Origin of the sequence: Bacillus paralicheniformis (assembly GCF_002993925.1) — a bacterium.
Taxonomy (GTDB): Bacteria; Bacillota; Bacilli; order Bacillales; family Bacillaceae; genus Bacillus; species Bacillus paralicheniformis.
The window spans coordinates 1,240,687-2,163,432 of record NZ_CP023665.1; the positions used below are offsets into that span (position 1 = coordinate 1,240,687).

General features: G+C 45.9%; 928 protein-coding genes, 1 tRNA gene, 1 other RNA gene, 17 pseudogenes, 10 riboswitches and 3 other annotated features (2 of these 960 cut by a window edge). Of the genes and pseudogenes, 684 read left to right on the forward strand and 263 right to left on the reverse strand.

Annotation, left to right across the window (positions count from 1 at the left end; genetic code table 11):
• On the reverse strand, positions 1-546 hold the 5' portion of the coding sequence (locus tag CP943_RS06320) for an AMP-binding protein (protein WP_105980864.1). 1,074 nt of this gene lie to the left of the window's left edge; 546 of the gene's 1,620 nt are visible here — the first part of the coding sequence; its start codon is at positions 544-546; its stop codon lies off the left edge, out of view.
• A 74-nt stretch (positions 547-620) separates the two neighbouring features.
• Complete coding sequence (locus CP943_RS06325) at positions 621-1,823, reverse strand: MDR family MFS transporter (RefSeq protein WP_026579934.1); 1,203 nt, start codon at positions 1,821-1,823, stop codon at positions 621-623.
• A gap of 115 nt (positions 1,824-1,938) precedes the next feature.
• Here CP943_RS06325 and CP943_RS06330 point away from each other — a divergent pair, with 115 nt between their 5' ends.
• Positions 1,939-3,702 carry an ABC transporter substrate-binding protein gene (locus CP943_RS06330; protein ID WP_061576183.1) on the forward strand — a complete coding sequence of 588 codons (1,764 nt, stop codon included), beginning with the start codon at positions 1,939-1,941 and terminating at the stop codon, positions 3,700-3,702.
• Between the two features lie 20 nt (positions 3,703-3,722).
• On the opposite strand, the gene CP943_RS06335 is transcribed toward CP943_RS06330, so the two are convergent.
• The 4 genes from CP943_RS06335 to CP943_RS06350 form a co-directional block, all read right to left on the reverse strand.
• A complete protein-coding gene (locus CP943_RS06335; protein WP_026579932.1) occupies positions 3,723-4,958 on the reverse strand; it encodes a cell wall-binding repeat-containing protein in 1,236 nt (411 codons plus the stop codon).
• Positions 4,959-5,041: 83 nt separating this feature from the next.
• On the reverse strand, positions 5,042-6,409 hold the full coding sequence (locus CP943_RS06340) for a sensor histidine kinase (protein ID WP_026579931.1): 1,368 nt from the start codon (positions 6,407-6,409) through the stop codon (positions 5,042-5,044).
• Positions 6,406-7,047 carry a response regulator transcription factor gene (locus CP943_RS06345; protein WP_043054576.1) on the reverse strand — a complete coding sequence of 214 codons (642 nt, stop codon included), beginning with the start codon at positions 7,045-7,047 and terminating at the stop codon, positions 6,406-6,408. The genes CP943_RS06340 and CP943_RS06345 overlap by 4 nt, the downstream gene beginning before the upstream one ends.
• A 113-nt stretch (positions 7,048-7,160) precedes the next feature.
• Positions 7,161-7,601, reverse strand: coding sequence for a ferritin-like domain-containing protein (locus CP943_RS06350; RefSeq protein WP_026579930.1), 441 nt, complete (start codon positions 7,599-7,601; stop codon positions 7,161-7,163).
• 238 nt (positions 7,602-7,839) lie between these two features.
• Here CP943_RS06350 and modA point away from each other — a divergent pair, with 238 nt between their 5' ends.
• The 6 genes from modA (at position 7,840) to sbcC (ending at position 21,188) form a co-directional block, all read left to right on the forward strand.
• The gene (modA, locus tag CP943_RS06355) at positions 7,840-8,598 is read left to right on the forward strand and encodes a molybdate ABC transporter substrate-binding protein (RefSeq protein WP_043054577.1); all 759 of its coding nucleotides are present in this window, start codon (positions 7,840-7,842) and stop codon (positions 8,596-8,598) included.
• Positions 8,599-8,606: 8 nt separating this feature from the next.
• Positions 8,607-9,263 (forward strand): molybdate ABC transporter permease subunit, encoded by a 657-nt coding sequence (gene modB, locus CP943_RS06360; protein WP_003180426.1) that lies wholly within the window; start codon positions 8,607-8,609, stop codon positions 9,261-9,263.
• 109 nt (positions 9,264-9,372) lie between these two features.
• A complete protein-coding gene (addB, locus tag CP943_RS06365) occupies positions 9,373-12,873 on the forward strand; it encodes a helicase-exonuclease AddAB subunit AddB (RefSeq protein WP_105980865.1) in 3,501 nt (1,166 codons plus the stop codon).
• Entirely contained in the window at positions 12,860-16,552 is a 3,693-nt protein-coding gene (gene addA, locus CP943_RS06370) for a helicase-exonuclease AddAB subunit AddA (protein ID WP_026579928.1), read from the forward strand. Before addB ends, addA begins: the two co-directional genes overlap by 14 nt.
• Before the next feature lie 65 nt (positions 16,553-16,617).
• The gene (gene sbcD, locus CP943_RS06375) at positions 16,618-17,799 is read left to right on the forward strand and encodes an exonuclease subunit SbcD (protein WP_105980866.1); all 1,182 of its coding nucleotides are present in this window, start codon (positions 16,618-16,620) and stop codon (positions 17,797-17,799) included.
• Positions 17,796-21,188 (forward strand): exonuclease subunit SbcC, encoded by a 3,393-nt coding sequence (sbcC, locus tag CP943_RS06380; protein ID WP_003180433.1) that lies wholly within the window; start codon positions 17,796-17,798, stop codon positions 21,186-21,188. The genes sbcD and sbcC overlap by 4 nt, the downstream gene beginning before the upstream one ends.
• A 44-nt stretch (positions 21,189-21,232) precedes the next feature.
• Here the strand turns inward: sbcC and CP943_RS06385 are convergent, their stop codons facing one another.
• Genes CP943_RS06385 through CP943_RS06410 form a run of 6 tightly spaced genes read right to left on the reverse strand, consistent with a single transcriptional unit; the run spans position 21,233 to position 23,178 of the window.
• Entirely contained in the window at positions 21,233-21,451 is a 219-nt protein-coding gene (locus CP943_RS06385) for a spore germination protein (protein WP_016885923.1), read from the reverse strand.
• Between the two features lie 55 nt (positions 21,452-21,506).
• Positions 21,507-21,890, reverse strand: coding sequence for a spore germination protein GerPE (locus CP943_RS06390; protein WP_003180437.1), 384 nt, complete (start codon positions 21,888-21,890; stop codon positions 21,507-21,509).
• A complete protein-coding gene (locus tag CP943_RS06395) occupies positions 21,887-22,069 on the reverse strand; it encodes a hypothetical protein (RefSeq protein WP_003180439.1) in 183 nt (60 codons plus the stop codon). The genes CP943_RS06390 and CP943_RS06395 overlap by 4 nt, the downstream gene beginning before the upstream one ends.
• The gene (gerPC, locus tag CP943_RS06400) at positions 22,066-22,680 is read right to left on the reverse strand and encodes a spore germination protein GerPC (protein ID WP_026579927.1); all 615 of its coding nucleotides are present in this window, start codon (positions 22,678-22,680) and stop codon (positions 22,066-22,068) included. Before gerPC ends, CP943_RS06395 begins: the two co-directional genes overlap by 4 nt.
• An 18-nt stretch (positions 22,681-22,698) precedes the next feature.
• Positions 22,699-22,944, reverse strand: coding sequence for a spore germination protein GerPB (locus CP943_RS06405; protein ID WP_020450873.1), 246 nt, complete (start codon positions 22,942-22,944; stop codon positions 22,699-22,701).
• A 12-nt stretch (positions 22,945-22,956) separates the two neighbouring features.
• On the reverse strand, positions 22,957-23,178 hold the full coding sequence (locus CP943_RS06410; protein ID WP_020450874.1) for a spore germination protein: 222 nt from the start codon (positions 23,176-23,178) through the stop codon (positions 22,957-22,959).
• A 185-nt stretch (positions 23,179-23,363) separates the two neighbouring features.
• Between CP943_RS06410 and CP943_RS06415 the strand changes: the two genes are divergently transcribed.
• Positions 23,364-23,657: a DUF3784 domain-containing protein gene (locus CP943_RS06415; protein ID WP_020450875.1), complete on the forward strand. Its 294-nt coding sequence runs from the start codon at positions 23,364-23,366 to the stop codon at positions 23,655-23,657.
• Between the two features lie 82 nt (positions 23,658-23,739).
• On the opposite strand, the gene CP943_RS06420 is transcribed toward CP943_RS06415, so the two are convergent.
• Entirely contained in the window at positions 23,740-23,922 is a 183-nt protein-coding gene (locus tag CP943_RS06420; protein WP_020450876.1) for an aspartyl-phosphate phosphatase Spo0E family protein, read from the reverse strand.
• Positions 23,923-24,084: 162 nt separating this feature from the next.
• Positions 24,085-25,170, reverse strand: coding sequence for a CotH kinase family protein (locus CP943_RS06425; RefSeq protein ID WP_025811689.1), 1,086 nt, complete (start codon positions 25,168-25,170; stop codon positions 24,085-24,087).
• A 165-nt stretch (positions 25,171-25,335) separates the two neighbouring features.
• On the opposite strand from CP943_RS06425, the gene cotG reads away from it, so the two are divergent.
• The 5 genes from cotG to CP943_RS06450 all read left to right on the forward strand — a co-directional run bounded on the left by cotG (position 25,336) and on the right by CP943_RS06450 (position 29,214).
• Entirely contained in the window at positions 25,336-25,839 is a 504-nt protein-coding gene (gene cotG / locus CP943_RS06430; protein ID WP_023856614.1) for a CotG/ExsB N-terminal domain-containing protein, read from the forward strand.
• 152 nt (positions 25,840-25,991) lie between these two features.
• On the forward strand, positions 25,992-26,897 hold the full coding sequence (locus CP943_RS06435) for a fumarylacetoacetate hydrolase family protein (RefSeq protein ID WP_020450879.1): 906 nt from the start codon (positions 25,992-25,994) through the stop codon (positions 26,895-26,897).
• A gap of 139 nt (positions 26,898-27,036) precedes the next feature.
• Positions 27,037-27,246: a hypothetical protein gene (locus tag CP943_RS06440; protein WP_023856615.1), complete on the forward strand. Its 210-nt coding sequence runs from the start codon at positions 27,037-27,039 to the stop codon at positions 27,244-27,246.
• Between the two features lie 424 nt (positions 27,247-27,670).
• Complete coding sequence (gene rsgA, locus CP943_RS06445; protein ID WP_026579925.1) at positions 27,671-28,723, forward strand: ribosome small subunit-dependent GTPase A; 1,053 nt, start codon at positions 27,671-27,673, stop codon at positions 28,721-28,723.
• A 134-nt stretch (positions 28,724-28,857) separates the two neighbouring features.
• Positions 28,858-29,214, forward strand: coding sequence for a YisL family protein (locus CP943_RS06450; RefSeq protein ID WP_011197750.1), 357 nt, complete (start codon positions 28,858-28,860; stop codon positions 29,212-29,214).
• A gap of 38 nt (positions 29,215-29,252) precedes the next feature.
• Here CP943_RS06450 and CP943_RS06455 read toward each other — a convergent pair whose 3' ends face one another.
• Complete coding sequence (locus tag CP943_RS06455) at positions 29,253-29,819, reverse strand: DUF2777 domain-containing protein (protein ID WP_020450883.1); 567 nt, start codon at positions 29,817-29,819, stop codon at positions 29,253-29,255.
• A 164-nt stretch (positions 29,820-29,983) separates the two neighbouring features.
• On the opposite strand from CP943_RS06455, the gene asnB reads away from it, so the two are divergent.
• The gene (gene asnB / locus CP943_RS06460; RefSeq protein WP_023856617.1) at positions 29,984-31,825 is read left to right on the forward strand and encodes an asparagine synthase (glutamine-hydrolyzing); all 1,842 of its coding nucleotides are present in this window, start codon (positions 29,984-29,986) and stop codon (positions 31,823-31,825) included.
• A 110-nt stretch (positions 31,826-31,935) separates the two neighbouring features.
• Here asnB and CP943_RS06465 read toward each other — a convergent pair whose 3' ends face one another.
• The 3 genes from CP943_RS06465 to CP943_RS06475 all read right to left on the reverse strand — a co-directional run bounded on the left by CP943_RS06465 (position 31,936) and on the right by CP943_RS06475 (position 35,256).
• A complete protein-coding gene (locus tag CP943_RS06465) occupies positions 31,936-33,315 on the reverse strand; it encodes an ammonium transporter (RefSeq protein ID WP_105980867.1) in 1,380 nt (459 codons plus the stop codon).
• Positions 33,316-33,371: 56 nt separating this feature from the next.
• Complete coding sequence (locus CP943_RS06470; RefSeq protein ID WP_105980868.1) at positions 33,372-33,713, reverse strand: P-II family nitrogen regulator; 342 nt, start codon at positions 33,711-33,713, stop codon at positions 33,372-33,374.
• Between the two features lie 202 nt (positions 33,714-33,915).
• On the reverse strand, positions 33,916-35,256 hold the full coding sequence (locus tag CP943_RS06475) for an MATE family efflux transporter (RefSeq protein ID WP_023856619.1): 1,341 nt from the start codon (positions 35,254-35,256) through the stop codon (positions 33,916-33,918).
• Positions 35,257-35,377: 121 nt separating this feature from the next.
• On the opposite strand from CP943_RS06475, the gene CP943_RS06480 reads away from it, so the two are divergent.
• The 4 genes from CP943_RS06480 to CP943_RS06495 all read left to right on the forward strand — a co-directional run bounded on the left by CP943_RS06480 (position 35,378) and on the right by CP943_RS06495 (position 39,123).
• Positions 35,378-36,241, forward strand: a complete 864-nt coding sequence (locus CP943_RS06480) for a helix-turn-helix transcriptional regulator (RefSeq protein ID WP_023856620.1) — start codon at positions 35,378-35,380, stop codon at positions 36,239-36,241.
• A 28-nt stretch (positions 36,242-36,269) separates the two neighbouring features.
• A complete protein-coding gene (locus tag CP943_RS06485; protein ID WP_020450889.1) occupies positions 36,270-36,827 on the forward strand; it encodes a GNAT family N-acetyltransferase in 558 nt (185 codons plus the stop codon).
• A gap of 56 nt (positions 36,828-36,883) precedes the next feature.
• On the forward strand, positions 36,884-37,927 hold the full coding sequence (locus CP943_RS06490) for a LacI family DNA-binding transcriptional regulator (RefSeq protein WP_020450890.1): 1,044 nt from the start codon (positions 36,884-36,886) through the stop codon (positions 37,925-37,927).
• Positions 37,928-38,094: 167 nt separating this feature from the next.
• On the forward strand, positions 38,095-39,123 hold the full coding sequence (locus CP943_RS06495; RefSeq protein WP_023856622.1) for a scyllo-inositol 2-dehydrogenase: 1,029 nt from the start codon (positions 38,095-38,097) through the stop codon (positions 39,121-39,123).
• 150 nt (positions 39,124-39,273) lie between these two features.
• On the opposite strand, the gene CP943_RS06500 is transcribed toward CP943_RS06495, so the two are convergent.
• From CP943_RS06500 to CP943_RS06515, 4 genes are all read right to left on the reverse strand, one after another.
• A complete protein-coding gene (locus tag CP943_RS06500; protein WP_105980869.1) occupies positions 39,274-40,362 on the reverse strand; it encodes a Ger(x)C family spore germination protein in 1,089 nt (362 codons plus the stop codon).
• Positions 40,359-41,477 (reverse strand): GerAB/ArcD/ProY family transporter, encoded by a 1,119-nt coding sequence (locus tag CP943_RS06505; protein ID WP_103749052.1) that lies wholly within the window; start codon positions 41,475-41,477, stop codon positions 40,359-40,361. The genes CP943_RS06500 and CP943_RS06505 overlap by 4 nt, the downstream gene beginning before the upstream one ends.
• 6 nt (positions 41,478-41,483) lie before the next feature.
• Positions 41,484-42,953: a spore germination protein gene (locus CP943_RS06510; protein ID WP_039072661.1), complete on the reverse strand. Its 1,470-nt coding sequence runs from the start codon at positions 42,951-42,953 to the stop codon at positions 41,484-41,486.
• Positions 42,954-43,056: 103 nt separating this feature from the next.
• Positions 43,057-43,662 (reverse strand): LysE/ArgO family amino acid transporter, encoded by a 606-nt coding sequence (locus tag CP943_RS06515; protein ID WP_039072710.1) that lies wholly within the window; start codon positions 43,660-43,662, stop codon positions 43,057-43,059.
• Between the two features lie 98 nt (positions 43,663-43,760).
• Here CP943_RS06515 and CP943_RS06520 point away from each other — a divergent pair, with 98 nt between their 5' ends.
• From CP943_RS06520 to CP943_RS06550, 7 genes are all read left to right on the forward strand, one after another.
• Positions 43,761-45,233 (forward strand): aminotransferase-like domain-containing protein, encoded by a 1,473-nt coding sequence (locus tag CP943_RS06520; protein ID WP_050820931.1) that lies wholly within the window; start codon positions 43,761-43,763, stop codon positions 45,231-45,233.
• A 285-nt stretch (positions 45,234-45,518) separates the two neighbouring features.
• Entirely contained in the window at positions 45,519-46,865 is a 1,347-nt protein-coding gene (locus tag CP943_RS06525; protein WP_105980870.1) for an aspartate aminotransferase family protein, read from the forward strand.
• A complete protein-coding gene (locus tag CP943_RS06530; protein ID WP_026579917.1) occupies positions 46,849-48,360 on the forward strand; it encodes a pyridoxal phosphate-dependent decarboxylase family protein in 1,512 nt (503 codons plus the stop codon). Before CP943_RS06525 ends, CP943_RS06530 begins: the two co-directional genes overlap by 17 nt.
• Positions 48,357-50,120, forward strand: coding sequence for an IucA/IucC family protein (locus CP943_RS06535; protein WP_026579916.1), 1,764 nt, complete (start codon positions 48,357-48,359; stop codon positions 50,118-50,120). The genes CP943_RS06530 and CP943_RS06535 overlap by 4 nt, the downstream gene beginning before the upstream one ends.
• Positions 50,117-50,671, forward strand: coding sequence for a GNAT family N-acetyltransferase (locus CP943_RS06540; RefSeq protein WP_020450900.1), 555 nt, complete (start codon positions 50,117-50,119; stop codon positions 50,669-50,671). Before CP943_RS06535 ends, CP943_RS06540 begins: the two co-directional genes overlap by 4 nt.
• Positions 50,646-51,989, forward strand: coding sequence for a lysine N(6)-hydroxylase/L-ornithine N(5)-oxygenase family protein (locus tag CP943_RS06545; RefSeq protein WP_020450901.1), 1,344 nt, complete (start codon positions 50,646-50,648; stop codon positions 51,987-51,989). Before CP943_RS06540 ends, CP943_RS06545 begins: the two co-directional genes overlap by 26 nt.
• Before the next feature lie 16 nt (positions 51,990-52,005).
• Positions 52,006-53,820, forward strand: a complete 1,815-nt coding sequence (locus CP943_RS06550; RefSeq protein WP_020450902.1) for an IucA/IucC family protein — start codon at positions 52,006-52,008, stop codon at positions 53,818-53,820.
• A gap of 41 nt (positions 53,821-53,861) precedes the next feature.
• Here CP943_RS06550 and CP943_RS06555 read toward each other — a convergent pair whose 3' ends face one another.
• Both CP943_RS06555 and CP943_RS06560 read right to left on the reverse strand, forming a co-directional pair.
• The gene (locus CP943_RS06555; RefSeq protein ID WP_020450903.1) at positions 53,862-54,302 is read right to left on the reverse strand and encodes a GNAT family N-acetyltransferase; all 441 of its coding nucleotides are present in this window, start codon (positions 54,300-54,302) and stop codon (positions 53,862-53,864) included.
• A gap of 173 nt (positions 54,303-54,475) precedes the next feature.
• Positions 54,476-55,309, reverse strand: a complete 834-nt coding sequence (locus tag CP943_RS06560; protein WP_020450904.1) for a dehydrogenase/reductase SDR family member 1 — start codon at positions 55,307-55,309, stop codon at positions 54,476-54,478.
• A gap of 111 nt (positions 55,310-55,420) precedes the next feature.
• On the opposite strand from CP943_RS06560, the gene CP943_RS06565 reads away from it, so the two are divergent.
• Positions 55,421-56,383: a helix-turn-helix transcriptional regulator gene (locus tag CP943_RS06565; protein ID WP_020450905.1), complete on the forward strand. Its 963-nt coding sequence runs from the start codon at positions 55,421-55,423 to the stop codon at positions 56,381-56,383.
• A 73-nt stretch (positions 56,384-56,456) separates the two neighbouring features.
• On the opposite strand, the gene metH is transcribed toward CP943_RS06565, so the two are convergent.
• The 3 genes from metH to CP943_RS06580 all read right to left on the reverse strand — a co-directional run bounded on the left by metH (position 56,457) and on the right by CP943_RS06580 (position 62,455).
• Complete coding sequence (gene metH, locus CP943_RS06570) at positions 56,457-59,873, reverse strand: methionine synthase (protein WP_105980871.1); 3,417 nt, start codon at positions 59,871-59,873, stop codon at positions 56,457-56,459.
• A complete protein-coding gene (locus CP943_RS06575; protein ID WP_026579911.1) occupies positions 59,866-61,695 on the reverse strand; it encodes a bifunctional homocysteine S-methyltransferase/methylenetetrahydrofolate reductase in 1,830 nt (609 codons plus the stop codon). The genes metH and CP943_RS06575 overlap by 8 nt, the downstream gene beginning before the upstream one ends.
• Before the next feature lie 79 nt (positions 61,696-61,774).
• Positions 61,775-61,886: riboswitch (SAM riboswitch) on the reverse strand.
• A gap of 77 nt (positions 61,887-61,963) precedes the next feature.
• Positions 61,964-62,455, reverse strand: a complete 492-nt coding sequence (locus tag CP943_RS06580) for a YajQ family cyclic di-GMP-binding protein (RefSeq protein ID WP_003180528.1) — start codon at positions 62,453-62,455, stop codon at positions 61,964-61,966.
• A 140-nt stretch (positions 62,456-62,595) separates the two neighbouring features.
• On the opposite strand from CP943_RS06580, the pseudogene CP943_RS06585 reads away from it, so the two are divergent.
• A pseudogene (locus tag CP943_RS06585) lies at positions 62,596-63,464 on the forward strand (CvfB family protein).
• A gap of 37 nt (positions 63,465-63,501) precedes the next feature.
• Here CP943_RS06585 and CP943_RS06590 read toward each other — a convergent pair.
• Entirely contained in the window at positions 63,502-63,624 is a 123-nt protein-coding gene (locus CP943_RS06590) for a DUF3941 domain-containing protein (RefSeq protein ID WP_023856637.1), read from the reverse strand.
• 155 nt (positions 63,625-63,779) lie between these two features.
• On the opposite strand from CP943_RS06590, the gene CP943_RS06595 reads away from it, so the two are divergent.
• On the forward strand, positions 63,780-63,986 hold the full coding sequence (locus CP943_RS06595; RefSeq protein ID WP_026579910.1) for a spore germination protein: 207 nt from the start codon (positions 63,780-63,782) through the stop codon (positions 63,984-63,986).
• Positions 63,987-64,229: 243 nt separating this feature from the next.
• Here CP943_RS06595 and CP943_RS06600 read toward each other — a convergent pair whose 3' ends face one another.
• Entirely contained in the window at positions 64,230-65,090 is an 861-nt protein-coding gene (locus CP943_RS06600; RefSeq protein ID WP_020450911.1) for a DegV family protein, read from the reverse strand.
• 163 nt (positions 65,091-65,253) lie between these two features.
• Between CP943_RS06600 and CP943_RS06605 the strand changes: the two genes are divergently transcribed.
• Together CP943_RS06605 and CP943_RS06610 are read left to right on the forward strand one after the other, a co-directional pair.
• Positions 65,254-66,096: a YitT family protein gene (locus tag CP943_RS06605; protein WP_020450912.1), complete on the forward strand. Its 843-nt coding sequence runs from the start codon at positions 65,254-65,256 to the stop codon at positions 66,094-66,096.
• 15 nt (positions 66,097-66,111) lie between these two features.
• The gene (locus CP943_RS06610) at positions 66,112-66,564 is read left to right on the forward strand and encodes a BsuPI-related putative proteinase inhibitor (RefSeq protein ID WP_020450913.1); all 453 of its coding nucleotides are present in this window, start codon (positions 66,112-66,114) and stop codon (positions 66,562-66,564) included.
• Positions 66,565-66,653: 89 nt separating this feature from the next.
• Here the strand turns inward: CP943_RS06610 and guaC are convergent, their stop codons facing one another.
• From guaC to CP943_RS06625, 4 genes are all read right to left on the reverse strand, one after another.
• The gene (guaC, locus tag CP943_RS06615; protein WP_020450914.1) at positions 66,654-67,634 is read right to left on the reverse strand and encodes a GMP reductase; all 981 of its coding nucleotides are present in this window, start codon (positions 67,632-67,634) and stop codon (positions 66,654-66,656) included.
• Between the two features lie 177 nt (positions 67,635-67,811).
• Positions 67,812-68,000, reverse strand: coding sequence for a DUF3813 domain-containing protein (locus tag CP943_RS06620; RefSeq protein ID WP_020450915.1), 189 nt, complete (start codon positions 67,998-68,000; stop codon positions 67,812-67,814).
• 1 nt (position 68,001) lies between these two features.
• The gene (locus CP943_RS22410; protein WP_003180548.1) at positions 68,002-68,142 is read right to left on the reverse strand and encodes a hypothetical protein; all 141 of its coding nucleotides are present in this window, start codon (positions 68,140-68,142) and stop codon (positions 68,002-68,004) included.
• 98 nt (positions 68,143-68,240) lie between these two features.
• Positions 68,241-69,053 (reverse strand): Cof-type HAD-IIB family hydrolase, encoded by an 813-nt coding sequence (locus CP943_RS06625; RefSeq protein ID WP_020450916.1) that lies wholly within the window; start codon positions 69,051-69,053, stop codon positions 68,241-68,243.
• Positions 69,054-69,175: 122 nt separating this feature from the next.
• On the opposite strand from CP943_RS06625, the gene CP943_RS06630 reads away from it, so the two are divergent.
• From CP943_RS06630 to argF, 9 genes are all read left to right on the forward strand, one after another.
• On the forward strand, positions 69,176-69,943 hold the full coding sequence (locus tag CP943_RS06630; RefSeq protein ID WP_026579908.1) for a prolyl oligopeptidase family serine peptidase: 768 nt from the start codon (positions 69,176-69,178) through the stop codon (positions 69,941-69,943).
• Positions 69,944-70,005: 62 nt separating this feature from the next.
• Positions 70,006-70,314, forward strand: a complete 309-nt coding sequence (locus CP943_RS06635) for a metal-sulfur cluster assembly factor (RefSeq protein WP_003180552.1) — start codon at positions 70,006-70,008, stop codon at positions 70,312-70,314.
• Between the two features lie 357 nt (positions 70,315-70,671).
• On the forward strand, positions 70,672-71,709 hold the full coding sequence (gene argC / locus CP943_RS06645) for an N-acetyl-gamma-glutamyl-phosphate reductase (protein WP_023856640.1): 1,038 nt from the start codon (positions 70,672-70,674) through the stop codon (positions 71,707-71,709).
• 19 nt (positions 71,710-71,728) lie between these two features.
• Positions 71,729-72,949, forward strand: coding sequence for a bifunctional ornithine acetyltransferase/N-acetylglutamate synthase (gene argJ / locus CP943_RS06650; RefSeq protein ID WP_023856641.1), 1,221 nt, complete (start codon positions 71,729-71,731; stop codon positions 72,947-72,949).
• A 13-nt stretch (positions 72,950-72,962) separates the two neighbouring features.
• The gene (argB, locus tag CP943_RS06655; RefSeq protein WP_020450920.1) at positions 72,963-73,739 is read left to right on the forward strand and encodes an acetylglutamate kinase; all 777 of its coding nucleotides are present in this window, start codon (positions 72,963-72,965) and stop codon (positions 73,737-73,739) included.
• Positions 73,736-74,893 carry an acetylornithine transaminase gene (locus CP943_RS06660; protein WP_020450921.1) on the forward strand — a complete coding sequence of 386 codons (1,158 nt, stop codon included), beginning with the start codon at positions 73,736-73,738 and terminating at the stop codon, positions 74,891-74,893. Before argB ends, CP943_RS06660 begins: the two co-directional genes overlap by 4 nt.
• A gap of 68 nt (positions 74,894-74,961) precedes the next feature.
• On the forward strand, positions 74,962-76,026 hold the full coding sequence (locus CP943_RS06665) for a carbamoyl phosphate synthase small subunit (protein ID WP_020450922.1): 1,065 nt from the start codon (positions 74,962-74,964) through the stop codon (positions 76,024-76,026).
• Positions 76,019-79,108: a carbamoyl-phosphate synthase (glutamine-hydrolyzing) large subunit gene (locus CP943_RS06670; protein ID WP_105980872.1), complete on the forward strand. Its 3,090-nt coding sequence runs from the start codon at positions 76,019-76,021 to the stop codon at positions 79,106-79,108. The genes CP943_RS06665 and CP943_RS06670 overlap by 8 nt, the downstream gene beginning before the upstream one ends.
• On the forward strand, positions 79,096-80,046 hold the full coding sequence (argF, locus tag CP943_RS06675; RefSeq protein WP_020450924.1) for an ornithine carbamoyltransferase: 951 nt from the start codon (positions 79,096-79,098) through the stop codon (positions 80,044-80,046). Before CP943_RS06670 ends, argF begins: the two co-directional genes overlap by 13 nt.
• 37 nt (positions 80,047-80,083) lie before the next feature.
• Here argF and CP943_RS06680 read toward each other — a convergent pair whose 3' ends face one another.
• The gene (locus CP943_RS06680; protein ID WP_020450925.1) at positions 80,084-80,896 is read right to left on the reverse strand and encodes an undecaprenyl-diphosphate phosphatase; all 813 of its coding nucleotides are present in this window, start codon (positions 80,894-80,896) and stop codon (positions 80,084-80,086) included.
• A 181-nt stretch (positions 80,897-81,077) separates the two neighbouring features.
• On the opposite strand from CP943_RS06680, the gene CP943_RS06685 reads away from it, so the two are divergent.
• Complete coding sequence (locus tag CP943_RS06685) at positions 81,078-81,257, forward strand: YjzC family protein (RefSeq protein ID WP_003180573.1); 180 nt, start codon at positions 81,078-81,080, stop codon at positions 81,255-81,257.
• 63 nt (positions 81,258-81,320) lie between these two features.
• Here the strand turns inward: CP943_RS06685 and CP943_RS06690 are convergent, their stop codons facing one another.
• The gene (locus CP943_RS06690) at positions 81,321-81,515 is read right to left on the reverse strand and encodes a YjzD family protein (protein ID WP_009328851.1); all 195 of its coding nucleotides are present in this window, start codon (positions 81,513-81,515) and stop codon (positions 81,321-81,323) included.
• A 231-nt stretch (positions 81,516-81,746) separates the two neighbouring features.
• Here CP943_RS06690 and CP943_RS06695 point away from each other — a divergent pair, with 231 nt between their 5' ends.
• The 4 genes from CP943_RS06695 (at position 81,747) to CP943_RS06710 (ending at position 84,378) form a co-directional block, all read left to right on the forward strand.
• Complete coding sequence (locus tag CP943_RS06695; RefSeq protein ID WP_020450926.1) at positions 81,747-82,481, forward strand: hypothetical protein; 735 nt, start codon at positions 81,747-81,749, stop codon at positions 82,479-82,481.
• An 86-nt stretch (positions 82,482-82,567) separates the two neighbouring features.
• Positions 82,568-83,143 (forward strand): hypothetical protein, encoded by a 576-nt coding sequence (locus tag CP943_RS06700; RefSeq protein WP_105980873.1) that lies wholly within the window; start codon positions 82,568-82,570, stop codon positions 83,141-83,143.
• An 85-nt stretch (positions 83,144-83,228) separates the two neighbouring features.
• Complete coding sequence (locus CP943_RS06705; protein WP_020450927.1) at positions 83,229-84,182, forward strand: BMP family ABC transporter substrate-binding protein; 954 nt, start codon at positions 83,229-83,231, stop codon at positions 84,180-84,182.
• 10 nt (positions 84,183-84,192) lie between these two features.
• Entirely contained in the window at positions 84,193-84,378 is a 186-nt protein-coding gene (locus tag CP943_RS06710; RefSeq protein WP_011197761.1) for a ComZ family protein, read from the forward strand.
• A gap of 52 nt (positions 84,379-84,430) precedes the next feature.
• Here CP943_RS06710 and CP943_RS06715 read toward each other — a convergent pair whose 3' ends face one another.
• Positions 84,431-84,673 (reverse strand): hypothetical protein, encoded by a 243-nt coding sequence (locus CP943_RS06715; protein WP_020450928.1) that lies wholly within the window; start codon positions 84,671-84,673, stop codon positions 84,431-84,433.
• 168 nt (positions 84,674-84,841) lie between these two features.
• On the opposite strand from CP943_RS06715, the gene CP943_RS06720 reads away from it, so the two are divergent.
• From CP943_RS06720 to CP943_RS06775, 12 genes are all read left to right on the forward strand, one after another.
• Positions 84,842-85,780 (forward strand): beta-ketoacyl-ACP synthase III, encoded by a 939-nt coding sequence (locus tag CP943_RS06720; RefSeq protein ID WP_003180588.1) that lies wholly within the window; start codon positions 84,842-84,844, stop codon positions 85,778-85,780.
• Between the two features lie 21 nt (positions 85,781-85,801).
• Positions 85,802-87,040, forward strand: coding sequence for a beta-ketoacyl-ACP synthase II (fabF, locus tag CP943_RS06725; protein WP_003180590.1), 1,239 nt, complete (start codon positions 85,802-85,804; stop codon positions 87,038-87,040).
• A gap of 85 nt (positions 87,041-87,125) precedes the next feature.
• Positions 87,126-87,914 carry a DUF2268 domain-containing putative Zn-dependent protease gene (locus CP943_RS06730; RefSeq protein ID WP_023856645.1) on the forward strand — a complete coding sequence of 263 codons (789 nt, stop codon included), beginning with the start codon at positions 87,126-87,128 and terminating at the stop codon, positions 87,912-87,914.
• A gap of 191 nt (positions 87,915-88,105) precedes the next feature.
• Positions 88,106-89,080, forward strand: coding sequence for an ABC transporter ATP-binding protein (locus CP943_RS06735; protein WP_003180594.1), 975 nt, complete (start codon positions 88,106-88,108; stop codon positions 89,078-89,080).
• Between the two features lie 42 nt (positions 89,081-89,122).
• Positions 89,123-90,106, forward strand: a complete 984-nt coding sequence (locus CP943_RS06740; RefSeq protein ID WP_026579903.1) for an ABC transporter ATP-binding protein — start codon at positions 89,123-89,125, stop codon at positions 90,104-90,106.
• Between the two features lie 112 nt (positions 90,107-90,218).
• Positions 90,219-91,850: a peptide-binding protein gene (locus CP943_RS06745; RefSeq protein ID WP_023856647.1), complete on the forward strand. Its 1,632-nt coding sequence runs from the start codon at positions 90,219-90,221 to the stop codon at positions 91,848-91,850.
• A gap of 75 nt (positions 91,851-91,925) precedes the next feature.
• Complete coding sequence (locus tag CP943_RS06750) at positions 91,926-92,876, forward strand: ABC transporter permease (RefSeq protein WP_023856648.1); 951 nt, start codon at positions 91,926-91,928, stop codon at positions 92,874-92,876.
• 18 nt (positions 92,877-92,894) lie between these two features.
• Positions 92,895-93,809, forward strand: coding sequence for an oligopeptide ABC transporter permease (gene opp4C, locus CP943_RS06755; RefSeq protein WP_023856649.1), 915 nt, complete (start codon positions 92,895-92,897; stop codon positions 93,807-93,809).
• A 519-nt stretch (positions 93,810-94,328) separates the two neighbouring features.
• Positions 94,329-95,681: a radical SAM/SPASM domain-containing protein gene (locus CP943_RS06760; RefSeq protein ID WP_009328838.1), complete on the forward strand. Its 1,353-nt coding sequence runs from the start codon at positions 94,329-94,331 to the stop codon at positions 95,679-95,681.
• Complete coding sequence (locus tag CP943_RS06765) at positions 95,674-96,231, forward strand: flavoprotein (RefSeq protein ID WP_009328837.1); 558 nt, start codon at positions 95,674-95,676, stop codon at positions 96,229-96,231. The genes CP943_RS06760 and CP943_RS06765 overlap by 8 nt, the downstream gene beginning before the upstream one ends.
• 32 nt (positions 96,232-96,263) lie before the next feature.
• Positions 96,264-97,529, forward strand: a complete 1,266-nt coding sequence (locus CP943_RS06770) for an MFS transporter (protein ID WP_105980874.1) — start codon at positions 96,264-96,266, stop codon at positions 97,527-97,529.
• A gap of 214 nt (positions 97,530-97,743) precedes the next feature.
• Positions 97,744-98,496, forward strand: a complete 753-nt coding sequence (locus CP943_RS06775) for a YjbA family protein (RefSeq protein WP_003180605.1) — start codon at positions 97,744-97,746, stop codon at positions 98,494-98,496.
• Between the two features lie 245 nt (positions 98,497-98,741).
• Here the strand turns inward: CP943_RS06775 and trpS are convergent, their stop codons facing one another.
• A complete protein-coding gene (gene trpS / locus CP943_RS06780; RefSeq protein WP_065643382.1) occupies positions 98,742-99,734 on the reverse strand; it encodes a tryptophan--tRNA ligase in 993 nt (330 codons plus the stop codon).
• Between the two features lie 52 nt (positions 99,735-99,786).
• Positions 99,787-100,008 (reverse strand) — a binding site (T-box leader).
• 461 nt (positions 100,009-100,469) lie between these two features.
• On the opposite strand from trpS, the gene CP943_RS06790 reads away from it, so the two are divergent.
• The 7 genes from CP943_RS06790 to spxA all read left to right on the forward strand — a co-directional run bounded on the left by CP943_RS06790 (position 100,470) and on the right by spxA (position 107,433).
• Complete coding sequence (locus CP943_RS06790) at positions 100,470-102,095, forward strand: peptide ABC transporter substrate-binding protein (RefSeq protein ID WP_020450931.1); 1,626 nt, start codon at positions 100,470-100,472, stop codon at positions 102,093-102,095.
• A 94-nt stretch (positions 102,096-102,189) separates the two neighbouring features.
• Positions 102,190-103,125, forward strand: a complete 936-nt coding sequence (locus CP943_RS06795) for an ABC transporter permease (protein ID WP_020450932.1) — start codon at positions 102,190-102,192, stop codon at positions 103,123-103,125.
• A 4-nt stretch (positions 103,126-103,129) separates the two neighbouring features.
• Positions 103,130-104,047 carry an ABC transporter permease gene (locus CP943_RS06800; RefSeq protein WP_023856653.1) on the forward strand — a complete coding sequence of 306 codons (918 nt, stop codon included), beginning with the start codon at positions 103,130-103,132 and terminating at the stop codon, positions 104,045-104,047.
• Between the two features lie 13 nt (positions 104,048-104,060).
• Positions 104,061-105,128: an ABC transporter ATP-binding protein gene (locus CP943_RS06805; protein WP_025808305.1), complete on the forward strand. Its 1,068-nt coding sequence runs from the start codon at positions 104,061-104,063 to the stop codon at positions 105,126-105,128.
• A 1-nt stretch (position 105,129) separates the two neighbouring features.
• On the forward strand, positions 105,130-106,053 hold the full coding sequence (locus CP943_RS06810) for an ABC transporter ATP-binding protein (protein ID WP_105980875.1): 924 nt from the start codon (positions 105,130-105,132) through the stop codon (positions 106,051-106,053).
• Positions 106,054-106,281: 228 nt separating this feature from the next.
• Positions 106,282-106,860: a GNAT family N-acetyltransferase gene (locus tag CP943_RS06815; protein ID WP_003180619.1), complete on the forward strand. Its 579-nt coding sequence runs from the start codon at positions 106,282-106,284 to the stop codon at positions 106,858-106,860.
• A 177-nt stretch (positions 106,861-107,037) separates the two neighbouring features.
• A complete protein-coding gene (spxA, locus tag CP943_RS06820) occupies positions 107,038-107,433 on the forward strand; it encodes a transcriptional regulator SpxA (RefSeq protein ID WP_003180621.1) in 396 nt (131 codons plus the stop codon).
• 30 nt (positions 107,434-107,463) lie between these two features.
• Here spxA and CP943_RS06825 read toward each other — a convergent pair whose 3' ends face one another.
• Entirely contained in the window at positions 107,464-108,126 is a 663-nt protein-coding gene (locus CP943_RS06825; RefSeq protein ID WP_020450936.1) for a TerC family protein, read from the reverse strand.
• Positions 108,127-108,304: 178 nt separating this feature from the next.
• On the opposite strand from CP943_RS06825, the pseudogene CP943_RS22275 reads away from it, so the two are divergent.
• From CP943_RS22275 to CP943_RS06850, 6 genes and pseudogenes are all read left to right on the forward strand, one after another.
• Positions 108,305-108,430: pseudogene (locus CP943_RS22275) on the forward strand (hypothetical protein).
• Positions 108,412-109,050 carry an adaptor protein MecA gene (mecA, locus tag CP943_RS06830; protein WP_003180627.1) on the forward strand — a complete coding sequence of 213 codons (639 nt, stop codon included), beginning with the start codon at positions 108,412-108,414 and terminating at the stop codon, positions 109,048-109,050. The pseudogene CP943_RS22275 and the gene mecA overlap by 19 nt, the downstream one beginning before the upstream one ends.
• Before the next feature lie 237 nt (positions 109,051-109,287).
• Entirely contained in the window at positions 109,288-110,592 is a 1,305-nt protein-coding gene (locus CP943_RS06835) for a family 8 glycosyl hydrolase (RefSeq protein ID WP_105980876.1), read from the forward strand.
• 222 nt (positions 110,593-110,814) lie between these two features.
• Positions 110,815-111,831 (forward strand): tripartite tricarboxylate transporter substrate binding protein, encoded by a 1,017-nt coding sequence (locus CP943_RS06840; RefSeq protein WP_023856657.1) that lies wholly within the window; start codon positions 110,815-110,817, stop codon positions 111,829-111,831.
• A 100-nt stretch (positions 111,832-111,931) separates the two neighbouring features.
• A complete protein-coding gene (locus CP943_RS06845; RefSeq protein ID WP_003180634.1) occupies positions 111,932-112,387 on the forward strand; it encodes a tripartite tricarboxylate transporter TctB family protein in 456 nt (151 codons plus the stop codon).
• A 22-nt stretch (positions 112,388-112,409) separates the two neighbouring features.
• Positions 112,410-113,915 (forward strand): tripartite tricarboxylate transporter permease, encoded by a 1,506-nt coding sequence (locus CP943_RS06850; protein WP_003180636.1) that lies wholly within the window; start codon positions 112,410-112,412, stop codon positions 113,913-113,915.
• Positions 113,916-113,934: 19 nt separating this feature from the next.
• On the opposite strand, the gene CP943_RS06855 is transcribed toward CP943_RS06850, so the two are convergent.
• Both CP943_RS06855 and CP943_RS06860 read right to left on the reverse strand, forming a co-directional pair.
• Complete coding sequence (locus CP943_RS06855) at positions 113,935-114,654, reverse strand: response regulator (protein WP_020450941.1); 720 nt, start codon at positions 114,652-114,654, stop codon at positions 113,935-113,937.
• Between the two features lie 3 nt (positions 114,655-114,657).
• On the reverse strand, positions 114,658-116,220 hold the full coding sequence (locus CP943_RS06860) for an ATP-binding protein (protein WP_199792122.1): 1,563 nt from the start codon (positions 116,218-116,220) through the stop codon (positions 114,658-114,660).
• 170 nt (positions 116,221-116,390) lie between these two features.
• Here CP943_RS06860 and CP943_RS06865 point away from each other — a divergent pair, with 170 nt between their 5' ends.
• Both CP943_RS06865 and pepF read left to right on the forward strand, forming a co-directional pair.
• Positions 116,391-117,539, forward strand: a complete 1,149-nt coding sequence (locus tag CP943_RS06865; RefSeq protein ID WP_020450943.1) for a competence protein CoiA family protein — start codon at positions 116,391-116,393, stop codon at positions 117,537-117,539.
• A 212-nt stretch (positions 117,540-117,751) separates the two neighbouring features.
• Entirely contained in the window at positions 117,752-119,581 is a 1,830-nt protein-coding gene (gene pepF, locus CP943_RS06870) for an oligoendopeptidase F (protein ID WP_023856662.1), read from the forward strand.
• Between the two features lie 57 nt (positions 119,582-119,638).
• Here the strand turns inward: pepF and CP943_RS22630 are convergent, their stop codons facing one another.
• From CP943_RS22630 to CP943_RS06895, 5 genes are all read right to left on the reverse strand, one after another.
• A complete protein-coding gene (locus CP943_RS22630; RefSeq protein ID WP_023856663.1) occupies positions 119,639-119,806 on the reverse strand; it encodes a hypothetical protein in 168 nt (55 codons plus the stop codon).
• A 411-nt stretch (positions 119,807-120,217) separates the two neighbouring features.
• Positions 120,218-121,120, reverse strand: coding sequence for a protease adaptor protein SpxH (spxH, locus tag CP943_RS06880; RefSeq protein ID WP_003180650.1), 903 nt, complete (start codon positions 121,118-121,120; stop codon positions 120,218-120,220).
• Complete coding sequence (locus tag CP943_RS06885; protein ID WP_003180652.1) at positions 121,117-121,515, reverse strand: globin domain-containing protein; 399 nt, start codon at positions 121,513-121,515, stop codon at positions 121,117-121,119. The genes spxH and CP943_RS06885 overlap by 4 nt, the downstream gene beginning before the upstream one ends.
• 283 nt (positions 121,516-121,798) lie before the next feature.
• A complete protein-coding gene (locus CP943_RS06890; protein ID WP_026579897.1) occupies positions 121,799-122,452 on the reverse strand; it encodes a lytic transglycosylase domain-containing protein in 654 nt (217 codons plus the stop codon).
• Positions 122,453-122,464: 12 nt separating this feature from the next.
• A complete protein-coding gene (locus tag CP943_RS06895; RefSeq protein WP_025811633.1) occupies positions 122,465-123,037 on the reverse strand; it encodes a CYTH domain-containing protein in 573 nt (190 codons plus the stop codon).
• 130 nt (positions 123,038-123,167) lie between these two features.
• Here CP943_RS06895 and CP943_RS06900 point away from each other — a divergent pair, with 130 nt between their 5' ends.
• The 4 genes from CP943_RS06900 to CP943_RS06915 are packed head-to-tail and all read left to right on the forward strand — an operon-like array spanning position 123,168 to position 125,921.
• Entirely contained in the window at positions 123,168-123,533 is a 366-nt protein-coding gene (locus tag CP943_RS06900; RefSeq protein ID WP_003180659.1) for a UPF0738 family protein, read from the forward strand.
• 31 nt (positions 123,534-123,564) lie between these two features.
• On the forward strand, positions 123,565-124,200 hold the full coding sequence (locus CP943_RS06905) for a GTP diphosphokinase (protein ID WP_003180661.1): 636 nt from the start codon (positions 123,565-123,567) through the stop codon (positions 124,198-124,200).
• An 18-nt stretch (positions 124,201-124,218) separates the two neighbouring features.
• Positions 124,219-125,019, forward strand: a complete 801-nt coding sequence (locus CP943_RS06910; RefSeq protein WP_023856668.1) for an NAD kinase — start codon at positions 124,219-124,221, stop codon at positions 125,017-125,019.
• Between the two features lie 26 nt (positions 125,020-125,045).
• Complete coding sequence (locus tag CP943_RS06915; RefSeq protein ID WP_031305089.1) at positions 125,046-125,921, forward strand: RluA family pseudouridine synthase; 876 nt, start codon at positions 125,046-125,048, stop codon at positions 125,919-125,921.
• A gap of 16 nt (positions 125,922-125,937) precedes the next feature.
• Here CP943_RS06915 and prpE read toward each other — a convergent pair whose 3' ends face one another.
• Positions 125,938-126,678, reverse strand: a complete 741-nt coding sequence (prpE, locus tag CP943_RS06920; RefSeq protein ID WP_020450951.1) for a bis(5'-nucleosyl)-tetraphosphatase PrpE — start codon at positions 126,676-126,678, stop codon at positions 125,938-125,940.
• A gap of 264 nt (positions 126,679-126,942) precedes the next feature.
• On the opposite strand from prpE, the gene CP943_RS06925 reads away from it, so the two are divergent.
• From CP943_RS06925 to CP943_RS06970, 10 genes are all read left to right on the forward strand, one after another.
• A complete protein-coding gene (locus CP943_RS06925) occupies positions 126,943-128,787 on the forward strand; it encodes a monovalent cation:proton antiporter family protein (protein WP_020450952.1) in 1,845 nt (614 codons plus the stop codon).
• Between the two features lie 59 nt (positions 128,788-128,846).
• Positions 128,847-128,955, forward strand: a riboswitch (TPP riboswitch).
• An 83-nt stretch (positions 128,956-129,038) separates the two neighbouring features.
• Positions 129,039-129,740: a thiaminase II gene (gene tenA / locus CP943_RS06930; protein ID WP_020450953.1), complete on the forward strand. Its 702-nt coding sequence runs from the start codon at positions 129,039-129,041 to the stop codon at positions 129,738-129,740.
• On the forward strand, positions 129,715-130,326 hold the full coding sequence (gene tenI, locus CP943_RS06935; RefSeq protein WP_020450954.1) for a thiazole tautomerase TenI: 612 nt from the start codon (positions 129,715-129,717) through the stop codon (positions 130,324-130,326). Before tenA ends, tenI begins: the two co-directional genes overlap by 26 nt.
• Positions 130,310-131,419, forward strand: a complete 1,110-nt coding sequence (gene thiO, locus CP943_RS06940) for a glycine oxidase ThiO (RefSeq protein WP_105980878.1) — start codon at positions 130,310-130,312, stop codon at positions 131,417-131,419. The genes tenI and thiO overlap by 17 nt, the downstream gene beginning before the upstream one ends.
• Positions 131,416-131,619, forward strand: coding sequence for a sulfur carrier protein ThiS (gene thiS / locus CP943_RS06945; RefSeq protein WP_020450956.1), 204 nt, complete (start codon positions 131,416-131,418; stop codon positions 131,617-131,619). Before thiO ends, thiS begins: the two co-directional genes overlap by 4 nt.
• 6 nt (positions 131,620-131,625) lie before the next feature.
• Positions 131,626-132,393: a thiazole synthase gene (locus CP943_RS06950; protein WP_020450957.1), complete on the forward strand. Its 768-nt coding sequence runs from the start codon at positions 131,626-131,628 to the stop codon at positions 132,391-132,393.
• Complete coding sequence (locus CP943_RS06955) at positions 132,390-133,400, forward strand: thiazole biosynthesis adenylyltransferase ThiF (RefSeq protein WP_105980879.1); 1,011 nt, start codon at positions 132,390-132,392, stop codon at positions 133,398-133,400. The genes CP943_RS06950 and CP943_RS06955 overlap by 4 nt, the downstream gene beginning before the upstream one ends.
• 23 nt (positions 133,401-133,423) lie before the next feature.
• Positions 133,424-134,242, forward strand: a complete 819-nt coding sequence (thiD, locus tag CP943_RS06960) for a bifunctional hydroxymethylpyrimidine kinase/phosphomethylpyrimidine kinase (RefSeq protein WP_020450959.1) — start codon at positions 133,424-133,426, stop codon at positions 134,240-134,242.
• A 155-nt stretch (positions 134,243-134,397) separates the two neighbouring features.
• Positions 134,398-135,174 carry an enoyl-ACP reductase FabI gene (gene fabI / locus CP943_RS06965; protein WP_003180687.1) on the forward strand — a complete coding sequence of 259 codons (777 nt, stop codon included), beginning with the start codon at positions 134,398-134,400 and terminating at the stop codon, positions 135,172-135,174.
• A 102-nt stretch (positions 135,175-135,276) separates the two neighbouring features.
• Positions 135,277-135,756, forward strand: coding sequence for a CotO family spore coat protein (locus tag CP943_RS06970; RefSeq protein ID WP_023856675.1), 480 nt, complete (start codon positions 135,277-135,279; stop codon positions 135,754-135,756).
• Positions 135,757-135,792: 36 nt separating this feature from the next.
• Here the strand turns inward: CP943_RS06970 and CP943_RS06975 are convergent, their stop codons facing one another.
• From CP943_RS06975 to CP943_RS06995, 5 genes are all read right to left on the reverse strand, one after another.
• Positions 135,793-136,242, reverse strand: a complete 450-nt coding sequence (locus CP943_RS06975; RefSeq protein ID WP_023856676.1) for a CotY/CotZ family spore coat protein — start codon at positions 136,240-136,242, stop codon at positions 135,793-135,795.
• 150 nt (positions 136,243-136,392) lie between these two features.
• A complete protein-coding gene (locus tag CP943_RS06980) occupies positions 136,393-136,875 on the reverse strand; it encodes a CotY/CotZ family spore coat protein (protein ID WP_003180694.1) in 483 nt (160 codons plus the stop codon).
• A 132-nt stretch (positions 136,876-137,007) separates the two neighbouring features.
• The gene (locus tag CP943_RS06985; RefSeq protein WP_003180696.1) at positions 137,008-137,514 is read right to left on the reverse strand and encodes a spore coat protein; all 507 of its coding nucleotides are present in this window, start codon (positions 137,512-137,514) and stop codon (positions 137,008-137,010) included.
• Between the two features lie 67 nt (positions 137,515-137,581).
• Complete coding sequence (locus tag CP943_RS06990) at positions 137,582-137,935, reverse strand: hypothetical protein (RefSeq protein ID WP_003180698.1); 354 nt, start codon at positions 137,933-137,935, stop codon at positions 137,582-137,584.
• A gap of 48 nt (positions 137,936-137,983) precedes the next feature.
• Complete coding sequence (locus tag CP943_RS06995) at positions 137,984-138,370, reverse strand: spore coat protein (protein WP_020450962.1); 387 nt, start codon at positions 138,368-138,370, stop codon at positions 137,984-137,986.
• A gap of 147 nt (positions 138,371-138,517) precedes the next feature.
• Between CP943_RS06995 and CP943_RS07000 the strand changes: the two genes are divergently transcribed.
• The 5 genes from CP943_RS07000 (at position 138,518) to CP943_RS07015 (ending at position 139,965) form a co-directional block, all read left to right on the forward strand.
• Positions 138,518-138,874: a DUF1360 domain-containing protein gene (locus CP943_RS07000; protein ID WP_105980880.1), complete on the forward strand. Its 357-nt coding sequence runs from the start codon at positions 138,518-138,520 to the stop codon at positions 138,872-138,874.
• A gap of 77 nt (positions 138,875-138,951) precedes the next feature.
• Positions 138,952-139,077, forward strand: coding sequence for a hypothetical protein (locus CP943_RS22800; protein WP_254926386.1), 126 nt, complete (start codon positions 138,952-138,954; stop codon positions 139,075-139,077).
• Between the two features lie 83 nt (positions 139,078-139,160).
• The gene (locus tag CP943_RS07005; RefSeq protein ID WP_065643375.1) at positions 139,161-139,370 is read left to right on the forward strand and encodes a hypothetical protein; all 210 of its coding nucleotides are present in this window, start codon (positions 139,161-139,163) and stop codon (positions 139,368-139,370) included.
• 79 nt (positions 139,371-139,449) lie between these two features.
• Positions 139,450-139,581 (forward strand): YjcZ family sporulation protein, encoded by a 132-nt coding sequence (locus CP943_RS07010; RefSeq protein WP_020450965.1) that lies wholly within the window; start codon positions 139,450-139,452, stop codon positions 139,579-139,581.
• A gap of 126 nt (positions 139,582-139,707) precedes the next feature.
• Positions 139,708-139,965 carry a sporulation-specific transcription regulator SpoVIF gene (locus tag CP943_RS07015; RefSeq protein ID WP_020450966.1) on the forward strand — a complete coding sequence of 86 codons (258 nt, stop codon included), beginning with the start codon at positions 139,708-139,710 and terminating at the stop codon, positions 139,963-139,965.
• Between the two features lie 38 nt (positions 139,966-140,003).
• Here the strand turns inward: CP943_RS07015 and CP943_RS07020 are convergent, their stop codons facing one another.
• Positions 140,004-142,283 (reverse strand): ATP-dependent helicase, encoded by a 2,280-nt coding sequence (locus CP943_RS07020; RefSeq protein ID WP_105980881.1) that lies wholly within the window; start codon positions 142,281-142,283, stop codon positions 140,004-140,006.
• A 121-nt stretch (positions 142,284-142,404) separates the two neighbouring features.
• Here CP943_RS07020 and CP943_RS07025 point away from each other — a divergent pair, with 121 nt between their 5' ends.
• The gene (locus CP943_RS07025; RefSeq protein WP_003180714.1) at positions 142,405-142,662 is read left to right on the forward strand and encodes a hypothetical protein; all 258 of its coding nucleotides are present in this window, start codon (positions 142,405-142,407) and stop codon (positions 142,660-142,662) included.
• A 39-nt stretch (positions 142,663-142,701) separates the two neighbouring features.
• Here the strand turns inward: CP943_RS07025 and CP943_RS07030 are convergent, their stop codons facing one another.
• The 10 genes from CP943_RS07030 to CP943_RS07075 all read right to left on the reverse strand — a co-directional run bounded on the left by CP943_RS07030 (position 142,702) and on the right by CP943_RS07075 (position 149,665).
• The gene (locus CP943_RS07030) at positions 142,702-143,289 is read right to left on the reverse strand and encodes an undecaprenyl phosphate transporter UptA (RefSeq protein WP_026579891.1); all 588 of its coding nucleotides are present in this window, start codon (positions 143,287-143,289) and stop codon (positions 142,702-142,704) included.
• A gap of 95 nt (positions 143,290-143,384) precedes the next feature.
• Positions 143,385-144,371, reverse strand: a complete 987-nt coding sequence (galE, locus tag CP943_RS07035) for a UDP-glucose 4-epimerase GalE (protein ID WP_026579890.1) — start codon at positions 144,369-144,371, stop codon at positions 143,385-143,387.
• The gene (gene galU, locus CP943_RS07040; protein WP_165389269.1) at positions 144,368-145,264 is read right to left on the reverse strand and encodes a UTP--glucose-1-phosphate uridylyltransferase GalU; all 897 of its coding nucleotides are present in this window, start codon (positions 145,262-145,264) and stop codon (positions 144,368-144,370) included. The genes galE and galU overlap by 4 nt, the downstream gene beginning before the upstream one ends.
• Before the next feature lie 16 nt (positions 145,265-145,280).
• Positions 145,281-145,676 carry a GtrA family protein gene (locus CP943_RS07045; RefSeq protein ID WP_026579888.1) on the reverse strand — a complete coding sequence of 132 codons (396 nt, stop codon included), beginning with the start codon at positions 145,674-145,676 and terminating at the stop codon, positions 145,281-145,283.
• A gap of 167 nt (positions 145,677-145,843) precedes the next feature.
• Positions 145,844-146,263, reverse strand: coding sequence for a GNAT family N-acetyltransferase (locus CP943_RS07050; protein WP_003180726.1), 420 nt, complete (start codon positions 146,261-146,263; stop codon positions 145,844-145,846).
• A 9-nt stretch (positions 146,264-146,272) separates the two neighbouring features.
• On the reverse strand, positions 146,273-146,782 hold the full coding sequence (locus CP943_RS07055; RefSeq protein WP_003180728.1) for a YjcG family protein: 510 nt from the start codon (positions 146,780-146,782) through the stop codon (positions 146,273-146,275).
• Positions 146,783-146,846: 64 nt separating this feature from the next.
• Positions 146,847-147,569, reverse strand: coding sequence for an esterase family protein (locus tag CP943_RS07060; protein ID WP_003180731.1), 723 nt, complete (start codon positions 147,567-147,569; stop codon positions 146,847-146,849).
• A gap of 111 nt (positions 147,570-147,680) precedes the next feature.
• Positions 147,681-148,136, reverse strand: a complete 456-nt coding sequence (locus CP943_RS07065; RefSeq protein WP_003180732.1) for a helix-hairpin-helix domain-containing protein — start codon at positions 148,134-148,136, stop codon at positions 147,681-147,683.
• Positions 148,137-148,147: 11 nt separating this feature from the next.
• Complete coding sequence (locus CP943_RS07070) at positions 148,148-148,636, reverse strand: DinB family protein (protein ID WP_020450972.1); 489 nt, start codon at positions 148,634-148,636, stop codon at positions 148,148-148,150.
• Positions 148,637-148,717: 81 nt separating this feature from the next.
• Entirely contained in the window at positions 148,718-149,665 is a 948-nt protein-coding gene (locus CP943_RS07075) for a helix-turn-helix transcriptional regulator (protein ID WP_020450973.1), read from the reverse strand.
• A gap of 127 nt (positions 149,666-149,792) precedes the next feature.
• A riboswitch (SAM riboswitch) is annotated at positions 149,793-149,909 on the forward strand.
• A 65-nt stretch (positions 149,910-149,974) separates the two neighbouring features.
• Between CP943_RS07075 and CP943_RS07080 the strand changes: the two genes are divergently transcribed.
• Together CP943_RS07080 and metC are read left to right on the forward strand one after the other, a co-directional pair.
• Positions 149,975-151,099 (forward strand): methionine biosynthesis PLP-dependent protein, encoded by a 1,125-nt coding sequence (locus CP943_RS07080; protein ID WP_003180736.1) that lies wholly within the window; start codon positions 149,975-149,977, stop codon positions 151,097-151,099.
• Positions 151,089-152,264: a cystathionine beta-lyase gene (gene metC / locus CP943_RS07085; protein ID WP_020450974.1), complete on the forward strand. Its 1,176-nt coding sequence runs from the start codon at positions 151,089-151,091 to the stop codon at positions 152,262-152,264. Before CP943_RS07080 ends, metC begins: the two co-directional genes overlap by 11 nt.
• 44 nt (positions 152,265-152,308) lie before the next feature.
• Here metC and CP943_RS07090 read toward each other — a convergent pair whose 3' ends face one another.
• On the reverse strand, positions 152,309-153,499 hold the full coding sequence (locus CP943_RS07090) for a DUF819 family protein (protein WP_026579887.1): 1,191 nt from the start codon (positions 153,497-153,499) through the stop codon (positions 152,309-152,311).
• Between the two features lie 171 nt (positions 153,500-153,670).
• Here CP943_RS07090 and CP943_RS07095 point away from each other — a divergent pair, with 171 nt between their 5' ends.
• The 4 genes from CP943_RS07095 to CP943_RS07110 all read left to right on the forward strand — a co-directional run bounded on the left by CP943_RS07095 (position 153,671) and on the right by CP943_RS07110 (position 156,562).
• Entirely contained in the window at positions 153,671-154,240 is a 570-nt protein-coding gene (locus tag CP943_RS07095; RefSeq protein WP_020450976.1) for a MarR family winged helix-turn-helix transcriptional regulator, read from the forward strand.
• A complete protein-coding gene (locus CP943_RS07100; RefSeq protein ID WP_224066935.1) occupies positions 154,227-154,514 on the forward strand; it encodes a hypothetical protein in 288 nt (95 codons plus the stop codon). The genes CP943_RS07095 and CP943_RS07100 overlap by 14 nt, the downstream gene beginning before the upstream one ends.
• Positions 154,515-154,691: 177 nt before the next feature.
• Positions 154,692-156,065: a serine hydrolase gene (locus tag CP943_RS07105; RefSeq protein WP_020450977.1), complete on the forward strand. Its 1,374-nt coding sequence runs from the start codon at positions 154,692-154,694 to the stop codon at positions 156,063-156,065.
• Positions 156,066-156,127: 62 nt separating this feature from the next.
• The gene (locus CP943_RS07110) at positions 156,128-156,562 is read left to right on the forward strand and encodes an SMI1/KNR4 family protein (RefSeq protein ID WP_026579886.1); all 435 of its coding nucleotides are present in this window, start codon (positions 156,128-156,130) and stop codon (positions 156,560-156,562) included.
• A gap of 87 nt (positions 156,563-156,649) precedes the next feature.
• Here the strand turns inward: CP943_RS07110 and CP943_RS07115 are convergent, their stop codons facing one another.
• The 4 genes from CP943_RS07115 to CP943_RS07130 all read right to left on the reverse strand — a co-directional run bounded on the left by CP943_RS07115 (position 156,650) and on the right by CP943_RS07130 (position 160,417).
• Entirely contained in the window at positions 156,650-157,600 is a 951-nt protein-coding gene (locus tag CP943_RS07115) for an arabinan endo-1,5-alpha-L-arabinosidase AbnA (RefSeq protein WP_020450979.1), read from the reverse strand.
• Between the two features lie 619 nt (positions 157,601-158,219).
• Complete coding sequence (locus CP943_RS22635; RefSeq protein WP_023856690.1) at positions 158,220-158,297, reverse strand: putative holin-like toxin; 78 nt, start codon at positions 158,295-158,297, stop codon at positions 158,220-158,222.
• A 333-nt stretch (positions 158,298-158,630) separates the two neighbouring features.
• On the reverse strand, positions 158,631-158,963 hold the full coding sequence (locus tag CP943_RS07125; protein ID WP_026579884.1) for a hypothetical protein: 333 nt from the start codon (positions 158,961-158,963) through the stop codon (positions 158,631-158,633).
• Positions 158,964-158,974: 11 nt separating this feature from the next.
• Entirely contained in the window at positions 158,975-160,417 is a 1,443-nt protein-coding gene (locus CP943_RS07130; RefSeq protein ID WP_035399955.1) for a lipase family protein, read from the reverse strand.
• Positions 160,418-160,470: 53 nt separating this feature from the next.
• Between CP943_RS07130 and CP943_RS07135 the strand changes: the two genes are divergently transcribed.
• On the forward strand, positions 160,471-160,809 hold the full coding sequence (locus tag CP943_RS07135; protein WP_020450982.1) for a DUF1433 domain-containing protein: 339 nt from the start codon (positions 160,471-160,473) through the stop codon (positions 160,807-160,809).
• Positions 160,810-160,886: 77 nt separating this feature from the next.
• On the opposite strand, the gene CP943_RS07140 is transcribed toward CP943_RS07135, so the two are convergent.
• Complete coding sequence (locus CP943_RS07140) at positions 160,887-161,087, reverse strand: helix-turn-helix domain-containing protein (protein WP_020450983.1); 201 nt, start codon at positions 161,085-161,087, stop codon at positions 160,887-160,889.
• A 319-nt stretch (positions 161,088-161,406) separates the two neighbouring features.
• Between CP943_RS07140 and CP943_RS07150 the strand changes: the two genes are divergently transcribed.
• The 4 genes and pseudogenes from CP943_RS07150 to CP943_RS22645 all read left to right on the forward strand — a co-directional run.
• Positions 161,407-161,676 (forward strand): hemolysin XhlA family protein, encoded by a 270-nt coding sequence (locus CP943_RS07150; protein ID WP_020450984.1) that lies wholly within the window; start codon positions 161,407-161,409, stop codon positions 161,674-161,676.
• Between the two features lie 15 nt (positions 161,677-161,691).
• On the forward strand, positions 161,692-161,955 hold the full coding sequence (locus tag CP943_RS07155; protein WP_020450985.1) for a phage holin: 264 nt from the start codon (positions 161,692-161,694) through the stop codon (positions 161,953-161,955).
• A gap of 135 nt (positions 161,956-162,090) precedes the next feature.
• A pseudogene (locus CP943_RS22640) lies at positions 162,091-162,720 on the forward strand (peptidoglycan recognition protein family protein); the annotation flags it as partial.
• Between the two features lie 111 nt (positions 162,721-162,831).
• Positions 162,832-163,086: pseudogene (locus CP943_RS22645) on the forward strand (peptidoglycan-binding domain-containing protein); the annotation flags it as partial.
• A 34-nt stretch (positions 163,087-163,120) separates the two neighbouring features.
• Here the strand turns inward: CP943_RS22645 and CP943_RS07165 are convergent.
• From CP943_RS07165 to CP943_RS07180, 4 genes are all read right to left on the reverse strand, one after another.
• Positions 163,121-163,309, reverse strand: coding sequence for a hypothetical protein (locus tag CP943_RS07165; RefSeq protein ID WP_026579880.1), 189 nt, complete (start codon positions 163,307-163,309; stop codon positions 163,121-163,123).
• Between the two features lie 18 nt (positions 163,310-163,327).
• Positions 163,328-164,143: a GAF domain-containing protein gene (locus tag CP943_RS07170; protein WP_026579879.1), complete on the reverse strand. Its 816-nt coding sequence runs from the start codon at positions 164,141-164,143 to the stop codon at positions 163,328-163,330.
• A 108-nt stretch (positions 164,144-164,251) separates the two neighbouring features.
• A complete protein-coding gene (locus CP943_RS07175) occupies positions 164,252-164,434 on the reverse strand; it encodes a YolD-like family protein (RefSeq protein ID WP_020450988.1) in 183 nt (60 codons plus the stop codon).
• Positions 164,435-164,628: 194 nt separating this feature from the next.
• Positions 164,629-164,701, reverse strand: a tRNA-Val gene (locus CP943_RS07180).
• 172 nt (positions 164,702-164,873) lie between these two features.
• Between CP943_RS07180 and CP943_RS07185 the strand changes: the two genes are divergently transcribed.
• Positions 164,874-165,053 carry a hypothetical protein gene (locus CP943_RS07185; RefSeq protein WP_105980883.1) on the forward strand — a complete coding sequence of 60 codons (180 nt, stop codon included), beginning with the start codon at positions 164,874-164,876 and terminating at the stop codon, positions 165,051-165,053.
• Positions 165,054-165,090: 37 nt separating this feature from the next.
• Positions 165,091-165,669, forward strand: coding sequence for a maltose acetyltransferase domain-containing protein (locus CP943_RS07190; protein ID WP_105980884.1), 579 nt, complete (start codon positions 165,091-165,093; stop codon positions 165,667-165,669).
• An 82-nt stretch (positions 165,670-165,751) separates the two neighbouring features.
• On the opposite strand, the gene CP943_RS07195 is transcribed toward CP943_RS07190, so the two are convergent.
• Positions 165,752-166,111, reverse strand: a complete 360-nt coding sequence (locus tag CP943_RS07195; protein WP_023856697.1) for a hypothetical protein — start codon at positions 166,109-166,111, stop codon at positions 165,752-165,754.
• A 136-nt stretch (positions 166,112-166,247) separates the two neighbouring features.
• Positions 166,248-167,138 carry a LysR family transcriptional regulator gene (locus CP943_RS07200; protein WP_020450991.1) on the reverse strand — a complete coding sequence of 297 codons (891 nt, stop codon included), beginning with the start codon at positions 167,136-167,138 and terminating at the stop codon, positions 166,248-166,250.
• Between the two features lie 317 nt (positions 167,139-167,455).
• Here CP943_RS07200 and CP943_RS07205 point away from each other — a divergent pair, with 317 nt between their 5' ends.
• Positions 167,456-169,285, forward strand: coding sequence for an assimilatory sulfite reductase (NADPH) flavoprotein subunit (locus CP943_RS07205; RefSeq protein ID WP_020450992.1), 1,830 nt, complete (start codon positions 167,456-167,458; stop codon positions 169,283-169,285).
• Positions 169,286-169,312: 27 nt separating this feature from the next.
• Positions 169,313-171,031, forward strand: a complete 1,719-nt coding sequence (gene cysI, locus CP943_RS07210) for an assimilatory sulfite reductase (NADPH) hemoprotein subunit (RefSeq protein WP_020450993.1) — start codon at positions 169,313-169,315, stop codon at positions 171,029-171,031.
• Between the two features lie 56 nt (positions 171,032-171,087).
• Here the strand turns inward: cysI and CP943_RS07215 are convergent, their stop codons facing one another.
• On the reverse strand, positions 171,088-171,975 hold the full coding sequence (locus tag CP943_RS07215) for a LysR family transcriptional regulator (protein WP_105980885.1): 888 nt from the start codon (positions 171,973-171,975) through the stop codon (positions 171,088-171,090).
• A gap of 91 nt (positions 171,976-172,066) precedes the next feature.
• Here CP943_RS07215 and CP943_RS07220 point away from each other — a divergent pair, with 91 nt between their 5' ends.
• On the forward strand, positions 172,067-172,939 hold the full coding sequence (locus CP943_RS07220; RefSeq protein ID WP_023856700.1) for a DMT family transporter: 873 nt from the start codon (positions 172,067-172,069) through the stop codon (positions 172,937-172,939).
• 48 nt (positions 172,940-172,987) lie between these two features.
• Positions 172,988-173,365: a VOC family protein gene (locus tag CP943_RS07225; protein ID WP_023856701.1), complete on the forward strand. Its 378-nt coding sequence runs from the start codon at positions 172,988-172,990 to the stop codon at positions 173,363-173,365.
• 44 nt (positions 173,366-173,409) lie between these two features.
• Here CP943_RS07225 and CP943_RS07230 read toward each other — a convergent pair whose 3' ends face one another.
• On the reverse strand, positions 173,410-173,958 hold the full coding sequence (locus CP943_RS07230) for an IseA DL-endopeptidase inhibitor family protein (RefSeq protein WP_023856702.1): 549 nt from the start codon (positions 173,956-173,958) through the stop codon (positions 173,410-173,412).
• Between the two features lie 450 nt (positions 173,959-174,408).
• Between CP943_RS07230 and CP943_RS07235 the strand changes: the two genes are divergently transcribed.
• Positions 174,409-175,149, forward strand: a complete 741-nt coding sequence (locus CP943_RS07235) for a 3D domain-containing protein (RefSeq protein ID WP_026579876.1) — start codon at positions 174,409-174,411, stop codon at positions 175,147-175,149.
• Positions 175,150-175,206: 57 nt separating this feature from the next.
• Here CP943_RS07235 and CP943_RS07240 read toward each other — a convergent pair whose 3' ends face one another.
• From CP943_RS07240 to CP943_RS07255, 4 genes are all read right to left on the reverse strand, one after another.
• The gene (locus CP943_RS07240) at positions 175,207-176,631 is read right to left on the reverse strand and encodes a DHA2 family efflux MFS transporter permease subunit (RefSeq protein WP_023856705.1); all 1,425 of its coding nucleotides are present in this window, start codon (positions 176,629-176,631) and stop codon (positions 175,207-175,209) included.
• Positions 176,632-176,647: 16 nt separating this feature from the next.
• The gene (locus CP943_RS07245) at positions 176,648-177,226 is read right to left on the reverse strand and encodes a TetR/AcrR family transcriptional regulator (RefSeq protein WP_023856706.1); all 579 of its coding nucleotides are present in this window, start codon (positions 177,224-177,226) and stop codon (positions 176,648-176,650) included.
• 110 nt (positions 177,227-177,336) lie between these two features.
• A complete protein-coding gene (locus tag CP943_RS07250) occupies positions 177,337-177,573 on the reverse strand; it encodes a hypothetical protein (RefSeq protein WP_048350210.1) in 237 nt (78 codons plus the stop codon).
• A 28-nt stretch (positions 177,574-177,601) separates the two neighbouring features.
• Entirely contained in the window at positions 177,602-178,015 is a 414-nt protein-coding gene (locus tag CP943_RS07255; protein WP_020451002.1) for a regulatory YrvL family protein, read from the reverse strand.
• A gap of 468 nt (positions 178,016-178,483) precedes the next feature.
• Here CP943_RS07255 and CP943_RS07260 point away from each other — a divergent pair, with 468 nt between their 5' ends.
• Positions 178,484-179,131, forward strand: a complete 648-nt coding sequence (locus CP943_RS07260) for a poly-gamma-glutamate hydrolase family protein (protein WP_020451003.1) — start codon at positions 178,484-178,486, stop codon at positions 179,129-179,131.
• Between the two features lie 12 nt (positions 179,132-179,143).
• Here CP943_RS07260 and CP943_RS07265 read toward each other — a convergent pair whose 3' ends face one another.
• Together CP943_RS07265 and xre are read right to left on the reverse strand one after the other, a co-directional pair.
• The gene (locus CP943_RS07265) at positions 179,144-179,800 is read right to left on the reverse strand and encodes an ImmA/IrrE family metallo-endopeptidase (RefSeq protein ID WP_105980886.1); all 657 of its coding nucleotides are present in this window, start codon (positions 179,798-179,800) and stop codon (positions 179,144-179,146) included.
• 188 nt (positions 179,801-179,988) lie between these two features.
• Positions 179,989-180,342: an HTH-type transcriptional regulator Xre gene (xre, locus tag CP943_RS07270; protein WP_020451005.1), complete on the reverse strand. Its 354-nt coding sequence runs from the start codon at positions 180,340-180,342 to the stop codon at positions 179,989-179,991.
• A gap of 226 nt (positions 180,343-180,568) precedes the next feature.
• Here xre and CP943_RS07275 point away from each other — a divergent pair, with 226 nt between their 5' ends.
• The 41 genes from CP943_RS07275 (at position 180,569) to CP943_RS07470 (ending at position 212,788) form a co-directional block, all read left to right on the forward strand.
• On the forward strand, positions 180,569-180,775 hold the full coding sequence (locus CP943_RS07275) for a helix-turn-helix domain-containing protein (RefSeq protein WP_229129164.1): 207 nt from the start codon (positions 180,569-180,571) through the stop codon (positions 180,773-180,775).
• Positions 180,765-181,061, forward strand: coding sequence for a hypothetical protein (locus CP943_RS07280; protein WP_020451007.1), 297 nt, complete (start codon positions 180,765-180,767; stop codon positions 181,059-181,061). Before CP943_RS07275 ends, CP943_RS07280 begins: the two co-directional genes overlap by 11 nt.
• On the forward strand, positions 181,062-181,886 hold the full coding sequence (locus CP943_RS07285; RefSeq protein ID WP_105980887.1) for a helix-turn-helix domain-containing protein: 825 nt from the start codon (positions 181,062-181,064) through the stop codon (positions 181,884-181,886).
• Positions 181,786-182,586 (forward strand): ATP-binding protein, encoded by an 801-nt coding sequence (locus tag CP943_RS07290; protein WP_105980888.1) that lies wholly within the window; start codon positions 181,786-181,788, stop codon positions 182,584-182,586. The genes CP943_RS07285 and CP943_RS07290 overlap by 101 nt, the downstream gene beginning before the upstream one ends.
• Complete coding sequence (locus CP943_RS22415; RefSeq protein WP_165395376.1) at positions 182,586-182,756, forward strand: hypothetical protein; 171 nt, start codon at positions 182,586-182,588, stop codon at positions 182,754-182,756. The genes CP943_RS07290 and CP943_RS22415 overlap by 1 nt, the downstream gene beginning before the upstream one ends.
• A 99-nt stretch (positions 182,757-182,855) precedes the next feature.
• Positions 182,856-183,197, forward strand: a complete 342-nt coding sequence (locus tag CP943_RS07295; RefSeq protein ID WP_105980889.1) for a hypothetical protein — start codon at positions 182,856-182,858, stop codon at positions 183,195-183,197.
• Positions 183,194-183,397 (forward strand): XtrA/YqaO family protein, encoded by a 204-nt coding sequence (locus CP943_RS07300; protein WP_020451011.1) that lies wholly within the window; start codon positions 183,194-183,196, stop codon positions 183,395-183,397. Before CP943_RS07295 ends, CP943_RS07300 begins: the two co-directional genes overlap by 4 nt.
• Before the next feature lie 117 nt (positions 183,398-183,514).
• Positions 183,515-184,018 carry a sigma-70 family RNA polymerase sigma factor gene (locus tag CP943_RS07305; protein WP_020451012.1) on the forward strand — a complete coding sequence of 168 codons (504 nt, stop codon included), beginning with the start codon at positions 183,515-183,517 and terminating at the stop codon, positions 184,016-184,018.
• Between the two features lie 144 nt (positions 184,019-184,162).
• Positions 184,163-184,963, forward strand: a complete 801-nt coding sequence (locus CP943_RS07310; RefSeq protein ID WP_105980890.1) for a terminase small subunit — start codon at positions 184,163-184,165, stop codon at positions 184,961-184,963.
• On the forward strand, positions 184,960-186,258 hold the full coding sequence (locus CP943_RS07315) for a PBSX family phage terminase large subunit (protein ID WP_020451014.1): 1,299 nt from the start codon (positions 184,960-184,962) through the stop codon (positions 186,256-186,258). The genes CP943_RS07310 and CP943_RS07315 overlap by 4 nt, the downstream gene beginning before the upstream one ends.
• A 3-nt stretch (positions 186,259-186,261) precedes the next feature.
• Entirely contained in the window at positions 186,262-187,776 is a 1,515-nt protein-coding gene (locus CP943_RS07320; RefSeq protein WP_020451015.1) for a phage portal protein, read from the forward strand.
• 7 nt (positions 187,777-187,783) lie between these two features.
• A complete protein-coding gene (locus tag CP943_RS07325; protein ID WP_020451016.1) occupies positions 187,784-188,632 on the forward strand; it encodes an XkdF-like putative serine protease domain-containing protein in 849 nt (282 codons plus the stop codon).
• Between the two features lie 17 nt (positions 188,633-188,649).
• The gene (locus CP943_RS07330; protein WP_020451017.1) at positions 188,650-189,585 is read left to right on the forward strand and encodes a phage major capsid family protein; all 936 of its coding nucleotides are present in this window, start codon (positions 188,650-188,652) and stop codon (positions 189,583-189,585) included.
• A 115-nt stretch (positions 189,586-189,700) separates the two neighbouring features.
• Positions 189,701-190,075, forward strand: coding sequence for a protein YqbG (yqbG, locus tag CP943_RS07335; RefSeq protein WP_023856716.1), 375 nt, complete (start codon positions 189,701-189,703; stop codon positions 190,073-190,075).
• Complete coding sequence (locus CP943_RS07340; RefSeq protein ID WP_026579862.1) at positions 190,072-190,428, forward strand: YqbH/XkdH family protein; 357 nt, start codon at positions 190,072-190,074, stop codon at positions 190,426-190,428. The genes yqbG and CP943_RS07340 overlap by 4 nt, the downstream gene beginning before the upstream one ends.
• Positions 190,425-190,913 carry an HK97 gp10 family phage protein gene (locus CP943_RS07345; protein WP_035338942.1) on the forward strand — a complete coding sequence of 163 codons (489 nt, stop codon included), beginning with the start codon at positions 190,425-190,427 and terminating at the stop codon, positions 190,911-190,913. The genes CP943_RS07340 and CP943_RS07345 overlap by 4 nt, the downstream gene beginning before the upstream one ends.
• Positions 190,914-190,925: 12 nt before the next feature.
• The gene (locus CP943_RS07350) at positions 190,926-191,366 is read left to right on the forward strand and encodes a hypothetical protein (RefSeq protein ID WP_035338940.1); all 441 of its coding nucleotides are present in this window, start codon (positions 190,926-190,928) and stop codon (positions 191,364-191,366) included.
• Complete coding sequence (locus tag CP943_RS07355; protein ID WP_020451022.1) at positions 191,367-191,591, forward strand: YqzN/YkzM domain-containing protein; 225 nt, start codon at positions 191,367-191,369, stop codon at positions 191,589-191,591.
• Complete coding sequence (locus CP943_RS07360) at positions 191,591-192,937, forward strand: phage tail sheath family protein (protein WP_105980891.1); 1,347 nt, start codon at positions 191,591-191,593, stop codon at positions 192,935-192,937. The genes CP943_RS07355 and CP943_RS07360 overlap by 1 nt, the downstream gene beginning before the upstream one ends.
• A gap of 1 nt (position 192,938) precedes the next feature.
• The gene (locus CP943_RS07365) at positions 192,939-193,382 is read left to right on the forward strand and encodes a phage tail tube protein (protein ID WP_003180830.1); all 444 of its coding nucleotides are present in this window, start codon (positions 192,939-192,941) and stop codon (positions 193,380-193,382) included.
• Positions 193,383-193,546: 164 nt separating this feature from the next.
• A complete protein-coding gene (locus CP943_RS07370) occupies positions 193,547-193,996 on the forward strand; it encodes a phage tail assembly chaperone (RefSeq protein ID WP_023856720.1) in 450 nt (149 codons plus the stop codon).
• A 41-nt stretch (positions 193,997-194,037) separates the two neighbouring features.
• Entirely contained in the window at positions 194,038-194,175 is a 138-nt protein-coding gene (locus tag CP943_RS07375) for a hypothetical protein (protein ID WP_095290311.1), read from the forward strand.
• Between the two features lie 3 nt (positions 194,176-194,178).
• A complete protein-coding gene (locus tag CP943_RS07380) occupies positions 194,179-197,958 on the forward strand; it encodes a transglycosylase SLT domain-containing protein (protein ID WP_105980892.1) in 3,780 nt (1,259 codons plus the stop codon).
• Positions 197,951-198,607, forward strand: coding sequence for a LysM peptidoglycan-binding domain-containing protein (locus tag CP943_RS07385; RefSeq protein ID WP_020451028.1), 657 nt, complete (start codon positions 197,951-197,953; stop codon positions 198,605-198,607). Before CP943_RS07380 ends, CP943_RS07385 begins: the two co-directional genes overlap by 8 nt.
• 56 nt (positions 198,608-198,663) lie before the next feature.
• Positions 198,664-199,644, forward strand: coding sequence for an XkdQ/YqbQ family protein (locus CP943_RS07390; RefSeq protein WP_103749039.1), 981 nt, complete (start codon positions 198,664-198,666; stop codon positions 199,642-199,644).
• Positions 199,641-199,949, forward strand: coding sequence for a DUF2577 domain-containing protein (locus CP943_RS07395; protein WP_026579856.1), 309 nt, complete (start codon positions 199,641-199,643; stop codon positions 199,947-199,949). Before CP943_RS07390 ends, CP943_RS07395 begins: the two co-directional genes overlap by 4 nt.
• Before the next feature lie 18 nt (positions 199,950-199,967).
• Positions 199,968-200,393: a DUF2634 domain-containing protein gene (locus CP943_RS07400; protein WP_043925288.1), complete on the forward strand. Its 426-nt coding sequence runs from the start codon at positions 199,968-199,970 to the stop codon at positions 200,391-200,393.
• The gene (locus CP943_RS07405) at positions 200,386-201,429 is read left to right on the forward strand and encodes a baseplate J/gp47 family protein (protein ID WP_105980893.1); all 1,044 of its coding nucleotides are present in this window, start codon (positions 200,386-200,388) and stop codon (positions 201,427-201,429) included. Before CP943_RS07400 ends, CP943_RS07405 begins: the two co-directional genes overlap by 8 nt.
• Positions 201,416-202,336, forward strand: coding sequence for a YmfQ family protein (locus tag CP943_RS22975; protein WP_026579853.1), 921 nt, complete (start codon positions 201,416-201,418; stop codon positions 202,334-202,336). Before CP943_RS07405 ends, CP943_RS22975 begins: the two co-directional genes overlap by 14 nt.
• A 13-nt stretch (positions 202,337-202,349) precedes the next feature.
• On the forward strand, positions 202,350-202,736 hold the full coding sequence (locus tag CP943_RS07415; RefSeq protein WP_020451034.1) for a phage tail-collar fiber domain-containing protein: 387 nt from the start codon (positions 202,350-202,352) through the stop codon (positions 202,734-202,736).
• Between the two features lie 15 nt (positions 202,737-202,751).
• The gene (locus CP943_RS07420) at positions 202,752-203,960 is read left to right on the forward strand and encodes a pyocin knob domain-containing protein (protein WP_026579852.1); all 1,209 of its coding nucleotides are present in this window, start codon (positions 202,752-202,754) and stop codon (positions 203,958-203,960) included.
• A gap of 43 nt (positions 203,961-204,003) precedes the next feature.
• Positions 204,004-204,963 carry a hypothetical protein gene (locus CP943_RS07425; protein WP_026579851.1) on the forward strand — a complete coding sequence of 320 codons (960 nt, stop codon included), beginning with the start codon at positions 204,004-204,006 and terminating at the stop codon, positions 204,961-204,963.
• 43 nt (positions 204,964-205,006) lie between these two features.
• Positions 205,007-205,276, forward strand: a complete 270-nt coding sequence (locus tag CP943_RS07430; protein ID WP_026579850.1) for a hemolysin XhlA family protein — start codon at positions 205,007-205,009, stop codon at positions 205,274-205,276.
• 14 nt (positions 205,277-205,290) lie between these two features.
• Positions 205,291-205,554 carry a phage holin gene (locus CP943_RS07435; protein WP_026579849.1) on the forward strand — a complete coding sequence of 88 codons (264 nt, stop codon included), beginning with the start codon at positions 205,291-205,293 and terminating at the stop codon, positions 205,552-205,554.
• Between the two features lie 52 nt (positions 205,555-205,606).
• Positions 205,607-206,671 carry a peptidoglycan recognition protein family protein gene (locus CP943_RS07440; RefSeq protein ID WP_026579848.1) on the forward strand — a complete coding sequence of 355 codons (1,065 nt, stop codon included), beginning with the start codon at positions 205,607-205,609 and terminating at the stop codon, positions 206,669-206,671.
• Positions 206,672-206,768: 97 nt separating this feature from the next.
• Positions 206,769-207,455: a GntR family transcriptional regulator gene (locus tag CP943_RS07445; RefSeq protein ID WP_023856728.1), complete on the forward strand. Its 687-nt coding sequence runs from the start codon at positions 206,769-206,771 to the stop codon at positions 207,453-207,455.
• Positions 207,456-207,467: 12 nt separating this feature from the next.
• Positions 207,468-208,484, forward strand: a complete 1,017-nt coding sequence (locus CP943_RS07450) for a zinc-binding alcohol dehydrogenase family protein (protein ID WP_105980894.1) — start codon at positions 207,468-207,470, stop codon at positions 208,482-208,484.
• A gap of 20 nt (positions 208,485-208,504) precedes the next feature.
• The gene (gene uxuA / locus CP943_RS07455; RefSeq protein ID WP_105980895.1) at positions 208,505-209,602 is read left to right on the forward strand and encodes a mannonate dehydratase; all 1,098 of its coding nucleotides are present in this window, start codon (positions 208,505-208,507) and stop codon (positions 209,600-209,602) included.
• On the forward strand, positions 209,578-210,426 hold the full coding sequence (locus CP943_RS07460) for an SDR family oxidoreductase (RefSeq protein WP_105981356.1): 849 nt from the start codon (positions 209,578-209,580) through the stop codon (positions 210,424-210,426). Before uxuA (CP943_RS07455) ends, CP943_RS07460 begins: the two co-directional genes overlap by 25 nt.
• 25 nt (positions 210,427-210,451) lie before the next feature.
• Positions 210,452-211,465 carry a zinc-binding alcohol dehydrogenase family protein gene (locus CP943_RS07465; RefSeq protein ID WP_105980896.1) on the forward strand — a complete coding sequence of 338 codons (1,014 nt, stop codon included), beginning with the start codon at positions 210,452-210,454 and terminating at the stop codon, positions 211,463-211,465.
• 51 nt (positions 211,466-211,516) lie between these two features.
• Positions 211,517-212,788: an MFS transporter gene (locus CP943_RS07470; protein ID WP_023856732.1), complete on the forward strand. Its 1,272-nt coding sequence runs from the start codon at positions 211,517-211,519 to the stop codon at positions 212,786-212,788.
• 66 nt (positions 212,789-212,854) lie between these two features.
• On the opposite strand, the gene CP943_RS22650 is transcribed toward CP943_RS07470, so the two are convergent.
• From CP943_RS22650 to CP943_RS07490, 5 genes are all read right to left on the reverse strand, one after another.
• Positions 212,855-212,986, reverse strand: coding sequence for a hypothetical protein (locus tag CP943_RS22650; RefSeq protein WP_023856733.1), 132 nt, complete (start codon positions 212,984-212,986; stop codon positions 212,855-212,857).
• A gap of 93 nt (positions 212,987-213,079) precedes the next feature.
• Positions 213,080-213,253, reverse strand: a complete 174-nt coding sequence (locus CP943_RS07475) for a type II toxin-antitoxin system SpoIISB family antitoxin (protein ID WP_023856734.1) — start codon at positions 213,251-213,253, stop codon at positions 213,080-213,082.
• Positions 213,253-213,999, reverse strand: a complete 747-nt coding sequence (locus CP943_RS07480; protein WP_023856735.1) for a type II toxin-antitoxin system SpoIISA family toxin — start codon at positions 213,997-213,999, stop codon at positions 213,253-213,255. The genes CP943_RS07475 and CP943_RS07480 overlap by 1 nt, the downstream gene beginning before the upstream one ends.
• 109 nt (positions 214,000-214,108) lie before the next feature.
• Complete coding sequence (locus tag CP943_RS07485; protein WP_075212749.1) at positions 214,109-215,107, reverse strand: inorganic phosphate transporter; 999 nt, start codon at positions 215,105-215,107, stop codon at positions 214,109-214,111.
• Positions 215,108-215,119: 12 nt separating this feature from the next.
• The gene (locus tag CP943_RS07490; protein ID WP_023856737.1) at positions 215,120-215,737 is read right to left on the reverse strand and encodes a DUF47 domain-containing protein; all 618 of its coding nucleotides are present in this window, start codon (positions 215,735-215,737) and stop codon (positions 215,120-215,122) included.
• Positions 215,738-216,069: 332 nt separating this feature from the next.
• Between CP943_RS07490 and ggt the strand changes: the two genes are divergently transcribed.
• From ggt to CP943_RS07605, 22 genes and pseudogenes are all read left to right on the forward strand, one after another.
• Positions 216,070-217,827 carry a gamma-glutamyltransferase gene (ggt, locus tag CP943_RS07495; RefSeq protein ID WP_026579843.1) on the forward strand — a complete coding sequence of 586 codons (1,758 nt, stop codon included), beginning with the start codon at positions 216,070-216,072 and terminating at the stop codon, positions 217,825-217,827.
• A 134-nt stretch (positions 217,828-217,961) separates the two neighbouring features.
• On the forward strand, positions 217,962-218,606 hold the full coding sequence (locus CP943_RS07500; protein ID WP_026579842.1) for a YesL family protein: 645 nt from the start codon (positions 217,962-217,964) through the stop codon (positions 218,604-218,606).
• Between the two features lie 13 nt (positions 218,607-218,619).
• A complete protein-coding gene (locus tag CP943_RS07505; protein ID WP_003180890.1) occupies positions 218,620-220,356 on the forward strand; it encodes a sensor histidine kinase in 1,737 nt (578 codons plus the stop codon).
• A 2-nt stretch (positions 220,357-220,358) separates the two neighbouring features.
• The gene (locus CP943_RS07510; RefSeq protein ID WP_003180892.1) at positions 220,359-221,525 is read left to right on the forward strand and encodes a response regulator transcription factor; all 1,167 of its coding nucleotides are present in this window, start codon (positions 220,359-220,361) and stop codon (positions 221,523-221,525) included.
• 145 nt (positions 221,526-221,670) lie between these two features.
• Complete coding sequence (locus CP943_RS07515) at positions 221,671-222,966, forward strand: ABC transporter substrate-binding protein (protein WP_026579841.1); 1,296 nt, start codon at positions 221,671-221,673, stop codon at positions 222,964-222,966.
• Positions 222,967-223,000: 34 nt separating this feature from the next.
• Positions 223,001-223,918: a carbohydrate ABC transporter permease gene (locus tag CP943_RS07520; RefSeq protein ID WP_105980897.1), complete on the forward strand. Its 918-nt coding sequence runs from the start codon at positions 223,001-223,003 to the stop codon at positions 223,916-223,918.
• A gap of 87 nt (positions 223,919-224,005) precedes the next feature.
• Positions 224,006-224,815, forward strand: coding sequence for a carbohydrate ABC transporter permease (locus CP943_RS07525; protein WP_407640592.1), 810 nt, complete (start codon positions 224,006-224,008; stop codon positions 224,813-224,815).
• Between the two features lie 18 nt (positions 224,816-224,833).
• Positions 224,834-225,868, forward strand: a complete 1,035-nt coding sequence (locus tag CP943_RS07530) for a glycoside hydrolase family 88/105 protein (protein ID WP_105980899.1) — start codon at positions 224,834-224,836, stop codon at positions 225,866-225,868.
• Between the two features lie 45 nt (positions 225,869-225,913).
• Positions 225,914-228,199: a helix-turn-helix domain-containing protein gene (locus CP943_RS23085; protein ID WP_105980900.1), complete on the forward strand. Its 2,286-nt coding sequence runs from the start codon at positions 225,914-225,916 to the stop codon at positions 228,197-228,199.
• A 13-nt stretch (positions 228,200-228,212) separates the two neighbouring features.
• Positions 228,213-228,929, forward strand: a complete 717-nt coding sequence (locus CP943_RS07540) for a rhamnogalacturonan acetylesterase (RefSeq protein WP_023856747.1) — start codon at positions 228,213-228,215, stop codon at positions 228,927-228,929.
• Positions 228,916-229,608, forward strand: a complete 693-nt coding sequence (locus CP943_RS07545; protein WP_023856748.1) for a YesU family protein — start codon at positions 228,916-228,918, stop codon at positions 229,606-229,608. The genes CP943_RS07540 and CP943_RS07545 overlap by 14 nt, the downstream gene beginning before the upstream one ends.
• A gap of 14 nt (positions 229,609-229,622) precedes the next feature.
• The gene (locus CP943_RS07550; RefSeq protein WP_095290130.1) at positions 229,623-230,234 is read left to right on the forward strand and encodes a YesL family protein; all 612 of its coding nucleotides are present in this window, start codon (positions 229,623-229,625) and stop codon (positions 230,232-230,234) included.
• Between the two features lie 182 nt (positions 230,235-230,416).
• Positions 230,417-232,285 (forward strand): rhamnogalacturonan lyase, encoded by a 1,869-nt coding sequence (locus tag CP943_RS07555; protein ID WP_105981357.1) that lies wholly within the window; start codon positions 230,417-230,419, stop codon positions 232,283-232,285.
• Between the two features lie 20 nt (positions 232,286-232,305).
• Entirely contained in the window at positions 232,306-233,937 is a 1,632-nt protein-coding gene (locus tag CP943_RS07565) for a rhamnogalacturonan acetylesterase (RefSeq protein ID WP_234026565.1), read from the forward strand.
• A 67-nt stretch (positions 233,938-234,004) separates the two neighbouring features.
• The gene (locus CP943_RS07570) at positions 234,005-235,891 is read left to right on the forward strand and encodes a rhamnogalacturonan lyase (protein WP_105980901.1); all 1,887 of its coding nucleotides are present in this window, start codon (positions 234,005-234,007) and stop codon (positions 235,889-235,891) included.
• 122 nt (positions 235,892-236,013) lie between these two features.
• A pseudogene (gene mgrA / locus CP943_RS07575) lies at positions 236,014-237,007 on the forward strand (L-glyceraldehyde 3-phosphate reductase).
• A 15-nt stretch (positions 237,008-237,022) separates the two neighbouring features.
• Positions 237,023-237,667 (forward strand): rhamnogalacturonan acetylesterase, encoded by a 645-nt coding sequence (locus tag CP943_RS07580; RefSeq protein WP_105980902.1) that lies wholly within the window; start codon positions 237,023-237,025, stop codon positions 237,665-237,667.
• Positions 237,664-239,661: a beta-galactosidase gene (locus CP943_RS07585; protein ID WP_105980903.1), complete on the forward strand. Its 1,998-nt coding sequence runs from the start codon at positions 237,664-237,666 to the stop codon at positions 239,659-239,661. Before CP943_RS07580 ends, CP943_RS07585 begins: the two co-directional genes overlap by 4 nt.
• Before the next feature lie 178 nt (positions 239,662-239,839).
• Positions 239,840-242,431 (forward strand): exo-rhamnogalacturonan lyase family protein, encoded by a 2,592-nt coding sequence (locus CP943_RS07590; RefSeq protein WP_199792123.1) that lies wholly within the window; start codon positions 239,840-239,842, stop codon positions 242,429-242,431.
• Between the two features lie 86 nt (positions 242,432-242,517).
• Positions 242,518-244,041, forward strand: a complete 1,524-nt coding sequence (locus CP943_RS07595; protein ID WP_020451070.1) for an extracellular solute-binding protein — start codon at positions 242,518-242,520, stop codon at positions 244,039-244,041.
• Between the two features lie 41 nt (positions 244,042-244,082).
• Positions 244,083-245,036 (forward strand): ABC transporter permease, encoded by a 954-nt coding sequence (locus CP943_RS07600; RefSeq protein ID WP_020451071.1) that lies wholly within the window; start codon positions 244,083-244,085, stop codon positions 245,034-245,036.
• 18 nt (positions 245,037-245,054) lie between these two features.
• Complete coding sequence (locus tag CP943_RS07605; RefSeq protein ID WP_020451072.1) at positions 245,055-245,939, forward strand: carbohydrate ABC transporter permease; 885 nt, start codon at positions 245,055-245,057, stop codon at positions 245,937-245,939.
• A gap of 36 nt (positions 245,940-245,975) precedes the next feature.
• Here CP943_RS07605 and CP943_RS07610 read toward each other — a convergent pair whose 3' ends face one another.
• Positions 245,976-247,304, reverse strand: coding sequence for an APC family permease (locus CP943_RS07610; protein WP_105981358.1), 1,329 nt, complete (start codon positions 247,302-247,304; stop codon positions 245,976-245,978).
• 319 nt (positions 247,305-247,623) lie between these two features.
• Here CP943_RS07610 and CP943_RS07615 point away from each other — a divergent pair, with 319 nt between their 5' ends.
• Complete coding sequence (locus tag CP943_RS07615; protein WP_035338894.1) at positions 247,624-248,577, forward strand: ring-cleaving dioxygenase; 954 nt, start codon at positions 247,624-247,626, stop codon at positions 248,575-248,577.
• Positions 248,578-248,659: 82 nt separating this feature from the next.
• Here the strand turns inward: CP943_RS07615 and CP943_RS07620 are convergent, their stop codons facing one another.
• Complete coding sequence (locus CP943_RS07620; protein ID WP_035339418.1) at positions 248,660-249,964, reverse strand: S1C family serine protease; 1,305 nt, start codon at positions 249,962-249,964, stop codon at positions 248,660-248,662.
• A 158-nt stretch (positions 249,965-250,122) separates the two neighbouring features.
• Between CP943_RS07620 and proG the strand changes: the two genes are divergently transcribed.
• The 11 genes from proG to CP943_RS07675 all read left to right on the forward strand — a co-directional run bounded on the left by proG (position 250,123) and on the right by CP943_RS07675 (position 262,366).
• Positions 250,123-250,935 carry a pyrroline-5-carboxylate reductase ProG gene (gene proG / locus CP943_RS07625; RefSeq protein ID WP_035338892.1) on the forward strand — a complete coding sequence of 271 codons (813 nt, stop codon included), beginning with the start codon at positions 250,123-250,125 and terminating at the stop codon, positions 250,933-250,935.
• Between the two features lie 218 nt (positions 250,936-251,153).
• The gene (locus CP943_RS07630) at positions 251,154-251,978 is read left to right on the forward strand and encodes a M55 family metallopeptidase (protein ID WP_023856762.1); all 825 of its coding nucleotides are present in this window, start codon (positions 251,154-251,156) and stop codon (positions 251,976-251,978) included.
• Between the two features lie 15 nt (positions 251,979-251,993).
• Positions 251,994-252,920, forward strand: coding sequence for an ABC transporter permease (locus tag CP943_RS07635; protein WP_095290153.1), 927 nt, complete (start codon positions 251,994-251,996; stop codon positions 252,918-252,920).
• A gap of 4 nt (positions 252,921-252,924) precedes the next feature.
• Entirely contained in the window at positions 252,925-253,884 is a 960-nt protein-coding gene (locus tag CP943_RS07640; protein WP_003180946.1) for an ABC transporter permease, read from the forward strand.
• Between the two features lie 7 nt (positions 253,885-253,891).
• On the forward strand, positions 253,892-254,890 hold the full coding sequence (locus CP943_RS07645; RefSeq protein WP_023856765.1) for an ABC transporter ATP-binding protein: 999 nt from the start codon (positions 253,892-253,894) through the stop codon (positions 254,888-254,890).
• Positions 254,891-254,921: 31 nt separating this feature from the next.
• The gene (locus tag CP943_RS07650; RefSeq protein WP_105980905.1) at positions 254,922-256,547 is read left to right on the forward strand and encodes a peptide ABC transporter substrate-binding protein; all 1,626 of its coding nucleotides are present in this window, start codon (positions 254,922-254,924) and stop codon (positions 256,545-256,547) included.
• A 73-nt stretch (positions 256,548-256,620) separates the two neighbouring features.
• Complete coding sequence (locus CP943_RS07655; RefSeq protein ID WP_223254842.1) at positions 256,621-257,553, forward strand: S66 peptidase family protein; 933 nt, start codon at positions 256,621-256,623, stop codon at positions 257,551-257,553.
• Between the two features lie 18 nt (positions 257,554-257,571).
• The gene (locus CP943_RS07660) at positions 257,572-258,651 is read left to right on the forward strand and encodes a mandelate racemase/muconate lactonizing enzyme family protein (RefSeq protein WP_026579832.1); all 1,080 of its coding nucleotides are present in this window, start codon (positions 257,572-257,574) and stop codon (positions 258,649-258,651) included.
• 14 nt (positions 258,652-258,665) lie between these two features.
• Positions 258,666-259,553 (forward strand): C40 family peptidase, encoded by an 888-nt coding sequence (locus CP943_RS07665; RefSeq protein WP_003180957.1) that lies wholly within the window; start codon positions 258,666-258,668, stop codon positions 259,551-259,553.
• A 19-nt stretch (positions 259,554-259,572) separates the two neighbouring features.
• Positions 259,573-260,586: an ABC transporter ATP-binding protein gene (locus tag CP943_RS07670; RefSeq protein WP_003180959.1), complete on the forward strand. Its 1,014-nt coding sequence runs from the start codon at positions 259,573-259,575 to the stop codon at positions 260,584-260,586.
• A 64-nt stretch (positions 260,587-260,650) separates the two neighbouring features.
• Complete coding sequence (locus tag CP943_RS07675; RefSeq protein WP_025812033.1) at positions 260,651-262,366, forward strand: patatin-like phospholipase family protein; 1,716 nt, start codon at positions 260,651-260,653, stop codon at positions 262,364-262,366.
• Between the two features lie 26 nt (positions 262,367-262,392).
• Here the strand turns inward: CP943_RS07675 and CP943_RS07680 are convergent, their stop codons facing one another.
• Complete coding sequence (locus tag CP943_RS07680) at positions 262,393-263,259, reverse strand: dimethylarginine dimethylaminohydrolase family protein (protein WP_020451088.1); 867 nt, start codon at positions 263,257-263,259, stop codon at positions 262,393-262,395.
• A 190-nt stretch (positions 263,260-263,449) separates the two neighbouring features.
• On the opposite strand from CP943_RS07680, the gene CP943_RS07685 reads away from it, so the two are divergent.
• The 13 genes from CP943_RS07685 (at position 263,450) to CP943_RS07750 (ending at position 273,753) form a co-directional block, all read left to right on the forward strand.
• Positions 263,450-263,968 carry an acyl-CoA thioesterase gene (locus tag CP943_RS07685; protein WP_023856769.1) on the forward strand — a complete coding sequence of 173 codons (519 nt, stop codon included), beginning with the start codon at positions 263,450-263,452 and terminating at the stop codon, positions 263,966-263,968.
• A 118-nt stretch (positions 263,969-264,086) separates the two neighbouring features.
• Positions 264,087-264,821, forward strand: coding sequence for a DUF421 domain-containing protein (locus CP943_RS07690; RefSeq protein ID WP_026579830.1), 735 nt, complete (start codon positions 264,087-264,089; stop codon positions 264,819-264,821).
• Positions 264,822-265,030: 209 nt separating this feature from the next.
• Positions 265,031-266,338, forward strand: a complete 1,308-nt coding sequence (locus tag CP943_RS07695) for a pectate lyase family protein (RefSeq protein WP_105980906.1) — start codon at positions 265,031-265,033, stop codon at positions 266,336-266,338.
• Positions 266,339-266,453: 115 nt separating this feature from the next.
• Complete coding sequence (locus tag CP943_RS07700) at positions 266,454-266,786, forward strand: PadR family transcriptional regulator (RefSeq protein ID WP_020451091.1); 333 nt, start codon at positions 266,454-266,456, stop codon at positions 266,784-266,786.
• Between the two features lie 4 nt (positions 266,787-266,790).
• Positions 266,791-267,540, forward strand: coding sequence for a DUF1129 domain-containing protein (locus tag CP943_RS07705; protein ID WP_020451092.1), 750 nt, complete (start codon positions 266,791-266,793; stop codon positions 267,538-267,540).
• A 92-nt stretch (positions 267,541-267,632) separates the two neighbouring features.
• Positions 267,633-268,133 (forward strand): small multi-drug export protein, encoded by a 501-nt coding sequence (locus tag CP943_RS07710; RefSeq protein ID WP_020451093.1) that lies wholly within the window; start codon positions 267,633-267,635, stop codon positions 268,131-268,133.
• Positions 268,134-268,137: 4 nt separating this feature from the next.
• Positions 268,138-268,659 carry a DinB family protein gene (locus CP943_RS07715; RefSeq protein WP_020451094.1) on the forward strand — a complete coding sequence of 174 codons (522 nt, stop codon included), beginning with the start codon at positions 268,138-268,140 and terminating at the stop codon, positions 268,657-268,659.
• 46 nt (positions 268,660-268,705) lie between these two features.
• Positions 268,706-268,808, forward strand: a riboswitch (guanidine-I (ykkC/yxkD leader).
• A gap of 59 nt (positions 268,809-268,867) precedes the next feature.
• Positions 268,868-269,197: a DMT family transporter gene (locus CP943_RS07720; protein WP_020451095.1), complete on the forward strand. Its 330-nt coding sequence runs from the start codon at positions 268,868-268,870 to the stop codon at positions 269,195-269,197.
• Entirely contained in the window at positions 269,197-269,511 is a 315-nt protein-coding gene (locus CP943_RS07725; RefSeq protein ID WP_020451096.1) for a DMT family transporter, read from the forward strand. The genes CP943_RS07720 and CP943_RS07725 overlap by 1 nt, the downstream gene beginning before the upstream one ends.
• A gap of 113 nt (positions 269,512-269,624) precedes the next feature.
• Positions 269,625-270,527, forward strand: coding sequence for a formyltetrahydrofolate deformylase (gene purU, locus CP943_RS07730; protein WP_020451097.1), 903 nt, complete (start codon positions 269,625-269,627; stop codon positions 270,525-270,527).
• 55 nt (positions 270,528-270,582) lie between these two features.
• Positions 270,583-270,801: a binding site (T-box leader), on the forward strand.
• Positions 270,802-270,860: 59 nt separating this feature from the next.
• Positions 270,861-271,958, forward strand: a complete 1,098-nt coding sequence (gene proB / locus CP943_RS07740; protein ID WP_025812022.1) for a glutamate 5-kinase — start codon at positions 270,861-270,863, stop codon at positions 271,956-271,958.
• Between the two features lie 12 nt (positions 271,959-271,970).
• A complete protein-coding gene (locus CP943_RS07745; RefSeq protein ID WP_025812019.1) occupies positions 271,971-273,218 on the forward strand; it encodes a glutamate-5-semialdehyde dehydrogenase in 1,248 nt (415 codons plus the stop codon).
• 109 nt (positions 273,219-273,327) lie between these two features.
• On the forward strand, positions 273,328-273,753 hold the full coding sequence (locus tag CP943_RS07750; protein WP_035338887.1) for an organic hydroperoxide resistance protein: 426 nt from the start codon (positions 273,328-273,330) through the stop codon (positions 273,751-273,753).
• 41 nt (positions 273,754-273,794) lie between these two features.
• Here CP943_RS07750 and CP943_RS07755 read toward each other — a convergent pair whose 3' ends face one another.
• Positions 273,795-274,247, reverse strand: coding sequence for a MarR family winged helix-turn-helix transcriptional regulator (locus tag CP943_RS07755; RefSeq protein ID WP_020451102.1), 453 nt, complete (start codon positions 274,245-274,247; stop codon positions 273,795-273,797).
• Positions 274,248-274,407: 160 nt separating this feature from the next.
• Here CP943_RS07755 and CP943_RS07760 point away from each other — a divergent pair, with 160 nt between their 5' ends.
• Together CP943_RS07760 and CP943_RS07765 are read left to right on the forward strand one after the other, a co-directional pair.
• Positions 274,408-274,821, forward strand: coding sequence for an organic hydroperoxide resistance protein OhrB (locus CP943_RS07760; RefSeq protein WP_020451103.1), 414 nt, complete (start codon positions 274,408-274,410; stop codon positions 274,819-274,821).
• Positions 274,822-274,892: 71 nt separating this feature from the next.
• On the forward strand, positions 274,893-275,555 hold the full coding sequence (locus tag CP943_RS07765; RefSeq protein WP_026579823.1) for a hypothetical protein: 663 nt from the start codon (positions 274,893-274,895) through the stop codon (positions 275,553-275,555).
• A gap of 33 nt (positions 275,556-275,588) precedes the next feature.
• On the opposite strand, the gene CP943_RS07770 is transcribed toward CP943_RS07765, so the two are convergent.
• A complete protein-coding gene (locus CP943_RS07770; protein WP_023856775.1) occupies positions 275,589-276,059 on the reverse strand; it encodes a guanine deaminase in 471 nt (156 codons plus the stop codon).
• Between the two features lie 146 nt (positions 276,060-276,205).
• On the opposite strand from CP943_RS07770, the gene CP943_RS07775 reads away from it, so the two are divergent.
• Positions 276,206-276,838: a histidine phosphatase family protein gene (locus CP943_RS07775; protein WP_026579822.1), complete on the forward strand. Its 633-nt coding sequence runs from the start codon at positions 276,206-276,208 to the stop codon at positions 276,836-276,838.
• 160 nt (positions 276,839-276,998) lie between these two features.
• Here CP943_RS07775 and CP943_RS07780 read toward each other — a convergent pair whose 3' ends face one another.
• The 4 genes from CP943_RS07780 to CP943_RS07795 form a co-directional block, all read right to left on the reverse strand.
• Positions 276,999-277,712 carry a hypothetical protein gene (locus CP943_RS07780; protein ID WP_026579821.1) on the reverse strand — a complete coding sequence of 238 codons (714 nt, stop codon included), beginning with the start codon at positions 277,710-277,712 and terminating at the stop codon, positions 276,999-277,001.
• Positions 277,709-278,023, reverse strand: a complete 315-nt coding sequence (locus CP943_RS07785; protein ID WP_020451108.1) for a hypothetical protein — start codon at positions 278,021-278,023, stop codon at positions 277,709-277,711. The genes CP943_RS07780 and CP943_RS07785 overlap by 4 nt, the downstream gene beginning before the upstream one ends.
• 207 nt (positions 278,024-278,230) lie before the next feature.
• The gene (metE, locus tag CP943_RS07790) at positions 278,231-280,519 is read right to left on the reverse strand and encodes a 5-methyltetrahydropteroyltriglutamate--homocysteine S-methyltransferase (RefSeq protein ID WP_026579820.1); all 2,289 of its coding nucleotides are present in this window, start codon (positions 280,517-280,519) and stop codon (positions 278,231-278,233) included.
• 149 nt (positions 280,520-280,668) lie between these two features.
• Positions 280,669-280,857, reverse strand: a riboswitch (cobalamin riboswitch).
• A 130-nt stretch (positions 280,858-280,987) separates the two neighbouring features.
• A complete protein-coding gene (locus tag CP943_RS07795; RefSeq protein WP_023856779.1) occupies positions 280,988-281,941 on the reverse strand; it encodes a S8 family peptidase in 954 nt (317 codons plus the stop codon).
• Between the two features lie 292 nt (positions 281,942-282,233).
• On the opposite strand from CP943_RS07795, the gene CP943_RS07800 reads away from it, so the two are divergent.
• The 3 genes from CP943_RS07800 (at position 282,234) to CP943_RS07810 (ending at position 284,796) form a co-directional block, all read left to right on the forward strand.
• A complete protein-coding gene (locus tag CP943_RS07800; RefSeq protein WP_020451111.1) occupies positions 282,234-282,389 on the forward strand; it encodes a transcriptional regulator SplA domain-containing protein in 156 nt (51 codons plus the stop codon).
• A gap of 139 nt (positions 282,390-282,528) precedes the next feature.
• Positions 282,529-282,693: riboswitch (M-box (ykoK) riboswitch) on the forward strand.
• Positions 282,694-282,941: 248 nt separating this feature from the next.
• Entirely contained in the window at positions 282,942-284,297 is a 1,356-nt protein-coding gene (gene mgtE, locus CP943_RS07805; RefSeq protein ID WP_020451112.1) for a magnesium transporter, read from the forward strand.
• A gap of 91 nt (positions 284,298-284,388) precedes the next feature.
• Positions 284,389-284,796, forward strand: coding sequence for a hypothetical protein (locus CP943_RS07810; RefSeq protein ID WP_020451113.1), 408 nt, complete (start codon positions 284,389-284,391; stop codon positions 284,794-284,796).
• Between the two features lie 30 nt (positions 284,797-284,826).
• On the opposite strand, the gene CP943_RS07815 is transcribed toward CP943_RS07810, so the two are convergent.
• A complete protein-coding gene (locus tag CP943_RS07815; protein WP_020451114.1) occupies positions 284,827-285,159 on the reverse strand; it encodes a MerR family transcriptional regulator in 333 nt (110 codons plus the stop codon).
• A 191-nt stretch (positions 285,160-285,350) separates the two neighbouring features.
• Between CP943_RS07815 and CP943_RS07820 the strand changes: the two genes are divergently transcribed.
• The 3 genes from CP943_RS07820 (at position 285,351) to CP943_RS07830 (ending at position 286,425) form a co-directional block, all read left to right on the forward strand.
• Complete coding sequence (locus tag CP943_RS07820; protein WP_020451115.1) at positions 285,351-285,506, forward strand: hypothetical protein; 156 nt, start codon at positions 285,351-285,353, stop codon at positions 285,504-285,506.
• Positions 285,507-285,610: 104 nt separating this feature from the next.
• A complete protein-coding gene (locus tag CP943_RS07825; RefSeq protein WP_020451116.1) occupies positions 285,611-285,790 on the forward strand; it encodes a hypothetical protein in 180 nt (59 codons plus the stop codon).
• A gap of 173 nt (positions 285,791-285,963) precedes the next feature.
• Positions 285,964-286,425, forward strand: a complete 462-nt coding sequence (locus CP943_RS07830; protein WP_020451117.1) for a MarR family winged helix-turn-helix transcriptional regulator — start codon at positions 285,964-285,966, stop codon at positions 286,423-286,425.
• Positions 286,426-286,430: 5 nt separating this feature from the next.
• Here CP943_RS07830 and CP943_RS07835 read toward each other — a convergent pair whose 3' ends face one another.
• The 3 genes from CP943_RS07835 to CP943_RS07845 form a co-directional block, all read right to left on the reverse strand.
• A complete protein-coding gene (locus CP943_RS07835) occupies positions 286,431-288,281 on the reverse strand; it encodes a DNA ligase D (protein ID WP_023856780.1) in 1,851 nt (616 codons plus the stop codon).
• 3 nt (positions 288,282-288,284) lie between these two features.
• Positions 288,285-289,157: a non-homologous end joining protein Ku gene (ku, locus tag CP943_RS07840; protein ID WP_079289243.1), complete on the reverse strand. Its 873-nt coding sequence runs from the start codon at positions 289,155-289,157 to the stop codon at positions 288,285-288,287.
• A 147-nt stretch (positions 289,158-289,304) separates the two neighbouring features.
• A complete protein-coding gene (locus tag CP943_RS07845; protein WP_023856782.1) occupies positions 289,305-290,957 on the reverse strand; it encodes a diguanylate cyclase domain-containing protein in 1,653 nt (550 codons plus the stop codon).
• Between the two features lie 289 nt (positions 290,958-291,246).
• Between CP943_RS07845 and CP943_RS07850 the strand changes: the two genes are divergently transcribed.
• The 4 genes from CP943_RS07850 (at position 291,247) to CP943_RS07865 (ending at position 295,067) form a co-directional block, all read left to right on the forward strand.
• Entirely contained in the window at positions 291,247-291,888 is a 642-nt protein-coding gene (locus CP943_RS07850; RefSeq protein WP_026579816.1) for a DedA family protein, read from the forward strand.
• Between the two features lie 272 nt (positions 291,889-292,160).
• On the forward strand, positions 292,161-292,928 hold the full coding sequence (locus CP943_RS07855; RefSeq protein ID WP_020451122.1) for a TerC family protein: 768 nt from the start codon (positions 292,161-292,163) through the stop codon (positions 292,926-292,928).
• Positions 292,929-293,223: 295 nt separating this feature from the next.
• Positions 293,224-293,982, forward strand: a complete 759-nt coding sequence (gene sigI, locus CP943_RS07860; protein WP_023856784.1) for an RNA polymerase sigma factor SigI — start codon at positions 293,224-293,226, stop codon at positions 293,980-293,982.
• Positions 293,979-295,067: an anti-sigma factor domain-containing protein gene (locus CP943_RS07865; protein WP_026579815.1), complete on the forward strand. Its 1,089-nt coding sequence runs from the start codon at positions 293,979-293,981 to the stop codon at positions 295,065-295,067. The genes sigI and CP943_RS07865 overlap by 4 nt, the downstream gene beginning before the upstream one ends.
• Before the next feature lie 12 nt (positions 295,068-295,079).
• Here CP943_RS07865 and CP943_RS07870 read toward each other — a convergent pair whose 3' ends face one another.
• Positions 295,080-295,277, reverse strand: coding sequence for an alpha/beta-type small acid-soluble spore protein (locus CP943_RS07870; protein ID WP_020451125.1), 198 nt, complete (start codon positions 295,275-295,277; stop codon positions 295,080-295,082).
• Between the two features lie 130 nt (positions 295,278-295,407).
• Entirely contained in the window at positions 295,408-296,127 is a 720-nt protein-coding gene (locus CP943_RS07875; RefSeq protein WP_020451126.1) for a DUF1836 domain-containing protein, read from the reverse strand.
• 141 nt (positions 296,128-296,268) lie between these two features.
• Here CP943_RS07875 and htpX point away from each other — a divergent pair, with 141 nt between their 5' ends.
• The 5 genes from htpX to CP943_RS07900 all read left to right on the forward strand — a co-directional run bounded on the left by htpX (position 296,269) and on the right by CP943_RS07900 (position 301,213).
• The gene (gene htpX, locus CP943_RS07880) at positions 296,269-297,162 is read left to right on the forward strand and encodes a protease HtpX (RefSeq protein ID WP_020451127.1); all 894 of its coding nucleotides are present in this window, start codon (positions 296,269-296,271) and stop codon (positions 297,160-297,162) included.
• Between the two features lie 148 nt (positions 297,163-297,310).
• Positions 297,311-298,660, forward strand: coding sequence for a TrkH family potassium uptake protein (locus tag CP943_RS07885; protein WP_026579814.1), 1,350 nt, complete (start codon positions 297,311-297,313; stop codon positions 298,658-298,660).
• A 111-nt stretch (positions 298,661-298,771) separates the two neighbouring features.
• Positions 298,772-300,772, forward strand: coding sequence for a penicillin-binding transpeptidase domain-containing protein (locus CP943_RS07890; RefSeq protein ID WP_020451129.1), 2,001 nt, complete (start codon positions 298,772-298,774; stop codon positions 300,770-300,772).
• A gap of 46 nt (positions 300,773-300,818) precedes the next feature.
• The gene (locus CP943_RS07895) at positions 300,819-301,034 is read left to right on the forward strand and encodes a hypothetical protein (protein ID WP_035399921.1); all 216 of its coding nucleotides are present in this window, start codon (positions 300,819-300,821) and stop codon (positions 301,032-301,034) included.
• A complete protein-coding gene (locus tag CP943_RS07900; RefSeq protein WP_020451131.1) occupies positions 301,031-301,213 on the forward strand; it encodes a hypothetical protein in 183 nt (60 codons plus the stop codon). Before CP943_RS07895 ends, CP943_RS07900 begins: the two co-directional genes overlap by 4 nt.
• Before the next feature lie 262 nt (positions 301,214-301,475).
• On the opposite strand, the gene CP943_RS07905 is transcribed toward CP943_RS07900, so the two are convergent.
• Positions 301,476-302,501: an acyltransferase family protein gene (locus tag CP943_RS07905; protein ID WP_026579813.1), complete on the reverse strand. Its 1,026-nt coding sequence runs from the start codon at positions 302,499-302,501 to the stop codon at positions 301,476-301,478.
• Positions 302,502-302,810: 309 nt separating this feature from the next.
• On the opposite strand from CP943_RS07905, the gene CP943_RS07910 reads away from it, so the two are divergent.
• From CP943_RS07910 to CP943_RS22655, 3 genes are all read left to right on the forward strand, one after another.
• Positions 302,811-305,021, forward strand: a complete 2,211-nt coding sequence (locus CP943_RS07910; RefSeq protein ID WP_020451133.1) for a PAS domain-containing sensor histidine kinase — start codon at positions 302,811-302,813, stop codon at positions 305,019-305,021.
• A gap of 7 nt (positions 305,022-305,028) precedes the next feature.
• Positions 305,029-305,526 (forward strand): methylated-DNA--[protein]-cysteine S-methyltransferase, encoded by a 498-nt coding sequence (locus CP943_RS07915; protein WP_020451134.1) that lies wholly within the window; start codon positions 305,029-305,031, stop codon positions 305,524-305,526.
• Positions 305,527-305,617: 91 nt separating this feature from the next.
• Positions 305,618-305,731, forward strand: a complete 114-nt coding sequence (locus CP943_RS22655; RefSeq protein ID WP_023857319.1) for a hypothetical protein — start codon at positions 305,618-305,620, stop codon at positions 305,729-305,731.
• Between the two features lie 6 nt (positions 305,732-305,737).
• Here CP943_RS22655 and mtnA read toward each other — a convergent pair whose 3' ends face one another.
• From mtnA to CP943_RS07930, 3 genes are all read right to left on the reverse strand, one after another.
• Entirely contained in the window at positions 305,738-306,799 is a 1,062-nt protein-coding gene (mtnA, locus tag CP943_RS07920; RefSeq protein WP_020451135.1) for an S-methyl-5-thioribose-1-phosphate isomerase, read from the reverse strand.
• Between the two features lie 5 nt (positions 306,800-306,804).
• Entirely contained in the window at positions 306,805-308,001 is a 1,197-nt protein-coding gene (gene mtnK / locus CP943_RS07925) for an S-methyl-5-thioribose kinase (RefSeq protein WP_105980907.1), read from the reverse strand.
• Between the two features lie 82 nt (positions 308,002-308,083).
• Positions 308,084-308,227, reverse strand: a riboswitch (SAM riboswitch).
• A gap of 83 nt (positions 308,228-308,310) precedes the next feature.
• Positions 308,311-309,090 (reverse strand): carbon-nitrogen family hydrolase, encoded by a 780-nt coding sequence (locus CP943_RS07930; protein WP_020451137.1) that lies wholly within the window; start codon positions 309,088-309,090, stop codon positions 308,311-308,313.
• 95 nt (positions 309,091-309,185) lie between these two features.
• Here CP943_RS07930 and CP943_RS07935 point away from each other — a divergent pair, with 95 nt between their 5' ends.
• The 5 genes from CP943_RS07935 to CP943_RS07955 all read left to right on the forward strand — a co-directional run bounded on the left by CP943_RS07935 (position 309,186) and on the right by CP943_RS07955 (position 313,660).
• Positions 309,186-310,376 (forward strand): pyridoxal phosphate-dependent aminotransferase, encoded by a 1,191-nt coding sequence (locus CP943_RS07935; RefSeq protein WP_020451138.1) that lies wholly within the window; start codon positions 309,186-309,188, stop codon positions 310,374-310,376.
• Positions 310,377-310,425: 49 nt separating this feature from the next.
• Positions 310,426-310,525, forward strand: a riboswitch (SAM riboswitch).
• Between the two features lie 83 nt (positions 310,526-310,608).
• On the forward strand, positions 310,609-311,826 hold the full coding sequence (gene mtnW / locus CP943_RS07940; RefSeq protein ID WP_123032323.1) for a 2,3-diketo-5-methylthiopentyl-1-phosphate enolase: 1,218 nt from the start codon (positions 310,609-310,611) through the stop codon (positions 311,824-311,826).
• Positions 311,823-312,521: a 2-hydroxy-3-keto-5-methylthiopentenyl-1-phosphate phosphatase gene (gene mtnX, locus CP943_RS07945; RefSeq protein WP_105980908.1), complete on the forward strand. Its 699-nt coding sequence runs from the start codon at positions 311,823-311,825 to the stop codon at positions 312,519-312,521. Before mtnW ends, mtnX begins: the two co-directional genes overlap by 4 nt.
• On the forward strand, positions 312,482-313,108 hold the full coding sequence (locus tag CP943_RS07950; RefSeq protein WP_105980909.1) for a methylthioribulose 1-phosphate dehydratase: 627 nt from the start codon (positions 312,482-312,484) through the stop codon (positions 313,106-313,108). The genes mtnX and CP943_RS07950 overlap by 40 nt, the downstream gene beginning before the upstream one ends.
• A 15-nt stretch (positions 313,109-313,123) precedes the next feature.
• Positions 313,124-313,660 carry a 1,2-dihydroxy-3-keto-5-methylthiopentene dioxygenase gene (locus CP943_RS07955; RefSeq protein WP_020451142.1) on the forward strand — a complete coding sequence of 179 codons (537 nt, stop codon included), beginning with the start codon at positions 313,124-313,126 and terminating at the stop codon, positions 313,658-313,660.
• Positions 313,661-313,687: 27 nt separating this feature from the next.
• On the opposite strand, the gene fosB is transcribed toward CP943_RS07955, so the two are convergent.
• Together fosB and CP943_RS07965 are read right to left on the reverse strand one after the other, a co-directional pair.
• A complete protein-coding gene (fosB, locus tag CP943_RS07960; RefSeq protein WP_026579806.1) occupies positions 313,688-314,152 on the reverse strand; it encodes a metallothiol transferase FosB in 465 nt (154 codons plus the stop codon).
• Positions 314,139-314,459 (reverse strand): YkvA family protein, encoded by a 321-nt coding sequence (locus CP943_RS07965; RefSeq protein ID WP_020451144.1) that lies wholly within the window; start codon positions 314,457-314,459, stop codon positions 314,139-314,141. Before CP943_RS07965 ends, fosB begins: the two co-directional genes overlap by 14 nt.
• A gap of 215 nt (positions 314,460-314,674) precedes the next feature.
• On the opposite strand from CP943_RS07965, the gene CP943_RS07970 reads away from it, so the two are divergent.
• Positions 314,675-314,917 carry an aspartyl-phosphate phosphatase Spo0E family protein gene (locus tag CP943_RS07970; RefSeq protein WP_020451145.1) on the forward strand — a complete coding sequence of 81 codons (243 nt, stop codon included), beginning with the start codon at positions 314,675-314,677 and terminating at the stop codon, positions 314,915-314,917.
• Between the two features lie 58 nt (positions 314,918-314,975).
• Here the strand turns inward: CP943_RS07970 and CP943_RS07975 are convergent, their stop codons facing one another.
• On the reverse strand, positions 314,976-316,487 hold the full coding sequence (locus CP943_RS07975; protein WP_105980910.1) for a sporulation kinase KinD: 1,512 nt from the start codon (positions 316,485-316,487) through the stop codon (positions 314,976-314,978).
• A 237-nt stretch (positions 316,488-316,724) separates the two neighbouring features.
• On the opposite strand from CP943_RS07975, the gene CP943_RS07980 reads away from it, so the two are divergent.
• On the forward strand, positions 316,725-317,180 hold the full coding sequence (locus CP943_RS07980; RefSeq protein ID WP_020451147.1) for a MarR family transcriptional regulator MhqR: 456 nt from the start codon (positions 316,725-316,727) through the stop codon (positions 317,178-317,180).
• A gap of 23 nt (positions 317,181-317,203) precedes the next feature.
• On the opposite strand, the gene motB is transcribed toward CP943_RS07980, so the two are convergent.
• The 3 genes from motB to CP943_RS07995 form a co-directional block, all read right to left on the reverse strand.
• On the reverse strand, positions 317,204-317,983 hold the full coding sequence (motB, locus tag CP943_RS07985) for a flagellar motor protein MotB (protein ID WP_020451148.1): 780 nt from the start codon (positions 317,981-317,983) through the stop codon (positions 317,204-317,206).
• Positions 317,976-318,779 carry a flagellar motor stator protein MotA gene (motA, locus tag CP943_RS07990; protein WP_020451149.1) on the reverse strand — a complete coding sequence of 268 codons (804 nt, stop codon included), beginning with the start codon at positions 318,777-318,779 and terminating at the stop codon, positions 317,976-317,978. The genes motB and motA overlap by 8 nt, the downstream gene beginning before the upstream one ends.
• 198 nt (positions 318,780-318,977) lie before the next feature.
• Positions 318,978-321,074: an ATP-dependent Clp protease ATP-binding subunit gene (locus CP943_RS07995; RefSeq protein ID WP_105980911.1), complete on the reverse strand. Its 2,097-nt coding sequence runs from the start codon at positions 321,072-321,074 to the stop codon at positions 318,978-318,980.
• A 220-nt stretch (positions 321,075-321,294) separates the two neighbouring features.
• Here CP943_RS07995 and CP943_RS08000 point away from each other — a divergent pair, with 220 nt between their 5' ends.
• From CP943_RS08000 to queF, 5 genes are all read left to right on the forward strand, one after another.
• Positions 321,295-322,332, forward strand: a complete 1,038-nt coding sequence (locus CP943_RS08000; protein WP_105980912.1) for a YkvI family membrane protein — start codon at positions 321,295-321,297, stop codon at positions 322,330-322,332.
• An 81-nt stretch (positions 322,333-322,413) separates the two neighbouring features.
• A riboswitch (PreQ1 riboswitch) is annotated at positions 322,414-322,458 on the forward strand.
• A 138-nt stretch (positions 322,459-322,596) separates the two neighbouring features.
• Complete coding sequence (gene queC / locus CP943_RS08005) at positions 322,597-323,256, forward strand: 7-cyano-7-deazaguanine synthase QueC (protein WP_020451152.1); 660 nt, start codon at positions 322,597-322,599, stop codon at positions 323,254-323,256.
• 2 nt (positions 323,257-323,258) lie between these two features.
• Positions 323,259-323,699, forward strand: a complete 441-nt coding sequence (gene queD, locus CP943_RS08010) for a 6-carboxytetrahydropterin synthase QueD (RefSeq protein WP_023857309.1) — start codon at positions 323,259-323,261, stop codon at positions 323,697-323,699.
• A complete protein-coding gene (gene queE / locus CP943_RS08015) occupies positions 323,692-324,423 on the forward strand; it encodes a 7-carboxy-7-deazaguanine synthase QueE (protein WP_023857308.1) in 732 nt (243 codons plus the stop codon). Before queD ends, queE begins: the two co-directional genes overlap by 8 nt.
• Positions 324,424-324,444: 21 nt before the next feature.
• Positions 324,445-324,942 (forward strand): preQ(1) synthase, encoded by a 498-nt coding sequence (gene queF, locus CP943_RS08020; RefSeq protein WP_009328607.1) that lies wholly within the window; start codon positions 324,445-324,447, stop codon positions 324,940-324,942.
• A 655-nt stretch (positions 324,943-325,597) separates the two neighbouring features.
• On the opposite strand, the gene CP943_RS22805 is transcribed toward queF, so the two are convergent.
• Together CP943_RS22805 and CP943_RS08030 are read right to left on the reverse strand one after the other, a co-directional pair.
• Entirely contained in the window at positions 325,598-325,723 is a 126-nt protein-coding gene (locus tag CP943_RS22805) for a hypothetical protein (protein ID WP_023857307.1), read from the reverse strand.
• Positions 325,713-326,843 (reverse strand): response regulator aspartate phosphatase, encoded by a 1,131-nt coding sequence (locus tag CP943_RS08030; RefSeq protein ID WP_020451157.1) that lies wholly within the window; start codon positions 326,841-326,843, stop codon positions 325,713-325,715. Before CP943_RS08030 ends, CP943_RS22805 begins: the two co-directional genes overlap by 11 nt.
• Positions 326,844-326,906: 63 nt before the next feature.
• Here CP943_RS08030 and CP943_RS22280 point away from each other — a divergent pair, with 63 nt between their 5' ends.
• On the forward strand, positions 326,907-327,053 hold the full coding sequence (locus tag CP943_RS22280; protein WP_020451158.1) for a hypothetical protein: 147 nt from the start codon (positions 326,907-326,909) through the stop codon (positions 327,051-327,053).
• 295 nt (positions 327,054-327,348) lie between these two features.
• Here CP943_RS22280 and CP943_RS08035 read toward each other — a convergent pair whose 3' ends face one another.
• The 5 genes from CP943_RS08035 to CP943_RS08055 form a co-directional block, all read right to left on the reverse strand.
• The gene (locus tag CP943_RS08035) at positions 327,349-328,140 is read right to left on the reverse strand and encodes a DUF817 domain-containing protein (protein ID WP_023857306.1); all 792 of its coding nucleotides are present in this window, start codon (positions 328,138-328,140) and stop codon (positions 327,349-327,351) included.
• A gap of 110 nt (positions 328,141-328,250) precedes the next feature.
• Entirely contained in the window at positions 328,251-328,472 is a 222-nt protein-coding gene (locus CP943_RS08040; RefSeq protein WP_020451161.1) for a helix-turn-helix domain-containing protein, read from the reverse strand.
• 10 nt (positions 328,473-328,482) lie between these two features.
• A complete protein-coding gene (locus CP943_RS08045) occupies positions 328,483-328,965 on the reverse strand; it encodes a DUF2975 domain-containing protein (protein WP_020451162.1) in 483 nt (160 codons plus the stop codon).
• Positions 328,966-329,520: 555 nt separating this feature from the next.
• On the reverse strand, positions 329,521-329,853 hold the full coding sequence (locus CP943_RS08050; protein ID WP_020451163.1) for a hypothetical protein: 333 nt from the start codon (positions 329,851-329,853) through the stop codon (positions 329,521-329,523).
• An 11-nt stretch (positions 329,854-329,864) separates the two neighbouring features.
• A complete protein-coding gene (locus tag CP943_RS08055) occupies positions 329,865-331,292 on the reverse strand; it encodes a phage hydrolase (protein ID WP_020451164.1) in 1,428 nt (475 codons plus the stop codon).
• A 50-nt stretch (positions 331,293-331,342) separates the two neighbouring features.
• Between CP943_RS08055 and CP943_RS08060 the strand changes: the two genes are divergently transcribed.
• The 3 genes from CP943_RS08060 to CP943_RS08070 all read left to right on the forward strand — a co-directional run bounded on the left by CP943_RS08060 (position 331,343) and on the right by CP943_RS08070 (position 333,796).
• Entirely contained in the window at positions 331,343-331,687 is a 345-nt protein-coding gene (locus tag CP943_RS08060; protein WP_023857304.1) for a DUF1433 domain-containing protein, read from the forward strand.
• Positions 331,688-332,213: 526 nt separating this feature from the next.
• Entirely contained in the window at positions 332,214-332,528 is a 315-nt protein-coding gene (locus CP943_RS08065; protein WP_075213209.1) for a MafI2 family immunity protein, read from the forward strand.
• Between the two features lie 413 nt (positions 332,529-332,941).
• Positions 332,942-333,796 carry a DUF1672 family protein gene (locus tag CP943_RS08070; RefSeq protein WP_020451167.1) on the forward strand — a complete coding sequence of 285 codons (855 nt, stop codon included), beginning with the start codon at positions 332,942-332,944 and terminating at the stop codon, positions 333,794-333,796.
• 321 nt (positions 333,797-334,117) lie between these two features.
• Here CP943_RS08070 and CP943_RS08075 read toward each other — a convergent pair whose 3' ends face one another.
• Positions 334,118-334,306 (reverse strand): YkvS family protein, encoded by a 189-nt coding sequence (locus CP943_RS08075; RefSeq protein ID WP_003181225.1) that lies wholly within the window; start codon positions 334,304-334,306, stop codon positions 334,118-334,120.
• A 142-nt stretch (positions 334,307-334,448) separates the two neighbouring features.
• On the opposite strand from CP943_RS08075, the gene CP943_RS08080 reads away from it, so the two are divergent.
• The 6 genes from CP943_RS08080 (at position 334,449) to CP943_RS08105 (ending at position 341,043) form a co-directional block, all read left to right on the forward strand.
• Positions 334,449-334,667 (forward strand): hypothetical protein, encoded by a 219-nt coding sequence (locus CP943_RS08080; RefSeq protein WP_371268714.1) that lies wholly within the window; start codon positions 334,449-334,451, stop codon positions 334,665-334,667.
• A 229-nt stretch (positions 334,668-334,896) separates the two neighbouring features.
• The gene (locus CP943_RS08085; protein ID WP_020451169.1) at positions 334,897-335,505 is read left to right on the forward strand and encodes a cell wall hydrolase; all 609 of its coding nucleotides are present in this window, start codon (positions 334,897-334,899) and stop codon (positions 335,503-335,505) included.
• A 179-nt stretch (positions 335,506-335,684) separates the two neighbouring features.
• Positions 335,685-337,025, forward strand: a complete 1,341-nt coding sequence (locus CP943_RS08090) for a polysaccharide biosynthesis protein (protein ID WP_023857303.1) — start codon at positions 335,685-335,687, stop codon at positions 337,023-337,025.
• Positions 337,026-337,088: 63 nt separating this feature from the next.
• Positions 337,089-337,580, forward strand: a complete 492-nt coding sequence (gene stoA, locus CP943_RS08095) for an endospore biogenesis thiol-disulfide oxidoreductase StoA (protein WP_023857302.1) — start codon at positions 337,089-337,091, stop codon at positions 337,578-337,580.
• 256 nt (positions 337,581-337,836) lie between these two features.
• The gene (locus CP943_RS08100) at positions 337,837-339,744 is read left to right on the forward strand and encodes a heavy metal translocating P-type ATPase (RefSeq protein WP_105980913.1); all 1,908 of its coding nucleotides are present in this window, start codon (positions 337,837-337,839) and stop codon (positions 339,742-339,744) included.
• Between the two features lie 204 nt (positions 339,745-339,948).
• Positions 339,949-341,043 (forward strand): M24 family metallopeptidase, encoded by a 1,095-nt coding sequence (locus CP943_RS08105; protein ID WP_023857301.1) that lies wholly within the window; start codon positions 339,949-339,951, stop codon positions 341,041-341,043.
• A gap of 70 nt (positions 341,044-341,113) precedes the next feature.
• On the opposite strand, the gene CP943_RS22810 is transcribed toward CP943_RS08105, so the two are convergent.
• On the reverse strand, positions 341,114-341,248 hold the full coding sequence (locus tag CP943_RS22810) for a hypothetical protein (RefSeq protein ID WP_003181237.1): 135 nt from the start codon (positions 341,246-341,248) through the stop codon (positions 341,114-341,116).
• A 473-nt stretch (positions 341,249-341,721) separates the two neighbouring features.
• On the opposite strand from CP943_RS22810, the gene CP943_RS08110 reads away from it, so the two are divergent.
• The 8 genes from CP943_RS08110 (at position 341,722) to splB (ending at position 350,474) form a co-directional block, all read left to right on the forward strand.
• Positions 341,722-342,447, forward strand: a complete 726-nt coding sequence (locus CP943_RS08110; protein ID WP_023857300.1) for an NPP1 family protein — start codon at positions 341,722-341,724, stop codon at positions 342,445-342,447.
• A gap of 211 nt (positions 342,448-342,658) precedes the next feature.
• The gene (locus CP943_RS08115) at positions 342,659-343,630 is read left to right on the forward strand and encodes a LacI family DNA-binding transcriptional regulator (protein ID WP_020451175.1); all 972 of its coding nucleotides are present in this window, start codon (positions 342,659-342,661) and stop codon (positions 343,628-343,630) included.
• A gap of 137 nt (positions 343,631-343,767) precedes the next feature.
• Positions 343,768-344,613 carry a glucose PTS transporter transcription antiterminator GlcT gene (glcT, locus tag CP943_RS08120; RefSeq protein ID WP_003181243.1) on the forward strand — a complete coding sequence of 282 codons (846 nt, stop codon included), beginning with the start codon at positions 343,768-343,770 and terminating at the stop codon, positions 344,611-344,613.
• Between the two features lie 223 nt (positions 344,614-344,836).
• Positions 344,837-346,933: a glucose-specific PTS transporter subunit IIBC gene (gene ptsG / locus CP943_RS08125; RefSeq protein WP_020451176.1), complete on the forward strand. Its 2,097-nt coding sequence runs from the start codon at positions 344,837-344,839 to the stop codon at positions 346,931-346,933.
• A 100-nt stretch (positions 346,934-347,033) separates the two neighbouring features.
• Positions 347,034-347,300 carry a phosphocarrier protein HPr gene (locus tag CP943_RS08130; protein WP_003181247.1) on the forward strand — a complete coding sequence of 89 codons (267 nt, stop codon included), beginning with the start codon at positions 347,034-347,036 and terminating at the stop codon, positions 347,298-347,300.
• Positions 347,300-349,018, forward strand: a complete 1,719-nt coding sequence (gene ptsP / locus CP943_RS08135; protein ID WP_020451177.1) for a phosphoenolpyruvate--protein phosphotransferase — start codon at positions 347,300-347,302, stop codon at positions 349,016-349,018. Before CP943_RS08130 ends, ptsP begins: the two co-directional genes overlap by 1 nt.
• 120 nt (positions 349,019-349,138) lie before the next feature.
• On the forward strand, positions 349,139-349,372 hold the full coding sequence (locus CP943_RS08140; RefSeq protein WP_023857298.1) for a transcriptional regulator SplA domain-containing protein: 234 nt from the start codon (positions 349,139-349,141) through the stop codon (positions 349,370-349,372).
• Between the two features lie 73 nt (positions 349,373-349,445).
• Positions 349,446-350,474 carry a spore photoproduct lyase gene (splB, locus tag CP943_RS08145; protein WP_023857297.1) on the forward strand — a complete coding sequence of 343 codons (1,029 nt, stop codon included), beginning with the start codon at positions 349,446-349,448 and terminating at the stop codon, positions 350,472-350,474.
• A 7-nt stretch (positions 350,475-350,481) separates the two neighbouring features.
• On the opposite strand, the gene CP943_RS08150 is transcribed toward splB, so the two are convergent.
• On the reverse strand, positions 350,482-351,174 hold the full coding sequence (locus CP943_RS08150; protein ID WP_023857296.1) for a GNAT family N-acetyltransferase: 693 nt from the start codon (positions 351,172-351,174) through the stop codon (positions 350,482-350,484).
• Between the two features lie 220 nt (positions 351,175-351,394).
• On the opposite strand from CP943_RS08150, the pseudogene CP943_RS22985 reads away from it, so the two are divergent.
• The 4 genes and pseudogenes from CP943_RS22985 to CP943_RS08165 all read left to right on the forward strand — a co-directional run.
• A pseudogene (locus CP943_RS22985) lies at positions 351,395-352,273 on the forward strand (cache domain-containing protein); the annotation flags it as partial.
• A gap of 63 nt (positions 352,274-352,336) precedes the next feature.
• The gene (locus CP943_RS22990; protein ID WP_373367297.1) at positions 352,337-353,263 is read left to right on the forward strand and encodes a methyl-accepting chemotaxis protein; all 927 of its coding nucleotides are present in this window, start codon (positions 352,337-352,339) and stop codon (positions 353,261-353,263) included.
• A gap of 101 nt (positions 353,264-353,364) precedes the next feature.
• Complete coding sequence (locus CP943_RS08160) at positions 353,365-354,150, forward strand: SDR family oxidoreductase (RefSeq protein WP_180806803.1); 786 nt, start codon at positions 353,365-353,367, stop codon at positions 354,148-354,150.
• 13 nt (positions 354,151-354,163) lie between these two features.
• Complete coding sequence (locus CP943_RS08165) at positions 354,164-355,036, forward strand: NAD(P)-dependent oxidoreductase (protein WP_023857293.1); 873 nt, start codon at positions 354,164-354,166, stop codon at positions 355,034-355,036.
• 44 nt (positions 355,037-355,080) lie between these two features.
• On the opposite strand, the gene CP943_RS08170 is transcribed toward CP943_RS08165, so the two are convergent.
• A complete protein-coding gene (locus CP943_RS08170) occupies positions 355,081-355,842 on the reverse strand; it encodes a CAP domain-containing protein (RefSeq protein WP_020451183.1) in 762 nt (253 codons plus the stop codon).
• 348 nt (positions 355,843-356,190) lie between these two features.
• Here CP943_RS08170 and CP943_RS08175 point away from each other — a divergent pair, with 348 nt between their 5' ends.
• Positions 356,191-358,305, forward strand: coding sequence for a peptidoglycan D,D-transpeptidase FtsI family protein (locus CP943_RS08175; protein ID WP_026579796.1), 2,115 nt, complete (start codon positions 356,191-356,193; stop codon positions 358,303-358,305).
• Positions 358,306-358,465: 160 nt separating this feature from the next.
• Positions 358,466-360,274 (forward strand): PAS domain-containing protein, encoded by a 1,809-nt coding sequence (locus CP943_RS08180; protein ID WP_026579795.1) that lies wholly within the window; start codon positions 358,466-358,468, stop codon positions 360,272-360,274.
• A gap of 14 nt (positions 360,275-360,288) precedes the next feature.
• On the opposite strand, the pseudogene CP943_RS08185 reads toward CP943_RS08180, so the two are convergent.
• Positions 360,289-361,469 (reverse strand): annotated as a pseudogene (locus tag CP943_RS08185) (aminotransferase A); the annotation flags it as partial.
• Between the two features lie 191 nt (positions 361,470-361,660).
• Positions 361,661-361,819: a hypothetical protein gene (locus CP943_RS22420; protein WP_165583461.1), complete on the reverse strand. Its 159-nt coding sequence runs from the start codon at positions 361,817-361,819 to the stop codon at positions 361,661-361,663.
• A 171-nt stretch (positions 361,820-361,990) separates the two neighbouring features.
• On the opposite strand from CP943_RS22420, the gene CP943_RS08190 reads away from it, so the two are divergent.
• The 3 genes from CP943_RS08190 (at position 361,991) to CP943_RS08200 (ending at position 364,922) form a co-directional block, all read left to right on the forward strand.
• Positions 361,991-362,515: an RDD family protein gene (locus CP943_RS08190; RefSeq protein WP_020451188.1), complete on the forward strand. Its 525-nt coding sequence runs from the start codon at positions 361,991-361,993 to the stop codon at positions 362,513-362,515.
• 96 nt (positions 362,516-362,611) lie between these two features.
• A complete protein-coding gene (locus CP943_RS08195; protein WP_020451189.1) occupies positions 362,612-363,931 on the forward strand; it encodes an MFS transporter in 1,320 nt (439 codons plus the stop codon).
• Between the two features lie 73 nt (positions 363,932-364,004).
• Positions 364,005-364,922, forward strand: a complete 918-nt coding sequence (locus CP943_RS08200; RefSeq protein WP_105980914.1) for a chemotaxis protein — start codon at positions 364,005-364,007, stop codon at positions 364,920-364,922.
• A gap of 28 nt (positions 364,923-364,950) precedes the next feature.
• Here CP943_RS08200 and CP943_RS08205 read toward each other — a convergent pair whose 3' ends face one another.
• The 4 genes from CP943_RS08205 to CP943_RS08220 form a co-directional block, all read right to left on the reverse strand.
• Positions 364,951-365,412 carry a YkyB family protein gene (locus CP943_RS08205; RefSeq protein ID WP_020451191.1) on the reverse strand — a complete coding sequence of 154 codons (462 nt, stop codon included), beginning with the start codon at positions 365,410-365,412 and terminating at the stop codon, positions 364,951-364,953.
• A 141-nt stretch (positions 365,413-365,553) separates the two neighbouring features.
• On the reverse strand, positions 365,554-366,855 hold the full coding sequence (locus tag CP943_RS08210) for an MFS transporter (protein WP_020451192.1): 1,302 nt from the start codon (positions 366,853-366,855) through the stop codon (positions 365,554-365,556).
• 88 nt (positions 366,856-366,943) lie between these two features.
• Positions 366,944-367,441 (reverse strand): L,D-transpeptidase family protein, encoded by a 498-nt coding sequence (locus tag CP943_RS08215; protein ID WP_020451193.1) that lies wholly within the window; start codon positions 367,439-367,441, stop codon positions 366,944-366,946.
• A 177-nt stretch (positions 367,442-367,618) separates the two neighbouring features.
• Positions 367,619-368,476, reverse strand: coding sequence for a metallophosphoesterase (locus tag CP943_RS08220; protein ID WP_023857290.1), 858 nt, complete (start codon positions 368,474-368,476; stop codon positions 367,619-367,621).
• 146 nt (positions 368,477-368,622) lie between these two features.
• Here CP943_RS08220 and fadH point away from each other — a divergent pair, with 146 nt between their 5' ends.
• From fadH to rok, 18 genes are all read left to right on the forward strand, one after another.
• Positions 368,623-369,387, forward strand: a complete 765-nt coding sequence (gene fadH / locus CP943_RS08225) for a 2,4-dienoyl-CoA reductase (protein WP_026579792.1) — start codon at positions 368,623-368,625, stop codon at positions 369,385-369,387.
• 68 nt (positions 369,388-369,455) lie between these two features.
• A complete protein-coding gene (locus CP943_RS08230) occupies positions 369,456-370,676 on the forward strand; it encodes an EAL domain-containing protein (protein ID WP_026579791.1) in 1,221 nt (406 codons plus the stop codon).
• 109 nt (positions 370,677-370,785) lie between these two features.
• Positions 370,786-371,412, forward strand: a complete 627-nt coding sequence (locus CP943_RS08235) for a DUF3993 domain-containing protein (RefSeq protein ID WP_026579790.1) — start codon at positions 370,786-370,788, stop codon at positions 371,410-371,412.
• A 458-nt stretch (positions 371,413-371,870) separates the two neighbouring features.
• On the forward strand, positions 371,871-372,113 hold the full coding sequence (locus tag CP943_RS08245; RefSeq protein ID WP_003181299.1) for a YkuJ family protein: 243 nt from the start codon (positions 371,871-371,873) through the stop codon (positions 372,111-372,113).
• An 11-nt stretch (positions 372,114-372,124) separates the two neighbouring features.
• The gene (locus CP943_RS22425; protein WP_020451198.1) at positions 372,125-372,274 is read left to right on the forward strand and encodes a hypothetical protein; all 150 of its coding nucleotides are present in this window, start codon (positions 372,125-372,127) and stop codon (positions 372,272-372,274) included.
• 57 nt (positions 372,275-372,331) lie between these two features.
• Positions 372,332-372,850 (forward strand): ribonuclease H-like YkuK family protein, encoded by a 519-nt coding sequence (locus CP943_RS08250; protein ID WP_020451199.1) that lies wholly within the window; start codon positions 372,332-372,334, stop codon positions 372,848-372,850.
• 138 nt (positions 372,851-372,988) lie between these two features.
• Positions 372,989-373,168 carry an antirepressor AbbA gene (abbA, locus tag CP943_RS08255; protein ID WP_003181305.1) on the forward strand — a complete coding sequence of 60 codons (180 nt, stop codon included), beginning with the start codon at positions 372,989-372,991 and terminating at the stop codon, positions 373,166-373,168.
• Positions 373,169-373,348: 180 nt separating this feature from the next.
• Entirely contained in the window at positions 373,349-373,792 is a 444-nt protein-coding gene (gene cbpB, locus CP943_RS08260; protein ID WP_020451200.1) for a cyclic-di-AMP-binding protein CbpB, read from the forward strand.
• 142 nt (positions 373,793-373,934) lie between these two features.
• Complete coding sequence (locus tag CP943_RS08265) at positions 373,935-374,810, forward strand: transcriptional regulator CcpC (protein ID WP_023857289.1); 876 nt, start codon at positions 373,935-373,937, stop codon at positions 374,808-374,810.
• A gap of 130 nt (positions 374,811-374,940) precedes the next feature.
• Positions 374,941-375,420, forward strand: coding sequence for a flavodoxin (locus tag CP943_RS08270; RefSeq protein ID WP_020451202.1), 480 nt, complete (start codon positions 374,941-374,943; stop codon positions 375,418-375,420).
• The gene (locus tag CP943_RS08275; protein ID WP_026579788.1) at positions 375,410-376,303 is read left to right on the forward strand and encodes a WD40/YVTN/BNR-like repeat-containing protein; all 894 of its coding nucleotides are present in this window, start codon (positions 375,410-375,412) and stop codon (positions 376,301-376,303) included. Before CP943_RS08270 ends, CP943_RS08275 begins: the two co-directional genes overlap by 11 nt.
• Before the next feature lie 29 nt (positions 376,304-376,332).
• Positions 376,333-376,785, forward strand: a complete 453-nt coding sequence (locus CP943_RS08280; protein ID WP_026579787.1) for a flavodoxin — start codon at positions 376,333-376,335, stop codon at positions 376,783-376,785.
• Between the two features lie 106 nt (positions 376,786-376,891).
• Complete coding sequence (dapD, locus tag CP943_RS08285) at positions 376,892-377,602, forward strand: 2,3,4,5-tetrahydropyridine-2,6-dicarboxylate N-acetyltransferase (protein WP_026579786.1); 711 nt, start codon at positions 376,892-376,894, stop codon at positions 377,600-377,602.
• A 69-nt stretch (positions 377,603-377,671) separates the two neighbouring features.
• On the forward strand, positions 377,672-378,796 hold the full coding sequence (locus CP943_RS08290) for an N-acetyldiaminopimelate deacetylase (protein WP_020451206.1): 1,125 nt from the start codon (positions 377,672-377,674) through the stop codon (positions 378,794-378,796).
• Positions 378,797-378,858: 62 nt separating this feature from the next.
• Positions 378,859-379,104 carry a YkuS family protein gene (locus CP943_RS08295; RefSeq protein WP_003181323.1) on the forward strand — a complete coding sequence of 82 codons (246 nt, stop codon included), beginning with the start codon at positions 378,859-378,861 and terminating at the stop codon, positions 379,102-379,104.
• Positions 379,105-379,399: 295 nt separating this feature from the next.
• Positions 379,400-379,942 (forward strand): biofilm-specific peroxidase AhpA, encoded by a 543-nt coding sequence (gene ahpA / locus CP943_RS08300; RefSeq protein WP_020451207.1) that lies wholly within the window; start codon positions 379,400-379,402, stop codon positions 379,940-379,942.
• An 89-nt stretch (positions 379,943-380,031) separates the two neighbouring features.
• Positions 380,032-380,490: a redoxin domain-containing protein gene (locus tag CP943_RS08305; protein ID WP_020451208.1), complete on the forward strand. Its 459-nt coding sequence runs from the start codon at positions 380,032-380,034 to the stop codon at positions 380,488-380,490.
• Between the two features lie 546 nt (positions 380,491-381,036).
• A complete protein-coding gene (gene rok / locus CP943_RS08310; protein ID WP_020451209.1) occupies positions 381,037-381,624 on the forward strand; it encodes a transcriptional regulator Rok in 588 nt (195 codons plus the stop codon).
• Between the two features lie 144 nt (positions 381,625-381,768).
• Here the strand turns inward: rok and CP943_RS08315 are convergent, their stop codons facing one another.
• Positions 381,769-382,725, reverse strand: coding sequence for a coiled-coil domain-containing protein (locus tag CP943_RS08315; protein WP_023857286.1), 957 nt, complete (start codon positions 382,723-382,725; stop codon positions 381,769-381,771).
• Between the two features lie 152 nt (positions 382,726-382,877).
• Between CP943_RS08315 and mobA the strand changes: the two genes are divergently transcribed.
• From mobA to moaD, 6 genes are all read left to right on the forward strand, one after another.
• Positions 382,878-383,465 carry a molybdenum cofactor guanylyltransferase gene (gene mobA / locus CP943_RS08320; protein ID WP_023857285.1) on the forward strand — a complete coding sequence of 196 codons (588 nt, stop codon included), beginning with the start codon at positions 382,878-382,880 and terminating at the stop codon, positions 383,463-383,465.
• 105 nt (positions 383,466-383,570) lie between these two features.
• Entirely contained in the window at positions 383,571-384,584 is a 1,014-nt protein-coding gene (locus CP943_RS08325; RefSeq protein WP_023857284.1) for a molybdopterin-synthase adenylyltransferase MoeB, read from the forward strand.
• Positions 384,585-384,602: 18 nt separating this feature from the next.
• Positions 384,603-385,895, forward strand: coding sequence for a molybdopterin molybdotransferase MoeA (locus CP943_RS08330; RefSeq protein WP_020451213.1), 1,293 nt, complete (start codon positions 384,603-384,605; stop codon positions 385,893-385,895).
• Positions 385,862-386,389, forward strand: coding sequence for a molybdopterin-guanine dinucleotide biosynthesis protein B (gene mobB, locus CP943_RS08335; protein WP_020451214.1), 528 nt, complete (start codon positions 385,862-385,864; stop codon positions 386,387-386,389). Before CP943_RS08330 ends, mobB begins: the two co-directional genes overlap by 34 nt.
• Entirely contained in the window at positions 386,368-386,862 is a 495-nt protein-coding gene (locus CP943_RS08340; protein ID WP_020451215.1) for a molybdenum cofactor biosynthesis protein MoaE, read from the forward strand. The genes mobB and CP943_RS08340 overlap by 22 nt, the downstream gene beginning before the upstream one ends.
• Positions 386,859-387,092 (forward strand): molybdopterin converting factor subunit 1, encoded by a 234-nt coding sequence (gene moaD / locus CP943_RS08345; protein ID WP_023857283.1) that lies wholly within the window; start codon positions 386,859-386,861, stop codon positions 387,090-387,092. The genes CP943_RS08340 and moaD overlap by 4 nt, the downstream gene beginning before the upstream one ends.
• A 30-nt stretch (positions 387,093-387,122) precedes the next feature.
• Here the strand turns inward: moaD and CP943_RS08350 are convergent, their stop codons facing one another.
• A complete protein-coding gene (locus tag CP943_RS08350) occupies positions 387,123-387,500 on the reverse strand; it encodes a Rok-like winged helix domain-containing protein (RefSeq protein WP_020451217.1) in 378 nt (125 codons plus the stop codon).
• A 266-nt stretch (positions 387,501-387,766) separates the two neighbouring features.
• Between CP943_RS08350 and CP943_RS08355 the strand changes: the two genes are divergently transcribed.
• From CP943_RS08355 to lepB, 11 genes are all read left to right on the forward strand, one after another.
• Positions 387,767-389,524 carry an ABC transporter ATP-binding protein gene (locus CP943_RS08355; protein WP_023857282.1) on the forward strand — a complete coding sequence of 586 codons (1,758 nt, stop codon included), beginning with the start codon at positions 387,767-387,769 and terminating at the stop codon, positions 389,522-389,524.
• A 12-nt stretch (positions 389,525-389,536) separates the two neighbouring features.
• Positions 389,537-391,357 carry an ABC transporter ATP-binding protein gene (locus CP943_RS08360; RefSeq protein ID WP_026579782.1) on the forward strand — a complete coding sequence of 607 codons (1,821 nt, stop codon included), beginning with the start codon at positions 389,537-389,539 and terminating at the stop codon, positions 391,355-391,357.
• A 125-nt stretch (positions 391,358-391,482) separates the two neighbouring features.
• Positions 391,483-392,178, forward strand: a complete 696-nt coding sequence (locus CP943_RS08365; protein ID WP_105980915.1) for a YknW family membrane protein — start codon at positions 391,483-391,485, stop codon at positions 392,176-392,178.
• Entirely contained in the window at positions 392,179-393,315 is a 1,137-nt protein-coding gene (locus tag CP943_RS08370; RefSeq protein WP_020451221.1) for an efflux RND transporter periplasmic adaptor subunit, read from the forward strand. It abuts the gene before it with no gap.
• Entirely contained in the window at positions 393,312-394,004 is a 693-nt protein-coding gene (locus tag CP943_RS08375) for an ABC transporter ATP-binding protein (RefSeq protein ID WP_020451222.1), read from the forward strand. Before CP943_RS08370 ends, CP943_RS08375 begins: the two co-directional genes overlap by 4 nt.
• Positions 394,001-395,194 (forward strand): ABC transporter permease, encoded by a 1,194-nt coding sequence (locus CP943_RS08380; protein WP_020451223.1) that lies wholly within the window; start codon positions 394,001-394,003, stop codon positions 395,192-395,194. The genes CP943_RS08375 and CP943_RS08380 overlap by 4 nt, the downstream gene beginning before the upstream one ends.
• Positions 395,195-395,446: 252 nt before the next feature.
• The gene (locus CP943_RS08385) at positions 395,447-396,094 is read left to right on the forward strand and encodes a YknW family membrane protein (RefSeq protein WP_105980916.1); all 648 of its coding nucleotides are present in this window, start codon (positions 395,447-395,449) and stop codon (positions 396,092-396,094) included.
• Between the two features lie 265 nt (positions 396,095-396,359).
• Positions 396,360-397,115: a DeoR/GlpR family DNA-binding transcription regulator gene (locus tag CP943_RS08390; protein WP_020451225.1), complete on the forward strand. Its 756-nt coding sequence runs from the start codon at positions 396,360-396,362 to the stop codon at positions 397,113-397,115.
• The gene (gene pfkB / locus CP943_RS08395) at positions 397,112-398,023 is read left to right on the forward strand and encodes a 1-phosphofructokinase (RefSeq protein WP_020451226.1); all 912 of its coding nucleotides are present in this window, start codon (positions 397,112-397,114) and stop codon (positions 398,021-398,023) included. The genes CP943_RS08390 and pfkB overlap by 4 nt, the downstream gene beginning before the upstream one ends.
• 13 nt (positions 398,024-398,036) lie before the next feature.
• The gene (locus CP943_RS08400) at positions 398,037-399,935 is read left to right on the forward strand and encodes a PTS fructose transporter subunit IIABC (protein ID WP_020451227.1); all 1,899 of its coding nucleotides are present in this window, start codon (positions 398,037-398,039) and stop codon (positions 399,933-399,935) included.
• Between the two features lie 163 nt (positions 399,936-400,098).
• On the forward strand, positions 400,099-400,659 hold the full coding sequence (gene lepB / locus CP943_RS08405) for a signal peptidase I (RefSeq protein WP_020451228.1): 561 nt from the start codon (positions 400,099-400,101) through the stop codon (positions 400,657-400,659).
• Positions 400,660-400,704: 45 nt separating this feature from the next.
• Here lepB and CP943_RS08410 read toward each other — a convergent pair whose 3' ends face one another.
• Together CP943_RS08410 and CP943_RS08415 are read right to left on the reverse strand one after the other, a co-directional pair.
• Positions 400,705-400,974: a hypothetical protein gene (locus CP943_RS08410; protein WP_020451229.1), complete on the reverse strand. Its 270-nt coding sequence runs from the start codon at positions 400,972-400,974 to the stop codon at positions 400,705-400,707.
• A 12-nt stretch (positions 400,975-400,986) separates the two neighbouring features.
• Positions 400,987-401,229 (reverse strand): hypothetical protein, encoded by a 243-nt coding sequence (locus CP943_RS08415; RefSeq protein WP_020451230.1) that lies wholly within the window; start codon positions 401,227-401,229, stop codon positions 400,987-400,989.
• 172 nt (positions 401,230-401,401) lie between these two features.
• Between CP943_RS08415 and CP943_RS08420 the strand changes: the two genes are divergently transcribed.
• Together CP943_RS08420 and CP943_RS08425 are read left to right on the forward strand one after the other, a co-directional pair.
• Positions 401,402-403,021, forward strand: a complete 1,620-nt coding sequence (locus CP943_RS08420) for an ABC-F family ATP-binding cassette domain-containing protein (RefSeq protein WP_020451231.1) — start codon at positions 401,402-401,404, stop codon at positions 403,019-403,021.
• A gap of 56 nt (positions 403,022-403,077) precedes the next feature.
• Positions 403,078-403,452, forward strand: coding sequence for a YybH family protein (locus CP943_RS08425; protein ID WP_020451232.1), 375 nt, complete (start codon positions 403,078-403,080; stop codon positions 403,450-403,452).
• Positions 403,453-403,576: 124 nt separating this feature from the next.
• On the opposite strand, the gene CP943_RS08430 is transcribed toward CP943_RS08425, so the two are convergent.
• The 3 genes from CP943_RS08430 to mreBH form a co-directional block, all read right to left on the reverse strand.
• Positions 403,577-404,809, reverse strand: a complete 1,233-nt coding sequence (locus CP943_RS08430; protein WP_105980917.1) for an aminopeptidase — start codon at positions 404,807-404,809, stop codon at positions 403,577-403,579.
• Between the two features lie 89 nt (positions 404,810-404,898).
• Positions 404,899-405,030, reverse strand: coding sequence for a protein YkpC (locus CP943_RS08435; protein ID WP_003181378.1), 132 nt, complete (start codon positions 405,028-405,030; stop codon positions 404,899-404,901).
• 73 nt (positions 405,031-405,103) lie between these two features.
• Positions 405,104-406,111 carry a rod-share determining protein MreBH gene (mreBH, locus tag CP943_RS08440; protein WP_020451234.1) on the reverse strand — a complete coding sequence of 336 codons (1,008 nt, stop codon included), beginning with the start codon at positions 406,109-406,111 and terminating at the stop codon, positions 405,104-405,106.
• Positions 406,112-406,415: 304 nt separating this feature from the next.
• On the opposite strand from mreBH, the gene CP943_RS08445 reads away from it, so the two are divergent.
• The 4 genes from CP943_RS08445 to ade all read left to right on the forward strand — a co-directional run bounded on the left by CP943_RS08445 (position 406,416) and on the right by ade (position 410,783).
• The gene (locus tag CP943_RS08445; protein WP_020451235.1) at positions 406,416-406,703 is read left to right on the forward strand and encodes a transcriptional regulator AbhA; all 288 of its coding nucleotides are present in this window, start codon (positions 406,416-406,418) and stop codon (positions 406,701-406,703) included.
• Positions 406,704-406,870: 167 nt separating this feature from the next.
• Entirely contained in the window at positions 406,871-408,208 is a 1,338-nt protein-coding gene (locus CP943_RS08450; RefSeq protein ID WP_020451236.1) for an ATP-binding protein, read from the forward strand.
• Positions 408,209-408,271: 63 nt separating this feature from the next.
• Positions 408,272-408,934 carry a potassium channel family protein gene (locus CP943_RS08455; RefSeq protein WP_020451237.1) on the forward strand — a complete coding sequence of 221 codons (663 nt, stop codon included), beginning with the start codon at positions 408,272-408,274 and terminating at the stop codon, positions 408,932-408,934.
• Between the two features lie 127 nt (positions 408,935-409,061).
• Positions 409,062-410,783 carry an adenine deaminase gene (ade, locus tag CP943_RS08460; RefSeq protein WP_105981359.1) on the forward strand — a complete coding sequence of 574 codons (1,722 nt, stop codon included), beginning with the start codon at positions 409,062-409,064 and terminating at the stop codon, positions 410,781-410,783.
• Between the two features lie 46 nt (positions 410,784-410,829).
• On the opposite strand, the gene rnjA is transcribed toward ade, so the two are convergent.
• Positions 410,830-412,497: a ribonuclease J1 gene (gene rnjA / locus CP943_RS08465; protein WP_020451239.1), complete on the reverse strand. Its 1,668-nt coding sequence runs from the start codon at positions 412,495-412,497 to the stop codon at positions 410,830-410,832.
• Between the two features lie 4 nt (positions 412,498-412,501).
• Positions 412,502-412,711: a DNA-dependent RNA polymerase subunit epsilon gene (locus CP943_RS08470; protein WP_020451240.1), complete on the reverse strand. Its 210-nt coding sequence runs from the start codon at positions 412,709-412,711 to the stop codon at positions 412,502-412,504.
• A gap of 398 nt (positions 412,712-413,109) precedes the next feature.
• Between CP943_RS08470 and CP943_RS08480 the strand changes: the two genes are divergently transcribed.
• A complete protein-coding gene (locus tag CP943_RS08480; protein WP_026579777.1) occupies positions 413,110-413,886 on the forward strand; it encodes a Cof-type HAD-IIB family hydrolase in 777 nt (258 codons plus the stop codon).
• A gap of 37 nt (positions 413,887-413,923) precedes the next feature.
• On the opposite strand, the gene def (CP943_RS08485) is transcribed toward CP943_RS08480, so the two are convergent.
• A complete protein-coding gene (gene def, locus CP943_RS08485; RefSeq protein WP_023857276.1) occupies positions 413,924-414,478 on the reverse strand; it encodes a peptide deformylase in 555 nt (184 codons plus the stop codon).
• A 120-nt stretch (positions 414,479-414,598) separates the two neighbouring features.
• Positions 414,599-414,730 carry a YjcZ family sporulation protein gene (locus CP943_RS08490; protein ID WP_003181399.1) on the reverse strand — a complete coding sequence of 44 codons (132 nt, stop codon included), beginning with the start codon at positions 414,728-414,730 and terminating at the stop codon, positions 414,599-414,601.
• 257 nt (positions 414,731-414,987) lie between these two features.
• Between CP943_RS08490 and CP943_RS08495 the strand changes: the two genes are divergently transcribed.
• The 5 genes from CP943_RS08495 (at position 414,988) to lpdA (ending at position 421,019) form a co-directional block, all read left to right on the forward strand.
• Entirely contained in the window at positions 414,988-415,656 is a 669-nt protein-coding gene (locus CP943_RS08495) for a YkyA family protein (protein WP_023857275.1), read from the forward strand.
• A 397-nt stretch (positions 415,657-416,053) separates the two neighbouring features.
• Positions 416,054-417,169 carry a pyruvate dehydrogenase (acetyl-transferring) E1 component subunit alpha gene (gene pdhA / locus CP943_RS08500; protein WP_020451244.1) on the forward strand — a complete coding sequence of 372 codons (1,116 nt, stop codon included), beginning with the start codon at positions 416,054-416,056 and terminating at the stop codon, positions 417,167-417,169.
• Between the two features lie 3 nt (positions 417,170-417,172).
• Positions 417,173-418,150, forward strand: coding sequence for a pyruvate dehydrogenase complex E1 component subunit beta (pdhB, locus tag CP943_RS08505; RefSeq protein ID WP_020451245.1), 978 nt, complete (start codon positions 417,173-417,175; stop codon positions 418,148-418,150).
• 159 nt (positions 418,151-418,309) lie between these two features.
• Positions 418,310-419,602, forward strand: a complete 1,293-nt coding sequence (locus CP943_RS08510) for a dihydrolipoamide acetyltransferase family protein (protein WP_026579774.1) — start codon at positions 418,310-418,312, stop codon at positions 419,600-419,602.
• Between the two features lie 4 nt (positions 419,603-419,606).
• Entirely contained in the window at positions 419,607-421,019 is a 1,413-nt protein-coding gene (gene lpdA, locus CP943_RS08515) for a dihydrolipoyl dehydrogenase (protein ID WP_020451247.1), read from the forward strand.
• Between the two features lie 88 nt (positions 421,020-421,107).
• Here the strand turns inward: lpdA and CP943_RS22660 are convergent, their stop codons facing one another.
• Positions 421,108-421,326, reverse strand: coding sequence for a hypothetical protein (locus tag CP943_RS22660; RefSeq protein ID WP_223254789.1), 219 nt, complete (start codon positions 421,324-421,326; stop codon positions 421,108-421,110).
• 538 nt (positions 421,327-421,864) lie between these two features.
• Here CP943_RS22660 and CP943_RS08525 point away from each other — a divergent pair.
• Positions 421,865-421,984: a GapA-binding peptide SR1P gene (locus CP943_RS08525; RefSeq protein WP_020451249.1), complete on the forward strand. Its 120-nt coding sequence runs from the start codon at positions 421,865-421,867 to the stop codon at positions 421,982-421,984.
• Between the two features lie 45 nt (positions 421,985-422,029).
• On the opposite strand, the gene CP943_RS08530 is transcribed toward CP943_RS08525, so the two are convergent.
• Entirely contained in the window at positions 422,030-423,502 is a 1,473-nt protein-coding gene (locus CP943_RS08530; RefSeq protein WP_095290397.1) for an aminotransferase class I/II-fold pyridoxal phosphate-dependent enzyme, read from the reverse strand.
• Between the two features lie 248 nt (positions 423,503-423,750).
• On the opposite strand from CP943_RS08530, the gene CP943_RS08540 reads away from it, so the two are divergent.
• Positions 423,751-424,026: a UPF0223 family protein gene (locus tag CP943_RS08540; RefSeq protein ID WP_020451251.1), complete on the forward strand. Its 276-nt coding sequence runs from the start codon at positions 423,751-423,753 to the stop codon at positions 424,024-424,026.
• A 52-nt stretch (positions 424,027-424,078) separates the two neighbouring features.
• Here CP943_RS08540 and CP943_RS08545 read toward each other — a convergent pair whose 3' ends face one another.
• Positions 424,079-424,714 (reverse strand): YktB family protein, encoded by a 636-nt coding sequence (locus CP943_RS08545; protein ID WP_105980918.1) that lies wholly within the window; start codon positions 424,712-424,714, stop codon positions 424,079-424,081.
• 243 nt (positions 424,715-424,957) lie between these two features.
• On the opposite strand from CP943_RS08545, the gene CP943_RS08550 reads away from it, so the two are divergent.
• From CP943_RS08550 to CP943_RS08580, 7 genes are all read left to right on the forward strand, one after another.
• Positions 424,958-425,146, forward strand: coding sequence for a hypothetical protein (locus tag CP943_RS08550; protein ID WP_020451253.1), 189 nt, complete (start codon positions 424,958-424,960; stop codon positions 425,144-425,146).
• Positions 425,147-425,287: 141 nt separating this feature from the next.
• Complete coding sequence (locus CP943_RS08555) at positions 425,288-426,082, forward strand: inositol monophosphatase family protein (RefSeq protein WP_020451254.1); 795 nt, start codon at positions 425,288-425,290, stop codon at positions 426,080-426,082.
• Positions 426,075-426,530 carry a GNAT family N-acetyltransferase gene (locus tag CP943_RS08560; RefSeq protein ID WP_020451255.1) on the forward strand — a complete coding sequence of 152 codons (456 nt, stop codon included), beginning with the start codon at positions 426,075-426,077 and terminating at the stop codon, positions 426,528-426,530. The genes CP943_RS08555 and CP943_RS08560 overlap by 8 nt, the downstream gene beginning before the upstream one ends.
• Positions 426,531-426,652: 122 nt before the next feature.
• Positions 426,653-428,575 carry a hypothetical protein gene (locus CP943_RS08565; protein ID WP_105980919.1) on the forward strand — a complete coding sequence of 641 codons (1,923 nt, stop codon included), beginning with the start codon at positions 426,653-426,655 and terminating at the stop codon, positions 428,573-428,575.
• Complete coding sequence (locus CP943_RS08570) at positions 428,565-428,837, forward strand: hypothetical protein (RefSeq protein ID WP_020451257.1); 273 nt, start codon at positions 428,565-428,567, stop codon at positions 428,835-428,837. Before CP943_RS08565 ends, CP943_RS08570 begins: the two co-directional genes overlap by 11 nt.
• The gene (locus CP943_RS08575; RefSeq protein ID WP_020451258.1) at positions 428,838-429,353 is read left to right on the forward strand and encodes a sigma-70 family RNA polymerase sigma factor; all 516 of its coding nucleotides are present in this window, start codon (positions 428,838-428,840) and stop codon (positions 429,351-429,353) included. It begins immediately after the preceding gene.
• 4 nt (positions 429,354-429,357) lie between these two features.
• Entirely contained in the window at positions 429,358-429,654 is a 297-nt protein-coding gene (locus tag CP943_RS08580; RefSeq protein WP_020451259.1) for an anti-sigma factor family protein, read from the forward strand.
• A 77-nt stretch (positions 429,655-429,731) separates the two neighbouring features.
• Here CP943_RS08580 and CP943_RS08585 read toward each other — a convergent pair whose 3' ends face one another.
• Positions 429,732-429,920, reverse strand: a complete 189-nt coding sequence (locus CP943_RS08585; protein WP_020451261.1) for a YlaF family protein — start codon at positions 429,918-429,920, stop codon at positions 429,732-429,734.
• Between the two features lie 160 nt (positions 429,921-430,080).
• Here CP943_RS08585 and typA point away from each other — a divergent pair, with 160 nt between their 5' ends.
• Both typA and CP943_RS08595 read left to right on the forward strand, forming a co-directional pair.
• Positions 430,081-431,919 carry a translational GTPase TypA gene (gene typA, locus CP943_RS08590; protein WP_020451262.1) on the forward strand — a complete coding sequence of 613 codons (1,839 nt, stop codon included), beginning with the start codon at positions 430,081-430,083 and terminating at the stop codon, positions 431,917-431,919.
• A 57-nt stretch (positions 431,920-431,976) separates the two neighbouring features.
• Positions 431,977-432,297 carry a YlaH-like family protein gene (locus tag CP943_RS08595; protein ID WP_003181448.1) on the forward strand — a complete coding sequence of 107 codons (321 nt, stop codon included), beginning with the start codon at positions 431,977-431,979 and terminating at the stop codon, positions 432,295-432,297.
• A 21-nt stretch (positions 432,298-432,318) separates the two neighbouring features.
• Here CP943_RS08595 and CP943_RS08600 read toward each other — a convergent pair whose 3' ends face one another.
• From CP943_RS08600 to CP943_RS08615, 4 genes are all read right to left on the reverse strand, one after another.
• On the reverse strand, positions 432,319-432,825 hold the full coding sequence (locus tag CP943_RS08600; protein WP_023857268.1) for a MarR family transcriptional regulator: 507 nt from the start codon (positions 432,823-432,825) through the stop codon (positions 432,319-432,321).
• 72 nt (positions 432,826-432,897) lie between these two features.
• Positions 432,898-434,394, reverse strand: a complete 1,497-nt coding sequence (locus CP943_RS08605; protein ID WP_105980920.1) for a monooxygenase — start codon at positions 434,392-434,394, stop codon at positions 432,898-432,900.
• A gap of 138 nt (positions 434,395-434,532) precedes the next feature.
• Complete coding sequence (locus CP943_RS08610; RefSeq protein ID WP_003181456.1) at positions 434,533-434,739, reverse strand: YlaI family protein; 207 nt, start codon at positions 434,737-434,739, stop codon at positions 434,533-434,535.
• A 119-nt stretch (positions 434,740-434,858) separates the two neighbouring features.
• On the reverse strand, positions 434,859-435,473 hold the full coding sequence (locus CP943_RS08615) for a YhcN/YlaJ family sporulation lipoprotein (RefSeq protein ID WP_020451265.1): 615 nt from the start codon (positions 435,471-435,473) through the stop codon (positions 434,859-434,861).
• Between the two features lie 155 nt (positions 435,474-435,628).
• Here CP943_RS08615 and CP943_RS08620 point away from each other — a divergent pair, with 155 nt between their 5' ends.
• Complete coding sequence (locus CP943_RS08620; protein WP_020451266.1) at positions 435,629-436,957, forward strand: PhoH family protein; 1,329 nt, start codon at positions 435,629-435,631, stop codon at positions 436,955-436,957.
• A gap of 141 nt (positions 436,958-437,098) precedes the next feature.
• On the opposite strand, the gene CP943_RS08625 is transcribed toward CP943_RS08620, so the two are convergent.
• Positions 437,099-437,581, reverse strand: coding sequence for a hypothetical protein (locus tag CP943_RS08625; protein ID WP_023857266.1), 483 nt, complete (start codon positions 437,579-437,581; stop codon positions 437,099-437,101).
• A 102-nt stretch (positions 437,582-437,683) separates the two neighbouring features.
• On the opposite strand from CP943_RS08625, the gene glsA reads away from it, so the two are divergent.
• The 4 genes from glsA (at position 437,684) to pyc (ending at position 444,109) form a co-directional block, all read left to right on the forward strand.
• On the forward strand, positions 437,684-438,628 hold the full coding sequence (glsA, locus tag CP943_RS08630) for a glutaminase A (protein ID WP_371268713.1): 945 nt from the start codon (positions 437,684-437,686) through the stop codon (positions 438,626-438,628).
• Positions 438,629-438,760: 132 nt separating this feature from the next.
• Entirely contained in the window at positions 438,761-439,042 is a 282-nt protein-coding gene (locus CP943_RS08635) for an Fpa/YlaN family protein (RefSeq protein ID WP_003181465.1), read from the forward strand.
• A gap of 333 nt (positions 439,043-439,375) precedes the next feature.
• On the forward strand, positions 439,376-440,587 hold the full coding sequence (locus tag CP943_RS08640; protein WP_020451269.1) for an FtsW/RodA/SpoVE family cell cycle protein: 1,212 nt from the start codon (positions 439,376-439,378) through the stop codon (positions 440,585-440,587).
• Positions 440,588-440,665: 78 nt separating this feature from the next.
• Positions 440,666-444,109, forward strand: a complete 3,444-nt coding sequence (gene pyc, locus CP943_RS08645) for a pyruvate carboxylase (RefSeq protein ID WP_105980921.1) — start codon at positions 440,666-440,668, stop codon at positions 444,107-444,109.
• An 81-nt stretch (positions 444,110-444,190) separates the two neighbouring features.
• On the opposite strand, the gene CP943_RS08650 is transcribed toward pyc, so the two are convergent.
• Entirely contained in the window at positions 444,191-445,099 is a 909-nt protein-coding gene (locus CP943_RS08650; RefSeq protein WP_020451271.1) for a COX15/CtaA family protein, read from the reverse strand.
• A 402-nt stretch (positions 445,100-445,501) separates the two neighbouring features.
• Between CP943_RS08650 and cyoE the strand changes: the two genes are divergently transcribed.
• The 6 genes from cyoE (at position 445,502) to ctaG (ending at position 451,564) form a co-directional block, all read left to right on the forward strand.
• A complete protein-coding gene (gene cyoE / locus CP943_RS08655; RefSeq protein ID WP_020451272.1) occupies positions 445,502-446,428 on the forward strand; it encodes a heme o synthase in 927 nt (308 codons plus the stop codon).
• 278 nt (positions 446,429-446,706) lie between these two features.
• Positions 446,707-447,774 carry a cytochrome c oxidase subunit II gene (coxB, locus tag CP943_RS08660; RefSeq protein WP_020451273.1) on the forward strand — a complete coding sequence of 356 codons (1,068 nt, stop codon included), beginning with the start codon at positions 446,707-446,709 and terminating at the stop codon, positions 447,772-447,774.
• Positions 447,775-447,806: 32 nt separating this feature from the next.
• The gene (gene ctaD / locus CP943_RS08665) at positions 447,807-449,675 is read left to right on the forward strand and encodes a cytochrome c oxidase subunit I (protein ID WP_020451274.1); all 1,869 of its coding nucleotides are present in this window, start codon (positions 447,807-447,809) and stop codon (positions 449,673-449,675) included.
• Positions 449,675-450,298 (forward strand): cytochrome c oxidase subunit III, encoded by a 624-nt coding sequence (gene ctaE, locus CP943_RS08670; protein ID WP_020451275.1) that lies wholly within the window; start codon positions 449,675-449,677, stop codon positions 450,296-450,298. Before ctaD ends, ctaE begins: the two co-directional genes overlap by 1 nt.
• Before the next feature lie 2 nt (positions 450,299-450,300).
• The gene (gene ctaF / locus CP943_RS08675; protein WP_020451276.1) at positions 450,301-450,630 is read left to right on the forward strand and encodes a cytochrome c oxidase subunit IVB; all 330 of its coding nucleotides are present in this window, start codon (positions 450,301-450,303) and stop codon (positions 450,628-450,630) included.
• 34 nt (positions 450,631-450,664) lie between these two features.
• Positions 450,665-451,564 (forward strand): cytochrome c oxidase assembly factor CtaG, encoded by a 900-nt coding sequence (ctaG, locus tag CP943_RS08680; protein WP_025811368.1) that lies wholly within the window; start codon positions 450,665-450,667, stop codon positions 451,562-451,564.
• 56 nt (positions 451,565-451,620) lie between these two features.
• Here the strand turns inward: ctaG and CP943_RS08685 are convergent, their stop codons facing one another.
• Positions 451,621-451,980: a YugN family protein gene (locus CP943_RS08685; RefSeq protein ID WP_020451278.1), complete on the reverse strand. Its 360-nt coding sequence runs from the start codon at positions 451,978-451,980 to the stop codon at positions 451,621-451,623.
• A 168-nt stretch (positions 451,981-452,148) separates the two neighbouring features.
• Between CP943_RS08685 and CP943_RS08690 the strand changes: the two genes are divergently transcribed.
• The 10 genes from CP943_RS08690 (at position 452,149) to coaD (ending at position 457,028) form a co-directional block, all read left to right on the forward strand.
• Entirely contained in the window at positions 452,149-452,595 is a 447-nt protein-coding gene (locus tag CP943_RS08690) for a CBS domain-containing protein (RefSeq protein WP_023857262.1), read from the forward strand.
• Positions 452,596-452,736: 141 nt separating this feature from the next.
• Entirely contained in the window at positions 452,737-453,780 is a 1,044-nt protein-coding gene (locus tag CP943_RS08695; protein ID WP_020451280.1) for a CAP domain-containing protein, read from the forward strand.
• 178 nt (positions 453,781-453,958) lie between these two features.
• Positions 453,959-454,357 (forward strand): YlbD family protein, encoded by a 399-nt coding sequence (ylbD, locus tag CP943_RS08700; protein WP_020451281.1) that lies wholly within the window; start codon positions 453,959-453,961, stop codon positions 454,355-454,357.
• A gap of 14 nt (positions 454,358-454,371) precedes the next feature.
• Positions 454,372-454,611 (forward strand): YlbE-like family protein, encoded by a 240-nt coding sequence (locus tag CP943_RS08705; protein WP_020451282.1) that lies wholly within the window; start codon positions 454,372-454,374, stop codon positions 454,609-454,611.
• A gap of 78 nt (positions 454,612-454,689) precedes the next feature.
• A complete protein-coding gene (locus CP943_RS22815) occupies positions 454,690-454,818 on the forward strand; it encodes a hypothetical protein (protein WP_256163750.1) in 129 nt (42 codons plus the stop codon).
• Positions 454,819-454,890: 72 nt separating this feature from the next.
• The gene (locus CP943_RS08710; protein WP_020451283.1) at positions 454,891-455,340 is read left to right on the forward strand and encodes a regulatory iron-sulfur-containing complex subunit RicF; all 450 of its coding nucleotides are present in this window, start codon (positions 454,891-454,893) and stop codon (positions 455,338-455,340) included.
• A gap of 70 nt (positions 455,341-455,410) precedes the next feature.
• Positions 455,411-455,683 (forward strand): YlbG family protein, encoded by a 273-nt coding sequence (locus CP943_RS08715; protein WP_009328559.1) that lies wholly within the window; start codon positions 455,411-455,413, stop codon positions 455,681-455,683.
• A 108-nt stretch (positions 455,684-455,791) separates the two neighbouring features.
• A complete protein-coding gene (locus CP943_RS22820; protein ID WP_256163752.1) occupies positions 455,792-455,926 on the forward strand; it encodes a hypothetical protein in 135 nt (44 codons plus the stop codon).
• A gap of 48 nt (positions 455,927-455,974) precedes the next feature.
• On the forward strand, positions 455,975-456,541 hold the full coding sequence (gene rsmD / locus CP943_RS08720) for a 16S rRNA (guanine(966)-N(2))-methyltransferase RsmD (protein WP_020451284.1): 567 nt from the start codon (positions 455,975-455,977) through the stop codon (positions 456,539-456,541).
• Positions 456,534-457,028 (forward strand): pantetheine-phosphate adenylyltransferase, encoded by a 495-nt coding sequence (gene coaD, locus CP943_RS08725; RefSeq protein ID WP_020451285.1) that lies wholly within the window; start codon positions 456,534-456,536, stop codon positions 457,026-457,028. Before rsmD ends, coaD begins: the two co-directional genes overlap by 8 nt.
• Before the next feature lie 8 nt (positions 457,029-457,036).
• Here coaD and ylbJ read toward each other — a convergent pair whose 3' ends face one another.
• On the reverse strand, positions 457,037-458,257 hold the full coding sequence (ylbJ, locus tag CP943_RS08730) for a sporulation integral membrane protein YlbJ (protein WP_105980922.1): 1,221 nt from the start codon (positions 458,255-458,257) through the stop codon (positions 457,037-457,039).
• A gap of 322 nt (positions 458,258-458,579) precedes the next feature.
• Between ylbJ and CP943_RS08735 the strand changes: the two genes are divergently transcribed.
• On the forward strand, positions 458,580-459,602 hold the full coding sequence (locus CP943_RS08735; protein ID WP_020451287.1) for a SepM family pheromone-processing serine protease: 1,023 nt from the start codon (positions 458,580-458,582) through the stop codon (positions 459,600-459,602).
• Positions 459,603-459,621: 19 nt separating this feature from the next.
• On the opposite strand, the gene CP943_RS08740 is transcribed toward CP943_RS08735, so the two are convergent.
• Entirely contained in the window at positions 459,622-460,872 is a 1,251-nt protein-coding gene (locus tag CP943_RS08740) for a nucleotidyltransferase (RefSeq protein ID WP_105980923.1), read from the reverse strand.
• A 218-nt stretch (positions 460,873-461,090) separates the two neighbouring features.
• On the opposite strand from CP943_RS08740, the gene CP943_RS08745 reads away from it, so the two are divergent.
• The 3 genes from CP943_RS08745 (at position 461,091) to gerR (ending at position 462,556) form a co-directional block, all read left to right on the forward strand.
• Positions 461,091-461,606 (forward strand): YceD family protein, encoded by a 516-nt coding sequence (locus tag CP943_RS08745; protein WP_023857255.1) that lies wholly within the window; start codon positions 461,091-461,093, stop codon positions 461,604-461,606.
• Between the two features lie 23 nt (positions 461,607-461,629).
• Positions 461,630-461,803 carry a 50S ribosomal protein L32 gene (gene rpmF / locus CP943_RS08750; RefSeq protein ID WP_003181522.1) on the forward strand — a complete coding sequence of 58 codons (174 nt, stop codon included), beginning with the start codon at positions 461,630-461,632 and terminating at the stop codon, positions 461,801-461,803.
• A 147-nt stretch (positions 461,804-461,950) separates the two neighbouring features.
• Complete coding sequence (gerR, locus tag CP943_RS08755) at positions 461,951-462,556, forward strand: sporulation-specific transcriptional regulator GerR (RefSeq protein WP_023857254.1); 606 nt, start codon at positions 461,951-461,953, stop codon at positions 462,554-462,556.
• A gap of 36 nt (positions 462,557-462,592) precedes the next feature.
• On the opposite strand, the gene CP943_RS08760 is transcribed toward gerR, so the two are convergent.
• A complete protein-coding gene (locus CP943_RS08760; protein ID WP_095290421.1) occupies positions 462,593-463,072 on the reverse strand; it encodes an N-acetyltransferase in 480 nt (159 codons plus the stop codon).
• Positions 463,073-463,255: 183 nt separating this feature from the next.
• On the opposite strand from CP943_RS08760, the gene CP943_RS08765 reads away from it, so the two are divergent.
• From CP943_RS08765 to CP943_RS09035, 55 genes are all read left to right on the forward strand, one after another.
• A complete protein-coding gene (locus tag CP943_RS08765; RefSeq protein WP_105980924.1) occupies positions 463,256-464,143 on the forward strand; it encodes a 2-dehydropantoate 2-reductase in 888 nt (295 codons plus the stop codon).
• Positions 464,144-464,221: 78 nt separating this feature from the next.
• Entirely contained in the window at positions 464,222-465,838 is a 1,617-nt protein-coding gene (bshC, locus tag CP943_RS08770) for a bacillithiol biosynthesis cysteine-adding enzyme BshC (protein ID WP_020451293.1), read from the forward strand.
• A 125-nt stretch (positions 465,839-465,963) separates the two neighbouring features.
• Entirely contained in the window at positions 465,964-466,395 is a 432-nt protein-coding gene (gene mraZ / locus CP943_RS08775) for a division/cell wall cluster transcriptional repressor MraZ (RefSeq protein ID WP_009328555.1), read from the forward strand.
• A gap of 66 nt (positions 466,396-466,461) precedes the next feature.
• Positions 466,462-467,400: a 16S rRNA (cytosine(1402)-N(4))-methyltransferase RsmH gene (gene rsmH / locus CP943_RS08780; protein WP_020451294.1), complete on the forward strand. Its 939-nt coding sequence runs from the start codon at positions 466,462-466,464 to the stop codon at positions 467,398-467,400.
• Between the two features lie 31 nt (positions 467,401-467,431).
• Positions 467,432-467,785 carry a cell division protein FtsL gene (ftsL, locus tag CP943_RS08785; protein WP_043927563.1) on the forward strand — a complete coding sequence of 118 codons (354 nt, stop codon included), beginning with the start codon at positions 467,432-467,434 and terminating at the stop codon, positions 467,783-467,785.
• A 6-nt stretch (positions 467,786-467,791) separates the two neighbouring features.
• Positions 467,792-469,927, forward strand: coding sequence for a penicillin-binding protein (locus CP943_RS08790; RefSeq protein ID WP_020451296.1), 2,136 nt, complete (start codon positions 467,792-467,794; stop codon positions 469,925-469,927).
• Between the two features lie 145 nt (positions 469,928-470,072).
• A complete protein-coding gene (locus tag CP943_RS08795) occupies positions 470,073-472,007 on the forward strand; it encodes a stage V sporulation protein D (RefSeq protein ID WP_020451297.1) in 1,935 nt (644 codons plus the stop codon).
• A gap of 207 nt (positions 472,008-472,214) precedes the next feature.
• Positions 472,215-473,681 carry a UDP-N-acetylmuramoyl-L-alanyl-D-glutamate--2,6-diaminopimelate ligase gene (locus CP943_RS08800; RefSeq protein ID WP_101560822.1) on the forward strand — a complete coding sequence of 489 codons (1,467 nt, stop codon included), beginning with the start codon at positions 472,215-472,217 and terminating at the stop codon, positions 473,679-473,681.
• A 127-nt stretch (positions 473,682-473,808) separates the two neighbouring features.
• The gene (mraY, locus tag CP943_RS08805; RefSeq protein WP_020451299.1) at positions 473,809-474,783 is read left to right on the forward strand and encodes a phospho-N-acetylmuramoyl-pentapeptide-transferase; all 975 of its coding nucleotides are present in this window, start codon (positions 473,809-473,811) and stop codon (positions 474,781-474,783) included.
• Positions 474,784-476,139: a UDP-N-acetylmuramoyl-L-alanine--D-glutamate ligase gene (murD, locus tag CP943_RS08810; protein WP_020451300.1), complete on the forward strand. Its 1,356-nt coding sequence runs from the start codon at positions 474,784-474,786 to the stop codon at positions 476,137-476,139. It abuts the gene before it with no gap.
• 52 nt (positions 476,140-476,191) lie between these two features.
• Entirely contained in the window at positions 476,192-477,292 is a 1,101-nt protein-coding gene (gene spoVE / locus CP943_RS08815; protein WP_020451301.1) for a stage V sporulation protein E, read from the forward strand.
• Positions 477,293-477,363: 71 nt separating this feature from the next.
• Positions 477,364-478,464, forward strand: a complete 1,101-nt coding sequence (gene murG, locus CP943_RS08820) for an undecaprenyldiphospho-muramoylpentapeptide beta-N-acetylglucosaminyltransferase (RefSeq protein ID WP_105980925.1) — start codon at positions 477,364-477,366, stop codon at positions 478,462-478,464.
• Between the two features lie 28 nt (positions 478,465-478,492).
• Positions 478,493-479,404, forward strand: a complete 912-nt coding sequence (gene murB, locus CP943_RS08825; RefSeq protein ID WP_023857251.1) for a UDP-N-acetylmuramate dehydrogenase — start codon at positions 478,493-478,495, stop codon at positions 479,402-479,404.
• Between the two features lie 205 nt (positions 479,405-479,609).
• Positions 479,610-480,398 carry a cell division protein FtsQ/DivIB gene (locus tag CP943_RS08830; protein ID WP_020451304.1) on the forward strand — a complete coding sequence of 263 codons (789 nt, stop codon included), beginning with the start codon at positions 479,610-479,612 and terminating at the stop codon, positions 480,396-480,398.
• Between the two features lie 29 nt (positions 480,399-480,427).
• Entirely contained in the window at positions 480,428-481,087 is a 660-nt protein-coding gene (locus CP943_RS08835) for a DUF881 domain-containing protein (RefSeq protein ID WP_371268716.1), read from the forward strand.
• A gap of 25 nt (positions 481,088-481,112) precedes the next feature.
• Positions 481,113-481,838: a DUF881 domain-containing protein gene (locus CP943_RS08840; protein WP_026579758.1), complete on the forward strand. Its 726-nt coding sequence runs from the start codon at positions 481,113-481,115 to the stop codon at positions 481,836-481,838.
• Positions 481,838-482,191, forward strand: a complete 354-nt coding sequence (locus tag CP943_RS08845; RefSeq protein ID WP_003181559.1) for a small basic family protein — start codon at positions 481,838-481,840, stop codon at positions 482,189-482,191. Before CP943_RS08840 ends, CP943_RS08845 begins: the two co-directional genes overlap by 1 nt.
• Positions 482,192-482,374: 183 nt before the next feature.
• Entirely contained in the window at positions 482,375-483,673 is a 1,299-nt protein-coding gene (gene ftsA / locus CP943_RS08850; RefSeq protein WP_020451307.1) for a cell division protein FtsA, read from the forward strand.
• Positions 483,674-483,707: 34 nt separating this feature from the next.
• A complete protein-coding gene (gene ftsZ, locus CP943_RS08855; protein ID WP_105980926.1) occupies positions 483,708-484,841 on the forward strand; it encodes a cell division protein FtsZ in 1,134 nt (377 codons plus the stop codon).
• Between the two features lie 370 nt (positions 484,842-485,211).
• Complete coding sequence (locus CP943_RS08860) at positions 485,212-486,720, forward strand: S8 family serine peptidase (RefSeq protein ID WP_020451310.1); 1,509 nt, start codon at positions 485,212-485,214, stop codon at positions 486,718-486,720.
• Between the two features lie 191 nt (positions 486,721-486,911).
• Positions 486,912-491,210 (forward strand): S8 family peptidase, encoded by a 4,299-nt coding sequence (locus CP943_RS08865; RefSeq protein ID WP_105980927.1) that lies wholly within the window; start codon positions 486,912-486,914, stop codon positions 491,208-491,210.
• 185 nt (positions 491,211-491,395) lie between these two features.
• Positions 491,396-492,325 carry a sigma-E processing peptidase SpoIIGA gene (gene spoIIGA / locus CP943_RS08870; RefSeq protein WP_023857248.1) on the forward strand — a complete coding sequence of 310 codons (930 nt, stop codon included), beginning with the start codon at positions 491,396-491,398 and terminating at the stop codon, positions 492,323-492,325.
• A gap of 59 nt (positions 492,326-492,384) precedes the next feature.
• Positions 492,385-493,104: an RNA polymerase sporulation sigma factor SigE gene (gene sigE / locus CP943_RS08875; protein ID WP_003181573.1), complete on the forward strand. Its 720-nt coding sequence runs from the start codon at positions 492,385-492,387 to the stop codon at positions 493,102-493,104.
• A gap of 139 nt (positions 493,105-493,243) precedes the next feature.
• Complete coding sequence (gene sigG / locus CP943_RS08880; RefSeq protein WP_003181576.1) at positions 493,244-494,023, forward strand: RNA polymerase sporulation sigma factor SigG; 780 nt, start codon at positions 493,244-493,246, stop codon at positions 494,021-494,023.
• A 133-nt stretch (positions 494,024-494,156) separates the two neighbouring features.
• Positions 494,157-494,954, forward strand: coding sequence for an ABC transporter ATP-binding protein (locus CP943_RS08885; RefSeq protein ID WP_020451313.1), 798 nt, complete (start codon positions 494,157-494,159; stop codon positions 494,952-494,954).
• 264 nt (positions 494,955-495,218) lie between these two features.
• Positions 495,219-496,106: a putative RNA methyltransferase gene (locus tag CP943_RS08890; RefSeq protein WP_103749018.1), complete on the forward strand. Its 888-nt coding sequence runs from the start codon at positions 495,219-495,221 to the stop codon at positions 496,104-496,106.
• A gap of 84 nt (positions 496,107-496,190) precedes the next feature.
• Positions 496,191-496,424 carry a YlmC/YmxH family sporulation protein gene (locus tag CP943_RS08895; RefSeq protein WP_011197962.1) on the forward strand — a complete coding sequence of 78 codons (234 nt, stop codon included), beginning with the start codon at positions 496,191-496,193 and terminating at the stop codon, positions 496,422-496,424.
• 223 nt (positions 496,425-496,647) lie between these two features.
• Positions 496,648-497,487: a peptidoglycan editing factor PgeF gene (gene pgeF, locus CP943_RS08900; RefSeq protein WP_223254791.1), complete on the forward strand. Its 840-nt coding sequence runs from the start codon at positions 496,648-496,650 to the stop codon at positions 497,485-497,487.
• 7 nt (positions 497,488-497,494) lie between these two features.
• Entirely contained in the window at positions 497,495-498,190 is a 696-nt protein-coding gene (locus CP943_RS08905) for a YggS family pyridoxal phosphate-dependent enzyme (protein ID WP_020451316.1), read from the forward strand.
• Positions 498,187-498,639 (forward strand): cell division protein SepF, encoded by a 453-nt coding sequence (gene sepF / locus CP943_RS08910; protein ID WP_003181594.1) that lies wholly within the window; start codon positions 498,187-498,189, stop codon positions 498,637-498,639. The genes CP943_RS08905 and sepF overlap by 4 nt, the downstream gene beginning before the upstream one ends.
• Positions 498,640-498,649: 10 nt before the next feature.
• Entirely contained in the window at positions 498,650-498,916 is a 267-nt protein-coding gene (locus tag CP943_RS08915) for a YggT family protein (RefSeq protein WP_025811370.1), read from the forward strand.
• Positions 498,917-499,050: 134 nt separating this feature from the next.
• Positions 499,051-499,827 (forward strand): YlmH family RNA-binding protein, encoded by a 777-nt coding sequence (locus CP943_RS08920; protein WP_026579753.1) that lies wholly within the window; start codon positions 499,051-499,053, stop codon positions 499,825-499,827.
• 96 nt (positions 499,828-499,923) lie between these two features.
• The gene (locus tag CP943_RS08925; protein ID WP_020451319.1) at positions 499,924-500,418 is read left to right on the forward strand and encodes a DivIVA domain-containing protein; all 495 of its coding nucleotides are present in this window, start codon (positions 499,924-499,926) and stop codon (positions 500,416-500,418) included.
• 62 nt (positions 500,419-500,480) lie between these two features.
• Positions 500,481-500,710, forward strand: a binding site (T-box leader).
• Between the two features lie 51 nt (positions 500,711-500,761).
• Entirely contained in the window at positions 500,762-503,530 is a 2,769-nt protein-coding gene (ileS, locus tag CP943_RS08930; RefSeq protein WP_026579752.1) for an isoleucine--tRNA ligase, read from the forward strand.
• Positions 503,531-503,753: 223 nt separating this feature from the next.
• Positions 503,754-504,119: a TraR/DksA family transcriptional regulator gene (locus tag CP943_RS08935; RefSeq protein ID WP_026579751.1), complete on the forward strand. Its 366-nt coding sequence runs from the start codon at positions 503,754-503,756 to the stop codon at positions 504,117-504,119.
• 122 nt (positions 504,120-504,241) lie between these two features.
• A complete protein-coding gene (lspA, locus tag CP943_RS08940) occupies positions 504,242-504,703 on the forward strand; it encodes a signal peptidase II (protein ID WP_023857243.1) in 462 nt (153 codons plus the stop codon).
• A 1-nt stretch (position 504,704) separates the two neighbouring features.
• Positions 504,705-505,619 (forward strand): RluA family pseudouridine synthase, encoded by a 915-nt coding sequence (locus CP943_RS08945; protein ID WP_023857242.1) that lies wholly within the window; start codon positions 504,705-504,707, stop codon positions 505,617-505,619.
• Between the two features lie 176 nt (positions 505,620-505,795).
• On the forward strand, positions 505,796-506,344 hold the full coding sequence (gene pyrR / locus CP943_RS08950) for a bifunctional pyr operon transcriptional regulator/uracil phosphoribosyltransferase PyrR (RefSeq protein ID WP_020451324.1): 549 nt from the start codon (positions 505,796-505,798) through the stop codon (positions 506,342-506,344).
• Between the two features lie 193 nt (positions 506,345-506,537).
• Positions 506,538-507,842 (forward strand): uracil permease PyrP, encoded by a 1,305-nt coding sequence (gene pyrP / locus CP943_RS08955; protein ID WP_026579750.1) that lies wholly within the window; start codon positions 506,538-506,540, stop codon positions 507,840-507,842.
• 144 nt (positions 507,843-507,986) lie between these two features.
• Positions 507,987-508,907, forward strand: coding sequence for an aspartate carbamoyltransferase catalytic subunit (locus CP943_RS08960; protein WP_023857239.1), 921 nt, complete (start codon positions 507,987-507,989; stop codon positions 508,905-508,907).
• Positions 508,891-510,177 (forward strand): dihydroorotase, encoded by a 1,287-nt coding sequence (locus tag CP943_RS08965; protein WP_026579749.1) that lies wholly within the window; start codon positions 508,891-508,893, stop codon positions 510,175-510,177. The genes CP943_RS08960 and CP943_RS08965 overlap by 17 nt, the downstream gene beginning before the upstream one ends.
• Positions 510,174-511,268 carry a carbamoyl phosphate synthase small subunit gene (locus tag CP943_RS08970; protein ID WP_026579748.1) on the forward strand — a complete coding sequence of 365 codons (1,095 nt, stop codon included), beginning with the start codon at positions 510,174-510,176 and terminating at the stop codon, positions 511,266-511,268. The genes CP943_RS08965 and CP943_RS08970 overlap by 4 nt, the downstream gene beginning before the upstream one ends.
• Positions 511,253-514,465 (forward strand): carbamoyl-phosphate synthase (glutamine-hydrolyzing) large subunit, encoded by a 3,213-nt coding sequence (gene carB / locus CP943_RS08975; protein WP_026579747.1) that lies wholly within the window; start codon positions 511,253-511,255, stop codon positions 514,463-514,465. The genes CP943_RS08970 and carB overlap by 16 nt, the downstream gene beginning before the upstream one ends.
• Positions 514,462-515,232 (forward strand): dihydroorotate dehydrogenase electron transfer subunit, encoded by a 771-nt coding sequence (locus tag CP943_RS08980; RefSeq protein WP_023857236.1) that lies wholly within the window; start codon positions 514,462-514,464, stop codon positions 515,230-515,232. The genes carB and CP943_RS08980 overlap by 4 nt, the downstream gene beginning before the upstream one ends.
• Positions 515,232-516,167 carry a dihydroorotate dehydrogenase gene (locus tag CP943_RS08985; protein WP_023857235.1) on the forward strand — a complete coding sequence of 312 codons (936 nt, stop codon included), beginning with the start codon at positions 515,232-515,234 and terminating at the stop codon, positions 516,165-516,167. Before CP943_RS08980 ends, CP943_RS08985 begins: the two co-directional genes overlap by 1 nt.
• Positions 516,136-516,855, forward strand: coding sequence for an orotidine-5'-phosphate decarboxylase (pyrF, locus tag CP943_RS08990; RefSeq protein WP_026579746.1), 720 nt, complete (start codon positions 516,136-516,138; stop codon positions 516,853-516,855). Before CP943_RS08985 ends, pyrF begins: the two co-directional genes overlap by 32 nt.
• On the forward strand, positions 516,852-517,481 hold the full coding sequence (pyrE, locus tag CP943_RS08995) for an orotate phosphoribosyltransferase (protein ID WP_020451333.1): 630 nt from the start codon (positions 516,852-516,854) through the stop codon (positions 517,479-517,481). Before pyrF ends, pyrE begins: the two co-directional genes overlap by 4 nt.
• 163 nt (positions 517,482-517,644) lie before the next feature.
• A riboswitch (SAM riboswitch) is annotated at positions 517,645-517,751 on the forward strand.
• Positions 517,752-517,853: 102 nt separating this feature from the next.
• Positions 517,854-517,970 carry a YezD family protein gene (locus tag CP943_RS09000; protein WP_369878884.1) on the forward strand — a complete coding sequence of 39 codons (117 nt, stop codon included), beginning with the start codon at positions 517,854-517,856 and terminating at the stop codon, positions 517,968-517,970.
• Between the two features lie 85 nt (positions 517,971-518,055).
• The gene (locus CP943_RS09005; RefSeq protein ID WP_023857233.1) at positions 518,056-518,757 is read left to right on the forward strand and encodes a phosphoadenylyl-sulfate reductase; all 702 of its coding nucleotides are present in this window, start codon (positions 518,056-518,058) and stop codon (positions 518,755-518,757) included.
• A gap of 11 nt (positions 518,758-518,768) precedes the next feature.
• Positions 518,769-519,833: a sulfate permease gene (locus CP943_RS09010; protein WP_020451335.1), complete on the forward strand. Its 1,065-nt coding sequence runs from the start codon at positions 518,769-518,771 to the stop codon at positions 519,831-519,833.
• A gap of 25 nt (positions 519,834-519,858) precedes the next feature.
• Positions 519,859-520,995, forward strand: coding sequence for a sulfate adenylyltransferase (sat, locus tag CP943_RS09015; RefSeq protein WP_105980928.1), 1,137 nt, complete (start codon positions 519,859-519,861; stop codon positions 520,993-520,995).
• A gap of 13 nt (positions 520,996-521,008) precedes the next feature.
• Positions 521,009-521,602: an adenylyl-sulfate kinase gene (gene cysC, locus CP943_RS09020; protein ID WP_020451337.1), complete on the forward strand. Its 594-nt coding sequence runs from the start codon at positions 521,009-521,011 to the stop codon at positions 521,600-521,602.
• A gap of 151 nt (positions 521,603-521,753) precedes the next feature.
• Positions 521,754-522,527 carry a uroporphyrinogen-III C-methyltransferase gene (gene cobA / locus CP943_RS09025; protein WP_020451338.1) on the forward strand — a complete coding sequence of 258 codons (774 nt, stop codon included), beginning with the start codon at positions 521,754-521,756 and terminating at the stop codon, positions 522,525-522,527.
• A gap of 1 nt (position 522,528) precedes the next feature.
• Positions 522,529-523,314: a sirohydrochlorin chelatase gene (locus CP943_RS09030; protein WP_026579745.1), complete on the forward strand. Its 786-nt coding sequence runs from the start codon at positions 522,529-522,531 to the stop codon at positions 523,312-523,314.
• Positions 523,295-523,789, forward strand: a complete 495-nt coding sequence (locus tag CP943_RS09035; RefSeq protein ID WP_025811372.1) for a precorrin-2 dehydrogenase/sirohydrochlorin ferrochelatase family protein — start codon at positions 523,295-523,297, stop codon at positions 523,787-523,789. Before CP943_RS09030 ends, CP943_RS09035 begins: the two co-directional genes overlap by 20 nt.
• An 18-nt stretch (positions 523,790-523,807) precedes the next feature.
• Here CP943_RS09035 and CP943_RS09040 read toward each other — a convergent pair whose 3' ends face one another.
• Positions 523,808-525,520 carry an Rqc2 family fibronectin-binding protein gene (locus CP943_RS09040; protein WP_105980929.1) on the reverse strand — a complete coding sequence of 571 codons (1,713 nt, stop codon included), beginning with the start codon at positions 525,518-525,520 and terminating at the stop codon, positions 523,808-523,810.
• 146 nt (positions 525,521-525,666) lie between these two features.
• Here CP943_RS09040 and CP943_RS09045 point away from each other — a divergent pair, with 146 nt between their 5' ends.
• The 17 genes from CP943_RS09045 to spoVM all read left to right on the forward strand — a co-directional run bounded on the left by CP943_RS09045 (position 525,667) and on the right by spoVM (position 543,278).
• Positions 525,667-528,339, forward strand: coding sequence for a calcium-translocating P-type ATPase, SERCA-type (locus CP943_RS09045; protein ID WP_105980930.1), 2,673 nt, complete (start codon positions 525,667-525,669; stop codon positions 528,337-528,339).
• A 109-nt stretch (positions 528,340-528,448) separates the two neighbouring features.
• The gene (locus CP943_RS09050; RefSeq protein WP_023857229.1) at positions 528,449-529,324 is read left to right on the forward strand and encodes a YicC/YloC family endoribonuclease; all 876 of its coding nucleotides are present in this window, start codon (positions 528,449-528,451) and stop codon (positions 529,322-529,324) included.
• A gap of 75 nt (positions 529,325-529,399) precedes the next feature.
• Positions 529,400-529,669, forward strand: coding sequence for an extracellular matrix/biofilm regulator RemA (gene remA / locus CP943_RS09055; RefSeq protein WP_003181657.1), 270 nt, complete (start codon positions 529,400-529,402; stop codon positions 529,667-529,669).
• A 7-nt stretch (positions 529,670-529,676) separates the two neighbouring features.
• Positions 529,677-530,291, forward strand: coding sequence for a guanylate kinase (gmk, locus tag CP943_RS09060; protein ID WP_023857228.1), 615 nt, complete (start codon positions 529,677-529,679; stop codon positions 530,289-530,291).
• A 2-nt stretch (positions 530,292-530,293) separates the two neighbouring features.
• Positions 530,294-530,494, forward strand: coding sequence for a DNA-directed RNA polymerase subunit omega (rpoZ, locus tag CP943_RS09065; protein ID WP_020451344.1), 201 nt, complete (start codon positions 530,294-530,296; stop codon positions 530,492-530,494).
• Positions 530,495-530,576: 82 nt separating this feature from the next.
• Positions 530,577-531,794, forward strand: a complete 1,218-nt coding sequence (gene coaBC, locus CP943_RS09070; RefSeq protein ID WP_023857227.1) for a bifunctional phosphopantothenoylcysteine decarboxylase/phosphopantothenate--cysteine ligase CoaBC — start codon at positions 530,577-530,579, stop codon at positions 531,792-531,794.
• The gene (gene priA / locus CP943_RS09075) at positions 531,791-534,208 is read left to right on the forward strand and encodes a primosomal protein N' (RefSeq protein ID WP_020451346.1); all 2,418 of its coding nucleotides are present in this window, start codon (positions 531,791-531,793) and stop codon (positions 534,206-534,208) included. Before coaBC ends, priA begins: the two co-directional genes overlap by 4 nt.
• A gap of 29 nt (positions 534,209-534,237) precedes the next feature.
• Complete coding sequence (gene def, locus CP943_RS09080; RefSeq protein ID WP_020451347.1) at positions 534,238-534,720, forward strand: peptide deformylase; 483 nt, start codon at positions 534,238-534,240, stop codon at positions 534,718-534,720.
• A 4-nt stretch (positions 534,721-534,724) separates the two neighbouring features.
• Entirely contained in the window at positions 534,725-535,675 is a 951-nt protein-coding gene (fmt, locus tag CP943_RS09085) for a methionyl-tRNA formyltransferase (protein WP_020451348.1), read from the forward strand.
• The gene (rsmB, locus tag CP943_RS09090) at positions 535,665-537,011 is read left to right on the forward strand and encodes a 16S rRNA (cytosine(967)-C(5))-methyltransferase RsmB (protein ID WP_020451349.1); all 1,347 of its coding nucleotides are present in this window, start codon (positions 535,665-535,667) and stop codon (positions 537,009-537,011) included. The genes fmt and rsmB overlap by 11 nt, the downstream gene beginning before the upstream one ends.
• The gene (gene rlmN, locus CP943_RS09095) at positions 537,011-538,096 is read left to right on the forward strand and encodes a dual-specificity RNA methyltransferase RlmN (RefSeq protein WP_023857226.1); all 1,086 of its coding nucleotides are present in this window, start codon (positions 537,011-537,013) and stop codon (positions 538,094-538,096) included. Before rsmB ends, rlmN begins: the two co-directional genes overlap by 1 nt.
• Before the next feature lie 7 nt (positions 538,097-538,103).
• Positions 538,104-538,868, forward strand: a complete 765-nt coding sequence (locus tag CP943_RS09100; protein ID WP_096748456.1) for a Stp1/IreP family PP2C-type Ser/Thr phosphatase — start codon at positions 538,104-538,106, stop codon at positions 538,866-538,868.
• A complete protein-coding gene (gene pknB, locus CP943_RS09105) occupies positions 538,862-540,835 on the forward strand; it encodes a Stk1 family PASTA domain-containing Ser/Thr kinase (RefSeq protein WP_096748088.1) in 1,974 nt (657 codons plus the stop codon). Before CP943_RS09100 ends, pknB begins: the two co-directional genes overlap by 7 nt.
• Positions 540,836-540,847: 12 nt before the next feature.
• Positions 540,848-541,732 carry a ribosome small subunit-dependent GTPase A gene (gene rsgA, locus CP943_RS09110; RefSeq protein WP_096748089.1) on the forward strand — a complete coding sequence of 295 codons (885 nt, stop codon included), beginning with the start codon at positions 540,848-540,850 and terminating at the stop codon, positions 541,730-541,732.
• 3 nt (positions 541,733-541,735) lie between these two features.
• Positions 541,736-542,392, forward strand: a complete 657-nt coding sequence (rpe, locus tag CP943_RS09115) for a ribulose-phosphate 3-epimerase (protein WP_039072720.1) — start codon at positions 541,736-541,738, stop codon at positions 542,390-542,392.
• Positions 542,393-542,467: 75 nt separating this feature from the next.
• Positions 542,468-543,112 (forward strand): thiamine diphosphokinase, encoded by a 645-nt coding sequence (locus CP943_RS09120; RefSeq protein ID WP_096748457.1) that lies wholly within the window; start codon positions 542,468-542,470, stop codon positions 543,110-543,112.
• A gap of 85 nt (positions 543,113-543,197) precedes the next feature.
• A complete protein-coding gene (gene spoVM / locus CP943_RS09125) occupies positions 543,198-543,278 on the forward strand; it encodes a stage V sporulation protein SpoVM (RefSeq protein WP_003221545.1) in 81 nt (26 codons plus the stop codon).
• A gap of 122 nt (positions 543,279-543,400) precedes the next feature.
• On the opposite strand, the gene rpmB is transcribed toward spoVM, so the two are convergent.
• Complete coding sequence (gene rpmB / locus CP943_RS09130) at positions 543,401-543,589, reverse strand: 50S ribosomal protein L28 (protein WP_003181685.1); 189 nt, start codon at positions 543,587-543,589, stop codon at positions 543,401-543,403.
• Between the two features lie 286 nt (positions 543,590-543,875).
• Between rpmB and CP943_RS09135 the strand changes: the two genes are divergently transcribed.
• The 125 genes from CP943_RS09135 to mutL all read left to right on the forward strand — a co-directional run bounded on the left by CP943_RS09135 (position 543,876) and on the right by mutL (position 674,868).
• Positions 543,876-544,238, forward strand: coding sequence for an Asp23/Gls24 family envelope stress response protein (locus tag CP943_RS09135; protein ID WP_003181687.1), 363 nt, complete (start codon positions 543,876-543,878; stop codon positions 544,236-544,238).
• Between the two features lie 17 nt (positions 544,239-544,255).
• Positions 544,256-545,929 (forward strand): DAK2 domain-containing protein, encoded by a 1,674-nt coding sequence (locus CP943_RS09140; protein WP_080131363.1) that lies wholly within the window; start codon positions 544,256-544,258, stop codon positions 545,927-545,929.
• Positions 545,930-546,108: 179 nt separating this feature from the next.
• The gene (gene sdaAB / locus CP943_RS09145) at positions 546,109-546,771 is read left to right on the forward strand and encodes an L-serine ammonia-lyase, iron-sulfur-dependent subunit beta (protein ID WP_020451357.1); all 663 of its coding nucleotides are present in this window, start codon (positions 546,109-546,111) and stop codon (positions 546,769-546,771) included.
• Between the two features lie 17 nt (positions 546,772-546,788).
• A complete protein-coding gene (sdaAA, locus tag CP943_RS09150; RefSeq protein WP_065644114.1) occupies positions 546,789-547,691 on the forward strand; it encodes an L-serine ammonia-lyase, iron-sulfur-dependent, subunit alpha in 903 nt (300 codons plus the stop codon).
• On the forward strand, positions 547,669-549,717 hold the full coding sequence (gene recG, locus CP943_RS09155; RefSeq protein WP_020451359.1) for an ATP-dependent DNA helicase RecG: 2,049 nt from the start codon (positions 547,669-547,671) through the stop codon (positions 549,715-549,717). The genes sdaAA and recG overlap by 23 nt, the downstream gene beginning before the upstream one ends.
• 117 nt (positions 549,718-549,834) lie before the next feature.
• On the forward strand, positions 549,835-550,401 hold the full coding sequence (fapR, locus tag CP943_RS09160; RefSeq protein WP_020451360.1) for a transcription factor FapR: 567 nt from the start codon (positions 549,835-549,837) through the stop codon (positions 550,399-550,401).
• A 17-nt stretch (positions 550,402-550,418) separates the two neighbouring features.
• Positions 550,419-551,411, forward strand: a complete 993-nt coding sequence (gene plsX, locus CP943_RS09165; protein WP_020451361.1) for a phosphate acyltransferase PlsX — start codon at positions 550,419-550,421, stop codon at positions 551,409-551,411.
• Between the two features lie 17 nt (positions 551,412-551,428).
• Positions 551,429-552,388: an ACP S-malonyltransferase gene (fabD, locus tag CP943_RS09170; protein ID WP_023857218.1), complete on the forward strand. Its 960-nt coding sequence runs from the start codon at positions 551,429-551,431 to the stop codon at positions 552,386-552,388.
• A complete protein-coding gene (gene fabG / locus CP943_RS09175) occupies positions 552,375-553,118 on the forward strand; it encodes a 3-oxoacyl-[acyl-carrier-protein] reductase (RefSeq protein ID WP_023857217.1) in 744 nt (247 codons plus the stop codon). The genes fabD and fabG overlap by 14 nt, the downstream gene beginning before the upstream one ends.
• A 76-nt stretch (positions 553,119-553,194) precedes the next feature.
• On the forward strand, positions 553,195-553,428 hold the full coding sequence (gene acpP / locus CP943_RS09180; protein ID WP_003181706.1) for an acyl carrier protein: 234 nt from the start codon (positions 553,195-553,197) through the stop codon (positions 553,426-553,428).
• 144 nt (positions 553,429-553,572) lie between these two features.
• Positions 553,573-554,322: a ribonuclease III gene (gene rnc, locus CP943_RS09185; RefSeq protein WP_023857216.1), complete on the forward strand. Its 750-nt coding sequence runs from the start codon at positions 553,573-553,575 to the stop codon at positions 554,320-554,322.
• Between the two features lie 99 nt (positions 554,323-554,421).
• Complete coding sequence (smc, locus tag CP943_RS09190) at positions 554,422-557,982, forward strand: chromosome segregation protein SMC (RefSeq protein WP_075213241.1); 3,561 nt, start codon at positions 554,422-554,424, stop codon at positions 557,980-557,982.
• Between the two features lie 16 nt (positions 557,983-557,998).
• The gene (ftsY, locus tag CP943_RS09195; RefSeq protein WP_020451366.1) at positions 557,999-558,985 is read left to right on the forward strand and encodes a signal recognition particle-docking protein FtsY; all 987 of its coding nucleotides are present in this window, start codon (positions 557,999-558,001) and stop codon (positions 558,983-558,985) included.
• Positions 558,986-559,118: 133 nt separating this feature from the next.
• Entirely contained in the window at positions 559,119-559,442 is a 324-nt protein-coding gene (locus CP943_RS09200) for a putative DNA-binding protein (protein ID WP_020451367.1), read from the forward strand.
• A gap of 15 nt (positions 559,443-559,457) precedes the next feature.
• Complete coding sequence (ffh, locus tag CP943_RS09205) at positions 559,458-560,798, forward strand: signal recognition particle protein (protein ID WP_105980931.1); 1,341 nt, start codon at positions 559,458-559,460, stop codon at positions 560,796-560,798.
• A 107-nt stretch (positions 560,799-560,905) separates the two neighbouring features.
• Positions 560,906-561,178 (forward strand): 30S ribosomal protein S16, encoded by a 273-nt coding sequence (gene rpsP / locus CP943_RS09210; RefSeq protein ID WP_006638197.1) that lies wholly within the window; start codon positions 560,906-560,908, stop codon positions 561,176-561,178.
• Positions 561,178-561,423, forward strand: a complete 246-nt coding sequence (locus CP943_RS09215) for a KH domain-containing protein (protein ID WP_023857213.1) — start codon at positions 561,178-561,180, stop codon at positions 561,421-561,423. Before rpsP ends, CP943_RS09215 begins: the two co-directional genes overlap by 1 nt.
• A 137-nt stretch (positions 561,424-561,560) precedes the next feature.
• A complete protein-coding gene (locus CP943_RS09220) occupies positions 561,561-561,947 on the forward strand; it encodes a YlqD family protein (RefSeq protein ID WP_020451370.1) in 387 nt (128 codons plus the stop codon).
• A gap of 4 nt (positions 561,948-561,951) precedes the next feature.
• Positions 561,952-562,476, forward strand: a complete 525-nt coding sequence (gene rimM, locus CP943_RS09225; protein WP_035338777.1) for a ribosome maturation factor RimM — start codon at positions 561,952-561,954, stop codon at positions 562,474-562,476.
• On the forward strand, positions 562,473-563,204 hold the full coding sequence (gene trmD, locus CP943_RS09230; protein ID WP_020451372.1) for a tRNA (guanosine(37)-N1)-methyltransferase TrmD: 732 nt from the start codon (positions 562,473-562,475) through the stop codon (positions 563,202-563,204). Before rimM ends, trmD begins: the two co-directional genes overlap by 4 nt.
• 138 nt (positions 563,205-563,342) lie before the next feature.
• Positions 563,343-563,690, forward strand: a complete 348-nt coding sequence (rplS, locus tag CP943_RS09235; RefSeq protein ID WP_020451373.1) for a 50S ribosomal protein L19 — start codon at positions 563,343-563,345, stop codon at positions 563,688-563,690.
• Between the two features lie 114 nt (positions 563,691-563,804).
• Positions 563,805-564,656, forward strand: coding sequence for a ribosome biogenesis GTPase YlqF (gene ylqF, locus CP943_RS09240; RefSeq protein WP_020451374.1), 852 nt, complete (start codon positions 563,805-563,807; stop codon positions 564,654-564,656).
• Between the two features lie 77 nt (positions 564,657-564,733).
• Complete coding sequence (locus tag CP943_RS09245; RefSeq protein WP_020451375.1) at positions 564,734-565,501, forward strand: ribonuclease HII; 768 nt, start codon at positions 564,734-564,736, stop codon at positions 565,499-565,501.
• A 24-nt stretch (positions 565,502-565,525) separates the two neighbouring features.
• On the forward strand, positions 565,526-567,223 hold the full coding sequence (locus CP943_RS09250; RefSeq protein WP_105981360.1) for a hypothetical protein: 1,698 nt from the start codon (positions 565,526-565,528) through the stop codon (positions 567,221-567,223).
• Positions 567,220-567,504 carry a FlhB-like flagellar biosynthesis protein gene (locus CP943_RS09255; RefSeq protein WP_020451377.1) on the forward strand — a complete coding sequence of 95 codons (285 nt, stop codon included), beginning with the start codon at positions 567,220-567,222 and terminating at the stop codon, positions 567,502-567,504. Before CP943_RS09250 ends, CP943_RS09255 begins: the two co-directional genes overlap by 4 nt.
• Before the next feature lie 175 nt (positions 567,505-567,679).
• The gene (sucC, locus tag CP943_RS09260) at positions 567,680-568,840 is read left to right on the forward strand and encodes an ADP-forming succinate--CoA ligase subunit beta (protein WP_026579739.1); all 1,161 of its coding nucleotides are present in this window, start codon (positions 567,680-567,682) and stop codon (positions 568,838-568,840) included.
• A gap of 18 nt (positions 568,841-568,858) precedes the next feature.
• Positions 568,859-569,761 carry a succinate--CoA ligase subunit alpha gene (sucD, locus tag CP943_RS09265; RefSeq protein WP_020451379.1) on the forward strand — a complete coding sequence of 301 codons (903 nt, stop codon included), beginning with the start codon at positions 568,859-568,861 and terminating at the stop codon, positions 569,759-569,761.
• A gap of 112 nt (positions 569,762-569,873) precedes the next feature.
• On the forward strand, positions 569,874-570,776 hold the full coding sequence (dprA, locus tag CP943_RS09270; RefSeq protein ID WP_105980932.1) for a DNA-processing protein DprA: 903 nt from the start codon (positions 569,874-569,876) through the stop codon (positions 570,774-570,776).
• A gap of 204 nt (positions 570,777-570,980) precedes the next feature.
• Positions 570,981-573,056 (forward strand): type I DNA topoisomerase, encoded by a 2,076-nt coding sequence (gene topA, locus CP943_RS09275; RefSeq protein ID WP_020451381.1) that lies wholly within the window; start codon positions 570,981-570,983, stop codon positions 573,054-573,056.
• Between the two features lie 75 nt (positions 573,057-573,131).
• Entirely contained in the window at positions 573,132-574,436 is a 1,305-nt protein-coding gene (trmFO, locus tag CP943_RS09280; protein WP_020451382.1) for an FADH(2)-oxidizing methylenetetrahydrofolate--tRNA-(uracil(54)-C(5))-methyltransferase TrmFO, read from the forward strand.
• A gap of 66 nt (positions 574,437-574,502) precedes the next feature.
• Positions 574,503-575,417, forward strand: a complete 915-nt coding sequence (gene xerC, locus CP943_RS09285; protein WP_020451383.1) for a tyrosine recombinase XerC — start codon at positions 574,503-574,505, stop codon at positions 575,415-575,417.
• A 13-nt stretch (positions 575,418-575,430) separates the two neighbouring features.
• Positions 575,431-575,976 carry an ATP-dependent protease subunit HslV gene (gene hslV, locus CP943_RS09290; RefSeq protein ID WP_020451384.1) on the forward strand — a complete coding sequence of 182 codons (546 nt, stop codon included), beginning with the start codon at positions 575,431-575,433 and terminating at the stop codon, positions 575,974-575,976.
• 16 nt (positions 575,977-575,992) lie between these two features.
• The gene (gene hslU, locus CP943_RS09295) at positions 575,993-577,396 is read left to right on the forward strand and encodes an ATP-dependent protease ATPase subunit HslU (RefSeq protein ID WP_025811384.1); all 1,404 of its coding nucleotides are present in this window, start codon (positions 575,993-575,995) and stop codon (positions 577,394-577,396) included.
• Between the two features lie 38 nt (positions 577,397-577,434).
• Positions 577,435-578,214 (forward strand): GTP-sensing pleiotropic transcriptional regulator CodY, encoded by a 780-nt coding sequence (gene codY / locus CP943_RS09300; RefSeq protein ID WP_003181756.1) that lies wholly within the window; start codon positions 577,435-577,437, stop codon positions 578,212-578,214.
• A 351-nt stretch (positions 578,215-578,565) separates the two neighbouring features.
• Positions 578,566-578,955: a flagellar basal body rod protein FlgB gene (flgB, locus tag CP943_RS09305; protein ID WP_020451387.1), complete on the forward strand. Its 390-nt coding sequence runs from the start codon at positions 578,566-578,568 to the stop codon at positions 578,953-578,955.
• The gene (flgC, locus tag CP943_RS09310) at positions 578,955-579,407 is read left to right on the forward strand and encodes a flagellar basal body rod protein FlgC (protein ID WP_020451388.1); all 453 of its coding nucleotides are present in this window, start codon (positions 578,955-578,957) and stop codon (positions 579,405-579,407) included. The genes flgB and flgC overlap by 1 nt, the downstream gene beginning before the upstream one ends.
• A gap of 13 nt (positions 579,408-579,420) precedes the next feature.
• Positions 579,421-579,738, forward strand: a complete 318-nt coding sequence (gene fliE / locus CP943_RS09315; RefSeq protein WP_020451389.1) for a flagellar hook-basal body complex protein FliE — start codon at positions 579,421-579,423, stop codon at positions 579,736-579,738.
• A 50-nt stretch (positions 579,739-579,788) separates the two neighbouring features.
• Positions 579,789-581,390 (forward strand): flagellar basal-body MS-ring/collar protein FliF, encoded by a 1,602-nt coding sequence (fliF, locus tag CP943_RS09320; RefSeq protein WP_020451390.1) that lies wholly within the window; start codon positions 579,789-579,791, stop codon positions 581,388-581,390.
• A gap of 13 nt (positions 581,391-581,403) precedes the next feature.
• Complete coding sequence (gene fliG, locus CP943_RS09325) at positions 581,404-582,420, forward strand: flagellar motor switch protein FliG (protein WP_020451391.1); 1,017 nt, start codon at positions 581,404-581,406, stop codon at positions 582,418-582,420.
• Positions 582,404-583,171 carry a flagellar assembly protein FliH gene (fliH, locus tag CP943_RS09330; protein ID WP_020451392.1) on the forward strand — a complete coding sequence of 256 codons (768 nt, stop codon included), beginning with the start codon at positions 582,404-582,406 and terminating at the stop codon, positions 583,169-583,171. Before fliG ends, fliH begins: the two co-directional genes overlap by 17 nt.
• Positions 583,171-584,484, forward strand: a complete 1,314-nt coding sequence (gene fliI, locus CP943_RS09335; protein WP_407640589.1) for a flagellar protein export ATPase FliI — start codon at positions 583,171-583,173, stop codon at positions 584,482-584,484. The genes fliH and fliI overlap by 1 nt, the downstream gene beginning before the upstream one ends.
• Positions 584,485-584,486: 2 nt before the next feature.
• A complete protein-coding gene (gene fliJ / locus CP943_RS09340) occupies positions 584,487-584,930 on the forward strand; it encodes a flagellar export protein FliJ (protein ID WP_020451394.1) in 444 nt (147 codons plus the stop codon).
• A gap of 13 nt (positions 584,931-584,943) precedes the next feature.
• A complete protein-coding gene (locus CP943_RS09345; RefSeq protein WP_080131372.1) occupies positions 584,944-585,558 on the forward strand; it encodes a MotE family protein in 615 nt (204 codons plus the stop codon).
• Position 585,559: 1 nt separating this feature from the next.
• Entirely contained in the window at positions 585,560-586,942 is a 1,383-nt protein-coding gene (locus tag CP943_RS09350) for a flagellar hook-length control protein FliK (RefSeq protein ID WP_105980934.1), read from the forward strand.
• Positions 586,942-587,409, forward strand: coding sequence for a flagellar hook assembly protein FlgD (gene flgD, locus CP943_RS09355; RefSeq protein WP_020451397.1), 468 nt, complete (start codon positions 586,942-586,944; stop codon positions 587,407-587,409). Before CP943_RS09350 ends, flgD begins: the two co-directional genes overlap by 1 nt.
• A 27-nt stretch (positions 587,410-587,436) precedes the next feature.
• Complete coding sequence (flgG, locus tag CP943_RS09360; RefSeq protein ID WP_035338767.1) at positions 587,437-588,228, forward strand: flagellar basal body rod protein FlgG; 792 nt, start codon at positions 587,437-587,439, stop codon at positions 588,226-588,228.
• Between the two features lie 42 nt (positions 588,229-588,270).
• A complete protein-coding gene (locus tag CP943_RS09365) occupies positions 588,271-588,486 on the forward strand; it encodes a swarming motility protein SwrD (RefSeq protein ID WP_003181786.1) in 216 nt (71 codons plus the stop codon).
• Complete coding sequence (gene fliL, locus CP943_RS09370; protein WP_020451399.1) at positions 588,483-588,914, forward strand: flagellar basal body-associated protein FliL; 432 nt, start codon at positions 588,483-588,485, stop codon at positions 588,912-588,914. The genes CP943_RS09365 and fliL overlap by 4 nt, the downstream gene beginning before the upstream one ends.
• Positions 588,915-588,949: 35 nt before the next feature.
• Positions 588,950-589,948 carry a flagellar motor switch protein FliM gene (fliM, locus tag CP943_RS09375; protein ID WP_020451400.1) on the forward strand — a complete coding sequence of 333 codons (999 nt, stop codon included), beginning with the start codon at positions 588,950-588,952 and terminating at the stop codon, positions 589,946-589,948.
• Complete coding sequence (gene fliY, locus CP943_RS09380) at positions 589,938-591,074, forward strand: flagellar motor switch phosphatase FliY (protein WP_020451401.1); 1,137 nt, start codon at positions 589,938-589,940, stop codon at positions 591,072-591,074. Before fliM ends, fliY begins: the two co-directional genes overlap by 11 nt.
• A 26-nt stretch (positions 591,075-591,100) precedes the next feature.
• Positions 591,101-591,463: a chemotaxis protein CheY gene (locus CP943_RS09385; protein WP_003181796.1), complete on the forward strand. Its 363-nt coding sequence runs from the start codon at positions 591,101-591,103 to the stop codon at positions 591,461-591,463.
• A gap of 12 nt (positions 591,464-591,475) precedes the next feature.
• Positions 591,476-592,150 (forward strand): flagella biosynthesis regulatory protein FliZ, encoded by a 675-nt coding sequence (gene fliZ / locus CP943_RS09390; protein WP_079289134.1) that lies wholly within the window; start codon positions 591,476-591,478, stop codon positions 592,148-592,150.
• The gene (fliP, locus tag CP943_RS09395) at positions 592,143-592,808 is read left to right on the forward strand and encodes a flagellar type III secretion system pore protein FliP (protein ID WP_020451403.1); all 666 of its coding nucleotides are present in this window, start codon (positions 592,143-592,145) and stop codon (positions 592,806-592,808) included. Before fliZ ends, fliP begins: the two co-directional genes overlap by 8 nt.
• A gap of 15 nt (positions 592,809-592,823) precedes the next feature.
• Positions 592,824-593,093 (forward strand): flagellar biosynthesis protein FliQ, encoded by a 270-nt coding sequence (fliQ, locus tag CP943_RS09400; protein ID WP_020451404.1) that lies wholly within the window; start codon positions 592,824-592,826, stop codon positions 593,091-593,093.
• 7 nt (positions 593,094-593,100) lie between these two features.
• Positions 593,101-593,877: a flagellar biosynthetic protein FliR gene (gene fliR, locus CP943_RS09405; protein ID WP_020451405.1), complete on the forward strand. Its 777-nt coding sequence runs from the start codon at positions 593,101-593,103 to the stop codon at positions 593,875-593,877.
• Positions 593,877-594,956 carry a flagellar biosynthesis protein FlhB gene (gene flhB, locus CP943_RS09410; RefSeq protein ID WP_023857204.1) on the forward strand — a complete coding sequence of 360 codons (1,080 nt, stop codon included), beginning with the start codon at positions 593,877-593,879 and terminating at the stop codon, positions 594,954-594,956. The genes fliR and flhB overlap by 1 nt, the downstream gene beginning before the upstream one ends.
• Positions 594,957-594,989: 33 nt before the next feature.
• On the forward strand, positions 594,990-597,026 hold the full coding sequence (gene flhA, locus CP943_RS09415) for a flagellar biosynthesis protein FlhA (RefSeq protein ID WP_020451407.1): 2,037 nt from the start codon (positions 594,990-594,992) through the stop codon (positions 597,024-597,026).
• Positions 597,023-598,135 (forward strand): flagellar biosynthesis GTPase FlhF, encoded by a 1,113-nt coding sequence (gene flhF, locus CP943_RS09420; RefSeq protein WP_105980935.1) that lies wholly within the window; start codon positions 597,023-597,025, stop codon positions 598,133-598,135. The genes flhA and flhF overlap by 4 nt, the downstream gene beginning before the upstream one ends.
• A 2-nt stretch (positions 598,136-598,137) precedes the next feature.
• Entirely contained in the window at positions 598,138-599,025 is an 888-nt protein-coding gene (locus CP943_RS09425; RefSeq protein ID WP_026579734.1) for a MinD/ParA family protein, read from the forward strand.
• Positions 599,022-600,095, forward strand: a complete 1,074-nt coding sequence (locus tag CP943_RS09430; RefSeq protein WP_020451410.1) for a protein-glutamate methylesterase/protein-glutamine glutaminase — start codon at positions 599,022-599,024, stop codon at positions 600,093-600,095. Before CP943_RS09425 ends, CP943_RS09430 begins: the two co-directional genes overlap by 4 nt.
• 5 nt (positions 600,096-600,100) lie before the next feature.
• Complete coding sequence (locus CP943_RS09435; protein WP_095290479.1) at positions 600,101-602,122, forward strand: chemotaxis protein CheA; 2,022 nt, start codon at positions 600,101-600,103, stop codon at positions 602,120-602,122.
• A 23-nt stretch (positions 602,123-602,145) separates the two neighbouring features.
• Complete coding sequence (locus tag CP943_RS09440; protein WP_003181816.1) at positions 602,146-602,622, forward strand: chemotaxis protein CheW; 477 nt, start codon at positions 602,146-602,148, stop codon at positions 602,620-602,622.
• Between the two features lie 10 nt (positions 602,623-602,632).
• The gene (locus CP943_RS09445) at positions 602,633-603,262 is read left to right on the forward strand and encodes a chemotaxis protein CheC (protein WP_003181818.1); all 630 of its coding nucleotides are present in this window, start codon (positions 602,633-602,635) and stop codon (positions 603,260-603,262) included.
• Positions 603,259-603,765, forward strand: a complete 507-nt coding sequence (locus CP943_RS09450; RefSeq protein WP_003181820.1) for a chemotaxis protein CheD — start codon at positions 603,259-603,261, stop codon at positions 603,763-603,765. Before CP943_RS09445 ends, CP943_RS09450 begins: the two co-directional genes overlap by 4 nt.
• Positions 603,766-603,787: 22 nt before the next feature.
• On the forward strand, positions 603,788-604,552 hold the full coding sequence (locus CP943_RS09455) for a FliA/WhiG family RNA polymerase sigma factor (protein WP_003181822.1): 765 nt from the start codon (positions 603,788-603,790) through the stop codon (positions 604,550-604,552).
• A 95-nt stretch (positions 604,553-604,647) separates the two neighbouring features.
• The gene (locus tag CP943_RS09460) at positions 604,648-605,157 is read left to right on the forward strand and encodes a DUF6115 domain-containing protein (RefSeq protein WP_023857198.1); all 510 of its coding nucleotides are present in this window, start codon (positions 604,648-604,650) and stop codon (positions 605,155-605,157) included.
• Positions 605,158-605,310: 153 nt separating this feature from the next.
• Complete coding sequence (gene rpsB / locus CP943_RS09465) at positions 605,311-606,051, forward strand: 30S ribosomal protein S2 (protein WP_025811393.1); 741 nt, start codon at positions 605,311-605,313, stop codon at positions 606,049-606,051.
• A 100-nt stretch (positions 606,052-606,151) separates the two neighbouring features.
• Positions 606,152-607,033: a translation elongation factor Ts gene (tsf, locus tag CP943_RS09470; protein WP_020451415.1), complete on the forward strand. Its 882-nt coding sequence runs from the start codon at positions 606,152-606,154 to the stop codon at positions 607,031-607,033.
• A gap of 149 nt (positions 607,034-607,182) precedes the next feature.
• The gene (pyrH, locus tag CP943_RS09475) at positions 607,183-607,905 is read left to right on the forward strand and encodes a UMP kinase (RefSeq protein ID WP_020451416.1); all 723 of its coding nucleotides are present in this window, start codon (positions 607,183-607,185) and stop codon (positions 607,903-607,905) included.
• A 16-nt stretch (positions 607,906-607,921) separates the two neighbouring features.
• Positions 607,922-608,464 carry a ribosome recycling factor gene (gene frr / locus CP943_RS09480; protein WP_154495759.1) on the forward strand — a complete coding sequence of 181 codons (543 nt, stop codon included), beginning with the start codon at positions 607,922-607,924 and terminating at the stop codon, positions 608,462-608,464.
• A gap of 129 nt (positions 608,465-608,593) precedes the next feature.
• On the forward strand, positions 608,594-609,376 hold the full coding sequence (locus CP943_RS09485) for an undecaprenyl pyrophosphate synthase (RefSeq protein WP_020451418.1): 783 nt from the start codon (positions 608,594-608,596) through the stop codon (positions 609,374-609,376).
• 12 nt (positions 609,377-609,388) lie between these two features.
• Complete coding sequence (locus CP943_RS09490; RefSeq protein WP_020451419.1) at positions 609,389-610,192, forward strand: phosphatidate cytidylyltransferase; 804 nt, start codon at positions 609,389-609,391, stop codon at positions 610,190-610,192.
• 46 nt (positions 610,193-610,238) lie between these two features.
• The gene (gene dxr / locus CP943_RS09495; protein WP_026579731.1) at positions 610,239-611,390 is read left to right on the forward strand and encodes a 1-deoxy-D-xylulose-5-phosphate reductoisomerase; all 1,152 of its coding nucleotides are present in this window, start codon (positions 610,239-610,241) and stop codon (positions 611,388-611,390) included.
• Between the two features lie 6 nt (positions 611,391-611,396).
• On the forward strand, positions 611,397-612,662 hold the full coding sequence (gene rseP / locus CP943_RS09500) for an RIP metalloprotease RseP (protein WP_105978898.1): 1,266 nt from the start codon (positions 611,397-611,399) through the stop codon (positions 612,660-612,662).
• A 108-nt stretch (positions 612,663-612,770) separates the two neighbouring features.
• A complete protein-coding gene (locus CP943_RS09505; RefSeq protein ID WP_035338761.1) occupies positions 612,771-614,489 on the forward strand; it encodes a proline--tRNA ligase in 1,719 nt (572 codons plus the stop codon).
• 87 nt (positions 614,490-614,576) lie between these two features.
• Complete coding sequence (locus CP943_RS09510; protein ID WP_020451423.1) at positions 614,577-618,893, forward strand: PolC-type DNA polymerase III; 4,317 nt, start codon at positions 614,577-614,579, stop codon at positions 618,891-618,893.
• Between the two features lie 391 nt (positions 618,894-619,284).
• Positions 619,285-621,246 carry a glycoside hydrolase family 9 protein gene (locus CP943_RS09515; protein ID WP_105980936.1) on the forward strand — a complete coding sequence of 654 codons (1,962 nt, stop codon included), beginning with the start codon at positions 619,285-619,287 and terminating at the stop codon, positions 621,244-621,246.
• A gap of 75 nt (positions 621,247-621,321) precedes the next feature.
• Positions 621,322-623,436 carry a glycoside hydrolase family 48 protein gene (locus CP943_RS09520; protein ID WP_020451425.1) on the forward strand — a complete coding sequence of 705 codons (2,115 nt, stop codon included), beginning with the start codon at positions 621,322-621,324 and terminating at the stop codon, positions 623,434-623,436.
• A 134-nt stretch (positions 623,437-623,570) separates the two neighbouring features.
• Entirely contained in the window at positions 623,571-625,253 is a 1,683-nt protein-coding gene (locus CP943_RS09525; RefSeq protein ID WP_105980937.1) for a cellulase family glycosylhydrolase, read from the forward strand.
• Between the two features lie 63 nt (positions 625,254-625,316).
• Positions 625,317-626,504: a glycoside hydrolase 5 family protein gene (locus CP943_RS09530; protein WP_105980938.1), complete on the forward strand. Its 1,188-nt coding sequence runs from the start codon at positions 625,317-625,319 to the stop codon at positions 626,502-626,504.
• Positions 626,505-626,696: 192 nt separating this feature from the next.
• Positions 626,697-627,170, forward strand: coding sequence for a ribosome maturation factor RimP (gene rimP / locus CP943_RS09535; RefSeq protein ID WP_023857195.1), 474 nt, complete (start codon positions 626,697-626,699; stop codon positions 627,168-627,170).
• Positions 627,171-627,201: 31 nt separating this feature from the next.
• Positions 627,202-628,320: a transcription termination factor NusA gene (gene nusA, locus CP943_RS09540; protein ID WP_020451429.1), complete on the forward strand. Its 1,119-nt coding sequence runs from the start codon at positions 627,202-627,204 to the stop codon at positions 628,318-628,320.
• Between the two features lie 13 nt (positions 628,321-628,333).
• The gene (rnpM, locus tag CP943_RS09545; protein ID WP_020451430.1) at positions 628,334-628,606 is read left to right on the forward strand and encodes an RNase P modulator RnpM; all 273 of its coding nucleotides are present in this window, start codon (positions 628,334-628,336) and stop codon (positions 628,604-628,606) included.
• A 4-nt stretch (positions 628,607-628,610) separates the two neighbouring features.
• On the forward strand, positions 628,611-628,913 hold the full coding sequence (locus CP943_RS09550; RefSeq protein ID WP_020451431.1) for a YlxQ family RNA-binding protein: 303 nt from the start codon (positions 628,611-628,613) through the stop codon (positions 628,911-628,913).
• A 19-nt stretch (positions 628,914-628,932) separates the two neighbouring features.
• Positions 628,933-631,089 (forward strand): translation initiation factor IF-2, encoded by a 2,157-nt coding sequence (infB, locus tag CP943_RS09555; protein ID WP_020451432.1) that lies wholly within the window; start codon positions 628,933-628,935, stop codon positions 631,087-631,089.
• The gene (locus CP943_RS09560; RefSeq protein ID WP_020451433.1) at positions 631,086-631,364 is read left to right on the forward strand and encodes a DUF503 domain-containing protein; all 279 of its coding nucleotides are present in this window, start codon (positions 631,086-631,088) and stop codon (positions 631,362-631,364) included. Before infB ends, CP943_RS09560 begins: the two co-directional genes overlap by 4 nt.
• 18 nt (positions 631,365-631,382) lie before the next feature.
• A complete protein-coding gene (gene rbfA / locus CP943_RS09565; protein WP_003181873.1) occupies positions 631,383-631,736 on the forward strand; it encodes a 30S ribosome-binding factor RbfA in 354 nt (117 codons plus the stop codon).
• Between the two features lie 71 nt (positions 631,737-631,807).
• The gene (gene truB, locus CP943_RS09570; protein WP_025811410.1) at positions 631,808-632,737 is read left to right on the forward strand and encodes a tRNA pseudouridine(55) synthase TruB; all 930 of its coding nucleotides are present in this window, start codon (positions 631,808-631,810) and stop codon (positions 632,735-632,737) included.
• 15 nt (positions 632,738-632,752) lie between these two features.
• Entirely contained in the window at positions 632,753-633,712 is a 960-nt protein-coding gene (gene ribF, locus CP943_RS09575; RefSeq protein WP_105980939.1) for a bifunctional riboflavin kinase/FAD synthetase, read from the forward strand.
• Between the two features lie 184 nt (positions 633,713-633,896).
• Positions 633,897-634,166 carry a 30S ribosomal protein S15 gene (gene rpsO / locus CP943_RS09580; protein WP_003181879.1) on the forward strand — a complete coding sequence of 90 codons (270 nt, stop codon included), beginning with the start codon at positions 633,897-633,899 and terminating at the stop codon, positions 634,164-634,166.
• A gap of 201 nt (positions 634,167-634,367) precedes the next feature.
• A complete protein-coding gene (pnp, locus tag CP943_RS09585) occupies positions 634,368-636,485 on the forward strand; it encodes a polyribonucleotide nucleotidyltransferase (protein WP_020451436.1) in 2,118 nt (705 codons plus the stop codon).
• A 146-nt stretch (positions 636,486-636,631) separates the two neighbouring features.
• Positions 636,632-637,594 (forward strand): polysaccharide deacetylase family protein, encoded by a 963-nt coding sequence (locus CP943_RS09590; RefSeq protein ID WP_075213248.1) that lies wholly within the window; start codon positions 636,632-636,634, stop codon positions 637,592-637,594.
• Positions 637,595-637,630: 36 nt separating this feature from the next.
• Positions 637,631-638,860 (forward strand): M16 family metallopeptidase, encoded by a 1,230-nt coding sequence (locus tag CP943_RS09595; RefSeq protein ID WP_025811414.1) that lies wholly within the window; start codon positions 637,631-637,633, stop codon positions 638,858-638,860.
• A gap of 84 nt (positions 638,861-638,944) precedes the next feature.
• Positions 638,945-639,205 (forward strand): YlmC/YmxH family sporulation protein, encoded by a 261-nt coding sequence (locus CP943_RS09600; RefSeq protein ID WP_003181887.1) that lies wholly within the window; start codon positions 638,945-638,947, stop codon positions 639,203-639,205.
• A gap of 143 nt (positions 639,206-639,348) precedes the next feature.
• Positions 639,349-640,248, forward strand: coding sequence for a dipicolinic acid synthetase subunit A (gene dpaA / locus CP943_RS09605; RefSeq protein WP_075213249.1), 900 nt, complete (start codon positions 639,349-639,351; stop codon positions 640,246-640,248).
• On the forward strand, positions 640,245-640,838 hold the full coding sequence (gene dpaB, locus CP943_RS09610; protein WP_025811418.1) for a dipicolinate synthase subunit B: 594 nt from the start codon (positions 640,245-640,247) through the stop codon (positions 640,836-640,838). Before dpaA ends, dpaB begins: the two co-directional genes overlap by 4 nt.
• Before the next feature lie 126 nt (positions 640,839-640,964).
• Positions 640,965-642,005: an aspartate-semialdehyde dehydrogenase gene (gene asd, locus CP943_RS09615; RefSeq protein ID WP_025811420.1), complete on the forward strand. Its 1,041-nt coding sequence runs from the start codon at positions 640,965-640,967 to the stop codon at positions 642,003-642,005.
• A 90-nt stretch (positions 642,006-642,095) separates the two neighbouring features.
• Positions 642,096-643,310, forward strand: a complete 1,215-nt coding sequence (gene dapG, locus CP943_RS09620) for an aspartate kinase (RefSeq protein WP_020451442.1) — start codon at positions 642,096-642,098, stop codon at positions 643,308-643,310.
• Between the two features lie 30 nt (positions 643,311-643,340).
• Positions 643,341-644,210, forward strand: coding sequence for a 4-hydroxy-tetrahydrodipicolinate synthase (dapA, locus tag CP943_RS09625; RefSeq protein ID WP_105980940.1), 870 nt, complete (start codon positions 643,341-643,343; stop codon positions 644,208-644,210).
• Between the two features lie 147 nt (positions 644,211-644,357).
• Positions 644,358-646,022 (forward strand): ribonuclease J2, encoded by a 1,665-nt coding sequence (rnjB, locus tag CP943_RS09630; RefSeq protein WP_020451444.1) that lies wholly within the window; start codon positions 644,358-644,360, stop codon positions 646,020-646,022.
• 102 nt (positions 646,023-646,124) lie between these two features.
• Positions 646,125-646,871: a ClpP family protease gene (locus CP943_RS09635; protein WP_020451445.1), complete on the forward strand. Its 747-nt coding sequence runs from the start codon at positions 646,125-646,127 to the stop codon at positions 646,869-646,871.
• Positions 646,868-647,083, forward strand: coding sequence for a YlzJ-like family protein (locus CP943_RS09640; RefSeq protein WP_003181904.1), 216 nt, complete (start codon positions 646,868-646,870; stop codon positions 647,081-647,083). The genes CP943_RS09635 and CP943_RS09640 overlap by 4 nt, the downstream gene beginning before the upstream one ends.
• A 118-nt stretch (positions 647,084-647,201) precedes the next feature.
• Positions 647,202-649,550 carry a DNA translocase FtsK gene (locus CP943_RS09645; protein ID WP_023857194.1) on the forward strand — a complete coding sequence of 783 codons (2,349 nt, stop codon included), beginning with the start codon at positions 647,202-647,204 and terminating at the stop codon, positions 649,548-649,550.
• A 132-nt stretch (positions 649,551-649,682) separates the two neighbouring features.
• Positions 649,683-650,408: a GntR family transcriptional regulator gene (locus tag CP943_RS09650; protein ID WP_105980941.1), complete on the forward strand. Its 726-nt coding sequence runs from the start codon at positions 649,683-649,685 to the stop codon at positions 650,406-650,408.
• A gap of 135 nt (positions 650,409-650,543) precedes the next feature.
• On the forward strand, positions 650,544-651,749 hold the full coding sequence (locus CP943_RS09655) for a bacillibactin exporter BcbE (RefSeq protein WP_146910670.1): 1,206 nt from the start codon (positions 650,544-650,546) through the stop codon (positions 651,747-651,749).
• A gap of 139 nt (positions 651,750-651,888) precedes the next feature.
• Positions 651,889-653,169, forward strand: a complete 1,281-nt coding sequence (gene yfmF, locus CP943_RS09660) for an EF-P 5-aminopentanol modification-associated protein YfmF (RefSeq protein ID WP_020451449.1) — start codon at positions 651,889-651,891, stop codon at positions 653,167-653,169.
• Positions 653,166-654,452 (forward strand): EF-P 5-aminopentanol modification-associated protein YfmH, encoded by a 1,287-nt coding sequence (gene yfmH / locus CP943_RS09665; protein ID WP_020451450.1) that lies wholly within the window; start codon positions 653,166-653,168, stop codon positions 654,450-654,452. Before yfmF ends, yfmH begins: the two co-directional genes overlap by 4 nt.
• 87 nt (positions 654,453-654,539) lie before the next feature.
• Positions 654,540-655,271 (forward strand): elongation factor P 5-aminopentanone reductase, encoded by a 732-nt coding sequence (gene ymfI, locus CP943_RS09670; RefSeq protein WP_020451451.1) that lies wholly within the window; start codon positions 654,540-654,542, stop codon positions 655,269-655,271.
• 70 nt (positions 655,272-655,341) lie between these two features.
• Positions 655,342-655,599 (forward strand): DUF3243 domain-containing protein, encoded by a 258-nt coding sequence (locus tag CP943_RS09675; RefSeq protein WP_020451452.1) that lies wholly within the window; start codon positions 655,342-655,344, stop codon positions 655,597-655,599.
• A 247-nt stretch (positions 655,600-655,846) separates the two neighbouring features.
• The gene (locus tag CP943_RS09680; protein ID WP_003181917.1) at positions 655,847-656,638 is read left to right on the forward strand and encodes a YmfK family protein; all 792 of its coding nucleotides are present in this window, start codon (positions 655,847-655,849) and stop codon (positions 656,636-656,638) included.
• A gap of 17 nt (positions 656,639-656,655) precedes the next feature.
• A complete protein-coding gene (locus tag CP943_RS09685) occupies positions 656,656-657,558 on the forward strand; it encodes a helix-turn-helix domain-containing protein (protein WP_199792124.1) in 903 nt (300 codons plus the stop codon).
• A gap of 66 nt (positions 657,559-657,624) precedes the next feature.
• Positions 657,625-658,206 carry a CDP-diacylglycerol--glycerol-3-phosphate 3-phosphatidyltransferase gene (gene pgsA / locus CP943_RS09690; RefSeq protein WP_003181921.1) on the forward strand — a complete coding sequence of 194 codons (582 nt, stop codon included), beginning with the start codon at positions 657,625-657,627 and terminating at the stop codon, positions 658,204-658,206.
• Between the two features lie 19 nt (positions 658,207-658,225).
• Positions 658,226-659,476, forward strand: a complete 1,251-nt coding sequence (locus CP943_RS09695) for a competence/damage-inducible protein A (protein ID WP_020451455.1) — start codon at positions 658,226-658,228, stop codon at positions 659,474-659,476.
• Positions 659,477-659,644: 168 nt separating this feature from the next.
• A complete protein-coding gene (recA, locus tag CP943_RS09700) occupies positions 659,645-660,691 on the forward strand; it encodes a recombinase RecA (RefSeq protein WP_020451456.1) in 1,047 nt (348 codons plus the stop codon).
• Positions 660,692-661,032: 341 nt separating this feature from the next.
• Positions 661,033-662,592, forward strand: coding sequence for a ribonuclease Y (gene rny / locus CP943_RS09705; RefSeq protein ID WP_020451457.1), 1,560 nt, complete (start codon positions 661,033-661,035; stop codon positions 662,590-662,592).
• Positions 662,593-662,678: 86 nt separating this feature from the next.
• The gene (locus CP943_RS09710) at positions 662,679-663,476 is read left to right on the forward strand and encodes a TIGR00282 family metallophosphoesterase (protein WP_105980943.1); all 798 of its coding nucleotides are present in this window, start codon (positions 662,679-662,681) and stop codon (positions 663,474-663,476) included.
• A gap of 201 nt (positions 663,477-663,677) precedes the next feature.
• Positions 663,678-663,938 (forward strand): stage V sporulation protein SpoVS, encoded by a 261-nt coding sequence (gene spoVS, locus CP943_RS09715; RefSeq protein ID WP_003181955.1) that lies wholly within the window; start codon positions 663,678-663,680, stop codon positions 663,936-663,938.
• A 105-nt stretch (positions 663,939-664,043) separates the two neighbouring features.
• Positions 664,044-664,964 carry a dipeptidase gene (locus CP943_RS09720; RefSeq protein WP_020451459.1) on the forward strand — a complete coding sequence of 307 codons (921 nt, stop codon included), beginning with the start codon at positions 664,044-664,046 and terminating at the stop codon, positions 664,962-664,964.
• Between the two features lie 124 nt (positions 664,965-665,088).
• Complete coding sequence (tdh, locus tag CP943_RS09725; RefSeq protein WP_105981361.1) at positions 665,089-666,132, forward strand: L-threonine 3-dehydrogenase; 1,044 nt, start codon at positions 665,089-665,091, stop codon at positions 666,130-666,132.
• 14 nt (positions 666,133-666,146) lie between these two features.
• On the forward strand, positions 666,147-667,322 hold the full coding sequence (locus CP943_RS09730; protein ID WP_020451461.1) for a glycine C-acetyltransferase: 1,176 nt from the start codon (positions 666,147-666,149) through the stop codon (positions 667,320-667,322).
• Positions 667,323-667,465: 143 nt separating this feature from the next.
• Entirely contained in the window at positions 667,466-668,995 is a 1,530-nt protein-coding gene (gene miaB, locus CP943_RS09735; protein WP_105980944.1) for a tRNA (N6-isopentenyl adenosine(37)-C2)-methylthiotransferase MiaB, read from the forward strand.
• 1 nt (position 668,996) lies between these two features.
• Positions 668,997-669,428, forward strand: coding sequence for a regulatory iron-sulfur-containing complex subunit RicA (locus CP943_RS09740; protein ID WP_020451463.1), 432 nt, complete (start codon positions 668,997-668,999; stop codon positions 669,426-669,428).
• 243 nt (positions 669,429-669,671) lie between these two features.
• Complete coding sequence (cotE, locus tag CP943_RS09745) at positions 669,672-670,220, forward strand: outer spore coat protein CotE (protein WP_020451464.1); 549 nt, start codon at positions 669,672-669,674, stop codon at positions 670,218-670,220.
• Positions 670,221-670,330: 110 nt separating this feature from the next.
• Positions 670,331-672,940: a DNA mismatch repair protein MutS gene (mutS, locus tag CP943_RS09750; protein ID WP_105980945.1), complete on the forward strand. Its 2,610-nt coding sequence runs from the start codon at positions 670,331-670,333 to the stop codon at positions 672,938-672,940.
• Between the two features lie 17 nt (positions 672,941-672,957).
• On the forward strand, positions 672,958-674,868 hold the full coding sequence (gene mutL, locus CP943_RS09755; RefSeq protein ID WP_025811447.1) for a DNA mismatch repair endonuclease MutL: 1,911 nt from the start codon (positions 672,958-672,960) through the stop codon (positions 674,866-674,868).
• A 252-nt stretch (positions 674,869-675,120) separates the two neighbouring features.
• Here the strand turns inward: mutL and CP943_RS09760 are convergent, their stop codons facing one another.
• The 3 genes and pseudogenes from CP943_RS09760 to CP943_RS09770 form a co-directional block, all read right to left on the reverse strand.
• Positions 675,121-675,456: a hypothetical protein gene (locus tag CP943_RS09760; protein ID WP_105980946.1), complete on the reverse strand. Its 336-nt coding sequence runs from the start codon at positions 675,454-675,456 to the stop codon at positions 675,121-675,123.
• A 70-nt stretch (positions 675,457-675,526) separates the two neighbouring features.
• Positions 675,527-675,636 (reverse strand): annotated as a pseudogene (locus tag CP943_RS22665) (hypothetical protein); the annotation flags it as partial.
• A gap of 763 nt (positions 675,637-676,399) precedes the next feature.
• A complete protein-coding gene (locus CP943_RS09770; RefSeq protein ID WP_105980947.1) occupies positions 676,400-676,678 on the reverse strand; it encodes a hypothetical protein in 279 nt (92 codons plus the stop codon).
• Between the two features lie 140 nt (positions 676,679-676,818).
• On the opposite strand from CP943_RS09770, the gene CP943_RS09775 reads away from it, so the two are divergent.
• The 4 genes from CP943_RS09775 to CP943_RS09790 all read left to right on the forward strand — a co-directional run bounded on the left by CP943_RS09775 (position 676,819) and on the right by CP943_RS09790 (position 679,295).
• Positions 676,819-677,019: a hypothetical protein gene (locus CP943_RS09775; RefSeq protein ID WP_234026567.1), complete on the forward strand. Its 201-nt coding sequence runs from the start codon at positions 676,819-676,821 to the stop codon at positions 677,017-677,019.
• Between the two features lie 42 nt (positions 677,020-677,061).
• Positions 677,062-677,247 (forward strand): hypothetical protein, encoded by a 186-nt coding sequence (locus CP943_RS09780; RefSeq protein ID WP_105980949.1) that lies wholly within the window; start codon positions 677,062-677,064, stop codon positions 677,245-677,247.
• Positions 677,248-677,709: 462 nt separating this feature from the next.
• Complete coding sequence (locus tag CP943_RS22285; RefSeq protein WP_158700703.1) at positions 677,710-678,051, forward strand: hypothetical protein; 342 nt, start codon at positions 677,710-677,712, stop codon at positions 678,049-678,051.
• A 569-nt stretch (positions 678,052-678,620) separates the two neighbouring features.
• Complete coding sequence (locus CP943_RS09790) at positions 678,621-679,295, forward strand: hypothetical protein (protein ID WP_105980950.1); 675 nt, start codon at positions 678,621-678,623, stop codon at positions 679,293-679,295.
• Positions 679,296-679,654: 359 nt separating this feature from the next.
• Here the strand turns inward: CP943_RS09790 and CP943_RS09800 are convergent, their stop codons facing one another.
• Entirely contained in the window at positions 679,655-679,798 is a 144-nt protein-coding gene (locus tag CP943_RS09800; protein WP_229078756.1) for a DUF3967 domain-containing protein, read from the reverse strand.
• 344 nt (positions 679,799-680,142) lie between these two features.
• Here CP943_RS09800 and CP943_RS09810 point away from each other — a divergent pair.
• Positions 680,143-680,651, forward strand: a pseudogene (locus CP943_RS09810) (AAA family ATPase).
• Between the two features lie 72 nt (positions 680,652-680,723).
• Positions 680,724-681,005 carry a putative quinol monooxygenase gene (locus tag CP943_RS09815; protein ID WP_026579713.1) on the forward strand — a complete coding sequence of 94 codons (282 nt, stop codon included), beginning with the start codon at positions 680,724-680,726 and terminating at the stop codon, positions 681,003-681,005.
• A gap of 175 nt (positions 681,006-681,180) precedes the next feature.
• Here CP943_RS09815 and CP943_RS22825 read toward each other — a convergent pair whose 3' ends face one another.
• Both CP943_RS22825 and CP943_RS09820 read right to left on the reverse strand, forming a co-directional pair.
• Positions 681,181-681,312 carry a hypothetical protein gene (locus tag CP943_RS22825; protein ID WP_260187862.1) on the reverse strand — a complete coding sequence of 44 codons (132 nt, stop codon included), beginning with the start codon at positions 681,310-681,312 and terminating at the stop codon, positions 681,181-681,183.
• On the reverse strand, positions 681,309-682,409 hold the full coding sequence (locus CP943_RS09820) for a Rap family tetratricopeptide repeat protein (protein ID WP_105980952.1): 1,101 nt from the start codon (positions 682,407-682,409) through the stop codon (positions 681,309-681,311). The genes CP943_RS22825 and CP943_RS09820 overlap by 4 nt, the downstream gene beginning before the upstream one ends.
• 365 nt (positions 682,410-682,774) lie before the next feature.
• On the opposite strand from CP943_RS09820, the gene CP943_RS09825 reads away from it, so the two are divergent.
• Entirely contained in the window at positions 682,775-683,011 is a 237-nt protein-coding gene (locus tag CP943_RS09825; protein WP_105980953.1) for a hypothetical protein, read from the forward strand.
• Positions 683,001-683,792, forward strand: coding sequence for an alpha/beta hydrolase family protein (locus tag CP943_RS09830; RefSeq protein WP_234026568.1), 792 nt, complete (start codon positions 683,001-683,003; stop codon positions 683,790-683,792). The genes CP943_RS09825 and CP943_RS09830 overlap by 11 nt, the downstream gene beginning before the upstream one ends.
• A 244-nt stretch (positions 683,793-684,036) precedes the next feature.
• On the opposite strand, the gene CP943_RS09835 is transcribed toward CP943_RS09830, so the two are convergent.
• Positions 684,037-684,426 (reverse strand): hypothetical protein, encoded by a 390-nt coding sequence (locus CP943_RS09835; protein WP_020451469.1) that lies wholly within the window; start codon positions 684,424-684,426, stop codon positions 684,037-684,039.
• Positions 684,427-684,618: 192 nt separating this feature from the next.
• On the opposite strand from CP943_RS09835, the pseudogene CP943_RS22670 reads away from it, so the two are divergent.
• The 4 genes and pseudogenes from CP943_RS22670 to CP943_RS09860 form a co-directional block, all read left to right on the forward strand.
• Positions 684,619-684,732: pseudogene (locus tag CP943_RS22670) on the forward strand (ArpU family transcriptional regulator); the annotation flags it as partial.
• Positions 684,733-684,936: 204 nt separating this feature from the next.
• Complete coding sequence (locus CP943_RS09845; RefSeq protein ID WP_105980954.1) at positions 684,937-686,064, forward strand: Rap family tetratricopeptide repeat protein; 1,128 nt, start codon at positions 684,937-684,939, stop codon at positions 686,062-686,064.
• Positions 686,065-686,392: 328 nt separating this feature from the next.
• On the forward strand, positions 686,393-687,991 hold the full coding sequence (locus tag CP943_RS09855) for a T7SS effector LXG polymorphic toxin (protein ID WP_234026569.1): 1,599 nt from the start codon (positions 686,393-686,395) through the stop codon (positions 687,989-687,991).
• 11 nt (positions 687,992-688,002) lie between these two features.
• Entirely contained in the window at positions 688,003-688,389 is a 387-nt protein-coding gene (locus CP943_RS09860) for a hypothetical protein (protein WP_025811456.1), read from the forward strand.
• 452 nt (positions 688,390-688,841) lie between these two features.
• Here the strand turns inward: CP943_RS09860 and CP943_RS09865 are convergent, their stop codons facing one another.
• Complete coding sequence (locus CP943_RS09865; RefSeq protein WP_035338712.1) at positions 688,842-689,834, reverse strand: CobW family GTP-binding protein; 993 nt, start codon at positions 689,832-689,834, stop codon at positions 688,842-688,844.
• Positions 689,835-689,844: 10 nt separating this feature from the next.
• Complete coding sequence (locus CP943_RS09870) at positions 689,845-690,237, reverse strand: (2Fe-2S) ferredoxin domain-containing protein (RefSeq protein ID WP_035338711.1); 393 nt, start codon at positions 690,235-690,237, stop codon at positions 689,845-689,847.
• Positions 690,238-690,745: 508 nt separating this feature from the next.
• On the opposite strand from CP943_RS09870, the pseudogene CP943_RS09875 reads away from it, so the two are divergent.
• A pseudogene (locus tag CP943_RS09875) lies at positions 690,746-691,232 on the forward strand (YjdF family protein).
• A gap of 182 nt (positions 691,233-691,414) precedes the next feature.
• Here CP943_RS09875 and CP943_RS09880 read toward each other — a convergent pair.
• Complete coding sequence (locus CP943_RS09880; protein ID WP_020451477.1) at positions 691,415-691,525, reverse strand: YjcZ family sporulation protein; 111 nt, start codon at positions 691,523-691,525, stop codon at positions 691,415-691,417.
• 235 nt (positions 691,526-691,760) lie between these two features.
• On the opposite strand from CP943_RS09880, the gene CP943_RS09885 reads away from it, so the two are divergent.
• From CP943_RS09885 to CP943_RS09915, 6 genes are all read left to right on the forward strand, one after another.
• On the forward strand, positions 691,761-693,179 hold the full coding sequence (locus tag CP943_RS09885; RefSeq protein ID WP_035338710.1) for a flavin monoamine oxidase family protein: 1,419 nt from the start codon (positions 691,761-691,763) through the stop codon (positions 693,177-693,179).
• A 409-nt stretch (positions 693,180-693,588) separates the two neighbouring features.
• A complete protein-coding gene (locus CP943_RS09890) occupies positions 693,589-694,266 on the forward strand; it encodes a YoaK family protein (RefSeq protein ID WP_035338708.1) in 678 nt (225 codons plus the stop codon).
• A gap of 127 nt (positions 694,267-694,393) precedes the next feature.
• A complete protein-coding gene (locus CP943_RS09895) occupies positions 694,394-695,863 on the forward strand; it encodes a potassium/proton antiporter (RefSeq protein ID WP_035338707.1) in 1,470 nt (489 codons plus the stop codon).
• Between the two features lie 293 nt (positions 695,864-696,156).
• Positions 696,157-697,527: an MFS transporter gene (locus CP943_RS09900; RefSeq protein WP_230588675.1), complete on the forward strand. Its 1,371-nt coding sequence runs from the start codon at positions 696,157-696,159 to the stop codon at positions 697,525-697,527.
• A gap of 401 nt (positions 697,528-697,928) precedes the next feature.
• Positions 697,929-698,441, forward strand: a complete 513-nt coding sequence (locus CP943_RS09910) for a ClbS/DfsB family four-helix bundle protein (RefSeq protein WP_026579708.1) — start codon at positions 697,929-697,931, stop codon at positions 698,439-698,441.
• Positions 698,442-698,720: 279 nt separating this feature from the next.
• Positions 698,721-699,032, forward strand: coding sequence for a YbjQ family protein (locus tag CP943_RS09915; RefSeq protein ID WP_003182008.1), 312 nt, complete (start codon positions 698,721-698,723; stop codon positions 699,030-699,032).
• Positions 699,033-699,081: 49 nt separating this feature from the next.
• Here the strand turns inward: CP943_RS09915 and CP943_RS09920 are convergent, their stop codons facing one another.
• Both CP943_RS09920 and CP943_RS09925 read right to left on the reverse strand, forming a co-directional pair.
• Positions 699,082-699,732 (reverse strand): TVP38/TMEM64 family protein, encoded by a 651-nt coding sequence (locus tag CP943_RS09920; protein WP_026579707.1) that lies wholly within the window; start codon positions 699,730-699,732, stop codon positions 699,082-699,084.
• A 33-nt stretch (positions 699,733-699,765) separates the two neighbouring features.
• Positions 699,766-700,782 carry a serine hydrolase domain-containing protein gene (locus tag CP943_RS09925; protein WP_105980955.1) on the reverse strand — a complete coding sequence of 339 codons (1,017 nt, stop codon included), beginning with the start codon at positions 700,780-700,782 and terminating at the stop codon, positions 699,766-699,768.
• Between the two features lie 454 nt (positions 700,783-701,236).
• On the opposite strand from CP943_RS09925, the gene yjiC reads away from it, so the two are divergent.
• Both yjiC and CP943_RS09935 read left to right on the forward strand, forming a co-directional pair.
• Positions 701,237-702,427 carry a UDP-glycosyltransferase YjiC gene (yjiC, locus tag CP943_RS09930; RefSeq protein ID WP_020451485.1) on the forward strand — a complete coding sequence of 397 codons (1,191 nt, stop codon included), beginning with the start codon at positions 701,237-701,239 and terminating at the stop codon, positions 702,425-702,427.
• A gap of 126 nt (positions 702,428-702,553) precedes the next feature.
• A complete protein-coding gene (locus CP943_RS09935; RefSeq protein ID WP_026579705.1) occupies positions 702,554-704,131 on the forward strand; it encodes an APC family permease in 1,578 nt (525 codons plus the stop codon).
• Positions 704,132-704,175: 44 nt separating this feature from the next.
• Here the strand turns inward: CP943_RS09935 and CP943_RS09940 are convergent, their stop codons facing one another.
• The 3 genes from CP943_RS09940 to CP943_RS09950 all read right to left on the reverse strand — a co-directional run bounded on the left by CP943_RS09940 (position 704,176) and on the right by CP943_RS09950 (position 706,043).
• Positions 704,176-704,475, reverse strand: a complete 300-nt coding sequence (locus tag CP943_RS09940) for a spore coat protein (RefSeq protein WP_025811469.1) — start codon at positions 704,473-704,475, stop codon at positions 704,176-704,178.
• Positions 704,472-704,672 (reverse strand): spore coat protein, encoded by a 201-nt coding sequence (locus CP943_RS09945; protein WP_023857660.1) that lies wholly within the window; start codon positions 704,670-704,672, stop codon positions 704,472-704,474. The genes CP943_RS09940 and CP943_RS09945 overlap by 4 nt, the downstream gene beginning before the upstream one ends.
• A gap of 111 nt (positions 704,673-704,783) precedes the next feature.
• On the reverse strand, positions 704,784-706,043 hold the full coding sequence (locus tag CP943_RS09950; RefSeq protein ID WP_186438591.1) for a glycosyl hydrolase family 18 protein: 1,260 nt from the start codon (positions 706,041-706,043) through the stop codon (positions 704,784-704,786).
• A gap of 181 nt (positions 706,044-706,224) precedes the next feature.
• Between CP943_RS09950 and CP943_RS09955 the strand changes: the two genes are divergently transcribed.
• From CP943_RS09955 to CP943_RS09965, 3 genes are all read left to right on the forward strand, one after another.
• The gene (locus CP943_RS09955) at positions 706,225-706,809 is read left to right on the forward strand and encodes a TetR/AcrR family transcriptional regulator (protein ID WP_020451490.1); all 585 of its coding nucleotides are present in this window, start codon (positions 706,225-706,227) and stop codon (positions 706,807-706,809) included.
• Between the two features lie 88 nt (positions 706,810-706,897).
• Positions 706,898-707,314, forward strand: a complete 417-nt coding sequence (locus CP943_RS09960) for a nuclear transport factor 2 family protein (RefSeq protein ID WP_020451491.1) — start codon at positions 706,898-706,900, stop codon at positions 707,312-707,314.
• A 17-nt stretch (positions 707,315-707,331) separates the two neighbouring features.
• A complete protein-coding gene (locus CP943_RS09965; protein WP_186440055.1) occupies positions 707,332-708,183 on the forward strand; it encodes an NmrA family NAD(P)-binding protein in 852 nt (283 codons plus the stop codon).
• A 54-nt stretch (positions 708,184-708,237) separates the two neighbouring features.
• Here the strand turns inward: CP943_RS09965 and CP943_RS09970 are convergent, their stop codons facing one another.
• Positions 708,238-708,543 carry a hypothetical protein gene (locus CP943_RS09970; RefSeq protein ID WP_020451493.1) on the reverse strand — a complete coding sequence of 102 codons (306 nt, stop codon included), beginning with the start codon at positions 708,541-708,543 and terminating at the stop codon, positions 708,238-708,240.
• Positions 708,544-708,708: 165 nt separating this feature from the next.
• On the opposite strand from CP943_RS09970, the gene CP943_RS09975 reads away from it, so the two are divergent.
• Positions 708,709-709,164: an OsmC family protein gene (locus tag CP943_RS09975; RefSeq protein ID WP_023857657.1), complete on the forward strand. Its 456-nt coding sequence runs from the start codon at positions 708,709-708,711 to the stop codon at positions 709,162-709,164.
• Here the strand turns inward: CP943_RS09975 and erbB are convergent.
• The 3 genes from erbB to CP943_RS09990 all read right to left on the reverse strand — a co-directional run bounded on the left by erbB (position 709,161) and on the right by CP943_RS09990 (position 710,467).
• Positions 709,161-709,520 (reverse strand): SMR family multidrug efflux transporter EbrB, encoded by a 360-nt coding sequence (gene erbB / locus CP943_RS09980; RefSeq protein WP_026579703.1) that lies wholly within the window; start codon positions 709,518-709,520, stop codon positions 709,161-709,163. The genes CP943_RS09975 and erbB overlap by 4 nt on opposite strands.
• A gap of 13 nt (positions 709,521-709,533) precedes the next feature.
• A complete protein-coding gene (gene erbA / locus CP943_RS09985; RefSeq protein WP_023857655.1) occupies positions 709,534-709,851 on the reverse strand; it encodes an SMR family multidrug efflux transporter EbrA in 318 nt (105 codons plus the stop codon).
• A 394-nt stretch (positions 709,852-710,245) separates the two neighbouring features.
• Entirely contained in the window at positions 710,246-710,467 is a 222-nt protein-coding gene (locus tag CP943_RS09990) for a hypothetical protein (protein ID WP_020451497.1), read from the reverse strand.
• A gap of 124 nt (positions 710,468-710,591) precedes the next feature.
• Here CP943_RS09990 and CP943_RS09995 point away from each other — a divergent pair, with 124 nt between their 5' ends.
• The 8 genes from CP943_RS09995 to CP943_RS10035 all read left to right on the forward strand — a co-directional run bounded on the left by CP943_RS09995 (position 710,592) and on the right by CP943_RS10035 (position 717,274).
• Positions 710,592-710,990: a YmaF family protein gene (locus CP943_RS09995; RefSeq protein WP_026579702.1), complete on the forward strand. Its 399-nt coding sequence runs from the start codon at positions 710,592-710,594 to the stop codon at positions 710,988-710,990.
• 101 nt (positions 710,991-711,091) lie between these two features.
• Positions 711,092-712,036, forward strand: a complete 945-nt coding sequence (miaA, locus tag CP943_RS10000) for a tRNA (adenosine(37)-N6)-dimethylallyltransferase MiaA (protein WP_026579701.1) — start codon at positions 711,092-711,094, stop codon at positions 712,034-712,036.
• Positions 712,037-712,077: 41 nt separating this feature from the next.
• Positions 712,078-712,299, forward strand: a complete 222-nt coding sequence (gene hfq / locus CP943_RS10005; protein WP_020451500.1) for an RNA chaperone Hfq — start codon at positions 712,078-712,080, stop codon at positions 712,297-712,299.
• 324 nt (positions 712,300-712,623) lie between these two features.
• Entirely contained in the window at positions 712,624-712,836 is a 213-nt protein-coding gene (locus CP943_RS10015; protein ID WP_020451502.1) for a hypothetical protein, read from the forward strand.
• Positions 712,837-713,086: 250 nt separating this feature from the next.
• On the forward strand, positions 713,087-713,482 hold the full coding sequence (gene nrdI, locus CP943_RS10020) for a class Ib ribonucleoside-diphosphate reductase assembly flavoprotein NrdI (protein WP_020451503.1): 396 nt from the start codon (positions 713,087-713,089) through the stop codon (positions 713,480-713,482).
• Positions 713,439-715,541, forward strand: a complete 2,103-nt coding sequence (gene nrdE, locus CP943_RS10025) for a class 1b ribonucleoside-diphosphate reductase subunit alpha (RefSeq protein ID WP_020451504.1) — start codon at positions 713,439-713,441, stop codon at positions 715,539-715,541. The genes nrdI and nrdE overlap by 44 nt, the downstream gene beginning before the upstream one ends.
• 20 nt (positions 715,542-715,561) lie before the next feature.
• Positions 715,562-716,539: a class 1b ribonucleoside-diphosphate reductase subunit beta gene (nrdF, locus tag CP943_RS10030; RefSeq protein ID WP_020451505.1), complete on the forward strand. Its 978-nt coding sequence runs from the start codon at positions 715,562-715,564 to the stop codon at positions 716,537-716,539.
• A gap of 117 nt (positions 716,540-716,656) precedes the next feature.
• Positions 716,657-717,274 (forward strand): hypothetical protein, encoded by a 618-nt coding sequence (locus tag CP943_RS10035; protein ID WP_105980957.1) that lies wholly within the window; start codon positions 716,657-716,659, stop codon positions 717,272-717,274.
• Positions 717,275-717,292: 18 nt separating this feature from the next.
• On the opposite strand, the gene CP943_RS10040 is transcribed toward CP943_RS10035, so the two are convergent.
• Positions 717,293-718,093 carry an MBL fold metallo-hydrolase gene (locus CP943_RS10040; protein WP_020451507.1) on the reverse strand — a complete coding sequence of 267 codons (801 nt, stop codon included), beginning with the start codon at positions 718,091-718,093 and terminating at the stop codon, positions 717,293-717,295.
• A gap of 202 nt (positions 718,094-718,295) precedes the next feature.
• Here CP943_RS10040 and sufU point away from each other — a divergent pair, with 202 nt between their 5' ends.
• The 4 genes from sufU (at position 718,296) to CP943_RS10060 (ending at position 720,978) form a co-directional block, all read left to right on the forward strand.
• The gene (sufU, locus tag CP943_RS10045) at positions 718,296-718,727 is read left to right on the forward strand and encodes a Fe-S cluster assembly sulfur transfer protein SufU (RefSeq protein WP_020451508.1); all 432 of its coding nucleotides are present in this window, start codon (positions 718,296-718,298) and stop codon (positions 718,725-718,727) included.
• Between the two features lie 94 nt (positions 718,728-718,821).
• Entirely contained in the window at positions 718,822-719,286 is a 465-nt protein-coding gene (locus tag CP943_RS10050; RefSeq protein WP_105980958.1) for a Fur family transcriptional regulator, read from the forward strand.
• 44 nt (positions 719,287-719,330) lie between these two features.
• Positions 719,331-719,996: a GntR family transcriptional regulator gene (locus CP943_RS10055; protein ID WP_186440056.1), complete on the forward strand. Its 666-nt coding sequence runs from the start codon at positions 719,331-719,333 to the stop codon at positions 719,994-719,996.
• 7 nt (positions 719,997-720,003) lie between these two features.
• Positions 720,004-720,978: a DMT family transporter gene (locus tag CP943_RS10060; protein ID WP_020451510.1), complete on the forward strand. Its 975-nt coding sequence runs from the start codon at positions 720,004-720,006 to the stop codon at positions 720,976-720,978.
• A 54-nt stretch (positions 720,979-721,032) separates the two neighbouring features.
• On the opposite strand, the gene CP943_RS10065 is transcribed toward CP943_RS10060, so the two are convergent.
• A complete protein-coding gene (locus CP943_RS10065) occupies positions 721,033-721,794 on the reverse strand; it encodes an N-acetylmuramoyl-L-alanine amidase (RefSeq protein WP_025811494.1) in 762 nt (253 codons plus the stop codon).
• A gap of 159 nt (positions 721,795-721,953) precedes the next feature.
• On the opposite strand from CP943_RS10065, the gene ssrS reads away from it, so the two are divergent.
• A non-coding RNA gene (gene ssrS / locus CP943_RS10070) (6S RNA) lies at positions 721,954-722,137 on the forward strand.
• 147 nt (positions 722,138-722,284) lie between these two features.
• Here ssrS and CP943_RS10075 read toward each other — a convergent pair.
• Together CP943_RS10075 and CP943_RS10080 are read right to left on the reverse strand one after the other, a co-directional pair.
• Positions 722,285-722,770 (reverse strand): DMT family transporter, encoded by a 486-nt coding sequence (locus CP943_RS10075; protein ID WP_020451514.1) that lies wholly within the window; start codon positions 722,768-722,770, stop codon positions 722,285-722,287.
• A 21-nt stretch (positions 722,771-722,791) separates the two neighbouring features.
• A complete protein-coding gene (locus CP943_RS10080; protein WP_023857645.1) occupies positions 722,792-723,241 on the reverse strand; it encodes a DMT family transporter in 450 nt (149 codons plus the stop codon).
• Between the two features lie 442 nt (positions 723,242-723,683).
• Between CP943_RS10080 and CP943_RS22995 the strand changes: the two are divergent.
• The 17 genes and pseudogenes from CP943_RS22995 to CP943_RS10170 all read left to right on the forward strand — a co-directional run.
• Positions 723,684-723,806 (forward strand): annotated as a pseudogene (locus CP943_RS22995) (hypothetical protein); the annotation flags it as partial.
• Between the two features lie 297 nt (positions 723,807-724,103).
• Complete coding sequence (locus CP943_RS10095) at positions 724,104-724,727, forward strand: TetR/AcrR family transcriptional regulator (protein ID WP_105980960.1); 624 nt, start codon at positions 724,104-724,106, stop codon at positions 724,725-724,727.
• A 2-nt stretch (positions 724,728-724,729) separates the two neighbouring features.
• Positions 724,730-725,116 carry an OsmC family protein gene (locus CP943_RS10100; protein WP_020451518.1) on the forward strand — a complete coding sequence of 129 codons (387 nt, stop codon included), beginning with the start codon at positions 724,730-724,732 and terminating at the stop codon, positions 725,114-725,116.
• Between the two features lie 32 nt (positions 725,117-725,148).
• Positions 725,149-726,498, forward strand: a complete 1,350-nt coding sequence (locus CP943_RS10105; RefSeq protein WP_075213262.1) for a cytosine permease — start codon at positions 725,149-725,151, stop codon at positions 726,496-726,498.
• A 24-nt stretch (positions 726,499-726,522) separates the two neighbouring features.
• A complete protein-coding gene (locus CP943_RS10110; protein ID WP_105980961.1) occupies positions 726,523-728,628 on the forward strand; it encodes a hydantoinase/oxoprolinase family protein in 2,106 nt (701 codons plus the stop codon).
• A complete protein-coding gene (locus CP943_RS10115) occupies positions 728,625-730,103 on the forward strand; it encodes a hydantoinase B/oxoprolinase family protein (RefSeq protein ID WP_095290557.1) in 1,479 nt (492 codons plus the stop codon). Before CP943_RS10110 ends, CP943_RS10115 begins: the two co-directional genes overlap by 4 nt.
• Positions 730,100-731,839, forward strand: a complete 1,740-nt coding sequence (locus CP943_RS10120) for a hydantoinase B/oxoprolinase family protein (protein ID WP_105980962.1) — start codon at positions 730,100-730,102, stop codon at positions 731,837-731,839. Before CP943_RS10115 ends, CP943_RS10120 begins: the two co-directional genes overlap by 4 nt.
• A 171-nt stretch (positions 731,840-732,010) precedes the next feature.
• Positions 732,011-732,445, forward strand: a complete 435-nt coding sequence (locus tag CP943_RS10125) for a DUF2243 domain-containing protein (protein ID WP_020451523.1) — start codon at positions 732,011-732,013, stop codon at positions 732,443-732,445.
• Between the two features lie 771 nt (positions 732,446-733,216).
• Complete coding sequence (locus CP943_RS10130; RefSeq protein ID WP_230459168.1) at positions 733,217-733,777, forward strand: SMI1/KNR4 family protein; 561 nt, start codon at positions 733,217-733,219, stop codon at positions 733,775-733,777.
• A 158-nt stretch (positions 733,778-733,935) separates the two neighbouring features.
• Positions 733,936-735,846: a T7SS effector LXG polymorphic toxin gene (locus tag CP943_RS10135; RefSeq protein WP_105981362.1), complete on the forward strand. Its 1,911-nt coding sequence runs from the start codon at positions 733,936-733,938 to the stop codon at positions 735,844-735,846.
• A complete protein-coding gene (locus CP943_RS10140; protein ID WP_105980963.1) occupies positions 735,843-736,292 on the forward strand; it encodes an SMI1/KNR4 family protein in 450 nt (149 codons plus the stop codon). The genes CP943_RS10135 and CP943_RS10140 overlap by 4 nt, the downstream gene beginning before the upstream one ends.
• 267 nt (positions 736,293-736,559) lie before the next feature.
• On the forward strand, positions 736,560-737,015 hold the full coding sequence (locus CP943_RS10145; RefSeq protein WP_105980964.1) for a DUF4274 domain-containing protein: 456 nt from the start codon (positions 736,560-736,562) through the stop codon (positions 737,013-737,015).
• Positions 737,016-737,207: 192 nt separating this feature from the next.
• Entirely contained in the window at positions 737,208-737,594 is a 387-nt protein-coding gene (locus tag CP943_RS10150; RefSeq protein WP_026579688.1) for an immunity 22 family protein, read from the forward strand.
• On the forward strand, positions 737,594-738,013 hold the full coding sequence (locus tag CP943_RS10155) for an SMI1/KNR4 family protein (protein ID WP_025811516.1): 420 nt from the start codon (positions 737,594-737,596) through the stop codon (positions 738,011-738,013). The genes CP943_RS10150 and CP943_RS10155 overlap by 1 nt, the downstream gene beginning before the upstream one ends.
• A gap of 205 nt (positions 738,014-738,218) precedes the next feature.
• The gene (locus tag CP943_RS10160; protein ID WP_035338621.1) at positions 738,219-739,472 is read left to right on the forward strand and encodes an MFS transporter; all 1,254 of its coding nucleotides are present in this window, start codon (positions 738,219-738,221) and stop codon (positions 739,470-739,472) included.
• A 104-nt stretch (positions 739,473-739,576) separates the two neighbouring features.
• Positions 739,577-740,665: a Rap family tetratricopeptide repeat protein gene (locus CP943_RS10165; protein WP_080131565.1), complete on the forward strand. Its 1,089-nt coding sequence runs from the start codon at positions 739,577-739,579 to the stop codon at positions 740,663-740,665.
• Positions 740,666-741,183: 518 nt separating this feature from the next.
• Positions 741,184-741,435 (forward strand): hypothetical protein, encoded by a 252-nt coding sequence (locus tag CP943_RS10170; RefSeq protein ID WP_020451531.1) that lies wholly within the window; start codon positions 741,184-741,186, stop codon positions 741,433-741,435.
• Between the two features lie 570 nt (positions 741,436-742,005).
• Here CP943_RS10170 and CP943_RS10175 read toward each other — a convergent pair.
• Positions 742,006-742,950, reverse strand: coding sequence for an urea transporter (locus CP943_RS10175; RefSeq protein ID WP_035399870.1), 945 nt, complete (start codon positions 742,948-742,950; stop codon positions 742,006-742,008).
• A 240-nt stretch (positions 742,951-743,190) separates the two neighbouring features.
• Between CP943_RS10175 and CP943_RS10180 the strand changes: the two genes are divergently transcribed.
• From CP943_RS10180 to CP943_RS10300, 24 genes and pseudogenes are all read left to right on the forward strand, one after another.
• Positions 743,191-743,493: an urease subunit gamma gene (locus CP943_RS10180; protein WP_020451534.1), complete on the forward strand. Its 303-nt coding sequence runs from the start codon at positions 743,191-743,193 to the stop codon at positions 743,491-743,493.
• A gap of 21 nt (positions 743,494-743,514) precedes the next feature.
• Entirely contained in the window at positions 743,515-743,841 is a 327-nt protein-coding gene (gene ureB / locus CP943_RS10185; protein ID WP_020451535.1) for an urease subunit beta, read from the forward strand.
• Positions 743,838-745,550: an urease subunit alpha gene (gene ureC, locus CP943_RS10190; RefSeq protein ID WP_105980966.1), complete on the forward strand. Its 1,713-nt coding sequence runs from the start codon at positions 743,838-743,840 to the stop codon at positions 745,548-745,550. The genes ureB and ureC overlap by 4 nt, the downstream gene beginning before the upstream one ends.
• 10 nt (positions 745,551-745,560) lie before the next feature.
• Complete coding sequence (ureE, locus tag CP943_RS10195) at positions 745,561-746,016, forward strand: urease accessory protein UreE (RefSeq protein WP_025811524.1); 456 nt, start codon at positions 745,561-745,563, stop codon at positions 746,014-746,016.
• Positions 746,009-746,692: an urease accessory protein UreF gene (locus CP943_RS10200; protein WP_105980967.1), complete on the forward strand. Its 684-nt coding sequence runs from the start codon at positions 746,009-746,011 to the stop codon at positions 746,690-746,692. Before ureE ends, CP943_RS10200 begins: the two co-directional genes overlap by 8 nt.
• A 20-nt stretch (positions 746,693-746,712) precedes the next feature.
• Positions 746,713-747,324, forward strand: coding sequence for an urease accessory protein UreG (gene ureG / locus CP943_RS10205; RefSeq protein ID WP_020451539.1), 612 nt, complete (start codon positions 746,713-746,715; stop codon positions 747,322-747,324).
• 1 nt (position 747,325) lies between these two features.
• Positions 747,326-748,150 (forward strand): urease accessory protein UreD, encoded by an 825-nt coding sequence (locus tag CP943_RS10210; RefSeq protein WP_105980968.1) that lies wholly within the window; start codon positions 747,326-747,328, stop codon positions 748,148-748,150.
• 65 nt (positions 748,151-748,215) lie between these two features.
• Positions 748,216-748,908: a HoxN/HupN/NixA family nickel/cobalt transporter gene (locus CP943_RS10215; protein WP_105980969.1), complete on the forward strand. Its 693-nt coding sequence runs from the start codon at positions 748,216-748,218 to the stop codon at positions 748,906-748,908.
• Positions 748,909-748,943: 35 nt separating this feature from the next.
• A complete protein-coding gene (locus CP943_RS10220) occupies positions 748,944-749,549 on the forward strand; it encodes a PadR family transcriptional regulator (RefSeq protein ID WP_081691824.1) in 606 nt (201 codons plus the stop codon).
• 448 nt (positions 749,550-749,997) lie between these two features.
• Entirely contained in the window at positions 749,998-750,330 is a 333-nt protein-coding gene (locus CP943_RS10225) for a hypothetical protein (RefSeq protein WP_023857630.1), read from the forward strand.
• A gap of 86 nt (positions 750,331-750,416) precedes the next feature.
• Positions 750,417-751,115 carry a hypothetical protein gene (locus CP943_RS10230; RefSeq protein ID WP_023857629.1) on the forward strand — a complete coding sequence of 233 codons (699 nt, stop codon included), beginning with the start codon at positions 750,417-750,419 and terminating at the stop codon, positions 751,113-751,115.
• A gap of 474 nt (positions 751,116-751,589) precedes the next feature.
• Complete coding sequence (locus CP943_RS22430; protein ID WP_023857627.1) at positions 751,590-751,745, forward strand: hypothetical protein; 156 nt, start codon at positions 751,590-751,592, stop codon at positions 751,743-751,745.
• Positions 751,746-751,780: 35 nt separating this feature from the next.
• On the forward strand, positions 751,781-752,158 hold the full coding sequence (locus CP943_RS10235; RefSeq protein ID WP_103750441.1) for a hypothetical protein: 378 nt from the start codon (positions 751,781-751,783) through the stop codon (positions 752,156-752,158).
• A gap of 555 nt (positions 752,159-752,713) precedes the next feature.
• Positions 752,714-753,679 carry a stage V sporulation protein K gene (gene spoVK, locus CP943_RS10240; RefSeq protein WP_003182136.1) on the forward strand — a complete coding sequence of 322 codons (966 nt, stop codon included), beginning with the start codon at positions 752,714-752,716 and terminating at the stop codon, positions 753,677-753,679.
• A gap of 122 nt (positions 753,680-753,801) precedes the next feature.
• Positions 753,802-755,046: a GTPase HflX gene (gene hflX, locus CP943_RS10245; RefSeq protein WP_407640593.1), complete on the forward strand. Its 1,245-nt coding sequence runs from the start codon at positions 753,802-753,804 to the stop codon at positions 755,044-755,046.
• Positions 755,047-755,064: 18 nt separating this feature from the next.
• A complete protein-coding gene (locus tag CP943_RS10250; RefSeq protein WP_105980971.1) occupies positions 755,065-756,330 on the forward strand; it encodes a methionine gamma-lyase family protein in 1,266 nt (421 codons plus the stop codon).
• 102 nt (positions 756,331-756,432) lie between these two features.
• On the forward strand, positions 756,433-756,840 hold the full coding sequence (locus tag CP943_RS10255) for a MerR family transcriptional regulator (protein ID WP_003182143.1): 408 nt from the start codon (positions 756,433-756,435) through the stop codon (positions 756,838-756,840).
• 56 nt (positions 756,841-756,896) lie between these two features.
• Positions 756,897-758,231 carry a type I glutamate--ammonia ligase gene (gene glnA, locus CP943_RS10260; protein ID WP_025811550.1) on the forward strand — a complete coding sequence of 445 codons (1,335 nt, stop codon included), beginning with the start codon at positions 756,897-756,899 and terminating at the stop codon, positions 758,229-758,231.
• Positions 758,232-758,786: 555 nt separating this feature from the next.
• Positions 758,787-759,041: pseudogene (locus CP943_RS10265) on the forward strand (peptidoglycan-binding domain-containing protein); the annotation flags it as partial.
• Positions 759,042-759,198: 157 nt separating this feature from the next.
• A complete protein-coding gene (locus CP943_RS10270; protein WP_105980972.1) occupies positions 759,199-759,786 on the forward strand; it encodes a hypothetical protein in 588 nt (195 codons plus the stop codon).
• A gap of 394 nt (positions 759,787-760,180) precedes the next feature.
• Positions 760,181-760,477, forward strand: a pseudogene (locus CP943_RS10280) (type I glutamate--ammonia ligase); the annotation flags it as partial.
• Positions 760,478-760,833: 356 nt separating this feature from the next.
• Positions 760,834-761,037, forward strand: a complete 204-nt coding sequence (locus CP943_RS10290; RefSeq protein ID WP_023857616.1) for a hypothetical protein — start codon at positions 760,834-760,836, stop codon at positions 761,035-761,037.
• A 1,075-nt stretch (positions 761,038-762,112) separates the two neighbouring features.
• Positions 762,113-762,580 carry a DUF6323 family protein gene (locus tag CP943_RS10295; protein ID WP_020451555.1) on the forward strand — a complete coding sequence of 156 codons (468 nt, stop codon included), beginning with the start codon at positions 762,113-762,115 and terminating at the stop codon, positions 762,578-762,580.
• A 1-nt stretch (position 762,581) separates the two neighbouring features.
• Positions 762,582-764,018, forward strand: coding sequence for a DUF6179 domain-containing protein (locus tag CP943_RS10300; RefSeq protein ID WP_023857615.1), 1,437 nt, complete (start codon positions 762,582-762,584; stop codon positions 764,016-764,018).
• Between the two features lie 112 nt (positions 764,019-764,130).
• Here CP943_RS10300 and CP943_RS10305 read toward each other — a convergent pair whose 3' ends face one another.
• Complete coding sequence (locus CP943_RS10305) at positions 764,131-764,448, reverse strand: hypothetical protein (RefSeq protein WP_039072731.1); 318 nt, start codon at positions 764,446-764,448, stop codon at positions 764,131-764,133.
• A gap of 665 nt (positions 764,449-765,113) precedes the next feature.
• On the opposite strand from CP943_RS10305, the gene CP943_RS10310 reads away from it, so the two are divergent.
• The 9 genes from CP943_RS10310 (at position 765,114) to CP943_RS22435 (ending at position 770,777) form a co-directional block, all read left to right on the forward strand.
• Positions 765,114-765,542, forward strand: coding sequence for an HIT domain-containing protein (locus CP943_RS10310; RefSeq protein ID WP_026579666.1), 429 nt, complete (start codon positions 765,114-765,116; stop codon positions 765,540-765,542).
• A gap of 630 nt (positions 765,543-766,172) precedes the next feature.
• The gene (locus tag CP943_RS10320) at positions 766,173-766,475 is read left to right on the forward strand and encodes a hypothetical protein (RefSeq protein WP_039072733.1); all 303 of its coding nucleotides are present in this window, start codon (positions 766,173-766,175) and stop codon (positions 766,473-766,475) included.
• A gap of 240 nt (positions 766,476-766,715) precedes the next feature.
• Positions 766,716-767,696: an alpha/beta hydrolase family protein gene (locus CP943_RS10325; protein ID WP_095290603.1), complete on the forward strand. Its 981-nt coding sequence runs from the start codon at positions 766,716-766,718 to the stop codon at positions 767,694-767,696.
• 59 nt (positions 767,697-767,755) lie between these two features.
• Entirely contained in the window at positions 767,756-767,977 is a 222-nt protein-coding gene (locus CP943_RS10330; RefSeq protein ID WP_026579662.1) for a hypothetical protein, read from the forward strand.
• Between the two features lie 110 nt (positions 767,978-768,087).
• The gene (locus CP943_RS10335) at positions 768,088-768,684 is read left to right on the forward strand and encodes an SAM-dependent methyltransferase (RefSeq protein WP_023857610.1); all 597 of its coding nucleotides are present in this window, start codon (positions 768,088-768,090) and stop codon (positions 768,682-768,684) included.
• Positions 768,685-768,789: 105 nt separating this feature from the next.
• Complete coding sequence (locus CP943_RS10340) at positions 768,790-769,272, forward strand: DUF4944 domain-containing protein (protein ID WP_026579661.1); 483 nt, start codon at positions 768,790-768,792, stop codon at positions 769,270-769,272.
• A 33-nt stretch (positions 769,273-769,305) separates the two neighbouring features.
• Positions 769,306-769,878, forward strand: a complete 573-nt coding sequence (locus tag CP943_RS10345) for a GNAT family N-acetyltransferase (protein ID WP_023857608.1) — start codon at positions 769,306-769,308, stop codon at positions 769,876-769,878.
• Between the two features lie 130 nt (positions 769,879-770,008).
• Positions 770,009-770,485, forward strand: a complete 477-nt coding sequence (locus CP943_RS10350) for a Rok-like winged helix domain-containing protein (RefSeq protein WP_026579660.1) — start codon at positions 770,009-770,011, stop codon at positions 770,483-770,485.
• A 118-nt stretch (positions 770,486-770,603) separates the two neighbouring features.
• Positions 770,604-770,777, forward strand: a complete 174-nt coding sequence (locus CP943_RS22435; protein ID WP_020451569.1) for a hypothetical protein — start codon at positions 770,604-770,606, stop codon at positions 770,775-770,777.
• A gap of 352 nt (positions 770,778-771,129) precedes the next feature.
• Here the strand turns inward: CP943_RS22435 and CP943_RS10355 are convergent, their stop codons facing one another.
• Positions 771,130-771,750 carry a hypothetical protein gene (locus tag CP943_RS10355; protein ID WP_026579659.1) on the reverse strand — a complete coding sequence of 207 codons (621 nt, stop codon included), beginning with the start codon at positions 771,748-771,750 and terminating at the stop codon, positions 771,130-771,132.
• A gap of 560 nt (positions 771,751-772,310) precedes the next feature.
• Between CP943_RS10355 and CP943_RS10360 the strand changes: the two genes are divergently transcribed.
• The 4 genes from CP943_RS10360 to speG all read left to right on the forward strand — a co-directional run bounded on the left by CP943_RS10360 (position 772,311) and on the right by speG (position 774,199).
• Positions 772,311-772,895, forward strand: coding sequence for a TetR/AcrR family transcriptional regulator (locus CP943_RS10360; RefSeq protein ID WP_020451571.1), 585 nt, complete (start codon positions 772,311-772,313; stop codon positions 772,893-772,895).
• 80 nt (positions 772,896-772,975) lie between these two features.
• A complete protein-coding gene (locus tag CP943_RS10365) occupies positions 772,976-773,308 on the forward strand; it encodes a DMT family transporter (protein ID WP_105980973.1) in 333 nt (110 codons plus the stop codon).
• 2 nt (positions 773,309-773,310) lie between these two features.
• Positions 773,311-773,628 (forward strand): DMT family transporter, encoded by a 318-nt coding sequence (locus tag CP943_RS10370; protein ID WP_020451573.1) that lies wholly within the window; start codon positions 773,311-773,313, stop codon positions 773,626-773,628.
• A 28-nt stretch (positions 773,629-773,656) separates the two neighbouring features.
• Positions 773,657-774,199 (forward strand): spermidine N1-acetyltransferase, encoded by a 543-nt coding sequence (gene speG / locus CP943_RS10375; RefSeq protein WP_020451574.1) that lies wholly within the window; start codon positions 773,657-773,659, stop codon positions 774,197-774,199.
• A 36-nt stretch (positions 774,200-774,235) separates the two neighbouring features.
• Here the strand turns inward: speG and CP943_RS10380 are convergent, their stop codons facing one another.
• Positions 774,236-774,562, reverse strand: a complete 327-nt coding sequence (locus tag CP943_RS10380; protein ID WP_206761302.1) for a YxeA family protein — start codon at positions 774,560-774,562, stop codon at positions 774,236-774,238.
• 209 nt (positions 774,563-774,771) lie between these two features.
• On the opposite strand from CP943_RS10380, the gene CP943_RS10385 reads away from it, so the two are divergent.
• The 17 genes and pseudogenes from CP943_RS10385 to CP943_RS10460 all read left to right on the forward strand — a co-directional run bounded on the left by CP943_RS10385 (position 774,772) and on the right by CP943_RS10460 (position 786,627).
• Positions 774,772-775,212 (forward strand): hypothetical protein, encoded by a 441-nt coding sequence (locus CP943_RS10385; RefSeq protein WP_026579657.1) that lies wholly within the window; start codon positions 774,772-774,774, stop codon positions 775,210-775,212.
• Positions 775,213-775,273: 61 nt separating this feature from the next.
• On the forward strand, positions 775,274-775,813 hold the full coding sequence (resA, locus tag CP943_RS10390) for a thiol-disulfide oxidoreductase ResA (RefSeq protein WP_105980974.1): 540 nt from the start codon (positions 775,274-775,276) through the stop codon (positions 775,811-775,813).
• Between the two features lie 76 nt (positions 775,814-775,889).
• The gene (locus tag CP943_RS10395; RefSeq protein ID WP_023857602.1) at positions 775,890-776,753 is read left to right on the forward strand and encodes a manganese catalase; all 864 of its coding nucleotides are present in this window, start codon (positions 775,890-775,892) and stop codon (positions 776,751-776,753) included.
• 82 nt (positions 776,754-776,835) lie between these two features.
• Positions 776,836-777,636 carry a DUF2935 domain-containing protein gene (locus CP943_RS10400; RefSeq protein WP_020451579.1) on the forward strand — a complete coding sequence of 267 codons (801 nt, stop codon included), beginning with the start codon at positions 776,836-776,838 and terminating at the stop codon, positions 777,634-777,636.
• 131 nt (positions 777,637-777,767) lie between these two features.
• On the forward strand, positions 777,768-778,262 hold the full coding sequence (locus CP943_RS10405; protein WP_105980975.1) for a GNAT family N-acetyltransferase: 495 nt from the start codon (positions 777,768-777,770) through the stop codon (positions 778,260-778,262).
• A 16-nt stretch (positions 778,263-778,278) separates the two neighbouring features.
• Positions 778,279-778,581, forward strand: a complete 303-nt coding sequence (locus CP943_RS10410; protein WP_020451581.1) for a hypothetical protein — start codon at positions 778,279-778,281, stop codon at positions 778,579-778,581.
• Positions 778,582-778,904: 323 nt separating this feature from the next.
• Positions 778,905-779,510 (forward strand): TetR/AcrR family transcriptional regulator, encoded by a 606-nt coding sequence (locus CP943_RS10415; RefSeq protein ID WP_020451582.1) that lies wholly within the window; start codon positions 778,905-778,907, stop codon positions 779,508-779,510.
• A gap of 228 nt (positions 779,511-779,738) precedes the next feature.
• On the forward strand, positions 779,739-780,194 hold the full coding sequence (locus CP943_RS10420; RefSeq protein WP_020451583.1) for a MarR family winged helix-turn-helix transcriptional regulator: 456 nt from the start codon (positions 779,739-779,741) through the stop codon (positions 780,192-780,194).
• Positions 780,195-780,323: 129 nt separating this feature from the next.
• Positions 780,324-780,462, forward strand: a pseudogene (locus CP943_RS10425) (nitroreductase family protein); the annotation flags it as partial.
• 32 nt (positions 780,463-780,494) lie between these two features.
• A complete protein-coding gene (locus CP943_RS10430) occupies positions 780,495-781,433 on the forward strand; it encodes a ring-cleaving dioxygenase (protein ID WP_079289393.1) in 939 nt (312 codons plus the stop codon).
• A gap of 21 nt (positions 781,434-781,454) precedes the next feature.
• Entirely contained in the window at positions 781,455-782,063 is a 609-nt protein-coding gene (locus CP943_RS10435; RefSeq protein WP_020451585.1) for a flavin reductase family protein, read from the forward strand.
• 201 nt (positions 782,064-782,264) lie between these two features.
• Complete coding sequence (gene wrbA, locus CP943_RS10440; RefSeq protein WP_020451586.1) at positions 782,265-782,879, forward strand: NAD(P)H:quinone oxidoreductase; 615 nt, start codon at positions 782,265-782,267, stop codon at positions 782,877-782,879.
• Between the two features lie 310 nt (positions 782,880-783,189).
• Positions 783,190-783,330: a hypothetical protein gene (locus CP943_RS22440; protein WP_023857597.1), complete on the forward strand. Its 141-nt coding sequence runs from the start codon at positions 783,190-783,192 to the stop codon at positions 783,328-783,330.
• Positions 783,323-784,156 (forward strand): prohibitin family protein, encoded by an 834-nt coding sequence (locus tag CP943_RS10445; protein WP_020451587.1) that lies wholly within the window; start codon positions 783,323-783,325, stop codon positions 784,154-784,156. Before CP943_RS22440 ends, CP943_RS10445 begins: the two co-directional genes overlap by 8 nt.
• An 88-nt stretch (positions 784,157-784,244) precedes the next feature.
• On the forward strand, positions 784,245-785,006 hold the full coding sequence (locus tag CP943_RS10450) for a hypothetical protein (protein ID WP_026579652.1): 762 nt from the start codon (positions 784,245-784,247) through the stop codon (positions 785,004-785,006).
• Positions 785,007-785,065: 59 nt separating this feature from the next.
• Positions 785,066-785,905 carry a thymidylate synthase gene (locus CP943_RS10455; RefSeq protein WP_026579651.1) on the forward strand — a complete coding sequence of 280 codons (840 nt, stop codon included), beginning with the start codon at positions 785,066-785,068 and terminating at the stop codon, positions 785,903-785,905.
• A 293-nt stretch (positions 785,906-786,198) separates the two neighbouring features.
• Positions 786,199-786,627, forward strand: coding sequence for a NucA/NucB deoxyribonuclease domain-containing protein (locus tag CP943_RS10460; RefSeq protein ID WP_020451590.1), 429 nt, complete (start codon positions 786,199-786,201; stop codon positions 786,625-786,627).
• 198 nt (positions 786,628-786,825) lie between these two features.
• On the opposite strand, the gene lexA is transcribed toward CP943_RS10460, so the two are convergent.
• A complete protein-coding gene (lexA, locus tag CP943_RS10470) occupies positions 786,826-787,449 on the reverse strand; it encodes a transcriptional repressor LexA (protein WP_020451591.1) in 624 nt (207 codons plus the stop codon).
• A gap of 151 nt (positions 787,450-787,600) precedes the next feature.
• On the opposite strand from lexA, the gene yneA reads away from it, so the two are divergent.
• From yneA to CP943_RS10500, 6 genes are all read left to right on the forward strand, one after another.
• Entirely contained in the window at positions 787,601-787,912 is a 312-nt protein-coding gene (gene yneA, locus CP943_RS10475; protein WP_020451592.1) for a cell division suppressor protein YneA, read from the forward strand.
• 18 nt (positions 787,913-787,930) lie between these two features.
• Positions 787,931-788,578 (forward strand): YneB family resolvase-like protein, encoded by a 648-nt coding sequence (locus CP943_RS10480; protein WP_020451593.1) that lies wholly within the window; start codon positions 787,931-787,933, stop codon positions 788,576-788,578.
• A gap of 65 nt (positions 788,579-788,643) precedes the next feature.
• Positions 788,644-788,877, forward strand: a complete 234-nt coding sequence (locus CP943_RS10485; RefSeq protein WP_020451594.1) for a DUF896 domain-containing protein — start codon at positions 788,644-788,646, stop codon at positions 788,875-788,877.
• A 163-nt stretch (positions 788,878-789,040) separates the two neighbouring features.
• Positions 789,041-791,044 carry a transketolase gene (tkt, locus tag CP943_RS10490; RefSeq protein ID WP_105980976.1) on the forward strand — a complete coding sequence of 668 codons (2,004 nt, stop codon included), beginning with the start codon at positions 789,041-789,043 and terminating at the stop codon, positions 791,042-791,044.
• Positions 791,045-791,198: 154 nt separating this feature from the next.
• Entirely contained in the window at positions 791,199-791,636 is a 438-nt protein-coding gene (sirA, locus tag CP943_RS10495; RefSeq protein ID WP_020451596.1) for a sporulation inhibitor of replication protein SirA, read from the forward strand.
• A gap of 84 nt (positions 791,637-791,720) precedes the next feature.
• Positions 791,721-791,939, forward strand: coding sequence for a YneF family protein (locus CP943_RS10500; RefSeq protein WP_003182236.1), 219 nt, complete (start codon positions 791,721-791,723; stop codon positions 791,937-791,939).
• 80 nt (positions 791,940-792,019) lie between these two features.
• Here CP943_RS10500 and CP943_RS10505 read toward each other — a convergent pair whose 3' ends face one another.
• Positions 792,020-792,181, reverse strand: coding sequence for an aspartyl-phosphate phosphatase Spo0E family protein (locus CP943_RS10505; protein ID WP_020451597.1), 162 nt, complete (start codon positions 792,179-792,181; stop codon positions 792,020-792,022).
• Positions 792,182-792,423: 242 nt separating this feature from the next.
• On the opposite strand from CP943_RS10505, the gene CP943_RS10510 reads away from it, so the two are divergent.
• The 3 genes from CP943_RS10510 (at position 792,424) to CP943_RS10520 (ending at position 794,154) form a co-directional block, all read left to right on the forward strand.
• Positions 792,424-793,131, forward strand: coding sequence for a cytochrome c biogenesis protein CcdA (locus CP943_RS10510; RefSeq protein ID WP_035338653.1), 708 nt, complete (start codon positions 792,424-792,426; stop codon positions 793,129-793,131).
• Positions 793,132-793,214: 83 nt separating this feature from the next.
• On the forward strand, positions 793,215-793,586 hold the full coding sequence (locus CP943_RS10515; protein WP_020451599.1) for a response regulator: 372 nt from the start codon (positions 793,215-793,217) through the stop codon (positions 793,584-793,586).
• Between the two features lie 73 nt (positions 793,587-793,659).
• On the forward strand, positions 793,660-794,154 hold the full coding sequence (locus CP943_RS10520) for a CcdC family protein (protein WP_020451600.1): 495 nt from the start codon (positions 793,660-793,662) through the stop codon (positions 794,152-794,154).
• A gap of 35 nt (positions 794,155-794,189) precedes the next feature.
• Here CP943_RS10520 and CP943_RS10525 read toward each other — a convergent pair whose 3' ends face one another.
• The 4 genes from CP943_RS10525 to sspO form a co-directional block, all read right to left on the reverse strand.
• Entirely contained in the window at positions 794,190-794,618 is a 429-nt protein-coding gene (locus tag CP943_RS10525; RefSeq protein WP_020451601.1) for a DUF2621 family protein, read from the reverse strand.
• Between the two features lie 204 nt (positions 794,619-794,822).
• Positions 794,823-795,230 carry an Hsp20/alpha crystallin family protein gene (locus tag CP943_RS10530; protein WP_020451602.1) on the reverse strand — a complete coding sequence of 136 codons (408 nt, stop codon included), beginning with the start codon at positions 795,228-795,230 and terminating at the stop codon, positions 794,823-794,825.
• Positions 795,231-795,366: 136 nt separating this feature from the next.
• Positions 795,367-795,513 (reverse strand): small acid-soluble spore protein P, encoded by a 147-nt coding sequence (locus CP943_RS10535; protein WP_003182250.1) that lies wholly within the window; start codon positions 795,511-795,513, stop codon positions 795,367-795,369.
• A gap of 41 nt (positions 795,514-795,554) precedes the next feature.
• Entirely contained in the window at positions 795,555-795,701 is a 147-nt protein-coding gene (sspO, locus tag CP943_RS10540; RefSeq protein ID WP_020451603.1) for a small acid-soluble spore protein SspO, read from the reverse strand.
• 234 nt (positions 795,702-795,935) lie between these two features.
• Between sspO and acnA the strand changes: the two genes are divergently transcribed.
• The 7 genes from acnA (at position 795,936) to CP943_RS10575 (ending at position 800,732) form a co-directional block, all read left to right on the forward strand.
• Positions 795,936-798,662, forward strand: coding sequence for an aconitate hydratase AcnA (gene acnA, locus CP943_RS10545; RefSeq protein WP_023857591.1), 2,727 nt, complete (start codon positions 795,936-795,938; stop codon positions 798,660-798,662).
• A gap of 69 nt (positions 798,663-798,731) precedes the next feature.
• Positions 798,732-799,238 (forward strand): redoxin domain-containing protein, encoded by a 507-nt coding sequence (locus CP943_RS10550; RefSeq protein WP_025809953.1) that lies wholly within the window; start codon positions 798,732-798,734, stop codon positions 799,236-799,238.
• Positions 799,239-799,309: 71 nt separating this feature from the next.
• On the forward strand, positions 799,310-799,435 hold the full coding sequence (locus CP943_RS10555) for an FbpB family small basic protein (protein WP_023857590.1): 126 nt from the start codon (positions 799,310-799,312) through the stop codon (positions 799,433-799,435).
• Positions 799,436-799,503: 68 nt separating this feature from the next.
• Positions 799,504-799,647, forward strand: coding sequence for an acid-soluble spore protein N (locus CP943_RS10560; protein WP_003182261.1), 144 nt, complete (start codon positions 799,504-799,506; stop codon positions 799,645-799,647).
• A gap of 25 nt (positions 799,648-799,672) precedes the next feature.
• A complete protein-coding gene (gene tlp / locus CP943_RS10565) occupies positions 799,673-799,909 on the forward strand; it encodes a small acid-soluble spore protein Tlp (RefSeq protein ID WP_095290622.1) in 237 nt (78 codons plus the stop codon).
• A gap of 104 nt (positions 799,910-800,013) precedes the next feature.
• Positions 800,014-800,430 (forward strand): YbgC/FadM family acyl-CoA thioesterase, encoded by a 417-nt coding sequence (locus tag CP943_RS10570; RefSeq protein ID WP_020451607.1) that lies wholly within the window; start codon positions 800,014-800,016, stop codon positions 800,428-800,430.
• Positions 800,430-800,732, forward strand: a complete 303-nt coding sequence (locus CP943_RS10575; RefSeq protein ID WP_020451608.1) for a hypothetical protein — start codon at positions 800,430-800,432, stop codon at positions 800,730-800,732. Before CP943_RS10570 ends, CP943_RS10575 begins: the two co-directional genes overlap by 1 nt.
• A 223-nt stretch (positions 800,733-800,955) precedes the next feature.
• On the opposite strand, the gene CP943_RS10580 is transcribed toward CP943_RS10575, so the two are convergent.
• The 4 genes from CP943_RS10580 to plsY form a co-directional block, all read right to left on the reverse strand.
• Entirely contained in the window at positions 800,956-801,318 is a 363-nt protein-coding gene (locus tag CP943_RS10580; protein WP_105980977.1) for a YxeA family protein, read from the reverse strand.
• Between the two features lie 430 nt (positions 801,319-801,748).
• Complete coding sequence (locus CP943_RS10585) at positions 801,749-802,780, reverse strand: YdcF family protein (protein ID WP_105980978.1); 1,032 nt, start codon at positions 802,778-802,780, stop codon at positions 801,749-801,751.
• Between the two features lie 293 nt (positions 802,781-803,073).
• The gene (locus CP943_RS10590) at positions 803,074-803,361 is read right to left on the reverse strand and encodes a HesB/YadR/YfhF family protein (protein WP_020451611.1); all 288 of its coding nucleotides are present in this window, start codon (positions 803,359-803,361) and stop codon (positions 803,074-803,076) included.
• A 102-nt stretch (positions 803,362-803,463) separates the two neighbouring features.
• Complete coding sequence (gene plsY, locus CP943_RS10595; protein WP_023857586.1) at positions 803,464-804,057, reverse strand: glycerol-3-phosphate 1-O-acyltransferase PlsY; 594 nt, start codon at positions 804,055-804,057, stop codon at positions 803,464-803,466.
• A gap of 178 nt (positions 804,058-804,235) precedes the next feature.
• Here plsY and CP943_RS10600 point away from each other — a divergent pair, with 178 nt between their 5' ends.
• The 3 genes from CP943_RS10600 (at position 804,236) to parC (ending at position 809,368) form a co-directional block, all read left to right on the forward strand.
• Positions 804,236-804,649 carry a CoA-binding protein gene (locus CP943_RS10600; protein ID WP_020451613.1) on the forward strand — a complete coding sequence of 138 codons (414 nt, stop codon included), beginning with the start codon at positions 804,236-804,238 and terminating at the stop codon, positions 804,647-804,649.
• 323 nt (positions 804,650-804,972) lie between these two features.
• Positions 804,973-806,940, forward strand: a complete 1,968-nt coding sequence (gene parE / locus CP943_RS10605; protein ID WP_105980979.1) for a DNA topoisomerase IV subunit B — start codon at positions 804,973-804,975, stop codon at positions 806,938-806,940.
• Between the two features lie 4 nt (positions 806,941-806,944).
• On the forward strand, positions 806,945-809,368 hold the full coding sequence (gene parC / locus CP943_RS10610) for a DNA topoisomerase IV subunit A (protein WP_105980980.1): 2,424 nt from the start codon (positions 806,945-806,947) through the stop codon (positions 809,366-809,368).
• Between the two features lie 301 nt (positions 809,369-809,669).
• Here parC and CP943_RS10615 read toward each other — a convergent pair whose 3' ends face one another.
• Positions 809,670-810,761, reverse strand: coding sequence for a GntR family transcriptional regulator (locus CP943_RS10615; protein WP_105980981.1), 1,092 nt, complete (start codon positions 810,759-810,761; stop codon positions 809,670-809,672).
• Between the two features lie 351 nt (positions 810,762-811,112).
• Here CP943_RS10615 and CP943_RS10620 point away from each other — a divergent pair, with 351 nt between their 5' ends.
• The 4 genes from CP943_RS10620 to CP943_RS10635 all read left to right on the forward strand — a co-directional run bounded on the left by CP943_RS10620 (position 811,113) and on the right by CP943_RS10635 (position 816,589).
• The gene (locus tag CP943_RS10620) at positions 811,113-812,720 is read left to right on the forward strand and encodes a xylulokinase (protein WP_105980982.1); all 1,608 of its coding nucleotides are present in this window, start codon (positions 811,113-811,115) and stop codon (positions 812,718-812,720) included.
• Between the two features lie 17 nt (positions 812,721-812,737).
• Complete coding sequence (locus CP943_RS10625; protein ID WP_039072737.1) at positions 812,738-813,433, forward strand: L-ribulose-5-phosphate 4-epimerase; 696 nt, start codon at positions 812,738-812,740, stop codon at positions 813,431-813,433.
• Between the two features lie 43 nt (positions 813,434-813,476).
• Positions 813,477-814,901: an L-arabinose isomerase gene (gene araA, locus CP943_RS10630; protein WP_039072738.1), complete on the forward strand. Its 1,425-nt coding sequence runs from the start codon at positions 813,477-813,479 to the stop codon at positions 814,899-814,901.
• Between the two features lie 281 nt (positions 814,902-815,182).
• On the forward strand, positions 815,183-816,589 hold the full coding sequence (locus tag CP943_RS10635; RefSeq protein WP_020451620.1) for a sugar porter family MFS transporter: 1,407 nt from the start codon (positions 815,183-815,185) through the stop codon (positions 816,587-816,589).
• Between the two features lie 224 nt (positions 816,590-816,813).
• Here CP943_RS10635 and CP943_RS10640 read toward each other — a convergent pair whose 3' ends face one another.
• The 3 genes from CP943_RS10640 to CP943_RS10645 all read right to left on the reverse strand — a co-directional run bounded on the left by CP943_RS10640 (position 816,814) and on the right by CP943_RS10645 (position 818,406).
• Positions 816,814-817,596 (reverse strand): (S)-acetoin forming diacetyl reductase, encoded by a 783-nt coding sequence (locus CP943_RS10640; protein ID WP_020451621.1) that lies wholly within the window; start codon positions 817,594-817,596, stop codon positions 816,814-816,816.
• 310 nt (positions 817,597-817,906) lie between these two features.
• Complete coding sequence (locus tag CP943_RS22830) at positions 817,907-818,032, reverse strand: hypothetical protein (protein ID WP_020451622.1); 126 nt, start codon at positions 818,030-818,032, stop codon at positions 817,907-817,909.
• Between the two features lie 29 nt (positions 818,033-818,061).
• Entirely contained in the window at positions 818,062-818,406 is a 345-nt protein-coding gene (locus tag CP943_RS10645; RefSeq protein ID WP_020451623.1) for a hypothetical protein, read from the reverse strand.
• A gap of 327 nt (positions 818,407-818,733) precedes the next feature.
• Between CP943_RS10645 and CP943_RS10650 the strand changes: the two genes are divergently transcribed.
• A complete protein-coding gene (locus CP943_RS10650; RefSeq protein WP_023857575.1) occupies positions 818,734-820,146 on the forward strand; it encodes an alanine/glycine:cation symporter family protein in 1,413 nt (470 codons plus the stop codon).
• A 45-nt stretch (positions 820,147-820,191) separates the two neighbouring features.
• Here the strand turns inward: CP943_RS10650 and CP943_RS10655 are convergent, their stop codons facing one another.
• The 9 genes from CP943_RS10655 to CP943_RS10695 all read right to left on the reverse strand — a co-directional run bounded on the left by CP943_RS10655 (position 820,192) and on the right by CP943_RS10695 (position 830,465).
• On the reverse strand, positions 820,192-820,536 hold the full coding sequence (locus CP943_RS10655) for a hypothetical protein (RefSeq protein WP_020451626.1): 345 nt from the start codon (positions 820,534-820,536) through the stop codon (positions 820,192-820,194).
• A gap of 112 nt (positions 820,537-820,648) precedes the next feature.
• Positions 820,649-821,335 carry a respiratory nitrate reductase subunit gamma gene (narI, locus tag CP943_RS10660; RefSeq protein ID WP_105980983.1) on the reverse strand — a complete coding sequence of 229 codons (687 nt, stop codon included), beginning with the start codon at positions 821,333-821,335 and terminating at the stop codon, positions 820,649-820,651.
• The gene (gene narJ, locus CP943_RS10665) at positions 821,332-821,874 is read right to left on the reverse strand and encodes a nitrate reductase molybdenum cofactor assembly chaperone (protein WP_020451628.1); all 543 of its coding nucleotides are present in this window, start codon (positions 821,872-821,874) and stop codon (positions 821,332-821,334) included. The genes narI and narJ overlap by 4 nt, the downstream gene beginning before the upstream one ends.
• A gap of 17 nt (positions 821,875-821,891) precedes the next feature.
• A complete protein-coding gene (narH, locus tag CP943_RS10670; protein ID WP_020451629.1) occupies positions 821,892-823,361 on the reverse strand; it encodes a nitrate reductase subunit beta in 1,470 nt (489 codons plus the stop codon).
• On the reverse strand, positions 823,351-827,037 hold the full coding sequence (locus tag CP943_RS10675; RefSeq protein ID WP_020451630.1) for a nitrate reductase subunit alpha: 3,687 nt from the start codon (positions 827,035-827,037) through the stop codon (positions 823,351-823,353). Before CP943_RS10675 ends, narH begins: the two co-directional genes overlap by 11 nt.
• A 172-nt stretch (positions 827,038-827,209) precedes the next feature.
• Positions 827,210-828,451 (reverse strand): DUF438 domain-containing protein, encoded by a 1,242-nt coding sequence (locus CP943_RS10680; protein ID WP_023857570.1) that lies wholly within the window; start codon positions 828,449-828,451, stop codon positions 827,210-827,212.
• The gene (locus CP943_RS10685) at positions 828,448-828,678 is read right to left on the reverse strand and encodes a DUF1858 domain-containing protein (RefSeq protein ID WP_312019182.1); all 231 of its coding nucleotides are present in this window, start codon (positions 828,676-828,678) and stop codon (positions 828,448-828,450) included. Before CP943_RS10685 ends, CP943_RS10680 begins: the two co-directional genes overlap by 4 nt.
• A gap of 103 nt (positions 828,679-828,781) precedes the next feature.
• Positions 828,782-829,885, reverse strand: a complete 1,104-nt coding sequence (locus CP943_RS10690; protein ID WP_023857568.1) for a TIGR04053 family radical SAM/SPASM domain-containing protein — start codon at positions 829,883-829,885, stop codon at positions 828,782-828,784.
• Positions 829,886-829,997: 112 nt separating this feature from the next.
• The gene (locus CP943_RS10695) at positions 829,998-830,465 is read right to left on the reverse strand and encodes a cyclic nucleotide-binding domain-containing protein (RefSeq protein ID WP_020451634.1); all 468 of its coding nucleotides are present in this window, start codon (positions 830,463-830,465) and stop codon (positions 829,998-830,000) included.
• Positions 830,466-830,614: 149 nt separating this feature from the next.
• Between CP943_RS10695 and CP943_RS10700 the strand changes: the two genes are divergently transcribed.
• Positions 830,615-831,337, forward strand: a complete 723-nt coding sequence (locus CP943_RS10700; protein ID WP_105980984.1) for a YwiC-like family protein — start codon at positions 830,615-830,617, stop codon at positions 831,335-831,337.
• Positions 831,338-831,382: 45 nt separating this feature from the next.
• Here the strand turns inward: CP943_RS10700 and CP943_RS10705 are convergent, their stop codons facing one another.
• Positions 831,383-832,096 carry a fumarate/nitrate reduction transcriptional regulator Fnr gene (locus tag CP943_RS10705; protein WP_020451636.1) on the reverse strand — a complete coding sequence of 238 codons (714 nt, stop codon included), beginning with the start codon at positions 832,094-832,096 and terminating at the stop codon, positions 831,383-831,385.
• Positions 832,097-832,243: 147 nt separating this feature from the next.
• Complete coding sequence (locus CP943_RS10710) at positions 832,244-833,428, reverse strand: nitrate/nitrite transporter (RefSeq protein WP_020451637.1); 1,185 nt, start codon at positions 833,426-833,428, stop codon at positions 832,244-832,246.
• A 220-nt stretch (positions 833,429-833,648) separates the two neighbouring features.
• Between CP943_RS10710 and CP943_RS10715 the strand changes: the two genes are divergently transcribed.
• The 3 genes from CP943_RS10715 to CP943_RS10725 all read left to right on the forward strand — a co-directional run bounded on the left by CP943_RS10715 (position 833,649) and on the right by CP943_RS10725 (position 837,110).
• Positions 833,649-833,888: a DUF2164 domain-containing protein gene (locus CP943_RS10715; protein WP_020451638.1), complete on the forward strand. Its 240-nt coding sequence runs from the start codon at positions 833,649-833,651 to the stop codon at positions 833,886-833,888.
• Between the two features lie 43 nt (positions 833,889-833,931).
• The gene (locus CP943_RS10720; RefSeq protein ID WP_023857565.1) at positions 833,932-834,600 is read left to right on the forward strand and encodes a Crp/Fnr family transcriptional regulator; all 669 of its coding nucleotides are present in this window, start codon (positions 833,932-833,934) and stop codon (positions 834,598-834,600) included.
• 155 nt (positions 834,601-834,755) lie between these two features.
• Positions 834,756-837,110: a nitric-oxide reductase large subunit gene (locus CP943_RS10725; protein WP_020451640.1), complete on the forward strand. Its 2,355-nt coding sequence runs from the start codon at positions 834,756-834,758 to the stop codon at positions 837,108-837,110.
• A 44-nt stretch (positions 837,111-837,154) separates the two neighbouring features.
• Here the strand turns inward: CP943_RS10725 and ric are convergent, their stop codons facing one another.
• A complete protein-coding gene (gene ric, locus CP943_RS10730; RefSeq protein ID WP_105980985.1) occupies positions 837,155-837,868 on the reverse strand; it encodes an iron-sulfur cluster repair di-iron protein in 714 nt (237 codons plus the stop codon).
• 165 nt (positions 837,869-838,033) lie between these two features.
• Here ric and CP943_RS10735 point away from each other — a divergent pair, with 165 nt between their 5' ends.
• The 4 genes from CP943_RS10735 (at position 838,034) to CP943_RS10750 (ending at position 841,267) form a co-directional block, all read left to right on the forward strand.
• Positions 838,034-838,405, forward strand: coding sequence for a DUF1360 domain-containing protein (locus CP943_RS10735; RefSeq protein ID WP_105980986.1), 372 nt, complete (start codon positions 838,034-838,036; stop codon positions 838,403-838,405).
• Positions 838,406-838,830: 425 nt separating this feature from the next.
• On the forward strand, positions 838,831-840,378 hold the full coding sequence (locus tag CP943_RS10740) for a cellulase family glycosylhydrolase (RefSeq protein WP_041817446.1): 1,548 nt from the start codon (positions 838,831-838,833) through the stop codon (positions 840,376-840,378).
• Between the two features lie 98 nt (positions 840,379-840,476).
• Positions 840,477-840,734 carry a YnfE family protein gene (locus tag CP943_RS10745; protein ID WP_023857562.1) on the forward strand — a complete coding sequence of 86 codons (258 nt, stop codon included), beginning with the start codon at positions 840,477-840,479 and terminating at the stop codon, positions 840,732-840,734.
• 26 nt (positions 840,735-840,760) lie between these two features.
• Positions 840,761-841,267, forward strand: coding sequence for a GNAT family N-acetyltransferase (locus CP943_RS10750; protein WP_101560930.1), 507 nt, complete (start codon positions 840,761-840,763; stop codon positions 841,265-841,267).
• 601 nt (positions 841,268-841,868) lie between these two features.
• Here CP943_RS10750 and CP943_RS10760 read toward each other — a convergent pair.
• From CP943_RS10760 to CP943_RS10805, 9 genes and pseudogenes are all read right to left on the reverse strand, one after another.
• Positions 841,869-843,005, reverse strand: a complete 1,137-nt coding sequence (locus CP943_RS10760; RefSeq protein ID WP_105980987.1) for an alpha/beta hydrolase — start codon at positions 843,003-843,005, stop codon at positions 841,869-841,871.
• A 358-nt stretch (positions 843,006-843,363) separates the two neighbouring features.
• Positions 843,364-843,921, reverse strand: a complete 558-nt coding sequence (locus tag CP943_RS10770) for a TetR/AcrR family transcriptional regulator (protein WP_026579640.1) — start codon at positions 843,919-843,921, stop codon at positions 843,364-843,366.
• Positions 843,922-843,942: 21 nt separating this feature from the next.
• On the reverse strand, positions 843,943-845,121 hold the full coding sequence (locus tag CP943_RS10775; protein WP_035338663.1) for an MFS transporter: 1,179 nt from the start codon (positions 845,119-845,121) through the stop codon (positions 843,943-843,945).
• 268 nt (positions 845,122-845,389) lie between these two features.
• A complete protein-coding gene (locus tag CP943_RS10780; protein ID WP_105980988.1) occupies positions 845,390-846,796 on the reverse strand; it encodes a right-handed parallel beta-helix repeat-containing protein in 1,407 nt (468 codons plus the stop codon).
• Positions 846,797-846,933: 137 nt separating this feature from the next.
• Positions 846,934-848,250, reverse strand: coding sequence for a branched-chain amino acid transport system II carrier protein (gene brnQ / locus CP943_RS10785; RefSeq protein WP_095290657.1), 1,317 nt, complete (start codon positions 848,248-848,250; stop codon positions 846,934-846,936).
• A gap of 530 nt (positions 848,251-848,780) precedes the next feature.
• A pseudogene (locus CP943_RS10790) lies at positions 848,781-848,882 on the reverse strand (NADP-dependent alcohol dehydrogenase); the annotation flags it as partial.
• Positions 848,883-849,381: 499 nt separating this feature from the next.
• Positions 849,382-850,482, reverse strand: coding sequence for an MBL fold metallo-hydrolase (locus tag CP943_RS10795; protein ID WP_105981363.1), 1,101 nt, complete (start codon positions 850,480-850,482; stop codon positions 849,382-849,384).
• Between the two features lie 210 nt (positions 850,483-850,692).
• The gene (locus CP943_RS10800) at positions 850,693-851,955 is read right to left on the reverse strand and encodes an ATP-grasp domain-containing protein (RefSeq protein ID WP_105980989.1); all 1,263 of its coding nucleotides are present in this window, start codon (positions 851,953-851,955) and stop codon (positions 850,693-850,695) included.
• Between the two features lie 14 nt (positions 851,956-851,969).
• Positions 851,970-853,214 (reverse strand): MFS transporter, encoded by a 1,245-nt coding sequence (locus CP943_RS10805; protein ID WP_023857547.1) that lies wholly within the window; start codon positions 853,212-853,214, stop codon positions 851,970-851,972.
• Between the two features lie 361 nt (positions 853,215-853,575).
• On the opposite strand from CP943_RS10805, the pseudogene CP943_RS23000 reads away from it, so the two are divergent.
• Positions 853,576-853,791, forward strand: a pseudogene (locus CP943_RS23000) (Tn3 family transposase); the annotation flags it as partial.
• Positions 853,792-853,892: 101 nt separating this feature from the next.
• On the opposite strand, the gene CP943_RS10810 reads toward CP943_RS23000, so the two are convergent.
• From CP943_RS10810 to CP943_RS10840, 7 genes are all read right to left on the reverse strand, one after another.
• Positions 853,893-854,954: an enoyl-CoA hydratase/isomerase family protein gene (locus tag CP943_RS10810; protein ID WP_105980990.1), complete on the reverse strand. Its 1,062-nt coding sequence runs from the start codon at positions 854,952-854,954 to the stop codon at positions 853,893-853,895.
• Positions 854,955-854,969: 15 nt separating this feature from the next.
• Positions 854,970-855,755 (reverse strand): enoyl-CoA hydratase-related protein, encoded by a 786-nt coding sequence (locus tag CP943_RS10815; RefSeq protein WP_079289547.1) that lies wholly within the window; start codon positions 855,753-855,755, stop codon positions 854,970-854,972.
• A gap of 80 nt (positions 855,756-855,835) precedes the next feature.
• Complete coding sequence (locus tag CP943_RS10820) at positions 855,836-857,290, reverse strand: CoA-acylating methylmalonate-semialdehyde dehydrogenase (protein WP_105980991.1); 1,455 nt, start codon at positions 857,288-857,290, stop codon at positions 855,836-855,838.
• 18 nt (positions 857,291-857,308) lie between these two features.
• Positions 857,309-858,196, reverse strand: a complete 888-nt coding sequence (locus CP943_RS10825) for an NAD(P)-dependent oxidoreductase (protein WP_075213290.1) — start codon at positions 858,194-858,196, stop codon at positions 857,309-857,311.
• Positions 858,197-858,211: 15 nt separating this feature from the next.
• Positions 858,212-859,927: an acyl-CoA dehydrogenase family protein gene (locus CP943_RS10830; protein ID WP_026579632.1), complete on the reverse strand. Its 1,716-nt coding sequence runs from the start codon at positions 859,925-859,927 to the stop codon at positions 858,212-858,214.
• Positions 859,928-860,387: 460 nt separating this feature from the next.
• Positions 860,388-861,344 (reverse strand): mannose-6-phosphate isomerase, class I, encoded by a 957-nt coding sequence (gene manA / locus CP943_RS10835; protein WP_105980992.1) that lies wholly within the window; start codon positions 861,342-861,344, stop codon positions 860,388-860,390.
• Positions 861,345-861,362: 18 nt separating this feature from the next.
• Positions 861,363-863,306, reverse strand: a complete 1,944-nt coding sequence (locus CP943_RS10840; protein WP_105980993.1) for a PTS fructose transporter subunit IIABC — start codon at positions 863,304-863,306, stop codon at positions 861,363-861,365.
• A 539-nt stretch (positions 863,307-863,845) separates the two neighbouring features.
• Between CP943_RS10840 and CP943_RS10850 the strand changes: the two genes are divergently transcribed.
• A complete protein-coding gene (locus CP943_RS10850; protein WP_023857538.1) occupies positions 863,846-864,160 on the forward strand; it encodes a YfzA family protein in 315 nt (104 codons plus the stop codon).
• A 189-nt stretch (positions 864,161-864,349) separates the two neighbouring features.
• On the opposite strand, the gene CP943_RS10855 is transcribed toward CP943_RS10850, so the two are convergent.
• From CP943_RS10855 to CP943_RS10910, 11 genes are all read right to left on the reverse strand, one after another.
• On the reverse strand, positions 864,350-864,526 hold the full coding sequence (locus tag CP943_RS10855; protein WP_026579630.1) for a hypothetical protein: 177 nt from the start codon (positions 864,524-864,526) through the stop codon (positions 864,350-864,352).
• Between the two features lie 770 nt (positions 864,527-865,296).
• Entirely contained in the window at positions 865,297-867,240 is a 1,944-nt protein-coding gene (locus CP943_RS10865; RefSeq protein ID WP_065643165.1) for a mannose transport/utilization transcriptional regulator ManR, read from the reverse strand.
• Positions 867,241-867,512: 272 nt separating this feature from the next.
• Entirely contained in the window at positions 867,513-868,169 is a 657-nt protein-coding gene (locus tag CP943_RS10870) for an ABC-2 transporter permease (protein WP_105980994.1), read from the reverse strand.
• The gene (locus CP943_RS10875) at positions 868,153-869,031 is read right to left on the reverse strand and encodes an ABC transporter ATP-binding protein (RefSeq protein ID WP_035338678.1); all 879 of its coding nucleotides are present in this window, start codon (positions 869,029-869,031) and stop codon (positions 868,153-868,155) included. Before CP943_RS10875 ends, CP943_RS10870 begins: the two co-directional genes overlap by 17 nt.
• Before the next feature lie 2 nt (positions 869,032-869,033).
• Positions 869,034-869,408: a GntR family transcriptional regulator gene (locus CP943_RS10880; RefSeq protein WP_035338680.1), complete on the reverse strand. Its 375-nt coding sequence runs from the start codon at positions 869,406-869,408 to the stop codon at positions 869,034-869,036.
• A gap of 297 nt (positions 869,409-869,705) precedes the next feature.
• Positions 869,706-870,578 carry an SDR family oxidoreductase gene (locus CP943_RS10885; protein WP_392387566.1) on the reverse strand — a complete coding sequence of 291 codons (873 nt, stop codon included), beginning with the start codon at positions 870,576-870,578 and terminating at the stop codon, positions 869,706-869,708.
• 16 nt (positions 870,579-870,594) lie between these two features.
• Complete coding sequence (uxuA, locus tag CP943_RS10890) at positions 870,595-871,665, reverse strand: mannonate dehydratase (protein WP_035338683.1); 1,071 nt, start codon at positions 871,663-871,665, stop codon at positions 870,595-870,597.
• A gap of 244 nt (positions 871,666-871,909) precedes the next feature.
• Positions 871,910-874,318 (reverse strand): glycoside hydrolase family 31 protein, encoded by a 2,409-nt coding sequence (locus CP943_RS10895; protein WP_105980995.1) that lies wholly within the window; start codon positions 874,316-874,318, stop codon positions 871,910-871,912.
• Positions 874,319-874,337: 19 nt separating this feature from the next.
• A complete protein-coding gene (locus CP943_RS10900) occupies positions 874,338-875,633 on the reverse strand; it encodes a TRAP transporter large permease (protein ID WP_023857530.1) in 1,296 nt (431 codons plus the stop codon).
• Between the two features lie 38 nt (positions 875,634-875,671).
• Entirely contained in the window at positions 875,672-876,187 is a 516-nt protein-coding gene (locus CP943_RS10905; RefSeq protein WP_035338686.1) for a TRAP transporter small permease, read from the reverse strand.
• A 54-nt stretch (positions 876,188-876,241) separates the two neighbouring features.
• On the reverse strand, positions 876,242-877,246 hold the full coding sequence (locus CP943_RS10910; protein WP_025810020.1) for a TRAP transporter substrate-binding protein: 1,005 nt from the start codon (positions 877,244-877,246) through the stop codon (positions 876,242-876,244).
• Positions 877,247-877,711: 465 nt separating this feature from the next.
• On the opposite strand from CP943_RS10910, the gene CP943_RS10915 reads away from it, so the two are divergent.
• Entirely contained in the window at positions 877,712-878,722 is a 1,011-nt protein-coding gene (locus tag CP943_RS10915) for a LacI family DNA-binding transcriptional regulator (protein ID WP_023857527.1), read from the forward strand.
• A 255-nt stretch (positions 878,723-878,977) separates the two neighbouring features.
• Here CP943_RS10915 and arsC read toward each other — a convergent pair whose 3' ends face one another.
• From arsC to CP943_RS10935, 4 genes are all read right to left on the reverse strand, one after another.
• Positions 878,978-879,397 carry an arsenate reductase (thioredoxin) gene (arsC, locus tag CP943_RS10920; RefSeq protein ID WP_023857526.1) on the reverse strand — a complete coding sequence of 140 codons (420 nt, stop codon included), beginning with the start codon at positions 879,395-879,397 and terminating at the stop codon, positions 878,978-878,980.
• Between the two features lie 22 nt (positions 879,398-879,419).
• Positions 879,420-880,715, reverse strand: a complete 1,296-nt coding sequence (locus CP943_RS10925) for an arsenic transporter (RefSeq protein ID WP_105980996.1) — start codon at positions 880,713-880,715, stop codon at positions 879,420-879,422.
• Positions 880,716-880,837: 122 nt separating this feature from the next.
• Complete coding sequence (locus tag CP943_RS10930) at positions 880,838-881,185, reverse strand: ArsR/SmtB family transcription factor (RefSeq protein WP_105980997.1); 348 nt, start codon at positions 881,183-881,185, stop codon at positions 880,838-880,840.
• A gap of 207 nt (positions 881,186-881,392) precedes the next feature.
• Entirely contained in the window at positions 881,393-881,986 is a 594-nt protein-coding gene (locus CP943_RS10935) for a YdeI/OmpD-associated family protein (RefSeq protein ID WP_020451677.1), read from the reverse strand.
• 123 nt (positions 881,987-882,109) lie between these two features.
• Between CP943_RS10935 and CP943_RS10940 the strand changes: the two genes are divergently transcribed.
• Entirely contained in the window at positions 882,110-882,835 is a 726-nt protein-coding gene (locus tag CP943_RS10940; protein WP_023857522.1) for an endonuclease/exonuclease/phosphatase family protein, read from the forward strand.
• 22 nt (positions 882,836-882,857) lie between these two features.
• On the opposite strand, the gene CP943_RS10945 is transcribed toward CP943_RS10940, so the two are convergent.
• From CP943_RS10945 to CP943_RS11015, 14 genes are all read right to left on the reverse strand, one after another.
• The gene (locus CP943_RS10945) at positions 882,858-883,715 is read right to left on the reverse strand and encodes a RhaT/GlcU family sugar-proton symporter (protein WP_020451679.1); all 858 of its coding nucleotides are present in this window, start codon (positions 883,713-883,715) and stop codon (positions 882,858-882,860) included.
• A gap of 140 nt (positions 883,716-883,855) precedes the next feature.
• Positions 883,856-885,049 (reverse strand): glycoside hydrolase family 10-like protein, encoded by a 1,194-nt coding sequence (locus tag CP943_RS10950; protein ID WP_373367296.1) that lies wholly within the window; start codon positions 885,047-885,049, stop codon positions 883,856-883,858.
• 91 nt (positions 885,050-885,140) lie between these two features.
• Positions 885,141-886,343, reverse strand: a complete 1,203-nt coding sequence (locus CP943_RS10955) for a DHH family phosphoesterase (RefSeq protein WP_075213316.1) — start codon at positions 886,341-886,343, stop codon at positions 885,141-885,143.
• A gap of 155 nt (positions 886,344-886,498) precedes the next feature.
• Positions 886,499-887,257, reverse strand: coding sequence for a pyruvate formate-lyase-activating protein (gene pflA / locus CP943_RS10960; RefSeq protein ID WP_026579623.1), 759 nt, complete (start codon positions 887,255-887,257; stop codon positions 886,499-886,501).
• Positions 887,258-887,317: 60 nt separating this feature from the next.
• The gene (pflB, locus tag CP943_RS10965; RefSeq protein WP_096748126.1) at positions 887,318-889,543 is read right to left on the reverse strand and encodes a formate C-acetyltransferase; all 2,226 of its coding nucleotides are present in this window, start codon (positions 889,541-889,543) and stop codon (positions 887,318-887,320) included.
• Between the two features lie 275 nt (positions 889,544-889,818).
• Positions 889,819-891,318, reverse strand: a complete 1,500-nt coding sequence (locus CP943_RS10970) for a glycosyltransferase family 4 protein (RefSeq protein WP_158700704.1) — start codon at positions 891,316-891,318, stop codon at positions 889,819-889,821.
• Between the two features lie 136 nt (positions 891,319-891,454).
• Positions 891,455-892,927, reverse strand: coding sequence for a D-alanyl-D-alanine carboxypeptidase/D-alanyl-D-alanine endopeptidase (gene dacB, locus CP943_RS10975; RefSeq protein ID WP_079289102.1), 1,473 nt, complete (start codon positions 892,925-892,927; stop codon positions 891,455-891,457).
• Positions 892,928-892,990: 63 nt separating this feature from the next.
• Positions 892,991-893,707, reverse strand: a complete 717-nt coding sequence (locus CP943_RS10980; protein WP_079289103.1) for an ABC transporter permease — start codon at positions 893,705-893,707, stop codon at positions 892,991-892,993.
• Positions 893,704-894,414, reverse strand: coding sequence for a fluoroquinolone export ABC transporter permease subunit (locus CP943_RS10985; RefSeq protein WP_079289104.1), 711 nt, complete (start codon positions 894,412-894,414; stop codon positions 893,704-893,706). Before CP943_RS10985 ends, CP943_RS10980 begins: the two co-directional genes overlap by 4 nt.
• Positions 894,411-895,265, reverse strand: coding sequence for an ABC transporter ATP-binding protein (locus CP943_RS10990; protein ID WP_079289105.1), 855 nt, complete (start codon positions 895,263-895,265; stop codon positions 894,411-894,413). The genes CP943_RS10985 and CP943_RS10990 overlap by 4 nt, the downstream gene beginning before the upstream one ends.
• Entirely contained in the window at positions 895,258-895,863 is a 606-nt protein-coding gene (locus CP943_RS10995) for a TetR/AcrR family transcriptional regulator (protein ID WP_023857514.1), read from the reverse strand. The genes CP943_RS10990 and CP943_RS10995 overlap by 8 nt, the downstream gene beginning before the upstream one ends.
• A 186-nt stretch (positions 895,864-896,049) precedes the next feature.
• On the reverse strand, positions 896,050-897,228 hold the full coding sequence (locus CP943_RS11000; protein WP_020451688.1) for an NAD(P)/FAD-dependent oxidoreductase: 1,179 nt from the start codon (positions 897,226-897,228) through the stop codon (positions 896,050-896,052).
• A gap of 36 nt (positions 897,229-897,264) precedes the next feature.
• Entirely contained in the window at positions 897,265-897,699 is a 435-nt protein-coding gene (locus CP943_RS11005; RefSeq protein ID WP_020451689.1) for a helical membrane plugin domain-containing protein, read from the reverse strand.
• 398 nt (positions 897,700-898,097) lie between these two features.
• Positions 898,098-898,328 carry an excisionase family DNA-binding protein gene (locus tag CP943_RS11015; protein WP_023857512.1) on the reverse strand — a complete coding sequence of 77 codons (231 nt, stop codon included), beginning with the start codon at positions 898,326-898,328 and terminating at the stop codon, positions 898,098-898,100.
• A gap of 93 nt (positions 898,329-898,421) precedes the next feature.
• Here CP943_RS11015 and CP943_RS11020 point away from each other — a divergent pair, with 93 nt between their 5' ends.
• Entirely contained in the window at positions 898,422-898,646 is a 225-nt protein-coding gene (locus CP943_RS11020) for a hypothetical protein (protein ID WP_020451692.1), read from the forward strand.
• A 70-nt stretch (positions 898,647-898,716) separates the two neighbouring features.
• On the opposite strand, the gene CP943_RS11025 is transcribed toward CP943_RS11020, so the two are convergent.
• From CP943_RS11025 to CP943_RS11065, 9 genes are all read right to left on the reverse strand, one after another.
• Positions 898,717-900,669 carry an AMP-binding protein gene (locus tag CP943_RS11025; protein WP_023857511.1) on the reverse strand — a complete coding sequence of 651 codons (1,953 nt, stop codon included), beginning with the start codon at positions 900,667-900,669 and terminating at the stop codon, positions 898,717-898,719.
• A 30-nt stretch (positions 900,670-900,699) separates the two neighbouring features.
• A complete protein-coding gene (locus CP943_RS11030; RefSeq protein WP_023857510.1) occupies positions 900,700-902,229 on the reverse strand; it encodes an acyl-CoA carboxylase subunit beta in 1,530 nt (509 codons plus the stop codon).
• 20 nt (positions 902,230-902,249) lie between these two features.
• A complete protein-coding gene (locus CP943_RS11035; RefSeq protein WP_023857509.1) occupies positions 902,250-903,032 on the reverse strand; it encodes an enoyl-CoA hydratase in 783 nt (260 codons plus the stop codon).
• A 21-nt stretch (positions 903,033-903,053) separates the two neighbouring features.
• On the reverse strand, positions 903,054-903,965 hold the full coding sequence (locus tag CP943_RS11040) for a hydroxymethylglutaryl-CoA lyase (protein ID WP_020451696.1): 912 nt from the start codon (positions 903,963-903,965) through the stop codon (positions 903,054-903,056).
• Between the two features lie 17 nt (positions 903,966-903,982).
• Positions 903,983-904,195 (reverse strand): acetyl-CoA carboxylase biotin carboxyl carrier protein subunit, encoded by a 213-nt coding sequence (locus tag CP943_RS11045; RefSeq protein ID WP_003182452.1) that lies wholly within the window; start codon positions 904,193-904,195, stop codon positions 903,983-903,985.
• 17 nt (positions 904,196-904,212) lie between these two features.
• The gene (locus CP943_RS11050; protein WP_105981000.1) at positions 904,213-905,553 is read right to left on the reverse strand and encodes an acetyl-CoA carboxylase biotin carboxylase subunit; all 1,341 of its coding nucleotides are present in this window, start codon (positions 905,551-905,553) and stop codon (positions 904,213-904,215) included.
• Positions 905,554-905,791: 238 nt separating this feature from the next.
• Complete coding sequence (locus CP943_RS11055) at positions 905,792-909,595, reverse strand: non-ribosomal peptide synthetase (protein ID WP_105981001.1); 3,804 nt, start codon at positions 909,593-909,595, stop codon at positions 905,792-905,794.
• 17 nt (positions 909,596-909,612) lie between these two features.
• Entirely contained in the window at positions 909,613-920,403 is a 10,791-nt protein-coding gene (locus CP943_RS11060; protein ID WP_105981002.1) for a non-ribosomal peptide synthetase, read from the reverse strand.
• A 22-nt stretch (positions 920,404-920,425) separates the two neighbouring features.
• A protein-coding gene (locus CP943_RS11065; protein ID WP_105981003.1) for a non-ribosomal peptide synthetase crosses the window boundary here: on the reverse strand, positions 920,426-922,746 show its 3' portion. It continues 5,320 nt past the right edge of the window; only the last 2,321 of its 7,641 coding nucleotides appear in the window; its start codon lies beyond the right edge, outside the window; its stop codon occupies positions 920,426-920,428.

Here is a 922,746-nt window from a genome sequence, read left to right on the forward strand (position 1 = left end):
ATCATCGTGTGTGAGTGATTGCTCTCTTTCGAAAAGGTCGGCATCAGAGACCGTTTCGCCCAGTTTGGCGATGTCGGCAAAAGCCGTCATATGTTCAGGGACTTTATTCTTGCCAAGGTAGACGAGATTTTTCAGCTTCGGCAGCTTTTCCGGATTTTTCATGATCTCGTCGACCATATCGATATAGGATGTCCCTTTGTAGCCGTCCATTAGAAAGAGGGTGGTGGAATCGGAATGTTCCAATAAGTACTCAAGTTCTCTCGCCTGATAGCTTGTATTGACGGTGACGAGCACAGCGCCGATTCTTGCCGTCGCAAACTGGAGCAGAATCCATTCCGGTATATTGGATGCCCAGATGGCGACATGCTCTCCTTTTTGAATGCCGAGCGCGAGCAGCCCTTTTGCAATTTTAGAGGTTTCTTCAACAAGCTCCTGATACGAATATCTTAAATCGAGCTCAGAATATACAACCGCTTCATGATTCGGAAACCGGCCGGCGGTTGATTTTAAAAGCCCGCCGATCGTTTGTTTTTTTAATGTAATCATAATGCCTCCTTGCCTCCCGAATAAAAACTGTTTCTATTATAGCACTTTGTTCTAGTACCAGGTACTATAAAGAATTAGTTTTTTCTTAGCCGGGAAGATAATGTTAATACTGTTCGGTATTGTGCAATTCCGCCGGCAGCCACGATTCCTGCAATAGCAAGAAATAGCGCTGCCCCGCCGAACTTGATGAACATCATCCCGCCTAAAAAAGGACCGATTGTCCGGGAAATATCCCAATGCAGGCCGAAAAATGCAAAATATCTGCCCCGCATATGATCGGGAGCAAGGCGCGAGACAAAGGTTTGCATGTGATTCAGCAGCATGCTTTCTGCCGCCGTAAATAAAACGGCAGTCGAGAGCAGCCAAAAGATCGATGATGAAAAAGCGAAACCAATTGCTGCCACAGCGTAGCATACATATGATATGGAAACGACCGTTTGGATGTTCAGTCCTTCCGTCCATTTGACAAGCGGAATTTGCATCGTAATGCTAAGAAGGGCGCGGCACACTGTATAAACAGTCAAGATGAATAGGAAATCTTCAAAAAGAGTTTCGAGATAAAGGCGGTAGTTTGACTCCAGTTGAGCATAGAACAGGCTGACGGGGACCGACAAGAACATCAAGGACAGAACCGGACGGTGCTGAAAAAATACCTTTTTTGCGGAAAGAAGTTTTTCCCTCTCCAAAATCTCCTTTTGCCTTTTTGACCGCCATACCTCGGGCATTTTAAAATAAACAACAAGCCAATAGAGAAAAAACGCACATGCCTGAAAGCCGAACATCAGGCTTGGCTGATAGGAATAGACTGCAAGTCCGGCGGCCGGACCGACCGCTGCGCCCAACCCTTCAATGGCATGAAGGACAGCGAACGCTTCAGAGCGACGCCCGCTTTCGGTGCTGTCCGTTATTTGGGCCCGCTGCGCAGGGATGTACAAAGCTCCCCCGATGCCGTTCAGCACATAAAAAAGAGCGAACAGCCAAATGTGATCTGCCATCATAAAACCGGCGGCAGAAACAGTCTGAAAGGCGAGCGCCGTCAGGATCACCTTCCGTCTTCCGATCCGATCCGTCAGTCCTCCTGCGACAAGCGTCACCGCGACCTCGGTCAGCGGTCTTGCTCCGATGACGAGCATCACCGGCAATATGCCAGTTCCAAGCACATCATACAGATAAAAAAGGAGGAAAGGGGCCAGCATGGCTCCCGTTATTCCGGTCAGGAACTCTCCGAAGAAGCAAATCAGCACGGGAGAACCGTACCTTTGTTTTAAACGGTTCATTTCATATCCTCCTTCAACATAGCAGTGCAATTAGTGTAAAATGGAAAATCATCAGTAAAAAGGACAGAAAACCAGGGGAGAAATTTCCCCTTTTATAAAGAGGGGGATAACGGAGATGAAATCGATCGAACATTACATGGAACTTACCGCGGGAATTAAATGCGAAAGCGAAGGGGAGGCAGAAGAGATTTCAGTCAGTGAAATCGCGGATATTCTGTATTGCACACCGAGGAACGCAAAACTGATTTTAGCGAAACTTGAAGGTTTGCAGTGGATTGCTTGGAAAAGGGGAAGGGGGAGAGGAAACAAATCAGAAATCCGCTTTTTAAAAGAACCTTGTGAACTGCTGCTTGAAACGGCGAAAAATGATACGAAAGAAGGTAAAATCGACCGGGCGAGACACCTTCTCGAAGCATATCAGCATTCGTGTCCGGACGCATTGCCGTCATATAAAGAGTGGCTTGAGCGCGTTTTCGGCTTTCAGACCGAATCGGAGGGCAGCAAGCAAAAAGATGTGCTGAGGCTCATGACCGCGATGGAGCCAGAGCATTTTAAGCGTCTTGATCCGTGCCGTATTTATCTGCGTTCAGAGAGCCATGTCGTTAAGCAGGTATGTGATACATTGATCCGTTTTAATGAAAAGGAAGGAGGTTTTATGCCGCATCTTGCCCACCACTGGGAATGTGACGCCGACCAAAAAACGTGGACGTTCTATTTGAGGAAAGGGATCTATTTCCATGATGGCACAACATTGACAGCTGAGGATGTTAAATACTCGTTTGAGCGTTTTATGCTGGATGATGAAAATAAATGCAAATGGCTCGTAGAGGATATCGGAAATGTTGCGGTCAGGGATAAATATAGTTTTGATATTTGTTTAAAGGCAAAAAACTCGCTGTTTTTGCATCATCTTTGCGATGAAAGGCTGTCTATTTTAAACCGCCATCAGAATGACGGACTGTTGATCGGGACGGGTCCTTTCAGACTTGTCCGCCGGGATGACCGGATTCTCGGGCTTGAAGCGCATGAGCGATATTTTCAAGGACGGGCTTTTTTAGACCGGATCGAACTATGGTATATGGATGGCAATTTTTCTCTTGTCGACTACGGTTTTTATATGGAAAAAGAAGAACAAAGTCAGGTTTTCGATGAATGGCACGAGGAAAGGAATGTTCAGTACATCTCGGTGAATGCAAACAAATCGGGGCCTCTCAAGCATAAGGCGTTCAGGAAGGCTTTGCGGCAAATCATTTCCCCTTCACATATGGTCAGTGAATTAGCCGGACAACGGACGGCTCCGGCGGGAGGCTTTCTAAACCGGGATCTTCCGCCTGAATCCGGGGACGACGACATCGGCAAGCTGCTTATGGAAGGCCATTACAAAGGCGATCCGCTTCGGCTTTATACGTTTTCCGAACCGGATCACCGGGAGGATGCGTCATGGATCCAAAAGAGGTGCAGGCGGTACGGCATCGCACTAGAGGTTTGTTATATGAAAGCGGATGAGCTCATGAAGGAAGAAGTGATCGCAAAAGCCGATTTGATTCACGACAGTGCGACATTCGGACGTTCGGAAGAAATGAGCTGGCTGCACCTCCTTTTAACGGAAAACAGCTTTTTACACGTCCATATGCCGGGGGAATGGCAGAGGAAGTCCGCCTTGATGAGGGATCAGCTTCGTTTCATTGATGAGCATTCCAAGCGGATCAGCCTTCTGTGTGAGGCGGACCGCGCCTTGGCAGAAGAGGTGTACACGATTCCGCTATATCAAAACAATATTCGCGTTAAAGCGGGGGAAGCCATTCAAGGCATTGTGCTTAACGAAGAAGGATGGATTGATTTTTACGGCATCTGGTACAAAAAAGAGGCTCTTCTGTAAGAGCCCCTCCATTGTGTTTCTTAATGACCGGAATGTCCTCCATCCGCTGACTTAATTTCCAATATGTCATCAAGAACGCCTTGCGTTCGAAATGAAATCTCATTTTCTGATCCGAGAATGAATGCATGGTTATAAGGGCCGTCCTGCGGTCTGTCCCGAAAAGAAGGCTCGATCTCGGATAAATAGCTGTACATCGTACTGTCTGCCTGTCCATTTTTGAGTAAAAGCAGAGGAGCGTGTTTTCCCAAATGGGAAAATGGCGCTCCGGCAAGCGCCAGCTCGGGCGCGGCCGTTGATGCGAAGGACAGTCCGTGTCCCGGATCTGTGATTCCCCACCCAAAACCGGTGTTTTTATCGCTGAATTTCGCAAACGCAATCGAATTTGCGACAGGCGTATCTCCGGAAATTCTTTTGACTGTTCCATATTCCTTTAATGCATCCTCCGTTTTTTCTGAAACGGCTTTTTTAGGGCCGAGAATATAGATGTTTGCTTTGCCGTCCCTTTTCTTTAATGCTGCGGCCGTCTCTTCGGGAATGCCTTTTTTGTTCACGTACAGGATCGGCTCAGGCATGTGGGCGATCCAGTTTACAGCCGGGAGCGAATAAAGTTCCGCATCTTCCTCGGATGATCCGATGATAACGCTTTTCGGATACTCATCGGCTGCATCCGCGTATTCTTTGTCAATCTCTTTTGCCAGATCAGCCTCGTTCTTCCCTTTCAGCTCTTTTATTTTAAAAGAGTTCAAAGCTTGAAGTGAATCGAATTCTCCGACAGCCATGATTTGCGTTCCGTCTGAAGTGCCCGTCGGGTTCAAGCGCTTGATTTCATTCTGAATCTGCCCGGAGATTTTCCCTTTTTCCGCGATTAAAACAGGTCCGTTATTCGGGTGATGGATCAGATCAGCTGATGCAAGAGCTGCCTGCCATGATCCGCCCGAAACTAAAATCACTGCGCCCGGCCTGTTTTGTTTATGAGTGGCCGGCCATATCGTTTGAGAGGTTTTGATGCTCATTTCTTCCGGTGTATTCGCGTCAAGTCTTGTCGTGTTCTTTGTGTTTTTCACCAGAAGCCCTTCTTCCGCCCGCTTATTGAAATCATTCGGAAGAGAAACGGCGTCTTTTTCTTTCATCTCCGAATGATTCTTTGTATGATGCTCCTTATGTCCGTCCGTGTTTCCCGAGCCGGAATTTTGGCATGCTGCGAGCGGAAGCGCGAAAACAAGCATGACAAAAAGTAAACCGGATTTCAATTTCATGGTGTTTTCCTCCTTTTTGGTCCAGATTACTGAGTAGTATACCCGGGAAATGTGCAAAACTGGTGCAGACATCTCGACATTTGTTACATATTAGAAGGCAGCGTGATGATAAATTCGCTTCCTTTCGGGGTTCTGTTTTTTACTGCAATCTGACCGCCGTGAAGCTCGACGATTTCTTTCGCGATGGCCAGGCCCAGCCCGGTACCGCCGGTTTGTCTCGATCTCGACTTATCGACCCGGTAAAAGCGCTCAAAAATATAATCCAGTTCTTCTTCCGGAATGCCGTAGCCTTCGTCCGCTATCGTAATCTTGACCTGATCCTCTGCTTTTGTTGCGGTGACGGACGCTATTGAAACAGGATCGGAGTATTGGCGGGCGTTGTTCAGCAAATTTGAGATCACTTGTGAAAAACGGACTTCATCGACTGAGACATAAAGATCCGCCGGGATGTCGAACGAAAGGCTGATTCGTTTTTCCGAAAAAGCGACCGCCGCTTTCTGAACTTCTTTTTTTATGAATGTGTGCAGGTGAACCTGTTTCTTACTGATTTGAAATCCAGGCTGTTTCAGTTTTGTCAGCAAAAATAGATCGTCAACAAGGGTGTTTAAATTGTCCGCTTCCTCTTTTATGATCGACAAGTACTGATTTCTGGCTTGTGGATCGAGTTTATCTCTCATCGCGACATCTGTGTAGCCTTTTATATATGTGATCGGAGTCCGCAGCTCATGAGCGACGCTTGACAGAAAATCGTTTCGTTCTTTTTGAAGCCTGCTGAGATTTGAAGAAAGGCTTTCGATTGATGCGGCGAGCTCGCCGAGTTCATCGTTCCGTTTGATATCAAGCGGAATCGAAGCTTGACCGTTTTTGATACTTTCGGTTGCTTCCTTCAGTTTAATAATCGGCTTCGCTAATACACGGCTGAACCAAAGAATAGCTGCGGCAGTTAAGACGCCGGTTAAGCCAAAGCTGAGGAAAAACCGCTTCGTAATGTTTGCCACCAAGGCTTTTATCGAGGAGGTCTCCAAATACATGAAGACGTAGCCGGCCGTTTCCCGTCCGTTCATGATCGGACTGATCGTACAAATATACTTTGATGTATTCCAATGGGACGATAAAGCGGTCCCTTTCCTCGGGATGTGTTTTTCTTCGAAATGAAGGTGTTCCGTCATGTCTCCCCGGGCAGACTGCGCCAATACGCGTCTATTTTGGTCCGTTATGATTACGTTTGTCCGGGCTTCGGTTTCCATCAGGGTGACGTGGTCTATCGTCCTTTTGTCAAAATGTTTTTCGAGGACGTCTCTGTGGCTGTTGCCCCTTAGTTGGAGCGCGCGGATTTCTTCGTTTATTCTTGTGTTGATAATCGTTGTATACAGCGCCGCAAAAAGGATGGTTTCGATGAAAAGGATTAAAATGAAAAATGAACCTGCGAGCTTAAATGAAATCTTTTTCATGCTCCGGTTCCTTTGCTTGTCCATTTGTAGCCGACGCCGTAGACGGTCCGGAGATGATCTTCAACCGGAAAGCCAGCTTTTTTCAATCGGTTTCGCAAATTTCTCATGTGTGAATCGATGGTGCGGGGCTCGATATCAGAGTTGAACCCCCAGATGTTCTCAATCAATTGGTCTCTCGAAAGCGCTTGATCCGTGTGGTTTAAGAGCGTCCCGAGCAGATCGAATTCACTTGGCGTAATGCCGATTTCCCGTTGATTGACATGCAGGGTATGATGCTGTTTATTCCAGATTAAACCGCGGAACCGGATTTCATGAAACCGACGGGTCCTGCGCAGGACAGCTTCTATTCTGGCAAGCAGCACTTTTTCGCTGAACGGTTTTGTTAAATAATCGTCTGCGCCGCAATTCAATCCGCGCACAATGTCATCCTGCCCGTTTTTGGCGGTGAGCATGATAATCGGAACGCTTGTCAATCTGCGGATCTCTTGGCACACCATCCATCCGTCCATCTCAGGCATCATAATATCGAGAATAACAAGATCAAAATTGTTCATTTTTATTAAATCCAGGGCTTCTTTTCCGGTGGCGGCTTTTGTGCACGAATAATGTTCTAAATAAAGCTCCAGCAGATCGAGCATCCGGATTTCATCATCGACAAGCAGCACGTTCAATGTTTTAGCACCTCTTTAGTCAAAATAAAAGTCCGCTATTTTAAAAATATACCCTATAAGGGTATATTGATCAAGGCGGATCATCTCTTTGTTAAGAAGTATAAAAACCAGACTGCATGGTTTTGTTCGTCAGCTGCCGCCCGCTTGAACGCCTCCCGTATCGTCCGGTCTTTCACATAGTCTGCGATGTCCAAATAAAAATCAACCGTTTCCTGTTCGTCTTTAAATGCGAACTCCAGCGCGTTTCGATACTGTTCTGGACAAGGCTCAGTTATGGAAATGTCAGGCTTTCGGCCGGTAAGAGACGTATAAAATGTTAGGAACGCATTAAAGTGGCGAATTTCATCTTGTCTGATTTCTAAAATCCGCTTTTTTGTTTCGGAATCCGGTGCCTTTTGGGCGATTTTTTGATAGCAGACGACCGCGCTGTGCTCTCCGTTTACCGCTTTTTCAAGATCCTTGATCAGCTTGTCGTTTTGCCTAGCGGGATAGGCGGGAAGATACGGCTGAACATACCACATCTTTTTCACCTCAACACTTTATATTTGACGTCCTGTCATTATATGTATGTGCTTGCATGCATGTGCCTATGGAAGGTTGAGCCTCGAACATGTGTCAAAATGATGTGCGGTGAGCACAATCTATTTTAAAAAAATGAAGTTTGACGTAAAATGGTTGTTAGTGCCGAATTAATGACATACATATCAAAATGGAGTGAGACTATTGAAAAAGGTAATATTGACGGCCGTGGCTTTATTGATGTCGGTTGTTTTGTTCGCCGGCTGCCAGGCGGAAAAAGGGGGATCAGCCAAGGGGAAGTCTGAAAAAGTTCAAATTACGGTTTCCGCGGCTGCGAGTCTCAAAGATGTATTAGCGGAACTTTCCTCCGTATATGAGAAAGATCATCCGAATGTCTCCATAAAGTTTAATTTTGGTTCATCGGGTGCATTGCAGCAGCAGATCGAACAGGGCGCTCCGGCTGACTTGTTTTTTTCTGCCGCCGAGGACAAATTTAATAGAGTAGTTAATCAGGGGTTAATTGACAAAAAAGACTCTGTCAAGCTGGTCGAAAACAGTCTGGTGCTGATCGTTCCGAAAGGGAAAAATCAGCATGTCAACAGCTTCAAAGATTTGGCGGAGGGCAAAATCGAAAAACTTGCGGTCGGCAAACCCGAATCAGTGCCAGCCGGAAAATACGCAAAAGAAACGTTGACGAACCTTGACGTATGGTCTAAAGTGCAATCTAAAATCGTCTACTGCAAAGATGTAAGGCAGGTCCTTTCTTATATCGAAACAGGCAACGCGGATGCCGGAATCGTTTACCGGACGGACGCCCTTTCATCAGATCAGGTCGAGACTGTCGAGACGGCGAAAAGCGATCTGCATACACCGATTGTCTACCCGCTCGGAATTGTAAAAAATACAAAGCACAGGGAACAGTCTGAGGAATTTTATCAATTCCTGCAAAGCGACCAAGCCGTTAAGGCAATGGAAAAGTACGGATTTAAGAAGGGCTGACCGCCGTTATGCTTGAGGAATTCTTTTCCCCGATTGAAATTTCAATTCAAGTATCAGTCGCAGCGGGCATCATCGCAGTTTTGCTTGGAACTGCTGCGGCGAGGCTCCTGGCGAACAGAAACTTTAAAGGCAAGTCCGTTATCGAGACGGTAATGATGCTGCCGCTCGTTCTGCCGCCGACCGTTGTCGGATTCTTTTTAATCGTGATCTTCGGAAGGCAGAGCGTGATCGGACGCTTGATAGAAAACGTATTTCAAGCACCGGTTATTTTTACCTGGTGGGCAGCCGTGATCGCCGCTGCGGTTGTCGCGTTCCCGTTAATGTATCAGTCAGCAAAATCAGGATTTTCGGCTGTCGACCGCGATATCGAGGATGCCGCGAGGGTTGATGGAGCAAGCGAGTGGAGGGTGTTCCTCTTTGTCACCGTTCCCCTCGCATCAAATGGAATCATGACGGGGATTGTGCTCAGCTTTGCGAGGGCGCTTGGCGAGTTTGGCGCAACGCTGATGTTTGCGGGTATCATCCCGGGGGTGACGCAGACGGTGCCTACGGCGATATACTTGGCGATCGATTCGGGAAATATGACGCTGGCATGGATGTGGGTCGCCTCTATCGCGATCATCTCGTTTTTGATGCTGTTTTTTGTGCAGTTCAAGCAAAAATAGCCGTATGGGGTGCAAGTGCTCATACGGTTTTTTCCCAGTTTTGGAGAATGGTTATTTTGCAGATGTTTCGATAGAATAAAGAGTAAGAAACAGAAAGGAGACGAGCTTAGTGGGAGCAGTATTTTTATCAGGCAGATCCGGGAGTGGGAAAACGACCTTTATCCTGAATGAAATCAGAGAAAAACTTCGCGATGAACCGCTCGGAAAACCGATCATTTTTCTAGTCCCGGATCAAATGACGTTTTTAATGGAATACGAGCTTAGCAAAACACCCGATTTGGGCGGAACTATCCGCGCCCAAGTGTACAGTTTTTCAAGGCTTGCCTGGCGAGTGCTCCAGCATACCGGAGGCATGAATCGGCCGTTTTTGACGGGGACGGGCATTCAGATGCTGCTGCGGAGACTGATTGAAGAGCATAAGGGCGAGTTTAAAGTCTATCAAAACGCAAGCGATAAAAGCGGATTTACGGAGCAGGTGGAACGGATGCTGACCGAATTTAAACGGCATTGTCTGCGGCCTGAAAGCATCCGGGACATGATAGAGGGGACGGGCAAATCGGAATACGAAGATGAACGGATCCTTTCCGATAAATTGCACGACTTATATATTTTATACAGCAAGCTTGAGGAAAATCTGGAGAATCAATATGTTCAATCTGAGGATTATTTGACGCTTTTGGCCGAGCAGATTCCGTATGCGGATGAGATTAGAAACGCTGCCGTTTACGTGGACGGATTTCACCAATTTACGCCACAGGAGATGAACGTGCTGGAACAGCTGATGGTACATGCGGAGGAGATCACTTTTTCGCTGACGGCGGATCAGCCGTTTACGGCCAACAGCCCGAATGAGCTCCATCTGTTCAGAATGACCGGGAAGGCGTACTATGACCTTTACCAGAAGGCGAAGGAACTTGGCCTTGATCCGTCAGAAGTGCGGCTGGAAGAAACGAAACGGCACCAGCAACATTCGGAGCTCCGGCACCTTGAACGCTATTTTGACGAGCGTCCTGCAAAACCGTATCGCGGACGGACGGAATCGCTCCGCATCATGCAGGCGTCGAACAGAAGAACCGAGATTGAAGGAATTGCGCGCGAGATTCATTCTTTAATTCGCCAGGGCCGCTTCAGGCTTAGGGATATTGCCGTTATTGCCCGGAATGTTGAAGATTATAAAGATACGATAAAAGAAGTTTTTAAAGACTGTGAACTTCCTTTTTTCATAGACGGCAAGGAATCGATGCAAAATCATCCGCTCATTGAGCTGATCCGTTCGACGCTTGATATCATTAAAGGAAACTGGCGGTATGAAGCGGTGTTCCGCTGTGTCAAAACGGAACTTTTATTCCCGGAAGGACAGCCGAAGGAACGGCTGCGCGAACAGATTGACCAGCTTGAAAACTACTGTATTGCGTATGGCATTAAAGGAGACAGATGGACAAGCAAAGATCCGTTTGTTTACAGAAGGTACGCTTCACTGGATGAGGATTTTGCCAAGACAGACAAAGAGATTGAAACGGAAAATATGCTCAATGAACTAAAGGGCTGGATCGTTCCGCCGATCCACAGGCTGCAGAAGCGCTTGAAAAAAGCTGAAACTGTCAGGGAAATGGCCGAAGCCGTTTACCTTTATCTTGAAGAAGCCGATGTTCCGATGAAGCTTGAACAGGAAAGGCGGCTGGCCGAAGAAAGCGGTAGGATTGCAGAGTCGCGCCAGCATGAGCAAGTATGGGATGCCGTTATTCAACTGTTGGACGAGTTTGTTGAAATGATGGGCACAGAGCGGATATCGTTTGCTTTATTTCAGCAAATGATTGAAACGGGCTTGGAGTCTTTGAAATTCGCGCTGATTCCGCCCGCTCTTGATCAAGTGTTTATCGGCAATATGGACCTTTCAAGGATGTACGGCACGAAATGCACATTTCTCATCGGTGTAAACGACGGCATACTTCCGGCGAGGCCTGCGGACGACGGCGTGCTTTCAGACGATGACCGGGAGTGGCTGAAACGAAACGGCGCACAGCTGGCGGCGACGGGTCGAGAGCAGCTCTTGGATGAGAATTTTCTGATCTACATGACGCTTTCCAGCCCGTCTGAAAAGCTCTATGTCTCCTATCCGATCGCAGATTCGGAAGGGAAGACGCTGCTTCCTTCAACAGTGGTGAAACGGCTGAATGAGCTGTTCCCGGACGGCGAAGAGAAGATGCTGATTCATGAACCCGAGCAGCTGGACGACGAAGCCCAGCTTGAATTTCTCGTGAATAAAGGCGCCGCCTTGAGCCATTTGGCAGGGCAGCTCGGCATTTGGACGAGGCAGTATGCGATCAGCGATGTATGGTGGAGTACATACAACTTTTTAATGAATGAGCCTGACCGCATCTTTTCTCAAAATATCCTGTCCAGCCTGTTTTTCAGAAACAAGGTCGAAAACTTGAACCGGCATGTGAGCCGCGATTTATATGGGGAGCACATTCAGGGAAGCGTGTCGCGGATGGAGACGTTCAAAGCCTGTCCGTTTTCCCATTTTGCTTCGCACGGTTTAAAGCTGAAGGAACGTCAATTTTTCAAGCTTGAAGCTCCGGATATCGGTCAGCTGTTCCACTCGGCGCTGAAGCTGATTTCAGATCGGCTTCACGAGCTTAAACTGGATTGGCGCGACTTAACGAAAGCCCAATGCGAGACTTTGTCATGCGATGCAGTTGAACGGCTCGCGCCAAAGCTGCAAAAAGAGATTTTGCTCAGTTCGAACCGTCATCATTACGTGAAGCAGAAGCTGCAAAAAATCATTGCCAGGGTATCGGGCATTTTAAGCGAGCATGCAAAAGCAAGCGGGTTTGCCCCCGTCGGCATCGAGCTCGGATTCGGGGGGAAAGGTCCGCTTCCTCCAATGCGTTTTACCTTGAAGAACGGCTGCACAATGGAGCTTGTCGGCCGGATCGACAGAGTGGATAAAGCGGAGAGCTCAAAAGGGCTGCTGCTTAGGATTGTTGACTATAAATCAAGCGATAAAGGCCTCGATTTGGCCGAGGTGTATTACGGCCTCGCCCTGCAAATGCTGACATATCTCGATTTGTCGATCACACATTCAACCGATTGGCTCGGCATGGAGGCATCCCCTGCAGGCGTGCTTTATTTTCATGTGCACGATCCGATGATCCAGGCTTCGGTGCCGCTCGGCCTTGATGAAATAGAAAAAGAGATTTTCAAAAAGTTCAAGATGAAAGGGCTGCTCTTGGGAGACCAGGAAGCGGTCAAGCTGATGGATACCACGCTGGAACAAGGCAGGTCGAACATGATCAGCGCAGGCTTAAAAAAAGACGGCTCGCTCCGTTCGGATTCTGACGTTATTGCAGAAGAGGATTTTCATGTATTAAGGCGCCATATCCGCCGGACATTTCAGAAGGCCGGTGAGGAGATCACAGACGGTAAAGTGTCGATCGAGCCTTACAAGCTAAAAGACCGGACACCGTGCACATATTGTTCGTACCGGTCATTCTGCCAGTTTGACGAATCGCTTGAGGAAAACGAATACCGGATATTAAAACCCGAAAAAGACAACGTGATTTTGGAGCGGCTGAAAAAGGAGGATGAGACAGATGGAGATTTCTAAACCGAAGGGCAGCAATTGGACTGATGACCAATGGAAGGCGATTGTCTCATCCGGCCGGGACATTTTAGTTGCGGCAGCGGCCGGCTCCGGAAAAACGGCCGTGCTGGTTGAGCGGATCATTCGGAAAATAACGGATCAGGAACATCCCGTAGATGTCGACAGGCTGCTTGTCGTCACCTTTACGAATGCATCTGCGGCTGAAATGAAGCACAGGATCGGCGAAGCGCTCGAAAAAGAGCTTGCCGAAAATCCGGGATCGCTTCATTTGCGCAGACAGCTTGCTTTATTAAACAAAGCGAGCATATCAACATTGCACTCATTCTGTCTTCAAGTCATCCGCAAATACTATTATTTGATCGATGTTGATCCGGCTTTCCGGATCGCCGATCAGACGGAAGGCGAGCTGCTTGGCGATGAGGTGCTGGACGAGCTGTTTGAAGAAGAATACAAAAAGCAAGATCCGGCCTTTTTTGAACTTGTGGACAGATATACGACAGACCGTCATGACCTCGATTTGCAGCATCTCGTCAAGCTGGTCTACGAGTTTTCCCGTTCGCATCCCGATCCGGAAGGCTGGCTTCACACATTTGTTGATCTGTATGACGCGGCTTCAGATACGAAAGTTGAGGCTCTGCCGTTTTATTCTTACATTAAAGAAGACATCGCACTCGTTCTGGAGGGGATGCGGCAAAAGCTGACGCGTGCGCTTGATTTGACAAAGCAGCCAGGGGGGCCTGCGCCGCGCGCCGAAAATTTCCTCGATGATTTAGCGCAGATTGACAGGCTGATTCAGCAGCAGAATGATTTTTCGGCTCTGTACGAGCTTGTACCGGCCGTTTCGTTTCAAAGATTGAAGCCGTGCAAAGGAGATGCGTACGATCCTCGATTGGTTGATGAGGCCGCAGATCTCCGCAACAGCGCGAAAAAGCAACTTGAAAAGCTGAAAAGCGATTATTTTACGCGAACTCCCGAGCAGCACCTTGAGAGCTTGAGGGAAATGAAGCCGGTCATTCAGACGCTCGTCCAGCTCGTGTTGGAGTATGGCAAGCGGTTTGCGGACGCGAAAAAGGAAAAAGCGATCGTCGATTTCTCAGACCTTGAACACGACTGCCTTGCGATTTTATCCGGGAAAAACCAAGCCGGCGAAGCCGTGCCGAGCGAAGCGGCGAAGTTTTACCGCCATCAGTTCCATGAAGTGCTTGTTGATGAATATCAGGATACGAACTTGGTCCAGGAAGCGATTTTAAAGCTCGTCGCCAAAGAGGAGCATGAGGGGAACCTGTTTATGGTGGGCGATGTCAAGCAGTCGATTTACCGGTTCCGCCTGGCAGAACCGCTTTTGTTCCTTTCGAAATATAAACGCTTTACAGACGATGGCTCGGGTTCCGGTCAAAAAATCGATTTAAATAAAAACTTCAGAAGCCGTTCAGATATTTTGGACAGCACGAACTTTTTATTCAAGCAGCTCATGGGAGAAAAGGTCGGGGAAGTCGAATATGACGAACAGGCCGAATTGAAGCTTGGTGCGTCTTATCCGTCGAACGAAGCGACAAAAACGGAGCTTCTGCTCATCGAAAACCAGAGCGGCGCGCAGGATGAAGAGGCTGAAGAGCTTGAGGCGGTCCAGCTTGAAGCAAGAGCGATGGCCGGACAAATCCGCAGGCTGATAACAGAAAAATTTCAAGTATATGATGCCAAAGCGAAAGCGTCGCGGAACATCCAGTACCGTGATATCGTGGTGCTTTTGCGGTCGATGCCTTGGGCGCCGCAAATTATGGACGAGTTTAAACAGCAGGGGATTCCGGTATACGCGAACCTCTCAACGGGTTATTTTGAAGCGACAGAAGTATCGGTCACACTGTCTTTATTAAAAATCATCGATAATGCTTATCAGGACATCCCGCTTGCGTCCGTTCTCAGATCGCCTGTTGTAGGTCTTGACGAAAATGAGCTTTCCTTGATCAGAATCAAGGATAAAAAAGCGCCGTTTTACGAAGCGATGAAAGCATACCTTGCTGCAGCAGATGGCGATGAGAGGCTCAGCGAAAAGCTTCGCCGCTTTGACGCCCTGCTCAAAAAGTGGAGAGCGTATGCGAAAAACCACTCTGTGGCAGAGCTGATCTGGGAAATCTACCGGGATACGAAGTATTTGGATTATGTCGGCGGAATGCCGGGCGGAAAACAGCGGCAGGCCAATTTGCGCGCGCTTTACGACAGGGCAAGATCCTATGAAGCGACATCGTTCCGCGGTTTGTTCCGCTTTTTAAGGTTTATTGAGCGGATGCAGGAGCGGGGTGATGATCTCGGAACGGCAAGAGCTCTGAGCGAACAGGAAGACGTTGTTCGGCTGATGACGATCCACTCAAGCAAAGGGCTTGAATTTCCTGTCGTATTTACCGCCGGTCTCGGACGGAATTTTAATATGATGGACTTGAACAAGTCTTATCTGCTGGATAAAGAACTCGGTTTCGGAACGAAGTTTATTCATCCGAAGTGGCGGATCAGCTATCCGACGCTGCCGCTGATCGCGATGAAGAAAAAGCTCCGCCGCGAGCTTTTATCAGAGGAGCTGCGCGTCTTGTATGTCGCTCTTACCCGGGCCAAGGAAAAGCTGTACCTGGTCGGGACGGCTAAGGATAAAGAAAAGCTGCTTGCCGACTGGCGGTCACAAGCGGCGGGGTCTGAGTGGCTGCTTCCGGATTATGAACGGTTTCAGGCGAAATCTTACCTGGATTTCATCGGACCTGCTTTGATGAGACACAGAGATATGGATGAATCCGGCGCGCCGCTGGTGATTGATGAGATCCGTGAACATCCGGCGCGCTTTCAGGTCAGCTGGCTGTCGGCCGCGGATCTTCAAGCAGAAGATATTGATCAGGCCGGTGAAGAAAGACACGGCCGGCTCTCCCAAATTCAAATGGGGCTTCCGATCGATGGTTCGTTTGAGTATGAGCAACAAGTCAGAGAAAGGCTGACATGGTCATATCCATACAAAGACGCCGCCAAAGTCCGAACAAAACAGTCTGTCTCAGAAATGAAAAGGCAGAAGGAGTATGAGGATGAGTACGGCGACCGCTCGCTGATTCGCCCAACCAAGGATGCTCTCCTGTTTAAACGGCCGTCCTTTATGATGGTTAAAGGCCTGACCGCTTCCGAACGGGGAACGGCGATGCACACCGTCATGCAGCATATTCCGCTGACCCGTGCGCTTGAAATGAATGAGCTCAGCCGCCTCCTAGACAGGCTTGTTGAGAAAGAGCTATTAACAGAAGACCAGCGGGCAGCGATTGAGGAAGACGATATTCTCGCATTCTTTGATACGGAAATCGGACAAAAGCTTCTCGGCGCCCGCCGCGTCGAACGGGAAGTTCCCTTTAACATGACGCTGTCTGCCAAAGAGGTTTATCCTGGTCTTGAGTCAGCCGACGAACCTGTATTGATACAGGGAATTATCGATTGTTTATTCGAGACGGAGGACGGTTTTTACCTTCTTGATTACAAAACCGACCGGATACACGGAAAGTACCGAAACGGATTCGAAGGGGCTGAACCGATTTTAAGGAAGCGTTACGAAACACAAATTCAGCTTTATGCACGAGCCGTTGAAACGATGATTAAAATGCCGCTCAAAGGGCGTGCACTGTACTTTTTTGACGGAGGACATGTGCTCTTATTTTAATATGAAACCGGTGTCCCCCTGACGATTTCGGGGGGAGCTTTAATGAAAAGAGAGGTGAGGCACACATGCGAATTTTACATACAGCGGACTGGCATTTGGGAAAAACGCTTGAAGGGAGAAGCCGCCTGAAAGAACAGGCGGACTTTCTTGAAGAGCTCACAAGGATCGTAAAAGATGAAAAGATCGACGCCGTTATCATGGCCGGAGACGCATTTGACACAGTGAATCCGCCTGCACTGGCTGAACAGCTTTTTTATGAAAGCCTCTCCGCCTTGTCTGACAAAGGAAACCGTCCGGTCGTCGTGATTGCCGGCAACCATGATAATCCGGACCGCCTTTCCGCGGCCTCTCCGTTAACGACAGACCATGGCATCCACTTGATCGGGTACCCGAAGACTGAGCCAGTTGATATAGAAGTCGCTTCTAGTGGGGAGATCCTGTCAGTCGCAGCGCTCGCCTATCCTTCCGAGTCCAGACTGAATGAAGTGCTGTCGGAAACATTTGACGAAAAACTGCTGCGCGACCATTATGATGAGAAAATCAAGCAGACCTTTCAGCGTATGTGCGGCAAGGCGAGAAAGGATGCGGTGCAGATTGCGGCAAGCCATATTTATGTGGCGGGCGGCAGCCAGACGGATTCTGAGCGGCCGATCGAAGTCGGAGGCGCATATACGGTGGCTGCGGAAAGCCTGCCGGAAAACGCCGCCTATGTGGCGCTCGGGCATCTTCATCGCCCGCAGACGATCAAACGGGCCCGCACGCTTGCCAGATATTCAGGTTCACCGCTTGCCTACAGCTTTTCTGAAGCGGGATACGCAAAATCGGTCACCATTGTCGAAGCCGCACCCGGTCAAACGGCATCATGGGAAGAGGTCCATTTGACGAGTGGAAAACCGCTCGTTAAATGGAAGGCGGAAAAAGGGATGTCCCAAGTATACAGCTGGCTGGAGGAAGAGCGGGACAAAAACGCGTGGATCGACCTTGAAATCCATCTGACAGACCAGCTGTCGATTGAAGAAATTCACCGTTTGAGAAAAGCGCATCAAGGCATCATCCATATTCGTCCGGTTTTTGAGGAAGCCGCCTCGGATGAAGAGAAGATCCGGTCCAGAAACGTTCCGATTGAAGAACGGTTTATAGCGTTTTATGAAAGACAAACCGGTGGAGCGGTTCCCGATGAGGAAACCGTCAAACTGTTTCTGGAGCTCGCCGCAGGATCGGAACAGGAAGAGGGTGATGAAACATGAAGCCGATTTCTCTGTCTATTAAGGGGCTGCACAGTTTCAGGCAGGAGCAGGTGATCGATTTTGAGCGCCTGTGCGATGCCGGTGTATTCGGTATCTTCGGGCCGACCGGAAGCGGCAAGTCGTCGATTCTTGACGCGATGACTCTCGCTTTGTACGGGAAGGTGGAGCGGGCCGCCAATAATACGCACGGTATTTTGAATCATGCCGAAGATGAGCTTGCCGTATCGTTTACGTTTAAGCTGCAGACAGGCCATGAGACGGCTTATAAAGTGGAACGGGTCTTTAAGCGGACAGATGCCGTCAAGGTCAAAACATCGATCTGCCGCTTCATTGAAATGAAAGAGGAACAAATCGTTCTGGCCGATAAAGCGAATGAAGTAAACCGGAAAATCGAAGAGCTGCTGGGCTTGACGATCGACGATTTTACAAGGGCAGTCGTCCTGCCGCAAGGTAAATTCGCCGAATTTCTTTCCTTAAAAGGAGCGGAGCGGCGGCAGATGCTTCAGCGCCTGTTCAACCTCGAACAATACGGGGACAGGCTCGTCAAAAAACTGAAGAAACAGGCGCAAACAGCGCAGGCCAGAAAAAATGAGATGCTTGCCGAGCAGGCTGGATTGGGCGATGCGGGGGAAGAGGCGCTGAAACAGGCGGAACAGCATCTCGAAGAAGCTGAAAGCCTTTTGCAAAGCAAGAAGCGCGAACGAGACGCAGAAGCGCAGCGCTTTGCGGAGTATCAGGAGATTTGGAACCTGCAGCAGGAAAAAGAAAGCTATCTGAAAAAAGAGGCGGAGCTTTTAAAGAAACAGGAACAGATTCGGGAAAAAGAAAGCCGCCTGCACCTCGCCGAAACGGCAAATACGCTCAAGCCTTATGCAGACGCCTTGCTGGCAGCGCGGGAAGATGCCGAACGCGCACACCGGGAAGAAAAACAAGCGCGGGAACAATTAGAACAATATGAAGAGCTTCATAAAAAAACAGAACGCGAGTACGAGGATTTCAGGCGTCTTAAAAATGAAAAGGAACCGGAGCTTCTCAAGCAAGAAGAACAGCTCACCGCTTTGAAGGAAATTGAAAACAAGCGGCTAGCCGCACAGGCCGAGGCCGAGAAGAAGCAGCGCGAACAGCGTTTGAAAGAAGAGGAAATCAAGCATGCGGCAGACGAGCTGGCCAAGGTGAAAAGTCTGCTTGAACGCGGGACAGCCAAGCAGAATCAGCTGAAAGCGGAGCTGAAATCTGTCCAGGTATCTAGCGAAGAGCGTAAAAACTGCCGAAATGCCAATCAGCTTGCTTTTCACATTCAACAGCTTAACAACGATGCCGCTTTAGAAAAGGAACGGCTTGGTCAGCAGGAGACGCTGATTAAAGAGCTCCAGCAAGAACAGCAAGCGGTGGATCAAAAGGTAAAAGCTGAAACCGAACGCATCGAGGCATTGTTTGCCGCTGTCGAACGAGCGTACGCGCTCGTTTGCGAAACAGACAGATCGCTCTCTGAGACCATCCGTGTGGCATCTCAAAAAAAAGAAGAGATTGCGGCAAAACGGGAACAGGCAAACCGTGATCAGCTGGCAATCGAACTGGCAAAGCAGCTCAAAGACGGAGAGCCTTGTCCGGTCTGCGGATCTGTACATCATGAAATGCCCGCCCGCGTCGGCATAGAAAGCCTGTCCTTTAAAGAGGCGGATTCCGAACTGGAGAAAACGGAAGCCATCATCGCTGAAGCCGGTGCGCTGGCTCAGGAGTTTCTCTCGGCCAAAGTGGCACTCGAACAGCAATCCGACCACCTGGTGAGCGAATGCCCGTTTTTAGTCAAGAGCAAACATGAACTGCCTGAAACCGCTGCATCGATAGAAGAAGGCACCATTCCCGAACGGTACAACCGCATCAGCTTTGAATGGAAAGGAATCAGACAGGATCTCGCAGAGACAAAAAGCAGGATGTCCAAGCTCCTTCACACATATAAAGAGCTCTGCAAGAAACGCGACCAAATCAGCGAGCGACTCAGCCATGAAGAAAAGGAGCGTAACAGGCTTCAAAACCGCGTCGGCGAATTAAATGACCAGTTAAATGAACGCCGAAAAAGCTTCGGCGAACAATTCGACGGCCTCTCTTATGAACAGGCTGAAAAATGGCAAAAAACGATTGAAGAAAAAGATCTGGCCGCAGAGGAATTCGAAAAGCGTATCGAAACGAGCGTCGGCTTTCTCACAAAACATGAACAGCAAAAAGAGAAGCTCACCGAGCGCTTGTTTGCGCTTGATAAAGAAAAGCTCGACCTCCGCTATGCTGTCGAAAGCCTTAATAAAGAAATAAACGATTATCAAAAAGAGCTGATGGGCTATCCCGATACAGCTGCAATCGACAAAAAGCTTCAAGACGTGAAAACGCAATTGGCCAAGCTGCATGAGCAGGAACAGACGCTTTACGGACGGCTCAAAGAGACCGAATCCGAAGTCAGCCGTTTAAGAGGACAGACAAAAGGGTGTGAGCTCGCTTTGCGTGAAGCGGAAGCAAGGCTTGCGAAAGCGGCGGACATCTGGCAGGAAAAATCCGGAGGTACACCGTTTGAAAAGGCCTCTGAAGTGAAAGCGAGCATTTTAGACCGCGATGATCTTGCCCGGCTGAAAGAAGACATTCAAATGCATTGGGATCAGACAAAACAGTGCGAGTCCAATATCAAGCGGATTACGGAAAAGCTTGATGGGAGATCGGTTTCTGAGGAGAGTTGGGAAAAAGCCGCCGTCACGAAGGACAAAGCTGAGGAGGCATTCAGCAAAGCCTTGGAAGAAAGGGGCGCGGCCGGCAAAGCTCTCGCCGTCATCCGCGAGAACCATAAAAGGTTTAAGGAACTTGAAGCATCATTGGCTGAATGGCAGACATACATCGACCGTCTTGATAAACTCCAAGCCGTCTTTAAAGGAAACAGCTTTGTTGAATACTTGGCAGAAGAGCAGCTTGAAAGCGTCACAAGAGACGCATCTGCAAGACTCGGCGAACTGACAAGACAGAGGTATGCGATTGAAGTCGACTCAGAAGGCGGTTTTGTGATGAGGGACGATGCCAACGGCGGAGTCAAGCGCCCTGTTACGAGTCTGTCAGGTGGGGAGACGTTTCTGACTTCACTGGCGCTTGCGCTTGCACTTTCGGCACAGATCCAGCTTCGCGGAGAGTATCCGCTCCAATTCTTCTTTTTGGACGAAGGGTTTGGCACGCTTGATCAGGATTTGCTGGATACGGTCGTGACCGCATTGGAGAAGCTTCAGTCTGACAATCTGTCGGTCGGTGTGATCAGCCACGTTCAGGAACTTCGGGCCAGGCTGCCGAAGAAGCTGATTGTCCATCCGGCTGAACCGAGCGGCAAAGGCACAGCTGTATCGCTTGAAATGATTTAACCTGGTAACCAAAAAGCAGCCTTCTTCTAGTGGAAGAGGCTGCTTTATGCATTTCCGACAACATTCTGGTCGCTTACATCCGGGTCTATATAATTTGTCGCGTTTATACCATTGTTGACGATAAGGAAATCTCCAGTATTACCAGCACCAGAACCGAGTGCAGACTTTGAAGAGCTTTTTGGAGATAGATAAAAAGAATCGCCGAAATTCACTACTCCTCCTGAGATTTCATTGATTTTAATGGGTCCGACAATGGCTGGCATGATTGATCGACATCCTTTATAGAAGTCTCTGAACCAGTATATGTCGGCCGGGCGGTTATTGTGAGTTCCTTGCAGGAGGAAGCTTTCTGATATGTTTGACTCTCGCCTCGGAAATCATGCGGCGCGTCGAACCAACCTGAAAAACTGAAGAAGAAGATACCCCGGCAATTTTTACAGCTCTGACTCGAATGACGGGAACCTCATGGAAAAAAGCTGATGAGACGCCGGTTTCCGGTAATAAATGTGGTATCGGCTGCTGAAAGAGAGGGAAATCTTCCTGATTAAATGAGCCTTCATTTCCGAAAAAAAGTGAAAGGTAGCGCTGAACAGCGAGAATTTTCACTTTAGGAATAATCTCTTCGACATCCCCGATTTGCAGCGTGCTGGTGATCCCTACTGAATGAACTTTCATAAACTTTACTTTTGACGTTCTGATCATCTTGATTCCGGCGCCAGCGGGACAAACGGCCCGACAATGAGAGATTCAGGCGGTGTATCAAAAATTGATGACAGGGAAATGCATTCTGTATCTCCGATTAAAAAAACAGATGAGCTTGAAACTGCGGTAATATTAATATTGCCTACATCGAAACAGCGGTTCACAACGGTAAAATTCATTCGTTTTCATTTCCTTTCATTTCGTCAGGAATCGATTTGAGAAAGTGTTCGATTGCCCGCGCGATATCACGCTTCACATAATCGGCCAGCCGTTCTGCATGCTCGCGGGACTGGATGTTTTCGTCAGGCTGCACATGTTTGACGTAATAGCGGATGCGGCTGTCGATTTGCTTTCTGATGTCTTCGATGATATGGTGGCGGTTTGTATCGTCCAGTTTACTGTCATACCGGTCTTCCAGCTGTTCCAGCAAACGAGGGGTTTCTTCGTTTAAGTAGGCATCGACGAGCTGTCTCGTTTGCTGCATCAGCTGGCCGTCGAGTTCCTGCTGCAGCATTCCGATACCCGGCGGCTGCTGGCTGATTTCAAAGTTCTCCACCTGGTCAGGATCTGTCGGATTAAGCCCGATGTTGAGCGTTCCTTCAAGACGCTCGATCTTCAGCTGGTCAAATTTGTATTCAATCCGGTCAATCCTTGTGCCGGGATTTTCTTTCAGGTTGTTCAATTCTGCCTGTAATACGGCCATTCGCCTTTCGAGATTTTCAATCAGAGCAGCCTGCTGCTGCACATAGCTGTACCAGTTTTGAGAATATGAGGGATTGTTTTGCTTCATAAGTGATCACACCCCCGTTTAGCCTGTTGTAACAGATGGAGCTATGAGAGGAACGAAAGTCGATGACGGCCCCTCCTCAAAAGCATCTTGGAAAGCTCCGCCGCCGGCGACAGGCGGGGCTGCTTCCGTGTAGCTCCCTGTATTATAAAGGTTGGAAAGTGTTTTAATGGAGCCCGCGCTCCCGATCTGCAAGACGGAAGAGTTGCTGATGCCTTCGACTCTTAAATAGTTGATTTGAATCGATTGGTTGATATAAAAATTCATGCCCCCACCTCCTTACAGGTTGCCTGCGATCGGCTGATCAATCATATCGTTGTCATATGTGTTGGTGATGCTGTTCTGGTTATATACGCTTAGTCCGTCTCCGGTATTGAAACTGCCGGCGCCTGCGAAAGTTTTAACTTCTGCATAAGGAGAAATCGTGATGCAGTCTCCGACATGAACAACGCCGCTCGTACCGACGGCATTTACTTTAAAAGCTCCGACAATAGCTGGCATGATGGCACACCCTTTAAATAATCAAACGTTTTTTATGGGCTATACACCATATCCTATGTTGCTTAGGCGCTTTTGTGATAAAAAAAGAGGTTTTTTCGTGAGTGCTGATCACATGCGGGTGAAACTCATCAGAGGGGAAAACGTATGAATAAAAAAACGGTGCGATAAGGGAAGGGGTAGGAGACATGTATTTTCAATGGAATTTGGTGTCAATCGCTGCAGCCCTGCTGTTCTTTTCAGCAGCCTATGCAGTCGGAATAAAAAAACAAACTTGGATATTGCGGGGATTTCGCCGGGAAAGAGTAAGGGATCAGGATAAGCTGGCCAAAATCGCAGGGTATTTCTTTTTGAACAGCGGATTTTTGTTATTCTTGAACGGGTTTGTTTATATTCCGTATCAAGAGTCCTTTACACCTTCGATCATTCTTGCCTACGGTGTGTGCACGATGATTTATGTTCAAAAAACAATGGCCGAATAGCCAAAGCTGCGACCTGAAATCATTGGATGAGGAAACGGAGGAGAGGGAAGGCCGGGCATCAGGCGCAGCTTGCAGTCGGAGGTCATGATGTATGGCGGCCTTTTCTTTCTTCCGCATGTATCACGCAGTTCTCATCCTTTTGCATTCGTTGGTTCAGCAAGTTGTCCAATTCCTGACTGCATTGAATGGCCTCTTTGGAGTTGATGCCGAATTTTTCGGCAGCTTCAAATAAGGCCAGTCTTTTTGCTTCAATTTTATTGTTCATCATGGCAGTCTCCAACTTTCGATTTGTATTTTGAGTCGGTGATTTCAGGTATTCAGCAATGATGTTCCTTGATATTGCTAGTATACCTTATTTTGTGTTAAAGGGATTTTTTTCGCCAATATGACAAAAAATGTGACATTTTTTTTGAAGGAGAGCGCCCGTTTATAATCGGGAAAGCTCGAAAAGCAGAAACCGCTTCCTCTGTTCGATAAAATGGAAAATTTGTTTTTGCTCATCTTCGAGTCGGCTGTATGTGACGGTTGTATAAGGATCATATTCAAGAAAAGGCGCGATTGTCTCATGCCAGTCTACCGCAAACCGCGAAAGCCGGCTGATTGTAAATTGGCGGTGCAAGACGTTTTTCATTAAATTGAAGTATTGGGACTGAAAAGCCGGGATGTCGAGCAGTCTCGCAGACAGTGTATTATAGCCTTTCGCCGGAATCCTGTTATGTTCCATTTCTTCCCCGTGAATATTCCGTCCCCATGTCGCGTCATAATCCCATGGAATAATTTGAAACGTTTTTGTGCGATCGTTTAAATAAAGCGCATAGTTATGGACGAAGCCGTCGAAGTTTTGGGTGCAGACGGCGCCGATGAGCCATAGCAAATATTGTTTGACATCGAGATAGCGTTTGATTTCCTTTTCAAATATGTCGTCTTTGGCGGTATTAATAAAGTAGATAAATTCCTGGAGGTAATCATCGTGGCGGCTTGACCCCGTTTTTCTTTCATATCCCTGCATGAGATTTTGCTTAGCCTTTTTATCGAAGGAGCTCAGCAGAGAAAAATTAGCATCGTCATCAACGGCATAATAAATGGCCCCCCTTTCTAAATTTCTCCTCTTTAAGAAATGATCGTCAACAGATTCGATTTTTAAATAGATGCCTTCTTTTTTTTCGTTGAGATAAAGGAAAGCGTGCGATGCTGCTGGCGCAAGAACGCCGATTTGTTCAAAAAAATGAAAGGATAGCCTGTTTCTGATGAAAGACGGGTCGTGATATTCGGCGTTCAAATGAAACGCAGCTTCTTCAGCCTTTTCTTTTCTGTCCGGATATTGAATGAAATAGGACTTCTTTGTCAGTTTGCGGGTATGGGCCCCTCTGTATGACACTGCGACAGGCGTCTTTGCTGAACCGGTCAAGAGCATGCCCGGAACGGCTTCATCACTCCAGACGTCTTTTTTCAACTCAAGCAGATGCTTCGGATGAATGTGCAGCCTGAAGGCCGGCAAGGCAGTGGCACTCATCATCATTTCCTCCTTTTTCAGCTGACATATCATATGTGAAAACAGCCAGTCCCGGAAGCGGACCGCCTAAGTTTGAACAAAAACAGTCATTTGCCTCAGTACACTTGTCTTTACGGTGCGTATGATAAATCAGGACATAAAAAAGGAAGAACAGGAGGTTACAAGATGAGTGGTGTCCATGATCATGACATTAAAGAGGCGGTAGATCAGCTGAAGAGCGAAGGCAGAGACCATTATTTAGACCGGGAACCCGAAGAATCCGCCGGCTCGGGAAAAGAGCGGCGTCCGCATAACATTTGGGATCTTTGGTGGGGGATCAAGCCGGACAGAAGCAAAAAACATCATAAAAGCAAGAAGCATGACGACCATGAAAAACCGGATAAAAGCAAGCACGACAAAAGCAAGAAACCTGATGACTGCAAGAAACCCGACAAAAGCAAGAAACCTGATGACTGCAAAAAGCCTGACAAAAGCAAGAAACCTGACGGCTGTAAAAAACCGGATAAAAGCAAAAAGCCTCACGATTGCAAAAAACGGGATAAATGCAGAAGTAAACGCCCCGATCATCATCGCTGCAAGAAGACTCACCATCATAAACGAGGCGGCTATGAAACCATTACAAAATGGTCTGACGGAAATCTGACCGAAGTCATCTACCGGAAAAAATAAGAGAAGCGGCTTACTGCATGGTGAGCCGCCATTTTCTTTTCCGGGAAGGAACGCCCGGGACTTTCGAAGCTGTTTGCTGAAAGCGAAAAGGAATTTTCGTTTTTTTAGAGAATATGTAGAATAGTTTTAAATCATACTGCGGGGGAATATTTATGAAGTTTGCGACAGCAAAGCTACACAGCCGTACATTTGTAGGGCTTGTCATGGATGAGAAGATAATGGATTTGCAAAAGGCGGAAAAAAAGCTGTTTGAGCTTGAAACGATACCTGAAACGCTTATCGAATGCGTAAGCGAGGGAGAGAAGTTTGTCCGCCATGTCGAACAGCTAGTGGAATGGTCAAAAAAGAAAAACAGCGAAGAGAGCGGTTCGTATATTTATCCGCTGTCAGACGTTGATTTGCTTGCGCCGATTCCCGAACCGCGGAAAAACGTGATCTGCATCGGAAAAAATTATCGGGATCATGCGATTGAAATGGGAAGTGAAGCAGATATTCCCGAACATATCATGGTGTTTACAAAAGCGCCGACTTCGGTTATCGGCCACATGGAAGGGATTGATGCCCACGAAGGCGTGACAGAGGCGCTCGATTATGAAGGCGAGCTCGCGGTTGTCATCGGCAAAACGGGAAAGAACATCCCGAAAGCTGAAGCCCTCGACTATGTGTTCGGCTATACGATCATCAATGATGTGACGGCGCGCGATCTGCAAAAGAGGCACAAGCAGTTTTTTATCGGCAAAAGCCTTGATACGACTTGCCCGATGGGGCCGTTTCTTGTACATAAATCAATGATTGAAGACGCAGGCGACTTGAGGGTTGAGACGAGAGTGAACGGCGAACTCCGCCAGTCGGGCAGCACAGAGGACATGATTTTTCCGATTGCGGACATGATCGAAACGCTGTCTAAAGGAATGACGCTTGAAGCGGGGGATATTATCGCAACCGGTACGCCGTCAGGAGTCGGCAAAGGCTTTAATCCGCCAAAGTTCCTCCGAAAAGGCGATCAAGTCGACATTACGATCGAACCGATCGGAACGCTTTCCAATCCAGTGAAATAAAAAACTTTTATAAAAATATGCGAGATTGCCAGGGGGCTATTTTTCGAATCAACGGCAAGTACACAGCCTGTTTTCGACATGTGTTATGGCTGCTCGCAGATTGTTTATCAATAATGATTGATGTTTGGGAGGAAAGAAATTGTTCTTTAGAAAAATGACGGAAAAGGAAAAGAAAAGTACTGAAAAAGCGACAAAAGTAGGATTTGTTTTTTATATGATTGCTTTATCGGTAAGTTCCGCATATTCATTTTTTATAGAATCAGGATTTAATATTTCATTTTTGATTTTAATGGTTGGTTTAATTGTATTTTTTACCAGTGATTTCATATTCAATAAAATCACTGGCTAAAATGAAATGGAAGACAGACAAGCCGCTCAGCCGATCTGTAAAATGATTTGAGACACTGGGTGAAATGTTATCCCTGCCTGATAAAGGAGGATCTCGAAGGAAGGTTCAGGCAGAGTTTTGGCTGAAACGCTTTCCAATCCAGTGAAATAAAGGATTGTCAAAAGATTGGCTTTAGCATATAATGAAGCTGTCAAACTTTTTAGAAATGAGGGATGTGTGATGAGAATGGATATTGTCTTTTTTGCCCAACAAACGATCATTGCACAGCCCATGTAATATTTCGACTGGTATTCTTCAAATGGATCTGGTGATATTTCCATGGGCTGTCGAAGCGGCTCATGGAGTGTTTATATGTTGAGTGAGCCGTGTATTTGCGGCTCTTTTTTTGTTTGAAAAATCATCAGATCTTTAGGAGGAATCCACATTGAATTTATCTGCATTAGGCATCAAATATATCATGGAAGCTTTAAAGGACGAGGAAGGTCTGATTTTAGGAAGGATCGCCCTTGAGCATAAAAGGTTGTACCGGGTATGGACGGAAGAGGGAGAGTGGCTGGCCGAAATCTCAGGCAGGCTGAGGTTTGAAGCGGAGAGCCGCGGAGACTACCCCGCTGTCGGCGATTGGGTGTATATGCGCCCACGCGGTGGCGAAAAGAAAGGGATGATCACGGAGGTCGTTCCCCGGTTCAGCAAATTTTCGCGCAAAGCGGCGGGGGAGCCGGCAGAGGAACAGATCACCGCAGCAAACGTCAACACGATCTTTCTCGTCAATGCGCTCGGTCTGGATTTTAATGTGAGAAGAATCGAACGCTATTTGCTGCTGGCTTGGGAAAGCGGAGCCAATCCCGTCATTGTCTTGAGCAAAGCCGACATCGCTGACCGGATTGAAGAAAAGGTGCGCCAGGCGGAATCCGTGGCATTCGGGGTGCCGATTCATGTCATCAGCGCTCATGAAGGCAATGGGATGGATGAGTTGAAAGCGTATGTGAAACAAGGAGAAACCGTCGCCCTTTTAGGGTCGTCAGGCGTTGGCAAATCAACGATCATCAACTTTTTTCTGAATGAAGACAGGCAGGCGGTCCAATCCGTCCGTGAAGATGACGACAAAGGGCGGCATACGACGACACACAGGGAAATGTTCTTGCTGCCTGAAGGCGGACTTTTAATCGATACGCCGGGGATGCGGGCATTGGAGCTTTGGGAATCGGAAGAAGGATTCAGACAGAGCTTCAGCGATATTGACCAGCTTGCAAAAAACTGCCGATTTTCAGACTGCATGCATCAAACAGAACCCGGCTGCTCCGTGCAGGAGGCGCTGGCTGACGGCAGACTCGATGCCGGCCGGTTCCAAAGCTACCTGAAATTAAAAAAAGAGCTCGAATACCTCGAAAGAAAAACGGATAAACGGGCGGCGCAGCAGGAAAAAAAGCGGTGGAAACAGATAACGAAAAGCATGAAAAAGAACAAACGCAAATAAATGAAAAAGGCGCTGATGAATGATCTCAGCGTCTTTTTTGCTGCGGAAATGACAGCGTTCACATTGTTTTGTTTAATGGACCGGTTCATGATAAGATAAGAACGATACCTGATTTGATAGGGGGAAAAATGAATATGACGCATATGCATATCACGTCTTGGGTGATCGCGCTCATTTTAGTGTTCGTTGCTTACGGACTTTACTCATCTGGAAACAGCAAAGGCGCAAAAATTACACATATGATTCTCCGCTTATTCTATATTATCGTTATCATTACCGGGGCGCAGCTCTTTTTAAAGTTCACGGCATGGAACGGAGAATACATAGCGAAGGCCTTGCTCGGCCTCATCACCATCGGATTCATGGAAATGCTTTTAATTCGCAGGAAAAACGGAAAAGCGGCCACCGGGATCTGGATCGGCTTTATTGTCGTTCTGCTCTTGACGGTTGTGCTTGGGCTCCGTCTTCCACTCGGCTTTAAAGTGTTTTAATTAAAAGACATCGGTTCTTTATGAGAACTGGTGTCTTTTTATGTCGGCGGCTTGAAGGTTGAAATCATCACGATTCGTTCCCCGTCTGAAGCGGTCCATTCGAATCTGTCCTTCCATTCCTCTTTTCGTTCGTAATGATGCTGCAGGGCGCATTGTTTCATATCATGAGAAAACTGATAAAACGAAACGCCCTTCACATCCTTTTTCCCGGGCCAAAAGCTCAAGCCGTTATAGGCGAAGACGCAGTCAAAGACGGAAAAGCCGAGGCTGTTCAGCTGATCCAAAAAAGAATAGAACTGTCCGTCTTCCAGATCGTTCAAAAATTCGAGAAATGCCTGTTTTACCGTTTTCAGATAACGGATCGATTCTCCGCCTGTCAGCTTCACGGTCTCCGGCTTTTCCGTGACGGCAAATTGATCAAACAGTTCGGCTTTTTGCCATTCTCCGTCTATGCTGATGAAAACTCCGGGACTGTTCAGGCTTTCAACCAAAAATAAATCTCCTTCTTCGTTTTCAATCAGGCAAATCCCGTCTTCCATTAAAATTTTGCCGTAAATCCATTTGCGCTTTTCGGCGTAAATTCGTTTTTGGCGTTCGGTGTCCATGGGCGGTCTCCTTTCTTATTTCGTTTTTTCCAAAACGGGCTTGTCTCATACAAGACTCTGTTGGACAATTCAACTATTATTTTAAGGTGCATAAAATAGGTAAAGTGACAAAGGAAGTGAAGCCTAAAGCAGAGGAAGAACATTAGAATTGGAGCTGATCGACAATGTGTGGAATAACGGGGTGGGTCGATTTTAAGAAGCCGCTTGTTCAGGAGCAGTCTGTCATGGAGAAAATGACTGATACGCTTTCGAACAGAGGACCTGATGATACGAATATTTGGGGAAAGCGCCATGTTTTATTCGGACATAAACGCTTGGCAGTTGTGGATCTGGAAGGCGGCAGACAGCCGATGACCCGCACACACCAAGGGTACGATTATACGATTTGCTATAACGGCGAACTCTATAATACGGAGGATTTGCGGAAAGAGCTTAGGCAGCGGGGGCATCAATTCAAGAGCCACTCAGATACAGAGGTTTTGCTTCATTCATACATGGAATGGAAAGAGGAATGCATCGACAGGCTGAACGGAATTTTTGCATTTACGGTATGGGATGAAAAGCGCGATCTTCTTTTTGCGGCACGCGACAGGCTCGGCGTTAAACCGTTCTTTTACACCGAACAGGGCTCATCATTTCTGTTCGGATCTGAAATCAAAGCGATTCTCGCTCACCCGGAAGTGAAAGCAAAGGTCGACCGTTCAGGGCTGGCCGAAATTTTCGGCCTCGGGCCGTCGCGATCGCCGGGGAGCGGTGTTTTTAAAGGAATAAAAGAGATCCGCCCGGGGCATGCGATGATTTTCTCAAAAGACGGTTTAACGGTTTGGCGCTACTGGAATGTGAAAAGCGAGAAGCATACCGACAGCTTTGACGAAACGGTGGAAAATGTGCGGTCGCTGTTTCAGGACGCCGTCACAAGGCAGCTTGTGTCTGATGTGCCGGTTTGCACGTTTTTATCAGGAGGGGTTGATTCGAGCGCCATTACCGCAACGGCCGCCAAGCATTTTGAGGAAGAAGGGAAGGGGCCGCTTCATACGTTTTCGATCGATTATGAAGACAATGAACAATATTTTACGTCAAGTTCATTTCAGCCAAACGCCGACGGCCCGTGGATTAAAAAAATGTCCGATGCATTCGCAACGGTTCACCACAACTGCGTGATTTCCCAAGAGGAGCTGGCCGCTTATTTGGAAGAAGCCGTACTGGTCCGTGATTTGCCGGGGATGGCTGATGTCGATTCTTCTTTGCTGTGGTTTTGCCGCGAGATTAAAAAGGACTTTGTCGTGAGTCTTTCCGGGGAATGCGCGGACGAAATTTTCGGCGGCTACCCTTGGTTCCATTCGGCAGAAGATGTGAAAGGTTTCCCATGGATGAGATCAATGGAAGAACGGATCGCACTTCTGCAGGACGGCTGGCAGAAAAAATTGAACCTCGGCGAATATGTGAAGGCGAAATACGAGGAAACGGTTAAAGAAACACCGCTGCTTGAAGGAGAAACGGGTGCGGAGAAACGAAGGAGAGAGCTGTTTTACTTAAATATGCTCTGGTTTATGACAACGCTCTTGGATCGAAAAGACAGAATGAGCATGGGGGCGAGCCTCGAAGTCAGGGTTCCGTTTGCGGACCACAGGCTTGTCGAGTATGTCTGGAATATTCCGTGGGATGTCAAAATGCATGGCAGCCGTGAAAAAGGCATCTTTCGCAAGGCTCTTGAAGGCATTTTGCCTGATGAAGTTCTGTATCGCAAAAAAAGTCCATATCCGAAAACGCACCACCCCGCTTATACGAAAGCCGTCATTCGTTGGCTGGAGTCATTGCTGGAGCAAAAAGACTCGGCGCTTTATGTTTTCTTAGACAAGAAAAAACTGAAGCGGCTGATTGAGACGGAGGGCGCATCATTTCAAGTTCCCTGGTACGGACAATTGATGAAGGGACCGCAGTTGATCGCACACCTTGCCCAAATCCATACTTGGTTTGAGAATTATCGAATTGATATTGAGGAATAACATAAAACACCCGGCATAAGCCGGGTGTTCTGCGTTTTGGCAAAAGAAACGGCGGCGTTATTTGAACACCGCCGCTGATTTCAATGATCGGCAGACTGGATGGAAGAGAGTCAAACCTGTTCTGTTTTGGAAGACGGTCCCGGCTTTAAATTGTTGAGCCGTGAGACAAGATCGGTTCCGAAAGCGGAGCTGACGTCAACATCGCCCTGTTCGATGTAGCTTTCTTTATACTCGTACGCCGAAGAACCGTGTTCGGCATAATCGAGTCCGGATATTTCCTCTTCTTTTGATACCCGGATCGGAGTGAAAGCTTTCATTACTGCAGTGACAGCCGATGTAGCAGCGAGGGTCCAGGCTGCGATCGCCAAAATGCCGACGGCTTGAATGCCGAGCTGTGCGGCTCCTCCTCCGTAAAAGAGACCGCTCGATGTATTGAAAAGCCCGACTGCAAGCGTCCCCCAAACACCGCAAACACCGTGAACGGCAATGGCGCCGACGGGATCGTCAAGCTTCAGCACCTGATCGATAAACTGAACGCCGACAACTAAAATGACACCTGCGATGCATCCGATTAATATCGCGCCTGTAAATGAAACGCCGTCCGCGCCCGCGGTAATTCCGACAAGGCCGCCAAGCGCGCCGTTCAGCGTCAGGGAAGGGTCGATCCTGCCGTAGCGGAAATAAGTGAACAGCGCCGAGCTGACGACTCCGCCCGACGCGGCTAAAAGGGTTGTGGTGATGACATGCGGGACGGCGGCGGGATCAGCCGCAAGCGTGCTTCCGCCGTTGAACCCAAACCAGCCGAACCACAGGATAAAGACGCCGAGTGCGCCCAGCGGAATGCTGTGTCCTGGAATGGCATTGACCTTTCCGTTTGCATATTTTCCAATCCGCGGCCCGAGAAAGATGACAGCCGCAACCGCGCCCGCAGCACCTGTCGTGTGAACGATCGCAGATCCGGCAAAATCAACAAATCCGAGGTCATACAGCCAGCCTTCCCCCCAAGTCCAATGGCCGACAACCGGGTAGATGAGACCGGTCATAAACAGCGTCAAAATCATATAGCTGCCAAGCTTCATCCGTTCAGCGACAGCGCCGGAAATAATGGTCGCGCACGTAGCGGCAAACACGGCCTGAAAGACGAAAAATCCGACATCTTCATCACCTGCTAAAGCAAAACCGCTTGTGCCGATGAACCCGCCGGCGCTGTCCCCGAACATCAACGCGTATCCGGCGAAGAAATAAAGGATGGAGCCGATAGAGACCGTCAGAAAGTTTTTCATTAAAATGTTTAACGTGTTTTTAACTCTCGTAAAGCCAGATTCAACCATCGCGAAACCGGCGTGCATAAAAAAGACGAGCAGAGTGCCGATGGCCACCCATGTCATGTTGACCGAATCATTGACCGATTGCGCCGTCGGTTCTGCGGCCAGAGTTGATGCTGCGAGGAAAAAACTGAGGAACAGGACGAAAGATACCTTGGTTTTCATAAGAATCATCCTTTCTTAAAGTATCGGCAAAAAGAGGCGGGATGGAGCCGGTCGTTTTACACAATCGCTTCTTTTCCGGATTCCCCTGTCCGGATTCGAACCGCATTTTCAATCGGGAGCACAAAGATTTTTCCGTCGCCAACCGTATTTGTCGAACATGTGCTTTCGATGATTTGGATAATTTCATCAATGCTCTCCGATTCAATCACCATTTCGACTTTCACTTTAGGCAGCAGCTTGATTTCGTAGGAGGTGCCGCGAAACAAAGCCTGTTTCCCGCGTTGTTGCCCGCAGCCGGCAACCTCTGAGACCGTTAATCCGTTTATGCCAACCTCTTCAAGCTTTTTGCGGAGGCGGGGAAACTGTTCAGGGCGTATAATCGTTTCGATTTTTTTCACAATGTAAATCCTCCTTTTGGTGTAAGGTTTTATTACGTGTATTGTTATGTTTATTATCATACGTAATATTAAATTGAAAATCAATACGAATTTTCAAAAAAATTAATCTATTAGACCTATTATCAGAGAGGTTTGTATTCACAGAATGAAATCCTTGTGATGTTTTATGACATGAAAAAACCTGCTTTCAGTTGAAAGCAGGTTATGCCGCAAAGCCTTTTTGTAGCCACATTTTAGATCTCCATCTTCTGTACATCAAAATTCCCCTGACCCACTCGTCGGCGATGAAGGAAAACCATATTCCCGCCAGGCCGAATCCGAGCTGAATGCCGAAAATATAAGCGATCGGAAGGCCGATTCCCCACATTGAGACAATTGCCATATAAACCGGATATTTCGCGTCTCCAGCAGCTCTGAGAGAATTAATGATGACCACGTTAAACGAGCGGCCAGGCTCCAGGATAATCGTCAAAAGGATCAGTATACTGGCCGTTGCGATAATATCGGGATTGCTGCTGAAAATGCCGATCAGCTGTTTGGAAAACACAGCGAAGAGAACGGAAGTAAATGTTGTAATGGCCAGAGCCCACCAGAGGCTCTTCAGACAGCGGCTGTACGCTTCATCAAATTGTTTCGCGCCGATATGGCGTCCGATTAAGATTTGCGTTCCCTGGCTGATCGCTGTGCCGAAAAGCATGATGAACATCATCAAATTTTGGGTATAGACCTTTGTCGTCAGCGCCTGCGCGCCCATCAGCGTGATAAAATAGGTGACAATCATCTGTGACGCGTTATACGAAAGCTGCTCCCCTGCTGAAGGTATCCCGATTTTCAGCAGTTTTTTCAGATGGCTTTTCTTTAAGACAAACAGCCGTTTGGACAACATCGGCATGCCGACGCGCTTTTTGACGAGCAGAGCGATCGCGAACAGGCCGATGATGCGCGCGATCGAAGTGGACATTGCTACGCCGGCCACGCCTAAAACCGGAAAGCCGAACGGCCCGAATATGACAAGATAGTTGCCGGCGATGTTCAGGATATTCATGCCGATGGTTACAACCATTGTGTCCTTTGTATGCCCGTAGCTTTTCAAAATGGCGCTGAACGTCATAATGAGCGCTTGAATAAAGGACAGTCCGCCGACGATCTGGAGAAAGATGCCGGCCTCGGCCAGCAGGTTGGCGGACAGGCCCATCATCAATAAAAGCGGTTTGGCAAATATATAAATCACCGCGCTGATGAATAGACTGATGATAAAATTGGCGCTGATAGAAACATAGCCGACTTCCATCGCTTCGGCTTTTTGCCGCGCTCCTAAAAATTGAGAAATAATAACGGTTGTTCCTGTGGCGATAAAACCGAACATCACAATGATCAAGTTCAGCATTTGGTTGCTGACGCCGACGGCTGCCACGCTGTCATCGGAATATTGGCTGAGCATCAGGGTATCTGCGTTGCCCATTAACATATATAATGAAACCTCGATAAATATAGGCCAGGTCAATGCGAATAAAGAGAGGTTTTGAGGTGCTGTTTTTTTCATGGCGTTTGACCCCTTTCTTTTAAAAAATCCGTTTTATAGTGTAACGCCATTTTCTTATAATAAGAAGAGACGAAACCGATACTTCTTGGAGAAATACGACTTGATGAAAAGGGGAGAGAACATGGAACATATCATCTTTACAATTCCGCCGCTCCCTGTGTTGATTACCGGCGGAGAAGGACTGTTCAAAAAAGGGGAAAAGCATGTGAGGCGTGAATATTCCGTGTTTGATCTCTTATATGTAATACAGGGGGAACTATTTTTGACTGAGGACGGCGACCCCCATCAGATCCGGGAAGGGGAATATATCATCCTTGTACCGGGGCTTGAGCATTATGGACACCAAGGCTGTCAAGACGATACCCGCTATTTTTGGCTGCACTTTCAGGAGCCGTCTTATGGCTTTGCACAGCAGGGAGGTGAGAACTGGACCGAGCTCAAGCTGAAGAAGGGGACGTTTGAAACGCCGACATTATATCATTTAAAGATTCCGAGAAAGGGAAAGATCGACCAAAAAGCGTTTATTGAACAGCAGTTTAGACGTTTGATTGACGATTCCGCCCAAAATTCCGACCTGCCTCTTCGGAAGCAGCTCTTGTTCGAAGAGCTGCTGATTCACCTGCAGAAGGAGGCGTTCCACATTCCTTCGGCGAGTGAGCGTGTGGCATCCGAAGCGCAGCATTACATCGACCGCCACTATAAGGAGAAGCTCAGCATGGAGCAGCTCTCGGCTGCCCTTCACTATCACCAGGACTACATTACCCGCTGCATGCAAAAGGCGTTCGGCATCACACCGGGCCAATACGCCAATAAGGCGAAGGTTTTTGAAGCGAAGCGGCTCCTTTCTTCGACAAACGACAAAATGTCATCGATTGCCGAACAAGTCGGAATCGATGATCCGACTTATTTCTCAAAGCTGTTTAAACAAATAGAAGGGATTTCGCCTGTTGAATACAGAAAGATGATGAAGAGAAATATTGAGTGATATTTTCAAAGCATAGGAGGAGAAAAGTTTGGCATCCATCAATGGTGAAAAAGTAAAGCTGCGCACGATCACAATGGATGACCTGCCCGGATTATGGAGAATGATTTACGGAACCCGAAACCCTGAATGGAAAAAATGGGATGCCCCTTATTTTCCGCTTCAGCCCGAACCGTTTCAATATTTTCTCGACTCTTTTGTGCCGGCTTTAAAAGAAAAACCGCCGCGCTATTTGGCGATTGAGATCGAAGGAGAGCTGAAAGGAACCGTTTCTTACTATTGGGAGTGCCGGCCGACACGCTGGCTGGAATGCGGGATCGGCATCTATGATCCGCGGTTCTGGAACGGAGGTTACGGCACGGAAGCCGTAGAATTATGGGTCGGCTTCCTATTTGAAAACGTCGATGTGCCGAGAATCGGAATGACGACGTGGTCCGGCAACAGGCGGATGATGAGGTGCGCCGAAAAAGCGGGGTTTAAGATGGAAGGCCGGATTCGCAAAGTCAGATATTATGACGGAGTCTATTATGATTCAATCAGATACGGAATATTGCGGGAGGAGTGGGAGCTGATTTGCGGCGGTAGCTGACACGCTCTATAATGTAATATTAGATATCTTTCATCAGCGGACTAGAGGGGACCAAAATGAAAAAAACCATTTATGATGTAGCGGAAGCGGCAGGCGTTTCGATTTCCACGGTTTCCCGGGTGATCAACAATACCGGGAGAATCAGCAGGTCGACAAGGCAAAGAGTGCATGCCGTCATGAAAGAACTCGATTATCAGCCGAATGTTCACGCTTCTGCGCTTACCGGAAAGCGCACGAACATTATCGGCCTGTTGACGCCCGATATTGCAAACCCTTTTTTCGGAGAGCTTGCCAAAAGCGTTGAAGAGCGGGCGGGCGAGCTTGGATTCAGCATGATGATATGCAGTACCGACCGCGATCCGAAAAAGGAGACAACGTATTTCTCGGTGCTCAAGCAAAAAAGCGTCGACGGCATCATTTTTGCGACCGGCATCGAAAATCAGGAGAGCATGGATGCGCTCGAGGATATTGCAAAAGAGGGCATACCGCTCGTGATGATTTCTCAGGACCGCGCCCTTGTTCCGCTGGATGTCGTGGTCATCGACGATTTTATGGGCGGATACTTAGCGACGCGGCATTTAATTTCGCTCGGCCATAAGACAATCGCCTGCATCGCCGGTGACGGATCGACAACCGGAGAAAAAGACAGGCTGAAAGGCTTCCAAAAAGCGATGGATGAAGCCGGCATCAAAGTGAATGAATCGCTCATCGCCGGTACCGGTTTTTCCCTGGAATGCGGCAAAAAAGCAGCCGCTCAGATTTTCGAAAGCAACATTCCGACCGCCGTTTTCGCCATGAATGATGTGCTTGCGTGCGGAGTCATTCAGACTGCAAGGGAATGGGGGCTCCAAGTTCCAACGGATTTATCTGTCATCGGCTTTGATAATACGTTTTTAGCCGAAATGACCGATCCGCCGCTTACGACAGTGTCGCAGCCGATTGAAGAAATGGGCCGCCGTGCGGCCGAGCTGCTGGCCGAAGAAATCAGTGGCGAGAAAAGTTCGAAAAACAAAATCATTCTCATGCCTGAACTTGTCGTCAGACAGTCGACGGCACCTCCATTTAAAAAAGATGCACATGCTGAAAAGAGCGGGTTTTGATAGAAAAAAACGCTCTTTTTTTAAAAATAAGAGCAAGCGCTTGCTTTCATTAAATCCTAAAAAGGATTGCGGATAAAATAAATACAGGGTAAAATCAGAATTGAAATGAGCAAGCGCTTTCTCTTATTAATAAAGCGCTTTCAATATGTGAGAAGGGAGAGAAGAAAATGACAGAACGAGTGAGATGCGCCGTATTAGGGCTCGGAAGGCTCGGCTATTACCATGCGAAAAACCTCAAAACCGAGGTGCCCGGGGTCCTGCTTGCCGCTGTGGCCGATCCGGCAGAGGGGAGGGCGAGGGAGATTGCCGCTGAACTGGGTGTTGAAAAGTGGTTTGAAGATCCGTTTGAATGTCTCCACGATCCAGAGATTGATGCCGTCGTCATCGTTACACCGACATCAACCCATGCCGAAGTGATCAAACAGGCGGCCGAATGCGGCAAACAGATTTTCGTCGAGAAGCCGCTGACATTAAATCTTGAAGAATCGATTGAAGTCATTTCTAAAGTCAAAGAAACGGGCGTGATTTGCCAGGTGGGGTTTATGAGGCGGTTTGATCCTGCTTATGCGGATGCCAAAAGGAGGATCGATGCCGGAGAAATCGGCAAACCGATCTATTATAAAGGGTTCACGCGCGATTTTGGCTCTCCTCCGGCCGAATTCATTAAAAAAAGCGGCGGTATTTTCGTCGATTGTTCGATTCACGATTATGATATCGCGCGTTATTTAATGGGGGCTGAAATTACTTCGGTTTCCGGCCACGGAAGGGTTTTGAAGCACGCGTTCATGCCGGGATGCCATGATGTCGATCAAGCGCTCACCTATATGGAGTTTGATTCGGGGGCGGCGGGTGATGCGGAAGCAAGCCGCAATTCGTCTTACGGCCACGATATACGTGCCGAAATTATCGGGACGGACGGCAGCATCTTCATCGGGACGCTGCGGAACCCGGCGGTTACCGTGCGGACCGGGCAGGGGAGCAGCTATAATATCATTCCGGATTTCCAGGCGAGGTTCCATGAAGCGTACTGCTTAGAGATGCAGCACTTTGCCAAGTGTGTTCGCAACAAAACGAAACCGATTGTGACTGAAGTGGATGCGGCAGTCAATCTGGAAATCGCGCTTGCGGCCACAGAATCCTGGTCAACAGGCAAGACCGTCAAGATTCAGTATCAGACGAAACAGCTTACGGTATGAAACGGGGCTCATAAACGGGCTGTGATAAAGACAAAGTATGCCGGAGATCATCCTGCGGTCAATAGGATCAACAGAAAGAAGGGCGGAAGAAAGCATTTCTCCGCCCGATGCCGCCCTTTCTCTCAGCGTTTTCAATCAACTGCAAGCCCCTTATTGCACATTCAGATTCGGTCTCAGATTCACCTGATAGTCCACCTCGACATCCATCTTCTCCCAACGATGCAGCCACGCTTTGTCGCTCATCGGCTTCGTAAACGGAAACAGCGCTTCACCGCCGACTTCAAGCGGATCAACCCGAATGTTTTGCATGTCCTTTATCATGTCCGCTGTTTTCTTTTCCAATTCGGATTCCACATCATGGACAAGTGCGCTGAACTCGCTTTGATCCTGCAGGTTTTTGTCGCCTGTGTATTCTTCAATGCCCGCGTTTATGCTGACTTTCATTGATAAAGCTGTATTGTTTTGATTCAAGTCAAATGTGACGGTTGAGCGGGCTTGGCCGATTATGATTGACAAGTTGGGAATCGTGAGGAACTTCAAATACCTGTTATTGTTGAGCAGCTGAAAAATTTGATCGTCTATGCCGGTCAGTGTCTTCACGAATTTGTCGTTTCGGAAAAGTCCTGTTCCTTCATATGTGAACTGGTTACCATCGGTTCTGAAAACAGGCACGTAAGGATCTGAATAGTGGGTGTACAGCTGGTTTTTGAATTGATGCAGGTTAACGATGCTCATTTCACCCTGGTTGGCTCTTTCAAAATGCCTTAACGTCTGATAAAGATAAAAGTCAAAATTCTCGCTTTGCTTCAATTCGTTCAGTATATATTTGTCAAAATCGCCGTTGACGACGATGAGATAAAGGCGAGGGCCGATTTTCGGGTCTGACAGAAGCGTGTTGATAATCGGAAGTATGCCTTTGTCGGCGAGATTTTCTTCGATCATCACCATTCTCAGCTGCCCGTTTTTCAGCTCGTTGTAATAATTTAAATTAAATCGCTTGCCGACTTGTTTGATCATATTGACTTCGGTGCTGAATAGCCGCTTCTTTTCAAGGCCCACCGGAGGGACGGTGGTGCTCATTGAGATCTTTCCTTTTTTTCCTTCTTTGATATACCAAAAGGTAACCGGTGAGATTTCTTCAATCTCATTGTTTTCAACAAATGGAGAGCAGCCCTCAATCGTCATGAAAATCACAAGTGCGATACAGCCGTTTAATATGAGGCGTTTCCCGCTGATCATTGCATGCGCCCCTTTCGTTTTCCGGCGATGACAAGAATAGCCGGAGTCAATGCGTAAGTGACGGCTCCGATGGATACTTCGATCAAAAACCACATATCTTGCTGTTTTCCGGATTGCCAAAACCAGGTGCTTAACACGAGCGAACATCCCATGAGCAATAGGAAGCTGAACAGAAATCCTCTTCGCGTCACAGGCTTGGCCATTCTTTTAAACAAAATGCGGAGGCCTCCGTAAAAGCAGAGTAAAAAAATCGCGATTACAAACGCAAAATGAAACATATGGGCAGACAGTAGAAACGTATCGATCCGCTCCAAAATCGGCGACTGCAAATAGCGGAGCATGTTTATCACCGGAAAAATGGTTTCCAGCAAATAAGAGGAGCCGTAGAAAAATAATGCACCGATAAACAAAAACAAATATTCGAAGAGTGAAATCGCATTACCGACCGATAAACATTTCAGCACATTAGCTTCCTTGCTGAACCATGGAGCCAGACAAATCAAATACTCGGGACTGGAAAAAGAAGACCACATGACGAGCAGCGCCTTCCAAGAATGTTCAGTCCAGTCAAAAGGAATCAACGGATATAAATCGGTCAAGGAAGCGATCGGGGGGATATAAAACCTGATAAAAATGAACACGATCCAAAATGATGACATAAAGGCAATGATAACAAATCGCATCGTATTTTCCATGCCGCGGGAGGCCGCATATCCGCTGATCACCAGAATCAAGATCACAAGCCAGTTGATATTGATGGCGGGAAAGATGAAGTGTCTCACCGTTTCGGCGTAGCTTGTGATCATGATCGCGATCTTTAACGCGAGCTGAATTAAGCCGATCAGGATAAAAAAGCGCAGCTTGCGTTCGCCGAAGAGAGCGGCAAAGCCTTCATAGCCTTTTGCGGCCGCTGGAGAAGACAGCCATTTGGACAACAGGTACAAGTTGAACTGTGACAGCATTCCGACAGCGAGCATAACGAACATCATGTAAGGGTGAACCAGATACATCGGCAGAACCAAGATGAAAAAAAGAACTTGCATACGGTTGGCGATGAGGGCGATGTAAATTCCGCCGAGAGGCCGTGTCTTGTGAAATAATTGAAAAGAACTCAAGCCGCTTCATCTCCTTTTAACGTACCGCCATTTTTGCAAGGTATGCAGATATTCGGGGCGCTTTTTCAGCCAGATCAAAGGACTTCGTATAAAAAGATCGAGCCAATCGCGCCAATATAACGGAGTAATCGGCGCAAAATAAGGCTGCTTGAGAGAAGTAAGCCCGTTCAAATGAACAAACAGTCCGATCATTCCGAAGATCAATCCGAAAAAACCGAGGCAGGCGGAGAACACGAGCATCGTAAAATGAATCAAAGTGTGCCCTTTAGCTACGATGTAGTTAGGCACCAAAAATGACGCGACCGTTGAGATGCCGACCAAAACGATTAGCACTTTGCTGACAAAGCCCGCCTGCACCGCCGCTTCTCCAATCACAATCCCCGAGATAACCCCCAATGTTGAACTTGATTTTGTCGGCATCCGCACGCTGGCTTCCTTAATAATTTCAATGACGAGCAGCATAAGAACCGCTTCCCAAAACGGGGTGAACGGCACTTTGCTCCTTGATTCGATCAGCACATAAAGGATCTGGAGCGGAAACATATGATAATGATGAGTCGACAAAGCCACATAAAAAGGGATGAGCAAAATAGACAGAAAAAAACTGGCGTAGCGCAGCATTCTAAAAAAGCTGGCAACCGGCCAGCGCGTCGTATAATCTTCAGCGGAGTGAAAAAGGTGAAAAAACGTGATCGGTGCATGTAATACAAACGGCGTCTGATCGACCAAAATGGCGACTTTGCCAATGCTTAAATTGTATGCGGAAATGTCGGGACGCTCAGTCTGCTGGAACTGCGGAAAAATCGAATGATGATGATCTTCAATCAATTCAGTGAGCTGTGCGGAATCGAAGATCATGTCAAAATCGGTTTCCGCGATTTTTTTTCTGGCTTCCTCAATCAATTCCGGATTGGTTAATCCGGCAATATAAACGATAACAACAGATGTTTTGCTGAGCGAACAGACCGTCAGCCTTTCCGCTTTTAAATTGGTTAAAGGCAGCCTGCGCCGCAGCAAAGAAAGATTGACGTCGAGCTGCTCGGTAAAACTGTCTTTCGGACCGTACATCACCGTTTCGGTTTGAGACGGTTCGATCTGCCGGCCGACCCGATTTTCAATGGGAATGGCAAACCACTGCTGCCTGTCCGGATCATGGATGATGATCGAACCGGACATCAGCCACTCCTTTGCGGTTTCTAAAGATACGATCGGTTCAACGTGCAAAACAAAGGTTTTTAAACAGCGATATATTGACTCTTCTTCGGCGCTCATGATCAGAGGCCTGATGATCGACTGTTGCAGCATGACCCGATCAATGATGGTATGTAAATAGTAAAATACTGCTTTTTGTCCGCCTTTTGTTTTATGCTCTTCGATCACCGCATCAGCCATACCGGCGGTGGCGTCAAGAAGGGCATCTTTCGTAATGGGAGCGCTCCGCAATCCAGCTCCCTTTCTTTTATATTTTCGAAACATGGACATCCCTCATCAGCGATTGATCATTGCCGGGTTACCGGATGTCCTTATTGTGCTCGCTGCTTCTCAGGTTTATGCGGACAGAAGCCGCGTTCCCGCAGGATCAGGTAAACAGCGAGGCGCCGAGGTAGGCGGCAAGCCCCCACATGACAGCCGCAGATCCTTTATTGAACAAGGTCATGACGACCCCCTGTGAATCGAGCTGTTTGAGAAGTCTTCCCGCTGCGGCAAGTCCAAGGAACCATAGCCACGAAACGATCATACATGCACAGGTGAACAGCCAAAGATCCGCACCTTCATACGCTAAAGAGTTGGTGCCGATCACGCCGACGATATCGAGCAAGGCGTGCGGATTTAAGAGCGATACGGCCGCAGCAAAAGCGATTTGCTTTTTGGGCGGCATAGCTTCGGACGCGTTTCCTACCGCCGGTTTGCTCCTCCATGTGATCCATCCCATATAAATGAGAAACAAAAATCCTCCGGTCAAAAGGACAAATTTAACTTCAGGAAGGCCGGCGACAGCCGCGGAAATACCTGTGACTGCCAGTATAATCAGGAGGGAATCGCACAACGATGCGGAGATCACAAGCGGCAAGACACGCCAAATGCTCGATGATGCGGCCCCTTGCTGAAAAATCAGGACATTTTGCGCGCCGAGCGGCAAGATCAGTCCAAAAGCGAGAATCATTCCGTGAATAACTGCGTTCATGACTGTAAAAACCCCTTTCATTCAAAACATCCGTTTTATTGTAGAGTAAGAAGCGGGGAATGTCTCCGGCCATTTGGCTGGTCTAATTGCCCAGCCAAATGCTATCTTTTAAAAAAGGAGCTGAACATGAAGTGCACAGACAGCTGAACAGACATTCAGACATTCCGTTATACCAGCAAATCGAACAGATCATAAAAGAGAAGATTTTACAGGGCGAATGGCCGGCCGGGACGAAAATCCCTTCACAACGCAAGCTGGCATCTATCTTTCAAGTGAATAGAAGCACGGTTACCGCGGCTCTGGACGAGCTGACAGCCCAAGGATTTCTTGAAGGCAACCGGGGCGGAGGCACAAAGGTGGCCAATCAAACATGGTCACAATTGACGGCGGGGCCGCCGCTTGACTGGACGAGTTATGTACGTTCGGGAATTCACCGTCCCAATTCAATGACGGTTCAGGAAATCAACAGGCAGGAGTTTACAGAAGGGATCATCAGGCTCGGCACAGGTGAATTAGCGCCTGAACTGCTGCCCTATCAACAGATGGAAGAGATTCTTCGCCGCGCACCGTCTGATAGGCTGATGCTCGGGTATGAAGAAGCGAAAGGAAGCCGCTATACAAGAGAGGTGCTGGCGGAGCATCTGGTCCGGAAGGGTGTGCGTGTATCGGCCGACTCGATTCTGATTGTCTCCGGAGCGCTCCAAGCGCTGCAGCTCATATCGATCGGCCTTTTGAAGCGGAGAGCCGTCGTGTTGGCGGAAAAGCCGTCATACCTATACTCGCTGCACGTTTTTCAATCGATGGACATGCGGCTTTGCGGGCTTCCAATGGATGGCGGGGGATTAGACCCGTCCGTCATTCCGGCGGTAAAAAAACGGCATGGCGCCGATTTACTGTACACGATTCCGTCATTTCACAATCCGACGGGCAAACTGATGTCGGAAAACCGGAAGCGCGAGCTGATTCAAATGAGCAAAAGGCTGTCGCTCCCGGTTATTGAAGATGACGCATACGGCGACTTGCGGCTTGACGGTCCGCCGTCATCGCCGCTGAAGGCCATGGACAGAGAAGGCAGCATTCTTTATGTCAGTACACTATCGAAAACAGTCAGCCCCGGCCTTCGCATCGGCTGGATCACAGGTCCGGAGCCCGTCATCGAGAGGCTGGCCGATATTAAAATGCAGACTGACTACGGCTCAAGTTCATTGTCGCAATGGGTGGCTGCAAAGTGGCTTTCAAGCGGACTTTATGATGAAAATCTCAGCTGGATCAAAGGTGAACTGAGACGAAGGCGGGATGAGGCGATCCGGTGTCTTGAGACCTATTGCAGAGGAATCGCCCGCTGGGAAAAGCCTTCAGGCGGGTTTTACATTTGGGTCACATTTCTAAAGCCGCTCTCGCTCAGCGCTTTGTTCGAACAAGCATTACAGAAAAACATCCTCATCAATCCCGGCACTCTCTACGATAAAGAAGCTAAATACAGCATCAGATTGTCCTATTCGTACGCCTCTTTGCCAGAGCTTCGCTACGGCATTCAAACGATCGCAGAACTCGCCGGGAAGCTCATGTGAGTCCCGGCTGTACCGGCTGCTGAAAAATCGACGTTCAGCAGCCGCCCCTTTTTATTTCAGGCCTCGGGTTATTTAAAAACAGTCCAAAAAATCCCATTAACATATCATTCAAGGAACTATTGATTCATATTAGCAGCTGGATTTGCAGTAGAGGAAATCTTCATGTTTCCTCATTGTGAGAAACGCCCTATTTTTCTGAATCTTATTGACATGCCGGTGTCACAAAATATACACTTTTTTTGTCATTGAAAATGATAATCTTTATCAATTGGAGGAATGCTTTCTATGCCTGTACAAACGAGTTCTAAAAATCAAGTGTTTTTGGAGCAGCAAAATAGAAGAGAGTCTAATGCGCGTTCATATCCGAGAAGATTTCCGCTCGCCATGCAAACCGCGGAAGGTGTCTTGGTGACTGATGCGGATGGAAAGCAATATTATGACTGCCTGGCAGGAGCGGGGACGCTTGCGCTTGGTCATAATCATCCAGTTGTGATTGAAGCGATTCAAAAAATGCTTGATGAAAAACGCCCGCTGCACACGCTTGATATCACTTCGGAAATCAAAGAAGAGTTTGTCAGCGAAGTATTTGCAAGCCTTCCTGAGGCGTTTGCCAAACGGGCGAAGATCCAGTTTTGCGGTCCGACCGGCGGCGATGCGATCGAAGCCGCTCTCAAGCTTGTCAAAACGGCAACGGGGAGAAGAACCATCTTGTCGTTTCACGGTGCCTATCATGGTGCAACTCATGGAACGATGGCGCTGAGCGGTAATTTATCTCCAAAGGAAAATGTCCAGGGACTTATGCCTGATGTGCATTTCCTGCCATATCCGTATGAATACCGCTGCCCGTTTGGAAGAGGAGGAGAGGCGAGCCACAAGCTGTCGAGCGCATATATCGAAAATATGCTGGATGATCCGGAAAGCGGAATTTTACAGCCGGCCGGGATGATCTTTGAAGCCGTACAAGGAGAAGGAGGCTCAGTTCCGGCTCGGGCTGAATGGATAAAAGAAATGAGAAGGATCACAAAAGAACGCGGAATCCCTCTAATCATTGATGAAGTGCAGACCGGCATCGGCAGAACCGGAAAAATGTTTGCGTTCGAGCACGCCGGCATTATACCGGATGTCATCGTCCTTTCAAAAGCGATCGGCGGAAGTCTTCCTCTGTCTGCCGTCATCTATGATCAAGACCTTGATCAGTGGGGACCGGGGGCGCATATCGGTACATTCAGAGGGAACCAGATGGCGATGGCGGCCGGAAGTGCAACGTTAAAATATATAAAAGAGCACGATGTACTGTCACATGTAGAAAAAGTCGGCACGAAGCTCATGCAGGAATTGCAAGACATTCAGGAACACGTTCCTGAAATCGGTGATGTCCGGGGACGAGGGCTGATGATCGGCGCCGAAATTGTCGCACCGCATAAAAAACAAAACACAAACGGCAGCTATCCGGCTGATGCGGAGCTTGCAAGCGTGATTCAAAGAAAATGCTTTGAAAAAGGACTGATCGTTGAAACGGGAGGACGCCATGGAAGCGTGATCCGCTTCTTGCCGCCGCTCATCGTAACAGAGGCGCAAATCGACGATATCATCACGATCTTCAGAGAGGCCGTCTATGAAGCAGTCAAGTAAACAGAAAAACTTTGATTCCCTGTTTATGCACAACGGCGAACAGGGGATCAAAGCATACCGTGACGCGGCCGAGGCCGCTGTAGAGACGCTGTGGGCCGATTGGAAAAATAAAATGAAGCCCTACAGCGGGAAGATGCCGAATGAATTAAAGCACGAAATTAAAAACTTGTTTTCGTTTAAGGAAGCGGGAGAACCGCTTGCGGATGTTCTCGCTGATCTAAAAGAAGCCTATTTGCCGCACCGGATTCATGTTGAAGATCCAAAATGCGCCGCACACTTGCACTGTCCGCCGCTCATCCCGGCACTCGCTGCAGAGATGCTGATCAGTGTGCTGAATCAGTCGATGGATTCGTTTGATCAAAGCGGAGCGGCTTCATTGATCGAGGAAGAAATGGTGCAGTGGCTTTGCCGAAAGTTCGAGTACGGAAAGAATGCTGACGGAACATTTACGAGCGGAGGCACACAGTCTAATTACATGGGACTTCTGTTGGCCCGCGATGCTTTCTGTGAAAAGCAGTGGAACTGGAACGTACAGAAGGACGGACTGCCGCCGGAAGCGGACAGGCTGCGGATCCTCTGTTCAAAGGATGCTCATTTTACCGTGAAAAAGTCGGCTTCCCAGCTCGGACTTGGAGAGCGCGCCGTCGTACTCGTCGATACAGATGATGAAAAGCGGATGAGCCTTTACGATTTAAAGCGAAAAACAACGCTGCTTGAGGAATCGGGCTTACATCCATTTGCGATTGTTGCCACATGCGGTACGACGGACTTCGGAAGCATCGATCCGCTTTCCGAGCTTGCGGATGCCGCGCATGCCGGCGGGCTTTGGCTTCACGTTGATGCCGCGTATGGAGGGGCGTTGATTTTGAGCAGAACCCGCCGCTATAAATTGGCCGGTATCGACAGGGCCGACTCCATCAGCGTCGACTTCCACAAGCAGTTTTATCAGCCGGTCAGCTGCGGCGCTTTTCTTGTCAAAGACAGAAGGCATTTCCGCTTGATTGGTTATCATGCCGATTATTTAAATCCTGAAGAGGATGAAGCGGAGGGAATCGTTCATCTCGTCAATAAATCGATTCAGACGACGAGGCGCTTTGACGCTTTAAAGCTGTTTGTCTCGCTGCGTGTGCTTGGAGAAGATACATTCGCCGAGATGATTGACTGGACATTCGCATTGGCCGAAGCGACAGCGGAAAAAATCTCAGCAAGCGATCGGTTCGAACTGCTGAATCCGCACCCTGAACTGAACGCTGTCGTCTTCCGCTGCCTCGCCTCAGAAGACGACGCAGAGAACGACCGTTTGAATAAATGTATCCACAGAGAATTGTTCAGAACGGGACAGGCGGTGATCGCCAAGACGGCAGCAGCCGGGAAAACGTATTTAAAATTCACGCTGCTGAATCCGCGGACGACGCTTTCGGATCTTGACGACATTCTCGGCAGGATTCAAGAGCTGGCAAGTCTTTATACGAATAGCAGGAGGGTAACAAGATGAGTTCATTTAAAGAAATAGCAGAAAACGCTACGATTCAAAGTTTTTTAAATTGCTATTTGCGTGAAACCGGCATCAAAACCCGTGAGATCGCGGACGGCTCTCAAAAAACGCTGATTGTTCCGCTAAAACGCCAGCAAATCGAGCTGATCGTTCCGATCAAGTACTGGTCGAAGACGGGAAGGCACCTTTTCTCATTTCCGCTTTACTATCAAACAACCCAAAACAAGCCGCTTCCGCTCGACTATGTCACGCTCGTCTCCCTCGCTTCAAAAGAATTGCTTCTTCAGCAAAACCGCGGGGGTGCCGAGGATGAATTCTTGCTCAGAGTCATTTTGAGCTGCCGCAATATCAGCCGTTATGTGGAAGAACGGGCCGGTGATCAAAATGAGCTTAGCCGCGCTGATTTTACGTTTATCGAAGCGGAGCAGTCGCTCTTGCTCGGTCATCTGATGCACCCGACGCCAAAAAGCAGGCAGGGCATGAAACCTGAAGAGGAAAACATTTTCTCACCTGAATTGAAAGGGGAGTTTCAGCTTCATTACTTTAAGGCGCATGCCTCGCTCGTTCTGCACGATTCAAGTACTGGAACAAAAGCGCCGCTAGTCATACAAGAGGAATTGAGAAACGACCCGATGATTGATAATGCGTGGCTAGACGAGCAAACGGCCGATCCGGATTTTGCGCTTCTTCCCGCACACCCGCTCCAGGCGAGAGCTTTGCTGGAGGAGCCGTATGTGCAAAAATTGATCGATCAAGGTCTCCTTACATATCTCGGTGCAAAGGGCAGGACGTTCACGGCGACATCCTCCGTCCGCACGGTTTACAGCAAGCACTCGCGCTATATGTACAAATTCTCGATCCCGATCAAAATCACGAATTCGCTTCGTGTGAACAAGCAGAAAGAATTGGACAGAGGTGTTGAAATGGCCCGGCTGCTTCAGACAGAACTCGGTCAAAGGTTAAAACAGGAGTTTCCGGGCTTTCGCGTTATCACAGATCCTGCCTACATCTCGATTCGGGGGGAGAACGGGGAGTCCGGCTTTGAAGTCGTGATTAGGGAGAATCCGTTTTATGAAGACGACCGTTCTGCATGTCTGGTCGCCGGGCTTTGCCAAGATCACGCCTTCGGGAAAGAGTCGCGGCTGTCCTCTGTTATCCGCGGGCTGGCGTTAAAAGAAGGGCGGACAACGGAAGAAGTGAGCATTGATTGGTTTGACAAATATTTATCCATTTCGCTAGAGCCTGTTTTATGGCTGTTTGAAACATACGGGCTGGCGATTGAAGCGCACCAGCAAAACGCCGTTATCCGCTTAAAAAACGGCTATCCGGAGACGTTTTACTACAGGGATAATCAAGGCTATTACTACAGCGAATCAAAAGCCGGGATTCTTTCCAAGCTGATCGAAGACTTGAGCGAAAGGAGCGAGACGATCTGCACGGACGGCGTGGCTGTTGAGAGACTGCGCTATTATTTCTTCTTCAACCATCTGTTTGGGCTGGTGAACGGGTTTGGCTGCGAAGGGCTGATCCGGGAAGAAACGCTCCTGTCCATGATCAGAGAGCGGCTTGAAAAAGCGGAACACATTTACGGCATCACTGAGTTGACGGACAGCCTGCTTCGGTTTTCGGAGCTTCCGTGCAAGGCCAATCTGCTGACGAGATTTTACGACATGGATGAGCTGACGGGCTCGCTTGAAACCCAGTCTCGTTATACGTCTGTCGGCAATCCGCTGTTAAAGGAGGAGGCGGCCGTCCAATGAACGACCGGATCACATTTCAAAAAGCGGACTATGCAAGAGACGTATCGCTCGTCTATCGCTGGATGCAGGAGGAGCACGTCATCCCGTTTTGGCATTTAAACATGCCGTTTGCAAAATTTGAAGACCATTTTCACAAGGCCATCACAGACCCCCACCAAACGCTGTACATCGGCTCTATCGACGGTGTGCCCATGAGCTACTGGGAGTCGTACTGGGTCAAGGGGGACGTCATTGAACACCACTATGATAATGAACCTTTTGACCAGGGCATCCACCTGTTGATCGGAGAAAAAGAGTACTTGGGAAAAGGGCTGGCCCTTCCGCTTTTAAAAGCGATGGTCTGTATGCAATTTGCCGAGCCTAACACAAAAAAGGTCATCGCAGAGCCGGATATCCGCAACAAAAAAATGATTCATGTTTTTGAAAAATGCGGGTTTCGCCCGATTAAACCTGTGAATCTCCCTGATAAAACCGGATTATTGATGTTTTGCGAACGAGAACGTTTTTTTGAAAAGGGGAAAAAAGATGAACTCTACAAAGAGAGCCACTGATGTATATGATGTCATCGGCGTCGGCATCGGGCCGTTTAACCTTGGCCTTGCCGCATTAGCCGATTCCGTGCCTGAGATTAATGCGCTGTTTTTTGAACGAAATGAAAGCTTTAACTGGCATCCCGGCATGCTGATTGAAGGGACGACACTGCAGGTGCCGTTTTTGGCCGACTTAGTGAGCATGGCCGATGTGACAAGCGAATACAGCTTTTTAAACTATCTCCAGCAGCATAACCGTCTGTATTCTTTTTATTTTCTGGAAGACTTTCATATTCCGAGAAAGGAATACAACCACTACTGCCGCTGGGTGGCAGAACAGCTTGACTCGTGCCGCTTCGGGATGAATGTTGAAAGCATATCGCTCATTGAATCGAATCCGGAGGCGCTTTTTAAAGTGCGGGTCGTGAATCGGGAAAACGGCGGGGAAGCCGTTTATTACACGAGGCATGTTGCGCTTGGCATTGGGACGGGCCCGCACGTTCCCGAAACGCTCTCAGACGCTTTGGGAGGCTCGGTGTTCCATTCAGCTGAGTATTTAATGAGAAAGCCCGACGGATTTAAAGGGAAAAGGGTGGCCGTCGTCGGCTCCGGTCAAAGCGCAGCCGAGGTGTTTTATGACCTCGTCGGTGAAGATGAAGCGGAGCATGTCAGCTGGCTCACCCGCTCAAAAGGCTTCTTCCCGATGGAATATTCGAACCTCGGGCTCGAATATTTTTCGCCTGATTATATCGATTTTTTCTATCAGCTTCCACAGTGGAAAAAAGATGAATTGCTAACGCAGCAGGATCTCCTTTATAAAGGAATCAGCGCGAAGACGATCAGCGATATTTATCATCTTCTGTATGAGCGGACCTGCGGAGGGCGGGAAGCGGCTTTTGATCTTCAGTCCATGACAGAAGTCAAGCAGATCGAACAGCATGGAGAAACGCTGATTCTGCACTGCGCAAACCGGGTGAATGAAGAACGGTTTGAGCGGCAGGCAGATGTGGTCGTCCTGGCGACGGGCTATAAAGAGAGGCTGCCGGAGTGTCTGGCACCTGTTGACAGCCTGATTGAAAAGGACGCGGGCGGCCGCTATGTCATTACGCGCGACTATAGACTGGTGACAGCTGCAACATCAAAAAACCATATTTTCGTTCAAAACGGAGAGCTGCACACGCACGGCGTCGGAGCGCCTGACCTGGGACTCGGCGCTTACCGGAACTCGGTGATCATCAATCAGCTAGCCGGGAGAGAAGTATACAACGTCAGCCACAAAACGGTTTTCCAGACATTCGGAACAGGAATCACCGAAAAAACCGCGGTGCCAAACGGCTAATAAAGGAGGCATTTTCATGTTGTTTCAAGATGAATTAAAGAGGGTCCTCAATCCGGACAGGTGGACAGAAGTCAATCGGCGATTACTGGCGAAGATGCTTTCTGAGTATATGTATGAGGATATCATCAAGCCCGATTTCATTGAAACTGAAGACGGCATCAACCGGTATGAGCTGAGAACGGCGGAGGATAAGGTGTACCGGTTTGCCGCCAAACCCCGCATGTTTGACAGTTTTGACGCGATGCCGGAGACGATTGAAGTCTTCAAGAGCGGACAATGGACAAAACAAGTGAGCGCGATTGAATTTCTCCTCGATATCCAGCCGCATATCCCGATGAGTCCGGAAACAGCGGGGCATTTGATCAAAGAGTTCAACCATACGATGCTGGCGGATGCTCATCTTTTGGCAAAGGATGCGCTTACGGCTGACGAGCTGACCGAAGCCGATTATGCCGTCATTGAAGGCGAGATGACAGGCCATCCGTGGATCGTCTACAACAAAGGAAGAATCGGTTTTGGCTATGATGACTACCTCCGGTTTGCACCGGAAAATCAGAGAGCCGAACGGCTGCTGTGGATCGCTGTACACAAAGAGACCGCGTCATTCCACTCAGTTGAAGGACTCGATTATGAAACGCTGATTCATAAAGAGCTTGATGAGCTGACTTTAAGGCAGTTCGCTAAAGTGATAGAAAAGCAGGACGCAGCCAGTGAAGACTATTATTATCTGCCCGTCCACAAATGGCAGTGGACAAATACGATCATTCAGCAGTTTCCGGAAGAAATTGCTTCAAAAGCGATCATTCCTTTAGGGGAAGGCGGAGACGAGTACCTGCCGCAGCAGTCGATCAGGACCTTTACAAACATCACAAACAAACACAAGCATCATATTAAACTGCCGATGAGCATTTTAAATACGCTTGTATACAGAGGACTGCCGTCGGAGCGGACGGTGATCGCGCCGAGAATTACTGAGCATATTAAAGGGATCGCCGAAAACGACGCATTTCTAAAAGATGAATGCAGGGTGATCCTGCCGGGCGAAAATGCCAGTCTGAACGTTGATCACCAATACTATCATGCTCTTGAAAAAGCCCCGTATCAATATTTGGAAATGCTCGGCGCTATTTTCAGAGAAAGCATTTATACGTATTTGGAAGATGGAGAGCAGCCTGTTACGCTCGCTTCTTTAACATACATTGATCAAGGCGGCGTGCCGTTTATCAGGCGCCTGATCGAAAAGTCGGAGCTGTCAGCGGAGGAGTGGATCGGAAAGCTGTTTAACACCGTGATGCCGCCGCTTCTGCATTTCATGTACCGCTACGGAACCGTATTTTCGCCGCACGGACAAAATACGATTCTCGTCTTAAAAGATTATCAGCCGCACAGGCTGGCGATTAAAGATTTTGTAGATGACGTCAATATCAGCGACCAGCCGCTGCCTGAACTGAGCGGTTTGACAGAAGATTTAAAAGTCGTTCTCAGAAGCGAGCCGCCGGAAGGGCTTGTGCAGTTTATCTTTACAGGGCTTTTCATTTGCCATTTGCGCTATGTGGCCAACATTTTGGAAAATGACGGTCTGCTTCCTGAAAAGCGCCTGTGGAAAGCTTTGGCTGATGCGATTTTGGAATATCAGCAGAGATTTCCTGAACTGCATGAGCGCTTCGAATTGTTCGACTTATTCAAGCCGGAATTGACGAAGCTCTGCCTCAACAGAAACCGGATGGTCGACTACGGCTATAAGGACGGAGATGACCGCCCGCACGCCTCCGAATTCGGAAAAGTGACAAACGCGCTTGCGCAATTTAAAAAAGAGGCCGCAAAGCTTTAATGCTCATGCGGCAGAGAATGCCCCGCTTCCGGCGGGGTTTTTTATGTCAATTTCTTATACATCAAAATATGAGGTCCGATCGGCGGTATATCGTAGACCCCGCCTTGTTCGCTGAAGCCGAGCTTTTTATAGTACCCGCTCACAGATGTCCTGGCGTTGCACCATAAAAGGTCTGCGCCTTTTTTCCGAAGAAGCTCTTCGGCATGGCGGATAAGCGTACTGCCCGCTTTTTGCTCGCGGTACCCTTCAAGTGTCGCCATCCCTCTCAGCTGATACTGTTTTTGGCCTTCAAGCTCTGAATGTTCGGCTTGATGAAAGGAGGCGATGCTGATCAGCCTGTCCCGATAATATCCGCCGAGGTGAAACGTGCCCCCGAGCAAATCGGTTTCATACTTGCATGCTTCCAGCGGCTGATTCGGCCGGAGAATGCGGTGCCTGATCTCATACGTATCTTCCGCGTTTATAGGTTTGACTTCAATCATATGATTCCTCCTTCAGTTGCAGTTCAGATTGGGCGAACGAAATTCCGCGTGCTGTTGAAATCATGACTGTCATTCCATTATATAACGTTGGCGGAAACGATCAAAGCAGGATAAACGCCTTCACCTGATCTGCCTTTAAAGAATCATTTCCCCCGAGAGGCGATCCCTAATCCCTATATCGTAAATGGCGGAATATACCGTCCGTCCACATCTGTAAACTGATATTCTTTGGCTAAATCACCAACTCTTAACGCACGTCCGCTTTTCTCCATCACATCCGGATCTTTGGCCAATGCTGTGATTCCGCGTCCGACATAATAAGGCGTTTCGGTTTTCCTTAAATCTTCTGACTCCTGCCAATCCGCCTCATCTGATTTATGGTACTTCAGCACAAGTTCGGTTCTCATAAATCCCGGCGAAACGGCAAGAACGGCAATGTTGTCCCGTTTTAATTCCAATGAAAGACCGTACGCCATCCGGACGATGGCGTTCTTGGCCAAATCGTAATAAAACTGTCCGGTGTATTTGTTCTCATCCCAAAAGGTCGTATGAATGATAAGAGCTTGTTTATTTTCGCGAAGGAGCGGCACGGCGAAGTGGTTCGTCGCCAGCTGGGCGCGCACCCCTGCGGTGAACATCGTATCCCAATTTTTTAATGACAATTCCCAAAAAGGCTTTGCCTCGACACCCAGATCGTGCGCACCCCATACATTGTTGATCAAGATATCCAGTTTTCCTTGTTCTTCGCGAATTTTAGCGATGACAGCCTCTGTTTCTGAATCGTTCGTATGATCACATCTTACAGCAATACCCTTTCCGCCGGAAGCTTCAATTTGTGACACGGTGTCATCAATTGTACCGGGCCATTGATTCGTGGAAGCCCCCCTGATGCTGCGGCCTGTCATATACACGGTTGCACCGGCTTTTCCAAGTTCGACAGCGATGGCGCGGCCGGCGCCTCTGCTTCCGCCTGTTACGAGAGCGATTTTTCCTTTCAGCGGTTTCATTCATCCCATTCCTTTCATTATAAAAGATATGCTCATTATAAAAGCTGAATCTTGACAACCATTGTCATATTTTATTAAATAAGTTCATCCATTGATAAAAAAGGTGGTCATATGAGAGGAGATCGACTGATATCTATTCTTTTAATGCTTCAGGCGCAGGGACAAATGACGGCGAAAGAATTAGCGGAAAGGCTGGAAGTCTCGGAGCGGACGATTTACAGAGATATGGAAGCGTTAAGCGGAGCTGGAATTCCCGTTGTGGCCGAGCGCGGGATTAACGGAGGCTGGTCATTGCTTGATGATTACCAAACCACTTTAACCGGTTTAAAAGAATCTGAAATACGCGCATTATTTGTCCCGCTTTCTGAACAATTGCTGGACGATCTCGGATTAACCCGCATATCCGAAGAAGCCCGAAATAAACTGATAGCCTCGCTGCCTTCGGTATATCGTCAAAACGCAAAAGACGTGTGGAACCGAATATATGTTGATACCCGTGCATGGCGCCATAAGAAAGAAAAAGCAGCATCCTTTGAAGTGCTGAAAGATGCCATATGGAAAGATCAAAAATTAAAAATCGTTTATCAGCGGGCAGATGGACAAACAGCTGATCGAATTGTAGCACCGCTTGGACTGGTAGCTAAAGGGTCAAACTGGTATCTGATTGCATCTAAAGAAAATGGGGAGATTCGAAATTACAGGGCTTCACGGATTCATTCTGCCACTCCTGTCCGCGAAACATTTGAAAGGCCCGAAAACTTTGATATTGCTCACGTATGGCAGTCTTCAACAAAGGAATTTATCGAAAGGCTGCCGACGTATGAAGTGCGGGTGAAGGCGGCGCAGGACATCTTGCCGAGGCTGTCGTTTACCAATTATTTTGTGCGGATCATCGAAACAAATGAGGTCGATCAGGAGGGGTGGATCCCCGTTACATTATCTTTTGATACGGAAGAAGAAGCGAAAAGGTATATACTCGGGTTCGCAGAGCACATAAGGATTATTGAACCTAAAGAACTGCACGGGAAGATACTCAACATGGCTGAATCCATTGTTGCTCATTATAAATCCTGAAGTATTCGCGGCATATGTTACGTCCATACAAAATGAACCCTGCAGGCCGCAAACGGCAAGCAGGGTCTTCGGGTTAATGAACATTGAAATATCTGGCTTCCGGATGGGAGACAACGATCGCTGATACGGAAGCTTCGGGCTCCATCATAAAGCCATCTGTTAAATGAACGCCGATTCCTTCAGGCTGGATGAGTCTGAAGAGTTTTTCCTGATCTTCGAGATTCGGACAGGCCGGATATCCGAAGGAGTAGCGCTGTCCCTGGTATTTCGCCTGAAAACGCTGTTCCATCGTGAAGTCTGGTGCATCAGGGAAGCCCCAGCGGTCGCGGATAACTTGGTGCGTCCGTTCGGCGAGTCCTTCGGCCAGCTCAAGAGCAAGCGCTTGTACCGCATGACTTTTCAAGTAGTCGCCTTCCTCCTTAAAGCGGTTTGCGGCTGCTCTTACATGTCTGCCCGCTGTCACGGCAAAGAACGAGACATAATCGAGCTCTCCTTTCGGTCGGACATAATCGGAAATACAGCGGTACGGAAGCTTTTCCTGCCTAGGAAAAACAAACGTTTCAAGGATGCTGTCTTTGTTCCCGGGGTCTAAAATATGGAGCGAATCCCCGTCGCTGTACGCGGGGAAAAATTGATAGACGACGGCGGGGTCGAACCAGCCGTGCTCTTTCCCGTCTCTCAGCAACTCGTCAATCAGCTCTTTCAGCTCCAGTGCTTTCGGATGCTGTTCAGCCAGGAGCTTTTTGACTTTTCCTTTCAAGCCGAGGTGATGGCCGAGCAGCATTTGTTCATTGACATACGGCACGATATAGGAAAGGTCGATGTTTTTCAAATAGTGCCGCTTCAAGTCTTCCGGCTGAAAGACCGGCGCCTGCGGAACGTGCGCCCGTTTTTCAAGCATTTCAATCACGGCTTTCGTCTGCTTTTTCTCCGTGACGGCGGCGGGTGCAGCGGCTTCTTTTTTCTCGAGAAACTGCGACGGGTCCGTCCGCAGCTGATTGGCGAGCGATAAGCCGTCCATGGCGTCCTTCGCGTATAAAACCGGCCCTTTATATTCAGGCGAAATTTTCATGTTCGTGAACTTTCTTGAAAGCGCGGCTCCGCCGACCATAATCGGGATGGAAATATCCGCTTTGTCGAGGTCCTGCGCTGTAACGACCATTTGCTGCGCCGATTTGACGAGCAGGCCGGACAGACCGATGATATCGGGATTCTCTTTGCGGACCGCTTCAATTAATTCCTGCGGTGTCACTTTAATCCCAAGATCGACAACCTTGTAGCCGTTGTTGCTTAAAATGATGTCGACTAAGTTTTTGCCGATATCATGGACATCGCCTTTAACGGTTGCCAAAACGATCTTTCCTTTGCCGCTGTCGTCTTTCTTTTCCATATACTGTTCGAGAAAGGAAACGGCAGCTTTCATGACTTCTGCCGACTGCAGCACTTCAGCGACAATCAGCTCATTGTTGTTAAACAGCCGTCCGACCTCCGCCATGCCGTCCATAAGCGGACCGTTGATCACGTCGAGCGGGGCGGCAAATTTTTTCAACGCTTGTTCGAGATCGGGAATCAAGCCTTCTTTTGTACCCTCGATGACGTACTCAGCCAAGCGCTCTTCCAGGGAAAGAGATGTTTTCGGCTGTTTGTCCGTTTTTTTCTTTCCGCGGTAGAAGTCAGTGAAGGATGCGAGCGTTTTGTCATCAGTGTGAAACAGAAGTTTTTCAGCCATTTCGACTTCTTCTTTAGGAATGGAAGCGAACCGCTCAAGCTTTTCCGTATTGACGATCGCGTAATCAAGCCCGGCCTGTGTTGCGTGGTACAAGAATACAGCATTTAAGATTTCCCGGCCGACGGGCGGAAGACCGAATGAGACGTTGCTGACGCCGAGAATCGTTAAACATTCAGGGAGCCGCTCTTTGATGAGGCGGATGCCTTCGATCGTTTCTTTAGCTGAGCCGATGTATTGTTCATCACCTGTTCCGACAGGGAAGACGAGCGGATCGAAGATGATATCGCTGGCCGGTATTCCGTACTTTTCGGTGAGCAGCTGATACGACCTGACGGCGACGGCCAGCTTCTTTTCCGCGGTGACCGCCATTCCCTCTTCATCGATCGTACCGACGACGAGTGCCCCTCCGAACTGTTTGACGAGCGGGAGGATGTCAGCGAACCGTTCTTCGCCGTCTTCAAGGTTGATCGAATTGATGATCGCTTTTCCCTGTGAGTATTTCAGCGCCTTTTCAATCACCGTTTTGTCCGTCGAGTCGATGACAAACGGGGCTTTTACTTTTTTCATCGCTTCTGTTAAGAAGCCTTCCATATCTTCCGCTTCATCGCGGTCCGGGTCTGCAAGGCAGATGTCGATGACATGGGCGCCGTTTTTCACTTGGGCTCTCGCGATTTCGGATGCTTCCTCAAATTTCTGTTCGGCGATCAGCCGCTTGAATTTTCTCGATCCGATGACATTTGTCCGCTCCCCGACAAAAAGGGGACGCATCGTTTCTTCATAAATTAGTCCGTCGATCCCTGAGACGGTGTGCGGCTTTTTTTCCGAAGGGACCGTCCGCGGCGGCAGCGAGGCTACTTCATCGGCCAGCGCTTCAATATGGGCGGGCGTCGTTCCGCAGCAGCCGCCGACAATGTTCAGCCAGCCTTCTTCTGCAAACGCCTTGATTTTTTTCGCGAGCGATTGCGGTGATTCATGGTATTGTCCCTCCTCATCGGGGAGGCCGGCATTCGGATAGCAGCTGACGGCCGTCCTCGCAAGGGAAGAAAGGGTTCTGATGTGATCTGTCATAAATTCCGGGCCCGTCGCGCAATTTAAACCGACGCTGACCGGCTTCATATGCTCGAGTGAGATATAGAACGATTCGATATCCTGGCCGGCCAGTGTCGTGCCCATCGGTTCGATCGTGCCTGATACCATGAGGGGAAGGGTTTTGCTGGTTTTTTCGAAGGCTTGTCTGATGCCGATAAAGCCCGCTTTAACGTTCAGCATATCCTGGCTCGTTTCGAGCAGCAAGAGGTCGGCTCCCCCTGTGATCAGCGCTCTTGCCTGTTCCTCGTAATTATCGATCAGCTCGTCAAAGGTCGTGCCGCCGGTGACGGAAAGGGTTTTTGTCGTCGGACCCATCGCGCCGGCGACAAACCTTGGCCATTCAGGTGTGGAAAACTTTTCGGCGGCCGCTTTGGCGAGTTTGACTGAAGCGAGGTTGACTTCATAGGCGCGCTGCCCGAGGTCGTACTCGTCCAGAACGAGCCGTGTGGCTCCGAATGTATTGGTTTCGATGATATCGGCTTTAGCGGCCAGATAGGCTTCGTGGATGCCCTGAATGATATGAGGTGCCGTGATGCTTAGAAATTCATTGCACCCTTCATAGGTCTCGCCGCCGAAGTCAGCGGCGGACAAACCGGCATTCTGGATCATCGTTCCCATCGCACCGTCAAGGACGAGGATTTTTTTCTTCAGCTGGTCATTGATGTTAGACATTTGTTTTCTCCTTTTCTTTCTGGTGGATATATGCCGTCAGTTCGGCGGTTAAATCAGACCGCAAAAACGGTGTGATCAGATAAATGCCGTTGAACAGGTCGCACGCCGCATCAAGCAGGGAGCGGGCGATCGCGAGCCCTTCCTCGGCCTGTTTTTGTTTGTCATTTCCCGCCAGCGCCATCTTTTCGCGGATTGAATCGGACAGTTTGATGCCGGGGATTTCGTTGTGGATGAATTCCGCGTTGCGGCTGCTGGTCAGCGGCATGACGCCGATATAGATCGGTGTTTCAAGATGCTTTGTTTCTTCGTGGATTTTGATGAGCTGCTCCTCTGAATAGACAGGCTGGGAAATGAAATAGTCTGCGCCGCAGGCGATTTTTTTCTCAAGCCGTTTCACCGCTTTGTCAATGTGTCTGACATTCGGATTGAAGGCGGCCGCCACTGAGAAATTTGTTTTCTTGCCGAGCGGTTTACCTGAATATGACAAGCCTTCGTTAAATTGCTTGATCAGGCTGATCAAATCGAACGATGTCAGATCATAGACGGAAGTCGCTCCCGGAAAGTCGCCGATTTTCGACGGATCGCCGGTAATCGCCAGTACGTCTGACAGCCCCAGTGTATCGAGCCCCATTAGATGGGACTGCAGGCCGATCAGGTTGCGGTCTCTGCATGTAATATGGATCAGCGACCTCATATCGAGGCGCTGTTTTAAGAGCGCGCCGCAGGCGACATTGCTGATCCTCGGTGTGGCAAGCGAGTTGTCCGCCAATGTCAGTGCATCGATTCCGGCTGATTGAAGCTCTTTAGCGGCGTGCAAAAATTTCTCAAAGTTTAATTGTTTTGGAGGATCGAGTTCGACGATAATGGACCGTTTTTGCTTGGCCAGATCGTCGAGAACGGGCTCTGTCCTTTCGTTTTGAACAGCAAGCGCCGCTTTCTTTCTGATTTTCACGCGCTTTTCGGTGACTGGAGGAAGCCCTTTGACCGCCTCAGCCATCGCCCTGATGTGGTTCGGCGTGGTTCCGCAGCAGCCGCCGATGATCCGTGCGCCTTGATTGCGGAATTCCTCCGCGCTTTCCCTGAAATATTCATCATCTGTCTCATAAACAAGCCTGCCTTCGACAAGGGACGGGAGGCTGCTGTTCGGATAGACGGAAAGATAGGCGTCTTCTAAAAGCGGGACTTCTTCAAGCGCTCTGATCATATGATAAGGGCCGAGGCGGCAGTTGATGCCAACGACGTCTGCGCCGAGGGATGCCAGCTGCTTCAGGCAGTCCGCAAGCGGGGTTCCGTCCTGAAGAACGCCCTCTTCGTGCATTGAGACATTCAAAATGATCGGCAGCTCTGTTTCCTTTCTGGCAATCTTTAAAACTTCGCGCGCTTCTTCTAAATCATAATAGGTTTCGAGCAGAAGTCCGTCCGGCTGCTCATTTAACAGAAGATAGAGCTGTTCGCGGAAGCTTCTTTTAATGTCCTCGAGAGAATACGAGTTTTTGTTGAACGTCCGGATTCCGCCGAGCGTACCGAGAACATAAGCAGAACCGGCGGCGGAGCGGGCGAGACGGACCGCTTTTTCGTTGATTTGTTTTGTTTCGTCTTCGAGCCCGTATCTGGACAGCTTGATGAAGTTTGCGCCGTACGTGTTCGTTTGAATGATATCGGCGCCGGCCTGTACATACGCTTCGTGGACGCGTCTCACTTCTTCGGGCTTGGAGATGTTCAGTTCCTCAAAACACCTGTCGATCCCGTAGGAATACAGAAGTGTGCCCATTGCGCCGTCCGCGATTAACGTTTTGCTTTTTATATCCTCCAAAAAACCCATCGTTTTCCCCCTTAAGCATTTTTGATAAACAAAAAAGTCTTCTGTGAAGCAGAAGACTTTTCATCGACATTTGTCCGTCTTCTTATCTTCCAAGCAGACTGCTTGCTGGATTTAGCACCTTGGTCATGAATATTCATTCACCGGTTGCTGAGGCTTCATCGGGCCAGTCCCTCTGCCTCTCTTGATAAGAACAGCTATTTAGTTTCTATTGATTACTTTTACTCAATTTACCGAAAATCGGGAGAATAATCAACAGTAAATTAAGAATTTATCGAAAATTTATAAATTGGACATCAATCGGCAGGTCGGCTTCCCTCACCATCGCGATGATTTGCTGAAGGTCGTCTTTATTTTTTCCGGTTACGCGGACTTGATCATCCTGCACTTGCGATTTAACTTTCAGACCCGATTTTTTTATCAGGTTATTGATTTTTTTCGCGTTTTCTTTGTCGATGCCCTGAACTAGTTTTCCGCGCTGTCTGACCGTGCCGCCTGAAGCGTTCTCAAGCTTTGAGTATTCGATGTTTTTCGTCGGGACGTTCCGCTTGATCAGTTTGCCGACAAGCACGTCTTTCAGCTGGTTCATTTTAAATTCGTCGTCCGATACGAGAACGAGCTCGTCTCCTTCGAGTGTGATGCTGCTTTTTGACCCTTTGAAATCATAGCGTGTGCCGATTTCCTTGAGAGCGGTCTGAATTGCGTTTTGAACTTCAGGCAGTTCAACCTTTGAGACGATATCAAATGAGCTTTCTTTCGCCATGTGAAAACCTCCATCCATTTTACTTATGAGTCAATTATAGTAGAATAAGGTGAAACTTCCAATATCGAGCGGTTTGCCTGGCCGCGATCCGGCAATAATTTTAACATTGGAGGAATAATAAGAAAAAGAAAAACAGGCGGATAAGAAAGGAAGAAACAGTATGAAACCAGGACAGCAGCTAACATTGAAAATAGATCATAAAGCCGATTACGGTTACTTTTTGACGGACGGCGAAACGGCGGTCCTTCTGCATCAGAGCGAGATCACGGAGGATATTGAAGACAGAGAAGAGGTCGATGTCTTTTTATATGTCGATCATGAAGATCGCTTGGCGGCTACGATGAGAAAGCCGATGATCAGCGCTGAACAGTACGGCTGGGTGGAAGTCGTTGATGCCGTCAGCGGCATGGGGGTTTTCGTCGATGTCGGGCTCTCGAAGGACGCCCTCGTTGCGACAGAGCATCTCCCGCCGTATGAATCAGTATGGCCGCAAAAAGGGGACAGGCTGTACTGTATGCTGAAAATCACGGGGCACGGAAGGATGTTTGCCAAACCGGCGCCGGAGGATAAGATCAGCGAGCTGTTTAGTGAAGCTTCACCCGGTCTGATGAATAAAGAGCTCACCGGAACGATCTACCGCTTGATCGCATCAGGCTCTTTTATGATTTCCGAAACCGGCATCAGAGGCTTTATCCATTCTTCTGAGCGAAAGGAAGAGCCGAGGCTTGGGGAAAAGCTGACCGCAAGGGTGATCAAAGTAAAAGAAGACGGTTCTGTTAATCTGTCGCTTCTGCCAAGAAAGCAGGATGCCTTATCGGTTGATGCAGAACAAATTTTGACTTATATGAGAACGAGAAACGGCGCGATGCCGTTCTGGGATAAAAGCGACCCTGAGGATATCAAAGAGCGCTTCAACATGAGCAAAGCAGCATTTAAAAGGGCGCTCGGCCATCTGATGAAACAGGATAAAATCTATCAGGAAGAGGGCTGGACATACGAGAAAAAATAAATATGAGGCGGCGTCCGATGAGGACGCCGCCGGTTTTTTACAAGTGATCAGGCTTCTTTGATTCCTGGTGTTTACCGGCTTGTCTGTTCTTTTCAGCGAGCCGGTTTTTCTGCTGGTTGACGGCGTTGTTGTCAACTGGCTTTTTATCATCATCTTTCATGAGGAAGCACCTCCTGTCAAAATGTCGCTTTTAGCTTGCACACTGCCGGCGAAACTATGTACTCTCCCAACCGCGATGTTTTTTGCCGGGAAGTTTATGCCTCCTTGTACCGCCAGCATACACATATCATAAGACCCAAAAAAAGGAGACTTGGTATGAAACATTGCTGCTCAGTTTACATTCAAAGTGTTTCGGCAGGAGGAGTCGTCAATTTTGGCGGTGCTTTCAAAATTTGTCCGATCACAATGGAAAAAGTGGTCGAGGGGTCTGGAGGTCCTGATGTCGCGACAGCGGCTGCCGGTTTTCTTGATGGAGCGCTTACACCGGTCGCCGCTGAAGGAACAGTCACCGAAGACAGCTGACGAAGAAGGCCTGCTTTTATCAAGCAGGCCTCAGCGTGTCGACAAACCCTCGCATTCTTTGTCAGGCCTGCGCGTCGGTGCTCACGAATTGCAACATTCGCTCCGCTCCGATGCTCGGCCTTCCTAAACTGCAAGGGTTTTCAATCACGCTGATAGGATGACAAAATCCCAAAACTAAGAGCCGTTTTGGGATTTTGTCAACAATCTAAGGCCTGCTTTTATAAAGCAGGCCTCTGTTTTACCTTATCTTTTGTCTTTCCCCGGAAAAAAGACCGCCAATGTTCCGGGGCCGGAATGGGCGCCGACCGCTGAACCGACCATGTTGACGACGATTTCCCCCGGCTGAAATTCGGCTTCGATCATCCGTTTGACCTCTTCGGCCGTCTCTTCGTCATCTCCGTGGCTGATGCCGACCGTCTGTCCGCTCAAATCGACGCTTCTTTCTTTCATCAATTCGATCATCCGTTTGAGCAGCTTCTTTTTGCCCCGGATTTTTTCCAAGGGGACAAGCTTGCCGTCTTCAACATGCAGGAGCGGTTTAATATTCAGCAAACCGCCGACAAAAGCCGATGCTTTGCTGATTCTTCCGCCTCTTGCCAAATAAGTCAGGTCATCTACGGTAAAAATATGTTCAAGATGTTCGCAAAAGTCCTTTACAGACGATTCAATTTCTTGTATTGTATTGCCGTTAGTTGCGAGTTTAAGGGCGTGCTTAACCGCGAGCCCATAGCCTAACGAAGCGCATTTTGAGTCGATGATCCGCAGATCGAAATCAGGGAACTCTTCCTTGACTTCGTTTGCTGCCATCACAGCCGTCTGGTATGTTCCGGAAAGCTCTGAAGAAAAGGCGATATAGAGAGCGGGTTTGTTTTCGCCGGCCAGCTCCCTGAATGCATTCTTGAACCGCATCATGGACGGCTGGGACGTTTTCGGCGCTTTGCCTTCGCGCATCGCTTCATAAACGTCCAGAGGCTGAATCGTCAGAAGGTCATCGTACTCTTTTTCATCAAGCAGCACCTTTAACGGAATAAATGAGATGTGATGTTCATCATAAAAAGATTTCGGCAAATCTGCCGCACTGTCTGCTAAAAGGTGAACGTTCATTTGAACCCCTTCTTTCTAAAAAATGGTGGAAAAGGACGCCAAACTGTCCTTCGGTATATTTCGTTTTTTAGGTCAACTATATCATATATTTTTACATTGACGTTTTCAAAATATTGTTTTAAGGGTAAACCAAATATATACGAAAGTAGCGGAGGAACTAAATATGGTCATAGCTGAAGCAAAAAAATTGTTCATTGTCATCATCGGCGCCTTGTTAAATGCCATCGGATTGAATCTGTTTCTGATTCCCGCCGATGTTTACGCCAGCGGCTTTACGGGGGTGGCGCAGCTTTTATCGAGTGCGCTTGACCAGTACAGCCCGATTTACTTTTCAACGGGGACGCTATTGTTTATTTTAAACATTCCCGTCGGGATTCTGGGCTGGCTGAAGGTCGGGCGCTCATTTACGGTTTACAGCATTTTGAGCGTAGCCTTGACGACGGTCTTTTTAGGAATGCTCCCTGAGGCGAGCCTGTCAAACGATATTTTGCTGAACGCCGTGTTCGGCGGGGTGATCGCCGCGGTCGGAATCGGCCTGACCCTTAAATACGGGGCTTCAACGGGCGGTTTGGATATTATCGCGATGATCCTGGCGAAGTGGAAAGACAAACCGGTCGGCACCTATTTCTTTATTTTAAACGGTGCGATCATTTTAACAGCAGGATTATTGAACGGGTGGGAGAAAGCATTATATACGCTCGTTACACTATATGTGACAACCAGGGTGATCGATGCCATCCACACCCGTCACGCCAAGCTCACCGTTATGATTGTCACAAAGAAAGCGGAGGAGATCAAAGAAGCGATTTACGGAAAGATGGTCCGCGGCATTACAACCGTTCCGGCGAAAGGCGCCTTTACGAATGAACAGAAAGAAATGATGATCATTGTGATTACAAGATACGAATTATACGACTTGGAAAAAATCATTAATGAAGTGGATCCAAATGCTTTCACAAACGTCGTGCAGACAACGCAGGTTTTAGGGTTTTTCCGCAAAGATTAATGAAAGGGTGAATGAATGCGGCTGATTTCCATGATTGTAATGTTGCTGTTTGTCGGTGGATGCGGGCAAAACGGGGATCAAGTCCCCGATAAGGAGGTATCAGGGGAAGTGAATAACGGGAGTGTAACATTAACGGTTGAACCCGTTCAGAAGCAGGGAGAAATCGAATTTCGGATGTCGGTTGTCAACCATACGGATGATGTGGCAGAGTTTGAATTCAGCAGCGGACAGAAATTTGAACTGATCGTCAGCGACAAAGAAGGGAATGAAAGGTACCGCTATTCGAAAGGAAAAATGTTTACGCAGGCGTTCCAGACGATGACGCTCAAACCGAAAGAGTCTTACGATTTTACTGATGTATGGAAAGAGGTGCCTGAACCCGGCACATATGAAGTAAACGTGACATTTTTGGGAAGATCGGAACAGTTTGCAACTTTGAGGGCCGGCAAATCGTTTGAAGTGAAATAGCCGTCAAAAAAGGCATCCCGGGAAGGATGCCTTTTTGTATGCTGTCAGGCAGAAGGGAAGGCGGCTGCCTGAACACCGCCCTGTGACCGTTAATATTGATCCCCATTGAAAATAGAATTTTTAACGATAACGTAGTCTACGTTGCGGATCGCATCGAGCTTGTTTCCTCCCGCGTAAGAAATGGATGACTGCAGATCCTGTTCCATTTCTGTCAGCGTATCCATGATCGCGCCTTTATGCTCCACGTACATTTTTTTGCCTTCGACATTTTTCTTTTCACCTTTTTGGTACTCAGAAGCCGAACCGAAATATTCTTTGTAAAGCTTGCCGTCTTTTTCGATCGTTGCCCCCGGCGATTCTTCATGTCCGGCAAACAGCGAACCGATCATGACCATTGTCGCCCCGAATCTGACCGATTTGGCGATGTCCCCGTGAGTGCGGATGCCGCCGTCTGCAATGATCGGCTTGCTCGCCGCTTTTGCACACCAGCGCAGCGCAGCCAGCTGCCAGCCGCCCGTTCCAAAACCGGTTTTAATTTTTGTAATGCAGACTTTTCCGGGACCGATGCCGACTTTTGTAGCGTCGGCGCCGGCGTTTTCAAGTTCTCTCACAGCTTCGGGCGTTCCGACATTTCCTGCGATCACGAAGCTGTCCGGAAGATGTTTTTTAATGTGCTGAATCATATTGATGACGGCGTTCGAGTGACCGTGAGCGATATCGATCGTGATGTAATCAGGCGTGAGATTCTCTTTCACCAGCTCTTCGATAAACGCGTATTCGTCATCTTTGACTCCGACGCTGATTGAAGAAAACAAACCGCGCGCCTTCATGTCTTTTACAAAATCGATCCGTGTTTCCGGCTCAAAGCGGTGCATCACATAAAAGTAACCGTTTTCCGCTAATGAAACAGCCAGCTTTTCATCTATAATGGTCTGCATATTGGCGGGCACCACAGGCAGTTTAAATGTTCTTCCGCCGAACTGCACGGACGGATCACATTCAGAGCGGCTCTTGACGATGCACTTTGCAGGAATTAGTTGAATATCTTCATAATCAAACACGTTTTCCAATATAAAAACCCCCAAAAACGAATATTTATTTGTTTGTTATATAAAATGTTCGCCTTTTATAATGTACTTCCTTTTGCTTCCGATGTCAAATTTTTATGTTTTGAAATTTGAAACATAAAAAAGGAGCCGTGCCGATGGCACAGACTCCTCTCCGGCTGTCAAAAAGCCGGCGTGTTGTTATGATCGTTGATCTAGCTGCTCCTGAAGATCGTGAAGCTGGCGCCGTTCGGCATCTGTTGAATTGGCGTATGCCGAGGAAAGGGCGTTTTTGGCTCTTGCAACGGCTTTCGCCTTTTCGCCTGAATCCGTCGAAGCTTCAGCTTCATGAACGGCTGCTTTGGCCATTTGAAACAGTTCGTTTCTCATGTTACAGCCCTCCGCATTCCGTCGGGCCGCTCTTTTGTTCAGCCTCTTCTAATGTGGAGCGGTAAGGGAACCTGGCGGCATGCTGTTTAAGCGAATCCTTGCCTTGCTGAATAAACCGTTTTGATTTGCTGCGTTTACCCATCTTGAAATTCCCCCTTAACACGAGTGACGGTCCGGTGCGGCCGTCTTCTCATAGTATTGCCGTTTTGAAAAGCCGTTTATGAATGGCAAATTATAATATTATAAAGCGAAGTAGTCCTTCAAAAAGACTGCGATTCCGTCTTCTTCGTTTGATTTTGTAACCTTGTTTGCAACGCTTTTTACCCCTTCGATGCCGTTGCCCATCGCCACGCCGCAGCCCGCGAACTCAAGCATTTCAAGGTCGTTGTCTTCATCGCCGAAGGCAATGACCCGCTCAGGCGGTATCCCGTAATAGTCCGTGATTTTCTCTAAGCCGACCGCTTTATTGATGCCGCTTTTAATCAGTTCGATCACATGCCACGGAGCCGCCCATCTTCGATGATCGACCATCTCCGCGTGAACGTCTGACAGGTAGGAGCGGATCGCCGGAACATCCTCCTCTTTTGCGTGGATCAGTACGCTTGTCACATCTTGGCCGAGGTTTGTCCTTAAATCTCCGACCGTAATATTCGGGCTGCCCATCGTAAAGACATCAATCAGTTTTTCGTCATGATAATGAAAATAAACATCATCGACAATTTCAGCAAGGATATTATGTACGTTGTATGTCTCGCTGACTTCAATAATCTGTTTGACCACCTCGAGATCAAGAGATGTATGGAAGCGTCCCCAGCTTTGATCTTTAGGATGATGGACAAACGCCCCGTTGAAATTGACGATCGGCGTATCGAGCTGGAGCTGATCATAATACACGGAGCTTGCTCGGAACGGTCTTCCCGTAGAAATGCACACGTAATGTCCATCTTCCCGCAGCTTGCGGATGACGTCGCTGGAGCTTTCCGAGATGGTCTTGTCGTCTTTTAATAATGTACCGTCTAAGTCCAATGCAATTAAATATGGTTTTGTCTCCATAAATGCTCCTTTGTTGTGAATTTGAAAGTTCTGACTTACCTATAGTGTATCTTTTTACCTTCTTTATTGTCTACATGTTAAACTTATGATGATGGACATCCTAAAAGGAGGAAGAAACAGTCGTGATCATAATCGAGAAGCAACATATTTCAAACATTCCTCTTTTGCATATTGTAAAAGAGGAGAAAAAAGAGAAAGCTCTTCCTCTTGTTTTCTTCATACATGGTTTTACAAGCGCAAAAGAGCATAACCTTCACTTCGCATATCTGCTTGCCGAAAAAGGAATGCGCGTGGTCCTGCCTGAGGCTCTTTATCACGGGGAGAGGGAAGAACAGCTCACTCAGGAAGAGCTCGCCCCGAGGTTTTGGGAGATCGTCACGAATGAAATCAAAGAGCTCGAAGTGCTGAAAAACCACTTTGAACAGGAAAACCTGATTGAAAAGGGCCGTATCGGCGCCGCCGGAACTTCGATGGGCGGTATTGTCACGCTCGGCGCTTTGACACAATACGAATGGATTACAACTGCCGTCAGTTTAATGGGCAGTCCCGCCTATGTAGAATTTTTTGATCAACAGCTCGCTTTTATGCGTGAAAAGAAAATTGAACTTCCTTTCACAGAAGGACAAATCGAACAGCAGCGCGATAAACTGAAGCGTTTTGACTTGAGTCTGCAGCCGGACAAATTGAAGATGAGGCCGCTTTTATTTTGGCACGGCAAACAGGATGGCACCGTTCCGTTTGCTTTGGCGCGCCGCTTCTATGAATCGACGATTCCGCTGTATAAAACTCGGCCTGATTTGCTGCATTTTATTGAAGATGAGCGGGCCGGGCATAAAGTATCAAGGGAAGGCCTTTTGAAAACAGTCGAATGGTTTGATGCGCACCTTTAAGTGCTATCGGTTTAGAAAATGAAAGAAGTGCGTTATACTGATGAAAAAAGGAGTGAGGAAGAGTGGATGAAGCATTAAAAGAGAACATCATGGGCGCCCTTGAACAGGTCGTTGACCCTGAACTGGGCGTCGATATCGTCAATCTCGGCCTTGTATATGACGTGGATATGGATGAAAACGGCAAAACTGACGTGACTATGACTTTGACTTCAATGGGCTGTCCGCTGGCGCCGATCATTGTGGATGAAGTCAAAAAAGCGCTCGCAGATATTCCCGAAGTCAAGGAAGTTGACGTTCATATCGTCTGGAATCCGCCTTGGACACGGGACAAAATGTCGCGATATGCGAAAATCGCACTTGGCATCCAATAAACGTTTCCAGAGCCTGCTCAACCGTTGACAGGCTCTTTCTGTTTTGAAAAGGGAGCCGCCGTAATAGATAACACGGGCGTATCCAGGCAGATCGCTACTCCCGTTATAAAAAGAACGCTTGTACAAGCGTTCTTTTTTTATTGCAAAAACGCCAGCCGGCACATTCTCCGGTTTGAAAAGCGGAGAATCCGGGAAGATGGGAACGGAGCACGACCAAGCCGCTGAAAAAGGACCGCCGGCGGGAGGAAAGAACCAATATGAAAGATGAACAAAAAATATTAAATATACAATTGAATTAATTTTTATTCATGTTATAATGTTAAATAATTTCACAAAGACCAAGAAGGTGAACTTGTTTTGAAAATAGGTATTATAGGTGCTACTGGCTATGGAGGGGCAGAGATTATGAGGATTATGAAGTTGCACCCTTATGCAGATGAATGCATATTGTATTCATCGAGTGATGAGGGAGCCCGCTATGATGCCGCATACCCGCACCTTATGAAACTGACAGATCAACACCTGCAACCGATCGAAGTAAAGAAAATTGCGAACGAAATCGATTTTTTATTTATGGCTGCGCCTCCGGGGGTATCCAGCCGGCTGACGCCACAGTTTGATGCATATGACATACCGATCATTGACCTGTCCGGCGATCTCAGGCTGCAGAACCCGAGCGTCTATGAAAAGTGGTATAAAAGGGAAGCCGCGCCTGAACACGTGCTTCAAAAAGCGGTATACGGACTGTCTGAGCTGAATCGGGAAGACATTAAAACGGCGCAGTACATAGCCAATCCAGGTTGTTTCCCGACAGCGGTTCTTCTCGGCTTGGCGCCGCTCGTCAAAAGCGGCAGCATCAACGAATCTTTTGTCATCATCGATGCGAAAACAGGGGTATCGGGAGCAGGCAGAAAGGCGTCGATGGGCACTCACTTTTCAGAGATCAATGACAATTTCAAAATATATAAGGTAAACGAACACCAGCATACGCCTGAAATCGAGCAGATTGTTAAACAATGGGACTCCGCATTTAAACCGATCACATTCAGCACGCATTTAGTTCCGATGACAAGGGGCATTATGGCGACCATCTACACAGAACTGAAAGACAGCATGGATGCTGAACAGCTCCAACTTATTTTTTCAAAATTTTATAAAGATTCATACTTTGTCAGAGTGAGGGAACCCGGTTCGTTCCCTGCAACTAAAGAGGTGTACGGCAGCAATTTTTGCGATATCGGCGTTACCGTTGATGAACGGACGAACAGAGTGACAATTGTGTCAGTGATCGATAACTTGATGAAGGGAGCCGCGGGTCAGGCTGTTCAAAACTTCAACATTATGAACGGCTGGAGCGAAACCGCCGGGCTTGAATTTACGCCAATTTATCCATAAGACGGGAGAGAACAAACATATGATTCAGGTGAGTCAAGACAGTATAAAAAAAACAGACGGAAATGTCGCTTCGCCTAAAGGCTATTTGGCAAAAGGGGTTCACTGCGGCCTCCGCTATTCAAAAAAGGATCTTGGAATTATCATCAGCTCAAGACCGGCGGTGAGCGCCGCCGTTTATACGCAAAGCCACTTTCAGGCTGCGCCGATCAAGGTGACGCAGGAAAGTCTCAAAAAAAGCGCGCATCTGCAAGCCGTCATCGTCAACAGCGCAAATGCCAACGCATGTACGGGAGAGCAGGGCTTAAAAGATGCATATGAGATGCGCCGCCAAAGCGCTGATATGCTTGGGATCGAGCCGGAACTGGTGGCCGTGTCCTCAACCGGCGTCATCGGCGAATACCTCAATATGGAGAGCATTACAAAAGGCATCAGCCTTCTCGCCGAGACTGAGCCTGCCGAAGGCGATTTCGAAGAAGCGATCTTAACGACAGACACGGTGATCAAACAAACGTGCTATGAACTGATGATCGGCGGTCAAAGAGTGACGATTGGCGGAGCAGCCAAAGGGTCGGGGATGATCCACCCGAATATGGCGACGATGCTCGGCTTTGTCACAACAGATGCATGCATCGAAGAAAGCGCGCTGCAAAGGGCATTAAGGGAAATTACGGACGTTTCATTCAACCAGATCACAGTCGACGGCGACACATCGACTAACGATATGGTGCTCGTCATGGCGAACGGATGCGCCGGAAATGAGCGCCTCCATGAAGAACACGAAGATTGGCCGGTTTTCAAAAAAGGCCTGCAGCTTGCCTGCACAGACCTCGCCAAACAAATCGCGAGAGACGGGGAAGGGGCGACAAAGCTGATCGAGGTTGAAGTGAACGGTGCGAAAAGCAATCTTGAAGCGCAAATCATCGCCAAAAAAATCGTCGGCTCAAACCTTGTAAAAACCGCGGTTTACGGAACGGATGCGAACTGGGGCAGAATCATTGTCGCGATCGGAGACAGCATGGCTGCTGTGACACCGGAGAAGGTAGAAATCTACCTGGGCGGCCAATGCCTTTTTAAAAATAACGAACCGCAGCCGTTTTCAGAAGAGCTGGCCAAAACATATTTAGAAAACAGCGAAGTGAAAATCGAGGTTCGCTTGCAGGAAGGTGACGGAAAGGGTACGGCTTGGGGCTGCGATTTAACTTATGAATACGTCAAAATCAATGCGAGCTATCGGACGTAAAAAGGGGATCACAATGGATAAAACAATCGTTTTTAAATGCGGCGGAAGCGTCATCCGCGAACTATCGGACGAATTTTTTCAAAATCTGAAAGAGCTGACCGAAAGCGGCTGGAAAATCGCACTCGTCCACGGGGGCGGGCCTGATATTACAAAGATGCTGAAGAAACTCAATATTCGAAGCGAATTCGTCAACGGACAGCGCAAGACGACAAAAGCGGTTCTTGAAGTCGCTGAAATGGTCTTATCCGGTTCGATCAACAAATTTTTCGTTGCCGAGCTGACAAAGCACGGCCTTCCGGCTGTCGGAGTATCAGGAAAAGACGGGGGACTGCTCCTTGCCGACTATTTAAATGAAAAAGAATACGGTCAGGTCGGGCGCATTAAAAAAGTAAACGGCCGAATGGCCGAAGCACTCATGGAAAAAGGCTTTATTCCGGTTATCGCCCCTCTCTCGATGACGGATGGCTGTGAGACTTTGAATGTGAACGCCGATTTGGCGGCGTCGGCTGTTGCGGCAGCCTTGCACGCTGACAAATTAATGTTTGTGACAGACGTCAAAGGGATTATGAAAAACGAAGAAATGCTGAAAGAGCTGACGCCGGCAGACATCGAAAGCCTGATTGCTGAAGGCGTGATCTCGGGAGGCATGATACCAAAAGTGCATTCTGCAAAAGAAGCCCTCACAGATGAAGTGGATGAAGTGATGATCGTGAGCGGAAAAGGATCTTTCCTCACGAAAGACGATTTCATCGGCACGAAAATCATTAAACAAAAGGAGGCCGTATCGTGAGTCATTTATTTCAGACGTACAGCCGCTGGAATATCAATATTAAAAAAGCGAAAGGCACGATCGTTCAGGATGAGAAGGGGAACGCTTATCTTGATTTCGTTCAGGGAATCGCGGTCTGCAATCTCGGGCATTGCCCCGATTCAGTGACAGCTGCTGTCAAAAAACAGCTTGATGATGTCTGGCATGTTTCCAATCTGTTTCAAAATGAGCTTCAAGAAAAGGTTGCACAGCTTCTTGCCAAAAACAGTGCAGGCGATCTTGTCTTCTTTTGCAACAGCGGGGCGGAAGCGAATGAAGGGGCGGTGAAGCTCGCACGAAAACATACGCAAAAAACAAAAATCATAACGTTTCAGCAATCGTTCCACGGACGCACGTATGCGGGAATGGCCGCAACCGGACAGGAAAAGATCAAGCTCGGATTCGGACCGATGCTTGAAGGATTCCACTACTTACCTTACAACGAGCCGAAAGCATTTGCCGAATTGCAGGATGAAAAAGATATCGCGGCAGTGATGCTCGAGCCGATTCAAGGCGAAGGCGGCGTCATCCCTGCGAGCAGGGAATTTCTGCAGAGCGTTCAAGATTTTTGCCGCGATAAGCAGGCTCTCCTTATCGTCGACGAAGTTCAAACCGGAATTGGACGCACCGGTAAAGCTTTCGGATATGAATACGAAGGGCTGTCACCTGATATCATCACCGTCGCGAAAGGACTGGGCAGCGGTTTTCCGGTCGGAGCCGTGATCGGGAAAAAAGAGCTTTCAGAAGCGTTCTCTCCGGGTTCCCACGGCTCGACATTCGGAGGGAACATGCTGGCGATGGCTGCGGCAAACGCCACGTTGGAGACCATTTTTGAAAGCAGCTTTCTTGAAGAAGTGAGCGCCAAAGGAGCATTTTTGCATCAACAGCTGAAAGAAAAGCTTCAATTTCCGCTTGTAAAAGATATCCGCGGGAAAGGGCTGATCGCCGGAATCGAGTGCAAGGAACCTGTACAGCCGCTGATCGAAGCGCTTCAAAAGGAAGGTTTGCTTGTTCTTCCCGCGGGTCCGAACGTCATCAGACTTCTGCCGCCATTGACGGTTGCGAAAAGTGAAATCAAAGCGGCCGTGGAAAAACTGAAAGCTGTCATGGCAGATCATTCAGCTGTAAAACAGTAATTTTTTTTCGATATGTAAGTATAAAAATTCATGAATATCATTATTTATTCATCAAAGGTGGGCATAAGATGGAAGGATATTTAGTTCTTGAAGATGGTACATCCTTCAGCGGTGAACTGGACGGTCTTGACGGCTGCACCGGTGAAGTCGTCTTTTTTACGGGCATGACCGGCTATCAGGAGGTTTTGACAGACCCTTCTTATAAAGGCCAGATTATTGTCTTTACGTACCCGCTGATTGGCAACTACGGAATAAACGAAAGCGATGATGAAAGCAAACGGCCTCAGGTGAAAGGGGTTGTCGTCTATGAAGCGTGCGACAGGTTTTCCCATCATCAGGCGACAGAAAGCCTTCGGGAATACTTGGCGAAGTGGGATGTTCCGCTTTTATCGCACGTGGACACAAGAGCGGTTGTTCAGCATATCAGGGCAAAGGGGACGCTGAATGCCAGACTGACGAAACAAAAGGACGGCATTCCGGCTCCGCGCCAGCTGGAGAACTATGCGGCACAGGTTGCCGGACAAAACGAAAACGGCGCCTTTAGGGAAGGCAATACGCATATTGCGGTGATCGATTTCGGCTATAAAAAGTCGATCGCTTCATCGCTTGCAAACCGGGGCTGCAAAGTAACGGTCGTTCCCTATCAAGAGATGGACGGCATTTCAAAGCTGAATCCGGACGGGATCGTCCTTTCAAACGGGCCGGGCGATCCGAAAGCGATCCTTCCATATATGGATGCACTCCGGGATATCATCTCTTCCTATCCGACTCTCGGCATCTGTCTCGGGCACCAGCTGATCGCGCTCGCATTCGGAAGCGACACGTATAAGCTTCCGTTCGGCCACAGGGGAGCCAATCATCCGGTCATGGACAAAGAGACCGGACGCGTGTTCATGACAAGCCAAAACCACAGCTATGTCGTCGATCGGGACACCATCAGCGAAAATGAATTTTCCGTCAGATTTTATCATGTCAACGACGGTTCAGTAGAAGGGCTGATGCATAAAACACTGCCTGTCATATCCGTTCAGTTTCATCCGGAAGCCCATCCGGGACCGGCTGAAAGCGAGTGGATATTCGGCGAATATTTGCAGAAATTGAACGAAGCAAGGAGAGAGATCGCCCATGCCTAAAGATCAAACCATCAAAAGCATTCTCGTTATCGGGTCGGGGCCGATTATCATCGGGCAAGCCGCTGAATTCGACTACTCCGGAACCCAGGGCTGCATGGCGCTGAAAAGCGAAGGCTACCGGGTGATTCTCGTCAACAGCAACCCGGCGACCATCATGACCGATGAATCTTTTGCAGATGAAATCTATTTTGAGCCCTTGACAGTGGAAAGCCTCACACAAATCATCAAGCGCGAAAAACCGGACGGACTGCTCGCCAATCTGGGCGGACAGACAGCGCTGAATTTGGCTGTCGAGCTCGAAAAGGCCGGCATTCTTAAAACATACGGGGTAAAGCTGCTTGGAACATCTGTTGATACGATCGAAAAGGGCGAAGACAGGGAAAAGTTCCGCGCCTTGATGAAGGAGCTGAACGAACCTGTGCCGGATTCAGAAATTGTTGACAATCATGATGATGCGCTTCGTTTTGCGCTCTCAATCGGTTTTCCGATTATCGTGCGGCCGGCCTATACATTGGGCGGAAAAGGAGGCGGCATCGCGGCGACGAAAGAGGAGTTCCTGCCTTTAATCGAAAGCGCCCTCCTCGCAAGCCCGATTCACCAATGTCTTGTCGAAAAAAGCATTGCCGGTTTTAAAGAAATCGAATACGAAGTCATGCGTGACAGAAACAATACATGCATTACCGTCTGCAATATGGAAAACATCGATCCGGTCGGCGTCCATACGGGGGATTCGATCGTTGTCGCCCCGTCGCAGACATTAACGGATGCGGATTATCAAATGCTTCGTTCTGCCAGCTTAAAGATCATTTCCGCGCTCGATGTCGTCGGCGGCTGCAACATTCAATTCGCCCTGGACCCGGAAAGCAAAAATTATTATGTCATCGAGGTGAATCCGAGAGTAAGCCGTTCATCGGCGCTCGCCTCAAAAGCGACCGGCTATCCGATCGCAAAAATGGCGGCTAAACTGGCTGTCGGCTACACGCTTGCCGAGCTGAAAAATCCGCTCACAGATTCGACATACGCCAGCTTCGAGCCTGCTCTTGACTATGTCGTCGTCAAATTTCCGCGCTGGCCGTTCGACAAATTCAAACAAGCCGACCGTAAGCTCGGCACGAAAATGAAAGCGACGGGAGAAGTCATGGCGATTGACCGCAATCTTGAAGCGGCCCTGCAAAAAGCGGTCGCATCCCTTGAGCTGAAAACGTCAGGAACCCATTTGCCCGAACTTGGCGGCGCATCTTCAGAAGTGTTGTGGAAGCTGCTTGAGACTCCTGATGACCGACGTTTCTTTGCGGTCATGGAGCTGCTGAGCAGGGGGGCTTCCATCAGCGAGATACACGAGAAAACGAAAATCGATAACTATTTCCTTCATGTGTTTTCTAATATCATTCAGCTGGAAAACATGTTGATGGAACAGGGAGACGCGCTGTCCGTCAGCCTTTTGAAAAAGGTAAAAGAAAAGGGATTTACCGACTTTACGATCGCTTCCCTCACCGGAAAGACGGAAGAAGAAGTGCGCGCGCTCCGCAAGAAAATGGGCATAGCCGCATCCTTTAAAATCGTCGATACATGCGCAGCTGAATTTGATGCGAAGACAAACTATTTTTACTCGACGTATTTTGGGAAAAGCGACGGAGACATCTCTCAAAAAACGAAAAAGCGCGCCCTGATCATCGGTTCCGGCCCGATACGGATCGGCCAGGGAGTCGAGTTTGACTACAGCGCCGTGCACGGCGTCATGACGCTGAAAAACCTCGGGTTTGAAACGATCATGCTGAACAACAACCCGGAAACCGTCAGCACGGATTATGAAATGGCAGACCGCCTGTACTTTGAACCGATTACACCCGAGCATATTCTCAATGTCGCTGAAGCGGAAGATATCGATTTTGCGATTGTTCAATTCGGCGGCCAATCCGCCATCAATGTGGCTGAAGCGATTGAAAAAGCGGGCATCACCCTGCTTGGGACATCATCGGAAACCCTTGACATACTTGAAGACCGTGATCAATTTTATCAGCTTCTTGACGAGCTCGGCATTTCTCATGCTAAAGGAGAAACGGCTTCATCAAAAGCGGAAGCGGTGCAGAAAGCAAACGAAATCGGCTATCCTGTGCTGATCAGGCCGTCATATGTGATCGGCGGCATGGGCATGATGATCGTTCACTCCGAAGCAGAGCTCAGAGAGCTGCTGGGCGGAGCGTCGCAAATGCCTTACCCGATTCTGATCGATCAATACGTATCGGGAAAAGAGTTTGAAATCGACCTTGTCAGCGATGGCGACGATCTCTACATCCCGACTTATATCGAGCATATTGAAAAAGCGGGCGTGCATTCAGGTGACAGCTACGCGATTTTGCCGGGGCCTTCGGTCACTCCGGAGATGAAAAGCGCCGCGCGGGATGCTGCCGCAAAAATCGTCCGCAAGCTCGGATTTAAAGGTATTATGAACATTCAATTTATAGCGGACGCGGATGAACTGCTCATCCTTGAAGTCAATCCGAGGGCGAGCCGGACGGTTCCGGTTGTCAGCAAGGTGATGGGGGTTCCGATGATCCCGCTTGCGGCGCAGCTGTTGGCCGGTTCGTCACTCAAAGAGTTGAAGCCCGCCGCCAAAAACTCACGCGGCGTTGCCGTGAAGTTTCCGGTCTTTTCATCGCACGCTATTCAGGATGTCGATTTGAAGCTTGGACCGGAAATGAAATCGACCGGAGAAGGCATGTATGTCGGCTTCAATCCGGAAAGCGCCCTGAAGAAAATCTTTGCGGGAATCTGGCAAACGAAAGGCTGCATTTACATGGAAGGGGCCGGCAAGCTTCGTTCTCTCGCAGAACAGGCGGGTTTCACCGTACAGTCGGACGATTTTCCAGGCTGGATCAAACGGAAAGACAAAGCGCTGCACATCCATTTAGCCGAATCAAAAGAGGCGAGCAAGCAGCGAATGGAAGCCGTCACCCACGGTGTGGCGGTGATGACAGAGGAAGAGACGGTGCGGGCATTTTTGACGAGCGGGCATGGAACGACTAAAGCCGTGTCGCTTAAAGATTTATATAAAAAGGAAGTGGAGACATGTCTACTGTAAACATCGGGGCGACCCGGGAAATCAATCTGACGGGTAAGGATTTTTTAAGCCTGAAAGACTTTTCAAAAGAAGAGATCGTTTATTTGCTGAAAGAGGCAGCAGCGATGAAGCAAAATAAAATTCAAGACATCTTTAAAGGAAAAACATTGGCGATGATCTTTGAAAAGTCGTCGACGAGAACGCGCGTATCGTTTGAAGCCGGAATGGCGCAGCTCGGCGGAAACGCCCTGTTTTTAAGCAGTAAAGACATGCAGCTGGGCAGAGGGGAAACGATCGCAGATACCGCGAAAGTGCTTTCGGGTTATGTCGACGCGATTATGATCCGCACATTCGAACACGAAAAAGTCGAAGAGCTTGCCAAGCACGCCGAGATTCCCGTGATCAACGGATTGACCGATCTTTTTCATCCGTGTCAGGCGCTTAGTGACCTCTTGACGATTCAAGAGACGAAAGGAACATTAAAAGGGCTGAAAGCCGTTTATGTTGGAGACGGAAACAATGTCGCGCATTCACTGTTAATCGGCTGTGCGAAAGTGGGATGCGACATTACGGTCGCTTCGCCTGAAGGGTATGAGCCGAATCAGGAAGTGGTAAGACTGGCCGAGGGATTCGCCGAAGAGTCCGGAGCGGCCGTCACAATCACAAATGACCCCGTGTCAGCCGTTCAACAAGCGGATGTCATCTATTCTGATGTGTTTACAAGCATGGGCCAAGAGAAAGAAGCCGAAGAACGGATGAATATCTTTGCTCCTTATCAGGTCAACAGAGCGCTTGTCTCCCATGCCAAACCGGATTACGTCTTTCTGCACTGCCTTCCTGCCCACAGGGAAGAAGAGGTCACCGCAGAGATCATCGACGGCCCGAATTCAGCGGTATTCCAGCAGGCTGAAAACCGCCTGCACGTCCAAAAAGCTTTATTAAAAGCACTGTTATCTTAAATAAAAAACAGCTGATCACAATTGATCAGCTGTTTTTTTAGGCGAATATCAAAACGGCGATGCCGATGACAAAGCAGTAAATCGAGAAATAAACCAAGTTTCCTTTCGCCATAATATTCATGAACCAGCGCAATGAAAAGTATGTAGCGATAATCGATGCGATGAACGCAAACAAATAAGGAAGGAAAAGCTCCCCTAAACGCGGATCATGAAAAATATCGGTAATGCTTAAAATGGTCCCGCCAAGACTGACCGGTATGTACAGTAAAAATGAAAACCTGAGCGCGGTTTCAGATTTGAGGCCGAGCGCCATCGCAGGGACGATCGTCGCTCCCGAACGGCTGATGCCGGGAACAAGTGCAACCATTTGCGACAAGCCGATGATCACGGCGTCTCTCAGTCTGATTTCGCCGTCGTTTTTGCGGCCGCGCAAATTGCGAATGAGAAACAATGCCAGACCCGTGATCAGCAAAGTAACCGCGGTGATCCGGACGCCGTCTTTAAAGAAAGCCGAAATCTCATCATCAAATAAAACACCGATGACACCGGCAGGAATCGTGGCGATGATCAGATAGATGATAAACCTGAAGTCCGCTTTTCCTTTTTCATTTTTTGATGTGACATAAGACAGTCCGTTTACCGCCAGCCTGAAAATATCGTTTTTATAGACGAGCAATACGGCAATTAAAGAACCGGCATTCATTAAAAGCTCAAAACTGAAGCCTTCAATGTTCAAGCCTAAAAAGTGCTGTGCCAGCACCAAGTGGCCGCTTGAAGAAACAGGAATCGGCTCTGTGAGTCCCTGAAGCAACCCTAAAAGGATATACTTGATCAACATTAAAAAATCCATGATACTCCTCCGTTTCCCACAAGTTGTGACGCCCTTTTAAAAGACGGAATGAACGGGCGGTTCGTTTTAATTTTCGGAACACTTTTCTCATTAAACTATACAAAGCAAACAGATGTAAAGATAAAATCGACATGTTTTTTGGGAGAGTGGGGCAATCTAATAATAAAAGGGAGTGAAGCAAATGGGACAGCAGCGTCAATTCCGGCCGGGCCAAAAAGCGCCCAATAATGGAGTGTATGTGGAGATCGGCGAAACGGGAAGCATGGTTCAGAACCCTCAACAAATCAAATTGAGCGCCGGCGAGTTCTTCCCTGAAACCTCCAACCATAACCGGCTCTGGACATATAAAAGAAAGCCTTAAAAAAACAGCCGTCGGACGGCTGTCTATCTAAAGCAAAAAACCCCGCTTTCAAAAGCCGGGGTTTTAATGTTGACTTGCATCCTGTTTAACAGGCATAATTTCTCCAAGAACAATAACGGCTGCGGTGATGATAAAGCCCATAATGACACTGGTTTGAAGGTCATACCCAGCACCGTTCATGGCGCCGACAATATAGCAGGCCATCTGCGTCAAAAGAAATGTCCAGAAAAAAGCGACCACAAATCGCACGTTTCCCACCTCGTCCTTCTCATTCAATTCTAAAACTTATCATACCATATACATAGCCAGCTGGAAAAGACATTTTAGTGAACAAGACAGGGCTTTCAACTCTGTTTTCAGAAATATCAGAAAGGGTATTTCATTAAAGTTTACTTTTCATCATGAAGACTGGGACTTTTCCTTATTCGTTTGCTGCACGTACGACATAAAATAATGAGCAGATTACGGCAGGAAGGAGGCAGGCAAGTGATGAAAATAACCGAACGTTTTTTTCAAATGGATTCAGAATGGAACGTGGTTCATCTTCCGTACAAGCCGAACGGTTTTCTGGTGTTCATTTTCGGCGACCGGAACCATTTTGTCGGGGAAGATTCGAGCTTCTGGCTTCAGCATTACGGAAGAAATCAGCTTCTAACGAGCCTGAGAAACAAAGGCTATACCCTGGTAAACAGCAATTTGTTCGGCAGGCACTGGGGCTCCGAAAAAGCGGTTGCATACGCGAAACAGCTGATTCATTACGTGTTCAAACAAGAGATTTTAAATGAAAAAATTCATTTATTGGCGGAAGGCACAGGGGCCCTCATTGCAGATGAGCTCCTTCGCTCGATCCCGAACCAAATACGTTCTGCAGCGATGGTTAATCCTTGCCTCGATCTTCAGGCTCATCATAAACGAGAAAAAGAAAACAAGTTTTTCTACAAACAGTTTATTAAAGAAATTGCCGAAAGCTACGGAATTACGGAGCGGAAGGCAGCCGATTATCCGTTCAAAAGCATATCCCCTTACCACAATCTCGTACCCGTTCATATTTGGCAAAGACTGAACGGCTCACCGTATCCGTATATGATCCATGCCAAAACGTTTGAGGAGCGCCAGCTTAAAGGCCGTCACAGCGTGGGGCTTACCTTGCACCTGTCCGAACATCCTCAGCGCATTCATTCAGCAATCGCGAACTTTTTCAAAACGCATGAAAAAGTCTTATAGAGAATAGAATAATAGCAGCCCGAAAATGATGAAAAGGGCTGTTTTTTGCTTGGTTAAAAAAGCTGAAACGAAAGGTGGTCCATCGAATGAAGCCGGCACTTGTATATGGAGCAGATGAGTTCTTCGGCCTTTCATTTTGTGAACATCTACTTGAAGAGGGTGTTGACATAGATGTAAAGCTGGAACAGACAAGCGACGAAAAAAAGCTGATGTACCTCGAAGAGCGGCTGATGTGGCTGGGAAGAAACGAGCATTTCCGTCTCATCGAAAAAGAGCTTGAAGCCCCGTACGAACAAGTCTTCATCCAATACACAGGCTCAGTGCCGGAAGAAGCGCTGGCTGCAGGCGTTGAAAACAAGCCTGTTATTCTGTTTGTCTACCAGGAACAATTCGAAGAGGATTTACGCGCCGGCATGGAGGAAAAGGGTGTTGAACTGATCGTGCTTCCGGATCTGTTCGGTCCGTGGGACGTCAGGGCAGAGGATAAACAAAACAGGGAGGGAGCGCTTTTTGTGAACGACGCGGCCGCACAAGCCGCTGCCTGTGCTGTTGAAAAAGATTTTTCAGATTTGCAGTTTGTACAGAAGACGCCATACGATAAAGCCGATGAGATCATTGAAGAATGGATCAGACAAATGTCTACATTTTTCGACAAAAAATAAGAAAGATCTTCCTAATTTACACTTGAAAGGATACAATAAAGATAGATTTGAATTGCTGTTTTTTCGAAAGGGAGTTGAACATGGCATGGTGTACAGGCTTGTCGCGATTTTTTTCATTCTCCTGGCGCTAAGCGGCTGCGGACAATCGCCGCTGAAAGGGAAAATTGAAAAAGTCGGTTTGCTTGTCCCTGATACGATAAATGACCAAGTATGGGGAACCAAAGGATATAAAGGATTATTAAGAATACAATCCGTCTACAATGTCGACGTCTATTATAAAGAGGGAATCGATAATGACGCTGCCATTAAAATGGCTGTAGAAGATTTTCACAAAAAAGGCGTCAACCTCATCTACGGGCACGGAAGCGAATATGAAAAAGCCTTTAATGAGATATGCAAAGATTATCCTGATATTCATTTTGTTTTAATGAACTCGAAAGCCGATCACCCAAATGTGACAAGCATATCGCTTGAAGGAGAAGCGATGGGGTTCTTCGGCGGAATGACGGCGGCCCATCAGTCAAAAACAAAGAAAATCGGCGTGCTCGCAACGTATAAATGGCAGCCTGAAGTAGAAGGATTTTCCGAAGGGGCTAAATACCTCGATCCGGACATTGAGGTGATGACAGAATATGTCGGCCAGTGGGACGACAGCGAAAATGCCGTCAAACTGTATGAAAAAATGAAGAAGGCAGGCGCGGATGTTGTGTATCCGGCCGGAGACGGGTATAATGTCCCTGTCATTGAACAAATCAAAAAGGACGGGCTGTACGCTATCGGCTATGTAAGCGACCAGTCGGAATTGGGTGAGAATGTCGTTTTGACAAGCACTATACAGCATGTAGATGACGCTTATGAACTCACCGCCGACGAGTTTAATAAAGGAACGCTTAAAGGCGGCAAGCGCTCATTTGACATTCAAGACGGCGTCATCGAAATGGGAGAATTCAGCCCTGTTGTCGATCAGTCATTTCAAGAAAAGATGAATCGGCTGATTGACGAATACAAAAAAACAAACAAACTGCCAAACGAACATTGAGGTGATCAAGATGCACGAAAAATCAATGGAATTTTTGCAAATTGCCATGAAATACGTTCCTGAAGCGAAAGCAGAGATGGAGAAAGCGGGAATCGAACTTTCCCCGGAAATGCTTGAGCCATTCATGAACTTGTTTACGAAAGTGATGGCCGAGGCTTACGAGCTCGGTAAAGCGGAAGCCGGTTCAGACGCCTGACTTAAACGCCCGCAAACGCTTAAAAAGCCACTTTTCAGAAGAAGTGGCTTTTTTATATGGAAATCTTATTTTTCAAAGCGCTGACCATTGAGCCGATTTCTTTAAACACAGGCTTCAGCTCATCGAGCGAATCCATAATTTCTCCAACCTGATTCAAAACGTGCATATAATCGGCTTCCTGGGATACTTCAGCGTCTTCGACGGTTTCCGCTTCCGCATCCGTCTCCGTCTCTTCATGCCTGCCGGGTGCGTTTGCGCCAAACATCATTTTTGTGAAAAAATCGTCGTTCGCCACTCTTCATCCCTCCTTTTTCATATATATCACTACTATATGAATGTTTTGGTCTGCTAGATTAGACGAATATATTGCCAACTAAAAAAAAATAGGGTAGGATTAGTACCAGATACTAATAATAACTCATAACATTAGTTGGAAAAAATCATGAATAAAGGAGTCTTTCCTATGAAAGCTGGAATTATTGGAATCGGCCGGTACATCCCTGAAAAGGTGCTGACCAATTTCGACTTGGAAAAAATGGTTGAAACTTCTGACGAGTGGATTCGTACAAGAACAGGCATAGAAGAAAGAAGAATCGCAGCTGAAGATGAGAAAACATCCGACATGGCTGTGGCCGCCGCTAGAAGAGCGATGGAAGACGCAAACATCGAGGCGGAAGATCTTGATATGATTCTCGTCGCCACCGTTACTCCTGACCAGGCATTCCCGACAGTGTCCTGCATGATTCAAGAAAAGCTCGGTGCATTCAATGCCTGTGCAATGGATATCAGCGCAGCGTGCGCCGGTTTTATGTACGGTTTAGTCACTGGAAAACAGTTTATCGAAGCCGGGACGTATAAGCATGTGCTTGTCATCGGAGTTGAAAAGCTTTCAGGCATTACGGACTGGGATGACCGCAATACCGCTGTTCTGTTCGGAGACGGAGCGGGCGCCGCAGTTGTCGGGCCTGTCAGCGACGATAAAGGGATTTTGTCTTTTGAGCTCGGTGCAGACGGCAGAGGCGGAAAGCACTTGTACTTGGATGAAAAAGATCATACAATCATGAATGGCAGAGAAGTGTTCAAGTTTGCCGTCCGCCAAATGGGTGAATCCAGTGTGAATGTCATTGAAAAAGCCGGATTATCCAAAGAGGATGTCGACTTTTTGGTGCCGCATCAAGCCAACATCCGGATCATGGAAGCGGCGCGCGAACGTTTGGAGCTTCCAGTCGAAAAAATGTCTAAAACGGTTCATAAATACGGAAACACATCAGCTGCTTCTATTCCGATTTCTCTTGTGGAAGAGCTTGAAGCTGGTAAAATAAAAGACGGTGACGTCATTGTGATGGTCGGCTTCGGCGGAGGTTTGACATGGGGAGCCATCGCCATGCGCTGGGGCCGATAAAAGAAAGGTGAGGTGCAACTTATGAATAGTAAAAGAGTAGTCATTACCGGATTAGGAGCTTTATCACCTCTTGGTAATGACGTCAAAACGAGCTGGAACAACGCGGTTAACGGGGTTTCCGGAATCGGCCCGATTACAAGGGTGAACGCGGACGAGTATCCAGCTAAAGTAGCCGCGGAACTGAAAGATTTTAAGATAGAAGATTACATGGATAAAAAAGACGCGAGAAAAATGGACCGCTTCACACAATATGCCGTTGTGTCGGCGAAAATGGCCGTGGAAGACGCGGGGCTCGACATTAACGAGAGCAACGCAGACCGGGTCGGCGTCTGGGTCGGTTCTGGGATCGGCGGCCTTGAAACGCTTGAACAGCAGTTCGAAACATTTTTAACAAAAGGACCGCGGCGCGTCAGCCCGTTCTTTGTACCGATGATGATTCCTGACATGGCGACCGGCCAGATTTCGATTTCTCTCGGTGCAAAAGGGGTCAACTCTTGTACGGTGACGGCTTGCGCGACGGGTACGAACTCAATCGGCGACGCCTTTAAAGTCATTCAGCGCGGCGATGCAGATGTCATGATCTCCGGCGGAACGGAAGCCCCGCTTACAAGAATGTCGTTTGCCGGCTTTTCCGCCAATAAAGCGCTCTCCACTAATCCGGATCCGAAAACGGCAAGCCGCCCGTTTGACAAAAACCGCGACGGCTTCGTCATGGGAGAAGGAGCGGGAATCGTCGTTCTTGAGGAGCTTGAGCACGCGTTAAACCGCGGAGCGACAATCTACGCGGAAGTGGTCGGCTACGGATCAACGGGAGACGCCTATCATATCACGGCTCCTGCGCCAAATGGGGAAGGCGGCGTCAGAGCCATGAAAGAAGCGATCAAAGATGCGGGTCTGTCTCCTGATAGCATTGATTATATCAATGCGCACGGAACAAGCACGCCGTACAATGATAAATTTGAAACGATCGCCATTAAAGAAGTGTTCGGAGAGCATGCCTACAAGCTTGCCGTCAGCTCGACAAAATCGATGACAGGGCACTTGCTCGGGGCTGCCGGAGGCATCGAAGCGATTTTCTCCGTCCTTGCCATTAAGGAAGGCATCATTCCTCCGACAATCAATATCGAAACGCCTGATGAAGATTGCGATCTGGACTATGTACCGGATCAAGCCCGTCGCCAGGACGTAAATGTTGTGCTCAGCAACTCGCTCGGTTTCGGCGGACACAACGCAACGCTGATTTTCAAAAAATATGAATAACCGCAATATAAACGGCTGCCATTTTAGATGGTGGCCGTTTTTTTTAGCGTGCATACCATACAGATGAAAAAGGAGTGTGATCTAAATGAGTATAGCAAGCACGTATGAATGGCTTGAACAGGCTTCATCCGTGCGGGAATTGTCAAGCTTTCTCCTGCCGTATTTTAAAGGCGCTTCAAAAGCGGATGCGGCGGCGATTGTCAGCCACCTGCAGACCCACGGCATGTTCCGTTCGTGGACGGACGGCGAGCGTACGATGAAGCAGCTTAAGAAAAACAGCGTATTTCAGCATGTCAGACGGGAAGAACAGCTGCTCTGCAAAAGATGGAATGGGCCGGATGTTCCGATTTTCATCCTGCCGGTCGATGAAAGAAACCGCAAAATCCGCGTCGAATTCGGCTCGAAATCAGGCCTTGCGTTCAGCGACAAATTATTTTTGTTTTTATCGGCCGATCTTCCCCGGTCATCGATTTCTGCGATCATGACGCACGAATATAATCACGTTTGCCGGTTAGAAAATATGCCGAAAGAAGAAAAAAAGATGACGCTGCTTGATACAATCATTCTCGAAGGCATCGCAGAATATGCCGTTTTCGAACGGTTGGGAGAAGCCGAAACAGCTGCATGGACGTCATATTACTCCGAAAAACAGCTTTGTCATTTCCAGGACCGGTTCGTAAAGCCTCATTTCGAGCTGCGCCGACATGATAACCGACTATTCTCCAATATTTTATTTGGAAAAGGTCCTTACCCCGACATGGTCGGATATGCTGTCGGTTACAGTATTGTAAAAAAATATTTATCGGCTCGAAATTTGAAGGTTGCCGACGTTTTATCCTTCCCGTCAGAAGACTTTATAAAGCTATCGCTTTAAAATACTAAAATTATGGGATTAAATTAATATTATTACAAAAAATCAAAAAACTCCTTGCTTTTGTAATGATTATGTAATAATATACAACTATAAAATTTTAAGATAATTCAGTCATATTAAGAAAATTCTAAAAAAGTAATATATTAGTTTTTCGTAATATTTAACTTCTGGTCTATGGAAGGGGAATCTGGATGAGCGCATTGCTGGAAGTCAATGATTTAAAAACTTATTTTTTCAGAAAAAAACAGCCGATACCCGCAGTGGACGGCGTCGATTTTTCAATCAAAAAAGGAGAAACCGTGGCGCTGGTTGGTGAATCGGGATCCGGTAAAAGCATCACGTCTCTGTCTATCATGGGACTCGTCGAGGGCTCGGGCGGAAAGATCATGAACGGTTCCATCAAGCTCGAAGGACGGGATCTCGTTACATACAAAGAACAAGATTTATGCAAGATCCGCGGAAATGAAATCTCGATGATTTTTCAGGAGCCGATGACCTCGCTCAATCCGGTTTTGACGATCGGCGAACAAATCACAGAGGTGCTGATCTATCATAAAAAGCTATCGAAAAAAGAAGCTGCCAAAAAAGCGGTAGAATTATTAAAGCTTGTCGGATTTTCGAGGGCAGGCGAGCTGATGAAAGAATATCCGCACCGCCTGTCGGGCGGCATGAGGCAGAGGGTGATGATCGCCATTGCCTTAAGCTGCAATCCGAAGCTGCTCATCGCGGATGAACCGACTACAGCGCTTGACGTCACCATTCAAGCGCAAGTGCTGGAACTGATGAAAGACCTATGCGACAAATTCGATACCTCCATACTTCTCATTACCCACGATCTCGGCGTTGTGTCCGAAATTGCGGACCGCGTGATCGTCATGTATTGCGGACAAGTTGTTGAAAATGCCACAGTAGACGAACTATTCGATGAACCCCTGCATCCCTACACAAAAGGACTGTTAAACTCCATCCCTGTTATTGAAGGCTCCATTGAAAAATTAACAGCCATTAAAGGAAATGTGCCGACGCCTGACAACCTTCCGGCCGGCTGCCGGTTTGCTCCGAGGTGTCCGAGTGCGGGCGACAAATGCTGGGGCGCGCAGCCGGACTTGAAGACGCGTCCGGACGGCCGGTCTGTCAGATGTTTTTTATATGAGGAGGGAGAATAAGGGATGACTTCATCAGCTGAACCATTACAGCCCGGAGAGGAAATGAACCCGCAAGAATCCCTTCTGGAGCTGAAAGATGTCAAAAAGTACTTTCCGATCCGCTCAGGGATATTTCAGAAAAAAATCGGCGACGTCAAAGCGGTGGACGGCATCAGCTTTTCGCTTAAACGCGGCGAAACACTCGGCATTGTCGGTGAATCGGGCTGCGGAAAGTCGACCGCCGGACGGACGATGATCCGCCTTTATAAACCGACGGCAGGACAGATCTTTTACAAAGGTCGCGACATTTCAAGTTTGTCGGAAGAAGCGTTGAGAAAGAGCGTCCGCAAAAACATCCAGATGGTTTTCCAAGATCCGTTTGCCTCACTGAACCCGAGAAAAACGCTGCGTTCCATCATCAAAGAACCCTTCAACACGCATCATATGTACAATTTCAAAGAGCGCAACGAAAAAGCCGAAGAGCTTTTGGCTAAGGTCGGGCTGCACCCGTCGTTTGCGAACCGCTATCCCCACGAATTTTCCGGAGGGCAGCGCCAGCGGATCGGAATCGCGCGGGCGCTGGCTTTAAATCCGGAGCTTATTATCGCCGATGAACCGGTATCCGCATTGGACGTGTCAATCCAGGCTCAAGTGATCAACCTGATGGAAGAGCTTCAGGAAGAATTCAATCTGACATATTTGTTCATTTCCCATGACTTGAGCGTCGTCCGCCATATCAGCGACAGGGTCGGCGTCATGTATCTCGGCAAAATGATGGAGCTGACAGACAAGCATGAGCTGTACAACAACCCGCTTCATCCATACACGCAGGCGCTTATGTCCGCCGTTCCCGTCACCAGGAAGAAAGGCGGAACAAAGCGGGAGCGAATCGTTTTAAAAGGCGAGCTGCCGAGCCCCGCCAACCCTCCGAAAGGCTGTGTCTTTCATACGAGGTGTCCGGCCGCAAAAGCGATTTGCGCGGAAGCCGAACCCGCTTTCAAGGAAGCGAAAACAAACCATTTCGTGGCATGCCACCTTTACGAATAAAGGGGAAGGCCGTCACATATTAAATCCTTGAGAGGGGGAATGTCTTCTTTAAAAAACGGGGGTCAATCGGGTGGAAAGAAGGACAACAGTTTAATAAGGGGGAATTCATAAAATGAATAAACGCAAAACAGGATTTTCAATTTTAAGCTTGCTGCTGATCTTATCGATTTTTCTAACGGCCTGCAACAGCGGCGAAGTCGGAGGGGACGAAAAAGAAGGCAAATCTGACGGGAAGCCGCAAAAGGGCGGTGACTTGGTCATCGGTTCTACAGGGGAGCCTACGATGTTCAACGCTTTATATTCAACCGATGTGTCAAGCTCTGATATTGAAGGGTTTATTTTTGACGGACTTGTCGGCTCTGACACCGATTTGAATCCGACGATGAAGCTTGCTGAAAAAATAGATCAGTCGGAAGACGGCATAACGTATAACGTGACTTTGAAAAAAGGCGTAAAATGGCATGACGGCGAGGAGTTTACGGCCGATGACGTCGTGTTTACGTATAACATCCCATTAAGCAAAGACTATGCCGGTGAGCGCGGCTCCAATTTTGGAATGATTGATAAAGTGACGAAAAAAGGAGACTACGAGGTTGAATTCAAGCTCAAGCATCCGGACCCTTCATTTTTGCCTGTCTCTTTAAGCTACGGAATCCTCCCTGAGCATATTTTAGGGGACGTGCCGATTAAAGACCTTGGCGAACACGAATTTAACAGGAAAAAACCGATCGGAACGGGACCGTTTAAATTCGTAGAGTGGAAACAGGGGCAATACGTTAAAGTGGAAGCATTTGAGGATTACTACGGTGAAGGGCCATACCTTGACACGCTGACATACAAAGTGATTCCGGATGCCAATGCAGCGATCGCCCAGCTTCAGGCGGGAGACATTAATTATTTCGTCGTCCCGGGCACGGATGTGAAGACGGTCGAAAAATTCGATCATGTCAAGCTTGAGTCTGATCTAGGCCTGAACTATTCATACCTCGGCTGGAACGAAAAAAATGAGCTGTTTAAAGATAAAAAAGTCCGCCAGGCCTTAACCCATGCGATTGACCGCGAATCGATCGTTCAAAATGTGCTGGACGGCGATGGGGAAGTCGCGAATATTCCGGAAAGCCCTTTATCATGGAACTATCCGAAAGACATTGATATCCCGGTCTTTGAATACGATCCGGCAAAAGCGAAGAAAATGCTCAAAGAAGCGGGTTGGGAAGATACAGACGGTGACGGCATTTTAGACAAAGACGGTAAAAAGTTCTCCTTTACCATTAAAACGAACCAGGGAAATAAAGTACGCGAAGATGCCGCGGTTGTCATCCAGCAGCAGCTGAAAGAAGTCGGAATCGAAGCGAAGCCGCAAATCGTCGAGTTCAGCGCTTTAATTGAACAAACGAGCGCGCCAAACTGGAATTATGACGCACTCCTGCTCGGTTGGAGCTTGGCGACCTTCCCTGATCAATATGATATCTTCCACTCCAGCCAGTCGAAAGCGGGCTTAAATAACATATGGTACAAAAACGAAGAAGTCGATAAGCTTCTCGTCGACGCGAAAAAACTGAAGGATCGGAAAGAATATTCGAAAGCTTACGAGAAAATTTACAAAATGATTGCCGAAGATCAGCCGTATACATTCCTGTTCTATTATAACTACCACCGGGCGATCCCTAAAAACCTGAAAGGCTTCGAATTTCATCCGAAAAACGATTTCTATGAAGTGAACAAATGGTGGCTGAAAAAATAATCTAATATTCTCTAAAGGGAGAGGGGATGTTCCTCTCCCTGGTTTTTAAAATCCATGATAAAAGGGGAATAGAAGATGGTTACATACATTATTCGGAGAACGCTGATGTCTATTCCGATCCTGTTTGGGATTACCATTCTTTCTTTCGCGATCATGAAAGCGGCTCCCGGTGATCCGGTGTCACTGATGGTCGATCCGTCCATTAAACAGGCTGACCGCGAGAAGTTCATCGAAAAATACGGACTGAATGAGCCCGAACATATTCAATATTTGAAATGGCTCGGCAATATGATGCAAGGGGACTTTGGCACTTCGATCGTCAGGAAAGGAACGCCTGTTATCGATTTGATTCTTGCCAGGCTTCCGAATACGCTTTTATTAATGCTTGTATCAACGATTCTGGCGCTTCTGATTTCGATCCCGCTCGGCGTGCTCTCGGCGAGGCGGCCCTATTCAAAGCTTGATTACGGTATTACGTTTACGTCTTTTATCGGACTTGCTGTTCCAAACTTTTGGTTCGGTTTAATTTTAATTATGGTGTTATCCGTGAATTTAGGCTGGTTTCCGACCGGGGGCGTTATGACGCTGAATTCGGGTTTTAGCTTGTGGGATCGGATTCATCATTTAATTTTGCCTGCTTTCGTACTCGCCACCGCAGATATGGCCGGGCTTACGAGATATACAAGGTCAAGCATGCTGGATGTGCTGCGCCAGGATTTTATCCGGACGGCAAGAGCGAAAGGTTTTAAAGAAAATCGGGTCGTGTACAAGCATGGACTGCGGAACGGGCTGCTCCCGGTTGTGACGATTTTCGGACTGATGATTCCTTCCTTTATCGGCGGTGCGGTGGTGACCGAACAGATCTTCAGCTGGCCTGGACTCGGGAAGCTGTTTATTGATTCCGCGTTTCAAAGAGACTATCCCGTGATTATGGCGATGACCGTCATATCCGCTGTACTGGTTGTCATCGGCAATCTAATAGCGGACATTCTGTATGCGATCATCGATCCGCGGATTGAGTATTAAGAAAGAGGGGAGTAAATCATGACACAGCCAAATCCACAAGTGCCTTCAGCGGAGATCGGGCTTCAAGAAAACGTTTCGCAAAAACCGGAAACGATGACAAAAATCTTTTTCGAGAAGTTTTTCAAAAACAAGCTCGCTGTCATCGGCGGAATTCTCTTGCTTATCATTGTACTGTCGGCCTTGTTTGCACCGCTGATTGCTCCATACCCGCCGGAACAGCAAAATCTGATGAACAAATTAAAAGCGCCGAGCGCGGAGCATTTGATGGGAACGGATAAATTCGGCCGGGATATTTTCAGCCGCCTGTTGTACGGCGCACAAATCTCGCTGCTCGTCGGTTTCGCGTCTGTCCTCGGTTCGATCACCATCGGAACCGTTGTCGGAGCGATCGCCGGCTATTTCGGCGGAATCATTGATGCCATTTTAATGAGAATTGTTGATATTATCTTATCCATACCCGACATCTTTCTGTTAATCACGCTGGTCACCATCTTCCAGCCGGGCATAGATAAACTGATTTTAATATTCGCCTTGACGAGATGGACGACGACGGCGCGCCTTGTCCGGAGCGAGTTTTTGTCCTTGAGGTCGAGGGAGTTCGTCTTGGCGGCGAAAACGATCGGCACAAGAAATTACAAAATCATCTTTTCTCATATTCTTCCGAATGCGATGGGGCCGATTATCGTTGCCGCGACGCTTTCAGTCGGTACCGTGATCCTTGCGGAATCGGCATTAAGCTATCTTGGATTCGGGGTTCAGCCGCCGATGGCAAGCTGGGGAAACATGCTTCAGGATGCACAGAACTTTACGATCATGATCCAGGCGTGGTGGTATCCGCTGTTCCCGGGCCTGATGATCCTGCTCACTGTGTTGTGCTTTAACTTCTTAGGCGACGGACTCCGCGATGCGCTTGATCCGAAGAATATTAAATGAATATAGAAAATTAGGAAGAGAAAACTAGATATTAACTTGAAAAAATTTGAAAAAAAGTTGACTATTGGAATTTTAGGGTGGTATATTTAAAGTGTAATACAAAAAAAATTTATCTATGTTCTTTAAGGAGGTGAATAAAAATGAAAAATAAAAAAGAAAATCTAGGTAACCGAAATAGTGGACATAGAATTAATGTTCTCTGTTAGTAGATGTATTTAGCCTTTAATGAATGAGGTACCAAAGATGAATAATCATCATAAGTCATAAGTCTTTGGTATCTCACTCTGAACAATTTTCTTAAATTACTTCTGAATAATTTCACCCCAGACCTCTAGGTATATTGATCAAGTTCAATGTACACAACATCCTCAATTTAATTTTTTTCTAAAAAGAATTTAATTGCACACTTAAACAAAAAACTTTGCTCACTTCCTTTAACACCCTTTTAGACAAATACATCAGAGATAGAATATAAAGTTGACTCTAGCAATTTTTTAAAAGCTATAAGGGGGAATACTTTTGTTTAATAGAAACAAAAACCAAATTCATGTGTTGGAAAAGATTAAGTTAAAGCCATCAAGATTTAATATTATACTCAAAAAAAACAATGAAGAAATTAAGCTTTATAATTCTTATACTGGGGAAATTATCAAATTTTCAAATGGAACAAAAGAAAAAGTACTAAATATATTGCATAGAAGAGAAATAAAATTTGAAAAAGGTGATAAGTGGATTGATCTTTTATATAACAAAGGATTTATTGTAAGATATGACACAGATGAGTATAAAAAAGCAACTGCTCAAAAATTTAAGTTATTATCAGAAAATCGAACATTGCATTTAATCCTGTTGCCAAATGAAGACTGTAATTTTCGATGCATTTACTGCTACGAGGATTTTTTAAAAAAGGAAATGAAAACTCATGTAAAAAAGGGGATTTTGAATTTTCTTGAAAAAGAATTGGTGAGCTACAAAAATTTAAATATATCTTGGTTTGGAGGAGAGCCCTTAGAATCTTTTAATGTAATCCAAGAACTGTCTGAAGAAATTAAAGTGTTGTGTAATAAAAATAAGGTAGATTATTTTGCAGATATAACAACAAATGGATATAATTTAGATGAGGAAAAATTTAAGAAGTTAATAGAACTTAATGTTAGTAATTTTCAAATTACTTTGGATGGTAATAGTCAAACTCATGATAGACAAAGAATAAAAAAAGACGGGGGTCCAACATTTAATAAAATTATTGAAAATTTGGTCAATTTAAAAAACACAAGTTATGAATATTCTATACTTCTAAGATCAAATATCAGTAAAGATGTTTCTGAAGTGATGTATGATTATATAGATTTAATGAGAGATTTGTTTAAAGATGATCCTAGATTTTTAATGCATTTTATCCCTGTTCTCAATTTAAAAGGAGAACAATCTAGTAATATTCATTTATGTAATACCAAAGATTTATTTCCCTATTATGAATATGCACAAGAACAAGGATTTAATTTTAATTTTTATAAAGGATTTATGGAGCCTGGGGGTTCAGAATGTTATGCATCAAATCCAAATTCTTATGTTATTGGATCAGATGGGATGGTATACAAATGTACAGTTGCATTTAATAACCCGTTAAATCACGTTGGCGATATTAAAGAGAATGGAGAAATGGAATTATATGAAGAAAGGCTCTCACTTTGGCTTTCCGGAGGAGCTAATGAAGATCCGAATTGCACTAAATGCTATTTTAGACCTGCCTGTCAAGGAAATGCTTGCCCTTTAGAACGGATTGAAGCGGAAAAAACTCCATGTCCGCCAATAAAACAAAACCTTAAGAGATATCTAAACCTTGTAGAGGAGGACTCCATTTATGGGTAAAAAAAAGATGTTGTTAGGGGTTACAGGTACAATTGGTGCAATCAACCTTCCTCAATTTATCTATACTTTACGCGACGAATATGACATAGATGTTATTTTGACAGAAAATGCTCAACGATTCCTATCTCCGCGAGCTATAAGGCCTTTTGTTCAAGGAGTTTATGAGAATGTTTTTTCTGATTGTTCTTCTAAAATCTTACACGTAGAACTAGTAAACGAAATAGATCGTTTCCTTATACTTCCTACTTCTGCGGCTACGCTTTCAAAAATAGCTAACGGAGCTGCCAATGACCTTTTAAGTTTAAGTGTACTTAATTATTCAGAGGCTATATATATTGCTCCAAACATGAACAATGAAATGTGGAATAATCCTGCTGTACAAAAAAATGTAAAAATTATAAAAGAGTTCGGGCATATTTTTGTTAATACTACCAGCTTGGGAATAAAAGCATCAAGTGGGGAAATTGTTCAAACTGAAGCGGGGCTTCCAGATCCTGATGAACTTTTGAAATTGCTAAGTGAAAAAGGAACCGTTTTATCAAAAAGCTAAACAGTCCTGTTAAATGAATAGAGGTATTAACGATGTTAAGCGTATTGAAAAATAAAAACTTTTTATTTTTGATATTAGGGCGTTTGGTAACCAATATTGGGGACAGTATGTATACAGTTGCGGCAATGTGGCTTGTGTTTGATTTATCAAAAAGTACATTTTATTCCGGATTAGCTGGTTTTTTGACGATGTTCCCAACTGTTTTGCAATTTTTAACAGGTCCGATTGTTGATAAAGTCAGATTAAATAAAGTTTTGGTTTGGAGTCAACTCATCCAAGCTATTTTGGTGTTGATTATTCCGCTTTTTTATTTCATTGGATATTTGAACATTTGGATCATCATGATGATTATGCCTCTTATCGTATTCATTGAGCAATTTACTTATCCTGCGCAATCTGCCGCACTGCCTAAAATAATCAAAAGTCAAGATCTAGTTAAAGCAAACTCACTTATGTCATTTTCATATCAAGGTACAGATATTATATTTACTGGTATTGCAGGTATTGTGATTGCTTCGGCAGGAGCTATAAGCATATACTTAGTTGACTCTTTCACTTTTTTGTTAGCGGCGCTGTTTTTTAAGTGCGTAAAATTAGAACAAAAAAATGAGATAGAACATAAGCCCCGATTCCACTTCAAAAAAGTCATACACAATTATACAACGGATATAAAAGAGGGATTTACACTCATTCGTCATTCCCTCATTCTAAAAATCCTCTTGGGCTCGATGATTTCTAACTTCATGCTTAGTGCGACGATTGTGATTTTGCCAAGCTTCTCTTCGATTAGAGGAGGAGAAGAATACTATGGATATTATTTGGCTTCCATGTCATGCGGTTTACTGTTAGGTTCAATATTCGCAACAGTGTTTGGCCGATTCGCGATAGGATCACTTACGATATACGGATTTTTCATTTCAGGGGTTTTATGGAGTATTTCGGCGATCGCCACCTCTTCATACATATCGATTATTTTATTTGGTTTGTCTCAAATATCCATCGGCGTGACAAACGTCATTTTCATGTCCATTTTGCAAAGCATACTGCCGGAAGAGTTTATAGGGAGAGTTTTTTCTTTTATCGCAAGTTTGACAAGCATAGCAGCTCCTTTTGGATCTTTGCTGGGAGGGTTTACCGCGTCATTGATCGGCAGCGATAAGGTTTTCTTTATAGGAGGAATTGCCATGCTGTTTGTATCTGTTTATTGGGTGTTTCAGTCTTCTTTAAGATCAATTCCTTCATCAGAAAAAATAAACGCTAAAGAATACAGCTTTTTTACAAACGTGTTGAATAAATAATGTGTGAATTGCTTCATTCAGTCATCATGATTTTGCCCATTGTCTGGACTCCGCGATACGCTTGATCCGAAGAATATGAAATAAAAAGCTGAGGGATTGCCGCCCTTGGCTTTTTTTTAACGGCAATTGCCATAATCTCATCCGCTTGGAATAAATTCCTGCCCCCTTGCCTATACTGTGGACAACAGTTTTTATTAAAAGTGAGGGGTTAGAAATGTTGTTTCTTCATGATGTGTGGGTGAATTGGTTTGAGGGAGAAGAAAATGGCTACAACGTCTGCCACTTTCATGAATGGCGGAAGGAAGACAGTGTTGAATTGCTTGACCAGGTGCCTTTGTTAAGGGTGTCGTCCGTTTTGTTTCACTACATAGAAAATGATTTGTCAGAGCTTCCGGCCGAATTATTGAACGAGGTTCATCAAAAAGCGTATATTCGTAAAAATCATGAGCGGACACAGCTTGATCATTGTTTCGTCGTAACGGACGGCATTGGTATTCTCGCGGTCGATACGGCCGGTTACACAATACCGGTAAGAAAAAGCCGCCTCATTCCGAGACAGGAGCAGCTCGTTTATGAAATGGTGAAGGACGTTGAAGCGGAAACTTACGAGTTTGCACCAGAGAAGCTGCAATCTTCCAAAGAATACCACATTTTATCTTTATCACCGGAGCATGTCAGAGGATTAACGAGAAAAGAACGCCAGCTCAAACAGCTGCTGTTCATGGCGCTCGATCAGCTCAAAGGGCTCCAAAATCGTGCCGAGATCGCTTATTGGTACACCGAATGGAATCCGTATATGTATGAACAGATCAAGCGCATGACATTTGAAGAAATCTGGGACATGCTTTTCAATGAGACGATCGACGGATGGTCAGACAAACACAGGGACTTTTGTGAAAATTTGATTAAAGGACAGCCGTTTTTTGAAAAGCTTTGGGAAATTGAGAATGAGTCTAAAGTCAACTAAATTAAGAATCAAGACTGCCGGAAGTACGGCGGTCTTTTTATTTGTAAAAGCGAAAATTCTATATTGAAAAATAAAAAATATGAGCTGTCTTTCTGACAAAGCGGTCAATGAAGGACTGGAGACATGTGTTTTGAATCATTTATTATAGAAATATCGTGATCCGGAGGCAAGTGAATGCGGAGCTGCGGCTGTTCTCTATGAAAAACACCTTCCGATTATCGTACAAATCGGAAGGTGTTTTTGGATCAGCGTCTTTTTCGGCCGAGTCCCATCGCGTTTTCCATTTTTTTCAGCATCTTGTTTGCTGTTTGATTTGCGCGTTTGGCGCCTTCGTCCAAAATCCGGTCCAGCTCTTCAGATTCGATCAATTCGTGGTAACGGTCTTGAATCGGTTTCAGCGCGCCGATGACGACTTCGGCAAGGTCTGATTTAAATTCGCCGTAGCCTTTGCCTTCGTATTTTGCTTCAAGCTCTTCGATTGAGGCTTGTCCGAGAATCGAATAGATCGTCAGAAGGTTGGATACACCGGGTTTGTTTTCTTTATCATATTTGACGATTCCGTCGGAATCCGTGACAGCGCTTTTGATTTTTTTCTCAAGCTGTTTTGGTTCGTCGAGCAGGGTGATGAACGCTTTTTGGTTCGGATCTGATTTGCTCATCTTTTTGAGCGGGTCGGCAAGTGACATAATGCGGGCGCCGACCTTCGGTATTTTAACCTCCGGAACCGTAAAAATGTCATTATATTTCTTATTGAAACGCTCCGCCAAGTTCCGGGTTAATTCAAGATGCTGCTTCTGATCTTCTCCGACAGGGACGACGTCTGTTCCATAAAGCAGAATGTCCGCCGCCATTAATGGAGGATATGTCAAAAGCCCGGAGACGACAGCTTCTTTTCCGGCTGATTTATCTTTGTACTGCGTCATGCGCTCAAGCTCGCCGATGTAGGCGACACACTGAAGCATCCATCCCGCCTGGGCGTGTGCAGGCACTTCCGATTGGATAAACAGCGTCGCTTTTTTCGGATCGAGGCCGATCGCCAAATACAGCGCGGCAAGGTTCCGGATGTTCTTTCTCAGCGCGAGCCGGTCCTGCGGTACTGTGATCGCGTGCTGATCGACGATGCAGAAGTAACAGTTGTAGTCATCCTGCAAGTCGACAAACTGCTTCATCGCTCCGATATAGTTGCCGAGGGTGACAGAGCCGCTCGGCTGGATACCGGAAAAAATCGTTTTTTTCATGTGAATCCCTCTTTCCATTTCAAAATAAAAAGGCCCATTCTTCCCTTAAAAGAAAAGGGACGAATGAACCGTGGTGCCACCCTGATTATTTCATTATGGTCAAAATGAAATCGCTCTAGACGTTTGTAACGGAGTCTTCTCCGGCTGAGCCTACTTATCCGTGTTCGGTCAGCTGCTCCGAAGCCCATTCCACATTCGCCATTATCCGCTCCCAGCACCGCGGACTCTCTTTAAATGGGAAGAAATGTGTACTCTTCTTCTTCATCGCATGTTATTCATAATTTTATTATATATAAATTTTAAATGAAAGTCGACAGCCTTGGGGAAAAGAAAACGAATACCGGGCTGAATAAAGTTGGCGCGGCGGCATCTGGTTCGATATAAAGAATGGTTAATGTTATATGTGTAAAACGTTTTAACCTGTAAAACATAAACTTTCCTTTTAATGTGGTTACGCTTTAAAACAGAGAAGTGTATTTGTACATTTGGCAGAAAACCTGACAATCATAAATAGTTTGAATAAAAAAATAATTGAAAATTAATATTGCAATAAATTATTCTATTAATTATAATGAATTTGTTCACCTCGGTGTTACAGGTTTCTTACATAACAAATATTCAGAAAAGACGAAACAGAGGAAAAAGTATGGCAAGTGGGCCTGTTACTTTTTTATGATAAATCTGAATGTTCAGGAGTAAGGAACTAAAAAAACAAGAAATTGGGGGGGTTTCTCTTTGAAGAAGCGTTTGTCATTTATCAGTTTAATGCTCATTTTCACACTCGTCCTCAGCGCCTGCGGCTTCGGCTCAAGCTCCGGTGACGGCGGTAAAAAAGACAGCAAAGGGAAAGACACATTAAATGTCAACATTAAAACAGAACCGTTTTCACTACATCCGGGACTCGCAAACGATTCGGTGTCTGCAAACGTGCTTCGTCAGACTTTTGAAGGATTGACGACAATCGGTAAAGATGGAAAGCCGGTTGAAGCGGCAGCCGAAAAAATCGAAGTCAGCGACGACCAAAAAACATACACATTCACGCTCCGCGACGCGAAATGGTCAAATGGAGATCCTGTAACAGCAGAGGATTTTGAATACGCATGGAAATGGGCGCTCGACCCTAAAAACGAATCGCAATATGCGTATCAGCTTTACTACTTAAAAGGCGGAGAAGCAGCGAACACCGGCAAAGGGAAAATTGAAGATGTCGGCGTTAAAGCTGTTAATGATAAGACTTTAAAAGTCGAGCTTGAAAAACCGACACCGTATTTTACTGAACTGACAGCATTCTACACATATATGCCAGTCAATAAAAAGGTAGCAGAGAAGAATGCGAAATGGTACACAAACGCAGATGAGAACTACGTATCTAACGGACCTTTCAAAATGGCGAAATGGAAGCACAGCGGAAACATCGTACTGGAGAAAAACGACCAGTACTGGGATAAAGACGCTGTTAAGCTGAAGAAAATCAATATGGCGATGGTCAACGATCCGAACACTGGTCTGAACATGTACAAAAAAGGCGAGCTAGACTTTGTAGGACAGCCGCTTGACCAGATTTCAACGGATGCGATTCCAAGCCTGAAAAAAGAAGGCCTGAACATTGATCCGTTCGCATCGGTTTACCTGTACAAATTCAACACTGAAGCGGCTCCGCTGAACAATGTCAACATCCGTAAGGCGCTGACATACGCGATCAACCGCGAAGCGATCGTCAAAAACATCACGCAAGCGGAACAGCTGCCTGCGATGGGATTAGTGCCGCCGGCAGTCCACGGCTTTGAGTCAAATAAAGGCTATTTCAAAGACCATGATGTTGATAAGGCGAAAGAATACTTGGAAAAAGGCTTGAAAGAGCTCGGTTTGAAAAAAGCGTCAGACCTTCCGAAAATCACGCTTTCCTTCAACACGGATGAAGCACACCAAAAAATCGCTCAAGCCGTTCAGGAAATGTGGAACAAGGAACTGGGCTTAGATGTCGAATTAGGCAATGAAGAATGGAACGTATACATCGATAAGCTCCATGCAGGAAACTATCAAATCGGCCGTTTAGGCTGGACCGCCGACTTTAACGACGGAATGAACTTCCTTGAAACATACCGCGACAAAGAAGGCGGAAACAATGATACGAACTGGGAAAACGCAAAGTATAAAGAGCTGCTGAATAAAGCATCGAGAGAAACTGATTCAGCGAAACGCATCGAGCTGATGAAAGAAGCAGAAAGCATCATCATGGATGAGCTGCCGGTTGCACCGATCTACTTCTACACAATGCCGTATCTTCATGATGAAAGCTTAAAAGACTTTGTTCTAACTGGTACTGGTGAGATCTATTTCAAAACCGCGCATTTTGAATAAAATTGCATGAAAGTATATGGGGTTTAGACTTCCCCCCATATACTTTTATTTATGAAAAGAAGTTAATAGACTGAATATTCGGAGGTGTGTAAAATTGATTAAATTTTTAGGCCGTCGTCTTGTTTATATGTTAATTTCTCTCTGGGTTATCGTCACAGCTACCTTCTTCCTGATGAGAGCGATACCGGGCGGACCCTTTTCAGGCGAGAGGAAACTTCCCCCTGCAATTGAAGCCAGTCTCAATTCCTACTATGGTTTAGACCAGCCTCTTTTTAAACAATATCTCGATTATTTAGTATCGGTAGCAAAGTGGGATTTCGGGCCGTCATTTAAATATAAGGGACAAACTGTGAACGACTTGATCAGCTCAGGTTTTCCGATTTCTTTTACACTTGGATTGGAAGCGATTTGCCTTGCGCTCGCTTTCGGCGTATTGTTCGGCGTGATCGCCGCGCTGAAGCGAAACAAGTGGCAGGACTACACAGCGATGATCATTGCGGTTGTCGGGATCTCTGTTCCGAACTTCATCATGGCTGCACTTCTTCAATACGTGCTGGCAATGAAGCTGGGCATGTTCCCTGTCGCACAATGGGAGTCATGGGGACATACTGTGCTTCCTGCCATCGCAGTCGCCTCGATGCCGATGGCGTTTATCGCCCGTTTGACGCGTTCGAGCATGCTTGAAGTGCTGAGCAGCGACTATATCCGTACGGCACGTGCAAAAGGTTTGAGCACACCGGCCGTTACGTTTAAGCATGCGATACGAAATGCCATCATGCCGGTTGTTACATATATGGGGCCAATGGCGGCGTCCATTTTGACAGGAACGTTTGTCGTCGAAAAAGTATTCGGTATACCGGGACTCGGCATGCACTTTGTCACCAGCATTACGAACCGAGACTACACGGTGATCATGGGTGTTACCGTCTTCTTCGGGGCAATCTTGCTGCTTTGCGTCTTGATTGTCGATCTTTTATACGGCTTAATTGATCCGCGCATTAAACTGTTTGGCGCTAAGAAAGGGGAGTAATAGGATGCAGCAAATACCAAAAGACATGTTTGAACCTGCAGCTGTTGACCATAGCGAAGCCGAAAAGATCTCAAAGAAAAACCTTTCATTTTGGACAGACGTATTCTTGAGATTTAAAGAAAACAAGCTGGCGCTGTTTGGACTGGTGGTTCTGATCCTGATCGCTCTGATGGCTATTTTCGCGCCGGTATTCTCAAGCTTTCAATATGAAGAAACGGATTTAACGAATGCGAACCAGCCGCCGAGCGGCGAGCACTGGTTTGGAACAGATGACCTTGGAAGGGACGTATTCGTCCGTACATGGGTCGGCGCACGCATCTCGCTGACAATCGGACTGGCTGCCGCGCTGATCGACGTTTTGATCGGTGTGATATGGGGTGCGATATCAGGCATCAGAGGCGGACGTACTGACGAAATTATGATGAGAATTGCAGATGTTTTATGGGCGATTCCTTCCTTATTAATGACGATCCTGCTGCTCGTAGTGATGGGAAAAGGCTTGGTCACGATGATCGTCGCGATGGTTATTACGGGATGGATCAACATGGCGAGAATCGTCCGTGGACAAGTACTCCAGCTCAAAAATCAGGAATTTGTGCTCGCCTCAAGAACTTTGGGAGCGAAAAACTCGCGCATCATCAGAAAGCACTTGCTGCCCAACATCATGAGCCCGATCTTGGTCACCATGACATTAACCGTGCCTACGGCTATTTTCTATGAAGCGTTTTTAAGCTACCTCGGCCTCGGGGTTCCACAGCCGCTTGCAAGCTGGGGAACGATGGCTACAGACGGTGTGCAGGGATTGGAATATTACCCATGGCGCCTGTTCTTCCCGGCTACTTTTATCTGTCTGACCATGTTTGCATTCAACGTTATCGGCGACGGACTGCGCGACGCTTTAGATCCGAAGCTGCGTAAATAAAGGAGTGAGAAAGATGAAACACTTACTTGAAGTGAAAGATTTAGCCATTTCTTTTAAAACATACGCCGGAGAAGTACAGGCGATCCGCGGCGTCAACTTTCATGTTGACAAAGGAGAGACGCTTGCGATCGTCGGAGAATCCGGATCAGGCAAAAGCGTCACTTCGCAGGCGATTATGAAACTGATTCCGATGCCGCCGGGCTATTTTAAAAACGGACAAATTTTATTTGACGGACAAGATCTGGTTCCGAAAACGGAAAAACAAATGCAGTCAATCAGGGGAAAAGAGATCGGCATGATCTTTCAGGATCCGATGACTTCTTTGAACCCGACGATGAAAGTCGGCCGTCAAATCACAGAAGTGCTGTTTAAGCATGAAAAGATCTCAAAAGAAGAGGCCAATAAGCGGGCGGTAGAGCTTCTCAGCCTGGTCGGAATTCCGATGCCTGAACGCCGCGTCAACCAGTATCCGCACGAATTCAGCGGCGGGATGCGGCAGCGCGTCGTCATCGCGATGGCGCTTGCAGCCAATCCAAAGCTTTTAATCGCGGACGAACCGACGACAGCTCTTGATGTGACGATTCAGGCGCAGATTTTAGAGCTGATGAAAGAATTGCAGAAAAAGATCGAGACATCCATCATTTTTATTACGCACGATCTCGGCGTTGTCGCGAATGTCGCAGACAGAGTCGCCGTCATGTACGCGGGACAAATTGTGGAGATCGGTACGGTCGACGAGATTTTCTACAACCCGAAGCATCCGTATACATGGGGGCTGTTGGCATCAATGCCGAGCCTTGACAACGACGGTGATGAAGAATTAATGGCGATACCGGGGTCTCCGCCTGATTTGACCAATCCGCCGAAGGGCGATGCTTTTGCATTAAGAAGCCCTTACGCAATGAAAATCGATTTTGAACAAGAACCGCCGATGTTTAAAATATCTGATACACACTATGTGAAGTCATGGCTTTTGCACCCGGACGCTCCAAAAGTCGAGCCGCCGGCGGCTGTCAAAAGCAAGATGAAGGAGTTTAGAAATCAGTATGAAAAACCGGTTGAAGTGAAAGAAGGTGAATGATGTGGCAGAAAAACTGCTCGAAATCAAGAATTTAAAACAGCACTTTTCAACGCCGAAAGGGATTGTGAAAGCTGTTGACGGAATCTCTTTTGACATTTACAAAGGAGAAACGCTCGGTCTTGTCGGTGAATCCGGCTGCGGAAAGTCGACGACCGGCCGTTCGATCATTCGTTTGTATCAAGCGACTTCCGGAGAAGTCTTGTTTAAGGGAAAGAATGTCCACGACAAAAAGTCTGCCAAGGACCTTCTCGAATTCAACCGGAAGATGCAGATGATTTTTCAGGACCCGTATGCTTCCTTGAACCCGCGGATGACGGTTGCCGACATCATCGCAGAAGGAATTGACATCCACGGTTTGGCCAAAACGAAAAAAGAGCGGCTTGAGCGCGTTCATGAACTCCTCAAACTCGTCGGCTTAAATAAAGAGCACGCGAACCGCTATCCGCACGAATTCTCCGGCGGACAGCGCCAGCGGATCGGAATCGCAAGGGCGCTTGCGGTCGAGCCGGAATTCATCATTGCCGATGAACCGATCTCCGCTCTGGACGTGTCCATTCAGGCGCAAGTCGTCAATTTAATGAAGGATTTGCAAAAGGAAAGAGGGCTTACATACCTTTTCATCGCTCACGATCTGTCGATGGTCAAATATATCAGCGACAGGATCGGCGTCATGTATTTTGGGAAGCTTGTTGAATTGGCGCCGGCAGATGAACTGTATGAAAATCCGCTTCATCCGTATACGAAATCATTGCTTTCCGCCATTCCGCTCCCTGATCCGGATTATGAGCGCACGCGCGTGCGGAAGACGTATGATCCAAGCGTCCACCAGCTGAAAGGCGACGAACAGATGGAGCTTCGCGAAGTAAAGCCCGGCCATTTCGTCATGTGTACAGAGGAAGAATTTAAAGCCTATCAAACCAAATAAACGAAGCAGGAAGACAGCCGTCACAAGGCTGTCTTTTTTTATGCCGAACAACCGCCGGCAATTTTTTGAGAAAAAATTTGAAACCTTCGCGGGAGACAACCGTCTTAGTATATGTAGGTAACATGCTCAGCTTCACTGAAGCTCCTTTCTAAAAAGATTTTGTTTAAACTAAAAAGAAAGCGGGTATATCTAAAGTGTGAAATTAGAACATCCATAAGGAGCAAATCAATGAACTGGTATGAGAAGCTTAGCGAGTATTTCCCAATTGAAGAAATGAAATCAAAAGAGCACATGGAAGCATTGTTAAAGGAACAAAACGATATTTACCATAAAGAAGAAGGCCGTCATCATGTGTTGATGTACGCCGAATTCGACTCTTTTATTTTCATCGACTATTTATTCGTTTCTAAAGACGCGCGAGGACAGGGACTTGGTTCCAAGCTGATTGAGAAGCTGAAAAAGAAAAACAAACCGATCCTCCTCGAAGTCGAGCCCGTGGATGAAGATGATGCCGATACGGCGAAACGTCTTAAATTTTATCAAAAGGAAAACTTTAAACACGCTGAGTCGATTGGTTACCGTCGCCGGTCACTCGCAACCGGCAAAGTGAACAAAATGGAGATTTTGTATTGGTCTCCAAAATCAAACACAGAGAAAGAAGTGTTTGACGCGATGAAAGAAACGTACGAAAAAATCCATACATACAAAGATGAGAAGTGGTATGGAGAATCTTATGAAGATGTGGATGACGTCCTTACGATTGTTGACGATCATAAACAAAAGAACATTTTCGATGAATTGAGCTAAATGAGAATAACAGATGGCATAAAAAAGCAAAAGTCGCTGGATTGTCAAAAAATTTCTGTTACAGACTGTTCACACTTACTTTTTTATAGTATAATACTCAATAAAGATTACTTTTTTAGATTTATTTCAATTTAAGAATACGCTAATTTCATTCTACTTTTTAAGGAGTGAAGCAATATGGTTACATTATATACATCCCCAAGCTGCACGTCTTGCAGAAAGGCGCGCGCATGGTTAGAAGAACATGATATTCCGTATACGGAAAGAAATATTTTTTCAGAGCCTTTATCAATTGATGAAATAAAAGAGATTTTACGAATGACGGAGGACGGAACAGACGAAATTATTTCAACCCGTTCCAAAGTGTTCCAAAAATTGAACGTCAACCTTGAAACAATGCCGCTTCAAGAGCTGTACCAGCTCATCAATGAACATCCGGGCCTTTTGCGCCGTCCGATCATCATTGACGAAAAGCGCCTGCAGGTTGGATACAACGAAGACGAAATCCGCCGCTTCCTGCCGCGCAAAGTGCGCACATTCCAGCTTCGTGAAGCGCAGCGTCTCGCAAACTAAAAGAAGGCTGAATTTTTCAGCCTTCTTTTTTTAATGCTTTTCACTCGTCTGTTCATAATAAATACTGGCTAGAATCACAAAAATCACCGTCAGGACGGGCAGCAGCATTTCGAGGGTGCTATGCTGCGCCATAAAGGAAGACAACTCCTGCTCCCTGACGATCATTTCGCCGCCGGTATAAGCGAGCAGTCCGCTTCCCGCGTATATGAAGAGCGGAAACTTTGCAAGGGCCGCTTGAATCAGCCTGCTGCCCCAAATGATGACCGGGACGGAGACCATCAAGCCGACAACGACTAGCATCAGGCGTCCGTGCGAAGCTCCAGCGACCGCAATCACATTATCGAGCGACATGAACAAATCGGCAATCACGATGATACGGATCGCCTTAAATAAAGATGTCCCGCCTTTGACATGCTGGGCATCTTTTTTCTCAATCAAAAGCTGATATCCTAAGTACAACAGGAAGATTCCTCCGATAAATTGCAGATAAGGAACCGCGAGCAGGTACACTGCTGCCATTGTTAGCGCGATTCTCATCATGATGGCGATCAATGTGCCGATGATGATCGCTTTTTGTCTTTGCCGTGGAGGCAAATGACGGCTTGCCATTGCAATCACAACAGCGTTGTCGCCGCCAAGTATGAGATCGATTCCGATGATCACAAGGAACGACATCAGTACATCGTGTTCCATCAACTGGCACCTCGCTTTGCCTTTGCATCGGGACTTGCCTAAAAGGCACCCGCATCTACAGCTGCTGCTTGTACAACTAATATATGAAGCAGGCCGGAAAATATGTTAGCTTGGCTTTGGAGGCGTTTTTATTTCTTTTCCGCCTTTTTTATCATAAAATAGAAAATAAAGATTGATTATGGATAAGGTTAAGAAGTGGACGTAATGGGTAAAGTGTAGTAAAGTACAATTAATTGGGAGCTTAGTTATCCCTTCAACATCTTACAAAGAAGGGAAGGTTGGCAAATGGAAATCGAAAGAATAAACGAACATACGGTTAAGTTTTATATTTCCTACGGTGATATCGAAGACCGCGGGTTTGACAGAGAAGAAATTTGGTACAATCGAGAACGCAGTGAAGAGCTTTTTTGGGAAATGATGGACGAAGTGCACGAAGAAGAAGAGTTTGCCGTTGAAGGCCCCCTTTGGATTCAAGTGCAGGCCCTTGATAAGGGATTGGAAATCATTGTGACAAGAGCTCAGCTGTCCAAAGACGGACAAAAGCTGGAACTGCCGATTCCTGAAGATAAAAAACAGCATGTAGCAGAAGAAAGCCTTGATGCTTTGCTTGACGACTTTCAAAAAGAAGAGCAGGCAGAAGAGCAGAAACTGCAGTTTGTTTTAAAGTTTGACGATTTTGAGGATTTAATCTCACTGTCAAAAATGTCTATCAGCGGCTGCCAAACGACATTGTACTCTCACGAGAACCGCTATTATTTATTCGTGGATTTCAGTGAACTGCCTGATGAAGAGGTGGAAAACCAGCTGAGCATTCTGCTGGAGTATGCCTCAGAATCAAAGACGACGATTCATATGCTGAAAGAGTATGGAACACTGATTGCAGCGGATCATGCTCTTCATACAATAAAAAAGCACTTCGCATAAAAAAGCCGGTTTCTTTTGAAGCCGGCTTTAACTTTCTGGAACAAATATAACAAAGAGCTTCAATTCTCCACAACTTCCCTCCTCCCGTTCTACATCTTTCAAACGGCTCACCACTTTCAAAAGAAAACGATCATTTCGGCCCAAACCGAATAGGGTCAATCTGATCTATACACTTCCAGTTTCATTGATTAAGATGGATTGGTGTTATGACAAATTTTGAAAGGTGAGATTGATTTGATGCGAAAAAGTTTAAAATGGATCATGGCTGTCTTTATTGGTTTAACATGTTTTTGTGCCGCTTATTCTCAAACAGCCATGGCAGCCGTACATTCCAAGACTCCGGATATTCTCGGAACAACGGGTAAAAACAATTTGAATCAGGCCTATAAAAAATACTTTGATACAAAAGGCGATGGTAAAGGCGGATCGCTGTTTCATTATATGAAGGACGGTTCAGCTTACATCGCTTCGCCGACGGACGATAACCTGGGAAATGGCTACTACAGCGTCAAAACAGAGGGTATGAGTTACGGGATGATGATTACGCTGCAAATGAATGATGAGTATAAGTTCCAAAAGCTGTGGGATTTCGTCCGTAAATATATGCGCCATTCCGACAGAAACGACAGTTTGTACGGCTACCATAGCTGGCATATGAAAACGAACGGCTCAGACGTGCAAACCATTGATCAGAATGTTGCATCTGACGGCGAGGTCTGGTTTGCGGCAGCGCTCATGATGGCATCTGGCCGCTGGGGAGATAAAAAATACCCGTATGATTACAAAGAGCGGGCTCAAGACATGCTTGACGCTTTGGCCGGTGATGGAGAATACGCCAACACCGGTAAGGAATCGCGAGTGTTTATTAAAAACAGCAAGGATCAGCGCTATGCGATGGTTCGATTCGGCCCTTATGTCAATTGGACGGACCCATCCTACCACGTTCCTGCTTTTTTCGAGTTGTTCGCTAAAAGCGCCAGAAGCAGCCAGCAGTATTTTTGGAAAGATGCAGCAAATAAATCTCGAACATACTTGTCAGAAACAACGTTTAAAAGCGTGTTAAATAACGGATCAACCGTCACCAATGCGGCCACAGGGCTGTTTCCCGACGAAGCCGGCTTTGACGGCGTAAGCGATGCGGCTCATTCCTCAACGGAAACAGACCGAAATTTCAGCTATGATGCTTGGCGGACGGTGTCTCATATCGCTATGGATCATACACTTTGGTCCTCGGCAGATAACGCATATCGCGCCAGCGAGCAAAAAGCGGTTAACAAGTTCTTGACGTTTATGAAACGGGAAAACTACGGGAGAACGGCCCATGAATATACGCTGAATGGGACGGCCGTCAAAAAAGGAAGCCCGGTTGGCCTGATCGCCGCCAATGCGGGCGGCGCGACTGCAGCAAGCGATGCATCATTAAGGACGGGATTTGCCAATGCGTTTAACAGCACATATATTCCAGAAGATTATTACGGATCATGTCTTTACATGCTGAACAGCCTTGTGGCAAACGGCAAATTTGCGATGTACCTTCCTTAAAAAATGTAATATCAAATTGAAAGACTGACCCTTCTCTGCGGAGAGGGGTTTTTAATTGGTCAGAAGTTGATCCCATAATTATCCTTTAACAAAAATTACATCTCTATTTGAGGAAGACTTTTTGTGAACTTTATGAACAAAAAGAATATTATGCAGTTAAACTGTGCACGAAAAGTCGGGGAAGCTATAATGAAAGCGATTACAATGAAGGGGGAGCACAACATGACAAAGAGGGGTAGATGTTACGGCTTTACAATTTTGCTTGTGTTTGCGCTGATTTTGGGAGGATGCGGCGGAAACACGGCTTCAAATAAAGCCGCGAACGAAAAAGACTTTAAACCTTCGAAAGCAATTGAGGTCGTTGCGCCTGCCGGAGCCGGCGGGGGATGGGATACAACGGCCAGAACGATCTCGAAAATTATGGGTGAAGAAAAATTGATTGAAAAGATGGCTGTCGTCAATAAACCGGGCGGCGGGGGAGCGTCGGGATGGTCGTATGTCCACCGCAAAAAAGGTGATAACCATACGTTGTTTGTTACATCTCCGCCGATTTTGTTCGTGCCTTTAAACGGACAATCCCAGTACGGTCACAATGATTTTACGCCGATCGCAAGCGTGATTGCCGACTACGGAGCGTTTGTTGTTCATAAAGATTCGCCTTATCAGTCGATGACAGATCTTGTGGATGCGCTGAAAAAAGATCCGAAAAAAGCCTCTATTGTAGGGACGTCTTCTCCGGGAAGCATGGACCACATGCAATTTGTCAGCGCTGTTCAAAAGGCTGGCGTTGATGCGAAAGAGCTGAAATACATTACGGCGCAAGACGGCGCCGGGATGAGCATGCTGCTCGGTAAAAAAGCCGACGTCTACTCGACGGGTGTCGGTGAAGCGGCCGAACAGGCGCGAGCCGGAAAAGTCAGAGTGCTGGCCATCACCGCTCCCGAACGCATGAAAGGAGATACGGTCAAAGATTTTCCGACCTTAAAAGAGCAGGGAATCGATGATGAATTTACGGTCTGGAGAGGATTTATGGGACCTCCGGGGATGAGCGAGTCCGCCGTAAAATATTATGAAGAAAAAATCAAAGAGATGATGGAAAAAGACAGCTGGAAATCGATTCGGGACAGCTATGGATGGACGGATAAGTTTATGGGCCATCAAGAATTCAAAGACTATCTTGACGCTCAATATAAAGAAATGGAAGCGCTCCTTGATGATATCGGATTGGGTGGCAAATAAAATGGTCTCCGCGCGGTTGCCGGCACGGGAAAGCCTTAAAAGCTTTGCCTGGCACAGCCGGCGACCGGCAAGCTGAAATCGAGAAAGGCTGGTGTAAACCATGAGAATCACAAACCGGGCCGTTTCTGTCATCATTTTGGCTGTGGCAGCCATTTACCTGGCGCTCAGCTTTAATTTAGACAGCTATCCGTACGCGGTGATCGATGCGGACGTGCTGCCGAAAAGTTTAGGCATATTGCTTCTCATTTTGGGTGTATTTCTGTTTTTTGAAAAAGATCAAAAAGATACAACGGTGAAAAAGCTGTTTCAGCTGAAGAAAAAAGACGTCAAGGTCATGATGCTCTGTGTTGCTTCTCTGTTGATCTACATTTCGATTTTGGAATTCATCGGATTTTTGCTTTCTACGGTAATGCTGCTGATCGTTTTGCCCGCGGTGTTGGGATATCGAAATTGGACAACGGCTGCGCTCGTTTCACTGATTTTCAGCGGCACAATTTATTTTTCATTCAACTATGTGCTCAACATCATGCTTCCGCAGGGGGTTATGCCTTTTTAATCGAACATAAGGAGGAAAGTGCATGTTAGATAGTATATTATACGGATTTCAGGTGGCGCTGACTCCGCAGAATATCATGTTCGCTTTTATCGGGGTGCTGATCGGGACGGTTATCGGGATGCTGCCTGGGCTTGGGCCGATCACTGCGATTGCCATTATGATCCCGTTAAGTTACGGAATGGACCCGGCCTCCGCGTTAATTTTGATGGCGGGTGTCTATTACGGAGCGGTCTTTGGCGGTTCGACGTCATCGATTCTGTTAAATGCCCCCGGAGTAGCGGGCACTGTCGCAACATCGTTTGACGGCTATCCGATGGCAAAGCAGGGGAAAGCGGGAAAAGCCCTTGCCATCGCTGCAATTTGCTCCTTTGCAGGCGGAACGATCACCGTAGTTGCGCTGATGCTCGTCGCACCGACAATGGCAAACATTGCGGTGACATTTGGACCGACAGAATATTTTGCATTGATGATGCTCGGCTTGGTGGCAATTTCAAGCCTTTCCGAAGGATCGACAGTCAAGGCGCTGATTTCTGCGACATTGGGCTTTATGACCGCTACCATCGGGATTGATCCGCAGACGGGGACCGAACGGTTTACATTCGGTGCGGCAAGCCTTCTGGAAGGCATCGATTTTCTGATCGTGGCTCTCGGTTTGTTTGCACTTGCTGAAGTTGCGTTCTTGATCAAGACGCGGAACAAGCCGATGACGGAAGGAGCGTCTCAGGTCGGCAGCCTGAAGGTGACGAAAAGCGAAATGAAAGAGATTTCGGGACCGATCGCAAGGCATTCGGTCATCGGATTTTTGCTCGGCATCCTGCCCGGTGCAGGGGCGACAATTGCATCATTTATTTCTTATATTACAGAGAAGAGAATCTCAAAACATCCTGAAACGTTTGGCAAGGGAAATATCAAAGGGGTCGCAGCACCTGAGACTTCGAACAATGCGGCAACGAGCGGCGCATTCGTACCCCTTCTGACACTCGGGATTCCCGGATCAGGAACAACGGCCGTCCTGCTCGGCGCCCTTTTGGTCGTCGGCGTTCAGCCGGGACCGCTCATGCTGACGGATCATCCCGACGTGTTCTGGGGCGTGATCGCAAGCATGTATATCGGCAATTTATTTCTGCTGATTTTAAATTTGCCGTTAATTCCTTTCTTGTCAAAAATTCTTCTGATTCCGAAGCAGCTTTTAATTTCGCTCATATTTGTTTTCTGCCTGATCGGCGTCTATGCTGTGACATTTAATGTCGTACATCTTTATATTCTGGTGTTCTTCGGAATCCTCGGGTATTTTATGAGAGTGCTGTCTTTTCCGGCGGCTCCGTTTATTTTAGCTTTTATTCTCGGAAGTTTGATGGAAGAATCGTTTAGACAAGCGATGACGCTGTCATCAGGAAGCCTGTCCGTGTTTTTTGAAAGTCCCGTCACAATCGGTTTATTGATTACGGCTCTTTTGTCGCTCATCGTACCGCCGATTTCCCGGGCAATGAAGAACAAAAATAAAAAGTCGATCGATTTGGAAGGCTGAGCTTTTGATGTCCGGAACGCTACGTTTCCGGACTTTCATTTTTCACAGGCTTGTAGCGGCGTTCGGGACGTCCGACGGTTCCATAGAAAAGTTCTGTTTTTACATGCTTTTCCGCAGCTAAAAATTCTAAATAGCGCCTTGCGGTCGTCCGGCTGACACCGATGGTGCGCCCGAGATTTTCGGCGGTGATGCCATCGCTGTTTTCACTTTTGTTTAAAACGCCGGCTACTTTTTTCAGCGTCAGGCCGTCGATTCCTTTCGGATAATCGGCTTCAGCGGTTTGTTTTTCTTTCATGATGCTTCGCCTTTTTGCCATCAAGCTGTCAACGTCTGTCTGATCGATTGAAGACATTTCATTTACCTTGAGCCGGTAGGACCGATAGTTTAACAGCGTTTCTTTCAGCCTGGAAAACATAATCGGCTTGATCAAATAATCGACGGCTCCCGCGCGAATCGCCTGTTCGACATACTCAACTTCTTTCGCAGCCGTAATCATCATGACGTCTGTATGTCTGAGCTTTTGTCTGATCAGCCAGAGAAGCTCCATGCCTGAGCCGTCCGGCAGAAAAATGTCGAGCAGGACAAGATCGGGCTTCACGTCCGGAAGCAAATCCTTTGCATCTTGAAAATTTTCTGCGATTCCAATAACAGAAAATCCTTCAATTTTGCTGATCAGTTTTTGATGTATGTCAGCGTTCCTGATGTCATCCTCTACGATAAACACTTGTAATGCTTTCATAGGTCAGTCCCCCAGCGTTTCTCTATTTGGTATCACGACAGTAAACAATGCTCCGCCAAGGTCGCTTTTATCCGCTTTGATTTGTCCGTTTAACGCATTGACGGCTTCTTTGACTAAAAAGAGGCCGAGACCGCGGTGATTAGCCGCTTTTGTCGAATAAAACTTTTGAAAGATCCGCTCCTGTTCCTCCTCGGGAATACCGTCTCCCGAGTCTTCGACTTCAATTAAGATGTGATCTCCCCCGTCTGACAAGAAGACAAGGATGCTGCGGTCTTTTTTGTGGGAAACGGCGTCAAAAGCATTCTCAATCAAATTTCCTAAAATCGTAATGAATTTGCCTTTGTCCATTTCGTCCGGCAAAGCGTCCAATTTTGAGCTTTCATCGATTTCCAGGTTGATGTGCAGCTCTTTTGCACGGTTGACCTTTCCCAGCAGCAACCCGGAAAGAAGCGGATCAGGAATCGAATGGATGAGAAATCGCAGCATTTCCTGATGGCTTTTGTTCTCTTTTTGGATCAATTCGAGCGCTTCAGAATAGCTTTCCAGCTTGATCAGTCCCGCGATTGTGTTCAGCTTGTTTGAATATTCGTGGGTCTGGGCTCTCAGACCTTCCGCGTATTGCGAAGTTTGCGCCAGCTTTTTGGAGAGTTCGTCAATGTCCGTCTTTCTCCTGAAGCTTGCAACGGCCCCGCGGATTTTTTCGTTTTCGAAAATCGGCACTCTGTTGACGATTAATTCTTCATTTCCGATCGTTAATTCCTGATCTTTTTGCGCAGTTTTCGTTTTCATCACTTCGGGGAGCAGCGTATCTGGAAGAAGCTCGGAAATCGGTTTGCCGAGCCACTGATCTTCGCTTTCGACGCGAAGGAGCTCACACGCTTTTCTATTCAAGAGCGTGATTTCTTCATGTTTGTTGATGGCGATCAAGGCCTCGTGCACAGATTCTGTAATCGCCTGTTTTTCAGTATATAATTGATTAATTTCATAAGGTTCAAGACCGAAAATGGACTTTTTGACATTGCGGGAAATATAGACGGCTCCCAAAACCCCCATCAGCACGACAAATCCTAATAAAAATATTAATTTTGTCTGATATTGCGAGACGGTATCCTGAATATTTTCTTTTAAAAAACCGACTGAGATGATTCCGACGATTTTGCCGTTTTCATTAAGGATCGGGGCTTTGCCCCTGATGGCCGGGCCAAGCGTGCCGACGGCTTCCGAAATATATGCTTCCCCTTTTTTAAGAGCGCGCTGATTGTCTCCGCCGACCATCGGTTTGCCGATTTTTCCCGGGTGCGGATGCGCATAGCGAATCGCATCCGCCGAGCCGATCACAATGTATTGCGCACCGGACTGCTTTCTCGCGTTTTCTGCAATTGGCTGAAGGATTCGGGACGGATCGTCCGTTTCAAAGGCTTCCTGGACGGAAGGCATCTGGGCGAGCGTTTTCGCCATATCGAGCGCTCTGGCTTGAATTTGTGTTTTTAACGAATTTTCTAAAATGATTAAATAGAGGCCGCTCATAACAGAAAGCAAGATGAATAGCAGGGTGAGAATCAGCAATGTAAGCTTGGTGGTCAGCTTCCGTTTGATGTCAAAAACTCCTTTTCTAAAAATTTCGAGTTCTATAATACTACTTTATATAAAATCGGCCTGATTTTGAAGCGTTTTCAAAAAAAGGAAAGCTTCCGCGCATGTTGAATACTTGATCAAACAGGAAGGAGAGAGACAATATGTTCAGTGCAATGATCGATCAAGAAGAGATCATCTGTCTTGCCGACGGATACAAAACCGAAGATCTCAAGCGGTTGAGAAAAAGACATTTATTTTACTGTCCGGTTTGCCGGTGTGAACTCGACCTGAAAGTCGGTGCTGTCAAGCTCCCGCACTTCGCTCATAAGCAGGGTGCAGCATGTCCGGTGCAACATGAACCGGAGAGCTCCTATCACCTGAAAGGAAAACGGCTGTTGTACGAATGGCTCGGCAGACAAGGCTTCCACCCGGTGCTTGAACCGTATTTGCAAGAGATCAGACAAAGGCCCGATTTGCTTCTGGAATACGGAACCCGCCAGGTTGCAGTTGAATTTCAATGTGCGAATCTCGATGCAGCAGCGTACCGAAAAAGAACGGACGGCTTTCTCAAACTGGGAATCGAGCCGTTGTGGATTCTGGGCGGTAACCGGGTAAGACGCTTGACGAGGAGTTTTTTTCAGCTTTCAGGGTTTCACTGGCAGTTCGCTCAGAAAAGGGATAAGCCTCCTAAGCTCCTGTTTTTTTGCCCCGAACAAAAGGCTTTCATCATCCTCGAACACTTGATTCCCTTTCAAACAAACAAAACATCCGCATCCTTGCGTTTTCTCCCACTTGCTGAAGCAGGCTGGCATGATTTAACCGCATGGGAAAACTGTTCGCCTCTCCAGCTTAAAGGTTGGAAAGAAAACATCCGCAGCTTTCGAATGTCGACCGTGCGTTTTTTATCAAAAGAAGCGAAGCAGATGGCCGCGCTCTTTTATGAAAAGTTCCGGCTCCCGCTCCCTTTTTTCCCCTCAGAAGTCTTTCTCCCGGTGCCGTCAGGCTATATTTTTGCCCACCCGGTTTATGTGTGGCAAGGGCACCTTTTCTTATTTATAACGAAGCATGATACGTTTCGCCTGCAGTCTGCGGTTCATTATATGGACTGGCTCGTCAAGGGCAAAAGGCTGAAGCTGAGATGGAGCGGGCAGCAAACGGCTGCTGATGCCGTTTGTGAATACATTTGTTTTTTGCATAAAAAAGGATTTTTAGAGAGGAAAGAGGAATTTTATTATTCCGCGGGTCCTGTTGCTCCGGAGCCGCGGCTGGAGGCGCTGTTAAAAAGGGATGAACATTATTTTTCCGAATGATTATCAAGCCTTTCGTTCAACCTAAAGAAAGGAAGGTGGTGTCCGGGCTGTTTCAGATCAAAAGATATGTATTTTATTTTTTAACGGCGGGATTTTGCGTCTTTTTTTTCGCATATGATTTGACAAAAGACGGTGAAAAAACAGAAGATAAACACAATACAAGTTTATTGGACAACAATGGACTTGGAGTAAAGAAAGCGAGGGGATTGACAGTGGCTGAAGAAAAAAAATCGAAGAAACTGCCTTCAAGAGAAGAGGTGAAGCAAGAAGACACGTGGAGACTTGAGGATATCTTCCCGTCAGATGATGCTTGGAGCGAGGAATTTCAAGCCGTTAAAGAACTGCTGCCCAAGCTTTCCGAATTCAAGGGCAGGCTCGGCCATTCCGCCGATGATCTATATGAAGCGCTGACTTATCAGGATAAGGTGATGGAGCGTCTCGGGAAGCTGTATACTTACGCTCACATGCGCTATGATCAGGATACTGGAAATTCTTTTTACCAAGGTCTCAATGATAAAGCGGCCAACCTCTATACCCAGGCTGCGAGCGCGACGGCCTACATGGTGCCGGAAATACTATCGATTCAGGAAGAAAAGCTTCAGCAGTTCCTGCTGGAAAAAGAGGAGTTAAAGCTTTACTCGCATGCTCTCGAAGAAATCAATAAAGAGCGTCCTCACGTACTGAGCGAGGAGGAGGAAGGAATTTTGGCCGAAGCGTCTGATGTTCTTTCATCTTCTTCCAACACGTTCGGCATGCTGAATAACGCTGATATGGAATTTCCGGAGATCACCGATGAAAATGGAGAAAAGGTACAGCTCACACACGGCAATTATGTCACCTTTTTGGAAAGCGAGAACCGCGATGTCCGCCGCGCGGCATTCAAGGCGGTTTACGAAACATACGGCCGCTTTAAAAACACGCTCGCTTCCACGCTCAGCGGAGCTGTGAAAAAAGACAACTTTTATGCGAAGGTTAAACATTATAAATCGGCGCGGGAAGCTGCTTTGTCGCGAAACAGCATTCCTGAAGAAGTCTATGACAATCTTGTCAGCACGATCAACAAGCATCTCCCGCTTCTTCACCGCTATGTTGAGCTTAGAAAAAAAGTGCTTGAGCTTGATGAAGTACACATGTATGATCTGTATACTCCGCTGGTAAAGGACTCTGGAATGAAAGTTACCTACGAGCAGGCCAAGGACTATATGCTAAAAGGTTTGACGCCTTTAGGGGAAGAATATTCATCCATCCTGAAAGAAGGATTGAACAACCGCTGGGTCGATGTGTATGAAAACAAAGGAAAACGCAGCGGCGCTTATTCTTCAGGAACTTACGGAACAAATCCGTATATTTTGATGAACTGGCAGGACAACGTCAATAATTTGTTTACGCTCGTCCATGAATTCGGCCATTCCGTGCACAGCTACTATACGAGAAAATATCAGCCTTACCCGTACGGAAACTACAGCATTTTCGTAGCCGAAGTAGCTTCTACGACGAATGAAGCACTTTTGGGAGAATACTTGCTGAATACAATCGACGATGAAAAACAGCGGCTCTACATTTTGAATCATATGCTTGAAGGCTTCAAAGGAACGGTTTTCAGACAGACGATGTTTGCCGAATTTGAACATGAGATCCATAGCAAAGCCCAGGAAGGGGAACCGCTGACACCTGAGCTGTTAACGAGCATCTACTATGATTTGAATAAGAAATATTTCGGTGACAATATTGAGATTGATAAGGAAATCGGTCTTGAGTGGTCAAGAATACCGCATTTCTATTACAATTATTATGTGTATCAGTATGCGACAGGCTTCAGTGCAGCTCAGGCACTCAGTCAGCAGATTTTAAAAGAAGGCAAATCGGCTGTTGACCGCTATATTGAGTTCTTGAAAGCGGGTAGCTCGGATTATCCGATTGAAGTGCTGAAAAAAGCCGGTGTTGATATGACATCTTCGGAGCCGATCGAAGCTGCGTGCAAAAAGTTTGAAGAGCAGCTGAACGAAATGGAAGAACTTTTGCAAAAAGTCAATCATTCATAATAGGCGAGTATATAGAAGAGGCTGCCGGTTATACCGGCAGCCTTGTTTTCGATGAGGTCAAAAACCTTTAAATGTTTTGCGGTGGTTGAGGCGGCTGAGCGTAAAAAGGATTGATATAAATAAGAGAGGGGACGTAATATAAAGGGGAAACATATTCATCAAACCTAAAATATTCAAGACGAAAAAAAATAATATTGATGCAAGTCCTAAAATGATCTGAAGCATAAAAACCCTCCTAAGGACTGATAAAATTTCACAGGGGGAGACGAGGCGCAAAAAGGCAGCAAAACCGGGCGCCAGTTCGCATAAATCGCGGTATGGCAACGTGCGGCGGGCTCGTTTTCTTTGTTACTTTGATCATATGATGGACATCTATTTTTTATGTTTTTGTGACAAAAATGTGAAAACTAATGAAATCAGTTGTCAAAACTCGACATGATTTGATATTATAAAGATGTGAAATTGATCACAAACAAACATTTACCCCTTTGTTTGACCGTGAAAAATTTCTCCCATCCCCTTTGTTGTCGTTAAGACATAATTAGAAACCGCGCTTATCCCGGCGCGGTTTCTTACTGCTTCAAAAAGGAACGTGCGTTCGTTTTAGCGCGAAAAAAAACACGGGAGAAACCCGTGCTATTTTTCGCATTGATAAAGCGGTCCGGCATCATGATGTCCGTTTATATAGCGCCAGAACATGCCGTGTTTCGCTTCCACTCTTTCGACTTTGCGGGCGAACGCGAGCTTTTTCATTTCCCGTTCCACCTCTTCCAGCGTCCAGTCGTAAACGACGGCAATTTCTTTGTCGGCTACAAATTGAAAGTATTCGATAAAAAGTTCGAGCGGAGGTGTTTGTGAAGGCTTCGGCTCATCGCCGAGCATCTCAAACAATACTTCTTCGTAAATCTCGTATGAATAATTTCCGGTTACTTTTAAGCCTTCTCCTTCGCGGAGACTGTTAAAAAACGTAAGAGTCGGGACAGATGCCACTTCCATTTCGGCAGCGATTTTCAAATCGCATTGCAGGGCTTTCACGGCGCTCTGCGAATGAAGATCCCTTTTAAATTCCTCCAGATCGAGCTGTGTATGCTCTGCGATCGCCAGCAGCACCTGTTCTTCGGTGATATCCTGCCGATTGAGAAACAGGCTTTCCTGCATGCATCTCAAAAACTGCAGCCCTGCTTTTCTGCCTTGCAGTTCCGCCGCTTTTAAAGCGAGTGAAGCGAGGTATGGTGCGGAGAGCGCTTTGTCATGCAGGAGCGTCCCGTCACAAGACATGCCTGATCTGCATGCGATCTTTTCCCATGCCTCTGCGAGGCGGTGCTTTTTACGTTTCTGAACGTTCAGCGCTGTGATGCTGCATGCGGCGATGATCCTTAGTGTGAAAAAACGGCCGTAGCGGATTTTCAACTTTTTGATCGCCGGCTCCAAAGCCCAGCATTCGGGAGACAAAGGGTCGACAAACATATAAATTTCCATCGGTTTTTGCGGATGTCCATGGCAATGGGAGAAAAATTGGTCACGCTGATTTAGTGTCAATGTGAACCATCCTCCATTTTAGGCTGATTTACCATATGTCTGGCTGTCAATGTCAGCCTTTCAAAAAGAAATTCCCTTATTTCGCCCTTTAAACCGACATGATCCATTGCCTCTTTCATACACGAAAGCCATGCGTCCGCCCGTTCCGGTGTGATTGGAAACGGCAGGTGCCGCGCCCTCAGCATCGGGTGTCCGTGTTCTTCTGTATAAAGCGGCGGACCGCCTAAATATTGCGTTAAAAATTGCTTCTGTTTTCTTGCCGTTTCCGTTAAGTCGTCCGGAAAAATCGGGTAGAGCAGCGGGTGCCGCTTTACACGCTCATAAAAAGTATCAACAAGTTGCGATAGAAGCTCTTCTCCAATCGCTTCATAAGGTGCGTTAAACGATTGTCCCATGTTGACTACTCCTTTTAATATGGCTAATAGGAAAATATACCGATTCCTATCGCAAAAAAATATTTATCTTGTGCATCATTTATTATTTCACGATTGTATATACTTATTTTAGCAACCTCGTTCCATTTCTACAAACAAACCGACTTCTGCCTGCGGGCGAAAATCGCTGATTTTGTTTCAAATATCATATCATATTCGCTTCTTAAATGTGTATTTTTAATACCGGGAGGATCAAAGAGGAAGTAAATGCGGACAAAAAAAGCCGGAAAGCATCCTTTCCGGCTTAAGCATAGTAATTTGAGGTGATTCTTTTTACATAATTTTGCGTTTCTTTAAAAGGGGGAATGCCTCCGTATTTTTGGACATTTCCCGGTCCGGCATTGTAGGCCGCTAATGCGAGGTTCACATTCCCGCTGTATTTATCGAGCATCTGCTTTAAGTATTTTGTTCCGCCTTCTATATTTTGTACGGGGTCAAAAGCGTTATTCACGCCGAGCGCTTTCGCCGTTGACGGCATGAGCTGCATCAGGCCCATGGCGCCGGCCGGGCTGACCGCTTTTTCCTGGTAGCGCGATTCCTGCTTGACGACGGCATGAATCAGCTTCTCATCGACTCCGTATTTTTCTGCGGCGTTTTTGATGATCTGGTCAATGCTCTGATTTTGGCCGCCGAAAGAGACGGGTTTCGCTGCGGCAGATGGGACGGCCGCAATTGCCGCAGGCTTTTCGGCTGTCAGCGGCGCCTGGAGCTGAGACCCTGTCGACACGGCCGGAACAACCGCGGGCTGTGAAGGCTCCAAACCACCGACATTGCTTAAATATTGGTTTAAAATCGAGCTGAAATCAAAACCAGCATCTTCGGAACCGCTGTCTGAAGCCGGATAAAACGACCGTATCGCCTGTAGTTCCAAAAGGGCGGCCAAATGGTTGACGTTCATTGTTTTCCCACCTTATTGATCTTTAAGTTTTTGTTCATAAAATCGGATGATTTTATTTTTGGTTTCACGCTCAGGGATGCCGAACGATTTCAGCAGTTCAGAGAAATCCCGTTTTCCGCGTTCATAGTCTGTCACTTCGAATTCAACTTCAAAGTCTTCTACCATTAAGTATCGGCTGTGATCCAAAACAATTAAGCCTTGCGGCAATTTTTTTTCTGCACGGCTTGTTGCAAGCGTTCCGAAAAGGATGAGCTCGTCCGGTTGAATGCCGAGGCGCTTCAGGCGATCGTATACCGGTCCATGCGGAATTGTGAACGTTTCAAATTCGGGCTTCCCGGTCAGCTCCTGGTGGGTTTCCATCAGACCTACAGGTGCCGGCTCTTTTAATGTCAGTACATATCGCTGCTGTTTTTCGCGAATTCTTAAAGCCGCTCCTTTTTCTTTTAAAGAAAAGGAGGACGTATCGTAATAATGGTTTTTTTGTATAACAAATTGCTCGGAAGTAAATTGATAATATGATTTGATTTTCTCAAATTCTTTTTTTGTCAGCATATTTTTAAATTCGATTTCAAGTTCCTGGCTCATTCTTTAATTTTTTCATCCTCTCAGCTGGTAAAATTGCATTTTCCTTATTATCTCTTGAGAAGGAACGTTTATCAATATTGAAGCTGATATGATAAAATGAATCTGTACTTTTATTGTAAAGGAGAGCATTATGCAGAACAGAATTGAGATTACAGAAGCCAATCTGCGAAACGACCGGCTGGTGTTGACCAGCGAAATCAATGACGGAGCGGAGCGGAAACCGGCCGGACGCATGCTGACAGACTCCGATCATTTTGCATTTGTATACATACTTGAACAGGACGATTCCTTTGAATACGTCATTTTAAACGAAGGCATCTGGTCCGATCTTAAAGCGGCCCTCGACGCCAATCTTCCTGTGTTTTTACATATCGGAAACACGGAGCTGGAGCTTAACGGGTTCCATGATGAGCTCGGATATTTAATAGAGAATATTAAAGATAATGCAAATTATGGCGAAGAAATGGAAGAGAGAGTGAAACGGATATTCCTCTAGAAAAAAAGGCGATGAAATTGGGGGAAGGTTTATGGACGAAAAACAATGGGAGCAATTTTTAGCGCCGTACCGGCAGGCTGTTGAAGAGCTGAAAGTGAAGCTGAAAGGGATCCGGACCCTTTACGAATACGAGGAGGAACATTCGCCGATCGAATTCGTGACAGGGCGGGTGAAGCCTGTTCCGAGTATTCTTGAGAAGGCCAAGCGGAAAAACATTCCTCTGCACAACATTGAAAGCATGCAAGATATTGCCGGGCTCAGAATCATGTGCCAATTTTTTGAGGATATTCGCATTGTCGTCGATATGCTTCTGGCGAGAAAGGACTTCACGGTCGTGGATAAGCGCGACTATATCGCGGAACATAAAGAGAGCGGCTACCGCTCCTACCACCTCGTCGTGCTGTACCCTTTGCAGACAATCAACGGGGAAAAACAGATTTTGGTTGAAATTCAAATCCGGACGCTGGCGATGAATTTTTGGGCGACAATCGAACATTCTTTAAATTATAAATACAGCGGCAACATTCCGGAAAAAGTAAAATTAAGGCTTCAAAGAGCTTCTGAAGCAGCATCAAGGCTCGATATGGAAATGTCCGAGATCAGGGGCGAGATTCAGGAGGCTCACGTGGCATTTTCACGCAAGAAAAAGGATGAGGATGACGGTTAGGGGAAAGGAGATGGAATGATGAAGTTTGCGGTATCGTCCAAAGGAAATGATGTTTCCGATTCATTAAAAAGCAAAATTCAAACATATCTGCTCGACTTCGGTCTTGAATGCGATGAAGAAGAGCCGGATATCGTCATTTCCGTCGGTGGTGACGGAACGCTTTTATACGCATTTCACAAATACAGCGGCCGCCTCGACAAAACGGCCTTTGTCGGGGTTCATACAGGACATCTCGGCTTTTATGCCGACTGGGTGCCGACCGAGATTGAAAAACTCGTAATCGCGATTGCGAAAACGCCGTATCAAATTGTTGAATATCCGGTTTTGGAAGTTATCGTCCGCTACAATGACGGCAGCGATGAAGCGAGATATTTGGCGCTGAACGAATGTACGATCAAGAGCATCGAAGGGACGCTTGTGACAGATGTCGAAATTAAAGGGGAACTTTTCGAAACGTTCCGCGGCGACGGCCTTTGCTTATCGACCCCATCGGGAAGCACGGCATATAACAAGGCGCTCGGCGGTGCGATTATTCATCCGTCCATCAGAGCGGTCCAGCTGGCTGAAATGGCGTCGATCAACAACCGGGTGTTTCGGACGGTCGGATCGCCGCTCATTCTGCCTGAGCACCACACTTGTTTAATTAAACCGATTAATGATGTGACGTTTCAAGTCGCGATTGACCATTTGACATTGCTGCATAAAGACGTCAAGTCAATTCAATGCCGCGTCGCAAACGAAAATATCAGGTTTGCCCGCTTTCGGCCGTTTCCGTTTTGGAAAAGGGTCCAGGATTCCTTTATCGGAAAAGGAGAATAGGAAGGTTTGCTGTGAGCGATTTTTTGATGAAACAGATCATAACAGAAGAGGACAGCGGGGTTCTTTTGAAAGAATACGTCCAGCGGCTGGGCATTTCAAAAAGGATGCTGACGGACATCAAATTCGGCGGCGGGGATCTTTTGGTAAACGGCGGGCATGTAACGGTCAGATACGTTCTTCAAAAAGGGGACGAGCTCGTCATACAGTTCCCTCCGGAAAAAATGAGCGAATCTTTGCGCCCGGAAGAAATTCCGCTTGATATTTTGTTCGAAGATGACCATGTCCTCGTATTAAATAAACAGCCATGCCTGTCGTCGATTCCCTCGCGCGAGCATCCATCAGGCAGCTTGGCGAACGGTCTGATTCATTATTACCAGCGGACGGGCGTGCGCGCGACCGTTCACCTGGTGAGCAGGCTTGACCGCGACACATCGGGTGTCATGCTTGTAGCCAAGCACCGCTTCGCCCACTCGCTTTTATCGGGACTGCAAAAAAAGGGAGCCGTCAAACGGCAATATCGGGCGGTCGTCCACGGTTTGATCGCAGAAGAGCAGGGAACGATCGATGCGCCAATCGGCAGAAAATCATCGAGCATCATCGAGCGTGCGGTGATCCCCGACGGGCAAAAAGCGGTGACGCATTTTTGGGTGAACAGGCGCTTCAGCGGTATGACGGATGTCTCCATCCGTCTGGAAACCGGGAGAACCCATCAGATCCGAGTTCACATGAGTCATATCGGATATCCTTTGTGCGGTGATACGCTGTACGGAGGAACCCGTGGCTTCATCAATCGGCAGGCGCTCCACAGTGAGACGCTGACGTTTTTTCATCCCTTCACAATGGAAGAGCTGACGTTTCAAGCGCCGGTTGCGCATGATATGAGTCAGTTGATAGAGAGCTGAATTAAGCTCTCTTTTTTTATGGCTCCATACGGAATCTTGACTCATCATAAGGCAATGAAGAGGGGACAGATTCGGTTGTCAGTTCGGGGTATCTGAAAGCGGTCAGCCTGTTGCCGAATACACAACCGGTATCGATATTGATCGTATGATGTATCATTCGCGGACGTTTGACAGGAGTGTGGCCGTACACCACCCACGGATCGCCTTTGTAATGAGCGGCCCAGTCCCGCCTGACCGGCCGTCCGTCAGGCAGCGTTTCTCCTGTAATATCTCCGTATAGCACAAACTGTTTTACTTTTCCGACAGGCTTTTTGCCGATGTCTTCCGCTTTGATGCCGGCATGTGCGACGACAAGTTCGCCGTTATGCAGGATCTCATAAAGCGGGGCGTTTTCATAAAGGCGCATGAAAAGGTCTCTGATATCCTTCTGTTTATGTTTCGGAAGGTTTCTGTATTCCGCCGCCGTCGTCTCCAGCCCGTGCTGCAGCTTCACCGGATTGCCTTTGAAAAAACGGTACAGCTTATTGCAGTGATTGCCGGGCACATATCGCACAGCTCCTTCTTCAACGGCCCGTCCTACAAATTCAACGACCTCCAGCGATTTTGGCCCTCTGTCTGTTAAATCCCCGAGAAAGACAAGTGTTCTGTTTTCCGGATGAACGGGAAACCCCGATGACAGCGAGTAACCGAGCTTTTCAATCAGCGCAATCATTTCGTCATAGCACCCGTGAATATCGCCGATTACATCATATTTCATGCGTTTTCTGCCTCCTGTCTGCGTATGTATATACATTGCCCAGTCCATATATAAATCAAGCTTCAGCGACTTTCGCCGGAGAAAATCAGGCATATTACTTTTTTTTCTGAGCGAGCATTGTTAAAATCGATTTTTACACCTGTGAGAAAAGAGTTCAGACGGTTCTTTTCCCACATGAAAATGTCTAAAAAGATGTCCCTTTTATTTTTAAAAAAGGGAACGCTAATCATACCCGGAAACCGGTTTTAGAGGAGGTACCAGTTTATGGAGCACACATCTGTCTCATCTTTAGTTGTCGTACTGATTATCGCATTTTTAACGCCCATCCTGCTGCACCGTTTCAGGTTAAGCATACCGGTGGTTGTCGCTGAAATTATCATGGGTCTTATTATCGGAAAAAGCGGGTTCGATCTGGTCGCCCAGCACGATACATGGCTCGAAACTTTATCGATGCTCGGATTTATCTTTTTAATGTTTTTAAGCGGGCTTGAAATCGATTTTTCCGCATTTGAAAAAGGAAAGAAAAAGCAGCTGCTTCCAAGCGGAAAGGAAGCGCCGAATACATTTAAAACGGCTTCGGTCATCTTTATTGCCGTCTTTATTTTATCGCTCGGCCTTTCTTACAGCTTTGTCATGGCAGGATTTATTGACAACGCCTTTTTAATGACGCTGATCATTTCGACAATTTCGCTCGGGGTTGTCGTTCCGACGCTGAAAGAAGAGCGTCTCATGAAGACAAATATCGGCCAGATTATTTTGCTTGTCGCCGTCATTGCCGATCTTGTCACGATGATTCTGCTTGCAGTGTTCGCCTCAATCTACGGGGACGAAAACAGCAATATGTGGCTGCTGATGATCTTATTTGCCGCCGGCGTCGTTTTATACCTGTTCGGAAGGATATTTAAAAAGCGGCCTTTTGTCGAAGTGCTGTCAAAAGGAACGATCCAGATCGGCACAAGGGCGATATTTACGCTGATCATCGTACTTGTGGCGCTGTCCGAGTCGCTCGGTGCAGAAAACATACTTGGCGCGTTTTTGGCCGGGGTGCTTGTTTCGCTGCTTTCGCCGAACAAGGAGCTCGTTCAGCAGCTCGATTCATTCGGATACGGATTCCTCATCCCGATCTTCTTTGTGATGACAGGCGTCAAATTGGACATTTGGTCACTGTTTGGCAATCCGAAAATTTTAGTGATGATCCCGCTTCTGTTTGTGGCTCTGTTAATCAGCAAAGTCGTTCCGGTGCTGTTTTTGAAAAAGTGGTATGACATGAAAACCGTGCTGGCTTCCGGTTTTCTCCTGACTTCCACGCTTTCTTTGGTGATCGCGGCGACAACGATCGGCGAGCGCATCGGCGTCATTGACGCGCAGATGTCCGGCGCGCTGATTCTGGTCGCTGTCATTACATGCATCATCACACCGACCGGCTTTAAAAAATTAATGCCGAAAACGGAAAGCGAAAAAGAGAAAAAGACGATCACCTTTATCGGCGCAAATCAAATGACGCTGCCAGTCACGCTCGAACTTTCTCCGGAAGATTATCACGTCAGAATCCTGCATGTCCGGCAGGAAAAAAAGGAAGAAAATCTGGCGGACCCGGTGTTTGATGTTGAAGTTTTGCCTGATTATGAATACGAGACGCTTCAATCATTCGGCGTTTTCCAAACGGATATACTCGTCGTGGCCACTGGCAGCGAAGAGCGCAATACAGGGATCGCGCTTTTTGCGAAGGAGCAGAAAGTCGCGAGAATTATCGCCAGCGCAGATTCTCCAGACGCCGAATCCAGACTGAAAGATAACGGAATTGATACATTCTCTATTCTGCTTTCTACAAAAACGCTGCTGCGCGCGCTTATCGAGGCGCCTGGCGTTATGAAACTCCTGACGAACCAGGATGCGTCGCTGTATCAGATCAATATGAGCAATGAGCGATTTGACGGTGTTCTGTTAAGGGAGTTTCCGTTTACGGGAGATGTTATCTTCGTCCGAATTTTCCGCGGGGTGGACAGCATCGTGCCCCACGGGGATACAAGGCTGCAGTTGGGTGACAGGCTGATCGCCACCGGTTCGCGCGAATATATTGCGGAATTGAGAAAAACGCTTGGAGACTGATGCTTGACCATTTTGCAATTCGTGATAAGATAAAAGTATAAACTGAATGAACAAGAAATGTTTTCCACTAGGGGAGTCCTTGATAAGGGCTGAGATAAAAGTGTGACTTTTAGACCCTCATAACCTGAACAGGTTCAAACCTGCGTAGGGAAGTGGCACGGTATTTGAGTATGTATTTATGCAAATTCCAAACCACTTTCCTTGCGGGAAAGTGGTTTTTTTATGTTCAGAATCGAAGGAGGAGCCTCGAAATGAAGTTTTCAGAAGAATGCCGAAACAGCGCTGCAAAATGGTGGGAAGGCAGTTTTGTCCATCCGTTTATTCAAGGGATTGGAGACGGCACACTTCCGGTTGATCGATTTAAATACTATGTCATGCAGGATTCCTACTATTTGACCCACTTTGCCAAAGTCCAATCCTTTGGTGCGGCATATGCTCGCGATTTATATACGACAAGCCGGATGGCTGAACACGCGAAAGGCACATATGAAGCCGAGATGTCGCTCCATAGGAAATTCACCGATCTATTGGGAATCACAAAGGAAGAACTGGAGTCGTTTCAGCCGTCGCCGACAGCGTATGCGTACACATCGCATATGTACCGTTCTGTCGTGAGCGGCAGTTTTGCGGAAATACTGGCCGCTTTGCTTCCTTGCTATTGGCTCTATTATGACGTCGGCGAAACGTTAAAAACGTGCAGGCCTGACAGCGCGATTTATCAGGAATGGATCGCGACATACGGAGGCGACTGGTTTAAAGAACTTGTGACAGAACAGATCAACCGCTTCGATGAGCTGGCTGAAAACGCCGATGAGAAAACGCGCGCGAAGATGAAGGAGAACTTCGTCATCTCCAGCTTCTACGAATACAGCTTCTGGGATATGGCCTACCAAAAAGAAAGCTGGTCAAAAAGCGGGGTGGATCAGCTTGCATCTGCACGCGATCACCGATGACAAGCACTCTGTGGAAGAGCTTGCTGCAAAAATCATCTCGATTCAAAATGCCGTTGACTTTATCCATATCAGGGAAAGATCAAAAAAAGTAAGTGAAATATCAAGTTTAATCGACCGCCTTGCCAAAGAAGGGGTTGATAAGCGGAAACTGATCATCAACGACAGGGTTGATATCGCTTTGTTTCATCACATTCACCGGGTTCAGCTGCCTTCACACGGCTTTTCCGTCAAAAGTGTGAGGAGCCGTTTTCCGCATTTGAAAATCGGAAAGTCCGTCCATTCGCCAGAAGAAGCGGTTCAGGCTGAAACTGAAGGTGCAGATTACGTGCTGTTCGGCCACATTTTTGAAACGGACTGTAAAAAGGGCCGGAAAGGAAGAGGAGCTCTCAGTCTGGCTGAAGTGAAGGCGGCTGTCCGCATTCCGGTCATTGCGATCGGGGGTATTACCGAACAACGACTGGCGGAAGTCAAAATGGCAGACGGCATCGCCGTGATGTCGGGGATCTTTTCTCATGACAGACCGGATGAGGCGGCCGCGCGGCTTGCCTGTCTCGCGAAGGGAGATTCATATGAGAAAGCGCTATGATACGATCGTGATCGGCGGAGGCATCATCGGGACATCCATCGCTTACCATCTTGCGAAAGCGGGGAAAAAAACGGCCGTGTTTGAAAGCGGAGAAGTCGGCAAAAAAGCGACGAGCGCGGCGGCGGGCATGCTCGGCGCCCATGCGGAATGCGATAAACCCGGTACCTTTTTCGAATTTGCCAGAGCCAGCCAAAAAGCCTATCAGCGGCTGACGGGCGAATTGAAAGACTTAAGCGGCATCGATATCAGAAAGCATGACGGAGGGATATTAAAGCTGGCATTTTCAGAAAGCGACCGCGAACACCTGATGCAAATGGCTGCACTGGATTCAGTGGAATGGCTTGAAGCCGCTGAAGTATATGAGCTGGAACCGCATGCCGGAAAAGGGATTCTCGGCGCTAATTTCATTCGGGACGACATCCATGTCGAACCGGCCGCAGTGTGCAGGGCATTTGCCAGGGGGGCCCGGATTCTCGGTGCCGAGGTCTTCGAGTTTACCCCCGTTTTATCGATCGAATCTGAAGCGGGGGCCGTCCGCGTCACTGCTGCTTCATGCACCGCGGAGGCGGAGCACGTTGTCATTGCAAGCGGTGTGTGGAGCGGTGCTTTCTTTAAACTGATCGGCATAGACAAAAGCTTTTATCCTGTCAAAGGGGAGTGCCTGTCTGTGTGGAATGACGGCATCCCTTTGACGAGGACGCTTTACCATGATCATTGCTACATCGTTCCGCGCCATAGCGGAAAGCTTGTCGTCGGCGCGACAATGAAGCCCGGGGATTGGAATGAACAGCCGGAACTTGGCGGAATCGAGGAGTTGATCCGAAAGGCCAAGTCGATGCTCCCTGACATTGAATCCATGAACATCGACCAATGCTGGGCCGGATTGCGCCCGGAAACAGGGGATGGCAATCCATATATCGGCAGACACCCTGAAAATGACCGGATATTGTTTGCTGCCGGACATTTCAGAAACGGCATCCTCCTGGCACCTGCAACCGGTGAGATGATAGCTGACATGATCCTCGGCAATCCGGTCAAAACAGAGTGGGCCGAGGCGTTTAAAGCGGAGCGAAAGGAGGCTGTGCACAGGTGAACATTCAGCTCAACGGCCGGAAAATAGAGTGGAGAGATGACGGCGGCACGATTTACGATTTACTCGCATCCTACAGTTTGGAGAATCGTGTTGTCGTTGTTGAAAGAAACAGGCAGATTATCGGAAAAGACCAATATCAAACAGTCAAACTGGAAGAACACGATGTCATCGAAATCGTTCATTTTGTCGGAGGGGGATAAACCGTTATGTTAAAAATCGCAGATCGTCAATTCTCATCAAGATTATTGCTCGGTACAGGGAAGTATCCGTCATTTGAAATTCAAAAAGAGGCTGTCAGTGCATCTGAATCGGAGATCCTGACCTTTGCCGTCAGACGGATGAATATTTTTGAAGAATCTCAGCCTAATTTTTTGGAGCAGCTTGATTTAAGCCGTTATACGCTTTTGCCGAATACGGCGGGAGCAAAAACGGCTGAGGAAGCCGTCCGGATCGCCAAGCTTGCTAAAGCGAGTGGTCTTTGCGACATGATCAAAGTCGAAGTGATCGGCTGTGACCGTTCGCTTCTGCCTGACCCGGTAGAAACGCTGAAGGCGTCAGAAGCCTTGCTTGAAGAAGGCTTCATTGTGCTGCCGTATACATCGGACGATGTCGTCCTTGCGAGAAAGCTTGAAGAGCTCGGCGTACACGCCATTATGCCCGGGGCCTCTCCAATCGGTTCGGGACAGGGAATCGTCAATCCGCTTAACCTGTCGTTCATCATTGAACAGGCTAAGGTTCCCGTAATCGTGGATGCCGGAATCGGTTCTCCGAAAGATGCGGCATACGCAATGGAACTCGGCGCTGACGGAGTGCTTTTGAACACGGCAGTGAGCGGGGCGAAAGATCCGGTCCAAATGGCGAAGGCTATGAAGCTCGCCGTTGAAGCGGGCAGACTCGGATACCTTGCCGGACGAATTCCGGAAAAGAACTACGGCATCGCCAGCAGTCCTGAAGAAGGGAAGTTGACGATTTGACCGGCAGGTATTCAAGACAGGAGCTTTTTCACCCGATCGGACCGGACGGCCAGGAAAAATTAAGTCGCGCCCGCGTCCTGGTGATCGGTGCGGGGGCATTGGGCGCGGCCAGCGCAGAAATGCTGGTGAGGGCCGGAGTCGGTTCGCTGACGATTGCCGACAGGGATTATGTGGAATGGAGCAATCTCCAGCGCCAGCAGCTCTATACGGAACAGGATGTGGTTGATCATATGCCAAAGGCAGCCGCTGCCGAAAAAAGGCTGCGCCTGATCAACAGCTCTGTTCAAGTGACCGGCATTGTAGCAGATGTTACCGCGGAAAAAGCGCTCGAGCTTGCGGAGAAAGCATCCCTGATCGTCGATGCGACCGATAATTTTGAAACGCGGCTGATCATGAACGATGCGGCGGTCAAGTTAGGCATCCCTTTTCTGTACGGCGCGTGTGTCGCAAGCTATGGCATCACATATACCGTCATTCCGGGGAAAACGCCGTGCCTTCACTGTCTTTTGGGGCATTTGCCCGCGAATACCATGACGTGCGACACAGCAGGGGTGATCGGTCCGGTTGTTCAGCAGGTTGCCGCTTACCAGGTAACAGATGCCCTGAAGCTGCTGACAGGGCATGAACCGTCAGGAATGCTTCGCTCATTTGATATTTGGACAAATGAGCGCTCTGAAGTCCGGGCTGACGCGCTTAAACATGGCTCGTGTCCGACGTGCGGAAAAGGCGCGTTTCCGTTTCTTTCAGCTGAAAACGAAACAAAAGCAGCCGTTCTTTGCGGCAGACAAACGGTTCAGATCAGGCCGGCCGCGGAACAGCCGCCGGAGCTGGAGCCGCTTGCCGCCAGATTAAAAAAAGCCGGTTTGGATGTGACGGGAAATCCTTATTTATTATCTTGCCGTACGGAGGATTTTAAGTTCGTGATTTTTCGGGACGGACGCGCTTTGATTCACGGAACGAACGATATCAATCGCGCGAAAACGATATATCACAGGTGGATTGGCTAAAGGCCGAAGGGAGTGCAAACATCATGAGCATATACAAAGCATTAACAATCGCCGGGTCGGATTCAGGAGGCGGCGCCGGCATTCAAGCCGACATTAAAACATTTCAGGAGCTTGGCGTCTTTGGCATGACGGCTTTGACAGCGGTCACTGCGCAAAATACAACAGGGGTTCACGGCGTCTACCCGCTATCTCCGGAAGCACTCGGCACGCAGATTGATGCAGTGGCGGAAGATTTAAAACCTGACGCCGTGAAAACAGGGATGCTGTGGAGCGCGGAGATGATTGAGGTCATTGCTGAAAAAATTGCAACATACGAGCTTAAACGTGTGATTGTCGATCCTGTCATGATCGCCAAAGGCGGCGCTTCACTATTGAATGAGGAAGCAGTTGAAACATTGAAACGGCACTTGCTTCCGCTTGCTTATGCGGTAACGCCGAACATACCCGAAGCCGAAGTGCTGACAGGGAGAAGCATTCAAACAATGGAAGACCGCAAAAAAGCGGCTCGTGAATTGCATGAAATGGGCGTCCGCAACATTATCATCAAGGGAGGGCATCAGCCCGAGGATGGCAAAGTAACCGATCTCCTCTTCGATGGAGAGGTGTTCACGGAAAAAACGAACACCTATATTAAGACGAAAAATACCCATGGAACAGGCTGCACATTTGCCGCCGCTCTTACCGCGCAAACAGCGAAAGGAAACGGCATTCAAGGAGCTTTCAGCATCGCTGAGGCTTTCGTCCACGAAGCGGTTGCACACAGCCTTGATTTCGGAGCCGGCCACGGACCGACCAACCATTTTGCATATCAAAAGATATCCAATGCAGGGTTGGAACTGTAGTCCCGCAATAAAAATGAATTAATATCGCGGCAGACATCAAAAACGGTCTCTGCCGCTTTTTATATTCTGAAATTGTCAGCCTGCTATTAATTGTGATACTATATATTATGATCAGGTACTAATAAAATGTTAATCATTAGGAGGATTTCATACATATGAATTTATCACTGGAAGGCCGGAATATCGTCGTCATGGGTGTAGCAAATAAACGAAGCATCGCTTGGGGAATCGCCCGCTCGCTTCACAATGCAGGCGCAAGACTGATTTTTACGTATGCGGGTGAGCGGCTTGAAAAATCGGTCAAGGAGCTGGCCGATTCTTTGGAGCGGAACGATTCAATCGTACTTCCTTGTGATGTCACAAATGACCAGGAAATTGAAGCGTGCTTCGCCGACATCAAAAAAGAAGTCGGGGTCATCCACGGCATTGCACACTGCATCGCTTTCGCAAACAAAGAAGACTTGGCTGGAGAATACTTAAATACCACCCGTGACGGTTTTCTGCTCGCACACAATATCAGCTCTTACTCACTGACAGCGGTCGCTAAAGCGGCGCGCGGCATTATGACTGAAGGCGGAAGCATCGTCACGCTGACATACCTTGGCGGCGAGCGCGTTGTATCCAACTACAATGTCATGGGTGTTGCGAAAGCATCACTTGATGCCAGCGTCAAATACTTGGCGAGCGATCTCGGAAAAGACGGAATCCGCGTCAACAGCATTTCCGCAGGGCCGATCCGGACATTGTCCGCAAAAGGAATCAGCGACTTCAACTCGATTTTAAAAGAAATCGAAGAACGCGCACCGCTTCGCCGCACGACGACTCCGGAAGAAGTCGGCGACACGGCTGCTTTCCTGTTCAGCGACCTTTCCCGCGGTATGACCGGCGAAAACCTGCATGTTGATTCAGGCTATCATATCATCGCGCGATAACATAACGCTAAAAAGCAATCCGTTAAAGGATTGCTTTTTCTTTTCTTCTGATTTCTCCTTTTTTGCATATAGATATACCATGAACAGATCGGAGGGATCAAGATGTCTAGCAGAAAAAACGATGCGGAGCAAAAGCCGCTCATGTATATTGTGCAGCCGGACTATGATAAGGCAGAAGCGAACATGCAGGATATTCTGATTAAAAGAAAGAAGAAAGCAAAACCCGACGCTTCCGAACAAAAAGCCCGGCGAAAGGAACAGCAGGATGAAGCCGTCCGGCCAGACGAAAAGGACGGCGCCGAAGCGGTGCTTAGCGATGAGGCGAATCGGTCCGAAAAAGGAGTCAAACCGATTAAAAAGCCGCTCAGCAAGATGACCATCGCCGAGAAAATCGACTTTTTGGCAAGCCTTCCCGGCAATATGCCGAAAACTCTTTGCCTCATTGAAGCAGACGGGAAGACATACAGAGGAACGATCGCCGGAAAGAAAGGCGGTTCCGTATTTGTCAAAACGTCGAGCAAAGGGGCTCCGGCGGAACTGCCGATCGAGAGTATTACTTCCTTGCACCCGCTTGGCTTTTAAATTACACGATAAAAAAAGTCCCGATTCAGGGACTTTTTAATTTGAACGATTGATCAGTTGCGGATTTAAGCATTCGATCGCACAGAAGCATTCCAGATCCACTTCAATGCAGAAATTTGTTTTTTCCAAGCGGAACACATCGCAAATTTTGTCTTTATCTTCTGTGAAATCGAGAACGCGGCGATTTTCATCAAAGGCAATCAACAGTCTCAATGTAGCGCAGCAGTCGTCAATCTTTTCAACTCTGAAAAACACGGTGCTGAAGCAAGGGCCTGCCTGAAGCTCTCCGACATTTCCAAAGGCTACGAACGGCTTAGACTTTGAAGTGTATAAAATAAACGGAATGGTGTCGCCTAAGTGTCTCGAAGGGGAAAGCAGGTTGCTGAAACAGCTTGTCGGGCAGCCTTCTTCCTCAATGGCGTTTTGCAGATCGTGAATGTTTTCAACGGCTTCGCACACGCAGTTTTCGGCTGAACATTTCGTCATGTTATGATCCCTCCTAGTTCAGGATTTAAAAATTCATTTTTCGGCCTGGCTTTTCTATTGGTAAAAGGAGCTGCCGAAAGCCGGCAGCTTTCGTGAAAAGACTGGCATCAAGCCGATTATAACGGCCGGCTTGATGCAGTCCGACACCTTTTAACCGTGGTGCTGATTGTGTTTTTTGTCTGCTGCGCGATCAACTAGTTCAGGTGACAGACATTGAATCGCGCAGAAACAAGTCAAGTCAACCTCGATGCAAAAGTCCGTTTTCTCAAGCCCGAAAAAGTCAGGGTCACAAGGATGGCAGACGCTTAATGTGTCGCCGTTTATGTCCACAGGCCTCAGGATTGAAAGCGTTGCACAGCAATCTTTTAGACTTTCTGCCCGGAAGAAAATCGATTCGAAGCACTGCATATCATCTGAAAATCCGCCGACATTTCCAAATGTTGAAAATAAACCGCCTTTTTTGTCGTACAAAAGGAACGGAATGGTGTCTTTACCGGAAACCGTCGGACTCAGCAGATTGCCGAAGCAGCTCGTCGGACATGTTTCTTCAACTGCATCCTGTTCTTTTATAATTTGTTCTACTGCATCGCATACACAATTTTCATGCCGGCCATGATGTTTTCCGCAGCTCATGGATTTCAGCTCCTTTTTATAGGGATATTTGACTTTAGTCTTTAACAACATATGTACCCGTGCCCTTGTTGGTGTGGGTAATCGTCTATAAAAATGAAGAAAAGCAGAGCTTGATGGCTCTGCTTTTTTGTATTAAAGGAGTCCGACGATAAGTGTTGCGATAACAACGGTAAGCGTTTGGACAGCTGTAGAGACCAAGACGGCGACATCGGTATCTTCTGTTGTAACTGTGACATCGCGTGAATTGTCGATAATTAATTTTTGACGGTTTGTTTGCTTGTTTGCTGTTACCTGCAGCAAGTCTTGTGATACAAGCTCGGCAAGATCAGCATCGTCAATGATTGCCAGAACGATTGTAACAATTGCCGTCTGCACCGCAGTCATAACAGATGCGACAACTTGAGTATCCTCTGTAGAGACTCGGATATCGCAAGAATCCTTGATGATGATTGTCTCATCTGATAGCTGTTTGTTCAGGTTGAGCTGGTCGAGCTCCTGATTGATAAATGCATCGTGTTTACCGCACTTGCAGTTGTAATCGTCACAAACGTGTTTCTTAGGGTGTCTCGGATAATACTCAGTTCCCGGATGCTCGCATTCTGGATCTAGTGCAACCCAAGAATATGGTCTAGTTTCCATTTGTTTTCCTCCTTCCATTTACTATTATTAAATGTTTGAAGGCTCGAACTTGTATATGGCAGATACCCTACTCCAAATCCCCATTTTTTTCTTCGGTTTGGGCGGTGTTCTCCTGCTGCCTTCTTTGTCTCAGCTTTTCTCTTAATTTATTTTTACCTGAACGTTCTCTTCTTCGTCTCGGGCGTTCTTCGGATTGTGATGATGATTCATTGTTCGCTTCTTTCTTCTTTTCCTGCTGCCGCTGGATGAGAGCCTCGGACTGCGCCTTTAAATCTTCGAGTATTTTTAAGATGTTTTCTTTTTCTTCCTCAGACAGCGTTCGCACATTGTCTTTTGAAACGCCGTGTTTTCTAAGGATATTTTGCACAAGCGTATTTGTCAGCGGATTTACTTCCGCTTTAAGCTTTTCGCGATCTGCCAATTGTTTTTCACCTCAATTTCTCAAAAAATATTAGAAAGAAAGGAAGGCTTAAAGTATGTCAAGCTCTGTGATAAGCGCGATCAGCACTTCGGTTAAAACTTGGACGGAAAGCAGGATCTCCAGCGAGGAAAGCGTAATGGTGACATTGCGGCTGCCGATGACTTTGATGATGACTCTTCTCCTGCTTTGCAGCCTGTGTACGGCTAAAACATGTTCTGTTACGATGTCTGCTGTATCCTCGTCTTCGATCGCAAGCTGAGCCGATAAAATCGTCAAAGAGATCACAGTGGCTTGTAAAGAGAGAGCTGCTGTTATGTTTGCCGTGTTTACAGTGACATGTTCGGAATCAATCACTTCAATGAGCTGGTCATATTCCCGGTATAATTCGTCAAATGTTTTTGCGTACAGCGCTTCGGCTTTTTCATGAAACGACATAACTTTCACTCCTTTCTTATCCACACTTTATTAAATGCAGACCGGTAACTTAGCGGAATGAGGAAAACATACATTTCAGCACCCAAATTTGCTGTTTTAGGGAAGGCGGTTCCGGCATATATTTGGAAGCAGGAAAGGGGGAGCCCTGTGATACAAAGCTGGCTTTTATATATTCTATTTTCTATCGCGGTATTTCGGCTGACACGGCTGGTCGTGTTTGATACGATCATGGCGCCGTTTAGAAGCCTGTTTCACGAAGAGGTTGAAGAAAAAAACGAAAAAACGGGAGAGACCGAGACGTATCTTGTCATGAAAGGAAAAGGCGTGAGAGCGTGGATCGGCGAGCTGTTGAGCTGTTATTGGTGCACGAGTGTGTGGTGTACCGCGTTTTTGCTTGTTCTTTACGCCTTTGTTCCGACCATTGCCGAATGGCTGATTCTTCTGCTTGCCATAGCAGGCCTTGCTGGGGTACTGGAAACGATCGTGTCCAAATGGCTCGATTGAATGGGGATTTATCATTGGCAACTTATGAAAAGAAGACTCATATAATGGCGTATAAGCATGAGAAAGGAAGGAATGCAATGAGACAAGTGAAAAGAAGGCAGCAAGGCCGATTAACGAACGCTTCCAGCAATCATCAGTCCACTTTCTCAAAAAAAGTGAAGAAAAAAGGCTGCGGATGCGGCAAAAAGAAGAGAACCTATTAATATCAAAAAAAGCCGGATACAGTCCGGTTTTTTTGTTGCCAATTTTTCTTCTGATGCATACACCATCATAAGGGGGAAAAGCGATGAATGTATTTGAACAGCTGGTTGAATCAATATGCCGCAAGCACGATCAAACGCAAGCCGGCCATGACCGGGTGATCTTTGAGCAGCAGAAGGAACTGGAGACATTTGACCGTTCTGCCGAACAGTTCGGCAGGCAGGTCGAAGCGTTTGCAGAGAATGCTGAAAAATGGCTGGAAGAGGACGTGAGTCTGCCGGGCATCTATAAATAATCCACGGAAGCCCTATGCATCAATCCAAGCGAATCCTATCAACTGTCATATCGTGTAGGGAGAAAAGGAGGTGCTTTAGATGGGCTTTTGTGGCGGAGGCTACGGCGGCGGCTACAGCGGAGGCTATGGCGGCGGCTATGGTTCAACGTTTGTATTGATCGTTGTCTTGTTTATTCTTCTCATTATTGTCGGCGCTTCTTTTAAATATTAGTTTTTGAGTTGAAGCGAAGAGGGCGGCGGCATGTGTGCCGGGCCCTCTTCTTTTTGAACGGGAAAAGCACAAGGCTTTTCAAAGATGCATAAGATAGCGTATCACTCCCAAAAAGGAGGCATAGGTATGGACAATCAATTTTTCAAAAACATCGAAAAGAAAACGGGCGTCAGCATGAATGAGGTCATGCAGCTTGCGAATTCGCTGCAAAATGCCAACTTCAAGGATGAAAATACGGTCCGCAGTGTGATTAAGCGTGTCGCTAAATTGGCGAACAAACGGGTTCCGAAGGAAATGGAAGATAAGATTGTTGAATCCATTGTAAGCGGCAAGGAAAAAATGGATTTCAACACGATCGCGAAAATGATGAACAGCAAAAAATAAACACCGCGCCTTCCGATAAAAGGAGGGCACGGTGTCTTTTATTGCAGCTGGACCTGGGGATTCGGGCGTAAAACAGGCTGCAAAAACCTTGAGCGGTATGCCGTTCTGCCCCTTCTGACGGAAGGGACGCTGATATACAGACGATCCTCGGCCCGGGTCATGGCGACATACAGCAGCCTCCGCTCTTCTTCAAGAGCGGTTTCGTCGCCTTTTCTCGCTGTCTCAAGGGCAAAGTCATGCGGAATCGAGCCGTCCTGCACCCCCAGGATATAGACCGTTTTGAATTCAAGCCCTTTCGCACGGTGGATTGTTAAAAGCTGAACACCGTATCCGTCAGCTTTTTGCTTTTCCGCTGCTCTCATATGATCGACATGCTCAAGAAATTCGGGGATCGTTTTGAATTTTTTTGCCGCTGTTTTGAGATCCCGCAGATCGTCAGACCCTTTTTCGAGCTTGTTTCCTTCGTTACCGCGCTTTTTTAAGTAATCGGAAAAGCCCATTTTTTCCTCTGCGAAAGAGATCGCTTCAACTGGTTTCATCGTTTTTAAGCCTGTGAAAAAAGGAACGATTTTCTTTATTTTATCAAGCTGAAACGGTTTGATGTCGGTTAGTTTTTCAAGCGCGTGAACCATCGTGCAATCTTCGGTAATCGAGAGCGCTTTAAGCGTATTTAATGCGGACTGCTTGAGAAAGAGGGCGGGTAAAATCTGTTTGACGGCTTCCGCGTCATCCTGATTATGGCTTAAGTAGAGATAAGCCAGGATCTGCCGGACGATTCTCCTGCTGTAAAACGACCGGACGCCTTGTTCAGCCGTGTACGGAATAGCTGACTGGTGCAGACGTTCAAAGATTGCGCGCCCGCTGCTGTTTGTCCGGTATAGGATGGCGAAGTCATCAGGCTTAGCGCCCATTTCAATTTTTTCTTGGATATCAGAGACGATCATAATCGCTTCTTCCTCTTCATCATAAGGATAAAATATAAGCGGTTTTTGGCGGTCATCTCTCGCGGCACTTAATGTTTTCGGAAAACGCTTTTTATTTTTCCTCACGACCATATCGGCGCTTGCCACAATCGGATGGCTCGATCTGTAATTCGTCGTGAGGCGGACCGTTTTCGCCTTCGGATAATCTTTTTCAAAATCGAGTATAAAAGAAGGGCTGCTGCCTCTGAACGCGTAGATTGACTGGTCATCATCCCCGACACAGGTCAGGTTGTTTTCCGGGCTCGCCAACAGCTTGATGATGGCATACTGAACAGGGTTAATGTCCTGAAATTCGTCGATCAAAATCGCGTGAAAGCGCGTCTGATATCGTTTTAAAATGTCTGGCTGTTCTTGAAACAGCTGCCAGCATGCAGATGCCATATCGTCGAAATCGAATTGGCGCCGCGCAGCTTTTTGTTCTTCATATTGACGGTACAGCCGGTGAACCCGCTTTTCCCATTCGTCTTCCAGCGGAATCTGTTCGCCCGGAAGATAAGCGTTCTTCCAGTAGCCGATCTGCTGGATCGCCTGATCAACCGGAAAATCTTTTTCATCAAGCCCTTCTTCGGCAAGGGCCATTTTGATGTATTGTTCTTTTTGCCATTCCCATTTCAGCAGGTGCTCGCCATTCCATCTTGCCGGATCATGGTGATAAAGAATTTTGTAGAAAAAGCTGTGGAAGGTGCCTGTCACGAGGCGGTTCACAGTCTGCATCGGCAATCCGTATTGCGAGGCCATCCGCTCTTTCATTTCTTTCACGGCTTTTGTCGTGAATGTGACGAGCAAAATGGCGGAAGGCGGGATATCGAGCCGGGATATCATATAAGCCGCTCGCGCGGTTAATACCCGTGTTTTTCCGCTTCCCGCGCCGGCCAGAACGAGAAGGGGTTCTTCGGGGGCCGTCACGGCGGCAAGCTGTTTCTCATTCAGCGGCACATTCGGAAAGACCGGTTCCGGGGCCGTTTCTTCCGCTGGGGAGAAAGGAAAATGGATGGAAGCTTCGCGAGGCGGCGTCCAGAAGTCCGCATCCGTCTTCTTTTCCTCTCCGATCGCTTTGCCTTTCGGGAGACGGAACACGCCGCTTTCTGTATAGTCGTTCTGTCTGGTTTGCTCTGTCTTCTCGTTTAAGCAAGCTGCTTCACATTGAGAAAAATCCCCGTTTTCCCGGTGGAAAAAATGTGGTTCTTCATGAATCGACAATTTCAGTCTGAGCGGCAAGCCGCAATGTTTACACGTGATTCTGTCTTTTCTTGCTTCATCAAAGAGGAATTGCAGGTGTTCTCTCGAATATGTATGTATATGAATGTCTCGGTTATTGAATCGGGCGCATTTCAAAAAGAGGTCCTCCAATTAATGGGTAATCGTCTAGTGTTATGAGACAACGTCTATCATATCAAATGAAAACCGTTTAAAACAGTAGATTTTTGGGAATTAAAGCTGATGAGGAGGAGATCGAATGGGATATTTGCCGCCTGTCCATCATGATCAATATACACAGTACGCCAATCGTAGCATCAGCCAAAAATCGAACTATGCGCATATACAAAAAACCGCCAATATCCCAAGCGAGCGCGCCTACCGCGAAGTCGAAAAAAGAGAGGAAAACCAGACTGCGGCTTTTAGGCGGGTCTTGGAAAAGAAGCGAAAAAAAACGCTGAACCGCCGTGTTGCGGAAAAGGCGGAAAGCGGACGCTACGTTAACGAGTCCGTTTGAAAGATGAAACAAACCCCGGCTTTTATACCGGGGTTTTCGTTATTTTTTGCGCAGTTTTTTGAGTCCGAAATACAGAATAATCATAGCGGCCGCTCCGATCATAATCGGAGTCGTGTACGTTCTCGCCACATTTTCAACATGGTCCCACCGGCTGCCGAGCTGTATGCCGAGGTAGACGAATAATATCGACCACGGTATGATGGCCAGCACGGTCAGACCTGTGAATTTTAAAATCGGCATTTTCGCAATTCCTGCCGGAATGGAGATGGCGTGCCTGACCACGGGAATGAAGCGGGCGGAAAAGACAACGCCTCCGCCGTATTTCTCAAACCATTTTTCGGCCGTTTGAATGTGATGCTTTTGGATCAATAAGTACTTTCCGTATTTGTATAAAAACGGCCTTCCGCCGTAATAGCCGATCCAGTATAAAAACAATTGAGCAATCGTTCCCCCGATGACGCCGGCGATCACGGCCCCTGTCACCGTAATAGAGCCGCTTGACACCAAGTATCCGCCGTAGGCCAGTACGATTTCACTCGGGATGATTTCGATCATTAAACCGATTGCAATGCCGAAATAGCCAAGATCGGTCAGCCACATTAAAATATCATTCACTATGCTTCCCATTTTCGTTTTTTCTCCCTGCTTTTGATTTCATCAGCCGAACGTTGGAGCAGCCGCCGGGATGTTTCCCTGCCGTCCGCGCGGGAAACAAGCGAATCTCAAAAACCGTCCGGATGCGCCCTGTGCCATTGCCACGCGCTTTGAATGATGGTTTGTAAATCGCTGTATTGCGGCTTCCATCCGGTATCTTCCATCAGTGTCCGGCTGTCCGCCACAAGCACTGGCGGATCCCCCGCTCTGCGCTCGTCCGTTTTTGCTGCAATGCTTCGCTCTGTCATGTTTTCCGCGGTTTCAATGATTTCTTTTACGGAATGTCCGGCTCCTGTCCCTACATTATAAACATTTTGCTTCAGTCTGTCTTCATATAACCTGTCAAGAGCCGCCAGGTGGGCGGAAGCCAGATCGAGGACGTGAATATAATCCCTGATGCATGTTCCGTCCGGTGTCGGGTAATCATCTCCGAAAATGGACAGCTGCTTTCGCTGTCCCAAAGCCGTCTGCAGGACGAGGGGAATGAGATGGCTTTCAGGATCGTGATCCTCGCCGATAGCTCCGTTTAAAGCGGCGCCGGCCGCGTTGAAGTAGCGGAGGGCTGCCCATTTGACACCGTGCGTTTTCCCGACCCAGTGCAAGTATTTTTCGATCATCAGCTTCGATTCCCCGTAAGGATTGACAGGGGAGAGGGGGGCTGTCTCTTTGATCGGGACGTTCTCCGGGACGCCATATACGGCGGCGGTCGACGAAAAGACGATGTTTTTGACGCCTTCCTTGATGACCGTTTCGAAGAATGCACAAGACTTGAGCGTGTTTTCCCTAAAGTAGAGCTCAGGCTTTTCGATCGATTCGGACACAAGGCTTTTGGCGGCGAAATGGATGACAGCATCGACATCATGATGTTTGATGATGGCTTTGACAAGTGCCGCATCACCGATGTCGCCTTCGTAAAAGCTGATCCCGCTGACGGCTTCCCTGTGTCCGGTAGATAAATTGTCAAGCACGACGACGGAGCGGTTTTGCTTTGTTAATTCGAGTACGGTGTGGCTGCCGATATATCCGGCTCCTCCTGTAACGAGTACGCATGTCATTGCCATGCTCCTTTCTGCGCCTCTTTTTTTAGGACGCTTTCCAGGTAGGCGAGCAGTTTTGGCCGCATCTCGTCCCGCATAAGAGCGATTTCCGTACTCGCTTTAAAACTGCCCAGCTTGTCGCCGATATCAAAGCGGCTTCCTTCCAATTTGCGCGCATACATGCTTTGTTCCCGGCAGATTTCCCTTAGTGCGTCAGTCAGCTGAATTTCATTTCCCGCACCGCGCTTCGTTTGTTCGAGCACAGGGAAAATCGAAGGCCTCAGCACATAGCGGCCCATAACCGCGATATTTGAAGGGGCTTCTTTGACAGACGGCTTTTCCACAAGATCGTCAATTTGATATACTTTGTTCTTTTGCGCGGACGTCTGAATAATGCCGTATTTGCTCACGTCCGGCGGATCGACTGGCTGAACGCCGATGACTTCTGTCTGATATTCTTCAAATACTTCGAGCAGCTGCCGAAGCGCCGGCGTTTCTGACACCATGATGTCGTCGCCGAGAAGGACGGCAAACGGCTCATCACCGATGAAATGCTTGGCCGATAACACCGCATGTCCGAGACCGAGGGGCTCCTTTTGCCGGATATAATGAATATTCGCCATATCGGCGATGTCGCGTATCTCTTTTAACACATCATTTTTTCCTTTGGCGAACAGGTTTTGCTCCAGTTCAACAGAGCGGTCAAAATGGTCTTCAATCGAACGCTTATTTCTTCCTGTAATGATAAGGATGTCTTCTATTCCTGATTGAACAGCTTCTTCCACGATATATTGTATAGCCGGTTTATCGACAATCGGCAGCATTTCTTTCGGCTGCGCTTTTGTTGCCGGCAAAAACCTTGTACCCAAACCGGCTGCTGGGATGACTGCTTTTTTTACTTTCATGGTTATTCACTCCTGGTCTTTTTTATGAATCTGTTCCGGGTTTTTGAAACACCCAAAGCCTGTTTCCGATAAAGTTGATCGCCATTCCTGCGACTGTTGCGGACATTTTGCTGACAAAAAGGGAAAGGCCGGCTTTGTGAAAAATATACAGAAGGACAAATGTAGCGCCCGCTGCTGCAAGATTGATTATGATAAACCGGACGATTTCCGCGCCATGCGCTTTTTCCTTTACTTGAAACGTCCATGTCCGATTCCAGATATAGCTGTTTGCTACGCCTGCCGAATAGGAAAACAGCTGTGCGGCCAGATAGGGGACGCGGAGGGACGTAAGGATGAAAAACACGGCGAAATCAACGAGTGTGTTTCCGGCTCCGACTATCCCGAAACGGGCGAGTGTGGTGATGTTTTTTTTGTTCATAACGGCATTCGGCTGTTTACCTCCCGTCTATTTTGTGTAGGGCTTCGTAAAAGCTTAGAAACAACTTTAATAGACAATGTTGAATAAACGATAAACAAAAGATGAACAAACTATGAAATGTTTTCTGGAGGAAAAGAAAAAACCGTTCCGCTTAAAAAGCGGAACGGTTACTTTTTGACCATTTTGACATGGGGGATATTCGCATCTAAAAATTCTTCAGACACGACTTTATAGCCGTGTTTTTCGTAAAAGGGAACAGCCTGTGTCTGCGCGTTCAGCATGAATTGAACCGCGCCTTGCTTGGCGGCTTCCTCTTCAAGCGCCTGAATGATCAGGTTGCCGATGCCGAGGGAGCGGTGGCTTTTCAGTACACAGATTCGTTCAAGTTTGCCATAGCCGTCGACAAGCCGTAGCCGGCCAGCGCCGATCGGCTCTTTTCCGTCATAGATGACGAGATGTGAAGATTCCTGATCGAGATGATCCATTTCTTCTTCCGGTGATACGTGCTGCTCCTTGATAAAGACTTCCTTTCTAACAAAGAAGGCGTCTTCAAGCTGTTGTTGATTCTTCACAATGACGGCTTCCACTGGCTTTCTTCACGCTCCTAAAATAAAAGTTTCATAGACGGTCCAAGATCCGTTGTCCAATTGGTAAAGCAGGTGAAAGCGGTCGATGACTTCTTCGTGGGACGCGTCTCTCATTTTCAGCGTGCCGAGGACGTCGGAATGCTCATCATCTGACAGCTTTTGTGCGACTGTGACATGGGGAACAAACGCATATTCGGGTTTGTCTTCCAAAACGCCGCTGTACATTTTTTCATGAAGCTGCGTCAATTCTTCTGTCGGTTCGGCTTTCATGTAGATGACATTATTGACAGGGGCAAAGGAACTGAATTTTGTAATCTTCAGCGTGACCGGTTTCAGCTCTTTTGAAAGTTCCCTCAGGTGTCCTACGACGCTCGCGATCTCGTCTTCGGACACTTCAAAAGGTGTTCTTAATGTAAGGTGGGGCGGAATTAAAGCGTAATTCGGGTCATAGCGTTTTCGGTAGGAATTTGCAATGTCCTGAAGTTTTTTTGATGGAAATAGCACAATACCGTATTTCATTTTGTTCCCTCCTTAAACAATTGATATGGTTTAGTATATCAAAGATGGGCCGATATACAGAGAGCTACAGCATTTTTTTTAAAGCGGGGGTGATGAGCGGCTGCCAGTATGTCCACTTGTGATCCCCGTCGAAAGCTTTGAAATCGTAGTTTGTCTGCTTTTCTTCAAGCAATTCTTTTAATTGCTCATTTGGACCGGTGAAATCCAAAATTTGATCATCAGTCGTTTTGACGGCGGTTTCTTTCTCTCCGATTTGGTGGCAAATTGAAATAAGCTGCAGGGAATCGGACTGTTTCACTTTATCGAGAACATGGCGGTCGACATAAGGTGACTGCATAATGACGTTTCCGAACATATTCGGATAGTCAAGCGCCGTCATGAGGGAAACCGTTCCTCCGAGCGAGTCTCCGATCAGCGTCCTGCCTGATCCGACTTGGTATGTCGGGTACTCACTGTCGGCGAAAGGGACGAGTTCATTTGCCAAAAAACGTTTATACGCTTCGAATTTTGACCCTTCCGGATGGTATGTAAGCCTTCTTTCCTGTACGTTTTTGTACGGAATGCCGATGATGATGCTTCTTTCGATTTCGCCGTTCGCCAGCAGTTCTTCCACCTGTCTGCTGATGCGCCCGAGGCGGAAATAGTCATGTCCATCCTGTGCGATGATCACATGATATTTGTAAAGCGGCGAGAAGGATGACGGCAAATAGACGAGAAGCTCCATTTCCTCGCCGAGCTCTTCCGAAAAAAGCTTCTTCTCCTGAATGACTCCTGTTTTCATAGCCAAGATGAATTCCTCCAGAAATAATGTTTGTGAACGTTTCCATTCATTTTAACACGAAATTCTCTTGTGAAAGAAGCGAAAAGGGCTGCCGAACTGTTCGGCAGCCGTGATTTTTTATGTCCGTTTTTTTTCGTACCAGGGCGTTGACGGTCTATCCGGAGGGTATCCGCAGCGTTCGCGGTACATTTTTCTTTCCTCTGTGAAATCCCACCAGCTTTTAGCGCTTTCGGGATCGTTGGCGTAATGGACGATGCATCGCAGCGCATCTTCTGCACAAGGATCTTCCCAGTAGCCTTTCAGTTTTTCGAGGCGGATGATCAAATCCGCACCTGATTCATGCTTGATGTCGCCAAGGGAATAGTAGCCCAGGTCAACGGCGCACTGCGCCATTTTCGGCCCGATGGAAGGAGCGGTTTGAAACTGGGCGAGCGCCTTGATGTATGCGGCGCGCTCCAAAGACGAACCGAGCGTATGTGCAAGGACGGACAGATCCATATATGCCGTGTTTTTTATTTTTACCTTGGCTGTCCTTAAGTTTGACCGTTCTTTTTTTGTCAGAGGCAGCTTCATATGAACACCTTTTAAAGATACAGATCGAACATGTTGACGTCATAGCCGAGCTGTTTTAAATAATTAAACAGCTGGGCCCTGTGATGGAAGACGTGGGTGAGCGTTTCCGTCAGCCAGCGGCTTTGGGTCATCCCTTCATCAAGGTAAAACGGCTTTGTTTTTTTCGTCAAAAATTCCTCGTCGGAGAGGGAAGTCATATACGTTTGAAAAGCGGCGAATCCTTTCTGCATCGCTTCAGCCATTTGGTCAGCCGACTGCAATGCACTATACTTCTTTTCAATTCGGGAGATGGCGGCCTCTTCCTTTTCCTGCATGATAGCCATGTCGGCTTCTGGGATGGCCGTCAGATGGCTTGCCAGTTCTTTCAGGCTTCGCATGCGGTCGGCGGGCCGGTAAGACCAGTCAGATTCCTTCACTTTTTTCAGAAGATGACACGTGGAGCGGATGCCCGTCTCCATCTCGTGGAACAAATCGCTCCGCAGGGCTTGAACTTGATTCATTTGCTTCATCCTTTCCATTTGGCATTATTCTAAAAGTATCACCTAATCCTGACAGGCTTTGTCACGATTCTAAAAAAAAAGTCAGTCGTACCTTGCTAAAATGTCAGAAGCCTTTCGTTTCAGCTGAAGCTTGATTTCCGCGGGTTCTTTGACAGTTGCCTCAGTGCCGAGGTTCCACAAAAGTTCCCCGAAATACTCAAGTTCTGGTCTGGGGAGGTTTGCATCGATCGCCCCCGTCCCGTCATCCCGCATGGTGAGGATCTTGAATAAGTCCACATCAGCCGCAGCCCGCCTGGCTCCTCTGCGTGTCAGTTCCGCTTGCAGCCGCACCGGTTCAGAGCACTCGCTCTCCGAATGTTTGATCCAGCTGAGAACCGATCGATAGGGAAGCTGGCGGGCCAGCGGGCTGGCCGCTTTTTCCGCCCGAAGGATGCGGTCGGCGCGGAACAGTCTGAACGCCTGCCTTTTAAAGCAATAGGCCGGACAGTACCAGAAGCCGTTCCAGCTGAACAAGCCGATGGGCTGGATGGATCTCTCCGCGCAATCGTCTGTTCCGTCATAAACGACCGTCAAAACGGATTGATTGATGGCTGCATCAAGAAGCGTTTCTAAATGTTCGGCGGCTTTTGGACGATGCGGATTCCAGAACACGATTCTGTCTTTCATCGCATCAATCCGCTCCTGTGTTTCCACGGGAAGGTGGCGGTAGAACTTTTTTAAAACCATCCGCGTTTCCGCATCAAAGGGAAGCGATCCGAAAAACTGCAGAGATTGATACGCGAAAAACATAGCCGCCGCCTCTGATTGTGTAAAAAAGAGCGGCGGAAGCACAGGTTCATTCAGCAAATAATAGCCTCCGTTCGCGCCTGTTTCAGAATAGATCGGGACGCCGAGCGCGCTCAGCTCGTCCAGATCGCGGAGAATCGTGCGGTAGGAAACCCCGAATTCTGCTGCGAGCTCCCCGGCCGTAAATTTTCGTTTTGTATGAACGGTCATCATCAATTCGATTAATCGCTCTGTTTTTGGCATCTGATTCCTCCGGTTCCGTCGTTTGGTTTCATCATACCATGTTCAATATGAGGAAAGATTTAAAAATGACCCTTGAAAAATGTCTTGACTTAGGTTAAAGTAAAGAACAATCAGAAAATTGAAGAGATTCTTATCACGAGAGGTGGAGGGACTGGCCCTTTGAAACCTCAGCAACCGGTCTGCACTGACGATGTCAGTGTACCAAGGTGCTAAATCCAGCAAGCAGATGCTTGGAAGATAAGAAGAAGCGCATAATCCCCCTTCTTCTTATGAAGAAGGGGTTTTTTATTTTTAAAAGGATGGTGTCATATGACTGAACATGTACAAACAACGCTGGCGCAAATCGGCAACCGCAGTGATGAAATAACGGGAACTGTCAATCCTCCCGTTTATTTCTCTTCTGCGTACAGGCACAAAGGGATCGGGGAATCCACAGGGTTTGATTACATTCGCACAAAAAATCCGACAAGACAGCTTGTTGAAGATGCAATCGCGAAACTCGAAGGGGGAACGCGCGGCTTTGCGTTCAGTTCCGGTATGGCTGCCATTCAGACGATCATGGCTCTGTTTCAAAGCGGGGATGAGCTCATCGTTTCGTCCGATTTATATGGGGGAACGTACCGCCTTTTTGAAAACGAATGGAAGAAATACGGACTTCGCTTTTTCTACGACGATTTTTCAGACGAAGACTGTATCAAGTCGAAAATCACGAACAATACAAAGGCACTGTTTGTAGAAACGCCGACAAATCCGCTCATGCAGGAAGCTGATATTCAAAAAATCGCGCAAATCGCCAAAGAGCACGACTTGCTGCTCATTGTTGACAATACGTTCTATACACCGGTTCTGCAAAAGCCGATTGAGCTCGGCGCTGATCTTGTCATTCACAGCGCGACGAAGTATTTGGGCGGTCATAACGATCTTTTGGCGGGGCTTGTCGTTGCAAAAGGCGAAGAGCTGTCTGAGGAAATGTTCCAGCACCAAAACGCCATCGGCGCGGTTTTATCGCCGTTCGATTCATGGCTCTTAATGAGAGGGATGAAGACGCTCGCTCTCAGGATGAGACAGCATCAGGAAAACGCGCGGGAACTTGCGGCCTTTTTGGAAGAGCAGGAGGAAATTGCCGATGTTCTTTATCCGGGAAAAGGCGGCATGCTGTCATTCCGCGTTCAAAAAGAAGAATGGGTTAATCCGTTGCTGAAAAATCTCAAGACGATCTGTTTCGCCGAAAGCCTCGGCGGAGTCGAAAGCTTCATCACCTATCCGGCGACACAGACCCATATGGATATCCCGGAAGACATCCGAATTGCAAACGGCGTCTGCAACAGACTTCTGCGCTTTTCAGTCGGAATCGAACACGTCTCCGATTTAAAGCAGGATCTAAAAGCTGCGCTGGAAAAAGTAAAAGGGGAGGCGGTTCCGCATGAGTCATGAAAACTGGACGCTTGAAACACGGCTTGTTCATAACCAAAATAAAACGGACGGAGCAACCGGAGCCGTCAGCGTGCCGATCCAGCACGCCTCAACCTTTCATCAAGGCTCTTTTGACAAATTCGGCGAATATGACTACAGCCGGTCAGGAACACCGACAAGAACGGCGCTTGAAGACACGATAGCCGAGCTTGAGGGAGGGACGAGGGGATTTGCTTTTTCATCCGGAATGGCCGCGATTTCCACCGCCTTTCTGCTTTTGTCAAAGGGCGATCACGTGCTTGTCACAAAAGATGTGTACGGCGGCACTTACCGGATGATTACGGAAGTGCTGAGCCGCTTCGGGATTGAACATACTTTCGTCGATATGACGGATTTAAATGAAATTGCTTTAAACATAAGGGAAAATACAAAAGTCATCTACCTTGAAACACCGTCAAATCCGACGCTCGGCATTACGGATATCAGAGGCGTCGTCAAGCTTGCCAAGGCGCACGGCTGTCTGACGTTTCTTGACAACACGTTTATGACCCCGGCGCTGCAGCGGCCGCTCGAGCTCGGCGTCGATGTTGTGCTACACAGCGCGACGAAGTTTTTAAGCGGACACAGCGACGTATTATCAGGACTTGCCGTTGTGAAAGACAAAAAGCTCGGGGAAGAACTTTATAAGCTGCAAAATTCGTTCGGCGCTGTTCTCGGCGTCCAAGACTGCTGGCTTGTGCTGAGAGGGCTGAAAACACTGCAGGTTCGGCTTGAAAAAGCATCTCGAACAGCTCAGCAGCTCGCTGAATTTTTTGAAAAGCATCCGGCCGTCAAACAAGTGTATTATCCGGGGCTGTCTTCGCATCCGGGTGCGTCAGTTCACAGGCACCAGTCATATGGCGCCGGCGCCGTCCTTTCGTTCGAGCTGGAGAATGCAGAAGCCGTGAAAAAGATTGTGGAACGCGTCTCTCTTCCGGTCTTTGCCGTCAGTCTCGGCGCTGTGGAGTCGATCCTTTCCTATCCGGCAAAAATGTCACACGCCGCTATGCCGAAAGAAGAGCGGGAAAAACGGGGGATTACCGACGGCCTTCTGCGGCTGAGCGTCGGTGTGGAACATGCCGATGATTTGCAGGCCGATTTTGCCCGTGCATTGGAAGCCGTATCCGGAGCGTTCGCCCGATCATAAAAGAAGCCGCAGACTCTTCAGGGAATCTGCGGCTTTTTTTGCGTTTAAACCAGGGTAGAAAACCATGTGCCCAAGAGGGTGCCGACATAATTGCCGATCAGATATCCGAACGTCCCGACCAGCATAACCGGAGCGACGAGGCTCTGCCAGCCTTTGGCGATCGCCATCGCCGCCGCTGTTGTCGGACCGCCGACAGATGCGTTGCAGGCCAAGAGAATTTCCTCGAGCCGAAAACGCAACAGCTTTCCTGCGGCAAGCGTTACGAGCAGGTTGGACATGGCAACCACAAACACAAATGCCAAAAGGAGCGGTGCGTTCATGAGAATGATCCGCAAGTCTGCCGGAATGCCGATCACCACAAAGAATAAGTAAATCAAATAAGTCCCGATTTCCTGTGTGCCGCGCAGCCGTTCAAAATAGCGGGGAAAGGCGATTGTCAGCAAAATTGTCAGCGTCGTCAGCTGCAGGAACTGGTCACCCAAGATAAAGGCAAGAAACTGAAACCCGCCGTCAGAAGAAAAACGCTCTTTGAAAAAGGCCGCTGTTTTTACAGACACAGCAACGATCGCGAAGGCGGTTCCGATGTTTAAAGCAATGTCCTGCAAGGACATCTCTTTTCTTTTCCAATAGGCTTCCGCCTGATTTTTGCTGCCGGCCGTCTCTTCAGGAACGCCAAAGCGCTTTTGAAACCATTTAAGCGCCGGTATCCCCATTAAAATGAAAAAAAGAAGAGCCATCATAAAATTATCCGCAACCACCGTCGATGATACATATTCACCGGGAGTTGAGAACTTCGCGGCCATCGCCGCAAAATTCACGCCTCCGCCGATATAAGAGGCACTGATCATCCCGCCGATTTTCTCAAGGTGCGGAATCTGCTGCTTAAACAGAAAAAAAGCAATCACGCTTCCGGCAGCAGTGCCCAGGGCGCTGATGCAAAAGATCATCAAAAGCCTGCCGCTTTCTTTCAGGATCTTCCGCACATTGATTTGAAAAAGCAGCAAAGGTATCGCAAGCGGAACAACATAGGACCACACCGCATCATAGACGGGCGACTCGGCCGGAAGAATCCCCGCATTCGTAAACAGCATTGATCCGCCCAGCGCCAGTACAGCCCCCGATACTGCCGCAGCCCAGCGATACCGCTGCTCCAAATAAATACTCACCGCCGCCCACACCGCAATAAACCCCCAAAGCATCCATGCATCATCCGCTGAAATGAGTGAAGAATTCATTATATTCCCCCTATTCTCATCCTATATTTTTAATTATCAGATAATTAAATAGTGTAAAACGGAATGTCCAATTGATCAATCACGAAAAAATAGTCACCATGTTGACAAAATTAACGAGTAAGAGTATTGTATATTCGTCAGCATGTTGACTATATTCAAAGGAGAGAACAAATGGATACCAACAGCTTAATCAACGAATTACATTTGATGCAGCAAAGCTATGCGACATTGTTTTCAGTTGTCAATAAGGTGCAAACCCGAGGTGATGAATACATGGAAATATTAACTTCGAGGCAACACATGGCACTCATCGCCATCGCGCATTTGCCGACTGAAACTGCCACGCTTACGAATATCTCCAAAAAGCTTGGCACAACCAAACAGACCGCCAACAAGCTGATGACAGGTCTGATCAAAAAAGGTTATGTTAAATCAGTGCCAAATCAAAAAGACAAACGCTCTATTAATATTGAAATGACCGCTGAAGGAAAGAAAGCGCTGGTGGATTGTTCCGAAAGGTCCGTCTATTTCTTGGCTGACTTGTTTCAGCAGTTTGCTGCCGAAGAGGTTGCGACATTTTGGTGGCTGCTGCAAAAGCTTTACCGTTTTGACGGTGAAGAACAAGACGGCTTTGAGGAGAATGCAAACATTCAGCTTGGCGTAGGAAATTCATTAGATACAGAAAAGATTCTCGGAGAATTTGAGAAACGCCGCTACGGAGGAGAAAATGATGAAAAATAATCTTTATGTAAAAGCAACAACTTTTAAAATCAAAGGAAAGGAGAAGCTCTATCATGCAAAAGATAAATTCCTGCAGACAAAGGAAACCATTCGCCGCGGCACAAAATTAGACAGGACAGGACCCTTTTTCTCAAGCTGCATTGCTCTGATCATCATTGGATATTCCTGGGGGACAAAGGCGGAATGGCTCGTCTGGTTAGGGGCGGCAAGTCTTTTGAGCAACGTTTTATTGCTGTTTGCAACATTTTTTCGCCGAAATCAAAAATCGATTTGACATTCGTTTGTGCTGGGGCTAATGAGTCGCACCGTAGATCAATGAGTGACTTGCGAAAAGGATGTTGAAACTTATTAGAATTGTAGACTAGCGATTTCAAAGACAAGAAGCAGTCTTGTCTTTTTTTAGTTGAAACCTCTTATTTCCATATGCGTATAAAGAAAGGGAGGTGGAAAAGTGAAACAGAAAAAAAGAGAACAACTTGTTAACCTGTTTAGTGTGTTAAATGAAAAAAAGCAGATCAACGCGGCGGTATTAGTCGCTGAAGACGGAGACATTCTTTTTCAAGGCGCCTTCGGTTATGCAAACTTGGCAGATAAGCGTTTATTGCAGGAGGATTCCTTATTTGAATTAGCATCGCTATCCAAGCCGTTCACTGCTTTGGGCATCCGTCAATTAGCACAGCAAGGGGTATTGAATATTGAGGATCCCGTAGAACGGTGGATAACCGGATTTCCTTATCAAGGCATAACGATTCACGATTTGTTGACACATACGGCGGGTCTGCCCGATTATATGGAGTGGTTTTTACAACATTGGGATCATAACAAGATTGCTGTTAATCAAGATATCGTTGATATGCTGATGAATCATCAGCCGCAACGCTATTTTGCCCCGGGTGAAGGTTGGCTGTACAGCAATACGGGATATGTGCTGCTTGCGGTTATCATTGAAAAGGCATCCGGTCTGAGTTTTGCCGAATATATGAAAAAAAATATCTTTGAACCGGTGGAAATGCGGAACTCAAGGGTGTATAACAGAAGGCTTCAACCTGAAACCATTGAGAACTATGCGTATGGATATGTGTATGACGTGCATACAGAACAGTACGTTCTGCCTGATGATGTTGAAGAAACAAAATATGTCTCCTATCTTGACGGGATTCAGGGGGACGGAACCGTAAACTCAACCATTCATGACTTATATTTGTTTGACCAGGCCTTATATACAGATTGTTTGATCAATCAAGTCTCAAAAGAGCTTGCTTTTACTCCCGCGTCTCTGAAAAACGGAGAGTCTGTAGATTACGGGTGTGGATGGGTGCTTCGGGACAGTCCTGAAACAGGGCGAATTGTCGGTCACAGCGGCGGCTGGCCAGGCTATTCAACCGTAATGATCCGATATATCGATCAACGAAAAACCTTCATTTATTTGAGCAATGTGGAACAGGATGATGAATATGAACAGGCCATCTTTGAAGCCGTTGAAAATATCCTGTTTGACAAGGCCTACAAAATCCCTGATCGCCCTGCCGATAAAAAGAAAAAAGAGATCGATCCGGCCATTTACAAAAGATATGTCGGAAGTTATTCACTTCAGGATGGCACCGCCGCTGATGTGACAGTTGATAAGAACCGGCTTTATATGCAAATCACCGGACAGATCCGTTTTGAATTATTTCCAGCTTCGGAAACGCGCTTTTTCCTCAGGTCATTGTCTGTTGAAGTGGAATTTATTTTGGAGGATGGTGTCGCAACCCGCTTGATTATTTATCAAAATGGCGCAGAGGAAGAAGCGGTGCGGATAGTGGAATCAAGCAGCAAGGTATGAACGTTGTTTGTCAGGAAGAAAATTAATCGTTTCTGATGCCATCTATAAGGAGGTTCATGAGGCTGAACAAATTTAATTTTATAAAAAATAGTCATCATGAGTTTTATGAGCTAAAAGAAAACGATCTAATAAAAGCGGAAGATAGACTTGGTTTTCGATTTCCTAAAGAACTCAGAGAATTTTATTTAGAAATTGGGTACGGGTTTATAAGAGGGAATAAAAGTGCAATAAACAGATTTTTAGATCCCGCTACTATCACAGATATCACTTTAAGGGAAGATATTTACGAATTTGACCCTGATTTAGATGATATATATGAAGATGAAGACAGGCTTGTTTTTTATGAGGTAAATGAAGGTGTATATTTAACGCTTGATTTAAATGATACCGATAAGTCATCGGTATTCTTTTTTGATAAAAAAATAGCTGACTCTATAGAGGGATTTATCAAAAAAGTTGATCAAAATGATCGATACTTTGAAGATATGGAAGATTAAACATTTTTTTGGATGGAGCTCTTGCAAAGCTGGACTGCTAAAACAACAGAAAAAACCGAGCAGATATTTTTCTGCTCGGTTTAAAAGCTAATACCTCGGCCAGCCTTTGGAATCCCAGTATAAATCATTAATCAGCAGCTTAGGCGCTCCATTGTCAAGCGCATCATAACCATGTCTGACGATGATGTTGCCGTTCACGATATCTGCGCCGCCCGGGCCCTTCCATTGGTCGTTTCCGGAGTCGAGGATTGTGCCTCCGCCTTCCGTCATTTTCTTGCCGCTTTTGTCATAGTAAGGTCCCGTGATTTTTGTTGAGCGGCCGTAAGCGATTTTATACGTGCTGTTCACACCTTGACAGCATTTATCGAACGAAACGAATAAATAATAGTAGCCGTTTTTATATGTGATAGACGGCGCTTCAACCGCTCCGCCATGGCTCGGCCTTGATGCGATCGAATAAACCTTCCCTGTAGGTTTCATCGTTTTTTTATCAAGCTTTGTCAGCTTGATGCCGCTCCAAAACGAGCCGAAGGACAGCCACGGATTTCCTTCTTTATCAATGACTAACTCAGGGTCGATCGCATTATAATTGTTCGAGGTCGTCGTCCGGGTGACAAGCCCGTCGTCGCGCCAATTTCCGGAAGAGATCCGGTCTGTTGAAGCCAGTCCGATCGCCGAAGTATTGGAGCCGAACGCGGATACCGCATAATAAAGCCAATAGCGACCATTGTAATAGCTGATATCAGGCGCCCATTGGTTTTTTTCATGGTTTGGCACGAACTTTTTCCACCATGATAATGGAGTTGTAAAAATACTTGGCGCTGGGCTCCACGTTTTTCCGTCTGTCGATTTGATGACGCGGATTCCATTGCCGATACCAGTACCGAATGTATACCATGTATTTCCTTCTTTAATCATGGAAGGATCATGAATAACGTTGTCTCCTTTTGTATCCCAAAAAGCCGCTGATGTTGGCTCAGCTCCCGAAAAAATAAGCAGAAAAAATAAAATGAAACCAGAAATAATCGTCTTAGCCACAGTTGTTCTCCTTTCAAATCTCCATATCCTTTAACAATCGGTCCTCCCTTTGAGAAATATTTCCCAACAACACGCACTTTATTTTAGCAGGGGTTCGGTCTCTCTCAATCAGACAAAGGACTTGTTTTGTAGTCCTGAAATAAAGTGGAAAACCCAGAAAATATCCATATTTAAAAAACAATCAAACAAAAGTCATTTTTTCGTCTGAATGTTAAAGAGTTGGAGGTGATTAATTCGACTTACTTTGGATTATTTTGGATATTGTGAATTATGAAAAAATAATGTGGTTGTTCAAAAGCATTGGAAGAAGAAGCACGGTTTACCCTCGAATATTTTCATTTATCCCGAGAGGTGAATGACACTATTAGTTGATTTAGTGGGTTGAAATTGGTAATATGAATTTGAAGATAGACTGTCAAAATCATAAAAAGACCACAGGTGCGTCATCAACGTATCGCTCAAACGTTCAGGTGTATTTTTTTAAAAGAAATGCATAAAATAAAAAAGACCCGACTGCGCCAACAGTCGAGTCGATTGTACAAAGCGGCCCAACAAGGGCTTGGCTCAGTCATTTTAAATATAGACTTCCCTTTGAACATTACCAGGGCTCAAGGGAAGTCTATTTTTCTTTCTTCGACAACACGGCAATTAACATGCCGAAAGCAATCATTAACGAGATTGTTTCGTATGCTGTCATAAGCCTCACCCCCTTTCATAGGGGATGAGCCAACTTCCCTTGAGTGAGCCCGAACTTTGTACAAACAATATTTTACCATAACTCTTTCGATCAGCGACTGTTTTTTGTTGAATGAAGACATATAGAGTATGAGAGGTAAGAATGGAAAAAATCAAACGCAAAAACGGCAGAAAATCCGTTGAAAATCAACGTTTTCCTGCCGTTCGATTCGGTATGATTCCGACTGGGCTCGAACCAGCGACCTCTACCCTGTAAAGGTAGGCGATAGCAATCCTATAAGTCAACGGTCAGTCAGTGGTATGTTAACGAAAAAAGACGCCTATTTTGGCGCCTCTATCTCGTCTTAAATCCGTTCACAAAGCTCTCTCCGTCCTTTTCTGTCGCAATAAGCTGCTGGGCGCTTTGGCTGATTCGCTGAGCGAGCGCCTGCCGCGCTTTTCCTTCGAAGCTGTAGAGAAGCGATGAATAGACGCTGTTCATTTCTTTTTGTATATCGTCTATCTTAAACTTCGGTCTTAGTGTCGTTTTAATGCCTTCAAGCTTCGTTGCGGCTGATACCCTCATGCCCGTTTTCAGCATTTGAAGCTGATTGCGCCGTATGAGGAGCGTATCTTCTTGATCACCGTTTAAGTTGTTGAGTGAGGCGAGTTTATTGAAATTTTCCATTATGTCATCTCCTAAAGCTTAAGCCAGTTTGCCAGCATTTTATCTTTCGATTTAAAATCTTTTGCGATCTGCGCAAGGTACCCGCTGATGTCTTCTAAATCTGAAATCGTATTTTGTAATGAGGCGATGTACGCTTTTTCGGCATGAACATCGTAAAAGAGCGGATTGCCTTTTTTGTCAAACGACTGCGCCAGGTTATTCAGCGTATTGTTTACATCGTCAAGCGTCAGCTTGTCGTATAAACCGTGACCGACTTGACGGTAGGTATCATGTTTCAGGTCGTTGATCTCGGCGTCGTGTTCCTGATAAGCGTTTTCGGCTTCCCGTTTCATCGTCCGGAGATCGTTGATCATCGCATTTACTTTTTGCGCGAGCTGCTTAGCGACTTCGGGTGTTACTTTAATTGCGCCACTTCCGGATGCAACTTCCGGTGGAAGCATTGCTTTTAAATTTTTATCGTATACGAGCTCATCGCCCTCTATATTTTGAACATTGCCGTTTTCGTCGAAGGTAAAGTTGCCTTTGTTGAGTCCGTGTGTATCCGGCATTCCCATTGCTGTCGTAGCAATGTAGTCTACAGCGACATTAAACACTGTGCCAAATATACCGCCGTTATACTTCGGATCTAGTCGTATTTGTCGTTCCACACGCGAAGTAGAGGGGTCTTTGGTATATATTGTTCTGCCTGCGTGTCGTTCGTACTCATCCCACCAGCCGGAACCAGTCATATCATCCGGATTGACAATCGCTTTTACAGACGAGTCATATTTGCCGCTTCGGATCTCCTTTTGCTTTTCTTCAGCATGCAATTTAACGACGGAAGGATTGTTGAATGCGACTGCGCATATATCATTGTTCACAGCGCTGTATTCAGCCTCTGCGCCGCCAAGAGAGTGTCCGGTTGTTGAAATAACCGTCGAGGTGCCTTTATACTTTTGTTTAACTTCCCGTACCAGATCGTCAGCTTGCCCGATTTGGGACGTTTTCGTAATTAATTTGTATTTACCGGTGCTAAGCATCGCGTCTTGTGAGGGGGTTGCGTTGTATTTTCCTATTGTTTTTGATGTATCCTTCGCATCTTTTTCGATTATGTATTGCGATTTCTTTTTCGGATCAAGACCCATAACAACGTTACCGCCGTCAGCGTCAACAACATCTTGAAAGAATTGGCTTTTAGGATCAGTTCCTGCGAAGGCTACGACGACATTTTTAGGGTTATCTGATTTTACCCACTTACCACCTTCAGTTTTTTTGCCCTGGGAAAAAACTACGGCATCTAGTCCTGTATCATGGTCTCTCTTAATCTTTTCGACAAACCAATAGGTTTTTTGATCTGTTTGTATTGGTTTCCCTGTCTTTAACTTACTATCTAATCTATCGCGATTGTAAGATTCTTGACTTAGCGTATAATAAGTTTTATCTGTTATTTTTGGAACTTTTATCTTGTCGCTCATATACATCGCCTCTTTATTTTTGTAAAATAGGATAAGAAAGGGTTGATTTTCAAATGAAAAAGTACATAATTATCCTTATTTTAATAATTATAGCAGTTGGGGGATTTTTTATGAAGCATCAGCACGATCAAAAAGAAAAAGAGATTGCTTTATTTGAAGAAGCTCAGAATCATATGGAAAAGTTTTTAAAAACCAATTATAAAGATGTTGATAATATCCACTTTTCCGATGATTATTATATTAATCCAATGGGAGGTATAACAGTAGAGGGACATACGAACGGAGATAAAGAGTTTGAAGGTTTGTATGATCCGGGAAATAAAGAAATATTGTCATATACCGTGGATGCTGAACCTAAAGAAGAATGTAAAGATGAGTTGTGTACTCGATGATAGAATAATAGCCCGCTCACCAGAGACGGGCTTTTTTCTTTATATGCGCTTTTTCATGCCCTACCGCACTATATGGTTTACTGTTCGTCTTTAATCTCCTTAACATACTCTATAGGCACGTTTAATCCTCTACTAATAATAAATAATGTTGTGATGTCATATCTGTTATTCGTTTTAAATCTGCTTATTGTTGCCTCTGTAGTACCAACCAACTCAGCTAATTCCTTTTGACTTTGAATTCCCTTTTCTTTCATAACCTCAATCGATCGGCAGGTCATCAGCTTGGACTCGCGATTTATCTTTATGAAAAGACGAATCTGAGTGTTCGCATGACTTACATCATCCCGGGAACAAGCAACTATACCCTGAAGGGTTATGAAGATGTCATTGTATTAGAAAATAATGACCGAGACGCTCAGAAGGTTGATTTATTAGCTGCCTCTCCGCGACTTATGTTGACCAATAACGGAGAAACAGACGTGAAAATTAAAAACCTTGTGGTTACTCATTTCTTGTAAGATCACGCCGTAAAAAACGGTGTTTTTATTTTGCCTCGGAGGAGGTGAAAACGATGTGAGAACGGGAGGATTAAGGGAGATGTCGCAAACAAACGAATACGAAGTTTTTCAGAAAGAGATTAAAGAGATCAAGGCGGATCAAAAAACGCTTGAGAAACGTGTCAGCACCCTGGAAAGAACTTCTGAACGCCATGATCAGCAGATTATCTCTATCAATGAAAAGCTGAACAAGATCGAGGAAAACACAACTTGGATCAAGCGCAGTATCACCGGCGCGATCATTACAGCGGTCAGCACCGGCATCATTGGCGGCGCAATCGCTGTTTTTTATAATCTACTGCAGAAATAAGGAGGTAAACACAATATGAAAAACTTAGACAAAGGCACGGTCATCAGGACGGTGCTTCTTTTTGTTGCATTGGTAAACCAGACATTGATCATGTTTGGAAAATCAGCTTTGCCGATCAGCGAGGATCAGGTCAATACGTTGGCCGACGCTTTGTATTTGGCCGGCTCCACGATTTTTACAATCGTCACGACGTTGGTCGCTTGGTTCAAAAACAACTATGTCACAAGCAAAGGAAAGTTGCAGAAAGAGACTTTGAAACAAAAGGGATTAACGAAATGAGGTTGCCGGCTGGCAGCCTTTTTTATTTAAAACAAAATTGGAGGAGTTCAAATGGTTAAAGTCGTGAAAAACTTTGTGAAAGTCAATCAATATACTCGTCCAGGGCTGAAGTTGGCAGGAGTGAAAGGGATTGTCATGCACTATACGGCGACGCCGGGCGCTTCTGCATTGAATGAGAGGGATTACTTCAATGGCACATGTATAGCCATTAAACGCAAAGCTTCAGCTCATTATTTTGTGGACCGTAAAGAAGCGCAGCACATCATTCCTGAAAATGAAGTCGCGTACCATGCACATGATAAAAACCGCTGTTATGTGAGTTTTCTTAAACCGAACGCCAACACAAAGTCAATCAGCGTTGAAATGTGTGTCGAAAAAGACGGCATGATTCACAGTGAAACGGTTCAGAATGCCGCTGAATTGGTTGCCGACCTGTGCAAGCGTTACGGTCTTTCTACTAACAAAATCGTCCGCCATTACGATGTAACAAACAAAATTTGTCCGGCACCGTGGGTGAGCGATTCCAGCCAGCTGACGACATTCAGGAAAAAAGTCGATTCCCTGCTTGGAAATAAAACGGTGTCAAAGACAACATCATCAACGAGCCAGTCAAGCAAATCCACAGGGACCATTCTGAAAAAAGGGGCGTCCGGTTCCCAGGTCAAGGCGCTGCAGAAACGTTTGATTGCCGCTGGCTTCTCACTGCCGAAATACGGGGCTGATGGGTCTTACGAAAATGAAACGGTGCAAGCTGTCAAAGCGTTACAAAAGAAAGCGGGTATCGCGGTGGATGGAATTTACGGTCCAGCAACGGAAAAGGCCCTTGCAGCCATTGGAGCGAAAAAGAAAAAGCCTTCCTCTAACGGCAAAAAAACATCCTACCCGCTGCCGTCTGGCATCTATAAGGTGAAAAGCCCACTGATGAAAGGGACAGGCGTCCGACAGATTCAAGAGGCTCTAGCTGCCCTCTATTTCTATCCAGACAAAGGAGCGAAGAATAACGGCATAGATGGTTATTACGGACCGAAAACGGCGAACGCAGTCAAACGTTTCCAGTTAATGCACGGGTTGTCTGCAGATGGCATTTATGGATCTGACACTAAAGCAAAGCTTAAAACTTTATTAAAATAGAAATAAAAAACCCCTTCTAAAGTGGAAGGGGTTTTTAAACATGTTCGAATATTCTATATCGAGCTTTTTTAATTAATTCTTTTCGTTTGTTCTTTTGTTGATCTATCAAGTCTGCTTCTCTTTCAAGTTTTGCTAACATCAGTTCCAAATCTTCTTTTGAAATTTTATTGTCATTAAAAAGCTTGGTTATTGCTGTTTTTTGGAGTGTATATTTGCTGTTCAATTTAATCAACTCCTTAGATTAAGATTCAACATTAGCAGCAACTTCATCAACAAAATCATCGAAATCTCTGTCAAGGTTTTGGTCACCAATATCTTCATCTTGTACAAGTTCGTAATATTCACCTAAAATGCCACTTATAATAGAGCAATAAAGTTGTCCTATTTGTAACGTATTATCACTCATTTCTCTTTTTGCGTCAATGGTAACAACTCCCCATTCACTTATTGGAATACATATCAGTGAGCTATATGTATTAGAAGAATCTGATTCTTTCCAGTCAGCATCTTTGGTCACATCAACAATATTTATTGATTCTGATTTTCTAAAACATCGTCCAGCTATAGAGTGATTTATATCTAAAACTCTATTACCCGGATAATCAAGAGGAAAGCCCGAACTTCCACAAAGTAACCTAAGACCTGTGTCATCATTTATCCAAAACCCGCATCTGTGCATTTCGCCAATGTCAGTTTTAATGACAGCGGTAAGTCCCTCCAAAATTTTATTGATGGCATGTAGTACATCATCGCCAGTCGAACCTGATCGGTTTTTTTGTATTAACACTAACAAATCGACAAAGGTTTTAGCATTGGAGATAGCGACAGTTAGTTGTTCTGTAAGTAGCTTATTGTGCAGATTTTCATTTTTAAGTGTTTCTCTTTCTTCTAAAAGCTTGATAACCTTATTTTCTTTATTTGCATTATCAGCAAATCGTTTTACAGCAATATATACAAAAACACCGATAATTATGAGTATAACAATTAGAATAATACTAGAAATGATAAAAAACCAAGGTGGACTCTTGTCCAAAAAAGCTGAAACAATATCTCCCATAGTTTGCATACCCTTCTTTTTCTTCATTATAACATTATTTGGACAAATTTTCGGGGAGAAATTTACTTGGTCTTATTTTAAACTTTGCGTAAATCACATTAAACAGATTCATAAAATTTGTATCCCTTTTAAATACTTCACATGCAGCAGCCTCTGTTTTACTTCATCTATATAATTAACATGTCCTGTTACTTCTTCAATAAAACCGTCTCTGTATACACTAATGATCAGAACCGAGTTGAATTCCATCGCCTCGCATATAACACGTTCCGTGTCTTTTATTTGGGCCATATCAAGAACCGGCTTTTTTCACTCTATTGTGGTAAGTTTCTAATTCTCGAAGCAAACTGACATGCTCCAGCAGCATCAATGTCATTGATTAAAGAAGTTTTTTGCCAACAATTCGCCAACAATTCAATTCATCAGGGCGTATTTAAAGTAATGCATAAAAAAACAAACCCTTGATATACAAGGGTTTGTTGGTATGATTCCGACTGGGCTCGAACCAGCGACCTCTACCCTGTCAAGGTAGCGCTCTCCCAGCTGAGCTACGGAATCATGGTATGTAACACTGGGTATTTGTTTTGCTGACAAGTTCTATTATATGCAGATTAGATGGATTCGTCAATAGTTTTTCGATTTTTTTTTGAGAACTGGGAAAGAGTCTTGCAGTACGCCGCGCGTTATGAAAATATTGTCTTATATAGAAGTCAAAAGGGAGCAGAATTGGATGGATCTGATACCTAAAAGTGTTGATAGTATTTTAATCGTATTTTTAGCAATCTTTTTTATGTGGAAATTCGTTTATGAAATTAAACATGAGAAGCGGAAGGCTGTTATCTTGCTTTTGCTGCTCATCAATGTCTATTTTATTGTAAAAGTGTTCAATCTCGTGTTGCAATTGATGTAGCCAATATCAAAATGCAGTTAAGGAGACTAAAAAACCAATGAAAACAGAAAAGCAAAAAATGCTGGACGGAGAGCTTTATCTTGCTTCTGATCCGGTGCTGTGCCATGACAGACTCAAGGCGCGCAACATTACGAATGAATTCAACCATTCGAACGAAATCGACGACAATAAAAGGACCAAGCTGATCAAAGAGCTGTTTGGTTCAACAGGGGAAACGCTCCACATCGAACCGGTGTTTCGCTGTGATTACGGCTTTAACATACATGTCGGGGAAAATTTCTTCGCCAATTTTGACTGTGTTTTCCTCGATGTATGCGAAATCCGGATAGGCGATCATTGTATGCTCGGACCGGGCGTTCATATTTATACGGCGACCCATCCGCTCGATCCGTCCGAAAGGATAAGCGGTGCGGAGTACGGGATACCTGTCATCATCGGACGGAACGTCTGGATTGGCGGCAGAGCGGTCATCAATCCCGGCGTCAAGGTCGGCGACAATGCAGTGATAGCTTCCGGAGCCGTCGTGACAAAAGATGTCCCGGACAATGCCATCGTCGGCGGCAATCCGGCGAAAATAATTAAATACGTTGACGGCAAAAACACCAATTCTATGTGATTGGTGTTTTTATATAGACGCGGTGAATGTTGGAGTTGATCAAACATCCGCGGGAAGGAGATTTCTCCCGCGGATTTAAGTGTTATCGGGTGACCGTAATATTGTTGATGACCAGCTGTCCCAATGAATTGAGATACGAAAATGTCGCTTTGCCTGGGCTGACGGCTTTTACGTACACGCGGTCCGAGGTGACGCTGACGGTAATGGCGCTGCCGCTGTAGGACACGTTTGAAATGCCGACGTATTGATCTTCCTGTCCGACTTTCATCGGCCTGTTGATGACGATCGCCTGAGGGGCGAAGATTCCTTGTGCAGATGCGTGAGAAGAGAGACTTTCAGTTTTAGAGAGTTCCTGGGCTTGTACATGCATGGGACTTCCCGAAACAGCAAGCATACCTGCCAGTAATGATGAAGCAACTAAACTTTTACTTAACCACTTCATAACCATCATCTCTTTTCCTATGTGATAGTTCCAGGATATGGCATCTCCAGCCGGCAGTCAATCGTTTCCAGTGATGATTCACACATTGGACAAACGAAAACAAACATTTCGTGAAGCGGGCAGGAAGAACGGATCATCATTCCGAAGCTGTTCTTTGGTTCAAAGCGTTAATAAAGGTTTTTACATTTTTTTTGTCTTGCATGACGGGTGAATATATATATGAAAGCGTCCTGGTAAAGGTTTGATTTTTCAGCCGGATCACGGAAAGGTTTCCATGCTGCACGTCTCTTTCAATGACGCTTTCAGACAGGAGTGACAGGCCGATGCCTGTCATGAGCGTTTCTTTGATCCCCTGGTTGCTGCTGATCGTCAGAAACGACTTGACTTTCAAACCGTTTGAACGGATGACATGGTTTAAGTATTCGCGTGTACCTGAGCCGACTTCGCGTGTTACCCATGTTTGATTTTGCAGATCGGCCATTGTCACGTCCTGTTTGGCGGCAAGCGGGTGATTACTTGAAGCGGTGATAAACAATTCGTCCTGCATAAAGGCGTGGACAGAAAGCTCTTTTTCATTTGTCTGGCCTTCGATCAAGCCGATGTCCACTTTGTACAGGCGGACGGACTGCACGATTTCTTCCGTGTTTCCAATGACCGCCTTGAGTTCGAGCTCAGGATATTCTTTTTGAAGGTCGAACAAGAGCGATGGCAAAATGTATTCGCCGATTGTGAAGCTTGCACCGATTTTCAGCTCGCCTTTGATCGAGTTGTGGTGATCGAGAATGTCCTGCCGCGTTTGTTCATATATGGTGATCATTTGTTTGGCGCGGTCGTATAAAATTTCACCGGTCGGCGTGATTTTCAAATATTTCGGAGAGCGTTCAAATAATTTCGTCTGGAACTCTTTTTCAAGATTTTTAATGTGCATGCTCACGCTCGGCTGTGACATGAGAAGAAGCTCGGCCGTTTTTGTGAAATTTTTGACTTCTGCAAGGGTAACGAATGTCTTCAGCGCATCATAATGCACACGAATCTCTCCTTTATTAAAAATTTTAATAGCTGTGATAATTAATATATATTTTACTAATGTTGAGTATTCCAGTAAACTTTAAATTAGAATCTTTTTTAGGAATGTTTGGTTTGAAGCAGGCTGACGCCGAGCGGTAAAGGGGACGTGGTGAGTGAGCGCTTACAATATTTCTTTGCAGCAAAGCCGTGATCGACAGATGTTTTGCGTCAATAAAACCGATTTGATTTATAGGAATAGTGGATATATGATGAATGTAATCCTTTTCCGTTTCAAACAAGTCATAATTTTTTTATTCCTTAGTGAGGTGGATATCGTTGCAACTTCAGGTAATGAACAGTCCTTTTAACCAGGAGCAGGCAGAGCTCCTCAACCGCCTTCTGCCAACTTTGACGGCATCACAAAAAGCCTGGCTGAGCGGTTATCTGGCGGCTGTGCAAACCGCCGATGCCGCGGCGGCGCTTGAAACATTGCCGGCGGAAGCTCCGGCTGCAAGTCCGGCCCAGCCTGTTTCCAAAGAAGTGACCATTTTATTCGGGTCGCAGACAGGAAATGCACAGGGACTTGCTGAAAACGCGGCTAAGACGCTTACAGAACGGGGCTTTCAAGTTACCGTCTCTGCAATGAGCGATTTTAAGCCGAACCAATTGAAAAAATTAAAAAACCTTCTCATCGTCGTCAGCACGCACGGAGAAGGGGATCCGCCGGACAACGCGCTGTCATTCCATGAATTTCTCCATGGCAGACGGGCTCCGAAGCTCGATGATTTCCGTTATTCTGTGCTGGCTCTTGGCGACACGTCGTATGAATTTTTCTGCCAGACCGGAAAAGAGTTTGATCAGCGGCTTGGTGAGCTGGGGGGCACAAGGCTCCATCCGCGCGTCGATTGCGATCTCGATTATGATGAACCGGCTGCAGCATGGCTTGAGGGTGTCATCTCAAGCTTAAACGAAGGACAGGAACAGGGCGCAAGCTCAGCACCTGCTCAAACGGCAGCACCGCAAGCAGCAGGAGGAGAAACGGTATATTCGAGAAAAAATCCGTTCAGAGCGGAAGTGCTGGAAAATTTGAATTTAAACGGCCGCGGATCAAATAAAGAAACGCGCCACCTTGAATTATCGCTCGAAGGCTCAGGCCTGACTTATGAACCTGGCGATGCGCTCGGCATTTTTCCGGAAAATGACCCGGAACTCGTGAACATGCTGCTGGCCGAGCTGAAATGGGATCCGAATGCTACCGTCACGGTTGATCAAGGGGAAAACCTTTCCCTGAAAGAAGCGTTGACTTCTTACTATGAAATTACGGTGCTGACAAAAAAATTTATTCAGCAGGCGGCAGAACTCATTGCAAATGAAAAGCTGCGCGAGCTTGTCGCTCAGGAAAACGCGGATCAATTAAAAGCATATATCGCAGGCCGCGACCTGATTGATTTCGTTCAGGATTTCGGTCCGATCGCAGTAGCTCCGCAGGATTTTGTTTCGATTCTTCGAAAAATTCCGCCGCGTCTTTATTCGATCGCATCAAGCTTCGCTGCAAATCCGGATGAGGTGCATTTGACGATCGGCGCTGTCCGCTACAATACGCACGGCAGAGACCGAAAAGGGGTCTGCTCGGTTTTATGTGCTGAACGCCTTCAGCCTGGCGACACGCTGCCTGTTTTTATTCAGCCGAATAAAAACTTTAAGCTGCCGGAAAATCCGGAGGCTCCGATTATCATGGTCGGTCCGGGCACAGGTGTTGCGCCGTTTAGGTCATTTATGCAGGAGCGCGAAGAAACCGGAGCACCGGGGAAATCGTGGATGTTCTTCGGCGACCAGCACTTCGTCACCGATTTCTTATATCAGACAGAATGGCAAAAGTGGCTGAGTGACGGCGTGCTGACAAAAATGGATGTCGCGTTCTCGCGGGATACGGAAGAAAAAGTATATGTACAGCACCGCATGCTTGAGCACAGCAAAGAACTGTTTGAGTGGCTTGAAGAAGGAGCGACTTTCTACGTTTGCGGCGACAAGAACAACATGGCCAAAGATGTTCAGAACGCATTGCTTGAAATTATCGAAAAAGAAGGCGGCAAAAGCCGCGAGGAAGCTGAAGCCTATCTGGCAGAAATGAAAAAGCAAAAACGTTATCAGCGCGATGTATACTGATTTTGATTGAAAGGGGACTTTTTCAACATGGGGAACGAAATATTAAAAGCGCCTGAAGGCCCGCCGAGTGATGTAGAACGCATTAAGAAAGAAAGCAACTATTTGCGCGGCACCCTGAAGGAATCGATGCTTGAGCCGCTTTCAGCCGGAATTTCCGATGACGACAACCGTCTGATGAAGCATCATGGCAGCTATTTGCAGGATGACCGCGATCTCCGCAATGAGCGTCAAAAGCAAAAGCTTGAGCCGGCGTATCAGTTCATGCTGCGCGTCCGGATGCCGGGCGGTGTCGCAACGCCTGAGCAGTGGCTTGTCATGGATGAGCTTGCCCGGAAATACGGAAATGGCACATTGAAGCTGACAACCCGGGAAACCTTCCAAATGCACGGCATTTTAAAATGGAACATGAAAAAAACGATTCAATCGATCCATTCAGCCATGCTGGATACGATTGCAGCATGCGGGGATGTTAACCGGAACGTCATGTGCGCTTCCAATCCGTATCAATCAGAAATCCACAGAGAAGTGTATGAATGGTCGAAAAAGCTGAGTGATGACCTCCTGCCGCGCACACGTGCGTATCATGAAATCTGGCTTGATGAAGAAAAAGTGGCCGGCACGCCTGATGCGGAAGAAGTCGAACCGATGTACGGACCGCTGTATCTGCCGCGGAAATTCAAAATCGGCATCGCCGTTCCGCCGTCAAATGATATCGACGTATTTTCCCAGGATCTTGGGTTTATCGCGATTGTGGAGGATGACAAACTCATCGGCTTCAACGTCGCGATCGGCGGCGGCATGGGCATGACCCATGGAGACAAAGCAACGTATCCGCAGCTTGCCAAAGTCATTGGCTTCTGCAAGCCTGATCAGTTATATGATGTCGCCGAAAAAACGATTACGATTCAGCGGGACTACGGAAACCGCTCGGTTCGCAAAAATGCCCGCTTCAAGTACACAATTGACCGCCTCGGCTTGGAAACGGTCAAAAACGAGCTGGAAAACCGCCTCGGCTGGAGCCTCGCTGAAGCAAAGCCGTATCATTTCGAGCATAACGGCGACCGCTACGGCTGGGTAAAGGGTGTAAACGGAAGATGGCACTTTACAATGTTTGTTGAGGGCGGCCGCGTCACTGATTATGATGATTACAAGCTGATGACCGGCTTAAGGGAGATCGCCAAAGTTCATACCGGCGATATCCGCCTCACAGCCAATCAAAACTTGATCATTGCCAATGTCACAAGCCAAAAGAAGAAAAAGATCAGCGAACTGATCGAACAGTTTGGTTTGACTGACGGCAGGCATTATACAGCGCTCCGCCGCAGCTCGATCGCATGCGTCGCACTGCCGACGTGCGGATTGGCGATGGCCGAAGCGGAACGATATTTGCCAAAGCTGATTGACAAAATTGATGAAATCATTGAAGAAAACGGCTTGAAGAATGAAGAGATTACCATCCGCATGACGGGATGCCCGAACGGCTGCGCCCGCCATGCGCTCGGCGAAATCGGCTTCATCGGAAAAGCCCCTGGCAAGTACAACATGTACCTCGGCGCCGCTTTTGACGGCAGCCGTCTAAGTAAAATGTACCGGGAAAACATCGGTGAAGAAGAAATTTTAAAAGAACTTCGCGACATTCTTCCGCGCTATGCGAAAGAACGCAATGAAGGAGAACATTTCGGAGATTTCGTCATCCGCGCCGGAATTGTTAAAGAAACGACGGACGGAACGAATTTCCATGATTGATGAGCATTTTTTAAAAAACGCCTCAGCCCTTTGATCGGTGCTGAGGCGTTTTCTGTTTACGAAAATGATCGAACCGTTTCCGACTCGATGATCATTTTCATAAACTCGGCAGCCGCCGGTGTTGCTTCTTCAAATGAGGGTGTAATCATGCCGACCTCGCGGATAATTTGAGGAGAGATGTCTTTTTTGATCAACCGATGGGATACGGAGGAAAGCGAAAAGTTAGAAATCAAGCCGATCCCCAAGTTGTTATTGACCATATTGACCAATGTTTCCGCGTTTTGCACAGTCAGATTTTCTTTTAATTCGAGGCGGTGTTTTTGAAAGATTTGAGATACCGCGACTTCGTGCCCGCCCTTGCAAAAGATCAATTCATTTTGATGTTTTTTCAGATCAATGAAAGGTGCGTCTTTTAAGTGATGATATTGCTCAGGGATGACGGCCGCCATCCGGTCTTGAAACAATACTTGACTTTCGAAACCGTCAAAGGGAGAGGCGACGATGCCTAAATCAACCAGGCGTGTTTCGACCCATTGCTTGATTTGGTCGGAGGTTCCTTCGACCAGCTCGATTTGTACGAGCGGATACTTTGACTTGAAGGAGGCGATAGCCTGCGGCAAAATATTCGCTGAGACGGCGGGGAACGAGCCAACTTTGACTTTCCCCCTGAGCAGATGATTTTCTTGATCGGCCACCTGGTATATTTTGTTTTCAATCACAATCATCTGTCTGGCCAGTACGGCGATTTCCATTCCCGCGTCAGTAAGCTTTAACTTGTTCTGTTTATCCCGAATCAACAATTTGACCCCGAGCGACGTTTCCATGGTTTTTATGGCTTTGCTCACGGCCGGCTGTGAAATATACAGCTCGTTGGCGGCTTCTGTCATATTTAGTGTCTCCGCGACTTTCACAAAGATGTGAAGGCTGTTCATGTTCATAACCAAATGGTTATACCTCCGATAATAAAAATGTATTTCAGTTATCATCCAATATAGCATATGCTGTACATGAAACAAAGAAGAAAGGTGACGGTTTATGTTTAAAGTACTGTTGGGGATCATCTCTGTAACACTTATTTGGGGGTATACCTGGGTGACGATGAAAATCGCAATCACTGACATTCCCCCTGTTTTATTTTCGGCACTGCGGCTGTTCATTGGAGCCGTTCCTTTGTTTGTAATTCTCTTGATCAAAGGAAGGAAGCGTTCAATAGGAAAGGAGAATATCAAGCATTATCTGGTGATGAGTTTATTGATGGGTTTAGGTTATATGGGGGTGTTAACTTACGGCATGCAGTTTGTCGATTCGGGAAAAACGTCTGTATTGGTGTATACCATGCCGATTTTTGTCACTGTCATCAGTCATTTTAAATTAAACGAGAAAATCAATGTGTATAAAATGCTCGGTTTATTTTCCGGGTTGATCGGTCTTTTGTTTATATTAGGAGGAGGGATTCTGCATGTTGATCAAAATGTCATATTTGGAGAGCTTTGTGTTTTAATCGCAGCGCTCAGCTGGGGCATCGCCAATGTATACAGCAAACTGAAATTTAAAGATACAGATATGATTCATATGAATGCATGGCAGCTTCTCACAGGGGCGGTGATGTTATTGATCTTCTCTTTTATACTGGAACCGTCCCGGCCGATTCACTGGTCAAATGAAGCGATCTTATCTCTTTTATTTAACGGTTTATTCTCTACGGCTTTGACGTTCGTCATTTGGTTTTGGATCCTGAATCAAATCGAAGCGTCAAAAGCATCGATGGCTTTAATGTTTGTTCCCGTATTAGGCCTTTTATTCGGCTGGCTGCAGCTGCATGAACCGGTCACAATCAGCATCCTGATCGGCGCCTTCATGATCTGCATCGGGATTTTTATGAATACTTATCAATTTAAAAAGGTGTAAAAAAAGGCAGAGGGTCTATATGGTATGATGAAATGGGAGGGAGATTTTATGAAAATCGAACACATCGCTATATGGACGAACAATTTAGAGGAAATGAAAGACTTTTATACCCGGTTTTTTCACGGAAAGGCGAATGAAAAATACGTCAATCCGAAAAAGCATTTCGAATCCTATTTCATTCAGTTTGAATCGGGAACACGGCTTGAGCTGATGAGACGTCCCGACCTTGCAAAAGGAGAGGAAAACGCTTCCGGCTATGCACATATGGCGTTTTCCTTAGGGTCGCGGCAAGAGGTTGACGAGATGACGAGCCGCTTTGAAAAGGAAGGATACCAGGTTGCCGGAAAGCCGCGCGTCACGGGTGACGGGTATTATGAAAGCGTCATCCTGGATCCTGACGGCAACATCGTTGAGCTGACCGTTTGACGGAAAAAAGCTAATGTCCGTTTTTAGACATTAGCTTTTTTCGTTTAGATGGCAGCATCGAGCTGATTGATTTTCCATTTGTTGTCTTCTTTCACAAACGTGATCTTTCTTTTCGCAGTCACTGATCCATCCAATGCCGGTACGGAAAATTCATAGGTGCGGGTATTGTTTTTTTGAGAAATCAGTTTGATTGTTGCTTTGTCCCATCCTAAGAGGTTGTCCCCATCGCCGACAGGAACGGCCATTTTTCCTTTATAAGACATAATGTTGTATTTTTCAAATCCTTTTTTAATGGCGTCTTTTGTGAAAACCGGTGCCAAGTAATCTGTTAACTTTGCTTTTGTGCTGAATTCACTGCACATATACGTATATGGAAGACCGCGGTATTCAAATGTTTTGGTTTGGCAAGTTGAGTTTTTCGCTTTTGGATTGTGGCCGCTCATCGTATTCCAAAAGTGCTCCCGTGCCTGCAAAGTCATTTGCATGACTTGTTTATTTGTTAAATTCCCTGATGTTTGGTTTTTCGCTGCGAGAGATGCTCCGGCAGGTAAGATGAGTAAAACAGCTAATAAACAAACGATTAACTTTTTCATGTTCCTCTCTCCTTAAATATATCTCTTATGTTACAAATGTTACAATAATTACAGATGGATTACAAGAGATTTGCGAGAAAAATTTTCCTCCGCTGTTTTCTAATATATGACGACATAAAAGCGACTGGGGTTATATGTTTAGGAAAATAAATTACGTCTATTGATTCGTTTTCCCGAATTTCTCTTCTCATAAACACAAAAGCCCCATGTTGAAAAAACATCTTATACTGAAAAAGAATTCCAGCTTGAACCAGCGTCAAGAGCAGGAAAGAGGACGTCTGAAACATAAAGGAATCATGTTGTTGAAAATCAGAATTTTACATAAAATCAAACTTTATCAGTAAAAAATCTGTAACGAAATTCGCATCAATCTGTCATAGCGGTGACATTTTGCTGTGTTACGATTTTCCCTGTTAGTTTCAAAAGGGCTAACAAGGGAGGATTTAACTTATGAAGAAGACAATCATGTCCTTGGCTGCAGCCGCAGCTATGTCGGCGACTGCATTCGGAGCGACTGCCTCAGCAAAAGAAATCGAAGTTCAAAAAGGAGACACGCTCTGGGGGATTTCTCAAAACTACGGAATGAACCTCAAGGACTTAAAAAAATGGAATCAGCTTTCATCAGATCTGATTTTACCGGGTCAAAAGCTGAACATTTCTTCTCAAGAAGAAAAATCTGAAGAAAAGCAGTACACCGTTCAGCCAGGGGACACGCTCTCAAAAATCGCAAAAGAGTTCGGTGTAACTGTAAGCGATCTTCAAAAACGGAACAATCTGAAGTCGGACCTGATTATTGCAGGGCAAACGATTGCGATAAATGGAGAAGCAGGAGAGGCTGCTGCTGCAGCGCCTGTGAAACAAGAGTCCGCGCAAAAACAAAACGATCAGCCTGTCAACGTGCAAAAGGAAATCACAGTGACAGCAACTGCGTATACGGCAAATGACGGGGGCATTTCAGGCATCACAAAAACGGGAGTCGACCTGAATGCGAACCGTGATGCAAAAGTCATCGCGGTTGATCCAAGCGTGATTCCGCTCGGTACGAAAGTATATGTGGAAGGCTACGGCGAAGCGACGGCTGAAGACACCGGAGGCGCCATTAAAGGCCATAAAATAGACGTATTTATTCCAGATAAAAAAGACGCTTTCAATTGGGGCGTCAAAACCGTAAAGGTCAAAATTTTAAACTAATATCAAAAAATGCAGGAGGCGCTTCATGCCTCCTGCATTTTTTTGATGGATCGATGTTTATGCTGGATGATGTTCCCCGCGACTGCTTTTCACAAAAACCGAAATCACAAGAGCAGCTGCTGCAAAGACGATGGCTACGAAATAAACCATATGAACGCCTTCTGTCATACCTTGCATGTGCAGCTCCTGACGGCTGGCTCCTGAAGAATGCGCGATAAAGCGATTCGAAACGGTCGTCAGAATTGTCGTGTACAATGCCGGACCGATGGCCCCTGACACTTGATTGACCGTATTCATAATCGCCGAGCCATGCGGGTACAGCGGTTTGGGCACCTGGTTTAAACCGAGCGTCATGATCGGAGCCATCGTTAACCCGACGCCGAGTGTGAAGCCGGCGTACAGCATCATTCCCGCCGCCATCGGCGTATCGCTTGAAATATTCGTAAACAGCGAAAGGACGGCAATCACAATGATCAACCCGGTGATCAACAGCGGTTTAAAGCCAAGCTTATCAAACAGGCGTCCTGCAACAAGAGATGTCATCGCCAGGACAAGGCCGCCCGGCAGCATAAGAATGCCTGTATAAAGCGGTGACAGCTCAAGCGCCATCTGGAAGTAAAGCGGCAAAATCAGCATCATCGAAAACTGTAGCATCATCACGATCCACATCAGGATAACCGAGACGGAAAATATTTTTGACTGAAACGGCCTCATATCAAGCATCGGCACTTTCAATTTGAGCTGGCGCATGACGAACAATATTAATCCGATGACACCGGCTGCCAGTCCGATGATCACTTTCGGACTGCTCCAGCCCGCAGCTTCCCCGGCGTTGCTGAAGCCGAAAACGATTCCGCCAAACCCGACAGTCGATAAAAGAATAGATAATATGTCAATTTTCGGATACGTCAGTTCGGTTACATTTTTCAGGCGGAACGCCGCATAAAAAATCATGAAAACCGATACTGGCAGCATCATGAAGAAAACAACGCGCCATGAATAATGCTCGACAATATAGCCTGAGATGACCGGACCGATCGCCGGGGCAAATAAAATAACGAGCGTTAGGATTCCGGTCATCGTTCCGCGTTTTTGCGGCGGAATCAAAGTCAATATCACATTCATCACAAGCGGCAGTATCAAACCTGTACCTGAGCCTTGGATGATCCGTCCGGCGAGAACGAGCGGGAAGACCGGAGCGATTCCGGCCAGAAAGGTTCCCGCCGTAAATAATGTCATCGCAGACAGAAACAACTGCCTTGTCGTAAAGCGCTGCATTAAAAACGCAGTAATCGGCACGGCGATGCCGATCATGAGCATATATCCGGTTGACAGCCACTGGGCCGTGTTCGCTGAAATGACGAAATCGTCGATGATCTTCGGCAAAGCCACATTCATGACCGTCTCATTAATCAGAGCGAGAAAATTTCCGACGATTAAAATGGCGATAATCATGAAGGAGCCTTTTTTAGCATGTTCCATTTGCATTTCCCACCCTTTATGATCGTTTTAGTAAAAAAGGAATTTGTTCGGCGGCTGCACTGAGGGGCCGACCGTTTTTTTTCGTCACTGAGAGCACATACGCACCCTCAATCATCGCCTGTATCGCGACGCTCAGCGTCTCGGCCGTTTCCGGCGCGTAGCCTGACTGGAGCAGTTTATCCTGATAGACAAGCTGCCAGTCTTGATAAACCTGTTCACAAGTTTGGCGGAGCCTTTCGCTGAACGACCACGTTTCTGAGGCGACGGATACGATCGGAATATCATCGTTTTCTTCCATGATGTATTCCTCGATTCCGTCAGCCATCATCTGGATATAAGATTGAAACGCCTTGACAGGATCAGCTTCTCGGCTGATCGCTGACAATATATACGCTTTGATTCTTTTCCCGGTTAATTGAATCGCCTCTTGCGCCAGTTCTTCTTTGCCGCCGGGAAAATAATAATAAAGCGATCCCCGCGGCGCTCCGCTTTCGGCTGTGATTTGGCTCAGACCTGTGGCATGGTAGCCTTGTTTGCGGAACAATCGTGAAGCTGCCCGCAATATTTTGTCGCGGCTGCTCATTTTTTCTGCCATCCTATCATTCCCTTATGATTTTATACTGATCGGTCTATATAATTTTAACGAAAAAAAAGACCTTTTTTGAAGGCCTATTTTAGAAAAAGGACGATTTGTCCATATTCGGTTCACCGGGAATCCGCTGAAGGCTTCAGAAAGCCGGCAAGCAGCGGCGCCACAGCGATCACTGCCAAGATCGACAAAAGGCTGTCAGATATGAGGTGAACAAAAGTGGAATTGATGGTATAGAGTGCGAGCACCGTTAAATAAACGGCCAAAAAAACGTAGCCGAAGATTTTCTTGCGGAACGGTTTTTTGAGTTGAATAAAAAGAAACATTCCGGCCATTAAAATGATAAACGTCACAGTTCTATTCTCCCTTCGCGAATGTTTCTCAATCCTCGTATGTCCGGTTTCTTTCTTTGTTGTCTTCAAATGCCAGCTGAATGACGAATAAAAACAGACAGGCGATGATTTCCACATCCAGCGGGATGGTGATGCTGTCCATCAATTCATCAGCGAGATGGATGGCAAGCCACGTAAAAAAACATTCGATCATAAAGGTCACGGCTTTATGACCGATCATAAAGCTCAAAATCTTTTCCGGGATTTCAAACAGCGCGCCGAGGCCAAAGGATAAAAGGATATACCAGAAGAGCGACCAGGGCGATTCGTATGTCACGCCGAAAATCGCGAAAAAGCCGGCAACGCCGAAATAATAAGACCCGAATAAGAGCGTAAACACAGTGAGGATCAACAGAAAGATCATAGTCACTGCGAACATGGTACCGAGAGTTTTTTTAATCATTAAACATTCATTCCTAATCATGCAGTGTATATTCATGATATCAGAAAAATATCCGGTTGTGAGTTATTAATGAGATTTTGGGGTTAAAGTTTGTGTGGAAGGGGGGGAGTGGAGAGAGCGTTCTGAAAAATTCCTAAGGTGTTTTTCGAGACCTAATTAATCGCCATATATCATATTTGGAGCGTTTTCATAAGGGCTGCAAAGAGGATAGGATCCCAAATGAAAAAGGCTGTCAGCCGGCAACCTTACTTTGTTAATCATATTTCGTATTTGCTTGTTCTAAAACCGACGTGTTTACTAGAAGAATTATTTTCGTGCCTTAGGTGATTTTCGATTTTGGTTCAATTGCTTTAATCTTTTAAATCTCATAAAGAGATTTTTATTTTCCTAGAGGGAACATATTTACAACCGCTGCGACTCCCGGTACACTACATAAAAACAGGACAGGCAGGTGCAAAAAATCAAGAGATGAAGCAGGCTTTAACTGACCAATACGGCAGCTTTACAGAGATGGCAGAAAATGAAATAGAAGGAACCGATTATTCGGTGGCTGCGCGGGATGCAGGGAGCGCACTGCTTGTGATGGCTCCCCACGGGGGCGGGATCGAACCGGGCATCAGTGAAATTGTCAGGGCTTTTGCAGCGGGTTCTTCGGTTTATTTATTGGAAGGATTGAAAAGGCGCGGCAATAAGAGTCTTCATGTGACAAGCGCCCATTTTGACTGCCCGCTTGCCGTGCGAATGGCTGCAGGACATCGATACATACTGGCGTTCCACGGATATGACGAGCCTTTCCGCCGGCATACGCTCATCGGGGGGACAGATCGAAGGCGCGCCTTGTTGTTTGCGGAGACATTGGAGAAGCACGGATTTTCTGCGGAGCTGGCGGCTGAAAGGGGATATCTTTCAGGTACAAACCCTGCAAGCATCAACAATCGCTGCCAAACAGGGTTAAGCGTGCAGTTTGAAATCAGCACTGCCCAGCGGAAGGCGATGTTTGAGCAATTCACATTAAAGGGCAGGCGAACGTCTCAAAATGAGGTGTTTTCCCGCTATGTCAAAGCTTTGAAGGCAGGAGCCCGCATCGCATATGGGCCGAGTGCAGCCGGGAGCTGAGCCGGCTGTTTTTTATTTTCTCAGCATATACGCCGGCCGGCTTTCTGCCGCGACCATTTTGCCGACGCCGTTTGCCGTTGTGTACGGGCGGCGGGTTTCCCGACGGTAGCGTGCAAGTTCGTCTTCTTCTTTAAGGCGAGCAGCATTCGCTGATTCGCTCTCTTGGGAAAGGCTCGCCATCCATGCCTCATGAAACTGGATCCCGGCTTGCCGTTTTTCAAAGAGCTCGATCCGTTTGACAGCGAACGATTCCGTGATTTTAAAGAGGTCGGCGATCATTTTAGCGGCTTGGCATCGCAGCTGGGGAAAATCCATTTTTAAAAGCATAAAAGTAGGGACGCAAAAATGGTACATAAATTGATTGGCCTGGAATTCCTGCAGCTCCCTGAACATCTGATTCATATAAAGCTGGTTTCCCGCGTGCTTTAATACGTGGCATAACTCATGGGCAAAATCCTCCCACTGCTTTTCCTTTGAAAGGCTGCTGTTGAGAATGATGCTGTACATGCCGTCATGCTTAATCATCATGCTGTTGACATTTTCATAGTGAATCCAAATGTTAAAATGAGCGGCTATGCGATTCATATCAATGTGGTGGGGTTCAAAAAAACCAAACTTTTGATACATATTTTTGACGTATTCTTCTAGGTGAGATAAGTAAAACTTCAATACGAGACACCCTTTCGAACAAATGTTCTGTTTTTAGCGGGAAAGAAAAGCCCGTCAAAGGGGCTGTCATGTTTTCATGCAGATCTATCATATACGATGAGCAGCCTCTTTAGCAAATCTTTCCCTTTTTTATCGTCTTAACTATTAAATCGGCGCTCATCAGGTAATGTTTAATAAAAATTCCTTTTTTATCCGTTTTGTTTATCTCCGGGCTTTCGTTTTTTCTCTTTTTCTTTTAAGTATTGAATGAACTCGATGGCCTGCTGTCTGCTTTCGGGGGAAAATTCCTGCATGTCTCGGTATGCAATTTGCAGATCCGGATCTGCGATTTCGTCTTCAATCGTTTTTTTCTTTTCCGTTCCTGTCAACAGATAGTCAATCGTCACTTTATAGTAATCGGCGAGTTTTTTTAATGTTTCATAGTCCGGCTCGCTTCTTCCGTTTTCGTAATGGGAGTAGCGGGCCCGCGATACACCGATCTGCTTTGCAACTTCTTCCTGTGTCCGTTTTCCTCTCAGGCTCTTCAGTCTGCCGCCTAACATAGAATGACCTCTCTTCCTCAATTCGGCATGTTTATCTCTATTATAGATACAAAATGTATCGAAATAAATATATGATAAAAAAAGTATCAAAAAAGTATTGATGATAAGAAGTGTATCATATATAATCAAATCATCAGATACGTATTGTATCAAAAACAGGGAGTGAGAACATGTGCGAAAACGGTTGATCGAAGAGCGTTGTAAGAGGGTATGGACCCAAAAGCAAGTGTCGGAAAGGCTTGGACTCTCCGAGGTTTATGTTCGCAAAATCGAAAGGGGAACACGCAATCCCGGCAGAGAAACGATGCTGAAATTCGAAACGCTTTACTCAGTTCCTGATCGATTGCTGTTTCCCGATCTTTTTCAGGTCTGTTTGGATACATATTGTATCAAAGGAACTCTGTATGAAAGAAGGCGATGTCATGAATCTTGAACATCCGATGGTCACACACATTCGAACGCACGGCTATCCAAAGGAAGCCGACAGAGAGCAAATGCGAAGACATGGCGGACCCGCCGGATATCCACAAGGAGGCAGAATGGGTAAAATTGTGATTTCCTACAGCTCAGACCGTTTTGATCAATGGCGGCTCGGCGAAGCCGGGGGATTCATCGCTTTTACGAAAGACGGAAAGCCTGTATTCCAATTCGATCGTAAAGGCCAATACGAACGGTATCTCAGACTGAACCGCAGAAGGCACAAGGAAGGGGGAAGATGAATGTCCCGTCCGCTCGATCAAAGCTATCCCTTTTCCGTTTACTCAGGGCTTTTAACACCTGTGCACTACGAGAAAATAGGCAATGCCATTTGGCTGTTTTTATGGTGCATCAGTTCAACAACTAAGGAAATCGAACGCGATGGGATGACATGGGGCATCGTGCTCGGCAACAAACCGCTGAAAGCCGCAGAATTGGCTCTTCAATTCGGCGTCAACGAAAAAACGGTTAGAAGATGGCTCGCTCTTCTCGAACGAAACGGCTACATTGCAGTCACAAGAGCGCCTTACGGAATGATTTTGTCAGTCAGACATTCAAAGAAATTTGCCTATGCCAGCCATGTCCGGTCAGGCAGTTCTGTTCGGACAGAAGAGACTGGCCGTGCGGACATCCTTGTCCAATCCAATAAAGATATCACACAAATCAACACAAAACATAATATGACTTCCATAAAAACAATAGCAGACCGATTTGCCGCCCTTAGGTCTTTGCAGGAAGGAAAGCCTGTCCATCCCTCGTCAAAAGACTACAAGGCCATCGCCCGGATTGTCGCCCGCGGAGTGTCTATTCCGCAAACAATCAAATGGCTTGAACAATGCTTTGAAGAGTATGAGGCGCGGCGCCGAAGCCGCAATGAAACGATCAAGGTCTTCAGCTACTGTGAAAAATATATAATCGGCCGGCTGGCTGAAGCGGAAGAGAAAACAACTGTCAGGAGGGAGAACAATGTCCAAAAGAACAATCGAAGAGATCATGGACGAACTGAGAAACAGGAGCCGTCTATCACAGGGGGACAAACCGGAAGAATCCGCCGCAAAACGGTATGACTGTCCGAAATGCAAAGATGAACTCGGATTTATCGAACGGCGCGGAACGATGGAAGTATGGGTATCATGCGCCTGCCGCGAATGGCGGAAAGCGCAAAAGCTGTTGAAATCGAGCGAAATCACCGAACAATTTAAAAACTTAAATTTTGCTCAGTTCAAGACGAAAGGAAAACACCAATCTGTAAAAGAGGCGTATGAATGCGCCGTTGAATATGTACAAGCTTACCGGGACATCCGGGAAAGCCGCAAAAACAGCATCGCGCTCTTGGGACGACCCGGTTCAGGGAAGACGCATTTGCTGACGGCCGCCGCCAATGAGCTGATGAGGAAGCATTTCGTACCCGTCCTTTATTTTCCTTTTGTCGAAGGATTCAACGATTTAAAACAGGATTTCTCATTGCTTGAGGATAAGCTGAACCGGATGAAGCGAGTCGAGGTGCTGTTTCTCGATGATCTGTTTAAGCCGGTGGGAGGCAGGCCGCGGGCGACGGAATGGCAGATCGAACAGACATATGCTGTCGTCAATTACAGGTATTTGAACCATAAGCCGATCATGCTGTCCAGCGAGCTAAGCGTTGAAGAAATTGTCAGCATAGACGAAGCGCTCGGAACGAGGCTGGTTGAAATGTGCCAGGACTTTCTCGTCGTCCTGAACGGGAGCTCTTTCGGCATCAATCATAGACTGGAGGGGATGGTTTGATGTGCCCGCTATGTAATGGGAGAAAATCAGTTCATCAGGACGCAAGGATCGGAACGATTTTCCGCGCTTGTCCAAACTGCCGTGCTGAAAGCGGTGATTTGACGGATGTAATCAAACATCTGGAAGCGCTGATTGCAAAAATGAAAACAAGGGTGAAACAAGGTGCTTAAATGTTTAAAAGCTATGATACTCATCATCTGGACAGCGGCAAAAAGAGACGCACAAATGAAACGATGGCACGAAGAAGACGGAAAGTGAGGAAGACAAACGTGAAGAACGAAAGTGCGACGTACAGCCCGTCACCATGGCGCGTTGTCAGAACAAATAGCGACCTGTACATTTATTCAGCTTACAGTAAAGCCGAAAAGAAACGGTTTCCTTATTCCAGCGGGCGGGTGATTGCCAAAGTCGCCGACTACAGCGCATATTCCAAGGAAAAAAATGCCAGCTTAATCGCCGCGGCTCCCGAACTTTTGACCGCAGCGAAGCTCACGCTTGCCTATTTGAAGCGAAAACGGCCCGCTCGCTCTAATTCAGTTGAGAATCAATTGATAAATATTTTAGAAAAAGTCGTCACAAACGCGGAATTTGAAGAGGAGGAAAATAGATGAACCATCCGGCAAAGATACAAGATATCCACGATACGACGGTTGCAAGCCGCCTTAAAAAAGGAAAGGTGACAGTGATCGTTCTTGATGGAATGAACGGCACAGCTTGGCAGGCCGAGGCGCCTGAACACGGTAAAACCGTCATTGAAACGAGAAAGGGAGACCTCGCAAGGGTCGAATTTGAAATCGGCTATAAGCTATAATTCTACAACTTGCATATTTGTCCAAGACGGAAAGCCTGCGGACGCTGATCAGATGCACATCTTACTGTGCGGCTGATTGGTGTCCTTTTTTATTTCAAAAAAACGGAGGTACACAAAATGGAAGATTTGCTTTTCGAATATAAAAGAGCGCTGAAAAACACGAAAAAACTGTATCGGGCCTATCAGGATGAACAAGGGCTGACTGCTGAACAATTGAAAGATAAAAAACTGATCAGAAACATGATGACCGATTTGGAATATGTGATCGACTGGCTTGAAAACGGAAGGGAGCCGGGAATCAGAAGGGCGATTGACAGGCGAGACGCTTATAAACGGATGCTACTGAAAGATCCGCTGATCATCGACACGTTCTCAGAACAGATTGCATTTGAACCGGCTCAAGAAGTGTCAGCGTACGATAAAGCCCGGATTGAAACCGCGCTGTCTGCCCTTACGGCACGCGAAAAAGAAATCTTCATTTTACATAAGGTCGAACAGTTTTCCTATGAGCGGATTGCCGCCATGCTCGGCATCAAAAAGTCTACTGTTCAAACCAATGTGAAACGGGCACAGCTGAAAATCGCGAAACAAATCGAAAAGCCTCTCGATTGTATGGCATAACGATATATCTGTCTTTTGTCATACGTTTGCCACCTATAAGTGAAAAGAGAAAAAATATAATAAAACATACAGTTCTTAAATGGAAGATTCATATAGCGATGAAATATTACTGTTTCCGGGAATGAGAGGCGGTGAAGATGAACAATGCCAAGGAAAAGGGATCCAAAAAGGGATGAAGCTTTTCGTCTCTATCAACAATACGGGGGAAACATTATGAATCTCGCAATCGCAAGAGAACTCGGTGTTTCAAATCAAAAAGTCAGCGTTTGGAAAACCCGTGACCGCTGGAAAGAGGCTGTAAACGGGGAGGATACGAGCAGAGGAAAAGCAGATATCCGCAATGAAGGGCTGAATGAACGGCAGCGTCTGTTTTGCATCTATTATGTGAAAAGCTTCAATGCTACCCAAGCAGCGATAAAAGCCGGCTACTCCCCTGCCAGCGCTCATGTGACAGGCTGCCGGCTTCTGAAAAATGAAAAGGTGGCCGATGAGATCAGGCGGATCAAAAAAGAGATGGTAGGGGAGATATTCGTTGAGGCGATGGATGTTCTCCAAGTCTATGTGAAAATCGCATTTGCCGATATGACCGATTATGTGACTTTCGGCAAAAAAGAGGTACAGGCTGTCGGAAAGTCCGGACCGCTGTTTGATGAAGAAAACAATCCGGTTATGAAAGAGATCAGCTTTGTCGATGTGAAACATTCCGACCTCGTCGATGGTACAGTCATCACAGAAGCGAAACTCGGGAAAGAAGGAATTGCAATCAAGCTGGCCGATAAAATGAAGGCGCTCGAGAAGCTCTCACAGTATTTCGATCTTTTCCCTGATTCATTTAAGCGGAAAATTGAAAATGAGAAGCTGAAGCTCGCCAAACAAAAAGCCGACAAAGATGCGGAATCAGGACCCGTTGAAGTGGTCATCACCAGAAAAGGTGATTTGGCTTGATTATAAAAGAAGTCAATCCGCATTTTGAAGATTATTTGTTTAACTGGGATCAGACGTTTCAATTTCTTGTCGGCGGATACGGTTCGTCAAAAAGCTATCATACTGCTTTAAAAGTTGTATTAAAGCTGCTGCAGGAAAAGCGCACCGCTCTCGTTGTAAGGGAAGTGTTTGAAACACACAGGGATTCGACTTTTTCTTTATTCGCAACCATTATCGATGAGCTGGGTGTTCAAACGGCGGCAGAGGCCGTTTCTTCTCCGATGCACATCAGGTTTGCAAACGGCAGCCGGATTATTTTTAAAGGGATGGACAACCCGGCGAAATTGAAATCCGTCAACAACATCTCGCTGATTTGGATCGAAGAATGTTCGGAAGTGAAGTATGAAGGCTTCAAGGAACTAATCGGCCGGCTGAGGCATCCTGATCACAGGCTGTATATGATATTGACGACAAACCCCGTCAGCCAGTCAAACTGGACGTACAGACACTTTTTCAAGGATGAGCGGAACAAGCGGTTTATTTTGGATGATGAGGTTTTGTATGAAAAGCGGGTCGCTGTCGTCGGTGATACGTATTACCACCATTCTACAGCGGATGACAACCTGTTTTTGCCGAAAAGCTACCTCAAACAGCTTGATGATATGAAAGCATATGATCCCGATCTGTACCGGATTGCCAGAAAAGGACGGTTCGGGGTAAACGGCACCAGGGTTCTGCCGCAATTTGAAGTGATGGAGCATGAGGAGGTCATGAGACAGATCTCCGCCATTTCCAACCCGCTGAAGAGAACCGGAATGGATTTCGGATTTGAGGCATCATACAATGCCGTCGTCCGGGCGGCCGTCGATCCCGACAAAAAATATCTCTATATTTATTGGGAGTACTACAAAAATAAAATGACAGACGACAAGACGGCCGAGGAGCTTAACGAATTCGCGGTTACGAAGGAGCTGATCAAAGCCGATCCCGCTGAGCCGAAAAGCATTCAGTTTTTCAGGCAGAACGGCTTCAACATGACAGCAGCCCGCAAGTTCCAAGGCTCGCGCCTGCAATATACGAAAAAAATCAAGCGGTTTAAAAAAATATTCTGTTCTGACCGATGTGCCAATACGATCTACGAATTGCAGCCGCTGACCTATGCGACGGATAAAAACGGCAATCTGAAGGAGGATCAGTTTACAATTGATCCGCACACACTTTCCGCGCTATGGTACGCGCTTGATGATTATGAAGTCACCGATTTGAAGGCTGAGCCGGAAGTGAGAAAACGGCCGAACAGGAAAAGGGGGAGATAGTGTATGTCCACTCAGCAAACGGTAAGAGCAAAAGTCATGAAATCCCGTTTTCACGAGCCTGTAACAAAACAAATATATGAAGATCAATTTTCGGAGATCTACGGAGATGAGATTATCGCACCGCCGTACAATTTGAAAGAACTGAAAGCCATTGCCGAATATTCTTCAATTCTCCAGCAATGCATTGACGCCTATAAAACGAATATTGCAGGGTTCGGGCTTGATGTCGAGTACGCTTTTGATTTTAATGGTGCGGATGTGACGCCCGATAAGAAAAAGGCTGCTGAGACCGATTGGACAAGGCTTGAAGATTTTTGCCGCCATCTTCATTTCGATGAATCGGCTGAAACGATTTTAAGCCATATGATAGAGGACCGCGAAAAAACGGGGAACGGGTTTTTGGAGGTGCTCAGAAACGGCACGGGGCAGCCGGCCGGAATTGAATATCTCGATGTCAAAAATATGCGCGTATGCGGATTGACAGAACCGATCGAAGTGGAATTTGCCTACATGGAAAACGGATCGCTAAAAAACATCAAAAGGGAAAAAAGGTTCCGCAAATACGTTCAGATGATTGAAGGCAGGAAGGTGTACTTTAAAGAGTACGGCGATCCGCGCGTCATGGATATGACCACCGGAGCGTTTGACAGACAGACTCCGCCTGAACGAAGTGCGAATGAAGCGATCCATTTTAAAATCGGCAGCGGCGTCTACGGCGTTCCGCGCTGGATCGGAAATATCGTCAACCTGTACGGAGCGCGGAAAGCGGAAGAGCTGAATTATATGTATTTCAGACAAGGCCGGCACGTCCCCGCCGTTATTACGGTTGAAAACGGCATGCTCTCAGAGGCTTCGTACAGAGAGCTGCAGGAATATATGAACGACTTGGAAGGCGTTGAAAATGCCCACAAATTTTTGCTGATCGAAGCGGAGGGGATCGCACAGGAAAAAGACATTCACGGCAGCCAGGACATTACGCCGGTGAAAGTGGACATCAAATCACTCGCCGAAATTTTGCAGGAAGATGCGCTGTTTCTTGAATATGACGAGAAAACGCGGAATAAAATCCGCTCTTCCTTCAGGCTTCCGCCGCTCTACACCGGTGATGCCCATGAATATAACAGGGCGACAGCCGATACAGCCCGCAAAATCACCGAAGAACAGGTTTTTGAACCGGAGCGGAAAATATTGATCGGCAAGCTGAATACGCTGTTTCTCCGTGATTTAAACATTTTCCATGCGAGGCTCCAATTGAAAGGACCGGACTTTCGCGATCCGCTTGAGATTGCAAAAGTGCTCGGTCCTTTTATTCAGGCGGGGGCGGTATCTGCAAATGATCTGCGCGACCTGGCCGGCAGAGTGCTCGGTAAGACGCTTGATGAATGGCCGGAGGAAGAATTCAGCAGGCCGCTCGGTTACCAGCAAAGCGCAAAGCGTGCTGAAGCAGAAGCCGGAGCGCTGCTGCCCGAACTGCAGGAAGTCGTCGAGACATTGAAACAGATCACTGAAAGGAGGTGAACACTTCGTGCCGAGAGAGCTTAAAAATGCCAAGATCAATTTCGTCAGTTATGTCGACAAAGCGGCGAACAAAAAGAAATTCTTTATGACGAAATCGAGTGAATCGCCGACATTTGAAAAGGAAGTCAAGCTGATTGCGAAAGCCGAGGATGAAAAGAAGCTCGTCTACGGCGTGGTCTACGAGCCGGACATTCAGGATGCCCACGGCGATTTTATGTCGGCTGACGAAATCCAAAAAGCCGCCCACGGTTTTCTGAAAAATGCCCGGAAGATCGACAAAGATCACAATTTCCAGGGAGGCGTCGGAGAAGTCGTGGAGTCCTATGTTGCGCCGGCTGATTTTGAAGTGAACGGCGAAACGATTGTGAAAGGCTCTTGGGTGCTGGTGACAAAAGCCGGCGATGAGATCTGGGAACAGATTAAAAAAGGAAGCATCACCGGCTACAGCATGGCGGGCACTGCCGAAACGGTCGAACACCCGCCCCGCGCCGGCTCTAAAACCGATGAGACCGGCAGTTTCTTTCAGCTGTTTAAGCAGTTTTTTGCCGGCGACAAACAAAAAACGGGAGAGGAAGAAAAAAAGATGAAACGATCAGAAGTTCAAGGAACGATTGAAGCCGTCTTGGCTCCGCTTCTCAAACGTCTTGACGATTTGGAAGGGGATAAAGCGGCGGACGAAAAAGAGCAGCAGACAGACCAGGATGCACATGTGAAGGAAATCGTCGAGGACATGCTCGCCCCTCTGATTGCGCGCATCGAAGCACTCGAAAAGATGAGAGGTGCCTCAAAGCAGGCAGCGGCTGAAAAAGAAGGAGAAGAAGAAGTTAAAAAATCGATTTGGAGCGGATTGCTTTAATTTGGAGGAGGAAGAACATGAGAAATCAAGAGATTATTCGTAAAGCCGAGATGTCGCTTGCGACGTTGAAAAGCGGAGGATTAATGAATCCGGCGCAGGCTTCTGCATTTATTCGCATGGTGCAAAACACGCCGACAATTTTCAGCGAATCACGTGTGATTCAAATGGAAAACGACTCGCAAAAATTTGAAAAAATCGGTTTTGGCCAGCGGATTTTAAGAGCGGCTGATGAAGGTAAAGCATTGGCGAAGGACCAATTAACCGCACCGGTGACCAGCACGGTTGAACTGAATGCGAAAGAAGTCATTGCCGAAGTCAACATTACTTATGACACGCTCGAAAATAACATTGAAAAAGACGGCCTTCAACAGACGCTGATGCAAATGCTGGCGGAACGGGCCGCTGTGGATATTGAAGAACTGATCGTCAACGGTGATGTTGCGTCTTCAGATCCATACCTTGCTCAACTTGACGGGATCCGGAAGCAGTCCGTCTCTCACATCGTCGATGCAGGCGGGGAGCAAATCAGCCGACAGCTTTTCAAACAGGGGCTGAAAGCTGTTCCGGCAAAATATATGCGCGTTCCGCAGGAATTCAGATTCTACACATCGCTCGGTCAGGAGATCGAATGGAAAGACCGCGTCGCAGACCGTCAAACCACTCTCGGGGATGCGGCCGTACAGGGCGGGCTATCAACCGCTTTTGGCGTGCCTGTTAAAGGGGTCTCAAATATTCAGCCGTATGCGTACGGAGAAGGAGATGCAGCCGCCGAAGCATCAGACATTATTTTGACGCATCCGAAAAATATTATTCTCGGTTTCTCGCGCAATATCAGAATTGAAGTCGATAAAGACATTCGCGCACGCAAATTTATCATTGTCCTGACGGCAAAACTGGACAGCAAATTCGAAGAAGAAGACGCGGTTGCAAAAATCGTCAATGTAAAAGAGTAAATGCCTGAGTCCGAACGTTTTCACTGAAAGCATCGCCAATCGGCGGGAAACGAGTCCGAGTACAAGCGAAAGCGCCCCGGACAACAGCTAAAAGCTCTGGAAGGATGTGATGAACATGCTGATCACGCCCGACGATATCATTCAATATTCCGTTATTGAAGCCGTGAAAAACCGGCCGCAGGAATTGCTACGGCAGGATATCCTTGAAGCCGAAGCGGAAGCCGAGCAGATCACGGGGCATCGTTTTACAGATGAAAAATATGATCCGCTGCCGGAAAAGGCAAGGCTCGCTTTGCTGCAGCTGGCACAGTACTTTGCATTGAAAAACGGTGATGAATCGCTTTTGAAAGGCTACAAATCTGAGAAATTGGGTGACTACTCCTATACGCTCTCAAGAAGCGGTGGCCTGGCGAAGCCCGACGTCTATAAACTGCTCGAAGAATTTATTCTTGATTATGAATCTGTCCGATTCAAGGTGCGGCCGCTATGAGCTACAAAAGTCTATTAAGCGACCGTTGCGATATCTATCATTTAAAGGAAGATCATGCAGAGGAAGCAAGGTACGGCATTCCCGCGCCAAACCTGCAGCCGATTCGCACATACGGGGAAACCCCCGATCTTCAAAACGTTCCCTGCTATTTTACGGAAAAAAATCAGTCGATCGTCCAGCAAGATCCCGAACAGGTCATTTATCATTCATATTTGGCCCATTTTCCGGCGGATGCAGATGTGCGCCTTCACGATCTTGCGGTCTGGAACGGTGTCAGCTACACGCTACAGCAGCCGCGCAACATCAAAGGCCATCACCTGGAAGTCTTAGCGGTCAGGGATGAAAAACTATGAAAATCAAAGGATTGAAACAGCTATCGCGGACGCTGGAAAAAGCGGGGCAGAGCGGCTTTCGAACTGAAGCTGCCAAGTGGCTTGAACAGACGGGAACCGATTTTTTAGATCTGGTCCGCGACGAAATTGTACGCGCCGGATCGATTGATACCGGCAGCCTTTTGCGCTCTTTCAAGCGACGGGCTGAAGGGAACATATGGGAAATCGAAAAAGGCGGACTCACGCTTGAAGTCGGGACGGAGTTAGAGTACGCCTCATTCGTAAATGACGGCCATTGGACAGGCGGAAAAGAGGAAGTCAGGTGGATTCCGGGACAATGGCACAGCGGCCGATTTCAATACGATCCCGGTTCTTCGTCCGGCATGGCTTTAAAACGGCAATGGGTAAAGGGAACAGGCTATTGGGAGCATGCGCTTTACATATTTGAGCGTTTATTTGAAAAACGCCTGAATGAAAGGCTGCAAACATGGCTGAATTCCCTTTAAGGAGGTGAAGCTTTGAACGACGAAACGGGATCTGTTATGAATTTTTTTTATCAAGTCTTTCCTGTCGTCTGTTATGAAAAGGAAATACCCGACCATTTTCAAATACCGTCGCTATATTTTCCGTCCCCTTCTGTTTTTGATGAAAATGATACGGTTTCAACATTTAAAAAAGTCTTCACCCTGAATGTGAAACTGTTTCACCATGATTCACAGCAGGCCCACGATCATGCCGAGCGCATTGCAGACGCCGTAAGGGAAGCGCGGCACATCATCCCGCTCATTGACCGGTTGGGTAAAGACACAGGAGACAACTTGAGGATCAGCCGGATCGAGACGAGGATAGGGGATTCCGGCACCGCGTCCATTATTATTCAATGGAACAGCCGCTACTGGTACAAACGGGAAAACGAACTTTCTCTGGAAACAATCGATTTTACAAACGGGGTGAAATAATTGACAGTCAGCAAAAAAACAAAGACCGAAGCAAAAAAGGCGCCTCTTGAGGAACGAGAAGCGCTGTTCTACATCGAGGATCTGAGGGAGCACGCGAAAGAGCTTTTCGGCATTAAACCGGAAGTTCTCGACGGTGCTCTTTTTCATGTGAAAGAAGAGCAGATTTCAAAGCTTGAGGCAAGTCAGCTTATTCAAACATTTTTAGCCAAGGAGGTCATGAATTAATGAACGGCGGAACATTTACACCAGGCAAAGAAAAAGATCGTGCCGGCATTTATTTTAATTTTAAAACGACAGCAGAGGAGCGGGTTTCCGTCGGGGACCGCGGCACAGTTGCCCTTCCTGTCGTCATGAGCTGGGGGGAGCCGAAATCATTCGTATCGATTTCCAGCATTGAAGATTTAAATAAAAAAGTGGGATTGAACATCGATGATCCGTCTCTTCTGCTTTTCCGCGAAGCGAAGAAAAACGCACAGACCGTTTTGCTGTACCGTCTGAACACGGGAGCGCCGGCGAAAGCCCAAATCGGCGAAACGCTGAGTGTAACGGCAAAATACGGAGGCGAGAAAGGGAACGACATTTCAATCCGCATTTCCGAAAATGTGCTCGATTCTAAAAAGTTTGATGTCACAACCTTTGTCGGAACAGATGAAGCTGACCGACAAACCGTCAAAACGGCAGAAGAGCTTACCGCAAATGCGTACGTCGCGTTTCAAGGGGAAGGCGCGCTTGAACTGACAGCGGGCACAAAACTGGAAGGCGGAGAGAACGGAACAGCAAGCGTTGCCGATTACACCGCGTTTTTAGATGCGGCCGAAACGGAATACTTCAATACGATCGCACTTCCGGTTGCAGACAATGAACAGCTGAAAGCCACTTTTGCCGCTTTCATCAAACGCCTCCGCGATAAGCAGGGCCAGAAAGTCCAAGGCGTAGTCGCCGATTATGCCGGAGACGATGAAGGCATCATCAATGTAACGGGAGGCGTCGTGCTGGAAGACGGCACAGAAATCACGCCTGAAAAAGCGACGGCATGGGTTGCCGGAGCAAGCGCAGGCGCGACTTTTAACCAGTCGCTGACATTTGTCGAATACGAAGGAGCTGTTGATGTTCTGAACCGTCTGGATGAAGATCAGGTCATCGAACGTCTGAAAAAAGGCGAGTTTTTATTTACGTTTGATGCACGCGATCAATCGGTCAGTGTCGAAAAAGACATCAACTCTTTAACGAGTTTCACTGCCGACAAAAACAAAAAATTCTCGAAAAATAAAATCATCCGCGTCCTTGACGGAGTTAACAATGATTTGACCCGCGAATTAAAGGCTTTAATCAAAGCGCGAAAAGCAAGCGGCAGCGACATTCCTGTATCTGACGACGGTTTGCAGTACGTCAAAACGCTGATCATTCAGTATATGACGGCGCTTCAGGAAGCCGGCGGCATTACCGGTTTTGATTCTGAAAGCGATATTGCCATCACACTGAATGAAGACCGCGACGGGTTTTTAATCGATTTGGCCGTTCAGCCGGTTGATGCAGCAGAAAAATTCTACTTTAATGTGGAGGTAAAATAATATGGCATTAAAAGCGCAAAACACGATTTCCGGAAAAGAAGGCCGTCTTTTTCTCGACGGACAAGAGATGGCTCATATCAAAACATTTGAGGCAAACGTCGAAAAGAATAAAGCCGAAGTCAATATTATGGGCCGCCGCATGACGGGCCACAAGACAACAGGTGCAAACGGCACGGGGACGGCGACATTTTATAAAGTCACGTCTCAATTTGTCACATTAATGATGAACTATGTAAAAAAAGGCGATGATCCGTATTTCACGCTCCAGGCCGTCCTTGACGACCAGTCATCAGGCCGCGGAACGGAACGTGTCACACTGTATGACGTGAATTTTGACTCAGCCAAAATCGCCGGCCTTGACGTCGATTCAGAAGCGCTGGAAGAAGAAGTGCCGTTCACATTTGAAGATTTTGACGTTCCTGAAAAACTGAAAGATACGTTTTAAAAAAGAGCCCCGTATCCCGCTTTTTAAACTTAGATCGCAAAGGCTGGTCTTAAAGAAGGAAGCCGATTCAGTAGTCAGGACATTTAACACCAAGCACTCTCGCCAAGCCGAGGGTGCTTTTTCATTGCCAATTTAAAAATTGAATGTTAAAGGAGCAAGCAGACATGAGCGAAAAACAAGAAGAAAAAGTATATGATTTATCCTTTTTTATGCCGGGACAAACCGTTGAAGCCGAGGAAATCAAAGTGCCGATCTCAAAGCGGTTCGTCGATAAAAAGGGCAATGTCATTCCGTTTGTGTTTAAGCCGATTACAACCGAGCGCATTGACGAGCTTGAAAAAGAAAATACGACTTATAAAAACATCAAAGGCAGGGGCCGCGTCAAGGATCTCGACACCCAGCGCTTTTACGCCCGAATCGCCATTGAATCGACGATCTATCCTGATTTCCGTTCAAAGGAATTAAGAGAAGCCTATCAAACGGCCGACCCGGTCGAAGTAGCCAAACGCGTTCTGTCAGTCGGAGGGGAATATGCGAACTGGCTCAACAAAGCGATTGAAATCAACGGCTTTGAAGACGACCTTGAAGATCTGGAAGAAGAAGCAAAAAACTAATCAAGGATGGGAATAAAGAAGCGGTGTATCTCTATTTTGCGATGCACGAACTTCACTATTCTCCATCCCAGCTCCGGGAGCTGTACGAAGCCCCAAAACCGTTTAAAGCATTTTTATACGGACTCATCAGCTACAAACTTCAAATCTTGGAAAAAGAAGCGAGGAAAGGAGGTACATAATCCATGGCAAAACTGACGGCACGTTTTGACCTTGAAGACCGGGTATCTAAGAAGCTGCGAAGGATTCAGAAGGGGTTTACGGTTTTAGAAAAGAGAGCCGAACGATTGAACAGGCAAATCAAAATTAACATCAAAACGGAAGATCAGGCTTTTTTTCGGCTTAAAAAACTGAACAATTACCTGATGAGAAAGTTCATTCACTCCGTAAATATTGGGGTGATTATAGATGACCAGGCATCCGCTCAACTAATAGAAATACAAAGAAGATTAAAAAGAATCCCGCCAGAAACAACCGTTAAGTTAAATTTAGCGGACAATGTCTCACAAAAGTTAACTAAAATTAAAAGGATGCTCTCTAAGCGTGAATATTCCTTTTCAATCTCTGCTGAAGACCGTGTAACATTAACAGTTAAAAAAATAATCGGCTACCTCAAAAACAATTTGAAAAAAGGTTACTCAGTTCAGTTATATGTGCTTGATAAAATAACGAAAACAGCAAGCAGAATTGCCTCACTCTTAAAAAAACTAGAGAAAACGTACATTGTCACAATTGATTTAAACGACAAGGCGACGAATAAAATCAAAAACAAAAAAGTTTCAGGCGAAACATCAGAAGTCAAACACAATAAAAAGAGATCTTTCTTCGAACAAGGAAAAGACTTGTTAGGTGAATGGTGGAAAAAATCAGGATGGCCTTGGATAAAGGATACTGGGAAGGAAATTGGCAAGGCATTTGTAGATCGATTTAAAGATAGACTGATGGAGAAATTGAACAATGATATTTTTGATAAAATCATTGATAAAATCTTAGGCCCTCAGTCAACAAAAGGTTCTCAGTCAAAATCAAGTGGTTCAGGTCATGAACAATGCTGCTGTTTATATCCGCAGAAAGAGTTGCTAAGTTCAACCGGAAATAGTCAAACGGTCTCTGTTTCAGGTTCAAGTGAAGAGCATAAAGGTTGGAATTTAAAAAGCCTATCAAGGGGAATTATACCTGCTGCCAAGATTCTCTTCTATTTAAAAAGTTTAAGGCCCGCCAAAGAACCCGGTAAACTTGCAAAATTATTAGAGCCCTTAAAACCAACGCTTGAAAAATTAAAGCCGCTAGGTAAAAAATTAAGTCCGCTAGGCAAACTTTTGCCGCTTACAGATCTAATCGGCATCAACAAAGATAACGCAGGCGAAAAAATTGGTTCTGTAGGCGGCCGTATGTTAGGCACTTATGGTGGAGAAGCTGCCGGAGCGACACTTGGAGGATTGGTTGCAGGACCTCCGGGTGCAGTGATTGGGGGAGTAGTGGGCGGCTTTGCAGGCGGGATGGGCGGAGAAAAGGCAGGCGGTTCCCTCGGTAAAATGTTTGACACTTCCCAATTGAAGGAAGATCTCATGAACACGCTGTTTAATGGAGACTGGTGGAGCGAACAGTGGGATTCCCTTAGTCAAACCGCTTCAAATACATTTTTAAATGGCGACTGGTGGGGAGAAAAATGGGGATCTCTTAAAGAAACAGCCACAAATACGTTTTTAAATGGAAACTGGTGGGCTGAACAAGCCGGCTATCTTTATGGCACTTTGGAAGCTACATTTTTAGGTCCATTGAGTAATGTTTGGGGAACCATTGCAGGAACAATCAGCGAGACGATTTTTAACGGGGACTGGTGGAGTGAAAAATGGAACAATGCAGTAACATGGGCGCAGAATACGTGGGACGGAGCTGTCTCTGTATGGGACTCCATTACAGGAACCATTAAAGACACCGTTTTCAATGGAGACTGGTGGGGTGAACAATGGGGCAACGCTGTAACATGGGCGCAGAATACATGGGACGGAGCTGTCTCTGTATGGGACTCCATTACAGGAACCATTAAAGACACCGTTTTTAATGGAGACTGGTGGGGTGAACAATGGGACAACGCAGTGTCATGGGCGCAGAATGCGTGGGACGGAGCCGTCTCTGTATGGAACTCCATTACAGGAACCATTAAAGACACCGTTTTCAATGGGGACTGGTGGTCTGACCAATGGAATAGCGCTTTAGAAAGGGGTAAAAGTATTTTCGAAGGCGCGAAAAGCTGGGTCGGAGAGAAAGTTGAATATTTTCAAAAAGGTCGGGAAAGAGCCCATAAGGATCATGGCTTTGACGGCTATGCAACAGGCGGCTACATCACAAAACCGACCATCTCCTGGATCGGTGAAGCCGGAAACGAATTTGTCATCCCGACGGAAAACAACCGGGGACGCGGGAAGATGCTGCTTGCCCAGGCCGCGACTAAGCTCGGCATGCGCGTTGTTGACGACATGGGGGCCGCGGCGGGAGACGGGGGAGCTTCTTCTCCGGTTTCAAGCACCGCTTCATATTCGGCTTCTGTGTCGCCTGCTGTCGGCGTCGGGAATATAACGGCAGAGGCGCAGGCTTTCGGTCGGGAATTCACCGGCGGCTTTGACAAAGGGATCGGCTCAAACGCTCCTTCCCTTGATCAATGGAAGCAAAAAAACATCAGCAAGCCGTTTAGCAGCCTGCCGGCAGAATCGTCTAATTACGGAAAACAGGCGGTCGCCGGGTTCGCTTCCGGGCAAAATACTACCGCGACCGGAACGGGCGGTTTTCTTCAAGCAAAAGTAAATGCGCCTTATCAAACAACGGTGAAGACGTCATCTTCCTGGGGCGCAAATACAGTCAAAAACTTCGCTTCCGGGCAAAATGCAACACCGACCGGGACATCGCAGTATGTTGATAAAAATATCAACAAGCCGTTCCTTGATTCGAAACAGTCGGCTGCAGGCTGGGGATCAGGAATGGTCGGACACTTTATCAGCGGCATGAATGGAAAAGGCAGCGAAGTTTCTCAAGCTGCAAACAACTTGGCGAAAAAAGTGGAAAAAGCGTTTCGCGAAGAGCTGGATATTCATTCTCCGTCCCGGGTTATGATGAATCTCGGGCGTTTTGCGTCGGTCGGGATTGTCAAAGGTTTAAGTTCTGTCGATGTCAAAAGTTTTGCGGAAAAACAAGCGGGCTCACTGGCTGCTGCGTTTTCCGGAATCGGCGCCGTCGGCGGAAATGTAAAGTCGTGGCTGATGCAGGCGATCATGGCTACCGGTTCACCGGCGTCGTGGCTGCAGCCGCTTTCTGTCATTGCTCAAAAGGAATCCGGCGGAAATCCGCGCGCCTCTAACGGCTGGGACATTAACGCCAAGCGGGGAGACCCGAGCAGAGGTTTGATGCAGACGATCGGCCAAACGTTTAATGCGTACAAAGGAAAAGGAATGAATGATATTTTCAATCCTGTTCACAACGCGGTAGCGGCCATCAATTACATCAAATCGCGATACGGGTCGCCATTTAACACGCCGGGGATTAAAAGCATGGCAAGAGGCGGAGCTTATAAAGGCTATGCCAACGGCGGCCTGATCACCAGCGAGCAGATCGCCCGCGTGGGTGAAGGCGGCAAGCGCGAATGGATCATTCCCGAAGAACGCGGCATCCGCGGCAGATATTTGCTTCAACGGGCTGCAGGCGCGCTCGGAATGGAAGTGCATAACCCCGCTGAAGGATCCGGTTCCATTTCAAGCGGTCAGGCGGCTGCAGCCACCGCAGGCGGGGCCCGATTCCGGCAGCCGGCTGGAAACGGCGCCAAAGAAGTCAACATCTATATTACCGGCGACAATCATTATCACAGTGAGCGCGACCAGGAAACATTGATTGCGAAAATCAAGCGCGCTCTTGTCGATGAGCTTGAACGGGATATCCATATTGGGACGAAAGGAAGCGTAGCTTATGACTAAATCCGTGTACGAATTTTGGCTGACGCAAGGAAAGGAAAAGCTGCGCCTCCCTGTGCTTCCCGAGCAGCTTGACGTCAGCAATAATCTTGCGAACGAGTCTGTAAAGGTGTCAAAGTTCGGCGAGGTTACATTTATCAATGAACCGGGAGCAAAGACGATTTCATTTTCGTCTCATTTTCCGAAAAAGTATTCTCCGCTTGCGGAATATAAAGGGTTTCTTTCGCCGGAGAACGCGATTCTCAAAATCGAGAAGTGGATGAAAGCAAAAAAACCGGTTCAATTCCTCGTCACGGGCACGAAGATCAATTTCACATGCAGCATCGAAAACTTTTCGCATCGTGAGGGTGAAAAGGATATCGGTGACCGGGATTTTGATCTCACATTAAAAGAGTATCAAACAGCATCACCTCGGAAGATCAAGCAAAAAAAGAAAACGAAGAAAAAACGGCCGTCCAAACCGGCTCCAAAAATGTACACCGTCAAAAAAGGCGATACGCTCTGGCACATCGCAGGCCGTTTTTACGGAAACAGTCAGGAATGGCGGAAAATTTGGAACGCGAACAAACAGGCGATGATCAAACGAAGCAAGCGAAACATCAAACAGCCGGGGCACTGGATTTTTCCGGGGCAAAAGCTGAAAATACCATAAAAAGATGCGCCGGGTGAACCGGCGTTTTTCTGTTAAATCAAAAGCAGGGGATAGCGATGATCGAATTATTTGTCATAAAAGAAAGCGAATGGTATGAACTTGTCACCGAAAGCGTCACATTGGAAGGAGAAAGGTACCAGGCCCCTCGTTCGATCGAAGCGTCGATTGTGATCAAGCAGGGAAGCCATAAATATTACAGCGTGCAGGAAGGCGATACCGTTTTATTTAAATGGAAAGGAAAAGAACTGTTTCGCGGAATTGTGTTCAGCAGGGTGCCGAAAGAATATACGCTTACGTTTAAAGCGTACGACATGCTTCAGTACTTGGTGAAAAACCAGGATGTCTATGTATTCTCGAACAAAACAGCCGCTGACATTGTCAAACGAATTGCGAACGATTTTCAAATTCCCAAAGGCCCGATCACAAGCACCGGACATACGATTAAATCACTCGTCTTTAAAGACAATACGAGCCTGTATGACATCATCTTAAAAGCGCTGAGGGAAACAAAAAAGCAAACCGGAAAAAACTATCAGCTGTATGCCGAAAAAGGAAAGCTGTGTTTAAGAGCGTGGCCCGAGCCAGAGGATATCTGGGTTTTGGAAACGGGTGTGAACATTACGGACTACGCTTACAGTACGTCAATCGATGAAACGGCAACCCGGGTGAAGCTGAGAAAGCAGAAAGATAACAAAACCTATACCGCATCAGCCAGTGATGAAGCCGGTATGAAAAGATACGGCATTCTCCAGTATACAGAAACGGTTTCGGATGATATTAACGAGGCGCAGCTGCGCAACCGGGCGAAGAAGATACAGGCTGAAAAGAAAGGCGTCAAAAAAGAGCTAAAAAGCATACAGGCGCTCGGTATACCGGAAGTCCAAAGCGGACTGCCGGTTTATATATCGATTCCGGAAGCGGGCATTAAAGAAACCTATTGGGTTGATAAAGATAAACACGATTTTGCAGGGACAAAGCATGTGATGACGATTGATGTCGTCGCGAAAAATACAATACCTGAAGGAGCGACTTCATGAAATTAAGCGATGTGATAAAAGAGCTTGCTCTAGGAGCCGTAAACGCTGAATCGCCTGTTGATGTCATGCCGGCTGAAGTCGTGTCCGCTTCTCCGCTCAAGCTGAAGCTCCGCAATCATGATAAATTGGTGATCCCCTCCGACTTACTGGTGGTCGCCAGGCATTTGACAGAACATACGGAACAGATCCGGATTGACGGAGAAGACAAAACGATTCGCTTTTACAGCCAATTGCATGCCGGCGACCACGTGATGATTGCCGCCATGCCTGGAGGGCAGTCGTTTTTCGTGATAGACAGAGTGTAGGAGTAGGAGGTGGCTCGGATGGCTCTTTCACCGGAAGTATCTTTTGAAGATATCGAGGATGACAGCGAAGTGATTGAGACTTCAAAAACGTACAAAATTGATTTTGAAACGGGCAGGATGACGGGTGATATGATTTCAGGACTCGAAGCGGTCGAACAAATGGTTTACATGGCGCTGAGAACTGAGCGCTACGCATACGCCGTTTACAGCCATAACATCGGAAATGAGCTGCAGGAAGTTCTTTCAGATCATGAAACGACCGACGCTTATAAAGAAATGGAGATACCGAGACTGATTGAGGAAGCCCTCATATATGACGACCGAATTTCTGCGGTAACCGATTTCGAGATTGAGCGTCAAGGCGATGCCTTCCATGTGTCTTTTTCGGTTGAAACCGATGAAGGGACATTGGAAATCGAGGAGGTGATAGGGGAAGATGTTTGAAAACCAGACATTTGAAGAGATTATGGAACGCATGCTTGAGCGGGTTTCGGATGAGATTGACAAGCGTGAAAACAGCGTTATTTGGAATGCGCTTGCCCCGGCAGCTGCCGAGCTGGCGCTTTCTTATATTTGGCTTGATCAAGTGCTGAATTTGGTTTATGCGGATACGGCTGAGGGCGAATATTTGGACAGAAGGGCGGATGAGGCCGGTCTTGAGCGCTATCAAGCGTCCAAAGCTATTTGGTCAGCAGCCTTTACGGATGGCGTATCGGTTCCCCCAGGAACCCGCTTCTTTCTGGAAGACTTATATTTTACCATGCTCGAAGACGGCAAGCTTGAATGTGAAACGGCCGGGACAAAAGGAAACGCCAATCTCTCGGGGCGGCCTTTACTTCCGCTCGATACCATTCCAGGGCTTGAAAAGGCGGTTATGGGAAGTCTTGAAATTCCCGGCCGTGATGAGGAGACGGATGAATCGCTGTATGAAAGGTATTTGATCCGCGTCCGCCGCGAAGCGGTCAGCGCGAATCAGATGCATTACAAACAATGGGCCGAAGAAGTGGACGGCGTGGGCAAAGCGAAGGTCTTTCCGCTGTGGAATGGCGAGGGAACCGTAAAGGTTGTCATTACAAACGCGAAAATGGAACCTGCCTCTGATGCATTAATCGAAAGAATCAAGCAATATATCGATCCCGATCCGGGAAAAGGGGAAGGTATGGCGCCGATCGGAGCTTATACTGCGGTTGAAAGTGCGGTCTGGAAAGACGTCAGCATATCTGCAAAAATCATTCCTGAATCAGGCCGGACGATCGATGAAGCCAAACAGGAAATTGCAGAAAAAATCACAGAGCTGTTTAAAGAAATGGCCTTTAAAGAAAGCGTCATCCGTCTCTCGCAGATCAACAACATGATCTATGAATCGTCCTCTGTCAGTGACTATTCGGAAGTCTTCATCAACGGGGAAGCGAAAAATCTGCAGTTGACAGAAACGGAAATTCCAAAGCTGGGGCAGGTGACCATCATTGAGCAAGATTGATGAAATGGCTTTTCATCTGCCGCCATACTTGACGGAAATCCGGGAGATCCAAGACATTTTAGCGGCCGAGGCGCCCGAATTTGAGAAGCAAAATCAAGAGATTTTCGATATAACAGACCAGCTTTTCGTCACGACGGCCACATGGGGGCTGGACAGGTGGGAAAAGATTTTGAATGTCAGACGCGAGGCTTCAGACGGCGTTGATATTCGAAGGGCACGACTGTTAACCAAGATGTCCAATATTCCGCCGATTACTGCGCGCTCGATCGAGCGCGCGGTTAATGCTTTTTTAAAACAGCCGTCCGCCTCCGTCAGACTGACGGCCGGACGGTATCATTTTTTGCTGAGCGTAAACGGTGAGGATCTGCAGTTTATACCTTCGATCATTCAAACCGTCAATCATATGAAGCCCGCCCATTTGGCTTATACATTCCGGGGCGGGTTTCATTATGAATATCGGCCGCCGAAAAGCATTCATAACAGACTTGTTTTAAGAAGCAAAAACGGATTTTTCGGTACGATACCGGTTTATTTGGACGGACAGTATCTGCTTGATGATTCATTCTACTTGAACGGTTTTCGAGAAATCGACGGTCTGCCCCGCAGGTTTAAACAGCAGCTCACACTGCGCCACAAGAAGCGGCAATACATCCGGTCCGCCTTGAGCTTGACGATAAAGGCGACCGCTGAAAACCGGCGGAAACAGCAAACAAAAGCAGGCATGAAAACCTGCATTAGCAATCAAAACAAACACATCCAGTCCTTCAAAATCAGCTGCAAATGCGAGCATGAATTTAAGCAAGCAGGCTCGCTAGAAATGAGGGAGAAGTGGTGGACGTTAAACGGCGCATTTTTGCTCGACGGAACGAAGCAGCTGGCAGCAGCGGCGCAAAAAATCGCATTGTAAAGGAGAAATCAAAATGGCACAACAATTAACAGTGACAACGCTTTATGCGAGACAGCAAATGGCAAAAGCACGGGCTGAGGGGGGCAAGCTCACCAAAATCACAAAAATGGCTTTCGGAAACGGAGGTACAAACGATAAAGGTGAACCCGTTGCTTTACAGGGCAACGAACAGGCGCTGAAAAACGAACTCTTGCAAAAGGAAATCGACGGCTTTGTCTTCATGGAGCCGGCGAAAGTCCGCTATACATGCACTTTGGGAGAAAGCGAACTGGCAGGAGAGACGATCAACGAGCTTGCCCTTGTCGATGAAGCCGGAAAATTCACAGCGGTCAGAACGATGACAGACAAGCAAAAAGACGGCGACATCGAGTTCGTCTTCGAAATCGACGACATTTATTAAAGGAGCTGAAACAAGGTGGACATCCAAAAACCGAGACGCTTTGAAACGACAGACCGCGCCCATGCCGATTTGTTTAACGAAGCGATAGATCAGCTGAATGTGAACGATGAACGGATTGCAAAGCGGGCTGAGGAAGCTGAAGAAAAGGCTAAAACGTATACTGATGCGCATGCCAGCGACCATTCGATTCACATCACTGACAAAGAACGGGAAAAATGGAGCGCAGGGCAGTTATATAAATTAACCGAAAATAACGGAAAAGTCTTTTACAGAGGCAGTTCAGAAACAACAGATTTTAACACTTTGACAGAGACAGGCATGTATCTCATCTATAATGAAGGAATCAACTCACCACCTTCATCAAATCGGATATTTTTGCTTGTCATGAGCTTCGGCAATACTTTAGTTCAGGCTGCCTATGAATCGTACGAAGGGAAACAGTCGTATTTTAGATTTAGAAAATCCGATTCAACAACGTGGACGCCATGGCAGACCCATGAAACGACTAATGGTGCGCAAGCCAAGGTTGATGCTCATGAACGAAATACAAATCTCCATGTGAATGAAGATGAGCGGGAAAAATGGAACAATGCACAACTATATAAAATGACAAATGATAACGGAAAACGCTTAAAATTGGATGCCGGAACAGATGTGCTTGCGTTGCCCACGGGATTTTATTACGGCGTCAACAGTTCGCTCATTAATGTGCCAAACCCCAGTAATACAGGCTGGTTTAATTATGATGTTTTCGAAGGGGAATCGGGAAGGAAAACAATTGTTGTGACTGCAAGCTATCACTCGATCATGTGGTTTGGGATGGTTCATACAGATGGTCTGTTCCGAGGATGGAAGAGAGTAGTGACAGATGATGACTCAAACGTTGCTTGGCAGACCCCAACGTTGACAAATGGATGGAAACAGTATGGGTCACACAAAGTCCGGTTTTGTAAAAATGTTCTTGGTGAAGTCGAAATCATCGGATCAATAACGGGCGGGACGATTGGTTTTGATGTTCCTGCGTTTACGCTGCCTGAGGGGTTCCGTCCAATTCAAATGATGCACTTTATTGGTGTTGCATCAAGTGTAGGTACGGGGTCAACACCCCAATATCACCGCACACTGATCGATACTGACGGAAGGGTATGCATTCAATCCAGTTCAAATACCGTAAATCCAAACGAGTTTATTACTTTCGGATTTAAGTTCAGGGCTGCACAGTAAAATCAATAGATTACTTTTTCAAAGAGGGGGGGGGCAATATAAATTGGATATCCAAAAACCGAAGCCTTTTCGGACGACGGACAAAGCCCACGCTGATTTGTTTAATCAGGTTATCGATCAGCTGAATACAAATGATGAGTCGATTGCACAGTTTGCCGCCGAAGCTGAACAACGTTCAACTGCCTATACAGACAGGCACACTTCGAAAAAGGATAACCCGCATGGTGTAACAAAAACCCAGGTCGGTCTGGGGGAAGTGATCAATAAAAGGCAGGCTACAAAAGATGAATTTGACTTGCATCATAACGATCAAACACGGCATGTTACTGAGGATGAAAGAGATAAATGGAACGGAAGCCAGATTTTTAATATTACCGGGGTCGATGGACAAGCAAAGGTATATATAAGCGCTGAAGATGACTTTCAAACGGTTCTCCCACATTATACCGGGCTGGTACATTTTACGGCAGCTTCAGGAGCATCAAACGGACCAGGCGCGGCCGTTCGAGGAATTTGGACTTGCAACGCTTTAGGTAACTATGGTCATGTGATCGCGTTTGACAATGCAAACAGAACCTATCGGAAAACAATATCCGGTGGCAACTGGACTGAGTGGACAGAATTAGTCTCCGTTGAGAGTCTTGAGGCAAAGCTGACGAACTTAACTTGGCACTTTCCAACGCTTTTAAATGAATGGGTTAACTATGCGGATAGCACGAAAGCCCGTTATACAAAAGATGCAACCGGCACGGTATTTGTAGAAGGTGCAATTGCAAAAGGAAAGATTGGTTTTAATATTCCTGCATTCGTGTTGCCGAAAGGTTATCGGCCGTCACGCGCCTTTCAATTTGTAGGTGTAGCATCTCAACTGGGCATGTCCAATACTCCGCAGTATCATCGCTTACAGGTGAGTGTTGATGGTAATGTTGTGATCGAAAACTGCTCGAATACAGTAAATCCAAATGAATATATCAGTTTTGGATTTAGTTTTAAAGCCACATAGATTTTTAAAAAATCATTTAAACAATATGAGAGAGGGAATTAAAATGCTGGAAGCACCAGAACTGGATATCTTCCAAAAAGAAGTTCAGGAAATGAAAGCTGATCAAAAATCACTCGAACAGCGCGTCAGCACACTCGAACGAACATCAGACCGCCACGATCAGCAAATCATCTCGATTAACGAAAAGCTGAACAAAATCGAAGAGAATACAACTTGGATCAAGCGCAGCATCACAGGCGCGATCATTACAGCGGTCAGCACCGGCATCATCGGCGGAGCGATCGCTGTTTTTTATAATTTATTGCAGAAATAAGGGAGGACAAGATGATGAAACATATTGACAAAGGCACGGTCGTCAGGACGGTGCTTCTTTTTATTGCGCTGGTCAATCAGACGTTGATCATGTTTGGAAAGCCGGTTTTACCGGTCGCCGAAGATCAAATTCATACATTGGCGGATGCCCTGTATTCGGCAGGGTCTGCGGCTTTTACGATCGTTGCATCACTGGTTGCCTGGTATAAGAACAACTATGTGACGAGCAAAGGGAAAATGCAACAAGAGGTTTTACAGAAAAAAGGTTTAACGAAATGAAGCCGTCTTTGAGGCGGCTTTCTGAATTGAATGTGAAAAGGGATGATGAAGTTTGGTCAAAGTCATCAAGAACTTTGTAAAAGTCAATCAATACACCCGTCCCGGGCTGAAGCTTGCGGCAGTCAATGGAATTGTCATGCATTGGACGGCGACGCCCGGGGCTTCCGCTTTAAATGAGCGCAATTATTTCAATGGCACTTGCATTATTGACAAGCGTTATGCCTCGGCTCACTATTTTGTCGACCGCCATGAGGCACAGCATGTTATTCCCGATCAGGAAGTCGCTTATCATGCGCATGATCAAAACCGCTGCTATGTCAGCTTCCTGAAGCCGAATGCCAATACCATGGCGCTCGGGGTCGAAATGTGCGTGGAAAAAGACGGTACCATCCATGAGGAGACGATTCGCAATGCGGCGGAGCTTGTAGCGGATTTGTGCAAGACATACGGTTTGTCCACAGATCGGATTGTCCGCCATTACGATGTCACCAACAAAAGCTGTCCAACCCCGTGGGTGAAAGATGCCGGCCAATTGTCAGCTTTCCGTAAAAGAGTAGACGCCATTTTGGGAACGAAAACCGTATCCGTGTCGGCTGCCTCCACCAGCAAAACAAGCTCATCGTCGGGCATTATACTCAAAAAAGGAATGTCAGGCGCTCATGTGAAAAAGCTGCAAACGCGCTTGATCGCGGCCGGTTTTTCGCTGCCCAAATACGGGGCGGACGGAAGCTACGGAAACGAGACGGTGCAAGCGGTTGCTTCTTTACAAAAGAAAGCGGGAATTAAAGCCGATGGCATTTACGGCCCGGCAACTGAAAAAGCCCTCACAGCCGCTGAAGCGTCAGCGGGCGGTAAGAGCAAGACATGGACTCTTCCCGCCGGAATTTATAAGGTGAAAAGCCCGCTGATGAAAGGAACGGCCGTCACACAAATTCAGACAGCCCTTGCGGCTCTTTATTATTACCCTGATAAAGGGGCCAAAAACCACGGGATCGACGGATACTACGGAGTGAAGACGGCAAACGCGGTGAAACGTTTTCAGCTGATGTACGGTTTGGGGGCGGACGGAATATACGGACCGAAGACAAAAGCGAAAATCCTTGCTCTCTTGAAATAAAGGAACTTTTAAAGTTCCTTTATATTTTTAAAATTTTCAAAAATATATATTCACAACCATACTTGTATGGTAGTATGGCAGAGAGGAGGTGAGAGTCATGACAATGAAACAGTTAAACCCGCGGTCTGTCAGAGACCAAATCTATCAGATGCTGAAGGAAGAAATCATGAAGTTTCGGCTTGTGCCGGGTGAGCTGATATCGGAAAAAGAGATTTCAGAACGGTATGAAGTCAGCCGCACTCCGGTCAGAGAGGCTTTTTTGCAGCTGTCGAGAGAAGGGCTTCTCGAAGTCTATCCGCAGAAAGGAACCCGCGTATCGCTAATTGATCTTGATCTGGTGGAGGAAGCGAGGTTTATGCGGGAAAACCTGGAAAAGGCTGTAGCTGAACTGGCGTGTGAAGACTTTCCGGAGGAAGCTATGTTTAAGTTGGAGCAGAATGTGAAGATGCAGGAATTATCGATTGCACAGAAAAACTATGAAAGTTTGTTTGAATTGGATGAAGCTTTTCATCAGGCGATTTTTGAAGGCTGCGGAAAAGCGAATGTTTGGGCTGCGATTCAGCAGATGAACGTTCCCTTCCAAAGAATCCGTTTATTAAGGCTTGCCGCCGATTTTAACTGGAATACCATTCATCAGCAGCACGGGGCATTAACAGAAGCGATTCGAACAAAACAGAAGGCGAAAGCTAAGAAAATTGCCGAGGAGCATTTGCAGCTGGTCATCGTCGATAAACAGATGCTCATTAATGAGTTTCCCGGTTATTTCAAAAGTAAGCGCTTTTAAAGGAGTGGTGATGTGAAAGCTGCGGTGATGACGAAGCCATTTTCAATTGAATTTCGCGACGTTCCGCGTCCCGAACCGGCCAGCGGCGAAGTCCTTGTCAAGGTAAAGGCCGCCGGCATTTGCGGCAGTGATGTGCATTTTTACGACGGTTCAAATCCATATGCACAGTACCCTCAGATTTTTGGTCATGAGCTCGCAGGCATCATTGAAAAAACGGGGGCCGGGGTGAGGGAGCGATCCGCGGGCGAAAGGGTCGTAATTGAACCGGCTATTCCGTGCGGAGGCTGTTACCCTTGTCGGAAAGGGAGGACAAACGCCTGTGTGAACATCGATATGATCGGATCGGTTCGCAGAGGAGGCTTCGCTGATTTTATCATTGTCCCGGAAACGCATGTCCATCCGATTCCTGAGCAAATGGATTTTGCAGCCGCAGCGTTGTGCGAGCCGTTTTCCATCGGAGCGCAGGCGGTTCGGCGGGCAGCTATTCAAACAGGCGAAACGATTGTCATATTGGGAATGGGTCCGATCGGGTTAACGATTTTGGCACAGCTTAAAAAGCGCTTTGACTCCCGTGTAATCGCTGTCGATCCCGTACGGGAAAGGCTTGAGCTTGCCGAAGCATTCGGTGCGGATGCCGTTATACAGCCTGGTGAAGAGGATGCCGAGCAAATGATTCTGAAGCTGACAGACGGAGAAGGAGCGGGGATTGTGTTCGAAGCGGCCGGGATTCCCGCGACGATTGAGCAATCCGTTCGTTTGGCAGCTGCCGCCGGGCGCATTGTCATTGTCGGCTTAACGGGGGAAAATGTGACGATTCCGGGTCTTCTTCTCACAAAGAAAGATATTGAAATTTACGGAACAAAACACAGTGTCAATCAATTTCCCGACGTCATTCAATTTTTGAATGAAAACCCCGAAATAGCCCGATCTTTTGTCACTGAGATCATGCCTTTTACAGAAATAGAAGAGGCGTTGAAAAAAGCGAAAAACTGTCCCCATCAGGTTACAAAGATCATTTTATCTTATTGAATCGGTGAGGAGGAAGTGTGATGAAAATGGTTTTCAGATGGTATGGAGAAGGAAACGACTCCGTCACCCTTGAGCAGATCAGGCAGATTCCCGGTGTAGAGGGGATCGTTTGGGCGCTTCATCATCAGCCGCCAGGTGAAGAGTGGCCATTGGAAGAAATGTTAGAAGTGAAGCGGCAGTGTGAACAGCACGGTTTTCACATTGAAGTTGTTGAAAGCGTTAACATTCATGAGGATATTAAGCTCGGGCTGCCGACGAGAGATCTGTATATTGAAAAATACAAGCGAACGATTGAAAATTTGGCCAAAGCCGGCGTAAAAGTGATCTGCTACAATTTTATGCCTGTATTTGACTGGCTGCGGACCGATTTATACAAAAAGGCTCCAGACGGTTCCACCGCTCTGTTTTATGAGCACGCAAAGGTGCACACAATCGATCCTTTTGCGCTTGTCGATCAAATCGCCAAGCATCCCGAATTCACGATGCCGGGCTGGGAACCGGAGCGGCTGGAGCATCTGACAAGGCTGTTTGAAGCCTATCAAAATGTGACGGAGGAGGATCTGTGGAGCCATCTTCACTATTTTCTTGAACACATCATTCCAACCGCCGCACGCTGCGGAATCACAATGGCGATCCATCCCGATGATCCGCCGTGGCCGGTTTTCGGACTCCCGCGCATCATGACCTCAGGAGAAAACATCGGTCGGCTTCTCCAGCTTGTCGATCATCCGGCTAATGGTGTGACACTGTGCAGCGGTTCATTGGGCGCAAATCCCGAAAATGATCTTACCGCCATGATCCGTGCGTATGCCGACCGGATTCCCTTTGCCCATATCCGCAACGTCAAAGTCTACAAAAACGGCGATTTTATCGAGACATCGCACAGAACAAAAGATGGCACCGTTGACATTTGCGGGATTGTAAAAGCCTACCATGAAACAGGTTTTTCAGGCTATGTACGTCCGGATCACGGCCGCCACATCTGGGATGAAAAGTGCAGGCCCGGCTACGGACTGTATGACAGGGCGCTCGGTATCATGTATTTATGGGGCATATGGGATTCGCTTAATAGAGAAGAACAGGGGGCTTCACAATGCTTGAAATCCATGAAAATTTAGCGGGAAAAACTGCGGTCATCACAGGTGGCAGCGGGGTGCTTTGCGGCGCGATGGCGAGAGAGCTCGGCCGGCAGGGTATGAATGTTGCCATTCTTAATCGAACCGTTGAAAAAGGAGAACTCGTGGCCGAAGCTATTCGAAAAACCGGCGGCGCAGCGATTGCCGTTGAGTGTGATGTCATCAATCAACGAAGCGTTGAACGGGCGAAGCGCGTTGTGGCCGACCGATTCGGCGGCTGTGATCTATTGGTGAACGGGGCCGGCGGCAATCACCCCAATGGCACGACATCAGATGAAACATTCAACTCCGAGCACCTCTTTCAGGACAACATCAAGACATTATTTGATCTGAACTGCGATGATGTCGGTTCTGTTTTCAATTTAAACTTCCTCGGTTCTTTCATTCCAACACAGCAATTTGCAAAAATGATGCTGAACCAAAAAGGGGCATCCGTGATCAATATTTCTTCAATGAGCGCTCAAACTCCGATGACGAAAGTGCCTGCTTACAGCGCTGCGAAAGCGGGCATCGACAATTTCACGAAATGGCTGGCCGTCTATCTGGCCGAAACGGGGATTAGGGTCAACTCCATTGCCCCGGGATTTTTCCTAACCAATCAAAATGAACGGCTTCTTCTTGATCAAAACGGCGAATTTACCGACAGAGCAAAGAAGATCATCTCTCACACCCCGATGAAGCGTTTCGGCAGCCCGGAAGATTTGCTGGGGACGCTGCTTTGGCTGGCGGATGAGAATATGTCCGGATTTGTTACCGGTATAACAGTGCCGGTGGATGGCGGGTTTACGGCTTATGCCGGTGTCTAAACGATGCGATAAAGGAGGCCGATACATGAAGCAGATTGTGTGTGAAAAGCCTTATCATTTTAAAATGACGGATGTGAAAATACCGGAACTTAAGGATGGGGAAGCATTGGTCCGCATCAAACGGATCGGAATTTGCGGGACCGATTTTCACGCTTATTGCGGAAAACAGCCGTTTTTCTCTTATCCAAGGGTGCTCGGACACGAGCTGTCCGGTGAAATTGTCAGCATCGATGATACCGGCGGAACGCTTAAGCCTGGCGATCAAGTGTCAATTATTCCTTATTTGGAATGCGGGACATGCATCGCCTGCCGGAACGGCCGGCCCAACTGCTGCGTGAATCTGAACGTCCTCGGTGTCCATACAGATGGGGGAATGCGGGAATACATAAATATCCCGGCAGACCACCTGTTAAAAACAGAAGGATTGACGCTCAGCGAAGCTGCTGTCATTGAATGTTTGAGCATCGGCGCCCACGCTGCAGAGAGGGCAAATATCAAAAAAGGGGAAACGGTGCTTGTCGTTGGTGCGGGGCCCATCGGGCTCAGCGTGATGAGATTCGCAAAATTGAAGGGGGCGAAAGTCATCGCGATGGATGTCAGGAATGAGCGCCTCACATTTAGCCGTGAATGGGCTGAAGCCGATGAAGTTGTATTAGCGGGAGAACATGCGGCGGATGAGATCAAACGGTTGACGAACCGCGACTATCCGGCGGCTGTCTTTGACGCGACAGGGCACCTTGGATCGATGAACAGCGCTTATCAATACGCCGCACACGGGGGCCGGCTGATCTATGTCGGGCTGGTTCACGGCCATCTGGTCATGCCCGATCCTGAAATCCACAAGCGGGAGCTGACCATTTTATCCAGCCGCAACGCATTAAGAAGCGATTTTGAGACGGTGATAAAAGCCATCAGGGATGGCGGAGCGGATGCGAACCGGTTTGTTACCGGACAGATTGCGTTTCGCGATGTTGTTGACGGATTTCAATCAGCACTTGCTCCGGAAACCAATCCTGTGAAAGTGTTGATCCATCTGTAATACCACATAAAATGAAAGCGTTTTCTAAATTCCGGAAAGAGGGGGTTGCCCATGTTTTCAAACGGCCGCGGGTTTGTCATCGTGATGCTTTTTCTGGCGGGAGTGATTAATTATTTGGATCGTTCAGCATTGTCTGTCGCCGCTCCTTTTATTCAGGAAGATTTGAACATACGTCCGGCGCAGATGGGCATGCTGTTCAGCAGTTTTTTCATCGGATATGCCATCTTTAATTTTATCGGCGGCTGGGCATCAGATAAGTATGGAGCGAAACATACGCTGTCGGCTGCAATGGTCGTATGGTCGGTTTTCAGCGGGGCCATTGCACTGACATATAATTTCGTCTCACTGTTTATCATCCGCGTCATTTTCGGCATGGGGGAAGGTCCGCTGTCAGCTGCAACGAGCAAGTCGGTCAACAATTGGTTTCCGCAAAAAGAAAGAGCAAGGGCGCTTGGCATGACGATGTGCGGAACGCCGCTCGGCGGAGCCATTTCAGGACCGATCGTCGGATTGATCGCGATCCATTGGGGGTGGAAGGCTTCCTTTGTGTTGATCATGATCATCGGGCTTATCTGGACTTGGTTCTGGATGAAATTCATGAAAGATAAGCCGGACGACTCCCGCAGTTTGTCCCCTGAAAAAGAAGCGCGTCCGAAAAAGGATACCGGCATCCCGCTGTCTTTTTATTTGAGGCAGCCGACCGTGCTGTTTACGGCGTTCGCATTCTTTTCTTACAACTATATTTTATTCTTTTTCTTAACGTGGTTTCCGAGCTATTTAACGTCAGCCCGGGGGCTGAGCATACACGATATGAGCGTTGCAACGATGATACCGTGGGTTGTCGGATTTCTCGGTCTCGCGCTTGGGGGATTTATATCGGATTATCTGTTCAAGCTGACGGGCAAACAGATGTTTTCGAGAAAAGCCGTGCTTGTGTGCTGCCTTTTGGCTGCGGCGGTATGCATTGGATTTGCCGGGCTTGTCACGACTGCGTTTGGAGCTGTTGCCCTTGTCGCACTATCGGTTTTCTTTTTGTATTTGACCGGCATCACATACTGGGCGATTATACAGGATATCGTTCATCCGGACAGGGTCGGGGGTGTTAGCGGATTCATGCACTTTCTTGCCAATACGTCCGGTATTATCGGTCCGACCGTTACAGGGTACATCGTCGAGTATACCGGGGCTTTCACAAGCGCTTTTTTGCTTGCGGGAGGGCTGGCGGTGGCAGGTTCTATTTGCGTCGCTTTGTTTGTGAAACCGATACGTTCTGAGAAGCTGCCTCAATCTGTTGCAGAAGGCGGACAGGGGCATCCTTTATGATGCACATACTGCTGAAGGCATAAAAAACCCCCTTCTCAGCAGGGAAGGAGGTTGAAAGTTCAGGCTTTACGGTTTGTTTTTTCTTTTGTTCAGCGTTTTAATGATTTTCTCGCTTCTTCTTCTGAGAAGAGAGGTATAGTCTGACAGGCCAAATTTTGCGAAATCGACGTGTTTGACTTGTTTTTTCAGTTTTTTCACAGCATCACCTAATTCAGCGCTTTTAGTTGATTGGTTTATTGTATGTATGAAACGGGAAAACGGAATAAGGACGGGAGAATTTTCCCGTCCTCGTTAAGCTTTTTTTCTTTTATACTCGCCGATCAGCCGTTCGTTTTGCCGGAAAATCCGTTCGGTATGGGGGCTGACTTCGTATTTCGCGATATTGGTTTTGGATTGCTTTTTAAACATTTTAAAGGCGAGGCGCTTTTTTGCGCTTTCATGGTCTTGCTGAAAAGCAGGCTCCATCAGTCGTCACCGTCCTCTTCGTTTGGTAGCAGAAGATCATAGATGCTTGTTAAAGAAGTAAACAGGAGGTAGTCAAATTCTGTGACAAGGTCTTCTGAGGTTAACTTCATGACATAGTCAAAATCGTGGATGGAAAAAGGAATGAGGACCATTTTTCCGTTTTCTTCATAATAAACGTCTTTGCGCTCAAGCTTTTCTTGAACATCGAAGCGGTTTTCCATATGCTCAAGCAAATGATCCTTGCTTTCTTCTGAATTATATTCGCAAAGTGCAGCGGATATATTCATTTTTTCGGCAAATCGTTTGATGAGCTTTTCGATCCCTTCTGCATATGCTTCTATATTTCCATAATAGATGTGGATCGGTTCGTTTTTCAATAGGTATTGAAACGTTTTCAGCCTGTTTTGATATGTGTGGAGGAGGTCGTTGTTTTCTTCGAGAAGCATTCTTGTGTCTGTCGCGAGTTCGGAGCTGCCGAGCTTTTTAAAGTAAGCGTTTAAGAAAATAAAAGCGTCTGTCAGCGTGAAAAAAACGGCAACGATCAGGTAATGAAGCGGGTTTGTGAAAATCGACTGCGGATCGTGCGTCCAATAAATCACGGCGCCGATAACATAAAGCAGGTACCAAGTTTTTCGGATCGCGACCGTTTTTTCGGTGAGCTTTTTTTCAAAACGCCACACGGCAGCCACATACAGAGCCAGCGCCAATACAATGAGCCAAACAAGGAATTGATAAAATAGCAGCATAACTGGTTTCCCTCTTCCCGAGAAATAGTGCAGTTCCTATTCTATTGTTATGCCGGCTTTCTTTTAAACATGAAAACTCCCGTCCTGGATTCGGACGGGAGTGTGCTGATTAAAAGAATAAATCTAGTATGAAATAGGCAAATGCACCGATGGTTGCCGAAATGGGAAGGGTAATGACCCATGTGATCAACATCCGCTTTGCGGTGCCCCAGTTTACGCCTTTCACCCGGTGGGAAGCGCCTACGCCTAAAATGGATGAAGAAATGACGTGTGTCGTGCTGACAGGCAAATGGACGATCGTCGCACCAAAGATGATGAGGGCTCCCGTCAAATCTGCAGAGACACCGTTGACGGGACGGATCTTCATGATTTTTCCGCCGACGGTTTTGATGATTTTCCAGCCGCCGACAGATGTTCCGAGTCCCATGGCTGTGGCGCATGCAAGCTGCACCCAGAACGGGATGTCAGTTGTACTGTGCAAGTTACCCGCAATTAAAGCCATCGTAATGATACCCATCGCTTTCTGTGCATCGTTCGTGCCGTGTGTATAGGATTGTATGGCAGCTGTCGCGATTTGAACGCGCCGGAACCGCTTATTCGTTTTGGCCAGATTGCTGTTCTTAAAAATGACTTTGACGATGCTGTAGATCAAATATCCTAAAACAAACGCCAAAATGGGCGATAATATAAGTGCTTCGATAATTTTAATAAATCCGTGGTATTTAATCGCGGCGAATCCTTCCGATGCGATGACAGCTCCGGCAATCGCTCCGATGATCGCGTGGGATGAGCTGCTGGGAATGCCGAAATACCAAGTCACCAGGTTCCATGTAATGCCTGCGATAAGAGCTGCAAGGATCACGACCGATCCGTTTTCCAGTTTGAAAGGGTCGGCGATGTCGCTCGTAATGGTTTTCGCTACGCCTGTGAACGTCATGGCGCCGGCGAAGTTCATAACTGCCGCCATTATAATGGCGTGCCTTGGTTTTAACGCTTTTGTCGATACCGAGGTGGCGATCGCATTTGCCGTATCATGAAAACCGTTGATAAAGTCAAATGCCAAAGCAAAGATGACAATCAATATGGTTAATACAAATAAAAGATCCATTATAATCCCTCGTTACGCATTTTTCATTATGATGGTTTCTAAATTGTTTGCTACACTTTGGCATGAATCTGCGATTTCTTCTAGCGTCTCATAGATTTCCCTGTACTGGATCACTTTAATCGGATCGGTCTCTTTCCCGAAAAGATTCTTCAGCGATTTGCGGTGCAGGTTATCGCAGTTATGTTCGTATTCTTTAATTTTAATGGCGTGCGGCTGAATTTCTGTCAGGCGATTTTCCGCCAGCAATTCAATTGTCAACAGAATTTCTTTTGCGCATTCTCTGATATAGCCGCTGAATTTATCAATATGCTCATCTGAAGATGTGATCGAGAAGATTTCCATCATGGCTGAAAAGTGTTCGATACCGTCGAGTACATCATCGAGGCTGTTTGTAAGCTGAAGGATGTCTTCGCGTTCGATCGGCGTGATAAATGCTTTGTTCAGCTCCTTAATCATCGTATGTACATAATTATCTCCTTTTGTCTCATACTCTTTTAAGGTATCCGCGAATTCTTTAAGGGTTGTCTGATTCGTCACTTTATAGTTAACAAAATACTCAGCTGTTTCGTCTAAATTTTTTGCAATTTCCGTCAAAAGCACGGAAAACTTGTCTTTTTTTCTTTTCAACATTTGTAACCCTCCATTGTTTAAATGAGACAATGCACACATCAAAATATTATATAACTTTTTGTCGAAAAAAAACAGGTGCAGTCGAAAAAAACCATTTAATTTTTAGATATTCACATCTTTTAGGTGGGCGCAAGCACCAGCTGCCATCCGGGATTTTATGATGATAATAGGCGTTTTCTCCTTTCAGCTCATTGTGTCAAAAGAACGAATGACAGGATTTTTTTGAGGAATTTGGGAGTTTGGGTTCAAAAAAATAGAAAATTGGGAGTTTTCCTTATTTTCAGTTCACTTTCCTGTTATAGTAGTAATAAACTGGAAAGGAAGGTGATCTGATGAGACGGTTAGCTTTCTTAGTTGTTGCGATTTGCTTGGCGGTTGGTTGCTTTTTCAGTCCGGTGTCAAAAGCAGAAGGGGTTATGAGCGGCGGAGATGGTGATAAAGTCGCCGTCGGGAAAGACGGTATGGTGGCTACGGCCCATCCGCTTGCATCAAAAATCGGAGCCGAAGTGTTGAAAAAGGGCGGGAATGCCATTGATGCAGCAATTGCGATTCAGTATGCTCTGAATGTAACGGAGCCGATGATGTCGGGAATCGGCGGCGGTGGATTCATGATGGTCTACGATGGCGAGACGAAGGAAACGTCGATCGTCAACAGCAGGGAGCGTGCTCCACAGGGTGCCGAACCTGACATGTTTTTGGATGAAGACGGAAAGGTGATTCCTTTTTCAGAAAGGTCGAGACACGGAAATGCGGTCGGTGTGCCGGGAACGCTGAAAGGGCTCGAAGCAGCGCATAAAAAGTGGGGAACGAAGAAAATGGAAGACTTGATATCGCCTTCCGTTAAGCTTGCAGAAGAAGGGTTCCCGATCGATTCGGTTTTGGCCGATGCGATAAAGGACCATCAGGACAAGCTCAGCAAAACGGCCGCAAAGGATATTTTCCTTCCCGACGGTGAACCTTTGAAAGAAGGTGATATCCTCGTACAAAAGGATTTGGCCAAGACGTTTAAATTAATACGGAAAGAAGGGTCAAAAGCCTTTTATGATGGAGAAATCGGCCGGGCGATTGCAGATGTCGTGCAAGATTTCGGGGGTTCGATGACACCTGATGACCTGTCCCGCTATGAGGTCACAACAGATAAGCCGATCTGGGGCGAGTACCACGGCTATGATATCGCAAGCATGCCTCCTCCAAGCTCAGGCGGAGTGTTCATGCTGCAGATGCTGAAATTGATTGATGATTTTCATTTATCGCAATACGATCCAAAATCATTTGAAAAATATCATCTGCTCGCGGAAACGATGCACCTCGCCTATGCGGACAGGGCGGCATATGCGGGCGATCCGGAATTTGTCGATGTTCCGCTCTCAGGGCTGCTCGATCCCGATTATATTAAGGAGCGGCAGCAGCTGATCAGCCTTGATTCGATGAACCGCGATGTGAAAGCAGGCGATCCGTGGAAATACGAGGCGGGAGAGCCGAATTATGAGATCGTGCCTCAGCCTGAAGATAAGACGATCGGGGAGACGACGCATTTTACCGTCACGGACCAGTGGGGCAATGTTGTCTCTTATACGACTACGATTGAACAGCTTTTTGGAACGGGGATTTTAGTGCCCGGGTACGGACTGTTTTTAAACAATGAACTGACCGATTTTGATGCGGTTCCAGGCGGAGCGAACGAAGTTCAGCCGAATAAAAGGCCGCTTTCAAGCATGACGCCGACGATCGTTTTTAAAGACGAAAAACCGGTGCTGACTGTCGGTTCCCCGGGAGGAACGACGATCATTGCTTCCGTTTTCCAGACGATCTTGAATTATTTTGAGTACGGCATGAGCCTTCAGGATGCGATTGAAGAGCCGAGAATCTATACGAACAGCCTGACTTCTTACCGCTATGAATCGGGAATGCCGGAGGATGTCAGACTGAAGCTCAATGACTTCGGCCACAGATTCGGTGCGAATCCGGTTGATATCGGCAATGTCCAAAGTATTTTCATTGACCGGGAGAACAGAACGTTTATGGGGGTTGCCGATTCAAGCAGAAACGGGACGGCGGTCGGCGTCAACATTAAGACATCGGCTAAATAGCGGAAGCAAGGGCTTGGTCTAAGGCTTTTAGATCAAGCCTTCTTCCGTCTGTCAGCGGGGAAAAGAGGATTTTTTTCGAAAGAAGAGAAATATATTTTTTGAAAGCGTTTACTAAGTTGCGAAGGAGGGAGACCATGATTCACACGTTGGCAAATGGATTTTACCGCTTTTGCGAGTGGGTGATGCGGCTCGCCTATTTGAATCTGCTGTGGATCGGCTTCACGCTGGCGGGAGCGGTCATCTTCGGTTTAGCGCCGGCGACTGCCGCGATGTTCGCTGTGACAAGACAGTGGGCGCTGGGAAAGACGGATATCCCGGTGTTTCAGACGTTTTATCAGGCGTTTAAAAAGAAATGGGCCAAAGCAAGCGTTCTCGGTTTGATATTGGGTCTGGTCGGTTTATTGCTGATTGTTGATTTTCAAATTGCGGCCGTCTATTTTCACGATCAGCCGGTTGTCTTAAGTCTGTTCATCAGTTTGTTTATCATTTACGCCATCATCCTCTTTTACGCTTTTCCAATTGATGTCCACTACGATTTAAAACGGATTGCAGTGCTGAAATACAGCTTTATCATCGGCTTTTCCCGTCCGCTCACCTCGTTTTTCATGCTGATCAGCGCGTTTGGCATGATTCTGCTCGCTTTATTTCATGTCACATTTCTTCTATTCTTCAGCGGCAGCGCTTTAAGCTTCATTTTGACGAAGCTCTCGTTTCAGGCGTTCCGCGCAATAGACGGGCGCCGGACAGATAAGCAGGCTGCCGTCACACGCTTGAAATGAAGGTGTTCGTTCGGTGAACCGGTATCAGCATTTAAAAATTAAAGATCAATTGTTTATCTTGATTTCATTGATCATGGCCGTTTCGCTCATCTTGATCTTGAGCGGCGTTCAATACGCGTTCCGTGTCTATGACCAGCAGATTTACAGGAAGTCGTCACAGGTGCTGATGTTATCATCAAAAAGCATTGAAGATGAATTGAAAAAGATTGAGGATGTGTCATATCAACTGACCACTGACGCCGCCATCCAAGCAAACCTTCTGAAAGCCGGCCGCGGCCAAAACAAATACGTGACCTACCGAATGAAAAGCAAAATCTGGGATAAGCTTGCCGAATATACCGGCTCTAAGCGGTACATTAAATCGATTCATTTGTTTGATGCTTCCGGAACCGAGTATTCCGCAGGTGCGAATTTAACCGAAGCATTGCGGGAGCAAAAGAATGCGCTGATCGAAAAAGCGTCGCGCCAAAAAGGCGGCAACACGTGGGAGCCTATGCCGGGTGAAACCGGCGAGCTGTTATCCGTCCGGGAAATTCGCTCCTATGAGCGTTTAAACCTTGACCATCTGGGAACAGTGGTGATTGTCGCCGATTTAAAACGGGTCATCGGCGATCTTCCGAAAGACTGGGGGGAAGGCGCAGGCAAGATTGCGATGTCGGACGGGCAGGAGCTGTTTTTTTCTGAAATGCCTTTCAGCCAAACCGATGGACTACGTTTATCTTCTCACGCAGAAAACGGATATGACATTGTGGAGGAAAACGGCCAGCGCTTTTTCGTTTCATATGTCAAATCAGCGTATAAGAATTGGACGTATTGGAGCCTGATCCCTTTTGACGCGATGTTTTCGAAAATCTCTGCGATGAAGACGATCCTGATTTCCCTTTTTATTCTCTTCTTTCTGATTGCGGTTCTCTTTGGAAGGAAAATGGCCAGGGGCATTACGAGTCCGATTGAGAAGCTGGTGGCAGCCATGAAAAATGTCCAAACCGGCGACTTTAAACTGGCGCCGCTCACTCGTGCTCCTTCAGACCGGCAGGACGAAGTCAGCGTCTTAAACCGCAACTTTTTTACAATGGTTGAACGGATCAATGAACTGATTGCCGAGAACTACAAGAAGCAGCTGATGCTGAAAGAGACGGAATTCAGAGCGCTCCAAGCGCAAATCAACCCCCACTTTTTATACAACACGCTCGAGTCGATCAACTGGCTGGCAAAAACGAACCGTCAGCCGCAAATTTCAAAGATGACGGAATCCCTCGGGTTTTTGCTCAGGAATGCCATCAATATGAAAAACGACGTGGTGACGATCGAGGAAGAAGCTGAAATTGTGCTCCACTATTTTACTATTCAGCGTTTTCGCTTTGAGGAGCGGCTCGTTTTTGAACTCGACATTGAGCCGGCGGTGAAAAAATGCCGCGTGCCAAAGCTTGTCCTCCAGCCTTTGGCTGAAAATGCGATTACATACTGTCTCGAGCCCTTCATTGAACCTTGCCATATTCACATTAAAGCATATAAAAAAGGCGGGTTTGTATATTTAACGGTTACCGACAACGGACCGGGCATGGATGAAGACTTTTTGGAAAAAGCGAGAAAAGAGCTTGTCCGGACAAGAGGCAGAGGAATCGGACTGCAAAATATCGATGAGCGCATTCAGCTGATGTTTGGCAAAGGGTACGGCTTGACGATTTCAAGCGAAAAGAACAAGGGAACCGAAATGTTAATTAAAATACCATTTCAAAGCGGGGTGTGATGATGTATAAAGTGCTGTTGGCGGACGATGAACGGATTATTCTCGACGGCATCTCCAGCATGATCGAGTGGAGTTCGTTCGAAACGTCTTTGATCGGAGCCGCACAAAACGGGATTGACGCTTACCGCCTGATTATGGAAGAGCGGCCGGACATTGTGATCAGCGATATTAAAATGCCCGGGATGGGAGGACTCGAACTGATCGAGAAAGTGTCCCGCGACTACCCGTCAATCCGGTTTATTTTGCTGACGGGCTTCGGCCAGTTTGAATATGCAAAAAAAGCGATGTCATACGGAGTCAGACATTATTTGCTCAAACCCTGCAATGAAAACCACATTACAGATTCGCTTCAAAGCGTGATCGGCGAGCTGAAAAAAGAGGAATCGGCGCAAAAAGTAAAAAATGATCTGGAGATGATGAAGCCGCATCTTATGAAGCAAATGTTAAAAGAGCTGGTCACGGGCAGCCGCATCGAGGATGAAACGTGCCTGCGCTTTTTTTCAGAGCAAAAGGTCATCAGACTGATCCTGTTTTCCGTCCGGGACGGGGATGACAAAGACTATGCCCAAGGTGTTGAGTCCATTGCGGATGAGGTGCTGAACGGTTCTGTCATCACTTCGGCCTGCGTTCAACAAGTGCTTGTTTGTGCAGTTGACGGAAAAGTCGCTCCTGCCGTACTTGAGGAAAAAATGAAAAGCGTCCAAGAACTTTCACGCCATCTGCTTCAATTTGAACCTGAAGCATCACTCAGCGAAAGCGGCAGTATCAGCGAAGCCTCCGCTATGTACGAAAAGGCATACGCACAGATCGTCCAACATGAAGGAGAGACATCGGTTTTAATCGGGAGGATGCTCGATCTCATCGAAAAGGAGGCCTCAAATCCGAAGCTTTCGCTGAAATGGGCAGCCCGCAACATGCTGTACATGAATCCGGATTATCTCGGCAAGCTGTTTAAACAGGAAACCGGTGAAAGGTTTTCAAGCTATGTTGCAAAGGTGCGCATCGAAAAAGCGATCGCGAAGATGAAGAAGTCTAAAAACACGGCCATCGGCGCACTGGCAGAGGAGCTGGGGTTTGGCCACAATCCGAAATACTTCAGCCTTGTTTTTAAAAAATACACAGGACTCACCCCGTCAGAATTTCGAAAAAAAGAAGAAAACACGTTTTAATGCCGCCGGTATATTCGGCGGTTTTTTGCGTATTGACGGAATCTCTGTTTTTTTAACATTCTTCTCTGTTTTTTGAGTTTCTGGGACAAAAAGTTGAATTTAAAATGAAATGTAAGCACTTACAAAATAAGGAGGGGAAATGTTGATGAGAAGATTTGTGTTTTTCTCATTTTGCGTTTTGCTGACGCTCGGCCTGTTCGGATGCAGTTCAAACACTGAAGAGGCGGCCGGTGCGGACGGCAAAAAGAAGGTTACCTTGAGGGTCGCGTGGTGGGGCGGACAGCCTCGGCATGATTATACATCAAAGATTATCGAGCTGTATGAAAAGGAACACCCGCATGTCAAAATCGAAGCGGAGTTTGCGAATTGGGACGATTATTGGAAAAAGCTTGCCCCGATGTCTGCGGCGGGTCAGCTGCCAGATGTGATTCAGATGGATATGGCGTATTTATCCCAATACGGAAAAAAAGGCCAGCTTGAAGACCTGACTCCGTACGTCAAGGACGGGACCATCAATACCGAATCGATTGATGAAAAGACGATCAAAGGCGGCAAAATCGGTGATCAGTTATACGGCTTCCCGCTCGGTGTGAATGTGCTGTCGGTGATTACAAATGATGACATGCTAAAAGAAGCGGGCGTTGAAATTGACGACGGCAGCTGGACGTGGACCGATTTTGAAAACCTGGCGCTAGAGGTCGAGGAGAAGACGGGGCAATACGGTTCAAACGGCATGCATCCGCCTGATGTCTTTTTCCCTTATTACTTGAGGACGAAGGGCGAGCGCTTTTATAAAGAGGACGGCACAGGCCTTGCTTATTCAGACGACAAGCTGTTTGTCGATTACTTCAAGCGTCAGGTGAAGCTCGTTGATGAAAAAGCATCGCCGACACCTGATGAAAGCGCGCAAGTGAAGGGAATGGAGGACGATTTTATCGTTAAAGGCCGAACGGCTGCAACATGGAATTATTCAAATCAGTTTTCGGCATTCGCACAGCTGACCGATGCACCTCTGTCATTAAAACTGCCTCCTGAACAGGCTAAAGAAAAGGCGCTGTTTTTAAGGCCGAGCATGCTGTTTTCAATCCCGAAAAGCTCCGAGCAAAAAAAAGAAGCGGCTGCATTCATCGACTTCTTTATTAACAATGAAAAAGCCAATGCCCTGATCAAAGGAGAAAGAGGCGTGCCGGTTTCCTCCAAAATTGCGGAAACGGTGAAGAAAGAACTGAGTGAAGAGGAGAAAAAGATTTTCGAATATGTCGAACGGGCTTCGGAGTCCGCGGGGGAAGCGGAACCGCCTGAACCGATCGGCAGCGCCGAAGTTATCAAACTGCTAAAAGACACATCAGACCAGATTTTGTTTAAAAAGATCACGCCTGAAGAAGGAGCCGCGAAGTTCAGAAAAGAAGCGGACGCGATACTGAAAAGAAATCAACAATGATAAGCGGGGCAAGTGGAGGAAGGCCGCTCATCAAATGCAGGAGGAAGTGAACGTGAAGCGAAAAAATAGAATTGACAATTTGGCGGGTTACGCCTTTATTTCCCCGTTTATTATCGGATTTTTATGCTTTACCGTCATTCCGATGGGAGCCTCGCTGTTTCTGTCTTTTACAAGCTACGATCTGTTCACCCCGCCCAAATGGGTCGGCCTTGACAACTATAAGGCGATGCTGACAGATGATGAAAAGTACTGGGGCTCGCTGAAAGTGACGTTTTATTACGTGCTCGCGGGTGTTCCGCTGCGCCTCGCGTTTGCGCTTTTCATTGCGGTGATTTTGAACAGAGCCGAAAAAGGTGTCGGCATTTACCGGACGCTCTTTTATCTCCCGTCCATTATCGGCGGCAGCGTGGCGGTCGCGATTATGTGGCGAAATGTATTCGGCAATGAAGGTGTTATCAATGCGCTTTTGTTCTTCCTCGGATTTGACAAGAAGATTCTTTGGTATCAGGATCCGACAAGCGCATTGTGGACCTTGATTCTTTTGTCGGTGTGGCAGTTCGGCTCTTCCATGCTGATCTTTCTTGCCGGATTGAAAAATATTCCGCCGATGTATCAGGAAGCGGCAAGCGTCGACGGTGCAAACAGATTTCAGCGTTTTTTTCTCATTACGCTCCCGCTTCTCAGTCCGATCATCTTTTTTAACCTGGTGATGCAGACCATTTCAGCCTTCATGACCTTTACGCCGGCCTACATTATTTCAAAAGGGGAAGGCGGTCCGCTTGACGGGACGCTTCTATATTCTCTCTATTTGTTCCAGCGGGCCTTCAACTTTTTCCAAATGGGCTACGCATCGGCGATGGCATGGGTGATGCTCATCCTGATCGGCCTTGTCACATTCATATTGTTCAAAACTTCATCCTTATGGGTGCATTACGAATCGAAGGAGGGGTAGCTGGTGGAGCCGGTAAAAGACATTTCGGGGCGGGCGGCGCCTGCCCCGCTTCCCGCAGGAACGGGAAAGAAAAGAGCCGGGCAGCTCGTGTTCCATATCGCGACTGCCGGTCTTGCGATCATCCTTTTGTATCCCGTTATCTGGCTGATCGCAAGCTCGTTTAAAGAAAGTGCGAGCATATTCGCCACATCCCATTCGCTCATCCCGGATCCTTTGATCCTGTCCAATTACACGGAGGGCTGGAAAGGGATCGCCGGACAGCCGTTCATCACATTTATTAAAAATTCGCTTATCATCGTCGGCCTCTCGACGATCGGTGCGGTTTTGTCCTCAGCGTTCATCGCTTACGGATTCGCACGGATTCCATTTAAAGGGAAGGCATTTTGGTTTAGCTGCATGATGGTGACGATGATGCTGCCGCACGAGGTGCTGATGATTCCGCAATACATCATTTTTGCAAAACTGGATTGGCTGAATTCATTCAAGCCGATCGTTGTTCCACAATTTTTCGGGCACGCGTTTTTTATCTTTTTGATGATTCAGTTCATCAGGACGATCCCGGTAGAACTCGATGAAGCGGCAAAAATTGACGGCTGCAGCCGTCTCGGCATCTTTTTCAGAATCATTTTGCCATTGATCGCACCGGCGCTCGCGACGTCCGCCATCTTCTCGTTTTACTGGAAGTGGGAGGAGCTGATCAATCCGCTTCTTTACTTGAACAAGCCGGAGCTTTACCCGGTTTCTCTGGCACTAAAGCTGTTTTTAGATACGGAAACGGCGTCTAACTGGGGGGCGATGTTTGCGATGTCAGTCGTCTCACTCGTCCCGGTGATTCTCGTATTTTTCGTTTTTCAAAAATCGATCGTCCAAGGAATCAGCATGAGCGGATTAAAATAACAAAGGGGAGAAAAATGCATGACAAAGCTTGTTTTTGATGAAGAAAAACTGAATGAAGTGATCGACAGAATCGTCAAGCGGACATTTGAGATGGATTTCGAATGGGATTGGCCGGGCGGTGTCGCGTTTTACGGCGTCGCTGAGGCGTATGAAGCAACCGAAAATGACGAATACCTCGAACTTTTGAAAAACTGGACGGATGAAAAGCTTGAAGACGGCTTGCCTAAGCTGTCGATCAACGGGGTATCCATCGGCCATACCCTTCTGTCGCTCTACCAGGCGACAGGAGATGACCGTTATCTTGACACCGCCCGGCAAATGGCGGACTATGTGCTCCGCGAAGCGCCCCGGTTCGCAGATGGGATTTTGCAGCACACCGTCAACTCAGAGAAACATGTATTCCCTGAACAGGCATGGGTCGATACGATGATGATGGCGGGCTTGTTCCTTCTCCGAATCGGCAAACTTGTCGGCAGCGAGGCATATTTTGAAGACGGGCTGCGCCAGTATCACGGCCATGAGGAATTTTTGCAGGACATGGAGACCAATCTCTATTATCACGGATGGGACCATGTGGCCAAAAACAATCTGTCAGGCATATTTTGGGGAAGGGGAAACGGATGGGCCGCTTTGACAATGGCAAAAGCGCTCCCTTTGATCGATGTTACGCATCCTTCATATATGATCATTGATGGTTCACTTCGAGACTTGTTGAGCGCGCTTGTCAGGCTTCAGCATCCTTCTGGTTTATGGCACACCGTACTGACGGATCCTGATTCATATCTTGAAGTGTCGGGATCTGCGGGGATTGCTTCCGGCCTGCTGTCCAGAGGCTCGCTATACCACAAATCCGTTCAGAAGGCGCTCACAGCCATAACAGATGCGGTCGCGCCTGACGGAAGGGTGGAACGCGTTTCAGCGGGCACAGCAGTGATGCGGGATGCACAGGGATACAAAGACGTTCCGTATAAACGGATTCAAGGCTGGGGACAGGGGCTTGCCCTGACGTTTTTGGCAGACGTCGTCCGCTCCAAGTCGCGCGCGTTCCAATAGAAATTGAAAAAGAAACATTCTTTTCATTGCAGTGGGGGGAGAGGGATGAAAAAGCTGCATCAAAGATATGTTTCACGGCGAAAAGGAAGTTTTTTTAAAAAAAGCTTTGTGCTGATTCTGCTGATTGCGTGTATTCCTGGCTTATTGACGGGTGCAGGAATCTATTTGTTTTCTGCTGCAAAAATTGAAAAAGAGCTCCAACAAATGCACGAGAACCAGGTGAAACGCCAAATCAGCCAAATCGATGACAAGCTGGAAGGGCTTGAGATCATGCTCTCCCAGCTTGCATATGATCCGCGCCTGATGAACGGTCTGGCCGATGCCGATCTGCAAACGGATTTTCAAACGACGTACAGGCTCTCAAAATCGCTGTTTGTGCTTCAGGATCAAAATCCGCTCATTCACAAGGTTGAACTGTTTATTCAAGGGAAAGAGCCGATTCTTTTAAATCCGGAATACAGCGGAATGACCGACCGGAACATCTTAAAGGCCTATCATTCGTTGCTTGAAGGCGGTCAAAACGTTTATTGGAAAGACATGAGCGCCGCTCCTTACGGAATGGCGCTTGTCCACAAAATTCCGGGAGGCATCTCAGAGCCGTTCGGCGCGCTGATTTTAATGCTTGACGAAAAAGAAATGGGGCATTTGCTAGAAAGCCTTTCACCGTATTCAAAGGGAACAGCGCTTCTTTTTCATCATAATCAAAAGCCTGTTTTTTCCGGGAGCAAACGCGGCAAAGCCAATTTTGAAAGCGTTTTAAAAGGGATGCTTGAGAAACAAAAGAATCAACAGGGCTCCTTTGCGATGGATTGGGGCGGAGGGGCGTATTCCGTTTCATACGGACGAATGGTCAGATTAAACCAGGAATGGACCTATGTCTCGGCTTCACCGATGTCGGCGATTACGGCTCCGGTGTTGTTTTTATCGAAGCTCGTCGCGTCGGTCAGCATCGCCGGGATCGTTCTTGCTTTCATTCTGTCATGGTATGCGTCACACAAAATTTATTCACCGATCGCAAGGCTGATCAAGCTCTGCTCAGGAGAGGGTAAGGCCGCTCATTTTCCGGATGAATTTCATTGGCTCGAGAAGCGCTGGGAAGACCTGACTGAGGAAAGCGGCAGACTGAAAAAGGAAATGCCCCAGGCTGCAAACGTTTTTTTTCAGCGCCTTCTCGGCGGATACTTTGCAGATGAATCAGAGAGGAATTTGAGAGATCGTCTGAAAAGGTGGGGCTGGGAAGCGAAAGACAATGTGTTTACCATCATCGATAGCCAGCTGACGGGACTCTACGAAGGGAACGGAGCTTTTACAAAAAAGGATGAAAGTCTGGCGGGCTTTTTGCTGGGCAATATTACGCGTGAACTGGCTGGTAGGACATTCAAACATATTTATATGACCGATGTCCGTTCGTTATCGCTCTCTGTGCTGCTGATGAGCGGCCGGAAAACAGCCTTCAAGGAAGAAACCGCCCAATTTGTCCGTGAGCTGACGGATGTGATCTGCGGCATATCAAGACTCCACGTCACAGTGACGGTATCAAAAACCGCTCACATGTTAAAAGACATTCCCGGCATGTATGAAGAGGTGAAAGAAGGCAGGCATTACAGACAGTTCGAAAACGCCAGCCAGGTGATCGATTTAAGCCGGAGGGAAGACATGCCTCCCGCTGAATCATACTATCCGTTCACCCTTGAAAAAGAGGTCATCAGGGCGTTGCGGCTTGAAGAAAGGGATGAAGTCGAAAGGCGGATCAGGCTGTTCATCCGGGAGCTGTCCGAAAAAGGAAAGACGGAAATCCGCATCCAGCCGGGCATGATGCAGCTGTTGGCAAAGATCCAGGAAGAGGTCTTTCATTCCGGCCTTCATCCTTATGAATTGTTCAGCCGAAAAAATCTGCTGCAGGAGCTTTCAGAGCTGAGGGAGCCGGAAAGGGCCGTCGGCTGGATGATGGAGCGTGTCGTAAGCCCGTATCTTAAAGAAATGGAAGGCAGGAAAAACCGACAGCAAAAACGGCTTGTCGAACAGGTGCTTGAGATGATTCATCAGCATTATATGAACGATATCTCGCTTGAAAGCTGCGCTGATCAAGCCGGGACGAATTCGTATACGCTGAGCAAAGCTTTCAAACAAGTAACCGGCATCAATTTTATCGACTATGTTACCCGTCTCAGAATCGAAAAAGCGAAAGAGCTTCTTCTTGAAACGAATAAAAAAATCCATGACGTTTCTGAAGAAGTCGGCTACAGACACAGCTATTTCAACCGGATTTTCAAGAAGCAGGTCGGCATTCCGCCGAGCCGCTACAGGCAGATTCATCAGGAATCTTCGTGAAAGGGAGAGTGTTATGAAACGAACAGACGAAAAGCCAAAAGTGTCAGTATATTTGGCCGGGGATTCGACCGTCGCAGACTGTCCTCCGCATGAAGCGCCGATGGCCGGCTGGGGACAGATGCTTCCGCTGTTTTTCTCAGATGAGGCTGCGGTCGTGAATATGGCAAAAGGCGGGGCCAGTTCGAACAGCTTCATTGATGAAGGCCGGCTCGATGACATTACGGAGCGGCTTGGGCCTGGTGATTATGTGTTGATCCAGTTCGGCCACAACGATCAAAAACCGTACGGAACAGACCCGTATACAACCTATCAGGAGCATCTTGTCCGCTATGTTGAAGCGGTTCGCGAAAAACAGGCGACTCCGGTTTTGATCACTTCCGCAGAGCGCAGACGCTTTGATCAAAATGGAAAGCCTGCCGACACACTCGGAGATTTTCCGAAAGCGATGAAGGCGCTCGCTGACCGCTTCGAAGTTCCGCTCATCGATTTATGGTCCAAAACCAAAGCGCTCTATGAATCTCTCGGAACGGAAGGCTCAAAACGGCTGTTCGTCCACTTTCAGCCGCATGAACATCCTCATTATCCAAATGGAATTGAAGACAATACTCATTTTTCCGAGGCGGGGGCCCGTCAAGTCGCCTGGCTGGTAACAGAAGGAATCAGAGAGCTCGGCCTGCCTCTAGCGGCTTATCTTCATTGTGAAAGGAGCGACTTCCGTGCCGAAGTGTAATGCAAGAGAAGGAAGCCTGATTTATCAAAACCCTTTATCGTCTCCTGAAGATCTCCGCGGCTGGGTGATGGAAGGAAAAGGAATCGTTCGTTTTCCGAACGGCCGCCTGCATATGGAGAATGAACTCGATGCTGAGCAATATGGAGACGATGCCCATTTTGTTTACTGGTGTCCAGAGACATTCCCTGATGGAATAGTTGTGAAGTGGGATTTCTATCCTGTGCGGGAGCCCGGCTTATGCATGATATTTTTTGCAGCCACCGGGATCAATGGGGAAGATTTATTTGACGGGCGGCTGGCGGAGAGAACAGGGAAATATCCGCAATATCATTCAGGGGACATCAACACATTGCACCTGTCGTATTTCAGACATAAGCATGCTGATGAAAGAGCATTCCGAACATGCAACCTCAGGAAAAGCCGCGGTTTTCACCTCGTCTGTGAGGGAGCCGACCCGCTTCCGCCCGCTAATGACGCTTTGCCTCCCTACCGAATGAAGCTCATAAAAGACGGGGTATCCGTTCATTTTTCAATCAACGGGCTGCCCATTTTGGAATGGGAGGATGACGGCAGGCGTTTCGGCCCGGTTTACGGAGGAGGAAAAATCGGTTTCAGGCAAATGGCTCCGCTGAAAGCAGCCTACGCCAACTTTGAAGTGCGCAGGCTGCTTTGCGACTGAAAGGAGGATCGGACATGCGGGAAAAAGGCATGATGGCGATGATGTACGGCGCTTGTGAAGCGATCATGAAAATCGCCTGGCTGAACGCGCTCTGGGTTCTATTCACGCTGGGAGGAGGCGTTGTTTTCGGCTGGGCTCCGAGCACGGCCGCGATGTTCACGGTCGTGCGCAAGTGGCTGCTCGGCCGGACGGACGCACCGGTATTCAAAACGTTTTATCAAACGTATAAAAAAGAGTTTTTCAAAACAAACGGACTTGGCCTCATCCTCCTCGCCGCCGGCACAATTTTATTAGTAAACTATCAATTTTTCCGCGTCCGTGAGGATTTATTTTCAATCATCATCAGCTATGCCACACTGATGGCCGGACTCATGTATGTCGTAGTTTTCGTGTATATTTTTCCGCTTTACGTTCACGTTCAGCTGCCGTTTGCCCGCTATTTTTCACAGGCTGCACTGATCGGTCTCGTTCGTCCTTTGACGACGGCCGGAATGGCTGCTGCTGGAGGCTTTGTCGTTTATGTGCTGTTGACGGTTCCGGGACTGATCCCATTTTATGGTGTCAGTTTGTTTGCTCTTGTATTAATGTTCATTGCACATCGCTGTTTTTTGCGTCTGGAAGGCTAGCTGAACCGTGCAAAAATGAGAAAAGTGAGCAAAAAAGTATCAATTGAAAAAGGAGAACCGCTTTAAATCGGACTTGAACACATCTTTTCCCTTCGGCAAAAAAGTGCAATTGAATAAAAATGGAAGCCGTAATAGAATCCCTTTTAAGTAAGCGCTTACAAAAAAGGCGGAGGGAGAAGATGATGAAAAAAGGAAAGAAAAGGTGGAAGAAACTGTTGGCCGCGTCATCTCTTTTATTCATTACGCTTGTGACCGGCTTCTCGGAACAAGCGGAAGCAGACGGGCGGACGGCTGCGCAGGCAAGGCAAATGGAGTCGCTGAACCGGGGGCTTGTCGCTGTTAAAACGGGGAACGGTGTCTTTGTGAGCTGGCGGCTGCTCGGAACCGAGCCCGCTTCTGTTTCATTTAATGTGTATCGAAACGGAAAGAAGCTGAACGGTTCCCCGATTACATCGAGTACAAATTATCAGGATGCAGGCGGGGATTCGAATGCCGTTTACCAGGTGCGCGCCGTTTTGAACGGCGTGGAGCAGGCTCCTTCTGAAACCGCCGGAGTTTGGAATAAACCATACAAATCTGTTCCGCTGCAAAAACCGGCCGGGGGAAAAACGCCTGATGGGGTGTCATTCACATACAGCGCCAATGATGCGAGCATCGACGATCTTGATGGAGACGGCGAATATGAAATCATTCTCAAGTGGGACCCTTCCAATTCAAAGGATAATTCACAGGACGGATACACGGGAGACGTGCTGATTGACGCATACAAGCTTGACGGGACCATGATGTGGAGAATCAACCTTGGCAAAAACATTCGCGCCGGCGCCCATTATACACAGTTTCTCGTCTATGACTTTGACGGCGACGGAAAAGCAGAAATCGCCATGAAGACAGCCGACGGGACGAAAGACGGCAAGGGAAAGGTGATCGGAAATGCAAACGCCGATTATCGCAATGCCCAAGGCCGAATTTTGTCAGGGCCTGAGTATTTGACGGTTTTTAAAGGCGATACAGGCGCTGAGCTTACAACGGTCAACTACGAACCTGCCCGGGGAAATGTAGCCGATTGGGGAGACAGCTACGGCAACAGGGTTGACCGCTTTCTGGCCGGTGTCGCATACCTTGACGGGGAGCGGCCGAGTTTTGTCATGGCACGCGGTTATTACACGAGAACAGTGCTTGTCGCTTACAACTTTAGAGGCGGAAAGCTGACCAAACTGTGGACGTTCGATTCGGACGCTCCCGGAAATGGCGCCTATGCCGGTCAAGGTAACCACAGTTTGAGCGTCGCTGATGTTGACGGAGATGGAAAGGACGAAATCATATACGGAGCGATGGCTGTCGATCATGACGGTAAAGGCCTTTATTCAACCGGATGGGGACATGGGGATGCCATGCATACAGGAAACCTGGACCCCTCAAGACCGGGACTCGAAGTCTTTCAAGTGCATGAAAACAGCAATTCTCCTTATGGATTGTCTTTCCGGGACGCGAAAACGGGAAAGATCATCTGGGGAGTGCACGCAGGCAAGGATGTCGGACGCGGGATGGCTGCTGATATCGATCCGCGCTACGAAGGAGCGGAAGTATGGGCGAACGGCGGTCTTTATACGGCAAAAGGCGTAAAAATCGGGAGCACATTGCCTTCATCAACGAACTTCGGCATCTGGTGGGACGGCGATCTCCAAAGAGAGCTTCTGGACAGCAACAGAATTGATAAATGGGATTATCGAAATTCGCGAACCGTTAACTTGCTGACAGCATCTGGAGCTTCGGCAAATAACGGAACAAAAGCGACGCCGTCCCTGCAGGCTGACATTCTCGGAGACTGGCGCGAAGAAGTGATCTGGCGAGCAGGTGACAGCAGCGAACTGCGCATCTACACGACGACAGATATGACGGAACACCGCTTGTATACGCTGATGCATGATGCCGTCTATCGCCTCGGAATCGCCTGGCAGAATGTCGGCTACAACCAGCCGCCGCACACCGGCTTTTATTTAGGCGAAGGCATGCAGACACCTGAGAAGCCGAACATTTATACACGCTGATGGAAAAGGGGAGCTTCATAATGAAGCGATATGTTCGTTGCGTATGGGCCATCCTTCTCCTTTTCTTCTTCAGCACGGGGATTGAGGGACCTGCGCAGCCGAAAGGCGCTGCCGCACATCACAGTCAGGATCTTTTTCTGTTCGATTTTGGAAAAGGTCCCGCTGAGAAGGATTATGTGAAAGTGAACGAGGCCTCCGCGTATCAAAATGGTAAAGGCTACGGGTTTTCACGGGCAGGGAACGCTGTGTGCAAAAAGACGCAAAAAAAAGAAGCGCTCAAGAAAGACTATTGTGTCGTGAACCGGACGGCTTTTCTGGCGGTTCTTTCTCCTGGTGAATACCGCGTAACCGTATTTGCCTCATCCCGCGGTGAATTGAAGCTTTATGCCGAAGGAGAGGAAATGGGAACGATCCCGGCCGGAGCAAAGGGAAGTTCAGCCGAAAAAGCGTTCACCGTTACGGTGGAAGACGGGCGTCTCGATTTGGAGTGGAAAGGACCTCAGCCAAAAGTGTATGCCGTCGAAATTTCGAAGGTGTATCGGTTTGATTTCGGTGACGGGCCTCTTGCTTCGGGCTTTATTCCGATAGACGCGCAATCGGCTTATACTCCTTTAAAAGGCTACGGATTTGACGACACAACAAAGGTGACTTGTACGGACCGCGGTATCGCCGATCCGCTTCGTTCAGACTTTTGCATACCGGATGGAACGGCGTTTACGGTCGATTTGCCTGACGGTCAATATCATGTCCGGCTGATAACCGGAGATGCCCGGGCAAAAACGAACATGGACGTACGGGCAAATGGCATGATTCAGCTCTATTCATTTGGAGCGGAAGCGGGCGGATACAACGAAAAAACGTTTCCGATTCATATTTCCGGTGGCCGCCTTTCCATTCAAGCCATAGCAGCGAGAACAGCGCCGCGCCTCAATGCGCTGGTCTTGACGAAGACGGCTTATCATGTAACGGATGACAAGACGACGGTTTTTCTGGCGGGAGATTCCACGGTTTCCGATTATGAACCAGGTTATGCGCCGATGGCAGGCTGGGGGCAATTTTTAGGCGGCTATTTCTCGGATGAAATCGTCATCGACAACCAGGCGAAACGCGCGAGAAGCGCGAAAAGTTTTGTGGATGAACGGTCGCTGGATACGATTTTAAACCGGATGAAACGGGGCGATTATTTGTTGATTCAGTTCGGCATCAATGACGCCGGGCAAGATCCGGCCCGTCATACAGATCCGTATACGACATTTCAGGAATACTTGAGAACCTACATTAACAAAGCCCGCGAAAAAGGAGGACGGCCTGTGCTCGTCACTTCTCAAAGTAAACGAACCTATGATGAAAAGGGTGTTTTTTACAACAGCATCGGAGAATATCCGAACGCAATGAGACAGCTCGGACGGGAAATGAACGTTCCGGTGCTCGATTTAAATAAAAAGAGCATTGATTATTACAACGAGATCGGCGTTGAAGCGACTAAAAACGTATTTATGTTTTTAGAGCCGGGAGAAAGCCCGAATTATCCAGACGGAATCCAGGACAGGGTGCATGTTCACGAGTTCGGCGCCAACCAATTGGCGAGGCTCGTGACAGAAGAAATCGCCGATATGAACATGTATCCGCTGAAACATTCGCTCAAGAAATAAGGTGTCGGGAGAGCCGGTCTCCGGTTCTCCCGTTCGCCATTCCAAACCGTAAAGGGGAGAGAGGACGATGGGAGAAAAAGACGTACATGCAGCAGCTGAACGCGTTCGGCCGGTGAAATCGACGGCAAAATCGAGGCAAATGGAACGCTTGAACCGCGGACTTGTGGCCGTAAAAACAAAAAAAGGGGTTTTTCTCAGCTGGCGGCTCTTAGGAACAGATCCGGAAGAAACGGCTTTCAACCTATATCGCAACGGTCACAGAATCAACTCAACACCCGTTTCATCATCGACCAACTTTCTTGATAAACACGGAAACGGAGAATCTGTTTATTATGTGACAAAGGTTCTCGGAGATCAGGAAGTCGAGCAGTCGCACAAAACAGCTGTCTGGCAGAAGCCGTACTTGGATGTTCCGTTAAACAAGCCTGACGGCGGGACAACTCCTGACGGCGTACAGTATACGTACAGCGCCAATGACGCGAGCATCGGAGATCTCGACGGCGACGGAGAATACGAAATTGTGCTCAAATGGGACCCGTCCAATTCGAAAGATAATGCACACAACGGCTATACCGGAGAAGTCATCATCGATGCATATAAGCTTGATGGGACATTCATGTGGAGGATTCATCTCGGGAAAAACATCCGCGCGGGCGCCCATTATACGCAATTGATGGTCTATGATCTTGACGGCGACGGGAAAGCGGAAATCGCCATGAAGACAGCTGACGGAACGGTTGACGGAACTGGTCGGGTGATTGGCGATCCTGCTGCCGATTACAGAAATGAAAATGGACGAATTTTGGACGGGCCTGAATATTTGTCGATTTTTCACGGGGAAACGGGAAGGGAATTGGCAACCATGGATTACGATCCGCCGCGGGGCAGGCTTGAGGATTGGGGAGACGGATACGGCAACCGCATGGATCGATTTTTGGCAGGCATCGCCTATTTGGACGGTGAAAGGCCGAGTCTTGTTATGGCGCGCGGCTATTACACAAGAACGGTGCTTGCCGCTTACAACTTCCGGGACGGCAAGCTGACCAAGCTATGGACATTTGACAGCGACAAGCCCGGAAACGAAGGCTATGCAGGGCAGGGAAACCATAGTCTGAGCGTCGCGGATGTCGACGATGACGGGAAAGATGAGATCGTCTACGGTGCGATGGCCGTGGATCATGATGGAACAGGGCTTTATACGACAGGGCTTGGGCACGGTGACGCCATGCATGTGAGCGATCTTGACCCGGATCGACCCGGGCTGGAAGTCTTTCAAGTGCATGAAGACCCGCGCCTTCCGTACGGTCTCTCATTTCGCGATGCGGGTACAGGGGAGATCCTCTGGGGAGTGCCGGCGGATACAGATGTTGGGCGGGGAATGGCCGCGCATATCGATCCCCGTTATAAAGGCTCGCTTGTCTGGGCGATCGATCCCCCGGGTAATGAAGGGAAATCATACGGCCTCTTTACGAGTAAGGGAGAAAAGCTCAGCGACGCCGCTCCGGCTTCGGCCAATTTTGGGATTTGGTGGGACGGCGATCTTCTCCGCGAGCTGCTTGACCATGATTGGAAAGAACCCGCCGGCATCCCGAAAATTGATAAATGGGACTATCACAGCGGCAGGCTGGTCAATCTGCTCACTGCTGACGGAACGCTGTCTAACAATTGGACGAAAGGGACGCCCGTGCTTCAGGCCAATCTATTCGGCGATTGGCGCGAAGATGTCGTATTCCGCACCGCGCGAAGCGATGCTCTGCGAATATACACAACGACCGAGCTGACTGAACATCGTTTCTATACGTTCATGCACGATCCCGTCTACCGCTTGGGGGTAGCCTGGCAAAATGTCGCTTACAATCAGCCGCCTCACCCCGGATTTTATTTGGGAACCGGAATGGACAAGCCGCCCCGGCCGAATATTTATACCGCTCCCTGTAAGAAACATGAAGAGTGACAGAGATCGCTGGTTCATTGAGGTTTATTCAATATACAAAAAAGTATGATTGTAATCTCACAGCCTGTTCCCATAAAATGAATGGTAAGCGATTTCATTTCAAAATGAAAAGATGGATTCATATGGAGTATCAGGCGAGTGATACACGCTATGAAAATATGAAATACAACCGCTGCGGGCATTCAGGTTTAAAACTGCCTGCTTTGTCTTTAGGGCTTTGGCATCATTTCGGAGAAGCCAATTCGTTTCAAAATGCCAAAGCACTGTTAAGAAAAGCATTCGATCTGGGAATCACCCACTTTGACTTGGCGAATAATTACGGTCCGCCCCCCGGTTCTGCCGAAGAAACATTCGGAAAAGCGCTGAAAACCGATTTTGCCCGCTACCGTGATTGAAATGGTCATCAGCACGAAAGCCGGCTATACGATGTGGCCCGGACCATACGGCGATTGGGGGTCAAAAAAGTACCTCGTCGCAAGCCTTGATCAAAGTTTAATACGAATGGGCATAGATTATGTCGACATATATTATTCGCACCGCCCTGATCCCCATACACCGCTGGAAGAGACGATGGGAGCGCTCGCCCATATCATCAGGCAAGGAAAAGCTTTATATGTCGGTCTGTCGAACTACAGCGCCGAACAGACCGAAAAAGCGGCCGATATTTTGCAAGAATACGGGGTTCCGCTCCTCATCCATCAGCCCAAATATTCAATGTTCCACAGAGAACCGGAAAACGGCCTGCTGCAAGTGCTGCAGAAAAAAGGAGCCGGGGCGATCGCGTTTACACCTCTTGCTCAAGGGCTTTTATCAACGAAATATTTGAATGGGATTCCCGCCGGGTCAAGAGCCGCAGATGTGAACAGTCCGTTTTTGCAGGCCGAGAGCATCACAGAAGACGTGCTCGGCAAAGTCCGCAAGCTGAATCAAGTGGCGGCCGAACGCGGCCAATCCCTGCCGCAAATGGCGATAGCCTGGCTTTTAAAAGATCCGCGCGTCACCTCGGTGCTGATCGGCGCAAGCAAAACCAAACAGATCGAAGAAAATGCCGCTGCTCTTAAGTCCGCTCGATTCTCAGCTGAAGAGCTCGACACAATTGATAAAATTCTTTCATAAAAAGGAGTGGTCGTGATGACAATCAGCATCTATCTGGCCGGCGATTCGACCGTCCAAAATTATAAGGCGGATTCGCCTCAAGGAGGCTGGGGCGAATTTCTCCAGTCTTATGTATCCGGAAATGTACAGGTGATCAACCGGGCCATCGGGGGCCGAAGTTCAAAAACGTTCGTTGAAGAAGGAAGGCTTGCATCGATTTTAGATGTGATCAAACAGAACGATTGGCTGTTCGTTCAGATGGGGCACAATGACGCGTCGAAAGACAAACCAGAACGCTATACTGAGCCGTATACAACGTATAAACAATACTTGAAAATGTACGTCGACGGCGCGCGTCAAAAAGGAGCTTCGCCGCTTCTCATCACGCCTGTCGCAAGGCTCCATTACAAGGACGGCGTCTTTTTGAACGATTTCTCGGACTACTGCATCGCGATGAAGCAGGTGGCAAGTGAAGAAAACGTCCGCTTGATCGATTTAATGGACAAAAGCCTGCAGCATTTTGCGGAAAAAGGGTACAGCGAGGTATTTAAATATTTTATGATCTCGGAAAATGTCAACGACTACACACATTTTACGAAAAAAGGGGCCCGGGAAATGGCGAAGCTTGTCTCTATCGGCATTCGAGAGCTCGGTCTGCCGTTTGTTAAAGAGACGGTATGAAGATGAACGGAAAACTGTATCACGGCGCTTGCTTTTATCCCGAATTATGGGATGAGGACGTGATGGATGAGGATATCAGGATGATGAAGCGAGCCGGGATCAATGTCGTCAGAATCGGGGAGTTTGCCTGGTCAAGGATGGAGCCGGAAGAAGGAAGGATCGATGTCGGATTTTTTGCCGGCGTCATCCGAAAGCTCCACGACAACAAAATTGAAACGGTCATGTGCACACCGACTGCGACACCGCCGATCTGGCTGACCCACGGGCATCCGGAAAGAATGCATGTGAATGAAAAAGGAGAGACGATGGGACACGGTTCGAGGCAGCATGCCTGCACAAACCATCCGTATTTTAGAGAGCGGGCCCGCCTGATCATCAAACATATCGCCAAAGAGCTCGGAGAACTGCCGGGATTGATCGGGTGGCAGCTTGACAATGAATTCAAATGCCATGTCGCAGAATGCATGTGTGAAACGTGCAACACATTATGGCACAAATGGCTGGAAGACCGCTATCAGACGATTGACCGTCTGAATGAGGCTTGGGGTACAGGCGTATGGAGCGAAACGTATCAGCGCTTCGAGCAAGTTCCGCAGCCCGGACCGACCCCGTTTTTGCACAATTCTTCTTTAAGGACGATGTATCAGCTGTTTTCGATGGACAAGATTTCTGAATTTGCGCGTGAGCAGGCTGAAGTGATCAGAACATATTCCAACGCCCCGATCACCCATAACAGCAGCGTCATGTTCGGCGTTGATCATGAAGATCTTTTCAAGAGCCTTGATTTCGCCTCGTTTGATACGTACGCCAGCCAGGAAAACAGTGCCGCCTTTTTGTTTAATTGTGATTTATGGAGAAACATTAAAAAAGGACGGCCGTTCTGGATAATGGAAACGAGCCCTTCCTACAGCGCTTCGCTTGAAAGCTATGCCGTGCCTCATCAAAACGGCTATTTGAAGGCTGAAGCGGTCTCTTCTTATGCTCTTGGCGGAGCCGCGTTCTGCTATTGGCTGTGGCGTCAGCAGAGAGCCGGATCTGAACAGCCGCATGGATCAGTGATCAGCGCATGGGGGGAGCCTGATGTGGGATATGATCATGTGCTCGAAGTCGAGCAGGCGAGACGGGAGGTTGAGCACATCATGCTGGCGACGGACCCTTTGCAGGCTGAAACAGCCGTCGTCTATTCGGATCGTGCAAAGGTGTTTTTGAAAACGGAGCCACATCGGGGTCTTCACTACAGAACACTGATCACCGAGTTTTATAACCGATTGTTAAAGATGGGCATTCACAGAGATGTCATTCTTGAAGGGAGCTCGCTTGACGGCTATAAACTGCTGTTTACGCCGTTTATTCACTATCTTCCGCCTGCGTTTATCAAAAAAGCCGAAGCCTTTGCACAAAGTGGCGGCATTTGGATTGCGGGTCCGCTGACGGGCGGAAGAACAGAAAATCATACGGTTCACACTGATTGCGGATTAGGGGAATTGGAAAAAAGTTCTGGAGTCAAAACGCTTTATACATTTCCGATGGATGAGCGGAACTCGAGTGGAGCGGCGTTTGGCGTAAAGGCGCCGCTGAGTCTGTGGAGCGCTGTTTTTAAAGCCGGCGGCACCGAGGCTGTCGGGATAATTGAAAAAGGCCCGGCGTCAGGAAAAGCGTTCATCACAGAGCATAAATGCGGAAAAGGAAAAATCGTCATGCTCGGGTCGATGCCGGCAGGCGAAGCGGGTGACATCATGATGAAAAAGCTGATCAGTCATTACGCAGAAGAAGCGGGTGTTACACAGAAAACCGATGCCACTCCCGGAACAGTCGTCGCGCCCCGGAAAGGAGCAGACGGTCTTGTCTGGGTCGTGATCAATATGGACGGCAAAGGAGGCGCAGTGACACTTGACGGAAACGGAACCGATTTATTGTCCGACAGGCCCGTATCCGGATGCGTGACACTCGGCCCGCACGAATACCGCGTGGTTTTGTTTTCAGAGAATAAATGAATCGCCGCAGGCGCTTGCCCGCGGCTTTTTTGTTTCGTTTTGCTAAAAAAGGGATGATGCCTGCAAAAAAAGGAGCAGACACCTCTCCAATATAAGCAAAAAAGGAATATTGACGGTCAAAAGGCTAAACAGGAAAATATTCACTGACCAATCGGTTAAACAGAAAGGAGGAACACTTATGAAAGCACAGACTGAACTAAAATGGCTGAATAGGGCGCCTGCCGCGTTCGGCGGGGTGACCTGGGGAGTTCCTTGGGCAAAAGGAGTGCTGCAAAAAGGAGAGACGGTCGCCATTGCTTCGAAAAACGCCCCGTGTTTGCAAACATGGCCGCTCGCATATTGGCCTGACGGCTCGCTTAAATGGACGGGGCATGCCACAGTCTTCCCTAAAGAAAGCGGCAGCCGATTTACATTGAAAAAAGGGGGGGCAGGCGTCCCTAAAACCGTCATGAATGTCAGTGAGCAGAAAGATGAAATCACGGTGAATACGGGCGCGATAGTCTGCAGGCTTGGAAAATCGGGGACGGAACTCATCCGTTCGATTTCCATTTCCGGGGAAATGATGGCGAAAGAAGGGCGGCTCATCGCTTTAAAAGAAAAAAGAAGCGGCTCAGATTCACAATGCATGTATCATATTGAACGGTTTGAGAGCATGATCAAACGTACGGCAATCGAACAAAACGGTCCGGTTAAGACAGTCGTCAAGATTGAAGGCGTCCACCGCGGCGGAGGCATCGATGTTTGGCTCCCTTTTACCGTCAGGCTGTCTTTCTATGCCGGTGATCCGTCCATCCGGATCGTGCACACGATCTTCATCGACTGTGAAGCAGAAACAGCATGGATCAAAGGACTCGGTTTCGAGATGAGCGCGGTTTTGAGCGGAGCGCCGAGAAACAGGCATATCCGCTATGCGGCCGACGGAGGGATTTACGGAGAGGCTTCTCAGCTGCTTGTGACGAGAAGATTCAATGAAACAAACGGACTCTATGAACGACAGATTGCGGGACAGCCTGTACCGGAAAAGTCGGCAGTCGTGCGCGATGCCGAGAGAAACGCCGTCTGGAACGATTTCAAGCTCATCCAGGATTCCCCTGTTCACTGGCGCTTAAAAAAGCGAACCGGCAAAGGCTGCGCCTGGGTGGACGCGATTCATGGGGAGAGAGCGAAAGGGCTGATGTATGCAGGCGGGGAAAACGGCGGCATCGCACTCGGGCTCAGGAACTTCTTTGAAAAATATCCGTCATCGCTTGAAGCGAAAGGTCTTGCCGGCGGGGAAACGAAATTGGCGGTATGGTTTTGGCCTCCTGAAGCTGAAGCGATGGATTTCCGTCATTATTCAAAAGACACTCATGTTGAAAGCGCATATGAAGGGTTTGCCGAAATGAGGTCAACGGCCGTCGGCATTGCCAATACGAGCGAAGTCAGCCTCGCCTGTTTTGCAAATCCGCCGATCGATGAAGAGCTGAATAGAGCGGCGGACGAATGGCAAAATCCCCCGCTGCTTATTTGTGAGCCTGACTATTATTATCACACCCGCGCGCTGGGCGTTTGGAGCCTGAAAGATAAACGGCACCCGCTCTCGGCTGTGCTTGAAGATCAGCTTGACGAGGCTCTCAAGTTTTACATGAACGAAGTCGATCAGCGGAGCTGGTACGGCTATTGGCATTACGGTGATATGATGCATACGTACGATGCCGTCCGGCATGTATGGCGGTACGACCTTGGCGGCTATGCATGGCAAAATACGGAACTCGTTCCGAACCTCTGGCTTTGGCAGTCTTTTTTCAGATCCGGTACGGAAGACATCTTCAGAATGGCGGAAGCGATGACCCGTCACACTAGCGAAGTCGACTGCTATCATTTCGGGGAGTATAAAGGCCTCGGTTCAAGGCACAATGTCCTCCATTGGGGCTGCGGGTGCAAGGAAGCGAGAATTAGCATGGCCGGCCTTCATAAGCCTTATTACTTTTTGACGGCGGACGAGAGAACGGGAGACGTGTTATCTGAAGTAAAAGATGCCGATCGAGCGCTTGAGACGCTTGATCCGATGAGAGCTTATTATCCGGAAAAAGAGTTTCCCGCCCACGCAAGAGTAGGCCCCGACTGGGCGGCGTTCTGTTCCAACTGGCTGACGGAATGGGAGCGGACAGGCGATGAAGCGTACCTTGATAAAATCAAACGGGGGATCGGCCGGCTTAAAGCGCTGCCGTTTCGTCTGTTGTCCGGACCGACTTTCGGATACGATCCTGAAGCTTCAGATCTGCTTCATATGGGGGACGGGAATCATGGCGGCTATCATATGGTCATCGCCTTCGGTGCCCCGCAAACATGGCTGGAGCTTGCAGAACTGCTTGAGGATGTGGAATGGAAGGAGATGCTAGGGGAATTCGGCGAATTTTATTTGCTGACTGATGAAGAAAAGCGCAAAAGGAGCGGCGGGAAGCTTCACGATGATTTATTTCACTGGCCGATGTTCTCCGCTGCCATGGCCGCTTACGCTGCCTGGCTCCACCAAGACCGGAAGCTCGCCGAACAAGTGTGGCGCCTGTTGCTCGATGAAAAACAAAGCCATACACCGTTGCCGATCACTCCAAAACAAATCCATGCCTGGAAAACGATCACGGAAATTCCCTGGGTTACAACAAACTGCGTCTCACAATGGTGCCTAAACTTGATAGCCGTGCTCGAGCTGCTTAAAGATATGCCGCCCGATCTGGACATGCAAGAAAAGATCATCAAGGCAATGAAAGAACATCCCGCTCGCACATGAAGGCAAAAAATGAAGGTTGCCGGAAAAATGTAAGCGCTTTAAATTTAAGTGGAACAATTGAGACGATCAAAAGGGGGAATTGTACAATGGCAAGACTGAAGCTGAAGGGAAACAAATGGCTCGCTGCACCCGCTGTTTTTTTGCTCTTGATGGGGTGCAGCGCAAATGAGACGGCCAATCAAGACGGGAAAGGAAAAGAAAAGGATGCCATTCATATTATGGCTCCGCTCCTGTCGCCGGAAAGTCCGGGAGAAAACAGCCCGTCTTTAAAAGCGCTCGAAACATACACGAAAAAACAAATCAAAGTGACATGGGTTCCGAACTCTTCCTATAATGATAAATTCAACATCGTCATGGCCTCGGGAGATTTGCCGCAAGCCATCGTCGTCACGGACAAGTCCCCGGGGTTTATCAAGTCTGTCAAATCAGGTGCGTTTTGGGAGCTTTCACCTTATTTAAAAGACTACCCGAACCTCGGAAAGGCCGATAAAAAAGTGATGAAGAACAGTTCCATCAACGGCGAGATTTACGGTATTTACAGGGCGAGGGACCTGATCCGCGCTTCGATCATCATCAGAACGGACTGGCTCGAAAATGTCGGTCTGGAGATGCCGAAAACAATCGACGAATTTTACGACGTGCTGAAAGCGTTTAAAGAAAAAGACCCCGACGGAAACGGGAAGGATGATACGTACGGCATGGTGGTGCCGAAATGGATGGGGCTTGGAAACGGGAGCCCGTGGGATATTATGCAGACGTGGTTCGGCGCACCAAACCGCTACGGAATAGACGAAAAAGGTGAACTCATTCCGGACTTCACGACAGAAGAGTATATGGAAGCGCTGCGGTTTTTCAAAAAGCTGTATGATGAGGGACTGATCAATAAAGACTTCGCCGTCATGGATTCAGCGAAGTGGAACGATCCAATCGTCAAAGGAAAAGCGGGTGTCATCGTCGATACCGGTTCGCGGGCCTCACAAATTCAAAGCGCAATGGAAGAAGCAGATCCCGCTAACAAGGATGTGATCGACGTCACCGGAACGGTCAAAGGCCCGAAAGGAACGTATACATTCCCGACATCGGGATACGCCGGAATGATTGCCATTCCGAAAGCGAGCGTCAAAACGGAAAAAGAATTGAAAGAAGTGCTCAGCTTCCTGGATAAAATGAACGATGAAGAGGCACAAATTATTGCCAACAACGGTATAAAAGGGCGCAACTATAAGCTTGAGAACGGAACGTACACGTCCCTTGAAAAAAATAATAAAAAACTGCTTTATGAGCACGAAGGTCTTGCGCAGTTCAGCATGGGCATTCCCGAACAAAGATACCATGTGGAAAAACAAGAATCAAAGCTGTTCAAACACCGTGAACAGATTCTCAAAGAAGGGGAAAAAATCGCCGTATTCAATCCGGCTGAATCGCTCGTTTCAGATGTTTACACCCAAAAAGGGGCACAGCTTGACAACATCATTCTCGATGCCAAAACACAGTTTATCATCGGCGACATCGATGAAAAAGGCTTTCAAGATGCCGTGCAGCTTTGGTATAAAAGCGGTGGTGAAGATTTGATGAAAGAACTGAACAAACGCTACAAGGAGACGAAATAGCTCAGATCTTCAACCAGCATACGAAAGGGGGGATGCAGCACGTGGAAATCACCGCTAAAACAGGGAAAACCGCTGTTGAGACAGAAAAGAAACCGACTGGGCTGCAAGCTGTAAAACGGGATAAATGGCTTTATCTTCTGCTTGTTCCCGGTGTTTTATATTTTCTCATATTTAAATATTGGCCGATGTGGGGCGTGTTCATTGCTTTTAAAGATTATTCGCCTTATCTCGGATTTTGGCAGAGCGAATGGGTCGGGTTCGAGTATTTTAAAGATTTCTTTATGAACCCTGACTTCTTCCGCCTGCTCCGCAACACGCTCATGCTCGCCGCTCTCGATTTGATTTTTGCATTTCCGGCTCCGCTGATTGTCGCACTCATGCTGAATGAACTGCGGCATGCCATCTATAAACGGTGCATTCAGACGTTTATATATGTTCCGCATTTCGTCTCATGGACGATCGTCGTCAGTATGACATTTGTCTTTTTTACAGTTGATACGGGCGTGATGAATAAAATGCTGCAAAGCATAACGGGCAAAGAGATTGCATTTCTCTCGGATCCCGAATGGTTCAGGCCGATGATTGTGCTGCAAAGCATATGGAAGGAGACGGGCTGGGGAACGATCCTGTTTCTGGCGGCGCTCGCTTCGGTTGACCAGGAGCAGTATGAAGCGGCAGTGATGGACGGGGCAGGCAGATTAAGGAGAATGTGGCACATTACCCTTCCGGCCATCAGAAGCACGATCGTCGTGCTTCTCATCTTAAGAATCGGCAGTTTTTTAAACATCGGCTTTGAACAGATTTTTTTAATGACCAACTCTTTAAACCGGAGCGTGGCTGAAATTTTTGACACGTATGTCTATGTTGTCGGAATTACGCAAGGCGCATACAGCTATAGTACGGCAGTCGGGCTTTTTAAATCGGTTGTCGGAATCATTCTGATATTCGGCGCCAATTATATCGCGAAAAAGTTTGACCAGGACGGTCTGTTTTAATGAATGGAGGTGAAAAGGATGTCCGGTGCGGAAACGATCCATAACACAAAAGCGGGGCGGGTATTCGATTGGTTTAATGTGCTCTTTCTCGGCTGCTGCGGGCTGATAACCGTCTTGCCTTTTCTGTATATTATCGCGGGATCTTTTGCAACGGAGGCCGAGCTGGCGGAAAAGAGCTTCTTTATCTTTCCTGAGACATTCTCGCTTGACGCGTACCGCTATATTTTTTCAACGCCGACATTTATCAGGAGCATGGGGGTGTCTGTGTTCATTACGGTTGTGGGAACGATTGTCCAGCTCTTTTTTACATTTACGATGGCCTATCCTCTTGCGAAACGGCACATTAAGGGAAGAAACCTGCTTTTGAATCTCGTTATTTTTGCGATGCTTTTCAGCGGAGGAATGATTCCGACGTATATTGTCGTCAAATCACTGGGACTGCTCGATTCGTACTGGGCGCTAATATTGCCGATGGCGATTAATCCGTTCAATCTTATTATTATTAAAAACTTTTTTCAGCAACTTCCGAAAGAACTTGAGGAGTCGGCAAAGATTGACGGCTGTTCAGAAATCGGCGTGTTCTTAAGGATCGCGCTGCCGCTGTCAAAGCCGATTATTGCAACTTTTGCGCTGTTTTATGCGGTCGGGATTTGGAACGACTTTTTCCATGCTTTGCTGTACATCAATGACAGCGCGAAATGGCCGCTCCAAATGGTGCTGCGCCAAGTGACGATTCTTTCGGATCTGACGGGGACGACGAATGATATGATGGAAACGGTGCCGCCTGAACAATCGATTAAACTGGCCGTCATCGTCATTGCGACGCTGCCGATTTTAGCCGTGTATCCATTTTTGCAGAAGCATTTTGCCAAAGGCATTCTGATCGGGTCTGTGAAGGGATAAAAAAACCGCCTGGCTCATGAGCCGGCGGCTTGCGGCTCAGGCAGCTGAGCCGTTTTTATTTCTTTTTTTCATCCAAAAATAAACCGGGAGACCGACGAGGCCGATCAAAATTGACCACAGGCAGCTGTAAAAGTCAGTGATAAGCGTGCTGACAAGAACAAACAATGACCCGAGAATAGCCGCAACAGGCAGGTAAGGGTAGAGCGGCACGCTGTAAGCTCTCCCTTGGCCGTTCTTCCGTCTCCGCAAAATAAACACCGCGAAAAACGCCATGACATAGAAGATGTAAATCATAAAAATCGAAACCTCTGACAGCTTTTCCGGATTGCTGATGATCATTAAGATGACAGCGAACATCATCTGGACGATGACCGCGATCCAAGGCGTATGGAATGTCGGATGAACATGCGAGATCCAGCGGGAGAACGGAAGCTGTTTTTTCTCAGCCATCGCAAAGATCACGCGCGGAAAAGACAGAACTTTTCCGTTTAAGCAGCCGAAGATGCTGACGATAATTCCGATGGAGATCAGCTTGCCGCCGATCGGTCCGAACAGCATTGTAGCGGCTGTGCTTGTCGCATTTTCACCAAGCTTGACAATCTGATCGGCAGGAAGAATGTGAAGCAGCGCCAAGTTAATGAACAGGTAGCAGGCTGTGACGATCAGTATCCCGCCTGTCATCGCTTTCGGGAGCACTTTTTCCGGGTTCTTCATTTCTCCGCCGAGTGCCGCAAGAAGGATCCAGCCGTCATACGCGAAGAGCGTCGCCAATACCGCCGCTCCGAAGTTTTGGCTGGCGATGCTCTCCGTAACTGTACTGAAAATATGTTCATTGCCCTGCCATAGACCGAACACAATGATACATACAATGGGAATCAGCTTTCCGATCGTTGTGACCGTCTGTACCGCTCCGCCGTATTTTGTTCCGACGATGTTGACGATGCATAAAAAGGCGACGGTGATAATGCCGATGAGTGCAGTCCATGATTTATCCCAGGAAAACAAGTTGGCCACTAGCGAGCCGAAATATAATCCGAGTGCGCCGATGATGGCCGGTCCGTAGATGATAATCTGCACCCAGCCGCATAAGAACCCCCAGAACTCGCCGTAAATTTCTTCAAGATATGTGTAAAGCCCGCCCGTTTTCGGAATTTGAGCGCCCAGTTCGGCGATTGTCAGCCCGCCTGCTAGCGTCAAGATTCCGCCAAGGATCCAGGCAAAAAGAGCAATTTGTGCGTTTCCGGAATAGGAAAGCACGCTGCCGGGCTTCATAAACACGCCGGAACCGATGATCGTTCCAATCACAAGAGATAGCGCAAATAACAAGCCTATCTCTTTTTTTAGTCCGTTTGCTTCTGCATTCATTGCGATGCCTCCCATTGATGTAATCTCTTTTATAGAAAACTATTTTTATATTGTAATACCTTTTTTAAAAAAGAAAAATTAAATAAATTTTCAGATTTTCTCATTTTTTGTGTATGTTAAACATTTTAAGGTCGTAAAACCCGAAGGGGACAGGAATAACCGAACCTTTTTAAGTCATTTCGGAGTTATTGTTAGTTTTTTTAGGGGCAGACAGGAAAGAAGGTCTGTAAGCCGGTTTGGTTGACTTTTCAAATCAAATCGCCTATTTTTGAGAAAGAAGAAATCTCGAATTCGAGATATTTAATGAGGAGATGATAGAATGAACGTAAATGGCATCCACCACGTATCTGCTTTAACTGCCAACGCTCAACATAATCTGGATTTCTATGTCAAAGGGCTTGGCATGAAACTGATAAAAAAATCAGTCAATCAGGATGAGCCGACGATGTATCATTTGTTTTACGGTGATGAAGTCGCGTCGCCTGGTTCAGATTTGACATTTTTCGAGATTCCGATGCTTGCCCGGAGGCGGGAAGGGACGAACTGCATTTCGTCCGTATCACTTCGGGTTCCCGGTGAACAAGCACTCGAATTTTGGAAGAAGCGGCTTCATGAGCTCGGCGCAGAGACTTACGGCATCGAGACGCGTGCGGGGCGGAGTGTTCTCCGCTTTTTAGACCATGAAGGACAGAACATGATGCTTGTGGCTGATGAAAAGGGAAAAGATCATGGAGTGCCTGTGAAAAACGGCGTCATTCCTGAGGAGGTCGCGATCAGGGGGCTCGGCCCGGTCGAATTGACTGTCAAGGACGCCGGTCCGACAGCTGCGGTGCTGACCGATATTCTCGGCTTTCATAAAATCGGTGAGGAACAGGCTGATGAAACCGGCCGTACGCTTCACATTTTTGAATCGGGTGAAGGAGGAGCAGGCGCGGAGGTGCATGTGAAAGAGTCAGATGACGGCAGAAGAGAGCGTCCCGGGAGAGGAAGCGTCCATCATGTCGCATTCCGCGTCAAAGATGAAGAAGAACTTAAGCGGTGGCATGAGATAATCAGTGAGAACGGCTTTTCGAATTCAGGGATTGTGGAGCGCTATTATTTTAAGGCGCTGTATTTCAGAGAACCGAACGGCATACTTTTTGAACTGTCGACTGACGGGCCTGGCTTTGCCGTTGATGAATCGATCGATGAGCTCGGCCAAAGCCTTGCCCTTCCGCCGTATCTCGAGCATCGGCGGAAAGAGATTGAAGCGCGGCTGAAACCGATTCAATAGAAAACGAGGTCCTGAAAAGGACCTCGTTTTTTTATATGAAAGGCATCCGGCGCAGCCGACAGCCTAAAAGGGGGGCATGCTGTTAAGATGATGCGGATTCTTTTTGGTCAAGCGTCATTTGTTTTGTCATTGTTTTGCCATTTCGAATGAGGGTAACCTTTACCGTATCCCCGATTTTTGCATCGTTGTAAAGAAGGTTGCGCAGCGCGCTTCCCGTATCGGTTTCTTTTCCGTTAAAGCTGACGATGACATCGTTCTCTTTAAGGCCCGCTTTATCAGCAGGGGAGCCTGAAGCGACCTGGCGGATGTAGACGCCTTTGTTTAACTGGCTGCCGCTTAATCCGAGGGTGCCTGTTTGATAGTTTTCCGGCACCTGCTCAAGATCCATCATGCCGATTCCGATAAACGGACGCTCAATTTTTCCTTTAGACATCAGCTCTTCTGCAATCGGTTTGACATCATTGCTTGGAATCGCAAATCCGATGCCTTCCACTCCGCTTTCACTGATTTTCATACTGTTGATGCCGATCACTTCGCCCTTTGTATTCAAAAGGGCGCCTCCGCTGTTGCCGGGATTGATGGCCGCGTCTGTTTGAATGACGTTCATCTCGGTTTGGCCTGCGGACGTATCAACGGAAACGGTCCGATCAACACCGCTGATGATGCCTTGCGTCACCGTGCGGGACAGATCTTTGCCGAGCGGATTTCCGATTGCAATGACCGATTCACCCGCTTTCAAGCTTGAAGAATCGCCGAAAGATGCGACTTTTTCGACGTGTTCAGCGGAAATTTCAACAACGGCAAGGTCTGTCAAGGAATCGCTGCCCAGCAATTTTCCTTCCACTTCTTTGCCGTTTGACAGGGAAACCGTCAGTTTAGATGCGCCTTCGACAACGTGGTTATTTGTAATAATGTATGCTTTGCCGTCTGCTTTTTTATAAATGACACCTGAGCCTGTGCCTGTTTCTTGTTCGCTTGAACTGCTGTTGTTGCTGTTGCTTTCAAACCCAAACATACCGCTTTCCGTTTGTTTTTGATAGTTTGAAATACCGACGATGGCGGGAGATACATTTTCCACCATTGTTGAAATGTCAGACGAATTGGTGCTGGACAATTTTTCGGTATTCGCTTTATTGGAAGAAGCCGATGAGTTCGACGTCTCATTAGTTTGTGTCTGGACAGATGTATTGGCCGTTTCGTCTTTGCTATGCTGGTATGTCGTGACACCGAGAACGAGGCTTCCCCCGATGATGCCGCTGAGGATCGGCGTCATCCATGAGAGTCTCCGCTTTTGCTGTTCTGCTTTTTTTATCGCCTGGTCGGGCTTTTGATCGGAGACGATGAGTTCGTTTTTCGTTTCAAGCTGATCTTCTCTATTATATTCCATCATTTTCACGCTCCTATTGTTATCATATCCTTTGATGCCTCAATCATAATCAAAGACTGTGGGATAAACATGAAAACATTGTGGGAAATTGTCAAAGAAAAAGGATAGAATAAATAGGGTGCTATTTATAATATGACATGTCAGAGGTGTTCTAAACGTTGAAAAAGATTGGATTTATCGGATACGGAAGTATGGCACAGATGATTGCGGTGAAACTGCTTGATCAGGAGAAAATCAGCGATGACATGGTGGTCGTCAGCTCAAGGAATGACGGGAAAACAGGGGAGCTGAGAAAACTTTACCCGAATGTCGCCTGTCAATCAGCCGAAGAGCTCGCCAAACAGTGCGGCCTGATCTTCATCTGTGTACCGCCGATGGCGGTAAAGGAAACGCTTGAGAACATACAGCCGTTTCTTCAGGAGGATGTCCACATTGTTTCGATTGCCGCGGGGGTCGAGCTTGGCCGGCTTCACGACTGGACAAGCGGACAGGTGACGAGATACATTCCGACCCTCACATCTGAAGCCGGGATCGGTGTTTCGCTTGTTGTCCACGGCGAGCGGGTTGCTGAGGCGGACAAAAGCCGGCTGGAAGAATATCTTTCCGTTTTCAGCACAGTCAAACAGATACATGAGAGAGATATTGACGCTGCGAGTAATTTAACAAGCTCTTCACCAGGGTTCATCGCTTCGATCTTTGAAGAATTTGCTCAAGCTGCCGTCAGAAACAGCAGTCTTACGAAAGAAGACGCGTTTCAATTTCTGATTCATTCATTGCTGGGAACGGGCAAGCTGTTAATGGAAAAAGACATGACGTTTGCACAAACGCTTGATCGGGTGGCGACAAAAGGCGGCATAACCGGAGAAGGGGCGAAGGTCATTCAAAATGCCATGCCGGAAGTCTTTGACGAGCTGTTTGCCAGAACGATGAAGAAGTATGAAGACATTAAAGACGCTGTCCGCCGGCAGTGAGCTGCGGCATTTATCGACATATCCGGACATCCCAAAGCTGCCTGATCAGGCAGCTTTTTTATTTGCATTCGACAATATTCATCAAAATTCCAATTTTATATTAAATTTCTAAAATTACCAATGGTTATTGCATTTCTATTAAAATTCTAATATAATTTGTTAGAATATTCCCAAAATAATAAAAAATTTGAGACGTTTTTCATAAGGGGTGGTTTTTTGTGAAGCTGTATATGTCTGTTGATATGGAGGGGATTTCCGGACTTCCGGATGATACGTTCGTCGATTCAAGCAAGCTGAACTATGAGAGAGGCCGGAAGATCATGACGGACGAGGCCAATCATGTGATTGACGAAGCGTTCAAAAGCGGATGCAGAGAGGTGCTTGTCAATGACAGCCACTCTAAAATGAACAATCTGTTAATTGAGCGGCTCCATCCTGAAGCGCTGCTCATTTCGGGAGATGTCAAACCGTTTTCGATGGTCCAGGGACTTGACGATACATGCGATGGTGCCGTGTTCGTCGGCTACCATGCGAGAGCATCGATGAGAGGCGTGATGTCTCACAGCATGATTTTCGGCGTCAGACATTTTTACATAAACGATCAGGCGGTGGGCGAGCTGGGGTTCAACGCTTATGTTGCCGGTTATTACGGCGTCCCGGTTATCATGGTTGCCGGTGACAGCGAGGCGGCAGCTGAGGCGGAGGAACTGATTCCGAACGTAACGACAGCGGCCGTCAAGGAAACGATATCCCGTTCGGCGGTCAAATGCCTGACGCCGGAGAAAGCGGGGCAGCTATTAAGAGAGCGGACGGCATATGCGATTCAAAACCGCGATCAAGTCAAGCCGCTCACGCCTCCGGACAGGCCGGTGCTGCGGATTGAGTTTGCCAATTACGGGCAAGCCGAGTGGGCGAGTCTAATGCCGGGTGCTGAAATCGAACCGCAAACGACGACTGTCCGCTATCAAGCGAAAGACATTCTTGAAGCCTATCAAGCGATGCTTGTCATGACCGAGCTTGCGATGAGAACAACATTCTCCTAGGAAGGTGGGATGAAAATGGCGGGTTACATCATGAAGCGGCTTCTGTCGATGCTGGCGACCATTTTGGTGATCACGACATTGACCTTTGTGATGATGAAAGTGATTCCGGGCTCTCCCTTCAATGAAGAAAGAAACACGAATGAAGCGGTTCAGCGCAACCTTGAGGCTTACTATCAGCTTGATGAGCCTCTCTTTGTTCAATATTTGTATTATGTCAAGTCGATCGTTACCTTTGATTTCGGGCCATCGATCAAGCAGCCTTCACAAAGCGTGAACGATTTGCTGTCAAGAGGGTTCCCTGTTTCATTTGAGCTGGGGATGACGGCGCTGATTATGGCGGTCATTTCCGGGATCGTACTCGGAATCTTTGCCGCGCTGCGGCAAAACGGCGTCATCGACTATATAGCAATGACCATTGCCGTTCTCGGCATTTCGGTTCCCAACTTTATTATGGCGACCTTGCTGATACAGCAATTCGCCGTCAATTGGAATATATTCCCTCCATCGACATGGACGAGCCCGCTTCATATGGTGCTTCCGACTGCGGCTTTGGCAATGGGGCCGCTGGCGATTATCGCCAGGCTGACCCGTTCCAGCATGATTGAAGTGCTGACACAGGATTATATCCGAACGGCCCGGGCTAAAGGGCTTTCCCCTTTTAAAATTGTCATGAAGCACGCCCTGAAAAACGCCCTTATGCCAGTCGTAACGATTCTCGGGACGCTTACTGCTGCGATTTTAACGGGAAGTTTCGTCATCGAAAAAATCTTTGCGATTCCGGGCATGGGAAAATATTTTGTTGAAAGCATCAACTCCCGCGATTACCCCGTGATTATGGGTACCACCGTTTTTTACAGCATTATCCTCATCATCATGTTGTTTCTTGTCGACATGGCCTACGGAATCCTGGATCCGCGTATTAAACTGCATAAGAAAGGGTGAGCATATGAGCCTTCCAGTCCGCACAGAAAACGAAGCGTCTTCAGGCAGTGATATCCCTGTTGAATGGTTTGCCCCGCTGAAACAAAAGCAGGATGAGCGTGAATCCGTTGCAAGGCCGAGTCTGTCATACTGGCAGAACGCCTGGCGGATTTTAAGGAAAAACAAGCTGGCGATGGCGGGATTGGGCGTGTTAATCTTCCTGTTCATCATGGCTGTTCTCGGACCGGTTCTTTCTCCGCACAGCGTCACCCAGCAGACGCTTTCCGAGCAAAACCTGCCTCCGTCGATGGAGCATTGGTTCGGAACCGATGAGCTCGGCCGCGATGTGTTTACAAGAACGTGGTATGGAGCGAGGATTTCACTGTTTGTCGGCGTGATGGCGGCTTTGATCGATTTTGCAATCGGCGTCATCTATGGCGGTATCTCCGGCTATAAGGGCGGCAAAACAGACCATGTCATGATGCGGGTCATCGAAGTGCTGCATGGACTGCCTTATTTATTGGTCGTCATTCTTCTCATGGTCATGATGGGGCCTGGACTCGGGACGATCATCGTTGCGCTGACTGTCACCGGCTGGGTCGGCATGGCGCGGATCGTCAGGGGTCAGGTTTTGAAGGTGAAGCATGATGAGCATGTTCTCGCATCCAAAACCTTCGGAGCGAAAACGGTAAGGATCATCAGGCGGAATCTCCTTCCGAACATGATGGGAGCGATCATCGTCCAGATGACCTTGACGGTGCCGTCGGCCATTTTTGCCGAAGCGTTTCTCAGTTTCCTCGGTTTGGGCATTCAAGCCCCGTTTGCGAGCTGGGGTGTCATGGCGAACGACGGCCTTCCGGTGATCTTATCGGGACACTGGTGGCGGCTGTTTTTTCCTGCTTTCTTTATTTCATTAACAATGTTCGCTTTTAATGTCGTTGGAGACGGACTGCAGGATGCGTTAGATCCGAAGCTGAGGAGGTAATGTGTTTTTGCGGAAAAAAGTATTGGAAGTCGAGAATCTGCATGTTTCATTTACGACATACGGCGGCACGGTCAAAGCCGTCCGCGGCGTGAGCTTTGAGTTATATGAGGGGGAGACGTTTGCGATTGTCGGTGAGTCGGGATGCGGAAAAAGCGTGACATCGCAAAGCATCATGCAGCTTTTGCCGAAGTTTTCGGCAACGATCACAGACGGTGCGGTCCGCTTTAAGGGAAAAGACTTGCGCCATCTGTCCGAAAAAGAGATGAGAAAGATCAGAGGGGCCGAAATCTCAATGATCTTCCAGGATCCGATGACAGCCCTGAATCCGACCTTGACCGTCGGAGACCAGTTGACAGAAGCGCTTTTGGAACATCGGCCCGTGTCTAAAACAGACGCTCGAAAAGCGGTCATTTCGATGCTTGAGCTCGTCGGGATTCCGAATCCGAAAGAGCGTTTGAGGCAATATCCGCATCAATTCAGCGGCGGGATGAGGCAGCGGATCGTGATCGCCATGGCGCTCATCTGTGAACCGGAGATTCTGATTGCGGATGAACCGACGACCGCGCTCGATGTTACCATTCAGGCGCAAATTCTTGAGCTGTTTAAAGACATTCAGCGGAAAACCGGTGTATCCATCATTTTAATCACCCATGATTTAGGTGTAGTCGCACAGACGGCGGACAGAATCGCCGTGATGTACGCCGGGAAAATAGCGGAAACGGGAGCGAGGAGGGATATTTTTTACCGTCCGCAGCATCCGTATACAAAAGGCTTGCTGCATTCCGTTCCGAGGCTTGACCTTGAAGGTGGAGACCTCGTTCCGATTGACGGGACGCCGCCAGATTTGTTTTCTCCGCCTGAAGGGTGTCCGTTTACGGCGCGCTGTTCCTATGCAATGGAAGTATGCGGCAAGGTTTATCCTGCCGTTGCAGAAGTCTCGGCGGGGCATCGTGTGTGCTGCTGGCTTCAGGATGAAAGGGCGAAACGGGCTCTGCTGACAACATAATCATGAAATCGATTTTCAATGGGGGGATTTGATGAAAAGGCTAGCGAGCGTATTGGCTGCCGCAGTTGCGGTCATTCTGCTGTTCGGATGTACGGCAAATGAACAGGCTGGGCAGGAAACGAAGAAGAAAGCGAAAGAAACGGCTGGAGAACAAGTCCTGAGGCTGAACAATGAAAATGAACCGACATCTTTCGATCCGCCGATCGGCTTTAATAATGTCTCATGGCAGGCGCTGAACAATCTGATGGAAGGTTTGACTAGGCTTGGCGCAGACCATGAACCGGAAGCGGCGTCCGCCGAAAAGTGGAACATTTCCGACGATGGGAAGACATATACTTTTACAATCCGTGATGATGCCAAATGGTCGAACGGAGACCCTTTAACCGCTGGGGATTTTGAATATGCGTGGAAGCGTCTGCTCGATCCGAAAACGGGCTCTTCCGCCGCGTTTTTAGGCTACTTTATCGAAGGCGGCGAGGCCTTTAACAGCGGAAAAGGTGCGAAGGATGATGTCAAAGTCAAAGCGGAGGATGAAAAAACGCTTAAGGTGACACTCGAAAGTCCGCAGCAGTCGTTTTTAAGCATTGTAGCCAATCCGGCTTTTTTCCCGGTTCCTCAGAAAATCGCCGAAAAAAATCCGAAATGGCATGAAGAAGCTGCTACATTTGTCGGCAACGGTCCGTTTAAACTGACAGAATGGAAGCATGATGAAAGCTTTACGATGGTAAAGAGCGATACGTATTGGGACCGGGATACTGTGAAGCTTGATAAAGTGACATGGGCGATGGTCGATGACAGAAATACCGACTACCAAATGTTCGAGTCGAATGAGCTCGATACGGCTTATGTCCCGGCTGAAATGAGCGAGAAGCTGATAGGTTCTGACGAGGTGAAGGTGTTCGATCAGGCAGGTCTTTACTATTACAGATTCAATGTCAATAAAGAACCGTTCCAGAATGAAAAGATCAGAAAAGCGTTTGCGATGGCCGTCGATCAGCAGGAAATCGTCGATTATGTCACAAAAAATGGTGAAAAACCGGCCCACGGGTTTGTGTCTTCGGGAATCAAAGGGCCGAACGGCAAGGATTTTCGCGAGGAAGGCGGCGATTTGCTCAAATATGACGCCGATGAAGCGAAACAGCTGCTCGAAAAAGGCATGAAGGAAGAAAACTACGAAAAGCTGCCCGCTGTTACGCTGACATACAGCACAAAACCGGAGCATAAAAAAATGGCGGAAGCGATTCAGCAGAAGCTGAAAAGTACGCTCGGCGTCGATGTGAAGCTCGCCAATATGGAATGGAATACATTCCTTGAAGAACAGAAGGCGCTCAAATTTCAATTTTCCCAAAGCTCTTTTCTGGCTGATTATGCGGATCCGATCAACTTCCTGGAAAGCTTTCAAACCGGTAACGCAATGAACAGAACCGGCTGGAGCAATTCAGAGTATGACGAACTGATCAAGGCGGCGAAAAATGAAGCTGATGAAGAAAAACGCACAGAGCTGCTGCATCAGGCTGAAGAACTGCTGTTTGAAGGGATGCCGATCATACCGATCCACTTCTATAATCAAGTCCATTTGGAAAAGGAGAATGTGAAAGGCATCGTCCGTCATCCGGTCGGCTACATTGAACTGAAATGGGCCGAAAAAACGTCATGATCAAACTTGTCCGTCTGCCACTTTCTTTGTGCACGCCACCGCACAGAGGCGGGCGGACTTTTCATAAAGGGGGATGTCTCAGTTGAATATTGCGCCTCAAAGATTAATGCAGGGAGATACAGTCGGTGTGATTGCGCCGGCCAGTCCGCCCGTCCCCGAAAAGCTTGACCGCGCCGTCCGGTTTTTAAAAGAACTCGGGCTTGAAGTCAAAGTGGGACGTTCAGCCATTGAAAGACACGGCTATTTGGCGGGGAACGATGAAGAGCGCTTGGAGGATCTGCACGACATGTTTGAAGACCGTTCGGTCAAAGCTGTCATCTGTGCCTGCGGAGGTTACGGCACGGCGAGGATTGCCGAGAACATTGACTACCGACTCATCAAAAGCCGCCCGAAAATTTTTTGGGGCTATTCAGACATCACTTTTTTACATACAGCGATCAGGCAAAACACCGGACTTATTACATTTCACGGTCCGATGCTCAGTTCGGATATCGGCAATAAAGACGTGCATCCGCTCACCCGGCGCTCTTTCCGGCAGCTGTTTCAAAAAATGACGCTCACCTATACAGAGGAGCTGTCGCCTTTGGAAACGCTCGGAAACGGTGCGGCGAAAGGGGAGCTTGTCGGCGGAAACCTCGCTCTTCTGGTGACGACGCTCGGTACGCCTTATGAAATTGATACGAAAGGAAAGCTTTTGTTTATCGAGGATGTCGATGAAGAGCCTTACCGAATTGACCGGATGCTGAATCAATTGAAAATGGCCGGGAAATTATCGGACGCCGTCGGCATCCTGCTGTGCGATTTTCATAACTGCTCCCCGAAAAAACGCGGTGAGTCACTTACATTAAAAGAAGTTTTCCAAGATTATATCGCCGCTGCAGGAAAACCGGCGCTGTCAGGCTTTAACATCGGCCATTGTTCACCGAATATCGCCGTTCCGGTGGGGGCGCAAGCCGTCCTTGACGCCGACAAAAAACAGCTTACGATCGATCCGGGAATTTCTTGATGGAAAAAGGAGGCTGCTATGAAGATTGCCGAAATGACGACAAACCGTATCGCCGTGCCGCTGAAAAAACCGTTTAAAACAGCGCTTCGAACTGTCCGCACAGCGGAAGCCATCATTGTCAAATTAACGGCTGAAAACGGGATGACAGGCTGGGGCGAAGCGCCTCCGACTGCCGTTATTACCGGTGAGACGCTTGACAGTATTGAGGGGGCAGTCAACACGATATTCGCACCGGCGCTCTCCGGGCGCAACTTGCGAATGGCGGAGGCGATATTTCATGACATCGACAAGCTGATTGTTGGAAATACAAGCGCAAAGGCCGCTGTAGAAACAGCCGTCTACGATTGCTTGGCGCAGCTTTGCGGTCTTCCCCTGTATCAATTGCTGGGCGGATACAGGCGGGAGATCGAGACGGATTTTACTGTCAGCGTCAATGACCCGGAAGAAATGGGGAAAGACGCGGCCCGTTATGTAAAAGATGGGTTTCGTACGCTCAAAATTAAAGTAGGAAAAAACGATATGGCAACAGACCTCGAACGGATCAGGGAAATCCGCAAACAAGCGGGGGCCGCTGTCCGGATCCGCGTGGACGCCAATCAAGGCTGGACGGCGAAACAGGCTGTCAAAGCCATTCGGAAAATGGAGGATGAGGGGCTTTCGATCGAGCTTGTCGAACAGCCGGTTCACCGATGCGATCTCGAAGGCTTGAAACAGGTGACAGATGCCGTCGATACGCCGATTATGGCGGACGAAAGCGTGTTTACCCCAAGGGATGCTTTTCACGTACTGAAAACGAGAAGCGCCGATCTCATCAATATTAAACTGATGAAAGCGGGCGGCATCCGCCAGGCGTTGAAAATCAACGCCATGGCAGAAGCGTGCGGAGTGGAATGCATGGCCGGAAGCATGATCGAAACAAGGGTCGGCATCACAGCAGCCGTCCACTTCGCAGCAAGCCAGAAAAATGTGACAAAATTCGATTTTGATGCGCCGCTCATGCTGAAGAAGGATATTGTTGAAGGCGGCATCCGCTATCATGGAGGAACGATCACGATACCGGATGCTCCCGGACTCGGTATCACGAAAGTCAACCATTGAGAGGGGGAAGATGAATGAGCCTTTATACGACAACCGTCTCGGTCGCCAACGTCTGGACCAGTCCGGAAGCACCGCGCCGCATTGACCGGTTGATGCTGGCAAATCCCGTACATGTAAGAAGCTGGCTTGACGCAATGTCCTTCGATGAGCGTCTTGAGCTGTGTACGGCAAACCTTGTTCAAACACAGGTGCTTTTCGGAGAAGATGTGCAGCTTATAAAAGAGCGGGAAGGCTGGGCTTTCGTCATCATTCCCGGGCAGCCGTCTGCAAAAGACGAACGCGGCTACCCGGGCTGGATACCAAAGGAATGCCTGGCCGAAAAAAGCCCGGCGAAGTCTGAGACAAACGCCGTCATTCAAAAACCGACGGCTTTTCTATATGATGACAAGAAAATGAAAGTTCTTGAACTGAGCTTTCTCACTAAGCTGCCCGTTTTGTCTTCAGACGGTATTTGGTTTGAGGTTGATACACCGCTCGGACGCAGATGGCTGAAAAAAGAAGATGCGGATATCGAAACACCTGTAAAAGGCAGTGGAGACGACATCGTTCAAACCGGTGAGGCGTTTTTGAACCTGCCCTATCTTTGGGGAGGAATGAGCGGTTTTGGCTACGATTGCTCAGGATTTGTCTTCAATATGCTGAAGGCGAACGGCTGCTCAGCGCCGCGCGATGCCGGCGATCAGGCGAACAGCGGAAAAGAGGTGTCCTTCAGCAGCCCGAAGCGGGGCGATCTACTGTTTTTCGCATATGAAGAAGGCAAAGGGCGGGTTCACCATGTCGGCATTTACTGCGGAAACGGAGAGATGCTGCACTCTCCAAAAACGGGAAAATCGATTGAGGTCATACCTCTTAAAGGCACAATTTATGAAAAAGAGCTGTGTGCCATCAGGCGCTATTTTTAATTAAAACGGGGGGATTGGCATGCAAACCGGCGCTTTATTGAAAGTCAGCCGTCTCAAAATGCACTTTGACGCCGGAAGGGGCAAAACGGTCAAAGCGGTCGACGGCATTTCATTTGATATTAAAGAAGGAGAGACGTTCGGACTCGTCGGAGAATCGGGCTGCGGCAAGTCGACTTCCGGAAGGGTGCTAATGCGCCTTTATCAGCCGACAGAGGGCGAGGTTACATATCGGGGAAAAAACATCCACAATTTGAGCGATGATGAATCATTCCAGTACAACCGCAAAATTCAAATGATTTTTCAAGACCCCTATGCTTCACTAAATCCGAGGCTAACGGTCAGGGAGATTATGACAGAGCCTATGGAAATCCACGGCCTGTACGGAGGGAAAAAGGCGCGTCTTGAAAAAGCGGACGAGCTTCTGGAAGCAGTCGGCCTGCACAAAAGCTTTGCCAATCGCTATCCCCATGAGTTCAGCGGCGGACAGAGGCAAAGAATCGGCATCGCCAGGGCGCTTGCGCTTGAGCCTGAATTTATCGTCGCTGATGAGCCGATATCCGCACTTGATGTCTCCGTCCAGGCGCAAGTCGTCAACCTTTTGAAAAAGCTGCAAAAGGAAAAAGGGCTCACGTTTTTATTTATCGCCCACGATCTTTCCATGGTGAAGCACATCAGCGATCGGATCGGCGTCATGTATCTCGGGCACATGGTCGAGATCACCGACAGCAGCCGGCTTTATCAAGAACCGCTGCATCCTTACACCCAGGCGCTTTTATCGGCTATCCCGATTCCCGATCCGGATGTGGAAGATAAGCGGAAACGAATCATACTGAAAGGCGAGCTGCCAAGTCCGATCGATCCGCCGAGCGGCTGCGTTTTCAGAACGAGATGTCCCGCCGCGACGGACATTTGCACCGCCAAAAAACCGCTCTTAAAAGAAGCCGATGACGGTCATTTTGTCGCCTGCCATCTGTATGACGGCGACGCGAGAAATGAGGAGGACGGCATGAAGGTGACGCTGCAGGCGAGGTGAAGCAAATCCCAGCATAATTCGTGCTCTCTATAAGAATAATAACAATCAAAAAGGAGACATGAAGATGCTGGAAGATAAGACGTATAAACTGGGTTTGGCTCTCTCCGGCGGCGGATTTCGCGCCGGATTTTTTCATATTGGAGTTTTGTCAAGGATGGCTGATATAGGCCTGCTTCGTCACGTTGACTTGATTTCAGCAGTTTCAGGAGGGTCAATCATCGGTACACTGTACTACCTGCGTTTAAAAAAGCTGTATGAAAGTAAAAAAGGAGCTGAAGTAAAAGATGAAGATTATCAAAATATGATGGTCGAGATACAAAACGATTTTCTCAGAGCAGTCCAGTGCAACATCAGACTTCGCACCTTTACTAACCCTTTGAAAAACTTGAAAATGTGTTTGCCAAACTACTCGCGCAGCGACTATGCAGGCGAACTTTTTGAAAAATTCATGTTCAAACCAGTGGGTGCGTTTTGCGAATGCAAGCGATGTATCTACATGCACGATTTAACAATAAACACGACTATAAAAAATGCGAAAATTCCCAAGCTATTGATGAATGCCACTGTTTTAAATAACGGCCATAATTGGGTATTTACCAATTCGGGAATGGGGGAAATCGATAGGGATAAAAGTCTTTTGTTTGTTGATGGAAATTTCAAATTGGAACGTGTCAAATCCTATCAAGACTTATGTAAAAGTAACTGTCATTCACGGTGTGAAGAACAAAATAAACGGAAACGCGGACCGTGCAAGCATAGTTGTTTCAGGCTGGGCCATGCTGTTGCTGCTTCAGCAAGCGTCCCTGGAGTCTTTGTCCCCCTTGCCATCAGTGATCTTTATGAGGAAGGCATTCGGGTGCAGCTTGCTGATGGGGGTGTTCATGATAACCAAGGGATTAGTACTCTGTTGAGTGAGAGACCTAAGTGCACTCATTTTATTATTAGTGATGCGTCTAAGCAAATGGAAAGCGAAAAAGAACCGTCCACGCATATCCCTGGAGTTGTGGGGCGAAGCGCCAGCATTCTCGCCGATCTGGTGAGGGAAAAACAGATTTCAGGCCATATGAAAAAATACCATCGCACGACAGCATTGTTGCACTTGAAAAAGCGGCTGTCAATTGACTCGATCCCGATCAAAAATCAAGAAAGACAAGGCTGCTCGTTTAAAGGGCCTTACCACACATACGGTGTCAACGAAGAAGTTCAAAACCTGCTTTCAAAAGTCCGGACAGATCTTGACTCTTTTTCTGAAGTCGAAGCCTACTCATTAATGCTTGACGGGTACAAAATGAGCGAGTACGAGTTTAAGCGATCCCAAATAAAGGATCTTGCCGCGAAGTCTCCTATAAAACCAAAGAATTACCGCTTTTTCGAAATAGATAGCTGGCTTACGGCAGAAGAGATTCATCCATATTATAAAAGGCTTTTAACAGCTTCAAGCAAAACGTTGTTTAAACCTTTTAGAATAAACAGAGGTCTGGGGAATATCGGCATTTTAGTTGCGGTATTTATAGGAATTATGCTTATGCCTAACATCGAGATTCCTTCTAATATATCCTTGCCAACAGTGCTTTTCATTTTGCCAATTTTGTATGTACTTCTTTTAAAAGCAATATATACCGGTCGACTCAGAAACCCTGCAATCAAAATTTTGTTTAAAATTGTTCCTGCGGTATTGATCGCTTTAACGGGATTTATCTTTGTGAATATGTACCTTCTAGTGTTTGATAAGCTCTTCTTATACTTTGGCAGTATGCAAAAGTTAAAAAGAAAAGCGTAAAAAAGAGCCTTCATTCTGAGGCTCTTTTACGTACAGCTACGCTCAATCGGCAATGTACAGCATCTGAAAGACCCGCCGGATTTTATGATCTCGGATAAGTCGATTTCGATGACCGTATAGCCCCTTTTTCTGAGCTCCTGATTCACGTGGCGGTTAACAGGCAGGCTGATCACGGTTTTATTGCCGATGGACAGAACGTTTGTACCGAGTTGGAACTGTTCATCATCCGTAATTTCAATCATCTCATAGCGTTTTTTCAAGACGTCGTATTCTCTTTCTCCTAAGGCTTTTGGATAGACAAGCGCTTCTGTCGGCGAAAGAATGTTGAAGACGCAATCCAGATGAAGGAACGTTTCTTCAAACGGAACCGGTATGACTTCATAAGAGGGAAGCCTGCGCTTCAGTTCTTGGACGGCCGAGAACGTCGTTCTGTGGCTGATACCGGCATATATGGTATTTTGGTCGACGAGGATGTCGCCGCCTTCGATTTGATAGCCTTCATTAAATGTGGCCCAGGAGATCTGTTCTTTTGCCAGCCATTCCTGCAGGACGTTTTCTTCGCCCTGGCGGATGTCGGCTGATAGCTGCGCGGAAAACACAGTGTCTCCGATCGTAAACCCGATATCGCGCGTGAAAACCTGTTCCGGAAATTGGCTTAAAGCAGGCAGAATCACGACTTCAATACCCCGGCTCTCCAATTCTTTTATCAATGTATGATGCTGGCGGACGGCCAGCGTTTTATCGATATTATCTTTTTGAAAATACTTTTGTGTTTCATTGATCACTTCTGCAATCTCCATATATTCCGGTCTGCATAACACCACTTTTTTTAAGACGTCGTATTCGCTTGTACAGCCCGCCCCGCGGTTTTTTTTCGATAATGCTGAGTCCATTTTGATTCCCCCGTCCTCTCTTTAGTCATTTCATTATTCCCTTCCCGCAGCGAGAAATAAACCTTTTAGCCAGAAAATCTGACAGTCAGCCGGATAAAAAAGTTTAGACAAATGAATTCTAATAGTGTTTAATATAGAAAAAATCCACTTTACAAACGCATCTTAGTAGACATCAAAGGAGTAATGGATGATGAATGGACCTGAAAAGAGATACTGCAAAGAATCAAAAGTTGTCAAAACAAGCAGGGTATTTCCGCTTGATACGAACAATCACAACACCTTGTTCGGCGGCAAGCTGATGAGCTATATCGACGATATCGCTTCGATTTCGGCAGCGAGACACTCGAGGTGTGAAACCGTGACAGCTTCCATGGATTCCGTCGATTTTCTCGAACCGATCCGCCAGGAGGATTCAGTCTGCCTTGAATCTTATGTGACATGGGTCGGCAGAACGTCAATGGAGGTATTCGTCAAAGTCATTAAAGAGCATTTGCTGACAGGCGAACGAAAGCTTGCGGCGACATCCTTTTTAACCTTCGTGGCGCTTGATCAGGACGGCAATCCTCAGGCCGTTCCCCAAGTTGTACCGCAGTCTGAAGAAGAAATCATGCTGCACCAGACCGCCCGGCAGCGCGCCGAAGAACGGAAAAACCATCGCAAACACAGCAAAGCACTGGCTCAGGCGCTGGCTGTTGACAAACCTTGGTAAACATACGAACAAAACCCCGGCTCAGCATCAGTTTGCCGGGGTTTTGCTGTGCAATGAATACACAACCCAATATTTGTTCAAAATAAATGACAAAAAACGGAAAGAAGTTTTGGGTGAAATGCTTGAATTTGTATGGACTTTTTTAGCCAAACCTGCTTTAGTGTTCTCTATAGCTTATATTCTTTTTCGAATCGCAGGGAAGAAAGCAGTTTCGCAAATGACGAACTTCGATCTTTTGCTGACATTTGCGATCGGAACGATCATCAGCGAACCGATTCTTACTTCTAAAATCTCAATGTCCATTTATTATGCCCTTTCCTTTCTGATCTTCTATTTGTTGATTGAAAAGCTGTCATTACACAATAAATGGCGCTGGTTTCTTGTCGTCAGCCCGACTGTGCTGATTCGAAACGGCAATATTGATGAAGGGGGATTAAAAAGAGAGCGGCTGACCGTCAATGAACTGCTCGGCAAATTGCGCGAAAAAGGCTATGCCGATCCGAAAGATATCGACATCGCCCTGATTGAAGAATCGGGCCAGATCAGCGTGATTCCCAAATCGGAAGCGAGGCCTGTACAGCCGCGGGACCTCAGCTTGGAGACGAAGCGGAATTTCGTGCCGATTCCGCTTATTTTAGACGGCGAAATCATCGAACACAATTTAAAATACTTGAAAAAAACGAAAGAATGGCTGTTTCAAAAATTAGAGGATCAAGGGATTAAGCAAGCGATGCTGCCAACCATTACGCTCGGCACCCTGAACGAAAAAAATGAGATTATGATTGATAGGGAAGATCCCGGCAGCCCGTTAACTGATGATCCATATCTTTATAAACCGGGGCAAGACCATTAATTTTCGCCGAATAGGCGATTTTTTTATTTTGTGTTATTTCAGAAAAATATTAAGAGTCTGTTCTTTGCTACATCTGTAAAATGAAACGGGTCATATGTCATGAAAGTTGAAAATGGTGTCACAAAAAATAGGAGGAAAATATGTTGTTTTCTGTATTTTTATAGCATATATTAGTTTTTGTGAAAAAATTTTGATGGTAGGTGCAATTGATGAAAAGGTTTTTTAGTGTAATAATTTTGGGCGCCCTGCTGCTGCTCGGCACTTCTGTGCCAATCGAAGCGGCAGACTACGGACGCGACGTCCTCGGCTCAAAAGACGGCTGGGGCGCTTATGGAAAAGGAACGACCGGAGGCGCTGACGCTTCTTCTGATCAGGTATATACGGTCAAAAACCGCAAGCAGCTTGTTGAGGCATTAGGGGGAGACAATAAAAAGAACAGCGAAAATGATACGCCGAAGATCATCTATGTGAAGGGAACAATCAATCTTAGTGTTGATGATGACAACAATCCTTTAGGCTATGAAGATTATAAAGACCCTGAATATTCGATCGAAGCGTATCTCAAAGCTTATGATCCGAAGAAATGGGGGAAAAAGGAGCCGTCAGGAAAGCTTGAAGAGGCAAGGCTCCGCTCCAAAGACAATCAGAGGGAGCGTGTCTTGATCAGAGTCGGTTCAAACACGACGATAATCGGGCTCGGAGATGATGCGAAAATCGTCGGCGGAGGCCTTTATGTCAAAAACGCGGAAAACATCATTATCCGCAATATCGAATTCGAAAACGCGTACGATTTCTTCCCTGGCTGGGATCCGACGGATGGGAGCAGCGGAAACTGGAATTCAGAATATGACAACCTGCTGATTGAAATGTCCAAAAATATTTGGATCGACCACTGCTCATTCAATGACGGAGATCAGCCTGATGAGCTGAACGAAACGTATTTCGGGCGTGAATTACAGCATCACGACGGACTGCTGGATATCAAAAAGCAGTCGGATTTTATTACGGTATCCTACAGCATATTTTCAGGACATTCTAAAAACACGATTATCGGATCAAGCGACAGCTACAAAGCAGACAACGGTCATTTAAGGGTGACATTCCACCACAATCTCTACGAAAATATAAAAGAGCGGGCACCGCGCGTCCGCTACGGAAAAGTGCACATTTACAACAACTATTTTAAAAGCACGAAAGACAGCTACAATTATTCATGGGGTGTAGGCTATTCTTCAAAAATTTATGCTGAGGACAACTACTTCGACCTGCCGGAAGGAACGAAGCCTCAAAAATTGATGAAGGTCTTTAAAGGTGACGCTTTATATGAAAAAGATACGGTCGTAAACAACCAAAAAAGCGTCGCAAAAATCGATGTTGTCAGCACATACAACAAAGCAAACCATACGTCTGTCAAAAAATCGGCCGGCTGGAAGCCGACGCTGTTTGAAAAAATCGACGACGCAGAAGATGTGCCGACAATCGTTGAAGCGCAGGCAGGCGCAGGAAAACTGAAGTAATATACGCAAAGCGGACATGGTGTCCGCTTTTTTTGTTCGGGTATCTTGCAATACAAAATACCATATGTTATGATTCGTCTATCTTGTATTGCAAGATACATAAAAGAGGTGGCTTATGAGTTCAACGCAAATGCTGAAAGGGATTTTAGAAGGATGTCTGCTTGCTGTCATATCCGAAGGGGAGATATACGGCTATGAAATGACAAAGGTGCTTGCAGGATACGGTTTTTCGGATATCAGCGAAGGAAGCATCTATCCGATTCTCCTGCGCATGCAAAAGGAAAAATGGGTGGAGACCGAACTAAAACGGTCGGCGAGCGGCCCGAAGAGAAAATATTACAGACTGACACCCCTTGGCGAAGCGGAGCTTCGATCGTTCATCGGGCGTTGGAAGGCATTATCCGGGAACGTCAATGCGCTGCTCGAAAAAAAACTGAAGGAGAAGTGAAATCGTGCTATCAAAAGACATGCAAAACGTATTGGACGACATGAGATTGTATTTAATGTCTGTAGGAAAAAGCGACAAAGAAATCGAAGGGATCATGAATGAGCTGACAGTTCATGCCTTGGAAGGGGAAAAGGAAGGAAAAACCGTCCGGCAAATTTTTGGGGATTCTCCCAAGTCATATGTTCAAGCACTGTCAAAAGAGCTTTCATCAAGGCCTGGGGAGATCGCCAAGTTGTTCTTTGCCATTTTGATCGGCGCGATATCCTATTTTATATTCAGTGACGCCGTGAACGACAGCCTCAATTATTCGGTCTATGTACTGGCAGGCTATCCGCTTTATATTTTGCTGGCAGCGGCTATGTTACCGCTGTTGGGCCGCGTTTCAGCGTTTAAAGGGAAGAAAACGGCCTTCATGTATACGGTGATGTACACCGCTTTGACGTTTTTTCCGATTTTGGCGATTATTTTTATTGATCGGCAATTCGGGACACCTATTCTTTCGTTTGACGGGGGAAGCCGCTGGCTGATTATGGCTCTGTCGTTTCTCGTGATCGTACTTTTGTCTTTCAGGTTGAAAGCTGCAGCCTTGTCCATATTGCCGCTGCTTTTAGCCGGAACGCATTTTTTGTTTCAGTATATGAAGTGGGATTCAGCCGGAGCCATGCTGGCAGAAACTTATATTCCCTATATCGGGCTGTTGCTCGTCATGTTCATTGAGACAAAGCGTGCCAAAAATACGGCTCAATATGAATGAAATACGGAAGAGCATGATATTTTTTAAGGTAAAGACTCTTGCCTTTTGGCGATCACAATGTTTATGATCAGAGCATGAAAGGTGGCCGATATATGGATATGATGTGGGGCTATGTACTCGTCTTTATTTTGGCTGCGATTCCGTGGTTTGAAGTGATCGGTGTCGTGCCGCTAGCGATCGTTGCCGGGCTTAAACCGGTTCCGTCCGCTATTATCGCACTATTCGGAAATCTGTTAACTGTACTGCTGCTTATTTTTTTAATTGACAAAGTGAAGGCGTGGCTTGAAAGAAAACGCGGGGAGCGGGGAACGGAGACCGATAAGCTCTCAAAAAGGAAAAGCAGAGCGAAAAAAATATGGCTGACCTACGGCATCCCGGGCCTTTCTTTCGTCGGACCTTTCTTTATCGGCTCCCACTTAACCGCGTTTATGTGCATGGGCTTCGGGGCCAAGCACAGGCAAACGGCGCTCTGGATGACGGGGAGTCTCACGGTATGGACAGCGGTGTCGGCTGTCGCTGCCTACTACGGTTTCAGTTTCCTCGCTCCTGAAAATGAAGGGCTGCTGAAAAATATCTTTAAACAAGAGGAGTGAAGTTATGCCGTTTTTAAAGGATTTATCTCCAGTTGAAGAGATGGCGCCGACAGTCGGGGTGCTTTTTTCGGCGGTCAATGAAAACATCGAACGGCTGAAATCAATCGTCTCCGGCATCAGCCGGGAGGAGCTGGAATATAAAGGGGAGCATGGCGACAAAAACAGCATCGCCCAGCTGATCTATCATTTAATCAATGTCGATATTCGCTGGGTATACAGGCTGAAGGGAAGCGAATTTCCCAGAGAGCTGGAAGAGAAATACGGGCCGATGACAGATGAAAACGGACGTTTGCCTGAGGTAAAAGGCTTACCCTTATCCGTGTTAATCGAGTGGTATGACGAGGTGCTGGAGATGTTGAAACGCACCGTTAAAGGCTTCTCGGAAACAGACTTGTTGAAGAAGGTTCCGTATGAGGGAGGGTTTTCGACCATCCGCTGGGGAATCTGGCATATGTCTGATCATAACCGCTATCACCAAGCGCATATCCAGGCCTGCTTAGGGGAGTACCGCAAGCAAAACAGTTGATTTTTTCGAATGATTTGGTATGATGCTAATTAGCAAACTTCATAGCGTTAAAGTTTTCTAGGGTTCCGCACATTCGGATGTGGTCTGGTCCGAGAGAAAACACATATGATTTGTTCATATGCACACGGAGGGATAAAAGCCCGGGAGTATCGTTTTCATCGATAACCCGGGTTTTTTCTTTTGCTGAAAATGAATTGGAGGGATTTTGATGAGATGGGGCAGTGTCATACTTGCAGCCTTGTTTGAAATTGGCTGGGTCATGGGGCTGAAACACGCTGATTCGGCTCTTGAATGGATCGGCACGGCGGCGGCCGTCGCGATGAGCTTTTATATACTGGTGAAGGCGGGAGAGAAGCTGCCGGTCGGAACCGTGTATGCCGTATTTACCGGTCTCGGCACAGCGGGAACGGTCGTCTGCGAAATCGTCTTGTTTCATGAGCCGGCAAATATCGCCAAGCTTGCTCTGATCGGTGTTTTGCTATGCGGCGTGATCGGCTTGAAGCTTGTAACAAATGAAGAGAAAGGGGAGGCGTCATAATGGAATGGATCTGCCTCATCGCCGCCGGTATACTGGAAATGCTCGGCGTGACGATGATGAACCAGTTTCATAAAGACAAGCGGCTGAGATGGATCTTATTGTTGATCATCGGTTTTGCCGCTTCGTTTTTCTTGCTATCCCTTGCGATGGAGACGCTGCCGATGGGAACGGCGTATGCAGTTTGGACAGGGATCGGCACGGTTGGAGGTGCGCTTGTCGGCATCCTGTTTTACGGAGAGCCGAAAGACGGAAAACGCATCTTTTTCATCGCGCTCATTTTGGGATCAGCCGTCGGACTGAAACTGATAAGCTAGAGTCCGGCCCGTGCACTTCATGGCAAATGGGCGTCCGTAAATTGATTTTTCAATAAACTCCAGTATAATGAAAAGATAGTTTACGAATTACAAGCAAAGAGGGTTTTACGAAAATGAATGCATATATGAAACAGCAGTTATCGCAATATCAGGAAATCAATAACGATAAGGCCCGCCTTCTGGTCAGCTGTCCGGATCAGCCTGGAATCGTCGCCGCCGTTTCTTCCTTTTTATTTGAAAATGGCGCGAATATTATTGAATCGAGCCAGTATACGACAGACCCTGAAGGAGGCCGGTTCTTTCTGCGGATTGAGTTTGAAGCCGAAGGCATCCGCAAAAAGATCGAACAGATGAAAGCGACATTCGCCACTGTGGCGGAGTCCTTCCAAATGACGTGGAGCATGAATTTGGCGAGCGAGCTGAAACGCGTCGCTATCTTCGTTTCAAAAGAGCTTCACTGCCTGCATGAACTGCTGTGGGAGTGGCAGAGCGGCAATTTGATGGCGGAAATTGCAGCGGTTATCAGCAATCATGAAGATGCAAGAGAAACCGTTGAATCGCTGAATATTCCGTTCCTTTACATGAAAGCGAACAAAGACATCCGTGAAGAAGTGGAAAAACAGCAGCTGAAATGGCTTGAAGAGTATCGTGCGGATGTCATCGTTCTCGCCCGCTACATGCAGATTTTAACGCCTGATTTTGTCTCGGCTCATCCGAACAAAATCATTAATATTCACCACTCATTCCTGCCGGCTTTTATCGGAGCGAATCCGTATAAACGGGCATATGAAAGAGGCGTTAAACTGATCGGAGCAACATCGCATTATGTGACAAACGAATTGGATGAAGGACCGATCATCGAACAGGATATCGAACGGGTCGACCACAGAGACAATGTGGAAGCATTGAAAAACATCGGCCGCACGATTGAGAGAAGCGTTTTGGCAAGAGCGGTCAAATGGCACTTGGAAGACCGGATTATCGTGCATGGAAACAAGACGATCGTCTTTAATTAAATTGTTTGATCTCCCTCTTGACAGAGGCGTTTTTCCTAGGCATAATAATAAAAAATCACGAGCGTTGAAGAGGGCCAGTAAGCAGTTCTTTCTGTGAAAGAGAGTGAAATGGCATGCTGAAACATTTCACCACATGAAACCTGCTGAACCTGCCTCGGAGTCTCAGGGGGAAAACCTGGGCGCATACCCTGGCGTTAAAGGGGAAAGAGGAGTGCGCTTTTTTCTCGCGCATTCAATGAAGGTGGTACCGCGGAAAGCTCTTTTCGTCCTTTTATTTGGACGAAAAGGGCTTTTTTTGTTGGCTTCTGCCAGATCATCTCGGAGGGAAAAAACGTGAAAAAACAACGGATTGTCATTAAAATCGGAAGCAGTTCATTAACCAATTCGAAAGGCAGCATCGATGAGGCGAAGATCAATGACCATGTTCGGGCGATAGCTGCTCTGAAAAAAGAAGGCCACGACGTCATCTTTATTTCGTCCGGCGCTGTCGCTGCGGGATTTTTACAGCTCGGCTATCCCGCGAGGCCTGTCACGCTAAAGGGGAAACAGGCTGCAGCGGCCGTCGGCCAGAGCTTGTTAATGCAGACATACATCAAGCATTTTGCAGACCGCGATATCAAGCCTGCGCAAATTTTATTGACAAGAAACGATTTTGCCAAACGGGAACGGTATCGAAATGCATATGCGACCATTATGGAACTGATTGAACGGGGGCTTGTCCCGATTATTAATGAAAATGATTCGGTATCTGTTGAAGAATTGACGTTTGGGGACAATGACATGCTATCCGCCCTGGTGAGCGGACTGATTCATGCCGACAAACTCATCATTTTAACGGATATTAACGGCCTCTATGATTCGAATCCGAATGAACATCCTGATGCCCGCCGTTTTGATTACATTCCCGAAATTACGGACGAACTTTTGGGCTGCGCCGCATCCGCCGGTTCAAAAGTCGGGACGGGCGGAATGAAGTCGAAGCTTTTGGCGGCAAAAACCGCTCTTTCACTCGGCGTCAATGTTTTCATAGGCGCCGGAGAGGGAGATGATAAGCTGATTCAGATTTTAAAAGGAAACGGGGACGGCACCTATATCGGCCAATCCGACCTGTCTTCCGTCAACAATCATAGACAGTGGATCGCTTTTCACTCTCCTGTCTCAGGGAAGATTACCGTTGATGAGGGGGCTGAGCTGGCGATTATCGAAAATGGCGGCAGCTTGCTGCCGGCCGGCGTAACAGCAATATCCGGGGATTTTCCGAAAGGGGCGGTTGTCGAAGTTTACGGACCGAACGGCTTGGCCGGAAAAGGCCAAACGCTGTACTCCGCAGCAGAACTTGAAGAGGTGAAAGGGAAACGAAGCGATGAGTTCCATCATGAAGAAGGGATAGAAGTCATCCATCGAAATGATTGGGTAAGTATTAAAGAATAAGGGGATGAAAGAATGAGCGAAGTGATTGAAAAAGCAAAAAAGGCTAAAGTCGCAAAAGAAGAACTGGTTCATCAGCCGACTGCAAAGAAAAATGAGGCGCTTTCCTTCATCGCCGAGGCGCTCCGCTTTAAGCAAGATGAGATATTGGCAGAAAACGAGAAAGATATCGTTCGCGGCAAAGAAAAAGGCTTTTCACCTGCGCTGCTTGACCGACTTGCCTTAACGCCGGAGAGACTGAATGATATGGCAGACGCCGTCATGCTGCTCATCAAGCTTGAAGATCCTGTGGGGGAAACGCTTGAAACGATCCGCAAAGACAACGGGCTTTTCATTGAAAATGTCAGGGTTCCGCTCGGAGTCGTCGGCATGATCTACGAGGCCCGGCCGAATGTAACGGTCGACGCCGCGACCCTCTGTTTGAAAACGGGAAATGCCGTCATCCTGCGGGGCAGTTCATCAGCCATCAACAGCAATCAAGCGCTCGTCCGCGTAATCAGAGAAGCGCTCGAACAATCTGCGCTTCCGCAGGATGCCGTTCAGCTCATTGAAGATACAAGCAGGGAAGCGGCAAAACAGCTGTTCACTTTAAACGACGGCTTGGATGTTCTGATTCCGCGAGGAGGAAAAAACCTCATTGATATGGTGGTGCGGGAATCCACAGTACCTGTCCTTGAAACAGGCGCGGGAAACTGTCACATATTCATTGATGAATCGGCTCGGTCCGACATGGCCGAGCAGGTTGTAATCAATGCCAAAACGCAGCGTCCTTCTGTCTGCAATGCGATTGAAACGGTGCTTATCCATAAAGACTGGGCGAAAGAGCATACGACAGCGCTGCTTCAAAAGCTTGAAGAAGCAGGCGTTGAAATCAGGGGAGACGAAGCTGTATGCGCGCTGCTGCCATCTGCGGTTCCTGCTCGCGAGACCGACTGGGAAACCGAGTTTCTTGCGCCGGTTGTCAGCATCAAAATTGTCGCCGGAATCGATGAAGCCATCCGGCACATCAGGCAGTACGGCACGCGTCATTCGGAAGCGATTCTGACTGAAAATCAGGAAAACGCCCGGTTTTTCTTAACGTCTGTTGACGCTGCAGCGGTTTACCACAATGCTTCCACGCGTTTTACGGACGGCTTTGAATTCGGCTATGGCGCCGAAATCGGCATCAGCACGCAAAAGCTTCATGCAAGGGGGCCGATGGGCCTTAAAGCGCTGACTTCTTCTAAATATATCATTAAAGGAAACGGGCAAATCCGGATATGAAAGTGAAACATCCTGTCTTGACATGCAGACAGGATGTTTTTTTGTTGCGTTTTCGCATTCAATTTTATAAAATTGAATTGTGCACAATATAAATTAAAGGAGACGATAAATCATGAAACCGCTATTTACCTCGCAAGCTACTGCCAAAGGCGGCAGAGACGGACAAGTCACCTCATCTGACCGCGTCCTTGAACTGGAGCTGGCCATGCCGGGAACGCCAAAAGCCAAGAAGAACGAAAATGCCACCAATCCGGAGCAGCTGTTTGCTGCCGGATATGCGGCATGCTTTGACAGTGCATTGCAATTGACCGCCCAAAAAGCGCGTCTTCGAATGGAGACAGAGGTGACGGCAAACGTCAGCCTTCTGAAAGATGAAGCAGATGGAGGCTATAAGCTCAGTGTCACGCTGCAAGTAAAAGGAACCGGCGTTGAACAGTCGGAGCTCGAAAAACTCGTTCATCAAGCTCATACCGTTTGTCCGTATTCAAAAGCGATTTCCGGAAATGTTGATGTCAGCCTTGAAGTCATTTCTTAAAAAAAAGGCGCCTTCATATCGAAGGCGCCTTTTTGCTGTCTTTACAGCGCATCTGTTTTTTTCGTCAATGAAGCCAGAAGGGATTCAAGCGTTTGTTTCAAGTTCTTCAGTTCGCCAGCCGACAGATCGGTCTGGGCGATCATGTGTTGCGGAATGCTGCTCGCTTTTTCCTGAAGTGCCTGGCCGCCTGCTGTCAGTCTGACGACCACAGACCGTTCATCTTCAGGTGACCGCTCCCTTGTTAAAAGCCCGTGCTGCTCCATCCTCTTCAGCATCGGCGTCAGTGTGCCGGAATCGAGATAAAGGAGCTTGCCCATTGTTTTGACGTTTAATTCCCCGTGCTCCCATAATAAAAGGAGTGCGAGGTACTGCGGATACGTAATATTGAGTTTATCAAGCAGCGGCTTGTAAAGCTTCGTCATTTCACGCGAACTGGCATAAAGGAGAAAACAAAGCTGTCTGTCAAGCCTCATATGTTCAAATTCGTTTGTCATCGTTTCACCAACTCTTTTTTATGTTCCTTTTTATTGTATAAGATTTTTCGTTTTTTTCCCATTGTTCTGCAGAAAACCCGAAAAAACAAAAACGGATGTTTAAAAAACTCATTTTGTGAAATATAAAGAGTAGAGGAAAAAAACGTAAGGAGGAATCAGGATGACTGCATTATTTACAGCAAAAGTCACGGCAAAAGGCGGAAGATCAGGACATGTCACATCAGATGACGGGGTTTTGGATCACAACATTGTCATGCCAAATGAAAAAAAAGAAGGCGAATCAGGGACAAATCCTGAACAGCTCTTTGCGGCGGGATACGCGGCGTGCTTCGGCGGCGCATTGGAGCATGTCGCAAAACAAAAAGGCATTAACATCGATTCTGAGGTTGAGGGCCATGTGAGCTTGCTGAAGGATGAGAGTGACGGCGGTTTTAAAATCGGCGTCAAGCTGATCGTCACCTCAGGCGGGGTAGACAAAGAAAAAGCGAAAGAGCTGGTCGAAGCCGCTCATGACTTTTGCCCTTATTCAAAAGCGACGAGAGGAAATATCGACGTCAGCCTTGAAGTAAAATAAACAAACGGGAAAGATGAAAACGAGAAAGCAAACAAAGCTTGTTTGCTTTCTTTTTTAGAAAGGAGCAGCAAATGGCATATCTTAAAAAAGCGCTTGTATTCGCCGTGCTCTCTGCCGCCTTCGTCCTTGTAGGATGCGGAACCGGAGCGAAGGAGAACAACGGAAATCAACCCTCGGCTGATACGGCCAAACAGAAAGCGCCTGATTTGAAAACATATTCTCTTGACAAAAATATTCGGTCTGAAGAAGATTTTGATTTGATAGGCAAGTATGTTCATGCCGAAGACGACCAAATCACGCTCGAAATAAAGGATAAGGAACTGATTGTACCGAAAAGCAGCCGTTTTCACAGCGAAGAAGACCATGATGACTTAATCGGGAAGCTTGTGAAGGTAGAGGTGGACGGAAAAACGCAAGAAGCCGAAGAAGCCGAGCTCATGCCGCAGTCAAAAGCCGACCAAAACGGCGTATATGAACAGGAGAATGACGGCAGCCGAAAAATCATTGCCGCGTTTGTCAGCGAATCGGAACAAAACATTACACTCAAAACAAAAGCAGGGGAAAAAACTTATCAGAAAACAGCCGATTTTGAGAGGGATGTCGCCGAAGCACCTGAAAAACTGAAAGGGAAAATCGTCAGGCTTGAAATTGAAAAGGATGGAAAGGCGGAAAGCCTTGATTTGGAATCTGAAGATCAAAAGCTTGAATGGTATGAGCCGTCAGCTTCAAAATGAAAAAGCTTCCTTCACCAGGAAGCTTTTTTTATTTTAATATTCCACTTTTTGATCGGTCGTTTCCCACGTGAGAAAGGGTTCAAGCTTTGCTTGAAGGTCCATTTTATAAAAAGGAATTGTCCGTTCGCTTTGCGTTTTTGTGATTTCTTCATAAATAAAAGAATCGTCAAAACCGGCCGATGCGGCATCTGAATGCTGAGCGGCGAAGTAAACTTCCTTCGGTCTCGCCCAGTAGATGGCTCCCAGGCACATTGGGCACGGTTCACAGCTTGTATAAAGAATGCAGTCGTTCAGCTGATAATCGCCAAGTGCTTCACAGGCGAGCCGAATAGCCGTTACCTCAGCATGCGCGGTGGGATCATTGCTTGTTGTGACATTGTTTTTTCCCTCGGCAATAATTTGGCCGTCTTTGACAATCACAGCGCCAAAAGGTCCGCCCGTGCCGCTTTTCACGCTCTCCACCGCAAGGTCGATTGCGCGCTGCAAAAATGCTTCATGATTCATTTCTGTATCCTCCTTGGTTGTCTTGCCTTCTTATTATAGCTGATGAATCTTGTAAAATAAACGCGCATCAGAATATTCAGTATGTTTGATTTCGAACGGACCATCGCATACAATGAATGCTAGAATGATGAACGGAGGATGATGTTTTGCTTACATTGTATATTGCAAGACACGGTCAGACGGAATGGAATATTGAAAAAAGAATGCAAGGCTGGGAAGACTCCAATTTAACGGCTTTGGGGCTGGCAAATGCAAACGCCCTCGGCGAACGGCTGAAAGATGTTCAATTCCAAGCCGCATATTCCAGTCCAAGCGGCCGGGCTGTTGATTCTGCGCGGGCTATGCTGCAGAACCGCAGTGTTCCCTTTATAACAGACGACAGATTAAAAGAAATCTCGATCGGCCGCTGGGAAGGAAAAACGTATGATGAGATCGAACAAAGCGATCCTGACTTGCTGGAAGCGTATTTTAATGCGCCTGAAACATACATGCCTGATGAAGGGGAGAGCTTTTACGATTTTGAAAGACGGGTCAGCCGGGTGTATGAATTCATTCTCCGCCGCCATCGGGAAGGCAATGTCCTCATTGTCAGCCATTCCGTGTTTATTTTGGTGCTTTTGAATCTGTTAAAAAAGAGGCCGGTCAGTGAACTATGGAACTCGAGCTATGTTCATGACACAGCTCTTGCAGTTGTAACAGTTTCTGATGATGGAAAGGTCACAATCGAAAGAGAAGGAGACGGGGAACATAGAGTAGAAGCAAAGAATGCCACCTGGTAGGCATGCCAAAAAGCCTGATTTCAACAATCAGGCTTTTAGCGTGTCGACAAACCCTTGCAGGCCTGCAAAGGCGGTGCTCACAGGATCGGCGGCAAACCATCCAGGCGTCCTGCCTGAACGCCGCTGTCATCATATCCTGTGAAAGTCCGCTCCGAGCCTCTTAGCCGGAATACATTTTGGCACTGAAGCTGTGGAGCGTGGCAGCGGAAATCGTTTTGTTTTTTGAAAGACAAACGGTTTTGACATCTGCCGCATCTGCTTCCGCTTTTTTTCCGAAAAGGAAGACCGTAAGAGAAAGCGGGCCTTTTGCGATTTGCTGATACGCCAGAAGGCAAAGGTTGTCGGCGATTGTGCGGCTGATCATGCGGCGTGCTGACCACAGCTGCTGCTGTCCTTCTTCATCTAACTGAATATATGCTGCGGCTCGTTTTTTCGTAAAGAGTCCTGACAGGCCGTTTTGTTTGATCTGCTTCATGAGAGCGAGCGGTTCAGACAGCGGCGGCGCGGTCAGTCTGTAACTGTCAGGGGAACATTTGGCCGCGGCCAAAAAAGACATGATCGGCAGGTAGCCTGCCAGACGCCCGCCGCTCTGGAAGAGCTTCTCTGCAAGCATTTGATCGGTCTTTTTCATGCGGATTTCTGTAAAGTGCAGAAGATGCTGCAAATCATCGAGCGTGTGTAAAAATCCATTGAGTTCATGTTCCATTTCGGATTGCGCCTGATCGATCCCGTAGGTCCTTGCTGTTTTCACGCTGGAGAAAAGAACATGAAAATGGCGGTTCAAAAGGTTTATTAAATCGCTGATTCGCTGGTGGGAATAGCGAAATTGGCGGGCGAGCGCGTGCAGATCATTGATGTTCAGCCGGATCGTCATGTCAGCTCCTCGGCTTTCAGCTGAAGCCGCTCAATTTCTTCGGACGCCTGCTCCTTAATGGCCCTCAGCCTGTCATACACGCGCGATTCCGCCCGGTCAAGATCGTCCAAAAGTGCGTCATACATTTCGCGCGCCTGTCCGCGCCATCCGTTGATATACATTTGGTGTGCTTTTAAAATAGAAGAACTTTCCTGCCTCAGCTCGTCAATGGCGGCAGTCACTTCTTTTACGTATAGCTGAAGAGAGTGAATGTCTTCCTGATATATTTTTCGTTTGATTTTTCGTTCTAACGCTATTCCATCGTCAATCACTACATATTTTCCTTCCCTTCCATCATCTACTACAAATATGTTAAAAGAAAAGGATACGGAAGGAAATCGTACGAATGAATCAAAAGTCTTAATGATTTTTGGGCGGACATACCTTATATAACGGTTCTTTCGGCCTAAAAAGGGCTGAGGACATGAAAAGAGCCGCCCGTGTGAACAGGCGGCGTTTGTGTTGGATTTTTTGTGGAATTAAACAGTCTGAGCGAGTTTGCCCCTTGCTTGTTTGGCTGCTTCAACCATATGTTTAAGTGCTGCGATCGTTTCTTCAGGCTGTCTCGTTTTTAAACCGCAGTCAGGGTTTACCCAGAAGCGGTCAGCCGGGCAGACTTTCAGCGCATCTTCTATAATCGTGAGCATTTCATCGCTGGAAGGGACGCGGGGACTGTGAATATCATAGACGCCAAGCCCGAGTCCTTTCAGGTAAGGATGCTGTTCCAGATAATCAAGGAATCCGCCGTGGCTTCTGCTGTGCTCGATCGTAATGACGTCTGCGTCAAGATCTTCGATCGTGTCTACAATATCTTCAAAGTTGCTGTAGCACATATGCGTATGGATTTGCGTCGTATCTTCTACTGATGAAGTGGACAGTCTGAACGCTTCGGCAGCCCATTTAAGGTACTCGTCCCAATCCCGTTCTTTAAGCGGCAGGCCTTCTCTCAAGGCGGGTTCATCGACCTGGATGATTTGAATGCCTGCTTTTTCGAGCGCTTCAACCTCTTTGCGGAGAGCTTGGGCGATTTGGAAGGCAATCTCTTTTCTCGGCAGATCATAGCGGGCAAAGGACCAGTTTAAAATCGTAACAGGACCTGTCAGCATGCCCTTGACTTTCTTCGAGGTCAAGGATTGGGCGTAAACTGTTTCTTTTACCGTCATCGGCTCTTTAAACTCGACATCTCCATAGATGACCGGCGGACGGACGCAGCGGGAACCGTATGACTGAACCCAGGCGTATTTGGTAAAGGCGAATCCTCCGAGCTTTTCACCGAAATATTCAACCATGTCTGTCCGTTCGAATTCTCCGTGAACGAGAACGTCAAGTCCGAGGTCTTCCTGAATGTCAATCCATTTCTTTGTTTCTTTCTGAATAAATACTTCATACTGCTCGTCAGACCATTCTTTTTTCCGCCATTTTTGCCGCGCGCTCCGCACTTCCGCTGTCTGCGGGAAGCTGCCGATCGTCGTTGTCGGCAATAGAGGAAGTCCGAGAGATTCATTTTGGATCCGCAGTCTTTCTTCAAAAGCTGTCGGGCGTTTAAAGTCTTCCTCGGTCAGCTTGTCTATTTCTTCGGCAAAGGCCGAATTTGTCGCTGCACCGTATTGTTTGAGAGCTTGAAGGTGCCCGTGCGCTTCATCGATTTCCGTTTGGATGGCCGCTTTTCCGGAAACAAGTCCGTTCTTCAGCAGTGTAAGCTCCAGAAGCTTTTCTTTTGCAAAAGATAAACCGTTCAAGAGATCATCGGCAAGCTGCTCGTCCGGGTGTTTTGCGACAGGGACGTGAAGCAGGCTGTTTGAAGGCTGAATCCAGACTTCGTCAACACCCGCACTCTGGATCAGCTCAAGCGTCAGATCCAGGCGTTCTTCGAGATTGGCTTTCCAAATGTTGCGCCCGTCTAAAATACCGGCGGCAAGGACTTTGCCTTTAGGAAAACCGTGCGCTTTTAAATGCTCGAAGTTTTTCCCTTTATCATGAACAAAATCAAGACCAATCCCGGCGACAGGAAACGATATCAGCTCTTCATAAGCGTCAACCGAATCAAAATAGGTTTGCAGAAGGATATTCACTCCAGGGACTTCCTCTGTAATCGTCTGATAGATTTCTTTGACTGCAGCCGCTTCTTCATGTGAAGCCGTCACTAGAGCAGGCTCGTCGATTTGCACCCATTTGCCGCCTTCCTGCTCAAGCTCTTTCAGAACTTGGATGTAAAGAGGCGTCATTTGGCTATAAATATCTTTGATATCTTGTTGTTCATAGCCTTTTGCAAGGGCTACGAAAGTGTAAAGGCCGAGTATGACGGGCTTCGTTTCTGTTCCCAATGCTGCTTTTGCTCTTTTATAATCTTCAAGCGGTTTGTTTCTCGTCACGCGGTATTGTGCGCCTTTTTCAAATTCAGGCACAATATAATGGTAGTTTGTGTTAAACCATTTTGTCATTTCACACGATACAGCATCTTTCGTGCCTCTCGCCATTGCGAAATAAGTATCTAACGGATCATGTACATCCTTGAATCTTTTTGGAATCCAGTTGAACATCACCGCCGTGTCAAGAACGTGGTCGTACAGGGTAAAGTCGGAAACCGGTATGATATCGATTTGCTGATCAAGCTGGGTCTGGAGGGCTGCTAAAAATTGTTCGTCCATTTCTTTTAAAAAGGTCTCACGGTCTGTGTTTCCTTTCCAATAAGCCTCAAGCGATTTTTTCCATTCTCTGTTCAAGCCGATTCTTGGAAATCCCAAGCTACTCGTTTTTACATTTGTCATTCTGGTCTCCTCCTTTTAGTGTTCAATAAAAAAAGACACTCACACTTCGGACAATGAGAAGGTGAATGCCTGAAAACAGCATTTTGCGAACGAGAAATAAACGTAGCGATTGTTACGTCAACTCGAACACCTCCTATCGACCGTAGGTTGATGGTGCGTCAGAACAGGCAGGTCTCCTGGCTCATGAATCGACGGTTATTTCCCCCTTCCCGTATAGAAACAGTGGGTTTTATGAAATAACCTCCTCATTCACAGTGGCGGGACCGCGTCGGATTTTCACCAAACTTCCCTTTTAAAATCTAACCTCGTTAGATTACCATGTTCCCGGCGATGAAATTGTTTAGTAGATTATATACCGTCACGATCTTTTAGTCAAAATAATTTTTGAATTCTTGCAATTAAAAAGATTCAGCCTTATCGATAGCCATGAAAAAGGCCGCCGACATTGTCGGCAGCCTCCTTAGGCTGTTAAAGGGAAAGAAGTTTTGCTTCGCCGGCTTTTTCCGCCAGTACCTCCGGCGCCGACAAATATAAGAATCCATTGCCGATCAGCGCTTTTGAGTAATCAAGAGGAAGCGTGCGGCGGATTAACTGAGCATACAGTTCCGGTTCTGTCAGCTTCCGTTTAAACGCCTCTTCTTCAGCTGACTTGATGAGAGCGAGCGCGCCGCTGACGTGCGGTGTGGCCATCGATGTTCCCGTCAGCTTTCCGTATTGATGATCGGGCAATGTAGAGAGGATTTCTTCTCCTGGTGCAACGAGGTCAATTTCTTTGTTCGCATTTGAGAATTCGGAAGACTCCCGCGTCAATGACACAGACCCGACAGCGATGACTTCGTTGTATGCAGCAGGGTATGAGTACTCCTCTGTACGGTCATTGCCGTCGCCTTCGTTTCCGGCGGCGCAGACGACGAGCACTCCGTTTTTCACGGCGTTTGTCACCGCTTCTTTCAATTCCGGAACGTCGGCAGGTCCGCCGAGCGACATTGAAATGATATCGGCTTTTTGTTCGACGGCGTAGTTGATCCCGTTGATGATCCATTCATAATCGCCGCTGCCGTCTTCACCGCCGAGCACCTTGACGATTAATAGGTTCGCTTCAGGTGCCACGCCGGAGATGCCGCCGTTTTGATCGTTTGCTGCAATCGTACCCGCCACATGGGTGCCATGTCCATTATAATCATGAAATTGATCTTCTTTTCCATTGTCATCATCAGTAAAGTTTCTGCCTCCGATGATTCGGTCTGCCAAATCGGGATGGGTTGCGTCACAGCCTGTATCAAGCACTGCGACAGTGATATCTTTTCCTTTAAAACCTTGTGACCACAGCTCCGGTGCCTTAATCGCATCGATTCCTTCCGGCAATTCGTTCACGTCCATCAGCTTTGTGTCAGTGACATAAGGAATTAATCGCATTTGCATTTCAAAGCCCTCCCTGTTATATGCTGCTTTAGATGGGTTACAAGGTGCGTGATTTTATTGTAAAACATTCACTTTGTTAAAAAAAGGTTCATTTGTATGAATTTTATGAAAAGTTAAAAAATATAGATAATAGAGGAGAAAAGTCGAATAACTGCGAACAATGCTGGAATTGTAAGCGAAAAGACCTGTGAAATCGGCGAAAGGGCGAGAGAATCACTATATATATGAGATTTCGCTTCATCATATTATCCCGGCAAAAGGATATCCTATTAAAAAAAGGAGTTGATACAGGGTGAAAGAACAAGAAAACGAAAAAAGAGACGAATTGTCAATCGAGCAGGCGGAGTTTGTGCCGCATCCAAAATATGAAGGAGAATACGCGCTTTTGCTGCACGAAAACTATCACCTGCTGTCAAAGGACGACCTTGAACAGGATAGCGAAAAGTAAGAACGGAGCTCGGCATCTCGGCGAAAGAGCTGGTTTAATTTTGACGAAAAAGGGAATCAACCATAATAGAGAGCATTAAGTTTGCTTTTCTTATTGACAGTTATCCTTTTTTTCTGTAATCTCATTGTGTCCGGTAAATACAGCTCTTCGTTAGGTGAGGCTCCTGTATGGAGATACGCTGCTGCCCAAAAATGTCCAAAGACGCCAATGGGTCAACAGAAATCATCGATCTAAGGTGATTTTTAATGCAGCTGGCATGCTGCCTATGCCATACAGTGCTAAAGCTCTACGATGGAAGGCGTTAGGGTTTTATTTTGTATGGCTTTTAACACCTTCATTTCAATGAAATAGGTGTTTTTTTATTTTTTGAGGAAAGTGAACTTTCCGTATTAAACAAGGAGGTGGAAGTATGGATTCTCCCCATTCGAGGCGGTTTAATCATACGAGAAATATTTTACAGCATCACACATTGATTGATGAGGAGATCCTTATACTTCACCCCTTTTGCTATGGTGATATAAGGATCTCCTGAAAAGGGAGGTACAGATTGCCATGGTAAAAAACATGACATATGATGAACTGATTTTACGCATTATTATTTTACTGAGAGACGGAAAACGAAAAGAGTTTCAAAACGTTTTAGAGGAACTGCAGCCTTATGATATGGCGATTCTGTTTAAGGAAATGCCCGAAAAGCACCGCGGCCGGTATCTGTCTTTTTTAACGGTTGAAGACATTACCGATCTCATGGGCGAACTGGACAGAGAAGAGCAGCTTGTCGTTCTGAACAAGGTCGGCAAGGAAAAGGCGATCCATGTGATGAATAAAATGGACAACGACGACCTTGCCGCGCTCTTCGAGGAAATGGACTCAGAGCTGAAAGACCAGCTTCTTTCCAGTATGGAAGCGGAAGAATCTGAAGCGGTCCGCGTTCTGATGAACTACCCACCTGAAACAGCGGGAAGAATCATGACAAACCGCTATGTCTGGATTCCGCAGCATTACACGGTAAAAGAAGCGGTTGTCAAGCTGAAAAGCTTTGCGGAAATCGCGGAGTCGATCAACTATTTATACGTTATCAATGAACAAAAGCAGCTTGTCGGGGTTATCTCATACCGGGATCTCATTTTGGCAGAACCCGATGAGAAGGTTCAGGAATTAATGTTTACAAGGGTCATCTCGGCGGACGCTCTTCAAGATCAGGAAGAAGTCGCAAGGCTCATTGAGCGGTACGACTTTCTGGCGATTCCCGTTGTAGAAAAAAACCATGAGCTTGTCGGGATCGTAACGGTCGATGACATTATTGACATCGTCATCCAAGAAGCGAATGAAGACTACGAAAAATTTGCTGCATCAGGTAAAGCAATCACGTTTGATACAAAATCGTATGTCGCTGCATATCGACGTCTGCCGTGGCTGATCTTGCTTCTGTTCATCGGTTTGATCTCAGGCAGCATCATGAGCTATTTTGAAGACACACTGCAGCAGGTTGTCGCATTGGCCTTTTTTATGCCGATGATTGCAGGAATGACGGGTAACACCGGAACGCAGTCTCTCGCTGTCGTCATCAGAGGGCTGTCAAAAGAAGAACTCAATAAAAAAACGATTTTCCGCTTGATTTTCCGGGAGCTCAAGGCCGGCATTATTATCGGCGTTGTTTGTGCGGTCGTGATTACAGGAATCGCGATTGTATGGCAGGGGAATCTGCTGCTCGGATTTGTGGTAGGGACTTCGCTCTTTGCCACACTGATCATCGGAACGATGGCGGGAACGATCGTCCCGATCATCCTTCACAAGTGCAACGTCGACCCTGCGATTGCATCGGGTCCGCTGATCACAACTTTAAATGACATTTTGTCACTGCTGATCTACTTCGGTATTGCAACTGCATTCATTCATTCACTGTAAGACAGCAGCCCTCCTTTTTTAGGGAGGGTTTTTTGCTTGCCAGAATCCGTAAAAGCCTATATATTTTAGGCAGAGATCAGGGGGGATTGGTATGAGAAGATTTGCAGCTGTGCTGATTTGTTTAGCCGTTGCAATGGTTGCTGCCGGCTGTCAGAATGAAGATGAAGGAAAAGACAGGCGGCTCGTCGCAGTCGAGGGTATGCTTGAGGCGATATTGAACGATGATGTGTCAAAAATGAAGCGGTTGTACGTGGAGGGCGCAACCCCCTCTCCGGAAACAATCCTGGAAAACAAACAGAAATGGGGAATTTCCGGGCTTCGTGCTGATGATTTTCAAATTTCTGAAGCGAGCATCCATGTGTTTCATGCCGCTTACAAGATGGAAAATACCGGTCAGCCCGGAACGATCGCGTTTCGGATACGCAATGATCCAGATAAAGGCGTTATGATTGATTTCATCGGATACATAAAGGAAACGAAACAGCAGGAAAACAGGTGACGAATCATCCGGAGGGTATGATTCGTTTTTTTAGCGGTTTTTGTATTTAAAATGAGCGTTAAGCTGTCCTTCGAGCATTTTCTTTCTGAGCTGCTGGTCGTTTTTCAGTCTCTGTTCTTTTTTGCGCATATCTTTGAGGATTTCTGCCGTCTGAACACCGTCTTCCCGCTTGTTTGCGATTTCCATCAGCCGTTCGACGTCAGCAAAGGAATACTTGCGCGTGCCTCTTGAAGAGCGCTGCGGATAGATCAGCTTGCGTTCTTCGTAATAGCGGATCTGCCTGACCGACAAACCCGTCAGCTCGCTGACAATGCCAATAGAAATCACTTTTTTATCTTTATAAGAAAGATCTTCGACTGTCATTTTCCCACCCCTAAGATGACTTTTTTTGTATTATATAAGAAAACGCGCGAAAAAACCTGACGTTTGTTAGAAAATCTAACATTGTTGAAAAACTTTTAAAAAAATCGCGGAAGAAAAGTTTACAGGAACCATGCAAGGGGTAAAAGTGTTTTGTATGCTGTAGATACAGACTGATGAGGGGGAATCATTGGATGAAGGAACACAAAGCGGTCTCACTCGCCAAAGAAATCGTTGCTTTAGACATTAAAAGAGACGAATTGCTCGAGACATTAATGAATCTTGCCGGAAAGGATGCGTTTCCGCTGCTGAGGGCGGTGCAGAACGGCTTTTATCAAAAGTCCTCTTAAATCCGGAAGTGGGAGTGAAAGCAAACTTTACACGGCCTTAAAGCCTGGTTAATAAATAAGGTCTATTCTTATATTACAACACACGAAAATGAAAGGAGAAGATCATGAGCAGGTTGTTAAAAAACGCTTTGGAAAAGGAAAGAAACCATTACTCAAAAAAACTGAGCTCACTCGGTGAGTATAATCAGGATGTTTTGCAGAGGATGACGATTACGGAGCTCAGAAAAGAATATTTTTATTTTTTCCGGAAAAATAAAGCCCGTGTTCAAAATCGGCCATTTTGAAAAAACGGGCTTCTTTTTAATATCTTAAAAAAAATAAGCAGGAGTTTTCTTTCGAATCACGAAAATATATACTTATAGAATATGGGAAAAGCATGACCCTTTCTTTTTCTATATTTGTAAGGGTTTTCATTTCCCGGGTTCATTTTAAGAAAATAGTATAAGAGGTAGATGATATGAGACTTTCGTTTAATGAGGAAGAAGTTCACCGTGCTATGTCGCTGTACAAGGTTTTTGCCAGGGCTTTTAAAAGCGTTTCAGAACATAGTATTCGGGACAGCAAGGAACACGGCTTTAATCCTACAGAATTTGCTGTATTGGAGCTTTTGTATACGAGGGGAGCCCAAAAGCTGCAGCAAATCGGCTCGAGGCTGCTCCTTGTAAGCGGAAACGTAACCTATGTGATCGACAAATTGGAAAAAAACGGTTTCATCAAACGAGAGCAGGACCCGAAAGATAAACGGTCTGTCTATGCGAATTTGACAGAGAAGGGAAAGGCTTATCTCGATGAGATTTATCCGATCCACTCCCTGAGAATTGCGCGGGCTTTTTCAGGCTTGACAAAAGAGGAACAGGAGCAGCTGATGGCCCTTTTAAAAAAAGCCGGAATCCACAGCCAGCACCTATTGTTTCGCTGAAAAAGTCAGTTTTCCGAACGGTCAATTTCTTTTAAGTGATCGAGAATAGCTTTGATCTGTTTGTCTTGGGGCTGTCTGAAGAAGCTTTCGAAAGGGCATCCGAGCTCCTTTGTGCGTTTGATGACAGCCTCCATCGTAAAATTTGAGGGTGCCAAGTCTGAATGGACTTCATCCCAAAACAGTGGTGCGGCCACTGTGCCAATCTCATTGCCTCTTGTGGAATACGGGCAGATGATCGTTTTTCCCGGAGCGTGCTGCACATAATCAATATAGAGTTTTCCGCCCCTGTTTTTAATCAGGCGTTCGGTTGTGAACAGATCGGGAAAAAGTGAGACGCAATAAGAAGCCGCAAAGCTTGTGAAAAGGCGGGTTTCTTCATAAGTAAAGGCGTTTTTTGAAATCGGAATATAGATTTGTATCCCTTTATTTCCCGACAGCTTTGGAAAAGACAAGAGGCCAAGCTGTTCAAATAAACGGTGCAATTCATTCGCGGCTCTGACGGCCTGTGGAAACTCCGACCTTGAAGGCGGATCGAGATCGAAAACGATTTCGGTCGGACGGGTCGTATCCGCTGTTTGAAAAGGGATATGGAACTCCAGCGCAAGCTGATTGGCAAGCCACAGCAGGACTGAATAATCGCTGCAGATGATATGCTCGTGCTCGTCATCCCGAATGGACGTGATAAATTCGGGTGCGTAGTCGGGCTTGTTTTTTTGAAAAAAAGATTCTCCGCCGGAACCGTGCGGATAACGGATAACGGTAAGCGCCCGATTGTCGAGAAACGGAAGCAGAAAATCGCCGATTTCATTCAGATATCCGATGTAATCCGCTTTTGTTTTATTGCTTTTAGGAAAGATGACTTTATCAAGGCTTGTCAGCTGCAAATCGGGGTGGACGTTTCTTGCATGAAGCAGCAGGCGCTTGTAAGTACAATCTTCCCAAGCCATGTCAAATTCAAAAGAAACAAACGACACCTCGCGCAATGTCCCGTAATGAATCGTTAAATAATGGACCGTCATGCAAATCGACGGATCTATGGTATATTCGCCGGGCTTTGTTTCGGTTCCGTACTGCTTGACGATTGAAAGAATGGCGTTTCTTTCCTGTTCTCCGAGTCCGTGGGAAACCGAACCGACTTCTTTGATTTGACCGCGGTCATAGACGGCGATTGTCAAATAACGGTTTGCCATGTTGTAGCCTGTCATAAATACAGCTGCTTTTTTGTAGTTTTTGAGCTTGAGCCATTCGGCTGTTTTTTTATTTTCAGCCCAGCGGCTGTCTTTTTTCTTCGCAACAATTCCCTCGCCGTCAAACCTTTTAACAGCATTCCATAGAGCATGGAAATCTGAAGTGTCAGGGATGTATTGAATTCGTGCGTGAGCCATCGGATCGGGGGCCATCGGCAAGCCGAGTTCTTTCATCAGGTCGGAAAGCACGCGTTTTCGTTCGGTATAGGGGAGTGAGGTTAAACTTTCTCCTTTAAAGACCAGTAAATCAAAAGCGAGGTACTGACACGGTTTCTTCGCGGCAGCTTGTTCAATCAACTCGGCCTTTTTGCTTAACCCTCTTTTTTGGACGTATTCAAACCGGGAACGAAAACGGTTTGTCAACGACACAATTTCCCCGTCAATCGTGATCGGCAAGTGTTCTTTGAGATTTTCGATCATGCTTTTTGCAAATTCCGTAATTTCCGGAAATGTGTTTTCGAGCGGCTGCGCGTTTCTGCTGATGAGCGAAACGTCGCCGGCCGCAGAAATTTTCAAAAGCCCCCGATACCCGTCATACTTGGCTTCATACCGCCAATTGCCGCCTGAAGGAGCGGATGTGGTCAACACGGGCTGCATCGTAATTCCCATTTTTTATTTTGCCTCTGAAGCTTTTTTGCGCGACGTTTTTTTCTTTTTTTCCCCGGTTCCTTTTGCAACAGGCGTTTTTGCCGCTTCCCGGTCAGGCGCTTTTGTCCGTTCGATGCTGGCTTGGAGAGCGCTCACGAGATCGATGACATCCTCGCGCGGAGCGGCGGCTCCGGCATTTGGTGTGACACCCTCATTATGATCGATTTTCTCTTTGATTTTATCCATCAGCGCAAGTCTGTACGTATCTTCATATTGTTCAGGCGCAAATGTCGTCGTCAGCTCGTCTATTAGTGAAATCGCGGTTTGCAGCTCTTTTTCGTTGACCGCGGTTTCCTCCGGAACACCGGGTACGTGGGCCGCGTTTCGGACTTCATCAGGGTAGTGGATAGACTCCATTAAAATGCAGTTCTCGTAGACGCGAAGAATGGCGAGCTGTTTTTTGGAGCGGATGGTCATATGGGCGATTCCGATCTTTTCTGTTTTTCTGAGCGCTTCGCGCAAAAGTGAGTACGCTTTTACACCGTTATCTCCCGGTCCGACGAAATATGAACGGTTGAAATAGATGGGGTCGATTTCCTTTAGCTGGACAAAATCAACAATTTCGACAGCTTTGTCTTCCTGCTCTTCTTTGAGCTGTTTCAGCTCATCGTCCGATAAGACGACGTATTTGCCTTTAACATATTCGTAGCCTTTGACGATGTCGTCGGGCGCGATTTCCTGGTGGCAGTTTGTGCACTTTTTCTCATACTGAATCGGGGCGCGGCATCCTTTATGAAGCGACCTTAATTTAATATCCTTATCCTCTGTCGCTGCGAACAGTTTAATGGGGATATTGACAAGGCCGAAGCTGATTGAGCCTTTCCACATCGTATGCATCGGTTCGGTTCAACTCCTTTTCTTTTATTGATGCCTCTCTGCAGATTGTTTCATGAATAGCAACTTATGGATAACAGCGCGAAAAAAAGCATCCAGGCTTCGGCCCGGATGCTTGCGGCGATACAGTGATTTGCTTGGGGAAAGCGCTTAGTTCGGCTCGGGTTCCTCCTGCAAAGACGGCCTGTTCTTTCTGGCGAGAGAAGAAGAAAAATATTGATATCTGCTTTTGCTTTTGTGCTTCGCGGCGTACATGGCCATGTCGGCTTTTCTCATCAGCTCATCACCGTCTGTTCCATCGGCCGGGGAAACGGCGATTCCGATGCTGACGGATGTTTTGAGACGGTGCTCTTTAATGTGAAAAGGCGTTTCAAACTGACTGATCAATTGCCTGGTCAGCTGATCGGTTCCATGTAAAGGGGCGACAATGATAAATTCGTCACCGCCTAACCGGGCGATGAAGCCTTCATCAGGCACACAATGCGCCAAACGCTGTGCTGCTGCCACCAGCAGCAGATCTCCGACGTCGTGGCCAAGGGCGTCATTAAACACTTTGAAACGGTTTAAATCCAAAAACAATACGGCCGTCCCCGTCTTCTGCCGCTCCAGAGCATTTGCGAGATGGTCGACTGCATACCGTCTGTTTGGCAAATCTGTCAACGCGTCATAGTGAGCCATTCTATGGATTTTGCGTTCTGCTTCACGCTGGTTTGTCATATCTTTACAAATGACATAAATGCTGTCAAGCTGCTTTCTGACGTACACCGGTATCAGCGTCACATTTACATCAAAACGCTTTTCAGCTATTTCGATTTCCGTGTCGCGGTTGAGGGCCTGTTTTTCATTTTGGACCTGAAGAAACCAGTTGAGCAGTCTGTCATGATCCTCCTGTCGAAAAAACGAAGACAGGCGCTCAGGCTCAACTCCCATTTTTTCAAGAAGGCTGTATCCCGATGAATTGGCGGAAAGCATTTTGCCTTCAAGTGAAAACACGTAGATCGGATCAATGTTGTGGTTAATTAAGGACTGGAACCGTTCCTCATTATCTTTGATTTTCTCGATATGAAACAGCAGACGCTTGTCAGTGAAGGCGCCGAAAATCAAGAAGCATTGAAGCATCAGGCTGACAAGTACGATCATAATGCCCAGTTCAATTGCATCGATTCCTTCGCGGCCTGTATCACGGCCGTCAGTCATGAAAAGAGTAGCTGCTGCCATTCCTGTATAGTGCATGCCGGAAATGGCACCGCCCATTAAAAGCGCGCTTCCGATTTTAATGAACAAGATCCGAAAGGAGCCGGTTTTTTTGGCGAATACCACCGACAGTTTTAAGGCAGCGAAGGAGGCGAAAATGGCGATTGCAAAAGAGGCGGCATAAAGAACGGGATGATAGACGATTGTCATATTCTCCATCGCCTCCATCCCGAGAAAATGCATGGATGCGATCGCACTTCCCATTGCAAGGGAGCCCGCCGCCAGTCTTGCATTCGTCGGTTCTTTTCCATTCACAACATAAAATGAAATGAGCGAGCCTGCGAAAGCGGCAACAATCGAAAGCAAGACGAATCTCAAATCGTATTTCATTTCTTCGGCTGTCTGAAATGACAGCATCCCGATAAAGTGCATAGACCAGATACCAAGCCCCATCGTGAGGGATCCGGCCAAAAGCCATCCGATATTTTTCCTGCCCTTTGTATGGACGACCCGTTCCGATAAATCAAGGGCTGTGTATGCTGCCAAAACCGCAGTGATATAGGATAAAAGAACGAACCATCCATTATATTCACCAAAAACTTCTGTCACTTTCTTCTCCGCCTTTTTGTACTATGATGAAAAATCTGAATTTCTATACTGTATTATGAAAGGCCAGACTGCCGTACTCTTAACCGTTGACATAAAAAAAGCGGCAATAGCGCTACATCCGGTATAATTCGTGAATTATACTATATATAATGAAATTCGCCAATAAAAAATGATATCCTTCTGCTCTTTCTAAGGAGGACTTCCCATTTTGCTCTTCAATTTTCCTGAATTGTGTTAAAATCGTTTTTGTACGTTCTTTGGAACTTGAAATTATCAATCGTCAAAGGTTGTGGTCGATATCGAGGAGTTTATTTTATCATTGGCTGAGGCGTTTAAGAGCCTCTCGTATTTAGGGATTTTTCTGGCGCTGTGCATCGAATTCGTGCCGGCTGAAATCGTTCTGCCGCTTGCCGGCTACTGGGTGTATCAAGGCGATATGTTGCTGATCGGGGTCGTTGCCGCAGGTTCACTGGGAGGTGTCGCAGGTCCGCTGACGCTTTACTGGCTCGGGAGGTACGGGGGGCGGCCGTTTTTGGAGCGCTACGGCAAATACTTCTTCATTAAGCCTGAAGCGCTCGAAAAATCGGACAGGTTTTTTGAAAAGCACGGGGGGTTTGTCGCATTCAGCGGCCGGTTTATACCGGGCATCAGAACGCTGATTTCCATTCCGTGCGGACTCGCTAGAATGAACGTGTGGGTGTTTTGTATTTATACATTCCTTGCGATCACGCCGATTACGTTCGTCTATGTCTATTTAGGCTTTTACCTCGGCGAAAACTGGAGCAAGGTCGGCAGCCTATTGGACGGATACCTTCTTCCGGTCGGCATCGGATTCATCGTTTTGTTCGTTCTTTACCTTTGGGTGAAAGGCAGGCGGAAGAAAGTCAAATCGCAAAGCGTTTCAACTTTTTTAAATAAAAATAAGGATTGACAGCCGGGCGCATATGAGGTTAATATTATCTTATAATTCAATATTTTCTTTTATCCCAAAGGGGAGTAGCGTCCGGATGTTAAAACCGGAAACAAAGTCGTCAGTTCATGGATGTTCATCCATCGGCTTTGTTGGCATGATTTAATCAATGATAACCATGTCTAGCAAGACCTTTGCCTAATGTTGGCAGAGGTCTTTTTTGTTTTCTGAAAATACCCTGCTGCATTAGCGGGAATAAGAGAAAGAGACAATCACTTAGGAGGAATTATAAAATGGATGCAGCATTATTACTTGAATATGGTTGGGTTCTTCTCATCCTAGTCGGGCTGGAAGGTATTTTGGCCGCGGACAATGCCCTCGTCATGGCGGTCATGGTTAAACACTTGCCTGAAAAAGACAGAAAAAAAGCGCTCTTCTACGGGTTGGCCGGCGCGTTTGTGATGAGGTTCGGCGCTTTGTTTGCGATCTCTTTTCTTGTCAACGTCTGGCAGGTGCAGGCGATCGGCGCCGTCTATCTGCTTTACATCTCCATTCACCATATTTTGAAAACCCATGTTTTCAAAAAGGACGAAAAGGTGAAAGAGTCGAAGCAAAGCGGTTTTTGGCCGACGGTTATCAAAGTTGAGCTGGCGGACATCGCGTTTGCCGTCGACTCGATTTTGGCGGCGGTTGCGCTGGCTGTCACACTTCCGGCAACGAACCTGCCGCAAATCGGCGGACTTGACGGCGGACAGTTCATGGTGATTTTAGCCGGTGGGATTATCGGACTGATTATTATGCGTTTTGCTGCAAGTCAATTTGTGAACTTGTTAAAGAAACGTCCGAGCCTGGAAACGGCTGCTTTTCTGATTGTCGGCTGGGTTGGTGTGAAACTGACGCTCTATACGCTCGCACACCCGCAAATCAACATCGTCTCTGAACATTTTATTCATTCAGGTACTTGGAAGTTCATCTTCTGGGCGGTGCTGATCGCTATTGCGCTCGGGGGATGGTTTATGACAAATCCGAACAAACACGAGAATAAAGCTGCAGAGGAGTAAACAGCTTTCGCCAGACTGCCGGTCTTTCACCGGCGGTCTTTTTTGTTTGCCCGCACTGGGAAGCACTAGGGATGATTGCCCTAGTCCAACCGAAATAAGATTTCATTTTATTAACAGGCGTGTTACAAAAACGGCGGGAAAACCCCCTTAATCGTCAAACAGATCACGAATTGTTCTAGGAGATCAAACAAATCATTGTCACAATTGAAAAATTAGAAATGAATACCGCGTTTTCTCCTTTGCGAATCCCTATCAAATTAGCTATCATTAATGAGTAGTATAGGGAGGAACTGAGGTGAAACCAGTGCTTAGCCTTTTGTTTAAGACAGGAAAAAAGAAACAACAATCATTAGAAGAGTCTGTAATAAGCATACAAAAAGGAAATCAGCAGTTGCAAAACGAGCTTATCCATCAGTATAAGCCTTTTGTGGCTAAAACGGTTTCATCCGTGTGCAAACGATATATAGATGAAAAAGATGATGAATTCAGCATCGGCTTGATTGCATTCAATGAAGCCATTGAAAAATATTCTTCAGATAAAGGAAATTCTCTGCTGGCATTTGCAGAGCTGATCATTAAGCGCAAAGTCATTGATTATATCAGAAAAGAAGCGAGAAATGCCCAGAATATCAATATGGACATGCAAGAAGGAGAAGAACAGGAATCCTCTCAAAGCATGATTGAAGCGGAGCTTTCCATTCATGAATTCAACCGCATGCTCGAACAGGAGCAGAGGCGGGAGGAGATTTTCCATTTTAAAGAAAGGCTTAAAAGTTTTGGCCTGTCTTTTTCCGATTTGCTGGAGCATTCGCCGAAACATACGGATGCAAGGCAAAACGCCATCAAAGTGGCATATACGCTAGTCGAACATGAAGAGTTAAAAAAGATCTTGTTTGAAAAAAAGCAGCTTCCCGTCAAACAGCTTGAAAAGCTGGTGGCTGTCAGCAGAAAAACCGTAGAGAGAAACCGCAAATATATCATTGCTATGGCGATCATTATAACGGGCGATTATGTTTACCTTAAAGATTATCTAAAAGGGGTGCTCAATTCATGAGAAGAGGAATTATTGTAGAAAAAAATAAAAAATTCGTCACATTGCTAACCCCTGACGGACAATTTTTAAAAGCAAAGAGCACAGAGGAAGATTATGAAATCGGTCAGGAAATTGCTTTTCCCGCGGAGACAAGAATGTCGAGGAAGCGTGCGGGCTTTTTTGATCTGCTTTCGCTCCGTCCGCTGAAAGCAGGCGTTTTTTCAATCGCGGCGATCATGCTGCTCGCTTTCATGATCATCCCTGATGTTTTAAACAATAAAGCATACGCCTATATGACGATCGATATCAATCCAAGCTTTGAATTGACACTCAACAAAAACTGTGAAGTTATCGATTTGGTGCCGCTGAACGAGGATGGGAAGGACTTAATGAGCAGTATAGAAAATTGGGAAAAGTCTGACTTTAAAGAAGTGATCAGTGAAATTGTCGAAGACAGCGATAAGAGCGGTTATGTCACCGAATCAAAAGAAGTGCTTATCGCCACCGTATATGAAAACAATAAAGATGATACATATAAGGCGACGGTAAAAAGCGAAATCGATCATGTAGCGAAAAAATACGAGCAGCAGAACTATAAGATGGAAGCGGTGGAATCAGACCTTGATACGCGTGCAAAAGCACAAAAAGAAGGCATCTCAACAGGCCGTTATATCCGTTCCCACAAAGATGAATTAGAAGACAAAAACAAAGATGATGACAATGAAAATAACAAAGATGATCAAAATCAGGAAGAAGATACAGGAGAAAAAGAGAAAGCTGTGAAAGAAGAAGATCAGCCGGAACAACATATGGATGATGAAGAATCAGACACGGAAGGTCATCCGGACGGCGAAAAACCTTCAGATCAAGATCACTCTCAATCTGATCAAGAAATGGAAAAAGAAAAGGAGTCAAAATCCCCTAATACCGAAAACCCTCAAGAACATAACCATAATGACAAAGACGGTCAGCAGTCGGAGGAAGGAACGCAGAGAAGCGGTTCCGGCACAAATCAAGAGAGCCCTAAAACTCCTTATCAAAAGGAGAAAAAACCTTCTGACCAAACAAATCAACAAGAATATCCGCCGAGCGGGCCCGGCGAATAAACCATAGGGTATTTATTTGTCAGTATGCCCATTCATTTGAGCTTGTGCCTGCTGTACAAGTCGTTTTGTCATTTCCCCGCCTACAGACCCGTTTGAGCGAGCGACCGAGTCCGAGCCGAGCTGGACGCCGAACTCCTGGGCGATTTCATATTTGAACTGGTCTAAAACCTGCTCCGCCCCGGGAACGACGAGTTTATTCGTTCTTGCCATGATTCTCAACTCCTTTTTCAATTGGTACTGCTTGTTTAGTTTGAAATGGACTGAGGCTTTTTATGCTGGCAATTGTTGAAGGTGTAAAAAAACGCCTGGCTCAATAGCCAGGCGCACCGGTCAGCGGCGATTACTTCATACCATATTTTAAGAAGACGCTGTCAATCATGGAATGGGCGGTCGCCTGTATGTGCGAAGCGATAACGGATAGCACAGTGACAGCGGTGATATCTCTCGCTTTGTTCCATTCGGGATCGGCCAGATCTTGATAAAAACCGCGGAGCTGTCCAGTCTGCTCGATGACGATTTTTTCGAGCGCCGATTCATTCAGCGTATAGTCTTTGATCCGGTACACATAATCGAGAACCCGCGCATACCCTTCATAAAAGCGCAGCGGACTCACCACATCATCTGAGCGGTCTGTAATCGTATTAAAAACCGTTGTTAAGATTGGACGGATCGTTTCGAAGTCATAAACCGATTTTAAGTCTCGTACAATGAGAAGGATGACGGCTTGGTCGATGGAATATTTTTTGCCGAGTTCCGGATGTCCCATCAGATCTTTTATATCGCGTTTGATCCAGTTTTGGATGGCTGTCGATTTTAAGGATGTCAGTTCGCACAAATTTCCAAGTTCAACAATTTCATTTGTGGAAAGCCCGTGTTCCGTTTTTGGCTTTTTTCGTTCGTACCGGACAATGAATTCGGGGATGTCCAAATTGTCTTCCGGCTCATCGAGCGCCAAATCGGCCGATCTCAAAAGAATCGCAAGCGGACTGACATCCAGCTGCCCTTTTAAAGCGTACATCAGTTTGGCCATTTCCAGGCGAGTCAGTTTAAAAGGTTTCATCATTCCACCTCATTATGTATTAAAATGAAATAGCAAACAATATAAACATTATCTTACGTCTTATCGCTTGCATTTTCAATTCTATGCCGTATAATTTTATTATACGAGTTCATTTGATCTTATTATAACATGGAGGTAATCATGGGAAAAAGAATCTTTCTCTTTCTTTTATCGAACATTTTAGTTATTACGACGATCGGTATTGTGCTGTCCATTATCGGTTCGCTGACAGGCGTAGGCACGTATTTCACGGCTGGCGGCGGCATCGATATTGTTGCGCTTCTCGTATTCAGTGCGGTTGTCGGCTTTGTCGGCTCCTTTATGTCGCTTTTGATGTCAAGATGGATGGCGAAAATGGCTATGGGCGTTCAGGTGCTGAATCCTGATAAGCAAACGCTCAGCTACGAAGAGCAGCAGCTCGTTGACCGGGTATATAAGCTGTCCCGCGCCGCCGGACTGACAAAGATGCCGGAAGTCGGCATCTACAATTCACGCGAAGTGAATGCCTTTGCGACAGGGCCGTCCAAAAACCGCTCGCTTGTCGCTGTATCGACGGGTCTTCTTCAGGAAATGGATGACGACGCAGTGGAAGGCGTTCTTGCTCACGAAGTCGCGCATATCGCAAACGGCGATATGGTGACAATGACGCTCCTTCAGGGAATCGTCAACACGTTTGTTGTTTTCTTCGCCCGGATTGCGGCATGGGCTGTTTCACGCGTTGTCCGTGAAGAGCTGGCGCCGATCGTTCACTTTATCGCGGTCATCGTATTCCAAATCGTGTTTTCCATTCTCGGAAGCCTTGTCGTGTTTGCGTACTCCCGCCACCGCGAATATCATGCGGATAGAGGAGGAGCGGACCTTGCAGGCAAGGATAAGATGATTCATGCGCTCCGCTCGCTTGAGCAGTACACTTCAAGAGTCAAAGAAGAGCAGGCATCTGTTGCCACTTTGAAAATCAACGGGAAAAAGCACACATCGCTTTTCTCAACACACCCTGATTTAAGCGACAGAATCCGCCGTCTGGAAGCAAAATAATCAATATGCAAACCCCCTTTTTCAAGGGGGTTTGCTTTTTAAATTTAAAAATCGAAAATCGGCTGTACATAAGAGCATGTTTCCTTTAAAATGGAACACGTTATACACAAGAAGCGCAACTTTTGAATATTGAAAAGAAGGAACGATTATGAAGGTTTTATTGAAAAAACTACTGCGCGTGCTGTCTCCTGTACAGCTGATCGCGCTCTATTATTTTTTGGCGGTGACGGTTTCCGTTATATTATTAAGTCTGCCCGTTGCACACAAGAATGATGTGGAATGGTCATTTATCGATGCCCTTTTTACTGCGGTGAGCGCAGTGAGCGTAACCGGTTTGACGGTTGTTGATACAGCTGATACATTCAGCACGGCCGGAATATGGATTTTGGCGTTTGTTCTGCAGTTTGGCGGGATCGGTGTGATGGCGCTCGGAACATTCGTCTGGCTGATTTTCGGCAAGCGGATCGGTTTGAAAGAGCGCCGGCTGATTATGACCGATCAAAATCAATCCAACTTATCGGGCCTTGTCAAGCTGATGAAGCACGTGCTCGGCTTGATCCTGCTGATCGAGCTGTTTGGCGGGCTGATTCTCGGAACTTATTTCTTAAAGTACTTTGAGACACCTGGAGAAGCCTTTATGCACGGATTTTTTACAAGCATCAGTGCAACGACCAACGGAGGTTTCGACATTACAGGCAACTCGCTGATTCCGTTTCAGCATGATTATTTCGTTCAGTTTATCGTGATTATGCTGATCATTCTTGGAGCGATCGGCTTTCCGGTCCTCATCGAGGTAAAGGATTTCCTGCTCAGCAAAGAACGGAAATTCTCTTTCAGCCTGTTTACCAAATTGACATCAGTCACTTTTTTCCTTTTAGTGATTGGAGGTGCGATCGGCATATTTGCCATGGAAGCGCGCTTTGCTTTTTCAGGGAAATCGTGGCACGAGGTATTATTCTTTTCGCTGTTCCAGTCGACGACGACCAGGAGCGGCGGACTCGCGACGATCGACATCAGCCAATTCACACACACGACTGTTTTATTCATGTGCATGCTCATGTTTATCGGCGCTTCGCCAAGCTCTGTCGGAGGGGGCATCCGGACAACGACCTTTGCTTTAAACCTCTTGGCGCTGTTCCACTTCGCGAGGGGAAATAAATCGGTGAAGGTTTTCAAACGTGAGCTGCACCAGGCGGATTTAATGAAATCATTGATTGTGACGCTGATGGCGGTTATTCTCGTTTTCGGCTCGACACTTGTTTTGACAGTAACGGAAGAGCATTCTTTGCTTGAACTGCTGTTTGAAGTGTGTTCCGCCTTCGGTACGACCGGCTTGTCGATGGGCATTACTTCAGATTTGAGCACGATCGGCAAAAGTGTCATCATCCTTCTGATGTTCATCGGCCGAATCGGCATTGTCACGTTGCTTTATTTATTCGGCAGAAAAGAAATCGAAGCGAACTACCATTATCCAAAGGAAAGAATAATTATCGGATAAGAAAGACAGTTTAGTTAAACTGTCTTTTTTTATGATCATAAAGTCGGTCGCTGTATTTATTTGTATGATATAATGCTTAAATGGCGGATTGAAAAAAAGGGGGAAGCAACGATGAAAATGAGAGTCATCCATTTGTTTATAGCCGCCGGATTTCTATTGCTCGCCGGAGCCTGTTCTAACGAGCCGACAGCAAAAGAAAGCATGGATCAATATGTAAACAAATGGAACGATCAAAAATTTGAAGAAATGTATGAACAGCTGTCGGCTGAAGCGCAAAAATCGATTTCAAAAGACGATTTCATCAAGCGCAATCAATCCATTTATGAACAGATCGGAGTTTCCGATTTGAAGGTTTCAGCCGTCGATAACGATGAAGATGAAAAAAATAAAGAGAAAAAAGATGCAGTGACAATACCGTATAAAGTCAGCATGAATACATTGGCCGGCCCCGTTTCTTTTGAAGGGAAGGCAAAGCTTGTCAAAGAAAAAAAAGACGGTGACACGTCATGGAAAGTCAACTGGAACCCATCCTTTATTTTTTCACAGCTGAAGGAAGGGGAGACCATCCGGATTACCGCCAAGGAACCAGCGAGAGGCATCATTTATGACAGAAACGGAAAGAAACTCGCTACGAATGCGACAGTGCCTGAAATCGGCGTCGTTCCGGGGCAGCTCGGAGATGATAAAGATGGTGTCATCAAAAAGCTCGCGAACATGCTTGACATGGAAAAAGAAGACATCGAAAAACAGCTGTCCGCAAGCTGGGTGACGGACGAATCATTCGTTCCCTTGAAAAAAGTGAAGCCTGGTAGCACAGAGCTTCTTAAAAAAGCGACCTCTCTTCCCGGGGTTTTGAAACAAGACACGCAATCAAGATACTATCCTTACGGTGAAAAAGCCGCACATCTTACCGGTTACATACGGCCGATTACTGAAGAGGAATTAAAGCAGAATAAAGAAGGCTACAGCGAGCATTCACTGCTCGGAATCGTCGGTCTCGAACACATTTATGAAAAAGAACTCAGAGGAGAAATCGGCTGGACGATTTCGATTCCTGAATCAAACGCGACGGTTGCCTCAAAGGATGCAAAAGACGGAAAAGACATCCATACCACGATCGATATCAACAAACAGGAAGAACTGTACAACCAGTTAAAAGATGACTCCGGTGCTGCCGTTGCGTTAGAGCCGCAGACTGGAGAAACGTTGGCGCTTGTCAGCGCGCCTTCATACGATCCGAACGGGTTTTTGTTTGGCTGGAAAAAAGGAGAATGGGAAAAACTCAACAAAGATGCGTCTGCGCCATTCACCTCTAAATTTAATAAAACCTATGCTCCGGGTTCAACGATCAAACCGATCACGGCTTCAATCGGTCTGAAAAATGACGCGATCAAAGCGGATGAACCTAAGAAGATCGAAGGGAAGGAATGGCAGAAAGATTCGTCATGGGGCGGATATAAAGTCACACGGGTTTCCGATCGATTAAGCGATGTCAACCTGGAAAACGCGCTGATCACTTCCGACAACATTTATTTCGCGCAGACCGCCCTTGACACAGGGAAGGATCAATTTGTCGAAGGCCTGAAATCATTCGGCTTCGAGGAAAAACTTGATTATGAATTCCCGACGAAGTCTTCCTCCATATCAAACGAAGGAATCGACTCGGACATTCTCCTTGCCGATTCAGGATACGGACAGGGGCAAATGCTGATGTCGCCGATACACCTCGCGGCAAGCTATACGCCTTTCTTGAACGATGGTAATCTGATCAAGCCGCACCTGATCAAAAAGGACGGCGAAGAGAAAGAAATATGGCATAAAAACGTACTGCCCACAGGCGGAGCAGAAGCGATTACAAAAGGATTGAAAGGCGTTGTAGAAGACCCTCGCGGCTCGGCTTACAAGCCGGTTGTCAAAGGGCTCACGATCGCAGGGAAAACGGGAACGGCCGAGCTGAAAACGAAGAAAGACGAAAAAGGTAAAGAAAACGGCTGGTTCACCGCTTATGATTACAAAAACAAAAACCTTTTAATCACGATGATGATCGAGGATGTGTCAGATCGCGGCGGCAGCTCATATGTCGTCAATAAAGTGAAAAAAGTGTTTAAATAAGCACCCTCAGGGTGCTTATTTTTTTGCCGAAAACTGGATGTGTGGAATGTACGGAAACGGAAAGGATATGGATGAAACGACAAAAGAAAGGAATGTCATCATGAAAAGAAAAGTTGCCAGAAATGAAGCGGCTCTTAACAATAAAACGCCTGCTGAAAGCATGCATGATCATCAATACATGACCCAATATGATGCCGAAAACGGAGACAGGGGCGCCAACCGCAACTCGAAACAAGGGAAGCAGGGAGAATCACACCAATGAAAAAACATCAAAAAAGCAAGGATATGCAAAACCATAAAAAACCGATGAATCCAGATGTGCTTCAAGAGGAATTTTCAAACGAACTGGGCGATGTCAACGCCTTTAAATTGATTGATGTGATCGAGAACAATAAAAAGAAGAACAAAAAGGCGGACGGACAGCAGCGGGATAAAGATTAAAACTGCGGATCAAACGAGAAAGGTGCAAATCGGAAACGATTTGCACCTTCCAGCGTGTCGCCAAACCCTCGCATTCGTTGTCAGGCCTGCGCGTCGGTGCTCACGAATTCTAACATTCGCTCCGCTCCGATGCTCGGCCTTCCTAGACTGCAAGGGTTTTCAATCACGCTGATGGGATGAAAAAATCGCAAAACAAAAAAGCTGTTTTGCGATTTTTTCAACAATCTGAAAGGTCCAAATCGGAAACGATTTGGACCTTCATTTATTTTAAATAAGGGTTATATCCGTTGTCTTTTTTTAAGATCCTCATTAAATTCGTCATTTTCAATTCGATGAACGGCTGGGCGACCGTTTTCACAAATCCGCTTGATAAGCAGAAAGTTAAAATCGCCGTGGCGATGATTAATAGTGTCAGACTTTGATAATCGGCAAGCCATTCTTCCACTCCCGTTTTTCTGAACGACTTGATGATAAAGCCGTGCAGCAGATAGACATAAAATGTGCGCGTTCCCCACAGGGTAAAGAAATACCGCCTTTCAGGCACAAGCGCCATGAACGCGAAGGTTGAAGCGAACGTGATGACGAGGAGCGCCACTCGGTTTAACCCGCTTTTTATCCCGACATCGCCGAATTCCGAATAGGGTTTGGACCCGAACAGCCAGGAGTAATCGAAGTCTACAAAAAAGTAGAAAACGAACGTTGCTGCTAAAACGGCTAGAGCGGCCTGCTTGCCTTTCCAGCCTCTCAGTATTTTAAAATGGTCTTTTTGCAAATAATAGCCCGCCAAAAAGACCGGGAAGAAAACAAACGTGCGGGACAGGCTGAGCGTGTTGCTGATCAAGTCGATATATCCGACAAGAACGGCGATCGCAAAGCTTGCGGCAAACGCCCATTTCGCCGGCAGTTTTGTGAATGGGAACAACAGGATATTCCAAAAGAACAAGCTCAGCAAAAACCAAAGCGACCATTGCGGTTCAATCGGATTTGCGGCCGTTAAGCTTTGATCATCGATAAAGGAATAAAACAGCGTATAGATTCCCTGGAAAATCAAATAAGGAACAATCAGCTTCCAGGCGATTTTTTTGACATAGCCGTGGCGGTTGAACCCTTTTGCAAAATAGCCTGATATGAGAATAAAAGCAGGCATATGAAACGTGTAAATAAATTTATAAATATGAAGCAGAGCATCATTATCATGAATATAGGACCTGATTATATGTCCGAATACGACGAGAAAAATTAATAGGAATTTTGCATTGTCGAAATAGCTGTCGCGCGAAGTCGCCATAACATCACCCTTTCACAAACATTTTCAGGAGACGCCGGTGCGGGAAGCGTCTGAACCCCGGAACATTCTTTCCGGAATGACGTCTTCCACCAGTCTGGCCTCATTTTAAAATTTTAAAATAGAAAGCATGTGTTTTCCTATGCATTAAGTCTTATTGTTAGGTCGATGTAATTGAACAGTAAGGAACTTTTATATCGTCATCTTCCTGTAAAATAGGCGGAAAGGTTGTAAAAGTTCGAAACAAATGAAGGAAGATTTTCCGGTTTGTAGAATAATTGGAGGACAGGTTTTCAAGAAGGAGTGTAATAAATGGAGGAAACTCTTGATTTAAATGAATCCTTAAATCTGCAAAACCAGCTGAACAGACTGAAGAAAGAGAACGCCAAGCTGAAAGCGGATTTGTATCAGTATGAGCTGCTGTTTAACGGGACGCTGGACGCTATTTTTATATTGGATAAACAGATGAACATCATCCAGGCGAATGATGCCGCCTGCAAAATTCTGCAAAGCCAAAAAAAGAATTTGCTGGACCGGTCGGCGCTCGACTTCCTGCACGCCGTCCCGCCGGATGAACTGAACCAGAGCATTCAACGCTTTTTGGAGCGGGGATATGCGAAAAAAGAAGTGGCCATCAGGCTTGACAACGGATCTGTCAAATATATCGAGTTTACTGCAAGCAAAGGAATCGGTGAAGACTGCTATTTTGTCGTCATGAGGGACATTTCATCGAAAAAAATATTGGAGCGGGAGCGCACCATTAATGAAAAGCTGTTTAAAGATTTGTTTCACCGCGCGGTTGAAGGAATCGTCATCTTTGATAAACAAGGCTGTTTCATCGATGCGAACCATTCGTTTTGCCAGAGCTTCGAAATTGAAAAAACAGAGCTTTCAAAACTGAAGCTGTCTCAATTCGTATCCCCTGAAAACAAGGGGCGGCTCGATAAAATCTGGAATGCTCTTTTCAGAAGAGGGAAAGCAAAAGGGGAGCTTCCTGTCCGGCTCAGATCAGGAGAAGACCGGCTGTTTGAGCTTACGATAACCTCGAACATTTTAAACGGCTTTTACATGTCGATTATGAGGGATATTACCGAGAAGCGCTCGATGGAAAAACAGCTGTTTAAAAGCGAAGAACGCTTTAGAGAAGTCTTTGAAAATGCGATGGATGCCATTATACTGATGAATAACGACGGCCGCATCGTCAAAGCGAACCAGTCGGCCTGCAAAATCTTCGAACTGCCGATGGAACAGCTTCTCAACAAGAAGATGACCGATTTTATTGATCAAACCGACCAGAGGTACCATGCCATTCAAAAGCAGTATGATCAAAAAGGGGAAATCCGGGCGGAACTGCTGTTTCGTATGGCAAACGGACAATATAAAGAGCTTGAGTTCACGTCAAAACGGATCATGTTCGACAGCCAGGACCTAACCATTTTAAGAAATGTCAGCGACAGAAAACGAATGGAACAAGAATTGCGGGAAAGCGAATTGAAGTTCAGAAAAGTATTCAACGGATCAATGGACGGAATCGTTCTTTTCAACAACCAGTACGACATTATCGATGCGAACCCCCTTGCCGGAAAAATTCTCAGCACCCCTCTTGAACAGCTGAAAACGTCCAATCTACTTGATGTCATCTCCGGCTATCATATAGAAAACGCAGCTTCTCCCGCTAAAACGATTTCCTTAGAAGAAATGGACAATGACATCCCATTCCTGCTGAGCGACCAAAAACGGATTCTTGAATTTTCATTTAAAAGAAATATCATTCAAAATATGAACTTGGCGATGCTCAGAGACGTGACAGAACGAAAAGAGCTTGAAGAGCGGCTCCGCAAGTCTGATACCCTTCACGTCGTCGGCGAACTCGCAGCCGGAATTGCCCATGAAATCCGCAACCCGATGACGGCGCTAAAAGGATTTATCCAACTGCTGAAAGGCAGCATCCAAAATGAGGATCACGCGCTTTACTTTAATGTCATCACATCAGAACTCAAAAGGATTGAATCGATTATTACGGAGTTTCTCATCCTTGCAAAACCGCAGGCGATTATGTATGAAGAAAAAAATATCGTCAAAATCATGCAGGACACAATGGATTTGCTGCACGCACAGGCAAACCTTGACAACGTTCAGATGCATCTGAAGTGCGAAGGCGGCATTCCGCTGATTTATTGCGAGCCGAATCAGCTGAAACAGGTATTTATCAACATTTTGAAAAATGCGATTGAAGTGATGCCTGACGGAGGCAACGTATATGTGTCGATCAAACCGAAAGGAGACGACCATATCATTATCTCGCTTGCTGACGAAGGAATCGGCATGACAGAAGACAAATTGAAGAGGCTCGGCGAACCTTTTTACACGACAAAAGAACGGGGCACTGGACTCGGGCTCATGGTCAGTTATAAAATTATTGAAGAGCATAATGGAAAAATCGAAGTTGAAAGTGAAGAAGGGAGAGGCACGACATTCCATCTGACTCTCCCGATCAGACAGCATCATGAGGAGGAGGCTTAATCGCATCGTGGGCTTTTATATTGAAATGACCTCGCCTTTTGGACAAGCTTACATTGTCGAGGAAAATCACCACATTACGCATTTGCTATTTGAAAAAGATGAACTAAAACAGCTCCAGCAAGACGGCTTGGAGCTTCGCCGGACCGAAACGGAATTGTTGAAGGAGGCAAAGCGCCAGCTCGAAGAATATTTCAGGGGGGAGCGGAAGACGTTCACCCTTCCTCTCCGCCAGGATGGAACCCCGTTTCAGAAAAAAGTGTGGGAGGCGCTGCAGTTGATCCCGTACGGTGAATCACGGAGCTATTTAGATATCGCGTGCGCCGTCGGGAATCCGAAAGCGGTTCGCGCAATCGGCCAGGCCAATAAAAGAAATGCGCTGCCGATTTTGATCCCGTGCCACCGTGTCATCGGCAAAAATCGTTCTTTAACGGGGTACTCCGGAAATGAAACGGATAAAAAAGCGGTGCTGCTCGACATCGAAAATATTGCGTATAAGGGAAAATAATATACGAGCACGCCGTTTCTTTTTTTCGTCAGCGACATATAATTTTATTAAGTTAAAAATGTTGGTCTTGGTAAAAAAGGAGGACGAATAAGTGAAAACGAACCGCCCGAACAAAATAGCAGGATACGCGGAATTGTTCGTCAAGCTGCACGTGTTGACCGAAGAGCAGAAGAAAGACATCATCAAATCGATTAAAATCCGCTAAAGCGGCCTAAGTAAGGGCTTCAGCGGAAAACAGCGCTTCAATTTCTTCTTCAAACCTGTCTGTGATAATCCCTTTTTCCGTAATGATGCCAGAGATTAAATCGTGCGGCGTGATATCAAAAGCAGGGTTGAACACTGGCACCTCTTGCGGAGCTATTTGCGTTCCGTTTATCAGCCTGACTTCATCCGGATCGCGTTCTTCAATCGGAATGTTGTCGCCACATGAAATCGAAACATCAAAAGTTGACAGGGGAGCGGCGATAAAAAACGGGATTTGAAAGGCTTTGGCGAGGATTGCCAAGCCGTATGTTCCGATTTTATTGGCTGTATCTCCGTTTCTCGCGATCCTGTCCGCTCCGACAATGACGGCTGAAATGTTTTTTTCTTTCATCGTATGGGCAGCCATGCTGTCTGTAATCAGCGTCACGTCAATTCCCCCCTGCATAAGCTCCCACGCCGTCAGGCGCGCCCCTTGCAGGACAGGCCTCGTTTCACAGGCATAAATATGAAGGTCGAGGTCCTTTGTTTTGGCAAGATAAAACGGGGAAAGGGCCGTACCGTACCTGCTTGTCGCAATCGAGCCGGCGTTGCAGATGGTCATGATGCTGTCACCCGATTTGAACAAATGCAGTGCATTCTGTCCGATTTGCCGGCACGTTTCTTCGTCTTCAACCTGGATCTGAATGGCTTCATGGATCAGATTTGTTTTTGCTTCATTGACCGATTTTGCGTCCTCCGCACTTATTACCAGCCGATTGAGAGCCCAGGATAAATTGACGGCTGTCGGCCTTGCCTGATTGAGTTCATCTTTGATTTTTCCGAGTTCCACCAGAAACGCGGAAACGTCAGATGTATTGATGCTTTGTGCGCAAAGGGCGAGTCCGAAGGCGGCTGTAATGCCGATGGCAGGTGCACCCCTCACTTTCAGCGTTTGAATCGCATCATAGACGTCTTCTTTTGTTGTGAGGTGCAGGTATTCCGTCTTTTCGGGAAGCTTTTGCTGGTTCAGAATTTTTACCGATGCTTCTTCCCATTCGACAGAGCGGGGCACCGCAAATTGTTCAGGCATGTCATTCACTCCTTAAGTGCGTTCCGAAACGCTTCAATCAAGTCTTTTGGCGTCCGGAAACCACTGCGTTTTTCTATGAATGCTGCGCCTATTTTAAGGGCGAGCTTTTTTTGGCTGATTCTCCGGGAAAACGGAACGATTGTTTCAAGGTCCGCCACATGGGCAAGGCCGATCGTCCGGCGGATCATTTCGCAGCCGGCAAAGCCTGCTGCGTCTTCAAACGCCTGCTTCAGAACTGATTCAAGGCGTCCTTTCTCATTTTTGCAAGCGTCAAGAGCATCGTTTTCCCATGCTTCGCTGAATGTCCGGCTGAACGTATGCCAGACGGTCTCGACATGGCGGTATAAAGGAGCCCGCCTGTTTTCTTCGCGGGAAAGCGCGTGCAGCAGCAGGTTGGCGATAAACTGTCCAATGTCAAACCCGATCGGGCCGAAAAACGCAAATTCAGGGTCGATGATTTTCGTTTCGGCTTCTTCACTTGCGAAAATGCTGCCTGTATGAAGGTCGCCGTGGATCAGCGTTTCCTCTGCAGACAAAAAGCGCTGTTTCAGTTTTGCCGCTTCAATTTTTAATGCTTCATTGCGCCAAAGATCTTCCGCTTCATCGCGAAGCTCTTCTTCGAAATCGTTTGTCTCATGATCAAAGAAAGGGTCTGTGAACACAAGGCTTTCTGTAATATCGCACAGATCCGGATTCGTAAACTGCTTCACAAGCCGCCCTTTAACTGTTGGGTCAAGTGAATATTCAGACGAGTAAAAATGTGTTTTTCCAAGGAATTCTCCGATGTCTTCCGACAGGTGCGGATAATCCTTCCCGTCAATCAGTCCTTTTCTGGCGATTTCCAAGTGAGAAAGGTCTTCCAATACGGTAACGGCAAGCTCGGTGTCAGAATAGTACACGTTCGGGACAAGGTGCGGGACATGCTCGGCTTGGCGGATCAGCGCACTGCTTTCGATTCTCGCCCTGTCAAGCGACAGCGGCCAGCTTTCGCCGACGACTTTCGCATAAGGCACCGCCTGTTTGATGATCAGCCCTTTTTGCTGCTCTTTGTCATACACGCGGAAGACCAAATTCAAGTTTCCGTCCCCGATCTCCCGGCATGTCAGGGTGCTTTTGCTTGGAAAAAGCCCGAGGCGAACGGCCAGCGCGGCCGCGGAGCTTTCGGTCAAAGTTTCGTATGCTGCGGTTTTCGTTACGGTCATGTGTGATTCCCCCTAAATGTCGTTAACAATAAAAAAGCCTCTTTCTCATCGAGAGAAAGAGGCTGATTTGTCGCGTTCGCCTCTCTTATCTCTCAGAATTCAAAGTCTGATGGAATTAGCACCGTGCCCTAGCGGCGCAGAATTTCGCGCCCCATTTCACAATGGTATTACGGTCGGTTGCTGTTGGGGTCATTAGGCCAGTCCTTCACCCAACTCTCGATAAGAGAAATCAATATAAAATTTTGAAATTTCAGTTCGGTCAGTTGCTGAAAATGTTACCAGCATCTCAGTTTTCTTGTCAACACTTTTTTAATATAAATCTCTGCGAATGTCCTCAAAAACCGGAATTTGCCCCCGCGCTTTTTCAATGTCCCCGAGGTTGATTTCGGTCCTGATGACGGCTTCACCGCTCCCTGCTTCAGCGAGGGTGCGGCCGAGCGGATCAATGATGATGCTGTGACCCGCAAATTCGTTTGCCGGGTCACTTCCCGCTCGGTTGCAGGCTGCGACAAAGCACTGATTTTCAATCGCTCTGGCTTTTAAAAGGCTTTGCCAGTGATCGAGGCGGGCGAGCGGCCATTCCGCCGATACAAAGATGATGCCCGCACCTTCCTTCGTATGTTTTCTGATCCATTCCGGGAAACGGATGTCGTAGCAGATAAACCCCGCAGCCGGGATCCCTTCAAGCTCGAAGCTCCCGTCGCCTGAGCCCGCTGACAAATAGAGGTGTTCGTCCATCAGCTGGAAAAGGTGAGCTTTGCTGTATTCTTTGATCAAATGTCCGTTTTTGTCTGCGATGTACATGATATTGTACACACCGCTTTTTTTCTTAACGGCGACAGAGCCGCAAATGATATGGACACGGTTTGCTTTTGCCGTTTCCTGCAGCCATCTCTTCGTTTGCCTGCCTTCTTCATCTGCGATGGAGCCGAGATTTTTTAAATCATAACCCGTCGTCCACAGCTCGGGAAGGAGAAGAACATCCGCTTTCCGGCTTTCCTGTTCGATCAGCTGCTCCGCTTTTTTAAAATTTTCAGAAGGATTGCCGTATGCGATATCGAATTGCAGACATGAAATTGTCAGCTTCAATCTGGATCACCTCATTTTTTTCTTTACATTTTACATTTAACAATATATGATGATGGACTATCATTTCAAGAATTTTTCAAAAGCGGGTGAATCATATGAAATTTGAGCTTTCAGATGTGCTGAAACAGCTGCCTGAGCAGTTTTTCGCTTCCTTGGTGAAAAAGGTGAATGAAAAAATCGCCGCCGGCCATGATGTGATCAATCTCGGCCAGGGGAATCCCGATCAGCCGACACCTGATCACATCGTTGATACAATGGCGCAAGCCGTTCGCAACCCTGAAAACCATCAGTATTCCTCCTTTCGCGGCAGCCGTTCACTCAAGGAGGCGGCAGCCGCGTTCTATCGAAGGGAATACGGTGTAGAGCTCGATCCCGAACGCGAAGTCGCTGTATTGTTCGGCGGAAAAGCCGGTCTTGTCGAGCTTCCGCAATGTTTGTTAAATCCGGGGGATGCCGTGCTCGTTCCCGATCCAGGCTATCCCGACTACTGGTCGGGCGTTGAGCTGGCAAGAGCGAACATGGCAACGATGCCGCTTACAGCGGGCAATCAGTTTCTGCCTGACTACAGCCGGATTCCGAAGGAAGTGAAAGAAAATGCGAAGCTCATGTATTTAAATTATCCAAACAATCCAACCGGTGCCCAAGCCACGCCTGTTTTTTTCGAAGAGACTGTCCGGTTTGCCAAGTCAAACGGAATTTGCGTCGTCCACGATTTTGCCTACGGTGCGATCGGCTACGACGGCAAGAGGCCTGTCAGCTTTCTCGAAACGGAGGGGGCAAAAGACACAGGAATCGAAATTTACACGCTTTCCAAAACGTATAATATGGCTGGATGGCGGGTCGGGTTTGCAGTTGGCAACGCATCTGTGATCGAAGCGCTGAACCTTTATCAGGACCATATGTATGTCAGCCTTTTTAAAGCGGTCCAAGACGCCGCGGCAGCCGCGCTTCTATCAGACCAAGCGTGTGTCAAGGAGCAAAATGAGCGCTACGAAAAAAGGCGGGATGTATGGATTCGTGCGGTCCGCGAAATCGGTTGGCACGCGGATGCTCCGCAAGGTTCTTTTTTCGCCTGGATGCCTGTCCCTGACGGGTATACATCTGAGGCTTTTTCCGATCTGCTTCTCGAAAAAGCGAATGTCGTCACAGCGCCCGGCATCGGCTTCGGCAAATACGGAGAAGGCTATGTGAGAGTCGGCCTCTTGACAAGCGAAGAGCGGCTCCGGGAAGCGGCTTCGCGCATTGCCAAGCTGAATATATTCAAAAAGACCGGCCACAGTCATTGACAACCGGGAAAAACGATGGGATAATTCAAAATAATTTATAAAATCAATATTCTTATCAAGAGCAGGCAGAGGGACAAGCCCGATGAAGCCCGGCAACCGACTTTTTAAGCACGGTGCTAATTCTTGCAGCTGACGCTGAGAGATAAGGATTCGAACCTGAAATGCGAAACCTCTTTTAGCTAAAGCAGCAAAAGAGGTTTTTTATATGCATGAAGCAGGAAGGAGCTACAGAATGAGTGAACTTTTGGCAACATATGTTTTGACAGATCAAGGATGTGACGCAGAAAAGCGGGCCGAGCAAATTGCGATCGGACTGACGGTCGGGTCGTGGACAGATCTGCCGCTCTTAAAGCAGGAACAGCTGAAAAAGCATAAAGGACGCGTCGTCAAGGTCGAAGAAACAGAAAGCACGCTGGGGGAAAAACAGACAACGGTCACCATCGCTTATCCGGAAGCCAATTTTACAAGCGACATTCCCGCTGTGCTGACGACCGTTTTTGGAAAGCTGTCTCTCGACGGAAAAATCAAATTGGCGGATTTGGAGTTTTCGCAGTCTTTTAAACAATCATTGCCGGGCCCGAAATTCGGCGTATACGGGATCCGGAAAAAAATCGGCGAATTTGAAAGGCCTCTGTTGATGAGCATTTTTAAAGGCGTCATCGGCCGCGATATGGAAGACTTGAAGGAACAGCTCAGACAGCAGGCGCTCGGCGGAGTGGATTTGATCAAGGACGATGAAATCTTATTCGAAACAGGCAGTGCCCCCTTTGAAAAACGAATCACGGAAGGAAAAAAAGTGCTTGAGGCAGCTTTTGAAGAAACTGGGCGCAAAACGCTGTATGCCGTCAACCTGACGGGCAGGACAATGGAGCTGAAATCGAAGGCGAGAAAAGCAGCCGAGCTCGGAGCCGATGTGTTGCTGCTGAATGTGTTTGCCTACGGGCTCGATGTTTTGCAAAGCCTTGCGGAAGACGACGACATCCCGCTGCCGATCATGGCGCACCCGGCAGTAAGCGGCGCACTCACTTCGTCGCCGCATTACGGTTTTTCCCATTCGCTTTTGCTCGGCAAGCTCAACCGGTATGCGGGTGCTGATTTCAGCCTGTTCCCTTCACCGTACGGAAGCGTTGCTCTGCCGAAGCAGGATGCGCTTGCCATATATGATGAATGCACGAAGGAAGACGTTTTTAAACCGACATTCGCCGTTCCGTCGGCCGGTATTCACCCCGGCATGGTGCCGCTCTTGATGAAAGACTTCGGCATTGACCATATCATCAACGCAGGCGGGGGGATTCACGGTCATCCAAACGGAGCGGCAGGCGGAGGAAGAGCGTTTCGGGCGATCATTGATGCCGTCCTGGAAGCGGAGCCAGTCGAAGAAAAAGCAAAGCGTTCTCCCGATTTGAAGCTCGCCCTTGAAAAATGGGGAAGGGTTGAGGTTTCCGTATGAAGCAGCCGCTTATCATTTGCGATTTTGACGGAACCATTACAACGAACGACAACATCATCAGCATTATGAAACAATTTGCTCCAGAAGAGTGGCTCGCTTTAAAAGACGGGGTTCTGTCCAGGGACATATCGATTAAGGACGGGGTCGGCAAAATGTTTCAATTGCTGCCGACAAGCCTGAAGGAGGACATTATGGGATATGTACTGAAACAAGCCGAGATCCGCCCCGGGTTTACAGAGTTTGTCTCTTTCCTGGATGAGCAGGGTCTTCCGTTTTACGTCGTGAGCGGAGGGATGGACTTTTTCGTCTATCCACTGCTTGAAGGCATTGTCGAAAAGGAACGCATTTACTGCAATGAGGCCGACTTTTCAGGGCGCAATATCGAGATCCGCTGGCCGTATCCGTGTGACGGCAGCTGCGGAAATGAATGCGGCTGCTGCAAGCCTTCTATCATCCGCCGGCTGAAAGGCCGGGACGATTTTGTTGTCATGATTGGGGACTCTGTTACAGATGTTGAAGCTGCCAAATGTTCCGACTTGTGCATCGCGCGCGATTATTTGCTGCGGGAATGTGAGGGGCTCGGCCTGAAGCATGCGGGATTCGGCGATTTCCGTGATGTAAAGCGAATACTTGAAGAGACCGCGGAGGTGAAAGAATGGACCCTGAGCAAAAATGGCAAGAACTTGCCGAGGTAAAAAAAGAGCTTGCGGAAAGGGATTGGTTCCCTGCGACAAGCGGCAATCTGTCAATCAAAGTATCAGAAGACCCGCTGCGATTTCTCATCACAGCAAGCGGAAAAGATAAGCGAAAAGCATCCGCGGAGGATTTTCTGTTGGCGGACGAAGAGGGGAGACCGGCGGAGACCGGACATACGCTGAAACCGTCAGCGGAGACGCTGCTGCACACCCGTGTCTATCAAAATACAAACGCGGGCTGCTGTCTTCACGTCCATACGATTGACAACAATGTCATCTCAGAGCTTTACGCAAAAGAAAAGCAAGCGACATTCAGAGGCCAGGAAATCATAAAGGCGCTCGGTCTTTGGGAGGAAAATGCGGAGGTTGCGATCCCGATTATCGAAAACAGCGCTCATATTCCGGATTTGGCGGCGGATTTTGCCGGACACCTTTCAGGCGATTCAGGGGCAGTGCTGATTCGCAGCCACGGCATTACCGTCTGGGGAAAAACGGCATTTGAGACAAAGCGGATGCTTGAAGCGTATGAATTCCTGTTCAGCTGGCATTTAAAACTGAAAGCTTTGCAGGCTTACCACGTTAATTAAAAAGGGGGAGAAAGCATGGCGACAATTCGAATCCATGATGAACAAAACACGACCATTGAAAAGCAGGAAGAAGTAGAACAATTTCTAAAGGGGCAGGAGGTCATTTATGAAAAATGGGATATCACAAAGCTGCCGGCCGGCTTAAAAGAAAAATACGATTTGACCGATGAAGAGAAACAGGAGATTTTAGACGTCTTTGCCGCTGAAATCAAAGACATTTCAGAACGCCGCGGCTATAAAGCGAGCGATGTCATCTCGCTTTCCGACCAAAATCCGAAACTCGATGAGCTCTTGAAAAATTTCAAACAGGAACATCATCATACAGACGATGAAGTCAGATTTATCGTCAGCGGCCACGGCATCTTTGCGATAGAAGGAAAAGACGGCACATTTTTTGATGTCCTCTTAAATCCGGGAGATTTGATCTCCGTTCCTGAAAACACCCGCCATTATTTCACGCTTCAGGAAGACCGAAAAGTCGTGGCTGTCAGAATCTTTGTGACGACAGAGGGCTGGGTGCCGATTTATGAGAAAGAGAGTGTGAGCCGATAATGAAAAAGCGTCCGTGTGGACGCTTTTTTATTTGTTTCTGTCATAAAGGGCCTTGATGTGGCCTTCATGAAAGGAGAGATGCTGTTTTTCATTTTGATAGTATTGAAGACGGTCAAATACAGAGCCGGTGTGAAGCTCGAACTTATGGCCGTCCGGATCTGAGAAATAAATTGAATCTTTGTCGCCTTCATGCCGTTTTCTGCCCTTTAGCACGTTTACACCTAAATCGCATAATTTCTTTTCCCAGAACGGCAAATCTTCCTGTTGAATCGAAAAGGCGATATGGGTGTAAGAGTCATGGATTTCCTGTCTCTTAATGTCTTTCTCTTCGTTTAATGCGAGCCAGATGCCGTTCAGGTCAAAATAAGCGGTTTTCTCGGCCTTTACGAGCCACTTGGCATCAAACACCTTTTCATAGAATGAAATAGAGACGGACAGGTCAGAGACTGAAAACAAGAGATGATTGATACCGAGAATATTATTGTTTGCCATTGCCGTTTATTCCTCCCGTTAGATGTATTTCAAATCCGTCCAGCTCTTTGGTGATTTGCCTGAATAGAAAAGCGAGCACAGCCGCGTCATCAAGCCAGCCGACACCTGCGAGAACATCGGGAATCAAATCGATCGGAGACAGCACATAAATCAATGCCAGCGCGGCCAGTAAAATCGTTTTTTTCGGGAATAAGGGGAAGTCTCCCTTTCTCCAGGCTCTAAATGCCTTGAAAAACAATAAGAGGCCTGAATACGCTTCTTTCACGGCAAAGATGGTTCGGAGCCTTGACACTGGTTTTTTCATCATTTAGACCTCCTTCAATCCTCATGAACTCTTTTAAAGGTGTTTGCCGTATTTCATCGATGGGTATTACACCTTTAATTCCACAATTCTATTATACTCGATTTCAAAATAATTTTTTGAGAAATAGGTTTACAAAATAAGTATAATCTGTAATAATGCTCAAGTACGCAAAATCTGGATGGTTCTAAGAAACGATATGTCGGTAAGGGGTGAAGCGTATGCAAAATTATGTTGAAAAAGAAGCATTGCTCGTTTCCATCAGCAAGAAGCGGCAAATGATGGTTGAAGCCGCTGAAATCTATGGATTTACAGGGGATGAAACGATCAGGCGGAGCCAGGAGCTGGATCAATTAATTTATGAATATCAAAAACTGTCTATGAATGAAAATGCGTCGGACCATCTGCTGCAGGATTTTTTAGGCTGCATCGACTGTCTGACCGTTGAAAAATATACGGCATAGTGACTGAACGAAAAAGAGCTGCCGTGAAAGGCAGGCTCTTTGCAGGAACGGGGAAGCCTCAGTCAACCTGTTCCTTTGAAGTCGGCAGCGTAATCGTTACAGTCGTTCCTTTATGCTGTTCGCTTTCGATCTGAATGGTTCCCCCGTACATGGAAATGATGCGCTTGCACACGACAAGGCCGAGTCCGGTTCCCTTTTCCTTTGACGTGACAAAAGGCTGGAAAATACTCTCCATCATTTCTTTTGGAATGCCTTCTCCGATATCCTTCACAATAATTTGCGCCTTCTCTTGATGATGTTCGATTTGAATGAGCAGCTTTCCGCCGTTTTTCATCGATTCAAGAGCATTTTTGGCGACGTTCAAGACAACCTGCTTAATATGATCTTTTTTACAATACACATAAGCCGGGTCTTTTCCACAGTCTTGAAATTCCACTTCCACATTATATAAATTTGCCTCAGAATGAATAATCGGCATGATTTCGTCAATCATTTCATTCATGGCGTTAAGCTGCCACTGCTCTGCCGTCGGCTTTCCGAGCACGAGAAACTCGCTGACAATCTGGTTGATCCTCCGGATTTCCTGGTCGATGATTGAGAAATACATTTGATCTTCTTTTGATTGATATTTTTTTTGCAGGAGCTGGATAAAGCCGCTGATACCTGTCAGCGGGTTTCTGATTTCATGAGCGGTGCTCGCTGCCAGGGTGCCGATTAATTCGAGCTTCTGGGCTTCATTTTGGGCGCGCTCCTGCTTGGTCCGCCGCTTCAGCAGCACATACTGGAGCATGAGGAACATAATATTCAGCAGAATGAAAATACTTAAAAATGACAGCAGAAGACTGTGAACGATTTCATCAAGCTGGACCGGTTCCGGATAAACTTCAAGCTTCCAGTCGATCTGATCCAAAAAAGCATCGACGGTGCCGCCGTCCGGCTTCTCAGGAGGAGAATGGCCTGCTGTAAAGACAATCTGATTCTTCTGGTTGAGAATTTTGATATAAAGCTCAGGGCTCAGGACGTTCATGATATTTTTCAGATAATCGACGCGGATCGAAGCCAGCAGAAAATTTGTCGTTCTGCCTTCGCTGTCATAGACAGGAGTAAAAATATTCAGCTCCAGCCTGTCCGACACTGTATGTATATCGTCTGTGATCACGGATTTCTTTGATTTTTCCGCTTTTTGCAGAATGTTCTTGTATGAAACCTTCTTTTTTTCTTTGACGGGAGACGTGCTCACCATGACATCGCCGTCTTTATTTAAAAGGTATAAAGCCGAAAAACGCGGTTCTTTTTTATACGTTTCCGTCAGGATTCGTTTGATATGCTGCTCATTAACAGGGTGGTTGAGAGCCGTGGCAAGGGAGCTGAGCCTTGCTTCTGTTTCGCCGATCAGGTAGTTGATTTGGTTGCGGTGAATATTGAGCATGAGAGTCGCAGTCTGACGGTGCTTTTCAGTGATATTTTCTCGTTCTTGTTCGTATACAAAAAAGCTTATAATGAAGGCGGGGATCATCACCAAGATCAAATAAAGCCTGACTTTCTTCCATAGATTTTTCAAATTGCGCATATTTTTACTCTCTCCCAATCGATACAGGAATAGGGGTATTATATCACTAGTGAGAGCCGATTTATAGAAAAGATAACCAATACCGTGAAAATAGGACACAATACCGGGGAATTTCCGGATATATCTATTTGATGTTCGATTCCTACTCATCATAACATGGTTGGAATGTTAACAGTTGACATTTTCCTCATAGTTTATTAATGTTTTCCTGTAGTTGTTTCTTTGGAGATGAGAGATATGAGTAATAGAGAACAGGAACAGTCCTTGAAATTATTTATTGTATTATCTCGAGCGTACAGATCCATTAATGATCATATGAATAAACATATTCATCATCATGGTCTGAATCCAACCGAGTTTGCCGTTTTAGAACTCCTCTATCATAAAGGGGATCAGCCCCTTCAGCAAATAGGGGATAAGATTCTACTGGCGAGCGGGAGTATTACATATGTGGTTGACAAGCTTGAGCAAAAGGAGCTGATCGCGAGAAGAGCCTGTGCGACCGACCGCAGGGTGACCTATGCGCAAATTACAGATAAAGGCACCAAGCTCCTGGAGAAGATTTTTCCGGGTCATGCAGAAGAGCTTCACCACATGATCAGCGTGTTAAGCGATGAGGAGAAAGAAGCCTGCATCGAAATGCTGAAAAAAGTCGGACTGAACGCAAGAAATATTTATAAGGGCAAAGAATAAGGAAGCTGCCAAAAGGCAGCTTCCTATTCTTTTTTATTCAAGTTTTCCTGGCCGATCGGCAGGATGAGGATTTCAACGCGTCTGTTTTTCCTTCTTCCTTCTTCGGTGTCATTTGAAGCGATCGGTTTAAATTCTCCGTAGCCTTTCGCGCTGAATATCTTGGCGTCAAGCTTGGGATTTTCGATTAAAAGCCCCATGAAATTGACTGCCCGCATCACGCTTAAATGCCAATTTGATTTAAATTGAGAATTTCGAATCGGCACATTGTCCGTATGTCCGCTGATTACGATATTGCGGGGCGGATTCAAGACGAGAAGGTCGGATACTTCCTTGGCCAGCGGAATGTCCTGCTGGCGGATCTCCGCTTTTCCGGAATCAAAAAAGATATTATCCTCGATGGAAAGGAGGAGGCCTTCGTCTGTCAGCTTCGTATTGACCTGTTTTTCAAGACTTTTCTCTTTAATAAACCGGTTGACCTGCTCCTGAATTTTTTTCAGCGACTGCTTGTCTTTTTCTTTTTGATCTTGAGAGAGATCTTTTGCTTGGTCAGGGCTTTTTCCATCTTCGGTTGTGCTCGTTTTCGGCTCGGTGAAGCTGGAATAATCCATCATTCCTGTTCCGCCGGTAAATACGGCATTGAATGATTTAGACAGCATATCGAACTTCTTGGCGTCGATTGAGCTCATGGCAAACAGTACGATGAACAAGGCCAAAAGCAGTGTCAGCAGGTCGGCATATGGGATGAGCCAAGACTCATCCACGTGTTCTTCATGGTCTTTTTTGTGCTTCTTTTTTCTAGCCATTGCTGCTGTCTCCTTTGTCTCCTTCTGGGATGACGATGCTGGAGCGTTCGCTTGGAGAGACATACATCAAAAGCTTTTGTTCAATGACTTTTGGCGCTTGGCCTTCCAAGATCGAAAGGATGCCTTCAATCATGACTTCGCGGACTTTGACTTCCTGTTTGGATTTCCGCTTTAATTTATTGGCAAAAGGATGCCATAGTACATATCCGGTGAAGATCCCGAGAAGGGTCGCGACAAAAGCGGCGCTGATCGCATGTCCAAGCGCTTCAGTGTCGCTCATATCCGCAAGCGCGGCGATCAGTCCGACAACAGCGCCCAAAACGCCGAGTGTCGGTGCGTATGTGCCCGCCTGGGTAAAAATGCCCGCTCCGACTTGATGTCTTTCTTCCATTGCTTCAACTTCTTCAGTTAAAACGTCCCTGATAAATTCGGCACTTTGGCCGTCTACTGCCATGCTCATGCCGTTTTTCAAAAATTCATCATCGATCTCATTCAAATTTGCTTCCAAAGCGAGAAGTCCTTCACGTCTTGCGATTTGTGCCCACTCGGAAAACATCGGGATCAATTCGTTGATTTCGATCATCTTCTTCTCTTTGAACAAGATGCCGAAGAGTTTGGGAACCTTTTTGATCTCGCGGATTGGAAAAGCGATCACAACTGCTGCGATTGTACCGACAAGGATGATCAGCCATGCCGCGGGATTGACGAGAACGGAAGGGCTGACACCTTTCATGACCATGCCGACACCTACTCCGATGATAGCTAAGATGATTCCAATTAACGATGTTTTGTCCATTTTTTCACCAATTCCTTTAACTAACTTTTCTATCGTTAATATCGGTGTTGCGTGATAGGAACTTTAGGGTGTTTCTTAAATTGTTTCAAAATCATGGTGAAAAGGGACTTTAGGGTTATTTAATGTTAAAAAATAGAATTTTTGTGATTCTTACGTTGTATGTAAAGCGGCCTCCGCAATTGGAGGCCGTTATGTGTGTTATGCGGTTGGTTTCACCAAGATTTCATCGTTTTCAACGATAACCGCAAAACCGTTGATGTGTTCTTCTTCAAGCAGCAGATCGGTCATTTGATCTTCGACTGCTGTTTGAATGGTTCGTCTTAATGGGCGGGCGCCGAAGGCCGGATGGTATCCGATTTCAGCAATTTTTTCTTTTGCTTCATCTGAAACTTCAAGCCTCATGTTTTGCTCTTTTAACGTTTCTTCAAGCTCTTCCAGCAAGAGAGTGACGATCTTGACCAGATCTTCTTTTTCGAGCGGCTGGAACTCGATGATGCTGTCAAATCTGTTCAGGAATTCCGGCTTAAAGTAGCTGCTTAGGGAATCGATCATTGATTGTTCGCCCATTACTTGTTCTTCCCGGTTAAAACCGACAGTTGTCCGCTTTTCAGATACTCCGGCATTGCTTGTCATAATGATGACGGTATCTTTAAAGCTGACCGTCCGTCCTTGGCTGTCTGTCAGACGTCCGTCTTCCATGATTTGCAGGAACATGTGCTGAACATCGGGATGGGCTTTTTCGATTTCATCAAGCAAAACGATGCTGTACGGGTTCCTCCGGACTTTTTCGGTGAGCTGTCCGGCTTCTTCGTGGCCGACATATCCAGGAGGTGAACCGATCAGCTTCGATACGGCGTGTTTTTCCATGTATTCGCTCATATCGAGGCGGATGACGGCATCCTTCGTGCCGAACAGTTCTTCCGCAAGCCTTTTAGAAAGTTCTGTTTTACCGACACCTGTCGGGCCGACGAACAGGAATGAACCGACTGGCCTGTTTTTTGATTTCAGGCCGGCGCGGCTTCTTTTGACGGCTTTTGCCACTTTTTTTACCGCTTCTTTTTGACCGATCACGCGGCTTGAAAGGTTTGCTTCAAGCTCTTTCATTTTCTTCTGATCGTCGTGCTGAAGCTTGCCGACCGGAATGCCGGTTTTTTGTTCGATGATCGCTTGAATGTCTTCAGCTTTAACGGTTGCCCGTTTTTCTTCCGCATGGTTTTCCATTTTTTTGTGCAGTGCTTCTTCTTCATCGCGGAGCTTTGCTGCAAGCTCATAGTTTTCTTCCTGCAGCGCTTTAGCTTTTTCCGCTTCGATTTCTTTCAGGCGTTGGGAAGCTTGTTCACCGCTGACCGTGTCGATTTTCAAGTTCGCTTTTGAACCGGCTTCATCCAAAAGGTCGATCGCCTTATCGGGAAGATGACGGTCCTGAATATAGCGGCTAGACAGAACGACGCAGGCTTTGATCGCTTCATCCGTGTAAGTTACATCATGATACGCTTCGTATTTTTCTTTCAGCCCGTTTAAAATCGCCGCGGTCTGCTCAATTGTCGGTTCATGCACCATGATCGGCTGGAAGCGCCGCTCTAATGCTGCATCTTTTTCGATTTGGCGATATTCTTTCAACGTCGTCGCGCCGATGACTTGCAGTTCGCCTCTGGCAAGCGCAGGTTTTAAAATGTTGCTGGCGTCCATGGAGCCTTCGGCAGAGCCTGCTCCGACAAGAAGGTGAATTTCGTCAATAAACAAGACCGCGTTTTTGCGTTCTTTCAGCTCTTTCATCAGCTGTTTCATTCTTTCTTCAAATTGTCCTCTGATGCCGGTGTTTGCTACAAGGGAAGCGACATCAAGCAGGTAGAGTTCTTTGTTTTTCAATTTATTTGGAACATCGCCTTCGGCGATTTTGAGAGCAAGTCCTTCAGCAACGGCTGTTTTACCAACGCCCGGTTCACCGATTAAGACAGGGTTGTTTTTATTTCTGCGGTTTAAGATCTCGATTACACGGGCCACTTCATCATCGCGGCCGATCACCGGATCGAGCAAGCCTGTCTTTGCGGCATTCGTTAAGTTGACGGCAAGTTCATCGAGCAAGCCTTTTTTGGCAGCGGTTTGCGTCTGCGCTTGTGATGGCTGGCTGAAGAAAGAACCTCCTCCGCCAAAAAAATGATTTCCTGAAAACATAGAAGGCTGAGTCAGCTCTTTATAGCAGTCTTCACATAAATCCATTTGCTTTTTTGTAAAGTTGATTTGCATGTTCAGGCGAATCGTCGCCTCATTTTTTTGACAATGTTGACAACGCATTTGCCAAAACCCCCTTTATTGAATTTGACCTTTTTTGACCAATTGACTTTGAAAAAATGGTCTGTAGTTTGACCATTTCTGACTATTAGTATACATTGACCTTCTTTGACTTTCAAGTTCTATGCTTTTTCCTTTTTGTTCCTGAATGAGAAGTTGTCCTTCTTTTTAAAGGACATGGCTCATATGGTGTAGAAAGGGAATTCGTTTACGGAGGAGTCGTATGAGTCAATCACATGGATCAGCCTTTCAGCTGGCATTTGTTTATGTAGGAACGGTCGTCGGAGCCGGATTTGCAACTGGAAGAGAAATCGTCGAGTTTTTTTTAAGATTCGGCTGGCCGGGGTTAGCCGGAATTTTGATCAGCGGACTGATGTTTACATTTCTCGGCGCAAAAATGATGCTGATTGCGGTCAGAATCAATGCCAAATCTTATCAGGAGCTGAATCAATATTTATTCGGCCATACGCTCGGGAAACTTGTCAATGTCTTCATGCTCGTGATTTTGCTCGGCGTGACGTCTGTCATGCTGTCCGGAGCGGGGGCGATATTTGAGGAACAGCTCGGCTTTTCAAACCAAGCGGGGATGATTGCGACGATTGCCTTGAGTCTGTTTGTCATGATGAAGGGCGTTAAAGGGATATTCGGCGTCAATGTCATTGTCGTTCCGCTGCTGCTTCTGTTCACAGTCATCGTCCTGTTCGATTCGTTTATTTTCAGAGGGCCGGAGATCCACAATTTGGCGGCATTCTCGGCGGCAAAACCCGATTGGATTTTATCCGCTGTTTCGTACGGCGCTTTTAATTTGTCGCTCGCACAGGCGGTTCTCGTGCCGATCGCTTCTGAACTGAAATCTGAACAGCTCATTATAAAAGGAGCATTAATCGGAGGGTGTCTGCTTACCCTTGTGTTGATCGCGAGCTTTCTGTCTCTTTCAACATTGCCTGATGTCCTGTTATACGAAGTTCCGATGGCACAGGTTGTATTCATTGTCCAACATTCTGTCCATATCATCTATCTGTTTATCATTTTCGGGGAAGTCTTCACATCGGTCATCGGCAATTTATATGGTCTTGAAAAGCAGATTAATGAATATCTTCATATGAAAAGCCTGTATGTATTTATGTTCATCCTGCTGACAATCTACTTGACGGGACAAATCGGCTACGGAAAACTGATATCGACCATTTATCCTTTGTTCGGCCAGCTGAGCCTCGTCTTTATATTCTTTTTGATCGTCAAAAGGGTGCCTGAGCGTTGAATGGCAGGCATTGCACTTGGCGAAACATGCGATTTGTGATAAGATGGCGAAGGAAAATTGAAACAAAATCCGCTTGAAACTGCGGGAGAGGTTCTAGCAAAACCCTCTATAAAAAACTAAGGAAAGCTGTATCCTTGGGGTATGGCCTTTTTTATTGTTTTTTTGCTAGAACACTTTTCTCACAGAGAAAGGTGTTTTTTCGTTTAGATATCAGTGAATCTCTTCTTTTATGAAATACTGACGGAAAGCGGAGAAGGAGGAATTATGAAACAGGAAAAAGCGATCGTCGTATTCAGCGGCGGTCAGGACAGTACGACTTGCCTTTTGTGGGCGCTTCGGCAATTTCAGGAGGTGGAAGCGGTCACCTTCCAATATAATCAGCGGCACCGAGAGGAAATCGAAGTCGCGAAAAAGATCGCTGAAAAGCTTGGCGTCAAGCATCACCTTCTTGATATGGAACTGTTAAATCAGCTCGCGCCGAATGCTTTGACAAGGGATGATATCGAGATTGAGGCGAAAGAAGGCGAACTTCCGTCCACTTTTGTTCCGGGACGCAACCTCGTGTTTTTATCGTTCGCTTCGATCCTCGCCTACCAGGTCGGCGCGCGGCACATCATAACAGGTGTATGCGAGACGGATTTCAGCGGCTATCCGGATTGCCGGGATGAGTTCGTCAAATCCTGCAATGTCACTGTCAACTTGGCGATGGAGCGCCCGTTTGTCATCCACACGCCGCTGATGTGGCTGAACAAGGCGGAAACGTGGGAGCTCGCCGATGAGCTTGATGCGCTTGATTTCGTGAAAAACGAGACGCTGACGTGCTACAACGGAATCATTGCCGACGGCTGCGGCGAATGCCCGGCCTGCAAGCTTCGGGCGAATGGCTACAATGAATATATGAAAATGAAAAAGGAGCGAGCTTAACAGTGCTTACACAAATTTACCCGCAACCAAGCCATCCTTACTCTTTTGAACTAAATAAAGATATGCAGATGTCAGCCGCGCATTTTATTCCGAGAGAGGATGCGGGCGCATGCAGCAGAGTCCACGGCCATACGTATACAATCAATATCACGATTGCCGGGGATGAATTGAATGAATCAGGATTCCTTGTCAACTTCAGCACCATTAAAAAATTGATCCACGGGGAATACGATCATACGCTTTTAAATGACCATCAGGAATTTTCGGGTGAAAGCGCGGATCGGATCCCTTCGACAGAAGTGGTGGCGAAAACGATTTACGATAAAACAGAGGCTTATTTGAAAGATCTCAAAAACCGTCCGCATTGCGTTCAGGTGTTTGTCAGGGAAACGCCGACAAGCTATGTCGTCTACCGTCCGAAACCGGGTGTTCACAATGGCTAAGCCGATTCCCGTACTTGAAATTTTCGGTCCGACGGTTCAGGGAGAGGGGATGGTCATCGGGCAAAAAACGATGTTTGTCAGAACAGCCGGCTGCGACTATTCGTGCAGCTGGTGCGATTCAGCTTTTACCTGGGACGGTTCGGCGAAAAAAGACATCAAATGGATGACCGCGGAAGAAGTATACGAATCTCTTAAAGACATCGGCGGAAACGCCTTCTCGCACGTTACGATTTCAGGAGGCAACCCGGCGCTTTTAAAACAGCTGGACGGACTGATTTCCCTTTTAAAAGAAAACGGTATACGGACAGCGCTTGAGACGCAAGGGACGTTTTATCAAGACTGGTTTGCCGGAATCGATGATTTAACAATTTCGCCAAAGCCGCCGAGCTCCAATATGAAAACCGATTTTAACAAGCTTGATCATATTGTTGAAAAACTGAAAGAGCACGGTCAGGCGGCAGCGGCAAGTTTGAAGGTCGTCATATTCACGGCGGAAGACCTTCAATTTGCAAAGCAAGTTCACCAGCGTTATCCTGATGTCCCGTTCTTTCTCCAAGTCGGAAATGACGACGTTCATACAGAAGACCAAGTGCGGCTCGTCGAACGGCTGCTTCAAAAGTATGAACAGCTGGTAGAAGCGGTCACGCGCGACCCTGAATTGAACCGCGTCCGCGTTCTCCCGCAGCTCCACACCCTGATCTGGGGTAACAAACGAGGCGTTTGATTGAAGAAAGGAAGATGAATGATGACCACAAGAAAAGATTCAGAACTCGAAGGCGTAACCCTTCTTGGAAATCAAGGCACCAATTATTTGTTTGACTATTCTCCGGAAGTGCTTGAGTCTTTCCCGAATAAACACGAAAACAGGGACTACTTCGTGAAATTCAACTGCCCTGAATTCACATCCCTGTGCCCGAAAACCGGACAGCCCGATTTTGCCACGATCTATATCAGTTACATCCCTGATAAAAAAATGGTAGAAAGCAAGTCTTTGAAACTGTATCTCTTCAGTTTCCGAAATCACGGCGATTTTCACGAAGACTGCATGAACATCATCATGAACGATTTAATTGAGCTGATGGATCCGCGCTACATCGAAGTCTGGGGCAAATTCACCCCGAGAGGCGGAATCTCGATCGACCCGTACACAAACTACGGCAAGCCCGGTACAAAGTATGAAAAAATGGCCGAGTATCGGATGATGAATCATGATCTGTATCCGGAGACGATTGATAATCGGTAAGAGGTGCATCGCTGTGTGACCGAGACGCGTATTGTTACGCGTCTTTTTTGTTCGAAATTTCCACGAACAATTACAGCGTATTGGTCGAATGCTAGTCCGGGTATATGAAATACGATTCGAATTGTTAATTGAAGGGTAAAGAGGAGGAAACTTCGTCGTCACTCGCCTCGTTAACGTCTCCGCTTGTCAGTTCGTCGTTAACTGCGAATGCTCTAGCGTTCGGTATTTATCTGTTTTTAGTCTTGTTTGTTCATTAATTCGTGAAAAAATATAGCTTTGTCCTCCTGTTAAAAAGATGTTTTCTGTTTTTTTCTTTAAACATAAAAATTTAGTTATTCTGACTTTGAGGAGGGGATGGGAGGTATATACAGGAGAGACGAAGAGCGGCGATTAAAACATAGTGTCAAGAGCATGTCTCATTCTGACGTTTACACACAAATATGTAACGTGAAGATGTTGGAGAGCTTACGAAAGAAGCAATCGATCGTTATAGACGGGAGGAGCGTTGAAGTATTTGTAAAGGAAGGTTGGCACTGAGTCGGAATGGTATACGATAATCTTACCGTATTTTATCGACAGCTGATAAGAAGTTTATTACGATGTTTAACGTTAAGAAACTGTAGACATGAAAAAGCGCCCCAATGCGGGGCGTTTCTTACGTTTGCTTGCGGGTAGCGATTTGATATACGCCGTCAGATTGGTCGGTTGCTGAAACAACGCTAATGCCCATCGTTAATATCGCGGCGGCTAAAATGGGAATAACGAGCTTTTTAATACTCATATAAACACTCCCCTTTTTTAATTTGTGTTTGCGCATACATCATTTTTTGAAGGAACTCGATTGAGTTTCTGTGGTCTTTTCTTTCAAGGTATTGGTTGGAGACTTCAAGCGAAAGCTCTTCTATGTATGCAAATATTTTATTCTCCTCCAAGTATTTAAATACCTCTAAAATCTCTTCTTTATTCACAGAATAGATATATAAGGCCTCAAGATATTCAAATAGGGAAGTGAATAGGGTATCATTGAATTTTCGAGCCGTTTGTTTGCCAATACGAAATATCTCGATTGCGCGCTCGTAGTTTTTCTGCTTAAAAAGAAGTTGAGTGAAGTAATACAATGATTGTGGTAGGTTGTTATATTCTTCTTTTAGGTTAATCTCTACGGCTTTTTCAGCATATTCAACCGCTGTATCAATGTCCCCCATACATTCATGACAATCGGCTATATTGAAATAGGCAGAACTAATAAGTCTTTTATTGTTAATCTCTATCGCTAATTCGAGTGCGTTTTCCAGGTGGGGTAAGGCTTTGTCGTGGCACATTAAATCGTCATAGTTACCCGCGATTACAAATAAACATTGGATTTTACGGACTTTGTAGAGTTCGTGATTATTATATATTTTAAAGGCTCTTAATATATGATACATGGACACATGCGTCTGTTTCATGATGTAGTACGCTTCAGCCATTTTAAAGTGAAACTCGGCTTGTTCTATAACATCAGTAATGATAGATAGCTGCTTTTCTGCATTTCGATAAAACTCTATCGCTTTGATGTACTGTTTTTTCTCGAATTCATACATGCCCCTAAAGAAAAATGAGTAGTAACTAAGGAGGCCATTTAAATCTCTTCGAGGCTCCTCGATTTGGGCCAACAATTCGTGTATTGATTGTCCTTGTTTTCTTTTGTTAGTAGGTTCTAAATATTCTAACATTAATTGATGTCTAAAACACATCAACTGATAGTAAAGGAGTAAGTCCTGATCCTCTTCCATTTGATTAATTTCTTTCTCTACTTCTTCTTTTAAAGCCTCTGCATCCGGTACACTAAACTCTCTTATCATTTTATACCATTCGTGGATTTTCACTCCGACTTTTGACGAGGGTATTAACTGTTTCACTTTCACCTCTCCCTTTTTATTTCCTTTTTGTAAATATATTACTATACTTAGGGAGATAATAGGTTGAAAAATGAAAAAATTTTCGGCATACCGCAATTAAAGCAATACAAAAAGACGCCTGTTAAGGCGCCTGAATTCTATATGCTCTTATTTATGCCACATTTGCAGCATCCGAAGGTAAATTTCGTCCTTCACCGGGCTCTTGAATAGCGGATAATCGCAGTTGTCTCACCGGCCATAAAGACCGTCCGGTTATTCCTTATAATCGTATACCACTGTAATATCATATCCTTTTATTTCGTAATCCATTCGCCAACGATCTCCAACTAATAGGATACGTAAGAGGACGGAGGATTCAACGTTTTCTCCAGGAAAATGAATCTTGGTGATCAAGTCTTATGACCTACTAAAGGAGTAATTCGATATGTGAATGATCAGCTTAAAGAAAATTTTTTATTGATGTCTGCAACAGGTCCCATAGCTCTTTGATACCCTTTAAAATAAGTTATAAAAATTGACCGGCATCCACTCTAGTGGAATCTTTCTCCTTAACCAGTTTTAATGTGGCCACGATTAGAAAGCTGACAATCACTAGTAAGAGCCATGAACTCACTTTTCCTAGATGAACGAGACTCCACGCGCTGGTTTGGTTTGGATATGTCCAGGCTCCAAAAAACGTTGCGATATTTTCGGCTATCCATATAAAAAATCCGATGAGCACAAAAGAAAGTGCGAGCGGCATACGGTAACGAATTCCATTAACCTCGTATATGACCCATGATTTCCAAAAGACAATTACTACAAGTCCAGATAACCAAAAGCGGACGTCAATCCAATAATGATGGAGGAAAAAATTCAAATAAATCGCAGCGGCAAGAGGTACAACGACGAAAAACGGCGGCCACTTAACCAGTTCAACCTTAAGCCTCCTCCACGCCTGGCAAAGATAACTGGCGACACTTGCATACATAAAGCCGCTATATAAAGGCACTCCAAAGATTTTGGAGTAACCTTCCTCTGGATAAGACCAGGAGCCCATTTGCACCTTGAAAAGTTCAAGAGCTAGTCCAATAAGGTGGAACAATGTGATCACCTTTAGTTCATCCCTTGTTTCAAGCCCGGAATACACCATCCACCACTGCATGAGAAGGCAGATGATGAGCAGCCAGTCATACCGCGGCAGGAAGGGAAGAGGGATGATTTGTGTAATTGCCAAAGAGGCAAAAATAACGACAGGAAATAAACATGACAAGGACTGCTCCCAACCAAAACGAACGAGTTGATTTAGTGCTCTCATCATGTGTGCCTCCGAAGTTTTTTTCTGAATATATGCGAGGCCAGCTTAGTATTGCAGCTAAACAGATTTACGGGTATGCGCATAAGATCACCGCCGAATAGGCTAAATTTTTAATCATGGGTGTCTTCATCACTTCGGTATTCCAAAATATCTCCGGGTTGACATTCTAAAGCCTTGCAAATCGCCTCTAAAGTTGATAATCGAATAGCCTTTGCCTTTCCGTTTTTTAATATAGAAAGATTCGCCATTGTGATTCCAACCCTCTCAGAAAGTTCCGTTACGCTCATTTTTCTTTTAGCAAGCATCACGTCAATATTGATAATAATTGCCATTGTTTTCACCTCAGACTGTTAAATCATTTTCTGATTTTATATCAATCGCTTCTTGCAATAGCCTTTGGAGAACAGCAGCAAAGACGGCGATAACCATTGAAGCAAAAATAAGGACCAGTCCGATTAGTATGATGCCAGGAGCGTCGTCCATCTCCGCGATGAGATAGAAGAGCGGCATGCCTGCCGCTAATAAAATACTGATGGTGATTGCACAGTATTTTATATTCTTTAAAGCCCGTACAGACAATTTCGAGAAAGCTTTATTGTGGTCAATATAGCTTAAAAGTTTAAAGGCTTGATACAGAGCAAAGTAAAAAGGTATCGCCGCTGCATACAAATCGATATAAACGAGATATTTCAGATAAGAAATATCTGGATACAAATCAGCTGCAAAATTCGCTATCTTCGGCACGAAAAATATGCACAAAGCAAGAACTGGGATTCCAATAAGAATAACAGCCATCTTTAAAAAGAGTGTTGATCCACGTTTCATAAAGAGCACCTCACTTATTTTGTCGATTTGAATTTAACACATTATTTATCGTTTTACAATAAAAAATTATTGATAAAGGTGATTTTGTTGTTGTTATGGTATGATATCTTTTTGATTTTAGACAAGCGTTTATAAAGCTATGCAAAGAAATACGTCAGCGGAGTATACATCACCTCTTTTGGACCTTTGCGGCTTCCGCCAAACGAAAAGATCAAGCTTAAAGCGTCTTTCGAACGATAGCTTATATGAACGCAGGTTCGAGACAGTCAATGGATTGAAAAACGCTGGTTATGCGATAGTTAACCGGAACTCAGCAGAACCATATCGTCAAATAAATCCTAGGGTGAAAAAGCTCAAACGTACCATAAAGGAATATGTGTCAACAAGGAGACAATAAAACAGCTACCGATTGGCATGTCTTTGCCCATAACGTGAAGACTCGGGTTGAAGTCGAGGAGTTATTTGAGGTGAAGACCGAAGACGATTAGTGTGGTGAAAACAGAAAAGAGAATGTTGTTAGATTTAAATAAAAATAAGACGCCAATTAAGGCGCCTTCATCTCGTCTTAAATCCATTCACAAAACTTTCTCCGTCCTGCTCCGTGTTAATAAGCTGCTGGGCGCTTTGGCTGATTCGTTGAGCAAGCGCCTCTTGCGCTTTTCCTTCAAAGCTGTAGAGAAGCGATGAATAGACGCTGTTCATTTCTTTTTGTATATCGTCTATCTTAAACTTCGGTCTTAGTGTCGTTTTAATGCCTTCAAGCTTCGTTGCGGCTGATACCCTCATGCCCGTTTTCAGCATTTGAAGCTGATTGCGCCGTATGAGGAGCGTATCTTCTTGATCACCGTTTAAGTTGTTGAGTGAGGCTAGTTTATTGAAATTTTCCATTATGTCATCTCCTAAAGCTTAAGCCAGTTTGCCAGCATTTTATCTTTTGATTTAAAATCTTTTGCGATCTGAGCAAGGTGCCTGCTGATGTCTTCTAAATCTGAAATCGTATTTTGTAATGAGGCGATGTACGCTTTTTCGGCATGAACATCGTAAAAGAGCGGATTGCCTTTTTTGTCAAACGACTGCGCCAGGTTTTTCAGCGTATTGTTTACATCTTCGAGTGTCAGCTTGTCGTATAAACCGTGGCCGACTTGACGGTAGGTATCGTGTTTCAGGTCGTTGATTTCGGCGTCGTGTTCCTGATAAGCGTTTTCGGCTTCGCGTTTCATCGTCCGCAGATCGTTGATCATCGCATTTACTTTTTGCGCGAGCTGTTTGGCAACGGCGGGTGTTACTTTAATTGCGCCACTTCCGGATGCAACTTCCGGTGGGAGCATCGCTTTTAAATTTTTGTCATAAATGAGCTCATCGCCCTCTATATTTTGAACGTTGCCGTTTTCGTCGAAGGTGAAGTTATTACTTCCGACCCAATGCGTATCAGGCATTCCTAAGATTGCGGTCTGAAAGAAATACCCAGCGTTTTGCCCGATTTGTTGGAATACATCGCCCTGCATTCTCGCCTCGCGCACCGCATTTGATAATTCAGGGTCCTTCGTATAAATTGTCGTACCGTTGTGCCGGTCATACTCGTTCCACCAGCCGGCCCCGACCATATCATCCGGGTTGATAATCGATTTTATGGATCGGTCATATTCACCGTTATTAATTTTTTTTTGCTGCTCCGCAGAGTGTAGGTGGACGATTGAAGGGCTGTTAAACGCTACGGCATAGACATTATTGTTGACCGCACTGTATTCAGCCTCTGCGCCGCCGAGAGAATGTCCGGTTGTTGAAATGACCGTCGAGGTGCCTTTATACTTTTGTTTAACTTCCCGCACCAGATTGTCAGCTTGCCCGATTTGGGACGTTTTCGTAATTAACTTGTAGTTACCGGTGCTAAGCATCGAGTCTTGTGTCGGAGTTCCGTTATATTTTCCGAGTGTTTTAGAAGTATCTTTCGCATCTTTTTCGACTATGTAGTGTTCCTTCTTTTTCGGGTCAATTCCCATTACAACGTTCCCGCCGTCAGCGTCAATAACATCTTGGAAGAATTGGTTCTTAGGATCTGTTCCCGCGAAGGCTACGACGACGTTTTTTGGTGTGTCAGGTTTAACCCATTTACCGTCCTTTTTCTTCGCTTGAACAAATACATACGCGTCGAGTCCGGTGTCAGAGTCCCTTTTAATTTTATCAACGTAATAAGCCTTATTTGATTTACTCTCTATAGGTGTTCTATCCTTGAAAGCTTCTTTCATTTTATTGCTACTATATGTGTTTTGGCTAAGAAAATAATAATCCTTATCTGTTAAATTAGGAATATCGCTCTTTTTATTCATGTACATAACCCCGCAAACTATGTAAAATGTTATGAGGAAAGGATGGTTTTATGAAAAAATACATAATTATCCTTCTTGCTCTGGTCATTATAACATTTGGAGGAATATTTATGAAGCAACAAAATGATAACAGAGAGAAAGAAGAGCTTTATAATTTGGCTAAGGAAAGAATGACAGACTTTATTAAAACGAATTATGAGGACATTAAGTCAATTGATTATTCTGATGACTACGAAGTGAACCCAATGGGCGGAATTGATATTAAAGGGTATCTAAATGGTGATAAGCAAAAGAAAATATGGGGTATTTATGATAAGTCAAATGACGAAGTAGGGTCCTTCACAGTCGATGCTGAAAGAAAGCCCGAATGTAAAGATAAAATTTGCGATTATTAATAAAAGGTCCGACTCGATTGAGCGGGCTTTTTTCTATTTTTATCTCACGTTTGTTTAACTAATCAGTTTTATTACCCCTGATAATAAATAATGTTGTGATATCATTTCTAGTATTTGTTTTAAACCTACCGTAAAGCATTACATCGTTACAGGCATGAAGGGTGAGCTTTACCCGGTGGAAAAAGAGATTTTCGAAGAGATTTACGAGAAAGTTAGCGAATGACTGAGGAGCCAAATAAACGGTGCCCGTTAAACTCAGATCCCTGAGAAATCTATATTAATTTTTGATGAACCTGTCGTGATATTTCCCTAATGAGGATGTCGATATTAGTCCGTCATAGATGTTTTGGGTACGCCATAAAAGAAAAGATTGCGGATATTAAAGAACCCTTTTAAAATGAGTGAACCTTTTTCCTTACTTCTACAACGTTCCAATGAATAGCCGGAACGATTTAGCTCAGCTCAATCTTGTGAGGAAGGGTATACTTTAGAAAAAGCTTATTATACTGAGGTGAATATTGAAAATATGGATTCGGCATTGAATAATTTAATCATCAGTTGCCATTACGCTTTATTGGGGGCAATTCCATACAAATTAAGGGGACTCGCAGTCAAGTTAGAAAATGAAACGTTATACTGGAAAGGCTATTTTAACGGGGAACCGACAGACGATGAAATAGAAATGCTGAGCGTAGCTTGTACAGAGGTACTTGCTGACTTTCCACATATTAAGGACTGTGAAGAAGAGTATATCAATCATAAGTTTCCTTTAAAAATGGATAAATTACAGTTTTGGGCATTTTTAAGATGGGAAGACAACGAGCATGATGAAATAGGATAAGCTGTAAAACACTTTATTATAATTTGTTACGGAGTTTGGTGTGAAGTGTAATAAACGAAAGGTGAATTCATTTTAAGATTATAGGGATTAAAGCTTTAATATGCATAGTTGGTTATCGGGAAACCACTTTCAAAAACGCACAAGTTCACAATAATAAAAAGATATTCATGTTGATTAGGCGTGCATCATTGCATGTCTATTCTTTTTGGAAAGAACTTTTACCTAGAACTAAAGAACTCAAAAAGAGAGAATGACACAAATTTTATTAGTTCTATTGTCTTATTTTTTATACATAATACCAAAAATACACTTCAAATGATTTATAATGAAGCGTGCCTAATAATTAGCAAACATGGAACGTGATTCAATAAAAACGTATAAGGTTATTGCAGTATGAACTGGAGGATACAGTTTTGAAATATAAAAAAGCAGCAGCGCTTGGAATTGGTTTACTTTTATTTATAGGCGGATGTCAGAACAGAGAGGAGTCTGACATTAGCGTCCAAGATTACACAGGACAAGATTTTCATATTCAGAGCAGGGGTTATCAGAAAGAAACCGCTGAGATCGCAGAAGCGCATCGAGATGAGGTTGAAAAAACCGTAAAAGATTATTTCTTGGATCAATATAGAACAAAGGTAAAAGTCCATAACATTGTCGGAGGGCATGGATTTGTTACTGTGTATGCTGAATCGGTCGGAAAATTGCATTTCTACACAAGCGCAAAAATTAAAATTGATTTGGACAAGAAAGAGGTGCAGACTGACGCGATCCGTTCATCGGAGTTGGACGTGAAAGACTCGATTACAAGCGCGATATACGCATTGGCTTTTGAAGACGAATTTGCCGCGCTAGATTACTATTTAGAGAAGCTAACAGAAGAAGAGCCGATTGTAGGCAAAACGCAGGCAGCCGTTGATAACACAAGCGGTAAGGGATATCAGACGCCTTATTATGCTGTTTCTTTAACTGCTGATTGGAAGGATGACCTTTATTCAGCATATTTAGAAAACCCGAAAAGAAGCAAACAAGACTGGCAGGAAAAATTAGAAGATGAAGAAATCACCCCAAAATCATGTGATATCAATATAAATTTATATATGAAAAAAGCACATACAAGGCCAAGTGAACGCATTTATAATCAAGTGGTGCAGGATATTGAAGACATGGAAGAGCTGGCACCAGGGACTTACAGCATTTACTTGAATGACAATAGAATCGATAAAAACTTAGGATTTAATCCAAGAAAAAGCACGCTTGGACGATAATGTCTTCCTAAACTGATCATGAAATTGAAAATGTACTGATACGGAGATCTATTTTAAAATAATGTTTTAGGGAGCCGGAAAGCGGTCAGGTATTTCATTTCATTCCGCACGGTCGCCGGTTTTTTCAGCTGTTCAATCAAAAAGCGGCATCGATTACGGCGCGGCGCGATGCTTCAAATAGCAAACTTCTTCGGGACGATGCAGGGAACAGAGGAAAAAAACCGCCGGACCCGGGTGGCAGGCGGTTTTTTCTTTTGCAGAAAAACTTGTGGAAATAAAGCTGCGTGGAAATCGTGAATATGTGCTGTAAAGGGCGGCTGATTAATGCAGGGAATCTTTAATAATTTTATAGTTTTTATGATTGACGACGGTTAAGGAGTCCAGTTCCAAGTCTCTGTAGTTTTCCATAATCGTAACATCGACGATCACAGAGTTTTCGTTTACTTTCTCTACGATTCCGGTGAGTCCGTTTTTAAATTCGATGACGTTCCCGACTTTTGCAATTTTCAAGTGACTTCCTCTCCTTTAAAGTAAATTAACCTATTGAAAGTATTTTGCAATATTTTCTTGGAGAAGTAAAGCAATTTGGGAAGCGGCATCACTATTGTTGTACCCGGTGTGACTTAATGTTATAGTTAATTAGTTAAAGATGATGAGAGAAAAGGGGAGAGAACAGGTGACAGAGCAAAATGCCATCGATCAGATCGAGCAATTAAGGTCAGGGAGCATTCATGAACTCCACGTAAAAAAAGAAGATTTTCTTTCTTTCAGAGCCATCTTAACAAAGCAGGAAGATTTTAAGCATTTTCGCGGCATTGCCCAGCATGGCGGAGATATTATATTTCAATATATGAAAGAGGCAAGAAGCTGAAAAAGGCTTTCTCAGACCGGCTGAGAAAGCTTTTTTTATTTGTGTGAAGCCATATGTTTCTGGAGATTTTGGTGTTTTCTGCATGAAATCGTCCGGCCGTCTGCAATAATGTGACAACCGGACAGTTTGATGGAAGGGATGCCAACATTTTGGCAATGAAATCAGCGATTCGTCTTGTTAGTGTAAAACATATGTTTTTTTCGATGAAGATTTGACAAGGAGGAAGGAAATGAAATCGAAATTTGCTGCGCTAGCTGCGTTTTTAATCTGCATGCTGCCGGCAGCAAGAATCGAACATGCTCAAGCTGTCATGTTGTTCTCGAAAAAAGATAAACAGGAAATGGAACGGCTGATGGAAAGCCTTAAACAGGAAGAAAATCCTGCTTTTCAATTAACAGATGAAAAAAGCTTCATTGAAGCCGCGCATCTGCCGGCTGAAGAGGAGCAGGAAAAAGAAGAAGCTGATGAAGAGACGACGGATCTTTCACATAAAGAAAAAGATCTTTTATCAAGGCTTGTACATGCCGAAGCGAAAGGCGAGTCATTTGAAGGAAAAGTGGCTGTTGCCAATGTCGTCCTGAACCGGGTGGAAGACGGCCGATTTCCTGACAGCGTAAAAAGCGTGATCTATCAAAGAAACGCTTTTGAGCCCGTTCTAAACGGCAGCATCGAGAAAAAAGCAGACCGCGAATCAGTTGAAGCTGTGGAAGAAGCGGTAGATCAAAATAAAAAAGAAACAGACGCTTTATTTTTCTATAATCCCGACATCGCTTCTGATGACTGGATTAAAACAAGAAAAGTCGTGAAGCGCATCGGCAATCATGTCTTTGCGATCTAAAAAGCAGTCAGGGCCATCCGCCTTGACTGCTTTTTATATGCAATTCTTTCTCACTTTTCACCCCCCTAGAAAAAATTTGTTTTTGATACTTTATGAAAATCAATTTTCAATGAAAAAGAAAATAATTTTTAGACTTGTCTCATATGATGGGATAAACCCGTGAGACAAGGAGAGACCTCATGAACCGTTTTGTAAAAGGAATCGTTCTTCTTTCGCTAGCTGCTTTTTTTGCAGAATGTCTTGAATTCGTCATCAACATGATTCTTGCACGGGAGCTTGGCGAGCATGGCATGGGGCTCTACATGAGTGTTTTGCCTTCCATTTTTTTAGTTGTGGTGATTGCGAGCCTTGAGCTGCCTGTATCGATATCGAAGTTTATCGCCGAGTCCACCCCGAAGCTGCACGAAAGCATGCTGAAACATGCATTGCGGATGACTGCGGTCTGCACGGTTTTTTCCACGGCAGCTGCAGTGATCATTCTTCCATTTATTCCGGTTTTTGATTCTTACCACCCTCTGATCAGAGGGCTTGTGATCGGGATGATCCCTACGGTTGCCTTTACGTCGATCGCGAGAGGCTACTTCATGGGCGTTCAGCAAATGGGTAAAATCGCAACGGCGAATGCCCTGAAAAAAATCTTTCAGCTCATCGGCTTGTTTTTATTTTTTCAATGGTATTCCTTTGAATTGGATACTTCTCTTCTGATCTCGTTGTTTGTCCTTGTTGCAAGTGAAGTGGTCGTGTTTGTTTATCTGTTTTCTCAGTTTGTTTTGGTCAGGCGCGCCGCTCAAAAAGGGCAGCAGATCCACCTGCGGAGAAACGATGTTTTAAAGCGCCTGCTCACTGTTTCGATCCCGACGACAGGGCTGCGCGTTTTTCACGCTGTGACAAACGCAGTTGAACCTTTTTTGGTGAAGGGGACGCTGCTTGCCGCTGGCGTATCGAGAACATCGGCCATCGACCAGTTCGGCATGCTTTCGGGGGTGGCGATGACAATCGGCTTTTTTCCGGCTTTCATCGCCCATTCACTGATGGTCGTCATGATCCCGAGCATTTCCGAAAGCTACGCTTACGGACAATACGAAAGAGTGATCAAACGGATTAAACAGGCGATCTTCATCACGCTGTTTTACGGCATACCGTCCGTTATGGTGATGTATCACTTTGCAGATCCGCTGACCCACTTATTTTTCGATTCGGTTAAGGCGTCGTTTTACCTGAAAATGCTGTGGCCGTATTTTTTATTTCACTTTTTTGCCATGCCGTTTCAGGCCTGTTTAATCGGAATGGGGTTGGCCAAAGATGCCTTTTATCATAATGTATGGGCCAGTGTTTTGTCGTTTTTGATGATGTATGTTCTCGGATCCATGCAGACATTGCAGATGACGGGGATCATCCTAGCGATGAATACCGGAATGATTTTGCTGACGGCGCTGCATTATGTGACGATTTGCAAAGAGCTGGGCGTCACGCTTTTTTTGACAAACAAATCCCGATCTCCGAGAATTGAAAGCCGCTGATTGACCCTCTTCATAGTTTTGGTTTTTGCGGGGAAGCTAATACTAAAAAGAAGGGGAGTTCATATGCGAAGAATCAGTCTTATTTATCCGCTCATCCTGGTGCTTTTTTTCGGAGCCTTCGTATTTCAGCCGCAGGCCTCTGCAAAACATGCTTCTCCGGCAGTCATGCAGATGAACACGGTGGAGGGGCAGCGCGTCGTCATTCCCGCCGAAGGCCAAAAGACGATCGTTCATTTTTGGACGACCTGGTGTCCGCCGTGCCGTGAAGAGCTTCCGCGATTCCAATCCTACTATGAAAGCAAGCAATCCGGAGTAAAGCTCGTGACCGTGAATCTGCTGAATGCCGAAAAAAACGAACAGAAGGTGAAACAGTTTATTAAAGCAAACAAGCTGACATTTCCGATCGTTTTTGACAAAAAGGGCGAAATGATGAAAGCCTACAATGTCATGACGATTCCAACAACATTTTTCTTTAACGAAAAAGGAGAGCTGGAGAAATCGGTTGTCGGACCCATTACTGTGGAACAAATGAAAGAATGGGCAGGGAAAAGCTGAGCCGGGGGTTCAGCTTTTTTTTTGAAACCTAAATGATAATTAATATCATGAAGAAATTATAATAATTATTATTTGAAAACGTAGAAAGCCGTGCTATAATGAGAAATAGAAAAGGGTGTGTTCAATGGACAAGAAACACTCATACCCTTTATATAAATAAAATACTCCATGTTTATGCTGCCGATGAGGCGGCAATTTGTTTTTTAAGAAGGAAATTGACGATGAATTACATTCTCAATTAGGGAGGATATTGGAGATGCAATTAGAGATCGGGAAACAATCGCAGCAGAACCGTCACACGTTTCATTTTGAAAATTGGAGGCAGCACGGGGAATTGATTGCTGCGCTTTTGTCGGGTTTGTTGATTCTTGCAGGCTGGCTGTTGTCCGGCAATAAAACATTGTCCGTTGTTCTGTTTATTTTAGCTTTTTGTATCGGCGGCTTTGCCAAAGCGAAAGAAGGTATACAAGAAACGCTGGCGGAAAAAACGCTGAATGTTGAACTTCTGATGATTTTTGCGGCGGTCGGGTCAGCGCTGATCGGCTACTGGGCTGAAGGGGCCGTGTTAATTTTTATCTTTTCTCTCAGCGGGGCGCTTGAAACGTATACATTAAATAAAAGCAAACGCGATTTGACATCGCTGATGAAATTGGAGCCGGAGGAAGCCGTTTTGCTCGAAGAAGAAAGAACAAGAACCGTGGCGGCGGCCGATCTTCAAGCGGGCGACCTCATTCTTATTAAACCCGGGGAACGCATTGCGGCAGACGGGGAGATCGAATCGGGAAAAACGAGTATCGACGAATCGGCACTAACGGGTGAATCAATCCCCGCGGAAAAAACCCTCGGAGACGCGGTTTTTGCGGGTACAGTCAATTTGAGCGGATCGCTCACCGTCCGTGTCACAAAGACAAATGAAGATTCGTTGTTCAAAAAGATCATTCGGCTCGTTGAGTCTGCACAAAACAGTGTTTCGCCGTCACAGGCGTTTATTGAGCGGTTTGAAAATATTTATGTTAAAGGGGTTTTGCTTGCTGTCGGACTGCTGCTCTTTCTGCCACATTTTCTGCTTGGCTGGAGCTGGAGCGAGACATTTTACAGAGCGATGGTGTTCATGGTCGTCGCTTCGCCGTGTGCCCTTGTCGCTTCAATCATGCCTGCCGCGCTGTCTTTAATCTCGAATGGCGCAAGAAACGGCCTGCTTGTCAAAGGCAGTGTTTTTCTTGAAAAACTCGGCAACAGCAAAATCGTTGCATTGGATAAAACGGGAACGATTACGAACGGAAAGCCCGGCGTGGAAGATATGCTTTTAGCTGCTGATATCGAGGAGCGCGAATGCTTGGAGGCTGCTGCTGCGATTGAGAAGCAGTCAGGCCATCCGCTTGCCAAAGCGATTGTCGAGTATGCAGAAGCAAAAGGTATCGAGCCTCCCGCAAATGTGTCGATCGAGGAGACGTCAGGGTTTGGCGTTCAGGCTCGATATAATGGAGAGACATGGCTGATCGGCAAAGCCGGATTTGTCGGGGAAGAGGCAGCCGGGCAATTTCTCACGACGGCTGTTCAGGAGCTTGCCAAGCAGGGAAAAACAATTGTGTTCGTGAAAAAAGGCGAAAAAATCGCGGGGTGTTTTGCATTAAAAGACCAAATCAGACCGGAAGCTAAAGCGGTGATCGAAGAGCTGAATGCGCTTGGTGTTCAGACGGCAATGCTGACCGGGGACCAGCCTGAAACCGCAGCGGCCATCGCACGAGAAGCGGGCTTGAAAATCGTCGTTTCAGAATGCCTTCCTGACAGAAAAGTAGAGGAAGCGCAAAAGCTGAAAAAAACATACGGAACAATCGTTATGGTGGGAGACGGAATCAATGATGCACCGGCCCTTGCCGCCGCTGATGTGGGGATCGCAATGGGGGGAGGCACAGATGTCGCACTGGAAACAGCGGATGTTGTTTTAATGAAAAACGAATTGACAGGACTGACCAAAATGATTCGGCTCTCCCGGAAAATGAATACGATCATTAAACAAAACGTGATTTTCTCTCTTGGTGTGATCTGTCTTTTAATCTGCAGCAACTTTCTTCAAATTCTTGATCTGCCACTCGGTGTCATCGGACATGAAGGCAGCACGCTGCTTGTTATTTTAAACGGTCTCAGGCTGCTGAAATCCTAAATAAAGAAACGGCTGCATGCTAACGGCAGCCGTTTTTTCACATCAGAGGGCTGTTTGAGGAAGAGGCGGCAATAATCGAAGCGGGTGGCATCCCCACAATACATAAGCGGTGAGCAAGAGACGGGAAAAACTGATACAATGGATGTGATGCTTTTACATGTTAAATGTATGGTACGGAAACTGTCTCAAGGAGTGAAAAGGAGCATGGAAAGAATTAAACAAATCTCTTCCTGGCTGAAAGAAAAAAACATATCTTCGGCTTTTATTCATTCAAAAGAAAACGTATTTTATCTTACCGGCTTTTATACAGAACCGCACGAACGGCTGATGGGCGTTTTTATTTTTCAAGATGAAGAGCCGTTTTTTGTTTGTCCGCAAATGGAGGCCGGTCAGGCGAGAGCAGCCGGCTGGGCGTATGAGATCATCGGATACGGGGATCATCAAAACCCTTGGGAACTCATATCTTCAGCGCTTCAAAAGCGAAACAGCCAATGTTCAAAAGTGGCGGTTGAAAAAGAAACGCTTGCTCTGTCGCGCGCCGAAATGCTGCAGGCGGTCACAAGCGGTGCGGAGCTTGTCTCTGCGGAAGAAAGGCTGAACCAAATCCGCGTCATCAAAGACGAAAAAGAAATCAGCATCCTCCGTGAAGCGGCCAAGCTTGCCGATTACGGAGTCGAAGCAGGAGCCGCCGCATTAAAAGAGGGGATAGCGGAAATCGATGTCGTCGCTAAAATCGAGTATGAGCTGAAGAAAAAAGGAGTCCAGGGGATGTCGTTTTCCACAATGGTCCTTTTCGGAGAAAAGTCAGGACAGCCGCACGGAAACCCGGGCAGCCGCACGCTTAAGCCGGGCGATTTCGTCCTCTTTGATTTAGGCGTGATCATTGACGGATACTGCTCTGATATTACAAGAACGCTCGTGTATCAAAATGTGAGTGAAAAACAAAAAGAAATATATGATACGGTGCTTCAGGCCGAAACAGAGGCGCTTAAGATGAGTAAGCCCGGTGTCAGAATCGGCGATCTTGATTTAAAAGCGCGCGGTATCATCGAAAAAGCGGGCTATGGCGATTACTTTCCTCACCGTCTCGGGCATGGGCTCGGGATTTCGCCTCATGAATACCCGTCCATGAGCCATAACAATGATGAGCTTTTAAAACAAGGTATGGTATACACGATTGAACCCGGCATCTATGTGCCGGAAATCGGAGGGGTGCGCATCGAGGATGATGTACTTGTCACTGCCGATGGAGCAGAAGCGCTGACAAAGTATCCAAAAGAGCTGACTGTCATTTCATAAAAAACGGAACCCGCGCCCGCGCGCGGGTTCTTTTTTATGCTGACGTGAATCGTTTGTCTTATTACCCGCGTCAATCCTTTGAAATGAAAAAATCGTCAAAGGAACGGAATGGTTTGATCTCGTGTTTTTCTTTAAGCGGTTTCATCGCTGCTTTTGAAGACAGTACGATAACGATACATAATAGAATCAGAATGAAGATACCCATTTTTCTTCCCCTTTCTGGAATGAAAACGTGTTCAGCACCGGTGCTGCCTTCATTCTAAATTATGAAACGCTTTCCATATCAAGCCCTAAATTAATAAAAAACCCTGATGTCAGGGTTTTCAGGAATTTTGCCTAGCCGCTTAATATGATTGACGTTGAAAAAGTCTTCTGATGATCGTTTGATGAATGAATCTACAGCGCCTTTTTGTTTTTATTATGGGGATTTAGATTGATCAAAAGATAATCGGATTGCATCATTATTCTCATGTGAAAAATTTGTATACTAAGCTCAAAAGAAGGGAGGGATTAAATGGGACAAACGCTGACAAATTAAATCTGCCGCAGACAATTTCATCTCTCATCCAGATATTTCAGTCCCCGCAATGATTGCGGATTCACCCCCACACAAATAAGCGTTAAAAAACTTCTCTAATGATTTGAAGTCCATTATCTATGAAAGGAAGCTAGCAAAGAGTGAAAACATTAGGATATGTACTGTTTTTGTCGATATTTGCTTTTGTCAGTATCGTACCGGCAGCTGACGCGAAAGTGATTGATCATGACAAAGTGCAAGGCTTCAGTGAAGTAACCCCTGTGACGGTTTCTCAAAAAGCGGCCAAACGTTTTCAGCCTTATTTAAAGGTCGCAAGCGGCTGCGTGCCTTTTCCCGCAGTTGACGCACAAGGCAATACAAGCGGAGGCCTGGAGCCTACCGGAGCGCCCGAAGGACACTGCAGCAAAAGCGTGGGACAAGTGTACTCCCGCTCTGCATGGTACAATGGAGTATGGGCGATTATGTACGCATGGTATTTTCCTAAAGATTCACCTCTGCCTTTTAAAGCATTCGGCCATCGACATGACTGGGAAGGAATCGTCGTATGGATCGATAACCCGGCAAATCAAAATCCAAAAGTGTTTTCCATCGCTTATTCTCAGCACGGTAAATTTCAAAAAACAGCTCCAAACAACAAGATCATGGAAGGTGATCATCCGAAAATCCGCTATGATGCTCCTCAAGCACCGATTAACCACAGTTTATATGTGGACAGCGCAAAGGGCGGAACCCAGCCTCTCATCGGATGGGAAGATTTGACGCCCGCCGCAAGAAACGCATTGAACACGACGGATTTCGGAAGCGCAAACGTTCCTTTCAATGATCACAATTTCATGAATAACCTTGGAAAAGCATGGTTTAGATAAAAATATTTCGTGTATCGGCTGATTGTGAAATATTTTCATATCAGCCGGTTTTTTTCTCCGTACATCTTCTTCACTGTTTTCTTCATATTTATAGAACCCCGAAAAAAATTTCGAAAACGATCAAAATCCACGTCTCCAAGCGATATAATTTCTTTATGACGCGAAATGATCCGGCATGTATGAAAAGATTTGAAAGAAAGAAGGGAAACGAATGGCAAATATCAGGGAAATAGCTGAAACCGCAGGGGTTTCCATCACGACTGTTTCAAGGGTTCTCAACGGCCATCCGTATGTCAAAGAAGAAAAACGCCAAAAAGTTCTTGAGACGATTGAACGTCTCGAATATGCAAGGAATATGCATGCCGTTCATTTATCCAAAGGCTTTTCAAATATGATAGGTGTTGTGCTGCCGACCATCGGCCTCCCTTATTTCGGCGAGCTGCTGGAAGGAATCGCTGAAGAAGCTGCAAAGGAAGGCGTTCACTTTTCGCTTTATCAAACAAATTATCAATTGGAAAAAGAAATTTTTGCATTGGAGCAGCTGAAACAAAGACAGGTGGACGGCCTGATTTTCTGTTCAAAAGCGATGTCTGATGAAGCGCTTTTGGACTGGCATGAGACCGGTCCGTTCATTCTGTGCCAGGACTCAAGCGAACGGTATTTTTCAACGGTCAGCATTCCGCACAAAGATGCTTTCCGGTTAGGACTGGATTTTTTGATTGAAAAGGGGCACACAAAAATCGCCATTGGTTTGGCAAGGAAAAATGGCATGAACAGCCATTTTCGCCTTGAGGCATACAAGGAAGCTTTGGCCGCGATCGGGGAGCCTTACCGGGAAGAATGGGTATTCGAGCGGTCGCTGACGATAACCGACGGGCAAAAGCTGTTCTCTGAATGGAGAGAGATGGAGGAGAAGCCGACAGCTGTTTTTATCGCCAACGACCAAGTAACAGCTGGTATGTTTCTTGAAGCGCAGCGTCATCAGGTGGATATTCCCGGAAGCCTCGCCATTTTAAGCTGTGACAACCAGCCAATCAGTGAAGTGCTGGGCATTTCAACGATCAAAATTAATATAAAGGAAATGGGGAAGCATGCGTTTCGCCTTTTGCGAAAAAGAATCGGCGGTGCCGGCCCGGAAAAACAGACCGTTCCATACAAGCTGATCAAAAGGGCGACTGTGTAATGTAATCAAAACATCAATCATTTTCCAGACAGTGATCAAATTTCGACATTTTTCATCAAAAAGGTCAAAATAAATTGACGCGCTTTCATGAGTTTTGTACGATATGAGAGATTGATGACAAAAAGGAGCTGAGGATCGTGAACAGATCCTTTACCGTTGAAAAGGTACTCAACAACAACGTTTTAATCGCTCTCCATGATGATTACAGAGAAGTTGTCTTGATTGGCAAAGGAATCGGTTTTGGCAAAAAGCGCGGAGATCTTATCGAACATGAGAACTATGAAAAAATGTTTATCTTGGAAAATGATAAGGAACAATCGCAGTATAAGAAGCTCCTCACTTATGTCGATGAAAAAATGGTTGATATCGCCAATGATGTTATCTACCATATCGCGCAAAAAATCGGCCAGCCGCTGAACGAACACATTCATGTCGCGTTGACGGACCATATCGCATTTGCGGTTAAGCGCTTAGAAAAGGGATTTGATATGAAGAATCCGTTTTTGCTTGAGACGGAATCGCTTTATCCGAAGGAATACGAAGTCGCCAAAGAAGCCGTCGATATGATAAATGAAAAATCAGACATTCAGCTGCCTGAAGGCGAAATCGGGTTTATCGCACTTCATATCCACAGTGCGATGACGAACCGCCCGCTTTCTGAAGTCAATCAGCATTCCCAACTGATCTCCAGGCTTGTCCAGGTCATCGAGGATTCGTTCCAGATGCAGGTCAACAGGGAAAGTGTGAACTATTTGCGGCTGATCAGGCACTTGCGCTTTACGATCGACAGGATTAAACGGGACGAGCCGATTCAGGAGCCGGAAAAATTAATGTTATTGTTGAAAACGGAATATCCGCTGTGTTACAATACTGCTTGGAAGATGATCAAGATCTTGCAGCAAGCGCTCAAGAAACCGGTTCATGAGGCAGAAGCCGTTTATTTGACATTGCATTTGTACCGTTTAACTAATAAAATTTCATAACGCCTTTATAACGTGTTACTGATTCGATCAGGCATGAGTGAAAAAAGGGAAGAAATGAAGACGCTGTCTTTTGTTTCTTAGTGTACCCGCTTTCACCCATGCCTTTTTTGTCGTTCTAAAGGCGAAATGTAAACGGTTTATTTGGATGAAAAAGCAGTCTTTTGAACGAAGTTGTCATGAATTTTTGCTGTAAGGTCAAACTATCCTTAGAGGGGGTTAAAACATGTTTAAATCGCTATTTGGCGTTCTGCAAAAAATTGGACGGGCGCTGATGCTTCCTGTTGCGATCCTGCCGGCTGCAGGGATTCTGCTCGCGCTTGGTAATGCCATGCAAAATCCGCAGATGACAAAAGTCGCACCATTCTTAACGAACAGCACCGTTCAGCTTGTTGCGAAAGTGATGGAAAGTTCAGGTGACGTCGTGTTCACCAACTTGGCGCTCCTTTTCGCAGTCGGGGTTGCCATCGGTTTGGCTAACGGCGACGGTGTTGCCGGAATCGCCGCTATTATCGGATATCTTGTTATGAATGTCACGATGAGTGCAGTGCTTCTTCAAAACGGTTCGATTCCAAGCGACGCAGTTGAAAGAGCACAGTTCTTTACTCAAAACCATCCGGAATACACGACAATGCTCGGCATACCGACATTGGCAACGGGGGTATTCGGGGGTATTATTGTCGGTGTCCTGGCCGCTGCCATGTACAACCGATTCTACACAATCGAGCTTCCGCAGTATTTAGGATTCTTTGCCGGAAAGCGCTTTGTTCCGATCATTACATCGATTTGTGCATTGCTGCTGGGACTCGTCATGCTGTTTATCTGGCCGCCGATCCAAGGCGCGCTGAACAGCTTTTCGACAAACTTGCTTGCAGCAAATGAAGCGGTCGCAGCTCTCATTTTCGGAATGATTGAGCGGGCCCTCATCCCGTTCGGTCTGCACCATATTTTCTACTCGCCGTTCTGGTACGAGTTCTTCAGCTATACGAATCAGGCGGGAGAAATTGTCCGCGGTGACCAAAGAATTTTCATGGCGCAAATCAAAGACGGCGTCGATTTGACAGCGGGTACATTTATGACCGGTAAGTATCCGTTCATGATGTTCGGTCTTCCTGCGGCAGCGCTCGCTATTTATCATGAGGCAAAACCGCAGAACAAAAAGCTTGTTGCCGGTATTATGGGTTCAGCAGCATTGACATCATTCTTAACAGGGATCACTGAGCCGATCGAATTCTCATTCTTGTTCGTCGCTCCGATTCTGTTTGCGATTCACTGTGTGTTTGCCGGCCTGTCATTCATGATGATGGACATTTTAAATGTTAAGATCGGGATGACATTCTCCGGCGGTTTGATCGACTACTTCCTGTTCGGAATTCTGCCGAACCGTACAGCTTGGTGGCTTGTCATTCCTGTCGGTTTAGTCCTGGCTGTCGTCTACTACTTCGGATTCAGATTTGCCATCCGCAAGTTCAACTTGAAAACGCCTGGACGCGAAGATGCAGCTGCAGAATCCGCTGATGAAGGCAAAGAAGCAGCAGGAGATCTTCCTTATCAAATTCTAGAGGCGATGGGTGACCAAGAAAACATCAAACACCTTGACGCTTGTATCACAAGACTTCGCGTCACAGTCAACGATCAGAAGAAAGTTGACAAAGAGCGCTTGAAAAAACTCGGCGCATCCGGCGTGCTGGAAGTCGGCAATAACATCCAAGCGATTTTCGGACCAAGATCCGACAATTTAAAATCGCAAATGCAAGACATTATGTCAGGCCGCACGCCGCGTCCTGAAAAAGCACCAAACGCTGCCGAGGAAGTAGAGCAGCAAATCGAAGAAGTCATGGTCGAGCCTCTTCAAAATGAATCAGGTGAAGAAGTATTCGTTTCACCGCTTGCTGGTGAGCTTCATCCGATTACAGATGTTCCGGATCAAGTATTCTCCGGAAAAATGATGGGCGACGGATTCGCGATTCTTCCTGCAGAAGGCACAGTTGTGTCACCTGTAAGAGGGAAAGTGCTGAACGTGTTCCCGACAAAGCATGCGATCGGTCTGCAGTCTGACGGCGGCAGAGAAATTCTGATCCACTTTGGAATCGATACGGTCAGCCTGAAAGGTGAAGGCTTCACTGCATTTGTTTCTGAAGGTGACCGGGTTGAGCCGGGCCAGAAACTGCTTGAAGTCGACATTGAAAAAGTGAAGGACAGCGTACCTTCCCTGATGACGCCGATCGTGTTCACGAACCTTCAAGAAGGCGAAAGCGTGAGCTTAAAGGCAGAAGGCAATGTCAGCCTGACACAGGACGATATCGTCCGCGTTGAAAAATAAATTCACAAAATGGCCGTACTTGTCAGATGACATGTACGGCTGTATGATATAATATTGTGAATGTACTAAAAGCTTTAAATTAAAAGGAGATTGATAAAAAATGGCACAAAAAACGTTTAAAGTAACTGCAGATTCTGGAATCCACGCTCGTCCAGCGACTGTTCTTGTACAAACAGCAAGCAAATATGATGCAGATATTAATTTGGAATATAACGGAAAAACCGTCAACCTTAAATCAATTATGGGTGTTATGTCACTAGGTATTGCTAAAGGTGCTGAAATTACGATTTCTGCTTCCGGCGCTGATGAAAATGATGCTCTTTCCGCACTTGAAGAAACAATGAAAAGCGAAGGTTTAGGCGAATAATGCTTGAACTAAAAGGAATAGGCGCTTCAGCCGGTATTGCGATCGCCAAAGCATATCGGCTTGAGGAGCCTGATCTAACGGTTGAAAAGAAAAACATCTCTGATTCTGATGCGGAAGTAAATCGTTTTGAAGACGCCATCGAGCGTTCTAAAAAAGAGCTTGAAATCATTAAAAACCATGCATTGAAAGAGCTTGGAGAAGATAAAGCGGAAATCTTTTCTGCACATTTGTTAGTATTAAGCGATCCGGAACTGTTAAACCCGATTAAAGACAAAATCAAATCGGACTCCGTCAACGCGGAATTCGCTTTAAAAGAAACGGCCGACATGTTCGTCACAATGTTCGAGTCGATGGATAACGAATATATGAAAGAACGCGCCGCAGACATCCGCGATGTCACCAAGCGTGTCACAGGGCATCTTCTCGGCGTTGAAATTCCGAACCCGAGTCTGATTTCCGAAGAGGTCATCATCGTAGCCGAAGACTTGACACCGTCTGATACAGCGCAACTAAACCGCAACTTTGTTAAAGGGTTTACAACAGATATCGGCGGACGGACGTCCCACTCAGCCATCATGGCGCGCTCGCTTGAAATTCCGGCCGTTGTCGGCACAAAAGCGGCAACAAAAGGCATTCAAAACGGCGTAACAGTGATCGTTGACGGTATCAATGGCGATGTCATCGTTGATCCTGCCCAGGAAACAATCAGCGAATACGAAGAAAAGCATCAAGCCTTCCTGGCGCAAAAAGCCGAATGGGCGAAGCTTGTCAATGAACCGACTGTAACGAATGACGGACATCATGTGGAACTTGCCGCTAATATCGGTACACCTGATGATGTAAAAGGCGTTCTGGAAAATGGAGGAGAAGCAGTCGGCCTTTACCGGACTGAATTCCTTTACATGGGCAGAGACCAGCTTCCGACTGAAGAGGAGCAATTTGATGCCTATAAAACCGTTCTTGAGCGTATGGAAGGCAAATCAGTTGTCGTTCGTACTCTTGATATCGGCGGAGACAAAGAGCTTCCATATTTAGAACTGCCAAAAGAAATGAACCCTTTCTTGGGATACAGAGCGATCCGTCTTTGCCTTGATGAGCAAGAGATTTTCAGAACGCAGCTTCGTGCGCTGCTTCGGGCAAGTACATATGGAAACTTAAAAATTATGTTCCCTATGATCGCGACTGTAAACGAATTTAAAGAAGCGAAAGCAATTCTTTTAGAAGAAAAAGAAAAGCTGAAAGCTGAAGGTCAACAAGTTTCCGAAGACATTGAAGTCGGTATGATGGTTGAAATCCCTTCAACAGCTGTGATCGCTGATCAATTCGCTAAAGAAGTCGATTTCTTCAGCATCGGAACGAATGACCTGATTCAATATACGATGGCTGCTGACCGGATGAATGAGCGGGTATCTTACCTTTACCAGCCGTACAATCCTGCGATTCTCCGCCTGATCACGCTTGTCATTGAAGCGGCCCATAAAGAAGGAAAATGGGTCGGCATGTGCGGCGAAATGGCGGGAGATGAAATTGCGATCCCAATCCTGCTCGGTCTTGGACTGGACGAGTTCTCAATGAGCGCGACGTCAATCCTGCCGGCAAGAACGCAAATCAGCAAGCTTTCTAAAAAAGAGACGGAATCGTTCAAAGAGCAAATTCTGTCCATGAGCACAACAGAAGAGGTTGTACAATTCGTAAAAGAAACCTTCAATATGGCATAAGCGATTGAAAATCCGGACAGGCATAACCAATGCCCGTCCGGGTTTTTTTGTTGATCTGAATGATCTCGGCTGCGGCGGAAATAATACATGTGACCAATAGTTAGAAAGGGGGATTTTGATATGCCCAGGCAGCCATTCAAACCGGGTGATGAGGTCTATGTCATTTACCGGAACCCGCATGCCGCCAATGTCGCGCATATAAAGGAAGCTGAAGTCGTTGATCACCCGCTTCACGAAGGTGAACTGGCATTGTTTATGTATGATACATATCACGCCTTTGCCGAAGATGATGCAGTTTTTTCTTCATATGAAGAGGCGGAACGGCTTTACCGTGAGTTATTTGACGGGGTATGAAAATATTACCGGTATATCACATCCTCTAAATGCAAAAAGTAACGGAAATAAGCAAAGGATGTGTCTGTTTCCAATGGTAAAACCGTTTGTTCCCCAGCTCGTCTATATTGAACCGAGAGCGCTGGAATACCCGCTGGGAAAAGAGCTGAGGGATAAATTTTCAAACATGGGGCTTGAGATCAGGGAAACGACTTCACACAATCAGGTGAGGAATATCCCGGGGGAAGGCCACCTGCAAAAATACAGAAATGCGAAATCCACTTTGGTCATCGGCGTCAGAAAAACATTGAAATTCGATTCATCAAAACCGTCCGCAGAATACGCGATTCCGTTTGCAACAGGGTGTATGGGTCACTGCCATTACTGCTATCTGCAGACGACAATGGGCAGCAAGCCGTATATCAGAACGTACGTCAATGTGGAGGAAATACTTGATCAGGCGGACCAGTATATGAAAGAACGCGCTCCCGAGGATACGCGGTTTGAAGCTTCTTGCACATCTGATATTGTCGGGATTGACCATTTGACACACACATTAAAGCGTGCAATTGAGCATTTCGGTCAATCCGACCACGGTAAATTGCGTTTCGTGACAAAATTCCATCATGTCGACCATTTGCTTGATGCCAAGCACAACGGAAAAACGCGTTTCCGCTTCAGCGTAAATGCCGATTATGTCATCAAAAGTTTTGAACCCGGCACATCCCCTTTGGATAAACGGATCGAAGCCGCCGTGAAAGTAGCGGAAGCAGGCTATCCGCTTGGTTTTATCATCGCTCCGATTTATATTCATGACGGCTGGCAGGAAGGCTACAGAGTGCTGCTCGAAAAGCTCGATCGTGCGCTGCCGCAGCATGCAAGGCGCGACATTACCTTTGAAATGATCCAGCACAGATTCACGAAGCCGGCAAAAAGAGTCATTGAAAAAAACTATCCAAAGACAAAGCTCGAACTGGATGAAGAAAAACGGCGCTATAAATGGGGCAGATACGGGATTGGCAAATATATATACCAGAAGGATGAAGAAGCAGAGCTTCGCAGCGCCCTTGAAACGTATATTGATAACTATTTTCCCGAAGCAAAAATCGAGTATTTCACATAACAGAGCTTTAGCCGGAAAAGCTCTGTTTTTTGTTTTGAGATGTTAAAAAAGGGTTTTTCCACTCCATTAAGACCGCATAATGAAGCGATTCCTCATCTTCAATGTAGCCGGGAATCACGCAAACCGGCGATCGTCCGCACTGGAGCAGGAATGAGAGCACGGGATCGCGCTTTTCCCCGTCCAATACAGCTTGAACATACTGTTCGGGCGTCATTTCTTCAGCCGACTTGTGATAATGGGGAATCCGTCCGCCGCCAATGAGCCGCTTGAGCCCTTTAAAAACCGTCAGTTCATACATGGACTGCATCAGCCGCTTTCCGATGCCGAGTTTTCGATAGTGAGGGGACACGGAAATATCGACGACATAAAGGGAGTTTCCATCGTTTTGATGTGTGCCGATATACCCGTTGTCTGTCACTTCGTCCCAGCTGTGGTGAGGATGATGCGGATCAAAATCAGTCATGAGCGCCGTCATCGAACCGATGATTCGGCCTTCGGAAACCGCGCAAAGTGCACCATCGGGAAATCGTTCAATATGGGAATGGAGCTGCTTTTCATTCCACAAAAGGTCTTCCGGAAACGGAGGCGGAAAGCATTCTCTTTGGAGTGCAATCAAATCGGGAATATCTTTGTTGTTGTAATTGCGGATGTCCACCTGCTGATAAGAAATGCCGTTATCGACGTAAAACTGTTTATAGATCGCCCATCACTCCTTTTGATATTTCCTTATTATACCGTTATTTTAGCAGGCTATCTTAATTTTGCGAAATTTTGGCCGATAAAAAGAATATGAAGGTGCATGTAAAGGAGGGTTTCATTTGTTTAAAAAACTGCATGTCAAAATTGCCGGATTTGTTGCCATCCTGCTGATTTTGACGGTTATCGTCCTACAGTTTTCCACAACACATTTGTTGAAATCGATGCTTGAAGATCAAGCAAAAGAATCGACTTCAAGTCTGCTTAACTCGATCAAAGGTAATATCGAGCTTCAATTAGAAAACTATGAAATCGCTTTAAATCGTATGAGCGACAGTCGAATGGCGCAGTCATTTTTAGAAGATGATCAAAATAAATTATTGGGCAGACTGATCAACGACGAATTAAAGCAAATCAAGGATAAAAACGAATTTGTCACCAATGCGTATATAGCGACTTCAAAAAAAGATATATGGATATACCCGAAAGCCGAATTTGATAAAGATTTTGACCCGACGACCCGGCCCTGGTACACATCGGCTGCCAAAACGTCTGATCAAGTGATCTGGACAGAGCCGTATCAAGATGTCGTGTCTGGAGAGATGATGGTCGCAGCGGCTAAAGCAGTCGTTGTCGACAATAAAGTATTAGGCGTCATCAGCTTAGATATTTCATTGAATTCATTAAACAAAATTATCGAAAATCAAAAGATGCCATATGACGGCTACGCATTTATTTTGGACCAAAACGGGACAATGCTTGCCCACCCGTCAAAACAAGGTGACGATATATCGAAAGACAAAACATATCGGGACATCCCGTCATCCAAAGACGGAATCAAAGTAGGCAAAGATACTGTGATCGCTTATCAGACCGTCGGTGGTACGGGCTGGAAAGTCGGTACGCAATTCGACACGGCGAAGCTGATGTGGGTCGCACAGGAAATGAACAAAATGGTCATGATCGTTTCAATCATTGCTTTGGCAGCGGCGATCATTTTAAGCTATTTCCTTGCCAAAACGATCACAGGCCCGATTAAGCAGCTGATTGCCAAAACAAAGGCTGTCGCGGGCGGTGATTTGACGGTCCAGACAGCAGCTGCCTCAAAAGACGAAATCGGTATATTAACAAAAGACTTCAACAAGATGGTCGAAAACATGAAAGAAATGATTGTGCAAGTCGGAACCTCGTCCGGAAAAGTATCGAAAACGACCGATCAATTAAGCGCTGTTTCAAAAGAAACGGTTTCTGCGAGCGATGAGATTGCCAAAGCAATCGAAGAAGTGGCGACAGGTGCGACAGAACAAGCGGCAGAGATCGAAAATGTAAATGAACAATCCGAACGGCTATCTGTCAAAATTAAAGAAATTGAACATCATGCCGACAGCATCAAGAAGCTTTCGAGAACATCAGAAGATGCAAGCTATACAGGAATCGATGCCCTCGGGCAGCTGCTTGCAAAATCAAATGAAGCCAACTCGGAGACGAAGAAAGTGGAACATATGCTTTTGCAGCTTGAAGAAAAAACGAAAAACATTGAAGAGGTTGTTACAGCCATCTCGGCGATCTCTGATCAAACAAACCTGCTTGCTCTGAACGCCAGCATTGAAGCAGCCCGTGCCGGCGAAAGCGGACGCGGTTTTGCGGTAGTTGCAGATGAGGTGAGAAAGCTTGCCGAACAATCGGCGGTCTCTTCACAGCATATCAGTGAAACGGTCAAGCAGATTCAGCTGGAAACGAAAGAAGCCGTATCAGCGATGACGGAAGCAAGCAAGATGAATGAAGAGCAAAATGGAATGATTCATGAGACAGGAGAAGCGCTCAGCAAAATTACTGCAGAAATGCAGGCGCTCGTCAACTCAATTGACCACATTTACTCTGAAATCTCTGGTATGAGCGGAGAACAGCAAAAAATGTCTGATTCGATCCAAAGCATTTCAGCTATTTCCCAGCAGTCAGCAGCGGCTGCGGAAGAGGTCAGCGCTTCGACAAACGAGCAGCTGACAGCGCTGGAAAGCATCGCCAAATCGGCTGAAGCGCTGAGTGAGGCCAATCAAGAATTATTAAATGCGATCAATAAGTTTAACGTGTAATAAAGAAGTCCCTCTTTTTGAAAGAGGGACTTTTTCAACGCTCACAATCCCAATTTTCAGAATATACATGTTACACTATAAATATGAAGGGAGTGATGATTGTGGACTTAAAGATGAATGGCAAAACGGCGCTTGTGGCAGCAAGCAGCAAAGGACTAGGCAATGCGATTGCAAAAGCCCTTGCGAAAGAAGGGGCAAATGTCATGTTGTCCGGGAGACACGAAGCGGACTTGAAAAAAGCTGCGGAAGAGCTGAATGGACTCGGCGGCGGATCCATCTCATATCAAGTATGCGATCTTGCAGATGCTGACGGGATCAAAGCGCTCGTTCAAAAGACCGCTGACACATTTGGAACGATCGATATGCTCGTCAACAATGTCGGAGGACCGAAAGGCGGCAGCCTGCTCGATCTGACAGACGCTGACTGGACTTCTTCATTTGAATTGCATCTGCTCAGCTATGTCCGTTTAATCCGCGAAGCTTTTCCATATCTAAAAAAGGATGGAGGCCGCATTGTTAATATCGCTTCTTCATCAGTCAAGCAACCGATTTCGGGGTTGCTGCTTTCCAACACGTTTCGAATGGGAATCGTCGGTCTGACAAAATCCATTGCGGAAGAGTTGGCCGAACACCGCATTTTGATCAACACGCTCGCCCCTGGGAGAATCGCGACAGATCGCGTGGCAGAGCTTGACCGGCTCAAAGCCGAGAAAACAGGCCTTTCCGAGCAGCAGGTGAAGGAAAGCTATGAGAAAGAGATTCCGCTCGGCTCCTACGGAAAACCTGACGACTTTGCACAATATGCAAGCTTTCTTTTATCAGAATGCAATACATATATGACTGGACAGACTCTGCTGATAGACGGCGGAATGGTAAAAGCAATTTAAGGGGGATGACATCATGAAAAAAACGATCGGATTTATCGGACTCGGAGTAATGGGAAACAGCATGGCTTCGCATATTTTAGCTGCAGGCTATCCCGTCAGCGCCTATACGAGAACAAAACAGAAAGCGGACAGCCTCGTGGAAAAAGGGGCGGAATGGAAATCATCCGTCAAAGCACTGGCGCAGTCGTCTGATGTGATCATCACAATGGTCGGCTACCCAAAAGACGTTGAAGAAGTTTACTTTGGAAGCGAAGGCATTATTGAAAATGCCAAAACAGGTTCTTACCTCATCGATATGACGACTTCCAAGCCTTCTCTCGCCAAACAAATCGAGGATGCTGCAAAAGAGAGAGGACTTTACGCTTTAGATGCTCCGGTTTCAGGCGGGGACGTCGGCGCGAGAAACGGCACGCTCGCCATTATGGTCGGAGGAGAACGGAAAGCCTTTGATGAATGCTACCCGATCTTTTCGATCATGGGTGAAAATATCCAATATCAGGGGCCGGCCGGAAGCGGGCAGCATACGAAAATGTGCAACCAGATTGCGATTGCTGCAGGTATGATCGGTGTCGCAGAAGCGATGGCCTACGCCAAAAAATCCGGACTCGATCCCGACAATGTGTTAAAAAGCATTACGACCGGCGCTGCGGGAAGCTGGTCCCTCTCAAATCTCGCGCCTAGAATGCTGAAAGGCGACTTTGAACCGGGCTTTTACGTCAAACACTTTGTTAAAGACATGGGCATCGCGCTAGAAGAAGCGGAGTTGATGGGCGAGAAAATGCCGGGGCTCGAGCTTGCGAAAAGCCTTTACGACACCCTTGTGGAAAAAGGCGAAGAAAACAGCGGCACCCAAAGTGTGTACAAGCTTTGGACAGAATATAAATAACGAAAAAAACCACTTGCTCAATGCAAGTGGTTTTTTGCTGGTTCTTATTTTCCGATGAACTGCTGAGTCCAGTAGTTGCCGTCTTTCACATATCCAACACCGATATGCGTGAAGTTAGGGTTCATAATGTTTTTTCTGTGACCTTCACTGTTCATCCAAGCTTTGACAACTTCCTGAGGCGTTTTTTGGCCTTTCGCGATGTTTTCTCCGGCAGTGCGGTATGTGATGCCGAATTTCTTCATCATGTCAAATGGAGAACCGTAAGTCGGGCTGTTGTGATCAAAGTAATTGTTATCTTTCATATCTTGAGATTTCGTGCGGGCAACCTTGCTCAGTTTTTCATCCAAAGTAAGAGGTTTTAGCCCTTGTTTCTTTCTTTCCGCATTCGTCAGCTCAACAACTTCTTTTTCATACGCGCTTACAGAAGAAGATGAAGGCGCTGTATTTTGCTTTTGCTGTGAAGTCTGCTCTTTTGAAGCCGCAGGCTTTGAAGCTTCCTGTTTTTGAGTCTGCGTGCTTTCAGGCTTTGAAGCTTTAGGTGCAGAAGACTTCGGTGCAGAAGCTTTAGGCTGTTGAGTGGCTTGTTTCTTATAAGAATGAAGCAGGGACTGAATTTTTTCCTGGTCAGCTTTAGAAAGCTGGTTCATGTTTTGGATATTCAGTTTGCCTGCGAGATCAGTTACATTTATGGAATGAACGGTTTTGACTTGTACTTGCTGCTGCTCTTTAGCGTCAGCGTGTTGAACGCCGCTGAATGTGAAGAGCGTTGCTGCAGCTGCTGCTGATAAAAGAAAAGCTTTTTTCATAAACAGTAATCCTCCTAAATGTTGTAGTTGTTGTTGTTTCGTACACTAGAATCATAACACGGCTTTTTTGAAATAATAGATCCATATATTCCCTTTGACAAGGTATTATTGTTAATTTTGACATAAAAAAAGAAAAACCCTTTGCTGCCAATATGCAACCAGATCGCTCTTTTACGCGTCTTGTCATAAACGTGGTAAAATTTAAATGTGTTAGTTAAATTTTAATATAAAAAGAGATTGACAGCTTTTTTAAAAACTTTAGATTGTAACAACCATTACAAAAGTGTTACAATATATCTCAGTTAATTAATGTAAAAATTGAATATTGTGAGAGGAGAGAGAGTTTCAGTGACAGAATCTCAACATGATCCGGCTGAAATCAAAAAGAGCAGGCGTTCGCGTTTATGGCGGATCAACCTGTACTTCTTTGCGGTGTTCACTTTGTTCGCTGCGCTGATCGTCAAGCTGGGCCTCGTGCAAATCGTCAATGGGGAAGCGTATGAGCAGGAAGCTTCGAAAACCGAGGCGAAAATTGCGTCATACCCGGCGCCGCGGGGTAAAATGTATGACAGATACGGGCGGGTGGTTGTCGACAACCAAAGCGTTCCCGCGATCACATATACGATGATGACAAGCACAAAAACGGAGGAAAAAATCAGCACAGCCAAAAAACTCGCAGAATTGATCGATATCGATACTTCGTTTCTGAAAGAAAGAGATTTGAAAGATTACTGGCTTGCCAGACATCCGAAAAAAGCTGCTGCACTTCTGAAAGACGGCGAGAAAACCCTCAAGTCTGATCAAACATACAAGCTGCAGGTAGACCGCGTTCCGGCGGAAGAGATCAAAGCGCTGGAAAAGGACAAAGACGAGCTTAAAGTCGCCGCGATTTTCAGAAGGTTTTCAGGCGGCTATGCGTATGAGCCGCAAATCGTCAAAGCGATGAGCCCGAAAACCGCTGGTAAAAACGACGCACAGCTCCTTGATGAGAAGGCTTCAAAACAGATGCCGGCCAACGATTTAACGTATGAGGAAGTCTCACGCGTTTCCGAGCATCTTGAAGAGCTTCCCGGCGTTGACGTCATCATGGACTGGACCAGGAAATATCCTTATGAAAAAACGCTCTACTCCATTTTCGGAGGCGTCACAACGCCTGAGCAAGGGCTTATCAAGGACCGGGAAGACTTTTACCTGACAAGGGGATATGCCCGGAATGACAGAGTGGGAAAAAGCTATCTCGAGTATCAATATGAAGAATATTTAAATCCGAAAAAAGCGAAAGTGCAATATACAGAAAACCGCTCAGGCAAGGTCATCAGCCAGGAAACGGTTGATGAAGGAAGACGCGGCTACGATCTGCAGCTGACATTCGACATGGAGCTCCAAAAGAAAGTCGAAGAAGCTATCGAAGAGGAGCTTAATAAATTCCGCGGCTCAAACTACATGCTGGACAGAGCGTTCGTCGTCATGATGGATCCGAATAACGGAGACATTCTGTCCATGGCCGGAAAGCGAATCATCGACGGCAAAATCACCGACTATTCAATCGGCGCGTTTACGACCCAGTATGAAATGGGATCAGCAGTCAAAGGCGCGACCGTGCTGGCCGGTTATCAGGACGGCATGCCGCATGGGCAGATGTATTTGGATAACGGAAAGCTGACTTTCGCAGGGCCTGTTATAAAAGGTTCCTATACCGACACAATTGGATGGGCTAATGAAGTCAAAGCGCTTCAAAAAAGTTCAAACGTTTATATGTTTCATGTGGCCATGAGGATTGCAGGAATTACGTATGTACCGAACGGCCCGCTTCCAGCGAACCTAGAGGACTTAAATAAAATGAGATATTACTTCAATCAATTTGGCCTTGGGGTAAAAACAGGCATCGACTTGCCGCAGGAGTCGGCCGGGATGCAGACAAATCCAAAAATAGTCGGGGGTCTCCTTCTCGATGAAGCAATCGGCCAGTTTGACACGTACACGCCTTTGCAGCTCGCTCAATATATGTCTGCGATTGCCAACAGCGGTTACAGAGTGCAGCCGAGAGTCGTGAAAAGCATTCACCAACCTGAAAGCGAAAAGCTCGGACCTGTCATTGAAGAGCGTTCTGCCAATGTGCTCAACAAAATCAACAACTCCCAAAGCGATATTGAAATCGTGAAAACCGGTTTGAAACGGGTCACTCAGCCAGGGGGAACGGCAGCCGGGACATTCGGTTCACTTGATGTATCAGGCAAAACCGGAACGGCACAGGCACCTTACTACGGCACGAACAGAAGCTGGTGGGGAACGATGAGTTACAACCTAACCTTTGCCGGTTACTATCCTTCGAAAAATCCTGAGGTTGCTTTCAGCGTTGTTGTTCCGTCTATGACCACTGATAAAGGCGGAATCAACAAAAACATCGCCGCCAAAATCGTCAAAGCCTATGTCGATCTGCAAAAAAAATACAGCAAGGATTAGACAAAAAAGAACACGGATTTTTTCCGGGTTCTTTTTTTGTTATCAAAATTTGACGAATGCTAGAAGTTTTGAAGGAGATTTCTCGTATTTTAGCGAATCCTTTTAAGCAAAATAGTTTTAATGAATGCTGGTCATGAATAGGGTATAAAGGAGGGATATGATGGAACAAAAAACAAAACGTTTTGAGCAATATAAGCCCCATATGAATTTACAGGCAGTCCTGTCAGCTAACGGCCGTTTTATATACATATCTGCAAATTGCAAAGAACTCTTAAGCTACCAGCAGAATGAACTGATCGGTACGTATTTGAAGGACTATTTACACGAAGACGATCTTTTTCTGGTAGAAAGCTATTTTTACAATGAGCATCATTTGCTGCCTTGCACCTTCAGATTTGTGAAAAAAGACTACACGATGATCTGGATCGAAGCATCGATCGATTTCGTCACGACCCATGTTGGAGAAAAAGAACGCGAGATTGTACTCAAAATGAAAGTGTTTGAAGACCGTCCCTCTAAGAAAAGCAGCTCCATAAAAGAGGAAGACACACCGGAAGAAGCTGCCAGGCTGCCGGCAAAAGAGGAATTCGAAGCCATGGTGGAAGGCTTGCCAAACCCTCTGTGCATCAGCGTTCAAGGGGAAATAGTCTACGTCAATGACGCCATGGTCAACCTGCTCGGAGCCGAGCACAAACGGCAAATTATCGGAAAGTATTCCTACGATTTTATCGAGAAAGAGTACCATGACATCGTCAAAAACCGTATCAAGCGGATGCAGCAGGGACTTGATGTCGGAATGATCGAGCAAACTTGGCATAAGCTCGACGGCACGCAGATTCACCTCGAAGTCAAGGCGGCGCCGACCATTTATCAAAACCAGAAAGCGGAGCTGCTCCTGCTCATTGACATTTCATCGAGGAAGAAATTCCAGACCATTTTGCAAAAAAGCAGGGAGCGCTATCAGCTCTTGATTCAAAACTCAATCGATACGATAGCCGTTATTCATAAAGGTAGATGGGTCTTTATGAATGAATCAGGCATTCGTCTGTTTGAAGCAAAGACGTATGAGGATTTAATCGGCAAAGATATTTATGAACATCTGCACCCGTGCGACCACGAAGATGTCAAAGCGAGGCTGAAACGGATTACAGACCGAAAATCCGAATCTGAAATCATAAAGCAGACGTGGTATACATTTGAAAAAAGGCTCATCTATACAGAAATGGTTTGCATCCCTACGACATTTTTCGGGGAAACGGCCGTTCAGGTGATTTTAAGGGATATTTCTGAACGCAAGCAGACCGAAGAGCTGATGGTCCGTTCGGAAAAACTGTCGATCGCCGGACAGCTTGCAGCCGGGATCGCCCACGAAATCCGCAATCCGCTCACCGCGATTAAAGGGTTTTTACAGCTGATGAAGCCCACGATGGAAGAAAATGAACATTATTTTAATATTATCTTTTCCGAATTAAGCAGAATCGAACTGATCTTGAGCGAGCTTCTCATGCTGGCAAAGCCGCAGCAAAACGCATTGAAAGAAAAGCTAGATCTGATCAGGCTGATCCGCGAAGTGACGGCCCTTTTAGAAACGCAGGCCAACTTAAACGGCATTTTGATCAATACGATTCTCCCGGACAATATCTATATTAAAGGGGATCAAAATCAATTAAAGCAAGTGTTTATCAACCTGATCAAAAACGCCGTCGAATCCATGCCGAACGGCGGTACGGTCCATTTGACCGTCAGAGAAACCGAAGATTCGGTCATCGTCGAGGTGGAGGACGAAGGAGAAGGAATACCTGAACATGTCATGAAGCGAATCGGCGAGCCGTTTTTGACGACGAAGGAAAAAGGAACAGGCCTCGGTTTGATGGTCACCTTCAATATCATCGAAAATCACAACGGAACAATCGAAGTCGACAGCAAAGCAGAAAAAGGCACGACATTTAAGATTTCATTTCCAAAATAAAAAACAACGGCGTAAAAGCCGTTGTTTACGTAGTCTGTATCAATTGCCTCTTATTGAAAACAAAGGACTCCAGCCGGTCAAGACCTTCCCTTAGCGTATCAGGAGAATATGCGTAAGAGATCCTCACATAGCCTTCCCCGTATTCAGAAAACGAGCTGCCCGGCACGATCGCAAGCCCCTCTTCCTCAAGAAGCGACATGCAGAAATCAAAGGAAGACATTCCAAATGATTTGATGGACGGGAAAATGTAGAATGCTCCCGACGGTTTAATCACATCGAGGCCCATTGTCACAAGTCTGTCGTACACGTAGTCAAGCCGTTTTTTATATTGCTCGCGCATGATCAGCGCATCATCAAACCCGTTGGTGACGGCTTCCAGAGCTGCTTTTTGAGAGATCGATGAAGCGCATGATACGTTGTATTGATGGACTTTTAAAATATGTTTGGCGATTTCCTTCGGCGCGAACAAAAATCCGATTCTCCAGCCTGTCATGCTGTGGGATTTGGAAAGTCCGCCGATGACGATCGTCTGGTCCCTTAACACAGACGCGATGGAGTGGTGCGGTCTGTCAAAAGTGAGTTCGCTGTATATTTCATCCGAAAGCACAAAGACGTTTCGACCTTTTAAAAGGGAGGCGATGTCCTTCAGCTCTTCTTCGGACAGCGTCATTCCCGTCGGATTTGACGGATAAGGAAGAACAACACATTTTGTCTTCGGCGTCAGCGCTTCCTCGATCAATTTTGCTGTCAGCTTAAAGCCGTGAGACGTGGTGTCAATGATCAATGGAGACGCTCCGCACATTTTGATGATCGGCTCGTATCCGGGGTATACCGGCCCCGGAAGAATGACTTCATCGCCAGGTGATAAAATCGTGCGGAATGCCGAATCGATGGCCTGGCTGGCTCCGGTCGTCACAATGATCTCGCTTTCCGCTTCATAATTTAAATCGGCTTTTTTCTTCATATAAAGCTGTACAGCCTGCCTCAGTTCGGGATATCCGGCGTTGTGAGTGTAAGATGTTTGATTCTCATCTATCGCTTTTTTGGCGGCCTGTTTGACATGGTGGGGGGTGAAGAAATCAGGCTGGCCGATTGTTAAAGAGATTACGTTTTCGTACTGGGATACAAGGTTTGAGAACTTGCGGATCCCTGAGATTTCGATTTCTTTTACATTTGGATTAAGCAAATGTTCCATTTAGCATCACCTTAAAAATGTTATGGTTTATCTTATTTTACCATCATCAGACCAATTGTCATCTTTTAATCAATCAATTTTATAAAAACTCGTAACAAGTATATGCAAAACAATGCAAGGTATGCGGACATGCGGATGGCAGCAGATAGAAAAATAAGACAATCAAACGATTGTCTTACGTTATATTTCGTTTAGTAGCCGTAATCGAAGTCAACATCTTCTTTCCACGAAATATATATTTGTTCTTCACTGTCTGAAGCATCCTTGAGCATTTCTGTGTAAACAGCACGGCTGACCCCTTCTAAAATGGTCATTTCATGATTTTTAATCGTTACAATTGTTCCCATCATAAACACCTTTCCTGAAAAATCCTTGACCATTGTAACACGATAAATGTCAAAGTCAATGAAAAACTTGTGAGCCGTACATTAATTTAACTTTAAAAAAACGTGATACGTATTGATAATATTCAGCGAATCTTAGTAGTATATAGAAGTCAAGATGTTAGGAGGAAAAGCACATTGGAATTGGAATTAGACAAACACGAAACTGCTCCTGAAAGGAGCGAGTATGCCGGAATCGGCGCGCGTTTTGTAGCTTCCCTGCTCGACGGATTGATTCTCGGGATTCCCGCATATATTTTCACGTACGTTTTAACAGCGGCGTTGATGTTGGGAAATTCGGATATCATGCTCATGATGGAGACTGATCCCGAGTATTTGAGCGATCAGGAAATCTTTACGTTTATCATCAGCATGTTCAAAACCATAGCGATCGTTGGAAGTATTACTTTTATTGTTTATTTTCTTTATTACACGCTGATGGAATCATCCAAATGGCAAGGGACGCTCGGCAAGAAAATCATGAACGTTCAGGTGGCGAAAGCAGAAGGCGGAAGAATCTCTTTCGGCCGTGCGGCCGGAAGGTTTCTGGCCAAAAGCTTTCTTTCTCCGATTTTATTGGTCGGCTACATTATGGCCTTTTTCACAGAAAGGCGCCAGGCGCTTCATGATATGTTGGCAGGAACCATTGTCGTAAAAAAATAACGGGTAAAAGACAGCACGCTTTCAGCATGAATGCGTGCTGTCTTGTTCAGGAAAATGTTTCACGGCAGGAATAAAAATAAGGAGGCATCAATCCAGATGGATACTCAGCCGGAACGTGAACAAGCTGTAAAGCGGGCGCAAAGAACGGGAATCAAGCTCTTTTTGACGTTGCCGATTCTATCTTGGGCGTTATACGATTTTGCAAACACGATTTTTTCATCAAACATTGTGACGATCTTTTTTCCTTTTTATTTGCAGGAGGCAGTCGGCGAAAACGCCAGCATGAATCAGGTGGCAAGCACTTTTATCTCCTATTCGAACGCAGCCGCAAGCTTCCTGCTCGTCATTTTCACGCCTTTATTCGGGGTGTTGATTGACCGGACGGGCAGAAAGAAAAAATACATCGGTCTGTTTACGATGATTTGTGTTTTGTGCACCATCTTAATGGGGGTTTTTGCGGGCGCTTCGTTTCAGAAGGACATATACGGGCTTCCGTTATCTTTGATCCTTGTTGTTGTCATGTTTGTGACCGCAAAGTTTTTCTATCATTCAAGCTTGGTGTTTTATGATACGATTTTGGCTGATTTGGGTACAAAAGAAGAAATTCCTCTCTTATCAGGATTCGGGATTGCGATCGGATATATCGGTACTTTGGCCGGCTTAACGGTTTACCTTCTGGTCGGGAACCAGGATTTTCACCGTGCTTTCATCCCGTCGGCTCTCTTGTTTTTACTTTTTTCACTTCCGTATTTGCTCTTCACGAAAGAGAAAAGAAAACCGGAACCGAAAGAAAAAAAATCGTTTTTCAGCGGATACAGGGAAATCGTGCAGACGTTCAAGGACATTCGCCTGTACAAACCGGTCTTCTTGTTCATGATCGCCTACTTTTTCCTGAATGATGCGCTTGCTACAGCAATAGCCATGATGGCGGTTTATTCAAAAACGGTCATCGGTTTTACGACCGGTCAATTTGTATTACTTTACCTTGTTTCAACGGTCTCAAGCATCATCGGTTCATTTTTGCTCGGCTTTGTAACAAAAAAGATCGGCGCTAAACACGCAGTCAGTCTTGTCGCCGCCATTATGATCACCGCTTTGACGATTGGAGCATGCACGACGTCAACAGTCTTGTTTTGGATTGCGGGAAGCCTTTTCGGTATCTCGCTTGGAGGCACATGGGTCGCATCAAGGACACTGATTATCGAACTGACGCCCGAGCATAAAAGAGGCGAATTTTTCGGATTGTTTGCTTTGTCGGGGAAAATCTCTTCCATTTTCGGTCCGGTCCTGTACGGATCGATTACTTTGCTGTTCAGGGATTTAGGGAACATGGCCAGCAGAATGGCTTTCGGATCTTTAGTGTTATTGGCAGCGATCGGCCTGATCATTCATCAAAATGTTAAGGCAAAAGCTTAACCCAGAGCATCAACTTTTAACAAAAGACGCCGATATAAAAAGTAAACACAAAGTAGGATAGAGAGGGATATCAGTGTCTTCAAACCAACAGGAAATTTTATTAAGTTCGGGAACCAATGAATTAGAAATCGTGAAGTTCGAAGTTGGTTTCAACATTTTCGGCATAAATGTCATGAAAGTCAGAGAAATCATTCAGCCGGTTGACATTACGAAAGTGCCTCATTCGCACAAGCATATGGAGGGCATGATCACATTGCGCGGGGAAATTCTTCCCGTCATTGATTTATTCTCTTTCTTCGGCGTCGAACACGGTGAGGACGAGCATCAAGAAAAATACATTGTGACGGAATTCAACAAGCGGAAAATCGTCTTTCACACTGGATCGGTTTCGCAGATTCACCGGGTGTCGTGGGAAGAAATCGAGAAGCCGACCGCTTTAAATCAAGGAATGGACCGTCACCTTACCGGCATCATTAAGCTCGACGGCACAATGATTTTCCTGCCTGATTACGAAAAAATCATTTTTGATCTTGAGTCTGAGTCAGGTACGGACCCTTATCAAATGAAAGATGAAAAATTTGATCAGAGACGGACTGACAAAAAGCTGATGATTGTCGAAGACTCTCCGCTCCTCTTGCGGCTTTTGGTGGAAAAGCTGAATGAAGCAGGGTATAACAACATCGTGTCTTTTGAAAACGGAAAAGAGGCTTACGAACATGTGCTTCAATTGATGGAAGACGGCACAGCCCTTCACGAAAAAGTCGATCTCATGATCACGGATATTGAAATGCCGCAGATGGATGGACACCGGCTCACAAAGCTGTTAAAAGATAACCCGCTGAGTTCGGAGCTGCCGATCTTGATTTTCTCTTCTTTGATTACAGACGATCTTCGCCATAAAGGGGAACAAGTCGGAGCTGACGAACAAATCAGCAAGCCAGAGCTCAACGAACTGATCGAAAAGCTTGATAAATATATTTTCAAGAACTAAAAAAAGCCTCTTTTTGAGGCTTTTTTTATTAAAAATAGCTTTCGCCAAGCTTCTTGAAGACGGGCTTTGAGGCAGGGCGCTTCCGGTTTGTGACGAGCGGTTTTTCCTTAATTCCCGTGTAGTTTTGAAGAAGCTGTTTCGCTATATTCAAGGACATATGAGCTTTAGGGTTCCGATACGAATGATTTAATGTACCTAAGTGTGGAAGGCTTGCGAAGTCTTCTTTTGTTGGAGGCATGTGAAAAAAGTAGTCTCCGAGAGAAATCAGCACATCTGACTGCTGCTGGCTGAATCTTGGATTTTTCGAAAAGTGAAGGCCTACCTTTTTACCCTTTCCTTCATTAAGCAGCTTTTGCAAAGCTTTCTTTTTCAGAAGATACAGGTATTTGGGATTAGTCGCGGTTTTTGCATGGCGATTCACTGTATAAATCGCTTTTGAAAGGTTTTCAACTGTCGGTTTTAATTCTTTCGTATGATTATGGTCGTCCATTTTTTCTCTCCTATCCATTCGTTTCTAGATCACCTCCTAAAGTTGCAAGGCTTATGTCTAAATTATACGAAATAGAACAGAAAATGCAAATATCTCATAGAAAAAACGCGCGATTTTTTAAGGAATCGCGCGTTTTCATCTTTATAAAACAGAGTTCATTTTCGCTTTTGTATTTTTTTGTCTCTTCAGCGCCGCTTGAACGTCGATTTCCGCGTTCTCGGCGCTTAATTTAGGCAGGACGATAAAATAGTACATCGCCGCCAGCAGAATAATTCCCGCCAAACCGTAATATATATAATCCACATCGGCGATGATTCCCGGGAATAAAACAGCGATCACGCCAAGCGCTGAGGATTGCGCCATCATTGTCAGCGGATCGGTCCACCCGCTGACTCTTCCCATCAGCCTTGGGTGGACGATTTTGGGAATCCAGCCGCCAAGCGCTGTGTTGATCGGTCCGATGCATATCCCGGCAAGGAACGCAGCCGAGTAATATACGGGCAATTGATCTGTAAAGCCAAGCAGAATGATAAAGGCACCCGCAATAAAAATCGGGACTGACATCATGTATGCCGGCTTCACTTTTTTTTCAAGCAGAGCGGCGACGGCAATCCCTGTCAAAAGTCCGATACCCAGTACGATTGTAAAGAGGGATGTGTGCCACTCATAACTGTCAGGGGACAGCTCATACTTCATTTTAAACATCGGCAGAACCGAAAGTCCCCCGCTGACAAGTCCGAAGATAAAATATCCGAATACGAGAGAGGCAAGCAATTTATTTTTTAATATATAAACGATGCCTTCCTTAAAATCGTGCATCGAATCTTTGACGGTCATGTTTTTCCAGCCTTTTTGCCCGTTCGGCTGCCGCGCTTCAAGCGGAATATCGCAGGAACGGATTAAAAAGCCGGATACGATAAAGCTCACAAAATCAAGAGCGATAGCACCATGCAGGCCGATCGTCTTGTACATAAAAGCTCCAATTCCTACGCCGAACAATAGAAACAGGCTGAAAAGCATCTGGTTCAGTCCGGCTGCCTTTGCATACTGATCCTTTCTTAAAATGGCCTGGACCAAACTTGCTTCGGCCGGGTAGAAAAATTTTGTGACCGCGCTTCTGATAAATAGAACTAAAAACACAAGCGGTATGATCTGAAGATACAGTACAAAGAAAAGAACGACAGTCAATCCCGCTCTGATCCAATCACAGTTTTCCGCGACTTTCTTGCGGTCAAAACGGTCAGCGACCACCCCGACGATAAAGAATACAAAAACCGTCGGCAAGGAATACATCAGCTCGGCGATTGTCGTGTAGGCCGGCTGGCTGCTGAACCGGTCGAGCAAGAAAAAAGCGAAAGCCATGTTTCCGACTGTCGTTCCCATTTGAGAAGCGAAAGCTGCGAAAAAAAGTCGGACGAAATTACGATTTTTAAAAAGATCCATATATACGCTCCTTACCCTAAAGGTCCCATTATATCTTAATACAAGATGTTGTATTGTTCAAATTGCATTTGTCTGGAAATGTACTGGTCTAAGGTGTAATGGACACTCGGGTTCCGTTGGGTACGATAGAAGCAAGTTCCAGAACATCCTGATTGTGCATGCGGATACATCCCCTTGAAACAGCTTTGCCAATTGACGCCGGGTTATTCGTGCCATGGATGCCGTAGTGCTGTTTTGAGAGGCTCAGCCAGTAGGCGCCGAACGGGCCGCCCGGATTTGGCTGCCGGTTGACAATGACAAATTCGCCTCTCGGCGTCTGTGTGAGGATTTTTCCGACGGCAATCGGATATGTTTTTACAAGTCTGTTTTGCTCATATAATCTGAGCGTTCTCCCGCTGAGAGACACGACAATCCGGTAAGGGATTGTGTCCGGGTTTCTAATGCCGGGAATGATAATCGATTGGCCTGCGGACACTTGGCCGCCGTTTAAGCCCGGATTCGCCTGCAGCAAAGCCTGCCGGGTCATTCTGAAATCGGCGGCGATGCTTTCCAGAGTTTCTCCAGATTTTACTTGGTACATCAGCAATAATCAGCACATCTCCTTTTCAAAACGAAAAGAGAGCCTTTTCCGCTGCTAATATATAGACGGAAAGAGGCTGGGGAAGTTTCGTTTTTTTAATGAGGATTGGATGAAATGAGCGGGAATGCTTTTACTTAATGTATGCAGATGCCTTTCATTTTGAGCCAAAAGGCCGGTTAAGGATTAAGTGGATTCAAGCTGGAACACGGTGATTTCAGGCTTTGACAAAAAGCGGAGCGGCAGCCTGGTCGTGCCGATTCCTCGATTGACATAGATTTTCATTCCAGCTGTTTCATACATCCCTTCCGTATAAATTTCTCCGTACGGAGGCGTGATTAAAGGACCAAATACGGGAATCTGAATTTGTCCGCCGTGGGTGTGTCCGGATATTTGCAAATTGACGGGGTATTGTTTTGCCGTTAAAGCAGCGTCTGGCTCATGGACGAGCAAAATCGAGAAGGCTTTTTTACTCAGTTTTGACAGGATGCCTTCATAGTCGGGGCTGCCGAGCATCAAATCATCGAGTGACGCGATCTCTATTACGCTTCCGTCTATCAATTCAAGCTTCATGAAGTCGTTTCGCAGCACCTGAAAACCGGCCGATGCCATGAGCGTCTGATAGACTTTTGTTCCATAGCCGCCGTGATCATGGTTTCCGAATATGGCAAGCTTTCCATAGGGGGCTGAAAGCTTTTTTAAGGCGTTGACAGCATGCTCGTGTTCCCGGTAGCGATGCGGTTTATCTATTAAATCCCCGCTGAATACGATAAGGTCCGGGGAAAGGGCGTTCACTTGGCTGACAACATTTGAAAGCTCGTCTGCTGTAAAGTATTCGCTTAAGTGGGTGTCGCTGAACTGAACGATCCGAAACTGGTCAAACCCTTTAGGAATGAGACGATGCCGAATGGGAATCAAGTTTGTTTCAAGCATGTGCGGCTCGAGATAGCGCGCATAGCCCAAGCCGCCGGCAGCGGTAAAGAGCCCTGCTGCAGCAAGGCCTAAGAAGCCTTTTAAAAATTGTCTTCTGGACGGATTTTTCATAAGCAACCAACCTTTAATAGAATCTCTACATTATATCATCCAGAAAAGCCATTTTAGGACAGTCCGCGTGTTTTGTTAATTTTTTTTAACTTATATGATAAACTATGAATTGAATGAATACTCATTCATAAACAAGGGGGATGGATATGGACAGAAAAGTTGTAATCGTGACCGGCGGGTCGAGCGGAATGGGAAAAGCGATCGCCAAAAAGCAAGCCGAAGAAGGCTGGAATGTGATGATTACAGGCAGAACGCAAGAAACGCTTGAAGCGGCCAAAGAAGAAATTGAAACATTTACGGGGCAGGTGGCTATACGCCGGATGGATGTCAGGTCTGTTGAAGATGTGGAACAGATGATCACAGAGACGGCAGGACGCTTTGGTACGATCGACGCTTTGGTTAACAATGCCGCAGGGAACTTTATCTGCCCTGCTGAAAAACTGTCGGTCAACGGCTGGAAGGCGGTCATCGATATCGTGCTGAACGGCACATTTTATTGCAGCCAGGCAGCCGGCCGCTACTGGATCAAGGAAAAAAAACGCGGCCAGATTTTAAATATGGTCGCGACATATGCATGGGGCGCGGGTGCCGGTGTCGTTCATTCCGCGGCGGCAAAAGCAGGTGTCCTGTCGCTGACGAGGACGCTTGCAGTCGAGTGGGGAAGTGCATACGGGATCAGGTGCAATGCCATCGCGCCCGGTCCGATCGAGAGGACGGGCGGTGCCGAAAAATTGTTTGAATCGGAAGAAGCCGCGCACGCGACAATCAAAAGCGTTCCGCTCAACAGGCTGGGAACCCCTGAAGAAATCGCGGGACTCGCCGCATTTTTGCTTTCTGAACAGGCGGGATATGTCAACGGGGAGTGTGTGACGATGGACGGCGGCCAATGGCTGAATCCCCGTCCGTTTTAAGATTTCAAATTCAAAGGTGCGGGCCGGTATGGTATAATCAGACAAAGATTAGAAGCAGGTGATATGCCATGTTGGATCCACTCGATATTTTAACGAACATTGAAGATGTTATTCCATACTATCAGCCGATCTTCAGTGCTGAAGAACAAAAGGTGATCGGCTATGAAGTGCTGGGGCGTATCAAGGTAGAATCTGAAGTGAAGAGTCTCGGGCCGTTTTTTTCTGATCCGACAATTCCTGAAGAATACAAGAAAGAGGTTGATCTCAAGGTGATCCGCCAGGCGCTTGATCATTTTTTGGAGAGCGGGCGCGACCTGCTCATCTTCGTCAATCAAGATGCAAATGTGCTGATGATGGATCACGGTGAATCGTTCCTCGACCTGTTGATGGAATATCAGGATAAAGGGCTCGAGCTCAACCGTTTCGTTATCGAAATCACGGAGCAAAAGTTTGAAGGGGATATTGAACAGCTGCATCATTTGCTGACCTACTACCGTACATACGGAATTAAAGTCGCTGTTGATAATATCGGAAAGGAAAGCAGCAACCTCGACAGAATCGCTCTTCTTTCCCCTGATCTGTTAAAGATCGACCTTCAGCCGCTCAAGCTGTCTTCTCCTTCGCCATCCTATGAATATGTGCTTTACAGCATATCGCTCCTTGCCAGAAAAATCGGCGCCGCATTGCTTTACGAGGATATTGAGGCGAGCTTTCAGCTGCAATACGCATGGAGAAACGGAGGCCGGTATTTTCAGGGGCAGTATCTTGAACTGCCGAAGGATGAATTTATCGAACGGAATGTATTAAAGGACCGGCTGCATGCCGAGTTTCACCAATTTATCACACATGAGAAGAAGAAGCTAACCATTTTGTACGACCACTCTGAGCAGTTTTACAAACGGATTCATCAGCTTGTCACATCGCTAAAGAAAACAGCTCAGTCAGACGATGATTTTCTCTTCAATCTCGGAAAAGAACTGACCGATTGCAGCTTTAGAATTTACATGTGCGATGAAGACGGGATTCAGCTGACGAAAAACGTGTTTAAACATGATGGAGCATGGATATTTCAGCCTGAGTACATCGGCAAAAACTGGAGCTGGCGCCCTTATTTTCTCGAGAATATCATGAGGATGAGAACGATGAGAAAAGGGTTTTTCAGCGATTTGTACAGCGATATCGAAACGGGGGAAATGATCAGAACATTTTCCTATCCGATGGATGAAGAATTGTATCTGTTCATTGACCTGTCCTACTCATATTTATACGAACAAGACGGATTAATTTAAGCGGCGGCCTTTCGCCGCTTTTTCTTTTCGAAAAAATGAATCCCGAGAGGTTTGTTTTGCGTATATAAAGGAAAATGTGAATATATATGCTAAAAAAGGGGCGGATCATATGAAGAACGTTTGGTCATTCTTACTGTGCGGACTATTGACTGCGGCTTTTGTATTCCTCTGTGCGGATTTTGCCGAAGCCGGAGAAAAACCGACAAGAGCGTCGTTATTTGAGACCCTTCAATCCGTATCCGACGTCCATTTTCAGCTGACCGAAAAGGAAAGAACGAAAAAAGACATGATATCCCTCTTGGAACCTTATATGGAACACGCCATGGCAGCGAAGTACGTGGAGGCGAACGCCTTTCCCGAACAAGCGGGGTGGATTTTTTACGGGACAGACGCGCCGGAAGTGGCAATCCCTTTCTTCAGCTATGATGAAAACACAAAAGTGGCGGTGAAAGACGGAAGCTATACCGTATATGAATGTGTTGGAGATCAAGACGGCGGTCCTGTTTCATATCAAAAAAATTATCAGACGGTGACGCTGAAGAATATCGGCGGCAGCTTCAAAGTAACGGCTATCGGCCAATCTGATACAAAACCGGCTGGAGAAGACATGATGGCCGAACAACCGGACGAGAAAGAAACAAACGCGAATTTTGCGGATAACAAGAAAGAAGACCACGCTGTATTCCCGCTGTTTGTCATCGATGTTAACTGGACATTGGCCGAACTTTTCAGCTAGAAAAAGAATTTTTAAAAAATTCATTGACAATGATACTGATAATCATTATCATTTAATTATAGAGAGATGAACCTCTCTGTTCCCCAACCCCTCTATCAGATCAAGATTTTAAAAAACTTGGCGCTGCCCCCGCCAAGTTTTTTATTTGCGTGGAATCCCGCACTGCAAATGGCTGCGGGATTTTTGGGCTTTAGGTGTGGGACAGGAATAAGACAATCCTGTTGCCCCATAAATCTAAATTGGTGGTTAAAATAGGCTCCTCTGCAGTCAAAAAAATATTTTTCATGTATGACATGAAAAAAGAAAACTCAAACTATGAAAAGCGGTTTTTCTTTTTCATGATCAGAAAGGAAAAATGTCATCGGCTGATACTTTGTGGTATGATGCGTGTAGAACTTGTATTATAATTAATACTTGTTGATCCTGAAGTTGTTTTTTTGAAAGGAGTCTTTTTTAGAATGTCACAATTAATGGGTATCATCACGAGACTGCAGAGCCTGCAGGAGACTGCGGAGGCTGCCGGAGAACCGACGCAGCGCAATTTTGAAGTAAACGGAGAAAAAATTTGCAGCGTAAAATATTTTGAAAAAAACCAAACATTTGAGCTGACAGTTTATCAAAAAGGCGATAAGCCTACCACATTTCCGTTTGACAACATCGATATGATTTCAATCGAAATCTTTGAACTGCTTCAGCAATAGGAGGATATGGCATGAAAGCTTTTCCAAGCGTTATTTGTCCGAATTGCAAAACAACCGAGCATATGGATCAAGTGCTGACAGCCCAGTCCAATCAGAATGTAATTTACAGATGTGACAGCTGCGGGTTCAGCTTGAAAAATATACCGACCAAAAAAGGATAGCAGACAGACGAATCGTTCCATCTTCGGTGCAGATCAAAAATGAAAAGGGGCATTCCAATGGCTGATTCTTTTCTTTTTTATAATCTTTCTGAAGATCAAATGACATTTCCTGAAGTGATCGGGAGACTGAAGGCGTTCATACGCCAAGATCCGCGGGCAAGCTATCTGCTGTCCGTCGGAACAGACTCGCAAATCCATCAGAACTGCACAAAGTTTATCACGGCTATCCATTTGCACCGCAAGGGCAAAGGAGCGTGGGGCTGTCTGAAAAACACGGTTGTCAACAGACCGATACATAGCCTCAGGGAGAAAATATCGCTTGAAACAGCTTACAGCCAAGAGATTGCCGCATATCTTTTAAATGATTACTTTAATGAAATTATGGATCTGCTTCTTCCGTTTACAGACGAGGGAGCAGATTTAACCCTTGAAGTTCATTTGGATATCGGAAAAAAAGGAATGACAAAGGATTTAATCCAGGAAATGACGGGCCGGATCACCTCCATGGGAATCTGTGCCAAAATTAAACCTGACTCCTATACAGCTTCAAGCTATGCAAACCGGTACACAAAATAATTGTTTGAAAGAAAATCGAACAGATGTCGAAATGTGCGGTTGACGTTTGAATTGCAATTTCATATTCTAGCCCTATAGAAACTAGAGAGAACATATTGTTTCTGACTCTAGCTAAATCAATTAGGGGGCTGGTTAAGAATGGAACGCTTTTCAGAAGAAGAGAGAAAACTGTTGCTGAACGTACTTTTGGACCATGAGTATGCCGTAGAGCTACTAAGCAGTGAGATCAATGATATAGAAACGGGTACAAAAAATGTGGATAGCCTGACATATAAAAAACTGGTTACCTTATACGACCGTGTCCGGTCTGAAAATTAGGTCAGATTATATCAATTGATACTCATTAGAGTATCTTTTTTGTTTCCTAAAAGGATATGGAATGATAAACTGACCTTGGAAGAAAGGAAAGTTTTCGACAAATATTGATATCGTTTATATTATTGTAGTATAGGGAAAATATGCGTTGATGGATTAAAGCTGAAAAGGAGTCGAAAAATCATGATTAGTATGCAATCAGATGAACTTCTTGAAACGACAGTAGGTCAGTTTATGATCGATGCTGATAAAGTAGCCCATGTTCAAGTCGGAAATAATCTGGAACATGCCCTTCTCGTGTTGACGAAAACCGGATATACCGCGATCCCTGTACTTGATGCTTCTTTCCGTTTGCACGGATTAATCGGAACGAATATGATCATGGATAAAATCTTCGGCTTGGAACGAATCGAATTTGAGAAGCTTGACAAGATTCATGTTGAAGAAGTCATGCTGACAGACATCCCACGCTTGAAAATTGACGACCCGATCTTAAAAGGATTCGGACTGGTCATCAACAACGCGTTTGTATGTGTCGAAAATGAAGAGCAGGTTTTCGAAGGCATATTTACAAGGCGTGTCGTGTTAAAACAGCTGAATAAGCATTTGAGAACGTTGAATAAATAGGCGCGGCAGCGGCCTATTTTTTATTTGCAGCGCTCCACCAAACCCTCCGCACATTCTCCGAAGCCTGACTTTCCGCTTGATTAAAAAACAGCCGTTTGATTAAATGTATGATAAGAAAAACTTATTGGAATGAGGAATGTCCATGCAGCTTCAAGAGCTCCACATGCTTGTCGTTCTGGCGGAAGAATTAAATATGCGGAAAGCGGCTGAACGCCTGTTTGTTTCCCAGCCGGCTTTGTCCCAACGCCTGCAGACCATTGAGAAATCATGGGGAACGAAAATTTTTTTGAGATCGCAAAAAGGGCTGACGGTTACGTCTGCCGGAGAAAAAATCATCCAGTTCGCAAAAGATGTGACATTGGAACAGGAAAAAGTGAGAGAGAATATCGATGAGTTGGAGGGCGAGATTCACGGTACGCTCAAATTGGCGGCCGCTTCGATCATTGGGCAGCATTGGCTTCCCAACGTTCTGAAAACCTATGTCAAACAATATCCAAACGTGAAAATTTCGCTCGTGACCGGATGGAGCAGCGAAATGCTGAAAAGCCTCTACGAAGACCATGTTCATGTCGGCATTATCAGAGGAAACCCGGAATGGAAAGGACCGAAGCATTACTTGATGCGGGACGAATTGTACCTTGTCGATACAGAGATCCGTAACATTGAGGACATTGCCAAAACGGAACGGCCGTTCATCCAGTTCAAAAGCGACAGCACGTACTACCAGGAAATTCAGCACTGGTGGCATCAAAAGTTTAAAACGTCGCCAAAGCAGACCATTATTGTCGACCAAATTGAAACATGCAAACAGATGGCTTTCCACGGAATCGGCTATGCGATCCTTCCATCTGTGACGCTTCACGGAAGCGGGAGCCATGTTCATCAAATCCCGCTGCTTGACGCTAAAGGAAAAGCAATCGGCAGAGATACGTGGCTGCTCGGTTATGAGCCGGCTTTCCAACTGAAGCAAGTACAGGCGTTTGTAGAGGTTGTGAAAGAATGTACGGCAACTGAATAAACATCAGAAAGGCAGGACTCAAAAAAGAGGGCTGCTTTTTTTGTGCGATTTATTGACATTGATAATCATTATCATTTAAAGTGTATCTATATAATAATGAAAATCATTATCAATTTCAGAGGTGATTCTGTTGTCTAAAGCATTAATTGCATATGCCAGCATGTCCGGCAACACGGAGGATATCGCGATGATCATCAAAGATACATTGAAGGAGAACGGTTTTGATGTCGCAATTCAGGAAATGGATGATGTCGATGCCGACTCATTGGCTGAATACGATCTTCTTTTAATCGGCACCTACACATGGGGAGACGGGGATCTTCCTTATGAAGCGGAATCGTTTTACGACGAGGTCTCTTCGCTTGACCTTAAAGGAAAGAAAGCGGCATGCTTCGGATCCGGCGACTATGCATACCCCCGCTTTTGCGAAGCGGTCAACACGTTTTACAGCATGCTAGAACGAACCGGCGCCGACCTTTATCGAGAGACCTTGAAAATAGAACTTGCCCCCGAAACGGATGAAGATGCCGAGTGCTGCAAGGAATTTGCCGAAGGTTTTATAAGATGGGCAGAACACGAAAAACGGCAGGCTGAGACCCATGTTTCATAAAGGTGCGACGGCCGTCGCTTCGGCAAAGCATTCCGGTTACTTTGTCGCCATCAAGCGGGAAGGGATTTTTCACTACTCACTTGAGCAAGGCTGGACAAAGCTCTTTCAATTAAAAAGCAAAATATGTTCCATCACCTATATCGGCGATTATTTATTCGGCGCAGGGGAGAGGGGAACGATTATCAGATCGTCTGACCAAGGAGCAACCTGGTCAATCTCAAGCTTTCCGACAAACGCCACGATTTGGTCGATCACAGGGAGAACGGACGGCTTTGTTTGTGCCCATGGGAAGCATTGCATTTACATATCAGAGGATTTCGGCGTCTCATGGAAAATCGTCAAGCCGTTTTCCGGTTTGAGTCATCCGCCCGTTATCCGCTCTCTGTGCCTCCATGAGGAGCGCCTTTACATCGGAACGCAGATTCATGAAGTGCACGGTGGTGTTTGGGCATACGATTTGGCAGCAGAATCGGCTTGTTTGATCAAAAAAGAAACCGGCCGCATGACCGCCTCGATGATCGCATTTGAAGGCGAATGGCTGGTTTGTGCGATGGGATCCAAAAAAGGAAATCACGGTGCCGTCAATTTGGTCAACATCCACACGAATGATGAAATACAAATCAGCCAGGGCCTTGTTGAGAATGAAGAATCATTCCTGGATGTGTCCGAAGACAACGGAATCATCTATGTCACATCGGCTCAAGACCGAGACGGATTTTCAAGAATCTACCGGCTTGATTTCTTTGAAAGAGAGCTGAAATGGTTTGACACGATTAAAGGGCATGGATTCAGAGTCGCCAATCAAAAGGAGAACTTCTTTTGCGCGGGTCTTTATGAATGCAAATTTGTCAGGCCTTATGAACAGCCTGCTGCAGCCCACTGATTTTATAGCGTTTTATAGGAGGAATAACGATGGGGAAAGTTTTGCTGGTTTATGCAAGCATGTCTGGAAATACAGAAGCAATGGCCGATTTAATCGAGAAAGGCCTTCTTGAGGGCGGGGCCGAAGTTGACCGCCATGAAGCGATGGATGTAGATGCGGCGCTCTTTAACGATTATCAGTATATGATATTTGGCGCTTATACATGGGGCGACGGGGATCTCCCGGATGAGTTTTTGGATATTTACGATGATATGGAAGGGATGGATTTCACAGGCAAGATGTTTGCCGTTTTCGGGTCCGGAGATACTTCTTACGAGCATTTTTGCGGTGCCGTCGACATACTTGAGGACAAAATCAAAGAGCTTGGCGGAGACACGGTGCTTCCGTCCGTCAAAATCGAAATGAATCCGGAAGTTGAAGAAGAAGACATGCTGCTTCAATTCGGCAGGGATTTTGCAAAGAAATGTGAAGTGCCGGCATGACATTTGCTAAAAAAGGAAACGGGACGCCCCCTTTCCTTTTTTTCTTGTTTTTAAATCTTTCCTTTGATACAGTAATGAGGAGAAAAAGAGAAGGAGGACTTACATAATGAAAATGATGGATGCAAATGAGATTATCTCATTTATTCAAAATAGTAAGAAATCAACACCTGTTAAAGTGTATGTGAAAGGCGACCTTGAAGGAATTGACTTCGGCGCTTCAGCCAAGCCTTTTATTACAGGGCATACTGGGGTAGTATTCGGTGAATGGGAGGAGATTCAAGCTGTGCTCGAAGCAAACAAAGGTAAAATTGAAGACTATGTTGTCGAAAACGACCGCCGCAATTCGGCGATCCCAACGCTCGATTTGAAAAATATTAAAGCGCGAATCGAGCCGGGTGCGATCATCCGCGATCAAGTGGAAATCGGCGACAACGCCGTTATCATGATGGGAGCTTCCATCAACATCGGCTCTGTAATCGGCGAAGGAACGATGATCGATATGAATGTCGTGCTGGGCGGACGAGCTACCGTCGGCAAAAACTGCCACATTGGAGCGGGTTCCGTGCTTGCCGGTGTCATTGAGCCCCCTTCAGCAAAACCTGTCGTTATTGAAGACGATGTCGTCATCGGTGCAAACGCCGTCGTACTTGAAGGTGTGACTGTCGGAAAAGGAGCCGTCGTTGCTGCCGGCGCAATCGTTGTGGAAGATGTGGCACCTTACACAGTAGTTGCCGGAACGCCTGCGAAAAAAATCAAAGACATCGATGAAAAAACAAAAGGCAAAACAGAAATCAAACAGGAATTGCGTCAGCTTTAAGAAGCGGCGGCGAAAAGTGCGTGGATGTGACAATCCACGCATTTTCGTATCGCCGGGGAGGTTAGAAAGATGAAATTGGACGAATTAGCAGCGATTCGCAGAGATCTGCACCAAATTCCTGAACTCGGTTTTCAGGAATATAAGACACAGGCTTATCTTTTGAACCACTTACTAAAGCATCCGGAAGACCGGATTGAAATCGAAAAGTGGAGAACCGGACTGTTTGTAAAGGTTAAAGGGACAGCCCCTGAACAGATTTTGGCTTACAGGGCGGATATGGACGGGCTCTCGATTCGGGAAGATACCGGATATTCTTTTTCTTCCATACATCAGAACCGGATGCATGCGTGCGGGCATGATTTTCATATGACGATTGCCCTCGGCATCATCGATCATTTCGTCCGCAACCCGGTTAAACAAGATCTGTTGTTTTTGTTCCAGCCTGCTGAAGAAGGGCCGGGCGGCGCTGAACCGATGCTTGAAAGCGATTTGTTTAAAAAGTGGGAGCCGAGCATGATCACAGCGCTGCACATCGCGCCTGAGCTCCCGGTCGGAACGATCGGAACGAAAAGCGGGCTGCTCTTTGCCAATACGTCAGAGCTTGTAATCGAACTTGAAGGAAAGGGCGGGCATGCCGCATATCCCCACCTTGCAGAAGATATGGTGGTCGCCGCCAGTTCGCTCGTTACGCAAATGCAGTCGATCGTAGCCAGGAATGTCGATCCGCTGGACAGTGCTGTCATTACCATCGGGACGATTACAGGCGGATCAGCACAAAACATTATCGCTCAGCAAGCAAGGCTTGAAGGGACGATCAGGACGCTGTCCCCGGGATCAATGGAACAGGTGAAGAAAAGGATCGAGGCGATGGTGAGCGGCCTGGAAACGGCTTATCAATGCATCGGTAAAGTCAGCTATCCGGCAGCATATTATCAGGTCTATAATTCAAGCGGTTTAGTTGAAGACTTTATGAAGTTCGTTTCTGAAAACGGCCTTGCAGAGGTCATCCGTTCAAAAGAAGCGATGACAGGAGAGGACTTCGGCTATATGCTGAAAAAGTATCCGGGCTTCATGTTTTGGCTCGGCGTCGATTCACCTTACGGACTCCACCATGCCAAACTGCAGCCGAAAGAGGAAGCGCTTGAGACGGCAGTCCGCGTTATGACGGCTTATTTCTCTTCCAAAGCCAATTAGAACAAGCGGCTGGTATAAAAAATCAGCAAACGTGGCATCTTAATTGGTGGAGGTGTTTCTTCATGTCGAAAAAAATCGGAATCGAACAATCTCTTTCTGATGTCGAGGCTGCTTTGAAGGAAAAAGGGTATGAGGTTGTAACGATGAAAACCGAAGACGATGCAAAAGGCTGCGACTGCTGTGTTGTCACTGGTCTGGACACTGACATGCTCGGGATTTCAGATACGATGACCGGAGCATCTGTCATTCAGGCGACTGGTTTAACTGCCGATGAAATCTGTCAGCAGGTTGAGCAAAAACTTCAGTAATAAACATAAAACCGAAGTTCCAGCTTCGGTTTTAACTTGTTTTTCCAAAAAAACGGCTGTCGGGTGTTAAACGGTTGTTTCATCATCCGGAGGCATGTTACACTTTTTTTAAAGGCTTAAAAAAAGAACAACCGCTAATTTAAATTTATTATCAATTAATATTGACTAAAAATATGGTAAGTATTATAATGAATTATGTATGTGATGTTATTAACTAAATGAGAATTTAATATTTAAATTCTCATTTTGATATGGGTAGCAGAACCCAAAAATCACAATTGGAGGGATACATAAAATGGCAGAACGCATGGTAGGTAAACAAGCGCCGCGCTTTGAAATGGAAGCGGTTCTTGCAAACAAAGAATTTGGAAAAGTAAGCCTTGAAGAAAACATGAAGAATGATAAGTGGACGGTTCTATTCTTCTATCCTATGGACTTTACTTTCGTGTGCCCGACAGAAATTACAGCAATGTCTGACCGCTATGACGAGTTTGAAGACCTTGATGCAGAAGTAATCGGCGTTTCAACTGACACCATCCACACTCACTTGGCATGGATTAACACAGACCGCAAAGAAAATGGTCTCGGCCAGCTGAAATACCCGCTTGCTGCCGACACAAACCATGAAGTATCCCGTGAATACGGCGTACTGATTGAAGAAGAAGGTGTGGCGCTTCGCGGATTGTTCATCATTAATCCGGAAGGCGAACTTCAATATCAAACAGTGTTCCATAACAACATCGGCCGTGATGTAGACGAAACATTGCGCGTGCTTCAAGCGCTGCAAACAGGCGGTCTTTGCCCTGCAAACTGGAAACCGGGTCAAGCAACTCTTTAATTTTTATTCTCAAATTAGAAATCAGATTGGAAAGGTCTAACATTTGTTAGACCTTTTTAATCGACAAAAATGACAATGGAGGAAAAATCATGAAATTACGCCAGCCGATGCCGGAACTGACCGGCGCAAAAGAGTGGTTAAACGGAGAAGTGACAAAAGAGCAGCTTATCGGAGAAAAGCCGACATTAATTCATTTTTGGTCGATCAGCTGCCACTTGTGCAAAGAGGCAATGCCGCAAGTCAATGAGTTCCGCGACCGCTACAGCGATAAACTAAACGTGGTGGCCGTGCATATGCCGCGTTCAGAAGACGATTTAGACTTGAATAAAATCAAAGAGGTTGCCGCTGAACATGATATTACTCAGCCTGTTTTTGTTGACAGCGACCATAAGCTGACTGACGCTTTCGAAAATGAATATGTTCCGGCTTATTACGTTTTTGATAAAACAGGCCAGCTTCGCCATTTTCAAGCTGGAGGAAGCGGGATGAAAATGCTCGAAAAACGTGTAAACCGTGTTCTTGCCGAAACAGAACAGTCTGCTGAATAAAGATGAAAAGCCCCGTTTTCATGGGGTTTTTTGTTTATTCGGCTCCTCATTGCAAAAAAAGCAAAAAAATTTCCTCTATCCGCCCCTTTCGACAAATGGATCATTAGACACTGTTTATTTTACTTGATGAGTCTTATGTCCTGTTTTTGTTTCAGGAGTATTTCTGACTTTCCCTGTACACAACAAACTGCGAATTCGACAAGTGAAATCTGGCAATTTTGAATATTCTGGATTTATAAGCCGGATTAATCATTGATATTTCACACTTTCCATCACGATTAAACAGTAGAGTCTATTCCTAAATTATGTTTCGTTGAAAAGTAATTTTCTATGTTCCTTCATTATTTACCATTTTTCGACAATGGGTTTAGAGTAGGCCGAAATGCTTCGAAAACTCCTCAGGCTTCAAGTTTTCCGGAAATTTAGTTCTATTTTCTTAACGGAAAGCAACAGTAGAAAAACGAAAAAATAGTTGATAAAATTAGTTTGGTAATCTAATATTTTTATTGGAAGGTTTATTTATTCTGATAGGAGGGTATAAACGGTATGTTTAACGAGAGGGAAGCATTGCGTTTAAGATTGGAGCAGCTGAATGAGGCTGAGGTTAAGGTGATTAGGGAGTATCAAATTGAGCGGGATAATATATATGCAAAGCTGCGTGAATTGGATCGTCCATCCAGCTTTAATGATACAAAAAAAGATTTTCGCCCGGAGCGTAAAACGGAATCTCTCCCTGTTTTAGCTGAATTAGCTGCGCAGGAGATGAAGAGCTATCAGCAACAACAGCAGCAGCCGCAAGCATCTCAAAAGAACCAGCAGCAGACTTCTCCGCAAACCTCCTCACTGCCTGCCGGAATTCCAGATGGAACGACAAGGCGCAGAAGGGGTACAGCACGTCCAGGCTCAAAAGCTGCAAAACTGCGTGAAGCGGCGATTAAAACATTAAAACGCCATAATGCGGCCATCAAAAGCTCCGAACTTCAAAAAGAAATCGAAAAAGAGAGCGGACTTGAGATCCCTAATATGACAACCTTTATGCAAAGCCTGATTAAAATGTACCCGGAAGTCAAAAAACCATACCGCGGTCAATATATATTAGAGGGTGAGATTTCTACCGAGACAGAGCAGCAATAGTCAAACCCTTGCTTTTCCAGATAGCGTTTCCATTTTGAGGAACACCAAGGCGGCCGCTATATACGCCGCCGCCCTAATCAACTGCTTGAGACAATCGACTCAAGCGGTTTTTTATAAAATCCAAATTATTCCTTAAAGTGGTATTCAATTTAAAGGTTTTGTTTCTTTGTCTTTGCGTTTAATTTGATAGACCCATTTTTGCGGGGTTGTTTCTTCTTTCGTCTGCTTTTTCCATTCAGTTATTTTCTGATCCATTTTCGTGTCATTTTGTTTGATGACGCTCAATTGCTGTTGGAGCTGATCGACTTGCTCCGTAACTGTTTGAAGTACCGCCTCGATCTGCTCTGACCGTTCAAAAAGCTCTTCGTTTTGTTCAAGCGCCTTCTCCGTCTGCTGAGATGTATCAATATCGGCAAAATGAGAAGCGATCCACTTATCACTTTCATCGAGCTGCCTTTTATAGGATAAAATCGTTTCGTAAAACAGCGCTTCTTTTGTTTTTTCAGCCTCCAAAAGGCGGTTTTTCGTTTCTGTCACCCGCTCTTTTAATACCGCAACATCTGTTTCGATTTGTTTGAGCTGAAGACCTTTAGCATGAAGTTCGTCTTTCAGGCGGGCATTTTCGTGTGCAGCGTTTTCGAGCTCATGCTCCTTTTTTTCCCTCAGCGTTTTTTCTTTTTCCGCATGAAGCTTTTCATATTCTATTTGGCTATGTAAGCTTTTTTTCTCTTCTTCGGCTTTTACATTTGTTAAATGAAGGCGGTGCTTTTCTTCTATCTCTTGTTTTCTTGCATAGGTTTCTTTTTGAAGGAGCTCCTGAAGAACAACGATTTTACCCAGCAGTTCGCTTTTTATCCGGTTGAGCGTTTCGGCCGACTCGTCTTCCTTGTTTGCCGAAATCCGCTCCAGTTCGATTGACAGCTGCTGAAGCTGCTGCTTCAGCGCTGCGTTTTCCTGGCTGAGCTTATGATTTTTTTGATGAAAATAGCTTGCTTCAAGCTCGTGGATCAATTGATGTGACCTTGCCAGCTCCGCTTTTAAAAAAAGGTTTTCCTGTGATAAATCATGAAAATAAGGCAGCGAACCCGTTGTTTTTTTCATGGTGACCAGCCCCCTATTAATGTTACAACTACAATATGCATAAATGAAACACGGCATGCCTTTTGAAAAAGAGATTTTACAGACTTGTTCGGATTTCTAAAATTTTGCTATGATGTTCGCAGGCAGAAACACGCGAAGGAAGGTTGAGCTGCATGAAAGAAATACATGTCATATTATCGGGAGGCCTTTCACGCCGTTTTGGGGAACCGAAAGCGTTTGCCCGCTGGCAAGGCAAGCCGCTTTATCAATGGTGCAAACATGCGCTGGGAGGCGATGTCCTGATATTGAGCCGTCCGGGGCTGACGGAGCGGTTTAAAGAACTCGGGGAAAAAGCGGTGCTGGAAGATATCGAACCGTTCAGTGGGAGAGGGCCGCTTGCAGGTATGTACACAGCCATGGTTCGGGCGGAAGGGGAATGCTATATTTTTTCGGCCTGTGATACCCCGCTTGTCCGGCAGGAGACCATATCGGCTTTAAAACGGCAGATGACCCCGGCGGATGACGCCGTCGTGCCGGTCGCAGACGGAAGGGCGCAGCCGCTTGTTGCTGTCTACAGCAGAAGGGTGAAATCCGTCCTCCTCGAACAGCTTCAGCAGAACGAGCTGAAGATCAGCAGTTTCCTCGACCGCATCCGCGTCAAGTATATTGAAGCTGATAGGGTCGGGGCAGAGCCGTGGGAATTTATAAATGTCAATAAAAAGTCGGATTTAGATAAAATAGAACCGTTCTTTCCGGGATGAAATATTTTATTATAGATTGCAAGGGTTTTTCGGAAAGTGTTTTTCAAAAAAAAGCGGACGGAAAAATGATATGATATAGAAAAGGAAGTAAAGGGGATCATCCTGATGCATGAACGGTATTCAAGACAAATCAGATATCAAAACATCGGACAGGCGGGTCAGGACAGAATCAGGCAGAGCCATGTTTTGATCGTCGGAGCCGGGGCGCTCGGCACGTCGGCTGCCGAGGGGCTTGTGCGCGCAGGCATCGGTACACTGTCTATTATAGACCGCGATTATGTGGAATGGAGCAACCTGCAAAGGCAGCAGCTCTATACAGAGAAAGACGCGGAGGAAAGGCTTCCGAAAGCGGCAGCCGCAAAAGAACGTCTTTCCCAGATCAATCGCGATGTTGAGCTTCGTACATATGTTGCCGACGGCACCGTGGAAACACTCAGACCGCTGATCAAAGAAGCGGATGCTGTCATCGATGCAACGGATAACTTTGAGACCCGCATGATCATCAATGACCTTGCCCAAGAGACGGGCACTCCGTGGGTTTACGGCGCTTGTGTCAGCAGTCAGGGCATGTATATGACGATTATTCCTAAAAAAACGCCGTGCCTTGCCTGCCTGTTTGAAGATGTTCCGATTGGCGGGGCTACATGCGACACGTCGGGGATTATTTCGCCGGCCGTTCAAATGGTGTCGGCTTATCAACAAGCTGAAATTCTAAAAATCTTAACGGACAACCAAGATGCGCTTGAAACCGCTTTTGTCACGTTTGATTTATGGGCGAACACCCACTTCCGAATGGAGATCGGCCGCAATGAGACATGTCCTTCGTGCGGAGAAACGCCGGTTTTTCCTTTTCTCAGCAACATGGGCCAAAAAAAAGCCGACGTTCTGTGCGGAAGAGAGACCGTCCAAATTCGCAGCGATATGTTAAAACGGCTGCCTAAAGAGGAACTCATGAAAAAACTTTCGGGCATCGGAAAAGTGGATGCGAATGATTATTTGCTGCATGTACAATACGAGACATTCAGAATCGTCATATTTAACGATGGAAGAGCCCTTGTTCACGGCACAAATGATATAAAAGAAGCCAACTCCATATTGGCGAGAGTCATCGGAATGTAACAACAGGAGGTTTTTTTAATGATTGAAAAAAGAACGCCCATTCCAGTTTTTGAAGCCGCTGCGCGTGTCTCTCGGCACTGGAAGCAGGGAGATACAGAGTGGATCCATCTTGAGGAGAGTCTCCATAGATTTTTAGCCGAAGATGTAAAGGCTGATCACGACGTACCCGCTTTTGACCGTTCGCCGTACGACGGCTTTGCTGTCCGAGCTTGCGATACCGCCGGTGCTTCACGGGAAAATCCGCTGCAATTCGAGGTGGTTGATCACATTGGAGCCGGAGCCGTGTCAGGTAAAACGCTCGGTCCTTTTCAAGCTGTCAGAATTATGACCGGAGCGCAGATTCCGGAGGGCGCTGATGCGGTAGTCATGCTTGAGCTGACGAAAACCTACTCAGAAGACGGTAAAAACTATATGGTGTTAAAACGCTCATTGGAGCCGGGAGAAAATATTTCAAAAACCGGAGAAGATGCGAGAAAAGGATCAGTGCTTGTGAAGAAAGGAACCCGGATCACACCGGGTGTCGTCGCTTTGCTTGCAACATTCGGATATGCAGCGGTACCTGCAGTCAAAAAGCCTGTGGTAGGCATCATTGCCACCGGAACGGAGCTCCTGAATGTCAGCGATCCCCTCGTTCCCGGAAAAATCCGCAACAGCAATGCAGGCATGGTGGCCGCCCAGGTTGAAGAAGCAGGCGGAACCCCCCTTTATTTAGGGAAGATTTCTGATCGATTTGACGAAAGCTTTGCAGCGGTGGAAAAAGCTTTGGACAAGGTGGATTTTCTGATTACGACCGGAGGGGTGTCCGTAGGGGACTTTGATTTTCTGCCGGCAATTTACGAAAAGCTCGGGGCCGAGGTCCTGTTTAATAAAGTGGCCATGCGTCCGGGAAGTGTAACGACTGTTGCTCAATTAAACGGCAAATTGCTGTTTGGGCTCTCCGGGAACCCGTCAGCCTGCTTCGTTGGATTTGAGCTGTTTGTCAAGCCGTCCCTCCACACCTGGCTGCATCATCAAAAGCCGTATTCTTTATGTGCAGAAGCGGTTTTAAGCAAGGATTTTCCAAAGCCTAATCCGTTTACAAGATTTGTCCGCTCGTTTGTATCCATTAAAGACGGGGCGCTTCATGCGGAGCCTGTCGGCCTGGATAAATCAAGCGCCGTCACGTCGCTGGCAGATGCCAATGCGCTGATGGTTTTGCCGGGCGGAACGAGAGGCTATGAGGCCGGGGCAAGAGTGCATGTTCTGTTATACCGGGATGAGAACGGAAGTGAAGAGCTGTGGCCGCACATTTTCCAATCCTCCAGATCGTAGGGTACCAAAACAGCGGCAAAACGACGTTCGTTGAAAAACTAGCGGAAAAGCTCGGTCAGCTCGGAGTCAAGATTGGCTGCCTGAAACACCACGGACATGGAGGAGAACCGGATGTTTTCGCCGAGGGAAAGGATTCCGACCGCTTTTTTCGGGCTGGAGCGGCTGCGTCCGGCGTCGAAGGAGCAGGCGTTTTTCAGCTGAGGGCGCGCGGCGAGTGGACGCTTGATCAACTGATTGCCGCTTATGGAGTTTTAGCGGTTCAGTGTCTTCTCATCGAAGGATTTAAACATGCGCCATATCAAAAAGTTGTCATGGTCAGAAACGAAGCGGACTGTCAGCTCTTGGAGGAATTGGACGGCATCATCGCCGTCATTTATCAAAAGAGCGAGCCGAAAACGGATGTTCCATCCTTTCATATTGAAGACCCGAGCGCCGTGGCTTTTATTCTGAATCATCTAAAGGAGGAAGGCGTTTGTCTGAACGATTTGTTATAACAAAAGAGCCGATTGTCATCGAAGATATCGTCAAAAAAGTTGAAAAAAGGGAAGCCGGTGCCATCACGACGTTTATTGGAACAGTGAGAGAATGGACAAATGGAAAAAAGACACTCTATCTCGAATATGAAGCATATGTTCCAATGGCGGTCAGCATGCTTGCTCAGATCGGGAAAGAAATCAATGAAAAATGGCCTGGTACAGCTGCAGCGATTACCCATCGCATCGGCAGGCTGGACATCTCCGACGCGGCCGTGGTGATCGCGGTGTCGTCACCTCACCGGAAAGCGGCATATGAAGCGAACGAATATGCGATCGAAAGGATAAAGCAAATTGTGCCGATTTGGAAAAAAGAACATTGGGAGGACGGCGAGACTTGGATCGGCGACCAGCTTGAGACAACTGAATACCCGGAAGGGAAACCAGATTTGGAAGCAGCGGCTTCCGACAGAAAAAGAGGTGCTGACCTTTGATTAAAATTTTACTGTTTGCCCAGCTTGCCGAACAAGCGGGTGCGCAGAGCGTTGATATAGATGAAGAAAAAACGACAACAGACGACATCAGACAGTTTTTAAAAGAAACTTACAATCTTCAGGGGACGGACCGAGCGATGATCGCTGTCAACGAAGTGTACAGAAGAGGAAACAGTGAGGTTAAGTCTGGAGATACGGTTGCTCTTATTCCCCCGGTCAGCGGAGGTTGAGAACGTCGGTCGGTTCAGGCATAGAGCCTGTTACCGACCGACGTTTTTTTTCGAACCGTTTTCCAGATAAATAAAACAGCCGCGCCGTTCTTTCGAAATGTTTGGTTCTAATTTTTGAATCAAGTCATAAAGCTCACTAATACGGTGAACGTTAAAATTGGTTCTTTCTTTCAGTTTCATTTTCAGTTCTTTTGTCGTTACAATTTTTCCTTTTTGCTGTTTAATAATGTCTACGCAATGTGCTGCATAATACTCTTTAGTGGAACGTCTATGTCGCTGGATTTGTCTGTCAAGTTCTCCTAACCTTGCGTAAATCCCTTCGCGTTCTTTCCGGAAGTCCTTCCAGATTTTTTGTTCCAATTCACCTAAGAGGAGAAGCTGTTTTTTTAAAGCCTCTCTTTTCGCCATTGCAATCAACTCCGTCATTCATAATTTGATAACATTTTCTATTATTTTACATCATCTTCCTTCATTCATCAAAAAATTTCCTTTGCCAACAAGAAACTATTTTTTATTGACTGTCACATTTTAAAAAAGATTTATTTCAAGCGGAAGAAGGAGGAAAACTCCATAATAAGTCTGAATTTTGTAAAATCGGTGGAATTTTATTTCGCAAACCGATATATTAGATGATGTGTCCTTGTTTTACATGAATTGGAAAGGTGCTGGTGCAAATGGAGTCCCTTAAAAAACTAAAAGATTTTTATTGGCCTTATAAAAGAATGTTCTTGTGGTCGCTTGTGTCGATGCTTCTGATGACGGCGATCACTGTTGTTTACCCGATTATTCTGCAAATGACAATTGATGAAGTGATTCTCGGCGGAAGGTACGGTTTGGTCATATGGATCAGCCTCGGGTTCATTGCTGTCATGGCGGCGAAGGGCGCAGCTACTTTTTTTCATCAGTATCTTGGAGATATGTTCGGAATCCGCTCGGTCTACCGGTTAAGAAAAGAGCTGTATGCGAAGTTGCAGCGTCTGCCGTTCAAGTATTATGACAGCGCTAAAACGGGAGATTTAATGTCGAGGCTTACGGCTGACGTCGAAGGCATCAGATTCTTTTTATCTTTCGGTTTTGCTGAGGCGATTCGCTTTATCCTGCTTGTCACCTTCAGTCTGTCTGTCATGTTTTCTTATTCTGTGCCGCTGACTCTGGTAACGATTGCTTCTCTGCCGTTTTTAGGAGCGGTTGTCTACAGGTTTGATAAAAAAGTGCATCCGGCTTTTCGGAACATAAGAAAATCTTTCGCCCGTTTAAATACGAAAGTTCAGGAAAATATCAGCGGCATGAATACCGTTAAATCTTTATCAAAAGAAGATTTTGAGATTCAAAACTTTACTCATTCAAATGACCATTTTCGAAATAAAAACTTAAACGCTTCGTTTATCATGTCTAAATTCTTTCCGCTGATGGAGTTTATCGGCAATATTTGCCTCGTTGCCCTGTTGTCGTTCGGCGGCTGGCTCGTGATGCAAAACAGCTTAAAACCGGGGGAGCTTGTCGCTTTTTTCAGTCTTGTCAATTACTTAATGTGGCCGATCATGAACCTCGGTTATGTCATCAACCTGTTTTCACAAGCGAAAGCATCAGGAGAGCGGCTGCTGGAAATTCTTGATGCCAAAGAGGAAATCACCGACAGCGGACATGCGGTGAAAAACGGCAGACTGAACGGCGATGTCGTATTCAGCGATGTTTCCCTTCAATATACAAAAGAAAACGCTGAAGCACTGCATGGAGTGTCTTTTCAAGCCGAGCGCGGCAAAACGATCGGGTTAATCGGTGCGACGGGGTCAGGAAAGAGCAGTATCATTCAACTGCTGAGCCGCTTTTATGAGCCGACATCCGGCCGGATCATGATCGACGGCAAGCCGCTTGAACACTACTCATTAAAAATGCTGCGCTCCAATATCGGCGTCGTCCCGCAGGAATCGTTTTTATTTTCATCAACGATCAGATCAAACATATCTTATGGAAATCCTGATGCATCAATGGAAGAGATCATCGAAAGCGCGAAAAGAGCTCAGGCGCACGATTTTATCATGGAGCTTCCGAACCAATACGATACGATGCTCGGCGAGAGGGGGCTCGGACTGTCCGGTGGCCAAAAACAGCGAATCGCGATTGCGAGGGCGATTTGTCTGAACCCGGGCATTCTCATCCTCGATGATTCGACGAGTGCCGTTGACATGGAAACGGAGCACCGTATTCAGCTTGCATTGCGGGAAGTGATGCGGGATCGGACGACGTTCATCATCGCTCACAGAATCTCATCCTTAAAGCATGCCGACGAAATTCTTGTGCTCGATAAAGGTGTTGTTAAGGAAAGGGGAACACACGAACAATTATTGGAAGAAAACGGTTTATACAAACGGATTTTTGATTTGCAGTATAAAGATCAAAATGTGTTGAATGAGCCGCATTTTGCAGGATAGGAGGCTCTTGCTATGGAAAATCAGGCGAAAAAACAAACATTGATGAATCGGTTTTTTTATACTTCAGACCAAATCATTGAAAAGCCTTTTAACTGGGCGCAGATGTGGAGGCTGCTCAAATATTTAAAGCCTTACCGAAAAAATCTGCTGCCGCTCTCCTTTTTAACGGTCATGATCTCGGCGGCGATCCGGCTGACGGTGCCGATTTTGATCGGCGTCTATGCGCTCGACAAAGCAATCGCAGGCCGGGATATGAATCTTCTTGCGATTCTGATCTCCGTCATCAGTGGATTATATCTTGTCAATTATGTTAGCAATGTGTTGAGAATCCGCTGGATGAACAAGCTTGGCCAGCATGTCATTTATGATCTCAGACAGCATTTATTTACGCATGTTCAGCGGCTGTCGCATCGCTTTTTCGATGAGCGTTCGGCAGGTTCCATCCTTGTCCGGATCATGAATGACATCAATTCTCTGCAGGAATTATTTACGAGCGGAGTCATCAATTTATTGATGGATATCCTGCTCCTCTTCGGTATTATCGTCATTCTGTTTTCGCTCAGTCCTGAGCTGACCATCGCCATCATGGTGACGCTGCCTGTTATGTTCTTCATTTCAACCAATCTCAGAAGGAAAATCCGACGATCCTGGCAAAAGGTGCGCTTAAAGCAGTCCAAACTGAATTCCCATTTGAATGAAAGCATTCAAGGCATCCGGGTCACTCAGGCATTTACGCAGGAAAAAGAGAATATGATGTATTTTGAAGGCGTCAACAGCGAGAACTTTGAAGCCTGGCGGGAAGCGACGAAAAAAAATGCGACATTCCGCCCGCTTGTAGAAATGACAAACGCCGTCGGGACGGCCATTTTAATCTGGTACGGCACAAGCTTAATCATCAATGAAACGATTACGATCGGTGTATTTGTCTCATTCGCCTTCTATCTCGGAATGTTCTGGGAGCCGATTTCAAGGCTCGGCCAAGTCTACAACCAGCTGTTGATGGGGATGGCTTCGTCAGAGAGGATATTTGAATTTCTGGATGAAAAACCGAGTGTGGCAGACAAGGAAGATGCGGTCAAAATTAAAGAATTAAAAGGCCGGATCGAATTTGAACAGGTGGAATTTTCTTATGACGGGAATCGCAAGGCGCTGCACAGCATTTCATTTGAGGTGCCGGCGGGAACATCGCTCGCGCTTGTCGGACATACAGGATCAGGGAAGACGACGATCGCGAATCTGATCAGCAGGTTTTACGATGCAACAGGCGGGACTGTCAAAGTGGACGGAATACCGATTACCGATATCTCGCTTTCCGATCTTCGTTCGCAAATCAGCATCGTGCTGCAGGATACGTTTATTTTTTCCGGAACGATTATGGAAAATATTCGTTTTGGCCGTCCGAATGCCGCCGATGAAGAAGTGATCGAAGCAGCAAAAGCTGTCGGGGCCGATTCGTTTATTTCAGCGCTTCCGAATGGATACGCCACAGAAGTGGAAGAACGCGGCAATGTATTATCGGCAGGTGAGCGGCAGCTCATTTCATTCGCGAGGGCGCTCCTGGCAGACCCTCGCATTCTGATCCTTGATGAAGCAACCGCAAGTATTGACACAGAAACGGAAGTCAAGATTCAGGCTGCATTGAAAACCCTGCTCCATGGCAGAACGGCTATTATGATCGCTCACAGGCTTTCAACGATAAGGGATGCGGATAAAATCCTGGTTCTTGACCACGGCCGGAAAATAGAGGAAGGAAATCACCAGGAATTAATCGAAAAACGTGGAATGTATTATGAGCTGGTGAAAGCGCAGTATCAAATGTTTCAGCGAAACTAAACTGAAACCGTCCGCGGCCGCATATTCTGAAATGCGGCCGGGGCGTTTTTTTGAGAAAACAGAGGTGAAACATTTTAGATGATTCTGCGTATAAACTGGTAATTCATTTTTTAAGGGGGATACATATGGAAACGCATTTAGAAACTGAAAAAGTAAAAAATCCGTCATTGTTCGGATTGATTACCCATCCCGGAGAACAGTTTGAGAGAATGAGAAAAAAGCCGGCTGTCTGGTTTCCGCTTGTTATTGTTTTATTATTGTCGGTTACCGGCGCGTATATGCTCAGCGAAAAAACGGTGTTATCTACCGATTTGTCGGAAATGCCGGGAGATGATGAAACATTTGAAGCCACTATGAAGAGAATCGGGATCATCGGCGGGATCATCGGCGGGATCATCGGCTTTGTGATTGCCTTGCTGATCAGCGCTTTAATCTATTGGCTGATTGTCAAAATCGGAAGAGGAACAACCAATTTTGTTCACATGTTTTCGCTGTCTGTTTTTACATATTTTATTGCGGCTATCGGGCAATTCATAGGCGGGCTTGTGATCTATTATTCAAATATTGATCCCACGATCGCCATCACGTCTTTAAGCAGCATCATCCCGGCAGACGAGCCGCTCAAATCGGTATTGGGTGTATTTGATATTTTCACAATCTGGTCGCTCGCACTGGTTGCACTGGGTCTCCAAAAGGTTGGGGGCATCTCCAAAAAAGCGGCTTGGACCGGTGTGATCATTTTATTTGTGATCTCCATTTTGCTCGCTTTAACAGGCGGAATCGCGAGGAATTTCTTCGATACATTTGAAGGAGCAATGTAAATGAAAAAAATATGGATCGGCATTATCATTGTTGGGGCTGCTGCGCTTTTTATCGGACTCAACCTCTACCGCTCGGTGCAAACGGGCGGAGGGGCTGAAACAGCGGTCCAAACCGTCAAATTGGAAGAGAAAGAGATTTCTTCTGAAGTCATGGTTCCGGGCGCCCTAAAGTTTGCCAACGAACAATACGAATATTTTGAACCCGAAAAAGGGAAAATTGCCGACATCAAAGTAAAAGAAGGCGACAAGGTGAAAAAAGGAGATGTGCTTTTCACCTATACGAACGAAGAAATTCGCCTGGAAAAAGAACAGAATGCTTTATCCATTCAATCGAAGGAACTCCAGCTTGAACAGGTAAAGCGAAAAATCAGCAGTCTAAAAAGCAAGGAAGACGAGCTGAAGGCTGAGCTGGGAGCGGAAAAAGCCAAAAGGCAAATGGATGACGAACGGTCCCAGCTTGAAATGGAAGAAAAATCGCTTCAGCTTGAGCTGAAACAAGCCGACCTGCAAAAGGAAACGCTCGCGAAAAAATCTGCAGCGCTGCAAGTAAAAAGCGGCATTGACGGGACAGTGATCACCGCTGATAAACAAGCCGCCTTAAAGCAATCGGATATTCAAAAGCCGGTTATACATATAGGTAACGAGGACAAGCTTGTCGTTAAAGGCGTGTTGTCAGAGTATGACACATTGAAAGTGAAAAAGGGACAGAACGTGACCATCACGTCGGATGTCATCCAAAATAAAGAGTGGCGGGGCAGAATCTCTCAAGTCGGATTGGTTCCCGAAGAAGAGGCGTCTGCAGGTGCTGCGGGAGGAAAGGAACAAGCTGTTCAATATCCGTTTGAAGTCAAAATAAAAGGGGAGCGTCCTAAAGCAAAGCCCGGCTTCAATATGATTCTCAAAATCCAGACGGACAAAAGAACCATTCAGGCTCTTCCTGAAGATGCCGTCAAGCAGGATGATGATCAATCATACGTGTATGCCGTCAGAGACGGAAAGGCGAAACGGATCAATGTCAAAACCGGCGAGAAAGCAGATGGCGTCGTTGAAATTACCGGCGGTCTGACGAACAAGGACCGGGTTATCGCAAACCCGGCCGAGGACATGAAAAGCGGAACGGAAGTGAAGCTTCAATGATTGAGCTTTCCCGCGTGAAAAAAAGCTACCAAATCGGAGGGGAAACTATTGATGTTCTCAGGGAGATCAATATGAAAATTGAGCCGGGTGAATATCTGTCCATCATGGGGCCTTCCGGTTCTGGAAAATCGACAATCATGAACATTATCGGCTGTCTTGACCGCCCGACATCGGGTATTTACAGGCTGGACGGCGAGGATATTTCATCATATGGTGAAAGGGAGCTTGCCGGCGTCAGAAACCGTTTAATCGGTTTTGTTTTTCAGCAGTTTCAGCTTCTGCCGAGACTGAATGCCATAAAGAATGTGGAGCTTCCGATGATCTACTCCGGCATTCCAAGAAAAGAGCGGCGGGAGCGGGCCGAACGGGCGCTTGAAAAAGTCGGGCTCAAGGACAGAATGCGCCATTTGCCGAACGAGCTTTCCGGCGGCCAAAAACAGCGTGTAGCCATCGCAAGAGCGATCGTCAATGAACCGAAGCTGATATTGGCCGATGAACCGACCGGAGCGCTCGATACGAAAACAAGCCGGGACATCATGGAGCAATTCACCGAATTGAATGAGGAAGGAACGACGGTGGTGCTCGTCACCCACGAACCGGAGATTGCAGATTATACAAGCCGGATCATCATGGTGAGGGACGGTGTGATCGTCTCGCCGGAAACAGAGCGGAGGGGGACGGTGCAATGAATCTCATCGAAAACTTGAGAATGGCGTTAAGTTCCATCCTTTCCCATAAACTGCGCTCGATTTTAACAATGCTCGGAATCATTATCGGTGTAGGCTCTGTTATTGTCGTTGTTGCAGCGGGGCAAGGAGGAGAGCAAATGCTCAAGCAGACGATCAGCGGGCCCGGCAACACGGTCGAAATCTATTATCAGCCCAGCAATGAAGAATTGACGTCCAATCCCAACGCCTATTTAGACGCCGGCTTCACCGAAGAAGACATCAGAAGTTTAAAGTCACTCGAAGGCGTGAAGCATGTCGTTGCGAAAACTACCGAGTCTATGAATGTCCGTTTCCGGGATGAAAAAACGGATGCCGCTGTAAACGGCATTAATGACGGATATATCAGCATCAACTCGATGGAAGTCGAAAAGGGAAGAGAGTTTTCAGAAGAGGATTACAATGCCGGAAGCAGGGTCGCCGTCGTTTCGCCGAAACTTGCGGAGGAACTTTTTTCTCAGCAGTCGCCTCTCGGCCGCGTCGTATGGATCAATGGCCAGCCCGTTGAAATCATCGGCGTATTAAAAGAAGAAACCGGGCTGCTTGCGTTGGGGATGAATGAGATGTATGTTCCGTTTTCAATGTTAAAATCGTCCTTCGGCATCAGCGACTATGACTCTGTCTCCGTTCAAGCTGAATCTGCCGACCATCTGCAAGCCGTCGGAAAGCAGGCTGCCGCGGCCGTCAACAACAATCACGGCACCACGGACTCGTACGAAGTGATGAACATGGAGGCCATAGCGGCCGGGATCAGCCAGATTACAACAATTATGACGATGTTCATCGGCTCAATTGCAGGCATATCTTTACTCGTTGGCGGGATCGGCGTCATGAATATTATGCTGGTGTCGGTCACGGAACGGACGAGGGAAATCGGGATTCGAAAATCGCTTGGTGCAACAAGAGGCCAGATTTTGATGCAATTTTTAATAGAATCGTCTTTGATCACGCTGATTGGCGGGGTGTTTGGCATCGGCCTCGGATACGGCGGAGCCGCCCTAGTTTCGTTTTTTGCCGGTTGGCCGCCGCTCGTTTCCTGGCAGGTGGTCCTCGGAGGCGTCCTGTTCAGCATGGCGATCGGGGTTATCTTTGGCCTCATCCCGGCCAATAAAGCGGCCCGCCTTCATCCGATTGATGCATTGAGGTATGAGTAAAGCGGCATATAGCCGTCAGCCGATAAGCGTCACTTTGAAACACCCGCTCCTACTCATGAGCATCGACTTAGCAGGCCTGACAACGAATGCGAGAGTTTGTCGACACGCTGAAACCGCCTTTAGAGGCGGTTTTTTTGTATGCGAAAATTAAACTAAATTTAAAAATACACTTCTTACATTAATGATAGACTTAAAAGTGCTGAAAAATTGATCATTATGTTATGAAAGAGGTATTACAGGAGGAATTTTAGAGTGGAAGCCAATATAGAAACAGCAACTCAAGTAAAAAAACCGTCACTGTTCGGTATCATCACGAGCCCTGTCCGTCAGTTTGAAAGAATGAGAGAAAGGCCCGCAATTTGGCTGCCGATGATCATCGTGCTGGCGTTATCCGCCTTTTCCGTTTATCTTGTTTGTTGGGAACTAAGTGAGTTTCTTGGTTTGGATATAGATCCTGGACTAGAAGCCGCCCGTAATGTTTTTCAGTCTGTCATATTCTTCGTGCTCAGCGCTTTAGTATTGTGGCTGATTGCTAAAATAGGCGGCGGAAACACCAATTTTGCCTGCATGGTGTCTCTGTCTGTCTTTGCCACATTTGTACCTGTTATCAGAGACGTCATCATCGGTTTGGTGTATTATGCTTCGAATTCTGAGATCGCGTTTTCGTTCTCATCTCTTGATGGATATATTCCGGCCGAAGAGCCTCTTCTGAGCGTCCTGGAGATGTTTGATGTTTTTACAATCTGGGCGTATGTGCTGGTGGCGGTAGGACTGCAAAAAGCAGCGGGCACTTCAAAGAGGGCGGCTTGGATCGGCGTTTTCGTCATATTTATTATGATGCTGATGTTGTCTTATTTATTAGGCTTATGGCAAGTATTTTTAGAACGTTCATTAGGCTGATGCATTATTGTAAAACCTCATGCGGCGAGCATGAGGTTTTTCTGAATGGTGTTTGAAGGAATAGATAATAATAATGTCACATATTTTTGCGGATTTTTATAGTTTATACAGTTTACAAACGGTACATATCACGATAATATGTTAAAATGTGAAAGATTTTGATGGTTATTGAATGAATTTGAAAGATTTTTGTTGAGTTATGTCGAAAAAGCGTTTACAATGTAATTGTAAGCTAAATGAAGGCGTTTCCAAAAGGGGTGATAATGTGTTGACTCCCGAACGGCATCAGCTGATTATTGACGAGATTGAAAAGCATGATGTCGTGAAAATCCAGTACTTAATGAATTTAACGAACGCATCTGAGTCAACGATCAGAAGAGATTTGTCGACGCTGGAAGCCCGCGGATATTTAAAGCGTGTTCATGGAGGGGCATCGAGGCTTTCCGATATTCGTACAGAGCCTGACATGCTAGAGAAATCATCCAAAAACCTTCATGAAAAGAGAAAAATCGCTCAAGAAGCGGCCTCACTTCTTGAAGAAGGCGATTGTATCTACCTTGATGCCGGAACGACCACATTGCAAATGATCGATTTTATCGATCCGGAGATGGATATTATCGTGGTCACAAATGGAGTCATGCACATTGAGGCATTAGGTAAAAAAGGCATTACTTTTTATTTATTAGGCGGGTATGTGAAGTATAAAACCGGAGCAATCGTGGGCGGTTCGGCTTTATCAGCCATCAGCCAATACCGGTTTGACAAAAGCTTCATCGGCGTCAATGGCATTCATAAAGAAGCGGGATTTACGACTCCGGATCCTGAAGAAGCGCTTTTGAAAACAAAAGCTGTCAACCAGGCGAAAAAAGCATTTATTTTAGCTGACGTTTCCAAGTTTGGGGAAATTTCATTTTCTGCCTTTGCCGGTTTAGACGAAGCAACTATCATTACAGCAGGATCTGCAAAACATTCATTTGATAACTATCAAGAAAAAACTGTCGTAAAGGTAGTGAAAACATGATATACACTGTAACTCTCAACCCATCGGTCGACTATATTGTTCACGTTGAAGAATTTTCCGTAGGCGGGCTGAATCGTTCAGTCTATGACACGAAATATCCCGGAGGCAAAGGAATCAATGTCTCACGCGTACTGAACAGACACCATGTACCTTCTAAAGTTCTCGGTTTTATCGGCGGTTTTACCGGGGGGTACATCAAATCATTTCTCGAAGAAGAGAAGCTTGAAACGGCTTTTCATGAGGTGAATGGAGACACGCGCATCAATGTCAAATTGAAGACCGGGGATGAGACGGAAATCAACGGGCAGGGGCCCGTCATCAGCCAAGAAGATTTCGCGGCCTTTTTAGACCAGTTTTCAGCGATGAAAGAAGGGGACATTGTCGTATTGGCTGGCAGCATTCCTTCTTCATTGCCGCAGGACACCTATGAAAAGATTGCAGAAAAGTGTGAAGAGCAAAATGTCCGGGTTGTCGTTGATATTTCGGGTGAGGCACTCCTAAAAGCAGCAGAAATGAAGCCGCTTTTAATGAAACCGAACCATCACGAGCTCGGTGAAATGTTTGGAACAACCATCACTTCAGCGGAAGAAGCGGTGCCTTATGGTAAGAAACTCGTTGAACGCGGGGCCGAAAACGCGATCGTTTCCATGGCTGGGGAAGGCGCACTTTTATTTACAAAAGACGGCGTCTACCATGCCAACGTACCTAAAGGAAAGCTCGTGAACTCAGTCGGCGCCGGAGATTCAGTGGTTGCAGGCTTTCTCGCAGGCATTGAAAAACAGCTCGACATAAAAGAAGCTTTTCGCTTAGGTGTCGCGTCAGGAAGCGCAACCGCCTTTTCAGAGGAGCTGGGAACGGAAGAGCTCGTTCACAAGCTGCTTCCGGAAGTTCAAGTCAAAGCGATTTAAAGGAGGAAAGGTTATGAAAATAACAGAGCTACTAACGAAGCATACGATCAAGTTAAACCTTGAGAGCAGCCAGAAAGAAAACGTTATCGAAGAACTCGTCAGCGTTTTGGATCAGGCGGGCAAGTTGAATGATAAAGAAGGCTACAAAGAAGCCGTGATCAACCGTGAGAAACAAAGTTCCACCGGTATCGGCGAAGGCATTGCCATCCCTCATGCGAAAACGGCAAGCGTTAAAGAGCCTGCGATCGCGTTCGGCCGTTCAAAAGACGGCGTCGATTATGAATCCCTTGACGGCCAGCCAAGCCATCTCGTTTTCATGATCGCTGCTACAGACGGCGCGAATAACACTCACTTGGAAGCATTGTCAAGACTGTCGACTTTGCTTATGAGGGAAGAGATTCGCAAACAGCTGCTTGAAGCTTCATCCGAAGACGAAATCATCGACATCATCAATCAGCATGATAAAGATGATGAAGAAGAAGAGCAGGCCGAAGAAGCATCTGCACCATCAGCAAAAGGAAAAATCCTTGCGGTTACAGCATGTCCGACAGGGATCGCCCACACGTTCATGGCTGCCGATGCTTTGAAAGAAAAGGCGAAAGAGCTCGGCGTTGATATCAAAGTTGAAACGAACGGTTCAAGCGGTATTAAAAATGGTCTGACAGCGCAGGAAATCGAAGATGCGGTTGCGATCATCGTCGCCGCCGATAAGCAGGTTGAAATGGATCGCTTTCAAGGCAAACATGTCATTGAAGTACCTGTAACAGCAGGAATCAGACGTCCGAAAGAGCTGATTGAGCAGGCGCTGAAACAAGACGCGCCTATCTATCAGGGTAAAGGCGGCGGTGCATCTGCATCTGCTTCTGAAGACGGAGCTGCCAAAGGAAAAGGCGGCGGTTTCTACAAACACTTGATGAGCGGTGTCAGCAACATGCTGCCATTCGTCGTCGGGGGCGGGATCTTAGTTGCGGTTTCATTCTTCTGGGGAATTAACGCGACCAAACCGGGAGATCCCACTTATAATGAGTTTGCAGCTGTATTAAATACTATAGGCGGAACTCAAGCACTTGGATTAATTGTCGCTGTATTGGCAGGATTTATCGCGATGAGCATCGCGGATCGTCCGGGGTTTGCGCCTGGTATGGTCGGAGGTTTCATGGCGACGCAAGCCGGCGCCGGTTTCTTAGGCGGACTGATTGCCGGTTTCTTGGCTGGTTATATTGTTGTCCTATTGAAAAAAGTGTTCGCTGGTCTGCCGCAAGTGCTTGACGGATTAAAACCTGTCCTTCTTTATCCGTTGTTTGGAATATTCTTGACCGGAATCATCATGCATTATGTTGTCAATACGCCTGTCAAGTATATTATGGATGGCATGACACATTGGCTTGAAGGTCTTGGAACAGGAAACCTTGTTGTAATGGGTATTGTTTTAGGCGGTATGATGGCGATTGATATGGGCGGTCCGATCAACAAAGCGGCCTTCACATTTGGTATCGCGATGATTGAAGCTGGAAACTTTGGACCTCACGCAGCGATCATGGCGGGCGGTATGGTGCCTCCGCTTGGAATTGCCCTTGCAACGACTTTCTTTAAAAATAAATTTTCAAAACGGGATCGCGAAGCCGGAATTACCAACTACGTGATGGGCTTGTCATTTATTACTGAAGGTGCGATTCCTTTTGCGGCAGCCGATCCGGCGCGCGTCATTCCTGCTTCTATCATCGGATCAGCAGTTGCCGGAGGTTTATCTCAATTTTTCCATGTCACACTGCAAGCGCCGCATGGCGGAATATTCGTTCTCTTCTTTACGACGAACCATGCGCTGCTGTATCTCCTCAGTATCTTGATTGGTGCGGTTGTGACGGCTCTCATTCTCGGCATCTTGAAAAAGCCGGTTCCAACTGAAAAATAAGTGCTGAAAGTGCCACAGTAATCCCTGTGTGGCACTTTCTTTTTTACCGTTTTTGCCGGAAGTGAACGCGGGAATTATGTATTCGGCAGGAACTTGTGATAAAGTATAGGAAAGCTTTATTTTGCATGTATGCTGTGACAGACTGTTTTTAGGAGGAAGCGTTTTGACTGAAGAAAAATCCACCCAAAATAAAAACTCTCTCTTTGAATGGGTAAAAGCCATTATTATCGCAGTCGTTCTGGCGTTATTGATCAGGGCATTTTTATTCGAACCGTATTTAGTCGAAGGTACATCAATGGATCCGACGCTGCACGACGGAGAGCGGCTGTTCGTCTATAAAACGGTTAAATACGTAGGCGAATTTAAGCGGGGAGATATCGTCATTATCGACGGCGATGAAAAAAATGTCCATTATGTGAAGCGCTTGATCGGCCTGCCGGGAGATACCGTGCAAATGAAAGACGACACGCTGTACATAAACGGGAAAAAGGTGTCTGAGCCGTATCTTTCGGAAAACAGAAAAGAGGCGGAAGCAGTCGGCGTCAAACTGACGGGCGATTTCGGCCCTGTGAAGGTTCCGGAAGGCAAGTATTTCGTGATGGGAGACAATCGCCAGAGATCGATGGACAGCCGGAACGGACTCGGACTGATCGATAAAAAACGAGTGGCCGGGACTTCACAATTTGTGTTTTTCCCGTTCAACGAAATCCGAAAAACAGACTGAAAAATGCCTGATGTCCATTTGGACAATCAGGCATTTTTGCTTGATTTATGCGGATAATGATGCCAGTACTGCAATAAACAGTACGGTAACGAACACAGAGGCCATAATCAGAAGAACGCTGTATAAGATTCTGATTTCCGCGGCTTCTTTTCCCCTTTTTGACAGCATTCGTTTCGCCGCGATATGAACGAACACGTAAATCATGGCAATCCCGATGTAAAGGCCCACATCCCGTGCTGTAAAGCCGGTTACGGCAAGATAAACCCCTGCGAAAAAAATAAACATGCAGTATTCCGTCAAAGTGATAAGCTTCATGTCTTCCTCCGTCTAACGATCCGAGTTTTCTTCAAATATCACCTTTTTATAATATATCTTTTGCAGCCATCCCACAAGGAGGCCGAAGCCGATCAGCAGACAGGAAAATATCAAAAAGTCCGAGGTCCACATATCAAACCCTTTGAAAAGCCCGATAGACATCGTAGAAATCACCATGGCCACTGACACGAAAAGCGCTTGGCGCGGCCTTGAATTGATCCACCTGATGATATCAGGATCATCTTTTAATTTCATTATTCCTTCCCCCATTCTTCAATAATTGTAACATATTGTCACAAAGAAAGTGTGAACAAGTGTTTTTTTGATATATTTTTCTTTAAAACTTTATCGTAAAAAAGCAAAGCATTTCTCTTGCGGAATTTTCGTGTTATACTCTTTTTAATGAAGTATAGATGGAGGATTTTAAATGATAGCTGTTCAAAATGTCAGCTTGCGGTTTGCGGACCGGAAGCTGTTTGAAGATGTAAATATTAAGTTTACGCCGGGTAACTGCTACGGATTGATCGGAGCAAACGGCGCCGGAAAGTCCACTTTTTTGAAAATATTATCAGGTGAAATCGAGCCTCAGACGGGCGAGGTTCATATGAGCCCGGGCGAACGCCTTGCCGTCCTGAAGCAGAACCACTTTGAGTATGAAGAGCATGAAGTGCTGAAAGTCGTGATCATGGGGCATAAACGCCTTTATGAAGTCATGCAGGAAAAAGACGCGATTTACATGAAACCCGATTTTTCAGATGAAGACGGAATCCGCGCCGCAGAGCTTGAGGGCGAATTCGCCGAGCTGAACGGCTGGGAAGCCGAAGGGGAAGCTGCGATTTTGTTAAAAGGCCTCGGCATTGCTGAAGAACTGCATACGAAGAAAATGGCGGATTTGGGCGGTTCCGAAAAGGTGAAGGTCCTCCTTGCACAGGCCCTGTTCGGAAAGCCTGACGTCCTTCTTCTCGATGAGCCGACCAACCACTTGGATATTCAGGCGATCCAGTGGCTTGAAGAGTTTTTAATCAATTTTGAGAATACGGTTATCGTCGTATCGCATGACCGCCACTTTTTGAATAAAGTATGTACGCATATCGCCGACCTGGATTTTAACAAAATTCAAATTTATGTCGGAAACTATGATTTCTGGTATGAATCAAGCCAGCTTGCGCTTAAAATGAATCAGGAAGCCAATAAGAAAAAAGAAGAGCAGATCAAACAGCTCCAGGAGTTCGTTGCCAGATTCAGCGCCAACGCCTCAAAATCGAAGCAGGCGACATCAAGAAAAAAACTGCTTGAAAAAATTACGCTTGACGATATTAAGCCGTCATCGCGCAAGTATCCGTACGTACATTTCACACCTGAACGCGAAATTGGAAACGATGTGCTTGTTGTCACAGACCTGTCGAAAACGATTGACGGTGTCAAGGTGCTTGACTCGGTCAGCTTTATGATGAATAAAGAAGATAAAATCGCCTTTACAGGCCGGAATGAGCTTGCCGCTACTGTGCTCTTTAAAATCCTTGCCGGGGAAATGGAGCCTGACAGCGGATCGTTTAAATGGGGCGTCACAACATCCCAGGCGTTTTTCCCGAAAGACAACAGCGAGTATTTTGAAAACAGCGATTTAAACCTTGTCGACTGGCTCCGCCAATTTTCGCCGCATGACCAAAGCGAAAGCTTCCTGCGCGGATTTTTGGGCCGGATGCTGTTCTCCGGGGAAGAAGTGCTGAAAAAAGCAAGCGTTTTGTCAGGGGGAGAGAAAGTCCGCTGCATGCTGTCCAAAATGATGCTGTCCGGTGCCAATGTGCTGATGCTTGATGAGCCGACCAACCATTTGGATCTCGAATCCATTACAGCGCTGAATAACGGTTTAATCAGCTTTAAAGGCGCTATGCTGTTTACATCTCATGACCATCAGTTTGTCCAAACAATTGCCAACCGGATCATCGAAATCACGCCAAACGGAATCGTCGATAAACAGATGAGCTATGATGAATTTTTGGAAGACAAAGCGGTTCAGGACAAGCTTGCTGAACTTTACGCGTAATGATAGAAAACCCGCCTTAAAAAGCGGGTTTTTTTATAAAAAGGGAGGTGGTTGCCGTGTCATGCCGCAAGGCTCTTGAGCAATATATTCAAGCAACAAACACACATGAGTTTGAGAATGTCAAAAAGCTCCTTCATCCCGACGCTGTGTACTGGTTCTCGGATGAAACGTGCTCGGGCGTTAAGGAAATTCAGCGTTATTTTGAAAACGCCTGGAAGCAAATCGAAAACGAAGTATACAGCGCCAGTCATATCAGTTGGATCACGGAAACGGACGAACAGGCCGTCTGTCTTTATACATACGAATGGAAAGGGTTTTTTAGGGGTGAACCGGTTCAAGGGGCAGGCCGTGCGACAAACGTATTTGTAAAGGACGAGTCAGGAAGCTGGAAGCTGAAGCATGAACATTTAAGCAGTTTGCCCAAATCATGAGGAGGCGGGGCATTGGACGGCTTTATAGCTCCATCTATGTACGGAAGTTAGAAAGGCTGGCAGCATGCGGAAATGATATAAAAGGACCTCAGAAAACTTCTGAGGTCCTTTTGTGCGGAAGGCTTTAGATCGCCCAGTTGCCGTTTCTGAAAATCGGCTCTCTTTTTCCGTCTGCTGTGATTCCGTCTATATTCATTTCTCCTGAACCGATCATGAAGTCAACATGTGTAATGCTTTCGTTTAATCCTTCTTTCGCCAGCTCTTCGCGCGACATCTGCTTTCCGCCTTCGATGTTGAATGCGTACGCACTGCCGATTGCGAGGTGGTTTGAGGCGTTTTCGTCAAACAGCGTGTTGTAAAACAGAATATTGGACTTGGAAATCGGCGAATCGTGGGCAACGAGCGCAATTTCGCCTAAGTAGTGTGAACCCTCATCCGTTTCGATCAGCTCTTTTAAAATCTCTTCACCTTGTTCAGCTTTGACATCGGTGATCCGTCCGTTTTCAAATGTCAGCTGAAAGCCGTCGATCAGATTGCCGCCGTAGCTTAACGGCTTTGTGCTTGAAACAGTGCCGTTCACTCCGTCTTTTTTCGGAGCGGTGAATACTTCTTCTGTCGGCATATTGGCCATGAACTCGATGCCGTTTTCGTTAGTGCTTCCGGCGCCGACCCACAGGTGCTTCTCAGGAAGCTCGATCGTCAAATCTGTTCCTTTTGCTTGGTAATGAAGGGCTTGGTAATGCTTGTCGTTTAAGACGCTTACTTTATCGCGCAAAGTTTGATCGTGGTCTTTCCACGCCTGGACAGGATCTTCACGGTCGACGCGGGTCGTTTTGAAGATCTCATTCCACAGCTTTTGCATCGCTGTCTTTTCATCTGCGTCAGGGAATACTTTTTTGGCCCAGGCCGGTGAAGGTGCTGCGACGACAGTCCAGCTGACTTTATCCGATTGAATCATTTGCCTGTATGTATGCATCGCCTTTCCGGCGGCTTTTTGCTGGGTCGCGATTTTTTTGGAATCGATGCCTTTCAAAAGATCAGGGCTTGAAGAGACAATGGAAATAAAAGCGGCGCCTTCCTTAGCGAGCGTCTCCAGACCTTTCGCTTCCCACTCAGGGAATTCTTCAAAGGCTTCCACTGGGGCCAGCTCATATTTCAGCCTTGTCACCTCATCATCCTGCCAGCGGACCGTTACGTTTTTTGCCCCTATTTGATAGGCGCTTTTGACGAGGAGCCGTGCAAAATCGCGTACTTCTGTTGACGCGTTGATAACGACTTTCTGTCCTTTTTGAACGTTTACACCGACTTCGGCTACAAGCTTCGCATATTTGCTCAGTTTATCAGTAAACGAATTCATTGGCAAAACCTCCTTTATTGTCCATAACATCATATCAAATATTTGATTGAAAAGAAAAAAAGACGCAGCCCGGTAAGGCTGCATCTTTTTTAACGGTTGATTTTGGCCGTTTGGCCGGGGGGCGAGCTTGGCATGTTTGCAAGGGAGATGCTCATCCCCCCGAGAATAATACCGCTTAAAATAACGGTGATGGCCAGGCGTCTTCCCATATCTCTAAGCATGTTCTTCCTCCTTATCGTTTCTCCATTCCTCACGATATGAAAGAAGCAGGGAAAAAAGACGCGAAAACAAAAATTATTTAGCCGCTTTTTGCAATTTATCGATCACTTCAAGAGAGCGGCCCGTTCCGATGGCGACAGACTCGAGCGGATTTGCAGCAACATGCACGGGCACAACGATTTCCTGTGACAGCCATTCTTTGATGCCGTTCAATAGCGCGCCTCCTCCGGTTAAAATCACGCCCCGGTCGACAATGTCTCCGCTCAGCTCGGGAGGACAGTCTTCAAGCGTCGCTCTGATGGCTTCGATAATATGAAGGAGCGATTCGCGCATCGCCTTCTGAATCTCTATTGATTCCAGGGTAATTGTTTTCGGCAGGCCTGTGACAAGGTCGCGCCCTCTGACTTCCATCGTTTTCGTCTCATGGTCAATCAATGCGTAGCCGATCTCAATCTTGACTTCTTCGGCCGTCCGTTCACCGATCAGCAGGTTGTATTTTTTTCTGACGAATGACACGATGTCTTCATCAAGCTGGTCGCCGCCGATCCGGATCGAGTGGCATGAGACTACGCCTCCGAATGAAATGATCGCCACTTCTGTCGTGCCGCCGCCGATATCGACGACAACGTTTGCGACAGGTTCATCGACAGGCAGGTCTGCGCCGATGGCGGCAGCGACAGGCTCCTCAATCAAATGGACTTGCTTGGCTCCGCAGTTTTTGACAGCATCGCTGATCGCACGCCGTTCAACCGCGGTTGAACCGGATGGCGTGCAGACGACGACGCTCGGCTTTCTGAAAGTAAAGCCGATGTTCTTTCCGGCTTTTTTCATAATCTGCTTCAAGAGGTCTGTCGTCATGTCATAATCGGCGATGACTCCGTCTTTCATCGGTCTGACCGCGACGATTTTTCCCGGTGTCTTTCCGATCATGTTTTTGGCTTCTGTTCCGACCGCCAATACGCTCTTTGTTTCCGTATCCACGGCGACAACGGAAGGCTCATTTAAAATGATTCCTTTGTTTTTGCTGTAAACCAATATGTTAGCTGTGCCTAGATCAATTCCGATCTCGGTTGTTTGAAACATGTTTTCACCCAATCTCTATTTAAAATTTTTCCGAAAAACGAAATTTTCTTCGTGCTGAAAAAATGAATTTCATTTAAATTTTCTCAAATGATCGGCGATTTTTGGGGGTTTGTGACGAGTTTGAAACCAATCTGTAAAATGCTGTCCTCATATTGACATGATGAGAAAAATATTCATTTTTATGACCGAATTTTTGTCAAAGAAACGTTCAATAAGGGAAACCTTTTTCAGTCTTCATTCGTCTATCGTTATGCTAAGACAATATCTTAGAAAAATAGAAACAAAGAGGAAGTAGGCGAAAGTTTTGAAAGCAATTGGAGTTGTGAGAAAAGTAGACGAACTCGGCCGGATCGTGATGCCGATTGAATTGAGAAGAGCTTTGGATATTTCGATCAAGGACAGCATCGAATTCTTTGTCGACCAAGATAAAATTGTCCTGAAAAAATATAAACCGCACGGTGTGTGCCTGATGACCGGTGAAATCACTTCTGAAAACCGCGAGTACGGAAACGGGAAAATTACGCTGAGTCCTGAGGGGGCCGAATTGCTTTTGGAAGAAATAAAAGCTGCCTTAAACGAAGTGAAAGCATAAGATTTGAAGCCCTTCATCAGAAGGGCTTTTTCTTGCGTCGGCAGAAGATAAAACCGCCGTCACTGAAAAATTCAGCCATAGAGACGATAAATACTTCGAACAATCCTCTCAAATGTGGTGTAAAGAATGTTACAATTGACTGAGAAATACAAGTGGCAGGTGGGGGTATGAAAAGATATCAAGGACGAATCATTGCAACCGTGCTGGCAATGACTTTTATCATGTTTTGGAATTTTTTATTCTATGGGGTGTTGGGAAATAAAATCAATTGGACGGTTGATCTGCTGTTTACACTGGTGACATTAATCAGCGTTTGGTGGCTCACGCTTTATATCGATGAGTCCAATCAGCTTGTCTATAAACTGAAGGAGAGCGAAAAGAAATATAAAGAGCTTTCTTCAGAAACCAACCGCATCATGGATAACCTTCAGGAAATCGTCTTTCAGACGGACCGGATAGGATACATTACATTTTTGAATCAGGCGTGGACAACGTTGACCGGATACAGTGTTGAAGAGAGTCTTGGAACGATGTACAACGATTACTTTGACCATGAAGAACGGATCTCGAATCACCTGATCGCCCAGCTGAAGAACAAGGAGCCTGAAGGCAGGATCGAGGTGCTCTACCATCGCAAAGACGGAAGCAAGTTCTGGGGCGAAGTTCACTATAAACTTTATTATAAAAACGGTCAATTTACGAGCAGCTTGGGGACGCTGACTGATGTGACGGAACGGAAAAAAGCGGAGATGGAATTGTTCAAGTCGAATCAGCGGCTGGCTATGCAGTCTCAGAAGCTGGCGATGGCCGGGCAGCTCGCCGCGGGAATCGCTCACGAAGTCAGGAACCCGCTGACATCGGTAAACGGATTTTTGCAGCTGATGAAAGCGGAATATCCCGACCGGAAAGATTACTTTGACATTATTTTCTCAGAGATTAAACGAATCGATTCCGTGCTCGGCGAACTGCTTGTACTGGCCAAACCGCACCAGGTTCAATTTAAAAAGATCAACATCAATTCGGTTCTTCAGCAGGTGGCAACGCTTCTTGAGACCAACGCCGTGCTTTCCCACATTAAGATCGAAAAAGCGTTTCAGCACGGGGAGGAGTGGGAAATAAACGGCGATGAAAATCAAATCAAACAGGTATTCATCAATTTAATAAAAAACGGGATAGAAGCGATGCCTGACGGCGGAAAAATCACGATCTCCTCGGAGGTTGAAGGTGACTATGTGAAAATCAGCATCAAAGACGAAGGGGGAGGCATTTCCCAAGCCGATTTGGCAAAGCTCGGGGAGCCTTTCTTCTCAACGAAAGAAGAAGGGACGGGTCTTGGGCTGACGATTTGCCTGAATATTATCGGCGCTCACAACGGAGAAATGAAAATCGACAGCGAATTGGGCGAGGGAAGCACATTCCACATCCTGCTTCCGATCGACAAAGGGGCGGCATCCGAAGAGAACGATATTCAGCAAGGATGCTGCAGCCGCGCAACGATAAAATAAAAGAGGAAAAATTCCACTTCATATGATAGAATTTGTTCAGATTGACCCATGGAGGAATTACCGATGAAAAAAGAATTTGCAGTAATTGGACTCGGCCGGTTCGGCGGCAGCATTTGTAAAGCATTGAGTGAAGAAGGGCTTGAGGTAATGGCGATCGACAGAGATGAAGATCGCGTAAACGAATACGCCAAAATTGCCTCACATGCTGTGATAGGAGACACTACAGACGAATCAGTGCTGAAAAACCTTGGACTGCGCAATTTTGACCACGTCATTGTAGCGATCGGGGAGAACATTCAAGCGAGCATTTTGACAACGCTGATTTTGAAAGAGCTTGGTGTGAAAATGATTACCGTCAAAGCTCAAAACGATTATCACGAAAAAGTATTATCCAAAATCGGAGCGGACCGGATCGTTCATCCGGAGCGTGAAATGGGAAAAAGAATCGCCCACAACATCGTCTCCAACAATGTGCTTGATTATCTTGAACTTTCTGATGAGCACAGCCTTGTCGAAATCGCAGCGAACGGCAAACTGGCCGGAAATACGCTGCTTGACCTTGATATCCGGGCCAGATACGGAATTAATATTGTCGCGATCAAGCGGGGGAAAGAAGTCATCGTATCTCCGCTTGCCACCGAAGAGATTCAAAAAGACGATATTTTAATCGTCATCGGCTCAAATCCTGACATTGAGAGATTTGAAAAAAAAGTTTTTCAACATTAAAATGCCATCGATCAGCCGCGGGAACCCCACAGCCCGCGGTTTTTTTGATCTTTTCATTGACTGTTTCAAACGATTCGGCTACGATATTGAACCATATCCATATAAAAATGAGAGGGGAAATATATCTTTGGACAATGAGATGTTCATTCACCGGCTTGGCGCCGCCAGTCATCGCAAAAAAGCGGATACTGTAATTAAAAACGGAAAGATCATGGATGTTTTTAATCAGGAATGGTTGAAGACAGACATAGCTATCACAGACGGGGCCATCGTCGGTTTGGGCGATTATGAGGGGGAGAATACCATTGACGCAGAAGGACAAATGATCGTTCCCGGCTTTATCGACGGTCATGTCCACATTGAGTCTTCAATGGTGACGCCGCCCGAATTTGCCAAAGCGGTGATTCCCCACGGTGTAACAACCGTTGTCACCGATCCCCATGAAATCGCGAATGTCTCAGGAGTGAGGGGTCTTGAGTTCATGTTGGAGCAGGCTAAGATGACAAGGCTGAACATTCGTTTTATGCTCCCTTCTTGTGTGCCTGCGGCACCATTTGAAAAATCGGGTGCGGTTTTGAACGCTGCGGATTTACATCCTTTTTACAGCCGCGAAGAGGTGCTCGGGCTTGCGGAAGTGATGGACTATGTGGCCGTTGAAGCGGGAGAGCCGGATATGGTGCAAAAACTCATGGATGCCCATAAAGCGGACAAGCGGATCGACGGACATCTGGCCGGCTTGTCAGCCGGGTTCGTCAATGTCTACAGAGCGGCGGGCGTGCTGACAGACCATGAGGTCACGACACCTGAAGAGGCGCTTGAACGGGTCAGAAGAGGAATGTACGTCATGCTGAGAGAAGGCTCTGCGGCAAAGAATACACGTCATGTTTTGCCTGCGGTTAATGAGAAAAATGCGAGACGCTTCTTTTTCTGTACGGATGATAAGCATTTGGATGAACTGGTCGATGAAGGAAGCATTAACCATCAGGTCAAGCTTGCCATTCAAGAGGGACTTGACCCGTTTCTCGCATATCAAATGGGCAGCCTCAATGCAGCGGAATGCTTCGGGTTAAAGACGAAGGGAGCGGTTGCCCCGGGTTATGACGCAGACCTCCTTTTCATCAGCGATTTTGAGAACGTCAGCATTTCAAAGACGATGATCAACGGCGTGATCTGGAGCGGGGCAGAACAAAGCGAATGGACGGACGGCAAAGCGGCACCTGCTATGCTCCAATCTGTCCATCTCCCTGATTTACATGAGGATGATCTGGAAATTCCGATCGTTCAAGGGAGTGAAATCAGGGTCATTGACATTATCCCCAATCAGCTTGAAACAAAGCTGTCCCTGGCCAAGCCGAAAAGCGGCGCTTTTTTTCAGCCGGATCTGGAAAGCGATCTGTTGAAAATTGCAGTGATTGAGCGCCATCGCGGCGTTAAAGGAATCGGACTCGGCGTTGTCAGGGGCTTCGGTTTAAAAGAAGGCGCCATCGCGACAACGATTTCTCATGATTCCCACAATTTAATCGCTGTCGGTACAAATGATCAAGACATCTTAAAAGCGGTTGAACGTCTCGGAGAAATCGGGGGAGGCCTCACCATTGCAAAAGGAGGGAAGGAGCTTCAATCCGTCGCTCTGCCGATTGCCGGCCTCTTGTCGGACAAACCGCTTGAGACGGTAAACGAAAGCTTAAAATCTCTTCATGCAGCATTAACGGAGACAGGATTTTCAGGAGCGTTTAATCCTTTTCTGACGCTTTCTTTTTTAGCGCTTCCTGTTATCCCCGACATTAAAATGACGACAGAAGGCTTGTTTGATGTTAAAGCGTTTAGGCATATCCCGATTCAACCATAAAAAAACGGATGCACACCGGTGCATCCGTTTTTTGTTCAAGCCGCGATTAGACTTCCATAATAATCGGAAGGATCATCGGGCGGCGTTTTGTTTTTTCGTAGAGGAACGGAGCGAGCGTGTCTGTGATCTCGTTCTTAATTTCAGACCACTGCGTCGTTTTGCGTTCCATCACTTTTTTAAGGTGTCCTGCAATCAGGTCCTGGGCATCGTTGATTAAATCACCGGATTCTCTCATGTAGACAAATCCTCTGGAAATTAAGTCAGGTCCTGCGGACACTTTGAACTCTTTCATGTTGATGCTGACAACGACAATGACAAGCCCTTCTTCAGAAAGAATCCGGCGGTCGCGAAGCACGATGTTCCCGATGTCGCCGATGCCGCTTCCGTCAATATAGACATTGCCTGACGGGATTTTACCTGCGACTGAGGCTTCTTCGCTTGTCAAAGCAAGCACTTCGCCGTTGTCCATAATAAAGCAGTTTTCCTCAGGAATTCCGCAGTCTGTCGCAAGTTTGACGTGCATTTTCTGCATTCTGTATTCACCGTGAATCGGCATGAAAAACTTTGGCTTGATGAGGCGGAGCATCAGCTTTTGCTCTTCCTGTCCGCCATGTCCTGATGTATGAATGTTAGTCACAGCTCCGTGGATGACATCGGCGCCCGCCCGGTAAAGCTGGTTAATTGTGCGACTAACGCTGATTGTATTGCCCGGGATCGGAGATGATGAAAATACGACCGTATCCCCGGGAATGATGGAAATTTGCCGGTGTGTGCCGTTAGCAATTCGGGATAGCGCAGCCATCGGTTCACCTTGGCTTCCGGTACAAAGAATCGTCACTTTGCCGGCAGGAAGCCTGTTGATTTCATTCGCTTCAACAAACGTATTTTTCGGACACTTAATATACCCGAGCGTTTGGCCGATTTCAATCGCCGACTCCATGCTTCGTCCAAATACGGCAACCTTCCGTCCGTTTGCAACAGCTGCTTCGATCACCTGCTGCAGGCGGTGGATGTTTGACGCGAAGGTTGCGAAGATGATCCGCCCTTCAACTTTTCGGAAAATATCATCAATGCTTTCTCCGACTTTGCGCTCTGACATCGTGAAATCAGGGATTTCACTGTTGGTGCTGTCAGAAAGCAGGCAAAGCACGCCTTCTTTTCCGATTTCGGCCATCTTGGTCAAGTTGGCAGGTTCGCCTACCGGTGTAAAATCGAATTTAAAGTCACCGGTATGTACGATGTTTCCTTGCGGTGTTTTTACGACAATCCCGTATGAGTCCGGAATGCTGTGGGTCGTCCTGAAAAAAGAAACCGACGTTTTTCTGAATTTGACGATATCGTCTTCTTCAATGATATGAAGCTTTGTTTGACGCAGCAGACCGTGCTCTTCAAGCTTCTTTCTGAGAAGGCCGATGGCGAGCTGTCCGCCGTAAACGGGAATGTTCACCTGTTTGAGCAGGTACGGAATTCCGCCGATATGGTCTTCGTGGCCGTGCGTAATAAAAAGACCTTTGATTTTTTCTTCGTTTTTGACTAAATAAGTGTAGTCGGGGATGACATAGTCGATTCCGAGGAGCTCGTCTTCCGGAAACTTAATCCCCGCATCGATGAGCACGATCTCGTCCTGAAACTGGACCCCGTACGTGTTTTTGCCGATTTCCCCAAGTCCTCCAAGGGCAAATACAGCCGTTTGATCATTTTTTACAAATTTCATTCATTCATAACTCCAATACTTTAAAATTTTCGCTTTGCTTTTCATATTCTAAAAAAGCGTCTTCAACTTGCTGTATAAACTCAATATTGTAGTTGTATTGTTTTAATTTAGATCTGACTTCACGTTCAGATTGAGCTTCCACAAAAATTGAATCTGTTTTTTCACGAACAGGTACTTCGTCATTGCTTGCTTGATAAAATACCTTATAGATCATCCAAATCTCTCCTTAACTGCCGATTGTTAGACTCATCTTTCTATTATATTCGAAATTGCCTCATAAGAAAAGCGCTTGAGAAAAAAAGGACTCTTCCACATGAGTGAAGGTCCTTTTAGGCAATCGACTTTCTGCGCATCATGCCATTCAGCTGTTTTTTTAATTTTTTCCGCAGTCGGCGTAGCATACGGATTCCTCCTTTCTCTGACTTGTCCGGTCACTACCGTATCTCTTTAGTTCTATTATATGATGAATCCGTCTATTGTTACATGGATATTATTGGCATGTTGATTTTGTTTTGATTTTGGAGTGAAAAGGTTTTCTCGCGTACGCAGTTTTTGTATGATGGTACAGGAGAACCATCAATCATACTAGCTAAGGGAGAAGGATTCACTGCCATGGATAAAAAGCTGATTTTCTTTGATATCGACGGAACGATTTATGATCATGATAAACGGATTCCCGACACCGCGAAACAGGCTGTCTCCGATTTAAAAGCGCACGGCCATCATGTTTTCATCGCATCAGGCCGGGCGCCGTTTATGGTCAGGCCTGTGCTTGAAGAATTGGGCATCGATTCTTTTGTCTCTTATAACGGACAATATGTCGTTTTTGAAGGAGAGGTCATTTATAAAAACCCCATTGCCGAACAGTCACTGGAAGCGCTGCTTGCGCATTCGGACAGCTGCGGCCATCCCCTCGTCTTCATGGGAGAAGAGGGGATGCGCACTACATCTGCCGGCCATCCGTTCGTCCACGAAGGAATCGGCAGCTTAAAAGTCAATCCGCCGGAAGAGGACCGCGCCTATTTTAAAGGTAGGGACATTTTTCAGGTCCTCTTGTTCTGTACGCAAGACGAGGAAGAGCGGTACAGCCGGTTTCAGGAGTTTGATCTCGTCCGCTGGCACGAGCGCTCCACAGATGTGCTGCCTTCTGGCGGTTCGAAAGCGGAAGGAATCAAAAAAGTCATTGAAAAGCTTCCGTTCGACAGAGAGGATACTTACGCGTTTGGAGACGGTCTGAACGACCTGCAGATGATCGAGTTTGCGGGAACCGGAGTGGCGATGGGCAACGCTGTGCCCGAGCTGAAAAAAATAGCCGACTTTGTCACAAAGCCCGTCGATGAAGACGGCATTCAATACGCGGTAGAAGCCCTCGGGCTTTTGAAACCATAAAAAAACGGATCATGTCTGATCCGTTTTTTTATGTGCATTATCTGCCGACAGGCGTTGCGTTTTCGGGTTGTTTCAGCGGGTTTTCTTTGTCGATATGGTCGTAAAACATAATGCCGTTTAAATGATCGATTTCATGCTGGAATACGATTGCCGGAAATCCTTTTAAGCGGATGTCGACGTTTTCGCCATCAAGTGTCGTTCCTTTGACCCGGATCCGTTCATAGCGCGGAACATATCCGGGAATCGGTTCGTCGACGGACAGGCAGCCCTCGCCGCTTGTCAAATAGCATTTTTGAACAGAGTGGCTGACGATCTTCGGATTGAAAAGCGCATAGCTGTAAAGTGTCCCGTCTTCATTTTCGGCATGAACTGCGATCATTCGTTTATTGATATTAATTTGCGGAGCGGCTAGGCCGACACCAGGACGAAGGTTGTACTTTTGAGCGATTTCAGGGTCCTGGCTGTTTTTGACAAACTCGATCATGTCGCTCAGCTGTTTGATTTCTTCTTCGCTAGCTGGCAATTGAACTTCTTCGGCGACGGTTCTTAAAGCGGGGTGCCCGTCGCGGACAATGTTTTCCATTGTGATCAACATCTTCACTCCCAACGATTCATTATGTAAAGTATAGCGGATCTTGCTCTTTTCGCGCAATCTCTGTGCATGATAAAATGACCAGCCGAAGGAGGCTGGTCATGACGGATTCATCAGGGGCTAGCAGCCTAAATAAGCGGCCCCTACAATAATCAGCAAAATAAAGAGAACGACGATCAAAGCGAATGTGCGGCCGTAGCCGTATCCATAACCGCCGCCGTACCCGTATCCAGGGCAGCAATAACCGTACATATGAAGACCTCCTCCGTTATTTTACGCCAGCCTTTTCTTTTTGGTAGGCATGGCGTCTAATATAAATTATGTAAAAGTCCAACGGTTGTATAGTCGAATGCCCAACTTCAAGGAATTTTCCCTAAATGTTTTGGTCTAAAAGCGAAGGCGGCGGCATACCGATCTGATATCGGCTTGTCCATACGCTTTAGACTTCTGTTGTCAAACAAACGAATTCATTTTATAGTGGAATTTGTCGAGATTGGGGGAAGTTCGAAGTGAAATTTTCAAACATGCGGGTGCCAGCAGGCATCGTTGTTCTTTTCACGGCAGCATTTGTACTATCAGGCTGTCTCTGGAAAGATCCTGTCGAGTCTTTTCACGGCTCGCTGGAGAAGATCGTGGAATTGGAAGAGCCTTTTAAACAAGAGCAGGGTTCCCTTAAAAGTCTGGAAAAAGCCGAATCTAAGCTTTACGAGGAAATGATCAGGCTCAATATGGATGATTTTGACCGGATCGCTGCGCTCTCCGACAAAGCGCTCAAGAAAGCCGGAAACCGCGAGAAGCACTTGAATTCTGAGAAAGAAAGCATAGACGAAGCAAAGCAGGAGTTTGAAGCGAATAAAGCGTCGGCGGAAAAAATCGAAGATCAGAAGGTCAGGAAAAAAGCTGAGAACGCTGCTTCTTTTATGGAAAAGCGCTACAAAGCCTACGACTCGCTTTATGACGCCTATCAGAAAGCAATCGGCCTTGACAAAGAGCTGTACAAGCTGCTCAAAAACAAAGGTCTTAAACTGGATGACCTTGAGGCACAGCTGAAAAAAATCAATCAATCGTATGACAAAGTGCTGAAAGAAAGCAAACATTTCAATGAGTATACAAAGGATTACAACAAAGCCAGAAAAGATTTTTACAAGGCTGCGGGATTTGAGATGAAAGAGGGCTGAATATTCAGCCCTCTTTTTTCGACAAAATCTGTATTGCTATTGTAATACAGAATGCTGTCTATACTAGAACAGTTTGAAACAGTCTGAACAACGCTGAAACAGAAATTCAGTAAAGCGAATACATTTATTGAATTTCAGGAATGAAATCGATTGACGAGTATGATCGACTGGTGTAAACTTAGCCTTGGTGGAACTTGTTGTATTAGTTTGTCATAAACTATAAATGATACAGTTTTAGAACGCGTTGTGCTGTCCTTACATAAAAGTTTCGACAACCATCAAAGCGGCTAATAAGAAATAAATATGAGTTGCGCCCGTCAATTTAGGACACCCTAATTCTGTATGTATAAGGGATACACGTCTATGACTGTCAAAAGAAAGGAAGAGGTGACTTTATATGGCTGCAAAAACGAAAAAAGCAATCGTTGATAGCAAAAAGCAATTCGATGCCATTAAAAAGCAGTTCGAAACGTTTCAAATTTTGAATGAAGAAGGCGAAGTCGTTAATGAAGCGGCAATGCCCGATCTATCTGATGATCAATTAAAAGAATTAATGCGCCGCATGGTGTATACACGCATTTTGGATCAGCGTTCTATTTCTTTGAACAGACAAGGCCGCCTTGGCTTCTACGCGCCGACTGCCGGTCAGGAAGCGTCTCAAATTGCTACGCATTTCGCGCTTGAAAAAGAAGACTTTGTTCTTCCGGGCTACCGTGATGTTCCGCAGCTGATCTGGCACGGACTTCCGCTTTATCAAGCATTCTTGTTCTCTCGCGGACATTTCCGCGGCAACCAAATGCCGGATGATGTCAATGCGCTGTCACCGCAAATTATTATCGGTGCGCAATATATCCAGACGGCTGGCGTTGCACTCGGCTTGAAAAAACGCGGCAAACAGGCTGTGGCGATCACTTATACTGGAGACGGCGGTGCTTCCCAAGGTGACTTCTACGAAGGCATCAACTTTGCCGGTGCGTATAAAGCTCCAGCTATTTTCGTTGTTCAAAACAACCGCTATGCGATTTCTACACCTGTTGAGAAGCAATCAGCAGCTCAAACAATCGCACAAAAAGCTGCGGCTGCAGGTATCGTCGGCGTTCAAGTAGACGGCATGGATGCCCTTGCTGTATACGCTGCGACACGCGAAGCACGCGAGCGCGCTGTAAACGGCGAAGGCCCTACCCTGATCGAAACGCTTTGCTTCCGTTACGGTCCTCATACTATGGCCGGTGACGACCCGACGAAATACCGTACGAAAGAAATCGAGAATGAGTGGGAGCAGAAAGATCCGCTTGTCCGTTTCCGCAAATTCTTGGAAAACAAAGGCCTTTGGTCTGAAGAAGAAGAAAGCAAGGTAATTGAAGAAGCGAAAGAAGAAATCAAGCAGGCGATCAAAAAAGCTGACGAAGAGCCGAAGCAAAAAGTGACCGACCTGATCGACATCATGTATGAAGAGCTTCCTTACAACCTTGCAGAACAAAAGGAAATTTATAAAGAGAAGGAGTCGAAGTAAGCCATGGCGCAAATGACAATGATTCAAGCAATCACTGATGCGTTACGCACAGAACTGAAAAATGACGAAAATGTCTTAGTTTTCGGAGAAGACGTCGGTGTTAACGGCGGCGTGTTCCGTGCGACTGAAGGATTGCAAAAAGAGTTTGGTGAGGATCGCGTATTTGACACTCCTCTTGCTGAATCTGGTATCGGCGGCCTTGCACTCGGCTTAGGCTTACAAGGCTTCCGTCCTGTAATGGAAATTCAATTTTTCGGCTTTGTGTACGAAGTGATGGACTCAGTTTCCGGACAAATGGCACGGATGCGCTACCGTTCCGGCGGCCGCTGGACTTCACCAGTGACAATCCGCTCTCCGTTCGGCGGCGGTGTTCATACGCCTGAACTTCACGCGGACAGCTTGGAAGGACTCGTTGCACAGCAGCCTGGACTTAAAGTCGTCATTCCTTCAACTCCGTACGATGCTAAAGGACTTTTAATCTCCGCGATCCGCGATAACGATCCGGTTGTCTTCCTTGAGCATATGAAACTTTACCGTTCATTCCGTCAGGAAGTTCCTGAAGAGGAATACACAATTGAAATCGGCAAAGCCGATGTGAAACGCGAAGGAACAGACCTTTCCATCATCACATACGGAGCGATGGTTCACGAGTCATTAAAAGCTGCGGAAGAGCTTGAAAAAGAAGGCGTATCTGCTGAGGTTGTCGACCTTCGCACAGTCAGCCCGCTTGACATCGACACGATCATCGCATCTGTGGAAAAAACAGGCCGCGCGATCGTCGTTCAAGAGGCGCAAAAACAGGCTGGAGTGGCTGCAAACGTTGTTGCCGAAATCAACGACCGCGCGATTTTGAGCCTCGAAGCTCCGGTGCTTCGCGTCACTGCTCCTGATACGGTATTCGCATTCTCTCAAGCTGAAAGCGTATGGCTTCCAAACCATAAAGACGTGCTTGAAACTGCGAAAAAAGTATTGGAATTCTAATAAGATCTGAACAATAAGGGAAAAGCTGATACCAGCCTTTTTCCCTTCATGCATTTCCACAGTCAGTCGGAGAAACTGTAGCCGTCTACTGACAGTCAGCCTAAATAAGCAGGCTGACCATTATATCAACTACGTAATAATCTTAGGAGGTCGAAAACTGTGGCATTTGAATTTAAACTTCCGGATATCGGGGAAGGAATCCACGAAGGCGAAATCGTAAAATGGTTCGTCAAGCCAAACGACGAGGTAAACGAAGATGACGTTTTGGCAGAGGTCCAAAACGATAAAGCAGTTGTAGAAATTCCTTCACCTGTTAAAGGAAAAGTATTAGAATTAAAAGTTGAAGAGGGAACAGTCGCAACCGTTGGGCAGACAATCATCACATTTGATGCACCAGGTTACGAAGATCTTCAATTCAAAGGCGACGAATCAGGCGAAGCGAAAGCGGAAGAAGCTGACAAACAAGAAACTGATGCACCAGCAGAAGCAGCGGAAGCAAACGAGCAAGCGGATGCAGATCCGAATAAGCGCGTCATTGCAATGCCATCTGTACGCAAGTATGCCCGTGAAAAAGGCGTTGATATCGTGAATGTTTCAGGTTCGGGCAAAAACGGCCGCGTTCTGAAAGAAGATATCGACAGCTTCTTAAACGGAGGAACTGCCGGAAACGCTCAGGCTGCTCAAGCTGAAGAAAAAGCAGAGCCTGCTGCACAAAAACCTGCAGCGGCGGTTCAAGTGCCTGAAGGCGAATTCCCTGAAACACGCGAGAAAATGAGCGGAATCCGCAAAGCCATCGCAAAAGCTATGGTCAACTCAAAACATACCGCTCCACACGTTACACTAATGGACGAAGTCGATGTGACAAACCTTGTCGCTCACCGCAAGCAGTTTAAACAAGTTGCGGCTGATCAAGGAATTAAGCTGACTTACCTGCCTTACGTGGTAAAAGCTTTAACATCAGCTCTGAAAAAATATCCAGTCCTGAATACATCAATTGACGACAATACAGATGAAGTGATTCAGAAGCACTACTACAACATCGGTATTGCGGCAGACACTGACAAAGGCCTGCTTGTGCCGGTCGTTAAAAATGCGGACCGCAAAGCTGTTTTTGAGATTTCAAATGAAATCAACGAACTTGCGACAAAAGCACGCGACGGCAAACTTGCTCCTGCTGAAATGAAAGGCGCTTCTTGCACAATTACGAATATCGGCTCTGCCGGCGGTCAATGGTTCACACCGGTTATCAACCATCCGGAAGTTGCGATCCTTGGAATCGGCCGCATCGCTGAGAAAGCTGTCGTTCGTGACGGCGAAATCGTCGCTGCACCTGTTCTGGCTCTTTCTCTAAGCTTCGACCACCGTATGATCGACGGCGCAACTGCACAAAACGCATTAAATCACATCAAGCGTTTGCTGAACGATCCACAATTAATTTTAATGGAGGCGTAATGTAATGGTAGTAGGAGATTTCCCTATTGAAACAGATACTCTTGTCATTGGTGCGGGACCTGGCGGCTATGTAGCTGCCATCCGCGCTGCTCAGCTTGGACAAAAAGTAACAATCGTTGAAAAAGGCAATCTTGGAGGCGTATGTCTGAATGTCGGATGTATCCCTTCAAAAGCGCTGATCAATGCAGGCCACCGCTATGAGAATGCAAAGCATTCTGAAGAGATGGGGATCACTGCTGAAAACGTAAAAGTTGACTTTACAAAAGTTCAAGAATGGAAAGCCTCTGTCGTTAATAAGCTTACCGGCGGTGTGGAAGGCCTTCTGAAAGGCAACAAAGTCGACATCGTAAAAGGCGAAGCGTACTTTGTAGACAGCAATTCTGTACGCGTGATGGATGAGAATTCAGCTCAGACATACACGTTCAAAAATGCGATCATTGCAACGGGTTCTCGCCCTATCGAATTGCCAAACTTCAAATATAGCGACCGCGTACTGAATTCAACAGGCGCGCTTGCACTGAAAGAAATTCCTAAGAAGCTCGTTGTCATCGGCGGCGGCTACATCGGAACTGAGCTCGGTACTGCATATGCAAACTTCGGCACTGAAGTTGTCATTCTTGAAGGCGGAGAAGAAATCCTTCCAGGCTTTGAGAAGCAAATGAGCTCTCTTGTTAAACGCAACCTGAAGAAAAAAGGCAACGTTGAAATCCATACAAAAGCTATGGCTAAAGGCGTAGAAGAAAAAGCTGACGGCGTAACCGTTACGTTCGAAGTGAAAGGCGAAGAGCAAACGATCGATGCGGACTACGTACTTGTCACTGTCGGCCGCGTTGCAAACACGGACGAGCTTGGACTTGAACAAGTAGGCGTTGAAATGACGGACCGCGGCATCATCAAAACGGACAAACAATGCCGTACAAACATTCCGAACATCTATGCGATCGGTGACATCATCGAAGGTCCTCCGCTTGCACATAAAGCTTCTTATGAAGGTAAAATCGCTGCTGAAGCGATTGCCGGAGAAGCAGCGGAAATCGACTATCTCGGAATTCCTGCGGTCGTCTTCTCTGAGCCTGAACTTGCATCTGTAGGTTACACTGAAGCACAGGCTAAAGAAGAAGGTCTTGCAGTGACTGCAGCCAAATTCCCGTTTGCTGCAAACGGACGTGCGCTGTCATTAAACGAAACTGACGGTTTCCTTAAACTTGTAACACGCAAAGAAGACGGTTTAGTCATCGGTGCACAAATTGCCGGAGCAAGTGCTTCTGACATGATTTCTGAGCTGAGCTTGGCAATCGAAGCAGGCATGACTGCTGAAGATATCGCCATGACAATCCATGCTCACCCTACATTGGGAGAAATTACAATGGAAGCTGCAGAAGTTGCCATTGGCATGCCGATTCACGTTGTAAAATAATTAAATGAAAAACCCCCAGCAGGGGGTTTTTTTTATGTATTTTAATCGCTCAAGATAGAAAATCCCCTTGCACATACACAGGGGATTTTTAATGCTTCAATTCTTTTTGAAGAAGCTTTACAATTTTATCTTTATCTTTTATTTTTCCTTCAATTTTAACCAGTACTTTTTTATCATGAACAAGCAGCAAGCTTGGAAAGATTTTAACCTCTTTTTTCCACTGGCCTTTTTCATGTGAAATTTCCATATTTGAAACCTGTTCGGGAAATTCTTTTTTTAAATCCAAAAGCGCATCATAGTAAGCCACTTCCTGCCCCATATGCTCGTCATCGGAAAAAAAGATGAGCTTGAGGTGGCGTTGGTTGGCGCTTTGCTGCTGCTCATGGTCAGGCATGATGTGAGATAAAGAACATCCACTCGTCAAAAAAAGGAAACAAATTGCGGCGGTGAATATCGCTCGAAACCACATGACGTCTCCTCACCTCTCTATATAATGCAAGCCGATTTTCCTGTTCGATTAGTAAACAATTCCTATTTTATCATGATAATTGAAATAATCTTTCGTTGTTACCCATTTGTTACACAATTGATAACTGCTGTTTTATTTATGAGACGTTGCAGATTGAACGGATTTGATGGGTACATAGTCGGAATCAGCAGGGAAGCGTTCTGCATAAGCTTTAAGCAGGAATACATATATAACATGAATGGCCTTTTTTTTGAAAAAGAGCAAAAATGATTTAAATGTGTTATACAATTAACCATTGACAATATTAATGTGACATAATATTATAAAGGTAACAAATTTAAACGCTTCCATTTTGAAAAGAAAAGGGGAATGAAAGATGGGCACGATCGTTTGTCAAGACTGCAATGAAACCATTCAGCATTTTGAAGATGAGAAAGTGACGATTCTTTACGGAACGTGCGGACAGTGCAACTGCCATCTTAGAGAGGAAGAATAGAAAAAAGCATGCGGCCATTTACAGTGCCGCATGCTTTTCTGTTTTTTACAGGATTGCTTGCTGTTCTTTAATGACGCGGATCATATGGAGGGTGTCATCTTCCGGTCCCTGAACAGGCAGCCCTGCTTCGAGGTTCTTTTCGATGTAGTTGATATTATCCTCGGTAATGATCTCGCCTGGAATGAAGATCGGTATCCCTGGCGGATAAACCATCACAAATTCGGCAATGATTCTGCCAGCGGCTTTTTTAAACGGAATGATTTCCGTATTTGCATAAAAAGCGTCACGCGGTGTCATTGCAAGCGCTGGAATGTTTGGCAGAAGCACTTCAGGCTTGCGTCTGTTTTCCGCAGCAGAGGCGGCCTGCTGAGCGATGTCGGCTAAGCCTTTGATCAGCGCATCCGCATCCTCTTTCCGGTCTCCCGGTGTAAAAATGCACAGGATGTTGTATAAGTCAGAAAGCTCCACTTCGATTTGACATGACTCGCGCAGCCATTTTTCCACATCATGCCCGGTCAGCCCGAGGTCTTTCACAGATATGATCAATTTGGTCGGATCATAGTTAAAAGCCGCTTTGGAGCCGAGGATTTCCCTCCCGACGCATGAAATACCGTTGATTTCATTGATGCGATCCCTTGTTTCATCAGCGAGCTTAATCGTTTGTTCGATCAGTTCGTGTCCCTCTGTGGCTAAGCGTTTTCTTGCGACATCAAGTGAAGCGAGCAATAAATAGGAGGTCGATGTCGTCGTCAGCATGCTTAAAATCGATTGAACTCTTTCTTTTGAAACAAGACCTTCTTTCATATTGAGAATCGAGCTCTGTGTAAGGGATCCTCCGAGCTTATGAACGCTCGTCGCCGCCATATCCGCTCCGGCTTGCATGGCAGAAAGAGGCAGATCTTCGTGGAAATGGATGTGAACGCCGTGTGCTTCGTCAACAAGCACAGGGATATGAAATGAATGAGCCAGCTCCACGATGCTTCTTAAGTCTGCAGCTATGCCGAAATAAGTCGGGTTGATGACTAGAAGCCCCTTTGCGTCAGGATGCTCAAGCAGCGCTTTTTTCGCTGATTCAGGGGTGATTCCGTGTGAAATTCCCAACTCATCGTCAATTTCCGGATGGATGAAGATCGGTACTGCTCCTGAGAAGACGATCGCTGACATGACCGATTTATGAACATTTCTTGGCACGATGATTTTGTCTCCGGGTCCGCATACGGCCATGACCATCGTCATGATGGCGCCGCTCGTTCCCTGAACGGAAAAAAACGTGTAGTCGGCTCCGAATGCTTCAGCCGCCAGATCCTGCGCCTGTTTGATAATTCCTTTCGGTGCGTGCAGATCGTCGAGAGGCTCGATATTGATTAAATCTATGCTTAATGCGTTTTCTCCGATAAACGCCCTGAATTCAGGGTCCATCCCGGAGCCTTTTTTGTGCCCGGGTATATGGAACTGGATCGGGTTTTTGCCGGCGTGTTTTTTTAATCCGGTATATAGGGGTGTTTCGTGCTGCAACAATTGTTTTCCCACCTTCATGATAAACCTGCTATTTCCTTAAAGACTATTCTTTATCAAAAATCGTTGAGTTATTTTGCGTTTTTGCTTGATGGCATAAAACAAATGAATTATATTATGTTCTTGAAAGAATGTAAAGAACATTTTATCATCTTTAAGGCTTCTCTGTCCCTTTGGATAGTCGCAAAAAAGAAAACCAATACTAAAGCCAAACAAGCCGTCAGGCCGAACTGCACAAGGAGATGAACCAAATGGAAGAAGGATACCAATATCCGATGAATGAAGACTGGAGCACAGAGGAAGCGATAGACGTCATATCGTTTTTTCAGACGGTTGAGCTCGCTTATGAAAAAGGCGTTGAGCGCGATGTACTAATGAGTGCTTACCGCCGCTTTAAAGAAATCGTTCCGGGAAAAGCGGAGGAAAAAAAGCTCTGCAGCCAGTTTGAAGAAGCGAGCGATTACTCTCCGTATCAGGCAGTCAAAAAAGCAAAGGAACAAACGGAAAATACGAAAATTAAAATGTAATGAGAAAATCCAAAACAAAAAGGGATGGGCACAACAGGCCATCCCTTTTTGTTTAAACCGATACTTTCTGCGTCAGGCGGTAAAGGAAGGCGAGCTTTTCAAAAGCCGCTTCGATTTCGGATAGAAACGCCTCTTCGCTCATTTGCAGGACTTCGTCTTTTGCAAGCTGAATACCGCAAAGCGCTTCTGCTTTCTTCACGTTGACGAGCCGTTCAAACAGGTTCTCCAGCTCTTTTTCGTCCATCTCAGACTGTCTTATGACGCCCGGTTTCGTATGATCGGCCGACCAGACAAAACGGCTTGGAATGTTGCTTTCAATGTCCGGCAGATGCTTTTTAAACAGCTGGCCGTATTCCTGCTTGAGAGGAGACTCATAGATCAATGCAAACCATACGAACACGTGGGTTTCCCATAAACCAATTTGGAAATGAGGCAGCTTTTTATAGCCGCGCTTATTGTTTGCAAAAGCAACCCAGCTGTCGTCCGGCGGATTGACAGAGCGGCGCGCGTGTTTTGCGACGTGGACAAACATTTCATCTCCTGTCAATGCGGACAGTACAGGCGCAAAATGATCGCCGAGCCCTTCAAGTTTCGGGCGCACGGTTTCTTTCAGAGCGCTCATCCGCGCATCTAAACCTTCTATTGTAAATGTACGAAAATCCTCTTCAGTAAAACGCAGACTGCTCATTGTGTTCCTCCTTGTCCAATCAGTAAAGATATTGTATCACAGTCGGCTTTTCAAACAAAAAATTACGTTTCGATTCGCGGATTTTGGGGAATCGTTAGGTAAACACACAATTTTTAGAATAACGTTGCGAATGTTTGAGCACTTCATACGATATGAATAAGAAATTAATATAAATCACGCTTAGGACTAAAACCAGAAGGATTCTCTTTGACATCAATTTTCTCTGGAGGGGGCGTAGGGCACATGAAACCAATTGTGAAACAAGGATTGAAAGAGGAAAAAGACAATCGGGCCGCTGTTTGGAGGCTTGAGGTCGATTATGAACTTGCAACGCTTTTTGAAGCCATGGAAAAAAAGGATGAAACCCAAATCGAGTTGAGCAAGCGCAAACTGGAACGACTCAGAAAAGAATGGATTAGATTATATGGTTGAAACCATAATAAAAACGAACCGTTTGAGAGGTTCGTTTTTATCTGGGCCGCCTGATCATTTGTCATTTTTCTTGATTTTTCCCGGCTAATATCAGTATGCTATGAATAAATCAACAGGTATACATAGAAAAGAGGTAGTGTGATGACAAACTGGAAGGAAATCGACCGCCTGGCGAAAAGCTGGGTGAAAGAAGCTGGTCAGAGAATTCAGCAGTCAATGAAAGAAAAGATGACAATCGAAACGAAATCGAATCCAAATGACCTTGTCACAAACATTGACAAGGAAACAGAGCGTTTTTTCATTGAAAAAATCCAATCGGTTTTTCCGGATCATCATATTCTTGGCGAAGAAGGCCAGGGGGACAAGCTTACATCTTTGGACGGCATCGTTTGGATCATCGATCCGATCGATGGCACGATGAACTTTATTCATCAAAAACGCAATTTTGCGATTTCAATCGGCATTTTTGAAAACGGAAAAGGCAAAATCGGTTTGATTTATGATGTGACTCACGACGAGCTTTATCATGCTTTTCAAGGCGAAGGTGCGTACATGAATGATACAAAGCTCGGCAAGATGAAAGAAGTGCCGCTTGAAGAATCGATTCTGGCCATCAATGCGACATGGATCACCGAGAACAGACGGATCGATCCAAGCGTATTATCTCCGCTTGTCAAGCGCGTCAGAGGGACCCGGTCATACGGTTCAGCGGCTTTGGAACTCGCTTATGTTGCAGCCGGCAGAATGGATGTGTATGTGACGATGAGACTCGCTCCTTGGGATTACGCCGCCGGCTGCATCCTGCTTGATGAAGTCGGCGGAACATATACGACAATTGACGGGAAGCCGCTCAATTTTCTTGAAAACCACAGCATCGTAGCCGGCAATCCGGCAGCTCACCGGGCGATTTTCAACGAATATTTGCCGCATGAATAGCAGGTCTTTCTCTTCTTCCGATTTCGCCTTTTTTGAGGAGCTGGCCGAAGCAAGCCCCGGGTGGGCGAAGGAAGAGCTTGACGGAAACAGCCTGGAACGCTATATGAGTGCTTATGCGATGTATAACGGTGAATGGCTCGTGTGGGAAGACAGGGGCCTGCCGGCGGCTCTGAGCTTTCATCTCGAATGGGCGCCTTCTAACGGCAAGCCTTGGCTCGGAACGCTTCTTGTCCATCCCGATTTCCGCCAAAAAGGCCGGGCAAAAGAAGTGATTGAAACGATCGGCAAACGTTTGAAAGAAAAGGGACATAAAGCGTTGTTTGCGGCGGTGCCATATGAAAAGGACGCGTGGCTGAACATGCTCGCCCGTTCGGGATTTGAACAGCTGAAAACGGAAAAAGATAAAGAGGGAAAACGATATTTGATTATGGTGTTGCCCCTTGCTTGATGCTTCAATGAGACTTGTTTGACAACAGGTCTCATTTTTTTATGATTTTTTGAAACATAATGCTACTTCGTTTGTCTATGATGATGAGGCCTTAATTTGATGTAAAGGAATTGTGGTGGAAATTGATTGAACTATTTAGTGATTATGTGCTCCATTTTGAACGTTATTTTATTTTAAGCAGGCAGAGCATGCTTGTCATTCAGTGGTGTTTGACAGGCCTTGCCCTTCTGTATGTCGTGTCATTTCATCCGAAAGTGAGCAGGCGACGCCTCTTTTTTTACGCAGGCATCGCGCTCAGGCTGATTTTGGTAGGCGCCCTTTCGTTTGAATTGGCTCACCAAATGAAAGCCGCTGAGTTTTCAAACCTGTACATAGAAGAACAAGATGCGCTCCTGCCTTTTATGCAGTTTTTGCTGTTCGGCTATATTTTGCTTGTCTCATTTCATTATATGATGACACTCGCAGAAAAAGGGGGCAAGGGGCTGTTTTTTGCATTTGACATTGCGGTGATGACGATGCCGTTTTTCCAATCGCTGTTCGGCTCTGCTGTCTATTTAAAGGAAAACGGGGCTGATCTCGAACAATTGCTGCTTGTATTGGTGCTGCTCATCGGGGTTCCGGGGCTGATGATCTGCTTGTTTTTTCAGCTTTATTGGAAAAGAAACCGTTACGTTCTCCTTTCGATTTTTTACATTGTGACGATCGGCGGTTTCTTCATCAAAAAGCTCGGCTACGAATTTTTTCCGCTGAACGTATTTCTGACCATGCTCGGTTTTCTTATGACATATCACTTGCTGAATGGCTCGAGAAAGCCTTTTTTGATGGTGAAGCGTGTTTTAGCCGCGGGCACCGCCGTATTTTTCACACTACTTCTTAACCCTTTTTACAATTTGGCAGATGCCGCTTTTACAATCTCACACCCTGAGGTTTCAGACGTGGTTGATGCCAATTTTCAACCTGTTTCGGTTAAAGAAGCGAAGCAGACTGTCAGCTCGTTTTTTCCGACGGACAGCTTGATCTATTTGTCAGCCACCAACCAGGATTTTCACAACGTTTATCATTTTAAAACGAAGGATTACGAGGCGTACGTTGACGGCTGGACGGGGGTGATCACCAATTATTACAATCAAAAAGAGCCTAGCGGGAATATCCTGTCCGATCAGGCGTATATCAAGCGGTCGAAGCAATTTCTGCGGGAACACGGCCGCGAACTTGACAAACAAATCAAGGCAAAAGTAAGCCGTGATGACGACGAAGTTTCTGTCGAATTTTACCGAGAGGGACAGGACCCTGAGTTAGGAACAATGAGATTTACATGGCGGAAGGAGACTCTGATGACATTCCATGAGAACGTGTCTGTTTACAACTTAGAAAAAGTGAAACAAGCCCGCTTTTCTGGTCAGGATATCGAGAGGGATGTTGAAACGGTCTACCAAAAATTGGATATGCCAGTTCAACCTTATCAGCTAGCAGACTTCAATTTATCATTATTATTCAACCTCAACTCGGCATCCATCAACGTGAAGACAAGCGACGGAACGGAGATGGCGTTCCATCCTGTAACAGGTGCATTAACGGCTATTACGTTCAAATCTGAAAGCGCCTTGCCTTATCGCGGACAAGAGCTCGAAAAACGCTTGCTTTCATTATTTGATCAAGACCTTTCTCAGCTGAAAAGGGTGGAGTTAGAAAAGGATCTGATAGAATTTCAGAAAAAAGAAAGCGATGCTGTATTAAATACGAGCTGGACCATGACGAAACATGAAGAGGGAGCTTATCTGACGGTGAGAAAGGACATTCGCAAAGCGGATGAAAAGCCCCCCTACACATATGCAGACGGGGAAAAGGCTTTTCGGAAAGTGTCTGAACACTATCAAAAAGGGTTGGTTTATTATAAACGGACGAAGCTTGTGATTGTTTCAGACGGGGATCAAAAGAGCCGGTATGCGTGGCTTGTCATCATCCAGCCGTTCGGCTCAAACGAACATGATGCATACTTGGTTGATGCCGTAACAAATGAGGTGAAACAATTTGATGACAAGTGAAGAAAAAAAAGCGGTGTTTCTTGATTTGTATGAGCTCTATCAAGAAGGTGAACTTGAAGAGGAAACCGTGATCTGGATGAAAGAGCATGAGCAGCTTTTTCAAGGCCAGGCTGAAGAGGCAGCAGTCGAGAATAGAACGCTTCCCGGCATACAAAAGGCAGATGATCGTCAGCAGCTCCGTCATATCATGGTTTTTGTTTACTCGTTGTATGGTGCTTTCCTGCTCCTTTCGATTTGGATGACGGTGTGGTTTTTTTTCTAAATGGCTTCCAATAAAAAACAGACGATTGAAGAACTGTACAGGGAATATTATCATGACATTATGTACTATTTGTACAGGCGAACCCATCAGCTTGAGACGGCGAAAGACCTGGCACAGGATACGTTTCTGAAAGCTTTTGCGGGCCTGGAGTCTTTCAGAGGCCATTCCTCGATCAAAACATGGCTGTATACGATCGCGCATCATACGTTTATCAACTGGTACAGAAAAGATAAAAAAATCCGGTTTTCCGATGTGACGGCCTGCGGCGACATGGAACAGCACACGTTTGAAATGCCTGAGCGCCATTTGGCAAACGCCATAAGGCAGGAGGAGCTGAAACATCACATTGACCGGCTGAAAGAACATTACCAGACCGTACTTATTTTAAGAGAGTTTCAGGAGCTTTCCTATGAGGAAATAGCGGAAGTGCTCGATTGGAAACTGTCAAAGGTAAAAACCAATCTTCACCGGGCCCGCCTTGAGCTGAAAAAAAGCTTGGAAGGCAGGGAGGTTTAACAATATGAAATGTCATCTTGTGAGAGATTTACTGCCTCTATACATAGAAGGCGATTGCAGCCGCAAAACGGAACATTTGGTTATGGCGCACATCAAAACGTGTGCAGATTGCCGGGAAATGTATGACATGATGAGGGAACCTGTCAATTTTCATGATGACGACAGATTGCCAACAGAAGCAGGAGAAGCGGAAGAACAAAAATTCAGGAAAGCATACTATCAAAGGCTGATTCTCAAAGGGGCAGCGCTTTTTGGCGGAGGCTACTTGCTGATGCTTTTGATTTATTTATTCTTTTTATAAGAACTGGCGGGCAACCTGCCGCCAGTTTTTTTGGAATTTAATAATCAAAAGCCCCTTCAGCCGGAAGGGGCTCTTTTTTATTCAAGCAGGCCTTTTTCGCGCATTCTTTTTTTGAGAGTAAAACCGCTCCCCATAATGACGATCAGAATTGCGACGGCAATTGCGACGCCGGCAGCGCTTTTTTCGGCGACTGCAACGCCGATCATCATGATGCTGATCACTGCAGCAAGTGCGAATAATAAGAATATCCATTTGATTTGTTTCACTGTTTTCCCATCCCCTTAGTATGAAGTCTACTCTTAGTTTACAGAAAATCGCGCTGAATAGAAAGGGTCAACCGAAGCTGGATATTTGAAAGAAATTGAAATAACTTCGTTCGTCAGTTATAATATGAAAGATTATCTAAATTTTTTAGGAGATGAAAATGTGAAACTTCGAGAAGATCTTCGCAATATCGCTATTATCGCCCACGTTGACCATGGAAAAACGACGCTTGTGGATCAGCTCCTCCATCAGGCTGGCACATTCCGTGCAAATGAAAACGTGGCGGAGCGCGCCATGGATTCCAATGACTTGGAAAGAGAGCGCGGCATTACGATTTTAGCGAAAAATACAGCGATTAACTATAAAGATACACGCATTAATATTTTGGATACTCCGGGACACGCAGATTTCGGCGGGGAAGTTGAGCGGATCATGAAAATGGTCGACGGCGTTCTGCTTGTTGTTGACGCTTATGAAGGCTGCATGCCGCAAACCCGCTTTGTGCTGAAAAAAGCACTTGAGCAAAACTTGACGCCAATCGTTGTTGTCAATAAGATCGACCGCGATTTTGCCCGGCCTGAAGAGGTCGTTGACGAAGTGCTCGATTTGTTTATCGAGCTTGATGCCAATGAAGAACAGCTTGAATTCCCGGTTGTTTACGCTTCTGCGATCAACGGCACCGCTTCAGCTGATCCGAAGCAGCAAGATGAAAATATGGAAGCTTTATTCGAAGCGATTGTCAACCATATTCCTTGTCCTGTCGATAACCATGAGGAGCCTTTGCAGTTCCAGGTCGCTCTGCTTGACTACAATGATTATGTCGGCCGTATCGGAATCGGACGCGTGTTCAGAGGAACGATGAAGGTCGGACAGCAAGTTGCTTTAATGAAGCTTGACGGTTCTATCAAGCCGTTCCGCGTAACGAAAATCTTCGGTTTCCAGGGCTTGAAAAGAGTCGAAATTGAAGAAGCGAAAGCCGGCGACCTTGTCGCGGTATCAGGAATGGAAGACATCAATGTCGGAGAGACCGTCTGCCCGATTGAGCATCAAGAGGCGCTTCCGGTTCTGCGCATTGACGAGCCGACGCTTCAAATGACGTTCGCGGTTAACAACAGTCCTTTTGCCGGTCGCGAAGGAAAATATGTCACGGCCAGGAAGATTGAAGAGCGCCTTGAACAGCAGCTTCAGACAGATGTCAGCCTTCGAGTCGATCCGACGCCATCTCCTGACGCCTGGGTCGTATCCGGTCGCGGTGAGCTGCATTTGTCGATTTTAATCGAAAACATGCGCCGTGAAGGCTTTGAACTGCAAGTATCGAAGCCGGAAGTCATCATTAAAGAAATCGACGGCGTTCGCTGTGAGCCTGTTGAACGTGTGCAAATCGATGTGCCTGAAGAGCATACCGGATCTGTAATGGAATCAATGGGCGCGCGCAAAGGTGAAATGATCGACATGATCAATAACGGAAACGGGCAGGTCCGCCTGATTTTCAACGTTCCTTCACGCGGATTAATCGGCTACTCAACCGAATTCCTTTCCCTTACACGCGGTTTCGGGATTTTAAACCATACGTTTGACAGCTATCAGCCTGTTGAGCCTGGGCAAGTCGGCGGACGCCGCCAAGGTGTGCTTGTTTCAATGGATACCGGGAAAGCTTCAGCTTACGGCATTCAAGGCGTTGAAGAACGCGGCGTGATTTTTGTCGAGCCGGGCACAGAAGTATATGAAGGCATGATCGTCGGCGAGCACAACCGTGAAAACGACCTTGTCGTCAACATCAATAAAATGAAGCAGCAGACAAACGTGCGCTCAGCGACGAAAGATCAGACGGTCAGCATGAAAAAACCGCGTATCATGTCGCTTGAAGAATCGCTTGAATACTTGAACGAGGATGAGTACTGCGAAGTCACGCCTGAATCCATCAGATTGAGAAAGAAAATTCTCGACAAAAACGAACGCGAAAAAGCAGCGAAAAAGAAAAAGCTGGCAGGATTGTCGTAACATTTGCAGAACCTAAAAAAAGAGCAACCCAACTAAGCAAAGGGGAGGGGAATCTTTTTGACTGATGTAAGTGAACGGCTGTCGTTTTTTGCCGCTCTTTATAAAGTGGACCAGAATCCTGAGGCGGGAATGTGGTGGCTTTATGCCACCATCTTCGTCCTGTCTGCGGTCGTCTTTAAACTGGGGTTCGCCAAACGGCTGCCGCTGTTGAAAACGGCGATCATTTACTTTTTTCTGGCGCTAGGCTGTACGTTTTTAACTTTTTTCGGCGTTTTTCTGCCGGTTGGAGAAGGGCTGATCGTAGCCGTTTTAATCCTTTCGATTTACAAAATCCGTCTGCACCGTTCGAAAAAAGAGCAGACGGGGGCGAATACGTAGAAAAGACATAGCCAAAGAAGGCTATGTCTTTTTTGTATCCGCCAGAAAATCCGCTGTTAATAAGTCCCGAAACAAAGCCCTGGCAAAAAGAATCTCATCTGCTGAATACCGGCTTAAAAATCGTTTAAACCTTTGTTCGATTTTTTCGTGCTCACGCTGGTGAAGGTGATGAATACTTCTCCCTTTATGGCTTAAGCGGAAGTAGATTTCTTTTTTATTGTCGCTGAGCTGTGTCTTGCTGACGAGGCCTTTTTCGGTCAGCTTTGCGGTGATCCTTGAGACCGTCGCTTTTGAAAATCCCATTTTCTCGGAAATCGAGGTGACGTTGATCGGTTCGTGGTCGCCAATGCAGCTGATCGTATGGATGTCAGACATGTTGAGTTTCAGTTCAGCTCCGAATTCGCGTTCCATCTTTTTCATTTCAGCGGAGATGCGCTCTTTCATGACGGTTTCTTGCTGCTCTTGCTGATGAATGAGCCTGATGTACAGATCGAATATTTCTTGTTTTGCGTGTGTTAAATGCTCCATGCAGAAAATCGGCTCCTTTAATCGATGTTTCTGCTTTGATTATATCATTTTGTTGCGCATGAAACAAAATGATTAAACAGACTGAATGTGAGAGTTCCCGCACCAGCGGTGGATACCATCGGCAATCAATTGCTCCGCGTTTTCCATGGATTCGTCGACAGCCCAGGCCACGTGGCCGTCGGGACGGATCAGCGCTGCTTTTACCCCATTCCATTCAGGCCTGCCGTCAATTGCTTTCACTTGTATACGGCGGACGTGAGGAATGGTGGAAAATTTCTTCGTTTCTATCCCGAATGCTGCTAATAAAAAGCGTCCATCACGGAGAAAAGTGTAGAGCCGTTTGACAGTACCATCTGAAAGGGTCAGATCGATATCTGGGAGACGTTTTCCGTTCAGCTTATGTTCAGGCATCTTTTCATCTGCTTTGTATTTCACGCTGAGCGCCGCAATTTGTTCTGCCAGATAGCGATTGACGTCTGAAAATCCGAGAATGCCGGATAATAATTCGCGGAGGTACAGGCCTTCACGTGTAAAATCAAACAGCTTTGTTTGGATTTGTGTATTGACGAGCAGCGCTTCCCCGACAGTATGTCTTTCATTATGGTAACTGTCAAGCAGCCAGTCGGGGCACCGTCCGTTGATCTTTGCTGCGAGCTTCCAGCCAAGGTTCATTGCGTCCTGAAGTCCGACATTTAAACCTTGCCCTCCTGCAGGAAAATGAATATGCGCGGCATCTCCAGCCAAGAAAATTCTGCCGGAGCGGTAATGCTCTGCCAACTTGGTGGCATTTCCGAAGCGGGACATCCAAACCGGGCTGTCAATTCCAAAGTCCGTGCCGCAGATGCGGTTGAGTTCTGTTTTTAATTCTTCCAGTGTGACGGGCTCGTGAAGCAAAGCTTGAGGCATGTGCGGCGCCGTTATGAGGACGCGGAAAATGCCGTCGTCTAAAGGCACGATCACAACGCCGCCTTCACGGTTCACGCAAGTATAAAAATGCGATTCCGGCGGATTTTCAAGCGACACATCCGCAAGCATTGCGGTGATATTCGCATCAGTTCCTGAAAAAGCGATACGCGCCTGCTTGCGGATGGTACTTCCGGCTCCGTCAGCACCGACGATATAGGAAGCGGTTAGAAAGGACAGGCCGTCGGGTCCCTGGACGACGAGCTCGGCCGTTTCCTCATACTCGCGGAAAGCGAGAACTTCATGATCGCGAAGGATGCAGACACCGAGATTTCGCGCATGTTCCTCAAGCACCTTCTCGGTTTCGTACTGAGGGATGATCAATGTAAAATTGGCTTGCGTATCAAGCGCAGAAAAGTCCAATCCAGTCTTTAGACCGGCAAAATGCCCCGAAGGGCTCGGCTTGCCAATTTCCTTAAACCGTTCTCCAAGCCCCCTCATTTCAAGTATTTCGATTGAGCGCGGATGCAGCGTGAGCGCTTTTGAGAATGGCGAAGGCTCTTTCAGCCGTTCGACAATACAGGTCCGGACACCGGCCAAAGCCAGCTCGGAAGCCGTCATCAGACCGACGGGGCCGCCGCCTGCAATCAGTACATCAAAATCCATGATGAATCACTCCTTTTTTGTTACGTATGAAACAATTTTAACATACTACAAATGAAAATGTTTATCAACTATAATCTTTAATTTTGTTACTCGTGTAACAAAAAAGCCGATAAAAAAGCATGGAGCTTGTCCATGCTTTCATGACTTGATCTGCTCTTTATCTTTTCTGTGCGGATATAGCTTAAAACGGCCGGTTTTCATCCGGTTTTCTGTTTTGATTTTAATTCGTTCGCTGCATTCATGGCACATATAAGTATGTATCGGCCGGTTTCGGAGACGTTTGGCAATGAGTGTGTCATCATCGATTTTTTCGATTTTGTCACACAATGAACACTTTACCCTCACTTGATTCACCTCACTTACGATTCATTATACCTTAATCAATCGGACAAATAAATTTTCTCCTATAGAAAAAAGGAAAAAGCCTGTGCCGTCAAGAAAACAGTGGCACAGGCTTTTAAAAGTTATGGCTGCCGATTTTTCATATGCTTGTTTGATTGCTTATTCTGCTCCTTTTCAAGCTGTTTCTGGTTTCTGTCATTCAACTGGTCGTTGTTGGATTTTGTAGGATTTGTTTGCTGATTGTCTGTTGCGTCGTTCGGCACTTCAGGAAGGACGCGCCCGACGATGGCTGCCAGCTCGTCGAGAATCCCTTTGACAGGGCGTCCCGCTTGAATTTCCCTGCCCATTGCCCGCAGGCGGTTGACGGTGTCGGGATCTGCGACAACGGCGGCGTTTGCTCCGTAAGGGTCATTCTGCAGCGCTTCAGCCACGGAATACTTAATAGATTCGACTTTGCTGCGCTCCAAATTGTCTTTCACATCAATTCCGACGACGGCTAGCCTGCCGAGCACGACGGCGGTTGCATCATTGACACCCGGAACGCTTTCGGTGATCTTCACAAGGCGCCGCGAGATGGCTTGCCCGTCTTTACGGTTCACCGGCTCTTGGGAGCTGTTTTTTACTTGAATCGGTTTGTTGCCGGGAAGCTCGTTCGCTTCATTTCGGGCATTATTTTGAATGCCGCAGGCTGAAAGCAGCATAACGGTTTGAATTAGGATCAAAAAAAAGATTCGCACTTGAGGTTGCCTCCTTAAAAATGCTTTCATTAATTTTTATTGTTGAATTAACCTTCTATCTTTATTCACAAAAACATATATTTTAGCGGGCGCTCCATCAGCTTTTAACCCAATTGAAAAGAAAAGGCTAAAAATCCTGATCAGGAGGCGGAAGATTGAGTAAAATTTATGTGCTGGATACGAATGTGTTATTGCAGGATCCGAATTCAATCTTTTCTTTTGAAGATAACGAGGTTGTCATCCCGGCTGTCGTATTGGAGGAAGTCGACTCAAAGAAACGCTACATGGATGAAATTGGGAGGAATGCAAGGCGCGTATCTAAATTGATAGATGATTTGCGTTTAAAAGGAAGGCTGTATGAAAATGTTCCCCTACCAAACGGAGGAAGCTTGAGAATCGAGCTGAACCATCGCTCTTTTCAGCAGCTTCAAGAAATTTTTATCGAAAAAACAAGCGACAACCGTATTTTAGCCGTAGCGAAAAACCTCAGCCTGGAAGAGGAAACGAAAGAAGACGGCAGGCCGGTTATCCTTGTCAGCAAAGATATGCTGATCCGTGTCAAAGCCGATGCCATCGGCTTGATGTCAGAGGATTTTTTGCACGACAGGGTTGTCGACAATGATGATATATACAGCGGTTATACGGACGTGTACATTCGCCCGGATCAGATGAATTCCTTTTTTGAACATCACGATTTGCCGCTTCACGAAATCAGCAGTGAGATGCTGCGTCCGAACCAGTTTGTCGTTATGAAGGACGCGCTCGGCGGATCATCCTCTGCCGTAGGGATCGTAGATCAAAGCGGAAAAGCCGTTAAAAAGCTTGTTTTCGATCAGGAACAGGTTTGGGGCATACGTTCGCGAAATGTACAGCAGACGATGGCTTTGGAACTTCTTTTAAGACAAGATATTCCGCTTGTCACCCTGATTGGAAAAGCCGGCACAGGAAAAACCCTGCTTGCGTTGGCAGCAGGGCTGCTGCAGACAGAAGACCTGGGGAATTTTAAAAAACTTGTTGTCACAAGGCCGATCGTTCCTGTCGGAAAAGATCTCGGCTATCTTCCGGGTGAAAAAGAAGAAAAACTTCGTCCGTGGGTCCAGCCTATTTTTGATAACCTGGAATACTTGTTCAATGCAAAAAAGCCGGGGGAGCTTGATGATATTTTAGCGGGGATGGGCTCCATTCAAGTCGAAGCCCTCACATATATAAGGGGCAGAAGCATTCCTGACCAATTCATCATCATTGATGAGGCTCAAAATCTGACCAAGCATGAAGTCAAAACGCTTCTGACGCGCGTCGGGGAAGGCAGTAAAATCGTATTGATGGGAGACACCGAACAGATCGACCATCCTTATTTAGATGCGATGAACAACGGCCTGGCCTATGTTGTTGAGCGCTTTAAGGATCAAAAAATTTCCGGAAACGTGAAGCTTTTAAAAGGAGAGCGCTCCCGGCTCGCCAGGCTTGCAGCCGATCTGCTGTAAATAAAAAAACCGGGCGTTTAACCCGGGTTGCAACTTGCATGGCCCGCGGGCCGGGTTGCCGGCAAGTGCCGATAGCCCGGCCGGGAAAGAGGAGGCGGAGTTTTTCATCGCCTCCGGCGCACCCATTGCAGTGTTGTAGCTTTAAACAATGTGAATTTCTTTTACTCGTTTCACAGGAGTCATCCTGTTTGAACCGTCGGGAAAATAAACGTGTACAGGCCCGTCTTCGCCAAGCGGCTTGCCATTGTTGCTGAAGCAGAGAATCATGCCGCCCGCTTCTTCGATCGGAACGGAAACGTCTTCACCTTCCGTTTTGAAGAGGCATTTGACGGCGGAGCCTGTCACCTCCGCATTTTTCAAAAAAGGTTCAAGCTTGATCCCGAAAGTGCCGTCAAGCAATTTCTCCTTTTCATATTTTTTCTCTGATTTCAGTGTCGGCGGCGATACAGTACCTTCCCTGATTTGCCGTTCCCGGTCAATCACAAGGTCGTCATCTTCATCTTTTACCTCTCTGAAATCTGAAAAGAACTGATCGAGATCGAATTTTCGGTCATCAAAAATCCAAACGCTCGGATCGAGCGTAATCTGATACTTTACATTTCCTGTGATCGTTACAATGCTCATGTCTCTACCACTCCCTCACAAAAATTATAAGCGCTTTCTTTCAAATTGTCACTTCTCATAACAAAAGCCCTCTCCGGGAAAGATAACAGCAACGACGCTCGGATGGAGGGAAAAAACTTGAATTGCCGGGATAATGAGGAGCTTGAATATTTTGTCACGGAAGCGAAAAAAGTGACGGACAAAGGAAAGGTTGCATCTTACATACCGGCTTTGGCTGAATTATCGGAGGACGATTTATCGGCGGCGGTCTACTTTACGGACGGGACGTGTATATCAGCGGGAGACGTGGAAAAAGCCTTCACTCTGCAAAGCATCTCAAAAGTATTGTCGCTTGCTCTCGTCCTGATCGATCACGGCCCGGAAACAGTGTTTCATTATGTAGGACAAGAGCCGACTGGTGATCCGTTTAACTCCATCATCAAACTTGAAACCGTCAACCCGGGGAAGCCGCTGAATCCGATGATAAATGCCGGAGCATTGGTGGTGACAAGCATGATTAAAGGAGAGACGAATGCCGATAAGATCGGCAGGCTTCTTGATTTTATTAAAAAACTGGCAAATAATCGGAATATTACCTTTTGTGAGAAGGTCGCCGAATCTGAATTTGAAACCTCGATGGTCAACAGGGCGATGTGCTACTACATGAAAGAGCACGGTATTTTTCAGGCTGAGGTTGAGGATGTCATGGATGTGTATACAAAGCAGTGCGCCATTGAAATGAACAGCTTAGACTTGGCGAAAATCGGTTCTGTTTTTGCTTTGAACGGCAAGCATCCCGAAACGGGAGAACAAATCATACCGAAGGATATCGCGAGAATTTGCAAAACATTTATGGTGACATGCGGAATGTATAATGCCAGCGGCGAATTCGCAATCAAAATCGGCATACCCGCCAAAAGCGGGGTTTCAGGGGGAATCATGGGTCTATCCCCATACCGTTTCGGCATCGGCATCTTCGGGCCCTCGCTTGATGAAAAGGGAAACAGCATCGCCGGAATCCGGCTTTTAGAGCTGTTATCGGCGAACTACAGTTTAAGCATTTTTTAAAACGTGAGCGGAAGCTTAAAATGCGAGTCTTTGAAAAACGGCGAAAGGACAGAAATAGCTTGCTTTTTTTCGGCTGAGGCTTTATCATAAATAGAAGAATTAGGTACTCGCCTGGGGAACGGAGGGATACTTTTGGCGTCTGAGATTGTAGTCGACCATCGTGAAAAAGCACTTGCCCTGTTAAAACGTGATGCTGATAAAATCTTAAAGCTGATTCAAGTGCAAATGGACAACTTAACGATGCCTCAATGTCCTCTTTATGAAGAGGTTTTAGATACACAAATGTTCGGACTCTCTAGGGAAATTGATTTTGCTGTCCGCCTTGGATTAGTGGATGAAGAAGAGGGTAAAGAACTGCTTTACAGGCTGGAACGTGAATTGTCTGCATTACATGATGCATTTACAAAAAAATAAATGAACACCTCAGAAGAATCTTTCTGTCTGAGTCAGCTTGTCGACGACGTTTCGATAGAAACAAACTGCCGGCAGGCTTTTTTTGTTATGGAATGAGAAAGAAAACGTCCGCTGATGAAGGAATGAATGCTGTTCGTGCCGAATAAACGAAGACGCATGGTATGCCGATAAAAAAATAGAACGGCAGTCTTGGAACAGACGGACTTTTCTTTCAGACGAGATTCGAAGTCTTATGAAAAGGGTATCTTTCGTGCTTTTTAAGAAAGTGTAGTAAAATAACGAAGGAGTTACCACAAACACATTTTGAAGGCAAGTAAGGAAGAGGATAATAATATGATAAAAAGAATGCTCAAATCCTATGATTATTCATTAATCTTCGCTGTATTCCTGCTGTGCGGGTTCGGGCTCGTCATGGTGTACAGCTCAAGCATGATCACAGCCGTGACAAGGTACGGACAAGACAGCAGCTACTTTTTTGACAGGCAGCTGATGTTTTTGGTGCTCGGAACCGTCATATTTTTATGCGCGGCGCTTTTTCCGTATAAGGCTTTTGCCAATCAAAAATTCCAAAAGTTTTTGCTGCTCATTTCCGTTGTCGCTTTGTTCGGGCTGTTCGTTGTCGGACACGTGGCCGGGAATGCCCAAAGCTGGTTTAGGGTTTCGAATTACGGCATCCAGCCGGGGGAGTTTGTCAAGCTGACCGTCATCTTGTATCTTTCTTCCGTCTATGCCAAAAAGCAAAGCTATATTGACAACTTGGGAGCCGGAATCGCCCCTCCCGCAATCATCACGCTTTTCATTTGCGCCCTGGTCGCTGCTCAGCCGGATGTGGGAACGGCCTTTATCATCGCTTTAATCGCTTTGTGCATTATTTTGTGCTCGGGATTCAGCGGCAAAACGCTGTTAAAGCTCGTACTTTTGGCCGGGGCTGTCCTTGTGCTCGTCAGCCCGCTCATTTATTTCAACTGGGACAGCATTTTAACAGAAGGACGGATGAATCGGTTTGAAAGCTACCAAAACCCGTTTAAAGACGCACAGAAATCTGGTTTTCAAGTCGTCAACTCCTACTTGGCGATCGGTTCGGGAGGGCTGTTCGGCCTGGGTCTCGGCGAAAGCGTGCAGAAGTATGGATATCTGCCTGAAACGCACACCGATTTCATTATGGCGGTCATCGCCGAGGAGCTCGGCATTTTCGGCGTCCTTTTTGTCGTGCTGCTGCTCGCTTTCATCGTTTTAAAAGGGTTTTATATTGCGAGAAAATGCGACGACCCGTTTGGAAGCCTGCTTGCGATCGGGATATCAAGCATGATCGCCATCCAGTCTTTCGTGAACCTGGGCGGCATATCCGGCTTGATTCCTTTGACAGGGGTGACGCTTCCGTTTATCAGCTATGGAGGGTCATCGCTCATTCTGCTGATGGCAAGCGCGGGGATATTGGTGAACATCAGCATGTTTAATGAATACTTTGACCGGTTCAAACGAAAACAGCCTGTCGATACTACAAAAACCAAAGAAAATCAATATAAAAAAAGTATAAATTTTTAAAAAACTAAGCGTGTACAATGTCCATCCGATTCATTTAGAATAGATACATACTTAAAACAGCGGATGAGGGGGAACGACATGTCACAACAGTCTATTCAAAAAGTTCTTGTTGCAAACAGAGGGGAAATCGCTATCCGCGTATTTCGCGCCTGCACAGAACTGAATATCCGTACGGTAGCGATCTATTCTAAAGAAGACAGCGGATCATACCACAGATACAAAGCCGATGAAGCATACTTGGTCGGCGAAGGGAAAAAGCCGATTGATGCTTATCTTGATATTGAAGGGATCATCGAGATTGCGAAACGCAACCATGTGGATGCCATCCATCCGGGCTACGGCTTCCTGTCTGAAAACATTCAGTTTGCCAAGCGGTGTGAAGAGGAAGGCATCATCTTTATCGGACCGACCTCCAAGCACCTCGATATGTTTGGAGACAAAGTAAAAGCCCGTGAACAAGCTGAAAAAGCAGGAATTCCCGTCATACCGGGGAGCGACGGCCCAGTGGCTGATATCGCGGAGGTCAAACAATTTGCGGAGGAGTTCGGATATCCGTTTATCATCAAAGCGTCGCTTGGCGGCGGCGGCCGCGGCATGCGGATCGTCAGAGACGAATCGGAGCTGGAGGAATCCTATAACAGGGCAAAATCAGAGGCGAAAGCCGCTTTTGGTAATGATGAAGTGTATGTCGAAAAGCTGATCGAAAAGCCGAAGCACATTGAAGTTCAAGTCATCGGAGACAAAGAAGGTAACGTGGTTCACCTTTACGACCGTGACTGCTCTGTGCAAAGGCGTCATCAAAAGGTTATCGAAATAGCGCCGAGCGTTTCGCTTTCTGAGTCCCTCCGGGAAAAGATTTGCGATGCTGCCGTTAAGCTTGCGAAGAATGTTGATTATGTCAATGCCGGAACGGTTGAATTTTTAGTTGCGAACGATGAGTTTTTCTTTATTGAAGTCAACCCGCGTGTTCAGGTGGAGCACACCATTACGGAAATGGTGACGGGTGTCGATATCGTTCAGACACAAATCCTGATTGCTGCCGGACTCAGTCTGGGCAGCAGCGAAATCAGCATTCCGAACCAGGATGCCATCACGCTGCACGGATATGCGATCCAGTCAAGGGTTACGACTGAAGACCCGTCAAACAATTTCATGCCTGACACAGGCAAAATCATGGCATATCGCTCAGGCGGCGGTTTCGGGGTGAGGCTTGATACCGGAAACAGTTTTCAGGGCGCTGTCATTACGCCTTATTATGACTCGCTGCTTGTTAAGCTTTCAACCTGGGCGCTGACGTTTGAACAGGCGGCGGCCAAAATGGTTCGCAACCTACAGGAATTCAGGATCAGGGGAATCAAAACGAATATTCCTTTCCTTGAAAACGTGGCGAAACACGAAAAATTTCTCACAGGGCAATACGACACGTCTTTTATTGATACAACGCCGGAACTCTTTGTCTTTCCTAAGCAGAGAGACCGCGGAACAAAAATGCTGACGTATATCGGGAACGTAACGGTCAACGGCTTCCCGGGCATTGATAAAAAGAAGAAGCCGGAGTTCGACAAACCCCAGATCGTCAAAACGGATGTCGATCAGCCGATCGCGAGCGGAACAAAACAGATTCTTGATGAACGCGGAGCTGAAGGGCTCGTCAAATGGGTGAAAGATCAAGAGGAAGTGCTTCTCACTGATACGACGTTCCGCGATGCCCATCAGTCACTGCTTGCGACAAGATTCAGAACGCATGATTTGGAGAAAATCGCCAATCCGACAGCTGCGCTCTGGCCTGAGCTTTTCAGCCTTGAAATGTGGGGCGGCGCCACTTTTGATGTCGCTTACCGTTTCTTGAAAGAAGACCCGTGGAAAAGGCTTGAGAAGCTGCGGAAGGAAATTCCGAATACGATGTTTCAAATGCTGTTGAGATCTTCGAATGCCGTCGGGTATACAAACTACCCTGACAACCTGATTAAAAAGTTTGTCAGCGAATCCGCTGCGGCCGGAATCGATGTATTCCGCATTTTTGACAGCTTGAACTGGGTTAAAGGGATGACGCTCGCCATTGATGCAGTGCGCGAGTCGGGCAAACTTGCCGAAGCCGCGATCTGCTATACCGGAGACATTCTCGATCCGAACAGAACAAAATATAACCTTGAATATTATACGTCAATGGCAAAAGAGCTTGAATCAGCGGGGGCGCATATTCTCGGCATTAAAGATATGGCCGGCCTGCTGAGACCTCAAGCAGCATACGAACTGGTGTCAGCTTTGAAAGAGACGATCGACATTCCGATCCACTTGCATACACACGACACGAGCGGCAACGGTATTTTTATGTACGCGAAGGCGATAGAAGCAGGCGTCGACATCGTCGACGTAGCGGTCAGCTCTATGGCGGGCCTGACATCACAGCCAAGCGCAAGCTCGCTTTATCATGCGCTTGAAGGCGATAAACGCCGTCCGCAGCTGAATGTCGATGCGGTAGAGTCGCTGTCTCAATATTGGGAGTCTGTCAGAAAATACTACAGCGAGTTTGAGAGCGGCATGAACGCGCCTCATACCGAAATTTACAAGCATGAAATGCCTGGCGGCCAATACAGCAACCTTCAGCAGCAGGCTAAGGGAGTCGGCCTCGGTGATCGCTGGAATGAAGTGAAAGAAATGTACAGCCGGGTCAACCACCTGTTCGGGGACATCGTAAAGGTTACGCCGTCATCTAAAGTCGTCGGGGATATGGCACTTTACATGGTGCAAAATAACCTGACGGAAGATGATATTTACGAAAGAGGAGAATCACTCGATTTTCCTGACTCAGTAGTCGAGCTTTTTAAAGGGTATATCGGCCAGCCTCACGGCGGATTCCCTGAGAAATTGCAAAAGCTGATTTTGAAAGGGCAGGAGCCGATTACAGTGCGCCCTGGAGAACTTCTCGAACCCGTTTCGTTTGACGATATAAAAGCGGAGTTTAAGGAAACGCATGATCTGGAGCTTTCCGATCATGATGCTGTTGCATATGCGCTTTATCCGAAAGTGTTTACCGAGTATGTTAAGACAGCGGAACTGTACGGGGACATCTCAGTGCTTGATACACCGACCTTCTTCTACGGCATGACGCTTGGCGAAGAAATCGAAGTCGAGATCGAAAGAGGGAAAACGCTGATCGTCAAACTTGTCTCTATCGGCGAACCGCGTCCTGATGCGACGAGAGTCGTCTACTTTGAACTGAACGGCCAGCCTCGCGAAGTGGTCATTAAAGACGAAAGCATTAAATCGTCCGTTCATCAAAAGGTGAAAGCCGACCGTTCAAACCCGAATCATATCGCGGCGTCCATGCCGGGAACGGTGATTAAGCTTCTTGTAAGCAAAGGGGACCAAGTGAAGAAGGGCGATCATTTAATGATCAATGAAGCAATGAAAATGGAAACGACCGTTCAGGCTCCGTTTTCAGGAACTGTTGAAAACATTCATGTGACAAACGGAGAAGCCATTCAAACCGGCGACCTCCTCATTGAGCTGAAAAAATAAAAGTGCGGCCGCTGACTTTTGTCGGCGGCCTTTTTTTATGAAAAAATCCCCCGCAACAGGCGGGGGATCAACTGTTTATTGTTATTTTTGCGCCTGTCTGCGATAGCGCGCAACAAGCAGCAGGAAGTAGCAAAGGATTCCGAACAGGCAGGAAATGAAGAAAGCGTGGGCGAGTGCAAATCCCAAATCCAGCCTGCTGTAGACAACCGCAATTCCTGAGGCAGCCTGAAGGATGATCAGGATCAGGGAAATCATCCAGCCCCAATAAATGCGTTTTTGATTTTTATACTGTTTGGCCGCATGTATCGCTGCCGCAATGATCCAAGCGAACAGAAGAAGCGCCGCAGCCCTGTGTCCCATCTGCACCCATTCGTGAAACTTCCCTGGGAGCCAGCCGTTTTGTGTGCTGCACATCGGAAAGTCAAGGCACGCAAGGCTTGACTTCGTATGCCGGACATATGCGCCTGTATAAACGACGACATATGTGTATATAATGATTCCTATCATATGAAACTGCATGGTTTTTCCTATATAAAACGATTCGGCTTTCTGCTTGCTGTCAGCTTCAAACACGAGGAGCGTCAACAGCAGAACAGATGCAAAGGAAATAAGCGAGATTCCGAAGTGCAAAGCCATGATCAGGGCCGAAGACCCGAAGACGACCGCCGCAGCGCCCAGGAGCGCCTGAAGAATGAGGAAGACGACCGACATCACCGCAAGAAATTTCGTTTCTCTGATATGGCCGATTTTTTTCCATGTCCAAATGGCGAGAGCCAGCACAAGGACGCCGGATGTGCCGCTGACAAACCTGTGGCTCCATTCGATAATCGATTCAAGGGTTAGAGCCGGGAATATGCTTCCGTTGCAAAGCGGCCAAGATCTGCCGCAGCCCATTCCCGAACCCGTCTTTGTGACGAGGGCGCCGCCGATCAGCACGAAAAGCATGGCGATAGTTGTGATAATTCCCAAGCCTTTTAATGCTTTATTCATAAATTCAATTCTCCTTTTTTAATGCAAACTGACTAATAAAAAGATATTTACCACCTTCAAGTGTAAGCGAATTGATGTTCTGCTGCAATTCATAATGATTATTGTTCACAAAAATGCAATAGAAGGCGTTCACATTTTTATTGGTTTTGAAGACTTGATAATTGTGGCTTCGTTTGATAGAACTATATTAGAATGACAGTGGTTTTCCGCTCTTGTTCACAACTTTTCCTTCATCTGTAAAGAAAGTCATAAAAAGTTCACAAATATAAACCGGTTTGTCGATTAATATTTAATAGGCTGTTTTTTTCCAACCGGTAATCTTGTATGATAGAGTTGTAGGTTTTTTATGAATATACCGCTTCTCTTGACGTGATGAAGGTTTGAGTAAGGGGGGTTAGTATTATGGCTGAAACAAGAATTACAGCTGATACAGCAATGAATGGACAAATAGAAGAGACGACAGCATGGAAAGATTTCCTCGCCCTTATCAAAGTCGGGATTGTTTACTCGAACCTGATAACAACTTTTACGGGCTTGTGGCTCGCTTTTTACTTTTCAAATCTGAGCTTTCTAGGAAACCTTGATATCGTGCTGTTCACTTTAGCGGGATCCTCGCTTATTATCGCAGGATCATGCGTCATCAACAACTATTATGACCGTGATATTGACCAGCTTATGCAGCGGACGAGAACAAGGCCGACGGTGACTGGTAAAATCCAGCCTTCACAGGCATTGTGGTTCGGCATTCTGCTGACTGCGCTCGGTTTTATCATGCTGCTGATGACCAATCTGACAACTGCCGCAGTAGGCTTTGTCGGCGTCTTTACGTACGTGTTTCTATACACGATGTGGTCAAAGCGCCGCTATACCGTTAATACGATTATCGGAAGTGTGTCAGGGGCTGTTCCTCCTTTGATCGGATGGACCGCTGTCCAAGGCTCCATCGGAGTTGAGGCGTGGGTGCTGTTTTTAATCATGTTTATTTGGCAGATTCCCCACTTTCTGGCGCTTGCGATTAAGAAAACGGAGGAATACAGAGCCGCAAATATACCGATGCTGCCTGTTGTACACGGTTTTGAAGTGACGAAAAGGCAAATCATCATTTGGATTGCCTGCTTAATGCCGCTGCCGTTTTTCCTGGGCGGACTCGGACTGCCGATCGTCATTTTGGGAACGGTACTCAATATCGGCTGGCTCGTTTGCGGTCTGGTCGGTTACAGAAGCAAAAATATCATGAAGTGGGCAACGCTCATGTTTGTATATTCATTAAATTACTTGACCATATTCTTCGTTGCCATGGTCGTATTCACACTTTTTAAAATTGGATAGAACTCTATAATTCATCACATTGAAGGCTGTCACTTAACACTTCAAACAGACAACAATCATGTAAAAGCCGCCTTATCGATTTTTTTCGATTATGTTTAACAAGGCGGCTTTACGTTCATACATAGATGGTATTTTGAGTAAAAAACCTCATTATTTAAGAAATGAGGAAATGTAAGTGCTTTAATTTAAGTGGGGAGTCAGATGAATGAATAGGTGTCCTATAAACGTTTGAACAGTGAAAGTTTCAAAAGGATTGATTGAAAAGGGGTTGGGAAGAAATGTTAAAGAAATGGCGTCTGATGTCGCTGTTCACTATTTTGGCGCTCGTTTTAGCAGGGTGCGGAGAACCGTTCATATCAACGCTGCAGCCGGCGGGCGAGGTGGCTGATCAGCAGTATTTCCTAATGATTCTCAGCACGCTGATCATGGTTGTTGTTGTAGTGGTGGTAAGTTTCATTTTCGTATTTGTCATCGTCAGGTACAGAAGATCTAAGCTCGGTGATGACCACATCCCGAAACAGGTTGAAGGAAACCGCAATTTAGAAATTTTATGGACTGTTATTCCAATTCTTCTCCTTCTTATCCTGGTTGTTCCTGTTGTCGCACAGACCTTTGATCTTGCTGATACAAAACCGATGGATAAGAAAAACAGGGATCCGGAGAAGGCGCTGGTCGTCAATGTCCGGGCGAACCTTTACTGGTGGGAATTCGAATATCCTGACTACGGCGTGGTGACGAGCCAGGAGCTGGTCGTGCCGACCGATGAACGCGTTTACTTTAAGCTGAAAGCTTCCGATGTCAAACATTCATTCTGGGTTCCTTCAGTCGGGGGTAAGATTGATACGAACACAGACAATGAAAACAAATTCTTCTTAACGTTCGATTCAAAACGCGCTGAAAAAGCCGGAGACTATTTCTACGGGAAATGCGCCGAGCTCTGCGGACCTTCCCATGCTTTAATGGACTTTAAAGTTAAAGCGGTTTCGAAGGATGAGTTCAAGGAATGGATGAGCGATATGGAAAACTATAAAGCGGGGGCGAAAACCGATCTCGCTGTTGAAGGAGAAAAAGTGTTCAAAGAGAAAAACTGCCTGAGCTGTCATGCGACCGATTCAAAAGACCAAAGGGCGGAAGCGGCCAGAACGGCTCCGAACCTCGCGACTTTTGGAGACCGGTCGACGATCGCCGGTGTGAAGGAATTCAGCGATGAAAACTTGAGAGCGTGGCTCAAGGATCCTGAAAGCATAAAACCGGGCAACAAAATGACCGGCACATACCCTGATTTGAGCGACAAGGAACTTGATGCACTGACTGAATATTTAAAGGGGTTAAAAACGGAAGACTAACGCTTCAAAGGGAGAATGAGGGAGGTTACATTGTGAGTACGCTTAAGAAAAAGCAAGGTTTTGGGGCTGTATTATGGGACTATTTAACGACTGTCGATCATAAAAAGATTGCCATCCTTTATTTGCTGGGCGGCGGGTTCTTCTTTGTGCTCGGCGGAATCGAAGCGATGCTGATCAGGGTTCAGCTGATGATACCGAACAATGACATCATGAGCGGCGGAGTCTACAATGAGATCATGACGATGCACGGTACAACGATGATTTTCCTGGCAGCGATGCCGCTTTTGTTCGCACTGATGAATGCCGTCGTTCCGCTGCAGATAGGCGCGAGGGATGTTGCGTTTCCATTTTTGAACTCGCTCGGCTTCTGGCTGTTCCTTTTCGGCGGCATCTTTCTGAATTTAAGCTGGTTTTTGGGAGGGGCACCCGATGCCGGCTGGACGTCTTACGCGTCGCTTTCCCTTCATTCCGAAGGGCACGGGATCGATTTCTATGTTCTCGGTCTGCAAATTGCCGGGATCGGTACGCTGATTGCCGGAATTAACTTTCTCGCGACGATTATCAATATGAGGGCGCCGGGCATGACATACATGAGGCTGCCGCTTTTCACATGGACGACATTCGTCGCTTCGGCTTTGATTTTATTCGCGTTCCCGCCGCTGACCGTAGGCATCGCGCTCTTGATGCTGGACCGGTTGTTCGGAACGAGCTTTTTCAATCCGGAATTAGGCGGTAATACGATCATTTGGGAGCATCTGTTCTGGATCTTCGGACACCCTGAAGTTTATATTCTCGTACTCCCGGCGTTCGGAATCTTTTCGGAAATCATTCCGGTTTTTGCGAGAAAAAGGCTGTTCGGTTATTCTTCAATGGTATTTGCGACCGTATTGATCGGCTTTTTAGGCTTCATGGTTTGGGCCCACCATATGTTTACAACGGGACTCGGGCCTGTGGCGAACGCCATTTTTGCGGTGGCGACGATGGCCATTGCCGTCCCGACCGGAATTAAAATCTTCAACTGGCTGCTCACGGCTTGGGGCGGGAGCATTAAGTTTACAACGCCGATGCTTTATGCGATTTCTTTTATCCCGTCGTTTGTCATGGGCGGGGTGACAGGTGTCATGCTTGCTGCTGCACCGGCTGACTATCAGTTCCACGACACGTACTTTGTCGTGGCTCACTTCCATTACGTCATCATCGGCGGAGTGGTGTTTGCCATCCTCGCCGGCGCTCATTACTGGTGGCCGAAAATGTTCGGGAAAATGCTGAGCGAAGCGTTGGGCAAAATAACATTTGTGCTCTTTTTCATCGGGTTCCATCTGACTTTCTTCATCCAGCATTGGCTCGGGTTGTGGGGAATGCCGAGACGCGTGTTCACATACTTGCCGAATCAGGGATTTGACATGGCGAACTTAATCAGTTCAATCGGAGCTGTGTTTATGGCGGCTGCTGTCATCATACTCGTGATCAATATTATCGTGACGACTGCCAAAGGGGAAAAAGTCGGCAGCGATCCTTGGCATGACGGAAGAACGCTTGAGTGGGCCGTTTCTTCACCGCCTCCTGAATACAACTTTAAACAGCTGCCTCTGGTCAGAGGCCTTGATGCTTTATGGATCGAAAAAAGAGCCGGCAAGCAGTCAATGACCGCCGCGGAGCCGCTTCAGGACGTCCATATGCCAAACGGATCGATTCTCCCGTTCATCATGTCACTCGGGCTGTTTATATCCGCTTTCGGCTTCATGTACCGGACGGAATTTGCCTGGGGGCTGCCTGTCATTCTGATTGGATTAGGAATCACATTATTTATGATGCTTCTCCGGTCTGTAATTGATGACCACGGGTATCATATTCATAAAGAAGAACTGATGGATGATGACGACAAAGGGGTGAAGGCATAATGCATACAGAAGAGAAATTAACGGCTGAAACCTTCCCGGCTTCTCCTGAAAAAGCTACATTAGAAGGAAAAAATAAGTTTATCGGCTTTTGGCTATTTCTCGGAGGAGAGACGGTTCTTTTCGCGTCTCTCTTCGCAACATACCTTGCGCTGAAGAATTCAAATGCAGGAGGGCCGAAAACGACTGAGATGTTTGACATGGGGCTGGTCTTTCTGGCGACAATGCTCCTTTTAACGAGCAGTTTAACGAGCGTATATGCCATGTATCATATGAAGAACTTTGCTTTTAAAAAGATGCAGGTTTGGCTCGGAATCACTGTTCTGCTCGGTGCAGGCTTCCTGGCGCTTGAAATATATGAATTCACCCATTATATTCACGAATATGGGTTCACCATTCAAAGCTCGGCTCTCGGCTCCGCTTTTTATACGCTAGTCGGCACGCACGGTGCGCACGTTACGTTCGGGCTGCTCTGGATTCTTTCTTTGATGATCAGAAATGCGCGCCGCGGATTAAGCCTTTACAACGCGCCGAAGTTTTTTGTCGCAAGCCTCTATTGGCATTTTATCGACGTTGTCTGGGTGTTTATCTTTACCGTTGTATACTTGATGGGGATGGTGGGATAAAAATGGTGAATAACGAAAACAGAGGGAATCCCAAAACAGATCTTGCCTACCGCAAAAAGAAAAACGCGGAGGACATGAGATATCAGGTTATTTCATTCGGTTTGATGATCGGCTTGACCCTTGTCGCTTTTTTAACGGTCGCCTCAGATGCAGGCGTATGGTTTACGGTGCCGTTCATTCTGCTGCTGGCCGTTATTCAGGTTGCATTTCAGCTGTACTACTTCATGCATATGAGTCAGCGGGGGCATGAAGCGCCGACTTTGTTCCTTTATTCGGGCGTTTTGGTCGCTTTTGTTACCGTTTTGGCTTTTGTGACGCTTATCTGGTGGTAATCGAACCGACATACAGAAAGGAGGATGCCTCATGTTGGGCAGCCTTGAAATATTCGGTTTTCGCGCCCTGTGGAGCCCCTATTTCCTAGGGGCTGTCGTTTTCATAACCGTCCTTTACTTTTTTCTGATGAAACGATTTGGATCAGAAGAAGAGCGGGCATCCAGGAAAGAAATCGGTTTATTCGTGACAGCGATGTTTCTTTTATACGCGTCTAAAGGCAGTCCGATTGATTTGCTGGGACATATTATGTTCAGCGCGCATATGGCGCAAATGGCGGTTTTGTATTTGATCGTACCGCCTTTGATCATCCTTGGCATACCGCCTTGGTTTTGGAAAAAGGTCATTTTTCTGCCGGTCGTCAAGCCGCTGTTCCGGTTTTTTTCAAAACCATTGATCGCGATTATCGTGTTTAACGGTTTATTTTCGATGTATCACATTCCTTTGGTGTTTGATTTTATTAAGACAGATGCCGTTTATCATGCCGTCATTACGGTGCTGATCTTCATTGCGGCGTTTTTCATGTGGTGGCCGCTCGTTCACAAGGTCGAGGAGCTTCCGCAAATGAACGGACTTTTGAAACTCGGCTACATTATGGCTGACGGCATTTTGCTGACACCGGCGTGCGCGCTGATCATGTTCAGCGATACGACCCTGTATTCGACATATTCAGATCCTTCCGCATGGGCGGAGGCAATGAAACTGTGCGTTCCTCTCGATACGCTGAGCGGAATGACGCTTACAGGTCCGGAAATGTTCAGCAGCATGCCTGTTCTGGAAGATCAGCAGCTTGGCGCGATCGTCATGAAAATCTTACAGGAAATCGTGTACGGGACATTTTTGGCGATTATCTTTTTCGGATGGGCGAGGAAGGAAAGAGCCAAAGACGAAAAAGAACTGGAAGAAGAACGATACTCGCCGTCTACGGTTCATTAAGATGAAAAAAGGGTACAGCCTCATCAGAGGGGCTGTACCCTTTTTATGTACGTCTGCTACACTTCAAGCGCTGAAACTTTTTCTTTGATTGAATTCAGCACCGTCTTGCTTGTTTTGAGGAGCTGCGGCGGGAAATGTTCGTTTTCACCGTATTCCACTCCATGCGGATAATAATATTTGCCCAGAAGCGGTGTCATCAGTTTGATGACCGCGCGCCGGGCGCCCACATCGCCTTCGACGGCATATCCGAACACGCGGAGGTAGTACCTGCCTTCCACCATATCGAATTTGCGGTCATATGTGACGCGTTCATAATCCCATTGGCCAGCTCTTACGAACCCTTCGTTTTCCATGATGTCGTCTAACCGGTTAAGGTCAGCAGTCAAGCCTTCGATACCGGATTCTTCAAATTTCATCCCGTAAAACCCCCTTTAAAAAATTACCTTTACTGACAATCATAGTATGAAAGCGTTAAACTTTCAATCCTGGCTTTAGCCGATATATAAATATTTTTGTGAACAGTATGAATCGCGGGCGGCTTGACGACAATATGAACAAACGAAAGACAAGAGGAGGTCTTCTGATTGACACGTGTGAAAGATATTATGACAAAGGAAATATTATATTGTACAGTTCTTGATAATGTGTACGAGGCTGCCGTGAAAATGAAAGACGGAAATGTCGGAGCGATTCCGGTTGTGCTTGATGACGGTTTGGAACTGGTTGGGATCGTTACTGACCGGGATTTGGTGCTGCGGGGGATCGCCGTTAAAAAACCAAATTCGCAAAAAATTACAAATGTCATGACGACGGATCTCATTACGGTAAGTGAAGACGATTCAATTGAAAAAGCGGTTGATCTCATGGGAGATTATCAGATCAGGAGGGTCCCGGTTACACGGGGAAAGACGCTTGCGGGCATCATTACGCTAGGCGATGTTTCAACCCACAAAAAATCAAACCGGCAGGCTGGCGACGCGCTGACATTTATATCGGAAAACGAAGAGAGGCCTGGAGATTTTCTTCATTAAAACATATTTTGTCGCACATCTTAATAGGCTGTATTATCATTGAAAATTCATGTCAGTTCTGTTTAAATGACACTAAAGGCAAGTTTTTGATGCGGTGCGCCGTTTTATGGATAGATTGATCCGTCAGTCGGAGGTGAAAGTTTGAAAAATATATTAAGAGCGATTGTGATCCTTCTCATCGTTGCGGCTTCATACACCCTGTTTATTCAATACGGTTCAACACCTGAGAAAATTGTGAAGGAAGACAAGCCGCAAGTCTCAAACGAGGATGCGAAAAAAGAGAAATCCTTGAACATTCCCGATTCCGGCTTGCTTTCTTTTATCGGAGAGTCGGCTGAGACGATCGAAAAGAAACTGGGGAAACCGGACAGGGTCGATCCTTCAGCATATGATTATGAATGGTGGGTCTATAGCCAAGGGGCAAAACAGTACGTTCAAATCGGCTTGCTTGGCGGCAAGGCCGTGACATTGTTTGCGACAGGCGACGGGTTGAACACCGCTCCGTTTAAAATTGGACGGCCGTCAAGGGAAGTTTTCAAAACCGCCCAGATCGCCCCGTATGTCAATGTTCAATATAAAGGCAGTTCATACCGTTTTGAGTTTTCTGAGGAAGACATGAATACAAGGCCGACGGTGAAAGTCGGAGACATTTATGTTCAGCTGTATATGGATAAATTCGAGGGGACGCTGTCAAGCATCAGGGCATTTGATGCGCCGACTTTCATCAAGCAAAGGCCGTATGAAGTTGTCTACAGAGGCACCCTGATCGAACCTCAAGCATTGACAGAATCGGATTGGAAAAAAATCGAGAAAGCAAATGAGAAGCAGATCTTTGATTTGACGAATGTCATCCGCGCAAGACACGGTCTTTCCCAGCTCTCTTGGGATGAAGGCGTATCAAAAGTGGCATACGGCCACAGCAGCGACATGAAAGAGCACCATTATTTCTCCCATGTGTCAGAAACAGAAGGCACGCTCAAAGACAGGCTGGAAAAAGGGAAAGTGAACTTTGAGCAGGCGGGGGAAAATATCGCGCTCAACTATGTCGACGGGCCTGCGGCGGTTGAAGGCTGGTTAAACAGCGAAGGACACAGAAAAGCGCTGTTAAATGCCGACTATACTCATCTCGGAGTCGGGGTGGACGAGAAATATTATACGCAGAACTTTATTAAAGAATGGCACTAGAGCCCGGGATCATACCCGGGTTTTTAGTTTTTAGAGAAAACCATGAAACTTTTAATGTTTGGTCTGCTGCTCACTCTTCCGCACGGACTCCTATAAAAAGAGGAATTTTTAGGCGAACACATTTTGCCGGGGCGGATTACACTATAGCAGGCATATGTTTTCGGAGGGGGTGTAGACGTTGGCAAATCAAAACGCGCAATCATCCATTGATGAATTTAAGCAATTTATTAAACGGCATCCTAAGTTGATTTCCGAAGTCCGGAAACAAGAAAAAAGCTGGCAGGAAGTATATGAAAACTGGGTTTTGCTCGGGGAAGACGATTCGATTTGGGATCCGTACAGGGAAAAAGAAGCTTCGGCAGAAAAGGAGCCTTCTGCTGGCGGCAAAAACGATTTCATTTCAAAAATGGTGACGGCCGTCCGAAAGATGGATGCCAATCAAATGAATGAGCAGATCAATAAAATGAGCCAGTCTATTTCTTCGCTGCAAAGCTTGCTCAGCCAGTTTTCGGGCGGAAGCCAAAAACAGCAGAATCAAAGCGGCGGCGAGCATCCGTTTTCTTTCCGAAAAGATTAGGGAAGGAGTCAGACATGCGTAAAGAAGTGCAAGAGTATGTGTTCGCTGATGAAGAGCGCCGCCGGTTCATCCGTGAGCAGCCGGTCTGGTACCGCAAGCTTTCGCGGAATCCGAATGACTTGTCAGCCTTTCATCTCGATATGATGAACTTTTATGAAAAAACGATTCCTCACAGGGTCAACCAGCTATCGGGCGGCATTCAGATGGCCCAGATGATGCTTCAAATGTTTCATGCGATGCGCACTCAGGATTAATTTAAAGCCTGAGTCTTTTTTTTATGATGATAAATCGCGTCATTCTGGCAAAGCTAGGTGTAAAGGAGTTGATCTGTGATGAAAAAGTGCTGGCTTGTAATCATGTTGTGCCTCTTGCTGGCCGGCTGCGCCACCCATAAACCAAAACCCAAGGGCGTTTCAGAATGGCGCGATGCAGCTTGTGCAAGCGAAGTTTTTGGAAAATAATAGTTTGGAGGCGGCACAGACATTTTTGAAAACGGCTGTTTTGTGATACACTATAGCTGGAGGTGCATGTCTATGTTTGCCACAATGGAATCGTTGCGGCTTCAAAATGAAGCATATGATTTGGCCAACATGATTCTTCAATCAGAGGCGGCTGAACATTACAGAAAATGCTACAAGCGTCTCCGCGAAGATGAAGAGGCCGGACGTATTATCGCTTCGTTTACGAAAATAAAAGAACAGTATGAGGATGTGCAGCGCTTTGGCAAGTATCATCCTGATTATAAAGAGATATCCAAGAAAATGAGGGAAATCAAACGGGAGCTTGACCTTCACGATACAGTAGCCGAATTTAAAAAGGCGGAAACCGAGCTGCAATCTATCCTAGATGAAGTCAGCGTGGAAATCGGTCAGGCTGTATCAAAACATATCAAAGTACCGACTGGAAACCCTTATTTTGATAATCTTTCATCTTGCGGCGGCGGCTGCGGGTCAGGCGGAAGCTGCGGCTGTAAAGTTTCCTGATGAGGCTCGGTCGCCCCGAGTCTCGTTTTTTTTAGAACTTCATGCACAGAGCGACAGGCAGGTGAACAATTTGGAAATCAGGCGTCAAGGCTTAATCGTTTGGCTGCACTCCTTGAAGCAGGCGAAAATGCTCAGGAAATTCGGAAATGTTCATTACGTTTCAAAGCGGCTGAAATATGTAGTGGTTTATTGCAATATGGAAGATGCCGAAAGAATCATCGCAAAAATACGTTCGTACTCTTTTGTCAAACAGGTGGATCTTTCATACAAACCGTTCTTGAAAATGGAGTTTGAATCCAAGCAGGATAAAGCGAAAGAATACGACTATAAAGCCGGGCTCTAACTTGCTTTATTTTAAAAAAATCCCCGCAGAAATACCTCTGCGGGGTCCTTCTATTCCTTAAAAATCAAGGAGAAGGCAAAGGGAGAGGAGAAACCGGAGGAAGAACTTATGGGGAAACGTAAGTCTTCTCCGCGGTTGGCAACAACATCAATCGATGCTGTTGCTATTATTATCACCACTGAGCCTTTTTGCTATACATATGAATTTGTACTTTGGGTGTTTGTGCCAGAAAACACTTTATGATAAGATAGGAATGATTTTTTTCGAGTTTTAAGAAAAAGTGGTGGAAGTATGAGAGTGATTTCTGGGACGTATAAGGGACGTGCCTTAAAAGCGGTTCCCGGCACGTCGACAAGGCCGACGACTGATAAAGTAAAGGAATCCATCTTTAATATGATCGGCCCGTATTTTGAAGGCGGCACGGGTCTTGATCTGTACGCGGGAAGCGGCGGATTGGGGATTGAAGCGCTGTCGCGGGGGTTTGACCGCTTCATTTTTGTCGACCGTGATTTTAAAGCGATTCAAACCGTAAAAGGCAATTTGAAAACACTGGGCTTGGAAAAACGGGCCGAGGTATACAGGAATGACGCTGAACGGGCTCTCCATGCGCTGGTGAAAAGGGGCGCAAGCTTTGACGCCGTCTTTTTGGACCCGCCATATCGAGAACAAAAGCTGGAAGCGCTTTTATCGAAGATTGATGAAGCGGATATGCTGACTGACAGAGGTTTTATTGTAGCTGAGCATGGGAAGGAAGTTATCCTTCCGACCGAGGCGGGCGGACTTCAGCTTGCCCGTCAGGAAATATACGGCTTAACAGGCGTGACCATATACAGAAAGAGAGGGAATGGGGATGGCTAGCATTGCCGTTTGTCCCGGAAGTTTTGATCCGGTGACTTTTGGACATTTGGATATCATCAGGCGCGGGGCGAAAGTGTTTGACAAAGTGTATGTATGCGTCTTGAACAATTCTTCGAAAAAGCCGCTGTTTACGGTGGAAGAACGCTGTGGGCTGCTTCGCGAAGTGACGAAGGATATCCCGAATGTGCAAGTGGAATCTTTCCAGGGGCTATTGATTGATTATGCAAAGAGCAAGCAGGCGAACGTCATCCTGCGAGGGCTTAGAGCGGTATCTGACTTTGAATACGAGATGCAGGGAACCTCTATGAACAAAGTGCTTGATGAAAATATTGAAACGTTTTTTATGATGACGAATAACCAATACTCATTCCTTAGTTCAAGCATTGTCAAAGAAGTGGCAAAATATAAAGGTTCAGTCGCAGAACTCGTGCCGGAAGCGGTCGAGGCTGCACTTGAAAAAAAGTTTGCAAAAAATGAGCGGCCGTAATCGGCTGCTCATTTTTTAGCAGGGGCGTAAGACTTGGCATAAAGAATGCTGTAAATGAGAAGGGTGCCGATCGTAAGGAGCGGACCAATCTCTGCCAACGCGTTCCACATCTGCAGAAAGAAAGATTCCGTTTTCCCGGCCGTCAGAAAGGAGAAGGCCGGCTCCGTCGGAGAATAGAACGATGTATAAAGAGGCTTCCAAAGAATAAGAACAAAGATCGCTGCATAAATGCCCTGGAGGATGCGGGCGATAAAAAACGGCTTAAAGCGAATATCGGTTTCAGCAAGAATGCCTGCAACCTGCGCCTGAACGCAGAAGCCGCTGAAACCCAAAATAAAGCTGACAATCACCGCTTGCTGGAGAAGCACCGCATCCGTGGCACTGACCAGTTTGCTGCCGAGCGTAATTTCAAACAATCCCGATAATAACGGTTTATCAAAATCACCAGGGAATTGAAGAGCAGTCAAAATCATTCGTGTGGCGTGCGAAAGAATGTCGGTGATGTGCATCACAGAAAGAATGTTATTAAAAACCGAAAAAAGAATGATGAAGCCGCCCACCATTAACAGCGTTTGGACAGAAGAGATGACAGCATCGCTCAAAAGTTTGCCGAGCGGCCGCTTTTCTTCAAGTCTTGCCTGATGGAGCGCTTTTAAGGCTTCTTTAATAGAAGGCAAAGGAAGCTTCTTTCGCACAGCGGTGCGGTTCTCTTCTTTTCTTCCGTAAGTACGCATCGTCAACCCGACTGCGAAATTGCCCAAATAATGGGCTGCCGCAAGCACGACGCCGAGAGAAGGATTATGGAAAAAGCCGACCGCAACGGCTCCGAAAATAAACAGCGGGTTAGATGAGTTGGTGAACGAAGCGAGCCGCTCTGCTTCGACCCGTGAAATCTGCCGCTCTTGTCTCAGCCTTGAAGTCAGTTTTGCACCGGCCGGATTTCCTGATGCCATTCCCATCGCAAGCACGAACCCTCCGACGCCGGGAACGCGGAACACCGGTCTCATGAAAGGCTCTAGCAGCAGCCCGACAAACCTGACGACACCAAATCCGATCAAGAGCTCTGATAAAATAAAAAAAGGCAAAAGGGAAGGGAATACGACCTCCCACCACATGGCAAGTCCACTTTTAGAAGCGTCAAATGATTCTTGCGGATGGGTGATGACGGCGGCTGTAAACGAAAGCAGCAAAACGGCAATCATAAGTGTCTTTACCTTTGACATGTCCATTTCTAACCCCCTTTGCGGCTGTGAATACACATTGGAAACAGGATCATGATAAAATAAACGAAAAGCTTGCCCGATTTGTGCGGAAGCCTTCTCCGTGAAACTTCTTTATCATTATACGAAGGCTGGTCCTCATTTTAGACCACCAGATTGCAGATCGGCGATACAAATGAACCGGAAGCTGCTTGAGACTTGCTGAAGCCCTTCTCCTTAATAAGCATCAATAGAAGGTATGGCATACATCTGTGAATTCATGCAGGCTGAAAATTTGGAACCGGACCGAAGATGTGAGCCGGTGAAAATAAAGATGGAGGGTTACATATACATGCTGAAAAAAAGAATTATACGCATCGCATTACTGATCGTTATCATCACGGCCGCGCTGTCATTTGTGAAGCTGCCTTATTACATTACAGAACCCGGCGAAGCGACTGAGCTGAAACCTTTAATTAAAGTTGATAACGGCTATCCTGAAAAAGGGAGCTTTTCTTTAATGACAGTGAAAGTCGGCCCTGCAAATCCGCTTACATACATGTGGGCAAAAGTGCGCCCTTATCACGAAATTCTTCCGGAAGAAAATTTCAAACAAGAAGGCGAATCTGATCAGGAATATATGAAGCGCCAGCTGCAAATGATGAGAGATTCCCAGGAAAATGCGATGATCGCCGCTTATAAGCGGGCCGGAAAAGAAGTCAGCTACACGTTTAACGGCGTATATGCCATGACGGTCGTCAGCGGCATGCCTGCAGAAGGAAAAATACAAGTCGGAGACAAAATTAAAAAAGCTGACGGAAAAACGTTCCGTTCAGCGGAGAGCTTCGTCCGCTACATCGAATCAAAAAAAGCCGGAGACCCCGTGAAAATCGTAGTTGAACGGGATAAAGAAGAAAAAACATATGAGATGAAGCTGAAAACATTTAAAGAAGATCCGAAGAGAGCCGGGCTTGGCGTATCCCTCATCACAGACCGCAATGTCAAGGTGAAGCCGGAGGTCGATATGGACATTGAAAACATCGGCGGTCCTTCGGCGGGGCTGATGATGTCAATGGAGATCTATAATCAGCTGACAAAAGAAGACGAGACGAAAGGACACCATATTGCGGGAACCGGAACGATCGATGACGAAGGCAAAGTCGGTCCGATCGGCGGCATCAGCCAGAAAGTCGTTGCCGCAGATAAGGCGGGAGCCGACATCTTTTTTGCTCCGAACGAAGGCGGAAAAAAAGGATCTAACTACGAAGAAGCGGTCAAAACGGCAAAAGATATTAAAACCGATATGAAAATCGTCCCTGTCGACACGATGGATGATGCGATTCATTATTTGGAAGATAAAGTGAAAACCGCCTGATGAGCAACATCAGGCGGTTTTATTTGCGCAAAAATATCCGGCTGTCTTCGTCATACCTGATCGGCGAAAGGGAATATTCCTGCTCTGTCAGCATCGTCCGCCCCGGCTCTTTGAGCGGGGCGCTGTATACTTGACCCGCTTTTATGTCGAGCTGAAGGGAAGGGTGGGAAAAAGATCCCGTCTTTGTAATAAGGGGTACGCTCAAGCTTTTTTTCTTTTCCGCTAAATAGGCCTGTCCTTTTTTTGTCATGCCGAGAAGTCTGATGTATGCCGGATACGGTTCGCTTAACATGCGCTTGACGTCGGCTTTCTTCGTTTTTGTGAGGATATGGGTGTTCATGCGCTGCAGCCTTGTCCATGTATAGCGCTTCGTTTTCAAAAGCTCCATGTATTCCTTAAATGAGCCTGCTTTTCGGATCGCTTTTTTGGCGCGGTGCTCAAGTCCTTCTTCCACTTCATAAATCCCTTTCAGCTCTTCTGTATCCATTGTATGGAGGCTGTATTTCAAAAAGGGGAAATAATCTTCGGGCGAGTGCCACATGCCGAAAGTCCGGGCGTATTCATCAAGCTCGTCGATCGATGGCTTTGGAAGGTAGAAGCGGCTGTTCGCGAGGCTTCCCGTTTCAAAGATCGATTTGCGTATGCTTGTGGCGCTTGCGATTCGGTCCGCTTCCGGGAAGGCCGAATCGTGATAGCCCGAGGATCGGCGCTTGACGGTTTCAGGCTTCATGCTCAATTGCTTTTGCACGATGGCTTTCACATAATGGAATCCGAGTATGTTGTTCGGCTTTGAAAGGTCAACAATGTTTCTGCCGTCTCCGGTTACAGCCCGGAACGCCTTTGCCATCGCTTGCGGGTAGCTCAGCCCAAACGCTATTTGTTTTTTTGCTTCTTCGTTGAGCCCGTCTTCGTGCTCTATCGTATGTGCGGCTGTATTGAGAAACGCCTCAATATCGCCGTGCTCGCTTCCGAAAAACAAAGAAGCACACCCTAACTCATTTAAAATCGCGACGGCGCCTTCAGCAAACGTTTCCGCTTTTTGAACAGCGAATATGTAAGGAAGTTCAACGACGACATCGGCAAAAGATGCGAGCGCCATCTTCGTTCGCGCCCACTTTGAGACGATGGCGGGTTCGCCGCGCTGCAAAAAGGAGCCGCTCATAACGGCAACCGCCACCTCGCTCCGGGTTTCCGATTTTGCTTCCTTTATATGATATAAATGTCCGTTATGAAAAGGGTTGTATTCCACAACAAGGCCGACCGCTTTCATTTTTTCACCTCTCTTGCATCTCTTGAAATAGTTATGATACATTTACACATGGAATGTCCAGACGCCTAGCGAAAAACAGCATTTTTTCTAAGTGTATGAATTGTTGTTCACAATGTCAACGAATGAAAAGCGCAGGCGCATATCTGTAAAGAAAAAATATTGACAAAAAACATGATGAAAGCTATAATCATGTTTGTTGCTCACTTAGAGGTGATACAATGAAATGGACGATACATCAGTTGAATCAAATGCCGAAGAAAGACTTTGAATTTGATGAAACAGTTGATTTAAGCGAACTCTCTCAAAGCTCGGAAATACGCAGCATTTCACCGGTGCGGGTGAAAGGGCGCGCGGAATTCCGCTCAAAGCAGGCTGCATTTGATTTTACCATTTCAGGCGAGATGATCTTGCCTTGCTCAAGAACGCTTGTTGATGTTCGTTATCCATTCAGTATTTCTACAAAAGAACTGTTTATATTTCATAAGACCGAGGAATTGGAAGATGAAGACGTCCATATTGTTGAGGATGACCTCATCGACTTGACTCCGGTCGTGAAAGAAGAAATCCTTCTTGAGATCCCTATGCAAATCTTTTGTGAGTCTGTTCAAAAAGAAGAAGGTGCTCCGCAGGAGGGCAAGGATTGGCAGGTCATTACAGAAGATGACCGGAAAGACCGGATCGATCCGAGACTTGCCGGACTCGAGAAGCTCTTAAAACAAGATGATGAATCTTAACGCTCTTTAAGGAGGTGGGAATAATGGCTGTACCTTTTAGAAGAACTTCTAAAACGAAAAAAAGACTTCGTCGTACACACTTTAAATTGCAAGTGCCTGGTATGGTAGAATGCCCAAACTGTGGTGAGATGAAACTTTCACACCGCGTCTGCAAAGCATGTGGATCATACAAAGGAAAAGACGTAAAAAGCAACTAATCGTCAACAATGAAAAACACAAGACTTCAGGTCTTGTGTTTTTTTATTCCCTTCATCCTTTTATTTCCTGTAAAGAAAATAGTCTATCTACTCTATCAGCCGCATATGTATGAGGTAAATTCATAAAGTCATGGAGGGGGATAACATTTGACGATTACAAGGCAGGATGCATGGACACAGGATGAAGATATATTGCTGGCTGAGGTTGTTTTAAGGCACATTCGGGAAGGCGGCACACAGCTTTCAGCCTTTGAAGAAGTGGGCAAGGCTTTAAGCAGAACGGCCGCTGCCTGCGGATTCCGCTGGAATTCCTTTGTCAGAAAGCAATACCAATCAGGTATTGAACTGGCAAAAAAGCAGCGTAAAGAGCTGCGCAAAAAAATAGGCGTCCATTCTGCGAATCTTCCTGGATCTGTCAAAACGGTTTCCGGGAGCAATGCGGAAAATCTGACGCTCGATGATGTTATTCAATACCTTGAAAAGCTGAAAGAAGCCCCTGTTCAAAAAGACTTTATAGATGAGAAGAAAAAGCTCGCTGAAGAAATCAATGAGCTGAAACAAGAAGTTGAAAAGCTGCGAAGCGAAAATCAATCGCTGAAAAAACGGCTTGAATTGACGGAAGAGGACTATAAAGCCTTGATTGAAATCATGGAGAGAGCCCGAAAAATGGTCGTTCTTCAGGAAGGCGAACGAAACAAAAAGGTGAAGCTCCAGCCGGAGTCGAATGAAAATCTCGAGCCACTTGAAAAATAGAAAACCGGCCATCCGCTTTCGGCCGGCTTTTTTCATTTAGGCTGATTCAGAACTTTGATTTGGTTCGCTCGCAGGATGCCAAACGAGCGGATTTTCCCCTTTATCCCGGGCCATATCGTATTTAACCGGTGTAAAGCCCATCTTGCTCCAAAAATCGGATGATTTGACACGCGGGCTTGTGCGAATCGGGAGTCCGAATGATTTGGCGAACTCCACCAGCATCGTACCGTAGCCGTTGCGCTGATACCCCGGCAAAACTTCAAGCTTCCAGAGCTCGAGGTAATCCTGGCCTTCTTCAAAGTATTGGTTGGTTTTTCCATCCGCTTTATACAGGCTCATTCTTGCGACGAGCCGATTCCCGTAATAGATGCCGTAAAAAGGTGAATTGCTGTCGTTTTCAATCATGTTGCTTTCGAGGTCCTCCAGCATGGAAAGCTCTTGAATCCCGTACTCCCTGAACTTTTTAAATTCTTCAAGCGTTTTGTAATTGATCAGCAAACGTTCGACTTTGACCATTATGTTACCCCCTTGTTTGTGGTCTACTTCTATTGTAAACGCTTTTTTCAAAAAATCCAAATGATAAAAATTTTCTAATATAATGAAGCGAAATGGTTCTGAATATTTGAAACAACTTACAAGTCAACGGCGAAAATTTCTGCTATGATATACAGTATATGAAAAAAATCAGGGTGTGAGCATGTGAAAATCGGAGTCATCGGAGGAGGCTCGGTCGGCCTCCTTTTTGCATACTATTTTTCATTCGGCCATGAAGTGACGGTGATCGCTCGGAGAAAGGAACAGGCTGAAGCGATTGAAGAAAAGGGAATCCGCCTTCTTGAAGACGAACAAGAGATGATCGTGAACGTCAGAGGCAGGACTGAACTTGATCCGGACTGCGATCTTCTTTTTGTTGCCGTAAAGGAGCATCAGCTCGGAGGCGTTCTGCCGGAACTGGAACAGGCCGCTCCTTGTGATATCATGTTCCTGCAAAATGGAATGGCCCATATTCCCGTGCTTGAAAAATGGCAGACGGGCCACCGCATTTATACGGGATCTGTGGAACACGGGGCAGTCAGGGTGGATGACCGCACATTCCGGCACACGGGAAAAGGGGCCGTAAAATGGAGCGCGTTCCGAAGCCCATCCGCCTCCCGGCTGAAAAAAGAGCTCGCTTCAGTTCATGAAGCGTTCCCTTTTATTTGGTGCGAAGACTGGTATAAGACCCTCGCTGGAAAATTGATTGTCAATGCGTGCATCAATCCGCTGACGGCTCTTTTGCGGGTGGAAAACGGCGCACTGCTTGAAGAGCCGATGTATGAGGCCTATATGAAGCTCGTTTTTGAAGAAGCGAGCCGGATTTTGAAACTTGAAGACCGCCAAGCAGCATGGGACCATGTTCTTTCCGTTTGCCGCCGGACAAAAAGCAACACGTCTTCGATGCTTGCCGATGTGCTGGCCGGAAGAAAAACGGAAGCCGATGCGATTATGGGCTATCTGCTGAAGCGGGCAAAAGAGTCAGAGGAGTCTGCTCCGCACCTTACCTTTTTATATCGCAGTATCAAGGCGCTTGAAAACGAATGGAGCTAAATCTTTTGACCGAATCGCGGAACGTGCTATACTCGTTTCGGAAAGCTAACTATTTACTGGAGAAAGGAAGTTCTAAAGATGCAGCTTACTGAACTTTCCATACAAAGTCAAAACCCTTTTGTTCGAGACTATATAAATGGAAAAAAGGAGATAGAGCCGTTTTTCGATTACGGCCTGAGCAATGAAAGTTGGAGTGTCCGTTTGGATGACCTTTCCTCCCGGACGTATGACCGCGATGCTTTAGCTGACTATTTGCTCGACTATCACAGCAAATTTCAATCGGCAAGCATGAATGAAACAATCGAACGGCTTCGCGATCCGAAAAGCGTCGTCGTTGTCGGAGGGCAGCAGGCCGGCCTTTTAACGGGTCCTCTTTACACTATACATAAAATCGTATCGATCCTTGTATTTGCAAAGCAAAAAGAACAAGAGCTGAACGTTCCGGTCATTCCGGTATTCTGGGTTGCGGGGGAAGACCACGATCTGGAAGAAATCAATCACGTCTACATTTCTGACGGGGGCAAGGTGAAAAAGCACAAGCTCCCGCAGTCTCACTGGAAAAAAAGCCAGGCGTCAAAAACGGCGCTCGATGCCGAAAAAGCTGAAAAGTGGCTGGACGGGATTTTTGCCTCATTTGAAGAAACGGAGTATACGAATGATCTTCTCAGCCATTTGCGCCGATGTTTAAGGCAGTCTCTTTCCTTCACCGATTTTTTCGAATATCTTGTTGCCGGCATGTTTGAACAAGACGGACTGATCCTTCTGAATTCCGGCGACCCGGGCATCAGAGCCCTTGAAGCGCGTTTTTTCCGGCAGCTGCTGAACAGAAACGACGAGCTGACCGATTCTGTCAAACGGCAGCAGGAATTCATGCAACAACTGGGCTACACACCGATTATCGAAGGAGCCGCACAGCATGCGAACCTTTTTTATGAGCACGACGGCGAGCGCTTTTTAATCGAAAAAGAAAACGGGGCGTTTTTTATAAAAGAGCTTCACCTTCAGTGGTCTGAAGCAGAGCTTTGCGATTTGATCTGCCAAAAGCCGGAAGCGTTCAGCAATAATGTCGTAACAAGGCCGCTCATGCAGGAATACCTTCTTCCGACATTGGCGTTCATCGCCGGTCCCGGAGAGATCAATTATTGGGGCGAGCTGAAAGGCGCTTTTCAGGTTATGGGCTATAAAATGCCGCCTGTCATACCGAGGCTTCAGGTTACATTCCTTGAGCGGCACATCGAAAAAAAGCTGGGCGAGCGGGGAATCGAACTCCGTGAATCGATTGAAAAGGGAGCCCGCGCCAAAAAAGAGCAGTATTTTGAAGATAAGGTTCCGAGCGGTTTTACCGATTCGGTCAAACAGGCGAAAGAAAAAATCGAAAACATCCATTCCGCTGTGCGCGCTGAAGCCCTCGAAATCGATGGGAGCCTCGGCCCCCTTTTAGAAAAAAACTCAGGCTTCATTCAAGACCAGCTCGAATTTTTGGAGAAAACGGTTATTAAAAGGATTGAAGAAAGAGAAAACTACATTTTGCGTGATTTTGACAAAATTCAAACGAGCATCAAGCCTTTAGACGCTCCGCAGGAGAGAATTTGGAACATCGTGTATTATTTGAACAAATACGGTCCGAATTTCTTGGAAAAATACAAGGATTTGCCATATTCATTTCAAAACATGCATCAAGTTGTCAAACTTTGAAATAATTTTTTAAAAAACCCTGAGTAGTTCAGGGTTTTTTTTTGTTCTAAAACAGTGTAAAATAAATTTGTGGAGAGAAGTGGTGGATAGTGGTGAGTTGAGGAACGAAAGTGGGGGCCGAGATCATGTTTATGGGTGAATACCAGCATACGATTGATTCAAAAGGCCGCATGATCGTTCCGGCGAAATTCAGAGAAGGCCTCGGCGAGCAGTTCGTTCTGACGCGCGGGCTTGATCAGTGCCTGTTTGGCTACCCGATGTCCGAATGGAAACTCATCGAAGAAAAACTGAAGGCTCTTCCTCTTACGAAGAAAGATGCACGCGCTTTTACCCGCTTTTTTTTCTCCGGAGCCACCGAATGCGAATTGGACAAGCAGGGCCGGATCAACATTGCATCACCGCTTTTAAATTATGCAAAGCTTGAGAAGGAATGCGTGGTCATCGGAGTTTCAAATCGAATTGAATTGTGGAGCAAAGAGATTTGGGAACAATACGTAGAAGAGCAGGAAGATTCATTTGCCGAAATAGCTGAAAACATGATCGGATTTGATATATAATGAATCTTTGCGCATGCGGCGCTTCTGCAATCAGTTCATTTGAATAAAGGTGGGACTAGTAAAGAAATGTTTGAGCATACAACAGTATTATTAAAAGAAACAGTTGACGGTTTAAATGTAAAAGAAGACGGTACATATGTAGACTGTACATTAGGCGGTGCCGGTCACAGCGAATATTTGCTTTCACAGCTGTCTGAAAAAGGAAAGCTGGTCGCTTTTGACCAGGATGAAACCGCACTCCGCCACGCGAAGGAAAAACTGGCGGATCATGAAGGACAAGTCGTTTTCATAAAAAGCAATTTTCGGTATTTAAAAGACCGTCTAAACGAAATCGGCATCACGAAAGTGGACGGTGTTTTATTTGATTTAGGCGTCTCATCTCCTCAGCTGGATACACCTGAAAGGGGCTTCAGCTATCATCATGATGCACCTCTTGATATGCGAATGGACCTGTCGGCGGGCCTTTCGGCAAAGGAAGTCATCAATGAATGGCCTTATGAGGATCTCGTGAAAATCTTCTTTAAATACGGAGAAGAGAAGTTCAGCAAGCAAATCGCCAGGAAAATCGAAAAAGCAAGAGAACAATCGGCTATTGAAACAACAGGCCAGCTTGTCGATATCATCAAAGAGGCGATTCCCGCACCGGCAAGAAGAAGCGGCGGGCATCCGGCTAAACGGATCTTCCAGGCGATTCGAATTGCGGTAAACGATGAATTGAGAGTGTTTGAAGAAGCGCTTTTACAGGCGATTGAGGTACTGAAGCCGGGCGGAAGGGTATCGGTCATCACGTTCCACTCGCTGGAAGACCGGATCTGCAAATCGACATTTAAAGAGATGTCATCGCCTCCTGAACTGCCTCACGGACTGCCCGTGATCCCCAAGGAGTTTGAACCGAAATTAAAGTTAGTCAACAGAAAGCCGATCACAGCTTCTGAAGAGGAGCTTGAACACAATAACCGTGCGCGCTCAGCGAAGCTGCGCATCGCGGAAAAAGCACGAGAGTGAGCTGTACGAATTAAAAGGAGGTCATCAGTCTATGAGCAATTTGGCTTATAAAGTAGAAAAACAGCAACGACAGACAAACAGTGCAGAACAATCCGTTATCATCCGGAGAAGAGCATCGATAACGCTTGGGGAAAAGGTACTGATTGTGCTTTTTGCCCTGGCTGTACTCAGCGCTTCACTTTTTATGATTTCAAAGGCTTTTGCCGCGTATCAGACCAATATTGAAATTCAAAAGCTCGAAAAGAAGGTTGAAACGGAAAGCAGCAGAGTTGATGACCTCGAAAAAGAAGCCGATATGCTGAAAGAGCCGGACCGTATCATGGACATCGCCCGGAAAAAAGGCCTTAAATTAGGTGATAAAAAAGTGAAAGACATACAGGAATGATGCACAATGCCGAAAAAAAATAAATTCATGAACAGAGGAGCGGCAATACTCAGTATTTGTTTTGCCCTCTTTTTCTTTGTTATCGTAGGACGATTTGCGTTTATTCAAGCGACGGGAAAAGTGAACGGCGAAGTGCTTGCACAGAAGGCGAACGAACAGTATGAGAAAAAGCGGACGATCGAAGCCCACCGGGGATCGATCCTTGACCGGAACGGAAAAGTGCTTGCCGAAGACACTTCGACATACAAGCTCGTCGCGATTATGAGCAAAAAGATGGAACCTCAATACGTGAAAAACAAGCAGCTGACGGCTGAGAAGCTTGCGCCGATTCTCGGTATGGATGAGGGGAAAGTGCTCGATATTCTCAATAAAAAAGGAGCGTTTCAGGTTGAATTCGGATCGGCGGGGCGGGATTTGACATATGCCCAAAAAGAAAAAATCGAAAAGCTGAAGCTGCCTGGCATCGTGTTCACCCGCGATACGAAGCGCTACTATCCAAACGGAATCTTCGCTTCCAATCTCATCGGCTATTCGCAGATCAACGCAAAAACAGGTGAAATGCAAGGCATGATGGGCCTTGAAAAAACGCTCAACGATTATTTGAAAGAAACGGACGGATACATGACGTACGACACCGACAGAACGGGCTGGCGCCTGCCGAACAGCAACGAAAATATTAAAGCGCCAAACAATGGAGACAACGTGTATTTGACGATCGATCAAAAAATCCAGGCGTTTTTGGAAGACAGCATGACGACCGTCCAAAAAGAATACAAGCCGAAGAAGATTATGGCGGCGGTCGTTGATCCGAAAACGGGCAAAGTGCTCGCGATGGGGCAAAGGCCGAGCTTCAACCCGAACGTGCGCGATGTCACGAACTATTACAACGACCTTGTCTCCTACAGCTTTGAGCCAGGCTCAACGATGAAGATTTTCACATTGGCGGCAGCCATCCAAGAAGGCGTATATAATGGAGGAGAACAATACAAGTCTGGATCATATTCGGTGTCTAAAAAAGATAAGCCGATTAAAGACCATAATGGCGGCAACGGCTGGGGCCCGATCACATTTAATGAAGGTGTTGAACGCTCCTCAAACGTCGCGTTTGCGATCCTTGCCAATGATAAACTCGGCACAGACCGCTTCAATCAATATTTGCGGAAGTTCCATTTTTACGACAAAACGGGCATCGACCTGCCTGGAGAAGCGAACAGCAAAATCAATTTTGAATATTTGCGTGATAAAGTATCAACTGCCTTTGGTCAAAGTTCAGCGGTCACGCCGATCCAGCAGCTTCAGGCCGCGACAGCGATCGCGAATAACGGAAAAATGATGAAGCCTTATGTCATCGATCATGTCGTTGATTCTGACAAAAACAAAACGATTTATCAAAATAAACCGGAAAAAGTCGGACAGCCGATCTCTGCCAAAACGGCAAAAGAAGTGCGCGACCTGTTGGGAAAAGTCGTCACATCTGATAAAGGGACGGGGAAGCCGTACAAGATCGAAGGATTTGATGTCGCCGGAAAAACCGGTACGGCGCAAATTGCCGGAGAAGACGGCAGATATTTGACCGGCCGCGAAAACTACGTGTTCTCCTTCATGGGCATGGCGCCGAAGGACGATCCGCAGCTTCTCGTTTATGTAGCCGTACAGCAGCCGCAATTAAAGGCTACGGAAACAGGTTCTGCTCCGGTATCAAAAATTTTCAATCCGGTGATGAAAAACAGTCTTCACTATTTAAATATCACACCGACAGAGACCAAAAAAGAAGAAAAGCAGGAAGAAAAACAGCTGGAAATGCCTGATTTCACCGGCAAACGAGCCAAATCCGCCGAAAAAGAGGCGCAAAACAGCAGCCTTGTTCCGGTTACGATCGGCGATGGCTTGGCTGTGAAAGAACAGTACCCGAAAGCGGGAGAAGCCGTCCTGCCGAATCAGAGGGTCTTCCTGAAGGCCGACGGGAAAATCACACTGCCTGATATGACGGGCTGGTCAAAGCGTGACGCTCTCCGCTTCGGCGCCATGGCAGGCATTCATATCGAAACGAGCGGCCAGGGTTATGTGAAAAGCCAAAATGTAAAAGCAGGCAAAGAATTAAAAGCCAACTCGGTCGTAAAAGTCAGATTGAAAAACGAATAGATCCCGTCTAAAAGGCTATCGGCTCAGAGTCGATAGCCTTCCGTTTGGGCGCGGCGCCTCCTGAGCATATAAAAATAAGGGCCGTTCTATCAAAACGCTCCAAGGCATAAAATGAAACAAGCCTAAATAAGGAGTGAACGGTCTCTTGCGCGTTTCCAATGTAACGGTCAGAAAACGTTTAATATTCGTTCTGCTTTTTGGTGTGATCATCTTTTTGATTATTGATACAAGGCTCGGATACGTTCAGTTCGTTCTGGGGGATAAACTGACGACATTAGCTAAAGATTCGTGGAGCCGGAACCTTCCTTTTGAGCCGGAAAGGGGCGAAATATTGGACAGAAACGGCGTCAAGCTGGCGACAAACCAAAGCGCGCCATCGGTTTTGGTTGTACCGAGGCAGGTTGAAAATCCGATCAAAACGAGCAAACTGCTGGCCAGCGTGTTGAATATGTCGGAAGAAAAAGCGTACAAACATGTCACGAAAAAAACGTCAATTGAAAGGATCAATCCCGAGGGCCGGAAAATTTCCCATGAGAAAGCAAAAGAAGTCAGAGATCTCAACTTGAAAGGCGTATACATTGCAGAAGATTCGATCCGCCATTACCCGTTCGGCAGCTATCTGTCCCATGTGCTCGGATTCGCGGGCATTGACAACCAGGGTCTGCTTGGCCTCGAAGCTTTTTATGACAAAGAGTTGAAAGGTGAAAAGGGCTATGTGAAATTTTATTCTGATGCAAAAGGCAAGAGGATGCCGGGGGAGGCGGATGACTATACACCGCCGAAAGACGGGCTTGATATGAAGCTGACGATTGATTCAAAGGTGCAGACGATTATGGAGCGGGAGTTTGATATCGCAGAAGCGAAGTATAACCCGGACGGAATGGTCGGTGTTGCGATGAACCCGAAAAACGGGGAGATATTGGCGATGGTCAGCCGGCCGGACTTTGACCCCGCAAACTACAAATCAATCGATCCTAAAGTCTATAATCGGAACTTGCCTGTATGGAGCACATATGAGCCCGGTTCGACTTTTAAAATCATCACGCTTGCCGCAGCTTTGGAAGAGAACAAAGTCAACCTCCAAAAAGATCACTTCTATGATAAGGGTTCCGTTGAAGTGGACGGCGCAAGGCTGAAATGCTGGAAGCGCGGCGGACACGGCGCACAATCGTTTCTTGAAGTCGTCCAAAATTCGTGCAACCCGGGATTTGTTGAGCTTGGTCAGCGGCTTGGCAAAGAAAAACTGTTCAGCTACATTAAAAATTTCGGCTTCGGACAAAAAACCGGGATCGATCTACAAGGCGAAGGAACGGGCATCTTATTCCCGCTTGACCGCGTCGGTCCTGTAGAGCAGGCGACAACCGCTTTCGGCCAGGGGGTATCGGTGACACCGATCCAGCAGGTCGCAGCTGTTTCTGCAGCTGTCAACGGCGGAACGCTGTATACGCCGTATATTGCCAAAGAGTGGATTGATCCCGTAACAAAACAAACAGTGAAAAAACAGACGCCGATCGCCAAAAGAAAAGTGATTTCTGAAGAGGCATCGAAACAGATCCGTTACGCGCTGGAGAGCGTTGTCGCCCAGGGGACGGGGCGGAACGCTTTTGTCGACGGCTACCGGGTGGGCGGCAAAACCGGTACGGCGCAAAAAGTCAAGGACGGGAAATATTTAAAAAACAATCACATCGTCTCGTTTATCGGAACGGCTCCTTCAGATGATCCGAGCATCGTCGTTTACGTCGCCGTCGACAATCCGAAAGGCACGATTCAATTCGGGGGTACAGTTGCAGCGCCGATCGTCGGAAACATCATGAGAGACAGCCTTCCACAGCTCGGCGTTAAGAAGCGGAAAGATCAGATTGAACGCAAATATCAATGGCTGGACAAAAAGCTGATCGAGGTCCCGAACCTTATAGGGCTTTCCGTGACAGAGCTTGAACCATTGCTGATCAACCTCAGGCTGAAAGCTTCCGGAAAAGGCGATGTCGTCGTTCAGCAGTCCCCTAAGCCGGGCGAAAAAGTAAAAGAAGGATCGACCATTCGCATTTACCTTGACAATAAAGACGGAGCCTCTGATTAATTCGGATCATGATAAGGAGCGGCAACCGGCTGATGTCCGGGGGCCGTTCCTCCTAAAAAATATATAGATTTTAAAGGATTAGCTGGATGTATCCTCTTTTTTACGCTAAAATATGAACTGTATGTCTGCATGCAGCTCGTGCGGTTAATCAACGCAGGAACATATGACAACGAATGAAGAATGATTAGACTTGAGAGGTTTGATACGATGAAATTAACAAAGCTTCTTACATATTTAAAAAATGCACCTTCCTTTGCCGGCCAAGAAGACCCTGATATAACTTCAATTGAGATGGACTCCAGGGAAGTCAAGACAGGGAGTCTTTTTGTTTGTATAAAAGGCTATACAGTCGACGGGCATGACTACGCCCGGCAAGCCGCTGAAAAAGGGGCTGCCGCTATCGTGGCGGAAAGGGAAGTTGACGCCGATGTGCCGGTGATCATCGTCCGCCATACGAAGAGAGCGCTTGCCGTGCTGTCGGACGCCTTTTACGGACAGCCGACGAAGCAGCTGAAGCTGATCGGCATTACAGGCACAAACGGCAAGACATCGACTTCTCACATGGTGGAGGAGATCTTTAGAAAAGCCGGGAGCCGCACAGGACTGATCGGCACGATGTACACGAAAATCCATGACGAAACGTTCGATGCAAAAAATACGACGCCGGAAAGCGTCACACTTCAAAAAACGTTTAGAAAAATGGTTGATCAGGATGTGGATACAGCCGTCATGGAAGTGTCTTCACACGCTCTCCACATGGGCCGGGTCCACGGGTGTGATTACGATATCGCCGCATTTACGAACCTGACTCAGGACCACCTTGACTACCACCGGACAATGGAAGAATATAAACATGCGAAAAGTCTGCTTTTCTCTCAGCTCGGCGGATCTTTTAACCACGATACACCGAAGTGGGCCGTGCTGAATGCGGATGACCCTGCTTCAGCGTATTTCGCCCAAGTGACGTCAGCACACCTTTTGACATACGGAATTCAAAACGATGCCGATGTCATGGCTGAAAATATCAAAATGGCTCCGAAAGGGACAACCTTTGATCTGGTGACGCCCAAAGGTACTGCACAAGTAACGATTCCGCTTGTCGGCCTCTTTAACGTCTACAATGTTTTAACGGCCGCGGGGATCGCACTAGCAGCGGATATCCCGTTTGCCACGATCACAGAAGGAATTGAAGGGCTGAAAGGCGTCAGAGGAAGATTTGAGCTTGTGGACGCCGGCCAGGACTTTCCGGTAATCGTCGACTATGCCCATACTCCTGACAGCCTCGAAAATGTCTTGAACACGTGCAGAGGCTTAACGGAAGGAAAGCTGTTTGTCGTCGTCGGCTGCGGAGGGGACCGCGATAAGACGAAGCGTCCGAAAATGGCGAAAATTGCCGTTGACCTTGCCGATGAACCGGTCTTTACAGCCGATAATCCGAGAAGCGAAGACCCGCTCGCCATTTTAAACGATATGGAGGAAGGCGTAAAAGGGGCTTACTATCACAGCATCGTCAACCGTGAGCAGGCGATCTTTTTTGCCATTGCAAACGCCAAAAAAGGCGATGTCGTCCTGATCGCAGGCAAAGGCCATGAAACCTATCAGCAGATCGGCGGTCAAACCTTTGATTTTGATGATGCTGAGGTGGCCAAAAGAGCCATTCTTGAGCTGAAATAACCGAAAAAGAACTACAGGAAAGAGTTGTTGAAATGATGGATGAAATAAATCAACATATGAAAAAAAACAGTGAATATGATAAATGCGTATGCTGCTACTTATATCACGCGGAAAGGAGAGAAGAACGATGCTCGAACAAGTAATTTTATTTACCATTATCATGGGCTTTTTAATCAGCGTTCTTTTATCTCCGATTTTCATTCCGTTTTTAAGAAGGCTGAAATTCGGGCAGAGCATCCGTGAGGAAGGTCCGAAATCCCATCAGAAAAAATCGGGAACGCCGACGATGGGCGGCGTCATGATCATATTGTCGATTATCGCGACGACCATTGTCATGACAATGAAATTTTCCGAAGTCAGCATGAACATGATCCTTCTCTTGTTTGTTACGGTTGGATACGGCTTGCTCGGCTTTTTGGATGATTATATTAAAGTCGTGATGAAGCGCAACCTTGGACTCACATCCAAACAAAAACTGATCGGCCAAATCGTGATTGCTCTGGTATTCTATGCCGTCTACCACTTCCAAGGGCTGCCGACTGACATCCGCATTCCGGGAACAGAGCTGTCATTTGATTTCGGCTGGATTTATCCGGTGCTCGTCATCTTTATGCTTGTCGGCGGTTCAAATGCTGTCAACCTGACTGACGGGCTTGACGGGCTGTTGTCTGGTACTGCTGCCATCGCGTTCGGTGCGTTTGCAATTTTGGCATGGAACCAGTCGCAATACGATGTCGCCATTTTCGCGGTTGCTGTTGTCGGAGCGGTGTTGGGATTTCTTGTGTTTAACGCGCACCCCGCGAAAGTCTTTATGGGAGATACAGGATCGCTTGCCCTCGGAGGGGCGATTGTGACGATCGCGATTTTAACGAAACTGGAAATCCTGCTTGTCATCATCGGCGGCGTATTCGTCATTGAAACGCTGTCCGTCATTTTGCAGGTCATTTCATTTAAAACGACCGGCAAACGAATTTTCAAAATGAGCCCTCTTCACCATCATTACGAACTTGTCGGATGGTCTGAGTGGAGAGTTGTCGTCACTTTTTGGACAGCGGGACTTCTGCTTGCCGTCTTAGGAATTTACATCGAGGTGTGGTTATAAGTGGATACTCAAGATTTATTGCAAAATCAAAATGTGCTCGTACTGGGGCTGGCGAAAAGCGGATATGCTGCCGCTTCGATCCTTCATGAAAAAGGCGTAAAGGTTGTCGTGAATGACCAGCTGCCTTTTGAGGAGAATGAACCTGCGCGGATTCTCGCGGAAAAAGGGGTGGAAGTCGTCTGCGGCTCTCATCCGACGGAACTGTTTGATCTTCATTCGATCGACATTCTGATTAAAAATCCGGGCATCCGCTATGAAAACGTGATGGTCGAAGAAGCGCTGAAGCGGGGCATACCGGTCTGGACGGAGGTTGAACTTGCCTATCATCTGACAGATGCTCCGTTCATCGGCATTACCGGTTCAAACGGAAAGACGACAACGACAACGCTTGTTTATGAAATGCTGAAAGCCGATTCGAAAAAAGCGCTCGTTGCTGGTAATATCGGCACGGCGGCAAGCGAAGTGGCCAATCAGGCCGGCGGAGACGAATGGATCGTGACAGAGCTGTCGAGTTTTCAGCTCATGGGGACTTATCAATTCAGACCGAAAATCGGATTGTTATTAAACGTATTTGATGCCCATCTCGATTATCACCATTCCCGCCAAAATTATGAGCTTGCCAAACAGCAGGTCTATCGAAATCAATCGGAAACAGACGTTGCCGTTGTCAATTTGGACGATGAGACAGTCGTACGGCTTGCCGAGTGTTCAAAAGCGGAGAAGGTGTATTTTTCGGTCCGCCGGACACTTGAGCGCGGAGCGTGCGTGAAAGACGGCGTGATCATGTTTAACGGTGAACCGGTCATGCCGCTTGAAGACGTCGTTTTGCCGGGAGAGCACAATTTGGAGAACATTTTGGCCGCCCTTTGCATTGTTAAAACCGCAGGCGTCTCCGATGAGGCCGTCCGCAAGGTGCTGACGAGCTTTACCGGTGTAAAGCACAGGATGCAATACGTCGCGACGATCAAAAACAGACTGTTTTACAATGACAGCAAAGCGACAAACATTCTTGCGACCAAAAAAGCGCTGTCCGCCTTTCAAAAGCCGGTCATTTTGCTGGCAGGGGGGCTTGACCGCGGAAATGAATTCGATGAACTAAAGCCGCATATGTCTTTTGTCAAAGCGGTGATCACATTCGGCGAGACCGCACCGAAGTTTGAGAAGCTGGCCGAAGAAATGGGAATACAACAGGTTAAACGTGTCGATAATGTTGAACAAGCAGCAACTGCGGCGTTCAGCCTGTCAGACGAAGGAGATGTCATTCTTCTGTCCCCGGCCTGTGCAAGCTGGGATCAGTACAAAACATTTGAAGAACGTGGTGACATGTTTGTAAACGCCGTGCATATGCTTAAATAAGGGCTTGTCTCGTAAAGATAGCCCTAAGAATTAGAGCTTGGGGTGTTCGGCTTTGCAAACAAAAAAAACGTCACCGGATTTTTTGCTGGTTATCATTACGCTATTGCTTTTAACAATTGGACTGATTATGGTATACAGCGCCAGTGCAGTATGGGCGACTTACAAATACGACGACTCCTTTTTCTTTGCGAAACGGCAGCTTTTATTTGCCGGCATCGGAGTCATCGCCATGTTTTTCATCATGAATGTCGACTACTGGACGTGGAGAACTTATGCGAAAATACTGATCATAGTATGTTTCTTTCTGCTCATCATCGTCCTTGTTCCCGGAATCGGCATGGAACGGAACGGGTCGAGGAGCTGGATCGGAGTCGGCGCTTTCAGCATTCAGCCGTCCGAGTTTATGAAGCTCGCGATGATCGCATTTTTGGCCAAGTTTTTATCTGAAAAGCAAAAGAATATTACATCGTTTAGAAAAGGCTTTGTGCCGGCGCTGGGTATTGTCTTTTCAGCTTTTTTGATCATCATGATGCAGCCTGACCTTGGAACAGGAACCGTAATGGTCGGCACATGCATCATTATGATCTTCGTCGCGGGTGCGAGAATTTCACACTTCGTTTTTCTCGGTCTTCTGGGTCTGAGCGGCTTTGTCGGCCTTGTGCTGTCGGCGCCGTACCGGATCAAAAGGATCACTTCATACTTGAACCCTTGGGAGGACCCTTTGGGGAGCGGCTTTCAAATCATTCAGTCTCTTTATGCGGTGGGGCCCGGCGGGCTGTTCGGCCTCGGCCTCGGCCAGAGCAGGCAAAAGTTTTTTTATCTGCCTGAGCCGCAGACAGATTTTATTTTCGCGATTTTATCAGAGGAGCTCGGCTTTATCGGCGGATCGCTGATTCTTTTGCTCTTCAGCGTTCTATTATGGAGAGGCATCAGAATCGCGCTCGGTGCGCCCGATTTATACGGCAGTTTTGTCGCCGTCGGCGTCATTTCGATGATAGCGATTCAGGTTATGATCAATATTGGCGTCGTGACCGGCCTGATTCCTGTTACAGGCATCACGCTTCCGTTTTTAAGTTATGGCGGTTCATCACTGACCTTGATGCTTATGGCGGTCGGCGTGCTGCTGAATGTCAGCAGGTATTCTAGATACTAGATTTTGGCGATAACCCTGTTGCGAGATAGCAGGGTTATCGGCGTGTACATAAGGAATAAGGGGGAGAACAGATGCGGATTGTTGTTAGCGGAGGCGGAACGGGCGGCCATATTTACCCCGCCCTTGCGTTTATTAAAGAAGTGAAACGGCATCAAGAAGATGTTGAGTTTTTATATATCGGAACCGAAAAAGGCCTGGAGAAAAATATCGTCGAGCGGGAAGGGATCCCTTTCAAGGCGATTGAAATTACGGGTTTTAAAAGAAAGCTGTCATTTGAAAACGTCAAAACCGTCATGCGCTTTTTAAAGGGTGTAAAAGAATGCAAAAAAGAATTAAAACGGTTTAAGCCCGACGCGGTGATCGGCACGGGCGGCTACGTGTGCGGACCCGTGGTATACGCCGCTTCAAAACTGGGGATTCCGACGATTATCCACGAACAAAACAGCCTTCCCGGACTCACCAATAAGTTTTTATCCAAATATGTTGATAAGGTAGCCATTTGTTTTGATGAAGCGAAACCGCATTTTCCTGCAGAAAAAGTTGTTTTTACAGGAAACCCGAGGGCGTCTGAAGTCGTCTCTATAAAAGGGGGTCGTTCTCTGACCGCTTTGGGCCTTTCAGAAGGCAAAAAAACGGTCCTTATTTTCGGAGGCAGCCGCGGTGCCACTCCGATCAATGAAGCGGTTATCGCGATGCAAAACGAATTTAAAAAGCGGGATTACCAGGTTCTTTATGTCACAGGGGAAGTTCACTATGATAAAGTAACAGCTGCGCTTAAAAAAGAAGACCCCGCTCCGAATATGGTCGTTCAGCCATTTCTCCATCAAATGCCCGAGTACTTAAAAGAGTTCGAAGTCGTCGTGGCACGTGCGGGAGCAACGACAATAGCGGAAATCACCGCGCTCGGCATTCCAAGCGTATTGATTCCGAGTCCGTACGTTACGGCCAACCACCAGGAAGTGAACGCACGCTCACTAGGAGAGCAGAACGCCGCTGTCGTTTTAAAAGAATCAGAGCTTAATGGAGACCGCTTAATTCAGGCGATCGATCATATTTTACAAGACGAAAAAACGCTGCAAGAGATGAAGAGCCGCGCGAAGTCGCTTGGCGTACCGGACGCGGCCGAACGCTTGTACAATGTGCTGAAAGAACTGAAACATCATGCAAAATGATAAGACAGAAGGATTTTGGAGGTTTTCGATGGATAAGGTGATACAAGAATTAAAAGAACTTGAAGTCGGCAAAGTTCTGGAAAACGAGCCGCTCAGCAACCATACTACGATTAAAATCGGAGGACCGGCTGATGTGCTGGTGGTTCCGAAAAACATTCAAGCTGTCAAAGATACGATGAAGGTGATCAAGAAGCACGGCGTCAAGTGGACGGCCATCGGCAGAGGCTCGAATCTTCTTGTCCTTGATGAAGGGATAAGAGGCGTTGTCATCAAGCTCGGACAGGGGCTTGACCATATGGAAATCGACGGCGAGCAAGTAACGGTCGGCGGCGGCTACTCTGTCGTAAGGCTTGCGACAGGCATCAGCAAAAAAGGGCTTTCCGGCCTTGAGTTTGCCGCGGGCATTCCGGGTTCGGTCGGCGGAGCGGTTTACATGAATGCCGGAGCCCACGGTTCTGATATCAGCAGGGTATTGGTGAAAGCATTGATCCTGTTTGAAGACGGAACGATCGATTGGCTGACGAATGAAGAGATGGCGTTCAGCTACCGCACGTCCATCCTGCAAAACGAGCGGCCGGGCATATGTCTTGAAGCCGTTCTCCAGCTGGAGCAAAAAGAACGCGATGAGATCGTTGCGCAGATGCAGAAAAACAAAGACTACCGAAAAGAAACGCAGCCTGTGTCCAACCCTTGCGCAGGCAGCATCTTCAGAAACCCGCTGCCTGAACATGCGGGCCGGCTAGTAGAAGAGGCTGGTTTGAAAGGCCATCAGATCGGCGGGGCAAAGGTTTCAGAGATGCACGGCAATTTCATCGTCAACGCAGGCGGCGCAACAGCGCAAGACGTCCTGGATTTGATTGCATTCATTCAAAAAACGATTAAAGAAAAATACGATATCGACATGCACACTGAGGTCGAAATTATCGGAGAAAAACGGTAAACGGCCTCTCTACTTCAGATCGCCTTATGATATAATGTATGAAACAAACAAGCAAACGGCATCCTAGTATGTCGTTTGTTTCGCTAAATGGAAGCTTTTTAGCTTGCCCCGTGCTTTCATATGTCGAAAAGCGCGTCATTTTTCCGAACAAAAATAAGCAAATAAAAGTCTTTTTGTCTGCTTTATTAACCTGAGGTGAGCCTACGTGAAACCCGGTATTGATAAAGAAAAAGTAGTGAATATAGAAGAACGGATTCCCAAAATCAAAGAACAGCGAAAGCAAAAGGCAAACCGCCGGCTGATCACCTTTATTCTGCTCTTTTTCACGATGATGCTGATTATCATTTACCTGCAGACGCCGATCAGCAAAGTTTCGACGGTAGAGATCAAAGGAAACAAAAACGTTTCAAAAGACCAGATCATTTCCCTGTCTTCGATCCATAAAGGACAGACGGAATTCTGGAGTCTGAGCAAGCAAAAAGCCGCAGAAAAGATCGAGCAGAATAAATTGATCAAAAAAGCCGAAATCTCTAAACAGCTGCCCAACAAAATCGCCATCTCCATCGAAGAGTATAAAAGCATTGCGTTTTTGCAAAAACACAATGTGTACTACTCCGTGCTTGAAAACGGCACGGTGCTTCCTGAAGAGGTGACGCCGACTGACATCGGACCGACCCTTAATAACTGGGAGGAAGACGAAAAGCTCGTTCAAATGGCAAAACAGCTGAACAAGCTTTCCGATTCCGTGAAAAAATCGATTTCCGAGATTAACTATACGCCTCAAAAATCAAATCCTTGGCTGATCAGACTGTATATGAACGACGGCTATATCGTGACGGCTTCGCTGAAAACGTTCGGACAGAAAATGAACAGCTATCCGGCGATCGTAAAAGAGCTGCCGAAAGGGGAAAAAGGCATTATCCATATGGAAGTTGCGACTTATTTTGAACCTCTGAAAAAAACGGATGAAAGCAAAAAGGGAGACGGAAATTGAAGAGGCACACAGTCAATCTTTCACTCGCCATGCTTGTCCTCGGATTCCTGCTGTCTTTCTCCTATCAATTCGCCAGGGAAAACAAAGACCATGAAGAAACAGCTGAAAATTGGAAAGAGGAGTATTCCTTGCGCGACCGGCTGATTTCCCAGGAAAAGCAAAATAAGAAGCTGGAACAGGAGCTTTACAAAAAACAGCAGGAAGTACAGAAAACAGAGACGGCTTTGAAAAAGGAAAAAAAAGAGTATTACAATATTGTTGAAGATGTTGAAAGGTACAGAATGTTCGTCGGGGAAATCGGCGTTCAGGGCGAAGGAATCAAGGTGACGCTGAAAGACGCTTCTTACATACCGGAAGGTGAGAATGTCAACAACTATATCGTCCATGAAAGCCACATATTCCGCCTGCTCAATGAGCTGTGGATTTCCGGGGCGGCCGCGGTGTCGATCAACGGACAGCGTGTGACACATCATTCTTACATATCGTGCAACGGTCCTGTCATCACGGTTGACGGCAACCAGTATCCCGCGCCGTTTGTCATTTCGGCCATCGGGGATCCGGATGTGCTGATGCCGGCGCTGAACATTGCAGGAGGACTTGTGGACCAGCTGAGCCGCGATCATATTTCAGTCAGCATCGAAAAACAAGACCAAATCGAGATGGAGCCCCTTTTAAAGCAGGGGGAATGAACGTTGAAAAGTTGGTGGGCGGACGTTGAAGAAAAATAATCGTTTCATCAGTTTGAGCATCCTGATGCTCATTTTCGGAATTATGCTGTCCGTGCAGTTTAATTCGCTGAAAGCGCCGAAAGTCCGCGATACGAGGGACATTTGGGACCTCAGGGAGGATCTGAAGAAAGAACAGAAAAAACAGCTTGAGCTGATCAGCGAAATTGACAAATATGAAAAAATGCTGAACACATACAGTCATCAAGAAGAAACCTCGCGGACAAAAGCGTTGAATGAAACGCTTCAAAACTTAAAAAAACAGGCCGGCTTCACAGATGTTACAGGGAACGGAATCATCATCACCATTTCTCAGCTTTTCTCGGAAGAACTCACGGGAGAATCCTTTCAAAATCCGCCGCCAGACCTTCTGAAAAAGCTGATTAATGAACTGAATATGTATGAAGCGGAAGAAATATCGATCAATGACAGAAGGGTTGTCAACACGACGGTGATCAGGGATATCAACGGAACAACCAAAATCGACGGATATCCTTTGGACAACTATCCGATAACGGTAAAAGTCATCGGCAAAAACGCCGATAAACTATATAGCCGAATGAATGCTTCATCCCTGCAGGATCTGTTCGCGGGAGAAAATCTGGATTTGCAAATCAAAAGGCCTGAAAAACAAATCAAAATCAAAGCTTACGAAGGTTCAATGCAAGTTGCGCCATTGAAACCGCTCGAGAAATCAAAAGGAGAGAATTCCTAATGTGGCTTCCGGTTTTAGGGCTTTTGCTCGGAATTACAATCGGGTTCAGCACGAACTTCACCATTCCGGATGAATACTCAAATTATTTGTCCCTGGCGATTCTTGCATCCCTTGATACTTTGATCGGGGGAATAAGGGCCCATTTGGAAAGTGTATACGATGAACTAGTTTTTGTGACGGGCTTTTTCTTCAATATCATTCTCGCCATAAGTTTGGCTTTTCTGGGCGTTCATCTTGGTGTAGACTTGTATTTAGTCGGTATGTTTGCATTTGGCGTGAGGCTTTTTCAAAACATCGCGGTCATCAGAAGAATACTGCTCGCCAAATGGACGGCCTCGAGGAGAAAAAATTAAAAAAAATCGGATTTAAAAGAGGATATACATAGGATATCACGAATATTCACAGTAATCCTAAAACTAAAAACGAAGCGTATTGGTTTGTATTGATTGTTACACACTTGTAAAACCAGATTCATTGTATTGTTGTTCGGCAAATAATAGAATAGAATTGACTGAAATGTGAGGAGGTGCCATAGAATGAACAACAATGAACTTTACGTCAGTCTAGACATCGGTACGTCCAATATTAAAGTGATCGTCGGTGAAATGTCAGACGATTCTCTTAACATTATCGGAGTCGGAAATGTTCCCTCAGAGGGGCTGAAAAAAGGATCAATCGTTGATATAGATGAAACGGTTCATTCTATAAAAAAAGCGTTTGAACAAGCAGAAAGAATGATAGGTTTTCCGCTGACCCACGCGATCGTCGGGGTTAATGGGAACTACATCCATATTCAAGATACGAACGGTGTTGTGGCTGTCTCAAGCGAGAATAAAGAGATCCACGTTGAAGACGTGCGCCGGGTGATGGAGGCCGCTCAAGTCGTTTCCATCCCGCCTGAACAGCTGATCGTCGATGTGATTCCGAGACAGTTTATCGTTGACGGCAGAGGCGATATTACAGATCCGAAAAAGATGCTCGGCGTCCGCCTTGAAGTGGAAGGATCGCTGATCACGGGCTCTAAAACGATCTTACATAACCTGCTGCGCTGTGTGGAAAGAGCGGGAATTGAAATAACGGATATTTGCCTTCAGCCGCTGGCTGCCGGATCTGTCGCTTTATCAAAGGACGAAAAAAACCTCGGAGTGGCTTTAATCGACATCGGGGGAGGATCGACAACGGTTGCCGTATTTGAGGACGGACATCTTCTTGCGACCCGCGTCATACCCCTGGGAGGAGAAAACATCACCAAGGATATTTCAATCGGATTGCGCACTTCCACAGACGAAGCTGAGCGGGTGAAGAAGCAGTTTGGACATGCTTTCTATGAAGAAGCGTCGGAAGAGGAAACATTTGAAGTCGCCGTGATCGGGACAGACCAAAAGCAGACCTTTTCTCAGCGGGAAGTGGCAGACATTATAGAAGCCAGGCTCGAAGAAATCTTTTTATTCGTGGCAGAGGAACTGCGGAACATGGGAATAAAAGAATTGCCGGGAGGGTTTGTGCTTACAGGGGGACAGGCTGGAATGCCGGGTGTCCTCAGCCTCGCACAGGATGTTCTTCAAAATAACGTCAGAGTGGCTAGCCCGAATTATATCGGTGTAAGAGAACCTCAATACATGACAGGAGTCGGCCTCATCCAATTCGCTTACCGCAACGCAAAAATCCAAGGCAGAAAAGTAGGGTTTAAGATGCCGGAACAAGCGGTTCAGGAAGTCGCGGCAACACATCAAAAAGAAGTGCAGCAGCGACCGAAGCCAAAATCCAAGCAGCACGCTCAAGCTGAGAAAAAGCCGAGCAAAATGAAGAAAATATTTAACTTCTTTTGGGAATAGAGATTAGTCATTCGACGGATTAGGAGGATTTAGCATGTTAGAGTTTGAAACAAATATAGACGGCTTAGCATCGATTAAAGTAATAGGAGTAGGTGGCGGCGGTAACAATGCCGTCAATCGGATGATCGAAAATGACGTTCAGGGAGTCGAGTTTATCGCAGTCAACACGGATGCCCAGGCTCTCAACCTGTCAAAAGCGGAAACGAAAATGCAGATTGGTGCGAAGCTGACACGCGGGCTCGGCGCCGGAGCCAATCCGGAAGTCGGCAAAAAAGCCGCAGAGGAAAGCAAAGAACAAATTGAAGAAGCGCTGAAAGGTGCAGACATGGTGTTCGTCACAGCCGGAATGGGCGGCGGAACAGGAACGGGCGCGGCACCTGTCATCGCACAAATCGCAAAAGATCTGGGCGCATTGACTGTCGGCGTTGTCACAAGGCCGTTTACCTTTGAAGGAAGAAAAAGACAGCTTCAGGCGGCAGGCGGTATTTCAGCAATGAAGGAAGCCGTCGACACCCTGATCGTCATTCCGAATGACCGTCTTCTTGAAATCGTCGATAAAAACACACCGATGCTTGAAGCGTTCCGCGAAGCGGACAACGTTCTCCGCCAAGGTGTTCAGGGCATTTCAGACTTGATCGCAACACCTGGACTGATCAACCTTGACTTTGCCGACGTCAAAACAATCATGTCCAACAAAGGTTCTGCACTGATGGGTATCGGTGTAGCGACAGGTGAGAACCGCGCTGCAGAAGCCGCTAAAAAAGCTGTTTCCAGCCCGTTGCTTGAAACGGCGATTGACGGTGCCCAAGGCGTGCTGATGAACATTACAGGCGGAGCCAACTTAAGCCTTTACGAAGTTCAGGAAGCAGCGGACATTGTGGCGGCTGCATCTGACCAGGACGTCAACATGATCTTCGGATCTGTCATCAATGAAAACTTGAAAGACGAAATCGTCGTTACGGTCATCGCGACCGGCTTTATCGAACAGGATCAAGATGTATCTAAGCCGCAGAGACCTTTAAACCAAGGCTTAAAACAGCATCATCAGCCTGCTCCGAAACGGGAGCCGAAGCGCGAGGAGCCAAGCATGCCGCATCGCAGCCAATCACAGCCTGCCGAGGATACGCTTGACATCCCGACTTTCTTAAGAAACCGCAATAAACGCTAAAACGTCTATAATACATTGGAAAGCTGCCGACAAGAAGTCGGCGGCTTTTTTTATGCGCTGGAACGGATTCTCCCCTCCAAAAGCATCAATTGTCATTCTGATCGAAGCGCCTCCCTCAAAAGCCTTGCATCTAACCTCTCTCTTTTCTCCCGGATGCACGGATTTTCCTTTCAGCTTGTCATCTGGCCGAACTATGAACAGTGAACAAGTCATATGTAAAAAGAACGAATTTACAAACCGACAAAGGAAAAATGACAAAATACGACAATGTCTATAAGTCTTTTCTTTTACCATTATTAATAGTTTCTGTTTCTAGACAAAGAAACGCAAGAAACGACTATATTTGCTATTGCTTAAAGGAGGATGTCATGTGAAGAAAAAGCCATTATTCAGCACATTCATGTGCGCTGCACTCATCGGTTCACTTCTCGCTCCGGCTGCTGTGCAGGCTGAAACAGGCACGACAGCGAAGGCCAAGGAACAAAACAAAATATCAAGCGCTCTTTACAAACGTTTTGAGAAAGAAGATAAAGTGACTTTTTTAATCAAAATGAAAAACCAGGCGAATCTTCAGCAAGCGGCGACAGCGGCTGAAAACCGGGCGAAAGCAAGCGTGATGACCGTGAAAAAAGTAAAAGAAATCAAACGTTCAGCCGTGCTGACGTCCCTGCGTACAAAAGCTGAGAGAACGCAAAAAGACTTAAAATCGTTTTTAGAAAAAGAAGAGAAAAAAGGAACAGCAAAGCAAGTGGAATCTTTTTATATTGTAAATGGCATTGCCGTGACAGCGACAAAGGATGTTATGGAAAAAGCGGCTTCATTTCCGGAGGTTGAAAAAGTGCTGCCAAATCAAAAAATTAAGCTCGGCAACACTGAAAAACCCACGGTAGAATCGAAAACGTCTGCGGATCGTTCCCCCGCTTCCAACATTCAGCAGGTTCATGCGCCTGATGTCTGGAAAAAGCGCTATAAAGGCAAAGGAGCCGTTGTCGCTTCGATTGACACCGGCGTTGAGTGGGATCATCCGGCGTTGAAGACAAAGTACAGGGGCTACAACCCTTCTAAACCGAACAGTCCAGACAATGAGTTCAACTGGTTTGATGCGACAAGCAATAAGAAAACGCCATATGACGACTTGGGCCACGGCACACATGTGACAGGCACGATGGTCGGCTCAGAAGCCGGCGGCAAAAACCAGATCGGTGTCGCACCGACTGCGAAATGGATCGCTGTCAAAGCCTTTTCAGAGGACGGCGGAGACGAAAAATCCCTTTTGGCTGCAGGAGAATGGATTTTGGCTCCGAAAGATGCGAAAGGAAAAGGGCACCCCGAAAAGGCTCCCGATGTCGTCAACAATTCTTGGGCGGGTGAACGCGGACTCAATGAATGGTATTTGGATATTGTCAAAGCTTGGCGGTCAGCTGATATCTTTCCTGCATTCGCAGCAGGTAATGTCAGCGAATTGGAACCGGGCGGACCGGGTTCAGTTGAGAATCCGTCCAACTATCCGCAATCTTTCGCGATAGGCGCAGTTGACAGCGCAAACGCGTTAGCCGATTTTTCATTGCAAGGACCATCGCCATATGACGAAATCAAGCCCGATATTTCGGCACCGGGCGTCAGCATCCGCTCTGCTTATCCGGGACACAAGTATGCTGCGATGAGCGGAACATCGATGGCGACCCCGCATGTATCAGGGATCGTCGCTTTAATGAGGGAAGCCAATCCGGACCTCACAGTCGATGAAATCGAGCGCATCCTGCTGAATACGGCGACGCCTCTGACTGACAAAACGTTTAAAAAATCGCCGAACAACGGCTACGGATACGGCTTGGTCAACGCTTTAAAAGCTTTTGACGCGGCTAAAAAAACAAAATGATAAAAAAGGACAAAACCGCTTTAACGGTTTTGTCCTTTTTTATCTAATTTTAAACATGACCTTGACAAATACCGACAAAAAAATTAACCAGTTTTTACTATATTTAAGTTACATCAAGGTCAGACAAGGCATCCACAAGGAGAGGAGGACGGACAAGTCCAGCCAATTTCATCAAAAAGGGGGATGTTCATTTGAAAAGAAAGCTGAGAAAAAAGGCGTTTTCCACCATTTTAAGCGGTTTGTTAATCGGCTCGCTGTTCATGCCCGCTGTTTCAGATGCCGCGGCAAAGCCTGCGCTCACTTCGATGAAAGAACAAGCAGCTGCAGGGAAGGGAAAAATTTCGAAATCTCTTGTCAAACAGTTCAAAAAAGAAGATCAAGTCACATTCTTGATCAAACTGAAAGATCAAGTCGATACTCCAAAGGTGGCCAAGCAGGCGGAAAAGAATGCGAAGAAAAAGTCGCTGAGCGCGGCTAAAACAGAATATCAAAAGCGCTCGGCTGTCGTCTCCGCTTTAAGAGTCAAAGCGGATGAGACGCAAAGCGATTTGAAACGTTATTTGAAAAAGCAGGAAAAACAAGGGAAAGTAAAAAAAATCCGCTCCTATTATATTGTCAACGGGATGGCCGTCCATGCGACGAAAGAGGTCATGGAACAAGTAGCGGCTTTTCCGGAAGTAGAGAAAGTGCTCCCGAACGAAACAAGGCAGCTGATCAAGCCGGCTAAACAGTCTGTGAAAAAATCGGCAGCTAAGGATGAAAAAGAAATCGAATGGAATATCAATCGAGTCGACGCGCCAAAAGCCTGGAAATTGGGATATGACGGAACGGGCACGGTTGTCGCGTCAATTGATACGGGCGTGCAATGGGATCATCCGGCATTGAAAGAAAAATACCGCGGATATGACCCGCAGCATCCCGATCAGCCTGATCACGAATTCAGCTGGTATGATGCGGTTTCTGGCGCTTCTGAACCTTTTGACGACCTGGAGCACGGCACGCATGTAACCGGGACGATGGTCGGATCAGAGCCTGACGGCCAAAACCAAATCGGTGTGGCGCCGGGTGCAAAGTGGATTGCCGTGAAAGCTTTTTCGGATGACGGCGGAACGGACGAAGACCTCCTTGCAGCGGGGGAATGGATTTTGGCGCCGAAAGATAAAGATGGCAACCCGCACCCTGAAATGGCTCCGGATGTTGTCAATAACTCGTGGTCAGGGGGAGCCGGGATTGATGAGTTTTACAGGGATATCGTAAAAGCGTGGCGAGCTGCCGGCATCTTCCCTGAGTTCTCTGCGGGGAACGCTGATTTCACCAATCCGGGAGGACCTGCTTCGATTGCCAATCCGGCAAACTACCCCGAAGCGTTCGCGACCGGTGCGACAGACATCGATAATCGCTTAGCCGATTTTTCACTTCAAGGTCCTTCCCCGTATGATGAGACCAAGCCTGAAGTAACAGCACCTGGGGTCAACATTCGCTCTTCTGTCCCTGGAAGCGGCTATCAAGACGGCTGGGACGGCACTTCAATGGCAGGACCGCATGTCGCAGCCGCGGCCGCACTTATCAAGCAGGCCGATTCGTCGATCACCGTTGATGGGATCGAAAAGATTTTGATGGAAACCGCAACACCGCTCACAGACAGCAAATTTACCGAATCGCCGAACAACGGATACGGCCACGGGCTCGTGAACGTGTTTGACGCGGTGTCCGCCGTCACAGAAGGGTTGGGCAAAGCGGAAGGACAAGTCGGAAAAGAAGGCGAAGACAAAAATCCGCCGGTCTTAAACCATCAAGAGATCAAGGAAATTTACTCAGGCTCAGAAACGCCTCTTTCAGTTGATGTGGAAGACGATGTCAGCATCATATCGGTCAAATTAAGCTATAAAACCGATGATTCCGATTGGGTGACGATCGCTGCCAAACAAACTTCCGGCGACTATAAAAAAGGAACGTACGAGGCGGCCGTATCCGTTTCTGAAGGGAAAACGCTTTCCTACAAATGGATTGTCACCGATTTCGGAGGAAACAAAACGGAATCCAAAGTGTACGAAATCCCGATTTCTCCGGCTGTGACCACAGGGTATAAACAAGATTTCGAGAATGCTGCCAACGGCTGGATCACATCAGGTGTGAAGAATTCATGGGAACGCGGTATTCCTCAGTCAGGCCCGAATGCCGCAGCATCGGGAAAAAACGTATTCGCAACAAATCTGACAGGGCCGTATCAAAGTTCGGCCAATATGAATCTTCTTATGCCTCCTGTCAGCGTTCCAAAAAATCAAAAACTTTATCTCACATACAAATATTGGCACGATATTGAAGAGGACTTCGATTACGGTTTCGTTTACGTACAGCCTGAAGGGAAAGATGAATGGATCCCGGCTGCTGAGTACAGCGGCAGGACGTCAGAATGGAAAGACGGACAGATCGATTTGTCGGAATACGGGGGACAGACGATTAAGATCATGTTCAACCTACAATCTGACGACAGCATTGAAGGTGACGGGCTTTATATCGATGATGTAGCGCTTGTGAAGGAAGTGAAGAGCGCAGGCACGAAAAAACGACTGGGCGTTGAAAAACAGCCGGCTAAAATGAAGGATAAGAAAACGAAGAAACAAACGATTGATCCGAAAAAAGCAAAACCGGCAGAAACCGTTCAAGAACATTCTGAGACGAAAAAAGCAGCTCCTGCAGTTCTTCCGGTGCGGGCTCAGGTCAGCGTGATGGAGACGGGCAAATCGACATATTCCAACCAAGCAACAGGCGCATACAGTTTGGCTCATGCACCTGGAACGTATATGCTGAAAGCGGAAGCGTACGGTTATGAATCAAATGCGCAAACCGTAAAAATCGAGGCCGACAAGACGACGACGGCAGACTTTGTCTTAAAGGAACTGAAGAAAGGGACGCTCACCGGAACGATAAAAAACAAAAAAACGGGCGAACCCGTCCGACATGCAAAGCTGTATATCGTTGAAGATGCATCCATAAAACCGGTTCAGACGGACGGCGACGGAAGTTATTCATTAACGGCCTATGAAGGCTCGTATACGGTAAAGGTCTCTGCAAACGGATATTACAGCAGCGAGTTTTCCGTTGATTTAAAAGGAGATGTCTCGAAAGATATCGAGCTCGATCCTTTCATCGGCTATCCTGGGGAAATCGGCTATGATGACGGAACCGGGGAAAACGCCTGGGCTTTCTATGAATCCGGCAACGGGCTGGCCGTCAAAATGACGCTCGAAAACGGGCAGGAAAAAGCTATGCTGAAAGGCGGCTTGTTCAAATTCTGGGATACAGAATTCCCGGATCCGGGCGGAACTGATTTTGCAGTCGAGGTCTACGATGCGTCGGGTGAAAAAGGCTCTCCGGGCAAAAAACTCGCCGGCCCGTTCAAAGCTGAAGCGCTCCGCACAGGTGAATGGACGACCGTAGATTTGGGCGATGAAGGCATCTTCGTCGGAAAAGACTTTTACCTCGTGTACGTCCAGACAGAGGACCTGGCCAACTCACCTGGACTTGCTACAGATGAAGACGGGGAATATTCAGGCCGCAACTGGCAGTATACGGACGGCTCATGGTCGAAAGCGCCATCAGACCAAGGCAACTTCATGATCCGCGCTTTGGTCGACTATGAATTGGCGATGCCTGTGATTACGTCGCCTAAAGACGGATTCATTACCAACAAAAAGAATGTTGTCATCGAAGGGACATCGTCTCCGAACACGACCGTTCAGCTCTTTAACGGAGATGAAGAAGCCGGAACGGCGAAAACGGCGGGAGACGGCACTTTCTCAAAAGAGATTCCGCTGAATAAAGGTGAAAATGTGATCACCGCCAAATCGTCATCGGCTTCCGGAACGACGGATGCTTCAGACCCGGTCCGGATCGTCCTTGACCAGAAAAAGCCGAAGCTTACGATTGACACGCCGAAAAGCGGATCAAAACTCAATAAAGAGACTGTCACTGTGAAAGGAACAGTATCAGACGACCACTTAGAATCTGTTCATGTAAACGGCAAAAAAGCGGCTGTTGACAATGGCGAGTATTCTGCAAGGATTATGCTTGACAACGGCCAAAATGAAATCAAAGTAACGGCAGCGGATGCGGCAGGCAACAAAACGACCAAAAAAGTCACGGTGGATGTCAACTTTGAAGCGCCGCAAATCACCGGCTTGAAACCGGCTGAAGACCTCGAGCTCAAAACGGGAGAAACCGTGAAAATCGAGTTTGAAAGCGCCGCTGATTTGGATGCTGTCTTTGTGATCAGAATGCCGCTTACCAATTTCAAAACAGCTGCCCAAAACGTAACAGAGCTGCCGATCAGAGAAGTCTCAAAAGGCAAGTATGAAGGATATTGGACCGCGACTTCAACCGCAAAAGCAAAAGGAGCGGAAATCGAGGTCATCGTCCGGGATGATTACGGCAATGAAACGAGACAAACGGCAAAAGGCAAACTGTACATCAATGAAAAGCTGAAATAAAGGTGAAAAGACGCTGTCTTTAATGGCAGCGTTTTTTTTTCGTTTTATGATCGACAAATTCAGTACGAAAACTTCAAAAAATGTACGATTTGCGCAACATTAATTGACAGACTTTACCTTTGGGCTTGATTTATACTTAGGAAAACAAACAATATGGTCACCGAGCCCAAAGAAAGGGGAAGGATGTGGAAATCTATTTAGATGCGATATGGCTGTTAAACTTTTGTTTTGACTTGCTGCTTTTAATGATGACCGCATTTATTTTAAAGCGAAGGGTTAAAAAGCGGAGGCTGATCTTAGGGGCGTTTGTCGCGTCAAGCATCGTTCTGTTTATGTTTACACCTTTTTCGCCGTACGTCCTTCATCCTGCAGGCAAACTGTCGTTTTCGGTTGTGATCGTTCTTGTGACATTTGGTTTTAAGCGGTTCCGGTTTTTTTTGCAAAATTTGTTTTCTTTTTATTTTGCCACTTTTTTAATGGGAGGAGGGATTATTGGAGCGCATTCTTTACTTGAAACGGATTCGATCATGGAAAACGGCGTCTTTATGACGAATTGGTCCGGTTTTGGAGACCCGGTCAGCTGGCTGTTTGTCGGTGCAGGTTTTCCGGCTGTATGGCTGTTTTCAAAAAAGCGTTTTGAAGATGCTGAAGCGAAGAAAATTCAATATGAAGAACGCGTCCGCCTAGAGACCGGCATTGATGAACATACGCTTCATTTCACCGGATTGATTGACTCCGGAAACCAACTCTACGACCCGATCACAAAAACGCCCGTCATGATCGTCAATATTGAAAAATTGAAAAGTGTATTGGGAGAAGAAGCGAGTGTGATCATCAAGGAAATGAGCCCGCTTGATGCCGTCGGCAAACTTGATGAAACACTCCCGTATATCGGGCGGATCCGCCTGATTCCCTACCGCGGGGTCGGCCATCAGCATCAGTTTCTGCTCTGCCTAAAGCCGGATCATGTGCTCATTTTTTCGGAAAGGGAGGTGATTGAAGCGCCGAAATGCATGATTGGCATCAGCACCTCACCGCTTTCCGCGGACGGCGAATTTGACGCCATCGTCCATCCGAAAATGCTCGCCGGAAACCCGGTCAAACACGTTTCTTAAACTCGAAGTCTGTTACATTATCATACTCCTGAAGACGTTTATTTAGAAGGGGGAGGAAGATGAAAAAACTAAAATTAAGGTTAACCTATCTGTGGTACAAACTTTTAATGAAACTGGGGCTGAAAAGCGACGAAATTTATTATATCGGTGGAAGCGAAGCGCTGCCCCCGCCATTGTCAAAAGATGAAGAGCAGGTGCTTCTCCATAAGCTGCCTGACGGTGATCAGGCGGCACGGGCGATTTTGATTGAACGAAATCTCAGGCTGGTCGTCTACATCGCGAGAAAATTTGAAAATACCGGCATCAATATCGAGGATTTAATCTCCATCGGCACGATCGGCCTTATCAAAGCGGTGAATACCTTTAATCCCGAGAAAAAAATCAAACTGGCTACATATGCTTCCAGATGTATTGAAAATGAAATTTTGATGTATTTAAGAAGAAACAATAAAATTCGCTCAGAGGTATCATTCGATGAACCGTTGAACATCGATTGGGACGGAAATGAACTTCTTCTCTCAGATGTGCTCGGAACAGAAAACGATATTATTACAAAAGATATCGAAGCAAACGTTGATAAGAAGCTGCTGAAAAAAGCGCTTGAACAGCTCAATGACAGAGAAAAACAGATCATGGAGCTCCGCTTCGGGCTTGTCGGAGGAGAAGAAAAAACGCAAAAAGACGTTGCCGATATGCTCGGCATCTCCCAGTCATATATTTCCCGGCTTGAAAAAAGAATTATTAAAAGGCTGCGAAAAGAATTCAACAAAATGGTTTAATTTTTTTATGAAATTTGAAGTGTTGACAGCCAAGGGTTTTCGACTTGATCTTCTTATTTTTGGAAATTAACGATGCATATTTTTCCCACCCGAGGAGATACTGAACTTTGTACAGCAGCTCCTGTAGGGAGGGAAAAAAGTGTCGAGAAATAAAGTTGAAATCTGCGGGGTTGATACATCAAAACTGCCCGTACTGAAGAACGAAGAGATGAGAAAGTTGTTCAAGCAAATGCAGGATGAAGGAGACACGACAGCAAGAGAAAAGCTTGTTAACGGTAATTTGCGCCTTGTCTTAAGCGTCATTCAAAGGTTTAACAACAGAGGAGAGTATGTTGATGACTTATTCCAAGTCGGCTGCATCGGACTAATGAAATCAATTGATAATTTTGATCTGAGCCACAATGTTAAGTTTTCAACATATGCTGTACCAATGATCATCGGAGAAATCCGCAGATATTTGCGCGATAACAACCCGATCCGCGTCTCACGGTCACTCAGGGATATCGCGTACAAGGCGCTGCAAGTGAGAGAACGGCTGATCAGTGAGACAAGCAGGGAGCCGACGGCTCAGGAGATCGCGAAAGAGCTTGAAGTGTCCCATGAAGAAATCGTTTTTGCGCTTGACGCTATTCAAGATCCCGTATCTTTGTTTGAGCCGATTTACAATGACGGAGGAGATCCGATTTATGTCATGGATCAAATCAGCGATGAGCGCAACAAGGATTCGCAATGGATCGAAGAGCTCGCCTTAAAAGAAGGCATGAGACGGCTGAATGAACGGGAAAAAATGATCCTCAGAAAACGCTTCTTCCAAGGCAAGACGCAAATGGAAGTCGCTGATGAGATCGGAATCTCCCAAGCCCAGGTCTCAAGGCTGGAAAAAGCCGCCATTAAACAAATGAATAAGAACATTCACTAAAGCCGCAGTCAATCTGCGGCTTTTCACATGCTAAAAATGGAAAATCTCTCATTCACTTTGTTATATAAATAAGCTATAATAAAAGAATTATATTTTAATTTATCAGAATATTTACATAAAAGGAGGACTTCAAATGGTTTTGCAGCTTGAGAATGCTTCACTAAAACGAAACGGAGAGTGGATATTAAAGGATATTGATTGGACGGTGGAAAAGGGGGAGCACTGGGCGCTATACGGATTGAACGGGGCCGGCAAAACCGCTCTGTTGAACATGCTGTGCGCTTATTATTTTCCGACAACAGGAAAAGTCACCGTGTTAGGGCGCGAATTTGGAAAAACGGAGCTGAACGAAAAGCTTCGCCAAAAAATCGGCCTTGTGTCAGCGGCCCTGCAGCAGAAGCTGTATCCTGAAGACAGTGCATTTGAAATTGTCTTAAGCGGCGCTTTCGCTTCGATCGGCCTTTATGAATCGCCTTCACAGTCTGTCAGGGAGAAAGCGATCGCCCTCCTGGAGGAATTCGGCTCCATCCGTTATGCGGACAGGAGATATGAAACGCTCTCTCAGGGAGAAAAACAAAAGGTGCTGATCTCAAGGGCCTTGATGGCCGATCCAGAGCTGCTCATTCTCGACGAGCCTGTAACCGGTCTTGATTTCATCGCGAGGGAGCAGGTGCTGGAGACGGTTGAACAAATTGCCAAAAAAGACAGTGCACCGTCCATGCTTTATGTTACTCACCATGCGGAAGAAATTCTCCCCGCTTTCAGCCAAACGCTGCTGTTGAAAAAAGGTGAAGTGTTTGCCTTGGGGAAGACAAGAGAGATGATGTCCGGCGAGGTTTTGTCCGAATTTTTCGATATGCCCGTCCAGGCGGTATGGACGGACGGCAGACCGTATTTGTCCAAGAAAAAGCCTCTAAACCTCAGCATTTAAAACGGCTGGTTCTTTGGCAGCCTCCTTGTTTGGAGGCTCTTTTTCAGCTTTCATCCTCTTAAAAAAGCTGGTAAGATAATAGAGAACGTCATGTTAAAGAGGGGTTCATCATTATGATCATTCAATTCATTCGCTACAGATAATGAAAGGTATAGACAAACGCTTAAACCATCCACACCTTCGTCTTTAAAAAATGCCGAAGGTGCGGGTTTATTTGTCTATGCCTTTTTCATTGATCTAAATGTGAATGAATGAGGTGTAACAATGATGAATAAAAAATTAAAAAGAGCATCGCTCATGAAAAGGCATGAAACGATGTTTCAGTGCCCGATATGCGCAACGAATATGGCGGTCACCGATTTAAAAAGCCTGATCTGTAAAAACGGACATACGTTTGATATCGCAAGAGGGGGATATGTCAATGTCACAACGCATGCTCCTTCTGTTAAATATGATAAAGAATTATTTGAAGCGAGAAGAATGTTAGCCGCCCGCGGCTTTTTTGAACCGCTTAGCGGCGCTTTGACAGATCGTCTCGAACAAGCAGGCCTCCCGTTTTGCAACTTTGTCAGCATCCTCGATGCCGGCTGCGGGGAAGGTTCGCATTTGGCGCGGATCGTTGAAAAGCTTCAAATGCGTTCCGGATCGCCTGTCCTTGGCGTCGGGCTTGATTTGGCGAAAGCCGGGATTGTGTCTGCGACTAAGCAAGAAAGAGAGGCGATCTGGTGTGTCGCCGATCTGGCTGCCGCGCCGTTTCGGAATCGTTCATTCGACGCGATCCTCAATATATTGTCGCCTTCTAATTACGCGGAATTCGAGCGGCTGTTATCTGATGACGGCATCGTTTTGAAAGTGATTCCGAAAAGCGGCTATCTGAAAGAACTGCGGGGGTTTTTGTATGCCGGCTTGGACAAACAAGCCTATACGAGCGAGGATGCGGCTGAGCGGTTCTCGTCTCATTTCGATCTGATCGACAGAACGGAGATCGCCTACAGCAAACGTTTAGACCAAAGCCTTCTCGCGCCGCTCATCAAGATGACGCCATTATCATGGCGCGCAGAAAAGGAGCGGATCAAAGCCTTTTTAAAGAAAGAATCCGCTGTTACGACCGTCCATCTCGACATTTTAGCCGGCAGGAAAAAAACGAAATAAACCACTGAAAAGGCAGTCTAAATAAAGGACTGCCTTTCATATAATCTTAAAAGGACATTTGATCAGAGGAGGCGTGCGGTGGACATGATGAACATTTCTGATTTCCAGATAAAAGATGTCGTTAACGTATCAAACGGGAAAAAGCTCGGCAGCATCGGCGATATCGATATTAATGTAACGACAGGCAAAATACAGGCGATTGTCATCGGAGGAACGGGGAAAGTTTTCGGATTTTTCGGAAAAGAAGAGGAAATCGTCATTCCGTGGCGAAATATTGTTAAAATTGGAGAAGATGTGATTCTTGTGCGTTTAAGCTGATCAAGCATATGAGATGATGCCTGATCAATCGGCGGGCCCTTATCCGCCTGCTTTTTTCAACATTATTGTGTACGGTGAGACCGTCTGCAAAAACGGCGATAAATGTTGCAAACAATACATTTCGTTTAGTTTTTTGAAACGAAACTAAACGAATGCATCAAGATGTGTTAAAATAGGAGCGATATGATGAAAGACTACGATGTTTGTCGAAAGGCTGATCACCATGAATACATATAACCCCTTTCGTCTTGATGCTCCGTCAATGCTTTTGATTGAGGAATGGAATCAGACGGCGGAAACCGGCGGAGCCGTCACAGCCGGATTTACGACAAAAAACGGCGGAGAAAGCGAACCGCCTTTTCACTCACTGAATACAGGGCTGCACGTTCAGGATCATGAACAGCATGTCATCAATAACAGAAAACAGATTGCCGACATCTTAAAAACCGATCTGCACGACTGGGTATTTGCCGATCAGACGCATGAAGACCGGATTCAAAAAGTGACGGATAGCGATCGCGCCAGCGGCGCTTTCCGATACGATACGGCGCTGAAGGCTACGGACGGACTTTATACAGACAGGCCAAACCTGTTTTTGGCGCTTTGCTTTGCCGACTGCGTTCCCGTTTATTTTTACGATCCGGTCCGCTCGCTGGCCGGAATCGCTCACGCGGGCTGGAAAGGCACCGCGCTCGGGATCGCAGCCAGCATGGTTGACACGTGGGTCAGCCGGGAAGGATCAAATCCCGCAGACATCCACGCCGTGATCGGGCCTGCGATCGGCTCGTGCTGCTACACTGTCGACGATCATGTAATAGACAAAATCAGGAATCTTCCTCTTCAGCAAGAAGACAAAGCCTTTTTGACGATAAAAGAAGGGGAGTACCGTCTCGAATTAAAAGAAGTGAACAGGCAGCTGCTTGTACACGCCGGAATTCCAAACGGCCAGATCAAGGTGAGTTCCCTTTGTACGAGCTGCGAGCATTCACTGTTTTTCTCCCATCGGAGAGACCGGGGAAAAACCGGACGGATGATGTCCTTCATCGGATTAAAGGAGGTATAGCTTACAGGTGGATGTGAAAAGCAATTTACGACATATAAATGACAGGATCAACGAAGCGTGTATCAAAGCGGGAAGAACGCCCGACGAAATATCCGTCATCGCTGTCACGAAATATGTTTCCCCGGAACGGGCGCAGGCAGCGCTTGATGCAGGAATCAGACATTTGGGAGAAAACCGCGATACCGGACTGCTTCACAAGCTCGACGCTCTGAAAGACAGCGAACCGGTATGGCATTTTATCGGAACCCTGCAGACGAGAAAGGTAAAAGCAATCATCGATCATGTCTCATATATCCATTCTTTAGACAGGCTTTCATTGGCCGACGAGATTCAGAAGAGGGCAAAAAAACCGATTGACTGTTTTGTTCAGGTCAACACATCTCTTGAATCTTCAAAACACGGCATGGCAAAAGAAGAGGTTCTTTCTTTTGTAAAAAAACTGTCTGCATATGAAAACATCCGGATTGCGGGATTAATGACGATGGCTCCTTTTACGGATGACGAGACGGCAATCAGAAGCTGTTTTCGCTTGCTGAGAGAGCTGCGCGACGAGGTTCGCGGGCTCGGTCAATGGAACGCCCCGTGCAGCGAGCTTTCGATGGGGATGTCTAACGACTATACGATCGCAGTCGAGGAAGGCGCGACATTCGTCAGAATCGGATCTTCCTTAGTCGGAAATGAAACTGGAGGTGGACAATCATGAGTTTGAAAAACAAATTTAAAAACTTTTTTTCCTTGGATGATGAGGAATACGAATACGAGTACATTGAAACAGACAGGGAGGAAATCCCTGAAGAGCATGAATCGAAAGACAGAACCGCCTACCAGTCTAAAGCGGCTGGGAAGCAGAATGTCGTAAGTTTGCAAAGCGTTCAGAAATCTTCTAAAGTAGTGTTAAGTGAGCCTCGGGTGTACGCGGAAGCCCAGGAAATCGCAGACCATATCAAAAACCGGCGCGCCGTCGTCGTGAACCTGCAGCGCATTCAGCACGATCAGGCGAAAAGAATCGTTGATTTCTTGAGCGGAACTGTATATGCTCTCGGCGGCGATATTCAGCGGATCGGAGCGGACATCTTTTTATGCACGCCTGAAAACGTCGATGTCTCCGGCACGATTTCCGAGCTCATAGAAGAAGAACATCAGAGGTGGTAAATCGCAGATGATCCTACTTTATCAAATTTTAAGCACGCTTATAACCGTCTATTCGTTTGCGCTCATTATTTACATTTTTATGTCTTGGGTGCCTAATGCAAGGGAGTCTTCATTCGGCCGGGTGCTTGCTTCACTTTGCGAGCCTTATCTCGAACCGTTCAGAAGGATTATTCCTCCGCTCGGGATGATTGATATTTCTCCGCTCGTGGCGATTTTCATCCTGCGGTTCGCAGATGCAGGGCTTCTTGCGGTTTTCAGAATGCTCGGCGCTTTTTAAAGACATTATGCCGATCTCCCGTAAGACTTACCGCAGGCAGCGGCGCCGTGGTTCTGGAGCGTGCCTTCAATCTTTGCGGGCCGAGTATCGGGCTTGGCTGTAGGCCAGGCCTCTTTACATAGAAAGGAAAGACAATGAGCGATATTTACCAGCATTTCAGAAAAGACGAAGAGCCGTTTATCGACCAGGCTCTTGAGTGGAAAAGAATCGTGGCGGAACAGTACCGGATGAAGCTGACCGATTTTTTGGACCCGCGGGAACAGGTGATCCTGCAATCTGTCATCGGTCAGTCGGACGAAGTGAGGCTTGAATTTTTCGGGGGCTTCCCTGAGGCCGAACGAAAGAGGGCTTTACTATTCCCTGAATATGCCGAGCCGTCTGCCGAAGATTTTCAGCTTCAGGGCTGGGAAGTCATCTATCCGCAAAAATTCGCCTCCATCGAGCATCGCGAGCTTCTCGGCTCATTGATGGGCATCGGATTGAGGCGTCAAAAGTTCGGCGACCTCATCTTTTCGGACGGGACATGGCAGTTTATCTGTTCGGAAGAAGTCGCTGATTTTGTTTTCACCCAGCTGACACAAATCGGCAAGGTGAAAGTTTCCCTTGAAAAAATTCCGCTTTCTAAGCTTAAAGTACCGGAGCAGGATGTCGAAATAAGGGATGATACGGTTTCATCTTTGAGGCTTGATGCGATTTGCTCGGCAATGAGCAGGCAATCCCGGCAAAAAGCACAGGTTCTCGTGAAAAATGGCCTCGTGAAAGTGAACTGGAAAGTCATTGAAGACCCTTCATATGCACTGGCGGAAGGGGATATGGTTTCGATCCGGGGGGTTGGCCGGTTCAGGATGAAAAACATTGACGGCAAAACGAAGAAGGGCAAATGGAGATTGACGTTTGAAAAACAAAAATGACGCGTTTTAACAGTTTTTTCTCCGCCCGGTCGAATTTTGCTTTATAATGTTGACTAGGACAAATGTACATAAAGAAAAATAATGGAGGTGGGCAGCATGCCTTTGACGCCAAATGACATTCATAATAAAACATTTACAAAAGCGTTCCGCGGCTATGACGAAGATGAAGTGAACGAGTTCCTGGCCCAGGTGAGAAAGGATTATGAGATCATTCTGCGCAAAAAAAATGAGCTTGAATCAAAGGTGAACGAGCTTGACGAGCGTCTCGGCCATTTTTCGACGATCGAAGAGACGTTGAATAAATCGATCCTTGTCGCACAGGAAGCAGCAGAAGACGTAAAGCGCAATTCCGAGAAAGAAGCGAAGCTCATCATTCGTGAAGCTGAGAAAAACGCTGACCGGATCATTAATGAGTCTCTTTCAAAATCGAGAAAGATCGCGATGGAAATCGAAGAGCTGAAAAAGCAGTCAAAAGTGTTCAGAACCCGTTTCCAAATGTTGATCGAAGCGCAGCTTGACCTGTTGAAAAACGACGACTGGGATCATTTGCTTGAATACGAAGTAGACGCCGTCATGGATGAAAAAGAATAGAATTTCATTTGCGTTCTTGACATATCGTCATCCGTTCGCATATAATACGTTCATAAATTGAGTGAAAAACGTTTGAGAGGGACAGACATTGATTTCTGAAAACAATGAAAGCGACCCGGGGGCGGTGTAAGCCCGGGATTGTTGGAATCGTTGTGAATCAGCCCTCAAGTTTCCTTTCTGAACCGTCCAGTAGGAAAGGACGTCCCATCACGTTACGATGTTTGAGCGGATAAGCCGAATCGGCTTGTCTAAAAGGGTGGTACCGCGAGATCAAAGCCTTCTCGTCCCTTATGGGATGAAAAGGCTTTTTTTGTTTTAGAAAAGATGTTTTGGAGGAATGGTAATGGATTATAAAGATACGCTCTTAATGCCGAAAACAGATTTTCCGATGAGAGGAAACCTGCCGAACCGTGAACCTGAAATTCAGGGAAAATGGGAAGATATGGACATTTACAGCCTCGTTCAGAAACGAACCGAAGGCCGGCCGATGTTCGTGCTTCATGACGGACCTCCGTATGCGAACGGCGATATTCATATGGGCCATGCGCTCAACAAAGTACTGAAGGACTTCATCGTCCGTTCGAGATCGATGAGCGGCTATCATGCACCGTATGTTCCGGGCTGGGATACACACGGCCTGCCGATTGAAACAGCGCTCACGAAAAACAAAAAAGTGAAGCGCAAAGAAATGACGGTAGCCGAATTCCGCAAGCTTTGCGAAGAATACGCATGGCAGCAAATCGAAGGTCAAAAGACGCAATTTAAGCGCCTCGGTGTCAGAGGAGATTGGGAAAACCCATACGTGACGCTTAAGCCGGAGTTTGAAGCGCAGCAAATTAAAGTATTCGGCGAAATGGCGAAAAAAGGCTATATTTACAAAGGGAAGAAGCCGGTTTACTGGTCCCCTTCAAGCGAATCCGCTCTGGCTGAAGCTGAAATCGAATACCATGATAAACGCTCGCCGTCTATCTATGTTGCATTCGATGTGAAAGATGGAAAAGGTGTATTAACAAACGGCGAAAAAATTGTCATCTGGACGACAACGCCGTGGACGATCCCGGCCAATCTCGGCATCGCCGTACACCCTGAATTGGAGTACAGCGTCGTTGCTGCCGGAGGCGCGCGCTATGTGATGGCAAGCGCATTGGTTGAAAGCGTGGCAAAAGCGATCGGCTTTGAAGATCATGAAGTTGTTCAGACCGTTAAAGGAAAAGACCTGGAACATATCGTCGCGGTTCATCCTTTATATGACAGAGATTCGCTTGTCATGCTCGGTGAACACGTAACAACAGATGCCGGTACAGGCTGTGTTCATACTGCTCCGGGACACGGTGAAGACGACTTTATCATCGGTCAGAAATACGGACTTGACGTGCTTTGCCCGGTTGATGAAAAAGGACATATGACGAGCGAAGCCCCTGGTTTTGAAGGACTGTTTTACGATCAGGCCAACAAACCGATTACAGAACAGCTCGAAGAAAAAGGCGCTTTGCTGAAGCTCGATTTCATCACCCACTCCTATCCGCACGACTGGAGAACGAAAAAACCGACCATTTTCCGCGCGACCTCCCAATGGTTCGCTTCTATCAAAGACTTTAGAGACGAGCTTCTTGACGCGGTGAAAGAAACAAAATGGGTGCCTGAATGGGGCGAAACGCGCCTCTACAATATGATCCGAGACCGCGGTGACTGGTGTATCTCAAGACAGCGCGCATGGGGCGTGCCGATTCCGGTATTTTATGCCGAAAACGGGGAGCCGATCATCACGGATGAAACGATCGACCACGTTTCTGAACTATTCAGGGAGCACGGTTCGAACATTTGGTTTGAAAAAGAAGCGAATGAACTGCTTCCGGAAGGCTTTACGCATCCGGGAAGTCCGAACGGCAAGTTCACAAAGGAACAGGACATCATGGATGTCTGGTTTGATTCAGGTTCGTCACATCAGGCCGTACTGGAAGAGCGCGATGATCTTGTAAGACCTGCGGACTTGTATCTGGAAGGATCTGACCAATACCGCGGCTGGTTTAACTCATCGATTTCGACAGCCGTTGCCGTAACGGGTAAAGCACCATATAAAGGCGTGCTGTCACACGGTTTTGCCCTTGATGGAGAAGGCCGCAAGATGAGCAAATCACTCGGCAATGTCGTTGTTCCGGCAAAAATCATGAATCAGTTCGGGGCCGATATTTTAAGACTGTGGGTCGCATCTGTCGACTATCAAGCAGATGTCCGCGTATCTGACGCGATCTTAAAGCAAGTCGCAGAAGTGTACCGGAAGATCCGCAACACGTTCCGTTTTCTTCACGGAAACATTGCTGATTTTGACCCGGCGAAAGATGCAATCGCTGTGGAAGAACTTCGCGAAGTCGATCAGTACATTTTGATCAAGCTGAACAGCCTTATTGAAAAAGTCAAAAAAGCATATGAAGAATATGATTTTGCGGTCATTTACCATGCTGTCCACAACTTCTGCGCGATCGAGCTCAGCTCATTCTATATGGATTTTGCCAAAGACGTCGTTTATATTGAACACGCCGATCATAAAGACCGCCGCAGCATGCAGACCGTTTTTTACGAAACGTTGCTCGGGCTTGTCAAGCTGATCGCGCCGATCCTGCCGCATACTGCTGACGAAATGTGGAGCCACTTCACATTCGTATCGGAAAAAAGCGTGCAGCTTACCGATATGCCGGAAACAAGAGACATTCCAAATGCAAAAGAGACGGAAGAGAAGTTCGACAGCTTCATGAAGCTTCGCGGCGATGTTCTTAAAGCGCTTGAAACAGCGCGTAATGAAAAGATCATCGGAAAATCTTCGGTTGCGAGCTTGACGCTGTATCCAAATGAAGAAGCAAAAGCGCTGCTTTCTTCGATCAAGGAAGACGTCAAACAGCTGTTCATCGTGTCAGAGCTTCTCATCGGCGGAACGGAAGCCGAAGCGCCTGAAGGTGCGCAGACGTTTGACACAGGAAAAATCGTCGTTGCTCAGGCAGAAGGCGAAACTTGTGAGCGGTGTCGCATGGTGTCCAAAGAAATCGGCCAGGATGCCGATCATCCGGAGCTTTGCCCTCGCTGTGCCGGAATTGTGAAGACGTATTATCAAAATTAACCACGAAGCGGTTCGGAGTTTTTCCGAACCGCTTTTAATATGCCGCCAAACCTTATCAGGCCTGCCCAGGCGTCCTGTCTGAACGCACATCCTGTGAAAGTCCGGAGAAAGGATGCCATTGCTGACATCGTTTTGTACGTCAGGAAAAATCTTTTGGGCTTGGATACCGGCTTTGTCGGTAACACTAAGGTCACAAACGATAAGAGCAGGAGTTGATGTAGGCGTGAACGATCAGCTGGCGACAATTCATACCGAACTTCTTCAAATGAAGGAAGAACTGGAAGCAAGGCTTTTTGAATACTCCTTTTTTCAGCAGGATTCTCAAGGCATCAATTCGTATCAGCAGGTAACACTTATGTATCATGTCAAAGAAGAGCTGCAGGACGTGCTTTTGGCCCTTTCAAAAATCGAAAACGGAACATACGGCATTTGCGAAGAAACGAATCAGGCAATTCCGCTGGAAAAAATGGCTATTCTGCCGACGGCGCGCACCGCGAACGATTTTTTATATCATGCCCAGTTTGAAAAAAAGACGCTTCCTATTTGGGCTGAGACGGATGAGACGTTCAACCGGGCGCTCTACTCATAACATTCTGCAAGAGGGGAGGGCTTTTGCCCTCTTGCAGGATGTCAATGAATATTCCTTTACTCCTTTTCTTTTTCTTGTTAAAATGCTTAAATGAAGAGAAACAGAAACTGGAGGAACGGTTTGTGCCTTATTACATAATTGCAGTGCTCATTATCGGTATCGATCAATTTACAAAATGGCTGGTCGTCAGCAAAATGGAGTACGGTGAAAGCATTCCCGTCATCGACGGTTTCTTTCAAATTACGTCGCACAGAAATACAGGCGCAGCATGGGGCATTTTGGCCGGACAGATGTGGTTTTTTTACATCATTACCACGGCGGTTATCATCGGCATTGTTTACTACATTCAAAAACATGCCAAAGGACAAATCCTGCTCGGAACCGCTCTCGGATTGATGCTTGGCGGTGCTGTCGGCAATTTTATCGACCGCGTGTTCAGGCAAGAAGTTGTCGATTTTATACACGTGACGATCGTCAATTATCATTATCCGATTTTCAACATTGCCGATTCATCTTTATGCGTCGGTGTCCTGCTCTTATTTATACAAATGCTGTTAGACGGAAAGAAGAAGAAGGAGCTGTAACATGGAGCATTATGATATGACCGTTCATGAAGAACATAAAGGTGAACGGATTGACAAGTACTTGACCGCAGTTGAAGCGGATTGGTCGCGGACTCAGGTGCAGCAGTGGATTAAAGAAGACCGCGTGCTGGTTAACGGAAATGCGGTCAAAGCCAATTATAAAGTTCAGGATGGGGATGCGGTGTCAGTCCATGTTCCAGAACCGGAACCGCTTGATGTCACGGCTGAACCGATGGATCTTGATATTTATTATGAGGATCAGGACGTTCTTGTCGTCAACAAGCCGCGCGGAATGGTGGTTCATCCGGCTCCCGGCCATCTGACGGGGACGCTTGTCAACGGTTTGATGGCGCATTGTGACGATCTGTCAGGCATCAACGGCGTGATGAGGCCGGGCATCGTCCACCGGATTGATAAGGACACTTCAGGTCTGTTGATGGTTGCCAAAAACGACATGGCGCATGAATCGCTCGTGAATCAGCTTGTCAACAAAACGGTGACGAGAAAATACACCGCGCTTGTCCACGGCGTCATCCCGCATGACCACGGGACGATCGACGCGCCGATCGGCAGGGATAAAAAAGACAGGCAGAGTATGACGGTCACAAGGGAAAATGGAAAGCATGCCGTCACTCATTTTGAAGTGATCGAACGGTTCGACGATTTCACTGTTGTTGAATGCCAGCTTGAAACGGGGCGAACCCATCAAATTCGCGTGCATATGAAATATATCGGTTTTCCTCTGGCGGGAGATCCGAAATACGGCCCGAAAAAGACGGTCGATTTCAACGGCCAGGTGCTGCATGCGGGCGTATTGGGATTTGACCATCCGCGTACCGGAGAATATGTTGAATTTGAGGCGCCTCTGCCTGATGACATGAAAAATCTCCTCGACAAAATTCGAAATAAACGTTGACAGACGTTTTCTTTTTTGAAATAATAAATGCAGTTAAATCAGATTCTTTAACACAGTCCAGAGAGGCTGAGAAGGATACCGGACAAGCGAATCAATGAATTCGTTTCAAGACCCCTCTCTGCCTTTATGCAGAAGGGGTTTTTGTTTTATCCTTTAAAAGATGCGGGGTGCTGGCCATGCAGGAACAAGAAAAGGCTGTTGTGCTTGACGAACAGGCGATCAGAAGGGCGCTGACAAGAATCGCCCACGAAATGATTGAACGAAACAAAGGAATGAACAACTGTATCCTTGTCGGAATCAAAACGAGAGGCATCTATCTGGCCAAACGGCTTGCCGAACGGATTGAGCAAATCGAAGGAAACAAAGTCACCGTAGGAGAGCTCGACATCACCCTTTACAGGGATGATCTCTCCAAAAAAACGTCTAATGAAGAGCCGCTTGTCAAAGGAGCGGACATTCCGGCGGACATCACCGATCAAAAGGTGATCGTCGTCGATGATGTGCTTTACACGGGACGGACAGTCAGAGCGGCCATGGATGCGCTCGTCGATGTCGGGCGGCCTTCATCCATCCAGCTCGCGGTGCTTGTCGACCGCGGCCACAGAGAGCTGCCGATCAGAGCCGACTATATCGGGAAAAACATCCCGACATCGAAAACCGAAAAGGTCATGGTTCAATTGGAAGAAGTTGACGGACGCGACCTTGCGGCGATTTATAAAAAGTGAATGACAATCCTTTTTTAAATGCATTCCAGTGAGTTTGCAAAGAGGGATAGAACGAAAGATGCCGCCTCACCATGCGGCGGATCTTTGTCTGCCTCTTTGCGCAATTTAAGCAAAGAGGCTTTTTTAATGGGCACAATCTTTTCAGGATATAAAGACATCAAAGACAGTGAGTCAACCATCAGGAGGAAAAAATATGAGTCAGAAAAAAGTGAACCTTGGTGTCAGAGAAGTACCAAAACCTTTGAATTGGATAACTTTCAGCCTGCAGCATCTGTTTGCCATGTTCGGAGCGACGATCCTCGTGCCAAAGCTTGTAGGCTTAAGCCCAGGCGTGGCCCTTATAACGAGCGGGCTAGGAACGCTTGCATATCTCTTGATTACAAAAGGACAGATCCCGGCTTACTTAGGTTCATCCTTTGCATTTATTGCCCCGATTATCGCAGCAAAAGCCGCCGGAGGCCCTGGGGCGGCCATGATCGGCGCATTTATGGCAGGCATCGCCTACGGGCTGATCGCCCTGCTCATCCAGCAGCTGGGAACGGACTGGCTGATGAGGCTCCTGCCGCCTGTTGTCGTCGGTCCGGTCATTATCGTCATCGGACTCGGGCTGGCAAGCACGGCTGTCAATATGGCCATGTATGAAGATTCGGGAGCAAAAGTGCTCATCTACAGCGCCAAACATTTTGGCGTTGCAGGATTCACACTCGCGCTCACCATAATCTGCGCGATTTTCTTAAGAGGATTTTTCAGCCTGATTCCTGTCTTGATCGGAATTATCGGCGGATACTTGTTCGCCCTGACCCAAGGCATCGTCGACTTCCAGATGGTCCTTGACGCCAAATGGTTTGCTGTTCCAGATTTCGTCATTCCGTTTGTCGACTATACGCCGAGCGCGGCGGCTGTCGGAATTGGAATCGCCATGGTGCCCGTTGCTTTCGTGACAATGTCAGAACATATCGGCCACCAAATGGTATTAAGCAAAGTCGTCGGTCAGGATTTCATTAAGAAGCCCGGGCTTCACCGCTCGATTTTCGGCGACAGTGTCGCAACGATGCTGGCATCATGCATCGGCGGACCGCCGACAACGACCTACGGAGAAAACATCGGCGTACTCGCCATCACAAGAGTATTCAGCGTATTTGTCATCGGCGGAGCGGCTGTTATTGCACTGTGCTTCGGGTTTATCGGCAAAATTTCGGCCCTGATCAGCTCTGTCCCTTCTGCAGTCATGGGAGGCGTTTCCTTCCTGCTGTTCGGAATCATCGCATCAAGCGGACTGCGCATGCTGATTGATAACAAAATTGACTTGGAAAATAAGCGAAACCTGATCATCTCATCCGTCATTCTCGTCATCGGAGTGGGCGGCGCATTTATCAAAATCTCAGGGTTCGAGCTGTCAAGCATGGCGCTTGCAGCTATCGTCGGAGTGGTTTTAAACCTTGTCCTGCCTGAATCAAAGGGAGATCAGGACGGGATTGAAATAGAAGAGCATATTTAAAAACCTTTTAAATGAAGTCCAGAGAGGCTTGAAAGGGTTACGGAGAGAGAAGTGCAAAAAAGCGCATTCTCTGGTTCACTGTACCCCAAGCCGTTGTGGCTTGGGGTTTTTTTACAGGAAATTAAAGCCTGAGGGGGAGAAAAAATGAAACACTTGACCGCAATGAATGAGCTTAGTCTTGAGGATATTCACGAGCTGATTGAAGAGGCGAGAGAGCTGAAAAAAAGGAAATTCGATTCCGTCCTCTCCGGAAAGTTTGCTGCCAATCTGTTTTTTGAACCGAGCACAAGAACGCGCTTCAGCTTCGAAGTGGCTGAAAAGAAACTCGGCATGAATGTGCTGAACCTGGACGGTGTTTCAACAAGCGTACAAAAAGGAGAATCGTTGTACGATACCGTCAAGACACTCGAATCCATCGGCGCTGATGTATGTGTGATCAGACACTCTCAGGATCATTATTACGATGAACTTATCGGACATGTCGGCATTCCGGTGATCAATGCCGGAGACGGCTGCGGTCAGCATCCCACTCAATCTTTGCTCGATTTGCTGACGATTTACGAGGAATGGGGCGGATTTGCCGGGCTGACGGTATCCATACACGGAGATATCAAACACAGCAGAGTGGCAAGATCGAATGCCGAAGTGCTGACAAGGCTCGGAGCAAAGGTTCTTTTCTCAGGTCCGGAAGAATGGCGGGATGACAACAATCCTTACGGGACATATGTGTCGCCTGATGAAGCGGTCGCAAATTCGGATGTCGTGATGCTTCTCCGAATTCAGCACGAACGTCATGAGAAAAAGGCGGCAGAACGCGATTATCTTGAAACTTTCGGACTGTCGCTGAAGCGGGCGGAGCTCCTGAAAAAAGACGCGGTCATCATGCATCCTGCGCCTGTTAACAGAGGCGTCGAGATTGACAGTGCGCTGGTCGAATCCACTCAGTCGAGAATTTTCAAACAAATGGAAAACGGTGTATATATCAGAATGGCGGTTTTAAAAAGAGCGCTTCTAAACGGCGAAAACAAAAAAAGGGGAGATCAGGCTTATGTCTTATTTAATTAAAAACGGCTTCATACTCGACGAAAAAGGTGAAAAAGTACAGTGCGACATCAGGGTTGAAGGCGATGGAATCAGCGAAATCGGAAGCCTTGAGGCCGCTTTGGGAGAAACGGTCATCAATGCGGATGGGCTTTTCGTCTCGCCGGGGCTTGTTGACCTTCACGTTCACTTCAGAGAGCCGGGCGGCGAGAAGAAAGAAACGATCGAAACAGGTGCAAAAGCCGCGGCAAGAGGCGGGTTTACAACTGTCGCCGCAATGCCGAATACGCGGCCTGTCCCCGATACGAAAGAGCAGATGGAGTGGCTCGTCAACCGCATTGACGAAACGGCATCTGTCAGAGTGCTGCCGTACGCTTCCATCACCATCAGACAAACAGGTCAGGAAATGACCGACTTCGAAGGGCTAAAAGACGCAGGTGCGTTTGCGTTTACTGATGACGGCGTCGGCGTTCAAACGGCGGGGATGATGTATGAAGCGATGAAAAAAGCGGCTTCGATCGATAAAGCAATTGTCGCCCACTGTGAAGACAATTCACTGATCTACGGCGGCAGTGTCCACGATGGGAAATTTGCCAAAGCCAACGGTTTAAACGGGATTCCTTCGATATGCGAAGCCGTTCACATCGCAAGGGACGTTCTTCTGGCCGAAGCGGCAGGCTGCCATTACCATGTCTGTCATATCAGCACGAAGGAATCGGTCAGGGTCGTCCGCGACGCCAAAAAAGCGGGAATCCGTGTGACAGCGGAAGTGACGCCTCACCATCTGCTCCTTTCAGACAGCGACATTCCCGGTCTTGATACAAATTATAAAATGAATCCGCCGCTCAGAAGTCCGGAAGACAGAGAAGCGCTCCTTGAGGGGCTTACAGACGGAACAATCGATTTTATCGCTACGGATCATGCCCCTCATACAGAAGATGAAAAACAACAGACAATGAGCCTGGCGCCATTTGGGATTGTCGGCTTGGAGACGGCTTTTCCGCTTCTTTACACGCACTTTGTCAAAACGGGAAACTGGACGCTGAAACAGCTCCTCGATTATATGACGGTCAAACCTTGCGAGGCGTTCGGACTTCCTTACGGTAAGCTTGAAGCCGGACGGTCCGCGGATATTACGCTGATAGATCTTGAACGCGAAGAAAAAATTGATAAAAACACCTTTCTTTCTAAAGGGAAAAACACGCCGTTTGACGGCATCAGCTGCTTCGGCTGGCCGGTTATGACAATGGCAAAGGGAAAACTCGTTTACCAAGAGGGGAGACTTGTAAAATGAAAAGACGTCTTGTACTAGAAAACGGAACAATTTTTGAAGGGGAAGCTTTCGGCAGCCTGGAAAACACCATGGGAGAAGTCGTCTTCAACACGGGGATGACAGGCTATCAAGAAATCCTCTCAGACCCGTCATACTGCGGACAAATTGTCACACTGACCTACCCGCTGATCGGGAACTACGGAATCAACAGAGACGACTTTGAATCTATCACCCCTTATGTGAAAGGGTTTATCGTAAAAGAGTTATGTCAACTTCCGTCAAACTGGCGCTCTGCTTATACCCTTGATGAATATTTAAAAATGAAAAACATCCCGGGACTCTCGGGAATTGACACGAGAAAGCTGACAAGAATGATCAGAACGGCAGGTACGCTGAAAGGGGTTTTTGCCGGCCAGGAAGAAGATGCTGAGGCTTTGGTTCAAAAGCTGAAAGAAACGAACCTTCCGACCGATCAGGTCAGCCAAGTTTCAACAAAAACGGCATATCCGAGCCCTGGGAGAGGGAAGCGAATCGTGCTTGTCGATTTCGGAATGAAGCACGGCATCTTAAGAGAGCTGAACAAGCGCAAATGCGATGTGATCGTCGTTCCTCACAATGTAACGGCAGAAGAAGTGATGCAGCTGAAGCCTGACGGCGTAATGCTGTCAAACGGACCCGGAGATCCAACGGACGTACCCGAAGCAATTGCCATGATTCAAAACATTCTCGGCAAGGTTCCATTGTTCGGCATCTGTCTCGGCCATCAGCTGTTTGCCCTCGCCTGCGGAGCAAAGACGGCGAAAATGAAATTCGGACACCGCGGTTCCAACCATCCGGTTAAAGAGCTTGCAACCGGGAGAGTATCAATTACGGCTCAAAACCACGGCTATACCGTATCGACCGTTGAAAACACGCCGCTTGAAGTGACGCATGTGGCGATTAATGATGACACAATCGAAGGGCTTAAACATAAACACGAACCGGCTTTCACGGTTCAATACCATCCGGAAGCTTCACCGGGACCGGAAGACGCCAACCATTTATTTGATCAATTTTTACACATGATTGAAACCACAGAGAAAGAAGGGGAAGCGGTATGCCTAAACGCGTAGATATCAAAAAGATTTTGGTGATCGGATCAGGGCCGATTATTATCGGGCAGGCGGCGGAATTTGATTATGCGGGTACACAGGCCTGCCTCGCTTTAAAAGAAGAAGGCTATGAAGTGATTCTCGTCAACTCGAATCCGGCGACGATCATGACGGATACGGAAATGGCCGACCGCGTATATATCGAACCGCTGACGCTTGAATTCTTAACACGTATCATCCGCAAAGAGCGGCCGGACGCCATTTTGCCGACATTGGGCGGGCAGACGGGCCTCAACTTGGCGGTCGAACTGTCCGAGCACGGCATCCTGGCTGAGTGCGGTGTTGAAGTGCTCGGCACGAAATTGGCGGCGATCCAACAAGCGGAGGACCGCGACTTGTTCAGAAGCCTGATGAATGAGTTGAATGAACCGGTTCCGGAAAGCGAGATCATCCACTCGCTCGAGGAAGCGCGCGAGTTCGTCGAGCGCATCGGCTTCCCCGTCATCGTCCGGCCGGCATACACGCTCGGCGGAACAGGCGGAGGCATCTGCTCAAACGAAGACGAGCTGAAGGAAATTGTTGAAAACGGCTTAAAAATGAGCCCGGTTCACCAATGTCTGCTTGAAAAGAGCATCGCCGGCTACAAAGAAATCGAGTATGAAGTCATGAGAGACTCGAGCGATCACGCGATCGTCGTCTGCAATATGGAAAACATCGATCCGGTCGGGATTCATACCGGGGACAGCATCGTTGTAGCGCCGAGCCAGACGTTGAGCGACCGCGAATACCAAATGCTTCGCAATGTATCGCTGAAAATCATCCGCGCGCTTGAAATCGAAGGCGGCTGTAATGTTCAGCTGGCGCTTGACCCGGACAGCTTTCAGTACTACATCATCGAGGTAAACCCGCGGGTCAGCCGTTCATCAGCGCTTGCCTCAAAAGCGACGGGCTATCCGATCGCAAAGCTTGCCGCTAAAATTGCCGTCGGTTTGTCTCTTGACGAAATGATGAATCCTGTGACAGGAAAAACGTACGCGTCTTTCGAACCTGCACTCGACTATGTCGTTTCAAAAATACCGCGCTGGCCGTTTGATAAATTCGAATCGGCAAACCGCAAGCTCGGCACGCAGATGAAAGCGACAGGCGAAGTGATGGCGATCGGAAGAACGTGGGAGGAATCTCTCCTGAAAGCGGTCCGTTCTCTTGAAGCGGATGTCTATCACCTGGAGCTGAAAGATGCTGGTGAGATCTCGAATGAAGTGCTTGAAAAACGGATTAAAAAAGCGGGAGACGAACGTCTCTTTTACTTGGCCGAAGCGTTTAGAAGAGGATACACGGTCAGCGATCTCCACGAATTTTCGGCAATTGACCTGTTCTTCCTGCACAAGCTTGAGGGAATCATTCGCTTTGAAGAAAAGCTGAAAGCCGGGCGCGGCGACCTAGGTCTTTTGAAAGAAGCGAAAGAGCTCGGTTTTTCAGACCGCTTCATCAGCCTTCTCTGGGAGATGCCTGAAAGAAAGCTTTATGATCTTAGAAAAGAAACAGGCATCACGCCTGTTTATAAAATGGTTGATACATGTGCGGCCGAATTTGAATCGGAGACACCTTATTTCTACAGCACATATGAAGAGGAAAACGAATCGGTCAGAACAGACAAAAACAGCGTTATCGTTCTTGGCTCCGGCCCGATCCGGATCGGCCAGGGGGTCGAATTCGATTATGCGACTGTGCATTCGGTTTGGGCGATCAAAGAAGCCGGCTATGAAGCAATCATTATTAACAACAATCCTGAGACGGTTTCAACGGATTTCAGCATCTCCGACAAGCTCTACTTTGAGCCGCTTACTGTTGAAGATGTCATGCATATCATCGATTTGGAGCAGCCGAAAGGCGTCGTCGTTCAGTTTGGCGGACAGACTGCGATCAACCTTGCCGACGAGCTCGCGGAGCGGGGCGTCGCCATTCTTGGAACATCCCTTGAGGATTTGGACCGCGCCGAGGACCGCGACAAGTTCGAACAGACGCTTGAAACGCTGCATGTGCCTCAGCCGCTCGGAAAAACGGCGACATCTGTGGAAGGCGCTGTTGAAATCGCAGCCAACATCGGCTATCCGGTGCTTGTCCGCCCATCGTATGTACTTGGGGGGCGTGCGATGGAGATCGTCTACCATGAAACAGAGCTTCTCCATTATATGAAGAATGCAGTGAAAATCAATCCGCAGCACCCTGTCTTGATCGATAAATATTTGACCGGAAAGGAAATTGAAGTGGATGCGATTTCTGACGGTGAAACGGTCGTCATTCCGGGGATTATGGAGCACATTGAACGGGCCGGCGTCCACTCGGGGGATTCGATTGCCGTTTACCCGCCGCAATCCCTTTCAGAGGACATCAAGAAAAAGATTGAAGCATACACGATTAAGCTTGCAAAAGGCTTAAACATCGTCGGCCTGCTCAACATTCAGTTTGTCCTTTCAAAAGATGAGGTTTACGTCCTTGAAGTCAACCCGAGATCGAGCCGCACGGTGCCGTTTCTCAGCAAAATCACCGGCATTCCGATGGCCAATCTCGCAACAAAAGTGATTCTCGGCGGGAAGCTTGCCGATATGAGCTATGCTGAAGGCCTTCAAAAAGAGCAGGAAGGCGTATATGTGAAAGTGCCGGTCTTCTCGTTTGCAAAGCTGAGGAGAGTGGATATCACGCTCGGACCGGAAATGAAATCGACCGGGGAAGTCATGGGCAAAGACAGCACTTTGGAAAAAGCGCTGTACAAAGGACTGATCGCTTCAGGCATCCAAATTCCGAATTACGGCTCTGTTCTCCTGACAGTTGCTGATAAAGATAAAGAGGAAGGTCTATTGATCGCCAAGCGGTTCCATGCGATCGGCTATAAAATATTGGCTACGGAAGGAACGGCCGGCTATTTAAGAGACGCATCCGTACCTGTTAAAACCGTCGGGAAAATCGGCGAAGAAGGCACAAATCTCCTTGATGTCATTCGAAACGGGGAAGCGCAGTTCGTCGTCAATACGCTGACAAAAGGGAAGCAGCCGGCAAGGGACGGCTTCAGAATCAGACGCGAATCCGTTGAAAACGGCGTTGCCTGCCTGACATCCCTTGATACGGCGGAAGCGATTTTGCGGGTGCTTGAAAGCATGAGCTTCCGCGCCGATCATATGCCGGCGATTAGAATTGAGCAAAAGGCGGCCGTCAGATGAGAAAAGGGTATATGACAGTCCGTTCAAACAAGTGTATCGCGGATCATATTTATCAAATGGTACTGGAAGGGGAGATTGCCGAAGTTTGCGGCGCTCCCGGCCAGTTTCTTCACATCAAGGTCTCAGATTCCCTCACGCCGCTTTTGAGGCGGCCGATCAGCATCGCCGACATTAACAGAGCCGCCCGGCAGGTGACCATCATCTTTCGCAAGGATGGGGAAGGCACGAGTCTCCTGTCTTTAAAACAGGAAGGAGATCAGATCGATGTCCTTGGTCCGCTCGGCAACGGTTTTCCGGCTGAATCGCTTGAACCGGGGAAAACGGCTCTTCTTGTCGGAGGGGGGATCGGTGTTCCGCCGCTTTACGAGCTGAGCAAACAGCTGACAAATAGAGGGGTGCACGCGATCCATGTGTTAGGATTTGCTTCTGCAAAAGACGTCTTTTACGAACAGGAATTCAGCCGTTTCGGGCGTGTGTATGTGGCAACCGCAGACGGCACCCGCGGTTCAAAGGGATTTGTTACAGATGTCATTGAAAACGAGGGGCTTCAGTTTGACTGCATAATGGCCTGCGGACCGACGCCGATGCTGAAAGCTTTAAAACAGCGCTATCCGGATAAAGAGGTTTATCTGTCAATGGAAGAGCGCATGGGATGCGGGATCGGCGCTTGCTTTGCCTGTGTCTGCCATACGGAAGAAAGCGAAACATCTTATGTGAAGGTATGCCTTGATGGTCCTGTTTTCAAAGCCCAGGAGGTGCTGTTATGATGCTCGAAGTCAATTTGCCGGGCCTTCAATTGAAAAATCCGATCATGCCGGCTTCAGGCTGCTTCGGATTCGGGAGAGAATTTGCGAACTTTTACGATCTTTCACGTCTCGGTGCGATCATGATTAAAGCGACGACGAGCGAACCGCGCTTCGGGAATCCGACGCCGCGCGTCGCCGAGACGCAAGCCGGCATGCTTAATGCCATCGGTCTGCAAAATCCGGGTTTAGAGGCTGTCATGGAACACGAATTGCCGTGGCTCGAACAGTTCGATACACCGATTATCGCCAATGTCGCCGGCTCGCAGATCGACGATTATGTTGAAGTGGCTGAAGAAATCAGCAAAGCGCCGAATGTTCATGCGCTCGAGCTGAATATTTCCTGTCCTAACGTGAAAACGGGAGGGATCGCCTTCGGTACGCAGCCGGAAATGGCCAGTGAGCTGACGAAAGCGGTGAAAGAGGTTGCGAGCGTTCCCGTCTATGTGAAGCTGTCGCCGAATGTCGCGAATATTACCGACATCGCTCTTGCCATAGAAGAAGCGGGAGCGGACGGTTTGACGATGATCAACACCTTGATCGGGATGCGGCTCGACTTAAAAACGGGAAAGCCGATCTTGGCGAACAAAACCGGCGGATTATCAGGCCCTGCTGTTAAACCGGTGGCCATCAGAATGGTGCATGAAGTCAGCCAAAAAGTCAGCATTCCGATCATCGGCATGGGCGGTGTCCAGTCAGCGGAAGATGTGCTTGAGTTTTTGCTGGCGGGTGCGAGCGCAGTCGCCGTCGGCACCGCAAACTTTGTTAATCCGTTTGTTTGTCCCGAAATCATCGCCGATTTGCCGCGCGTTTTAGAAAAATACGGATACCGTTCGTTGAACGAGTGTATCGGAAGGAGCTGGAAGGATGAAACATACGCCGCCCATCATCGCGCTTGATTTTGCATCAGCACAGGAAACATATGCGTTTTTGGACCGGTTTCATGGAGAAGAGCTTTTCGTGAAGGTGGGCATGGAGCTTTTTTATCAGGAAGGGCCGGCCATCCTTGAAAAGTTACAGGAGCGCGGCTGCCGCATTTTCCTTGATCTAAAATGCCACGACATTCCAACGACCGTATACAAGGCGATGAAAAGGCTGGCGGGGTTTGGCGTCAGCCTTGTCAATGTGCACGCAGCAGGCGGAAAGCAAATGATGGAGTCGGCGCTTGAAGGCCTTGAAGCGGGGACTCCGGCAGGCCGAAAACGCCCTTCATTAATTGCTGTGACCCAGCTGACAAGCACGTCTTCAGTAATGCTTCAGCAAGAGCTGCTGATTGAAACGCCGCTTCTCGATACAGTTGTTCACTACAGCAAGTTGGCTAAAGAAAGCGGACTTGACGGTGTCGTCTGCTCCGTCCATGAAGCCGAACACATTTACCGGGCCGCGTCTTTAGATTTTCTGACCGTGACACCCGGAATTCGCATGGCGGATGACAAAAACAACGACCAGGTCCGGGTGGCGACGCCTGGCTACGCAAGGGAAAAAGGCGTGTCGGCGATCGTTGTCGGCCGTTCGATTACACAGGCGGAAGATCCTGTGTCAGCCTACAGAAGAATAGGACATGAGTGGGAGGGAACCAAGGCATGAAAACAGACATTGCAAACCATTTATTAAGAATCAAAGCGGTTTTCCTGCGCCCGAACGAGCCGTTTACATGGGCGAGCGGCATCTTGTCGCCCATCTACTGCGACAATCGTTTGACGCTTTCATATCCGGAAGTAAGGGATGATATAGCTTCAGGGCTTGCCGGACTGATTCAAGACAAGTTTCCCGGAGCCGAAATGATCGCCGGTACGGCAACTGCGGGAATCCCCCATGCCGCGCTTGCCGCCGACAGGCTGAGCCTGCCGATGTGCTACGTCAGAAGCAAACCGAAGGCGCACGGCAAAGGAAACCAAATTGAAGGCGCTGTTGTAAAAGGACAAAAAGTCGTTGTAATTGAAGATTTAATTTCAACGGGAGGAAGCGTCCTTGAAGCGGCAGCCGCTCTCACAGAGGCGGGATGTGAAGTGCTCGGTGTCGCCGCCATTTTCACTTACGGGCTTCCTAAAGCTGCCGCCGCCTTCAGCGAAGCGGGCGTTGAATACCGCACGCTGACTGATTACGATACATTGACAGAGGCTGCGCTTGCCGGCGGATATATCAGCGAACAGGATGCCGCCAAACTGAAAGAATGGAAGGCGGATCCTGAAAGCAAGTCTTGGATGGATTAATGAAAAAAGCCGTATTCTCCTAATGGGAGAACGGCTTTTTTTGCGTCTTTTTGCAGATTTAAAAATAGTAAAATCGGATTATTTTTATTTTTTATTAATCCTATAAAAAAAGTCGGGTTGACTTTTGTTCGAATTGTGCTAAAATTTTAAAATAACAAAAGCAAACTTATCAAGAGCGGTGGAGGGACTGGTCCGATGAAACCCGGCAACCTGCGTGTGAAGCGTAAGGTGCTACTTCCAGCAAAATGCCCTCATTTTGAGAGATAAGGAATAGCGGAGTTCCTCGTCTTTCTTTCAAATTTGGAAGAAAGATTTTAATTTTTAGGGGCAGAGGAGGAGCTAGAAGTGAAGACAGATGAACAGCTTGAAAAGGTGATCATCAAAATGAAAGACATGCTGAAAGACATGAATTACGGATCGATCACATTCGTTGTTCAGGACGGCAAAGTCATTCAAATCGAAAAAAATGAAAAAATAAGATTGAAATAGCTGACTAGACAAACTAGAGGCGGTTTTCACAGTTTTTTTCTGCTGGAAGCCGTTTTTTTGTTGGCGAAAAAAGGGGGAACCGAAAATTTTTACTTACAGCACATGGGAAGAACCAAATATCTCTTTTCAGGAAGATGACTCTTATAAAGGAGCGCTGTCCGTCTTGAAATGGGCGTACGGACATTACGGAAATCAGCTTGTATATGCGTGCAGCTTCGGAATTGAGGGAATCGTCCTGATCGATTTGATTTATAAGGTGAAAAAAGATGCGGTCATCGTTTTCCTTGATACGGGATTTCATTTTAAAGAAACGTATGAAACGATCGACGCTGTCAAAGAACGATATCCAGGCCTTCAGATTATCATGAAAACACCGGAGCTTACCGTCGAAGAGCAGGCGAAAGAATATGGGGACGAACTATGGAAGACCGCTCCGAATTCCTGCTGTGAAATGAGGAAGGTCATTCCTCTCCGCGAGACGCTTTCAGGCTACCCGGCGTGGCTGTCGGGCCTGCGCCGCGAGCAATCGCCCGGGCGGAGCAAAACGAATTTTTTGAACAAAGATGAAAAATTCAAGTCTATCAAAGTTTGTCCGCTCATTCATTGGACGTGGAAGGATATTTGGAGATATGTGACAAAGCACGATCTCCCGTATAATCCGCTTCATGATCAAGGCTACCCGAGCATCGGCTGCGCTCCGTGCACCTCTCCGGCCTTTACAATGGATGATCTTCGATCAGGCCGCTGGAACGGATCGGCTAAAACAGAATGCGGATTACACGAGTAAGGAGATGAGTCATGGAACTTGCCGCCATTTTATTTAGCATGTTTTTTGCGATGAATATCGGAGCGAGCGGTGCAGCTGCTTCAATGGGAATCGCCTATGGATCTGAAGCCGTCAAAAAGAAGTTTCACGCACTAATAATCTGTGCAGCAGGCGTTCTCTCGGGCGCCGTCATCGGCGGAGGAAACGTCGTGAAAACGATCAGCTCAGGCATCATTCCCGAACGGGTGATTTCGCTTGAAATCGTCTGCATTATTATCGGCTCGGCGGCACTGTCGCTCTTTATCGCAAATGTACTCGGCATCCCGCTTTCGACAAGTGAAGTGACGGTCGGATCTGTTGTCGGAGTAGGTGTTGCTTACCAGGTTTTATATGTGAAATCTTTGCTTGTCATCGTCTCATTTTGGGTCGTTGTACCAATCGTCGCTTTTACCTTTACATTTGCGATGGCAAACATCATGAAAAAAACGATCAAACGTCCAGCCTCGGGAAAGAAAGCAAAGGTTTTGGCGGTCATTCTGTTGATCACCGGGTTTTTTGAAGCCTTCTCAGCAGGCATGAACAATGTCGCAAATGCTGTCGGACCTCTGGTGGCGGCGCATGTTTTGACAGTCGGGGAAGGAACGCTCTACGGCGGACTGTTTGTCGCGCTGGGCGCCCTTTTACTGGGCAGGCGCGTTCTTGAAACAAACGGCAAAAAAATAACGAAATTTTCAAAAGGAGAGGGGATCATCCTTTCCGGAACAGGAGCCGGGCTTGTCATCATCAGTTCGATTTTCGGTTTGCCGGTTCCGCTTGCGCAAGTCACATCATCTTCTATTATAGGGATGGGAATGGCAAAAAACGGCGGCAATGTCTTTCATAAACAAGTGGTCAAAACGATGCTGAAAGTATGGGTCGTCTCGCCGTTCCTTTCATTAAGCTTGTCTTATATGCTGGTCAGCCTTTTATTAAAAGGAGACTATTATGCTCTCATCGTCGTCACAAGCGTCCTTCTGGCATCTGTCGGGACGATCAGCCTGATGAGAGCAGTCAAAAAAGAGCACAGCTCCGTCCATGAACAAGGCGGAGGAATTTAAACACAAAGTAGGGGGAAACAAGTTTATGAGTTTAGCACCACACGGCGGTGTATTGGTTAACCGCGTCAATGAAGCATACGATTTTCAACATATCGCACAGGAAATTGAACTGGATTTAATGGCTTTTTCAGATTTGGAGCTGATCGGAATCGGAGCGTACAGCCCGATCCAAGGCTTTATGACAGAGAAAGACTATCTGTCCGTTGTCGAAAATATGAGACTGTCAAGCGGCGAAGTATGGACGCTTCCGATCGCTCTGCCTGTTGACGAGCAAAAAGCTTCAAGCTTAAAAGCGGGGGACACCGTCCGCCTCACCTATAATGGGGAAACATACGGCGTCATCGAGATCGAAGACATCTATACGCCGGACAAGAAAACGGAAGCCGTCAATATCTATAAAACCGACGAACTCGAGCATCCGGGCGTCAAAAAATTGTTTGACCGCGGCAGCGTTTATGTGGGCGGGCCGATCACTCTCATTAAACGGAGTGTAAAGCAATTCCCGGCCCACACATTCGAACCTCTGGAAACAAGAAAAACATTCGCAGAACTCGGCTGGAAAACGATCGTCGGATTCCAGACGAGAAATCCGGTTCACAGAGCGCACGAATACATTCAAAAAACGGCGCTCGAGACAGTAGACGGTCTTTTCCTCAATCCGCTCGTCGGGGAAACAAAATCAGACGATATTCCGGCTGATGTCCGCATGGAAAGCTATCAGGTGCTGCTTGACGGCTACTATCCAAAAGACCGCGTCTTTCTCGGCGTTTTTCCGGCGGCGATGCGCTATGCGGGGCCGAAGGAAGCAATCTTCCATGCGCTTGTCAGAAAGAACTACGGATGTACGCATTTTATCGTCGGAAGAGACCATGCCGGAGTCGGCGATTACTACGGCACATATGAAGCGCAGGAACTGTTCGATCAGTTCGCGCCGGAAGAGATCGGCATTACGCCGCTGAAATTCGAACACAGCTTCTACTGCAATGTCTGCGGTTCAATGGCTACGGCGAAAACGTGCCCTCACAGCAAAGAACATCATGTCATTTTGTCCGGCACAAAGGTGAGGGGCATGCTGAGAAACGGCGAGTTCCCGCCGAGCACATTCAGCCGTCCAGAAGTCATTCAAACATTAATCAAAGGCTTAACGGCCGGGGTTTCTTAAGGGGGAGCATCTCTTGGTAAATAAAGATATTGTCTGGCATGAAGCGTCCATTACAAAACGGGAATATCATGAGAAAAATAAACATAAAAGCTCGATCGTTTGGCTGACGGGCTTGAGCGGTTCAGGAAAATCAACAATTGCCAATGCCGCAGCGCGTGAGTTGTTTGAACAAGGCTACCAGGTCACGGTGCTCGACGGCGACAACGTCAGGCACGGACTGAACAAGGACCTCGGGTTTTCCGATGAAGACCGGAAGGAAAACATCCGCCGGATCGGCGAGGTCGCGAAGCTCTTTGTCGAACAGGGGACGATCGTCATTACGGCGTTCATTTCCCCTTTTAAAGAAGACCGCGGGCTTGTCAGACAGCTCGTCGAGGAAGATGAGTTTCATGAAGTCTATGTGAAATGCGATTTGGCGACGTGCGAGGAGCGCGACCCGAAAGGCTTGTATAAAAAAGCGAGAAACGGAGAAATTCCATTTTTCACGGGGATCGATTCGCCTTATGAAGAGCCTGAAACGCCTGAGCTAGTCCTTGATACAGGCGCACATAATCGGGAAGAGTGCAAAAATCAGCTCGTCCAATACGTGAAAGATCAAACGAAATAAAATGCGGGTGAAATAGGAAAGTGCTGCACATGCACTTTCCTATTTCATAAAGAAAACGTTTGGTTTTTGTGATATTTTCAGGCACCAAACGCTTTCTTTATGATTTATAATGATTGAAGAAGACGTTGATCAGATCGGGGGGAGATCTAAGATGGGGAAAGTATATATCGTTGGGGCAGGTCCTGGAGACCCCGATTTACTGACGATCAAAGCTTTAAAAGCCATCCAGACAGCCGATGTCATTTTGTATGACAGGCTTGTGAATAAACAGATTTTACAGCACGCCAAGGAGGGAGCGGATCTCATCTACTGCGGAAAGCTTCCGGACTACCACATGATGAAGCAGGAAACGATCAATCATTTTCTCGTCAAGTATGCGAAAAAAGGGAAAATCGTTGTCAGGCTGAAAGGCGGCGATCCTTTCGTATTCGGCAGAGGCGGCGAGGAAGCGCAAACCCTCGCTGAACACGGAGTTGCTTATGAAATCGTGCCGGGAATCACCTCGGGGATTGCCGCCGCTGCTTATGCGGGCATTCCAGTGACACACCGGGAAGCGAGTTCAAACGTCGCTTTCGTGACAGGACATTATCAAAAAGATGAACATTTTGAAGAGAAGTGGAAAGCGCTAGCCACAGGGATCGATACGCTTGTCATTTATATGGGGATTAAAAACGTGAAGCAAATTGAAAGGCTTCTGATCGAAAACGGCAGAGATCCGTCTACCCCTGCCGCTTTCATTCATTGGGGAACGACGGACAAACAAAAAACGGTGCTTTGCACGGTTGAAACGCTTGCAGGTACAGTCGAAAGCGAAAAAATTGAAAACCCGAGCCTGATTGTCATCGGGGATGTCGTTCAATTCAGCTCACAGTTAAGCTGGTTTGAACCCGAGCTGAAAGATCCGGCATTAAGCGAGGCGCTTTAATATGAAACAAGCGATTTTATATATCGGCCACGGGAGCCGTCTGAAAAGAGCTCAAACAGAGGCAGCCGCTTTTTTGGAGAGCTGCAAAGAAACCATGTCCGCCCCCATTCAGGAAATTTCTTTTTTGGAACTGGCGGCACCGGATATCGAAACCGGTTTTAAAGCGTGTGTGGAAAAGGGCGCGACGCATATCGCGGCTGTGCCGCTTCTCCTCTTGACAGCCGCGCATGCCAAAAGGGACATCCCTGAGGAGCTTGCCCGCGCTTCTTCGCAGTATCCTTCCGTCAGCGTCACTTACGGAAAGCCGATCGGCGTCGATCAGGAAGTCGTCAAAGCGGTTTTTACAAGGATCGAAGAAACGGGGACGCCATATGAACATGCAAGAGTCGTGGTGATCGGAAGGGGGAGCTCTGATCCGGATGTCAAACGGGATGTCAATGACATTTGCGAGCGGCTGAGAGACCTCGCGCCCGTTGACGAGGTCATTCCCTGCTTTATGACAGCCTGTGAACCGCACTATCTGGATGTGTTTAAACAGCTTAAAGAACGGGACGGAAAAACGACATTTATCGTACCGTATTTGCTGTTTACCGGTATGCTGATGAACGAGATTGAAAGGGAAACCGCCAAGCTGAAAGAAACCAATCCGGACGTCGTGCTGACGGATTACCTCGGCTTCCACCCTCATGTGAAAAACGCCTTTTTGCACCGCGTTGAGGAAGCGGTTATCAACAAAGCCGGCCGCTTTGATTTTACAGGAGCATCAGATGCTGCCGCTTCACATTAACATCAAAGGCAAATCCGCAGTCATTGCAGGCGGGGGGGAGATCGCGGCGCGGCGTCTGAAAACGGTGCTGGCAGAACGTGCGTCTGCAACCGTCATCAGCCCCGAAGCATCAGAAGAGATGCTCGGATTGATCAAAGAGCACGGCATCGAATGGAAGAAGAAAAAAGCGGAACCCGGCGATTTCAAGGATGCATTTCTGATCATTCTCGCGACCGATGATCACGAGGTGAACAAGCGGATCGCCGCATCAGCTGCTCCTGATCAGCTTGTTAATGTTGCGAGTGAAGCGGAGCTTGGAAATGTATATGTTCCGAAAATAATCAACAGAGGAAACATCACCATATCCGTCTCGACAAACGGAGCCAGCCCGCGTCACACGATCAAACTGGCCGGACAGATTGAAGATTTGATCGATGATGAGCTTGTCCAAGAGATCGACGAGCTTCTCCGTAAAAGAAGAGGCCTGAACCAGTGAGGTTCAGGCCTTTTAGCATTATTTTTTCAGCTTGATGATCAAGTCTTCGTCAGGTGTTACAAAAACGGTTTGCTGGCTGTCGTAGGTGACAAAACCGGGCTTTGCGCCATTCGGCTTTTTGACATGGCGTATTTTTGTATAGTCGACAGGAACCGAAGCCGAGTTTTTCGCTTTGCTGTAATAGGCAGCGATCTGCGCTGCTTCAAGGATGGTTTGCTCGTCCGGATCGCTCGATTGGATGACGACGTGCGACCCCGGAATATCTTTCGTGTGAAGCCAGATGTGGTCGCGGGCGGCAAGTTTCATCGTCAAATATTCGTTCTGCTTGTTGTTTTTGCCGACGAGAATCGTTTCTCCTGCGCTGGATTCGTATGTTTCGAGCGTCGGCGCCTGTTTCTTCTGTTTTTTCTGGCCTCCTTGCTGTTTGGCCCGCAAATACTTTCCTTCGGCGAGCTCTTCGCGGATTTCGGTTATATCTTTCGGAGAGGCAGACGAAAGCTGCTGAATCAGCTGGTCGAAATAAGCGATTTCCTCTTCTGCTAATCTGATCTGCTCCTTCACGACTTCCACCGAATTTTTCGCTTTTTGATATTTTGTAAAATAGCTTTGCGCGTTTTCGGAAGGCGTTTTATTCGGATTGAGCGGTATCGTGATTTCTCCGCCGTTTTCATCATAGTAGTTGATGACTCTCGCCGCTTTGTCTCCTTTTTTCAGCTGGTACAGGTTCGCTGTCAACAGCTCTCCGTACAGCTGAAAATCCTTCGCGTGTTCGGACTGCTCAAGCGTTTTTTTCAGCTTTTTGATTTTGTTTTCGTTCTTTTTCTTTTCGTTTGCCGCGAAACGCTCTAAATCATGAGCCTGCTGTTTGACGCGGTCTCGCTCCGCTTTTCCGAAATAGTAGCGGTCAAGAAGTTCGCTCAGCGTATGAAAGGGTTTGTTATCGCCTTTTATATGGGTCAGCTCAAGAAGGTAAAAATATTCTTTTCCATCTTCTGTCGTGATAAGCTGGGGCTGAAAACGCCGGTTTTTGATTTCGCTGAACATCTTCGTCAAGACGTTTGGCAGTGTCGCCCTGTTGGCAAGGCCCGCACGAAAGACGGCTTCTTTCGCAAACAGAGGCGAGACGCCGGAAAAGGTATCGACGATCTGCCTGTCCAGTTTGCCTTCCTGGAAATTCAAATGGCGGAGAATATCTTCAGTTTCCGCTTCCAGCGGTGACAATTTGTTCTGGGCGGGAGGAAGAATGTAATCGTATCCCGGAAGCACGGTGCGGTAGCTGTTCACCGAAGGTGACAGGTGCTTCAAACTGTCGATGATGACATCTTTTTCTCCGTCGGTTAACACGATGTTGCTGTGCCTTCCCATGATTTCAACCATCAGCTTTCTTGTCAGCGTGTCGCCGATTTCGTTCCGGCTCCTGATATGAAAGACCATCATTCTGTCCATGCCGACTTGCTCGACTCGGTCGATAAAGCCGCCTTCCAGATGCTTCCGGAGGAGCATGCAGAACATCGGAGGGGTGCTCGGGTTGTCATAGGTTTCGTTTGTCAGGTGAACCCGCGCATAACTCGGGTGGGCGGAGAGCAGCAATTTGCGGTTCTGCCCGTTCGCTCTGATATGAAACACCAGCTCGTGCTTAAACGGCTGGTGGATTTTTGCGATTCGTCCGCCTCGAATCGTTTCATTTAATTCTTCGATCATTCCGTATGTAAAAATGCCGTCAAAAGACATATGAAAAACTCCCTTTTCTCGTTAATCCTCTTCGTAAAGCGTCTATTCAATAATTATAGCATGATTTGGGACGAGTCTGAATAAATTGACTTATAGAGATGGATATACCAAGAGCAACCTTTAGGGCAGGAGGAGTGGACGATTCAATGAAATGGCACGAGATGGGACAAACCGAATTGTTAAACATAACAAAAACGTCCATCGGCAAAGGTTTAACAGAAAAAGAGGCCGAAAAGCGGCTGGAAAGACACGGAACAAACGAACTTCAGGAAGGGGAAAAAACATCGGCGATCGCACTGTTTTTTTCTCAATTCAAGGACTTCATGGTTCTTGTTTTGCTTGCGGCCACGTTGATCTCTGGTTTCCTCGGGGAGTATATTGACGCCATCGCGATCATTGCGATCATCTTTGTAAACGGCATTCTCGGCTTCTTTCAGGAGAGACGGGCGGAAAGATCGCTCGAGGCTTTGAAGGAACTGTCGGCTCCTCAAGTGGCTGTGCTCCGGGAGGGGGAATGGGTAAAGATCCCTTCCAAAGAGCTCGTTCCGGGAGATGTTGTCCGTTTTGCAAGCGGAGACAGAATCGGCGCCGATCTCAGGCTTGTCGAGACAAAGAGCCTTGAAATAGAAGAATCGGCTCTTACGGGTGAATCGCTTCCCGTGTCTAAACAGGCAGAAGCTTTTCAGGCGTCCGACGTATCGCTGGGCGATCTGAAGAATATGGCTTTCATGGGAACGTTGGTCACAAGGGGGAGCGGCACCGGCGTCGTTATCGGCACGGGAATGAACTCTGCGATGGGAAAAATCGCCGATATGCTCGAATCTGCCGGGAATACGGCGACCCCGCTGCAAAGAAGGCTTGAAGAGCTCGGCAAAATTTTGATTGTCGCCGCTTTGTTCCTGACGCTGCTTGTCGTTGCTGTCGGAGTCATCCAGGGGCATGACCTATACAGCATGTTTTTAGCGGGCGTTTCCCTTGCCGTCGCTGCCATACCTGAAGGGCTGCCGGCCATTGTCACGGTCGCTCTGTCTCTCGGCGTACAGCGCATGATCAGACAAAAGTCGATCGTCAGAAAGCTCCCCGCGGTTGAGACGCTCGGCTGCGCGTCCATAATTTGCTCCGATAAAACCGGGACGATGACGCAGAACAAAATGACGGTCACCCATGTCTGGTCAGGCGGGAAAACGTGGAACGTGTCAGGGATCGGCTACGAACCCGAAGGCTCCTTCACCATGAACGGGCGCGACGTGCAAGCCAGGCATCATAAACCGCTCCAACAGGTCCTTCTGTTCGGCGCATTATGCAATTCATCTTCGATTATCGAAAAAGACGGGGAGTTTCGTCTTGACGGCGATCCCACCGAAGGCGCTTTGCTGACGGCAGCACGAAAAGCGGGTTTTACGGACAGATATGTTGACGAACATTTTAAAATCATCGAGGAGTTTCCGTTTGATTCGACGCGGAAAATGATGTCTGTCATTGCGGAAGATAAGAGCGGCAAGCGCTTTGTCATCACAAAGGGCGCGCCTGATGTATTGATGAAGCGTTCGTCGCATACGCTGACGGACGAAAAGCGCGAAATCTTCACAAAGGCAAGGCTCGCCGAAACAAGCGCGGCGCTGGAAACACTTGCGTCCCAAGCGCTGAGGACGATTGCTGTCGCGTATAAACCAATCAAAGAAACAGAAAATCTCTCGCTCGAAAAAGCGGAGTCAGGCTTAACTTTCATCGGACTGTTAGGGATGATCGATCCGCCGCGGCCCGAAGTGAAAACAGCGATTAAAGAGTGCCGGGAAGCGGGGATCAAAACAGTGATGATCACCGGCGATCATGTAATAACGGCAACAGCCATCGCAAAAGATCTCGGGTTATTGCCGCCGCGCGGAAAGGTCATGGACGGCCAGATGCTGAACGAGCTCTCGCAGGAAGAATTGGCGGAAATTGTTGACGATGTTTACGTGTTTGCAAGGGTGTCGCCTGAACATAAGCTGAAGATCGTGACCGCCTACCAGGAAAACGGCCACATCGTCGCCATGACTGGAGACGGAGTCAACGATGCCCCTGCGATTAAACAGGCGGATATCGGCATTTCGATGGGAATTACGGGAACGGATGTCGCCAAGGAGGCATCATCGCTTATTCTTGTCGATGATAATTTTGCGACGATTAAATCGGCCATCAAGGAAGGACGCAATATCTATGAAAATATTAGAAAGTTCATCAGATATTTGCTCGCATCCAATGTCGGCGAAATTTTGGTCATGCTGTTTGCGATGCTGCTCGCTCTGCCGCTGCCGCTTGTTCCGATACAGATTCTATGGGTCAACCTTGTGACGGACGGCCTGCCTGCCATGGCGCTCGGCATGGATCAGCCTGAAGACGATGTGATGCAGAGGAAGCCGCGAAGTCCGAAAGAAGGCGTGTTTGCAAGGGGGCTCGGCTGGAAGGTCGTATCGCGCGGCTTTTTAATCGGAATTGCCACACTCGGGGCGTTTATGTTCATTTACAATCGCAACCCGGAAGCGCTTGAGTATGCTCAGACGGTCGCTTTTGCAACGCTCGTCCTTGCACAGCTGATCCATGTGTTCGACTGCCGGAGCGAGCGGTCTATCTTTGACCGCAATCCGTTTGAAAACATTTATTTGCTCGGCGCAGTATTGTCTTCGATTCTTTTAATGCTTGTCGTTATTTATTATCCGCCTCTGCAGCCGATTTTCCATACGGTTCCGATTTTAATGGCAGACTGGCTCCTGATTGTCGGAATGTCGGCGATTCCAACTTTTTTATTGGCCGGGTCACTTTTGACAAGAAAAAAATAGGCTTGTATGATATAATCTTAAAGGTAATAGAGGTTTCTATTGCCTTTTCATCTTGCGTAAATTTAAATCAAAGAAGTCTTTTTCACTTATACGGAATTGGGTGTGTTTTATGATACGGAGTATGACCGGTTTCGGCAGCGCGAGCAAAACGAAGGATGGGCTGACAGCAGCTGTTGAGCTGAAATCTGTCAACTATCGGTTTAAAGAAGTAAACGCACGCATGCCAAGACCTTTGCTCTATTTAGAAGACAAAATAAAGCAAACGATTTTTAAACATATACAAAGGGGGCGGCTGGAGCTGTTCGTGTCCGTTGACGACGAGGCTCTGGTCACCCGGAAGATCCAGGTTGACTGGCCGCTGCTTGAAGAGTACCAGAAAGCCGCGCGCGAAATGAAAGAGCGCTGCCGGCTTTCAGGAGAGATCACGCTTCAAGACGCCTTTCAGTTTGACCATGTCATCCAAGTTGAAGAAGAGCCGATCCAAAACGACAAGCTTGAAGAAGTCCTTCTTGAAGCGGTCGAGGCTGCCGTTCTTGAATTATGCAGCATGCGCGAAGCAGAAGGGCTGAGGCTGAAGGATGACTGCCTTCAGCATATTGAAAGGCTTGAAAAGCTGACAGACGACATTGCAGAGCTTGCTCCCAAGGTCGTCGGCCACTATCGGGAACGCCTTGAGGCGCGCCTTGAAGAATGGTCAACAGACGGTCTCGATGAAAGCCGTCTGCTGACGGAAGTCGCACTGTTTGCAGACCGATCGGATATCACGGAAGAAGTGACGAGGCTGAAAAGCCATTTCCGCCAGTTCCGCGATATTTGCGAAGCGGGCGGGGCCGCGGGGAGAAAGCTCGACTTCCTCGTCCAGGAGCTGAACCGTGAAGCGAACACGATCGGTTCAAAAGCGAATGATCACCAGATCACAAAACATGTGGTCGAAATGAAAAGCTCTATTGAAAAAATAAAAGAACAAGTGCAAAATATAGAATAGCGATTGTGCGTATTGTTTACGGATGTTCTCTGCAGGTTAAACTAGAGACGTCCAAGTACAGGGGGAACGTATAGGATGACGATTAAACTGATTAATATCGGCTTTGGTAATATCATATCCGCGAATCGGCTGATCTCGATTGTGAGTCCGGAGTCCGCGCCTATTAAGCGGATGATCCAGGATGCCAGAGACCGCGGCATGCTTATAGATGCTACATATGGAAGAAGAACCCGTGCGGTTGTCATTATGGACAGTGACCATATCATCTTATCTGCCGTCCAGCCTGAGACAGTAGCACAAAGGCTTTCCGTTAAAGAAGAAATTATGGATGAAGGGCAGGGATAAGAGCTTTATGAAAGAAAGAGGTTTATTAATCGTTCTCTCCGGCCCTTCCGGCGTCGGAAAAGGAACAGTCAGGCAGGCGCTGTTTGCTCAGGAGGACACAAAATTTGAATATTCGATTTCGGTGACGACAAGAAAACCGCGGCAAGGCGAAAGAGACGGCGTCGACTACTTTTTTAAGACGCGCGAAGAGTTCGAAGAGATGATCAAGAACAACAAGCTGCTAGAATGGGCCGAATATGTCGGCAACTATTACGGAACCCCCGTTGACTACGTCGAACAGACCCTTGAAAGCGGCAGGGACGTTTTTCTCGAAATTGAAGTCCAAGGTGCGCTGCAAGTCAGAAAGGCATTTCCTGAAGGCCTGTTTATCTTTTTGGCGCCTCCGAGTCTCGCCGAATTGAAAAACCGGATTGTCACAAGAGGGACAGAAACAGAAGCCCTGATCGAAAACCGGATGAAAGCGGCGAAGGAAGAAATCGAACTGATGGACGCCTACGATTATGTTGTCGAAAATGACAGCATTGAGCTTGCGTGCGAAAGAATCAAAGCAATCGTTCTCGCCGAACATTTACGGCGCGACCGCGTTGCTCCAAGATATAAGAAAATGCTGGAGGTTGAATAATTATGCTAGATCCGTCAATTGACTCTTTAATGAATAAACTGGATTCAAAATACACGCTCGTTACCGTATCGGCCCGACGCGCGCGCGAAATGCAGATCAACAAAGACGCGCAGATCGAAAATCCGAAGTCGCATAAATTTGTAGGCAAAGCGCTGGAAGAAATTGATGCCGGACTGCTTACATTCGAAAAGGAAAATCGCTAATAGCCTTAAAAATAGCAACCTATACACTAGGTTGTTATTTTTTTCAGGGCCGGCGAACAGAACATAAGGGGGAGAAAAAACGATGCTGAAAAATCGCAACATCCTGCTGGGAGTAAGCGGAGGAATCGCAGTATACAAAGCGGCCGCCTTGACGAGCAAGCTCGTACAGGCAGGAGCCAATGTGAAAGTCATCATGACAAAATCCGCCTGTGAATTTGTGTCTCCGCTCACCTTTCAAGCGCTTTCGCGCAATGAAGTATATACCAACACGTTTGAAGAACCGAATCCCCGTGTCATCGCCCATATCGATGCCGCGGATTGGGCTGATCTTGTGATCGTTGCTCCGGCAACGGCCAATGTGATCGGAAAACTCGCTTCAGGCATTGCCGATGACATGCTGACGACGACGCTTTTAGCGACGACTGCGCCGGTTTGGATCGCTCCGGCCATGAACGTCCATATGTACGACCACCCGGCCGTTCAGCGGAACATTAGCGTTCTTTACAAAGACGGCTGCCGGTTTATCGAGCCGAGTGAAGGCTACCTTGCGTGCGGCTATATCGGCAAAGGCAGACTTGAAGAGCCCGAACGGATCGTCCAGTTGGCCGAGTCGTATTTTTCAAACGAAAACAGCGGTTTGCTTGAAGGAAAGCGTGTCTTAATTACAGCGGGCCCGACAAGAGAACAAATCGATCCCGTCCGCTTTTTCTCCAACCGTTCGACAGGGAAAATGGGCTATGCTTTCGCTGAGGAAGCGGCGAAAATGGGAGCGCGCGTAACGCTGATTGCCGGCCCGACATCGCTTGATGATCCCGCAGGAGTTGACGTTATTCATGTTCAGTCTGCAGAAGATATGTATCAAGCGGCTTTATCTGTTTTCGATGAGAGCGACATCGTCATCAAAACGGCAGCTGTCGCTGATTACAGGCCAAAGCATATTTACGATCAAAAAATGAAGAAAAAGGACGGCGGTCTCGTCATTGAGCTTGAGCGGACGAAGGATATTTTAAAAGCGCTGGGAGAACGGAAAACAAAGCAAGTCTTGGTCGGCTTTGCAGCTGAAACGCAGCACGTCGAAGACTATGCCAAACAAAAGCTGGAGAAAAAAAATCTCGATCTGATTGTCGCCAACAATATCACGGCCGAAGGGGCCGGTTTTGGAACGGAAACCAACATCGTGACGGTGTTTCACCGAGACGGCAAAAAGACGGCGCACCCTCTGATGTCAAAACGAGAGGTTGCCGCCGAAGTCTTGAAGGAAGCCGCTGAGCTTGCCGGCCGGAGCGGAACGTCCTCATGAATTTCGCTGAAGTGATCGTCGATGTTACAACCAAAAATATCGACAGACCGTTTGACTACCGCATTCCCGACAAATTCAAAGGGATGATTAAAAAAGGGATGCGCGTGATTGTTCCGTTCGGCGCCCGCAAAATCCAGGGATTTGTCACCGGCGTGAAAGAATCGTCTGAGCTCGCCGGCCGTTCGGTTAAGGATATCGAGGATATCCTTGATCTGACGCCCGTTTTGACGGAGGAGCTGCTTGAGCTGTCAGATTGGCTGACAGAAAAAACACTTTCTTTTAAAATTACGGCTCTTCAGGCGATGCTCCCCGCGGCTATGAAAGCAAAATACGGCAAAGAAATCAAGGTGATCGGTGATAAGCCGCTTCCCGAACCGCTTAAAACCCTGTTCTTGCAAAAAGAAACACTTTCTTATTCCGATATAGATGACCATGGGACATTAAAGCTGATTCAGCGCCAGGTTCAAGAGGGCAACCTTGAAGTGGCCTATAAAGTAAAGCAGAAAACAAACAAAAAAACGCGGAGAATGATCGCTCCCCTTTGTGCGAAAGAACATTTAAAAGAAGCGCTTGACAGCCTCTCCCCGCAAGCTGTCAAACAAAAAGCGGTCCTTCAGTTTTTCATCGACCGCAAAGAATCCGGTGCTGTTCCGGCAAAAGAGCTGATCGGCAAAACGGGAGGCTCTTCCGCGTCCGTAAAAGCGCTGATCGACAAGGGGCTGTTAAAGGAAAGCGAAGAGGAGGTTTACAGGGATCCTTATCAGGACAGAATGTTCAAAAAAACCGAACCGCTTCCGCTGACTGAAGAGCAGGCGCAGGCCTATGAGGCGATAGCAGAGGCGATCGAAGACAAGCGGCACGATGTGTTTCTTCTTCACGGAGTGACTGGAAGCGGAAAAACGGAAGTCTATCTGCAATCGATCGAAAAGGTGCTGGAAGCCGGCAAAGAAGCGATCGTTCTCGTTCCGGAAATTTCGCTGACGCCGCAGATGGTCAACCGCTTTAAAGGCCGCTTTGGCTCACAGGTAGCCGTCCTGCACAGCGGGCTTTCAACAGGAGAAAAATATGATGAATGGCGGAAAATCCACCGCAAAGAAGTCCGGCTTGTCGTCGGGGCGCGCTCGGCGATTTTCGCGCCGTTTGAAAATCTCGGCATGATTATTATCGATGAAGAGCACGAAACATCGTACAAGCAGGAAGAGATGCCGAGATACCATGCGAAAGAAGCGGCGATTCAAAGGGCCGAATACCACCGCTGTCCTGTCGTCCTCGGCAGTGCGACGCCGACGCTCGAATCGTTCGCAAGGGCGAAAAAAGGCGTGTACAAGCTTCTTTCTCTCAAGCACCGCGTCAATCACCAAGTCATGCCTGACGTGTCTCTCGTCGATATGAGGGAGGAACTGCGCAGCGGAAACCGCTCGATGTTTTCCAAAGACTTAATGGCCGGACTTGAGGAAACCCTTGAAAAAGGAGAGCAGGCCGTTCTCTTTTTAAACAAAAGGGGATATTCCTCATTTGTCATGTGCAGGGACTGCGGATATGTCATCCAGTGCCCTCATTGCGAAATCTCGTTGACGTACCACAGGTATGGACAGCGTCTGAAGTGCCATTACTGCGGCTATGAAACCGGCATGCCGTCAAGCTGCCCCGAATGCGGAAGCGAGCATATCCGCTACTTTGGCACAGGCACACAGCGGGTCGAAGAAGAATTGACGAAGGTACTGCCGGCTGCAAGGGTGATCCGCATGGACGTCGATACAACCTCGAGAAAAGGAGCGCATGAAAAGCTGCTCACATCCTTTGGCAAAGGTGAAGCCGATATTCTGCTCGGAACACAGATGATCGCCAAAGGGCTCGATTTTGAAAACGTCACGCTCGTAGGTGTTTTGAGCGCGGATACGATGCTGCACATCCCCGATTTCAGAGCCGCTGAAAAAACGTTCCAGCTGATGACACAGGTGAGCGGAAGAGCGGGGCGCCACGAAAAGCCGGGCAAGGTGATCATTCAGACGTACACCCCGTCCCATTACAGCATTCAGCTCACGAAAACGCACGATTATGAAACGTTCTTCCGGCAGGAGATGCTGCACAGAAGGGAACAGGCCTATCCTCCCTATTATTATTTGGCGCTCGTCAGCGTATCGCACGAAGAAGTGACGAAGGCGGCGCTCGTGACTGAAAAAATCGCCAACTATTTAAAAAAGAACATTTCAAGCGAGGCGAAGATTCTCGGCCCAGTCGCATCGCCGATCGCCAGGATCAAAGATAGATATCGCTATCAATGCGTGATAAAATACAAACAGGAAAACCAGCTTACATCGTTGCTTAAAAACATTATGGATCATTACAAACGAGATATTGAACAAAAGCAATTGATGATTTCGATCGACATGAATCCATATATGATGATGTAAAAATAACAGTGTGATGGAGGGCTTCTAGATTGGCAGTAAAACCGATCGTAACGTATCCGGCGGAGGTTCTTGAAACCCCTGCCGAACCCGTTGCGTCTTTTGATAAATCATTAAAGAAACTGCTCGACAATATGTATGATACGATGCTTGAGCTGGACGGAGTCGGGCTTGCCGCCCCGCAAATCGGCGTTTTAAAAAGAGCGGCAGTCGTCGATATCGGCGATGACACGGGCAGAATTGAACTGGTCAACCCGGAGGTCATCGAAGAGAGCGGCGAACAGACGGGCCCTGAAGGCTGTTTGAGCTTTCCCGATCTATACGGTGAAGTGAAGCGTTCGGATTATGTAAAGGTCAAGGCGTTCGACCGCCGCGGAAAACCGTTCACGATTGAAGCTGAAGGCTTTTTGGCGCGGGCGCTGCTGCATGAAATCGACCATTTGGACGGTATTTTATTCACATCAAAAGTTACGCGCTATTATGATGCGGAAGAACTTGAGGAAATGGAAGGATGATTGGATGACAAGGATCGTTTTTATGGGAACGCCGGATTTTTCCGTCCCGGTGCTCAGCACATTGATTGATGACGGCTATGAGGTGGTGGGTGTCGTCACCCAGCCTGACCGCCCGAAAGGCAGAAAAAAAGTGATGACCCCTCCGCCTGTCAAGGAGGAAGCGCTGCGCCGCGGCATTCCCGTGCTCCAGCCTGAAAAAGTGAGGGAAGATGCGGAGACGGACAGGATTTTGGCGCTTGAACCCGATCTAATTGTAACCGCGGCATTCGGGCAGATCCTGCCGAAAAAGCTCCTCGATTATCCGAAATACGGCTGTATCAATGTCCATGCCTCTCTTCTGCCCGAGCTGCGCGGAGGAGCTCCGATCCATTACGCCATTCTGGAAGGCAAAGAGAAAACGGGCGTGACGATCATGTACATGGTCGAAAAATTGGATGCAGGCGATATGCTTGCCAAAGTCGAAGTTGACATCGAAGAAACCGATAATGTCGGCACGCTCCACGACAAGCTGAGCAAGGCCGGGGCTGAGCTTCTTTCCGAAACGGTTCCGAAGGTCATTGACGGTTCGGCAACCCCTGAAAAACAGGATGAACGGGAAGCGACATATGCGCCGAACATTAAACGCGAACAGGAACTGATCGACTGGTCAAAGCCCGGCGAAGTCCTGTACAACCAAGTTAGGGGCTTGAATCCTTGGCCTGTCGCATACACGGTTTTAAGCGGACAGACGCTGAAAGTATGGGCTGCGAAAAAATGCGAAGCCTTAAAACAGGCAGAGCCGGGAGAAATCGTCTCCGTTGAAAAAGACGGCATTGTCGTCGCTACCGGAAATGGCACCGCGTTAAAATTAACGGAAGTGCAGCCTGCGGGCAAAAAAAGAATGAAGGCCGAAGATTTTGTCAGGGGAGCGGGTCTTCAAGCCGGAATGAAATTGGGTCATAGCGATGAAAAATAATGTGAGGGAAGTCGCGCTTGATGCACTGATTAAGCTTGACCAGAATCAGGCATACAGCAATCTTTTGCTTCAGTCTGTCATGAAAGCGAACGATTTAAGCGACAAAGACAGAGGCCTTTTGACAGAACTCGTTTACGGCACACTTCAAAACAAGCTGGCGCTCGATTATATGCTGAAGCCGTTTATTAAAAAGCCGGAAAAAGTGAAAGACTGGGTCATCCATCTGTTGAGAATGTCGCTGTACCAGATGGAATACCTGGAGAAAATCCCTGACCGGGCCGCCCTTTTTGAAGCTGTTGAAATCGCTAAAAAACGCGGGCATAAAGGAATTTCTTCATTTGTTAACGGCGTTCTGCGCTCTGTTCAGAGAGAAGGCGTGCCTTCTTTTGCTGATATTGCCGACCCGGTTGAACGCCTTGCGGTTGAGACAAGCCATCCGGAATGGCTTGTCAGGGAATGGACCGATGCCTACGGGTTCGAAGCGGCAGAACAAATCTGCCGGATTCACATGATCCCGCCGAAGCAGACGATCCGCGTCAACAGGCTGAAACACGACCGGGATACGCTTCTTTCCCGCCTGAATGAAGCGGGGATTGAGGCGGAAGAAGGCGACTTGTCCGAAGACGCTGTCAAACTGCAAAAAGGAACGATTGCGTCCACTCCTTTTTTCAAAGAAGGCGAAGTCACCATACAAGATGAAAGCTCAATGCTGGTAGCGCGAGCCCTCGGTCCTGAACGGGGAGAAACGGTGCTGGACGCCTGCGCAGCGCCGGGAGGAAAATCCACTCATATCGGCGAACTGCTCGAAGATACGGGAAAGATCATTTCCCTTGACCTTCATCAGCATAAAGTAAAGCTGATCAAAGAAGCGGCAGGCCGGATCGGGCTTTCCAACATTGAAGCAAGGGCGCTGGATGCCAGAAAAGCCGGCGAAGCCTTCGAACCGGAGCAGTTTGACCGGATTCTCGTCGACGCTCCGTGTTCGGGCTTCGGTGTCATCCGCAGAAAACCGGATCTCAAATACAGCAAAACGCCCGAAGACAGCGCGCGTCTCGCTGGGATTCAGCTGGCGATTTTAAACGAAATTGCACCTTTATTGAAAACAGACGGGACATTGGTCTACAGCACATGCACAATGGACCCGACCGAAAATGAACAAGTCATGCATGCTTTTTTGAAAGAACACGACGAATTTGAAGCAGACCCCACCCTCGCCGAGCGGCTGCCCGAAAAAGCGGCGCCGTATGTCAAGGATGGAAGCATTCAAATCCTTCCCCACTACTTCGGAACGGACGGCTTCTTTATTTGCAGCATGAGAAAGAAGGGATCACAATAATGGAATCGAAACAAAAAGTAAGAAAAGAATTGCGGGCAGAAAGACCGTCCATCTATTCTTTTGAAATAGAAGAACTGAAAAGCTGGCTTTCGGAAAATGGCGAAAAGCCTTTCCGCGCCGCGCAAATATTCGAATGGCTTTACGAAAAGAGAGTCACGTCATTTGAAAAGATGACAAACCTTTCAAAAGAGCTGCGGACAAAGCTGAACGAGCATTTCGTATTAACGACGCTGAAAACGGCCGTCAAGCAGACTTCACAAGATGGAACGATGAAGTTTTTATTTGAGCTTCATGACGGCTACACGATCGAAACCGTATTAATGCGGCACGAATATGGCAATTCTGTTTGTGTAACGACACAGGTGGGCTGCCGAATCGGCTGTACGTTTTGCGCGTCGACCCTCGGCGGCTTAAAGCGGAACCTGGAAGCCGGAGAGATCGTCGCCCAGGTTGTCAAAGTGCAGCAGGCGCTTGATGAAACAGATGAACGCGTCAGTTCCATCGTCATTATGGGAATCGGCGAGCCGTTCGATAATTTTCAGGAAATGCTTGCATTCCTGAAAATCGTCAACCATGATAAAGGGCTGAATATCGGGGCGCGCCATATCACCGTATCAACGAGCGGGATCATTCCGAAAATCTATGAGTTTGCAGACGAGAAGCTGCAGATCAACTTTGCGATTTCTCTGCACGCCCCGAACACTGAGATCAGAAGCCGGCTGATGCCGATCAACAGAGCCTACAAGCTGCCGGAGCTGATGAAAGCGGTCGATTACTACATTAAGAAAACCGGCAGAAGGGTTACGTTTGAATACGGGCTTTTCGGCGGTGTTAACGATCAGGTTGAACACGCGGAAGAGCTGGCTGAATTGCTAAAAGGAATCAAATGCCACGTCAACTTGATTCCGGTCAACTATGTACCTGAACGAGACTATGTCAGAACACCGAAAGAACAGATTTTCGCCTTTGAAAAAACATTAAAGTCTCATGGAGTAAATGTCACGATCAGAAGAGAGCAAGGCCATGATATTGACGCTGCCTGCGGACAGCTTCGTGCAAAGGAGCGCCAGGAAGAGACGAGGTGAATCAAGGTTGAAAACAGCCTTAAAAACGGACAGGGGAAAAATACGCCAGCACAATGAAGACGATGCCGGCATTTTCACAGAAAAAAACGGACTGGTTTTAGCTGTTGTCTGCGATGGAATGGGAGGTCATCTGGCCGGCGACGTTGCCAGCAGGATGGCCGTCTCAGCCCTTCGGGATATCTGGGAGGAAACCGAAGAAGTCCCGGCTTCGCCGGCTGAATGCGAAGCTTGGCTGAAAGAGCAGATTTCAGCCGTCAACCAAAAACTTTTCGACCATGCGAGGGCGCATGAAGAGTGCCAGGGAATGGGAACAACGGTCGTCTGCGCTTTATACACGGGAAAAACGCTGACAGTCGCCCATATCGGAGACAGCCGCTGCTATCTCCTGCAAGGCGGCCATTTCATACAGCTGACGGAAGATCACTCGCTTGTCAATGAACTCGTGCGGACAGGGGGGATTTCGAAGGAAGATGCCGAACACCATCCGCGGAAGAACGTGCTGACAAAAGCGCTTGGCACTGATCCGGAAGTGAAGGTTGAAGCCCATACTTTTGAAATCGAACCGGGCGATCAAGTTCTATTATGCTCTGACGGGCTGACGAATAAAGTAGACGATGAGTCACTGAAGGATATGCTTACAGCTCTTTCTTCTGCGGAGGAGAAAGCGGAACAGCTCGTTCAGCTGGCCAATAACAACGGCGGCGAGGACAATATCACCGTCGCGCTATTGGAACTTCCTTCTCAAATAGAAGAAGGTGAAGACAAGTGTTAATCGGCAGACGGATCAGCGGACGTTACGAAATCCTGCGCGCCATCGGCGGCGGGGGGATGGCGAACGTTTATTTAGCGCTGGACATCATCCTCGACCGTGAAGTCGCGATAAAAGTGCTGCGGTTTGACTTCGTTCACGATGCCGATTTTATCAGGCGGTTCAGAAGGGAAGCGCAGTCCGCTGCAAGCCTCGACCACCCGAATATCGTCAGCATTTATGATGTCGGAGAAGAAGATGACATCTATTATATCGTGATGGAGTATGTCGAGGGGATGACCCTGAAAGAATACATAAACCGAACAGGCCCGCTTCATCCAAAAGAAGCGGTCCAAATCATGGAGCAGATCGTATCCGCCATCGCACACGCCCATGATAACCAGATTGTTCACCGGGATATTAAGCCCCACAACATTTTGATCGACCATATGGGCCACATTAAAGTGACCGATTTCGGCATCGCCATGGCGCTCAGTTCGACGACCATCACGCACACCAACTCGGTTTTGGGCTCTGTCCATTATTTGTCGCCCGAACAGGCGAGAGGCGGATTGTCTACGAAAAAATCCGATATCTACTCGCTCGGCATCGTGCTTTTCGAGCTGCTGACGGCGCGTATGCCGTTTGAAGGAGAATCGGCGGTCAGCATCGCGCTGAAGCATCTGCAATCAGAAACGCCGTCGGTGAAAAGGTGGAACCCGGCTGTGCCGCAAAGCATAGAAAACATCGTCCTGAAAGCGATGGCAAAAGATCCATTCCACCGCTATGAAGCGGCCGAAGAGATGGAATCCGATTTAAAAACGGCTTTCGACCCGGACAGGCTCAACGAAAAGCGATTCACGATTCCAGCTGATGATGAGATGACGAAAGCTGTTCCGATCATCAAAAACCTGCCGGAAGACGAGAGCGGCGACAAGTCCGGCGACGGAGAAGCGGAAGCGGCTCCGTTATCAAAGAAAGAAAAGAAGAAGCAGTCAAAAGCAAACAAGAAGAAAAAAAGAAAGAAATGGCCGCTTATATTGCTGACGGTGTTTTTCGTTCTCGTTGTGTCAGCCGTCTTGGCTTTGACGGTGTTTCCGTCGCTCTTTATTCCAAAAGATGTAGCCGTTCCCGATGTAGCAGGCCTTGAGTATGAAGAAGCCGTCATCAAGCTTGAAGACGAAGGGTTTGAAGTGGATCCGAATGCTGAAGACATTGCCGACGATAAAATTGAAGAAGGGTTGATCGTGAAAACGGACCCTGCAGCCGGCGATATCGTAAAGGAAGGCTCAACTGTTAAGCTTTATAAAAGCTCAGGGAAAGAGAAAACAGAAGTGGAAGATGTGGTCGGCCAGAAAGTCGATGCCGCCAAAAAGCTTCTCGAGCAAAAGGGCTTTAAAAACATCAAGACAGAAGAAGTGCACCATGAAGAAGAAGCGGGTACCATCATCGAACAGGACCCTGCAGCCGGCACCGAAATCGTTGCCGCCGACGACGAGATCAAATTAACGGTCAGCCTCGGTCCGGAAGCCATTACTTTAAGGGATTTAAAAACATACAGCAAACAGGCGGCTTCGGGCTATTTGGACGACCATCAGCTTGTCCTTGTCGAAAAGGAGGCGCATTCTGAAGATGTGCCGGAAGGTCAGGTCATCAAACAAAAGCCGGGGGCGGGGGCATCCGTCAAGCCGGGAGACAAAGTCGAGGTTACGTTTTCGCTCGGACCTGAGAAAAAACCCGTCAAAACGGTGACCGAGAAAATTGATATCCCTTATGAACCGGGAGCGGAGGGCGAAGAACAAAACGTCCAAATTTCGATCGATGATGAAGAACACAGCATTTCCGACGTCTATGAAAATTTTAAAATCACGGCGCCGGCAGAGCGGACGATTAAATTCAGGATTGCGCCCGGGCAAAAAGGGTATTATCAAGTAACGATCAACGATAAAGTAGTCAGGTCAAAAACGATTGAATATCCTGAGGATGAATAAGGGAGGTGCGATATGCCTGAGGGCAAAATCATTAAAGCATTAAGCGGATTTTACTATGTTTTGGATGGTGATCAGATCATTCAGTGCAGGGGAAGAGGGGTTTTCAGAAAAAATAAAATCACCCCTCTCGTCGGCGACGATGTCGTCTACCAGGCCGATAACGATAAAGAAGGCTACATTCTCGAGATTAAAGACAGATTCAATGAATTGGTCAGACCTCCGATCAGCAACGTGGATCAGGCGGTTCTCGTGTTTTCGGCAAAAGAGCCGACATTCAGCACGTCGCTATTGGATCGTTTTTTAGTGCTGGTTGAGGCGGGTGGCATCAGGCCGATCATATGCATTACGAAAATGGACCTCGTGGATGATGACGCGCTCAAAGAGCGGATTCACCAATATGCCGATGACTACCGGAACATTGGGTACAGCGTCTATATGACATCGATGAAAAACGGAAGCGGCATCGAAGACATCGTCTCCCATTTTCAAGACAAAATCACCGTATTCGCCGGCCAGTCCGGCGTGGGCAAGTCTTCGCTTTTAAATGCGATCAGCCCCGACCTTGAACTGAAAACCGCCGGGATTTCCGCTCACTTGGGAAGGGGAAAGCATACGACCCGCCATGTGGAGCTGATCGATATAAACGGCGGGCTCGTCGCCGACACCCCGGGCTTCAGCTCGCTTGAGTTTGCCGGTATTGAAGCTGAAGATTTAGGGTCTGCGTTTTTGGAAATCAGCGAAAAAAGCGCCGAATGCAAGTTCCGCGGGTGCCTGCATATGAAAGAGCCGAACTGCGCCGTCAAACGCGCCGTGGAAAATGGTGAAATCGCCCAGTATCGCTACGACCATTATGTTGAATTTTTAACAGAGATCAAAGACAGAAAGCCGAGGTATTAAGATATGGTATATGTTGCTCCTTCGATTCTTTCAGCCGATTTTGCCCGTCTAGGGGAAGAGATTCGGGATGTTGAACAAGGCGGCGCCGATTTCATCCACATCGATGTGATGGACGGCCATTTCGTTCCCAACCTGACCATCGGGCCGCTTGTAGTGGAAGCCGTCCGCCCGATCACAGAACTTCCGCTCGACGTTCATTTAATGATTGAAGCGCCTGACCGCTATATACCTGCTTTTGCAAAAGCGGGCGCCGATATTTTGTCCGTCCATGTTGAAGCGTGCCCGCACCTTCACAGGACGATCCAGCTCATCAAAGAGCAAGGAGTCAAAGCGGGTGTTGTCTTGAATCCGCATACCCCTGTGCAGCAGATCGAGCATGTGCTTGAAGACCTTGATCTCGTACTATTGATGACAGTGAATCCGGGCTTCGGCGGACAGTCGTTTATTTCCTCAGTCCTGCCGAAAATCAGGCAGGTCAAGGAGATGGCCGAGCAAAAAGGGCTCGCCGACCTGCTGATTGAAGTGGACGGCGGCGTCAACAAAATGACGGCAAGACAGTGTATCGAAGCAGGGGCAAATCTGCTTGTTGCGGGCTCTGCCGTTTATAACGAAAAAGACCGCAAAAAAGCCATTTCCGATATAAAAGGTGCGCTTGGGTAAGGTTTCCCGATGAAAAAGAGCCGGCTTTCTCAAGCTGAGCTCTTTTTTTACGGCGTTTACAGAAAGGACAATGCGATGAAAACGATCAATATTGTAGCGGGAGGTCCCGATCATCTCATTCCCGACTTGCTGCAGTATCAGGACGGCGATGCGCTTTGGGTCGGGGTTGACAGAGGTGCTGTAACCCTTTTGGCAGCGGGGATCGTGCCTGATGAAGCGTTCGGGGATTTTGACAGCATCACAGACGAGCAAAAAAAAGCGATTGAAAAGGCGGCTCCCCGCCTCCATATTTATCAGGCGGAAAAAGATCAGACGGACTTGGACCTTGCGTTGAGCTGGGCGGTCGGACAGCGGCCTTCATGCATTAGAATGTTCGGCATTTCGGGAGGCAGAGCAGACCATTTTCTCGGGAATCTGCATCTCCTTTACACCGCGATGAAGCAAAACGTCAAGACCGTCATGATCGACCGCCAAAATACGATCAGCATGCACCCCCAAGGCTCTTACACCGTCATGCGTGATCAAACAACACCGTACATTTCATTCCTGCCGTTTACGGAGACGGTAAAAAACCTTTCCCTCGAAGGATTTAAGTATTCTTTAAATAAGTGTCATATTGCTCTAGGTTCGACACTATGTATTAGTAACGAACTCATCCATTCACAAGGTGCTTTTTCGTTTTCTGAAGGCATATTAATAATGATAAGAAGCACTGATTAAATATCCTGGCGCTTCCGCTCGCTTTGTGTTTGGGATCCGATGTTGAAGGTGGATGCGGTTGCGGACTCTTTGAGGAGGGAAGGGAATGAAATTTTACACCATTAAATTACCGAAGTTTTTAGGGGGAATCGTCCGGGCGATGCTTGGCTCGTTTCGCAAAGACTAAGAAGCGCCGGGTGCGCTTTTTTTGCGGAGCGGGTCAAAGGGCTCTCCCCGGATGGCAAGCAAAAGAACGAAAAAACGCCTGCCTAAAGCGTACAGTCGCTCTTGGCAGGCGTTTATTTTTTCTTATACACGCTCAACTTTTCCAGATTTCAAAGCTCGAGCAGATACATATACTTTTTTAGGCTTGCCGTTCACAAGGATGCGCACTTTTTGAACGTTAGCGCCCCATGTGCGTTTAGAAGCGTTCATCGCGTGAGAACGAGAGTTGCCAGAACGTGATTTTCTGCCTGTAATAACGCATTTACGTGCCATTTGTTTCCCTCCTAACTATCAAAAAAAACATCATCATTCATTATCAGTTGATCACCTGTGATGCTTCAGATACTTTAATAATTTACCACAGCTGAAAACCGTTTGCAACTATTGATTGCTCTGCTTTCAAGAAAAATCCCTTGACATCTTGAAAAAATGAACGCGCTGTAGTATAAGTAGGGTTAGGTTTGGAGAGAAGCCTGCCTGTTCTTTTAAAAAGAAGGTCCTTATAGTAGAATGATGTTAACCAGAGGTCAGAAGCGAGACTCGAAAAGGAGGAACCAACGTGTCCATTGAATTCCGAACAAAATACGGACAGATTGATATATCAAACGAAGTGGTCGCCATGGTTGCGGGAGGCGCAGCGATCGACTGCTACGGGATCGTAGGTATGGCATCCAAGAACCAAATTAAAGACGGACTGACTGAAATCCTCAGAAAAGAAAACTTTGCAAGAGGCGTCATCGTCCGCCAAGAAGAAGATCGTATTCATATTGACATGTACATCATTGTCAGCTACGGAACAAAAATTTCAGAAGTGGCACATAATGTTCAAACAAAAGTCAAATATACGCTCGACCATACAGTGGGTCTTGCAGTGGATTCCGTAAATATTTACGTTCAAGGAGTACGAGTGACGAACCCGTAGTTAGGAGGAAAACAAGAGTGTCTATACGAAATCTGGATGGAAAAGCTTTTGCAGAAATGGTTCTGTACGGCGCACGCCATCTGTCTCAAAACGCAAATGTAGTTGATGCGTTAAATGTATTTCCGGTTCCGGACGGAGATACAGGAACGAACATGAATCTGTCGATGACATCCGGTGCAAAAGAAGTGGAGCAGATCGATGCCGCCAATATCGGCAAAGTGGCACAAAGCCTGTCAAGAGGGCTTCTGATGGGAGCGCGGGGAAACTCGGGCGTCATTTTATCCCAGCTGTTCAGAGGCTTTGGCAAATCGATTGAACAGAAATCGGAAATTAACGCGAAAGAATTTGCCGCCGCGTTCCAGGCCGGAGTGGACACTGCCTACAAGGCCGTCATGAAGCCTGTCGAAGGCACGATCTTGACGGTTGCCAAAGATGCGGCAAAAAAAGCAGTGCTCACCGCTCAAACTGAAACCGATATCATCAAGGTGATGGAAGCCGTCGTGAATGAAGCGGAGGCTTCATTGGAGCGGACGCCTGAGCTGCTTCCGGTTTTAAAGGAAGTCGGTGTCGTCGACAGCGGCGGAAAAGGGCTTCTTTACGTGTATGAAGGGTTTCTCGCTTCTTTAAAGGGAGAAAAGCTTTCTGAAAAAGCGGCCGCTCTTCCGTCATTGGATGATCTTGTCAGCGCGGAGCACCATAAAAACGCTCAAAGCCACATGAATACAGAAGACATCGAATTCGGCTATTGCACGGAATTTATGGTAAAGCTCGACAGCGGTAAAAGAAACTTTAATGAAGATGCGTTCCGCCAGGATTTAAGCGGCTTCGGTGATTCACTGCTCGTCGTCTCAGACGAAAATATCGCCAAGGTGCACATCCACGCCGAATATCCGGGGGAAGTCATGACTTATGCGCAAAAATACGGCAGCTTAATCAACATGAAAATCGAAAACATGAGAGAGCAGCACAGCGCGATTCTCAATCAGAACAAACAGGAGGCAGCTGCCCCGGCAGAAAAAGCGCCGGCTGAAAAGCAGCCGTACGGCGTCGTCACAGTGGCCATGGGAGAAGGAATCGCCGAACTTTTCGAAAGCATCGGCGCCACAAAGGTCATCGAAGGCGGTCAGACGATGAATCCGAGCACGGAAGACATCGTTCAGGCGATAAAAGACGCCAACGCGGACACGGTCTTGATTCTGCCGAATAATTCAAACATTGTCATGGCGGCGAACCAGGCCGCGGATGTTGCCGGACAACATGTGATTGTCATCCCGACGAAGACCGTTCCTCAAGGAATGGCCGCGCTCCTCGCATTCAACCCGGCCCTTGGAGCGGACGAGAATCAAGCCGCTATGCTCGGTGCGATCGGCGAGGTGAAAAGCGGACAAATCACCTATGCGGTCAGAGACACTAACATTGACGGCATCGATATTAAAAAAGGCGATTTTATGGGCATCTTAAACGGTAAAATCGTTGAGACGGCATCTGACCAGTTAGCAGCAGCGAAAAAGCTGCTCGCAGGCATGATCGATGAAGACAGTGAAATCGTCACTGTGATCAAAGGGGAAGACGCGCCGGAAGAAGAGGCCGAAGAACTCGCAGCCTTTATCAGCGAGACGTACGAAGACGTTGAAGTGGAAGTGCACGACGGAAAACAGCCGCTGTATTCCTACATTCTGGCTGTTGAATAATCGATCAAAGGCAGAAGGGCATGATGATAAAAGCCCTTCTCTTCTTTTGGCTTTTTTTAAAGCATCAGCCCGCTCGGACGTTGTCTGCTTGCCAATTGGGGAATGATCGATTAGTCTAAAAAAAACGGCTTTTTTTCCTCCGTACAGCGGGGGAATCTGTGTGTAAAAGGGGGATAAGGATGAAGTACAGAAGTGTGTTTGATATTATCGGGCCCGTCATGATCGGTCCGTCAAGTTCTCATACGGCCGGCGCGGCCAGAATCGGCAGAGTCGCCAGAAGCGTGTTTGGGAGGGAGCCGAAACAAATCGTTGTGTCATTGTACGGTTCTTTTGCCGAGACGTATAAAGGACATGGAACAGATGTTGCGATCATCGGCGGCCTTTTGGATTTTGATACATTTGATGAAAGAATCAAAGATTCGATCCGCCTAGCTGAAGAAAAGGGAATCGCCATCGAGTTCCGGGAAGAAGAAGCGGTTCCAACGCATCCCAATACAGCCCGCATCCTCATCTCTGATGATGAAGGCTCCCTTGAACTCGCAGGCATCTCAATCGGCGGGGGGAAAATCGAAATCATTGAGCTGAACGGCTTTGAGCTCAGATTGTCGGGAAATCACCCTGCTATTTTAGTCGTCCATAACGACCGCTACGGAACGATTGCAGGCGTAGCCAATGTGCTTGCAAAGTTCGCAATCAACATCGGCCATATGGAAGTGGCCCGCAAAGACGTCGGCCAGGAAGCGCTCATGACGATTGAGGTCGATCAAACGATCGATCCGGCTGTTTTTGAAGAATTGAGAGCGCTGCCGAACATCATTGAGGTGACCCAGATCGCTGACTAAAAGGAGGGTGAGACGATATGTTTCGAAATGTAAAAGAATTAATTCAGCTGACAAAAGAAAAGAACGTGTCCATCTCTGAAATCATGATCGCGCAGGAGATCGAGGTGTCAGGCCGGACGCGGGAAGAAATATTCGAGCAGATGGAAGCCAACTTGACCGTGATGGAAGATGCTGTGCAAAAAGGTGTTGAAGGCGTCGTGTCGCACTCCGGATTGACGGGGGGAGACGCCGTTAAGCTTCAAGCCTACCTCAAATCGGGCAAAGGGCTGTCAGGGAATGTCATCCTTGACGCTGTCAGCAAAGCGGTTGCGACAAATGAAGTCAACGCTGCGATGGGAACGATTTGCGCAACGCCGACGGCCGGTTCGGCCGGCGTTGTCCCGGGGACGCTTTTTGCGGTAAAAGAGAAACTTCAGCCGACGAAAGAGCAGATGGTCCGCTTTTTATTTACATCGGGAGCGTTCGGATTCGTCGTTGCCAACAATGCGAGCATTTCGGGAGCCGCGGGAGGCTGTCAGGCTGAAGTCGGCTCGGCCTCGGGCATGGCGGCTGCCGCCATCGTCGAAATGGCGGGCGGAACCCCTGAACAGTGCGCCGAAGCGATGGCCATCGCTTTAAAAAACGTACTCGGTCTAGTCTGCGATCCTGTCGCAGGGCTTGTTGAGGTGCCGTGTGTGAAGCGGAACGCAATGGGCGCAGCCAACGCGATGGTCGCGGCTGATATGGCGCTTGCCGGCATTACAAGCCGCATTCCATGCGATGAAGTGATCGATGCGATGTATAAAATCGGGCAGACGATGCCGACGGCACTGAGGGAAACAGGCCGGGGTGGTCTTGCTGCAACACCGACGGGCAAAGAATTGGAGAAAAAAATATTCGGAGGAGCGTCAGCTGCACGTGGAACACAATCTGCAACTTAGTATATCTGTTATAAAAGGCGTCGGGACGGAAACGGAAAAAACGTTAAATGAGCTCGGAATCTATACGGTTCTTGATCTTTTAAACTACTTCCCGTACCGATATGACGATTATGAATTGCGCGATTTGGAAGAAGTGGCACACGACGAACGAGTGACGGTAGAAGGGAAGGTTCACAGCGAGCCTTCTCTTGCCTATTACGGGAAAAAGCGGAGCCGCCTCACGTTCCGGCTATTGGTCGGAAACTATTTGATCACAGCAGTTTGTTTTAACAGGCCTTATTTGAAAAAAAAGCTTGCGATCGGTTCGATCGTTACCGTAACCGGAAAATGGGACAAGCACAGACAATCCGTGATGGTACAGGAGCTGAAAAACGGGCCGCACCAAGGTGACCAGTCGATTGAACCCGTTTACTCCGTCAAAGAAAATATCACCGTAAAGACAATGAGGAAATTGATTCAGGAAGCCGTCCGCAGCCATTTGCCGTCTGCCGAAGACCCCCTTCCGGAAAAGCTTAGGACCGCCTATAAACTTCTGTCTTACCAGGAGGCGGTGAAGGCGATGCACAAGCCCGAGTCGAGGGAAGCTTTAAAACATGCGCGGCGCCGCTTTGTATATGAAGAATTTTTACTGTTTCAGCTGAAAATGCAGGCTTTACGGAAGTTCGAGCGGGAAGCGTCCGACGGAATCAGCCACACCTTTAAAACGGAAGACGTCAATTCGTTTGTCAAAAGCCTCCCGTTTCCTTTGACAAACGCGCAGGCGAAAGCGCTCGACGACATATTAAGGGACATGGCTTCAGGGTATAAAATGAATCGGCTTTTACAAGGAGACGTCGGATCAGGCAAAACGGCCGTCGCCGCGATTGCGTTATACGCCTCGCTGCTTTCGGGATTCCAGGGAGCGATGATGGTGCCGACCGAAATACTGGCGGAACAGCACGCCGATTCATTGGTATCCCTCTTTGAGCAGTACGATGTCAATGTTGCGCTTTTAACAAGCTCTGTGAAAGGGAAAAGGAGAAGAGAGCTTTTAGAAAGATTAAAAGAAGGAGAAATTGATATTTTGGTGGGGACGCACGCCCTTATTCAGGACGATGTCCATTTTAAACAGCTCGGTCTCGTGATCACCGATGAACAGCACCGCTTCGGTGTCGAGCAAAGAAAAAAACTGAGAAGCAAAGGGAAAGATCCCGATGTCTTGTTTATGACGGCGACGCCGATTCCAAGGACACTGGCAATTACGGTTTTCGGGGAAATGGATGTGTCCGTCATCGATGAAATGCCGGCTGGGCGAAAGCGGATCGAGACTTATTGGGTGAAGCACGACATGCTCGAACGAATTCTCGCGTTTATCGAAAAAGAACTGAAAAAAGGCAGACAGGCATATGTGATTTGTCCCTTGATCGAAGAATCGGACAAGCTCGACGTTCAAAACGCCATCGATGTGCACAGCATGCTGACCCATGCTTTCAGAGGAAGGTGGCAGATCGGTCTCATGCACGGAAAGCTCTCAAATGACGAGAAAGAACAGGTGATGAGGCAGTTCAGCAAAAACGAATGCCAGATTCTCGTTTCCACAACCGTCGTTGAAGTCGGCGTAAACGTTCCGAATGCGACGGTCATGCTGATCTATGATGCCGACCGGTTCGGTCTTTCCCAGCTGCACCAGCTTCGCGGCCGGGTCGGGCGGGGCGACCACCAGTCGTATTGCATCCTGATGGCAGATCCGAAATCTGAAACGGGCAAAGAGCGCATGAGCATCATGTCTGAGACGACCGACGGCTTTGAGCTTTCTGAAAAGGACCTTGAACTCAGAGGACCCGGGGACTTCTTCGGCAAAAAACAGAGCGGGATGCCGGAGTTTAAAGTCGCTGACATGGTTCACGACTACCGCGCGCTGGAAACGGCAAGAAGAGACGCTGCAGAACTTGTCTCTTCAAAGGCGTTCTGGACGGATGCCGAATATGAAAGCCTGCGGGAACACTTGCAAAACAGCGGGGTGATGGAAGGAGAAAAGCTGAGCTGACCTGGAAGTCCTGTGAAAATTTATTGTCGGCGGGTAAAGAAAGATTGCATTCCAATCTATGAAATTATATACTACTATTAGTACCTAGTCATAATTGCGCGGATGGTGTTTAAAAACATGAGAAAAAGTAAGAGAGAACGCCAAGAATTGCTGCAGCAGACGATTCGTACGACCCCGTTTATTACGGACGAGGAGTTAGCGGAGAAATTTAACGTCAGCATTCAGACGATTCGCTTGGACCGTTTGGAACTTTCCATACCTGAACTGAGAGAAAGAATCAAAAGTGTTGCCGAGAAATCTCTTGAAGATGAAGTCAAGTCTCTCCCGCTCGACGAGGTCATTGGCGAGATCATTGATTTGGAGCTGGATGAGCACGCGATTTCCATTCTGGAGATCAGAACGGAGCACGTTTTCAGCCGAAATCAAATCGCCAGGGGACACCATTTGTTTGCCCAGGCCAACTCGCTCGCCGTTGCCCTCATCGACGATGAGCTCGCATTGACGGCCAAAGCGGACATCCGCTTTACCAGGCAGGTCAAGCAAGGCGAACGGGTCGTTGCAAAAGCGAAAGTCGTAAAGCTTGATAAAGATAAAGGCAGAACGGTTGTTGAAGTGAACAGCTATGTTGCCGAAGAGCCTGTGTTTTCAGGCGAATTTGTCATGTATCGTTCAAAACAATCATAGAAGGTGGCGCGTAAGTCATGAAAATTGCTGTAGATGCCATGGGAGGAGACAATGCTCCCAAAGCGGTTATTGAAGGCGTGATGAAAGCGGTCGAAGATTTTGAAGACCTCGAGATTACGCTGATCGGCGACCGGGAAAAAATTGCCGCCCATTTAACGGAGCACGGGCGGATCACTGTCAAGCACGCGGAAGAAGTCATCGAGGCGACAGACGAACCTGTCAGAGCCGTCAGAAGAAAGAAGAATTCATCGATGGTTCTGATGGCCGGAGAAGTCGCCGAAGGCAGGGCGGATGCCTGCATTTCCGCCGGAAACACCGGAGCGCTTATGACGGCCGGGCTCTTTATCGTCGGCCGGATTGAAGGGATTGAAAGGCCTGCGTTGGCGCCGACATTGCCGACTGTCTCCGGAGACGGCTTTCTCCTTCTTGATGTCGGAGCGAATGTGGACGCCAAGCCCGAACATCTCGTTCAATATGCCATTATGGGATCTGTTTACGGAGAACAGGTGCTGGGCGTCAAAAATCCGCGCATCGGACTTTTAAACGTCGGAACCGAAGACAAAAAAGGAAATGAGCTTGCCAAGCAGACCTTTCAAAAATTAAAGGAAACCGATTTGAATTTCATCGGCAATGTGGAAGCGCGCGACATGCTGGACGGAGTCGCTGATGTCATCGTGACAGACGGCTTTACCGGTAACGTTGCCTTGAAAACGGTCGAGGGCGCGGCGCTGTCCATTTTTAAAATGCTGAGAACGACGCTGACTTCGAGCTTCACGGCGAAGCTCGCCGCCTCTGCGCTGAAGCCGAAGCTGAAAGAAATGAAAACGAAGATGGATTACTCTGAATACGGCGGAGCCGGATTGTTCGGCTTAAAGGCGCCCGTCATCAAAGCGCACGGATCATCTGACGGACGGGCCGTTTATCACGCGATCCGCCAGGCCAGAGAGATGGTCAGCCAAAATGTCGCTGAATTTATCGAAGAAAAAATTCAACAAAAAGCAGATGAATAGTCTGGAGGTTTTAACATATGGGCAAGATTGCTTTTCTATTCCCGGGCCAAGGTTCGCAGCATATCGGCATGGGACACGAATTGTATGAAAAAGAACCGAATGCAAAGAAGATTTTTGAAGAAGCGGATCAAACGCTTGAAACAAAACTGAGCACCCTCATGTTTGAAGGGGATGCAAAAGAACTGACACTTACATACAACGCGCAGCCAAGCCTTTTAACAGCGAGTACCGCAGCGCTTCAAAAACTGAAGGAATACGGCATTAAAGCCGACTATGCGGCAGGGCACAGCCTCGGCGAGTACAGCGCATTGGTAGCTGCCGGCGCCTTGTCGTTTAAAGACGCGGTTTATGCCGTCAGAAAGCGCGGCGAATTCATGAATGAAGCCGTGCCCGCAGGTGAAGGCGCGATGGCGGCCATTCTCGGCATGGATAGCCAGGCGCTGAAAGAAGTGACGGACAAAGTTTCCGAAGAAGGAAACCTTGTTCAGCTCGCCAATTTGAACTGCCCCGGGCAGATCGTCATCTCGGGAACAGCTAAAGGCGTCGAGCTCGCTTCAGAGCTTGCCAAAGAAAAGGGCGCAAAACGCGCGATTCCTCTCGAAGTCAGCGGGCCGTTCCATTCCGACCTGATGAAGCCGGCAGCTGATAAGCTTCGTGAAGTTCTTGATGCGTGCAAGATCAGCGATGCAGCCATTCCGGTCGTCTCCAACGTAACAGCCGACTTTGTAACAGATAAAGACGACATTAAGAATAAACTGATTGAACAGCTGTATTCTCCTGTGCGATTTGAAGAAACAATCAGCCGCCTGATTGACGAAGGCGTGACGACGTTCATCGAAATCGGCCCCGGAAAGGTTTTGTCAGGGCTTGTGAAGAAAGTGAACCGCAGAGTCAAAACGATTGCTGTGTCAGACCCGAACACAATTGAACTTGCCGTTCAAACGTTGAAGGAGGAAAACGAAAATGCTGGAAAATAAAACAGCCGTTGTTACAGGAGCCTCAAGAGGGATCGGCCGCGCGATCGCCCTGGACCTGGCGAAAAACGGAGCGAATGTCGTCGTCAACTACGCGGGCAATGAAGCGAAAGCGAACGAAGTCGTAGACGAAATCAAAGCGCTCGGCCGCGATGCGTTTGCTTTTAAAGCGGACGTTTCAAATGCGGATGAGGTTCAGGCGATGATGAAGGAAGCGGTCGGACGCTTCGGCACGCTTGACATCCTTGTCAACAATGCGGGCATTACAAAAGACAATCTGTTCATGAGAATGAAAGAAGATGAATGGGACGACGTCATTAACATAAACTTAAAAGGTGTGTTTAATTGTTCAAAAGCCGTAACAAGACAGATGATGAAACAAAGAAGCGGCCGGATCATCAACATCACCTCGGTTGTAGGCGTCGTCGGTAACGCCGGACAGGCCAACTATGTCGCGGCTAAATCAGGCGTGATCGGCTTGACGAAAACGCTGGCGAAAGAGCTTGCGTCAAGAAATATCACCGTTAATGCAATCGCTCCGGGGTTTATTTCGACGGAAATGACGGACAAGCTGACAAAAGATATTCAAGACGAAATGCTGAAGCAGATTCCGCTTGCACGGTTCGGCGATCCGTCTGACATCAGCAGCGCCGTTGTTTTCCTCGCATCTGACCATGCGAGCTACATGACCGGCCAGACGCTGAACATCAACGGCGGAATGGCTATGGTTTAAACGAAATCAAAAATTGAATTATCTCTGGTTTTTTAAAAACGAATCAACTATAATACTTGAGGGGAGGTGAATAGCTATGGCAGACGCATTAGAGCGTGTAACAAAAATCATCGTAGACCGCCTCGGCGTGGATGAAGCCGACGTCACTCTTGAAGCTTCTTTTAAAGAGGATTTAGGCGCTGATTCCCTTGATGTAGTTGAGCTTGTCATGGAACTTGAAGACGAGTTTGATATGGAGATTTCTGACGAAGATGCTGAAAAGATTGCAACAGTCGGTGACGCTGTGAACTACATAAATAGTAAGCAGTAAGCTCATTTAAAGTCCCGTTTAAAGACGGGGCTTTATCCCTTTATAAATGCGGCTTTAATTTTAATGTTTTGCTGCCCAATGATACACGAACCTGCCTTTTCATAGGAGGTGAGGTGAACTTGATGTGCCCATATGGAGGTTGCTATGTCAAAACATTCACATTTCAGAGACAAAAAAATGTTTCAAAAGAAAGCGGAGCAGTTTAAAAAGTTTCAGGAACGGATTTCGGTTCAATTTCAAAACGAGAAGCTTTTATATCAAGCATTTACACATTCATCTTATGTGAATGAGCATCGAAAGAAGCCATATGAAGATAATGAGAGGCTTGAATTTTTAGGAGACGCCGTTTTGGAACTGACGATTTCTCAATTTTTATACGCCAAATACCCGGCGATGAGCGAGGGTGATTTGACGAAATTGAGAGCGGCGATCGTATGTGAGCCTTCTTTGGTTTCCCTGGCCCATGAGCTTTCTTTCGGAGAGCTTGTTCTATTGGGAAAAGGAGAGGAAATGACTGGAGGAAGAAAGCGTCCGGCGCTTTTAGCCGATGTGTTTGAAGCTTTTATCGGTGCGCTCTATCTGGATCAGGGGCTCGAAGCTGTCGTGGCCTTTCTGAAAGCGTACGTTTTCCCTAAAATCGACGATGGTGCTTTTTCTCATGTGATGGATTTTAAAAGCCAGCTGCAGGAATTTGTACAGCGCGACGGACGAGGTATTCTGGAGTATAAAATCCTTCAGGAAAAAGGACCGGCGCACAACCGCGAATTTGAAGCAAACGTATCGCTAAAAGGAGAAGTACTTGGGGTGGGAAGCGGCCGTTCCAAAAAAGAAGCAGAACAGCATGCCGCTCAAGAAGCGCTCGCGAGGCTGCAAAAACACCATATGAAACAATAAATCCCCCTTGCAAAACTCAGGGGGATTTCAATGTATTTTAAGCCTTTTCGATGGGGTTATGATAGAATTGTAATACTTTAATACATAAGGAGGATCACCATGTTCCTCAAACGTTTAGACGTGATAGGATTTAAATCGTTTGCAGAACGAATTTCTGTAGATTTTGTAAAAGGCGTGACAGCTGTCGTCGGTCCGAACGGCAGCGGAAAAAGCAACATTACCGACGCGATCCGCTGGGTGCTCGGTGAACAGTCCGCCAAATCGCTCAGAGGCGGTAAAATGGAAGACATCATTTTTGCAGGCAGCGATTCGCGGAAAAAGCTGAATCTTGCCGAAGTGACGCTGACGCTTGACAATGACGACCGCTTTTTGCCGATCGATTTTCACGAAGTCAGTGTGACGAGAAGAGTCTACAGATCTGGGGAAAGCGAATTTCTCATCAACAACCAGCCGTGCCGTCTGAAAGATATCATCGATCTTTTTATGGATTCGGGGCTTGGAAAAGAAGCGTTTTCCATCATCAGCCAAGGCAAAGTCGAAGAGATTTTAAGCAGCAAGGCTGAAGAGCGGAGAAGCATCTTTGAAGAAGCGGCCGGCGTATTAAAATACAAAACGAGAAAGAAAAAAGCCGAAAACAAGCTGTTTGAGACACAGGACAATTTGAACCGTGTCGAAGACATCCTCCACGAGCTCGAGGGGCAGGTGGAGCCGCTGAAAGTGCAGGCTTCGATCGCCAAAGACTACCTTGAAAAAAAGGATGAGCTTGAAAAAATCGAAATCGCGTTAACGGCGTATGATATCGAAGAGCTTCACGGAAAATGGGAAGCCCTTCAGCAGAAAGTCGAAAAGGCGAAAGACGAAGAGATGTCTTCGTCTGCGGCCATCCAGGCAAAGGAAGCCAAAATCGAAGAGGCAAGAGACAAAATTCAAGCGCTCGACGAATCGGTCGATGAGCTTCAGCAAGTGCTGCTTTTGACAAGCGAGGAACTGGAGAAGCTTGAAGGCCGGAAAGAAGTGCTGAAGGAACGCAAAAAAAACGCGACGCAAAACAGAGCTCAGCTTGAAGAAGCGCTCGTCCAGCGCAGTGAAAAAGAGCGAAGCCTGAAAGAAAAAATCGCCGCGCAGAAGCTTGTGTTTGAAAAGCTCGAGGCCGAAGCAAAAGAGCTTGCCCGAAAGGTGAAAGAAAAGAATCAGGCTCTCTCCGGATACAGCGAAAATGTAGAAGAAGAAATCGAACAGCTGAAAAGCGATTATTTCGAGCTCTTGAACGAACAGGCATCCGTCCGAAACGAGCTTCAATTTCTTGAAGACCAAATGTCCCAATCCGCGGCGCAGCAAAAACGACTCGCGCAAAACAATGAAAAATATTTAAGCGAGCGGAAGGAAATCGCCGACCGAAAGATGAAAACCGAACACGAATTCAGCCTCGTCGACGAGCGCCTTCACAGCCAGATTCAAGCATTCAGGGACGCGCAAAAAAGCTACGAACAGAAAAAAAGCCAGTACGAGAAAAAGGAATCCGCCCTTTACCAGGCTTATCAATACGTTCAGCAGGCGCGCTCCAAAAAGGAAATGCTTGAAGCGATGCAGGAGGACTTCTCAGGGTTTTATCAAGGCGTCAAAGAAGTATTAAAGGCCAAGAGCGAGCTTCCGGGCATTCGCGGTGCGATTGCAGAGCTGTTAAAGACGGACGAGCGGTATGAAACAGCGATTGAAATCGCGCTCGGCGCAACGGCCCAACATGTTGTCACTGACGATGAAGACGCCGCCAGACGGGCGATTCAATATTTGAAAAAGCATTCGTTCGGAAGGGCGACCTTTCTCCCGCTTTCCGTCATCAAAGAGCGCCGCATTCAGTCGCGAGATATCGAAGCGGCGAAAGAAAATCCGTCGTTCATCGGCATCGCCAGCGAGCTTGTTTCGTTTGATCCGGCCTACCGGACCGTCGTGCAAAACCTGCTTGGCACCGTGCTGATCACCGAGCATTTAAAAGGCGCCAACGATCTTGCCAAACGGCTCGGCCACAGATACCGGATCGTCACCCTTGAAGGGGATGTCGTCAATCCGGGCGGTTCAATGACGGGAGGAGCCGTTAAGAAAAAAAGCAGCTCGCTTCTGGGACGCAACAGGGAGCTGGAAGCCCAGACAAAACGTCTCGCCGAGATGGAAGAGAAAACCGAATTGCTCGAAAAAGAAGTGAAAGCCCTGAAGCAGACGATGCAAGAGCTTGATGCCAAACTTCAGTCACTCCGCGAGGACGGGGAAGGCTTAAGAACCGAACAGCAGGAAATCAAAGGGCGTCTGTACGAACTCGAAATCGCCGAGAAAAACGTCAACAGCCATTTGGAGCTCTACGACCAGGAAAAATCGGCTCTGCTCGAAGGGGACGAAGACAAGAAACGGCGTAAAAAAGAGCTTGAAGAAAAGCTCACATCGATCGCCGGCGGGCTGAAGCGCCTCGATTCCGAAATCGAAGCCATGACGGAGCGGAAACAGACACAGACCTCGACGAAAGAAGCGCTGCAAAGCGAGCTGACCGATTTGAAAGTGGTGCTGGCGAAAACCGAACAGTCGTGTGCGAATGAACGGGAAAAGCTCACAAGGCTTGAAGAAGAGTATGCCGAGAATGCGGAAGCGCTCAAAATTGCCGAAGAGGATCTCTCTTTCTTGACGACAGAAATGTCCTCCAATACTTCCGGGGAGGAAAAACTTGAAGAAGCTGCGAAAAAGAAGCTGAACGACAAAAATAAAACCGCAGAGCTTATCGCATCAAGAAGAGAGCAGCGGATGAAACTGCAAAAAGGCCTTGAAACCGAAGAGCTGGAACTGAAAGAAATGAAGCGCCAGTATAAGCAGATGGCAGGCCTCTTAAAAGACGAAGAAGTCAAGCTCGGTCGCATGGAAGTCGAACTCGACAACCTGCTCTCTTTCCTGCGGGAAGAGTATGGACTTTCATTTGAAGGGGCGAGGGAAAAATATCCTTTGGAGCTTTCCCCTGAAGAGGCGAGGAAGCGCGTCAAGCTGATCAAGCTTGCAATCGAAGAGCTGGGAACGGTGAACCTCGGCAGCATTGAGGAATTCGAAAGGGTCAATGAACGCTACCTCTTCCTCTCGGAGCAGAAAGACGACCTGCTCGAAGCGAAAAATACGCTCTTTAAGGTTATCGAGGAAATGGATGAGGAAATGACGAAGCGTTTTGCGGAAACATTTGCACAGATCAGTTCTCATTTCGAAGACGTCTTCCGGGCGCTGTTCGGCGGCGGAAGAGCCGAACTCAAGCTGACAGATCCGAATGACCTGCTCCAATCGGGCGTCGATATTATCGCTCAGCCTCCGGGCAAAAAGCTGCAGAACCTGAGCCTGCTTTCCGGCGGGGAACGGGCCTTGACGGCGATCGCGCTCCTGTTTTCGATCCTCAAAGTCAGACCGGTTCCGTTCTGCGTGCTGGATGAAGTCGAGGCGGCGCTTGACGAAGCGAACGTGTTCCGCTTTGCCCAATACTTGAAAAAATACAGCCATGAAACCCAGTTTATCGTCATCACCCACCGAAAAGGAACGATGGAAGAAGCCGATGTTCTTTACGGCGTGACGATGCAGGAATCAGGCGTTTCCAAGCTGGTCTCAGTCAAGCTTGAAGAAACAAAAGAACTAGTTCAATAAAGCGAGGTTACAGGACATGAGCTTTTTTAAAAAACTGAAAGAAAAAATCACACAGCAGACCGATTCGGTTTCAGGCAAATTTAAAGAAGGCCTGGCGAAAACGAGAAATACGTTTCAGGAGCGGGTCAATGAGCTTGTCTCCCGCTACCGGAAAGTGGACGAGGATTTTTTTGAAGAGCTTGAAGAGGTTCTGATCAGCGCTGATGTCGGCGTTTCAACGGTGATGGAGCTGATTGACGAACTGAAAAGCGAGGTCAAACGAAGAAATATTCAGGACCCGAAAGAGGTTCAGTCCGTCATTTCTGAAAAGCTCGTCGAAATCTATGAAGGCGGGGAGCAGGAAGCAGCAGAGCTCCGCGTCGAAGACGGCCGCTTAAACATCATTTTATTCGTCGGCGTAAACGGCGTCGGCAAAACGACGACGATCGGCAAGCTTGCCCATCAATTCATCAAAGAAGGCAAAAATGTCGTCCTTGCTGCCGGAGATACATTCAGAGCCGGCGCGATCGATCAGCTTGAAGTGTGGGGAGAGCGCGTCGGCGCGCATGTCGTCAAACAGGCTGAAGGCTCGGACCCTGCGGCCGTTATCTATGACGCCGTTCAAGCCGCGAAAGCGCGCGGCGCCGATGTTCTGCTTTGCGACACGGCAGGACGTCTCCAAAATAAAGTGAACTTAATGAAAGAACTCGAAAAGGTAAAGCGCGTGATTCAGCGCGAAGTGCCTGATGCACCTCATGAAGTGCTGCTCGTACTGGATGCGACGACAGGACAGAACGCGATGACACAGGCGCGCGAATTTTCCAAAGCGACTGATGTCTCCGGCATCGTGCTGACGAAGCTCGACGGAACGGCAAAAGGCGGCATCGTCCTCGCCATCCGCCACGAGCTCCAGATTCCGGTCAAGTTTGTCGGACTGGGAGAAAAAATGGATGACCTGCAGCCGTTTGAAGCAGAGTCATATGTATACGGCCTGTTTTCCGATCTGATCGAGAAAGAAGAGTAGGCGCGGAAAACCCCTTCGCCGGGGTTTTCTTTTTCGCCGTCATGTATGACAAGATAAAAACTTGACAGATCAAATATTTCAGCGTAAACTAATGTATCGTAAAGGGATTTGACTTAACAAAGGGGAGAGTCTCATGACGCTTGAAAAAACAACGAGAATGAATTACCTATTCGATTTCTATCAGTCGTTGTTGACATCAAAACAAAAAAGCTACATGTCGCTTTACTACTTAGACGATTTCTCCCTTGGCGAAATAGCTGAAGAATATCATGTCTCAAGGCAAGCGGTCTATGACAATATCAAGCGGACCGAAGCCATGCTTGAGCAATATGAAGAAAAGCTACTTTTGTTTAAAAAATTTCAAGAGCGCAATAAGATTTTTGAAGAGCTGAGAAAGCTGACTGACGGTCAGCCCGAAGCGGAATCCCTGATCGACGCGCTTGAGAAATTAGATTAGGAGGCGGCACTTAATATGGCATTCGAAGGATTAGCCGACCGACTGCAGCAAACGATCTCAAAAATCCGCGGAAAAGGAAAAGTAACGGAGCAAGACGTCAAAGACATGATGCGCGAAGTCCGTTTAGCGCTCCTTGAAGCGGACGTCAATTTTAAAGTCGTGAAAGATTTTGTGAAAAAGGTAAGCGAACGAGCTGTCGGACAAGACGTCATGAAAAGCCTGACGCCCGGACAGCAGGTCATTAAAGTGGTAAAAGAAGAACTGACGGAGCTGATGGGCGGCGAGGAAAGCAAGATTGCCGCTGCAAAGCGTCCGCCGACCGTCATCATGATGGTCGGTCTGCAAGGGGCCGGTAAAACGACGTCGACCGGAAAGCTCGCCAACCTGCTTCGCAAAAAACATAACCGCAACCCGCTGCTCGTGGCAGCAGACATCTACCGCCCGGCGGCTATCAAACAGCTGGAAACGCTCGGCAAACAGCTCGATATGGCGGTATTTTCACTGGGTGACAAGGTCAGTCCGGTTGAGATTGCCAAGCAGGCCATCGAAAAGGCGAAAGAAGATCATCATGACTACGTTCTCATCGATACGGCGGGACGCCTTCACATTGATGAAGACCTGATGGATGAGCTTGAGCAGGTAAAAGAAACAGCTCAGCCGGAAGAGATTTTCCTTGTCGTTGATTCCATGACGGGTCAAGATGCGGTAAATGTTGCCAAAAGCTTCAACGAACAGCTCGGTGTGACGGGTGTCATTCTGACGAAGCTTGACGGTGATACAAGAGGCGGGGCGGCCTTGTCGATCCGCGCCGTGACCAACACGCCGATCAAATTTGCCGGAATGGGCGAAAAGCTTGATGCACTGGAGCCGTTTCATCCCGAACGGATGGCCTCGCGAATTCTCGGAATGGGCGATGTGCTCACCCTTATCGAGAAAGCCCAGGCCAACGTAGACGAAGAAAAGGCGAAAGAACTCGAGCAAAAAATGAAAAATATGAGCTTTACGCTCGACGACTTTTTGGAACAGCTCGGACAGGTCCGCAATATGGGGCCGCTTGAAGATCTGATTCAAATGATGCCCGGCGCAGGCAAAATGAAAGGCTTAAAAAACGTTAAGGTTGATGAAAAACAGCTCAGCCATATCGAAGCCATCATCAAGTCGATGACCGGGAAGGAAAAAGAGCAGCCTGAGATCATCAATGCAAGCAGGCGCAAACGGATTGCGAAAGGAAGCGGGACATCCGTACAGGAAGTCAACCGTCTTTTAAAGCAATTTGAAGAAATGAAAAAAATGATGAAACAGATGACAAACATGACAAAAGGCAAGAAAAAAGGGTTTAAACTGCCCTTCATGTAAACCTGTTTTCAGATGATAAAAACGTTGTTAAGAAAAAACACTTTACAAACACTTTTATCATTGTTAATATACTATCTTGTTGAAATATTTTCGGAGGTGCTAGTAAAATGGCAGTAAAAATTCGTTTAAAACGTATGGGAGCAAAAAAATCTCCTTTCTATCGTATTGTTGTAGCAGATTCTCGTTCACCGCGTGACGGCCGTTTCATCGAAACAGTCGGAACTTACAACCCGGTTGCAAAACCAGCGGAAGTCAAAATTGACGAAGAGCTTGCGCTTAAATGGCTTCAAACAGGAGCTAAACCATCTGACACGGTTCGCAACCTGTTCTCTAAAGAAGGCATTATGGAAAAATTCCACAACGCTAAACAAAGCAAATAATGAGTGATCTGCACTTGGAAGAGCTGATTGTATCACTGGTCAAACCGCTTGTGGATCATCCGGATGACGTTCAGGTTTTCAGAGAGGAAAATCCAGAGCGGACGATGTTCCGCTTGTCTGTCAACAGAGAGGATACCGGCAAGATCATCGGCAAAAAAGGGCGCACTGCAAGGGCGATACGCTCTGTCGTATTTGCGGCAGGCGCACAGTCTTCTAAGAAAGTTCAACTTGAGATCGCAGACTAAGGGGAGAGGGTGAAAACCTCCCCCTTTTTTAACATGTAAGAAAAATAGAAACAGATGAACGATTCCGATTGTCAGCTTATGCCAGGCTGCCGGATTTCAGGGAAAGGAAAAATCACGGGACAGTAGGTGATGATGCCATGCAAATTATCCAACGTGTTACCGTTATGCAGGTTTTGACTGAAAACAGCAAAAAAAAGCTGCTGGCTTCTTTTGAAGAACGAAAGGAAATCCTTGAGCGCGAATGCAACCAGCTCTATTTTCAGCTCAGGAAGCACGAAAAGGAACACCACAATCCGGCAGCGACTGAATCATTTAAAAAAGAAATTGAAAAACGTCAGGACAAGATTAAAATGATCGTTTTTCAAATCAATCAAATCCATACACTGCCGCTTGGCAGCGAAGTAAAGGAAAAAGAAATCGACGCTTTAATGGACATTGAAGTCGGGGATAATTGGCATGATATGACGACGGGAAAAACAATCGTGATTAAAGACGGGATCGTCATTGAAATTCGTCCGAGGTGAAGAAATGCTGAAACAATGGTTTAATGTAGGGAAAATTGTTAATACTCATGGGGTAAAAGGCGAAGTCCGCGTCATTTCAAGAACCGATTTTCCTGAGGAACGGTACAAGCCCGGAAACGCGCTCTACTTGTTCCGTGAAGGAACAGACGAGCCTGTCAAGGTGACCGTCAGCGCCCACAGGCTTCATAAACAGTTCCACCTTTTGCAGTTTAAAGAGGTTGAAACGCTCACCGAAGCCGAAAACTTAAAGAATGCCTTGATTAAAGTTCCCGAAGACCAATTAAGCCAGTTGGCGGAAGACGAGTACTACTTTCACGAAATCATCGGCTGCGATGTTTTTTCGGAAGACGGGGATTTAATCGGCAAGGTCAAAGAAATTTTAACGCCGGGCGCCAACGATGTCTGGGTCGTGGCCAGACCGGGAAAGAAAGACGCGCTTATCCCTTATATCGACGCCGTTGTCAAAGAGATTAATGTGGCGGATCAAACGATCAAGATTCATATCATGGAAGGGTTACTTGACGAATGAAAATCGATTTTTTAACGCTTTTTCCGGAAATGTTTGAAGGTGTGCTCGGCTCGTCGATCCTGCAAAAAGCTCAGGATAAGGACGCTGTCCACTTTCGCGTGGTGAACTTTCGGGCCTTTTCCGACAACAAGCATCAAACCGTTGATGATTATCCATACGGCGGGGGAGCAGGAATGGTGCTGAAACCGCAGCCTGTCTTTGATGCGGTCGAAAAGCTGACAGCTGAAGCCGAAGGGTCTCCGAGAATCATCCTCGTCTGCCCCCAAGGGGAACGCTATACCCAACAGAAGGCTGAAGAACTGGCGCAGGAAGAGCATTTAATGTTCATTTGCGGGCATTATGAAGGGTATGATGAGCGGATCAGAGAGCACCTGTCTACAGACGAAATTTCGATCGGAGATTTCGTTTTGACAGGGGGAGAGCTGCCGGCGATGATGATCGCAGACAGTGTTGTGCGGCTTTTGCCGGGCGTGCTCGGCAAGGAAGAATCGCACCTTGAAGACTCTTTCAGCACGGGGCTTCTTGAACACCCTCATTATACGCGGCCGGCAGATTATAAAGGCCTGAAGGTGCCGGACGTTCTGACATCCGGGAACCATGCGAAAATCAAAGAATGGCGGCGGAAGGAGTCTCTCAGGCGCACTTTTTTAAGGCGGCCCGACCTTCTGGAAAACTATCCTTTATCTGAAGAAGAGCGAAAATGGATTTCTGAATGGAAAAACCGGTAGATTCTATTGCACCCGGAAAAAAGGTGTGGTATGATACTACTTGTGACTTGAACGGGAACGCTCGTTTAAGTTTGAAAACGATGTTCCGCTGTGCCGGTTAACTCGCGCAAGAGCATCTGTTGGAAGGAGTTGAAGACGATGCAAAAATTGATTGAAGATATCACAAAAGAACAATTGCGCACTGATTTGCCTGCGTTCCGTCCTGGTGATACTTTACGTGTACACGTTAAAGTTGTCGAGGGTAACCGTGAGCGTATCCAGGTTTTTGAAGGTGTCGTGATTAAGCGTCGTGGTGGCGGAATCAGCGAAACTTTCACAGTTCGTAAGATTTCTTACGGTGTCGGAGTTGAGCGTACATTCCCATTGCACACACCGAAAATCGCGAAAATCGAAGTTGTCCGTCATGGTAAAGTACGCCGTGCGAAACTTTATTACCTGCGCGAACTTCGTGGAAAAGCGGCTCGTATTAAAGAAATCAGACGATAAAGATAACGAACGAAAAGAGCTTGTTAACCATAACAAGCTCTTTTTTTGTCAAACAAGTATAAATGCACCACACCATTAAAAGAATAGCAATAACAGAAAGTAGGTGTCAGACAAATGGTGATCCAATGGTTCCCAGGGCATATGGCCAAAGCGAGGCGGGAAGTAACGGAGAAACTCAAGCTGATCGACATTGTATACGAACTGGTCGACGCCAGAATTCCGATGTCTTCAAGAAACCCGATGATTGAAGAGATTTTAAAAAACAAACCGAGGATCATGCTGCTCAACAAGGCGGATAAAGCGGACTCCTCCGTGACGAAGGCTTGGAAGCAGCACTTTGAAAAAGACGGGATTCCTTCTCTCGCCATCAACTCGGTCAACGGACAGGGGCTCAATCAAATTCTTCCCGCTTCAAAAGAGCTGCTGAAAGAAAAGTTTGATAAAATGAAAGCAAAAGGTGTAAAGCCGCGCGCGATCAGAGCGTTGATCGTCGGCATTCCGAACGTCGGCAAATCGACTTTAATCAACCGGCTGGCGAAAAAAAACATCGCCAAAACGGGCGACAGACCCGGGATCACAACGGCGCAGCAGTGGGTGAAGGTCGGAAAAGAGCTCGAGCTTCTCGATACCCCGGGGATTTTATGGCCGAAGTTTGAGGACGAGCTTGTCGGGCTGAGGCTTGCGGCAACAGGTGCAATTAAAGATTCGATTATCAACTTGCAGGATGTCGCCGTCTACGGTTTGCGCTTTTTGGAAGAGAATTACCCTGAGCGCTTAAAAAAGCGCTATGATCTGGAAGAGATTCCAGAAGAGATTGCAGCGCTTTTTGATGAGATCGGAAAAAAACGCGGCTGTCTCATGGCCGGAGGCGAGATCAATTACGACAAGACGACAGAAGTCATCATCCGCGATATCCGCACCGAAAAGTTCGGTCCGCTTTCTTTTGAAAAGCCGGAGGATATGTAAAAAGGCGCGCTTTTAAAAGAGCGGGCCTTTATTTTTGCAGGAGATGCGCCGATAAGAACATTAGGGGAGAAGAGAAAGTGAAAACATTAACCGTCAAAAAAATTAAAGAACATCTTCAATCGGTGAGTGATGAAAAAGACCCTTTTATAGAGCAGTGCAAAAATGATGGGCGAAAAAGCGTCCAAGCGCTTGTCGACGCCTGGCTGAAGAAAAATGAAAGGCTTTCGGCCATGCAGGAAGAGTGGCAGGTGATGACGTCTTTCGAACGGTCGCTGAGAGCGCGGGGCTATCAATATATCGCCGGAATCGACGAGGCGGGCAGAGGGCCTCTCGCAGGGCCTGTTGTTGCCGCCGCTGTCATCCTCAAAGAAGACTGTGAAATATTAGGGCTGACAGATTCGAAAAAACTGTCAAAGCAAAAAAGAGAAGACTATTATTCATACATTATGGAAGAAGCCGCAGCAGTCGGCGTCGGGATCGCTGACGCTGATGAGATCGATGAGCTGAATATTTATGAAGCCTCGAAAGCGGCGATGCTGAAAGCGGTCCAAGCGCTGGACGTCGCTCCGGATTATCTTCTAATCGACGCCATGTCGCTTGCAGTCGATACAGAGCAGTCATCGATCATTAAAGGGGATGCAAAAAGCGCATCGATAGCGGCAGGCGCATGCATCGCAAAAGTGACGAGAGACAGGCTGATGGATGAATACGCCGCAAAGTATCCTCTCTACGGCTTTGAAAAGCATAAAGGCTACGGAACAAAAGAGCATCTGCATGCCCTTGCCAAATACGGCCCGTCGCCGATACACCGAAGATCGTTCGCCCCTGTTAAAGCACATGAATAACGTTCTGGAGGAAGAATGACTTTGATGATGCTGAACGATGTACATAACAGCTTAAGAAAACAATTTGAACAAGCTGATCCTCTCCAGCGGATCAGCGGAACGGAGACGGATCAGAAAAGGCTGATGCTCGGCAAAGTGCTCCGCTTTATCAGCGAGCAGTTCGCCGAAATACAAATCGGCAATACGAAATGGCAGGGGAAGCTTGAGGCACCCCTGAAAGCGGGCGCTCATTACTGGTTTTCGTATGAAAAGAAGCCTGATGAAGCGACAGGCCGCCTTCAGGTCGTTGAAGCGTTTGACAAAAACCCGAAGACAGTGCAGGATGCCGCTTTTAAGCTGTTGAACGGGCTTTCTCTGAAGCGGACGAAGGAAGCTGTCTTTCTGGTCGGAGCGTTGCTGAAGGAGCAGCAGCCGATCAGGGAAAACGATTTAAGAGCCGCCATCAAGTGGCTTGAAAATCTGCCGAAGTCTGACGCCCAAAAAGGCGCCGATGCCGTCATGTTCGCTCTTAAACGCGAACTTCCCGTCCATCCCGGCGTGCTCGATTCGATTTTGGCCGTCAAAAACCCCGTACCGCTGAACGAGCAGATTGCCAAAACATTTGATATGATCACGAACGCCACTCAGCAATCCGCAGGCATGGAAAAGCTGAAGCAGGCGCTTTTGCCTGTTTTACAAGCGGAGACCGAGGTGCATGCCGAAAGGCTGATTCAAAAGCTTGCAGAACACGTCAGGTCGCTAGAAAAAGGAGAACTGCAGGGCGTTCAGCCATTAAAGCCGCAGGTTCAGTCAGAAATCGGGAATCCTTTGCAAAAAGCTGACGCCGGCGGCACCCAAGGACAAGAAGCAAAAGCTGTTCAGCAGCAGCCGCAAAAAGCAGAAATCGCGGCAGCTAAAGACCTGCTCGCTAAATTGGCGGCACAAGCCGAAACGAACGGGACGCATATTGTAAAAGAAGCGGCAGGCGTCATCAGAGCGCTTGAATCGAGCGGATCTCTAGGACAAGCTCCGGCCGTTCCGGGCGGATTCACGCCAAAAGAGACGGAATTATTGCAGCATATCATGAAAGAAACAGCACCTGCATTAACGAATAAAGCCGATGTATTTTCCGTTCTCCTCAAGATCAAAGACCTTTTAGGCGTCAGAGATGAACTCTCATTGTTGAGAGCGATGGAAAACGGCGCTGTTCTCAAAGATCAGGGCCTTCAATCTTTAAAGCTCGTGCTGAATGAAATGAGGCATGCTTCCGATCTTCCCGCTCCTGTAAAACAGGAAGCTGATCAAATCTTTCACCGTTTAAACGGACAGCTGTTTTTGCAAAATGATCAGCCTGCCCAGAGCCAGCTTTTTCTGTCGTACCCTTTGTTTTCAAAAAACGGCGTTCAGGATTTGACCGTTTTCTTAAAAGGGCAGAAAAAGGACGACGGAAAGATCGACCCTTCCCAGTGCCGCCTTATGTTTTACCTTCAGTTGGAGGCCTTGGAAGAGACGGTGATCGATTGTTTAATCCAGCAAAACGTCATGACGGTTACAATTGAAACAGGATTCAACTTGGAGCCTTTGCTTGAACCGCTGGTCCCCGCTTTAAAGGAAAATCTGAAAGAACTGGGCTACAGCTTGTCAGGCGTCACAGCAAAAAAACGGGAAAACATGAAGCTTGCTCCTTTTCTGGACGCCCGCTTTGAACAAATTACAGAGAGCGCAGTGGATGTGAAAATATGAAGGAAGAATCTGTTCCATTAAGAAGAGCTGTTGCGCTTCACTACGATGAAATGAAGGATAAGGCGCCGAAGGTGGTTGCCAAAGGATCGGGATACACGGCGGAGAAGATCATTGAAGAGGCGCAGAAAGCCGGCGTTCCGATTCAGGAAGATGCGACGCTTGTCGAATTAATGCGCCACTTGGAGCTTGACGATCACATTCCTGAAGCGCTTTACGAAATCGTCGCCGAGATCTTTTCATTCGTCTATACGCTTGATGAAAAATTGAAAAAGAGGGAATGACTTTTGAAAAAAAGCCGTTTCCTCTATTAATTTTATATTTTTAATAAAATAAAAGTGTGAATGTTTAGAAGGATTTTACGATTTCTCATCGAAACCTAGACAATCGATCTATGATTATATAAAATGAAAGCGCAGTCTATTTTTATTTTTGCTACATAAGTTAGGAGGATGGGAAATGAATATCCATGAGTACCAAGGGAAAGAAGTACTCAGACAATACGGAGTGGCTGTTCCGGAAGGTAAAGTGGCATTTACAGCAGATGAAGCGGTCAAAGCAGCGGAAGCGCTGTCCAGCTCGGTTTATGTCGTGAAAGCTCAAATTCACGCCGGCGGACGCGGTAAAGCTGGCGGGGTTAAAATTGCAAAATCAAAAGAAGAAGTCAAAGCCTATGCGGATGAATTGTTGGGGAAGACGCTTGTCACTCACCAGACGGGTCCTGACGGCCAGCAAATAAAACGCTTACTTATTGAAGAAGGCTGCGATATCAAAAAAGAATACTATGTCGGTCTGGTTCTTGACAGGGCGACTTCACGCATCGTGCTGATGGCATCCGAAGAAGGCGGCACGGAAATTGAAGAAGTCGCTGAAAAAACGCCGGAAAAAATCGTCAAAGAAGTGATCGATCCGGCTGTCGGACTGCAGGGTTACCAGGCGAGAAAAATCGCCTTCGCCATCAATATCCCGAAAGAGCTTGTCGGCCAGGCTGTTAAGTTTATGATGGGATTGTACAAGGCGTTTACTGAAAAAGACTGTTCCATTGCTGAAATCAATCCGCTCGTCGTCACAGGTGATGGAAAAGTCATGGCCCTTGACGCCAAGCTGAACTTTGACAGCAATGCGCTATACAGACAAAAAGACATCTTGGAGTACAGAGATCTCGATGAAGAAGATCCGAAGGAAATCGAAGCATCCAAGTATGATTTAAGCTATATTTCGCTCGATGGAAACATCGGCTGCATGGTCAACGGAGCGGGGCTTGCGATGTCGACCATGGACATTATCAAGCACTACGGAGGGGAACCGGCCAACTTCCTTGACGTTGGAGGCGGCGCGACAGCTGAAAAGGTAACGGAAGCGTTCAAGATCATTTTGTCTGATCAAAACGTCAAAGGGATCTTTGTCAATATTTTCGGCGGTATCATGAAATGCGACGTCATTGCAGAAGGTGTTGTTGAAGCGACGAAACAAGTCGGTCTGACATTGCCGCTTGTCGTTCGCCTTGAAGGCACCAATGTCGATCTCGGCAAGAAGATCCTCGATGATTCAGGACTCAATATTACGTCTGCGGAATCAATGGCTGACGGCGCGCAGAAAATCGTATCCTTAGTGAAGTAAGAAAGGCAGGGGACCAAAATGAGTGTATTTATTAATAAAGACACAAAAGTCATTGTTCAGGGGATAACGGGTTCAACCGCTTTGTTTCACACAAAGCAGATGCTTGAATACGGAACGAAAATTGTCGGCGGAGTCACACCGGGCAAAGGCGGAACAGAGGTTGAAGGGGTGCCTGTGTTCAACACGGTCGAAGAGGCTGTAAAGCAGACCGGGGCAAATGCGTCTGTCATTTACGTTCCTGCGGCTTTTGCAGCCGATGCGATTATGGAAGCGACAGATGCTGAGCTTGATCTTGTCATCTGTATTACTGAGCACATTCCGGTGCTGGATATGGTAAAAGTTAAAAGGTATATGGAAGACAAGAAAACAAGGCTCATCGGTCCGAACTGTCCAGGAGTCATTACGCCTGAGGAGTGTAAAATCGGGATCATGCCCGGATATATCCATAAAAAAGGCCATGTCGGCGTTGTGTCGCGTTCAGGAACCCTTACATATGAAGCGGTTCATCAGCTTTCAGAAGCAGGAGTCGGCCAGTCAACGGCAGTGGGCATCGGCGGAGACCCTGTCAACGGGACAAACTTCATCGATGTGCTGAAGGCGTTTAATGAAGATCCTGATACACATGCGGTAATCATGATCGGCGAAATCGGCGGAACAGCTGAAGAGGAAGCGGCCGAATGGGTGAAAGCCAACATGACCAAACCTGTCGTCGGTTTCATCGGAGGAAAAACAGCGCCTCCTGGCAAGCGTATGGGGCATGCCGGCGCCATCATTTCCGGAGGAAAAGGAACGGCGGACGAAAAGGTCAAAACGATGAACGCCTGCGGAATCGAAGTGGCTGAAACGCCTTCTGTTATGGGAGAAACATTGATTAAAGTGCTGAAGGAAAAAGGCCTTTACGAAACGTGTAAAACACATTGATCTCAACATGAGCGGGAATAGTCCGATTGGTCTATTCCTGCTTTTTCATAACTGGTTAAATCGTTTAGTACTTTCAGATTGTTTTGTTTTAAAAATGTTTGGAGGTTTTTGAATGAACGACAGCAGCGAGCTTTTGATATTGCTCCGCCTTCGCGGCACACTCTCCCCTTCTCTGCTGACCAAGTGGTGGAAGCAGGATCCTTCCTTGTCTCTTACGGGCGAAAAAAACCATCTTTTAACGAAGCTTTCATTAAAAAGATCAGACTTGTGCTCCATACGAAAACTGGCGAAACAAGAACTGTCTAATGTTAAACGGCTCATCCGTTCTTACGAAGCGGCCGGAGTCCGCATGGCCGCCATATGTTCCCCCGATTATCCAGCCAGCCTGAAAACCATTCATGACCCGCCTCCCGTCCTTTTTTTAAAAGGAGATGTTAAACTTCTCAATGAACAAAGACTGATCGGAATCGTCGGAACCCGCAGCCCGTCATTATACGGAAAAAGAGCAGCGGTTCACCTTGTCAGGGAGCTTTGCAAAAAAAGCTGGACGATCGTCAGCGGCCTTGCAAAAGGAATTGACGGTCTTGCCCATCAGGAGAGCATCTGTTCAAAGGGAAGGACAATCGGCGTCATCGCGGGCGGATTCAATAGCATATATCCCCGTGAACACCGCCAGCTCGCCGGTCAAATGGCCGAAAACCACCTGCTGGTATCAGAGCACCCTCCCCACGTTAAACCTCAAAAATGGCACTTTCCGATGCGAAATCGGCTGATCAGCGGATTAACGGAAGGAATCGTTGTCGTCCAGGGAAAGGAAAAGAGCGGGTCGCTCATCACAGCATATCAAGCCCTTGAGCAGGGGCGGGAGGTGTTCGCCGTGCCTGGTCCGATCTTTGACGCCAACTCTTGCGGTCCTTCAAGGCTGATCCAAGAAGGGGCGAAACTCGTATTGAATATTGAAGATATTTTGAGCGAACTGCCGCCTTCACGCACTCAATATCCGGAACCTGTTTAGAATTATCGTTTGACAAACTGTATTGTAATATTTAATAATAGTGAGGATTTCAAGTTTAAACGCTTTAATCGGCGTTCAACATATAGAAGGATTAAATCAGACACTTTTCGTAAAAATAATGATTATATAAACGACGATTATGCTGAATACAATAAAAAGGCTAAATTGAAAAGAGAGAGAACACCTCTTGAGGGGGATAATGTTATGTCCGAATACTTAGTCATCGTGGAATCGCCTGCAAAGGCAAAAACGATTGAGCGATACTTAGGAAAAAAATATAAAGTGAAAGCTTCGATGGGACACGTCAGAGACTTGCCGAAAAGCCAGATGGGCGTTGACATCGAGCAGAACTTTGAACCAAAATACATCACGATCCGCGGGAAAGGCCCCGTGTTAAAAGAATTAAAAACGGCCGCCAAAAAGGCAAAAAAAGTCTATCTCGCAGCCGACCCCGACAGGGAAGGGGAAGCGATCGCGTGGCATTTGGCACACAGCCTTGATCTGGATCTGAATTCCGACTGCCGCGTCGTATTTAATGAGATTACAAAAGATGCGATCAAAGATTCATTTAAGCATCCGCGCATGATCAATATGGATCTTGTCGACGCCCAGCAGGCGAGAAGAATTCTGGACCGCCTTGTAGGATACAAAATCAGCCCGATTTTATGGAAAAAAGTAAAAAAAGGCTTGAGTGCGGGACGTGTCCAATCTGTTGCACTCCGCCTTATCATTGACAGAGAAAAAGAAATCAACGATTTTAAACCTGAAGAATATTGGACCATTGAAGGGTCTTTTCTCAAAGGCAAAGAAACATTTGAAGCGAGTTTCTTCGGAATAAACGGCGAAAAGCACCAGCTGAAAAGCGAAGAAGATGTAAAACAAATCCTCTCCCAGATCAAAGGGAACAAATTTGAGGTTAAAAAGGTTACGAAAAAAGAACGGAAGCGGAACCCTGCGCTCCCGTTTACTACATCGACGCTTCAGCAGGAAGCGGCGCGTAAATTAAATTTCCGGGCAAAGAAAACGATGATGATCGCCCAGCAGCTTTATGAAGGAATTGATCTCGGCAAAGAAGGAACTGTCGGGTTAATCACTTATATGAGAACGGATTCAACCCGCATCTCGAATACAGCTCAAGAAGAAGCGGCATCATTCATCGGCGAACAGTACGGAAAAGAATTTTTGGGGAGCAAGCGAAAGCCTGCCAAAAAGAATGAAAACGCCCAGGATGCCCACGAAGCGATCAGGCCGACCTCGGTGCTCAGAAAGCCTTCCGATCTGAAGGCGGTATTGGGAAGAGACCAGCTTCGACTATACAAGCTGATCTGGGAGCGCTTTGTCGCAAGCCAGATGGCTCCGGCGACACTCGATACGATGAGCGTCGATCTTGAAAACAACGGGTTGACATTTCGGGCGAACGGCAGTAAAGTCAAGTTTTCAGGTTTCATGAAGGTGTACGTTGAAGGAAAAGATGATCAGATGGAAGAGAAGAATAAGATGCTTCCGGATCTCGCTGAAGGCGACACCGTTCTTTCAAAAGATATCGAACCCGAACAGCACTTCACACAGCCGCCTCCGCGCTATACGGAAGCAAGGCTGGTCAAAACGCTTGAAGAGCTGGGAATCGGCCGTCCGTCGACTTACGCGCCGACGCTTGACACAATTCAAAAGCGCGGGTATGTCGCCCTTGATAACAAACGCTTTATCCCGACTGAACTCGGTCAAATCGTGCTTGACTTGATCATGGAGTTTTTCCCTGAGATCATTAATGTTGAGTTCACCGCCAAAATGGAAAAAGAGCTTGATGACGTTGAAGACGGAAACATTCAATGGGTGCAGATCATCGATTCCTTTTACAAGGACTTTGAAAAACGCGTTGAAAAGGCGGAAGCCGAGATGCAGGAAGTGGAAATCGAACCGGAGTATGCGGGTGTGGATTGTGAAGAGTGCGGCCACCCGATGGTCTATAAAATGGGCCGCTACGGCAAATTTATGGCCTGCTCCAATTTTCCGGACTGCCGCAACACCAAGCCGATTGTAAAAGAGATCGGGGTCAAATGCCCTTCATGCAAAACCGGCAACATCGTCGAGCGCAAATCGAAAAAACGCCGTATTTTTTACGGCTGTGACCGCTATCCTGAATGCGAATTCGTATCATGGGATAAACCGCTTGAACGGAAATGTCCGAAATGCGAGGACATGCTTGTCGAGAAAAAGCTCAAAAAAGGCGTTCAAGTGCAGTGCGTGAATTGCGATTATAAGGAAGAACAACAAAAGTAGCGGTGAGCAGGGCTTTGCTCACCTTCTTTGTTGTGTTAAAAGATGAAGTCAACTCATAAATTAGGAGATGTGAATATGAATCAAACAGTAAATGTCATCGGTGCAGGACTTGCCGGAAGCGAAGCTGCATGGCAGCTTGCCAAGCGAGGTATCAATGTCCGTTTATACGAAATGAGGCCTGTTAAACAAACGCCGGCACACCATACAGATAAATTCGCAGAACTTGTCTGCAGCAACTCGCTTCGGGCGAATTCATTAACGAACGCTGTCGGTGTATTAAAGGAAGAAATGCGGGTTCTTGACTCGGCCATCATCGCTGCTGCTGACGAATGTTCTGTTCCTGCCGGCGGTGCGCTTGCCGTAGACAGGCATGAATTTGCCGCAAACGTTACCGAAAAAGTAAAGAATCATCCGAATGTGACTGTGCTCAATGAAGAAGTCACGGAAATACCGGAAGGACCGACTATTATTGCAACAGGACCGCTGACGTCAGAATCGCTTTCCGCGAAGCTCCGGGAGCTGACAGGAGAGGACTATCTGTACTTTTATGACGCCGCTGCGCCGATAGTTGAGAAAGACAGCCTTGACATGGATAAAGTCTATTTGAAATCCCGCTATGACAAAGGGGAGGCAGCGTATTTGAACTGTCCGATGACTGAAGAAGAGTTTGACAGATTTTATGACGCCCTTGTGTCTGCGGAAACTGTTCCATTGAAAGAATTTGAAAAGGAAATCTTCTTTGAAGGCTGCATGCCGATTGAAGTCATGGCGAAGCGCGGCAAAAAAACGATGCTGTTCGGCCCGATGAAGCCTGTCGGTCTTGAAGATCCCAAAACAGGAAAGCGTCCATACGCCGTTGTGCAGCTGCGCCAAGATGATGCAGCCGGCACGCTTTACAATATCGTCGGTTTTCAGACCCACCTCAAATGGGGCGACCAAAAGGAAGTACTCCGCCTTATTCCGGGACTGGAACAAGCTGAAATCGTCCGCTACGGCGTAATGCACAGAAATACGTTCATCAACTCGCCGAGTCTTTTAAAAGCGACCTACCAGTTTAAAAAACGGGACGATCTGTTTTTCGCCGGCCAAATGACAGGTGTTGAAGGGTATGTTGAATCAGCGGCTTCAGGTCTTGTTGCCGGAATAAATGCGGCTCGGCTCATCCAGGGAAAAGAACCGGTCACTTTTTCAAATGAAACAGCGATCGGCAGCATGGCCCATTACATCACGGAAACAAACAAGAAAAACTTCCAGCCGATGAATGCGAACTTCGGTCTGTTCAAGGAATTGGGGGTTAAAATTAAAAACAAGCAGGAACGAAATGAACAGTATGCTTCGCGCGCATTGGAGACAATTCAAAATATTTCGAAAACGCTATAGTTATTCATTGCCAGATGAACTTGTTATGTGATAACATTTAAAAGCCCTTTTCGAAGAGGTGTAATGATGGCAAATGTTAAGAATTTTTTAACTTTATTCATTGAATATTTACAAATAGAAAAGAATTATTCAAAATATACAATTGTGGGTTACATTTCTTCTATTGAAGACTTTGAACGCTTTTTACAAGTTCAGGGCATAAAAGGTTTTGAAGACGTGACTTATCCGGATGTGAGAATTTTCTTGACGGAAGCGCATGAAAAAGGGCTTACTCGCAGGACGATCAGCAAGAAAATTTCGGCTCTGCGAAGCTTCTATAAATTTTTATTAAGGGAAAAGATGGTAAAAGAAAACCCGTTTCTGCTTGTCAGTCTTCCGAAACAGGATAAACGGATTCCAAAATTTTTATATGAAAAAGAACTTGAAGAACTGTTTGAGGTTTCGGACTTGAGTACACCGCTCGGCCAAAGGAATCAGGCGCTCTTGGAACTTCTTTACGCAACAGGCATGCGGGTAAGCGAACTTTGCAGCCTGAAGGAATCCGATTTGGATCTGTTTTTAGATACGGTTTTGGTTCACGGGAAAGGCAGGAAGCAAAGGTATATTCCATTTGGTTCATTCGCCCGGGAGGCTTTGGATCTGTATTTGCAAAATGGAAGACGCATCCTGCTGTTAAAAGCGAAAGAGCCCTGCCCTTTTATTTTTTTGAATCAAAGGGGCGGGCCCTTAACCCCGAGGGGGGTTCGTTACATTTTGGGAGAACTGGTCAAAAAGACTTCGGGTACATTACATATACATCCGCATATGCTTCGCCATACTTTTGCCACCCATTTGTTAAATGAGGGTGCGGATCTCAGGAGCGTTCAGGAACTGCTTGGGCATTCAAACCTTTCTTCAACCCAGGTGTATACGCATGTATCTAAAGATATGCTCAGAAAGACATATATGTCTCATCACCCTCGGGCACATAAAGGGAAATAAAGGAGGTTCTTTTATGTCATCTTTTCACGCAACGACGATATTCGCCGTCCAGCACAACGGAAAAAGCGCGATGGCGGGAGACGGCCAGGTTACGTTCGGTCAGGCTGTCGTCATGAAGCATACCGCTAGAAAGGTAAGAAAGCTCTTCAACGGGAAAGTCATTGCCGGCTTTGCCGGTTCTGTTGCGGACGCTTTCACGCTCTTTGAAATGTTTGAAGCGAAGCTTGAAGAGTACAACGGCAATTTACAGCGTGCGGCAGTCGAGCTTGCAAAAGAGTGGCGAAGCGATAAAGTCCTCAGAAAGCTTGAGGCGATGCTGATCGTCATGAACGCTGACAGCATGCTGCTCGTTTCCGGAACAGGCGAGGTGATTGAACCTGACGACGGCATTTTGGCGATCGGCTCAGGCGGAAACTATGCCCTGGCAGCCGGAAGGGCGTTGAAACGTCATGCAGGCGGCCAGCTTGACGCAAGAGCGATTGCGAGGGCCTCACTTGAAACCGCGGGCGAAATCTGTGTGTATACGAACGATCAGATCATTGTAGAAGAACTTGAATAGAAAGGATATGAGGCATATGGAAAAAAAGCCGCTGACTCCTAGGCAGATCGTCGAAAGGCTTGATCAATACATCGTCGGCCAGCTCGATGCGAAAAAAGCGGTCGCCGTGGCATTGAGGAACCGCTACAGAAGAAGTCTTCTTGATGAAAAACTGCGCGAAGAAATCGTTCCGAAAAACATATTGATGATGGGTCCGACAGGTGTGGGAAAAACCGAGATTGCAAGGCGAATCGCGAAGCTCGTCGGCGCTCCGTTCGTCAAAATCGAAGCGACGAAGTTCACGGAAGTCGGTTATGTGGGCAGAGATGTTGAATCGATGGTCAGGGATCTTGTGGAAACGTCAATCCGCCTCGTCAAAGAGGAAAAAATGAACGAAGTGAAAGGCATCGCCGAAGAAAACGCAAATAAACGCCTCGTCCGCCTGCTTGTACCGGGAAGAAAAAAACAGTCAGGTGCGAAAAATCCTTTTGAAATGCTGTTTGGCGGAAATCAGGATCAAGAGACGAATGAAGCGGAAAAGCATGAAGACACGGATATCGAAAACAACCGGAAGCGGATTGCACATCAGCTTGCTCTCGGCGAGCTTGAAGACCATTATGTCACCGTGGAGGTGGAGGAGCAGCAGCCATCCATGTTTGATATGCTCCAAGGCTCGGGTATGGAACAGATGGGCATGAACATGCAGGATGCGCTCAGCAGCCTGATGCCGAAAAAGAAAAAGCGCCGCAAGCTGACGGTCAGGGAAGCACGAAAAGTGCTGACGAATGAAGAAGCGGCAAAGCTCATCGATATGGACGAAGCTGCCCAGGAGGCCGTCCTGAGAGCCGAACAGTCGGGAATCATCTTTATCGATGAGATCGATAAAATCGCCAAAAAGAGCGGTGCTTCTTCATCGGCCGACGTCTCAAGAGAGGGCGTGCAGCGCGATATTCTTCCGATTGTAGAAGGCTCTACCGTCATGACAAAGTACGGTGCGGTCAAAACGGATCACGTGCTGTTCATCGCTGCAGGTGCATTCCATATGGCGAAGCCTTCAGATCTAATTCCAGAGCTGCAGGGACGCTTTCCGATCCGCGTTGAGCTTCAAAAGCTGAGCATCGATGATTTTGTGAAAATCTTAACTGAGCCTGACAACGCTCTTCTAAAGCAGTATAAGGCTTTATTGAAGACGGAAGGTATATCTCTTGAATTTTCTGACGATGCTATTCGTAAGATTGCAGAAGTGGCTTATCATGTGAACCAGGACACAGACAATATCGGGGCGAGAAGGCTTCACACCATTTTGGAACGGCTTTTGGAAGAACTGTCATTCGAGGCTCCGGATGTGATGATGGAGGAAGTTGTCATCACGCCTCAATATGTTGAAGAAAAGCTCGGTTCGATCGCTAAGAATAAGGATTTAAGCCAGTTTATTTTATAAACAATTAAATAAGAGTAATTTAGGAGGATCAATTTATTATGGCTTTATTACAAAAAACAAGAAAGATTAATGCAATGCTGCAAAATGCGGCAGGGAAGCCGGTTAATTTTAAAGAAATGGCCGAAACGCTTCGCGATGTGATTGATTCGAACATTTTCGTCGTCAGCCGCAGAGGAAAGCTTCTCGGTTTCTCGATCAACCAGCAGATCGAAAATGACCGGATGAAAAAAATGCTTGAAGAGCGCCAGTTTCCTGAAGACTATACAAAAAGTCTGTTCAACATTCCGGAAACTTCATCCAACCTTGACATTAACAGCGAATATACGGCTTTCCCTGTGGAAAACCGCGATTTGTTCCAAGCGGGTCTGACCACAGTCGTTCCGATCATCGGAGGGGGCGAAAGACTCGGCACCTTGATTCTGTCCCGCCTTCAGGAGAAATTCGAGGATGACGATCTGATCCTTGCCGAATATGGCGCAACGGTCGTAGGAATGGAAATTCTCAGAGAGAAAGCTGAAGAGATCGAAGAGGAAGCACGCAGCAAAGCGGTCGTTCAAATGGCGATCAGTTCATTATCTTACAGCGAGCTTGAAGCAATTGAACATATTTTTGAAGAGCTTGACGGAAATGAAGGTCTGCTTGTCGCAAGTAAAATTGCAGACCGCGTCGGCATCACCCGCTCGGTCATTGTCAATGCGCTGCGCAAACTTGAAAGCGCCGGTGTCATTGAATCAAGGTCATTAGGGATGAAAGGCACATACATTAAAGTCCTGAACAACAAATTTTTAATGGAATTAGAAAAACTAAAGTCTCATTAAAAGATGAAAGCCGCAGAACATGCCGTTCTGCGGCTTTTTTTATTTCACGTTTTAAACTATATTATCGTAATTTTTTCATATCAAAAACAACTAAAATGCGGTGCTGAATCAATGCGTTGCTTGAATAAAAAATATACTAACATAATGTTTTGAAACTTTAACAAACGTAACATTACATAGTTCTTATAATCTAGGTCGAAATACCTATTCATAAAATAGATATTTATTACGATTTTTTTTTGCGTCCAGATCATAGACTTTAAGCCTATTATTCCTTACAATAGGCTTATGGTTTTTACAATTCTCGACAAGATTTTGAGACAGATGGAAAAAGATTGGAGGTATTTGGCGATGGATATATTTTCAGGAACAATACATAGACTAGAGGGAGCCTTGAATCAAGCGAACATTAAGCAAAAAGTCATAACGAACAATCTGGCCAATGTAGACACACCGAACTACAAGGCGAAAAAAGTATCCTTCAAAAATGTGCTGAATGAGGAGTCCTCCCGAATTAACGCTATAAAAACAGACTATAGACACATTGACTTCAAAGGGAATGAGTCAAATTATTCAGTTGTGTCGAGAAAGAATACAAGTTATCAGGAAAACGGGAACAACGTGGACGTTGATCAGGAAATGAGTGAAATGGCGAAAAATCAAATCCAGTATCAAGCGCTGGTTGAAAGAATAAGCGGCAAATTCAACTCACTGCGGACCGCGATTACAGGAGGTAAATAATGGGGGTATTCAATAGCATCAACATCTCAGCTTCGGCGTTGACTGCACAGAGAGTCAGAATGGATACCGTTTCTTCCAACCTGGCAAACATGGACACAACAAGAGCGAAGCTGGTCGACGGACAGTGGCAGCCGTATAGAAGAAAGCTTGTATCGACGGCTCCGAAAGGCGAATCTTTTTCATCCGTGCTCCAATCATCGATGAATGCATCGGCGAGAGTCGGTGAAGGGGTAAAGGTGACCAAGATCAGCGAAGACAAAACACCATTTAAACTCGTTTATGATCCGACGCATCCCGACGCAAACGAAGACGGATACGTGCAGATGCCGAATGTCGATCCGCTAAAAGAGATGGTTGATTTAATGGGCAGCACAAGGTCATATGAAGCGAATGTCACAGCGATGAACGCGACAAAAGGAATGCTGATGAAAGCACTAGAAATCGGAAAGTAGGGTGATGACACGAATGGTTAATGGAATCTCTCCATTTGGAATTCAACCCGTGCAGGCGGGAACGAATGCAACAAATCAGATCACGAACAAGCAGGACGGTTCAGAGAACCAAGTCAGCTTTTCCAACGTGCTGAAAGATTCTATCAATGCTTTGAATCAATCTCAAAATGAATCTGATAAACTGACAAACGCGCTTGCTCTCGGTCAGGATGTCAACCTTGATGAAGTGATGGTTGCAGCCCAGAAGGCAAATATTACATTGACGGCTGCGACGGAATTCCGCAACAAAGCGGTTGAAGCTTATCAGGAAATCATGAGAATGCAAATGTAAGAAAGGAGTCTGAAAGCGAAGAGAATTAGTGTAACTACCGGGGGAGTAAGATGAATCGTACTTTATTGCAAATCAAAACGAAAATAACAGATTTTTGGAAAAACAGATCAAAGCTGCAGAAGTTTTTGATGATTGGCATCGTCGCTCTGGCAGTGATCCTGTCAATCATCATTGGAATTGTTGCTTCGTCGAATAAAATGGTGCCGCTCTATAAAGACTTGTCAGCTGAAGAAACCGGCCAAATCAAAAAAGTGCTCGATGAAAAAGGTGTTCCATCTGAGGTTGCAGCTGACGGTTCAGTCATTAAAGTTCCGGAAGAAAAAGTCGACGGGCTGAAAGTCGATCTTGCGGCAGAGGGTCTTCCGAAAAGCGGAAGCATCGATTATTCGTTCTTTGGTCAAAATGCCGGTTTCGGTATGACGGACAACGAATTTGACGTATTGAAAGTGAAAGCAACGCAAACCGAGCTTTCCAACCTCATCAAAGGAATAGACGGGATTAAAGATTCAAAGGTCATGATTAACCTGCCGAAGGAATCCGTCTTTGTCGGAGAGGAAAAGCCGGAAGCATCCGCTTCGATTGTTCTTCAGGTGAAGCCCGGCCACACGCTTGATCAAAATGAAATCAACGGCCTTTATCATCTCGTATCGAAAAGCGTGCCGAACCTTGATCCGGAAAATATCGTGATCATGGATCAAAACTCCACGTATTACGATCAAACCGGCAAAGATTCAGGTTCATACGCTGACAGCTACTCTTCACAAAGGCAAGTCAAAGCTCAGATCGAAAAGGACCTGCAGAGACAAATTCAAACCATGCTCGGCACGATGATGGGACAGGATAAAGTAGTTGTATCCGTCACATCCGACATCGACTTCACAAAAGAAAACAGGACGGAAGATCTGGTTGAACCTGTCGACAAAGAAAATATGGAAGGGATCACGGTCAGCGCAGAGCGCGTCAGTGAAACGTATTCCGGACAGGGAGCGCAAGCTGGAGGCGTCAACGGAACAGGTGAAAACGATGTAACAAACTATGCGGAGACAGAAGGCGGAACAGGCAACGGAGACTACGAAAAAAGCGAAGAACGAATCAACAATGAAGTCAACAAAATTCATAAAGAAATCGCCGAAAGTCCGTACAAAATCAGAGATCTGGGCGTCCAGGTCATGGTTGAACCGCCTGATGCGAAGAACCCACAGTCACTGCCTGCTGAAAGAGAAGATGATATTAAAAAAATCCTCTCAACCATTGTGAAAACATCGATCGACAAGAAGTATGAAGAAGAGCCGCTGACAGATGAGGATATTGAAAATAAAATCGTTGTTTCTGTCCAATCGTTCGACGGCAAGCAGACAATCGATGAAGGAACGGAAACAGGCGGTATACCGATGTGGATTTACATCGCAGGCGGAGCAGCGCTTGTTGCTGTAATCGGCCTCATCATCTGGCTTGTCAGAAGACGTAAAAATAGAGATGACGAATACGAGGAAGAATGGTATGAAACGCCTCAGGAACCGATTCGTGTTGCTGATGTGAACAATGAAAAAGAGACGGAAGAAACTGTCAGACGAAAACAGCTTGAAAAAATGGCGAAAGATAAGCCTGAAGAATTCGCCAAATTGTTGCGCAGCTGGCTGACCGAGGATTAGGAGGAGTATTGAAATGGCAAAAATGAAACAAGATAGGCTTACAGGCAAACAAAAAGCGGCCATTCTCATGATATCCTTAGGGCTTGATGTGTCAGCTTCCGTTTACAAGCATTTAACAGATGAAGAAATCGAAAGGCTGACGCTTGAAATATCAAATGTCAGAGCTGTATCACCAGAGAAAAAAGATGAAATTATTCAGGAATTTCATGAAACGGCTATTGCTCAAGAATATATATCACAAGGCGGCATTCACTACGCCAAGCAGGTGCTTGACAAAGCGCTCGGCGAAGACAAAGCCGCCAGCATTATCAACAGGTTGACATCGTCTCTTCAAGTCAGACCGTTCGATTTTGCCAGAAAAGCGGATCCCGAGCAGATTCTGAACTTTATCCAGCATGAACATCCGCAGACGATCGCATTGATTCTGTCTTATCTCGATCCCGTGCAATCCGGTCAGATATTATCAGAACTAAATCAGGATGTGCAGGCAGAGGTTGCAAGACGGATCGCTGTCATGGACAGGACGTCGCCGGAAATCATCAATGAAGTCGAACAGATTCTGGAGCAAAAGCTATCCTCCACATTCACTCAGGACTACACGCAGACCGGCGGCATTGAAGCCGTTGTCGAAGTGTTGAACGGAGTTGACAGAGGTACAGAGAAAACGATCCTTGACTCCCTTGAAATCCAGGATCCTGAGCTTGCCGACGAGATTAAAAAGCGGATGTTCGTCTTTGAAGATATCGTTACGCTTGATAACCGCGCCATTCAAAGGGTTATCCGCGATGTGGAAAACGACGATCTGCTTCTCTCCCTCAAAGTGGCCAGCGAAGAGGTCAAAGACATCGTCTTCAGCAATATGTCGCAGCGTATGGCTGAAACATTTAAAGAAGAAATGGAATTCATGGGCCCTGTGCGTCTGCGTGACGTAGAAGAAGCTCAATCCAGAATCGTAAGCGTCATCCGAAGACTTGAAGAAGCAGGTGAGATCGTAATCGCCAGAGGCGGAGGAGATGATATCATTGTCTAACATTATTAAACAGCGATTATCATCAATACCGCCAAAAGAAAGGCGGACGATTTCATTAAAGGAAGTCAAACTTCCTGAAACAGAAACTGAACTTGATACCGGACAGGATCCGGAATTCCTCCTCGATCATGCCAGACAGGAAGCAGGGAAAATATACGAAAAAGCGAACGCTGAACTCGAACAGGTCAGACGGCAAATCGAAGAGGAAAGGATAAGCTGGGAAACAGAACGCGAAGCGCTGATAGACCAGGCGAAACAAGAAGGCTTTCAAGCGGGGTTTGAACAGGGAAAGGCCGAGGCCCAAAGCACTTATCAATCCTATTTGGATGAAGCCAACGCCATCGTCGGAGCGGCGAGGCGTGACTATGAAGAAAAAATCGAACAATCTTCCGAAGAAATTGTCGAACTTGCCGTGTCGCTGGCTAAAAAAGTTTGGAATCAAAAGGCTGACGACAAAGAAGCTTTTTCAGCCCTCGTCAAACAGGTGCTGTCCGAAATGAAGGAGTTCGATGACATTGCCGTCTATGTGGATCCGGAGTATTACACAGAGGTTCAAAGCCACAAAAACGAACTTGAGCAGCTCCTCCAATATGGCGCCCATCTCGCGATATACGCCGATGAAAAAGCGCCAAAGGGAACGTGCTATGTTGAAACGGCTTTCGGAAGAATTGATGCAGGAATCGACACTCAATTACAGCAGCTGAAACAAAAACTGCTCAGCCTGCTTGAAACGGCAGGTGTTGTCCAGTGATGCTTGAGCAGCTGCTTGAATGTATAGAAACCGCAGACTCCTACAAACGTTACGGAAAAGTCAAACAAGCGGTCGGCCTGATGATTGAATCCAAAGGACCTGAATGCTCAATCGGCGATGTCTGCAAAATCTATACAAAAGGTGACGGGCCAAAGGCCATCAAAGCTGAGGTCGTCGGCTTCAAAGACCAAAATATTCTTCTCATGCCATATTTGGAAGCGGCCAATATTGCACCCGGCAGCATTGTCGAAGCGACGGGAGAATCGCTCAGAGTCAAAGTCGGCTCCGGCTTGATCGGGCAAGTTGTCGATGCATTCGGCAATCCGCTCAACGGCAGCACGCTTCCGAAAGGTTTGGCTCAAGTTTCGACAGAACAGGCGCCGCCTAATCCGATGAAAAGGCCGCCAATCAGAGAAAAAATGGCGGTCGGCGTCAGATCAATCGACAGTCTGCTGACCGTCGGAAAAGGACAACGTGTCGGGATATTCGCCGGAAGCGGCGTCGGAAAAAGCACGCTCATGGGCATGATTGCAAGAGAGACGGCCGCAGACTTGAATGTCATCGCTCTTGTCGGAGAGCGGGGCCGCGAAGTCAGAGAGTTCATTGAGAAAGATCTCGGCGAAGAAGGGCTGAAGCGCACGATCGTTGTAGTGGCTACTTCCGACCAGCCGGCATTGATGCGGCTGAAAGCGGCCTATACAGCAACAGCGATTGCCGAGTACTTCCGCGACAAAGGACAAAACGTGATGTTCATGATGGACTCGGTGACAAGGGTTGCCATGGCTCAGAGGGAAATCGGCCTGGCGACGGGCGAACCGCCGACGACGAAAGGTTATACACCCTCAGTGTTCGCTATTTTACCTAAGCTCTTAGAACGAACAGGAACGACGGAAAACGGGTCAATAACTGCTTTCTATACGGTTCTTGTCGACGGTGATGATATGAATGAACCGATCGCCGATACTGTCAGGGGAATCTTGGACGGTCATATCGTTCTTGACCGGAGCCTTGCGAATAAAGGCCAGTTTCCGGCAGTCAACATTTTAAAAAGCATCAGCAGGGTGATGTCAAACATCGCCGGGAAAGATCATATAAGAGCAGCGAACCGGTTCAGGGAAATGCTGTCAACCTATCAAAACTCAGAGGACCTGATCAACATAGGAGCCTATAAAAAAGGGTCTTCCAGAGAAATTGATGAGGCCATACAATTCCACCCTAAGCTGATCAGCTTCCTCAAGCAGGAAGTGGATGAAGCGGCGTCGCTGGAAGAGAGCATTTCTTTATTAAAGAGTCTTACAGGAAGAGAGGATTAAGAATGGCTTATTCATTTAAATTTCAAAAGCTCCTCGAGCTTAAAGAAAATGAAAAAGACCAATCATTCGCTGAATATCAGCACTCAGTTTCCGAATTCGAAAAGGTCGCGGAAAAGCTGTATGAAAGTATGAACCAAAAAGAAACGCTAGAAAAAAACAAGGAAATCAAGATGCAGACAGGAATGAGCGTTCAGGAAATGCGGCATTATCAGCAATTTGTCACAAATCTTGAAACGACTATCTACCATTATCAAAAGCTCGTCATGATGAAGAGAAATGAAATGAATGAAAAACAGCACGATCTGACGGAAAAAAATATCGAGCTGAAAAAATTTGAAAAAATGAAAGAAAAGCAGTTTGAAATGTATTCGCTGCAAAACAAAGCAAATGAGTTAAAGGAAATGGACGATATCTCCATTGCCCAGTACATAACTCAAGGAAGCTAGGGGTAGAAAAACGATGACCGAAGAAAAAAAAGCCGGTAAATTTCAGACATTTTTGTTTGTCATCGTCATTCCGCTGATCTTTTTAATCGTTGCAGCGTTTGTCGGCATGTGGCTTTTGGGCGTCAATTTCCAGGATGCAGCCTCCAAAATCCCCGTTGTTAAAGAGCTTGTGAAAAACGGCGAGGATCAGGACAAAGATCACGCAGCAAAGCAGCAGGAGAACAAAGCAGAAAAGCTCCAAAAGACGATCGATGAACAAAAAAGCGAAATCGAAACGCTGACGAGTGACTTGAAAACGAGTGATCAAGAGATTAAAAGGCTGAAACAAAAAATCAGCTCGTTCGAAAAAACGGAAAAAGATGAAAAAGAGCAGAAAGAAAAGAACGCCGAAGGTCAAGGAGACGGAAAAAAAGTCGTCAAAATTTATGAAAGCATGCAAAGCAATAAAGCTGCAAAAATTTTAAGCGAATTAAAAGAAGAAGAGGCAATCAACATTTTAGATTCTTTAAGCAAAAAGAAAGTGACTGAGATCCTCTCCAAAATGTCTCCTGATAAAGCGGCTGTATTCACAGAAAAGCTTGTGAAAAACGAAGCGAAAAATGAAAAGAAAAAAGAAGGGGGGGAATAGCTTGAGGCTTTTTGACGCAATCTCTTTTGATGCCAAGCCTGCGGCGGATACCGCAACTGCAAAAACGAGCAGGACGCCTCTGGGCGGACTCTTTCAAAATGTGCTCCAAAAGGAAAACAGCTCACTTTCCCCTTTTCAAAAGGGAGAAGAACCTTCTCAGGACACGTCATTGGAAGGGCTTTTGCATGAACTGAAGCAATGGCTTTTAAATAATGAAGGCGGCTCCTTCAATGAAGACTGGTTGAATTCCCTCCAGCATGTTGAAGAGCTGAATCCATCTCCGGATGAACTCGCATTGGCAGAACAGCTGTTACAGCAAATAAAAGAGCTGCTTGAAAATGCCGCTCTGCCTGGACAATCAGGCAAAACAGCTGATGCTATTGAAGCTGTGCCTGCTGACGAAAGCGGGACAGAAGAGCCGAAACTGACTGACCTGCAAATTCTTGGTCAGATTCAGCAGCTGCTCGCTGTGATCGTAAATGAAAATCAACCGGCACTCAAAACTTCACAAATCGCAGAAATATTGAAACAAGCGCCGGAATTTCTCGCCGCTCTTCAGACAAAGGCGGGAACAGAAGGGCTGATTGATGAACTTAAACGCCAATTTTTCACAAAAGATCCGGGTGAGTCGCAGCTTTTGTCCATGTCAAACGCCGAGCTGAAAAGCTTGAAAAGTGTAATGGAGCAGATGATGAACGCAAACGCTGAACCGGATCAAAAAGAGTGGAAAATGGCGGAAAGCGAACTAAAGGCAATGCTCATGAGCAAAAAAACCGATGTCTCTCTTTCTGAGAAGCCGTTGTCCTTTGTTTTGAACGGAAGGGAAATTCAAACTGAAGGAAAGCAAGGCCAAAAGGAACAGCCGATTCAATCCTCTGTACTGGCCAATCATCGGACAGGCGCAGTGCTGATCCAGGGTCTCCAAACTTCGGCGGCAGATGAATCTTCCGCTCAGCCGAAAAGCTTTTCAGAACAAATTCTCAGCTCATGGAAACAGATGAAGTATACACCGTTCGGCAGATCGACAGGCAGTTTCACGATCCGCCTGAATCCTGAAAATCTTGGCTTTATCACGATCAAACTCGTCAAACAGCACGGGATGTTTTCGAGCAAAATCATCGCATCGACCCAGTCGGCTAAAGAGCTGCTCGAACACAATCTCGCGCATCTTAAACAGGCGCTGCCCAACATGTCTGTACAAATTGACCGCTTCGGTGTACCGCTTCAAAACGGTGATCAGACCTTCGGACAGCTGGCGGACGAACAGAAAAACCAGCAGCAGCCGAAGCAAGATCAGCAAAAAGAGCAGGAAAATGAGGGTTTTCAGGAGTTTTTGGATGATCTTATCGAGACTCGATCACAGGACAGCGAGGAGGAGATCTAATGTCTGACACTTCAATTGATACAAGAACTGTTTTAGGAACAACAAACACGAAATCGACGACACCCGATTTTTTATCCGAGGCAAAAAAAGCCGAGAAAGCAGGGAGCGGCTCCAACCTTGGCAAGGATGAATTTTTGAAACTGCTCATGAAACAACTGCAGTACCAAGACCCCTTAAACCCGATGGAAGACCGTGAATTCATTGCGCAAATGGCGACCTTTTCAAGCCTTGAGCAACTAACGAATCTAAACTCAACGATGTCGACGTTCGTCGGACTTCAGGACCCGATGACGATGTATGTCAGCTGGATCGGAAAAGAAGTCACCTATGAAGGCGAAGACAGCGAAGAGAAAACGGCGCTCGTCAAATCAGTTAAAAGCTCAGACGGACAGTATCTGCTTGTCCTTGACGATGGAACCGAAGTCAATCCGTGGAATGTGACGGCGGTAAGCCATTCTGATAAATAAAAACAGACAATTCAGGGAGGAATAATTATGTTACGTTCACTATACTCAGGAATCAGCGGCATGAAAAACTTTCAGACAAAGCTTGATGTCGTGGCAAACAACATTTCGAATGTCAATACGGCAGGCTATAAGAAAAGCCGGGTTACGTTTAAAGATATTGTCAGCCAGCAGCTTTCCGGTGCGACGTCGTCTACTGCAAACCGCGGCTCTGTCAACGGCCAGCAGGTCGGGCTCGGTGCAACGATCGGATCGATCGATATCATTCACACAAACGCAGCGCCTTCAACAACAGGCCGCCAGCTTGACATGACTATTACAGGAGACGGCTACTTCCGCGTCGGATCGGGAGATGAAGTGTACTACACAAGATCCGGGAACTTCTACCGTTCTGATGAAGGTGACCTCGTCACTGTTGATGGGCTGTTCGTCTTAACGGCCAACAACGGAAGGATCAATATCCCGCAAGACGCGCAAAGCTTCAGCATCGCGCCTGACGGAACCGTGTCTTATGTCGATCAAAACAACGAGAACCAGACCGCCGGCCAAATCTCGCTTGCGACATTCAACAATACATCCGGTTTAACAAAAACGGGGGACAACCTTTACCGCGAAACATTGAGTTCTGGAGCTCCGCAAGTCGTTGTGCCTGGAGAAGATGGCTCAGGAAAGATTCAAACGAGTGCGCTTGAAATGTCGAACGTCGACCTTTCAGAAGAGTTTTCCGAAATGATTATCGCGCAGCGCGGCTTCCAGTCCAATGCGAAAATCATTACAACCTCTGATGAAATTCTTCAGGAACTCGTCAATCTGAAGCGATAGGAGGGAAGGAGGCGCCCTCGTAAAGGCGCCTCTTGATAACACATGATCAAAGTTACGCGATTAAACGGACAGCCTTTTATTCTGAACGCGCTATTCATTGAGCAAATTGAATGTTTTCCGGATACGACAATTACGCTGTCAAACGGAAAAAAGTTTGTTGTCAAAGAAGATGAAGATACAGTTGTGGATACAATCGTGTCATTCTATCAAAAAATCCAAATACTTTCTTGTGACCAAAGAATTGAGGAATCTGAATGAATAAAAAACTTCTAGGAATTATGCTGACGATTATTCTGGCAATTGCTGTGTTAGGAACCGCTGCGTTCTTTGTCATTAAGGGAAGCGCAAGTGAAAAAGATCAAACGAAAGAACCTTCGATCGATGAAGTGGTCGAATCATCAGTTGAAGTCGCCGAAATCACGACAAACTTGAAATCGGACAATGTGGTCCGTTTGTCAATCAAGCTTGAAACCGATTCGAAAGAAGCGAAAGAAGAGCTTGAAAAGCGGGATTTCCAAATTAAAGATTCAGTCATCTCCCTTTTGGCAAACACGAACGCAGATGATCTTGAAGGACAAAAAGGAAAAGAAAAATTTAAAGAGCAGCTGAAAGAAAAGCTGAACACGAACTACATGAAAGAGGGAAAAGTGAAAACTGTATACATTACCTCCTTTAATCTGCAGTAGGAACATAGATGACAGAACCATGGAGGTGAAAACAGATGGCAGGAGAAGTACTCTCCCAAAATGAAATCGATGCACTGCTTTCAGCGATATCGACCGGTGAAATGGACGCCGACGAGCTGAAAAAAGAAGAGTCCGTTAAAAAAGTAAAAGTCTATGACTTTAAACGGGCGCTCCGCTTTTCAAAGGATCAGATCCGCAGCTTGACAAGGATTCACGATAACTTTGCAAGGCTGCTAACGACTTATTTCTCGGCTCAGCTGAGAACCTATATCCAGATCTCGGTCAGCTCGGTTGATCAGGTTCCTTATGAGGAATTCATCAGATCCATTCCGAATATGACGATCCTCAATCTGTTTGAGGTTCGCCCTCTTGAAGGAAGAATCATGATGGAGATCAACCCGACCATCGCCTATACGATGATGGACCGGGTGATGGGCGGGATCGGTTCGAGCCACAACAAAATTGACAGCATGACGGAAATTGAGACGAAAATCATGTCCAATTTATTTGAAAGCTGCCTCTCGAATTATAAAGATGCGTGGGAATCCATCACGGAAATCGAGCCGGAAATGTCCGATTTTGAAGTGAATCCGCAGTTTGTGCAAATGGTATCGCCGAATGAGACGGTCGTTGTCATTTCGCTGAACACGCAAATAGGAGACATCAGCGGGGTTATCAACCTGTGTATCCCGCACGTCGTCCTGGAACCGATCATTCCTAAGCTTTCCGTTCACTACTGGATGCAATCAGACAGAATTGAACCAAAACCGGAGGAAACAAAGTCGATAGAAAAGCGGATTATGACGGCGCGAATTCCAATTGTCGCAGAACTCGGATCATCGGAATTAACCATTGAAGAGTTTTTAAATTTAGAAATTGGAGATTGTATCACTTTGGACAAATCAGTAGCAGAACCTCTTACTGTTTTGGTCGGAGATAAACCGAAATTTCTAGCACAAGCCGGCCGAATGAATCGAAAGACTGCGATTCAAATTCTAGATCACGACATAAGAGGTGAAGAATATGGAGAATAACAATAGGTTATCACAGGATGAAATTGATGCGCTGCTTAAAGGCGGCGATGATACGGCTCAAGAGCAGCCGGAATCAGGGTTGTCCCTGATGGAACAGGATACGATCGGGGAAATCGGAAACATTTCCTTTGGGAGCTCTGCAACAGCTTTGTCCACTTTATTGAATCAAAAAGTCGAAATTACAACACCGACTGTTTCGGTGATTGAAAAAAGCCATTTAAATGATGAGTTCCCGCACCCGTATGTTTCAATCGGTGTGAGCTATACGGAAGGTTTTTCAGGAAACAATCTTCTCGTCATCAAGCAGGAAGATGCCGCGATCATCGCTGATTTGATGATGGGTGGAGACGGGACGAACGCAGATCCGTCGCTTGGCGAAATTCATCTAAGCGCCGTTCAGGAAGCGATGAACCAAATGATGGGTTCCGCGGCGACGTCGATGTCCACCGTCTTCAGCAAGAAGATTGATATTTCTCCGCCGGAAGTTGACCTCCTTGATGTGAATGAAGGGGAAGGAACAGAGCAAATTCCGAAAGAGGACCCGCTCGTCAAAGTATCTTTCAGACTGAAAGTCGGAGAACTGATCGATTCGCATATTATGCAGCTTTATCCGCTGACCTTTGCAAAAGACCTGATCGATGAATTAACGAATCAGGACGGCGGAGAAGAGCCTGTGCAGACTGAAGAGGTAAAGCAGCCGCCCGTACAGGAAAACCCGGCGCCTAGTCCGAGTCCGGCACCTGCTCAGACACAAAGACAGGAGCCTGCGCCTAAACGGCAAGGGACGGCAAAAGTTTCAGAGCCTGTGCAGGTGGCACCGGCAGAGTTTCAATCCTTTGCCCCTCAGACTGACGCGCAGCCGCACCTTCAAAACCTTGACATGCTCATGGATATTCCTTTGTCCGTCACAGTCGAGCTGGGGAGGACAAACCGCAGCGTCAAAGAGGTGCTTGAACTGTCAACCGGCAGTATCATTGAGCTTGACAAACTCGCAGGCGAGCCTGTCGACATCCTGGTCAACCAGCGCGTCGTTGCCAAAGGCGAAGTCGTCGTCATCGATGAAAACTTTGGCGTCAGGGTGACAGACATTTTAAGTCAGGCGGAACGAATCAGCAAATTACGATAATAACAGATTGATTGGAGAGATTAATAATGGCTTACAAGATTTTAGTAGTTGATGATGCAGCATTTATGAGAATGATGATTAAAGACATTTTAGTGAAAAACGGCTTTGAAGTCGTCGCAGAAGCGCAAGACGGAGCGCAGGCTGTTGAAAAATATAAAGAGCATTCACCTGATCTTGTCACAATGGATATCACGATGCCGGAAAAAGACGGAATCACGGCTCTTAAAGAAATCAAGGAAATCGATCCGCAGGCAAAAATCATCATGTGTTCGGCAATGGGCCAGCAATCGATGGTTATCGACGCTATTCAGGCGGGAGCGAAAGACTTTATCGTCAAACCGTTCCAGGCTGACCGCGTCATGGAAGCGATCAATAAAACGCTAAGCTAAAGGGTGTACAACTTGTTTAAGAAACCTCTTATTTTCATAGCCGGCCTTTGTCTATTTGCCTTTCTCGTGCTGCCGTACGCTCCGGCTCTCGCAGAGGAATCGGGGGATCAGACCGTTGACCATCTGTTTGAGCAAAAAGGTGCGGGCAAAGAGAAAGAAAAAGCAAAAGACAAAGACAAAACCGAGGAAAAAAGTTCTCTTAAGGAAGAGGCGGAGGCCGAACCCCCGTCTCCTTCCGTTTCCATATTTGATTTTGTGAAAATGATCGGCGCGTTACTGTTCGTCATTTTTCTGATCTACGCTTTGGTCAAATTCATGAATAAACGCAACCGCCTGTTAAAACCCTTCCAGTATGTCGAAAACATCGGCGGAACTTCGCTCGGGCAAAACAAGTCCGTACAGCTGATTAAAGTAGGGAACAGGGTGCTGGTCGTCGGTGTCGGCGATAATATCCAGCTGCTGAAAGAGATCGATGATGAAAAGGAATATAAAGAAATTCTCACGCAGCATGAAGCTGCGATGAACAGCAAGATTGAGTGGCAGAAATGGATGGATCAAGTCAAAGTTCCAGGCGTGCAAAAGCAAAGCGGCACGGCATCTTTTTCCGAGTCGTTAAAAGCACAGCTCGCGGAACTGAAACAAAATCGCGCAGAAGGCAGAAAGAAAGGCCAAAATCAACATGAATGAGTTTATGGATTTATTTAATTCAAGCGATGCGGCAAACGTCAGCGCCAGTGTCCGGCTCTTGCTGCTTTTGACAGTATTTTCGATCGCTCCGGGGATCTTGATCCTGATGACGTGTTTCACAAGGGTTGTCATCGTATTGTCCTTTGTCCGGACATCGCTGGCAACACAGTCAATGCCCCCAAACCAGGTGCTGATCGGACTTGCACTGTTTCTGACATTTTTCATTATGGGGCCGACTTTTTCCGAGATTAATAAAGAAGCGCTGACGCCGTTAATGAACAATAAAATCACCTTGGATGAAGCTTACACAAAAGCGGAAACCCCGATCAAAACCTTTATGAGCAAGCATACAAGACAGAAAGATCTGGCTTTATTTATGAATTACGCAAAGATGGAGACGCCTGAATCCATTAAAGATATTCCGCTTTCAACGATGGTTCCCGCGTTTGTCATCTCGGAATTGAAAACCGCGTTTCAAATGGGATTTATGATATTTATACCGTTTCTGATTATCGATATGGTTGTGGCAAGTGTTTTGATGTCGATGGGGATGATGATGCTTCCGCCGGTCATGATTTCACTGCCGTTTAAGATTTTGCTGTTTGTGCTTGTAGATGGCTGGTATTTAATCGTTAAATCTTTGCTGCAAAGCTTTTAGAGTAGGTGCTAATACATGAATTCAGAATTTGTTATATCGATGGCTGAAAGGGCTGTATACGTTACATTGCTTATCAGCGGGCCGCTTTTGGCGCTCGCTCTTCTCGTCGGGCTGATCGTCAGCGTTTTTCAGGCAACCACCCAAATACAGGAACAGACTCTTGCATTCATTCCGAAAATCGTCGCCGTTTTGGTCGGGCTCGTCATTTTCGGCCCGTGGATGCTGTCGACGATTTTATCATTCGCGACTGAGCTGTTCTCTAATTTAAACCGTTTTGCAGGGTAGTTTTAACATGTCAATAATTGAATCATTTCCAGCCTTTTTACTTGTATTTGTCAGAATCACAGCATTCTATGTAACGGTGCCTCTATTTTCTTATCGGTCAATTCCTGCCGTTCATAAAATAGGTTTTGCATTTTTTCTTGCGCTCGTCAGTTTTCAGGCGATTGAAAAGCCTCCTCAGCTTGATGTTGACGGAGTTTACATGATGTTGGCCATGAAGGAAGCGCTGATCGGGCTTCTGCTTGGGCTGATCGCCTACATGATGATCTCGGCCGTTCAAATCGCCGGATCATTCATCGATTTTCAAATGGGATTTGCGGTGGCGAATGTGATCGATCCCCAGACAGGAGCGCAAAGCCCGCTTGTCGGCCAGTTTTTATATACGTTGGCGCTGCTCCTCATGCTGAGCCTGAATGCGCATCATCTCCTGCTTGACGGGATTTATTACAGCTATCAATACATCCCGGTCGATAAGATGGCGCTGTCGTTTGGAAGCGAAGGATTTGCCGAGTTTATTGCAAAGAGCTTCAACACGATGTTTATAACAGCATTTCAATTGTCTGCGCCTGTTGTGGCTTGTTTGTTTTTAGTCGATCTGGCATTGGGGATTGTGGCGAGAACGGTGCCGCAGCTCAACGTGTTTGTCGTCGGGCTTCCTTTGAAAATCGCAATCACCTTTATCATGCTCATCATCTGCATGGCCGTTATGTTCAGCATGATGCAGCACGTCTTCGAATTTGCCATTCGGACAATGAGAGATCTATTAACTTTGCTTGGGGTGGCATGATGAAGCTGACGTTGGATTTGCAATTTTTCGCAGGTGAAAAAACGGAAAAAGCGACGCCGAAAAAACGGCGGGAAAGCAGAAAAAAAGGACAGGTTGCCAAAAGCGCAGATGTCAATACAGCGGTTACGCTTCTTATCGTGTTTTTAGCGTTTTTATTCGTCGGACCTTTTATGAGAGACCGCCTGCTCGCACTGATCGAAAAGTATTACAAAGAGTTGATCACGATGAAGGTGTCAGTCGCCAATATTCCCGGCCTGTTTCAAAGTCTTGTGCTTGAATCTGGCTTCATTATGGCACCGCTTTTGCTGACAGCCGTCGTCTCCGGGGTCTTGAGCAACTATATGCAAGTCGGGTTTTTATTTGCCCCTGAAGCGATCAAGCCTGATTTGAAAAAGCTTGACCCGCTTAAAGGATTCAAGCGGATTTACAGCATCAGAGCGATCGTTGAACTGCTTAAATCGATTTTAAAAATCGTGATTGTCGGCGGCGTGACATTCGCCGTTCTATGGCTGAACTTTGACAAAATTCTCAGAATCCCGGCGCTGTCCGCGGGCGAGGCTTTGTCATATGTCGGCTGGCTCACCTTTTTAATGGGGGTTTCCGCTGCAGTCGCCCTGATTTTTCTCGCGGTGCTCGATTACCTCTATCAAAAATTTGATTATGAAAAAAATATTCGCATGTCAAAACAGGACATTAAAGACGAATACAAAAAAACCGAAGGCGATCCTCTGATTAAGTCGAAGATCAAGCAGAAGCAAAAGGAAATGGCGATGCGCCGCATGATGCAGGATGTGCCAAAAGCGGATGTCATCATCACAAACCCGACCCATTACGCTGTCGCGCTGAAATATGACGAAAACAAAATGGATGCGCCGTTTATCATCGCAAAAGGGGTCGATCTGATGGCTCTGAAAATCAGGCAGATCGCCAAAGAACACGATGTCATGACAGTCGAAAACAGACCTTTGGCGAGGGCGCTCTATGACCAGGTTGAGATCGACCAGGCCGTTCCGGAAGAATTCTTTAAGGCCGTAGCCGAAATCCTGGCGTATGTTTACAAAACAAAGCAAAAAATCTAGTGAATTTTTCAGTTTTAAAAGGAGAGAAACAGCATGTCAGCAAGAGATTTATCAGTTTTATCAGGCGTTGTCCTCATTGTGGCAATGCTTATCATACCCTTTCCACCATGGTTGTTGAGCGTTTTAATTATCGTGAATATTTCTCTTGCGTTAATCGTGCTTCTCACCACAATGAACATGCAAGAACCGCTGCAATTTTCGATATTTCCTTCTTTGCTGCTCCTCTTGACGCTGTTCCGCCTCGGGCTGAATGTATCGACGACACGTTCGATTCTGTCCAACGGAGATGCGGGAAAAGTAGTCGAGACGTTCGGGTCTTTCGTTGTCGGCGGAAACGTTTTGGTCGGTCTCGTTGTCTTTATCATTTTGATCATTATCCAATTTATCGTCATAACGAAAGGGGCGGAACGGGTTTCTGAAGTTGCTGCCAGATTCACGCTCGACGCCATGCCGGGGAAACAGATGAGCATTGATGCCGATTTGAACGCCGGAATGGTGACCGAACAGGAAGCGAAAGTGCGCCGTGAGAAAGTGGCCCGTGAAGCCGACTTCTACGGCGCGATGGACGGTGCGAGCAAATTCGTGAAAGGGGATGCGATCGCAGGGATCATCATCGTCCTCATTAACGTCCTTTTCGGAATTGTCATCGGCATGCTGCAAAAACAAATGAGCATTCAGGAAGCCGCTTCACACTTTACGCTCTTGTCTGTAGGCGACGGGATCGTATCTCAGCTGCCTGCGCTCTTGATCTCAACGGCGACGGGTATCGTCGTCACAAGAGCAGCGTCGGACGGGAACCTCGGACACGATATTACAGGCCAGCTGTTTGCTTATCCAAAGCTTTTGTATGTGACGGCGGGCACGATTTTGCTGCTCGGGATTTTCACACCGATCGGCATTCTCCTGACAGGCCCTCTGGCTCTTCTTCTCGCCATTGGCGGCTATACGCTCTCCAAAGCCGGTGAAGAGAAGGAAAAAGTGGAGGATATCCTTGAGGAAGAAGCTGAAGTGGACGAATTAAAAAGTCCCGAAAGCGTCGTTCATCTGCTCGATATTGATCCGATCGAATTTGAATTCGGCTACGGATTGATTCCGCTTGCAGATGCAAATCAAGGCGGCGACCTATTAGACAGAATCGTCATGATCAGGCGTCAGCTTGCGCTTGAACTCGGTCTCGTCATTCCGGTCGTCAGAATCAGGGATAACATCGCTCTTCAGCCGAACGAGTACAGGCTCAAAATTAAAGGAAACGAAGTCGCAAAAGGCGAGCTTCTCCTCGATCACTTTTTGGCGATGTCTCCGACAGGCGAAGACGATCAGATCGAAGGAATTGACACGATCGAACCGTCCTTCGGCCTCCCGGCAAAATGGATACCGGAATCTCAGAAAGATCAGGCCGAAATGCTCGGATATACGGTTGTCGATCCGGCTTCAGTCGTGTCGACCCACATTACAGAGCAGGTGAAAAAGCACGCCCATGAGCTGATCGGAAGACAGGAAACAAAACAGCTGATCGACCACTTGAAAGAATCTTATCCTGTACTGGTCGAAGAGGTCTCGCCGAATCCGCTGTCTGTCGGTGATATTCAGAAAGTGCTGGCCAAACTTCTGAAAGAAAAAGTATCGATCAGGAACTTGGTGACAATCTTTGAAACACTGGCCGACTACGGAAAGCTGACGACGGATTCAGATATGCTGACCGAGTATGTAAGACAGGCGCTTGCCAAGCAGATCACCGCCCAATATGCGAAGGAAAATGAGACGCTGAAAGTGGTGACGTGTTCGGGCCGTGTCGAAAAGGCCGTGGCGGAAGGAATTCAGCAGACTGAACACGGCAACTTTTTATCTCTTGAACCTGCATTATCCGAAAATATCATTCAATCTGTAGCAAGAGAAATCGAACAGCTCTCATTAAGGCAGGAAGTGCCGATCCTTCTATGTTCACCGCCTGTCAGAATGTATGTCAAACAGCTGTTAGAGCGCTATTTCCCTGATCTGCCGGTTCTTTCTTATAACGAACTGGAAGCCAATGTAGAAGTTCAAAGCATCGGAGTGGTGGATATTCAATGAAAATTAAAAAATTTGTAGCTGGTTCTATGCAGGAAGCCACAAAGCAAATTATACAAGAGTTCGGGAATGACGCCGTAATCTTGAATTCTAAAAAAATTCATACGAGAAAATTTCTCGGCTTTGTGAAAAAAGCCGGGGTTGAAGTGATTGCGGTTGTCGACCAGGACTTTTCCGACGCGAGGAAACCGGAGCGGCAAAAGCCAGTTTTACGTGAACAAAGCCCTTCGCCTGTCCCGCAGCCGGACCACCTCGATTTGGCAAGCCAAGTGAAAGAGCTGAAAGAACTGCTGGAAATGCGGCATCATGAGCAGCCGGTTGATGTGCTGCCTGAGCCGCTGAAAAAGGCGGACCAGATTCTGGCAAAGCAAGGGGTATCGCCGGCCATCCGTACGAAAGCGCTCGGCCGGTTGATCAGCACTTCTTTAAAAAACGGCGAAGAATGGACGGATGAAAAGGCGCTGGCCCACTTAACAGATGCTTTGGCCGATCTTCTTCCCGATAATCGGGAACAGGACGTGGCGATTCATTCCCAATATGTCGTGCTCTTCGGATCGACCGGAGTCGGCAAAACGACGACATTGGCAAAGCTTGCCGCTTCTTCCGTGCTGGAAAAGCAGAAAAAAATCGCTTTTATCACGACGGATACGTACCGGATTGCAGCGGTTGAACAGCTCAGGACATATGCCGAGCTTCTGAATGCGCCGCTCGAGGTGTGCTACACGAAAGAAGAATTTAAAGCGGCCCAGCAAAAGTTCGCCGATTTTGACCACGTCTTCATCGATACGGCGGGCCGGAATTTCAAAGACGGGCAATATGTCAGGGAGCTGAAGGAAATCATTCCGTTTGAGCGTAAGATACAGGCGTTTCTCGTCATGTCCGCGACGAGCAAGTACGAGGATATGAAGGAGCTCATTAAGCAGTTCTCAAGCATTCCGATCGATCAGTTGATATTCACGAAAGTGGATGAAACCGATTCATTGGGAAGCGTCATGAATCTGCTCGCCGAATCGAGAATCGGTCTCGGCTATATGACAAACGGACAAAATGTTCCGGAAGATATCCGCTACTTGTCAAATGCATCATTTGTCAGACTGCTTACGGGGTGTTGAACATGGATCAGGCAGAAAGCTTACGAAGGCGGATGGGGCAGCGCTTCGCCGAACCGCCCGCCCCTGTCGCTCATCCAAAAGCGAAAACGCTCGCTGTTATGAGTGGAAAAGGAGGCGTCGGGAAGTCGAATATATCGCTGAATACGGCTCTCGCCTTCTTGGAAAAAGGAAAGAGCGTGCTGTTGATCGATCTAGATGTCGGAATGGGGAACATCGATATTTTGATCGGCCGGCAATCGCTCTGCACCGTGATGGATCTCCTTCAGCAAAAAATACCGTTTGAGCGCGCCTTGTCAGCCGGTCCGCGTGGCCTTCAATACATTTCGGGCGGAACGGGACTGGATGCGATGTTCGAATTGAACGGGGAAAACTGGGCGTTCTTTCTGAAAGAATTAACGCGGGCTTTGACAAGCTTCGATTATGTCATATTTGATATGGGAGCGGGGCTGTCAAAAGATCAGCTGCCATTCGTCCTGTCAGCGGATGAAATTCTGGTCGTCACCACGCCGGAGCCGACATCCATTATGGACGCTTACAGCGCGATCAAGCATTTGGCATTAACGGGACGCGATCTTCAGCTGAAAGTCGCTGTCAATCGCTGTACAACCCAAAAAGACGGAATTTCCGCCTTTCTCCGCCTTTCCAACACGGTAAACGCTTTTTTACAGCAAAAGCTTGCATATGCAGGGCCGATTCCTGAGGATCCCCTGGTACCAAGAGCCGTTGTGGAGCAGCAGCCGTTTCTGATGAAGAACCCGCGTTCCAAGCCGAGCAGGGCGGTTTACCTGCTGGCAGAATCGCTGCTTGATAACGGCAGAACGGAAATAGGCGAAAACCGGTCCTTTATCGATAAATTATCTTCATTCCTGAGGAGGGGCAATACATTATGATTCGTGTTCTTGTCGTTGACGACTCTGCTTTTATGAGAAACATGATCACCAAGTTTTTAACATCCAATCACGAGATTGCTGTAGCAGGAACGGCAAGAAACGGCGAGGAAGCGCTCCAAAAAATCAAGGAGCTCCGCCCGGATGTGATCACATTGGATATTGAAATGCCTGTGATGAACGGAAAAGAAACATTGAAAAGGATCATGGCGAGCGATCCGCTTCCGGTTGTCATGGTATCGAGTCTGACGCAGCAGGGGGCTGATATCACGATCGAATGTCTTGAGCTGGGGGCGATCGATTTCGTCGCAAAGCCGTCGGGTTCAATTTCAATTGATTTATATAAAGTAAGAGACATGCTGATTGAGAAAGTGTTGACAGCAGGGCGGGTGAAACTGAAAGGCCGGCCTGTTCCGATTTCAAAACCCGCCATCGAGACGGCAAAGCGGCCGCCGGTGAGCGGCAGCGATTCAGTCCGTGTTCGGGCTGGAAAACAGCTCATCTGCATCGGTACATCGACAGGGGGACCGAGAGCGCTGCAAAGAGTGCTTCCCAAGCTTCCCAAAACGTTGAAGGCGCCTGTTTTTGTCGTTCAGCACATGCCAAAGGGGTTTACAGCCTCATTAGCGAACAGGCTGAACCACCTCTCAGAAGTAACCGTGAAGGAGGCTGAAAACGGTGAGAGAGCGAAAGACGGCTGGGTTTACATTGCCCCCGGAGGGAAAAACATGGCAGTCGGCCTTGAAAAGGGCGAATTGGTGATCACGCTCGATGACCGCGACACAGAGAGCCGTCACAAGCCTTCTGTTGACTATTTGTTCCATTCCCTGGCCTCACTTCGGGAGTTTGAAAAAATCGCCGTCATTATGACGGGGATGGGAAGCGACGGAACAGAAGGCGTAAAAGGCCTTTTGAAACATGGAAGCGGAACGGTGATCGCCGAAGCAGCCGAGTCGTCCGTCGTTTTCGGAATGCCGAAATCGGTCATTAACAACGGGCTTGCAAACGACATCAAGCATGTTGATGAGATTGCCGCAGCCATTATGACGTATATGAAAAAAGAGAGGGCGTGACTCATATGGATATGAATCAATATTTAGACGTCTTTATTGAAGAAAGCAGAGAACATTTGCAAACCTGTAACGAAAAATTGCTCGAACTCGAAAAAAATCCGACAGACCTGCAGCTTGTCCATGATATTTTCAGAGCGGCTCATACTTTGAAAGGGATGAGCGCTACGATGGGCTATGAAGATATGGCTCATTTAACGCACAGTCTGGAAAACGTGCTGGACGCGATCCGTAATGAAGAAATGACCATTACGTCAGAGTGGATGGACGTCATGTTTGAAGCGCTCGATGACCTTGAAGCGATTGTCCTTTCGATCATTGAAGGGGGCGACGGCAAAAGAGACGTTTCAGAAGTCTGCGCCAAGCTTGATGTGACAGGCGCAAACAAGGAGGCGGCTGCATCGGCAGAAGCGCCTGAAGCGGCGTCGTCTGAAACGAAATGGGCCTATGACGAATTTCAGCGGACGGTCATCGCCGAAGCTGAGGAACAAGGCTTTAAATGTTACGAAATCAATGTTGCGTTGAAAGAGGACTGCCTGTTGAAGGGCGTTCGGGTGTACATGGTATTTGAACAGCTGAACGAAATCGGCGAAGTCGTCAAAACGATTCCGGAAACGGAAGTTCTCGAGTCGGAAGATTTTGATTCCGAATTCGTCGTGTGCTTTTTAAGCAAACACGGGGAAGAAGAGATTTTCAACAAAATCAACGGCGTATCTGAAATCGAAAAAATTGAAGTAACCGAGCTGAAAAACGATTTTTCGGCACAGGAAGAAGCCGCGCCTGCAGCGCCTGAAAAAGAAACCGCACCGAAAGACGCGGAGAAAACCCCGGCTAAGCAGCCGGACGGCAAAAAAGAAGCGGCGAAACCTGCAGCAGGCGGCGGAACGAAGACGATCCGCGTCAACATCGACCGCCTCGATTCATTAATGAACCTGTTTGAGGAGCTGGTCATTGACAGAGGGCGCTTAGAGCAGATCGCCAAAGAGCTTGAACACGGCGAATTAACAGATACCGTCGAACGGATGACAAGAATTTCAGGCGACCTGCAATCGATCATCCTCAACATGAGAATGGTTCCGGTAGAAACGGTGTTCAACCGCTTCCCGCGCATGGTCCGCCAGCTGACAAAAGAATTAAATAAAAAGATCGAGCTGTCGATTTTCGGGGCGGAAACCGAGCTTGACAGAACGGTAATAGACGAGATCGGCGACCCGCTTGTCCACCTCTTGAGAAACAGCCTTGATCACGGGATCGAGGCGCCTGAAGTCAGGGTGAAAAACGGTAAGCCTGAAACGGGTCAAGTCCGTCTGAAAGCATATCACAGCGGGAACCACGTCTTTATCGAGGTCGAGGATGACGGAGCCGGCATCAACCGCAAAAAGGTGCTTGAAAAAGCGCTTGAACGCAACGTCATTACCGAACGTGACGCCGAAACGATCGAAGATCATGAAATCGACGCACTCATTTTTGCACCGGGATTCTCAACCGCAGATCAAATCTCGGATATTTCAGGACGCGGGGTCGGCTTGGACGTTGTCAAAAGCAAGCTGGAATCTTTGGGCGGTTCTGTCAGCATCAGGTCGAGCGAAGGCGAAGGTTCGCTTTTCTCCATTCAGCTTCCGCTTACACTGTCGATCATATCCGTGCTGCTAGTCAAACTTGAAAACGAAACGTTTGCGATACCGATTTCTTCTATTATAGAAACGGCTGTCATCGATAAGAAAGATATTCTTCAGACGCACGACCGCGAAGTGATCGATTTCAGGGGCCATATCGTACCGGTGGTTTACCTGAAAGAACAGTTTAATGTTGAGGATTCTTCGGATGATCTTGATCAGCTTCACGCCATCGTCGTGAAAAAAGGAGACAAGCTGACGGCATTTGTTGTCGACTCCTTTATCGGCCAGCAGGAAGTCGTACTAAAATCACTCGGCGATTATTTAACAAACGTCTTTGCCATTTCCGGCGCGACGATTTTGGGAGACGGACAAGTAGCCCTGATCATCGACTGCAACGCCCTTATCAAATAGAAAGCGAAAGGAGAGCGATCCTCTTGACCACACAGACTACCACCGGTGAAAAAATGATTGTGTTCAAAGTAAATCATAAAGAGTATGCCATCTCTGTATCCGAAGTGATGTCCATTGAAAAATGGCAGCAGCCAACAAGGGTGCCGGGAGTGGAACCGTATATTTGCGGCGTCATTAATTTGAGAGGTGTTGTCACGCCTGTCATCGATTTAAGAAAGCGGATTGAAGCGCCTGGAGATACGATTACAGATGAAACGAGAATCATCATCATCACCCATCAGGACATTGAAGTCGGCTGGGTGGTGGACGAGGCGAACGATGTCATCACTGTCGAGGAAGAGGAAATTGAATCGGCTCCCGAAACGGTAGGAAAAGACGGCAGGCAATGGATTAAAGGCATCGTCAAGCAAGGGTCCAGACTTCTCAATCTGATTGACTCTGAAGCTGTTTTAAACCGGAAGTCGAGCCTTGCCGCCGCTTCTGAAAATGTGAAGAAATAAGGAGCCTATGATGAGCGTATTTAACGGAATTAGAGAAGAGCATCTTGATATATTGCGGGAAGTCGGGAATATCGGAGCGGGTCATTCCGCTTCTGCCCTGGCTCTATTGCTGAACAGGAAAATCGAAATGGAAGTGCCGTTTGTCAAGCTGATGTCGTTTGATGAGCTTGTCAACCTATTCGGCGGTGCAGACCTTCCTGTCGCAAGCATCTTTTTGCGCATGGAAGGGGATTTTCCCGGTTCTATGTTCGTGATCATGCCTTTTTCAGAGGCCGAGCAGCTGATCAGGGAGCTTGTCGGCAATCCGGAATTCGAGATTGACAGCATGACGCCGAATGATATCGGAGCCTCCGCCCTGCACGAACTCGGGAATATTATGGCGGGATCTTATTTGACCGCTCTCGCTGATTTGACAAACCGGCAAATGTACCCGAGCGTCCCTGAACTGACGCTTGATATGTTCGGAGCCGTCATCAGCGAAGGGCTGATCGAGCTCAGCCAAGTTGGAGACCAGGTTATCGTGATCGACAACTCCATTTTTGACGAGGAGCACAACCGGAAAGTAAAAGCGCATTTGTTCCTTCTGCCGGACTATGATTCTTTTGAAAAGCTCTTTCATGCATTGGGTGCAGCTCTATGAAAATCTTAGAAAAAGAAACATCGATTATCAGAGTGGGAATTGCCGATGTGAAAATAGTCCGCACTCCCGACAAGATCAGGACATCGGGTCTCGGTTCGTGCGTCGGACTCGTGCTCTATGATTTGGAAGCGAAGACGGCCGGTCTCGTCCACGTCATGCTTCCCGACTCTTCCTTATCCAAGACACCGGACATCAATGTGGCAAAGTACGCGGACACAGCTGTCGAAGCGACGGTCAAGATGCTGCTTGAAGCCGGGTGCCGAAAATACGCTTTGAAAGCGAAAATGGCCGGAGGAGCCGAAATGTTTAAATTTAAGATGACAAATGATTTGATGAAAGTCGGGCCAAGAAATGTGCTTGCGATTAAAAAACATCTATCTCTCTTAAACATTCCGATTGTAAGCGAGGATACAGGCGGAAACAGCGGAAGAACGATCGAGTTCGATCCGCAGTCAGCCGAACTTGTCATCCGGACAGTTAAACAAGGTGTAACGACGATTTAATATGCAATATAGGGGGATAAAGATGCAATCCTTGAACTATGAAGATCAGATGCTTTGGTCGCGGTGGAAAGAATGGAAAGATCCTCAGGCAGGCGATGATTTAATCCGCCGCTATATGCCGCTTGTGACATATCATGTCGGCCGGATAGCCGTCGGCTTGCCAAAGTCCGTTCATAAAGACGATTTGGTCAGCCTTGGCATGCTGGGTTTGTATGACGCCCTTGAAAAATTTGATCCGGGAAGGGATTTGAAGTTTGATACATACGCTTCCTTCAGAATCAGAGGCGCTATTATCGATGGTCTTCGCAAAGAAGACTGGCTTCCGAGAACATCCCGTGAAAAAACGAAGAAAGTGGAAGCTGCGATCGAAAAGCTCGAACAGCGCTACTTAAGAAATGTTTCGCCGAGCGAAATCGCCGCTGAGCTGGGAATGAGCGAGCAAGACGTCGTGACCACAATCAATGAAGGTTTCTTTGCGAATCTCCTTTCAATTGATGAGAAGCTTCACGACCATGAAGACGGGGAGAACGTCCAGGTGATGATCAGGGACGACAAAACGAGCACGCCGGAAGAAAAAATGCTCAAAGACGAACTGATCTCCCAGCTTGCGGAAAAAATAAACGAGCTTTCAGAAAAAGAACAGCTCGTGATCAGCTTATTCTATAAAGAAGAGCTGACCCTGACGGAAATCGGACAGGTTTTGAATTTGTCGACTTCCCGCATTTCACAGATTCACTCCAAGGCGCTTTTGAAACTGAAGCATCTGCTGGATAAAGTGGTACAATAACATGTAAGCTGCCGGCATGAAACCGGCAGCATTTTTTAAGCGTCCGACAGGGAAGTCTTTTTTTGATTAAATTTCATGGTTAGCGAGTGAAAAATATGTCAACAATATTATGGCTTGTGAGCTTTACGCTCCACGGTATATTGATTTATTTCGTCATCATTCTGAATGCGAGGCTCAGCGCTTTTAAGGCGGCGGAGAAAGAGCAAAAACAGCTTTTGGAAGAAACCGAGAATACATTGACCGCTTTTTTGATGGAGCTAAAAGACGAAAATGAAAAACTCGTTCGCGAGATTCGGGCGAATGCCGAAGAAGAGCCGCAAAGAGTGCAAACACAGCCTGACATTCCTGCTCAAACCCCCGCCCTTCCGGAAGCGGACGAATCGCGCGATCTGCCGCTTCACATCGAAGCGATGATCAATGAGGTGGAGCAGGAAGAGGATGAGCTCAATCAAAAAGAGCAGGAATCCGTATCCTATGAAGAAGAAGCTCTCGCATTATATGAAAAGGGGCTCTCTCCGGAGGAAATCGCAAGACAGCTGAAAAGCGGGAAAACAGAAATCGAGCTTTTCTTAAAATTTCGCGGAAAGCTGAAAAACGATTCTTGATTGTCGAGAAAGCTTATGTTATATTATTTCTTGGTGTTAATTACACACGCTTAACGATTTATGCAAGCGGTGCTGTGCGGTTCTCGCGTGCAGTCCTGCATAAAAATGACCTAAGCGGAGGAAAAAAACCATTATATTAGGAGGAAATAACACATGTCAGTCATTTCTATGAAGCAATTGCTTGAAGCTGGTGTTCACTTCGGCCACCAAACGCGCCGCTGGAACCCAAAAATGAAGCGTTACATCTTCACGGAGCGTAACGGAATCTACATCATCGATCTTCAAAAAACAGTCAAAAAAGTTGAAGAAGCATACAACTTCACGAAAAACCTTGCAGCTGACGGAGGAAAAATCCTTTTCGTCGGTACGAAAAAGCAAGCTCAAGACTCTGTTAAAGAAGAAGCGGAACGTTCTGGAATGTACTATGTCAACCAACGTTGGCTTGGCGGTACGTTAACAAACTTTGAAACGATCCAAAAGCGTATCAAACGCCTTAAAGATATCGAAAAAATGCAGGAAAACGGCACATTTGACGTACTTCCTAAAAAAGAAGTCGTTCAATTGAAAAAAGAATTAGAGCGTCTTGAAAAATTCCTCGGTGGAATCAAAGAAATGAAAGAGCTTCCTGACGCACTGTTCATCATCGATCCTCGCAAAGAGCGCATCGCGGTTGCAGAAGCGCGCAAGCTGAACATTCCGATCATCGGAATCGTTGACACAAACTGTGATCCTGATGAAATCGATGTTGTCATCCCTGCGAACGATGACGCCATCCGCGCTGTTAAATTGCTGACTTCTAAAATGGCAGATGCCATCCTTGAAGCAAAACAAGGTGAAGAAGCAGCTGAAACAGAAGCGAAAGAAGCAGAAACAACTGAAACAACAACTGCTTAACCTGGTCAAAAGGTGATAAGGGGGTCTGCCTTTTATCACCTTTTTTTTCACCAGATCAACACTTACATATTTTGTTTGATATATAAGGAGGAAATCAAAAATGGCAATTACTGCACAAATGGTAAAAGAGCTTCGTGAAAAAACTGGCGCAGGCATGATGGACTGCAAGAAAGCGTTAACTGAAACTGACGGCAACATGGATAAAGCGATCGATCTTCTAAGAGAAAAAGGAATCGCAAAGGCTGCCAAAAAAGCTGACCGCATCGCGGCTGAAGGTTTGACTTTGATCAAAACCGACGGCAACACAGGCGTTATTCTTGAAGTGAACTCCGAAACGGACTTCGTTGCGAAAAACGAAGGCTTCAAAGAGCTTTTGAACGACCTTGCTGACCACATTCTTGCTGAAAAGCCTGAAAGCGTTGAAGCTGCTATGGCTCAAAAAATGGCTAACGGTTCAACTGTAGAAGAATACATCACAAGCGCGGTTGCTAAAATCGGAGAAAAAATCACGCTTCGCCGCTTCACTGTCCTGACAAAAGGCGATGACGCTGCATTCGGCGCATACCTGCACATGGGCGGAAAAATCGGCGTATTGACTGTCCTTAACGGCACAACTGACGAAGAAACAGCAAGAGACATCGCGATGCACGTTGCAGCTGTAAACCCTCGCTTCATTTCCCGTGACCAAGTGTCAGAAGAAGAAGCGAACCGCGAGCGCGAAATCTTGACTCAGCAGGCGCTTCAAGAAGGAAAGCCTGAAAACATCGTCGCAAAAATGGTTGAAGGCCGCCTGAACAAATACTTCGAAGAAATCTGCCTGCTTGATCAAGCATTCGTTAAAAACCCGGATGAAAAAGTGAAACAGGTCGTTGCTGCGAAAAATGCAACAGTTGAAACATTCGTCCGCTACGAAGTTGGAGAAGGTATCGAAAAACGCCAAGAAAACTTTGCTGAAGAAGTTATGAACCAAGTGAAAAAATAAGATTGAAAAGCCGCTTGCCTTAAAACACACGGCAGGATCTTTTCAAAGAAAATAGGGGACACAATTTGTGTCCCTATTTTTAAAACAGTTTACAAACCTTTTTTTCTCTTGCATAATAAATAACGGCAAGCATGCACTTGGAGGTTAATATGGAAAAACCAAAGTATAATCGTATCGTATTAAAGCTTAGCGGAGAAGCCCTTGCGGGTGAACAGGGAAACGGCATCAACCCGACCGTGATCCAGTCCATCGCCAAACAGGTGAAAGAAATCGCCGAGCTTGATGTTGAAGTGGCGGTCGTCGTCGGCGGCGGCAACCTGTGGCGCGGAAAAACGGGCAGCGATCTCGGAATGGACCGCGCAACAGCGGACTACATGGGAATGCTTGCAACGGTCATGAATTCCCTTGCGCTGCAAGACAGCCTAGAAACGCTCGGCATTCAATCAAGAGTTCAGACATCCATCGAAATGCGGCAGGTCGCTGAGCCATACATAAGAAGAAAAGCGATTCGCCATCTTGAAAAGAAGCGCGTCGTCATCTTCGCTGCCGGTACAGGCAATCCATACTTCTCAACGGATACGACAGCAGCGCTCAGAGCGGCTGAAATCGAAGCCGACGTCATCTTAATGGCTAAAAATAATGTCGACGGTGTATACAATGCCGATCCTCGAACTGACGAAACAGCCGTAAAATATGAAAAATTGTCTTATCTCGATGTGTTAAAAGACGGTTTGGCCGTCATGGATTCAACCGCCTCTTCACTTTGCATGGATAACGACATCCCGCTGATCGTCTTTTCTATTATGGAAGAAGGAAATATTAAAAAAGCCGTTTTAGGCGAACAAATCGGTACAATCGTAAGGGGGAAATAACGTGTCAACTCAAGTGATGAATGAAACAAAAGAACGGATGGAAAAAGCGATAGGCGCTTATCAGCGCGAATTGGCGACTGTACGTGCAGGACGTGCAAATCCGTCTTTGCTGGACAAAGTGACAGTTGAATACTACGGAGCGCAGACGCCTTTAAACCAGATCGCGTCCATTACGGTTCCGGAAGCGCGCATGCTTCTCATCACACCGTATGACAAAACAGCGCTCGGCGATATTGAAAAAGCGATTCAAAAAGCCGACCTCGGCATAACTCCATCAAACGACGGCAACATCATCCGGATCACGATCCCTCCTCTAACTGAGGAGCGCAGAAAAGAGCTTGCCAAGCTCGTGAAAAAATATTCGGAAGATGCTAAAGTCGCGGTTCGCAACATCCGCCGCGATGCCAATGACGATCTGAAAAAACTAGAGAAAAATGGTGAAATGACTGAGGATGAATTGCGCTCTTCAACGGAAGACGTACAAAAGCTGACAGATGAATATGTGTCAAAAATTGATGAGATCACAAAAGATAAAGAGAAAGAAATCATGGAAGTTTAATGAAAAACTCTGTACAATAGATAATAGTGAAAAGACCCTCTCATGTTTACAGGGGGTTTTTTTGTTAATACTGTTGTTATCAAGAACGATATAACAGGAAAGCAACCTTTTGGGTGATGGAGGACTCTCATGCTCAATATACTCAAAAATTGGAAGAATCAGCATTCAGCTGCTTCCAACATGGAATGTTACACAAAAGAAAATATTTTAAAAGGAGAAATTCCTGAACATATCGCCATTATTATGGACGGAAACGGCCGTTGGGCAAAGAAACGGGCGATGCCCCGCATCGCGGGTCATCACGAAGGCATGAAGGTAGTCAGACAGACGACAAAGCTTGCCAATGAGCTCGGTGTCAAAGCGTTGACGCTGTATGCCTTTTCGACGGAAAATTGGAAGCGTCCTAAGTTTGAGGTTGACTTTCTGATGAAGCTGCCTGAAGAGTTCCTGGGAACGTATCTCCCGGAGCTGGTCGAAGAAAATGTCCGGGTCCGCTTGACAGGCGATAGGGAAGGACTGCCGCCCCACACGATCCGCGCGGTTGAAAAAGCAATCCGTGATACGGAGAACAATGACGGACTTATTCTTAATTTTGCATTGAATTACGGGGGACGTGCAGAAATCGTCAGAGCCGCAAAGAGAATTGCCGAAGAAGCGAAAAAAGGCACATTGAATACCGAGGAAATCGACGAAAAGCTATTTTCCGATTATTTAATGACAGAAGCTTTGCAGGACCCTGATTTGCTGATTCGCACAAGCGGCGAGATCAGGCTGAGCAACTTCATGCTTTGGCAGCTTGCCTACAGCGAATTTTTATTTACCGATGTATTGTGGCCTGATTTTAAAGACGTTCACTTGCTTCAGGCTATCGGAGAATATCAGCGTCGCGGGAGAAGGTTTGGCGGAATTTAGAGGATGGTGCAGATGAAACAGAGAATATTGACGGGTGTGATCGCGGCAGCGGTTTTTCTGCCGCTCGTGATTTTCGGCAAGCTGCCGTTCACCCTGCTAGTTTATGCAATAGGTATACTCGCTCTATTTGAACTTTTAAGAATGAAAGGCCTGAAGCTTATCAGCGCTCCGGGTATCATCAGCCTGCTGCTTTTGGCGGTTTTGCTGTATCCAAGCCAATATGCGGAAGACGCGGGGCTGGGCATAACCAAAGGGGAGGTCGTCTTTTTGGCCGTCCTTTTGCTTTTGGCATACACGGTGCTCAGCAAAAACTCGTTTACTTTTGACGAAGCGGCATTCGTGGCGCTGGCAGCAGTTTATATCGGATTCGGGTTTTATTACTTTATTGAAATCAGAAACATCGGACTCAGCTATGTCTTTTTTGCAATCGGTGTCGTCTGGTCAACGGATTCCGGCGCTTATTTTATCGGAAAGGCGTTTGGAAAGCGGAAGCTCTGGCCTGAAATCAGCCCTAACAAAACGGTTGAAGGCTTTTGGGGCGGGATTTTGACAGCGGTCGTTTTTTCCGCGATTTATCAGGCTGCCACAGGTTTTCCGCACGCTTATCTGTTTGTGCTGATCATTACCGTGCTTTTATCAATCGTCGGTCAGATCGGCGATTTGGCCGAGTCTGCGTTCAAAAGACACTACAAAGTGAAAGACTCGGGCCGGATCCTTCCGGGACACGGCGGAATGCTGGACCGCTTTGACAGCTTTTTATTTGTCATGCCGGTTCTATACTTCCTGCTTGTTCTTTTTCAGCCGTTCGGGCTATGATAGAAAAGGGTACTGATAGCTAGAAAGAAACAGAGGTGCGGCAATTTTGAAGAACATATGTCTATTGGGGGCGACAGGCTCCATAGGAGAACAGACGCTTGATGTGATCAAAGCGCATGACGATAAGTTTCAGCTGACCGCCATGTCTTTCGGAAAAAACGCCGAAAAAGCGGCAGAAATCATTGAAACATTTAAACCGAAGTATGTATCTGTAGGGGATGAGCATACATATGAAGCATTAAAACAGCATTCTTTTTCTTACACCTTTAAAACAGGGATCGGGGAGGAATCTTTAATCGAAGCGGCCGTTAGTCCGGAAGCGGATGTCGTCGTCAATGCTCTCGTCGGCAGCGTCGGTCTTCTGCCGACTTTAAAGGCGATGGAGCATAAAAAAACAGTCGCGCTTGCAAATAAGGAAACTCTCGTGACAGCCGGTCATATAGTGAAAGAACACGCCCAAACATACGATGTCCCGCTCTTGCCAGTCGACAGCGAGCATTCTGCGATTTTCCAGGCGCTCCAGGGGGAAAATCCGAAGCATATTAAACGGCTGATCGTCACGGCTTCAGGCGGCAGCTTCAGGGACAGAACAAGGCAGGAACTTGAAGGGGTCACAGTGGAAGAAGCCCTCAATCATCCAAATTGGTCGATGGGTGCAAAAATCACGATCGATTCGGCTACAATGATGAATAAAGGGCTCGAGGTCATTGAAGCGCACTGGCTGTTTGATCTGCCTTATGACCGGATCGATGTCCTCCTTCACAAAGAAAGCATCATTCATTCAATGGTGGAATTCCACGACCGAAGCGTCATCGCCCAGCTTGGCACACCTGATATGAGAGTGCCGATTCAATACGCGCTCAGCTATCCGGAACGCCTGCCGTTTGATGAAGCCAAATCACTCGAACTCTGGGAAGTCGGACAGCTGAATTTTGCCCAAGCTGATTTTGAAAGGTTCCGCTGCTTACAATTCGCTTATGAATCAGGTAAAATAGGCGGTACAATGCCGACTGTTTTAAACGCGGCCAACGAGGAAGCCGTTGCGGCATTTCTTTCAGGCAGGATTTCCTTTCTCGGGATTGAAGACATCATTGAAAAAGCTTTGGAACGCCATCAGGTGATCGCAAAGCCGAGCCTTCAAGAGATCCGTGAAGTGGACAAAGACGCCAGAAAGTTTGTCCAAACATTACTCACATAAGGTGGTATGTTCGTGAATACTGTGATCGCGTTTATTCTTATTTTTGGAACGCTCGTATTTTTCCATGAGCTTGGTCATCTCATCCTTGCTCAAAGAGCCGGAATACTGTGCCGGGAGTTTGCTATCGGCTTCGGTCCGAAAATCTTTTCTTTTAAGAAAAATGAGACCGTTTATACGATCAGGCTTCTTCCGATCGGCGGCTTTGTTAGAATGGCCGGTGAAGATCCTGAGATGATTGAAGTGAAGCCCGGTTATACGGTCGGGCTGTTGTTCGACAGCGAAAACAAAGTCGAAAAGATCATTATCAACCAAAAAGAAAAGTATCCTGACGCATTGGTCATCGAAGTGGAGCAGGCTGACCTGGAGCATCAGATGAGGATTACGGGCTATGAGCACGGCAATGAAGATCATCTCTCATCCTTTTCTGTCAGTGAAACGTCCTTTTTCATCGTAGACGGGGAAGAAGTCCAGATCGCTCCTTACAACCGCCAATTCCATTCAAAAACGGTTTGGCAGCGTATAAAGGCGATTGCGGCCGGCCCGATCATGAACTTTATTTTGGCTTATGTCATTCTCGTAATGCTCGGCCTGATGCAGGGAGTGCCGTCTGACGAGCCGGTGCTCGGCAAGTTGATAGACAACGGACGGGCGGCGGAAGCGGGACTCCAGGAAGGAGACCGCATTCAAACGATCAACGGGGAGAACATGAAATCGTGGACGGATATTGTCAACACGGTCAGGGAACACCCTGAAAAAGAACTGAAAATCGTTGTGATGCGCGACAACGTCAAGGTGACGAAATACGTAACACCTGAAGCAGTCAAGGCAGGGGACGAAACCGTCGGCAGATTCGGCGCTTACAACCCGGTGAAAACAGGAATCCTGACATCAATTTCCTACGGTGCGACCGAAACGGCGACAGTAGCGCAGAGCATCGTGACCAATCTCGGAAAGCTCGTCACGGGACAATTCTCAATCGACATGCTGGCCGGTCCTGTCGGCATTTATGACATGACAGACCAAGTGGCCAAGACAGGCGTTATCAACCTGCTGAAGCTGGCCGCATTTTTAAGCATTAACCTCGGGATCGTCAACCTTCTGCCAATCCCTGCGCTGGACGGCGGCAGACTGTTGTTCCTGTTTATTGAAGCGATCCGCGGAAAGCCGATCAACCGAGAAAAAGAAGCGTTTGTCGTCTTTGTCGGCGTCGCATTTTTGATGCTCTTAATGCTTGTCGTCACATGGAACGATATCCAGCGCTTATTTCTGTAAAACCAATTGCCTTTTTTAAGTGCAGCCAAGCCTTTTAAAAGGCTCTTTTTTAGGGACGCCGTTCCCGACTCAAAAAGTAACCAACTGAAACAAATGAGGTGCGAACGAATGAGACAGAGCAGGACTTTAATTCCTACGCTCCGCGAAGTGCCGGCTGATGCTGAAGCAAAAAGCCATCAGCTTCTTCTCAGAGCGGGGTTTATCAGACAAAACACAAGCGGTGTATACAGCTATATGCCTCTTGCCAATAAAGTCATTCATAAAATCCAGAGCATTGTCCGCCAAGAAATGGAGAAAATCAATGCCGTCGAAATGCTGATGCCGGCGCTCCAGCAGGCGGAAACTTGGCAGGAATCGGGAAGATGGTACACGTACGGTCCTGAGCTCATGAGGCTGAAAGACCGCCACGGCCGCGAATTTGCCCTTGGCGCGACACACGAAGAGGTCATCACAAGCATCGTCAGAGATGAAGTGAAATCGTACAAGCGCCTTCCGCTGACCCTTTACCAGATCCAATCGAAATTCCGCGATGAAAAGCGCCCGCGCTTCGGTCTGTTGAGAGGCCGGGAATTCATCATGAAGGATGCGTATTCCTTCCATTCTTCCGCCGAAAGCCTTGATGAAACTTACAATGATATGTACCAGGCGTATACGAATGTGTTTACGCGCTGCGGCTTGAATTTCAGACCGGTCATTGCAGATTCAGGCGCGATGGGCGGAAAGGATACCCATGAATTTATGGCATTGTCCGATGTCGGTGAAGATACAATTGCGTATTCTGATCAGTCTTCATACGCTGCCAACATCGAAATGGCTGAAGTGAAGGAAGCCGGTGCTGGCGAGCAGGCTGAAATGAAAGAGCTCCAGGAAGTCCACACACCTTCGGTCAAAACGATCGAAGAAGTTGCCGCATTTCTTGGCATATCCCCGTCAGACTGCGTGAAATCAATGCTCATGAAAGCAGACGGACGTTTTGTCCTCGTGTTGACGAGAGGGGATCATGAAGTCAACGATATTAAGGTGAAGAATCTGCTCCAAGCAGAAACGATCGAATTCGCGAGCGCCGAAGAGGTTGCTGAGATAACAGGTACTGAGCCTGGCTTTGTCGGACCGGTGGGGCTTGACAGCGAAATCGAAATCTTTGCAGACTTTGCTGTGAAGGCGATGGCAAACGCAGCAGCAGGAGCGAATAAAACAGATTACCATTATCAAAACGTGAATATCAGCCGGGATGCGCACAATGTGACATTCGCCGATCTCCGCTTTATCCAGGAAGGTGACCCTTCACCGGATGGAAACGGAACGATCCGTTTTGCAAAAGGAATCGAAGTCGGACAAGTTTTTAAACTCGGCACCCGCTATTCTGAAGCGATGGACGCAACATACCTTGACGAAAACGGACGCGCTCAGCCGATGCTGATGGGCTGCTATGGAATCGGGATTTCCCGGACACTTTCGGCCATCGTTGAGCAGCATCATGACGATAAAGGCTTGATCTGGCCGCTGGAAGTGACGCCGTATGACTTGCACATCCTCGCGCTTAACATGAAAAATGACGCGCAGGTTCAGCTTGCCGAAAAGCTGTATGAAGATTTTAAAGCGAACGGCTATGACGTATTGTTTGATGACCGTGCTGAACGGGCCGGCGTTAAATTTGCAGATTCCGATTTGATCGGTCTGCCGATCCGCATCACGGTCGGAAAAAGAGCTGATGAAGGCGTTGTCGAAGTGAAGATCCGCAAAACCGGAGAATCATTTGAAGTCGCCGCTGAAGAGCTTTTGGACTTTATCGAAAAACAAGTCAAGAGCTTATCTTCTCACTCTTAAAGATGTTAAACTAGAGTAAAGGAAGGTACCTCGGGAATCGTCCCAAGGTACCTTCAATTATGATTTTCTTTTAGGGAGGAATCTGTCTTGGAAGACCAGCTTTCTGTCAACAGAAGACAGTTTCAAATTCTTCTGCAGCAGCTGAATGTAACGGAAGATACGATGATCCGTCACCTTGAAGGCGGACAAATCATAAAGCTGACCGTTCATAAAAACAAGAAGACATGGCACTTTCACTTTAAATTGAAAAATGTCCTGCCTTATCAAATCTTCGAACGGTTTCACACCCAGCTGACCCGCACCTTTTCCCATATCGCTCAGGTCACCTGTTCCATCGAGGCGGAAAACCCTTCGATTGACGAGCAGCTTGTTCAGGATTACTGGACGCGCTGCATCCAGGAACTCGATGGTATTTCCCCGCCGATTTTGACGCTTTTGAACGACCAAAAGCCCAAGCTTACGGGGAACAAAATCCTGCTTAAAACGAAAACAGATACAGAAGCATCCGCTTTAAAAAAGAAATACAGCTCACTCATCCAGTCAAGCTACTGCACATTCGGTTTTCCTGAGCTCCAGCTCGACACAGAAATCTTTGTGTCAGATCAAGAGATTCAGAAATTCAGAGAGCAAAAAATGGCCGAAGATCAAGAGAGAGCCCTTCAGGCTTTAATCGAAATGGAAAAGCAGGATAAGGAAGCCCAAGACGATGAAGCGCCGTCAGGCCCTCTTCAGATCGGCTACCAGATTAAAGACTCTGAAGAGATCAGAACGCTTGACAGCATCATGGATGAAGAGCGGAGAATTACGGTGCAAGGCTATGTATTCGACGCTGAAACAAGAGAGCTGAAAAGCGGCAGAACGCTTTGTATCTTTAAGATAACCGACTATACAAACAGCATACTCGTCAAAATGTTCGCACGTGAAAAAGAGGACGCTGTTTTGATGAAGTCCCTGAAAAAAGGGATGTGGGTAAAGGCGAGAGGAAGCATACAAAACGATACATTCGTCCGCGATTTGGTGATGATCGCCAACGATGTCAATGAAATCAAAGGGAAAACCCGTGAGGATACAGCACCGGAGGACGAAAAACGTGTCGAGCTCCACCTCCATTCACCGATGAGCCAGATGGATGCCGTATCAAGTATCGGCAAGCTTGTCGAACAGGCGAAAAAATGGGGGCATCCGGCTATCGCGCTCACTGATCACGCTGTTGTCCAATCGTTTCCTGATGCATTCGCGGCGAGCAAAAAGCATGGCGTGAAAATGATCTACGGACTTGAAGCCAACCTCGTCGACGACGGCGTGCCGATTGCCTACAATCCGGTGCACCGTCTGCTTGAAGAGGAGACATATGTCGTGTTCGACGTCGAGACGACGGGGCTGTCAGCCGTCTATGATACGATCATCGAGCTGGCCGCCGTAAAAGTAAAAGGCGGGGAGATCATCGAACGCTTTGAAAGGTTTGCAAACCCGCATCGCCCTTTATCGGCTACGATCATCGAGCTGACTGGGATTACCGATGATATGCTGAAAGATGCGCCTGAAGCCGAAGAGGTCATCCGAGATTTTAAAGAATGGGTCGGAGATCACACGCTTGTCGCTCACAATGCAAGCTTTGACATCGGCTTCATCAATGTCGCCTACAAGCGTCTGCTGAATTCGGAGAAAGTGCAGAACCCGGTCATTGACACACTTGAGCTGGGCCGTTTTCTTTATCCGGAATTCAAAAACCACAGGCTGAATACGCTTTGTAAAAAGTTTGACATCGAGCTCACCCAGCACCACAGGGCGATTTATGATACCGAAGCGACGGGCTATCTCCTTGTGAAAATGCTGAAAGACGCGGCCGAAAAAAATATCATGTACCACGATCAGCTGAATGAAAATATGGGGCAGTCCAATGCCTATCAGCGTTCAAGGCCATATCACGCGACCCTTTTGGCGGTCAATGAGACAGGTTTGAAAAACCTTTTCAAACTCGTGTCGCTTTCACATATCCATTATTTTTACAGGGTGCCGAGGATCCCAAGGTCACAGCTTGAAAAGTACAGAGAAGGCCTTTTAATCGGTTCGGCATGCGACAAAGGCGAAGTATTCGAAGGCATGATGCAGAAATCGCCGGAAGAGGTCGAAGACATCGCTTCATTTTATGACTATCTTGAAGTCATGCCGCCTGAAGTCTACCGGCACCTGCTCCAGCTTGAACTCGTCAGGGATGAAAAAGCGTTAAAAGAAATCATCGCCAACATCACAAAGCTCGGCGAGAAACTGAATATTCCGGTAGTAGCTACGGGGAATGTTCATTACCTGAACCCTGAGGATAAAATTTACCGCAAGATTCTGGTTTCCTCACAAGGCGGCGCAAATCCGCTCAACAGGCACGAACTGCCGAACGTTCATTTCCGTTCGACGGATGAAATGCTTGAGGCCTTTTCATTTTTGGGTGAGGAAAAAGCGAAAGAAATCGTCGTCAAGAACACCCGTTTGATCAGCGAGCGAATCGAAGAAATCAAGCCGATCAAAGACGATCTTTACACACCGAAGATCGAAGGCGCAGATGACGAAATCCGCCGCATGAGCTATGAGAAAGCAAAAAGCATTTACGGCGACGATCTTCCGGAAATCGTCGAAAAGCGGATCGAAAAAGAGCTGAAAAGCATTATCGGCCATGGATTCGCCGTCATCTATCTGATCTCTCATAAGCTTGTAAAACGCTCCCTTGATGATGGCTATCTTGTCGGTTCAAGGGGATCGGTCGGTTCTTCCCTTGTCGCAACATTGACGGAAATTACCGAGGTCAACCCGCTGCCGCCGCATTACGTCTGTCCGGATTGCCGCCATTCCGAGTTTTTCAACGATGGATCGGTCGGTTCGGGATTTGATTTGCCTGACAAAGACTGTCCGAAGTGTGGAGCGGCCTACAGAAAAGACGGCCACGACATTCCGTTCGAGACGTTTCTGGGGTTTAAAGGGGACAAGGTTCCTGATATCGACTTGAACTTCTCGGGCGAATATCAGCCGCACGCCCACAACTACACGAAAGTCCTGTTCGGAGAGGATAACGTCTACCGTGCGGGAACGATCGGCACAGTCGCCGAAAAAACGGCTTACGGGTATGTCAAAGGGTATGCTAATGACAACAATTTGCATATGCGCGGGGCGGAAATCGACCGCCTTGTCCAAGGCTGTACAGGCGTCAAGCGGACGACAGGGCAGCACCCGGGCGGAATCATCGTTGTGCCTGATTACATGGATATTTACGACTTTTCACCAATCCAGTTTCCGGCGGATGCCACCGATTCCGAATGGAAGACGACGCACTTTGACTTCCATTCCATCCATGACAACCTACTGAAGCTGGATATTCTCGGACACGATGATCCGACGGTCATCCGTATGCTCCAGGATCTGAGCGGGATTGATCCGAAGACGATTCCGACCGATGATCCCGAAGTGATGAAAATTTTCCAAGGGACAGAATCTTTAGGGGTAACCGAAGAGCAGATCGGCTGTAAAACCGGAACGCTTGGCATCCCTGAATTCGGAACCCGCTTTGTCAGACAGATGCTCGAAGACACCAAGCCGACGACATTTTCCGAGCTCGTTCAGATTTCCGGCCTGTCACACGGTACGGACGTATGGCTCGGCAACGCGCAGGAGCTGATTCACAATAATATTTGTGAACTGAGCGAAGTGATCGGCTGTCGTGATGATATTATGGTGTACTTAATCTACCAGGGGCTTGAGCCATCCCTCGCCTTTAAGATTATGGAATTTGTCCGTAAAGGTAAGGGACTGACACCTGAATGGGAAGAAGAAATGAAGAATAATAATGTTCCGGACTGGTATATCGACTCGTGTAAAAAAATCAAATACATGTTCCCGAAAGCCCACGCTGCGGCATATGTTTTGATGGCGGTCAGAATCGCTTATTTTAAAGTCCATCATCCACTGCTCTACTACGCAGCATACTTTACGGTGCGGGCCGATGACTTTGATATCGAAACGATGATCAAAGGGTCGACAGCGATTAAAGCCGTTATGGATGACATCAACTCTAAAGGCCTTGACGCTTCTCCGAAAGAGAAAAGTTTGCTCACGGTGCTTGAGCTGGCGCTTGAAATGTGTGAAAGGGGCTTCTCTTTCCAAAAAGTCGACTTATACAGATCGAGCGCTTCCGAATTCATCATTGACGGAAACAGCTTGATTCCGCCGTTTAATTCAATACCGGGGCTTGGAACAAACGCCGCTTTGAATATTGTCAAAGCAAGGGAAGAAGGCGAATTTCTTTCCAAAGAAGATTTGCAAAAAAGAGGCAAGGTGTCAAAAACGATCATGGAATACTTGGAGCGCCACGGCTGTCTCGAGTCGCTCCCAGATCAGAACCAGCTGTCTTTATTTTAAAGACTGCCGACTTATTCGGCAGTCTCTTTTTTGTTTTCTAACCCAGCGCGTGCTTCGAAGATTCAGAGACGCGAATATTGCGGAAAGTTTGTTAGATCGATTGACAATAAAAATACATTAATGTTAATATTTTCAAAATGATATTATTCTATAAAGAAGTTCACTTTTTCAGTGAACAGAAGTTAGTTTCTTGATTAAACAAACAAAGTTCTTCGTTCCTCCGGCAAACATTGAACCTGCGTGAATCTGCAGCACATCTTCAAATTTCAAAAATTCAATCAGTCTCTTCTCCGCTTACCGAAAGACACCATTTGTCCGTCACTAAAGGAGGTGAGTGTCATGTAAACATCGGCTGTTTTGAAGGAAAACAAAATGAGGAGGAAGGAGTCCGTTGAAAGAGAAAGCTTTTTTGAAAATGAAAGCGTTTTTCTTTGTTTTACTGCTTACGTTTGCGATGTTGTTCATGCCGGCTTTCGGCAAGGCGGACATTGCATTTGCGAAAGAGAACCAAAATTATGCGGAGTTGCTGCAAAAATCAATTCTTTTCTATGAGGCGCAGCGCTCCGGAAAGCTTCCGGAAGGCAGCCGTCTGAATTGGAGAGGGGACTCTGCGCTTGAGGATGGAAAAGATGTCGGCCATGATTTGACAGGCGGATGGTATGATGCAGGAGATCACGTGAAGTTCGGCCTTCCAATGGCTTATTCTGCGGCCGTTCTGTCATGGTCCGTCTATGAGTACCGCGATGCCTATGAAGCGGCCGGACAGCTTGATGCGATATTAGACAATATCAGATGGGCGACAGACTATTTTATTAAAGCGCATACAGGCCCTTATGAGTTTTGGGGCCAAGTCGGCAATGGGGCCCAAGATCATGCCTGGTGGGGCCCGGCCGAAGTAATGCCTATGAAGCGGCCGGCTTATAAGATAGATGCAGCCTGTCCCGGGTCAGACCTTGCCGGCGGTACAGCAGCAGCCCTAGCTTCTGCATCAATCATTTTCAAGCCGACAGACGCTTCTTATTCAAATAAACTATTGGCCCATGCCAAGGAATTGTACGACTTTGCCGACCGCTACCGCGGCAAATATTCAGACTGCATTACAGACGCGCAGCAATATTATAATTCGTGGAGCGGGTATAAAGATGAGCTGACTTGGGGAGCAGTCTGGCTCTACTTGGCAACCGGCGAACAAAACTATTTGGATAAAGCGCTTTCTTCGGTCTCAGATTGGGGCGATCCCGCAAACTGGTCTTATCGCTGGACGCTCTCTTGGGATGACGTCACTTACGGAGCACAGCTGCTGCTCGCTCGTCTGACGAACAAATCCCGATTCACCACATCTGTCGAACGCAATCTTGATTATTGGTCGACAGGCTACAATCATAATGGAAGCACAGAGCGTATCACTTATACACCAGGCGGGCTGGCATGGCTTGAGCAGTGGGGATCGCTGCGCTACGCTTCAAACGCCGCTTTTCTCGCTTTTGTTTATTCAGATTGGGTAAAAGATGCCGGCAAAGCAAAAAGGTATCGGGATTTTGCGGTTCAGCAAATGAACTATATGCTTGGGGATAATCCGCAACAGCGCAGCTTTATCGTCGGGTACGGAACAAATCCGCCGAAGCACCCGCATCACCGCACCGCACACGGTTCATGGGCCGATCATATGAATGTGCCTGAAAACCACCGCCATACCCTTTACGGCGCGTTAGTAGGCGGACCGGGAAAAGATGATTCGTACCGGGACGAAACAAATGATTATGTGTCAAACGAAGTTGCGATCGATTACAATGCGGCTTTCACGGGCAATGCAGCCAAAATGTTTCAACTGTATGGTGCCGGGCAATCACCGCTGCCTCATTTTCCCGAAAAGGAAACACCAGAAGATGAATTTTTTGCGGAGGCATCCATAAACAGCTCGGGAAACAACTACTCAGAAATCAGAGTGCAGCTTAATAACCGATCAGGATGGCCGGCAAAGAAAACCGATAAGCTGTCTTTCCGCTATTACGTGGACCTGACTGAAGCGGTGAATGCCGGATTTTCTTCGGAAGATATAAAGATCTCAACCGGATACAACGAAGGGGCGTCGGTGTCCCAGCTGAAGCCATATCACATCGGCGAACACATTTACTATACGGAAGTCAGCTTCAGCGGGGTTATGATATACCCCGGGGGTCAATCCGCCCATAAGAAAGAAGTTCAGTTCCGCCTAGCGGCTCCGGCGGGGACGTCTTTTTGGAATCCGAAAAATGACCACTCTTACCGGGGGCTGTCACACACGCTGGCAAAAACCCGGTATATACCAGTATATGATGAAGGCCGGCTTGTTTTTGGAAATGAGCCCGACTAAAAAACACCCGGATTCAATCCCCGGCAGTCCCATCATATGAAACGAAAGCTTGAAGCTTCAAAAGGAGGACGCATCATGGACAATAAAACACGCTTTATGCAATTGTATGAGCAAATTAAAAATCCGCAAAACGGCTATTTTTCGCCTGAAGGCATTCCTTATCATTCAGTTGAAACGCTCATATGCGAAGCGCCTGATTACGGCCATATGACAACATCTGAAGCATACAGTTATTGGCTGTGGCTTGAAGCGATGTACGGCCGATACACACAGGACTGGTCAAAGCTAGAAGCCGCCTGGGACAATATGGAGAAATATATCATCCCGGTCAATGAAGGCGATGGAAACGAAGAACAGCCGACGATGAACTATTATAACCCCTCAAGCCCTGCCACATATGCCGCCGAACACCGCTACCCAGATCTTTATCCTTCGGCTTTGACCGGACAATATCCGGCCGGAAACGATCCGCTTGACAGTGAGCTTAGATCCACATACGGAAGCAATGAAACGTATTTAATGCACTGGCTGCTTGATGTCGATAACTGGTATGGATTCGGGAACCTATTGAACCCATCACACACCGCCGTTTATGTGAACACTTACCAGCGCGGTGAACAGGAGTCTGTTTGGGAAACGGTTCCGCACCCCTCTCAAGATAATCAGACGTTTGGAAAACCGAATGAAGGGTTTATGAGTCTGTTTACAAAAGAAAATCAGGCTCCTGCCCCGCAATGGCGCTACACTAATGCGACCGACGCCGATGCGCGCGCTGTTCAGGCGATGTACTGGGCAAGGCAATGGGGCTACAGCAATACTAAGTATTTAGAAAAAGCTAAAAAAATGGGGGACTTTCTCCGTTACGGCATGTATGACAAATACTTTCAAGAGATTGGAAGCGCTGCTGACGGCTCGCCTTCCCGCGGAACTGGAAAAAATGCCTGTCATTATTTAATGGCATGGTACACTGCTTGGGGAGGCGGATTGGGACAGTATGCCAACTGGGCGTGGCGGATCGGTGCGAGTCATGTGCACCAAGGTTATCAAAACCCTGTCGCTTCTTATGCACTGTCAACAGCTGAAGGCGGATTGGTTCCAAATTCATCCACGGCGCGCAGCGATTGGGAACAGGCGCTGAAAAGGCAGCTTGAACTTTACACATGGCTGCTTTCTTCAGAAGGAGCTGTTGCAGGCGGCGCCACGAATAGCTGGAACGGCAGCTACAGCGCATATCCGCAGAATGTCAGCACATTTTACGGAATGGCATACACAGAAGCGCCTGTATATCACGATCCGCCTTCTAACAATTGGTTCGGGATGCAAGTCTGGCCGCTGGAAAGGGTGGCGGAACTGTATTACATTTTCGCAGAGAAAGGTGACAAATCGTCTGAAAACTTCCAAATGGCAAAGCATGTGATTGAAAAATGGATCGCGTATTCGCTTGATTATGTGTTTGTGGGCGAACGGCCTGTTACGGATGAAGAAGGCTATTATTTAAATGAAGCGGGAGAACGCGTCCTTGGCGGCCAAAACCCGCAGATCGCCGTACAATCCGATCCAGGCGAGTTTTGGATTCCGGCAAACCTTGAATGGAGCGGCCAGCCTGATCCGTGGAAGGGATTTGATTCATTTACCGGAAATCCGGGACTGCATGTCACGACGAAGAATCCTTCTCAAGATGTCGGTGTTCTCGGCAGCTATATTAAAACGCTTGTCTTCTTTGCAGCCGGAACAAAAGCCGAAACCGGCGGCTTTACCGCTCTTGGAAACAAGGCCAAAAACGTGGCAAAAGAACTGCTTGATGCAGCATGGAATAAAAATGACGGAATCGGTATCGCAGCAGAGGAAGAACATGAAGATTATATCCGCTACTTTACGAAGGAAGTCTATTTTCCGAATGGCTGGAGCGGCAAAAACGGGCAGGGCAACACCATTCCTGGTTCCAACACTGTGCCGTCTGATCCGGCAAAGGGCGGTAACGGCGTCTATATCAGTCATGCCGACCTCCGTCCGAAAATTAAAAACGATCCGATGTGGCCTTATTTGGAAAATAAATATCAGACCTCGTGGAATCCGAATACAGGCAAATGGGAAAACGGTCTGCCGACTTTTGTGTATCACCGCTTCTGGTCTCAGGTCGATATGGCGACAGCTTACGCTGAGTATGACCGTTTAATCGGAAATGCATAACAATCTGTAAGAGAATGTCAGATTGATATGCGCTTGAACGTTTGGGAAAAGGCGGCGTTCAGTCGCCTTTTTTAAATTGAGGGATTTTAGCCAGTGTTTTGCACGATCATCTAATAAAAAAGGAGTTCAAAAGTTTGAGAGAAAAATGGTTAGCCTTGTGTTTAAAGTCGATCATTCTGTTCGTTTTGATCATGGGAACCGTTCTTTTATCCACAGTTCCGAAAGCTTCGGGAACAAGCGGGCCAGCAAAGCAAGAAAAGCAGAGCATCATCACCCCGGCAGACCTTTTGGAAAACATGAGTCCCGGATGGAACCTTGGCAACACGCTGGATGCTGTTCCGACAGAAGGCTCTTGGAACAATCCGCCGGTTCGCGAGCATACTTTTGATGATATTCGCGACGCGGGGTTTAAAAGCGTCCGGATTCCGGTGACATGGGACTCCCACATCGGCAGCGCTCCCGGGTATCTGATCGACACCGCTTGGATGAACCGGGTGGAAGAAGTGACGGATTGGGCGTTGGAAAGAGAATTTTATGTCGTGTTAAATATTCACCACGATTCTTGGCTATGGATCAGCCGCATGGGAAACAGCCAGCAGGAGACATTAGATAAGCTGGGGAAAGTCTGGAAGCAAATTGCCGAGCGTTTTAAAAACAAAAGTGAACGCCTCCTGTTTGAAATCGTCAATGAACCGACTGGAATGAACGCATATCAAATGAATCTGCTTAACCGCGAGATGCTGAACATCATCCGTTCGACCGGCGGCAACAACAGCCAGCGGCTCGTGATCGTCGGGGGGCTTGAAGATAACAAAGATGAATTGCTTCATTCATTTGAACCGCCTGATGATGACCGGATTGTCCTCACATATCACTACTATTCTCCGTGGGATTACGTATCAAACTGGTGGGGCCGGACGACTTGGGGATCGGCAGCCGAAATCTCCGAGATGGAGGAGGATATCAAACCGGTTTATGAAAAATTTGTAAGGGAAGGATACCCGGTTATCATCGGCGAATACGGTACCCTCGGCGCCAATGAAAATCATTCAAAGCGGCTCTATCATGATACGTTTGTCCGCCTTGCCCACAAATATCAAATGGTCCCGATGTGGTGGGACAACGGGAATGACCAGTTTGACCGGACTGAGAGACAGTGGCGCGATCCTGTTGTTAAAGAGATTGTCATTCAGGCGGGACGCGGCGTTCCCAATGCGATCATCAAACCGGCAGATCTTTTTATAAAAAAAGGTCAAAACCTCAGCGATCAGACGGTGGACATTCAGCTGAACGGCAATGTGCTGACCGGCATTTATCAGAAATCCGAACCATTAAAGGAAGGCAGTGATTATACAGTTGATAATGCCGGAAAGACGGTCTCTATTAAGGAATCCTGCTTGGCAAAGCTGCTGAACGGGTCCGGGCAGTCTGGGGTAAAAGCGCAGCTCACGTTTACGTTTCATAAAGGAGCCAGCCAGGTTATGGATATCATTCTTTATGATGACCCGAAGCTTGAAAAAAGCGAATTCACCGTCAGTCAATCGGCAATCAGCGGTGATCTCAAAATCCCGGCTTCACTGAACGGAACGAAGCTGGCTACGGTTAAAGGAGTCGTCGATTCTACAGGAAGGCCGGTTCTTGAAGAAGTATGGTCATGGACCCCCTACTTGAACTATGACGAGGATTTTTACGAAAAAGACGGGGATTTGTATTTGAGAGAGCGGGTTTTAAAGTATTTGAAAAGCGATTCCACCTTTACATTTGAACTGTGGCCGAAAGGCGTCGAGACGGTCGTGAAGGTGAAAGTCACGCCTTGAACGGCCTGCTAATCTCTGAATGGCGCCGTCCATGGATCTTCTTTATGAAAGCAGGGAAGAATAATGATGACGAAAAAGTTTTTTTTGACACTGCTGATACCGTTTTTGCTTGCGCTTTCCGCCATTCAGTTTGGCAATCCCCGGCCGGCACTAGCCGCGTCTCCTTTTGTTGAGACATCCGGAACATCGTTCATTTTAAATGGAAAAGACTTTTATTTTGCCGGGACGAATAACTATTATTTCCATTATAAATCTAAAAAAATGGTCGATGATGTGTTCGAAGATATGAAAGGGATGAAATTGAAAGTGATCCGCATCTGGGGATTTCTTGACGGCCAGCCGCAGGAAAATACCGTCATGCAGCCAAAGCCGGGCATATATGATGAATCAGGTTTTTCAAAGCTTGACTATGCCATTTATAAAGCGGGACAGACAGGGATAAAACTAGTCATCCCTTTTGTGAACAACTGGGATGATTTCGGCGGAATGAATCAATATGTCAGGTGGTTTCAGGCGGATGGACATGACGCCTTTTATACTCATCCGGACATTAAAGAGGCGTATAAAAATTATGTATCCTATATGCTGAACCGAGTCAACACATATAATGGCGTCAAATATAAAGATGATCCCGCGATTATGGCGTGGGAGCTTGCCAATGAACCAAGGGTCCAGTCTGACAGAACCGGAAATACACTTGTCGAATGGGCGGATGAGATGAGCGAATTTATTAAATCCATTGATCAGAACCATCTTGTAGCAGTTGGAGATGAAGGATTTTATCATATAGAAGGGCACCCTGATTGGCATTACAGCGGCGGAGAAGGTGTGGATTGGAAAAGGCTGACTGCTCTTAAGCATATTGATTACGGCACATATCACCTCTATCCGGATCATTGGGGCAAAACGGCCGAATGGGGAAATCAGTGGATCACAGACCATATTTGCGATGGAAAAGAAATCGGCAAGCCGGTCGTTTTAGAAGAGTACGGCTATCAGGATAAGTCCAGAAGGGACGACGTCTACAGAACATGGCTTGAACTCATAGAAAAGCAGGGCGGAGCGGGCAGCCAATTTTGGATTTTGACCGGTATTCAGGATGACGGGACCCTTTATCCGGATTATGACGGTTTTCGGATCGTTTATCCGAGCTCTGCCGCTTCTGTCATTTCAGAACATGCGAAGCGGATGAATGAAAAATCATCCGCTTCCGAAATGCGTCATACTAAACGCTGTCATGATTTGCAATAAAAATATGGTTATGGTATAGTTTTATTGGAAATGCTAACGATAGCCGAGGCGAAGAGTGGGGAAACCCGCTCTTTTGTATTGAACAGGCAATTTTGTCTCGACATGTTCATCGTTTTTTCTAAATCCCCTGCTTTTGAAGCAGGGTTTTTACGAGGGAGCTGATGAATGGGAGCCTGCACAAGGAGGAAAAGTATGAGTAACAAAGTGATCGATACCGTCAGCGAAATGGTCCAGCCTATACTAGACAATCTTCAGCTTGAACTCGTTGACATCGAATTTGTCAAGGAAGGTCCGAGCTGGTTTCTTCGCGTGTTTATTGATTCAGATGACGGCGTGGACATCGAGGAATGTGCCAAGGTTAGCGAAGCTCTTAGTGAAAAGCTCGACGAGGCTGACCCGATCAAGCAAAACTATTTTCTTGAAGTATCGTCACCTGGAGCTGAGAGGCCTTTAAAGAAAGAAGCCGATTTCATGAAAGCGCTCGGAAAAAACGTATATATTAAAACGTACGAACCTATTGAAGGCAATAAAGAGTTTGAAGGCGAGCTTTCCGCATTTGACGGTGAAAACGTGGAAGTCGCGGTGATGATCAAAACGCGCCGGAAAACGATCAATATTCCATATGATAAAGTAGCCAAAGCAAGGCTGGCTGTTTCGTTCAATTAATTTTTGACTGTTTAAGGGGGAAACCATAAACATGAGTAGTGAGTTGTTAGATGCCCTGACTGTTCTTGAAAAAGAAAAGGGAATCAGTAAGGACATTATTATTGAAGCAATTGAAGCTGCGCTCATTTCCGCTTATAAGCGGAACTTCAACCAGGCGCAGAACGTCAGGGTAGATTTAAATCGCGACACCGGTTCAATCCGCGTTTTCGCCCGCAAAGATGTCGTGGATGAAGTGTATGATCCGCGCCTTGAAATCTCGATTGAAGATGCCGTAAACATCAATCCGAACTACATTGTCGGAGATGTCGTGGAAATCGAAGTGACGCCGAAGGATTTCGGCCGCATCGCTGCCCAGACGGCAAAGCAGGTCGTGACTCAGCGCGTCCGCGAAGCGGAGCGCGGCGTCATCTATTCTGAATTCATCGATCGCGAAGAAGATATCATGACAGGCATCGTTCAGCGGATCGACAATAAGTTCATCTATGTCTCTTTAGGAAAAATCGAGGCCCTTCTGCCGGTTTCAGAACAGATGCCGAATGAAGTCTACAAGCCCCATGACCGGATCAAAGTGTTCATTACAAAAGTCGAAAAAACGACGAAGGGTCCGCAGATTTACGTTTCAAGAACTCATCCAGGTTTATTAAAACGTCTCTTTGAAATCGAAGTCCCGGAAATTTACGATGGAACGGTCGAGCTCAAATCCGTGGCGAGAGAAGCGGGAGACCGCTCGAAGATTTCCGTGCGCACGGATAATCCCGACATCGATCCCGTCGGCGCCTGCGTCGGACCGAAGGGTCAGCGCGTTCAGGCGATCGTCAATGAATTGAAAGGCGAGAAAATTGATATTGTTCATTGGTCAAACGATCCGGTTGAATTCGTCGCCAATGCGCTGAGCCCTTCAAAAGTGCTCGACGTCATCGTCAATGAAGAGGATAAGGCGACAACGGTTGTCGTTCCTGACTACCAGCTGTCGCTCGCCATCGGAAAAAGAGGTCAAAACGCCCGCCTGGCAGCCAAGCTGACAAGCTGGAAGATCGATATTAAAAGCGAAACAGATGCAAGAGAGCTTGGAATTTATCCAAGGGAGCTTGAAGAAGAGGAGCCGGAAGAGCTTTTCTTTGAAAGCGAAACTCCAGAATCGGATGAATAAGAGGTGACCTTTGGTGAAAAGCCGAAAGAAGATCCCGCTTAGAAAATGCGTCGTAACAGGGGAAATGAAGCCTAAAAAGGAGCTCATCCGCGTCGTCCGTTCGAAAGAAGGGGAAGTTTCCGTAGACCCGACCGGCAAGAAAAACGGCCGGGGAGCCTACCTTACTCTTGATAAAGACGTCATTTTAACTGCAAAAAAGAAAAACAGCTTAGCAAATCAGCTTCAAGCACAGATTGATGATCAGATTTTTGATGAACTGCTGGAACTGGCGGAAAAGGAGAATTAGATAAATGTCGGAATCAGAATGGTTTTCCTTGCTGGGTCTGGCGAATCGAGCTCGAAAGGTCGTGTCCGGAGAAGACCTGGTTGTGAAAGAAATCAGGCATTCGCGCGCAAAGCTTGTTTTGCTTGCAGACGACGCATCGGCTAACACGGAGAAAAAAGTAACCGACAAATGCAGGCACTACGATGTACCGGTGAAAAAAGTCGGAGATCGTATGCTTTTGGGCCGTTCAATCGGCAAAGAATCCCGTGTGGTTGTTGCTGTCACTGATCAAGGTTTTGCGAATACGTTGCTCCGAAAGCTCGATTAATTTTTTTGGGGGTGAACGAATGGCTAAAATGAGAGTTTATGAATATGCAAAAGCCATAAATGTTTCAAGTAAGGATATTATCGCGGCATTGAAAGATATGAATATCGAAGTCAATAACCATATGGCGATGATCGAAGAAAATGCGATCAAACAGCTCGATCAAAAATTCAAGAAGAGCGCTAAACCTGCGGGAAATAAAAAGGATGCCGGTACAGGCGGACAAAAGCCGCAGCAAGAAGCCGCAAAACAGAATGCCGGAAGTAAGCCAAACAAAAATCGAGACGGAAAGAAGAATAACGTGCAGAATACTCAATTTAACAATAAAAACAAGAAGAAAAACAACAACAACAATAACAAAAAGAACAAGCGCGGTAAAAATCATCAATCTCCGCAGGAGAAGCAGTTCAAGCCGAAAAAAGAACTGCCTGAAAAAATCGAATTTACCAACTCAATGTCGGTCGGGCAGCTTGCCGAAGAGCTCGGAAAAGAACCGTCAGAAATCATTAAAAAATTAATGCTTCTCGGCACTATGGCAACGATCAACCAAGATCTTGACAAAGATACCGTTGAGCTGATCGCTTCAGAATACGGCGTCGACGTCGAAGAAGTGATCGTCCTTGAAGAAACCGAGCTCGAAAAATACGAAGAGCCGGATCAAGAAGAAGACCTTGAAATCCGTCCTCCTGTCGTAACAATCATGGGCCACGTCGACCACGGAAAAACAACGCTTCTTGACAGCATCAGAAAAACGAAGGTCGTCGAAGGCGAAGCCGGAGGCATCACACAGCATATTGGCGCTTATCAGATCGAGGAAAACGGCAAAAAGATCACCTTCCTTGACACTCCGGGCCACGCCGCATTCACAACGATGCGCGCACGCGGTGCGGAAGTTACGGATATTACGATTCTCGTCGTAGCTGCAGATGACGGGGTCATGCCGCAGACGGTCGAAGCGATCAACCATGCGAAAGCGGCTGAAGTGCCGATCATCGTCGCTGTCAACAAAATCGACAAACCGACGGCAAACCCTGACCGGGTGATGCAGGAGCTGACAGAGCACGGTCTTGTTCCTGAAGCATGGGGAGGCGAGACGATTTTCGTTCCTCTTTCAGCACTGTCAGGAGAGGGAATCGATGAGCTGATCGAAATGATCCTGCTCGTCAGCGAGGTCGAGGAGCTCAAAGCGAATCCGAACCGCAGAGCAAAAGGAACGGTCATCGAAGCCGAGCTTGATAAAGGAAAAGGTTCTGTCGCAACACTGCTCGTTCAAAACGGAACGCTTCACGTCGGAGATCCGATTGTCGTCGGGAACACATTTGGACGCGTTCGCGCGATGGTCAATGATGTCGGCAGACGCGTTAAATCGGCGGGGCCGTCAACACCTGTTGAAATCACCGGATTGAACGAAGTTCCGAACGCAGGGGATCAGTTCCTTGTGTTCAAAGACGAAAAAACAGCCCGTTCAGTCGGCGAAGCCCGCGCTACAAAACAGCTTGAAGAACAGCGCAGCGATAAAGCGAAGCTCAGCCTTGATGACTTGTTTGAACAGATTAAACAAGGCGATGTCAAAGACATTAATCTCGTTGTCAAAGCTGATGTTCAAGGCTCTGCTGAAGCTCTCGTTGCAGCACTGCAAAAAATAGAAGTCGAAGGCGTCAGAGTCAAAATCATCCACACAGGCGTAGGTGCGATTACCGAATCAGACATTATTTTAGCTTCTGCTTCAAATGCAATCGTGATCGGGTTTAATGTCAGACCTGACGGAAATGCTAAGAGTACCGCCGAAGCCGAAAATGTGGATATCCGCCTTCACCGCATCATTTATAAAGTCATCGATGAGATCGAAGCAGCCATGAAAGGCATGCTTGATCCTGAGTATGAAGAAAAAGTGATCGGCATGGTTGAAGTCCGTCAAACATTCAAAGTCTCTAAAATCGGAACGATTGCCGGAGGCTATGTAACGGAAGGTACGATCACACGTGACAGCGGAATCCGCTTAATCCGCGACGGCGTCGTCATCTATGAAGGGGAAGTCGATGTGCTGAAACGCTTTAAAGATGATGTGAAAGAAGTTTCACAAGGATATGAATGTGGTATCACCATTAAGAAATACAACGACATTCGCGAAGGCGATATGATCGAAGCGTATGTCATGCAAGAAATTGAAAGAAAGTGATCGGTTTCGTTGAATGCGAATGCATCATTTACGATGCATCATCACTCAAGGAAAAACGGGCGGTGCTGAAGCGGGTGATCACAAGAATCCGCGCAAAGTTCAACGTTTCTGTTTCAGAAATTGACTACCAGGACACTTGGCAGCGCACAAGCTTTGGTATCGCCGCCGTTTCTTCCTCTCGCGTGCAAACGGAAAAAGAGCTGCAACGGGTTTTAAGCTTTATCGACTCTTTTCCGGAAATTGAACGGACGATCACGAGAACAGAGTGGTTTTAACGTAGAGGTGGTATGGTCATGACGATGAGAGCTACCCGTGTGGGTGAGCAGATGAAAAAAGAACTTGGTGACATTATCGGCAGAAAGCTGAAAGATCCGCGGATCGGATTTTTAACAGTCACTGATGTCAGGGTCTCAGGTGATTTGCAAATTGCTAAAGTGTATATTTCCGTTTTAGGCGATGAAAAGAAACGGGAAGAAACGCTCAAGGGCCTGGCAAAAGCAAAGGGCTTTATTCGTTCCGAACTTGGAAACCGAATCAGGCTTCGCAAAACACCTGAAATCCATTTTGAGTTCGATGAATCGATCGATTACGGAAACCGTATCGAAACATTGATTCACGAGCTGAACGCAAACAAAGAAGAATCATAAGCTGAAAAAGGATAGGCGGGCGACTGCCTGTCCTTTTTAGCTCCAAATGAGAAAGGGGCGAAGAAACACGAATGTATAACGGAGTCCTTCTGTTACATAAACCGGTGGGCATGACTTCGCACGACTGCGTCATGAAGATCCGCAAACTGTTGAAAACAAAAAAGGTCGGCCATACCGGCACATTGGATCCCGAGGTGTCGGGCGTTCTCCCGATCTGCGTCGGGAGAGCAACCAAAGTCGTCGAGTATTTGACGGAAAAGTCCAAAACATATGATGCAGAGGTCACGCTTGGCTGTTCCACGGAGACAGAAGACCAGACGGGGCAAGTCACGGAAAAGAAACCCGTCTTAGCGCCGCCTGATGAACAGGCCGTGCAGAGCGTCCTGAGATCTCTTGAAGGAACGATTGAGCAAGTCCCGCCGATGTATTCCGCTGTCAAGGTAGGCGGCAAAAAGCTGTATGAATACGCGCGGGCCGGTATCGAGGTTGAACGGCCGAAGCGAGCCATCACCATCCATCATATCGAACTGACATCCGAGATTCGCCATGAGCAGGATAAAGCCCGCTTCCGGTTTGTTGTGACATGTTCAAAAGGTACATATGTCAGGACCTTGGCGGTAACAATCGGGGAGAAGCTCGGATATCCCGCGCATATGTCCAACCTGGTCAGGACCGCATCAGGCCCTTTTACCCTTGATGAATGCTTGACCTTTGAAGACGTCGAAGGCTTGATTGCTGGTGGAACATTGTCCGAAAAGCTCGTCCCCATCGAACGTGCGCTTGATCATTTGCCGAAATGGATAATTAGTGATACATTAGCTAAGAAAGTGGAAAATGGAGCGGTGCTTGAAACGCCCGGCAGCTTTTCTCATTTGACGAGCGAAGACCGCATTGCGGTCTTTACGGAAGCAGGCCGGTGCACAGCCGTCTATTATCCGCATCCGACCAAAACCGGCCTGTTGAAGCCAGCAAAAGTACTCGTGCAAAAAAGCGAACAATAGAAAAGGTGACCGTTCTTGAAGACGATACATATTTCCCACCCACACGACTTGAAGCGTGAGGATTTTCCGACATCAGTTATGGCATTAGGCTATTTTGACGGTGTTCACCTGGGACATCAGCAAGTGATTCTTACAGCAAAAAACACCGCGGCAAGAGAAGGGGTCAAAACGGCGGTGATGACCTTTCATCCCCACCCTTCTGCCGTGCTCAAAAAAGGCCGGGAGCCAAAAGATTTAATCACGCCATTGCAGGACAAAATCAGCATCATTGAAGATTTAGGGGTCGATTTTTTATACGTTGTCACATTTACCCCTGAATTCGCTTCTCTATCGCCTGAAGAATTTATCGATCAATATATACTCGGCTTTCACGTTACTCATGTTGTAGCCGGATTTGACTTTACCTTCGGGAAATTCGGCAAAGGCACAATGGAAAACTTCCAGGAGTATGCGAAAGGCCGTGTCAAAAGCACGTCTGTCGCAAAATACTCCAATCAGGACCAAAAGGTGAGCTCCACGAGAATCCGCACCGTCCTGGGAGCCGGAGACGTCGAGTACGCCGCTGAACTGCTCGGCAGGCCGTACCATGTGAAAGGCTTTGTGATCCACGGCGATAAAAGGGGCCGAACGATCGGATTTCCGACCGCCAATATCGGCCTTAAAGACACATACATCGTCCCTCCGACAGGTGTGTATGCCGTTAAAGCCGAAATCGGCGGCGCTGTCTACAACGGCGTCTGCAATGTCGGATACAAGCCGACGTTTTACGAAAAACGGCCGGGGCAGCCTTCAATCGAAGTCAACTTATTCGATTTTGATCGTGACATATACGGGTCCGAAATTAAGGTTGAATGGTATAAGCGGCTGAGGAGCGAAAAAAAATTCGGCAGCGTTGACGAGCTTGTCGAACAGATTTCTAGAGACAAAGAAGAAGCGATCCGCTTCTTCAAAGAGCGGAAGCCGGCCGAAATCTAGATGTATGGAAACGGCAATACGCGTCAACAATGGTGATAATAGCTAAACTTCATCATAAATGGTTGCATTAGGCCCGCATTTCTAGTATCATATTGTCTGTAGCTTTAAAACCGTTCACTTGGCAAATCGAATCACCGGCGTTTGCTAGGTAATCGGGGCTAATATTATATGGAGGTGAAACAGGATGGCAATTACTCAAGAGCGTAAAACACAACTCATCAATGAGTTCAAAACCCACGAATCTGACACGGGATCACCGGAAGTTCAGATCGCTATCCTAACAGATCAAATCAACAACTTGAACGAGCATTTACGCACTCACAAGAAAGACCATCACTCACGTCGCGGTCTTCTTAAAATGGTAGGTAAACGTCGTAATCTTCTTACGTATCTTCGTAACAAAGACGTAACTCGTTACCGTGAGTTGATCAACAAACTAGGATTACGTCGATAATCGTAAAAAGCGGGAGGATTCCCGCTTTTTTATCGTATAAGAACGAATATCCGGCAACTCTAAAACGCGTTGTTCATATAAATGATTTTAAATGACACCGATTCATTCTTTACATAGCACTTTGCCATTGATATGTTCAATTCATTTCGTTCATAATAGGAGTAACGTAAAAACTATCCGAAGAGAGGAGTTCATATAAGAATGGGACAAGAGAAACATGTCTTTTCCATAGATTGGGCCGGCCGCAAGCTGACGGTAGAAACCGGCCAGCTTGCAAAACAAGCAAACGGAGCTGTCATGGTGCGTTATGGAGACACCGCTGTGCTCAGCACCGCAACGGCTTCAAAAGAACCTAAAACCGTAGATTTCTTCCCGTTAACCGTGAATTATGAAGAAAGACTTTACGCCGTCGGAAAGATTCCGGGCGGGTTTATTAAAAGAGAGGGCAGACCGAGCGAAAAAGCGATTCTCGCCAGCCGGTTAATCGACCGGCCGATTCGTCCGCTGTTCGCAGACGGCTTCCGGAATGAAGTTCAAGTCGTCAGCATCGTCATGAGTGTTGACCAGGATTGTTCGTCGGAAATGGCGGCAATGTTCGGATCGTCTCTTGCGCTGTCCGTATCGGACATCCCGTTTGAAGGGCCGATCGCCGGAGTGACGGTAGGCCGGGTTGACAACGAATTCATTATTAATCCGACACTTGAACAGCTTGAAAAAAGCGACATTCACCTCGTCGTAGCGGGAACGAAAGATGCGATCAACATGGTTGAAGCAGGAGCAGACGAAGTTCCGGAAGAGATCATGCTTGAAGCGATCATGTTCGGTCACGAGGAGATCAAGCGGCTTATTGCGTTCCAGGAGGAAATCGTCGCCGCTGTCGGGAAAGAAAAATCAGAAATCACCCTGTATGAGATCGATTCCGATCTGAAAGAAAAAGTGCGGGGAATGGCCGAATCAAACCTCTTAAAAGCGATCCAGGTTCATGAAAAGCACGCGCGCGAGGACGCGATCAGCGAAGTGAAAAACGAGGTTTTGGCCAAGTTTGAAGAAGAGGAACACGATGAAGACACGCTGAAACAAGTGAAAGACATTTTGTCGCAGCTTGTTAAAAATGAAGTGCGCCGTCTGATCACGGAGGAAAAAGTTCGTCCTGACGGCCGGGCAGTCGATGAGATCCGCCCGCTTTCTTCAGAAGTCGGACTCCTTCCGAGAACACACGGTTCAGGCCTTTTCACACGGGGGCAGACGCAGGCGCTCAGCATTTGTACGCTCGGTGCGCTTGGCGATGTACAAATTTTGGACGGTCTCGGTGTCGAGGAATCAAAACGCTTTATGCACCATTACAACTTCCCGCAGTTCAGCGTCGGGGAAACAGGGCCGATGCGCGGACCAGGACGCCGCGAAATCGGGCACGGAGCCCTCGGGGAACGTGCGCTTGAGCCGATTGTTCCGTCTGAAAAAGACTTCCCGTACACCATCCGCCTCGTCTCTGAAGTGCTTGAATCAAACGGTTCAACTTCCCAGGCGAGCATTTGTGCAAGCACGCTTGCTATGATGGATGCAGGGGTGCCGATTAAAGCTCCGGTGGCCGGAATCGCAATGGGTCTTGTTAAATCAGGTGACAACTACACGGTCCTAACCGATATTCAAGGTATGGAAGACCATCTCGGAGATATGGACTTTAAAGTAGCGGGAACTTCCAAAGGCGTCACAGCTCTGCAAATGGATATTAAAATTGAAGGCCTATCAAGAGAGATTTTGGAAGAGGCTCTTCAGCAGGCGAAAAAAGGCAGAATGGAAATTCTTGAAAGCATGCTGAGCACATTGGCTGAATCAAGAAAAGAGCTTTCTCCTTATGCGCCGAAAATCTTGACGATGTCGATCAATCCGGATAAAATCCGCGACGTCATCGGACCAAGCGGAAAACAAATCAATAAGATCATTGAAGATACAGGTGTTAAAATCGATATTGAACAAGACGGCACAATCTTCATCTCTTCCACCGATGAAAGCATGAACCAAAAAGCGAAGAAAATCATCGAAGACCTTGTCAGAGAAGTTGAGGTCGGACAGCTTTACTTAGGTAAAGTAAAGCGGATTGAAAAATTCGGAGCTTTCGTTGAACTGTTCAGCGGAAAAGACGGTTTGGTCCATATTTCAGAGCTTGCGCTCGAACGGGTAGGAAAAGTCGAAGATGTCGTCAAAATCGGCGACGAGCTCCTTGTTAAGGTTACCGAAATCGATAAACAAGGACGCGTCAACTTATCAAGAAAAGCTGTACTGCGTGAACAGAAGGAAAAAGAAGAACAAAAATCGTAAAAAACGGTGTTTTATCTTGCTTCTGTCTTCGTCTTCAAAGCAAAAGGAAGCCTGGGTAACCCGGCTTCTTTGTTTTAAGCCGTGAAAACGGTCCGGTTCTATCTTGTCCTTTTCTCACATATTTTGTGGGGAAGGGAGGAATACAATTGAAAAGAACGATTGTTCGTGTTTCCGTTTTTTTCTTTCTTTTGCTGATGTCCTATCAGATGATGAACCGTCCGTATTCACAACATTACATAGATGCGATGAAAAAAGATGCGGTCACGGTTGCCGCTCAGAAGGACGAATTGTACCAGGAGCTTTTGCAAAAAGCTCCTGAATATGAAGTAAAGGCCCAGAATGCGAAAATTGATCAAATATGGAAAGCGATTCCCGGCTACAACGGCTTAAAAGTAAACATCGAAAAATCGTACAAAAAAATGAAACGGGCCGGAGCATTTGATGAGAAGCTGCTCGTTTATGATCAAGTGAAACCTGATGTTCATTTAGAATCCTTAAAGCCTGAGCCGATCTACCGCGGACACCCGGATAAACCGATGGTATCGTTTATTATCAATGTCGCTTGGGGTAATGAATATTTGCAGGAGATGCTTCCCGTTTTAGAAAAGCATCGTGTCAAAGCCACCTTTTTTTTGGAGGGCAGATGGGTGAAACATCACCCCGAGCTCGCAAAAGCCATCCAAAACGGCGGACATGAAATCGGAAACCATTCATACAATCATCCGGATATGAGCAAACTGACGAGAGAACGTATTTCAGAACAGCTGCGGATGACAAATGAACAAATAGAGGAAACGCTCGGCGTCAAGCCGAAATGGTTCGCCCCGCCGAGCGGCAGCTTCCGCAAAGAGGTTGTGGATCAGGCTCACAAGATGGGGATGGGAACGATCATGTGGACAGTTGATACGATCGATTGGCAGAAACCGCAGCCGGCCGTCTTACAGCAACGGGTATTAAGCAAAGTACATAACGGCGCCATGATATTAATGCATCCGACAGATCCAACTGCAAAAAGTCTTGCCGTTTTGATACAGAACCTTCATGAAAAAGGCTATCAAATCGGAACTGTTTCACAGCTGATGAATGAAAAAAGGCTTGTTGAAGAATAGGATGTGCGGCCCGTTCTTTGAATAGGAGGAACAAATTTGATTAAACGGTATACTTGTCAAAATGGGGTAAGAATCGTATTCGAAAACAATCCCACTGTCCGGTCTGTGGCCATCGGAGTTTGGATTGGAACCGGATCAAGACATGAAACACCTGAAATTAACGGTATTTCGCACTTTCTTGAGCACATGTTTTTCAAAGGGACTAAAACGCGCACTGCAAGGGACATCGCAGAGTCTTTCGACAGAATCGGCGGACAGGTCAACGCGTTTACCTCAAAGGAATATACGTGCTATTACGCCAAAGTTCTCGATGAGCATGCAAGCTATGCTCTGGAAGTGCTTTCTGACATGTTCTTTCATTCATCATTTGACGAGGAAGAATTGAAAAAAGAAAAAAACGTCGTCTATGAAGAGATTAAAATGTATGAGGACACGCCTGACGACATCGTCCACGATCTCTTGAGCAAAGCGTCATTCGGCAGCCATTCCCTAGGTTATCCGATCCTCGGCACAGAGGAGACGCTTGCTGAATTTGACGGAGATTCGCTCAGAAAATATATGGACGAATATTACACGCCTGACCGCGTCGTCATTTCGATAGCCGGAAATGTGCCGGAAGCTTTTATAAAAGAAGCTGAAAAGCACTTTGGCTCATATGAAGCCAAAGGCAAAAGAACCGGCATGACAAAACCGGATTTTCATCATGAGAAAATGACGCGCAAAAAAGAAACCGAACAGGCTCACCTCTGTCTCGGCTTTAACGGGCTGGAAGCAGGTCACCCGGAAATCTACGATTTGATCGTTCTCAATAATATTTTGGGAGGGAGCATGAGCAGCCGCCTCTTTCAGGATGTCCGGGAAGATAAAGGTCTTGCATATTCCGTGTTCAGCTACCACACTTCCTATGAAGACAGCGGCATGATGACGATCTACGCCGGAACCGGCGCAAATCAGCTTCAGCTTCTGTCAGAAACGATTCATGAAACACTGCGTGTGCTGAAAAGCGACGGAATTACACCGAAAGAGCTTGAAAACAGCAAAGAGCAAATGAAAGGCAGCCTGATGCTCAGTCTCGAAAGCACAAACAGCAAAATGAGCCGCAACGGCAAAAATGAGCTTTTGCTCGGCAAACACCGGACGCTTGATGAAATCATCGAAAAGTTGAATGCCGTCAGCCTTGAGCGTGTGAACAATCTTGCCAACCGGATTTTCACCGATGATTACTCGTCTGCATTGATCAGCCCGTCGGGTGAGCTGCCGAAATAATACCTCGTTAAAACATGCTTGTCTTTTTAGGCAGGCATGTTTTTTGTTATCGGTTCATACATCATAACAAAAGGGGGTTTTTTCATGAGGCTGAGTGAGCTTTCGGGAAAAGAAATCGTCGATGTTAAGCGGGCTGAACGGCTTGGCGTACTGGGGCAGACGGATCTTGAGATCAATGAGCAGGACGGACAGATTACCGCTCTTATTATCCCTTCTGTAAAATGGTTCGGACTTGGCAGAAAACAGGGGAATGACATCAAGGTGCCCTGGTCGCAAATTCAAAAAATCGGATCGGATATGATCATTTTGGATGTGCCGGAAAGCAGCGTGACAAAAGAAGAATAAGCAAGCCTAGAACACCCGCCCGTCCCTTGGGGCGGGCTTTTTGTTTTTCTGGATTTCAATTCACCGCTATTTCCTTTTTGTCATATGATGAAATTAGCTTATGAATTAGATCCTTGTCAAAAAAGAAGGTGAATGTTAGAGCCATGTTAACCGGATTAACGATTGCAATCATCGGCGGCGATGCAAGGCAGCTCGAGATCATCCGCAAGCTGACGGAACAGGATGCAAAGGTCTTTTTAATCGGTTTTGACCAGCTTGATCACGGGTTTACCGGAGCTACAAAACTAAAGCTGAACGAACTCGACTTTGGCACAATAGACAGCATTATTCTGCCTGTATCAGGCACATCGATGGAAGGAACGGTTGCGACTGTTTTTTCCAATGAAAAAGTGGTGTTAAAACAGGAACATTTAGAAAAAACTCCGCCTCACTGTGCGATTTATTCAGGGATTTCAAACCGGTATTTAGACGGCATGGCCAAAGGGGCAAACCGCCGTCTTGTCAAGCTCTTTGAAAGAGACGATATTGCGATATACAACTCGATACCTACAGTCGAAGGTGCCATTATGATGGCCATACAGCATACAGACTTTACGATTCACGGCTCGAATGTGATGGTTCTCGGGCTCGGGCGGACGGGAATGAGCATCAGCCGGACGTTCTCGGCGCTCGGAGCACGCGTAAAAGTCGGAGCGCGCGACTCCGCCCACCTCGCCAGAATCTTGGAGATGGGCCTCACTCCTTTCCACACAAACGAACTTGCAGAGCATGTTGAAAATATCGACATTTGCATCAATACCATTCCAAGCCTGATTCTCGATAAACACGTCCTCTCACGAATGACACCCAGAACATTAATTCTCGATTTAGCAACCCGTCCCGGAGGCACCGATTTTGATTTTGCTGAAAAGCAAGGCATTAAAGCGCTGCTTGCTCCGGGACTCCCCGGGATCGTCGCGCCTAAAACGGCGGGACAGATTATTGCCAATGTTTTGTGCAACCTTTTGTCTGAATTAACAACCGACCGAAAGGGGCTGTCATAATGTCGATCAAAGGAAAAAGAATCGGATTTGGTCTGACGGGTTCACATTGCACGTATGATGCTGTATTTCCGCAAATCGAAGCGCTGATCAACAATGGAGCTGAAGTGAGACCGGTCGTCACACATACTGTCAAATCGACGGACACACGCTTTGGAGAAGGAGAAGAATGGGTCAGGAGAATAGAGGAACTGACTGGATTTAAAGTCATTGATTCCATTCCGAAAGCGGAGCCTCTCGGACCGAAAACTCCGCTGGACTGCATGGTTGTTGCGCCACTGACGGGAAATTCGATGAGCAAGCTCGCAAACGCCCAGACGGACAGTCCGGTTCTCATGGCGGCCAAGGCGACGATGAGAAACTCCCGTCCCGTTGTCCTCGGTATTTCAACGAATGATGCGCTCGGCTTGAACGGCGTCAACTTAATGAGGCTGATGGCGGCAAAAAACGTTTACTTTATTCCGTTCGGCCAGGATGATCCTTATAAAAAGCCGAATTCGCTCGTCGCCAAAATGGATCTTTTAGTGCCGGCGGTCGAAGAAGCGCTCTCCCATAAACAAATGCAGCCTATCCTGGTCCACAGTGATCAATAAATCTTTTGAAAATAAAGTTGTAACAAAAAATATCAATCACCACGGCACACATCTATGTTAAAATAAAATGTAAAATGCATAGTCAACCAATCGTTTACGACGATTAAGGTGGAAGGAGTTTTACAATTGGGCAGAGGATTACATGTAGCAGTAGTTGGTGCGACAGGCGCTGTAGGACAGCAAATGTTAAAAACACTAGAAGACAGGAATTTTGAACTGGATAAACTGACTTTATTATCCTCAAAACGTTCAGCAGGTACGAAGCAGACTTTCAAAGGCGAAGAGTACACTGTAGAAGAAGCTCGTCCAGAGAGCTTTGAAGGCGTCAACATCGCGCTTTTCAGCGCTGGGGGAAGCGTTTCGCAGGCGCTTGCTCACGAGGCTGTCAAACGCGGGGCGATCGTTATTGATAATACGAGCGCGTTCCGAATGGACCAAAACACTCCGCTCGTCGTACCTGAGGTCAATGAGGCAGATTTGCACAAGCACAACGGCATTATTGCAAATCCGAACTGTTCAACAATCCAGATGGTTGTTGCGCTCGAACCGATCCGCAAGGCTTTCGGTTTAAACAAAATCATCGTGTCGACTTATCAGGCGGTGTCGGGAGCCGGAAACGAAGCGGTAAAAGAGCTCTACGGGCAAACCGAAGCCATTTTGAACGACAAACCGTTCGAGCCTGAGATCATGCCGGTGAAGAGTGATGAAAAACACTACCAAATCGCATTTAACGCTATTCCTCAAATCGATAAATTCCAGGAAAACGGCTTTACGTTTGAGGAAATGAAAATGATAAATGAAACGAAAAAAATCATGCACATGCCTGAGCTTCAAGTTTCAGCCACATGTGTCAGACTGCCGGTTGCAACAGGGCATTCAGAATCCGTCTACATCGAAACAGACCGTGATGATGTGACAGCAGAAGATATTAAAAATCTGTTAAAAGAAGCTCCAGGCGTCGTTCTGCAGGATGATCCGGCTGAACAGGTCTATCCGATGCCTGCAGATGCAGTAGGAAAAAGAGACGTGTTTGTCGGCCGGGTGAGAAAAGACCTTGACCGCCCGAACGGTTTCCATCTGTGGATCGTTTCCGACAACCTGCTGAAAGGCGCAGCATGGAATTCCGTACAAATCGCAGAAAGCCTAAAAGCTTTAAATTTAGTTTAAGATTTCTAACGGGATGTGAGAAGAGAGTGAGGCAAAAATGAAAGCCTGCTCTCTTCTGTTACGTCCGAAATCAACTTGGAGTGAAATAAAGTGAAAATCATCGTTCAAAAATTCGGCGGAACGTCTGTAAAAGATGACCGCGGCAGAAAGCTTGCCTTAAGCCATATTCAGGAAGCGGTCAATGAAGGATACAAAGCGGTTGTCGTCGTATCGGCCATGGGCCGGAAAGGCGATCCGTATGCGACTGATTCATTGCTTGATCTGCTTTACGGCGGACAGGATACGATTACCGAGCGCGAGCAGGATATGCTTTTATCATGCGGAGAAACGATTTCCTCTGTTGTGTTCGCCAGCATGCTTTTGGAAAACGGGATTAAAGCAGCTGCTTTAACCGGTGCGCAAGCGGGCTTTTTAACGGACAACAACCATACGAATGCAAAGATTCTCGAAATGAAGCCGGAGCGGCTTGTCAGCATGCTGGCCGACCATGATGCGGTTGTCGTCGCAGGCTTCCAAGGCGCGACTGCAAAAGGGGACATTACAACGATCGGCCGCGGCGGAAGCGATACATCGGCCGCTGCGCTCGGCGCGGCGCTGGACGCGGAATTTATCGATATTTATACAGATGTCGAAGGCGTCATGACCGCTGATCCGCGCATCGTTGAAAAAGCGAAGCCACTGCCTGTGATTACCTATACGGAAATCTGTAATTTAGCCTATCAGGGGGCCAAGGTGATCCACCCGAGAGCCGTTGAAATCGCAATGCAGGCGAAAGTGCCGATCCGCGTGCGTTCAACCTATTCAAACGAGACGGGCACGCTCGTCACAAGCCATCACAACTCAAAAGCCGGAAGCGACGTTTTTGAGCGGCTTATCACTGGCATCGCCCATGTGAAAGACGTGACACAGTTTAAAGTCCCGGCAAAAGAAGGACAATATAACGTACAGACTGAAGTGTTTAAAGCGATGGCGAATGCCGGCATCAGCGTCGATTTCTTCAATATTACACCAAGTGAAATTGTCTACACGGTGGCTGGAAACATGACCGACCGCGCCTCTGGCATCCTGAAAGAATTGGGCTATGAACCGGCCGTGACAAGAAATTGCGCGAAAGTGTCAGCAGTTGGCGCGGGAATTATGGGCGTTCCGGGCGTTACCTCAAAAATCGTTACCGCTTTATCAGAAAAAGGCATTCCGATCTTGCAGTCTGCTGACAGCCATACGACGATATGGGTGCTCGTGCACGAGAAAAATATGGCGACGGCCGTGAATGCGTTGCATGAAGTGTTTGAACTGTCAAAATAAATATGATTGAATCATGATGAGGTGAAAAAAATGAATTTCGGAAATATCGCAACCGCAATGGTTACGCCCTTTGACAAAAATGAAAATATCGATTTTCAAAAACTGTCAAAGCTGATCGATTATTTAATAAACAATGGGACGGATTCCCTGGTGGTTGCCGGAACAACCGGAGAATCGCCGACGCTTTCCGAAGAAGAAAAGGTAGCGCTCATTCAATATTCCGTCAAGGAAGCGGCAGGCCGCGTCCCGATCATCGCCGGCACGGGAAGCAACAACACGAAAGCGTCGATCAAGCTGACGAAAAAAGCTGAAGAAGCCGGCGCTGACGCCGTCATGCTCGTCACTCCGTACTACAACAAGCCTTCTCAGGAAGGCATGTACCGCCATTTCAGAGCGATTGCGGAGGAAACGTCACTGCCTGTCATGCTTTATAATGTACCGGGAAGAACGGCTGCTTCGCTCGCACCGGAAACGACGATCCGCCTTGCGGAGATCCCGAATATCATTGCGATTAAAGAAGCGAGCGGCGACTTAGATGCGATTACAAAAATCGTAGCTGAAACCCCTGAGGACTTTGCCGTTTATTCAGGAGATGACAGCCTGACACTGCCGGCCTTGTCCGTAGGAGCGAGAGGAATCGTTTCCGTTGCATCACATATCATCGGACCGGAAATGCAGGAAATGATCAAACATTATACAGAGGGGAACACGGCTCAGGCTGCTTTGATCCACCAAAAGCTGCTTCCGCTGATGAAAGGGCTTTTTGCCGTACCGAATCCGTCTCCATTAAAGACGGCTCTTCAGCTGAAGGGTCTTGATGTCGGGTCCGTCCGGCTCCCTTTGATTCCGCTAAATGAAGATGAACGACTCCGTTTAAGCAGCCTGATGAACGGCCTGTAAAAAACAATACGGACGAAAACGGTCATTCTCTTTTGGAGGGGATGACCGTTTGTCATATACATAATGGTTCTTGTTTTCTAAATTTAGATTCAGGTATAATAGGGACAAGTGATGATGGACGGGTACTTAGATTAGGAGGATTACAATTTGAAAAAAAATACAGAAAATATTAGAATCATCGCCTTAGGAGGCGTCGGAGAGATCGGAAAAAACCTTTATGTCATTGAAATCGATTCTGACATATTCGTGGTTGACGCCGGTCTCATGCATCCAGAAAATGAAATGCTGGGTATCGATGTGGTCATTCCTGACATTTCATATTTAATTGAACGATCTGACCGCGTAAAGGCGATTTTTCTCACACACGGGCATGAGGAAAACATCGGCGGCGTATTTTACTGCCTGAACAAACTTTCTGTGCCTGTTTACGGAACGAAGCTGACGCTCGCCCTTTTAAAGGAAACGCTGAAGCAGTACGGTGTAAACAAAAAGCCCGATTTAAGAGAAATTCATTCAAAATCTGTTATTACATTTGAATCGACAAAGGTGTCATTCTTTAAAACAAATCACAGCATTCCGGATTCCGTCGGTGTCAGCTTTAAAACATCCCTCGGGTCCATCGTGTGCACTGGCGATTTTAAATTTGACCAGACACCTGTTTTAAACCAGACAAGCGACATCGGCGAAATTGCCAAAATCGGCAACAGCGGTGTGCTGTGCCTGCTTTCCGACAGTGCCAATGCTGAGAAACCGGGCTATACGCCTTCAGAAGCAGTCGTCGGCGGAGAGATATCCGATGTAATGTACAATGCCGAAAACCGCGTCATTATTGCCGTGTTCGCGTCTAACTTTAACCGGATTCAGCAGGTCATTGATGCTGCGCTCCAAAACGGCAGGAAGCTTGCGGTTTCAGGAAAAAATATTTCGACGATACTCCAGCTGGCGATGAAGCTCGGGTATGTCACGGCAGATGAAGATCTGTTCATCCCTGTCCAGGAAGTTAAAAAGTATCCGAAAAGAGAAGTCGCGATTTTGACAGGGGACAACCATGGAGAGCCGCTCGCCGCATTGACCAGGATCGCAAAACAAGGGCATAAGCAGCTCGACATTGAGAAAGGGGATACCGTCCTGATCGCATCCTCCCCTATTCCGGGTCAGGAGCTTGTCTACTCCAAAGCGGTCGACCTCTTAACAAGAGCGGGCGCGCAGGTCGTTTTCGCCCAAAAACGCGTCCATGTATCAGGCCATGGCTGTCAGGAAGAACTGAAGCTGATGCTCAACCTGCTGAAGCCGAAGTATTTAATCCCCGTAAACGGTGAATACAGAATGCAAAAAGCGCATTCCAAGCTTGCCGAAGAAATCGGTATGAAACGGAGCGACATTTTCCTGATTGAAAAAGGAGACGTCGTGGAATTCCGCGGACAAAACGTGAAAATCGGCGATAAAGTGCATTCAGGCAATATTTTGATCGATGGACTCGGTGTCGGCGACATCGGCAATATCGTGCTCAGAGACCGCCGTCTTCTGTCCCAGGACGGAATCTTAATCGTTGTGATTACTCTTGATAAAAAGAAAAAACATCTTGTATCAGGACCCGAAATTATCACGAGAGGTTTTGTCTATGTCAGAGAATCTGAACAGCTGATCGTTGAAGCGACGGAACTTGTCAGGGAACTCGTCAACGAAAGCACAGAAAACGCCGTCGTCGAATGGTCCGCCTTAAAACAGGCGATGCGTGACGCACTAAACCAGTTCCTATACGAAAAAACGAAACGAAAACCAATGATCATTCCAATCATCATGGAAGTATAAAACCAAGAGATTTCTCTTGGTTTTTTTTCATGCCTTTTGCGTTGAATGAAAAAAACGCCATTGTCCATAATACAAAAGAAACTCGAGAAAGAGGTGAGCCAGATGGACTCAAACCGGATACAAAACGGGGACAGCCAGGGGGAGCAGCCGGCTAAGCCGGACGCAAAAGACAGTCTCGTCAACAAAATCCAGCAGCTCGGCGAAACGACACTCCCGCAAATGGGTCAGGATACCAACATTCACTGTCTGACCATTATCGGGCAAATTGAAGGTCACGTACAGCTTCCTCCCCAAAATAAAACAACAAAATATGAACACGTGATTCCCCAGATCGTTGCAGTAGAGCAGAATCCTAAAATCGAAGGGCTGCTCATCATCTTAAACACGGTCGGAGGAGACGTTGAAGCGGGTCTTGCGATTGCGGAAATGCTGGCGTCTCTGTCAAAGCCGACGGTCTCTATCGTGCTGGGCGGCGGACATTCAATCGGAGTTCCAATTGCGGTGTCCTGCGACCACAGCTATATCGCTGAAACAGCGACGATGACGATCCATCCGGTCAGACTGACAGGGCTTGTCATCGGTGTGCCGCAGACATTTGAGTATCTCGATAAAATGCAGGAAAGGGTCATCAATTTCGTGACAAGTCATTCGAACATATCGGAAGACAAATTTAAAGAACTGATGTTTTCAAAAGGCAATTTGACCCGCGATATCGGGACGAATGTCGTAGGAAACGATGCCGTGAAATACGGATTAATCGATGAAACCGGCGGAGTCGGACAGGCGATTCAAAAGCTGAATGAATTAATCGAACAAAACAAAGGCGCCCAGGAAGGGATGATCCAATGATTCTGTATACAACAATGCCGCAGGAAATCGTGTTCGCAGGGCAGGCGGAAAACTCGAACCTAAAACAGATCGATGTCAACGGCGTGCCCCTTTTAGTCGAAATGAACGGAGAGGAAGCAAGAGTCGTCCAAGTTCTCAGCACGAACCCGATGGATTTTTTAAAACAAGAAACAGCACCTGGGCAGACGCTTAAACTGACATTTTATAAATAGCTGAAGTGTCGCAAGGATAAATATGCTATAATAGGGGAATCCAGAGGAAAATCGCAGCCGAAAAAGGCTGCTTTCTCTTTGTTTTTACATTTTTTAACACGCAGTAAGGTGATGGAACATGGCAAAAAGAAAACGAAAATCAACAAAGAAACAAAAACAAGGAAAAAAACGGATTCATCTTAAATTTGAATTGTACGGATTAATCTGTATCGCCATCTCGATTATTGCGGTTTTGCAGCTTGGCGTAGCAGGGCAAACGTTCATTTACATGTTCCGCTTTTTCGCCGGTGAATGGTTCATCCTTTGCTTTCTCGGCCTTTTTTTAACGGGTGTGTCTTTATTTTGGAAGAAGAAAACACCCAGTTTTTTAACAAGGAGAAAAGCGGGCCTTTACTGCATCATCGCAAGCATGCTGCTTCTTTCCCATGTCCAGCTGTTTCAGCATTTGACCGAAAGGGGAATCGTTCAGTCTCCGAGCGTAATCCAAAATACGTGGGAGCTGTTTCTGATGGATGTAAAAGGCGAGACAGGATCACCTGATCTTGGAGGCGGAATGATTGGAGCCGTTTTATTTGCGGCGTCATACTTTCTGTTTGCATCTGCAGGGTCTAAAATCATCGCCGTCTTCCTGATCTTGATCGGCCTTCTTTTGATTACGGACCGTTCGTTGCAGGAGACGCTGATCAAATGGATGACCCCGGTCGCCTCCTTCATTAAAAACCAGTGGCAGGCCTTTTTAGCAGACATTAAACAATTGAAAAGCAGCTCGCCCAAAAAGAAATCAGGAAAAAAACAAAAGGCGCAGAGAAAACCGAAAGTGTCTGAAGAGCCTGTACAAGAAGCGGAGCTTGATCCAGATCCGGTGATTCAGTCAGAACCGATTATTTCAAGCTTTTCCGACCGTGATGAAAAACCCGAAGTTCAAGCGTACGAAGCTCAGGCGCCTGCCCCTGCCGAGCATTCTCCTGAGCCTGAAGCCGGTGAGGACATGCAGGCTACAGGCGCGCCCGAGATCACGTTCACAGAGCTTGAAAACAAGGATTATCAGCTTCCGTCGATTCAATTGCTGGATGAGCCGAAGCACACAGGGCAGCAGGCGGATAAAAAGAATATTTACGACAATGCCAGGAAGCTGGAAAAGACGTTTCAAAGCTTTGGAGTTAAGGCGAAAGTCACCCAGGTTCATCTCGGCCCGGCCGTAACGAAATATGAAGTCTATCCTGATGTGGGCGTCAAAGTCAGCAAAATTGTCAATTTAAGTGATGACTTGGCTCTTGCGCTCGCGGCCAAAGATATCCGCATCGAAGCCCCGATTCCCGGAAAATCGGCGATTGGAATCGAAGTCCCGAATGCGGAAGTCGCGATGGTTTCCTTGAAAGAAGTGCTCGAATCGAAACTGAATGACCGGCCGGATGCAAAGCTGATGATCGGGCTCGGACGGAACATTTCCGGAGAAGCTGTATTGGCAGAGCTGAACAAAATGCCCCATCTTCTTGTTGCAGGAGCGACAGGAAGCGGGAAAAGCGTCTGTGTCAACGGGATTATTACAAGCATTTTGATGAGGGCAAAGCCCCACGAAGTGAAGATGATGATGATCGACCCGAAAATGGTCGAGCTCAACGTCTACAACGGGATTCCGCATTTGCTCGCGCCCGTCGTGACAGATCCAAAAAAAGCATCGCAGGCTTTGAAGAAAGTCGTCAACGAAATGGAGCGGCGCTACGAATTGTTTTCTCACACGGGAACGAGAAATATCGAAGGGTATAACGACTATATTAAACGGATGAATGCCGCAGAAGAAGCAAAGCAGCCGGAGCTGCCATACATCATTGTGATCGTGGACGAGCTTGCCGACCTGATGATGGTCGCTTCCTCTGATGTGGAAGACTCGATCACAAGGCTTTCGCAAATGGCAAGGGCGGCGGGAATCCATCTGATCATCGCGACGCAGCGGCCTTCGGTCGATGTCATTACAGGGGTTATTAAAGCCAATATTCCGTCAAGGATCGCTTTCAGCGTATCGTCGCAGACAGACTCCAGAACGATTCTTGATATGGGAGGCGCTGAAAAACTTCTCGGCAGAGGGGACATGCTGTTCCTGCCTGTCGGCGCCAACAAACCGCTCCGCGTCCAAGGGGCCTTCCTGTCAGATGAAGAAGTTGAAAAAGTTGTCGATCACGTCATCACCCAGCAAAAAGCCCAATACCAAGAAGAAATGATTCCAGAAGAGACGCAGGAAACGGTCAGCGAAGTGACAGACGATCTTTACGACGAAGCGGTTGCGCTTGTCGTCAGCATGCAGACGGCGTCCGTGTCCATGCTGCAAAGGAGATTCCGCATCGGCTACACAAGAGCGGCGCGGCTTATCGATGCCATGGAAGAGCGGGGAATCGTCGGCCCTTATGAAGGTTCAAAGCCCCGTGAAGTCCTCTTGTCAAAAGAGCAATACGAAGAACTCTCTTCTTAAGAAGAGAGTTCTTGTTTTACATAATTTTATTATGTAAACTGGAAAACGTCTATTTATTTATTTGACAAAACATGATATAGTTATCCTCAATTAAAGGTAATTTGAATCTGATCTGTCAGACGGAGGGAAAACATGTCGATAAAAGCTGACAATCAACGGTTATGTTTAAAAGTGATTGATCGGATAAAAGATGATATTCAAAATGGGGTCTTTTGCGAGAATGAACGGCTCCCGTCTGAGTTTGAGCTGTCAAAGATGCTTGGTGTGAGCAGAACGGCTTTGCGTGAAGCGCTTAGAATGCTGGAAGAAGAAAACGTCATCATCAGAAGGCACGGAGTCGGATGCTTTGTAAATGCCAGGCCGTTATTTCTATCTGGTATTGAGCAGCTGAACAGCGTCACAAAAATGATCGAGCAGGCAAGCATGACGCCGGGAACCATTTTTATGTCTTCACGGGTTACCGCTCCTACCGAAGAAGATATGCTCCGGTTTCAATATGCGGAAGAAACCGAGATCTTTTTGCTTGAGCGGGTGAGAACGGCAAATGGAATGCCTGTTGTCTACTGTCTTGATAAAATACCTGTGGATATCCTCCCGGAAGGCTTTTCACACGAGCAGGAATCGATGTTTGAATGGCTTGAGGACAAATCCGGCGCCGTGATCAGCTATGCTGTTGCCGATATTGTGCCGATCGGGTATCACGACACCATTTCTCAAATTCTCGAATGCGATCCTGAAACATCTTTGCTGCTGCTCAAACAGACTCATTATGACCAAAACGATAAGCCCGTTTTATATTCTTTAAACTATTTTCGGGCCGATAAATTCAGATTTCACGTCGTCAGAAAACGTTTTTGATATACGGGCGCTCGATTAGGAGCGGCTGTTTTTTTTTGCCCATTAGCGTCCATACATAAATAAGCCCGCATCACGGAACAATAACAGATGGAAATACTGATGAATGGGTGAAAAAAGTTGAGCAGAAAAAAAGACATGAAAAGCATTGTTGCGCTGTCTTCGGTCCCGCTTGTGATGACGTTAGGCAATTCAATGCTGATTCCGGTTTTGCCGATGATTGAAAAAAAATTAAACATTTCTTCGTTCCAAGTGTCGCTGATCATCACGGTTTACTCTATCGTGGCGATTTTATGCATCCCGATTACCGGCTATATGTCAGATCGGTTCGGAAGAAAAAAGATCATGCTCCCATGTCTTGTAATCGCGGGAGCTGGAGGAGCTTTGGCAGGTTTGGCTTCAACTTTTTTCAAAGATCCGTTTGCGATGATTTTAGCCGGGCGCGTCCTTCAAGGTATCGGATCAGCCGGCGCAGCCCCGATCGTCATGCCGTTTATCGGCGATCTTTTTCAAAAAGATGAAGAAATCAGCGCGGGACTCGGAGATATAGAGACGGCCAATACTGCCGGTAAAGTATTAAGCCCGATATTAGGGGCTTTTTTAGCATCTTGGGTTTGGTACATGCCATTTTGGTTTATTCCGGTCGTGTCTCTTGCCAGCTTTTTTCTCGTCTTGTTCTTTGTTCCCAAACCGAAGGACAAAGATGATGAAAAGCAAACATTAAAAAACTTCGCAAAAAACGTACAGGAGATATTTAAACGGGAAGGACGATGGCTTGTTTCCATTTTTGTCATCGGCGGGATCATTATGTTTCTTTTATTCGGAGTTCTCTTCTACCTGTCGGATACATTGGAGAAGCAGCATCAAATTGACGGGATTGCAAAAGGAGCGCTTCTCAGCATTCCGCTGCTTTTCCTTTCCGTCAGCTCCTACCTTGCCGGAAAGCTGATCGGAAACGACAAAATCAGAATGAAGGCCTGCGTACTGACCGGCATGGTCCTGCTGTCTCTGTCGTTTGCCGGTTTGTGGTGGAACCACAGCTTTTACCCGCTGTTTTTATTTATGTCCATCGGCGGCATCGGGATCGGAATTGCACTCCCTTCTTTGGATGCGCTCATTACCGAGGGAATTGAAAAAGAAGAACGCGGCACGATATCTTCGTTTTACAACAGTATGCGGTTTATCGGGGTTGCGCTCGGACCGCCGGTTTTCGCCTATATGATGACAAATGCGGATTGGCTGATATTCATCGTATCGCTTTTGTGCGGTTTAGCCGCCTTAGCGCTTGTGCTGTTTAATATCGACCCGAAAGAAGACGAAAGTGAAGCGGCAAAGACGGTGTAAATCTGCACCGTCTTTTTCATAAGGTTTTTAGTTTCCTTAAATCTCCTCCAGTTGATATAATTACAACCATACAGTCCAAGCGCATATGATGAAATGTGGTCATAATACATAATATAAACAAGGACGAAGGAGGTTCTATATGACATACCTTAACGAAATAAAAAGAAAGCACCGCGGATTGACAAGCCACATCGTCAAAACGGAAAAATTCAAAACCGTCTCGATTATTTTTAAAATGCTTGCTCCTTTAACAAAGGAAGATGTGACAGAGAGGGCGCTTTTTCCGCATGTGCTTTTGCGGGGAACGGGCACCCGCCCCAAAACTTCAGAACTCAGAATGTATCTTGATGAACTTTACGGCACTTCCGTATCATGCGATCTCTCCAAAAAAGGGGAAATGCATGTTATTACATTCAGGCTCGATATCGCAAACGAAAAATTTTTAAAGGATCAGACACCGCTTCTGGAAAAAGGGCTCGAGCTTTTGTCAGAGATCATTTTTTCGCCGGCGCTTGAAGACGGAGCTTTTCTGCCGCTGTACGTGTCTCAGGAAAAACGCACACTAAAGCAAAGAATACAGGCGGTATATAACGACAAAATGCGCTATTCAAATTTGAGGCTGATTCAGGTGATGTGCAAAGATGAGCCATACGCGCTTCACGTCAACGGAGAGCTTGATGATGTGGACGGCATCACGCCTCAAAGCCTGTATGAAGCTTATCAAAAAGCGGTCACAGAAGACCAGCTCGACATTTACGTCGTTGGGGATGTGGATGAACAGCAGGTGGATTCGTACATTTCCAAATACTTCGAAGTAAACGAGCGGGAGCTGAGACCCGTTCCCAAGCTTGAGCAAATCCGCGCAAAGGAGCCTCAGGAAGTCGTCGAGGATGCGGATGTCAAGCAAGGCAAGCTGAACATGGGATTTCGGACGGGAACGCATTTTACGGATGATGATTATCCGGCGCTTCAGCTGTTTAACGGTTTGTTTGGCGGATTTTCACATTCAAAGCTGTTTATTAATGTCAGGGAAAAGGCCAGCCTTGCGTATTATGCGGCTTCCAGAATCGAAAGCTTTAAAGGGCTGATGATGGTGATGTCGGGGATTGAAGTCGGCAATTATCAAAAAGCCGTCGACATCATCAAGGAGCAGTTCCAGGAAATGAAAAAAGGCAGCTTTACAGAAGAAGCGATCGACCAGACGAAAGCGGTCATTAAAAACCAGATTCTTGAAACGCTTGATACACCGTACGGCTTAGTCGAATTTATTTATCAGCAGGCTGCCGCCCAAACCGAATTTTCTCTTGAAGACTGGCTTGGACGAATCGACAACGTCAGAAAAGCCGAGATTATCGAAGTCGGGAAGAAAATCGATTTGGATACAACGTACTTTCTCAAAGGGACGGAGGGAGCATCTTGACGAAAACGATCGAATTTAAACAGCTGAAGGAATCATTATATTACGAAAAAATGCCTGGCGGCCTCGATGTCTATGTTCTTCCGAAAGAAGGATTTAACAAGACATATGCGGTCTTTACAACAAAATACGGATCGATTGACAATCAGTTTGTCCCGCTTGGAAAAGAAGAAATGGTCCGTGTGCCTGACGGAATCGCACACTTTTTGGAGCATAAGCTCTTCGAAAAAGAAGACGGCGATGTTTTTCAGCAATTCAGCAGGCAGGGAGCTTCGGCAAATGCGTTTACCTCCTTTACCAGAACGGCCTACCTGTTTTCGAGCACGTCCAACGTGGAAGAAAACTTGGAAACGCTCGTCGATTTTGTGCAGGACCCTTACTTTACGGAAAAAACGGTTGAGAAGGAAAAAGGCATCATCGGGCAGGAAATCAACATGTATGACGACAACCCAGACTGGCGTCTGTTTTTCGGCTTGATCGAAAACATGTACCAGGAGCATCCTGTCCGGATTGATATCGCAGGCACGATCGAAAGCATCTCGCATATTACAAAAGACCTTTTGTACGAATGCTATGAGACGTTCTATCACCCGAGCAATATGCTGCTGTTTGTCGTTGGTCCGGTCGATCCCGAAGCGATCATCCGCCAGGTCCGCGAAAATCAGCAGAAAAAGCCGTATACAGACCAGCCTGAAATCGTTCGCAAAGAAGTTGAAGAGCCTGGAGCCGTATTCAAAAAAGAACAGGAAATTAAAATGAATGTTCAAAGCTCAAAATGTCTCGTCGGTTTAAAAAGCGCTCATCCGATGAATACGGGAGAAGCCCTGCTGAAGCATGAGCTGACCATCAACCTCATTCTCGAGTGCCTGTTCGGCAAAAGCTCCAGCGATTATGAAAGAATTTATGAAAAAGGATATATCGATGAGACATTCAGCTATGACTATACTGAAGAACACGGATTTGGTTTCGTCTCTGTCGGCGGCGATACGCCTGAGCCCGACAAGCTTGCCGAGGAGCTGAAACAAGTGCTGTTCAAGGCGAAAGAAACGATCACAGCCGAAAAGCTGGAGCTGGCTAGAAAGAAAAAAATCGGCAATTTCTTAAAATCGATGAATTCGCCTGAGTATATCGCCAACCAGTTTACACGGTACGCTTTTCTGGAGACGAGTCTGTTTGATATCGTCACTGTACTCGAATCGATTACGCTTGAGGACGTTCACCGCGTCATTCAGGAAGAAATCGAAGAAGACAGAATCACCGTCTGCAAAGTCGTTCCAAAATCATAAAGCAAGGTCTGAAAGTTCAGCGTGTCAGGAGATTTTCCGATGCACGCTGAACCTTTCTTCTTTTGAACGGAAAGGTGGAAACATAGTATGACAAAACTCGCTCTTATCACCGGTGCAAGCGGCGGAATCGGGCAAAGCATCAGCGAAAAGCTGGCGCAAAACGGGTATGATCTTCTCCTCCATTACCATACAAATGAGCAGGCAGCCGCAGCACTTGCAGAAAGGCTGTCACATACATACGGCATTCACGCCGAAATCATTCACGGCGACCTATCCGACCCCGGCGGCGCAAAAGCCGTTTCCGCTTCCATCGGCGGGCGGGCGCTTGACGGCATCGTCTTAAACAGCGGTCAAAGCTTTCGCGGACTTGTGACAGACATGACTGATGAGGCTGTGCAGGACATGGTGCAGCTTCATGTCTCAAGCCCGTTTCTGTTGACGAGGAATCTGCTGCCGGCGATGATCAGGAAAAAATCCGGTGCCATTGTAGCCGTCAGCTCCATTTGGGGTGAAACAGGGGCGTCGTGCGAAGTTTTATACAGCATGACAAAAGGCGCGCAAAATGTGTTTGTCAAAGCCCTTGCAAAAGAGCTTGCGCCAAGCGGCATCAGAGTCAACGCCGTTTCTCCGGGCGCTGTGAAAACAAGGATGATGGGCTCGTTTTCAAAAGAGGAAGAAGAGATGATCGCCGATGAGATTCCGATGGGAAGGCTCGCCGAAGCCGAAGAGGTTGCCGACGCCGTGCTGTTTCTGCTCTCGGCTAAGGCATCTTATATCACGGGTCAAATTTTGTCAGTTAATGGCGGCTGGCATTGTTAAAAACATGTATAGTTTGCGGTCCCCCAGAGAATAATAAGGCTGTAACTTCAAGAGAATGGAGGGGCCTGATATGTCCGTACTGGATAATTGGGATCAGTGGAAAAACTTTTTGGGCGACCGTTTGAACTATGCCCAAGAAAGAGGAATGTCAAACGAAACCATCTCAGATCTCGCATATGAGATCGGCGATTATTTGGCCGGTGAGGTTGATTCAAAAAACCATCAAGAACGAGTGCTCGCGGACCTTTGGAGCGTGGCTTCCGAAGAAGAGCAGCGCGCCATTGCGAATGTGATGGTTAAGCTTGTTGAAAACAACGGCTCGCATTAAGGAGAGAGTGTGTTCACTCTCTCTTTTTTATAGGCGCGGCTTTGTCAGCGGCACCGCTTTTGTTGTTTGCTTTCCGCCCCGATAGGGTAAACATCATCCAGGCGCCGTTACAGCGGGTTTTTCCCGATTATGGGAAACGGACGTTTTTCTTATTTAATCACAACATTCTGCTTTCTAATTGAGACAAAATGCTTTATGATAAAGGAAGGTAAATTTTTGCCACGATGATGGGTAGGGAGGTTATCATTTGGCAAAGCTCGAATGGTACTTAGAATATGAAATACAAGTCAACCGTCCCGGACTTCTGGGAGATATATCCTCTTTATTGGGGATGCTTTCAATTAATATTGTGACCATTAACGGCGTCGATACTCAAAGAAGAGGCCTCTTGTTAAAATGCCGTCATATAGATCAGATTAAGCGACTGGAATCGATTCTGAACACGATGGATACGATTAAAGTGACGAAGCTCCGCGAGCCGAAGCTTCGCGACCGTCTCGCTGTAAGGCACGGCCGCTATATCCAGCGGGATGCAGACGATAAAAAAACGTTCCGGTTTGAACGCGACGAGCTTGGCTTGCTTGTCGATTTTATGGCTGAGCTGTTTAAAAAAGACGGGCACAAGCTGATCGGGATCAGGGGAATGCCCCGCGTCGGCAAGACGGAATCAATTGTCGCTTCAAGCGTCTGTGCAAGCAAAAGGTGGCTTTTTGTTTCTTCGACACTGCTGAAGCAAACGATCAGAAGCCAGCTGATTGCCGATGAGTACAGTCCGGAGAATGTTTTCATTTTGGACGGCATTGTGTCGACGAGAAGAGGATCTGAACGCCATTTGCAGCTCGTCAGTGAGATCATGCGGCTGCCGGCGACCAAAGTTGTCGAGCATCCGGACATTTTCGTGCAAAATACGGAATATACGATGGACGATTTTGATTACATCATCGAATTGCGTAACAGCCCCGATGAGGTGATTACATATGAACATGCTGAAGAACCGCAGATGTTTGACCATTCAGGTTTTTCCGGCTTTGATTTTTAAAATGGAAGGTGTTTGTTGTGACTGAACTAGGAAATCGGCTGAAAGAAGCCAGAGAGGAAAAAGGGATGTCATTGGACGATCTTCAGGCGGCCACAAAGATCCAAAAAAGGTATTTAACGGCCCTTGAAGAAGGAAACTATGATATCATTCCGGGAAAATTTTATGTGCGGGCTTTTATCAAGCAGTACGCCGAAGCTGTCGGCCTCGACTCGGAGCTCTTGTTTGAAGAGTTTAAAAAAGATATCCCTAATTCTTACAATGATGAGGTTTCTGAGAAGCTTTCTTCAATCAAGCCGCAGAGAGAGCTGCCCAAGTCTGCCTCAAAAGCGCTTGAACTTTTGCCTACCCTGCTTGTGGCAGCCGGCGTTATCGTTGTGATCGCGATCATTTACGTCATCGTTCAGGCTGTAAACGGCGGAGGCAACCAGCAGGCTGAAGAGCCTAAGACAGAGGAATCGCAAAGCAAGTATGACGTCTCAAAAGATTCCCCGCTGACAAAGGGAAATCAACAGAACACGGATGCGCAGAAAGACAGCGCTGAAGGCGACAAAGAAAAAAAGGATCAGCAGTCTGATGAGAACGACAAGCTGACCATGAAAGCGACCGCAAGCGAAGGCTCTTCCACAACTTATGAAGTATCAGGATCCGACAAGCTGGAGCTTGAAGTAAAGGCAAACGCAAACTCATGGGTCAGGGTGCGCGACGAGAAAGGAAGCTCCCTTAAAGAAGGAATGATGGAAAAAGGAGAAACCTTTCAAAAGAATATTACCGATCAATCGCAAATTGATTTGCGGATCGGATATGCGCCGGGCGTTGAAATTAAAATCAACGGAGAAGTTCTTTCTTACAAGCTCGATCCTAAGACTGTGATGACACAAAACATAACGATTCAAAATAAAAAGGAGGAAAAGTCATCTTAATTGCACAGATGACTTTTTCTTGCGTTCATCATCATTAGGAAAACATACATATCTGGAGGAACCTTTATGTTTAATCTACCGAATAAAATCACGCTTTCTAGAATCGCATTAATTCCTGTTTTTATGGTCATCATGCTTGTGCCGTTTCAGTGGGGGGCTGTCTCCTTCGGCAGCGAGTCGATTCCGGTCACCCATTTGATCGGCGCACTGTTGTTTATTTTTGCTTCTGTCACCGATTGGGTTGACGGCTATTACGCGAGAAAGCTGAACCTTGTAACAAACTTTGGGAAATTTCTTGACCCGCTTGCAGACAAGCTGCTCGTGTCTTCCGCTTTAATTATTCTGGTGCATTACCATCTTGCTCCGGCCTGGATGGCCATTGTCATTATCAGCCGGGAATTTGCCGTAACGGGACTGCGGCTCGTCCTTGCGGGAACAGGGGAAGTCGTCGCGGCCAACATGCTTGGAAAAGTGAAAACATGGGCTCAGATCATCGCCATCTCTGCTCTTTTGCTTCACAATCTTCCATTTGAGCTTGTATCCTTCCCGTTCGGATCGCTTGCTTTATGGGTGGCTGTCTTTTTCACAGTCGTATCAGGATGGGATTATTTCGCTAAAAACTGGGATGCTTTAAAAACATCGAACTAAACGTGGGGAAGTGGAAACAATGAAGTTGGAAAGAAAAGCGGAAATTATCGCTGTCGGTTCTGAGCTTCTGCTCGGACAAATCGCTAATACAAATGCTCAGTTTATCAGCAGGCATTTGGCCGAAATCGGCATTAACGTCTTTTATCACACGGCGGTGGGAGATAACCCGGAACGCCTTAAACAAGTCATTCAGACAGCTCAGAAAAGGTCTGACTTCATCATTTTTTCGGGAGGCCTCGGACCGACGAAAGACGATTTGACAAAAGAAACGATCGCTGAAGTTGTCGGGCGCCCTCTTAAGCTCGACGATGAAGCCTTCGAATCGATTCAGGATTACTTCAGAAAAACGAACCGGGAGATGTCGCCGAACAACCGCAAACAGGCGTTGATCCTCGAAGGATCCGATGTTCTGCCGAACCGCTTCGGGATGGCTCCGGGAATGCTGCTTGAGCATGAATCGCGCTTTTATATGCTCTTGCCGGGACCTCCGAAAGAGCTGGAGCCGATGTTTGAAAACGAAGCGAAGCCGCTGATTTTGGAAAAGCTCGGCTCGAAGGAAAAGATCGTGTCAAGGGTGCTGCGGTTCTTCGGCATCGGAGAATCCCAGCTTGAAACCGATTTGGAAGATCTCATCGATGCGCAGACTAATCCGACAATCGCCCCGCTTGCGGCCGACGGGGAAGTCACGCTCAGGCTCACGGCAAAGCATGCGGATCCGAAGGAGACAAACCGCTTGTTAAAAGAAACGGAAGACCTCATCCTGGAGCGGGTCGGAGAGTTCTTTTACGGGTATGATGATACATCTCTTGCAGAAGAGCTTGCGAAAGCATGCAGGAGCAAGGGAATGACCTTGGCCGCTGCGGAAAGCTTTACAGGCGGGCTTTTTTCCACCTGGCTGACGGAAATGAGCGGCGCTTCCGAATATTTCAAAGGCGGTGCCGTCTGCTACACAAACGAATTGAAAGTTTCAGCGGCCGGCGTTGCTGAAGACACGCTGCAGCGCTACGGTGCGGTCAGCGCGCAATGCGCAAAAGAGCTCGCCGCAGGCATCAGAGTCAAAACAGGAAGCGATATCGGCATCAGCTTTACTGGAGTAGCCGGGCCGAATACGCAAGAAGGCCATCCGGCAGGAAAGGTGTTTATCGGCATCTCCGTGAAGGACCAGGCTGAAGAAGCGTTCGAATTTCAGTTCGCCGGATCCAGGTCTGCGGTGCGAAAGCGTTCTGCCAAATACGGCTGCCATCTGTTGCTGAAAATGATGGAAAAATAAGCGGAAACCGGATTTTCGGTATATCTTTCTTATGAAAAAAGTCATTCCATTTTAGGAGATCGATTTTTTCCTCTTAAAAAAATCGAATATGCGTTCGCTTTTTTCTTGGCAAATCCGCGCAAACAAGGTATAGTAGATATAGCGGAAGTGATAAAGGAGGAAAATAGAATGAGTGATCGTCAGGCAGCCTTAGATATGGCGCTTAAACAAATAGAAAAGCAGTTTGGTAAAGGTTCGATTATGAAACTCGGCGAACAAACTGAAACGAGAATTTCAACAGTTCCGAGCGGTTCTTTAGCGCTCGACACGGCTCTTGGAGTGGGCGGATACCCGCGCGGCCGGATTATTGAAGTATACGGGCCTGAAAGCTCCGGTAAAACGACGGTGGCGCTTCATGCGATTGCCGAAGTTCAGCAGCAGGGCGGACAGGCGGCGTTCATCGACGCCGAGCACGCGCTCGACCCCGTCTATGCACAAAAGCTGGGCGTCAACATTGATGAGCTTTTGCTGTCACAGCCTGATACGGGCGAGCAGGCGCTTGAAATCGCCGAAGCTCTTGTCAGAAGCGGAGCGGTGGATATCGTTGTCATCGACTCTGTGGCAGCGCTTGTGCCGAAAGCTGAAATCGAAGGAGATATGGGGGATTCCCACGTCGGTTTGCAGGCCAGACTGATGTCTCAAGCGCTTCGTAAGCTTTCCGGAGCGATCAATAAATCGAAGACCATCGCGATCTTTATTAACCAGATTCGTGAAAAAGTCGGCGTCATGTTTGGAAATCCTGAGACGACGCCAGGCGGAAGAGCGCTGAAATTCTACTCTTCTGTCCGCCTTGAAGTGCGCCGCGCAGAGCAGCTGAAACAAGGCAACGATGTCATGGGGAACAAGACGAAAATCAAAGTCGTGAAAAACAAAGTGGCCCCTCCATTCCGGACTGCCGAAGTGGACATTATGTACGGGGAAGGGATTTCAAAAGAAGGGGAAATCATCGATCTCGGAACAGAGCTTGACATCGTTCAGAAGAGCGGTGCATGGTACTCTTATCAGGAGGAACGTCTTGGTCAAGGCCGTGAAAATGCCAAACAGTTCCTGAAAGAAAACAAGGACATCCTTTTGATGATTCAAGAGCAGATCCGGGAGCACTACGGTTTGGACACTGGAGGCGTTGCTCCTGCTCAGGAAGACGAGGCCCAAGCTCAAGAAGAACTCGAATTTTAATCATGAAACATGTCAAAGGCTGCCGGCCCGATCGGCAGCCTTTTCCTTTCATCTGCGCATTCAGACGCAGCTCCTTTGTCCATCTCCTTCATCCGCGCCGTTTGAAAAGGCGTTTAATCCGGAAACGTTAAGACCGTAAGCTTGACAAGTATTTCCCACACAATTACAATGAAATTGTATCACTTGTTTTTCTTAACATGATTGATAAACATTTAAACTTGACAAGGGCTGTGAAGCCGCTTCACTCCCTGTGAAGGTTCTGTATGTTGAGAAGAAGTACAATGTACATGCCGACACTTACTTTTAGCAAGACAAGTTCATAGCAAGAGGAGGTGAAAGTTATGAATCCTTTAGCAATTCTCATCTCCATTTTGCTGAGCCTATTCTGTTTAGTTGTTGGCTACTATGTTCGTAAAATCATTGCCGAAGCAAAAATTTCAGGTGCGCGAAATGCAGCCGAACAAATTCTTGGAGACGCAAAGCGGGATGCTGAAGCGTTGAAAAAAGAAGCCCTTCTTGAAGCAAAGGACGAGATTCATACGCTTCGGATAGAAGCTGAACAAGAAGTTCGTGAAAGACGAAATGAGCTTCAAAAACAAGAAAACCGTTTACTTCAAAAGGAAGAGAACCTTGACCGAAAAGATGAATCATTAGATAAACGGGAAGCGATGTTGGAGAAGAAAGATCATTCTCTGAATGAACGACAACAACATATTGAAGAGATGGAAAGCAAAGTGGATGAAATGATTCGTATGCAGCAGTCAGAGTTGGAGCGTATTTCAAGTCTGACGCGAGATGAAGCGAAGCAAATCATTCTGGAACGGGTTGAAAACGAGCTTTCCCATGACATCGCGATCATGACGAAAGAAAGTGAAAATCGAGCGAAAGAAGAGGCTGATAAAAAAGCGAAAAATATTCTTTCATTGGCTTTACAGCGCTGTGCGGCAGATCATGTGGCCGAGACGACGGTTTCAGTTGTCAACCTTCCAAATGATGAGATGAAAGGCCGCATTATCGGACGTGAAGGACGTAATATCCGTACATTGGAAACATTGACGGGGATCGATCTGATCATCGACGATACGCCGGAAGCCGTTATCCTTTCAGGATTTGATCCGATCAGGCGTGAAACAGCCAGGATCGCTCTTGATAAACTCGTTCAGGATGGCCGCATTCATCCTGCCAGAATCGAAGAAATGGTTGAGAAATCCCGCCGTGAAGTGGATGATTACATCCGCGAAATGGGTGAACAGACGACGTTTGAAGTTGGAGTTCACGGTCTTCATCCCGATTTAATCAAAATCCTCGGCCGCTTGAAGTTCAGAACGAGCTACGGACAGAATGTACTGAAACATTCAATGGAAGTGGCGTTTCTGACAGGCCTGATGGCTTCAGAGCTCGGGGAAGACGTGACGCTCGCAAAAAGGGCAGGACTTCTTCATGATATCGGGAAAGCGATTGACCATGAGGTGGAAGGAAGCCACGTTGAAATCGGTGTGGAACTGGCCACTAAGTATAAAGAGCATCCAGTTGTCATCAACAGTATCGCATCTCACCACGGAGATCAGGAGCCGACTTCCATCATCGCCGTGCTCGTGGCCGCAGCCGATGCGCTGTCCGCCGCTAGACCAGGCGCAAGAAGCGAAACGCTCGAAAACTATATTCGCAGGCTTGAAAAGCTGGAAGAAATCTCTGAATCGTACGAAGGTGTTGAAAAATCATTCGCGATACAAGCGGGACGAGAGGTGCGGATCATGGTCAAACCTGACTCAATCAACGATCTTGAAGCCCATCGTTTGGCGCGTGATATTCGAAAACGAATCGAGGACGAGCTTGACTACCCTGGACACATCAAGGTAACCGTGATCAGGGAAACGAGAGCCGTTGAATACGCAAAATAAAGTGGTGCGAATGCGCCACTTTATTTTTTTGTTTCCTTGTGTAACACTATGATTAAAACCTATTTTAAAAAAGAAAGGGTCAAATTATGAGAATTTTATTTATTGGAGATGTTGTCGGTTCGCCCGGCAGAGACATGATCAAAACCTATTTGCCGAAGCTGAAGCTGAAATATAAACCGAACGCCGTCATCGTCAACGGAGAAAACGCCGCACACGGAAAAGGCATTACCGAAAAAATATACCACCAGCTCATTCAAGCGGGAGCCGACGTTCTCACAATGGGAAACCACACATGGGATAAAAGGGAAATATTTGATTTTGTTGATGATGCGCCGCAGATCGTCAGACCCGCCAATTTTCCCGAAGGCACGCCTGGAAAAGGCATCACATACATAAAAACAAACGGTTCGAAGGAACTGGCTGTGATCAATTTGCAAGGCCGCACATTTCTGCCTGCGATCGATTGCCCTTTTCGAAAAGCTGATGAATTAATAGAAGAAGCGTCAAAAAGAACAACGTTCATCTTTATCGATTTTCATGCCGAAGCGACAAGCGAAAAGCAGGCGATCGGCTGGTATACGGACGGCCGCGTGTCAGCAGTTGTCGGAACGCATACGCATGTTCAGACAGCTGACAACCGCATTCTTCCGAAAGGCACGGCATATATAACAGACGTAGGGATGACAGGGCCTTACGACGGGATTCTCGGCGTCGACCGCGAGACGATTATCAAGCGATTTAAAACGAGCCTGCCCGTTCGTTTTGAGATTGCCGAAGGCCGCACAACACTGAGCGGAGTTGTCATTGACATTGACGAACAGAGCAAGAAAGCCGTTAAAATTGACCGGATATTAATTAATGATGACCACATGTTTTTTGAATGACTGAACAGAAAATCATTTTAGAAAAATATTAAAAGGAAAGCAGGAATATCCCGGTCCTATAGTGAATATAGTAAAAATGGAAGGTACCCTGCTATTTTTGAAAAGCAATTAAAAGGGGATGGCTTTGAAAATAGCAACATCTAATAATGATTGTTCTAATGAACACTCACTTATCCATTGTAAACTTAAGGGGGAGCAGGAATGGAAATATTAAAGGTTTCAGCAAAATCAAATCCAAACTCGGTCGCAGGTGCGCTCGCAGGAGTCTTGAGGGAACGAGGAGCTGCAGAAATTCAAGCAATCGGAGCCGGAGCATTAAATCAGGCTGTTAAAGCGGTAGCGATTGCACGGGGATTTGTAGCACCGAGCGGTGTCGATCTGATTTGCATTCCGGCGTTTACGGACATTCAAATTGACGGTGAAGAACGAACAGCGATTAAGCTAATCGTAGAGCCTCGCTGATAGAAAAATCACTCTTTTTCAAATGCTTCAACCTGCTTACTTTCACGTAAGCGGGTTGTTTTTGGTTTAGCCGTTTTTGAAAAATGCAGCCGGGAGAGGATGAACGTGAAAATTTTTGATGCCCATTCTGATTTGCTGCTGAAGCTCTGGAAAAATCCGAAGCTTAATGAGTACAGTGACCCGTCGCTTCAAACGCCGGTTCAGGCTCTGTTAAACGGAAAGGCGAAAGTGCAGTGTCTGGCGATTTTTCTGCCCGAAACCGTACCCGACACAATAAGGCTTGAAATGGCGCTCGTGCAGATCCGGCTGTTTCACGAAAAAATTGCAAAGTACAAGCGGATCAAACTGATCAAACATAAAGCCGATATCGACAAGCTCAAAAGCGATGAAACCGGCATCATTCTAACGATGGAAGGCTGTGAGCCGATCTCAAAAAACTTAAGGCTGTTTGACATCTTTTTTCAGCTCGGAGTCAGAAGTTTCGGCCTGACGTGGAACTGGGCCAATACGTTCGCAGACGGCGCTTTAGAAGAAAGAAACGCAGGTTTGACTTCTTACGGGGAAAGGCTGATTCGCAAGGCGAACAAAAACCGGGCATGGACCGATCTCTCCCATTTATCAGAGAAAAGCTTTTGGGGTGCGGTTGAAACGGCAGCGTATCCGATCGCCTCTCATTCGAATGCGCACAGCCTTTGCCCTCATCCGAGAAATTTAAAAGACGATCAAATCAAAGCGCTTATTGAAAAGAACGGCGTCATCGGTTTGACATTTGTCCCTGAATTCGTGAGAAACGGAAAAACGCCTGTGATCAAAGATATCCTCTCACATATTGACCATGTCTGCTCTTTGGGAGGCGAGCGGCATATCGGATTCGGATCTGATTTTGACGGCATCGACCGGGTCATTCCGGGTCTGGAAGCCCACAAAGATTACGGGAATCTGATCGAAGCTTTGCAGCGCTCATATACACCAAGTCAAGTCGACGGATTTCTCTTTCAAAATTTCTTCAGCCGCATCCCATTTTAAAAAAATATCATACATTTTTCAGAGGGTGTTCATCTGTTTTTATCAGGAGGACACAGGTGTTTACCAATATGAATTATCGTGCTACAATCCTTTTGTAAAGCGATTTTGCAAAGGGGGTCTGTTCATCTTGGACGGAAATATGAAGGCGCTTATCAAGAAGCCGGGGGAGCCAGGCGCCAGCTTCGAGCTCGTCCCGATACCGAAGATCGACAAACACGAGGTGCTGATCAAAGTCAAAGCCGCATCGATTTGCGGAACGGATGTCCATATTTATAATTGGGATGAATGGGCGAAAAGCAGGGTGAAACCGCCTTATGTGTTTGGCCACGAATTTTCCGGCGAGGTTGTACTAGTGGGGGAAAATGTGACTGCGGTACAAGAAGGGGAGTATGTTTCGGCAGAAACGCACATCGTTTGCGGAAAGTGCCTGCCGTGTTTGACCGGAAAAGAGCATGTCTGCAGAAAAACGCTGATTCTCGGTGTCGATACAGACGGCTGTTTTGCTGAATATGTCAAAGTGCCTGCCGCAAACATTTGGAAAAATCCGGGCGGCATGCCTGAGGATCTCGCTTCTATTCAAGAACCGCTCGGAAATGCCGTGCATACGGTTCTGACGGGAATGACAGCTGGAGTGAAAGTCGCTGTCGTCGGCTGCGGACCGATCGGATTGATGGCCGTGGCAGTTGCAAAAGCGTCAGGCGCGTCACAAGTGATCGCCATCGATAAAAACGAATACAGGCTCGACCTTGCATTGCAAATGGGGGCAACCGATATCATCTCCGTTGAAAAAGAAGATCCGCTCAAAAATGTAAGCGCTTTAACTGGTGGTGAAGGGGCGGACTTGGTTTGCGAAATGTCAGGCCATCCGACGGCCATCCGCCAAAGTTTAAAAATGGCTGCGAACGGAGGGCGGGTGCATGTCTTAAGTCTGCCCGAGCATCCCGTATGCATCGATATGACAAATGATATCGTCTTTAAAGGATTGACGGTTCAGGGAATTACCGGCCGCAAAATGTTTGAAACGTGGAGGCAGGTCAGCGGTCTTCTCCAGTCCGGTACGATTCAAATCAAGCCTGTCATCACCCACCGTTTCCCGATGGAAGAGTTTGAAAAAGGCTTTGAACTGATGAGAAAAGGGCAATGCGGAAAAGTCGTATTGATACCGTGAAGGGAGAGATGGATATGAAAGAATTTAATTTTTTAGCTTCCGAGCTTGATACAATGAAAGAAAACGGAACTTTTCAGGAACTGCCGATCATCGAATCGCTGCAAGGATCAACTGTCAAAATGAAGGGAAAAGACATCATTCAGCTTTCATCCAATAACTATCTCGGGTTGACGTCACATCCGCGCCTCCAAAAAGCGGCCGAAGAGGCGGTAAAACGGTACGGAGCTGGAACGGGATCGGTCCGGACAATAGCCGGAACATTCACCATGCATGATGAGCTCGAAAAGAAGCTCGCTTCATTTAAAAATACTGAAGCTGCGCTCGTATTCCAGTCCGGTTTCACCGCAAATCAAGGCATTCTTTCAAGCATTCTTACCAAAGATGATATCGTCATCTCAGACGAATTAAACCATGCTTCCATCATTGACGGCATCAGACTTACCAAAGCGGGCAAAAAAGTATATCAGCATGCGGACATGGAAGATTTAGAAAAGATTTTAAAAAAATCAATGAATTACAGAATGCGGCTTATCGTTACAGACGGCGTGTTTTCGATGGACGGAGACATCGCACCGCTTCCCGAAATCGTCCGGCTCGCTGAACAGTATGACGCATTTGTCATGGTCGACGACGCGCATGCGTCCGGCGTTCTCGGCGAGAACGGGCGCGGAACGGTTCACCATTTCGGGCTGGACGGGAAGGTTCACATTCAAGTCGGCACGCTCAGCAAGGCGATCGGTGTTTTAGGAGGCTATGCGGCCGGTTCCAAGGTGCTGATCGACTATTTAAAGCATAAAGGCAGACCGTTTCTCTTCAGTACTTCCCATCCGCCGGCCGTCACTGCGGCATGCATTGAAGCGGTCAATGTGCTGATGGAGGAACCTTCATTAATTAAAAAGCTTTGGGACAATACTTCGTACTTCAAAAAAGAGCTTGAAAAAATCGGCCTTCCGCTGATTAAGAGCGAAACGCCGATCACGCCGATTTTAATAGGTGATGAAGCCGAGGCATGCCGCTTTTCAAGCACGCTTTTCGAGCTCGGTTTATTTGCCCAGGCTATTGTATTTCCGACCGTCCCGAAAGGCAAAGCGCGGATCAGAACGATCATGACCGCCCAGCATTCGAAAGAAGAACTTGATAAAGCCCTTGAAATCATTGAAACCGGCGCCAAAAAAGCGGGTCTGCTTTAAACTCGTCGATTTCTTTTTAAACAAAGCAAATAACCATTGATAATCATTTTCAGTTAGTGTACAATGATAGGTTCTGGGTTGTGCTGACAACCGAGAACCTTTATACTGAAGAGTGGAGCTTTGTTTGAAAGGAGATCAAAAACATGAATGAGAAACAGCGCATTGAAAGCGGACAGGTCAATCCATCGGACAAAAAATCCGAGAAGGATTACAGCAAGTACTTCGAAGCTGTTTATGTTCCGCCTTCCTTAAAAGATGCGAAAAAACGCGGCAAAGAAGAGGTTAAATACCATAGCGATTTTAAAATTTCCGAGCAGTACAAAGGGATGGGTGAAGGACGGAAGTTCTACATCCGCACATACGGCTGCCAGATGAATGAACACGATACAGAAGTCATGGCCGGTATTTTCATGACCCTCGGCTATGAGCCGACGGATTCGACTGAAGACGCTAATGTGATTCTGTTAAACACATGCGCCATTCGCGAAAATGCGGAAAACAAAGTATTCGGTGAAATCGGCCATTTAAAAGCTTTGAAAAAAGACAATCCGGATTTGATCCTTGGCGTATGCGGATGTATGTCCCAGGAAGAATCAGTCGTCAACCGGATTTTAAAGAAACATCCGTTCGTCGATCTGATTTTCGGTACACACAATATCCACCGCTTGCCGGAACTTTTGTCAGAAGCTTATCTGTCAAAAGAAATGGTCATCGAAGTGTGGTCTAAAGAAGGCGATGTCATTGAAAACCTTCCGAAAGTCCGCACCGGCAAAATTAAAGGCTGGGTCAACATCATGTACGGCTGCGACAAGTTCTGTACGTACTGCATCGTGCCGTACACAAGAGGAAAAGAACGAAGCAGACGTCCTGAAGAAATCATTCAGGAAGTGAGACGACTTGCGGCTGAAGGCTATAAAGAAATCACGCTTCTCGGACAGAACGTCAACGCTTACGGCAAAGATTTCGAGGATATGGAATACGGACTCGGACACTTGATGGATGAGCTCCGCAAAATCAATATTCCGCGAATCCGCTTCACGACAAGCCATCCGCGTGATTTTGACGATCATCTGATCGAGGTGCTCGCAAAAGGCGGGAACCTTCTGGACCACATCCACCTGCCTGTTCAGTCCGGAAGCTCGGATGTCTTGAAACTGATGGCGCGCAAATACGACCAGGAACGCTATCTCGAGCTTGTCGCCAAAATTAAAAAAGCGATGCCGAACGCGTCTTTAACAACAGACATTATCGTCGGCTTCCCGAACGAAACTGATGAGCAATTTGAAGAAACGCTTTCCTTATACAGAGAAGTTGAATTTGACAGCGCCTATACGTTCATTTACTCGCCTCGCGAAGGAACGCCAGCTGCAAAAATGAAAGACAATGTTCCGATGCGCGTGAAAAAAGAACGGCTTCAGCGATTAAATGAAGTGGTCAACGAAATTTCCGCGAAGAAAATGAAGGAATATGAGGGGCAGGTTGTCGAAGTGTTAGTAGAGGGTGAAAGTAAAAACAACCCTGATATCCTTGCCGGCTATACACGGAAAAACAAGCTTGTTAACTTCAAAGGACCAAAAGAAGCGATCGGCCAGCTTGTCAACGTGAAAATCCACCAGGCGAAAACTTGGTCGCTTGACGGAGAAATGGTAGGAGAAGCAATCGAGGTGAAATAAAGTGACGCTTTATACGAAAAAAGAGATTGTTGCAAAAGCGCGGGAGCTCGCAAAAATGATTGCCGAAACGGAAGAAGTCGACTTTTTCAAAAAAGCGGAGGCACAGATTAATGAGAATGCCAAAATAACGGGCATTATCAACCAAATCAAAGCCCTGCAAAAGCAAGCCGTCAATTTTAAACATTACGAAAAGCACGAAGCGCTTAAACAAACGGAAGCAAAGATTGACGCGCTTCAGGAAGAGCTTGACGAGATCCCGATCATTCAAGAGTTCAGAGACTCCCAAATGGAAGTCAACGATCTTCTTCAGCTCGTCGCGCATACAATATCAAACCAAGTGACAAACGAGATCATCACATCAACCGGTGGAGACCTGCTGAAAGGCGAGACCGGTTCAAGAGTAAAAAATTCATCACCGAGCTGTTCTCTATAATTTGGCGGCGCCTTTTAAAGGCGTCGTTTTTTTGAATGCAATTTCCCGCCGCGACGGCTAATTGAAAAGATTCGGTTTTCGGTCTGTCTTTTTCTTTTCTGATTTAAGTCAAGTTTATCCTTTTATCTGCATACACTTAAACAGATTCATTATATGGGATGTTATTTTGATTTCTCAAGGAACGCACATTAGACGAATGCCCAGCATAGGATAATACGAGGAAAAACAAGGAGGCATGACCGAATGTCTGAATACAGGGAAATTATTACTAAAGCGGTGGTCGCGAAAGGCCGGAAATTCACCCAGTCCACTCATACAATCTCCCCTTCGCAAAAGCCAACCAGTATTTTAGGCGGTTGGATTATCAATCATAAGTATGACGCCGAAAAAATCGGAAAAACCGTGGAAATTGAAGGGACATATGATATCAACGTCTGGTATTCATATGCGGACAACACCAAAACCGAAGTTGTGACAGAACGCGTTTCCTATGTTGATGTTATTAAGCTCCGGTATCGCGACAAAAATTACTTAGATGATGAACACGAAGTGATTGCGAAGGTGCTTCAGCAGCCGAACTGCCTTGAAGTGACCATTTCTCCGAACGGAAACAAAGTGGTTGTACAGGCGGAAAGGGAATTTTTATCAGAGGTTGTCGGCGAGACGAAGGTCGTCGTTGAGGTCAATTCTGATTGGACGGAAAGCGATGAGGAAGAAGCGTGGGAAGAAGAACTTGATGAAGAACTTGAGGACATCAATCCGGAGTTTTTGGTCGGAGATCCAGAAGAATAAAAGGAAGCTAGGGAAACACCGCCCTAGTTTCTTTTTTTTCAGCATGAATCTTTATGGTATAATGAGTGTTGGAATCAATAGAAACGTTTATACATAGTGAGGGATTAAATATGACAGGCTACACGCCTATGATACAGCAATATTTAAAGATTAAGGCAGAGTATCAGGATGCCTTTTTATTTTTTCGTCTTGGAGACTTTTATGAAATGTTTTTTGAAGATGCCAAAAAGGCGTCTCAGGAACTCGAAATCACGCTGACGAGCAGAGACGGTGGATCGAGCGAAAGAATTCCGATGTGCGGGGTTCCTTATCATTCATGCTCTTCATATATCGAACAGCTCATTAAAAAAGGCTATAAAGTCGCGATCTGTGAGCAGGTGGAGGACCCTAAATCGGCCAAAGGAGTCGTCAAAAGGGAAGTCGTGCAGCTGATCACACCCGGCACCGTGATGGACGGAAAAGGAATTCATGAAAATGAAAACAACTTTATCGCCTCTGTCAGTGAATTTCAGCATACATACGGGCTCGCTTTTTCTGATTTGACGACGGGCGAGAACTTAGTGACGATTATCGAAAGGCTTGATGATGTCGTTTCCGAGATTTACTCTGTCGGAGCAAGGGAAATCGTCGTCAGCCGCAACTTTGACGAGAAAGATGTCGCGCTGCTGAAAGAGCGCTGCGGCGCCACGATCTCTTTCGAGGATGAACAAGCAGATGAATGGCCTGACATTGTGAACGGTCTGGCGTCCAAAGAGCTTGTCGATACGTTTATGAGGCTTTACGTCTACTTGAAGCGGACGCAGAAAAGAAGCCTTGACCACCTTCAAAACGTTCAGGCTTACGAGCTCGAAGAAGCGATGAAAATCGATTTGTATTCGAAACGCAATCTTGAACTGACGGAAACGATCCGTTCGAAAAACAAAAAAGGCTCGCTTCTTTGGCTTTTGGATGAAACGAAAACGGCAATGGGAGGGCGGCTGTTAAAGCAATGGATCGACAGGCCGCTGATCAGCAAGGGACAGATTGAAGAGCGCCAGGAAATCGTCGAAACGCTGATCGCCCATTTGTTTGAGCGGGAAGATTTGCGCGAACGGCTGAAGGAAGTATACGATCTCGAGCGGCTCGCCGGAAGGGTCGCTTACGGCAACGTCAATGCCCGAGATTTGATCCAGCTAAAGGAATCGCTGAAACAAGTGCCGGCCATCAAACAGCTTGTCGGCTCCCTCGACCATCCGAAAGCAAAAGCGCGCGCCGAGAAAATCGATCCGTGCGGCGATCTTTTGAATCTTTTGGAAGATGCGCTATACGAGAATCCGCCGCTTTCATTAAAAGAGGGGAACTTGATCAAAGACGGCTATCACGCGAAGCTGGATGAATACAGGGACGCAAGCAAGAACGGAAAGGACTGGATCGCAAGGCTTGAGCAGCAGGAACGCGAGTACACGGGAATCCGTTCTTTAAAAGTCGGCTTTAACAAGGTGTTCGGCTATTATATTGAAGTGACGAAAGCCAACATCCATCTGCTTGAAGAAGGCCGCTATGAACGGAAGCAGACGCTGACCAATGCAGAACGCTACATCACGCCGGAGCTGAAAGAAAAAGAAGCGCTGATTCTCGAAGCGGAAAACAATATTTGCGAGCTGGAGTATGAGCTGTTTTCCGAGCTTCGCAGCAAGGTGAAGGAATATATTCCGCGCCTGCAGCAGCTGGCAAAAATGATGAGCGAGCTTGATGTGCTCCAATGTTTTGCGACGATCAGCGAAAACCGCCACTATGTTAAACCGGAGTTTTCCGAGGACGTCGTTCAGGTGACCGACGGACGGCATCCGGTCGTAGAAAAGGTGATGGACAGCCAGTCTTACGTTCCGAATAGCTGCGAAATGGGCAAAGGCAGACAGATGCTTTTAATCACCGGGCCGAATATGTCAGGGAAAAGCACGTATATGAGACAGATGGCGCTGATCTCCATTTTGGCGCAGATCGGCTGTTTTGTTCCTGCCAAAAAAGCGGTGCTGCCGATCTTTGATCAGATCTTTACAAGAATCGGTGCTGCGGATGATCTTATATCCGGGCAGAGCACGTTTATGGTGGAAATGCTTGAAGCCAAAAACGCGATCGTCCATGCGACGAAAAACAGCTTGATTCTATTTGACGAAATCGGCCGGGGTACGTCCACTTACGACGGAATGGCGCTTGCGCAGGCAATCATCGAGTACGTTCACGAGCACATCGGCGCGAAGACTTTATTTTCCACTCACTATCACGAGCTGACAACCCTTGAAGAAAAGCTTGCCGACTTGAAGAATGTTCACGTTCGTGCGGAAGAATACGAAGGAAAGGTCGTATTCCTTCACCAGATAAAAGAAGGCGCAGCAGATAAAAGCTACGGTATCCATGTTGCGCAGCTTGCCGAATTACCCGACGGTTTGATCAGCAGGGCGAAAACGATCCTGAAAGAGCTTGAATCCGGCGCCAAAGAAGCGGTTCCATCAACGGCTCCGAATACGGTAAAAGAGGCGGCGGAAGAAGTCGCGGCAACTGTTGCAGATCAACCGGCCCAGCTGTCATTTTTTGGAACGGACAAGCCGAAAGAAAAAGAGACGAAGCTCTCCAAAAAAGAGCAGGCTGTTTTAGCCGAATTTAAAACGATGGATCTGCTCGATATGACGCCTATACAAGTCATGAATGAACTGTACAGGCTGCAAAAAAAATTAAAGTAATAAAGAGGTGACCCAACTTGGCAAAAATTGTTCAGCTGCCAGACGATTTATCGAATAAAATCGCGGCGGGTGAAGTAGTGGAAAGGCCTGCGTCGGTCGTCAAAGAGCTTGTCGAAAATGCAATCGATGCGAACAGCTCAGTGATTGAAATCGATGTTGAAGAAGCGGGTCTCGCCTCGATTAAAGTGCTTGACGACGGCGAAGGGATGGATGCAGAAGACTGCAGAACGGCTTTTTTGCGTCATGCCACAAGCAAAATCAAAGACGAAAACGATCTGTTTCGCGTCAGAACGCTCGGATTTCGCGGAGAAGCTTTGCCAAGTATCGCGTCTGTCTCACATCTAAGCATTAAAACGAGCACCGGAGAAGGAGCAGGCACCCATTTGACGCTTCAGGGGGGAAGAATCATTTCCGAGCAAAAAGCGTCAAGCCGCAGAGGAACCGAAATTACGGTTACCAATCTGTTTTTTAATACGCCGGCAAGGCTGAAATATATGAAAACGATCCATACGGAGCTTGGCAACATTACAGATGTGGTCAACAGAATTGCCCTTGCCCACCCGGAAGTTTCGATCAGGCTGCGTCATCAAGGGAAAACGCTTCTGCAGACAAACGGAAACGGCGATGTCCGCCACGTGCTTGCGGCGATTTACGGCACGGCGGTTGCCAAAAAAATGCTCCCGCTTGAAGCGAGATCTCTTGATTTTGAAGTGAAAGGCTATATCGCCCTTCCCGAAATTACGCGTGCATCGCGAAATTACATGTCATCTGTCGTCAACGGCAGATACATTAAAAATTTTCCGCTCGTGAAAGCGATCCACGAGGGCTACCATACGCTTCTTCCGATCGGCCGCCATCCGATCACGTTTATTGAAATCAACATGGACCCGCTGCTTGTGGATGTCAACGTGCATCCGTCAAAGCTGGAGGTCAGGCTGAGCAAAGAGACGGAGCTTCACGAACTGATTCGCGACGCCATCAAAGACGTCTTTAAACAGCAGCAGCTCATTCCAAGCGTGCAAGTTCCGAAAAAAACCGCACCTCTGATCAATAAATCGGAACAGCAAAAGCTTGATTTCGACCAGGTACGAGAGCCGGCACCTCTTTCTGGTCCTGATGTTGAAAGAGAATATAAGCCGGAGCCATCGTTTTCGGCGATGAAATTAAGCTCGGTAGTCAAAGACCCGCCTCCTCCCGCTCCCGCAGAGCGCGAAGAAAGCATTATGCAAGACACCGAACCTGAATGGCCTGGAGTGGAAGAGTATACGCCGGAAGCCGAACCGGCCGTACAAGCCGAACCGGAACAGGCAGGCGAAAACGCCCATGACGAAGATACGCCAAAAGAAAGGGTGCCGATCATGTATCCGATCGGCCAAATGCACGGCACCTACATTCTCGCCCAAAATGAAAACGGGCTGTACATCATCGATCAGCACGCCGCACAGGAGCGAATTAAATACGAATATTTCCGTGAAAAAGTCGGGGAAGTCGAATCGGAAGTCCAGGACCTGCTTGTGCCGCTGACATTCCATTATTCAAAAAATGAAGCGCTGACGATCGACCAGCACTTGGACGATTTAGCCAAAGTCGGCGTCTTTCTCGAATCGTTCGGCGCCGGCAGCTATATCGTCCGATGCCACCCGACTTGGTTTCCAAAAGGGGAAGAAACGACGATCATTGAAGACATCATTCAACAGGTCCTTGATGACCGCACGATCGACATTAAAAAACTGCGCGAAGAAGCCGCAATCATGATGAGCTGCAAAGGCTCCATCAAAGCCAACCATCATCTGCGGGACGACGAAATCACCGCCCTGCTCGATGAGCTGCGCAGAACATCCGACCCATTCACATGCCCGCACGGCCGGCCGATTATCATCCACTACTCCACCTATGAGATGGAGAAGATGTTTAAGCGGGTCATGTAAATATCTAATCGCTCACAGCCCTTGCTACATCAACGGCTGAGAGCGATTTTCATTTTATTGGCCACATTTTGACCACTTTTAGACGGATTGTTTCAACACCCATTAAAAAGTTTAGTGTCCAGAACATCAGGAAGCGGCACGTATATCGTCCGGTTATTCTCAAGATAGGGAAAAAGGGCTTCATCTCAAAGAGAAGCCCTTTTTTAAGTGGAAACCCATAAGGCAGCCATTAGACAAATTTCGCAGTTGTTTTCATTTTTTGAGAAAATTATAATGAAAGGCTATGCCACTTTCTACACCATAGGTTTTTAGCATATGTTCTTTAATCTTTAAACCTCTGCAGTTTTTACATGCATCTTTTTTGATAGATGACTTTGATTGATGTTTAATGTGATCTCTGTATGATCTTTCGAATATGCACTGGCAATAGTCGCAACGTATTTTAATTTTTAAGTGACTATTTATAGGCAGGTCTTCGACTTTAACCGATAATTCTTGCATACCTTTATTGATCTCATAGCCTATGCTTTTATAATGTTCTATATTTCTGTACATTGCCTTCACTTTAATTTCTTGATCAATTATCAATTCTCCACCTCTTTATCAAGAGGGAGGTGGGAGCAACCCCCACCATGACCTTCCCAAAAATAATATATAATTAGTTCAATATGTAATCGTACTGAGAATAATCCGGCCTTTACCAGACTCATAAATAGAAAGGTTAGCTCCAGCTTTAGCACCTGTCATTAGACCGTCACTATGCTCATCTAACTGGAAAAGGAATTTCACAATAAAATCTTATTGGATAAGCACCCCTACCTCTTTATCTATTTGTATAAAGGCACAAAGAACAAGTACAAAAAACATGTCAAAACCTACGATATCACTTGCAAGCAGAAGTTTGGAATTAGCCTTGAGGCTAAGGAAAGTAAAACGAAAAACAAAGGAGCAACATGAATTCCTTAAGCTATTTGAAAGGTTTAACCCTGTGATTGAGAGCGACTGTGTAATGAATAGGCTATGCAAGTACATTGAATCTGTTGATTTTGGTATAAGAAGCATTGTAAACAAATATTCCCCTAGCACTTCCATTTCCACACCATGATTATTCAATATATTTAGTGGTGATTTAATATTAAGGATAATGATTTTTGTGAAGTTGTTGAAAAGATAGGTGACTGGGTAATGACACAAAAAAGATTATTAAAATAGAAATAAATATAAATTAAAAGGATATTCATAATGAAAAGGATACAGCAGACATCGTATAACAGTCGTGGTGGCGACGTTAAATAGGCATTAAGCCGCCAGCGTTCCCCTTATTGGGGGAGGTTGCAACAGGTTTAACATAGTGTGGGTTAAATGGCATCTTGATAACTGTGAAGTGAAAATAAGGGTAGAGAAGATTAAAAATGATAGTTGCACACAATCAATCGCTGATTTGATTGTGTGCTTAGAGGGTAACTGGAAGCATTGAGCACAAAGAAAATGGTCTAAAATAATAAAAGAGGGGGTTTCCCCCCTCAAAAGATCAAAAATTTGCTTGGTACTCCCCTCTATACCATCCATCTATATATTCAATACCTTTCAAATACCAGTTTCTACCGTTTTCGTCCCGTTCAATATTTTTAAAATCATTGATATTGTGATGATAAATGTATTTTGTGTGTAAGGCTTTTACACCTATTTCGTCTTTGACAACGTTATTTGTTTTAACCATAGGTGATGGGGTAGCAGCAAAAGCTGGAGAAGCAGAAACGAGTAATCCAAGAGATAAAACAGAACCAGTCAATACTTTTCTTAATTTCATTTAAACCATCTCCATTTCCTTTGAATTTATTACAATTACATTATATGGTTTTTTGGGAGGGAGAAATAGCGAATGAATTACCATATATATGGATTTTGTGTGTCGCTTAAACGTTAAAGTACAGATATTAAGGAGGTTCAATGATGAATTACAATCTTAATGATGAGACTCTTAAAGAGATTTTTGATTTTTACTTTGAGTCTCATGCTCAGAAAGTGGAAGAAGTTCAGTTTCTTGAAAACCGTGTTCTTGTAAGAACTAAATCAAAAGTCAATAAGCGTATTGATATTCCTGAATTCATACATAAAAGACCGCACAGATCAAAATATACGATTATCTAAAAGGCAATTAAAAATATAAATAACGAGGACAAGGAGAATAAAATGAATCCAAGGCAAGCATTTAGAATCTTTATGAGACTTCAATTAGAAAACGGTGTTGGTGAAGAAATGGCTCTATTTGATGCGGAAATAGATAAAATTATTCTCGGTATTGAAGATGATCAATTAGACGATATCCTGAAGGAGCACATTGAGGATTTCGGCGAGAATTATGGGATTGAACTGTAATAAGAAAAGGGATGGAGATGGAAGATGAGTGGTGTTAGAACAAAACTTTCATACAAACAGTTATACACATTGAAGCACGCTTTATTGGAGTATATGCAACGTGAAGGTATAACAGATGATGACATTAAAAGCGAATAAGATCTGTTGCTGAAAATTAACTGTAAAATTGAAGAAATGAAGGAGCGTTACAATATTTAGATCTTGGTAATACACTGAAAACGTGGGCGTCAACAATGAAGTGAAGGCACTGTTAGCTGTTAAATGATGAAGCGAAATAAGGAAAGGGTGATTAGAATGGATTTAGTTGTTTTTAAAAGAGATGTTTTTTTGAGAATGAACACAGTAATCCCATTTTTAAACAGGGTAAAGAATATAAAATATTAAGCGAGGATATATATGTCAATTCTAAGCCGAAAACAAACGAATGTTCACAAGTTCCAAAAGAAGAAGAGGGATTTATTTTTGAATACAAGTAATGCAGCCTCGCCAAAACAGCGAAAAAGACAAGGAGAAAAGAGCATTAAAATTAAGTGTCATATGCGTAAACGTTTAGGGGATAAAGACAAAATCAAAATAGAAGTATCAGGGTTTATTAATTCGCATTTACACAAATCAGCGGCCGGAGCCGGGAAGGAGAATGAGGGATATGGAAAAGGGTTATCGATGTCCGCCCTAAAGATACGATTAGATTTTTTAGAGAAAATACATTCTAATAAAAGAAAAAATAAAGTTAATCCTAATGATAATTTAAAGTTGTCGTTATCGATACTCCCAATAGAACACAAGATGCTACTATATAAATAAATACAAACCTAAACACAGATTGCAAATAAGATTATCCCCATTATGACTACAGTAGGAATTAGTGATAAAACCAAAGCTCCTATCACTATAGATAATAAAAATTTTTCATTTGTGTTTTTTTCTTCAGCTTCTTTCTTTTCTCCCCTGTACATAATAAAAGACGATAAAAAACAAAAGATAAATTGATAGCGTCATTACAAGTAGTTTCATGGTGTAGCACTCCTTACTTAATTAAAATAAAAGAGTGAAGGTTATAAGCCTCACTCTTTTGTTTTAATGTATAGTTATAAACAACCTTTGCAATTAACTGTGCATCAGCTAATGGAATTCCAGCTTTCACTAATGCCACAGTAACGGCTGTTTCTCCGAAATTTGTAAGTAGTGGTCTGCTCCTTTTATTTTTGATTTAGGAATGTTAAAAATTCCGGATCACTAATCTTAAAAACCATACTTGATTTTAAGTGTGTCATAAATTCGAATATTTATCCAAAATTGTTTACATTTACAAGTATTTTGTTGTAATGTGGGTATTGGTTGCAGCCTAAATATAGAAAAAAAGGAGAATTTAATTGAAAAAATCTTTTGGAATTCTATTTTCATCAGTGCTTTTGTTTAGTATGATGCCTTTCAGTGCTTTAGCTAGTACAGAGTCGTTTGAAGGTAAAACGATATCTAGTGATGAAATGATAAGTGTATCTGGGAAGGAAGTAGAAAATACTAGAGTCTTAGTTAGGGCTATCAATGAATTAGATGCAAAGCTGGATATGGAAAATCTGCCGGCTAATTCTCAAAAAGAAATAAACCAACTGACCCCAGAAGCTAAGAAGTTGTACGACTCTATTGCGAGTTATAAAAATCAAACATCTGCTTCTTTGACAAGTGACGATGCGCTTGTAATATTCAGTGAATATGTTGGTGAGTTAAATAAAAATAAGTTAAGTAACCCGAAGAAACAAACTTTCACTACAATGGGTTTGGGTATAAATTATAAAGAATATAAAATTAGTAACTCGAAAATAAAGCAATTGAGTAATGCAGTTGGTTATAATAGCGGATTTTGGGCCACAGCTACGGCTATAGCTAAAATTTTCGCTAAAAGTCCGACTGCCCTTACACTAATGTTAGCAGCTGTCCCAATGTTAGGCATGAGTGTTATAAATTCTTGTAATTCTAAGGGAAAAGGTATCATTATTACAAAAATGGGCTCAGGAGCAACAAATACATATAGTTGTAGATCTCAATAAAAAGAATGAAGTGTGAGCTTTATGCTCACACTTTTTTTATTTTTTGCTTTTCTTTGTTTTTCTGATACATTTCGCTACAAATTCACTGACAAAAAAAACTATTAATCCTGTTATTAACAACAAAAATGAATTTATTTTTATACTCTTATTAAATAAATCAAGAATGCTATTGATTAATAAAAATCCTGACCAATAAATGAATGAGCAGTAAAAAGCTATATTAACACTTGTTTTATCTATATTTTCATTTGATTTAAAAAACAATAAACTATCCTCCCTTTTTATCTTTTCAAGAGCATCAGGGAAACGTACATCTCTTTATTAGGTCATTTTACTATAAGTTTGTTTGGAAAGGATATTTACTTCCAAAATTGCCACCATTTTTTCTCGCGAGCGTCAGCTAGCATTTTTTGAGTTTCCTGGGATTCGCGAAGGGATTTCATCAGCATTTCGTCTCTTTTCTTCTGGCGTTTCTCAAAAAGCTCAATGCGTTCCAGCATCATTTTATTGAACTCTTCCTGTCGTTTGACAAATTGTAATAAGGCGTCCCTTTTGATATTATACGAGACATATCTTATTTCAAAAAGAACCTAAAGTCTCATTATGACGAAGACGATAAAGCAGCTTTTGACGAAGCAGCAGTTAAAGCAGCATTGACTGAGAGAGAGCTTAAACTAGAGGAAATGAAGAATGACACTAAGAAAAGCAATAAAAATGAGAAGAAAACTGGATTCGGAGGGAAAGTAGTCACAGGCTCTTCTCAATCGATCTCTAAAGATGATGTGCCATTTTAATAATTAATGGCTATCAAGAAAGCAATATAAAAATAATTAAAAGGAGAATATTGATGTCGATAGCCATTTTTAACCCTCAGATTTCTGTAGTAACAAAAGGACTTGAAGGAAAAGTTATTACGATATACGGATCTACAACTTAGGGAAAACAAAGCAAAGTACCAGAATGAAAAAGCCACTTTATCTTCCGTTTGAAAAAGGATTGAACGCAATTGCTGGAGTCCCTTTCATGCCGATTAATAGCTGGGGAGATTTCAAAAAAGTGAACAAACAGCTTACAAAAAATCCCGAAAAGGCTAAAGAAGCTTATCAAACCATAATTGTTGATGAAGTTGATGCTTTCTCAAAATATGCTACGAAATATGTATGTGACCAATATGATGTTGATCGAATTAAGGATGGAAACGATGGAAAGCTAAGCGAAGAAGGTAGACTTGAGGAAGTAAATGAGGTAACCGAAAAGCATCTCGGTCAAGGGGCGAGGGTAACAGAATGTACGAATAAACAGACAGATGTAATGTCAGTTATTTTAGACGATCTTAAAGACCTTCTTGAAAATTAAGGCGCGAGGGAGTTTATCTCCCTCATTATTTTAAAGAGGTGGGTATATAAATGATTTGAAGGGGGAATTTGGATGCATTACATAACGGCATGCTTAAAAATTATCAGTGATAAAGACCTCAATGAAATAATGAAGGAATTCAAAATACTTGAGGAAGAAACGAACAAAGAAGAAGGATGCATTAAATTCCATGCGTATCCTCTTGAACCATCAGAACGCAAAATCATGCTCTGGGAGATTTGGGAAAACGAAGAAGCTCTTGAGGTCCATTTCACAAAAAAACACACAAAAGACGTTCAAAAACAAGAATTAACGGAAGTAGAATGGTTAATGAAAAGCAATGTGAAGGATTAAAAGGCTCCTTGAGATTTATATGAAGATGGCCTTAAAAGGAGAAATACTATCAAATAAAACGGCGGGTCAATTTACAATCTCACGACAGCTCTCGGATAATCCCGAGGGCTGTTAAGAACAAAAAAGCAGACCCTTTAGGAGTCCGCTTCAGTCATTGAAACACTGATTTAATTTTTTAGCCGGTGATTGCTTTTTCGGCAACATGAAACCCTTGCTCTTCCCCAAAGTTACTCGCTTTTTCGAAAGTGCCAAAAGCAAAAGTGAGTGTAAGGATGCTTAATACGCCGATGATACTTAATTTTTTCATGCTAACGCCTCCGTTACTTTCAAAATTTGATTTTTTGCTTTTAATGCTCTTTTGAAATATTCAACAGCCTTGGATAAATTTCCTTGTTTTAAATAATATTCTGCAATTTGTTCTTCAAGTTCTGAAATATCTGGCCATAAATTTTTTTGTTCGAGGTATTGTAATGATTCGTTCACTGCAGCATCATTATGATGGTCATATAAAGAGTGAATTAATCTTAATTTTGCTTGGTATTCATCTTCGCCTGTTGAATCTACATGTTCAAGGCCTTTCTCATACCAGCTCCTGGCTTCGTTTGTTCTATCATTTCTATACAACAGGCTTGCCATCATATAAAGGGTCCGGGCTCCATTTATTGACTCAATATGTTCTGTGATCTCAATCGCTTTTTTAAAATATTCTTCAGCTAACCCGGAAATGTTTTTCTTGTCATAAATTAATCCAAGGTTATGATATAATATGCCAACCAATCTATAGTATTTTGCGCTTTTTGCTTCATTCAACGCTTTTTGGTAATGCTCTTCTGCTGCACTAAACCTGTACATGTCATATAAATTAGCGCCAAGGGTCATCTCACATTGAACAGATCTAAGTTTATAATCCGGGTATTCTTTGAAAATGCTTCTTGCTTTTTGGGCGTGGCTTATTGAAATAAGGTGTTGATCTATCTGGTAGTAAGCTTCAGCAATCTTATAATGAAATTCTGCATGCTCAATCTGGTCGGGTATATTGCGGAGTTTGGCTTCGGCAAGCTGATAGAAGTTGATGGCTTCAACGTAATCTTTTTTATAGAATTCATAAACTCCTGAAAAAAACAAAGAATAATAGACAATCATATTATCTGTATTTTCCGCTCCGATCGTTTTTATACTTTGATAAAGCTTATTGGACTCTTCAATTTCTTCAGTCATCAACTTATATCTAAAGTCTAACAAATTAAAGTAAAGCAGCAGATTTTGATCTTCACTCATGTGCTTGATGAGACTTTGAATTTCTTCTTTTAATGCTATGGCTTCTGTGATTTGATGGCGTTTAATCATCCCGTACCATTGATTAAGCATCTTTGCAACTTTTTCAGATGCGAGTTTAACTTCCAATGACCTTTACATCCTTTCTTTTGTCTATTTAAAATTTTCTAAAAAATGAGTATGTAGCCTTTTCTTTTTCTTCATATGGTTTATTTTACAGAATGGGTCACTTTTTGACAATCTTTTTCCTTTTTTATAAGTTTTTCGGAAGGGGAATTTTGATTTAGGCTTATCAGCGTGAATAAAATGATTCATTTTCACAGAGAGACAGAATCTATTCATCAATTCTTTTCCGTATAGGGGAAAACTTTCTATTGACTAAGACTATAAAGCGGCCAAGGAACATCAAAGCGCCTGAAATCAATTTGTCAACCTGAAAAAGCGTGGATAACATCAAAACATATTGGCATCGTGAAGGGATGTCTTGATTTTAATTGGAAAAGGACATGTTTAGTGCTTTGATTGATGAAGATCATGACTTCCAGGAAGAACATTACGACGCAAAATGTTTAGATGAGGAAAATTGGTTTATAAGCGATAAGGACAGAACTAAAAAAAGATATTATTGCTTATTTACAGCTATAGCCCGGCTCGATTTCGCATCGATCGGATGGGGTGCTTTCGGATCTTTTGCAGATGCCTTACGTAAGGGGGAGGAGAATGATGTCTAATAAAGTTAAAATATCTTATGGAAAACATCACTCGCAATACGGTGTATTACGGGTGCCTGAAAGGAAAGAGCCTTGCCCAGTAGTTGTTTTGATTCATGGGGGTTTTTGGCAGTCGAAATATGACTTAGAAGAAAATAATCTTATTGCTGAGGATTTAACTAGTAGGGGACATGCCACTTGGAACATTGAGTACCGCAGAGTAGGGGAAGAAGGAGGAGGTTGGAAAGGGACATTTAACGATGTAATTGATGCTATTAATCATCTGTCACAGGTAAAGGAATCTTATCATTTAGACCTGTCAAATGTAATTGTTATGGGTCATTCGGCAGGAGCTCATTTAGCACTTTGGCTAGCCTCTCGAACTGAAACAAAATCAGATCAAATGTTTAATAAGCTGTTAGTGTCTATCAAGAAAGTAATAAGTTTGGCTGGAGTAACAGACTTAAAAAAAATGTGGGAATTTCACGAAGAAAAAGGAATGAAAAGTCATGTATCCGCACTAATGGGTGGGTCACCACAAGAGGTAGCTGAACGCTATAAAGTTGTTTCTCCAATTGAGTTGTTGCCGATAAAAACCGATCATGTTTTAATTCATGGAGTGAAGGATCGTCATGTTCCAATAAAGTTAAGCAAGGACTACTATTTCAAGGCAACCGAACAAGGCAGTAATGTTAGATTAATTGTGCTTCCATATGTGGAACATTTTAAAATTATTGATCCTACCTCAACAGCATGGAATTCAGTAATTGATATAATATGTTCATCGCGGGCGCTGGGATAATTGCGGCTACTGATGCTTCAAGCTAGGTTAATGAGAATTCTACTGATGTGAAATGAAAAAAATAGTTGAAGACTGAAAGCCCATTGCTATTTTTCTTCATTTTTTCAATAGCTTCAGCACTCGATACTCGATTGAAGCCGACAAAATGATGGACTTTTTCTATTCCTTTGTCGGCCCTTTTCCCCTAATGATGCATGGTTTGAATGTGATTCTGATTCTACTTTAATGAAGCAAATTCTAACAATTAAGGCTCTATAGGTCGAACCATTCCCTGTAGCGCGGCGACAACCTGATCGACATGTCTTTTAGCCTCTTCATCAGTAGTACATTCAGCAAGAACGGTTTCCTCGTAACTTCTGCCCTCAAGGTGTTTATGATAAATCCAGATTTCACATAGCTCTTGGTAGGCTGTACCGGGTCTTTGGCCTGTAACTCCTAGATTATTAAATTGATCCACTCCAATTCTGACTAATACATACCCCATCCTGCCCAATAAACGAACAATATTTCTGCGAAGGTGGTCAAGATCTCTAAATGCTCGCATATTCCGAACATAGGTACTGGATTCAATTCCAAATGGCCGATGAAAAGATGGGAATGAAAACGGGTTTACAGGATATTGATCATAAAACAAGCCCTATCACTCCTTTTTATCTTACGATTTATAATAAAGAATTATATTCGACTATTTTTGGACTGGAAGTTTGTCTATACATAATTGTATATTTGCCTAGAAATCGGTGATGCAATCTTCAACGTTCAAAAAAGGCCATTATATAAAGTTTATGATTAGGTAGAAGTATATGAATTCCCAGCCTGTTGCTCTCAAAAAATAAAGGACATTGAGATTTATATGGAGATGGGGTTGAAAAAGGACAAATACTATCTGGTCAAACGGCGAGCCATTTACAATTTTTCGACAGCTCTTGGGATTATATAGCGCTCCCTTTTAAAAAGCCGCAATAGCATCTAACTTTAATCACCTAAAATCACCCCCATTAAATCAATAGTTCTTAATCCTTTCTCAAATTGCTGTTGCGGGGGGAACCGAAAATTTAATTGCGGTGGCCCGAACGTCTTTTTCGAATGATGAAATATTGTTAAAATTTACATCATTAGTATAGTTAAGGGAAGGGTGAAAAGGTTGGATAGAATCTCATCTGCAGAAGTGGGGATGAAAATTACTGAGTGGCACCAGCATATTCAAAAATTCAATGTGACAGACGCCGAAATGCTTAAAGCTGAAATTGAAAGGGATATAGAGGTTATGGAAGAAGATCAGGATTTACTAATCTATTATCAATTGATGGCTTTCCGCCACAGTATAATGATTGAATATATAGCACCTTCGGGTAAAAAACAGATGGAATTATCAGAATATTTAAAGAGGATTGAAGGGAATAAACGAAAATTAGATCATATGCTTATGTATTATTATCATTTTTTTCGAGGGATGTACGAATTTAGGAATGGAGAATATACGAAGGCAATTACTTATTATAAAAGAGCGGAACGACAATTTCCTGCTATATCAGATTCGATTGAAAAAGCGGAATTTTACTTTAAAATGGCTGAAGTCTATTACCACATGAAAATGACCCACGTTTCGATGTACTTTGCAGAGCGTGCATATAACATTTACAAAAAATATGAACTCTATTCTGTTCGCCTTATTCAGTGTCATTTTGTCATTGCTGGGAATTATGATGATTTAGAGAATCATGAAAAGGCTCTTCCACACCTAAATCAAGCACTTAGAGGCGCAGAACTATTAAAAAAGAAAAATCTACAGATATACGCTTCTGCTTTTTACAACCTTGGCAACTGCTATCACAAAATGGACAACTTAAACAAGGCTGCAAGATATATTGAACAAGCTCTCATTCAATATAAAAAATTAAAATCAAAAAATTTGCCGCAAGCATATCACGACTTGGCACTAATCAATTTCAAACAAAATAAGCATGATAAAGCCAAGGATTATTACCGAAAAGGGCTTAGAAGTGCTGTGGAACTTAAAGATTATCTGTTTATAAGCCTTTTTGAAGCTCTCGAGTCACTTTATATAAAACAGTGTGAAACTACATCGCTTTTTAAAATTTTCAATCGACTGGAAACAAGCAAAGGATTTCCGTATTTGGAAGAGCTGGCATTGTTAGCCGGCACCTATCTAGATTATAATGGAAAAACAGAGGATAGTCTCATCTGTCTTAAAAAGATGGTCTATGCTCAAAAGCAAATATTGAAGGGGGAATGTTTGTATGAAGTCTAAAATGAAGATCGGTTTAGGAATTATGATAATTGGACTTGGCTTTCTCAGTCATTTTTCGAACAACGATGATATCAACACAGCTTCAAGAAACATCACAAGCGCACCCAGTCATTATTTTGTTGTTTAACCTAAAAGAGTTTTTGGAATATCCTTTTAGCCGTTTTAATAGCGGCTTTTTTTTATGTATTTCAAACCCTTAACAAATAGGTTTAATGACCTAATCTCAAAGATTCATTTTCATGGATTGATAGGATTTATTCACCAATTCCTTTCTATAAAGTGGTAAAATATTTCGAGGTATGTCACTTTAGTATTAGAGGAGAATGCTATGAAGACTCTGGATGTTCAAGCGTTGCACAAAGCCATTGATCAAACGCTGGAACAATTAAAACATCAATCAGACGAAATTGCCGAAGTTAAAAAAAGTGTTGAGGGCATTACATCACTTGATGATGCTTTAAAGGGGAAAGGGGGAGACGCGATACGTAACTTTTATGAAGAATGCCATACTCCATTCCTTCAGTTTTACGAAACTCTTATTGGGGAATATCAGTCTGCATTGAAAAAAATCAAAAATGCGCTGAATTCCTTTGAACCGAATCATAACGGATTTATATCGCAAACCTTTCTCGAACACGAGCTCGAACAAGGGGTGAATTCAGCCGACCGCACAACGAAGCGTTTGGTATCTAAAACAAACGCCACGATCGCAAAAGTCAGCCACATTGTCGATTTGCCTGATTTGAATGACAGCGGCTTTCACGAACAGAATCAGAAAGCCTTAAAGGAAATCAATCAGACAATTGAAAAGCTGCATGCTTTTGACCGCGAGCAAACAAACGCCCTTAAAACGGCCGAAAACGATCTTGAGACGATGCGGAAATACATCGCGCGGCTCGAAAAGATGTATACCGGGCCCAAAATTGAAATCGCCGGTTATCAAAAAGGCGCTATTTTAAAGCCGGATGAGATGGATGCCTTGAGTGGAAATCAAGAAACAGCGATGGGTGTTATGTTGAAAAAAATCGGGGAAAAAGAAGATGCTGACATTAACACTCTCTCCGATCCAGATCGATTAAAAAAATTGGCGACACAAAAGGTTTCCACCAAAGAGTACACTCAAGAGGAATTGAATAAACTTAAAAAAGATTATAGACTATTTAATGATACGCTTTACAGGGCATACATAGACGGTGATACTATCGTCAAGATAGAACCTGCATACACCCTTCCTGATCATGTTGAAAAGAGTGAGTGGGAAAAATATTTAGAGACAGCTTTGGAATTTACAGGTGTGTATGATGGAGTAAGAGCAGCGTTTGGATACGACCTTGCAACAGGTGAAATCGTTAAAGGTAATGGGGATCGTTTTATGGCCGCATTGAATGTCACCCCTTTTGGAAAGGCATTTAAGTACGGAAAACGCGGCTTCAAGTTATTTAAAGGTGAAGAAGCGGGAAAGAAAGTTGCAAAAGCTGAAAAAGGTGTTAAAGGAGCGGAGAAGGTTCAAACTAGAAAAGAAATTATGAATACCGTTCAAAGCAAAATGAGTCCTGCAGTGAAGAAAATTAAAGAAATTGATCCAAATGCTAAAGTTGGTTATAGAGGCTCATTGGCTACAGGGCAGAAAGGACCGCATAAGGGAAACGCTCCATTTGACCCTACGGATTTCGATATTGATGCTTTCATTGTTAGTGATAAATTAGCTTCAAAGTTTCCATCAAGTTCTAGATGGAGGGCTGGTACCGATATAAAGGAAATCAGGAAAATACAAAAAGAGTTAGATAAAACTCTAAAAAACTCTTTAGATGGATTAAGAAAAACAGATAAAAAAGGGAGACCTGATAAATTAACCTTTAGAATCTTTACTCAAGAAGAATATAATAGTAAATTTACAAAAGGAAGCAAAATATTAAAAGATGAATAGGAGAATGTTAGGTGGAAAAAAAATATCCGTATTTTAAATGTTTAATTCCAATTACTTCGAATAAGGATATAGATGATTTAGCAAGAATAATTTCAGTTAAATTATTTGGAGGAATACCCTTCGGCGGTATGGAGGAACAAATTTATGAAGAAGTGCCCGCTGTTTTTATAGAAAATCCAATTTTAGGATTTCAGGTAGTGATTCAGGGGTTTGGAGGAGAAAAAGGCTATACCCTTGAAGTTCGTTCACATCCAGAAATTATTGAACCAGATGATGCTGATGAAATAGAGGTAGATATAACTAGATATGTGTCTACTCTACTTGAAGGAACTGACGGTCTACAGATCAGGTATGAAGAACTTCAAAATATGAAACATTATATAGAAATAACCGAATAAGGCAAAAATCAAAAACCTTGAAAGGAAACTATCTTTCAAGGTTTTTAATAAAATCCAACAAAATGGAGGGCTTTTATCTTTTCGCCTTTGTCATACAAAGCAAGAAAAATGGGCATGAATACCAGAATCCTATACGAGAGCCTACGGACGATGATTTTTTGCAAATGTTATGCAGCTGGTTAGCTGCTTTTTTAATGGCTAGAACTGTGAGACGCACTTTTACCTTAAGTATTTTTATCCGGCTTTATCGAAGGTGTCGTCAGATTCAAAGGAAGGGCGGCTTTAAACTATCGCGCGACAGTTGCCGGAATGTAGGCAAGCCTTTATAAGAACAAAAAGAAAAGCAGGCAAATAACCTGCTTAAAACCTCATTTTGCCCTTGAAAAAGACTCGCAAAATCAAATCTCGGGTCTTTCTATTAAGCAAAGAGAGGGTCAACAAAGCGAGAAATGTTACTTTGCGATGCAATTTTTAAATTGCCGCTCCAGTTCCTCTTTGTCCAAGTCCTTTCCAATGAAAACAAGTTCGCTTTGTTTTGTCTCGTTTTCGTTCCACTTGCGATCCGGACGTCCTGAAAACAGCATATGCAACCCTTGGAATACGATTCGATATTCTTCCCCTTTAATAGAAAGGATCCCTTTATAACGTAATAAATCTTCGCCTTTTTCCCGTACGAGATAACTCATCCAATGATCCACTTTTGCCAAATCAAGAGGCTTCTCTTCCCGAAAAGCAATAGAAGACACTTTATCATCATGATGATGGTGATGATGATCCTCTAGAAAATGAGGGTCGATTTCAAGTTTTCGATTGACGTCAAACGTATTGATCCCCAGTATATCTTTTAAATTGATCTTGCAATCTCTGGCATGCAGCCTCTTAGCCGCAGGATTAATGTTGACAAGTCTTTGCTCCAAGGATTCCAAATCGTCATTTGATACTAAATCTGTTTTATTGAGGATGATGACGTCAGCAAAAGCAATTTGTTCTTGAGCTTCATCCTGATCATCCAGATGTCTGGCGATATGCTTGCTGTCTACTACCGTGACGATGCTGTCAACTTCAAATATGTCGGACAGCAGCTCATCCATAAAAAAAGTCTGGGCAACAGGTGCTGGGTCAGCCAGTCCTGTTGTTTCGATTATAACCCGGTCGAATGCAACTTTCCCTTGATCCATTGAGAATACAAGAGTTCTCAGAATGCGAATCAAATCTCCGCGGACCGTGCAACAGATACAGCCGTTGTTCATTTCCAAAATTTCTTCTTCAGAATCAACGACGAGCTGATTGTCTATCCCGACTTCTCCGTACTCATTGACAATAACCGCAATCTTTTGATTGTGTTTTTCTGTAAGTATTCGATTTAAAAGTGTGGTTTTCCCGGCGCCTAAATATCCAGTGAGAATAGTGACAGGAATTTTCTTTTTAGTTAAAGGCATGATCATTCGACCTCATTTACAATTTTTTCGATACTTTGATTACTTTTTCTTTGTCTTTTGGAATCCCGGCGGTGACGCCAGATGAACGTTCGAAACGTTGGCCATCATACAAATGACTTGCTTTTTCTTGATAATCTTCATTGGTACAAAGCGAGTCAATCAGGAGGGGGACATCCTCCGGTTTTAAATCTTTATACCATGTTCCTTTCGGATAGTGGATGACCACGCACTTATCTTGGCATCTTCCATTACACCGCGTGCGCGTTGTATGAATGACATCGTCGAGCTCCCGGTCTGAAATTTCTTGCCGAATCACTTGAGTCAGTTCCTCAGCTCCGACCCGATTGCAGCTGCTGCCGTTGCAGATAAAGATATGATGTTTCATATTACTTAAATCCCATGTCGCCATATGTATCTTTCCTCCGAGTAAAACAGAATTATTACGATTTGCAAACGGTAAAATGATAAAGACTAAGTAAGCCCCGGTCGATAACTGTCCCGAAAGGTGATACCGATAACCGGGGAGACGGTGGGGTAAGCTCCGCATTTCATCGTCACCTTGAGCTTTTCACTCCTTTCGCAAGCTCTCTATTCAGCCTTCTCTTGCCGCCTTTGGTTGTTTATTTATATGGTCTCTCTTTCAATACGGCAAACAAAACGTAATTATTACGATTTAAAAATCATTTTATCTCTTTTTCAAGTCAAACGCAAATAGAAGAGGTTAAACGGTGCCAATGAGATCTGAGCAGCTTCTTTTTCAGCCAGAGCCTATCTGGCTCAGGGGAGGGTTTGCATTATATTATTGTACTGAATATAAAAGAACTTTACCCCTTTTCCTAAGCTGGAAAAATTGATAAAATTTTTAGCGGAGAATGAAAAAACACGATTCGGTTGGTAGTCCGGATGCATGATTGATCATGCCAGTAACCTTCCCCTCCTCGGGATGTCCGTCATTCTCTGAAGTACATGTTGATGGAGGAGGGAATCGTTATGAAATTAACGGTTTACTATGATGGTCAGTTTTGGATAGGAGTCATTGAAGTTGTGATTGAAGGTAAGCTGAGAGCCGTCCGGCATTTGTTTGGCAAAGAGCCGAAGGATTCGGAAGTTTTGCATTTTGTTCATCATCAACTTTTACAGGCACTGTCACAAGCAGATCAGGAAGGAGTTAGGCTGGACGCCCGCCGCCCGCGCAAAATAAATCCGAAAAGGCTGCAGCGGCAAGTGTCTAAAGAATTGAAAAATGCTGGTGTGTCTCATAAGGCGCAAGAAGCGATAAAACAAGAGCTGGAAGCAAGAAAACGAAAGAAACAGCGGCTGACAAAAGAGCAGCGGGAAAAGGAAAAAGAACAAAAGTATTTACTCAGAAAGCAAAAAGCGAAACAAAAGCATAGTGGAAAATAGAATTTCTTTGGAGCAAAGTGAAGCTCAATAGAGGGGCGTTTTCCTGTATTGTATTAAAAAAAGGCTCTTTTTAAAAAGAGCCTTTCATAATGGAGTCAATAACGATAAGCAAGAGGGGAGAACATGTAAAATAAGGAGAAGGTCATAGGTTATTGCTTTTTAAAACAGAACCATTTTAGAACTTAATAGCCTCCATAACCACCGCCGAACCAGCTGGCACCAATGATGATTAAGAGAATGAACAGGACAACAATTAAAGCAAAACCGCTTCCGTATCCGTAACCTCCGCTCATATGTTTCACCTCCCTAAAGATACATAGTTTATCCTATGTATCTTTATCAATTCGGTATAGGATATTGATTTACATTTTTAAAAATAGTTGACCCATTTGCAACTGCGCCCTCATACGGAGTCTTCGTGCAGAGAGGATGAAAATGGTGATTGGCGTCCTTTAAACGGAATATAATGCAATAAATCCACCGAAAAGGGCGCTGAGTAAATTGAATTTTCAATTAACTGAGGGAGACATGCTTTATATCATTAGAAACGGCCTTCAAACAACACAGTATCCCAAGCAAGTAATGATCGTTGGTGCCGGGTTGTCCGGGCTTGTCGCAGCGTCTTTATTAAAGAGTGCCGGGCACAGAGTGACGATCGTGGAAGCGAATGACAGAGCGGGAGGACGTGTTTTTACTTCCCGTGCACCCTTTAGCGAAGGGTTGTATTTCAATGCCGGTCCGATGCGCATCCCCGATATTCATACTTTAACGATAGAATACATTAAGAAATTTAATCTGCCTGTCAATGAGTTTATCAACAGAACCCCCATGGATATTCTTTACGTCAACGGCGTGAAAACTCGTCTTCATGAGTTTGAAAGATATCCGGGTGTTTTAAGATTCCCGGCTGCTCCCCATGAGCAGGGGAAAACGGCTGAACAGCTGATGCTTTCTGCATTGCAGCCTATCCTCAATTTTATCAGCCAAGATCCGGCGAGAAATTGGCGTATTGTTGAAAAACAATACAGAAACGAATCGTTGGGCTCTTTTCTCAACACTCATTTTTCACACGGCTCCATTGATATGATTGGTGTGCTTTTGGACATGGAAGCGTACATGGGATTGTCACTTGTCGAAGTATTAAGGGAATCGATCTTTTTTACATCGCCGTCTCGTTTCTATGAGATTACAGGTGGCATGGACTTGCTGACGCAAGCTTTTCTTCCGCAATTAAAGGGCGATATTTTATTTGGTCATAAATTGATGAAAATATCTCAAACTGAAAACAATGTGACAGCCCATTGTATCCACCAACAGTCGGCAGAACATTCAGCTCTGACAAGTGATTTCGCAATCGTAACAATTCCTTTTTCAGCTTTGCGATTTGTGACATTTGAGCCGTTTGATTCGTTTTCCTATCATAAGCGGAGAGCGATTCGGGAGCTTAACTATATTGCCGCGACAAAAATAGGAATCGAATTTAAGAGCAGGTTTTGGGAAAGAGTCGGGCAGCGCGGCGGCAGATCCATTACCGATTTGCCGATTCGCTTTTCATATTACCCAAGCAGCGGCATAGGGGCACACGGTCATGCTGTTATTTTAGCGAGCTATACGTGGGCTGATGAAGCGCTGATATGGGACAGTCAGCCGGAAGAAGAGCGGATCCGCTATACGCTGAAAAATTTAGCGAGAATATATGGAGAAATCGTGTATTCTGAGTTTGTATCAGGCGCTTCTTTCAGCTGGACGCAAAATCCTTTTTCAGCGGGAGCATTTACAGCTTTCGAACCTGGTCAGGAATTGGAGCTGTATCCTTATATTCCTATGCCTGAGGGAAGGGTGTATTTCGCCGGGGAGCACGCTTCCCTCACTCACGGGTGGATGCAGGGAGCGATTGAATCGGGAATACGGGCGGCATATGAAGTGAATCAGTCCTCCCGCGTGTAACCATGAACTTTGCAAGTATTGAAGGAATGGGGAAGAGTCGCTTGTAAAAGGCGGCTCGTTCGTTTTTATTTAGGCAAACAGTCTGATCATGCAACAAACGCCGATCGGCTGCTTTCTTAACAGTAAGAAATGTGTTCCCAGTTCTTAAAAACAAGTTTTTAAGAACTTCATTTATAAAAAATTTTAATGCTTATGATACAATTGAATTGTAGATGTAACACGATGAGCGATAAGTGTTTTGCTGAGGTGCATGATCGGATCGCCCGCATTTTTTCGTTAAGAACCCCTCTTTTTCTAACAATAAAAAAGTCCCCAAATCGAGTTTTCCCTTAGGAAAGGCTCATGACATACCGGATTGAATCGCTTAACATTCCGCCGGGCAGAATAGCTTCGAAAGGATTGAATCACATTGAATGCTGCTCATGAACGAAACATCATGCTTTTGCTTCTCTGTTTGACAGCAGGTATTGTAGATGTGATTGGGTACTTAAGTATCGGTCACGTATTTACTGCTAATATGACCGGGAATATCGTACTGTTAGGATTATCAATCGGCAATTCTCTTCATGCGACCGCCGTGTACTCGCTGATCGCATTGTTCGGATTTATCATCGGCGTGATTATTTCAGCAGCCATTGTCGGAAAACAGGAAAAATCGTTCTGGCCGTCAGGCGTCACGATTGCACTTGCTGTTGAAGCAGCCGTATTGCTTCTATTTGCTTGTCTGACTTTCTATGAAAGTTCGCCACACTTTTTGATCTTGCTGTTAAGCATGGCGATGGGGCTTCAGACTACAGCAGCCAGAAAGCTCGGCATAGCAGGGATTTCCACTACTGTCCTAACGGGGACGCTCGCAAACTTTTTCGAAGATGTGACAAAACGGTTCCTCAGCAAAAACGACCAAAAGGTCATCCATAAGGACGCATGGCTTCGCGCTTTGACGATTGTGCTCTATTGCCTGGGGGCCGTCATCGCCGCACTTGCTGAGCCTGCGCATCCGTTTGCCGTGATTTGGATTCCAATCGCAATCATTATTGGGATTATTGCGATTGCAGGCACAAAGTTTCACGGATGGAGTGAAGACTGAAGGACGGGTCCCATACACGAGCATACGCGAACATCGTTTGTTACATACGTTTTATGAGGGTGCCTGTTCGGGTAAAAGAACGGGGGACAGCACCAGTATCGGTTAAGATTGGGAGGAGGATAAATGGTTGGAACACATTAATATGGAGCAGTTTATTTTATTAGCGGCCTTATTGCTGATTATCGGTGTACTGACAACGAAATTTTCGACAAGGCTCGGAGTGCCCGCTCTCGTCTTGTTCTTGATTGTCGGGATGGTCATGGGGAGCGACGGTCTCGGAATTATTTATTTTAATAATCCCGAGTTAGCCCAGCTGATCGGAGTTATCGCACTCGTCGTCATCCTTTTTGAAGGCGGTCTGCAAACAAAATGGTCTTCAATCAAAGCGGTCGCCGTTCCTTCATTGTCGCTCGCAACGATTGGCGTTTTGCTGACCACCTGTGTGGTTGCGGTTGCGGCCAAACTGATTTTTAATGTTTCCTGGATGGAAGGCTTTTTATTCGGAGCGATTGTCGGTTCTACAGATGCGGCCGCGATTTTCGCCGTTTTGAAAGGCCAGAATATTAGAGACAGATTGAGCTCTACACTGGAAGCAGAGTCGGGTACAAATGATCCGATGGCGATGTTTTTGACTTTATCGCTCATCCAGCTGCTGACGGCTGATCATTCATCTTATTTCATGCTTGTGATTTCATTTTTCTGGCAGATGGGAATGGGGCTTTTGCTCGGATATGTACTCGGGCGGTTCGCCAGCTTTGCCATCAATAAAATCAACTTGGATTCAAGCGGACTTTATCCGATCTTTGCTCTTGCTTTTGCGCTTCTTACCTACAGTCTTACAGATGTCATCGGGGCGAGCGGCTTGCTTGCCGTCTACATTGCTGCGCTTGTCATCGGAAATCAAGATTTGACTTACCGACATTCTATTTTCAGGTTTAATGAAGGCTTTGCCTGGATGATGCAGATTTTGATGTTTATTATTCTAGGATTATTGGTTTTTCCTGCCCAATTTTTATCTTTCGATATCATTTTCAAAGGCTTCCTGCTTTCGCTGATTTTAATTTTTATCGCCAGACCGGTTGCCGTTTTTCTGTCGACCATCAAAATGGGCTTTCATTTTAACGAAAAAATCTTCTTGTCGTGGGCCGGATTAAAAGGGGCCGTTCCGATCGTTCTTGCAACATTCCCCATGACGATGGGGCTTGAAAACAGCCAATTGGTCTTCAATGTCGTATTCTTCGTCGTTTTAACATCTGCTTTGATCCAAGGATCAACCATATCGGTCTTCGCAGAAAAATTGAAATTGAACGGACCGCAGAAAGTCGAAGCGCCGCATTCGCTCGAGCTTGTTTCCATCGGCAAGGCGAACGCCGAAATTATCGAATTTGAAGTCGATGACCAAACAGCCATCACCGGGCAGGCACTGAAAGACATCAGCTTTCCGAAAGATGCCCTGATCAATGCGATCATCCGAAACGGGGATTTGGTCACGCCGCACGGAGAAACGAAAATTAAATCAGGCGATATTTTGTATATTCTCGTATCGAAAAAACAAAAAAAGGAACTGAAAAAATTATTAAACAGGGAATTTGATTAAGCTTTCGGAAAAGCACAGGACAAGGCTGGCTTGCTCAGTATGTCACGAATAAAGGTCAATGAAGGGTACTGCACCGGTATTCTTCATTGGCCTTTTTTTGCAATGTGAAAGTTCAGCTTATGTTCCTTACATTGATCCCTTTGTTGATCAATTGTATAATTTAAAAATCAAATATGAGGAGGCGCATGAATGATGAAGTGCAAAAAAATAAATGGGTTAACATTTGAGGGGAAAGCGCATCATTAACCCTATAAACTGCGTGATTCCCCTATAATTTTGGGGGTATCATTCAATTGAAAAACAGTAAAATGCAGTCCTTCAAGCATCAAAAGAAGGCGTTTTGGTGGCTTAGCTTTGTCGCTTTCTTCAGTGTGATGAACGAAACCGTATTTAATGTTGCATTGCCGGACATAAAAAATCAATTTGACGTGTCGCCTGCCGCGGCAAATTGGGTGAATACGAGTTTTATCATTTCCTTTGCTGCCGGTTCGGTCGTTTACAGCAGGCTTTCTGATATGTACGGTGTCAGAAAGCTGTTTGTGGCCGGACTAATGATCTATGGCGGAGGTTCGTTAATAGGTTTTTCGGCTCAGTCTTATTTCACGGCCGTGATCTTTGCGCGCTTTGTTCAAGGAGCCGGGGCTTCCGCTGTACCCGCGCTTATCCTGGTCATCATTACACGCTGTGTCCGTCCGGAGGGCCGGGGCAAAGCGTTCGGCCTTGTCGGATCACTGGTGGCAATGGGCGAGGGAATAGGTCCGGCTATCGGCGGAATGATTGTACATCATATTCATTGGTCGTTTCTGTTCCTTCTTCCGATGGCGGCGCTGATGTCGATTCCATTCTTCCTCAGAAATATGCCTGCTGAAGCCGCTGTAAAAGCAAATTTGGATATCATAGGGATCGTCCTGCTGACAATCAGCATTGTGATGTTCGCTGTATATATATCGCTGTATCATGTCTTTTATTTAGCGGCGGGCATTTTTTGCTTGATTGGAGCTGCGGTTCATACCCGATATGCGGAACATCCTTTTATTGACCGGTCTTTAATCAAGAATCGCAGATATATAGGCGTCGTTTTGGCAGGATGTATCGTATTGGGAAGCGTTGCGGGAATCGTCTCTGTCGTTCCATATATGATGAGAGTCTTGTTCAGTTTAAATGCCGATATTATCGGAAGCGGTATCATGCTTCCGGGTAGTGTGGGCGTTATCTTTTTCGGCGTCGCGGGGGGAGCCCTTACCGATCGCTTCGGCAGCCGGTTTGTTTTTACTCTTGGATGGTTATTGATCTTGGCAACCATAGCGGCCGCGTCACAGTTCGGTGACCGGACACCATGGTTGATGACGATGCTGCTCGTGTTTATATTTGGCGGTCTTTCATTTGTGAAGACGTCGATTTCCAATAGTGCCGCAGAAAGCTTGGAAGAAGAGGCTGCAGGCGCTGGAATGGGGATGCTGAATTTTGCCTGTTTTTTATCTGAAGGAATAGGCGTGGCATTTGCAGGAGGCTTGATGGCAGTGCGCGGGTTCGGCTATTCTGCGCTTCCGGCAATGGACAATGCCTGGGGCGCTGTATTCAGCCGCTCGTTTGCCATATTCACAGTCTTTGTATTGGCTGGCGGATTGCTATATTTATTGACTTGCAAACGCAAAAAATCTTAACATATTCGAATGGTTGGGCGGGACCGCCCAGCCGTTTTTTATGTTGTATGGATTTTCTGAAACATGATGAAAGTAAAGGATGAAGAAATTATGAAAGAAGCATCGGCACCTTTGAAATTGACGGACTGACAATTGAATATTCGCGAATAGGTGAAGGGAAGCCGATTCTAGTGATGCATGGAGGCATTTGAATTGAATTTGGGTATCGAGAGAGGTTGACGTAGAGTCGACGGCAGGGGAGCCGATTCACATTACCTCATATTGAAGCGGGAACCGTCGAACAAATTAATATACATGCAATGTAAGGGAAGTCTCGCAAACTGCTCTTAAAAGTTCATGATTTGTTTTAAAATAAGGCGGACAATCCGTGTAGTGTACACTATAGTTGATATCAAGGAGGGATTACGGTGTACGAGTCCAAGAAACATTTGAAAGAAGAAATTCATAAGCGTTATTTGTTACTAGATGGGGAGTTTGACGATATCCCCGATCAGTATAGAGATGTTCGGGATCAAGACGTAGATCGAACGCCAGGGGAAATCCTTGCTTATCAGCTCGGATGGTTAAACCTGTTGATGAGCTGGGACAGGGATGAGCGCTTGGGAAAAACCGTTGTCACTCCCTCTCCTCATTATAAATGGAACCAACTGGGTGCTCTTTATCAATCTTTTTACGATATGTATTCTCACTTTTCGTTAACTGAGCTTCGCCAAGAATTCAAGAAAGCAGAGGCACAACTTCAGTCTTGGATTGATACGCTCACGGATGAAGAATTATTCACCCAAGGTACTTTGAATTGGACAGGTGAAAACCCGAAGTGGCCTGCTATAAGGTTCATTCACGTCAACTCTGTGGCTCCATTTAAAAACTTCAGGACTAAAATAAGGAAGTGGAAGAAGAATCAACTGGGATGAAATCGTGTTAACATGAAGAAGTGCATTCAAAAGATACTCAATTTTTCTTATGAAGCTGAAATTAACAATGCTATAAAGTTATCTATATTCACTTCTTTCGAGGCATTTTCCATTTTGTGAAAAGCCCGCGATTGAAACGATGCGGCTATGCAATGTGGTAAAACTTTGCATAAAAAACTTAACATTTTAATAATCCAGCCGATATGATGGATAAATAACTGCACGCTTCCGGCGGATATGGTATGGTAGCTAGTAAGTATAGGAAAAGGGAGGATATGAATGATCATCGTCACAACAGATACAATCGCGAATCAAAATATCGTCGAAGTCAAAGGGCTTGTCACCAGCAGCATCGTTCAGTCGCGGAATATCGGAAAAGATATTCTGTCAGGATTGAAGTCGGTCATTGGCGGAGAATTAAAAAATTACACCCAAATGCTTGAGGATTCGAAAAAAGCTGTGAGAGAACGGCTCGTGAATCAAGCTGAAGAACTCGGAGCAAACGCGATCGTCGGTCTAAGGTTCGAACTATCTGCAGGCCAGGGTACCTCCGAACTAATCGGATATGGTACGGCTGTTGTAATCGGCTGACGTTCAACCGAAAAACGAAGGCGGCGGCTATCATTGCCGCCTCAGCGGGTCAAGAAGGCTTCCCTGTCTGTTTGGTCTCTTTATGTTTTTGAGTCAGATGGGGATACTTTCTGTAGATGACAAGCGCTATGATCGCCATGTATAAGCCGTAGACACCGATAGAGATCAGCTTGTTTTCACTGAAATTGGCACCTGCGATCGAGACGACGAGAACGTTAGGGATTTTTCCAAGTGTCGAAGCCGCGAAAAAGACAGCCCATTTCACCTTGCTTAAACCGCAGACAATATTCATGACAACGGCGGGGATAACGGGGATCAGTCTGCCCAATAGTACGGCTGTAAAAGCATTTTGGTTAAAATAGGCTTCATATTCGCTCATTTTCGGGTATTTCGTTAAGCGTTTGCGAGCCAAATCTCTGAATCCGTAACGTGAGAGGAAGAACAAGAGCATGGTGCCGAGCATCGACCCTGTCAGCGTGATCAGCACGCCGTTTGCGATTCCGAACAAAGCGCCGTTTAATCCGGCAATGAGCGCAAACGGGACGATCGGGAAAAATACACAGGCCGCCACAAGCAGCATGCTGAATAGCACCGAATAAATGCCTCCGTCCCTGATGACGCCGAGCCAGGAATCTTTGCAGACGAATCCGACCGCGATGATACTTGCCATGATGATGATAGTGAATAGTTTTCTGATCATACCGCTCCCGCTGCCTTTCTTTGTTTTTAGCTTCTATATTTGCAATAAAGCTTGTTCCACGTTTGCCAAAATCTCGTCTGTTTTTGACAGGTTGCAATTGCTGAGCATAATCAGCACTTTTTTCTCGTTTATGTATCGGTTAATCGAGCTGATAAAACCGTGGATTTCTCCATCATGCCATATTTTATACTTGTTTTGATGATTAATAAACCATCCGTATCCGATCGAATTGTTTTGAATGAGTGCCGGAGAAGGGCCTTCGGCTGTAAAAGCCGGTTTTTTGACACAGCTGTAAAGCGCTTCTTTCAAAGCGCCTTTTGTGACAAGCTTTTCAGTGTAAAGCGCCCTGTCCCATAAGTACAAGTCTTCAACGGTTGAATACAGCCCGCTTTCCCCGTAGCCGTATACGATAGGCGCTTTGATCATTTCGCGATTCAGGCATAAGTATCCGACTGTGGGCGAAATATCTTCCGGGGAAGCGAAGAAACCGGAGTTTTTCATGCCTAAAGGGTCAAAGATCAATTCTTGAATGACATCTCCATAAGCTTCATTTGTGATTGTTTCAATGATTTTTGTGAGTAATATGTATCCTGAATTGCTATAATTAAACCTTTGTCCCGGGCGAAATTCGAGCGGTTTGTCAATAAACCGGCCGATAAATTGGTCTAACGGTGCGCGCTCCAGCTCAATATCGAGCAATTCTTCCTCTAGAAAATCAGGAATTCCGGACGTATGGCTTAATAAATGTTTGATGGTAATGCTGTCGCCGTTCGGATAGCCTTCTAAATAGTTTTGTACCGGATCATCAGTACGAAGCAGCCCCTTTTCTTGCAGCTGCATGACCGCTATGGCTGTGAATTGCTTTGTCAGCGAAGCAATTTGGTAGCGTGTAGACGGTTTATTCTTCACTTTGTCCTTGCAATTAGCATAACCGTATCCTTTCGATAGCAGAATACCGTTTGAGTCTGCCAGCAAAATGCTGCCGTGAAAATGATTGTTGGATGCTTGTTCCATTAAATAATCATCAAGATGTTCCGCTGTATATACCAATAACAACAGTCCTTTCATATCTAATTATGAGGAGAAGGAAACGATAAACGATAGTTTTGAAAGGAAATGAAGCAGGAAGCGCGACAAAATAACATTATAAAAATTTTTTTGTATTTACCATCATTTACAGAATAATTTAAACTAAATTTAAAATATGGCAATTTCATGACATCCGTTAAAACGAGTGCTGTTTTGACGGTTGTTTTTTGTTTTAAAACGATTGAAATATAAGTCGGCAGTATCGAAAAGGGGAATAAAGTCGAGTGCGGCCTTAAACTAAGGTCTAAAGTTTGGTGTTTTTTTGTGAGAAAAAGGACTATATTAGTATTTTTTAATTTTAATTTAATTTTGAAGGGTTTTTCCTTTATTATCTATAATATGTTGTTTAACATAGTGAAAGAGATATAAAATCATCGTTACTGTTATGAAGCGAAAAATAACGGGAGGTTAAAAAATGGGCCAAAAACATATCGCGATTTTTAATATTCCCGCTCACGGGCATATTAATCCGACGCTTGCTTTAACGGCAAGCCTTGTCAAACGCGGTTATCGGGTAACATATCCGGTAACGGATGAGTTTGTGAAAGCTGTTGAGGAAACTGGGGCAGAGCCGCTCAACTACCGCTCAACTTTAAATATCGATCCGCAGCAAATTCGGGAGCTGATGAAAAATAAAAAAGATATGACGCAGGCTCCGATGATGTTTATGAAAGAAATGGAGGAGGTTCTTCCTCAGCTTGAAGCGCTTTATGAGAATGACAAGCCTGACCTCATCCTTTTTGACTTTATGGCCATGGCGGGAAAAATGCTGGCTGAGAAGTTTGGAATAGAGGCGGTTCGCCTTTGTTCTACATATGCACAGAACGAACATTTTTCATTCAAATCAATGTCTGAAGAGTTTAAGATCGAGCTCACGCCTGAGCAAGAAGCCGCTTTGAAAAATGCGAATCTTCCGTCATTTAATTTTGAAGAGATGTTCGAACCGGCAAAATTGAACATTGTATTTATGCCTCGTGCTTTTCAGCCTTACGGCGAAACGTTTGATGAACGGTTCTCTTTTGTCGGTCCTTCTCTAGCCAAACGCAAGTTTCAGGAAAAAGACACGCCGGTTATTTCGGACAGCGGCCGTCCTGTCATGCTGATTTCTTTAGGGACGGCGTTCAATGCCTGGCCGGAATTTTATCATATGTGCATCGAAGCATTCAGGGACACGAAGTGGCAGGTGATCATGGCTGTCGGCACGACAATCGATCCTGAAAGCTTTGACGACATACCTGATAACTTTTCGATTCATCAGCGCGTTCCCCAGCTGGAAATCCTGAAGAAAGCAGAGCTTTTCATCACCCATGGGGGTATGAACAGTACGATGGAAGGATTGAATGCCGGTGTACCGCTTGTTGCCGTCCCGCAAATGCCTGAACAGGAAATCACTGCCCGCCGCGTCGAAGAACTCGGGCTTGGCAAGCATTTGCAGCCGGAGGACACAACAGTTGCTTCATTGCGGGAAGCCGTCTCCCAGACGGACGGTAACCTGGATGTCCTGAAACGCGTAAAGGACATGCAAGAGCACATTAAACAAGCAGGAGGAGCCGAGAAAGCCGCAGATGAAATTGAGTCATTTTTAGCACCGGCAGGAGTGAAATAACCATATGAAGGAACCCGGGAAATCCCCGGGTTTTTTGTTGCAGCCGAAAGGAAGCGGGAAAAGTATACAGAGGCGCTTTTTGAACATACTACCTTCTATTAAATGTATTAAAAAGGAGGAAGTGATTTGTCAAATCAGGGCAATTTCAAAAAAACGATCTCTCTGCTTGACCTGATTTTGATCGGCATGGGAGCGATATTCGGCTCGGCTTGGCTGTTTGCCGTCAGCAATGTTGCTTCAAAAGCCGGGCCCGCGGGAAGCTTTTCGTGGATTATCGGCGGTGTCATTATCCTTTTAATCGGCCTCGTTTATGCCGAGCTGGGAGCTGCTTTGCCGCGGACGGGCGGGATTATCCGCTATCCGGTGTATACCCACGGCCACCTTGTCGGATACTTGATTTCATTTATCACGATCGTTGCCTATACAAGCCTGATTTCAATCGAAGTGACCGCTGTCAGGCAATACGTAGCTTATTGGTTTCCCGGTTTGACGATAAAAGGTTCTGAATCGCCGACGATTATCGGCTGGCTTTTGCAGTTTGTGCTGCTTTGTTTGTTCTTTTTACTCAATTATTGGAGTGTCAAAGCGTTTGCGAAATCAAATTTAATCATTTCGGTTTTTAAGTATTTTGTTCCTTTGACGATCATTGTCTTATTGATATTCCATTTTAAGTCGGCTAACTTTGCGGGAGAATTTGCCCCGTTTGGCTTTGACGGGGTGCAGGCGTCCATTTCGACCGGCGGGGTGATGTTTGCATACCTCGGTCTTCATCCGATCGTTTCGGTCGCCGGTGAAGTGAAAAATCCGCAGCGGAACATCCCGGTCGCTCTGCTGATTTGCATCATTGTTTCGGCTTGCATTTATACGATACTGCAAGTGGTGTTTATCGGAGCCATCCCGACTGATATGCTGAATGACGGCTGGAAAGCGATCGGCAAGGAATTTTCTCTTCCATTCAAAGACATCGCGGTGCTTCTCGGGATGGGCTGGCTTGCCACTCTTGTCGTTCTGGATGCGATCTTATCACCCGGCGGAAACGGCAATATTTTTATGAATACGACGTCGCGCTTGGTTTATGCATGGGCGCGGAACGGCACGTTGTTCAAAGTGTTTGCCAAGGTGAATAAATCGACGGGAATTCCGCGTCCGTCGTTGTGGCTGTCGTTCGCGCTCGCCGTTTTTTGGACGCTTCCTTTTCCGTCTTGGGACGCGCTCGTCAATGTTTGCTCTGTAGCCTTGATTCTTTCCTATGCGATTGCTCCGGTTTCAGCGGCAGCGCTGAATGTGAATGCCAAGCAACTCAACAAGCCTCTGCAAATCAAGGGGATGGCTGTCATTGCTCCTGTCTCCTTCGTATTTGCGTCGTATATCGTCTATTGGTCAGGCTGGAACACCGTGTCATGGCTGCTCGGATCGCAGCTCGTGATGTTTGCCGTTTATTGCGCGTGTAAAAAATATGTTCCCCAAGACGATGTTTCGTTTGCACAGCAGCTTAAATCAAGCTGGTGGATTGTCGGTTATTATGTCATGCTCTTGATTTTGTCGTATCTCGGCTCATTCGGTAATGGCGTGGGCCTATTGAGGACGCCGGTCGATTTAATCTTGATCGCAGCAGGATCGATTGCGGTATTTTACTGGGCGAAATATACGGCCCTTCCAAAGGCAGTCATTGATTATGATGAGAAAAAAGAAGAAACCGTTTAAATAAGAATCCCCCGCGTATGGACTGCGGGGGATTCACGTTTTCATTACAGTTGCGGAAGATCTTTAGCTGTTTCGGCAGCTTTGGTATCAACTTGAATTTGTTGAGATAAATTGCCAGGATGGTAATAACCTTTTGACATCATATAGTTTGTGATCTGTTCATGAGTATCAATCGCGTCGTTTAAATACTGCTTAAGCGTTTCACGCACTTCTGGAGAAGATGTTTCTGTGATAGCAGTGGCAATGTTTTTGACACCGGTTTTCGCTGAGATTAAAAAGTCGGTCGCTATCACTTGTTCAGTCATCGCGCCCATTCCTGTCATGTTTTGGATGAATTCGTTCATACGGTTTCACCTCTCATTGACAGCAGTCCTTGCAAATGCTCGATCTGATGCTTTGTTTGGGAAGCATCCCGTTCCAAGATGTCGCGAAGCTCTTGATCCTGCACCATTCCCGTCATTGTTGATGACTTAGTCAGGCAAAGGTTTTTAAACATTAACAGCTCATGCAGTTCCAATGTTTCATGAATCCCATTATTCAATTGCAAACATTCCTTTCAGATTTGTTATTGTGTGAAGGACACATCATTAGTATCAAGGTTCGTTAGCGGGATTATTCTGTTTGTTGTTTTACAATAAATTACATGTTGCTGTCAGGCTTTTCTGACGCGAAAGAATTTGGTCAAGAGCCAGGTTCCTTGCGGAAAACTGAGCGTGAGCTGCCAGACACCGCCGCCGCCAAGTCCATATTCGATGATGAGTTGCAGTTTTTTTCCAATACTGCGTGCGTCTTCAAACCATATGATGTGCCTTCTGCCTTGTTCATCTGTGTATTGGAGAAAAGGGGACTCAGACTTTGTATCATATTTAATCGGTACCTGGTGCTTCATGGCGAGCTGAACGGCGCCTTGGTTGGCGATTCCCGGGTATACGGTACCAGGCTGATAGGGCAGCGTCCAGTTATAGCCGTAAAGCGGAAAGCCGAGAATGATTTTTTCTTTTGGAATATGGCGAAGGGCAAATTGAATCGTCTGCCGGACTTCATTGATCGGAGCGACGGGGCCGGGTTCGCTTGTTCCGTGGTGCCAGTCGTATGCCATGATAAAGACAAGGTCGCTCACTGCGCCGATTCCGCCATAGTCATACCCTTTCAGCCAGGCGATATTTTCATTTGTTTTCGGCGGAACGGCAACCGTCAACACATAACCGGAAGGCTTCAGCCGCTCTTTCAACAGGCGGAGAAAACCTGAAAATAAATCTCTGTCTTCCTCCACAATCTGTTCGAAATCAATATTGACGCCAGCATATCCTTTTCTGGAAATCGTTTGAACAATATTGTCGATGAGTCGGTTTCTTACGTCAGGCTGATTTAATACGCGGTGCGCAAGAGACGGACTAAAGCCTGTTTCTGTCAGATTGGTGACTGTCATGAGGGGAGGAACGCGCCGCCTCCAGGCCGTTTGTACCGCCGGTGAATCATTCAGCTCGCTTAACGATCCGTCGCTTGAAATATGGTATTCAAAAAATGCCAGATATGTGGCGTAGGGGGCAAAATTATGAATCAATTCCTGGTCTAAGCCGGGGTTTCTCAATGTGTAATATCCTAAAGCGGTGATCGGTTTTTTCGGCAATTCCGGAATCGTCACTTTCATCCCCGGCCTCATATTGGCAGGCGTTACAGACGGATTTGCTTTTTGCAATGCTTCGGCGGATACAAACGTCCGGCGGGCGATCGAATCATAATTGTCTCCCTGCTGAACCGTATATGTATAAAGCGGTATTAAAAGAGCCTGTCCGGGGACAATGTTTGTTTCGACCAACCCGTTTGCCAATCGGATCTGGTCAATCGAAATTCCGAACCTGGCACCGATGACAAATAATGAATCTCCCGGCTGAACCGTATAAATAAACAACGGGCACACTTCCTTTTGTTCCTCTGTATGTGACAGGGGTTTTATGCTATGTCTATGACCGGAGCTGAAGGATCATGCGCCGATTTTCTCAATCGGAATGGTGAATAGATCCGTGAAGCGGATAATTCTTGACTGATCGATCTAAAAAGTGTATTCTTCAAATAAAGGAGGTGATAAAGGCTTGGGAAGAAGCAAAGAATTCGATACCGCCCTCGTCCTTCATAAAGCAATGGAGGTTTTCGGCCAATTCGGCTATGAAGGCGCATCGATGCAAGAGCTGCTCAGCCGCCTGGGAATTGCCAGGCAAAGTCTGTACAATACATTCGGCACGAAACGGGATCTGTTTATTGCCGCTCTTACAAGATATCTTGATGATAAAAATGCTCAAGTAATCGCCAGGCTTGAAAGCCCCGGCTCAGTGAAGCAATCGGTTCGGCAGATCTTTCAGGAAAGCTTAAACGCTCTGAAAGACCCCGAGCGCTCAAAGGCATGCTATATCATCAACAGTGCAATTGAACAAATTCCCCGTGATCAAGAGGTTGCCGAATACTTTGATAAGCAGACAAAGCAACTGGAAACCGCCTTTTACAAAGCGCTTGTCCGGGCCGAGTCACAGGGGGAACTAAAGAAGGGAGGTCAAGATCTTTCAGCAGTTGCCCGTTTTTTAAATCAAACCCGGCTGTCGCTCACGTTTCAGGCGAAGTTAACGGGGGACTTTGACGCCCTTCAGGATTTGATCGATGTCAGCCTGTCTGTTCTTGATTAAAGAATTTTTTCGTCAAGGAAGATGGGCTGCCGCTCGTTTTTATCACTATTTTAGACCAAGTGGTCAAAAAAATAATGGGGGAAAGAAAATGGCGCATACGATAACCGATGTGATGGAACAATTTTTGCAGTCGATGCTCGAAAAGGATATGGAAAAGTGGATACAGCTTTGGGATCAAGACGCGGTGTTTGAGCATCCATATGCACCGCCAGGTTTTCCTAAAAAACTAGAAGGAAAGTCGGCGATTTACGAATATATAAAGGATTTTCCCGAAAAGATCGATATTGTCCGCTTCACAGCACCCACTATTCATCAAATGGCAAATACGGGCTATGCAGCTGTCGAATTTGAATGTGAAGGCACGGTGTGCGAGACGGGGCTTCCTTATAACCAACAGTACATCAGCCTTGTAAACATGAAAGAGGGCAAAATTGTCCACTACAAAGATTATTGGAATCCTCTGACTGTCATCGAATCGTTCGGGGGACGGCTGCAGACTTTTTAATGACGTAACAAGGAGTGATAAAAGTGGAGAAAAAAATATTGATTACCGGCGGAACCGGCACGACTGGAAGCCGAATCGCCAAACGGCTTGTACGTTTGGGGGCCGGTGTCCGGATCGCAAGCCGGAGAATGCCTGCAATGGCCGGAACGGAACATGTGTATTTTGACTGGAATGATCAAAAAACTTACAGAGACGCATTAAAAAACACGAACTCATTGTATTTGGTTGCGCCTGTCGGTGTATTCGAACCGTCGCCGCTCGTTGTGCCGTTTTTGGAAATGGCAGCGGCATCCGGCGTCCGCCGCATTGTTCTGCTCAGCGCTGCCATTATTGATGAAGACGGACCCGTATTCGGGAAGCTTCATCACGCGGTCAGGCGATATGTTCCTGAATGGACGGTGCTAAAGCCTTCATATTTCATGCAGAATTTTGACCATCAGCATGGCGCTTCGATTCGGAAGAAAAATGAAATCGTCACGGCGTCAGGCAGCGGCAAAGTCGGGTTTATAGAGGCAGACGATATTGCTGAAGTGGCTGTGCGCGCATTGCTTGATCAAAAGCCGCATAATACGAGCCATATCTTGACCGGGCCGGAAGCCTTGAGTTATGCTGAAGCCGCGGCAATCATCGGCAGAGCGGCAGGCCGCGACGTCAGGCATGTCAATGTCGAAGTGCCCGCTTTGAGGGAAAGGTATATAAAAGCAGGATTATCTCCCGATTATGCCGGATTCATGTCGGAACTAGACGAGAAAATCAAGAATGGCAAAGAAAACCGCATCACAGATACAGTAGAACGCATCACGGGAAAAAAACCGCGTTCACTGGCTGATTTCGCCAATGAACACGCCGGACGCTGGCGTCTGCTTTAACCCGTTCCTGAGACTGAACGGTCTTTTCTCTTTATTTTTGACCATTCAGTCTAATTAGTAGAATGTTTCGTTGATTTCCCATGACTCAACTGTACAGTAGGCCAAGTGAGGGTCCATACCCATGCCCATTAAATAAGCCATTGCCGCTACTTCTTCCATGGCGTGGTGATAGGAAGTGGTTTGCGCTTCATTTAAACCGTAATGAACAAAAGGCGCAACTGTGCACAACGTCTTATGTTTCAAGTGCGGAAACAACGGACATTTGATGTGGTGCACGGCTGCTTCGGCGTGCTGATACTGGGGGATATGCATATGCTGTTCGGGAGCCGGTGTCTGCTGTAAATGTTCTACATTCTCCATTTCTTTTCGTCCTTTCTTGCGCGGATTTTCGTTGTATTCTATGTTCCGCTCATGCCCCGTGTGTTAGACGGCTGTCACGGTTTACCGGTTTTTTAGGCAAATCAACAGACAGAAAGGTCAAATACCGGTAGACTTTAAGCAGGATAAAAAAAGGAGGTATTTTTTATGGCTAGACATCATTTTTACCTTCAGGCAGACTGGCCTGGAAAACGTAACGACATCGGAAGGATTGAAAGCGGGAATTTAAAAACAGAAATTTCAATTCCAAAGGAAATGGACGGTCCGGGGGCAGGGACAAACCCTGACGAAATGCTGCTCGGCGCCGCTGCGACTTGCTATATCATCACGCTTGCAGCCATGATGGAAAGAAGCGGATTGGAAAAAGAGAGCCTGACGATGGAATCCGAGGCTGTTGTCGATGTGACAGGCGGGGTGTTTACGTACGAAAAAATCATTCACAGACCTCTGATCCGCCTTCCGAAAGAAGCGGCGGAAAAAGAGGTCCAACTTGCCGAAAGACTGGCTGAAAAGGCGGAGACATCCTGTATGATATCAAGGGCGGTTCAGGGCAATGTCGCCATTGAATTAGACCCCAAGATTGTCGTCTCCAAAGCGGATTAGATTTCGATCGTGAGCTGAGCCTTTTGGTCTGCGGCGTCAGCATGCTTTGAATTGAGCAAAAAGACGCCGCCGATGATCAATACAAGCCCAATAAGAGTTTTGAGATTGAATGGCTCCTGAAATATAAAATACCCGATCGCAGCTGTCAAAGCCGTCCCGGTGCCGGCCCAAGTCGCATAAGCCGCAGATAAAGGCAGTGTTTTTAATGAAAAGCTCAGAAACGTAAAAGAAGCCGCAAAACCGATCATGACACCGGCCGCGGGCAGGGGGGCGCTAAAGCCTTCTGACAGCTTCAGCATCGTGCTTCCGAATACTTCGGACAAAATGGCAGCCGCCAAAAAGATCATGCCTTTCATGACATTCTCCTCCTTATGACAGATTGATCAGGACAACGCCTGACACGAGACAAATAATGCCGGCGATATTTCGCCGGTTCAGCTTTTCTTGAAACCACAAGACGCCGATGATTGCAGTCAGTACGGTGCCCGCTCCGCTCCAAGTCGCATAGGAGAGGCTTAGCGGGATGACCTGCAATGTGAGCGACATCATGTAAAATGCGAGACCGTAGCCGATCACTACGAGAACCGACGGCCGCCAGCGCGCGAACCCGTCAGATATTTTCAGCATGGCGGCTGCCGCCGCTTCTGACAAGATGGCGATCATTAGAAAAATGTAGCCTGCAATCATATGAAATCCTCCTCTATCAATGTTATTCCATGATTCAAAAGGAGAGCTTTCTCTTCGTCAGCCAGCAGTTCCAATTGAAACAAAAGACTTTGACCATTTGCCAGCGCTCTTTTCACACAACTCACGCTGCGGTTTAAGACATGCTGCCGCAGCAAGGGCGCTTGTACAAAGTTAGTTTTCATTCGAATATCAAAAAACGCAGCCCATAAACGATCTTAAAGTGTTAAAGGTGTATTTCGCAATCGTCATGAGGCCGCTTCAAAGATTTCTTCTTTTTTAGACATAAAAAAAACCCGTATTACTAACCGGTTGGTAAAATCCATCTTAATTGATGCAAAAGTTCTAAGTCAAGAAAAAAGTTATGTAAAAAGGCCCCTGGAAGAGCCTTTATCTGTCAGAAAAAAGGATAGTAAGGATACGGCGGATACGGATATCCCCAAGGGCCGAGAAGCGCTCCGGCAGTAAGTCCGCCCAAAAAACCTCCGAAGAAGGGGCCCGGACCGAAAAACGGACGCGGGCCGAAAAACGGGCGCCCAAAAGGTCCGCCAAAGAAAGGTCTGCCGATGATGCGCTGGTTGTCGTCGCCATATACAGGAGCGTGCTCGAAATGATTCATAAAAAAATCCCTCCAATAATAAAATGAAACCTGACTAACATCACTGTATTCTGCCCAGCCGTTTTTGCTTGGGCGCCCGTCGTATTTTTTAGTGAAGCCGCCCTTAAAAAGGAGTGAATGAAACATGCTGTATCAGTCGGATTGGTCAAAAGCGCCTCCCCATGCCCACGCTTACAGGGCGAGAACATCGACTGCCAATGGCCATTACCACCTAATTGAAGGCTTTTCCCAGCCGGCAAACGGGAGCAATACAGATGGGCACGTTCATTTTTATTCCGGCATCACTTCTTTCGATAAGGGACATTATCACAGGTATTACGCGATTACGGGGCCCGCGATTCCGCGGGCGGACGGCACGCACTATCATGAAATCGGGGGCACGACTTATCTGGCATATTCTGCGGCTCCCCCGATCAGATTTGGCGGAGTCGTGTATGTAAGCGATGGAAGAAAGGAGAGGCACCGGCATACTTTTAAAGGTTCCACTAGAGAAATTGTGGGGAATGAGCCGATAGGGTGGTGAGGGAATGTTTGGAAAGCAATGAAAACGGGTAAAATGAAATGGATGTTTTTGAACGTGAAATGGTATAATGGGAGGAGCTTGTTTAAAGAGAGTGATCAGCAGTGAATAAAACGAAACCGCCGGTCATCGTTTTGATCGGACCGACCGCTGTCGGTAAAACAAAATTAAGCGTGATGCTGGCCGAGCATTTGAATGCGGAAATTATCAGCGGAGATTCGATGCAGATTTACAAAAGAATGGATATCGGCACAGCAAAAATTAAAGAAGAAGAAATGAACGGGGTTCCGCATCACTTGATCGATATTAAAGAACCGACGGAATCTTTCTCGGTTGCTGAATATCAGGAGATCGTCAGACAAAAAATCGCAGAGATTGGCAGGCGAGGGAAGCTTCCGATGATTGTGGGGGGGACAGGGCTCTATATCCAGTCTGTCCTTTACGACTATTCATTCACAGAGGAAGCGGGCGACCCTGAGTTCCGAGCGGAGATGGAGGCGCTCTCTGACAAGAGAGGAGCCGAATATGTTCACTGTCTATTGAAAGAGCGCGATCCCGGAGCGGCAAAAGCCATACATCCAAACAATAAACGAAGGGTCATCAGGGCGCTTGAAATTTTCCATACGACAGGAAAAACGATGTCTGAACATATTGAAGGACAGCGGAAAGAGCTTTTATACACCACGGCTCTCATCGGTTTGACGATGGAGCGGGAAGTGCTGTATGACAGGATCAACAGCCGCGTAGACCAGATGATGGATGAGGGGCTGCTGAATGAAGTGAAACAGCTTTATGATGAAAACATAAGAAATTGCCAGTCTGTTCAGGCCATCGGGTACAAAGAGCTTTATGCGCACCTTGAAGGCAGAGCGTCCTTGGAAGAGGCGGTTGAGACGTTGAAGCGGAATTCGAGACGCTACGCCAAAAGACAGCTGACATGGTTCAGAAATCAAATGGATGTCGCCTGGTATGACATGACGCCCCCTGTCAATATCGAGCAGAAAAAACAGGAAATTTTCACTTACATAGCAGGAAAGCTCGAACTTTAATCGAAACAGTATGGTATAGAGAAACAAGGAGGACCAGAAACATGAAATCGATAAATATTCAAGATCAGTTTTTGAATCAGATTCGGAAAGAAAGTACATTTGTCACGGTCTTTTTACTGAATGGATTTCAGCTGCGCGGACAAGTAAAAGGATTTGACAACTTTACAGTGTTGATTGAATCGGAAGGAAAGCAGCAGCTTATATACAAACATGCCATTTCCACATTTGCACCGCAAAAAAACGTTCAACTCGAACTCGAATAGCGATTTACGGCTAAAAGACCATGCCTGGCATGGTCTTTTCAGATTGCCTGACAAAATCCTGAAACAGTTTACTGTTTACTGTTTTGGGATTTTGTCGTTTTCGAGGCGACTTTACAATCAACTGCGGCCGTTGCCGGTCCTGCCGAGCAGGAGTCTGGGAATAAAAGGAACGGCGGCCAATTGCCGGACATCCTGTCTAAAACGCCGCCGTCATCACGTCCTGTGAAAGACCGAGGCATTCAAATTTACAAAGCGGCATCTAATCGCTAAACTAAGTAGTGTTTACATCAATTCAGTTTGAAAATGAAAAGGAATGAGCGAACAATGAAACCTAAGATCGTCATCAACCATTGGGAAGAGACGTGTGAAGATGATTCCTGCTATGAATACGGCACAAGTATTCTCGTCAACGGAAAAGAACTTGTCAGGGAAGCGTCGATCATGACGGCTGTTCAGTCGGTTCTTAAGGAACTCGGCATCGAAGCCGATATTAAAGAGGTATGCGAGAACAAGTGCTGTGACACTTACAAAAAATAAGCGAAAAAGTCTAGTCTACTAACTCAATTTTTTTCGTGTTATGATAGATTTCGGTTTGTGAGTAGGATGAGCGAACGGCTCTCATTCTACTCATATTTCTTTGGCCTTAGGCCTCCTAAGCTGAAGCAAATTGTGAACTTTCATCAACCTGAGCACAATATATTGTGTTTTCTTGAATGATAGTATACTATATATTGTGTAAGGTTCGAGTTGAAAGACTCGGAAACAATTTTACTAGGTCGTGATAATGATGATTCAGATCGTATTTGATTCAAAAACGGGAAACGTTCAGCGCTTTGTGGATAAGACGCCTTTTCGCAATAAACGGAAAGTCAGCACAGAGGAGTATCTAGACGAACCGTTTGTTTTGATCACGTACACGACAGGGTTTGGGGAAGTTCCGAAAACGACTGAGATGTTTCTTGAGAAAAACGCCCATCTTCTTTTGGGAGTTGCGGCAAGCGGAAACAGAGTGTGGGGAGACAATTTTGCGAAAAGCGCAGAAAAAATCTCGAAGCAGTATCAGGTTCCGATTCTCGGCAAATTTGAGCTCAGCGGGACGGCCAAAGACGTTGAACTGTTTACTCAGGAGGTAGAAAGAATTGTCACAAAATCAAGTGCCAAAATGGATCCAGTTAAACAATGAGATCATGATCCAAAAAGACGGGAAATTCCAGTTTGATAAAGATAAAGAAGCTGTACATAGTTATTTTGTAGACTATATCAACCAAAATACGGTATTTTTCCATGATCTGAAAGAGAAAATCGATTACTTAATCAAGAATGACTACTATGAAGAAGAGTTTTTAAGCCGCTACACGTTCGAAGAAATCAAGGAAGTGTTCAAAGAGGCTTACGCTAAAAAATTCAGATTCCCGTCCTTTATGAGCGCTTTTAAGTTTTACAATGACTATGCGCTGAAGACAAACGACAAGAAAAAAATTCTTGAACGCTATGAAGACAGAATCTCTATCGTAGCTTTATTTTTTGCAAACGGGGATAAGGAGAAGGCGAAGGAATTCGTCAGAATGATGATCAACCAGGAGTATCAGCCGAGCACGCCGACGTTCTTAAATGCCGGCCGCAAACGCCGCGGAGAGCTGGTCAGCTGCTTCCTCTTGGAAGTCAATGATTCCTTGAACGACATCTCGAGAGCGATTGATATTTCAATGCAGCTGTCAAAGCTAGGCGGAGGCGTATCGTTGAACCTTTCAAAACTGCGTGCGAAAGGCGAAGCGATCAAAGATGTCGAAAACGCGACAAAAGGCGTTGTCGGCGTGATGAAGCTTCTTGACAACGCATTCCGTTACGCTGATCAGATGGGACAAAGACAAGGCTCAGGGGCTGCATACTTAAACATTTTCCACCGCGACATCAACGATTTCCTCGATACGAAGAAGATTTCCGCTGATGAGGATGTCCGGGTGAAAACATTGTCCATCGGAGTCGTCATTCCAGATAAATTCATCGAGCTTGCAAGAGAGGATAAAGCGGCATACGTATTCTATCCGCACACCGTTTATAAAGCGTACGGCGAGCACCTCGATGAAATGGACATGAACGAGATGTACGACCGGCTTGTGGAAGATCCGCGCGTCAAAAAAGAAAAAATCCACCCGCGCAAGATGCTCGAAAAGCTTGCGATGTTAAGATCGGAATCAGGATATCCGTACATTATGTTCCAGGACAATGTCAACAACGCGCATGCGAACAATCATATTTCCAAGGTTAAATTTTCCAACCTTTGCTCAGAGGTTCTTCAGGCTTCACAGGTTTCTTCATACACAGACTACGGTCAAGAAGATGAGATCGGCCTTGACATCTCCTGCAACCTTGGTTCATTGAACATATTGAACGTCATGAAAAACAAATCGCTTGAGCAGACGGTTAAGCTTGCAACCGATTCGCTGACGCACGTTTCTGAAACGACGAACATTACAAACGCACCGGCGGTCAAAAAAGCGAACAAAGCGATGAAATCCATCGGCCTTGGAGCGATGAACCTGCACGGATTCCTGGCACAGAACAATATCGCCTACGAAAGTGAGGAAGCGAGGGACTTCGCGAACACTTTCTTTATGATGATGAACTTTTACTCGATTGAACGGTCTGCCGAAATCGCCAAAGAAAAAGGTGAGACGTACCATAACTACGAAGGTTCGGCTTACGCAACGGGTGAATACTTCGAAAAGTATGTTACACAAGATTTCTCGCCTAAATTCGAAAAAGTGGCCAAGCTTTTTGAAGGCATGCACATCCCGACAAAAGAAGACTGGGAACAGCTGAAACAGTTTGTCAAAGAACACGGATTGTACCACAGCTACAGGCTGTGCATCGCACCGACCGGGTCCATTTCATATGTACAGTCAAGCACGGCATCAGTCATGCCGATCATGGAGCGGATTGAAGAAAGAACTTACGGCAACTCCAAGACGTATTATCCGATGCCTGGACTTGCGCCGAGCAACTGGTTCTACTATAAAGAAGCGTATGATATGGACATGTTCAGAGTTGTCGACATGATCTCGACGATTCAGCAGCACGTTGACCAAGGCATAAGCTTTACATTGTTCCTGAAAGATACAATGACGACACGCGATCTGAACCGGATCGATCTTTATGCCCACCATAAAGGAATCAAAACACTTTACTATGCAAGAACGAAGGATACAGGGCAAGAAGGCTGCCTTTCTTGTGTCGTTTGATTAAAGGAGAGTATGCGAAAGTGACGAAAATTTATGATGCAGCAAACTGGTCAAAGCATGAAGATGATTTTACCCAAATGTTTTACAACCAAAATGTGAAGCAATTTTGGCTTCCGGAAGAGATTGCGCTTAATGGAGATCTTCTGACATGGAAGTACTTGGGTAAAAATGAACAGGACACATACATGAAGGTGCTCGCGGGGCTGACGCTTCTCGATACAGAGCAGGGGAACACGGGAATGCCCCTTGTCGCTGAGCATGTGGAAGGGCATCAGCGCAAAGCGGTGCTGAACTTCATGGCGATGATGGAAAACGCGGTCCACGCCAAGTCCTATTCAAACATTTTCATGACGCTTGCCCCGACAGAGACGATCAACGAAGTCTTTGAATGGGTTAAACAAAACAAATATTTGCAGAAAAAAGCTCAGGTCATTGTCGGACTCTATGAGAAAATCCGCCAGGGTGATAAAATTTCGCTGTTTAAAGCGATGGTCGCATCCGTTTATTTAGAAAGCTTCCTGTTCTACAGCGGCTTCTACTACCCGCTTTATTTTTACGGACAGGGCAAGCTGATGCAAAGCGGCGAAATCATCAACCTGATCTTGCGGGACGAAGCGATTCACGGCGTCTATGTCGGCCTGCTCGCTCAGGAAATTTACAATCAGCAGACACCTGAGAAAAAAGAAGAGCTGTACGCGTTTGCCATTGATCTATTAAAAGAGCTTTATGAAAATGAGCTTGAATATACAGAAGATCTGTACGACCAGGTCGGCCTTTCACACGACGTGAAGAAGTTCATCCGCTATAATGCCAACAAAGCGCTGATGAACCTTGGCTTTGAAGCTTATTTTGAAGAAGAAGAGATCAATCCGATCGTGTTGAACGGGTTGAATACGAAAACGAAGTCACACGACTTCTTCTCAATGAAAGGAAACGGCTACAAAAAAGCAACAGTTGAACCGATAAGAGACGACGATTTTTACTTTGACGATAAGTAAGCCGGCCGGGCTAAAAGGGCGCATCCGCGCCCAAGCCCCGCCTTTCAGTTATAGATACACGGCAAAATGAGAGCAGAACGAATCTGCTCTTTTCACTTTGAGGAGGAAACGGATACAATGGGAAAAATGGATGAAATCATTCTCGTGGTTCTGCGGGAAAACGTATTTGCAAATGAAACGCTGACCTTCCAAGGCGTCAACAGCGACGGTGAGAAGGTTGGGAAGATCATGGCGCATATTGAACAGCACTTCAGTGAAATGAGAAGGGGAGACGCCGAAGAAGATCCTGCGTTTAAACAGCCGATCCCTTATGTTGTCATCAAAAGAGAAGACGAAATATTTGTATACGAGCGGCTCGAAGGCGGAGGGGAAGCGCGGCTTCACAACAAGCTGTCACTCGGCTTCGGCGGCCACATGAACTTTGCCGAAGGGCTTGATTTTTCCGGTATTCTGAAGTTAAACACAGACCGTGAACTTGATGAAGAGCTTCTGATTGAGGAATCAGATAAAGAAAAAATGGTGACGCTCGGACTGATTAATGATGATGAAAACAGCGTCGGAAAAGTACATATCGGAATCCTTTCAGCGCTTGAGTTAAAACCGGGCGCACACGTTGAAGTTAAAGAAAAGGAGCAGATTGCCGGCCGGTGGATGAAAGCCAGTGATCTGAAAGATAAAAGCGTCTATGACAGACTTGAATCTTGGTCACAGTTTGTCGTTGATATCTTAGTTTAAATGGGAAAACTCGCTGATTCAGCGAGTTTTCTTTTCGTATTGGACCGGTTTCCATTGAAAAAGTGAGCCCTGCTTTTCGATTAACCCGAAACCAGGGTAGGGGAAATGACACCCGTGGAGCAGGACCTGTCCGTTATAAGCCTGCCGGGCCAGCAGTCTTCTTGTCTTTTCTCCCTCTTTAGGGTCATGCTCAAGCGAAACCCGCAGCTTTGGATTGGAGATGCTTTCGGGAATGTGAAATGCGTCATTGATGATCTGACAGACCCCGTCTTTTGTCTGTAATTCAATAGTCAAGTGTCCAGGCGTATGTCCGGGCGTATGGATCAGCTTCAGTCCGGGAAGCAGTTCGGTATCTTCTGTCAGCAGCTTCAGAAGCGGCCGGACAGTGGAGAGAATGCGAAACTGTTTAGAAGCCGGCGTTTGTTTTGCGTACAGCCATTCTGCTTCACTGATCAGATGAACAGCGTTTGGAAAAGCGGGTTTCCCGTTATTCAGAAGACCTCCCGTATGATCTAAATGACTGTGTGACAAAATGACATAGTCTATGGAGTCAGGCATAATTCCCGCCTGTGTCAGGTGATGAATCAAGTGCCCGCTTTCTTGTCCGCCTGTTTCGCCAAATCCCGTATCAATCAGTATCCGTTTTTCGTTCGTTTCCAGGCAGATAAAGTTCAGCGCTACTTCAAATTCTTCAGGATAATGTTCTGCTTCATGAGGGTCTCCTCCCGCCAAAAAGAAATCCCTTGAAACTCGAAATGCTCCATCAGATAAAATTGTCATTTGAAAAGAATCGAGTTGAATGCGGTCTGGCTCCTTCATAATAAATCTTCCCCCTTTGCGTTTGACCGAACTGTCTCTTTATTAGAAGAGGCAGTTTCATTGTGTCTTTTCATTTGCGGTGAGCTTCTTGATCGGTTATTATTAAATCGTAATGATTACGATTTAATAACGGAAGTATAACTAAATCCGTTTGTTCTTTCAACCAAAATACAACTGTTTAAAAGGGAAGGAGCATCATTTCATGCCGAAACTGGAAGAGCTGTATCGGTCCGTCATTATGGATCATGCAAGATACAGGCGAAATTTTCGAAAAATCGATAAACACAGCGCGTATTACGTCCATTACAAAAATCCAACATGCGGTGATGTGATGACTTTGTTTATCGACATTAAAAATGAAAAGATCGAAGACGCAGCTTTTATCGGAGATGGGTGCAGCATCAGCATGGCTTCCTCATCAATCATGACTGAACTGATAAAAGGAAAGACGTTAAAAGAAGCCGGGCTAATGCGTGAAGCGATGGAAAATATGATCAGAAAAGGAGAAGAACCGGCAGAGGATCTGCTGGGAGATGCCGTTTCCCTGATTGGCGTCCATCCGTTACGGGCCCGCCATAACTGTGCCCTGATGCCTTGGCAGGCGCTCGATCGGATCAAGGAGAACGTTTATTAAATGAACATCACATCTAAAGCACTCCGTTTCTAAGGCAGCCAGGCAAAGAATATCGGAAGATTCAAGGGAAAAAAGGGGCAGTGACGAAAGAGGTATGGAAAACGAAACGAATGTAAAGCAGGAAGCGATGGCGCAGCTTAAACGGAAAGGCATTCGAATGACGCCGCAGCGGCTGGACATCTACCATTATTTTTTAGCCAACAGGAACCACCCTACAATAGCTGAAATTCAACAATCATTGAGGGAGATATATCCTGCCGTCAGTACAGCGACGATATACAACACCATCCGCTATTTTAAACAAGAGGGCCTTATAAAAGAAATGGGGTTTACCGATCCGCTTCGTTTTGATCTGGCTCTAGAGGAACATGATCATGTCATATGCGAAGTATGCGGGAAAATCGTCGATTTTCATTGTCCGCAACTGGAGAAAGTAAAAGACATTGCGGCACGGCTGACCGGATTTAAAGTGACACATCACCGATTGGAACTGTACGGCATCTGCAAAGATTGCCAGGCGAAAAGAAAATACGCCGCTAAAGAGAAAGGGGTTAGATAAAAAATTTGGTTGTGCATAAAACCAAAATCCGATATATTGGTTTTATGATGAAAAATAACATTAAACGAATCAAACGAATTTCGCTTCGGGAAGAAGTGTATCAAACGCTGAAGCGCACCATCGTACATTTGGAACTAAAGCCGGGGGAGCGCTTGCATGATCAGGAGCTTGCAGAGCAGTTTGGCATCAGCCGCACACCTGTCAGGGAGGCGCTCAAACGCCTGGAAGATGAAGGACTTGTTGAAACTGTTCCGGGTTCAGCAACACGTGTAGCACCGTTAAATCGCGAGGAAGCTGAACATGCTTTTACAGTCACTGCAGCACTGCATGCGCTGGCTATCAAGCTGTCGTTTCCTTTTTTAACGGATTCAGACCTTGATCAACTGGAGGCGCATAATCAAACGTTGCAGCAAGCGATTCAAAAAGAAGACATTATCGAAGCAATCGAATCGGATGCTGCTTTTCATGAGGTGTTTTTACAAGCATCAAAAAACCCGGAAATTACCCGGGCATTGGAGAGAATTTCTTCAAAAATTTACCGCCTTGAGATGTCGCAGTTTTCCTCGATCGGCAGCTTGAAATCTGTCGAACAGCATCAGAACATCATCGATGCCTGCAGACAGGGGGATCGGAATGCGGCCATCAAGCTTGCCGAGGAAAACTGGCTCAGTCTTGGAGACCGATTGGCCGGACATCAGGAAAAGGAGTGAGGGGATTGTGAGGCCGATTATACTGGGCGTTTTTGCAGCCTTCTTTTTTGCTTTTACATTCGTTTTAAACAGGGCGATGGAGCTTGAAGGGGGAAGCTGGATCTGGAGCGCATCGCTAAGATTTATCTTTATGGCGCCTCTTTTATTTGTCATTGTTTGGCTGAGGGGGAACGTAAAAGAACTTTTTCAGGAAATCAAAAAAGCACCGGGCATTTGGCTGAGATGGAGCATCGTCGGCTTCGGCCTCTTTTATGCGCCGCTCTGTTTTGCGGCGGCTTACGGGCCGGGCTGGCTGATTGCAGGAACATGGCAAATCACGATTATTTCCGGCTCCCTTTTGGCGCCGCTTTTTTACGAAACCATCCAAACAAAAACAGGTCCCGTACAGATGAGGGGCAAAATTCCCTATAAAGGGCTGGCGATGTCGTTGATCATTTTAATCGGGGTGGCGCTGATGCAGGCTGAGCATGCGGCACAGCTTTCTTTGCATGAGATGCTGCTGTGCGTCGTGCCGGTTATGTTGGCTTCATTTGCATATCCGCTTGGGAACAGAAAAATGATGGAAGCATGCGCCGGGCGCCTTGATGCTTATCAGCGGGTATTGGGGATGACGTTGGCAAGCCTTCCGTTTTGGCTGATCCTCTCACTGTACGGGCTGGCATCGGCGGGTGCGCCCAGCCGGGGACAAGTCATTCAGTCAGGTTTGGTGGCTGTCTTTTCCGGAATATGCGCAACTGTGCTGTTCTTTGCCGCAACCGATCTTGTAAAAGGGGATATGCGAAAATTAGGGGCTGTCGAGGCCACACAATCGTTTGAAGTGCTGTTTGCTGCCGCTGGTGAAATTTTGCTTCTTTCAAGTCCGCTTCCTGGTGCCATCTCATGGAGCGGCATGGCACTTGTGATTATCGGAATGGTGTTGAACAGCCATGCATCGAATCAAACGCAAAAGCCGGCGATTCAAAGTAAAGCTGCAAAAGCATAAAAAAAGCCTGCGATCTATACGAGACAGATCGCGGGCTTTTCTTGATGATTGTCCCTATTCCTGGTAAATGAAAGCGTCAAATCCGGCGTTTTTGGCTTGCTGAACGAGCGCTTCGGCATTTTCTTTGGAAGAAAAAGCGCCAATTTGCACTTTGTAAAGGCTGTCCCTGTAAATCACAAGGGCATCAAACCCTTTCGCTTCCGCTTGAGCGGCAAGCGAATCGGCATTGGCTTTGGTCCTGAAAGCGCCGATCTGCACTTTATAGAGAGCTGCTGCGTTTTTGGAAAGGTTAAATGCCCTTGCGAGTCCGTTGGCGTGGCCTCTGGCAATGGATTGAATAAACGCGGAAGACTTCAGTTTCTCGGCGTCGTTTGTATTGTCTACAAAGCCATTTTCCGTAAGGAGTGCGGGCATGGCTGTTTCTCTAAGAACATGAAAATTGGCCGTTTTCTTGCCGCGATCCCTGAAATCGACAACTTTTAAAATCTCTTCATGCATGATATCCCGATAGGTGGTGGTAGGTGCGCCGACGCCGGGATAAATGTAATCCTCGAAACCTGTCCCGCCCCCGGCATTCATGTGAATCGATAGAAAGTAGTCCGCTCCCCAGCTGTTCGCGGCGTTCGTGCGTTGCGTCAGACTGACGGTTTGGTCGCTTGTCCTGCTCAACAGGACTGAAACATTTTGATATTCATTCAGCAGCATGTTTCTTAAAGCCAAGGCGGTTTGCAATGTTAACTGTTTTTCTTGCAAACCATTAGCTGAAGCACCTGTATCAGACCCGCCATGGCCGGGATCGATAAAAATTTTTACCACAAGACATCACCTCAATAGACAGTCTATGAACAAATGGACATGAAGGGTTGTACGAACGCCACAATATTGCAGAATTTTGTAAATATTCAACTTATTATAGAGCGTCATATTCTCTTCAGGCAAGAGGTTGCATTTTTAATGTTTTTATCATATAATTCAATTACGCTGCATTGTACGTAATGATAATTAAGTTTTAACCTTTAAGCTGTAATAGGGAGTTTTATATCGGAACCGGAATGTCATGCCTTCCTCGAAAGGACGACAGGAACGTTTCTGCAGACACCCACTTTGAGGAGTGTGGTTTAAAACTTTCTTACTTGCATACGGCAATTGCAGCACTTCACTTAAGTCATTTGAATAAAATGGCTTTTTTTATTTGCTTAAAATTGGTTTACTGTAAATGTTTTATGTAAACTAAATTGCTGTAAATAAAGGGCGGTGTTCGCCCTTTTATTCATTTTAAAGGTAGAAGGTGCAAAAATGACTGGCATCAAAAATGCTGAATGATGATAATTCCCGTGATCATCAGGACAATTCCCAGCATGCGCTGCACATTTAAGCGGTGTTTGGGGGTTCCGAACCAGCCAAAATGATCGATGATGAGGGCGATGATCATTTGGCCGCTTAAAGCCAAAACAACAGTAAGTGACGCTCCGACAATCGGCAAAAGCAAAATATTGGATGTGATAAAGATGACGCCAAGTATTCCGCCAGTCCAGAGCCACCAAGGGCTGCCCGTGATAAAGGTTTTTGCTGTATGTAAATTGTTTAAATGAAATAACCGCCGATGTTCAATGATCGACGTAAGAAAGAGAAGAATGACCATTCCAACCAAAAACGAAATAAGTGAAGCGATAAAAGGTGATTGGAGAGCATTTCTCAGCTCTGAATTAATAGATGTTTGAATCGGTGATGCCATTCCGGCAAAAAGCCCGAGCATCATGTAAAGAAAAACGTTCATAGTGTTGTTTTTCATCGGTGATGAACTCCCTTGCTATTAATATTTTTTGATAATGAAAACCCCGGAGATGATGAACAAAATGCCGATGATTCTAGGAAAGTTTAATTCATGAACGGGAATATGAAACCATCCGAAGTGATCGATGGCCAGAGCCATCACCATCTGTCCAAGCAAAGTGACGACAACTGTCAGTGCTGATCCAAGACGCGGAAGCAACAAAATATTTGAAGTTAAATAAAAAACGCCTAAACATCCGCCTCCAATGAGGATCCACAAGGGGATGGAAGGGAGAAGTCCGATGATAGACAAAAAATGGCGCTCTGTCACTAAGGCGACAATGACCAGGATAAGCGTACCGGCAAAAAAAGATATGGCCGCCGCCCCGTAAGGAGACCCGATCTTCATGCCTAGCCGTGAATTAATTGAGGTTTGAACAGGAATGGCCATTCCGGCCAAAATCCCGGCTATAAGTATTAAAATGATCATATTTTTAAAAACTCCTTTTTGCGGTAATTGGAACGATTATTTCAAAGCTGAAAGTCTTGCTGTTTTTGAGGGACACTTTGTATTTTGGCGAAAAGGAGTTCATGATGCAAGTGCTGATTGATGAAAAGAATTCAAAATTTGCAGCTTTGTATCTATATCATGTTTTTCTTTTTTGAAAATCATGTTTCAAGAAGATTTTGAGATTCAATAAGGTGATGTAGCGATAAAAAAACCAAAGAGGACTCCGGCTGAGTTCTCTTTGGTTTTTGTAAGTCCGGTTCCTCGTGTTCAAAGCCGTAAAATCTCTCCATAAAAAGTAAGTTGGAATCCCGGCAAAATTCAGCTCATCCAAATCGTACAAGCAAATTTTCATGAAAGAAGAATTGTTAAACTGAAAAAAGTCCTATAAACTACAAGTAATATTTTGTTAGGGGGTGGGAATGTGTTCAACGAAAGAGAGGCGCTCCGATTAAGACTGGAACAACTGAACAATGCCGAGATACAAGCCATACGCGAACTCCAAAATGAGCGGAAAGACATTTATTCCAGGCTGCGGGAATTAGATTGTCAAAAAGTTTCATCATCACATCATAAAAAAACGTTATTAGAATTAGTCGATGAAACTGTAAATCTCTTAAAAAAATAAACCGAAAGCCGTTTGATCCAGTGGCCTGAGAGGGATGAAAGAATGAAATAGAGGTTTTGCTTTGCTCATATTTTGTAATTGCGCGAAAAATGGAAAGGTTAGCAACTTGACTAGGAAAAGAACATTGTATAAGATTATTCTTACAAATCCAATAGGAATAACGGCCCTAAAACTGACTGACTTGTCAATCGAGATTCCGGGTAAGGAGGAAAACACTTGGGAAATACGGATACAAGAGAGGAATTGCTACATATCGCGCTTGAGATTTTTGCTACGAAAGGATATCACGCGACAAAAATTTCAGACATCGTAAAACAGGCTGGCGTTGCACAGGGAACTTTTTACTGGCACTTCAAAAGCAAAGAAGAAATCGTCAAGGAAATCATAGACAAGGGGAAAGAAAACCTTCTTGCAGCCATTCATCAAGGCTACAGGCAGACGTTTGCTCTTACAGATGATATGATCCAATCCACGACAGCCCTTATGAAAAGAATTTTTACGTTTGCACAGGAGAACCGAAACTTAATGACGTTTTTATTAGTCAAGGGACAAGGCGCCGATCCGGAAATCAGGGAGGCAATCGAAGAGGCGCTGATCAGTGTTGAACAAGCATTTAAAAAGAACATCCAAAGGGCTACAGAGCTTGGCATGCTAAATTCCTCCCATAATACTGATCTGCAGGCCACCATGTTAACAAGTCTTGTGATGGGCACACTATCAAAATGGCTGTTTGGACCAAAGCATGATCTGAATTATGTCCCCAAGTTTTCAGTTGATGAAATGACTGAAGAATTGGTTCATTTTGAATTTTTCGGGCTGATTGGCCAAAGGAGGAATTAAATTTGTCTATTATCCAAAAAACAAATGGAGAGTTTGGGATTTTTCATGAAGCCGGTATGCAGGCCAAGGGGTCTTTCACTCCGAATTCAGACGGCCTTTCGCCGATTGAGCTGTTGGAAGCTTCATTAGGGATGTGTATCACCATTTCTTTGCAAAGGATGTTTGAAAGGGACGGCATAGAAGTGCAGGAGGATGAATTTTCAGTTTCTGTTTCCGCTGCTAAAGCGCCCGATGGCCCGTCCCGTGTTGAAAAATGTACGGTTAGCGTCAAATTGCCCGAGCATCTTCCGACCGACTATAAAAAGAAATTAATCACCTCTGCTGAAAGGGCATGTACAATCGGCAATACGTTAAAACGAGGGGTAACGATTGATACGAATATGGTGTAACAACCTACATGATGAAACGAAGGAGCATGAAAATGGAAAACAACAGTAAAAAACCTTCCTATACAAATGCTGATGATTTTGCTGTTACATCAGTGCCTGAAAATAAAAGAAAATCGATTTTTAACATTACGATTACAAGCTGTGCCTGGATTATCTCATTGTCGACGATTGTGACTGGAGGAGCGCTGATCCAGGGATTGAATTTTGCGCACGCCGTTTTGGCTGCCGTCTTAGGTATGCTGATTCTTGCGGTCTATGGCTTTTTTCAAGGTGTAATGGGTGCAAAATACGGAATATCGACAACCGTTCTTGCCCGTCAGGCTTTTGGACGCTACGGATCGGGCCTTTTTGGAATCGTCTTGGCGCTGACGCTGGGAATCGGCTGGTTTGGCTGGCAGGTTGCTTTTTTCGGCACGACCATTTCTGAAATGTTTCCGGGTGTTTGGCTTGCGAAGCCTGAAGTCGCCATCGTTTGGGGCGGTATTTTAATGATCCTTACCGCTTTTATAGGATATCGCGGACTTGCCGCTTTAAGCTTTATCGCTGTACCTTTAGTCGTCATCTTTTCTATATGGGGCATTGTGAGTGCTGTCAATTATTCTGGAAGCTGGCATAACTTGCTGACGTTTCATCCGACAGGGGACCCTATGACGATATTTGCCGGAATTACAATCGTAGTTGGAAATGCTGCATTGGGTGCGGTTGTTTTTCCTGATGTGACGAGATATGCAAAAGGAGCGGTTTCAGGAGGAATAGGTGCGTCTGTCGGTTATTTCCTTGGAGGTGTTTTCTGTCTTGTTGCAGGAGCGGCAATGGCCATTGCTGCGAATGTTCCGGATATCGGGTCAACACCGAATATTCCTGCCGCGATGAGCAAGCTCGGACTTGGATTTTTGGCATTTTTCATCATCGTTTTTGCACAGTGGACGACGAATGATAACAATTTGTATACCGGATCTCTGGGGCTTCGCAATGTTGTGAACATTCCTAAGAAAGCACTTGTGGCGATCATGGGCGTGATCGGCATCATGATTGCATTATTAGGTGTCCAGAATATGTTTGTGCCATTCTTAACATTTTTAGGTTTGTATGTTCCGCCGATCGCAGGCGTGATGATCGCAGATCATTGGATCACAGCACCTGTCATCAAGAAAAAACAATATCGATTCGGGGCTGGAACAACTTATTCGAAGCTGAATGTTGCGGCGATTCTTTCGGTGATCATCGGGGGTTTTACCGCTTCAAAGGTAACATTCGGCATCGGACCGATTAACTCTACTGTACTTGCATTTTTGATTTATATCGTTTTTACATTTATTTTCACAAAATTAAATCTCCGTTACGAAATCGGAGAAGCGACAGAGGAATCGTCTGGTTTTTAAGCGGATAAGGAGGAAAGGTTTTCAATGATGAATGAAAAAAACCAATGGGTATTTGGAATTGATGTCGGCGGGACGTTTACAGATTTAGTGGCTGTCAACAAGGGAGGGAAAATGGTTTCGACGAAGACGCCTTCAACCCCTGATCAGTCTGATGGTGTCATGAACGGAATTAAAAAAATGGCTGAAATCATCGGAATAGACGTAAAGGACCTGTTAGCCAATAGTCCATTAGTGGTCCATGGAACAACAGTTGCCACTAACGCTTTGCTGGAATATAACGGAGCAAAGGTGGGGCTTCTCACAACGGAAGGCTTTCGGGACGAAATCGAATTCCGCCGCGCGTACAAAGAAAGCGTGTTTTCTCCGCGCTTGGAAGCCCCTTATCAAATTGTCCCAAGAAGATATCGTGTGGGGATTCCTGAACGACTGGATCATACAGGAAATGTCGTAACTGAGCTTGATGAAGAAGCCGTCCGCCGGGCAGTCCGCGGGTTTATCCAAGAGGGGATCGAGGCGATTGCTGTATGCTTTCTGTTCAGCTTCATGAATCCCTTGCACGAAATCCGCGTTAAAGAGATTATTCAAGAGGAAGCTCCCGGCATGTTTGTATCGTTATCGTATGAAGTGCTGCCGCAGATTCGGGAATTTGAACGGGTGAGCACGACCATTGTCAACGCGTTTACCGGCCCTTCCATGCAAAGCTACTTGAACCATCTTGACGAACTGCTTCGCGAAGACGGATTTGCCGGAGAACTGTTTGTCATGCAATCTAACGGCGGGGTCCAAAATGTCATTCAAAGCGGAAAATTTGCCGCAGGAGGCCTTCTCTCAGGTCCAGCCGGAGGAGTGACGGCTGCTTCCTTTATCGGAGAAAAATCGGGCTACGAGAACGTCATTACCGTAGACATGGGCGGAACAAGCTACGATGTCTCGGTTATCGAAAAGTTAAATCCGGCGATCACGACTGAGAACTGGATCAGCAGATACCGGGTTGCCCTGCCGATGATGGATATTCACACGATCGGCTCCGGCGGCGGAAGCATCGCCTGGATTGACAGCGGCGGAGCTTTACAAGTCGGCCCGCGAAGCGCAGGCTCCAATCCGGGGCCGGCCTGCTACGGAAGAGGCGGAGAAGAACCGACAGTTACGGACGTGAATGTTTTCTTAGGCTATATTAACCCAGATAACTTTCTAGGCGGAGAAATGAAGCTTGACCGTTCACTGGCTGAAAAGGCGATCCGCACACGAATTGCCGAACCGCTCGGAATATCGACAGTGGAAGCCGCTCTTGCAATCTCACAAATCGTCAATAGCGATATGTCAAATGCAGTCCACTTTGTGACGACACAACGGGGTCATGATCCAAGGAATTTCGCCCTAATGGCTGTCGGCGGCGCCGGAGCCATCCATGCAGGCAAGCAGGCGGAAGACCTCGGCATTAAAACCGTTATTGTTCCGTCCCTTGCCCCGGTCTTCTGTGCGCTCGGCGATGTGGCAGCAAACCTTAAAGTAACGGAGCTCAGGACGCGCTTTGAAAGTCTGAAAAACGTTGACCTGCAAGCGATGAATGCCGATTTTGAAAAGATGGAACAGACGGCCCGCGAAAAACTTGGAGGCCAGTCGGTCACCAATCAATATGAAACCCGCCGCTTTATCGATATGCGCTACGCCGGGGAAGTCCATGAAGTAACCGTACCGGTAAAATCGAGGACGCGGAGGATTACAGAATTGAATCTTGAAGCAACGGCGGCAGATTTCCATGACCTTCATGAAAGAATGTTTGCCCATAAAGATCCCGAGCACGAAATTGAAATTTTAAATCTCCGCCTTGACCTGGTTGGCGTCAGAGAGCCGTTAAAGCTTAAAGAGGAGCCGTTTGAGCAGGAGGACCCTTCAAAAGCGAAAACAGGTGAACGCGATATGTATTTTGACATCGAACCGACGAGGACGCCTATTTTCAACGGATCAATGCTTGAGCCGGGCAACTTGATTGTCGGTCCGGCCATCATTGAGCAATGGGGTACGACCATTGTTGTTTATCCGGGACATGAGGCTCTAATCGATTCTTACCGCAACTGTGTCATTGAAGTAAAGCACTCTCAGCAGACGACTAGAGGTGGAAATGCATGATCCAAGCTCAAATTCTTTATAGCAAGCTGCAATCGATCGGCAGAGAAATCGGGGATAATTTGCAGCGAATCTCCCGTTCCCCTTTGCTTTCGCAAGACCGGGCATTTGCTACAGCGATTTTTACGAATGAGCTGAAAATCGCGGTTCAACATCAATATGAGCCTGAACATTTGTTCGCATTAAAAGAAAGCGTGGAAAATCTGTTCGACTATTTTTCATTTGATATCGCAGATGGAGATGTGTTGCTCGTCGCAGATCCATACAGCGGCGGAACGAAAGGACAGTCGCTCACCATGGCGGCGCCGTTATTTCTTGAAGGGGAGCTCGTACTCTTCCCCGCTGTCCGCGCTCAGATGATCGATTTGGCCGGCGAGTATCCGGGCGGATTCCATCCCGATGCATTTGAAGTATGGCAGGAAAATATCAGAATTACACCTGTTAAGCTTTATAAGCAAGGCGTTCTACAGACCGATATTCTTCGTTTCTTATTATCAAACAGCCGGGTGCCCGCTTCTTTTAAAGCGGATTTGGAAGCCATGTATACATGTTTGCATGGCGCCAAACAGCAATTGAAAACGTTTCTTGGCAGCTACGGCCAGAAAACAGTGACCGAATCGATCGACAGCATGTTTGAATACAGCCGCAAAAGGGTTGAGCACCATGTCTCTTATCTGCCTGAAACAGAAATGAGCGCTGTCCAGGAGTTTGAAGTTTCCGAAGGAAGCAAGAGTACAATTCATGTGCAAATTTCAAAGAAGGACGATGCGGTTGAAATCGATTTGAGCAGATCATCGGTACAATCCGTAAAGCCGGTTAATTCGCCTGCCGCTTTAACGAAGGCGTTTGCCGTTTGGCCGTTCCTGGCGAGAATTGCCGATGAAATACCGATCAATGAAGGAACGCTTCAACCTTTTCAAACGAAGACGAGGCTGGGTACGATTTTGGATCCGGAATTTCCTGCAGCGACAGCATTAGCTCCAAGCATTACCGGCCATTTCATCGCTGAAGCGGTATATAAAGCCATTCAAAACGGACAAAGCACGAATGAAGAATTTCCGCCGATTTACGGGACAGGTCCGCAGGCCGTTTTTTATCCGGAGCTTGGCGCGGAAGCAGAAACGAAATCAATCGTTTTGGCGCCCGGGTATCCATCAGCTTCAAAAGGCTTCGGGCCGCCTGCTTTATTTGGTCAACGGATGCTTGTCTCTGCAGAGGAATTGGAGCTTTACCACGGTTTTAAAATGGTTTCCCGGGAGTGGACGGACAATGGGGAGGAAATGAAAGTGTCTCTGCTTAACCAGGAGGACGATATTTATTTCAACCTTCTTCTGCCTTTTAGTGAAAGGGGAGAATACGGGTCTCTGTCAAGAACGGGAGATCGTGACGAAATCTTTTATGAAAGCACGGTAAACCAACATGTGAAAAAAGGCGAGCTCCTCGTCTTTACGTACTCTCAAAAGGAGGAGCTGCTATGATTAATCAGGACTTTATTCTATCACAGGTGGTCGGCGGTTCCCTTGATGCGGTTGCCAGGGAAATGAGCGCCACTGTTACGAGAACGGCCTGTTCACCATTGTTTAACGAAGCACACGATTTTACGACGGGCGTCTTTGACCTTTCTGGCAAAAAATCGCGCCTTGTCGCGCAAGCCCCGGGCTGTACGCTGCACCTTTATGCGGTAGTAGGCGCAGTTGACCATTTATTGGACGCTTTTCGGTACGATCTTCATCCCGGAGATATTCTCCTGGTGAATGATCCGTATCATGGAGGCTCGCACAGCCTTGACTGGACGATCGTCATGCCGGTTTTTTATAATCGCAAGCCGATCCTGCTTCCTGCTGTCCGAAGCCATATGGCCGATAATGGAGGGCCGGTTGCCGGAGGGTACAATCCGCGCTCAAAAGACATTTGGCATGACGGGCTGCGGATTCCGCCATTAAAAATTTATGAGCGGGGAGAAAAGCGCAGGGATGTATTCGATTTAATTGTTGCAAACAACAGGCTTTCCCATTGGCTTGAAGGCGACTTAAACGCGATGATCGGGGCATGCAAGGTCGCTGCCTCCCGAATCCAAACGATGCTGGATAAGTATGGCGCCGAGAAGGTGATTACGGCCATTGACAACCGGATTCAATATACAGAAAACAGGGTTCGCGATGAAATCACCAGCTGGCCGGACGGCACCTATGTCGGTGAAACATTTGCTGACCACGACTTTCAAGGCAACCGCGATATTAAGGTTCGCGCAACGGTGACCGTCAAAGGCAGCGATCTTCACATTGACTTTACCGGCTCCTCTCCGCAAGTAAAGGGCTTCATCAACAGCCCGCTTTCAAATACGACTTCATTTGCTTTTGTCGGTATTTCGACTTGCTGTGATGAGGATATTCCGATCAATGAAGGATATATGAATCCGGTAACAGTAACTGCACCTGTAGGAACAGTTGTGAACCCGCAGCTGCCGGCACCGTGCGGACACGCAACTGCGTGCGTAGGAGCAGAAATAGCCGAGGCTGTTCTCCAGGCCATTTCCCAATGTGCGCCAAAACGCGTCGGAGTGAACGCCCATAAGCTTCCTCTCGCTTATTCCCACGGAAAATACGACGACGGGAAGCCGTGGGTGAACCTGAATTTTTACGGCTATACCGGCGGTGCGGGGGCTGCATACGAAACGGACGGATGGGGGCTTTATCCGCCTGTTATGACAGGAGTTATTCTGCCATCTATTGAAATGACTGAAGTTCAATACCCGAGCCGTGTATTAAAGCATGAATATACGAGCGATTTTACGGGAGCAGGCCGATGGAGAGGCACCCCCGGGTTGGATGTTCAGATCCAGCACTTAAAGGAAAGCCGCACAAGCGTCATGATGGCAGGGGTCCGAAATACAACAAAAGGCTTCTGCGGAGCTGGCGATGCACCAAGCAACAAGGTGATCGTCGGGTATGGAACAGACGAAGCCAAAGAGATCGAGGAAACGGCTTTTGAAGTCAAAATGCCTGCGGGCGGCATCATCCAATTTTACCGTGCAGGCGGCGGAGGCTGGGGAAATCCGCTGGAACGTGAACCCGAAAAGGTGCTGGACGACGTCTTCAACGAGTTTGTCAGCATTGAATCAGCATTGCAAGATTACGGTGTCGTGATTGACCCTGAGACACTTACCATTAATGAAATGGAAACAAATCGTGTGCGGGCTTCCCGCCTTTCATAAATAAAAAAGCTGATCTGAAAGGAATGAAGACACCTTTTCGGATCAGCTTTTTAAATACTCATATGGTAAAAAGAGGATAATCGCTTTCAGGAGAGAATGTAAACATAACCGGTTTGATCTTTTAAGCCGGCGGGTACATAACAGATTAGCAAGTAAAGGAGGACAAATCATATGAAAAACAAAAAAGCGTTTTGGGGACCTTTTCTGTTCGGTGTGGGTATCATCGCCATGATCGATGGCATTGTTTTTCACCAATTACTTCAATGGCACAGCGTGTACATGGACACAGACCGCTCTCACCAAATTATGAGCGACGGACTGTTCCATCTGTTTTCGCTCGTCATTCTTTTTATCGGCGGGATCCTGTTGTGGAACAGAGGTGACTTGAGCAGCAGCCGGCCGCAACACATCTTTTGGGGAGCCTCTTTGCTGGGAGCGGGCTGGTTTAATTTCCTCGAGGGCATCATCAATCATCATCTTCTTCAGATTCACCACGTCAACCCGCTAAGCCCGAACCGCCTCTTATTCGACCTTGCCTATGACGCATCAGGCCTTTTGATCATTCTGGCCGGATGGCTGATCTACAGAAAAGGCAAACAGAAATGAAAAATTGGTTTGACTCGCACAATTATTTCTCGGGAAAGCGCAGGTTTCAACAAGACTTGCCCTGTTTTTGTCAAAATTTGAAGAAATAAAAAACTCCATTTTAAAAATTGACGTGATCAGTAAGCGGCGCTTGAGGAAGTTGTTTTATGTAAACAAGTTATTAAAGTGCAACTGTTCACTTCAAGCAAAAAGGGGGTTCAGATATTCAATGGAAAAAAGGTGTTCATATCGTTTGACTGGCATCTTTTAAGAGGAGGTTTCCATATAAAATGTTAAGTGTGCTGCTGCCTAATTAGCTTATCCTTTCCGCTATCATTTTATTTTTATGTTACATGATCGTATTGGTAAAGGAAAACAAGATAAATCGCAAACAAAACGAGGAAACTCAACAGTTGCTTAGGGAGATATTAAAGGAAGTGAAAAGCAAAGATTTAGAGCGGAAATAAAAGATATTATATTTCTAGAGTGATTTAGTTGTGCCTCAGAGGAAACATTTGAGGATAAGACTGTACCTTTTGTTCAAGTGAAAGTCGGGTTTAGATTTGCAAGGAGGCTGTTTCATGCAGCTATTGGTTTGCTGCTGTGTACCCTAAACTTTTAAATAAAATAACCTTAATTATTCCGAATTCACATAATACGGTAATTGGAAATCCTTAAAAGACAAACTTGTGATGATTACGACATCCTGAACAATTTGCTTCCTCTTCAAATAGATGCTCATAAGAAAGATTCATGTTGTTGGAGAAATAAATAATCTGTAAATGCGAGGGGATGCACTTGACAAGTTTTGTTCAGAATACCGTGCATGGTTTAAAGAGCTTATTAGATCAAAATGGAGTCATTAGGATTCTTGGCTCTGAAGGTGAAATTACAGATGCTCTTGTCACATTCTCTGGCAGCGGAGCCTCTCAAAGCGATATACGAGCTTTCGAAACACATCACCAATTATCTCTTCCTGATGATTATAAAAAATTTTTAACTCTACATAATGGAGCTAGAATTTTTGATAGTCTTTTAGATGGAGTGAATATTGGCGGAGGTCTGCATTTATTTAACATCAAGGAAATCGACACAGAACTAAAAGATGAAGAATTGTATGAGGATGTTAGCGGTATTCCAATTGGACATTTGCTGGAAGAGTGCGATCTAATGATTGACAGAGACAGGCTCAAGGAAGGAGATCCCAACTACCTTTATTTACTTGAGGATGGTCTTGAGTATAAGCCTCTCGATTTAAATTTTGAGATATTTTTAGACCGATATGTTATGTGTCATGGGCAGCCATTTTGGGAGTGGAGATATTACACAGCGGAGAATTATTATAGAATATGACGACCCGATTTCTGGTCGTCTTTTTTGAATTCGAACAGGTTATTCATCCTAATTCTAAGGATTCATTTTCATGGGTGATCAGGATTTATTCCCCAATTCCCTTCTATAAAGTGGTAAACTCTAAAATGATTGTAACTTTAGTATTAGAGGAGAGTGCCATGAAGACTTTGGACGTGCAGGCGTTGCACAAAGCCATTGATCAAACGCTGGAACAATTAAAACATCAATCAGACGAAATCGCCAAAGTCCAAAAAAGCGTTGAGGAAATCGCATCACTTGATGATGCTTTAAAAGGAAAAGGCGGCGACGCGATCCGCGCCTTTTACGAGGAATGCCACACCCCTTTTCTACAGTTCTATGATACGTTTATAGGGGAATACAGTTCCACGTTAAAGAAAATGAAAAGCGCGTTAAATTCCCTGGAACCAAACCATAACGGGTTTATTTCGCAAAACTTTCTCGAACACGAGCTGGAACAAGGGGTGAATGCGGCCGACCGCACAACGAAACATTTGGTCTCTAAAACCAACGCCACGATCGCAAAAGTCAGCCATATCGTTGATTTACCAGATTTGAATGACAGCGGTTTTCATGAACAGAATCAGAAAGCATTAAAGGAAATCAGCACGACCCTTGAAAAGCTGCATACGTTTGACCGCGAGCAAACAAACGCCCTCAAAACGGCTGAAAACGACCTAGAAACGATGCAGAGATACATAAGCAGGCTTGAAAAAATGTACACAGGCCCTAAAATTGAAATCACGGGCTATCAAAAAGGTTCGATTTTAAAGCCGGATGAGATGGACACTTTGCGTGGTGGACAAGACACAGCGATGGGCGTCATGTTGGATAAGCTGGATAAGAGATCGAAGCTTGAAAAAGAAGTTAGCGAGGTTAGCAAACAGGATAATAAAGTTTCTAAACTAAAGAAGAAGCTTGATGATTTCAATTTTTCAACGGCTTCAGAGTTTTATGAGATGGCTGCGGAAATTGGCTACGAAAACCTTTCCCCTTGGCAACAGCGATATTTCAATCAAATTGAAGGCGCTCGTGATTTTGGCAACGCAATTAAAGGAAGTGCTGAAGGACTCAAAAATGCAGTCGTCGATACTGCGGTAGGCCTATGGGACATGGTCGTTCACGCAGACGAAACGATTGAGGGCATTAACTTTACACTTCATCATCCTGATGTCACATTCAATATTATAAAAAAAGGAATTGAAGACTCGTATCAACGAGATGTCGTCAATGGTGATTCTTACACCCAAGCCAGATGGTTTAGCTATGCCGTTGGAATGGTCGGGACATCGATTGTTGGCTCTAAAGGCGTTGACAAAGCAGCAAAAGCCGCCAAAGCGGGGAAGGTAGGGCAGGTCGCTGCCAAAGCAACTAAAGCTTCTAAAAAAGTATCGAAACAAGCTTTGGAAAAAAGCGTAGCGTCTTTCAAGAAATCGATGCAAAGGGTCGCTTCAAACATAAAAGGAATTCAAATACACAACCCTTTTGCGCCGCAAGTTCAGTTTGCTGGTGGGGGTAAAGTCCCTTATCATGCACTTAATGGGGAGCATATAAAAGACAGTCTTATTCAGTTTGCGAAGAAAGTTTCTGATATAAGCAGAAAACCGTTTACAGGTGGTAATATCTCAGTACCATGGTTAAATAAGGAAAATTACAATGCAGTTGAAGTTAAAGGTAAAGTAAAACCAAAAGGAAATTTGAAAGATGTTGACAGAAGAATTTATCAACTTAAAAACATTGACTTCAACATGAAGCATCCAAATAAAAATATAACTAATTTAGAATTAATGAAAAGCGGAAAAGCGCCCATTGGGGAAGATGGCAAACCAATTAATTTACATCATTTAATACAAAAAGAGCCAGGTACGATGTTGGAGATACTTCATACCACTCATAAAAAATACCATAAAGTACTACACCAATTAGTGGAGAAGGGGGATAGCTTTAGAAATAATCCTGAACTGCAACAACAATACGATAGTTTCAGAAGAAAATACTGGATGTGGAGAGCTGAACAATTTGAAAAGAGCTTGAAAGGTGGATCTCAATGAATACTAAAGAATTAATTATAGACTTTATAAACAAACATGCTACTCCCCATGATTTTACAGGAGGAATTAATGAGGGAAAAATCAAAAAAATTGAAAATGACTTACAAACCACTCTTCCTGAAAGTTATAAATGGTTTTTAAGAAACTATGGCTCAGGCGGCTCTTTTGGCGTCGAAATATTGGGTCATGGACTTGTATCCCCTGAAGTCGTAGAGTTCACCAAAGACTATAGGGAGCTCTATGACTTACCAAATCACATTGTAGTAGTCGTTGATGTAGATGCATTTGCTTATTGCTTAGATACACAAAAAATGGATAACGGAGAATGTCCTGTAGTTACATGGGTTTATCAAAGCGGATATGATCACCAAAAGGCTCCTAACTTCCTTGAGTTTTTATGGGAATATTTAAATCAAGCTAAAGAAGATTGGTACGAGGAAGAATAATATATTAAATCTCAAGCACTTAATCTTTGATTGGGTGCTTTTTTGTTTAAATCGAGAAAAATCCGAGATGGACATCATCTTCATATAAGAAGTGGTCTGAAATCTATGCAATTTTCCTAATGATGAAAATAACATTAGGTTCTTAGAACAGTATTTAAATTCAAATAGTCCTTCATAATAAGCTCCCTAAGGGAACTTATTATGAAGGAGAAAGCTTAAACAATTGGTCTAATATTTAAAGTGTTTTTGTTAGGAGGTAAAACAGTATTGGATAAGAAAGATATTAAGTTCCTCGAGGAGCTGCTTTATAATACAGATAAAGACGATCTAGTAAGAGTGATGAGAAATATTGAAAACCCTGTTATTCTTCACGTTTTTGCAGCGAATTATAATTGGAATAGTGGTTTTGAAGTTCCAAAAGCAATTCTAGAGAATGAAAATTGCGATTATGGTACGGGGTTATTAATGTTCCATTATGCAGACGGTTATCGTATGCTCGAAAGCCCAGACGATGTTTCAGCATCTGCTTTAGAAGAATGGAAGGATTTTTTAATTCAAACATATCAAAAGCTTATAAATTTGCAGTTTAATTCTCAAAATATTTCATTCGATCCTGAAATAACAAGGGTTCATAGGTTTAAGTTGAAAAAAAATAACCCGCATATTCCCGATGCTTTACTTGATAAGTCACCAGGGGTTTTGATTGAAGTTCCAAAAATTTAATGCGTTTTTCACCTTGAACGGCAGTGCCTTTCAAGGTTTTTGAACAAATTGGAGAAACCCAGCAAGGAATAGGGCGGAATTATAGGCGTTTTGGGAAGAAGCCGGGTGAGATGTTTTAAATATGGCTACCGGAATGGTTGCTACGTCTGTCGTCGGCACTAAAGGCGCAGCTATAGAATAGGAGGTAGCTTTATGCAAAAAGAAGAGTTTGTATCACTTTGGGTAGGCAGTATCAGTTCTCCAGAAGAATTAGAAAAGATTCTTAAAACTTCTTATACTGAAGATGGTGATTTTATTCCTTCAATATTTGCTCATAGCTTTAATATAGAAAGGTATGACGAGTCTGTTCGTGAAGCAGATTTTTATGAAGAGTCTAGTAACTCAGTAAGTCGATTATTAGAAGACTTCTCTTACGATCATACGATTATCCCCGAATTTATTTCAGTATGTGGAGAGCACCTGACAAAAAATTATAATGCGGTGGTACTCTTATATAATTTCGACTATAAAGGTGTCAAAAAGAAGGTATCTATTGGTGGCGGTGAATTTAAATTTTTAGGTTCAGTTAAATATATGTAATGAATACTCAAATTTCAATGATGATAAATGAATATATAGAAAAAGATGATTTTTTCGGAGCAGTACCCGATGAAGATATTTCGAGGGCTGAAGAGAAATTAGGATGCAAATTTCCAAGGCAATATAAAGAGTTTGTTAAAGCATATGGCTCAGGAGGAATATGTGGAGTTGAGGTCTTAGGAGTAGAGGGAAATGGATATGCTTCAGTAGTTGATGCTACAGAAAGATTTAGAAAATTTGGTTTACCTGAGGAATACTTAGTTATTGAAAATGTGGACGAGTTTGTTTATTGTCTCAATACTGGAGAAAATCATTGTGTAATAAGGTGGGATGACATAAGCAAAAAGGAGATTGAAAGATATTCTAGCTTTGATGATTATTTACAAGACAGTTTTCAAGAAGCAATAGATAACTGGTAAGGAAAAGCCAAGATTTAAAACTCCACCTCTAAAAAGGGCGGGGTTTTTGTTTTAGAAGGGAGACGATTAATTGTGAAAGCCCTTTTTACCTTAATGTTTCTTAAATTATTCCTCTCCTACATTGACCAAGAAACCAAATATAGGATATGCTTTGGTGAGAGACCTGTAAAAATGAGGGATTTTTGTAAGGGGGATTTTTTGAGGAATGAATAGTGGCTCCACTGTGTGGCAAAGAAATTTTTCCTTTCTGTTTGTCTCTAAAATGGTGAAAATAACCGCAGACAGCTTTGCTTTTACTTCTATTTTGTGGTTTCTCATTTTAGATGGAAAAGGGGCTGTCGGAACAGGTATGCTAATAGCTGTCACCCTTCTTCCCCAAGCTTTAATAGGACCGTTGATTTCACCTTTTATGAAACCAAAAACTCTTAAGTTCTGGATGTTCTCCGCAGATATAACAAGGGCTTCATTGATGCTGATCATTCCAATTTTTTATTTTAGTGGATTTTCACCATTATGGTTCATTATTTCACTAATGCTGATACATTCGGCAACTGGGGCTTCTTATGATCCTGCATCCATTTCCATGATTCCGCAAATTGTTAAGAATGAACTTATTCAAAAAGCTAATGCCACCATAGAATCTTCAGCCCAAATTGTAAAATTGGTCTCGTTAATGGTTTGCGGTATATTGATTGCTGTAATAGGCGCTGCTTATACAATGCTTATTATATTTCCATTTTACATCGCTTCAGCCTGTTTAGTTCTGTGTATAAAATTTAGCTCGAAAGAAGAAGGGGCTCAGGAACAGAAACCAAAAGGCGCATATTTTAAAAAGCTAAAAAGAGGTTTTGTACTTGTTCGAAATCATCATATTTTGCTTCCGCTAGCCGTATACTGCATTTTGTTGAATATCGGTTCAGCTCCTTGGGAGGCGCTTTCAGCGATCTATCTGTCAGAAGATTTAGGCGGCGGTTCGGTCATTCATTCTTTCATAAGAGTAGCAACAGCTACCGGAGCCTTTTTAATGGGGTTTATCTTAACTAAAGTAAGAGTGAACCGATATGGACTATTGTTTGTCTCCGCTGGAATTATAGAAGGAATTGCACTTTTCATAACAGGAATGAATTCAGTTTTATTACTACTTCTTCTCACAGCATTTGTTTTGGGGGCTACCATTAGTGCCATAAACGTACCTGAACACACCATTATTCAAACCTCAGTTGCAGATGAAGATCAGCCGCAGGTATTTGCTGTTATTAGAATGATCTCTCATGTGATGGTACCATTAGGGGCTTTAATTAGCGGCTATGCAGCCGCTGCCTTTGGTGCAGGAAAAGTTATCGCTTTCGGCGGACTGATTGAAATTCTAGCTGGAATGGCGATATTAACTCTTACGAAACTAAGTAAAACCAATCGTTCAGACATGATAAGGGATAAAGAAGAAAGTTTAAAAATGTAAGAAAATTCACACGTTTAAATGCTGAATATTTCAAAATGATTAAGAAAGGGGTTTTTATTTTGGTATATAAATGCGTAATACCTTATGATCTAGTGGCAACGAAAATGAATTATTGGTATGTAGCTCTTAAAAATGACTGGGTTGATGAAGCTGAAAAAATGAAATCTGAGGTTAAACAAGAGATCGCTATAATGGAAGAAAATCAGGATGTCCTTATATATTTTTCATTGCTTGAATTCCGTCATAAGCTGATGTTGGATTACATTTGTCCAGAAGCAGCAAAAGATATACAGGTTCATTATGAAGAGTTAAGGGAAAAGACTAAAGGCGGGAGAAATTTGAATGGTATGCTCGAATATTATTACTATTTCTTCACAGCAATGTATCATTTTAGACAGAAAGAACTTCTTCATGCTTTAGCTTACTACCAAAATGCCGAAAATCAATTGAATTCATTTGAAAGCGATGATGTTGAAAAGGCAGAATTTTATTTCAAATTGTCAGAAATTTATTACTATATGAAACAAACATATTTTTCGATGTATTATGCTAATCATGCATATAAGATTTATTTAAAACAGCCAACATATGGACAGCGTAGAGTACAATGCCAATTTTTAATGACTGGTAACTGGCTGGATAAAATGAATCCTGAAAAAGCCCTGGAGCATACCAGCAAAGCACTGTCAGATGCAAAGGAATTACAAGTTGATTATTTAATTGGTTCTTCACACTTGAATATTGGAATATGTTATAATCAACTTGAAGAACTTTACAAAGCAGAAAATCATTTTCAAATGGCTGCTGAACTTTATAAAAATGAAAAGCACAGCTTTTTGCCAAAAGCCCTCTTTAATATTTCGCACGTTAAAGCGAAACAAGAGAAGTGGATTGAAGCAGAAGATCGGTACTTTGAGGGTATGGAATGGGCTCAAAAATTTGAGGACCAAGAATTCCTTACAAAGCTGAAAATGATTTACGGGTTGTATTTATCATTTGACCTTGACACAGTTCGAGATTCCTTTGAGTTCTTCAGTGAAAAAGGTATGTATGCAGACATAGAAGAGTATGGAGTCATCACGGCAGAACTTCTACAAGGAAAAGAAATGCTACATGATTCACTTGAGTTTTACCGCAGAGTAGTTGAGGCAAGAAGACAAATACAAAGGAGTGGGACAGTACATGAAAGCTAAGTTGCTAATTTGCTCTATTCTGTTATTAGGTGCAGTTAGTTTATTGGGCACTTCTTACGATCAATCAACAAATACAGCATATCATGTTGCTGACAGGGTAGCAATTTAACTCTGAGACTGCTAAATTAATATATAGAACCTTTAAAAGAGACCAGTTCGTGAAACTCACTGTGAGTTTATGGGCTGGTCTTTTTCATTTCTGAAATATCGATTAGTTTTCCGGATTTCACCAATATATTCAAGCCAGTAAAGAAGCGGCTCTCAAATATACTCCCAACACCAGAATTGCCTCTAGAAAAAATGGAAGGATTGATGCTGAGGAATGCAATTAAAGTAAATCCTAAGTGAAAAGTGATTAAAGTTATGGCTAATCAATTGTAAAAATGTGTATTATTTTTGAATTATTTTTCAATTCTACACCATTTGACAATTTTTTCATCCTTTTGGTGTTAAGCTCAAGGTGTCTATTAAATGGACAAGCATTTAATAGTTAAACAAAACGAAAAGGGGATGTGTTTATGTTTAAAAACAAACTCAAAAAAGTAGCGGGAGCGGTTGCAGTTGCTGGGGCTCTGTTGGTATCCGGATTACCTGCAAGTGCTGCGCCGGATTTAACTCCGATTCGAGACAAGTATCCAGACGCCTATCAATTCCAATGGAATGGCAACAATACTGTAACTGTTTTCTTTAGAGACAGCCAAGGTAAATCTTATCATGAAACATATACATGTGTTACGGTTATACAAGGAACTTGCTACGTGTATAAGTAAACCGTAAGACAAAATTCTGTCTCAATCGTTTGTATTCTTATTCTTTCTGAGACAGAATTTTTTTCATTAACCAAATCAGTTACTTTCACCTCTCTGTGTCCAAATCCTCTTTATTTATGCCCCTCTCGTTGATCAATGAAAACAAAGCTGGAACAGTTTTCATCGGCACCATCAGAATATGCTTGCGCCAATATGAGTTTTTCACAGTTTACAGGGGAGAGCTGAACAGCGGCCGCAGCACACCTTCAGACTGACTGGCCTAAGGGTCTTATCTAGCGAATAATGTCGGAGACGCTCTCATAGCATCATTATTGAAAAATAAGTCTGTTTCATGTGGTAATCGATTGATTCCAGATATTTCTGAAGTGAGAGTGTCAATGAAATGGAACATTCCTATCAAAGTCCCGGCATTCCTGTAAGTTTTTAGCTCACCATCGTTTTTCACAAGTTATCATTCATTAATGTCTAAACGCGAGTAGATTCGTATAGTAAGACATCATGGGTTTCTTCCATGACTTTTATTTCTTGCGTAACCACTAAGCGGCTGATTTACATCATCAATAGGCAATGCTATAAGTTTGGCAGAACCTTTCTTGCACCTAAAAACAGCCATGAACAAAGAACAAACGGCATTGTTAGCGCGGGGAGTCCATATGGCAAAAGATATGTGCTGAGTCCCGCTGTTATAGGCACCGTCAGACAAGCTGAAATGATCCCTGACAAAAATGAAAACCGGTTATGTTCACTTTTAAAAATGGCAGATACGGCCAGGATTGTTAAAATTGCATTATACCCGTAAAGACCCAATGTGATGAGAGAACGCTCTCCTCCTAAAAGGAATGCAATGATGATGGCAACTGCATTTCCGGTAACTGCATAAAGTCCTAGTTTTCTTCCTGCCCAAAATACGGCGAGAAAAATTAAAATCCCGGATACTGTGTTATTCAGAAAAAATACTTGTCCAATTCCATGAAAGACCCCGTCTATTAAATTGACTTCCCCTGCTGTCTTTAGTTCCCAGTGTGTTAAATCCTGAGGTATCAGGGCAGAGCTTAATTTAATCCCATTTAATTTGTATGAAGCCAGCAATATAAACCACGTCAGGATAACAAAGGGGAATGTAAGAATTGGAACTTCGGTTCTTTTCGTAAAATGCATCATGGCGGCTGTAAAAATGGCTGCTAAGGCTGATCCAATTAAAGCGACAAGCCACATGTAAGGGCCAGTTAAGAATGATGCCAATGCCATTCCTGTTAACACAGAATTATATCCTAATAGTCCCTCATTTATAATCTTTTCATCTGCCGCTCCCAATTTCCCTACTAAAGTACCGATAACAGCGGACAACAAAGCGATTATACCTAAATAATAGGAAAAAATAGTAATGGCTATAAGGATTAGAAAGCCGGTCATCACATTCTCAATCAGGATGACTTGAGAGATGCCTTTGAGAGAAGCTGTTATTAAACGGAAAAACACCCCCTCGCTTAATAAATGGAGTTTGTTTTTTCGCATAATGAATATTCTCCTTTCTTTTCAAGGTTATATATCTTCAGTGTATCATATATAAATTTTTTGATATATAAATTGACATATATGTAAAAAATGATATACATTTAAAACAGAAGCAGGGGAATCAAATATATTTTCAGTTTTTTAGTTTTTGCGCTTTCAGCTCAGAATGTTAATGAACTGGCTCCCCCTTATATGAATGCTCACCGTTTGGTCGTAATAAAAATACAGGGAGGTTTTGTGATGCAACTATTACCGCGTGAAGTAGACAAGCTTATGATTGTTGTCGCAGCAGATCTTGCGAAGCGACGTAAAGAACGGGGATTAAAATTGAATCACCCGGAAGCAGTAGCCCTGATAACGTATGAAGTGTTGGAAGGAGCACGGGATGGAAAAACAGTTGCGGAGTTGATGGAATATGGAACAACCATTTTGTCGCGGGAAGATGTAATGGAAGGCATTCCGGAAATGATTGATGATATCCAGGTAGAAGCTACATTTCCAGACGGCACAAAGCTTGTAACTGTACATAGTCCAATTAAATAAAATGGATAGGAGGCTATTGAAATGGAACCGGGGCAACTATTTTTAAAAGAAACGGATATCATTTGTAATGTCGGAAGAGCGGCGTCCAAATTGAATGTAACGAATACAGGTGACCGCCCAGTTCAAGTAGGTTCACATTTTCATTTTTATGAAGCGAATGAAGCGCTTCAATTCAAACGAGAAGAAGCATTTGGAAAGCGACTAAACATTCCGGCAGGAGCAGCTGTGCGTTTTGAGCCCGGGGATGAAAAAGAAGTGGAATTAGTGCCTTACGCCGGCGAACGCCGGGTATACGGATTTAATAATAAAGTGGACGGATCATTGGAAAAAGAGGGGAACCAATCATGAGTTTCAAGATGCCAAGAAAGCAATACGCTGAAATGTACGGCCCGACTACAGGGGACTCTATTCGTCTGGCAGATACAGATTTGCTCATCGAAATTGAGAAAGACTACACGGCATATGGAGATGAAGTGGTATTCGGCGGCGGTAAAGTTATTCGTGATGGAATGGGACAACACCCTTTAGTTACACGTGGAGAGGGAATAGCAGATGTTGTCATTACGAATGCTGTTGTCTTAGATTACACTGGTATTTACAAAGCGGACATTGGAATTCGTGATGGCAAAATCGCTGGAATCGGGAAAGCAGGTAATCCGCTAATCATGGACAATGTGGATATTGTGATTGGCTCTGGTACAGAAGTTATTGCTGCTGAAGGTATGATTGTAACTGCGGGCGGAATTGACACTCACGTCCATTTTATTAATCCGGAGCAAATCAGAACAGCATTAGCTTCAGGTCTTACCACCCTAATTGGAGGAGGAACAGGCCCTGCTGCAGGATCAAAGGCTACCACGGTTACACCGGGCGAGTGGCATATGCACCGAATGCTTGAAGCGGCAGAGGGCATGCCGATTAATGTTGGGTTTACAGGAAAAGGACAAGCCGCTTCAGAAGCTCCGCTGGTAGAGCAAATACGCGCCGGCGCCATTGGACTGAAAGTTCATGAGGACTGGGGCGCTACAGCTTCAGCTATCGATCATGCGCTAAGTGTGGCTGACAAATATGATGTTCAGGTTGCCCTTCACGCGGATACATTAAACGAAGGCGGATTTATGGAAAATACAATGGCAGCTATTAAAAATCGCGTCATTCATATGTACCATACAGAGGGTGCAGGGGGAGGACATGCTCCTGACTTAATTAAATCGGCCAGCTTTAACAATGTTCTGCCGTCATCTACGAACCCGACATTACCTTATACAGTCAATACGGTAGATGAGCACTTAGATATGTTAATGGTCTGTCACCACTTGAATCCATCTATTCCGGAAGATTTGGCGTTTGCTGACTCACGTATCAGACGCGAAACGATTGCAGCTGAGGATATTCTCCAGGATATGGGTGTATTCAGTATGACTAGTTCGGATGCCCAAGCGATGGGACGGATTGGAGAAGTCATTTTACGTACATGGCAAGTAGCCGATAAGATGAAAAAACAAAGAGGAACAATGGCGGGCGACAGCGAGCTTTCGGACAACAACCGCGTAAAACGTTATATTGCCAAATATACAATTAATCCTGCCATTACTCATGGTATTTCCGAATATGTCGGTTCTATCGAGAGAGGGAAAATGGCCGATCTCGTTGTCTGGAATCCAGCATTTTTCGGTGTGAAGCCTGAAATGGTGATGAAAAGCGGCTTTGTTGCAGAGAGCTTAATGGGAGATGCTAACGCCTCTATCCCGACACCGCAGCCTGTTATTTACCGTCCGATGTATGGGCAGTTTGGCAAGGCGTTGTCCAGCACTTCCATTACGTTTATTTCCCAGACAGCTTTCGATGACAAAGTGCATGAGAAGCTTGGGTTGCAAAAAATCATTCTTCCGGTTCGCGGCATTCGCAAACTAACGAAAAAAGATATGAAGCTGAATTGCGAAACTCCTGAAATAACGGTCGATCCACAAACATATGAAGTAAAAGTAAATGGCCAATTAATTACATGTGACCCTGTTGATAAGGTGCCAATGGGTCAACGATATTTCCTATTCTGAGGTGAGAGTCATGATTATTGAACAAATCGTAACAAATCTTGAAAACATGGAAAAAGAGGAAATTGAAAAACGCCATATTGAAAAAGTTTACCTTGAAAGTGCTTATTTAGTAAAACGAATCCAACGGGTGAAAACAGATCATGGCAACGAAATTGGAATACGCTTAAAAGAAGCGCGTGACCTTGTCGCTGGTGATGTTTTGTATATGAACGATAAAAATATGGTCGTCATCGATGTACTGTCCGATGATTTATTAGTTATCAAACCGCGCACCTTAAATGAAATGGGAACGATCGCTCATCAATTAGGAAATCGCCACCTGCCGGCGCAGTTTGAAGAGGACGAAATGCTTGTTCAATATGATTATCTTGTAGAAGAGTTACTTCAAGACCTGCAAATTCCATATAAACGTGAAGACCGAAAAGTAAAACAGGCTTTCCGCCATATCGGTCATAGCCATGATTAATATTTTATCTTTACTCCAACTATGTGATTCAAATTTCCCTATAGGGGCTTTTAGTCATTCGTATGGTCTTGAGACCTATATTCAAGAAGATAAAGTCCATGATCAAGCAACGTTCGTACAATGGCTTCATACGTATGTAAACGAGCAGCTCATCTATTCAGATGGGTTGGCTTCCCGTCTTGTATATGAAGCGTTAGAGAACGAAGATTTACAAACAGTATGGAAATTAGATCGCATGTTGACTGTTCAAAGTTTGCCGCGTGAAACAAGAGAAGGAACCCAAAGGATGGGCGAGCGGATGTTAAATCTTATAGAATCCCTATATGATATACCCATTCTTTCAATATATCGGGAGCGTATAGATCAAAAGCAATCGTTTGGACATCCCTCCATTGTATTTACGATTGTAGGTCATCATCTTGGTGTCCCTTCATCAACGACTACACTGTACTATTTGTATTCAGCAGTCTCAAATCTTGTTCAAAATGCGGTACGGGCTGTCCCTTTAGGGCAAGTGGCAGGTCAAAAGACAATTCAAGAATTTCAGACTGTTTTAATCGAAGCAACAGAAAAAATTCAAAGTTTAAATGAAGAAGAATTCGGGATTGTTTCTCCCGGTTTAGAATTATCTCAAATGATGCACGAGCGTGTAAATATTCGTATTTTCATGTCTTAATAAAAAAGGAAGTGTTAGGTATGAAACCAATTAGGATCGGTGTAGGAGGACCTGTAGGAGCAGGGAAAACGATGTTAGTCGAAAAATTAACCCGGCATTTGCAAGATGAAATGAGTATGGCAGTTGTGACAAACGACATTTATACAAAAGAAGATGCCAAGTTTTTAATGAACAACGGGGTGCTTCCCGCAGATCGGATTATAGGTGTGGAAACAGGCGGCTGCCCTCATACGGCAATACGCGAAGACGCGTCAATGAACTTTGCAGCCATTGATGAGCTAGTGAAGAAGAATCCAGACGTTGAACTTATTTTCGTTGAAAGCGGCGGAGATAATCTGGCAGCTACATTCAGCCCTGAACTTGTTGACTTTTCAATCTATATTATTGATGTGGCCCAAGGGGAGAAAATACCGCGAAAAGGCGGTCAAGGAATGATTAAATCTGATTTGTTTATCATCAATAAAACAGATTTAGCGCCTTTCGTTGGAGCAAATCTGGACGTTATGGCATCTGATACGAAGGTTTTCCGCGGAGACAAACCGTTCGCTTTTACAAATTTAAAAACGAATGAAGGTCTTGATCAAGTCATTGACTGGATTAAGGAAAATGCACTATTAAAAGGACTGGAGTAAGATGGGGGACTGGACAGGCGTTTTGCGTTTGAGCGCTGAAGAAAAAAATGGAAAGACCATTGCGAAAAATGTGTATTTTCAGGGGGCGTATAAAGTCATGCGTCCTATTTATCATGATGAATCAGGACAAGCCTGTTATTATATTTTAAACCCCGGCGGCGGTTATTTAGACGGTGATCGCTATCAAATGAAGATTTCACTGGAGAAACAAGCAAGATTAACATTAACAACCCAATCGGCAACTAAAATATATAAGACACCGCATACACATGCATATCAGGAAACGGAATTTAACCTTAAGGAAGGCAGTTATCTTGAGTACATTCCCGATCCGCTTATAGGCTATCAAAATGCACGGTATAAACAAAAAAATATAGTATATATTGAAAAAGGATGTACGTTCCTTTATTCAGATATTGTGACTCCTGGATGGTCTCCTAGTGGAGAAAAGTTTACCTATGAGATGCTTCAATTCATTAATGAAATCTATATGGAAAATGAGCTGGCAGTCTATGACCATATCAAACTATGCCCGGCCAAACAAAATATAGATGGTCTGGGTTTAATGGAAGGCTATTCTCACTTAGGTTCCATGATTGTGATCAATGAACAAGTAGATCATGACCTTCTTGATCGTTTATATCAGGCCGTGGATACTCAGACAAAAGAATATAAAATAGGCATATCTTTATTGCCTGTCCCTGGGTTTTCCGTACGGGTATTAGCAAATCAAACACAGATCATCGAAAGTCTGTTTTCCGAATTTCATCATCTCCTCAACCAAGTATGGTTTAACAAAACCCCAAGTTTTTTAAGAAAATATTAACGGTTAAAAAACCAGCAACTGTTCAATTGTTGGTTTTTTTCAGATTCAAGAAGGGGCTGTATTTTGTGGAAGGTACATTATTCTCGGTTTTAATGCTGGCATTAATTTTAGGAATCAAGCATGCGATTGAACCTGACCATGTGATTGCGGTATCGACAATTGCAAGTCAAAGTAAAAAGTTATGGCAAGCTTCTTTAGCGGGCATATTTTGGGGCATTGGCCATACTGTAACATTGTTTATAGTTGGAATCATTGTCATTGTAATGAAGGGGCAAATATCAGAAAAATGGTCGATGTCCTTAGAATTTTTAGTAGGAGTCATGCTTGTTTATTTAGGGGTTAAAACGATTCTTTCTTTCAAGAATAGCCCTGTACATACGCATCAACACAAACATCTCCACACCCATCAAAGCAGCGGCGACCATAAGCGCCGCCATAAAAACGTAACATACTTAAGATCAACATTCATCGGTTTAGTTCATGGTCTTGCAGGAAGTGGAGCCATGGTCTTATTAACGATAAGTACTGTCAAGAGTGTAGAGGAAGCGGCAATATATATTCTTATATTCGGGGCAGGAACAGTTATTGGTATGCTTTTCTTTACAACAATCATTGGAATTCCCTTTGTGCTGATTAAGAAGCGAGGGGCAATCAGCGGAACACTAGGGATGACGACGGGTGTAATAAGTGCTGTTTTTGGTGTATACTATATGTATAACTTGGGTATTAATGAGGGTTTATTTAACCTTTGGATTTAAAAATAGTATAAAGTAACCGCCATTTAAAGATTGAGGTGAATGATATAAATACTTTAGGGTATGCCATTCTGAGCGTTCTCGGCAGAAGACCTTGTTCAGGATATGAGTTAGTTCAGTACCTGGAGGTAGTGTGGCCGGCAAAACATAGTCAAATATATCCTTTGCTAAATAAAATGGAACAAGAAAAATTTCTTGAATACGAGCATGTAGAGCAAATAGGGAAACCTGATAAAAAAATATACTCCATTACTGACAAGGGAAAAGAAGCGTTAGAAGATTGGATCGCTGTATCTCCTTCAGATCCAATAAATAGGGACGAATTTCTTATTAAAGTATATTCGATTTGGTTGTTGAAAGAGGAAGATTCTGTAAAACTGATTCAGGATCGAATCAAAAATTTAGAAAAAACAATTGATACCCAATTGAACAAAATGGCGGAGCTAGAAAAAAACAAGGAATCGGATAGCATGTCAAAAAACTTTGGCCGTTATATCTTGATTGATCGCAAATTCAGACTGGCCAAAGAGGAAAAAACATGGTGTCAGAAGGTTTTAAATCTAATAAAAGATAAGAAATTTAATTTTCCCTTTCTGTGTTATGTCAGTGTAGAAGGGATAAATGGAGCGTCACTGCTTATCTAGACAGAAAACGAATATCACGTACATAAAATAAGGCGCCTCAATATAACACAGTGAGAACGCCGCATGTTTACGCCCGCGTTCAAAAAAACGAATGGTGCAGAAAAACGAAACGTGCCATTTTTGTTAAACAAGCGAGGGAACTGCCGGACTGCCCCACAAGATGAGACAAATAAAAAACACCTTCGAGTTTGAAATCGGATCAATCTTATCCGAAATATGACTTGGAGGTGTTTTTAAATGAGAATCGGGTTACATGGTTTGGTGATGAAAACGAGACTGAAGGAGAACTGAAGATGATTGGTGAAAAAACATTTGCTGTTCATTTTGATGATGGAAGCTATCATTAGGACTCAATAAAGAAAATTTAAAATAAGAAAGAAGAGCACAGAATGCAATCACGGGAAAAAAAAGACAACATCAATATATAGATAATCCAATAATCAAATTCGTGGATAAATTAATAGAACTCATAAAAAAAGCGTTTTATGAAATTGCTGGCGTTCTTCTAGCTTTAGCAGTTATAGCAGTCCTTTTCTTACCTGGATCTGGGGGATACAAAGCTGGAGATGAAACTGAGATTCTCAGGAATATTCATGGTGCTAAGTCTATCGAGATGTTAGAGAAGAACTACGGCAGTATATCTGAATTAAGAAGTGATGGAGTAAATACAATTGATATACCAAGGTATAAAAGAACAAAAATTATTAAAACCATGGATGATCGTGATCTGGCATTAATAGAAGTTTTAAGCGGATCTTATAGGAGCACTCACTGGTGGTAAAAAAATTATCCATTGAAAGAAAGCGTGCCGATCATAGATATTAGAATAAAATTACGAATTTATCCTGAGCAAAGAGAGGTGTAAAAATGGTAAATGTCTTAACTAATATCTTAAAAAATGACAGATTGGATGTATATCCGTTATTTAAAAAGTTTTGTTCCCTTAAAGAAAAAGGGTTGCGTAAGGAATCCTTTAAATCATTATCTTCCTTTATTGATGAAGCAAAGATGTGGGATGATAATGCACAACAGAATTTTGCTTGTTGGCTGTTTGCTTTATTTGAAACATCAGAAGATATTCACCATGTACTCGTTCATCCATTGGAAAAGGAACTTTTAAAGCCTTTACTTGAGAGATGGATGAAGAGTAATCCCGAAGATCCAAGACCATATAGGTGGTATGGCGTGTTTTTAAATACTGAAAAACGTGTCGATTACTTACACAATGCACTTAGACTTGGTGGCAGCAATGAACAATTATCCTTATTAACGCTAATCGATATTAATTTGAACGCCCTTTGGTATTCATTCCATCATATATCCGAAGATTTATATCTTGGCGATATTAAAGAAGATACAGCACTTCTTGCTAAGTCCCGGGAGTTAAACAACAAGGTAGAGTGTCAACAAACAAGAAAAAACAATAACGAAGCACTTAACTATTATCAAGATCTATTGAATGACTGGGTGATGTTTACAAAAGAACAATCAAAGGGATTTGTTGAATGGTGTGAACATAAGGGGAGAAACTATTATTGGGTCAAAGCTTATTATTACGAAAAATAACAATATGAAAAAGGACACAGCTAAGGAAATGAAATGCTGCAACAAGTATCCATTGACTGCACATTTTTTAATTAATTGCAAGCTTTAATTTTAAATAAACGAACTGAATAGGGTCTAAAACATTTTAAGGAGGATTATACGTGATTTGGTGGGCTAAACAAGGATGGCAGCTAATCTTAGGGTTTATTGTTGTTGCTGCGCTTTTTAGTTGTCTAGAGATTCCGATTCTCCATTAAATCACCTTCAGATATAAGTTTCGACTTTACGATGATTTAATCTTTTTGGTGCGATGAGCGCAGGGATAGGAATCATATTATTTGTTTCTCAGTTTGGCCAATAATTCTTTCCTTTGTTGTATAATGGAACCAAAACACAGGTTTCGTATGTCTTACGTTTTAGTTTCTTAAGTGCCCATTGTTTAGACGACTCGAAAATAGGTTCATACTTTGGTTTTGGCGAAAGGGGAGCCTAATAATGAAAATGGATGAGAAGAGGAAAGAGCTTCAAGAAAAATATAGGGAGGAAATGAAAAAGAAGAAAAATCACAGAACCTATACTATCGAAACAATTATTGTAATAGCAATTGTTCTGTTGTTTATTGCTTTAAATTTAATAATTGATGAATTTTAGCTCTAATAATCATTTTACGTAGAGAGGGGTTAATTTTGGTACTCAAAGAAAGAGGGCAAATAGATCAAGAATTTGGTGCTGAAGAAATCGCTGATTATTTAAGATTAAGAGGCTTTAAGCCGAAAGTAGATGTAATGCATTTTGGAGACCATTCCGGGGGAAGCATTACCTTTTGGTACAGACTCAGAAGATATTATATAGCTCTTGTTCAGTTCGATAAACCAGGAGATAAAGATCCATTAAGCAGCAAAAATGGCTTTACTCAATTAGGAATGGATTCTAAAGGACGAGCAGAAGAGATAATGATGCATTTGGTAGCATATTTTAATGGATGGTATCGTACAAATAAGGAGCCATTCCCAGAGGAAGAAGAATGGCTTAACTTATATCTTGAATACAATGAATGCGAATAAAAACCATCGTTTTATCTAGATATTAGAAAGCTTAAAGATATAATGAAAGTAAATACTCAAATCTCAATAATTAATTGTTTTATTAGATTAAAACTAATAATAATAAACAATTGTCATCCTGTTGCTAATCTGTAGTAAAAGTAATTGATCTTGATTTAATATGCGTTAATTGCCATGCATTTCATCACTTAGGATTTACTCAATCAAAAGCTAACAAAGAGAAGATGAAAGAACTGAGCCGAGCAACAGCCGCAGCACATCTTCAGACGGATTGGCTCCATTTCCCAAAGGTCCTCATCATTCATCATTTTCTTCCGATCTAACATGTCAACCCGTTAAGCATTTACCAAAAAGGCAAATAGAAATAAAAAATTGGTTTGTCCGCACAGCCTACCTGAATACAATAAGAAATAAAGTATTTCTCGGGAAAGCGCAGGTTTCAACAAGACCTGCCCCGTCCTTCTCAAAAAACATCGGAATGCGCAGTCATGTGGGCGTCTGTCACGGCTTAAGCGCGCCATGAATAGGATATAAAGAGAGAATGGTGAGGTGAGTGTGTTGGAAAGGGCTGTTACTTATAAAAACAACGGACAAATCAATATCATACTGAACGGTCAAAAGCAGGTTTTGGCCAATTCAGAGGCTGAAGCCGAATATCAGGCCGCACTGCAAAAAAATGAAGCCAAACACAGCATTCTGAAGGAAATTGAAAGGGAAATGAACACCCTGGTCGGGATGGAGGAAATGAAGCGCAATATTAAGGAAATCTACGCCTGGATTTTCGTCAATAAAAAGCGTGAAGAACAAGGCCTTAAAGCCGGAAAACAGGCGCTACACATGATGTTCAAAGGAAACCCGGGAACCGGAAAAACGACCGTCGCCAGGCTGATCGGCAGACTTTTTTACGAAATGAATGTTCTCTCAAAAGGCCATCTGATCGAGGCGGAGCGCGCCGATCTTGTCGGTGAGTACATCGGTCATACGGCGCAAAAAACGAGGGATTTAATCAAAAAAGCGATGGGCGGAATCCTGTTCATCGATGAAGCCTATTCCCTTGCCAGAGGCGGAGAGAAAGACTTCGGCAAGGAGGCAATCGATACATTAGTCAAACATATGGAAGATAAGCGGAACGAATTTATTTTAATCCTCGCTGGATATTCGCGGGAAATGGATCATTTTCTTTCATTAAATCCAGGCCTTCAGTCAAGGTTTCCGATCAGCATCGATTTTCCCGATTACTCGGTCAGCCAGCTGATGGACATTGCGAAACGGATGATGGCGGAAAGGGAATATCAGTTCAGCCCTGAGGCCGAATGGAAGTTGAAAGATCATCTGATGGCCGTCAAAAGCACGGTCAGCCCCGCGAAGTTCAGCAACGGCCGCTTCGTCCGCAACCTGATCGAAAAATCCATCCGGTCGCAGGCGATGAGACTGCTGATGGGAGACTGCTATTTAAAGAATGATCTGATAACCATCAAAAGCCAGGATCTCGACTTGAAGGAAGACGCGCCGCACGTATAATGGCGCGTTCTTTTTTTATTTTCGAGGATTTCTGGCAACCGCTCCCTTCGTTTGTTATGATAGTACTGCTTAATTGACTAACGTTAAGAAAGGAACATGATCATTTGAACGGACAGGACGTCATGAAAGAGAAAGCCATATTAGTCGGATGCCAGCTTCCGCACGTATCTGATGAGCGTTTTTCATACTCGATGGAAGAGCTCGCCGCGCTGACGAAAACGGCCGATGGAACGGTTGTTTCCACGGTCACGCAGAAGCGGAACCGTGTGGATGCTGCTACATATATCGGAAAAGGAAAAGTAGATGAATTGGCGGTGCTCTGTGAAGAGCTGTCGCCCGATGTTTTAATTTTTAATGATGAATTGTCGCCGAGCCAGCTGAAAGCGCTTGTCACAACGCTTGACGTGAAAATTATCGATAGGACGCAGTTGATCCTCGATATTTTCGCCAAACGCGCGCGGACAAGGGAAGGAAAGCTGCAAATTGAGCTGGCGCAGCTGCAATACGCCCTCCCGCGGTTAAGCGGCCAGGGAATCAACCTGTCAAGGCAAGGCGGCGGAATCGGAACAAGAGGTCCCGGAGAGACAAAGCTGGAAACCGACCGGCGCCATATCAGAAACCGGATTCATGAAATCAATGTTCAGCTGTCTACCGTCATTCGCCACAGAAGCAGATACAGAGAAAGAAGAAAGAAAAACGGCGTACTGCAAATCGCGCTCGTCGGCTACACCAATGCAGGGAAATCGACATGGTTTAACAGGCTTACAGACGCCGACAGCTATGAAGAAAACCTGCTGTTTGCCACACTTGACCCGATGACCCGCAAAATGACGCTTCCGAGCGGATACAGCGTGCTGCTCTCAGATACGGTCGGGTTTATTCAGGATCTGCCGACGACTTTGATCGCGGCTTTCAGATCGACGCTCGAAGAAGTAAAAGAAGCCGATCTGATTCTTCATATGATCGATTCTTCACACGAAGACTACGAGGGCCACGAAGCGACGGTCAAGCGCCTTCTTGAAGAACTTGAAGCCGACGATATTCCCGTTTTAACCGTCTATAACAAAAGAGACCGGAAGCGGCCGGATTTCATCCCTTCTTCAGGGAGAGGGCATATCATGACGAGCGCCAAAATAGACGGAGACTTGCGGCTGTTTAAGCAGGCGGTTGAAGACTATCTGAAAAAGGAACTGCTCGTTCCGTATGACGTAAGGATTCCCGCTTCAGAAGGAAGGCTATTGTCGAGAATCAAGTCTGAGACAATGGCGAACAGCACTGTTTTTGACGAAGATCGCGAAGTATATGAAGTAGAAGGATATATTCTCCCTGACCAAAACATTTTGGGAGAGCTGAAGAAGTATATGTAGGAAAGGACACTGTAGAACATGTTTGAGACATTAAAACACGGAGATCTACTAAAAAAAACGGCGGTGGAGGGTGAAACCGATATCGCTCAGATCCATAAAACAATTGATGAAATCAGTGAACGAAATGAGTGGAGGGTGCTTGAAAGCTACAGAAAGCACAAAGTATCGGACACGCATTTCACACCATCGACTGGCTACGGCTATGATGACATCGGCCGCGATACGCTGGAAAAAGTCTATGCCGACGTCTTCGGCGGTGAAGCGGCCCTTGTCAGACCGCAGATCATTTCGGGAACCCATGCGATATCAATTGCTTTATTCGGCGTTCTCCGCCCGGGAGATGAACTTCTTTACATCACAGGCAAACCGTACGATACCCTCGAAGAGATCGTCGGCGTCAGAGGTGAGGAAAACTCGGGGTCTTTGAAGGATTTCCAAATCGGATACAGCCATGTCGAGCTGACTAAAGAGGGAGCCGTTGATTTTGACCGCGTGGCAGAGTCCGTCACACCGCAGACAAAGGTCGTCGGAATCCAGCGCTCAAAAGGCTACGCCGATCGTCCGTCTTTTACAATTGATGAGATTGAGAAGATGATTCGCTTTGTTAAAGAAATAAACGAAAACATCATCGTTTTCGTCGACAACTGCTACGGCGAATTTGTAGAAGAACGTGAGCCGTGCCATGTTGGAGCGGATCTGATGGCAGGCTCGCTGATTAAAAACCCGGGAGGCGGCCTCGCCAAAACAGGCGGCTATATCGCCGGCAAGGAAAAATGGGTGAAAGCCTGCTCCTACAGAATGACGTCACCGGGAATCGGTAGTGAAGCCGGTGCGTCGTTGTACACCCTTCAGGAGATGTACCAGGGCTTTTTTCTTGCGCCACATGTCGTCTCCCAGGCATTAAAAGGAGCCGTTTTCACAGCCCGCTTTCTTGAAAAGCTCGGCTTTAGGACGAATCCTTCGTGGAACAGCAAGCGGACCGATTTGATCCAGTCTGTCGAATTTTCCACTCCGGAGCAGATGATTGCGTTTTGTCAGGCGATTCAGTACGCTTCTCCTGTCAATGCCCATGTGACACCATATCCGAGCTATATGCCGGGCTATGAAGACGATGTTATTATGGCGGCCGGCACTTTTGTACAGGGAGCAAGCATTGAACTATCAGCGGATGGCCCTATAAGACCGCCTTATGTGGCATATGTCCAAGGCGGATTAACCTATTCCCATGTGAAGAATGCGATATGCAGTGCTGTGGATGCACTCATGAAGCAGGGATTAATGTAAAGAAAATAAAGAATATTTTCATGTAAAGAATCCTTACATCATGTTGACACATTATATAACATCACATATAATAAATTTATATAAGAAAAGGAGGAAATTGAGATGAGTGATAAAATTCGCCGCTCAATGCCCTTATTTCCGATAGGTATCGTCATGCAGCTGACCGAACTGTCCGCAAGACAAATTCGGTATTATGAGGAAAATGGACTGGTATTTCCTGCAAGAAGCGAAGGGAACAGACGTTTATTTTCATTCCATGATGTAGATAAGCTGCTCGAAATTAAAGATTTGATCGAACAAGGTGTAAACATGGCGGGGATCAAACAAATTTTCGCCAAAACAGAAAACGAACAAAAAGAAGACAAACAAGACAAGCCGAAAAAAGCAGAGAAACACAACTTGTCGGATGAAGAACTGAGAAAACTGCTGAAAAACGAGCTTATCCAAGCGGGCCGTTTCCAAAGAGGGACGACATTCCGCCAGGGAGACATGTCCAGGTTTTTTCATTAATTTGTTAGCAACTGCATTGCTATATACATTTACCTTTTAGAGGAGGAGTTTTACGAATGGCAAAGTATACAAGAGACGATATTGTTAAACTAGTAAATGAGGAGAATGTAAAATATATTCGCCTTCAGTTTACAGACATTCTTGGAACGATTAAAAACGTTGAAATTCCTGTGAGCCAGCTGGAAAAAGCACTTGATAATAAGGTCATGTTCGACGGCTCTTCAATCGAAGGATTCGTCCGCATTGAAGAATCCGATATGTACTTGTACCCTGACTTAGATACATTTGTGATTTTCCCGTGGACCGCCGAAAAAGGTAAAGTAGCCCGCTTCATCTGCGATATTTATAATCCGGACGGCACGCCGTTTCAAGGCGATCCGCGGAACAACTTGAAGCGCATTTTGAAAGAAATGGAAGACATGGGCTTCTCAGATTTCAATCTTGGACCGGAGCCGGAATTCTTCCTGTTCAAACTTGACGAAAAAGGCGAGCCTACCCTTGAACTGAACGACAAAGGCGGATACTTCGACCTTGCGCCGACTGACCTTGGCGAAAACTGCCGCCGCGACATCGTACTTGAGCTCGAAGAAATGGGTTTTGAAATCGAAGCGTCTCACCACGAAGTTGCGCCTGGACAGCACGAAATCGACTTCAAATACGCTGGAGCCATCCGCGCTTGCGATGATATCCAAACGTTCAAGCTCGTCGTTAAAACAATCGCGCGCAAACACGGCCTGCACGCAACATTCATGCCAAAACCGTTGTTCGGCGTAAACGGATCAGGCATGCACTGCAATCTATCACTCTTCCGAAACGGCGCCAACGCTTTCTTTGACAAAGACGCTGACCTTCAGCTGAGTGAAACGGCAAAGCAATTCATCGCCGGCATCGTCAAGCACGCAACAAGCTTTACAGCTGTGACAAACCCGACTGTCAACTCTTACAAGCGCCTAGTTCCAGGCTATGAAGCACCTTGCTATGTGGCATGGAGCGCGCAAAACAGAAGCCCATTGATCCGTATCCCGGCTTCCCGCGGCATCAGCACGCGCGTAGAAGTCAGAAGCGTAGACCCTTCTGCGAACCCGTACCTTGCTTTGAGCGTACTTCTTGCAGCAGGACTTGACGGCATCAAAAACAAGCTCGAAGCACCGGCTCCGATCGACCGCAACATCTATGTCATGACAAAAGAAGAGCGCCTCGAAAACGGAATCGTCGACCTTCCTGCGACACTCGCAGACGCTCTCGAAGAATTCAAATCAAACGAAGTCATGGTCAAAGCCCTCGGCGACCATCTATTCGAACACTTCGTCGAAGCAAAAGAAATCGAATGGGATATGTTCCGCACACAAGTCCACCCTTGGGAGCGCGAGCAGTATATGTCTCAGTATTAATCTAGGAATCCCTTGGCACCAGTGGTGTCAGGGGGTTTTTTGTTTTTGTGGGTGTTTCTAATATTTTAAGAGGAACATTAATCACCCACAAATCACCCACAAAAAATCAATAAAAAAATTACTCCATTATCGTGGAGATATACTCTTATATCTATTCATTGAATCCATGTCGATCCTGTCCGGCTCCGTCGGTAAGCGATTCAAGCCATCTGGCGGCATTCAGGAAAAAAGTTAATGCTCTGTTTGGGAATAAAACTGTGTCAAAGACAACATCATCTACGAGCCAGTCAAGCAAATCCACAGGGACCATTCTGGAAAAAAGGGTCGTCCGGTTCCAAGGTCAAGTCGCTGCAGAAACGCTTGAATGCCGCTGGCTTCTTTCTGCCGAAATACGGGGCCGATGAGTCTTAAGGGGATGAATCTGTGCAAGCTGTTAAAGCTCTGCAAAAGAAGGCGGGTATCGCGTTGGATGGAATTTACAGACCGGCTACAGAAAAAGCGCTCGTAGCTATTGAAGCGAAAAAGAAAAAGCCTTCCTCAAACGGCAAAAAATCATCCTACCCGCTGCCGTCTGGCATCTATAAGGTAAAAAGCCCATTGATGAAAGGCACAGCTGTCCGTCAGATTCAGGAGGCTTTAGCTGCCCTCTATTTCTATCCAGACAAAGGAGCAAAGAATAACGGCATAGATGGTTATTACGGGCCGAAAACGGCGAATGCGGTCAAACGGTTCTAGCTGATGCATGGGCTGTCTGTTGACGGTATTTACGGGCCAAAAACGAAGGCAAAACTCGAATCATTATTGAAGTGAAGACAAGGTCTTCTATCTTGAGGGTCTTCTTATACTAACCTTTTATCAGATAGAAAATTAAAAGTTTGTAAAATTCTTAAAAACAGCAGTTACAAATAGTTGGTTTATATGTTAATATATTACTTGTAAATATAAACTATAGGAGGTTGTTTTTGGTATGAAAAGTATGAAGGCTAGGGTGTTAATGGTTCTTTCAGCATTTGCACTTCTAACCACAGTAGTATTGACTACGCCAGCGGCTACCGTACAAGCAAAAAATGCAACAGAAAGTTTGATCAATCATCAAGAAGTTAGCAATGTCGTGCAAAATGTTGATGAAAAAGACATGGAAAAAGCGAAAAAGTTTGTAGAAGAAGCATTGAAAACCAATGAGAATTTTACATATTCTGTAGACCGTCAAAAAGCACTCCAAATTGGTTTTGCTGTAGATCAGGTAACAAATATGGCGATGTTTTATGAAAACTTGCCAACAGAACAAGTGAAATTTTTAGAGGAAGGGAAACAGGTTGCGGTAAAAGGCGATAATCAAATCAAGCCTATGTTTGTGCCTGCGTTACCTTGGGTTGTTTACATTTCATTGCAAGAATTAATCGCACTTTTGACAGCACTTGGATTAGCGGGAGTGGCACAACAGTTTTTAAAAGATGTTTATACACATGGGATCAAACAAGCATGCAAAAAGTTTTCAAAGAAACATAAGAAGATTAAAGACTTCTGTAAAAATAATGGATATCCTACGAAGTAAGAAAAGCTCCTGGAAATATTCCAGGAGCCTTTTATAAATAAATCGTACAAAAACCCGCAAAAACACCCATTACGAAGTAATCGTTACTATCTAATTTCTTACCGTTTTTAACAAATACATTTAAAGCCCAATTCAATTTTGTACCATCAGCCGTTTTTGTAATCAATTTTTTGCTGATACTGTAGTACATTACTTTGAAGAGGGCGAATGCAATTGTACCGAACAAATAGAACAAGATAAACTTACCAAAAAACAAAAGCATTGCTGGTCACTCCCACTTTTTGAATTCTTCAACCAACAACTTGATTTTACCAAAAATGTTTATAATAGAAAAGGAGACGTTTGTAACATCTTCACCTGTCAAAAGAGGAATTTTTTCGTGATAACTATAGACTTGAGTATACAGTTTGTAGCAGGACTTGGCGGCATCAAAAACAAGCTCGAAGCACCGGCTCCGATCGACCGCAACATCTATGTGATGACAAAAGAAGAGCGCCTCGAAAACGGAATCGTCGACCTTCCTGCGACACTCGCAGACGCTCTCGAAGAATTCAAATCAAACGAAGTCATGGTCAAAGCCCTCGGCGACCATCTATTCGAACACTTCGTCGAAGCAAAAGAAATCGAATGGGATATGTTCCGCACACAAGTCCACCCTTGGGAGCGCGAACAGTATATGTCTCAGTATTAATCTAGGAATCCCCCCTGGCACCACTGGTGCCAGGGGGGATGAATTTTGGTCAAAAGATTGGGTGACCAAAATATGACCAAAAAAATTTGAAGTTTCAATCTAACTCCATAATCGATGAGACATAACCTTCGTAATCTTCGATTCTATCTTGGTCAAGTTTCTTACTGATATTGGGAGTAAACATCAGCTGCTTTTCTTAATATATTTCATGTCTGTACCTGAATTCCAAGAGTAAAACCACGTGTGTTAGGCGAAAAGTGTGGTCAGCTTGGAATGACGCGGCAAAAGTGACCAAATACTGATTGGAATGAATATGTTATATTTAGGGGAACAATAAGCGAAGGGGAAACTATTAAATGTTTGAGTTGGATAAGATGATAAACAAAGTAAACGGCCTTAAAGAAGAGCACGCAAAGGGAACCCTTAAGGTTATTTGCGGAAAACTGGATAATCTAAAACACGCGGGTGGTCAATATACAGAGAAAGAATTTGTTGAAGATATTCGATCAATGATTGAGGATTTTCCAGAATTGGATAATAAAGAAGAGAATAATGAATAAAAAACCCTTCTTGCAAGAAGGATTTTTTTTATAACAATACCACACCGACGACATATACGATCGATTTAGTTATAAACAATTTTTTTAAAACGGGAGGTTTTGAAAAAGCGAAATAGTAATAACTAAGGTTGATAAAGAGCCCAAAGATATCAAAGATACAATTTTTCGGTTGTTTTGCTTTTTTGGAGATTTACTTAATTCATAGATTAATGCACTCCATAAAAGTATGGATGCCAAAATAATAATACTCATATACACATAATCCTCCTTTTTATGGTTAACATTGTCATCGATTTTACCACATTTAGGATTGAGATGTCGATGAAATAAGCATCTTTATTTCATTCTTTGACTGAAGAACAAAACCGTTTGTTTTCAACTCGGACATTATAGTTCCTTCGGAGTTCTCACTATGAACACTGGCATTCACTTACTCTCTAGTATGAGTTCCTTATTGAAATGTCTTTATTTCTTTTGTTGTCGAAAATGAAATGAAAACCTATCATATCCAGAACAGAAAGAGGCATTGAAACAAAAAGGTTAACAAAATGAGGTTGCAAGCTGCAGCCTTTTTAGTTTGAAAAAAGTTAGTACAAATGGAAAGAAATCATCCAACACACTGTTGGCCGGCATCTTTAAAGTGACAAACGCATGAAATGAAAGGAGCGGCTGTACGTCAGGTTCAGGAAACGTTGGCTGTTCTTTAGCCCTAAGAGAGCAAGGTATTGACGGCAATACGGTCAGAAAGCGGCGGGACCGTCACTGATGGTATTTACGGGTCTAAGACAAAAAATAGAAAAGTTAAATTACACAACAATTAATAGAATGAAGTATAAGCAGATAAAAATTTTGAACGAAATCTGTTGAGTTGAAGGGAAATTAAATTGGTCTTGAGGAATAAAAAGCTGATTTAAGAGGGAAAGAAACAATGCTGCTGAAAAACAACTATTGACATATGTAAGTAAATAGAATAAATTAATTATTGTTATAAAAATACCTAATTTTATCATAGCACACAAGATATAAAAAGTCAATGTTTTTTTAAAAAAAGATGCTTTTGAAAGGAAGAGAGGTTATGAACTTATCTCGTTTTTTGAATTCCATTCAATTATCCCCTCAATCAAAACCTATGATGGAACTGCTTGAATTAAATGAAAAAACAAAAGAGCATGGCTTGATCTTAACACCCAGCGATATCAAAACATTAATCGTTTATAGAAATAAAGTGCTTCATGATCATGGACGTATAGAGCTGGGGATTGAAGTACTAAAGGAATTAATTGAGGTGTTTGCTGCTTCACCCTATATGGATGAGGATCATGATGTCGAAACGTTAATCGAGCTTCAGGAGATTTTTTATTATCTCAGAAATGAAACAGAAGATAAGATAGGTGACATGAAACTGATTCATCAGATGATGGAGTGTTTTAACGGACCTTCTGCGGGGTCTTTAGAGTTATTAAGAAGTAAAATGGAGGAACTCGCGGAGAGTTTCAGAAGAAATACGATGAGAAGTGAGTCTTTATATAAAGGTGATGAATAACATGGGAAAAGAAAATACTTTAAATCGCTATGATTTGGTTTCAAATTTTACGATTGATAAATCAAAGTTAAAGCAAAGCCAATTTATGTTGTCGCTTCTAAAAGAAGGCCAAAGGGTTGGAGTTATTACCAGCGAAAAAGCTTACAAGATACAGGTAGAGATTATGCAAATCCTGCAACGATTGATAGGCCAGTATACCAAAGGGGAAAGTACGTCGGTTACTACAGAAACGGCGGAAGGGATTATGGTTTCCCTCATGTATGCAATAGATGCTTATGCTCTCCATTTTGAGAAACCTGAAGAGGTTATAGTACATTTACGTTCTGATAGTATAAAAAATATATATACCAAAGGTGTCGAATTACTTCACTGTTATTTTGAAGAAGCTAAACAATTGTATCAAGACGTAAAAAAATTAAAGTTAGATGTGCCTGTTGATGCTTATAATTTAACCATTGACGAATCGTTACCTGTATTTATGAATCATTATAATATTATTTTTGAAGCTCAAAATACGATGGCGAGCATTGACTATCCTTTAGCTATTGACAACATGGAACTGCAAGGTGTTTTTTATATTAAACAGTATTTAGAGCGACTGCTGATAGAAACGAGATTCTGTCACTTTTTTAACCATCACGATCTAATGTATATCTTGACAAACTTCGGGAGAATATGCCGCTTTAATTATCGCATAGAACTTTTTAATATTTTTGAGTTAATGATAAACAATGCTGTTTTTTCACTGCTATCCGGGGGCGAAGCCAATCAAGTCAGAATTTCTGAAGTTCAATATGACAGGTTGAGTCGGTTGTTAAGTGATTGCCATGCTGATAAAAGGGCAAACTTGATTAACGAAGCATTTGATCGGTTACAGCGGGATTTAAAGACAGATCAAACGATTACTGATTATATCAATTTGTATCGCAATGAATGTATTCAAAGGGTAAATAACGCTGCGGAAATTGATGGCTTCAAAATGTTGATCATCAGAGAAATTGAAGAGAGAGAAAAACCAATAGCGTTAATGTTAAATGAAAATGATCGCATGAGTGATATTGAAATGCGGAAATTGGTGGATTGCATCATGGAAAGAAAAAACACAGCAGAAAAAATATCGCTGATCCGCGATCATTTTGTTTCACTGCATGATTATTTGGATTTGCTAAATTCGGGATGTCTGTTTGACGACGAATATAACGCACTTTTTGCTACGTTTGGGAATTTTGAATTGGCCATTTTTGCGAAAATTGTATTTTATGAAGAATTAAGAGGGGGAATCCTCAATTTCATTGACATTGTTGCTGACTGCTCTGAAGCAAAGAGCGAGTGGGAAACATATTATATGAAATTTATTAAACAATTAGAAGATGAGCGCATTGCAACGATTGGACAGCTCATCAATGATATTGACTATGAGGAGATATCGTTTTATTAAGTTAAAGACGTTTTTATAAGTTCTTTTACAAAGGAGAGTCTAAAGAAAGACGAAGATAAATAACAGCACTCGATAAATGCAATCTAGTTATTTTTCAACACAACTTAAAAGCTTAAAGTAATTCTACTCCAACTTGCTTAGTGAATTTTACTTTTATTCTCTCTTCTTCTCCAATACTTACAACCATGAAATTTTCAACTTTCTTAATGCTAGTTACGTTTTGAAAAACACCTGTAAATACCGCGAAATCTTTATAGGTTATATCCAGGCTGCAAGTTAGTTGATAAACATCCAGCGTCAAAATTAACTTGAAGTTTTGATTATCTTTATAAGTATAAATAAATTCGCCGGCCTCTGGATCATCAGCTATACTGGCTGGCTCACTCTCAAAAAGTTCTAGTAAATCATATTCATTATATTTTATAAACATCCAACTGACTCCTTAAAATTATAGTGATATTAATGAAGTTAAAAAAACCGCAGATCTTTAACTATATCGATCATTACTGGGCAATAAGAATTTCTGATTTTCAATCGCAACTCCAAACGCTGTCTTAAGGAAATAACTCATGTATCAATCGAACTGTATCTATATATAGGTTGATATGTTATTATCTGTATATAAAATAAGGTAGCATGCTAAGCTGCCGACAAATGATTAGATTAAATGAAAGAATTCGAAGCAATGAAAAATTATCAGAAGGGGAGATTGTTATTAGATTTTTGCCGCCGGTTTTCGCGGTATTGCTGTATTTTTAGTGACTTTTTATATTGAGTATTCTTCCAAAAATTTATCCCTGGAGAATAAACTTATACTCAATGTTGCAGCGGCAATTGTCGGGTGTATTTTGGGAATGTTTATAAGAAAAAGAAATCAATATTAAAGAGACCGATTAATAAAGTTCGGTTTCTTTCTCTATTTTAACATGCAGGGAAAATATTCTTTGGATTAATAAAGGAAGGTAATCATTTCGAATTTCGGATTAAACATAGCTAGATCATTTTTCAAATATCTCTAGTTTATAAAGGATCTTAACGAGTTGTGAGTTTGGGCATCCGAAAAAACTTCAGAAAGAGAGGGACACTTAACAAAGTGTGGGTAGTGAAATGGACAAATGTATATTTTGTGAAATCGTTAGTCAAAAAATTTCAAGTTATGAGGTTTATAAAAATGACGATGTAACAGCATTTCTTGATATAAATCCTGTTACATGTGGCCATACAATAATCATACCAAATAAGCATATTGAAAGACTCGATCATATTAACGATCCCCATCTATCTAATGAAATAATGGATTCTTTAATTAAAGTACCTCAAATATTAATTCATTCAGGTATTTGTGATGATTACACGATACTCTCAGACAACGGTCACTTTGCTCAGCAAGATATTAAGCACCTGCATTTTCATGTCATACCGAGACACATGAATGAAAAGTTTGAATTCAAATTAAACACCGACTTTACTGCAGCTGAGAAAAGTAACTTACTTTCGGTATGGAGAAAGATTACAGGGAGATGATGAGAAAAGATTGTCCTAGAATTTAAAAATGGAAAGATGATTTGATATGATCTCGTGCAGGTTTTGCTGAATTCATCATTTCGTCCAGAAATTCTTTCCTTTGTTGTATAATGGTGATGATTAACAATGGTTGCAAGGGAGTAAATTATGTTTTTAATAGCTTTTGTATTGGCGTATTTTATCAAGCAGCCGATATTAAGCATGGGGACACTTTTTCTTTTCATCTACGGATTTAGATTTTCTTCTAAAGGCATTAATGCTGAAAAATACGATTGTTATATTAATCAATATAGACTTATATTTTGCTTCGTCATCCCTTTCCTTAATTTTTATATGTACTGGACAACGATAGGAGGGAATGCGGGAGTCGGGTTTACGTTTAGTCCACTTACCCTGATGCAAAAGCTGTCTTTCTTGTCCCAAGTTATTTTGATATTATTACCCGAGATTCGCAAATTTTTATCTCGTAAAAACTTCATTCATATTGATGAAAAGAAGCAGAGATTAGCATCGGTTTTGTATCCATTTGCTTTAATCCTAACAGTTTGTATGGCATATCGGTAAGGACCGTAAGCAAAGGCCTTACTCTACATAAAAGTTGCATCCACTATACTTTAAAGGGGACTATTGATGAATTTCGATCCGGAAAAACTAAGGAAATTTCTTAATTGCGCGTCAAACCCATCAAACCCAATGGAGACAAAAGTAAAGAATTACTATGTGAATCAAGAGATTCAAGAGTTTGCATCCTTTGATATTGACTTTGAAAATGTAGACATCGCCCTGCGTATTGCCGGTATGTTGGGGAAATCCGCCACGAAATTTACGATAAATCATTTTCTTTTCCCTGATACGAACAAAATAGATTATATTCAATTTATAATTTTTGAAATTAATGATTCAGAACTATTAGCATTTTTAGAACAACTATAACAGCATTCTTGTTTGAATACAGTTCTCTTGGTGAAAATAAAGCAAGTTCTACCCGATAAACCGCAGCAATCATAATTACCTTTGATATTTGGTGTTGTGAACAGCCCCTTTTGTCAAGGCAGCTTCGTGGATTCATCAGGCTCAGCCGATTAAATGGCCAATGGTCTGTGTGAAAGGACTTGGCGGAACTGCCTTCAATCAAAAAAGCACCATTACTTATACCAATCAGGAGGACAAAAAGTGTTTTTGGCAAAGATGATCGATCGTTTAGCGTTATATGATTTGCACAGGAAAAGAAGTAAAAAAAAACATTTTTCCGCTTTTTCATTGGATTCGATTGACAGGGACGAATTCTATCAAGCAAAAGCGGCTGATGTCTCCTTTACTCTTCATGAAGCGAGAAAAAACTATTTGGCTGGACATTTCAGCTATGAATCTATCATTCCATCCGGGGACCCTGTCAATGATAGTTTAAAAGGCGAGGTTTTTTTAAATAAGAATGATATAGATCAACCTAATGTTATTTTTGTACACGGCTGGCGAATGGATTCATACGACAGAATAAAAAAGATATTTCATGATCGTATGATGAACGATTTAGGCTGGAACATGTACTACTATTCTCTTCCGTATCATTTTGAAAGAGAGCCGGAACATTCGCTTTACAGCGGTGAATTGATGATAAGTGCGAATTTGAATCGTACAGTTGAATCAACAAGACAAGCTGTCGTGGATTTACGGGCACTCATTCACTGGATCAAAGCAAATAAAACCGGCCCTGTTATTATAGTGGGCGTCAGTTTAGGCGGGTGGATGACAAATTTACTGGCTGCCCTTGAGACTGAAATCGACATCGTGGTATCGATATTTTATGCCAATCGTCTTTCTTATGCGATATGGAATACCATCCCGGGTAAATTCATAAGAGAAGAATTGGAACAGTACGGTGTGACATATGAAGATTTACAAACATATTGGGAAATTACAGATCCCAGTCAGGCTGTGCCGAAAGTTAACAAAGATCACATTTTGCTGATTTCCGCCGTTCATGACCAATATGTTCACTTAGAGGATGCTGATAAGTTATGGGAGAGCTGGGGGAAACCCGAAAGACATCTCTACAATTGTGGCCATGCCGGAATTGTTCTTTGTCGTAAAAAGCTGGCATTAGATACGATTTCTTTCATCCGAAAAAAATTAAAGCAGCTTCATGAGGGATAATTTCTTTAATTTATTAAAAAGCTGGCAATTTTCAAAATGTGCGAATAGGAGGTTTTTTTATGTACTTTGTTTCCGGATTTGTTTCAATTTTGCTGGGTCTATTAACGCTGTTTTTCTTACAGGTGTTATCTGTTGCTTTTCCTCATTATATAATGGATGCAGATGGCAATAGTGAAGCTTCGGTTTATTTTCAATCATCTGTATTGTTTTATCCTGTTTTGCTTCTCATTTTAGGCGTCATCATGATTATTGTTCATTTGCGAACAAATGATAAGGGTTAATTCGAAGGAGAGTATCGAGTTTGACTGCGAAGCGAAAATGAGATGCATCATCTAAAAGAAACGGGTATATCATTGATATGAAAGCTTCTAAAAAAAGGAGAACAAAAACGATGAACTTTTGGCACGAGCGCTTTCAAGATGAGAACTATGTGTATGGAACGGAACCGAATGCGTTTTTGGCAGATTCGCAGAAAAAACTTCAATTGTCGGGTGATGCTTTAGCCATTGCAGAAGGCGAGGGGCGCAATGCGGTTTTTTTAGCAGAACAAGGTATGAACGTCACGTCATGGGATTATGCCGAGTCAGGGTTGGAGAAAACGAAAAAGCTTGCTGAAACCCGTCATGTATCGGTGAAGACGGAGCTTGTTGACTTAAATGAAGCGTCTTGGAATCAAGGGCAGTGGGACGAGATTGTATGTATTTTTGGACATTTTCCAGAAGAGCTGCGTCGAAAAACACTTCTTGGAGTAAAAGAAGCCGTGAAGCCCGGGGGATTTTTCGTGACGGAAGTGTATTCGACGCACCAAATTCCTTACAAAAGCGGCGGGCCGCAGGATCCGAAGCTTTTATATACACCGGAAGAATTTTTACAAACCTTTTCAGATTGGCGTATTGTCCACTTTTTTATGGGGGAAGTCGTTCGTCATGAAGGGGCTTGGCACAACGGCCTGTCTCATGTCATTCAATTTATTGGTCAAAAGCGCTGAATACTCCGAGGAAATATGATTTTAAAAAGGTGCCGTTTATGGCGCCTTTTTTGCGTAACTTTTTTCACCGTCATCACTACTATTGTGATGAAAGCGGGGGAAATGATGAAAAACAAAAATGGACTCAAACGGCTGCTGATAATCAGCAGCGCATTTCTGCTTTTAATTGGCGGGGGATATGTCAGTGCAATGATCTTCGGAAAGAAAGTGGTGTATGAAGGAGAGGGGGAAAGCGGTCTGTGGCATGCTTCGATTGAGAAATCAGATAAAACGTCAATCGGGCCTAATTATTTTTTGAATTTGTATTGGGATGGCGCGAAAGAAGATGCGAAAAGAACGATTGTGAAAACAATCACCTTATACATAGACGGCAAAAAGTATGATGATAGAGGAGAATACGATCTTTCTGAGTATACCGGAGAGGAAATGGATGACGGAGGCCATATGGAAGATCATATCGCGACTTTTGATTTTATGCCTGAAGAGGATGTCATCGGGCATGCGTTATCAGTCAAAGTGGAGTGGAAAACCGGAGATGAAGAGAACGCAGAAATAATGAAATTAACCAAGATTCCGTGGTATAAATGAAACGACAATCACTGAATAAGGAAGTGATTTAAAATGAACGAGATTGAGATCAGAAGGCCGCAAATTGACGACGTTGAAGAGCTGAATCAGTTTTTCAGAATCGTGGTCGAGGATACTTTTGCTAAAGAGGGGATATCCGATCTGCTTGATCATCAAGAAAGTGAAATTGAAAGTAAGAGGCAATACTTGAAAGCAGACTTAGACAGCAAAGGGAAGAGCCGGCATTTTTTTATCGCTTCAGATCAACGTCTGAATAAAATCATCGGTACAATCGAATATGGCCCTGCAAGCGAATTGATCGATATTTGTACGGATGGGGCTTTAAAGGATTTATATGAGGTAGGGACGGTATTTGTCCACCCGGATTATCAAAGACGCGGAATCGGGTCTTTGCTGTTCAACGTTATGTTTTTGACCTTTCTGAATCGGGGAGTGAAGGAATTTTGTTTGGACAGCGGTTATCCCGGTGCACAGAAAATATGGAAGAAGAAATTCGGCGAGCCTGACTATATGCTGAAGGATTATTGGGGGAAAGGATATGATCATATGATTTGGAGGAGACGGACGAAGGATATGCCGATTGATACAAGAACATCAATAACGTAATCATCCTTTATATTCCATATACGTTTTAACGATAAAAAGAACTTTTCTTGAATTTATTTTTAAATAAATTGTTAAAGTTAAAAAAGTCCTATAAACTATAATGGAATCTTAATTTTAGGATGTGGGAGATATGTTCGACGAAAGAGAAGCGTTGCGTTTGAGACTTGAACAGCTAGGTGATGCGGAGATTCAGGTGATGCGGGAATTGCGAAAAGAACGACAGGACATTTATTCGAAGCTGCGTGAATTGGACCGGGAGAGTGATCCCGCAATTAACAAAAAATCTTCATTGATCGACTTGGCAAGCGCTGCAGCAGAGGAATTAAAACAATCCCAAATTGCCGCTGACAAACATCCGCCCATCAAGACTCCATCTCATACTATTTTCCAATCAAAAACAACCATACAGCGCGAGGCTGCCTTAAACATTTTAAGCCGCTATGAAGAGGGCTTGAAAGGCATTAAGCTCAAAACTGAAATCGAGAAAGAAACCGGCTTTCCGATTAAAAACATGACGACATTTATGAAGAGCTTAATGAAACATCGCCCAGATATTAAAAAGCCTGCCCGCGGCCATTATATTTTGCAAAAAGAAAAAGACCTTTGAGGTTTTCGTCATTATTCCAGATTCATATTGTCATAAATCAGAGCGGAATCTTTAAAAATTGAAACCAAACAACACCTATATCGTATATTTAGCTAAAACTAATGCAAGGGTGTTCTACATGTTGGATAAAAAGAAATACTTCATGATTATGGTACCGGCTTTAATTTTAGCGTTTTTATTTCAATTTTTTGTTCCCTCAGAACAAAGGTACTTGGGGATTGTGTTTATTTTAGCAGGCGGGGTGATTTATTATCTTTGGGTGCATATAGAAAAGGACAAACAGAAAGATTGAGCGCATCCTTTGATTTGCGAATCCACTAAAAAAACGTCTATATAGACGTTTTTTTGTTATTGATATCCATTGTTAGCCAACCTGCTGGGCGGCAACCGACTGAGCCGGTAAACAAATGCTCAAGCAGCCGTTTCTCCCAGATTTTATCGATCTTTTAACTTTAAGGCGTAAGCTTTGAACTGTTAAGAGCTTTGATACTTAAGCTGTAAACGCTGAACGTTGAGCTTTGAGCTTTTATCTCAATGTTGGCACAGCGTCTCTTTGGCTGTGCAGATGAAATAAAAGGAGGGAGTCACCTTTCCCTCGGAAGGTGTTTAGTTTTATCGGTTTTCGGTTGGCTAACAATCGGCCGTTAATCGATTTTGATTTTGGTGAGTGTATTGCTCTCGGACAATGCAAAGTCAACTTCCATTTCAAAGTCCTCGATCTTTTTTGACAAGGAATCGATCTTCTCTTTTAGGTTCAGCGGATCGATGATTTTTGCTTCATTTTCAGCGAGGAAAGATTTGACGATTTCCTGGTTTTCAGCCGCTTTTACTTTGCCGTCTTTTCCGAAAAGAGTCTCCAGATGTTTGTCTAGTCTTTCTGTTACTTTTTGATTGACGCTCTCGGCCTCGTCGACTAAATCAGCGTACACTTCTTTCAGCTTATCCAAAAGCTGAATGTCGTAGCTGATGGAGGTTTTTCTTTCGATGGCTTCAGCCACAGTCATCTTGACTCCGGCCACTTCGATTTTGGTCGTCGCGTTGGATACAACAATGGCAGACTTAATGGCATTTCGCCTTTTGATTAAGGCTTCAATTGATTGATAATCGGCTTTCGCCCTAGTTTCCAAGTCTTCGGTTGTCCGAAATCCGTTCGGCAGTTTCTTTCCGATCATCAAGCCTCCGAATGTGCTCTCATTTACGGCCCGCTTGATTCTTTTATCCAACATTTTGAGTTCGCTTAGTGCTCTGGTGATCGTAAGTTCCATTCTATAGCTCCTTCGTCGTTTATATATTTAAAAAAGCTCTTTATTTACTCATTAGAGTGATGATTATATCATATTGATTTTCCAAGTGTTATATTTTGTGTGGATATTTTCATATAGGATAATAGTCCAAAAAGATTCATAGAAAGCTGTAGGAGGTCTAATCGATTGTTCGATTTCATGATCACTATGCATTGCATTTCTCTTTAAAATGAACAGGGAGATCAACAAAAAAACTTTTAGCAAAAGAAAATTTTTGCTGAGAACTTTTCCTAATTCCTAATGTTTGTCTTTGCTCCGTTTCACTGCAAAACATATTGCGAGGACGGCTGCGATAAGAGAGGCAGCTCCGCATGCCAGCTTGATCAGCGGTTTCAACAATATCAACTCCATCTGTTTTCGGTATATGTGTAAAGTATAAAAGGGATTCATATCCAAAGCCAGCTTATGCTTAGGATTTTAAAGAAAGTTTAAGGAAATAAGTCCTGCGCCGCCCGGTTGACAATGAAAAGCCGCTCCACTAAAATGAATGATAGTCATTCATTTTTAGGGAGGTCTGCAACATGCCAAAGCAAACGTCCGGGAAATATGAAAAGATTTTGCAGGCGGCCATTGAAGTCATTTCTGAAAAGGGGCTGGATAAGGCGTCGATTTCAGATATCGTGAAAAAAGCAGGCACTGCGCAGGGCACTTTTTATCTTTATTTCTCATCTAAAAATGCGCTGATTCCAGCGATCGCGGAAAATCTTCTGACACATTCTTTGGACCATATTAAGAGCAAGGTCGACGGAACCATGTCTTTCTGGACCGCCTTGGACATCATGATTGATGAGACGTTCAACATGACGGAACTTCATCAGGATATTATCGTTCTTTGCTACTCAGGTCTTGCCTTTGACCATTCGATGGAAAAATGGGAGGCGATCTATCAGCCTTATTATTCCTGGCTTGAAGGACTTATTGAAAAAGCAGTTGAGAAAAACGAGGTCATTCCGGACATCAATGTGCGCTGGACGGCCAGAACGATTATCAACTTTGTCGAAAACACAGCGGAACGTTATTACATCGGGGCGGAAAAAGACGAAGAGCTCAGTGTGTTCAAAAAAGAAATATTTACTTTTCTAAAGAGAAGCATAGGAACCAAGTGAAAAATGACCGGCTGCAGCTGTTCATTTTTTATCGGCCTAAAAATGACTGACGTTCATTCACAACAGGAAGGGTGTTATCATTGAGTTGGCTCCTCGTCATTATTGCGGGTTTTTTGGAAGTGGTTTGGGCCTCAGGTCTTAAACATGCGGATTCCTTCGCCGATTGGCTGATGATCTTTGTACTGATCGCGGCAAGTTTTCTCATGCTGATACGATCTTACAGGAACATTCCGATGGCGTCGGCTTATACCGTATTTGTCGGAATCGGAACGGCCGGCACATATGTGACGGGTGTTTTTATGGGCGAACCCTTTTCAGGAGGGCAAATATTTTTTTTGATCGTGCTGTTGGGAGGCATTATTGGCATGAAAATGTTTACAAAAGAGAACAATGCCCAGTCAGGGGGTGATTGATCATGCCGTGGTTATTTTTGGTGATTTCTGGGATCGAAGAGGTCATTGCCGCCATCGCTATGAAATATGTAGACGGCACAAGAAAAAAATGGCCGATTATTGTCATGGTATTGGGGTTTGCTTTGTCTTTTTTCTGCCTTTCGAAAGCCATGCAGGCACTTTCAGCCGGTGTTGCCTATGCCGTTTGGACCGGGATCGGCAGCATCGGCATTACGGCAGTCAGCTTATTTTGGTTTAAGGAGCGGATTCGCGCTCCGCAGCTCATCTCACTTGGCTTTATTATAATCGGGGTGATCGGCCTGCGCCTTACATCATCTTAAATTTTAATTTATATTGGAGGTTGCTGATATGTTCAATCAGCTTAAATTGCGTCCGCTCGAAAGAGAAGACCTTCCGTTTGTCCACCGTCTTAACAACGATGCGAAGATTATGTCGTATTGGTTTGAAGAACCGTATGAGACTTTTGTTGAGCTGCAGGATTTGTTTGACAAACACATTCATGACCAAAGCGAACGGCGCTTTATCATAGAGAAAGAGACTGAGATGATCGGATTGGTTGAGCTGGTCGAAATTGATTATATTCACAGAAGGGCGGAGTTTCAAATCATCATTGATCCAGAGCATCAAGGGAACGGGTATTCGTCAAGCGCAACGTATTTGGCGATGAACTACGCGTTTTCCGTTTTGAATTTGCACAAATTGTATTTGATCGTCGACGAAGATAATGCAAAAGCGATTCACTTGTATAAAAAGGCAGGGTTCACAATCGAGAGCGAGCTGCAGGATGAGTTTTTCGTTGACGGCTATTATCGTAACGCTATTAGAATGTGCATTTTTCAGGATGAATTTTTATCACTTAAAAAAAGCAAAAAGGAAGGCATGCAAGGATAAACAAAAGAGATGGCGCCGCCATCTCCCGCATGTTTTTTAATTTTTCACACCTAATCGATCTTTGGCTTTGTTGGGAATATCGTCTTTTTCAACCTCTTCCCACGATTTCACGCCTTTATTTTCAGAATAGAAAAGCCGTAAAAACGCGCCTGTACGAAGGTTTTTATCAGCTGTGAATTCCATTGTTTTTTCTTGACCGTCCTCATCAAAACCGGCCAGTTCATATTTGAAGACGGAGTATTCCTCGCCGTCGTCAAACTTCGACGTGTCTTCCTTCCCGTTTCCGGTAATGTGAACATAATATTCGTCTGTTCCCACACGGTTTAAGTTACATCCGCTTAATAATGCGGTAAATATGATCATCAGGCTGATCCATACGATATGCTTTTTCACAATTTCACCTCATTTATCATTCTAAGATTCATTGTCTGATAAAAAAATCGAATAACGTGACATGAACATTACACTTTTTGTAAGGATCGTTCGGCACACTCATCTTGACACGGGAGATTAAATTTCAATATCCTTTTTATTCAATAAAGTTTATAATATGGAAAAAGGGAGGGGCGCCAATGAAAAAAATTTTATTTTTGATGTTGTTTTCAATCATGATGGCCTGCAGTTTTCATATTCACCCTGCTGATGCCGCGGTTACAAAAGATGAGAAAAAGACGACCATGACAATGAGTGAAGATCAAGTGGGATTTTTTATGGCGGACAGCACCAATGTAAATTACTACCCGACATGGCTGTATTATAAGTTTACGATTTTTAATGCAGAAGGCTGTACACTCAACATCAAGCTGCAGAGAATCACGTTAACAGGACATGCGATCACTTTAAGCGAGAAAGAATTTACTGGAAATCATCTTCATTTAAGTGCTGCAGATAAAGTGAGCGGGACGCCGCACCGCAATCATTTCCTGGATATCACAAAAGTGTCAGGCTGCGGAGATGTTGGAATTACAGGCTTTTACGGCTTTGAGCATGAAATGCCGGACTACTCATCATAAAGAAAGCCCAGCAGAGGAGAGTCCTTTTTTCATATTAGGGCTAACATATCGGGAGAAAAAAATGAAAAAACAAACGCTGCTTTTATTGAGAGGCGCCATCCTCTTGCTCCTATGTTGTGCGGCTGGTTTTGCTCTTTATCAGCATATTGCCGGAGGCCGGAATGAACAGGCAGGCACTGCCCTTCATCAGCAGGCATTACATTTTAAATTATCGACTTTAGAGGGCGGTGACATCGAACTGAAAAAATTACGGGGAAAGGCGGTGGTTGTCAACTTTTGGGGGACTTTTTGTACACCGTGCAAAGAGGAGATGCCGGTCATGCAAAAAGCTTATGACCGTTTTAAAGGAGACGGTTTTGAAATCATCGCTGTCAATGTGCGTGAATCGAAAGGTGCGGTAAAGAGCTTTGTCGACCGCCATGGCTTAACTTTTCCGGTCGCTTTGGATCAATCGGCTGAAGCTTACCGTTCTTGGGAAATTTATTATTTGCCTACAAGTATATTCATTAATCGGGAAGGAAGACCAGAGCGGATGTATGTCGGAGGAATGTCTGAGCGGCAAGTTGATATGTGGATTGAAGACCTTCTTAGCGGTTCATAGAAACTCATTTAAAAGGGATAGACAAACACCTATTGTTCTTATCGTTCATAAGGTAGCTCAGGAGAGGAGCGATCTTATGTTTTTTCATATTAAAGAACTGCAGTATCATGCAAAGCCTGAAAAACCCGATCCATTATTTGCGAAAAAGCTGCAGGAAATACTGGGAGGACAGTTCGGGGAAATATCAGTAGCTCTGCAATATCTTTTTCAAGGCTGGAGTGTCAGAGGAAACGGCAAGTACAAAGATCTGCTGATGGATACAGGAGCTGAAGAGCTCGCCCATATCGAGATGCTGGCGACGATGATTGCAAGGCTTTTGGACGGTGCGCCGGTCGGCGATCTTGAAAAAGCTGCAAAAGATCCGGTGCTCGGTGCCATTCTCGGAGGGATGAATCCGCAGCATGCCATCGTATCAGGATTAGGGGCGATGCCGGCCGACAGTGTGGGAAACCGCTGGACTGCCGATTATATTATTGCAAGCGGAAATTTGCTTGCCGACTTTCGAGCAAATTTAAACGCGGAATCACAGGGACGCCTGCAGGCTGTCCGCCTTTATGAAGAGACGACGGACCGCGGTGTCAAAGATATGCTGTCCTGGCTGATTGCAAGGGATACGATGCATCAAAACCAGTGGCTTGCGGCCATTAAAGAACTGGAAGCGAAAGAAAATGTCGTCGTCCCAAGCACGTTTCCGCGCCATCTGGAAAAAAGGGAAGTCTCCCATGTATTATTTAATTTTTCAAGAGGCAACGAGAGCGCTACAGGCAGATGGGCGAAGGGACCGAGCATGGATGGGGAAGGCGTTTTTCAGTATGTTGAACATCCTCAGCCCCTTGCGAAAAAACCGGTGCTAAAACCTGCGCCTGCATATATTCATGATACGCCGCCATCGGTTATTCAACATCCCCGGGATGACATACTGCCTCCGAATCTTTATTGATCAGCTTCTATTTGCATGATCATATTTCGGGCTTGCAGCGAATAGCCATAGTGAAGAATGGTATTTAAAGGGAGGCGCAAGCTTGAAAACTTATAAGGAGACGGCCGTTTTTGAACATAAATTTTGGCTTCAGGTTTTGGGTGATCATGCGCGTTTTATTTTGGATTCTTTGGCTGAAAGGGAAAAAGAAGATATTCAAAAGGCGAAGCAGTTCAAGCAGACGTTTGATGTTTTGCTGAAAAAAGTGAATGCTTCGCCTGATTTGTATTCATTAACGCTTGAAGCTGAAGAATATGCCCTTCAATTCAGGAAATTTAAACTCTCCATCATTAAAAGGCACCTGACAGGCGATATTAAAATTCACCTTCCTCCGACTTTTATCAACCATATGGTAAATGAACTGGAGGAGTACTTGCTTGTGCTAAAATACTTAAAAAAACGGGAAGTGCCGCCTGTTTTCCACGAGTTGCACCACCATATGCTGTGGCTGATGGATGCCGCCGGACATGCTGGAGCAATTGCCGATGACCTGGATGCGGTGGAAAAACGGTTGAAAGAGAAGAGCAGGGAGTTTGTCAAACACTTTGAACAGTTCTATATTAAATCCGTTGAATTGACGGGGTATCTCAGAGCGAATGTTGAATCTTTTCCCGCTCTCAGAAGGATGAATAAAGACGTGAAGCTTGAGATTGAGCTGTTTCGTACCTTTTTGAAAGAAGTGGAGGAGCTGGAGCTTACAGATCAGATGCTCGGTACGTTCTCCGCGCTGATGGCAGACCACATGATGAGGGAAGAATGCTATTATTTAATGAAAATCGCCGAATCGACAAATACGCAAAAACCTGCGTGCGACCCTGCGAAACCGAGGCTGCTTGAAAAGTAATGCCGGCGGTTTTGCTATTTTTTTTGATGAAGCCGCGAATCGATCTTGGCACCTGCGGTTTGCACAGCCTTTTTCATGCGATTATAATTCAGAATATATAGATAATCTAAAAACTGTTTGGAGGGCCTTTCTTGCATGTCAGAAAATTAACAGCTTTAGATGCAGAAAACTATCTGAAGCTTTGTGAAACGATCGATGAAGAATCTGAATTCATGCTGTTTGAACCGGGTGAACGAAAGCTTCAGGCACAACGTCAAATCAAACAGATCCAATCCGGCGTGTGTGAAGTTTTTGTTTGTGCGGCTGATGACGGAAGCTTAGTCGGATATGTTGCAGCAGTCAGAGGACAGGTTCAGAGAACACGCCACCGTGCCCATATCATCATCGGCATACGCCAAACATATATTGGACAAGGTATTGGAGTAAAGCTGTTTCAGGCATTGGGAAAATGGGCCTGTGAAGAAAAGCTTCACAGACTTGAGCTGACTGTCATGACCCATCATACAGCCGCCGTGCGTTTATACAAAAAAATGGGTTTTATCATTGAAGGCACTAAAAAGCACGCTTTGAAAGTAAAAGGACAATATGTTGATGAATATGTCATGTCCAAATTAATCAACGAATAGCAAATGGAGGTTTCAAATGAAAGACGGGTGCCATCAGGCCATCGCGGCTGTCAGCTACTACAAAACAGAACGGACGATTGATTTTAACCGGCAAACCTATACAAAAAAGCATAATCAAATGTACCTGTACAACGATAAAATTTTAACTGCAAGCCGCCAGTATCGCCTTGAGCACGTCCACGATGTATCATACAGACCTTTTTCCGAGGCCGGTTTGCTTTACCTCCATACGAACCAGGGGGTATTTGCTTATGAAGTGGATGCGGACCCCGGGTATTTCATAGAGGCTTTTAAAAAACAGAAAAATCCAATTAAATAAATTACAATATATATGAAGTTTTTAGCAGTAAATGCTAGAATGAATGTTGGGAATTTTGCAAGGAAAGGAACATACGGCTACCGGCCTGTTAGGGCGATTGACCTTGTTGACTTACCAGGCTAATGTCACTTGGCGGTGTTTATATGTCACTGCTATGCTTGATGAAAGAACGTCCGCTTAGGCTGCAAGTGTATGTTTGAGCAAAAGATTTTAAGCGTCTTTTTCCAATTTTCTTTAACATAACGAGTCCTTGACGTTCCCAGTATATCTCAATACATAGATGGTTAACTTAATTAGAGAAGTAGAGAGGACAGGACAGCTTAATGAAAAAGAAGACACAGAATACGGTTCAAAAGATCGTAGAAGCCGGATATCATCTGTTCGCCCAAAATGGATATTCGGCAACCTCTGTAGATGAAATTATGAAAGAAGCCGGATTTTCTAAAGCTACGTTTTATTTGTATTTCAAGTCAAAGGAGATGCTGTTTCTCCATATTATGAATGAGCAAATGGAAGATCGCTTTCAAACCAGCATGAATTGTTTTCGAAAAAAGACGCTGAGGGGATTGCTCGCAGGGATTGAACACTTGATTCAAACATCAAATAAAGAGCATTCGACAGCTTTGTTTTTGGAATTTATGGCAAATAGTCATAGATATCCTGAGATTCAAAGAAAAGTAGCCCTTCTGTATGAGCAGTGGAGAGAGTTTTTTGTCGAACTGATCGAGCAGCTTCAGGAAGAAGGCATCGTTCAAAAACAGCTCAATCCGAAGGTGATGGCCACCACGCTGATTGCAATCTTTAACGGATACAACCATCAACACCACGCGGATCCCTCGATTAATAAACAGGAACAGCTTCAGTCCATTATTTTCTTGCTGAATCCGAAGCTGCATCTCCAGATAAAAGACAAACTATTTCATGTATGACAAGACTTCTGAAACAGCCGGCGCTGCCGACCTTGAGTCGGCGGTTTTTTGTGTTAGATCCGAATCCTGCTTGGTCAATGGTACGCCCAAATCAACTGCACCCGTTTAACAATTCTGTCTCATCGGTTTTAACTCGTAATAATAATAACCCGTTTTAAAAAGTTGACAACAGCAAATCGTTATTATACAATTATCTCGAATTCGAGATAATTAAAAAGGATGAATACCGTGGGCAGTCAGGAAATGGAGAGATACGAAGAGGAGTTGTCTTTAAAGGCATTTATTGTGTTGTCTCGTGCACTGCAATCGATTAAAAAGCGTGTGGAAGAGGATATTAAATGTTTAGGACTAAACCCAACTGAGTTTGCTGTTCTAGAATTAGTCTATAGTAAAGGCGATCAGCCGATCCAAAAAATAGGCGAAAAAGTATTAATCGCAAGCAGCAGCATTACCTATGTTGTAGATAAGTTGGAGAAGAAAAAGTTAATAGAGAGAAGGCCTTGTCCTAAAGATCGCCGTATAACATACGCTGCTTTAACGAATGAAGGAACTGCACTGATGAACAATCTTTTTCCAAAACATAAAACAGCTATGAAAGGCATTTTCGGCGGCTTAGACATAAAAGAAAAAGAAGTTCTAATTGAAAAGTTAAAAAAACTTGGCTTCCATGCCCAAAGCATGTAAATTTTTTTATGACAATATCTCGAATTCGAAATATATGAATTCATGATAATGAGAAATAAATATTGAACTGGGTATTCTATTTCTGAACAGGAGCTTCATGACATAACAAGATCCTGGGCTCATCTAAAGGTTAAAGAGGTGTTGAATATAAGTGAACAATATGAAGTTGTCATGATGATCACCCTCGGGAAGGAAAAAATAAAAAGCAGAAAAACCACGGGGATTTAGAAAACCTGTAAATGAATTTGTAACGTATTTCTCATCATAAAGCTATGTTTCATGAAAGAGGAGTGAAGTGGAATGAAAAAGAAAACAAGCGGAATCCATCACATTACAGCGATTGTCGGCCATCCGCAAGAGAACGTGGATTTTTACGCTGGCGTTCTTGGTTTACGTTTAGTGAAAAAAACCGTTAATTTTGATGATCCGGGAACATACCACCTCTATTTTGGCAATGAAGGCGGGAAACCGGGAACGATTATTACATTCTTTCCTTGGGCAGGTGCCCGTCGAGGAGTCATTGGAGATGGTCAAGTGGGAGTGACTTCTTACGTCGTTCCTAAAGGCGCAATGGCTTTTTGGGAAAATAGATTAGCAAAATTCAATGTGCCTTATACAAAAATGAACCGTTTTGGAGAGGAATACTTGGAGTTCGATGATCCTCATGGTCTTCATCTGGAAATTGTCGAAAGAGAACAAGGGGTAAAGAACAGCTGGAAAGTAGGGGAAATAACACCGGACAATGCAATCAAAGGATTTGGCGGAGCAACACTGTTATCCAAACAACCCGAAAAAACGGCTGAATTATTAGAAAAGGTCATGGGACTTGAAAAAGTTGGAGAAGAAGGAGATTTTGTACGTTTTCGTTCTGCTGGTGACATAGGAAATATAATTGATTTGAAATTAACAACTATAGGAAGCGGACAAATGGGGACGGGTACAGTTCACCATATTGCCTGGAGAGCCATTGATGACAATGATCAATTGGAATGGCAAAAATATGTTGCGGAAAACGGATACCGTGTTACACCTGTGCAAGACAGAAATTATTTTAACGCGATTTATTTCAGAGAACACGGGGAAATCTTATTTGAAATTGCAACAGATCCACCAGGATTCGCCCATGATGAATCGTATGAAACAATGGGAGAACAGTTAATGCTGCCGGCCCAGTATGAACACTACAGAGAGCAGTTAGAAAGAAGATTAATTCCTGTAACAGTGAAGGCGCTGGATTAATTTTTGTAAGGAAGTGATTCGATGCTGTCCATTGATCCCAATACAAAAACAGAAAGAGAGAACTACAAGTTTTTAATCGGGAGTATTATACCGAGACCTGTTGCATTTGTTACAAGTTTATCAGAGGAGGGCGTCTTAAACGGAGCTCCTTTTAGCTACTTTAATATTGTATCTTCAAATCCTCCGATGATCTCCCTTTCTATTCAACGTTTTGAAGGGAGCCAAAAGGATACAGCGAGAAACATTTTGAACAGCAAAGAATTTGTGGTCCATATCGTTGATGAACAAAACGTTGAAAAAATGAATTTAACGGCCGCCAGCCTACCACCAAGTCAAAGTGAAGTTCAGTTAGCGGAGTTAACCCCCGTTGAAAGTATGAAAGTCTCGGTGCCGGGCGTGATAGAAGCAAAAGTGCGTATGGAATGTGTTCTGGAGTATTCATTAGAGTTGGGAGATAAGCACTCTGACGGATGCGATTTTATGATAGGCAGAGTCGTTCAATATCATATCGAAAGCGGCATCTATGAAAATGGAAAAATCGATCCAAGAGGCCTCGGCGCCATCAGTCGTTTAGCCGGGCATGATTACGCAAAGATTGGCGAAATCTTCACCAGAAAAAGACCGAAGTAATATAACCATCCATAATATCTCGAAATTGAGATTTATTAAATTGAAATGTTTTAAGTTTATTCTAGCAAGGAATAATAATGGCAGCGAAACACTTCAAGGGGGTGGTTCTTAAAAGGTTTGCCGAAAAGAAAACAAAAAAGCAGGTGTGAAAACATGGGATTTTTAGACAAACTATTTAGAAAATCAAAGGAGCTGGATCATATGTCAAATGTAAAATTAGCTGTAGTTTTTTATAGTATGGGCGGAACAAACTATCAATTAGCCAAATGGGCTGCAGAAGGTGCAGAAGAAGCAGGTGCTGAAGTCAGAGTTTTAAAAGTACAAGAATTGGCTCCGCAATCAGCCATTGAGGGAAATGAAGTGTGGAAATCCACTGTTGATGCAACAAAGGACATTCCAGTCGTATCCTCAGAAGATATAGAGTGGGCAGATGCTATTATATTCAGTACACCAACACGCTTTGGCAATATGGCATCCCAAATGAAACAGTTTCTTGATACACAAGGCGGACTTTGGGCAAACGGAAAGACAGTAAATAAGGTTGTAAGCGCAATGTCCTCCGCTCAAAATCCACATGGTGGTCAAGAAGCAACAATCTTGTCCTTATATACTTCAATGATGCACTGGGGAGCTATTATTGCTTCTCCGGGATACACTGATCCTGTCCTCTTCGGGGCTGGCGGAAATCCATATGGAACGAGTGTTACAGTCGATCAAAACGGGAAGATGATTGAAGACGTGGAAGCTGCAGTGAAACATCAAGCTAAACGCACAGTGACTGTAGCTGAATGGGTTAAAAAGGGCAATCAACAATAATTGAAATTTAATATTTTTAAAAGAGCCAATCATTTGGCTCTTTTTTTAGTATGTGCCCAGCTGATAGTTGGTTCGGCATGCCGCTTCGTCTTCATTTGACTGCGAACACGCCATGATATACGCGGCATAAAGAGTAAGTTATCCGACATATCCTTTAACGATGCCATTGATTTCGCAATTGCAATGATAAAATTTTTTCTATTACATTTTAAAAAAATGAAACTTTAAGTTCATATGAACGTAAACATAAGTGAAATGATTTTATTTAGTCATACGATCAATCAACAAATGCAAAAGGGGTGAAACAAAAGTGAAAGTCATGATTGGTTCGATCATATTGCTATCCATTATAGGGTTTGGCGTATGGCTTATGTTAAGCCCGCTTTTTAAAAAAGTCGGAAGCGGGGCGAGCAAAATAAAGAAAACGCTGGAGGATGACAAAGATGAATGAAAAACAACCAAAGAAGAATAAAAACAAAACGCTGCTCGGCGGAATCATTGTCGCTGTTGCTTTAATTATCGGAGGATTCACAGCTTCCTTGTTCATCGAGAAAATTCCGAACGGATATGTCGGCGTCGTTTATTCTCCGAATGGCGGGGTGAAATCGGAAACGCTTGATCAAGGCTGGCATTTAGTCGGACTGTTTGACAAAGTCACAAGATATCCGGTGCGGATGCAGACTGTAAACAATCAGGATATTCAAGTGGCTACTTCTGACGGCAAAAACATCTCAATGGACATCGCCTACAACTATGTCGTTCAGCCTGATAAAGTCGTAGAATTGTTTAATAAATTCGGAGCGGTCGATATTGAATCAATCGAAAACAGCTACTTGAAAACAAGGCTGTGGGACGCTGCAAGAAAGTCGATTTCCAAATACTCCGTCATTGATACATACGGACAAAAATCATCTGATGCCGCCGCAGAAATCCAAAAAACATTTGCAGATGATATGAAGGGGCTCGGCTTTGTCATTGACGATTTAACACTCGGTGTGCCAAAGCCTGATAAAGCGACCCAGGAAGCGATTGACGCGCGCGTGAAGTCTTCGCAGGAACTGGAAAGAACGCAGACAGAGCTGAAGATCGCCGAAGCGGAAGCGAAAAAGAAAAAGATCGAAGCTCAAGGTATTGCCGAGTATAATGAAATTATTAAAAAATCGATGTCAGATGAAATGATCAAGTATCAATGGATCCAAAAATGGGACGGAAAAATGCCTAAAGCGACAGGATCGAATTCCCTGATCCAGATTCCGACTGATGAGAAAGGAAAATAAAACGAAAAAATCCCTTGCTAAGGGATTTTTTTCGTCTCGGTCGCCCGTATATAATAGTGTTAACAATCGCTTCTGGACAGGGGGGAAGATGATGTTTGCTCCGGATGCCATTCTCCGTACGTGGAGAAGATTCGACGCTTTTCCGATGGAAACGCTGACAAAGGCATGGTTTTATCATCAGGGAGGGGATCAGAAACAGCGGAACGTCTCAATGATGAAGGAACACCACCAAGAGTACGGCATTGCCGGCAATTGCTTTGACCTTTCGATTTGGCTGCTGGACGAGTTTACAAAAGACGGAGTGGAAGCTTTTCCGATCGGCCGTTCGTTCAAAACAGAACGCGCGCATGCCGCAGTCATCGCGCTTGATGAAAGAGGACGGCGCTTTTTATGTGATCTGGGAGATCAATGGCTGCAGCCGATTCTGATCGACTGCGAATGTGAAGATTATACCAGTGAAAAGCTGGACGGTTTTTTCCCGGCAGCACAAATTCAAGTCAAGCCGACAACCGGCGGAGTTAAGGTCCTTTACCATCGGCCGAACGGAAAGGTGTCAACTCAAGTCTACTCTACAGAGCCTGTTGACATGTCCGTTTTTTGGGAGGCAGCTGAATGCTCGCAAGCGGCATTGAAGCCTGCGCCATTACTGGAATGCAGAATTCCGTTTCAACATGAAATCGCGCATTGGGAATTCAGCGGCTGGGACATATATCTTAGCACGAGCAAAGGATTATACAGAGAAGCGAAGCCGGACACAATTGAAGGCTGGACTGAGAAAATCCATGATGTCACCGGATACGATAAAAATGTTATCAAGAAAGCGTTGGAGATTTATCAAACCCGCGTATGATCTTAAATCTTGAAAAAAACTCATTTTATACATATCATGTGGAAAGAGGAGAGGATAAGATGAGCCATTATGACCAGCAATACAATGCAATCATTCAAAAAATTATTGAATCAGGGATCTCCGATGAAGAATATCAGGTCCGGACGAAGTGGGATTCAGACGGAACGCCGGCTCATACGCTGAGCATCATGAGCGAAAAAATGCGGTTTGACAATTCGGAAGTGCCGATTTTGACGACGAAGAAGGTGGCGTGGAAAACGGCCATCAAAGAGCTGCTTTGGATCTGGCAGCTGAAATCCAATGATGTTCAAGTTTTGAACGATATGGGGGTTCATATTTGGGATCAATGGCGGCTTGAAGACGGCACAATCGGAGCAGCCTACGGCTATCAATTAGCGAAGAAAAACAGAACGGTTAACGGGCAGAAAGCCGATCAAGTGGATTATTTGCTCCATCAGTTAAAGCATAATCCGTCTTCACGCAGGCATTTGACCATGCTGTGGAATCCCGATGACTTGGACGGCATGGCCTTGACGCCCTGCGTCTATGAGACGCAATGGTATGTGAAAGAAGGAAAGCTCTCTTTGGAAGTAAGAGCGAGAAGCAATGACATGGCGCTTGGCAACCCGTTCAATGTGTTCCAATATAACGTCTTGCAGCGCATGATCGCCCAAGTCCTCGGTTATGAGCTGGGCGAATACATCTTCAATATCGGCGACTGTCACATCTATACCCGTCACATCGATAATTTAAACATTCAGATGAAACGCGAGCAATATGAAGCGCCGAAGCTGTGGATCAACCCGGACATCAAAAACTTTTATGACTTTACAATCGATGATTTTAAATTAATTGACTATAAGCACGGCGACAAGCTGACATTTGAAGTTGCCGTATAAACAGGCGGATTTTCCGCCTGTTTTTTTGTTGTGTGAATGAATCATTTTTAAAAAATACAACGATGAAAAAATTTGCATATCCGGCTGCCGCATGTTTCCTGACGGCAGCCGTGTATACGTTTAGAGCGGACGCAAAAAGCACATGCAGTTTTTCACGGGTATGCCCCGAGCATTTAACTTACGTTTATTTACACATTCTAAACGTCTTTTTCACAAAGAGCCCGAAAAGCAAAAACAATTCTCTCTTAATCTGTTAGTGACACCAGCATATACAAGAGGAGGTTGTTTTTGTCATGATCAAAAAATGGGCGGTTCATCTGCTGTTTTCCGCATTGGTGCTGCTTGGGCTTTCGGGAGGGGCTGCATATTCTCCTCAGCATGCCGAAGGCGCTGCAAGGTATGATGACGTATTGTATTTTCCGGCATCGCGCTATCCTGAAACAGGTGCTCATATAAGCGATGCGATCAAAGCGGGCCATTCAGATGTCTGCACAATTGAAAGATCTGGAGCGGATAAGCGCCGTCAGGAATCATTAAAGGGGATTCCGACTAAGCCGGGCTTTGACCGTGACGAATGGCCGATGGCCATGTGTGAAGAAGGGGGAAAAGGAGCGTCGGTCAGATATGTCAGCTCATCGGATAACCGCGGAGCCGGCTCCTGGGTCGGGAACAGGCTGAGCGATTACGCTGACGGGACGAGAATTTTGTTTATCGTTCGATAAAAGGGAGACAACGATAAATGTTTCCTCAAGGAAACATTTTTGTTGACAGGAAAACTTGTTTGGGGGATAATGGTAATGTAAGCATATGATCAATCCCTCTGTTTCAGGCTCGCATCCTTCATTTCCGTATGGATGTGAGCCTGTTTTTTCGTGCGAAAAAAAACCGCCGACCGGCGGTTTTGCTGATGAGTCCGTTTTTTAATGAACCGTGCGGAATACGCCAATGACTTTTCCGAGAATCGTCACATTCTGGAGGATGATCGGTTCCATCGTCGGGTTTTCCGGCTGAAGGCGGATATGGGTTTCTTCCTTGAAAAACCGCTTAACAGTCGCTTCGTCGTCTTCGGTCATCGCAACGACGATATCTCCGTTGTTTGCGGTATTCTGCTGTTTGACTATCACATAATCCTGATCAAGAATTCCGGCATCGATCATGCTTTCGCCCATGATCTCCAGCATAAAGACATGCTCATCCGGCGGCGCCAGGCGGTCTGGAAGCGGAAAGTATTCCTCAATGTTTTCGACTGCGGTAATCGGCGTACCGGCCGTCACCTTTCCGATGACCGGGACATTGACAACCTGGTTTTTTGGAATGTGAATTTCTTCCTCTGTATCGAGAATTTCGATCGCTCTCGGCTTCGTCGGATCCCTTCTGATCAATCCCTTCGTTTCAAGCCTTGCCAAGTGGCCGTGTACCGTTGAACTTGACGCCAGGCCGACCGCTTCTCCGATCTCCCTGACGGAAGGCGGATAGCCTTTGCGTTTCACTTCTTCTTTAATGAAACGCAAAATATCAAGTTGTCTTTTTGATAGCTTCGTCATTTTTTGCACCTCAAAACGTCGATTTTAGCTAGATTATAGCATGTTTTTCCTTTGAGTACAAACATAGGTTCGAAAAAAACGATTGACAGAAACATTTGTTCGTATGTATACTGAAATCATAAAACCGAACAAACATTCTGGGGTGATGGATATGAAAAGAGAATCATTGATTTTTGTCAGTCTGTTTACTGCTGTGATCAGCTGCTGTATTCTGTTTGTGTCTTTTGCCGGTAAAATCGAAGAAAGAAAGCAATATGTTAAAATAGAAGTGCAGGAAGGCGATACATTGTGGGAGCTGGCCGACCGGATCAAAGGCGGAAAACCCGCTGACAAACAAAAATTCATCGAATGGGTCGCCGATAAAAACAATCTGCCGACCTCCGTTATTAAACCGGGCGATGTTTTGGTCCTGCCGGTAGCCAAACAGCACTCCGATCAATATCAGCTTGCAGTTGTAGAATAAATGATTGAGGGGATTTCCATGAATGCGATTATTTACACCAGGGTAAGCACTGCGAAGGAGCAGCAGGAAACCTCATTAAAACGGCAGGCTGAAGAGCTCCAGTCGCTTGCCGCCGAGCACGGGATGAACGTCGTGAACGTCATTTCCGAACAGGCGAGCGGATATGAGATGGACCGCGACGGCGTCTTCGATCTGCTCGAGGAAATCAAAACATCAGACATTGACGCAGTTTTAATACAGGATGATACGCGACTTGGAAGAGGGAATGCCAAAATTGCCCTTCTTCACTGTTTATATAAAGAAGGCGTTCAAATCTACACGCTGGCTCACCGGGGAAAACTTGAGCTTTCCGAAGCGGATTCGATGGTTTTGGAGATTGTCGGCATTGTCGAAGAATACCAGCGGAAAATACATAACCTGAAAATTAAGCGGGGAATGAAGAAGGCGGTCGAAAACGGCTACCGCCCGGAGAGGAATCTGAAACACCGCAATGAAGGCGGCGGGAGAGAGCGGATCGAAGCGCCTCTTTCAGAAATCGTCAGGCTCAGGGAGAACAAGCTGACGTTTGCGGAGATTGCAGCCGTGTTGAGAGGGTTCGGATACAGCATTTCAAAAGCAACCGTTCACCGCCGCTACCAGGAGTATAAGGACGGCCTTGCAGACTAATCTGTTGTCAAACGAAAGCGGATTTAGTAGTATGATGGATATATACCGAATCAAAGGAGTATCTTATGATTTCTAATGAAAAAATAGCCAGAATTAACGAGCTTGCCAAAAAAGCAAAGAGCGGATCTTTAACAGACGAAGAAAAAGCAGAACAGCAGAAGCTTCGCCAGGAATATCTTCAAGGCGTCCGCGCGTCTATGAAAAACACGTTGAAAACTGTGACGATTGTTGATCCTGAAGGTAATGATGTGACGCCTGAAAAGCTCAAACAGGAAAAAAGAAACCGCCGATTGCATTAATTTGGGGAATACGCCGATATCGTATTCCCTTTTTGTATATACTACAATTTAAAATGAAGGTAAAGATTCGTCATTTTTCACTGCTTTTGAGCTGAAATGGTTGTGAAAACCGATGGGTAGATTTATGATAAGAAAGTAGAGTCCATACAGGAAGGGGATCATAATGAAAACGATTGAATTAAAATCTGTCGCAACAATACGAACACTCTCCATAGACGCGATTGAAAAAGCTAAATCCGGTCACCCCGGCATGCCGATGGGGACTGCTCCGATGGCTTATGCGCTTTGGACAAAAATGATGAATGTCAGCCCTGAAAATCCGAATTGGTTTAACAGGGACCGTTTTGTGCTGTCCGCCGGACACGGATCAATGCTTCTGTACAGCATGCTTCACTTAAGCGGGTATGACGTTTCAATTGAAGACCTCAAGAATTTCCGCCAATGGGGAAGCAAAACGCCTGGACATCCGGAATTCGGACATACTCCGGGTGTAGATGCGACGACAGGCCCGCTTGGCCAAGGAATCGGAATGGCTGTCGGAATGGCGCTTGCTGAACGTCACCTTGCGGAAACTTACAACCGTGACGACTATCGCGTCGTTGATCATTATACATACAGCATTTGCGGTGACGGAGACTTGATGGAGGGAATTTCATCGGAAGCGGCTTCGCTTGCGGGACATTTGAAACTCGGCCGTCTCATCGTGCTTTATGATTCAAATGACATTTCGCTTGACGGTGAATTAAACCGCTCATTCTCTGAAAATGTGAAGCAGCGTTTTGAAGCGATGAATTGGGAAGTGCTTTATGTTGAAGACGGCAATAACATTGCCGAGATTACGGCGGCCGTCGAGAAAGCGAAACAAAATGAAAAGCAGCCGACATTAATTGAAGTGAAAACAACGATCGGTTTCGGCTCTCCAAACCGCGCGGGAACATCCGGCGTTCACGGTGCTCCGCTTGGCTCAGAAGAGGCGAAATTAACGAAGGAAGCGTATGAATGGACATACGAAGAAGATTTTCATGTCCCTTCTGAAGTGTACGAACACTTTAACGAAACAGTGAAAGAAGCGGGCAAGAAAAAAGAGGCGGAATGGAACGAGCTGTTCTCCGCATACAAGAAAGCCCACCCGGAACTTGCCGAAGAGCTTGAACTTGCGATGAAGGGCGAGCTTCCTGAAGGTTGGGATCAGAAAGTACCTGCGTATGAGAAAGGAAGCAGCCTTGCTTCGCGTGCATCCTCAGGGGAAGTATTAAACGGAATCGCACAACAAGTGCCGTTCTTCTTTGGCGGATCCGCTGACTTGGCCGGCTCCAACAAAACGACAATCAAAAACGGCGGAGATTTTTCAGCGAGAGATTACGCCGGCAGAAATATCTGGTTCGGTGTACGTGAATTTGCGATGGGAGCAGCTTTGAACGGAATGGCTCTCCACGGTGGCCTTCGCGTATTCGGCGGAACGTTCTTCGTTTTCTCCGACTATCTGAGACCTGCGATCCGTCTTGCGGCATTAATGGGGCTTCCTGTCACATATGTGTTTACACATGACAGCATTGCCGTCGGAGAAGACGGACCGACTCATGAGCCGATTGAACAGCTGGCATCACTTCGTGCGATGCCGAACTTGTCCGTCATCAGACCTGCAGACGGAAATGAAACAGCAGCAGCCTGGAAACTGGCGCTTCAATCAAAAAGTCAGCCGACTGCGCTTGTGTTGACACGTCAAAACTTGCCGACAATCGATCAGTCTCCTGAAGCAGCTTATGAAGGCGTTGAAAAAGGTGGATATGTCGTTTCGAAAAGCCAAAACGAAAAACCGCAAGCGATCTTGCTTGCGAGCGGATCTGAAGTTGGCCTTGCGCTTGAAGCACAAAGCGAGCTGAAAAAAGAAGGCATTGACGTATCCGTTGTCAGCGTTCCGTCTTGGGATCGTTTCGACAAGCAGCCGGCCGAATATAAAAACGCTGTTCTTCCAACTGATGTGACAAAGCGTCTCGCAATTGAAATGGGATCACCGCTCGGATGGGAGAGATATACCGGCACTGACGGGGACATTCTCGGAATCGACCATTTCGGTGCTTCAGCTCCCGGCGAAACGATCATGAAAGAATACGGTTTTACGCCTGCGAATGTAGTTGACCGGGTGAAAAAACTGTTAAATCGCTAATCGGGCATATGAAAGAGAATGATCTGCGGATCATTCTCTTTTTTTCATTTCGACAAAATTAGTCGCTTCTTTTATCATCATCAGACAATTATTTCTAACCCCCTTTTGTATAATAGAAAGCATATATTCTTCGATACAGGGGGATGAGACAGTGATGGAACGCCATTATTATACGTATTTGATAGAAGAGGAATTTGCCAGCCATTATTTTGGAAGAGAGTCTGTCATGTTCAAGCTGTTTTACGATTATCATTGGACGAGCCCCGATCAAAAGTCTCCATTAGCCGCCAAGCAGATCGAGTTCATTACAAAACCGATTCCCGCAGCCCATATACACAAAAGAATGAAAATGAACCTCTGCCGGGAAGACTATACACAAGTTGACTATGTATACAGATTGATTGTTCCAAAAGGAAGCGCTTCTTTTATTATCAAAGACCGACATATTGAGATTTTGGCGAAGGGTCCATTCGATGCCGAAACGGTATTCTTTGAGGTTTTGCGGAAAGTAAGTCCGTGTTTCCTTGCGATGGATTTTAATATGAAACGTTACGGCTGGCTGAACCCTGTGAAAGAAAGAAATTTTGTATAAAAAAAAGAATTTGGACTGTAAATGTTGTATAATAGCGTTTGGTTTAGTACACTTTATACGAGACAACATGAAGGAGGAAATTAAATGGATTTATGGGTTGTCATCCTAGTGGGCGTTTTAGCATTGCTCGCAGGTGTTGCACTCGGATTTTTTATTGCTCGTAAATATATGATGAACTATTTGAAAAAAAATCCGCCAATTAATGAACAAATGCTGCGCATGATGATGATGCAGATGGGTATGAAACCATCCCAGAAGAAAATTAATCAAATGATGAAAGCCATGGAAAATCAAACGAAATAATACGAATGCGATTATGACATAGAAGGAACATGGTTATAAAATAAAAAACCCGCTTCCGGGTTTTTTATTTTGATCTATGATTATTGTGTATGTCCGAGAGATAGTTTTTGGTATTCCAAAAGAAGGATATCCAGCTGCTGGCTGTGCTGAATGGTGATATGTGAAGTCATGCCGTTTGTCATGACGATTTTTAGCAGCTCTTTTCTTTTTTCCTCAATTTCATGAAGCAGATTTTCTTTCATCACAGGAATTTATCCTTTCTTCTGTAAAAATCATCTTTTTGTTGCCTACTAAATGTTATTATATCCATATATAGGTTCCTTTTCAATTCTGAAGGTGATAAGGGTAAATTGTCAAAATTGATTATATAAAGAAATTCGTGAAACCAACATCCTTTTTTGTGATATGTTAGGAAATTGAAATGTAATTGTCATATCAAATGATTTTCTTTCATAGTATTCCAAAAAATAGAAGGGAGAAAGAGATGGCTGATATCAACTATATTCTCGCTTTCGGTGCAGGGTTTCTATCGTTTATTTCGCCATGCTGCCTGCCGCTGTATCCCGCTTTTTTATCATATATTACAGGTGTCAGCATGAGTGAAATCCATTCTGACAGACTTATGTTTCAAAAAAGGAGCCTGATACATACAATCTTTTTCCTGATTGGCTTTTCGATGATCTTTGTGGCTCTCGGCTACAGCACATCGCTTGTCGGGTCCTTTTTTAAGGATTATCATCAGCTCATCAGGCAGCTTGGTGCGGTATTCATCATCTTTTTTGGATTTGTCACACTGGGGGTTTTTAAGCCTGAATTTTTAATGAAAGAAAGGCGCCTCCATTTTAAAAACAGGCCCGGCGGCCTGCTCGGTTCTGTCGGAATCGGAATGGCATTTGCCGCCGGCTGGACGCCCTGCACCGGTCCGATTCTTGCAGCGGTCATCACACTCGCCGGAACGAACCCGATGTCGGCCGTGCCTTATATGGTGCTTTATGCGCTTGGATTCAGCCTGCCGTTTCTGCTCCTGTCTTTTTTCATGACAAAGATGAAATGGCTTCGGAAGCATCAGCTCCTCATCATGAAGATCGGCGGAATTGCAATGATTGCAGTCGGAATCCTGCTGTTCTTTGACTGGATGACGAAAATCATTATCGTACTGTCAGGCCTGTTCGGCGATTTCAGAGGCTTTTAGATACCTGGCTAAGGACCGCCTTGGTTTTTTGTTATAATAGGACTTATTCACAGCAAAATTGAATAATGATGTTGGAGGGGAGTATGACAAGGGTTTTAATTGTTGATGATGCAAAATTTATGAGAGATAAAATCAGAGAAATACTTGAAACAGAAGACTTGCAAGTCGCGGGTGAAGCCGGGAACGGGGAAGAAGCTGTTTTGCTTTATCAAGAGCTGCAGCCGGACTTGGTTATCATGGATATTACAATGCCTGTGAAAAACGGGATTGAAGCTTTAAAGGACATGATCCAGCTGAACCCGAAGGTGAAAGTGATCATGTGTACGGCCATGCGGCAAAAGCGAATCGTTGTTGAAGCGATCGAAGCCGGAGCCAAGGACTTTATCGTCAAGCCTTTCGAGGAGACGAAAGTCGTCGAAGCGATTCGCCACGTGCTCGGAAATCCTTGCAGCTGAAAAACCTGAACATGGTTTTTTTCTTCGTTTTGGAGTATAGTAACAAGTAGAGAAATTAGCTTTAGAAAAAGGGATGATATGTATGATGATCGTCGTTTCATCTATACTTGCCGTCGTGATGGCCGTCATTGTCATGGCTGTCAGAATCAAGTCATCTGAAAAACCGGCTACGGCCAAAAAAATTATACTGCCTCCGATTTTTATGAGCACCGGTGCTCTCATGTTTTTATTTCCGATGTTCCACGTGACCGGTGCCGAATTTTTGGAAGCTCTCACAGTGGGCATGATCTTTTCTATTTTCTTAATTAAAACCTCAAAATTTGAAATCCGCGATGATAAAATCTATATTAAACGCTCCAAATCGTTTGTGTTTATTTTAATTGCGCTGCTCGTCATCCGGATCGCGATGAAGAGCATATTAAGCACAACGATCGATTACGGCGCACTGAGCGGAATGTTTTGGATTCTGGCTTTCGGGATGATCGTTCCTTGGCGGATTGCCATGTTTTTATCGTTCAGAAAGCTTTCAAGCCAGATTGAAGCGTCAAATCACATACAGGTCAATTAAAACAAAACCTTTCCTTCTTTCAGGAAAGGTTTTGTTTATTTAAAAAGCTCTTGATAGGAAGAGTGATCAATGTTCTTTTCTTTTAAACGCTTTACGAGGAACTTATGGTCTTTTTTCGGTGTGGCCATAATATAGCCTCTGACGATTAAATCCCGGTCGATTGCACCTGCTTTTTCCTTTAATGCGAGTTCTCCGATCTTTCCGGCGATTTTCGCTTTTGCTACATCGCGAAACAGTTCGGGTACGGGAGAAACTAATTCTTCAAGCAGTTCTTTTTCTTCTTCATTCCACAAATGCCTTGTCTGTTCAATATAATAATCCTGCCAGTCCAGCTCAGATTTCCCATCTTCTTTAGGCAGCCTTTTTAAAAATTTGCGAAACATGAAAAAACCGCCGATTGACAAGAGGACGATCATGATGACGATCCAAGCGAGCATCAGCCATAAAAACCATCCTTCCAGCATCTCTCATCACTCCTTTGTCTATAACCTATTTTACATGAAGGCGTTTTAGAAGAACATAGAAAAAATAATATAAAATGGGACACCGGCCTGATCAAAAGAGGTGCTAGAACATAATCTATTGTATAGCAATTCCCTAATCGGCCATAGAGAATTGCTAGCGGATATTTGACGAACGAACGGAAAAAACCCGGATGGCAAAGTGTTTTACGCGCTGTCCGGGTTCTGCTTGTTGTGCATGTATGATATAAAAGGAATATGAAATGAAAGCGAAACTTCATCTTGGCTTGCTTCCTTATTGATTTTAACTGCAAGAATGCTGTTCTCGCATTCCGCTTCGATCTGTTTGTCATTCAAAAAGAAAGGAAGCATCAGCGATTTTTCGTAATGCTGTTCATCGGTTTTAACCGCAAGCTTGAAATCGTAGCCGGAAAACGTCATGTCAAGGTGCCGGGCATTCAAGCGGCTTAAATCTGCTTCGATTATATATTCAGTGCTCGTTTCATAAAGGTCGATCGGAAAAGTCTCATCATAGAGGAGAAAAGGGTCGTCAACAAACTGTTTCATCCATTCTTTATCAAAATCTGCGGAATCGAAACGTTTTGTATTTGTCATTTGATCATTCCTCCATACCTAGCCTTACCGTTAGATTATGCACAGCTGTGAATTCATGTGAAGGAGGCGATTCGAAGGGGGTTGCATCGCCAGAGAGGTAAAGTAAAAAACCGCGCCGTGAAAGACGCGGAAAATGTTACATATCGTGACTGGAATTATGTTTTTGTCTCGTATGGTTCCGGTTTTTAACTTTTTTGCTTCCGCTCAAAGGCTCTGGCTGCCCAGGCTGAGCTCCTTTCGGTGCGTTTTTGCGCATATCTTTGCCGTCGTTTTTATTTGTCAATGTCTTAACCTCCTAAGCCATTCATGAAGGATTTTTAGGATTTATTGATTGGTCTTCCGTTTTTTGTTGTTTTGGCGTTCCGCCTCAGTGAGAATATGCTGGTCATCTTCAATATATCCCGCGCCGTTTCCTTGGCGTTTAGCATTGTTCATTCCATTGATGACATGATTTGCTTTTCGTTTGGCCAATTTCGATCACCTCAGACTGTAGTATAGCCTTAGCGGGTGTATTGTATAAAAAAATGTATTTCCAGTAAAATAAACTTTTTTCCTTATATAAGGCATTCTTATTGAATTTAATAAAAACATTGATATTTACTTATGTTTAAAATTGTTTTAAGATTAAATTGTGAGAAAATTGTGGTGAAATATGCCGATTTTTCTGGCGTATGATCTTGATCTTTAAAGGGGGATTTTGGAGAAATGGCGAATCAGCAACAAGTCGCAAAAAAAGACGCTTTTCAATCAAGAAAAACGTTTACAGTACAAGGCAAAACGTACAGCTATTATTCTTTAAAAGCATTAGAGGATCAAGGAATCGGAAACGTATCAAAACTGCCTTATTCCATTAAAGTTTTGCTCGAATCCGTTCTTCGTCAAGTAGACGGGAGAGTCATTACAAAGGAACACGTTGAAAACTTGGCAAAATGGGGCACTGCCGAATTAAAGGATATTGACGTTCCTTTCAAACCATCCCGCGTTATTTTGCAGGACTTTACCGGCGTTCCAGCCGTTGTAGACCTTGCTTCATTAAGAAAAGCGATGGCTTCAGTCGGCGGAGATCCGGATAAAATCAATCCTGAAATACCGGTAGACCTTGTCATCGACCACTCCGTACAAGTTGACAAAGCGGGTACGGAAGATGCATTGACAATTAATATGGACCTTGAATTCCAACGAAATGCAGAGCGTTACAAATTTTTAAGCTGGGCTAAGAAAGCGTTTAATAACTATCAGGCTGTTCCCCCTGCTACAGGTATTGTTCACCAGGTGAACCTTGAGTATTTGGCAAACGTTGTCCATGCTGTGGAAGAAGACGGCGAGATTGTCGCTTATCCTGACACGCTTGTCGGTACTGACTCCCATACAACGATGATCAACGGAATCGGCGTTCTCGGCTGGGGCGTCGGCGGAATTGAAGCTGAAGCGGGCATGCTCGGCCAGCCTTCATATTTCCCTGTACCTGAAGTAATCGGAGCGAAGCTTGTCGGAAAGCTGCCGAACGGCACGACGGCGACGGACTTGGCGCTTAAAGTAACACAGGTGCTGCGTGAAAAAGGCGTGGTCGGAAAGTTCGTCGAATTCTTCGGACCGGGTGTTGCAGAACTTCCGCTTGCAGACCGTGCGACAATCGCAAATATGGCTCCTGAATACGGCGCGACTTGCGGTTTCTTCCCTGTTGATGAGGAAGCATTGGAATACATGCGTTTAACAGGCCGTGATGAAGAACATATCAATGTGGTGAAAGAATATTGCCGTCAAAACGGATTGTTCTACACGCCTGATCAGGAAGATCCCGTATTTACCGATATCGTTGAAATTGACTTGTCAAAAGTTGAAGCGAATCTTTCAGGTCCGAAGCGTCCTCAGGATCTCATTCCGCTGACTGACATGAAAGAGACATTCCACAAACATTTGGCAAGCCCTGCAGGGAACCAGGGATTCGGTTTAAACGCGAGTGAGGCTGACAAAGAAATCAAATTTAAGCTTGAAAACGGCGAAGAAGCCGTCATGAAAACGGGTGCGATTGCGATTGCGGCGATCACCAGCTGCACAAATACATCAAACCCTTATGTCTTAATCGGTGCGGGCCTTGTCGCTAAAAAAGCGGTTGAACTGGGATTGAAAGTACCGAACTATGTGAAAACATCCCTGGCTCCGGGTTCAAAAGTCGTAACAGGCTACTTAGTCAATTCAGGCCTGCTTCCATATATGCGCGAGCTTGGATTTAACATCGTCGGATACGGCTGTACGACATGTATCGGGAACTCCGGACCGCTTGCGCCTGAAATCGAAAAAGCGGTTGCCGAAAATGACCTGCTGATTACGTCTGTCCTTTCCGGAAACCGTAACTTTGAAGGCCGGATTCATCCGCTTGTCAAAGGAAACTACCTGGCGTCTCCGCCGCTTGTCGTAGCCTATGCATTGGCGGGCACGGTAGATATTGACCTGAAAAACGAACCGATCGGCGTCGGAAAAGACGGTCAAAACGTATACTTCAACGATATTTGGCCGACGATGGACGAAATCAACTCCGTCGTGAAGCAAACCGTTACTCCTGAGTTGTTCAGAAAAGAATATGAGCGCGTGTTTGATGACAATGAACGCTGGAATGCGATTGAAACAACGGATGAAGCCCTGTATAAATGGGATGAAGAATCCACTTACATTCAAAACCCGCCGTTCTTTGAAAACATGTCAGTTGAGCCTGGTACGGTTGAACCGCTTAAAGGCTTGCGCATTGTCGGCAAATTCGGAGATTCTGTCACGACAGACCATATTTCTCCTGCGGGAGCGATCGGCAAAGACACGCCAGCCGGAAAATATCTGCAGGAAAAAGGCGTTTCTCCTAGAGACTTCAACTCATATGGTTCAAGACGCGGAAACCATGAAGTCATGATGAGGGGAACATTCGCCAACATCAGAATCAAAAACCAGATCGCTCCGGGTACAGAAGGCGGTTATACAACGTATTGGCCGACCGGAGAAGTAATGTCCATCTACGATGCCTGCATGAAGTATAAAGAAGACGGCACAGGTCTGGTCGTCATTGCCGGAAAAGACTACGGAATGGGTTCTTCCCGCGACTGGGCGGCAAAAGGAACAAATCTGCTCGGCATCAAAACCGTCATTGCAGAAAGCTTTGAAAGAATTCACAGAAGCAACCTTGTGCTGATGGGCGTTCTTCCGCTTCAATTTAAAGAGGGAGAAAACGCTGAAACGCTCGGTTTGACCGGGAAAGAAACGATTGAAGTTGACGTGAGTGAGACGGTTCGCCCGCGCGATCTCGTTCAAGTCAAAGCGATTGCCGAAGACGGCACAGTCAAGTCGTTTGAAGCTGTTGTACGCTTTGACAGCGAAGTAGAAATCGATTATTACCGTCACGGCGGAATCCTGCAAATGGTGCTCCGCAATAAAATGAAACAGTAATTGAATGAGGAGAGAAAGCCTTTAGCTTTCTCTTCTTTTTTCAGCGTGATCCTGAATTGGAGGATGCCGATGATGAAAAAATTGCTGGCTGCCGCGTTTCTTTTTGTTTTGGCCGGTCTTGCGGTATGGAACTTCACAGGGCAAAAGGAAGCCGAAATCGGCATTGCGAAAGGAGACAAGGCGCCTGATTTTACGCTTCCGTCTTTAAAGGATGGAAACGAAGTATCTTTATCAGACTTTAAAGGAAAAAAAGTGCTGTTGAATTTTTGGGCCACCTGGTGTAAACCGTGTGAAATAGAAATGCCTGCAATGGAAGAACTCCAAAATGAAAATCAGGACATTGCCGTTTTGGCCGTCAACTTTACCTCTTCCGAGAAAAACGAAGAGTCGGTCAAAACGTTTGCCGAAAGGCACGGTTTACATTTCCCTATCGTCTTAGATCGAACGGGCATCAATGCGAAATACGAGATTTTTTCTTATCCGACAACATTTATTATTGATGAAAACGGAAAGATTCAGGATATCGTCCTTGGGACGATGTCGAAAAAGAATATGGAAGAAAAGCTGGGATTATAAAAAATCCCGGCTTTTTTGCTTATATCGCCCAAAAAATGGTGAAAATGAAAACAAGCTGGAGGTGATTCAACATGAAAAAAACGAAAAGGCGGACATTTGAAGAACTTGTCTTGGAAAACAAAAAGGAGCTCATGACCAACCAGGAGTTTCTTGATCGGCTGGAAGATAAGCTTGAAGAGAAATTTAAGCTGAAGTGACTTTTTAAAAATCGATTCATGTTTACGCTCCTTTTTGAGAATCCTAATGCTGAAAAGGAGGGATAGACATGCCGAGGGAACATGACAAACAGTCTAAATTTGCCCCAAGCCATCTTGGGACAAAACCGGTAGAATATAAGCGCAACAAAGGAAAAAAGATGCATGATAAATCAGGAGAAACGCCGATCATTATGCAGACAAAAGGCGAGTAAAGAAGAAAAGGAGGCAGAGACCCGCATGACACACCAAAAACATCATCCGGATGACAGATCAGACAACGTGGAGAAGCTTCAAGACATGGTGCAGAACACAATCGAAAATATCGAGGAGTCTGAGGAGCAGCTGTCTTTTGCCAACCAGGCGGAACAGGAGCAGATCCGCGAAAAAAATCAACGCCGAAATGAAAGCGTTGAGGCGATGCGCAATGAAATCCATGACGAGGCGGAAGACCGCGAAAACGGATATCATCAATAAACCAGGGCGACCTGGTTTTTTTGCATGAAGCCGTCTGTCGTGTTTTTGCCCATTCTATATGCTAAGATTGGATTATATATATTGTGAAAAGGGAGTAGAGGAATTTGTACGTCTCAAAAAAAGAAATAGAAGTCCGCTATGCCGAAACAGACCAAATGGGCGTCGTCTATCACGCCAATTATTTGATTTGGATGGAGGTTGGACGGACGGCTTTAATTAAAGAACTCGGCTTCTCTTACGCCGAAATGGAGAAAGACGGCATCCTGTCGCCTGTCGTGGATATCAATGTCCGCTACGTCAAACCTCTTCGCTACGGTGAAACCGCGACGGTACATACATGGATTGAAGAATATAACGGCTTTAAAACGGTATATGGGTATGAAATCTTCAATTCCGCTGGCGAAACCGCTGTGAAGGCCACATCGTCCCATATTTGCGTTGACGGGGACAGCTTCAAACCGGTTCAGTTCCGTAAGCTTTATCCAAAGTGGCATGAAGCTTATGAAGAGGCCAAAAAGTAATGGCATTCGGTATTAAAAGAAACGAGCTGAACGAATGGAAGCGCGCCGTTTTAAACGGCGAAGTTGCGTTCCTCACGCATTACTGGCTCGATGACAGGTATCCGGATGTCAATACCGTGACAAAAGCCGGATGCGGCAACATTGATAAGCTTGCAGAGTGGGGCAAACAGTACGGACTGAAAAAAGAGTGGATCCATAAAAGAAGCAAATTTCCTCACTTTGATTTATTGGGAGAGAAGCAGATCGAGATTTTAAAACAAGAAAAGCTCTCAAGCCATATCAAGCGTTTCAGGCTCGAATAATCCGGTGTTTTAGAGAAACCCGGACACCCTTGAAACAAGCAAGGATTGTCCTTGCTTGTTTCATCCTGATGAGCAAACATTGAAGGAGAAAAAGTCGGAACGATATCTTTAGTTTCAAGATGTCGTACCTTAGTGTTTTTCATGCCTTGATAAGGCCGCAGTCATTTTATTTTTCGTGAAAAAGTCCCTAAAACAAGAAGTTTTAGGGAGCAGAGTGAGCGTCTCATTGACTTTGATTGTTTAATTTGTGCAGGATGTCCTGATCTATTTGCTTCTCGCTTGCTTTTTCTTTGCTGGATATGATTTCCCTTCTGTCTTCCCAATGAATAATATAATACTGACCTTTCTGCATTTTTTCCTGAGAAGAGAGTTTTAGGTTTTTGGGTTTTCCATCTTTATCATAACCCGTAACATCATAGTTATAATTTATATATGTGTATCCATCACTTGTTTTTTCTTTAACGACTTTTGGATCTGTTGTAATTTTGACGTAATAATCTTCCGTTGAATAATATCCGGGATATAAAAAATAGCCCCCGGCCAAAATCATCAGTCCTACCGTTAAAATCCCTAAAAACCATTTCATCTTTTATCACCTCGAACCCATCATATATAAAACCTCCAAACGAAACCATTGATTTATCTTACATATTCCTTTCACTGTTGTAAGCATTTAAAGTCCAAGCGCACCAAAAAAACAGCTACTTGAAGCAGGGAGAAGCATTGAGAAAAAAGAACCTGTTCACCATTAGATCTGATAAGGGTAAATTGAGGCTTTAGCATTTGAGAAAATCACTTTTCAGTTGTGGCTTGTTGCAGATAAAAGAAGGGGAGGTTTTTTGCGAAATAGGGGGGGGGAAATCGTTTTCCATTCTATCAATCGCTGTTATGCCGACTATTAAAAAGATATTTGAAGCATCAGTGCAGTGAAATTATATTTTCCAAGCAAAAAGACACCTTTTTGGTGAAGATGTCCTTCGAAAATACCCATCATAATCAATTGAGACTGCCATTTTTTAATCAATGAAAAAATTAAATGCGGTCAAAAGGATAGAAATACCCAATATAGTACCCACGACAATGCTATGCCGTTTACGATTCATCACAACAACAGCGATATATTCACGGATCATGGCGTTCGGCCAATAATAAAAAGCGGTCTTTGAACCGATGCCATCGCTTTTCAAGCCTGCTCGTTTTGCATATAGGCTGGCACGGAACAGATGGAAATTGTTTGTTGTGAAGATGCTGTTATATTTGCCGTCTGTTAATGAGTCCATCAGTTGTTTGGAGAAAAGCATATTTTGATATGTATTTACAGAACGGTCTTCTTTCAAAGTGTGCTCTCCAGGTATCCCTTTTTTTATAGCATATCTTTGCATAGCTTCGGCTTCAGAAAGATTTTCATCAGGTCCTTGCCCGCCGGAGAAAATGATTTTCGGCGGAGAAGCAACAGCTGTCTGTTTCCAATAAAAATCGACAGCCTTATTGATCCTGCTTGCTAAAAGCGGGGGTACTGTATCGTTAATTAATCTACTCCCGAGAACGATGATGTAATCCTGATTAAGCTTCGGTCTGTTAAATTGATATAGAAAATAAGCTGTTAAGAAATTTGTTAAATGAAAAAAGAAATAGACCGTAATAAGCGATGATCCCGCAAACAATGGCTGAACATTTGGCGATAAAAAACGAGCGGGGTCAATCACGGATAATAGGAAAAATATGATAATGCCTAACCCGGAAATTAAAGTCAAACAATTAGACAATCGCCGTCCTTCTCTTTTGATAAGAATTCTCGCATTCAGAAATAACCCGATCATTAAAGCAAATAGACCAAACGTTAGGATAAAGAAAAAGATCAGCAGCGGTACAATGACGAACAGTCTGAAAAAACCGATTCCGACAACGTATGCCAGATAGTAGGATAGAACAAGAAATGAACAAAAAAATAGATTGAATAAAAAACCGTTGATGATCCTTCTTCGGTCCGTTAAATAAAAGATCAGAAAAACAGCTAGCAAAATAAAGGTTATCACACCGTAAACCATGTCAAACACCTCGATCTCAATGACTCTGTATAATAGAAGAGTATGTAAAAATCTTTAAGAATGGGAAAATCCTTGCCGGTTTATTTTAGACGAACTGCATTTTAGATATACAGAATCTATACTCACTCGGTTATTCGGGAGGTGTACGCAGCGTACGGTGTGCAGCTGCCGCACACTCAGGCGAGCCAGTCTATGTGTTGGAAGGCTTTTTTCGGTACTTTAATTAAGATGAAAAATAAAAAAACTTGCAGAAAAACAAGAGTTTCTCTGCAAGCTTTATAAAATGCTCTTTTTTACTGATATTCAAAAACAGGCTCTTCCGAAGATTCGTTATAGGTGACAAGCAGATCATGGCCGTCGAAATACCATACATCGCTTTCTTCAACGAAAAACGTAATGCCGTCTTTTTCCGCGCTCACACCGATTTGCTGCGGCTCATCTTTTGAAACCCCAAGGGAGAAGCCTTTTTGAACATTGCTGCAGCCTCCGTAGCGGACAAAGAAGCGAACCTGATCTCCTTCTTTTAAATCAAGCTCGTCCTTATACCATTTAAGCGCCTCTTCATTAATTTTCAAATTCACGGGCAAGCACTCCTTCATCATTTGTTTCAAAGCATGCTGAATCTATTTATAGTATATAACGATTTTGTCCGATCATGAAAATATAATGTTTTTCGGATAGGCTCATTTTTTGCCGGACATCCACTTGATTTTGGGCTCGGTTTTATCCATAATGCGTTTAATGTTCGTCCTGTGTCTGTATACGACAAACGCCGTTAGAAAGGCGACGACTGCCACCAATAAAAGATCTTTCGTAAACAGGCTGTAAACCGTTGTATACAAGCCGGTTAAAATGGAAGAAAGCGATACATATTTTGTGATATACAAAAACAGAAAGAACACCGCAATCATTGTGAGAAACAGAAAAGGCTGATAGCAAAGCAATACGCCTCCGGAAGTAGCGACAGCTTTTCCGCCTTTAAATTTGGCGAACACAGGGAACATATGCCCGATGACTGCGGCTACACCGGCCAACAAAGGGTGTACGCCGATGTGGAGGATGGTGGGCAGAAAGGCGGCGAGCGTCCCTTTCAAAATATCCGCAGCCACCACGATGGAGCCGGCTTTCACCCCAAGTGTCCGGAATGCATTGGTGGCGCCAAGATTGCCGCTGCCGTGTTCCCTGATGTCGATTCCTTTGGCGGCCTTTCCGACAATTAAGCCGGACGGAATGCTGCCGAGTAGATAGGCTAAAACAAATAATAAAGCAATTAACATTTCATTTCTCCTTTTTAGATGATCCCTTCTCTTTATTTTAACATGAGAGGCGCTTTTCATGACGGCTTTTCTTTAGAAGTACCGTATATATCATACAAGATAATGCGCCCTAATCATATGAAAATTTTGATTATCGCCTTTGATTTCGTGTAAACTGAACGTAAAAGGAGTGATCGCCATGGAAAACCCTTCTAAACAGGAAATCAAAAGCATTCTTGAAAACAGTAAACGAATCGCGGTAGTCGGCCTGTCCGACAATCCTGAAAGAACATCGTACATGGTATCAAAAGCGATGCAGGACGCGGGATATGACATCATCCCTGTCAATCCGTCCATAGATGAGGCGCTGGGCGTCAAGGCTGTGGCATCATTAAAAGACATTGAAGGACATGTCGATATCGTCAATGTGTTCAGAAGATCCGAACATCTGCGCGATGTCGCAAAGGAATTCCTGGAGATAGACGCAGATGTGTTTTGGGCGCAGCAGGGGCTTGTCAACGAAGAAGCTTATCGGCTTCTGAGCGAAAAAGGCTATACGGTGATTATGGATTTGTGTATAAAAGTGGCACACGCGTTAACAAAATCGGCATAAAAAAGACAAAAATCCTTGTTTATTCAAGGGTTTTTGTCTTTTTTATGCGAGAATATGTTTGCGAATTGCTGTGAAAAACGGCTACAATAAGTCTTGGACAGTTTTTTTAAGAATGATTTTCCAATTGCTGGTGGAAAAGCCTTGTCCTCCAGGGGGCGAATCGTGTAAAATGACGGCTGTGCAAAAAAACGGCATTCATTTTAACATTTTCCCGACAATGCTTGAAGCGATTGGAAAAGAATCGGATAATACTTTGCTTTACATGACAGAGTGTGTATTATTCTTTATAAGCAATGTTTGATTTTTGAAAGGGGTTTATGCATTTGGTTAAGAAACAGCAATTTGACTATAATGATGATTCCATACAGGTGCTCGAAGGCCTTGAAGCGGTCAGAAAACGCCCCGGTATGTACATCGGTTCGACAGACAGCCGGGGTCTGCACCATCTCGTATATGAAATCGTCGATAATTCCGTCGATGAAGTCCTTGCGGGCCATGGGAATCATATTATAGTAAAGATACATAAAGATAACAGCATATCGGTGCAAGACAGAGGCCGGGGAATGCCAACAGGAATGCATAAGCTCGGCAAACCGACTCCCGAAATTATTTTGACAGTGCTGCATGCCGGAGGAAAGTTCGGCCAAGGCGGCTATAAAACGAGCGGGGGGCTGCACGGCGTCGGTGCATCCGTTGTAAACGCCCTGTCTGAGTGGCTGACAGTCACAATTGAGCGGGAAGGAAATGTTTACAGACAGCGTTTTGAAAACGGCGGCAAACCGGTGACATCCCTTGATAAAATCGGAACGACCAAAAAGACCGGCACCCTGATTCATTTCAAGCCTGATCCTACGATGTTCAGCACAACGACTTTTAACTTTGAAACGCTTTCAGAGCGTCTGAGAGAATCAGCCTTTTTGTTAAAAGGATTAAAAATCGAATTGATCGATGAACGCGATCAAACAAAAGAAACGTTTTTATACGAAAACGGAATCGAAGCTTTTGTCGCTTATTTAAATGAGGAGAAAGACGCGCTTTCTGAAGTGGTCTCATTTGAAGGGGAGCACAACGGCATCGAGGTGGACTTCGCGTTTCAATTTAATGACGGCTATTCCGAAAACATCCTGTCATTCGTCAATAATGTCAGAACAAAGGACGGAGGAACCCATGAGTCCGGTGCGAAAACGGCGATGACAAGAGCATTCAACGAATATGCGAGAAAGGTGGCCCTTTTAAAAGAAAAGGACAAAAACCTTGAAGGAACGGACATCCGGGAAGGCCTGTCAGCCATCGTTTCCGTCCGTATTCCTGAAGAGCTTCTTCAATTTGAAGGACAGACAAAAGGAAAGCTCGGCACGAGTGAAGCAAGGTCAGCCGTTGATGCGATCGTCTCCGAGCAGCTCGCATATTTCCTTGAAGAAAACAGGGAAACGGCAACATTGCTCGTCAAAAAAGCGATTAAAGCCTCCCAGGCAAGAGAAGCTGCGAGAAAAGCAAGAGAAGAGGCAAGAAGCGGAAAGAAAAGAAAGAAATCCGAAGCGACGCTTTCCGGCAAGCTGACGCCTGCACAATCAAGGAATCCGTCCAAAAACGAATTGTACCTCGTGGAGGGTGACTCTGCCGGAGGATCAGCAAAGCAGGGAAGAGACCGGAAATTCCAGGCTGTCCTGCCGCTCCGCGGAAAGGTTATCAATACGGAAAAAGCGAAGCTGGCCGATATTTTTAAAAATGAAGAGATCAATACGATTATTCATGCGATCGGCGGAGGGGTCGGCGCTGATTTTGACATTGAGGACATCAATTACGACAAAGTCATCATCATGACAGATGCGGATACAGACGGCGCTCATATCCAAGTGCTGCTCCTGACTTTTTTCTACCGCTATATGAAGCCGCTGATCGAGCACGGAAAAGTGTTTATCGCGCTGCCGCCGCTCTATAAAGTCAGCAAAGGGTCTGGCAAAAAAGAAATCATTGAATATGCTTGGTCTGATGAAGAAATGGACGACGTCCTCAAAAAAGTCGGAAGAGGATATACGATTCAACGCTATAAAGGTCTCGGCGAAATGAACGCTGACCAGCTTTGGGAAACGACAATGAACCCCGAATCAAGAACGCTTGTCAGGGTTAAAATCGATGACGCAGCCCGTGTGGAAAGGCGCGTGACGACATTGATGGGCGACAAAGTTGAGCCGAGAAGAAAATGGATTGAGAAAAACGTCGCTTTCGGACTTGATGAAGAAAGCAACATTTTAGAAAACGAGAATTTATCGGTCGCTGAGGAGGTTTAAATAAATGGCACAGCCAGAGATTTATCATGATTTACCATTGGAAGACGTGATCGGCGACCGTTTCGGCCGATACAGCAAATACATTATTCAGGATCGGGCGCTCCCTGACGCCAGGGACGGCCTGAAGCCTGTTCAAAGAAGAATCCTATACGCCATGCATGCGGAAGGGAACACGCACGATAAGAATTTCCGCAAGGCCGCAAAAACGGTCGGTAATGTAATCGGGAACTATCATCCTCATGGAGACAGTTCGGTCTACGAAGCGATGGTGCGGATGAGCCAGGACTGGAAGGTTCGCAACGTGCTGGTTGAAATGCACGGTAACAACGGAAGCATCGACGGTGATCCGCCGGCTGCGATGCGTTATACAGAAGCAAGGCTCGCAGCGATCGCTTCAGAGCTTTTGCGAGATATTGACAAAGAAACGGTCGAGTTTGTGCCAAACTTTGATGATACAAGCAAGGAGCCCGTCGTCCTTCCGGCGATGTTTCCGAACCTGCTTGTCAACGGATCGACAGGGATTTCCGCCGGGTATGCGACTGACATTCCGCCGCATCATCTCGGGGAAGTGATCGATGCCGTGATAAGGCGGATTGACTCGCCGAACTGCAGTGTGGATGACCTCATGGAGCTCGTAAAAGGACCGGACTTTCCGACCGGAGGAATCATTCAGGGTAAAGAAGGCATAAAAAAAGCCTATGAAACCGGAAAAGGTAAAATCATCATCAGGGGCAAAGCCGAGATCGAAACCATCAGAGGCGGCCGCCAGCAAATTGTCATTACTGAAATTCCGTTTGAAGTCAACAAAGCGAATTTAGTGAAAAAAATGGACGAATTCAGGATTGAACGGAAGGTCGAAGGGATTTCCGAAGTCCGTGACGAGACCGACCGGACAGGACTCAGAATCGTGATTGAGCTGAAAAAAGAAGCGGATGCACAAGGTATTTTAAATTTCTTGTACAAAAACTCGGATTTGCAGATTCCGTACAACTTTAACATGGTGGCTATTCATAACAGAAGACCGATGTTGATGAATCTCACATCAATTTTGGACGCTTATATCGGCCACCAAAAAGAAGTCATCACCAACCGTTCTCAGTATGAGCTGAAAAAAGCGAAGGAAAGGCATCATATCGTAGAAGGATTGATGAAAGCACTGTCCATTTTGGATGAAGTCATTGCGACGATCCGCTCCTCCAATGACAAGCGCGATGCCAAAAACAATCTGATCGAAAAGTTCGCATTTACAGAGCCGCAGGCTGAAGCGATCGTTTCATTGCAGCTGTACAGGCTGACAAACACAGATATTACGGCTCTCCAGGAAGAAGCAAAAGAACTCGACCAGAAGATCAAAGAGCTGGAAGAGATCCTTTCCAATGACAAGAAACTCTTGAAAGTGATCAAAGACAGCTTGAAAAAGGTGAAAAAAACCTATGCCGGTCAAAGGCGCTCTGTCATCGAGGAGAAAATTGAAGAAATCAAAATCAATCTTGAAGTGATGGTGGCGTCTGAAGACGTTTATGTGACCGTGACGAAAGACGGTTATATTAAACGAACGAGCCAGCGGTCTTTTGCTGCATCAAACGGCCAGGACTTCGGCATGAAAGATACCGATCGTCTGCTCTGTCAGCTGGAAATGAATACGACAGACGTACTGCTCTTATTTACAAATAAAGGAAGCTATGTGTATTGTCCGGTTCACCAGCTTCCTGATATCAGATGGAAAGACTTGGGTCAGCACATCACGAATATCATATCGATCGACAGCGATGAATCCATCGTCAAGGCGATCCCTGTCAGAGAGTTTACCGAATCTGAATACCTGCTGTTCTTTACGAAAAACGGAATGGCGAAAAGAACTCAGCTGATGCAGTATAAAGCACAGCGCTATTCAAAAGCATTGGTCGCTCTTAACTTAAAAGGCGACGATGAAGTGGTTGATGTTCATGTAACGGACGGAACGAAAGATTTGTTTATCGCGACACATTCCGGCTACGGTCTGTGGTTCTCAGAAGATGAGGTCAGCGTCGTCGGTGCAAGGGCGGCCGGTGTCAAAGGCGTCAATTTGAAAGACGGCGACTTTGTCGCCAGCGGGCAGGTTTTAGAGGAATCGGATGTGCTTGTGCTCGTGACCCAGCGCGGATCTATTAAGCGGATGAACCGCACTGAATTTGAAAAAACGTCACGGGCGAAACGAGGGGTTCTCATGCTGAGGGAATTGAAGAAAAAACCTCACCGCATCACTGGGCTGCTCGCATGCTCATATCATGCTCAAATCACGCTTCAAACCGAAAAAGGCATCACAGAAGAGATGCTTGTCAAAGATATCAAGCTTCATGACCGGTACAGCAACGGTTCTTTCATCATCGACGAAGATGAGGCAGGGGAAGTAAGGGATGTATGGATCAGCAAACATGAACGGGAGTGAAATCGACCTGCGCCCAATTCTAGGGATATCACAAGAATAGAGCCATTCTGCAAGACAACGAAGAATGCTGCAGAAAAAGAGCATGCCAGATAAACTTTACACAGGTTCATTTTTAAACGCTAGGCTACTTTCTTGTGATACAAGCTTTTTCCCGTATCGGTGAGATTTTCGCTTTCTTTTTGGAGGAAGCGTCAAATACATGAAAGTTCTCTGCTGCTTAATTGATAACAGAGTAAAACAACCCAGTCCGCGTTCACGCCTTTAGTGCACATGGACTGGGTTTTCCTTGATCACACCAAGATTATTGTACATCTAACTCTTTTACGGTTTCACCTTCAATTAACACAGGCTGATAGTAGGTTTCGTTTGGCAAGTCTTTCTTTCCTTGCAATTTCTTGATGACCCAATCAGCTGCATCGTGTCCCATTTGTTCTTGAGGATGTGTCAATGTTGTTAGTTTGATATTCGCATTTTTGGCAATATACGAATTGTCCTGTCCAATAATTGACAATTTGTCCGGGACAGAAATATTAAGTTGTCTGCATACATTTGCTACTTCCAATCCTACTTCGTCGTTATAGCAAACAATTGCAGTCAACACGTCTCTCTTTTCATTTAGAAACTTCTTCAGGTTTGTGTATAGATCCAGCTTCGTCTCTGTATTGTACGAAAGCACATGCTCTGGTTGAAATCGTAATTTGGCTTCACCAAGCGCTTTTATATACCCCTTCATTCGATACTTTCCTTGTAAATCATCCATTTTTGAAATGAGACCAATTTGTGTATGTCCTTTTGATATTAATTCTTTTGTTGCGAGATAGCTGGACTGCACATCATCGAGACAAAGAAAAGGAACATCTAATTCTTCATAATAAGCATTGATCATGATGAAAGGAATATCCTGTTCCTTAAACGATAAATAGTAAGCAATATTGGGATTGTATAGATTACTTTTCGTAGGTTCAACAATTAAACCATCGACGCCAAATGACAACATCATTTCCAAAGCTTTTTTTTCTTGTTCGACATCATTATTTGTACTAGCTAATAGTAACGAATAATTAGCCTCATTCAATCTCCCTTCAATTCCGCGAATAATTGAGGGGAAAATGTAATCTGAAATGTAGGTCGTAATTACACCGATTATTTTATTATTGGAATTCCCTCCAGGTTTTGATTGATACTGATTACTTACATAAGTGCCAGACCCTTTTTCACTTCTTAAAAACCCCTCGTTCGCCAGCTCTAAAATCGCCTTTCGAACAGTGTGCCGGCTGACTTTGTATTCTTCTTGTATGGCGGATTCAGTAGGAATTTGTTCTCCTACCCTGTAAACTCCTGAAAGGATTTTACTTTTTATATCATTAATGATGACCTTATACTTTGGTTTCATTTCACTCACTTCTTTCATAGTTGTTCGCATTCTAATTTTTTTAATTGAATGATTTGTGTGGACATATTTTATCATGGCTTTCAATGAATGAAAAGATTTCACCTTATTTTCGTGAAAATGAATAAGTAATTCTCATTTTTTTCTTTAAATTTCATGTTATACAAATACTTTTTATTATAAGCATGAAGAGAAAAAGAATATAAATATCGTTGTGATATTTATATGAACATATTATATTATTGATTGACAAATGTACGTACAAAAAATATACTAAGTCTGTAATTAAGTTAAGCGAAAAGGGGAATGCCTTCTTTCGAATAATATTGAAATCGCTATCAGAGGGGGGATAACGTGAAAGCGAATCAAGTAAACATCAAGCAGGCGATAACTGAAGGAGAAACATCGCTTGGAATTGAATTCGGATCCACACGTATTAAAGCAGTGTTGATTGATAGCAGTTTTGAAACAATCGCATCTGGAAGTTATGAGTGGGAAAACCGCTTGGAAGATGGATTTTGGACGTACAACTTAGTAGATATTATCACTGGGTTGCAAACAGCTTATAGTGAAATGAAGAATGATGTTGAACGAAATTATGGCATCACCATTCGCAAAATCGGTTCTATTGGATTTTCTGCAATGATGCATGGATATATGGCTTTTGACAACACAGGGGAGCTGCTTGTTCCGTTTCGAACTTGGCGTAACTCAACAACCGGTGCTGCAGCAAAAGAATTAACTGATCAATTTCAATTCAATATCCCTGAACGGTGGAGTATTGCTCATTTATATCAAGCGATATTAAATGAAGAGAAACATTTGCCTCGCATTGATTATATCACCACTTTAGGTGGGTACATTCACTGGTTGCTGACTGGCAATAAAGCAATTGGCATTGGAGATGCTTCGGGCATGTTCCCAATTGATGAATCAACGCAAAATTACAATGAATCGATGCTCAAGCAGTTTGATGAACTGATTTCGAACAAAGGCTATCCTTGGAGTATAAAGGATATTCTTCCTGAAGTTTATATTTCAGGCGAGCAAGCAGGCGAATTAACCGAAATTGGCGCGAAAATTCTGGATCAATCAAAAAATTTACAGCCAGGTATCCCGGTTTGTCCGCCGGAAGGCGATGCTGGAACAGGAATGGTTGCTACGAATAGTGTGAGGAAACGCACTGGAAACATCTCAGTAGGAACTTCAGTTTTTGCCATGATTGTATTAGAGAAAGAACTTTCGAAAGTATATCCAGAAATTGATTTGGTAACAACGCCAAACGGCAGTCCGGTTGGAATGGTTCATGCGAATAACTGCTCAAGCGATTTGAATGCTTGGCTAGGGTTGTTTCGTGAATTTTTTGAGGCAATGGGACAAAAGGTTGAAATGAATAAATTATTCGAAGTGGTGTTGAATAAAGCATTGGAGGCTGACTCAGACGGCGGTGGCTTACTAAGCTACGGTTATTTCTCTGGTGAAAATATTACAGGACTAGAAAAAGGCCGACCGTTATTTGTCCGCTCACCAGAGAGCCGTTTCGATTTAGCAAACTTCATGCGGACACACCTTTTTGCAGCTTTTGCAGCTTTGAAAATCGGAATGGATATTTTGACCAAAGAGGAAAATATTGATATTGATAGCATTTTAGCTCACGGCGGTTTATTCAAAACCCCTCTTGTCGGACAAAAAATTGTTGCAGCTGCAATGAATACGCCAGTATCAGTTATGGCAACTGCCGGAGAGGGCGGTGCGTGGGGAATGGCTATTCTTGCATCTTACATGATGAACAAAGATCAACAAGAAAGCTTAGAAGATTTCCTCGACAAAAAAGTCTTTGAAGAGGATGCCGGGCAAGAAATTTACCCTGATCAATTAGATGTTGAAGGATTTGAAGCATTTATCGAACGGTACAAAAAAGGTTTAATGATTGAGCAGGCCGCTGTGGATCATTTGATTTAATGAGTGGAGGGGTTGACGTGCTAGAACAACTGAAAGAAGAAGTGTTACAAGCAAATTTGGACTTGCCTAAATACGGACTTGTGAAATACACATGGGGAAATGCAAGTGCCATTGACCGTGAAACTGGTTTATTCGTTATCAAACCTAGTGGTGTTGATTATGAAACAATGAAAGCTAGTGATATGGTGGTTGTTGATTTAGATGGCAATATTGTTGAAGGAGAGCTGAGGCCTTCATCAGATACAGCGACTCACGCGGTACTTTATAAGCATTATCCTGAAATTGGAGGAATTGTACACACTCATTCAACTTGGGCGACAATCTGGGCTCAAGCAGGCCTTGATGTTCCGGCGATGGGGACCACTCATGCAGACACATTCTATGGTTCCGTGCCATGTGCCCGATACTTGACACAAGAGGAGGTTGATCGAGGTTACGAAGTAGAAACAGGTAATGTCATTATCGAAACATTTGAAGAGCGCGGGTTAGATATTTTAGCTGTTCCCGGTGTCTTACTTCATGGTCATGGTCCATTTACTTGGGGCAAAGATGTAAAATCAGCAGTATTGAATAGTGTGGTGTTGGATGAAGTCGCGAAAATGAATTTATTTACCCGAGAATTAAATCATTTTGCAAAAGAATTACCACAATGTATTTTAGATAAACATTATTTACGAAAACACGGTAAAAATGCTTATTATGGTCAAAAGTAAAATCAATTCTATCAAACTATTCATTTAAGAAAAGAGGGTTATGATGTTAACACAAGGAAAAAAAGAATTCTGGTTTGTCGTAGGTTCACAACATCTTTATGGGGAAGAAGCGCTTGAAGAAGTCAGAGCGCACGCGCAAGCCGTGACTGATGCATTAAATGAAAGCGCTGTATTGCCATACCCGCTTGTATTGCAAGATTTAGCTGTTAGTGCAGATAAAATCACAAGCATCATGAAAGAAGTGAATTATCGTGACGAAGTTGCCGGTGTTATCACTTGGATGCATACTTTTTCACCTGCAAAAATGTGGATTCGCGGAACAAAATTATTACAAAAACCGTTACTTCATTTAGCGACACAATTTAATGAAAGTATTCCGTGGACAACGATTGACATGGACTTTATGAACCTAAACCAATCTGCTCATGGGGACCGTGAATACGGTTTTATCAATGCCCGTTTGCAAAAACAAAATAAAGTTGTCGTAGGTTATTGGGAACGCCCTGAAGTGCAACAGCAAATTGCGGAATGGATGGACGTAGCGGTTGCTTATAACGAAAGCTTCAACATCAAGGTCGCCCGATTTGGTGACAACATGCGTAACGTTGCTGTTACTGAAGGGGATAAGGTTGAAGCGCAAATTCAATTTGGCTGGACAGTTGATTACTTTGGCATTGGTGATCTTGTTCAATACGTGAATGCGGTTACAGATGAAGAAATTAATCGATTGTTTGCTGAATATGCAGACCTTTATGAATTTGATTATGGTACTTACAGTCAGGAAGATTGGGAGAAGAGCGTAAAAGTACAAGCAAGCTATGAAATCGCCATTAAACGTTTCCTGGATGATGGTGGTTATAATGCCTTCACAACTAACTTTGAAGATTTATATGGGATGAAACAACTTCCGGGTCTTGCCGTCCAACGTTTGATGGCCCAAGGATATGGCTTTGCTGGTGAAGGAGATTGGAAAACTGCAGCGCTCGATCGTTTACTCAAAGTGATGAGCCGTAACCAATCAACCGGCTTTATGGAAGATTACACATATGAATTAGCTGCCGGTCAAGAATCGATCCTTCAATCACATATGCTTGAAGTTGACCCATCTTTAGCAAGCAGCAAACCGAAAATTATCGTATCTCCATTAGGTATTGGTGATCGTGAAGACCCGGCACGCTTAGTGTTCGACGGAAAAGCAGGAGATGGTGTGGTTGTTTCGATGGCAGACTTTGGTACGCATTACAAACTGTTGATTAACGAAGTTTCTGCATTTGAACCAACTGTTCCGGCACCAAACCTTCCGGTGGCACGGGTGCTTTGGGAAGTGAAGCCTAACTTTCAGGATGGAGTGAAAGCGTGGCTTGAAAACGGCGGCGGTCACCATACAGTTGTTTCATTGAATTTAACAACAGACCAAATGATCACTTATGCAAAGCTGGTTGACCTGGAATATGTAGTAATTAAGTAATACCTCTAACCTCCGAGGAGGCTCTGCTTCCTTGGAGGTGAAAAATAGGGATATCAGATATCAAAATATTCATGATTTTGTAAGCGTTATCGTTATATTCCGGAAAAATTGGAAGCGTTTAATAATAGGCGAATAAAACCATGAGGTTTAGTGAGAAATCCCACCAATATCCTAGCATGTATTTGCAGTTTGGAAACACTTTAATGATTTCTGAAAAAGCCATCGATAATTTTGGTGGCTGGATTACACAATATAATTTCAACCTTGAGGAGGGAACTTAAATGGTTAATGAAAAGAAAATCTCAAGTGGCTTCATTTATTTTTTCGGGGCTTTTGCCGGCATTCTTTTCGGTTATGATATCGGCGTTATGACGGGTGCTTTGCCTTTTCTGCAACACGATTGGAACCTTCAAGACAACGCCGGGGTTATTGGCTGGATTACTTCTTCGGTCATGTTAGGCGCTATTTTTGGAGGCGCCCTGGCCGGACAACTTTCTGATCGTTTGGGACGTCGCAAAATGATTTTAATTTCCGCTGTCATTTTTGTTGTTGGATCCATTTTGTCAGGAATAGCACCTCATAATGGGGTACTGTTTTTAATTGTTTCTCGGGTTTTATTGGGATTGGCCGTTGGTGCTGCCTCTGCATTGGTCCCGGCCTATATGTCGGAAATGGCGCCTGCACGTTTACGCGGACGGCTGTCAGGAATTAATCAAACCATGATTTGTTCTGGAATGTTGCTTTCTTACATTGTTGATTTTCTATTGAAAGATTTGCCGGAAACAATGGCATGGCGGTTGATGCTTGGTTTGGCTGCCGTACCTGCTGTGATCTTATATGTTGGAATGTTAAAGTTACCTGAATCACCTCGTTTTTTAATCAAGAACAATAAACTTGATGAAGCACGCAAGGTGTTGAGCTATATTCGCTCTAACAAAGGGGAGATTGATTCTGAAATAGCACAAATTCAAGAAACTGCCAGAGAGGAAACAAAGGCAAATCAAAAAGCATCATGGGCTACACTCTTAAGTAATAAATATCGTTTTTTATTAATTGCTGGTGTGGGTGTTGCCGCTTTTCAACAATTCCAGGGTGCTAACGCAATTTTTTATTACATTCCTTTGATTGTAGAAAAAGCAACAGGGAATGCGGCAAGTTCAGCGTTGATGTGGCCGATTATTCAAGGTGTTATTCTCGTGCTAGGTTCATTGCTATTCATCATGATCGCTGATAAATTTAATCGCCGTACTTTATTAACAGTAGGCGGAACCGTTATGGGGCTGTCCTTTATTTTGCCGGCAATATTGAATATATTAATTCCTAATGCAAATCCGATGATGATGGTTGTCTTTTTAAGTATCTATGTAGCACTTTATTCATTCACGTGGGCTCCTTTAACTTGGGTCATCGTTGGAGAAATTTTCCCTCTGGTCATTCGCGGGCGCGCGTCTGGAATAGCTTCATCATTTAACTGGATCGGCTCTTTCTTGGTTGGATTGCTATTTCCTATTATGACCGCTTCGATGTCTCAAGAAGCTGTGTTTGCAATCTTCGGTGTTATTTGTTTACTTGGAGTTGTATTTATCCGGACACGCGTCCCTGAAACTCGAGGTCGCAGTTTAGAGGAAATCGAAAAAAATGGAGGAAATAAACAAATTGGCGGAAAAAGCGCGCAAATAAACCTATGAGGCTTGGAGTGGAATCGAAAGGAGCTATCTTGGGTGCCGCTTATCGCAAGGGAAATCTTCGCACTAGTTCATTTTGAAACAGGGGGTTTCAAAAGGGAAGACGCTCTTTGGTCCAAATTTTTAAACGGGGCGTGATTGGACGAACCGTGACATATCAGCTCTAGCTTGTTATTTCAATATGGAGGCGGAAAACTCCGCCCTCCATATTGAATATGATTTTAAAATTAATTAAATACCATTCCGCCATCAATGATAAGAGACTGGCCGGTCATATAATCTGAATCCGGCCCTGCAAGATAAGAAACGCATGCTGCTACATCTTCCGGCTCTGATAAGCGTTTTAATGCAATATTTTTAGCGAATTGTTCCATTCCCCATTCAAATGGCTTGCCTGCTTCATCAGCGGTTTGCTGTGCAATCCCCATCATCATAGGCGTTTTTACGATACCCGGACAAAAGGCGTTAACAGTAATGCCTAATTCAGCTAGATCTTTTGCCGCCGTTTGCGTAATCCCGCGAACAGCGAACTTTGTTCCGCCGTAAACTGCCAAGCCCGGGTTACCGACTTGACCGGCTTGAGAAGAAGCATTAATGATTTTCCCGCCGTGTCCAAGTTCTTTAAAGGCTTTTACAGCTGCTTGAATTCCCCAATAAGTACCGCCGACGTTAACATCATAGATTTTCCGATAATCTTCATATGTAATGCTTTCAATAGGTGTGGTTGGTCCAAGACCTGCATTATTGATCACCACATCAAGACCGCCGAGGCGTTTAACCGTTTCATCGACTGCTTTAAAAACATCGTCCCGATCAGCAACATCCACTTTAACTGCAATTGCCTTACCGTTATGCTGGTTAATGTCCTCAGCAACTTGTGTTGCAGTTTCTACATTATAATCGGCAACTGCAACAGCGAACCCATCCTCCGCCAAGCGTTTGCAGATTGCTTCGCCAATTCCTTGGCCTCCGCCAGTAACAAAAGCAATTTTTCCAGATACTTTACTCATATGAACATCTTCTTTCTATAAGTAATTGGTATTTAATTGGTACAGAAACATTATATCTTATATTTGTAGATTTGAAATAAAATCCCGGCATTTGTTGAAAAAATGTTTAAAATTTTTCGAAAAAATTTAATTGTTTTTGAAGAAGATGGAAAAGCTGTATTTAAGTATAATAGGATTGTTCCGCTTTTACTGCAATCACAAGACGAAGGGAGACCAAATGAAAAGGCATGAATCCGTGCAATGCCGGACTCATGCCAATCAAACTGTTTCATGAAATTTTATTGTCTAGCTTTTTCAAATCGCTTCAAATTCAGCTGTCCTGGCGATTGAAAAGGTCGGTAATCGCGTGCATGAATTCAATTCCTTGAAAAACAAACAAATTGATTGCTGCTAATGAAAATAGTCCAATAATCACCGTTCTTATAATAAATAACATGTTAAAACCTCCCGTTTTTTTTCGTATGGTTATGGTTTTAAAACATGCGCTTTATCGAAATAAGAAGAGTGATAGAACACCGCGAGCATAAATGCCTTCAGATGCTCTTTCCGCCTGTTCATCATGAACGCCTGGCCGGAAGCCGCAGCTAAGATGAAGAGAAGGATGGATTCAGCTCCGAAGCCGAGTGAATTCCACAATGATTTCGCCTTTTCTTCACCATATTTGCCGGCTGTCAGTTCATGGAGTTCGTCTCCTGAAACAGCGGCTTTTTGCGTATGGTGATTTGCCGGCATCTGGGGCATTGAGAACGAATGAAGGCTCGCAATGACTAAAAAGAATATGGACAGTTGCAGAAACAATGTCTTTTTCATTTGATCTCATCCCCTTAGTATCTCATCATCTTAGCATATTTTATGTTATAAGAAAAGATGATTATTTTGTGACAGTTGGCAAATATTTATTGACAATATGAGATTTTTCGCAACGCACTTGGAATGAAAGCGCATTTTTATATATGAATAAAGATAATACTCTGCTATAATGAGCATTGGGACTAAAGTAATAATGATGTTAACAGCCTTTATGTTTAAAAGACAGAAAATTCTATCTAGTTTTTCTTGTGTCATTATTATGATATAATCCTTTCATGTTAGAAAACTTAACATCAAAACAAAATTCGTTTGTTTCAGGAGGGTGCTATGGAAGAAATTTTAAGCGAAATCATCAATGTCCCAAGCGGTTTTATTTGGACTTATTTAGTCTATATATTAATAGGAATAGGCCTGTTCTTTACTTTTAAATTGAAATTCGTTCAATTCCGCTATTTCTTCGAGATGTTTCGTATCGTCGGACAAAAGGAGGAGAAAGGAAAAGGCGTCTCGTCTTTGCAGGCTTTCTTTATTTCCGCCGCTTCGCGTGTCGGCACGGGAAACCTGACCGGTGTCGCGCTTGCTGTTGCAACAGGAGGACCTGGAGCGGTCTTTTGGATGTGGGTTGTCGCACTTGTCGGTATGGCTTCCAGCTTTGTGGAGAGTACGCTGGCTCAAGTGTACAAGGTCAAAGACGGCGATCATTTCAGAGGGGGCCCAGCTTATTATATGGAAAAAGCGCTGGGCGCCAGATGGATGGGCATTATCTTTGCCGTTTTGATTACGATTACATTCGGATTGATCTTTAATGCGGTGCAAGCCAATACGATCGTCGGTTCGATGGAAGGGGCTTTCAACCTTGATAAAACAACGGTCGGAATTGTTTTGGCGGTATTGACCGGATTTATCATTTTCGGCGGTTTGAAACGCGTTGTGACAGTTTCGCAGTTGATCGTTCCGGTTATGGCGGTCATTTATCTTGGACTTGCTTTATTTGTCGTGCTGACGAATATTTCTCAAATACCGGCCGTTTTCGCGATGATTGTGAAAGATGCTTTCGGGATCGAGCAGATTGCAGGGGGTACGCTCGGCAGCATCATTATTATCGGTGCGAAGCGCGGCTTGTTTTCAAACGAAGCCGGAATGGGAAGCGCGCCGAACGCAGCGGCGACTGCCAATGTCTCTCACCCGGCGAAGCAAGGTTTTATCCAAACGCTTGGCGTATTCTTTGATACGATGGTTATCTGCAGTGCGACAGCCTTTATGATTCTGCTGTTCAATCTGACACCGGGCAAAGAGCTTGACGGCATTCAAATTACACAAGCAGCCATGCAGCATCATGTCGGAAGCTGGGCGCCTGCGTTTGTCGCAGTGGCGATTTTCCTGTTCGCTTTCAGCTCAATCGTCGGAAACTACTATTATGGTGAGACGAATATTGAATTTATTAAAAAGAGCAAGACGACGCTTGCCGTTTACCGTACAGCTGTTGTCGCAATGGTCATCTTCGGATCTGTATCCGGTTTTCAACTTGTGTGGGACATGGCGGATTTATTTATGGGATTAATGGCGATCATTAACCTGATTGCGATTCTGCTTCTTTCCGGAATTGCCGCGAAAGTGCTGAAAGACTATACTGATCAGCGTAAAACAGGGAAGAACCCTGTCTTTAAGGCAAGCTCGATTCCAGGTCTGAAAAACACAGAGGCTTGGGAAGACGAGAAGGAAACATTGCAATCGAAATAAACAATATGAAAAAAGGCGTCCTTGGGGCGCCTTTTTCTTGTTTTTTTACTGACAGCTGAATGAGGTAATCTCGTTCAAGTCAATACCGAAGTAAACCCAGCGGAATTGACGCGGTCTCCAGCGGTAGCCCGCAATCGAATAACGTCCGACGAAAACCGGGTAGAACCAAAAGCGGCTGCCGTTTCTTAAGCGGATGAATGTATATTTGAACAGGCATCTTCTGATTCCGCCGGGATCAACAGCAAATACCGAAGGGCCGGTGTCTTGCGGAAATTGGCTCGGCGGCGGGGGGAGAAACTGCTGTTGCTGCTGTCCTCCAACTCCTGGAGGCGGACCCGGCGGAAATTGCTGGCGATACGGATCATATAGTGAAGGATCGTATGGATACAATAAAAACGCTCCTTTCTGATGGTTTGCTTTATCGTATGATTGATAGGGAATAAGGGTAGCTTGCCTATAGAGAAAAAAATCCCTAAAGCCGTTTTGGCTTTAGGGAAAATGTTTAAATGCTTTTGCGGGGCGCCCGTTTTCGGTAAACAACATAGCTTCTTGTCAAATATTTTAGCGGCATGCTGAATACGTGGACGAGCCGAGTAAACGGCCAGACGATGAAAATGACGTAGCCCATCATAATATGAAGCTTAAACCAGAGGGGCACGTTCGCCATAAGTCCGGCATCAGGCTTGAATAAGAAAATGTTGCGAAACCACGGGCTGATTGTTGTCCGATAGTCGAATCCTTTTGAATCGATGTTCAAGAAGGTTGCCGCAAGCCCAGTCGTCATGACGAATAACAAAGCGACCAGCGTGATGAAATCACCGGCAGAGCTCGTTTTTCGAATTCGTTTGTCCGTGAATCTGCGGTAGGTCAATATGATAAGTCCTGACAGCGCGGCGATGCCCGCTGGCAGTCCGAAACCGATCGCGATTTTATGGTACATATGCTCTGATACGCCGAGCGCTTGATAAAGGCTTTCCGGAATTAAAATTCCCATCACATGCCCGCCGATGACAAAAAAGATTCCCCAGTGAAAAAGGCTGCTGCCAAGCGCCAATTTTTTCTTTTCGAGCATTTCGCTTGATTTGGCCGTCCAGCCAAACTGATCATGTTGATAGCGGTATATATGCCCTCCGATAAAAATGGTGATGACGATATAGGGGAGGATGACCCACAGGATTTGTTCGATCATGGCTGTACATTCCTTTCAACACCAATTTCCTCTAAAATCATCATTAATCCGTCTAATAACGGCGTATAGATGCTTTCATTCTCTGAAAGCTGCAATCTTAATTCTTCCAGGTTCGCTGCGTATTTTTGGAATACAGCCGCAGCTTTTTCATGATCGGCGACTGCAGCAAATTCAAGCATGAGCGGCAGATAATCCGGCAGCTCTTTGTCTGTCGGCTGAAAACCGGACTGCTGATACAGATCTTTCAGCTGCAGCAATTCAATTCCGCGCTCCCTTTGTTCACCGGAGTTGAAATAGGTGACATAAAGGTTCGTTTTTTTGCCGAAATCAAACGTATATACGTACGTTTCGATCAATTCCTCAGACGAATAGGAAGCCGCGCTTTCCAAAAAGGCAAGCAGATGCCCTTTCAGCGCTTCATGTTCGATTTCGCCGATGATCTGCTGCCATTCGGAACGTTCTTTTCTCCACTCTTCATCAGGGTAGGAGAGGAGGTGAGAAAGAGCGGCAAAAACGGTTTGTTTGTCTGTTCCATTCATGAAGCTTCCCTCCAGTGTTATATGTTTTGGCAAGAGCCGGGTCCTCCGGCAAACGATAATCCGCAGCTTCCTTGTTCCATGTACAGATCCGCGACTTCTTCGCGATGGGTTTGCGGAATGACAAAGCGGTCATCGTATTTGGCGATCGCAAGCAGACGGTACATATCTTCAATCTGCTCTTCAGTCAATCCGGTATCTTGAATCAGGGCTGAATCGATCTGTTTGTTTGTTTGAGTCGCTCGCATGTACATACGCATCACAGACATTTTCTTTAATGTCGTTCTTATATGGTGTGTATCACCGGCAGTCAGCAAATTGGCCAAATATTCGATCGGAATCCGCATTTCATCAATGGCAGGGAAGATATCTTCAGCTGATTGGGCCGTTCCTTTTCCTTCAAACATATTCATAATCGGACTGAGCGGCGGAATATACCATACCATCGGCAATGTCCGGTATTCAGGATGCAGCGGCAGAGCGATTTTCCAATCGATGATCATTTTGTAGATCGGAGATTTTTGCGCTGCTTCGATCCACTCCAGCGGAATGCCTTGAGCTTTTGCTTCTTCTGCGACAGCGGGATCATTCGGATCAAGGAAAATTTCCAGCTGGGAGTGATATAGATCTTTTTCATTTTCGGCTGAAGCCGCTTCTTCGACTTTATCTGCATCATAAAGCATGACTCCGAGATAGCGGATTCTGCCGACGCATGTCTCAGAGCAGATTGTCGGCAGTCCTGCTTCAAGACGAGGGAAGCACAATGTGCATTTTTCCGCCTTGTTCGTCTGCCAGTTGAAATACACTTTTTTATAAGGGCATGATGATACACAGTGTCTCCATGAGCGGCACGCATTTTGATCGACGAGAACGATCCCGTCTTCTTCGCGTTTGTACATCGCTCCCGACGGACAGGAGGAGACGCAGGAAGGATTGATGCAGTGTTCGCATATCCTTGGCAGATACATCATAAAGACGTCTTCAAATTCAGTCTTGATCGATTCTTCCATTTTTTTGACGTTTGGATCTTGAAGGCCTGTAATGTGGCCGCCGGCAAGATCGTCTTCCCAGTTCGGACCCCATTCAAGGTTCATGAAGTCTCCCGTAATAGAAGACTTCGGCCTTGCAACAGGCTGGTGTTTTTTCTCCGGACTGTTTGTCAGCGTTTCATAATCATAGTTCCAAGGTTCATAGTAGTCATCGATCGTCGGCTGGTACGGGTTGTAGAATAAATTCATGAGCCGCGTTGTTTTGGCGCCTGATTTGAGCTGAAGTTTGCCTTTTTTCAGCTCCCAGCCGCCTCTGTATTTATCCTGGTCCTCCCATTGTTTAGGGTAGCCGATGCCCGGTTTTGTTTCGACGTTGTTGAAGTACATATATTCTGCACCGGAACGGTTTGTCCATGTGTTTTTGCATGTGACGCTGCATGTATGGCAGCCGATGCATTTATCAAGGTTCATTACCATTCCGATTTGAGCTTTAATCTTCAAGCCAATCGACCTCCTTCAATTTTCTGATCACGACATTGAGGTCGCGCTGATTTCCTGTCGGCCCGTAGTAGTTGAATCCGTAGCTGAGCTGGCCGTAGCCTCCGATCATCTGCGTCGGCTTGACATGGATGCGTGTCGGACTGTTATGGGTTCCACCGCGGTTATTCGTCAGCTTTGTTCCCGGTACATTGATATGCCGGTCTTGGGCATGGTGCATAAAGGCCATTCCTTTTGGAATCCGGTGTGATGTCACGGCCCGTGCGACGACGACTCCGTTTCGGTTGAAGCATTCGATCCAGTCGTTGTCCTGAATGTCGGTTTCTTCCGCATCGTCTTTATTCATCCAGACTGTCGGCCCGCCTCTGAAAAGGGTAAGCATCGGCAGGGAATCAAAATACATGCTGTGAACCGACCATTTATTATGCGGCGTTAAATAGTTTAAAACGATTTCTTTTCCTTCCTGATCCGGACGCTTGTTCAAGAAAGGGCGGTGGATCAGGATCGGCTTGAATGTCGCCATGTTCTCGCCGAATTCGGTCATCATTTCATGATCAAGGTAAAAAGACTGTCTGCCGGTCAGCGTTCTCCACGGAATCAGTTTTTCAACGTTCGTTGTAAACGGAGAATAGCGCCGTCCGCCTTTTTCAGAACCGCTGAAAGCAGGGGAGGTGATCACCGTTTTCGGCTGAGCCGAAATTTGCTCAAATGTAAAGCATTCCTCTTCCCGTTCTTCAGCTAAGTCTTTCAACTCAAGATTCGTTATTTTTTCAAGCGATTCCCACGCTTTAACGGCTACTTTCCCGTTTGAAGTGGAAGAGAGGGTCAATACCGCTTCCGCAGCCTGTCTTGCATCACTGATGTCAGGACAGCCTTTGGCGATCGTGTCGTCTTTTACGACGCCGAGCGTTTTTTTGAGGGAATCATATTCCGCTTCAACAGACCAGTTCATACCTTTCGTACCAAACGGCTGTTTGACAACATTCGGCCCAAGCGATGTCATCTTATTGAAAATCTGCTTGTAATCCCGTTCCACAACATGAATTTGCGGCATTGTTTTGCCGGGAACGGCAGGGCAGTCGCCTTTGCTCCAATCTTTGATTTTCCCGAGCGGCTGCGCCATTTCCTGTGGAGTGTCATGGAGAAGAGGAGTCGCAACAGCCTCTTTTACAGGTTCCATGTCCATTTCTTCAGCCAGATTGGAAACCGCTTTTGCCAATGCTTTGAAAATATCCCAATCAGACTTTGCTTCCCACGGCGCGCTAATTGCCGGGTTAAACGGGTGGATGAACGGATGCATATCCGTGCTGCTGAGATCGTGTTTTTCGTACCAGGTGGCCGCAGGGAGCACGATGTCTGAATAAAGGGCTGTTCCCGCCATCCGGAAATCGAGATTGACCAGTAAGTCGAGTTTGCCTTCAGGCGCTTTGTCACGCCATGTGATTTCTTCGGGACGGATGCTATCCTGATCATCGTTCATCAGTCCGTTAGTCGTGCCGAGCAAGTGCTTCAGAAAATATTCATGACCTTTGCCGGAGCTCGAGATTAAGTTGGCTCTCCAGACAAATAGATTTCTCGGGAAGTTCTTTTCATTGTCAGGATCTTCAATCGAAAACTTGAGATTTTTCTCCTCAAGCTGTCTGGCGATATAGCTTCCGACTTGCTGAGCGTTCTCAGCGCCTGCTTTTTCTGCTTCTTTATACAGATCGATACCGTTTTTCTCAAACGTCGGATACGATGGAAGCCATCCGAGTCTTGCCGCCAGCACATTGTAATCGGCGTGGTGCTTGTAGCGCGATGTTTTTGCGATAGGGGAAGCAAGCCCGCTGATTTCCTGATCTTCATAGCGCCACTGATCGGTAGCGAAGTAGAAAAATGATGTTCCGTTTTGCAGTTTGGCAGGGCCTCCCCAGTCTTTTGCCGTCGCGATCGTCTGCCATCCTTCGGCCGGCCGGAGTTTTTCCTGGCCGACATAGTGGGCCCAGCCGCCTCCGTTAACCCCTTGAGCTCCGACGAGAAGCACAAGGTTCAGCACAGCTCTGTAAATGGTGTCTGAATTGAACCAATGGTTAATCCCGGCGCCGACAATGATCATTGAACGGCCCTCTGTGTCAATCGCATTTTGCGCGAATTCCCTTGCGATTTTGATCACCATTTCACTTTTAATGCCAGTAATCGGCTCTTGCCAAGCCGGTGTAAACGGTTCAGGATCATCAAATGATGCCGGCGTCTGCCCGTCAATTCCGCGGTTGACGCCATAGTTGGCGAGCGTCAGGTCGAAAACGGTAGAAACAAAAACTTCCTCTCCGTCCAGAATCATTTTTTTGATCGGAAGCGGTCTTTCAAGCACTTTATTGCCGTCATGTGAGAAGTAAGGAATGTTGACCGTGCCGATCATATCTTCGTGTCCAAGCATGGAAAGCCGAGGTGTGATCGGTTTTTCTGAATCCTCATCAACCATGCGCAGATTCCATTTTCCTTGGCCGTCCCAGCGGGAGCCCATCGTGCCCTGCGGAATCGCAAATCCATCTGTGTCTTCATCCCAAACGGCAGGCTTCCACTCATCATGCTCTGTAGCACGCCCGATATCTTTAGCATGGAGGAAGCGGCCTGCTGTGAACGTTCCGTTTTCCTCTTTCAAAGTCACCAAAAACGGGAAATCGGTATATTGTTTTGCATAATCAATAAAACGCTCCGTTTTCTGGTTGACATAAAAGTCTTGGAGAATGACGTGGCCCATCGCCATGGCCAGTGCGCCGTCCGTGCCTTGTCTGATGCTCAGCCAATCATCGGAAAACTTTGAGGACTCGGCAAAGTCCGGGCTGATCGAAATCACTTTTGCCCCTTTATAGCGGGCTTCGGCTAAAAAGTGAGCGTCAGGCGTTCTGGTAAGCGGCACATTAGAACCCCATGTCATGATGTAGCCTGAATTGTACCAGTCGCTGCTTTCCGGAACGTCGGTTTGATCTCCCCAAATTTGCGGTGAAGCAGGAGGGAGGTCGGCATACCAGTCATAGAAGCTCAGCATCGGCCCGCCGATCAGGGACATAAAGCGTGACCCTGCTGCGTGGCTGAGCATCGACATGGCTGGAATCGGCGAGAAGCCGACATTTCGGTCAGGACCGTATTTGGCAATGGTGTACAGAAGGGAAGCCGAAATCAGCTTCAGGACTTCGCTCCATTCGGCGCGGACAAATCCGCCTTTTCCGCGCGCCTGTTTATAGGCCTTTGCTTTTTCAGGGTTTTCGATAATTGATTTCCATGCTTCCAGCGGATTTTTGCTGCTGTTTAGCGCCTCGCGCCACATCTGGATCAGCACACCGCGTACATACGGATATTTCACGCGGAGCGGGCTGTATATATACCAGGAAAAGCTCGCTCCCCTCGGACAGCCGCGCGGTTCAAAGTCCGGCATATCAGGGCCAGTCGAAGGGTAATCGAGTCGCTGCCCTTCCCATGTGACGATTCCGTTTTTGACGTAGATATTCCAGCTGCAGGAGCCTGTACAGTTCACCCCGTGGGTAGAGCGAACCACTTTATCATGCTGCCATCTATTTCTGTATACATCTTCCCAATTCCGGTCTTCATAAGTGGTTTGGCTGTGTTGATTGGAATGGCGTTCAATAGGAGAGAAATAATTTAATCTCCTGAAAATGGGACTCTGTTTCTTTTTTTTCATTGCTGGTTCACTCCTTCTGAGTCAGTGATGCTACCCTCACTATATATGGAGGAGGCGCTGGACCTTGTTAAATTTGTCACATGGTTTCGGGTTTTCACAAATTTGTCACATTTTCAGGAGGGGAGAGGGAGGACAAAAAAACAGCCTGCATGGAAGCGGGCTGTCGAATGGGTCAATCGCTCGTGTTCAAAATTCTCTTTTCCCCGGTAATCTCTTGAATCGGGGCGATGTTCTGGGTGAATTCCAAAGTTCCGATATAGCGGCCGTTTTCATCGCGTACGGCAAAATAGCGGATGAACACGTATTTGTCTTTAAATTTGATCCAAAAGTCTTCAACGTCTTTTTTGCCTGATTTAAAGTCGTCAAGAAGTTTGTTGACGATGTGGACGCTTGCCGGCGGATGGCAGTTTTGGACGGTCCGGCCGATTACGGCTTTTGTCCTTGCGAAAATCCGTTCCTTTCCGTGTGAAAAATAGCGGACCACATCGTTTTCATCGATGAAGGTGATATCGACCGGAAGATGGTTCATCATGTGCTCAAGCTGGGCCACGGACAGAATACCAGTAGGGAGCCTGACATATCCGTCAGCCGCTTCTTCTGTTGTTTTGAGCTGATGGCGTTCAGGCTTCCACACCGTTTCCGGAGCAGTCAGGCAATATCCGATCTCGTCGCTTTCAGCCGCGATTTTCAGCCATTCGTCTTCTGTCAGCGTTCTGAGCGCCATCGGCAAGAGGATATTTTCTTCTTTATAAATCATTTCCGTGCCTTCTTGAATGATAAACGTTAGCTCGCGGATGACTTCATCTTTTTTGTCCGGCGTATACTCTTCCAACAAACGCTTCACTTCTTTGATGCTCTTGCGGATAAAATCATCGACAGCCCACATTACTTGGCTGGGCCCTGTAATTCCGTACTTTTCTAAATAGGGGAAGAGAAGATTTTCTTTTCTGCTGTAATGTTTGTCGACATCGGCGAGCAAGTTCAAGTCTGTGAGCAGCTTGAGAATGTTGTCGCGGTGATCTTCTTTTTCAAAACGTTCCAAATGAAGCTGCATTTTAAAGTTCAAAAGGAGGTCGATTTCTTTATTTTCTTTCATAAAAGTATGAACGGGATGGCCTGGCTGCTTATCGGCGTCAGCTCGGTGAATGTCTTCAATCGATCCTTTAAACACAGCGGCGTGAACGGAACAAAGCTCTTGAATTTCTTCGGGGGTAATGCCTTCTTCCTTCATTAACGCCTGTTCCAGCTGAGCGATTTCTTCAGCATTGACTGAACCGAACGCCTTTTCAAACCGTTTTTTGACGTCGGCAAGCGGTTTTCCTTTATGAAGGTCGATAATGATTTCTTTCAAAAGCTGCTTTTTTTCCTCTGGCAGACCTTGCTGCGTTTCCCGGTTGTTAATCATTTCGCTCATTGTTTTTCTCCTTTCCAAACGGGGTCAAATTCGTGCGCTTTCAATATGTCTAAGACATGCGGCCATTCGATTTGCATCATTCGCGCGCCTTTCGGAATCGTCATGATACGCCCGGCTGTTTCCAGCATGCCGGGCTTCGTTATGTTTTTAAACCCGGCTTCCTTCATCACGGCTTTTAGTTCAGGATGCAATGTGCAAAGTTCGTATACGGAATCGTTCAAATCAATTTTTTTATTATGCAGAGGGATCACATCCTTTGATAGTGATGATCATTCTCATCTATACCGTAATACAAGTATGCTGAAAAAAATGTGACGTACATCACATTTTTCAGCGCAAAGCCTTCGGAATATAAATACAGCTCGGGTCGCTTTCCAGGTAATCGCCTGTCAGAGCATAGGCACGCGAGCGCGAACCGCCGCACACATGGCGGAATTCACAGACGCCGCATTTTCCTTTAAATCCGTCCGGATTTCGCAAATCCTTAAAGATCGGTGATTCGCGATAAATCTCAGCCAGCGGCTGTTCGCGGATGTTTCCGGCTTTAAACGGCAGGAGTCCGCTTGGATATACATCGCCGATATGGGAGATAAACATAAAGCCGTTGCCATCGTTCACACCTTTCGGAGCCCGGCCCAATCCGCCGATCGCATCCATTTTCCCTTTCTGCAATGCGTGTTCATAGCGGATTTTCATGTTGGGGTCTTTCGCTTCCCGCATTTTTTGTTGAATAACGACCCGTCGGTAGTGCTGGGCTGCTGTCGTTTTGATGTCAAAAGGCGCTTCTTTTGCCAAACGGCTGAGCCAAAGAAAGACTTTTTCATGGTCCACCGGCGAAATCATATCTTCCCGCTTCGCGCGGCCTGTCGGGACGAGAAAAAATACACTCCATAATACACAGTTCAATTCTTCGATCAGCTTTGCCATTTCATCCAGGTAATCGATGTTATAAGCGGATATAACGGTATTAATCTGCAGAGGCAGATGGCATTCATGAATGTAGCGTATGGCCTTCATGGTCAGGTCAAAGGAACCGTCCGTTCCTCGAAAATGATCATGAATCTCTCGGGTTGGCCCGTCCAAGCTGAACGCCCATCGGGATAAGCCGATTTCTTTTGCTGATTGAATCGCTTCTCTTGTAACATTCGGCGTGGCACTCGGGGTCATAGAGACGCGAACCCCTTTTTGGACGGCATACTCAATAATGGCGAATACGTCGTCTCTCATTAAAGGGTCACCCCCTGTCAGCACGAGGAGGGGATTGTCCATCGCATGAATTTGATCGATTAAATCTTTTCCTTCTTTCAGGGTGAGCTCCCGCGGATCGCGTTTATTTTGAGCCGATGCCCGGCAATGAAGGCACTTGAGCTCGCACGCTCTTGTCAGCTCCCAAATGACGATAAACGGAGACTTGTCGAAATCGCAATGTATCATCTTTCATCTGTCCTTTCGTTTGCATTCATGTGTATCGTAGCGGAAATGAAAAAGAAAAAAAGTTAAGTAGATCACATTTAGAAAAGGAAGGGAAAGAAGGGGGAGGCCCTTCTCACGCGTCGTCTTCTGCGGAGGAGTTGAGGTAACGCAAAAAAAGCTGGTAGGAAAAATACAAATTCTGCTGAAGCAGCATGAGAAAGTTCGTCTGTAATTGGCGGTTATAAGTCATCATTTTTTTGAAAGTATGAAATGGAATTTCAAGTACGGCGGTTTCTGCGGCAGTGTTGACTGAAATAAACGGAGATACGAAAGGTTCGCCTTTTTGATCAATAGGGAAAACATCGCCTTTTTCCCACTCGGCGATCGTTCGGGATTCTTCTGGAAGTCTTCTGTCAGAAAAATGAACTTCCCCTTTTAAAACAAAATAGACGGATTGCGAATGAAGGAACGATCGCGAATGCTGAGATGGCTGGATATCGATCACCTTCCCGTTTTTCAGCAGCCTTTTGATGATCGGAAGGGGTACCCCGAGAAACATAGGAAGATTTTTCAGAAACAATAAGTAGTCAAACCGGTCCATGGTATATCCTCCTTCTATATATTAGCATTTAGTATAAAGCGCCGGGCTGGAGGGCGCAGTGATTTATTTCACACGCCTGTATGCAAAATGTCACTGTGTAAAAAAGACGAAACTTTTATAATGTAATAGAAAAGAAGGGAGGATGCGTGATGAAAGTGTTCATACCGAAGCAGCACGGCGCCTGGGCGATGCTTGTCATCCCGTTTGTTCTCGGCATGTTCGCCGGGGGCGCGGATGTAAAGCATATTCCGCTGTTCTGCGGATGGCTGTTTCTATATCTTGCGGCATTTCCGGCTACGATGATGGTGAAGAAGAAAAATATCGTTTACTACCAAAAATGGGTTCTCATCTACGGCATTCCGGCCGTCGTTTTCCTGCTTATTTCGGTCTGGCTGGAGCCGCGGCTCGTTTTTCTCGGGCTGCCGATGTTTCCGCTCTTTCTCATCAATCTTTATTATGCGAAAAGAAACAACGACAGGGCGCTTTTAAATGATATTGCGGCAATCCTTGTTTTCAGCGCGGGCGGGCTTGCGAGCTTCTGGATGGGAGCGGGGAAGCTTGATGGTGAAGCATTGTTTGTTTTTATCCAGTCCGCTTTGTTTTTCACAGGGAGCGCCTTTTATGTCAAGTCGATGATCCGCGAAAAGAAAAACAATCGGTTTAAACTTTATTCATGGGGATACCACATATTCCTGCCGTTCATCTCGCTGGCCGCGGGGGCAGGATGGGCCGTGCTTGGTGTAGTGCCGAGCAGTTTCAGAGCGTGGTTTTTACATGGAAGGAAACTGTCGATTAAGACAATCGGAATCTCAGAGCTGGTGAATGCCTGTTTCTTTATGGCCGTGTTGATCGTTTTTCTGCTGCAAACGTAAAAAACAAGGACACTGTGCTTCATGTCCTTGTTTGTTTTCGTTTTTTCAGTCGATATTGCAGATGTCGAGCGGGCAGTTTTCACAGTCGATTTCGCGTTTTAAATAGTTGAGCTGATGAATGACGATTTTTCCCGAGTCCTCAATTGAAATGACACCGTTCTTCCGGAGGTCGCTCAGCATGCGGTTGATGCTCTCCCTTGCGGCGGCACAGAATTTCGCCAGATCCTGGTTCGTCAGCACAATATTGATGAGAATCCCGTCGCTTCTTGTGATGCCGTAGCTGTTTGCGAGACGGATCAAGGTGGAGTAGAGCGCGCCTTTTTTACCATTCAGCAAAAGGTCGCGGATTTTCGATTGAATCTTTCGCAAATGCGTGCTCATCCATTTCATAAACTCAAACGTCAGTGCACCGTTTTGTATGAGTTCTTTTTCAAGCTTATCTTTATTGATGACCAACACTTCGCCATCAGAGAGGATCTTTGCGCTCAGCATATATTTCGCATCTTCTGTAAAAAGCGTAAGCTCCCCGACAATATCATTTTTTTTGCACATTCTGAGTGTCAGTTCTTTGCCATCGGACGTCAATTTGCCGATTTGGACAAGTCCCGACTGAATAAGATACAGTTCCTCCGCATCCATCCCTTCTTGAAAAAGGAATGTGTCCTGCCTGATTTTTCGTCGTGTACTGATTGATTCCAGCAAGTGATGCAGATCGTCTGAGAGCAAATCTGTGTCTGATTTTCTAACAGAAATATTCATTGAGCGTCACCCCTTTAGCAGTTCTTATTTTAACGTTAAATAAGGCTGAGTGACCTTTTAAATATAAACAATATTGTGAACTTATGAATAAAGTCCCAAAAAAAGAGCCTGAGCACATCAGCTCAAGGCTCCTTTTGCAGGAAAGGTTTATAAATGGTTCGTCTTCGTTTTGGTCGATGTTTTGCTCACTTCCTGAAAATACATCCAGACCACGATCACAAAGCTGGCAAGGGCTGCTTCTGACAGCGCCATGAATCCGATCGCATAATGGCCGGTTGCCTGAAAAACGCTTGACAGGATGAGTGGCGGGAAGAATCCTCCCAAGCCGCCCATCGCTGATACAATCCCATTGACGATGCCGGCCTGATTTGAAAAATAAAGCGGCACAAGCTTAAAGATGATCCCGTTTCCAAGACCGGCGCACACGGCAACGGTTAATACCCCAAATCCGTAAAGTCCGAGGCTGGGTGAAAAGGCCAATAAAATCCCTGACAAGGTACAGCCGGCAAATACATACATCAACAGCTTCAGCGGGTTGAATTTGTCCGCGAGCCAGCCGCCGACAGGCCTCAGAAAAGTTGCGACAGCGATAAATCCGGCGGTTCTAAGCCCTGAATCAACGGGATCAAGCCCGAAGTGATTAACAAGAAAGTTCGGAAGATAAATCGTAAACGCGACGAAAGATCCGAATGTAATGAAGTAAAACAAGCTTAAAAACCATAATGTCTGATTTCGGTAGACTGCCTTCATTTGCTCTGTTACAGAAACCGTCACTTTTGTTTCTTTTCGATCTCCAAGGATAAAGTTCAATAAAGCGAATACGGCGACTAACACGATGTACATCCGCACCGTATTTTCCCACCCGGCTGTCTTTGCTACGACAGGAGCGGCAAACGTGGTAATCGCTGTACCGACGTTCCCGGCGCCGTAGATCCCATTGACAAACCCGTGTTTTTCTTTAGGGTAGTATTTCGGCAATGATGTGACCCCGATGGAAAAGACCGCTCCGCCGATGCCGAGGAAGAATCCGCCAAGGATCAAGTCGAACAGCGAATCGGCTGTGCTGATCCAAAAAATCGGGAACAGAAGCAGCACAAAGCTGATCATGAACGTGATTCTCGCACCGAATCTGTTTGTGTAGTATCCCAGCGGAATCCTCAGAAGCGAGCCGAGTATGACCGGAATGGCCGTGACAAGGGATATCTCACTGTCTGTCAGGGCGATGTCCTGCTTAATGTGGGGCATTAAAGAGGAAATCAACACCCAAACCATAAATCCTGCGACTAAACTAAATGACTGCAGCGGTAATTGTATTTTTTGACGATTTACCATTGCGTTTTTGCTCCTTTCAAAGGGAAAAATGAATAAATCAATCAGCATGTTTATCTTACAAAAAGTCTTTTAAAAACATTGTGAATTACGTCACACGGTCATTCGTTTGATTCGTGTTTAATATCGGTAAGTGAGGGATAGTAAACGGATGTAAAAAATAAATGGTTCATTTGCGGACTTTTTCGTTTATCATGAAAATAAAAAAAGGAGTGCCGCTTTTATGTTTATAAAGCTTACGCAAGAAGAAAAGCAAGCGATCATCGAGGAAATCAAACGCTTTTATGTTGAAGAAAGGGGAGAAGAGGTTGGAGACATCGCGGCGATTCAAATGTTTGAATTCGTAAAGGAAAAGCTGGGCCCTTACTTTTATAATCAGGCGCTGAAGGACAGCCGCAGAGTCGTGGAAGAGAAGGCAGCGGCGATTGAAGAAGAGCTCTTTGCGCTGGAGCGCCGTCTGTGACAACGCGCTCTCCTTTAGCAAAACCGAAGGGATTGAAAGACCAATGGAGTTTCTGAAGCAATTTATGATTTTCAGCGGGCTGAATGATGAAGAGTTCAAACAAATCGAGCAAATCGCGGTCAAGCGCACCTATCAGCCGAGAATGTTTGTTTTTATGGAAGGGGAAGAGAGGGAAGCGGTATTCTTCATTAAATCCGGTCTTGTTAAAGCCTTTAAAATCGATGAAGACGGCAATGAGCAAGTGATTTCGATTCTGCAAAGCGGGGACATGTTTCCCCATGTCGGCTTTTTTGACCGCTCCCCATACCCGGCAACAGCCGAAGCCGTTCAGGAAACCGAGTTGATCGTAATCCGCATCGCTGATTTTAATGAACTTTTGATGAAATATCCGGAAATGACAATAAAAGTGATGCAAATCATGGGGAAAAAGATTCTCGATTTGCAAGAGCGGATCCAGGGTTTTATTTCAAAAGATGTCCAGCACCGCTTGACGCATGTATTAATGAAGCTCGCTGCAGAACACGGCATTCCTCAAGAAAAAGGGGTCTACATCAGCCTGCCCATTACCAATCAGGATTTTGCGAACATGGTCGGAACGTCAAGGGAAACGATTAACCGCACATTAAATGAAATGAAAAAGAAAAATCTGCTGACAGCTGACAGGAGCGGAATTTTCATACATGATACAGACTGGCTGAACGGCTGCAATTGAAGGATAAGATGAAGGCTTTCCATTGAACAACAGATGGAAAGCCTGTTTTTATTTTGTTCACAAATCCGCCATTATTTAAGTGATCTGGTTCACAACCGGTGTGCTGCATATCCAGTATCTTAGGACATGCAAAATCAAAAAAGGAGTGAACCGCAATGGAAGTTCAAAGAAAGACGGTGCCCGTTAAAAAAGCATCGAAAAACGGTTTTTTGAAATCTGTTCTCGTCTTTACTTTAATCGTTAGTTTTTCGGTGCTGCTTTTGGGAGGCTATTGGATCTTCAAAGGACTTGCACCAAGACCAGTTGAAGTGTCCGGGCCAAACGGAGAGGTGCTCATGACCAAATCGTCCATTTCAGGCGGTCAGGCCGTATTTCAAAAATACGCGCTGATGGATTATGGCACGATTTTGGGGCACGGATCTTACATGGGGCCTGATTACACGGCCGAAGCCCTGAAAATCTATACGGAAGGGATGCAGGATTTTAAGGCGGAGGCACGATACGGCAAGCGCTTTAAACAACTTTCAGATGAAAAGCAGTCCACCATCCGGAATCAAGTCATCCGCGAAATGAGAAAAAACCGTTATAATCGCGCGTCAGATACATTGAAGCTGACAGATGCGCAGGTTTATGGATTGCAGCAAGTGCGTGATCATTACCGCAATGTCTTTACAAAAGGAGACGGCTGGGGGCTTGAGCCCGGTTTAATTAAAGAAAGCCACATGCCTAAACGCGACAGAGCGTGGGTTGACAGCGAAGACCAAATCACGCAGATCTCCGATTTTATCTTCTGGACGGCATGGCTTTCCAGTACATTAAGGCCTGGCGACGACATTACGTACACGAACAACTGGCCGTATGATGAAGATGCCGGAAACACGATGTCATTTGCCGCCGTTTGGTGGAGCGGCGCAAGCGTCACCATCCTTATTTTATTTGTCGGCATTATTTTATTCGTGTTTTACCGTTACAAGCTTGGAATGAAAGAGGCTTATCAGGAAGGGGCGTTTCCGGTATTTGATCTGGATAAACAGCCGCTTACGGCATCACAGGTTAAAACCGGAAAATATTTCGCCGTTGTGTCGCTGCTGTTTTTTGTTCAGGCCATGTTCGGAGCTTTGCTTGCCCACTATTATATTGAGCCGGACAGCTTTTTTGGGATCGATTGGATCAGGGATATGTTGCCATTCAGCATATCTAAGGGATTTCACCTCCAGCTGGCGATCTTCTGGATTGCGACTTCATGGCTCGGTATGGGCATTTATGCGGCGCCGCTTGTCGGAGGCCGCGAGCCGAAAAGGCAGGGGCTGCTTGTCGATATTCTGTTTTGGGCGCTGATCGTCCTTGTCGGCGGAAGCATGGCCGGCGAATGGCTCGGAGCGAAAGGCCTTTTAGGAAACAACTGGTTCTTATTCGGCCACCAAGGAATGGAATATATTGAACTCGGCCGCTTCTGGCAGGTCATTCTCGCACTCGGCATGCTGATATGGCTGTTTATCGTTTTCAGAGGCATTAAGAGCGGCCTCAAGCGGGAATCTGATAAAGGCGGTTTGATTCATCTGCTGTTTTATTCTTCGATCGCCATTCCGCTGTTTTACGGTGCAGCCTTTTTCTTTAATCCCGGCACAAATATTACAATGTCGGATTTTTGGCGGTGGTGGATTATCCATCTTTGGGTGGAAGGGATTTTTGAAGTCTTTGCTGTCGTGGTCATCGGCTTTTTGCTCGTGCAAATGAACCTGGTTACGAAAAAATCGACCGTCAGAACGCTTTATTTTCAACTGACGATCCTGCTGGGGAGCGGTGTCATAGGGATCGGACATCATTACTATTACAACGGTTCTTCCGAAGTTTGGATCGGCCTTGGTTCCGTCTTCTCATGCCTGGAAGTGATTCCTCTTACCCTGCTTGTATTGGAAGCTTATGAACAATACAAGATGATGAAAGACGGAGGCCATCATTTCCCGTATAAAGCAACGTTCTGGTTCTTGATTTCAACGGCGATCTGGAATCTGGTCGGTGCAGGGGTATTGGGCTTTTTGATCAATCTGCCTGCTGTCAGCTATTTTGAGCACGGCCAGTTCCTGACACCTGCCCACGGGCACGGGGCGATGATGGGCGTGTACGGCATGTTTGCCATTGCTGTCTGGCTGTATACGCTACGCAATATCGCCAAAAAAGAAGCGTGGAATGATAAATGGCTGAAAATAGCCTGCTGGTCGCTGAACATCGGCTTGTTCGGAATGGTGTTTATCAATTTGTTGCCGGTCGGTTTTCTTCAATTGAAAAAAGCGTTTGAAGACGGGTACTGGAGCTCAAGGGCGCCTGAGTTTTTACAGCAGGATACGGTGCAAACGCTGCTGACTTGGAGGGCTGTGCCGGATACGATCTTTTTAGCCGGAATCGTGATTTTGGTCATATTCAGCATCAGAGCATTATTCCATCTCCGCAAACCGACGCATCAGGAAGGAGAAGCGCTTCCAGTTAAAGACATTGCTTCAGATGAATAGATAAACAAAAAGACAGAGGAAGTGAAATCCTCTGTCTTTTTGTTTTATTGATTGGCTTCCGCTTCAAGCCGCGGGAATAAAATATTGTTTTCCAGGTGAATGTGCTGAAAAAGATCTGTTTCCAATTCATCAAGCTTTAAGTAAGTCAGTGTATATGTTGTGCATGCCCCTTCAGGAAGGGTATAGTCATTGGTCACTTTTCTCAGTTCCTTCAAGATGCTGCCTGCGGCTTCATGCTCTTGTTCAAGGACGTCGATCGCCTGAACCGCTTCTGCCAGGCTGTCCATTGATCGCGTCCCTTCATAGGCCGTCACTTTCGGGAAAATGAGTTCCTCTTCCTGAAAGAGATGGTGTTCCAGTTCAGTTTTCAGCTGATGGAACAATTGATGGACCTGGGCGAGTTCCGGATGATGGATGCCGTGAACCCGGTAGACTTTTGTGACAAAGCCTGATAGTTCAGGAAGCACCTCATACAGGTAAGCATGGTGCGTATGAATCACATGGTCGATCAGCTGTGAATACGGGGCTTCACTCCAGTTCGTCTCTTTTGCGTTCAATGCCTTTGTCTCTTGATATAATGTATTGATTTTTGCTAAGATCTCTTCTTCATTTAAATCCTGTTCTTTTATCGCTTCACCGATCGGGCGGTTGCCCCCGCAGCAAAAGTCGATGCGATATTCTTTCAGCAGCCTGCTGGCTCTTGGAAAACGCGTAACAATATCACCTGTTTTTGTGTTTTGATCAAATACTGCTTCCATTTGTAAAACCTCCTGAAGTGTTTTTTATGCTATGGGTTAAATGTAACGGGTTCACCGATGGAAAATCGTGATCTACATCACATTCGGGAAAAATGACAGAAAAAGCAATAAGTCAGAAGAAATCGGGAAATAGCTATAGATAACTTTTCATGTTGGAGGCCTGCAATGGAGCATTTATCCTGGCTTACATTTACGATGCTGATTCTCGCCAGTTACCGGCTAACTCATTTGATTGTTTTTGACAAGATCACGGAGTTTATCCGGAAACCGTTCATGAAGAAAAAGCAGACGGTTGATGAACAAGGGCATGTAGAAACGAAAAAAGTGCCGAAATCAAACTTCGGCTATTTGCTGAATTGCTATTGGTGCGCAGGGATATGGTGCGCTTTGATCGTCGCTGTCGGGTATCTGATTGTCCCAAAAACGATATTCCCGTTAATTTTAATTTTATCGGTCGCAGGTGGACAGGCGATTCTTGAAACGTTTGTCGGTGTCGCAACAAAACTTGTCAGCTTTTTCTCTGATTTAAAGAAATAAACCATTCCAAGCGGATGGTTTTATTTTTTTGACAATAAAGTGACACAAACAGCAGAGAGAACATGTCCGCTTTGTGAACTTTTTACAGCGATTTTTTCCCGGTTGCCGCATTTTAGGCAGAGGGAAGACATTATTTTGAAGAAGAATCAGGTTTTAAAATTTCGAATTGAGAGAAAAAGGAAGCACAAAGTCCCCGGTCATACTTTTTTAGCTTTTCATCATTAGCATTCAGACCTCCCATTTCATACGAAAAGAGGAAATAGATAGATTTTCAAAACGAAAAAAACGTGAAATATGGTTGATAGACAATCAATGAATAGTTTTTTTACAATCAGTAACGTGCTACAAGCCAAGAAAGGGGTGAAAATGTCTGCCAGAAAGTGTTTTTGGAAAATAACATCATTGGAGGAAAAAGAATGTCATACATGAAACGTTCCATTTCTGTCTTCATCGCCTGCTTCATGGTAGCAACACTCGGCATCAGCGGTATCATCGCACCTAAAGCGTCTGCCGCTTCTCAAACACCCGTTGCTGTAAACGGACAGCTCACCTTGAAAGGTACGCAGCTCGTCAATCAAAAAGGAAAAGCGGTTCAGCTGAAAGGAATCAGTTCACACGGGCTGCAGTGGTATGGCGATTATGTCAACAAAGACTCGTTAAAATGGCTGAGAGACGACTGGGGCATCAATGTCTTCCGCGCGGCTATGTATACGGGTGAAGGCGGCTATATTGACAATCCGTCGGTTAAAAACAAAGTGAAGGAAGCCGTCGAAGCGGCAAAAGAACTCGGAATCTATGTGATCATCGACTGGCACATACTGAGCGACGGCAATCCAAACCAAAACAAAGCGAAAGCAAAAGAGTTTTTCAACGAAATGTCAAGGCTTTACGGCAAGACGCCAAACGTCATTTTTGAAATTGCCAACGAGCCGAACGGCGATGTCAACTGGAACCGTGACATTAAACCTTACGCTGAAGACATTTTGTCCGTGATCCGCAAAAATTCTCCGAAAAATATTGTGATCGTTGGGACAGGCACTTGGAGCCAAGATGTCAACGATGCGGCGGACAATCAGCTGAAAGACGGCAATGTCATGTACGCGCTCCATTTTTATGCGGGTACGCACGGTCAGTCTTTGCGGGATAAAGCAGACTATGCACTCAGCAAAGGAGCGCCGATTTTCGTCACAGAATGGGGAACGAGCGATGCTTCCGGAAACGGCGGTGTCTACCTCGACCAATCCAGGGAGTGGCTGAAATATTTAGACAGCAAAAAAATCAGCTGGGTAAACTGGAGCTTGTGCGACAAACAAGAGTCGTCAGCTGCTTTAAACTCCGGCGCCTCTAAAAAGGGAGGATGGTCTCAATCCGACTTATCCTCATCAGGTAAATTCGTCAGGGAAAACATCCGCAGCGGATCAAACGGTTCGTCAGGAGACTCTGGATCGGATTCGAAAGGGTCAGATCAAAAAGACCAGAAAAAGGATCAGGATAAACCAGGTCAAGACAGCGGCGCTGCAGCCAACACGATAGCAGTACAATACAGAGCGGGGGACAACAATGTAAACGGCAACCAAATCCGCCCTCAGCTCAACATTAAAAACAACAGCAAAAAAACCGTGTCTTTAAATCGAATCACTGTCCGCTATTGGTATAAAACGAATCACAAAGGACAAAATTTTGACTGCGACTATGCCCAAATCGGCTGCAGCAAAATCACGCACAAATTCGTCCAATTAAAAAAAGCGGTAAACGGAGCAGACACGTATCTTGAAGTAGGATTTAAAAACGGTACATTAGCGCCGGGTGCAAGTACAGGCGAAATCCAGATCCGTCTTCACAATGACAACTGGAGCAATTATGCCCAAAGCGGCGACTATTCATTTTCTTCAGGTTCAAACACATTTAAAAATACGAAAAAAATCACGTTGTATGAGAATGGAAAACTGATTTGGGGCGCTGAACCTAAATAACGGCACTTTAACGGACACCGAATTTGGTGTCCGTTTTCGTATATATTATAATGGAAGGAATGAGGAATATTTTTGTAAACATGAAAGGAGATGGATGTATGAATGAAACATTGCAGCAATACATGATGCTTGTCAAGGAAAACTACGACACGATCAATGGACCTGATTACGCAGGCAAAGAGGAAGACATTGAAAAGCGAAAAAAACAAATCGAGCTTTACGCCAAAACGCTCCAGCAAGGTTTTTCAACAGATGACGACTATGATGAATTCGCAGATGCCGTGATTAAATGCGCATACGGAGATCTGACAATGGAAGAATTAGAAACGGTTTATCGGGAATTAACGTCTTCATAATCAATAAAATAAGGGGGAGAAGAACCATGAAAGATACGATCATGAAGACAGACCGGATGATTTTGCGAAAAATGAGGCGTGATGACGCCGAAAACCTGCTCGAAATCTTTTCTGACCCGACAGCCATGGAATATTATCCATCGACAAAGAATGAAAAACAGACATTGCACTGGATCGACTGGACGCTTGAAAACTATGAAAAACACGGAACCGGCCTGTGGGTTGCCGAACATAAACAAACAGGCGAATTTCTAGGTCAATGCGGTATCGTGCCACAGGAAGTCGAAGGATCGGACGAAATGGAAATCGGCTATTTGTTTAAACGGAGCGTCTGGAAAAACGGCTATGCAACCGAAGCGGCATCAGCATGCAAACAGTATGGATTTGAGTCATTTCACCTGAAAAAAATCGTATCTTTACCTGATGCGAAAAATCTGCCGTCCAGAAAAGTTGCCGAACGAATCGGCATGACTTTAGAAAAAACGATACATAAATGGGGAAAAGAAATTGCCGTATATTCAGTTTATCGATAAAATTTTTTATTCTGTCTCACTAACTTGAGTATACTTTGAGATTGAGACAGAATTTCTTTTCAATCCTTAACTTCCGAGAATATATATTATGTAAACTAGAAAGAAATGAAGGTCAGGATTATGCAATGTTCCTCCATCAGCTGTACGACACAAAACCCTTGGTTGCATTAGCCCTTGAACTACTTTCACTAAACAGTTCTTTGACATAAAATGCAGCCATAATTTCCATTCCTATAACCCATTCTTCGCAAACTCCTTTAACTTACATTGTAATTTTGGCTGGTTCTCTCAACTTTACTTTACTGATTTGAAATGTCCACAACATTATATGTAATAGTTCATTGACTTCAACATCAGCATTCACATGTAATGTATTAACTTCACTCCATACATTAAGCATGCAGTTTGCATATTCATTTAGTTTTAATTGGACGCGATTCTCCCAAATCAACACTCATCTCAGTATCTAGACAAAAGCTTGTATCACTTAAAAACAATGCCTGAAATATGAGAGAGCCGATAACCGCGTAATAGGGTTATCGGCTCTGTGTCTGTACGGCTAGCTCTTTGACATGCGTTTATCAGCAACCTCTCGGCTATGTCACTTGTTGCTGGTCTTCTTGATCAAGTCCACGCCATCGTATGCCAGACTTTCCACACTTGCAGCCTTCTGCAGTATGTAATGATCAAAAAAGTTCTTCGTATAGTTTGTAACAAGATTTCGCATCTCCATAGCATCCCGTTCGCCTCTGAGTTCCTCATTAACACTGGTAAACACGATGTCGCAGTAATCTAAATGCGCAACACGATCAACAGAGAAATAATAGGTTTCCATGCTGTTGTTAGCGCCAATGATCGCATTCATATTATAGTTAGGTTCAGAAAACAGTAGCAAAAAGGGTTTCTTCAGGTCGCTGTCGCGAAGGCCGAACGCACCGCTATCCAAGCCAATCCCGCAGGCGAACCGGTCGTCGTCCCGGCAAACAATCGCCGTCGTAGGCCCTCCATAAGAATGTCCGACTATGCCCATGCCGATGTCAAGCAACAATCTGCCCTTAAAGATGGAATTCAGTTCTCCAGAGTCCAGTTTGTAAAGATAATCGGCTACATACCTTACATCTTCTGCCTGTAATTCACTATACTCTGTTAACTTGGCAAGTATCGGCAGTGTAAGCACGTTACGGCACATCTCAATGGCAGTTTCATCGTCAGGCCGCATCTCCATCTTACCAGCCAACGCCAGCATCTCCGGATCTTCAGAAAACGCCATAATGGCATCCGAAAAATCCTTTGATACATTAAACAGGCGCCCATCTTTACGCTTATACATCGTGCTATTCTGATGGCCGATGCTTACCACAACATATCCCATGCTTGCCAAGTCTGTACAGATCACTGTACCCCATTCTGGAGAACCGCCCCCGCCGCAAACATAGAATAACACCGGATAGCGCTTTTCCTGCGCGGAGAGAGCAAGGTCGTCGTAACACTGGGTCTTGATATCTATAGAGTAAGCATCCTTCAACGCAGTGAGAAGTGGCTGCTCATCAAGCATTTCGTAGACCTCAGGAAACATGTACGTTGATGCAGTCTTGCCTTCGCTACTGTCGGACGGATAGTACACAAACGCCGTCAGTTCTCTTTTTGAGTGGTCTGATGCCGTGTAATCAAAATCCATCTGGGTTCGACCGACAGTATAGCCGCCAATTGGTTCTGGAAATGCGTCATAAGTTTTCATTTTCTTGTTCCCCCTTAATTAATAAAAGTCAGCAAAGTACTTGCTGAAGATTCAAAGAAAAGCCACAATTAGATATAGACACTTCTTAATGGAGGTAACTTAAAATTAATTTGTTATTATAAAAATGGGGGACGGTAATAGACTAAAGTTAGTGAAATAAGAGCTTCTACAAATGAAATCGAAATGATAATCTTATGATTCACAGGTGATTTTCTAGATATTAACTTTTGACCGATATAGTTTAGGAAATAAAACACAAGAAAGAAGCATACGATTCCAAAAATAACTCCAGACAAGCGGCCTCCCCCCTTTCTGCCTTTCAACCATGGATTCCAGCTCTAAATTAAATCAGATGCACCTACAATAGTCCGCGCCAAAAAATATCAAATGATATCTCTAAAGACCGTTCAAATGATTGTTTGTTTTCGTATACCAGTTGAATGTTAAGCCCGTCATAAAGCGTAATAAAGCCTATCGCACATTTCTCCGGCGGACAGTTCACATCCGATTCCTTAAAAACATTCGCTACCCGTTCTTTTAAAGTATGCAGATATAAAAGGTATTGGGCTGAAATAAAATCGCTTACTTCAGCAGGCGCCTTAAAGGACATTGCCTGCAAAAAAGCCACATTTGGCAATGCATGAAAACGGACTTGGGTTTCTTTTAAAAAGTCATATATTTGACTCTTTGCAGGCATATGTTTTCTTGAATCGAAGAATTCGTTGATAAATGAAATTTCCTCTTCCACAATCTCGGGGTATATTTCCATCAGCAGCTCTTTTTTTGACGAAAAATGATAAGCGAGAGATTGTTTTCTGATTCCCAATTCTTGTGCGATATGCGACATTTTGACTCCCTCATATCCCAATTCATTAAATTGGCGAACCGCTGTACGCTTTATATTCTCTCTGGTCAATATACCGTCCTCCCCTATTTTTCAGGCTGTTTTTCTCTTCATGCAGATATATAAAATATATAATAAAAGAAACAGAAGGTACATGAAAATGGCGGTAATATAGATCTCCCGATAGGAATAAACCGTCGCCACCAAACCTAATAATAAGGACCCTCCGCCAATCCCCATATCGAAAAAATTAAAGAACGTTCCCATTGCATCCTCATGTTCATGCTCTTCCACAAGATTGATACACCATGTTTGGATGGCGGGAAAAATTGAGCCGAATCCAAAACCGTAGCATATAGCCGCTGTAAAAAACATTGCATTTGTTTGCGCGAAATATAATATTGACAGCCCTGCTATTGAAAATAGCGAGGCGGGAATAAGGATGGCGGCAGCTCCGTATCGGTCAAATGTTCTGCCGGAAATAAGCCGTATAAAAAAACTGGCTCCTGCAATCAAAAAGAAAAACATCCCGACACTATGAAACCCCTTTTCGATTGCATAGAGCGAAAAGAAAGACATAATTCCAGATGCAGCAATACCAACGAATAAAATAAGTATTGACGGAAACAGTACACGTTTTTCCAATACTTTTAACTTTGCAGTTCCTTTTCCGCCAGTGCCAGTTGTTTCCGGCTGTCTGCGCACGAAAACAGCCATAAGTACCGCCAGCAAAAGAACGGACATCCCGCCTAAAAAAAGTCTTTGAAAATCATAAAGCTCCAGAGCCGCGATACCGATCATCGGTCCAACGGAAACTGCAATTGTCTCACCTACTCCAAAATATCCAATTCCTTCACCCCTGCGCTCTTTAGGAATAATTTCAGCTGCGATTGTTGCAAAATAGGTCGTCGCTAATCCAAACCCGGCGCCATGTATTAAGCGAATCAGTAATAAAGCGGTGACATCAGACGCCAGGTAATAGGCGCCTGTTGAGAAAGCGCTGATCACAAGTCCTAAAATGAGCAAATATTTTTTATTAAACCGTAAAGCCAGTGCCCCTGCAAAAGGACGAACAGCAATTGCAGAGATCATAAAAATACCTGTAACATACCCGACTTGTTTTGCCCCTCCCCCAATAGCCGTCACAAACAAAGGCAATGTCGGCAATAACATTTCAAATACCATAAACAAGAAAGCATTTGCAAACGTCACAAAAACAAATGACAATGACCATATTTTTGCAGTATTTATTTTTTCTACATTCAATTCCATTTGGCTACCTCTCACTCACTGATTTTATTTTCCTTCTTAAGCATTCACTTTAACTGACCATGGTCAGTTTGTAAATATAATTTAAGCTATTAATAAGCAGAATTTAAAAAATAAAACTTGATTAAACTGACTGTTGACAGATAGAAGTTGAGTCGCAAAGGGTATCTTCCAATAAATAAAAAAGCTACTCTCAAAGAGTAGCTTTTGTGGTGCGTGCAGGCATTAAACTTCCATACGCTTCATAAATTAAGCCTGTTTTCCTATGAAATTATTTAACGACCGGCCAAGCCGGTGAAGCCGGATCTAATGTAAAGTCATAAGACGTCTCGTCGCGATACATCGGATCGGCATAAATCGAGTCTTGATCTTGATTTGTCGCATGTTGATACGACGAAAACGAGTCGTATTCATTCTGTTTCCAAATCCACAGACCGTCTTTGCCGGCTTCCTTGTGGTACACGTTATGATTTACTTTATTTCCTTCATTTTTCGTAAAATCGTTTGCGATAAATATTCGCGAATCGCTTGCTGTGATGATGTTCTTTTCAATTTTGTTGCTTTTTGTGTCATACTGGAGCAAAAGCTGTCCGCCGTCCAGCCCCTTTGTATCATTGCGGTAAACAATATTGTGCGCAATAACAGAATGGCTGGTGCCTCCCCGCTTTTGGTCGTATCCGCCGATAGAAATGCCCGTGTACGCATTCTCATACACTTTGTTGTCGGTTATTTGAATATCATCAGCATATTTCCCTTTATGTTCAGACGTTGCTTCTATCCCGATATCGTTGCCGTAGACCGTGTTTTTCTTAATGTCAATGCTTTGTCCTCCGTCAACATAAATTCCGCCCGCAGAGTAATCATCCCCATAGGCGGGATTTCCGTAAGTGGAGTTATTGTAAACCGTGTTGTTTTCTACGATACCGTTGCGCACAAAATCGTTTTGAGCGGCCGTTCCTTCATAACCGATCAGATCAATTCCAATGTTGTTATTGTCGCGAACCACATTGCCTCTCACCGTGAAACCGTCAATGTTTCCGTTCAGCACAACCGCTTCACTCGCCCCGAGTGTCAGCTTTTCAACCGTATTGTCCTCGATCTTAATGTCTTTCATGCTGCCGGAGCCATAGACGGCAATCCCGTGGGCATTGCCGTCATCCGCTGTTGTTTTTATATCCCGGACGTGATTGTTTTTAATGGTAATATGACTGCTGGAGCCTGAAACATAAATTCCCATGGCGGTTGCTTCTTCCGATGAAACGGAAAGGTCTTGAATCGTAAGGCCGCTGATTGTGATGTACTGTTGATTGTGAATCTGAATGAGCGGTGTTTCATATTCAGCGTCCTGAATAGATTCTCCGCTGATGACGACTTTTTCATTCTCATAGTTTTGAAATGTGATAGGCTTTTCAGCCGACCCGCTCTCCTTCACATCAAGCGTTTCATGATACGTGCCTTCCCGAATCATAACAGTTGTGCCAGGGACAGCTTTTTTTGCTGCATGTCCCAGAGTTCGAAACGGCTTTTCTTTCGTTCCTTCATTTTGATCATTTCCATCGGGGGAAACATACAAGCTGTTAGCCGGTTCTGCTTCTTTTGCTCCGGTCTTATCGTAAGCAAAAGCGATGATAACAGAAACTAAAATACATGCTGATAAAATAAAATACCATTTTCTCATACTCAGCTCTCTTTTCTTTTCAAAATGGATAAACTAACACCATTATAGAATATCCATTTATGGAAAACCATCGCAAACATTTGAAAGAAAAAGGCAACCCTGTGATCAAAGGGTTGCCTCCATGTTTATGAGTTTATTCAGCACTTCCGCAGTCTATGAATAATATAGCCGCCTATTCCTCCTAGAATCGCCGGAAGCACCCATCCTAATCCGATGTCATACATCGGGAGAAACTGATTGAAAAATTGATTAATAGCTGCAATTTTGAGTCCGGCAGCATTCAGACCGTCAAACAAGCTGATGATAAAGGTCATTATCAGACTGCCTTGATACACTTCCCTCTTCCCTTTAAATAAGGGATGTAAAAATGTTAAGAATATTAAAGAAATCGCAATGGGATACAAAGTTGTTAAAACCGGCATTGAAACGTTAATCAGCTGTGTTAATCCTATATTTGCTACAAGGGTGCTGAACATTGATAAGATGACAGCAATTTTTTTGTAGGAGATGTTTGGAAACAAGCCGTGGAAAAACGAAGAGCATGCTGTGATGAGTCCCACACTTGTTGTCAGACATGCCACTGTGATCATTAAGCCCAAAAAAACGGAACCATATGGTCCGAAATAATAGGATGAAACCTTCGCTAAAACCTCGGCTCCATTTTCTAATAGACCCAGTTTTTCAACGCTGGAAGCCCCCATGTATGAAAGCGCTGAATAGATCAGAGCCAGGAGCGCTGCTGCAATCGCCGTCGATTTTGCACAAACGATCATGAGCTGTTTTTTGGAGACCGCTCCCTTCTCTTTCATGGCGTTCACAATGATGATTCCAAATACAAAAGCGACAAGGGCATCAAGTGTAAAGTAACCTTCTTTGAACCCTTTAAAAAACACGTGTGATGCATATCCTGCAGACGGAGCTTGAAAGCTTCCGATTGGATGAATAATTGCCGTAACGACGAGCAATCCGATAAATGTTAATTTAATAGGAGTTAAAAATTTTCCGATAACATCAATAATTTTAGTTGGATTCAGAGACAGCAAGCAGGCCACCGTGAAAAATAATACGGTAAATATGATTAAGGCGACAGGGCTTGCATCATGAGATAAAAAAGGTTTAACCCCTATTTCAAACGATACATTACCGGATCTGGGAATCGCGAAAAAAGGGCCGATTGCTAAATAGAGAACCGTCGTAAATACAATTCCGAACAATGGATGCACACGACTGGCCAGAGACTGCAAATCATTTTTTCCTGAAAAAACGAATGCGGTAATGGCGAGTAATGGCAATCCGACTCCGGTCACTAAGAATCCTGCATTGGCTGTCCATACATTCTCTCCGGCCATCTGACCAAGCATAGGCGGGAAAATGAGATTTCCTGCACCGAAAAATAATGCAAACAGCATTAGTCCTATGATTAGGATAAATGAAAAAGGAATTTTTTTTGCCATCATGAGTCCTCCGATTCGGGTTAAGCTATTAGTGTGTTTGTAGTAGTCAGTAGTGTAGCACGATAAAAATTTCATAAATGAATGTCCTGAATTATCAGTAAATATTAAATAAAAGTACTATCCTACTATAGTAGCTGTTGCTTGTATTGTCAAAGGTTTAGTTTGTATATGCTTTTACTTTGAAATGGATTTACAAGTTTGTTACAACATGTAAAAATAATAACGGAAAGGAAATTCACATGTGGGAGGTTGTGAAATGCCATTAGGGCCTGCAATCATTTCGGTATTAATAGTATTCGGCATCGTATATGTCATCATGAGAGCTGTGAGGAAATCTAATTGATGGCAGAACGTCTCAGCTCTGACTCTCTTGTCGCAAACTGCACTTTTTCAGAGATCCAAGCCCGCCAATTTCCAAGCGAGACATATAGAATGAAGCTGTATGTCCATCCGCTCCGCTTAAATTGCCGGATCAGGCGAAAAAAGGCCAGTCAAATAAAATGACTGGCCTATCTGGTATTACATAGGATTTACAAAGTGGAGATATCAATCACGAATCGATAACGCACATCGCTGCGAAGTACGCGCTCATACGCTTCATCTACTTGTTCCGCTCCGATGACTTCAATCTGATGAGTTTTCCACTCAATACTTCAAAGAAAATCCTGTTGACGTAGAACACTTGTTAAATTTTTGGTGATACAATAGATATTGACAACTACATACAAAGTAGTATTGATGACGGAAGCTTCAGTGAGCATGATTTAGGAAATGGTATAAAACTTATCCTTACTATTCTCCAACCTATTTTATTACTTCAGTGAGCGAAACTCCAATTGATGAAAACAAGTTTCAGGTCAAGGCCAGGACAAACAGCTATGGGGTATGTAAGTGTTATAACAGCAATCCTTTTAGTGAGCGCATTATATGGCATCGCAACAGGGGCAATTGCCTATTGGATATTTAATATAATCAAGTTTCTTTCAAAAAAATTCAGTCATGATTAAAGGAATGCAGACTAAAAAGTTTGCAGCCAAATAAAATAGAGAAAAAGCCGTCTCCGGTCTGCGCGGGAAACGGCTTTTTTTAGAGTTGCAAAGGATATGACTTGTATACGGATAAACGGCCTGTTTACATATCCCACCAAAAGGACTCGGGAAGCGAGTATTGGCCGTTTAACAGGATTGTTTCACCAATCGCGGGAGCAATCATGTTGGCGCCTTTTTTCTCAGCTTCTTTCAAAGCACGTTCAATCGGCTCTTTCCAGCCATGATAGGCGAGGGTGAACGCGCCCCAGTGAATCAACATCATGTTCTTTCCTTTTACATCTTTGTGGGCTTGTACAGATTGTTCGGGTGTCATATGAATCCCGGACCAGCGTCTGTCATATTGACCGCCCTCCATTAAGGTGATATCAAAAGGGCCGTATTTTTTGCCGATTTCCTTAAAATGTTCATCATATCCTCCGTCGCCGCTCGTATAAAAACGCGTATGTTTTCCGAGGATAACCCAGCCGCCCCACAGGGTCGTGTTTCGATTCAACAACCCTCTACCCGAAAAGTGTTTGGACGGTTTCAAGGCTATCGTCAAACCTTGAAACTCCGTTTCATCCCACCAATTGAGCTCTGTGATTTTTTCTTTCTCAACTCCCCACCGTATCAAGTGTGCGCTGACTCCGTGGGGAACGAAGAAATGACCGGCCTTTTCCTTCAGCTTTAAGATGGATGGATAATCTAAGTGATCATAATGATCATGTGTGATCAAGACGGCGTCAATCGGCGGCATATCATCGACCATATGCAGGATGTCTTCGCTGTAGCGTCTGCTTCCGATAAATGATACGGGTGAAGCGATTGAACCCAGCATAGGATCTACGAGTATTTTTTTGCGGTCGATGCTCAGTAAAAAAGCGGAATGTCCAAACCATGTTAAGCTGTCTTCGTTATCTTTAACTGTGCTCCAATCGATCTTAGAAACAGGGATTTGACCGGAAGGGTTGCGTTCCTTGCCGCCGGAAACAGCGTCTCTCATCATCGAGAAAACGCCGGAGATTCCGCCCATATCCATCTTTTCCGGAGTCTGATTGACAAATTTGCCATCTGCATAATTGTCAAAGTTTTGATACAGCTTTTTTTGTTCTGTGCTTGGATTTCCCCCAAACACAGGGTGTAACTTGATGAATAACAAAACAGCCGCGCAAAATACGATGATAAAAATGAATAAAAACATCATGATTTTTTTCATTGTTCCTTCCTTTTTAGGATGATCTCTTGCTGCTTCTTATTCTACCGATTATACTTGCATCATCGCCAGTGTAACGCTGTACTGTTTGAGATAATACCATCGTAGCTGAATACCGTGCATAACCAAACAGCGAATAAAAATTTAAAGAACCCTTCGAATTTGAAGAGTTCTTTTTTGAGGCACCTTGACATAGACAAGTCATGTGCCACATTTCTTTTTAAATGAAGGTTTCCATTCTGACAAGTCCTGATAAACAAATGTTATATTGTCACATATTTCATAAGCAACTTCATACATATGTTCTATATCCTTAGCTGTAAATAATATACTTCCTTTGCGCCCTGTACTGTCAACAATAGGTGATATGGTGTCACCCTCTTTTACAAATAGATCAATTAATACGACCTCGGAAATGTTAGCTAGCTCATTGTATTTGATTTCTTTTATGCAACCTGGTTTTGGAATCAAGCTTAAAGACATAGCTTGACATTTTGAAGGTACACATCTAAATTCATCTATAGTCTTGGTAGCTAACGCATCATAATAGTATCCAAATTGAGATATGCCGGTTGTTAGTTCCACCATTTTCCATATGTTTCCGCCACCTATCCTAACTTGAGACTCTATGATTATTGGCTTTTTTTGTTTGTCTAACTTTACCTCTGTATGAGTAATGCCGTCTTCCAGTTGCATGTCCTCCAAAAATAGCATTACTTTCTCCATTAATTTTTTTTGGGATTCATCTATAGGTGCCGGCATAATAGTATAGTTTATTATAAACGTATCTTCTTTAAATATTTCAGCTGATATAGCTAGTATAGAGTGTTTTTTGTTATAAGAAACGGTTTCGACCGTATAAACTACGTCACCTTCAACGTACTCTTCCACTAAAACAGGTAGTTGAATACCATTATCTTTAATAAATACCTCTACGTTATCTCCCGTGTCTAGCTTAGACACTCCTATACCACCTGCACCAATCGGAGGCTTTATTATAATGCTGCCTTTTTTGTTCAAAAATTCATCAATGTCTTTTATGTTATTGCAAACTGTCGAATCTATCGAAAAGTCTTTGCCTGCTAGAATTTCACGCATCATGTCCTTATTGCGGGTTATCATATTAGCATTGTAAGAAGGTCCTTTAACATTAAAAATCTTTGCAATTATGCAAGCCGTATCTAAGGCTGCTTCGTTGAAAGATACTACCACCTCAAATGGTTTCTCTTTGTACAATTCTTCAGCATAGTATACAGACAAGGGTATATTTGTTGTGTCTATTTCTTTTTTATAGAAACACTTTTCTAAAATAGTTCCATCAAAGTATATGTGTTTAGTGTAAGACCCTATATACGAAACAGTATACCCCCTATCTAAAGCATCTTGTATAGGTTTTGTCCATCCCCCTATAAATAAAATGTGTGGTGTATTTTCTATGTCGATTCCTTTTGATATCTTATACATCATAATCATCTCCTCTATAATGAACTCGTATATTCAATTTCGGTTCCTTTTGATACGCCTCGCCTTAACAACATCATTAAACACAATGTTGTTCCGAAGCCCCCTATAAATAACGTAGTTTGAAGCCCGAATATAGAAACTAAAAATGCACTAGCAAAACTTCCTAATGCCCAAGCTCCCCAATTAAGCGTACGCTGTACAGCATTTACTCTGCCTAGCATGTGACTTGGTGAAGCAAGTTGTCGTATGGTTGCAGAGTAAGGGCCAAATACACCTTCTCCCATGCCATGTATGATACTTGCAGCTACTATACCGTAAACGGTTCCCAAATATCCCATTATCGGTATAAAGGCCAGACCGATAACTGATACAGTAGCGCTATAAATAAGCATTTTTGTATTATTAATTTGTTGACTTTTTTTCATGAGTAATGTATTGCCTATTAAAAATCCCACCGCTGCTGAACCTACAACAAAGCCTATTTCAAGTTCAGATAGACCCATTACCTTATAAAGGAATATTACTAAAATACTATTTAGTATGTATTTAAAAAAACCGTAAACAGCGCCACAGCTTACAATTGGTTCTAATACAGGGTGTTTTTTAAAATATATCAAACCTTCATATATGTCTTTGTATACGGATTTTATATTTGCGTTTTTTAAAGAGCCCTCTGTATGCGGTTTAAACTTTGAAATAAATAATACAAACACAAAACAAACAAAATACGTTACTGCGTCAACAGTGAAAGAGCCTGTTAATCCAACTAGAGTAATAACGATTCCTGCTAGCATAGGACCAATTACTATAGAGAGAGACTCTGAAAGAGCTAGTAGTGCATTTCCTTTTTTTAAGTTGTCTTTATCTGTTAATATTTCAGGCAAGAAAGAGGGAATTGCAATGTTGTAAAACGTAGTAAATACTCCATTCAAAAACATGAGAAACACCAATAAAGGGAACGTTATTATATTTGTTACAGTCAGTATGAATACTGCTAAAAATAAAACGCCTTGACATATACTACAAATTAGCAAAATATTTTTTCTGTGAAGGATGTCTATCAAAGCACCAGCTACTAATCCGAAAATTAGGTAGGGTATGAATATAATCCCACGAAGCATGGCAGCATTTGCCTCACTTGTTTGTAGCACCTCTAATGCAAAAAGAGGCAAAGCTACTATTGTAAACTGGGTACCTAACAAACTTACAGACTGTCCTAGCCAAAGCTTGTAAAAATTAAAATGTATTTTATTTTTCATAATAACCCCCTATTAATTCATATTATTCGAAAACTTTATACGCCAGTTCCCTTATTCAGCATTGTTTTGGGCGTCTCAATTGTTATTAACCTCCATCCATAGTATATCTCCTATGATGACCCTCGTACGCGTTTGCGAATGTAAAAGCAAGATATCAAAATTGTAGTTTTTGTTTTGATGTTCAACTACAGGTGTAATTATATTGAAACAAATGACCTCAGTTTTTTAAAAAGCTGAGGTACTCTCCAATGATCCTAATGAATGTACAGCATCAATAATCAACGAATTTATAAAACCATATCATTGAACAGGAAACATTTATCGTTGAGATTAGTGTGGATTATGAGAATCACGTGAGGAATTGAAAAATACAATTCTAATTTTGGATTACATATCAAATGAATCCTTACGTCGTCGTATCAGTGAAAAAAGGTGAGACCATGAATGGCCTTGCGAGTGCCTTATTTTTGGGAAACGAGGGGAATTGGGATGGGAACATATTAATTTTCTTGGAGTATACACCTTTGATATGAAGAATATAGCAAGCTTAGGTTCACTCAGCCCTCTTAATCAATGAATTAAAGCCGATCGTACCTTAGCATATTGTTGGTGGCCCCCAGATAGAAACCGTGGGAGGTTTACAAAAAAAGAGCTGACGTTAATCGTCAGCTCCCGCTTTTAAAATCGGACAGATTCAGAGGGTTGGAAAAACCGGTCCACTGCTTCATCGGTTACATCTGAAACGTGCCGGTACTTGTAGTTCGGCGATTGATCACGGTCGATCAGGACGGACCGGACGCCTTCGAAGAAATCGTCGTGCTTCAAAAAGTTCTTTGCCAGCACCAGATCTGTTGCAAAGCATTCTTCCAATGTTTTTTGACGTCCGTCCGCCAGCTGTTTCAATGTGATTTTCAATGAAAATGGCGCTTTGGAAAGCATCGTTTTTTTCACATTCGAGCTAAAAGTGCTTCCTTCGCTTTCGAGCGATTGAAGGATCTCTTCGAGCTTATCATACTTAAAATGCCGGTCAATCGCTTGCTGATCACGGACGAGCGTGCTTTCTTGGGAGGGCTTCGTTTTCGATTCGCTGATCAGCTGATCGAGCTTTTCTTCAACGTTTGCAAGACGCCAATCTGTTTGTTCCACTGTTAGGATCAATCGTTCTAAAGCGCTGCTCTCCATATAGGCGTCTGCCCCATTGATATACAGCACGTCTGCCGCATGGATGACAGATGCCGTTAATCCAAGATATCTTCCTATGTGTCCCGGAGCTCTGTTTAAAAAATAGGCTGCCCCGACATCCGGAAAGAAACCGATATTCATTTCAGGCATCGCCCATTTTGTCCTCTCCGTGACAATCCGGTGGCTGGCCCCGTATGTCAGGCCGACGCCTCCCCCCATGACGATCCCATCCAAGCAGGCGATGATCGGTTTCGGAAATCGATGGACTGCCATATCGACTTCGTACTCTGTTTCAAAAAAGCGCTCGGCTTCTTGCAGGGCCTGTTTTGACGAACGTGCTTCATAGAGTGCCTTAATATCCCCTCCGGCACACAGTCCTTTTTGTCCTGCACCTTTGATGAATACAACAGAAACGTTTTGATCTGTCTCCCACTCGTTTAATTTTTCACCAATCAGACGGACCATGTCGTATGTGAGGGAGTTGAGCGCTTTCGGACGATTCAAAACAATCGCTGCGGCGCCGTTTTGATTAACGGAAAACAGCACATCATCGGACATCTGGATCCACTCCTTTTATGAATGATGAAAGTTTGGTTTGCGCTTTTCGACAAATGCGTGAATTCCTTCTTTGGCATCTGAAGTGACAAACAGCTCGGCGAATCTGTTTCGCTCTCTCTCCAGTGCCTGTTCCATGCTTTCAGAGGCGCCCTGTACGACACATTCGACGGCGCGTCTCACGCTGGTCATGCTTTTTCCTTCGATAAAAGACGACGCGACCCCTTCTGCCGTCTTCATCAGTTCCTCCCCCTTTACCGCCATCTGCGCAATTTTCAGCTCTACCGCTTCTTGAGCTGAAAGCGTTCGGCCCGTCAGGATGAGATCGAGTGCTGTCGCTGTATCCGTTATATTGCGAAGCCGCTGTGTACCTCCAAATGCGGGAATCAAGCCGAGCTTTAATTCGGGAAGGCCGAGTGTTGCATCGTCTGATACGATTCTGAAGTGGCAGCTCATTGCGAGTTCCAAGCCTCCGCCAAGAGCCGGTCCGTTTATCGCCGCAATGACGGGCTTATTGGAAGCTTCGATTTCATCACAGAGCGCCTGGCCCCCTTGTGCGAGTGCCAGCCCTTGTTTTTGGTCCCCGAGTTTTGAAACGAATTCTTTTATATCCGCTCCCGCCACAAAAAATCGTCCTTCTCCTGTGACGATGATCGCTTTTGTCTCCTCGTCGCGGGTCAATTCCCGAAAAAGAGAGCGCAATTCGGCGATACAGGAAGAAGAGAGTGTATTTGCCGGCGGATTGTTCAACGTGACGGTTGTGATGCTATGTTCGGTTTTAAGTGTGGCATATTTCAAGTTCAATATGGATCCCTCCCTGTTGAAATAGAAAAGGCCCCTCTGAAAAAATCTGTTGCGCATGAGAGGGAGCCTTATGTTAAGAATTAGAACCAGCGTTCGGTGACGACCTTTTTGCGCGTGTAAAACTGGACGCCATCTTTTCCGTTTGTCCCAAGGTCTCCATAGAAAGAGGCCTTGTTCCCTGCGAAGGAGAAGAATGCCATCGGAGCTGGTACGTTGACATTGACGCCGATCATTCCGGCATCGATTTTGTCGCGGAACTGCTGGGCGCTTTTCCCGCTCGACGTGTAAATGACAGCGCCGTTGGCAAACTTGGATTGATTGGCGAGCTCGATCCCCTCATCAAGGTCTTGCACGCGGACGACGCTCAAGACCGGCGCAAAGATTTCGTCCTGCCAGATTTTCATCTCCGGTGTTACATGATCGAAAATCGTGGCTCCCACAAAATATCCTTCCTGAACATCCGGATTGCGTCCGTCCACGGCGAGTGCGGCTCCCTCTTTTATACCGCTGTCGATATAGTCAAGAACGCGTTCTTTATGAACTTCGCGGATCAGCGGGCCGACAAAGTGATCCTCTGATCTGCCGTCCCCTGTCTTCAGCTTCCGTGTTTCAGACACGAGCATTTCCATGAAATCATCGGCGATGTCATCAACGACCGCCGCGACGGAGCAGGCCATACAGCGTTCTCCGCTGCTTCCGAATGCCGCCCCGATGATGCCTTGAACCGATTTTTCAAGATGACAATCCGGCATCACAATCGCATGGTTTTTTGCGCCGGCCAGAGCCTGAACGCGCTTCCCGTTGGCTGTGCCCGTTTGATACACATATTTTGCGACCGGTTCTGAACCGACGAAGGAGACGGCTTTAATATCATCGTTCTCCAATATTCCGTTTACAACATCCTTTCCTCCATGAACGAGGTTCAGCACACCTTTCGGAAACCCTGCTTCATAAAACAGCTCGACAAGCTTTCCGGCAAGAATAGGAGTGCGTTCCGAAGGTTTCAGGACGAACGTGTTTCCGCAAGCAATGGCGAGCGGAAACATCCACAGAGGAACCATCATTGGAAAGTTAAACGGCGTAATACCGGCGACGACCCCCAAAGGATAGCGCCAAATCGATCCGTCGATGCCCCCAGCTATCGCGGGCAGGGATTCTCCCATCATTAAAGTAGGTGTGGCTGTCGCAAGCTCAACAACTTCGATTCCGCGCTGCACTTCGCCTCGGGCGTCTTTCAACGTTTTGCCGTTTTCCGTCGTAATGATGTCTGCCAATTGTTCTTTTCGCTCTTGAAGAAGATGTAAATATTTGTATAAAAGTCTCGTCCGATTGGGGACAGGCACAAGTGACCAGGTCTGATAAGCATGTTTGGCAGCCTGCACGGCACGATCTACATCCGCTCTCACAGATAGGGGCGCATAAGCGATGACGTTTCCGTTTGCAGGATTGACGACTTCTTCAGCTTCCGTACCTGAGGAATTCACCCACTCCCCGTCGATATGGTTCATAATTTTCTTGGCATTCGTTGTGATCATGTGCTTTCTCACCTCTCCTTACCGATAAGTTGTCTTCTGTTCGCTTATTTTTTTGTATAAAACAGACATATCTTTTTCACCGTATCCATTTTGATTAGCTTCTTCATAGATGCCGAAGAGAATCTTGCTCACCGGCAGTTCAACCTCATTTTTCTCAGCCAAATCCAATGCAAAGCCAAGGTCTTTCAGCAGCAGCTTCAAAGAAAAGCCAGGTTCATAGTTTTCATTCGCTATGAAACTTTTATAGTTGCGCTCATAGATTCGGCTCTGCCCATAGCTGACGTTCAGCATCTCAAACAATTTTTCGAGATCGAGATTGCTGTTTTTGGCAAGATGCAAGGCTTCACTGACGCCGGCTGTATAAAAACCGATTAAGAGGTTGTTGATCAGCTTCGTATTCGTTCCGCTGTCGATGTTTTCGTTCACATGAAAAATATTCTCGCCCAATACGTTGAAAATAGGCAATGCTTTATCAAAAACAGACTTCGGCCCCCCGACCATAAAGGTAAGCGTCCGGTTGACCGCTCCGATTACACCGCCGCTGACCGGCGCCGCAAGAAAATCAATTCCTTTGCTTTTCGCTTCCTCTGCAATCCGGATATTCAGTTCAGGAGCGACCGTGCTTGTATCAATCAGAAGGACGCCTGGTTCAGCCAGGTGTACGAGCCCCTTTTTCCCCAGAAAAACCTCCTCTGCAGCTTTTGATGAAGGAAGGCTTGTCAGGATGGCGTCACACTCTTTTACCATCTTTTCAACTGAAATCCCGATCGTTCCCCCTGCATGATGCAAGGCCAATTCAGCTTCTTTGTTAAGGTCCGTTCCATATACCGCAAAGTTCTCCTGAAGCAAATTTTTCGACATGGGCAGACCCATGTTGCCCAAACCGATAAACCCGATTTTTTTCAAACGGTTTCCCTCCGATCACACCGTATATTTTTCATGAGCGGCTATTTTCTCTGCGATTTCGCGTTTTTGAGCAAACAGATTGCTGAAAAGGGGCAAAGTAAGGCTGTGAACCTCTTCCAATTCGAGCTTTCTTTCAGCTTCATCAGATTCTATGCCTGATAAGGCGGTTACCGCCATCTCTTCGATTTTGCGGAAGCCTTCTTCACAAATAACGTTCGTCATCATTTCTTTCAACCGTGCTTTTTCGCTTCCGTATCTTTTGGTTGCCTTTTCGGTCCGGAGGGCGGCGGATTCCATCACATAGAGTTCTTTTTGCATGTCGGCGAGAATCCGCGCGTATTCCTGCTCCTTTTGAATGTTCACGCGGGAGCGTTTAAGCGCTTTTAATGTTTTGCCGAAAAGCCTGTTGGACAGCTGAATAAACCGCCGGTTTCGGTTTTCCCCGCTGCTTAATTGAGCTTCCGGCTCTGAGATGCCGTTTTGCTTCACTTCTTTCATCATCAGTTTGGCGATCGTCAAACGGTTAATCTCGTTTGTCCCTTCGAAAATCCGGCTGATCCTCGCGTCCCGGTACAAACGTTCGACTTCGTACTCCTGCATGTATCCGTAGCCGCCATGAATCTGCACCGCCTCGTCTGCATTTCGGTCGAGTATTTCGGAGCAGTGAACTTTATTGATCGCGCATTCGGATGCATAGTTTGTGAGTTTTCTCAGTCTGTCGTCTAATGGCTCAGCCGAATTTAAAACATGGTCCAGGCAGTCTGCCGTTCTGTAAGCAGCGCTTTCGGCGCCGAAAATCGAAATTGCCATGTCGGCAATCTTTTCTTGAATCATTGAAAAACCGATGATCGGCTTGTTAAATTGTTTGCGCTGTTTGGCGTAGCTAACGGCAAGGTTCAATGCTTGCTTTGCCATTCCAATGTTCGAAAACGCGAGCTTTAAGCGGGCCATGTTTAAAATGTTCAAAGCGACGTGATGACCTTTCCCGACATGACCCAAAACATTGTCGTTTGGCACCTCGACTTCTTCGAGGATTAAGGTTGCCGTCGAAGACCCTTTGATTCCCATCTTCTTCTCTTCAGGTCCGATGGAAACGCCTTTAAACGAACGTTCGACGATAAATGCTGTCATGCCTTCCGCCGTTTTTGCAAAGACAACATATACATCAGCTACTTGCGCGTTCGTAATCCACTGTTTTTCCCCGTTTAAAACCCAGGCTGTTCCTTCCCCATTCAAGACAGCCGTCGTTTTTGCGTTTAAAGCATCTGAGCCTGCGCCCGGCTCTGTCAGAGCATATGCTCCGATCCATTCGCCCGATGCCAGTTTCGGAAGGTATTTTCGTTTTTGTTCTTCTGTTCCATAATAAATATACGGCAATGTCCCGACGCCCGCATGAATATTAAAGGAGACGCTGAACGATCCGCCGGCTCCCATTTTCTCTGCTACTAACCCGGAAAGCTTCTTGCTGAGTGAAAGGCCGCCGTATTCCTCAGGAACTTCGATACTGAGCAATCCGAGCTCTCCCGCTTTTTGAAACAATTTTTTCACGCTTTCGTGATCCTGCTGATCGATCGATTCAAGAAGGGGCATGACTTCATTTTTGACAAATGATTCTGTCGTTTTTGAAATCAGTTGATCTTCCTCTGTGAAATCTTCCGGCGTAAATCCTTCAGCAGCCGATTCGTGTTGAGAAATCAAGGGTTCATTCCATCGAATTTTTGCTTTCCCCATTGCTTTCCTCCTCGCTTCCGCTAAAAAGAGTGATAAACTGAGATAAAAAGACGATGAATCCGCTTACATTTTACCTGATACGAATCATCGTCTCCTTTTCTCATCCAGATAAGGACCAACCAATTATGAAGGGCACGGTTGTTTCGGTCATTTAGCAGGCTTTTCTTCTGCCTGTCGCCGGAACACAGCCCCGCTTTTTTGTTTCATGAAGCAACTGTTCCGCGAAAAGCTCCGGGCAGTGCAGCTGATGTGTAAGTTATGAAGCTTTTAATATCAGCTTATCAAATAATTGGAAGATTTCCAAATGTTTTTTTGGTTTACTCTATTTTACTTGTGAAAGCTTGGGAATATGCATTGTCCGCCTTGTGGCGAACGCGTTTTGGCAAGCCGGCATGCTTTTTTGAAAAAATAAAACAGACCATCGTTTTGATGGTCTGTTTAGAAAGTGACCGTTGATGGCTTATTCATTTGACAGGCTTGAGACGATACATTCTGCACGGCCGGCGATTGTAAATTCTCCAAAGCCCGCAGGCAGCAGCATGTGATCTCCTTTTTTAAAAGAAAAGTCGTTGCCGCAAGACGCATTGATCTGCCCTTCCCCTTCTATGACGCTGACAAGAAGAAACGGTTTATCCTGTTTGAAACAGGCTGATCCTTTTACATCCCATTTTGCTACTGAGAAATAAGGACACTCAATCAGTGCGGCAGTCTTGACATTACCCGATGTTTCATATCGAACGTCTTCGTGGCCAGGCGAAGACGGGACGTCGATCACTTCTATGCTTTTTTGCAAATGGAGCTCGCGCAGATTTCCTTCAGCATCTTTTCTGTCATAATCATATAGTCTGTAGGTTGTGTCTGAATTCTGCTGCGTCTCCAAAATCAAAATACCTTTTCCGATCGCATGGACGGTTCCGCTCGGCACATAGAAGAAATCTCCCGGCTTCACTTTGACGCGGCGCAAGAGTTCGTTCCATTTCCCGTGTTCGATCATTGAGACCAGTTCTTCCCGCGTTTTGGCATGGTGGCCGTAAATGATCTCCGCATCTTCTTTACAATCAATGATATACCAGCATTCCGTTTTTCCAAGCTCCCCGTTTTCGTGCAGTTTTGCATATTCATCGTTTGGATGCACTTGTACGGATAGGTCTTGGTCGGCGTCCAAAATTTTTGTCAGAAGAGGAAAGCGGTCTCCCTTTATATGTCCGAATAAATGGCGATGTTCATTCCATAATTCGCTGAGTGTGAGCCCTTTATACATGCCGTTTTTCACGACGCTTTGCCCATTTTGATGGGCGGCGAAAGCCCAGCACTCCCCCGTTTGTTCGGATGGAATCTCGTAGCCGAAAGAGGCTAAAGCTGTGCCGCCCCAAATTCTTTCTTTAAAAACAGGCTCGAAAAATAATGGTTTAGTCATGACGGGCATCCTCCTTTTTTAGATGATTTCATCCAGAAGTTTGTATGCTTCTACTTTTGTTTGAGCAGAGAGAAGCTTGTCCCTGTAGGTGTCATCCATCAGTTTTCGGGAGAGCATTTGCAGAAGCTTCAGATGCTCGTTTCCCCCGCTTTCTTTCGGGACGGCGATCATAAATATCAGTTTGGCGTCAGTTCCGTCAAGACTCTTCCAGTCGACGCCCGAACGTTTGATGCCGAATGCTACACTCGGCTTCTTGACGGCGTCAGACTTCCCGTGCGGGATCGCGATGTTCATGCCGATTGCCGTTGTCCCCTCTAATTCGCGGTTCATGATCGCTTGTTTAAATTCGCTTTCCGAATGCAGTGCACCTTTACGGGACAATTTTTGAATCATTTCATCGATAATGTCGTCTCTCGTATCCCCTGATAAATGAGGTTCGATCAAATCTGTATCAATGATGTCAGTGAGCTTTTTAATTTCCGGTATTTCGGATTTTTTGCTTTCCGCTTTTATTTCGATGTTCGGCTGCGGAATGTCATGAACTGCAGCAGTCTCACTTGCCCCTGCAGGAGCGGCTGCGACCTCTTTTTTGAGTACATTGACCAAAAGAGCGGTGACCAGGGATCCGGCAATAACGGCGATGAAGAACATCAACACATGATCGACAGCGCCAAGCACTGCTACAATCGGTCCGCCGTGGGCGACTCTGTCCCCTACATTACCGATCATGGCGATCACAGAACCAGTCATTGAACCCGCCATAATACTCGGTATGACGCGAAGCGGGTCCTGTGCAGCAAACGGTATGGCACCTTCAGTAATACCGAATAACCCCATTGTAAATGCTGCTTTTCCCATTTCTCTTTCTTGCGCCTGAAATTTTCTTTTTCCTAAAAACGTTGCGATGCCAAGCCCGATCGGAGGAATACAAATGGCGACGGCGATCGGACCCATAATTTCATAGTTTCCTTCACCGATCATGGCTGAACCAAACAGGAATGCCACTTTATTGACGGGGCCGCCCATATCAAACGAAATCATCGCCCCTAAAATTAATGCCAGAAGAATCGAACTTGAGCCCTGCATACCAGCCAGCCAAACCGTCAAAGATTCAAAGATTTGCGCGACAGGCGCGCCGATCAGCAATACGAATGCCAAGCCGACAATAAGCGAGGAAACCACCGGTATGATGATGATCGGCATGATCGGCTGAATGGCTTTTGGCACTTTTAATTTTTTGATGGCCAGCGCCGCATATCCGGCTAAAAAGCCCGCGATAATGCCGCCGAGGAACCCCGCACCGCTTCCGCTGCCGTAAAAGCTTCCTGTCGCTGCGATGTATCCGCCGATCATCCCTGGCACAAGCCCCGGTTTATCGGCGATGCTGTAGGCAATATAACCGGCTAAAATCGGGATCATGAATGAGAATGAGGCAGCCCCGATTTGCTCAATCGTTTTCCAAAAAGATTCATCAGGAATCACTAACCCTTTCGGCGTTTTTTCACCTCCAAGCGTCAGTGCGACCGCAATCAATAATCCGCCGACAACGATGAAAGGAACCATAAATGATACACCGTTCATTAAATGCCGGTAAATCGGATTTTGTTTTTTCTCAGTTTGAGCTGAGGCTTCCGTTTTCGCAGCCGGCCGATAGACAGGTATATAGCCGCTGATCGCTTTTTGTATTAATTCTTCCGGTTTTCGGATGCCTTCCTGAACACCGACAGCCAGAAGTTTTTTCCCGATAAAACGGTCTTTGTTGACCGAGCGGTCTGCGGCTATGATAATCGCGTCTGCCTCGCGGATTTCCTGCTCGGTCAGCTCATTTTCCACCCCGATGCCGCCTTGTGTTTCGACTTTCATTTGAACGCCCATTCGATCGGCCGCTTTTTGCAAATTTTCCGCAGCCATATACGTGTGGGCAATTCCGTTTGGACATGATGTAATCGCTAACAGTTTCATGCGAATCCTCCTTCTGAAACTAAAGTAGTGAGCAGCTCTTGTCATTACTTTATAATAAAAACATGCGTGTAAAAGCGTTGTTTTTTACCGCATGTTCCGGAAAAACCGGCTTTTTTAAAAAAACCGGACTGCAATAAGGGGCGACTTGTAACACTTGGGACTGATTGTGAAAATGTGCCGTATTGCAACAATTGGGGACTGAAATTTTTCGAAGAGGTGTAAAGTGAGGACATTCCTTTTTAATGAAGGATATCTCGAAATCAAGAAAATCAAGGTTGAACTTGTCAGCAAATCCCTGCTGAACACGAAGATGTTTCCACTACAATGAAAAACTATGATCTTCGAATCAAATATTTATGTAAAATCACTCTTTTATTCAAAAACCAAGATCTCTTTCTTGAGGGGTTTTGCTTTTGAGTGAAATGTAAAAAAGAAGGTATTTCCTCCTATCATGTCGAGAGGATTAAATTTTGAAACTTATTCTTTAATTTTCCGTATATCCATATAAAAATGGTATCTAATGCGGGGAGGAATATTCGTTGGCTGAAAAGCAAAAAAGGGTTCCATTTTTTAAAAAATATTGGGTTTCTCAAATTGGTGTATTTTTATTGTCACAGATAATTTTTATTACATTTGAAACAACAGGATGGATACCTAATTATAGAGAGATTGATGGAACACTATTTGGGAGAATTACGGAATCGTCAATTTTTATAGAATGGTTTACTTTTTATGAAACACCACAATTAAATTTACTTACTGTCTTTTTTGGCGTCTTCTTTCTTGTGCCAGGAATAATAAGTGCATTAAAAAACGTATTTTCGCCTAGACACTATAGTAATAGCTCTAAATAACCGTGATTAAAAATAAATATGGTTGATTAAAATGAATAAATTTGAGAGGGGTTTTGATTTTGAGTGAAATTGAAAATCACTTTGTCTCTAAACAGAGGCAAAGCGATTTCGGCAACATTAGCTATTGGGTAAATCTATACGTGCAGGCGTGCTAGTCCTTGTTCACTAATATCCTCCTCGTGTTACACCTTACGAATTAGAATTACTAAATAATTGCTTAACTTTATAAGCAATTACAGCGAGGTATAAAATTGCAATAAACACTAATACTCCAGTGCCAAAATCAGTTTTTGATACTAAATAAAGACTGATCAGACCGAAAATAATGTACATCACAATATCAAAAACATTTTTCTTGTTGTACATCAAGTTCCCCCCATTAAGCAATTGATTCTAGGTGCATATTTGATGCAACCCTGGAATAATAAATTTTTATATTATTGGAAAATAAATAACTTTATAGTAATTATCGGCTTTAAAATTTCTCATTATGCCTAACTCTAACACGTTGCCTTTTCGTTTTACATAAAAAGTCCAAAATTTGAGTAAATTTTCCCGATGTAATGGTTTGTGTTTTTTATAAAGATCAGAACTATTCATTCATTTTGAAAAACATTCAATTCATATGCTCATTTCTCTTTTAAAATACTATCTCATAGTTAAAATTCTTAAATTGTGGGAACGTTACTGATACTCTCTTCATAAAGAGGTAACTATACGGATGCGGAAATGAGAGGCAGCCCCATTGTAACTGGAAAAGATGCTGGAAAGTTTCTCAAAAAGTACTACGTAAGAACAGAAAAGTTGAAGCCCGGAGAGTCCAAATAAAACAGTTAAATCAAAAAACATCCGCAGCAATTTAACAAAAAACATAGAATCGCATTGAAGATGTTAAGCGAAAATGAAGTTCTTCCCTCTAACTAAAAACAAAGTTGATACTTTAATAAAGCCTTTCTTCTCCAAAGAATATATTTTAATTACACATTAAAAAATCTAATTTTATGGACAACATAACCCTTTGTTGTTGGGCTTGCAATAAAAAAAGAATAGGATAAAGCAAAACTGCTCACCTATCCCATTCTGTTGTCTGTATATCGATCTTTTCTTGAATGTTGATGAAGGTCAGAACCCCGCCTTTAATAATCCAAATAAGATAAAAATGTCATGACATTTGTTTCTTTCGTCAGCTTTTGGATGAAAGCCGGCTGCTCGCTTAAGCTGGACAGCTCTTGAAACAATTGTTTTGTCATGTTTTGATCCTCGTGTTTGACAGCCAGCATAAAGACGAGCGATACTTTTTCAGAGCCCCAGTCAAGCGGCTCTTTTAATGTGGCGATCGCAATGGCTGATTGTTTAATCAATTTGGCGTTCGCGTGAGGAATGGCGATGCCCGCTCCGATGTTTGTCGCCGACATTTTTTCTCTCATGACTGCCTGTACAGCATATTCTTTTTCTACATAGCCTTTCTCGTATAAAGCCATCGCCAGCTGTTCAATCAGCTTGTAGCGGTGTTCTGATTCTTGCTGCAGGAAGACGAGGAAAGGAGTCGTGTCATTCAGCACTTTAAACGTTTTTTGTATTTGCCGGGACGATTCACCGAGCTGATCCATAAAAGCGCTGAGCTTTTTCTCATCGGCCGACTCGAGCAGCGGAGATACAACGATATGGGGAATTGATAAATCCTCCAGGCTGACCGTTGATATGACAAGATCGATATCTTCATGTCGTGCAGTATAGTCCGCCAAATCAGCTTTTGCGATGCAGTCCATCACGGCAATTTGGTAGAATTTCCGTTCAATTTTTGTCCGCAGCAGTTGTGACATCCCGATGCCCATATGACAGACAATGATCGCTTTTTTATGCTTGTCTTTTCCATAGCTGAAGCGCTCGATCGCCGCTTGGAAATGCAATGTCAGATAGGCGGCTTCTTCCTCGGGAATTGAAAGTGAAAACGTTTGGTTGATGTCTTCAAGAACATCAATGACAATATGAAACAGATATGGGTACATTTTTTTGATATCGTTGAGCATCGGATTTGATACGGAAAGGTCATAGCTCAGCCGGTTTAAAACGGTATTAAGGTGAATTTTCAATCCGTTAATCAAAACCCGGTCCTCGCGGAAATCCATCATTTTCAACTCTGAGACACGCCGGATTAAATATTCGACAACCTTTGGAAGCAAAGGGTTTTCCAGTCCGTTCTCCCCTTCTTTCCCAAATGGATAACGAACTTTGCCGCCTAATATATGCAATGTTAAATAGACGGCCTCTTCTTCAGGAAAGCGGATCGCAAAAACAGCTTCCAGCCGTTTTAAACAAGCAAACGTCCACTGAAATTCTTTTTTCTTTTTGACTGCATCTATTTCTTCCGGAGAAATGGTAATCGGCTGTTTCATTTTGATGCGGCGAATCATCAGCAGTGTATGCAACAGTAAATTTTCGAACGTTTCATCAGTGAAATATAAAGAATGTCGCTTTTGCAATGATCTGATTTCGCTTTTAACAAATTCCACTTCATGGCTTAAAAATTGGCTTTTAATAAATCGGCTTGTAAACTCCGGGTTATCAATCAACTCCGAGATGCGCGCCAGCGCTTTTCTCTTATTTTTTTCACTTCCTTCGATCTTTAAACCGAGGCGCTGCTTGGACACAAGAGTGAGGCCAAACCGCTGGAGCCAAACTTCGATTTGATTCAAATCCCTTTTAATGGAAGACTTATTCAAGAAGTGCTCGGCAGCCATTTCTTTTGCAGAAACCGGCTTTGGATTCATTAATAACTGATAAGCGATTTGCAGCATCCTTTCTTCATCGGATTGCTGCTGTGCGGCGTGATGTTCGGTATATAACTGCCGGCTTAAACGGACCCTTTCATGATCTTCAATATTCAAATAAACGCCCAGTCCCGGTTTGCGAATCAATTGAGCATCAGAGTGCTGATTGAGATAATCTTCAATCGTTTTTAGATCATTTCTGATCGTTTTTTCAGAACACTTTACCCTGTCTGCGAAATCTTGTACGACTAAATAGTCTTCAGGTTCAGATAACAACAGATTCAGAATGTCTTTTTGCCTTGTATTCATATCTCTCTCACCTGTTTTTCTATCCTTCCCTAAAAAGAAATGATAGTATAAGTATACTACAAACGTAACCGTTTACATTATACAGTGAAATAAAAGGGTCAAAAGTTTCGTTTTTTACCGAAACTTCCGGAAAAAATGCTTTTATCAACACGGAAATTTTTCTTTTATAGGAATTTTTTATAATAGATGATAGTGGGAGGAAAGTAAAACAGCCGTACGGTTCTAAGCAACGAAAAAAGGATCAGCGAAAGCTCCTCCCGCTGATCCTTAAACTAAAATTCTCTTTTATTATAAAAGCTGAGCGATATCGCATATGAAACAGAAATCATCACGAGCAGTACGCCAACTAAAAGGATGAATGTGCCCGCATTTGACATTTCACTCAGAAAAGCCGTTAATTTTTGGCTTAGTGCAAGGTTTTCCCCCGCATTTATAAATTTAAAAAAGGCCGTCCCTCCAAATATAATGACGAAAAATATGATGATATTGGCCATTTTGGACTTCAAATAGCCATACTTAAAAATCAGAGGAAATGAGATCGAGCTAAATAATGTGACAGCCATAACAGCACCCATGACGCCTGAAAGTGTCAATGGGAAATCAAGCGGCAAGTGCAGCATATGTCCGATTGCATTGATCAAAGAATAGAAGAGAATGGCATAAGCCGCATAGACATAAACCGATACATATTTTGATAAGACGATGATGTTTCTTTTAATGGGCAAGCTGATCAGGATTTTATCACTGTTGTTTTTGTCTTCTAAGGAGCTTGCGCCTAATGCCAGCTGATATGTGACAGCCAAAACCGCCACTGTATATCCGACGAGCTCAAGCTGTGACAATGTAAAAGTAAAAAATATCATCAATAACAGCGATAGTTTCATTGCTCTTTTCTGCATTAAAATATCCTTTTTAATAAGATGATACATGTTGATCACTCCTGCCGGTTGAAAATACCAAAATATCCTCCAAAGTCGGTTTTTCGATCATGACCGAATCCCCGAAATGCTGAACGACTCCCCGCTTATCTTTGGAGAGCGCTTCGAAGCCATAGCTGTTTTTCTTAATGCCGATTAAGGCGTCTTCGTTTCCTTTATGCAGCGTATCGAGGTCTCCTTTTACAATGCAGTACTCCTCCAACAGCTCATCCTTTGTTTTGCTCAGCACGAGCCGGCCGTTATGAATGAAAGTGATATAGTCCGCTACTTTTTCTAAATCAGAGGTAATATGCGTCGAAAAGAAAATCGACTTGTTTTCATCCTGCAGCAATGTTTGCAGCACGTCGAGGAGCTCCGATCTGACAAGAGGATCGAGTCCTGATGTCGGTTCATCCATGATCAATAATTCGGCATGATGGGAAAGCGCGACCGCCAGTGAGAATTTCATCTTCATTCCTTTTGACAAGTTTTTGATCTGCCTGTTTAAAGGGAGCTGGAAGTCTTTTGCGTACCGCTGAAAAACAGCCTCATCCCACTTTTTGTAAAACGGTCTGATGATTCCTTTCATTTCGTTCGGTGTCAGTTCTTCGTAAAAATGATTTTCATCGTATACAAAGCCGATCCTCTGCTTGATTTCGATATTGTGCTTTTCATTGTCGAGACCGAAAATGCTGATGTCTCCTTCGTCTTTTTTGATCAGGTTCATGATCAGCTTGATGGTCGTGCTTTTTCCGGCTCCGTTCGGGCCGATAAAGCCCATAATATATCCTTTTTCAAGCGAGAAGTTGATGTTTTTTAAAGAGAAATCTTGATAATGTTTTGATACATTTTTTAATTCCAGTATGCTGGTCATTTTTACCACTCCTCATAAACCAGTTTGAGCATCTTTTGAAGTTCCTCGTATGTAAAGCCGATTTGTTTCGCTTCAGTGACGGCTTCTGCTATGTGTTCTTCGATCAATTTGACTTTTGTTTCTCGAAGCACGTCTTTGTTGATCGCTGCGACATACGAGCCCTTTCCCGCGACTGTGACGATAAACCCTTCTCTCTCCAGTTCGTCATAGGCTCTTTTTGTTGTAATTACGCTGATTTTAAGCTCTTTGGCCAGGTTTCTGATCGATGGGAGCGCCTCTGACTCCGAGAGTTCTCCCTTGACGATTTGATCTTTTAATTGGTTGACGATCTGCAAATAAATCGGTTCATCCGATGAATTTGAAATGATGATATTCAATGCATGACATCCCTCTATTCGTTATAACTGTATATATACAATATAAACAGATATAACACCTTTGTCAAACAATAACAAAACAATACATATTAGCAGCGGAAAACCTCCTGCTTCCTGCACGGCGGTAGTGATTCGGTAATATTGATGAAATAAGGAAGCAGATCATACAATTGTTTATCTTCTTGCCTGTAAAAAGGAAAAATTGAATTAATAAATCCCAATTTCTCAATGTGGCACAGAGAAATTGGGATTTTTTCAGTGTTGAAAATCAGCTTTTTGAAGCAAATCCTCTCTTAGTTATACTCCAGAATAGGCGGAGAATCCTCCATCGACCGGTATGATGGTTCCAGTGACAAATCGCGAGGCTTTATCGCTTACCAACCATAATAACGTTCCGATTAGATCTTCCGGAACCCCAAATCTATCCAACGGCGTCTGGTTGATAATTTTTTGTGCTCGCTCCGTATATGTTCCGTCTTCATTGAGCAATAGGCTCCTATTTTGGGCGGTAAGAAAAAAGCCTGGGGCAATGGCATTGACACGAATTCCGACTTTTGACATATGCACAGCAAGCCATTGGGTAAAGTTACTGACGGCCGCTTTTGCACCGCTGTAGGCGGGAATTTTCGTCAGCGGCGTATAGGCGTTCATGGATGAGATGTTAACGATCACATTTCCGTCGTGATCAGCCATGTCTTTTGCAAATACTTGAGTGGTTAACAGTGTACCAAGAAAGTTTACATCAAATACAGACCTTACTCCCTCTATTTCTAAATCAAAAAACGTAGTCAATTCTTTAGTATTCAAGTCTTTTTTATATAAATATTCTTTATCTGTTGTTCCCATTGGATGGTTGCCGCCTGCACCGTTAATGAGGATATTGCATCTGCCGAATGTTCTGTTAATGAGTTGTTTCGCTTGTTCAAGGCTTTGTTTATCAAGGACGTTTGCTGTAACGGCAAGTGCTTCGCCTCCGTTTTCTTGGATCTCTTTCGCTACTCTGTCTGCCGATTCAGCTCTTCGGCTGACTACTGCTACTTTTGCACCGCATTGAGCTATTGCTTTAGCGAAACAGCTGCATAAAATGCCGCCTCCACCTGTCACTACAGCCACCTTATCTTTCAAGTTGACATGAAAAGGAATCTGCACATTCATCCCTCGTCTCTGCATTTTAGTTAGTGCTTGTTCATTTATTGCATTCAAAGGCTATCCGCTTCTTTTCTTTCGTCAATGTTTCCCACATTCCATTTAAATACACTGCACCCAGCGCACGGTCATATAAACCATAACCCGGTTTACCGGCCTCTCCCCAAATCATTCTTCCATGATCCGGTCTGGCTGGTCCGGCAAAATCTATATCTCTTAATGCTCTTACGATTTCATACATATCTAAAGAACCGTCTTCTGAACGGTGGGAGGATTCTTGAAATGACTTTTCTCCAATGATCTTAATGTTTCTCAGGTGCACAAAGTTGACTTTTCCTTTTTTTCCGAAATAACGAATCAATTCCGGAATATCATTTGTTGAATTCACACCCAGTGACCCGCTGCATAAACACAAACCGTTAAAGGAGCTGTCATAGAGATTAATCAATCGCTCCAAATTCTCTTTGTTCGTTATGATTCGAGGCAGTCCAAAGATAGGCCATGGCGGATCATCCGGGTGAATCGCCATTTTGACTTGTTCATTTTCTGCCGCCGGTATAACCGCTTTAATAAAATACGAAAGATTTTCCCATAAATCCTCTTCCGTAATGTGCTGATATTGTTGAAAAAGATTCTTTAGCTGTCCATCTTCATAGCTTGTGTCCCAACCGGGAAGTTTTAGTTCACCATGTAATGGATTCATTTGTCTAACTTTTTCTTCTTCATAAATTAATGCTGTAGAACCGTCTTCTAGTGCATAGTCTAAAGAAGAACGAGTCCAGTCAAATACAGGCATGAAATTGTAACAAACGATTTTAACTCCCGCTTTTGCCAAGTTGCGTATCGTCGTTTTATAGTTTTCAATATATTGATCTCTTGTCGGAAGACCTAATTTAATATCTTCATGGACAGGTACACTTTCAATGACACTTAACGATAGACCATGATTTTCAATTTTTTCTTTTAACTCTACAATTTTCTCATAAGGCCATGCTTCCCCTACAGGAATATCATAAATGGCCGAAACAATTCCAGTAACGCCGGGAATTTGGCGAATATACTCTAATGTGACCGGGTCGCTGTCTCCGTACCATCGAAACGTCATTTGCATGGTTCTCCCATCCTCTTCCCTCTTATTATTTAACAATCGATATCATCATTTCGCATGACAATAACAATATATTGGAGCGGTTTTTTTCAAAAGAATTTGCCGATTAGTATCCGCTTACATAAATTTTCATGATCATGATTCATGTGTCGTGCTAGATGACAAAATTCAGCTGGCCGGGATGTAACCGCGGACAAAGATTCTTGCTCGATTAATGGAAACATCATCATCATGTGGCCTTAATCTTTTAATCATACGGCAAACTGTAAGAAAACGCTCCGTTCTTGCTTTCCAGCTCTGTGCCATTTACGATCAGTTTTCTCTTTTCTCCATTTGGTACGTGAAAAGTGAGTTGATCATACGATAACTCGTATGTTCCTTCCTTTTGTATTGAAAGATTGATCCCGTCTTCTGTTGTCTCCATATCGACATGTATAAAGGCAAATGTACGAGTATATTCATTTGTTAACCCATCATCTTCATACAAACGATAAGTCGATTTTCCTTTTCCTTTGAATGGGAATAACAAAAATCCTCTTTCATCTTGGTTCTTTGTTTGGAATGTCACTTTTGCACCATTTACCGGAACGATCGCTCCCGCTTTCGCTAATAGCGGAGTATAATGTAATGGTGCCGGCAGAACGACTGTCTTCCCTCCTTCATACCATGTTCCCGTATGGAAATCATACCAGCCTTTTTCATGGTTCGGTAAATATACCTCCCGCTCCGTCATTCCTTTTTCGACGACAGATGCAACCAGCAAAGATTCACCAAGTATAAATTCATCGTTCTCTTCAAATGTTTTCTCATCATGTTCAAAATCATAAAATGTCGGTCGAATGATCGGCTGATAATGTTCGTGCGCATCATATAGCGCGGTGTAAATGTAAGGGATGATCTTATGTCTAAACTTAATGAGTTCACGGATTTCATCGATTGTTTCAGGAAACATCCATGGTTCATTAACTGTCCCGTCATCGTTCCACGAATGAATGGTAAATCTCGGATGCATGATGCCGTTTTGCACCCATCTTACGAATAGCTCCGGTTCAGGGGCCGGTCCTGAAAATCCGCCGACATCATGGCCGAAATTGTAAATGCCTGATAAACTTAGACCGATGCCTGTTTTAATGTTAAATTTTAATGTTTTCCAGCTTGTTCGGTTGTCACCCGTCCAAGTTTGTGCATAACGGTGCATGCCGGGACAGCCGGATCTTGAGATCAGATATGGGCGTAATTCCGGGTTGTATTCTAGCTGAGCTTCGAAAGACGCTTTCATCATCAAAAGCGGATGAAGCGCGCGGATCAGTTCAAACTCCACTTCTTTGCCGAAGCCGTGACACTTGGCGTTTTGACTCCATATTTCAAATTCGTTATTATCGTTCCAAGTTGAATCAATTCCGTATTCCAACAGCTTTTCTGTTATTTGAGCCTTCCACCAGTCGAACGTTTGGCGCTTCGTGAAGTCTAAATAAGCTCCGATATCATCCCAAAATTGGGCCATTTCCGGTTTTTGTGTTTCTCTGTTTACAATGAACATGTCTTTTTCTTGTAGTTCATCAAAGTACGGATGATCCTTTAGCAAACACGGTTTAATGTTGGCGCATAAACGGACGTCCTTCTCATGGAAGTGTTGCACCATCTCTTTTGGAGCAGGGATTTTGCTCTCATCCCAGTTAAAGACATAACGTTTATCACCGATAGATGTGTATCCTGACGATAATTGAAACGAATCGCATAACATATCATGTTCTTCACAAAGACGAACGAAGTTTTTTAATTGTTCCTGTGCATTTGGCGCATCGGTATAGCTCATCGTAGAGCCTGAATAGCCCAGGCTCCATTTTGGCGGCAAGATCGTTTTGCCTGTCAGCCAAGAGAATGTTTCGACTACATCTTTTATTTTCGGACCGGCTATGAAGTAGTAGTCTAAATCCCCCTTTTCAGCCTGATAATAGCGGTACAGTCCATGATAGTTATCAAGCTCTGAACCCATATCAAAAATGGAAGCTGATAGATTATCATAGAACATTCCATAGGAGATGCCTGTTTTCTTATGACGTGTAATATAGAATGGGATATGTTTGTATAGCGGATCTGACCACTCTGCGTCGTACCCCATCGCATCGATATTTAACATCCGGTAGCGTTTCCCGTGTTTATCGACGTTTCCCGTTTTCTCGCCAAATCCAAAATATTGTTCCTGGACATCGCGTTGTAAATAATGGTATACGTCCTTTCCAAAAGCCCCTTCAAAATTATACCCTTGTGTTTGCCGATCGTTTGCAACATTGATCCATTCAGAACCATTGTGATAAAACCAGCTGATTCTAAAGCCGTTCAATTGAACATGAAGCTTGACCTTACAGGTTTTCACGATAAAAACATCTTTGACTTGCTGGAATTCGTATTGAGGCAATGTAAATCCGCTCATGTCTAAACGATGGCGTCCCTCCCATGGCACATCGATCTGTCCAGGCGCGACACTCCACGTTTTTTCAAGCGTTAACGCTTCTCCCTCCATCAGTAAAATCCGAATTATATCTTCTTCAAGAATGAATATTTTCGCATGTGCATGACCGTCATTTAAATGAAAATGTAGCACATTTTTCTCTTCTTTCATAAATGTAAACATGTAGGTTTCTTTAATTGACATTAAATAGACGCCTCCTGTCTTAAAGTCCAAATAATTGAGGCAGCATTAAGCTGATTTGTGGAATGTAGGTAACAATTAAAAGGACGATCATGATCGCAGCATAAAATGGCAGAATCGGTTTAACCACTCGTTCAATATCAACTTTACCTATGCTGCAGCCCACAAACAGAGCACTTCCCACAGGAGGAGTGATATTGCCGATACAAAGGTTAAATACAATCATAATTCCAAAATGCACGGGATCCATGCCAAAGCTTTGAACAATTGGCAGAAAGATTGGAGTGAAAATTAATACAGCCGGAGTGATGTCCATAAATGTACCGATTATTAATAAGATGATATTCATCAACAGCAAGATCAAAATTGGGTTATCTGTAATCCCTAGAATTCCATTGCTGATTGCCGTCGGTATGCCTGTAAACGCCATGACCAATGAGAGCATCGTTGATGTCCCAACCAAAAACATAATAACGGCTGTGATTTCTACCGTTTCCAGCAGCATTTGGGGGAGCTGTTTCCATTTCAATGTCCTATAAAAGTGCGATAACAATAAGGAATAAGCCACCGCTATTGCCGCTCCTTCAGTTGCTGTAAAAACACCGGCGATAATACCCCCGATTACGATTACAATGAGCAACAGGCTTGGAATCGCATCGAGCAGCACTTTAAAACCTTGACTAATCGTAATTTTTGGCGCAACAGGGTACTTTTTCTTTTTTGCAATCATACAGGCGACAACCATCGTAGCCAGCCCCCACAAGATTCCGGGCAAATAGCCCGCCATAAATAAAGCGGCTACAGATGTTCCGCCGCTGACTAATGAGAAAATGATCAAAAGACCGCTAGGCGGAATAAGCAAACCAGTTGGTGCAGAAGCAATATTTACTGCGGCAGAGTAAGTCCGGTCATATCCTTCTTTTTCTTGCAGCGGCGACATGACCCCGCCGATTGCCGCCGCAGCAGCTACAGACGAACCGGAAATGGAACCGAATAACATGTTTCCGACAACATTTGTATGGGCCAGAGAACCGGGCAGCCTGCCGCTGATCAATTTTGCGAAGTTAATGAGCCGCATTGCAATACCGCCATTATTCATAATAATGCCTGATAAAATGAAGAACGGTACCGCTAATAAAGCAAAGCTGTCGATTCCAGTGACCATTTTTTGCGCCGAAGTGAAAATGGCAACATCAAAAGGAAAAATGGTAAGCATTGTTACAATGGATGCCGCCGCAATACTTACAGAAATCGGAACGCCGAGAAACAACAATATGAAGAATACTGCCGATAAAATGAGACCTGCTGCTATGGCCATATCATTTCACCTCTTTTTTAGTTTTCAAAAAGCCTCAGTCACATCTTTGCTGCTTTTTTTACATCATCACCTGACTTTTGTTTTGAATTGAATTCATGTAAAAATTCATATAAACCGGCCAAGTTGTATCCAATGATGAGTATGCCTGCAACAGGAAGTGATAGATAAACAAATCCCACCGGTATCCCTAATGCTGCTGAAGATTGCTCCATTGTGGTGATCACTGCTTTCGAACCTCCTAAGACCAACACAATCAGAGCAAAAGCAATCAAAAGAATCTGAATGAAAGTATGAACGAAAACAGCTGCTTTTATTGGAAGTTTTCGAACGATAAATTCAATCGCCAAGTGCTTTTTTTTCCAAAATGCATAGGCACCGCCCAACATAGAGATCCATATCAGTGAATAGCGTAAAAATTCTTCTGAAAACGTACTGGGAGAATTTAGTACATATCGCGTAAATACTTGCCATATCGCAACCAAAACCATGATGGCCATTAGTGTGCAAGTCAAACATTCAATCGCTTTATTCACTGCTTTTTTTAAAGCTAGCATATACATCCCCCCTTATCGAAACATATTCGAGTCCCTCATTCATCCAGAGTCATTTTACTTTTTTAGCTTTCGCACAATTTTCCTATAGTATTTTCCGATCAATTCTTTTTTGGCAAACTCATCATGAAGCGGGCTTACCGCTTCCCGGAATGGAGTCTTGTCTGGTTTGTGGAACTTCACTCCCATTTCCTTTGCCTTCTTAACCGCATTTTCAGTTTCTTCAGCCCAAACGATTTTGTGATACTCAGTAGATTCTTTCGCCGCTTCGATCACCGCATGCTGCTGCTCTTCGCTTAATTGATCCTTTTTGTCCAAATTCATGATTAAAATATCCGGAACGATCGCATGTTCTGAGTATGAATATTCTTTTGCCACTTCCCCGTGATTGCTGCTTGTTAAAGCCATTTCGTTGTTTTCGGTGCCATCGATTACACTTGACTGCAATGCTGTATACACTTCTCCATAAGCCATTGGAGTAGGTGCTCCACCCATGAGTTCCACCATTCGAATCGCTGTAGCACTCGGCTGCACCCGAATTTTTAAACCTTTAAGGTCATTTGGGTGCATAATCGGTTTGTTCTTTGTGTAAAAGTTCCGTGAACCGGCATCATAGTAGGTTAATCCAATAAAACCTATGTTTTTCGTTGTATCATACATTTCTTTTGCAATATCACTGTCCATGGCTTCATAAAAATGATGTTTGCTGTCAAATAAATAAGGCAGGCTGAAGATGGAGTAGACCTCTGAAAAACTTTCTAAAGCGCTCGCACTTACTTTAGCCAGATCGACAGCCCCGGTTTGTGTCAATTCAATCACTTCACGCTCTGAACCGAGCTGAGCATTTGGATACAATTGCACTTTAACGGTGCCATTGGTTTTCTTTTCTACGTCTTTTGAAAATTTGAGTAAAGACTTGTGGATGGGGTGCTCCTCATTATGGTTGTGAGCAAGCCGTAACGTTACGGTTTTATCGGCGCCTATTACATCGCTGCTTTTACATCCCGTAAGCATCCCAAAGATTAAAGCGCATACAAAAAACACGGATAGCATTTTTCTCATGAACTACCCTCCTTGAATCTCATGACCGTTGCTTTCTAAGCAATGATTGATTGCGATTCATGATTTCTTTCATCGTCATATTTTTTTGATAGCGTTTACAATTTCGCTCAAATAGTGAACGAATAGGTAAAATTTTTGCATTGTATGTTTCGGTTTATCCCCTGAATACCGTTTCCGATGATGTTCAGTAACAATTTGTGTAATATTTTAGCGGCGCAAGACATTAGATGATCGTCTTTCTCACACTTCCCCTCCTTTATGTAAAGTTTAACAACGTTGTTAAAAATCAACGCTGCTTCATGATCCGAAAACCCTTTTAACAACGTTGTTATTTTATTCGGAAGATGTATATGATTGTTATTTTATAATGTATCATTTATAATAACAACGTTGTTATTTATTATCATAAAATCATTTTCGAAAATTTGCAATATTATATTTTTAAGGATTTTTTGGAGGTCCAAAATGACTGTAACTATTAAAGACATCGCCCACGCTTCCGGAGTAAGCTATTCAACAGTCTCAAAGGCTTTAAGAAACAGCCCTCTTGTAAAACCGGATACAAAGAAAAAGGTCTTGCAAGTTGCCGAACAATTAGGGTATACTCCGAATTTTGCAGCGAGAAGCTTGGCATCTAAAAAAAGTCAAACGATCGGACTTGTCTGGCCTACAATTGAAAGAATCGCTTTATCGGCACTTGTTACAAAAATAAATGAAGTGGTCGAAAAGAACAGCTATTCAATGATTTTATCCGTTAACAGAGCTAAAGAGGCAGTGGAATTGTTCAAGAGTTTTCGCGTGGATGGGATCATGATTTTTGAAGAAGGCGGCGAAACTCAGCTCAGTGATGATACTGGATTAACGATTCCTATCTTATCTTACGGAGTGTCAGGTGAACATACACATCCTATTATCGATGTCAATCATAAAAAAGCAATTTACAAAGCCGTTGCGTATCTGTATCAACTTGGCCACAAAAACATTAGCTACGTCGGCGACCTTTCCCCTGCCGATAAGCGTCAGATTGAAAAAAGCAAAGGGTTTGAAGAGGTTATGATGGAAGCCGGTTTAAAGTTAAGTCGAAACAGTATTTTAAATACTAATGGGTTAAGCTGGTATAACGGTTACACCGCTGCGAAAAAACTGTTACAACAAACCTCAAAACCTACAGCTATTATTAGCGGAAGCTACGATATCAGTGTAGGGATTTTACGAGCCGTAAAGGAACAACAGCTCAGCATACCCGAAGACCTATCTTTAATTTCTTATGATAATATTCCTCAAATGGCAAGCCTTGAAACCCCGCTGACGAGCGTAGGGGTTCCAATCGATCAATTGGCTCACAAAATGGTCGATTCTCTGCTGTCTCTTATTCGTGAGCCGGGCTCAATACCATTAACTCAAAAAATGGACCCTGAATTAAACGTCAGAATGTCATGCGCTTCTCCAGCAGTTTTAGGTAAAGAAAACAATTAACATTTAAAACGAGTCTTTCAGGTCATCTTTTCTTATTAAAGTGAAAAATCCCCGGCCTGGGGGTTTTTTAGTGTTTGCCGGGAATCCCTTGGTACTCATTCAGCCTCTGGCAATGGATCTTACAGAATTTCTCGGTAAATTGATTTTTGAATTTTTACATAAACGGCCGCATGCCTTTTGGTACGTTCTTTCTTTATCAAAAATAGATGTTTCTAAAAAATACAAAGCTCAGGTAACAATACCTGAGCTTTGTATTTATTCGCCTGTCTCCGCAAAACGCTTGACCCGCTCTCCAATTTCATCGCGTACACGCTGAAAGAATGCCCATTTTTCTTCTTCTGTCCCTTCTGCTTTGGCGGGATCGTCAAAACCCCAATGCTCGCGCTTGACGTGCGGCGGTGTCATCGGGCATTTATCAGCCGCGTCCCCGCACAGCGTAATGACGAGGTCTGCGTTGTGTAAGATATCGGGATCAATGATATCGGACGTCTGCTCAGAAATATCGATGCCTGCTTCTCGCATGGCTTTGACCGCGTTCGGGTTTAAACCGTGCGCTTCAATCCCTGCACTGTAGACGTTCCACTCGTCTCCGAGGTGTTTCTTCGCCCAGCCCTCAGCCATTTGGCTGCGGCAGGAGTTGCCTGTGCATAAAAAATAGATGGTCTTTTTTGACATTGGTCATCGTCTCCTATCATGTTTAATGGATGATCAACAGCCACACATAAAGTCCGGCAAGCGTGATGAACAGGGTTGGAATGGTCAAAATGACACCTGTTTTAAAATAGGTTCCCCAAGAAATCTTTACGCCTTTCAGTGAAAGGACGTGAAGCCACAATAGCGTCGCCAAGGAGCCGATTGGCGTGATTTTCGGACCGAGATCAGAGCCGATGACATTAGCGTAAATCAGCGCTTCTCTGAGAATCCCGTGTGTGTCGGTATTGTGAATCGCAAGCGCATCAATCATCACCGTCGGCATATTGTTCATAAGTGAAGACAGAATGGCTGCGATAAAGCCCATTCCGATTGTTCCGATAAACAGCCCTTGATCGCTGACGGTCTGGATGACCTGTGAGAGAATATCTGTTAAGCCGGCATTTCTTAAACCATATACCACGACGTACATCCCGATTGAGAAGAAAACGATCGCCCAAGGCGCTCCCTTCAGCACTTTCTTCGTTTGTACCGCGGGGCTGTTTTTCGCTGTGAATAAGAAAATGACGGCGATCGCACCTGCGATGATTGAGACGGGGATTGAAAACAGTTCGCTGATAAAGTAACCGGCCAACAGAACGGCTAATATGAGCCATGACAAGCGGAATATTTTCCTGTCTCTAATCGCTTCCGCCGGCTGTTTTACATTTGTCATGTCATAATGCCGCGGAATGCTTTTTTTGAAAAACAAAAAAAGCACGATCATGCTTGCAATAAGCGAAAACAGGTTTGGAACAATCATTCTTGTTGCATATTCGATAAATCCGATGTTGAAAAAGTCGGCTGAGACAATATTGACAAGGTTGCTGACAACAAGCGGCAGCGATGTCGTATCCGCGATAAATCCGCTTGCGATAATAAAAGGAAAAACGAGCTTTTCTTGAAAATGTAACGCGCGTACCATGGCAAGCACAATCGGCGTCAAAATTAAAGCTGCTCCGTCATTGGCAAACAGAGCCGCTACTACGGCTCCGAGCAGGGAAACATAGACGAACATCCGAATGCTGTTTCCTTTCGCTGCCTTGGCCATGTGCAGGGCGGCCCACTCGAAAAATCCGATTTCATCAAGAATCAGGGAGATGATGATGATCGCGACAAAAGTTAAAGTCGCATTCCATACGATTCCCGTCACATCTAATACATCCTGAAAATTGACGACTCCGCTGATGAAAGCCAGCGCCGCACCTCCGCAGGCCGACCAGCCGATGGATAGATTTTTCGGCTGCCAAATGACAAGCGTGAGGGTCAGAAGAAAAATCAAAATGGCCAAGACCGTCGTCATCGCGTGTACGCCTCCTTCATAGGTTTCCTCTCCGGACAAATCTTATAATAAAATTATTATATAAGTCAATGTTTATATGAAAAGTGAAATGAAAAAGAGGGAACCGTCCTCCCTCTGCTTTTTTATTGGCACGAAACGGGTATTTCTTTTCTTTTAATGGTTTGGAGAACCTCATCGTGTTCATCGATCTGATTGAGAATGGCAAGGACCAATTCGCGCTCCGGAAAGTCGTCATGAAGCGAATAAAAACGCCATTGCTCCCTTCTTTCTTCCTTGATCATATTTGCACTTTTCAGCTTTCGTAAATGCTGGCTTATGGCGGGCTGGCTTGTTTCAAACATATCGACAAGCTGGCAGACGCAATATGGTTTCTCCTGGAGCAGTTTCAGAATCAAGAGCCGGGTAGAATCGCTCAATATCTTCATGCAGCTCACCGTGCTTTTCGAATCAAGCTTCGTTTGTACGGTCATGACCTTCCCTCCAATCTTAGGCGCATTGCAGCTGGTATATTGCATCCATTATATAAATGTCTTTTTATATAATCAAGCGGTGATCATCAAGGTATGGATCTCGTGCCATTCGAAAAATTGAGCGGCCCTTCACTAATCAATTCACCGCTTCTTCGGCCATATGGTTATGATTCGCCTCTCTCATGAAAACGGTAGTTGCGAAATAGACTAGTCATTCAATCCCTTTCCATCAAGAATTTGCTTTGTATATTTTTCAATCCTCGATTCTCGGGTTTTGGATTGTTTTGGTTTAGAAAAATAAAGAATATATGCTCTTTGCCGTCCCGGCGTCAATTCTTCAAACGCCGTTTTTAAAGCTGGGATTTCAGCGAATTTTTTTTGAAGCTCTTCTGGAATCGTATATTCCGCAGCCTTTTTAAACTCTACTTCAAGACCGGCTTTTTCCACTTCAATCGCTTCATTGATGTAAGCTTTCAAGATGGTTTCCATTTCAGCTATTTCTTGTACATTGGTGAATCGAATCTGCCGCGCGGCTTGTACATTCTCCGTCTGCTGGATAAGAATCCCGTTGGGGTCCTTTAACAAGGCGCCTTTATGAAACAAGAGCGCACAATATTCTTTAAATCCATGGATTAATACGATGTTTTTATTCTCGAACGTATAGCAAGGATGCTTCCACTTGAAATCTTCGTTCAGCTCACAGTCAAGAACGATTTGACGCAGCTTCTCAAACTCTCCCTTCCACTTCTCGGCTTTGCTTAAAAATTCATCAACCTTTGGATTCGTTCTGCTATTTGTCATCAAGGAACACTCCTCTTTATATCATAATGTCATTTTAACCTAATCTCGCTCCGCCGACAGCAGAAATATTTTAATCGTTCCGGAGGTACAATATGCTTAGCTTAAAGAAGAGGCGGGTTGATTATGAAATTTGGCATCATGACATTTAATATTCATCATGGAAAAGGAAGGGACCGTCGCGTTGATTTAGAGAGAACAGCCGGTGTGATCGCCGAGAGCGGCTGCGACATCGTCGGCCTTAATGAAGTAGATCAGCATTTCTCCAATAGAAGCGATTACGAAGACCAAATCGGCTCGTTAGCAGAACAATTGAACATGCACTATGCGTACTGCCCCTCCCTTTCATTGAGTTCCGGTGATTCTTCAGTGAACAGGCAATACGGGAACGCTCTCTTAACGCGTTTTCCGATTGTGAAAGAACGGCATCATTCATTCAACTTTGTCAAAGGGCTGATCGAAGGAAGGTCTCTTCTTGAGGCTGATGTCCGGATCGGTGATCGGCTCCTTCGCGTTTTTGTTACGCATTTGAGCCTGAATCCGTGGCTTCACGGCAAGCAGACGGATTTTTTAATCGAGAGGGTTCAAGAGAGTGATCTGCCTGTGATCGTCATGGGAGACTTTAATATGAAACCTCATTCACGGGGGTGGAAAAAGGTCGCGGAAAAACTGGCCGACCTGTGGGATGAAAGACAATACGGACAGGGGTTCACCCACCCTTCGCACCGCCCGAGACGACGCTTGGACTACATCTTCCTCAGCCGGTCTTTTCATGTGTCAGTGGCTGAAGTTGTCGCCGTTGATCCGAACGCTTCCGACCACCTGCCGCTTAAGGGCATTGTCACATATTAAAGGACGGCTTGAGAAGCCGTCCTTAAGCTTTTGCAATGCCCAGCAAAACGCCGGCTGCGACGATTAATATAATGCCGATGGCGATACCGATCAGCTGCCGCTTCGTTTTCTTTTCGCCGAGCAAAATAATGCCGCCGAGCGTTGAGATGACGATTCCCATCTGCGATAGCGAAAAACTGGTCGCTACGCCGACCCGCGGCTGGGAAATGAATAAAAACATGTTTCCGGCTGCCCAAATTAAACCTGGAATGATATTTTTGATGACGTAAAAATTAAACGGCTTATGCCTGAATGTCAAGATCAAGCCGCCGGCTACCATGCCGATAGCCTGAGGAAAAAGAGCCGCCCAGCCGCTGACATCGAAAAGCCGTACGACGACGACATACACGAGATAGCCGAATGTGGAAATGAGCAAAATCACGATTCCCTTTTTCATGTCGCCGGTTTTTTCCTCAGATTTTTGGCTGCGGTCTTCCAGTGATGTCAGCACGATTCCCACGATGATGAAAATCAGCGCCAGAATCCCGAGAACAATCGAGATTGTTGTCGCCCACTCGCGAAAAACAAGCACGCCGAACAAAGAAGTGGATACAAGCTGAAGTCCCGTTGAGATCGGCATCGTTTTAGACACGCCGATCAACTTGATGCTTTTCAGCTGGTTGGTCTGGCCGAGCGCCCAAAATAGTCCGGAGACGACGCCGACGGCAAATATACGGGGAGATAATTCAGGCTGGACGACAAAGTAGATTCCGATTGAAAAAATTAAAGCGCCGAATGTCGTACCGAGCACCTGGCTGTACGGTCCGCCCCCAAGCTTTACATTAAAGAGCACAATGCTTCCCCAGAAAATCGCTGGTAAAATCGCTAAGAAAATGTCCATTTGATGTAAACCTTTCTTTCCTTGTTTTTATCTATTAAGGTGCTCTATTCATGCGATTTTTAACACAAAAAATCCATTTTGAACATTGTCAAAATGGATTGGTACTGTTACCGGCGGCCGTATCACTAAAATATCAGTTTTCACTGTTTGCTGTTTACGCTGTCAAGCCAAGGCATACCGGGAATAGCTGCCGGTTTTTTGTACAAGTCCTGGATCAGCCTGTCTTTTATGCCGAGCGGGTTCCGGTTTAAATCTTTCAGGCTGAAATGGATGCTTCCCATCACCATTGAGTCGCGGTTTAAGGCGATCTGTCGCGGATATTCTTCAGGGTCTGACCAGGCGGGATCTGAGTTTTGATTGATTTTATAGGCTGCTTGTCCGATGTATAAATGAACGGGGCGTTGGCTGACTTCATTTTTCCACCAGTCTACTAAAATGTCGTAGGAAGCCGGGGCAAAGCCGATGCTCCAGTAGATTTGCGGGGCGATGTAATCGATGTATCCCTGCCTGATCCATTCCCTCGTGTCAGCATAAAGGTCGTCATAGTTTGTCATTCCGGCGGCTGTATTCGATCCCGTCGGATCATCTGCTATATTGCGCCATACACCAAAGGGGCTGATTCCAAATTTGACCGATGCTCTTTCTTTTTTGACGGCGGCGTTGATCTGTTTGACAAGCTGGTTGACGTTGTCCCTCCGCCAATCTTCAATATTTGAAAAACGGTCCTTTCCATATTGTTCATACGTGCTCAAGTCGGGAAATTCGACGCCCGCAATTTTATACGGATAAAAATAGTCATCCATGTGAACGGCGTCGACTTGGTAATTCTTGACGACCTCTGCTATGCCTTGGACAATGAATTCCTGTGCCTCAGGAATGCCGGGATTGTAATACAGCTGTCTGCCGTAGGCAACGACCCAATCGGGGTGCATTCTAGCCGGGTGATCCTGTGAGAGCCTGTTCAAATCCGTATGATTCATCGTGATCCGATAAGGGTTGAACCATGCATGAAATTCAAGCTTTCTCCGGTGGGTTTCTTCGAGCAAAAATGACAGCGGATCGTAGCCGGGGTCTTTTCCTTGAACGCCTGTTAAGTATTCCGACCACGGCCCGTATGCGGAAGGGTAAAACGCATCCGCCGCCGGCTTAATTTGAACGACAACTGCGTTCATCCCCATGGCTGTCACAGCATCCAAAAGCTTCACATATTCTGTTTTTTGCTCTTCGATTGTCAGCCCTTTTTTCGAAGGCCAGTCAATGTTTGTGACGGTGGCGATCCACACGGCCCGAAATTCTTTTGTTTCGCAGCTTGTGTTCTTTTCTTTCATGAACATCTCCCCTTTTGGAAAAATCGGAACTTTCTGTTATTATATGCCGGCTGTTCTTTTTTGTATATAAAAAAACAGGCCAAGACTGTCGAAGTCTTTAGCCTGTCGTTTGGATCGCCTGTTTCACCTGCTGCATCAAATATTGGACAAATGCTTCATCCCTTGCGAGCCATGCAGCATAATTTCTTTTAATAAACCGTTCTGCCTCTTCGAATGAAGTAAATGTCTCATGCTGAGTTACGCCGTTTAATTGAATGTTCCAGCCGTGTTCTCCAGGAAAGAGAAAAAACTGGTCTTCGTCCCTGTTGATATAAAGGCTGCCGTTGTCCGACTCTTTTACATTATAGACGTTTTTAAAGGCATCCGCTCTCAAGGGCTCCAGCGGAAACGGTTCAGTCACATACAGCTTGAATGCTTCATCTGTCAGCGGGCACCCCGCTGCCTTGGCATGGCCGCCTCCGCCGAACGTGCCGGCGATTTCTGATACATCTGTTTCATCATGGATGGTGCGAAGGCTCACTTTTTTGCCGCCCATATTTAAGATGGCGATATAGTCAAGGTGCGGATACGTTTTTCCGAGTTCGTTCCCTACTTCGGAATGATAGGATTCCGCATGCACGATGCCGACGCAGTGTGCATTGATGAAGGTCTGAACGATTTCCCGCCGTTTCCTGCGGATATACCGTTCAATTTTTTCTTCTTCCATATCCAAGATTTTTTCTTCGAATTCATCAAATGAAAACGCGTCGCTTTCTTTAAGGCGCCGGACCATTTTTTCCTCAAATTCGTCAATGGAGACCATAAAAAACAGGTCATTCAGGCGCTTTGCTTCGAGCGCGTCCGTCTGTTCCCATTCCCATGTATCATAGAGGCGTACGAGTTCGACGAACTGATCCATCGCTTTTGTCTCTTGAATATAGCCGTTGTCTATTAAGTATTCATAAAAAAGAGAAGTCGCTGAAGCGAGCCTGCCGTCCTCATATTGAACTTTTACCATGCCCCAAGAGCGTTCATTCAAATGAAGCGCAGTTTTGTGGTGGTCGATGAGTTTGACCTTTCCGCCCGCTTCAGCATATTGGTCCAGCCTTTCTTCATTTTCTTGATGAACGGACAAGTCCGTAATAAACAGGCCTTCATGCTGTTTTTCTTTTCCTTTTGTCCGTTCCAAAAAACGTCCGACTTGCATATCAAGTCCGGTGACCGAATTGTAGCGGACCTCGACCCGTTCGCCAAAGGCCACCTTTGCGAGAATTCCGCAGCCGACTCCGTCCAAGTCGTTGTGAGAATACAAATGATACATGCTTCCCGCCCACCTTGCTGTTTTATTGTCGGCCTGCCGCAGCAGGCGCATCTTTCTCATCTTACTATTGTAAAAAAAGGGATTTTTTATACGGTTGTGCGGTAAGACAAAAAGGACAGCTTTTTGTTGGAAAAAGTCTGTCCGGTTAAAAGGGTTTATGTTTCTTGCAGCATGGCTCCGCCTTGCAAGTGGGCGGTGAGTAGTCTGTATGCGTTTTCGGCCCTGGCGGCACTTGGCGGTTCAACCCCTTTTAATGGATAATCCAGGCCAAGCGCTTCCCACTTGTAGACGCCGAGTTTGTGATAAGGAAGAACCTCCACCTTCTGAACGTTCGCCAGTGTGCCGATAAACGTGCCGAGGGCTGCTAAATCGTCATCGATATCAGAGATCCCCGGAACCAGTACATGGCGGATCCAGACGGGGACTTGATGATCAGCGAGAAACCGGGCAAAATCCAATATGTGGTCATTCGGCATTCCTGTCAGGTTGATATGTTTTTTCCTGTTGATATGCTTGAGATCAAGCAAAACAAGGTCTGTATACTGGATCAGCTCTTTGATCTGCTCTTGAAATGCCGGCGCCGCCGAATAGCATCCGCCGGACGAATCGAGCGCCGTGTGTATGCCATGGCTTTTACAGGCTTTGAACAGCTCGATTAAAAATGGCAGTTGTAAAAGCGGTTCGCCTCCGCTAACGGTGATGCCTCCGCCTGATGATTGAATAAACGGGAGATATTGCTGGACATCCTGAACGATTTCGGAAACCGTCATTTGTTTTCCGGTTCCGATTTCCCATGTATCAGCATTATGGCAAAATTGACAGCGCATCAGGCAGCCTTGTGTGAAGACGACATATCTGATGCCCGGACCGTCAACGGTGCCGAATGTTTCGATTGAATGAATATTTCCATCCATGATGAAGATCACCTCTTTTTATGGGGCGGAGCGCCTCGGCCGCGCTCCGCTTTATGCTCGTTACATCGATTCATGGAAGGTACGGCTGATAACGTCTAACTGCTGTTCTTTCGTCAGCTTAATAAAGTTGACCGCATAGCCTGAGACGCGAATCGTTAACTGCGGATATTCCTCCGGATGTTCCATGGCGTCGAGCAATGTTTCTCTGTTAAATACGTTTACATTTAAGTGATGCCCTGTTTTTGCGGCGTAACCGTCAAGGATGCTTGATAAATTGACGGCGCGGCTCTCTTCGTCTTTGCCAAGCGCTTTCGGGACGATCGAAAAGGTGTTGGATATGCCGTCGAGCGCATAGCTGTAAGGCAGCTTTGCCACTGAAGACAGCGATGCAAGCGTTCCTTTAGTATCGCGGCCGTGCATCGGATTCGCGCCTGGAGCAAACGGTTCTCCCGCCCGGCGTCCATCCGGCGTATTTCCGGTTTTCTTGCCGTAAACGACGTTTGACGTGATCGTTAAAATTGACATGGTATGAACAGACTGGCGATATGTCTGGTGCTTGCGCAGTTTTTTCATAAAGCGCTTGACAATGTCAACGGCGATCGCGTCGACGCGGTCATCATTATTTCCGTACTTAGGAAAGTCGCCTTCTGTTTCAAAATCGACGGCAATGCCGTTTTCATCGCGGACAACATTGACTTTGGCATATTTGATAGCGCTTAACGAATCGGCCACAACGCTCAAGCCGGCGATCCCGGTGGCCATCGTCCGCAAAATGTCCGTGTCGTGCAGCGCCATTTCAATTCTTTCATAGCAATATTTATCATGCATGTAGTGAATGACATTGAGCGTATTGATGTACAAGCCTGCAAGCCATTCCATCGTCTGATCGAATTTATGCATGACCTCGTCATAGTCCAGCACATCGGAAGCAACCGGAGGCATTTCCGGACCGACTTGCATTTTATGCTTTTCGTCTTTTCCGCCATTAATCGCATATAAAAGCGCTTTCGCCAAGTTGGCGCGTGCTCCGAAGAACTGCATTTGTTTGCCGATTGCCATTGCCGATACACAGCAGGCGATGCCGTAGTCATCCCCGTATTCAGGACGCATGATATCGTCATTTTCGTATTGAATCGAGCTCGTTTTAATCGACATTTTGGCACAGTAGTTTTTAAACTTTTGCGGCAGCCTGACAGACCAAAGGACGGTTAAATTTGGTTCCGGCGCCGGGCCTAAATTGTCAAGCGTATGCAGGAAACGGAACGAGTTTTTCGTGACGAGTGCGCGTCCGTCGTGCGCTATTCCGCCGATTGATTCTGTCACCCACGTCGGATCGCCGCTGAACAGCTCATTGTAGTCAGGTGTGCGTGCAAATTTGACCAAGCGCAGCTTCATGACAAAATGGTCGACAAGCTCTTGGGCCTCCTGTTCTGTTAATGCGCCCGTTTTCAAATCTCTTTCGATGTATATATCAAGGAACGTGGACACGCGGCCAAGGCTCATTGCTGCTCCATTTTGCTCTTTAATGGCAGCCAAATAGGCAAAATACAGCCATTGAAATGCTTCTCTTGCATTTGCCGCAGGCTCGGAAATGTCAAAGCCATAACTTGCTGCAAGTGCTTTAAGTTCGTTCAATGCCCGGATTTGTTCTGACAATTCTTCACGAAGGCGGATGTTTTCTTCAGACATCACGCGAGAGGTGTCGGCCGCATCTTTTTTCTTTTCATCGATCAGGAAGTCCACGCCGTAAAGCGCCACTCTCCGGTAATCGCCGATGATGCGCCCGCGCCCGTAAGCATCAGGCAGTCCGGTAATGATTCCGACCTTTCGGGCGAGTTTCATTTCGTCCGTATACGCGTCAAACACGCCTTGGTTATGGGTTTTGCGGTAATCGGTAAAGATTCTTTCCACTTCTTCATTCAATTCAAAACCATAGGATTCACATGCTTGTTTCGCCATGCGAATGCCGCCGAAAGGCTGAAGCGACCGTTTAAACGGCTCATCGGTTTGAACGCCGACGACTTTTTCCAAGTCTTTGTCCAAATAGCCGGGACCGTGCGAGGTAATCGTTGAGACGATCTCTGTATCCATATCGAGGACGCCTCCGTTTTCACGCTCTTTTTTTGTCAAGTCCATTACGTGATCCCATAATGCCGATGTAGCTTCCGTCGGAGGTTCGAGAAACGATTCGTCACCTTGATATGGCTCAAAGTTCGAGAGAATAAAATCGCGGACATTGACTTCTTTTTGCCAAACGTTTGTGGTGAAACCTTTCCATTGTTCCATTTAAATCCCCCTCTTTTCAAGTTGAAATGATATAACAGTTGTTGCATTTATATCTTATGTTTAATATAACAGTTTTGAATGTGATAAAAATCACATATTTTGTGAAATAGTTAACAAATTTAAGAAAGTTCTTTGAACATCGCGTTTTTCCTAATATAGGATGTTGTTTGAAGCAATTTTCTTATTTGAATCTGTATTATAATAAAGTCAAATAAAACGAAAACTGTTATATAAAAAACCGGCTAAACAGCCGGCTTGCGCAGAAGTATTTATCATCAGTCGAGGGATACGAACTGATTGCCGAATGCTTCGATAGTGCTTTTCAAGACATAGCTGCCTCGGGGGAGCTGGTGAAATTCATAGCACCCTTTCGAATCGACCGCTTTTGTCTGCAGTAAAACGCCTGACAAATCATAAACATGAATGTAATGGTCCTCTTTTTTAAGTTGGCTTTTGAGATGTTCCGGGATTTCCCCGGCAATCGTGTACTCCGCTTCTGACGTTTTCTTTTCACCGATTTGTTCAAGGATTTCCAGGTCCAGCCCCTGCTCTTTTCGATGATTTTTGCAGGACCGCACTGCTCTTTTTTGTGTCTCGAATGTTTGATACAGGTTTTCGATCGACCTCATGTGAAAGCTGATATCCCAATGTTTCATAGCTTTTTGAAACGCTTGGCGCCCCAATTTTTGTCGGGTTTTGTCATCGTCGAGCAGCAAGCGCAGCTTTTCAGTAAGCGCTTCGCTGTCTGCCGGGGGAACAAGCAATCCGTTCGCACCGTCATCAATGATTTCTTTTACCCCGCCTACGTTTGCCGCCAGCACAGGTTTTGCGGAGAACTGCCCTTCCAGGATGACGAGCGGAAATGTATCGTGAAGCGACGGCAAAACAATGACATCACTAATATTCATTAAGTCGGGTATATCTTTTCGCTTTCCGAGAAAAGAGACCGCCGACGCGATACCGAGCTTTTCGGACAGGCTTTGCAGAGTTTCGAGCTCCGGACCCTCGCCTGCGAGAAGGCAGTGAAAATCATCCCTTTCGCACCGCAGTTTATAAAGCGCTTCGATCAAGTAGCGGTGTCCTTTCACCGGAACGAGCCGCGCCGGACAGAGAATGATCTTTTTTCCTTGATGCGGGAGGCTTTTAGGGAGATTATTTTTCTTTTCGATAAAGGGTGTTTTTACAATTCCATACGGGATGACTCGGATGCTCGAAGGCGTCACACCAATTTGAATCAGCTCGTGTTTCAGCCATTCGCACGGAACGGCCACAACGTCTCCGGACATTGCGCCCAAACATTCTTCGATTTTCATGTATTGCTGTTCCTGGCCGCTTTTCTCGTCAAATTCCCCGGTAATCTTTGCTTCATGATATTTAAAGTTATGGAGGGACACGATTAAAGGCGTGTGCTGAGGTTTGGAACGGGCCAGTGCTCTTGCCGTCATAAAATCGTGGCAGTGGATCAAATCATACTTCTTAAGATCAAACTGTTTAACAGCTTGTTCCAAACTGTAGCGCTCCATTTCACGCCAATATATCCATAGGGGATATTTTTCGGTATAAGCTGTTTGAAGACGGTGAATCAGCTCATGTTTTAACCGGTGTTTATCGGCCGGCTGCTGATCGGCGACCTGAATGTTGAGCCATCGGGTATCGTGCGACATTAAATCGACAGAATGCCCTTCTCCTTCCAAGCTTTTTCTAAGGATATCAATATAGGTAGACGGGCCGTTTGTATGTGGAGAGTATCGATAATAAGCCAGCAAAATGTTCATATATTTCCCCCTGCCTGCTGTTAAACTTATTGAAATGAAATCTCTTAGCATTATATGGCCTCAGCTGAAAAAAGTACGAAGTGAATGGAAAGCCTTTTCAATAAAGAAAACCCATTGCCTTAAGCAATGGGAGCTGTCATGAAGAAGCTAATATTTGAACGATTTTATCTTCAATATCCTTTCCTTTTTCATCATCCACGAGCTGATTGAGAAGAATGGAGAAAATCAATGTCTTGCCGCTTGCAGTATCGATATAGCCCGACAAGGTACTGACGGTTGAAAGAGAGCCTGTTTTCGCTCTGACTTTGCCTTTTAGAGCCGGGTCTTTCAGCCGGTTTCTTAATGTGCCGCCGACCATTCTGTCGCTTTCCCCCGCAACCGGGAGTGAACGGGCAAACGACGGAAACCATTTCTCTTCTTGAACGGAATACAATAGCTTTGTGATCTGGTCGGCAGAAATCAAATTGATATGCGAGATGCCTGAGCCGTCTCTGAGAACGATCTTTTCTGTGTCCATTCCAAATCCCTGCAGTTCTTTATTCAACACTTCAAGACCTTGATCCCAGCTTCCTTCACGGCTCGCGGCTTTTCCCATTTCCTTGATCAGTGTTTCGCCATGGCCGTTGTTGCTGAGCTTCATAAAGGGGATCATCAGCTCTGAAAGCGGCATGGATTGATGTGCGGTGATGCGGCGCGCTTTTTTTGGCGCTTTGCCGGTTTTAGTCTTTCCCAGGATTCGAATGCCTTGTTGCTGTAAAGCCTGTTTAAATAAATCGAGTGCATATTCTGACGACTCCCAAACCGCAACCCATTGTCTGACCCTTGAAGCGCCTTGTGGAATCGTCCCTTTGATTTGGATGGTATTTCCGCCGTGTTCCCTTTTAATCGTGATATCTTTTTTTCCGTCTGCAGCAACGGTCTTGGCACCGTTTTCGATTTTGACATGATTAGTTTGCGGAGTAAGCGATACAACGGGTTTTTTCCCGGTTTTGCCGTCAGGATTCACGTCGATGATGACCGTTCCGGCATCATAGTCTTCGTTTGGCGAAGCTGTTAAAGCCGAGATCTGCGCTCCGTAGTATGCGTCTTCATCGCTCCAGGAAAGGTCTTGAGAGTAGCGGACCTCATCATACCAGGAATCATCGCCGACCAAGTCTCCCCGGATGACAGTGATCCCTTGTTTTCGGAGTGCCTTGGCCATTTGCTGAAAATCGGCTTTCAAAAGCGTCGGATCGCCTTTTCCTTTTAGATAAAGGCTGCCTTTGAGTGTGCTCGCGGATCGTGCGCCGTCTGTCATCACTTCTGTGGGAAAGGTATAGTCCTCACCCAGGACGGAAAAGGCAGCTGCTGCCGTTAAAAGCTTCAGATTGGACGCCGGTCTCATCCGTGTATCGCCCATATGGCCGTATATCATTTTCCCGCTTTCTGCGGACCTGACGCTGATGCCTGCGAGCGCTCCTTTTAAATCAGGCTCGGTCTTTAACAGCTGATCAATTTGCTCTTTGAGCCCGGCGCCTTTTTCCCCGGCGGCCAAGCCGTCTATGCTGCCGGCCAACGTCAATACAAAGATCATCATCATACACAGACAAAGCTTCATATTTTTCTTCATAGAATATCCCGCCTCCCGCTGATGGTTCTAATACTTTATTGCAAAACGCGGCGGGATATACTCCTATTGATCGGTTTTCACCAAAAACCTCCGGTATAAAAGCAGCAGTATCATTACATGCAGCACAACTCCGATGAACCCGAAAACGAAAACAAGCCCTTCATGAGAAGTTCCTGCCAAGTACGTTTTCGCTGTCCAGTAGGTCGGCGTGAAAACGCCGAAAAGCTGCCACGGCAAAGGAATAAAATAAACCGCGGCCGGCATGAAAGTGAGCAGGCTGAACCCTTTCATTAAAGCGAGCCCTTCCACTTTGTTCGAAGCGTAAGCGGCTAAAAGCAGCGTGTAAATCGGGGCTTCAAGCGTGACCATGATCAGGATGAACAAAAGGTACACAGAGCCGAGCGCCATTAAACCGCCGGATGCAAACAGCAAAATGCTGTAGCAAAAAGTCAGCGCCATTGGCAGGATGAGGCGTATCAAGACATATCCGCGCTTCGACAAGGGCGTCACGGCAAAATACTGAATCATATTTTCGTCGCGCTCATCAAGCAGGACAAACCCCGACATGATACCGAGAATCAGGGGGATGAAAAGCATGGCAAAGCTCATGATCAAATGACGGTATGGGGTGATATTGAATGCCGCCAGTTCCGCTGACAAAGGAATGCCAGCGGCTGTCACGATGATGAGCAGAAAAGGCGCCAGACCGTAAAAAGCAAGCATTGAATCACGTTTGATCTGTTTCATATCTCCGCGTATCAGCTGAATGATTTTCATCATCGTGTATCACCTCCGCCAAGCTTTAATGTGATGAATGTTTGAAGTGAATGCCTCGCCCAGAAATACGCGGCTCCGTTCCACAACAAGAGAGTGGAAATCGCGTAGAAGAGCTCCCACTGCTGAAGGCCGGTAAAGGCGGAACCTAACAGCATTAATGAGGCCTTTGACGGCAGAGCGTAAAACAGCGGGCTGCTCCAAATGCCCGCTGTTTCAAACAAAGGCAGAACGAACACAAAGGTGCTCAAAGAAGACAAAAAGAAAAATCCGTTTAAGGTTTCACACCGCACCGCCAAACCTAAGCCGATCATCGTGAAGAAAAATGAAGTGAACACCACGCCGCAAGCGAACAAACCGGAATTTGTTCCATAGCCAAACACACTGCTGTGGATGAAAATGCTCGATCCAAGAGACAAAACGGACAAGGACGCCGTTTTGGAAAAAATATACTCACTCGGACTTAGCGGCGTTACAAACAGGCTGTCATGGATGTTTTGCCCTTTCTCCAGTAAAACAAGACCCCCGATGAAGAAAAACCCCAGGAAGCTCGGATCTGAAAACGTCAAGGCAATGTTGGCCGCCTCCCTGTAATCAGCCGGAAGAAACTGCAACACGGCGATATACACCGCGCTGATCAGCAAATAGGCATAATAAAAACCGTGCTTGAACTGAAGTTTGATATCATGGGAAATCGCTGATAAGATCCTCAACTTAAACGCCTCCCCGTCACATCGATAAAGATGTCTTCAAGCGATGCTTCTTGGGAATGAATGGTTTCCACAGGGTGCTCCTTGATCAAGTTCAAAAATTCCGGGCTGCTGCCGATCTGATCAAGGTCGAATTGAGCAGTTTCCAGCTGCCTGCGGCTGCGGTACTCCACTTTTACGTGCCTTTTTCCTTTTTGCACTTTCAAGGCGCGTGGAGAATCAATCAAAGCCACCCTGCCGTCAACGATGAAAGCTACGCGGTCGCAGATTTCTTCAGCTGTTTGCATGTGGTGCGTTGTGATCAGGATCGTCTTCCCTTCCGCCTTTTTGTTCAGGATAAGCTGTTTTAATTTTTTGGCATGCACGGGATCGAGCCCCGAGGTCGGTTCGTCTAGAAATAAAAGATCAGGCTGATTGATCAGGGCTCTCAAAAAATTCAGCCTCATTTTCATGCCTTTTGAGTAAGCGGATACCTTTGTCCGGCCGTACTCTTCAAGACCCGTTAAAGCGAGCAGCGTTTCCGGCTCCTCGGTTTCAGATGCATACAAGGAACGGAACAAATTTAAGTTTTCCAGTGCCGTTAATCGTTGATAGAAATTCGGAAATTCAAAGGCGACGCCGATTTTCTCATAAAAGGAGCTGTCGGCTTGACTCAATTCTTTCCCCATCACAGAAACCCGGCCTTCATATTGCTTTAAAATACCGATTAATATTTTTTGAATCGTGCTTTTTCCAGCGCCGGACGGGCCGAGAAATCCAAAAATTTCACCCTTTTGAATCGAAAAGTCGATTCCTTTCAATACGGGCGTTTTTTGTCCGGGGTATGTGAAGCGAAGCCCGCTGACTTCAATCATGGGATGCATCCTCCTTGGCCGAAAGCCCCTGTCCGATCAATTCGATAAGCAAATCCATCGTTTCGTCGTAGCGGTCTTCCCCAATATTTGTTTTTTGAAAGGATAAAAGAACAATGGCGCGAATCACACTGACGATCGTCTCCGGTTTTTTTCTGACAAGCCAGCCTTTTTCCTGGCCCATTTCAATTAAAGGCTTGAAAAAATCTTCGTCGCTGTCGAAATGCGCCTGCAGCTTTTCTTCGGGGAGTTTGCGGAAGAGTGTCTCGAGTAAGTTGTCATCGTAAACTTGGCGAATGTACGGGTTATCTTCCACCACCGCCAATGCTTCACGCAAAAACTGTGCAAATGTTTTCCCGCTTTCAGAAAATGATGCCTCAAGCTGGGCGCGGATCTTACTTTCTTCCTGCTGCAAAATCTCAAAATAAAGCTCCTCTTTCGAGTCGAAAAATGTATAAAATGAGCCTTGGGCAATTCCGGCCGAGGCTGTTAGCTCACCAACGCTCGTTTTTTTCAATCCAAGCTGCGCAAAAAGCTCTCTTCCGCTTTGCACTAAAGCTGAGCGTATCGCTTCCTTTTCTTTTTCGGTAAATTTCGGCATGTCAGTCTCTCCTTGTTTTATAAACATATGAATATTTTTATTTTATATTCATATAATGCGATGAGACCGTCTTTTTGTCAATGCATTTTGGTTCAAATTTACCACAATATTTTCATTTGCCCGTCAAATTTAAAGCAAAAAAAAGCACCACTTATAGTTTAAACTATAAGTAGCGCTTCATTTCCATTAATAAGCAAGGCTGAACAGACCTTTAATATGAGTCAGATAACGGACGTTGCTCGCTTCTTTCATCAATGAAGCAGGCAGGCCTTTAAGAGATGTACTGTTCGCGCCGATAACGGCAACTGCATCTTTGCGGCCAAGGCTTGCAAGCGTGCCCGAGTTGACAGGGCTGAACGTTTCCATTGATTTGTTTTCTAAGTATGCATACAGGTTGTAGCCGATCAGCTCGCCCATTTGCCAAGCGATTTGAGCTGTCGGAGGGTACGGACGGCCATCCGGACCGAAGACAACGGCGCTGTCTCCTGCAACAAATACGTCTTCATGTGATGTGGATTGAAGGAAATCGTTTACAGTTGCGCGTCCGCGGTTCACTTCAAGACCTGACTCGCCGATCAGCGGATTGCCTTGAACACCGCCGGTCCAGACAAATGTATTTGTGACGATTTTTTGCCCGTCTTTCAAATCAACAACGTTTCCTTCTACATTTGTGACAGGCAGTCCTGTCAAGAATTCAACGCCGCGTTTTTCAAGGCTCTTTGTCGCACGTTCGATCAGCTCATCCGGAAGAACCGGCAGGATTTTCGGACCGGCTTCAACAAGCTTCAGCTTGATTTCTTTCGGATCGACACCGTAGCTTCTCGCAAGGTTCGGCATGATATCGGCGAGTTCACCGACAAGCTCGACGCCTGTTAGTCCGCCGCCGCCGATTAGGATCGTAGCATCCGCTTCGTTTTTCGTTTTAGCGTATTCGCGCACGCGCTCTTCAACATGTTTGAAGATCTTGTTTGCATCGTTTGCAGATTTGAGCACCATGCTGTTTTCTTGAAGGCCAGGAATGCCGAAGTAAGCAGTGACAGAACCAAGACCGACGACAAGCGCGTCATACGTCAGGGTAGAGCCGTCAGAAAGAGCGACTTCTTTTTTGTCAACTGAGAACGAGTTGACTTTGGCGATTTTAAGATCGATGTCTTTTCCTTTGAAAAGCTTTGCAAGCGGCATCGCAATGGCCTGTTCTGACACGTTGCCCGCAGCAAGGCGATGCAGTTCTGTGATGATTTGATGTGTCGGGTATTGGTTAACCACTGTGATTTTTGCTTCTTCTTTTGTGTAGTGTTTGCGAACTGTTAAAGCAGACAGTAATCCGCCGTAACCAGCGCCTAAAATGACGATATGTTTTGACATCGTGAATCCTCCGTCCTTATTCTGAATGTATAGTGATTATTTTTGTTTTTCGCGTTCTGACATGATTTGCAGGTAGCTTTGAACAAAGCGGAACATCTTTTGGGCCTGCGGATCTTTAAGCATTTTCAGCAAACCGAAAAGTCCGATGACTTCATTGCTTTCGTCAGCGCGGTCTTTTGCTTCAATGGCGGTAGCCGCGATTTCTTTTGCCGTATCTTTGACAGGCTCAAGAATTTCTGTGATGGCACCGACCGTATCATTTTTTAATACTTCATCAGTTGCAACGGATTGTGCGAAATCGTAAGACTTTGTCAAAATGTTGACCAGTTCTGTCAGCTTTGGAAGCTGGTCGACTAAAACAGTCAAAGACTCCTGTACTTCAGGTTTTAGCAGTTGATCGATAAGATCGCGTTGGCTTTGGCTTACAGATTCGTTTGTTTGATCAGCTGTTTGATCGATTGTTTCCGGCATAACCAATTCTCCTTTTCAATAAGCGATGTGCTGTTTTTTGAAGGAACCCCTTTTTCACAGTTTGTGAATTTGTGCACAAACAAGTCCGCAAAAAGGTTCTCCCCTTTTGTGTTTGTTTTGCTGTTTTCAGTCTGGAATTCCCGAAAACCCGCAATCTCAAAACACGCTGTATTTTTTACTACTAAATGATAACACTTTTTGAACAAAAAATGAACGTGATTGTTTCGGGAATGAAATAAAATCATAGAAAACTTTATATATAGGGCTTCTTTCATCCCTTTCATTTCCTATATTGTGTCTTTTTTTACGAAACGTCCCATTCACACGTCATGATAGAGTCGTGCGAACATTTCCTAGAAACGCATCTAGTTTACATAATGGAATTATCGTTATCTTGGTTAATCTTCATCTTTAACATCCGGATCTTCGGGGATGGGTTCGTTCAGAAAGGATTCCGCCCACTCTTTATACTTTTCCATCTGTTCCATATGGGTATTGAATTGATCTTTGTTGATTAAATGCTGCTGTCCGTCGAAGACGGTGCGGATTTTCTTTTCTCTCACAAGCTGTTCAACATATGCTTCTGAAAGCGTTAAATATTCTGCGGTTTCCTTTATCGTCAAGTACATGTTTTAGTTCCTCTCGTTTTGATTTAGGCGAACGTTGCGATTTTAGGATCATACGATAAGATATATCAGTTTAGATGATGGAGGCCTATTTCTATGTATTCAAAATGGAATTCTGAAACGTCTTATCCGCCTTCAGCCCCGCACATGCACACCGGCCAATCTTCTCAGCAGATGAATCAAAGGCTGAAAAATCTCGAAGATCAAATGGAATTGCTGATCAAACTCATGGAATGCAACAATCAGCTGCTGCGTTCAATTGAAGAGCAGCAAAACCGCGTCTGCGCGGCCGGCGGAGGTTCGGTTATCGTCAGAATGTGAGTTTTTGGTCTTAAAATAAAAAGAGGAAGGACGTGTCCTTCTTCTTTGTCTGCAAGCCTTATCCAGTATACTACAGATTTTTTTGCGCTGAAAGGCCGGCAATTTCATCGTATGTTTGACGATTTTCCAATGTTGACAAATCGCCTGCCGGCTCGTTCAAATAGGCAGCTCTGATCAGCCGTCTCATCACTTTTGCATTTCTCGTCTTCGGCAGACCGCTGACAAAGTAAACCGCTTTTGGCTTGATCGCTTTACCGATCGCGTCAGAGGCGAGGTTCAGCAAATCATCTTTTAGTTTTTCCGACGGCTTTTCCGACTGTGTGAGGACGACAAAGCAGACGGCAGCCTGACCTTTGAGCTGATCCGGAACGCCGATAACGCCTGCTTCCGCCACCGCTGGATGGCCGACCAGTACGGACTCTATTTCGGCGGGCCCGATCCTTTTCCCAGCAGTATTGATCACATCATCAGAACGTCCGCTGATCGTCCAGTAGCCGTTTTCATCACGTTTTGCCCAATCGCCGTGCACCCAGACGTCAGTCCAGCGGCTCCAATATGCTTTTTCATATCTGGACGGCTCCTTCCAAAAACCATTCGTCATGCCGACCCACGGCTTTGTCAGGACAAGCTCCCCGACTTCATTGACGACTTCCTCCCCTTTTTCGTTGAAGACATTGGCCGCCATGCCAGGCAGAGGCGAATTAAACGTCATCGGCGTGATCGGCCGCAGGAGCACATTGCCCAAAATGCCGCCTGAAATTTCCGTTCCTCCTGAATAATTAAAAATAGGAATCCGCTCTTTTCCAGCATGGCGGAACAGCCATATCCACGGTTCATAATTCCAAGGTTCTCCCGTTGAGCCGATTGCCTTCAGACTGCTCAGGTCGCATTGAAGAAGAAAATTTTCGCCGTGCTGCATCAGTGAGCGAATGAGCGTCGGAGAGACGCCGAGATGCGACACCTGGTGTCTGCTGACAAGCTCCCACAGCCGACTCGGGGCCGGGAAATCCGGTGCTCCGTCATACAGCAAAACTGCCGCTCCGTTTATGAGCCCCCCGAATATTAAAAACGGTCCCATCATCCAGCCCATGTCTGTAAACCAGAAAAACGTGTCCCCTTGTTTGACATCCATCCCGAAGCCCGCATCAAATGCAGCTTTCAGCGGAAAACCGGCGTGGGTATGAACCGCTCCCTTCGGCTGTCCTGTCGTGCCTGATGTGTAAAGCAGCATGAGCGGATCTGAACTGTCCATTTCTTCTGTCATCTGGAGAGGATCGCTTTTCATCAATTCATTCCAGTCTATATCTCTCTTATGATTCCAATCTTGTTCGCCATCGTGAAGCTGGCAGACGACAACTTTTTGGACAGTGGGGGCGCGGTCTGCTGCTTTGTCAGCTTCTTTCTTCATACAGACCTTCTTTCCCCTTCGCAAAAAGGCATCTGCCGTGACAAGAATTTTTGCTCCGGCAGCGCTGAGTCTCGCGGCTGCCGCATGGGCCCCGTAGCCTGAAAAAACCGGGGAGAATACCGCGCCGATTTTAGCGGCGGCAAGCATGGCGATGACCGTTTGCGGGATCATCGGCATGTAAATCGCAATGACATCCCCTTTTGATATGCCTTGTTTTTTAAAGCCTGCTGCCGCACGGGCGACTTTTTGATGTAAAGAAGAATAGGTGATCCGTTCTGTTTTTCCGTCTTCACTTTCCCAGATGAGGGCTGTCCTCTCGGCCGTATCAGGCTGTCGGGACCATTTTTCCACGGCGCTGCAAACGGCATTTAAGCGTCCGCCGGAAAACCATTTCGGCCATTTTATGCCTTTATCGAGATTCAATGTTTGGCTGTACCGCTTGTACCAGCTGATGCCGAGCGCTTTTTCGGCCTCTTCCCAGAACCAGGCGATATCGTCTGTACTTGCTTTCAAAAAATCATCATAGTCGGAAAAACCGAGAGCTGTCATCCATTGAAACAGCCGGGTCGCTTTTACAAATTCCGGATCAGGCTGCCAAACCGCTTTTTCGGCCATACCGTTTCCCCCTTTTCGTTTCATTGGCCTTTAGACGGGATAAACAGGATGCTTCCGTTCCGTAAATATCATGTATTTGGTCATATATGCATTCAGCCGTTTGATGAGTTCCGTACGAAGCGAATCGGCCGGAATGACCCCGTCGACAATCATTTCTGAAGCAAGCCGGTAAATGTCTATGTCTTTTTGGTACTCTTCCCGTTTTTCGGCAATGAAGGCGGACCGCTCTTCTTCAGGCAATTGTGCGATTTTTTTGGCATAAACGGCATTTACCGCTGCTTCCGGACCCATCACAGCAATCTGAGCCGTAGGCAGCGCCAGACAGCAGTCAGGCTCAAAGGCCGGTCCCGCCATCGCATACAAGCCTGCGCCATAAGCTTTCCTGACGATGACGGATATTTTCGGCACGGTTGCTTCGGCCATCGCTGAGATCATTTTCGCTCCGTGTCTGATAATACCCGCCCTCTCGACTTTTGTTCCGATCATAAAGCCGGGGATATCAGCCAGAAACAGCAGCGGGATATGATAGGCATCGCACAAATTGATAAACTTTGCGGCTTTGTCTGCCGAATCGTGAAACAACACACCGCCTTTGACCCGCGGCTGATTGGCGATGATGCCGACAGGCTGCCCGTGAATCCTCGCCAAACCGGTAATCAGCTCTGGCGCGAACAATTTTTTGATCTCATAAAAAGACGCTTTATCAATGATCCGGTCGATTAAATCCATCATTTGAAACGGTGCGTTTTGGTTTTTCGGAATGATCTCCTCCAACGGCCGGTCAAACGGAAGAGCGGGTTTTGCTTCAATGACAGGCGCTTTTTCGGTGTAGTTCGGCGGAAAGTAGGAAAGATACCGGCGCGCCGACTTGATCGCATCTTCTTCCGTTTCGGCAAGAATGTCTCCGCAGCCTGAAACAGAACAGTGCATTCGCGCTCCGCCCATTTCTTCAAGCGACACTTTTTCGCCGATCACCATTTCCGCCATGCGCGGCGAGCCTAAATACATCGAGGCGTTACCTTCGACCATGATAACGATATCGCAAAAAGCCGGTATGTAGGCGCCGCCTGCCGCTGAAGGACCGAACAAAAGACAGATTTGCGGGATGCGCCCGGATAATTTGACTTGCTGATAAAAAATCCGCCCTGCTCCTCTTCGCCCCGGAAACATGTCAACTTGATCCGTAATCCTTGCGCCTGCTGAATCGACCAAATAAAGAAGCGGACAATTCAGCTTTTCGGCTGTTTCCTGGATGCGGATGATTTTTTCGACGGTTCTTGCTCCCCATGATCCTGCTTTCACCGTTGAATCATTAGCCATGACGCAAACGGTTCGGCCGCCGATTTTTCCGATTCCCGTGACGACTCCGTCTGCCGGAAGCCCGTCTGCCATGCAATTGGCAAAAAAAGCGTCCTCAAGGTCGAGGCCTTCGTCAAGCAGCAGCTTTAATCGGTCTCTGACAAATAATTTTCCTTTTTTCTCATTAGCTTCATGGTATTTTTGCGCTCCGCCTTCCTGAATCCGGCGAATGCGTTCATACAATTCCTTTTCGGCCGGCATCGGCTGTCCCCCCGTTCGTTTTATTCTCCCGTATAATACGGCTTCCGCTTTTCTGTAAAAGCTTTCAGCCCTTCTGTTCTGTCTTTCGTCGGAATCGTCAGCTCGTAGGCTTTTTGTTCTATCGCGAGTCCAGTTTCGATATCTGTCTCAAGCCCTTGATTGATAGCGAACTTCGCCTGTCTGACGGCAACCGGTCCGTTCGCCGCAATGTTCGCTGCGATATTTTCGGTTGTTTCCTTTAACTTTTGAAGCGGAACGACATGTTCAACTAGGCTGATCTTTTGCGCTTCTTCGGCGCTGATGCGGCAGCCGGTATAGATCATTTCTTTTGCCTTTCCCCTGCCGATCAAGCGGGGCAGCCGCTGTGTTCCCCCTGCCCCGGGAATGATCGCGAGCGTTGTTTCGGGGAGGCCGAGTTCAATATGTTCGGCTGCGATCCTGATGTCGCACGCCAATGCAAGCTCCAGCCCCCCTCCCAAAGCGCTTCCGTTTAATGAAGCGATGACGGGCTGCGGCAGTTTTTCCGTCTGGCTGACCACTTGTTGAATCATGGAAACGGCCTGCTTCGCTTCTGTGGGACTCATGCGGGCTCTTTCCTTTAAATCGGCACCTGCACAAAACGTCCTGTTCCCTACTCCCGTTATAATGACACAGCGGACGGTCGGGTTTGAACGGATATCGCGAAGGATATGCTGAAGGTCGTCGAGAAGTCCGAGCGAGAGGGCATTTGCAGCTTGCGGTCTGTTCAACGTCAACACGGCGACCGCCTGCTCGTTTATGGAATAAAGAACATTGGGCTCCATTCGGTCTTCCTCCTCCTCAATCTATGAAAAGCAATTCTTTGATTTCGCCGCCTGCAAATTTCGGCTTGGTAGCTCTCTCCCGGTTTTGTCTTCGATCCATTTGGCAGCTGAAAGCAGCTTGCTGAGATCAACTCCGGTTTCGATGCCCATCTGGGCGCACATGTAAATCAAATCATCAGTTGCCGCATTTCCCGTGGCTCCAGGGGCATAAGGACAGCCGCCCAGCCCGCCGCATGATGCGTCAAATACGGTGATTCCCATATCCATCGCTGTGATCATGTTGGCGAGCGCCATCCCTCTCGTATCATGAAAATGAAGGGCGAAACTCTCTTTCGGAAAGCGTTTTAAAAGTACGTCAAGCACCTTTTGAACTTGCACGGGATTCGCTGCGCCGATTGTATCTCCGAGAGAAAGTTCGTCGATGCCCATGTCGAACAACGCATCACAGAGGCGTATGATTTGTTCTAATGGCACATGATGTTCATAAGGACAGCCAAATACGGTGGACAGGTAGGCTCTAGTGGTGAGGCCTGCTTGTTTTGCTGTCCCGGTGACTTCCTGCAAGACTGGAAGCGTTTCTCCGATCGATTTGTTAATATTTTTCCGGTTGTGTGTCTCGCTTGCCGACATGAAAACAGAAGCTTCATCGATCCCTCCTTCGAGAGCCCGTTCCAGCCCTTTTCGGTTCGGAATAAGGGCTGCGTAGGTGACGCCCGGCTTCCGGTTTATGCCTTTGGCGACGTCAAGGGCATCAGACAGTGCAGGAATCCACTTAGGATGGACGAATGAAGTGATTTCGATATATGAAAGCCCTGTTTGGGAAAGCATGTCGATCCAGGTGATTTTATCGGCAGTCGAGAGTGCGGTTTCTTCATTTTGCAGACCGTCGCGCGGTCCGACTTCTTTAATGAAAATTTTCTTCGGTACGTTCATTTGCCATCCTCCAGACCTTATTGAAGCTCCAATAAGACGTCCCCTTCATCGGCAAAATCACCTTCGTTTTTTCTGACGGTTTTGACGGTGCCGGCCGTTTCGGCGACAATCGGAATCTCCATTTTCATCGATTCTAAAATGGCGACTTCCTGCCCCTTTTCGATTTTGTCTCCTGCCTTCACTAATATTTTCCACACGTTTCCCGCCATATTGGTGACAACAGTATTCATGGCACGCCTCCTTGATTTCATTTTGACTGATAACGACTGATAAAATCGGTTTGGACCCCGCCTTTTCGGAATTCGTCAGAACGTACGATGTCTTCAAGCAGCGGAATATTTGTCTTAATGCCTTTCACTTGATATTGTGAGAGCGCTTCGGCCAATGTCCGGATGGCCTCATCTCTGCTATTTCCTTTGACGATCATCTTGGCGATCATCGGGTCGTAATACGGTGTGATGTTCATACCTGGGGCTGCTGCGCAGTCATGACGGACATTCGGGTGCTCAGGCAGCTTAAGGTCAGTGATCCGTCCCGGCGAAGGGAAAAATGTTTTCGGATCTTCGGCACAGATTCTGACTTCGATCGCATGTCCGTCCCGCCGAATGTCTTTTTGCTTATACGGAAGCGCTTTGCCTGCTGCGATATTGAGCTGTTCTTCGACAATGTCGAGCCCTGTAATTTCCTCTGTCACCGGGTGTTCGACCTGCAGGCGGGTATTCATCTCGAGAAAATAAAAATGATTCTTGCTGTCTACTAAAAACTCGATTGTCCCGGCGTTGGCATAGCCGATCGACAGCGCGGCTTTCACGGCCGCTTCACCAAGCTTCGCGCGCATGTTTTCATCGAATAACGGAGCAGGTGCTTCTTCGATGATTTTTTGCTGACGTCTCTGAATCGAACAGTCCCGTTCCCAAAGATAGACGGCATTTCCGTATTCGTCTGTTAAAATCTGAATCTCGATATGTCTTGCATCTTCGATATATTTCTCGATGTACATAGCCCCGTCTCCGAAAAAATCGGCGGCTCGTTTTTGGCTGCCTTCATATGCTTTTGCTAATTCGCCTTCATTGCGGATCAGCTGCATTCCGATGCCTCCGCCTCCAAAAGAAGCCTTGAGCATCACGGGATAGCCGATGGATTCGGCAAGAGCCTTGGCTTCATTCAGACCGGCCAAGCTTTTTGTCACGCCGGGAACGACGGGAATACCGGCTTGTTCCATCGCTTGTCTCGCTTCAATTTTGCTTCCCATTTTGGCGATCACATCAGCCGGCGGACCGATAAACGTGATATTTTCCTGCAGGCATCTTTCGGCAAAACGGCTGTTCTCGGAAAGCAGGCCGTATCCCGGGTGGATGGCACAGACCCCCGCTTTTTTAGAGGTTTCGATGATTTTTTCGATATTTAAATAGCTTTCACTGACCCGCGGTTTGCCGATCAGCCAGGCTTCATCTGCAGCTTTAACATGCAGGGACTCAGCATCCGCTTCAGAGTAGACGGCAGCTGTCTGAATCCCGAGCCGTTTACAAGTTCGAATGATCCGAAGTGCGATTTCGCCGCGATTGGCGATTAGCAATTTTTGAAACAAAAAAATGCCCCCTTTCATATTCAAAAGTGTCTGAAATGAAATTTGAAAGCGTCTTCATTTATTCATTGTGCGAATTCGAAAGTGAAGTAGCTTATCCTGTTTCCTGCCATAGGTTCAGCCAGGTCTTGTCTGTTCTTTACAGCTTATGATGATTTGAAAGAAAAAAGTCCTAAAGCTTAAGAAATCGCTTTAGAACTCTCAATGTTTTGGCTCGGGCCTGTTGGTGTTTGGACGGCTTTTACCGAGAATGCTCTGCATGTTTGCCGCTGTTTGTGAGGATATGTTGAATGATCTCGGCGTTTTTTGACAGAAAGGCAGTTTCGAACATATCCTGATGCGGCCCGGCTCCTTTATACTCTTGATAGTTTCTTGTTGTGGCGTCGGCCCATTTTTGCAATATGAATCTGTCAATTTGATCCATCTGAATGCCGGCTTCAATAAAGTGGATGTTTGCGTTGATTTGGCCGTCATTGATTAATTGTGCCCAATATTTTTGATAGTTTGCCGTCTTTTTGATGACTGCTTCCCTGAGGTGAGCGGGAACATGTTCTGCCGAGGTGCTGCTTGGCTGTGGCGGCAATGCTTGTTTCTTTTGATATGCATCGACAATAATGAGATCGCTGACCTCCAAACCTCGGTTTTCCATTTCTTTGACAGTCTCAAATGCCGTGTTGCCTCCCGCTGAATATCCCAGCAGGATATAAGGACCCCGAGGTTGTTTTTGGATGATGTTGTTCACGTATTGTTCCATACGGCTGTCTTCTTCAATAAAGTTAAATCCGTACACAGTCGCTTTGCCGTTTAGCTTGGCAGCGAGATCTTTATAAAATATCCCGAAGCCCGAAATGGGAGGAAAGCAGAAAAGGTTCACTCCGGTCGGCGGATTCAGTCTGCTGACATGCTGTACGGCCGAGGCGCGCAGCTCATGTGAAAACAGCTTTTCGGCCAATTGTTCGATTGTTGGATTCTCGAATAATAATTCAATCGGAATATCGATCCCCTGGCTGTTTTTCAGCTGGTGAATGACTTGAAGAGCTTTTAGCGAATGACCGCCAAGTTCGAAAAAGTCATCTTCAATACCGAGCTCCTTCACGCCAAGGATAGGTTTCCAGATGTCAATCAGTTCTTTTTCGACCCAGTTTCTTGGCGGCACAATCTGTTTCAAAGCCGTTTTTTGATCAGGTGCAGGCAGCGCGCGGCGGTCGATTTTGCCGTTTGCCGAAAGAGGCATGCGGTCCAGTTTAACCCAATCATGAGGAATCATATAGTCGGGAAGCTGCCTTGATAGTAATGAACGAATCGTTTTTTCCTCTGTTTGATCATCGCTTACATAATATGCGATAAGGAATGCTTCTTCGTTTTTTTCTTCAATGATGACAGCGGCTTCTTGAACGCCTTCAATCTCGATGAGCCGCGCTTCTATTTCAGCCGGTTCAGTTCGTTTGCCGCGAATTTTGATTTGCCGGTCCATCCGGCTGATATATTCTAAGTTGCCGTCTGGCAGCCAGCGCGCCAGATCGCCGGTTTTGTACATTTTTTCCCCTGGTTGAAACGGATGCTCTACAAATGCTTGACTCGTCAAATCAGGTCTGTGCAAATATCCTTTTGCAACCCCATCGCCGCCGACGCAAAGTTCGCCGGGAACGCCGATCGGCGCGAGCTGACCGCTCTCGTCAACAATAAAGGCATTTGAATTGCTGATCGGTTTTCCGATGGGAATCGCTTGTGAAAAATCTTGCTTGACTTCATAAAATGTAGAGAATGTTGTATTTTCCGTCGGACCATATATGTTATAAAGCTTCAGGTTTGGGCACCGATGTCTGACCGTATTCATCAGTGCAGGCGTCAAAGCTTCCCCGCCGACATATAAAGTGGAGAGCCCTGAAAACATGTCCGGCTGGGCTTGTGCCAGCTGGTTAAAGAGAGCCGTTGTTAAAAACAGCACTGTGATATCATGGTGAAGCAAATAGCTGCCAAAACGGGCAGGAGTCAACATCGTCGAGCGGTCAATAACATGAAGAGATGCTCCTTTCAGGAGCGCTCCGAATATTTCAAATGTGATGGCGTCAAAGCCGAGTGAACCGGTTAAGATCAATCGGTCATTTGTATCGGCTGATGTGTAATTGCTGTTTGAGATCAGTGATACGACATTGCGGTGCGAAATCATTACGCCCTTTGGTTTGCCTGTCGAACCTGATGTATACATGATATAAGCCAGATCATCCGGACGCGTATTTATGTTGATAGCGCTGACAGGTGCCAATTGCGCTTCCTTGGATATCAACACTTTTTTCGGAAAATCAATGTCCGTCTTGAGTCCTTTCTGAACGGCCAATACGTCCGCCCCGCTTTCTTTCAGCATGCAGCTGATCCGTTCAGGCGGCAGTTCGGCATCGAGCGGGAGATAGGCGCCGCCCGCTTTCAAAACGGCAAGAACTCCGATGATGAATTCAGGTGAATGCTCTGCTAAAATGCCGGCAATTCCGTTTTTCTTTAAGCCTTGTTCTTGGAAGATGCGGGCCCACGCAGTGGATGTTTGATCCAGCTCCCGGTATGTCATCGTCAAGCCGCCGGCATGTAGTGCGATATGATCCGGCGTTTTCTCTACTTGATTGGAAAACAAGTCAGTGATTGTTTTGTTCGTATCGTAATCCGTTTTTGTATCGTTGAATGCCCCGATGATCCGGGCTTTTTCGTCAGGCGCGATCATCGGCAGCCTGGAGGCGGGGATATCGGTGTCCTCCGCCACTCTTCGCAAGGCTTCCAGCAGGTGGCCCCTCACACAGTCAATCCATGATTCATCATAAACGTTTGCATTGTAGATGAACTTGATGACAAGTTCATCATCCGGGGCAATCATGAGGTTGAAGTTGTAGCCTGATTGCTCCGACACTTTTACATTTTCGATCTGAAGCGGTGATTCGGCGCGGTTTGCCGAGTCTTGCATTTGCTGCAAAGGGTAGTTTTCAAAAACGAAAATATGGTCAATCGCATGCTGTTTGAAAGTGATTTGCGACTGAATGTCAGCCAATGGATAAAAGTTGAACATGTCTTGAGCGAGCCTTTCTTTTTGGGAGCGGCGAAGCAGCTCTGAAAAGGTTTCATTTTCGCTCTCGGTCTTGATTCGCACCGGCACAGTATTGATAAATAAACCGATGATCTTCTCAACGCCCGGAATCACGGAAGGACGGCCGGAAACGACAGAGCCGAACACGACATCATCTGTCCGGTTATAGCGCTGAAGCATTAAGCCCCACACGGTTTGTATGAGAGTGGCGAGTGTGGCTCCATGTTGTTTGGCGATTGTTTTGAGTCTGGCTGTCAACTTTCGGTCTAATGAAAACATCAGCTCTTTCTGCCGATATCCCTTTTCAGCAGGTTTTGCAGACACTTTCGGAAGACCTGTTGGCGCATTGAAGTCTGTCAAGTAGTTCTTCCAATATTCCTTGGCTTTGTCTTTGTCCTGATCATACAACCAGGAAATATATGCGCTGTATGGCTGAACAGGATCTAAAGGCACAGATTCACCCGTATAGATGGCTTCGTACAACTGCATAAATTCTTGGAGTACGATCCCGAGACACCAGCCGTCCATTAAAATGTGGTGATGGCTCCATACACATACGTGTTGTTCCGGCGCCGTTTTGAACAGAGAAATACGCATCAGCATATCTTTTTGCAGATTGAAGCCTTTCTGCCGATCCCGCTCTTTAAACTGGCTGATATATGCGGTTTGATCGGTCTCCGGCATTTCGGTCAAGTCTTCAGCATGCAACTGAAAGGATCGATCGCGTAAAACGACCTGGCGCGGTTCTTTCAGCCCGGCAACATGAGGCAAAAAAACCGTTCTGAAAATATCGTGGCGGTCAATGATCGATTGGACACTTTGTTGAAACCAGTCTAAATGGAGCTGACCCCTTATTGTGAAGACGGACTGTTCAATATATGCGGTTCCTTCGTCTTGCAGGAAAGAATGAAAAAGCATTCCTTCCTGCATGTGGCTTAAAGGATAAATGTTTTGGATTTTTTGTGTATGATCCATTGTTTCCCTCCGCTCGTTTAATGAAATCCGAGTAAGTCGGTTATATTTTTAAAAGCTTCCTCGGTCAGCTCGCGATCATCAAAGTCGCTGACGGTCTTCTCTGTTTCAGTTTTGCCGAGGCAATGGTTCATCAGCTTTCTGAGATAGTACTGACAATCTTGGGAAAGCCGCTCAATGGTTTCTTTTTGAAAACGCCCTGTTTCATATGTCATGTTAACGGTCAGTTTGCCTTCGGCTACGAGTGCGCTGATATCCAGCGACTGTTCACGCTTCCAAGTGCCGGTGATATCCTCGCCGCCCCCCAAAGGAGAAAATGTAAATGCATCAAGCTGTTCTGTTTCGGTTTGCGCACGGTTTCCGATTTCAAATTGTCCTAAATAGTTAAAGGTGATATCAGGTGCTTTGCCGAATTTGATCTTTGCTTTTTCAGGCGGTGTCATATATTTGAGAACACCGTATCCAAATCCTTTATCAGGTATCCGCCTTAACGTGTCTTTTGTTATTTTTAATGCGCGGATCATATATTCTTCATGATGGTCATCCCATGTATTGGGTTCAAGTTGAAGCAATACTGGATATATGGAAGTAAACCACCCTACGGTTCGGCTGATATCGTGATATGCCGCCTCAGATTGACGGCCATGCCCTTCAAGCGCGATTTTTAGCGCCTTTTGCGGCACCCATTGCCATATAGCGAGTACCGCTGACGCCAATAGCAGGTCTTGGGTATCCGTATTGTAAGCATTGTGCACATCTTTTAGAATCGCGTCTGTTTCTTGTTGAGCTAAAGTAAATGATACGGTGTTACGTTTTTTCAAAGCGGTTTTGTCGATATGTGTCTGATCTTTTGGCAGTGCAACTGTTTCATGTTGTTCGATGGCGCGCCAATAGTCTGCTTGCTGTAATAACCGCCGGCTTTCTGCATACTTGGCTAATTGCTCGGTATATGTCTGGAATGATGCGGTTTTTGGCGGGAGTGCTATGTCATCTCCGCGAATCGCCTGCTCATAGACGGATGCCAAGTCTTCCAGGATAATCCGCCATGATATGCCGTCGACGGCCAAGTGATGGATAGCAAGAAACAAGTCATCTCCTTCGCTTGAGCGGAAAAGCCCGACTTGCACCAGCGGCCCGTTTTCCAAGTCCATTGCTTTTTGCAGCTCACGAACTTGGTGTTTGATAATGTGTTCATGATCTTTTGGTTCGCCGGCCAGATTGAAGATTCGCAAGTTGTAAAGCTGGTCCTCTCCGATGTTCGCTGGACGATTGTACAGGCGCAAGTTCCCTTGTTCATCTTTGACGCATATGAGCCTGAGTGCATCGTGATGGACGGTTATCGCTTTTAGCGTTTTCCTCAATGCATCTTCATCTAACGGATTTGACCGATGCAGCATAACCGACTGATTAAAATGGTGGGCTTCTTTTATATCTTGAGACAGGAACCATTTTTGCACCGGTGACCATGTCATCTCGCCTTCTACAGATGCTTGGCTGATCGGTTGTTGTGATAAACGGACATATGGCGCCAATTCTTGGATTGTCGGATGGCTGAAGATATCTTTTACGGCCAATTGCTTTCCTGATTGATGCAATCTCGCGGAGACTTGCAATGCCTTAATGGAATCTCCGCCAAGCTCAAAAAATGATTCATCAATTCCGATCTTGTCCACACCGAGCACCCCGCGCCAGATGGCAGCCAATTCTTTTTCAATATCAGTGGCCGGAGCCGTAAATGTTTGCCTAGTCTCTCCCTTGTGCGGGATCTTTGCCAGTGCGGGCTTATTCAGCTTCCCGTTTGGCATGGTAGGCAATGCATCAAGCGTTTGGAAAAACGCCGGTACCATGTAAGACGGCACTTTTTTGGCCAAAGCTTTGCGCACCATGCCGCAATCTGCGCCGTCTTCAACAACAATATAAGCGCACAGTTCCTTATGACCTGCTGCGGTAACAGAATCCACCACTGCCGCTTCTTTTACTACGGCAAGGCCGGAGAGTGCCGCTTCCACTTCTTTTATCTCGATTCGGTAACCTCTGATTTTGACTTGTTCATCCATCCTGCCGACATACTGCAATGTGCCGTCCGGCAGCCATTTCGCCAAATCCCCCGTCCGATACATGCGCTGATCTGGATGGAACGGATCTTGAACGAAAGCTTTTGCCGTTTGCTCAGGAAGATTGATATATCCTCTTGCAAGCCCCGGTCCTGTAATGCAAAGTTCTCCGGTGACACCGATAGGCTGCAAGTGATCTCCTTTTAAAATATAAACATTTGTATAACCGATCGGCCGGCCGATCGTGATGTTTTCTTCTCGTTTCAATCTTCTGGCCGCAGTGGCCGTGATGCTGCTCTCTGTCGGCCCGTATTCATTGGAAATCTCTATGTCAGGGCTGAGCGAGAAACTGCGCTCCAGCAAATTCGGTTCAATCGCTTCGCCTCCTAATGTGACAAGTCGCAGTGTTTGTACATCTTCCGGCTGCAATACGTCAAGCAGTGTCCGGTATAGAATCGGAACGAGATTCATATGCGTAATGCCGTAATCGGCTAGATATTGTTTAATAGCGAGAATGTCTTTCGCTTCTTCCTCAGCCGGGATAACGGTCTGCACTCCTGATATAAGCGGCGCAAACATACTTGTGACAAATGCGTCAAAAGAAAATGAGGAAAGCTGAAGCGCGATATCATGATCATGAAATTCATAAAAAGCACTGCGCCACTGAACTGTATAAGCGACTCCTCTGTGTTCCACCATGACGCCTTTTGGATTGCCCGTCGTACCTGATGTATAAATGATATAAGCCAAATGATCAGGCCCGGAAGCAGTTAGAATAGGTGAGGTGTCCTGTTCCTGTACATCTTCAATCAGAAGCACTTCGCCTTTAAAACCATCAGGTACTTGATGAATTGCTTTTTTATCGGTGATCAGCAGTTTAGCTCCGCTGTCGGCTAATACATATTGTTTGCGCTCGTCCGGATATCCAAGATCAATTGGGACATAGGCGCCCCCTGCTTTCCAGGTTCCGAGAACGGCTGCGATCAAGCCTGTTGATTTAGGAATCATAATACCTACAGGTAGATCCGGACCAATCCCTTGATTTTGCAATGTTCTCGCTATTTTGTTGGACCATTCGTCTAATTCTTGATAAGTGAGCACCCCTTCCCGAGTGATGAGTGCAGTTGCACCCGGCAATTTTGCCGCATGACGGGCGAATAATTCGTGAACGGTTATGTTAGGGCCGTGTTGTTCCGGCATCCTGTTAAAGTTTGTCATCAGCAGCTGTTGTTCTTTAGCTGTCAGCATGCTGATGGCAGGCAACGCTGTCTGCGGTGCGTGGACAATGTGCTGAAGCATTGTCGTGAAATGTGATGCCCAGCGTTCGATCGTATCTTGTTTAAATAAAGATGATGCATATTCAAATCGAAAATGTATGCGTTCATCCCCTTCTGAAACTTGCAGCGTCAGATCAAACTTCGCCCCAGTTTGAGGCATATCGGCAGGCTGAATATGCAGTCCATCCAGGAAAAGCTCTTGGCGATCCATATTTTGTACGACAAGCATAGCGTCAAACAACGGATTGCGGCTCATATCACGAACGACATTAAGCCGGTCGACAAGCTCCTCAAACGGATAATCCTGATGTTCAAATGCCTCAAGCACCGTTTCGCGGACCTCCTTTAAGAAATCGCTGAAACATTTGTTTTCGGCCGGCTGCGTTCTGATCGCCAATGTGTTGACAAACATGCCGATAACGGGTTCTAAGTCTTTGTGCGGCCTTCCGGCGATCGGCGAACCGATGATGATATCCTCCTGTCCGCTGAGCCGGGCAAGAAGCGTGCTGTACGCGGCGAGAAGAACCATATACAGGGTGCATCCGTTGTCGCGGGCGATCTTGTAAAGGCCGGATGAAGTGTCCGCATCAAGTGAAAAGGACACATGATCTCCGGCAAAGCTTCGCACCGCCGGGCGGGCGTTGTCGGCCGGAAGCTCAAGCACCGGCAGCTCTCCGTCGAGCTGCTTCAGCCAATAGGCTTCCTGTCTGTTGTACGCCTCTCCTTGTTTGAATGCCTGTTGCCAGACAGCGTAGTCTTTATATTGAATCCGCAGCGGGTGAAGCGTCCGGCTGGCGTAAAGCTCGCTGAATTCGCTGATTAAGGTGCCGACAGACACCCCGTCGGAAATGATGTGATGCATGTCCACCAACAACAGGTGGCTCTCCTCCGCCTCCTTCACAAGAGCGGCGCGGAAAAGCGGCGCTTCTTGAAGCCGGAACGGACGGACAAAGTCTTCAGCCGCGGCCAATTCCATCAGCTGAAACGGGACATCATCATGAATGCGTTGAACAGGCTCGCCGTCTGCCCCGGTTTCAAACGACGTCCTGAGCGATTCGTGGCGGCGGATCAGCTGCCTGAATACTTCATCAAGCCGGGCGCGGTCGAGCGGTCCTGTCAGCTTAAGCGCCGCCGGCATATTGTAGCCGACACCGCCGTCTTCCAGCTGCTGAAGCACATACATCCGCTTTTGCGCCGAGGACACCGGATAGGTGTCCTGTTTGTCCGCCGGTTCAATCGCCGCATGCGGGCTTTCATCCAATTCCTGAATCACGGCTGCGAGCTCTTCCAGTGTCGGCTTGGCGAAAATCTCCTTCAGCGGCACCTGCACGCCAAACGCTTTGGCGATGCGGGAGACGAGCGCTGTCGCTTTCAGCGAGTGGCCGCCTTGTTCGAAAAAGTGGTCGCGAATGCCGGCAGGGCCGTATTTCAGCACCTCTTCCCAAAGCTTGGCGAGCTTCATTTCCGTGATGGTTTGCGGCGCGGTGTAAGCGCGTCGTTCAGCCGCTCCGTCGGGAGCGGGCAGCGCCTTGCGGTCAAGCTTTCCGCTCGGAGTGACAGGCCACTCTTTCATCTCGATGAAGGATGAAGGCATCATGTAGGCCGGCAGGCGTTTGCCCAGCTCTGTCCTTACAGTCTGTTGGTCCTGACCTTCAATATAGGCGCAAAGCTCGGTTTCCTCCCCTTCTGTCCGGGCGATAACCGCCGCTTCCCGCACGCCGTCGATCTGGCGAAGCGCCGCTTCGACTTCCCCCGGTTCGATCCGGTAGCCGCGGATTTTCACTTGACCGTCCATGCGGCCCAACCATTCAACGGTGCCGTCCGGAAGCCATCTCGCCAGATCACCCGTTTGATACATGCGTTCCCCTGAATAAAAGGGGTCATCGAGAAACCGTTCTTCTGTCAGCTCCGGACGGTTCAAATAGCCCCTTGCGACGCCCGCGCCTGCGATATACAGTTCCCCTCGACAGCCGAACGGCAGAAGCTGCCGTTTTTTATTTAAAATATAGAGTCTCATATTGTGTCCTGATCGGCCGATCGGGACATGGTCAAGTGTTTTCCTTTTAGGGACATCAAAGTATGCCGCTTCTACCGTCGCTTCCGTCGGTCCGTAGGAATTTGTCAATTCCACCCCCGGCAGAAGCTCATGAAAACGGGAGACGAGGTGCGCCCCCAGCTGCTCACCGCCTGCAAAGACTCTTTTTAAATGTCTGATGTCGGCCGGTTTTTTTCTATGATTCATATATTCCAAGAATGAGTGAAGCATAGAAGGGACAAAATGAGCGGCTGTAACTTCCTTTTCCTCCAGCGCTTTTAAGATGATTTCAGGATCTTTTTCCCCTCCTTGAGGAAGCAGATAAACAGAAGCCCCGGCGAATGGCCACCAGAACAGCTCCCATATTGAAGCATCAAACGAGTAAGACGTTTTATGCAGAATGATGTCCGAGTCGTTAAGTGAGTAGCGGGTTTGCAGTGAGTATAAAAAATTGACCGCGGACCTGTGTTCCACCATGACGCCTTTTGGGCGTCCCGTTGAGCCGGATGTATAGATGATATAGGCCAAGGCATCGGGCGGTACCGGGAGATTCGGATTGACTGCCGCTTCTCCGTGATTCCCGCGCCCGCCATCTAGCGGCAAAATGGTTCCCTCAAACATCGATGGATTAGATTCTGCAAGCAAGGTCTTTGCGCCGCTGTCCTTCATTAAAAAACGGATTCGTTCTTCAGGATAGTCAGGGTCGATCGGCACGTAAGCAGCTCCCGCTTTTAAAATGCCATAAATTCCAATCAGCATATCTGGTGAACGTCTCCCCATCACGGCAATCACATCTTCCTGTTGAATACCGAGGCCAATTAGCTTCCATGCAATTTGATTGGCCCGTTCATTCAGTTCTCTGTAGGAGATGGAGACGCCATCCGCCAAAACGGCCGGACGATCAGGCGTCTTTTCTGCCTGCTGCTCGAGCTGATGGTGAAGCGGCTGATCCAGTGGGAAATCGATTTTTTGCATCGGACTGAAGTTTTGCAGAAGCGCGCTTTCTTCCTTTTTCGAAAGGATTGACAAATGGTCCAGTTCCAGCTCCGGATGCTGTGCAGCGTTTTTAGCCAACGTTTTAAAAAAATCGGCCCATTTTTGAATCGTTTTCCGTTCAAACAAATCTGTACTGTATTCAAACTGACAATATATTTGTCCGCCGCTTTCGGCCATGTACAGTGACAGGTCGAATTTAGAAATCGGGTGGCTGATATCTTTTTGCCGAAGCTCAAGCCCCTCCATCGACAATTGTTGCCGCTCCATATTTTGCAGTGCAAACGTTGTATCAAAGAGCGGATTTCGGCTCATCTCCCGCTGAACGCCGAGGCGGTCAACCAGCTCCTCTAACGGATAGTCCTGGTGTTCATAGGCTTCTAGCGCTGTTTCTCGAATGTCCTGTAAATATTGTTTGAAAGATATTCCGCTCACCGGACGTGTTCGAAAAGCCATTGTGTTCACAAACATTCCGAGCACGGATTCAAGGTCAGCATGCGGTCTGCCCGCGATCGGCGAACCGACAATGATCTCTTCCTGCCCGCTTAGCCGTGATAATAAAACGGTGTATATGCCAAGAAGCGTCATATACAGTGTGCATCTGTTTTCTCCTGCGAGCTGTTGTAAACGTGATGTAAGCTCCTGACTGATCTCGAACGTAACCCGGTCACCTGCAAAGCTTTTTGCCGGGGGCCGCGGTTTGTCCGTCGGCAATTCGAGCACTGGCAGCTCACCGGCCAGTTGTTTGAGCCAATACGATTCTTGCCGTTTGTATATGTCGCTTGTTTTGAATGTTTCTTGCCATGCTGCATAGTCTTTGTATTGAATGCGCAACGGAGCCAGTTCAAGTCTTTTATACAGATCGCTGAATTCCTGCATGAGCAATTGGATGGAGACACCGTCTGAAATAATATGGTGCATGTCCACTAAAAGCAGATATCGTCCTTTTTCAATGGTCGCTAAGCCCGCCCTGAAAAGCGGAGCCTTTCCAAGATCAAACGGCCGGATAAATGATTCAGATGAAGAGTCGTTTGAAAAAGCAAACGGCACCTTTTCATGAATCCGCTGCACCGGCTCGCCGTCGTCTCCTGCTTCGAATGATGTCCTAAGGGGTTCATGCCGGCGGATCAGTTCGCGAAATACAGCTTCCACTCTCTGTTGATCGAGCTCGCCTGTCAGCTCCAAAACGGCCGGAATGTTGTAGCTGACTCCTCCGCCATCAAGCTGGTGCAGAACATACATCCGTTTTTGTGCGGAAGAAACCGGATATGTCTCCTTCTTCTCTATTTGCTGAATCGAAGCAAACGGGTTTTCTTCCGCTTCACTGATGACTGCTGCCAATCCTTCTACGGTCGGATGGGCAAAGACATCACTTAACGGAATCTGAACGTTCCATTCTTTGGCGATGCGAGAGATGAGCGATGTTGCTTTTAAAGAATGGCCGCCCAGTTCAAAAAAGTTGTCGCGGATGCCGACCGGCCCCCTTTTCAGTAGACCTTCCCAAAGCTGTGAAAGCCTGAGCTCGTTCAAATTGCGAGGTGCGGCGTATGACTGATGCGATGCGGATGATGTCGATTCTGGGAGGGCGCTTTTGTCGACTTTTCCATTTACGGTAAGCGGAATCGCTGGCACAGCAGTCCATTTTACTGGCATCATGTAGTCAGGGATGGCGTCGGCCAAATCATGACGCAATGCAGAAGGGTCGATCGGTTTCCGTGTGCTGTAGTATGCGCACAATTCATGTTCCCCTTCACTGTCTTTTTGAACCAGGACAACCGCTTCCTTAACAGCAGGATGATTTGCCAATGTCACCTCTATTTCCTTAGGTTCGACCCGGTAGCCCCTGATTTTCACTTGATCATCCGTCCGGCCGATATAGTCCATTTGTCCGTCTGCACGAAGCCTTGCTATATCTCCTGTTCGATACATGACGGCTCCCGCTCTGAATGGATCGGGCAAAAATTTCTGTTTTGTCAAGATTGGATTATTGACATATCCTCTCCCGACGCTCGCGCCTGATATATAAAGCTCTCCTGCTACACCGCAGGGCTGAAGTCGTTTGTATTTGTCAAGGATATACATGGCGTTATGGCTGATCGGTTTTCCGATCGGCGGAGAATCCGGGATGTCGCCCTCAGGATGAATGGTGCATGTCGAGACGACATGGGTTTCCGCCGGGCCGTAATGATTATGCAAGTGTATGCCGCGCCGCTTGAGCAATGCCTTAAAAATATGCGAGACCGTCAATTGCTCCCCTGCAGTGATGACATGCTTCACACAGTTTGGAAAGTGGTTCGCATAGTGTTCCTCATTAAAAAGCATCTTCACAAAAGCCGTCGGGAAAAAGACGACTTCTGTTCGCTGTGTATTGATCAACAAAAACAACTGAGCTGGGTCGCGTTTGATTGATTCAGGCGTGATGCAAAGCGTGCCGCCGCTAAGCAAAGTTGTAAACAATTCTTGATAGCAGACGTCAAACGCACAAGATGCATACTGGAGCACATTTGTTTTGAAATCAATACGTGAGTTTTCAAATTGGTCATGAAGCAAATTGGCCATATTTCGATGTTCAAATAAAACACCCTTCGGCTTCCCCGTTGTTCCAGATGTATACATGATGTAAAGCAAATCTTCCGCAGTGTTTACCGTCTCGACATTGCTTCCGTCGCTTTCCGCATCTGCTTCTTCTATGAATGTCACAGATCGTTTTGTTGCGGCTGACTTTGCTAAAGCCGCCACATGATGCTGTGATACTATGTGCTGACAGCCGCTGTTTTCTATGCAATAGCGAATGCGTTCGGCAGGATGGCTCAGGTCAATCGGAACAAATGCCGCGCCCGCTTTTAAAATGCCGAGTACTCCCGCCGCTAATGCGGGAGAACGTTCGACCATGATCGCGACCGGCTCCTGGCGTTTGACACCCCGTTTTCGGAGAAGGCGTGCAAGTTTGTTGGCCATTTCATTCAGCTCTTTATAAGTGATCGACTGCCCTTCATAGTGAATTGCTTTTTCATCAGGGGATTGTGCCGCCTGACGTTCGAACATCGACTGGATCGTTTCATATTCACGCTGTTTAGTCTCTATTTTCAACGTGCTGAGCAGGTCTTTTTGTTCCTGCTGTGTTGTGATCGCCAATTCCTCCGGGGTCAAATTCGGATTTTCCAGCACTTGTGCGATGATATGCTGCAAATGGCCTTTGACGCTTTCGATGAAAGAACGTTCATGAATGCCGGAATCAAATCTCATTTTGAGATGAATGTTTTCACCTGGTGCTACCATGAGATAAAAGCTGTAGTTGGTCTCGTCTTCCATGTTGAAATCATGAATCCGAAACAGATCCTCTGCATCTTGTCCACTGTTCAGCAGTGCGATTTCTTTTTCAACAGGATAATTTTCAAAAACAAGAATATGGTCGATTAAGCCTTGTTTGACGGCGGATTCCGCCTGTATCTCATAGAGCGGGTGGTAGCTGTACGGCTGCCCATTCAGCGCATCTTTTTGCACTTGTTTAATCAGTTTCACAAAAGGCACTTTTGTACCGGTAACACGCACCGGTACCGTGTTAATGAAAAGGCCGATCATCCGCTCTATCCCTGCAATTTCAGCCGGCCTGCCGGAAATAACCGAACCGAAAACCGCATCATCCGTCTGGTTATAAGCTTGCAGCAACATTCCCCAAAGCGTGTGAAAAATGGTGCTCAATGTGACTTCTTCCTTTGCGGCCAGCTCTTTCAGCTTATCCGTAACTGTTTTAGAAAGGGAAAAGGTGACTTCTTCTTGTCTGCTTTTGGCGCCCGCTTTTTTTTGCTGCGGCAGCCGGCTCTGTTGGTCATATCCTTCAAGATAACCCTCCCAGTACCGGGCGGCGGCTTCTTTGTCCTGCTCCATCAGCCATTGAATATAGCTCCCGTAAGGCACAGCAGGCTCAAGCTTTAATGGTGTTTGGTGCAAATGGGAAGCGTATATATGGAAAAACTCCTTCAGGACAATCCCGAGGCACCAGCCGTCCATAATGATGTGATGGAAGCTCCATATGCATGTAAATTCGCGTTCCCCTGTTTTAAAAAGAATGACGCGCATCAATCCATCTTTTTGCAAATGAAATCCTTTGGCTCTGTCTGTTTTTTTGACGTCATCGATCAATCTAAGCTGGCCGGATCGGTCCAAATGAGTCAGATCTTTTTCTTCAACGGTGATCGTCCGTTCTTTTAAGACGACCTGCTGCGGAACGGATACATTTTGACTGATAAAAATCGTTCTGAAAATATCGTGCCGGGCACAAAGAACAGCAATGCTTTTCTGAAAAATGTCTGTGTCAACCTTTCCTGTCATTGAAAATGAGGCTTGTTCGACGTATGCCTGTGTGTCCTTGTTAAGAAGGGTGTGAAATAGCATGCCTTCCTGCATATAAGAAAGCGGATAAATATCCTGAATCTCATGTTTTTTTGTCATATTTTTTCCCTGCCTCCTGTTCCTACAGTTCCTCGACAAAGCTCGCAATATTGTCCAAATCTTCCGCTGTTAACGATTGGCTGCTAAAATCGCTGACCGTTTTCTCTGTTTCTTGTTTATGTGCGCAATGTTTGATGATTTGGTGCAAATTATGTTTCACCATGTGCAGCAGCTGTTTCATTGTTGTTTTATGGAACCGGCTTGGCGGATAGCTCAAATTGAAATGCAGCTGATTTTGCCTTACCATGGCGCTCATTTCCAGCGTTTGCTCACGCTGCCATGTAGGTGTAATGTCTTTCCCGCTTGCAAGCCCCGAAAAGCTGAACTTTTGTTGGCGTTCTGTATCATTGAATTGCCCTAAATAATTAAAACCGATTTCAGGCGCTTTGCTGAACTGGATTGTTTTGTTTTCAGAGGATGTTAAATATTTCAAAATGCCGTATCCCATTCCTTTGTCCGGTATTCTGCCGAGTGTATCTTTGACTGTTTTCACTGCCAGCCCCAACTCGCCTTCGACTGCATGTAAATCAATCAACACAGGATATATTGTGGTAAACCAGCCGACTGTCCGGCTGATATCCAATTCAGGAAGGGTGTGATCTCTCCCATGTCCTTCCATCGCGATCCGCAGTTTCCTCTCTCCCATCCAATCACACAGGGCTAATGATGCTGCCGTCAGCAGAATATCCTGGGTGTCTGTGTTGTAGGCGTTGTTAACCTTGTGGATTAAAACGTGTGTGTCTTCTTCGGAAAGGGTAAAGCTTTCCGTTTTCCGAATGTTGTCCGCAGCGCTATGCGGTTTTTCACAAGAAAGTAAAGCGGCTTTTTCTTTTTCAACAGTGCGCCAATACGATTGTTCGCGAATGACCTTGCTGCTCTCTGCGTATTCGGCAAGCCGGTTTGCGAAATATTGGTATGAGTCCGTTTTCCGCGGAAGCTGAACCGGTTGTCCTGTGGCCGCCTGACTGTATGCTGCCGATAAATCCTCAAGCAAAATCCGCCATGAGACCCCGTCGACGACCAAATGATGAATGGTGAGAAATAAATAAGTTCCCGACATTGTGTTGAACAAGCCTGCTTTTAGCAGTGGGCCTGTTTGCAAATGGATACTGCGCTGCAAATCAGCGACTTCGTCTTCAATCATCTTCTCCCATTGTGCCGTTTTAGAAAGGTCTCTTATGTTCAGGCTGTAAAGTTCTCCATGAATTCCCCTGTTAAATTGCTGCAGCTGGCCGCCGTCATCGATGATTGTCATGCGGAGGGCATCATGATGGATGACAAGATGCTGTAAAGCTGTTCGAAGCGGCTGTTCCTGAAATCCTTCTGAGCTATGAAGCATGACAGATTGGTTGAAATGCTGCCTCTTTTCGATATGCTGTGCGAGGAACCAGCGCTGAACGGGCGTCCAAGGTACTTCTCCTTCAATCGGCCGCTGATCTATATTTCTCTCAGTCTTGCGGATGAGAGGCGCGGCTTCTTTAATAGTTGGATGGCGGAATAAGTCGCCTGCCGTGATTTTCAAGTCAAACCGTCCAAGGCGCGCAGATACTTGGAGGGCTTTAATCGAATCGCCTCCCAGTTCAAAAAACGAATCCTCAATCCCGACTTTTTCAACGCCGAGCACCTCTTGCCAGATCACGGCAAGCCGTTCCTCCAGCTGGTTGCGCGGAGGGGCGTATGCTGTGTTGATTGCTGTGGTCTCCGGCTCAGGCAGCGCTCTTCTGTCGAGCTTTCCGTTTTGTGTCAGAGGCAAGGCGGCAAGCTCAACCAAATGCGCCGGGATCATAAACCCGGGCAATTGCTGAGAAAGAAGGGATCTGACTTTCTCGATATTCATTTCCGCTTGCAGACTCATATAGGCAAGGAGTTCTTTATGTCCTGAGGGACCGGTTCGCACGATGACGGCGGCTTCTTTGACACCGTCAATCTGCCGCAATGCTGCTTCAATTTCTCCCAGCTCAATCCTGTAGCCGCGAATTTTTACTTGATCATCCATCCGGCCGATATATTCAATCGACCCATCCTTCAGCCAGCGGGCCAAATCACCGGTCCGGTACATTCGTTCACCAGGTGTGAAGGGATTTGGCACAAATTTTTCTTTCGTCAGTTCAGGTCTCCCGAAGTAGCCTCTGGCTAGCCCGTCCCCGCCAACGCATAATTCTCCGATGACACCCATAGGCTGCAATCTCCCGCGGCTGTTGACAATATAAGCGGTTGAATTAGCGATTGGGCGGCCGATCGGAATGGAATGCTTATACTCGTGTTCAATCCGGAAGCACGTTGAGAATGTTGTGTTTTCCGTTGGGCCGTAGCCATTCCATAGCGCGAGATCCGGTGCCGCGT

Coding starts and splice junctions, on each gene's coding strand:
- CP943_RS06325 (WP_026579934.1), bottom strand. CDS start 1,823: ATGAACCGTTTAAAACAAAGGTACGGTTCTCCCGTGCTGATTTGCTTC.
- CP943_RS06330 (WP_061576183.1), top strand. CDS start 1,939: ATGAAATCGATCGAACATTACATGGAACTTACCGCGGGAATTAAATGC.
- CP943_RS06335 (WP_026579932.1), bottom strand. CDS start 4,958: ATGAAATTGAAATCCGGTTTACTTTTTGTCATGCTTGTTTTCGCGCTT.
- CP943_RS06340 (WP_026579931.1), bottom strand. CDS start 6,409: ATGAAAAAGATTTCATTTAAGCTCGCAGGTTCATTTTTCATTTTAATC.
- CP943_RS06345 (WP_043054576.1), bottom strand. CDS start 7,047: ATGCTCGATCTGCTGGAGCTTTATTTAGAACATTATTCGTGCACAAAA.
- CP943_RS06350 (WP_026579930.1), bottom strand. CDS start 7,601: ATGTGGTATGTTCAGCCGTATCTTCCCGCCTATCCCGCTAGGCAAAAC.
- modA (WP_043054577.1), top strand. CDS start 7,840: ATGTCGGTTGTTTTGTTCGCCGGCTGCCAGGCGGAAAAAGGGGGATCA.
- modB (WP_003180426.1), top strand. CDS start 8,607: ATGCTTGAGGAATTCTTTTCCCCGATTGAAATTTCAATTCAAGTATCA.
- addA (WP_026579928.1), top strand. CDS start 12,860: ATGGAGATTTCTAAACCGAAGGGCAGCAATTGGACTGATGACCAATGG.
- sbcD (WP_105980866.1), top strand. CDS start 16,618: ATGCGAATTTTACATACAGCGGACTGGCATTTGGGAAAAACGCTTGAA.
- sbcC (WP_003180433.1), top strand. CDS start 17,796: ATGAAGCCGATTTCTCTGTCTATTAAGGGGCTGCACAGTTTCAGGCAG.
- CP943_RS06385 (WP_016885923.1), bottom strand. CDS start 21,451: ATGCCAGCCATTGTCGGACCCATTAAAATCAATGAAATCTCAGGAGGA.
- CP943_RS06390 (WP_003180437.1), bottom strand. CDS start 21,890: ATGATCAGAACGTCAAAAGTAAAGTTTATGAAAGTTCATTCAGTAGGG.
- CP943_RS06395 (WP_003180439.1), bottom strand. CDS start 22,069: ATGAATTTTACCGTTGTGAACCGCTGTTTCGATGTAGGCAATATTAAT.
- gerPC (WP_026579927.1), bottom strand. CDS start 22,680: ATGAAGCAAAACAATCCCTCATATTCTCAAAACTGGTACAGCTATGTG.
- CP943_RS06405 (WP_020450873.1), bottom strand. CDS start 22,944: ATGAATTTTTATATCAACCAATCGATTCAAATCAACTATTTAAGAGTC.
- CP943_RS06410 (WP_020450874.1), bottom strand. CDS start 23,178: ATGCCAGCTATTGTCGGAGCTTTTAAAGTAAATGCCGTCGGTACGAGC.
- CP943_RS06415 (WP_020450875.1), top strand. CDS start 23,364: ATGTATTTTCAATGGAATTTGGTGTCAATCGCTGCAGCCCTGCTGTTC.
- CP943_RS06420 (WP_020450876.1), bottom strand. CDS start 23,922: ATGAACAATAAAATTGAAGCAAAAAGACTGGCCTTATTTGAAGCTGCC.
- CP943_RS06425 (WP_025811689.1), bottom strand. CDS start 25,170: ATGAGTGCCACTGCCTTGCCGGCCTTCAGGCTGCACATTCATCCGAAG.
- cotG (WP_023856614.1), top strand. CDS start 25,336: ATGAGTGGTGTCCATGATCATGACATTAAAGAGGCGGTAGATCAGCTG.
- CP943_RS06435 (WP_020450879.1), top strand. CDS start 25,992: ATGAAGTTTGCGACAGCAAAGCTACACAGCCGTACATTTGTAGGGCTT.
- CP943_RS06450 (WP_011197750.1), top strand. CDS start 28,858: ATGACGCATATGCATATCACGTCTTGGGTGATCGCGCTCATTTTAGTG.
- CP943_RS06455 (WP_020450883.1), bottom strand. CDS start 29,819: ATGGACACCGAACGCCAAAAACGAATTTACGCCGAAAAGCGCAAATGG.
- asnB (WP_023856617.1), top strand. CDS start 29,984: ATGTGTGGAATAACGGGGTGGGTCGATTTTAAGAAGCCGCTTGTTCAG.
- CP943_RS06465 (WP_105980867.1), bottom strand. CDS start 33,315: ATGAAAACCAAGGTATCTTTCGTCCTGTTCCTCAGTTTTTTCCTCGCA.
- CP943_RS06475 (WP_023856619.1), bottom strand. CDS start 35,256: ATGAAAAAAACAGCACCTCAAAACCTCTCTTTATTCGCATTGACCTGG.
- CP943_RS06480 (WP_023856620.1), top strand. CDS start 35,378: ATGGAACATATCATCTTTACAATTCCGCCGCTCCCTGTGTTGATTACC.
- CP943_RS06490 (WP_020450890.1), top strand. CDS start 36,884: ATGAAAAAAACCATTTATGATGTAGCGGAAGCGGCAGGCGTTTCGATT.
- CP943_RS06495 (WP_023856622.1), top strand. CDS start 38,095: ATGACAGAACGAGTGAGATGCGCCGTATTAGGGCTCGGAAGGCTCGGC.
- CP943_RS06500 (WP_105980869.1), bottom strand. CDS start 40,362: ATGATCAGCGGGAAACGCCTCATATTAAACGGCTGTATCGCACTTGTG.
- CP943_RS06510 (WP_039072661.1), bottom strand. CDS start 42,953: ATGTTTCGAAAATATAAAAGAAAGGGAGCTGGATTGCGGAGCGCTCCC.
- CP943_RS06515 (WP_039072710.1), bottom strand. CDS start 43,662: ATGAACGCAGTTATTCACGGAATGATTCTCGCTTTTGGACTGATCTTG.
- CP943_RS06520 (WP_050820931.1), top strand. CDS start 43,761: ATGCTATCTTTTAAAAAAGGAGCTGAACATGAAGTGCACAGACAGCTG.
- CP943_RS06525 (WP_105980870.1), top strand. CDS start 45,519: ATGCCTGTACAAACGAGTTCTAAAAATCAAGTGTTTTTGGAGCAGCAA.
- CP943_RS06530 (WP_026579917.1), top strand. CDS start 46,849: ATGAAGCAGTCAAGTAAACAGAAAAACTTTGATTCCCTGTTTATGCAC.
- CP943_RS06535 (WP_026579916.1), top strand. CDS start 48,357: ATGAGTTCATTTAAAGAAATAGCAGAAAACGCTACGATTCAAAGTTTT.
- CP943_RS06540 (WP_020450900.1), top strand. CDS start 50,117: ATGAACGACCGGATCACATTTCAAAAAGCGGACTATGCAAGAGACGTA.
- CP943_RS06545 (WP_020450901.1), top strand. CDS start 50,646: ATGAACTCTACAAAGAGAGCCACTGATGTATATGATGTCATCGGCGTC.
- CP943_RS06550 (WP_020450902.1), top strand. CDS start 52,006: ATGTTGTTTCAAGATGAATTAAAGAGGGTCCTCAATCCGGACAGGTGG.
- CP943_RS06555 (WP_020450903.1), bottom strand. CDS start 54,302: ATGATTGAAGTCAAACCTATAAACGCGGAAGATACGTATGAGATCAGG.
- CP943_RS06560 (WP_020450904.1), bottom strand. CDS start 55,309: ATGAAACCGCTGAAAGGAAAAATCGCTCTCGTAACAGGCGGAAGCAGA.
- CP943_RS06565 (WP_020450905.1), top strand. CDS start 55,421: ATGAGAGGAGATCGACTGATATCTATTCTTTTAATGCTTCAGGCGCAG.
- metH (WP_105980871.1), bottom strand. CDS start 59,873: ATGTCTAACATCAATGACCAGCTGAAGAAAAAAATCCTCGTCCTTGAC.
- CP943_RS06575 (WP_026579911.1), bottom strand. CDS start 61,695: ATGGGTTTTTTGGAGGATATAAAAAGCAAAACGTTAATCGCGGACGGC.
- CP943_RS06580 (WP_003180528.1), bottom strand. CDS start 62,455: ATGGCGAAAGAAAGCTCATTTGATATCGTCTCAAAGGTTGAACTGCCT.
- CP943_RS06590 (WP_023856637.1), bottom strand. CDS start 63,624: ATGAAAGATGATGATAAAAAGCCAGTTGACAACAACGCCGTCAACCAG.
- CP943_RS06595 (WP_026579910.1), top strand. CDS start 63,780: ATGAAACATTGCTGCTCAGTTTACATTCAAAGTGTTTCGGCAGGAGGA.
- CP943_RS06600 (WP_020450911.1), bottom strand. CDS start 65,090: ATGAACGTTCACCTTTTAGCAGACAGTGCGGCAGATTTGCCGAAATCT.
- CP943_RS06605 (WP_020450912.1), top strand. CDS start 65,254: ATGGTCATAGCTGAAGCAAAAAAATTGTTCATTGTCATCATCGGCGCC.
- CP943_RS06610 (WP_020450913.1), top strand. CDS start 66,112: ATGCGGCTGATTTCCATGATTGTAATGTTGCTGTTTGTCGGTGGATGC.
- CP943_RS06620 (WP_020450915.1), bottom strand. CDS start 68,000: ATGAGAAACGAACTGTTTCAAATGGCCAAAGCAGCCGTTCATGAAGCT.
- CP943_RS22410 (WP_003180548.1), bottom strand. CDS start 68,142: ATGGGTAAACGCAGCAAATCAAAACGGTTTATTCAGCAAGGCAAGGAT.
- CP943_RS06625 (WP_020450916.1), bottom strand. CDS start 69,053: ATGGAGACAAAACCATATTTAATTGCATTGGACTTAGACGGTACATTA.
- argJ (WP_023856641.1), top strand. CDS start 71,729: ATGATTCAGGTGAGTCAAGACAGTATAAAAAAAACAGACGGAAATGTC.
- argB (WP_020450920.1), top strand. CDS start 72,963: ATGGATAAAACAATCGTTTTTAAATGCGGCGGAAGCGTCATCCGCGAA.
- CP943_RS06665 (WP_020450922.1), top strand. CDS start 74,962: ATGGAAGGATATTTAGTTCTTGAAGATGGTACATCCTTCAGCGGTGAA.
- CP943_RS06670 (WP_105980872.1), top strand. CDS start 76,019: ATGCCTAAAGATCAAACCATCAAAAGCATTCTCGTTATCGGGTCGGGG.
- argF (WP_020450924.1), top strand. CDS start 79,096: ATGTCTACTGTAAACATCGGGGCGACCCGGGAAATCAATCTGACGGGT.
- CP943_RS06680 (WP_020450925.1), bottom strand. CDS start 80,896: ATGGATTTTTTAATGTTGATCAAGTATATCCTTTTAGGGTTGCTTCAG.
- CP943_RS06685 (WP_003180573.1), top strand. CDS start 81,078: ATGGGACAGCAGCGTCAATTCCGGCCGGGCCAAAAAGCGCCCAATAAT.
- CP943_RS06695 (WP_020450926.1), top strand. CDS start 81,747: ATGAAAATAACCGAACGTTTTTTTCAAATGGATTCAGAATGGAACGTG.
- CP943_RS06700 (WP_105980873.1), top strand. CDS start 82,568: ATGAAGCCGGCACTTGTATATGGAGCAGATGAGTTCTTCGGCCTTTCA.
- CP943_RS06705 (WP_020450927.1), top strand. CDS start 83,229: ATGGTGTACAGGCTTGTCGCGATTTTTTTCATTCTCCTGGCGCTAAGC.
- CP943_RS06710 (WP_011197761.1), top strand. CDS start 84,193: ATGCACGAAAAATCAATGGAATTTTTGCAAATTGCCATGAAATACGTT.
- CP943_RS06720 (WP_003180588.1), top strand. CDS start 84,842: ATGAAAGCTGGAATTATTGGAATCGGCCGGTACATCCCTGAAAAGGTG.
- fabF (WP_003180590.1), top strand. CDS start 85,802: ATGAATAGTAAAAGAGTAGTCATTACCGGATTAGGAGCTTTATCACCT.
- CP943_RS06730 (WP_023856645.1), top strand. CDS start 87,126: ATGAGTATAGCAAGCACGTATGAATGGCTTGAACAGGCTTCATCCGTG.
- CP943_RS06735 (WP_003180594.1), top strand. CDS start 88,106: ATGAGCGCATTGCTGGAAGTCAATGATTTAAAAACTTATTTTTTCAGA.
- CP943_RS06740 (WP_026579903.1), top strand. CDS start 89,123: ATGAACCCGCAAGAATCCCTTCTGGAGCTGAAAGATGTCAAAAAGTAC.
- CP943_RS06745 (WP_023856647.1), top strand. CDS start 90,219: ATGAATAAACGCAAAACAGGATTTTCAATTTTAAGCTTGCTGCTGATC.
- CP943_RS06750 (WP_023856648.1), top strand. CDS start 91,926: ATGGTTACATACATTATTCGGAGAACGCTGATGTCTATTCCGATCCTG.
- opp4C (WP_023856649.1), top strand. CDS start 92,895: ATGACACAGCCAAATCCACAAGTGCCTTCAGCGGAGATCGGGCTTCAA.
- CP943_RS06765 (WP_009328837.1), top strand. CDS start 95,674: ATGGGTAAAAAAAAGATGTTGTTAGGGGTTACAGGTACAATTGGTGCA.
- CP943_RS06770 (WP_105980874.1), top strand. CDS start 96,264: ATGTTAAGCGTATTGAAAAATAAAAACTTTTTATTTTTGATATTAGGG.
- CP943_RS06775 (WP_003180605.1), top strand. CDS start 97,744: ATGTTGTTTCTTCATGATGTGTGGGTGAATTGGTTTGAGGGAGAAGAA.
- trpS (WP_065643382.1), bottom strand. CDS start 99,734: ATGAAAAAAACGATTTTTTCCGGTATCCAGCCGAGCGGCTCTGTCACC.
- CP943_RS06800 (WP_023856653.1), top strand. CDS start 103,130: ATGCAGCAAATACCAAAAGACATGTTTGAACCTGCAGCTGTTGACCAT.
- CP943_RS06805 (WP_025808305.1), top strand. CDS start 104,061: ATGAAACACTTACTTGAAGTGAAAGATTTAGCCATTTCTTTTAAAACA.
- CP943_RS06815 (WP_003180619.1), top strand. CDS start 106,282: ATGAACTGGTATGAGAAGCTTAGCGAGTATTTCCCAATTGAAGAAATG.
- spxA (WP_003180621.1), top strand. CDS start 107,038: ATGGTTACATTATATACATCCCCAAGCTGCACGTCTTGCAGAAAGGCG.
- CP943_RS06825 (WP_020450936.1), bottom strand. CDS start 108,126: ATGGAACACGATGTACTGATGTCGTTCCTTGTGATCATCGGAATCGAT.
- mecA (WP_003180627.1), top strand. CDS start 108,412: ATGGAAATCGAAAGAATAAACGAACATACGGTTAAGTTTTATATTTCC.
- CP943_RS06835 (WP_105980876.1), top strand. CDS start 109,288: ATGCGAAAAAGTTTAAAATGGATCATGGCTGTCTTTATTGGTTTAACA.
- CP943_RS06840 (WP_023856657.1), top strand. CDS start 110,815: ATGACAAAGAGGGGTAGATGTTACGGCTTTACAATTTTGCTTGTGTTT.
- CP943_RS06845 (WP_003180634.1), top strand. CDS start 111,932: ATGAGAATCACAAACCGGGCCGTTTCTGTCATCATTTTGGCTGTGGCA.
- CP943_RS06850 (WP_003180636.1), top strand. CDS start 112,410: ATGTTAGATAGTATATTATACGGATTTCAGGTGGCGCTGACTCCGCAG.
- CP943_RS06855 (WP_020450941.1), bottom strand. CDS start 114,654: ATGAAAGCATTACAAGTGTTTATCGTAGAGGATGACATCAGGAACGCT.
- CP943_RS06865 (WP_020450943.1), top strand. CDS start 116,391: ATGTTCAGTGCAATGATCGATCAAGAAGAGATCATCTGTCTTGCCGAC.
- CP943_RS22630 (WP_023856663.1), bottom strand. CDS start 119,806: ATGCTTCAGATCATTTTAGGACTTGCATCAATATTATTTTTTTTCGTC.
- CP943_RS06885 (WP_003180652.1), bottom strand. CDS start 121,515: ATGGGACAATCGTTTAACGCACCTTATGAAGCGATTGGAGAAGAGCTT.
- CP943_RS06890 (WP_026579897.1), bottom strand. CDS start 122,452: ATGAACGTCAACCATTTGGCCGCCCTTTTGGAACTACAGGCGATACGG.
- CP943_RS06895 (WP_025811633.1), bottom strand. CDS start 123,037: ATGAGCCAGGAACTTGAAATCGAATTTAAAAATATGCTGACAAAAAAA.
- CP943_RS06900 (WP_003180659.1), top strand. CDS start 123,168: ATGCAGAACAGAATTGAGATTACAGAAGCCAATCTGCGAAACGACCGG.
- CP943_RS06905 (WP_003180661.1), top strand. CDS start 123,565: ATGGACGAAAAACAATGGGAGCAATTTTTAGCGCCGTACCGGCAGGCT.
- CP943_RS06910 (WP_023856668.1), top strand. CDS start 124,219: ATGAAGTTTGCGGTATCGTCCAAAGGAAATGATGTTTCCGATTCATTA.
- CP943_RS06915 (WP_031305089.1), top strand. CDS start 125,046: ATGAAACAGATCATAACAGAAGAGGACAGCGGGGTTCTTTTGAAAGAA.
- prpE (WP_020450951.1), bottom strand. CDS start 126,678: ATGAAATATGATGTAATCGGCGATATTCACGGGTGCTATGACGAAATG.
- CP943_RS06925 (WP_020450952.1), top strand. CDS start 126,943: ATGGAGCACACATCTGTCTCATCTTTAGTTGTCGTACTGATTATCGCA.
- tenA (WP_020450953.1), top strand. CDS start 129,039: ATGAAGTTTTCAGAAGAATGCCGAAACAGCGCTGCAAAATGGTGGGAA.
- thiO (WP_105980878.1), top strand. CDS start 130,310: ATGAGAAAGCGCTATGATACGATCGTGATCGGCGGAGGCATCATCGGG.
- CP943_RS06950 (WP_020450957.1), top strand. CDS start 131,626: ATGTTAAAAATCGCAGATCGTCAATTCTCATCAAGATTATTGCTCGGT.
- thiD (WP_020450959.1), top strand. CDS start 133,424: ATGAGCATATACAAAGCATTAACAATCGCCGGGTCGGATTCAGGAGGC.
- fabI (WP_003180687.1), top strand. CDS start 134,398: ATGAATTTATCACTGGAAGGCCGGAATATCGTCGTCATGGGTGTAGCA.
- CP943_RS06970 (WP_023856675.1), top strand. CDS start 135,277: ATGTCTAGCAGAAAAAACGATGCGGAGCAAAAGCCGCTCATGTATATT.
- CP943_RS06975 (WP_023856676.1), bottom strand. CDS start 136,242: ATGACGAAATGTTCAGCCGAAAACTGCGTGTGCGAAGCCGTTGAAAAC.
- CP943_RS06980 (WP_003180694.1), bottom strand. CDS start 136,875: ATGAGCTGCGGAAAACATCATGGCCGGCATGAAAATTGTGTATGCGAT.
- CP943_RS06985 (WP_003180696.1), bottom strand. CDS start 137,514: ATGGAAACTAGACCATATTCTTGGGTTGCACTAGATCCAGAATGCGAG.
- CP943_RS06995 (WP_020450962.1), bottom strand. CDS start 138,370: ATGTCGTTTCATGAAAAAGCCGAAGCGCTGTACGCAAAAACATTTGAC.
- CP943_RS22800 (WP_254926386.1), top strand. CDS start 138,952: ATGAGACAAGTGAAAAGAAGGCAGCAAGGCCGATTAACGAACGCTTCC.
- CP943_RS07005 (WP_065643375.1), top strand. CDS start 139,161: ATGAATGTATTTGAACAGCTGGTTGAATCAATATGCCGCAAGCACGAT.
- CP943_RS07010 (WP_020450965.1), top strand. CDS start 139,450: ATGGGCTTTTGTGGCGGAGGCTACGGCGGCGGCTACAGCGGAGGCTAT.
- CP943_RS07015 (WP_020450966.1), top strand. CDS start 139,708: ATGGACAATCAATTTTTCAAAAACATCGAAAAGAAAACGGGCGTCAGC.
- CP943_RS07025 (WP_003180714.1), top strand. CDS start 142,405: ATGGGATATTTGCCGCCTGTCCATCATGATCAATATACACAGTACGCC.
- CP943_RS07030 (WP_026579891.1), bottom strand. CDS start 143,289: ATGGGAAGCATAGTGAATGATATTTTAATGTGGCTGACCGATCTTGGC.
- galE (WP_026579890.1), bottom strand. CDS start 144,371: ATGACATGCGTACTCGTTACAGGAGGAGCCGGATATATCGGCAGCCAC.
- CP943_RS07045 (WP_026579888.1), bottom strand. CDS start 145,676: ATGAACAAAAAAAACATCACCACACTCGCCCGTTTCGGGATAGTCGGA.
- CP943_RS07055 (WP_003180728.1), bottom strand. CDS start 146,782: ATGAAATACGGTATTGTGCTATTTCCATCAAAAAAACTTCAGGACATT.
- CP943_RS07065 (WP_003180732.1), bottom strand. CDS start 148,136: ATGAAGCTGCCTCTGACAAAAAAAGAACGGTCAAACTTAAGGACAGCC.
- CP943_RS07070 (WP_020450972.1), bottom strand. CDS start 148,636: ATGAATCAAGTTCAAGCCCTGCGGAGCGATTTGTTCCACGAGATGGAG.
- CP943_RS07075 (WP_020450973.1), bottom strand. CDS start 149,665: ATGCCAAAAACAGAGCGATTAATCGAATTGATGATGACCGTTCATACA.
- CP943_RS07080 (WP_003180736.1), top strand. CDS start 149,975: ATGACTGAACATGTACAAACAACGCTGGCGCAAATCGGCAACCGCAGT.
- metC (WP_020450974.1), top strand. CDS start 151,089: ATGAGTCATGAAAACTGGACGCTTGAAACACGGCTTGTTCATAACCAA.
- CP943_RS07090 (WP_026579887.1), bottom strand. CDS start 153,499: ATGAATTCTTCACTCATTTCAGCGGATGATGCATGGATGCTTTGGGGG.
- CP943_RS07095 (WP_020450976.1), top strand. CDS start 153,671: ATGGATACCAACAGCTTAATCAACGAATTACATTTGATGCAGCAAAGC.
- CP943_RS07100 (WP_224066935.1), top strand. CDS start 154,227: ATGATGAAAAATAATCTTTATGTAAAAGCAACAACTTTTAAAATCAAA.
- CP943_RS22635 (WP_023856690.1), bottom strand. CDS start 158,297: ATGACAGCATACGAAACAATCTCGTTAATGATTGCTTTCGGCATGTTA.
- CP943_RS07125 (WP_026579884.1), bottom strand. CDS start 158,963: ATGGAAAATTTCAATAAACTCGCCTCACTCAACAACTTAAACGGTGAT.
- CP943_RS07130 (WP_035399955.1), bottom strand. CDS start 160,417: ATGAGCGACAAGATAAAAGTTCCAAAAATAACAGATAAAACTTATTAT.
- CP943_RS07135 (WP_020450982.1), top strand. CDS start 160,471: ATGAAAAAGTACATAATTATCCTTATTTTAATAATTATAGCAGTTGGG.
- CP943_RS07140 (WP_020450983.1), bottom strand. CDS start 161,087: ATGACCTGCCGATCGATTGAGGTTATGAAAGAAAAGGGAATTCAAAGT.
- CP943_RS07150 (WP_020450984.1), top strand. CDS start 161,407: ATGTCGCAAACAAACGAATACGAAGTTTTTCAGAAAGAGATTAAAGAG.
- CP943_RS07155 (WP_020450985.1), top strand. CDS start 161,692: ATGAAAAACTTAGACAAAGGCACGGTCATCAGGACGGTGCTTCTTTTT.
- CP943_RS07170 (WP_026579879.1), bottom strand. CDS start 164,143: ATGGGAGATATTGTTTCAGCTTTTTTGGACAAGAGTCCACCTTGGTTT.
- CP943_RS07175 (WP_020450988.1), bottom strand. CDS start 164,434: ATGGCCCAAATAAAAGACACGGAACGTGTTATATGCGAGGCGATGGAA.
- CP943_RS07185 (WP_105980883.1), top strand. CDS start 164,874: ATGGATCTGATACCTAAAAGTGTTGATAGTATTTTAATCGTATTTTTA.
- CP943_RS07190 (WP_105980884.1), top strand. CDS start 165,091: ATGAAAACAGAAAAGCAAAAAATGCTGGACGGAGAGCTTTATCTTGCT.
- CP943_RS07195 (WP_023856697.1), bottom strand. CDS start 166,111: ATGAAGTGGTTAAGTAAAAGTTTAGTTGCTTCATCATTACTGGCAGGT.
- cysI (WP_020450993.1), top strand. CDS start 169,313: ATGGGGAACGAAATATTAAAAGCGCCTGAAGGCCCGCCGAGTGATGTA.
- CP943_RS07220 (WP_023856700.1), top strand. CDS start 172,067: ATGTTTAAAGTACTGTTGGGGATCATCTCTGTAACACTTATTTGGGGG.
- CP943_RS07225 (WP_023856701.1), top strand. CDS start 172,988: ATGAAAATCGAACACATCGCTATATGGACGAACAATTTAGAGGAAATG.
- CP943_RS07230 (WP_023856702.1), bottom strand. CDS start 173,958: ATGAAAAAGTTAATCGTTTGTTTATTAGCTGTTTTACTCATCTTACCT.
- CP943_RS07235 (WP_026579876.1), top strand. CDS start 174,409: ATGAAGAAGACAATCATGTCCTTGGCTGCAGCCGCAGCTATGTCGGCG.
- CP943_RS07240 (WP_023856705.1), bottom strand. CDS start 176,631: ATGGAACATGCTAAAAAAGGCTCCTTCATGATTATCGCCATTTTAATC.
- CP943_RS07245 (WP_023856706.1), bottom strand. CDS start 177,226: ATGGCAGAAAAAATGAGCAGCCGCGACAAAATATTGCGGGCAGCTTCA.
- CP943_RS07255 (WP_020451002.1), bottom strand. CDS start 178,015: ATGATTAAAAAAACTCTCGGTACCATGTTCGCAGTGACTATGATCTTT.
- CP943_RS07260 (WP_020451003.1), top strand. CDS start 178,484: ATGAAGCAGGCTTTAACTGACCAATACGGCAGCTTTACAGAGATGGCA.
- xre (WP_020451005.1), bottom strand. CDS start 180,342: ATGTTAGGCGGCAGACTGAAGAGCCTGAGAGGAAAACGGACACAGGAA.
- CP943_RS07280 (WP_020451007.1), top strand. CDS start 180,765: ATGAATCTTGAACATCCGATGGTCACACACATTCGAACGCACGGCTAT.
- CP943_RS07285 (WP_105980887.1), top strand. CDS start 181,062: ATGTCCCGTCCGCTCGATCAAAGCTATCCCTTTTCCGTTTACTCAGGG.
- CP943_RS07290 (WP_105980888.1), top strand. CDS start 181,786: ATGTCCAAAAGAACAATCGAAGAGATCATGGACGAACTGAGAAACAGG.
- CP943_RS22415 (WP_165395376.1), top strand. CDS start 182,586: ATGTGCCCGCTATGTAATGGGAGAAAATCAGTTCATCAGGACGCAAGG.
- CP943_RS07300 (WP_020451011.1), top strand. CDS start 183,194: ATGAACCATCCGGCAAAGATACAAGATATCCACGATACGACGGTTGCA.
- CP943_RS07305 (WP_020451012.1), top strand. CDS start 183,515: ATGGAAGATTTGCTTTTCGAATATAAAAGAGCGCTGAAAAACACGAAA.
- CP943_RS07310 (WP_105980890.1), top strand. CDS start 184,163: ATGCCAAGGAAAAGGGATCCAAAAAGGGATGAAGCTTTTCGTCTCTAT.
- CP943_RS07320 (WP_020451015.1), top strand. CDS start 186,262: ATGTCCACTCAGCAAACGGTAAGAGCAAAAGTCATGAAATCCCGTTTT.
- CP943_RS07330 (WP_020451017.1), top strand. CDS start 188,650: ATGAGAAATCAAGAGATTATTCGTAAAGCCGAGATGTCGCTTGCGACG.
- yqbG (WP_023856716.1), top strand. CDS start 189,701: ATGCTGATCACGCCCGACGATATCATTCAATATTCCGTTATTGAAGCC.
- CP943_RS07340 (WP_026579862.1), top strand. CDS start 190,072: ATGAGCTACAAAAGTCTATTAAGCGACCGTTGCGATATCTATCATTTA.
- CP943_RS07345 (WP_035338942.1), top strand. CDS start 190,425: ATGAAAATCAAAGGATTGAAACAGCTATCGCGGACGCTGGAAAAAGCG.
- CP943_RS07360 (WP_105980891.1), top strand. CDS start 191,591: ATGAACGGCGGAACATTTACACCAGGCAAAGAAAAAGATCGTGCCGGC.
- CP943_RS07365 (WP_003180830.1), top strand. CDS start 192,939: ATGGCATTAAAAGCGCAAAACACGATTTCCGGAAAAGAAGGCCGTCTT.
- CP943_RS07370 (WP_023856720.1), top strand. CDS start 193,547: ATGAGCGAAAAACAAGAAGAAAAAGTATATGATTTATCCTTTTTTATG.
- CP943_RS07375 (WP_095290311.1), top strand. CDS start 194,038: ATGCACGAACTTCACTATTCTCCATCCCAGCTCCGGGAGCTGTACGAA.
- CP943_RS07380 (WP_105980892.1), top strand. CDS start 194,179: ATGGCAAAACTGACGGCACGTTTTGACCTTGAAGACCGGGTATCTAAG.
- CP943_RS07385 (WP_020451028.1), top strand. CDS start 197,951: ATGACTAAATCCGTGTACGAATTTTGGCTGACGCAAGGAAAGGAAAAG.
- CP943_RS07390 (WP_103749039.1), top strand. CDS start 198,664: ATGATCGAATTATTTGTCATAAAAGAAAGCGAATGGTATGAACTTGTC.
- CP943_RS07395 (WP_026579856.1), top strand. CDS start 199,641: ATGAAATTAAGCGATGTGATAAAAGAGCTTGCTCTAGGAGCCGTAAAC.
- CP943_RS07400 (WP_043925288.1), top strand. CDS start 199,968: ATGGCTCTTTCACCGGAAGTATCTTTTGAAGATATCGAGGATGACAGC.
- CP943_RS07405 (WP_105980893.1), top strand. CDS start 200,386: ATGTTTGAAAACCAGACATTTGAAGAGATTATGGAACGCATGCTTGAG.
- CP943_RS07415 (WP_020451034.1), top strand. CDS start 202,350: ATGGCACAACAATTAACAGTGACAACGCTTTATGCGAGACAGCAAATG.
- CP943_RS07430 (WP_026579850.1), top strand. CDS start 205,007: ATGCTGGAAGCACCAGAACTGGATATCTTCCAAAAAGAAGTTCAGGAA.
- CP943_RS07435 (WP_026579849.1), top strand. CDS start 205,291: ATGAAACATATTGACAAAGGCACGGTCGTCAGGACGGTGCTTCTTTTT.
- CP943_RS07445 (WP_023856728.1), top strand. CDS start 206,769: ATGACAATGAAACAGTTAAACCCGCGGTCTGTCAGAGACCAAATCTAT.
- uxuA (WP_105980895.1), top strand. CDS start 208,505: ATGAAAATGGTTTTCAGATGGTATGGAGAAGGAAACGACTCCGTCACC.
- CP943_RS07460 (WP_105981356.1), top strand. CDS start 209,578: ATGCTTGAAATCCATGAAAATTTAGCGGGAAAAACTGCGGTCATCACA.
- CP943_RS07465 (WP_105980896.1), top strand. CDS start 210,452: ATGAAGCAGATTGTGTGTGAAAAGCCTTATCATTTTAAAATGACGGAT.
- CP943_RS07470 (WP_023856732.1), top strand. CDS start 211,517: ATGTTTTCAAACGGCCGCGGGTTTGTCATCGTGATGCTTTTTCTGGCG.
- CP943_RS07475 (WP_023856734.1), bottom strand. CDS start 213,253: ATGGAGCCTGCTTTTCAGCAAGACCATGAAAGCGCAAAAAAGCGCCTC.
- CP943_RS07480 (WP_023856735.1), bottom strand. CDS start 213,999: ATGCTGCTATTTTATCAATTCCTTGTTTGGCTCATTGTATTGGCGCTG.
- CP943_RS07485 (WP_075212749.1), bottom strand. CDS start 215,107: ATGGATCTTTTATTTGTATTAACCATATTGATTGTCATCTTTGCTTTG.
- CP943_RS07490 (WP_023856737.1), bottom strand. CDS start 215,737: ATGTTGAAAAGAAAAAAAGACAAGTTTTCCGTGCTTTTGACGGAAATT.
- ggt (WP_026579843.1), top strand. CDS start 216,070: ATGAGACGGTTAGCTTTCTTAGTTGTTGCGATTTGCTTGGCGGTTGGT.
- CP943_RS07500 (WP_026579842.1), top strand. CDS start 217,962: ATGATTCACACGTTGGCAAATGGATTTTACCGCTTTTGCGAGTGGGTG.
- CP943_RS07510 (WP_003180892.1), top strand. CDS start 220,359: ATGTATAAAGTGCTGTTGGCGGACGATGAACGGATTATTCTCGACGGC.
- CP943_RS07515 (WP_026579841.1), top strand. CDS start 221,671: ATGAGAAGATTTGTGTTTTTCTCATTTTGCGTTTTGCTGACGCTCGGC.
- CP943_RS07520 (WP_105980897.1), top strand. CDS start 223,001: ATGCAGGAGGAAGTGAACGTGAAGCGAAAAAATAGAATTGACAATTTG.
- CP943_RS07530 (WP_105980899.1), top strand. CDS start 224,834: ATGACAAAGCTTGTTTTTGATGAAGAAAAACTGAATGAAGTGATCGAC.
- CP943_RS23085 (WP_105980900.1), top strand. CDS start 225,914: ATGAAAAAGCTGCATCAAAGATATGTTTCACGGCGAAAAGGAAGTTTT.
- CP943_RS07540 (WP_023856747.1), top strand. CDS start 228,213: ATGAAACGAACAGACGAAAAGCCAAAAGTGTCAGTATATTTGGCCGGG.
- CP943_RS07550 (WP_095290130.1), top strand. CDS start 229,623: ATGCGGGAAAAAGGCATGATGGCGATGATGTACGGCGCTTGTGAAGCG.
- CP943_RS07555 (WP_105981357.1), top strand. CDS start 230,417: ATGAAAAAAGGAAAGAAAAGGTGGAAGAAACTGTTGGCCGCGTCATCT.
- CP943_RS07565 (WP_234026565.1), top strand. CDS start 232,306: ATGAAGCGATATGTTCGTTGCGTATGGGCCATCCTTCTCCTTTTCTTC.
- CP943_RS07570 (WP_105980901.1), top strand. CDS start 234,005: ATGGGAGAAAAAGACGTACATGCAGCAGCTGAACGCGTTCGGCCGGTG.
- CP943_RS07580 (WP_105980902.1), top strand. CDS start 237,023: ATGACAATCAGCATCTATCTGGCCGGCGATTCGACCGTCCAAAATTAT.
- CP943_RS07585 (WP_105980903.1), top strand. CDS start 237,664: ATGAAGATGAACGGAAAACTGTATCACGGCGCTTGCTTTTATCCCGAA.
- CP943_RS07590 (WP_199792123.1), top strand. CDS start 239,840: ATGAAAGCACAGACTGAACTAAAATGGCTGAATAGGGCGCCTGCCGCG.
- CP943_RS07595 (WP_020451070.1), top strand. CDS start 242,518: ATGGCAAGACTGAAGCTGAAGGGAAACAAATGGCTCGCTGCACCCGCT.
- CP943_RS07605 (WP_020451072.1), top strand. CDS start 245,055: ATGTCCGGTGCGGAAACGATCCATAACACAAAAGCGGGGCGGGTATTC.
- CP943_RS07610 (WP_105981358.1), bottom strand. CDS start 247,304: ATGAATGCAGAAGCAAACGGACTAAAAAAAGAGATAGGCTTGTTATTT.
- CP943_RS07615 (WP_035338894.1), top strand. CDS start 247,624: ATGAACGTAAATGGCATCCACCACGTATCTGCTTTAACTGCCAACGCT.
- CP943_RS07620 (WP_035339418.1), bottom strand. CDS start 249,964: ATGGAATATAATAGAGAAGATCAGCTTGAAACGAAAAACGAACTCATC.
- CP943_RS07635 (WP_095290153.1), top strand. CDS start 251,994: ATGGCGGGTTACATCATGAAGCGGCTTCTGTCGATGCTGGCGACCATT.
- CP943_RS07640 (WP_003180946.1), top strand. CDS start 252,925: ATGAGCCTTCCAGTCCGCACAGAAAACGAAGCGTCTTCAGGCAGTGAT.
- CP943_RS07650 (WP_105980905.1), top strand. CDS start 254,922: ATGAAAAGGCTAGCGAGCGTATTGGCTGCCGCAGTTGCGGTCATTCTG.
- CP943_RS07655 (WP_223254842.1), top strand. CDS start 256,621: ATGTCTCAGTTGAATATTGCGCCTCAAAGATTAATGCAGGGAGATACA.
- CP943_RS07660 (WP_026579832.1), top strand. CDS start 257,572: ATGAAGATTGCCGAAATGACGACAAACCGTATCGCCGTGCCGCTGAAA.
- CP943_RS07665 (WP_003180957.1), top strand. CDS start 258,666: ATGAGCCTTTATACGACAACCGTCTCGGTCGCCAACGTCTGGACCAGT.
- CP943_RS07670 (WP_003180959.1), top strand. CDS start 259,573: ATGCAAACCGGCGCTTTATTGAAAGTCAGCCGTCTCAAAATGCACTTT.
- CP943_RS07675 (WP_025812033.1), top strand. CDS start 260,651: ATGCTGGAAGATAAGACGTATAAACTGGGTTTGGCTCTCTCCGGCGGC.
- CP943_RS07680 (WP_020451088.1), bottom strand. CDS start 263,259: ATGGACTCAGCATTATCGAAAAAAAACCGCGGGGCGGGCTGTACAAGC.
- CP943_RS07685 (WP_023856769.1), top strand. CDS start 263,450: ATGAATGGACCTGAAAAGAGATACTGCAAAGAATCAAAAGTTGTCAAA.
- CP943_RS07690 (WP_026579830.1), top strand. CDS start 264,087: ATGCTTGAATTTGTATGGACTTTTTTAGCCAAACCTGCTTTAGTGTTC.
- CP943_RS07695 (WP_105980906.1), top strand. CDS start 265,031: ATGAAAAGGTTTTTTAGTGTAATAATTTTGGGCGCCCTGCTGCTGCTC.
- CP943_RS07700 (WP_020451091.1), top strand. CDS start 266,454: ATGAGTTCAACGCAAATGCTGAAAGGGATTTTAGAAGGATGTCTGCTT.
- CP943_RS07710 (WP_020451093.1), top strand. CDS start 267,633: ATGGATATGATGTGGGGCTATGTACTCGTCTTTATTTTGGCTGCGATT.
- CP943_RS07715 (WP_020451094.1), top strand. CDS start 268,138: ATGCCGTTTTTAAAGGATTTATCTCCAGTTGAAGAGATGGCGCCGACA.
- CP943_RS07720 (WP_020451095.1), top strand. CDS start 268,868: ATGAGATGGGGCAGTGTCATACTTGCAGCCTTGTTTGAAATTGGCTGG.
- CP943_RS07725 (WP_020451096.1), top strand. CDS start 269,197: ATGGAATGGATCTGCCTCATCGCCGCCGGTATACTGGAAATGCTCGGC.
- purU (WP_020451097.1), top strand. CDS start 269,625: ATGAATGCATATATGAAACAGCAGTTATCGCAATATCAGGAAATCAAT.
- CP943_RS07745 (WP_025812019.1), top strand. CDS start 271,971: ATGAGCGAAGTGATTGAAAAAGCAAAAAAGGCTAAAGTCGCAAAAGAA.
- CP943_RS07755 (WP_020451102.1), bottom strand. CDS start 274,247: ATGACAAACGAATTTGAACATATGAGGCTTGACAGACAGCTTTGTTTT.
- CP943_RS07760 (WP_020451103.1), top strand. CDS start 274,408: ATGACTGCATTATTTACAGCAAAAGTCACGGCAAAAGGCGGAAGATCA.
- CP943_RS07765 (WP_026579823.1), top strand. CDS start 274,893: ATGGCATATCTTAAAAAAGCGCTTGTATTCGCCGTGCTCTCTGCCGCC.
- CP943_RS07770 (WP_023856775.1), bottom strand. CDS start 276,059: ATGAATCATGAAGCATTTTTGCAGCGCGCAATCGACCTTGCGGTGGAG.
- CP943_RS07780 (WP_026579821.1), bottom strand. CDS start 277,712: ATGACGATCCGGCTGAACATCAATGATCTGCACGCGCTCGCCCGCCAA.
- metE (WP_026579820.1), bottom strand. CDS start 280,519: ATGACAAATGTAAAAACGAGTAGCTTGGGATTTCCAAGAATCGGCTTG.
- CP943_RS07795 (WP_023856779.1), bottom strand. CDS start 281,941: ATGCAAATGCGATTAATTCCTTATGTCACTGACACAAAGCTGATGGAC.
- mgtE (WP_020451112.1), top strand. CDS start 282,942: ATGGTAAAAAACATGACATATGATGAACTGATTTTACGCATTATTATT.
- CP943_RS07810 (WP_020451113.1), top strand. CDS start 284,389: ATGAGAAGATTTGCAGCTGTGCTGATTTGTTTAGCCGTTGCAATGGTT.
- CP943_RS07815 (WP_020451114.1), bottom strand. CDS start 285,159: ATGACAGTCGAAGATCTTTCTTATAAAGATAAAAAAGTGATTTCTATT.
- CP943_RS07820 (WP_020451115.1), top strand. CDS start 285,351: ATGAAGGAACACAAAGCGGTCTCACTCGCCAAAGAAATCGTTGCTTTA.
- CP943_RS07825 (WP_020451116.1), top strand. CDS start 285,611: ATGAGCAGGTTGTTAAAAAACGCTTTGGAAAAGGAAAGAAACCATTAC.
- CP943_RS07830 (WP_020451117.1), top strand. CDS start 285,964: ATGAGACTTTCGTTTAATGAGGAAGAAGTTCACCGTGCTATGTCGCTG.
- CP943_RS07835 (WP_023856780.1), bottom strand. CDS start 288,281: ATGGGAATTACGATGCAGCCCGTGTTGACCACATCCGCTCCTTCAGGC.
- ku (WP_079289243.1), bottom strand. CDS start 289,157: ATGCATACGATGTGGAAAGGCTCAATCAGCTTCGGCCTTGTCAATATC.
- CP943_RS07855 (WP_020451122.1), top strand. CDS start 292,161: ATGGATGCAGCATTATTACTTGAATATGGTTGGGTTCTTCTCATCCTA.
- CP943_RS07865 (WP_026579815.1), top strand. CDS start 293,979: ATGAGAAGAGGAATTATTGTAGAAAAAAATAAAAAATTCGTCACATTG.
- CP943_RS07870 (WP_020451125.1), bottom strand. CDS start 295,277: ATGGCAAGAACGAATAAACTCGTCGTTCCCGGGGCGGAGCAGGTTTTA.
- CP943_RS07875 (WP_020451126.1), bottom strand. CDS start 296,127: ATGAAACCTTTTAAACTGACTCGCCTGGAAATGGCCAAACTGATGTAC.
- htpX (WP_020451127.1), top strand. CDS start 296,269: ATGGGAAAAAGAATCTTTCTCTTTCTTTTATCGAACATTTTAGTTATT.
- CP943_RS07885 (WP_026579814.1), top strand. CDS start 297,311: ATGAAGGTTTTATTGAAAAAACTACTGCGCGTGCTGTCTCCTGTACAG.
- CP943_RS07890 (WP_020451129.1), top strand. CDS start 298,772: ATGAAAATGAGAGTCATCCATTTGTTTATAGCCGCCGGATTTCTATTG.
- CP943_RS07895 (WP_035399921.1), top strand. CDS start 300,819: ATGTACGGAAACGGAAAGGATATGGATGAAACGACAAAAGAAAGGAAT.
- CP943_RS07900 (WP_020451131.1), top strand. CDS start 301,031: ATGAAAAAACATCAAAAAAGCAAGGATATGCAAAACCATAAAAAACCG.
- CP943_RS07905 (WP_026579813.1), bottom strand. CDS start 302,501: ATGGCGACTTCGCGCGACAGCTATTTCGACAATGCAAAATTCCTATTA.
- CP943_RS07910 (WP_020451133.1), top strand. CDS start 302,811: ATGGAGGAAACTCTTGATTTAAATGAATCCTTAAATCTGCAAAACCAG.
- mtnA (WP_020451135.1), bottom strand. CDS start 306,799: ATGCCTGAACAATTTGCGGTGCCCCGCTCTGTCGAATGGGAAGAAGCA.
- mtnK (WP_105980907.1), bottom strand. CDS start 308,001: ATGACCGTAACGAAAACCGCAGCATACGAAACTTTGACCGAAAGCTCC.
- CP943_RS07935 (WP_020451138.1), top strand. CDS start 309,186: ATGAAATTTGAGCTTTCAGATGTGCTGAAACAGCTGCCTGAGCAGTTT.
- mtnW (WP_123032323.1), top strand. CDS start 310,609: ATGAGTGAACTTTTGGCAACATATGTTTTGACAGATCAAGGATGTGAC.
- mtnX (WP_105980908.1), top strand. CDS start 311,823: ATGAAGCAGCCGCTTATCATTTGCGATTTTGACGGAACCATTACAACG.
- CP943_RS07950 (WP_105980909.1), top strand. CDS start 312,482: ATGGACCCTGAGCAAAAATGGCAAGAACTTGCCGAGGTAAAAAAAGAG.
- CP943_RS07955 (WP_020451142.1), top strand. CDS start 313,124: ATGGCGACAATTCGAATCCATGATGAACAAAACACGACCATTGAAAAG.
- fosB (WP_026579806.1), bottom strand. CDS start 314,152: ATGGCAAACAATAATATTCTCGGTATCAATCATCTCTTGTTTTCAGTC.
- CP943_RS07965 (WP_020451144.1), bottom strand. CDS start 314,459: ATGATGAAAAAACCAGTGTCAAGGCTCCGAACCATCTTTGCCGTGAAA.
- CP943_RS07970 (WP_020451145.1), top strand. CDS start 314,675: ATGCAAAATTATGTTGAAAAAGAAGCATTGCTCGTTTCCATCAGCAAG.
- CP943_RS07975 (WP_105980910.1), bottom strand. CDS start 316,487: ATGCGCAATTTGAAAAATCTATGGAAGAAAGTCAGGCTTTATTTGATC.
- CP943_RS07980 (WP_020451147.1), top strand. CDS start 316,725: ATGAGTAATAGAGAACAGGAACAGTCCTTGAAATTATTTATTGTATTA.
- motB (WP_020451148.1), bottom strand. CDS start 317,983: ATGGCTAGAAAAAAGAAGCACAAAAAAGACCATGAAGAACACGTGGAT.
- motA (WP_020451149.1), bottom strand. CDS start 318,779: ATGGACAAAACATCGTTAATTGGAATCATCTTAGCTATCATCGGAGTA.
- CP943_RS07995 (WP_105980911.1), bottom strand. CDS start 321,074: ATGCGTTGTCAACATTGTCAAAAAAATGAGGCGACGATTCGCCTGAAC.
- CP943_RS08000 (WP_105980912.1), top strand. CDS start 321,295: ATGAGTCAATCACATGGATCAGCCTTTCAGCTGGCATTTGTTTATGTA.
- queC (WP_020451152.1), top strand. CDS start 322,597: ATGAAACAGGAAAAAGCGATCGTCGTATTCAGCGGCGGTCAGGACAGT.
- queE (WP_023857308.1), top strand. CDS start 323,692: ATGGCTAAGCCGATTCCCGTACTTGAAATTTTCGGTCCGACGGTTCAG.
- queF (WP_009328607.1), top strand. CDS start 324,445: ATGACCACAAGAAAAGATTCAGAACTCGAAGGCGTAACCCTTCTTGGA.
- CP943_RS22805 (WP_023857307.1), bottom strand. CDS start 325,723: ATGAGTATTAAAAAGCTCGTTATTCCCATTTTAGCCGCCGCGATATTA.
- CP943_RS08035 (WP_023857306.1), bottom strand. CDS start 328,140: ATGAGAGCACTAAATCAACTCGTTCGTTTTGGTTGGGAGCAGTCCTTG.
- CP943_RS08040 (WP_020451161.1), bottom strand. CDS start 328,472: ATGGCAATTATTATCAATATTGACGTGATGCTTGCTAAAAGAAAAATG.
- CP943_RS08045 (WP_020451162.1), bottom strand. CDS start 328,965: ATGAAACGTGGATCAACACTCTTTTTAAAGATGGCTGTTATTCTTATT.
- CP943_RS08050 (WP_020451163.1), bottom strand. CDS start 329,853: ATGGAAAATTTCAATAAACTAGCCTCACTCAACAACTTAAACGGTGAT.
- CP943_RS08055 (WP_020451164.1), bottom strand. CDS start 331,292: ATGAATAAAAAGAGCGATATTCCTAATTTAACAGATAAGGATTATTAT.
- CP943_RS08060 (WP_023857304.1), top strand. CDS start 331,343: ATGAAAAAATACATAATTATCCTTCTTGCTCTGGTCATTATAACATTT.
- CP943_RS08065 (WP_075213209.1), top strand. CDS start 332,214: ATGGATTCGGCATTGAATAATTTAATCATCAGTTGCCATTACGCTTTA.
- CP943_RS08080 (WP_371268714.1), top strand. CDS start 334,449: ATGAGAGAAAAGGGGAGAGAACAGGTGACAGAGCAAAATGCCATCGAT.
- CP943_RS08085 (WP_020451169.1), top strand. CDS start 334,897: ATGAAATCGAAATTTGCTGCGCTAGCTGCGTTTTTAATCTGCATGCTG.
- CP943_RS08090 (WP_023857303.1), top strand. CDS start 335,685: ATGAACCGTTTTGTAAAAGGAATCGTTCTTCTTTCGCTAGCTGCTTTT.
- stoA (WP_023857302.1), top strand. CDS start 337,089: ATGCGAAGAATCAGTCTTATTTATCCGCTCATCCTGGTGCTTTTTTTC.
- CP943_RS08100 (WP_105980913.1), top strand. CDS start 337,837: ATGCAATTAGAGATCGGGAAACAATCGCAGCAGAACCGTCACACGTTT.
- CP943_RS08105 (WP_023857301.1), top strand. CDS start 339,949: ATGGAAAGAATTAAACAAATCTCTTCCTGGCTGAAAGAAAAAAACATA.
- CP943_RS22810 (WP_003181237.1), bottom strand. CDS start 341,248: ATGGGTATCTTCATTCTGATTCTATTATGTATCGTTATCGTACTGTCT.
- CP943_RS08115 (WP_020451175.1), top strand. CDS start 342,659: ATGGCAAATATCAGGGAAATAGCTGAAACCGCAGGGGTTTCCATCACG.
- ptsG (WP_020451176.1), top strand. CDS start 344,837: ATGTTTAAATCGCTATTTGGCGTTCTGCAAAAAATTGGACGGGCGCTG.
- CP943_RS08130 (WP_003181247.1), top strand. CDS start 347,034: ATGGCACAAAAAACGTTTAAAGTAACTGCAGATTCTGGAATCCACGCT.
- ptsP (WP_020451177.1), top strand. CDS start 347,300: ATGCTTGAACTAAAAGGAATAGGCGCTTCAGCCGGTATTGCGATCGCC.
- CP943_RS08140 (WP_023857298.1), top strand. CDS start 349,139: ATGCCCAGGCAGCCATTCAAACCGGGTGATGAGGTCTATGTCATTTAC.
- splB (WP_023857297.1), top strand. CDS start 349,446: ATGGTAAAACCGTTTGTTCCCCAGCTCGTCTATATTGAACCGAGAGCG.
- CP943_RS22990 (WP_373367297.1), top strand. CDS start 352,337: ATGATTGTGCAAGTCGGAACCTCGTCCGGAAAAGTATCGAAAACGACC.
- CP943_RS08165 (WP_023857293.1), top strand. CDS start 354,164: ATGAAAAAAACGATCGGATTTATCGGACTCGGAGTAATGGGAAACAGC.
- CP943_RS08170 (WP_020451183.1), bottom strand. CDS start 355,842: ATGAAAAAAGCTTTTCTTTTATCAGCAGCAGCTGCAGCAACGCTCTTC.
- CP943_RS08180 (WP_026579795.1), top strand. CDS start 358,466: ATGGAACAAAAAACAAAACGTTTTGAGCAATATAAGCCCCATATGAAT.
- CP943_RS22420 (WP_165583461.1), bottom strand. CDS start 361,819: ATGATGGGAACAATTGTAACGATTAAAAATCATGAAATGACCATTTTA.
- CP943_RS08195 (WP_020451189.1), top strand. CDS start 362,612: ATGGATACTCAGCCGGAACGTGAACAAGCTGTAAAGCGGGCGCAAAGA.
- CP943_RS08205 (WP_020451191.1), bottom strand. CDS start 365,412: ATGGACGACCATAATCATACGAAAGAATTAAAACCGACAGTTGAAAAC.
- CP943_RS08210 (WP_020451192.1), bottom strand. CDS start 366,855: ATGGATCTTTTTAAAAATCGTAATTTCGTCCGACTTTTTTTCGCAGCT.
- CP943_RS08220 (WP_023857290.1), bottom strand. CDS start 368,476: ATGAAAAATCCGTCCAGAAGACAATTTTTAAAAGGCTTCTTAGGCCTT.
- fadH (WP_026579792.1), top strand. CDS start 368,623: ATGGACAGAAAAGTTGTAATCGTGACCGGCGGGTCGAGCGGAATGGGA.
- CP943_RS08230 (WP_026579791.1), top strand. CDS start 369,456: ATGTTGGATCCACTCGATATTTTAACGAACATTGAAGATGTTATTCCA.
- CP943_RS08235 (WP_026579790.1), top strand. CDS start 370,786: ATGAAGAACGTTTGGTCATTCTTACTGTGCGGACTATTGACTGCGGCT.
- CP943_RS08245 (WP_003181299.1), top strand. CDS start 371,871: ATGTCACAATTAATGGGTATCATCACGAGACTGCAGAGCCTGCAGGAG.
- CP943_RS22425 (WP_020451198.1), top strand. CDS start 372,125: ATGAAAGCTTTTCCAAGCGTTATTTGTCCGAATTGCAAAACAACCGAG.
- CP943_RS08250 (WP_020451199.1), top strand. CDS start 372,332: ATGGCTGATTCTTTTCTTTTTTATAATCTTTCTGAAGATCAAATGACA.
- abbA (WP_003181305.1), top strand. CDS start 372,989: ATGGAACGCTTTTCAGAAGAAGAGAGAAAACTGTTGCTGAACGTACTT.
- cbpB (WP_020451200.1), top strand. CDS start 373,349: ATGATTAGTATGCAATCAGATGAACTTCTTGAAACGACAGTAGGTCAG.
- CP943_RS08265 (WP_023857289.1), top strand. CDS start 373,935: ATGCAGCTTCAAGAGCTCCACATGCTTGTCGTTCTGGCGGAAGAATTA.
- CP943_RS08275 (WP_026579788.1), top strand. CDS start 375,410: ATGTTTCATAAAGGTGCGACGGCCGTCGCTTCGGCAAAGCATTCCGGT.
- CP943_RS08280 (WP_026579787.1), top strand. CDS start 376,333: ATGGGGAAAGTTTTGCTGGTTTATGCAAGCATGTCTGGAAATACAGAA.
- dapD (WP_026579786.1), top strand. CDS start 376,892: ATGAAAATGATGGATGCAAATGAGATTATCTCATTTATTCAAAATAGT.
- CP943_RS08290 (WP_020451206.1), top strand. CDS start 377,672: ATGAAATTGGACGAATTAGCAGCGATTCGCAGAGATCTGCACCAAATT.
- CP943_RS08295 (WP_003181323.1), top strand. CDS start 378,859: ATGTCGAAAAAAATCGGAATCGAACAATCTCTTTCTGATGTCGAGGCT.
- ahpA (WP_020451207.1), top strand. CDS start 379,400: ATGGCAGAACGCATGGTAGGTAAACAAGCGCCGCGCTTTGAAATGGAA.
- CP943_RS08305 (WP_020451208.1), top strand. CDS start 380,032: ATGAAATTACGCCAGCCGATGCCGGAACTGACCGGCGCAAAAGAGTGG.
- rok (WP_020451209.1), top strand. CDS start 381,037: ATGTTTAACGAGAGGGAAGCATTGCGTTTAAGATTGGAGCAGCTGAAT.
- CP943_RS08315 (WP_023857286.1), bottom strand. CDS start 382,725: ATGAAAAAAACAACGGGTTCGCTGCCTTATTTTCATGATTTATCACAG.
- mobA (WP_023857285.1), top strand. CDS start 382,878: ATGAAAGAAATACATGTCATATTATCGGGAGGCCTTTCACGCCGTTTT.
- CP943_RS08325 (WP_023857284.1), top strand. CDS start 383,571: ATGCATGAACGGTATTCAAGACAAATCAGATATCAAAACATCGGACAG.
- CP943_RS08330 (WP_020451213.1), top strand. CDS start 384,603: ATGATTGAAAAAAGAACGCCCATTCCAGTTTTTGAAGCCGCTGCGCGT.
- CP943_RS08350 (WP_020451217.1), bottom strand. CDS start 387,500: ATGGCGAAAAGAGAGGCTTTAAAAAAACAGCTTCTCCTCTTAGGTGAA.
- CP943_RS08355 (WP_023857282.1), top strand. CDS start 387,767: ATGGAGTCCCTTAAAAAACTAAAAGATTTTTATTGGCCTTATAAAAGA.
- CP943_RS08360 (WP_026579782.1), top strand. CDS start 389,537: ATGGAAAATCAGGCGAAAAAACAAACATTGATGAATCGGTTTTTTTAT.
- CP943_RS08365 (WP_105980915.1), top strand. CDS start 391,483: ATGGAAACGCATTTAGAAACTGAAAAAGTAAAAAATCCGTCATTGTTC.
- CP943_RS08370 (WP_020451221.1), top strand. CDS start 392,179: ATGAAAAAAATATGGATCGGCATTATCATTGTTGGGGCTGCTGCGCTT.
- CP943_RS08375 (WP_020451222.1), top strand. CDS start 393,312: ATGATTGAGCTTTCCCGCGTGAAAAAAAGCTACCAAATCGGAGGGGAA.
- CP943_RS08380 (WP_020451223.1), top strand. CDS start 394,001: ATGAATCTCATCGAAAACTTGAGAATGGCGTTAAGTTCCATCCTTTCC.
- pfkB (WP_020451226.1), top strand. CDS start 397,112: ATGATATACACTGTAACTCTCAACCCATCGGTCGACTATATTGTTCAC.
- CP943_RS08400 (WP_020451227.1), top strand. CDS start 398,037: ATGAAAATAACAGAGCTACTAACGAAGCATACGATCAAGTTAAACCTT.
- CP943_RS08410 (WP_020451229.1), bottom strand. CDS start 400,974: ATGAAGCTTATCACTTTGACGGAATACTGCATGTTTATTTTTTTCGCA.
- CP943_RS08415 (WP_020451230.1), bottom strand. CDS start 401,229: ATGAAATTAAAAGATGATCCTGATATCATCAGGTGGATCAATTCAAGG.
- CP943_RS08420 (WP_020451231.1), top strand. CDS start 401,402: ATGATAGCTGTTCAAAATGTCAGCTTGCGGTTTGCGGACCGGAAGCTG.
- CP943_RS08430 (WP_105980917.1), bottom strand. CDS start 404,809: ATGAATTCGTTTACTGATAAACTGAGCAAATATGCGAAGCTTGTAGCC.
- CP943_RS08435 (WP_003181378.1), bottom strand. CDS start 405,030: ATGCTTAGAGATATGGGAAGACGCCTGGCCATCACCGTTATTTTAAGC.
- mreBH (WP_020451234.1), bottom strand. CDS start 406,111: ATGTTTCAAACAACCGAGATCGGAATTGATCTAGGCACAGCTAACATA.
- CP943_RS08450 (WP_020451236.1), top strand. CDS start 406,871: ATGAAAAGATATCAAGGACGAATCATTGCAACCGTGCTGGCAATGACT.
- CP943_RS08455 (WP_020451237.1), top strand. CDS start 408,272: ATGAAAAAAGAATTTGCAGTAATTGGACTCGGCCGGTTCGGCGGCAGC.
- rnjA (WP_020451239.1), bottom strand. CDS start 412,497: ATGAAATTTGTAAAAAATGATCAAACGGCTGTATTTGCCCTTGGAGGA.
- CP943_RS08470 (WP_020451240.1), bottom strand. CDS start 412,711: ATGATCTATAAGGTATTTTATCAAGCAAGCAATGACGAAGTACCTGTT.
- CP943_RS08480 (WP_026579777.1), top strand. CDS start 413,110: ATGGATAAAAAGCTGATTTTCTTTGATATCGACGGAACGATTTATGAT.
- CP943_RS08490 (WP_003181399.1), bottom strand. CDS start 414,730: ATGTACGGTTATTGCTGCCCTGGATACGGGTACGGCGGCGGTTATGGA.
- pdhA (WP_020451244.1), top strand. CDS start 416,054: ATGGCTGCAAAAACGAAAAAAGCAATCGTTGATAGCAAAAAGCAATTC.
- pdhB (WP_020451245.1), top strand. CDS start 417,173: ATGGCGCAAATGACAATGATTCAAGCAATCACTGATGCGTTACGCACA.
- lpdA (WP_020451247.1), top strand. CDS start 419,607: ATGGTAGTAGGAGATTTCCCTATTGAAACAGATACTCTTGTCATTGGT.
- CP943_RS08525 (WP_020451249.1), top strand. CDS start 421,865: ATGGGCACGATCGTTTGTCAAGACTGCAATGAAACCATTCAGCATTTT.
- CP943_RS08540 (WP_020451251.1), top strand. CDS start 423,751: ATGGAAGAAGGATACCAATATCCGATGAATGAAGACTGGAGCACAGAG.
- CP943_RS08545 (WP_105980918.1), bottom strand. CDS start 424,714: ATGAGCAGTCTGCGTTTTACTGAAGAGGATTTTCGTACATTTACAATA.
- CP943_RS08550 (WP_020451253.1), top strand. CDS start 424,958: ATGAAACCAATTGTGAAACAAGGATTGAAAGAGGAAAAAGACAATCGG.
- CP943_RS08555 (WP_020451254.1), top strand. CDS start 425,288: ATGACAAACTGGAAGGAAATCGACCGCCTGGCGAAAAGCTGGGTGAAA.
- CP943_RS08560 (WP_020451255.1), top strand. CDS start 426,075: ATGAATAGCAGGTCTTTCTCTTCTTCCGATTTCGCCTTTTTTGAGGAG.
- CP943_RS08570 (WP_020451257.1), top strand. CDS start 428,565: ATGACAAGTGAAGAAAAAAAAGCGGTGTTTCTTGATTTGTATGAGCTC.
- CP943_RS08575 (WP_020451258.1), top strand. CDS start 428,838: ATGGCTTCCAATAAAAAACAGACGATTGAAGAACTGTACAGGGAATAT.
- CP943_RS08580 (WP_020451259.1), top strand. CDS start 429,358: ATGAAATGTCATCTTGTGAGAGATTTACTGCCTCTATACATAGAAGGC.
- CP943_RS08600 (WP_023857268.1), bottom strand. CDS start 432,825: ATGGAGCATTTAACACACGCAAAACAAGAAATATTCGATCTGTACATC.
- CP943_RS08605 (WP_105980920.1), bottom strand. CDS start 434,394: ATGGATTTTGATGTACTGATTGCAGGCGGCGGCCCCGTCGGTCTGATG.
- CP943_RS08625 (WP_023857266.1), bottom strand. CDS start 437,581: ATGAGCATTGTAACGATCACAGGAAATGTAAAGTATCAGATTACGCTC.
- glsA (WP_371268713.1), top strand. CDS start 437,684: ATGGAGGGAAAAAACTTGAATTGCCGGGATAATGAGGAGCTTGAATAT.
- CP943_RS08640 (WP_020451269.1), top strand. CDS start 439,376: ATGATAAAAAGAATGCTCAAATCCTATGATTATTCATTAATCTTCGCT.
- pyc (WP_105980921.1), top strand. CDS start 440,666: ATGTCACAACAGTCTATTCAAAAAGTTCTTGTTGCAAACAGAGGGGAA.
- CP943_RS08650 (WP_020451271.1), bottom strand. CDS start 445,099: ATGAATAAAGCATTAAAAGGCTTGGGAATTATCACAACTATCGCCATG.
- cyoE (WP_020451272.1), top strand. CDS start 445,502: ATGGCTGAAACAAGAATTACAGCTGATACAGCAATGAATGGACAAATA.
- coxB (WP_020451273.1), top strand. CDS start 446,707: ATGTTAAAGAAATGGCGTCTGATGTCGCTGTTCACTATTTTGGCGCTC.
- ctaE (WP_020451275.1), top strand. CDS start 449,675: ATGCATACAGAAGAGAAATTAACGGCTGAAACCTTCCCGGCTTCTCCT.
- ctaF (WP_020451276.1), top strand. CDS start 450,301: ATGGTGAATAACGAAAACAGAGGGAATCCCAAAACAGATCTTGCCTAC.
- CP943_RS08685 (WP_020451278.1), bottom strand. CDS start 451,980: ATGAAATTTGAAGAATCCGGTATCGAAGGCTTGACTGCTGACCTTAAC.
- CP943_RS08705 (WP_020451282.1), top strand. CDS start 454,372: ATGCGTAAAGAAGTGCAAGAGTATGTGTTCGCTGATGAAGAGCGCCGC.
- CP943_RS22815 (WP_256163750.1), top strand. CDS start 454,690: ATGAAAAAGTGCTGGCTTGTAATCATGTTGTGCCTCTTGCTGGCCGGC.
- CP943_RS08710 (WP_020451283.1), top strand. CDS start 454,891: ATGTTTGCCACAATGGAATCGTTGCGGCTTCAAAATGAAGCATATGAT.
- CP943_RS22820 (WP_256163752.1), top strand. CDS start 455,792: ATGGGGAAACGTAAGTCTTCTCCGCGGTTGGCAACAACATCAATCGAT.
- rsmD (WP_020451284.1), top strand. CDS start 455,975: ATGAGAGTGATTTCTGGGACGTATAAGGGACGTGCCTTAAAAGCGGTT.
- coaD (WP_020451285.1), top strand. CDS start 456,534: ATGGCTAGCATTGCCGTTTGTCCCGGAAGTTTTGATCCGGTGACTTTT.
- ylbJ (WP_105980922.1), bottom strand. CDS start 458,257: ATGGACATGTCAAAGGTAAAGACACTTATGATTGCCGTTTTGCTGCTT.
- CP943_RS08735 (WP_020451287.1), top strand. CDS start 458,580: ATGCTGAAAAAAAGAATTATACGCATCGCATTACTGATCGTTATCATC.
- CP943_RS08740 (WP_105980923.1), bottom strand. CDS start 460,872: ATGAAAGCGGTCGGCCTTGTTGTGGAATACAACCCTTTTCATAACGGA.
- CP943_RS08745 (WP_023857255.1), top strand. CDS start 461,091: ATGAAATGGACGATACATCAGTTGAATCAAATGCCGAAGAAAGACTTT.
- rpmF (WP_003181522.1), top strand. CDS start 461,630: ATGGCTGTACCTTTTAGAAGAACTTCTAAAACGAAAAAAAGACTTCGT.
- CP943_RS08760 (WP_095290421.1), bottom strand. CDS start 463,072: ATGGTCAAAGTCGAACGTTTGCTGATCAATTACAAAACGCTTGAAGAA.
- bshC (WP_020451293.1), top strand. CDS start 464,222: ATGCAGCTTACTGAACTTTCCATACAAAGTCAAAACCCTTTTGTTCGA.
- mraZ (WP_009328555.1), top strand. CDS start 465,964: ATGTTTATGGGTGAATACCAGCATACGATTGATTCAAAAGGCCGCATG.
- rsmH (WP_020451294.1), top strand. CDS start 466,462: ATGTTTGAGCATACAACAGTATTATTAAAAGAAACAGTTGACGGTTTA.
- ftsL (WP_043927563.1), top strand. CDS start 467,432: ATGAGCAATTTGGCTTATAAAGTAGAAAAACAGCAACGACAGACAAAC.
- CP943_RS08790 (WP_020451296.1), top strand. CDS start 467,792: ATGCCGAAAAAAAATAAATTCATGAACAGAGGAGCGGCAATACTCAGT.
- CP943_RS08800 (WP_101560822.1), top strand. CDS start 472,215: ATGAAATTAACAAAGCTTCTTACATATTTAAAAAATGCACCTTCCTTT.
- mraY (WP_020451299.1), top strand. CDS start 473,809: ATGCTCGAACAAGTAATTTTATTTACCATTATCATGGGCTTTTTAATC.
- murG (WP_105980925.1), top strand. CDS start 477,364: ATGCGGATTGTTGTTAGCGGAGGCGGAACGGGCGGCCATATTTACCCC.
- murB (WP_023857251.1), top strand. CDS start 478,493: ATGGATAAGGTGATACAAGAATTAAAAGAACTTGAAGTCGGCAAAGTT.
- CP943_RS08835 (WP_371268716.1), top strand. CDS start 480,428: ATGCTTGTCCTCGGATTCCTGCTGTCTTTCTCCTATCAATTCGCCAGG.
- CP943_RS08845 (WP_003181559.1), top strand. CDS start 481,838: ATGTGGCTTCCGGTTTTAGGGCTTTTGCTCGGAATTACAATCGGGTTC.
- ftsA (WP_020451307.1), top strand. CDS start 482,375: ATGAACAACAATGAACTTTACGTCAGTCTAGACATCGGTACGTCCAAT.
- ftsZ (WP_105980926.1), top strand. CDS start 483,708: ATGTTAGAGTTTGAAACAAATATAGACGGCTTAGCATCGATTAAAGTA.
- sigE (WP_003181573.1), top strand. CDS start 492,385: ATGAAAAAACTAAAATTAAGGTTAACCTATCTGTGGTACAAACTTTTA.
- CP943_RS08885 (WP_020451313.1), top strand. CDS start 494,157: ATGGTTTTGCAGCTTGAGAATGCTTCACTAAAACGAAACGGAGAGTGG.
- CP943_RS08890 (WP_103749018.1), top strand. CDS start 495,219: ATGATGAATAAAAAATTAAAAAGAGCATCGCTCATGAAAAGGCATGAA.
- CP943_RS08895 (WP_011197962.1), top strand. CDS start 496,191: ATGATGAACATTTCTGATTTCCAGATAAAAGATGTCGTTAACGTATCA.
- pgeF (WP_223254791.1), top strand. CDS start 496,648: ATGAATACATATAACCCCTTTCGTCTTGATGCTCCGTCAATGCTTTTG.
- sepF (WP_003181594.1), top strand. CDS start 498,187: ATGAGTTTGAAAAACAAATTTAAAAACTTTTTTTCCTTGGATGATGAG.
- CP943_RS08920 (WP_026579753.1), top strand. CDS start 499,051: ATGAGCGATATTTACCAGCATTTCAGAAAAGACGAAGAGCCGTTTATC.
- CP943_RS08925 (WP_020451319.1), top strand. CDS start 499,924: ATGCCTTTGACGCCAAATGACATTCATAATAAAACATTTACAAAAGCG.
- ileS (WP_026579752.1), top strand. CDS start 500,762: ATGGATTATAAAGATACGCTCTTAATGCCGAAAACAGATTTTCCGATG.
- CP943_RS08945 (WP_023857242.1), top strand. CDS start 504,705: ATGGAGCATTATGATATGACCGTTCATGAAGAACATAAAGGTGAACGG.
- pyrR (WP_020451324.1), top strand. CDS start 505,796: ATGCAGGAACAAGAAAAGGCTGTTGTGCTTGACGAACAGGCGATCAGA.
- pyrP (WP_026579750.1), top strand. CDS start 506,538: ATGAGTCAGAAAAAAGTGAACCTTGGTGTCAGAGAAGTACCAAAACCT.
- CP943_RS08960 (WP_023857239.1), top strand. CDS start 507,987: ATGAAACACTTGACCGCAATGAATGAGCTTAGTCTTGAGGATATTCAC.
- CP943_RS08965 (WP_026579749.1), top strand. CDS start 508,891: ATGTCTTATTTAATTAAAAACGGCTTCATACTCGACGAAAAAGGTGAA.
- CP943_RS08970 (WP_026579748.1), top strand. CDS start 510,174: ATGAAAAGACGTCTTGTACTAGAAAACGGAACAATTTTTGAAGGGGAA.
- carB (WP_026579747.1), top strand. CDS start 511,253: ATGCCTAAACGCGTAGATATCAAAAAGATTTTGGTGATCGGATCAGGG.
- CP943_RS08980 (WP_023857236.1), top strand. CDS start 514,462: ATGAGAAAAGGGTATATGACAGTCCGTTCAAACAAGTGTATCGCGGAT.
- CP943_RS08985 (WP_023857235.1), top strand. CDS start 515,232: ATGCTCGAAGTCAATTTGCCGGGCCTTCAATTGAAAAATCCGATCATG.
- pyrF (WP_026579746.1), top strand. CDS start 516,136: ATGAAACATACGCCGCCCATCATCGCGCTTGATTTTGCATCAGCACAG.
- pyrE (WP_020451333.1), top strand. CDS start 516,852: ATGAAAACAGACATTGCAAACCATTTATTAAGAATCAAAGCGGTTTTC.
- CP943_RS09010 (WP_020451335.1), top strand. CDS start 518,769: ATGGAACTTGCCGCCATTTTATTTAGCATGTTTTTTGCGATGAATATC.
- sat (WP_105980928.1), top strand. CDS start 519,859: ATGAGTTTAGCACCACACGGCGGTGTATTGGTTAACCGCGTCAATGAA.
- cobA (WP_020451338.1), top strand. CDS start 521,754: ATGGGGAAAGTATATATCGTTGGGGCAGGTCCTGGAGACCCCGATTTA.
- CP943_RS09030 (WP_026579745.1), top strand. CDS start 522,529: ATGAAACAAGCGATTTTATATATCGGCCACGGGAGCCGTCTGAAAAGA.
- CP943_RS09035 (WP_025811372.1), top strand. CDS start 523,295: ATGCTGCCGCTTCACATTAACATCAAAGGCAAATCCGCAGTCATTGCA.
- CP943_RS09040 (WP_105980929.1), bottom strand. CDS start 525,520: ATGTCTTTTGACGGCATTTTTACATACGGAATGATCGAAGAATTAAAT.
- CP943_RS09045 (WP_105980930.1), top strand. CDS start 525,667: ATGAAATGGCACGAGATGGGACAAACCGAATTGTTAAACATAACAAAA.
- CP943_RS09050 (WP_023857229.1), top strand. CDS start 528,449: ATGATACGGAGTATGACCGGTTTCGGCAGCGCGAGCAAAACGAAGGAT.
- remA (WP_003181657.1), top strand. CDS start 529,400: ATGACGATTAAACTGATTAATATCGGCTTTGGTAATATCATATCCGCG.
- gmk (WP_023857228.1), top strand. CDS start 529,677: ATGAAAGAAAGAGGTTTATTAATCGTTCTCTCCGGCCCTTCCGGCGTC.
- rpoZ (WP_020451344.1), top strand. CDS start 530,294: ATGCTAGATCCGTCAATTGACTCTTTAATGAATAAACTGGATTCAAAA.
- coaBC (WP_023857227.1), top strand. CDS start 530,577: ATGCTGAAAAATCGCAACATCCTGCTGGGAGTAAGCGGAGGAATCGCA.
- priA (WP_020451346.1), top strand. CDS start 531,791: ATGAATTTCGCTGAAGTGATCGTCGATGTTACAACCAAAAATATCGAC.
- fmt (WP_020451348.1), top strand. CDS start 534,725: ATGACAAGGATCGTTTTTATGGGAACGCCGGATTTTTCCGTCCCGGTG.
- rsmB (WP_020451349.1), top strand. CDS start 535,665: ATGAAAAATAATGTGAGGGAAGTCGCGCTTGATGCACTGATTAAGCTT.
- rlmN (WP_023857226.1), top strand. CDS start 537,011: ATGGAATCGAAACAAAAAGTAAGAAAAGAATTGCGGGCAGAAAGACCG.
- rsgA (WP_096748089.1), top strand. CDS start 540,848: ATGCCTGAGGGCAAAATCATTAAAGCATTAAGCGGATTTTACTATGTT.
- rpe (WP_039072720.1), top strand. CDS start 541,736: ATGGTATATGTTGCTCCTTCGATTCTTTCAGCCGATTTTGCCCGTCTA.
- CP943_RS09120 (WP_096748457.1), top strand. CDS start 542,468: ATGAAAACGATCAATATTGTAGCGGGAGGTCCCGATCATCTCATTCCC.
- spoVM (WP_003221545.1), top strand. CDS start 543,198: ATGAAATTTTACACCATTAAATTACCGAAGTTTTTAGGGGGAATCGTC.
- rpmB (WP_003181685.1), bottom strand. CDS start 543,589: ATGGCACGTAAATGCGTTATTACAGGCAGAAAATCACGTTCTGGCAAC.
- sdaAB (WP_020451357.1), top strand. CDS start 546,109: ATGAAGTACAGAAGTGTGTTTGATATTATCGGGCCCGTCATGATCGGT.
- sdaAA (WP_065644114.1), top strand. CDS start 546,789: ATGTTTCGAAATGTAAAAGAATTAATTCAGCTGACAAAAGAAAAGAAC.
- fapR (WP_020451360.1), top strand. CDS start 549,835: ATGAGAAAAAGTAAGAGAGAACGCCAAGAATTGCTGCAGCAGACGATT.
- plsX (WP_020451361.1), top strand. CDS start 550,419: ATGAAAATTGCTGTAGATGCCATGGGAGGAGACAATGCTCCCAAAGCG.
- fabD (WP_023857218.1), top strand. CDS start 551,429: ATGGGCAAGATTGCTTTTCTATTCCCGGGCCAAGGTTCGCAGCATATC.
- fabG (WP_023857217.1), top strand. CDS start 552,375: ATGCTGGAAAATAAAACAGCCGTTGTTACAGGAGCCTCAAGAGGGATC.
- acpP (WP_003181706.1), top strand. CDS start 553,195: ATGGCAGACGCATTAGAGCGTGTAACAAAAATCATCGTAGACCGCCTC.
- rnc (WP_023857216.1), top strand. CDS start 553,573: ATGTCAAAACATTCACATTTCAGAGACAAAAAAATGTTTCAAAAGAAA.
- smc (WP_075213241.1), top strand. CDS start 554,422: ATGTTCCTCAAACGTTTAGACGTGATAGGATTTAAATCGTTTGCAGAA.
- ftsY (WP_020451366.1), top strand. CDS start 557,999: ATGAGCTTTTTTAAAAAACTGAAAGAAAAAATCACACAGCAGACCGAT.
- CP943_RS09200 (WP_020451367.1), top strand. CDS start 559,119: ATGACGCTTGAAAAAACAACGAGAATGAATTACCTATTCGATTTCTAT.
- ffh (WP_105980931.1), top strand. CDS start 559,458: ATGGCATTCGAAGGATTAGCCGACCGACTGCAGCAAACGATCTCAAAA.
- rpsP (WP_006638197.1), top strand. CDS start 560,906: ATGGCAGTAAAAATTCGTTTAAAACGTATGGGAGCAAAAAAATCTCCT.
- CP943_RS09215 (WP_023857213.1), top strand. CDS start 561,178: ATGAGTGATCTGCACTTGGAAGAGCTGATTGTATCACTGGTCAAACCG.
- CP943_RS09220 (WP_020451370.1), top strand. CDS start 561,561: ATGCAAATTATCCAACGTGTTACCGTTATGCAGGTTTTGACTGAAAAC.
- rimM (WP_035338777.1), top strand. CDS start 561,952: ATGCTGAAACAATGGTTTAATGTAGGGAAAATTGTTAATACTCATGGG.
- trmD (WP_020451372.1), top strand. CDS start 562,473: ATGAAAATCGATTTTTTAACGCTTTTTCCGGAAATGTTTGAAGGTGTG.
- rplS (WP_020451373.1), top strand. CDS start 563,343: ATGCAAAAATTGATTGAAGATATCACAAAAGAACAATTGCGCACTGAT.
- ylqF (WP_020451374.1), top strand. CDS start 563,805: ATGGTGATCCAATGGTTCCCAGGGCATATGGCCAAAGCGAGGCGGGAA.
- CP943_RS09250 (WP_105981360.1), top strand. CDS start 565,526: ATGATGCTGAACGATGTACATAACAGCTTAAGAAAACAATTTGAACAA.
- CP943_RS09255 (WP_020451377.1), top strand. CDS start 567,220: ATGAAGGAAGAATCTGTTCCATTAAGAAGAGCTGTTGCGCTTCACTAC.
- sucC (WP_026579739.1), top strand. CDS start 567,680: ATGAATATCCATGAGTACCAAGGGAAAGAAGTACTCAGACAATACGGA.
- sucD (WP_020451379.1), top strand. CDS start 568,859: ATGAGTGTATTTATTAATAAAGACACAAAAGTCATTGTTCAGGGGATA.
- dprA (WP_105980932.1), top strand. CDS start 569,874: ATGAACGACAGCAGCGAGCTTTTGATATTGCTCCGCCTTCGCGGCACA.
- topA (WP_020451381.1), top strand. CDS start 570,981: ATGTCCGAATACTTAGTCATCGTGGAATCGCCTGCAAAGGCAAAAACG.
- trmFO (WP_020451382.1), top strand. CDS start 573,132: ATGAATCAAACAGTAAATGTCATCGGTGCAGGACTTGCCGGAAGCGAA.
- xerC (WP_020451383.1), top strand. CDS start 574,503: ATGGCAAATGTTAAGAATTTTTTAACTTTATTCATTGAATATTTACAA.
- hslV (WP_020451384.1), top strand. CDS start 575,431: ATGTCATCTTTTCACGCAACGACGATATTCGCCGTCCAGCACAACGGA.
- hslU (WP_025811384.1), top strand. CDS start 575,993: ATGGAAAAAAAGCCGCTGACTCCTAGGCAGATCGTCGAAAGGCTTGAT.
- codY (WP_003181756.1), top strand. CDS start 577,435: ATGGCTTTATTACAAAAAACAAGAAAGATTAATGCAATGCTGCAAAAT.
- flgB (WP_020451387.1), top strand. CDS start 578,566: ATGGATATATTTTCAGGAACAATACATAGACTAGAGGGAGCCTTGAAT.
- flgC (WP_020451388.1), top strand. CDS start 578,955: ATGGGGGTATTCAATAGCATCAACATCTCAGCTTCGGCGTTGACTGCA.
- fliE (WP_020451389.1), top strand. CDS start 579,421: ATGGTTAATGGAATCTCTCCATTTGGAATTCAACCCGTGCAGGCGGGA.
- fliF (WP_020451390.1), top strand. CDS start 579,789: ATGAATCGTACTTTATTGCAAATCAAAACGAAAATAACAGATTTTTGG.
- fliG (WP_020451391.1), top strand. CDS start 581,404: ATGGCAAAAATGAAACAAGATAGGCTTACAGGCAAACAAAAAGCGGCC.
- fliH (WP_020451392.1), top strand. CDS start 582,404: ATGATATCATTGTCTAACATTATTAAACAGCGATTATCATCAATACCG.
- fliI (WP_407640589.1), top strand. CDS start 583,171: ATGCTTGAGCAGCTGCTTGAATGTATAGAAACCGCAGACTCCTACAAA.
- fliJ (WP_020451394.1), top strand. CDS start 584,487: ATGGCTTATTCATTTAAATTTCAAAAGCTCCTCGAGCTTAAAGAAAAT.
- CP943_RS09345 (WP_080131372.1), top strand. CDS start 584,944: ATGACCGAAGAAAAAAAAGCCGGTAAATTTCAGACATTTTTGTTTGTC.
- flgD (WP_020451397.1), top strand. CDS start 586,942: ATGTCTGACACTTCAATTGATACAAGAACTGTTTTAGGAACAACAAAC.
- flgG (WP_035338767.1), top strand. CDS start 587,437: ATGTTACGTTCACTATACTCAGGAATCAGCGGCATGAAAAACTTTCAG.
- CP943_RS09365 (WP_003181786.1), top strand. CDS start 588,271: ATGATCAAAGTTACGCGATTAAACGGACAGCCTTTTATTCTGAACGCG.
- fliL (WP_020451399.1), top strand. CDS start 588,483: ATGAATAAAAAACTTCTAGGAATTATGCTGACGATTATTCTGGCAATT.
- fliM (WP_020451400.1), top strand. CDS start 588,950: ATGGCAGGAGAAGTACTCTCCCAAAATGAAATCGATGCACTGCTTTCA.
- fliY (WP_020451401.1), top strand. CDS start 589,938: ATGGAGAATAACAATAGGTTATCACAGGATGAAATTGATGCGCTGCTT.
- CP943_RS09385 (WP_003181796.1), top strand. CDS start 591,101: ATGGCTTACAAGATTTTAGTAGTTGATGATGCAGCATTTATGAGAATG.
- fliP (WP_020451403.1), top strand. CDS start 592,143: ATGAATGAGTTTATGGATTTATTTAATTCAAGCGATGCGGCAAACGTC.
- fliQ (WP_020451404.1), top strand. CDS start 592,824: ATGAATTCAGAATTTGTTATATCGATGGCTGAAAGGGCTGTATACGTT.
- fliR (WP_020451405.1), top strand. CDS start 593,101: ATGTCAATAATTGAATCATTTCCAGCCTTTTTACTTGTATTTGTCAGA.
- flhB (WP_023857204.1), top strand. CDS start 593,877: ATGAAGCTGACGTTGGATTTGCAATTTTTCGCAGGTGAAAAAACGGAA.
- flhA (WP_020451407.1), top strand. CDS start 594,990: ATGTCAGCAAGAGATTTATCAGTTTTATCAGGCGTTGTCCTCATTGTG.
- flhF (WP_105980935.1), top strand. CDS start 597,023: ATGAAAATTAAAAAATTTGTAGCTGGTTCTATGCAGGAAGCCACAAAG.
- CP943_RS09425 (WP_026579734.1), top strand. CDS start 598,138: ATGGATCAGGCAGAAAGCTTACGAAGGCGGATGGGGCAGCGCTTCGCC.
- CP943_RS09430 (WP_020451410.1), top strand. CDS start 599,022: ATGATTCGTGTTCTTGTCGTTGACGACTCTGCTTTTATGAGAAACATG.
- CP943_RS09435 (WP_095290479.1), top strand. CDS start 600,101: ATGGATATGAATCAATATTTAGACGTCTTTATTGAAGAAAGCAGAGAA.
- CP943_RS09445 (WP_003181818.1), top strand. CDS start 602,633: ATGAGCGTATTTAACGGAATTAGAGAAGAGCATCTTGATATATTGCGG.
- CP943_RS09450 (WP_003181820.1), top strand. CDS start 603,259: ATGAAAATCTTAGAAAAAGAAACATCGATTATCAGAGTGGGAATTGCC.
- CP943_RS09455 (WP_003181822.1), top strand. CDS start 603,788: ATGCAATCCTTGAACTATGAAGATCAGATGCTTTGGTCGCGGTGGAAA.
- CP943_RS09460 (WP_023857198.1), top strand. CDS start 604,648: ATGTCAACAATATTATGGCTTGTGAGCTTTACGCTCCACGGTATATTG.
- rpsB (WP_025811393.1), top strand. CDS start 605,311: ATGTCAGTCATTTCTATGAAGCAATTGCTTGAAGCTGGTGTTCACTTC.
- tsf (WP_020451415.1), top strand. CDS start 606,152: ATGGCAATTACTGCACAAATGGTAAAAGAGCTTCGTGAAAAAACTGGC.
- pyrH (WP_020451416.1), top strand. CDS start 607,183: ATGGAAAAACCAAAGTATAATCGTATCGTATTAAAGCTTAGCGGAGAA.
- frr (WP_154495759.1), top strand. CDS start 607,922: ATGAATGAAACAAAAGAACGGATGGAAAAAGCGATAGGCGCTTATCAG.
- CP943_RS09485 (WP_020451418.1), top strand. CDS start 608,594: ATGCTCAATATACTCAAAAATTGGAAGAATCAGCATTCAGCTGCTTCC.
- CP943_RS09490 (WP_020451419.1), top strand. CDS start 609,389: ATGAAACAGAGAATATTGACGGGTGTGATCGCGGCAGCGGTTTTTCTG.
- rseP (WP_105978898.1), top strand. CDS start 611,397: ATGTTCGTGAATACTGTGATCGCGTTTATTCTTATTTTTGGAACGCTC.
- CP943_RS09505 (WP_035338761.1), top strand. CDS start 612,771: ATGAGACAGAGCAGGACTTTAATTCCTACGCTCCGCGAAGTGCCGGCT.
- CP943_RS09520 (WP_020451425.1), top strand. CDS start 621,322: ATGGACAATAAAACACGCTTTATGCAATTGTATGAGCAAATTAAAAAT.
- CP943_RS09530 (WP_105980938.1), top strand. CDS start 625,317: ATGATGACGAAAAAGTTTTTTTTGACACTGCTGATACCGTTTTTGCTT.
- rimP (WP_023857195.1), top strand. CDS start 626,697: ATGAGTAACAAAGTGATCGATACCGTCAGCGAAATGGTCCAGCCTATA.
- nusA (WP_020451429.1), top strand. CDS start 627,202: ATGAGTAGTGAGTTGTTAGATGCCCTGACTGTTCTTGAAAAAGAAAAG.
- CP943_RS09550 (WP_020451431.1), top strand. CDS start 628,611: ATGTCGGAATCAGAATGGTTTTCCTTGCTGGGTCTGGCGAATCGAGCT.
- infB (WP_020451432.1), top strand. CDS start 628,933: ATGGCTAAAATGAGAGTTTATGAATATGCAAAAGCCATAAATGTTTCA.
- rbfA (WP_003181873.1), top strand. CDS start 631,383: ATGACGATGAGAGCTACCCGTGTGGGTGAGCAGATGAAAAAAGAACTT.
- truB (WP_025811410.1), top strand. CDS start 631,808: ATGTATAACGGAGTCCTTCTGTTACATAAACCGGTGGGCATGACTTCG.
- rpsO (WP_003181879.1), top strand. CDS start 633,897: ATGGCAATTACTCAAGAGCGTAAAACACAACTCATCAATGAGTTCAAA.
- pnp (WP_020451436.1), top strand. CDS start 634,368: ATGGGACAAGAGAAACATGTCTTTTCCATAGATTGGGCCGGCCGCAAG.
- CP943_RS09600 (WP_003181887.1), top strand. CDS start 638,945: ATGAGGCTGAGTGAGCTTTCGGGAAAAGAAATCGTCGATGTTAAGCGG.
- dpaA (WP_075213249.1), top strand. CDS start 639,349: ATGTTAACCGGATTAACGATTGCAATCATCGGCGGCGATGCAAGGCAG.
- dapA (WP_105980940.1), top strand. CDS start 643,341: ATGAATTTCGGAAATATCGCAACCGCAATGGTTACGCCCTTTGACAAA.
- CP943_RS09635 (WP_020451445.1), top strand. CDS start 646,125: ATGGACTCAAACCGGATACAAAACGGGGACAGCCAGGGGGAGCAGCCG.
- CP943_RS09640 (WP_003181904.1), top strand. CDS start 646,868: ATGATTCTGTATACAACAATGCCGCAGGAAATCGTGTTCGCAGGGCAG.
- CP943_RS09645 (WP_023857194.1), top strand. CDS start 647,202: ATGGCAAAAAGAAAACGAAAATCAACAAAGAAACAAAAACAAGGAAAA.
- CP943_RS09650 (WP_105980941.1), top strand. CDS start 649,683: ATGTCGATAAAAGCTGACAATCAACGGTTATGTTTAAAAGTGATTGAT.
- CP943_RS09655 (WP_146910670.1), top strand. CDS start 650,544: ATGAAAAGCATTGTTGCGCTGTCTTCGGTCCCGCTTGTGATGACGTTA.
- yfmF (WP_020451449.1), top strand. CDS start 651,889: ATGACATACCTTAACGAAATAAAAAGAAAGCACCGCGGATTGACAAGC.
- ymfI (WP_020451451.1), top strand. CDS start 654,540: ATGACAAAACTCGCTCTTATCACCGGTGCAAGCGGCGGAATCGGGCAA.
- CP943_RS09675 (WP_020451452.1), top strand. CDS start 655,342: ATGTCCGTACTGGATAATTGGGATCAGTGGAAAAACTTTTTGGGCGAC.
- pgsA (WP_003181921.1), top strand. CDS start 657,625: ATGTTTAATCTACCGAATAAAATCACGCTTTCTAGAATCGCATTAATT.
- CP943_RS09695 (WP_020451455.1), top strand. CDS start 658,226: ATGAAGTTGGAAAGAAAAGCGGAAATTATCGCTGTCGGTTCTGAGCTT.
- recA (WP_020451456.1), top strand. CDS start 659,645: ATGAGTGATCGTCAGGCAGCCTTAGATATGGCGCTTAAACAAATAGAA.
- rny (WP_020451457.1), top strand. CDS start 661,033: ATGAATCCTTTAGCAATTCTCATCTCCATTTTGCTGAGCCTATTCTGT.
- CP943_RS09710 (WP_105980943.1), top strand. CDS start 662,679: ATGAGAATTTTATTTATTGGAGATGTTGTCGGTTCGCCCGGCAGAGAC.
- spoVS (WP_003181955.1), top strand. CDS start 663,678: ATGGAAATATTAAAGGTTTCAGCAAAATCAAATCCAAACTCGGTCGCA.
- CP943_RS09730 (WP_020451461.1), top strand. CDS start 666,147: ATGAAAGAATTTAATTTTTTAGCTTCCGAGCTTGATACAATGAAAGAA.
- miaB (WP_105980944.1), top strand. CDS start 667,466: ATGAATGAGAAACAGCGCATTGAAAGCGGACAGGTCAATCCATCGGAC.
- cotE (WP_020451464.1), top strand. CDS start 669,672: ATGTCTGAATACAGGGAAATTATTACTAAAGCGGTGGTCGCGAAAGGC.
- mutS (WP_105980945.1), top strand. CDS start 670,331: ATGACAGGCTACACGCCTATGATACAGCAATATTTAAAGATTAAGGCA.
- CP943_RS09770 (WP_105980947.1), bottom strand. CDS start 676,678: ATGAAATTAAGAAAAGTATTGACTGGTTCTGTTTTATCTCTTGGATTA.
- CP943_RS09775 (WP_234026567.1), top strand. CDS start 676,819: ATGATGAATTACAATCTTAATGATGAGACTCTTAAAGAGATTTTTGAT.
- CP943_RS09780 (WP_105980949.1), top strand. CDS start 677,062: ATGAATCCAAGGCAAGCATTTAGAATCTTTATGAGACTTCAATTAGAA.
- CP943_RS09800 (WP_229078756.1), bottom strand. CDS start 679,798: ATGATGCTGGAACGCATTGAGCTTTTTGAGAAACGCCAGAAGAAAAGA.
- CP943_RS09815 (WP_026579713.1), top strand. CDS start 680,724: ATGCATTACATAACGGCATGCTTAAAAATTATCAGTGATAAAGACCTC.
- CP943_RS22825 (WP_260187862.1), bottom strand. CDS start 681,312: ATGAAAAAATTAAGTATCATCGGCGTATTAAGCATCCTTACACTCACT.
- CP943_RS09830 (WP_234026568.1), top strand. CDS start 683,001: ATGATGTCTAATAAAGTTAAAATATCTTATGGAAAACATCACTCGCAA.
- CP943_RS09855 (WP_234026569.1), top strand. CDS start 686,393: ATGAAGACTCTGGATGTTCAAGCGTTGCACAAAGCCATTGATCAAACG.
- CP943_RS09865 (WP_035338712.1), bottom strand. CDS start 689,834: ATGATCATGCCTTTAACTAAAAAGAAAATTCCTGTCACTATTCTCACT.
- CP943_RS09870 (WP_035338711.1), bottom strand. CDS start 690,237: ATGGCGACATGGGATTTAAGTAATATGAAACATCATATCTTTATCTGC.
- CP943_RS09880 (WP_020451477.1), bottom strand. CDS start 691,525: ATGAGCGGAGGTTACGGATACGGAAGCGGTTTTGCTTTAATTGTTGTC.
- CP943_RS09885 (WP_035338710.1), top strand. CDS start 691,761: ATGCTTTATATCATTAGAAACGGCCTTCAAACAACACAGTATCCCAAG.
- CP943_RS09915 (WP_003182008.1), top strand. CDS start 698,721: ATGATCATCGTCACAACAGATACAATCGCGAATCAAAATATCGTCGAA.
- CP943_RS09920 (WP_026579707.1), bottom strand. CDS start 699,732: ATGATCAGAAAACTATTCACTATCATCATCATGGCAAGTATCATCGCG.
- yjiC (WP_020451485.1), top strand. CDS start 701,237: ATGGGCCAAAAACATATCGCGATTTTTAATATTCCCGCTCACGGGCAT.
- CP943_RS09940 (WP_025811469.1), bottom strand. CDS start 704,475: ATGAACGAATTCATCCAAAACATGACAGGAATGGGCGCGATGACTGAA.
- CP943_RS09960 (WP_020451491.1), top strand. CDS start 706,898: ATGGCGCATACGATAACCGATGTGATGGAACAATTTTTGCAGTCGATG.
- CP943_RS09970 (WP_020451493.1), bottom strand. CDS start 708,543: ATGGAGAATGTAGAACATTTACAGCAGACACCGGCTCCCGAACAGCAT.
- CP943_RS09975 (WP_023857657.1), top strand. CDS start 708,709: ATGGCTAGACATCATTTTTACCTTCAGGCAGACTGGCCTGGAAAACGT.
- erbB (WP_026579703.1), bottom strand. CDS start 709,520: ATGAAAGGCATGATCTTTTTGGCGGCTGCCATTTTGTCCGAAGTATTC.
- erbA (WP_023857655.1), bottom strand. CDS start 709,851: ATGATTGCAGGCTACATTTTTCTAATGATCGCCATCTTGTCAGAAGCG.
- CP943_RS09990 (WP_020451497.1), bottom strand. CDS start 710,467: ATGAATCATTTCGAGCACGCTCCTGTATATGGCGACGACAACCAGCGC.
- CP943_RS09995 (WP_026579702.1), top strand. CDS start 710,592: ATGCTGTATCAGTCGGATTGGTCAAAAGCGCCTCCCCATGCCCACGCT.
- hfq (WP_020451500.1), top strand. CDS start 712,078: ATGAAATCGATAAATATTCAAGATCAGTTTTTGAATCAGATTCGGAAA.
- CP943_RS10015 (WP_020451502.1), top strand. CDS start 712,624: ATGAAACCTAAGATCGTCATCAACCATTGGGAAGAGACGTGTGAAGAT.
- nrdI (WP_020451503.1), top strand. CDS start 713,087: ATGATTCAGATCGTATTTGATTCAAAAACGGGAAACGTTCAGCGCTTT.
- CP943_RS10035 (WP_105980957.1), top strand. CDS start 716,657: ATGGGAAAAATGGATGAAATCATTCTCGTGGTTCTGCGGGAAAACGTA.
- CP943_RS10040 (WP_020451507.1), bottom strand. CDS start 718,093: ATGAAGGAGCCAGACCGCATTCAACTCGATTCTTTTCAAATGACAATT.
- sufU (WP_020451508.1), top strand. CDS start 718,296: ATGCCGAAACTGGAAGAGCTGTATCGGTCCGTCATTATGGATCATGCA.
- CP943_RS10050 (WP_105980958.1), top strand. CDS start 718,822: ATGGAAAACGAAACGAATGTAAAGCAGGAAGCGATGGCGCAGCTTAAA.
- CP943_RS10055 (WP_186440056.1), top strand. CDS start 719,331: ATGATGAAAAATAACATTAAACGAATCAAACGAATTTCGCTTCGGGAA.
- CP943_RS10075 (WP_020451514.1), bottom strand. CDS start 722,770: ATGAAAAACAACACTATGAACGTTTTTCTTTACATGATGCTCGGGCTT.
- CP943_RS10080 (WP_023857645.1), bottom strand. CDS start 723,241: ATGATCATTTTAATACTTATAGCCGGGATTTTGGCCGGAATGGCCATT.
- CP943_RS10105 (WP_075213262.1), top strand. CDS start 725,149: ATGGAAAACAACAGTAAAAAACCTTCCTATACAAATGCTGATGATTTT.
- CP943_RS10110 (WP_105980961.1), top strand. CDS start 726,523: ATGATGAATGAAAAAAACCAATGGGTATTTGGAATTGATGTCGGCGGG.
- CP943_RS10115 (WP_095290557.1), top strand. CDS start 728,625: ATGATCCAAGCTCAAATTCTTTATAGCAAGCTGCAATCGATCGGCAGA.
- CP943_RS10120 (WP_105980962.1), top strand. CDS start 730,100: ATGATTAATCAGGACTTTATTCTATCACAGGTGGTCGGCGGTTCCCTT.
- CP943_RS10125 (WP_020451523.1), top strand. CDS start 732,011: ATGAAAAACAAAAAAGCGTTTTGGGGACCTTTTCTGTTCGGTGTGGGT.
- CP943_RS10130 (WP_230459168.1), top strand. CDS start 733,217: ATGCACTTGACAAGTTTTGTTCAGAATACCGTGCATGGTTTAAAGAGC.
- CP943_RS10135 (WP_105981362.1), top strand. CDS start 733,936: ATGAAGACTTTGGACGTGCAGGCGTTGCACAAAGCCATTGATCAAACG.
- CP943_RS10140 (WP_105980963.1), top strand. CDS start 735,843: ATGAATACTAAAGAATTAATTATAGACTTTATAAACAAACATGCTACT.
- CP943_RS10150 (WP_026579688.1), top strand. CDS start 737,208: ATGCAAAAAGAAGAGTTTGTATCACTTTGGGTAGGCAGTATCAGTTCT.
- CP943_RS10155 (WP_025811516.1), top strand. CDS start 737,594: ATGAATACTCAAATTTCAATGATGATAAATGAATATATAGAAAAAGAT.
- CP943_RS10160 (WP_035338621.1), top strand. CDS start 738,219: ATGAATAGTGGCTCCACTGTGTGGCAAAGAAATTTTTCCTTTCTGTTT.
- CP943_RS10165 (WP_080131565.1), top strand. CDS start 739,577: ATGAATTATTGGTATGTAGCTCTTAAAAATGACTGGGTTGATGAAGCT.
- CP943_RS10170 (WP_020451531.1), top strand. CDS start 741,184: ATGTTTAAAAACAAACTCAAAAAAGTAGCGGGAGCGGTTGCAGTTGCT.
- CP943_RS10175 (WP_035399870.1), bottom strand. CDS start 742,950: ATGCGAAAAAACAAACTCCATTTATTAAGCGAGGGGGTGTTTTTCCGT.
- CP943_RS10180 (WP_020451534.1), top strand. CDS start 743,191: ATGCAACTATTACCGCGTGAAGTAGACAAGCTTATGATTGTTGTCGCA.
- ureB (WP_020451535.1), top strand. CDS start 743,515: ATGGAACCGGGGCAACTATTTTTAAAAGAAACGGATATCATTTGTAAT.
- ureC (WP_105980966.1), top strand. CDS start 743,838: ATGAGTTTCAAGATGCCAAGAAAGCAATACGCTGAAATGTACGGCCCG.
- ureE (WP_025811524.1), top strand. CDS start 745,561: ATGATTATTGAACAAATCGTAACAAATCTTGAAAACATGGAAAAAGAG.
- CP943_RS10200 (WP_105980967.1), top strand. CDS start 746,009: ATGATTAATATTTTATCTTTACTCCAACTATGTGATTCAAATTTCCCT.
- ureG (WP_020451539.1), top strand. CDS start 746,713: ATGAAACCAATTAGGATCGGTGTAGGAGGACCTGTAGGAGCAGGGAAA.
- CP943_RS10210 (WP_105980968.1), top strand. CDS start 747,326: ATGGGGGACTGGACAGGCGTTTTGCGTTTGAGCGCTGAAGAAAAAAAT.
- CP943_RS10230 (WP_023857629.1), top strand. CDS start 750,417: ATGGTAAATGTCTTAACTAATATCTTAAAAAATGACAGATTGGATGTA.
- CP943_RS22430 (WP_023857627.1), top strand. CDS start 751,590: ATGAAAATGGATGAGAAGAGGAAAGAGCTTCAAGAAAAATATAGGGAG.
- hflX (WP_407640593.1), top strand. CDS start 753,802: ATGAAAGAGAAAGCCATATTAGTCGGATGCCAGCTTCCGCACGTATCT.
- CP943_RS10250 (WP_105980971.1), top strand. CDS start 755,065: ATGTTTGAGACATTAAAACACGGAGATCTACTAAAAAAAACGGCGGTG.
- CP943_RS10255 (WP_003182143.1), top strand. CDS start 756,433: ATGAGTGATAAAATTCGCCGCTCAATGCCCTTATTTCCGATAGGTATC.
- glnA (WP_025811550.1), top strand. CDS start 756,897: ATGGCAAAGTATACAAGAGACGATATTGTTAAACTAGTAAATGAGGAG.
- CP943_RS10270 (WP_105980972.1), top strand. CDS start 759,199: ATGAAAAGTATGAAGGCTAGGGTGTTAATGGTTCTTTCAGCATTTGCA.
- CP943_RS10290 (WP_023857616.1), top strand. CDS start 760,834: ATGTTTGAGTTGGATAAGATGATAAACAAAGTAAACGGCCTTAAAGAA.
- CP943_RS10295 (WP_020451555.1), top strand. CDS start 762,113: ATGAACTTATCTCGTTTTTTGAATTCCATTCAATTATCCCCTCAATCA.
- CP943_RS10300 (WP_023857615.1), top strand. CDS start 762,582: ATGGGAAAAGAAAATACTTTAAATCGCTATGATTTGGTTTCAAATTTT.
- CP943_RS10305 (WP_039072731.1), bottom strand. CDS start 764,448: ATGTTTATAAAATATAATGAATATGATTTACTAGAACTTTTTGAGAGT.
- CP943_RS10320 (WP_039072733.1), top strand. CDS start 766,173: ATGAATTTCGATCCGGAAAAACTAAGGAAATTTCTTAATTGCGCGTCA.
- CP943_RS10330 (WP_026579662.1), top strand. CDS start 767,756: ATGTACTTTGTTTCCGGATTTGTTTCAATTTTGCTGGGTCTATTAACG.
- CP943_RS10335 (WP_023857610.1), top strand. CDS start 768,088: ATGAACTTTTGGCACGAGCGCTTTCAAGATGAGAACTATGTGTATGGA.
- CP943_RS10340 (WP_026579661.1), top strand. CDS start 768,790: ATGAAAAACAAAAATGGACTCAAACGGCTGCTGATAATCAGCAGCGCA.
- CP943_RS10345 (WP_023857608.1), top strand. CDS start 769,306: ATGAACGAGATTGAGATCAGAAGGCCGCAAATTGACGACGTTGAAGAG.
- CP943_RS10350 (WP_026579660.1), top strand. CDS start 770,009: ATGTTCGACGAAAGAGAAGCGTTGCGTTTGAGACTTGAACAGCTAGGT.
- CP943_RS22435 (WP_020451569.1), top strand. CDS start 770,604: ATGTTGGATAAAAAGAAATACTTCATGATTATGGTACCGGCTTTAATT.
- CP943_RS10355 (WP_026579659.1), bottom strand. CDS start 771,750: ATGGAACTTACGATCACCAGAGCACTAAGCGAACTCAAAATGTTGGAT.
- CP943_RS10360 (WP_020451571.1), top strand. CDS start 772,311: ATGCCAAAGCAAACGTCCGGGAAATATGAAAAGATTTTGCAGGCGGCC.
- CP943_RS10370 (WP_020451573.1), top strand. CDS start 773,311: ATGCCGTGGTTATTTTTGGTGATTTCTGGGATCGAAGAGGTCATTGCC.
- speG (WP_020451574.1), top strand. CDS start 773,657: ATGTTCAATCAGCTTAAATTGCGTCCGCTCGAAAGAGAAGACCTTCCG.
- CP943_RS10380 (WP_206761302.1), bottom strand. CDS start 774,562: ATGATCATATTTACCGCATTATTAAGCGGATGTAACTTAAACCGTGTG.
- CP943_RS10385 (WP_026579657.1), top strand. CDS start 774,772: ATGAAAAAAATTTTATTTTTGATGTTGTTTTCAATCATGATGGCCTGC.
- resA (WP_105980974.1), top strand. CDS start 775,274: ATGAAAAAACAAACGCTGCTTTTATTGAGAGGCGCCATCCTCTTGCTC.
- CP943_RS10395 (WP_023857602.1), top strand. CDS start 775,890: ATGTTTTTTCATATTAAAGAACTGCAGTATCATGCAAAGCCTGAAAAA.
- CP943_RS10410 (WP_020451581.1), top strand. CDS start 778,279: ATGAAAGACGGGTGCCATCAGGCCATCGCGGCTGTCAGCTACTACAAA.
- CP943_RS10415 (WP_020451582.1), top strand. CDS start 778,905: ATGAAAAAGAAGACACAGAATACGGTTCAAAAGATCGTAGAAGCCGGA.
- CP943_RS10430 (WP_079289393.1), top strand. CDS start 780,495: ATGAAAAAGAAAACAAGCGGAATCCATCACATTACAGCGATTGTCGGC.
- CP943_RS10435 (WP_020451585.1), top strand. CDS start 781,455: ATGCTGTCCATTGATCCCAATACAAAAACAGAAAGAGAGAACTACAAG.
- wrbA (WP_020451586.1), top strand. CDS start 782,265: ATGTCAAATGTAAAATTAGCTGTAGTTTTTTATAGTATGGGCGGAACA.
- CP943_RS10445 (WP_020451587.1), top strand. CDS start 783,323: ATGAATGAAAAACAACCAAAGAAGAATAAAAACAAAACGCTGCTCGGC.
- CP943_RS10450 (WP_026579652.1), top strand. CDS start 784,245: ATGATGTTTGCTCCGGATGCCATTCTCCGTACGTGGAGAAGATTCGAC.
- CP943_RS10455 (WP_026579651.1), top strand. CDS start 785,066: ATGAGCCATTATGACCAGCAATACAATGCAATCATTCAAAAAATTATT.
- CP943_RS10460 (WP_020451590.1), top strand. CDS start 786,199: ATGATCAAAAAATGGGCGGTTCATCTGCTGTTTTCCGCATTGGTGCTG.
- lexA (WP_020451591.1), bottom strand. CDS start 787,449: ATGACGAAGCTATCAAAAAGACAACTTGATATTTTGCGTTTCATTAAA.
- yneA (WP_020451592.1), top strand. CDS start 787,601: ATGAAAAGAGAATCATTGATTTTTGTCAGTCTGTTTACTGCTGTGATC.
- CP943_RS10480 (WP_020451593.1), top strand. CDS start 787,931: ATGAATGCGATTATTTACACCAGGGTAAGCACTGCGAAGGAGCAGCAG.
- CP943_RS10485 (WP_020451594.1), top strand. CDS start 788,644: ATGATTTCTAATGAAAAAATAGCCAGAATTAACGAGCTTGCCAAAAAA.
- tkt (WP_105980976.1), top strand. CDS start 789,041: ATGAAAACGATTGAATTAAAATCTGTCGCAACAATACGAACACTCTCC.
- sirA (WP_020451596.1), top strand. CDS start 791,199: ATGGAACGCCATTATTATACGTATTTGATAGAAGAGGAATTTGCCAGC.
- CP943_RS10500 (WP_003182236.1), top strand. CDS start 791,721: ATGGATTTATGGGTTGTCATCCTAGTGGGCGTTTTAGCATTGCTCGCA.
- CP943_RS10505 (WP_020451597.1), bottom strand. CDS start 792,181: ATGAAAGAAAATCTGCTTCATGAAATTGAGGAAAAAAGAAAAGAGCTG.
- CP943_RS10510 (WP_035338653.1), top strand. CDS start 792,424: ATGGCTGATATCAACTATATTCTCGCTTTCGGTGCAGGGTTTCTATCG.
- CP943_RS10515 (WP_020451599.1), top strand. CDS start 793,215: ATGACAAGGGTTTTAATTGTTGATGATGCAAAATTTATGAGAGATAAA.
- CP943_RS10520 (WP_020451600.1), top strand. CDS start 793,660: ATGATATGTATGATGATCGTCGTTTCATCTATACTTGCCGTCGTGATG.
- CP943_RS10525 (WP_020451601.1), bottom strand. CDS start 794,618: ATGCTGGAAGGATGGTTTTTATGGCTGATGCTCGCTTGGATCGTCATC.
- CP943_RS10530 (WP_020451602.1), bottom strand. CDS start 795,230: ATGACAAATACAAAACGTTTCGATTCCGCAGATTTTGATAAAGAATGG.
- acnA (WP_023857591.1), top strand. CDS start 795,936: ATGGCGAATCAGCAACAAGTCGCAAAAAAAGACGCTTTTCAATCAAGA.
- CP943_RS10550 (WP_025809953.1), top strand. CDS start 798,732: ATGATGAAAAAATTGCTGGCTGCCGCGTTTCTTTTTGTTTTGGCCGGT.
- CP943_RS10555 (WP_023857590.1), top strand. CDS start 799,310: ATGAAAAAAACGAAAAGGCGGACATTTGAAGAACTTGTCTTGGAAAAC.
- CP943_RS10560 (WP_003182261.1), top strand. CDS start 799,504: ATGCCGAGGGAACATGACAAACAGTCTAAATTTGCCCCAAGCCATCTT.
- tlp (WP_095290622.1), top strand. CDS start 799,673: ATGACACACCAAAAACATCATCCGGATGACAGATCAGACAACGTGGAG.
- CP943_RS10575 (WP_020451608.1), top strand. CDS start 800,430: ATGGCATTCGGTATTAAAAGAAACGAGCTGAACGAATGGAAGCGCGCC.
- CP943_RS10580 (WP_105980977.1), bottom strand. CDS start 801,318: ATGAAATGGTTTTTAGGGATTTTAACGGTAGGACTGATGATTTTGGCC.
- CP943_RS10585 (WP_105980978.1), bottom strand. CDS start 802,780: ATGGTTTACGGTGTGATAACCTTTATTTTGCTAGCTGTTTTTCTGATC.
- plsY (WP_023857586.1), bottom strand. CDS start 804,057: ATGTTAATTGCTTTATTATTTGTTTTAGCCTATCTACTCGGCAGCATT.
- CP943_RS10600 (WP_020451613.1), top strand. CDS start 804,236: ATGGAAAACCCTTCTAAACAGGAAATCAAAAGCATTCTTGAAAACAGT.
- parC (WP_105980980.1), top strand. CDS start 806,945: ATGGCACAGCCAGAGATTTATCATGATTTACCATTGGAAGACGTGATC.
- CP943_RS10615 (WP_105980981.1), bottom strand. CDS start 810,761: ATGAAACCAAAGTATAAGGTCATCATTAATGATATAAAAAGTAAAATC.
- araA (WP_039072738.1), top strand. CDS start 813,477: ATGTTAACACAAGGAAAAAAAGAATTCTGGTTTGTCGTAGGTTCACAA.
- CP943_RS10635 (WP_020451620.1), top strand. CDS start 815,183: ATGGTTAATGAAAAGAAAATCTCAAGTGGCTTCATTTATTTTTTCGGG.
- CP943_RS10640 (WP_020451621.1), bottom strand. CDS start 817,596: ATGAGTAAAGTATCTGGAAAAATTGCTTTTGTTACTGGCGGAGGCCAA.
- CP943_RS22830 (WP_020451622.1), bottom strand. CDS start 818,032: ATGTTATTTATTATAAGAACGGTGATTATTGGACTATTTTCATTAGCA.
- CP943_RS10645 (WP_020451623.1), bottom strand. CDS start 818,406: ATGAAAAAGACATTGTTTCTGCAACTGTCCATATTCTTTTTAGTCATT.
- CP943_RS10650 (WP_023857575.1), top strand. CDS start 818,734: ATGGAAGAAATTTTAAGCGAAATCATCAATGTCCCAAGCGGTTTTATT.
- narI (WP_105980983.1), bottom strand. CDS start 821,335: ATGATCGAACAAATCCTGTGGGTCATCCTCCCCTATATCGTCATCACC.
- narJ (WP_020451628.1), bottom strand. CDS start 821,874: ATGAATGGAACAGACAAACAAACCGTTTTTGCCGCTCTTTCTCACCTC.
- CP943_RS10675 (WP_020451630.1), bottom strand. CDS start 827,037: ATGAAAAAAAAGAAACAGAGTCCCATTTTCAGGAGATTAAATTATTTC.
- CP943_RS10680 (WP_023857570.1), bottom strand. CDS start 828,451: ATGAGCGAAATGATTAACAACCGGGAAACGCAGCAAGGTCTGCCAGAG.
- CP943_RS10690 (WP_023857568.1), bottom strand. CDS start 829,885: ATGATACATTGCGATTTCGACAAGTCTCCGTTTATCGTCATTTGGGAG.
- CP943_RS10695 (WP_020451634.1), bottom strand. CDS start 830,465: ATGGACCGGTTTGACTACTTATTGTTTCTGAAAAATCTTCCTATGTTT.
- CP943_RS10700 (WP_105980984.1), top strand. CDS start 830,615: ATGAAAGTGTTCATACCGAAGCAGCACGGCGCCTGGGCGATGCTTGTC.
- CP943_RS10705 (WP_020451636.1), bottom strand. CDS start 832,096: ATGAATATTTCTGTTAGAAAATCAGACACAGATTTGCTCTCAGACGAT.
- CP943_RS10710 (WP_020451637.1), bottom strand. CDS start 833,428: ATGGTAAATCGTCAAAAAATACAATTACCGCTGCAGTCATTTAGTTTA.
- CP943_RS10715 (WP_020451638.1), top strand. CDS start 833,649: ATGTTTATAAAGCTTACGCAAGAAGAAAAGCAAGCGATCATCGAGGAA.
- CP943_RS10720 (WP_023857565.1), top strand. CDS start 833,932: ATGGAGTTTCTGAAGCAATTTATGATTTTCAGCGGGCTGAATGATGAA.
- CP943_RS10725 (WP_020451640.1), top strand. CDS start 834,756: ATGGAAGTTCAAAGAAAGACGGTGCCCGTTAAAAAAGCATCGAAAAAC.
- ric (WP_105980985.1), bottom strand. CDS start 837,868: ATGGAAGCAGTATTTGATCAAAACACAAAAACAGGTGATATTGTTACG.
- CP943_RS10735 (WP_105980986.1), top strand. CDS start 838,034: ATGGAGCATTTATCCTGGCTTACATTTACGATGCTGATTCTCGCCAGT.
- CP943_RS10740 (WP_041817446.1), top strand. CDS start 838,831: ATGAAACGTTCCATTTCTGTCTTCATCGCCTGCTTCATGGTAGCAACA.
- CP943_RS10745 (WP_023857562.1), top strand. CDS start 840,477: ATGAATGAAACATTGCAGCAATACATGATGCTTGTCAAGGAAAACTAC.
- CP943_RS10750 (WP_101560930.1), top strand. CDS start 840,761: ATGAAAGATACGATCATGAAGACAGACCGGATGATTTTGCGAAAAATG.
- CP943_RS10760 (WP_105980987.1), bottom strand. CDS start 843,005: ATGAAAACTTATGACGCATTTCCAGAACCAATTGGCGGCTATACTGTC.
- CP943_RS10775 (WP_035338663.1), bottom strand. CDS start 845,121: ATGGAATTGAATGTAGAAAAAATAAATACTGCAAAAATATGGTCATTG.
- CP943_RS10780 (WP_105980988.1), bottom strand. CDS start 846,796: ATGAGAAAATGGTATTTTATTTTATCAGCATGTATTTTAGTTTCTGTT.
- brnQ (WP_095290657.1), bottom strand. CDS start 848,250: ATGGCAAAAAAAATTCCTTTTTCATTTATCCTAATCATAGGACTAATG.
- CP943_RS10795 (WP_105981363.1), bottom strand. CDS start 850,482: ATGATGTTTTTATTCATTTTTATCATCGTATTTTGCGCGGCTGTTTTG.
- CP943_RS10800 (WP_105980989.1), bottom strand. CDS start 851,955: ATGTATAAGATATCAAAAGGAATCGACATAGAAAATACACCACACATT.
- CP943_RS10805 (WP_023857547.1), bottom strand. CDS start 853,214: ATGAAAAATAAAATACATTTTAATTTTTACAAGCTTTGGCTAGGACAG.
- CP943_RS10810 (WP_105980990.1), bottom strand. CDS start 854,954: ATGTCCGATGATGTGCTGTTTTCCGTTAATCAAAACGGCGCCGCAGCG.
- CP943_RS10820 (WP_105980991.1), bottom strand. CDS start 857,290: ATGATCACAACGAATGCCAAGAAAATTATGAACCATATCGACGGGGAG.
- CP943_RS10830 (WP_026579632.1), bottom strand. CDS start 859,927: ATGGGGAAAGCAAAAATTCGATGGAATGAACCCTTGATTTCTCAACAC.
- manA (WP_105980992.1), bottom strand. CDS start 861,344: ATGACTAAACCATTATTTTTCGAGCCTGTTTTTAAAGAAAGAATTTGG.
- CP943_RS10840 (WP_105980993.1), bottom strand. CDS start 863,306: ATGAAACTGTTAGCGATTACATCATGTCCAAACGGAATTGCCCACACG.
- CP943_RS10855 (WP_026579630.1), bottom strand. CDS start 864,526: ATGTACAACAAGAAAAATGTTTTTGATATTGTGATGTACATTATTTTC.
- CP943_RS10865 (WP_065643165.1), bottom strand. CDS start 867,240: ATGAATACAAGGCAAAAAGACATTCTGAATCTGTTGTTATCTGAACCT.
- CP943_RS10870 (WP_105980994.1), bottom strand. CDS start 868,169: ATGTATCATCTTATTAAAAAGGATATTTTAATGCAGAAAAGAGCAATG.
- CP943_RS10875 (WP_035338678.1), bottom strand. CDS start 869,031: ATGACCAGCATACTGGAATTAAAAAATGTATCAAAACATTATCAAGAT.
- CP943_RS10885 (WP_392387566.1), bottom strand. CDS start 870,578: ATGCAGAGACGAGGGATGAATGTGCAGATTCCTTTTCATGTCAACTTG.
- uxuA (WP_035338683.1), bottom strand. CDS start 871,665: ATGCAAATGACGTTTCGATGGTACGGAGACAGCGACCCGGTCACATTA.
- CP943_RS10895 (WP_105980995.1), bottom strand. CDS start 874,318: ATGTCAATTAAAGAAACCTACATGTTTACATTTATGAAAGAAGAGAAA.
- CP943_RS10900 (WP_023857530.1), bottom strand. CDS start 875,633: ATGGCCATAGCAGCAGGTCTCATTTTATCGGCAGTATTCTTCATATTG.
- CP943_RS10905 (WP_035338686.1), bottom strand. CDS start 876,187: ATGCTAGCTTTAAAAAAAGCAGTGAATAAAGCGATTGAATGTTTGACT.
- CP943_RS10910 (WP_025810020.1), bottom strand. CDS start 877,246: ATGAGAAAAATGCTATCCGTGTTTTTTGTATGCGCTTTAATCTTTGGG.
- CP943_RS10915 (WP_023857527.1), top strand. CDS start 877,712: ATGACTGTAACTATTAAAGACATCGCCCACGCTTCCGGAGTAAGCTAT.
- arsC (WP_023857526.1), bottom strand. CDS start 879,397: ATGTCAAAAAAGACCATCTATTTTTTATGCACAGGCAACTCCTGCCGC.
- CP943_RS10925 (WP_105980996.1), bottom strand. CDS start 880,715: ATGACGACGGTCTTGGCCATTTTGATTTTTCTTCTGACCCTCACGCTT.
- CP943_RS10930 (WP_105980997.1), bottom strand. CDS start 881,185: ATGACCGTACAAACGAAGCTTGATTCGAAAAGCACGGTGAGCTGCATG.
- CP943_RS10935 (WP_020451677.1), bottom strand. CDS start 881,986: ATGACAAATAGCAGAACGAATCCAAAGGTTGATGAATTTTTAAGCAAA.
- CP943_RS10940 (WP_023857522.1), top strand. CDS start 882,110: ATGAAATTTGGCATCATGACATTTAATATTCATCATGGAAAAGGAAGG.
- CP943_RS10945 (WP_020451679.1), bottom strand. CDS start 883,715: ATGGACATTTTCTTAGCGATTTTACCAGCGATTTTCTGGGGAAGCATT.
- CP943_RS10950 (WP_373367296.1), bottom strand. CDS start 885,049: ATGTTCATGAAAGAAAAGAACACAAGCTGCGAAACAAAAGAATTTCGG.
- CP943_RS10955 (WP_075213316.1), bottom strand. CDS start 886,343: ATGTATCATTTGTATTCTCACAACGACTTGGACGGAGTCGGCTGCGGA.
- pflA (WP_026579623.1), bottom strand. CDS start 887,257: ATGGATGGAAATATTCATTCAATCGAAACATTCGGCACCGTTGACGGT.
- pflB (WP_096748126.1), bottom strand. CDS start 889,543: ATGGAACAATGGAAAGGTTTCACCACAAACGTTTGGCAAAAAGAAGTC.
- CP943_RS10970 (WP_158700704.1), bottom strand. CDS start 891,318: ATGAACATTTTGCTGGCTTATTATCGATACTCTCCACATACAAACGGC.
- dacB (WP_079289102.1), bottom strand. CDS start 892,927: ATGAAGAAAAATATGAAGCTTTGTCTGTGTATGATGATGATCTTTGTA.
- CP943_RS10980 (WP_079289103.1), bottom strand. CDS start 893,707: ATGATGAAAATCATTCAGCTGATACGCGGAGATATGAAACAGATCAAA.
- CP943_RS10990 (WP_079289105.1), bottom strand. CDS start 895,265: ATGATTGAAGTCAGCGGGCTTCGCTTCACATACCCCGGACAAAAAACG.
- CP943_RS10995 (WP_023857514.1), bottom strand. CDS start 895,863: ATGCCGAAATTTACCGAAAAAGAAAAGGAAGCGATACGCTCAGCTTTA.
- CP943_RS11000 (WP_020451688.1), bottom strand. CDS start 897,228: ATGTCAAAACATATCGTCATTTTAGGCGCTGGTTACGGCGGATTACTG.
- CP943_RS11005 (WP_020451689.1), bottom strand. CDS start 897,699: ATGCCGGAAACAATCGATCAAACAGCTGATCAAACAAACGAATCTGTA.
- CP943_RS11015 (WP_023857512.1), bottom strand. CDS start 898,328: ATGTACTTGACGATAAAGGAAACCGCAGAATATTTAACGCTTTCAGAA.
- CP943_RS11020 (WP_020451692.1), top strand. CDS start 898,422: ATGTATTCAAAATGGAATTCTGAAACGTCTTATCCGCCTTCAGCCCCG.
- CP943_RS11025 (WP_023857511.1), bottom strand. CDS start 900,669: ATGGCCGAAAAAGCGGTTTGGCAGCCTGATCCGGAATTTGTAAAAGCG.
- CP943_RS11030 (WP_023857510.1), bottom strand. CDS start 902,229: ATGCCGGCCGAAAAGGAATTGTATGAACGCATTCGCCGGATTCAGGAA.
- CP943_RS11035 (WP_023857509.1), bottom strand. CDS start 903,032: ATGGAGCCCAATGTTCTTTATTCCATAAACGAGCAGGCGGTCGCCGTG.
- CP943_RS11040 (WP_020451696.1), bottom strand. CDS start 903,965: ATGAACGTACCGAAGAAAATTTTCATTAAAGAAGTCGGACCGCGCGAC.
- CP943_RS11045 (WP_003182452.1), bottom strand. CDS start 904,195: ATGAATACTGTTGTCACCAATATGGCGGGAAACGTGTGGAAAATATTA.
- CP943_RS11055 (WP_105981001.1), bottom strand. CDS start 909,595: ATGGATCATACACAAAAAATCCAAAACATTTATCCTTTAAGCCACATG.
- CP943_RS11060 (WP_105981002.1), bottom strand. CDS start 920,403: ATGACAAAAAAACATGAGATTCAGGATATTTATCCGCTTTCTTATATG.